We start from the raw sequence: 922746 nt of genomic DNA, 5'->3' as shown, positions 1-922746 counted from the left end.
GGCGAACCAGTATTGCGTCACCAGAATGGTCAGCACCTGCCCCGCCACCGCCAGCCAACGCAAGTGGATGAGAAGCAGCAGGTTCTTCCTGTTCGTAACGTCGGCGTTCGAGGCGGCGCCTCCGTGGCCGGCAAGAGGAGCCGCTCGGAACGGCTTCCGGTGATGAAGCCGCGCGATCGAGATGTTCATCTTGCCGCGTCCCGCTTCCGACGCCGGGCAAAAATCGGCCTGGCGATGGCGATCGCCAGCATCGCTGCCAGGGCGAACCAGGTCAGAGCATAGACAAGGTGGCTGTTGCGGAAGGTGACGACACTCAGGCCGCCGCGCGGCCAGCTGTCCGCGCGGGATGCCCCGGCGTCGATGAAATAAGGCGCGACATCGGTCAGGCCGCGCGCCTTGGCGATTGCCGCCACGTCGCGCGAATACCAGCGGTTGGCAGCCGGATCGTTGCTGCGCAGGAAGCCGCCGCCGGGTTCGCTGATGCGCAGCAGCCCGTCAATCGCCGTAGGCGACCTCGGGCCGCCGCTCTCTTGTTGAAATTCGGCCTTGCGCTCCTGCGGAACGAAGCCGCGGTTGACGAGGACCGTGAACCCGCGATCGTCGCGCATCGGCGTCAGCACCCAATAGCCGCCTCCAAGCTCGGTCACCGCCTGCACCAGCGTGTTGGCTCCGCCGGAGAAACTGCCGGTGAGGCGTACATGGCGATATTTATAGCCGGCCGCGTTGATATCAGCCCATGTCGCGGGTCCTGGCGCATCGACGACCGGAGCATGGATGCGCTGGTCGACGCGGGCGATCAGGTCGAGCTTCCAGACCCGTCTTTCCAGCTGCCAGATGCCGAGCCCAAGAAACACCAGAACGCCGACAAGTCCGAGCAGCGCAAGCAAGAAGCGCGACGCGGAGCCTTTCGACGGCGCGGCGTGAGCGCATGTATCTGCCAGGCCGACCGTGACTTCTGCCTTGAGATTGGCCCTCCCCACGCCCGAAACAGGGCTCATGGCATCTCCCGCATCTCGTGGAGCCCGGGCATCATGTTGGCGTTGAGATGGTACATCACCCAGAGCGAGCCGCTCAGCACGATGACGACGAGGATCACCGTGAAGATGAGCGCCAGCATCGACCATCCGCCCTCGGAGGCCGGGTTCATGTGCAGGAAGAAGATCATGTGTACGACGATCTGCACCGCGGCGAAGGCCATGATGATGACGGCCGTGGCCTGCTTGTTGTCGATGACGCCGTCCATCACCAGCCAGAAAGGAATGGCGGTGAGGATCACCGACAGGAAGAAGCCGATCAGATAGCCCTTCAGCGAGCCGTGCGCGGCGCCACCATGCGCGTGGTCGTGACCGGCATGATCATGAGCGCTCATCGCAACGTCCCCATCAGATAGACGAAGGTGAAGACGCCGATCCAGACGACGTCGAGGAAGTGCCAGAACATCGAGAGGCACATCAACCGGCGGCGGTTGGCCTCGATCAGGCCATATCGCGCGACCTGGACCATCAGCGTCAGCATCCAAACGATGCCGAAGGTGACATGCAGTCCGTGCGTGCCGACCAGGGTGAAAAAGGACGACAGGAAGGCGCTGCGCTGCGGCGTCGCGCCCTCATGGATCATATGGGCGAACTCGTAGAGCTCGATGGACAGGAAGGCGAGGCCGAACAGCATGGTCACGGCGAGCCAGGCTTGCGTCGCGCCGACACGCCCCTTGTCCATGGTCAGCATGGCGAAGCCATAGGTGATCGAGGAGAGCAGCAGCATGGTAGTGTTGACCGCCACCAGGCCGAGATCGAACAGGTCCTTTGGAGCCGGACCCGCCGCGTAATTGCCGCCGAGCACGCCAAAGGCCGCGAACAGCATGGCGAAGATCAGGCAGTCGCTCATCAGGTAGAGCCAGAAGCCGAGCATGGTGCTGCCGCCTTCGGCGTGCGCATGCTCCTCTTCCAGGTGGAAGACCGGCTCGGCCCCGGCCGTGATTGCCGTCGATGCCATGCTCAAGCCCTAGCCCCCTCAGCGGCGAGGAGCGCCGTCCTCGCCTCTTCCGTTTGCGCGACCTCGGCCGCCGGGATGTCGAAGTCGCGGTGATAGTTGAAGGTGTGGCCGATCGCGGTGGCGATGAGGCAGACGAAGCTCAGCGCCGCCAGCCACCACATGTACCAGATCAGCCCGAAGCCGAGCGCCACGCTGAACACGGCCAGGACGACGCCGGTGCCGGTGTTCTTCGGCATGTGGATCGGCTTGAAGCCGGAGAGCGGGCGCCGGTAGCCGGCTCTCTTCATGTCGAACCAGGCGTCGTTGTCGCGGATGACCGGCGTGAAAGCGAAATTATAGGCGGGCGGCGGCGAGGAGGTCGACCATTCGAGTGTGCGGCCGTCCCAGGGGTCGCCGGTGACGTCGGCCAGTTCGGCACGCTTGCGGATCGAGACGAAGATCTGGACCAGGAAGGCGGCGATGCCAGCGGCGATCAGCACGGCGCCGAAGGCAGCGATGACGAACCAGATCTGCAGCGAGGGATCGTCGAAGACGCGCATGCGGCGCGTCACGCCCATCAGGCCGAGGATATAGAGCGGCATGAAGGCGAACCAGAAGCCGAGCACCCAGCACCAGAACGAGACCTTGCCCCAGAACGGATCGAGCCTGAAGCCGAAGGCCTTGGGCCACCAGTAGGCGATGCCGGCGAACAGGCCGAACAGCACGCCGCCGATGATGACGTTGTGGAAATGCGCGATCAGGAACAGGCTGTTGTGCAACACGAAGTCGGCCGGCGGCACCGCAAGCAGCACGCCGGTCATGCCGCCGACGACGAAGGTGAGCATGAAGGCCACCGTCCACATCATCGGCAGTTCGAAGCGGATGCGGCCGCGATACATGGTGAAAAGCCAGTTGAACATCTTTGCCCCGGTCGGGATCGAGATGATCATCGTGGTGATGCCGAAGAAGGAGTTGACGCTGGCGCCGGACCCCATGGTGAAGAAGTGGTGCAGCCAGACTAGATAGGACAGGATGGTGATGACCACCGTGGCGTAGACCATCGAGGTGTAGCCGAACAGGCGCTTGCCGGAGAAAGTCGAGGTGACCTCGGAAAAGACGCCGAACAGCGGCAGGATAAGGATGTAGACCTCCGGGTGACCCCATATCCAGATGAGGTTCACATACATCATCGGGTTGCCGCCGAAGTCGTTGGTGAAGAAGTTGGTGCCGACATAGCGGTCGAGCGCCAAGAGGGTGAGCACCGCCGTCAGCACCGGGAAGGACGCCACGATCAGCACGTTGGTGCAAAGCGAGGTCCAGGTGAATATGGGCATGCGCATCATCGTCATGCCGGGCGCGCGCATCTTGATGATGGTGCAGATCAGATTGATGCCGGATAAGGTCGTGCCGACGCCGGCGACCTGCAGCGCCCATATGTAATAATCGACCCCGACGTCCGGACTGTAATTGATGCCCGAGAGCGGCGGATAGGCCAGCCAGCCGGTGCGGGCGAATTCGCCCACGAACAGCGAGGCCATGACCAGGATGGCGCCGCCCACCGTCATCCAGAAGCTGAAATTGTTGAGGAAGGGGAAGGAGACGTCGCGCGCGCCGATCTGCAGCGGCACGACGAAGTTCATCAGCCCGGTGACGAAAGGCATCGCCACGAAGAAGATCATGATCACGCCGTGCGCGGTGAATATCTGGTCGTAGTGATGGGCGTTGAGATATCCGTCCGAACCGTTGAAGGCGATCGCCTGCTGCAGGCGCATCATGATGGCGTCGGAGAAGCCGCGAAGCAGCATGACGAGGCCGAGCACCATGTACATGATGCCGATCTTCTTGTGGTCGACGCTGGTGAACCACTCGCGCCAGAGATAGCCCCAGAGCTTGAAATAGGTGATGGCGCCGAGAACCGCGAGGCCGCCAAGCGCCACCACGATGAAGGTGACGACGACGATCGGCTCGTGCAGCGGCAGCGACTCCAAAGTGAGGCGGCCGAAGATGAATTTGGTCAGCGTCTCAGGCATCCGCCATTCCTCACAATTCGAAGCGCAGCAGGCCGAGCGACGGCGTCCCGGCGTCGGCGCGGCGGCTGCCGGCGCCGGGCGCAAGCAAGCCGAGGCCGCGCAGCGGTGACAGGTTCCTGAGCGGCCAGCTCTTTTCATCGTCATTACGAGCCGCGCGAGAGGCGGCTGCCGCCTCCTCCGCCGTGCAGATGCTGGCGACATAGGACGGATCGTTACCGAACACCGCCCCGCGCCGGGCAAGCTTGTCATATTGCAGCGGCAGGGTGTTGCGAACGCCGGCAAGGCCAAGGCCGCCCTTGGCGTCGATCGACATCATCTCGTTCATGCACATCTTGCCCGGCTCGACGCACAGATTGAGGATCGCGCCATAAAGGTCGTGGTCGACGAAGGCATAGTGCCGGACCGGCTCGTTCTCGCTCGGGCGTTCAAGCTCGAGATAGGTCTCGCGGCTGAGTTTGGACTGCGCGCCTTTGGCCTGCGCCATCCAATCGGCGAAGGCCTGATTGGAGAGGCCGTGGAAGGCGAAGTGCATGCCGGAGAAGCCGGCGCCGCTGTAATTGGCCGAGAAGCCGGTATAGGTGCCTGGACGATTGATGACGGCGTGCAGCTTCGTCTCCATGGCGGGCATGGCGTAGATCTGCCCGGCAAGGGCTGGAATGTAGAAGGAGTTCATCACCCTGGACGAGGTGATGCGGAAGTCGATCGGCTGATTGACCGGCGCCGCCAGCTCATTGACGGAGGCGATGCCGTAGTCCGGATAGATGAAGAGCCACTTCCAATCGAGCGCGACGACCTCGACCCTGAGCGGCTTATGGTTCTGCGTGACCGGCTGTCCGGGCTCGATGCGGTCGATGCGCCGGTAAGGATCGAGCAGATGCGTGCCGAGCCAGGTCAGCGCGCCCAGGCATATGATGATGAGCAGAGGGGCCGCCCAGATCACCAGCTCCAGCTTGGTCGAATGGTCCCAGTCGGGCGTGTAGGTCGCCGTCGTGCTGGACTGCCGGTAGCGCCAGGCGAACAGCACGGTCAGCGCCATGACGGGCACGATGATGAGCAGCATCAAAAGGGTCGAGACGACGAGCAGGTCGCGCTGCTGCACTGCCACGTCGCCCGCGGGCGCCAGCACGACGAAGTCGCAGCCGCTCGGCAGCACGGCCAGGGGAAACAGAAGCAAAGCTCCGGATCGTTTCATCAACGCTGCCCTCGATGGCGTCGCAACGGGCTTTTGCAAGCTACAACGCGGTATGGGCCAACGGCTACTGCCGCCGGCACGGGGACGACATTGGACAATTTGTCCAATGCCGGATTGCTATGGCTTTGGCGAAACTGTGCACGCATAATGGGACGAGGACAATCGCGTTCCGAACTTGAGCTCGGTGGCGACGAACAAGATGGCTGAAACTTCGACTGCCGAAACGGACAGCAGGCTGATCGGCTCGCATCACGGCCAGGTCAGCGCTGGCGATATCGCGGTCGGCGTGATCATCGGCAGGACGTCGGAGTTCTTCGATTTCTTCGTCTATGCGATCGCTTCCGTGATCGTATTCCCCAGGCTTGTCTTTCCGACGCACGATCCGCTGGTCGGAACGCTCTATTCCTTCGCGATCTTCGCGCTGGCCTTTATCGCGCGTCCGTTCGGCACGGTGCTGTTCATGGCGATCGACCGCGCCTATGGCCGCGGCGCCAAGCTGACGATCGCGCTGTTCCTGCTCGGCACCTCGACCGTCGCGATGGCGTTCCTGCCGTCCTATGAAGACGTCGGCGCGGTCGCCGCCTGGCTGCTGGCGCTGACCCGGTTCCTGCAGGGCCTTGCGCTTGGCGGGACATGGGACGGATTGCCCTCGCTGCTGGCGCTGAACGCGCCGCAGAACCGGCGCGGAATCTATGCGATGATCCCGCAACTCGGCGCGCCGATCGGGCTCATCGTGGCGAGCTCGCTGTTCGCCTTCTTCGTCGCCAATCTCTCGGCCGATGATTTCTTCGCCTGGGGCTGGCGCTATCCGTTCTTCGTCGCTTTCGCAATCAATGTCGTGGCGCTGTTTGCCAGGCTGCGCATCGTCGTCACGCCAGAATTCTCGAAGCTCTACGAGAGCGGCGACCTGCAGCCGACCCGCATCAGGGACATGATCAGCACGGAAGGCCGCAACGTCGTCGTCGGCGCCTTCGCGCCGCTGGCGAGCTTCGCGCTGTTCCATATGGTGACGGTGTTCCCACTGTCCTGGGTTTTCCTGTTCACCAATGAGGGGCCGGAGCGCTTCCTGGTCATCGAGGCGGTGAGCGCGCTGTTCGGCATCGCTGCGATCGTCGCATCGGGGCCGCTGGCCGACCGCGTCGGGCGTCGCGCCCTGCTCGGCGGCGGCGCCGTCGCCATCGCCGCTTTCAGCGGTTTTGCCCCGCAGCTTCTCAATGGCGGCACCGTCGGGGAGGCGGTGTTCATGGTGCTGGGCTTCATCCTGCTCGGCTTGAGCTTCGGACAATCCTCGGGCGTCGTCGCGTCGAGCTTCTCGCGCCAGCACCGCTACACCGGCTCGGCGGTGACGTCGGATCTCGCCTGGATGTTCGGCGCCGGCTTCGCGCCGCTTGCCGCGCTGCTGCTCGCTGGCACGTTCGGCCTCATCGCCGCCGGCGCCTATCTGCTTTCAGGCGCGGCCTGCACGCTGATCGCGCTGTGGATTGACAGGCAGGCGTCCACGACGGGCCGCTAGTACCCGGCCGCTAGCACGTTGTCGCAGGCGGCCAATCAGACCTGGTAGAAATCCCGATACCATTCCACGAAGCGCGGAACGCCGACCTCGATCGGGATCGTGGGCTTGAAGCCGGTCACCTCCTCGAGCGAGGTGATGTCGGCGTAGGTCGCCAGCACGTCGCCCGGCTGGAGCGGCATCAGGTTGCGGATTGCCTTGCGCCCAAGCGCGTCTTCCAGCACGTCGATCAGCCGGCTCAGCTGGACGGGTGAGCTGTCGCCGATGTTGTGGATCCTGTACGGCGCATTGCTGGTCGCGGGATCCGGGGTAGCGCTTGTCCAATCGGTATTGGGCGTCGCGGGATGCTCCATGACGCGGATTACGCCCTCGACGATGTCGTCGATATAAGTGAAGTCCCGCTGCATGTTGCCATGGTTGAAGACGTCGATCGGCTGGCCGGCGAGGATGGCCTTGGTGAAGATGAACAAGGCCATGTCGGGCCGACCCCACGGACCGTAGACGGTGAAGAAGCGCAACCCAGTGGTCGGCAGCCCGAACAGATGGCTGTAGGTGTGGGCCATCAGCTCGTTCGCCTTCTTGCTGGCGGCATAGAGGCTCAAGGGATGGTCGGCGGAATCATGGACCGAGAACGGCATGCGCGTGCTGCCGCCATAGATCGAGCTCGACGATGCATAGACGAGATGACCGACAGTGGCCTGACGGCAGCCCTCCAGGATATTGAGGAAGCCGTCGAGGTTGCTGCGCGCATAGACGTGCGGATTGGTCAGCGAATAGCGGACGCCCGCCTGCGCGGCGAGATTGACGACGATCTCCGGCGCTGCGGAAGCAAAGACCGCCGAGACGCCGTCGCGGTCGGCGAGATCGACATGCTCGAAGCGAAAGTTCGCGGACGCTTTCAGCCGGTCGAGCCGCGCCTGCTTCAGGGCAACGTCGTAATACTCGTTCATGGAATCGAGGCCGACAACCTGCCGGCCTTCGGCAAGCAGCCGGTGGCAGAGGTGAAAGCCGATGAAGCCGGCCGCGCCGGTGATCAGTATGGGTCTGCTCGACGTCAATCCATGCCCCCAAACCTTGTGGTCAGACCGGACCGATCTTTCGCCGACAGCCCGCGGGCACGTCCGGAATTCCTCAAGCCGGTCGAGAACTTGCGCCTTTTATGGCAGGCCGTCGACGAATTCAACGATACGCCTTTCTCCGCCGTCCGACACGACTTACCGGTCCTTGCGGCGCCAGTGGCTGCAAGGCTGGCGCGGGCGGATGCGGCAGCAGCGTACCGAGCCCGTCGACCTCAGCCTGCGCCAACCCGTCATCCCACCGCTCCGGAACGGAGGCCGCCTCGTATATGGTTTCAGTCAGCTCGATCATGGTCGCCTGGAGACGATGTGGACGGAGCCGGCCCGGGAGCTCCAGTATCCGACTGCGGAAATGCAATCTCAAGCCGATGCTGATATGCGAGCGCGGTCAGGGATCGGATCCATTCATGCAGAATGAGATTGCGCTCATGAGGCCAGTTGAGGGTTTTATTTTCTTGGTGATCTTCCTTTGCTGAGGCAAACTGCTAGCGGGCTGTCAGGAGGAGAAATGAGAGCACGCGCGGCGACGGTCGGAGACCTGGAAGATGTGTTCCACGGCCTGTCCAAGCGGATGTCGGACGAATATGTCGCGGCCGGCAAGGACAGCAAAAGCGCCTATGACAATCTGATGATGAATTTGAAGGAAGGCCGGGCGCACGCGCTTGTCGAGGGTGACAGGGCCGTCGCGATCATCGCCTGGCATGAGCATGCGGACGCCGCCGACACGCTGTTCGCGGCGCGGGAGGATTTCTTCAACGCCGCGACGGTCCGCTTCTGCAAACGGCACATCCGCCATGTCCAGGCGCTTGCCGGCAACCTTCCCATCCATTCGCGCAGCTGGCTGGACAGGCCGGACGTGGCGAAATGGTTCCGCGTGATCGGCTATGTCGACCGTGGGCGGGAGAACGGCGCCCACCTGTTCGAGCTGCCGCCAGCCGCCAATAGCTGACCAAAACGAGGCCATTCCTTGCAGCTCTTGGCTTGCGCGAAAACCCGATTGGAAAGATTGTAGGCGCAGGCAGCCGGGCGACCTGGCACGCCGGACGGGGTATGGCTGCTGGAAATGGGGATGTTGCGCGTCTGCCTGGCGGTTGTCGCCATCGCTGCCCTGATGACACCATCAGTGGCGGAACCGCGTGCCTCCCATCTTTTTGACCGAGCTGACCTCACGGCAGCCTATTCGGGGCAACCCGATCTCGTCACCGCGTATGCGACCGGCATGGCGCGCTACCGGTTTCAATATTCGGGCCCCGCAACCCAGGCCGGTTTGGCCGCGCCGCTCGAGCCTCGCCTACTGCGGCCTGAATTCCAGCAACGGACATGGCGTTCGGCGGACGGCAGCCTGCTTCAGGGATTTGCCGGCAAGGGCGGCTTTCGCCTGACCACGGGCAACTGCGTGAACCGCCTCTGCGTGGCCAGCGAGTGCAGCGAAGCCGGCTGGCCGCTCTATGCCTGCAGCGACGGGCGCAAGCGCAAGATGTCGGTCCAGAGCTTCGTGACGGCAACATTCGACGGCGTCCCCTACCGGCGGCTGAGCGCGCCGAAGGATCAATGATTTCCCGGCGCCGACCGTCTCCAAAAATCGATCTTACTTCACACGAAGGTTGCGCATGCGCCGCGCCGCATGGCATCTGTCGGGCAAATGACGAGCAAGCCCCTTGGACAGCCTTCTAAGGCCGCGCGGCGATCCACCGCCGGGAAGGTCAGCCTCAACCGGGCGCTGTCGAAGCTCGGGTTCTGCTCGCGCAAGCAGGCTGAGCTTTTGATCGCCAAGGGGCGCGTGCGGGTGGGCGGCAAGGTGGCGCGCGACCCTGCGCTGTGGGTCGATCCCGAGCGCGAGAGCATCACGGTCGACGGCGAGCGCATTGCGGCCGAGCGCAAGGTCTATCTGATGCTCAACAAGCCGCGCGGGCTGGTCACGACTCGCGATGATCCCGAAGGCCGTGGCACCGTCTATGACTGCCTTAAAGGGCTCGACCTGCCCTTCGTGGCGCCGGTTGGCCGGCTCGACAAAGCAAGCGAGGGGCTGCTTTTGATGAGCAACGACACGCGCTGGGCGAACGGTTTGCTCGACCCCGCCTCGCATGTCGCCAAGACCTATCATGTGCAGATTGCTTCAGTGCCTGACGACGCGATGCTGGAACGCTTTCGCCAGGGCTCGGCCGTCGACGGGGAGTTGCTTACGGCAAGCTCGATTGCGCTGTTGCGCAGCGGCGGGCGGACAGCCTGGCTGGAAATCGTGCTCGACGAAGGTCGCAACCGGCAGATCCGCAGGCTGCTCGGCGCTTTCGATATCGAGGTGCTAAGGCTGGTTCGCGTGGCGATCGGCGGTCTTCAGCTCGGCGAGCTTGCCAAAGGCAAGGCGCGGCATCTGACGAGCGAGGATCTGGCGACCCTGGCGATTTGACGAGCCGGGCGCTCTCCCCTCACCCGGATTGCCAGCCGAATTGCGAAAGGCAATCCGGGGCAGTCCGACCTCTCCCCGAGGGGAGAGGAGTTCGCCAGCGCGGCGCCAACCTCTTCTCCCCTCGGGAAGAAGGTGGCCGCGAAGCGGCCGGATGAGGGGGAGTCGTGCTCGCTACTTCTGGTTCCACCGCCGGATGACCGGCTCCGTCAGGTCGTGCTCGTAGCCGAGGATGCTGAGGCTGGCGGTATCGAGCACGAAATGCTCGCCCCCTTCCGGCGGCAGGCCGACCCAGCGCGCCGCGAGAACACGCAGGAAATGCGAGCTGGAGAAGACGAGCACATTGCCGGCAATCGCGCGCAGCCCGGCGATGATCGCGTCGGCGCGGGCGCCGACATCGGCCGCCGTCTCGCCGTCAGGACAGCCGTCGCGGAACAATTGCCAGCCGGGGCGCTTCGACAGGATTTCCTTGGTCGTCACGCCCTCGTAAGCGCCATAATCCCATTCCTGCAGGTCCGGCTTCTTAACCGCGCCCTCGCCGAAGCCGGCCAGGCGGCAGGTGTCGAAGGCGCGCTGCGAGGGGCTCGACCAGACCGCCTGGAAGGTCAGGCCCTTGAGCCGGTCGGCCACGCCGCGCGCGGCCTCCTCGCCTTTCGCCGTCAGCGGGATGTCGGTGCGGCCGGTATGCCTGCCCGAGAGGCTCCATTCGGTCTCGCTATGACGGACAAGATAGATCTCGGGATACGCGCTGCTCATTGACCGCCCTCGGCTGAATGCTTCGCCGGGAATCCGGCTCGCGCACCCTATGCGGCAGCCGGCAAAAAGAACAGGCCGCGGCTGAGCCGCGGCCTGCACAGGCTTGGGAGGGATGCCTAACTTGCCTGTCACTCGGCCGGCAGCAGGCCGCCGGACAGCGCGAGATCCGCCTCTTCCGGCAACTGGCCGGCCATGGCGGCGGCGAATTGCTTCTGGTCGAGCTCGCCTTCCCAGCGCGCCACGACGATGGTCGCCACCGCGTTGCCGACGAGATTGGTGAGCGCGCGGCACTCAGACATGAAGCGGTCGACGCCGAGGATCAGCGCCATGCCGGCGACCGGCACCGAAGGCACGACCGAGAGCGTGGCGGCCAGCGTGATGAAACCGGCGCCGGTGATGCCGGCCGCGCCCTTGGAGCTCAGCATGGCGACGAGCAGGAGCAGGATCTGGTCGCCGAAGGTGAGCGGCGTGTCGGTTGCCTGGGCGATGAACAGCGCAGCCAGCGTCATGTAGATGTTGGTGCCGTCGAGATTGAAGGAATAGCCGGTCGGGATGACCAGGCCGACCACCGAGCGGTTGCAGCCGGCACGCTCCATCTTGGCCATCAGGCCGGGAAGTGCGGCTTCCGACGACGAGGTGCCGAGCACAAGCAGCAGCTCTTCCTTGATGTAGCGGATCAGCGCCAGGATAGAGAAGCCGTTGTACCATGCGACGGCGCCGAGAACGACGAGCACGAACAGCAGCGACGTCAGGTAGAAGGTGCCGATCAGGAAGGCGAGGTTGGCGATCGTGCCTATGCCGTATTTGCCGACGGTGAAGGCCATGGCGCCGAAAGCGCCGATGGGGGCTGCCTTCATCAAGATGGCGACGAGGCGGAAGATCGGCGAGGTCAGCGCCTGCAGGAAATCGACCACGGGGCGGCCGCGTTCGCCGACCAGCGCCAGCGCGATGCCGAACAGCACCGAGAAGAACAGCACCTGCAGAATGTCGCCCTGCGCGAAGGCCCCGGTGATGGTGTCGGGGATGATGTTCATCAGGAAGCCGACGATGGTCGTGTCATGCGCCTTCTCGGTGAAGGTCGAGACCTTCGAGGCATCGAGTGTCGCGGGATTGATGTGCATGCCGGCGCCGGGCTGGATGACGTTCGATACAACCAGGCCGACGATCAGCGCCAATGTCGAGAAGACAAGAAAGTAGATCATCGCCTTGCCGGCGACGCGGCCGACCTTGTGCAGGTCGGAGACGCCCGCGATGCCGGTCGCGACGGTGAGGAAGATCACAGGCGCGATGACCATCTTGACCAGCTTGATGAAGGCATCGCCGAGCGGTTTCAGCGAAGCGCCCAGATCGGGGTAAAAATGGCCAAGCAGGATGCCGGCGGCGATCGCCACCAGGACCTGCACATAAAGATGCCGGTAAAAGGGAACCTTGCCGCGCGGTTCGGCGGCAGCGATTGCTGTCTGCATGATATCCTCCGTTCGGCCCCCGATCGAGAACGCTCGACCTCCCAGGGGGCTGTTAACCTTCACAGCCTCGCGGCTGCTGCGGACCTACCTGCAACGCGCGTGCCAGATGGCGCCCGGAGTTTCGCTTCGTTGATTTTGCTGAATTTTTCGAGCTCGTGAGGTGCCTTTTCCGCGGCATCAGTGCGGTTATCCGCATAGGTAGAATTGCGCCTTGTGCGAAAACATGCACAAATACGCCATGCTGCAACGCCCCGCCGCTGCTCTCGCTTCGACGCCCGAACTGCTTGCCAGGCGGGCGCGGCGCGCCTGGCTGCTGTTCACGGCGGTGGCGCTGGCGATCGTCGCGGCAGCGCTCTACGGCGCCGGCCTCTATGGCCGCTCGACGGAGATCGAGGCATTAGCCACGCAAGGACGCACGGACGCCAATCTCAAGGTCGCGCTGCTGCGCGCGGTGCTGGAAAATCCGCGCGCGCTGCCGCTGCTCCTGTCGGAGGACCAGCAGGTCAATGACGCGTTGACCCAGCGAAGCCCTGCCGCGATCGACGTGCTCAACCGCAAGCTGGAAGGGCTGGTTTCCGGCACCAAGGCCTCGGTGCTCTACGTCACCGGCACCGACGGTCTGGCGATCGCCTCCAGCAATTGGCGCGAACCGGTGAGCTTCGTCGGCAGCGACTACAGTTTCCGTGCCTATTTCTCAGGCGCGATGCAGACCGGCACCGCCGAATATTTCGCGCTCGGCAATGTCAGCAAACGTCCCGGGCTCTACATCTCGCGGCGCGTCGACGGCGCCTCAGGGCCCCTCGGCGTCGTCGTGGTCAAGATGGAGTTCGACCAGCTCGAAGCCGACTGGCACGAAGCAAACCGGCCGGCCTATGTCAGCGACGCGCATGGCGTGGTGCTGATCACGAGCGTGCCCTCCTGGCGCTTCCTGACGACGGAGCCGCTTAGCCGGCCGGTGCTCGCCGAAATCCGCGCCAGCCAGCAATTCGGCGATGCACCTCTGGTGCCCTTGCCGATGACGAGGCCGCAGGCGCTGAGCTCCGATGTCGCGCTGGTCCATGCCATCACGCCCGGAGGCAGCGATGCGGAATATCTGCGGCTCTCGACCGCTGTGCCGTCGACACCGTGGCAGCTCGACTATCTTGTTCCAGCCGAAGCGCCGGTCGCCGCCGCGCAGCGCGAAATGCGGCTCCTGGCGCTGGGCGTCCTTGTGCCGCTGATCGCCTTGGCCGCCTATCTGCTTTGGCGCCGGCAGTCCGCCCAGATGCGGATCGCCGACGAACAGGCGGCGCGCGCCGAGCTGGAGCGGCGCGTCGTCGAGCGCACGCAGGATCTCAGCCTGGCGCGCGACCGGCTGCAGGCCGAGATCGCCGACCATCGCAGCACCGAGGTGAGGCTGCAGGTCATGCAGCAGGAGCTGGTGCAGGCCAACCGGCTTGCCACGCTTGGCCAGGTCGCGGCCGGCGTCGCGCATGAGATCAACCAGCCGGTGGCGACGATCCGCGCCTATGCCGACAATGCGCGCGTGTTCCTCGAGCGCAAGCAAAGCGCCTCAGCCGAGGAGAATCTTGGCGCCATCGCCGCGCTGACCGAGCGCATCGGAGCCATCACGGAGGAGCTGAAAGCCTTTGCCCGCAAGGGCCGCACCGCCGCCGAGCCCGTCGAATTGCGCAGCGTGATCGAGGGCGCAGTCGTGCTGCTCAGGAGCCGCTTCGCCGGCCGGTTGGATGCGCTGGCGATCAAACTGCCGCCATCGGCGCTGAAAGTAATGGGCAACCGGCTGCGGCTGGAACAGGTGCTGATCAATCTGTTCCAGAACGCGCTGGAGGCGCTCGATGGCCGTGATGGCGCAAGGGTCGAAGTCTCCGCCGCCGAAACCGGCGAAGACGTGGCGCTGGTCGTTTCCGACAACGGACCGGGTATCCCACCCGCGATCCTGAAATCACTGTTCACGCCCTTCAACACCTCGAAGGAGAAAGGCCTTGGGCTCGGCCTGGTCATCTCCAAGGACATCGTCGCCGACTATGGCGGGCGCATCGAGGTTTCGAGCAGCGACCAGGGCACACGCTTCACCATCCATCTGTCGAAAGCCGGCGCAGCATGACGAAGCACAACCCAGCAACGGTGATCCTGATCGACGACGACAGCGACCTGCTCAAGGCGACAAGGCAGACGCTGGAGCTTGCCGGTTTTGCGGTGTCGGCCTATTCGGTGGCGAGCGAAGCGCTGGCGACGCTCGACCGGAATTTCGCCGGCGTGGTTGTCTCGGACATCCGCATGCCGGAGATCGACGGGCTGCAGCTCTTCGGCCGCGTCTTGCATCTCGACCCCGATATTCCCGTGATCCTGGTCACGGGGCACGGCGACATCGCCATGGCCGTCAACGCAATCAAGGACGGCGCCTACGACTTCATCACCAAGCCTTTCGCCACTGAGCGGCTGGCGCAGAGCGTTGCCCGCGCCGCCGAAAAACGCCGGCTGGTGATGGAGAACCGCGCCTTGCGCGAAGCGGCCGAGCAGGCGCAGGAGGGCTTGCCGCTGATCGGACAGACGCCGGCGATGGAGCGGCTGCGCCGTACGCTCAGGCAGATCGCCGACACCGATGTCGACGTGCTGGTGACCGGCGAGACCGGCTCCGGCAAGGAGGTGGTGGCGAACCTGCTGCATCGCTGGAGCCGCCGTGCCAATGGCAATTTCGTCGCGCTCAATTGCGGCACGCTGCCGGAGACGGTCATCGAAAGCGAGCTGTTCGGACACGAGGCCGGCGCCTTCACCGGCGCGCAGAAGAAGCGCGTCGGCCGTATCGAGCATTCGAGCGGCGGCACGCTCTTCCTCGACGAGATCGAAAGCATGCCGGCCTCGACGCAGGTGCAGATGCTGCGCGTGCTCGAAATGCGCGAGGTGACGCCGCTCGGCACCAATGAGGTACGCCCAGTCGACCTGAGGGTGGTCGCTGCCGCCAAACTCGATCTCGGCAATGCCAGCCAGCGCGGCGCTTTCCGCGAGGACCTCTATTACCGGCTCAATGTGGTGACGCTCTCCATTCCGCCGCTGCGCGAACGGCGGGACGACGTGCCGCTGCTGTTCGGCTATTTCGCCGAGCGGGCCGCCGCACGGTTCCGGCGAGCCGTGCCGGCGACCGCGGCGGCGGTCCAGCGCCATCTCAGGGAGCACGACTGGCCGGGCAATGTACGCGAGCTCGCCCATTTCGCCGAACGCTTGGTGCTCGGGCTTGACGACGTCGCCGAAACGCCTTCCCCCGCGGCAATGGAGAGCGACGCCGCGACGCCGTTGCCCGAACGGCTCGATCGCTACGAGGCCGACATCATCCGCGAGACACTTGGTCGCAATGAAGGCGACGTCCGCCGCACCATCGAGGCGCTCGGCATTCCGCGCAAGACCTTCTATGACAAGTTGCAGCGGCACGGCATCGTGCGCAGCGATTTTTCCAAATAGATCAAGCTCGTGGAACCCGATCCAATCTCCAGCCGTTGAGCTTGTCCGGCAAACCGTGGCACGTTGGCACCAGCCGGCCAGTGAACACATCGCCGCGATGGCGTTGCCGGGTTGCGCTTGGCAGGCGTTGATGGTTTGTTGCCGCCCAGCGGAGAACGAATGATGCGCGAATCCCTCGGTCAAGACGAATACGGCTCGGCCAACCCTTTCGATCCGGACGACCTGCCCAATCTCAACGCGATGGGGCCGGTGATGGGCGGCGGCAATGATTTCGAGAAATACGCGGTCGCCGTCATCATCGTCTTCGGCGCGCTGATCATCGGCGGCCTGATGGCCGCCTCCATGTCCTTCGGCCACCGCAATGGCTTCCTGTTCGCGCTCGGCGGCGCCACGGCGGCCTGGATTTCCGGCAATGCGCTGCTGCTCGACCGCCCGCGCATCTACGCGCTGTTTGTGGCCATTGCCGCCGTCATGCTGATCGCCTCGACCATCACGCTGGTGACCTGATCAGTTAGTATCCCAGCGCCTCGCCGGCAGCCGCGCGACTGTCCATGGCGCCGTTGTAGCGGGCGCCGCCGCCCTTCTCGATCTCCGCCAGACTCTTTCCGCCGACAAGGATGCCGGCCGCCCGGCCCCAGGTCTCGTCGCTGAGGCCGAGATGATAGCCCATGCCGGCAAGCAGCCGCTCCGTGTCCGGCGAAAGCCCAAAAGGCTCGACATAGACCGTGTCCGGCAGCCATTGATGGTGAATGCGCGGCGCGTCGATGGCTTCCTGGATGTCCATGCCGTGGTCGATGACGTTGACGATCGCCTCCAGGGTGATGGTAATGATGCGCGAGCCGCCCGGGCTGCCGATGACCATGAACGGCTTGCCGTCCTTCGTCACGATCGTCGGGCTCATCGAGGATAAAGGCGTCTTCTTCGGCTGAATGGCGTTGGCCTCGCCCTGGACCAGCCCGTAGAGGTTGGGCACGCCGGGCTTCTGGGTGAAGTCGTCCATCTCGTTGTTGAGCAGGATGCCGGTGCCTTCGGCGACGACGCCGGCGCCGAAGGAGCCGTTCAGCGTGTAGGTGACCGCGGCCGCGTTGCCGTCCTTGTCGATGATCGAATAGTGGGTGGTCTCCTTCGACTCGCCAAGACCCTTCGGCATCAAATCCTTCGAGGCGCCGGCGCGGAAGGGATCGATCTTGTCCCGGATGTCCCTGGCGTAGCCCTTGTCGAGCAGTTTCGAGACCGGATTGTCGACGAAATCCGGGTCACCCAGCGCCGAATTGCGATCGACATAGGCATGGCGCATCGCCTCGACCATGACATGGACCGTCTCGGCGGAAGCCGAGCCGAGATAGGAGAGCGGATAGCCCTCCAGGATGTTCAGAATCTCGCAGATGATGACGCCGCCCGAGCTTGGCGGTGGCGAGGAGATGATCTCGTAGCCGCGGTAGGAACAGGTGACCGGCTTCAATTCGCGCACCGCATATTGCTCGAAATCGCCCTTGGCGAGGATGCCGCCCCTGGCGCCGCTCGCCTTGACGATGGCGTCCGCAATGGCGCCCTTGTAGAAGGCGTCCGCCCCCTTTTGCGAGATCGCCGACAGCGAGGCGGCAAGGTCCGGCTGAACGAGCTTCTCGCCAATGCCATAAGGCTTGCCGTCTTTTTTCAGGAAGATCGCGGCCGCCGCCGGGTCCTTCGCCAGCCGGTCGGCGCTGTCGGCGAACCAAGCCGCGTCGCCCTGGTTGAGGACAAAACCATCCCTGGCGTAGGCAATCGCCGCCGCCATCAGATCCTGCCTTGAGAGCGTGCCATATTTCTCACGTGCCATCTCGAAGCCGGCGACGGAGCCCGGCACGCCGACGGCAAGATAGCCGTCGAGGCTGGCGCCTTTCACCGGATTGCCTTGTTTGTCGAGATACATGGTCCTGGTGGCGGCGAGCGGCGCGCGCTCGCGGAAATCGATGAAGGTGGTGCGACCGTCCTTCAGCCGGATAGTCATGAACCCTCCGCCGCCGATATTGCCGGCGTCGGGAAAGACGACGGCCAGCGCATAGCCGATCGCGACAGCGGCATCGACGGCGTTGCCGCCCTTCTTCAGCACGTCGACGCCGACTTCGGTCGCCAGATGCTGCTCCGTGACCACCATGCCGTGCTCACCCTTGGCCGGAACGGGCGACGCGGCGAAGGCGGCAACGGCCGGAATGAAGGCAGAGGCAAGCGAAAGGCTGACGGCGATCAGCGACCGGCGGGTCAAGGGCATGGCGGTGCTCCTGGCGTCGAAATGCCTAGGAAAAACCGTCCGGGCGAATTAGTCCAATAACAATTGAAGTAGCGCGAGAGACCCCCTCACCCGGATTGCCAAGTCGAATTGCAAGGGCAATTCGGGCAATCCGACCTCTCCCCAAGGGGAGAGGAGCTTGCGCCGATCTCTTCTCCCCTCGGGGAGAAGGTGGCCGCGAAGCGGCCGGATGAGGGGGAGTGGCGCAGCCTATCAGACGATGCCGCCGCCGCCGCTGGCGACAGCCGGCCGCTCCGCCGCGACCTTCGCGCGATAACCCGCTTCGCGATAGGCCGCGACCGGATCGATGGCGCCGCCGGTCCGCAGGCGCGCCATGGCGAGGATCGGCTCGACATCGGTGCGGTAGGCCGCCTTTAGCGTCTGCGTCGCCATCAGCGCGTCGTTCTCCTCCTGGAAACCTTCGAGCGCCTTGCGGTCGACCAGCAGCGCCTGCGCGTAGGCGCGCTGCACCTCGACCGCCGACAGCATAAGGCTCTCGATCGGATCGGTGACGTTGTGGCTCTGGTCGAGCATATGGGCGGGATTGAAACCCTTGGCGCCGGAGAGCTCCGCATCGACCAGTTCGTTGAAGACGAGGAACAGCCGGTAGGGATCGATCGAGCCGGCATCGAGGTCGTCGTCGCCATATTTGGAATCGTTGAAGTGGAAACCGCCCAGCTTGCCGAACTGGATCAACCGCGACACGATCATCTCGATGTTGACGTTGGGCGCGTGGTGGCCGAGGTCGACAAGGCAGAAGGCCTTGGCGCCGAGCTCTTGCGCGATAATGTAGTTGGTGCCCCAGTCCTGCACGACCGTCGAATAGAAGGCCGGCTCATACATTTTGTGCTCGGTGAACAGCCGCCAGTCGTCCGGTAGGCCGGCATAGATCTCCCGCATCGCGTCCAGATAGCGCTCGAAGGCCTTTGCGAAATTGACCTGGCCGGGGAAGTTCGAGCCGTCGCCGATCCACACCGTCAGCGCCTTGGAGCCCAGCGTCTTGCCGATCTCGATGCATTCGAGATTGTGCTCGACCGCCTGCCGGCGCGTGCCGGCATCGGCATGCGAGAGCGAGCCGAACTTGTAGGATAGCTTCTGATCCTTGGCGTCGGAGAAAGTGTTGGAGTTCATGGCGTCGAAGCCGAGGCCGAAGCGCGAGGCCGCCTGCTTCAGCCGGTTCGGATCAGCCTTGTCCCAGGGGATGTGCAGCGAGACGGTCGGCGTTGCCTGCGTCAGCTGGGCAATGACGGCGCAGTCCTCGATCTTGTCGAAGATGTCGCGCGGCTCGCCGGGACCGGGGAAACGCGCGAAACGCGTGCCGCCGGTGCCGACGCCCCAGGACGGGATCGCGACGCCGAATTTCTCGACCTTGTCGCGGATGGCGTCGATGGCGATGCCGCGGCGGTCGAGGCGTTCGCCGAGCGAGGCGTAGTCGTGCTCGAGGTCGGGTTGGCGCGCGGTGTTGTGGCTGGCGACTATGTCGGCGCGGATAATTGTTTCGGACATGCAATTCCTCCCAAGAATGCGTTCGGCTGGCGCCGCCCCTCATCCGCCCTTCGGGCTTTCGTCCTTCGAAAAGCCAAGCAATTGGCTTTTCGTCCGCTACGCGGCCACTCCTCAACTGCCCGTATGGAGACGGGGAGAAGGAAAGGGCGCCTAGCGCGTAAAGCTTTGCGCGTTGCCGGCGTCGACATTGACGATGTTGCCGGTCGATTTGGCCGACATGTCGGAGGCGAAGAAATAGATCGCCTCGGCAATGTCTTCCGGGAACACCGAGCGCTTCAGCATCGAACGCGAGCGGTAATGCTCCTCGAGGTCGTCGGTCGACATCTTGTAAGCCGCGGCGCGCTGTTCCTTCCACTCGCCGGTCCAGATTTTCGAGCCGCGCAGCACGGCGTCCGGATTGACGACGTTGACCCTGATTTGCGCTTCGGCCCCCTCCAGCGCGAGGCAGCGGGCAAGATGGATCTCCGCGGCCTTGGCGGTGCAATAGGCCGACGCATTCGGCGAGGCGGCGAGCCCGTTCTTGGAGGCGACGAAGACGACGTTGCCGCCGATTTTCTGGGCGCGGAACAGACGGAAAGCCTCGCGCGAAACCAGGAAATAGCCGGTGGACAGGATGTCCATATTCTTGTTCCACAAGGCCAGTGTCGTCTCCTCGATCGGCGCCGAGGAGGCCAGGCCGGCATTGGAAACCAGGATGTCGATGCCGCCGAATTCGACCGCCGTTTCGGCGAAGCCCGAAAGCACTTGCTCCTCGGAGGTGACGTCGATCCGCACCGGACGGACAAAGTCCCTTCCGAAGGCTTTCGAGAGCTCGTCATTGGCACTGGCCAAAGCGGCCTCGTCTATATCGGCAAGCACGACGCAGGCGCCTTCGCGCAGCAGCCGGTTGGCGGTGGCGCGGCCGATGCCGCCGGCACCGCCGGTAACCAAGGCGATCTGCCCGGCCAGCGCCTTGGGCTTCGGCAGGCGCAGGAGCTTGGCTTCCTCGAGTTGCCAATATTCGATGTCGAAGGCTTCCTGGGCGGGCAGGCCGAGATAGGACGAGACTGTCGAGGCGCCGCGCATGACGTTGATGGCGTTGACGTAGAACTCGCCAGAGATGCGCGCCGTCGCCTTGTCGCCGGCGAAGGTGAACATGCCGACGCCGGGCATCAGATAGACCACCGCATTGGGATCGCGGATGGCGGGCGAGTCCGCATGCTTGCATGCGTCATAGTAAGCCTGGTAGCCGACGCGGTATTCGGCAATGTCGTCGGCGAGCCGCGCGATGACGGCGTCGATATCGGGGTTCGCCGGATCGAACTCGATCACCAGCGGCCGGATTTTTGTGCGTAGGAAATGGTCCGGGCAGGAGGTGCCAAGCGCCGCCAGCGGCCGCAAATCCTTCGAGTTGACGAATTCGAGCACGGCCGGCTGGTCGTCGAAATGACCAAGCTTGTGGCTCTTTTCGGAGATCAGACCACGGATGCGCGGCATCAGCTTGGCGGCAATGGCGCGGCGTGTCCGGGCATCGAGCGCCTTGACCGCTTCGCCACCGAAGATAGCCACGCCTTCCGATCGGCGCTCGAACCACTCGATTGCCTGGTTGATCACCGAGATCGTGGTCTCGTAGCATTCCTTCGGCGTGTCACCCCAGGTGAACAGGCCGTGGCTTTCAAGCACCACGCCCTTGGCTTGGGGGTTGTCGAGGCAGAATTTTTCCAGCCATAGGCCGAGCTCGAAGCCCGGCCGCTTCCAGGGCAGCCAGCCGATGGCGTCGCCGAAGATCTCCTTGGTGATCGCCTTGGAATCCTTGGCCGCCGCGACCGCGATGATGGCGTCGGGATGCATGTGGTCGACGCAAGCCTTCGGCACATAGGCGTGCAGCGGCGTGTCGATCGAGGCCGCGCGCGGATTGAGGTTGAAGGTGCAGTGAGGCAGATAGCCCACCATCTCATCCTCGTGCTCGACGCCGCGGTAGAGCCCCTTGATGGCGCGCAGCTTGTCCATGTAGAGGGTGGCGAAACCGTCCAGCTTGATCGAGGCGCTGTCGCCGCCGGAGCCCTTGACCCACAGCACCTCGACCTCCTCGCCGGTCAGCGGGTCGTTCTGCCAGACCTTGGACGAGGTGTTGCCGCCGCCATAATTGGTGACGCGCTTGTCGGATCCCAGCGTGTTCGAGCGATAGACCAGGAGCTCGGGACCGCTCATCCCTTCGGCTTTTGCATCGTCCCACAGATTGGCGAGGCGCGAGCCGGAGCGCTTGTCGAGCATAGGTATCCTCCCTTGGAGCGCATGTCGCGCTCCTCATTTCTTGCTCGGGAATGTCTACGCAAGCGCCCCGCTTGTCAATCACAAACGATCAATATCGATCATATTGCACTGCACAATGAAAATATATGATCGGAAATGATTGACACTGCGCGTTTTCTGAGGCCTGATGTTTGAGTAGGGAGGAACCATGCACGAAAAAGAGCGCCACAGGATCATTCTGTCCGCCGTCCAGGAAAAGCCTGTGGTGACGGTGCAGGAGATGGTCGAGCTGACGGACTCCTCCGAGGCGACGATCCGGCGCGACATCGCGGCGCTCCACGTGCAAAAGCGCCTGCGCCGGGTGCGCGGCGGCGCCGAGGCGATCTCGCCGCCGCAATTCATCGGCCTTGCCGGCCGGCCCTTCTCCGTCAACGAAACGCTGAACGCCGCGCAGAAGCGGGCGATCGCCCGGGAAGCGGTGAATCTGTGCGCCGACGGCGAGCCGATCATCATCAATGGCGGCACCACCACCTTCCAGATGGTGCATTTCCTGACCGGACGCCGCATGCCGATCTTCACCAACTCGTTCCCGATCGCCGAGCACCTGCTCAAGCATTCCAAAAACACGGTGATGCTGTCGGGCGGCACGATCTACCGCGAGCAGAACATCATCCTTTCGCCCTTCGACAATGACGTGACGCGCAATTTCTATGCGCGGCGCATGTTCATGGGCGCGCAGGGCCTGGGGCCGCTCGGGCTGATGGAGGGCGATCCGCTGCTGATCCAGGCCGAGCAGAAGCTGATCGACCAGGCCGACGAATTGGTGGTGCTGGTCGATTCCACCAAATTCCGCATGCGCTCCAGCCTGATCCTGTGCGGGCTGTCGCGCATCGCAACCGTGATCACCGACGACGGCATCGAGGACCGGGAGGCCAAGATGCTGGAAACGGCGGGCGTGGCGCTGATCGTCGCCCGCAGACAGCCAAGCGACAGGGAAGAATCTTCACTGCAGGCCTGAGGGAAACTCACGCCCGCAGCGGCGATGGAATGCAACGCTCAAGGGAGGATATTCGATGAGCTTTTTGAAGAAACTGCTGGTCACGGCGGCCTTTTCCGCCGCCATGTTCGTGAATGCCGCCTATGCCGAGAACGTCAAGATCGCGCTGGTGGTGAAGTCGCTCGGCAACGGCTTCTTCGACGCCGCCAACAAGGGCGCCGAGGAAGCGGCCAAGGAATTGGGCGATGTCGATGTCATCTACACCGGCCCGACCAAGGCCACCGCCGAGGCGCAGATCGAAGTGATCAACTCGCTGATCGCGCAGAAGGTCAACGCGATCGCAGTTTCGGCCAATGACGCCGACGCGCTGGTGCCGGTGCTGAAGAAGGCGATGGATCGCGGCATCACGGTCATCTCATGGGACTCGGGCGTCGCCAAGGAAGGCCGCCAGCTCCACCTCAACCCGTCCGACACCGGCCTGATCGGCGAGACCATCATCAAGCTCGCCGCCGATTACCTGCCGGAAGGCGGCGACGTCGCCATCCTCTCGGCCTCCTCGACCGCGACCAACCAAAACGCCTGGATCGAGGCGGCCAAGAAGGTGCTGCCGGAGAAGTTCCCGAAGATCAAGCTGGTCGCCACCGTCTATGGCGACGACGACTCGGCCAAGAGCACCGACGAAGCCAAGGGCCTCTTGAAGTCCTATCCGAATCTCAAGGCGATCATCGCGCCGACCACCGTCGGCGTTGTTGCCGCCGCGCAGGTCGTCACCGACGAGAACCTGATCGGCAAGGTCAATGTCACCGGTCTCGCGCTGCCGTCGGAGTTCAAGAAGTTCATCGACAACGGCGCTTCGCAGGCTGTTGCTCTGTGGAACCCGATCGATCTCGGCTACTCGGCGATCTACCTCGCGCATGACCTGGCGGTGAAGAAGGAAGAGGCGAAGCCCGGCGCCACGCTGTCGATCGGCCGCGTCGGAAAGGTGACGCTCGACGACACCAACTCGGCCGCGATGGCTCCGCCCTTCCAGTTCGACAAGACCAACATCGAGAAGTTCTCCAAGATCTATTGATCCTGGACCGACGGCGCTGCCCCTCATCCGGCCGCTTCGCGGCCACCTTCTCCCCGCCGGGGAGAAGAGCCTGGAGCCAAGCTCGCAAACCTCCTCTCCCCTCGGGGAGAGGGCGACCGAGCGAAGCGGAGGTCGGGTGAGGGGGAGGCGACACGCAAGCGATTCACTGGGCTTGATACGACTATGGATACGACGGCCCATCACGGCACAATAAAGGAGCGCCCCCCGGCCTCAGCTCCCCGCCTGACGCTCACGGGCATCTCGAAAAGTTTCCCGGGCGTCCGCGCCCTGAACAATGTCAGCCTGTCGCTCTACCCCGGGCAGGTGACGGCGCTGATCGGCGAGAACGGCGCCGGCAAGTCGACGCTGGTCAAGATCATGACCGGCATTTACAAGCCCGATTCCGGGGAAATCGGCATTGACGGCCAGGTGACGACGCTGCCCAGCGCGCACGCAGCATTCGGCCACGGCATCACCGCCATCCACCAGGAAACCGTGCTGTTCGACGACCTTTCGGTGGCCGAAAACATCTTCCTCGGCCACGCGCCGCGCACCCGCTTCGGCACCATCGACTGGCGCACCATGCGCAGCAATGCGCGCGAGGTGCTGGAGACGATGCGCGCCGGTCATATCGACGCCGACGCTCGGCTAAAGGATCTTGGTATCGCCAACAAACACCTGGTTGCGGTGGCGCGCGCGATGTCGATCGACGCGCGCATCGTCATTATGGACGAGCCGACCGCGGCGCTTTCGATGAAGGAGATCGAGGAGCTTTTCCTGCTGATCGAATTCCTGAAGAGCGACGGCAAGGCGGTGCTCTTCATCAGCCACAAGTTCGACGAGATCTACCGCATCGCCGACCGATACACAGTCTTCCGCGATGGCGAGATGGTGGGCGAGGGGCTGCTCAAGGACACCGGCCAGAACGAGATCGTGCGTATGATGGTCGGCCGCAACGTCGACCATATCTTCCCGCAGCGCGAGCCGAAGATCGGCGCGCCGGTGCTGTCGGTTTCGGGTCTGTCGCATCCGACCGAGTTCGACGATATCGGCTTCGAGCTGCGCAAGGGCGAGATACTCGGCTTCTACGGGCTGGTCGGCGCGGGCCGCAGCGAGGTCATGCAGGCGATCGCCGGCATCACCCGCGCTAGCCGAGGCACCATCTCGTTGGACGGTACATCGATCGCGCCGAAATCGGCGGCGGATTCGATCGAGGCCGGCATCGTCTATGTGCCGGAAGAACGCGGCAAGCAGGGCGTGGTGATCGGCCTGCCGATCTTCCAGAACGTGTCGCTGCCCTCGCTCGCGCGCACCTCGAAATCCGGCGTGCTGAGGCTCGCGGAAGAGTTCTCGCTCGCCCGTTCCTACACCGAGCGGCTCGATCTGCGCGCCTCGTCGCTCAGCCAGGATGTCGGCACACTTTCCGGCGGCAACCAGCAGAAGGTGGTCATCGCCAAATGGCTGGCCACAGCGCCAAAAGTCATCATCCTCGACGAGCCGACCAAGGGCATCGACATCGGCTCCAAGGCGGCCGTGCATGGCTTCATGGCCGAGCTGGTCGCGCAGGGGCTTTCGGTGATCATGGTGTCGTCGGAACTGCCCGAGATCCTGGGCATGTCGGACCGGGTCGTGGTCATGCGAGAGGGCCGCATCGCCGCGACCTATGACAACAAGGGCCTCGACGCCGAGACGCTGGTTCGAACCGCAGCGGGGATCGCGGCATGAAGAGCTTCCTCAAATACCGCGAGATCTGGCTGCTCGCCGGCATCGTCATGCTGATCGGCCTGATCTCGACGCGCTTCCCCGGTTTCGCAGATCCGGCCAATCTGCGTCAGGTGTTCAACGACACATCGATCCTAATGATCCTGGCGCTGGGGCAGATGGTGGTGATCCTGACGCGTTCGATCGATCTGTCGATGGCGTCCAACCTCTGTTTCACCGGCATGGTGGTGGCGATGCTCAACGCCGCGCATCCGGCGATCCCGATCCCGGTGCTGATCGTCATCGCGCTCGCCGTCGGGCTGGTGCTTGGCGCGATCAACGGTTTCCTGGTGTGGCGGCTGAACATTCCCTCGATCGTGGTGACGCTCGGCACCCTCACCATCTATCGCGGCGCCACCTTCGTCGTCTCCGGCGGCGCCTGGGTCAATGCCGACCAGATGAGCCCCGACTTCATCAATTTCCAGCGCGCCGCCTTCCTCGGCCTTCCAGTGCTGTCCTGGATCGCCATCATCGTGATCGCGCTGTTCTTCCTGGTGATGACGCGGACCGCGATCGGCCGCTCGATCTATGCCATCGGCGTCAATCCGACCGCCTCGGTCTATGCCGGCATCGATGTCGGCCGCACCAAATTCATCGTCTTTTGCATTTCCGGCATGATCGGCGGGCTTGCCGGCTATCTCTGGATCTCGCGCTATGTGATCGCTTCGGTCGAGGTCGCCAACGGCTATGAGCTCAACATCATCGCCGCCTGCGTCATCGGCGGCATCTCGATCGCCGGCGGCATCGGCTCGGTCGGCGGCGCAGTGCTGGGCGCGCTGTTCCTCGGCATCATCTCCAACGCGCTGCCGGTCATCAACATCTCGCCCTTCTGGCAGATGGCGATCTCGGGCAGCGCCATCATACTGGCGGTGGTGCTCAACGCGCGCGGCGAGCGCCGGCAGGGCCGCATTATCCTGAGAAAGGCGGAAGCGGCATGACCGACACCCCTGCCCCGCGCCACATTCCCGACCGGCTCGACAAGCCGCTCTCCTCGGCGATCTTCTCCTGGGAGGCGCTGCTGGTCGTCATCGCGGTCGCGATCTTCGCGGTCAACAGCTTTGCGTCGCCCTATTTCCTCGACCCGTGGTCGCTGTCGGACCTGACCTTCAACTTTACGGAAAAGGGGCTGATCGCGCTTGCGATGGCGCTGCTGATCATCTGCGGCGAGATCGATCTGTCGGTCGCCGCGATCGTGGCTTTGGCCTCGACCATGATGGGCATGGCGGTGCAGGCCGGCGCCGGCACGCCGGTGCTGGTGGCGATCGGCATTGCCGTCGGCTTCGCCTGCGGCGCCTTCAACGGGCTGCTCGTCACGCGGCTCGGCCTGCCGTCCATCGTCGTCACCATCGGCACGATGAGCCTGTTTCGCGGCATCGCCTTCATCATCCTCGGCGACCAGGCCTACAAAGGCTATCCAGAAAGTTTTGCGTTCTTCGGCCAGGGCTATGTCTGGTGGGTCTTCTCGTTCGAGCTGGCGCTGTTCCTCGTCGCGGCGCTGATCTATTGGTTTGTGCTGCACCGCACGAGCTTCGGCCGCCGCGTCTTCGCCATTGGCAACAATCCGGTCGCCTGCCAGTTTTCCGGCGTGCGGGTCGACCGTATAAAATTCATCCTGTTCTGCCTGACCGGGCTGATGTCGGGCATCGCTTCGGTGCTGATCACCTCGCGGCTCGGATCGACGCGACCGTCGATCGCGCAGGGTTATGAGCTCGAAGCGATCACCATGGTGGTGCTTGGGGGTGTGTCGATCCTCGGCGGCGCCGGCAGCATCCTTGGCGTCGTGCTGGCCGCCTTCATCATGGGGCTGGTGACGTTTGGGCTTGGTTTGCTCAACGTGCCGGGCATCGTCATGTCGATCTTCATCGGCTTGTTGCTGATCATCGTCATTGCATTGCCGATCGTCTGGCGGCGGCTGCGTGAAGGACGCTTCGCCTGATGGAGAAATACGCCTTCAAGATGAAGCTCAATCCCGGCATGAAGGCCGAGTACAAGCGCCGCCATGATGAGATCTGGCCTGAGCTGGTTGTGCTGCTGAGAGAGGCCGGCGTCTCCGATTATTCGATCCATCTCGACGACGAGACCAATATCCTGTTCGGCGTGCTGTGGCGCCGCGATGACCACGGCATGGGTGATCTTCCGAAGCACCGGATGATGCAGCAATGGTGGGCGCATATGGCCGACCTCATGGAGACCAAGCCCGACAACGAGCCGGTGGCGGTGCCGCTCGAAACAATGTTCCATATGGCATGATCGTCGCCGTCATCGATATCGGCAAGACCAACGCCAAGGTGGCGCTGGTCGATCTCGCGACATTGAGCGAGATCGCGCTGCGCCGTATCGCCAACGCGCCGGTGCGGCAGGCGCCCTACCCGCATCACGATGTCGAGGCGCTGTGGACGTTCATTCTGAACAGTCTCACCGATCTCAACCGCGAACGGCGCATCGACGCGATCTCGATCACCACGCATGGCGCGACCGGCGTGCTGGTCGACGCCGCCGGCGAACTGGCGCTGCCGGTTCTCGACTACGAATTCGACGGCCCCGACCAGCTTGCGGCCGGCTACGACGCCGCACGTCCGCCCTTTGCCGAGACCGGCACGCCGCGGCTGCCGATCGGCCTCAATCTCGGCGCGCAGTTCTTCTGGCAGCAGAAGCAATTTCCGGCGGAATTCGCCCGGGCGGCCACGATGCTGATGTATCCGCAATACTGGGCGCTGCGGTTGACCGGCGTCGCCGCCAATGAGGTGACGTCGCTCGGCTGCCACACCGATCTGTGGAATCCCTGGACTTCCGACTATTCCTCGCTGGTCGACAGGATGGGCTGGCGCCGGTTGATGGCGCCGGTGCGGCCGGCCAGGGACCGGCTTGGCCCGATCCTGCCAGCGATTGCGCAACGGACGGGGCTCGCCCCACAGACCCCGGTTTTCTGCGGACTGCACGATTCCAACGCCTCGCTGCTGCCGCATCTGCTGTCCGACGCGCCGCCCTTCTCCGTCGTCTCGACCGGCACATGGGTGGTGTCGATGGCCGTCGGCGGCAGGAAGGTGGAGCTCGACCCGGCGCGCGACACGCTGGTCAATGTCAACGCGCTGGGCGATCCTGTGCCGTCGGCCCGCTTCATGGGCGGACGCGAATTTTCGCTGCTGACCGAGGGCCAGCCACAGGAATGGAGCGAGGTCGATGTTGACGCCGTGCTGGCGCGGCAGGTTCAGCTTCTGCCTTCGACGCAGCAGGGTTCCGGACCCTTTCCGCATCGCGCCGCGCAATGGCATAACGCCGACGACCTGAGCTCCGGCCAGCGCTTCGCCGCCGTCTCATTCTATCTGGCGCTGATGACCGCGACCTGCCTGGAACTGATCGGCGGCGACGGGCCGACGACGGTCGAGGGGCCGTTCGCGCGCAACCCGCTTTTCAACCGCATGCTGGCGGCGGCGACGGCGCGGTCGGTCATTGCATCGGAAGCCTCGACCGGGACCAGCATCGGCGCCGCGCTGCTGGCGTCGGATGGCATTGAGACAGCAAGCAAGGGCGAACAAACGGAACCACCAGCGGAGCCGGTCTGGGGCGACTACGCAGAGGCGTGGCGGTTGGCCGTCCGGACGTAGCCCTTTTTCTGAGAGTCCGGTGCTGCCCCTCATTGCCCTGCCGGGCATTTCTCCCCGTATAGTGACGGGGAGAAAGACGCTGTTGTCGCGGCCTTCGCCAATTTTCGACGCCACAGAATGGCGCGGCCAACCCCTTCGCCCCGTTTTACGGGGAGAAGGTGCCCGAAGGGCGGATGAGGGGCGGCGCCGACGTCAATAATCGAAGGGCCCTTCAGCGTGCCGTCCCGTATAGCAATCCCAGCGGGTCGATCTGCGGCTTTCTGCCGGCGACGACATCCGCCAGGAATTGCCCCGAGCCGCAGGCCATCGTCCAGCCGACATGGCCGTGGCCGGTGTCGAGATAAAGATTGCGGTATCTCGCCTGGCCGATGACCGGTACCGAGTTCGGCATCATCGGCCGCAGGCCGGCCCAGAATACGGCCTTCTTCTCGTCGAAGGCACCCGGGAAAAGATCCTTGCCGGTTTCCAGGATGGTCCTGAAATCGCTGGGCTTGAAGCTGCGGTCGAAGCCGGTGAACTCGGCCGTCGAGGACATGCGCAGGCGGTTGCCGAGCCTGGAATAGCCGATCAGCCGGTCCTCGTCGGCGCCGCCCATGGTCGGCCCCTTGCTTTCGTCTTCCAAGGGAATCGTCGCGGTGTAGCCCTTCACCGGGTAAACCGGCAGGTCGATGCCGTAACGGCGGCCGAACAGGCCGCTTTCCGGCCCGATCGAGATGACGACGGCGTCGCCGGCGACCGTGCCGGCCGAGGTCATGACGGCGCGCACCCGGTCGCCCTCGATGTCGAGGCCCTGGACCGTCGTGCCGAACAGGAATTTGACGCCGAGCTTCTCGGCGGCATAGGCGGCGAGCCTGTCGGTGAACTGCTTGGAATCGCCGGTCTGGTCGATCGGCGAATAGATGCCGCCGGCGATCTTTTCCTTCACGCCGGCAAGCCCCGGCTCCAGCTCGACCAGACGCTCGCGGCCGACGATCTCGATCGGCAGGCCGTGCTCGCCGAGATAGCGATAATTGTCGGTGCCGGTGTCGAGGCTCTTTTGCGAGCGGAAGAAGTAGAGGATGCCCTTCTTGCGCTCGTCGTAATGGATGCCGGTGTCCTCCGACAGTTGATTGATGCACTCGCGGGAATGCAGCGCGAGCCTAAGCTTGATGTCAGTGTTGGCGCGCAGCCGCTTCACCGTGCATTCGCGCAGGAAGCGCAGGCTCCAGGTGTAGAAATAGGGATCGAGGCGGAGCCTCACCTTGATGCCGAGGTCGTGGTTCCAAAGCGCGCGCAGGAAGGTCTTCAGCGCGGCGGGCGAAGCCCAGGCGGTGGCGTCGCCGGGCGACACCAGACCGGCATTCGACTGGCTGGTGCCGCGCGCCACCGCCTCGTGGCGCTCGATCACCGTCACCTCGTGACCGTCCTTGGCCAGATAGTAGGCGGCCGCCGTGCCAACGACGCCGGCGCCGAGAACCAGGATCTTCATGCCGTCCCCTCAAGCATTATGGCAGCGGCACGCGCCACAGCGCACCGCTGCATGAGGCTCAATACCGCGTCTAAGAGCGCCGGACGAGCCCTTGGCCCAACAGCTGGACTAGTTGTCTTGACGCAATTCCGGACGGAAAACCGCTACACACTTTTCCTGGAATTGCTCAGTTTCGAACCGAGTTCTTGGTCGTCAGGATGCGCTCCCAGGCCAGCGCATCGTTGACGATTAGGTCGAGATCGTCGCGCTGCGGCGTCCAGCCGAGCTCCTTGCGGGCAAGCTCGGAATTGGCGACCACGGCAGCGGCGTCGCCGGGCCGGCGATCGCCCATGCGGACATCGAAATCATGGCCGAAGGCGCGGCGCACGCTGTCGATCACCTCGAGCACGGAATAGCCGTGGCTGTAACCGCAATTGGCGACGAGGCTTGTGCCGCCGGCGCGCAGCCGCTGCAGCGCCAGCCGGTGCGCGGCGGCGAGATCGCTGACATGGATGTAGTCGCGCATGCAGGTGCCGTCCGGCGTCGGATAGTCGGTGCCGAAGACCTGCATGAAGGCACGCTTGCCGAGCGCGGTCTCGCAGGCCACCTTGATCAGATGCGTAGCGCCGGGCGTCGACTGTCCGGTGCGGCCCTTCGGGTCGGCGCCGGCGACGTTGAAATAGCGCAGCGCCGTGTAACGGATGTCGTGCGCCAGCGCGGCGTCGCGCAGCATCCATTCGCTCATCAGCTTGGAGAGGCCATAGGGCGATTCCGGCGCAAGCCGCGCATCCTCGCGCACCGGCTCCAGCCCGGCGCCGCCATAGACGGCGGCGGTGGAAGAGAAGATGAAATGCGGCACGCCCTCGCGGACGGCCGTCTCGATCAGCGTGCGGGTCTTGCAGGTGTTGTTCTCGTAATAGCCGAGCGGATCGGCGACCGATTCCGGCACCACGATCGAGCCGGCGAAGTGGATGATGGCGTCGACCTTGTTTTCGCGGATGATCCGGCCGACCAGGTCTCGGTCGGCGACGTCGCCGACGACGAGCTTTGCTTCCGGGGCCACCGCCCATTCGAAGCCGGTGGAAAGCCGGTCGAGCACCACGACACTCTCGCCGGCGTCCAGCAACTCCCAGACCATATGGCTGCCGATATAACCGGCACCGCCCGTCACCAAAACCGTCATCTTCTACCTCGCTGATCAAGATTTATCGGAAACTGTCTCAACAGCCACCGTGCTGGAAACCCCGCCGCAAGCCCGTTAAAGTCCATGTCGTTCCCCCAAAACCGCTGTACACGTTTGGGCGATATGCATTGGCCTCCCTCTAACGTTAAGTCGGTAACAGTTCCTCCCGTCCGAGGCATCGTACTGAAACAAATCTGCTTCAAACAGCCGGGAATAGGCCACGATCCGGCATCGTTAGGAACAGGGTAAAGGCGTGGCATTTTGACCGGTTGGGCGCGGTGGACGCGGCATGGGGCAGTGACTATGATCCGCCGCAAAATTGGGAAGTCGACATGAATTACCAGCGGTTCTTCGAGGATGCGATCGACCAGCTCCACGCGGAGCGGCGCTACCGCGTCTTCGCCGACCTCGAGCGCATGGTGGGCAAGTTCCCGCGCGCCATCTGGCGTTCCAACGGCCGCGCCCAGGAAATCACCGTATGGTGCTCCAACGACTATCTCGGCATGGGCCAGAACGAGGATGTGATCGCCGCCTTCCAGAGAGCGGCCGGCAAGATGGGCTCGGGCGCCGGCGGCACCCGCAACATCTCGGGCACCTCCAACCCGCTGGTCGAGCTGGAGCGGGAGCTCGCCGACCTGCATGACAAGGAGGCAGGGCTCGTCTTCACCTCCGGCTTCGTCTCCAACGAGGCCTCGATCTCGACCATCGCCCGGCTTCTGCCCAACTGCCTGGTGCTCTCCGACGAGCTCAACCATGCCTCGATGATCGAAGGCGTGCGCCGCTCCGGCGCGGAAAAGAAGATCTTCCGCCACAACGACGTCGCGCATCTGGAAAGCCTGCTGCAGGCGGCGGGGCGCGAGCGCGCCAAGCTGATCGTGTTCGAGAGCGTCTATTCGATGGACGGCGACATCGCGCCGATCAGAGAGATCGTCGAGCTGGCCGAGCGCTACAACGCCATGACCTATATCGACGAGGTGCATGCGGTGGGCATGTACGGACCGCGCGGCGGCGGCATCACCGAACGGGAGGGCCTTGCCGACCGCATCGACATCATCGAGGGAACGCTGGCCAAGGCCTTCGGCACGCTCGGCGGCTACATCACCGGCACCAGCGCGGTGATCGACGCGGTGCGCTCCTATGCGCCGGGCTTCATCTTCACCACCGCGCTGCCGCCGGCGATCGCGGCCGCCGCCACCACCTCGATCCGCCACCTGAAGCGCTCGCAGGCCGAGCGCGACGCGCAGCAGCGCCAGGCGGCGCGCACCAAGCAGGTGCTTGCCGCCGCAGGCCTGCCGGTGATGGAATCGGCCACCCATATCGTGCCGGTGCTGGTCGGCGATCCCGAGCTTTGCAAGATGGCGAGCGACCGGCTGCTTGGCGTGCACGGCATCTATATCCAGCCGATCAACTATCCGACGGTGCCGCGCGGCACCGAGCGGCTGCGCATCACGCCGACGCCGTTTCATTCGGACGCGCTTATTGCCGAACTGCAGGACGCGCTGGTCGAGACCTGGGATGCGCTCGGCATCCCCTATGCCGGCTCAGGCCGCCCCGCCGTCGCCAAGACCGATCGGATCATCCCGCTGCTGGTACCGAAGTCAGGCGGCTGACTTGCAACTGTCGGGCGCTGACCGCGGCTCCGCCTAAAGCTATTTCTCGTTCTACAACGCTGCGGCGCTCCTAGGCCCGCGAACGGAGCGGTGCAGACTTCCCGCCCGATTGCGACCTCACACTGTCTTCATCCATTTCGCCAGGCGATGCGCCGCTTCATCGAGGTGATCGAGGCGGCGGTGGAAGCATAGTCGGAGGAAGGCCTCGCCGCCGGGACCGAAGGCGGTGCCGGGCGCCAGGCCGACATTGGCATTGTCGACGATGTCGAAGGCCGCTTTTCGGGAATCGGTGAGGCCGTCGACCCTGAAGAACAGGTAGAAGGCGCCTTGCGGCACGGTGAAACGCGCCTTGCCGGTTTCGCCGAGAATGCCGCAGACGAGGTCGCGCGCGGCATGCGCGCGCTCCACCTGTTCCGCTATGAAGCCGTCACCCTCGTCGAGGGCGGCGACAGCGCCGCGCTGCATGAACTGGGCGACGCCCGAGGTCGAGTACTGGATCAGGTTCTCGAACACCTGCTGCAAGGCGGGATGGGTCTTGATCCAGCCGACACGCCAGCCGGTCATTGCCCAGTTCTTGGAAAAACTGTTGACGAACAGGATGCGGTCCTCGGGCGTGGCGACATCGAGAAAGGACGGCGCGCGGCCATGGCCGTAGTGGAACAGCGAATAGATCTCGTCGGCGATGATCCAAAGGCCCTTTGCCCGGGCAAGATCCAGGATCGCCTGGAGCGTTTCCCTGTCGGCGGTCCAGCCTGTCGGGTTGGAGGGCGTGTTGATGAACAACAGCTTGGTGCGCGGCGTGATTGCCGAGGCGATCTTGTCGACGTCGCAGGACCAGCCATTGCCGGACTGGTCGAGCGTGACCGGCACCGGCACGGCGCCCGCCACGCCGGCGGCCGCGGCGAAATTCGGCCAGGCGGGAGAGAGGTAGATCACCTCGTCGCCGCTGCCGGCGATGGCGTCGATGGCCAGCTGGATGGCATGCATGCCAGAGGCGGTGACGATGAACTCCTCCTCGGCGAAGGTCTTGCCGAAATGCCTGGCGTAGTAGCGCGCGAGCGCCTGCCGGAGCTCGGGAATGCCCTTCTGCCAGGTGTAGAAGGTCTCGCCATCAGCGAGCCCGCGTGCGGCGGCATCGCTGATGAAGGAAGGCGTCGGAAGATCGCCCTCGCCGGCCCAGAGCGGGATCAGCCCTTCGCGCAGGCGACCATGGTTGATGACGGCGACAATGCCGCTTTCGGGCGCGGCGCGGGCTTCGGCGCGCAAGGTGTCGATAAGGCTCATGGGCAAAATCCGTGTTCGTGTCGTCAGCGCTCTTACCAGATCGCCAAACGGAAAACCCCGGCCGCCTGGGGCCGGGGTTTTGGTCCAGAGCGCCCGCTCTGCGTTACTTCTTGGCGAGCAGGTCGCGGATTTCGGTCAGGAGTTGCACGTCGGCCGGCGGCGGAGCCGCGGCGGGAGCCGGCTTCTCGCGCTCCAGCCGCTTGCGCAGATTGTTCACCGCCTTGACCATCAGGAAAATGATGAAGGCAAGGATCAGGAAGTTCAGCACGACGGTCATGAAGCTGCCATAGGCGAACACCGCGCCCTCCTTCTTGGCATCAGCCAGCGTTGCCGAATGGACGTTGGAGGACAGCCCGAAGAAGTAATTGTTGAAGTCCAGCCCGCCGAAGATCGCGCCGACGATCGGCATGATGATGTCGTTGACCAAGGAATCGACGATCTTGCCGAAGGCGGCGCCGATGATGACGCCGACGGCCAGGTCCATCACATTGCCCTTGGAAATGAACTCCTGGAATTCTTTCAGCATTCGACCCTCCTTGCCGTGGCGGGCCGCACTGCCGCCTCACCAGTTGTCCTTGGGCGCCGACCCGAGCCCACAATAACAAAAACCCCCGGTTGCAAAACCGGAAAAACAATGAAGGCACCGGTTTGTGTCACGCATCGTCCATCAGCCGCATATGCGCCGAAAGCCGCGATGGACTTGGGCCCCGAGCTGTGGTTGCGTCGGGGTGGTCGAGCGTTTCATCGAGATGCCCGGCCGCTTTGGGTATTTGTTCAGACGCAATTCCGGACGGCAAATCGCCTGGTATTTTTCCGGAATGGTTGGGCAGGCCGGATGGGAGACCGGCCAGGGAGGAAGCACGGGCCGTGCAAGGCTGGTTCGTCGTCATCATCGCGATCGCCTATGTGACGCTGCTTTTCGCCATTGCCAGCGTCGGCGACCGGCGCGCGGCCGCCGCGGGGCTCGGCCGGGCGCGGCCGTTCATCTATGCGCTAAGCCTGGCCATCTACTGCACCTCCTGGACCTTCTTCGGCTCGGTCGGCCTTTCCTCCGAGCGCGGCCTCGAATTCCTCGGCATCTATACCGGCCCGGTGCTGGTCTTCGTGTTCGGCTTCCCGCTGCTCAACCGCCTGGTCCGGCTGGCGAAAAGCGAGAAGATCACCTCGATCGCCGACTTCCTCGGCGCCCGCTACGGCAAGAGCTTCACCGTCGCGGCGATCGCGACCTTGATCGCCACGATCGGCGCGGTGCCCTATATCGCGCTGCAGCTCAAGGCGATCTCGGGCTCGGTCAGCCTGATGATCGAGCACTATACCGGCTCGCCGCCCTCTTTCGATCCGTTCGTCAGCGATATCTCGCTGGTGGTGGCGATGCTTTTGGCGCTGTTCGCGGTGCTGTTCGGCACCCGCCACGCCGATGCCACGGAACATCAGGACGGGCTGGTTCTGGCCGTTGCGGTCGAGACCGTGGTGAAGCTCGCCGCATTCATAGCCATCGGCCTGATGGTCACGTTCCTGATCTTCGGCGGCCCCGGCGACATGTTCGCCAGGCTCGCCGGGAACGGCCAGGTACGCCAGGCGATGAGCTACAACACCTCGCTGGCCACCTGGCTGGTGCTGACGGGCTTGAGCGGCTTTGCCATCCTGATGCTGCCGCGGCAATTCTATGTCACCATTGTCGAGAACCGCAGCGAGGCGGAGCTGCGCACGGCGACTTGGCTGTTCCCGCTCTATCTCGTGGCGATCAATCTCTTCGTGCTGCCGATCGCCTTTGCCGGTCTGTCGCTGGTCGGCGCCAAGACCAGCAGCGACCTTTATGTGCTGTCGCTGCCTCTGCTCGGCGGCCATGACGTGCTCGCCATGGCCGCCTTCGTCGGCGGCCTGTCGGCGGCGACCGCCATGGTGATCGTCGAGAGCGTCGCGCTGTCGATCATGATCTCCAACGATCTCATCATCCCGCTGTTCGTGCGCCGCGTGATCAAGACCAGCGCCTCGGAGAATGAGGATTGGTCGACACTCATCCTCAACGTACGCCGCGCGTCCATCTTCATCCTGCTGTTCATCGCCTTCCTCTACTACCGCGAGAGCACCAACAGCGCGCGGCTGTCCTCGATCGGGCTGATGTCTTTCGCGGCGATCGCGCAATTCGCGCCGTCGCTGATCGGCGGCCTGATCTGGCGCCGCGCTAACGGCCGGGGCGCCGCGCTCGGCATGGTCGCGGGCATCGCTGTCTGGGGTTACACGCTTCTTCTGCCTTCGCTCGCCGGCCCGGGTTCCGACATCGTCGTCCACGGGCTGTTCGGCTTCGAGGCGCTGAGGCCACAGGCGCTGTTCGGCACCGTCGGCGAGCCGCTGAACCACGGCGTGATGTGGAGCCTCTCGGTCAACGCCCTGTTCTTCGTGCTGGGGTCGCTGTCGCGCGCGTCGGTGCCGCTGGAGCGTATCCAGGCGGCGATCTTCGTGCCGCGCGAGGCGGGCCCGATGCCAAGCCTCAGGCGCTTCCGCACCGCCGTCACCGTCAATGATCTCAAGGACACGATCTCGCGCTATCTCGGCGTCGAGCGCACGGAGCGTTCCTTCCAGTCCTTCGAGAAGAGCGCAAGCGTCTCGCTCCACGGCAAGGAGCAAGCGAGCATGGATGTCATCCGCTTCTCGGAGCAATTGCTGGCAAGCGCCGTCGGCTCGTCCTCGGCGCGGCTGATCCTGTCGCTGCTCTTTCGCCGCAACGACCACGATTCCAAGGATGCCTTCAAGCTGCTCGACGACGCCACCGAGGCGCTGCAGCACAATCGCGACCTGCTCCAGATCGCCCTGGATCAGATGGAGCAAGGCATCACCGTCTTCGACCGCGATTTCCGGCTGATCTGCTGGAACCGGCAATACCGGCAGCTGTTCGACCTGCCGGACGAGATGGGCCAGGTCGGCGTGTCGCTCGACCGGATCCTGCGCCATCTTGCCGAACGCGGCGATATCCCGGCTGACCAGCGCGTGACGATGCTCAACCGGCTGACCAGCTTCGCCGGGCCATGGCAGATGGAGCTGAAGACCAGCGGACGCATTCTGGAGCTGCGCTCCAACCCGATGCCCGACGGCGGCATCGTCGCCACCTATGCCGACATCTCCGGCCGCGTCGAGCAGGACCTGGCGCTGAAACGGGCCAATGAATCGCTGGAACAGCGGGTCAAGACCCGCACCGTCGAGCTCACCCGGGTCAACGAGGAGCTGGCGCAGGCGCAGATGCTGGCCGAGGAGGCCAATCTCGGCAAGACGCGCTTCCTCGCCGCCGCCGGGCACGACATCCTGCAGCCGCTCAACGCGGCGCGTCTCTATTGCTCGTCGCTGATCGAGAAGGCCGGCAAGGGGCCGGCCGGCAAGGCGGCCATCAACATCGAATCCTCGCTGGAATCGGTCGAAACCATCCTCGGCGCGGTGCTCGACATCTCGCGGCTCGATGCCGGCGCCATGAAGCCCGAGGACACCGCCTTCAGCCTCGGCGGGCTGCTCGGGCAGATCGGCAATGACTTCCGCCCTTTGGCCGCCGAAAAGAAGCTCGAGCTCAAGATCATGCCGTCCTCGCTCGGCGTCATGACCGATCGCAACCTTTTGCGCCGGCTGATCCAGAACCTGGTCTCGAACGCCATCAAATACACGCGCAAGGGCCGCATCCTGGTTGGGGTGCGGCGACGCGGCGAACTGGCCGAAATCCAGGTGATCGACACCGGCATTGGCATCGCCGGCGACAAGCTCAACACCGTCTTCCACGAGTTCACACGCCTCGACGAGGGCGTACGCGAGGCAGAAGGCCTTGGCCTGGGGCTCTCCATCGTCGACCGCATCGCGCGGGTGCTGCGACTCGAAATCCGCATTTTCTCCAACCCCGGCAAGGGCACGCGCTTTTCCGTCATCCTGCCGGTCGCGGAGGTCGCGGCGCCGCCGCGCGAAATCGGCAAAGCCCCGGCCCGCTCTGCGTCGACGCTTGCCGGGCTCAATGTGCTCTGCATCGACAATGATGCGCGCATCCTCGACGGCATGCGGCTGCTGCTCGAAGGCTGGGGCTGCCATGTCGAGACGGCTTCGGGATCGGGAGAGCTCATGAGACCCGGCGCGGTGAGGCCGGACGTCGTGCTTGCTGACTATCATCTCGATGGCGGCACTGGGCTCGACGCGATCGCCAGGTTGCGCGCCGCCTACGGCCAGGACCTGCCCTGCGTGCTGGTCACCGCCGACCGCTCCAGCGAGGTGCGCGCCGCCGCAAGCCAGCTCGACATTCCGGCCGTCAACAAGCCGGTGAAGCCCGCCGTGCTGCGCTCGATGATGGCGCGGGTCAGGCCGCTGGCGCCGGCGGCGGAGTAGAGGCAGAAGTAGCTAACTTACCGGCTGCAGCGGGTCATTGCCGATCTTGGAGAGCTGGATGACCGCCTGGGTACGGCTGTCGACGCCGAGCTTTTGCAATATGGCCGAGACATGCGCCTTGATGGTCGCCTCGGAAACGCCGAGCTCATAGGCGATCTGCTTGTTGAGCAGGCCCTCCGCCAGCATGCCGAGCACGCGCGTCTGCTGCGGCGTCAGCGCTTGCAGGCGCTTGATCAGATCGGAGATTTCCGGGTCGCGCTCGACACCGAGCTCGATACCGGCGGGTGCCGCGATGTCGCCGGCGAGGACGGCCTGCACCGCGGCGCGGATTTCTTCCATGCTGGCCGATTTGGAGATGAAGCCGGAAGCGCCGAGATCGAGGGCGCGGCGGATGGTGACGGGATCGTCATGCGCCGACACCACGACCAGCGGCACCGCCGGATGGATGCCGCGTAGCGCAATCAGGCCGGAGAGGCCGCTGGCGCCCGGCATCGACAGATCGAGCAGCACCATGTCGATATCCTCATTGGCCAGCACCAGAGCCTTGGCGCTCTCGAAATCCCCGGCCTCGTGAATGGCGGCAACGTCGCCGACGCCGGCCAGCGCCTCCTTCAGCGCGCCGCGAAAAAGCGGGTGATCGTCGGCAATGACGAAAGTGTGGCCCGACGGCAAATATTCCTCCCCCGATCCCATCATCATTTTCGTGCTTCTTGCGGGGATCAGAATGATTATGCGGCGGCGCGGCGCTTTTTCAAGCGGCAAAGGCCGCGCGCGGGGTTTTCCCCAGGGGCGGCCCGGTCGCGCCGGCTCAGGTCTTCTGCTGATTCAGCTTGCCGCCGCCGTCGCCGTCTTCCTTGTCCATGTCCTTGACGATGTCCTTGAAGGTGCGGAAGAAGCGTTCCATGTAGCCCATGGCCCTGTTGAAATCCTCTTCGCTCGGCAGTTGCGATTCCAGCCGGGCGGAGAGCGAATTCTCGAGCTTGGCGACCCGCGCATCGAGGGCCTTGACCGAATTGTCCAGCCGGTCGATCTCGTCCTGGTAGGCGGCGCGCTCGTCCGCCGCCATCTTGCAGACGAGCTGGCCGGTGCGCTCCTCGCACATCGACATGGCGCCGGTCCTTGTATCCATGCGGACATAGCCGTTGGCCGACTTCTCCAAACGGTAGTGGTCGGTCTCCTCGGAATAGGCGGAAGCGGCAACCAACGAGCAAAGCGCCGCGGGGATCAGGATGTGCTGCAGACGCATATCGTCCTCCATGAGCCAGTGAAGGCCGGCTATCACAGGTTTGCGCCGGAAATGGGGAAGAGTCGAGCTTCAAGCCTTCCCCGCACCTTCGGTTCAGACTATAGCGCGAGAATGTCTCAGATTATCTACAAGATCGCCCCCGAGGCGCTTTGGTGCGAGGCCGAAAAGAACGGGCGCTTCACCGGCGCGCCGATCGACATCGCCGACGGCTTCATCCATTTCTCCACCGCCGCGCAAGTGCGCGAGACAGCGGCCAAGCATTTCGCCGGCCAGACGGGCCTGCTGCTGGTCGCCATCGACGGGGAGAAGCTGGGGAACGCGCTGAAATACGAGGTATCGCGCGGCGGCGCGCTGTTCCCGCATCTCTACGCCCCGCTCGACCTCGATGCCGTCCTTTGGGTCAAGCCGCTGCCGCCCGGCGCCGGCGGCCACGACTTCCCGGCGCTGGAGGACGAATGAGCGTGCTCGACCGGATCGGCCAGAAGCTGCTTTTCTCCTTCGATCCGGAAACCGCGCATGGTCTGTCGATCGCGGCGCTGCGCTGCGGGCTTCCGGTTGGCGCGACCGCGCCGCGCGACGCGCGGCTCAGGATCAGGCTTTGTGGCCTCGACTTCCCGAACCCGCTCGGCATGGCCGCCGGCTACGACAAGAACGCCGAAGTGCCGGACGCGCTGCTTGGGCTTGGCTTCGGCTTCGCCGAGGTCGGCACCATCACCCCGCTGCCGCAACCCGGCAATCCGAAGCCGCGCATCTTCCGGCTGACGGCGGATGAAGCGGTGATCAACCGGCTGGGCTTCAACAATGAAGGTCATGCGGCGGCGGAAAAGCGGCTTGCCGCGCGCAAGGGGCTGCCAGGCGTCGTCGGCGTCAACATCGGCGCCAACAAGGACAGCGCCGACCGCATCGCCGATTACGAGCGCGGCGTTGCTCGCTTCGCGGCCTATGCGAGCTATCTGACGGTCAACATCTCCTCGCCCAACACGCCGGGCCTGCGCAACATGCAGGCGCGCGAGCAGCTTGGCGAGCTCTTGTCGCGGGTGATGGCCGCGCGTGCCGCGGCCGCTGCGCAGCCGCCGGTCTTCCTCAAGATCGCGCCGGATCTCGTCGAAGCGGAGCTGGAAGACATTGCCGCCGAGGTCGCCGAGAAGAAGATCGACGGCGTCATCGTCTCCAACACGACGCTGGCGCGGAGCGGATTGCGGAGCGGCGGCGTGGCGAATGAAACCGGCGGCCTCTCGGGAAAACCATTGTTCGAGCGTTCGACCGCGGTTCTGGCTCGCATGCGCAAACTGCTTGGACCGCAGATGACGATCATCGGTGTCGGTGGCGTCGACTCCGCCGAGGCCGCATTGGAAAAGATCCGCGCCGGCGCCGACCTCGTCCAGCTCTACACCGGCATGATCTATGCCGGCCCGGCGCTGCCCGGGCGCATCGTGGCCGGCATGGCGCGGTTCATGGAGCGGCAACGGCTCAAATCTATTGGCGAACTGCGCGATACCGGTTGCACAGACTGGTCCAAAAAACTCTGATAAGCTCCCACGAAATCGGGAGGACAGCCATGGCTGAGGTTCTGAGCTCCGTCGTAGAGTCGATCGGTCGAACTCCATTGGTCCGGCTCGAAAGGCTGACGGCGCAAGCGGGCGTCAAAGGCGAAATCCTCGCCAAGCTGGAATATCTTAATCCGGGCTTTTCCAAGAAGGATCGCGCGGCGCTTGGGATAATAGAGGAGGCCGAAAAGTCCGGCGCAATCAAGCCGGGGCAAACGGTGGTCGAGCTTACCTCCGGAAACATGGGCACGGGCCTCGCGATCGTCTGCGCCGTCAGGGGTTACCCTTTCGTCGCGGTGATGTCGAAGGGCAACTCCGAAGAGCGCGCCCGCATGATGGCGGCGCTCGGCGCGGAAGTGATCCTCGTGGACCAGTTGCCGGGATCGGTGCCGGGGCAGGTCTCGGGTGGCGATCTGGCGCTTGTCGAGCAGGCCACCAAGGCGGTGACGGAGGAACGAGGCGCATTTCGCGGCGATCAGTTCCACCGCGACGGGAACTGGCTTGCGCATTATCACGGGACCGGACCGGAAATTTGGGACGCCAGCCATGGCGCCGTCGATGCATTCGTCGACTTCATCGGCTCGGGCGGCACCTATGCCGGGGTGGCGAAGGCGCTCAAGGAACGCAATCCCCTGATCAAGTGCTTCATCGTCGAGCCCGAGGGCGCAGCGGCGGCCGCGGGCGAGACGGTCACCCGACCCGAACACCCCATTCAAGGCGGCGGCTACGCCATGCCGGACCTGCCGTTTCTGAAAAACGCGCCCGTCGATGGCTATCTTCAGGTTTCCGGCGACGAGGCACGCGAGACCGCGCGCCTGCTCGCGCGCAGCGAAGGTATCTTCGGCGGCTTCTCGTCCGGAGCGAATGTCGCCGCCGCGCTGCGTCTCCTACGCGGCGATCAATCGGGCAAGACGATCGCCGTCGTGATTTGCGATTCCGGGCTGAAGTACCTCTCGACCGACCTCTGGAGCTGAGAAACGCCGGCGCTCGGCCGGCGCCGAACAATCGGCGCCTAAAACGCCGTTCGTACCCTGAGCCTCAGCACCGCGAGCAGGCTCAATCCACGCACCAGCAGGAAGACATGCAGCGACGCCCATAGCCCGTTGTTGCCGAAGGCGGGCGCCAGCGTGATCAGCGCGGCGCTGAAGACGAGGAACGACAGGAGCATCATGTTGCGCATGTCGCGCGACCAGGTGGCGCCGATGAAGACGCCGTCCATCTGGAACGCCAGCACGCCGCTCAGCGCCGTGAAGGCCGCCCATGGCAGATAAATGTCGGCGACTTCGCGGACCTCGGGCGAGGTCGTGACCAGCGCCACAAGGCTCGCGCCAGCGGTCAGCAGGATAAGGCTGGCGCCGGCCGCGAGGCCAAAACCCCAGATCAGCGTCAGCCGCACGGCCTGCCTGAAGGGAGCAGGCGCCTGCGCGCCGATGGCGCGGCCGGCCAACTGTTCGGCGGCGGTGGCGAAGCCGTCGAGGAAATAGCCGGCGATCAGGAAGAAGTTCATCAGCACGGCGTTGGCGGCAAGCGTCACCGTGCCGAATTGCGCACCCTGCCTGGTGAACAGCGCGAAGGCGGCAAGCAGCGAGAAGGAGCGGATCATGATGTCGCGGTTCAGCGACAGCATGCGCCGGTAAGCCGGCAGATCGAGGATGCGGCGACGCGACGGCCGCTCCAGCTTGCGGAAGCGGTTGAGCACGATGGCAAGGCCAAGCAGCATGGCCAGGAACTCGCCGGTGACCGTCGCCCAGGCGACGCCGGCAACACCCCAGCCGAGCTCGAGGCCGAGCAGGAAACAGAGCACGATGTTGATGCCGTTGAGCACCGCCTGCAGCATCAGCCCAAGCCCGCCCTCGCCGCGTCCAAGCACGTAGCCCAGTATGGCGTAGTTGATCAGCGAGAAGGGGGCGGCGAGCAGCCTGATGCGGATATAGACCGACATGGCCGCGCTGACGCTCGGCTCGGCGCCCATGAACCATTGGCCGGCCACGGCAAAGAGCGGCGCAAGTGCCGCAAGAATGACGCCCGCGACGACCGCGATCAGCACGGCGCGCCACAGCACTGCCTGCTCTTCCAGCGCATCGCCGCGCCCGAAGGCCTGGGCGACAAGGCCAGTGGTGCCGGAGCGCAGGAAGTTGAAGGTGGTGAAGACGACGTCGAAGACCAGAGATCCCGCCGCCAGGCCGCCGAGCAGGGCCGCGTCGCCGAACTGGCCGACCACCGCGGTGTCGACGATGCCGAGCAGCGGCGTCGTCAGATAGGCAAGCGTCATCGGCACGGCGATCGCCAGCACCGAGCGATTGGTGACGGCGAAAGATCTGGCGTTGGCTTGTGTTACGTCCAAGGGGATTGCTGCCCGGCTGATACGGCTTGATCGAGGACCCGATGTGCGCCAGTTTGCCTGCCTCATGCAACCATCATCCGCCGGGCTGACTACCGAATTTTCTGTTGTTTTTAAGCAATTCCGGACGGAAAACCGTTTCACACTTTTCCTGGAATTGCTCCAGACTTGGCTCAGACCTCCCGATCCATGCCGCTGCAGATCGCCCATCACCCCGACTATGACGCCGGCTTCGCCGTCAACCATCGCTTTCCGATGAGCAAATATCCGCTTTTGATGGAGGCCTTGCGCATGCGCGGGCTGGCCGCGCCGGGTGCGCTTTCGATGCCGGAACCGGCGCCGGCATCACGATTGAAGCTTGCCCACGCAGCCGAGTATGTCGACCAGGTGATCGCCTGCCAGGTGCCTGAGAAGATAGAGCGCGAGATCGGCTTTCCTGTCGGCCCGCGCGTGTCGCTGCGGGCTCAACTCGCCACGGCGGGCACCGTGCTGGCGGCCAGGCTGGCGCTGAAACACGGCATTGCCTGCAACGCCGCCGGCGGCAGCCATCACGCCAGGCGCGCGCAAGGCGCCGGCTTCTGCACCTTCAATGATGTCGCCGTCGCCGCGCTGGCGCTGCTGGCCGAGGGCGCGGTCGAAAACGTGCTGATTGTCGATCTCGACGTGCATCAGGGCGACGGCACGGCGGACATTCTCAACGACGAGCCTCGCGCCTTCACCTTTTCCATGCATGGCGAGCGCAACTATCCGGTGCGCAAGATCGCTTCCGACCTCGACGTCGCACTGCCGGACGGCACGGGCGACGACGCCTATCTCGACCGGCTCGCCGCCATCCTGCCGGAACTATCCGCACAAAGGCATTGGGACATCGTCTTCTACAATGCCGGCGTGGATGTGCATGCCGAGGACAGGCTCGGCCGGCTGGCGCTGAGCGACGATGGCCTCCTCGCCCGCGAAGACATGGTCATCGGTCATTTCCGTAACCACCGCGTTCCGCTGTGCGGCGTCATCGGCGGCGGCTACTCGACCGACGTGCCGGCGCTGGCCGCGCGCCATGCGATCCTGTTCGAGGCCGCCTCGCGATATGCGTAATGGGACGCTAGGCTATTTCCGATAGCTGGCGATCCTGAGCAGGATGAACACAGGAACGACGATCGCCGCGCCGAGCAGGATATAGCCGAGGAAGCGGTCGATGGCGTGGAAGCCGAGATTCCACAAATCGACGAAGAACTGGCGGATACCGTAGAAGACATCCATCGGCGACCAGCCGAAGGCATGCATGACGAGGCCGACGAGAAAGGAGACCACGAGCAGCTTCAGGAACACCCTGAGCGGCGTGTCGCCAAGAAAGCGCGTCAGTGCGGACAAGGCCATCCTCCGGTTCGAGCCGCCTGATTCGGCGGCGCGGTATCAGAGATACGCATTCCGCGGAAAGGCATCAAGGAATGGAGCCACCGGCTCCGTTTTGCCGATTGCTTGAGGCGGCGCCATCATGGTAACGAGGGCTCGCGCGGGTATGATGTAATGGTAGCCTGTCAGCTTCCCAAGCTGAACGCGCGGGTTCGATTCCCGCTACCCGCTCCAGCTTGTGCCGAAAGGTTTGAGCTTGCCTGTGACCTCGCTGAGAATAAGCGGTTTTACAGGTAGTTTTACAACTTGCGTTCTCGATTCGGCCTCGCCTCGCCTAGCTTCGCTTCTCGAACCATTTACGGTAGCGGCGATAGATAGCGCCAGCGTTCACTGGCTCACGGGGCCGAAGTGGCACTGATTGCGGCTTGGCCATGCTGTATTCCACCGGCTTTCGTCCGTCGCAAATCTCCTTCAGATTGCTGACGAATAGCGACACATCGCCAAAATAGTTCGGATACATCTGGACCAACTTGTTGATCTTCCCGACTTCCACCACGACGACCTTGTCGTCGTCCTGGCCGGACGCGATCCGGAATTCCGCCTCTCCAGGCTCTTGGGTGGCCACAATGATACTGTCGTATCCTTCAACCATAACCGTGCGGTCTTTGCGGTACCGGATCAGGAAATATTTCCCGGCGTCGTAGCGATTGGTTTCCGCGAAGTGCGGGCGTTTTTGACGTTCTCAAGCACGCTGGTAGCGCGTAGCTGTCGATCGAGTTCGCGCAACTCTGGCGCGCCGCGATTCCATAGCCGACGCTTCATGGAGGCGACGAACGGCGCATCAAGGCATCTATAGAAGATTGTGCCGCCGAAACCGCTCGCAATCAGCATCACCAGTGTCGTGGCGGCCAACCCGATATTTGAGGCGGCGATACCCGTTACAATAGCCAGCTTCCCGATGAACTGAGAATAAAGGGATGGATGAGGTAAATCGCATAGCTCGCGTCGCCCTGTCTCATCAAAAACCCGCGCCCGACGGTCAGTCCGCGCCGCTCCAACCCTACCGCAGACACAACCAGCAATGCCGCGGCGACGATCACGATTACATGACCTGGGGATGTCTTCGTGACATCCGGAAGCGTGTCGACAGTCGCAAGGCCCAGCACCGATATTGCCATCAAACCGAATGCCGCGAAACATGTCAGCGATATGCGGGCCTCCGAAACATGGATGAGTATGCCGAGCATGAACGCCAGGAGCAATTCCGAGAACAAGTATCGTAAGTATGCGTCGGATGAATACTGTCCAAATATCATAAGCACTGAAAGAACAAATAACACCGACACCTTTCTGTATATAATTGGTTTCAGATAGAGTGTTAGAAAAAATATGAAATAGAATACCATTTCAAATTCGAGAGTCCAGCCGACAAAGAGGATCGGCCGCAATATATGACCGGAGGCATCCAATTCGGGTAGCAAGAACAGCGAACAGAGAAAGTGTTCTAGACTGATGTCATGCAGGCCGAAAAGCATGAAGCCGGTTTGGACGATGGCCACCGCAAACAAGGTCAGCAGCCAATAACTCGGGACTACTCTAAACAGTCGGTTTTGAATAAATCGTGACGGAGAAATCCCCGAAATATCGGTTGTCTTCGACATGATATAGCCGCTTATCACGAAGAAGATTTCAACGCCGGTGGCGCCGATGTTGATGGACATAGGTGCCCGGCCAACGCCGATGTAGTGGTCGCAGCTGAAAATTATGTGATGGATGACGACGCCATACGCCGCAATTGCCCGCAACGCCTGGATGTTGGCATTGACAGCGATTGTTTCATTCCTGTCGGGGCTAGCCACCAAGTCCCTCCGCGAACTTTCGCCACTCAGCGCGGCGAGACGGGTTCAGCTCGACCATTGCAGCATCCTCAAGGCGGCGCAATTCAGCCTTTTGGTTGCCGACCGCCTAACGCCATTGAGGGTCCTTGCGCGGCCCGGCGCTGTCTGTGACACAACCAGATTCTCGGCGCCCAGGAACCGGCGACGAACTTCAATCGATCGTGGGGACGTATGCGGCCGAACGATACCGCTCGATCCGCTTCGATCGTTTGACAGATTCCCGGTAAACCTATGGATTTGGTTTGGGACGATTTTGCTCGGTTTTACCGGCAAGCAATTGGAATCCCGACGAAAGGGCTAGCTTCCCAAGCTGAACGCGCGGGTTCGATTCCCGCTACCCGCTCCAGTCTCCCCAACCTGCTTGCTTCAATATCGTGGCGCGCTGCTGCGGGACACTGGCAGGTCTCCAAACACGGGATCGGGTCTTGCACGATTCGTGCAGGACCCGATGCTCCGCAGTCTTTGTCGTCGCCTGAACTACAGCCAGATATTGATCCAGTAGCGCTCGCGCCAGCAGCGGCGGCGCCAGCGGCCATGACGCCAGTAGCGGCGGCAGACGTGCCTCCAGCCGCGCCGACGGCGACGCCGGCGATGGCGCCAGCGCCAATCTCCGTAATAATGACGCCGGTGGGAGACCAGCTCCACTTCGGCCGGATCGTCGCCTTCGAGGACCGCGTTGTCCGGCTTGTCGAGTTCGTCCAGGATCCCGTTGCCGCCGGGAATGCCGGCAACAGCCTTGCCGGGTCCGGCCAGGCTAGCAAGTGCCGCCGCCCCCGCAACGCCAAGCATTCCAGTCAGAAACAACCGACGTTCCATCAAAAAACCTCCCAAGCTGTTGAGCCTCGGCAGCTCTTCCCTCAGCCGCAACGGGCTCCAGCGAGCGACCGATCGGTTTGAACGTAGAAGTAGCGTTCTCGTTCCATCACCCCACCTCGCGCAAGATGAAGTCGTGCAGCATTTTGGCGGCCGGCGAGAGCACGCGGTTCTTGACCGTGATCAGGCTATAGGGCCGGACCTCGATATCGAACTCGGTCTGAACCACGTCGATGGCGCCGGCCAGCCCGTCGGCACCCTGGATGAACCTGGCGACCTGGATCGAGACCGGCGCGATGGCGTCGGACTGCGCCACCATCACCAAAGTGAGCAGCAGCGACGAGGTGTTGAGGATGCGGTCGGGCAGCGCGATGTCGCGGTTGAGGAAGTTGCTTTCCATCGCCTGGCGCAGCGGCGAGCCGCCGGACTGGAAGACCCAGTCATAAGCTGCCGTGTCTTCCAGCTTCACCGCCTTGCCGCTCGCCAGCGGGTGGCCGCGGCGCACGATGAGGCAGGCCTTCTCGACGCCGATGACGCGCGATTCGAAGAGCCGCGGGTTAAGGTCGTCGGGAATGCGCGCGATGATGAAGTCGTGGCGCGACGCGATCAGCTCGCGGGCGAGCACGTTGGAGGTCTCGACCTGCATGGTGATCTCGATGCGCGGATAGATGCGGCGGATTTCGCGAATCGCCGGCACCGCCAACTCGATTGCCGGCGCCGTCACGGCGCCGAGGAACACGGAGCCGCCCTTGCCGGCCTTGAGCTCGGAAATCTCGCGATCGGCCTCGCGCATTTCGAGCAGGATAGAACGGGCGCGCCGCGCGAGCGCCTTGCCATAAGGGGTCAGCGTCACGCCGCGCGGCAGCCGCTCGCACAATCTGACGTCGAGCACGGCCTCCATCTCGGCAATCATGCGCGAGGCGGCCGGCTGCGAGATGTTCATGACCTGCGCGGCCGCGCTCACCCGTCCGTGATCGTCCAGCGCGGTGATCATGCGCATGTGGCGGAGGCTCAGGCCGCTGCGCAGCAGCGTCTCGCCGTCTCCCGGCGGCTTCTCGTAAACACCTGAAATCGCACCGAAATCTTGCATTGCCGCCATGATCCTGAACCTTCCCAGCGGGTTTCCTTCAATCCCCTTAAGCTATATCAGTTTCGGTATAGCAACCACCGAAGATCGCATTTGACAGTTATGTCAAAGGGCCACACCCTTCGCGCGTTCCGAGGCGCAGGGGTCGGTAACGAGCGAATTCGTATCGATTGAAACTGCGTCGCGGGGCCGATTGGGAGGATACCGGAGATCGATAAAGCCGACAGAGGCGCGCCAGCGCATCTGCTCGACTGCGCGGCCCGCGAAGCCCCGAGGTGTCGCGTCCATCAACCAGGGAGAGTAATCGTGAAGATCATCAAGACACTGGCCGCCGTCGCGGCCCTTGGCGTCGCTGCCATGACCTATTCGGCACACGCGGCCGACAAGGGCCTCATCGGCGTGCTGATGCCTACCAAGACCTCGCAGCGCTGGATCAACGACGGCGATGCCGTCAAGTCCCAGCTCGAGAAGCTCGGCTACACCGTCGACTTGCAATACGCGCAGGACGACATCCCGAACCAGCTCAGCCAGCTGGAAAATGAAATCACCAAAGGCCCGAAGGCGCTGATCATCGCCTCGATCGACGGCACCACCATGGCGGACGCGCTGCAGAAGGCCAATGATGCCGGCGTGGTCACCGTCGCCTATGACCGCCTGATCAAGAAGACCCCGAATGTCGACTACTACACCACCTTCGACAATTTCGGCGTCGGCGTGATCCAGGCGAATTCCCTGGTCAAGGGCCTCAAGGAGCGCTTCCCGAACACCAAGCCTTGGAACGTCGAACTCTTCGGCGGCTCGCCGGACGACAACAACGCCTTCTTCTTCTACAACGGCGCCATGTCGGTCCTGCAGCCGCTGATCGATGACGGCTCGATCAAGATCAAGTCCGGCCAGATGGGCATGGACAAGGTTGGCACGCTGCGCTGGCTCGCCGCCACTGCCCAGGCGCGCATGGACAACCTGCTTTCGGCCAACTACTCGGACGGCAGCCGCGTCGATGGCGTTCTGTCGCCATATGACGGCCTTTCGCGCGGCATCACCGCCTCGCTGCGCGCCGTCGGCTACGGCACGGACGCTCAGCCCTGGCCGATCGTGACCGGCCAGGACGCCGAGACCGCCTCGGTCAAGCTGATCATCTCGGGCGAGCAGTATTCGACGGTGTTCAAGGACACCCGCGAGCTGGCCAAGTCGACCGTGGAGCTGGTCGACAAGGTGCTCTCGGGCGGCAAGCCTGAGGGCCTCGACACCAAGACCTACAACAACGATGTCAAGGTCGTTCCCTCGATCCTCCTGACGCCGGTCGAGGTCGACAAGTCGAACTACGAGAAGCTGGTCGTCGACTCCGGCTACATCAAGGCCGAAGAGCTGAAGTAATCCGGCTTGAAAACGAGGGGTCCTGCGCGACCGCAGGGCCCCTTTTCGTTCAGAAGCGACCCCGGTATTGTTTTTGCCGGCTTCTGCAGCGCAGCACGCCGTCACGGTGCGAAGGCAGCCGCAGCATTTTGATTTCGCGCATGGCATTCTCCAATGATGGAAAGCGTGCGCCCAAGGAGCAGACCCGATGGCCTCGACGATTTTGGAGATGCGCGACATCACCAAGACGTTCCCCGGCGTGAAGGCGTTGTCGAACGTCAATCTCGGCGTCGAGGAAGGCGAGATCCACGCGATCGTGGGCGAGAACGGCGCCGGCAAGTCGACGCTGATGAAAGTGCTGTCGGGCGTCTATCCGTCCGGGACCTATGATGGCCAGATCATCTTTCGCGGCCAGGAATGCAACTTCAAAGGCATTCACGACAGCGAGCATATGGGCATCGTCATCATTCACCAGGAGCTTGCCCTGGTGCCGATGCTGTCGATCGCGGAAAACATCTTCCTAGGCAACGAGCACGCCACCTATGGCGTCATCGACTGGGACGCCAACGAGGCGCGCACGGCCGCCCTGCTCAAGAAGGTCGGGCTCAAGGAGGACCCCAAGACGCTGATCACCAATATCGGTGTCGGCAAGCAGCAGCTGGTCGAGATCGCCAAGGCGCTCAGCAAGGAAGTGAAGCTCCTGATCCTGGACGAGCCGACCGCGTCGCTCAGCGAGAAGGACAGCCAGGCGCTGCTCGACCTGCTGCTCGAGTTCAAGCGCCAGGGCATGACCTCGATCCTGATCTCGCACAAGCTGAACGAGGTGAACCGCGTCGCCGACAAGGTGACGGTGATCCGCGACGGGCGCACCATCGAGACGCTGCCAAGGCAGGACATCTCGGAAGACCGCATCATCACCTCGATGGTCGGCCGCTCGCTCGACGACCGCTATCCGCCGCGCGAGCCGCAGATCGGCGAGGTCATCTTGGAAGTGAAGGACTGGTCGGTCTACCACCCGATCCACGCCGAGCGGCAGGTCATCAAGAACGTCAACCTCAATGTGCGCAAGGGCGAGGTGGTGGGCATTGCCGGGCTGATGGGCGCCGGCCGCACCGAATTCGCGATGAGCCTGTTCGGCCGCTCCTATGGCCGGCACATCACCGGCGAGGTGTCGCTGCACGGCAAACCGCTCGACCTCTCGTCAGTGAGCAAGGCGGTGGAGAACCGCATCGCCTATGTCACCGAGGACCGCAAGACCTACGGCCTCAACCTCATCGACCACATCAAGCACAATGTGACCTTGGCCAATCTTGGCGGCGTTTCCAGCCGTGGCGTCATCGACGACATGCGCGAGATGAGCGTCGCCAACGACTACCGCAAGAAGACCAACATCCGCGCCTCCAGCGTCTATCAGCTGACCGGCAACCTCTCGGGCGGCAACCAGCAGAAGGTGGTGCTGTCGAAATGGCTGTTCGCCGATCCGGAAGTCTTGATCCTCGACGAGCCGACCCGCGGCATTGACGTCGGCGCTAAGTACGAAATCTATACGATCATCGCCCGCCTCGCCGCCGAGGGCAAAGCGATCATCGTCATCTCGTCGGAAATGCCCGAATTGCTCGGCATCACCGACCGCATCTATGTGATGAACGAAGGGCGTATCGTCGGCGAAATGGCGGCAAGCGACGCCAGCCAGGAAAAAATCATGCGCGCCATCGTTCGCGGAGAAGGAAAAAAAGCATCATGAGCACAGAAAGCGCTCCCGCACCGCAGAGCGGCACAGCCGAGGACGTCAAGCAGGGTCCGCGCATCGCCGTCTCGGCCCTGACGACGAACCTGCGCGAATACGGCCTGATCATCGCGCTCATCGTCATCATGCTGTTCTTCCAGTACACGACGTCGGGCACGCTGTTCAAACCGGTAAACCTTTCGAACCTGGTGCAGCAGAACTCGTTCATCATCGTGATGGCGCTGGGTATGCTCCTGGTGATCGTCGCCGGCTATATCGACCTCAGCGTGGGATCGGTGGCAGGCTTCATCGGCGCGCTGGCGGCGATGATGATGGTGATCTGGCCGCTCGGCATATTCTCGAATCCGCTGGTGGTCTCGATCGTCTGCCTGATCGTCGGCGCGCTGATCGGCGCGGCGCAAGGCTACTGGATCGCCTATCACAAGATACCGAGCTTCATCGTGACGCTGGCCGGCATGCTGATCTTCCGCGGCATCTGCCAGGCGCTGCTCGGCGGCGGCTCGTCGGTCGGCCCGCTGCCGGACAGCTTCAAGGCGCTGAGCTCGGGTTTCATCCCGGACGTGATCGGCCCGCTCGTGCTGATCCCGCCGACGGTCAATGCCGCCGGCAAGACCATCGTCGGCAGCGGCTTGACGCTGCATATGACGACGATCGTGCTCGGTCTGGTCGCGGTGCTCGCCTATGCCTATTTCGGCTTCAGGACGCGGCGCAAGCGCGAGCGTCACGGCTATGAGGCGGAGCCCTTCCCGCTGTTCGTCATCAAGACTCTGGTGGGCAGCGCGCTGGCGCTGTTCCTGGTGTTCCAGTTCGCCAGCTACAGGGGCTTGCCGGTCGTGCTCTTGGTGATGGGTGTGCTCATCTCTCTGTTCGTCTTCGTCACCAAGCGCATGACCATCGGCCGCCGCATCTATGCCATGGGCGGCAACGCCAAGGCCGCGCAGCTGTCGGGCATCAACACCGAAAGGCTGACGCTGCTGGTCTTCATCAACATGGGCGTGCTGTCGGCGCTCGGCGGCCTGATCATCGCGGCGCGCCTCGGCCAGGCCGTGCCGGCCGCCGGTCTCGGCAGCGAGCTCGACGTCATCGCGGCCGTCTTCATCGGCGGCGCCTCGGCAATGGGCGGCGTCGGCCAGGTGATCGGCGCCGTAGTCGGCGGCTTCATCATGGGCGTGATGAACAACGGCATGTCGATCATGGGCGTCAATGTCGACTGGCAGCAGGTGGTCAAGGGCCTGGTGCTGCTCGGCGCCGTCATCTTCGACGTCTACAACAAGAACAAGGCTTAAGGGCCGGAACAAAGTTCAGGAGGCATACGGGTTCCAGATCGCGACGCTGCCGGCAACCCGTCGGCGCCAAGAAGTCCGCACAAGGACCGAGCGCGCGAACGCAATCCGGACGAAGAGTTTCAACCGCGGCGGGGATCGCTCCACGCCGCGCCGGGTAAGGCTTGCCCGCGGGCGGCCGCTAAATGAGAGAGGATTCGAACATGCTGATCTCCCAGATCCTCGACGACGCCGAGACGATCCGCGTCGTCGCCCGCAATGGCGGCGGCAAGACCAGGGTCATCAATGGCGCGCGCAGTGTCTATTCGCTGGCGATGGAGGCCGCGCGCACCGGCATCGGCCTCGAGGCGCTGATCGAGCGCAAGGGCTATGGTGAGACGGTCGATCTCGATGCCGTCTACAAGAGGGGCAGGCTGGTCTCGCCGATCAACCATCCCGATCCCGCACATCTGCATCTCACCGGCACCGGGCTGACGCATCTCGGCTCAGCGGCGACGCGCGATTCCATGCACAAGAAGCTCAGCGAGGGCGGCGAGGAGGAACTCACCGATTCCATGAAGATGTTCCGCATGGGGCTCGAAGGCGGCAAGCCGGCCAAAGGCCAGGTCGGCGTGCAGCCGGAATGGTTCTACAAGGGCAACGGCACGATGGCGGTGGCGCCGGGCGCGCCGCTGATGTCGCCGGCCTTCGCGCAGGACGGCGGCGAGGAGCCCGAGATCGCCGGCATCTATGTCATCGGCGATGATGGCGCGCCGTTCCGCGTCGGCTTCACGCTGTCGAACGAGTTCTCCGATCATGTCACCGAGCGGGTGAACTATCTGTTCCTCGCCCATTCCAAGCTGCGCAATGCCTCGTTCGGCCCCGAGATCCTGATCGGCGACCTGCCGGCCGACATCCGCGGCGCATCGCGCATCTGGCGCGACGGCAAGCTGCTCTGGGAAAAGCCGTTCCTGTCGGGCGAGGCGAACATGTCGCACACCATCGCCAATCTCGAGCACCACCACTTCAAATATTCGGCCTTCCGCCAGCCGGGCGACGTGCATGTGCATATGTTCGGCACCGCGACGCTCTCCTTCGCCGACGGCATCAAGACCGAGGCCGGCGACACGTTCGAGATCGAGGCGGCGGATTTCGGCCTGCCGCTGCGCAATCCGCTGGAGATCGAAAAGCCGGTGAAGGTGGCGGTGAAGGCGCTGTGATTGGGTAATCTCCCCTTGTGGGGGAGATTGGCAATTTCGACCTCAGCGCGCGGCCCTGAAATGCTTGGAAAGCTTCAGGCCCTGCGCCTGATAGTTCGAGCCGAGATCGGTGCCGTAGAGCGCCTGCGGGCGCTTCAGCATGTGCTCGTAGACGAGGCGGCCGACGATCTGGCCGTGGTCGAGGATGAAAGGTACTTCGTGGCTGCGCACTTCGAGCACGGCGCGGCTGCCGCTGCCGCCGGCGGCGGAGTGGCCGAAGCCCGGATCGAAGAAGCCTGCATAGTGGACGCGGAACTCGCCGACCAGCGGGTCGAAGGGCGTCATCTCGGCGGCGTAGAGCGGCGGCACGTGCACCGCCTCGCGGCTGACCAGGATATAGAATTCGTCAGGGTCGAGCACGATCTCGCCGGCGCCGCTCTTATAGATCGGCTCCCAGAAATCGACGACATCCTGCGCGGCGCGCTTGTCGACATCAACCAGGCCGGTGTGGTGCTTGCCGCGATAACCGACAAGCCCATCCTTGTCGCCGTCGAGGTCGATGGAGAGCGCGATGCCGCCGCCGGAAATATTGGGCGGCTCGGTGGCGACCAGCATCTCGGCACGGTGAAGGTCGCGCAGCTGGCTTTCCGAAAGCACGGCATTGCCGATGCGGAAACGGATCTGCGACAGCCGCGAGCCGGCGCGCACGACGATCGGGAAGGTGCGCGGGCTGACTTCGAGATAGAGCGGCCCGTGATAGCCGGCGGCGATCTTGTCGAACTCATGGCCGCGATCGGTCATGACCCGCGTGAAGATGTCGAGGCGGCCGGTCGAGCTCTTCGGATTGGCCGAGGCCGAAACCTCGGCCGGCAATGCCAGACTTTCCAGCAAAGGCACGATATAGACGCAGCCGGTTTCCAGCACCGCGCCGCCGGTGAGGTCTATCTCGTGAAGCTTCAGCCGTTCGAGCTTGTCGGCGACCAGATGATCGGGCCCCGGCAGGAAGGAGGCGCGTACGCGATAGGCCTTGTCGCCGAGCCTGAGATCGAGGCTGGCCGGCTGGATCTGGTTGGTGTCCAGCGCGCGCGGCGACTTGAGCGCGTTCGCCTCAAACAGCGCCGCGATGTCCTGATCCGGAAGAATGCCTGTCTGCCGCAAAGGCTGGCTCCGTTCACAAGGCCGGGCGAGGACCTAAGCAGGCTCTTGCCGTCCGGCTGGTACAAACCTCTTAATGAAGCCGGCAATTGACGCAAGCGCGGCGCTCATTTAAAGGGTCGTTATCCCGTGGTGATTTGGCCGGTCGGCTTGCAGCCACGTTAAACAAGTCGCTAAAGGACCGTCGAGCCGCAAGGCTATATGGACCGGTTGCGACTTCGCGGCCGGTTTTTTTATGTCTGGAAGCAGGGCTATGAGCACCAAGAAGCGCAATTGGAAACCTCAAACGGCACTCGTGCATGGCGGAACGCTGCGTTCCCAGTACGGCGAGACCGCAGAGGCGATGTATCTCACGCAGGGCTATGTCTATGAGACGGCGCAGGCGGCGGAAGCCCGCTTCAAGGGCGAGGAACCGGGCTTCATCTATTCGCGCTACGCCAACCCGACCGTCGACATGTTCGAAAAGCGCATGTGCGCTCTGGAAGGCGCCGAGGATGCCCGCGCCACCGCCTCCGGCATGGCCGCCGTTTCCGCCGCCCTGCTCTGCAGCGTGAAGGCAGGAGACCACATCGTTGCGGCGCGCGCGTTGTTCGGCTCCTGTCGCTGGGTGGTGGAGACGCTGGCGCCGCGCTACGGCATCCAGGCGACGCTGATCGACGGCACCGACATCGCCAACTGGGAAAAGGCGGTTCGCCCGAACACCAAGCTGTTCTTCCTGGAAAGCCCGACCAATCCGACGCTGGAAGTGGTCGACATCGCCGCGGTCGCCAAGCTCGCCAATTCGATCGGCGCGCGCGTTATCGTCGACAACGTCTTTGCCACGCCGCTGCAGCAGAAGCCGCTGCAGCTCGGCGCTCACATCGTCGTCTATTCGGCGACCAAGCATATTGACGGCCAGGGCCGCTGCCTCGGCGGCGTCATCCTGTCGGACAAGAAATGGATCGACGAAAACCTGCACGACTATTTCCGCCACACCGGCCCCAGCCTGTCGCCCTTCAACGCGTGGACGCTGCTCAAGGGGCTGGAGACGCTCCCGCTGCGCGTGCGCCAGCAGACCGAGAGCGCCGGCAGGATCGCCGATTTCCTGGCCGGCCGGTTGGAGATCGCGCGCGTCATCTATCCCGGCCGCGCCGATCATCCGCAGGCCGATATCGTCAAGAAGCAGATGTCGGGCGGTTCGACATTGATCTGCCTTGACGTCAAGGGCGGCAAGCAGGCGGCCTTCGCCTTCCAGAACGCGCTCGACATCGTGCTGATCTCCAACAATCTCGGCGACGCCAAGAGCCTGATCACCCATCCGGCGACGACGACGCACAAGAACCTGAGCGACGAGGCACGTGCCGAGCTCGGCATCGGCCCCGGCACGCTCAGGCTCTCGGTCGGCCTGGAGGACACCGACGATCTGCTGGAGGACATCGAGCAGGCGCTGAAGGCGGCAAAATAAGCCGGAAAACATCGTGGGAGATCAGGCGATCTCCTCAAGTTCTGTCAGCGCGCGGGTGCGGATGGTCATCTCATTGCCGCGCCATTCGACGGCGCCGCCGAACCAGGCGCGCGCCCAGATGGCCGGCAGCATGGCGTCACGCGCGATCATCGCGGTGACGCTGCGCGGCGACAGGTACCAGCCCTTGGCCAAGGCCAGCAGGCATTCCGGCAGGTAGGCGATCGCCAGCACCCACAAAGCCGTGGTGCACAGGCTGACGCCGGCGCTTGCCGCGGCAACCAGCGCCAGCAGGAGCGGCGCCGCCGCGCCGGTCAGGATCTCTGGCGTGAAGAACAGCGGGAACGTGACCCGGCGCAGCCGCGCCCAGCGCGTCTGTCGCGACCAGATCTCGGCGAAGCTGCGCTGTCCGAGCGGCTGCTCGAAAGGCGAGGCGACGAGATTGACGCGCAGGCCCAGGCCATTGACCAGCTTGGTGGCGGCCGCGTCCTCGGCGATCTCGGCGGCCAAGGCCTGGATGCCGCCATTGGCGTCCAGCATCGGCTTGTTCCACAGCATGCTCTTGCCCTGGGCGAAGCCGAGGCCGAGCGCCTCGCCGGCATATTGCCAGCGCGCCTGCAGCGTGTTGAGGAAGGCGCATTCGACTTCGGCCCAAAAGCCGTCCGGCCGCGAACCGATCGGCGTCGAGCAGACGAGGCCGGTATCCGGCCGCCATGCCGCCATCAGGTGCTGAACATAGTCCCTCGGCATCAGCACGTTGGAATCGGCGAGGACGACCCAATCGTGCCGCGCCGCCTGCCAGCCCTTGACGCAGTTGTTGAGCTTGGGATTGGCGCTGATATGGTCGTCGCCGATCAACAACCGCGCCGGAACCTTCGGGTGGCGCGCTATCGCCGCATCGATGAGCCTCACCACCGGGTCCTCGGCATGCGCGACGCAGAAGATCAGCTCATAGCGCGGCCAGTCGAGCGAGAAGGCGCGCTGAAGGGTCTCCTGCGTGAACGGCTCGACGCCGCGCGAAGGAACGATGATCGAGACCGGCTGCGCGCCGACGGGCGGCGCAATGACATGTCTTCGTTTCAGCCGCGACGCGGCGAGCAGGATGCTGGCGAGGTTCGAGAAAAGAAGGGCTGACGAAGCCAGGCCGGCTGCGATAGTCAGTTCCATCGAGATCTGGTCACTCTATCTCTTTGTTTTCACGCAATTCCGGACGGAAAACCGCTCACACTTTTCCTGGAATTGCTCTTGGCCGCATGCGACCATTTCATCAGTCACAGAGCGCCCGAGTCGCCCGGCACGGTTTGTGCACACCAACATTGTCATGTGTCACTTAAATGACATTGTTTTTCGGCACGTGCGCTACAAGGCTGGCAGGATGGTCGGCGCGGCGCGTTTAACAGCGAAGCGCGACAAAATGTTCCGCGGCGGCAACCGGAGTGGCCCATGTATCGCGCAGTGACGCGCAACATCGAAGTGCTGGTCAGACCCTTCTATCTGGAGGATAGATCCGATCCGTCGGAGAACCGCTATGTCTGGGGCTATCAGGTGACGATCGACAACCGCTCCGACGATTTCGTGCAGCTTTTGTCGCGCTACTGGCACATAACCGATGGCCAGGGCCGTGTCGAGGAGGTGCGCGGCGCCGGGGTCGTCGGCGACCAGCCGGAGCTCAATCCCGGCGACAGCTATCAATACACGTCAGGCTGCCCGCTCTCGACACCGTCGGGCATCATGGTCGGCCACTACACGATGCGCAACGGCCGCGGCGAGACGTTCGACATCGCCATTCCGGCTTTCTCACTCGACATGCCAGGTACAAGGCGGACGGTGAATTAGCCGTCGGCGATTGGCGTCTTTCTCCCCGTTCTACGGGGAGAAATGCCCGGCAGGGCAATGAGGGGCGGCGCCGGCTTCCGAGAATTTTCGTCGAGGCTCACGAGGCGGCGCCCACGGCGGACGCTATGATCGCCAACGTTGGCGCTGCCCCTCATCCGCCCTTCGGGCACCTTCTCCCCGTGGAACGGGGAGAAGGAACGGGCGTCACTCCGCCGCAAATTCTGCCGGGTCGAAGTCGTATTGCGTCGAGCAGAACTCGCAGGCGACATGGATGCCGCCCTCCTCGGTCGAGTCCTTGATCTCCTCAGCCGAAAAGCCTTGGAGGATGCCGTGGATCTTCTCGCGCGAGCAGGAGCACTGGTCGTCGACGGGCACGCTGCGGAAGACGCGCACGCCGTGCTCGTGGAACAGCCGGTAGAGCAGCCGCTCGGCGCCAACGGTCGGGTCGATCAGCTCGGTCGGCTCGATGGTGCCGAGCAGCGCCAGCAATTCCTGCCAGGAATTGTCGGCCGGGTGGTCCGTCAGCTCGCGGTCGTCGCCGTCGCCGCCCGAAATATCGGGAATGCGCATGCGCTCCGGCGCCTGAGGCAGGAACTGCGCCAGGATGCCGCCGGCCCGCCACTGCTCGCGCGCGCCGGCCGGGCCGGGCGTGACCAGCTTGGCGACCGACATCTTGATATCGGTCGGGATCTGCTCCGACTGGCGGAAATAGGTGCGCGCGGCATCCTCCAGTGAGGTGCCGTCGAGCTGGACGATGCCCTGATAGCGCTGCGTGTGTGTGCCCTGGTCGATGGTCAAGGCCAGCACGCCGTTGCCGAGCAGCGTCTGCTGCGAGGTCTCGCCGGCGTCGGTCAGCGCCTGCAGCCGGTCGGCGTCGAAGCGCGCATAGGCGCGCAGCGCATTCGGCGTGGTGAAATCGGCCACCAGCATGTCGACCGGCCCGTCGGTGCGCGTCTGCAGGATGAACTTGCCCTCGAATTTAAGCGAGGTGCCGAGCAGCACGGTGAGCACGCAGGCTTCCGCCAGCAGGCGGGCGACGGGCTCGGGATAATTGTGGCGGCTCAGAATAGCGTCGAGCATCGGCCCGAGCTGCACTGTGCGGCCGCGCACATCGAGCGGCGCGACCTCGTAAGGCACGACGTGGTCGTCGCCGGCGAAGCCGAATTCACCGAGTTGGGGTTTATGCTCAGCCAAGGTCTGGGTTTCCAACATGACAAAACTCCGGGGCGCAGCCATGCAACCCGATGAGCCGCATGCGTCGAAGCGCGTTCAATTTACGTGATGGCCCGCAAATAGGCATCACATACCCCCAGATCAAGTTGACCCCGGTCAGATCGGAAGCGGTCAGGTCCGCCCCTCTCAAGCGCCCAGGCACCAGGCCAGGACCGCCTTCTGGGCGTGCAGCCGGTTCTCGGCCTCATCGAAGACCACCGAATGCGGCCCGTCGATCACCTCGTCGGTGACCTCTTCGCCGCGATGCGCCGGCAGGCAGTGCATGAACAACGCATCGGGCTTGGCCTTGGCCATAAGCGCCGCGTTGACCTGATAGGGCAGGAAGACGTTGTGGCCGCGAGCACGGTGCTCCTGGCCCATCGAGACCCAGCTGTCGGTGACGACGCAATCGGCCTGGTCGACGGCTTCCTCGGCGGATTTGGCAAACCGGACCTTGCCGCCATGGGCTTTCGACCAATCGACATATTTCTCGAAAGGCTCGCTGCCTTCCGGCACCGCGACATTCAAGTTGAAACGGAACCGGGCCGAGGCTTCGAGCAGCGAGTGCAGCACATTGTTGCCGTCGCCGGTCCAGGCAAAGGTCTTGCCGGCCACCGGGCCGCGATGCTCCTCGAAGGTCATGATGTCGGCCATGAGCTGGCAGGGATGTGTATCGTCGGTCAGCCCGTTGATGACCGGAACCGTGGCGTTCTCGGTCAGCTCGATCAGCCGGTCGTGAGAGGTGGTGCGGATCATGATGGCGTCGACATAGCGCGACAGCACTTTCGCCGTGTCGGCGATGGTCTCAGAGCGTCCGAGCTGCATCTCGGTGCCGGTCAGCATGATCGTCTCGCCGCCGAGCTGGCGCATGCCGACATCGAAGGACACGCGCGTGCGCGTCGACGGCTTGTCGAAGATCATGGCCAGCACCTTGCCGTCGAGCGGTTTTGAGCGCTCACCCGCCTTGAGCCTGGTCTTTCGCGCCATCGCGTCGTCCAGCATGATGCGCAGGTCGCCCGCCGAAACGGCGGATAGATCGGTGAAGTGGCGGACGCTCATCGGCAGGTTCCAGAACTTATTTCGCGGCTTCGGCCGCTATCGCGTCGGTCAGCCCCTTGGCGCCGCCGCGAATGCGCTTCAGCGCCTCACCGATCTCCTCGTCGGTGACGGTGAGCGGCGGCAGGAGGCGGATGACGTTGTCGCCCGCCGGCACGGCAAGCAGGTGCTGGTCGCGCAGCGCCATGTTCACCTTGGTGTTGGGCATGGCGCATTTCAGGCCGAGCATCAGGCCGGTCCCCCTGATGCCTTCGATGACCTCGGGAAATTCGTCTGCGACCGCCGCAAGGCCCTGCTTCAACAACAGCGCCTTGCGCTGCACATCCTCGAGGAAGCCGTCGACCAGCACCACGTCGAGCACGGCGTTGCCGACCGCCATCGCCAGCGGATTGCCGCCGAAGGTGGTGCCGTGCACGCCGGCGGTCATGCCGGTCGCCGCCTCGTCCGTGGCGAGGCAGGCGCCCATCGGGAAGCCGCCGCCGATACCTTTGGCGATCGCCATCAGGTCGGGCGCGACGCCGGCCCATTCATGCGCGAACAGCTTGCCGGTGCGGCCGATGCCGCACTGGACCTCGTCGAAGATCAGAAGCAGGCCGTGCTGGTCGCAGAGCTGCCGCAGCCGCTTCAAGGACTGCGTCGGCACCGGGCGTATGCCGCCCTCGCCCTGCACGGGCTCGATCAGGATGGCCGCGGTCTCCGCCGTGATCGCCTTTTCCGCGGCATCGATGTCGTCGAATGCAACCTGGTCGAAACCTTCGACCTTGGGCCCGAAGCCCTCGAGGTATTTGTACTGGCCGCCGGCGGCGATCGTCGCCAGCGTGCGGCCGTGGAAGGCGCCTTCGAAGGTAATGATGCGAAACCGCTCCGGATGGCCCTGGACGAACTGATAGCGCCTGGCCGTCTTGATGGCGCATTCCAGCGCCTCGGCGCCTGAATTGGTGAAGAACACCTTGTCGGCAAAGGTGGCATCGACCAGCCGCTCGCCCAGCCGGCGCTGTTCCGGGATCTCGTAGAGATTGGAGACGTGCCAGAGCTTGGCGGCCTGTTCGGTGAGCGCCGCGACCAGATGCGGATGGCTGTGGCCCAGCGAATTCACCGCGATGCCGCCCGCGAAGTCGAGATATCGCTCGCCCTTGTCGGTGACCAGCCAGGTCCCCTCCCCACGGTCGAAGGCCAGGGGTGCGCGGGCAAAGGTCTCGTAAAGCGCCGAACCGCTCATTATATGCGTCTCCGGAACCGGAAATCAAAAAAGCCGCCAATGCGGCGGCCTTTGCGGCTTATCATGTTTTTCGGCCATGAAGTCAACGAAAACGTCACGCAGAAGCGCGTGGCAAGCCCCGGCGCCACTCCGGCCCATCAGTGGTCAGGCAAGTTGGGGAAAACCGTAAAAACCGAATCGGTGTTGCCTTTGGGACTCTTGTCACCGAGTCAGCGCATAAGGTAATTGTAGTCGAGAAATAACTATATTTCGTGCGGCGGACCTAGATCACCCGGTACATGTGGTGTCGTTTGCCCGGCGAGAGCCGGCTCGGGAAAGGATTCTGGCTGCCGCACGCATTAGCAGGAGCGCGGTCTCATGAACTGGACTGACGAGCGGGTAGAACTTCTCAGGAAATTGTGGTCGGAGGGCCTGAGCGCCAGCCAGATTGCCGCACAGCTTGGCGGAGTGAGCCGCAACGCCGTCATCGGCAAGGTGCATCGCCTGAAGCTGTCGGGCCGCGGCCGCGCGACGGCTGCCCCGGCGCGTCAGAAGAAGGCGACGCAAGGCGCCTCGATGCAGAAATCGGTCGCCCGCGCGGCGAGCCCGGCGCGCCATGTAACTGCCAGCATCGGCGCCACCGCGTTGCAGGTGCAGTTCGACGCCGAGCCGGTCGCGCGCCATTACATCCGCCCGGTCGAGAACGTGGTGGTTCCGATCTCGCGCAACCTGCAGCTCGTCGAGCTGACCGAACGCACCTGCAAATGGCCGAATGGCGACCCGCTCTCGGAAGACTTCAGCTTCTGCGGCAACGACGCCGCCGAAACGGGACCGTATTGCAAGTATCATTCCCGGGTTGCGTTCCAGCCGGCGGCGGAACGGCGCAGGGCAAGATAAGGGAATAAGGGAGTAAGGCAGTAGGGGAATAGGGGAAAGAGCGCTTCACGCGCGACGTTTCGCCAGTCGCTCCGTATGACCACTCCCTTACTGCCTTACTGCCTTACTGCCTTACTGCCTTACTGCCCTACTCCCCTACTCCCCTCTCTTCACAGCCACCCATTCTTCTTGAACCGCCAATACAGGAACGAGCAGATCGCGGCCATCACCAGCAGGATGACGGGATAGCCATATTCCATCTTCAGCTCCGGCATGTCGGTGAAGTTCATGCCGTAGATGCCGGCGAAGGCGGTGGGCACCGCCAGGATGGCGGCCCATGAGGCGAGCTTCTTCGAGATCGCGGTTTCCTGGCTCTGTCCGACGAGAAGGCTGGCTTCGAAAGCGAAGGCCAGGACCTCGCGCAGGGAGTCGATCTTTTCCTGCACGGTGCGGATGTGGTCGGTCACATCGCGAAACAGCGGATGCATGGCTGCATGGATCTGCGGCAGGTCGGCGCTGGTCAGCCGGCGGCAGACCTCGACCAGCGGCAAGGCCGCATTGCGCAGCCGCAGGAGATCGCGGCGCAGCATGTAGAGGCGCTCGATATCCGAACCAATCATCGGCTTCAGAAGCACCTTGTCCTCGATCGCCTCGACCTCGTCCTCGATCTGCTCCAGCACCGGCATGTAGTTGTCGACGATGAAATCGAGGATGGCGTAAAGGACGAAATCCTCGCCCTTGGCCAGCGAGTGCGGGCAGCTTTCCCAATGCTGGCGCACGGCGGCGTAGGAGGTCGACGGGCCGTGCCGGACGCTGACGATGTAGCCGGTGCCGACGAACAGATGCGTCTCGCCGAAGGTGACGCGGCCCTCGATCAACTGCGCGGTGCGGGCGACGATGAACAGGGCATCGCCATATTGCTCGATCTTCGGGCGCGCATGCGGGTGCTCGGCGTCCTCGATCGCGAGGTCATGCAGGTGGAATTGCGCTTGCACCCTAAGCAGAAGGTTGCGGTCGGGCTCGAGCAGGCCAATCCAGACGACATGGCCGGGTTTTGCCGCCCATTCGCCGGCCTGTTCTATGGCAATGTCGGCGACACGCTTGCCGCCCAAATAGACGCTGGACGCAATGATGCCCGACGTCGGGGCCGGGGTCAGGTTCCGAACTTGTTCCATCGCAAACCTCCCGAGACTGCGACTGACAATTCGCCGTGCCTGGAGCAATTCCAGGAAAAGTGTGAGCGGTTTTCCGCCCGGAATTGCGTAAAAACAATAGTTGGGGCGTTTCGCCGCTTCCGTGAAACGGTGAAACGCACTGGAGAGCTTAGCCTAAATCAGAAAACCGTTCGAGGGGCCTGAATTCACTTAGCCGGCACCGTGCCTGGCAGCACCACCTGGTCGGTCTTGTCGCCCTTCGGCCGTTCGGCGGGCATCTGGTCGCCGGTGACGATGTAGTAGATGGTCTCGGCGATGTTGGTCGCATGGTCGCCGATACGCTCGATATTCTTGGCGCAGAACAGAAGATGCGTGCAGGGCGTGATGTTGCGCGGATCTTCCATCATGTAGGTCAAAAGCTCGCGGAACAGCGAGGTGTACATGGCGTCGATCTGGTCGTCACGATCGCGCACGAAGCCGATCCTCTCGACCGAGCGCGAGGCGTAGACGTCGAGCACTTCCTTGAGCTGCGTCAGCGCCAGGTTGGCAAGCGCCTCCAGACCGCGGAAAAGGCTGTTCGGCTGGCGCCCGTCGACCGAGGCGACGCGCTTGGCGACGTTCTTGCCAAGATCGCCGACCCGCTCGATATCGGCCGAGATGCGGATCGCGCCGACGATCTCACGCAAATCCGTCGCCATCGGCTGGCGCCTGGCGATGATGATGATGGCCTTGTCATCGATCTCGCGCTGTCCCTCGTCGAGGACGATGTCGTCCTGGATGACCTTCTGGGCAAGGCCATGGTCGACATTGACGAGGGCCGCGACAGCCTGTTCGACCATGCGCTCGGCATGGCCGCCCATCGCCGCAATGCGCTTGGACAGGAATTTCAGCTCTTCGTCATAGGCACTGACTGTATGCACGGACTGCATCGATATGCCTTCCCGGTTTGTGCCGGCTGGTGCGTTCCCTCAATCTGTCGCTGATACGCGAACCGCATGACAGAAAGAAGAAAATCGCGGTTGGCAACCGGTACACGATCAGCGAGCCGGCAAATGAACCGTGAACGCCGCACCCTTGCCGACTTCCGACTTGATCGACAATCTTGCGTTATGACGGCTCAATATATGCTTGACGATCGAAAGGCCAAGCCCGGTGCCTTTCTGGGTGCGGCTGTTTTCGACATCGATGCGGTAGAAGCGTTCGGTTATGCGCGGAATATGTTCTTCGGCGATGCCGGGGCCGTAGTCTCTTATGGTGACGTCGATGCCTGGGTCCTGACCGTCCTCGACGCGTGCCATGGATACGGTCACGCGTCCGCCTGACTGGCCGTATTTGCAGGCATTCTCCAGGAGATTCTCGAAAACCTGGAAGAGTTCGTCGCGGTCGCCGGGGACGGAAACCGGACCATCGATGAAGTCCCGCTCGATGACGATGCCGTTCTCGCTGGCCAGTGGCCCGAGCGAATCGATGACGCTGTCGATCGTCTGGCGAAGATCGACCGCCGTGCCCGGCCTCAGATAAGGTTTCATCTCCAGTCGCGAGAGCGAGAGCAGATCGTCGATCAGGCGGGCCATGCGTCCCGTTTGGTTCTGCATGATCTGCAGGAACTGGTCGCGCGCCGCCGGATCGTTGCGGGCCGGCCCGCGCAGCGTCTCGATGAAGCCGGCGATCGAGGCGAGCGGCGTGCGCAATTCATGGCTGGCATTGGCGATGAAGTCGGCCCGCATGCGGTCGATGCGGCGCGTCTCGCTCTGATCCTTGAACACCAGCACGTAAAGGCCTGTGGCATGGCCGACCGTTGACGCGCTGACCCTGTATGTCCGCTCCACCGGCAGCTTTTCGGTGTAATCGACAGCATCGGCGGCGACCTCGCCCGACAGGATGCCGTCCAGCAGCGCCTGCATTTCCGGCGCGCGAAACTTCAACGCCAGAGACATGCCCGGCGCCAGGCCGCCGAAGGCGGCGAAGGCGGCGGCGTTGGCGTGAACCATCGCGGCGGAATGGTCGAAAATGATCAGCGGATCGGCGACCGCGGCCGCCAGATACTCGCCGGAGAGCCGCTGCAGCCCGCTGGCCTCGATCGCCGCGCCTGTATCGGTCGACCGGCGCTCGGCGTCCGCAGGCAGCATCGCCGCGGCCGCCAACAGGGCCAAAGCCGGCACCAGCACGTAGATTGAAGCGCCGGCGAAAGAATAGACGGCGATGACCGCGAGCACGCCCGCGGCAAGCAGCCAGCGGTTGCGCCGAAGCCGAGCCGCCAAGGCTCGCCCCCTGCTGTCCTGCCCCGCGCCGGTCTCTGCCATAGGCCGTGCTACCCCGCATCCCGCCGGGCGGTCAGCGGCTCGCTGGACCGGCCCGACGCATGGGCTTCTTGAAAATCGGAATCGATTTTCGCGAAGGTTCATGCGCAAAATCAAAGTGCTACGGCGTGAATGCGTCCGGAAAGGCGCCACGCTGCACAGGCTCCATAGCATGAGTCCGCAAACTGGAAAGGTTCGTCCGGATGAAAAAAGCCAAGCAAACGGCTGAAGCGGCACCCGCCACAACACCGATCAAGATCAAGATCGGCGGCAAGGAGCGCGAGTTCGACATCGACAATCCGGTCCTGCCGGACTGGATCGAGGACAACAAGCTGACCGCCGGCGCCTATCCTTACGACAAGAAGATGAAGAGCGAGGACTACGAAAAGGAGCTCGAAGGGCTCCAAATCGAACTGGTCAAGGCGCAGGCCTGGCTTCAGGCGACCGGCAAGCGGGTGATGGCGCTGTTCGAGGGCAGAGACGCGGCCGGCAAGGGCGGCACGATCTTCGTGCTGCGACAATACATGAACCCGCGCACGGCGCGCAACGTCGCGCTGACCAAGCCGACGCCGACCGAGGCCGGGCAATGGTATTATCAGCGCTATGTCGACCATTTCCCGACTTCGGGCGAATTCGTCACCTTCGACCGCTCCTGGTACAACCGGGCCGGTGTCGAGCCGGTCATGGGGTTCTGCACGCCGGAGCAACATGAGAAATTCCTCGACGAGACACCGCATTTTGAGCGGATGATCTGCAACGAAGGCATCCATTTCTTCAAATTTTGGCTGAATATCGGTCGCGAGACCCAGCTCGAGCGGTTCCATGACCGCCGCTGGTCGCCGCTGAAGAACTGGAAGTTCTCGCCGATCGACATCGCCGGCGTCAGCAAATGGGACGACTACACCAGGGCGCGCGACCAGATGGTCGAGCGCACGCACAAGGAATTCTCGCCCTGGATCATCGTGCGCGCCAACGACAAGCGCCGCGCCCGGCTTGCGGTGATCCAGCGTATCCTTCTGTCGCTGCCCTATGATGGCCGCGACCTGGATGCCGTCGGCAAGCCCGACAAGAAGATCATCGGCGAAGGGCCGGGGTTCCTGAAGGACTGACGCACTGTCGCCCGGAGGTGCGCGGCGGTCCCGGAAAAACGGGATACACCAATCAAGAGCATGAATTACAGCGCCGCGCGGCTTTCGGCTCGCGCGGCGCTGAGACTTTCATGCCGGCCGCTCAGGCGGCTAGGCGGGCGATCCGCTGCAGCCGCTTCAGCGTGGTGTCATCCTGAAGCGCCTGCTGGAACAGCGTGATCTCGTGGTCGATACGATCGCACAACACCGCCGTATCGCCCTTGAGAAGGCTCCGCGTCTGCAGCAATGCCGCCACCGGCTTCTTGGCGAGCTGTTTCGCCCTCGCCAGCGTTGCTTCCTCGGCGCTGCCTTCCGTCACGATCTCGCCGACAAGGCCGAGGGCCTTGGCATCCTCGACGCCGAGCGTGTCGCCCAGGCAGAAGAAGCGGAAGGCGCCCGCATAGCCGAGCTTCTGGGGCGCCAGGATGCTGGTCGCCGCGTCCGGCACCAGGCCGAAATCGACGAACGGCACCCTGAAGGTGCTGCCCTTCGAGGCGATCACCATGTCGCAGTGGAACAGGATGGTGCAGCCGACGCCGACGGCATCGCCGTCGACGCAGGCAAGCACCGGCTTGGGGAAGGTCGCCAGCATGCGGAACATGTCGGTGACCGCGGCGATCAGTTCCCGGTGCTTGGTGGCATCGAGGAACTCCGAGAAATCGCCGCCAAGGCAGAAGCATCCGGCAAGGCCGCGCAGCATGACGACGCGGACCTCGTCATTGACGGCCGCCTCGTGGAGGGTCCTGGCAAGGCTAGCATAGGCATGCCGATCTAGCACCGGCCGGCCGTCATGCGAGGACACGGTGACGACCAGTGTATGGCCGCGCAGTTCCGGTTCGGGATGGAAACTCATGATCACCTCCCGGCTCACGAAGCCTGCTTCAGGCCAAGCAGGCCCGGATAACCCCGGTTCAGCACCGGCAGGAAGTGGTTGCGGCGGGCTCGCACGACCTCGAGCGTATGCTCGGTGAAGGTGAGCAGGGTCGCCACAACCTGCTGGTTGCCATAGGAGCGCTGGTAGCCGAGCGGCTTTGCCAGGAAGTGCAGTTGCAACGCCCTGAGCACCCACATCGGCTCGAACTCGATGATGACCTGGTTGACGTTGCGCTTCAGGCCCCATTCGACGAAGCCGGCGATCAGTTCGGTGCCGACCGTCGAGACGCCGCGCTTGCCGTCACGAAAACCCGGAGCCACCGCATAGCGGGTCAGTTCCCACACATTCGGTCCCGAGGGGGACTGCCCCTCGCAGAGATCGGACAGCACGTCCGTCAGAAGATGCGGCCGTGTCGTCGGCAGCATGCGCTGGTAACCGGCCAGTTCGCCGTTGCGGATCACAAGGTGGTGTTCGGCCTCGTCATGGTCGAACTGGTCGATCTCGAGCTGGTCGGGACGGTCGAGATCGGTCCATCCCATCTCCTCGACGAAGATCTTGTAGCGCAGGCGATGGACGGCCTCCCAAAGGTCGGGGCGTTCCATCAATTCCTGAGTGGTAAGGGCGAAAAGCATTAGCCGTCTCCTGGGCTTAAGAGGATGATACGGCCGGGCTTTCCCGAAAATATTACGCGAACGCGTAGGCAAGAATTCTAGGCCAGCACGGCCGACCTGGCTAATATAGCCACGCCTAATCGCCTCCGCGACTGCCTGCACACGGTTGGCGGTGCCCAGTTTGATTTGGCGTTAAGAAATCATTAGCCCTCTCCCAAGAGGGAGATTCGGCTGCGCTTTTCTGAAAATATCACGTGATTGCGCAGGCCGAAATTTTCCAGGTCGGCCGGCCGGGCTAACTGATGTAGCCGCGCCTGATGGCCTCTGCGACTGCCTGCACCCGGTTGGCTGCGCCGAGTTTGCTCTTGGCGTTAAGAAGATGTTTCTCGGAAGTGTGTTCCGAGATGCCTAAAATTTGAGATATCTCCCATTCGGACTTGCCAACGGCCGCCCATTGCAGGCATTCCCGCTCACGTGCCGTCAATTCTATATGATCGACGATGCTGTCGGCCTTGGTGTGCAGTTGCATGGCGCGGCCGATCGCATAGGTCGACGCCAGCGAGACCATTCCGAATTCCTGGTCCGACAGTTCAACGGATTCACCGCCCAGCGAGACCATGACGATCTGGCCGTCGAGCGTGACCAACGGAAACGCAAGACCGTCGCGCAGCTTGAACTGGCGCGCGTCGCCCATGACCTCGTCGCTGCTCTTGTCGATTACGGCGTTCTTGGACGCGTCCCGCCATTGGAACGGCGCCTGAAGCTGCTTCATGTGACTGACGACCGGATCGTGGTCGACATAGTTGCGCGCCACGTAGCGCTCCAGCCATTCGCCGGGCCAATCGCAAAGCATCACATGCTGTTTCTGCCGGCCGCGTGGCGTGCCAGGTTGCGGCACGGTTCCCGCCATCAGGGCGGTCAGGCCGAAATTCGAAGTGACGCCCAGCAGCCTCTCGCAAACCGCCGCCGCGGTGCCAGCATTCTGCAACTGGTCTATATATTCCAGAGTTCTGTCAAACAGGCCCATCGCAACATCTACCCCATGTTGCTTCTGCTTTTTCGTTGCCGATAGTAGACGCTCGAACACCCCTTCGCCATCAACCACGGGTCGCAATGATCTCCGAAAAGCCGGTAGCTTCCCCCTTCCGGCGCGCAGGGTCGTTTGCAACGGGTTGAACCATACGCTTAATTTAACCGCTTGAAATCAAAAACCGTTGTGCCTGCATCATTTTCATACGAAAAGCCTGCGAACGGGGACGAGGGCGGAGCCATATCGTGATCTTGCGGTGGATAACTCTGGCCCTGATGTCCGCACTTGCCGGCGTATTGCCCTTTGCCGGCGCGACTCAAGGGGCGGAGCCGCAGGTGCCGGTGCTGTGGGACGCCAAGGAGCGGTTGCCGAAACCCGATCTCTCCGCTCTGCCGCGACTCAGATTCCTCACAACCACCGATTTTCCGCCCTTCAACTTCCTCGACGGCTCGGGTCGCCTGTCCGGTTTCCACATCGACCTGGCGCGGGCGATCTGCGCGGAATTGGGCGTCGCCGAGAAATGCCAGATCCAGGCCCTGCCGTGGAACGAGTTGGAGGATGCCCTGCAGAAGGGCGAGGGCGAGGCGATCATTGCCGGCATCGCCGCGACGCCGGCGAGCCGCGAGAAATACGCCTTCTCGCGCTCTTACATGCAGTTCCCGGCACGCTTCATCATGCCGAAGGCGAAGGCCTTCGCCGAGCCGATCCTCGACAAGCTGCGCAGCAAGCGGGTCGGCGTCGTCGCCGGCTCGGCGCATGAGAAAATGCTGCGCGATTACTTCAGCACCGTGCAGGTGGTGACCTTTGACACACCGGAAGCCCTCTATGCCGATCTCAAGGCCGGCAAGGTCGACGCCGCCTTCGGCGACGGCATGCGCTTCGCCTTCTGGCTGGGCGGTTCCGACGCGGCCGGCTGCTGCCGCTTTGCCGGCGGTCCGTATCTGGCGCCGGAGTATCTGGGCTCGGGCATGGCGATCGCCACCAGGGCGGGCGATCCGGCGCTGGCCGCCGCCTTCGACTATGCGCTGCAGGAAATCTCGATCAAGGGCACCTTCGCCGAGTTCTATCTGCGCTATTTTCCCGTCAGCTTCTTCTGAAGGTTGCTGCCAACGCTAAGTCAGCGTGCGTAGGCGCGCCTTGGCCGCTCGCGCAATCGCGGCCACGGTCAGCGTGTCGAGGTCGAGCTTGAGGCGGATGAGCTGCAGCACCCTGACCTCCTCCATGCGCATTTCGAGATCGACGGCGGCGACCTCGAAAGCGGCGGCGTAGGCGGTATCGCGCAGCCGGTCCGGCAGCGCTTCGGCAATGCGGGCCAGCACGCCTTCCAGCCCACCCTTCTCATGCAGCGCCTTCTGGCAGGCTTGCGCCACTGGAATCAGCCTGTCCTGGTTGAAGTCGACGAAGACCGGCCAGGAACGGACGACGTCGCCGATCCGCGCCAGCTCGACATCGGTCATGTCGCGATCGGAAGCCGAGGTGATGACCATCAGGTGGATCAGGGCTTCGTGCGGCGTCAACAACGGCATTCAGAACTCCTAACAGCGTGCATGTCATTCCCCCAAACCGCGACACACTTCTGGGTGACATGCATTTGGAAGTGAGGCTCGAACGTAGGAGCGCAATTGTGGCGCCGCAAGGAAAACCGCCGCATATCGTTGACGCTCCGGCCCGTCGCGCCTAGAGACCGGTCGACAAAATCTTATCCGCCGCAAGACGGCCATGACTGGAACTTCGATATGACGGGATCAAACATCATCGATCTCAATCCCGAGATGCATGCCGCGGCGGCCGAGAGCAAGGCCTGGCCGTTCGAGGAAGCGAAGAAAATCATCGCCCGGTACAAGGGCAAGGATTTCCCCGAGACCGTGCTGTTCGAGACCGGCTACGGCCCGTCCGGCCTGCCGCATATCGGCACCTTCGGCGAGGTGGCGCGCACAACCATGGTGCGGCATGCCTTCCGCGTGCTGACGCAGGACAAGGTCAAGACCAAGCTTCTGTGCTTCTCCGACGATATGGACGGCATGCGCAAGATCCCCGACAACGTGCCGGACCGCGCCGCGCTCGAGCCCCATCTGCATATGCCGCTGACCTCGGTGCCCAATCCGTTCGGCGGCGACTATGCGAGCTTCGCCGACCACAACAACGCGATGCTGTGCCGCTTCCTCGACACGTTCGGCTTCGATTACGAGTTCGCCAGCGCGACCAAGTACTACAAGGCCGGCCGCTTCGACGAGGTGCTGCTGCGCGCCGCCGAACGCTATGACGACATCATGGGTGTGATGCTGCCGACGCTCGGGCCGGAGCGCCAGGCGACCTACAGCCCGTTCCTGCCGATCTCGCCGAAGAGCGGCCGCGTGCTCTACGTGCCGATGATAAATGTCGACGCAAAGGCCGGCACCGTCACTTTCGACGACGAAGGCACCGAGACGACGCTGCCCGTCACGGGCGGCCATGTGAAGCTGCAGTGGAAGCCGGATTTCGGCATGCGCTGGGCGGCGCTCGGCGTCGATTTCGAGATGTTCGGCAAGGACCACCAGACCAATGCGGCGATCTACGACCGCATCTGCAACATCCTCGGCGGCCGCGCGCCGGAGCATTTCGTCTACGAGTTGTTCCTCGACGAGGAAGGCCAGAAGATTTCGAAGTCGAAGGGCAATGGCCTGACCATCGACGAGTGGCTGACCTATGCGCCGACGGAGAGCCTCGGCCTCTATATGTACCAGCGGCCGCGGCAGGCGAAGAAGCTCTATTTCGACGTCATCCCGAAGGCGGTGGACGAGTATTACGCTTTCCTTGGCGCCTATCCGCGCCAGGACTGGAAGGAGCGGCTGGGCAATCCGGTCTGGCACATGCATGACGGCAACCCGCCGGCCATCGACCTGCCGGTGCCGTTCGCGCTGCTGCTCAACCTTGTCAGCGCCTCCAACGCGCATGACAAGGCGGTGCTGTGGGGTTTCATCTCGCGGCATGCGCCTGGCGTGACACCGAAGACGCATCCGGAGCTCGACCGGCTGACCGGCTACGCGATCCGCTACTTCGACGACTTCGTGAAGCCGACCAAGGTTTACCGCGCCGCCGACGAGGTGGAGCGCGAGGCGTTGGCGAGGCTTTCCGAAGCGCTCGGCGCGCTGCCGCAAGGCGCCGACAGCGAAGCGATCCAGAATGCCGCGCTCAACGTGGCGCGCAAGATCGAGCGCTACCAAGACCATTCCAAGCAGAGCCCGGAAGGCGGACCCGGCGTGTCCGTCGCCTTCTTCCAGATGATCTACCAGGTGCTGATCGGGCAGGAACGCGGACCGCGCTTCGGTTCCTTCGCCGCACTCTACGGCATTGCCGAGACGCGCGCGCTTATTGAGCGGGCGCTGGCTGGTCAGTTGGCGGCGTAACGGCGCCGCCCTCGGCCGGCAGGATCGAATCCGGCGCCACGGGCGCCGGACCCGACATGGCCGGCACCGCCGGCAGGCCGTCAAGCTTCGGCGCCGGGCCAAAAATACCCTTCTTCCCGGAGCGGGCCTTGTTCTCGGCCTCGACATAGGGGCCGCCTTGCGCGGCGCGCGCCCAGCCGTTCTCGACCAGCCACTGGCCGATGTCCTGATTGCCGATATGGCATTCGGCGGAAATGGTATCGCGGCCGCCCTCCGGCGGCACCGCGCAGGCGACCGCTCGGCCGCGCAGGAACGCGCGGAAGGCTGTCCTGGCGCGCGTGCCGCAGGCCCAGGTCTGGCCCTGGTCGCTGCAGGTCTCGTCCGTCTTGACGGCGTCCACGCCGGACACGGAGACCGCATAGCCCTTCGCCTCGATCAGCCCGGCGGCGGTGGCGACCGGCTGGAACAATTTGGTGCCGTTCCAGTCGCCCGGCATCTTCGTTTTGGGCGGCTTGGGCGGTCCGGCCAGCGCCAGATCGCTGAGCGGCGCGCGCGGTTCGACCCGTTCGAGTTCCTGGTCCGACAGCTCGGGCGGCGCCACGACGTCGGGATCGATGGCCCTCGAGTGAACAACGGGGTTCGGTGGAGCGGCTGGCGCGGGAATGGCCGAGGTCGTCGGCTCTTCCGGGAGCGTATCCGCGCCGGAGGCGGAGAGCGCATCGTCCCCGGCGGTGGGGAGCGCATCGGCGATGGGATCGATCTGATCGACCATGATGACGCTCTCATGCCCCTTGACCACGCGGCCGCCCGCCACAACGAGCGCGGCCATCACCGGAACCGCCAGAACCGTCAGGATGATCTGAAGAAGCCGCACCGGCCCGAACCTACTGGCTCGCCCAGACGATGCGCGCCACCCATTCGATTTCGCGCGTCGGGATGTCACGGTCCGGATGGGCGGGGTTGAGCGAAACCAGCACGATCGACTTCACCGTTTGCCGGTCGAGCACCTTGGCCATCACCTCCCCGGCGGTGGTCTTGACGACGACACGGTCGCCCTTGCGCGTCGGCGCGCCGGGTTCGACGATCAGCACATCGCCATTGCGGTAGAGCGGCAGCATGGAATCGCCTTGCACCTGCAGCGCGTATGAGGTCTCGGTCGCCCGCGCGGGAAGCTCGACCAGATCCCAGCCCTGCCCCGCCGGGTAGCCGGCATCGTCGAAGAAGCCGCCGGCGCCGGCCTGAGCGAAGCCAAGCAGGGGAACGGCGCTGCGGTGTTGGGCGACGGAGGCAGCGCGCCCTTCGACAAGTCCAGTGAATTCCTCGAGCGACGCGCCGGTGGCCTCGATGATCTTGGCCAGCGATTCGGTCGAGGGCCAGCGTGGCCTGCCGTCGGAAGACAGGCGCTTCGACTTGTTGAAGGCCGTCGAATCGAGGCCCGCGCGCCGGGCGAGGCCGGAAGCCGACAGCGAATAGCGCTCGGCGAGAGCGTCGATTGCGGCCCAGACGCGATCGTGTGAGAGCAAGTCCGCTCTCCTTCGAAAACAGGAAAAAATGCCTCAAGCCTGTCTAGCGCGCGACCATCTGATTGTCCACTGGCGAAGGGTCGGATCGCCGACGATCAGACCTGCTTGGCCTGCTCGCGCAAATTCTTGTGCGAAATCATGAAGGCGCGCTCGGTTTCGGTCGGCGGACGCGGCCGGGCGGCGCAGCCGAGCGCCGCGACGACCTCGTCGATGTCGAGGAAGCGACGCCCACCGCGGTCATAGACGCCGCCGGTGGTCAGGATCAGCGCCGCCGTCTCGCCGCCATCGAGAACGAAACGGCGACGGCCAATGACCGACGTGCCTTCCCAGGCCTCGATCGACGAGATCACCTCGAAGCGGCGCCACAGCTTGATCTCGCGCACATAGGCGACCTGCAGGCCGCCGATCATTGGCGCCCAGCCATTCTTGCGTGCCAGCGCGATGAGGCCGATGCGCAGGAAGATCGATGCGGCCGAGATCGGCCAGCATCATGTAGCGGGCGTTGTTCAGATGCAGGTTGAAGTCGATGTCGATCGGTAGGCAGCGAAAGGCGAGCCGGCTTTCCTCGCCGGCCCGATAGGGGCCACGGCTCGACGCCGTGGCCATGGTGCGTGCCATTCGCCCCCAGACATACATGGTCGGGGTTCGTCAGGCCGCCTCTCTGACCTCGCCCTTCTGGTAGGGGTCGAAGCGCAGGTAGAAGGTCTCGCCCTTCTCAGCCATGTCGAGCAGAAGCTTCGGCGCCTTGAACTCGGCGCCATATTTCTTCTGCAGTCCCTTGGCGATCTTGACGAAACGCTTGGCGCCGATGCCGTCGATGTAGGACAGCGCGCCACCGGTGAAGGGCGCGAAGCCGAAGGCGAGGACCGAGCCGACATCGGCCTCGCGCGGATCGGTGACGATGCCTTCCTCCATCACGCGCGCCGCTTCCAGCGCTATGGTGACCAGCAGCCGCTCCTTCAGCTCCTCATAATCTACCTTTTCGGGCTTCTGCTGCGGATAGAGGTCCTTCAGGCCCGGCCACAGCTTCTTCTTCGCGGGTTTCGCCGGATAGTCGTAGAAGCCCTTGCCGTTCTTGCGGCCGAAGCGGCCATGCGTGTCGACCATGGTGTTGATCAGAGCCATCTGCTTCGGATCGACGGACTTCTCGCCGAGATCCCGGATGGTCTGCTTCATGATCTTCTGGGCAAGGTCGACGGCCGTCTCGTCGGTCAGAGCGAGCGGGCCGACCGGCATGCCGGCGGCCTTGGCGGCGTTCTCGATCATCGGCGCCGGGACGCCCTCGATCAGCATCTTGTAGGCTTCCGACATGTAGCGCAGCACGCACCGGTTGACGTAGAAGCCGCGCGTGTCGTTGACGACGATCGGCGTCTTCTTGATGGCGCGCACAAAGTCGAAGGCCACGGCCAGGGCCTTGTCGCCCGTCTTCTTGCCGAGGATGATCTCCACCAGCATCATCTTGTCGACCGGCGAGAAGAAGTGGATGCCGATGAAGTTCTTCGGCCGCGCCGAGTTCTTTGCCAGGGCGGTGATCGGAATCGTGGACGTGTTGGAAGCAAAGATCGCCGACGACTTCAGCACCGCCTCGGCCTTCTCGGTGGCATCCTTCTTCACGCCCGAATCCTCGAAGACCGCCTCTACAACGAGGTCGCAGCCGGCAAGGTCGGCATAGTCCGCCGTCGGCGTGATCAGCGACAGGAGCTTGTCCTTGTCTTCCGGCTTGGCGCGGCCCTTCTTGACCTGATCGGCCATCAGGCTGTCGGAATGCGCCTTGCCCTTCTCGGCCGAAGCCAGGTCGCGGTCGAGCAGCACGACCGGAATGCCGGCCCGCGCGGTGACATAGGCGATGCCGGCGCCCATGAAGCCGGCGCCGAGAATGCCGATCTTCTTGAACTTGGTTTCCGGCACGCCGGCCGGGCGCCGCGCGCCCTTGTTCAGTTCCTGCAGCGACAGGAACAGCGAGCGGATCATCGCCGCCGCTTCCTTGGTCTGCATGATCTCGGTGAAATAGCGCTGCTCGATCCTGAGCGCGGTGTCGAACGGCACCAGCAGGCCTTCATAGACGCATTTCAGGATCGCGGCCGCGGCCGGATAGTTGCCATAGGTCTCGCGGCGCAGGATGGCGATAGCCGGCGGCCAGAGATTGGCGCCGGCCGCCGAATAGATCGGACCGCCCGGCAGCTTGAAGCCCTTCTCGTCCCAGGGCGCCACCGGCTTCAGGCCGTTCTTGATCATCGCCTTGGCGGTCTCGACGAGCTTCTTCGGCTCCGCGATCTCATGGATCAGCCCCATCTGCTTCGCCTTTTGCGGCGACAGGTTCTGCCCGGTGGTCAGCATCTGCAGCGCCTGCTGCTGGTCCGTCAGCCGCGGCACGCGCTGGGTGCCGCCGGCGCCCGGGAAAATGCCGATCTTCACTTCGGGAAGCGCCATCTTCACCTTGTCGGAATCGGCGGCGACGCGGCCGTGGCAGGCAAGCGACATCTCGAAGGCGCCGCCCATGCAGGTGCCGTTGATCGCCGACACCCAAGGCTTGCCGGAAGTCTCGATCTTGCGGAACAGGCCGGTCATATAGCCGGCATTCTCGAACAGCGCCTTGGTCGCCTTGTCGAGATCCTTCTCTTTTTCCGCGGCGAAGGTGGCCAGCATCTTCTGCAGCATGGTGATGTCGGCGCCGCCGGAGAATGTATCCTTGCCGGAGGTGATGACCGCGCCCTTGATGGCGGCATCGCCGGCCACCTTATCAACGATGGCGTCCAGCTCGCGCATCACCTCTTCGGTGAAGACGTTCATCGAACGATCCGGCATGTCCCAGGTGATCAAGGCAATGCCGTCGGCATCCACGTCGAGGGTGAAATTGGTGTAGCTCATCTCTTCTCTCCCTCAGACGCGTTCGATGATGGTGGCGGTGCCCATGCCGGCGCCGATACAGAGCGTGACCAGCGCGGTGGTGAGGTCGCGGCGCTCCAGCTCGTCCAGCACCGTGCCCAGTATCATGGCGCCGGTGGCGCCGAGCGGATGGCCCATGGCGATCGCGCCGCCATTGACGTTGATCTGGTCATGCGGGATGTCGAAGGCCTGCATGTAGCGCAGCACGACGGAGGCGAAGGCCTCGTTGAGCTCGAACAGGTCGATGTCCGACTGCTTCATCTTGGCGCGCTTCAAGAGCTTCTCGGTGACGTCGACCGGACCGGTCAGCATCAGCACCGGCTCCGAGCCGATATTGGCGAAGGCGCGGATGCGCGCGCGCGGCTTCAGGCCCATGGACTTGCCGGCCTTCTTCGAGCCGAGCAGCACGGCGGCAGCACCGTCGACGATGCCCGACGAATTGCCGGCATGGTGGACGTGGTTCACTTCCTCGACCTCCGGGTGCTTCTGCACCGCCACCGCGTCGAAGCCGCCCATTTCGCCCGGCATGACGAAGGACGGGTTGAGCGAGGCCAGCGACTGCATGTCGGTCGTGGGCCGCATGTGCTCGTCGCGGTCGAGGATCAACAGGCCGTTCTGGTCTTTGATCGGGATCACCGAGTTCTTGAAGCGGCCCTCTTCCCACGCCTTGCCGGCGCGCTTCTGGCTTTCGACTGCATAGGCGTCGACGTCATCGCGGGAAAAGCCGTATTTCGTGGCGATCAGGTCGGCCGAGATGCCCTGCGGCACGAACCAGCCGGGCAGGCCTACGGACGGATCCATGAACCAGGAACCGCCGGACATGCCCATTCCGACGCGCGACATGGATTCCACGCCGCCGGCAATGACGATCTCGTCCGCCCCTTGCGCGATCTTGGCGGCGCCGAAATTGATGGCGTCGAGGCCCGAAGCGCAGAAACGCGAGATCTGCATGCCCGGCGCCTTGGTATCGTAGCCGGCCTCGAAGGCGGCGGCGCGCGGAATGACCGAGCCCGCCTCGCCGACCGGGTCGACGCAGCCGAAGATGATGTCGTCGACATTGCCCGTGTCGAGCCCGTTGCGGTCGCGCAACGCCTCGAGCGTCTTCGCGGCGAGCCGCACCGCCGGCACCTCATGCAGCGCGCCATCCTTCTTGCCCCTGCCGCGCGGCGTGCGCACGGCGTCATAGACGTAAGCCTCAGTCATTTTCGTGCTCCTTGGCTTTGCCGGCCGCCGCGCTCAGAGAGAGCGCCCGATCAGCAATTTCATGATCTCGTTGGTGCCGCCATAGATGCGCTGGACGCGGGCGTCGCGGTACATGCGGGCGATCGGATATTCATTCATGTAGCCATAGCCGCCATGCAGTTGAAGGCATTCGTCGACGACTTTGCCCTGCAGGTCGCTGAGCCAGTATTTGGCCATCGAGGCGGTCACTGGGTCGAGGCCGCCGTCGATGTGGCGGGCGACGCAGTCATTGTAGAAGACGCGGCCGATCGTGGCCTCGGTCTTCAGTTCGGCCAGCTTGAACTGGGTGTTCTGGAAATCGATGACGGCCTTGCCGAAGGCCTTGCGTTCCTTGACGTAATCGATGGTGAGCGCCAGCGCCCGCTCGATCATGGCGATCGCGCCCGTGCCAATCTGCAGGCGCTCCTGCGGCAATTGCTGCATCAGTTGGACGAAGCCCTTGCCTTCCTCGTGGCCGAGCAGGTTGGAGGTCGGCACGCGCACGTCGTTGAAGAACAGCTCGGACGTGTCGTTCGACTTCAGCCCGATCTTGTCGAGGTTGCGGCCGCGCTGAAAACCCTCGACCTCGTCGGTCTCGACGACGATCAGCGAGGTGCCCTTGGCGCCCTTGTCCGGATCGGTCTTGGTGACGACAATGATCAGGTTGGCCAGCTGGCCATTGGTGATGAAGGTCTTCGAGCCGCTGATCTTGTAGTGGTTGCCGTCCTTCTCGGCACGGGTCTTGACGCCCTGCAGATCGGAGCCGGCGCCAGGCTCAGTCATGGCGATGGCGCCGATAAGCTCGCCGGTCGCAAGCTTCGGCAGCCATTTCTGCTTCTGCTCCTCGGAGCCGTAGTGAAGAATGTAGGGTGCGACGATCGAATTGTGCAGGCCGATGCCGAAACCGTCGACGCCGACATGGCCGATCGCCTCGATGATCGCGCTCTCATGCGCAAAAGTCCCGCCCGAGCCGCCATATTTCTCCGGCATGGAAGCGCAGAGCAGCCCGGCGGCGCCCGCCTTCAGCCAGCTCTCTCGGTCGAACATCTCGTTCTTCTCGAACTCGTCATAGCGCGGCGCGATCTCTTCGGCCATGAAGCGGGACGCCATGTCGTGGAGCATGCCGACCTCGTCCGCCGCCCAGGCGGGCTTCGGAAGACCAAGAATTTCGGCTGGATTTGTCGCCACGTTTTCCTCCGCGTTCCGACGATTGTGGGCCGGCGGCGCCGGCCCGCCGAATCTAGAACGCTTCCGCCGGCAACGCCATCAGCGTGTCCGCGCCACTGGAAATGCGGGCAAGCCGCGTCGCCGTTTCCGGCATGATGCGCTCCATGAAGAAGCGCGCCGTGACCAGCTTGGTATCGTAGAATGGCGCAGCGCCGTTGGCGCCTTCCGCGAGCTTGGCCTGCGCGGACTTCGCCATCTGGGCCCACATATAGCCCAGCGCCACGAGACCGAAGAGATGCATGTAGTCGGTCGAGGCGGCGCCTGCGTTGTCGGGCTTGGCCATGGCGTTCTGCACCAGCCACATCGTAGCCGCTTGCAGGTCGTTGAGACCCTTCTTCAGCGCCTTGGTGAAGGGCGCCATCTTCTCATCAGTGCGGTTCTCCTCGCAGAACTCGCCGAGCTCCTTGAAGAAGGCCTGCACGGCGCGACCGCCATTCTGCGCCAGCTTGCGGCCGACGAGGTCGAGCGCCTGGATGCCGTTGGCACCTTCATAGATCATGGCGATGCGGGCATCGCGCACGAACTGGCTCATGCCGTGCTCTTCGATATAGCCGTGGCCGCCGAACACCTGCTGGGCCATCACCGCGTGGTCGAAACCCTTGTCGGTGAGCACGCCCTTGACCACCGGCGTCATCAGGCCGGTGTAATCGTCGGCCGCCTGGCGGTCCTTGTCGTCGCCGGAACGATGCGCGACGTCGGATTTGATCGCCGTCCACAATGCCAGCGCGCGGCCGGCCTCGTTATAGGCCTTCATGGTCATCAGCGAACGGCGGATGTCGGGATGGACGATGATCGGATCGGCCTTCTTGTCCGGCGCCTTGGCACCCGACAGCGAGCGCCCCTGCAGCCGGTCCTTGGCGTAGGAGACGGCGTTCTGATAGGCGATCTCGGAGACCGAAAGCCCCTGCAGGCCGACGCCGAGGCGGGCCTCGTTCATCATGGTGAACATAGCCTTCAAGCCGCCGTTCAATTCGCCGAGCAGCGTGCCCTCGGCCTCGTCATAATTCATGACGCAGGTCGAGTTGCCGTGGATGCCCATCTTCTCCTCGATCGAGCCGCAGGAGAGCGTGTTGCGCTCACCGGGATTGCCAGCGGCATCAAGCTTGAACTTCGGCACGATGAACAGCGAGATGCCCTTGACGCCTTCCGGCGCGCCCTCGACGCGGGCCAGCACCAGATGGACGATGTTGTCCGACATGTCGTGCTCGCCGGCGGAGATGAAGATCTTCTGGCCGGAAATCCTGTAAGTGCCGTCGCCGTTGGGAACGGCCTTGGTGCGCAGCAGGCCGAGATCGGTGCCGCAATGCGGCTCGGTGAGGTTCATGGTGCCGGTCCAGCCGCCCTCGATCAGCCTCGGCAGCCAAGTGGCCTTCTGTTCGTCCGTGCCATGGGTGACGATGGCCGCGATGGCGCCTTGCGTCAGGCCGGGATACATCATCAGCGCCATGTTGGCCGAAATCATGTATTCGGAGACGGCAGTGTGGACCGCATAGGGCAGGCCCTGGCCACCGAACTCGGCGGGTGCTGCAAGCCCCATCCAGCCGCCCTCGCGATACTGGTCGTAGGCGTCCTTGAAGCCCTTCGGCGTCGTCACCGAGCCGTCGTCATGGCGCACGCAGCCTTCCATGTCGCCAACCCGGTTCAGCGGATGCATGACGTTCTCGGCGAGCTTGGCGCCTTCGGCGAGGATCGCCTCGACCACGTCGGGCGTCGCGTCCGAGAGGCCCGGAAGATTGGAATAGCGCTGATAGCCCAGCACGTCGTTGAGCACGAACAGCGTGTCCTGGATCGGGGCCCTGTAGATCGTCATGCCTTCCTCCACCCTTACAGTCCCGGCCCGGCCGGCAAGTCGCCTCTCCCGGACAGGGAGACCGGGCCAATGTCGATGTTGCGATAGCAAATATTGACGTTTGCGTAAACGTCAACTTCGTCGCAGCCTGAAATTTTTGTGAGCGGTCAGGCATTGTGACGACAAAAAAGCCGCGCGGCCATAGCCACGCGGCTTTCTACGTCCCGGTATTCCGGAAGAGCGGGCGATCAGCCGACGGCGCTGGCCTGCGGCGGCGCGGTGCGCTCGACGAGCATCTGCCGCACGACCGACATCGAGTTGCTCAGCTCGCCGATAGCATCATCGATCAGCGCCCGCTGCTTCTGCAGGCGAGCGAGCTGCTTCTCCGACTTGTCGAGCGCCAGCCGCAGCTGCTTGGTGTTGGTGCCGGTCGGATCGTAGAGATCCATCATCTGCTTGACGTCGCGCAGCGAGAACCCGACCTTGCGGCCGAGCAGGATCAGCTTCAGCCGAGCCTTGTCGCGGCGCGTGTAGAGACGGGTCGAGCCGTCGCGATGAGGATTGAGAAGGCCCTTGTCTTCATAGAAACGCAGCGTGCGCAGCGTCACGCCGTATTTCTTGGCCATCTCACCGATGCGGACGAATTCCTCGCCTGCCTCGGCTGGTATGTCATTGGTATTGGCCGCGGCTTCGCCGGGCGAAACAAGTTTCATGGTCACTGGCATTCCCCTGGTGGCGTCGCGGTCGCGGACCAAGCGTCGCCTGAATGGAAGCGGGGGCGTGCTTCCAATCGTGGTTGCAACAACAAATCAATCGCAAGAGGCACGGCTTCGCACCTTTTACGTTTACGTCAATCCTATATCGACAGCCGCAGGGTGACGCAAGGGCGTTGTCGGAGCGAACCTTTATGCCGCACCCGAAATGCCGCTCACGATTTATGCGCGACTTCTTAAGCTTGGTTAACGCCTTGTTTACCACGTTGGGCGAAATGTGCGCATGTCGGTCACCCGTGGTTATCCTGTAGCGAATTTTTCACGGTTTTCGAAGCGCGGGTAAAACCCGGGAAGCTCGTCTTCCTCCGCAGCAAAACCGCTCGGCTCGCTTCGTACCCGGCAGGCTACTGGGAAACCGGTCTTTGGCCGGCCACTCTGAACACGGGCGCATCGATGAACAGCAAGCGGTCCTATCTCGATACACTCAACGCCGGCAGGCAACGCCGGCCGCATGCCTCGCTCGAAGAACTGAACCGCTCGCTCGAAACGCTCGAGCAGAGGCTGGACCGGACGCGCGCCGACATGCCCGACCGCCCCGACCCGCGACGGCCGACCGCCGAGCCGCGTTATCCCAGCACGCAGCCTTACGGCCAGGCGCCGCGCTGGTATGAGGATCCCTATGCCGTGCAAAGACCCCTGGACCGGGCGCCGCAGAATCCGTGGCCGCAGGAGCGCGCCCCGCAAAACCCCGCGCCCGCCTATCAGGCGATCGCGCGCGACATCGACCGGGTGCGCGGCCAGGAAGACAGCGTCGCCATGGTCGGCAAGATCGCCGTCGAGTTGCGCGGGCTGCGCGAGGAACTTCGGCACCAGATGACCGCCGGCCTGCAGCGCGAATTCGAGGCGTTTCGCCAGGATATCGACCGCGCCCTGCAGGCCAACAGCCAGCGCGGCGCGATGCCCGACAAGAGCAGCGCCGAGCTCGGCCTCGAATTCGAGCGGCTTTCGGGAGCGATCCAGTCGCTCGCCGAAAAAAGTGATGACCGCAGCGTCAATCTGCTGCGGCTGGAACTGGAACAGGTGAAGGGCGCGCTGGACACGTTGGCGCGCGAGGAAAGCGTGCAGAAGGTCGACCGCCGCTGGGACGATTTCGACCGCCGCTGGAGCGCTTTCGAGGACCGTGTCGACGCCGACCAGCGCAAGCGCGCCGAAGGCCCTAGCCTTTCAGTGCTGACAGATCGGCTCGAGCAGATTAGCAGCGCCGTCAACAGCCTGCCGGAATCGCTTTCGCTGCGCTCGCTGGAGGAAAAGGTGCGCACGCTTGCCGGCGCGGTCGACCGTTTCGCCGGCCAGCAGACCGCGCGCGGCGGCGAAACGCTCGCCATGATCGACGAGCGGCTGGACGAGATTTCCCGCGCCATCGTCGCATCGACGGTGGCCGCGCAGGCCAATGCCTTCGACCCCGAGACCTTCGGCCGGATCGAGAAGCGCATGGCCTCGCTGGCGGTGCAGATCGAAGAGGTCGCGCAGTCGCAGCCCGGCGCCGAGGTCCTCGACCGCCTCAATCTTCTCACCAGCCGCGTGGACCAGCTGGCCGGCCGCACCGATCTGCCCGAGCAGGCCATGGAGCGTCTGGGCAAACAGATCGCTTCCATCACCGACAAGATGGACCGCGCGCCGGCCATGCCCGACGCGGACCAGATCTTCCAGGGCCTGGAGCAGCGCTTCGACGCGCTGTCGATGCTGCTCGAGCGCCGCCAGGGAGACGCAATCGAACAAAGCAACGCGTTGTTCCACGATCTGGAGCGTCGGCTGGACGAGGTGGCGAATAGGCTCGACCAGCGCATGCGTCAAGACGACAGCGCCGGCATCATGGAAGCGATCGATGCCCGCTTCACCGCTCTGGCCAAGCGCATCGAGACGCGCGCGCCCGATCCCGCCAGCGATATGGCGATCCGCGGGCTCGAAAGCCGGCTCGAGGATATTTCCAGCCGGCTGGAATCGTCGGCGCATCAGGTCGCCGGCATCGATCCGGCGCTGATCCGCAGCCTGGAAGCGCAGGTCGCCGGCCTATCGGCGCATCTTTCCAGGCCCGGCACGCCGCTGCCCGAGTTCGAGGACATCAGTCCGCGCCTAAACGAGATCGAGAAGTCGCTGGCCGGCACGCGCGATTCCATTCTGAGCGTGGCGCGCGAGGCGGCCGAGAGCGCCGTCAAATCGCTCGCCGAGTCGACCTCCAGCACGGCGCAGACCAACGCGACCGCCGTTGCCGGCCTCGCCCAGGATCTGAAGACGCTCGAAGCGCTCACCCGCCGCTCCGACGAACGCAATTCGCGGACTTTCGAGGCAATCCACGACACGCTGCTCAAGATCGTCGACAGGCTGGGCTCGCTGGAAGCGACCGAGACCAGCGAGGCGGTCAGCGAGCTGGTCGATCCGCAACCGGCCAGCAAGCGCGGCGGCCGCGGCGGCAAGATCGCGGTGCAGGACGCGCCTTCGATGGATATCGACCAGCCGCTGCCGCTCACCGGAGACATGGCTAGCCTTGAAGGCCGCGCCGCGGAGATCATGCGCGACGAGCCGAGCGTACCGCGCACGCCCGCCGAGGCTGCTGCAGCAGCCGCCATGGCGGCGCTGGGACCGGATGCGGTCGGCGACAGGAGCGAGACGGCCGGCCGCAGGAAATCCATGTTCAGCGGCCTGGCGCGCGCCTTCAAGGGCAAGAAGGACGCGGACACGCAGCCGCTTGCCGGCTCGGCGCCGGTCGGCGACGTGCCGAGCGTCGACATCGACGAACCACTCGACCCCAAGGCGGCCAACCGGCCGTTGGAGCCCGGTTCCGGTGCGCCGGACCTCAATGCCATCATGAAGCGGGTGCGAGACGAGCGCGGCGGGCAGCCGGCCCGGCGCACCGACAGCGATGCCGCTAAGTCGGATTTCATCGCCGCGGCCCGGCGCGCTGCCCAGGCGGCAGCGGCGGAAGCCGACACGCTGAAGCGGCAATCGACCATGACCGGCCCGGTGAAGGCACTGCGGATCGGCGACCTGCTCAAGGCGCGGCGCAAGCCGATCCTGATGGCTGCGGCGGCCATCATGATGGCTCTGGCCGGTCTGCAGCTGGGCAAAGCCTTCCTGTCCGATCCGGTCGAGACGGCCAACAACCAGCCTGCTCTCTCCACGCAAACGGTCGATACGGCTTCGCTCAACGCCACCGCCGCGCCGCAGGCCGACACGCAGAAGACCGACACACCGAAGATTGATGCCGCTGCACAGCCCGAAAGCGCGCCTGCCCGTCCCGTCAGACAGGCGGAGCCCGTCCAAGAGACGGCACCGGCCGCATCTGTCCCCGCAAGTCCCGAAAGAGCAGCCGCCACGCCGGCCGAACCGGCACCCGCGCCGGTGGCGCTTGCAGCGCCTGCCGCACCGGCGCCGATGGCTTCGGCGACGCCATCCGAGCCCGCCGCCTCGGCTGCTACTGCGACGGACACGGACGGCGACACGCAGCCGATGGCCAAGGAGCCCGTGACGGCCGGTCCGGCAGCCGGCGGCGGCGCGTCCAGCGCGCCTGCGGCAGCCTCCGCCGACACGACAGGCACCGTGCCGCCGGCCGGGAGCCAGACGGCAGCCGCCAAATTCGACATTCCGTCCGAAATCGGTCCGGTGGCGCTGCGCGACGCCGCCGCCGGCGGCGACGCCAAGGCGCTGTTCGAGGTCGGCTCGCGCTATGCTGAATCGCGCGGCGTGAAGGAAGACATGAAGGCCGCCGCCAAATGGTACGAGCAGTCGGCCGAGCTCGGCTTCGCCCCGGCCGAATACCGCATCGGCAATTTCTACGAAAAGGGCATCGGCGTCGCGCGCGACATCAAGAAGGCCAAGACCTACTACCAGCTCGCCGCCGAGCAGGGAAACGCCAGCGCCATGCACAATCTCGCGGTGCTGTTCGCCATGGCGGCGGACGGGGTGACCGACAATGAATCGGCGACGCACTGGTTCCAGGAAGCCGCCGACCTCGGCGTCAAGGACAGCCAGTTCAACCTCGGCATCCTGGCGGCCAAGGGCGTCGGCATGAAGCAGAACCTGGAAGAGTCCTACAAGTGGTTCGCCCTGGTCGCCAAGACCGGCGACAAGGACGCCTCAGCCAAGCGCGACGAGATCGCCAATGCGCTGCGGCCCGAGCAGCTCGAGCGGGCGCGCGCCGCCACGGAATTGTGGAAGGCCAAGCCGCTCAACGCCGCCGCCAACTCGGCCGACATTCCGGAATCCTGGCAGGACAGCACGCCGCAGACCACCGCCGGCATCGACATGAAGAAGGCGGTGAAGAACATCCAGCTGATCCTCAACAAGAACGGCTACGATGCCGGCGGCGCCGACGGCGTCATGGGCGGCAAGACCAAGACCGCGATCATGGCCTTCCAGACCGACAACAAGATGACGCCGACCGGCGAGATCGACGCGCCGCTCGTCAAGGCGCTCTTGGCGAAGAAATAACGGCAGGCGCGTCGCATACACGACGCCCTGCCACACATTTGCCTGTTAACTGATTGAGATGGTTTTTGTTTCGGCGCGGCGGCGGGGTTTTGACCCGCCGCCGCACCGGCGCAAGAAAAAATTGGCTTTTCGGTGCTTTAGTGTCCGGGGACGGCACTATGCGCCGACAGACAAACTGATCGAGACAGCCGGGTGGGCATCTATCTCCCGATCGCGGAAATTTCCGTCAACGTCTTCGTGCTGCTGGCGATGGGCGCGGCGGTGGGCTTCCTGTCGGGCATGTTCGGGGTCGGCGGCGGCTTCCTCATCACGCCGCTTTTGATCTTCTACAACATCCCGCCCGCGATCGCGGTCGCCACCGGCGCCAACCAGGTCATCGCCTCCTCCTTCTCCGGCGCGCTGTCGCATTTCAAGCGCGGCACGCTCGACTTCAAGCTGGGCGGCGTGCTGCTGGCCGGCGGCATCGTCGGCTCGACAGCCGGCATCTTCGTGTTCGCGCTGTTGCGCCGGCTCGGCCAGCTCGACCTCTTCATCTCGCTGCTCTACGTGGTGCTGCTCGGCACGGTCGGCGGGCTGATGCTGGTCGAGAGCCTCAACGCGCTGCGCGCCAGCCGCAGCGGCGCGGCGCCCGTGCTGAAGAAATCCGGCCAGCATAACTGGATCCACCGGCTGCCGTTCAAGATGCGCTTCCGCGCCTCCAAGCTGTTCGTCAGCGTCATCCCGGTGCTCGGGCTCGGCGCCGGGATCGGCTTCCTGTCGTCGATCATGGGCGTCGGCGGCGGCTTCATCATGGTGCCGGCGCTGATCTACCTGCTCAAGGTGCCGACCAATGTCGTTATCGGCACCTCGCTGTTCCAGATCATCTTCACGTCGGCCTACACCACGCTGGTGCATGCCACGACCAACCAGACGGTCGACGTGATCCTGGCCTTCCTGCTGATGGCCGGCGGCGTCGCCGGCGCGCAATATGGCGCCAAGGCCGGCCAGAGGCTGCGCGGCGAGCAGCTGCGCGCGCTTTTGGCGATGCTGGTGCTGGCCGTCGCCATCCGCCTTGCCGTCGATCTCTTCGTGACGCCGCCAAATCTCTATTCGCTGTCCGCCGCGGGCCTCAACTGATGGCGGGATTGAGAGCGTTTGCAGCCGCCGCCTCGTTGTCGATGCTCTTTGCCCTTTCCCCGGCGACGGCGCAGGCGCCGCCCACCGAAAGCATCCAGATCGGCCTTTCGACCGACGCGATCTCCATCACGGCGGGCTTCTCCGGCGCCGACCTCACCATCTTCGGATCGCTGGAAAATCCCGACCCGCTGATCGCCAGACAGGGCCGCTACGACGTGGTCGTCGTGCTCGAAGGGCCGCCGCGCCCGGTCGTGGTGCGGCGCAAGGACCGCGTGCTCGGCGTCTGGATCAACCTGGACTCCGAAACCTTCGAGAACGTGCCTGTCTCCTATTCCGTCGCGACGACGCGGCCGCTGCAGGACATCGCCGAGCCCGCCAAATACAAGCAGCTCTCGCTCGGGGCGCAGAACCTCTACATGAAGCCCGCCGACGAGACCGACAGCCCGGCGACGATCCAGGAATTCACCGCCGCGCTGCGGGAGCGCAAGGCGGCGACGGGCCTCTACAGCGAAAATGTCGGCGGCGTGCAGTTCCTGTCGCAGAACCTGTTTCGCGCCACGGTGAGGCTCGCGCCGAACGTGCCAGTCGGCACCCACAAAGCGCGCGCCTTCCTGTTCAAGAGCGGCATGTTCGTCAAGGAAAGCTCGGCCCAGCTCGAAATCCGCAAGTCCGGTTTCGAGCAGTCGGTCTTTCGCGTCGCGCATGACTATTCCTTCCTCTACGGCGTGTTCGCCATATCGCTCGCCATGCTGACCGGCTGGCTGGGCCGCATCATCTTCCGCAAGGATTAAAGACCAAAAGGGTTTCCCTCCGGGCGATCATGCGATAAACCGCCGCCTCCCAGCCCAAGGGGTAAACAAGCACAATCTATTTGGCAGAGCGGTCCGGCCATCCGGACGACGGCGCGCTTGGCGTCCCTGCCACAAGGCAACGACAGGAGGCTGCGATGCAATCAGCATTCGGCGGCATCGATTTCGGCACGTCCAATTCCACCGTGGGGGTGATCCGCGACGGCCGGGCGCGACTGGTGGCGCTGGAGGGCGAGCAACCCACTCTGCCGAGCGCCGTGTTCTTCAACTTCGAGGACGGCTACACTTATTTCGGCCGCCGCGCGATCAGCGACTATACCGATAGCATCGAAGGCCGGCTGATGCGCTCTCTGAAGAGCGTGCTCGGCAGCTCGCTCGCCAATGAGAAGACCCGCATCAAGGCGCGCCAGATCGGCTTCATCGACATTATCGGCATGTTCGTCGGCCATCTGAAGAAGCGGCTCGAAGAAGACGCCGGCGGTCCGGTCGAGAACGTGGTGCTCGGCCGGCCCGTGCAGTTCGTCGACGAGGACACGGCCGCCGATGCGAAGGCGCAGGGCGAATTGGAGAAGGCCGCGCGCGCGCAAGGCTTCAAGTACATCGCCTTCCAGTTCGAGCCGATCGCGGCGGCGCTCGACTACGAGCAGAAGGTCACCCGCGAAGAGCTGGCTCTGATCGTCGACATGGGCGGCGGCACATCCGACTTCTCGATTGTGCGGGTCTCGCCGGAGCGCGCCCGCTCGACCGACCGCAAGGCGGACATCCTAGCCAATCGCGGCATCCATATCGGCGGCACCGATTTCGACCGCCTGCTCAGCATCGCCCATGTCATGCCCGAGCTCGGCTATCTGACGCGGACCAAGGACCACAAGCGCAACCTGCCCGCAGCCTATTTCATCGACTTGGCAACCTGGCAGCGCATCAACCTCGTCTACACCGCCAAGGCGATGTCGGACCTGCGACAGATCCGCTACGAGGCCGAGGGCGCCGACCTCGTCGACCGCTTCATCCATGTCGTCGAGCATCGCTATGGCCATGCGATGGCGGGCCTGGTCGAAAGGGCCAAGATCGCGCTGACCGACCAGCCCTCGGCCGAGGTGAAGGTGTCGCTGCCCGGCGCGCGCTTTGCGGCCGAGATCACGCGCGCGGGCCTCGAGGAGACCATTGCGAACGACATCGAACGCGTGTCCGCGACGGTCAAGCAGACCATCGCCGACGCCGGCGTCGATGCCTCCGCCATCACTGCGGTGTTCCTCACCGGCGGCTCGACCGCGATCCCGCTGGCGAAGCGGGCGATCCTGTCGCTGGTGCCGCAGGCCTCCGTCATCGAAGGCGATATGTTCGGCTCGGTCGGCCTCGGTCTCGCGCTCGACGCGCAGCGCAAATACGCCTGACTATTCCGCGCTTGCCAGCGCGTCCGCTTTCCCGGTGAGGTGCGCCTTCAGCGCCATCTGGGCGAGGCTCGCCTGACGGTCGCGGTGCGTGATCATGGCGAAGTCGCGCTTCGGCAGTTCGACCGGCACGGCCCTGAGGCTGCCCTCGGCCAGGGAGCGCGCGACCACCAGCTCCGAGATGATCGTGGCGCCCGCGCCGGCCTCGACCGCCTGACGCACGGCCTCGTTGCTCGGCAGGACCAGGAAAATCTGCAGCTCCGCCGGCGGAACGCCCTGACCATGCGCGAAATCCTCCAGCGCCTCGCGCGTGCCCGACCCGCCTTCCCTGATGATCCAGCGCAGCGCCCTGATGTCGAGATTTCCCGCCCGCGTCATCGGAATCTCGGGATGTGAGCGCGCCACCACCAGCATCATGCGGTCCTCGTCGACCGTGGCGCGGCGCAGGATGTCGGACTCGGTGCGGCCCTCGACCAGGCCGAAATCGGCGCGGCCGTCCAGCACATTGGTCTCGACCTGCCTGGTGTTGCCGATCGTCACGCTCAGCTTCACAGCGGGATAGGCCTCGTGGAAGGCAGCCAGGCGACGCGGCAGCCAGTAGCTGGCGATGGTCTGGCTGGCCGCGATCGACAGGCTGCCGGCGACGGTCTGCGAGACATCCTCCAGCACGCCACGAGCAGCCGCGGCGCGATCCAGGACCGCCTTCGCCTCCGGCAGGAAGCGATGACCGGTCTCTGCCAGTTCAATGTTGCGGCCGACCCGGTTGAACAGGCGCACGTCGTGCTGGGTTTCGAGCGCGCGGATAGCCGCCGACGCAGCCGACTGCGAGATGCCGAGCCGCTCGGCGGCCTTGGTCATGTGGCCATGCTCGGCGACGGCGACGAAGATGCGCAACTGGTCGAGGGTCATAGCGCAACTAAGAAGCAAAATCGATCGGAATTACAAGAGCTGCTTGTTAGACGGATCAATTGCTTTGTTCTAAGTTTTTAGCTGGACTTGGAAAAAATTGGTCGCCAGAGGCCAAGAGTGGGAAATGGCAGGGCGCTTCAAATCCCTATTCGCGCATTGGAGCCGCCGGCTGAAGCGGCAGCTTGCCGGCGAGCGCTATCATCCTGAACTTCACTACATGCGCGGCCCGGGGTCTAAGACGAAGGCCAAGATGGCGAACGGCAAGAGCGTTCGCCAATCATGAGCAAAGCCGCGCCGCGCGGCGCCAATTCCGCACCCTCGCAACGGCCTCTTTCCGACACTCACGCGCCAAATGAGGGCGACGGCGTCGAGACTTCGCCCAGCGTCTCCGACCGCGTCGCCAAGACCACCTGCTATATGTGCGCCTGCCGCTGCGGCATCGACGTCCACATCAAGGACGGCAAGGTCCGCTACATCAACGGCAACAAGGACCATCCGGTGAACCGCGGTGTGATCTGCGGCAAGGGCAGCGCCGGCATCATGCAGCATTACAGCCCGGCGCGGCTGAAGAAACCGCTGCTGCGCACAGGCCCGCGCGGCTCGGGCGAATTCCGTGAGATCGAATGGGACGAGGCTCTGACCATCGCCACCGAGAGGCTGTCGGCGATCCGCCGCACCGATCCGAAAAAACTCGCCTTCTTCACCGGACGCGACCAGTCGCAATCGCTGACCGGCTGGTGGGCGTCGAAATTCGGCACGCCGAACTTCGCCGCGCATGGCGGCTTCTGCTCGGTCAACATGGCGGCCGGTGGGCTCTACACGATCGGCGGCTCATTCTGGGAGTTCGGCGAACCCGACTGGGACAACACGAAATACTTCATGCTGTTCGGCGTCGCCGAGGACCATGATTCCAACCCGATCAAGATCGGGCTGGGCAAGCTCAAGGCGCGGGGCGCCAAGGTGGTTTCGATCAACCCTTGCCGTACCGGCTACAATGCGATCGCCGACGACTGGATCGGCATCCGGCCGGGCACAGATGGCCTGTTCGTGCTGGCGCTGGTCCACGAATTGCTCAAGGCCGGGCGCGTCGACCTCGACTATCTGCTGCGCTACACCAATGCGCCGGTGCTGGTCGTGCAGGAGCCCGGGTCCGCCGATGACGGACTGTTCGTGCGCGATAGCGACGGTAATCCGCTTGCATGGGACAGGGTTGCGAAGCAGCCGGTCAACGCAGCCGGCCCCGAGGCAAAGCCGGCGCTGACCGGCAGCTACGAGGTCGGCGGGGGGCGTTGTGTGCCGGTGTTCCAGCTCATCGCCGATCGCTATCTGGACGACAGCTACTCGCCGGATGCCGTGGCGCAGCGTTGTGGCGTCAGCGCCGACATCATCCGGCGCATCGCGGCGGAATTGGCGCATGTCGCCTTCGAGCAGACGATCGAACTACCTATCGCCTGGACCGACTGGGCGGGCCGGCGGCACGAGACGATCAAGGGACGACCTGTGTCCATGCATGCCATGCGCGGCATCTCGGCCCATTCCAACGGCTTTCATACCTGCCGCGCCATCCATTTGCTGCAGGTTCTGCTCGGCACGGTGGACGTTCCGGGTGGCTTCCGGTTCAAGCCGCCCTATCCGCGCTGCGCGCCGCCGGGACCGAAGCCATGCGGAAAAAACGCCCAGCCGATGACGCCGCTGGACGGCGTGCCGCTCGGCTTCGTCTGCGGACCGGATGATCTTCTTGTCGACGAGGCCGGCCGTCCTGTCCGCATCGACAAGGCCTATTCCTGGGAAGCGCCCCTGGCAGCGCATGGGCTGATGCACACGGTGATCCGCAACGCCTGGGCCGGCGATCCTTATCCGATCGACACGCTGATGATGTACATGTCGAACATGGCGTGGAACTCGTCGATGAACACGGTCGAGACCATTGCCATGCTGACCGACAAGGACGAGGCCGGCGCCTACAAGATCCCCTTCATCATCTATTCCGACGCCTATTATTCCGAGACCGTGCCGTTCGCCGACCTGGTGCTGCCCGACACCACCTATCTCGAACGGGACGACTGCATCAGCCTGCTCGACCGGCCGATCAGCCATGCCGACGGCGCCGCCGACGCCATTCGCCACCCCGTGGTGCAGCCGGATCGCGACGTGCGGCCGTTCCAGTCGGTGCTGATCGAACTCGGCGCGCGGCTCGGCCTGCCTTGCTTCGTCAACGAGGACGGCTCGGCGACATACCGCGACTATGCCGACTACATCGTCAACCATCAGCGCACGCCCGGCATCGGCCCTCTAGCCGGCTGGCGCGGCAAGGATGGTGGCTCGATCGGCAAGGGCGACGTCAACCCAGACCAGTTGCAGCGCTACATCGACAATGGCGGCTTCTGGCACCACGATTTTTCCGACGACCAGCGCTATTACAAGATGGGCAACCGCGCCTATCTCGATTTCGCGGTCGAGATGGGTTTCATCCCCTGCGCAGAGCCGATCGTCTTCCAGCTTTACTCGGAGCCGATCCAACGGTTCAGGCTGGCAGCGCGTGGCCACGGCAAGGTGCAGCCACCCGACGCCGAACGCGGCCGCATCGAAGCCTATATGGACCCGCTGCCGTTCTGGTACGCGCCCTTCGAGGACGACGCCGTCGACCTTGAAAAATATCCGCTGCATGCGCTGACGCAGCGACCGATGCATATGTACCATTCCTGGGGTTCGCAGAATGCGTGGCTGCGGCAGATCACCAGCCAGAACCGGCTGTTCGTGCATCGCCAGACGGCCAGCAAGCTCGGCCTTGCCGACGACGACTGGGTTTGGATCGAAAGCATCAACGGAAGGGTGAAGGGCCAGATCAAGCTGATCGACGGCGTCAACCCGGACACGGTGTGGACCTGGAACGCGATCGGCAAGCGGCGCGGCAGCTGGGCGCTGAAGGACGATGCGGCCGAGAGCAATCGCGGCTTCCTGCTCAACCACATCATCGGCGACCAGACATCGGCCGATGCCAACGGCAAGCGCTATTCGAATTCCGATCCGGTCACGGGACAGGCGGCGTGGTTCGACGTGCGCGTGCGGATCGTCAAATGCTCGGCCGAGGAAGCCGGCTTCACCGAACCGCAATTCGAGCGTTTTGCTCAGCCGCCGCATTTCGAACCGTCGCCCGACGTACTTCGCTTCGGCGCGGAATTCCGCATGAAAAGGGAAGCCGCCGAATGACCTGCCTTCCCGCCCAAACCGACAAGAAGCTCGGCCTCGTCATCGACCTCGACACCTGCGTCGGCTGCCAGGCCTGCGTCACCGCCTGCAAGGAGTGGAACACCGGCGGCCATATGGCGCCGCTGACCGACATCGACCCTTATGGCGGACATGTTGACGGCGTCTGGTTCAACCGGGTGCATGCCTACGAGCACACGACGGAGCGGGGCTGCCGGACAGTGAACTTCCCGCGCTCCTGCCTCCATTGCGAGCAGCCGGCCTGCGTCACCGTTTGCCCGACCGGCGCCTCCTACAAGCGCGCCTCCGACGGCATCGTGCTGGTCGACGAGGATAAATGCATCGGCTGCAAATTGTGCAGCTGGGCCTGCCCCTATGGCGCGCGCGAGTTCGACGCGGATGTCGGCGTCATGAAGAAATGCACGCTCTGCGTCGACCGCATCTACAACGACAATCTGGCCGAGGAAGATCGCGTGCCCGCCTGCGTCGCCGCCTGCCCGACCAGCGCCCGGCATTTCGGCGATCTCGGCGATCCCACCTCGGCGATCTCGCAACTCGTCGAGGAGCGTGGCGGCGTGGCACTGATGCCGGAACTCGGCTACAAGCCGACCAACCGCTATTTGCCGCCGCGCGCCCGCAGCGAACGGGCGGCGAAGGTCGACGCGCCCGCGCTGGAGCCGATCAAGGCCGAGGGCGGCTTTCTCGGTTGGATCGACCGCGTGCTTTCGAACTGATCATGCACCCCGCTTTCTCGGTCGTCTTCTTCACAACCGCCACCGGTGCCGGCTACGGCCTGTTGGCGCTGCTCGGCCTGCTTGGCGGGTTGGGGTTCATTCCCGCCGATTTCCGGCTTGGGCTTGTCGGCATGGCGCTGGCGCTCGGGCTGATCGTGGCCGGGCTTTTGTCCTCCACCGGTCATCTCGGCCGTCCCAGGCGCGCCTGGCGCGCCTTCTCGCAATGGCGCAGCTCGTGGCTGTCGCGCGAAGGCGTGGCGTCGGTCGCGACCTTCATCCCGGCCGTGCTGTTCGGCATCGGCTGGGTGTTTCTCGGCAAGAGCGGCGGCTGGGTGGCGGCCGCCGGCCTGCTGGCGGCGGCTGGCGCCGTCGTGACTGTCTGCACGACGGGCATGATCTACGCTTCGCTGAAGCCGGTCGCGCAATGGCACAGCCGATATACGTTGCCGGCCTATCTCATCTTTGCTGCCATGACCGGAAGCGTTCTCGCCAACGCCCTGCTTCAGGGGTTCGAGCTGGGTTCAGCGGAGATGCTGGCCTGGGCCCTGCTTGCCACCCTCGCCGGCTGGGTCTGGAAGCTCGCGACATGGCGCTACAATGACCGGCTGGAGATTCCGACAAATGCCAACACCGCGACCGGGCTCGCCGGCGGCACGGTGCGGTCGATCGAATGGCCGCATACGGAAGAGAACTATCTGCTGAAGGAGATGGGCTTCCGCATCGCGCGCAAACATAGCGCGAAGCTACGACGGATCACGCAGACGCTGGCATTCATTGCGCCCGCCGTCCTGCTTGTCACCGCCTTCGCCCTGCCTTGGCCGTTCGCGGCGATTGCCTCGGTGCTTGCAGCTGTTTGTCAGTTGGCCGGCATGCTGGTCGAGCGCTGGCTGTTCTTCGCCGAGGCGAAGCACACGGTCACGCTGTACTATGGCAGATGAAGCTGTATCAGCCCGGCCGCAGCATCGAGCCGGAGATCGCAAAAATGCGCTCGGCGCCGAGCATATAGGCAACCAGCGTTTCCAGGCGGAACAGGCCGGCATAGGCGCGGTCGAGCACGTTGAGCGAGCCGGTATAGGCGCCGAAGGCCGGCATGATCATGCGGCCGCCATCGCCGGCAAAGCAGCGCCGCCGGACCGAGCGGCCGCGCTGGACGATGCGCGCGCATGGGTGGAGATGGCCTGATATCTCGCCCTCGATCCGCGTCTTCGAGGGCTCATGGCGAAAGAGCAGCGAGCCGATGGCAAGTTCCCTCACCGTCTCGCCGGGCAAGTCAGCGGGCGCCTCAGGATCGTGGTTGCCGGCGACCCAGAACCAGTCGCGACCGGTCATCATCGCTTCCAGGCGTTCGCGAAAACTCGAATGCATGCGCCCGGCGCCGCCACCATCATGGAAGGAGTCGCCTAGGCTGACGACGATGCGCGGCTGATAGTCGGCGATCACCGACTGCAGCCTGAGCAAGGTGGCACCGGTATCGTAAGGTGGGATCAGCGCGCCGCGCCTGGCGAAAGAAGAGCCTTTTTCGAGATGCAGGTCGGAGACCGCGAGCAGGCGCAGATCGGGGAAGTAGAGAACGCCACGCCGATCGCAGATCGCGCGCTCGCCGGCGATACCGACAGGGTCGGCCTCGGCGATCAGCGTTGCGCGTGAGAGCGAAAAATTCATCCCCTCTTCGTCCCTCTCTTTCAGTCGATCATCTCCGGCCCCATGGCCTCTTCGACAAGGGTGGCGGCATCCATCAATAACGTCTCGTCTGCCTCGCCATTCACCGGCATCTTGCCGATTTCGAGCATGATCGGCACGGCGAGCGGCGATATCTGTTCGAGATTCTTATGCATGATTCGACCGCGAATGCGCGAGAGCATCTCGGCAAGTCTGCTGACATCGAGCAACCCGGTCGCAGCGTCGGTGCGGGTGGCCTGCAGCAGAATATGGTCGGGTTCATGGCTGCGCAGCACGTCATAGATCAGGTCGGTCGAGACGGTCACCTGGCGGCCGCTTTTCTCCTTGCCGGGGTGGCGTTTTTCGATCAGTCCGGAAATCAGCGCGCAGTTGCGGAAGGTGCGCTTCAAGAGCCAGCTGTCGGCAAACCAGGCTTCGAGATCATCGCCCAGCATGTCTTGATCGAACAGCGTGGCCAGCGACGGTTTTCTGTTCTTGAACATCCAGCCCATGTCGGCCAGCGACCAGATGGCCAGCGCATAGTCGGTGGCCACGAAACCGACCGGCTTCGCGCCCGCGCGATCGAGCCGGCGGGTGAGCAGCATGCCGAGCGTCTGGTGAGCAAGCCTGCCCTCAAACGGATAGGCCACGAGGTAGTAGCGGTTGCCGCGCGGAAAAGTCTCGATCAGCAGGTCGTCGCGTTTCGGCAGGATGGACTTGTCCGCCTGGAACCGCAGCCAATCCGCAACCTGCTCGGGTAGCTTCTTCCAGCGTTGCGGATCGTCGAGCATGGCTCGGACCTGCTCGGCCAGGTAGGTCGAAAGCGGGAATTTGCCGCCGCCATAGTAGGGCACTTTCGCATCGCTGCCCGGCGCGTTCGAGACGAAGCACTCGTTCTCGCGAATGCCTTCGAAGCGCAGGATCTTGCCGGCGAACATGAAGGTGTCGCCATGGGTCAAAGTCTCCAGGAATGCTTCCTCGATCTTTCCCAGCACCCTGCCGCCGCGCGAGGCTGCCCCCCGGCTGCCGGCCTGGACGTAGCGTACATTGAGCGCCGGCACTTCGATGATGGTGCCGACATTGAGCCTGTATTGCTGGGCGACGGCCGGATTTGAAACCCGCCACAAGCCCTCCCTGGTCTGCCGGATGCGCGCGTAGCGCTCGTAATTCCTGAGCGCGTAGCCGCCGGTGGCGACGAAGTCGATGACCCGGTCGAATGTCGGCCTGTCCAGGCTGGCGTAAGGCGCGGCGGTCCTTACCTCATCAAACAGTGCGTCGGCATGGAACGGCGCGCCGCAGGCGCAGCCCAGCACGTGCTGCGCCAAGACGTCCAGCCCGCCATTGACCAATGGCGGCGTGTCCTGGGCGCCGAGATAGTTGGCGTCGAGCGCGGCGCGGCATTCCAGAACCTCGAAGCGGTTTGCGGGGATGAGGATCGCCTTCGACGGCTCGTCCATGCGATGGTTGGCGCGGCCGATGCGTTGTGCCAGACGACTGGCGCCCTTCGGCGCGCCGACATGCACGACTAGGTCGACATCGCCCCAGTCGATGCCGAGATCGAGCGTCGAGGTGGCAACGATGGCGCGCAATGCATTCTCGCCCATTGCCTTCTCGACGCGGCGGCGCTGGGCGACGTCCAGCGAGCCGTGATGGAGGGCGATCGGCAAGGTATCCTCATTGACGCGCCATAGTTCCTGGAACAGCAGCTCGGCCTGGCTGCGGGTGTTGACGAAGAGCAGCGTGGTCTTGTGCCGCTTGATCTCGCGGTAAATTTCCGGCGTGGCGTAGCGGGCCGAATGGCCGGCCCAGGGAACGCGCTCTTCGGAATCAAGGATCGAGATATCGGGCTTGGCGCCACCCGTGACGACGATGAGCTCGGACATGGCACCGGGAGAAGCCTGGCTGACCAGCCAGCGCCGCAATTCGTCGGGCTCGGCGACCGTTGCCGACAGGCCGATGGTCTGGAGATCGGGAACGAAAGCGCGCAGCCGCGCCAGGCCAAGCGCCAGGAGATGCCCGCGCTTCGAGGTGACAAGCGAATGCAGCTCGTCGAACACGACATAGCGCAAGTCTTCGAAGAAGCGCCTCGCGTCGTTCGAGGCGATCAGCAGCGCGAGCTGCTCTGGCGTGGTGAGCAGAATGTCGGGTGGCGCCAGCTTCTGCCGCTGGCGCTTGTGCGAAGGCGTGTCGCCGGTGCGGGTCTCGATGGTGACGGGCAGGCCGATCTCCTCGACCGGCTTGCCGAGATTGCGCTCGATATCGACGGCCAGCGCTTTCAGCGGCGAGATGTAGAGCGTGTGGATGGCGCGACGGGCCTGGCCAGGCTTGCGCTTGGGACGGTTGGCGAGCTCGGTGAGCGACGGCAGGAAGCCGGCCAGCGTCTTGCCGGCGCCGGTCGGCGCTATCAGCAGCACCGATTGGCCGCTTTGCGCCTTCGCCAGCAGCTCGAGCTGATGGGCACGCGGCGACCAGCCCTTTTGGCCGAACCATTTGACGAATGGCTCAGGCAGCAGGACGGCGGCGTTCTGTTCGGCAAGGCGCGGCTGCTCGGTCACGCGCAACAGGTAGCGCGGCGGCACGCGATCGCCAAGGAAAATCGGAACAAAAGGGGATCGGCGTTCCTCGCCCCGTTTACGGGGAGAGGATGCCGGCAGGCAGGTGAGGGGCGGCGCCGGCGATCGAGATGATGGTTTAGTTAGACGATGATAGGTCGGGAAATAGCGGCCAACCGCGAACATCGGCGCCGCCCCTCATCCGCCCTTCGGGCACCTTCTCCCCGTGAAACGGGGAGAAGGAAGATCACGGCCTCCTGAACCCGGTTGGGCCACCATAGAGATAGCCGATGCGCTCGACCGCTTCCTTCAGCCCTTCGCGCGAGACCAGCATGGTGTGGCCGTTGGCGTGGATCATGTCCCTTTCGTCGGTCATGGTCGCCACATGGCCTTTCCAGAACACGAGGTCGCCGCGCTGGAGGCCGGTATAGTCCGGACCCGGCTCGAAGGGCGTGCCGATCGACGCCGCCTGCATGTCGGAGTCGCGCAGCACATCCTTGCCGGTCATGCGCATCGCCAATTGCACGAGGCCGGAGCAGTCGATGCCGAAGCCGGAGACGCCGCCCCAGAGATAGGGCGTGCCGAGAAAACTTTCGGCGACGGTGACATAGTCGTCGGCCAGCTCGGCGATCGGCCGCAGATGGCCGGCGATGATCGCCTGGCCGGAGGGCAGCAGCGCATAATGCGTGCCCCGCGTCTCGGCCGAGCCGCTCACGGTCACGGTCGAGCCCATCGACAGCTGCCCGCTGAGCGGAAAGCGCAGATCCGGCCCGGGATAGAGGAAGGTGCGCGGCACGCAGACGATGTGGCTCGGAGCATGGTCGCGCGCGCCAAGAAGATTGTCCGCCACATAGCCGACATAGCCGTCGCGCTCGGCCTGCACCCAGGCCCAGCCTTCCGCGTCCTCGAAGACGAGCACGTCGTCGCCGAACAGCGCCTGCGTGTTGACGCCCGCATCGGGGCGCGGCGCCTTGCGCAGGTCGGCGACCGAGGCCGTGATCCGCGCCGGGCGGCCGGTGACGAAGCGGTCGGCGGCAACTTCGCCTTTCAGCCTCGCATCGGCAAGGTCGGAGCGGAAGGCGTGAAGGCGGGCATCCCTTGCGGTCAAATCGATAATCCAGTCGTTGGCAGTGAGGTCAGATGGGCAGTTCGTACGCCCTGGCGACGATACCATCGCCGAAGCGCTCGACAAAGAGCGCGCCTTCCACCGTGCGGCGGATCAGCACGTTGCGCTTGTCGAGCTCGTCGCGGTGGCGCGAGACCAGCTTCAGCGCGCCCATGGTGTCCAGCGCCCGGGTGATGACCGGCTTGGTGACGTTGAGTTTTGCCGCAAGCCCTCGCACCGTGTGCGGCGGCGGATCGAGATAGATGGTGAACAGGATCGCCGTCTGGCGCATGGTGAGATCGGGCTCGCCATCGCGCACCTGGGCCAGCATCACTTGCTGCCACAGTCGCAAGGCCTGGCTCGGGCGCATCGAGATCGACATCGCCCAAGCATGCCGGCAAATTGTTTCGGTTCCGTTTCAGTAACGGGCGCGCCTACCAATTGCTCAGGCAAATCGCTGCGTAATTATCCGCTCGAGCGCCCGAATGCCCTGCGCCTCGCCGCCGGTCAGGCCGTGGGGGCGGTCGGCCGGGTTCCAGGCGAAGATGTCGAAATGCGCCCAGCTGTGGGTCTTCTCGACGAAGCGCTTGAGGAAAAGCGCCGCGGTGATCGAGCCGGCAAAACCGTCCGTGGTGACATTGTTGATGTCGGCGATCTTTGAGGAAAGCTTCGCATCATAGGGACGCCATAGCGGCATTCGCCACAGCGGATCCTCGACCGCCACGGAGGCTGCGGCAATGTCGGCCGCGAGCGTCTCGTCGGCGGTGTAGAAAGGCGGCAGATCGGGGCCGAGCGCGACCCTGGCAGCGCCCGTCAGCGTCGCCATGTCGACCAGCAAGGCGGGCTGTTCCTCATCGGCCAGCGCCAGCGCGTCGGCCAGGATCAGCCTGCCTTCAGCGTCCGTGTTGCCGATCTCGACCGTGATGCCCTTGCGGCTCTTCAGCACGTCGCCAGGACGGAAGGCATTGCCGGCGATCGAATTCTCGACGGCGGGGATCAGCACGCGCAGCCGGACATTCAGTTTCGCCGCCATGATCATGGAAGCGAGGCCCAGCACATTGGCGGCGCCGCCCATGTCCTTCTTCATCAGAAGCATGCCGGACGACGGCTTGATGTCGAGGCCGCCGGTGTCGAAGCAGACGCCTTTGCCGACCAGCGTCACCTTCGGCGCAGCGCTCGGTCCCCAGCTCATGTCGATCAGCCGCGGCGCATCGGCGGAAGCCCGGCCAACAGCGTGGATCATCGGGAAATTCCGCGCCAGAAGATCGTCGCCGTGGATTGCGGAAATATCGGCGGCATGGGCGGCCGCCAGTTGCCGGGCGGCTTCTTCCAGTTCGACCGGACCGAGGTCGCTGGTCGGCGTGTTGACGAGATCGCGCGTCAGGAACACGCTATCGGCGACGCGGCGGACATGCGCGGCGTTCGCGCCCTCCGGAAGCGCGAAGCGTAAGGCCTTGCCCGGCCTCTTGCCGTAGCGCGTATACACATAGCCGCCCAGGACCAGCGCGAGCGCGGCGAGATCGGGCTGCGCGGGAGCCGACGCGAAATGCCAGTCGCCCTCCGGCAACGATCTTGCGAGCGCGCCGAGGGCCAAAGCGCTTTCGCCGTCGCCGATGCCGAACAGCGCGCCGGCGAGACCGCCGCCCTCGCCCGGCAGGACGAGCGTGCGCCCTGCCTCGCCGGAAAAACCGTTGGCTCTTGCCCAGGCGATGGCGGGCGGCGGCAATGCCGCGGCTTCAAGGGCGTCCTTTGCCACCAGATAGACAGGCAAGGCGGCTTGCGGCTTTTGTTCGACGAGTTCGACAGGCATGCGATGATCTCCGGCCGAACAGGATGAGTCGGCTTCTTAACGGTCCATTAGGGTTAACAGAATATTTCTGCGGGAGGGAAGACGGCCAGCCTATGGCCGCACAGGAATGGAGACCGGGCGCCGATGCCGATCAAAGCGTTGAACCATAGAGCCAAGCGTCTGATCAGCACAGCCTTCATGGCGGCACTGGCAGCCAGCGTGGCAGGTTGCGGCAGCACCAGCCAGATGACCACCGGCTCCATCTCGCGCTCCGATAGAAGGCCGCTGGAAACGATGTCGGCCGGCGAACTGCACACCGCCACGTCGAGGCTTGGCGAATCCTACGCCCGCAATCCCAATGACAAGCGCATGGCGATGAATTTCGCGGCGGCGCTGCAGATGGACGGCGATGCCGATCAGTCGCTCGCCGTGATGCGCAAGCTGGCGATCGCCTATCCCAAGGATCGCGAGGTGCTTGCAGCCTATGGCAAGGCTCTCGCCGCCAACGGCCAGTTCGAGCCGGCGCTGGACGCCGTGCGCCGCGCGCAGACGCCCGAATATCCGGACTGGAAGCTGGTGTCGGCGGAAGCCGCGATCCTCGACCAGATGGGCCAGAAGGACGAAGCGCGTCAGGACTACCGCAAGGCGCTGGAACTCAAACCGAACGAGCCTTCGGTGCTGTCCAATCTCGGCATGTCCTATGTGCTCGAAGGCGACCTGCGAACGGCCGAGACCTATATGCGCTCGGCCGCGCAGCAGCCTAGCGCCGACAGCCGGGTGCGGCAGAACCTTGCACTCGTAGTGGGCCTGCAGGGCCGCTTCGACGAGGCCGAGAAGATCGCCTCGCAGGAATTGTCGCCCGAACAGGCGCAGGCCAACGTCGCCTATCTGCGCCAGATGCTTGCCCAGCAGAATGCCTGGAGCCAGCTGAAGGATCGGGACAAGAACAAGGCGAAAGTCGCCACGAACTGACGGACGCCGCCAAGCGCCGCCCGCTCCGACAATCCAAAAGCCGCGCGGCTTTTTTTGATTGACACGAACGGCTCTTTCTCTTTGCTTTTTACGCAATTCCGGACGGAAACCCGCTCGACACTTTTCCTGGAATTGCCTTCTCTTTTTCTACGCAATTCCGGGCGGAAAACCGCGCGACACTTTTCCTGGAATGCTTTCTCTTTTTCTACGCAATTCCGGGCGGAAACCCGCGCGACACTTTTCCTGGAATTGCTTTACTTGCTCGAGGAGCTGTGCTGGTCGCCGAAGATGCCGCGCTGGCTGACCTGGATGCCGGCCGGGCCAAGAATGATGGCGAACAGAACCGGCAGGAAGAACAGGATCATCGGCACGGTGAGCTTCGGCGGCAGCGCGGCGGCTTTCTTCTCGGCCGCGTTCATGCGCATGTCGCGGCTTTCCGAGGCGAGCACGCGCAGCGCATGCGCCACCGGCGTGCCGTAGCGTTCGGCCTGGACCAGGGCCTGCGACACCGACTTGACCGATTCCAGGCCGGTGCGGCTTGCCAGGTTCTCATAAGCGATCTTGCGATCCTGCAGATAGGACAATTCGGCATTGGTGAGCACGAATTCCTCGGCAAGCGGGACCGACTGCGCGCCGATTTCGTCGGCGACCCTGCGCAGGGCCGCTTCCACCGACATGCCGGATTCCACGCAGATCAGCATCAGGTCGAGCGCGTCCGGCCACGCCAGTTGGATCGATTGCTTGCGCTTGGTCGCGCGGTTGTTGACATAGAGGATGGGCGCGTAGAAGCCGCCATAGGCGACGACGACACAGACGAACAGCTTGATGAAAGCCGGCTGCTGCGGCAGGCCGCCGAGCACGAACAGGTAGACTGCCGCCAGCGCAAAGCCCACGAATGGCAGGACGAGGCGGAAGAAGAGGAAGCGCGTCAGCGGGTTCTGGCCGCGGAAGCCCGCGACCTTGAGCTTCTGGATCGTGTTTTCATCGGCAAGCGCGCGCTTCAGATCCAGGCGGTCGACGATGTTGCGCATGCCGATGGACTGTTCCTCGCGCAGGCCCTTGCGCCGGCGGTCAGCCTCGCTGGCCAGCCGCGCGCGCTGCTCGGCGCGCAATTTGTCTCGTTCGAGCGCCACGGACTTCATGCGCGATTTGAGCGACGTGCCACCGAACGCCGGCATGAGGGTGAACACGGTCGCGAACACGGCGATGCAGACCAGCATCGCGATCAGAAAGGAAGGATCGGTGAGTGTTTTGACGACCTGTTCTGTCACCGGATCCGCGCCCCTACACTTCGAAATTCATCATCTTGCGCATCACCAGGATGCCGATCGACATCCAGACGCCCGCACAGCCGAGGATCAGGTTGCCGACATTGGTGGTGAACAGCGGCATGATATAATTCGGGCTCGACAGATAGACGAGAAAGGCGACGACAAAAGGCAGGGCGCCGATGATGACGGCGGATGCCTTGGCTTCCATCGACAGCGCCTGGACCTTGGCCTTCATCTTCTTGCGGTCGCGCAGGACGCGCGAAAGGTTGCCTAGCGCCTCGGACAGGTTGCCGCCGGCCTGCGACTGGATCTGGATGACGATCCCGAAGAAGCCGGCCTCGCTGCACGGCATGGTCTCGGACATGCGCATGGCGGCGTCGGGGACCGACATGCCCATCTGCTGGGAATCGACGATGCGGCGGAACTCCGACCGGACCGGTTCGGGCGATTCATTGGCGATCAGGCGGATCGCGTCGTTGAGCGGCAGACCGGACTTGACCGCGCGCACGATGATGTCGAGCGCGTTCGGAAACTCTTCCAGGAAGGCCTTCACGCGACGTGTGCGGCGAAACGAAACGAACCAGCGCGGCAGGCCGAGCCCGCCCACCAGCAGGGCGCCGGGCAGGGCCCACAGAGGCGCGCCGACGAAAAAGAGAAGGGCCGTCAGGATGATGCTGCAGACGGCGGAGTACATGTAGAAGCGCTCGATCGGCACCTGCATGCCGGCCTGGCGGATCTGAACCTTCAGCGGCGGTTTCTTGAGGTTGCGATCGTTGGTCTTCTGTTTCTCGTCGAGCTGCTTGAGCGAGTCCTGGAGACTTTTGCGCCGCTTGACCGCCTCCGCGGCGCGATCGCGCGTGGCCTTCACCACCGACCTGTCGGTTTCGGCTGTCTTGATGGTTTGAAGCCGCTTGCCCGCCTGCTTCTCGTTGTCGATGCGCGTGAACAGGAAAGCATAAGCCACCGCGCCGGCGCTGAAGCCGGCGAGCACGATGAACGCCAGGACGGTGGTGTCAATTCCGAACATCGACCGGTCCCCCTAGGCCCTTTCGCCGTTGCAAAGAAACGGCGAACCGCCCTATTTCTTTGTTTGGACGCAATTCCGGACGGAAAACCGCTTCACACTTTTCCTGGAATTGCGTCAAACCTCCAGACAAATCAGTCAGCGCGTTTCTCCATCGCCTCGAGCGCATTGGCGAGGCGCTGCTCCTCGCCATAATAGCGGGCGCGATCCCAGAAATGCGGGCGGCCGATGCCCGTCGACACATGCTCGCCAACCAGCCGGCCGCTCGAGTCCTCGCCCTTGATGTTATAGAGGACGAGATCCTGGGTGATGATGACGTCGCCTTCCATGCCGACCACCTCGGTGATGTGGGTGATGCGGCGCGAACCGTCGCGCAGGCGAGCGGCCTGGATGATCACGTCGATCGAGCCGACGACGATCTCGCGCACGGTGCGCTGCGGCAGCGAATAGCCGCCCATGGCGATCATCGATTCGATACGGTTGAGGCATTCGCGGGGGCTGTTCGAGTGGATCGTTCCCATCGAGCCGTCGTGACCGGTGTTCATCGCCTGCAGAAGGTCGAACACTTCCGGTCCGCGCACTTCGCCGACGATGATGCGCTCGGGCCGCATACGCAGGCAGTTCTTGACGAGATCGCGCATGGTCACCTCGCCCTCGCCCTCGAGATTGGGCGGCCGGGTTTCGAGACGCACCACATGCGGCTGCTGCAGCTGCAGTTCGGCCGAGTCCTCGCAGGTGATGACCCGCTCCTCGCGGTCGATATAGTTGGTCAGGCAGTTGAGCAGCGTCGTCTTGCCGGAGCCGGTGCCGCCCGAGATGACGACATTGCAGCGGACGCGGCCTATGATCTTGAGGATTTCCGCGCCTTGCGGCGAGATGGCGCCAAACTTGACCAGCTGGTCCAGCGTCAGCTTGTCCTTCTTGAACTTGCGGATGGTGAGCGCGGTGCCGTCGATGGAGAGCGGCGGCGCGATGACGTTGACGCGCGAGCCATCGGGCAGGCGCGCGTCGCAGATTGGGCTCGATTCATCGACACGACGGCCGACCTGGCTGACGATACGCTGGCAGATGTTGAGCAGCTGCTGGTTGTCGCGGAAGCGGACGCCGGTCTGTTCGACCCTGCCGTTGACTTCGATGTAGACGTTTTTGGAGCCGTTGACCATGATGTCGGCTATGTCGTCGCGGGCGAGCAGCGGCTCCAGCGGTCCATAGCCCAGAACGTCGTTGCAGATATCTTCAAGCAGCTCCTCCTGCTCGGAGATCGACATCGCGAAGTTCTTGATCGCGATAATATCGTTGACGATGTCGCGGATTTCCTCGCGCGCGCTCTCGGGATCGAGCTTGGCGAGCTGCGACAGATCGATCGTGTCGATGAGCGCGGAGAACACCTGGCTCTTGGTGTCGTAGTAAGTCTCTGAGCGCTCGCGCTGGATCCTTCTTGGCGGCTCGGACGCCATCGGCGGCGCCTCCACGGGACGGCGAGCCGGCGGCGCGGCCGGCGCGGTGGACGCCGGCACGGCCGGCCGCTCGGCCGTCATCGTTCCCGTCGAAGCGGGAGCGGCGGGAGCCGACGCCGGCGGACGGAATTCGGGCGTCACCCGGTTGCCGTCGTCTTTGCCTCTCTTACCAAACATGATCGACTACCCGATGCCGCTCAAACAGCGTCATTTCCTGTTGCGCGAGAGCTTGCCGAGGATCGAACCCAGGCCCGCCTTCTTCTTTGTCTTGATTTCGCTACGTCCGGTCAGCACATGCGCTATCTCGTTGATGGTCGCGACGACCGGGTTCTTAGCGTCCATCTCGGTCAGCATGCGGCCGTTGTTGGCGGCATTGCCGAACAGCAGCGGTTCGAAATTGATCACCGCCATGGGCGTGATGCCAAGCGGCTCGGCGAAATCGGAAGGCGCTATCTCCGGCCGTTTCGGCACACCTGCCTGGTTGATGATCAGCTTCGGCGGCGGATCGTTCGGGCGCAGCCGCTTCAGCATGTCCACCAAGTTCTTGGTGTTGCGAAGATTTGCGAGCTCGGGCGTGGCGGTGATGACGATCTCGTCGGCCTTGATCAGCGTGCTCTTCGTCCACCCGCTCCAGATGTGAGGGATATCGAGAACCAGCAGGGGCGCGCTGCGTTGCGCCGTCTCGATGATCTGCGAGAACGCCTCGGCGTCGAAATCATAGACGCGTTCGAGCGTTGAGGGGGCCGCAAGCAGCGACAGATGCTCGGCGCATTGCGCGAGCAGGCGGTCGAGATAGACCTCGTCGACCCGCTCAGGCGAAAACACGGCCTCTGCGATGCCCTGAGCCGGATCCTGATCGAAGTTGATGTTGGCGGTGCCGAAGGCGAGGTCGAGGTCAGCGATGACGACTTCGGATTTGAACAGCGACGACATCGCCCAGGCCGCATTGTGGGCAATGGTCGATGAGCCGACGCCGCCCTTGGCGCCGATGAAGGCGATCGAGCGGCCTATCGGCTCCGATTCCGGATCGACGAAGATCGACGACACGACGCTAACGATGTCGGACATTGAGACCGGCGCGACGACATATTCGGAAATGCCTGAACGGATGAGCTCGCGGTAGAGCCCGACATCGTTGTAGTGGCCGATGACCACGACCTTGGACGAGGGATCGCAATACTCCGCGAGCTGGCCGAGTTGTTCGAGCAGTTGCTTCGGCTCGCTGCGCGATTCCAGCAGGATCAGGTTCGGTGTCGGCGCGGACTGATAGAACTCGATCGCGGTCGGAACGCCGCCCATATGGACCTTGAGATGGGCCTTGGCCATACGGCGATCCTCGGCGGCGCGCTCCACGGGGCTGGCGACGCCTTCGGTCTCGCAGAAAGCCTGGATCGAAATGCGCGGCACGGGGCGCAGCGCCTGCATGGCGGCGATGTCCTGCTGCGAAAGGTCGCCGGTTTCCGCGGGCGTGTCGTAGGCAAGATTGCTCATCGTCATGCTCTTTCCGTGGCTGCTCTCTCTTCGCCGTCCGGCGGCTCAGTACGTCACTTCCGAATTGCCCAGGAACTCGTCTGAGATGCCTCTCGCCCGGTACACATCGATCACCGCGCCGCGATTTTCGGCATCGATTTCGGACTGCTTGCGCGGCCCGATCAGATCGTTGGGATTGGCCACCTGGGCCGCGAGATTGTTCTGATAGGAGCAGCCGAAGTCGGCATAATGCTTGTTGTCCGACGTCTCGGTCAGGTCGTCGGGCCAACGCCCGCATTTGTCGGTCTGGGCCCGCACCGCGACGAAGGCGGCGCGCACCGGCGCGGACGCCTCCGGCACGGCCGACTGATAGGAAGTCATGACGATGCGATCGCGCTTGACGCCCGCCTTCATGGCAAGCCTGGCAAAATCGCGGCCGGCGGCGCGGGCGGCGACCTCGTTGGCGGAGCCTGCCGGCATCGCGATCGTCAGCGCCGGCGCAGCGCTCTTGTCGTAGCCGTCGAGAAAACCGAGCAGCGCGTCGCGCTGCGCGCCGGTCATGCCGCGATCGCCAGCGCCGACCGGCAGATCGATCTTCTGGTTCTTCTCGGCAATGACGATCGGATGGGTCGTGCGATAGTCATCCGGGATCGACCCGACCGTGACGCTGTCGCGATTGGCGCATCCGGAGAGCGACGCTGCAAGGGCGATCGCCAGTGCCGGGACCACCTGCCGGCCCTTCCTTGCGATGCCGGATGCTGTCCGGACCGTCATGACCTTCGATGCTGACTTGGACATATCCGCGTTCCCACTCATTTGTAGATGAAGCCGACGACGCCGTGGTACCGCCCGGCTGGTCTGTCCGTCTGCATGGTGCCGTAGACGCGATTGACGCGGCCGAGGAACATGCCGGCGCCGTCGCTCGGCGGGTTGAAATTGTCATCCGGCTTGGCCAGGTCGTTGCGCGCCACCGGCCGCGCCAGATAGGGCGTGATGATGATGACGAGCTCGCTTTCGTTGCGGACGAAGTCGCGGCTGCGGAAGAGCGTCCCGAGCACGGGGATCTTGGTCAGGCCGGGCAATCCGGTGACAGCCTGCCTGAGATCGTCGCGCACGAGGCCCGCGATCATCATCGAACCGCCGGAAGGCAGTTCGACCGTCGTATCGGCCAGGCGCTTGCGCAGCGACAAAGCGTTCATGCCGATGTTCTGGTTGTCTGTGGATGCCGATACGGATCCTTCGGTCGTCGGTTCGGAAACCGACGTCCTCACCTTCAGGCTTATGCGACCGGGCGACAGAACAACCGGCTGGAACTCCAGCCCGATACCGTACTCGATCTTGTCGACCGAATAGTTCTGCAGACCGGTCTGGTTGTCCGTGGACACGTTGGCGGAAACGCTCTTCACAATATTGTACTCGCCGCCGACCTTGAAGGTCGCCTTTTCCCCGGACACGGCGGTCAAAGTCGGCTCAGCCAGGGTCTTCATGACCCCCGACTGTTCCATTGCGTTGATATAGGACTGCAGCCCTGACGAGCTGATAGAGAGGCCCGCGTTCGACAGCGGTTTGCCAAGACCCATGTAAGGGTCGCTGAGCGCCGCCCAGGAAATGCCGTTGCTGCCGCCGCTGGCGAGCATATTGACGCCGAGCTGTTTCATCACCGAGCGGCTGACTTCGGCGACCGTCACCTTGAGCGTTACCTGATCGTCGCCGATGATCTGCAACAGGTTGACGATCTTGGAGGTCCGGCGCTCCTGGTCGGGGTTGTTGATGTCGACGCCGCCATTGACCGAGCCGCCGGCGGCGGTCTGCGAATATTGGCCGGTCGTCGCTTCACCGCCTGACACGAAGATGGTCGCGAGATCGACGGCGCGCTTGGCATCGAGCGGCGTGTCGACCATGCCGGTGAGGACAACGTTGTCGTTCAGCAGCTCGACCTTGATCTGCGAGGACGGGATGAAGCGCTTCAGATAATCCTCCAGCCCGGCGACATCGCGCTCGACGGCGAGGTCCAGGCTGACGATCTGCTCGCCATTGGGGCCGAAAACGAAGATATTGGTCTCGCCGACCGCCTTGCCGAACAGGTAGATGCGCCGCGCCGTGCGCGTCACGGCATCGGCAACCGCCGGATTGGCGACGAGGATGTCATAGGCATCATTCGGCAGATCGATGACCACGGATTTGTTGAGGCCGAGCTTGACGCGCTGCGTGGCGACGGAAGCCGATACGCCGGCGCTCGCGGCTTTGGCTTCGACCAGTCCCGAGGCGTTGGCGCCAATCAGCAGCAGACCGATCGTCGCGGTCGCCAGGAAGGGCAGCAGTTTGCCATTTAGCGTCATTTCCTTGCTCCCACCTCGGAAACCTCGCCCGACTTGATCAGACGCACCGTTCCGCGCCGGCCGTTGCCGTTGACCAGATAGTCGGCTTCGTCCGTACTCTTTTCGTGGATGTCGGTGATCGGGCGCAGCGCGAGCGTCAGGCGGTCCGCCATCTGCTGCGCGACGGTGATGATCTCGGCCTGTTGCGGCGTCAGCTCCAGCGTCGCGGTCTGGCCGACCCTGGTCTTCTTGCCTTCCTCGTCTTCCTGGATGGTCTGGTCGATGGCCAGCACCCGGATGTTCTTGAGGATGGTCTCGGTGTTGAAGCCGCTGCCGCCGTTGCCGGTGTCGGCGCGGCGGGTCATGATAACGTCGACGAAGTCGTTGGGCAGGATGAAGCCGCCTGCGGAAGTGTCGGCCGATATCGCAGTGGCGACAGCGCGCATCCCTGAAGGCAGGATCGACGACATGAAGCTCTGCCCCTCGCCGACCAGCTTGGAGCGGCGCAGCGGCTCGCCCGTATACATGGCCACGCGCGCTACCGAGCCCTTGAGCTTTTCGGCCGCGTCAGGTTCGGCGGCGCGCGTGATGAAATTGGCATTGACGCCGTCGGACGGCCATTTTTCCCAGCTGACGTTGTTGCCGAGCTGGCTGCCCATCGGGACATCGCCCGACAGTACCAGCACATCCTGCAACGCGACCGCCGGCTGCGCGGGCGCATTGACAACGACCTGCGCTGGCGGCGCCACCACCATGTTCTTGGCGACATAGCCCGCGCCACCCGCCGCGACCGCAGCCACGCCCAGAATAATCAATCGGGATGCTGGCATTCGTCCGAAACCCTTCGCCTCGTGGCAAACCACCCACGCCTGGCCGGACTTTGCAGCCGCAATCGTCAAAACAAGGTTAATGCAATGCTTACGATCGTGATTAATTTAAGGTTTACTCAAATTAGATCGAAGGGCCCGCCATTAACAAAAAAAGGCGGCCAGGCCGCCTTCGGTCGCCGACATCGATGTCGCCAAACCTATGCCGTGAGCCTCTGCAGCGCCCAGACCATCAGCGGCGAATCCGGGAACGTGATCAGTCCACCGGCGCCAAGCGCGACGCCATAGGGAATGCCCACTTTCTCGTCGGCGAAGTGGCGCAGGAACCGGCTGTGGCCGGTATAGGCGGCCAGCGGCGATTTACGGTAGGCGAGGATTGCGATGGTCAGCAGGCCCCCGAGGAAAGCCGACGTCACCAGATAGCCGATCAAATCGATGTTGAGGCCCATCCACAGAGCGCTCGCGGCCAGAAGCTTGGCGTCGCCGCCGCCCATGCCGCCGAGCGCAAAGAGGCCGAATGTCGTGGCAAGCACGAGGGCGCCGGCGGCGAAGTGCCAGCCATAGGTCGCCCAGTCCATCCCGGTGAGCGGCGCGACAAGCGCGAATGTGGCCACCAACAGCACGGGAACGCGGTTGGCGATCGTCATCGACAACGTGTCGGAGATCGCAGCGAACAGCATGCAGAACGGGAAGACGACGAAGATTATGGCTTCGAGCATGAAACAGGTGCCGTGAGACAATACCGCGCGCAATCTAAGGCACGGGGCATTAACGATCGGTGAGTAGGGTGGCCGGATGCTGCAACGAACAAGGGCCGCCGCGAGGCAGCCCTTGTGTCAGAATGGCTTCGCCGTCCCTCGGCTTATTAGTTCGGGGCGTCGTTGACAGCCGTGGCGATCGCATCGAACTTGGCATTCAGCGCGGTGCCAAGCGAGGTGGCGCCGACCATGATGGCGAGCGCGATGAGAGCGGCGATCAGACCGTATTCGATGGCGGTCGCGCCGGATTCGTCTTTCACGAAACGTGCAATGAGATTAGACATGCGAGAGCTCCTACTCCACGTGTTACAGCACTTCCGTCAACTTCTCTTGCGGTTGATCGGATGCTGCAAATCTAGGGAGAAGCCGTTTCGATCGGCTTAATAAACAGCCTTACCGATTCCTTTCCGGGGGCGAACGCACTGCGTGGTTAACCGCGGCCTAAACATTGTCAGCCGGCTCGAGGACCGAGCAAAGCGGCGCAAACCGACGCTTGTGCAATGTTACTAAAACAGGAAGCGCCGTCAGCGCGTGGACGGGCGAGGCAAAGTCCTTAATCGCGGCCAGGTCCGGTTTAACCGTTGCTTCACCAATCTCGTTCATGTTCCGTTGAAGAATCCGCCTGCCGGGAGCTGTTCAATGAGGTTGTCGAGATCGCTGTTTCCAGTCGCCGCGCTGCTGGCGGCTGCAGCCTTGGTGATGCCGGCCAGGGCCGGCGGGGGTGTCGAAGTGACCATGAACCAGGCAAAGATCGTCAAATTGTCCCGTGCGGCCGACACCGTCGTCATCGGCAACCCCGCCATCGCCGATGCCTCGGTGCAGGACGCCTCGACCATCGTTCTCACCGGCAAAGGTTTTGGCGTCACCAATCTGGTCGTGCTCGACTCCGACGGCAGCCCGATCATCGATGAACAGGTGACCGTCGTGCGGCAGGCCGCTTCCTCGGTACGCATCTACAGGCGTGCCGAAGTCCAGACCATGTCTTGCACGCCGTATTGCGAGAGCGCCTACAAGACCGAGGCCGAGAAGGTTTCCGAAACCGAAATGAGCGCCGCGCACTAAGCCCGAAGAAAAGCGTCTGAGCAGGCGTTAAAGACAGCTTAAAGCCTGCCCGGCGAATTTAACGATCATCCAAACTGGACCTCAATGGGTTTTCGCTACCTTGCCGCCGGTACCGCAAGGGGATCGGCAGGAAGGCAAATGAGCAAGGATGCCACATCCGGCAACGGGATGGACAGTTCGGCGCGCGGCAAACCCCGCCCCGGCTTCTTCAGCGACAGACGCGGCAGCACGGCAATGGAATTTGCGATGCTTGCCATCCCGTTCGCGCTTCTCGTCTTCGCTATCCTCGAGAGCTGCATCTCCTTTGCCGGCCAGGAGGTGATGGCCAACGTCACCGACGATGTCGCCCGCCAGTTGCGGACCGGGCAGTTGCAGAGGTCGAACGTCACCGAAGCCTCCATCAAGCAGCTGATCTGCAGCAGGCTGGAGATCATGGTGGCCAAGGACTGCCCGGGATTGCTGGTGGACCTGCGTGAATATCCGAGCTTCGCCGACGCAGCTACGGCGGGCTACAGAATAAATGGCAACCAAATCGTGCTGACGCAAAGCGGAAGCGACAAGACCTTCACGACATCGCCCGGGCTGGCCGAATCGATCAACATGCTGCGGGTGTTCTACAAATGGCCGGTGATGACTGATCTCCTGGCCAAACAGATGCAGAATTTCACTGATGGGACCACGCTTCATTTCGCGTCCGTAACCTGGCAGAACGAACCGTTCGACGACAACTGAGACTGGTGGACGACTGAGACTGCGGCGATCTGGAGGATAGGATGTACCGTGCGGGGGCACATTGGGGGATTTCGGCCATCGTGGCGCGAGCCAGCCGGTTTGGCCGCGATCGGCGCGGCGTCGCGGCGATCGAGTTTGCGCTCATCGTGCCGGTGCTGCTCATAATGTATTTCATCACGATGGAAGCCTCCCAGGCCATTGAGACCAGCAAGAAGGTTAGCCGCATCGGCAGCATGGTGGCGGATCTCGTCACGCAGCAGACGGCGGTCGTGAAGGCGAACCTCGATGCCATCATGAAGATCGGCAGCACGACGCTTCTGCCCTACAACCGCTCGGATCCGAAAATCATCATCACCGCCATACAGATGTCGGACCAGGCATCGCCGACAGTGAAGGTAGTGTGGTCGCGCAAGCTGGTTGGCAGCACCTACAGCGCCGATGCCAAGCCCGGCGACACCACGACTGTCCCCTCGACGCTGAAAATCCGCAACACTTTCCTAATCCGTGTGGAAAGCGATCTCGGCTATACACCGGTCATCGCCTGGAGCGCGACCGATGAAAAAGCGAAATCGTTTGGATTGCTGTCGACCTTCAGCAACATAAACATGAGCGAGACTTATTATCTCAGGCCTCGCCGGGTTCCGATGATCCCTTGCAGCGACTGCTGACGGTCATTAGCGGCCATCCAATGCCTGCCGCACAATGCCCATCGCCATGGCGTAATCCTTGGACGTCGCCGGCACGAAGCCGCCGGTATGCGCCCTCTCCAGGAGGTCGTACACATCGGGCGTCTGTGATTTGAGATTGGTCAGGAAGACGGTCAGCCGTCGTTTCGTCTCTGGATCGAGATCGCTGCGGACCGCATGCGGCCCGTAGCGCAACAGGTCGGAGGTCCATAACACCCTAAGCGACGCCTCAGGGATGCCGGCAGCCTCCAGCCGCTCGACCGTGCCGCCGGAATGGGCGGCTTGGCCGTCGGCATCGGCCGGCTCCCAGCCGAACAAGCCATCCGCATCGCCGACGCTCAACATCGTCTCGGCCGCCGTGGCCGACGCCGCGCGTGCCAGGAACGGCGAATCCCGCGCAATCTTGACCCCTGCGGCGGAAAGGGCCGCCAGCGGCAGCAGCGCGCCGCCGACATTATCGGCCGGCGCAATCGCGATCCGATGCGAAGCCATGGCGGCAAGATCCTGAAGCCTGCCGTCGCGCGTCACCAGGACGGAGCGGATGCCGACGGCGCCGTCGGCGTCGACCGGCGCCACCAGTGGCTCGACACAGCCGCAGCGCTCCGAGGCCGTGGCATAGGCAAGCGCCGAATAGACCGCGTATTGCACGCGCCCGCTCGCCTGCGCCTCGATCAGCGCCGCATAGTCACGCGCAACGACGAACTCGACCTTCATGCCGAGCGCGTTGGCATAGGCTTCCGTCAGACGCGCAAGCCCGGGGACGGTGTTGCCGCCGCCCGGCTTGGCAACGATGCCGATACGGAACGTGCCGATGTCGTCACGCCAGGCGGCGTGTGCCGGCCATGCGGCGGCGCCGGACGCCAAGAGAGCGGCCGCGCACATTTTCACGGCCTGCCTTGCCGCGGTCTTGCCGCGCCTCGCCATGCTTGCCTTGCTCCCGCCATATCCACGCCTCGTCGCAACTATGGCGCGAAGCGGTTGCGGTTTGTTTCCGATTTGCCAACGCCGCCGGGGAACCTTATGTCTGGCGACCAGGACTGACAACAATGACACCCATGGCGCGCGCGTTCCTGTTCGTTCTCGATTCTTTCGGCATCGGCGGCGCGGCCGACGCCGAACGCTATGGCGATGCCGGCGCCGACACGTTCGGACATATCTTCAAGGCCTGCGCCGAAGGCCGCGCCGACCGGGAAGGTCTACGCAAAGGACCGCTCACCGTGCCCAACATGATGTCGCTCGGGCTTGGCCTGGCGGCACGGACGGCAACCGGACTGCAGCTCGACGCCGACACGCCGCTGATCGCCTCGGCCTTCCACGGCGCCGCCCAGGAGGTGTCAAGCGGCAAGGACACGCCGTCGGGCCATTGGGAGATCGCAGGACTGCCCGTGCGCTTCGACTGGGGCTATTTTCCCGACACGGTGCCTGCCTTCCCGGCCGAGCTGACCGACGCGATCATCCGCGAAGGCAAGGTGCCGGGTATCCTCGGCAATTGCCATGCGCCGGGAACCGAGATCATCGAGCGGCTCGGCGAAGAGCATATCCGCACCGGCAGACCGATCTGCTACACGTCGGTGGACTCCGTGTTGCAGATCGCCGCGCATGAAACGCATTTCGGCCTGGAGCGGCTTTATGAGCTTTGCCTCAAGGTGCGCCGGCTCGTCGATCGCTTGAAGATCGGGCGCGTGATCGCGCGGCCTTTCGTGGGCGAGACGCCCGCCACGTTCCAGCGCACCCACAACCGCCGCGACTATGCGGTGCCGCCGCCTGAGCCGACCCTGCTCGACCGGCTGACGGAGCGCGGCAGCAAGGTCATCGCCGTCGGCAAGATCGGCGATATCTTCGCCCATCGCGGCATCTCGCAGGTGCGCAAGGCCGGCGGCAACATGGCGATGTTCGACAAGGCGCTCGGCGCCATGGACGATGCCGGCGACGGCGACCTGGTCTTTGCCAATTTCGTCGACTTCGACACCGAGTTCGGTCACCGGCGCGATGTCGCCGGCTACGCGGCCGCGCTCGAAGCCTTCGACCGCCGGCTGCCCGAGGCGCTGTCGCGCATCAGGCCGGGCGACCTTCTCATCCTCACAGCCGACCATGGCAACGACCCGACCTGGCGCGGCACTGACCATACGCGTGAGCGCGTTCCGGTGATCGGCATCGGGCCGGGGCTGAAGGGCGGCGACATCGGGCTGAGGCCAACCTTCGCCGATATCGGCGAAACCGTTGCGGATCACCTTGGCCTGGCAGCCGGACGCCATGGGACATCATTCCTTGCAGCGATAGGCGGCCATGCCTGAACTGCCTGAAGTCGAAACCGTCCGGCGCGGACTGCAGCCGGTCCTGGAAGGGGCGCGGCTGGTCAAGGTCGAAGCGCGCAGGCCCGACCTTCGCTTTCCTTTTCCCGAGCGCTTTTCGGAGCGGCTGACAGGCAAGACCGTGACGGCGCTTGGCCGGCGCGCCAAATACCTGACGATGCATGTCGAAGATGGTCCGGTGCTGATCTGCCACCTCGGCATGTCGGGGTCGTTCCGGATCGAAACCGCCGGGAGCAGCGACATCCCCGGCTCCTTCCATCACGAGCGCTCGAAGATCGCCGCGCACGACCATGTCGTGTTCGACGTCACCTCGCCGAATGGCGCGCGGTCCAGCGTTATCTTCAACGACCCGCGCCGCTTCGGCTTCATGCTGTTTGCCGAAGGCGCGCCGGACACCCATCCGATGCTGGCGGGACTCGGCATCGAGCCAACCGGCAACGCGCTCGACGGCCCCCTGCTCGCCTCGCTGCTGAAGGATCGCAGATCGCCGCTCAAGGCGGCGCTGCTCGACCAGCGCCTGATCGCCGGGCTCGGCAATATATATGTCTCGGAAGCACTGTGGCGCGCCGGGCTCTCGCCGCTGCGCGAAGCCGGCACCATCGCCGGCTCGGCCAAGAAGGCGAAAGGACAAAGCGAACGCCTCGCCGAGGCGATCCGCTCGGTCATCGCCGATGCGATCGCCGCCGGCGGCTCGTCGCTGCGCGACTATGTCCAGGCCGACGGATCGCTCGGCTATTTCCAGCATTCCTTCGCGGTCTACGATCGCGAGGGGGAGCCGTGCCAGAAGCCGGGCTGCCGCGGCCATGTCGAACGCATCGTGCAGAGCGGCCGCTCGACCTTCTATTGCCGGACCTGTCAGCGGTAAGCTAGGAACGGTATCGATCATCCCACCCCCGCGGAGGAAGCGAACCATGACCTATGAAACCATTCTCGTGGAAACACGCGGCAAGGTCGGGTTGATCACGCTGAACCGGCCCAAGGCGCTCAATGCACTGAATTCGCAGGTGCTTGCGGAGGTGGTCGCGGCGGCGAGCGCGTTCGATGCCGATCCCGCCATCGGCGCGATGGTGCTTACGGGCTCGGAAAAAGCGTTCGCCGCCGGCGCCGACATCAAGGAAATGCAGGCGATGTCCTTCGCCGACGCCTACACGCAGGATTTCTTCGTCGGCTGGGAGGAATTCACCCGCACGCGCAAACCCATCGTCGCGGCGGTCGCTGGCTATGCGCTCGGCGGCGGCTGCGAGCTGGCCATGATGTGCGACTTCATCATCGCCGGCGACAACGCCAAATTCGGCCAGCCCGAGATCACGCTCGGCGTCATGCCGGGCATGGGCGGCTCACAGCGGCTGACCCGATTCGTCGGCAAGTCCAAGGCGATGGACATGTGCCTGACCGGGCGGATGATGGACGCGGCCGAGGCCGAGAGGAGCGGGCTGGTGTCGCGGGTGGTCCCGGTCGCCGAGCTGCTCGACGAAACGCTGAAGGCGGCGGCGAAGATCGCCGAGTTCTCGCTGCCGTCGGTGATAATGACCAAGGAAGCCGTCAACCGCGCTTACGAGACGACGTTGGCCGAGGGGCTGCGCTTCGAGCGCCGTCTTTTCCATTCGCTGTTTGCGCTCGACGACCAGAAAGAAGGCATGGCCGCCTTCGTCGAGAAGCGGAAGCCGAACTTCACCAACCGCTAAAGCATGTCTCCCGAAAGTGGGAACCGGTTTCGGGATAAAGACATGCTTAAAATCAAAACCTAAAGCGCATGGAGCGAATCTGAAAGATCGCGACGCGCTTTAGGCGCTTCGCCCAGGTGGCCGCGATTTTGCGGGACATGACATCGAGGCCCAAAAAGACCGCGAAGCGGCGTTGACGAGGCGGAAAAGCTGAACTATAAGCCGCACCAACCGAGGCGGCCCGTGGCTGCCCGTTTGTTTTTTGCGCCCTGCGACATCGCTGGCGTTCACCAGATCAGAAGAGAGGCATCATGGCCAATACTTCCTCGGCCAAAAAGGCTACGCGCAAGATCGCCCGCCGCGCTGCGGTCAACAAGAACCGCCGCTCGCGCGTCCGCACCTATGTCCGCAAGGTCGAAGAGGCACTGGCCGCCGGCGACAAGGCCGCTGCGGTGGAAGCCTTCAAGGCTGCGGAACCGGAATTGATGCGCGCCGCCACCAAGGGCGTCGTCCACAAGAACACGGCTTCCCGCAAGGTTTCGCGACTGGCTCAGCGGGTCAAGACGCTGTCGGCCTGACCGACTCAATCCTCCATCGATTTGGAACCCGGCCGCACAGGCCGGGTTTTTTCGTTTGCCGGCAAGTACTTAAAAAGTTCCCCCGCAAGCTGCACTTGTGAGGCGATTCAAATGCCGGTATTGTTTTGCCGGCATATACAGCGCCGCTTATATCTGCCGCCTCTGCCGCGGCAGCTGCCCAAATTCTCCTGTCAGAAATTCCGCATTCTTTTCAGGTGCTTACAGACGGTCATCCACAGCTTGTTCAACGCACGGTCGGACCGCGGGGGAGAAGTAGCTGTCAAGAGAATTATTTCAGAATATTTCGTTTCGGGCGGTCTTTTTCATATTCGCCGGAAAAGGGTTTGAATCACAATGGCTTTGTCAAAACGTGCCGTCGCAGCTCCCGAATTCAAGCCCCGTTCGGTAACCAGATTCGTTAAAAAACCGTTAGATGTGGCCTTGCCCTATCCACAGCGATTTCGGTAATGTCCATCCATCGAAGGGACGGGCACTAAGCCCCTGACCCAGCCTGAATCGGCCAGCACAAAATGGCAGAATTCATGACGTGGAGCAATTCCGCGCGTGGCTTGGTTTGTCTCTTCGGTGCGGTAGGGGACTGGCGTAATTGTACATTGGCGGTCGATGTCTCGCCGGCGTTTTCGCCGGAGGGTGGCGTATTGCCTTGTCTTTGTCGGAAGCCGGCGTGCGGAGCCGGCGGCTGGTTCCTTGCGCGAGTTGCGATGACCGTTTGCCGGCGGCGGCAGCGGCAGCGCGGCGAATGAGGTCGCCGGACCAAGGATGCAGGAGGCGCATCCCCGGCGGGAAAAGGGTACGAGAAGACAAGGAACTGTGATCATGCAAAGCGGCATCGAGAGGGAGATAGCGGGCGATCTCCCACTTCCAGCAACTTTTGTCGGAGAGGGCGACGTGGCGGTATCCAGCGACGCGGAACAGAAGTTCGAACGGGTCAAGGCCCAGTTGAAGGCGCGTCTCGGGGCCGAGGTCTATTCGAGCTGGTTTGGTCGCATGAAGGTCGCCGAGGCTTCCCGCGGCATTGTCCGCATCTCGGTGCCGACCGCCTTCCTGCGGTCATGGATCAACGGCCACTATCTCGAGCTTATCGCGGAGCTGTGGCGGCATGAGGATCCCGACGTCCTCAAGATCGAGATCGTCGTGCGCACCGCGACGCGCCAGGGGCGCAACCATGTCGAGCCGGAGATCGCGCCGGCCCGCAAGACGACCAGGCAGACGCACACCGCGCTCGCCAACGGCACCGCGAGCGCCGGACGCGTGGAACAACGAGCGCCGGCGCCCCGCCAGGGCGCGCCCGCGGAACCGGAGTTCCGCCACAATGTTCTAGGGTCGCCGCTCGACCCGCGCTACACGTTCGCCTCCTTCATCGAAGGACCGTCCAACAGGGTGGCCTTCGCGGCGGCGAGAGCCGTGGCGGAATCGCAGTCGAGCGCGGTGCGTTTCAACCCGCTTTTCCTGCATGCCACCGTAGGGCTCGGCAAGACGCATCTCTTGCAGGCGATCGCGGCGGAGTCGCTGCGGCACAATCCGAAGTCGCGCGTCGTCTATCTGACGGCGGAGTATTTCATGTGGCGCTTCGCCACCGCGATCCGCGACAACAACGCGCTGACGCTGAAGGAGCAACTGCGCGACATCGATCTCCTGATCATCGACGACATGCAGTTCCTGCAAGGCAAATCGATCCAGCACGAATTCTGCCACCTCATCAACATGCTGCTCGACAGCGCCAAGCAGGTGGTGGTAGCCGCCGACCGGCCGCCGTCGGAGCTGGAATCGCTGGAGCCACGCGTGCGGTCGCGCCTCAATGGCGGCGTGGCGCTGGAAATGTCGGCGCCGGATTTCGCCATGCGGCTCGGCATGCTGAAGCTGCGCCGCGCCACCGCGAAGAGCGATGACACCTCGCTCGACATCTCGGACGAGATCCTGGAGCATGTCGCCCGTACGGTCACCGGCAGCGGGCGCGAGCTTGAGGGCGCCTTCAACCAGCTTCTGTTTCGCCAGTCCTTCGAGCCGCAGATCACGATCGACCGCATCGACGAGATCCTCGGCCACATCTATCGCTCGGGCGAGCCGAAGCGGGTGCGCATCGAGGACATCCAGCGCATCGTGGCGCGCCATTACAACGTGTCGAAGACGGAGCTTCTGTCCAACCGGCGCACGCGCACCATCGTCAAGCCGCGGCAGGTGGCCATGTATCTGTCGAAAGTGATGACGCCGCGCTCGCTGCCGGAGATCGGGCGGCGTTTCGGCGGCCGCGACCACACGACCGTGCTGCATGCCGTGCGCAAGATCGAGGACCTTTCGGGCGGCGACAACACGCTGGCGCAGGAGCTCGAACTGCTCAGAAGGCTGATCAACGACCAGGCCTGAGGCAATGCGAAAATGGCCGGCGACCCGCTTCGCCGGCTTTATCCCCAGAAAGCCCGCGCAACCGGCCCGAACCGGTGCCGCGGGCTTGCCTTTGCAGGCTTTTTACTGTCAGCTTACGGAGATTCTGGAAGCCTTTCAGGGCTTTCGCGGGATGCCGCCTGCCGGTGACCCGTTCATTCATTGAAGCGAGCCTGTTCGTCATGCGTGTTATCCTGGAACGGTCAAATCTCCTGAAGTCCCTCAACCACGTCCACCGCGTGGTCGAGCGGCGCAACACCATCCCGATCCTCTCCAACGTGCTGCTCAGCGCCGAGGGCGCGAGCCTCGAGATGAAGGCGACCGACCTCGACCTCGAGGTGACGGAGGCGACACCCGCCAAGGTCGAGCGCGGCGGCGCGACGACGGTGCCGGCGCATCTGCTCTACGATATCGTGCGCAAGCTTTCCGATGGCGCAGAGGTGATGCTGAAGACGGACGAGGACGGCAACGCGATGACCGTCACCTCGGGACGTTCGAGCTTCCGCCTGCAGTGCCTGCCGCAATCCGACTTCCCGGAGCTTTCGGCCGGCTCGTTCTCGCATATCTTCCGGCTGGAATCGGCGGCGCTGAAGGGGCTGATCGACAAGACCCAGTTCGCCATCTCGACCGAGGAAACGCGCTACTATCTCAACGGTATCTACCTGCATGCCGTTGAAGTCGGCGGCAAGCTGAAGCTGCGCTCGGTGGCGACCGACGGACACCGCCTGGCGCGTGCCGAGATCGACGCGCCGGCAGGTTCGGAAGGCATGCCGGGCATCATCATTCCGCGCAAGACGGTGAGCGAGCTGCAGAAGCTGGTCGACGACCCCGACGTTGCCGTGACGACGGAACTGTCGGACACCAAGATCCGCTTCACCATCGGCAGCGTCGTTTTGACCTCGAAGCTGATCGACGGCACCTTCCCCGACTATCAACGCGTGATCCCGACCGGCAACGACAAGAAGCTGATCATCGATCGCCAAAGCTTCGCCGCCGCGGTCGACCGCGTCTCGACCATTTCCTCCGAACGCGGCCGGGCCGTGAAGCTGTCGATTAATGACGGCCAGCTCACGCTCGCGGTCAACAATCCGGATTCGGGCAGTGCCACCGAGGAACTGGCAGCCGACTATTCGTCGGATCCGATCGAGATCGGTTTCAACGCCAAATACCTGCTCGACGTCGCGGCCCAGCTCACCGGGTCGGAGGCCAAGTTCATGCTGGCCGATGCCGGCTCGCCGACGCTGATCCATGACATGGCCGACGAAACCGCGCTCTATGTGCTGATGCCGATGCGGGTCTAGGTCTCTTTGTCGACGCAATTCCGGACGGAAAACCGCAGTGCACTTTTCCTGGAATTGCGCTTTTGTCTGTCGCAATTCCGGACGGAAAACCGTAGTGCACTTTTCCTGGAATTGCTTTAGCGGACCTGATGTGTCGCCGTGACCGCGGATGCGAAACAGCTTCGGCAGCAAAGCTACATAAGTAAGTTGACGCTTACGAATTTCCGCAACTATGCGGCGCTTTCGCTCGAACTTGCCCCTGGCGCGGTGGTGCTGTCGGGCGACAATGGCGCAGGCAAGACCAATCTCCTGGAAGCGATCTCGTTCCTGACGCCGGGTCGGGGACTGCGCCGCGCGCCTTATGCGGATGTGGCGCGCGAAGGCGGCGACGGCGGCTTCGCCTTGCATGCGCGCATCGAGGGGCCGGAAGGCCAGGTCGAGATCGGCACCGGCATTTCCGGCGGCGACGCCGCCGGCGAAGGCGGCAGGAAGGTGCGGATCAACGGCGCGCCGGCGCGATCGGCCGAGGATATGCTCGAATGGCTGCGGGTCGTCTGGCTGACGCCGGCGATGGACGGGTTGTTTCCCGGGCCGGCGGCGGACCGACGCCGCTTCCTCGACCGGCTGGTGCTGGCGATCGACCCCGGCCATGGCCAGCGCGCGCTCGACTATGAGAAAGCCATGCGCGGCCGTAACCGTTTGCTTACCGAAGGCTCGCGGGACGGCGCCTGGTTCGACGCGATCGAGACGCAGATGGCCGAAACCGGCGTGGCGATCGCCGCGGCGCGGGCCGAGCTGGTGCGGCTGCTTGCCGCCATGATCGACAGATTGCCCGGCAGCGGGGCGTTTCCGCAGGCCGATATCAGCCTCGCCGGGGATCTTGAAAGCGCGCTTGGCAGCGCGCCGGCGGTCGATGTCGAGGAACGCTATCGCGCCGCTCTTGCCAATGGCCGTGAACGCGACCGCGCCGCCGGCCGCACGCTCGACGGTCCGCATCGCTCCGATCTGGTGGTGCGGCACCGGCCCAAGTCGATGCCGGCGGAACTTTGCTCGACCGGCGAGCAGAAGGCGCTGCTGGTCGGCATCGTGCTGTCGCATGCCAGGCTGACCGGCGAGATGTCGGGCCTGACGCCGATCCTTCTCCTGGACGAGATCGCCGCGCATCTCGATGCAGGCCGGCGCGCGGCGTTATTTTCCATCCTCGAGGAGCTTAACTGCCAGGCCTTCATGACGGGCACGGATGCCGCCCTGTTCTCGAGCCTTGCCGGCCGGGCGCAGTTCCTGACGGTCGATCACGGCAGCGTCGAGCCGACCGGCTAGCCCTTGAAGAAGCTATTTCGGCGCTGCGCACCGGGCTTTGCCATGCGTCGTGCGAAACCTTTGCCTCGTCATGTGGACCACAAGGCTTTGCCTTGCGCTTACTGACAAGGCTCTGCGCCAGCGATAAAGTCCAGCCATGACCGATGCCGCCCTAACCGACGAAGAGCTCGAACGCTATGCCCGCCACATCGTGCTGCCCGAGATCGGCGGGCCGGGCCAGCAGAGGCTGAAACGGGCGCGGGTGCTGGTGATCGGCGCCGGCGGGCTCGGCGCGCCGGTGCTGGAATATCTTGCCGCCGCCGGCGTCGGCACGCTCGGCATCGTCGACGACGACACGGTTTCGCTGTCCAACCTGCAGCGGCAGGTGATCCATGGCAGCGATACGATCGGCATGGCCAAGACCGACAGCGCCGCGGCAGCGATCATGCGCATCAACCCCAACGTCGCGGTGGAAACGCACGGCCTAAGGCTGACGGAAGAGAACGCCCCTGCCCTCGTCGCCCGTTACGATGTCGTTGTCGACGGCTCCGACAATTTCGAGACGCGCTATGCGGTCGCCGATGCCTGCGCCAGCGAGAAGAAACCCCTGGTGACGGCTGCCGTCGGCCGCTTCGACGGCTCGGTTACGGTGCTGAAACCGTTCGAGACAGGCGCCGACGGCAAGCGCAATCCGAGCTATCGCGACCTGTTCCCGGAAGCGCCTCCCGAAGGGCTGGTGCCGTCCTGCGCCGTTGCCGGCATTGTCGGGGCGCTGACGGGCGTCATCGGCGCGCTGGAGGCAATGGAGGCGATCAAGCTGATTGCCGGCATAGGCGAGCCGCTCATCGGCCGGCTGCTGCTCTATGACGGACTCACAGCCCGCTTCGACACCATCCGCTACAAGGCCGTCTGAGCGTATGGACCAGACCGTCGGCATTTCCATTATCGGCCTTCCCGCGGATTTCGACCGATGGGGCGACTTGCTCGCGCTCATCCGTCGCGCCTTTGCCTATATGGACGGCGTCATCGACCCTCCGTCATCGGCGCATCTTCTGAGCGCCGACAGCCTTGCCGAGAAAGCGAAAAAGGAGACGGGGTTTGTGGCCGTCGAGAACGGCCGCGTCGTCGGCTGCGTCTTCGCGCTGGAGCGCGCGCGGGATTTCTATGTCGGCAAGCTCGCGGTCGAGCCAGCACTCCAGGGTCAGGGCGTCGGAGCCCGGCTGATGCAAGCGGTGGAGGATCTTGCCCGCGCACGCGGCAAGGATGCGATCGAGCTCCAGGCCCGCATCGAGCTGACCTCAAACCACGCGGCCTTCACCCGGCTCGGCTTTCGCGAGACCGGGCGCACGGCGCATGCGGGCTATGACAGGCCGACCTCCATCACCATGCGCAAGGTGCTGTCTTGAGCCTCGCCCTTAGCCCTAAAGAACAGGCGATCGCCGCCGGCCAGGACGGCGCGGGCATGGCGATGCGCATCGTTGCCGAAAGCGCCAGGCTGCTCGGCGCGCCGCGGCTGATCCCGATCGCGTCCGCGCATATCGACGGGGCGCTCTATCACGGCGATTCCGGGACGCTGTTTGCCGAAAGGCTGGTCGAAGGCGGCGCGAAGGTCGCGGTGCGCTCGACGCTCAATGTCGGAGCGCTCGACCTGATGGGCTGCTCGCGCATCCGCCTGGAAGAGCCGCAGCGCGGCATGGCGCGGCGGATGATGGAGGCCTATCGCGAGCTAGGCTGCGAGCAGAGCTGGACCTGCGCGCCCTATCAGGCCGGCCACAGGCCGGCACAGGGCAGCGATGTGGCCTGGGGCGAGTCCAACGCGGTCGTCTTCTGCAACTCGGTGCTGGGCGCGCGGACCAACCGCTACGGAGATTTCCTCGACATTGCCTGCGCCATCACCGGCCGCGCGCCCGATTACGGCCTGCATCGGCCTGAAAACCGCCTTGCGCGGCTTGTGTTCGACGTCTCGGGCCTGTCGCCTTCCTTCCTTGCCTCGGAGATCGCCTGGCCTGTCCTGGGCAGCCTCTATGGCCGCGAGGTCGGCAACGCGATCGGCGTCGTCAGAGGCGTGGCCGGTCATCCCGGCGAAGACGCGCTGAAAGCCTTCGGCGCTGCGGCCGCATCGTCCGGCGCCGTCGGCCTGTTCCACATCGCCGGCGTCACGCCCGAGGCTCACGACGTCGAAGCGATCCTGGCCGGGCCGGAACCGGAAGCGGTGATCCGCGTGACGCCTGACATGGTTGCCGAGGCCCGCACCGGCCTGTCGACTGCGGTAGCGCCAAAAGCCATCGATGCGGTGGCGATCGGCAGCCCGCATCTTTCGAACGCCGAGTTCGACACCCTGGAGCGGCTGATCGCAGGACGGCGGCTCGCGGTGCCGATCTATGCCTGCACCGGCCGCCACGCGCTCGCCTTGCTGGAGAAGGACGGCCGGCGAAAGAAGCTCGAGGCCAGCGGCGTGGTCATCGTCGCCGATACATGCGTGGTGGTGACGCCGATCATGCCCGACATCGGCAACGGCGTGCTGATGACCAATTCGGGCAAGTTTGCGCATTACGCGCCGGGCAACACCGGCTATGCGGTGCTCTACGCCTCGCTCGCCGATTGCGTCGAAAGCGCGGTCCTCGGCAAGCCGGTCTTCGCGGATATCGCCGCATGAGCGCCGCCGCCGAAATCCTTGTGCCGGGCAAGGCCGGCGAAGGCGAGGCGCTGGTGCTGGCTGCGCCGATCAGCTTCTGGGGCGGCGTCGACCCGAAGACAGGCCGCATCGCGGATGTCCGCCACCCGCAGCATGGCGAAGTCATTGCCGGCCGCGTGCTGTTCCTGCCCGGCACGATCGGCTCGTCATCGGCTTCGGCGGTGCTGATGGAGCTTGTCCACAACGGCCGGGCGCCGGTGGCCCTGGTGTTGCACGAGCCGGACGCCATCCTGCTGCTCGGCCTGATCGTCGCCCGGGAAATGGGCTGGGAAACGCCGATCGCGGTGCGGCTCGACCGCGGCGCGTTCGATGCCTACCGCGGAGGCTCAGTAGCCGTCGCCGCGGGCGGCGCGATTACCGCGGCCGTTTAAGCCTTTAGGTCCTCAACGGTAGGACACGATCCGGCGGGCGATGGCCGTCGAAGAAGGCGCGGATGTTGATGATCACCTTCTCGCCCATGTCGATGCGGCCCTCGAGCGTGGCCGAGCCCATATGCGGCAGAAGCACCACCTTGCCCTTGGCGGCAAGCTTCAACAGCTTGGTGTTCAGCGCCGGCTCGTGCTCATAGACGTCGAGGCCGGCGCCGGCGATCTTGCCGTCATGGATCAGTTTGATAAGCGCTTCCTCGTCGATGATGTCGCCGCGCGCGGTGTTGACCAGGTAAGCCGATGGCTGCATCAGCGCCAGCCGGCGGCCGGACAAAAGGTGGAACGTCGCCGGCGTCGAGGGACAATTGACCGAGATGATGTCCATGCGGGCCAGCATCTGGTCGAGGCTTTCCCAATAGGTTGCCTCCAACTCCTCCTCGACGGCAGGGAGCACGCGGTGCCGGTTGTGATAGTGGATCGACAGGCCGAAGGCCTTGGCCCGCCTGGCGACGGCCGTACCGATGCGGCCCATGCCGACGATGCCGAGACGTTTGCCCCAGATGCGCCGGCCGAGCATCCAGGTCGGCGACCAGCCGGCCCATTTCTTCTCGCCCGTCAGCACATTGGCGCCTTCGGCGAGCCTGCGCGGCACGGCTAGCATCAGCGCCATGGTCATGTCGGCAGTGTCTTCGGTCAGCACATTCGGCGTGTTGGTGACGGTGATGCCTTTCTTGGCGGCCGCCGCGACGTCGATCTTGTCGACGCCGTTGCCGAAATTGGCGATCAGCTTCAGTTTTTCGCCGGCCTGCGCGATCAGCGCCGCGTCGATGTGGTCGGTGATGGTGGGAACCAGCACGTCGGCTTCCTTGACCGCCGCGACCAGCTCAGGCTGGGTCATCGGCCGGTCCTCGACATTCAGCCTCGCGTCGAACAGTTCGCGCATGCGGGTCTCGACAGGGTCGGGCAGCTTGCGCGTGATGACGACGAGGGGCCGTTTTTTGCCTGCCATTTTATCCCCGAAGCTTGCTAGATCAGGATGACGTCTCGTTGAATCGTCATCCTGATCCTGCTCTTTTTTGGAGCATGATCGTTTCCGAAAACCGATTCCCACTTCTCGGGATCATGCTCTCGAAACCGATCTCGTTGAGACCTCTTTAACCAAGACCGGCGAAACTTGTAGCCAGTCGCGGCATCAGCCCACTCCTGTAACAAGCGGTGCCGCCGAAGACAAAGAAAAAGGGGCGCTCATCCGACGGACCGGCGCCGAAAGGAACGAAAGTGTCTGGTTTCGCGTCGCTTCGCCTGGCCTTCAGCGCAGCCATCCTTGGCGCCCTCCTTTGCGCGCCGCAGGCATTCGCGCAAAGCGCGGCGGCGCCAGCGCAAACCATAACGCTTGGTCCGAGCGGCCTGCCGCTGCCGCGCTTCGTCAGCCTGAAACCGGCCCGGGTCAATTCGCGCGTCGGCCCCGGCGCCAATTATTCCGTCAACTGGATGTATCTGAAGGCCGGCCTGCCGATGGAAGTCATCCAGGAATTCGACACCTGGCGGCGCGTGCGCGATGCCGATGGATCGGAGGGCTGGATCAACCAGTCGCTGCTTTCCGGCCGGCGCACCGCCATCGTCGCGCCCTGGCAGCGCGGCAAGGGCGGGCAGGTCAACCTGCTCGACGAGCCCGACAAGGACGCCGGTGTCATCGCCATCATCGAGCCGGGCGTGATCGGCTCGATCAAGAAATGCGACGGCCAATGGTGCGAGATGACCTTTGACGGCCACACCGGCTGGATGGCCCAGTCGCAGGTGTGGGGCGCCTATCCGGGCGAGAAGTTCAAGAACTGAGGCGTGGACCCACTAAGGCGCAGCCATAGACTGATCGACGCGGGTTCAGCAAAGGCTGCGTAATTGGCAGCGAGGCTGTCGTAGCGTGTTCGCCACCCGACAACATTGCTTGATCCTGTTGAAGAACCGCTCCACCTGGTTGCGAGCGCGTGCGCCGACTCCTCAGTTTTCCTGATCCGCTAGCCTGCCTTGACCTGCTGGCCTACTCGGTCACGCACGATTCAAATTTTGCCTTTTGACCTGGAGGCAGGCGAATATCCTCTAGCGTGGTCGTTGCCACCGTGCGCGGCGATAAACATGGCGACGGCCGACCGACAATAGGATTCGATTTCGTTGTCGTCCTCTGCTCTGGCCTCATCGAAGCGTGCGATAATCAGAAGATCGGAGCCTTTGAAAAGCGCGGCAAACAAGCGGGCGGACTGGAGAGGATCGGGCACATTCAGAACCGCCTTCGCGTGCAACTGACGCAACAGGGCCTCGATTTGGACGATGATATGGGCGGGTCCAGCTTCGTAATGAAGCTTGCTCAACGACTTTTGGCTCGTGAGGTCGGCCGTGACCATGGCTTCGACATTGCGGACATCCGGGCGCAACAGCGTGCGAAGCAGTGATGATCCCACCGCCATGAGCTGATCTTCGGCTGAACCATCGACGCCTTCAAAAAGGGCCTGTGGTATTAATTGCTGGCAGCGGGCAGCAAACGCCGCGCCAAACAGCGCCTCCTTGTTCTCGAAGTGCTTGTAGATGCTGAGCTTGGATATCTTCGCCCGCTGGGCGACCTTGTCCAATGTCGTCGCTTGAAAACCCAGTTCCGCAAAAAGTTCGCCCGCCGTGTCGACGATCGTTTGTCCAAGCGCCTCGTTGGCGGGCCGGCCGCGCCGGGCCTGGGTTTTTTTCTCGGTTACCACAATTCCAGTCCTTGACAGTATCCTAATTATTGAATTACGATACCACACAGTTCCTAAAATTTGCAAGCCAATGGATAGGCTTCAACCGGACCCAGTCGAGCCCCCTCCATCAACAATACGGAGCCCGTCACAATGAATCACGTCATCATCATCGGCGGCAGCTTCGCTGGCCTCGCCGCCGCTCTGCAGCTTGGCCGTGCCCGCCGCAAAGTCGTCGTTCTCGATACCGGCCTTCAGCGCAACCGCTTCGCTGGCCGCTCGCACGGTGTGCTCGGCCACGATGACAAGCCACCGTCCGACATCCTGGCCGCGGCGCGGCAGCAACTCGCGCGCTACCCTGCTATCAGGATGGTCAATGCCCGCGCCGACGGCATCTCCGGCACCATCGACAATTTCTCCGTCCTCACTGGCGATGGTGAAACCCTTAGCGCGCGCCGCCTGATCCTGAGCTATGGCGTTGTTGACCAAATGCCTGATGTTCCGGGTTTTGCCGAGAACTGGGGCGCATCCGTCATCCCATGCCCCTATTGCGACGGCTTCGAAGTTGCTGACCAGCATTGGGGCCTCGTCTGGTCTGGCCCGCAGTCGATGAATCAGGTCAGGCTGTTTCACGATTGGACCGACAGGTTGACTGTCTTCGGCAATGGTCGCGACATCACCCCCGACATACGGGCCGATCTGGCGGGCCGCGAGGTACCTCTCGTTGATGGCCGGATCACCGAAATCGCACGTCACGGGAGCCATGGTGCCACCATCAAGATCGATACCGGCCCCGATGTCGCGGTCGATGTCCTATTCGCGCATCCGCGTACCAAGCCGTCCGCAAGCCTTCATGACGCACTGGGCCTCGCCACGGTCAATACGCCAACCGGCATCGCCCTCAAGACCGACGAGTGCCGCGAAACCAGCATGCCAGGCATCTACGCCGCCGGTGACCTTGCCAACCCCGGCATCCCCTCGGTCACCACGGCAACATGGCAAGGCGCGATGGCGGGTATCTTCGCTCAGCAGTCGATGCTCACTTGAGTGCAAGAAGCATCGATCGCCCCAGTTCAATTTCACAATAGACAGGAGCGCCACCATGGCCGCCATAAAACCATTCAAACCTCTAGACGAGAAATTTCCGTTTGACCGCCAACTCGGTATCGCGGCCGCGCCTCTCGTGCTCATCAATCTCTTCACGGTCGTCGATCCCGCCGACGAAGCTGGCTTCCTGGACGCTTTCAAGGCGGCTGCCGAGATCATAACGAAGCAACCGGGCTTCATTTCCATGCAACTACATCGAGCAATCGGCGAGAGCCCGACTTACCTGAACTATGTGGTGTGGGAATCCACCGAGGCGGTCCGCGCCGCCTTCACTAATCCCGAGTTCCTCGCGAAACTTCCAGCATATCCTTCATCCGTCGTGGCCAGCCCGCACCTGTTCCAGAAGGTCGCCGTCCCCGGCTTCTGCACGGCCTGACTCCGGAAATATGGGAAGGCGCGACGGCGGGAATCTTCGCCAGCAGTCGATGCTGGTTTGAGAGCACAGATTGGAGATGAGCATGGCCGTCGAACCGGACAGCGCGGGTGTGCGCTTCCCTCCGCCCTTCGTCTACCGGCGCATCCTCCGGCATCGGTCTGGCCGCAGCCAAAGCCTTGCGGAATGCGGGCTTTCGAGTGTTCGGGACCAGCCGCCGCGCCGCGGCGAAGAAATCCGACGGTTTTACTATGCTGGCCTGTGACGTTGCCGACGATGAGCCCGCCTACACCCGTACGTCCTTCGAAGAGAATCTCGCGAAGCCGGACCAGTTTCTGGATATCTATGCCACGGCGCGCTCGGAGAGCGGACGTTGGGACAATCGGGCCATGGCATGCGTCGGTCCACGCTAGGCCAGCTCGGCCAAGCGTGGACGAGTCCCTTTGATCAAACAGTCGGGACAGTGCCGCCATCGACGACGAGCTCCGAACCATGGATCGACGAGGCGCGATCCGAGGCCAGGAAAGCGATGGCTTCGGCGACCTCCGATGGTTCGGCGCCGCGACCTATGGCAATGCCGCCAAGGCCGGCCAGTACGAGTTGGCGCGCGTCCTCGACAGTGCCACCGTTGGCGGCTTGGATGCGCTTGAGAAATACATCGGTCCCTTCGGTCATGATCCAGCCGGGAGAGACGACGTTGACTCTAACGCCCTTGGGACCCAGCTCCTTGGAGATGGACTTGCTGTAAGTCCGGAGCGCGGCCTTGGCGCTGGCATAGGCGGTGGTTGCGTCGGGGAGCGGCAGGACCGACTGGATGGAGGTGACGTGCACCACCGCGCCGCTGCCCCGCTCGATCATCTGCGGAATCAGGAGCCGGTCGAGACGGACTGTGGCCAGGAGGTTCAGGTTCAGCTCGGAAAGCCAGTACTCGTCCGTCAGGGCGACAAAGCCACCGCCCGGGGTGGTCGAACCACCAAGCACATGCGCGATGATGTCGACGCCGCCCAGACGCTCGATCGCCACCCTGGCCAGCATTTCCCCGCCCTCGGCCGTCGTCAGGTCCGCCTGGACGAATTCGACGCTATCGATGGGCTCCAGCGTTCCACGGGCAGATGTAATCACGCGGGCGCCGCCGGCCAGGAAGCGGTCGACAGTGGCGCGGCCCAGACCCTTGGTGCCGCCGCTGATGAGGACGCGCTTTCCCGCGAACTCGGTCGGATCAGCTTTGATGGTCATGCCGTGATCTCCAAAGCCTTGATGGCGTCGTTTTCGAGCGTGAAGCGGTAGGTGAAGCGGATCGGGCTGCCCTTGAACTCGCCATGAGCGGGGCCTTCGACGACCACCTGACCGTCCTCTTGGCGGACGGTATCCGGTGTGAAAATCGCCTTCGCGCCGACCACCGCCTCTTCAAGCAAGTGCTTGATTTCGGCGGACCCCCGAAGAACGGCGCCGTTATCGCGGAGGACGGCCCCGGCTGCGAAGGGTGCCAGCATGCCGTCAACGTCCAGGCGGGCATTCGCGGCCACATATGCGGCGATTGGGGGTGGTAATTCGAGCGTCATTGGTCTTGTCCTGCTTGTTGCGATCGCAGCCGCAGCGGCTGGAAGTTTCGTTGCTCCCCAAAATAGGGATAGACAGCTCGCGCGATAATCAGGACAATTCGGGACGTCTCATCACGAAAGTCGGGATAATTGTGCAAAGTAGCCTGACGGAATTAGACGCAGTTCTCATGGTCGCCCGCCGCGGCAAGTTTCGCACGGCAGCGCTTGAGCTCGGGGTTTCGACGACCGCGCTCAGCAACGCGGTCGGAAAGCTGGAGCGCACGCTTGGCGTGCGGCTTTTCAACCGGACGACGCGAAGTGTCTCATTGACGGAGGCCGGCCAGCGGTTCGTCGCGCAGGTCGCTCCAGCCGTGCAGGACATTCATGAGGCGATGGAGGTTGCGCGCTCTCAACAGGCGATGCCATCGGGCACGCTGCGCATCAACGCCTTTCCGACAGCGGCGCGAGAGATCTTCACTTCGCTCGTCCTACCGTTCCTGCGCGCGCACCCTCAGGTCCACATCGACATCGTCACAGAGGGCCGCATGGTGGACATTGTCGCAGGCGGCTTCGACCTCGGCGTCCGCAGGATCGACCTCGTACCGGCCGATATGATCGCGGTCCCGTTGGGTGTCGCGCGGCGCAGCGTCGTCGTGGGCACGCCGACCTACTTGATAACGCATGGGACGCCCCTGGTACCTCAGGATCTCGCCGGGCATTCCTGTCTCCGCGTCCGGCTTCCCGATGGCGCGATCTACCGCTGGCCGTTCGAGAAGGACGGACAATCGGTCCACATCGACGTCCAGGGCGCCATCACCCTCGACGAAGCGAGCCTCGCACGCACCGCGGTCCTCGCGTCCGTGGGTCTGGCCCTAGCGATGGAATCCGACGTGCGAGACGACATCGAGGCAGGCCGCCTTGTGCGCGTGCTTGAGGATTGGACGCCCATTCTGTCGCCGTTGAGCCTCTACTATCCGAGCCGACGCAACCCGACCGCCGCATTCAAGGCGTTCGTTGAATTCGCGCGGCGGCAGAGTGGAGCCAGCATTAACCCTGACGCCGTCTATAGCTCCGGACGCGCTGAGCCCGGGTGAGGCCCATGACCCTTCCGGTGCTCGCCGACCTTGAGTACGCTCCGGTCCGGTTCTCGGACCACCATTCTCGACTCGACCTGACCTGAATCTCGACACACCTCTAGCCGGCCGCGCCGCTGCGGTCGCGGCCAATGCGGCCGAGATGCGTATCCTGAAAACCGGTGGGCAGCTTGAGGCCGTAGCCGAGGGCACGGTCGATGGCGATGTGCGCTATCCAGATAAGCGCCACCGCGGTCGTGAGCGGGCCGGCGAGCAACGCGCCCGCGAGCAGAAGGACCAGCGGGGCAATCAGGATATGCAAGGCGTTATAGGTGACGGCGCCGAGGCGCGGCCCGGCGAGGTAGCCCAGCATCGACAGGTCCGGCGCCAGGATAAGCAGCGCAAACAGCCACCAGGAAAAGTGGGCCATTGCGTAGCAAACGACCGCCAAGGCGGCGACGGTGGCCCACTCAAACCGGACGATCAGGTCGACGGGCCGCGTCGCCACGGGATCAATCGCCGCGCTTCGGGCGAAGCCTCACGACGATGTCGACATTGGCGATCTCCATGCCCTCCGGCGGTGCCGGCAGGTTGGAGACGGTGACCGGTCCGCTTTCGATGTCGAAAATCCGGTTCTCGCCCTCGACGTAGAAGTGATGATGATCGGAGGTGTTGGTATCGAAATAGGTTTTCGAGCCTTCGACCGCCAGGATGCGCAGCAGGCCGGCCTCTGTGAACTGATGGAGCGCGTTATAGACCGTCGCCAATGAAACCGGCACGCCGGCGGCGATCGCCTCTTCGTGCAGTTCCTCGGCCGAAAGGTGGCGGTCGCCCTTGGCGAAAAGCAGATCGGCCAGCGCGATGCGCTGGCGCGTCGGCCTCAGGCCGGCTTCGCGAACCCGCTTGTCCACAGCGACATTTTCCTTCCGGTAGCCCGAATCCATCTCTTCGCTTCGAAGCTTGTTGCCCAGCCCATCAACAGGTCCAGAGTGGCAAAAAGACGTCGAAAGCCAAAACCGGACATCAGCCGACATATATTCTGTAGTCTGAATGCGATCAATAGCGCGCATTGACCCGGGCAGGCGCACGGGTTAAGCGCAAACGCCGGTTTCCGGCCGCAAACAGAGTGTGTTAGGAAACCAACGAGAAGGGCGCCCTGCCGCCCGCGAAAGAACACGGGGACGGAAATTTGATGGCGGATCAAAAGTCCAGCTACGATTACGAGGAACTGCTCGCCTGCGCCCGCGGCGACCTGTTCGGGCCGGGCAACGCCCAGCTGCCCTACCCACCTATGCTGATGTTCGACCGCATCACCGAGATCAGCGAGACCGGCGGCGCTTTCGACAAGGGCTTCATCCGCGCCGAATTCGACATCAAGCCGGACCTGTGGTTCTTCGCCTGCCACTTCATCGGCAATCCGATCATGCCGGGCTGCCTCGGCCTCGACGCCATGTGGCAGTTGACGGGTTTTTATCTCGGCTGGCTGGGCGAACCCGGCAAGGGCATGGCGCTTTCGACCGGCGAGGTGAAGTTCAAGGGCATGGTGACGCCGTCGGTGAAGAAGGTGGAGTACGGCGTCGACTTCAAGCGCGTGATGCGTGGCCGGCTGGTGCTCGGCATCGCCGATGGCTGGCTTAAGGCGGATGGCGAACCCATATACGCCGCCACGGATCTGAAGGTCGGCCTGTCCAAACAGTCGGCCGCCTGACCGTTTTTCGCCACGGCGTCCGCGTACCCAATGGGCGCCACGTCAGTTTATTTGCGTATGATCACGGGCGAAAACCGGCTAGGTTTTCCGCCCGGATACGCCGGAAGGAGTTGCGAATGAGACGGGTCGTAGTGACAGGGCTCGGCATTGTGTCGTCGATCGGCAACAATGCCAATGAGGTGCAGAGCTCGCTTTACGATGCCAAATCCGGCATCAGCTTTTCCAATTCCTTCGCCGAGCACGGCTTCCGCTGCCAGGTCTGGGGCGCGCCGACGCTCGATCCTACCCCGATGATCGACCGCCGCGCCATGCGCTTCCTAAGCCAGGGTGCGGCCTGGAACCATGTTGCCATGGACCAGGCGATCGCCGATGCCGGGCTTGGCGTGAGCGACATCACCAATGAGCGGACCGGCATCGTGATGGGGTCCGGCGGACCCTCGACCCGCACCATCGTCGAGGCGGCCGAAACCACGATCAAGAACAACAGCCCCAAGCGCATCGGTCCATTCGCCGTGCCGAAGGCGATGTCGTCGACGGCGTCGGCCACCCTGGCCACATGGTTCAAGATCCACGGCGTCAACTACTCGATCTCGTCGGCCTGCTCGACCTCGGCGCATTGCATCGGCAATGCCTATGAGCTCATCCAGTGGGGCAAGCAGGACATGATGTTCGCCGGCGGCCACGAAGATCTCGACTGGACGATGTCGGACCTTTTCGACGCCATGGGCGCCATGTCGTCGAAGTTCAACGACAAGGCATCGGCCGCTTCGCGCGCCTATGACGTCAACCGCGACGGTTTTGTCATCGCCGGCGGCGCCGGCGTGCTGGTGCTGGAGGAATTGGAGCACGCCAGGGCGCGCGGCGCCAAGATCTATGCCGAGATCGTCGGCTATGGCGCGACATCCGACGGCTACGACATGGTGGCGCCTTCGGGGGAAGGCGCCATCCGCTGCATGCGGCAGGCGCTTGCCACCGTCTCGACCCCGGTCGACTACATCAACACCCACGGCACCTCGACGCCGGTCGGCGATTCCAGGGAAATGGGCGCCATTCGCGAGGTGTTCGGCGACAAGATGCCCTACATCACCTCGACCAAGTCGCTCACCGGCCATTCGCTGGGGGCGGCCGGCGTGCAGGAATCGATCTATTCGATCCTGATGATGCAGGGCGGCTTCATCGGCGAGAGCGCCCATATCGAGGAGCTCGATCCGGAATTCGAGGGCATGCCGATCGTGCGCAAGCGCATCGACAACGCCAAGATCGACACCGTTTTGTCCAATTCCTTCGGTTTCGGTGGCACCAACGCAACGCTGATTTTCCAACGCTATTCCGCATAAGGATCTGCCTTTTATGGAAGGGTTGATGAAGGGCAAGCGCGGGCTTGTCATGGGGGTCGCCAACGATCATTCGATCGCCTGGGGCATCGCCAAGAAATTGTCCGAGCACGGGGCGGAGCTTGCCTTCACCTACCAGGGCGACGCGTTCGGGCGGCGCGTCAAGCCGCTCGCCGAGAAGGTGGGCGCCTCCTTGATCGTGCCTTGCGACGTCGAGGACAGCGCCTCCGTCACCGCGACCTTCGAGACCCTCGGCAAGGCCTGGGGCGAGCTGGACTTCGTGGTGCATGCCATCGGCTTTTCCGACAAGAACGAGCTCAAGGGCCTCTACGCCGACACCAGCCGCGACAATTTCGTGCGCACCATGGTGATCTCCTGCTATTCCTTCACCGAGGTCGCCCGCAATGCCGCCGCGCTGATGGGCAATGGCGGCTCGATGATCACGCTGACCTATGCCGGGTCGGTGAGGGTGATGCCGAACTACAATGTCATGGGCGTCGCCAAGGCGGGGCTCGAGGCCAGCGTGCGCTATCTTGCCAATGACTACGGGCCGCGCGGCATCAGGGTGAACGGCATCTCGGCCGGACCGGTGCGCACGCTGGCCGGCTCGGGCGTTTCCGACGCCCGCCATATGTTCTCCTATCAGCAGCGCAACTCGCCTCTGCGGCGCACCGTGACCCTGGACGAAGTCGGCGGCTCGGCGCTTTACCTGCTCTCCGATCTTTCGTCGGGTGTCACCGGCGAAATCCATTATGTGGATTCCGGCTATCACATCGTTTCGATGCCGTCGCTGGAGGAACTGAAGCAGAACGACGGTGGTCGCGAATAGTTCGCTAAGGCAAAGAGTATTTTCCAGTAAAATTGGATGCATCGGCGGAAACTCATTTTAAGGAGGTTTCCGCTACAAGGCCCCTTAATCCAGGGACCTTGCATGTCTCCAGTCAGTAACCCGAAGCGAACACCGCTGTTCCGGCTGATCACCATCGCCAGCTCCGGCATGGGCAGTTTCATCCTCGGATTGTGGGGGCTGCGGTTCGGCTTCGGCGATGGCATGGCCGGCATGCCGGCCGAGACGATGATAGGCGTCATCGCCGCGCTATGCGCCCTTGCCGCCGGCGGTGCGGCGATGTCGTTCTTCGCCGGCGTCGATGAATCGGTGGCCTATGTCGTCAAGGAAACCAATTTCGACAAGCTGACGGGGCTTCTGTCGCGCCAGGCCATGGTCGGCAAGATAGCCGATGCCGCCTCGGAGACGATCCGAACCGGCGAGCCGGTGTTCCTGATCGACATTGATATCGACCGATTCAAGCAGATCAACGACGCCATCGGCTACAGCCATGGCGACGACCTTGTCCGTGCCTTCACCAGCAGGCTGAAGGAGAGCATGCCGAAGGATGCGGTGATCGGGCGCATCGGCGCCGGCGAGTTCGGCGTCCTGCTGCCGGACCGCGACATCCGTGGTTCGATCGAGCGGCTGATCGAAAAGCTCATCAGCGATATGATGGAGCCTTATCAGTTGCAGACCCACCTGCAGTCGGTCAGCCTGTCGGTAGGCATCGTGGCGATGCCGAAGGACGGGGTCGACCCGGTTCTGGTCCTGCGCCGTTCGAACCTGGCGCTGCAAAATGCGCGGGCCAGCGGCGTCGGCAACTGGTCTGTCTTCCACGCCGACATGGGCCGCGTGGCCGACTATCGGCAATGGATCGAATCGGAGCTGAAGACCGCTTTCGACCGCGGCGACTTCAGTCTCCATTACCAGCCGCAGCTCAATCTGCCGAGCGGCCGCGTCGTCGGCTACGAGGCGCTGATCCGCTGGAAGCATCCGGAGCGCGGCATGATTCCGCCGATGGAGTTCATTCCGATCGCCGAGGAAACCGGCATGATCAATCCAATCGGCGAATGGGTGCTGCGCAAGGCCTGCAGCGACGCCAAGCATCTGCCGCAGGACTGCTTCGTCGCCGTCAACATCTCGCCGGTCCAGTTCATGACCAGGGATTTCGTCGGCATCGTGCGCGAGGTGATGGAATCGACCGGCATCAAGCCGTCGCGGCTGGAGCTCGAGGTCACCGAGACGGCGATGATGCAGGATCGCGACCGCGCCGCCGCGATCCTGGACCAGCTTGCCGAGATGGGGATTTCGGTGGCCGTCGACGATTTCGGAACCGGCTATTCCAATTTGAGCTACCTGATCGACTTCTCCTTCGGCAAGCTGAAGATCGACCGTTCCTTCGTCAGCCGCATCGACACCGACTCCGGTTCCGGCGCGATCGTCTCGACCATTGTCGGGCTGTCGCGGGCGCTGGGCGTCGGCATCATCGCCGAAGGCGTGGAAACCGAGAACCAGGCTACGCTGCTCAGGGCCGCGGGCTGCGAGGTGGTCCAGGGCTATCTGTTCGGGAGGCCGGCGCCACTCACGGACGAACTCGGCGAAGCGCGGCCTGCTTTCGGCACCCGCGAGCCCGCACGGATCGTCAGCCTACAGTAAACCAGCACGCAACAGTATTTCAGCGGCGCGCCGACAACACCTTGAACATGCCGTCGCGGGCGATCCCGGTATGGCTGGCAAAGGCCGCGGACAGCACCTGTTCATAGGGAAGCTGGCGATTGGCGACCATGAACAGGCGGCCGCCCGGTTTCAGCGCCTTCGACGCCGCGCGGATCATGCCGGCGCCAATGCCGGGCTCGGCGGCGCGGCCGCTGTGGAAAGGCGGGTTCATGACGATGGCGTCGTAGCGTCGATCGACCGCCTCGGTGAGAAGATCGATCCAGAAGAAGCGCGGCTCGATGGCGCCACGGACATTCAACCTGGCTGCTTCCAGGGCTTCGAAGTCCGCTTCATAGAGATCGAGCGTGGTGAGGCTCTGGGAGCGCTGCAGGACCTCCGCCGCCAGATAACCCCAGCCCGCGCAGAGATCAGCGATATTGCCTTTGAGATCATCAGGCAGGCTGGCGGCCAGCAGTTTCGAACCGGCGTCAATCCTGTCAAACGAGAACATGCCAGGCGCGGTTTTGAAACCGCCCCCAACAACAAGGTCGGGGTTGCCGGCGCGCAGCGTCTCGGCTGCTTCCGTGCCGGCCCGCCGGAACCAGAAGGCAACGCCGTGATGCTTCGGCAGATGGCCTTCGAGCGGCGCCAGCGCGTTGATCCGCTTGCGCAGGCTGTCGGTGCCGTCATCCTTGCCACCCGCGACGGCGATCAGCCCGCCCGGCGCGACACGCTCGAGTGCTTCGGCGATGCGCAACTCATTCTGACCGCGATGACGGCCGGCGAGCACGAGAGCCATGTCGTAACCCTGGCCTTCCACGCGCGGCGTGACCGTGTAGCCGGAAGCCTGCAAGGCGCGGAAATGCGGTCGAAAGCCCTGCACGAGATGCAGCGCCGCATCGAAGCCTTCGGGCAAGCGGAAGCCGGGCTCGGCGCCCAGAAAGAGAACGCGGGCCTCCTTGCGCGGCAAAGGCAGCGCCTCCGCCTCGAACGGGTAGAACAGCGTCTTCAGCGGCTCGGCGGCCATTCATCCACCTCGAAACAAAACGGGCGCGACCTTGCGGCGCGCCCGTCTTAGACTATCCAGCCAGACCGATCAGGCGGCGTCTTCCTCGCCTTCGGCCTTCTTCTTCTCCTGGACGATTTCCTTGCCGGTCGCCTGGTCGACGACCTTCATCGACAGGCGAACCTTGCCGCGCTCGTCGAAGCCCATCAGCTTGACCCAAACCTTGTCGCCTTCCTTGACGACATCGGAGGTCTTGGCGACGCGCTCATTGGCGAGTTGCGAGATGTGGACGAGACCGTCGCGCGGGCCGAAGAAGTTGACGAAGGCGCCGAAGTCGGCCGTCTTGACGACTGTGCCTTCGTAGATCTCGCCGACTTCCGGCTCGGCGACGATGGTGTGGATCCACTTCTTCGCCGCCTCGATCTCCTTGGCGTTGGCCGAAGCGATCTTGACCGTGCCGTCGTCCTCGATGTTGATCTTGGCGCCGGTCTTCTCGACGATCTCGCGGATCACCTTGCCGCCGGAGCCGATGACGTCGCGGATCTTGTCGGTCGGGATGTGCATAACCTCGATGCGCGGCGCGAACTCGCCGAGCTCGGCGCGGGCGCCGGAAAGCGCATGCGCCATCTCGCCGAGGATATGCAGGCGGCCGTCCTTGGCCTGGGCAAGCGCGATGCCCATGATCTCCTCGGTGATGCCATCGATCTTGATGTCCATCTGCAGCGAGGTGACGCCATTGGCGGTGCCGGCAACCTTGAAGTCCATGTCGCCGAGATGGTCCTCGTCACCGAGGATGTCGGAGAGCACCGCGAAGCGCTCGCCTTCCTTGATCAGGCCCATGGCGATGCCGGCGACCGGCTTGGCCAGCGGAACGCCCGCGTCCATCAGCGCCAGCGAGGTGCCGCACACGGTCGCCATCGACGACGAACCATTGGATTCGGTGATCTCCGAGACGACGCGCAGCGTGTAGGGGAACTGTTCCGCCGAAGGCAGCATCGGATGGATGGCGCGCCAGGCGAGCTTGCCGTGGCCGATTTCGCGGCGGCCCGGCGAGCCCATGCGGCCGGTCTCGCCGACCGAGTAGGGCGGGAAGTTGTAGTGGAGAAGGAACTTCTCCTTGTACATGCCGGTCAGCGAATCGACATATTGCTCGTCCTCGCCGGTGCCCAGCGTGGCAACCACCAGCGCCTGGGTCTCGCCGCGGGTGAACAGCGCCGAACCATGGGTGCGCGGCAGGACGCCGACTTCCGAGACGATCTTACGCACGGTCTTGAGGTCACGGCCGTCGATGCGCGAGCCGGTGTCGAGGATGTTCCAGCGCACAACCTTGGCCTGGAGTTCCTTGAAGACGCTGCCGATCTGCTCGGAAGTGTACTTGGCTTCCTCGCCCTCGGCCGGAGCGAAGGCGGCCTTGACCTTGGCTTTGACGGCATCGACCGCGGCATAGCGCGCCTGCTTGTCGATGATCTTGTAGGCGTCGCGGAGCTCGTCTCCGACGACCTTCAGCATCTCGGCTTCAAGCGCGGAGTAATCCGGCGCGGTGAAGTCGCGCGGCTCCTTGGCGGCGACCTCGGCCAGCTTGATGATCGCCTCGATCACCGGCTGGAAGCTCTTGTGGCCGAACACGACGGCGCCGAGCATCAGGTCCTCGGAGAGTTCCTTGGCCTCGGATTCGACCATCAGCACGGCGTCGGCGGTGCCGGCGACGACGAGGTCGAGCTTGGATTCCTGCATCTCGTCGATATGCGGATTGAGCACATATTCGCCGTTGATGTAGCCGACGCGGGCGCCGCCGATCGGGCCCATGAAGGGCACGCCCGAGAGCGTAAGCGCGGCGGAGGTGGCGACGATCGACAGGATGTCCGGATCATTCTCGAGATCATGCTGGACGACGGTGACGACGATCTGGGTGTCGTTCTTGTAGCCGTCGGCGAAAAGCGGGCGGATCGGGCGGTCGATCAGGCGGGAAACCAGCGTTTCCTTTTCGCTCGGACGGCCCTCGCGCTTGAAGTAGCCGCCCGGGATCTTGCCGGCGGCATAGGTCTTTTCCTGGTAGTTGACGGTGAGCGGGAAGAAATCGAGGCCGGGCTTCGGCTCCTTCATCGAGACGACAGTGGCCAGAACCACGGTCTCGCCATAGGTGGCCAGCACCGCGCCGTCAGCCTGGCGGGCGATCTTGCCGGTCTCCAGGATGAGCGGACGGCCGCCCCATTCGATTTCCACTTTGTGATGATTGAACATATCTTGTCCTTCATATGCGGAAAGGGCCGCACCGTCCTAACGGTCGCGGGTTCTCCCTTCCCTGGCTTCCTTCGGGCAGCCACGGGCAAGACAACGGGAAGCTCGATAGATCCGGCTCAAGGCCGAGCGAGCATCCTGCAATCCTGCCCCATGACCGTCCATGGGCGGTTCCGGACAGCCCTCTGCGGTCCGGAACACGATTGGCCGGCTGGTCGGCCGGCCTTGCGCTTGACGCCGGAAACGCTGTTTCCGGAACGCGCCATGCGCGCAGGCGAATTTCCTTTTCAGCATTGCGGCAGCGGACTATCCGATGCGCCAATGCGCGACCGGCGGGCCCCCTTGGAGAGCCCGCCGGTCAATTGGTCAGCGACGGAGACCGAGCTTGTCGATCAGCGTCTGGTAGCGCCCATCATCCTTGCGCTTGAGATAATCAAGCAGGCTGCGGCGCTGGGAAACCAGAGCAAGCAGGCCACGGCGGGAATGGTTGTCCTTCTTGTGGTCCTTGAAATGCTCTGTCAGGTTCTTGATGCGCTCGGAAAGAATGGCAACCTGGACTTCCGGAGATCCGGTATCGCCTTTCGCGGTCGCGAATTCGGTCATCAGTTCTTTCTTGCGCTCGGCAGTAATCGACATCGTGTTTTTCCTTATCTGTTGGAGGAAACGGGACGCCCACAGCCGGGATGTCGTCCAGCAGGGGCCAGTGCAAGCGACGCGTCAGGGCGCGAAGCTGCGGCGCATATAGTGCAATTCCGGAAAAAACACCAGCCCAATTGTCAAGCCGGCTTGTCGCAGGTTCCGGCGGCGAAAACGGGAGAATTCAAAGGCTACAGCCACTTCTTCCATTTGAAGAACGCGATCAAACCGACCGCGACGACCGCCATGAACAGTAGCGAGACCGGATAACCGTAATAGGCCTTCAGCTCGGGCATGTTCCAGGGCGAGCTTTCCGGATCGAAATTCATGCCCCAGACGCCGACCAGGAAGGTCAGCGGCATGAAGATCACCGAGACGATCGTCAGATAGGAAATGACGTCGTTGGTGCGGGCCTGGGACAGCGAGAGATGCATCTCGATCAGGCCGGTGAGCATGTCGCGCTGGTTCTCGACCAGCTCGATCAGCCGCAGCGAATGGTCGAGCGTGTCGTTGAAGAAGATCTTGGTTTCAGCCTTCACGAAGGGCACGTCGTTGCGGATCAGCGTCGCCAGCGCATCGCGCATCGGCCATAGCACGCCCTTGAGCACGTTGGCGTCGCGCCTGAGTTCATGCAACTGCCGCATCTGATGCTTGTGCGGCTTGTTCAGCATCTCGTCCTCGATGCCGTCGACCAATTCGCTCGCCGCCTCGATCGGCGGGAAATAGCTGTCGACGATGGCATCGATCAGCGCATAGGCAAGATAATCGGCGCCGCGCGAGCGCAGCCGGTTCGGCATCGCGGCCGCGATGCGCTTGCGCACCGGATCGAACGGATCGCCCTCGCGTTCCTGGAAAGTGACGACGAAATTCCGGCCGAAGAACAGCGAGATCTGCTCGTAGCGATGCGAGGTGACATCGTCGATCATGCGCATGACGACGAAGGCATGGTCCTCGAAGAAATCCACCTTGGGCCGCTGTCCAGTGTTGACGACGTCCTCGAGCGCCAGCGGGTGGAGGTTGAAGATACGGCCGATCTCCTCGATCAGCGGAATGTTGGCAAGCCCCGTGCAATCCAGCCAGACGACAGGCCATTTCTCGCAATGGGTGTTGAGGTCGTCGACCGAGGCATTGTCGATGGTTTCGTATTTCTGCGGCGAGATCAATGTCAGCCGAAGCTCGCTGCGCCGTGCCGCCGGATCGGCGATCAGCGTGCCGGGCGACGCCCCGACCGGCGGCCGGCGGATTCTCAGCGTCGCCCTCTTGTTGCCTGTATCAGCCCTGGCCATGAGATCCCTGAAGCGTCGGCACCCAGTGGAGCTTAGACGACCGGATTCACCCGGCAAAGACCCGCTTGGGCTTGAACATGCCCTGCTCGATGGCGCCGATGGCGACGAGCCTGCCGCGCGCGGTGGCGCAGGCCTCCTCCGCCTCGACCGGCGCATCGCGGCCGCGAATGATGACAGGATTGCCGAGGCGGATCTTCGTCGCCGCGTCGTCGCTGACCGCAACCTGCGGCAGGCAATCGAGCGCCGCCGCCGTTTCAATCAGCAGCGCGTCGATGGCGCTGAAATCGACCGGCGCCTCGGATTCGTCCTGAACAGCTTCGGCTTTGCCGCCGAAACGGGCCGCTTCCAGTTCGGCAACCGTGACGAAATCGTCAGGCGTGAACGGCTCGACCTCGACGCGGCGCAATTCAGCGATATGGCCGAAGCAGCCGAGATCGCGGCCCATGTCGCGCGCCAGCGAGCGCACATAGGTGCCCTTGCCGCATTCGACCTCGAAGACGGTCTTGTCGGCACTATGCTCGATAATATCCAAACGGCCGATTTCAATTTCCCGCGCGGGTATCTCGACCGTCTCGCCGTCGCGGGCGAGATCATAGGCGCGCTCGCCGGCGATCTTGATGGCCGAGAATTGCGGCGGCGTCTGCATGATGACGCCGGTGTATTTCGGCAGCAGCGCCCGCAGCTCGGCCTCGGCCGGGCGCCGATCGGAGCTGTTGGTCACCGGGCCTTCGAGGTCGTCGGTCGAGCGCTCCTCGCCCCAGGCGACGGTGAAGCGGTAGACCTTGGCGCCATCCTGCACGTAGGGAACGGTCTTGGTCGCTTCGCCAAGCGCGATCGGCAGCATGCCGGAGGCCAGCGGATCGAGCGTGCCGGCATGGCCGGCCTTCTCGGCCTGAAACAGCCATTTGACCTTGGAGACCGCTTCGGTCGAGCCCATGCCGACCGGCTTGTCCAGCACCACCCAGCCGGAGACCGGCCGACCCTTCTTCTTGCCGCGGCGCGCCACTATTCCTCGTCCTTGTCGTTGTTCTTGCCGTCGCCGAGATCGCGCGCCACTTCGGGCGACTTCAGCAGTTCATTGATCTTCGCGAAATTGTCGAAGGATGTGTCGAGCCGGAAACGGAACTCCGGCATATACTTCATCTGCCTCAACGCGCCCGAAACACGGCCGCGGATGAACTTTGCGTGCCTGTTGAGCGCCTCGACCACGGCGCTGTCGTCAGCCGCGCCAAGCGGCGAGACGAAGGCGGTGGCGATCTTGAGATCGGGCGACATGCGCACCTCGGAGACCGAGACGACGCTGTTCTCGATCACCGGATCGATGATCTCGCCGCGCTGCAGCGTTTCGGAAAGGGCATGACGCACCTGCTCGCCGACGCGCAGCATGCGCTGGGAGGGGCCTGATGTTGTCGAACGGGGCATTTTTCTTCGGTCCTGAAATCGTGAAGCGCGGGATGGGACCACGCCACATGTCTCATATGCATGAGCGGTCTGGACGGCAGCCTTGCGGCCGCCGCCCGTTTCATTTCGGCAAATATACCCGAATTAGAGCGTCCTGCTCACCATCTCGACGCGGAAGCACTCGATGACGTCGCCGACGCGCATGTCCTCGTAGTTCTGGAAGGCCATGCCGCATTCCTGGCCGCCCGGCACTTCCGCAACCTCGTCCTTGAAGCGCTTGAGCGTCTTCAACGTGCCTTCGTGGACGACGACGTTGTCGCGGATCAGGCGCACGCCCGCACCACGCTCGACCTTGCCTTCGGTGACGCGGCAGCCGGCGATCTTGCCGACCTTGGAGATGTCGAAGATCTCGAGTATCTCGGCATTGCCGATGAAGGTCTCGCGCCGCTCCGGCGAAAGCATACCGGAAAGGGCCGCCTTCACGTCGTCGACGAGGTTGTAGATGATCGAGTAGTAGCGGATCTCGATGCCCGCGGCCGCTGCCGCGGTGCGCGCCTGCGCGTTGGCGCGGACGTTGAAGCCGATGATCGCGGCACCCGATGTCTCGGCCAGCGAGACGTCGCTTTCGGTGATGCCGCCGGCGCCCGAATGGACGATCCGCACCCTGACCTCGTCGTTGCCGAGCTTTTCGAGCGCGGCGTTGATCGCCTCGATGGAGCCCTGCACGTCGCCCTTGATGACCAGCGGGAATTCCTTCAGCCCGCTCGTCTGCAACTGCGACATCATCTGTTCGAGCGAGCCGCGCTGGCCGGCATGCTTGGCCACAGCCTTGTCGCGCGCCAGGCGCTGACGGTATTCCGTGATCTCGCGGGCGCGAGCCTCGTTGTTGACGACGGCGAAACGGTCGCCGGCCTGCGGCGTGCCCTGAAGGCCAAGCACCTCTACCGGCATCGCCGGCGGCGCTTCCGGCACGTGCTCGCCGCGGTCGTCGACAAGCGCGCGCACACGGCCCCACTCGTTGCCGGCGACAATGATGTCGCCCGGCATCAGCGTGCCGGTCTGCACCAGAACGGTGGCGACCGGACCGCGGCCCTTGTCGAGCTTGGCTTCGATCACCGCGCCTTCGGCGGTGCGGTCAGGATTGGCCTTGAGGTCGAGAACTTCGGCCTGCAGCAGGATCGCTTCGAGTAGCTTGTCGAGATTGGTGCCCTTGGTCGCCGAAACCTCGACGTCCAGCACCTCGCCGCCCATCGATTCCACGAACACCTCGTGGCGCAGCAGCTCGGTCCGCACCTTCTGCGGATCGGCGTCGCGCTTGTCGATCTTGTTGATCGCCACGATGATCGGCACGCCGGCCGCCTTGGCGTGGTTGATCGATTCGATCGTCTGCGGCATCACGCTGTCGTCTGCCGCCACCACCAGCACGGCGATGTCGGTGACCTGGGCGCCGCGGGCGCGCATGGCCGTGAAGGCGGCGTGGCCGGGCGTGTCGATGAAGGTGATCTTCTGACCGTTCTTCTCGATCTGGTAGGCGCCGATATGCTGGGTGATGCCGCCGGCCTCGCCGGAGACGACATTGGCGTTGCGGATGGCGTCGAGCAGCGAGGTCTTGCCGTGGTCGACATGGCCCATGATGGTCACGACCGGCGGACGCGACACCAGGTCCTCGGGACGGTCGGCGATGTTGAACAGGCCCTCCTCGATGTCGGACTCCGCAACGCGGCGGACCGTATGGCCAAATTCGGAAGCGACCAGCTCGGCCGTGTCGGCGTCGATGACGTCGCCCGGCTTCAGGATCTGGCCCTGCTTCATGAAGTACTTGACCACATCCACGGCGCGCTCGGACATGCGCTGCGCCAGTTCCTGGATGGTGATGGTTTCGGGTAGGATCACTTCGCGCATGACTTTCTCGCGCGGCTCATTGTGCATCGCGCGTTTGAATTTTTCCTGGCGGCGACGCATCGACGACAGTGAGCGGCCGCGCGCATCTTCGTCCGACAGCGCGGTGTTCAGCGTCAGCTTGCCGCGGCGGCGATCTTCCTCGCCCTTGGTCGGCTTGGCCGGGCGGGCCACTTCCGGGGTCGCAAGGCGCCGGGCAGGCGCGCTGGCGCCTGCGCCACCGCCGGCACCTGTGCGCCGCGGCTTGGCCTCTTCCTCGTCATCGGCCGTAGCGACATCGGCTGCCTGCGGCGCACGACGGCGAGCCTCTTCCTCGGCACGACGCCGCGACTCGGCCTCGGCCTGCAGGCGCGCTTCTTCCTCGGCCTGACGGCGCGCGGATTCGTCGCGCTCGCGCTTGCGGCGTTCCTCTTCCTCGGCGCGGCGCTTGGCATCCTCCTGAGCGCGCTGGCGATCCTCGGCCTCACGGGCCTTGGAGCCTTCCAACGCCCTGCGGCGCGCTTCCATCTCGCCGCGTGACAGCTCGTTCAGGACCATGCCCGAACGTTCCGGCGGCGGAGGCGGCGCCTTCGGCGCTTCCTGCACGACAGGCGCGGCGGCGACAGGGGTGGCCGCGGCGGGCTTCGGCGTGAACACGGACGGCGCGACCGGCTCCGGCTTGTCGCCAGGCAGCGAGAACTTGCGCTTCTTGGTCTCGACGACGACCGACTTGGTGCGGCCATGCGAGAAATTCTGGCGCACGGTGCCCTGCTCGAGGCCGGGGCGCTTCAGCGTCAAGGTCTTCTTCGGCGTAACGCTCAACGTCTTGTCGTCGCCCGATTTCGTATCGTTCATTCCATATCCTCTGCGGCATCATCTTCGTCGGCAACGGCCGCAAGCATTGCCAGATCGTTCGGGGTACCGCCCCGATATCGGTCGAGCGCAACAACGCGCTTCTCAACCGCCAGTCCCGCGTCCTGCGCGAGGACGGCAGCATGTATCACATTTGTACCCCCCAATGCCAAGCTCAACTCGGCCTCGGAGAAAAGTTTGTAGGCAAGGATGGCGGGACCGCCGAGATGGACGGTCGCCCGCCGCGCCTGACTGATCTTGCGGACACCGTCGTCCGACGCCTCCGCCGCATGCAGAACGAGCAGCGCCTGCCCGTCGCGCACAGCACCCTCGACCTTGGCGGCGCCAAGAACGACGGCGCCCGCCTTGCGGGCAAGGCCAAGCATACCCAGAGCGGATCTGGAGAGCAGCCCGTCGACCATGCCGCCGAGATCGGATGGAACGGTCACCTGCGCCTTGAATGCGCGGGCAAACAGGTTCTTCGCCGCTGCCTTCTCGATATGTAGGCGATCGGCGGTGACCCAGCAACCACGGCCGGGCAGATTTCTCTTGATGTCCGGAACGACGGCCGAATCCGGGCCGACGACGAAGCGGATCAGTTCATCCGCTTCGGCCTGCCTGCGCGTAACGATGCAAGTGCGATCGTTCATCTCGTCCACGGGCTTTGCGATTGGTGGTCACCTCACGCACCGACGGTTTCGCCGGTTGCTGCCTCTTCGGCGGCGAGTTCTTCCACGGTGATCCAGCCGGCCTGCTTGCGGGCTGCAAGCACCATCTGCTCGGCTTCGGCGCGCGAGACGCCGTGAGAGGCCAAAACGCCCGGATAGACCTTGGTCTCGCCGTCCTTGCGCTCTTTCCAGCCGATCAGGTCGTCGGCGGCATAGCCGGCGAAGTCCTCGATCGTCTTCACGCCGTCCTCGCCGAGCGTCACCATCATGGCGGTGGTGACGCCGGGGATCTCGCGCAGCTCGTCCTTGACGCCCAGCGCCTTGCGCTTTTCGTCATGCTCGGCCTCGATCTTCTCCAGATATTCGCGGGCGCGGGTCTGGATTTCCGAAGCGGTGTCCTCGTCGAAGCCGTCGATGGAGGAGATTTCGCCCGAGTCGACATAGGCGACTTCCTCGACGCTGGTGAAGCCTTCGGAGGCAAGCACCTGGCCGACCATCTCGTCGACATCGAGGGCCTCCATGAACAGTGCCGAACGCTCGACGAATTCCTTCTGGCGGCGCTCGCTCTCTTCCTGCTCGGTCAGGATGTCGATATCCCAGCCGGTGAGCTGCGAGGCCAGGCGGACGTTCTGGCCGCGGCGGCCGATGGCCAGCGAGAGCTGGTCGTCCGGCACCACCACCTCGATGCGCTCGGCATCCTCGTCGAGCACCACCTTGGCGACCTCGGCCGGCTGCAGCGCGTTGACGATGAAGGAAGCGGCCGAAGGCGACCACGGAATGATGTCGATCTTCTCTCCCTGCAATTCGCCGACCACCGCCTGGACGCGGCTGCCGCGCATACCGACGCAGGCGCCGACCGGATCGATCGAGGAATCGCGTGAGATGACGGCGATCTTGGCGCGCGAGCCGGGGTCGCGAGCGACCGACTTGATCTCGATGATGCCGTCGTAGATTTCCGGCACTTCCATGGTGAAGAGCTTGGCCATGAATTGCGGATGGGTGCGCGACAGGAAGATCTGCGGGCCGCGCTGCTCGCGGCGCACGTCGTAGACATAGGCGCGGACGCGGTCGCCATACTTATAGTTCTCGCGTGGGATCAGCTCGTCGCGGCGGATGATCGCCTCGCCGCGGCCGAGATCGACGATGACGTTGCCATATTCGACGCGCTTGACGGTGCCGTTGACGATCTCGCCGATGCGATCCTTGTATTCGTCATACTGGCGATCGCGTTCGGCCTCGCGCACCTTCTGCACGATGACCTGCTTGGCCGATTGGGCGGCGATACGGCCGAAATCCATCGGCGGCAGCTGCTCGGCGATGAAGTCGCCGAGTTGGGCGTCGGGGTTGCGCTCGCGCGCCGTGGAAAGCGCGATCTGCGTGGCGTAGTCCTCAACCTTATCGACCACTTCCATTAGCCGCTGCAGCTTCATCTCACCGGTGTTCGGGTTGATGTCAGCGCGGATGTTGGTCTCCTGGCCGTAGCGCGAGCGCGCCGCCTTCTGGATCGCATCGGCCATGGCGGCGATGACGATCGACTTGTCGATCGACTTTTCACGCGCGACCGCGTCGGCGATCTGCAGCAGTTCAAGCCTATTGGCGCTTACAACCATTGTCTTTCTCCCGATTTCGCCTCGGACACGCGGCCCGGCGGCGCTATCAACTTTCCTGTTCGGTTTCGTTTTCCTCGGCGGCGTCTTCCGCTTCGCCGCGGCGTTTCCTTGCTTCCTTGCGCGCCCGGTTGTCCTTCGACAGGGCATCGCGGATGAGATCGTCGGTCAGCACCAGCCGGGCCTCGGCGATCGCGTCATAAGGCACGCGCACCGTCGGCTCCTCGCCATAGGCCGCCTTGTCGCGCTCGATAAGGATGCCATCGGCGTCGGCCTCGGCGATCTTGCCCTTGAAGCGCTTGCGGTCGCCGACGAGGACGGACGTCTCCAGCTTGACCAGGTGACCGGTCCAGGTGGTGAAATCCGACTTGCGCACCAGCGGCCGGTCGATACCCGGCGAGGACACTTCGAGATGATACGCCTTTTCGATCGGATCCTCGACATCGAGGGCCGGCGACACCGCGCGGCTGACCTCTTCGCAATCCTCGACGGTCATCGTGCCGTCCTCGCGCTCGGCCATGATCTGCAGCGTCAGCCCGTTCTGACCGGTCAACTGCACCCGCACGAGACGAAAGCCGATGGCCTTGAGCACCGGCTGCACGATCAGCGCAATGCGCGCATCGATGCCGCTTTCGCGGATGATACGGTCGTCGGCCTCGCTTGCCGCTGCAGTCATCGGATCCCTGTCGCTTTTGGCTTCCGGCCGGCAGGTAATAAAAAAGAGCGGGACCGGGTGGACCCACTCTTCGTCATACCGACCAAGAATTTGAGGCTGATATAGACGATTGGCGCTGGTGTTTCAAGCCTGCAGGCAAAAGGCTAGCGGCATCTACAGCTGGCGTGGCCATCGCTGGGCTGCATGCATCACGGTGAGTATCTCGATCTCGCCGCCGACAACACGGTAGGGAATTATGTACGGGATATCGGCCAAGACCAGCTCTCGTGTCCCTTTCACCCGCCCGACGCGGCCCATCGCCGGATGTTCGGCAAGATTGTCCACGACAGAAACAATGCGGGCAACGACCCGTGCCGCGGCTGTTGGATTGTCCTTTTCGATGAAACCGCCAATCTGGTCGAGACGGCGCACGGCGCGCTCTGTCCAGCGGATCCGCTTCATCCCCCGGAGGCCGGCTTGACGTATTTCGCTATGACGCCGGCCAGATCCTTCTCACTTGCAAATTCCCCTCGATCAGCTTCCTCGAGGCCGGCCTCGATCTCGGCAAGTTGCCATTCTTCCCTGGCGACATAGTCTTCGATCGCTTGGGCCGCCACGTAGGAGCGTGAGCGATCCACCTTTTCGGCCAATTGGTCGAGCTTGGCCACGGTCTCATCGGGAAGCCGTACGGTGAAGGCGCTCATCATCCCGTCTCCATTCTGGTTCACAATGAATGTGGTGGAACCAGGATGGTTCGTCAATGGAGGCTCCCCAGCGGAAAATCCGGACACGGCGTGGAACTGCGGTAAGCGGTTTGGGAACCAACAAAGCCACTGGTCAGCGCTTCGTGGTATAACCAGCTTACCAGGGAGCGGGCCGCTTCGCCAGTTCCACCATATCAGGAAACGGAGCAGCCGGAGCCGACAGGACTTCCATGAACGCAGCGAACCCTTCCGGGCTCATGCGGACAAGGCGGTTGTCCATCAGCACATCCTCGGCCGCGCGCACGGCGGCATCGCGCACGAAATCCGCGCGGGAGCGGCCGCGGAGACCGGCGGCGCGATCGATCATCGCCGCATCCGCTTCCGGCAGGCGCATCAAGATCCGGTATTCCTTGCGTTCGATCGGGGCGGCCATAGCTGTCTCCTTATCGGCAATGCAGCAGCCTGTAGCGCTAAATGCAATACAGAGACTCGGGCTACCTATTTCCGGATAAAGGTCAGATAAGCCGGCCGCCGTCCTTCGCGGATGGCCTTGGCCTCGTAACGCGTGCCGGGCCAACCTTCATAGGGCTGATGCCAATCCGCAGCCTCTCCAGCCTGCCATGCGAAGCCGCCGTGAGCGCGGCAGGCAAGCAGAGTCCAGTTCACATAGCTGTCGATATCGGAGGCGAAGCGGAACCTGCCGCCCGGCTTCAGGACGCGGGCAAAGCGGCCGAGATTGGCGGCACCGACGAAGCGGCGCTTCCAGTGCTTCTTCTTCGGCCACGGATCGGGATAGAGCAGGTCGATGCCGTCGAGCGAGCCCGACGGCAGCCAATCGAGCAGGCGCGTGGCGTCGTCGTCATAGACCCTGAGATTGCCAAGCGGGTTCTTGGCAAGCGCCGTCATCATCTTGGCCATGCCGTTGACGAAGGGCTCGACGCCAATGAAGCCGGTCCCCTGCGCTTCCTTGGCGCGGTGCAGAAGATGCTCGCCGCCGCCAAAGCCGATCTCCAGCTGAAGTGCCGAAACCTCCGCCTTGAACAAGGTGCTGAGGTCAGCCGGCGCTTGCGCCGTCAGGTCGAGCCGGTATTCGCGCAGGCCGCTTTCGAGGGCGATCGCCTGCTGCGGGCGTATGGTCTTGCCGTGCCGGCGACCGAAGAATCCTTCGGTCGCCCGGCTCGGTCTATCCTTTGCGTTCGCTGGCGTCAGGCGGCGACGGCGTCCTTGAGCGCCTTGGCGAGATCGGTCTTCTCCCAGGAGAAGGAACCGTCGCGACCGGCCTTGCGGCCGAAATGGCCGTAGGACGAGGTTTTTGCGTAGATCGGCTTGTTGAGGTCGAGATGACGGCGGATGCCCGACGGCGACAGGTCCATCACCTTGCGCAGCGCCTCCTCGAGCTTCGATTCCTCGACCTTGCCGGTGCCGTGCAGGTCGACATAGACCGACAGCGGCTGGGCGACGCCGATGGCGTAGGAGAGCTGGATGGTGCAGCGGTCGGCGAGCTTGGCCGCCACCACGTTCTTGGCAAGGTAGCGCGCCGCATAGGCGGCCGAACGGTCGACCTTGGTGGTGTCCTTGCCCGAGAAGGCGCCGCCACCGTGCGGTGCCGCGCCGCCATAGGTGTCGACGATGATCTTGCGGCCGGTGAGGCCGGCATCGCCGTCAGGCCCGCCGATGACGAACTTGCCGGTCGGGTTGATGTACCAGTTGCAGTCCTCGGCGATCTTCAGGTCGCCAAGCGCCTCGCGGATATAGGGCTCGACGACCTTGCGGACCTTCTTGGAGTCCCAGCTGGCATCGAGATGCTGGGTGGAGAGCACGATCTGCGTGACTTCCGCCGCCTTGCCGTCGGCATAGCGCACGGTGACCTGGCTCTTGGCGTCCGGGCCGAGCTTGCCGGCCTCGCCATTGCCTTCATGGCGCGCGGCGGCAAGCAATTCGAGAATCTTGTGGCTGTAATAGATCGGCGCCGGCATCAGGTCGGGCGTCTCGCGGCAGGCGTAACCGAACATGATGCCCTGGTCGCCGGCACCTTCCTCGCCCTGGCGGTCGGCGGCGTTGTCGACGCCCTGGCCGATGTCGGGCGACTGGCCGTGCAGCAGCACGTCGATCTTGGCGGTCTTCCAGTGGAAGCCGGACTGCTCGTAGCCGATCTCTCTGATAGCCTTGCGGGCGACCGACTTGAACTTGGCCGGGTTGACCACGGGGTGGCCGGACGCATCCTTGAGGACGTTGCCCGCCTTGTCCTTCTTCAAAAGCGTGTCGGGGACACGGACCTCGCCGGCGATGACGACGCGGTTGGTGGTGGCCAGCGTTTCGCAGGCGACGCGGACCTTCCACGGATCCATGCCTGTCTTCTTGGCTTCGCGATAGACCAGATCGACGATTTCGTCGGAGATGCGGTCACAAACTTTGTCGGGATGACCCTCGGAGACGGATTCCGAGGTGAAGAGATAATTCTGCCGCGTCACGGGTGTCCCCTCTTGAAAAAAAAATCGGCAGGTTGCCGATTTTTGGCGCGCCACGTGTTAGCGGTGCCGGGCGCCGCTCGTCAAGCGGCGCGACGGATCTGGCATGAATGTAGGCAAGCCGGCTATGCCACCAGCGGCGGGGCGCCGCCGGCGGCATAGGTAAAAATCAATCGGCGTCCTCGGCGGAGAGCGCCTTCACCAGATCGATGATGCGGCGGCGCACCTTCACGTCGCCGATCTTGACAAAAGCCCGGTTAAGCTGAAGCCCTTCGGGACTACCGCAGAATTCGATGGCGAAGGCCATCGAGGAGTCTTCGGCAAATCCCCGATTGCCGCCACCGGTCTCCTCGCCCGGGGCATCCTCGAAAAAGAAGGCGACGGGAACGCTCAGGATGGAGGCGATCGCCTGCAGACGGCTGGCGCCAACCCTGTTCGTGCCCTTCTCATACTTCTGGATCTGCTGAAAGGTGATGCCGAGATTTTCACCCAGCTTTTCCTGGCTCATTCCAAGCATATTGCGACGCAGCCGGATGCGACTCCCGACATGAATGTCGATCGGATTCGGCTTCTTCTTGTTCTCTTCTGTCATTTTTTCCTCGCCGAATTTTTCCGGCTTTTTCTATTTTGTTCCGCCCATATGAAGCCGGAGCCACCTGCCCCAACAGAACCCTCCAACCGACTTCGAAAAATTTCAGGCGTTACAGTATGAGTTTCTAATGTGCCGACTGTCAATTCACCCGTAGCCGCTGCCTTACATTCAAGGTGAAGGCCATCAGCGCAAACAGCAACATGATCAGCAATCCGTTAAAATGCCGCTGTTCGGGAGACAGGAGGGCGCGCCCAGAAACCGGCACATGCGCGTCGATGGCGCCGCGCGCGTTGACGGCAAGCGCATCGATGATGCGCCCGCGCGAATCGACAACCGCGGAGATGCCGTTGTTGGCCGCGCGCAGCAGCGGCAATCCATTCTCCACCGCGCGAATCTGCGCCTGCCTGAAATGCTGATACGGGCCTGGCGTGTCGCCAAACCAGGCGTCGTTGGTGACGTTCACAATGACGTCAGATGACGCAGCGTCGACGGCGACGAGATCGGGAAAGATCACCTCGTAGCAGATGAACGGCGCGGCATGCAGGCCGCCCGGCAGACTGATCGGATGCCGCTCGTTGCCGGCGGCGAAATTCATCGGTCCGGCAACGAGCTGGCCTATGCCGAAGCGTTGGAAAAGATCGGCGAAGGGCAGGTATTCGCCGAAGGGCACCAGATGCACCTTGTCGACGGCGTCCACGATCTCGCCCTTGTCGTTGATCGCCACCACGGAATTGTAATAGCGGCTGCCGGCGCTCGCCGATCCGCCTTCCTCGCGCACGACGCCGGCAATCAGCATCTGGCCCTCGGCCAGCATGTCGCCCAGAGCCGTCAGCGCGTCCGGACGCACGGTGAACAGGAAGGGCACCGATGTTTCCGGCCACAAAATAAGCTGCGGCTTGGCATGGCCTTCTTCCGGCGCTTTCCCCGATATCCCCAGTAAAGTTGCGAAGATGCGGTCGCGCACCGAGGCGTCCCACTTTTCGCTGAGATCGACCGACGGCTGGACGATGCGAACATCGATCGAGCGGGCCGGCTCGACCGGGGCCGCGAGCCTGGCATAACCGAAGCCGATATGGCCGGCGACGAGGATGACGAACAGGGCAAGGCCCAGCCTCAGATGCCGGCGCGCCGCGACGAGCGCGGGCAGCGAAAACACGAAGACGGCGAGCGCGTTCATGCCGATCATGCCGGTCACCGACACGCTCTGCATCAGCAGCGGCACCGGCATCGCCGCGTATCCGACGGCGTTCCAGGGAAAGCCGGTGAAGAGGAAATCGCGCAGCCATTCAGCAAGGCTGAACCCGAAGGCAAGCGCGGCGATGCGGCCGATGTCGCTGCTCCAGAACAGCCGCGCCACCACGGTGGCGAAGCCATAGAAGAAGGCGAGCGCAAAGGGGATGCCGACGACGGCGAAGGGCAAAGCCCAGGCGAAGCTGTCGGCCTCGACCAGCAATGCCTGGCCGATCCACCACAGGCCGGCGAGGAAGTAGCCGAAGCCGAACCACCACCCGGTAGCGAAAGCCGGCCGCAGGCGCCTGAACCAGCCATCGGAAGCCTCGCCGGTGGCGCCGTCGAGCAGCCAGACCAGAACCGGGAACGAGACGAAGCAGACCGCGAAGAAATCGTAAGGCGCCTGGGCAAGCACCGCCAGCGCTCCGGCGGCAAAGGCCACCAGCGCCCGCCGCCACCCCCACAGCAGAATTATCCGGCCGGCAAAGCGCTGCATCCAGCTTCCCAAGTCGCGCGAATCAGGGAGTTAGAGGTTTAACAGGCCACGCCGCGCGATCCAAACCCAGATAAGCGCCGCCTGATACACCGTAGCGCTATCTGTGCCAGCCCTCGATCCGCAGGCCGCTCAGTCGCTCGGCCTCGTCCTTCGGCACGACGCGTATGGTTCGGGTGAATGTCCAGACATGGCCTTCGGGGTCGCGGGCGCGATATTGGCGCTCGCCGTAGAAATGATCCGCGGGCTCCTCGACTATCTCCGCGCCCGCCGCGCGCGCTTTCTCGCAATGAGCGTCGATATCCTGCTGCAGACGGACATAGACGGCTTGCGTGTTCTTGCCGCCGACGGAGGCGGGACTGGCGATACGCTCATCCCATTCGGAATCGACGATGATATAGCCGTCGCCGAAGCTGCACGAGCCGACCGTCGGGATCGCTCACCAGCATGCTCGGCTCAAAACCAAAGGCCGCTTGCAGAAAGGACAAAGCCGCGCGCGGATCGCGGCAGAAGACGCCTGAGCCCAGGACCGCATGCTTGAACGGATCGTCGGTCGGCATGCCGCTCCACGTTCTTTTTCGCAATTCCGGACGGAAAACCGCTACGCACTTTTCCTGGAATTGCTCAGGGCGTCAGGCCTGCTCGGTGCGGGCGGCGCGGCGGCGCTGCCGCTCGCCCTTCGGGCTCTGCACGATGCGCACGCGCTTGACGCGGCGCGGGTCGGCGTCGAGCACGTGGAACTCGAAGCCGGGAATGGCTTGCACGACTTCGCCCCTGGCCGGGACCCGGCCGAGCGTGTTGAAGATCATGCCGCCGATCGTGTCGACATATTCGCCATGCTCGCCGGCGGCGAAATCCTCGCCGATCATCTTGGCGACCTCGTCGATCTCGGCCTTGCCATCGACGACAAAGACGCCGTCGCCGGTCTGCGTGATCATCGGCTCGTCGTCGTCGTGCTCGTCCTCGATGTCGCCGACCACCATCTCGACAATGTCTTCCAGCGAGGCGAGGCCGTCGGTGCCGCCATATTCGTCGATGACCAGGGCCATCTGCGTGCGCGTCGTCTGCATGCGGCCCATGAGGTCGGAGGCCAGCATCGAAGGCGGCACAAACAGCACCTGGCGGATCAGATTGAGCTCGCCGATGGTGCGCGCGAGATCGACCTGCGCAAGGTCGAGCGCCGTCGTCACCGGCGCCTTCGCCCTGGTGCGGCCCTTCTTGACGCGGGCGACCTTGGTAATGTGGGCGAGCACATCGCGAATGTGGACCATGCCGCGCGGATCGTCCAACGTCTCGGAATAGACCGGCATGCGCGAATGGCCGGACTGCTCGAAAAGGCCGAGCAGGTCGCCAAGCGTGGTGTTGATCTCGACCGCCTCGATATCGGCGCGCGGCACCATGACGTCCTCGACCCGCACTTCGCGCAGGCGCAGGATGTTGTTGAGCATGGCGCGTTCGCCGGGCGAGAAGGATTCCGCATCGGTCGTCGTTTCGGCAAGCGCGCCGGCGATCTCCTCGCGCAGGCTGGTGCCGTTGCGGTGCCGGAACAGGCCGAGGACGCGGTCGAAGAGCGAAGGACCGGCATGCGTCGGCTCGACGGCCGCGCTGCCGGTGGGAATACTCGGACTCGAGCCCTCTTCCGTCTTTTCGGAAGGCTTGGCAGCACTGCCGGCGTCCGGGCGGGCGGCAGTTTCTGGTGTGTCGTTCATCGCCATCAGGTCAATTGAGCTTTTTTGTTACGCGTAGGGATCGGGAATGGCAAGCCTCGCAAGCGCGGCGCGCTCGAACGCTTCCATCTCCTCGGCCTCGGCGTCGGTCTCGTGATCATGACCCAGCAAGTGCAGCAGGCCATGGATGACGAGATGGGTGATATGGTTCTCAAGTGGCTTGTCTTCCAGTGCGGCCTCGCGCGCCACCGTCTCGGAAGCCAGCACGATGTCGCCCAGCATCGGCGGCAGCTTGCCGCCTTTCGGAAACGGAAAAGCCGGAAAAGACAAGACGTTGGTTGGCTTGTCCTTGCCGCGCCACTCGGCGTTGAGCGTCCGGATGTGAGCATCGTCGGAAAAGACGACGCTGAGTTCGGAGACGCCGGTCGCCCCGGTTTCGGCAAAGGCGGCCGCAACGGCGCGATCGACCAGGCGCGTCAGCTCGGCTTCGGCAGGCCAATTGCCGGCCTCGACGAAAATATCGATATTGACCGGCGTCTCGCCGCTTAATGCTGGATTGTCAGCCATATAGCCTTTTGATCAGCTTTCGGCGCCCAGGCCCCGCGCCAGCTTGCCGTCGCGGTCATAGGCCTTGACGATCTCGGCAACCAGCGGGTGGCGCACCACGTCGCCTTCGTTGAAGCGGACGGTGACGATGCCAGGCACGCCGTCGAGGATGCGCAGCGCCTCGACCAGCCCCGACTTGGTGTTGGGCGGCAGGTCGATCTGGGTCGGGTCGCCGGTGACGATCATGCGCGAGTTCTCGCCGAGACGGGTCAGGAACATCTTCATCTGCATCTGCGTGGTGTTCTGCGCCTCGTCAAGGATTACCGCCGCATGCGCCAGCGTGCGGCCACGCATGAAGGCCAGCGGCGCGATCTCGATCACCTCGGCCGCGATCGCCCGCTCGACCTTGTCGGCCGGCATCATGTCGTAGAGCGCGTCGTAGAGCGGCCGCAGATAGGGGTCCACCTTCTCCTTCATGTCGCCGGGCAGGAAGCCCAGCCGCTCGCCGGCCTCGACCGCGGGGCGCGACAGCACGATGCGCTCGACCATGCCGCGCTCCAAGAGCATCGCCGCATGCGCGACCGCCAGGTAGGTCTTGCCGGTGCCTGCCGGGCCGATGCCGAAGACCATTTCGGAGCGCTCCAGCGCCCGCATATAGGCGTCCTGGGTCAGCGAACGGGCGTAGATCGTCTTCTTGCGCGTCGATATCTGGGCGGCCGAAACCTTGCCCTTGCGCTCCATGGTCGGCAGCGTCAGCTGGTCGTCGGCGGCAATCGCCATGCGCACGGCGCCGTCGACATCCGACTGGCCGATGTCGACACCCTTCTGCAGGATGCCATAGAGCGTATCCAGCGCGCGGCGCGCCTGTTCGGCGGCCGAAGCCGAGCCCTTGATCGCAAGCTGGTTGCCGCGCGAGCGGATATCCACGCCGAGCTTCTGCTCGAGCCGCGCCAGGTTCTCATCGAACTGGCCGTAGAGGGCGCCGGCAAGCTTGTTGTTGTCGAAGGTCAGTACGATGTGCGCCATGTCGGAAGCCCCGGACGCCTGGTTCTGGGGCGGATTCTTCAGTTCGGCAGCGCTCAACCGTCTCTCCTCATCTGCCGAGGCTTGTGGCTAGGCCAACTCGGCGAACAGGCTGTTGGGGCCTGTCTTCGTGATTCGCACATCAATAATGTCACCGATTCCACCGGCCTTGTCGTCAACAATTACCGGGTTCAGCCATGGCGAGCGGCCAAGAATCTGACCGGGGCGGCGACCTGGCTTCTCGATCAGCGTGCTGACGGTGCGGCCGACCACGCTGGCTATGAAATTCTGCTGCTGATCGTTGATCAGCGCCTGCAGGCGCTGCAGCCGTTCGTCCTTCACAGTTTCGGAAAGATGGCCGTCCATCTCGGCGCCCGGCGTGCCAGGACGTGGCGAATATTTGAAGGTGAAGGCCGAGGCGTAGCCCACCTCGCGCACCAGCTTCAGCGTCGCTTCGAAATCCTCGTCCGTCTCGCCGGGGAAGCCGACGATGAAATCGCCCGACATGGCGATGTCGGGACGGGCGGCGCGGATGCGCTCGATAAGCGCCAGATAGTCGCGTGCCGTGTGCCTGCGGTTCATTGCCTTCAAAATCCGGTCGGAGCCCGACTGCACCGGTAAATGCAGATAGGGCATCAAGGCGGGCAGGTCACGATGCGCGGCGATCAATTCGTCGTCCATGTCGCGCGGATGGCTGGTTGTGTAGCGCAGCCGCGCCAGTCCGGGGATTTCCGCAAGCCGGAACAGCAGGCGGCCGAGACCCCATTCCTCGCCATTGTCGCCAACGCCGTGCCAGGCGTTGACGTTCTGGCCAAGCAGCGTCACCTCGCGCACGCCGGCCTCGGCCAGCCGCTCGGCCTCGGCGACGATCTGCGCCACTGGGCGCGAGACCTCCGCGCCGCGGGTATAGGGCACCACGCAGAAGGTGCAGAACTTGTCACAGCCTTCCTGCACCGTGAGGAAAGCGGTGACGCCGCGCTTTGCCAATTCGGCGCGCTTCGGCTGCGGCAGATGCTCGAACTTGTCCTCGATGGCGTATTCGGTCTCGACGACCTTCTCGCCGCCGCGGACCCGCGCCAGCACGTCGGACAGCCGGTGATAGGTCTGCGGGCCGATGACCAGATCCACCGCCGGAGCGCGGCGGATGATTTCCGCACCTTCGGCCTGCGCCACGCAGCCGGCGACACCGATCAGCAATTCACGGCCGGCCTCGGCGCGCTCGGCCTTCATGTCGCGGATGCGGCCAAGCTCGGAATAGACCTTTTCCGCCGCCTTCTCGCGGATATGGCAGGTGTTGAGCAGCACCAGATCGGCGTCCTCGACGGCGTCGGTGGCGACATAGCCGTCGGCGGCCAGCGCATCGGTCATGCGCTGGGAATCGTAGACGTTCATCTGGCAGCCATAGGTCTTGACGAAGACCTTTTTCGCCGTGCGGTCAGTGGCGGCCGAGCGCTCGGCGGCAGCGCCGATGCCATGGCTTTCAATCGTGTTCAGTTCCATCGGGCGGCTTCTAGCGCCTTTCCGTGACAAAAAACAGACGATTCTGCCCTGTGGCCCGTCGTGCGCCTCGACTTCACCGGCTCTTGGCCGGGTCGGCGAGGATACCTTGCATCATCTCGCGCACCTTGGCTTCCATCAGCCTCGCCGTTTCCTTGCGGTTCGAACCCTTGGAGAACGGCACCGGCTGGCCGAAATGCACTTCGGCATCGATCGCGCCTTCGGCAAGCAGGGTTTTGAGATGCGGCATCAGATCCTGGTCGCCGATCCAGGCGGTCATCGGCCGATGGCGGCGACCCATCGGCATGCCGTGCAGGCGCGTATAGGCGATCGCCACGGGCTGGATGAAGACTTGTTCCGCAGCGCCCTCCGAGATTGCCATCGAGGCCGCGCCGAACAAGGTGCTCTTGAACGGCAGCACGAGGTTGCCGTCACCGGTCGAGCCTTCGGCGAACAGCACCATGGCGTCGCCTTTCGCCATCCTCTTGGCGATCTCGCTGGCCTGGTCGCCGGAGGTGCGCTTGCGCTCGCGCTCGATGAAGACGGTGCGCTGCAGCTTGGATAGCATGCCGATGAGCGGCCAGCCTTCCATGTCGGCCCGGGCGATGAACTTCACATCGACGAAGGAGCCGAGCACCATGATATCGGTCCAGGAAATGTGGTTGGCCGCGACCAGCAGAGGGCGGTCTTCGGCCAAGCTGCCCGTCACATGCACCCGCATGCCCAGCGCCCGCAGGATCATGCTGTGCCAGATCTTCAGGATGACAGTTTCGGGCCACAGCCCCGTCTTCATCGACAGGATCTGCAGCGGCACCAGCACCAGGGAACAGACGACCACATAGAAGAGCGCCAGGAAAATCCGCAATTTCTCGATCATTCGCTCCGGCCCTATCGCGCGGATTGGCTAGCGAAGATCGCGGCGCATGACAAGCGCGCCGGTCGGGCCGTGCTCGGTCGAACGGTAATAGTTCGGGCGATGGCCGACCTGGATGAAGCCGAGCCTGCGGTAGAGCCCGATCGCGGGCGCATTGGTCTCGTCGACCTCGAGGAAGAGCGCTTCGGCGCGCTGCGCATGAAGCTCGCGCAGCACCGCGTCCATCAATTGCCAGCCAAGGCCCTGGCGGCGATGGCTGCGGGCGACGGCCACGGTCAGGATCTCGCCCTCGCCGGCTGCGAGCCGGGCGAGCACGAAGCCGACCGGCGGCTTGGAGCCCTGACCTGTTTCCCGCGCCGCATAGCCGAAGACCGTGTCCTGTTCGAGGAGCGCCGCAAACTCGCCATCGGTCCAGGGCCGCACGAAATCCTCGCGGTGCAGCACCGAAACAGCGGCGCTGTCGGCGACCGTCAGCGGTTCCAGCGCATAATCCCTGCGGCGCGGCTGAAAGAACGGAATGCGCATCAGGGTTCGCTTCCCTTGTCCTGCCTTGGCAGAATGAAACCCGCCTGCTGCTTGGCGTCGGCGCCACGCAGATAGAGCGGCTTCGGCTTCTCGCCGGGTCCCTTGGCGGCGGCCAGCCTGGCATAGGTGGCAATATCGGCGGTGGCGGCGACCGGACCGGTGTCGAAGGCACGACCTGCCGCGTGGGCAATCCGCGGCGCGGCGGTTCCGACAAGCACCGCTTCGGCGCTGATGGCCATGGCCACCGCCTCGGCAAGCGTAGCTACGGATGGTCCGTAAGTCTTGGCTAACGCTCTATCATAGAGCGCCGCATGGATTTCCTCGCGCCCGGCGTCGAGCGCTGCAAGCACCGCGCGCCCGGGAAAAGCCTTCGCGCCCTCGGCTGCCAGGGCTTCCAGAGTCGTCACGCCGATCGCCGGGATTTTCAGCGCCAACGCCAGGCCGCGCGCGGTCGATACGCCGACGCGCAGGCCGGTGAAGGAGCCGGGGCCGATCGAGACGGCAACGGCGTCCAGGTCAGGGTAGCCGACGCTGGCAGCTTGCAGGGCGGTCTCGATGACGGCCATCAGATGCTCGGCGTGCCCCTTGCCGAGATCGCGCAGCTCGCGGCCAAGCTCCTTCCCCGCGTCTGCGTCATAAACGCAGGCGGCGCAGAGACTGGCGGCGCAGTCGATGGCAAGCAACTTCATACGGGCAGCTTCATGGGCCGGTTAACGAACGGATCGAAACACAATTCCCTCTGCCCGGCATGGGGCGCCGCCGCAAGGGCCAGGGCGCAGAAATGTTAAGCGGCTTTGCTTCTAGAGCGCTTCACCGTTTCACGGAAACGGCGGGCCGCCCTATCTCTTTGTTTTGACGCAATTCCGGACAGAGGGTAACGGCGAACGCGCCGAACCTAACCGCTCACACTTTTCCCGGAAATTGCTCCAGGCGCGGCGATCACGCCGTCGCGACAATGCGCAGCATATGGTTGTCCCAGACATAGTCCGGCTCGGAACGGATGGCGCCGGCGCCGCCGACGATCTCGCCGGCGCCGGTCGTCGCCATGAAGCCGCTGCCGTCAGGCGCAAGCCCACAGACCTCCACCAGAGACCGGGTCGCAACCACGCGGCCGCTGGCGGCATCGATGACAGCCAGCGAATTGCCCTCCGGCGAGGTGACGGCGATCGTGCCTGTGACGGCATTGGCGGCGACCGAGCCAATGTAATTGCGGAAGCCGGAGAGCACGTCTTGCGGCATCTCCACCAGTTCGAGTTCCTTGCCGCGCGCGGCGCGGCCAACCAGCGCGGGGCGGTCTGTCGCCGGCCCGCGATATTGGCAGCCGAACCAGACGGTGCCCGCCTGGTCGCGGTCCATATGGCGGATCGAAAGCTGATGAAGCGCCGGCGGCAATTCATGCTTTTCGATCAGGTCGCCGGTGATGCGGTCGACCAGCGTATAGGATGGCTTCATCGTCGCGATGTTGAGCTCGGCGCGGCCATAGTCGGGATGGGTTTCGATGCCGCCATTGGCGATAGCCAGCGTTCGGCCATCGCCGAGCAGGAGCAGCTCGTGAGGGCCCATGCCATAGGTCGGGAACTCACCGACGCGACTGAACCCGGCCTTCGCGTCATAGACGCCGACGACACCGGCCGCGTTGTCGAAATCGTTTTCGGTCGCATAGAGCAGCGCGCCGTCGGGCGAGAACACGCCATGGCCGAAGAAATGCCGGCCGGCGATGCTGGCAATGGTCAAAGGCTTGTCGCGGCCGGCATGGTCGAAGACGACCGCGAAAGTGCCGGGCTGCCGGGCAAAAACGACCGAGCGTTTCGACACCGGATCGAAAGCGACGTCGTGGCCGCGGTCCGGCAGATCGATGCTGTGCAGGATCTTGCCGGCCTCGGACAGCACGGCGGCGCCAAAACTGCCGTCGCGCTTGACGAAAGCCGTGGCAAACACCGCGTCCGCCGCCAGCGTGTCGGCCCAGGCGCGCGGCGCCATGGCGGCGGCGAAGCCAGCGCCCGCGGCGCACAGGAAGTCGCGACGGTCGATGAGGGGAGTTCTCACGGCATCAATCCCCATCCAGCGACGAGAAGCCGGCGGTCAGGCCGAACTCGGCGGTCATCCTGGTGCCGATCAAGGTCGACAGGCTCGAGGTGATCAGCGCGAAATGTTCGAGCTTGTCGCGCAGCGCGGGGTCGGCGAGCGCCTTGTCGATCGGGCCGGGGATCGATTTCGCTGTTGTCACGCCGTTGCTGAGCTGGATGTGGATGGACTCGGCCATCCACTGCGCGTCGGCGGGCAGCGCATCGCCTAGCTTGGAAGCCTGGAACAGTTGGTCGATGCCGGAGAGATTTCCGGCCAGCGAAGCCGCCGTGTTCCGCGAGCGCCAGTAGATCGCCTGCTTTGGCTTGTCGGCGTCCGGCTTGGCGCCAAGGAAGCCCTTGAGCCGCACATCGCGCATCATGTCCAGCTCGTTGATGAAGACGCCGACCAGTTCCGTCACCGCTTCGTTGCCGTCGCGGTAGAGCGGGTTCTTCGGGCCGGGATGAGCCCAGAGCGAAGCGAAGCCGTCGGGCTTTTGCCAGGCATCGCGCACCTCGCCGGCCATGGTTTCGACGTTGCCGGCGACCGCCTCGCCATAGGCGCAAAGATAGGGCTCGTCCTTCCCTGCAAGCGTTTCGGCGCCGTCGCCATAAAGCACGTATTCGAGCGCGCCGAGGCCCTGCATGGCGACGCTCTTTTGCGCCAGTTGCACCGGATCGGTGGCCGACGGGTCCTTCGATGCGAGCGTGGCCTGCACTTGTCTCAGGCCGATGCTCTTGCGGTCCGGCCAATAGAGCATACGCTCCAGCCGGTTGTTTTCCTTGATCGGCCCGAAGGCGATGATCTCGGCCACAGACCAGGCCTCGACCGTGCCGGAAAACGCCGAGCGCGCCGCTTCGAGATTGATTTCGGACGGCGCTTCGCAAAGCTGGTGCATCGCCCTGGCCAGGCCCGCCGCATGCTCGTCAAGACTGGCATAGGCGGGGCGGACGAAGCCATCGATCGCGCGCTCGATGACGTCGGAAGCCTTGACCGCGGCTGATGCCGGCAAGGCAGCGGCCAGAAGGAAAGGAAGAACAAGGACCAGGCATTTCGACATCAGAGCGACGCGTTTTAGCATCAGAGGGACTCCAGGAATTTGATCAACGCATCGCGATCGGTCGCGGCCGCCCCGGCAAAGCGGTCGCGGGCGTTCTGCCCCTCGCCGCCATGCCACAGGATCGCCTCGGCAAGCGTGCGGGCGCGGCCGTCATGCAGATAAAAGGCATTGCCATTGACTGTCGCGGTGAGCCCAATACCCCATAGCGGCGGGGTGCGCCACTCGCTCCCCGTGGCTTCTCCAACCCGTTGTCGGTCCGCAAGGCCCTCGCCCATGTCGTGCAGCAGGAAATCGGAATAGGGCCAGATCAGCTGGAAGGCCTGCGCCTTGTTGGGCGTGCCGCGCATGGTCACGAATTTCGGCGTGTGGCAGGAAATGCAGCCCATTTCGTAGAACTGCTTCTTTCCGTCGAGCACTTGCGGTGTGGCGATGTCGCGCCGTGCCGGCACGGCCAGATTCTGCGAATAGATGGTGACGAGGTCCATCACCGGCGGCGGGGCTTCGGCCGTGCCCAGCCGCTGCTGCACGCCGTTCGGCATGGCCAGGCAATCCTTCTCGGCCACCGTGCAGTCACCCCAAGGCTTCGGCATTTCAGGAGTCGAGATGCCGATATCGCCGGCAAAGGCGTCGGCCGCCTGCTGGCGGATCGAGGCGGTCTGCGCCTTCCAGCCGAAGCGGCCCAGGGTCACCGCACCACTCAACTCGTCGCGCACGATGTTCGGCCGGCCCGAAATGCCATCGCCGTCGCGATCGTCCGGATCGGCATGGGCAAGGATATCGGCTGGCGCGATCTGCTCGATCAGGCCGAGCCCGATCGTCGGCGGCGTCAGGCGCGGCGACAGCGTGGTGCGCGGATCGAGCGGGCCATAGCCGGGATTTTCGACGGAATAACGCGGCTTGCGCAGCGCAACGGCGGTGCCGTCGCCGAGCATCACCTTCTCCTCGGAGTACTCGACGCGCACACGGCCTTCGCCCTTGAGGTCCGGAACTGCCAGATCCTGCAATTGCGTGCCATAGACCGGATCGGGAAAGTTCAGCAGCTTGTGGTCGGCGAGCGCCGCTTTTTCCTCTGCGCTGCTGGCGTCGCGCGCGAGCCTGAGGAACATCGACGTCGATCCGGCATCACCTTGCGGCGGGCGGCCGCGGCCATCCTTCAAATGGCAGTTCTGGCAGGCGCGCTCGTTGAACAGCGGGCCAAGACCGTCGGAAGCCTGGGTCGACGACGGCGACGACACCCAGTTCTTGCGGAAAAGCGCATTGCCGAGCTTGAAATTGCCCTCTTCCTCGAAAGTGATGTTGGCGGAGGACTGCGAGAAGGCATCGCGGTTGACGTCCTTGCGCGAGGTGCCGGCGCCGCCCTGCATCAGCTCGAACGGCTCAGGCCTGGTGAAGTCGGTCGTTGGCCTGGTGACGGCCAGGACCCGCGCCTGGTCCTTCGGCGTCAGGTCGGTGCGGCTCGTCGGCAAGGCGGCCGGCTCGCCGGCCAGCGTGGGTGCGGAAAGCACGATCGCCAGCAAAAGCGACGCCCCGCGACCGGTCCGGTATCGCGGGGTCTTCTGAAGCGGCAGGCCGTCGATTGCGGCCCGCCGCGCGCGGCGCGAAAAGTCTACGGGGCGCCGCATTCCCGCATGTCCTTACTCCGCCTCGTTGGCCGAGTCGGCATTGAGCAGGCCGTACTTTTCCTCGCCGATCGAGGCGAGCAGGTCGAGCTGCGTTTCCAGGAAGTCGATATGGCCTTCCTCGTCGGTCAAAAGGTCCTCGAACAGCTTCATCGAGACGAAATCGCCTTCGTCGTGGCAAATCTCGCGCGAGCGCTTGTAGGCGGTGCGCGCGTCATATTCGCCGGCCAGATCGGATTCGAGCACTTCCTTGACGTTCTGGCCGATGCGCAGCGGCGCGACGGACTGCAGGTTCGGGTGGCCTTCGAGGAAGATGATGCGCGCGATCAGCCGGTCGGCGTGATGCATTTCCTCGATCGATTCCGCCCGCTCCTTCTTTGCCAGCTTGGTGTAGCCCCAATCCTCGAGCAGGCGATAATGCACCCAGTATTGGTTGACGGCCCCAAGCTCCAGAAACAGAGCTTCATTAAGCCGCTCGATGATCTGCGGTTCGCCTTTCATGGGTTCTGCTCCCGTATTGGCCGCGCAAGCCTCGCACGCGATCCAGGTGTGAAACGATGTCCACGCCGCCCATCTGTGAGCGGGCGTGGTAGTTCTCGGTGACCCGAATGATCGTTTCCACCACATTTGGGAAACAGCCGCAACAGCGGCCGCGCTTGCGCATCGCGTGGTAGACCTTCGCGGGCACGATCAACTGCCAGGGATCTTCATCCAGCAGGCCGATGATCGTCTGCTCGATCTCCTTCTCGGTGATGATGTTGCAATGGCAGATCAGCATTGACTTGCTCTGGCTGACGGCGCCGGTCCCGCGCCGCTTGGCTGGTATCGAGATCTAAACTTACTTGAACACCTTGTCGGGTGCGTCGAGGCTGTCGGAACCCTCGAAGGCGATCTGGTTCAGCTTGAGCGAGCCGACGGCGCGCTCGATCGACTTGGTCTGGTCGATCAGCGCGTCGATCGCCGCCTGCACGGTGGCGTTGCCTGCGGTGTTGCCCTCGGCAATCTGCTGGTCATAGGCCTCGCTGGCCAACGCGCGCGCCTTGATGGCCTCCATCTTGGCGACGGTGGTGTCGAGCTTGCCCGACAGCTCCTTGTCGATCGCCGGATCGGCGGCCTTCACCATGTCGGACACCGACGGACCCGAAACCACGGAACCGTCGAGCCGCTTGTAGCTGGCATGGTAGGCGTCGCGGATGCCGATCGCGTCATAGAGATGCGAGTTGTAGGTGTTGTCGGAGAAGCAGTCGTGCTCCTCCTCCGGATCGTGCAGCAAAAGGCCAAGCTTCATGCGCTCGCCCGCCAGTTCGCCGTAGGAGAGCGAGCCCATGCCCGTGAAGATGGTGGAGATGCCGGTATTCGCGTCACCGTCCGTGAGGTTCTTGCGCGCGGCGCCGTCTTCCTTCCAGTTGTTGACCATCTCCTGCAGGTCGGACACCAGAAGGTCGCTCGCCGATTTCAGATATTCGGCGCGGCGGTCGCAATTGCCGCCCGTGCAGTTCTTGAGGTCGTAATCCGTATAGGGCCGCTCGCCGGCGCCCGGACCGGTGCCGTGCAGGTCCTGTCCCCAGAGCAGGAATTCGATCGCGTGATAGCCGGTCGCGACATTGGCCTCGACGCCGCCGGCTTCCTGCAGCGTGCCGGACAGGAATTCCGGCGTCAGCTTCGAGGCGTCGACCTTCTTGCCGTTGATCTCGATTTCCTTGTTGGCGATGACATTGGCCGTGTAGAGGGCGTTCTCGTCCGACTCGGTGCCGTAGCTCTTGGCGACATAGTCGATCAGGCCCTCATCCAGCGGCCAGGAATTCACGCGGCCTTCCCAGTCGTCGACGATCTTGTTGCCGAAGCGATAGACCTCGGTCTGCTGGTAAGGGTTGCGCGCCGCCTTCCAGGCTTCGCGCGCGGCGTTCAGCGTGTCGGCGGAGGGGCTGGCGATAAGCGCATCGACGGCCTTGTCCAGCGCCAGCGCGGTGGTCAGCGAATCCTCGTATTTAGCCAGAGCGATGTCGGCATAGGTCTTGATCACCGCTTTGGCGTCGGTCTCGGCTTTCGCCGGCAACACGAAAACCGCCGCCGTCAGCGCAGCCGTGGCGCAGATCGCAGCGAGCCTGCCGCCATTACGTGCCGTCATCATCTTTCTCCAGTTCCATGGAAATTCAGCAAAGGGCGCGTGCGTCCACTCGCGCCGAGGCATGAGCATGCCGGGAAAATTGGTGGCCGCGCCGATGCGCGGTTCGCGATAAAAAGACACCCTCTTGCCTCCAATCGAAAGGGTTCAAGGCCCAAACATCAAAGGGATACGCTTTGCGCGCAGTCCTCCATAAAGCGAGGGAGAGGCCGGGAGTCAACTGGCGCGACGGAAAAAATTCAATTGAAACAACAGTTTAGAATTATTCTAAACTACGAATGTCAACTTTTAAGCCAGCACTGCCGCTGACTCGATTGACAGACAGCCATTCTGGGTGCGACCCGATCCTCGGGTCTTGCGGCGGCGGCAGACAATCGCCACTTGGCGCAAGGGCTTAGATTTGCAAACAAAAAAGGATTGCGATGACGAACGGGGTTGTGATTGTCGGTGCGGGCCATGCCGGCGTGCAGGCCGCCGCCAGCCTGCGCGAAGAGGGCTATGATGGGCCCGTCGTCCTGATCGGCGACGAGCGGGAACTGCCTTATCACAAACCGCCGCTGTCCAAGACCTTTATCAAGGATCCCGAAGCCAAGCCCCAGCCCTTGCGCGGCGAGGCATTTTATACGGGCAACACCATCGACTACCGGCCGGGCATGCGCATCGACAGCATCGATGCCCGCGCGGGCCGGTTGAATCTCGCAGGCGGTGGAACGCTCGGCTTCGACCGGCTGGTGCTTGCGACCGGCTCGCGGCCGCGCCTGCTCAAGCTCGACGGCGCCGGCCTCGCCGGCGTGGTCTCGCTGCGCTCGCTGGCCGATGCGCGCCTGATCCGCGAGCTCAGCGCGCAAAGCGAGGACGTGGTCATTCTCGGCGGCGGCTTCATCGGGCTGGAGATCGCGGCGACGCTGAGGGCCGCCGGCCGCAACGTCACGGTCGTCGAGGCCGTCGACCGGTTGCTCGGCCGCGCCGTGGCGCCGATCATCGCCGCACATGTGCGCCAGCGCCTGGAGGCGATCGGCGTGCGCATCCTGACCGGCACAACCGTTGCCCGGCTGGAGGGTGACAGCGGCCGCGTCTCGGCAGCGATCACCTCAAGTGGCGAACACCTGCCGGCGCAGATGGTGATCATCGGCATCGGCGTCGTGCCCAATGTCGAACTGGCCGAAACCGCCGGCCTGGCCATCGGCAACGGCATCCGCGTCGACCAGCATATGCAGAGCTCGATCCCCGAAATCCTCGCCATCGGCGACGCCGCCGCCTACCGGCACTGGTTCACCGGCGGCGACGTGCGGCTGGAATCGGTACAGAACGCCACCGACCAGGCCAGGCTTGCCGCGCGCACCATCCTCGGGCACGTGGAGGCCTTCGCCGCCGTGCCGTGGTTCTGGTCGGATATCGGCGACATGAAGCTGCAGATGGTGGGGCTGACGCAAGGCGGGGACAGCCACGTGGTGCTCGGCGATCTCGCCGACAACAAGTTCTCGATCTACCATTATGCCGGTAGCCGGCTGCTCGGCATCGAATCCGTCAATCGCCCCGCGGACCACATGCTTGGCCGCAAGATGCTCGGCGCCGGTTTCTCGCCGACGCCGCAGACGGTGGCAGGCGGGCCGGATTCATTGAAGGCCGCGCTTGCGGCCTTCAATGAGGACGAACCGACCAGGGCGACGGGCTGACTGTTCAATCCACATGCTGGGAACAGCGCTTGGAGTGCGAAAGACGCCAAACCTTGGCAAACGAGCTCCGCCGACTTATCATAAATTGATAATATCGGATAAAGCGAAAGATTTGTTCCATGCCTGCAAGCTACAGCATTGGCTCCCGCCACGAGGCATTCGTGCGCGAGCTTGTCGAGAGTGGCCGCTATGCCAGCGCAAGCGAGGTTGTGCGCGATAGCCTGCGTCTGCTGGAAGAACGCGAAGAGCACCGGCAGGCGAAGCTTGCCGCGCTGCGCGAAGACATCCGCAAGGGTGTGGAGAGCGGACAAGCTATTGCAGCCGACGACGTTTTTGATCGGTTGGAGAAAAGATACGCGGCTGAAAGCCGCAAATAATGGCTCTCAGTTTCGCACCCGCCGCCGTGCAGGACATTGAAGAGATTGGCGATTACATCCGAGCTGAAGATCCGGCCGCCGCCCGCCGCTTGATAGCGGCTCTTCGAGTACGATGCGACACTATCTTGGAGCACCCCGTGGTGGCGCTCCCCGTTCCGAGCTCTGGCCCGCGCTGCGCTCCGTCGCATTCCAGAGATACGTCATCTTTTATACCGTCGAAGATGACGACGTGCGTGTTGAGCGCATCCTGCACGGCTCACGCGACATCCAGGGCATTTTCGATGGAGGGAAAATACCCAAGGATGGTTGAAGCTGACACGCGATCAGGCAGCCCGCGCGTCGCGGATTGAGCTTTCCAGAATATCCAGCGCCTCGGTCATGACGCCGTCCTGGATGGTGATCGGCGACAGGAAACGGATGACGTTGCCGTAGACGCCGCAGGTGAGCAGGATGAGGCCCTTGTCCAGCGCCTTCAGCCGCACCGCGTTGGCGAATTCGGCCGACGGCAGGCCTTTCTTCACGTCGTTGAACTCGACCGCGTTCATGAAGCCCGGGCCGCGGATGTCGACGATCTCCGGCACGTCCTCGCGGATCGATTCCAGCCGTTGCTTCAGCCGCGCGCCCAGCGCATTGGCGCGGTCGCAGAGCTTTTCCTCCTCGATTACATCGAGCACGGCGTGCGCCGCGGCGACGCCGATCGGGCTGCCGCCATAGGTGCCGCCGAGGCCGCCGGGACCGGGCGCGTCCATAATCTCGGCGCGGCCGGTGACGGCCGACAGCGGGAAGCCGCCGGCGAGGCTCTTGGCCATGGTGGTGAGATCGGGCGCCACGTCGTGATGGTCCATGGCGAACATCTTGCCGGTGCGGGCAAAGCCGGTCTGCACCTCGTCGGCGACGAGCAGGATGCCATGCTGGTCGCAGATCTTGCGCAATGCAGCCATGAAGTCGCGCGGCGCTTCGTAGAAGCCGCCCTCGCCCTGCACCGGCTCGACGATGATGGCGGCAACCCGGTTCGGATCGACATCGGCCTTGAACAGCTTGTCGAGCGCGGCGAGTGAATCCGCGACGGAAACGCCATGCAGCGCGACCGGGAACGGCGCATGGAAGACATCGGCCGGCATCGCGCCGAAGCCGACCTTGTAGGGCACGACCTTGCCGGTCAGCGCCATGCCCATGAAGGTGCGGCCGTGGAAACCGCCGGAAAAGGCGATGACCGCCTGGCGGCCGGTGGCGTTGCGGGCGATCTTGATGGCGTTCTCGACCGCCTCGGCGCCGGTGGTGACGAAGACGGTCTTCTTGCCGAACTTGCCGGGCAACAGGCCGTTCAGCCGCTCGGCGAGATGAACGTAGCTCTCATAGGGCACCACCTGGTGGCAGGTGTGGGTGAAGCGATCGAGCTGCGCCTTGACCGCCTCGATCACCTTCGGGTGGCGATGGCCGGTGTTGACCACGGCGATGCCGGAAGAGAAGTCGATATAGCGGCGGCCCTCGACATCCCAGATTTCCGAATTCTCGGCGCGATCGGCGTAGATCTGCGTCGTCATGCCGACGCCGCGCGAAATCGACTGGTTCTTGCGTTCGGAAATGGCTGAATTCTTCATATCGTCCCTCATCGGGCCATCCCTCATCGAGATTGGGCCCGTTCTCGTTTGATGCCGTTGAAATCCCTTCTGGCCTTATTTCATGTTTTGCTCAAGTCGGCACCATGGCCCAGTCGATTGGGCCTGCGAGAATGCCCTTAACCAGGCTGACGAAACACGCCCCGGAAAGAGTTTCCTTTTCCCGCCGATGGATTAATCTCATTTCATCCGCGACGTGCCGCCGGCGGCAGCGGCCCCCACGGCTTGAGGGGAACCATGAGCAGGAAAGCGACATCGTCCGCCTTGCCGTCTTCGCCACACCGCCATCCTTTTCGTTCAAAAACGTTGTTGCTGCTCGTCTGCGCCGGCGCGGCGATTTCGGCGGCCGGCTGCCAGAAGCAGCAGGCGGCGGAAAAGAAATTGCCGGTGGTGGTGACGACGCAAACGGTCGCCCTCGCCGACTACGCGCCGCGAACCTCGCTGACCGGGGTGATCGCCGCACGCACGCTCAACAATCTGTCGTTCCGCGTCGGCGGCCGGGTCGCCGAGCGTCTGGTCGATGTCGGCCAGCATGTCGACCAGGGTGCGGTGCTTGCGCGCATAGACCCGCAGGAACAGGAGTCGGACCTGCGCTCGGCCCAGGCCGATCTCGACGCGGCGCAGGCGCAGCTCACCCAGGCCGAGGCCACCTACCAACGGCAAAAGACGCTGCTTTCGCAGGGTTTCACGACGAGGCGGGATTTCGACAGCGCGGACCAGGCCCTGAAAGTGGCGCAAGGCAGCGTCGACGCGGCGCAAAGCGCCCTCGCCAATGCCAAGGAAAACCTTTCCTACACCGAGCTCAAGGCGGGGGCTGCCGGCGTCATCACGGCGCGCCAGGTCGAGGCCGGGCAGGTGGTGCAAGCGGCGCAGACCGTGTTCACCATCGCCGAGGACGGCGACCGCGACGCTGTCTTCAACGTGCACGAGACGCTGGTTGCCCAGACCCCGCCCTCGCCCGCGGTGACGATCACGCTGCTGTCCGACCCGCAGGTGCGCGCGGTCGGCAAGGTTCGCGAGATTTCGCCGGCGGTCGACACCCAGTCCGGATCGATCCGGGTCAAGGTCGGCATCCCTGACACGCCGGCCGGCATGCCGTTGGGCGCGGCCGTGATCGGCACGGTCAGCGCCAAGCCGGTCAGGGCCATTCTGTTGCCCTGGCAGGCTCTGACATCCGCCACCGGCAAGCCCGCCGTCTGGGTGATCGATCCGTCGAGCAAGGCGGTGACGGAGACGCCGGTCGAGGTGCTCGCCTTCGATTCAGGCATCATCGCCGTCGACAAGGGATTGCAGGAAGGACAGAGCGTCGTTACCGCCGGCGGACAGTTGCTCAGCCCCGGACAAACGGTCGAGATCGCTGGAGCCAGCCAATGAACCGGTTGCGGCACGTCGCTCCCCTGCTTGTCCTAGCCGCGCTCGCCGCCTGCTCGCGCTCGGAAGAGAAGCCGCCGGAGGTCATCCGGCCTGTCCTGTCTGTTGTGATCGAGCCGAAGACCGTCGAGACCTTCGGCTTCGCCGGTTCGGTCGAGCCGCAATACAGTGCCGACCTCGCCTTCCGGCTGCTCGGCCGCGTCGTCTCGCGCGACGTCAAGGTCGGCGACCTCGTCACCAAGGGTACGACGATCGCGGCGCTCGATCCGACGGCGCTGGAGCTTGCCGTCCAGGCGTCGAAAGCCGATCTGTCGAACGCGCAGGCGCAGTTCATCAACGCCGCCGCCAGCGAGGATCGCCAGCGCCAGCTGCTGGCCTCGGCCAACACATCGCAGGCGACATTCGACGCCGCGAAACAGGCGCGGCAGGCGGCGGAAGCCGGCGTCGAGCGCGCCAATGCCGCTTTGGCCAAGTCGCAGGAGCAGCTTGGCTATGCGCGGCTGTTCTCCGATTTCGACGGCGTCGTCACCGCTACCGGCGCCGAGGTCGGCCAGACGGTTTCGGCCGGACAGACCGTCGTCACCGTGGCGCGTACCGACCCGCGCGAGGCGGTGGTCGACATCCCCGATCAGCTGACCGGCGACCTCACCGTCGGCATGCCCTTCGAGGTGGTCCTGCAATCGCTGCCGACGATCAAGACACAGGCGAGGCTGCGCGAGATCGCCCCGCAGTCGGAAGGCGCCACGCGCACAAGGCGCGTGAAGCTGACGCTGGTCGATCCGCCGACAGCGTTCCGCCTGGGCTCGACGATCACCGCGACGCGTATGACCAAGGTGGACCCGACGATCGAACTGCCGATATCGGCGCTGCTCGAAAAAGACGGCTCTGAGAAAGTCTGGATCGTCGATCCGCAATCCTCCAGCGTGAGCGCGCGCGAGATCAAGGTCGCGTCCAAGAGCGGCGGCAGCTTCACGGTGGCCGGAGGGCTCGAGGCAGGCATGCGCGTCGTCACAGCCGGCGTCCACAGCCTCGCCGAAGGCCAGAAGGTCAAAGTGCCGGAGGGCGGCGTCTGATGAAGGGCTTCAACCTCTCCGACTGGGCGCTCAGTCACCGTTCCATGGTCTGGTATTTCATGCTGGTCTTCGTGGTGGCCGGCATCTTCTCCTATCTCAATCTTGGCCGGGAGGAAGATCCCGCCTTCACCATCAAGACCATGATCATCCAGGCCAACTGGCCGGGCGCTTCGGTCAAGGAGACGGTGCAGCAGGTGACCGACCGCATCGAGAAGAAGCTCGAGGAGCTCGACAGCCTCGACTACACCAAATCGGTCACCACTGCCGGCCAAACGGTCGTCTTCGTCAACCTGAAGGACACCACCAAGGCGCGCGACGTCGTGCCGAACTGGCTTCAGGTGCGCAACATGGTCAACGACATCAAGGCGCAGCTTCCGCAGGGCGTGCAGGGACCGTTCTTCAACGACCGCTTCGGCGACGTCTACGGCAACATCTATGCCTTCACCGCCGACGGGCTGACGCCACGCCAGCTGCGCGACTATGTCGAAGATGTCCGCACCAAGATCCTGACCGTGCCGAATGCCGGCAAGGTCGATCTGGTCGGCGCGCAGGACGAGGCCATCTATCTCGAGTTCTCGACGCGCCAGATCGCGGCGCTCGGCCTCAACCAGCAGCAAATCGTGGCCAGCCTGCAGGCGCAGAACGCGATCACGCCGTCCGGCGTCATCCAGTCCGGCCCGGAGCGCATCAGCGTGCGCGTCGGCGGCCAGTTCACCTCCGAGGAAAGCCTGCGGGCCATCAATTTACGCGTCAACGATCGCTTCTTCCGGCTGAGCGACGTGGCGACGATCCGGCGCGGCTATGTCGACCCGCCGACGGCCCTGTTCCGGTTCAACGGCCAGGATGCGATCGGGCTTGCCATCGGCATGAAGCCCAACGCCAATTTGCTGAAATTCGGCGAGGCACTGCACGAGGAGATGCAGAAGGTGCTGGCCGACCTGCCGGTCGGCGTCGGCGTGCATCTGGTGGCCGACCAGCCTGTGATCGTCGACGAGGCGGTCTCGGGCTTCACGCGGGCGCTGTTCGAGGCCGTCGCGATCGTGCTCGCCGTCTCCTTCGTCAGCCTGGGGCTGCGCGCCGGCTTCGTCGTGGCGCTGTCGATCCCGCTGGTGCTGGCCATCACCTTCACGGTGATGGCCTATCTCGGCATCTCGCTGCAGCGCATTTCGCTTGGCGCGCTGATCATCGCGCTCGGCCTTTTGGTCGACGACGCAATGATCGCGGTCGAGATGATGGTGGCGCGGCTGGAAGTCGGCGACAATCTCCGCAAGGCGGCGACCTTCGTCTACACCTCGACCGCCTTTCCGATGCTGACCGGCACGCTGGTGACGGTCGCCGGCTTCATCCCGATCGGCCTCAACTCGAGCGCCGCGGGCGAGTACACCTTCACGCTGTTCGTCGTCATCGCGGTGTCGCTGCTGGTGTCATGGATCGTGGCGGTGCTGTTCGCGCCGCTGCTCGGCGTCACCATCCTGCCTGCGACGATGAAAGAGAAGCACCACGACCAGCCAGGACGCTTCACCTCGCTGTTCCGGCGCGTGCTTGTCTTCTCCGTGCGCCGGCACTGGCTGACGATCATCGTGACGGTGCTTGTGTTCGCCGCCTCGGTCGCCGGCTTCGGCCTCGTCCAGCAGCAGTTCTTCCCACCTTCCGACCGGCCGGAGCTGATCGTCGACTGGAACCTGCCGCAGAACTCCTCGATCACCGAGACGCGCGACCAAATGGAACGCTTCGAGCAGCGGGCGCTGGCCGGCAATCCGGACATCGACCACTTCTCCTCCTATATCGGCGAAGGCGCCGTGCGCTTCGTGCTCGCCTATGACGTGCAGCCTGCCAATCCCTATTTCGGACAGACCGTCATCGTCACCAAGAACATCGAGGCGCGCAACCGGGTGAAGCCGGCGCTGGAGAAGCTGCTGCGCGAGGAGTTCGTCGGCACCGACGCCTTCGTCAAATTGCTGGAGCTCGGCCCGCCGGTCGGCAGGCCGGTGCAGTACCGCGTCGGCGGTCCCGATATCCAGACGGTGCGGGAGCTTGCGCAGCAGTTTGCCGGCGTGATCTCGGCCAATCCGAAGCTCGCCGCCCCCACCTTCGACTGGAACGAGCCGCAGCGCGTGCTGAGGGTGGACGTGCTGCAGGACAAGGCGCGCCAGCTCGGCATCACCTCTTCCGACATCGCCAGCGCGCTGAACAGCACGGTGGGCGGCTCTACCATCACGCAGGTCCGCGACGCGACCTACCTCATCGATGTCGTGGCGCGGTCGCGCGAGGCCGAGCGCGGCTCGATCGAGACACTGCAGAACATGCAGCTGCCGACCGGCAACGGCGAGTCGATCCCGCTCGCCGCCGTCGCCAACTTCCGCTACGACCTCGAACAGCCGACGGTCTGGCGGCGCAACCGTACGCCGACGATCACGGTGCGCGCCGGCCTGGTCGGCGACGTGCTGCCGGCGACCGTCGTCAACGAGCTGAAGCCGTCGGTGGACGCCTTCATCGCCAAGCTGCCGCCCGGCTATTCGGTCGAGACCGCGGGTTCGGTCGAGGAAAGCGCCAAGAGCCAGGGCCCGATCGCGGCCGTGGTGCCGTTGATGCTGTTCATCATGGCGACCATCCTGATGGTACAGTTGCAGAGCTTCCAGCGCCTGTTCCTGGTGGTGGCGGTGGCGCCGCTCGGCCTGATCGGCGTGGTGGCGGCGCTGGTTCCCAGCGGCGCGCCGCTCGGCTTCGTCGCCATCCTCGGCGTGCTGGCGCTGATCGGCATCCTGATCCGCAACTCGGTCATCCTGATCGTGCAGATCGAGGACCTCGTCAAAGAAGGCAAGGACCGCTGGGCGGCGGTGGTCGAAGCGACCGAGCATCGCATGCGGCCGATCGCGCTGACCGCCGCGGCTGCAAGTCTCGCGCTGATCCCGATCGCGCGCGAAGTGTTCTGGGGACCGATGGCCTACGCCATGATGGGCGGCATCATCGCCGGCACGGCGATCACGCTGCTGTTCCTGCCGGCACTCTACGTGACGTGGTTCAGGGTCAAGGAGCCGAAAGATAGGGAAAGCGTGGCTGTTTCAGAGACCGGAGATCTGGCGCAGACCACCCCAACCTAAGGCCGCCATTCGTCATCGCGAAGGCCGAGAGGACGCGACTTGGCGCGCTGCCACGGTGATGACCTTGAGCTGCGCCAAGCGTGCCAACCCTTTGGCAAATCGGCCAATTCCAGGATGCTTTTGTCCCGGTCAACCACCTCTTGCAAGCCTACGAGCATCATGTCACTTTCATTCCGATCCCGCGTGTCGCTGCTGTAGAACTGCCAACTGCCCCTTTCATCATTATCGTCGTCGTCATCGTCATTTTCATGCACAACATACGCGATCCAGTCGCCGTGTCTGAATATGCCCTTAACGGATAAGACCGCGACGTTCGGTGGGTCTTCGAAGTCCCATCGCTCCATGCGAAATCTCCTAAATTGGCCACGAGCCAACAGGACCATATCAAGCCGTCCGCACGAACCCCTCACTCGCCCTCAGCAGATTGCGCGTATAATCTTCGCTGACCCGATGCCCGATCAGCTGGCTCGCGGTTAGTGTTTCCACCGCCTCGCCGTTCTGCATCACCATCAGCCGCTCGCACATATGGGTGATGATGGCGAGGTCGTGGCTGACCATCAGGAAGGTGAGCTTGCGGCGGCGACGGACCTCTTCGAGAAGGTTCAGCACTTCGGACTGAACAGAGGCGTCGAGCGCCGAGGTCGGCTCGTCGAGCAGAAGGATCGAGGGTTCGAGGATCAGCGCACGCGCGATGGCGACACGCTGGCGTTGGCCGCCGGAAAGCTGGTGCGCATAGCGGAAGCGGAAGCCCTTGCCGAGGCCGACCTCGTCCAGCGCGCGCTCGATGCGCTTCTCGCCATCGGCAATGCCATGGATCGCGAGCGGCTCCTGCAGCAGTCGGTCGACCGTCTGGCGCGGATGCAGCGACCCGTAGGGATCCTGGAACACCATCTGCACATCGCGGTAGAAGGCCTTGTCGCGGGTTTTGCCGAGCCTCTTGCCGTTGACGGTGATGGTGCCCAAAGCGACAGGCGCAAGGCCGGTGATCGCCTTTAGCAGCGTTGACTTGCCGGAGCCGCTTTCGCCGACCAAGCCATAGGATTCGCCTTCCCTCACCTCGAGGTTGACGCCCTTCAGCGCGCGAAACCGGTCGAAGACCACTTCCAGCCCTTGGGCGGCGATGGCGGCCGTCATGCCGCCCACTCCGGCTTGCGGTCGAGCACCGGCAGCGGATGGCGCTCAAAGCCGATCCTGGGCATGCAATTGAGCAGGCCGCGCGTGTAGGGGTGCCGGGCGTCGCGCAATTCGGAAGCCTTGATCTGCTCGACCACCTTGCCGGCATACATGACGACGACCCGGTCGCAGAAGGATGAGACCAGGCGCAGATCATGCGAGATGAAGATCAGCCCCATGCCTCGCTCGGCCACGAGCTTGTCGAGGATCTTGAGCACGTCGAGCTGCACGGTGACGTCGAGCGCCGAGGTCGGCTCGTCGGCGATCATCAGTTCGGGTCCGGTGACCAGCATCATGGCGATCATGGCGCGCTGGCCCATGCCGCCCGAGACCTCGTGCGGATAAAGATCGAAGACGCGAGCCGGATCGCGGATCTGCACCGCCTGCAGCATGGCCAGAGCCCGTTCGCGCGCCTCGGCCTTGGAGACCTTCTCATGCGTGCGCAGCGTCTCGACGATCTGACGGCCGATGGTCATCACCGGATCCAGCGAATATTTCGGATCCTGCAGGATCATGGCGATGCGGTTTCCCCGCAGCGACCGGCGCTGACGAGGCGAGATCGAGAGCAGGTCGATGCCGTCAAAGGCGAGCTTCTTGGCCGAAACCTCGGCCTGCGGCGGGGTAAGTCCCATGATGGCGCGGCCGGTCTGCGATTTGCCGGAGCCGCTCTCGCCGACAATGCCCAGACGCTCGCGGCCGAGCGAGAAGGAAACGCCGCGCACCGCTTGCACGAGACCGGTGCGGGTCGGGAAGGTGACGCGCAGATCGTCGACTTCGAGGAGCGTGTCGCTCATTGGTCACCGCTCATTGGTCGCCACTCCGGGGATCAAGCGCGTCGCGCAGGCCGTCGCCAAGCAGGTTGAAGCCGAGGCTGACGATAAGGATCGCGGCACCTGGGGCCGCGGCCACCCACCACTGGTCGAGGATGAAGCGGCGGCCGGACGCAATCATCGCGCCCCATTCGGGCAGCGGCGGCTGCGCGCCGAGGCCGAGGAAGCCGAGGCCGGCGGCGGTCAGGATGATGCCCGCCATGTCCAGCGTCACCCGGATGATCAGCGAGGAGATGCAGAGCGGCATGATGTGGCGCAGCACGATGCGGACAGGCGAGGCGCCCATCAGTTGCACCGCCTTGATGTAATCGGAGTTGCGCACCGTCAGCGTTTCGGCGCGGGCGATGCGCGCATAGGGCGGCCAGGAGGTGATTGCGATCGCCAGCACCGCATTCTCGATGCCTGGGCCGAGCGCGGCCACGAAGGCGAGCGCCAGCACCAGCTTCGGAAAGGCAAGGAAGATGTCGGTGACGCGCATCAGGATCGTGTCGGTCCAGCCGCCGGCGTAACCGGCGACGGTACCGACCAAAAGGCCGATGGGCGCGGCGATGATGGCGACGAGGATGACCACATAAAGGGTCCAGCGCGCGCCGTAGACGATGCGCGAATAGATGTCGCGGCCAAGGTCGTCGGTGCCGAACCAATGCGCGGCGCTCGGCGCCAGCAGGCGGGCGTTCTTCAGATCGCCGACAGTCGGCGAATAGGGCGCCAGCACATCGGCAAAAGCCGCGACCACCAGCAGCGCGATGATGATGAGCATGCCGACCAGCGCCAGCCGGTTGGCGGAAAAACGCCGCCAGGACACATAGGCGCGGCCGAGCCTTGCCTGCAGGCGCGATGCCGGCCGGTCGCTGAGCAGCCATTCGCGCCTGGATTGGATGGTTTCAGCGCTCATCCGATCTTCGTCCTCGGATCGAGCAGCCGGTAGAGCAGATCGGACAGGAGGTTGATGGCGATGAACACCGAGCCGATGGCGATGGTGCCGCCGAGCACGGCATTCATGTCGGCATTCTGCAGCGAATTGGTGATGTAGAGGCCGATGCCCGGCCAGGAGAAGACGGTCTCGGTCAGCACCGAGCCTTCGAGCAGGTTTGCATAGGAAAGCGCGATCACGGTGACCATGGGCACGGCGGCATTGCGCAGCGCATGGCCCCAGATGACGCGCGTCTCCGACAGGCCCTTGGCACGCGCCGCGACGACATATTCCTGCGCCAGCTCGTTCAGCATGAAGGAGCGGGTCATGCGGCTGATATAGGCGAGCGACAGATAGCCGAGCAGCGCGGCCGGCAGGACGATATGACGCCAGGCGTCGTGGAAGACGTCCCACTGCCCCTGGATCGCGGCATCGAGCAGGTAGAAGCCGGTGATCGGCGTGAAGGTGTATTCATAGACGACGTCGAGCCGCGCAGGGAAAGCGATCCATTGCAGCTTGGCGTAGAACAGCACCAGGCCGAGCAGTCCCAGCCAGAAGATCGGCACGGAATAGCCGATGAGGCCGACGACGCGGGCGATCTGGTCGATCAGGCTGCCGCGCTTGACAGCGGCCAACACCCCGAGCGGCACGCCGATGACGGCACCGATGATCGTGCCCAGCGTCGCCAGCTCGATGGTCGCCGGAAAGACGCGGCGGATATCGGACATCACCGGATTGGTGGTCAGCACCGAGGTGCCGAAGTCGCCCCTCAGCGCTGCTTTGACATAGATGTAGAACTGCTCGATCCAGGGCAGGTCGAGCCCCATCTCGCGGCGCGTGCGCTCGACGACGGCGGTCGGCGCGCGATCGCCGAGGACAGCCAGCACCGGATCGATCGGTATGACGCGGCCGATGAAGAAGGTCACCGCGAGCAGGCCGAGATAGGTCGTCACCGCGACGACCAGGAAGCGGCCGAGCGAGGATAGAATGGCGACGGCGCGGGCGCTGCCGCGCCCTGCCGCCGCCTGGTTTTCAGCTACGCTCACGGGGCGTCCGAGGACGCTATTCCTTCGAGACCGGACCGACGAAGTTGGTGTCGAAGCTCGGGCCGAGCGCGAAGCCCTTGAGGTTCTTGCGCAGCCCCGCCACTTCCAGCTGCTGGTGGATGATGACGAAGGGGCTGGTGTCGAGGATCTTCTGCTGCAGATCCTTGTACATGTCGGCGCGCTTGGCCGAATCCTTTTCCAGAAGCGCCGCCTCGGTCTGCTTGGTCAGGTCCGGGATGTCCCAGGCATTGCGCCAGGCCAAAGTCTTGATCTTGGCGGCGTCGGAATTGTCCGGATTGGAGGCGAAGGTCTGCGCGTTCGAATTGGGATCGAAATAGTCCTGGCCCCAGTTGCCGATATAAATGTCGTGGTTGCGGGCGCGATATTTGGTAAGCGTCTGCTTACCATCGCCTGGGATGATCTCCAACTGGATGCCGGCCTGGCCGAGCGTCTGCTGGATCGATTCCGCCATCCCGGTGGTCGGCTGGCCGGTGCGAACGTCCATCGTCACCTTGAAACCATCCGCCAGGCCGGCCTTGGCGAGCAATTCCTTGGCCTCGGCGACGTCGAGCTTGAACGGGTTGTCGTCGATCGCGCCAAGGTCGCCCTTGGGCAGGAAGGACTGGTGGATCTCGCCGATGCCCTTGAGGATGGTGGTGCTCAGCGCGTCATAGTCGACCAGATATCTGAACGCCTGGCGAACTTCCGGCTTGGCGAGGTTCGGATTCTTCTGGTTGAGGCTGATGTAATAGACCGTGCCCTTCGGCGCGCTGGTGGTGGTGAGGTCAGCATTCTTGGCGATGGCGTCGAGATCGTTCGGCTCGAGGTTGCGGGCGACGTCGATATCGCCCGCCTCCAACGCCAGGCGCTGCGCCGAGCTTTCCTTCATGTTGCGGTAGATGACGCGCGCGAGCTTGGCCTTCTCGCCATTGTAATTGTCATTGCGCTCCAGAACGACGGCTTCGTTGGCGCGCCATTCGCGCAACTTGTATTGGCCTGAACCAGCATAGCCGGTCTTCAGCCAGGCGTTGCCGAAGTCGTTATCCCATTTGTAGTCCGCGCTCGGCGTGACGGCGGCGACATGCTCCTTGACCAGCTTCGAGTCCACGACGGAGGCGACAGTGGCGGACAGGCAGTTGAGCACGAAGCTTGGCGCGTAACCCTTGTCGACGACGAACTGGAAGGTCGTGTCATCGACCGCCTTGGCCTTTTCGGTGACATTGTCGCCGCTGATGCCGAACTGGTTGATGATGAAGGCCGGGCTCTTGTCGAGCTTGATGGCGCGCTCGAAGGAATAGGCGACGTCGGCCGCGGTGATCGGATTACCGGAGGCGAACTTCATGCCGGGCTTGAGCTTGAAGGTGTAGGTCAGGCCGTCGTCGGACACGGTCCAGCTCTCGGCGAGGTCGGGCTTGACCTTGGAGGTGTCGCTGAGATCGAGGCGGACCAGCAGATCATAGGTGTTGCCGGTGACTTCGGCGGTCGACAGCTCGAACGCCTCGCCTGGATCCATCGAGATGATGTCGTCGATGGCGAAGCCTTCGACCAGCGTGTCGGCGGGCGTGACGGCGAAGGCAGGCGTCGCGAGCAGCGCGGTCATCGCCACACCTGCAAGCAAGCTACGGACGGCAAACTTTTCCAGCATCATGATGATCGTTCCCTGTTCTTGTTGACCTGAGTTCCCGGCTCAGGGCGTATTGTTCTTGGCAAGGCCGGCAACGGCTTTGCCCGCTTACCGTCGTGTTTTTTGTCCAGTTGGTCAACTCCCTATTCGTTGCCGTCCGCTCGGCCGCATGGATTTTTACCAGACGGCATATCGGACCAAATGGGCGGCGATCCGTCGACCCATGCGCCGGCTAATTGCAGCCGCCGATCGAGAAAAATCTGCCTGTGTTCGAGCCCTGGAAGTCGCCGCTATTTCAACTGCGCGACCAAGCCTGCATCTGGAAAGCAGGTGGCGGGCTTGCCGTTCTTGGCCTGCCAGACGCCGATCGAGCGGCGCGTCTTGAAGCCGGGCAGGCCGTCGGCGCTGCCGACGTCGTAGCCCTTGGCTTCCAGCGCCCGCTGCAAGGCGGCGATGTCGGAGCGGTGCAGATCGCCGACCGGCCCCCAACCGCCGGCAAAGGTGGCGTCGCCCTTGGCGATGCGGTCGGCGGCATGGCCGATGAACAGGCCATAGAGATCGCTGTTGTTGTATTGCTTGATGACATAGAAGTTCGGCGTGACGATGAAGGCAGGTCCGCTGCGCCCGGCCGGCATCAGCAAAAGGCCCTCGGCCCTCAATTCGCTTGCCTGAAACGCCTTGTTGTCGGCGCGCCTGATGCCCATCGTCACCCAGTCGGATATCTTCTTGCCCTGATCGGGTCCTTCGAGCGCACAGGAAACGCTTGCCGGCACGGTCACCTCGACGCCCCAGCCGCGCCCCCTCACCCAGCCATAGTGGACGAGGTAGTTGGCGATCGAGGCGAGCACGTCGGGCGTCGAATTCCAGATGTCGGGCCGGCCATCGCCGTCGAAGTCGACGGCGTGCTTGAGGAAAGAGGTCGGCATGAATTGCGGCTGGCCGAGCGCGCCGGCCCAGGACGACTTCATCGCATTGACCGGCGCCAGCCCGCGCTCGACGATGTCGAGCGCCGCCAGCACCTCGGTGCGGAAGAAGTCTTTCTTGGTCGACATGAAGGCCTTGGTGCCCAGCACCTCGAAGGCATCGTAGGGCATCTTGGCCGCGCCGAAGCCGGTCTCGCGGCCCCAGATCGCCAGAACGATCTCGCCCGGCACGCCATAGCGCTTCTCGATCAGCCCGAGCACTCTCGAATTGGCGCTCTCGCGCGCCCGCCCGCCCGTGGTGACGGCGCGGATGATCTTCTCGGCGAAATAGTTGGCTGGCGGGCCGAACTCGGCCTGATGCTGCTTCTCAGGTGTCGTGGGCTTTTCGCCGGGCAGGACGAGATCTGGCAGCTTGAGGTTCGGCTTCACGCCGAGGAAGGCCTCGTCGAAGGTCTTTTTCGAGATGCCTTTGGATTTGGCTTCGGGCCAGAGATCGGTTTGAAGCCAGGCCTGGAACTGGTCGTCGATGGAGGCGGCGTGGGTGGGAGTGGTGAGAATGAGGCTGAATATTGCCAGCAGAAGAAATGCGAGGCTGTATTTGGAAAAGCCTCGTTCTGTCGCCCCCCTCTCTGTCCTGCCGGACAGTCCGGCAGGACAGAGAGGGGGGCCTGGCGCCAACTTCGAAGGATTTATTCCAGTCATTCCCCGCCCCCTCCGCAGTCCCTCAAAACGCCGTCCTTGACCTCAGCGCCGCGGCCAGCGTGCCTTCGTCGAGATAATCCAGCTCGCCGCCGACCGGCACGCCATGCGCCAGCCGCGTCACCTTCACATCGAAGCCGGACAGCTGATCGGTCAAGTAGTGCGCGGTCGTCTGCCCCTCGACGGTGGCGTTGACTGCGAGGATGACTTCCTTCACCTCGCCGCCGGCGATGCGGTCAACCAGGGAGCGGATGTTGAGCTGGTCGGGACCGATGCCGTCGAGCGGCGACAGCGTGCCGCCGAGCACGTGGTAGCGCACGTTCATGGCGGCCGCGCGCTCCAGCGCCCAGAGGTCGGAGACATCCTCGACGACGATCAGCGTGCCAGCGTCGCGGCGTGGATCGGTGCAGATCATGCACGGGTCGGAGGTGTCGACATTGCCGCAGGTCGAGCAGATGCGCACCTTGTCGACCGCCTCGCCCATGGCGGCGGCCAAAGGCTCGAGCAGCTGCTCCTTCTTCTTGATGAGATGGAGCGCGGCGCGCCTGGCCGAGCGCGGCCCAAGCCCCGGCACCTTGGCCAGGAGCTGGATCAGGCGTTCGATTTCCGGACCGGCGATTCTCTTCGACATCGCCCTGATCTAGGATTTTTCCGAGCGGTTTGGAACAGCCGCAACGACACAGGGCCCGCCATGCTGCCATGACGGGCCCTGCGTCGGATGCAATCGGGTTCAGTTGGTTTCGAGCGGCCGGTCCTGGCTGACGATCATCGCGCCGATCGCGTCGGTGTTCTCAGGCGTCGACTGGAAGCCCATCGACGCTTCCTGCGTCGCTTTGGGCACCGAGGTGATGTAGCGGCCCTTGAGCGTGCCGCCAAAACGCGAGGCGTCCGGCTCGGCCATCGGCTCCTGCATAGCCACGACCGTCGGCTTCTGCGCGAGGCGGCCGGATTTCTGCGACGGCGCAGCAGCGGCCGTCACATAGGTCTGTTCGGCCGGAACGATTGCCGCCTTGGCCGGAAGCGTCGGTTCGGCAGCGTTCATCGCGGCCTGCTTGGCCGGATCTTGCCGCACGATCGTCTTGACCACCGGCTCGGCGGAAGCCACCAGCACGGGCGCGGTTGGGTCGATTTTCTGCTGCTTGCCGGAGGCCATGGCGACCATCGGCTCGTCCGGAAGCGGCTGCCAGTTGCGGCCGCGCTTCTCATAGAAGGCGTTGCCGCCGGCCACCATCGTGTAATGCATGTTGTTATAGGGGAAACGCAGGCCGGCGGTGTGGAAATACATCGTGTTCTTGAGCTTGGCCTTGCGCTCGCCTCTCAGCACCGCGTCGGCGGCTTCCTCGACATCGGGCAGCGCCCTGGAATTCATCGGCCGCGTCAGAACGCCCGGCGCGAACTGGCCTTTCTCGCCGACGACCTCGCAGATGGTGTTGCCATGCTGGCCCGAACGCAAACGGTTCATCACGACCGTGCCGACGGCGATCATGCCGTCGCGGCTCGACCGGTTGGACTCGAAGAACATCGCCCTTTGCAGGCATTCCTTGTCCTTCAGCGAGTGGCTGGAGGAACGCGTGAGGAAGCTCGGCGTCAGCGCGTCGGTCAGTCCCGACACCGACATGCCATGGGAGGAAGTGGTCTGGCTGCAGCCGGCCAGGAGCAAGGGGGAAGTGACGATGCCGATAAGCAGCAGCGGCGTCTTCCATCGCGTCGCGATCACCAAAAAAGCCTCATGTCCAAGATGCCAGCCCGCCCCGAGATGTGGCAAGAATGAGACTCTTTCAGGCAAAAAGATGGCTAGATGGTTAGCGACTTCTGGACTTGGGTAAAACTTTATGAAAGCCGCGAAATGAGCCCGTGAGCATTGCCGGCAAAATGGTTAATATTGCCGTCCGGGCTCGATTTCCGTTCATAATCAATTGACTGGCGGAGGCCGCCTCAGAACGGCAATTTCATTCCGGGCGGAATCGGCAGGCCCGCCGTCAACGCCTTGGTTTTCTCCTGCATGACCTGCTCGACCTTACTTTTGGCGTCATTGTGGGCGGCCAGGATGAGGTCCTCGAGGATCTCGGCTTCGTCCGCCTTGATCAGCGACGGATCGATCTTCAACGCCTTCATCTCGAACTTGCCGGTGAGCGTGATGCTGACGAGGCCGCCGCCGGCCTGGCCGGTGGCTTCAAGCGTGGCGATCTCGTCCTGCATGGCCTGGAACTTGGCCTGCATTTCCTTCGCCTTGCCCATCAGGCCGAGAAGATCTTTCATCGGATGGTCCTCTAAGATTGTTTCAGATTTCGTCGTCGTCGGACGCGGGCTCGACCGGAACTTCGGCTTCGGCCTCTTCCACGTCCGGCACATCCGGAATGCGCACGTCGATGATCTTGGCGCCCGGGAAGCGAGCGAGGATGGCCGCGACAGTCGGATCCGCCTTGGCGTCGGAGAAGGCGTTCTCGCGCTTGGTCGTCTCCATCTCGGCCAGTGTCTGGCCGCCCTCTTCCTTCGACAGCGACACCAGCCAGTTGCGGCCGGTCCAGGCGCGCAGCTTGGACGTCAAGTCGTTGAGCAGCATCTTCGGCGCGTCGTCGGTCAGGGTGACGTCGAGACGGCCGGGCTCGATGCGCACCGGCCGAACGCAGCGTTTCAGCAGCACCTTGAAGGCGATGTCGCGATTGGCGTCGGCGAGCGCGACGATGTCGGCCAGCGATTTGACCGGAACGACAGGCGCTTCGGCGACCGGCGCCGGTTGCGGAACGTAGGCCTCCGGCACAGGCTGCGCATCGACCAGCCGCATCGTCTGAGCGCCGCCATTTGAACTGGGCATCCGCGCCTGCGCCACGGCACTGGCGCCGCCGCCATTGCCCGGATTGGCCGGTGCGCCATTGGCGCGCGGCGCGCCGTTCGGCAGCGGGCCTGCGCCTTCCAGCGATTTCAGCGCCTCGTCCAGCGTCGGCAGGTCGGCGGCATGCGCCAGCCTGATCAGCACCATCTCGCCGGCGCTGACCGGCCGGTTGGAGGACTGCACCTCGGGAATGCCCTTGAGCAGCATCTGCCAGGTCCGCGACAGCACGCGCACTGACAATGTGCCTGCGAATTCGGCGCCGCGTCGGCGCTCGTCCTCGGAAAGCGACGCGTCGTCGGCCGCGGCCGGCACGAAGCGCAGGCGGGTGACGAGGTGGTTGAACTCGGCAAGATCGGTGAGCACGGCGGCCGGATCGGCGCCGGTGTCGTATTGCGCACGGAACTCGGCAAGCGCCGCCGCCACCTCGCCTTTCATGACATATTCGAACAGGTCGATGATGCGGGCGCGGTCGGCGAGGCCGAGCATGGCGCGCACCGCATCGGCGCTGACGGTGCCGCTGCCATGGGCGATCGCCTGGTCAAGGATGGAGAGCGAATCGCGCGCCGAGCCCTCGGCGGCCCGCGCGATCATCGCGAGCGCCTCGTCGTCGACGGAAATGCCTTCCTTGGCGGCGATCGAGGACAGATGCCCGACCAGCGCGCCGGCATCGATGCGCCTCAGGTCGAAGCGCTGGCAGCGCGATAGGACCGTGATCGGCACCTTGCGGATCTCGGTGGTGGCGAAGATGAATTTGACGTGCGGCGGCGGCTCTTCCAGCGTCTTCAGCAGGCCGTTGAAGGCCTGGGTGGAGAGCATGTGCACTTCGTCGATGATGTAGACCTTGTAGCGGGCCGAGACCGGCGCATAGCGCACCCGGTCGATGATGTCCCTGATGTCGTCGATGCCGGTGTGCGAGGCGGCGTCCATCTCGATGACGTCGACATGGCGGCCTTCCATGATCGCCTGGCAATGCTCGCCGGGGATCGAAAGGTCGACGGAGGGCTGGTCGACGGCCGCGGTCTTGTAGTTGAGGGCCCGCGCGAGGATGCGCGCTGTCGTCGTCTTGCCGACGCCGCGCACGCCCGTCAGCATCCAGGCCTGGGCGATGCGGCCGGTGGCAAAGGCATTGGTCAGCGTGCGGACCATCGGCTCCTGGCCGATCAGCTCGGAGAAATTCGAGGGACGATATTTACGCGCCAGGACGCGATAGGCGCCGGCCTTGCCGGTCTCCAGGCTTTCCGTCCCCAAGTTTCCGGCTTCGCTCATTCGCCGTCAAAAGCTCCCAGGACCGCGACGGAAGGCGGCCGATTCCTGCGCATAGTCTCGCCCGCACGGCTTGGCGCCGTCAATGTCGCGGGAGAAAGGCGAAGAGGTGGGAGGCTGGAACAATGACCCGTTCCGGGCTCGTTAGGGCTGCTTCCTTCCGGACCTGACCCGGTTGGCGAGTGGATCGTCCACCACCAACCTCCCGCGCTCCATATCGGCAATTCAGCGGCGAAATGCAAGGGCAGAGCCGGAGCCTGCGGCCATATGGAGACCGGAAAGTCCTTCAAATCGCCAAGAGCGGTCAATGAATCGCTTGCAGCCACCTTGCCGCCGCTCTAGCGTTCGTTGGTTTGAAGAATGATACAAGAAACAAAGGAAACGCCAATGCTGCCTGGCCTCAAGGCCGGTTTCACGCTGGACGCCCGTCTGGAGGCGGACAGCGAGCAGCTTATGTGGCTTGGCCTTTGCGAACTCCGATTGATGAATGATCGCCGCTGGCCGTGGCTAGTGCTGGTGCCGCAGCGTCCGGGCATCGAGGAGTTGCACGAGATGACGCCGCTCGACCAGGCGATGCTGACCTTCGAGACCAATATGGTGGCGCAGGCGCTGAAGCGGGTGACCGGCTGCACCAAGATAAACACCGGCGCTCTGGGCAACATCGTGCGCCAGCTGCATGTCCATGTCGTCGCCCGCTCCGAGGGCGACCCCGGCTGGCCGGGTCCGGTCTGGGGGCACGGCATACGCGAACCCTATCAGCGCTCCGATATCAGGCGGTTTGCCGAAACGATCAAGGCGGCGTTATAAGCTGACCAGTGTCCACCAGCATACCTGAGTCCCCATGAGCTTCCGCCTGTTTGACGCGCCTTTGCGCGAGCCGAGCCAGTTTGTCGGGTTCGCCGGCAACCGGATCGACCGGCAGTCCGAGAACCGCGCCGACGACGCGGTCGAAAAGGCGCTGGCCGACCAGACCACGCGGCTGATGCTGATGCATGCCGGCCGGCTTTACCTCAAACTCGATGACGGCAAATTCGACCCCTGGTTCAACGTGGCCGAGAGCGAGACCTTCGATGTCTCGCTCGACCGTGGCGTGCTGCTCGGCTTCTCAGAGGAAGGCCCGGTGCTGGCCGTGCCGGCGGGCGTCGAGCCGGAAATTCTCCCCGAGACGGTCAAGGCGATCGACTATCGTTCCGTCTATATGCAAGGGCTGATCAACGAGGCGGCGGCCGGCGCGCTGGCGCAAGGGGCGGCGCTGCTCGCTTGGCACGCCAGCCACGCCTTCTGCTCGAAATGCGGGAACCGCTCGGAGATGCGCGCCGGCGGCTACAGGCGCCACTGTCCGGCCTGCGGCACCGACCATTTCCCGCGCACCGACCCGGTGGCGATCATGCTGACGGCAACGCGCGAGAAATGCCTGCTGGGGCGCGGCCGGCATTTCGCCCCGGGCATGTATTCGGCGCTTGCCGGCTTCATTGAGCCGGGCGAGACGATCGAGGCGGCGGTGCGGCGCGAGACGCTGGAAGAGGCCGGCATCCGGCTCGGCCGCGTCGTCTACCATGCCAGCCAGCCCTGGCCGTTCCCCTATTCGCTGATGATCGGCTGCTTCGGCGAGCCGCTCAACGAGGATATCCAGGCTGACCTCAACGAGCTGGAGGATTGCCGCTGGTTCTTCCGAGTTGAGGTGCGCACGATGCTGGACAGGACGCATGCCGACGGCTTGATTACGCCGCCGAAAGGGGCGATCGCCCATCACCTCATCCGCGCCTGGGTCGACAGCGAATAGGAGCGCAAGAATGATCCGTCATACCGTGGTGTTCACCTTGAAGCACGAGCCGCATTCGCTGGAGACAAAGCGCTTCCTGCACGACGCGAAGAAAATCCTTACCGGGATCAAGGGCGTCACGCATTTCGAGCAGCTGCGGCAGGTGAGCCCGAAGAACGACTATCAGTTCGGCTTCTCGATGGAGTTCGCCGACCAGGCGGCCTACACGCGCTACAACGAGCACCCCGACCACGTCGCGTTCGTGCGCGATCGCTGGGTGCCGGAGGTCGAGAAGTTCTTGGAGATCGACTACGTGCCGTTGGGCGCGGTGATCTAAGCGCAAGTCGTTGTAAAACAGGTTGAGCCGCCAGGCACACTCCTACAGGGCGGCACAACCAATCACTTGATATGGCTGGTCATCCATTCGCTCAATCTTGCAATTCCTGCAAGCGGATCAGATGTGGTTACGCAATCTCGTTTTGCGAAAGTGATATGATCACTACGCTTTCATGCCGTGAACTCAAACAGGATCTTGGCCGCGCAAAACGCGCTGCCAAGGACGGCCCTGTGATCATCACCGACAGTGGGCGGCCAGTGCATGTCCTCATGTCGTTCGATGAATATAAACGGCTCACCGGCAAAACGCGGTCGCTCGGTGACATGCTGGCTATGCCGGAGGTGGGTGACCTTGATTTGCCGCTGCCGCCCCGCACGGAACACGCCCTACCAGTAGACTTGTCCTGATGCTGTAGCTCGATATTCGTGGCCCTAATCAGCCACCTTCCACTGCTCGCGCGAGGCGCTCGCCGGATAGACGCCGAGGATGCGCATCTCGCGCGAGAAGAAGCTCAGCTCGTCAAGCGCCAGCTTGACCAGCGGATCGTTCGGGTGGCCTTCGATGTCGGCGTAGAACAGCGTCGCGGTGAAGGCCCCTAACTGGTAGCTCTCGAGCTTGGTCATGTTGATGCCGTTGGTGGCGAAGCCGCCCATGGCCTTGTAGAGCGCGGCAGGCACGTTGCGGACGCGGAAGATGAAGGTCGTCATCATCTTGGCGTCCGGCGTGGGCCGCTCCACCCATTGCTTGTTCTTGGTCAAGACGACGAAGCGGGTGACGTTGGAGTCGGTGTCCTCGACATTCTTCTCGATGATGTCGAGCCCATAAAGCTCTGCGGCAAGAGCCGGCGCCAGCGAGGCCATGGTGCGGTCCTTGACCTCCGACACCATCTTCGCCGAACCCGCCGTGTCACCGGCGATCACCGGCTTCCAGCCGTTCTTGCGGATATATTTGCGGCACTGTCCCAACGCGTGGATGTGGCTGTGCACGGTCTTGATCTCTTCGCGCTTCACTCCCGGCAGCACCATCAGCTGGAAGTGGATCGGCAGGAAATATTCGCCGACGATGTGCAGCTTCGATTCCGGCAACAGGTGATGAATGTCGGCGACGCGGCCGGCGATCGTGTTCTCGATCGGGATCATGGCGAGCTCGGCCTTGCCGGTCTCGACCGCATTGAAAGCATCCTCGAAGGTCGGGCAGGGCAAAGGGTCCATGGTGGGGAACATGTTGCGGCACGCCGTGTCGGAATTGGCGCCGGGTTCGCCCTGGAAGGATATTCTGTTGGTCTTTGCGGTCATGCGGATGGTCTCAGCTTGAAAGGATCTGCCTGGCGCGTTCCAGGTCGTGCGGCGTGTCGACGCCAAGCGGCAGCGACTGAACGATCTCGGCGTCGATGCGCATGCCGGCTTCCAGCGCCCGCAATTGCTCCAGCCGCTCGCGGCGCTCCAGCGGCGAGGGCTTGAGCGCCACGAAGCGTTCGAGCGCTGCACGGCGATAGGCGTAGAGGCCGATGTGATGGTAGAGCGGCCCCTCGCCCCAGGGCGCGGTGGCGCGGGTGAAATAAAGCGCTTTCAGCCGTGTCGCGGATCGCGGCGAGCCGACGATCTTGACGACATTCGGGTTGGTCTTCTCCTCGTCGCGCACGATCTCGACGCCGAGCGTGGCGATGTCGACCGATCTGTCCTCAAACGGCCGCAGCGACGCGCCGATGATCTCGGGATCGATGGTCGGCAGGTCGCCCTGCACGTTGACGATCGTTTCCACTTGCTTTTCAGGGTCGACGGCGGTCAGCGCCTCGAAGATGCGGTCCGAGCCCGATTCGTGACCAATGCGGGTCATGACCGCCTCGAAGCCATGCGCCCGCACGGCCTCAGCGACAGCTTGCGTGTCGGTCGCCACCACGACGCGGCCGAGCCCAGCCTCGGCGGCGCGGCGGGCGACATGGACGATCATCGGCGCGCCCGCAATGTCGGCCAGCGGCTTGCCCGGCAGGCGCGTCGAGGCCATGCGGGCGGGGATCAGGATCAAGGTTGACATCGGATTTTGGAGCGGTCGAAAAAAGTGGCAAAAGGTCTCACTGGAGGCGCCCTTATAGGTGTTGCAACGCCAGAGCAAAAGACCTAGTTTCCGCCCGGTTTGACTGGCCTTTCAGGGCAGTCGCGATACCGACGGACGGAGTGGACGGGACGGTCCGCCGGAAAAGGGAGCAAGGGGCGTATGGATTCCAACGAAGTCAACAAGCTGCTCGGCGGATTTCTGGGAACCTGCTTCATCGTCTTTTCGATAGGCCTCGTCTCGGACGGGCTGTTCGCCTCGCCCGCCCCCGAAAAGCCCGGCTTCGCCATCGAGGCGCAGGAGCCGACCGAAGGCGGCGCGGCCGCGCCGGCCGCGGCTGAAAAGCCGATCGCCGATCTGCTCGCCAGCGCCAGCGCCGATGCGGGCGCCGCCATCTTCAAAAAGTGCCAGGCCTGCCATTCCGGCGAAAAGGGCGGTCCGAACAAGGTCGGTCCGGATCTCTGGGACATCGTCGACCGCCCCGTCGCCGAGCACGAGGGCTTTGCCTATTCGTCCGGCATGAAGGATTTCTCCAAGGGCGGCCAGGAGCACTGGAACTACGACAACCTCAACCACTTCATCACCTCGCCGAAGAAGTTCGTGAAGGGCACGGCGATGGGCTTCGCCGGCCTGCCGAAGGAAGAAGACCGCGCCAATGTGATCGCCTATCTGCGCACGCTGTCGGACAATCCGAAGCCGCTGCCGCAGCCGGGCGCCGCCGCCGACGCCTCGGCGAAGCCTGCCGAAGCCGCCAAGCCGGCGGATGGCGCAGCTAAACCGGCCGAAGGAGCCGCCCCGGCCAAGCCCGCGGCGCCTGCTCAATAAACAATTTGTAATGGTGATATCCTCAGAAAAGCCGGGTTCGTCCCGGCTTTTCTGTTAGGAAACCTGCATAGGCGGCGACAAAGCCGGCACTTGCGGTTTCCACCGGCGTCAAATGATCTAGATTGCGGGTGGTTGGAACTAGCGACGAGGAGAACGCATGAAGGTTGGCCGCTTCCGCACGCTTTTCGCATCGGCGCTGGCGCTCGCCTTCGCCGCCAGCCTGCAGGCCAGCTTCGCCGATGAGTGGCACACGACATCGTCGCTGATCGGACCTTCCAAATACGGCGAGAACTTCCAGCGTTACGATTACGTCAATCCGGATGCGCCGAAGGGCGGCACTTACAATGCCGTCGCTATAGGGACCTTCGACAGCTTCAACCCGTATATAGTGCAAGGGTCGCCCGCCGCCGGCTTCGCCGATTTTGGTGGCGGCCTGCTTTACGACACGCTGATGGAACAGGCCACCGACGAAGGCAGCGTCAGCCACCCGCTGATCGCAGACGCCTTTAAGTACCCTGCCGATTTTTCCTCGGCCACCTACCGGCTCGATCCGCGCGCCAAATGGCATGACGGCAAGCCGATCACCGTCGACGACGTGGTCTGGTCATTCCAGGTGCTGAAGGCCAACAGCCCCAGATACAACCGTTATTTCGAGAACGTGACCGAGGCGGTCGCGATCTCGGATCGCGAGGTCGAGTTCCATTTCAACCAGAAGGGCAATCGAGAGCTGCCCAAGATCCTCGGCGATCTTGTCGTTTTGCCGAAGCATTGGTGGGAAGGCACCGATGCAAGCGGCAAGAAGCGCGACATCACCAGGCCGACGTTGGAGCCGCCGCTGGGCTCCGCCGCCTACAAGATCGCCAGCTTCAGGCCCGGTTCGGAGATCGTCTGGCAGCGGGTGCCCGACTATTGGGGGGCCAAGCTGCCGGTGAAGATCGGCCGCGAGAATTTCGACACGCAGCACTTCACTTACATCCTCGACGACAACGCCGCATGGCAGGCCTTCACCAAAGGTGGACTTGACGACACTCATCGCGAGATGAGTTCGCGCAGATGGGCGACGTTCTACAACTTCCCGGCCTTCAAGGCTGAGGACGTGATCAAGAAAACCTTCGAGAGCGAGCATGCGCAGCCCATGCAGGGCTTCGTATTCAACCAGCGGCGACCGCTTTTCCAGGACCGCAGGGTGCGTGAGGCGCTGACCCTGCCCTTCGACTTCGAGACGATGAACAGGACGTTGTTTTTCGGTTTCAACACCAGAACATCGAGCTATTTCCAGGGCACCGAACTGGCGTCAAGCGGGCTGCCGCAAGGCAAGGAGCTGGATATCCTGGAGAAGTATCGCGATAAGCTGCCCCCCGAATTGTTTACGCAGGAGTTCAAGCTGCCTGTCTACGACTCGCCTCAGGCTGAGCGGAAATACCTCAAACAGGCAGTTGATCTTCTTGCTCAGGCCGGCTGGCAGATAAAAGGCGGCAAGATGGTCAACGCGAAGACCGGCGCGCCGCTTAAGTTCGAGATACTGGGTTCGAACGATACCGACCAGATCATCTCCAGCCCTTACATCGCCAACCTGCGCAAGATTGGGGTTGACGCCACCCTACGCATCATCGACCAGACCCAGTATATCAACCGTATCAATCATTTCGACTTCGACGTGGTGACGACGGTGCTTCAGCAATCTGAATCGCCCGGCAACGAGCAGCGCGAATTCTGGAGTTCTAAGGCAGCACAAACCCCGGGATCGCGTAATCTGATGGGCATCCAGGACCCGGTCGTCGACGCCCTGATCGATCGGATCATTTTCGCCACCGATCGCGCCGACCTTGTCGCCGCCACCCATGCCCTTGACCGGGTGCTCTTGTGGAACTTCTACGTTCTGCCGCAGTACTATCGATCGGCTGTCTGGTATGCCTATTGGAACAAGTTCGGCATGCCGGAAAAGCAGCCGGCGTATCTCGGCGCCGACATCGATTCCTGGTGGATCGACCCCGCGAAGGAAAAGGCGCTGGCCGCCAAGTACAAGGGCCTCAATTGATGGAGCGGCGGACTTTGCTTCCTCGCCGCGATTTCCTGGCGCTCGGCGCCGCAGCCACTGCCGCCGCACTGCTGCCAGGCCGGGCGTTTGCCGACACGCCGACCGGCGTCAAGCTGCACGGCCTGTCGGCCTTCGGCGACCTGAAATACAAGCCCGACTTCACGCATTTCGACTATGTCAACGTCGATGCGCCGCAAGGCGGCACCTTCAATTTCTCGCCGCCCAATTGGGGCGCCAACCAGAGTCCGCAGACCTTCAACACGCTGAATTCCTTCGTCCCCAAGGGCGATTCCCCGCAGCGCATGGAGATGTGCTTCGATACGCTGATGGCGAGGGCGCTCGACGAGCCTGATGCTGTTTACGGGCTGATCGCCGAAAGCGTGACGATTTCTGACGACCGCAACAGTTTCACCTTCTCGCTGCGCCCGCAGGCACGGTTCCACGATGGTTCCCCGCTGACTGCGGAAGACGCCGCCTTCACCTTCAAGCTGCTGAAGGACAAGGGGCATCCCGACTACGCGCTGTCGCTGACCCACCTCGACGACGCGGCAGCCGTCGACGTTCACACGCTGCAGCTCAAATTCTCAGGCAAGCAGTCGGCCCGCACCATCCTGAACGTGGTCGGATTCCCGATCCTTTCGAAAGCCTTCTTCACCGCCAATCCCTTCGACTCCTCCCAGCTCAACCCGCCGCTCGGCTCAAGCGCCTACAAAGTCGGGCGCTGGTCGGCGGGCGCCTGGGTCGAATATGAGCGCGTGGCCGACTATTGGGGCAACGACCTGCCGGTCAACCGCGGCCAGAACAATTTCGGACGCATCCGCATCGAATTCTACCAGGATCGCACAGCCGGGTTCGAGGCCTTCAAGAAGGGCGAGATCCTCTACCGCGAGGAGTTCACCTCGCGCGTCTGGGCGACGGCTTACGCCTTTCCGGCCTTTACCGCCGGCAAGGTGATCAAGCATGAGTTCCCGGCCGAGACCACGCCTTCCATGCAGGCCACCGCGGTCAACCAACGGCGCGAGCAATTCAAGGACCCACGCGTGCGGCAGGCGATCGCGCTCTGCTTCGATTTCGAATGGACGCGGCGCAACTTCTTCTATGGCTCCTATGAACGCTCGCAGTCCTGCTTCGAGAAATCCGACTTCCGGGCTACGGGCATGCCGTCGCCGCAGGAGCTGGCGCTGCTTGAACCGCTGCGCGACCAGCTGCCGCCGGAGACCTTCGGTGAAGCGGTGACGCAACCGCCATCGGATGGGTCCGGACGAGACCGCAAGCAACTGAGCGCTGCGCTGAAGCTGCTCGCACAGGCTGGCTGGAAACGCTCAGGCGATTTCGTGCTCAATGACAAGGGCGGCCGGCTGGCCGCTGAATTTCTGGTCGACGACGAGACCTTCGTGCAGGTCTATTCGCCTTGGGTCGCCAACATGAAAGCCATCGGCATCGATGCCTCGATCCGCCTGGTGGATTCGGCGCAGTACCAGCTGAGGCAATCAACATTCGATTTCGACCTGCTCTCGGCCGCCTTCAATTTCAGCGCCACGCCGACCCGCGACGATCTGGAGATCTTCTTCCACTCGCGCAGCGCCGCGGTGTCGGGCTCGCGCAACCTGTCGGGCGTTGCAAGCCCAGCCGTCGATGCGCTGATCGATGCCGTCGGCGCCGCCAAGGACCGTGAAAGCCTGACCACCGCCATGCGCGCGTTGGACCGGGCCTTGCGCGCGCGGCGCGATTGGATTCCAAGTTGGTATCTGGCGAATCACCGAAGCGCCTATTGGGACATGTTCGGCTTTCCAGGGCAGAAACCCGATTTCGGCTTTCCGGTCGAGGCGCTGTGGTGGTTCGACAAGGGCAAGGCGGCAAAGATTGGCAAAGCCTGACATGATCATCCGCGCGGGGCCTGTCGCCTGATGGGCGCCTATATCCTGCGCCGCATTCTTCTCATGATCCCGACGCTGTTCGGCATCATGGCGATCTCCTTCGCGGTCATCCAGTTCGCGCCGGGCGGCCCGGTCGAGCAGGTGATCGCCAAGCTGACCAACCAGGGCGGCAACGACCGCCTCGGCAGCGGTGGCGGCGACGCCGGTGGCGGCAATCTCGACGTGGCCGGCGATGTCGGCTCGAAATATCGCGGCGCGCAGGGGCTCGATCCTGAATTCATCAAGAAGCTGGAAAAGCAGTTCGGCTTCGACAAGCCGCCGCTCGAGCGCTTCGGCATGATGCTGTGGAATTATATCCGCTTCGATTTCGGCGACAGCTATTTCCGCGATATCTCGGTGCTGAACCTGATCCTGGAGAAGATGCCGGTCTCGATTTCCATCGGTCTGTGGATCACGCTTCTGTCCTACCTGATCTCGATCCCGCTCGGCATCCGCAAGGCGGTGAAGGACGGCTCGACCTTCGACGTGTGGACCAGCGGCGTCGTCATCGTCGGCTATGCCATTCCCGGTTTCCTGTTCGGCATCCTTCTGATGGTGCTGTTCGCCGGCGGTTCGTTCTGGGACTGGTTCCCGCTGCGCGGCATCGTTTCGGACAATTGGGACCAGCTGTCCTGGCCCGCCAAGATCGCCGACTATTTCTGGCATATGACGCTGCCGCTGACGGCGCTGGTGCTGTCGGCCTTCGCCACGACGACGCTGCTGACCAAGAACTCTTTCCTCGAAGAGATCCGCAAGCAATATGTCGTGACGGCGCGCGCCAAGGGCCTGTCGGAGCACAAGGTGCTCTACGGCCACATCTTCCGAAACGCCATGCTGATCGTGATCGCCGGCTTCCCCGGCGCCTTCATCTCGGCCTTCTTCACGGGCTCGCTGCTGATCGAGAACATCTTCTCGCTCGACGGCCTCGGCCTGCTCGGCTTCAAGTCGGTGATCGACCGCGACTATCCGGTGGTGTTCGCCACCCTCTACATCTTCTCGCTGCTTGGCCTGTTCGTCGGCCTGTTGTCCGACCTGATCTACACCTGGGTCGATCCGCGCATCGACTTCGAGCGGAGAGACATCTGATGGCCGAGGCTGCGATCGAAAGCGCGCCGGCCAGGCCTAGCAGGCCATTCCTGTCGCCGCTCAACCAGAGGCGGCTGCAGAATTTCAAGGCCAACCGGCGCGGTTACTGGTCGCTCTGGATCTTCCTGCTCCTGTTCGTGCTGTCGCTGTTTTCCGAGCTGATCGCCAATGACAAGCCGATCATCGCCTCCTACAAGGGCGAGATCCTGTTTCCGGTCCTGGTCGCCTATCCGGAAGAGAAGTTCGGTGGTTTCTACGCCGTCACCGACTATCGCGATCCGGTCATCCAGGACGAGATCAATGCCAATGGCTGGATGATCTGGCCGCCTGTCCGTTACTCCTATCAGACCGTCAACAACGCCATTCCAGAGCCGGCGCCGGCAAAACCATCCTGGCTTTACGACAAGAACAAGCGCTGCGGCCAATACCCGAAGGGAGAGGCCGACGAGAACTGCGTTGTCGGCAACTGGAACTGGCTGGGCACCGACGACCAGGCCCGCGACGTGCTGGCCCGAGTGCTCTACGGCTTCCGCATCTCGGTTCTGTTCGGGCTGATCCTGACGCTCGGCTCGTCGCTAATCGGCGTCGCGGCCGGCGCGGTGCAAGGCTATTTCGGCGGCTGGACCGACCTTCTCTTCCAGCGTTTCATCGAGATCTGGTCGGCCATCCCGGTGCTTTACCTGCTGCTCATCGTCTCGGCCATCCTGCCGCCCGGCTTCTTCATCCTGCTCGGCCTGATGCTGCTGTTTTCCTGGGTGGCCCTGGTCGGCGTGGTGCGGGCCGAATTCCTGCGTGCCCGCAACTTCGAATATGTCAACGCGGCGCGCGCGCTCGGCGTGCCAAACCTCACCATCATGTTCCGGCACCTGTTGCCCAACGCCATGGTGGCGACGCTGACCTTCCTGCCCTTCCTGCTCTCCGGCTCGATCTCGACGCTGACCTCGCTCGACTATCTCGGCTTCGGCCTGCCGCCCGGCTCGGCCTCGCTCGGCGAATTGCTGAAACAGGCGCAACGCAACCTCAACGCGCCCTGGCTCGGCATTTCCGGCTTCATCGTGATCTCGCTGATGCTGTCGCTGCTGGTCTTCATCGGCGAGGCGACGCGCGACGCCTTCGATCCGCGCAAGACGTTCAAATGAGCGAAGCCCTGCTGTCCGTCCAAGATCTGAGCGTCGCCTTCGCGCAGGGCGGCAAGCAGTCCATCGCCGTCGACCATGTCTCGTTCGACATCGGCAAGGGCGAGACGGTTGCCCTGGTCGGCGAATCCGGCTCGGGCAAATCGGTATCGGCGCTGTCGGTGCTGAAGCTCCTGCCCTATCCCGCCGCCAGCCATCCCTCGGGCAGAATCCTGTTCAGCGGCGCCGACCTGCTCGCCATGAACGAGAAGGCGTTGCGCGGCGTGCGCGGCAACAAGATCACCATGATCTTCCAGGAGCCGATGACCTCGCTCAACCCGCTGCACACGATCGAGCAGCAGATCGTCGAGGTGCTGCAACTGCATCAAGGCCTGCGCGATGCTCCGGCCAGGGCGCGCACGCTGGAGCTGCTCAACGAGGTCGGTATCCGCGAGCCGGAGAAACGTCTCGATGCCTACCCGCACCAGCTCTCCGGCGGCCAGCGCCAGCGCGTCATGATCGCCATGGCTTTGGCTAACGAGCCGGAGCTTTTGATCGCCGACGAGCCGACGACGGCGCTCGACGTGACCGTGCAGGCGCAGATCCTCCAGTTGCTCGCGGAGTTGAAAAGCCGCAAGGGCATGTCGATGCTGTTCATCACGCACGACCTCGGCATCGTCAGAAAGATCGCCGACCGTGTCTGCGTGATGACCAAGGGCAAGATCGTCGAGACCGGGCCGACCAAGGAGATCTTGGCCAACCCGCAACATCCTTACACGAAGCATCTCTTGGCCGCAGAGCCGAAGGGCAAGCCGCCTGCGGCAGACCCGGGCGCCAAATCCGTCATGGCGGGCAAGGACATGAAGGTCTGGTTCCCGATCAAGAGGGGCTTCTTCCGCAAGACCGTCGACCATGTGAAGGCCGTGGACGGCATCGACGTCACCGTGCGCGCCGGCCAGACGCTGGGCGTGGTCGGCGAATCCGGTTCGGGCAAGACGACGCTCGGGCTGGCGCTCGCGCGGATGATCTCCTCGACCGGCACGATCAACTTTAACGGACGCGACATCAACCAGCTCTCCTTCAGCGCCATGCGGCCGCTCAGGCGCGAATTGCAGATCGTTTTCCAGGACCCGTTCGGATCGCTCAGCCCACGCCTGTCGGTTTCCGAGATCATCGAGGAAGGGCTGAAGATCCACGAGCCGAAGCTCTCGCCCGACCAGCGCGACGACAAGGTGGTCGCCGTGCTGAAGGAGGTCGGTCTCGATCCGGAAACGCGCCATCGCTACCCGCACGAGTTCTCCGGCGGCCAGCGCCAGCGCGTCGCCATCGCGCGCGCCATGGTGCTCAATCCGCGCTTCGTCATGCTCGACGAGCCGACCTCGGCGCTCGACATGAGCGTGCAGGCGCAGGTGGTCGATCTTTTGCGTAACCTGCAGGCCAAGCACAATCTCGCCTATCTCTTCATCAGCCACGACCTCAAGGTCGTCCGCGCCCTTGCCAATGACGTCATCGTCATGCGCAATGGCAAGGTCGTCGAAGCGGGACCTTCCGAACAGATCTTCGGCAGCCCGCAGACCGACTATACGCGGGCGCTGATGGCGGCGGCCTTCAAGATCGAGACGGCGCCGACCGGCGTGGTCAGCGAATAGGCCCGGCTGGATTGACGTAACAAGGACTGAATCCGCAAATGGAAAAAGGCAAAATCCTGCTTGCCGTCACGGCCTTTCATCCGCAGCGCTGGCATCAGCTGCTGGCGGCCGAGCGCGAGGTGGTGCTGGAGCCGGCAGGCGCCAACGATCCCTCGATCGCCTACGCGGTGGTGTGGAAACATAAGCCGAACCTGCTCTCCGGGCTGCCCAACCTGCGAGCCATCTTCTCGGTCGGCGCAGGCGTCGACCATATCTTCGCCGATCCCGGCCTGCCCGACGTGCCGATCGTCAGGGTGGTCGCCGACAATCTCACCCAATACATGACCGAGTATGTCGTCTGGCGGGTGCTCGATCACCATCGGCACGGCATGCTCTACCGGGCGCAGCAGCCGAAGAAGATCTGGCACGAGCCGCCGCAGCGCCCGGCCGGCGACATTTCCGTCGGCATCATGGGCCTCGGCCATCTCGGCCGCGCGGCGGCATCGGTGCTTTTGTCGCTCGGCTTTGCCGTCAACGGCTGGTCGCGCACCGACCGGCCGATGAAAGGTGTTTCGACCTATGCCGGCGAGGCGGGGCTGATCCCCTTCCTCAACGCCACCGATATTCTCGTCGTGCTGTTGCCGCTGACGCCGCAAACCCAGGGCATCGTGAATTACGGGCTGCTCAAGGAGTTGCGCCGGCGCAACGGGCTTGGCGGCGCGGTGCTGATCAATGCCGGTCGCGGACGCCTGCAGAAGGACGCCGACATCGTGCGCGCGCTGGACGACGGCACGCTGAAGGAAGCGAGCCTCGACGTGTTCGAGGTCGAGCCGCTGCCCAAGACAAGCCCGCTGTGGAGCCATCCGAAAGTCTTTATCACGCCACACGCGGCGGCGACATCGGATCCGGCTCATCTGGTGCCAGCCATGCTGCGGCAGATGGATGCGTTCGAGCGCGGCGAGAAGCTCGAAAACCTGGTCGACCGCGAGGCCGGATATTAGTTGCCTTGGCAGACCCCATGCCTTGGCGATTGGCCGAGACGCCTGTCGCGGTCGTCATCCACGGGCGGAGCAAGGAGCGTAGCGACGCGCGCAGACCCGAGGATCCATGCCGTGACTTGGAAGCGCCGCTGCGGTCCAGAATTCTGCACCGTTGCACACTTCGGTCTCGGTAACGGAATGGATTCTAGGGTCTGCGCGCGTCGCTACGCTCCTTGCTCCGCCCTAGAATGACGAGGTTCAGGAGCCTCCAGTTCATCGCCAGCGTTTGGGCGTTCCGGCCAATCTCCAAAGCATGCCACCTGCCAACGCAAAACACAGCCGACCGGTCAAAACCCCTGTGCGGTGCCACTAGTTCAGGCTCAAACCCCAGTCCCGGAAACATTGCTTGATTGCACTCACCGAGGACAGCCGCAGCTTCGGCAGGTCGATCGCATCCAGCATCGCGCTGTATAGCTTGCGATTTCGCGGCGTGAATACGGCGATATGGTGGATCATGTCCCATTTGACGCTGTCGCGCCCGCCTTCCAGGGCGCCGTGCCTGCCGGTCTCGAACAGGGATCGCCGGAAATAACGCAGCAAGCTGATGGGTGTGGATACGTCCAGCAGGATCAAGCCGGTCGCGCGCCGGAAACGCTGGGGCATGCAAACCGAGTAGTTGCCATCCATCACCCAGCGCTGCCCAGCTATCGCGGCATCGTGCAGAGCAATGAATTCGTCCTTTGAACGCGGCTCCCAGTCTGTATTGGGCAGATGATGAAGCACGTCCAGATGAACTGCCTCCAGACCGCGCTTGCGCGCGATTGCGTTGGCAAGGGTGGACTTGCCGCTGTTGGACGGTCCCAGGATGCAGATGCGTTCGCCGAGGTGAGAGGTTCATCGGTGGTCTTTCAAGCGCGATCAAACGCTCGTCGATGCAGCAGAGCGCCCAAACGGAATACGGAATATCGGACGCTCAGGAAGGCTGCGAGCCGGGCAGTCCGAACGTCTCCTTCTTCTTCGGCTTGCCGCAGTCGCGGCGCTCGATCGAGCGGTTCATGGCGTCGATCTCGCCGCTCGCCTTGTTGCTGGCGCGCTGCGCCTTGGAGCGCATGTCCGGCGTGAACGGCCCGAAGCCCATCGCCGGATTGGAGAAGCTCGGCTTGGCCGTGATCGGCAGACTGTTCTGCTGCGCCAGCTGGTTGCGCTGCGCCAGCAATTGATCGCAAGGCACATCGTCATATTGCAATGAGGATTGGACGTCCTCGTCCTGGCGCTCGGCCATCGACGTGCCGCCGACACAGCCGGCGACGGTCAGGCAGGACGCCAACACAACCATGGTCCAGCGCATGGATTTCTCCTCGTGATGTCTGCCCCGCGCCACCCCGACCATGCCATTCAGGCTTTTTCGCAGCAAGGCCGGGCTCATGAGAGTGCCGGATTGCTCACCCGGCAGATGCAGCGGCAAAGCCGGCCACAATGGCCAGGCCCTCGACGGGATCATGCCGATCGTGCCGGATAACCACGCTTTCCAGAGACAGGACTGCAAGCCCGTTGGCCGAGAGCACGCGCCGCGCATAGGCCTCGGAATGGGCGTAGCGCCGCGACGGCCGCAGAGCGAAATCATCGCTGCCGGCAAGCGTCTCGAGCGAAAAGGCGATCAGGCCGTCCTCGGCAAGCGTGCCGACCACCGCGCCGACGATGCGTTCGAGCGCGCCCAGATAGATGAACACGTCGGCCGCGACCACGAGGTCGGCCCCCGCGCCGGAGTGGGAAAAATGCTGAAGGTCGGCCTTGGCCAGCAGGTCGTAGATGCCCTTGGCCTTTGCTTTGCTGAGCATGGCGGCCGAGATGTCGTAGCCCTCCAGCCGGTCGACGAACGGGCGCAGCCTTTCGCCCATCAGGCCGGTGCCGCAGCCGAGGTCGATGGCCAGCCGGAACCGGCCGGGCCTTGCCTTGCGGATGGCCTGGCCGAGGAAGTCCGGCAGCCGATAGCCCAACTTCCCGACAAGCGACTCCTCGAAACTGTCGGCGTAGTGATCGAACAAGGTCTCGACAAAGGCGCTGGGAGGCGCAGGCGACGCGGGCGCCTTGCCGATCAGTTGAAGCTTGAGCGCGGCGCCAAGGCGGTCCGCGGGGTCCAGCTTCAGCACCATGACCCAGGCCTGCGCGGCCTGATCGAGGCGGTCAGCCGCCTCCTGCATTTCGCCGAGGCGAAACCAGCCGGCGGCCCATCGCGGCGCCAGTTCCAGCGCGCCGAGCAGGAGCTCCGCCGCCTGCGCGGGCTCGCCCGAGGCGAGCAGCATCTCGGCGAAATCGGCGCGACGGTCGGCAGTCAAATCGCCCGAGGAGGCCTGGAGCGGTTTCATTCGTGAGGAATCCCACCGTGGATGCGGAGCCGGCGGCTGGCTTTAAGATGAGTCAGCAGTCTCTTGCAACGGGCTTCCCGCGCTGAATTTAGCCACTATCTTGGAGCCATGCGCGCCAGCGACCTGCTCAAACCCCGGCCGGAGGGCCTCTACTGCCCGCCCGGCGATTTCTTCATCGATCCGGTGCGGCCCGTCGAGCGGGCGCTGATCACGCATGGCCATTCGGACCATGCGCGCTCCGGCCACCGCTCGGTGCTCGCCACGCAAGCGACGCTCGACATCATGGGACTGCGCTATGGCGAGGATTTCGCCGGAACGACGCAGGCGGCAGTGCATGGCGAAACACTCGACATGAACGGCGTCGCCGTCACCTTCCACCCGGCCGGGCATGTCCTGGGCTCCGCGCAGATCTGCGTCGAGCACCGGGGCATGCGCATCGTCGCTTCCGGCGACTACAAGCGGCAAAAGGACGCCACCTGCCTGCCGTTCGAGCCGATCCGGTGCGATGTCTTCATCACCGAGGCGACCTTCGGCCTGCCGGTGTTCCGGCATCCGCCGGACCATGAGGAGATCGCGCGCGTGCTGAAATCGGCGGCGCAGTTTCCCGAACGCTCGCACCTGATCGGCGCCTATGCGCTCGGCAAGGCGCAGCGTGTGATGCGGCTGTTGCGCGACGCCGGCTACGACAAGCCGATCTATATCCACGGCGCGCTGGCCAAGCTCAGCGAATATTATCAGAGCCAGGGGATCGATCTCGGCCGGCTCGAGCCGGCGACGGTTGAAAGCGGCGCCAAGGCCGATTTCGCCGGCGCGATCGTCGTCGGCCCGCCCTCGGCCTTCGCCGATCGCTGGGCGCGGCGTTTTCCGGACCCGATCTCCTGCTTCGCCTCGGGCTGGATGCGCATACGCCAGCGGGCAAAGCAGGGCGGCGTCGAGCTGCCGCTGATCATTTCCGACCACGCCGACTGGGACGAGTTGATCATCACCATCAAGGAAACGGGTGCTGCGGAAATCTGGGTCACGCATGGCCGCGAGGAAGCGCTGGTGCGCTGGTGCGAGCTGGAGGGCATCGCGGCAAGGCCGTTGCATCTGGTGGGCTATGAGGACGAGGGCGATTGATGGAACAGTGTTCGCCAATCGTCACCGCCGCGCTCTACGGCCCCCTCTCTGTCCTGCCGGACATCTCCCCCTCAAGGGGGGAGATTGGCAGTTTCGGCGCCGGCGCATCTCCCGCGACAGTGGAGATTGGCGAAAGCCGTGGCGACATCTGATCTCCCCCCTTGAGGGGGAGATGGCCGGCAGGCCAGAGAGGGGGGCCTCGCGCCGGCTTTTGCCCCTGGCGTGGCGCGCATGAACCGCTTCGCCGAGCTCCTCGACCGTCTCGTGCTGACGCCGTCGCGCAACGGCAAGCTGACGCTGCTCAGAGACTATTTCCACAGCGTCGAGGACCCCGATCGCGGCCTGGCGCTGGCGGCGATCACGGGCGATCTCAACATCGCGGCGGTGAAGCCGGCGATGCTGCGCGCGCTGGTGGTGGAGCGCATGGATCCGGTGCTGTTCGGCTATTCCTACGACTATGTCGGCGACCTCGCCGAGACCGTGTCGCTGGTCTGGCCGCAACCGCAAGGGCACATCGCCAACCATGTGCCGACGCTTGCCGAGGTGGTCGGCAGACTGCAGGCGGCAAGCCGCTCCGAGGGGCCCAAGGTGCTGGCGCGGCTGCTCGACGACGCCAATATCTCGGCACGCTTCGCCATCATCAAGCTGGTTACCGGGGGCCTGCGCATCGGTGTGTCGGCGCGGCTCGCCAAACAGGCTCTGGCCGATCTTGGCAAAGTCGATGTCAGCGAGATCGAGGAGCTCTGGCACGGGCTGACGCCGCCTTACACCGAGCTGTTCGCCTGGCTGGAAGGCCGGGCGGAAAAGCCGAGGAGCACGGCACTTGCGCTGTTCCGGCCGGTGATGCTCTCCAACGCCGTCGACGACGGCGACCTCGAAAAGCTCGACCACGGCGCTTATGCGGCGGAGTGGAAGTGGGACGGCATCCGTGTGCAGGCGGTCTGCGAGGGCGGCGTGCGCCGGCTCTATTCGCGCACCGGCGATGATGTCTCCGGCGCGTTCCCGGATCTTGCCGCGGCGATGAATTTCGAAGCGGCGCTCGACGGCGAGCTTTTGGTCGGCGACCCTCGCGAGGCGACTGGAACCTTCTCCGACCTGCAGCAGCGGCTGAACCGCAAGAGCGTGTCGCCAAAGATCCAGCAGCGCTATCCGGCCTTCATGCGCTGCTACGACGCGCTGCAGATCGACGGCGAGGATTTGCGCTCGCTGCCCTTCGCGGAGCGCCGCAGGCACCTCGAGGCCTTCATCAAGACGCTCGATCCCAGCCGCTTCGATCTGTCGCCGTTGGTCGAGTTCCCCGATTGGGAGACGCTGGAGCGGCTGCGCCAGACGCCGCCGCATCCGATCATCGAAGGGGTGATGCTGAAGCGCTGGGATTCGCCCTACCTTGCCGGCCGGCCGAAAGGCCCGTGGTTCAAGTGGAAGCGCGACCCGCACACCATCGACGCGGTGCTGATGTATGCGCAGCGCGGCCACGGCAAGCGTTCCAGCTTCTATTCAGACTACACGTTCGGTGTGTGGTCCGGCCCCGAGGGCTCGGAAGAGCTGGTGCCGGTCGGCAAGGCCTATTTCGGCTTCACCGACGAGGAGCTGAGAGAGATCGACAAATATGTGCGCGACAACACGATCGAGCGTTTCGGCCCGGTGCGCTCGGTGCGCGCCGACCGTCGCAACGGCCTCGTGCTGGAGGTGGCGTTCGAAGGCCTCAACCGCTCGACCCGGCATAAATCGGGTGTCGCGATGCGCTTTCCCCGCATCTCACGGCTGCGCTGGGACAAGCCGGCGGCGGAAGCCGACCGCATCGAGACGCTGCAAGCGTTGTTGGATGGCTAAGGGCCAAAAATCCGACCTCGGCGCTGTCACGCCGCCCGCGCCTGCGGCGCGACCTCCCCATCGAGGGGAGCTAGGGGTTGGCGCGACCTTCTACCTCCCCTTGATGGGGAGGTCGCGCCGAAGGCGCGGGTGGGGTGCTGCGCCTGCGTCGATAACTACACAGACGCGATCACTGCGCGATCGAAACGCGTATCTCGTAGATATCGACCGATTTGCCCTTCTGGTCGATGTCGGAGTTGACGGCGATGGTGCCGGCGGCGCCCGGATGCTTGTCCGGGAACTGCACGTCGAACAGATATTCGTTGCGTTCGTGGCCGACGGCGTAGCGCTTGCGGCCGCAATCGCCGAGATCGCCGAAATTGCAGTCGACCGATATCTGCGTCTCCTTGCCCTCTTCCGAGCGGGCGACGATGTCGAACATGGCGTGCTTGCCGACAAGCTTCTCCAGCACGCCCTGGCCGACATCGAAGGCAATGGCCGAACCGGAAGCGCCGGAGCGGATGCGCAGGAACTGGCCGGTGTCGTCCTTCATCACGTCGGCGCCTGCGTCGGACGGCGTGCTCACATGGGTCGGGTCGGCGGGCGAGAAGACGTTGATCCAGTTCTTCGACTGGTCCGCCTCGCCCGGCTTCTGCGGCGAGCCGGTGTCGCCCGGCTGCGACGAGTCCTCGCTGTCAAGGGTCGGCGTCGGTTCCGGCGGGCCGGTGTCGAGCTCGGCCGCCGTCTTGAAGACACCGGTCTGCTTGGCGAAGTAGAGACCGATGCCGGCGGCGGCGAGCAATGTCGCGACAACGAAGATCGCGGTCAGCGGCAGCCGCCGGCCCCTGATCCGCCGCTCGTCGCGGTCGGGCGCAACCTGGGCGCCGTTGCCGACGGGAGCGCCCGGCGAATCATCGAGCGACGGCGCGTCGGGAAGTGCTGTCTCGTCCGGCATGATGTCGGGCACGCGCGGCAGCACGCGCGAACGCGGCTGGTCCGAAGCATCTGGCTGCACCGGCCCGTCGACGGTGATCGAGGGTGAGCGTGCTGATTGCGACGGCGGCAGCGGCGCGTCGACCGAAGGCGCGGCCGAAACGGCAGGCGCCTCGACGCGGGGCGCCGGCGCGCCATTGCTGGCCGGCACCACATTTTCCGGCGGCAACGTCACATCGGGGACGGCCGGCAGGAACTCTGATTCGATCTCGGTGATCTTGGCCTGCACCGCCTTGCGGCGGCCGATGGCGGCCTCGACCGTGATGTTCGGGTTGGCCTGCAGGACGCGGTCCAGCGCGGCAAAGGCCGATCGATAGACCTTCTCTCGGAACGCCCGGTCCTCGGCATTGCCTTTCTCGAAGGCATTGCGGATAGCTTTCTCGATGGGGTCCAAGCGAGCTCCCTCTGCGCGTTCGCTCACAGTTCCCTGATCGTTAGCCGCAGGCGGCCAATCGATCAACGGGCGAGCGGCTGCTTGCCGGCGTATCCAACGCCATTTCGGGGTTTTTTGCTGGAGAATCAACATTTTTCGTCACGAACACGCCGGGCGATGCGGCCGTGGGGCAGCCGGCTTGGACGCCACCGCGCGCTGCGGCCGCTGCCGTTGCGCAGTAACCGTAGATGGGAATTGCCGGCAAAGAGGCCGGAATTCGCCGCTGCCCATCTTGAATTGGCGAGCGGTTGAGTCTATCACGCAGCCCATTCTGGAAGCCTGACGCTTCCCGGGCCGCTTTAGCTCAGTTGGTAGAGCACATCATTCGTAATGATGGGGTCGCGTGTTCGAGTCACGCAAGCGGCACCAAAAATTCAAGCACTTAGCCGATCGCCTCGCTCGATTTGTCCGAGTGGCGGCGGAAATTCTCTTCCAGCATCTGCAGCGACGGCGCCTCCCAAAATGAACCAAAAAGGGCCCTGAAGAGCGGGCAAGTCACTCAAAATCGGGCAAGTCATTCAAGTTGAACAACGGCCGCGCATGTTGTCTGCGAGCACTGACATCTTGACCAGGTCGTAGGCAGCTCTCGAAATCCCGTCGGTTACTCATTTCCGTAAGCGCCGCGCCTATCTCCAAGGTTCCGGTGGTGATGGCAGCCAGGGCAGGCCCTTCGGCGAGATTCGATGCAGGCCATTGTGTGACGATCGGGCATTCAATAGTCTTTCCGTTGGGTCGAGGAATGCACGCATGACGCCGAAACTGAACCGCTGGAAGCGCTTCGCTGACTGGGACGAGCGGCCGTTGCGGCTGGACAAGTTCGCGGCGGAAGACCCTGCCAACGGCTTCTCCGCCTTCTCCAGCCCGGCCGATCCCAAACCCGGCATCGGCATCAAGGGCGGGCGCGTCGTGTCCCTTGATGGAGTGCTCGAGCACGACTACGACATGATCGACCGCTTCATAGCCCGCCATCACATCGACCCGGAGGTGGCGTCTGAAGCGATGGCGCTGGACTCGGCGACCGTCGCACGCTGGCTGGTCGACATGAACGTTCCGCGCGAAAAGCTCGTGCGGCTCGCCCACGGCATGACGCCTGCAAAACTCGCCGAGGTCGTGTCGCAGCTCAACGCGCTGGAGATCGCCTTCGCCTATTCGAAGATGCGAGCACGCAAGACGCCAGGCAACCAGGCGCATGTCACCAACGCCAAGGACGACCCGCTCCAGCTCGCCGCGGACGCCGCAACCGCCGTCGCCTTCGGCTTCGACGAGATCGAGACTACGATGCGCGTGTCGCGCAACGCCTGGTCCAACGCGGTGGCGTGTGCGGTGGGCGGCGCCGTCGGCCGCTGGGGAACGCTGTTCCAATGCTCCAGCGAGGAGGCGGAGGAACTGCGCATCGCCATGGCCGGCTTCACGTCCTATGCCGAAACCGTTTCCGTCTATGGCACTGAAAAGTCGTTCACCGATGGCGACGACACGCCGTGGTCCAAGGCATTTCTCGCCGCTGCCTATGCCTCGCGCGGCGTCAAGATGCGCTGTACGTCGGGTGCCGGCTCCGAATTGCTCATGGGCTTCCATGAAGCAAAATCGCTGCTTTACTTGGAGGCGCGCTGCCTCTGCCTGCAGCGCGGCATGGGCGTGCAGGGCACACAAAATGGCGGCATTGACGGCGCGCCCTTGACCGCCACCATACCTGGCGGCGTCCGCGAGTTGATGGCTGAGAACCTCATCGCCGTCTGGCTCGATCTCGAATGCGCATCAGGCAATGATGCGCGCTCCACCGAATCGGAAATTCGTGTCGGCGCCAAGATCCTTCCCTACCTGATTGCCGGCTCAGACCTGATCTGCTCCGGGATGGGATCGATCCTGAAATACGACAATTCGTTCAACCCTTCGCTGATCAACGGTGAGGAACTGGAAGACTATCTGGTGCTGCAGCGCGATTTCGAGGCCGATGGCGGGTTGACGCCGCTGCCTGAGTCGCGCGCGATCGAGTTGCGCGAGCGGGCGGTGGCGGCGATCGCCGCGGTGTTCGAGGAGCTCGGCCTGTCGAGACCGACCGAGGACATGAAAACCAGCGTGGTTTATGCCTCCGGTTCCGACGACACGCGCAGCCTGATGCCGCGCGACGTGAGCTTCATCAGCGAGGCCATCAAGGAGCGCGGCATCACCGTGATCGACGCGGTCAAGGCGCTGGCCAACCGCGGTTTCCGAGAAGAGGCCGAGAACCTCCTGAACGTGGTGAAGCTGCGCCTTTCCGGCGACTATCTCCAGACCTCGGCCATGATCCGCAATGGGCGGATCGTCAGCGCGGTCAACGACCCGAACGACTATCTCGGCCCCGGCTCCGGCTATCGGGTGTCCGAGGAACGGCGCCTGCAGCTCAACGACATCCGCGATGTGCTGGATCAGAAAGAAGTGCTGCGCTCGGAGGCCCTGCACGAGAAGGACGAGGCAAGGCACGTCCGCTATCGCAACCTTGGGCCGGCAGCCAACGGGTCGGCGACCGACGATTTGGTCATCGGCATCAGCCCGGCCTTCGGCTTGAAGCTCTACCGGACGACGGCCGGACATCGGCTGTCCGAAGTGCTTGGCGCCATGCTGGATGCGATCCGCGCGCGCGGGCTTAAGGCGCGCGTCGTCCGCTTCCGCCATACGGCTGATACTTCCTTCCTTGGCCTGTCCGCCGCCCGGCTTGCCGGCAGCGGCATCGGCATCGGCATCCAGGCCAAGGGCACGGCCGTCATCCATCAGCGTGACCGACAGCCGCACAACAATCTGGAACTGTTTTCCAATGCCCCGATCACCAGGCTCGAGCACTATCGCGCTCTCGGTGCCAATGCGGCGGCCTATGCGCTGGGCGAAATGCCGGAGCCCATCGTGGTGCCGCAGCGAGGCGAGGCCATGGGGTCGCGCTATCATGCGCGCGTCGCCCTCATCTACGCCATCGAAACCGGGCTGACCGAGGCCGGCGCGGCTCCCGAAGAGGTCGACGTCGTCCTGACGGGAGCGCAATAGTGACCCTTACGCGTGCCGACTATCCGCTCGCCGAAACCCAGCCTGGCGCCGTCACCGGCAAGCACGGCAAGGCGCTTCCGGAGATAACGCTGGATGCGGTGCTTGCCGGCGAGGTGACGATGGAAGACCTCCGCATCACGCCGCAAGCGCTGCAGGCGCAGGCCGACGTGGCGCGCGATGTCGGCCGGCCGACCCTCGCCCTCAACTTCGAGCGCGGGGCAGAGCTGGTCGAGGTGCCGCAGGATTTCATCATGCAGGTCTACGAACTGCTGCGCCCAGGCCGCGCCAAGTCCAAGGAAGAATTGCTCGAGGCCGCCGCCACGATGCGCGAGACCTACCAGGCCGAACGCATCGCCCGTTTCATCGAGGAAGCCGCCGAGACCTACGCGGCGCGCGGCCTTTTCACGTTCCGCTTTTGAAGGACCGCCCGCTTCTGAAAGGACCGCATGAGCTGGAAAACCGGATTCCGTTCGCTCTACTACCTCGGCGCACCCGAGCCGGATGATCCGGTGCTGGTGCCGGCACAGACCGCCATCCTGATCATCGACGTTCAAAACACCTACCTGGAACGGCCGGATCGCGCGTCGCTTTCACCGCAGGAACAGCAGCGCTACGATCTGTGGACGCCGTTCCACGAGCGCATGCACGGCGCGGTCATACCGAACACGGCAAGATTGCTGGAGTTGGCACGGGCAAATGGCATCGAATGCCTTTTCGCCCGCATCGCCTGCCATACCAAGGACGGGCGCGACCGCTCGCTCTCCCAAAAAATGCCGGGCTGGAACAATTTGCTGCTGCCAAAGAACGACGCGGCATCGCAGCTCGTAGCCGAGCTTCAGCCGGCAGGCGACGAAATCGTGGTGACCAAGACCACCGATTCCGCGCTGACCGGGACAAATCTGCGCCTCATCCTGCACAATCTTGGCATCAGGAACGTCATCTGTTGCGGCATCTTCACGGACCAGTGCGTGTCTTCGACGGTGCGCAGCCTGGCCGACGAAAGCTATGCCGTCATCGTGCTCGAGGATTGCTGCGCGGCGGCGACCGACGAGCTTCATCGCAAGGAGCTCGAAATCATCAACATGATCTATTGCCACGTCATGTCGAGCGCCGAGCTTTGCAAAATCATGGCCTTGGCAAAGTGATGCCGCGTCCGTAGTGTCAATACAGCACTCGCAGGCCGGGACACATCGGCCGCCACGTGCGGGGAACTGCATACAGCTGTCACGAATGGAGAGGGCTTCATGGCCACGGAAACTGCAAGCGGGACGATCGACGTCTCGAAGAGTAACAGCATCAACCTTTTGCACTCGAAAGCCGTGGGGCTTGCGGGGGTGCTCTTTCTGGCCGTCACCGGCGCGGCGCCAATGTCGGCGATGCTGGGCAATGTGCCGTTCGCGGCAGGCTACGGCATCGGCAAATACACGCCGGCCGCCTTCCTGATGGCGACGATCGTGCTGACCATCTTCTCGGTCGGCTATGCGGCGATGGCATCGCGGGTATCGTCCGTCGGTGGGTTCTACTCATTCATCAGCCAAGGGCTCGGCCGCGAGGTCGGCATGTCGGCCGGCATTGGCTCGCTCGCCTGCTACTCGCTGTTCGAGGCCTCGCTCACTGGTTTGTTTGCATTTTTCGGCAATCTTTGGATTTCCCAGCACTTCGGCATCAACGTGCCGTGGATCGTGCTCGCGCTCGCTATGATCGTGGTCATCGCGGCACTCGCCTATCGCGACGTGAAGGTGTCGGCACGGCTGCTCGGGATCGCCCTCATTCTTGAAGTGATCATGCTGGTGATCTTCTCGCTGGGCGTGCTTTTCGCTCATGGCGGGACGAATTTTTCCGGCGATTCGCTCAATGTGTTCAAGGTGTTCACGCCTGTCGCCGAGCAGAAGGTCGGCGAAGTGGCCATACCCGCCGGCGAGGCCGCCGTCGGTATCTTCATGGCGTTCTGGTCGTGGGTCGGATTCGAGATGGCGCCGAACTACGCCGAGGAATCGCGCGATCCAAAGCGCATCATTCCGCAGTCGCTGCTGATCTCAGTCATTGGCCTCGGCCTGTTTTACACCTTCGTCAGCTGGTGCGCGGTGGCGGCCTATCCCACCGAGGCCGACATGGTGGCCAAGGCCTTCTCCGACGGCGTGAACTTCTTCCTGACACCCATTCAGACTTTTGTCGGCGGCTGGGGCTATCAGCTGATGTCGCTGCTCATCCTCACCAGTTCCTTCGCCTGCGGCATGGCCTTTCACAACACCGCTTCCCGTTATTTGTACTCGCTGGCACGCGAGGGCGTCCTGCCACAGGCGATCGCGGAGACGCATGATCACCACAAGAGCCCTCACAAGGCCTCGGCCCTGCAGTCGGTTTTGGCGGCGATATGGGTCCTGCTCTACGGTCTGGCCTACGGCTTCGACGATCCGTCGGGACAGGCCTGGCTGGGCGTCTACACGCTGTTTGCGGTGCTCGGCACCGGACTGCTGCTGGTGCTGCAGGCCGTCGTCTCGCTGGCGATCTACATGTGGTTCAAGAAGAACGGCGGCGGCAGCCTGCTGGCGACGGTCATCGCGCCGTTGATCTCGCTCGTGGTCCAGCTGGTCCTGGTCTACACGCTGGTGGCCAATCTCGCGACGCTCGGCGGCACCAATGGCTTCGCCAGGAGCATCCCCTATGTCGGGCTTGCGATCCTTATCGTCGGCCTGATCTGGGGTTTCGTGCTGAAGTCCACCAACCCCAAGGCGTACGCCAACATCGGTCACATGGTGAACGAAGGCTAAAGCGCTACCGCCCAGAAATCCTTGCGACAACGGGGACGGGGTATCACTCTGTCCCCGTCTCATTTTGGAGCTTCAGATCATGACCCAGTCTTTGAAGGGCCGGTCCGTCGTTGTTACCGGCGGATCGAAAGGCATCGGCAAGGGCATATCGCGGGTGTTCGCGCTGTCTGGCGCCAAGGTCGCCATCATCGCGCGCCATCTCGACCAGGCCGAAGCCGCTGCCGCCGAGATCGGCCACGGCGCCTTTGGCGTGGTTGGCGATGTCACCTCGCTCGCCAGCATCGAGAGCGCTTTTGGGCAGTGGCAATGCCGAATCCCGCAGGCCCGGCTCGAGGACATGACATCGAACAATGGACGAAGTTGTCGACACCAACCTCAAGGGTACCTTCCACGCGGTCAAGGCAGTCGTTCCCTACCTCAAGAGATCCGACCAGGGCCGCATCGTGCTGACGTCGTCGATCACCGGCCCGGTCACCGGCTTCCCCGGTTGGTCGCACTACGGCGCCACCAAGGCGGGGCAGCTCGGTTTCATGCGCACGGCCTGCATCGAACTGGCCAAATACGGCATCACCGTCAACGCCGTCATGCCGGGCAACATCATCACCGAGGGCCTAGTCGGCCTGGGCGAGGATTACCAGAAGACGATGGCCGCCTCTGTCCCGCTCAAGCGGCTTGGAACCGTGGAGGAAATCGGCTACGCCGCACTCTACTTTGCGTCGAAGGAAGCCGGCTACGTGACCGGGCAGACGATCATCGTCGATGGCGGCCAGATCCTTCCGGAGAGCCTGGAGGCACTGGCATAGAGCGGTTCGTGACGAACCGCTCTATCTCTTTGCCTGACGCAATTCCCCAGGGAAAGCGCTACGCGCTTTTCTCGGGAAAACCGTTTCACGCCTTTCCTACGATTGCTGTCAGGAAAACTTGCTCAGATAGGCCTCGCACAGCCCGACGGTTCCCTCGGTGTATGGGAAGCCCATCGACTTGGCGAGGTCCGTTTCAGCGTGCGAGCCGATCCAGGCAACCAGCAACAGGCGGCGCAGCATCACGAAGGTCGGGATTTCGTCCTCGTCTGCCCTCGGCAGGTCAAGCACGCGGCGATAGCCGGTCGTCCACGACTGGATGAGATCGGTTGCCTGCGGCTCATGCTCGTAGAAAGAGATGGGTGTAGCGGCGTCGTACATAAACCAGCCGAAGCCGCAGTCGTCGAAGTCGATGACCTTGACCGTCTTGCCGTCGATCAAAAGGTTGGCGAGCCGCAGGTCGCAATGGATGAGGCCAAAGCGGTCATGGCCCTTGCCGAAGGCGGCGAGCCTGCGGCAGATCAGCTCCGCACTGCGGCCAAAGAGTTTGGCTTTCGCGGCGTCGACGCCCATGCCGTCACGCCAGCGCCCCCAATGGGGGTTTTCCTCGCCGAGACTTGTCTCGAAATCCCACACGTGGCGAGTGAACCAGGATGGGCGCTTCCATTGCCGGGCGTGGATGTGCATGCGAGCCGTCACCTCGCCAAGCACCTCGAAAGGTTCGGCGAGCGCTTCGCCTATGCCCGGCTCCGAACCGGTCTCCCATTGCGACAGCACGACATTGCGGGGTTGCGCCAGCCTGGCATGGCCGGCACGCTGGATCTGCTCGCCATCCTTGCCCGCCACCGGCACGGGGGTGGGCACGATCCCGGTCTGGCGCAAATCGGTCAGCCAGGCCAGTTCGGACTGGATGGCCGTCCTTGAATGGTAGCCGTCGCGATGAATGCGGAGCGCCCAGCGCCGGCCGTCGGGAGCCGCAACCTTATAGGTTGCGTTCTCCGACAGGTTGATCATCGTGACGGAGACGTCCGCCGGCAGATCGTAGTTGGCGATGGCCGCCTCTGCCGTCTCCTGCAGGATGCCGAGTTGCTGGTCATGGGTGAGCGCTTCGAAATCCGTCACTGTCCGTCCTGCCCTATCTTTGCGCCCTTGTCCCCTGCCGGAACCCTGCGAGCCCAGCAAGTCCAACCGCCAGCCCGCGCTGGACGCCTGGCAGTTTCAACCAGGTTTGGACCATGTCAATTCGCCTTGCCTGCCTGATGCAGCAGCTCCCGGGCGCGCGGCATTGCCGCATCGAAACGATTCATGATGTCCTGGCAGGTTTCGCGATCCAGAAGCACGCCGGGCTTCCACTGCAGCACCCGCTTGTCGAGCGACGAGAAGATCGCCCAGACGCCCTGCTCGTAGAGTGCGCGTGACACGAAGACGGCGCCCTCCGGGTGGTTGCTGAATTCCAGGCCGAGGATCACGCCTTTCTGGCGCACGCCGGTGAAGATGTCGCCGTGCCGAGCCAGCATCTCGCCCATGGCCTGTGCCATGAACTCGGTCACGGTGCCAACATTGGCAACCAGATCAGGCCGCTGCAGCATCTCGATGACCTTGTGGGCGACGACACAGCCGAGCTCGGCCCCGCCCGTGGTCGAGATGTGGGCCGCCCCATCCTCGTTGAGCCAGCCGCCGGCCTTGTCGTTCACCAATGCCGCGCTGATCGGATAGAGCCCGCCGGACAGGCCCTTCGCCGTCACCATGATGTCCGGCTGGACGCCATAGGCCTGCCAGCCCCACATGCTGCCGGTCCGCATCAGGCCGGTCTGGACCTCGTCGGCGATGTACATCGCGCCATGCTTTTCGCACAGGGCCTTGCAGGCGCTGAGATAGCCGTCCTTCGGCATCGGGAAGCCGTAAGTGGCGGGGATCGTCTCCATGATCAGCGCCGCGACGTCTTCGCCCTCGAGCGCCTGTTCCATGGCGTCGATATCGTTGAAGGGGACCTGGATGAACATCTCCGGCTGGTCGGAAAGAAAGATCTTGGTGAAGCGATCGTCGCCGGTCGCCACCGCGAGCCCCGAATGCCCGTGATACCCCTTGATGATCGACACGATCTTGCGCCGTTTAGTGGCATAGCGGGCACTCTTGATGGCGATGTCCACCGCCTCCGCGCCGCCCGGGGCGAAGACCGCATATTTCATTCCCGGCGAGACATCGACGAGGGATTCGGCCAGCGCAGTGCGCGCCACGGAGGGGAACCAGTGATTGCCGATGTCGAAATAATCGAGCGCGCTCTTCAGCGTCTCGACCAGCTCCGGATTGCGGTGACCGAGATTGTAGGTGCCGCCGTTCAGGTGCAGGTCGATCAGGCGGCGCCCCGACATGTCGTAGAGGAAGTAACCCTCCCGCCTGCCGATAACCAGATCGATCCCGGCCTTCTGCCAGAACCTGGTCTTGTCGGGATTCCAGAAACGGATTGCCTTGTCGAAAAAATCCTGCTTCGACTCGAACTTGAAGGGGCCGAAGTCGTACATGCCTATTTTTTCCCCAGAGGTTGATCGGCGCGCATCCAAGCTGGCGAGGCTCGTTCGCCGGATGATGCAGGATTACGGGTCAGGGAGAAAGGGGGCTGAAAGATGATCCTGAAGGACAGGACCGCGATCGTCACCGGGGCAGGATCGGGCATCGGCAGGGCGGCAGCGCTGATCATCGCGCGCGAGGGTGCGGTGGTCGGCGTGGCGGACCGCAGCGCTGACAGCGCGAACGCGACCGTCGACCAGATTGTTACTGCTGGTGGCCGAGCGAAAGCGCTTGTGTTCGACCTGGCCGACGATCAGGCGCTTGAAGCCTGTTTCCGCAATTTCATCGACACACAAGGCAGGATCGACATCCTGCACAATCATGCCGGCGTACAGGTAGAGGGTGACGTGCTCGGTGTGAGCGTCAAAGGCTTCGACACGTCCTGGACGCTCAATGTGCGGGCTCACTTCCTGGGTGCCCGCATCGTCATGCCATTCATGAAGAAGGCAGGCCGCGGCGTCATCCTCAACACGTCGTCGAGCTCCGGCGTGCTCTACGACCGCGAGATGATCGCTTATACGACGACCAAGCACGCGGTGATCGCGATGACCAGGCAGATGGCCGGCGACTATGGCCGCTTCGGCATTCGCGTCAACGCGCTTTGCCCGGGTTGGGTGGACACGCCCTTCAATGCTCCTTTCATCGCCCAGATGGGAGGCCGGGAAGCCATCGAAGCCTACATCCGCGAAAAAGTGCCGCTTGGTCGTTGGGCAAGCGTCGAGGAAATCGCGGAGGCGGTGCTGTTTCTTGTGTCCGACCGGTCCTCGTACATGACGGGCCAGATTCTGGTTATCGATGGAGGAGAGACGGTGATCTAGGCATGGGCTTCAGGAGGTTATGCGGACCGGACCGAGGAGACTGGAGTTACCGGGCTTCAGCACGCGTCGGAGGGTCCGAATGGACATCCAAGAGAATGCCCCGTCCCGCTACGTCTCACAGGTGACATCAACCTACTGAGAAATTAACCAACGGGCCCAAAATCATTCGATCTAAAAGTCATCAATTTATCGAGCAGCGCTCGCTTGATTCCCGAGGCATAAGCGCAAGGCATTGGTATGCAATAGTTGGTGGGCCCGGAGGGCGTATTAAGTACATTGATTTTATTTAGTTTTTCGTGGGTCAAAATCAGAAATCTTCCCGCATCGTTCCGTATGGTTCTGTGACGCAGTCGACTTTAGCTAACCCCAATGCCTCCTTTGCAAACATACGCGGCCCTTCGGAGCCATGTTCCAAAATGACCGCAATGGGGCCGGAAGTGCCCGACCGGTTTCGGGATGATGCTGCCGACGAGCCGCCGTTCGGTTCGCCCTAAATCTGCTGGTCAGCAATGCGCTGCAAAGCGGGCGTTGAACGGCCAAGGCCGACGCTAGAGGCGGCTCTTCGCGGTTCAAAGGCTCTGCTCTTGCTCGGCAACACCTTGTCAGGAGGCCAGCGAATTGCAGATCAGCACGAGCTTGCCCTTAACGCCTCCCTGACCGAGCAGCTCTTGGGCACGACGAGCCTCGGTCAATGGCATCTGCTCGGCCACCATCGGCTTGATCTTCCCGTCGCGAAGCAGCTCGAGTAAGGCGCCGAGATCTTCGCGGAACCAAGCGAGCTTCCACCGTTTCAAATATTGTATGCTATAGGGGAGTATGCGTCGTTGGCCTGGTGAAACGAAAGCGCGGACCGCATACCACGTAGGTCGTAATATCCCGCGAAGACGATAACGCAAGCCGCCTGCCAATTGGCCCTTCTGCAGAAATGAAGTGAAGCCATAGGCTATGACGGCCACCAGGCCTCAGAGTCCGAAACGAGCGCCAGACATTGGCTTCGCCGACCCCGTCGAAGACGACATCCACGCCGTCGTTTGTCAGGCGATGGATCTCCTTGACGAAGTCGGCCCCCTTGTAGTCGATCGGCGTGGCCCCAAGATCGGATACGATCTGATGAGCTGTACGAGAGGCAGTCCCATACATCTCTAAACCTGCTAGGTGGCCAAGTTGCAGCAGAGCCGTGCCCACCCCGCCGGCCGCGCCGTGAATAAGAACCCGCTGTCCCGGTGAGGCATGCCCAAGGCGATGCATCATCTGATAGGCCGTAACGTAGTTCAGCACGAGGCTGACTGCCTCTGCGGGATCTACACCAGTTGGAACCGGAGTGAGCTCATATTCCGGCAGGCAGATGAACTGGGCGTAGCCACCATGAATGGGCAGCGCCGCAACCATTTTACCAACCATTGCATGGGACGCTCCCTCTCCGGCCTCGTCCACGATGCCTACAATGTCCCATCCTGGCGTGAATGGCAGGATCGTCTTTTCCGGATGAATCCCCTCTCGCATCAATAGCTCTGCGAAAGACGCCGGCGGCGATTGTTCGCACCCGCAGCTCACCTGACGCCGGATGGGGCGCGTCTTCCTCCACGATCTCCAGAACTTCAGGTCCGCCGTAGTGGCGAACAACGACGCGCAGAGACTTCATGGCAGGCTCGGTCCAGATTGAACTCTCCATTGAGGCGAACTCAGACACAAAGGTGGCGCGCACCGGTATGAAGCGACTTGCTCCAGATCAAACCCACCAGAAATCGGTCCCCGCCAACGAATAGCTGCTTATTTGCGCAAGATGATATTGGGACGCAGCCTCGACAGGAGCAGCTCAGCTGCCATCGGGCGTGGGTGGAAACAAATGTGGGCTCACGACCCCGAGCTTTGAACGTCTGATATCCTCGCCGTGAAGCCGGAAAGCCGGCACTCCGATTCCGTGAAGAGTTCGGGCGCCGGCAGGCGTACGAAAGTCCTCGAGGAAGGAACCCGCGGGCCACAGGCGATGGCTATGGGGATTTCGAATTTCGGCCGGTGTCGGCTGATGGCGCGACCGCAGTTGGGAGAAGCCGGCATGAATGCGGATAGACCGCTTCGTTGCACCTCCGCGCGATGTGGTCGGCCCGGCGCTGGTCCGGACGTGTGCCTGTCGGCCCCAGCAATCACTACGGATACGCGCGCGGGCCCGTTGCCGAAGGCCGGGCGCCTGCGGCTGAACGCTGGATGCTGCCACGCTGGGTCATGGACACTTCTCCCGGTTCGTCGCCGTTGCGCGCGGCGGTCCGCGCGGCTGCCTCCGCCGTTCGAACACCTCGATGACGATCATGCGTCCGCCGGCCATGCCGGCCGGCGCCGTCGAAGATGGTCCCTTCTCGACCGCGACCTTCTTGGCGCGGCCGAGCATCTCAAGCGTGACGTTCTCCAGCTTGATGTCGAGATCCTCGCTGATGGCCGTGCCGCCAGTCAGGATGGCGATGTCCTCCAGCATGGCTTTGCGGCAGTCGCCGAAGCCCGCAGCCTTGACGGCGGCGACTTAAATCCGCCGCGCAGCTTGTTGACCACCAGCGCGGCCAGAGCCTCGCCCTCGACATCATCGGCGATGATCAGCAGCGGCTTGCCCGACTGGACCACGGCCTCGAGCACGGGAAGCAGCGCCTGCAGCTTGCCGAGCTTCTTCTCATGGATCAGGGAGCCAAAGGGCGTAGCTGACATCCCGCAGCAGAAGGATGACAGCAGATACTCCTTCCGAAGGAACCTGTGTACGTCAGGCCCGGCGGTAAGCATTAAAGCTTAGCCAGGGCGAATGCCCGGAGTCTTCGTCACCATGTAAACTCTATTCTCACTCGGATCGGCCTTCTGGGCGCTGGGCGCGAAAAGATGCTTGCCAAAAGTCGCGAGGAACTGGCTGCCGAGACCGGGCGCGTTGGTTTTGCAGGTGATTACAGGCCGCTGCCAAGATTGGCGCGTCTTTTCGCGCGCGGGCGCGGAGGGCAGCGCTGATAGGCAACCACGGCGATATGCTTGGCGTTCCAATGCAGAAGGAGAAACGGTATGGCCAGGCAGATTATGCGTGGGACGTTGGGAGCCAAGGAGGTCCGGCAACTCAAAGAAGTTTACGACCGCGCCCGGGCCGTCCAAGCCAGGTACGCAGAATCCCACCTTGCAGGCAGAGCGGCAAAAACCCTGATCGATTCCTTCGAAGCCCCTATCCATCCCGGCGATACGGCTCTCGATCCTCAATGGCTGAGCAAGGCCGCCCCGATGGGAAACGCCTGAAGACCGAAACGTGTATGCATTCATCGACAACGGCTGCGGTAGCCCAAAGCGAGTCGCTGAAGAGGATTCAGGGCACGCGCTTAGGCCTTTGTTTTGATGCATGTCTCCCACAATCGCTGCACATTTCTGGGAGACATGCACAGTAGCCGCCCTGCCCGACCATTCTTGAGGCCAGGCGTGCAAATTCCCAATTGCAACTTTCCGCAACCGGCCAAATCGCGTTTTGGACGCGAAATGCGCAAAGTCAGGCGGTTGCAAATGACGCCTCGCCTGAAGGCCGCACCATCCCCGGCGAAGACATCGGCTCTCTCCACCTTAGGAGGCTGATACGGAACTTCGAAGTCGTTGCGGCGTTGCAGAGGTCGGAGAAGTGTTCTTTTCCATCGAGCGTTGCTACCATAGCCAGCTCATTGTGAAGCCGCTCACATCTGGCGTTCAAGAATTAACTATTGTAGGTTGTGGTAGGGTTGGGGAAATTGCTGATCTCCATGCAGACATTGTCGCAATTCATAGGCCCACGTCCGGTTGGGGAGACGTGGTCGAAGGCTGAGTGGGTCAACACCCATTTTCTCGGTGTTACCCCAAGAGCCTACAAACCCGATTCGATCATATGTCGCCAGGATGACGACGACGATACGATATTCATCGTAAAGTCAGGCTGGACCCTGCTCTACCGCGGGCTGCCGGACGGAGAACGGCAGATCATTGACACTCCCCTTTGGGGAGACATTGTCGGCTTCCGGTCCGTAGACGGACCACGGTTCGCTTCGCTAGCATCCATAACCGATGCGACTGTTTACCCGATACCAAGGAAGGCCTTGGTCGAGGGAATCTTGTCCGAGGCTACTTTCGGCAGCAAGATTGCCCACTCCCTGGCACGGATGAATGCCATTCTAGCCGAGCACCTAGTGAATGTCGGGCGGCGCAACGCAATGAGCCGGACCGCCCATTTCCTGCTCGAATTGGAGGAAAGGCTCTCCAACGTTGGCCTGTCCGCTCACGGGAAGTATGACTGCCCTCTCACTCAGAATGAACTGGCGGACATCCTCGGAATGACCCCCGTTCACGTGAACCGGACATTGAGGGAACTCCGCAGTGCCGGTCTTGTCTCGTTCAAGGCTGGCCATGTCGAGATTCTCAGCCGCAAGAACCTCGTAAAATCGGCCGGGTTTGAGAAAGAGTACCTCAGCTAGATTTCTCCTGGCGAATCCAGCCTGCTCCCGCGATCAGCAGGCATAGCGGCGTGCCTGGGAACCTGTGGCGCGGCGTCTTCAAGGCCTGGTCGGCACCGCCTATCCGCAAATTTACCAAAAATTAACCTAGGTTAGCGACCGCTAATAATACCACCCTAGAGTACGTTAGCCGTTCTTCGCTGGGGTAGGCGGGAACAGCTGTGTGGTCAGGATGAAGCGATCCAGCCTAAAAACTGGACGGGCAGGATCATTTTTCCAAATTCTGGAACAAGGGATGGTCGGCCGCCGGGGGCGGCTCGTGGGCAATAGGGTGGGTAATATGAGTTCCTCAGCTGGACTGGTTAATTACACCTCTTTGAATCAGCCAAGGGTTTTGAGTAACGGAACCGAAAATGCTCGTCATGAGCAGTGCCTTCTCATACTGGATGGAAGGGCCTTGGACCGAGAATGTCTTGCATCGGCCCTCGTAGACCACGAACTTGGCATGGCGGTCGCAGCCATGGGTTCGATCGAAGAATGGCGCATGAAGAAGGGCTCAGCCCCTCCCCTGGTCGCCATACTCTTCAACCTTGGCGGTCGGAAGGTCACCGATCATGTCACGGCCGACGAGATCAGGCGCATATCGTCTGAGTTCAAATCGATCCCTGTAGTTGTCCTGGCGGACAATGAGGACCTTGCACAGATATTGGCAGCACTCGAATGTGGCGCACGAGGCTACATTCCGACCTCAGTCGGTATCGATGTGTGTGTCGAAGCAATCAACCTTGCTGCAGCAGGAGGTATCTTTGTTCCGGCAAGCAGCGTTCTCTCCATGCGGCATCTGATCGAGTCAGAAAGCCGCGACACGCAGCCTTTGTCGAGAATGTTCACTCTAAGGCAAGCCGAGGTCGCCCAAGCGCTCTGCCGCGGGAAAGCCAACAAGGTCATCGCCTATGAGCTGAACCTGCGCGAAAGCACCGTGAAGGTGCATATCCGAAACATCATGAAGAAACTGAAGGCGACCAACCGCACGGAAGTCGCCTACAAGGTCAACGATCTCTTCGCGGAAGGAGCTCTGCGAAAGTGAAGGTCGAGGATCCTCATTGCAGTGACTAGAGCGGAATGAAATTGCCTCCGGTCACCAAGAGGGCGAGTTCAACCCGGTCTTGATGCTGGACCCACCGCGCCCGCCGGCGCGGCGCGTCCACACGATCCTGCTCAGTTCTGGTCAGCGCCTTTTTTGTGGGTGTGCACGAATTCGCAGACCGAGCGCGCGACCTTCAGGCCGCTCGCCAAATTCGGTCATAAACCCGCGCAAGGTGACGTCTTTCTTCGGGAGCGCCCGACCAGCCGGTCACGCCAAGCTCCCGATATAATCTTCGGCTGGTAGCCGCTGGCCTGGCGCAGCGCCGCCCCCGGTCTCGTCCATCCGCTTCAACCGCTCAGTCGCTGAACTAGAGAAGGTATGTCTGCCCACCCAGCTCAGGGCTTCCTCGATCGTATCGAAATTCTTGTGCTGCCCGCTTAGCAACCCGAAGCCTGTCTCGAGGAACCATTTGCCCTTTGTCGAGTAGGCTTCCTCGTCGATGCGAGTAAGGACTGCAACCAGTTGATCGAACTTCCAGACCAGGAGCCCCGACTCTCCGCCCACGACCGTTCCAATTCGGGCTTCGTTGAGCGAAAATCCAGGAGCAATTTGTGCGTTATCCACCTTGATGCATCCTCTCAACTTCAAAAAGGATGTTGAAAATCTGTTAGCTTTAAATGGGCTGCTTCTGTCCCTCGCCCGACGACACAGGCAAATTTTTGTTAGCACACCGTCGGGCGAGTTCAAGCCTTTTCACCGATGATCCACCGCTCGTTTTTCGCGAGATGTAACTGCCAAAGAATTTGGCCTGCCTGAGCTGAAAGCCGTGGCAAAATAGTCGACTCCGCGCAACCCGGCGAGCCCAGCGAATGTCTCCCGGTCGAACCCAGTCCTTCGAGCGTTGAGTTAGCTGCAGGCACATTGTGATTTCGCACGAAGCTCGGCCTGCGACCACGAGCAGCCCGGCGGGACTATATCAAGAAGAGGCGGCGGTCACATCGGATGAGTGCTTGAGGAAGCGGTATCCCTTTTGTGCTCCAATCAGCTCTTGCTGATCGTGGGAGGGCTGAATGGCGATCTTTTCGTTCCCTGACAGGCCATTGCCGGACGAGGGAGTGAGCACGCCGTGATTCATCGCCCAAACTGCAGCCTGAGTACGGTTGCGGACCCGAATTTTTCGAAGGATTGCCTTGACGTGTACTTTCACCGTAGCTTCGGCGATGTCAATTTTGCGCGCGATGGTTTTGTTAGACTCTCCTTCGATCAAGCAACGAAGGATACATTTTTCTCGATTCGACAAAACTGACAGCTCTCTATCCTCGTCCTCGATTTCAACAGCCACGCTTGCCAAATCACGCACCGCATCATACTTCATAACGGGCCAAATTTCTTGAATAAAAGTCGATGTTTCCGCAGGTAACACGGTCTGGCCAAGCATAACCAATTCGATGGCTTTGATGAAGGTTTCACGAGCAGCGGTTTTGGTCAAATACGCGTCAGCCCCCGCGCGAAAGGCTGAAACTATATCGTTCGATCGACACTGATCGGCCAGCGCCACGACATGGCTGGTCGGATACATTGCTTTAAAGTCTGCAATTTGCCCAAATCCGGCATCCCCCCCAGTGCCGTCTACATCCACGATGAGCAAGATGGACCGGTGCTGGGGTAGCGATTTCTGCAGAAGATCGTGAACACAAGCCGCAGAGGAGAGAATACGAAATTTTTCTGCATCCAGGATTCGAATAAGACCCTCTCGAAGTAATTCGTTCGCCCCGACAAGCACTGTTACAAACGATTGCCTTGTCATCACAACTTCCTCTAACCTGTGGCGCTCGACGTCCCTAAGACCCGGTGTAGTGCCCGGCACGCAACGCGCCAACCGCCCTAATTCCTTGGCCTAAATTACCTTACGCCACGATATCCCATGCCAAGATACCCTCTTTAGGCGCCCAAATACCCTCTTTAGGCGTAGGGCAGCATCGTCGAGGACTATCCGGATTCTCAAACCCAAAGCCTCGATCGGGTTTGCGGCTAGGAGGCGTAAATGGTGATCTCCTCGTTCTCCAAAGCTTGGACGATGAAATCGGGAGGATGTCCCAGCCGTCCTGCAGATGTATGTTGGGCCGCAGGCGGTTCGAGACGCTTTGTCGGCCGACCAATCCCGGCTGTTCGCCGCGTTCGATCGCCTTGTCTCGGTTGCCGTCAAAGAGGTTCGTCTGCGGCGCAGCAATCTCATCATTGAACGAGCCCGCGCAGGCGGTGTTTATCCGGAAGGAGTGCCCACAAAGGATAGTTGTGCCGTTGGAGGTGAAGGGTCACGATAGGGCGCAGCCTTTGCTCGGCTCGACCAGTTCGAGACGGGATGGTCACCACTGAAAAAGTGAAGGTCACGTGCCATGGCAATAGAGACAAAATACAATTCCGAACCCGCCTCCGAACCCGTCGCTTCCTCGTCAAATTCGGCCCGGAGCGGCATGAAGGGCGTCCTGCTTGTCATGGGGCTCTCCAGCGTCGCCGCTCTGGGAGCGGGCGCGATCAGAAACTGGGAGGCCCTCAGGGATGCCTCCGGACCCGCGATGCAGAAGGTCGAGGACGTCTCCGGAGCCCTGACGCAGAGGGTCGAGGAGGTTTCCGGAACCCTGGCGCAGAGGGTCCAGCAGGTTTCCGGAACCACGGCGCAGCGGGTCGAGGAGGTCTCCGGAACCCTGGCGCAGCGGGTCGAGGAGGGTTTCGGAGCCCTGGCGCAGAAAGTCTCTTCTGCTATTGACAGCTGGCAAGATCAACCAGCTCAAACCATAGCCGAACCGTCCCGCGCGGTCATGCCTGGATCGGGTACGTTGGCCGCCGCTTTCACCGCACCGAGTGCCGCGCCTGTCATCCTTAGCGCTGAGGGTTCCAAAACTCCCGGAACGGGACCGGATTCGTCTCCTGCTGCGTCGATCGAAAGGAACGCAGCCCCTGCCGTCGCCACCAATTCCGAGCGCTCCGGAACACGCGGCATTGAACCAAACGCGCCAACCGGCAGCCCGTTCGGCGTCGGCGACCGCCTCAAGCTCGCGTTCTACGAGCGAGTCGACGTCGAGGAAGACAAGTGGGGAGGCACGTCCTCGGCCTCGGCCCTGGGCGGCATCCTGCAGCGTCCGGAACTGAGCGGCGAATATACTGTTCAGGAGGACGGCACGATTTCCTTGCCCTTGCTTGGCTCCGTTCCGGTCGCCAACCGGTCGGCGCAGCAAGTACAGGACGACCTGGTGGAAACCTTCAACCAACTTCTTGGCCGCAAGGGGCTGGTCAACATCCTGTCGCTGGAGCGCTCGCCTATTTACGTGCTGGGGCCGGTCAGGAATCCAGGCTCGTTCAAGTACGCGCCCGGCATGACGATCCTACATGCCGTCGCGCTGGCCGGCGGACTGAACCAGAGCTCGAGCGAGCCGTGGCAGCAGATCGAAGCCGTGCGTGAAACCCAGAAGCGGAGCGGGGCGATCGATGCCATGGTGAAACTGCTCGCGCGCGCGGCCGTCCTGGAAGCCGAGCGCGACGGGACGGCGCCCAAGATCCCGTCCCAGTTGCTGGAATTGGCCGGCCCGACCGAAGCCGCCAATCTCGTCAATGAGCAGAGCGACCGCCGTAATGCCCTCGCCATGGCCCGCAAGTATCGCGAACGCGCGAGCCTGGCGGCGCTGGAGGCAGCCAAGCAGGATGTCGTCGCGTATGGACACATGGAATCGCTGGACGAGCTCGTCAAGCTGCGCCAGGAGCGCGTCAACACCATGCAAACGCTTGTGAACCGCAAAGTTCTCAACGTGACCATGATGGACCAGGCCCAGGCCGAGCTGTCTGACGCGGAACAACGTCGGCAGGACGCCCTTAACCGGTTCTCGAGCGCCAAGCAGCGCGTCGCTTCGCTGGAGGCTGAGGTGATGCAAGCCCGCGCCGACCACACGAACGATCTTGAGGTCGAGCTTGAGACGACGGAGAATCAGATCGCGACCAATGTGCACGACTTGAACGCCAGCGAAGGCGTCCTGTACACGTTGCCGGTGACCCGCGCCCAGTTTGCGGCCCAGTTCACAGCGAACGCGAACAGGGTGACCTATCAAATCGTGCGGCAATCGCCAGCCGGGCCGGTCAGCATCGAGTCCGACGGGATGACCCTTTTGCGGCCAGGCGACCTCGTCAACATAAGCATGGACGAAAGCCAGCCAAGAGAGCCAGCCGGCTCGCCGGTTCCAACCTCGTTGCCGACCGGCGACAACCTGCCGGCCGCGAGCACTCTCAACGAAGCAGCGCCTGGGCGCGTGCTGGCTGATCAGATGATCAATCCGAATTGACGCCTAACAAACGGGTTTGCCGTCGGGGTGGCAATTCCCAACGGCAGCCCGAGCTATAGCGTTGGCAAAGTACTGACGGCATCGTGCTGAAGACTGAAGCTGCCTCTTTCGAGGAGCCTCATTTGCCTGTTATTTTGGAAGCTACTCGGTCGGAAAAGTATTTGAAAGAGGGGAGCATGTCAGGATCTCGCTACGTCTCTCAGTTATCAATCGCTACATCTCAGATTTCAATGCGAAGCGCTATCGTGTGGCTTCAGACGAGCATGCCATGCCTCAGGATACGGTGATCGACGTTAGTGTGGAGACCTTGCAGAACATCGAGAAACTTGAGACCGATTGGAAGGAGCTCGAAGCGCGAGCCACTCACTCATTCTATCTATCCTGGTTGTGGATCGGAACGTGGCTACGGCATCTCCCGGCGGGTGCGCAACCACACGTCTTAGTCGCTCGGACGTCAGGCAAGATTGTCGGCTTGGCGATTATTTGCCGTCGGAGGACGTGGAGTTTCGGGCCGCATGCGCGAGCGCGTTGGCTGCTCAATGAAACCGGAGACGTTCGTTTCGATCGACTGTTCATCGAGTACAACAATATTCTAGCGGAGCGATCCCTGGCCGATGCCGTTAGAGCGGCATGCCTCGAGGCCTTGGCACGTCACTTGCGCTACTCCGACCAGCTGGTGCTCTCTGGAATTGATCAGGACTTTGACTCAGCCGCTTGTCGCACCGCGGGGCGAGCTGGGTTCCTTGCCGAGGTCAAAGCGGTAGATACGGCACGATGGATCGATTTCACCAAAGTCCGCCAGAAAGGCGGAAATTACCGCGCCACGTTGGGCCGAAATACTCGTCAAGCGGTAAGCCGTGCCATGCGGTTATATGCGGAACGCGGGCCCATTGAGTTCCGGACGCAGGAAGCGACAGCTGACGCGCTCGTCGCGTTTGATTTGCTCGCCGAGCTCCATCAGGCGCGGTGGAGACATAAGGGATCCTTTGCCAACCCGAGCTTCCGTCGCTTTCACGAGGACCTTATTGCGCGGGGAGTTCCCACGGGGACCGTCCGCATCTCACGGACTTTGGTTGGGGAGCAGACAATTGGTGTTTTGTACAACTTCGTCCATGACGGGCGTGTTCTCAACTATCAAAGCGGCTTTGTGTTTGAGCGCGACGGCCGGCTCAAACCCGGGCTTATCAGCCATGTGCTGGCGATTGAGGATAGCATCGGACGCGGGGAGTGCGGCTACGATTTTCTGGCAGGCTCCGCCGGGCACAAGTCACACCTGGCCAATGCGGAGCAGCCTTTGCGGTGGATCGCGATAGGCAGAGACAGTCCAGAGCGCCGCATTGAGGCAAAGCTGCGCGGGGCCAAGGGGGTGCTGGGGACCATTGCTGCTCATGTGAGACAGGCCGCGGCTTGAGGTGTCGACCAAAAAGGGAGCTGCCATTCTGATCGAGTCTTTGAGGCCGGCTCTTGGACCTTGAAGCGGCAGGTCGGCTGTTTGGCAAGGGAGGCAAGGAGAGGTTGAATTTGTCTAATCTATGTTTCAGCGTGGCGGAATTGGTAGACGCACCGCACTGTTGATGCGACGCCGCAAGGCTTGTAGGTTCGACTCCTACCGCTGGAGCCATAGATTCTAAATCGCAACGTAGCGACCATAACCGATCGATAGTCAGAAGAGGTAATCCGAATTGGATCTTAACTGACGATGGCATCGCAAGCGACGCGCGGAGACTGCTTTGACCTGACGCGATTTCGCAGCAAGTAACATTTCTAGGGCTTTATAGCCTCCATCCATACACCAAAATATCCGCCCACCGCTCCTTGCTCTCGCCCTTACATGATTGTTTCATCGCGGATCGGCATGAACGGCCCTGCCGTTCTTTACATGCATGAGCGTTCCCAGCGATCGGGAGCCACGTATGACTTCTGACTGCCCCGTGCTCGAGTTCATCCAATTTTCTGGCGCTCCGGCGGAGCCGGAACCGCCCCCTTCATACTCTTTGGACGAAGTCGGGCTGAGATCCGGGATCATTATGCCGATTTTCGAGAAAGATGGTTTAGAGGTTCTGGCATTCATGCTCGACGCGGAGCAGAACGTCATCCGCGAGATAGGCGTTTGCCTCAACGAAGAGGAACGTCGGCGCGCCGATGGGTTGAGACTGGAGCGGGATCGCCGCCGCTTTGAAGCCACCCGTGGGCTGCTATACCGGGTCCTCGCTTCCAAACTGGGAATCTCGCCGTCCGACCTCGAACTGGAATATGGAAGCCTGGGCAAACCCTACCTCTCGCCACGCATGCCTGCTCGCGATTTGCGCTTCAGCGTCTCACGATCCGGAGATGTCGCGCTGGTCGCTCTCTCGACCAGGGAGGAGGTCGGGGTGGACATCGAGGCCGTTCTTCCCGTGCCCGAAGCGGACGAGATCGCAGCGCTCTGCTTTTCCACCTCCGAGTACCGGTCGTACACCGCCCTGGGCCAGCAAGACCGGCCGGAAGGCTTCCTCCGGCGCTGGACCCGGCTGGAGGCTGTCTCAAAGGCCCTTGGGTGCGGTTTGGGACAGCCCCTTTCTTGGGAGGAAGAGGACTGGACTCTTCATAGCTTCGTACCGAAACCCGGGTACATCGGGACCGTGGCAGTCCGGAATTGAGTGGTAGTCCGGAATCGAAATGTCGGCGATGCCATCATTCACTTACGATGCACTGCAGATAAGCGAGGAGGGCAACCAACTCGAGAGAGCCTATGTTGGCGGACGTGATGCAGATCCCGGAGCTTCTCGCAGACCTCGCGGTCAAGGACATCAAGGTTTGGGTAGAGGGTGACCGGCTGCGCTGCAACGCCCCAGCTGGCGCACTGACTGCCGAGTCTTCCAACCAGTTGCGTGAGCGGAAGGGCGAAATCATCGCGTTTCTGAACATGGCCACGGCGGCAGCCCAGCAACAGCCAGCAATCATCCCCCTGCAGTCTCGCGGAACACGCACGCCCATCTATGCCGTGCCCGGGCATATCGGGGCGCCCTTCTCATTCTCGGACCTGTCGAAGCACCTGGGTGGCGATCAGCCGTTCTACGCACTCCAACCGTCCGGCTTCGATGGGCAGAGCGAACCGATGGAACGCGTCGAAGATATTGCCGAGTATTTCGCCCGCCAGATCGTCGCATATCAGCCCACCGGTCCCTACATCATCGCCGGTTACTGCTCCGGCGCTGCAACCGCTCTCGAGTTGGCGAAAATCCTGCGTCAACGCGGAGCGGAGGTCCCATGCATGGCGCTCTTTGGCCCCCTGCACCCCATCACCTTTAAGGAATTGCCGCGTCAGTTATATTTCTTTGCCAATCGCACCGCCGATTCATTTCTGCGAGAGATAGCAAAGCTGCCGACCTTCGGCGCTCGTCTCCGGTATTTCGGCAGGCGTCTTCGGAACCTCGGCGGGCACGTCGGCGCCCTCGTGACCCCCAAAGAGCCTGTCACGACCGACCCGGTGCTGGCGAGCAGAGCTCGACTCAAATCCACGGCGATCACGGCTTTGCGGCGGTACACCCCCACCCCGTATTCGGGTCGAGTATGCATTTTCCTTCCGAACAAGGCTTGGATGCGATCGGGTGCGGCACCGCGCCAATGGCTTCGAGTAACGCCCCAAGCCGAATTCTATTTCGGGCCCGAGGACTGCAACGATAGTCGTATGCTGGAGGAGCCGGATGCGCCTGCCATCGCAGAACTCTATCGCCAGGCAACCCGAAGGGCTGGGCGATTGATGTGATTGATCTTTGATTTCTGCACTGGGGAGCGTATCTGATGAACGAGGTCCTGCCTATCGCGGTGAAGGGCGTAGCGCTCTCCCCGCTGAAAGATGCCGATCATAAGACGCTGGTTGTCGAGTACAACGCTACGGCAGCACCCTACCCGTCGGACAGGACGATCATCGATCTCTTCCGAGACCAGGCGAGGCGCAGTCCTAACGCCGAAGCGATCCGTTTCGGCGACGCAACGCTGACGTACCGGCAGCTCGACGAACGCTCCAACCAGATGGCCATGCATCTGAGCTCGACCGGCGCTGGGCCAGGTCGGATTGTCGTTGTGTTCATGGAGCATTCCATTGAGGTCGTCGTCGCGATCTTGGGCGTCCTGAAGTCGGGCGCGGCCTACGTGCCGGTGGATGCGGCGACGCCGAAGGGGCGTCTCGCAACGATCCTGAAGGACATTGCCAACGGGACCGACGGGCGGGCGCCGGTGGCGATCACACAGGCGCGCCTTCAATCCGTCATTTCCCCGAACCTTGCCGACATTTTCCTGCTCGACGCCGATTTCGGGCCGATTTTGAATCAGCCGGATTCGGCCCGGCCGTCCGCTGCCACTCCGGACAGCGCCGCCTATATCATTTTCACTTCCGGCTCGACCGGCACGCCCAAGGGCGTTGTGATCGAGCACCGGAACCTGGTGAACTACATCTGGTGGGCCGCTCGGGTGTACGGTTCCAGCGAAGGTGACGCATGGCCCCTTTTCTCATCCCTGGCCTTCGACCTGACCGTTACCACGCTCTATACGCCACTCGTCACCGGCGGCCGCATCGTGGTCTATCGCGGTGATCCCGGAGTCCAGAGCATGGTCGTGCTCAAGGTCATCGACGACAATGCCGTCAATATCATGAAGCTGACGCCGGCGCATCTCGCGATGATCCGCGACCGCAATCTCGAGACCACAAGGCTGCGCAAGTTCATCGTGGGCGGCGAGGACTTCAAAACCGAATTGGCTCGCGATATCACCAACGCCATCCCCCATCCCATCGAGATCTACAACGAGTACGGACCAACCGAAGCCACGGTGGGCTGCATGATTCACCGTTTCGACATCGACCGGGATCAATCCGCATCGGTGCCGATCGGCGTTCCGGCCGCCAATGCGGGCATCTACGTCCTCGACAAAGCACATCGACCGGCCGCCCCCGGCACCATCGGTGAGATGTTCATTGCCGGCGACGGTCTCGCGAGGGGCTATTTCAATCGCCTTGACCTGACAGACGAGCGTTTCCTTACGGTCACCGATCCTCGCGATGGGTTTTCGAAACTGCGGCTGTACAAGACCGGGGATCTCGCCCGCTGGAACTCGGAAGGGCGCCTGGACTTTCTCGGCCGCGCCGATCATCAGGTGAAGATCGGTGGCGCACGTGTCGAGCTGGGCGAGATCGAAGCCCGGCTTCTCAAGCATCCGCACGTTCAGGAATGCGCTGTCACCGCCATCGCCAACCCGGCGACGACACCAAGGACGGTCGAAACGGGCGATCTCAAACCGCCAGCGGCAGAAGACGGCATCGCGCGACTTGTGGCTTACTATGTCTCGTCGAAACCCCTGACCGTCGCGGAGCTGCGCGCGCACCTCGCCGAAGAACTCCTGGGATCCATGATTCCGACGCACTACGTCTGCCTCGAACGGATGCCGCTCACGTCCAACGGCAAGATCGACCGCTGGTCGCTTCCCGAGCCGACGGCGGAGAACTTCCAGCCTGCGCAAGAATTCGCCGCCCCGTTGACGGAGACCGAGAAGACGCTGGCCGCGCTGTGGTGCGATCTCCTCAAGGTCGAGGCAATCGGCCGTCGCGACAACTTCTTCGACTTGGGCGGGGAGTCGCTCCTGGTGATGCGGGCGGTGGCGCGCATGCGCAAGATCTTCGGCGTGGACGTGCAGCTTCGCAATCTCTTTGAGCGCCCGACGCTCGCCGAACTGGCGGAAGCGATCGACGGAATGCGTTGGGTGGCAAATTCCAAAGGCTCCCCACTCTCGGAGGGACCGAGAGAGGAGATCGAACTCTAGCTTGCCGGAATGCCCCGGCCTTCGGCACCGATCCAGGCGGTGCCTTTGCATTGGATGCATGCAGAGCGGACGAAGATGATGGACAAAGCTTGGGTATCACGAGAACCCGGACTGCCTTGGGTGGCGGCGGAATATGAGCTCTTGCGCGACCAAGTGCGCCGGTTCGTAGATGAGGAAATCAAGCCCTGTGCGGATCGTTGGGAAGAGAACGGATTCATTCCTCGTCCGATCCTGCGCCGCATGGGCGAACTCGGCTTCTTCGGCATCCGCTACCCTGCCGAGTATGGTGGCGCCGAGATGGACGCGGTCGCATCAACGGTCTTCGCCGAGGAGCTCGGGCGCTCGACCTACGGCGGCGTCGCCGATGCAATGCTGGTCCATGCCGACATGGCTTCCTTATACGTCTTTCATGACGGCACCAAAGCCCAGCGGGCGCGCTGGATGCCGGGCATAATCAGCGGCGAGGTGATCACCGCGGTCGCCATCACGGAGCCTGATGCGGGCTCGGACGTGAAGGCCATCCGCACACGCGCGCTGCGAGATGGCGAATCCTACGTGCTCGACGGCACGAAGCTCTACATCACGAATGGCGTCCACGCGGATCTCTACTGTGTCGCAGCCAAGACTGATCCCTCGGCAGGAAGCCACGGGATCACTATGTTCCTCGTCGAGAAGGGGACGCCAGGCTTCAGTGTCGCGCGCGAGTTGGACAAGCTCGGCTGGCGTTCCTCCGATACGGCGGAGCTCGTCTTTGATGGTTGCCGCATCCCTGCCGAGAACGTGCTCGGCACGGAGGGACAGGGCTTCTACTCCATCATGCGCAACTTCCAGAATGAGCGCCTTGTTCTCGCAGGTATGGCGATAGGGATGGCCGAGGCCGCGATCGACATGACCCTCTCCTGGGTGAAAACTCGCCGCGCATTCGGGGGCGTCCTATGGGACATGCAGGCGATCCGACAACGCCTTGCGATGCTCTCTGCGAAAGTGGCGGCAAGCCGTGAGTTTCTCTATGCCACCGCCTGGCGCATGGCGGCGGACGATGATTGCCTGCGCGAGATCTCGATGTTGAAGGCCATCTGCGGCGAACTTGTCAACGAAGTGTTGTATGCGTGCGTGCAGTTCCACGGCGCCATGGGCGTTATGCGAGAGAGTCCGATCGAGCGCATAGCGCGTGACGCCCGCGTCTTATCCATCGCCGGCGGCGCGACGGAGGTGATGCTGGAGGTAGTCGCCTCGATGGCGTGAGCCCAATGCGCGGCACATCCCACCGCGTCAACGCGGAAGTTGTTCGTTTCAACCTCAATTCGCCATGGCTCGGCTGAGTGGAGCACCGGTCTCCGAAAGTGGGTGTGGCCAGTTAAGTATGGCCGACGGGGCGGGTCGCTACGACCAGGGTTGAAACGCCAAATTTCCGCAAAGGCGTTTTTTCGATCCATGGCATGAGCCGCCGGTAGGCCGGTATCGCGCTAGCCGGCAGCCATTGATAGCGCTCTAATACCGGCAGCACATAGTCGACCTTCCGTATTTCGAAACCCGCCGCAGCCACAACATTGCGCAATTCATGGGGCCAGTAGTTCCGTGCCGTCATAACGCGAGCCGACCACGAACTCGGCAACCAAGGAAGCAGTGGGATAGGGAAACCGAAGCTGCGGCCCAGAACCCGCATCCCATGGCCCTCAAAAGGGAACCAGCGATTTGGACTCATCACGACCAGAAGCCCGCCGGGCCTCAGGACCCGCCAAATTTCGCGCAGCGTGGCCGCCTCGTCAGCCACGTGCTCAAGAACCTCATTCAACAATGTCGCATCAACGGACGCATCCGGTAATGGGAAGTCGTCGGTGCAGCAGTGATATTCGATCGCATCTGGCCGCCGATTAAGCTTCTCATCATTCACCAGTTTGCGAGCCATGGCCTCATCGATCCTCGATCGTTCAGGATCGACGCCAATTGCTTTCTGGGCACCCCAGGCGACCAGGGCCTCGGTGTAGCCGCCCTCGGCGCAGCCGCAGTCGAGCCAGACCCCCTGCAGCAGTCCCAGGTCTCTCAACTTGCCGAGCCTGTAAGCAACATTACTTCCGATCGCGGTCGAGTCGCCGGGATGGGGGTAGCGTGGCGCAGTACGCGCGCGCCATACAGGATTCTCGCTTGTCGCGATGCCCCGCAGGCCATCCAATTGCGGTCGATAACGTTGTGCCATGGACGGTGTCTCCTACTCTCCAATGGTTACGCGACCGGCGGCCCTTCATGCACAGGACCGCCGACGGAATTCAGCTTCGTTGCGAAGGCCAAAACGAGGGCCGCGCACACGCCCTCGATGCTGACGGCGAGCGTCCAGCCCAGGACCAGGCCTTGAAGTCCACTGTGCTTCGCTCCCGCGATCACCAGGCACAGCTCCAGCAATCCACCAAGCGCGAACCAGCGAGATGCCTTGCGCATCCTGTCCCCCAACCGCGCCAAGGTGCAGGCATGGAATTTGAGCGTTGATCCCAGCAGGCTAAAGCCGAGAAGGCGCAGGCTCGATCCGGCGATTTCAGCATAGGCTGGATTGAAGACCGCAAGGATCGTCTGCGAATAGGTGAAGATGAAAACGGCGCAGACCAGCGAAAAGAGCAATGACGCCATAACCGATACAAGGATGTCGTGTCTGGATTGTTTCGGGCTCGCTCTCACCACGGGGAACAGGACAGTGGCCATCGCCGCGGGAATCAACGAGGCGATGGTGACCAGCATCCATAGGGATACGAAAGCGGCATTGATGGCCGGAGAAAGGAGAACAAGCACAACGTAAGGCATGATGATGCCGGGAGCCTGCAAGGCTGCGTCGAGCACGTAGTGGTCGAAGACCTTCCTCCGCAGCGTACGGAGCAACTGGAAATCGGGAGGCCCAACGAGGCGACGCGCACCGCCCCGGGTCAACAGGTCCACGCCGATGATGGACGCCAGAAGACCGGCCACCCAGCTCAGAATAAGCGCGGTATGGGACGTGTAGCCGCCAACCGCGGCGGTGGCGATTAGCATCAGCTTCAACGTGCAGAACAGCACTTGCCGGATCATCCTGCCGGTGGCGCGCAGGGTGCCCAGGAACGCCTGGTCGACCAAGATGGCGAGAACGGTCAGACCGCAGCCGAGGACGAACACAACACCCACGAACCAGCCGCCGATCAGCTCGGTAGAGCTGCTGAAACACGCGTGCCCGAAGACGAACAACAAGGCCAGCCCGACCCCCAGCGCCACCCCGAAGCACAGTGCTGCGGCCACCAGACCGCGCTCCCTGCCGGGATTCCGGACGATCTCGCCCACCAGCATGGTCCCGAGCCCTGCCTCCCCCAGCGTGCCGATAAGTCCCATCACGGACAGCAGGGCAGAGGTGTTGCCGATCACCTCCGGCGGAAACAGCCGCGCCGCGAGCCACCAATAGACGAACCCGAGACCGGCCGCTGCAACCGTTCCGGTTGCCATGGCGCCGGAATTCATCACGAACGCGGCGCTCTTTCGAAGCTCCCGGCGCACGCGAGCAATGGCCGTCCAGGAATGGTCAACCGACGCCATTGCTATCCCGAACCTTGCTGTGCCGGCACCGCGGACCTTCCGGGGGCTGGGCGCAGGACGTCCCGGTACACCTGCTCGATCCGAGTCACGACGGCTCCGGCCTTGAGGCGCTCGATCCTGGCGAGGCCTGTCGCCTCCAGGCGGGCGAGCAAGGCGCGGTCATCCAGAAATGTCTGCATTGCGTGGCCGAGGGCATGCGAGTCGCCGCTCGGCACGAGAAGGCCTGTTTGGCCATGATCGACGATATCCGGCATGCCACCAACGTCCGTTGCGACGACTGCTTTGCCGGATGCCATAGCCTCCATGATCACTGTCGCACAGGCTTCTGGCCCCACCGATGGCAGCACGCCGAACAGTGAACGCTGCCATGCATGCATGATGGCGGAATGCGGCCACGTACCGAAGACCCGGACGTTCGGCGGAAACTCGGTTGGCGTATCTGCGGCCCGCCGCCCGATCAAGACCAGCGGCGGCGCCCGCTTCAGCCCCGTGTAGGCTTGCAGGAGAACATCAATGCCCTTGAGACGTGCCATGTCGCCGACGAACAGGATGAATTCATCCTCGGGCAGCTCCCGCAGGCAGGGATCTTCCGGGCCAAGCGCTCCGACATCGTCGGGCACGAAGTTGGGGATGACCTCGTAGGGGGCACGGCCTTGGGTGAGTCCGTTGTGATACGCCACCGCGTGGCTCACCGCGATGAAGCGGTCCACCTCGCGCCGAGCTGCGAAGCTCGACGCCCAGTTGCCCAAGGTGGTCGCGGCTGCCTTCACCGCCCCGTAGTGCTTTGCGGCGCACGGCAGACACTTCGCCAGCGCCGGGCCACTGCAGAGATCCGCGCCCAAGTGCATGAAGTTCTTTTTTGCGCAGACAAGGCCGTAATCGTGGAGCGTAACCACGAGGCGCGCCCCGCTCAGCGCTTTGAGCGGCAGGAAGGACGCGTAAATCCAGTTGTGGGCGTGAACGATGTCCGGCTCCTCTCGGGCGACCACCCGCTTCAGACCCAACACCAGTTCGGGATCCGGGAAGGGCGGTGCATGGCGGCGCTCGGGATCGGTGTGGAGGCCAGACAGACGCTGCAGCGTGCCGCGCAAGCGATGCACGCGGACCGCGCCGTCCAGCTCGGGTTCGGGCGACCCGGAATGCCTCGAGGTCGCGACACTGACATTATGGCCTCGCTGCGCCAGCGCCGCGCCCAGATTGCGGACGTGCCGCTCCTCTCCCCCGATTACCGGAGGATAGAACTGCGATAGCAGCAGGATGCGCATGATCGAGCCTCATTTTAGATGCGCGGCACTAGCGTCGAAACGCTGCGATAGAGCCGGTTGTCTTGCGGTCGATAGAGCCTGGCCTCGGCCCTTTGGCGGATTGCTACGACGGGCACCGGGATTTCTTGCGCCCAGGTGCCGCCCGGCGCGACGGCGACCGATCGGAAAACCGCTAACGGTTGCCCATCAAGGGTGATTTCCACGTCGAACCGCTGAGTTTGGGTTTCGGCGCTCCTGATACCAACCGTGATCCGGCCCTGCTCGCCACTGGCTGATGGCAACAACCAGAACTCGGTGTATTTGAATTCCCGGTGGGCCGCTTCGTCCCGGACAGCAAACGCATAGGCCCCAGTCGCCACAAGCACCGCTAGCATGAGCACGGCCCCCTGCCAAACCCGGACTCGCGCCAAAGCCGGCCAAGCAGGCAGATCGGGAGTGTCGCGGCGGACGGCGGCCACCAGTGCCGCGGCGGCCGTCACGGTCCAAAACCACAGCGCCCAGCCGAGCGGCGTGAGGGAGCCTGCGGCGTTCAGTGCAAAGCCCCCGGCGATGCCGACGGCGAGGCTTGCTCCGACCGCGTAGACGATGTGTTGCAACGCGGAGGTCGTGCTGACGCCAATGGCCCGCAACACCGTATGGCCTGGGACGAGGAACACCACGGGTGCGCCGAGGGCAACCCGGAGGAGCGCGCTGTCGCTGAAAGCAACGGCCGCCACCGCGGCCCCCGCCCAAAGGCAGGCGGCCAGAAGGCCCCGCTTGCTAATGGTTCTCATGCAATTCCCTCACGTCGTAGATGACGATCCAGCCATTGTCATAGACGCGGGTGACGCCCTTGACGTCATTGAACTTGAGGAGCGCTGCACCCGAGATCGGCGTTCCCTGCCGCCGTTGCCACGGCTGAAAGTAAAAGCCGAGCACTGGCGGAGCCGTGCTCAGGCGCCGGTCAACCAGCAGGAAATCGATGTTGCTTCCCGCCAAGGCCCAGAACTCCCCTGGCCCCAATGTGTCGACCTCGAATATGCTCGCGGAATCGATGCCTTCTCTGATCTTGACCCTGACGTCCTGCCGGCCGTAGCTCGCAAGCAGAATGCTGTTGATGCGGTCGGAGATGAAGCGGTTGCCCGCGCCGAGCCATTGCTTGGCCCAGCGTGCCGTTTCGATCCCCATGGGCTCGATTGATTCCTGATCGGCCGCCACCCTATAGCGCCCATCGATCGGATTAATCGAGGCGCTCGCGACGCCGCCCAGGACGATGACCGCCAGAGCGAGGGTCGGCGCGATGCGGCGCCACCCGTGCGGCGCGCGGCCCTGCCAGAAGTGGACGATGCTCACTGCGACGACCAGCCCAACGCCGATGAACACGAACGTTCCCATGCGGTTGCCGATTTCCCATCCGGCGCTGGTCAGTCGGAAGGCCACGGAGACCGGGAGCCCGAAGGCCAGCAAGGTGAGGAGCAGGACGCGGCTGTCACGCCAGCGGCATTTGAGAATGTCCCGGATCGGAAGCCAACCCGGCGGCCGCGCACCACCGAGCGCTGCGATGGCAAGTGACCGAAAGAATCCTGTTGCCAGTCCGAGTGCCAGCAGCAGGAGCGCCAGCAAGGTGGTCAGTTGCAGGTAGAGGGCCTTGGCCGGCGCTTGAAGATGCTCCGTCGCCGGGGTGGCGGTGCCAAGGATCATGCCAATCAATGAGTGGAAGCCGGCCCCGATCACCGGGCCGAGATAGCCTGCGAGTGGGATGCCACGGAACTGCATCCACAGGAACGGCAGGGCTATGGCCAAGATCGCCGTGAAACCCACGCCGATCCTGGTCTCAATCCGCATGGGATCGTGACGGCGCAAAGCTTCGAGACCCGCCAACGCTCCGAAATAGATGGCGGCGAAGGCGGCCGAGACGTGATGTGTGACCGCGAGGCTTGCCAACAGCAAGGCTATCAGCCCGAGCGACTTCAGCCTCGGTCGCCCGACAAGATCCTTGGACGCCGCTTCGACCGCGAAAGCCAGCACACACAGCACGATGCCGAGGCTCTGGTAGGAGAAACTTGAGTCGAACAGGAAGAAGGTTGAGCAGCCCATGTAGGCCAGACAGGCGATAGCTGCGATACGCGGCGATCCGACGATGCTTTCGAGGAACAGATACAGGGCACCGATGAACGTGCCCTTGAGGATGGCCAATAAGAGCGTTCCCGCCACTAACAAGGGCAGTCCCGTCAGATCGACGATCGCCGTCGTCAAGATTTCCAGGGCGGGATACGTTGGCCCGATCGGGAAAAGCGGGTTGGGCAGGAACAGCCGGCGGGCCGTGATGAGATCGTCGGCTGCGATCCAGTGCAAGAACTCGTCGTAACCGCTGAAGCTCGTCGGGGAATAGACCTTCTTGCAATAGAACAGAGCTTCGACAAGCAGGAACAGGAGGAACAGGCGCTCACCTCGGGCTGTCGTTGGCCAGGCGATGCGGAGGCTGGTCGGAACGATCAGGAGGACCATACCGGACCAGAAGAGCGCGGGCGCCACGTCATAGCCCCGGCGCCCGGTTGCGTGCCCGGCCACGACCAGGAGCAGAGCCGTTGCGACGGTCAGGCACAGTATCGCGATCCAACCGTATTTGGCCCGTTGCGGCGGGGCATCGGCGCTGCCGCCGTGAAGATCCGGACCGATAACGGCCGATAAGAGCCGTATCCCGGCCTGGAGTGGTTTGATCCTGGTTCTCGCGGTGAAATGAGCCTGCGTCATCAGCATCATACCCTCGTCGCGGGAGGCCAGGGTGTCACGCCGCCGGGGGCTGAGCGGACCGTGGATCGGCTGCCCAGGACGTTACAATAGACGTCACTCAGTGCTTGCGCGCAGGCATCCCAGTCGGGCAGCGCCAAATCCGGGACCTCCCGATGGGCCTCCAGTTCCTCGGCCATGGCGGCGGCCAGCTCTCCCGCATCGGCGTTGCACGAAATCGCCCGACACAGACCATTGGCAGCCAGCTCCCGCAGACCGGACGTGTCGCTGACGAGGACCGGACGGCGCAGCGACAGGGCTTCCATCACGGCGACTGGATGGGCTTCGTATTCGCTGAACAGCACGAACAGCGCGGCACTCGCCAATAGATCTGCCATTTTCTGCCGCTCTGAGGCGCGGATACCAGCAATTGTGACCCGCCTCTCAAGGCCGAGCGTCGCGACTAGGCGCCGCAATTCTCCCTCGTACGGGCCAGTACCGACGATGTGCAGTCGCACGTCCGGTACCCGGCGGATCAGGGCGGGCAAGGCCGCGATCGCCCGGTGATGGCCCTTGTAGCGCTCCAGCCTGCCGCCCGAGACGATCAGGTGAGGATCGACCTTGACGCCGGGGCTCGGAGCCGGCATCGAGGCGCCATTCGGGATAACGGCAAACCGCTCCCGCGGCACGCCCATCCTCCTGCTGAAGAAATCGGCTTCGAATTCGGAGACGCCGATCAGCCGCTCGGCCCGGGCTACCATCGGCCGGAGCAGCATATGCTGGGTGCTGCGAATGGCGTTGCGAAGCCGGGAGGAATGCCCGCCGCTGTGGAAGGTCAGGACGAACGGCAGTTGCCCGCGCACAGCTGCGAGCAGTCCGATCGGCACCACGAAAGTGCTGTAACCCTGGAAGTGGATCAGATCCCAAGCCCCGCGCCGGATCGCGGTATAAATGCCGGGTGCCACATAGAGGTCCAGTTCCCTTGGCCAGGCTGGGACACGCCGCACACGCATGCCGCCCACCTCCTCCTCAACCGGCAACTCCCCTGAGGGATCGGTAGTGAGCACGTCGACCGCATGGCCACGCGCCACCAAGCGGGGTCCGACTTCCTGGATGTGAGTTTCAGTGCCGCCCATGAAGGGGTAACAGCGAGCGGCAACCATCAGGATTCGCATCAGGCCTACCCGCCGTCATCACAGGCTGTCGCGCCCCGCCCGTGTTGTTGGTACACCCACTCACGCAAGATGGTCTTGAGGACGCGCCAACCGTCCGGGATGGCACGCAGATGGCTCACACCACTGATGCGCGAAGCTTCGAAACTCGGCACCTCGACGATATTGAGGTGGTTCTTCAAGGCCCGCACGTTGATGAGGGTCTCGATTTCGAACCCATCGCAGTCGCAATTGAGCGTGCTGACATGCCTGGTCCAGAAGGCAATGTATCCGTAACATAGGTCGGAGAACCAACCGCCATAGAGGAGTCGCACGAATAGGGTCAGCCCTCTGTTGCCGACCATCCGGAAAAGCGACATGTCGTCGGTGCCGGCGCCCTGGATAAAGCGTGAACCTTTGACGAGATCCGCGCCGGCCATCAGCGCGCTGACAAAGACGATCGCCTCCTCAGGGACCATGGAGCCATCAGCGTCCAGCATGACGATGATGTCGCCAGTGGCAGCCCGGAATCCCGCTTGCAGTGCGGCACCCTTGCCCCGGCGGGGCTCCATGACAACCTTTACGTCCCCGCGGAGGCGGCGCGCGACCGCGACCGTGTCATCGGTCGAACGGCCATCCACGATGATGATTTCGTGCGCCCAGCTGGGGATGCGCGGCAGAAGCCAAGGGAGGTTCTCGGCTTCGTTGAGCGTCGGCACGATGAAGCTGACTCGGGGTAGGGCCAACGATTGCCGCAGCCCGAACTTGATTGGGTCAGGCGGCGACACGGCACTGACAGGGGCGAGAACACTAGCACTGGAGAGACCGGCATTCATGGTAGCGCTGCACGATCGAGCGATGGGACCCAAGGGGCGGGCTGGAAACGCACCAAGACTGCCGATAGGTGTCCGGCGCGATGATGGGAGGAATGATAGGTCCCAGAAAGGACCTGCCCCAGAATGGCGGCCATATCCCCGGGTTCAGCTATGTTAATCATATGGAGACTCCCGGACGTGACGAAAGATGAGATGAAACTAGACTGAGAGACTGAAATAATTGACCTTCCTTGACCTGAGTTGAGCAAGGATTGCTGATGCGACGCCGCAATGGAAGCTTCAATAGATGGTTAGAAGGCACCATAGGTGATTAGCTCTTTGTGGTTATCCCTTCGGATTAGCTCGCGCCAACGGCCATGACAGACGCACGGCAGTGGACGATCACCTTCAGCGGCTGCGGCGGCGGCGCTGCCGCCGGTAGACCTGAGGAGACGCCAGCAGTGCGATGCGTTCCTCGCCCGCGAGGACAATCATCGAGCTGCGGCCGGGATCCAGATCCCGCGGACGACAGGCTCTCGTAGCAAGCAGGGTAGAAGGCAGCGAACATTGCCGGCGCGATGAACCTCGCGCGAAGCGTCGACATTGCCACTGGCCAGAAGCCGCGGGGCCCCGCATGTGGGCTCGCTTTCTTCATTCGGCCGTGATTTCCGAGCTACCCCTTAATCTTGCGCGCCAGAAGGGTCGAGGGCACGACCGCCTGGCCACGCTAACTGTTCCGGACGAGAAAAGGGCCGCCCATACGACGCTGAGGGCGGCACATCGGGCGCAAACAGCCGATACGAAGTCGTGACCTGGCGCAAGCCACGGACATGACCGAATAGGTCGATCACCTCCAGACCAGACCGGCGGTTATAGGTGTGACACCCGAACGCTCCGGAGGAAATGCCACCAACCGGGGTCTGGGCAAACTCCGACTCGTCGAGCGCATCGATCCGGCAAAACGTCACCGCGCCACCATAGCTGCGAGCGCAGTTCTGGACTGGGCGTAGCATGCGTCCGCCGTGCCGGATAACGGCGCCTGCGGGGCGGCTGAGTGCGGCATCGAGCAGGACGGGGTTTGCGGTATGGGGCGTCCAAGGTTCCGTCAGGCTCGCGGCATGGTAGAGGCTGAGAACATCCCAGGACGTAGACCTCCACAACCTTGGGCTGACGAAGAACCAAAAGCCGCCCTCATGGCGCAGCGGCGTGGTGTCGTAGCCCTCAACGCCTTCCAGGAGGCAGGCCTCCCGCTTCCACCGATACGGGAATTCGACCGCCCTGTAGAGACTGACATTCCTTGCCGCGCCCGATTCGGGGATCATCCAGACCTGCCCGTCCTGCTCGAACACGAACGGGTACGAGAGGTGGTGCGGCTCCTCCAAGACGATCTGAGGTGCGCCGGCGGCCCCGCTCTTGTCCGCTGTCACGACCGCGATGCACCCCCGGTTCTTTGAGTAAAGGTACTGTTCGACGAAAATAAAGTCCTGCCCCTGATGACTGAACGGGAACGGGTCGGCAAGGAAGCTGCCGGTGTCCCCAGTAACCACGCTGAAAGCTGCTTGACCTTTATCGAGCAGGCTCGCCACCTGGTCGAAGCGCCAGCCAATCCCCCAAGACTTGCCGCCTCTCGACAATCTGTCCAAGAACTCGATTGCCTTCGATACCGCCGTGCCAGTCTCCCATGCAATGGCCGAAAGCGCGCCAAGGGGGGGCGCCGCCGTCGGTGGACCGGGGACCCCGCACGGCACTGAACTGGTTTTCTCGCACAAGGCTTTTAGGATCAGCGCCACAGCGCAGGAGAGAACGCTGTCGAGGCCCGCCGCGAACACTTTACGGTCCACACTGGCCGGACGTGCCATCCAAGGCTGCGACGGGCGCGCCGTGTCGTGCAGGTCGACGAGAAGGTCCTGATCATTCGCCAATGCCGTCATAACTCCAATCTCGCCCGGTAGCCCGTTGAAGAGCGGAGTGAGCACGCGCCGTCCCGACGGGAGCGGCTCCTCGCCGCTCAAGTTGATCACCACATCCACCTGGTCGGCCGGGGGTGGCGGCAAGGATCGCAGCTCCGCCTCGACGGAGTCCGTGACAGCTTTGGCGCGGTAGCCATAGAGTAGTCGTTCGAGTTCGAGCAGCAACCGAAAGACTAACGGCAGCGGGCGGCAACCGGCCGCGATGGCGCAGGAGACATCGTTGCCGGGCACTTCAGCAAGCGCCTCTGCCAGCCACAGATGCCAGCGAAGCAGCCGCGACGGATCGAGACTCAAGCAAATGCGCATTGCTGTTCTCACGGCGGAATTCAAGAAGAAGGACAGCTTTGACGAGCAGCCCCAGGCAAGCGACACTATGCCCTATTGATGCGGGGCTGTGTGAGGCCAGAGGAGGTAATCCTTAGGGGCCGTTGCAGTCGGCGCCCGCCGAGAGCCACATGCAGGGATGATGGCTGGCTGGCAACGGGCGAAATACTGGCTGCGCAATGTCGGATTGTGCGCACTCGCGTTCGCGTCCGTGCTGGCAATCGCCGGCACACTGAACGATCCGTCGGCAACGTCCTTCATCAAGACTTCCGGAACGAACTTCACGTTGGACGGCAAGCCATTCTTCGTGACCGGCGTAAACAACCACTATCTGACCTTCGGTTCGCACAATGAGGTCACCCGCGTTCTCGACGACGCGGTGGCGATGGGCGCCAATGTGGCCCGCGTCTTCCTTCAACCGGTGATCGGGTCGCTCGACGGAAGTGTCCCCACGATCTGGAATTGGCGGCTTGAAGGCGAAACCAGCAATCTCGCAGTCAATGGTACGTACCTGCTCTACTGGGATCCGAGTCAAAACAGCATGGCAATCAATGACGGCGCCAACGGCATGCAGAAGGTTGATTTCCTCATCGCCGAAGCCGGCAAGCGACACCTCAGGCTCATTATCGCCTTCCTGGATTTCTGGGCCTTCACGGGCGGCGCCCAGCAGATGCGGGCCTGGTATGGGAGCGACGACGAGGCGACGTTTTTCTTCACTGACCCACGCACGAAGCAGGACTACCGGACTTGGGTCCGCCACGTCGTGGAGCGCGTCAACCCGCTCACCCGACTTGCCTACCGGGACGACCCGACCATTATGGCCTGGGAACTGATCAACGAAGGCAATGCAAAGCCAGAGGCCTTGCGGTTGAGCTGGACTGCCGAAATGTCGGCCTATGTGAAGTCCCTCGATTCCCATCACCTTGTCACCTCAGGGAATGCCAACATCTTCGACCCGAAGGTAGCCGATTTGACCATTCCGACTCTCGATTTCGGGACCTGGCACGGCTACCCGGTCTACTACAACCTCACGATCGAGCAATTCAACGACATGATCCCCGAGTTCTGCCACCTCGCGGCCCGCGCCAATAAGCCGGTGCTCATGGAGGAATTCGGCCATGCACGCTCCAATAAGAACGCGGCTGACGCTTACGCCATGTGGCTCGATACGGTGACGCGCGATCGCAATTGCGCCGGCTGGATGGTGTGGCGGTTGGTGTCGCTGCAGGACAGCGGACACTATCCTGTCGACGAACACGACCAGTTCGATATCCACCATGACGGTGGTGCGCTCTGGAACATCCTCAAAGCCGCCACGGCTCGAGCGACGCAGACACGCGATACCAGCTCGGCCTCAGAAGCAACTCACCAACTGCCATGACCGAAGCTTGCGTTGTGATCTGCGCCTCCACACTCGATCGCCGGGGTGCGCCGCCAGGCCCCGCCGCGCCCGCGAGCCCCGGTGATCTTCCGTGGTGAGAACTCGGGCAGGCCGAATCCGGTGCGTAGAAGCCCGGCGTTTCAAACCAGGACCATCGCACCCCTACCAAAGAGTTTGGACAGACACTGGCAGCTCAAGTCGGGAGAATTCCTAGATGCGTATTCTGAAGCTTGCGCAATCCTATGGCCGGGAGGGTCACGTCGGGAACCCAAGTATCGGTGTCGCCCGCGGCGCTGATGACGTTGCCACAACCCGACAGCCGCGGTCGAGGACCGGGCAGTCCGAGGATGGCGTCAGCAGCGAACGCCGCCCCCCTACGATCTCAGTAATTATCTGCGCCTACACTGCGGACAGATGGGCACTCCTGCTGAAGTCGGTGGCCTCGGCTCAGGAGCAGACATTGCAGCCCTGCGAGATCATCGTATGCGTCGACCAGCCCCTGTTCCACCGTAGTGCCGCCCAATGGGCTGACTTCGCCGCATCCACCCCCCCGATACGGGTGATCCAGAACAAATGGGATGGGCATCTCGGATCGGCCCGAAACACGGCAGCCGAGACGGCTGCCGGAGAGATCCTGGCATTCCTGGATGACGATGCTGCGGCCGACAAGGACTGGCTCGAGGTTCTCACCGCACCCTACCAGGACGAGCGCATCGGCGCCGTCGGCGGGCGTCCGATTCCGGTGTTCGAGATTGGCCGCCCGGCCTGGTTCCCTCTACAGTTCGACTGGGTGTTCGGATGTACTTACGATGGCCTTCCGACCAGCCGAGCTCCTTTGGCTCACCTCATCGGAGCCAACATGTCGGTGCGGCGCACCCTCCTCGAGCAGGTGGGGGGATTCCATTCCGACCATCACGACGACATGGACATGTGCCACCGCGTGGCGCACATCAAGGGCAGCGAAGCGGTCATCTATGAACCGGCGGCGACCGTCCGCCACTTTGTGCCTGCCTCACGGCCCACCTGGAAGTACTTTTGGCGCCGCTGCTTCTTCGTCAACAAGGGGAAAGTCGAGGCCTTTGCTCAGATGGGCGACGCCGCCACACTGGGTGCCGAGACGCGCTTCGTCTGGCACGCGCTGACCAGGGGCGTACCGCGCGAGATTTTGCAGGCGGCCAAGGGCGACGCCCACGGGCTGGCGCGGTGCGCGGCAATAATCGTTGGCGTGGGCCTTGCCGCGGCAGGCCATGTCACCGGCCGGATCGCGCTGCTGGGCCGCCGGCGCCAGCTGCGCCTACAGGCAAACAAGCAGATCCTGGACGCAGCCGCGCAAGGCGTTAGGCGTGGGAAGTAGATGCCGTCTTCGCTAATCATCGGGTCGGGTCCGGCTGCAGCCGCCGCCGTGTTGGCGCTGTCCGAAAAACCGGACGAGAAGATAACCGTGTTCGACCCGGGCACCGTGCTGAACGCGGAGACCCAGGAGGTCATAGCCAGGCTGTCTAGGCTGCGTGTCGACGACTGGGATGAAGAGGATGTCCGCCGGATCAGCCAGCAGCCCAAGCGGGTCCAGTCCGACTCGCTGCCTGAAAAGAGAAGCTACGGATCCGATTTCCCGTTTGCCAACAAGGGCCAGCTCGACGGCGTCCATTCCGTGAGCAGAGTGAACCCGGCGGTCATATCGAGCGCCTACGGGGGGTTCAGCAATGTCTGGGGGGCCCAGATCATGCCCTTCAGCGCCGCCACGTTCAAGGCATGGCCGTTCGGCTTCTCGGATATGGAAGAGCACTATCGGACTATCCTGGGTCACATACCTTTCGCGGGAGAGTCCGACGATCTCGAGGAGTGGTTTCCCCTCATCGGATCCCCGGACGCGCTTCCGCCGCTGGCGCCGCGGACACAAATGGTCCTGGCCAACTACGACCGGCACCGCGAGCGAGTGCGCTCCACCGGAATAACGATAGGCCGCGCCCGGCTCGCCTTCGCTGCCCCTCAATGCCAGCCCTGCAGCCTGTGCATGACCGGGTGCCCACGGTCGCTGATCTTCTCGGCCTCGCACAGCTTCGATCGCTTCCGGCGCAACGGGAGGATCGACTACCGCAGCGGGTTGCTCGCGGTGCGAGTCGAACAGGAGGGCGACACGGCCGTCGTGCACGCACGGGAGCTGTCGAGCGGCCGGATCCAGCGATTCACGGCCGACCGGGTTTTCGTGGGCTGCGGAGCAATCGGGACCACAAGGCTGATGTTGGGCTCGCTCGGATCGAACCAGCCGGTGCATCTTTCGGAATCTGCTCAGTTCGTTCTTCCAATGATTTCCATGAAGCCAACCCCCGACCCACGTGCAAGGCGCGAGTTCACACTCAACCAGTTCACCATGGTCATCGCCCGGGACGACGAAGGCTTGGATGTTTCACAGATTCACTTCTATCCGTTCAATCAGGCATATTACGATGCGCTTCCCGGTTTCCTCAAACACCGCGCCGCCGCCTTCGCGACCGATCGGCTGCTCAGCCGGTTGACGGTAGGCCTGGGCTACTTGCCGTCCTGGGCGTCACCCAAGATCCGAGTGAGCGCCCAGCTGTCCGCAGCAGCTCCTGACGAGCTCCCCCAGATCACTCTCACTTCGGAGGGCTTCAGCGAGGCCAAGGTCAGGGGCAAATGCGTGCCTCCAATGCTGCCTGACGTGATAAGCCGGATCCGCAGGGCGGCACCTTACCTTGACTTGTGGCCAGTCACGCCGCGGATGCTGTGGTCGGGCGGAGCCAAAAGCTACCACTTTGGCGGCAGCTTTCCTCACGCCAATGAGCCGGATTCCGGGAGTGCGACGACAGACCGCCTTGGGCGGCTGGCGCGCTGGGACCGGATCCATCTCATCGACGGGTCGGTTTTCCCAAATGTTCCGGCTACCACCTTTACGCTGACGGTGATGGCCAATTCGCATCGCATCGCCCGCGAAGCGATGCAGCTGACGGCTTGAGCGTTCGATGCGGGTCGGTATCACCGGAGCGAACGGATATGTCGGGACCATCCTGCGCGCCGCCTTCGCCGAACAAGGGCATAAGGTCATCGCCTTCGCCCGCCCGAACCGGGTGGCCTCCGAATCTGCCGCCAGCGTCGCCGAGTGGCGCCCATATGAGATCAAGCGCCCGCCGTCAGGGGCCGCATTCAGCGACCTGGATGTGCTCATCCACGGTGCATGGGACCTGACCCTCGTCAGCGCCGGCGATGTGTGGGGCACCAATGTGTCAGGCTCGCAGCACCTCCTCCGCAATGTCGCCGCCGCAGGGGTTCGCCGGGTTATTTTTATCTCCTCGATGTCCGCCTATAAGGGAACCCAACAGTTGTACGGTCAGGCGAAACTGGCCTGCGAGCGCACGGCGGGCAGTCTGGGAGCTGTCTCCACCCGGCTCGGCCTAGTGTACGGCCCCGGTTGGGGCGGGATGGCAGGCGCGCTCCGCAAGCTCACCACGCTGCCGGTTACACCTCTCATCGGGGCGCAATCCCATCAGTTCATGGTGCATGAGGCGGACATGGCAGCCGCTATGGTGCGTATTGCCGAGTCGGACATGCCCCTGCCGGAACCGGTAGGGCTGGCCAACCCCGAACCGGTGCCGTTCCGACGGCTCATGAACGAGATCGCCGCATCGCAAGGCAGAACACTGCGTGCCGTCGCCGTGCCCTGGCAGCTTGTCAGTGGCGCCCTCAAGGCAGCTGAGGCGGTGCATGTCCCCCTGCCCTTCCGATCCGACTCCATCCTCGGGCTCGTGCGCCCGGCGCGAGAGGTTCCCGGCGTAGAGCGGCTCAAGCAGCTCGGTATCGAGTTTCGGGGCTTCTCGGTGGATGGCGACCGCCCCTCATCCGGGACATTGCGTCGGTATTCTTAGTCGAAGGCCGGTTCGATCCGACAGAGACGCAAACGGCGAGATTGTGCGGCCGGCACGACCGCCAGAATCCGCAGCAGCGTCGCCCCACAGCGGGCGCGATGCGATTCAGTCCGGATCAGCAAAATGGGGCTACCCCCGAGGAATAATCGCGGATCGAAGAAAACCATGCAATGATTCACAGAGACGCAAGAGACGCATGACCTCAAAGACGGGCGCAGAGCTTAATGCCGAGCCCCGGTCGAACTCGCGGCTGTCCAGCGGTGAAGGCTCGCAAACGGAAGTCATTGCAGAATCCGGAAGACTTTGGCGCGAAAGCTTGCGCACAAAAGGCAAGGGGCAATCCGATTGGTTGAACCGCGCGCCATCTTCATATCGGGAGTGGCCGGCTTTGTAGGAAGCAGGCTTGCAAGGATTTTTATTGATCGTGGATATCCGGTCTTTGGCTTTGACAACCTGTCGCGAGGTTCTCGGGAAAACCTGAACGAGCTTCTTACGCATGAGAGGTTCATTTTTGAGAAAGTGGATCTCTCAGACGCGGCTGCGGTGAGAAGCCGCTTTATGAACTGTCACAGTCGCATTCCGATTTCCGAAGTCTGGCACATGGCTGCCAATTCGGACATTCCTGCAGGAATCTCAGATCCCTCTGTCGATCTGCGCGATACCTTTCTAACGACGTTCAACGTGTTGGACGCAATGAGGCAGGCGGGAGTTCCGTTCCTTGCTTTTGCATCCAGCTCAGCCGTGTACGGCGATTTGGGGGAGGCTCCGATCAGAGAGGATGTCGGGCCGCTGCTGCCGATTTCCAACTATGGCGCCATGAAGCTCGCATCGGAAGCGCTCATCAGCGCAGCCGTCGAGAACTGGTTGGAGCGAGCCTTGATCTTTCGCTTTCCGAACGTGGTCGGCGTTCCGGCAACACACGGCGTCATTGTGGATTTCGTCAGAAAGCTGAAGATCACACCAAACAAGCTGAACGTTTTGGGATCGGGCCGCCAACGGAAGGCCTATCTTCACGTCAATGATCTCATCGATGCAGTCGTCTACCTGCGTGCAAACGCATCCGAGCGGCTTGGCTGCTACAATATCGGCCCCGAGGACAAAGGGGTAACCGTCAGCTTCATAGCGGAAACCACTGTCGAGGCTGTCGCACCGGGCGCGGGTATCGAATACGGATTTGAAGATCGCGGTTGGACGGGCGATGTTCCCCGGTTTTCCTATGACGTGGCAAAGCTCCGTGCGCTCGGTTGGCGGCCCCAGCTTGGATCGGCCGAGGCTGTCCGAAAAGCCGTCGTGGAAATCGTGCGGCAGGAAGGACATCCATGATGCAGGCCGTTGTACTTGCCGGTGGTCTGGGGACACGGCTCAGGAGCCGGATCGGTGATCTGCCCAAGTCGCTGGCCAACATTGGTGGCAAGCCACTTCTCGAGCATCAGATCCTCCTCGCCAAGCAACACGGGATCGAGAGGATCTTGATCCTGGTGAACCACGCAGCCGAGCAAATCGTGGAATTCTGCAATCAGCGCGGGAATTGGGGGATCGAAGTTCGGTGCGTAGATGACGGCGCGCCTCGCGGGACTGCCGGGGCGGTTCTGTCCGTTTTGGATCTGCTCGACGAGGACTTCCTCACGATCTACGGCGACACGATGCTCGACGTCGATCTCACCCGCTTCAAGTGCTTCCATGAAAAACACGAGGCAGCAGCCGCAACTGTTTTCACCCATCCGAATGATCACCCGCATGATTCCGATCTGATCGAAACGTCGGAAGATGGCGTGGTTACCGCGTTCCATCCATATCCACACGATCCCGGTTGCTTTTATCCCAACAAAGTCAGCGCAGCTCTTTACTACATTCGAAGACAAGCATTGTTGCCGTGGCGCGCCGCGGCAACTCCGCTCGATTTTGGCAAGGATCTCTTTCCTGAAATGCTTCGGGCGGGCGCGGAGATCAGAAGCTATAGCAGCCCTGAGTACATAAAAGACGCGGGAACCCCGGCGAGACTTGACAAGGTCTGCGCCGACCTTGCCTCCGGCCGCATAGCCCGAGCTTCACTCGCTTCTCCGCAGAAAGCAGTATTTTTGGACAGGGACGGCTGCATCAATGTCGACGATGGGCACATCGATCGTCCCGAACGCTTCGAGCTGATCAAGGGGGCCGCGGCCGCGATCGCCTGTTTCAACCAGGCCGAATACCGCACAATCGTCGTCACAAACCAACCCGTTGTGGCGAGAGGAGATTGCTCTGTACGAGACTTGCGGAGGATCCATGACAAGATGGAGACCGAGCTTGGCCGCCGCGGGGCTTTTGTCGATGCCATTTATTACTGCCCGCATCATCCAGATCGCGGCTTTGCCGGTGAGGTGGAAGCACTAAAGGTCCACTGTGAATGCCGCAAGCCCGCCACCGGGTTGGTCGACCAGGCGGTCGAGGCGTTCAATATCGATCGCAGACAATCCTGGGTCATCGGCGATTCCTCTACCGACATCGCACTCGCAAAACGGTCCGGCATCAGATCGATCCTGGTCGAGACGGGCGCGGGCGGGCTGGACAGCAAATATCATGTCATGCCCGACTATACCGTCCCGGACTTGTTCGAGGCTGCCACGTTCATTCTCACCGTTCATCCGACCTTGGTGGACACGGCATCCGATCTGATCGCGCATGTGGAGCCGGGTGACGTGTGTTTCGTGGCAGGGCTCTCCCGAAGCGGAAAGAGCGTCCTTTCCAGCGCTATCGCCGAGGTACTTCGCGGCCGCGGCTTTGATGCGCAAGTCGTTGCCCTTGATCGCTGGATACGGTCCGCCGCCGATCGCGAAGCAACGGTGATGGGTCGCTACGACATGAACGAGATCAGGAAGGTTGTAAGCCGCCTGGTGGGCGTTCGTTCTCGCGAGACGCTCGATCTGCCCTATTACGAAAAGCTGAGCCGCGTATCGCATCCAAGATCGGAAAAGATAAGCATTTCTCCGGAAACCGTCCTGGTCGTGGAAGGAGCCGTCGCTCTTTCGCTGTCCGACTTGGTTCCGCCCGGTCGTGCACACACATTCTTCGTTGATATCGATGAGGAACTGAGGAGGCACCGAGTAACGCGGGAATACTCGCGTCGAGGCGTGGATCGTGAGGCTGCAGCGCGTATCTATAGTTCCCGTCAGGAGGACGAGACACCAATCGTTTTGGCATCGCGGGCGAGCGCCAACCAGTGTGTCCGATTGCGGGTGATCGAGCCGATTGAGGCGGTCGGATGATCATCAGTCAGACCCCGCTTCGAGTGAGCTTCGTGGGAGGTGGCAGCGATCTGCCTGCCTTCTATCGGGAGGAAGGCGGCGCCGTCCTAAGCGTTGCTATCGACAAGTACGTCTACGTGAATGTGAACCGCAAGTTCGATAACGGCACTCGAATCGCTTATTCAAAAACGGAAGAGGTCGATAGCGTTGAGGATATCCAGCATCCGATAGTCAAGGCCACGATGGGATACCTTGGGATATGCGGGGGCGTTGAGATAACGACCATTGCCGATATTCCGTCCAAGGGAACCGGACTTGGATCATCGAGCGCTTTTACGGTTGGCCTTCTGCACGCGCTGAACGCGTTTCGGGGGCAATATGTCTCCAAGGCAAAGCTCGGTGCCGATAGTTGTTGCATCGAGATCGAACTTTGTGGCGCGCCCATTGGAAGGCAGGATCAATACGCCGCCGCCTTCGGCGGATTGAATCTCATCGAGTTTCACTCCGATGACAGCGTCTCGGTGTCACCGCTCATATGCCCGCGTGATTTCATCGCCTCGATCGAGAAGCAAGTACTCATGTTCTACACCGGCATTACGCGCAGTGCTTCGGACATTCTCGTGCGACAGTCGGAGTGCATCGCAAGAGCTCCGGACAAGCGCAAAGCGCTCAGGCGGATGGTCGGGCTCACCTATCAGCTTCGTGATGAACTGCATCGATGCAACCTCGACGCCTTCGGCGAAATCCTCCACGAGAACTGGCTCTTAAAAAAGAGCCTCTCCGAGGAAATCACGAACGATGCAATCGATCACTGGTACCAGACCGCGATGCGGGCGGGTGCCACGGGCGGTAAGCTGCTGGGAGCAGGTGCAGGAGGTTTTCTCATGTTCTTCGCACCTCTCGATCGCCACGACGCAATCAAAGCGGCCCTCGGGGATCTAAAGCACTTCCCTGTCAAGTTCGACTTCGCCGGGAGCCGCATCGTTCACTATCAACCGACATCGGAGTCCACCCAATGAAGCATTTTGGCGGCAGTACTCAATCAACCGACATCGGAGCCCGCCCAATAAAAAATTTTGGCGGCAGTGCTCAAGCCTATCTCAAGAAACTCGAGATCGTCCTGGCTTCATTGGACCACGCAAGCATCGATAATGCAGTGGCCTTGGTCGCGCAGGCCCAGGAGGATGGCAAGCAGATAATCACGCTTGGAAATGGTGGCAGTTCGCTCACGGCACTGCATTTCATCACCGACTGGAACAAGAGCATCTATCTCTCCACGAAGCGCCCGTTTCGTGGTCGGACGCTGATCGACAATGTAGGCCTTACGTTTGCATACGCGAACGATGTTTCTTTCCAGGATGTGTTCGTGGAGCAGCTAAAGAACATTCTGAACGAAGGCGACTTGGTCGTCGCGATTTCGGGAAGCGGAAACTCGGAAAACGTTCTGCGTGCCGTTCGATACGCCAATGATCATGCCGCAGTTACGCTAGGGCTTTGCGGATATGGCGGAGGAACGCTCAGGCAGATCGCCCAACATGTGGTTTGGGTCAATGTGAATGACATGCAAATTGCGGAGGACATACATTCCATGTTCGGGCATGTCGTCATGCAGCGTCTTTGTCTTGCGGGTACACAAAAGTGGAGCGATCGGCGAGAGCGGCGCAGCGCTGCTGGCGGCTTCAATGCAAATCCAGCTGGCTCCGAGACGAGCTGGCAATCCTGATCGAGAACAAGCGATGCAGCATTATCGGCTCTACGTTCTGGACGACCGCGGCCAGTTCAAGGGCGGCATCAACCTTACCTGCGTAGACGACGTTGCGGCGAAAGAGCAGGCCAGGCTGTTAGCAGATGGCCACGAAGTGGAGCTTTGGCGACTCGTTGCGCGGTTCAAATCTGACAATCCGCGGAGCCGTCCCGCGGCGACGAAGCGCATGCGCGCCGTGGCGCCACGCTCCAGCCATTTCAACAAGGTACCCAAGCATTCGCACTCTCCCCTTGGATGCGGTTGCGCGTCTTGGCGCTGCTCAGATCTTGATAATATGATCCCGATTCAGGCACTTTGGCATTGCGATTGAACGGCTGCGCGGCGCTGTAGAGACCGTGCTCTATCACGATACCCCAGCGGATGACGCGGGCATTGCGGCTGCGTGGCTAGCGACGTGACGCAGTGACATTTATAGAGACTGGAACGTGGTCAACGCCTTAACGGCTGAGCTCGGCCAAGCACATCGGCGCGCAAATGGTGGTCGAACATCCGGCCGGGTGCGACAACAGGCTCGAAGGCTCGTCAGCGATGCGCCATCGCAAGACATCCCACCCATCCCTTTCGACGACCTCAAATGCGAACGACCCGCGCGAGCCACCGGGCACCCAAAGCGACCGCAACATTTCAACCGAAGATACGATCGTGGCAGGCCATCTGGAAGGGTGCCCCGGCGCGGTCCGTTGATCACTTTCCATATTAGAACGTGTTAATAAGTTACATTAGGAATGTGTTAACAATCACCCGCCGAGCCTCATTCTCGCCGCAAATCGTAGTATGGTCGCCTGTGTCATATACATCGTCTTCGAATAATTTACGCAGGTACAAGACGGTGTCTGAGCAAGTTTAAATGCGGAAATGCCTGTGTTTACTTAGGGGTGCGGGCGGAATGAGAACAAAAAAGACGCAATGAACTAAGGGACTACTGTGCTTATACTTAATAGCAAGCTCGGCGGCGCGCCCGCCGGGAGACATGCGGTCGACTTCAATTCGGCTGCGGCTCAAATCGTTGAAAGCCTTGTGCGCGTTGGCAGCGACACCGTACACGGGTTCAGGGGCGAGAACCTGACAAGCATTCCCGTCGACAAGACTCGTCTTCGATGGTGAAATCAACGTTGAGCCCGCTCGACATCAGTGTCTGGGGCGAAGACACCCAAATCTCCCCTCCTTTGTAATCAGTCGCGTTGCCTATGCGAGTTTGAAATCAGTTCTCGTAGCCCAGCTACGAGTTTCAAATCAGTTCGCGTTGCCTAGCTGCGCGTGCGACGTCTCACGCACTTTGGCGATGCGCGGCAGTGAATTTTTTTCAACGCCCAAGAAGGATCACGGAATGACTCTTTCCGCACCAACAGGCTTTGCCTCGAGCGACCTCGTCTATGAGGAAAACTTCTCCGGCACGGCGCTCGACAGCGATTGGCATACCTATATCACCAGCAATGCCGCCAACGGCTGGGCCTGGAATAGCAATGGGTCGGGAGGAAGCACGCCGGGCGGCCCATATAATGCCGACTATGAAATGCCGAGCCAGGTGTCGGTGAGCAACGGGACCTTGGATCTCACGGCGATCAAACAGCCCATCAGCGGCATAAATCAGGGTGGGGTGGCACAGACATTCCCGATCACGTCCGGCGCCGTCAGCAGCTACGGCAACTTCGAATTCAACGGCGGCTACCTTCAGATCAGCATGAAGGCGCCGAGCGGCGGAGGCGCATGGCCAGGCCTCTGGCTGATGCCCGGCGACGGCGCGGGCAGCAGCGGCGACAATTTCGAGCTCGATATACAGGAGGGTGGATTTACCGGTTCTGGGCCGGCGGACAACAATTTCTCCTGGCACCTCCACGGACCGTCAGGGTGGGTCGGCGACACCATCGACAGCGGCATCAACCTCACGGGCGGCTTCCACACCTACGGCATCAACTGGGTGCCTGGTGAATCGATCACCTGGTATCTGGACGGGAAACAAATGGCGCAAGTGACCAGCGCACAGGTCGCGATCCCGGATGAACCGATGCAATTGATCATGAGCAATTCGGTCGCGAATTCGAACGCGTCCGGATGGCATACGGCTCTGGATAGTTCGACCCCTTCGTCGATGCAGATGCAGATCGACGAGGTTCAGCTTTATCAGAAGGCGGGCAGCGGCGACACCGTTACGGGTGGCAACGTCGCTCCGTCGACGTCATCGACCCAGCCCCCGACGGCTGCGCCAACCAGCCCAACGACCCCGACGACAGCACCTACCCCAACCGCCCCGACGACTCCAATGACGACAACGACCCCGACGACAGCACCTACCCCACCCGCCTCGACAACTCCAATCACCCCAACGACCCCGACCACCCCGTCAGTGATCGCGCCGGTCCTCACCATCGCCGACCCAACGCTCAACGTGAGCGGGCTGGGCGGTACGGTCGACCTCGGGGTCAAGGTGACAACGACCGACCCCAACGATCTCGTGACCGTGACGTTGACGGGCTTGCCGAAGTACGAGACGATCACCGACAAACTCGATGGCAAGACGTTCAGTGGCAAGAGTATCACCTTGACGGCCGCGCAGGTCGACAGCGGATTGACGCTGCAATCGAACTACAGGGGCGCGGCTCATCCGGTTGCGACACTCACGCTGACGGCAACGGCGAAGGATCCGGCCACAGGCGCCGTCTCGACAGCCTCGCCGCAGACCATCGCCGTAACGGATCCTCGGCCTGCCGCCACCACGACCTCGCCGCGGGTGATCGCCCAGACGGATCATGAGCATGCTCCCGCTAGGTCGCTAGCGTCCTGGTCAACCCGGCGCTTTGCTTGGCTGAACGAGCACAGGGACTTGGTCGCCGGCACCGCTAAGACCTTGGCGTCGCAAAACATTACTATGGCAGATCATCCGCTTGCGTCCGGCACGAGTAGAGCGTCCCTCGCAAGCCAGAGTTTTGCGCTGCTGAACCAGTACCTAGCCGGCAACTCTGGCCACGTCGATCACGGTCAGATCGTGGCGTCCTTGTCGAATGGAACCAACTGGAATCACGACTCGTACCTGACCAGACCGCAACATTGATCGCCTCCGCACCCAGGGGCTCCAGCGCCTGGGTGCGGCACCGTCAAGTTTGTGAATCTGAGAAGGAACATCGAAAGAACGCGGACGCGTATCCGCGAAGGGTTAAGCCAGAATGGCGATGCAGAACGAGAATGCCCACGCCGCAGACTTTGGACTTCGAGCCCTGGCTCTGTTCCTTCGCTTTCACGGCGTGAACGTTAAGCCCGACCAGATCCGCGATCGCTGTGGCGGCGGCGGTGCAATCGGCATCCGCGCGATGCTTCGTTGCGCCCGCGAGTTCGGGCTCAAGGTCGGTTCGCGCAAGACACAGTGGAAACAACTTGCGGATATCCGGTTGCCCGGCATCGCTTCACTGCATGATGGTGGATTTCTGCTTCTCGGAAAGGTCAGCGACAAAGGCGCGGTTGTGCTGCATCCACCCTCTTCAAATGCGAAGCTGATCACGCGAGCGGAATTCGAAGCAATGTGGGACGGCCGTTTGATCTTGGCTGGATCACAGAACGTCGCGCAGCGGGCGCTCCATGCCCTTATTGGCCGTGGGCGTGATCTGGTACGGCGCGCCAGCGGTACCTTGATGCGTGTTCGTTTCGCCGATCGACGCGATGAGGCCGCCCAGACGGCGGGCACTGCGTCTGAGTGCGGCGATGACCCAAGGCTCGTCGCCTTGGCGATATTGCTGCGTTGCCATGGCATCGCGGCCGAGCCGGACCAAATTCGGCATCGCATGGGCGCGGCGCGAGTGGGCGTTACCGAAGTGCTGCGCTGTGCAAAAGATTTCGGACTCAAGGCTCGGGCACAGAGGACGAGCTGGAATCGGCTTGCGGTTACTCCGCTGCCGGGAATCGCCGTGCTTCGGGACGGTGGATTCCTGATCCTTGGCAAAGTCGTCGGCGACAAGCTCCTCGTTCAGCGCCCATCGTCGCCGCAACCCATTACAATGAGCCAGGCCGAACTTGAGTCCATCTGGGACGGCGATATCATCCTGATGACCCGGCGCGCTGCCCTTACGGACCTGTCCCGGCGGTTTGACATCGGCTGGTTTCTCGGCGCGGTCCACAAATACCGCCATCTTCTCGGCGAAGTGCTGATCGCGTCATTCTTCCTTCAGGTCTTTGCCCTCATCTCGCCCCTGTTCTTCCAGGTGGTCATCGACAAGGTGCTCGTGCATCGAAGCATGAGCACGCTCGACGTCCTGGTCGCGGGCCTTATCGCGCTGACCGTTTTCGAAACTGTTCTCGGCACGCTGCGCGTCTATCTGTTCGCGCACACGACGAACCGCATCGACGTCGAGCTCGGCGCCCGGCTGTTTCGTCACCTGATGGCGTTGCCGATCGCATATTTCCAGACACGCCGCGTCGGGGATTCAGTCGCACGCGTCCGCGAGCTCGAGAATATCCGGCAGTTCCTGACGAGCTCGGCGCTCACGCTTGTCATTGATCTCGTCTTCACCGTCGTTTTCCTTGCGGTGATGTTCTATTACACAACTCCGTTGACTCTGATCGTCCTGTCGTCGTTCCCATTCTACATCGGCATTTCTGCGGGAGCTGCGCCGCTGTTTCGCCGGCGCCTCGATGAGAAGTTCGATCGCGGCTCGGAGAATCAAGCTTTTCTGGTCGAGACCGTGACGGGCGTCGAGACGCTGAAGGCCATGGCGGTCGAGCCGCAGATGCAGCGCCGCTGGGAGGAGCAGCTCGCCGCCTATGTGACCGCAAGCTTCCGCGTGCTCAGCCTGAACAATACTGCGAGCCAGGCGGTGCAGATGATCAACAAGCTGGTCGTCGCCGCAACCCTTTACTTCGGCGCCAAGCTCGTGATCGGCGGCGACCTGACCGTCGGCGAGCTCGTCGCATTCAATATGCTGGCCGGGCGCGTGAGCATGCCGGTGCTGCGGCTCGCGCAGATCTGGCAGGATTTCCATCAGGCCCGCCTGTCGATCGATCGCCTTGGCGATATCCTCAACACCATTCCCGAGCCAAGCTTCAATCCTGGCCGCGCCGCATTGCCGGCAATCCGCGGGCAGGTGACATTCGAGCATGCGACTTTCCGCTACCGGGTCGACGGCCCCGAGGTGCTGCACGATGTCTCGTTCAGCGTCGAGCCCGGTCAGGTTATCGGCATCGTGGGCTCCTCGGGGTCAGGCAAGAGCACCGTCGCCAAGCTGATACAGCGGCTCTATGTGCCGGAGAGCGGACGCGTGCTGGTCGATGGCGTCGATCTGGCGATGGTCGACCTAACCTGGCTTCGACGCCAGATAGGTGTCGTCTTGCAAGAGAACGTGCTCTTCAACCGATCCATTCGCGAGAACATCGCGCTCGCTGATCCGGCTATGCCGATGGACCGCGTCATTGCAGCGGCATCGCTGGCCGGCGCTCACGACTTCATCCTCGAGCTGCCGGAGGGATATGACACCATCGTGGGCGAACGCGGCAGCAGTCTTTCCGGCGGGCAGCGCCAGCGTGTCGCAATCGCTCGGGCACTCATTGCCGATCCGCGCATCCTTATCCTCGATGAGGCGACCAGCGCCCTGGACTACGAAAGCGAGCGCGCCATTCAGCAGAACATGAAACGAATCTCTGCAGGCCGAACCGTCTTCGTCATCGCTCATCGGCTCTCGACCGTGCGCCACGCGAACCGGATCATCACGATAGAGCATGGCCGTATCGTCGAGGATGGTACCCATGATGACCTGATCCGCTCGAACGGGCGTTACGCAAACCTCCACTATCTGCAGGCTGGCATCCATGAAGTCCGCTAGCCGAAACATCGTCCCATTTCCGAGAGCCCAAGTTCGCCGCCACGAGCACGAAGTAGCGTTCCTGCCGGCAGCGCTCGAAATCACCGAAACGCCACCGTCGCCGATCGGTCGCGCGATCGCGGCGAGTATCGTCGCAGTCTTCTGCGTCACGCTGATTTGGGCGTCGTTAGGCAGCATCGATATCGTCGCAACGGCGACGGGCAAGATCGTGCCAGACGGGCGCACCAAGCTGATTCAGCCGTTCGAGACGGGCATTGTCCGCGCCATCAATATACGCGATGGACAGAACGTGAAAGCCGGTGACGTGCTGATCGAGCTCGACCCGACCATGACGGAAGCCGACCAGCAGCGCCAGAGAAGTGATCTCCTTTCGGCCGAACTCGACGTCGCCCGGCTGCGCGCCGCGCTCGCCGAGGATCCACTTGCGGCCTTCCGGCCGCCGCAGGGCGCGAGCGCAGTGGACATCGAGATGCATCGTCAGTTTCTGATCAGTCAGGTCGCCGAACAGAACGCCAAGCTCGCGGAGATCGAGCGCCAGCAGAATCAGAGAGAAGCGGAACGATCAACGACCTTGGCGAGCGTCGCGAAGCTCCAGGCGACGACACCGGTGCTGCAGGAGCGAGTCGATATTCGCAAAAAGCTCGTCGACAACGCGCTTGCTTCGAAGGTCGACTATCTCTCCGAGTATCAGGAGTTGGTCGGCCTTCAGCAGGATCTCAACCTGCAGCAGAGCCGGCTGCGCGAAGCCGATGCAGCCATCGCGGTGCTAAGGGAAACGAGAGAAAAGACCGTCGCGGAGTATCGGCGCGCGACCTATGACGCACTCGCGAAAGCCGACCAAAGGGTTGAGAGTGCCGAGCAGGAGGAGACCAAGGCAGAGCAGCGCACGAAGTTCCAACGATTGACCGCGCCGGTCGACGGCGTCGTACAACAACTCGCCGTTCACACGATAGGAGGCGTGGTCACGCCTGCTCAGCCGCTGGCCGTGGTGGTTCCGAGCGAGAGCCATCTCGAAATCGAGGCCATGCTCTCCAACCGAGATATCGGATTCGTCCACCCGGGACAGAAGACGGAAATCAAGGTCGACACATTCAACTTCACCCGCTACGGGCTTCTTCATGGAGAAGTGCTCAGCGTGTCACCGGACGCCATACCTCGCGAGAGGCAGAGCGGTTCGAACGACCGCGCATCGGGCGCAGAGCAGAGCGACAGTGAGCCGAGGGGTCAGGAACTGGAATATGCCGCGCGCGTTTCGCTTGACCGTGCGTACATGCAGGTGGACGACAAGCTCGTCAAGCTCAGTCCGGGCATGGCGGTGACGATCGAGATCAAGACTGGCGCGCGCAGTATCATTGGCTACTTTCTCTCGCCGCTGGCGAAATACAAACACGAAGCGCTGCGAGACCGTTAAGAAAGCGCACGAGACATCCTTGCGGCCGTCGCAGGGGTGCTTCAATAGGATGGGGGCAGACCGGGGCATTCGGACTACCCCAATTCATGAAGAGAGCTTAGGCTACACAGCGTGCTAGGATCGTTCCGTGCGCAATTGCGGATGGAAACGTGACGCTCAACCTAGTCGGTCAAGCCAAGTCGAACATATTCGCCTTCGAAACCAGCGCTCTCGTCAAGGCCACTGGCTTCCGGGAATGCGACACGTGTTGGTGGTTGGGGCATCCAGGCTCCGAGAAAGAGCCCGAGTTCAATTTGATGGTGGTACAGGCGCTCGGCATGGGGCTCGGCTTCGATGACGACGGCGACCGCGATTGCGACGTCGATGGAGGCCGCGAGATTTTCGCAGACAAGTTTGGCGTCATGCTGGCGCGGAACATCTCCGCGCTGGATCCGAAATCTACGTTCGTCATGGACGTGACGCCGACGGGGCTGTTCATGACGGACCCGGCTCTCGCGCAAAATAATTCCATGAGCGACTACTGGAGGACCGGGCACTCCTGCATCAAAAGGCGTGCTGCCGAGCTCCATGCCATGGCCCTGCGCCGCAATCCAGAAGTCGGCGCCTACAGCCAAACATTCTGAGAGGAACTGGACCATGCCGGGCCGGATCGTGTGTTTTGTCATGAGCGGGGGCGTTGGTTCACGGCTATGGCCGCTCTCGCGCGAAGACAATCCCAAGCAATTCCACGACATTTCCGGCGACGGATCCATGCTTGCGAAGACCGTTCGGCGTCTCAAGGCCCGGTCCGAAGGTGAGACCCCAATCTACCTGATAGCGTCCGAGCGGCATGCCGATCGCGTCATCTCCGACATCAGTCCACTCGGATAGGACGGCGGCAGACCGATTTTCGAGCCAGTTGGCCGCAACACCGCCGCGGCAGTCGCCATAGCAACCCTGCAGACGATCTTCGAGCATGGCTCCGACGCGCTTGTGCTCGTGGTCCCCTCCGATCATGAGATATCAACCGAGGCGCAATTCTGGGAAACCGTCGAGATGGGCCGGCCTGTGGCCGAGTCAGGACGCCTTGTCAATTCGGCATCAAGCCGACACATCCGGAAACCGGGTACGGCTACATCGAGGTTGCGGCAAATGCTGACGGCGTGGCCGCCGTTGCGCGCTTTGTCGAGAAGCCCGATGCCGAGACAGCTCGCCAATATGCGTCTTCGGGGAGGTTCTATTGGAACGCCGGCCTGTTCCTGTTTCGAGCGGACACGATGCGGCAGGCATTTCTTGAGTTCCGGCCAGATATCTGGGACAGCGCCGAACGGGCCTATAAGACCGCACGGACCGACGTTTCAGGCATCTACCTACCACAGAGCTTCTACTCAGCTGTCCCGTCGAGTTCGATCGACTACGCCGTCATGGAGCGTGCCCACGACATCGCGATGGTTACGGCCTCCTTCCGCTGGAATGATCTTGGATCGTGGCAATCGCTGCTCGAAGCCAGCCCTGTCGACAGCGACGGCAACGTTGTGAGGGGAGATGTCGTCGCGATGGACTGCAGCAGGTCCTACCTTCGAAGCCAGGGCAGGCTGCTGACCGTCGTCGGAATGAAGGATGTGGCGGTGGTGGCAACACCGGACGCGGTATTTGTTGCCCCCGTCAGCCACAGCCAGAACGTCAAGAAGGTTGTCGAGCAGTTGGAGAAGAGCGGACGACTCGAAACCAAGTTCACGGCGTCGGAAGACCGGGTCATCGTCAGTGGGTCATGGCGCAAGCGCGTCGAGCACTGGCTTTTCGACGAAACACTGCCGGTATGGTCCACTGCAGGGGTCGACGATGTGTATGGCGGATTTCATGAGTCGCTCGGTTTTGATGCGAGGCCGCTACGCAAGCCCAAACGCATGCGGACAATGGCACGTCAGATCTACGCTTTCGCGGTGGCCAAGGAACGCGGTTGGCCTGGGCCCGCCGACAAACTTCTCAACCACGGGATCGACTTCATCGCGAAATGCGGTCGTACCGACCGTGGCGGCTGGGTACGCACCCTAAAATGCGACGGCGGCGTGGCTGATCCGGCGGAGGATGCCTACGACCAAGCCTGTGTGCTGCTGGCGCTTGCCCATGCTCATCGATGCGGCCACCAGGATGCCCTACGGCTTGCACAAGAGACATTTCATTTCATCGACACGCATCTCGAGGACGCCAGCCTGAACGGCTTCCTCGAGAGCCCCGTCTGGAGCGGGGTGCGGCTCTCGAACCCTCACATGCACATGCTGGAATCCTTCCTTGCCTGGCATGGCGTCACGGGCGACCGCGCATACCTGCGTCGCGCGGCACGCGTCATCGATCTCTTTCGATGCCATTTCTTCGACCAGGAGAGCTGGACACTTGGAGAACGCTTCGACGTCGATTGGCTGCCGTTGCCGGGAGACGAGGGACAGTGGACCGAACCAGGCCACCATTTCGAATGGGCCTCCCTCCTCGTCGATTTCGCGCGGGCGAGCGGCCAGAAGGACTTAGTTGCGTTTGCGAGAAAGCTCTATTCGTCGGCGGTTGCCAGCGGTTTGAACCGGGCCACGGGTCTGGCCTATGCAGCCGTCTCGCGCCACGGACTGCCCCTCGACCGTCTTTCGCGAAGCTGGCCGCAGTGCGAGGCGATCAAGGCGGCAGTTGCGCTTGATGGTATTGGCGGGCCTGACTTGAAACCCGAGATCGAAGCGCGCGTTGCCCGGCTCTTCAGATGGCATATCGATCCCGCACCACTTGGCTTATGGATCGACAGGATTGATGAGCGCGGAAGGTCAGTAGCGACGGAGGTCCCCGCGAGCATCTTCTACCATCTGGTCACAGCTTTGATGCAGTACCTGGACAAGACCGGGGGACAGGTCGAGGCTTTCCCGCTGCCAGTTTCGGAAACCGGTAAGTCCTCTCTTAGGCAGGTCTACGCCTGACTTGACGGTCCCTCGTCAGGCGGAATGCAGTGCAAGCTCGCTGGGCTGCCGAAGGGCTTCACGCTGCTCGGGCTGAAAAGGTCGTTTGGCGCCTATCTTCGTCGAAGTCGAGCCTTCGACCAGCGGCTCATGTATGTATTAGACAGATTGGCAGGCGTAGGCTTCTGCCTCCAGCGCTCAAGCTTTTCGTGCCGGGTCGCCCCTGCTGAGATCCTTCGGGCGCTCATTTTCCGGCGTCACCCCGACGCCATGCGTTGTAAACATTAGCAAATGCTGATACATGGCTGACGGAGCCGGCTGGCTCACAACGGCAGGCTCAAGGCCCGGCAGTCATACCCGCACACCCAAACGGCAAGATTGTCGGGCCGCTTACGGACAAGTCATCCAACGCTTGCGCTGCTCCGGCGTCATAGCGCGGTTTGTAAGCTGAAGATTCCGATCGTCACAGCCGGTCGGTCTGACATTCGCTGCAAAGGATGATCTTGAGCAAGTCCCATGAAGGCATGGCTGGTCTGGCCCGAACCGGCGCACTGGCTCGCCTGCGCGTTGGGTCAGACAGGAATGACGCTCCGATGCTGCAGCGAATTTCATCGCCGACCATTGGTACCCTCCTCTCCGCCCCTATCGAACTCGCCGGCGACTGGGGCCGCATGATCCCTCGTTCCGCCGATTAGATCCTTGAGCGCATGCGCCATGCATGTCTTGACGGTGTCCGCCTCGTCTCCGATCGTCAACCGACAAAGCTCCGCGTCGAGGAGCATACCGCCGGTCCGCCCTCCATATGGCTGCATCCTGATGGGAACAGCATGGCATGGATCATCGTCGACATCGGCGAGCGGGACTGGTCGAAGCTTGCCTACCAGTTCGGCCATGAACTCAGCCATGTGACATCCAACAACTGGCAGGCGGACGCCAAGCCGGCACCTCCTTGCCAGTGGCTCAAGGAGGCGATGGTGGAGGCCTTCTCGCCGCGTGGTCTGGGACTTTTTGCAAAAAGCTGGAAGACGGACCTGCCCTTTGCCGGCGACAACGCTTTCGGCGACGCCATTGCCGGATATCGCGAGGATATCATCATACGCTATAGCAGGCTCGCCGACAGCCAGGGGCTCGCCCGCGATTCTGCAGCATGGTTCTCCGACAACCGCAGCGCCGTTCGCCCAAGCCAGTCCCTGACCATTCTTGCCCAGTACCATCAGGCTCCGGACAGTGTCGAGGCGCTTGGCGCATTCAACTGCTGGCCAGAGCGCACAGCTGTTCCAGCCGGCCAATATCTCCAACGCTGGAAAGCGAGCTGTGCCGAGTTGCGCGCCTCGACGCAACGGCGGTCAGCTGACTGGCCGCGGCGGCGACATCATCATCATCGACGATCCCCTGAAGGCGGAGGATGCACATTCCGAAACGACGCGCAACAAGTGCGCTGAATGGGTCTGAACGACTTTGATGTCGCGCTTCGACAACCCGGCCACCGGCGCCGTTATCCATGTCATGCAGCGTCTCCATGTCGACGATCTGGCGGGTGTCCTTTTGGAGGCGGGCGGCTGGGATCACCTCAATCTCTCCGCAATTGCCGACGAGGACGCCCGAATTCCAATGAGCGCAAGTCGCTGGCAGGAGCGCAAGATCGGTGACCTGCTCCATCCCGCTCGGCTCGGAATGCCTGAGCTTGACAGGCTTAAGCGCGATCTCGGGTCGTTCACCTTTTCCGCCCAATACCAGCAGTCCCCTGCCCCGGCGGATGGCAACCTCGTCAAACGCGCTTGGTTTCGCTACTACGACCTGGCTCAGTTCGATCGTCGTTCAATGACGATCGTGCAGAGCTGGGATACCGCTCTGAAGGGCGACCGAGTTGCGACTATTCGGTCGGCTCGACCTGGGCGAAAGACGATACCAAGTACTACCTCCTTGACCTCGTCCGTATTCGAGCGTCTTACCCCGACCTCGTCAAGGTCGTCCGCCAATCCATCGATGAGCACAACCCGGACATCGTCCTGATCGAAGATGCAGGCTCAGGTTCGAGCCTGATCGCGGATCTGGATAGCCAAGCCATCGCCACCACCCCGGTAAAAGCTCGGATCGACAAAGAGTCCCGTTTGATCCGCGCAGCAGCGATGATTGAAAATGGCAGCGTCTACCTGCCGAAAGACGCGCACTGGAAGGACGACTTTATCCTTGAGGTGCTTGCCTTTCCGAACGGCAGGCACGACGACCAGGTCGACTCCATGTCCCAGGCCTTGATCTGGATGAAACGACAAGCCGACGGGTGGGTTCTACATCGGGAAGTGCTAGCCGGCCCGTCGAGCGATCGATGTCTGCAAAGGGGCCGAAAGCGGATGGTCAGCTTATGGCGTCGCCCGTCGAATGCAGACAAAAGTGGCCCTTTTTGTAATGAAAAGCCCACCACCGGAGCACAGTGGTGGGCCTGACATGGCACTAGGAATGGAGAGCCGATCTGAGGGACGTTGGATCGGCCGCCCGACACCGAACTACGAGATGCGCCTCGTGTTCCAGCCTAATCGCCCTCAGGCTGCTACGGCGCTGTCGATTTCCTTCTTGACACGTTGTTCTGGTTTGAATACCGGGCGACCCCTAGTACATGGCCATCGCCCTTCTGGTGAGCACTGCTTGGCGCCTGGCGGGCGGCTGTGCGCTGTGGCGGAGGCAGTTCGGACGACACACCTCGACTAATGGCCGACTAGGCCCCGGTACGTGGCGGCACCCGATCAAGAAGAGTAATGTCCTCCGAGCCTGCAGCGGGCATTTCGCCATTCGGAGTCAACTTGTTGATCGCCTCAGGCAAATCACGCGTTATCCTGGCGATCAGTTCATCCCGGGACAAGCCCGTCTGCATTGAAAGCGAAGTCAGCGTTTCATCGTCGATCGCCGTCTCGACCTCTTTCGGCTCGATGGGTTGGTTCGGGCCGGGGCTGACCCAGGAATCCACCTTAGACCCGGCTCCCGCATTCCTGAATCGCTCGACGATATCGCCAAGCGCTGTACCGGAAACGCCTTTGGATAGTTGGTCCAGTATGCCGCCCTGCGGATTGTTCGGATCGCGACTCCCGCGCAGCAATTCGCCGATTTTGTCGCGATTTTGGTAGGCGAGCACGCCTAATATGGCCACAGCCAATCTGCCCAGATTTGCCATTGATCATCCTCCCAGCAATCACAGGGAAGCAGTTGTGGGCGGAAAGGTTCCGTAGCGGACGAAAAGTAGCCGGCAGCGTGTTGGAGCAAGATCGGCGGCATATCAGCTTCATTGGCTACGCAGCCAATTGCCTATGATTGAGCCGCTGCCCCGGATATATCGTTCTACACAATCCTCAATTGGTGGACTCCCGCGATATATCGGCAGCTAGTGTGTTCCGCCGTCAGGCCAGAAGGAGGGCAATGCCTGCGGAATCCGGGAGGAAACGATGACTGCAAAAAAAGAAGACTACCGCACGAACAGAGCTGACTATCTGCTTGCCGCGAAGAAAGGTCGAGCGACCGCTGATGATGATCGCAATGAGTCACTGGCAAGGGAGATGTGCCAAAAGGACTGGCGCTTAGCCGCGTTGGCCGCAAATCCCTGTAACAGCCTGCCGGAACCGAGGAAGCCAAGCCGCCCGCTTCTGTAAGAGCGGAAAGTCGCCTATTTGGGTAAGGCGTCCAGCCCTTCCGCCGCTCCGGCGTCAGAGCATTTTTGTGAACTGCAAGTTCCGATCATCGCGGCCAGCGGCGCGGCATTCGCTGCAATAGATGATCTTGAGCAGTTCCCAATGAAGGCAGGGCTGGCCCGGCCCGAACCGCCTGGCCAATGAGGCGACGTCAGTACCGCCCCATGGAACAATTTCTGGGCGCTCGGCATTGTTTGTCGAATTCAACGGAGGCCAGCCAATGTCCATCATTGAAAGCATCACCGGCATCTTCTCATCGAAGGAAGAGCCGAAAAAGGGGCGTGCAAGAAAGGCCGCTGCGCCGAAGAATGCAGCTCCGAAGAAAGCCGCTGTTAAAGCGTCCGCTGCCAAGAAAGCCGGTGCCGCACCGGCGATGTCAGCCCACTCGAAAGACTCTGCCTCAAAGGGTAAGTCAGGGCAGCGCAAGGCGGCCGCCAAAAAGAAGGCAGTCCACTGACGAAAGAACCCCGCGAAAGCGGGGTTTCTTTTACAGAACCGCCACCGGTTAACTCCCCAGGATCTCGGCCCGGCGCCTGCTTTCAGGCAATTCACCCTACGAAGGCGCCGGCCGTTCTTAGCGGAGACGGCCAGAGGTCGGAAACGGCAGCTGCGTAGATAGCTCTAAGGCAGGACGTTGCGGATTATTTCATGAGCGAAAAAGCCCGTTGCCAATGCCAAGGAGACGGGACAAGCCACCGAGCTCCAACAAGGGAGGGACCACGTGTCCAAAAGCTTTTTCGTCGAAGAGATGGCCGGCGATTTGCCGACCACAAGCGGCGAGATTACTGCGGAGACGCCTGAAGAGGCCGTCGCCCGCGTGATCAGCGACGCTGTTGTAACGGAAAATTGGGAAGCCGGCGCCGACGAGAAATGGGTCAGAGTGACAGACAACGAGCGCGGTATAATCTATCGATTTCAAATCCCGCCTAAGACGGCTGACTAGCCGGCCTGTTCCTACAATCTGGGTTGCAGAGAGGCCGGGCTACTGGGGAACTTATCGCATCCCTGCAATCTCTTCAGGTATCCGTAAGCCGGAGGCCTCCCGACACAAAGTCGTTCGCGCCGCTTCTTTGGAGGCGCAGCGTCCGTCTCCTCCCCGAATGCAAGGACTTCGCTCCTGCCGTTGAACCTCCACGTCCCACGAACGTTGAGCGCGACTAAGACCTATCGCCAGGGAGTGCAAATGACCAAACCGATCGAGAGCTGGAACGATACGTACAAACCAGTTGAGCTTGCCCAGAAATACGGTCTAACAATCGGGCAGGCTAAGATCGTCATCAGCTCCAACGGCCCTTCGAGACATGGCTGCGAAGTGGGAGCGGAGGCTTTCCGGAATGCCTTGAAGATGCGGACCGGGCGGAAACCTTCACGTCATCGTTCCGCCGGTCCAAATCCCCAGGCAGGTTGACCCAAACTCCATCAATCTGTGCGGCCGCCTTGTTGGTGGATGCTTCAAGCACGGCCTGATACGCCGGTATCTTCCTCGATTTCGTTGCTGTTGATGCGGAGCGACCTTGCATCGGCGAACCGGTTTTGCACCATCTCGGCGACAGAGATGACGTCATGATGCGCTTGCTCGGGCATATACTGGCAATCCATGATGCAGGAAATCGGTGCCGCGCGTTCATTAAAACAGAATGGCCGAAAGAACGGCCAAGCCGATTGACACAGGCACCGCTACCAGCAAACTCACTTCAACAATCAGGGTTTCTTTGTCGCTAAACAATGCACTTTTACTGGGGTTTAGGTTCCGAGCTACGAAGAGCCCGCTGGAGCTTGGTCAGCGGGCAGGTGGCCCGCTCGCGAACTCAACGTCTCGCGAAGAGAGCTTCTTCATCATCCCGCTGACGGCCTCCAAGGGCGGCTGCCGCACTTGCGATGAACGCTCCAATCACCAGCGCCAATGCGCCAATCAATGCTGATGTTGCGCTCGCCTTGCGTGCCTCGTCGGCGGCGGCCTTGGCTTTGTTTTTCGCGTCCTCGATGTTCCCCAAGACCGCATCAACACGCTTCGTGGCGTCAGCCTGTGACAGCCCCGTCCGCGCGGCTACCAGGCGCGCGAGGTAGGCTTTGTCGTCGGCGGAGACTTGGCCACTCACCGCGCTCACAGTGAGTATACGTGTTGCTTGCCCTACCGCGGCACCATTATCCTCGCCATTGGGGTTTGCTACTGTGCCTGCATCCGTGGGGCGGAAAAGAGAGTCCACAAAATAACCAAGTGCGTTGCCGGCCTGAGGGCTTGAGTTCGCCGCGGCTGCGGTGGCCCCTGTGGCGGCACCAAATGCGACATTGGAGGCTGCTTGGACCCCTGCGCCGAGAACCGAGGAAGAGCAGAACTCAGGACGCCCGCGACAAGGGGCACACCAGCGGCGGGCTAACGGCGAATGAACATGTTGCGCTGCCCCGAGTCCGATTGGGCTTCGCTGGTTCGCGAAGCTAAGGTGCTATTGGGCGACCTGGATCCCAAGTCAGTGGAAGAGAAACCGGCCGGCGACTAGATCCGCGTCACCTTGTCGAGATGCAGTCGCAGCCTTTGGCCTTCAGCATAGTTCAGAGCATATTGCTCGCTCACAAAGGTGCGGGCGCTTTCTTTCCCGTCCTCCTGGACGAGGACGTGCCATTCCCCACAAACCTCGGTTATCGAGACGGAATTCACGGTGCAATGCTCTGCGCTATAGGGATTGAGCAACGGTCTCGTCTCAATCAGTAATTCGCGCGACCGCTCGATCGCTTCCTTCGAGCTTGCGATGAGTACGACGTCGAGCGCTGTTTGGTTTGGGCAAGTGGAGACTGGATCGGCCAACGAATTGCTCCCGGTCTGGGTTCAGACAAGAGCGCGGTCGGTGTGTCTCTCAGCCGCCGATGTCCACAAGGTCGTTACCGGCGATAGGTCACTTATGCGCCCGTGCCGCATCGCCACCAACCACATTTGATATGGCAGTAGTCGCACGTTCCATCACAAGAGCCCGTTCGCCTGGGGAGGGTCGAACGGGCTCCGGGGTCTGGGCCCCCGGCTGCGCTGGGACCTCGGCACGAGCTGCGCAGCGAAACACAACAAGGCGGCTGGCGGATTGTTCCATTAGCTGGCGCTTGCTAACTATCTGCCGCTCCGGCATTGTAATGGCATGGCCAAGGGCAGCATAAAGGTCGGCGACGAGGTCGCCATAACGGCAACCGTGCGCAAGCGCGTGACAGAGGACAGGATCAGCGTTTTGATCCCGTCGTACCATCAACCACATTCGATCGTGGACACCACGCCTCACATCAGCAGCGGGCAGCAGATCGAGATTGTGGGAGAGGTCACACGCGTCGACGAGGACACGGTGACGGTCGGCGGCAAGGATCTCGGGATAACGGTCAAGACGAACACTGTGCGGCTGGTGACGAGCCACGTTCCACCTATGAGGAAGGCACCCTCCGCTAACTAGGCAACTTAGTCGCCTGTGGAGCGCCGTTCGCCTAGGTCGGCTCGCGCGCTCGCACCTCTGAGCCGGAACAAGGCCTGGCGATCATCGTTGGAGCGGTGACCGAAACGGGGCGCTATGCATGAAACCTACCAAGTCGAGGAGATGGCCGGCGAGACGCCGGTTTCCCGTAACACAGTCACCGCCAAGTCGCCGTGGGAGGCTGCGACCCTCAGTAACAAGAAAGAGGTCCAGGCGCGCAGAGAAGAACGGCTATGGGTTCGCGTTACCGAAGAAAGCGGCCGCGCGGTATACAAATACGCGTTCAAATAGCTGCCCTCGCCGGACCGGCGGAACGAGCAAAGGACAGGTGCGTTCCTCTTCATGGTTCTCGCCGACGAGATCGAAATGGTGAAAGGCCATGTGAGGCTGGGTGAGCAGCATCTGCTTCGTCAACACGAACTCATTGCCCAACTGGAGCGGGACAACCTGCCGACACGTCTAGCCATCGAATTGCTCCACCAATTAGAGGACATGCAAGCTCTGCACCGCCTGCATTTATCGCGGCTGCTGCGCATGGCTGTGGATAGTAAGCCCTCGTTCACCATATCAGGGCATCCAAATTAAAGGCGCAAACAGCGCGCCTAATCTGGACCTGCGTCAATTGAGACGCGCCCCACCCAAACGGCGGCCCGACGCTTTCAATCCGGGACCCCAACCAAAGTATGCGTCGGCCGCCAGATTTTTAGGCCTGGGATTTCGCGGGGGCGAGATCATGCAATGGCTGGAGCGAATGAAGGCGGCCATGTCCGCCAGAGAATTTCTGGTAGTGCCGCCCCGGGAAGCCCGCTACGAAAGCGCAGCCTATCGGGCTCAGATGGCGGCTGCTCTATCGGCCGCGATGCCCGACTCTACGTTTACCGTGACGCTTGAGCATCCGCAGCAGCAGGACGAGGAAGATACCTTTGTCGAGCCGAACGGCGTAGTGCTCAATCTGGAGCCGTTTCTACAGCGCGTTGCCGAAGCCCTGGCACCCTTCGTTGCCGACAAGACGCTCAACTAGACTAGCTGGCACCCCAGACACACGATGCCCGGCCTGCGGGGAGTCGGGGGGACTTCGGGCGGACAGGCCGGGCCCTTACCCCGATGAAGTGCGGGGCAGACTCGCATTATGCGCCAGCGTTGATCCCTCGACATTAACAATTTTAGGTATCGCTCACGAAAAGCCCGTCGCAGCTAATAAGCGTGAGCGACGGGCTTTCTGAATTCGTGGCTAACACCCCCGAGGGACCGACCACTGCCTGTAGAACTCGGTGTGATCGCATGTTGTTCCATTTTGCTACGCCATGCGCCCTCGGCGTGCTCCATCGCCTCAAAGATCAGCTCGGCAACGCTATCGACTTCTTCGTTAAATTTCCCTGGGTGAAATGCCTCCGCGTTCGGCCCCCTTCATCAATCAAGCCAGATCGCTCAATGCCACCGGATCATCCGAAATCGGTAGGTGTTCAGCCATCCATCGATATATGAATCGAGCCCCTCGCGTGCTCATCCGGCTATAAGCGAAATAAGCCTATCAGGTTCCGCTTTAGCGATGAGCCCGCATCGAGGGGAACGATGCGGGCTCTATGTCGGGTGATGCAAGCCCGACCGCGACGCCAGCACAGCCTAACCAAAAGATGCGTCGCCGTTATCCGAACCGCCGCCTGGCTGGAATGTTCCAGCAACAAAAAGCCCGCTGGCTGGGAGCTAGCGGGCTGTGCAATCTCCGTGGGTGGGCTGTCAGTCGGACAAGGACCGGCGGCCCCGATGGTCCAGCAACAATGGCTGTGAGCTTCGCCTTGCAACGAGCACAGGCGATCGCTGCGAAACAAAGCGATGGAGCGAGCGTTGTTCTGCTGTTCAACAAGGCTAGCGGCATGCCCACTTTTCATTTTTCCACGTCGACAACGGCGAATTCAACCCCGATGATGAAGGCGTCGATCTTCCCGATCTGGATGCCGCGCGCCTGGAAGCAGTGCGCGCGGCCGGCGAGATGATCAACGACAGCAAGCAGTCTTTTTGGGAGCATATGACCCCCTGGATCATGAACGTAACGGATGACCAAAATCGGCTTCTGTTCACTCTCCAGTTCGCTGCAAAGGTGCCATCTGGACAGGCCCTTTACATTCCGCGAGAGGGCGAAGCAAAAAACCCGCTGGCCGAAGCCAGCGGGTGAGAGGTGGTTGGTCTCGGACCCACCAGGACCGAGCGACCAATCATGTGCACGGGCCGCGCCTACAAATTTTTAGGGAAGGGCTTGCTTCAGGCGCAGCTCGTCGATCTCCCGCTTCAGGTCCTGGATGACGTCACGACGCGCGCCGAAGTCCTGACAGTTCGTCAATGCGGCAATTTGAAGTCCGCCGGTCGCCCGATTCCGCCGCATCCACTCGTTGTGCATCACGCCGGTCGGAAAGTAGCGCCTTCCGCCCCGTCTGCCGGGTTTCCGTGGCGTGCCACGTTCCGTGCCGGACCTGGAACCAATCGCGCGCGCCCAAGTTAGGAAGAGCTTATCGGGGACTTCGCTATGCTCCTTGCCTTGGACGATGCGATCTCGTCGGCTGTTTTGGCCGGCCGAGGGGCAGATGTGGAAATCTTCGGCGTGGTCGACCTCACCAGCAAAATTGAAACGCGGATCAGCGCTTTAAGCGTGGGGCACGCCATCCAGTTCGTCGCCAACGCGTCGGTGCTCGGTTACGATGTTCGCGGTGCCATGGTCCATACGGGTTACCGGGCACGCCAAGCCTCAGGAAATGGGGCTGCGACCGCCTGTGGTCGCAATACGGTGGCGCCTTGCTCCAGCCTTGAATGCCGGACGCGGGCGCGCTGCAGTAAACTGGGATTGCCGATCCCACCGGCTAAACGCTAATCCTCGTACCTCCGTGCTGACGGCCGGCGCTCGTAGTCTACTGGGGCATTGCCAATATTCGAGCCTCTCCACGCCCGACCTCGCGTCCAAGCTTGAAAGCGGCATAGACTGCGCCGAGAGTTATCAGCAATCTGAGCATGATTGTTCTCCGTTCAGGGCAGAGGAGCCGGAGCAACTCCTGTTGGTTCCGGCAATCGTCCTCGAGTGGAACCCGCGCCCCTCGGCAAGGACGCGGGCCGGTGTCTCCACCAATCTGCGGTCGCTTGAGGGGACGATCGCAGACCTCTTTTCAACAAGCTGAATTACCGCTTGTTCCTTCATCAAAAGAAGAACCGCGACTGAAGCCCTCTCGTGAAGGTTCGAATTAGAGCGCCGGCTTCAGAGGGGTGAACAAGCTAGCGACCGGTGACGCCCTCGGCAGAGAGCGAAAACCAATCCCGCAGTCTTCGAGGTGTTTCGGTCCGGCTGCCGAGGAAGAGAACATACCTTTCCAAATCCAGAGCTTGGGTAGTTCCAGTCCGACGGACGCGCGTGCAATTCAAGAGACTCGTGGTGGCGTCGCGAGCGGCGTGCTTTCAGTGCCAGTGCGCTACATGCACACGCCGCCGGAAGTTCTTTGCCTCGACGACGTGCAAGCTACCGTCGATCTGGTTTGCGCCTACTGTCGACGATTGACGCCTGAGCTGGACTTCACGCCAGAATGAGGGGGTTCCCTTCCGGCATAGGCATGACCAGAAGGTCCCTTCACCTTTCAACAGTTCACTGGTCCCGATTGGCGCCGAGCTTGCTTCTGGAACAGATGACCGTTGACGGAGTTCGGTAGTGGGCAGCAGGCTCCAATCTGCCCAAGCGGCCCGCTGCTACTTCTCTTGGCTGAGGCATCACTAGCAGCGGCCACTCCGGCTAAACGCGACATGATTGATATGGGGAAGAAGGAAAAGCTTAGGGCCAAACATAGAGCTGAAAAGCCTTTAGAAAGCGCGCTCATCGCGGAAGCAGCCTACTACGCCCGCAGGTGCGGTATCACCATCCACGAAGCCGCTAAGATCATTCGACAAGCCACACACCGAACCAGATAGTTTCGCCGACCAGACGTCATGCTCAGACTAACCACCTCGAGTTACCGCCATCGTGCCACTGGCGACAACCATCCAGTTCACTTCGGCCTTCTTCATCTGCCCTCGAAGCTCCGGTTTCAGGCCCTTGTCGAGCATTGTGACAATCGAGCCTGGATCCTCGAGATGGCTGAGTCTCTTCGGTCGTTACGTCGAGCAACATGTTCTTGCGGCCGAGATCGTCTTCGCCCCGGCCTTGGGTGAAATAGCGCATGCAGCAAGCTCGCCAACCGCGCCGCCGAACTGCTCCATTTTTTAACCTCCCGCCAGCAGCAACTTGACTGGATGCTGCACAAGCACGCTAGCGGAACAACAAGGGCCTGTGCTTGTTCGGCGGCGATGATCAATCCGGGCATCAATCGCTTTTGCGATGTCGCTGTTGTGGGGGGCGGTCCTGCCGGTCTTGCCGCGGCCGTCTATCTGTCTCGCTTCTTGCGATCCGTGCTGCTCTTCGACGCCGGCGACGGACGGGCGGAACTCATTCCCAAGACCCACAATTGCCCAGGCTTTCCCGATGGCGTTTCAGGCAAGGATCTGCTGGCCCGCTTGAGAGCGCAAGCGATGGCATACGGAACCGAAATAGTCGCGGCGGGCGTAAAGTCTCTGACAGCAAGACCCGGTGCTTTCGTTCTGGCAACGACTACCGGTCATGTTCATGCGTCCCGCGTTGTGCTCGCGACGGGCGTCGTCGATCGGGCCCCCGCTATGCATGGCCTGCGCAAGGCGATTGCGGCAGGGATTGTTCGGCTGTGTCCTGTTTGCGATGCCTATGAGGTTCAGGGACAGCGCATCGCGGTTGTTGGCCCCGAACGCTCGGCTCTTAAAGAGGCTCTGTACCTGCGGCACTACAGTCGGGACATTTGCATCATATGCAACTATCCCGAAGACGTTTCAGGGTCTACCCGTGCGAAGGCTGGCGCCGCCGGCATTGCGGTCCGGGACTTCGTGGACGATCTTGTTCCACGGAACTCCGGCCTCGATCTCGTCATGGCGGATGGATCGACGGAGCGGATCGACGTGCTTTATGCCGCCATGGGGTGCGACGTTCGATCGGAACTCGCCATGGAAGTTGGCGCGCACTGTGATGAGGACGGCTACATTCTCATTGGACCACACGCGCAAACCTCGATCGAGGGGGTCTACGCCGTCGGAGACGTGGCCAAAGCACTGAACCAGATAGCGGTGGGATTTGGTCAGGCGGCTTTGGCATCCACTCATATCCACAATGCCATGCTAGCGGAGCGAGCCGGCTCACGATGCGAGAAAGAGCCAGAAGCGCATCATCAGTCCCCAAATCCACGACCTGGCGGATGATAATAATCCACAGGTCAATTACCGGCTTTGATGCCTATCAGCCTTCGGTCACGCCCTCATCGCGGCCACCGACGTTTCACAACGCGGAAACCGTACCTGCCACCGTTGATGCCATGCACCTTGTTCAAATTCTGCTCCCATGCATGGACAACCAAGGGCAGCCTTTCGGGCAGGAAGAATTCGAGAGGGTAAAGGAAGAGCTGGCTGGCCGTTTCGACGGCGTTACCGCTTTCCTCCAGGCTCCTGCGGATGGGCTGTGGAGAATGGGGGCCGAGGGTGTTCGAAATACCCCTGGGATATAGCGATGACGCGGATCGCGACGTTCAACGTCAATGGCGTCAATGGCCGCTTGCCGGTGCTGCTGAAGTGGCTTGGCGAGACTGCCTATGACGTGGTCTGCCTCCAGGAACTGAAAACGTCGGACGACAAATTTCCGATCGAGGCAATTCGAGATGCCGGCTTCGGCGCGATCTGGCACGGCCAGAAATCCTACAATGGCGTGGCAATCCTCGCGCGTGGAACGGACCCGGTCGAGCGCCGCCGCGGCTTGCCGGGCGATCCCGATGATACGCATAGCCGCTATTTAGAGGCGGAGATCGACGACCTTGTCGTCGGCTGCATCTATCTCCCCAATGGCAATCCGGCGCCAGGCCCCAAGTTCGATTACAAGCTCCGCTGGTTCGAACGTCTCCTGACCTACATCAAATCCCTACTAGACGAGCACGCCGTTCTCTGTGGCGACTACAATGTCGTCCCCACCGAGATGGACGCTGTAGTGCCTGCGCGCTGGTTGGGCGATGCCGTCTTCTTCCTGGAAAGCCGGAGCGCCTACGCTCGCATGCTGGACCTGGGCTGGGTGGATGCGATTCGCCGGATCCACCCAGGCAAGGGCATATACACCTATTGGAACTTCTCCTGTCGCGGCGGCTACGATCGCAGCTCCGGCCTGCGCATGGATCACTTGCTTGTAAGCCCATCGCTTGCGCAGACGATCCAAGCTGCAGGTGTCGATGTCGAGACCCGTGGGTGGGAAAAGCCCAGCGATCACGCACGCCTGGATCGACGTCGACCGATGAAACCGCCGCGCTTGCCCCCCCTTCCGGCCTGGACCTTTGTGCTTGTTCAGCCCGCGCCGATAGATCACTGACCCGTCGTCCCGAGGTGCGTCGATTGACCGGTCAGACGCGCTCCCGATCGCCGGCACGATATTGTCGCGCTAGTCGAGCGTGCCGCGGGCGCGGCGTGATCGCCCTCAAGGCTCATCAAAGCAAAAATTCCACCAGAAGGTTCTTTCGCCCTGAGCCAAGAGCGGGTGACCATCCGCCATTCTATTTCCGCGAGGAACAATCACCGCGCCGCGATGTTAGGGAGCCTCAACCCTGGAGGCCCCCCATGTTCATGCACAACAAGCGACTGCAGTACACCGTCCGTGTCTCGGAACCCAATCCGCGTCTCGCCTGTATGATCATGGAACAGTTCGGAGGCGCCGATGGCGAGCTTGCCGCCGCCATGCGCTACTTCACCCAAGGGCTGGGCGAAGACGATGTCGGCCGCAAAGACATGTTGCTCGACATCGCAACCGAGGAATTGAGCCACCTGGAGGTCGTCGGCTCGATTGTCACCATGCTCAACAAAGGCCTGAAAGCACAGCTTGCCGAAGGGCAGATGAAGGAGGCAGAGCTCTACTTGATGGTTGGCGCCAGCGGCACGACGGCCAAGGAGTCCATCCTGTTCGGCGGCGCACCTGCGCTGTGCGACTCCGCTGGGGTGCCGTGGACTGCCGCCTATATCGATTCCCGCGGCGAGCCCACCGTCGACCTGCGGTCCAACATTGCGGCGGAGGCAAGGGCCAAGATCGTCTATGAGCGGCTGATCAACATCACCGATGATCCCGGCGTCAAGGACGCGCTAGGGTTCCTCATGACGCGCGAAATCGCGCATCAGAAATCGTTCGAGAAAGCGCTGTACGCGATCGAGAACAACTTCCCCACTGGCAAGCTCCCCGGCATCGAGAGATTTGCCAGCATGTACGTCAACACGTCGCAGGGCGAAGGGGACATAAACGGGCCGTGGAACTCGGGCGATGAATGGGACCGCGTGGACGACCTTGAGGAAGTCATGCCGGCGGACGATGGCGATGGGACGGCAACAGTCAAGCTGGCGGCCAAGGACATGAAGATCGTAGCCAAGATGGGCGAGCGCACGCTTTCTGACCCCTCCTCCGCTCCGACCACGGGCGCGGATCTAGGTGCCGGACCGGGGGCCGGACGAACCAAGAATGGCGACATGGGCGGCGCGGCGAGCATCAAAGAGGCGCCTGCGCGGGCAGAGGCCACCCCTCGCAAGAAAAGATGAAGTGGGCTGATTGGGCCCTGCCAATTTGACGAGGCCCGGTGCGTCCTTACGGGGTACACGAGATGCCAAAGGCGGGAGAGACAGCCCTCGCTGGCCGCAAGACACTGTCGTTGCGTGTCCGTATCGCGCAGAGTTCGGGAGCTCGTCAGAACAGCTCGATTGCGGGCCGTGTGATCATGAGCCAATAGATCGCGGCCACGCATGCGAATGCTGGAAACCCGAAAGCGAACCAAAGCCGAAAGAGCTGTTTGTAGCGCTCGGGCGGCGGGATGCCAGCGGATGCGGCTTGCGCAGCGAGATCCCGCATGCGCATCTGCATCCACACCACCGGTAACCAGAACAGCCCGGTGACGACGTAGAGCAGGATCGACAGCACGATCCAGCCCTCGCGGAGCGAGTAGCCAGACTGCCAGGCCAATGCGGCGCCGGTTATCGGTTGCGCGATGACGGCAGTGGCGGTGAACAGGAAATCGGCAATGACGACGATCCGGGCCACGGCGGCGATCGTGGCGGCGCTGCCGGTCCGGTGGGCGAGGAGCATGAAGAACGCAATGCCGGCACCGGTGCCGAGCAGCACGGCAGCGCCGATGAGGTGCAAATATTTCAGCGCAAAGTAGAGCATCAGCGTTCCTCCAGGATCGCCAGCGCGCAGAAGTGCAAGACGAGTATCGGCAGGATTTTCATCAGGGGGCCGAGGGGCTCGTTCCACAGGTCCGGGCGAAGAATTGTTCCAGCAATCGCATAGAAGGATGAAATCGAGATCGCCCCCCAGAGCCCTACCCGGCTGGCCGGACGCCATGCGATCATCGCGCCGACGACCATATCGGCCAACGCGCCTGCGACAACAGCCGGGCCGGCCAAGGGCTCGAAGGCGGTGTTGAGCAGAAGCTCCACTCCGCTGCGCCAACCGGTGGTGAGGGAGATGATACCGGTCGCGATCCAGAAGAACGGCAGAACCACGAAGATTGCCGGCTTCACGAAGTAGAGCCTGGCAAACCAGCGCTCTTGCACGGTGGGAGGGCTGGCGGCCAAGGCGGACGCGAGACTGGACGGCTGGAGCCCGGTTGCAAGCTTCCACGGCTCCAAAGCGCCGGTCGCACCGCGCGCGATTTCCTTGGCGGCGTTGGTGCGTATTGGAGGCCGCCAGCCGAGGAGGCCCGCCACGTCGCCGAGCCGGTAAAGCGTTGCGGCCATCCATCCGGGCAGGACAAACTCCTTCGCTCTGCCCCACCCAAACCATTGGCGGTACCGGGCGACGACTTCGCTCATCGTCAGTGCCTCGGGTCCTGCCAGTTCGAGCGTCAGGCGGAACGGGCCTTGCCTACCGAGCAGGATCGAAACAGTGGAGACCACATCGTCAAGTTGGACCACCTGCAGAAGCCCCGTGCCGGGCATTGCTGGAGCCAGCGGCAGGGCCGCGAGGCCTCGAAAAAGGGCGCTTGCGCCGAAGGCGGGCCGACCGAGCACCACCGAGGGCCGCAGGATCAACCAGTTGAGATCACGCTCCATCAACGCATGGTCCCCAGCCAGCTTGCTGGCCGAGAAAGCTGAAGGCTGTTCCCGGTCGACACCGACTGCAGAGAAATGGATAACCCTTCGCACGCCTGCGCGTTCGCAGGCAGCAAAGAGAGCCGAGGCGCCGGTAGCATGAACGTTGCGCGTATTCTCCCGAGCACTGTCCTGAAGCACGCCCGCGCAGTTCACGACAGCGTCGACCCCACGAAGGTGGGGGAGCCAGTCTTCCGCCTCCAATGCCCTCGCCATATCGATGACGACGCTCCGCCCCTGAAAAAGGCCATTTGGTGTGCGGCCACGGACAGCCCGGACGACTTCGTGCCCCTCCGCCGCAAGGCGCGCGCACAATGTCGAGCCAATCAGACCTGAAGCGCCAGTGATCAGAACGATCATCCTTGCTTGATCCATCGCGCTCTCTCCCGTCTCGACCACGTCGCATTCTCCCGGATCTCAGGCGGCGCGGCGATCGCCACTTCGCGAACCGCACTTTCTCAATCCTTCAACTTCGCCTTTCCAACCTGGGGCCTGTCCGTACGCAAAAGCAATCAGAACGTAGGGTTTCGTACGCTGAACCAGCGCACCCGAACTTGCGAACGCGACAAGCTGTTCCACTCGGCGGGTGGGCCACTGTGAACCGGTCAGGGTAGTTCGCCTCCTGACTCCAGCGTCGGTGGGTCGCTTGGGTTCGCCTCGACGAGGGCAGCAAGGCGAGAGAGGAAACCGAGTAGCCCTTTTTCAGGATCATCGTCGTCGCCCGTGACCACTGTGATGCCCCAACGCGCCAGCACCGCCTCCTCGACCGGATCACGGTGCGCCATGAAAATGAAGGAGGGAGGCCGATCCGCCTCGTAGCCCGATCGGCTCCAAGTTTGCCAGAGCCGGTGCAGGAGCAACCGGATGTTCAGGTCGGAAAGGCTGTAGCCAATGAACAAGACCGTGCTGCCCAAGGCGTCCGAACGGAACCTCACGTCGAGCGGCGAGTCGAATGACAGCCGGTCGAGGTAGTCAGTCTCTGTGAGAACCAGGGAGGAATCGTCATCGAAGTCGCCGTGGAATTTCACAATGTAGGGGACATCCCTGCGCGCCTTCGACACGTCCCGCGCATTGGCCACTTTGACGTATTCGACGCCATGTATCTCAAAGGCAACTTCGAGGTTCCGATCGTAGTTCGTGGTATAGATCACCGGGAAGTTCAGCGCGACGATGAGACGGTGCAATTCGGATGTTTCGATCTTGTCGCGGCTAACGGTCCAGTGCCGGTCCATCCAACTGCGAAGCGGTCCGATGCTGCCATGCTTGATGCGGTAATACTCGGCAAGGGTCTGAAAGCGATCACGCTGCCTGCCAAGGTCCACCTCAAGGCCAAGCTCATCCGCCATTCGCTGGATCAGTTCCTCCCAGGAAGGCAGTCCGACACTCATGGAGACGCCCGCCCCGACGAACAGGACGGCGTCCCGTTCTCGAACGGATTTTGCGAGCGGCACAAGAGGATCGCTGGTCATTGCAGACCGAGGAGAGACGAGCGCTGCCCATCACCGAATCGGTGGCCGCCGCAGCAGCGGCGTCGACACCCTGCGCATGCTCCGCAATCATGTCCTGCCATCATCCCTCTTCTCGTTCGATACAAGTTTATCTGCCAAGCGGCCACGCGAGAGCTTCCCCCGACGCCGCTCATCGCTTGTTCCGGTGCTGTAATTGGCGATCGGCGGTAATGCGCTTTATCATCCTAGCTCTCGGAGCTTCCGAGCTTCCTTGACGAGCACGGCAAGGTTGTCCCCATGCCTTTGAATCAGGTCCCGCGCCTGTTGCTCTGTGATGCCGTTCACTGCGGCGAAATAGGCGAGTTGGTCTACATCGCTTGTCGAAATGCGATTTGCATGTCGGACATCGTTGTCAGCGCTGTCACTTCCGCAATTAAATATATTCATACGGGGGCGCATGACGTCCTCGCATAGGCTTGGCGTCCGGGGCTGCTAGAGAATCGGGCTGCACACACAACAAACATGATCCCGGTTCGCCATCTGGGCTTGGGCCGCGAAATTCTGTTTGTCTGCCGCAAGCTCATAGCTGGCAGCTCTCCACTGCAACGCGACCGAACAACGGCCGAGAGACATTGTTCCAGTCGACGATCTTGTTTGATTGCCCGGCCTTGCCGAAACAGGCCCGCGAGCTTGTTAAGAGCCGGTCAGTCCACTTCGGAAGCACGCATACGCCGAAACTTGCCAAGCCATGGCGCCAACTGGCATCGCCTGGCTTACCTAATGAAGCCCAGAACACTCGTGAGCGCTTCACTCAATTGAGATGTCGCAACATGGATCCTGTGCAGCCATCTAACGCTAATTCTGGCGGGGCGGGTTGCTTTCTCCGCAATCGCAGCCTGGAGTGTTAGGACAACTAGATCGTCGACGGCCGCTTCCGAACCCCCTCGGTATAGAGCAGCCTGTTTGGGCAAGGAGCCAAGCAAACGAACAACGTTCAAGCGGGAAATTTCACAGGGTGCCATGCTGGTGATCTTACCAGCTCAGGGAGAGGCCGCGATTGGCCTCGCCCTGTCGGACTGGAGACTATCTATCGACATCTCCCAGCACGATATCGATAGATCCCAGGACAGCCGTAACGTCGGCAAGCAAGTGACCGCGGCACAGCAGATCCATCGCCTGCAGGTGCGCGAAGCTCGGCGCTCGCAGCTTGCAGCGGTAAGGCTTGTTGGTGCCGTCCGCCACCAGATAGACCCCGAACTCGCCTTTGGGTCCTTCGACCGCTGCATAGACCTCCCCCGCGGGCACGCGAAAACCTTCCGTGAAGAGTTTGCAATGATGGATCAGCGCTTCCATCGAACGCTTCATCGCAGCACGCTTGGGCGGCACGATCTTTCGGTCCGGATTGGAGATGGGGCCAGGCCCCTCCTTCACCAGCAGTTCGATACACTGGCGCATTATTTCGCCGACTGGCGCATCTCTTCCATGCGCACGAGATACCGGTCGTAGCAGTCGCCGTTCTTGCCCACCGGAATGTCGAAGTTCATTTCGGAGTAGCATTCATAGGGTTGTGCTTTGCGCAAATCCCACGCTGCGCCCGAGCCGCGCACCATCACGCCTGAGAAGCCCCATCCCAGGCATCCTTTCAGAGAAATACGGGATTGCCAACGTCGAGGAGCAGCATCGTCAGCGTTGCGCAGTCACGTTTCGGCCCAGACCACCGTCTGCGATCATTCTGACGCATGGCCATTTCGATCATGTCGGCACCGTGCTGGAATTGGCCAAGATGTGGGACGTGCCGGTCTATGCCCACCCGGATGAGCATCCATACCTGGACGGGACCGCATCCTATCCTCCACCCGATCCTTGGGTTGGTGGCGGCCTGATGGCGTTGCTTTCGCCACTTTTCCCGTGTGGCCCGATCGATCTCGATACCCGGCTTAGACCCTTGCCTAAGGGTGCGTCGGTGCCAGGCATGCCGGGTTGGCAGTGGCTGCACACGCCCGGGCACGCCCCAGGTCACATCTCACTGTGGCGCGAAGCCGACCGTGCACTGATTGCCGGCGACGCCTTCATAACAACAGGCCAGGAATCGGCCTACGAAGTCGCCGTGCAGCAGCTCGAAATGCACGGCCCGCCACGCTATTTCACGCCCGACTGGGAAGCCGCCGAGGGCTCGGTCCGCGAACTGGCCGCTTTGAAACCGGAACTGGTGATCAGTGGCCATGGAGGCGCGGCGGCTGGCGCGGGAATGCGCCAGGGTCTCGATCGGCTCGCGAAGCGGTTCGACCAATTCGCGGTGCCCGCAGGTTCGAAATATGTCCGCAAGCCAGCGACGGTTAGAAACGGCCGCGCCTACCAGATGCCGCACAGGACTGGCTGACGAAACCAGCATTGATACTCAGGGTTGCCCTCCAAAAGCCCGAACACAGCCGAGGAACCTTTCAGAGACCGCCGGGTTCTGCGCATCTCAGGGATCAGGTTTTGCCGGAATACCATGCAGCGAAGCAAGCGCTCGGAACAGGTTGCAAGCGTTGTGAGACAGCAATTCACAAACGATGGCGGCGCCACTTGCGCGCGCTCCCGGTTTTTCGCTCGGAGGGATGGCTACCCGACCACTTGCGTACAGTCATGGATCGGCTCAAGGCAAGCGAGATGAAGAACCCTAGACGCTGATCATTCGCTTTCCTTGCGAATTGAAGTAGCGGACCTTGGCCCTCCACCCCGTTCAGACCTTGAAACTTGACCAGGCCAAGCAGCCGCCGACCAACGGCGATGTGCTGACGACAAGGGCCCCGTTGGCATGCAGACTGAAGAGTCCTCCCCATGAGACCGGCCCAACGACCCATATAGATCCGTCAGAGCTGTTCCATCTTGTGCTCGTACCCGCTCTGAGAATCGCCTGCATCATGGAAGCCGGGTTCATCCCGTTCTGGAATACTACTATCACTTCGGAGTTCCGAGTGAAGCTTGGTCCCACCGCTGCCGCCAGCCCTGACAGTAAGACAATGCTCATCAAGGCGGCGCCCATGCCTCCACTGGCTGCTCCGCTCCGGCTCGGGAATGCCCAGGCGAGCAGCAAAGGCAAGAGGCCAAAGATAACGAGCCACCCGATGTCCCAGGCAAGCGGAGCATCACTATTCATCTTAATCCGATGCAGCCCGAGCAGCCAGTGGAATACAACCGCGTCGGCAACGTGCCACATGCCAAACCCGACCAGCGAAAGCCGCAGAATCTCACTCGTCGTGACGACGCGTGAATTCGTTGCTCGAGCCGCCACCAGCAAGATGGTGGCCAATACAAGCAACAGGTACATCACCAGATGAAAAAGGCCGTCGCTCATTACCTGGAACCGCAGGTCGGATCCGGGGGAGAAGGCTGAAAGCAAGTGATGCCACTGCAAGATCTGGTGCAGCACAATGCCATCGAAAAAACCCGCCAGCGCGAAGCCGACCAGCAGCCAACCGCAAAGCGCTTGGCGATTCACATCATGACGCGAGCGATTAACGGCATCATGGACTGACATCAGGTCCTCGCACGTCCGTGCCGCGGATCGGCACATATGGTCCCTTCTCAGCAGGGCCATGAAGGCCATGACGGGCCTCCAGCCAGAACACGAAAATCAATCCCCCGGCGATGGCCAAAAGCACCAGTAGGGCTGCAAACATCTCCAACATAGGCGTCGCTCCAGTCGGAACCGAACAGACCGTTCGTTCGGTTGTTCCAGCGGCCGAAAAATTTACCTTCCGTCAGCCGGGAACAATGCTCCGATTGCCCGGTTCGGTGCGCCTGGCGCGTGCACAACTCGCTGCCAGTCATCCGGCTGAAGATCGAGAGTTGCCATGTCCCCCACCGAGACAAGTGCAGAACTTCATTCTGGAGTCCGCCATCCCACCGGAGCCGCGCGCTGGCTGTTCTCGACCAATCACAAAGACATCGGAACGATGTATCTTGTCTTTGCGATCATCGCGGGCATCGTTGGAATGCTCCTATCGGTGGCGATGCGAATGGAGCTACAGGAGCCCGGAATTCAGATTTTCCCAGGCTTGGCTTCATTCATCTACGGTTATCAGGGCGATTCGGCGATCGACGGCGCCAAGCAACTCTACAACGTGTTCACCACTGCCCATGCGCTGATCATGATCTTTTTCGCCGTCATGCCAGGGCTGATCGGGGGCTTCGGAAACTGGATGATCCCGTTGATGATCGGCGCGCCCGATATGGCGTTCCCGCGGATGAACAACGTTTCGTTCTGGCTTCTTCCACCGGCCTTCCTCCTGCTCCTGTTCTCCATTTTCATGCCCAGTGTGCCTGGCGGCTTCGGCGCTGGAACCGGCTGGTTTCTCTACCCGACCCTGTCAACGTCGGGGCACCCGGGGCCTGCCGTCGACCTTGTTATATTGGCCCTGCACATCGCTGGCGCGTCCTCGATTCTAGGCGCCATCAACTTCATCACCACGATTTCAATATGCGCGCTCCTGGCATGACGCTGCACAGAGCCCTGTTGCCTGGTCGGTTTTGATTACCGGCTTCCTGCTGCTACTCGCTCTACCAGTGTTGGCCGGCGCGCTGACGATGCTGCTGACCGATCGCAATTTCGGCACCGCCTTCTTCGTGCCGGACCAAGGCGGGGACCTAATCCTCTACCAACATCTCTTCTGGTTCTTCGGCCACCCGGAAGTCTACATCATGATCCTTCCGGCCTTTGGCATCGTCAGCCAGGTCATCTCTACTTTTTCCCGCAAGCCGATCTTCGGGTATTTGGGGATGGTTTATGCAATCGTCGCCATAGGTGCGATCGGCTTTGTCGTGTGGGCGCACCATATGTACACGAGCGGGATCGGCCTCGATACCCAGCGCTACTTCACCTTTGCCACGATGGTAATCGCCGTTCCGACGGGCATCAAGGTCTTCTCCTGGATCGCCACCATGTGGGGCGGATCAATACGCTTACAGACGCCGATGCTCTGGCTCTCGGCTTCATCTTCCTTTCACGATTGGTGGTTCAATATGCGCGCTCCTGGCATGACGCTGCACAAGATGCCCCTGTTTGCCTGGTCGGTTTTGATTACCGGCTTCCTGCTGCTACTCGCTCTACCAGTGTTGGCCGGCGCGCTGACGATGCTGCTGACCGATCGCAATTTCGGCACCGCCTTCTTCGTGCCGGACCAAGGCGGGGACCTAATCCTCTACCAACATCTCTTCTGGTTCTTCGGCCACCCGGAAGTCTACATCATGATCCTTCCGGCCTTTGGCATCGTCAGCCAGGTCATCTCTACTTTTCCCGCAAGCCGATCTTCGGGTATTTGGGGATGGTTTATGCAATCGTCGCCATAGGTGCGATCGGCTTTGTCGTGTGGGCGCACCATATGTACCGAGCGGGATCGGCCTCGATACCCAGCGCTACTTCACCTTGCCACGATGGTAATCGCCGTTCCGACGGCATCAAGGTCTTCTCCTGGATCGCCACCATGTGGGCGGATCAATACGCTTACAGACGCCGATGCTCTGGGCTCTCGGCTTCATCTTCCTTTTCACGATTGGTGGCGTAACCGGCGTCCAGCTGGCCAATGCGGGGCTCGATCGCGAGCTGCACGACACCTACTTCGTTGTCGCCCATTTCCATTACATCCTATCGCTCGGCGCGCTCTTCGGTATCTTCGCAGGATGGTACTACTGGTTCCCCAAGATGACCGGATATATGTATAACTCCGTTCTTGCCGGGGTACATTTTTGGACAACGTTCGTTGGCGTCAATCTGGTGTTCTTCCCGCATCACTTCCTCGGCCTAGCAGGGATGCCACGGCGCTACATCGACTACCCTGACGCATTTGCCGGCTGGAACATGGTGTCCTCTTACGGCTCGTACATCTCTGGCGCGAGCGTGCTCTTCTTCCTGGCCTGTGTGATAGAAGCTTTCTCCAGGAGACGCCAAGTTGGCAGCAATCCTTGGGGTCCAGGAGCCACAACGTTGGAATGGATGCTGCCCTCACCCCCTCCGTTCCATCAGTGGGATAGCCTGCCGGTGATCAAATAACCGGCGCCTTTTTCGAAGCCTGAGGACGCCACGGCACTCGCTGCAGAAGATGATCTTGAGCAAATCCCACTGAAGGCAGGGCTGGTTTAGCCCGCACCGCCTGGCCAATGCGGCGACGTCGAGTACCGCCCTGCGCTTGCATTTGAGGCAGTGGACGCATAGGCCTGTGCCGCCGCAACTTGCCGCCGAGCGTGGCTTCTGTGAATGGATATTCTTTGCCCATGGCGATCTCCACAAAGGTCGCACCCACCCACCTTCTGATAAGGATCAGTCGCCAAGAAGGAAACCGGATCGATTGACCGTCTTCGACCGCTTCTCTTGCTATTTGTGCCCGCGCTTCTTTGCGTCCGTTTTGGTCCGGTTTTGAGTCTCCCGGGCTAAACGCGCTTCCCTCAATCGCGCTGTTTTCTCCGCGCGTTCCTGCCGCTCAACCCGCATGATTTCGTCAGCCGCCCGCCTTGCGCGTTCATCCCGGTCATTATCAACCTGACGGATCATCTCACTCTTCCGGCTCTAAAGATCTGAGGAACAACGCTCCGCGAAGCGGGACGTTCCTGTCTTGGGATGATCAACTTGGATCTCCTCGAACGCTCGCTGGAATACGATAGCTAACTCTAGATCTTATTGTTCGAGGTGTTCGCTTTGAGGAATGCAACGAAGAACTCACTCTCCTCACACGAGCAAGAGTCTCTCAACGTTGACCGGAGGCAACAAAGTGAACTCCCCCAAACGCGCCGTGTGTACCGACCCCATCATAGTCTAAGCTGCTATCCAACAACCGGCTCTAAACGGCCTCGCGACACTGAAAGTGTCCGGCCGGACACCTGCCTCAACCTGCTTCCACGTCACGGGATGCGCGATCGGGTAGCCGAGGCGGGCTCGCGGAGAAAATGCGCCTACGGCAGTGTTGCCTCGGCCGTTGCGGAGGTAATCAAGGAAGATGCGTCCTGCGCGTGCTGATGGATCAGCTGATAGAAGGTACCGCTCGGGGTCGGCGTCCACAAGGCACTGAGCCAGCGATCTGGCTAGTTTCCGCGCGCAATCGTGAGTCATGTTTGGCGGCAGCGGGGCCGTAAGATGGACGCCTTTGCCGCCGGTCACCTTCGGCCAGCTCTCCAAGCCAGCGGCTTCAAAAATCATACGGAGCGACAGCGCGGCCTCCATGACCACATCCCACGGCACGCCTTCGCCGGGATCAAGGTCCAATACGAGCTGGTCAGCGTGTTCGATGTCGTCGATGGTCGCGTTCCATGGATGAAGCTCGACGGCGTCCATTTCGACCAAGCCAAGCAAACCATCGAGGTCATCTACCCAGACCCGGACACCTTCGCCGCCTTCGCGCTTTTTGACTTTTAGCTGGTGCACCGACCGTGGAATCGGGGGCAACGGCCCTTTATGGTAGAACGTGGCACCGTAGGCGTGGCGGACGAGCTTCAGTGGTCGTCGGCCTAGATGAATCAGCGCCCGGTCGGCTACTCGCCGCCAGTATCCCGTCAGCTCGTCCTTGGATGGCGCGACCGCGTCCGGTAGCAACTGAAGAATGTTCTTTCGCGGGACGCCGTGCTTGCTTTCCACCCGGCGCTTGGAAGGAGCCGGAGGCTTGGCCGTAATTGGCTGAAGGTCCTCGCGCAATCCCTTGAACACCGCCTCGCGCAAGATGCCGCGGTCCGTCACACCGCTGAATTGCACCTCTGCCAGCACCTCTGGTCTGACCCACGTTGCCTTGGGTTTCTTGATGGGTGCCGACAACGGCGACTTCTCGATGATCAGCGGGTCCAGCCGCTCCCGAACCCGTTGGGCTGCTTGCAAGGTATAGCCGCTTTGCGCCTTCCCGGCATATAGCAGGCGGTCGCCGTCTCGCCTGCCTATGTAAAGCGAGGCGATGCGGCGCGGCTGAGCCCCGAGCTTCTCAACGAAGGCGACAATCGAGAACGTGTCGCTCTTGATGCACTTCACCTTGAGCCAGCTTGTTTGAACGCCGGAACGGTAGGGAGAGTCGGCTCGCTTCGATACAATGCCCTCCAAGCCCATCCGGCAGGCATGGTCGAACACGTCGCTACCGCCCGCCTCCAAATGCTCGGCATAGGTCAGCGTCGGAGCCGTTTCTTTCAGCCAGCCATGCAGAGCAGCCTTGCGCTCTATGAGAGGCATCTGTCGCAGATCTCGACCGTTGAGGTGCAAAAGGTCGAATGCAAAGAACATGAGCTTTAGCGAGTTCGGGTTTCCCAGCTCCCGTTCGAGGGCTTGAAAGTCCGGCAGCCCGGTGGTGCCGAGGACCACCACCTCGCCATCTAGGATTGCCGACTTGACCGGCAGGTTGGCAGCCGTCTGAATTATGCGCTTGTAGCGGTGAGACCAGTCGTAGCCCCGTCGGGTGAATGCTCGTGCCTCACCGCGCTCGATGACGATCTCTGTTCGATAACCGTCATACTTGATCTCGTGCAGCCAGTCGGAATCGGCGGGAGCTCTCTCGACCAGCGTCGGCGATTGGAACTCGATGAAGGTGAGTTGGCCTTTCCGCTTACTCATGCACTCGGAACTCCCTGAGCTGAGGAAATGGCCGGGAGCTGGTTGCGTTCCTTAGCAGTCGCTGAAGCATCGAGGTGGAACATTTTGCCTATGTCCGCTTTCTCTTTTCGCGAGCGGAGGACAGACACATGGCAGACGACAAAAGCAAAACGGATTTCCGTGACCGGGACCGTGTCTCGGGTGATGAAGAATACGAAGTTGGCTATTTCGCCAGCAAGTTTGGGCTTTCGATCCCTCAAGTGCGCGAGTTGATCGCCAAGCATGGCAACGACCGCGAGACCCTTGAGGCAGAGGCGAAGCGCCTTGGGGTACGATGATGGCTCGCTACCGCGTAGACGAACTCTTCGGCGAAGATGTCGTCTCTACAAATGAGGCTGATGCTGACAACGCACTACAGGCAGTGGAAGATGTAACCGGCAAAGTCATCTCGCCGCGCGCGCTGCAGGAGCACTGGTTCCGCGTAACAGACGAGAGCGGCACAATCCATGAGTTCAGTGTCGATGCCGATCCAGCCAAGGTGTTCAGCAAGTAACCCGCCGCCGCCGGACCTAAACACCGGCCGACCTAACGAGTCATGGTGCATTGCGGCTCCTCGCAAATCGACCGCGCCGGTCGACGTTCTGAAAGGAGAAGCAACCTTCGACGTCTCCGGTCGTGTGACCACGGGATCGGGGCCGCGGCAGGCTTCCAAGCGCAATCAACGGTCTTGGCATTGCTATGATCACCTCTAACTGGTCCGGCTCTGGCGGGGCTATTCGCTGGATCCGGTAGGAGCGCTCGCGGTGCTCCCGGCTGGACCTCGCCCCGCAGAAGGTGCGTTCCTCGAGTTTCGTGAGAATGAACTCAGGGGACCTCGTGGTACTCACGTGTAACGAATTAGCTCAAAACGGAGTTCATCCCGGCATGAATAAACCGTCTGCTTTCGGGAAACGACCAGGAAGGCCTAAACGTCTGAAATCGGGGCGCAAAGCTGCCATTCGCTCAATGTCATCAGACTGAATGTCTGAAACGCGCCCCATGTGGGACGTTGAAGTCACGCTTGCCACCGCCTTATAGCGGACACTGCCGGCGACCACCCTGGAGGTCGCGGTCGCGCCACTTCCCGACTTTTCGCTGGCCCCAGTGATGGTCGCAAGCCGCCTTAGCCGCTCTCGAGAAAAGGCGAGAACACATCTCGGTGGCGTGGTGCCACCCTGCGCCGCTCGCTGGACTATACCGGCATCGGCCGCGATTGTTCCGTGGCTGCCGGTAGTGGGTCAAGGCGCGGGACCAGATCCTCTATTGTATCGTCCAGTAGCGGCGGTTCTTCTTCGGCTTCCTGCTTCGGCTCCACCATGATCAGTCCGACAATGATCAGCGCCAAGGACGCCCAGGTCAGTATTGGTATTGCTTCACCGAGCAACAGCATGCTCCAGCCGATGCCCGCCGCTGTTACGGCATAAGCGCTCTGGCTGGCGAAAACTGCACCTGTTGTCGAGATAAGGACCATAAAGAGCAGCATTGCCAGATTGGCAGCCACGGCCATCAGAACCACGATGACGCCGAGGCGTCCCGTTAACAGATCAAGCGGGATGAAATCATCGTAATAGGCCGCAATCGGGATGAGCAGCGCCACGGAAACGACAAGGGTGATCCCGAACAAAGCGACGCTGTCGATCGCAGCAGGCCTCCGCTCAGCCAAAAATATATCTTCGGTCGCGTAGGTGACGGGGATGACCATCGCAATCGCAATCCAGAGCCAGCTGGCGGTCATGTCCGCCGGCTGACCATAAATCAGAATGATGACGATACCGGCGAGGCCAAGGCCCAATCCGAGGAAACGCTTAACATTTGGCGCCTCGGTCCGCATAACCGCCGCGAACAGAAAAACGACGAAACCCTCAAGGACAATGACGATAGAGACAATGAAGGCGGGAAGCCTGCTGGCCATCCAGTAAACCAGCACCTGATTTATCACGGAGCTGATAAGCGAGAGGAGCAGGATGAAGATCCAGTCAGTGCGTGTGAGGCCCTTCAAATTCGGCATGGTCTTGCGGTTCACGCTGATGCCGATGCAGACGGCAGCGCCGATAGTATCGATGAGCAAGGCCAATCCCACTGGATGCGCCTCAATGATCGAGGCCATCTTCGAGAGCGGCACGACTAGGCCCCACAGGCCGCCGCACGCCAACAGCAGCAGGCCCCCACGGAAGGTGCGGATGTTCTGTCGCAACTTGCGTTCGCGCTCGTAAACCTTCTGGGCCATCGTCGAAAACACAGTGGCGAGCTTGCCCAGACCATCCGTCCGGCTTGCCACGTCCTGGATGCCCAGCTTTGAGGGGTTGAACCGCCCTGACTCCAGGGTCGCAGCTGCCCTTGTCAACTTGGTGACTTGGCGCAGATACTCCTTCTCGATGTCGCGAAGCCTCTTCTTTTCGATGCAGGTAGCAACCCGCGCCTTGAGAAGGGCGAGTTCGAAGTCCTTGGGCAAGAAGTCCTCGGCGCCGAGCTCGATGGCATGGACGACGCTGTTCATCTCCTCGTCGAGCGCGGAAATGACGATGACCGGCAGGTCCCGTGTCTTAGCTGACGACTTCAGCCTTTTGAGCACCTCGAAGCCGTCCATTTCCGGCATCATGATATCAAGCAGTACGAGGTCGAACGGAGCGCCAGCGGTCTGATCGAGAGCGGCCGCACCGCTCTCCACTGCCACCGCTTCGTGACCGAGGGTCTCGACCGCTTTCTTCAGCTTGATCCTCACCATCGCGGAGTCGTCGACAACGAGAATCCTACCGAAGCTGCTCATAACTATCCCCAAGGTGAAAAATGTCTTGAAGCTCCGCCACCGCCGAGTTGAAAGCGCGTCTCGCGTTCTCGATATCTACCACGTCGGGCGGCTCACCCTTCGCGCATCGGGCTTCGATACCGGCGCAGACTTCGGCTAGCTCGGTTGCTCCCATGTCTCTTGCATTGGATTTCATGGAGTGCGCGGCCCGGCGCGTCGCGGGCAAATCGGAGGTCGACCCGGATTTTGCCAGGGTCTCCATGATCGACGGTCCCTCGTCGAGGAACGAGCTGACGAGTTCGACCACGTCGGATTCTTCGCCACCGACGAGTTCCCGCAGCTTGTCCAGTGCTCGCCTGTCGATTGCCAAAACATCCCCGAAGCGCAGCGCCACTTGTAAAGTTGATGCGGGCGCTTGCGGGGTGAGTCTGGTATGACCCTCGCCCGATTGTCAACGGGCCCGTACTGCCTCGCAATCACCCCAACTCCACTATTCGTGGGAAGTGAGATCGAAATCGTACCACTTCATGGAGATTGTTTTCAGGGTTCCATCGGCATGCATTTCGTCAACGGTCTTCTTGATGAGTGCCGCGAACTCATTGTCGCCCGGCAAGATCGCCACGCCATGGGGCACGCGATAGAGCGGCTGGCCGACTATCTTGAACGGCTTGCCCTCCTTGATAAGCGCCATGACTGCCGGGAGGAGATTAACCAACCCGTCGATCTCGGCTCCGTCGCCCTTCTCCAAGGCGGCGTACACGTCCTCTTCATGTTCATATGAAACGATCACCGGATCGTCGATTTTGTAGATGAAATCAGGGACTCCAACGATCCCAGGCGGCACCTTCTTCAGGTAGTTCTCGTATTGCGAACCGGCCAGCGCCCCTATCCGCTTGCGGCTTGCATCGGCCGGCGTACGGATCGTCGTATTATCCCGATGAACGGCCAGCACGCCGATGCCATAATGATATGTTGCCGGGAAAGCGATGTGCTCGGCGCGTTTCTTGGTCGGTGTCATCCCGCCAACGACAATGTCGTATTTCCCCTGCCAATTCCCCGAGACCTGTTCATCCCACGTTATGATGGAACCATCCGGGTTGGTCACGTATTCGACCTTGACTCCCATCCGCCGTGCGACCTCACGCAATACCTCGACGTCGAACCCGTCATATTCGCCCTTCTCGTTCTTGATGACCTGTGGCGGCCAGATGTCCGGGGCTGGAGAACGCAGGATTCCGGTCGACCGGATGTGGTCGAGCACCTCACCTGCCAGGCTGTGGTCCGCAAGTGGAACCGATAAGGCCGCCCAGGCAATTGCGATGGCAATAAGAAGGCGCTTCACAGGATGCATTCTCACCTCCATCGTAGAAGTATTCGGCAAACCCTAGCCGTTCAGGGAGTTATCATATCGTATTGATACCACTTCAGTGAAAGTTCCATCAGAGTACCGTCGGAGCGCATTTCATCGATAGTCTTCTTCACCAGCGTGCCAAATTCCTCGTCGCCCGGCACAATGGCGATACATGAGGGTGCTCTATACAACGGTTGGCCGACAATTTTTATGGGCCTTCCCTGCTTGATTAACTCAAGAATGACTGGAAGGGTGTTTATCGTACCATCTATCTTCCCGTCCGAGACAGCGTCATACGCGCCTTCCTCGTGATCAAACTCGACGATTACAGGATCGCCTATTGGGTACGTGATCGGCGGCATTCCAAGAATACCGAAGTCTTCTCTCTCCAAGTACTTTTCGTGAACCGAAGCCTTCAGCACGCCAATCCGCTTTCCACTGGCATCGGCCGGGGTCTTGATTTGGCTGTTGCTCTGATTGACAGCAAGGACACCCATTCCATACCGGTAAATGGCAGGAAACGAGAGATGTTCGGCTCGCTCTGCAGTAGGCGACATGCCACCTACGACTATGTCGTACTTGCCCTGCCACTGGCCGGAGGTTTGCTCCTTCCACGTGATGACGGAGCCGTCTGAGTTTTTGACGTATTCGACTTTGGCACCTATGCGGCGGCCGATCTCTCGCAATACCTCCACATCATACCCGTCGATTTCACCATTTGGCTGCTGGATGACGGCCGGAGGCCAGATGTCTGGAAACGGAGCGCGGAGAATCCCCGTTGCTCGGATGCGGTCAAGTGCCTCACCCGCCACGCTGAACCCTGCGAGTGGAACCGACAAAACCGCCCAAGCAATGGCGACTGCAACGAGAAACCGTGTCACTGGGTTCACCCCCCCCTGGAGTATTTATGCACCGGGTCTGCGAGGTAGGTCGGCCTCGGCTACCGCCCCGGTCAAGGCAATCACCTTTTGGAATCCTCTAGCAATCGTATCGCATCGGCCGTAATTTAGCGATAGCGCATATTCGCTCGGCACGCATGTCGAGCATCCACGGGGCAGGCCAACACGGCCCTCGGCCTCTTGAGCAAATGTCGAGAATGTCTGACGAGCAATCGCCGTCGGCGGCGCTGATGAGCGCGGCTCATCGCGCCGTCGTGTCAATTCCGAACCACTTCAGAGAAATGGACTCAAGCATTCCATCCTCCCGAAGTCGATCGATGGCTCCCTTCAGTTCGGCAGCGAACTCTGGATCGCCCTTCTCAATGGCGATTGCGGTCGGCGTATAGAGCAGCGGCTGACCGATAATCTTGATCGGACGACCCCTGCCGATCTCACTCATGAGTGTGGACAGCGAGTCCACAATGCCATCCAGTTCTACACCATTGCCCTTTGCGAGCGACTCGTAGCCACCTTCGCTTGTCTCGAACGGCACGACGACAGGCCGGTCAATCTGATATTTGATCGGCGGAATATCAAGGATATCGAATGGCTCGCGGGTCAGATATTTTTCATATTCGGAGGACCTCACCGCTCCGATTCTCTTCCCGCTCGCGTCGGCAGGCGTTCGAATTGTCGTGTTGTCACGATGTACCGCCAGCGAACCAAGGCCGAAGGCATAAACGGCAGGAAAGTCCAGTTTTTCCGCGCGCTGTTTCGTTGGGGTTACGCTCGGAGAGACGTCCCATGCGCCCTGCCACCTTCCAGATATAACGGCGGAAAATTCCGCCACCTCAAAACGGACTTCGACGCCAAGCCGCCGTGCAACTCCCGTCAGGACGTCGACATCAAATCCATCGAAGCTGCCGTCATCCTTGCGCCAGGAGAAGGGTGGCCACGCCGGATCTACCGCTACCACCAGAACCGCTTTTTGCCTGACTCGATCGAGGACGGGGCCAGCAGAGCCGGGCATTGACAATGCACATAAGAGAAGCAACGAAACCGTTGCAATTGACATCCGCGACAGCATCGACACGATCTCGTTCCTTTTTGATTGGTCTTCCGGGGATTCACCCGGTTTCGCCAGGTCCATTAGACAAGTTGTTGGAGCGTTGTCCGCTGACCAATACCGCTCTTTTGAGTGATGCCACGAGCTCCTCGACGCGCAATGGCTTGCTGAGGTAATCATCCATCCCTGCATCCAGATATCGCTCGCGGTCGCCCGCCATCGCATTGGCAGTGAGAGCTACGATGTAAGGTTGGCGTTGCTCGCGGGAACCGGATGCACGGATCAGCCTTGTCGCCTCGACGCCATCCATATCCGGCATCTCGATGTCCATCAGAATGATGTCATGCCGCCCTTCGGCATATGAGGAAATTGCCGACTGTCCGTCTCCCGCCAGCTCCGCCCTGTAACCTAGTCGCTCGAGCACCTTGAAGCCCAGCTTTCGATTGGTGGCGTTGTCATCAACCAGCAGGATGCGAAGCGGAAACTTGGCTGCCATCGCGCTGTCAAGAACAGGACTCTTCGGCTGATCGGGTTTGGCGAAGCGCGTGGGAGCCCCGGCAAAGACCGCCATGAAAGCATTAAGAAGAGGCGATGGCTTGATCGGCTTGGAAAGCATCGCCGCGAAGTTGACTCCTTCCATCTCCATCTTCTTCTGTTCGGAGATGGGTACCATTGAGCTCAGCAACACCAGCGGAATGCTGCCTTTGTCACCGAGTGCGCGTATTCCCCTCGCCAGTTCAATGCCGTCCATATCGGGCATGTTCATATCGAGCACGATGACATCAAAGGTTTCGCCGTCTGCAATCATGCGAATGGCGTCAGAAGGGGACCCGGTTGCATACGGAATCATGCCCCAGGCCTGCGCCTGCAGGGACATTATGCGGCGGTTCGTTGCATTATCGTCGACAAACAGCAGTCTCCGGCCGGTCAGTTCAACCTTGGCCAGCGACATCTGAGCCCGTTTGGGAGCCGGGGCAGTTGGAGCGCGGATCGTGAAGAAGAAGGTTGTGCCCGTGCCCTCGACGCTTTCCACCCACACCTCGCCTCCCATGAGTTCTACGAGGCGCTTGCTGATCGCGAGGCCAAGTCCGGTCCCGCCGTAGCGCCGGGTCGTCGATGCATCGACCTGGCTGAACGACTTGAACAAGCGGTCCATTCGATCCTTGGGTATGCCGATCCCCGTGTCCCGCACCGCGAACTGCAACATGCACGGGGCCGCCTGATCTTGGCTTTGTGACCCACCCGTCTCTGCGGCTCCGAGTGAAACCTTCATTGCTGAAAGTACAATTTCTCCCCGGTCGGTGAACTTGACGGCATTGTTGAGGAGATTGATTAGAACTTGCCGCAACCTGGTATTGTCCGCGACAATTCCTTCGGGGGTTCCGGGTTCCACCACATACCCCAAGTCCAGCCCCTTCTCCGCTGTTTTTGGGGCGATCAGGTCAATCGCACTCTCAAGGCATTCGCGCAGTTCAAACGGCTTGGGATCAAGCTCCAGCTTGCCGGCTTCAACCTTTGAGAAGTCCAGTATGTCATTGATGATCGTCAGAAGTGCCTCTGCGCTGCTGTTGATCGTCTCGCCGATTTCCCGTTGCTCCTGGTCGAGCTTGGTGGAGAGCAGCAAGTTGCTCATGCCGATAACGCCGTTCATGGGCGTGCGGATTTCGTGGCTCATGGTAGCTAGGAAGGTGCTCTTGGCCTCATTGGCGGCCTCGGCGGCTTCCTTGGCCTGCTGTAGCGCTAGCGACAGCTGCTTGAGCTCGGTGAACAGCTGTGCGTTATGAAGCGCAGCACCTGCATTGGCGGCGATAGTCGAAAGCAAGCGAAGCGAGTTGTCGTTGAACATGCCCTCCCGCGCTGTGCTTTGCACGCTGATCACACCCATGGTGCCAAGCCCTGTCTTGATCGGAACGCCCAGATAGGAAAGGGCATCCCTGCCGACGGGAGTCGCTCCGATTTCGACGCTGCGCTCGTTTACGTCCTGGTTGATGAGCAGCGGCTCGCCGGTCTCGATGATCTTGCTTGTCAGACCTTCGCCGAGGGTGAGAGTGGTGAAAGACTCGCCGAATTGGTAAGGAAAATGAATGAGGTTGGTTTTCGGGTCGAGCAGCGCCACATACACGATGTCGGCCTGAAAAATATCGCGCATCTGGTTGCCGATCAGCCGGATGGTGCTATCGAATTCGGCTTCCGCGATGAGCGCCTCGCTGACCTTGCTGATCGCACCCAGCTCGGCTGCCCGATCCTCGGTTTCCTTGAGCAAGCGCTGAGTTTCGTCGAACAGGCGGGCATTGGCGATGGCCACGCCCATATTGGACGCCAGCGTCTGCAACAGGCGCAAATGACCATTATTGAAGGCGCTGGCCTGATAACTCTGTACGCTGAGGACGCCTATAGTCTTGTTACCGGCGCTGATTGGCACGCCAATATAAGAGGCAGTTCTGTCTTCTTCTTTTGGGAAATATGCGCCTAACTCCCTTCCCTCCGCTGAGGTACGAAAAACCAAGGGTTTGCCTGTTATTATTACCTTAGAAGTTACTCCTATGCCCATCGGAAATGGATCAATAGACACATATTTATCTCTATAGTATGCGAATGGAACACGTATTAGGTTCGACGCATCATCATGCAATAGTATTTCTGCCACCTCAGTTCCGAAGATTTCACGAACCTTGTCTCCCACGAGGCGAACGATAGTCTCAAGATTCAACGATTTCGCCATCGATTCACTTACGCTATTTAGAATAGCCAGTTCCGCGGCCCGATCCTCTGTCTCCTTGAGAAGGCGTTGGGTCTCATCGAAAAGGCGCGCGTTGGCAATCGCAACGCCCATGCTGGTTGAGAGCCCCTGCAGCAAATGCATTTGAGCTTCATTGAAGGCGTTCTTCTCGTAACTTTGCACGCTGACGACGCCCAGAGTCTTGTCGGCTGCGATGATCGGAACGCCCAGATAGGATTCCGTTTCGTCCTCTTCCGTCGGCGCAAGAGCGCCCAACTCATCGGCGCGATCGTTTGAGCCGATAACGAGCGGTTCGCCGGACAGGATGATTTTCGAGGTCAGACCCTCGCCCATCGCAAATGGCTCAGGCTGTCGATACCCATTGTAATAAGCATAGGGGACGGTGATCAGATCGGACTTGTCATCGTGTAAAAGGATTTCTGCGACTTCAACGCTGAATATTTCGCGCAGCTTGTCTCCCACAATGCGGGTTACTGTCTCCACATTGAGCGTCTTCGCCATCGCCTCGCCGACGGAATTGAGAATAGCGAGCTCCTTCACGCGCCGATTGATTTCCTGCGCATAATAGACAAAGGCCCGAGCTAGATCCGATATCTCGTCGTTGCCTTTTGTTAGCGTCTCCAATTTCGCAGGAGGGCTCGTTTCCAGCATGGCGAGGCTCAACTTGCGAATGCGGCCGACGACCGACGCCTGCAAGTAACCAGCAATGAGTATGGCTCCAACCACCGCCAGGACGGCAATCAACGAGAGGACCCGGGCACGCGCCGTCAGCCGGCCGTCAAGTGCGCTGCGTTGATGGTCAACATCTTGAGCAATCTCTTGAGAAATGACGTCGGCGGCCGCAACCAGCTTGCCGGAGAAAAGCTCGTTGTCAGCCAACTGGCCGCGAATATCATCGAACAAGCGGAATAGTCTGCCCTTCAGTTCCACCACGCCCCGGGGGCCCAGCAAGGCCTCTTCAAACTGCCTTGCCAAATTGGGGTCTGCCGTAGCCAGCAAGGAAATCCTTGGCCGCAGTTCATTCGCCATAGTCTGCAGCTCTTCAGGTTTGCCCGCCGTAGCAAGCCCAAGGGCCGTCGCAGTCACCTCATTCGTGAGGGCACCATGCAGGGCTAGGACGCCGTCGGCCTTTCCAGATACGGCGATGCGAAAGATACGCTGGAGCAACCCCTCCAACGCATCTTCGGTTGCAGCACGGTCGTAGAGTGTGGTGGCAAGCGTATCGAGATTCCGGAACAGTCCCGCCGTCGTCTCTTCAATCTCCGAGAGGTCCTTGCTTGTCTGCGACTTGAGTTTGCCGGTCAGCTCCTGAAGTTTTGACTGCTCCTTGAAACTGAGGAGCGAGAAGTTGAGCAAGGCATCCTGCTCCAGCCCTTTTGCGTACAGCGATGGCGCCAGGCGTGTGATTGCTTGGGCGCGCTGCCGCAGCTCGGCGGCGGTCTGGATGGCCTCGACTTGGACGTCGGCCACCGAGTCGAAGCTTTGCCGCAATTCGTTGAAGGATTGGACAGCGATGACGCTGATCGCACCGACCATTAGAGCGAGAGCGACAAGACCTATCATCGCCCGGGCGGCAAGACCATGCCAGGGACGATGGGGCCGCTTGCCGTCGCTCGCTTCGCTCATATATCCCGCCCACGCCGCTATCGTGCGTCCCAGCGGCACACCTTGTATCCCAATCTGGAGCCGCCGGGGGAATTCGTCAATCAGGCCGTGCTTCGGGCCCACTGGCGGAGTACGCGGGCGATAGGCTCGCCACGCGTCACTCGCCGAATTGCTTTGGACGCAAAGCGCCTACGATGGTCAGCAACGGTCACACCGCGACGATGCGCACGCCCAATCTAACTGTCCGCTCGTGAAGTGTCGTAGACCGAAGCTGCCGGTCTGTTCTCGGCCCCGAAGCGGCGTCGCCCTTAGGAGGCACACTCGGTGCGGGGCTTCTTGTCGGCGGTGGTCAAGAAGAAGCTTGGCCTGAACCTCATCAGCGATGTCGGCAAAGATGGCGTTCGCCGCTACCGCATCGATGACAGCGCGAAGGGCGCCCGAGCGTGATGCGGGCAAAGCTCAACATCGAAACAGAGGTCGCCGCCTTGGGCGACCTCTCCCGCGAGGATCTCGCAGCCCAATGGGAGAAGATCTACAGATGCTCGCCACCGAAAGGTGTCAGGCGTGAGCTTCTGATCAGGGCAGCAGCCTGGCATCTTCAGGCAAAACGTCTCGGTGGATTTTCCACCGAGACGCGTCGCATGCTCAGGTCCGCCATAGACCGGGTCGAGAAGAAGGTCGCCGACCGTGACAGGCAACCTAGCGTTGGCACTGACGACATCAAGGTGACTGCCGCTCCAAAGCGCAAACAAGTTTTGCCAGGCGCACGGTTGGTCCGTGACTGGAAAGGCAAGACCCACATCGTCGACGTGCTCGAGGATGGCTTCGTCTTTGAGGCCAAGGTTATCCCTCGCTATCGTCGATCGCGCGCAAGATCACCGGCGCGCATTGGTCCGGTCCGAGGTTCTTTGGCTTATGAGCAGCAACGCGACACGTCGCCTGCGCTGCGCGGTCTACACTCGTAAATCGAGCGAGGAAGGCCTCGATCAGGAATTCAACTCGCTCGACGCCCAGCGCGAGGCCTGTGTGGCGTTCATTACCTCACAGGTCGGCCTTGGCTGGAAGCTCGTCCCTGATCGTTATGACGATGGTGGCATCTCAGGTGGAACGATGGAGCGCCCCGCTCTGCAGCGGCTGCTTCAAGACATTCGCGACAAAAAGATTGATGTAGTGGTCGTCTATAAGATCGACCGCCTCACCCGCTCGCTGATGGACTTTTCGAAGATCGTCGAGATCTTCGATGCCAGCTCGGCGTCATTCGTCTCTGTGACCCAGCAGTTCAACACCACCACATCGATGGGCAGGCTGACGCTAAACGTGCTTCTGTCCTTTGCGCAGTTCGAGCGCGAGGTCACAGCCGAGCGCATCCGCGACAAAATCGCGGCATCGAAGAAGAAGGGCATGTGGATGGGCGGTGTCGTGCCGCTCGGCTATCGCGTGGAGCATCGCAAGCTAGTCATCGACGACGGCGAGGCGAAGATCGTTCGGCATCTCTTCAAGCGCTACCTTGTGCTGAAGTCAGTGCGCGACCTTGCTGACGAAAGCGGCGCGGGACAGTCTCACGACGCGCACCCGCGAGCGCCAGGATGGGACCCTTGCTGTGACGATGCCGTTCGGCCGCGGCAATCTTTATCACCTGCTCTCGAATCCCATCTACATAGGCAAGATCAAGCACAAGGACCAGGTCCACGACGGCGAGCACGAGCCGATCATCGCAGGCCCGGTGTTCGAAGAGGCGCTGGCGCTCCTGGCGTCTCAAGCACCACGCCGGAGGAGCAAATCGAACGTCACTCAGCCGCACCTTCTCACCGGACTTCTCTTTGACGAACATGGCGAGAAACTTCGATCGGTGCATGCCAACAAGCGAGTCGTTCGCTATCGCTACTATGTCTCAAAACAGTTTGTTGATCAGCGGCGCCGCAGCTCCGACGGATGGCGTCTTCCTGCCGATGCAGTTGAATCAGTCGTTGAGCTTCAGCTGAATCGTATTCTCAGCGATCACAGCCAAATCGCTGATTTGATTCGGCGTTGGGGAGGTCCCGGCGAGATCAATACGCGATGAGCCGCGCGGCTGAAGTCAGGACTGCCTGGAGCTTCGAGACTGCCGACGCTAAGCGATCGCTTTTTCAGAAACTCGCTCGCCGCATCGCACTTGGTCAGAAGGCATTGACCGTCGACATTGATTGCCGGGCACTATCCGAACATCTGCTCGATAGGGCTTTGCCATCCGACGGCGGCGCTGAAACGCTGTCGATCACATGCCCATTTGAAATCAAGCGACGCGGCGTAGAGATGCGCATCGTACTAACCGATCCCTCGTCCAACGGCTCGGAGCCGGATGCAGCGTTGATCGACGTGGTCTATCGCTCTCAGCTTTATCTCCATCAACTCACCGATGGCTCGGGTCGAAGCCTGACGGAGATCGCCAGCTTGAACGCGACCACCGTCTCTGAGGTGAGCAGGCTGCTGCCGCTGGCGTTTCTCTCGCCGAAGATCGTGTCGAAGATTATCGCCGGCATCCAGCCAGTCGAACTCACAGCCCATGGGCTGTCGCGCCTGTCCCGCCTTCCCCTCGCATGGTCCGATCAATCTGCCCTCCTCGGCTTCTGATTCCGACCATCGCCCGAGCATCGCTTTTCCAAACAGTTGGCTACGCAAATGGGGCTGCAGAGACGAAGGTCCGAAATCGAGGCATTCTAGGCCCAGACGGGGTTGTCTCAGCCAAGCGTTGCCGCAAGTGCGCCGGTAACCTACGGAAATGTCGACACTATTCTGAGATGGTCGAAAACGCGCCAGAACTGGCAGACTGAATGGTGGGCCCGGAGGGTCATCGTTTTCGACGGGAAAACAATACGTTAGCGGCTGGTTCGCCAACCCATTTCCTTCGTATGCTCTCTTATGGTCTGGCGAACCCACGGATCAGGAGGACTAGTTTCAATGCGACCGGTATCTTCCCTTAAGCCACAAGAAAGCGGCGATGATTGCTTGTTGACCAAAGGGGCCGCAAACGGACTGTCGGCTTTCGGGCTATTTGGTTGAGAAGCTGACCTTGCATCACGACCGCGAACCTGGTGACGCAACTCAAGGCCGGCGGCGACACATATAGCAACAGCCCGTTCGTGTTGGTGTTTGCCGGCATGGGGTCGGTCGCTGTACGGCGATGGACGTTTAGCGTTGCAAGTAGGATGGTTGCGGGGACAGGATTTTTGAGCCTGTGAGCCTGCTTGCGAAGTCCGGTCAACAGACGAACTCGGTTGCAAGGAGTATTGGCGGTAGTCCTCTGACGACCCATCCCCAGAATGGAACTTCGATCACGTTTGCACCATTGCGGATCGAGACGCCCGGCGTCCTTGTTGTGCACGCACAATTCGAGCGGAGGCCGCAATGCAGAAGGTACGAAAAATTACGAGAACCCCAGTCGGCCTCTGATTGTGGAATGGTCTGGTGACGGCGTTGGGCCGCAAGCGGATTGGCGAGTTCTGGCGTAGAAGGCAAAAAGCAGACGTTCAGATCGCAAGCGTCATGGCGGAAGCCGACGCAAGGACGGGAGCTGCAAAAGGTGATGCGAATGCCCGAGGTTGCGGAAAAACCAGGCGCGAACCCACCAATGCTGTGAGTACGCGCCCTGGTTAGGCCTACCCCAACAAACGGTCAGTAATCCCAGAAGACCGGCACCCAACGAAAGACGTCGCCGTCGACCGCCACATGGCCTACCGAGGGGAACGGCATGTGAGTGGCCACCAGCAGCTCTCCGGTCTCCGCCAGCTCCCGCAAAAGTCGCGCCCGAACCCGAGCTGCCTCCTCGGGGTCGTGCTCGAAGCCGTTGTACCAGTCGGGATGTTCGAAACCGACCGCGAACACGGCGTCGCCAGCAAACATCAGTCGGTCTTTGCCGGACGCGACGCGCACTATGCTATGCCCAGGAGTGTGACCGCCCGTTCGAGAGACGACCACGCCCGGCGCCACCTCGTATTCCTCATCGAACAGGTGCAGCTTGCTCTCGTACTCTTTCCTGAACCGCTTGGCGGTTGCACGAAGCGCGTCCGGGAACCCTGGCGGCATGGAGACGTGGGAGAAATCGGGCGACTCCCAGAACTTGACCTCGGCGGCCGCCACGTGGATCCGCAGGTCCGGACGCAGCCGCTCTTTCACCCCATCCACGAGCAGGCCGCCAACGTGGTCCATGTGCATGTGGGTAAGCACCATGTCGGTCACGGATCCAAGATCGATGCCGGCTGCCTCCAGTCGCTTGATCAACTGCCCGGCCCGCGGCAAGTTCAACTCCGGGTCCAATCCTAGCCCAGCATCGATGAGTATGGTCTGCCCGCCGCTGCGCACCACGACCGCGTTCAACGCCCAGTCGAAAGCGTCCGGCGGCAGGAACATGTCCTTCAGCCAGGCCGCATGCACGGCAGGGTCGGCGTTGTATCCCAACATGTTGGTTGGAAGCGGTAGCACCCCATCGCTGACCACCAGCACTTCGATCTCGCCGACTCGCACCGCATAGCGAGACGGAACCAGCTCTTCTGATCCCGTTTTTTGGGGGTGTGAGGTTTTGTCTAGCATCATGTTTATCTCCTGCTGACCGCCGCTTACACGCGGCATCGACGACGTACATCCAGGCGTGTTTGCGGTCGATTGTGTCGAGGGAGAGGGCAAGCCACACCACGGGATAGGTTGCGGGGCATCGAAATAAAGGACCGACGTGTCCTGAACGGCATCTTTTGCCGGCGAGTGGCGACCCGCTAAGACAAGGCTCGCTACTTACTGTCAGCGTCTCTTCACCCTGACTGCTTGAACCCTCACTCGGGCGGTCTAACAGCCTTATCCACAACGCAGGGTCGGCCACAGCTTATGGATTTCCATGAGGTGCGGCCGAGGGCATAGCCGGTTAAGCTGGCAAGCCAAATCGCCACCCAGATCCAAGGATGAGTGCTACACAAGGCGCTGACGGTCTCCGGCTTTCTTTTATCCCGGGAGGAGAAGACAATGACGACAGCGTTTAGGTCCATTGGCGAAATCGACTCCGAAGCATTGCGAGCCGCTCGGATCATCGAAGGCGTGGTCGGCAACGCGTGGGCGACGGACGCCTCGGGCAATTTCACCTACGTGACGTCAAGCGCGCTGACGCTTCTCGGCACAACGCTAGAGGAACTCAATTCGCCTTCGGACGACGGCACGGTCGGTTGGAAGCGCCTAATCCATCCCGACGATTACGACGCCGCCGTCACAATGTGGCGTCGATGCCTGCAAACAGGTGACCATTACAATATGGGGCATCGCATATTGCGCGCTAGCGGTGCTTACGGTTGGAGCAGGAGCTCGGGGCAGCCGCTGCGCGACAGCACAGGTCGCATCGTTGCATGGTATGGTGCGCTGATTGACGGTGATGTCCCGTCCGCGGCCAAGGAACAATTCGCGGACGTCATCAGTGACGCGCTCGAAAGCAAAGCCGTTTCCGATGCTCCGCATTCGCTGAGCCTTGTCCATCCGGATGACCGGACTGCCGCAGCTCACGCTGCCGCCCGCGCCTTCTGGACGGGCGTTCCACAGGTGACGAGACATCGGCAACTCCAGGCCGACGGTAGTTATCGCTGGAACGAGACGCGGTCAGAACCAGGCTACAGTGTGAGTGTCGACATCGACGATCTGGTGACGGATAGGGAGCCACTCGCCCCGGCAGGATTGGACCCGTCGGTAGAAGGCGAGGCTGAACCAATTCGATCGGCGAAGGTCGTCGAGAGCATATTCGGGAACGGATGGGCATTCGACGTGGCCGGCAGATGGATTTACCTGCACCCGTTTGCACAGAATTCTCTTGGGGTGACGTTGGAGGAACTGAACGCGTCTTTGGACGAGGGGCATACCGCCTGGAAGCGGCTGCTTCATCCGGACGACTATGAGCAGATCGCAGCCACATGGCGCCACTGCCTGGAGACAGGCGATCACTTCAATGTCGAGTTTCGCTTTCGGCGCGCGAGCGGCATCTATGTCTGGGCTCGAGCAGCCGCGCGGCCAGCACACGACAGCCGCGGTCGTGTCGTGGGATGGTATGGCATTGCACTCGACAATGACGTCTACAAAAAGACCGTGGCGGCGCTGCGTGGCCGGGAGCGGGAACTTTCTCAGCTCGTCGACATGGTCCCGGTCCAGATCAGGCGTCTGACACCCCAAGGTGAGCCGATCTTCTTCAATAAACGCTTGCTCGACTTCTTCGGACTGAACGACGTGGCGCAGTTGGACCGGCCGGGAATGAGCCGGATGGCGGCAGCCATACAGTCTCTCGTCCATCCGGAAGATGGCGCCCGCCTTTTGGAAAGGCTCCATCATTCCTTGGCTACCGGCGAGCCCCACTCGATGAAGTATCGCATGCGTCGAGCGGACGGCGCCTACCGCTGGGTGGATGGTCGCTGGGAGCCGCTTCGTGACCATAGCGGCGCGATCGTACAATGGTATGCAATTTCCATCGATATCGACGATGAGATGCGCGCCCAGGAAGCGCTGCGTCTCCGCGAACGCGAGCTCTCGCAACTTGTCGATATGGTGCCGAGCTTCCTCTGGCGCCTGTCTGCGTCGGGCGAGCCGGTCTTCTTCAGCAAGCGAATGGTCGAGTTTCTCGGTCTCGACGTGGGAGAATACCGGAGTGCGGGAGGAAATGGTCGGACAGCTGCCATAGCGGCTGTCGCACATCCCGAAGATACGGCCAAGCTGGAAGCAGCGCTTAATCACTCCTTGATCACCGGCGAGAGCTTCTCGCTGAACTATCGCCTGCGTCGCGCGGATGGCGTCTATCGCTGGATGTCGAGCCGTGCGGAGCCGATGCGGAACGAGGAGGGATCCGTCGTACAGTGGTACGGGTTGTCACACGACATCGATGATCAGGTGCGGGCCGAGGAAGCGCTGCGGAGCAGCAAACGCCAGCTGGAACAGATGATTGACGCCGTGCCCCTGAATATCCTGAGCTTCGGCCCTTCAGGTAAGATCACCTACACCAGCAAGCGATATCTGGAGAAGGTCGGTTCGCCACCCACGCACATCGAGGACTTCGACGCCCTGGCTCGGGACCTGGCCCACCCTGAAGACTTTCCGACAATGTTCCGGAGGGCATCGAATGGCTTTGCGACCGGCCAGCCTTTCGTGAACCGGTTTCGTCGTCGCGAGAAGGATGGCGCCTACCGCTGGATAGAAGCGCGCGCGCAACCGTTACGGGATGCCGATGGCACGATCGTGCAATGGTATATGGCTTCAATCGACATCGAAGACGAGATGCGCGCGCACGAGGCGCTGCGCGACCGGGAGCGGGAGCTGCGGCAGTTAATCGACGCCGTGCCCGCTCTCATCTGGAGCACAACGCCCGAAGGAACGCCGTCCTACATTAACAAGCCGCTCATGGATACGGTTGGCATCACCCTGGAAGACTTGACCGCGCCGGACGGGTCGCGATCCCTGGCGGATGTACATCCGGATGACAGGCCGGTGGTAGAGCAGGCGCTCGCGCGCTCGTTCGAGACTGGTACCGCCTTCGCAAGGACCTATCGACAGCGGCGGTCAGATGGTGGCTACCGGTGGACCGACGCACGCGCGGAGCCGCTTCGCGACGAGTTCGGCGGCATCGTCCAGTGGTACGGCGCTTGTGTCGACATCCACGATTTGGTTACCGCGCAGGTGGCGCTGCGCGAGAGAGAACGTTCGCTGTGGCAGCTGGTTGAAACGCTGCCGGTAATGATCGATTGCGCCGCGCCGAACGGCGAACCGATATATCGCAGCCGTCAGCTCCGCGAATTCCTCGGATATGAGTTGGAGTCATTGGACGGCAAGGGAAAATCCCGCCTGGCCGGCACACTCGACGACGGTGTTCATCCTGACGACCTGGCGGGCGTCAAAGCGAACTATGCCCATTCTTTGGCCACTGGCGAACCGTATGCGCGGAGGCACCGTCTGCGGCGCTTCGATGGCGAATATTGCTGGGTCGATACGCGCGCGGCACCGATGCGCAACGCTGAAGGTGCGATTGTTCAGTGGAACGTCGTCTGTCTGGACATCGATGGTGAAGTTCGAGCGCATGAAGAGCTGCGTCTGGCGCAAGAGAGACTTGCACGTGCGAGCCAGGCGGCGAGTCTTGCCGAGCTTTCGGCCTCAATCGCGCATGAGGTGAACCAGCCTCTGGCGGCTGTTGTCGCCAACTCGTACGCCTGCCAGCGCTGGCTCACGGCCAAACCGCCAAATATCGAGCGGGCGCAGAAGACGGTGGAGCGCATTATCCGGGATGCCAACTCGGCGGCGGATGTCGTCAGCCGCATCCGCGCCTTGTTCAAGCGGTCTGCGGACGCGATGGCCTACACAACGCTCGGCAGCGTTATCGCGGAGGCGCGCGACCTCATCGCTGAAGAGGCGGTGCGGCGTCGAGTTCGTATGGACATCGATGTCGAAAGCGACCTTCCCATTGTCGCGCTCGATCGGGTGCAGATCCAGCAGGTTTTGGTGAACCTCATCCGCAATGGCATGGATACGATGGACTCTGTTGCGGGCGACAGGGTTCTTGCACTTCGCGCGCGCCGGATAGGGGACGCGATCCAGATCGAAATCAGCGATTGCGGCCCGGGCATAGAATTTCCTGACCGAATATTCGAGCCGTTCTTTACGACGAAAGAGCACGGCATGGGCATGGGGCTCGCGATCTGCCGTTCCATCGTCGAGTCGCACGGCGGACGGTTGTGGGTGGAGAAGAACGAGCCGCACGGAACGACGTTCGTCTTCACGATGCCGGTCGAAATGAAGGCGGCAGCATGACGACCCACAATCACATCGTCTTCATCGTCGATGACGACGTCCGTATCCGTGAAGCGCTTGGTGAGCTTCTGGAGTCGCATGGTATGCGCGCCATCGCGTTCGGATCGGCCGGCGACTATGTCCTGGCGGACAAGCCGGACGTCCCCGCCTGTCTCATCCTCGATGTGGAATTGCCGGACATCAACGGCCTCGATCTGCAGAGGCAGATCGCCGAAGGAGATCATCCGCCGATCGTCTTCATAACAGGGCACGGCGACATCCCATCCTCGGTGCGCGCGATCAAGCATGGTGCCGTGGACTTCCTGACAAAGCCTTTTCGCGACGCGGACCTCATGGCCGCAATCCAGACGGCGATCGCCCAGGATCGGGAAAAGCGATCAGAGCGGGCCGAACTCACCATGTTGAGGCAACGCTATCTAGAGCTCACGCCACGCGAGCGCGAGGTGCTGCCGCTCGTCGTGAGTGGCCTACTCAACAAACAGGCCGCGGCTGAGTTGGGGATCAGCGAAGTCACGCTGCAGATCCATAGAAGGAACGTGATGCAGAAAATGATGGCGGCGTCCCTCGCCGATCTCGTGCGCATAGCGGAACGACTGGAGATACCGATTACCCACTCTCGACGAACGGGAGGGAACTGAGTGTGAGCACGGTGCGACCTGTCGTGGCGGTTGTCGACGACGATCCGAGAGTCCTCGAGTCTCTGGAGGACCTGCTGGAATCCGCGGGTTATGTCGCTTGGTGCTTCTCGTCGGCGGGATCGCTGCTCGACCGCAGGCTGTCGGGCGTAGACGTGCTCATCACCGACATCGGAATGCCTGGCACGGATGGCTTCGAACTTCGCGACCTTGTGAAGAAGGCTCGTCCGGAGTTGCCAGTGTTCCTTATCACCGGCCGCCACGAGATAGCGGATCAGTTTCGCGCTCAGGGCATCAGCGGTTTTTTTCGCAAGCCTTTCGACGGTCAAGCCCTGCTTGCTGCCGTTGCCAACGCCTTAAACGATCGAGAAATGGAGGGTAATGATGAGAGTTGACCAGCCGCTCCAACCGAGATCGGCACCGTCACCGCACAAAGTCCAAGCGGAGCAGCCGCTCGTGATCATTGTCGATGACGATGCAGCGGTTCGGGAGGGACTGTCGGAGTTAATTCTGTCGGCAGGTTTCCAGCCGGTCTGCTTTGCCTCGACACGCGAATTGCTCCAAGCCGACGTATTACAAAAACCTGGCTGCCTGATCCTTGACGTGCGCATGCCAGGGGCGAGCGGTCTCGATCTGCAGCATCATCTGGCCCAGAATGGCAACCCGAAGCCAATCATCTTTCTCACTGGTCACGGGGATATACCGATGACGGTTCAGGCGATGAAGGCCGGCGCAGTGGATTTTCTTACCAAACCGGTACGGGACCAAACATTGCTCGATGCCGTAATCGCGGCCATTGCGATGGACGCCTCGCGACGGGCGAAGGCAGAGGTGGTCAAGCGAAATGTCGAACGCCTTCAGACATTGACGCCCCGTGAGCGCGAGGTCCTGCATCACGTTGCGCGCGGACGCCTCAACAAGCAGATTGCCTTCGAGTTCGGCATCAGCGAAGTGACGGTGAAGCTGCATCGCGGCAACGTCATGCGCAAGATGGAGGCAGCCTCCATCGGTGAGCTGATCCGGGCCTGGGAGACACTGCCCGTGCCACTGCGTGAGACCGTGGCCTGAACGGGGCAGCAACCGTTAGTGGGATATTAGCGCGCCAGAATTGCAACTCGTCGACGACGAGATCGTTTCACCGTTTTCACGGAAACGGCGAACGCGCTATCTCTTTGATTTGCGCAATTCCTAACGGCCAACCGCTTCACACTTTTCCCGGAATTGCTCTGGCGGCCCCGTCAGGCGATAGCTCAAGCGAACTTGTTCTGCCTGCTGCATTTATTCGTCGAAGGGCGCATTCGCTACGAGATCGACGGAAGAAGAAGCTCGGTATCCGGGGACATAGCGTTCACCGAAATCCCGAATGAAATTGTCGTAGGTCGTTTCGGGCCTCGTCTTGGCGATGTGGCAGAAGCATTGGGTCATGCGCCGCTTCATGTCGAGCCGCGGAAACTCCGTGACGATCCTGGCGATCTCCATGGCTGGAATGATCTCATATTGCAGACCCACGACATCCAGGCAGATCCCGGCAGTACAGAGCGCCACCTCCGCTTCCTTGTAGAGACCGATCGATGGCGTCGAGTTGAGAGCGACGCTGTCCCAGATCAACTGGGCGCGGTGCTCGTCGACACCGGCTTGCCTCGCGAAGGCCCGAGCCAGATCGGCGCCTTCAACTTCGAACCGGCGCGGACCGTTGAAGCGCTGGTTAAGCGTAAGATCGTGCAAGAGCACACCGACGGCGACGACTTCCGCGTCGTGATCGATGTTGCGAAGCTGTCCGATCCGCTCCGCAAACAACCAGGAACGGACGACGTGATTAAAAAGATAGGGCTCGCTTTCCTGGCTCGTATGATCGAGAGCCTGCTGCACGAGCGGCGTATCGGGAACCAAAACTCCTGCAAGTATCCGACTGCCGGTGCCGTTCATCTCTATGGTCTCCAACAGGGTTTCGGGCAGAGGGGGAACAGGCGGAAGTCATGGTCCGCCAAGGCCCTTAGAATCTGAAGTAGGCAGGTCATGTGAGGCCCAGGCCTCCGTCGACGGCGATCACCTGCCCAGTCACCCACTCGGACGCCGGATCGGCCAGTTGGACGATCCATCTGGCGACGTCGTCCGGCGTGCCGCGTCGTCTGAGCGGTATCTGCGCGCGCTCCGCTTCCTCAATGACGGCAGCATGCTCCGGGGAGAGCCCCATCATGCCGGTCAGCGCTCCGGATTCAGTCGGGCCGGCGGCGACGGCGTTAACGCGCACACCTTCAGGCGCGAGCTCGAGCGCCCAACAGCGGGTCAGATGTTCCAGCGCCGCCTTGCTGGCGGCGTAGTGGGAGAGCCCAGCCGCGGGCCTATGACCGAACGTGCTCGAAATGTTGATGATCGCTCCCTTAGTCGCCGTCAAATGCGGGAGTGCTGCCGCCGCCAGCAGGCTGGGACCGACGACATTCACGGCAAATATGCTCGCGACCTGCTCAGCGGCAGCTTCATGCAGGGACAGAAGAGCACCCGCGCCGGCATTGTTCACCAACACGTCGAGGCGACCCCACGTGTCGATTGCCTTGGCGATGGTGCGGGAGGCATCTTCAGGCTCCGCAGCGTCGGCGACGAGGCTGACAATGTTCGGGTGCTCGGCGACGGTCTGCTTTAGCGGCGTCGCTCGGCGGCCGGTTACGATCACCTTTGCGCCTTGCCGAGCAAATGCAAGCGCCGCTGCGCGACCGATGCCTGAGCTTCCACCGGTGATGATGACGACCTTGTTGTCAAATGCGGACATTGCTTTGCTCCTGGCGGGTATCGATGAAAGACAGCTTTTCCAGAACGCGTATTCGGCCAAAGCTTCTCAGAACGCCGAAAGCTGGGTGCTCCGCGGCGAACCAATCGCGAATGGCGACGTTCTCGGTTAGGATTTCTGCGTTATCCAGCATCAGCGCCGGGACGTGGGCCCTTGCGCGTTACATGGTTGAAGTCGACCCGCCGATGCAGCTCTTTTCTTCTTCAGGCTGAAGCCTTCCCTTTCGAACGGCGTTCCGGACTCGATCAGGGCGATGTGATCGGCCAGGCTGCAGTCGAATATGCTGCAGTATGGTTTCATCTTTACAAGACGTGGCGACTTCAGATCGCCTAGTTTTTCTTTAAGCATCGCAGCCATCCTTATCCTATCAACCGTACCGCCGGATGCTCCGGCGGCGGCCGTTTCCTTTGTCGAACCGATCCAGAGGCTTTCATTCACCGGAGGGTGTGGTCAGTTCCTTCTCGTCGGTATCGACAACGAACACGGCAAGCAGCTTGGCAGGCTCAGTCGCGCTGGCGTTCTCGCTGACGCCGTGACGGTCGCCTGGAAATTCGGAGAAGCCTTGGCCGGCGTGATAGGTCGTGACCGGCCCATCGTTGACCTTGCTGCGGATCGCGCCTTCAAGCACGGTCGCGTAGATGAAGGCCGACTTTGGATGCGTATGTGCCGAGGACGTGCCGCCGGGCGCGTACTCGACCAATACAGCACGCATGCTCTTGCCTGGCACGTTGGGCAGCGGCTGGTCGTAGACAAGCTTGACGTTCTCGCCGATCGTATCGTGGGCAAGTGCCGTGCTTGCGAGAATCGTTACGGTTGCTGCACTGCAGAGGATGGTCTTGATCACTGTCTGGCTCCAGTCGCGATTTGAGTGATTGGGGGCCGCCGGCCGAAGGGGAGGACAGCCGACGGCAGGCTCTCGCTGGCGGTACGGCGTGAGCCTATGACTTGATGAAAGCGAGAAGGTCGTTGTTCACCAGTTCGGCATGGGTCGTGCACATGCCGTGCGGCAGGTTCTCGTAGACCTTGAGCGTACCGTTCTTCAGGAGCTTTGCGGACAAAGGTGCCGAATCCGCGAACGGCACGATCTGATCATCCGTGCCATGCATGACGAGAGTTGGCACGTCGACGATTCTGAGGTCGTCGGTGAAATCGGTTTCCGAGAAGGCCTTGATGCCCTCGTAATGCGCCTTGGCGCTGCCCATCATGCCCTGCCGCCACCAGTTCTGGATGACGCCCGGGATCGCTTTCGCGCCCGGTCGGTTGAAACCGTAGAAGGGCCCCGACGGGAAATCGATGTAGAACTGGGACCGATTGTCGGCGAGCGACTTGCGCAGCCCGTCGAACACCTCGATTGGAAGGCCGCCAGGATTGGCCGGCGTCTTTACCATAATCGGCGGCACGGCGCCGATGAGGACGAGCTTCGCGGTGCGCCCCTTGCTATGGCGAGCGACGTAGCGGGCCGCTTCCCCGCCCCCGGTCGAGTGGCCGATATGGATGGCGCCCCTCAAACCGAGATGTTCGATCACGGCCGCCGCGTCGGCGGCATAGTGATCCATGTCGTGACCATCGCTCACCTGCGCGGAGCGGCCGTGCCCGCGCCGGTCATGGGCAATGGTGCGATATCCCCGGGCGACGAAGAAAAGCATCTGCGCGTCCCAGTCATCGGCGCTGAGCGGCCAGCCGTGGTGGAAGACGATCGGCTGAGCGTCCTTCGGACCCCAGTCCTTGTAGTAGATCTCAGTGCCGTCCTTGGTGGTGATGGTGCTCATGGTCTTGGGTCCTTTGTCTGGTCTGAGAGAGGAAAGGTCTTTCGCCCGCCCTGCTTGCGCGGGCGCAGCTATGGAGAGGCCGGTTGCCACAGTGGTGGCGAGTGCGCCTAACAAAATGTCTCGGCGCGATGCTCCGGCGGCGGAAGAAAAGTCGTCTTTCATAGGCTCGCTCTTTTCGCGTTGAAGCTGGACCCGCGTCATCGGACGATGCGCGGCCGCGGGGGGATCAGTGTCGAGGGAGCGGGGCGTGGGCGAACCAGTCCTCGAAACGGACCGCTCCGATGCGTGGATGGTCACCGGGGACCAGCGAGCTATCGTCCAGTTCCGTGCCGAAATAGCGCGCGTGGGGATCCCCGATCACCTTGCGTGGGTCTTTGGTCGCCTTCAGGAACCGCGCGACGAGATCGCTCATGCGGATCGGCTCAGGCCCGGCGATCTCGATGGTGCCGTTGATCGGGGCGGAGAGCGCCACGTCCGTCATGATGTCGGCGACGTCGTCCGATGCGATCGGCTGAAAGTAGGCAGACGGAAGGGTTACGGTATCGCCGACCGTTGCCGACTGGGCGATGCCGCCCAGGAATTCGAAAAATTGCGTCGAATGAACGATGGTGTAGGGAATACCAGACTCCCGGATCAGCTTTTCCTGCATCATCTTGGCGCGCAGGTAGCCGCTATCGGGCAGGCGCTCGGCGCCCACGATCGAGAGTGCGATGTGATGTTTGACGCCGGCCGCCTTGCCTGCTGCGAGGAGGTTCCGACCGGAGGTCTCGAAGAACTGCAGAACGGCCTTGTCCTCAAACGACGGCGAATTTGCGAGATCAACGACGACCTGCGCCCCGGCGAGAGCTTCCGTCAGGCCTTCGCCCGTGACGGTGTTGACGCCGCTGTTCGGTGAAGCGGCGAGCACTTCATGACCCTTCTTGCGCAGCCTCTCGACGGTCTTCGAACCGATCAGTCCTGTGCCGCCTATGATGACGATTTTCATGTCCAAACTCCTATCTTGCGTTCTGAATTGCGTTGCGGAACGGAATGCCGGCCGTCACAGGCTCTTCACCGAGCTGAGGCGGCGTCCTCGATGAGCGCGGCGACCTCGTCGGGATGCGAAACCATCACGGCGTGGGAGGCGCCATCGACGACCACGGTCTTCACGGCATGCGCGCGTTCGGCCATGAATTTCATGACCGCAGGCGGGATATTTCGATCGGCTGAGCCATAGATCGCGTAGGAGGGAATCGTCTTCCAGGAGGCTTCGCTGGACGGCTCCGCCAAGGCGGCTTTCGCTATTGGACGCTGGGTCGCCGCCATCAGGCTGGCTTCGGCCGCAGGCACGTCGGCCGCGAACTGCTGGTGGAACTTTTCCGACTGGATATAGAGGTCCTGGCCTCCGTCGGCCTGCGCCACCGGCAGCAGCGCGTCGCCCAGCGTGCTGCCTGGGAACTTCGCCGAGAGCGTGAGACTGGACTCGCCCGTTTCGGGCGCAAACCCGGCCACGTAGACGAGAGCCTTCACATTGTTCTTTCCGTTGGCTGCCTCGGTGATGACCGGCCCGCCATAGGAATGGCCGACCAGCACGATCGGTCCCGAGATCGAGCGGATGACGGCCGAAACCGCCGCTGCATCGCTCGCGACGCTGCGAAGAGGATTGGCCGCGGCGATTGCCTTGTAGCCGTCCTTGTTGAGGTCGGCGATCACCGCGTTCCAGCTCGACGATTCGGCGAAAGCACCATGCACCAGCACGATTGTCGGCTTGACCTGCTGGCCCGCGGGTTGGGCCATGGCGTCACCCGAAGCGGCAAACGCCGCGGCGAGCATCAAAATTTTCGTAATCCTTTGCACTTCCTTCTCCTTGCGACTGGAACGTGACCTGTTGCAGGGAAGAATGCTTCGAGCTTGCCGGCTGAACTATTCTACGGAGGCATCGGTCTTCCGATGCGAAGGTCTAGGGCGGATGCATTCGGAGACTGGGAGTCCTAGCCGACGAGAGGCGAAGGCTAGCCACGAGGCATCGATCGGTCAGGGGCGGAGCGGGCGGCAAGGACCAATACTGTGGGCATTGTCGGCCAGGATTCGGACAAGCGGACGACCAACTCAGTAAAGTCCTGGCACCGATCGAACCGGCTTGATCCAACGATATCTGCAGCAAAGACATATACCGTGGTATGGTCGGCCCTCTCCCTCGATCCAATCGATGGCAAAGGCCCGTCGAAATAGCGTCCCTGGAAACAGAGGCCATTAGCCAACTTACGGGGCTGAGATGCTACATGCCGAGACAAAAGCAGACCCAGCGGGCGAGTATGTCCGTGACTCATCCGCCGAAGCCGCTCGGCACGACCTCCAAACGAAACAGCCGTCGGCTGGCACCGTTCACGATCTGGGCAATCTCATCCAGATCGCGTTATCCGCGCTAAACCGCATCGCGCGGGACCCCGGCGTCTCGGTTGCGCCAGCACTCGAGCCCGCGATCGGCAGCGCCAAGACGGCCTTGCTGCAAGCCGGCGCGCTTGTCCGGGAGACGATAAGCAGGGCTCGACAGAGCCATAGTGAGGTCGAGGAAACCAACGTAAGTGCTTGCCTGACCGAGGTCGAGGCCCTCGTCCGATGCGCATGCGAGCCGCATATCCAGTTTGAGGTCCGCGTTGGATCCGACCTGCCTCGCGCGAAATGCGATCGCCTGGGCCTGCAGAATGCGGTCCTGAACCTCGTATTCAACGCGCGTGACGCGATGCCGGGCGGCGGCTTGATCTCGATCGACGCCGCCGCCGTTCAAGGCCGTGCCGCCCTTATCGAGCTTCGCATCGTCGATAGAGGTATCGGAATGACCCCAGGGAACGTTGCCCGTGCCTTCGAGCCATTTTTCACCACGAAGGGCAAGGGCTTGGGCGGTGTAGGCTTGCCGATGGTGAAGCATTTCGCCACGGAGCACGGCGGAAGCGTCGAAATCGAGAGCGTCCTGGGGGCTGGCACGACCGTGATCCTGCGAGTGCCGGCAGCACGGTCGGAACTCGACGCCGGACAAACCGATCAAGGCTGAGGGCTTGCAAATGGAGCACGAAGGCCACGCCCGTCCAGCCTCAGGCCGATGGTAAGCGGGCTGCGAGGGCGCCACGAGCCGGATCCGCTCGATGTCACGATGATTTGACCTTCGCCGCAATCGCGCGCCAGACAAAAAGTTCCGTGGCCGCGTCCGTGGGAAGCAATCCTTCCTATCCTGAACTAGGTATCTCGCTCCGTAGGATGGTCATCGCTTCCTGCCCTCTTGCGAGGCCCCGGTGTCCAAAGGCGTCGGAGCGGATGTCGCGAAAGACCGTCTGAATGGTCTTTATCAGTGCAGATCTCGAGTTCGCGTGTCGCTGTTCCGGAGCGCCGCTTTCGCCTGAAGCAGACATGCCGGTCGCCAGCACCGCCGCGAGATCTTCGGCCATTTCGGGCCGGGCAAGCAGCAAGGGAGCGAAGCTTTTCTGGTCAATTTCGTAGACCACGACATGTGTCAACGCTCGCAATGTCGACGTCTCGCCGATGCCGGCCAGCAGCCCTGTCTCACCGAAGAAGTCGCCGGGCGCGAGGCGACCGATATCCTGCATGCGGGCATCGCCCTCGCCCAGTTGCCGGGCGACGATACCGGCTCGAACGATCATGAGCGACGGCAGCATCTCTCCCTGTCGTGCGATGATGTCGCCCTTTCGGTAGGTGCGAACCGAGGTCGTCGCGGCAAGGGCCTCCTGCTCGTCGTTCGTCAGCGCCGAAAAAATCGGTATGGCCCTTATAAGGTCAATCGGGGTGACGCTTGGCGGCCTCGCCGTCTCTTCAGTCGGCAGGTTGCTCACGGCGATCGACGAGGGAGGTGCCGCAAGCAGCAGGCCTGTGGACTTGACGTGGCGGTAGACGAGATCGAAGACTTCATTCCGCGCGGCTATTCGTCGGCCAAAATTCTCGACATGCACAAGTAGATCGATCTCGATCGCCACGGCATTCAAATCCCGAATAACAACTATGGGCGGCGGTTCCTTCAAGATGGAGTTGCAGCTCAGCAAGGCTGTACGCATCACCTCCACCACGATGGCCGGCATTTTTGTCGGTGCGATTCTTATGGTGAAAGCAATTCCATGGCTGTCGTCTGGCCTGCTCACATTGGTCAACCCAAGCTTGGCCAGAAAACTATTCGGAAGTGCAACGACGTTGTGTGCCCAGGTGAGCACCTGGGTCGACCTCCAACTGGTTTCTACGACCCGGCCTTCGGTGCCGTCACTCAAAACGATCCAGTCCCCCAGCGCATAAGGGCGGCCGAGGTTTAGTGCGATGCCCGAAAATACATCGCTCAACGTGTTCTGCAGGGCCAGTCCCAGGACGATGGCAAAGACCCCTGAGGTGGCGATCAGGGTTCCGACCGGCACGCCAAAGACAAAAGCGAGGACCGACAGCAGCATTCCGACATAGACGACGCCAACGACGAGATCCTGCAGGAGCCTTGCCTCGCGTGGCTTCCCCTCGAAGACGAGAAAGATGCGGACGAAACCGATCAGCGCCCACGCAAGATGAACCCACCAGAGCGCTTTCGCCGCCCCGAAAAGTATCGCTCGGGCCGTTGTCTCTCCGCTCCGGGTTATCTCGTACGGGACGACGGCACCGTCCAGAAGGAGAACCGACATTGCAAGGAAGAAGGCAATCTGAACGATCAGCCTTGTATTGGGGCGACTCCGCGGAATGACGTTCCAGACAACAATTCCGGCGACGCCCACCAGAGCCATGTAGAGAGGGGGAGCGATCCACCAGTCCATGACAAATCCCGTTCGGTCAAAACCTCAACCAATGCTTCTAGTCCTGAACGCAACGAGGCCGCCCGCTGGCTCACATGACAGGTGGCACCGACTACTCGTGCGATCCGAACTTCTCGAGCAGAGCCGGTGGCCACCTTTGTTATCCTCAAGGACCGCCCCGGTAATCGAGTGAGGCAGGCGCTGCGCCCTCACGTCACCTCTGGCTCTTGGGTCCATGGTATGGTCATCGGCCAAGACTCCTTGACCAGCTGCCTTCCGCTACAGGGGAGTGAATTTACTCGCGGTCCCGATGATCTCTGGGAGAGATGGACATTCTGACCCCGTTGCGTGTGTAAACTCGCTGAGCCTTCGCGTGATCAGACTGGACAGCGCTGCCGCTGCGCCTTGCTCGAGGCGCAGCCATGTCGATGCCGCAGAGCCTCAGGACGATGTGCAGTGCCTTCGAAAGAGCTGGACGCGGTGTCATTTCCTAACCTCCATTTCCGTCGCGTTAGAGAGATCCAACCATGCCGGGCTTTGCGAGGTGCAGGCCATCGTGCCGAGGAAGCGTGCGTTCCATACCTTGGTCCATTGTTCCCGCAATGAAGGGCTGGGACAGACGGTCGAAATCGCCATGAGGCCGGCGCGTGCCATCGATGGTAACTGCCGCCTCGATTTGGCAGCAGTTCGATTTTTGTGCCTGGAGGATGTGGGTTATGGACGCAATGGCGAATGCACGGCGCGCGCCCTATAAGCCCAGGCCTCTTCTATCGTTGAGTCGCTCGATCTGAGAGAAAGACCTAGCGGTCCTTTAGCTGCCTTTGGTCTACTGCCCCCAAATACCCTGTCCACATTTGTCGTTAGGCGTGACTGGCTTTCGAACCGTTTGACCGGCTTCATGCTTGGCATGTCCGTCGATCATCTCGATCGAGGAGGTATGCAACTTGTCGGCAGGAGTAGCCTTTTCTGACCCGTAGTGATCGCTGCCGGCAAGTGCGGTTCCGGCAGAAACAACAAGAGACGCGGCACCAAGTGCGATGAGCTTCATTATTCTTCTCCAATGTTTGAAACTGCGCCAGAGTGATACGGAACGAGTTGTCTCCAGACGATTAGACGACTGAATGGTTGGATACATACGGAAGTATTGGAAGCACTGGCCAAAGACTAGGGGAGTGACCTCGCGGCGATCGACTTCTTGCGCGAAAGCAGGGCTATGCCTTCGGAGCTAAGCCTGTTGCCGTTTGGTCCGACAGAGCAAGCGAAGCATTGACCGTGGCCAGCATCTCGTTGCTAGCCGGTGTCGGCGCGGGCTGCCACACGTGCAGCCTGGTCAATCTCCCACGTAGGAAACCATAGACCAAGGTATCGAATGATTGCGCCTTGGGCGCGATGGCCAGCACCCCTGGAAGCTTGGCATGTTGGTGTCCAGGCAATGCTGCGGAGTTTTTCAGCACTTGCATCGCACCGACCGTGCCGCCAACGCTGATCAGCCTGGTGTCTCATCAATCGCTGGCAAAGGGGAACCGGATAAACGTGATTGGTGCGATCGGAGTGCTCGCGGGCATGGATGTCTTGCTTGCCGATTTGGGGGAAGGCCTCATGATTCGACGATTGGGAGCCAGGAATCTGGCGCGCCCGGCTCGACGTCCCGGATATCTGACCGCGATGTTTTTCCTGATCGCCAGGTCCCTCGTCTTTGGGATCGCCCTCTTGTTGACTGGTCCGTCACAGGCACAGGCGCCGGCGACCGTTCCGCCTGAAAAGGTCAAACAGTTATTCGATCTTCTCGACGATCCGTCGGTGAAGGCCTGGGTGGCCGAGCAACGAAAGCAGGACGCCGGGCCGACCGGAACGCCTGCCGCGGCAGGAGCTTCGCCGTCCGGCGCATCGTCCGATGCCGTGGCCGCGCCGGGCCGGATGAATACGATGGCATCCTCGACGCTCGATCGGATCAAGCATCATATCGAAAGAATCGTGGGGACCTTGCCCTCTCTGCCAGGCCAGTTCGCGCGCGTGCGGGCAGAGACCATGGAGGATATGTCCGGCAAGAGGCCTGCCGGCATGCTTTTGCTGATCGCGATTTTCATCGCTGCCGGCCTGGCGCTCACTTGGGCAACGTACAAGCTCACCCGCCCGTTCCGTTTGTGGATCATCGCGCAATCGAAGGATACGCCCATTGGGCGGGCCAGGAAGATTGGCGGCCGCACGCTTTATTCCAGCCTGCTGATCGTCTCGTTCGCGCTGGGCAGCGCCGGCGCGTTCATGTTGTTTGACTGGCCAATGCTTATCCGCGAGATCGTGCTGACCTTTCTGATGGCTGCGGTCGCCACAGCGGCTGTGCGCATGTACCTCGCAGCCCTGCTCGTCCCATCCTTCATGCAGGTCGAGAACGCCGTCGAGGTTCGTGCTTTGCCGGTGACCAACGAAACGGCCGACCATTGGTTCTATTGGGTACCCAAGATCTCCGGCGTCTGCGCCTTCTTCGGCGCCGCGTTCATCCTCTTGCCGGGTCTCGGCATTGATCAGGACGGAATGCTGGTGCTGTCGGTAAGTGCCGATTTCGTGCTGCTGCTGCTCTTTCTGATTGCCGTTTGGCGTCGGCCGAGAACACAGCGGAACGATGGGCACGGTCACACGGCAGCGACATGGTTTTTGACTGCTTACTTCGTCGTCCTGTTCCTGCTGCGCATCGCCGGCCTTCCCATATTGTTCTGGTTTACCTTCGCCGCATTCTTCCTGCCTTTCGCAATCGTGCTGACGCAGCGCGGGGTCAATTTCGTCCTGCGGCCGGGTTCGGAAGATGCCGGCCGGCCTACGATCCCGGCGGTCACGATCGCTGTCATCGATCGCGCAGTCCGGATGATCTTGATCCTGGCGGCGGCTTACCTTCTTGCGCGTGCCTGGGGTCTGGACATGCAGTCGATGCAGGACAGCAACAAGACGACCACGCTCATATTGCGCGGCTTGATCAATGTCATTGTCATTGCGCTTGCAGCCGATTTCGGCTGGTCGATCATCAAGGCATTGATCGAGAGAAAGCTGGGCATCGAAGCGCACGCGGTAATCAGCGACGAGGAGATGCCGGTCGTCGATCCGCAGCAGGCGCGGCTGCGCACGCTCTTGCCCATCATCCAAAACATTCTACTGGCAGTGATCGTCGTCATGGCGGTGCTGATGATGCTCGCCTCGGTCGGTATCCAGATCGGCCCCCTGATCGCCGGCGCCGGCGTCGTTGGCGTCGCTGTGGGTTTTGGCGCCCAAACCCTCGTCAAGGACGTGATCTCGGGCGTGTTCTATCTGCTCGACGATGCATTTCGTGTCGGCGAATACATTTCATCGGGCAGCTACAGGGGTACGGTGGAGAGCTTTTCGTTGCGCTCCGTAAAGCTGCGTCACCATCGTGGCCCGCTGTTCACGATCCCGTTCGGTGAACTCGGAGCCGTCCAGAACCAGAGCCGTGACTGGGTTACCGACAAATTCAACATCACCGTCGGCTATGACACCGACATCGAGTTCGCTCGCAAGCTGATCAAGCGGATAGGCCTGGAACTGGCGGAAGATCCAGAATTCAAGAACTGGGTGATCGAACCGATCAAGATGCAGGGCGTGCAGGAGTTCGGTGAGTATGGCATCGTATTGAGGGTCAAGGTCACAACCAGACCGGGAGGTGCCTTCGCTATGAAGGGGAGATTCTTTTTGCGCCTCCGCCAGGCCTTCAAGGAGCAGGGCATCGAACTCCCATTCCCGACCGTTCACGTCGAGGGGCTGCAGAGCCCACATGGGGCAGAGAATGCGCCTGTGGAGATCACACCCGAGTTGAAACTGGCCGTCGCGCAGTCGCACATTAACCGGCGTAGGAAAAAAGCCAGCACAATGGAGTAGGAAGCTGTCACACCTGCCGGTCGTCAACGTGCCAATGCGTTCGCAGCTGGAAGCCGTGGCCGAATTCATCGCCAGCTCTGCGACAAAGGTTGCAAGTTAGCCATCGAGAACAGAGAATGACTGCGGCCTCGCGCGAGCTGCTGCCCTCGACCCGGAACTAAGCGCGCCACCACCTTGGCCGTCACCCCGTATGTCCGCGCCGCATTGGCTTTGGAAAGGCGGCCCTCAACAACGTCGCGGGCCATCTCCTCTCGACCCAGCGGCGTCAGACGGGCATTCTTATGGACGTTCTAACGGTCCTCCGAGAATCGCCAAGCTTCGACAATCTCTGCTTTCTCGGTCGGGGCCGAATGGACAACGTCCTGAAAGCTCACAGCTAGCACACCGCTGCCTTCTCAGTATCCGACTTGACGGATGAGCACCTCAACTGTCTGGCAGGCTTCGCGACGACACGGCGCGAGGCTGGCAGATTGGCTGAGTAGTACGCCAAATTCCTGGGTAGCCGAGCAAGCAGCTAACCCTTTCTAGGTTGAGAGTGAGCCTCGGCGCGATCGCGGCTAGCGTCGGCTTTCGGGACAGTACCTGGCCGCCACCAATAGCCGGAATTGGGGCGCAAAGCTGTCTTTCCGCCATCGCCTTGGTGCCCTATTTGTCCCAAACCAGCAACCGGTACCGTCAACAATAATAGTCTCCCCTTAAGGGGCGGTACGCCGTGCCTAGACGCGATAACTTGCTCGCTCCACCGTTCTGCGCGACTTCTCGGCGCGGTGATGCACCGCCTGGCGGGCTGCGATGGTTGCGTGCCCGTCCAAACACAAAAACCGCCCCGGGTTAGACCGGGACGGTAATTGATTTATGATAAAATTGGTTGCGGGGACTGGATACGGGACCGTGACCCCGTGGTTGAGAACTCTCCTCAGCGTACGAACGCAGGACTATACTGACGGGGTCCCTCGACGGTCTCGCCGTAGACGGCCAGCGCCGATCAAGCTTGCTCCGTTTCGGATTGAGAAATTCCAATCTCCTTCACAAACGCGAGCAATTCGGCCGGAGGTGCGACCCAGAAAGTTCGAAAAGCTTTACCCCTGGCAGATTAGATGACCTCCGGGTTAGCCGCTCGTCCCCGCACATATATGAAGCGATACGCGGCCTGCTTCTGGTTTCGCTCCATTGTGTCGTATCAGGCCGATGGCTGGATCGGCTCACCGGCAGGTGTAGCCGCCGTCGATGGGCAGATGGATGCCGGTGATCATCGAGGCGGCGTCGCTGAGCAGGAAGACGATCGGGCCGGCGACCTCGTCCTCAGTCGCCCAGCGCCCGAGCGGCATCTGCTTCAGGAACGGCTCGGCGACATGCGGTTGGCTCCAGTGGCCGGATGAGATCGGCGTCATGACCACGGTCGGGTTCACGCTGTTGACGCGAATGTTGTATTTGCCCAGCTCCAGCGCCGAGCAGCGGGTGATGTTTTCCAGAGCCGCCTTGGACGAGCCGTAGGAAATATGGCCTTCGAGCGCGACCAATGCCGCCTGGCTGGAGACGTTGACGATCGCGCCGCCCTTGCCGATCGCCACCATCTGGCGCGTGGCGTATTTGGTGACAAGCAGCGCGCCGCGCGCATTGATGGTGATGACCTTGTCGAAAATGGCGATGTCGGTGTCCATCGGCGTCGCGATCTCGCCGCCGAAGCCGCCGCAATTGACCACGCCCCAGAGGTCGAGGCCTTCGAGCGCGTCGCGGATCTCGTCCTCGGAAGCGAGGTCGAAGGTGACTGTCCGGCACCCGGTTTCCCTGGCGATGGCATCGAGCACCGCCTGCGAGCGGCCGGCCGCGATCACATTGGCATTGGCCCGCACCAGATGCCGCACGGTGGCGCCGCCAATGCCGCCGCTGCCGCCCGTCACCAGAATGTTGCGTCCGTGAAAATCCGTCATGGTTTCCCTCTCGTGATGTCGTAAGAACGTGTCAGGCGGGCTCGGTGGCTGCCGCCGTGTCGGAAATTCTTTGGCCGGCGTTGTCGAAGAGATGGCAGGCGCCGGGCGGCAGAGAGATCGCGATGCGATCGCCGGCGCGTACCATACGGCCGCCGCTGTCGCGAATGACAAGGCTCTCCTCTCCGTCACGCACATGAATGAAAGTGTCGCTGCCCAGAAGCTCGACCACGCTGGCTTTCAGGGCGACCGCATCGGCCTGACCTTCGGCGGCAAGCACGATGTGCTCCGGCCGAATACCCACTGTCACTTCGGCGCCCGGCTGAGGCAGCTTCGAAACGGACATCCGAAGCGAAAACCCGAGATCCACGCTGACCGTTGCCTGATCGCCCTCGACCGAAGCGACGTGGCCCTTCAGGAAATTCATCGCTGGTGAACCAATGAAGCCGGCGACGAACAGATTGGCCGGCCGATGGTAGAGGTCGAGCGGCGCGCCGACCTGCTCGATGCGGCCGCCATTCATGACGACGATGCGGTCAGCCAGCGTCATCGCCTCGACCTGGTCATGCGTGACATAAACCATGGTGGAGGCGAGCTCCGCCTTCAGCCGCGCGATCTCGACGCGCATGCCGACGCGAAGTGCTGCGTCGAGATTTGAGAGCGGCTCGTCGAGCAGGAAGAGCTTCGGCTTGCGCGTCATGGCGCGGCCGATGGCGACGCGCTGACGCTGGCCGCCGGAGAGCTCGCGCGGCTTGCGCTTGAGATAGGAGCCGAGCCGCAGTTTCTCGGCGGCGCGGCCGACGCGCTCGGCGATCTCGGCGACGGGCGTGCGGGCAATCTTGAGGCCGAAGCCGATGTTGCGGCCGACATCCATGTGCGGATAGAGCGCGTAGGACTGGAACACCATGGCCACGCCCCGTTCCGGCGGCTCGGCGTCGCTCATGTCGGCGCCATCGACCAGAATGCGGCCGGAGCTGATCGGCTCCAGCCCGGCGATGATCCGAAGCAATGTGGACTTGCCGCAGCCAGACGGCCCGACCAGCACGCAGAACTCGCCGTCCTCGATGGTCAGTGACAGCTCGGGGATGACCGTGGTGTGGCCGAAGGCCTTGGTGATCTTGTCGATGGTCAGTGCGGCCATGGCCTAACCTTTCACCGCGCCGGCCAGCAGGCCGCGCACGAAGGCGCGCTGCACCAGCACATAAAGCAGGATCAAAGGGAGCGCGATCAGCGTCAGGATCGCGAAGAGCGCGCCGGGGTTGGCCATATAGAGGCCGGAATACTGCATCGGCACTATGGTGAGCGTCTTCATCTCGCTCTTGGTCAGCACGATGAGGGCGAGGAAGAACTCGTTCCAGGTGACGATGAACTGCCAGATGGTGACGAAGACGAGCGCCGGCCGCACCAGCGGCAGAGCGACATGCCAGTAGGTCTGCCATGCATTGCAGCCATCGACGCGCGCCGCCTCGAACAGCTCGCGCGGCGCGTCTTCCATGAAGGCCTTAAGGATCACCATGGCGAAAGGCACGCCGAGCGCCGCATAGGGCAGGATAAGGCCGATATAGGTGTTCACCCAGCCGAAGGTCTTGAGCAGGATCGCCAAGGGCAGGACCATGGAGGCAAGCGGCACCATCAGCGTCGTCAGAAGCGTCGTGTAGAGCAGCATCGAGCCCTTCAGCCGCAGGATCGCGCAGGCGAAGGCAAAGAGCGAGGAGACTGCGACGACGATCGCCACCGTCGCCACGGTGATGATCAGGCTGTTCAAGAAAATGCCGCCCAGCGGATTGTCGCGGATCACGGTGACGAAATTGTCGAAGGTCACCGGCCAGGTGAACAAGGCGGCATCGAAGGCCTGCGCCGGGGTACGCAGGCCGATCGAGAGCATGTAGACCTGCGGGATCATCCAGAAGCCGAGCACGACGAAGAGAACCGCATGGATGACCACGCCGCGGATGCGGTTGCGGGAAAGAAGCGTCATCATGGCTCGTCCTTCCCGGCGGGCGACAGGCGGGCGCCGAGCAGCGCGATCTGGACCAGCGACAACACCAACGCAATGACCAGCACTATGACGGAAAGGGCTGCGCCGCTGGCGGTGTCGCCGAGGACGAAGCTCTGCTTGAAGATGAAAGTGCCGAAGACTTCGCTCGCCCGGTTCGGGCCGCCGCCGGTCATCAGATGTACGATCGGAAAGGTCTGCAGCGTGCCGATGACGCCGAGCAGCAGCAGCGACTTCGTCGCCGGCGAAAGCATTGGCACGATGACGTGGACGGCCAGCCGCCAGCCTCTAGCGCCGTCGATGCGGGCGGCGTCCAGCACCTCGCTCGGCAGGTTGGCGATGCCGGCGATATACATCAGCATCGAGAAGCCGGTCCATTGCCAGATGTTGACGACAATCAGCGCGTAGATCGCGGTCTTCGGGTCACCGATCGGCGACGTCATCATGACGATGCCGACATGCTTCAGATATCCCTGGGCGATGCCGTAGTAAGGCGCGTAGATCTGCACCCAGACCAGGCTTATGACCGAGACCGAGGTCACCACTGGCAGGAAGAACATGGTGCGAAAGAAGCCGCGCAGGGCGTGGGTGTGTCGCTCGATGAAATAGGCGAGCAGCCCGCCGATCAGCATCTGCACGGGAATGGTGATGATGCCCCACAGCACCATGTTGCGCACCACGATCCAGAAGGTCGGATCACTGAGGATGGTCGTGTAATTGGCGAAGCCGGCAAAGACGGCGCGGCCGTCTGCGGTGCCGGTGTAAAGGCTTTCGCCCGCGACCCACAGGATCGGATAGGCGATGAACACGACAAAGAGCAGGGTCGCCGGCAGGGCGAAGAGATAGACCGTCGAAGCTTTCGATGCCGATCGCCGTTTCGCCGCCTGGACGGCGGTTCCGGCTCGCATGGCCTCTGCGCTCATGATGCTCGCCATCTTACCTGAAAAAGGACCGCACTGAAGGAAAGAGCCGGGCGCGTTTCCACGCCCGGCAGTTGGTCTTGGGTTATTTCGCGGCAAGGGCTTTCTCGCTCGCCGCCTGGACGGCGGCCAGGGCCGCTTCCGGCTCTGTGCTGCCGGCGGCGACGCCCGCCAACGCATTGTCCAGCGCCTCGGCGACGGCGGGCGAGGCGAAGCGCTGGTTCTCGGCCTTCGGCAAATCGGCCATGAAGCGGGCCGACATGTCCTTGACATGGTCGGTGATGTCACCCTTCGGCGCATTGCCGTCGAAGGCCGGCAGGTCGTTGAGGTCGTTCAGCGCTTCCTGCAGGCCGACGCCGTTGGTGAGCTCGGCCAGGAAGGTCCAGGCTTCCGGATTCTTGCCGCCGTTCTTGGTCAGGCCGTAGCCGATATCGATGCCGCCGACCGGCGGGCTGGCGGAATTGCCGTCCTTGACCGGGGGCATGTAGAAGAAATCGAAGCCCTCCATGTTCTGCACAAACTCGGACAGCGGCGGCGGGAACTTGCTTTCCTGCATCCACCAGGAGCCCAGCGCCATCATGCCGACCTTGCCTTGCGCGAAGAGTTGCGCGCCGGTCGGATAGGCATGGGCGCCCAGCGCGCCTTGCTGGAAGATGCCGTCGTCGAAGAGGCCTTTCCAGGCCTTCATCGCGGCGACCAGCTCGGGCGCGGTCCACGGCGTCTCGCCGGCCTGCGCCTTGTCGACGATGCCGGGCGAGAACTGGTTGGCGAGCATCAGGAAGACGTTTTCGTTCTGCCAGCCATCGGCCGCGCCCTGGAACATCGGGATGTAGCCACCATCCGTCAGCGCCTTGGCCGCCGCCTTGAGGTCGGCATAGGTCTTCGGCGGAGACAGGTTGAGCTTCTCGAAGATCTTGCGGTTGTACCAGATGCAGAGCACCTGCGATTCCTGCGGGATGATGTAATAGTTCTCATCGCCCTTGGGATTGCCCATCAGCATCTGTTTGCGGTTGACGGGGAAGATCTTCTCCGCCCATTTGTCGCCCCACTGCTTGGCGGCGCGTTCGTTCACCGCTTCCAGATTTTCGCGATATTGCTGGGTGAGCGAGCCGGGCTGCAGGCCGATCACGTCGGGCAGGCTGCCCGACGCGGCAGCGGCCTTGAGCGCGGTGATGTATTCGGGCGAATAGTTGTAATAGGTGTATTTGACTTTGATGTCGGGATGGGCCTTCTCGAAGGCAGCGATCGATTTCTCCATCGTGCTCTGGACGAACCAGGACCAGACGGTCACCTCTTTCTGCTCGGCATTGGCAGAAGCGGAATAAAGCGCTGCGGCGAGGATCGTCGTCGCAAGAAACAGCATTTTTCTCATCATATTCCTCCCTTTTTCAGTTCCCAAACGATGCGCGCCGCGAGCCTCCATCTCGCGGACACCGTGACCCGTCGCCGGATCATTCAAACGCGACGGCTGTGCCGTCGTCGCAATGCAACGGCTCTGCCGTCGAGCGCTGATCTTACGCCGCTTTGGCGGCTGCTTCGGTTAGCACCTCCTCGGTAATCGCGCGGTCGTCGGCGAGCGGCCGGTTCGGCGTCAGCCCGAGCTTCTGCAACTCGCCGTGATAGGCGCGCACGGCCTCTTCGGGCGCGATCGTGCCGTCGGCAACCGCGCGCATCAGGACGATGAGCTGCAGCGGCGCCTCAGCGAGGTTGATCTTGCGACCGAACAGCGCGAGGCGCGCGCCGTAACGCTCCGATTGGGCGACGAGCTCGAAGGTGTCGCGCGTCGTGCCGGCGCCGCCGCCGAGCACGCCGACGATCAGCTCGCTGTCGAAGCTTGCGAGTTCTTCCAGCGCCTTCGGACCGTTATAGGCGGTCTTCAGGAACAGCGGGCGTTCGGCCTTCGGCACGCTCGCCAGCGACTTGATAATGTTGTCGTTGACGAATTCGCCGATCTGGTCTCGGCTGAAGCCGAGGTCGATGCTCGGATTGAAGACCTCGTAGAAATATTTGAAGCCGACGCGAGCCGCCTCGGCACGGAAGTCGGCAAAGGCGTTCAGGGTGGAGACGTCACGCTCGACGTCGTTGCTGAAGGAAACCGAATAGAGGGCGAGGTCGGTGCCATGCGCGGGATAATTGGCGATGGCGCGCGCCAGATTGGTGTCGCGGAAGGGCACCGAGGCGGTCTGGGAGTAGGTGCCATGGCGCACGGCGCCCCAGCACATGGTTTCCAGATTGCCGCGGATGGCGGGCTTCACCTCGCTGCCGAAGAAAGCGCCGCGCTCGTCGAGAAGTTCGAGATTGGACTGCGACACCAGCATGATGTCGACAACGTCCTGTTTGATGATCTCTTCGATCTGGGCAATGAATTCCTGGCGGCTGCGGCGGCGCGGCGGCTTGGCCGAATAGTCGAAGCCGGTGGCGGTCACGCCGGCGCCGACATCGCTGTCCTTGGCATCGGCGATGACGAAATCGGCCCGCGTGTAACGGCCGGCACGGATGTTCGCCAGCTTCCTGTCCAGTCTCGTGACCATGATCTTCCTCGGTGAAATCTGATGTGCGCCGCCGCGATGTCGCGGTCCGAGCGTACCGCCACTATGGCAAAAGTTATCATAATCTGTCAATAGCTATCTAACTCTCTCTTGCTTGGAGAGGAGGTCGCTTTGCCCGCAGCCACTTCCGATGCGAAGGCTCGGCCAAAAGCCGAACTCACATAACCTTTTGAATTAGCAATGCTTTGTCGCAAAACCAAGGTTGGCCCGCATTGTTGCAGCCGAGGTTGGGTCGCCAGTGTCACTGCCTTAGCCCTTCCAAGCGAAAGCGTATTCAACGTCGTCGAGCAAAAATCGCATTGACGATTTGGAAGATAATGATAGCAATTGACAAGACTGCAGGTTGAGGAGGAAAGGCGCGGGATGAGCGATGTTGCCACCGGGTCGCTCGCGGAACGCTATGCTGCCCTGACCGATCCCCGATCGGGTCCGCTCGGTGCCGACGCGTTGTCCTCGACCGGGCTTTTCCTGTGCGGCATCAGCGCGTGCGTCGACGCGCGGGTCGAGATGAACGACATCCGGCCGCTGCTGGAAGCACCGGCCGACCCACAGGCGGCGCGCCTTGCGGCGCTTCTGCTTGCGCGGGCGGCGCGCGGCGTAGGCGGCGAGGTGCGCTTCGACTGGCCGGAAGGCCCGGCATGGCTGCGCGAGCGCTTGCAGCCTCGCCATGCCCTAGGGGGAACCGGGCCGCAGGCGGCCTGGGTGCTCGCGCAACTCGGCGTCCGCTCGCTCGTGGCGCTGGAAGATCGCCATGACCTGATGCTCCGGCAAATCCCGCCGGGTGTTCTTTTGGCGGATGGCGGGGCGCTCAAAAGCGTGGACGAAGTTCCGGCCACGGGGCCGCATATCCCGGAAATCTTCATCTTCGAATTCACCGCCGGCCGAGCGATCGGTCCGGTTGTCCCGCCGCGATCCTCTCGGGTTATCATTCGCTTCTGCGACCGCGGCATCCAACATGACTCCGATTTCGAAAGCCTATCGCGGCAACTGGCGCCGTCGGCCGCGGCCGGGCTCCTTTCCGGCCTCAACGATGAGGCGATAGAGAACATCGGCGCCGCCAGTCGGCATGTGTTCGCGCTGAGCCGGGACTGGAAGGATGCCGGCCTGCGCACGATCCATTTCGAGCTGGCGGGCTATGCTTCGCAACAGGCGATTGAGGAGCTTTTGTCCAATGCGCGCGGTGCAATCACCTCGGTTGGCATGAGCCATTCCGAGTTGCTCGCCATGAACCCGTCAGCCCATAATCCGATGGAGGCGCTTATCGCGCTCGGCGACCGGCTCGGGCTCGATCGCGTCTGTGTGCATGCCGACACATGGGCGGCCGCCGTGACGCTCAGTGATCCGCAAGAAGAGGAGATGGCACTCATGGCAGGCTGCGCGATCGCCAGCGCTAGGGCCGCGAACGGCGCACCCGCGCGTGACATCTCAATCTCACCGGCGGCTGCCTTCCATCCGCTTCCCTTCGAGGCGCCCGCTCGCAAAGGACGCTGGACCTTCGTCGCCTGCGCGTCGCCCTATCTGGACAAGCCGGCGGCGACGCTCGGCCTCGGCGACAGCTTCACCGCCGGCTGCCTGCTGATCCTGGGGCGGGCCCGCCAAGCCAATGCCGGCCAAACCCTCCAACACGCCTGAAGGACAATTTCGATGTTTCTCGAACGCTTCCGCCTCGACGGCAAGACGGCTTTCATCACCGGCGGCGGCCGCGGCATCGGCCTCTCGACGGCCGAGGCGCTGACGGAGGCCGGCGCGAAAGTCATCATATCGGACCTCGATCCAAAGGTGCTGGCTGCCGGGCGCGAGCAACTCAAGCAGAAGGGCTACGCGGTCGAGGCGGTCGAACTCGATGTCACCGATTCAAAGGCCGTCGCCGTCGCCGCCAAGTCCGCCAATGAGCGCCATGGCGCGGTCGATATACTGATCGCCAATGCCGGCATCGCGTGGCCCGACACAGGTGGCGAGGAGATGACTGACGAGGTGTGGCTAAAGGTGGTCGATGTCGACCTCAACGGCGCCTACTGGTCCTGCCGCGAGTTCGCCAGACCAATGCTGGAGCGCGGTCGCGGCTCGATCGTGACGCTTGGCTCGATGTCCGGGTTGATCTCCAACAAGCCGCAGCGCCAGGCGCATTACAACGCGGCAAAGGCGGCGGTCCATCACATGACGCGCTCGCTAGCCGGCGAATGGGCGGCGCGCGGCGTCCGGGTGAACTGCGTGGCGCCGACCTATGTCGATACGGTGATGTCGCGCGGCGGCTTCAGCGACGACAAGCTGATGCCCGTCTGGATGGACATGACGCCGATGCGGCGCGTCGCGCAGCCGCATGAGATCGCCGCACCCATCCTCTTCCTCGCCTCTGACGCGGCCAGCGCCATGACCGGCACGGTAGTGGTTGTGGATTGCGGTTATACGATTTGGTAGAGGGATTCTATTCGGCCTGCCGGCCGCCGAGCAACAAGCATGGATACTCCCAGCAAACGCGTCGAAATGGTTCCCGCCAAGCGGCAGGCGCTCATCCTGGAGCATTTGCGCGTCAACGGCGCGGCTTCGATCCAGGAACTGGCCGACACGATCGGCGGCTCGCAGTCCACGGTGCGCCGCGACCTCGAGCATCTGATGGAGAAGGGCTACCTCGAACGCACGCATGGCGGCGCACATCTCTTACAGCCAATGCGGGCCACCTTCGAGCGCGAAACCACTGTCAACGCCGAATTGCAGCATGCAGAGAAGCTCGCCATCGGCCGCGAGGCTGCCAGGCGGCTGAGCGCCGGCGACAGCGTCATTTTCGACAGTTCCTCAACCGTGATGGAGGCTGTGCGCGCCGTCGCCGATCGCGACCTGCCGCTCACCGTGGTGACCAACAGCCTGGAGATCGCCGACTTCGCGGCCGACATCAAATCCTGGCGCATCATCCTACCCGGCGGCACGGTGCGGCCCGGTTACCGGCACCTTGCCGGCGAGCCGGGCGAGAGCTTCATCAAGACGCTGCATGCGGACCTGTGCATGACCGGCGCCTCGGCCGTCACCGGCACGCTGCTCACTGAAACATCGCTGGAGGTCGCCTCGCTCAAGCGCGCCATGATTTCGTCGGCGCGCAAGACGATCCTGCTCGTCGATTCTTCGAAATTCACAGCGCCCGGCTTCTGCACGCTTTCGGACATTTCCGAAATCGATGAAGTAATCACCGACGAAGGCGTCTCGCAGGATGCGCTGTCGTCGCTCTACGCCGCGGAGCGGAAGGTGACGGTGGTACGAGTCGGCAGTGTTGCGCCGCGTCATACCAGCAACAATGTTCGGCCGTTGTGAGCATTACCGCCCTTGGGAAAGCCTGGCCATCCTCGCAGGGCGGTCCCTCGTCGGGCGACAATAGACTGCTTGGGATCTACGAAGCAGAGTCGCTTTGCTCGATACCGGAGGTGTCGAAGTCCACCTGCTTGTCGTCTGCGGATTCGTCGGGCCCATTTCGGCCTTACCGACGGGCTTTAGAATGCAAAAATCCGCCCCGGTCAGACCGGGACGGTTGTAGATTTATGATAGAATTGATTGCGGGGACGGGATTTTGAGCCCGTCGAGCCTGCTTGCGAAGTCCGGTCAACAGACGATCTCGGTTGCAGACGTCGTTGTACCTAGGTCAGCCCGGTCGTGACGATCTGCGTCGTCGTCCACATATGCGATGCTATCTCCGCGCAGGCTCGTGTGACATCGCGGGCAATGACTGCATCTGCGATGTTTCTATGCTCTTGCGCCACATCGCGTTCGGCTCTGGCAAGCGGCACCGAGAGCTGCCGGTAGCGCTCGCTTTGATCGTAAAGCTGCCCGCGAATCCGAAGCAGCCAACGGTTGCCGCAGGCTGAAACCAAAGCACGGTGAAATTCACGATGGGCCTTGACCCAGCGCTGGTCCAGAACGGCGGGGTCATCGGGCATCGTATAGGGCGTGTGGCTGAGACGGTGGAGGGCGGCCACGATATCCGTCTCCCACTCGAGCCCGCCTTTCTCGATCGCCAGCTTGAGGCACTCCTGTTCGATGCGGACGCGAGCATCGGTCAATTCAGCGAGGTCCTCCGGAGACACGTCGGAAACCGTGTAGCCTCGCTGCGCCCTTGCGTCGACAAGGCCCTCGGCCGAGAGCTTCGACAGCGCTTCGCGGACAGCGCCCAAACTAACCTCATACTTCTGAACGAGGGCCTGGATGTTGATCTTGGATCCCGGTGGCATGCGGCACGAAATGATATCGTGGCGCAGCTGCTCGTAAACGTCATTGGCAATCGTGCGGGCTACCGAGTCCATGTCAATATCGCTTGTCTGGCCGGAGAAGTGATTCAAATGCATCAGTCATCGTGCCGCTTCTTGGCCGACTTGAGTCGAATGTCAAAGCTGCAGAGGTCATTCCGCCGTCCAGCCGCCATCGATCTTGATAGAAGTGCCCGTCATCAACGCAGCGGCGTCCGAACCGAGAAAGACAATCGCCCCCATGAGATCCTCGACCCGACCGAGTCGGCCAAGCTTGATTTTGGACAATACCTCATCTCGAAAAGCTTTGCTTTCAAAGTAAGGAGCCGTCATCGGGGTCTCGATGAAGGTGGGGGCAATGCTGTTGACCCGGATGCCGTGCGGGGCGAGCTCGACAGCCATGGCCTTCACCAGTCCTTCCACCGCGTGCTTGGATGCGCAATAGAGGGTTCGCGTTGCCATTGCGACGTGACCCATCTGGGAAGTCGTGAAAATAATCGAGCCCCGTATCTGCTCCGCCAGCATTTTGCGCACAACCGCCTGAGCGGAGAAATAGGCTGCCTTAACGTTGAGATCGAGGACGATGTCATAATCCTCCTCAGAAACCTGGGCCATCAGCTTGGGCCTATTTGTGCCGGCATTGATCACCGCTATGTCGAAAACCGGCTGTCGCGCGATCAATTCGCCGGCTCCGGCAATGTCGGTAACGTCCAGAACAAGCGCTTCCGCTTTGCCACCGCGAGCCCTCAGCGCCGTCGCGGCCTCCTCCACCTCGCTCCTGGTCCGCGCGGCCAGCACCGTGTCGGCCCCGGCCTCCGAAAGCGCCGTGGCCAAGGCCAGTCCGATCCCGCGACCGGCACCCGTCACCAACGCGCGGCGCCCGTCCAGCCGGAAGGAGGGCGGCTTCGGCAGCGTAACGGGCGAGGCGTTCATTCAGCAGCCTCGGCATAAGGAATGTTGCGCGCGCCGTAGCGCCGCAGCCTCACATTCGCCTGCTCGGCATGGCCCAGGAACCCCTCGAGGACGCAAAGCCGCGAGCAATATTCCCCGATCATTACCGAGGCCTCGTCCGTGAGAACCTTTTGATAGGTGCAGGTCTTCAGGAACTTGCCGACCCAAAGCCCGCCCGTGAAACGCGCCGTTCCCAAAGTCGGAAGGGTGTGGTTCGTGCCGATCACCTTGTCGCCATAGGCGACGTTCGTCCTCGATCCGAGAAAAAGCGCTCCGTAGTTGGTCATACGCTGCAGAAAGTAATCGGGATCGCGCGTCATGACCTGCACATGCTCGGAAGCGATGCGGTCCGCCTCGCTCACCATCTCGTCGTCGGTGTCGCAAACGATCACCTGGCCGAAATCGGCCCATGCCTGCTTCGCGATGGATGCGGTCGGCAAGATGCCGAGAAGCCGCTCGACTTCGGCCATAGTCTGCGTGGCGAGTTGTTCCGACGTGGTCAGCAGGATGGCCGGCGAGTTCGGGCCATGCTCGGCCTGCCCGAGCAGATCCGTGGCGCAGAGCTCGGCATCGGCCGTGTCGTCAGCAATCACCAGCGTTTCCGTCGGCCCGGCGAGCAGGTCTATGCCGACGCGGCCGAACAGCTGGCGCTTGGCTTCGGCGACATAGGCATTTCCCGGGCCGACCAGGAAATCAACCGGCGCTATCGTCTCGGTGCCGATCGCCATCGCGGCCACCGCCTGAATGCCGCCCAGCACATAAATCTCGTCGGCGCCCGCCAGCGCCATGGCTGCGATGACGGCCGGGGCTGGTCGCCCCTGGAACGGCGGCGTCATGGCGATAACGCGCCTAACGCCGGCCACCTTGGCGGTGACGATCCCCATATGGGCGGATGCCACAAGCGGATACTTGCCTCCCGGCACGTAGCAGCCGACCGAGTTCATGGGAATGTTGCGGTGGCCGAGCAGCACGCCGGGCAGAGTCTCGACCTCGACATCCTTGAGCGCGGCCTTCTGGACTTCCGCAAAGCGGCGAATCTGCGCCTGCGCGAAGCGGATATCGTCCAGCTGGCGGGAAGATAGCGTCCCAACGCATGCATCGATCTGATCCTGCGAAAGACGAAAGGACGGACGCCTAGATGCCATGGCATTTTCGTGCACATCGGGTACCGCCGCGATCGGCATAGAGCGGGTCCATGAGGCGCTATCGGCTGCCCAGCCGGGCATCCCGGTCGTGACGCCTATCGAGGCCGCAGCCAAGGGGCTCAAGGCGTTGGAGGCGCGGCGGATTTCGATACTCGCGCCCTATCATCAAGAAGCCGCCGACCTGGTTGCGGATCACCTCGTCGCCAAAGGCTTTGCGCTCGACCGCTGTTCGACATTCGACCTTGATGGCGACCAGCAAATGAACCGCCTGTCGCCTGCATCGCTCAAGGCCGCGGCGCGGGACGCGATCCACCCGCAAAGCGACGCTCTGTTCATTTCCTGTACCGGCCTAAGGACTGCAGGCATCGTCGGCGAACTTGAGGCGGCGCTGGGCGTTCCTGTCGTTACCAGCAACCAGGCAACCGCCTGGGATGCGCTTTCTAACGCGAGGGTTGGGAACCTCTCCAGGGGAGAAGGTCGTCTGTTCGGTCAGGCGCACTCAGCCAAAGTCAGCGGATGATGAATGTGCCGATCAGGGCGGGCGGGACTATCGAGGCGTTTGAGCCGGTCGGCTTGCTTTGCCGCGTTATCGCTTCGAGCTGCCTCATCGAACGATTTCGTCAGGCCTTTGTTGGCGAAGCGCAAATGCCGTGAGGTGCTGGCGTCGTTCGCCGCCTGACCTCCATTGAAGCCCGTGGAGAAGCGTGAAATGGTCGACGAGCCTCTCACTATCAAGCTTGATCACCGCCGCCAGAAACAGTTTATGGTGGATCTCATGGTGGGCGCAGGGGCATCGCTTCCCAACGCGGAGTGCGCTGCCGACATTCACCTCGAGGCCGACCTCAGAGGGGTTGGAGGCCAAGGGCTGGACTATCTGCCTTACACGCTTGCCAGCTTAGAGCGTAACCTTATCGACGGGCATGCCGAGCCCGAGATCGTGCATCGCTCTCCGGCAGCCGCGGTGATCGACGGGCGTCGCGGGCCTGGACAGGTCGCGGCAGTAGCGGCCGTTGGACTGGCAGCTGAACTCGCGGCCGCGGCCGGGTCAGCCACCGTTGCGGTGCGCAACTCCACGGACATCTTTATGATCGGGTATTACGCTGAACTGCTCGCGAGATCAGGCAATGTCGGAATCGTCATGACTTCCGGTCCGCCGCTCGTTCACCCTCACGGCGGAACCGAACGTCTGTTGAGCACCAATCCCATCGCGTTCGGGTTTCCGACTTCCGGACCTGATCCCTATGTGTTCGATATGGCAACGAGCGCGGTTGCAAGTTGGCGTGTCCGACAGGCGGCCTATGAGGGTGTTGAATTGCCTGCAGGAAGCGGTCGGGGGCCGGACGGGGCGCCGACCACCGACCCGGTTCTCATTCGTCAAGGGGCGATCAGCCCACTCTGCGGCCACAAGGGTTTTGGGCTCGCGCTCAGTCTCGGATTATTGTGCGGACCGCTCACCGATAGCGGGATCGGCCCTGAGCTAGCAGGTTGGCAAGCTAGCGGCGAGACACACACCCAAGGGCATCTGTTTATCGCGATCAACCTTCAGGCCTTTGGTTCACCCGCCAGGATTTCATCGCGGGCTACGTGGTACCTTGATCTGCTCCGGAGTTCCGCGCGGGCGCCAGATATGGATGGAATCCGCATTCCAGGTGAAAGGGCCTTCCAAAGGAGGCGCCAGCAACTCGGATCCAGCGTGGAGGTCCTCGCAGCGAGTTGGACAAATTTGCGTCCCTTCGCCGACAAATACGGCATCGAGGTTCCTGCTGAATTCCATGGAATCTGAGCAAACAGCCAGACGCAGTGGAATGCAGATGGCTTGCTGTTTTCGCACAGCGTGCGATCGGCGATTGGCTAGCTTGGCATCTTGAATCGACTTCGGCGAATTGCCTCGTAACCTATTGATAAATGACGAATACGCTAGTCGCTGAGGGACGGCCTTTATTACAGAAAATCAATATTTGCGGGGTGGTTCGCCAGCCCATTTTCTTCGGATTTCCTCGTCAGGCGAACCACAGGGTCAGGGGAAGCCTGTTTTCATGCACATCGGGGTCCCCGCACGACTGTTTGGAGCCGAAAGCCGGACGTCGGCCTTTAATACGTTGGACTAGAAGCCTACGCGCGTTGCAACTTTCGCCTTGCGCCAGCTGGCCGGTTCCTAAACCTAGCCTTTTTGCACGCCGAAACGTCCCATTTCCACGACGACGGGCCTGAATGACTTTCAACGCCGATTGCCTTCGCGTTTATACCCGCTGCAGCTAAAGCGGAGACAACGATGGAAATCGCCTATCTTCTTGACATGGACGGGGTACTTGTACGCGGGGGGACCCCCATCGAAGGATCAGCCGATTTCGTAGGTGCCCTAGTCGAAAGCATGCGGGCTTTTCAGATCTTCACGAATAATTCCAGGTACACCCCGGAGGATCACGTGCACCGTCTGCGCATGATGGGTTTTCCTGTCGAGCCTCACCACATATACACATCCGCCTTGGCGACAGCGCGGTTTGTTACCGAACAGCTTCCAGGCGCGTCGGTCTATGGTATCGGCGATCAGGGGCTGATGTCGGCGCTGCAGGCAGTCGGCTGTCGCTTTACGGTCTTTTCCCCCGACTTTGTCGTGCTTGGTGACGCGGACTCGTATCACTATGAGGAGATCGTGACAGGAGCGCGGCTGCTTTCTGCAGGAGCGCGTTTCATAGCGACCAGTCCGGACCCCTCCGTGCCAGCCGAAAAGGGAGTGCATCCAGCCTGCGGAGCGGTCGCTGCCCTCATTGCTGAAGCAACGGGCATGAAGCCCTATTTCATCGGCAAGCCGAATTCCTTCATGACCAAATGCGCCCTTGAAAAAATGGGCGTCAGGGCAGAGCAGACCGTGCTGGTGGGTGACAGAATGGACACCGACGTCCTCGCCGCCCTCCAATCCGGGATGCGATCAGCACTTGTTCTTACCGGCGCGACGGCAAAGGCAGATGTAGCTCGTTTTCCTTTCCGTCCGGATGTGATCGTCGACCGTCTAGCCGATCTCGCCGATCATTCATGGGCCTGACGTTTAGTCCCTGGCAAGTTGAGACCGGTCTCGCGTTTATCAGACACAGGACACGCATTCCTCCTTGTTGCACTGACCTCGAGGGCGAATTGACCAATCAATTGTAACCGTTTACAGAAACACCTCATGTTGATGTTCCTGCGAGAGCCTAATGGGAAATCGCCCAACAATTCGGGATGTCGCGAAACTTGCGGGCCTTTCCATCGCATCCGTTTCCCGCGCCCTGACTCGCCCCGACAGCGTAAAGGACGATACCCGGACTCGAGTGAACGAGGCTGTACGTTCGATTGGATTCCAGTTCAATCGCCAAGCTATTGATTTTCGTCGGGGTCGTTCGGAGACCCTTATTGTGCTGGTTTCGGACATTGCGAACCCGTTTTTTCCGGTATTCTTCAAGGGCATCGAAAAGGAAGCCCGGGAACGGGGGTTTACGATGTTGATCGGAGACACTTCCGGTGGCCCGCAGAGCGAGGCCACCTACGTCGGGATGCTTGCTGCAGGCAAGGCCGACGGTCTTATTTCCAACATAGGACGGTTGCCTGAAGGCTTGCCGCAACCTGCCGGGACGGACGACAGCTACCGTGGACCGCCGATCGTCGCCTGCAACCACGATGCCGGAGCGAAAATCCCGATGGTTCGCATCGACAATTACACAGCCGGCAAAGTTGCTGCCGAACATCTGTTACGGCTCGGCCATAAAAGATTCGCCCAAATCCACGGAAGTCAGGAATTCGCCGATTTCCGGGCACGGCTGGCGGGTTTCTCCGACACGGTTGCCCAGGCCGGACATGCGATACCGCCGAGCGCACTCATTCCTGGCGATCTTCGGGTCCAATCCGGGCGCGATGCCGTGATGGCCTTGCTCTCGCAGGATGTTCGGCCGTCCGCCATCTTCGCTCACAATGACGAGATGGCGCTCGGAGCAATGCATCAACTTTCTCTTTCGGGATTTCGTGTCCCCTCCGACGTTTCGGTGGTCGGTTTTGACGACCTCAGCTACGCGAGCGCGACCACACCGGCGATCACGACCATGAGATTGCCAAGAGAAATGTGGGGAGCGACAGCCTGCAAAAAGCTCATCGACCAGATACTCGGCGTCGACAGTGGCCCACACGATCAGATGCTGGCGGCCGAGTTGGTCGTTCGAGAAAGCACCGCCGCCTCCCCATGATTGTCCTCCAGCCGTCGGCCCTCGCGATCGAAGCGGTGGAGATGTTCTTCAATCGGCACCAGTCCGAGCACAGAACCGATCGTATAGTCGTGCTGGCCAGTCTCTCGAACCGACAATGTGCGTCCCTCATCCGTCTTAATATGTACGATGGTGTCGCTTCCAAGTCGCTCGACAAGCGAAACCACCCCGTTCCAGGCGCTGTTCGCGCGGCTGATGCGGAGATGTTCTGGTCGAATTCCGACGGCCGAGGCTTGGGCATTGTGAGCGGCCGCCAGGAAATTCATCCTCGGCGAACCGATAAAGCCAGCAACGAACTTTGAAGCTGGCTGGTTATAGATTTCCATTGGTGTGCCTACCTGTTCGACGCGGCCAGCATTCATGACGACGACGCGATCAGCCAACGTCATTGCCTCGACCTGGTCATGCGTAACGTAGACAGTCGTTGTTCCAATGCGCCGATGCAGCTCGCTCAGTTCCACCCGCATGTCCGTTCTCAGCCCTGCATCCAGGTTCGAGAGAGGTTCATCCATGAGGAAAACGCGAGGTTCCCGCACGAGTGCCCGGCCGATGGCCACGCGCTGCCTTTGCCCGCCAGACAGCTGTCCCGGCCGCCTACCTAGCAGCTCGGTGAGCCCGAGCGTTGCAGCGATCGCATTCACACGTTGATCGATCTCGGCGCGAGGTCGCCTCTCCAGAGTGAGCCCGAAGGCTATGTTCTCTGAACACGTCATATGCGGATAGAGCGCATAGGATTGAAAAACCATGGCGACATTACGCTGCCGTGGCTTCATCTTGTTACTGACAACGCCATCTATGAGAATCAGCCCATCGGAGATCTCATCCAGGCCTGCAACCAACCGCAGTAGAGTCGATTTGCCGCAACCGGACGGGCCCACGAACACAACAAATTCACCGTCCGATATCGTGAGGTTTATATCATCAAGAACTTGTGCGTGGCCGAAGCGCTTCGATACATTTTGCAAGTCGATGCGTGCCATTAAGCTGCCATCCTCAACGAATTGTCTCGCGGCCACGATTCAAGGCCATGCTCACGCTATTGTCGTCATTGGCCGGTTGCACCCCCACGAGGTACGACACCAGATCCGGTTGCGCACGCTGGAGATCGGCCGGTGGCTCGCCTCCAAGCATCCGCGCCAGATCCTTGACAATCATCCGCCCGATCAGATGCCGCCCGCCTTTGACCGCGGCACCACGATGGGGGGACAGGATCGCGTTCTGCAAGGTTCTGACACTGTCGTTCGAAGGGACCGGCTCGGCACTGAAGACATCCATGGCAGCGCGGATGCGCCCTTCCCGCACGGCCATCTCAAGCGCTCCGAAATCGACCACATGGGCTCTGCTGATCAGAACCAGCAGGGCGCCCGGCGGCATTGTGGCCAGGGTCGCCGCATCGATAAGACCCTTGTTGGCTTTGGTTGGCGATGCCGTTACAAACAGACACCGGCTTGATCGAGCAACCTGGTCAAGTGCCACCAGCTCCGCGCCATGCTGCTTGGCGATTTCAGAACTCAGCCAAGGGTCATAGGCCAACGTCTTCGGCTTGAACGGCGCAAGCAATCGACAGCATTCGCGCGCAATCGAGCCAAAACCGACGAAACCGATGGCCTGGCCATAGAGACTGAAATCAGTCGCGGCATTGTCGTCGAGCCAGTGCTCCTTGCCGACCCGGAAAGCCTCGTGCTCCTGCACGATTCCCCTCGCCCCAGCCAACGCAAGTGCAACCGCCATTTCCGCGACGGACGTGCGGAAGCCGGGCGCGCAGCACAGGACTTCGATCCCGCGACGAAAGCAGCTGGAATAGTCGATCGTGTCCGGAAAAGATCCCGAGACCTCGATGACCGCTTGCAGATTTTCTGCTCTCGCAATGTCGCCGGCGTCGAGCTTGGGTCGCGCCGAAATAATGAAACTCGCCCGGTGCAGGTTCTCTTCAAGAACCCTGCGCGGCATTGGTTCGTCCCGTGCCCAGACCAGTTCGCACAGCTGATTGAGTGCGCTGAAATCGGTCGCGCTGAACAGCTCGTCGAGTTGGCGCCAATGGGGGTCGAGGACAACAACGGGTTTTTGCATTTTCGCATCCATTTCTATTTGACTGCACCCGCCGTCATGCCGCGGACAAAGTGACGTTGGAAAATTATGAACAGAAGCACGACTGGCAGCGCCATAATCACTGCACCGGCGGAAAGGCTGGTAATGTCGCGCGTCTGGCCTCCCTGAAACATTAGCAGTCCGACAGCGAGCGTTCTCGACTGCTCGCGAGGCATCAGGACGAGCCTGAGAAGGAGGTCGTTCCAACTCCACAGGAACTCGAGCAATCCCGTGGTGACCACCACTGGCCTGGCGATCGGCAGGATGACTTTGCTGTAGATCTCCCACTCGCTGGCGCCGTCGACGCGCGCGGCGTCATGCAGCGACACGGGAATTTTCCTGAAATAAGAGGCAAACAGGAACACAAAAATCGGTAGCGCCAAGGCGACATCACACAGGATCACCCCCAAATGCGTTCCGATCAGTCCCAGGCTTCGTATTGAGGCATAAAGTGGCAGGACAATCGCCGTGACTGGCACCATCAGCCCCGCCAGGAATGCGAACCGGATCAGTTGCTTCCCCGGGAAGCTCATAAAGGTGAGCGCATAAGCGGCAAGAGAGGCGAACACGATCATGACAATCGCGTCGACAAACGAGATGATGAAGGAGTTGAAGAAGTATCGGCCAAAGCCGCCATCGGTCCAAACCGCCACATAGTGCTCGAATGTCCACACGTGGGGGATCGCCCAAGGCACATCCGCCTCCGCCGCAGGTTTCAATGAGGTGGAAATTGCCAGGACCGTCGGCGCGATCATCAGCAGCGCAAGGAAGCTGAAGGCGGTCAGAACCGTGTATCGCCTCGTCATATCAATCTTCCGCTTTGCTTTGCAGCCAGGCATAGATGCCCATTGCCAGTGTCACGATGACCAGCAACGCAACTGCGATGGCGGCCCCGTAGCCGTAGTCATTTTCAATGGCGCCGCGCTTGTACATGTAGGTCGACAGGATCTCGCTGGCGCGAACCGGACCGCCCTTGGTCATCGCCCAGATCAGGTCGAATGCCTTGAAGGCATGGGTGACCGTGAGGACGATGACGATAGCTGTCACGGGCCGGATCGCGGGCAAGGTGACATGCCAGAAGGTCTGTATCGGTGAGGCTCCGTCGATGACCGCCGCGTCATAGAGTTCCTCGTCGACAGCCTGCAGCCCGGCAAGAAAGATCACGATGCTGAGCCCTATGGTGGACCAGCAATGGGCAATGGCTATTGCAGGCAGCGCGGTATGCGAGTTGCCGAGCCACGGCATTGTCAGCCAATCCAGGCCTAGGCGAATGAGGACTGCGTTGATTGCCCCGTCGGGCTGATACATCCACCGCCATATGATGGCGGTCGTGATGGGCGCCATGACCACAGGTACCATGAAGCAGGTCTGGATAATGACGCGGCCGCGGCTTAAGCGCGCCATGACTGCGGCTGCGACGAGCCCCAGTCCGACATTGATGACGACGATGATTGCCGACCATTCCAGGGTATTGAGGAACGCTTCCCAGAATATTCTGTCGCTAAGTAAACCGGCATAATTGGCCAGGCCAATCCACTGCTTGACCTTGCTGATACCATCCCACTTCGTGAACGAGTACTGGATGACCGCCAGCGTCGGCAGCAGCGCAAACGCTGCGAAGAGGCCGAACGCCGGCAACACGAACAGGAACGCCGAAGCTGAAGCATAGAAATTAGAGACGCCTCGCGTGCGCACGCTGACAAGGGACATTGGATGGTCCTCGGGTTCTTCAATGAGGCTCGGCAAATGCGGCGGCCCAGATCCTGGACCTCCGCTGCCAGCTACGGCTTCAGCCCGCCGGGCTTCAGTACGCTGCCATCGGCTTTATCGGTTTGCCAGGCCGCCTCGATTTCATCATCGAATTGCTGCGGTGTCGTCTGGCCAAGAAGAAGCGCCTGGAGCCCATCATAAGTCAGGGTCGTTATGTTCTTGGGCGTAACGGTATCGAGATAGGCGTAGATCGTGCCATTGGCGCGGTCGCGATCGTTGAACGCCGCCATGGCCCGGGTAAGCTTGGGAAGATTTGCCTTGGGAAGCACGTCGGCGAGCGGACCAACCGGGGTCGTTCCCGCATTGAGCAGCGTCACACGGCTGGTCGGCGTAAACAGCAGGTAGTTGAGGAAGGCTGCTATCTCGTCCTTGTGACTGGAACTCGCGCTAATGTACCAGCCCGAGCCAATGCCCTCGGTCGGATAAAGCTTTTGAGTTGCCTCGAAAGGTGGCACCTGAAAGACGCCGAAATCATCGATGCGAGCACCCGCCGTAGCGACCCCAGTCTGGATCGCAAACGAGCCGGTAAATGTCATCGGGATCTTGCCGGCCCAGAATTTTTCCATGATCTCAGCATATCCGTCGGCCACCGGATTTGGTCCGAAATAGCCTTGCTGGGCCATGTCCTGAAGTCTCGCTGCGGCTTTGACGAATTCCGGCGCATTCCATGCGCCGTCGCCGAACATCACTTTCTGCAAACCGGCCGGCGAAGCATAGCGACCGAAGAGCATCGATTGCCAGTGGGAGATAGGCCATTTGTCGGCTCCGCCAAGCCCGATCGGCGTGTTGTAGCCCGCCTGCTTCAAGCTTTTGATCAACCCCTGGAAATCCTCCCAGGTCGACGGCACCTTCAAACCCAGCTTGTCGAAAATCGCCTTGTTGTAGAACATGCCGGTCGTTTCGACTTCATTGCCGACAGCCCACAGTTTGCCCTTCGATGACGTGACATCGACCACCGACTGGGGGATGAACTTGTCCCATCCATACTGCTTGTAGTAGCCGGTGAGATCGGCAACCAGCCCACCGTCGATGATGGCCGCTGGTTGGCCGGGACCTGTCCCATAGACGAAGAGTTCCGGCCCCTCGCCTGACGACAAGGACGGGATCAGCGCGGGGTTGAACAGGTCCGAGCTGTTTTTGGTGATAACGAATTTCGTTTCCGGGTGCTCGGCGTTGTAGTTGGCCGCCAACTGTTCATAGACAACGGTCTCCCCAGGCTCCCCAACCACAGAGACCTGTATCTCGGGCTGAGCCGCCGCTGCAGTGGCAGCCAATATCCCTGCAATCAAAAATGTTGAAGCTAACCCGACGCTCTTCGGCATCATTTCAGTCTCCTCCCTTGCTGCCATCCCTAAAACTCACTCCGTTGACGGCACTGTCTTGTAACCGGTTACAGTTCAATTGTAAACGGTTTCTTTTTTGGAAAATGCTGCACGTAGCGCGACTAGGCCAGGCGAATGTCAGCTATCGTGTTACGGGTGTGGAAGTCACACCAGACCGCGCCAGCTTCACTTGACGCAATCGCCGCCTCGACAAACTGTACGCCCTCCCAGCCGTCGAGGGCTGTCGGGAAGGAAATGCCGGCGGGCGCCGGGCTGCCGTTGCGCGCACTGCGAATTGCCGCTGCGATCTCGCTGTAGATAGCGGCAAATGCCTCCAGGTATCCTTCCGGATGCCCGGCAGGAATACGCGTCACACCGGCGGCTGCAGCCCCCGCAGCGCCCCGCGAGATTCGCTGCCGTGGCTCGCCCAGCGGCGTGTACCAGAGGTAGTTCGGTTCTAGGTGCCTCCACTCCAGGCCACCTCTGTCACCAAAGACCCGTACACTCAGATCGTTCTCGTTGCCCGGTGCAACCTGGGAAGCCCAAATGGAGCCCCGCGCACCGCCTTTGAAACGCAACAACACAAGCGCATCGTCATCGACGGGCCTGCCCTCAACGAAGGTGGAAAGCTCGGCCAGAATTTCCTCACTCTCCAGCTTGGTGATGAAGCGCAGCAAATTGAACGCGTGCGTTCCAATGTCGGCAATTGAACCACCTCGACCAGAACGCGCCGGATCGGTGCGCCACTCAGCCTGTTTGGAGCCTGCGACCTCTATCCGCTGCGTGAGCCAATCCTGGAGATACTCGACCTGGACCAGCCGCAACCGGCCGAGGCAGCCAGAAGCGCACATCTCGCGCGCCTGCCGGATCATGGGGTAGCCGGTATAATTGTAGGTGACTGCGCAAATCTTGCGTGCATCACGGGCGATTCCGACGATTTCGGCAGCGGACTGCGCATCCGTCGACAAGGGCTTGTCGCAAATGACATGGATGCCGCGCGTCAAGAAGATCTTTGCTATGGCGGCATGGGTGTTGTTTGGCGTCACGATCGAAACGGCCTCAATGCCATCTGCGCGCGCAGCCTCGCCTGCCGCCATGGCCTCATAGGAGGCATAGGCACGTGCAGGATCGATGTTCAGGTCAGAAGCAGAGGCGGCGGCAAGGATCGGATCGGAAGACAAGGCCGCGGCAACGAGCTCATAGTGGTCATCGAGACGCGCAGCAATTCGGTGCACGGGGCCGATAAAGGCTCCTCGCCCACCGCCAACCATACCAAGCCGGACGCGGTCCATGGTAACTCCAAAAGTTGCGATTGTCGGATGGTCCACCTGCTTGACGCAGGGGCTAGCGGTATCCCTCGCTGCCAGGTTCATGCAGCGATGGACCACGCGCCTCAATCGGCTCCAGAGCCTCATGCGCGGGAACGTTCGGCGCGTCGCAGATATCTTCCCTCGGCGCCCCCACGGGAGCTGCCCACCGAACGGCGTTGCGCAACACCTTGTGGACATTTCCGTCATGGTAAGTCGGGTAAGTCTCATGACCGGGGCGGAAATAGAATATTTTCCCGGCACCTCGCTGATAGGTGACTCCGGAGCGAAAAACCTCCCCACCCTGAAACCATGAGACGAACACCGTCTCCAGCGGCTCCGGTACGGCGAATGGCTCGCCGTACATTTCCTCATTCTCGAGTTGAAAGTAGCCAGGGAGACCCTCGGCAATTGGGTGGCTTGGATTGACTGCCCAGATCCGCTCGCGTTCTCCAGCCTCCCGCCATTTTAGGGAGCACGGCGCGCCCATCAGCGTCTTGAACACCCTTGAAAAGTGGCCCGAATGCAGGACAATCAATCCCATCCCTGCCCAAACGCGTTTCGTTACATTATCGACCGCTTGGTCAGATACGGCGCCATGCGCCTTGTGTCCCCACCAAACAAGAACGTCCGTCTCCGCCAGGATATCAGCGGAGCAGCCCTGCTCCGGATCCTGTAACGTGACGGTGCGCGCGAGAATGTGGGAGTCCGCAGACAGGGCTTGCGCGATCGTCGTGTGCAACCCATCCGGATAGATCGATGCCACAACCGGGCTTTCCCTTTCGTGGATATTCTCGCCCCAAACGGTGCATCGAATGGCAGCTGTAAGGCCTGGCGCCAGATTGGTCATTATCATTTATCCCTGTCGAAGCGAACAATGAGGAACGTCTGTAACCGGTTACAAATGTGTTGTAAACGGTTACAAGCGAAGATCACGATGAGTCGAACAGGACCCGTAAGGATGTCCACCTGGTCGAAGAGCACAACGAGAAACTGGCGCCGCAAGCTCGATGAAACTTATGCGTTCATGCTTGATGTCCAGCGCAGCAAAACGCCGAAGGACGTGACCAAGACGCTCCTCTCGTTCGCCGGAAAGTTCGGGACCACGAACATACTAGCGGGGATCATACCGCCTGCCAGTGCCTCGCGCCGTGAGCAGCTGTCCCATGTGCTCCTTGATCATTGGCCGGCTGAATGGACAGATCGCTATTTCTCGAAAGGCTATCTCTATCGCGACCCGACCATTCGCCTCGTCGCGCAGGGAAGTCAGCCGTTTGCGTGGCGAGACCTCGGCAATCTTGGCGAACTCTGGCCCGGCGGCTGTCGGATAATGGACGAGGCGGCCGAATTCGGACTGCGTGAAGGTCTGACGTTTTCGTTCCTGACTGTCGAGCGGCAGAGAGTGGGGCTATCCATTGCCGGTGAAAGGCTCGAACTGCCGCCTGGCGAGCAGGACGCATTCCTCCTTGTTGCTGCGTATGCGTTCGGAAAGGCCGTAATTCTGGCCGAAGGAACCGAAGAGCGGCAAACGGTCAACCTTTCGCCCCGCCAGCACGAGGTCCTGCAATGGGCTTCCCTGGGGCTGCCTGTCGAAGCTATTGCCGATCGCCTCGGGATCAGCAGCCATACGGCCGACAGTCATCTGCGCGCCGTGCGCGAAAGGCTGGGGGTCCAGAATACCGTCCACGCCGTGGCCGAAGCATTCAGGCTCGGCTTGATAGCCTAACCCACGGATTCACGTGATGCCCGAACGGGAATGACGACTGCCGGTTGACCTCAATCCGGAAGGACAACCGATGCTGCACATCATAACAAATGAAAACGTCGACCTCTATGCCGAGGAAATGCAACAGGCCTTCCATCTTCGCCACAAAGTATTTGTCGAAGAGAGAGGTTGGTCGGAGCTGCGACGCGGGGACGAACGGGAGATTGACCAGTTCGACAACGAGCATGCCGTTCATATGCTCTTCATCGACGACGATGGTCGTGTCATCGGCTATCAGCGTCTGCTGCCGTCAACGCAACCACATCTGCTGTCCGAGGTGCTTTACTCCCTATGTGAAGGCGATCGCCCCGTCGGTCCGAATATCTGGGAGTGGACGCGCTACTGTGTGGAGGCGGGCCACCGCGAGCGTGGCCGGATGCTGAGCCCGGTGGCCAATGCACTATTGTCGGGCGTCGTCGAGTGGGGCCTCCACAATGGCGTGGATACGATCATCATCGAGATGAACCCCCTCTGGCTGCTTAGGCTCGTGCAGCTGCATTTCAGGGTCACGCCTCTCGGGGTACCTCGCATAATCAGTGGCGAAGAGACACTGGCTGTCACTGCGAGCTTCGATGAGCGCACTCTCGCCAGGCTTCGCGAAATGAGCAATGCAGCTTCCTAGGCAGGTCGGTTGCGGCAGCATCTGTGCCTGGCGGCGTCGGCAAGCATCTCTATCGTCACCGCCAGGGCCGCTCCCACATGTATCTGGAGAAGGAAGCGCAATGCGGCGACAGATCCAGCTCCTCACGCTTGATTGCGCACTCGCTGTTGCCGAGGAAGGCAGTTTCCTCGGCGCCTCTCGACGCACCGGAATTCACCATTCTGCCCTCAGCCGGCGCATCCGCGATCTCGAGCATGCACTCGGAACCCCGATCTTCGAGCGGCATCCGGGCGGAGTCCGGCCAACTCCCGCCGGCGCGAGCTTGCTGCGCGACCTTCGTCGCGTCCTAAGCGACCTCGACGGGACACTCGCGACGGCGGGCGCGGCAAGGGGTCAGCAAGCCAGAAGCGTCACATTGGGTATCGAGACGCCCGCTCATATCACCGAGTTTCTGGACGAACTCATCGACTTCATCCGAAGCGCGCCCAATGTCAGTCTCCGCCTGGTAGAGACAAACCGCGCCGGGACAGACCTATCCTGACCTGGGCTTGCGTCGGGCGCGATTGAACGCCCTGTCCGTCGTCATGAACCGTGCAAGCATCGGCGCGATAAGTTTCACTGGATCAGCGACTGTCTTCCCGGTTTCAGTCCCAAGCACGTCTGCATAGGCGATGAGATCTCGGTGAACCGCAGCCGGCAGTTCGACCGTAATCTTGACCGGCCGATCGTCGGGAATGGCAGAGAGTTTCAGCTTCGTCATGACGGTGCCTTCACTGTTCCGTATGGCGCCAGCACGAGGTCGCGATTGACTATCACGCGAACTGGGAAACCCGGCCGGACGGTCAAGGTGGGCTGCACATCGAGCTGGCGACCAACGATCTGCCGACCGACATTACTCACCGAATCCTGTGCGCCTTCGCGGATGGCTTTGGCGATGTCGCTCTCGTCACTGCTGGATCCGAGCGACGTGCCGATACCCAGCAGCGTCGAGAGCGCGGCGGCTTGGAACAGCTGGCCCCAGTGATGGTCGACCTCGTCCTCAAGTCCGGAAAACCCCTCGGCGTCCGCACCCTGCTGGCGCTCCAGCACGATCGAGCTGCCGTCGGGCATGATGAGCCGGTTCCAGACCAGCAAAACACGCGACTGTCCGAAGGCGACCTGGCTGTCGTACTGGCCGATCAGTTTCGCGGCCTGCGGGATCAGCAGGTACGATCCCGTCGGACTGTCATATACATTCTCGGTGACCTGGGCGGCGATCTGGCCCGGCAGGTCTGAGCGAATCCCCGTGATCAAAGCTGCCGGAATGACCGACCCAGCTTGCACAACATAGGGCGAGGCCTTCCTGGCGACACGGTCAGGACTGGCGGTTCGGCGGTCCGGTTCTGCGTTGACGAAGGCGAGCTTGCGGTCCTGGCTGTTCTGGCGCGCGCCAGTGTCGAGTTGCGGCTGTCCCGTCGATGTCGCCGGACTGGCCAGCGAGCTCGTCATTGCGTCTTCTGCGACGGTGCCCTGCCGCCCTGAACTCGTTCGCATGTTGGTGCCGGCAAAGAGCTTTGCTACCCGCGCGGCCTCGACCTCGGCGAGGCGGCGCTGTTCTTCCGGATCAACGTGGGGCGCGCTGATCCCGGCCGCAGCCACCGGCCTTCCCTGCTCCTGTGCGCGCAGGATCGGACGGCCAAGATCCCCGGGCAGCGCGGGCCCAAGTTTTGGCACGCCGGCGTAATCCTTGGGCAACGCCTGCAGCCCATCGGCGGTCGAGCGGTTTTCAGTGGTGAAGAGCTCGGACGGTAGCTCGTTGTCACGCCGCCTGGAATCGAGCGCCCATACCAGCGCGCCAACGATCGCGATGCTGGCAACACCACCAAGGCCGACCAGCACCTTGCGCGACAACCGCATGACCCGGGCGGGTGCTGGCCGTAGCCGCAGGTCGGTTCGCAGGTCCTGGCTTGAGATATTTGCCGCCTCGCTCATCGGAACAGCCCCACGCTGCGCTGGGGCCGTCCATCGGTGCGCACGATGCGAACGCGCTTCTCACTCGTCTTGTCGCCGAGCCTCAGCTCGGCCGCGGCGAACAGCCGGTCGACGACATAGTAGTTCTGCCGTGCGCGGTAGTTGACCAGCTCGGAGCCCCCTGACGGGCCGATGACGAACAGCGGCGGCATCTCTCCCTGGCCAATGCCTGACGGGAATTCGATATAGACCTTCGCTCCATCGTCGAACGCCCGCAGCGGCTTCCAGGGTGCGGCGTCGCCCTCGATGCGGTAGCGGAAGTTGAGTTTCTGGACGTCGACACCGGCGGCTACCGGCTGGGCGGCCGAAGCCTGCGCGTTCTGGCGCCGCAGCGCGATCAGCTGATCCTGTGGATATTGCCAGGACACAGAGGCCATATAGGTCTTTTCGGTCGATCGCAGCTCGAGGTGATAGGTGCGGCGGTCGCTGTTGATGACGAGGTTGGTCACCAGATCGGGCCGCGTCGGCTTGACGAGGATATGGACCTGACGTCGCTCCCCTGCCCCGCTCTCGGTGTCGCCGACGATCCAGCGCACAGTGTCGCCGGCGGCCACAGGGCCCGAACCGACGAGCTGTTCGCCGGGCTGCAAGGCAATATCGGTCACCTGGCCGGGTGCGGCATAGACCTGGTAGAGCGCGCCTTCGCTCCAGGGATAGAGCTGGATGGCGTTGATGAAGCCGTCGCGAACCGGCTGCATGCGTGCCGCCTCATTGGCCTGGCTGATCCGCTGTTTGGGATCGGCGGGCTCCGCCTTCGTGCTCACGGTCCCGATCGGCTTCAACTGGCCCGGCAGCGGAAGGGGCTTCGGCAGCTCCACCACATTGACCGGGCTTGGCGGGTCGACCTTGCGGACGGCTGGCGTCGCTTCGTCATATCTGATCTCGGGCGGAATGTATTTTCTTGAGGCGCAGCCGGCGAGCGCCATTGCCGACAGCACGACTGCCATCGTCACAGTGTGCATGGAATCCAGCCTCTTCCTGCGAGTTTGCACAGCACACATCACGAAAGCTCCTTCGACCAGTTGATGGCGTTGACGTAGACACCGAGCGGATTGGCCTTCAGCCGGTCGGCGTCCCGGGGTTGCTCAATCACAATGGTCAAGATGGCGGTCCAGCGCTCGGTGCTGGTCAGGCTGCCGTTCTCGTAGCGGCGCTCGATCCACGCGACACGGAAGGAGTCCGGCGAGGCACGAATGACGCTGGAGACCTCGACGGCGATCTGGATCTTCCCAACCTTGGCAAAAGGGTCATTAAGGCGGGCATAGTCGTTCAACGAGATGGCACCGCGATCGGTGGTATAGTCGTAGGCGCGCAGCCAGTTCTGGCGCACGATCACAGGATCATCTGGAATGGCCCTCACCTGTTCGATGAAGCGGGCAAGGTGCCAGGCGAGCTGAGGATCGGTCGGACGATACCCGGCGACGGCGGGAGCGACCGCTTGCGCCTCACCAATCTTGTCGACCTCCACCACCCAGGGAACCACTGACCCCTGCGTCGACTGCCAGACCAAGGCGGAGGCGAAGCCACCGGCCAGCACCAGCGCGCCGAAGGCCATCATGCGCCAGTTCTTCGCCTGGACACGAGCCGAACCGATGCGCTCGTCCCAGACTTGGGCGGCACGCTGATACGGCGTCTCCGGTTGCGGTGTCTTGCCGTACCGAACAGAAGGTCTTCTGAAGATGCTCATTGGCGATCGTCCTGATTGAGGGAAACGTTCATCGAGCCGCCGCCGTGATCGCCTGAGCGGACGGAATGGGCGGCCATGCTGGCGCCATGGCTCATGGTCTGGCCGCTCTTCATGCGTGCAGCACAGGCCGGCGGGGATTGCGCACCGGGCGCCGCTGATGAGACCGGCGCCGAAGCGATCGCCTCCGACGGTCGCTCTCCGCCGGTCGCTGTCCATGCGGCCGAGCGACCAGCCTCATGACTGGAAGACAAGCCTGAAGCCGCGCGCGACATCGCCTGCTTCGCCGGCTGTGCGACCGCACCGGCGCCGGCACTGGCGACGCCCGCCATGCCGGCGGCAATCGCGCCGGCGCCGCTCTGTCCGGATGTGGCTGCGCCAAGTCCCCACGCCGTCGCCATGCTCCCGGCAAGATGCGCACCGCCGCGTGCCGCAGCTGCTGACATGCGTCCTCCCGCCCCGATCGCACCGGCAGCGCCACTCAATGCGGCCCGAGCACCCATGGCACCTGCCGCACCAAGGCCGACGGCAGCCAGGCTCGTGCCGACGGCAGCACCCGCACCAAGCTGAGGCGCACCTGAGACGAGGCCTGTCGCTATGCCGGGGCCGAAGATCGAAAGCCCCATCAGCGACAAGGCCCCCAGCACAAGCGAAAGCGCATCGGTGATCGTGGGCTCGTCCGCGCCAAAACCTTGCGTGAACTCGCCGAAGAGGCCCGAGCCAATTCCGACGATGACGGCAAGCACAAGGATCTTCACGCCTGAGGCGACGATGTTGCCGAGCACTTTTTCAGCAAGGAAGGCGGTCCGGTTGAACAGCGCGAAGGGGATCAGCACGAAGCCGGCAAGCGTCGTCAGCTTGAATTCGATCAGGGTGACGAAGATCTGAACGGCCAGAATAAAGAACGCGATCAGCACGATTGCCCAGGCGATCATCAAGACCGCGATCTGGACAAAATTCTCAAAGAACGAGACGTAGCCCATCAGCTGGCTGGCTGCCTGAAGGATCGGGTTGCCGGCGTCGATGCCCACCTGCGCAACGCGTCCCGGCTGCAACAGTGCGGAGCCGGAAAGGGCTGATCCTCCGGCCTTCAGGCCCAACCCTGAAAAACTCTCGAAGACGATGCCGGCAAGACGGTTGAAGTTGCCGATGATGAAAGCGAAGAAGCCGATATAGAGCGTCTTCTTCACCAGTCGGTGCAGCACGTCCTCGTCAGCGCCCCAGGCCCAGAACAGTCCCGCGATCGTGATGTCGATGACGATCAGGGTCGAGCTGAGAAAGGCGACCTCGCCGCCAAGCAGCCCAAAGCCGGAATCGATGTAGCGGGTGAACGTTTCCAGGAAGCGGTCGATGACACCGGTGTCGTTCATGGTGCCACCCTGTCCGGGCGCAAATGGTCTTGCGCGTAAGACGATGCGGGCGACTGTTCGGGCAAGAGCCGGCTTTGGTCCTTGTCGACAGACGTGGCCGCATAAGGCGACACGTGCGATGTCGGCTGAAGGAAACGCCGGCGATTTTCGACCCAGGCCTTCCTACAGGCCGCGTCGGCGATGGCGGCCATGCCGATGTTGCGACACCGGTCCAGTTCGGCCCTGGCCGGCTCGCCGCCCGGATGCGCAAAGCGCGGGGAGGACGCATCCTGCGAGCCGTCGCCGCGCAGCACCATGAAGGCGGCGGTCATGGCGGCGACAAGGGCGAGAACGGCTATCATCCGGGCGGCGATCTTGAGATTCATGGAACGTCACCTCAGTCGTGGAACATCTTCACGGATGACGGGCTGTAACCGCTGCCGGCCATGAAGCGGGTGAATTGCTGCTGCGCCTGTTCCTGCGCGGCGGCCTGCCTCGCCTGCTCCAGGGCGCTGGCGCGTCCCTGCGCGGCCAGCATCGCGGTCAGGTCGGCGATTTGCTTGGCTTGCACGGCCAGAAGCTGGTTGCCGGCCTGCGTCGCCTGCAGGATGCCGACGGCCGACTGGCTGGCGCCGACCAGCGCGCTCGTCTGTTCCTGTGTCGCCTCAATGTTGTCGGCGGCGACGGCCCCGGCCTTCAGCGAATGCTCGAACGCAGACACCGAGGTTTGCCAGCGCTCACGCGCGCCATCGACAAGCTGCTGGCTGGAAAGATCCGAACCGAAGTTCTGGTAGGTCGAGGCAAACTGGCTATCGATGTCCTGGACGCTGTAGGCGAGCTTGTCGGCTTCGCCGAGCAGGATCTTCATCTGCGAAAAATTGCCTTCGATCTGCTCCAGGAGAGATGTCGGCAGCGACGTCAGGTTCTTCGCCTGGTTGATCAGCATCTGTGCTTCATTCTGAAGCGAGGTCACCTGGTGCTGGATCTGCTCCAGGGCGCGGGCTGCCTGGAGGAGGTTCTGGCTGTAGTTGGTCGGATCAAAGACGATGAGAGCCGAAGCTGGCGCCGAGGACAGGGTAATCGCGATTGCGACGATGCCTGCAGCCTTGCCACGGAAACGAAGGATGCTACGGAGGGAATTCATGGCGAAGGATCCTTTGCTAACGGTTCGGTGACGTTGGTGAGATCGGGAACGATGTCGGCAGCCCAGCGGAGGCCGCGATCGGCAAGCCAGGCTTCGAGGAAATGTTCTCTGCCGATCTCCTTGATGATGCGGCCGATCGCAGCTTGGTCGGATTTGGAGGACGCGGCGCAAAGTGCGAGCGCGATCGGGGCGAGGCCCAGCTCGAACAGCCGGTTGCCGCGCCGGCTCTGGCAGTAATAGTCGCGCTTCGGCGTTGCCCGGGCGACGATCTCGATCTGGCGGTCGTTGAGACCGAAGCGCCGGTAGATTTCGGTGATCTGCGGCTCGATGGCCCGTTCGTTCGGCAGAAACAGCCGCGTCGGGCAACTTTCGACGATGGCCGGCGCGATCCTGCTGCCGTGGATGTCGGAGAGCGACTGCGTGGCAAAAATCACCGAGGCATTCTTCTTGCGAAGGGTTTTCAACCATTCGCGGAGCTGATCGGCAAAACCGCCGTCGTCGAGCGCCAGCCAGCCCTCGTCGATGATCAGCAGCGTCGGCCGTCCATCCATCCGCTGCTCGATGCGGTGGAAAAGATAGGCAAGCACGGCGGGCGCCGCGCCCGTGCCGATTAGCCCTTCGGTTTCGAATGCCTGGACCGAGGCCTCGCCAAGACGCTCATGCTCGGCATCGAGGAGCCGTCCAAAGGCACCGCCAACGCAGTAGGGCCGAAGCGCCTGCTTCAGCGGCGATGACTGCAGCAGCACCGTGAGGCCGGTCAACGTCCGCTCCTGGACTGGTGCGGAAGAAAGCGAGGTCAGCGCCGACCACAGATGCTCTTTGACCTGCGGCGTGATGGGGACGCCCTCGCGCAGAAGAATGTCGACCAGCCAGTCGGCCGCCCAGGCTCGCTCCGGCGTATGATGGATGCGGCTGAGCGGCTGCAGCGAAACGGCATCAGCATCGACATCGTCCGAAAGGTCCGCGAGGGTCAGCAGGGCAAGCGGATCGTTCTGGCTCGCTGCGCTTGTCGCGTTGCCGCCCAGATTGTGCCAGTCGCCATCCATGGCGAGCATGGCGGCCCGGATCGAGCCGCCGAAGTCGAATGCGAAAATCTGGTTGTTCTCGTAACGCCGGAACTGAAGCGCCATCATCGCCAGCAGCACCGACTTGCCCGCGCCTGTCGGGCCGATGACCAGCGTGTGGCCAACGTCGCCAATATGCAGGCTGAACCGGAATGGCGTTGCACCTTCCGTCCTGGCGAAGAACAGCGGCGGCGCGCCAAGATGCTCGTCTTCAACGGGACCTGCCCAGACCGCCGATAGCGGGATCATATGGGCGAGGTTGAGCGTCGAGAGCGGCGGCTGGCGGACATTGGCATAGACGTGGCCGGGAATGGAGCCAAGCCATGCCTCGAGGGCGTTGACGCGTTCGGCGCTGCAGGTGAAGTCCTTGCCCTGGATGACCTTCTCGACCAGCCGAAGTTTCTCGTCGGCGACCAGCGAATCGCGATCCCATACCGTCATCGTCGCGGTGACGTAGGCTTGTCCGACCTGGTCGGAGCCGAGGTCCTGCAGGGCCGCGTCCGCATCGGCCGCCTTGTTGGCGGCATCGGTATCGACAAGCACCGATGCCTCATTGGTCATCACCTCCTTGAGAATCGCGGCTATCGATTTGCGTTTGGCGAACCACTGGCGGCGGATCTTCGTCAGCAACCGGGTGGCATCGGTCTTGTCGAGCAGGATCGCCCGCGTCGACCAGCGGTAGGGAAAGGCAAGCCGGTTGAGATCGTCGAGGATCCCGGGATAGGTCACGGTGGGAAAGCCGATGATGGTCAGTGTGCGCAGATGGCTGTCGCCGAGCCGCGGCTCCAGTCCGCCGGCGAGCGGCTGATCGACCAGAAGGGCATCGAGATGCATGGGCGTATCGGGAACACGCACATGATGGCGGTTGGTCGAGATCGTCGAGTGCAGGTAGGTGAGCGTCCCGGCATCGTCGAGCCACTCGACTTCGGGAACGAAGCCCTCGACCAGGTTCAGCACCCGGTCGGTCCGGTCGACGAAGCCTTTCAACAACTCCTTTGGATCAACGCCGCTGGTCGCCCGACCCTCATAGAGCCAGCTTTCCATTCGCGAGGTCTCCTCGGCCGGCGGCAGCCAGACGAAGGAGACAAAATAGCTGCTCTCAAAGAGCTCACCCTCCGACCTCTGATGGCCCCACTGGAGCGCGTCATGGTTGGCTTGGCCCTCGAACTGTTCGCGACGTTCAAGATCGACCAGGGCCGAAGCGCTGTCGGGAAACAGACCTTCGGGATAGTGTTGCGCGGCAAGCCGAATGGCATCGACGAAGATCGCCCAGCCGGAGCCGAGGCGGCGCAGCGCATTGTTGAGCCGGGCTGTCGTTCCGACCAGCTCTGCCGGCGTGGCGGAATCCAGGTCGGGACCGCGAAAGCGCGCCGTCCTTTGAAAACTACCGTCCTTGTTGAGGACCACGCCCGGCGCGACCAGCGCCGCCCAAGGAAGATAGTCGGCAAGGCTGGCGGTCTTCCTGCGGTACTCTGCGAGATTCATCATTGGGCGAAGACCTCTCAGCAGCCGAAATGTGCGGGATAGCGAAGGTGCCTACGAACGACGTCGACGAACTGGGCGTCGCGCTTCGCGGCCCAGACGGCTGCGAAATGGCCGATCGCCCAGAGGATCAGACCGGCAATCCACAGGCGCAGGCCGAGCCCGATCGCGCCGGCCAGGGTGCCGTTGGCAATGGCGACCGTGCGTGGCACGCCGCCAAGAAGGATCGGTTCGGTCAGCGCGCGATGCACCGGCGCGAAGAACCCGCGGATATCCTCATCCATCAGATCAGCGCCCCGCCGCCGAACGAGAAAAAGGACAGGAAGAACGAGCTGGCTGCAAAGGCGATCGACAGGCCGAAGACGATCTGGATCAGGCGCCGAAATCCGCCGGAGCTGTCGCCGAACGCAAGCGACAACCCGGTGACGATGATGATGATCACCGCCACGATTTTGGCGACGGGACCCTCGACGGACTCCAGGATCTGTTGAAGCGGCTCCTCCCAAGGCATGGATGAGCCCGCGGCCTGCGCCGGCGCGATCATCGCAGCCGCAACCGCGGCAATCGCGGCGCCACGCGGCAGGATCGTATCGAGCTTGCGGACAGGCGATGAAATCATGAAAAGCGGATTCATTCTGCAGCTCCTATGGGGAATGGGAATTCAGGGGTGGTCGGTGTCGATCCTGGCCTCCAGCAGGCGGTAGTCGCCGGAGGCGGGATCGAGACCGTCGACAAGCGCAATCTCGACGAGACGGCGGGCCGACCCGCGGCCGGCGAGGACGGCTATGAGGTCTACGGTTTCGGCAATAAGCAGGCGCGGGACCGTGACCACGGCTTCCTGCACGAGTTGCTCCAGACGACGCAGGGCGCCCAGGGCGGAACTAGCGTGGATGGTGCCAATGCCGCCGGGGTGTCCAGTGCCCCAGGCTTTCAACAGGTCGAGCGCCTCTGCGCCACGCACCTCGCCGATCGGGATGCGGTCGGGCCGAAGCCGCAATGACGACTTCACCAGATCGGATAGGGAGGCGACACCGTCCTTTGTCCGAAGCGCAACGAAATTGGCCGCAGCACACTGCAGCTCACGCGTATCCTCGATCAGCACGACGCGATCAGTGGTCTTCGCAACCTCCGCCAGCAGCGCGTTGACCAGGGTGGTCTTTCCCGTCGACGTCCCGCCAGCCACCAGGATATTCTTGCGCCTTTCGACGGCGAGCCGCAGCACGGCGGCCTGGTTGTCCAGCATGACGCCAGCGGCGACATAGTCCTCGAGCGCAAAGACAGCCACGGCCGGTTTTCGGATGGCGAACGTTGGCGCCGAAACAACCGGCGGCAGCAAGCCCTCGAAACGTTCGCCTGTCTCGGGCAATTCGGCCGACACGCGCGGCGAACCCGCATGCACTTCCACGCCGACATGGTGGGCGACGAGACGGACGATGCGCTCGCCGTCGGCGGGGGCCAGAAATTCGTCGGTGGCCGAAAGCCCCTCCTTCAGCCGGTCGACCCAGAGTCGCCCATCCGGGTTGAGCATCACCTCGACGATCGCCGGGTCTTCAAGGAAACCCGCGATGGCGGACCCAAGCGCCGTTCGCAGCATTCGCGCGCCGCGCGATATGGCTTCCCTGTCAGGCTGAAAATTGATCGCCACGCTGATCCCCATTCATCGCGGCTAACTGGTTGGTGCCGCGGTCGGGATGATTAGAAGAGGCAGGAACTCTGGGTTTACAACAAGCAAAACCACGGATCGCGCCAAGGCGTGCACAGACTTGCAAAATGCGGTGCGAGGATCTCGCAGGGTTGGCGACGGCCTCTATCGCTCAGCAGAATCATCGATGCCGGCTGGCGAGGCAGGCGGGACGTCGTCAGCGATTTCCTGCCTGAGTTTTGGTCCCTTGCTCAAGCGGCGGCCAAGCGCGTCCACGAACGCGTCATAACGCTGCAGACCTTTGGCGCGGGCCTCGGCCTGCGCGGATTCCGGCAATGCCGGCGTCGAGTTCAGCCAGAAGCGGACGAACAGCGCCAAGGTCTCGATTGCGATGCCGACATCACGCTCGACCCGCTGCACGCGGCGGTCGACCTGGTCGAGGCGACGGGTGATTGCAGCCTCCTTTCGCTCCTCGGCATCCGGCGAGAGGAACGAGGCGATCGCTGCCTCGGCAATCAGCGACAGCGAGACCTCTCGCCGCGCTGAATAATCGGCAAGCGCCTTCATGACGTCTGGGTCGAGATAGGCCGAGAGCCGTTTTTTCTTGGCAGCCTTCACGTTTCAAAGCTCGATGCCATCATTGGGATCAAGTGCGGCCTGACGCGACACCTGCCGCATTGCGCGGTCAAGAGAACGCCGGCGGACGGCATCGTCGTCGGGCTCGTCCCGATCTAGGTCGAACTCGTCTATGCGCCCTGTTGTCCGCTCGGGCGCAATGTCCTCATGGTCCGGGAGCTCGGGCTGCCGGCGGATGCCACCATTGGCCGGATCCTCATCCAGTCCATTTGCGGGTAGCGGCGGCGCTACAGGACTGGGCTCGGGCACCGCCTGGACTGCTGTCCAGTCGTCGCGAGGCGATGTGCCCGCGACCGCTTCAGGTCTGGGTGGCGGAAGAACCCGTTCGGCAAGCCGCTGATCGGCGAAATAGCGTGCCTTCTTCGCCCGGATCGGGAACAGGCCCGATACCATGACGATGGCGTCGGCGGGCGGAAGCTGCATGATCTCGCCCGGTGTCATCAGAGCGCGCGCCGTCTCCTGCCGCGAGACCATGAGATGCCCAAGCCAGGGCGACAATCGGTGGCCGGCATAGTTCTTCATGGCGCGCATCTCGGTTCCCGTTCCCAGCGAGTCGGACACGCGCTTGGCAGTACGCTCGTCATTGGTGGCGAAGCTGACGCGCACGTGGCAGTTATCGAGAATGGAATTGTTGGGCCCATAGGCCTTTTCAATTTGGTTGAGCGACTGCGCGATCAGGAATGACTTGATGCCGTAGCCCGCCATGAAGGCCAGCGCGCTTTCAAAGAAATCGAGCCGGCCGAGTGCCGGAAACTCATCCAGCATCATCAACAGGCGTTGGCGCCGGTCTTTGGCGTGCAGATCTTCCGTCAATCTACGGCCGATCTGGTTGAGAACCAGCCGGATCAGCGGTTTGGTACGGCTGATGTCCGATGGCGGCACGACCAGATAGAGCGTCGTTGCCCGCTCGCTCTCGACAAGGTCGGCGATCCGCCAGTCACAACGAGACGTCACCCTGGCCACGACCGGATCGCGATAGAGGCCCAGAAAGCTCATGGCAGTCGAGAGCACGCCGGAGCGCTCGTTTTCCGATTTGTTGAGCAATTCGCGCGCGGCTGACGCCACGACCGGATGCGGACCGGCGTCTCCGAGATGCCTGGTCAACATCATCGTGCGCAGCGTCGTCTCGACCGGCCGCCGTGGGTCGGAAAGGAAGTTTGCGACACCGGCGAGCGTCTTGTCCGGTTCGGCATAGAGGACATGCAGGATGGCGCCAACAAGCAGCGCGTGGCTGGTCTTTTCCCAATGGTTCCTGCGTTCCAGCGAGCCCTCGGGATCGACCAGCACGTCGGCGACGTTCTGGACATCACGCACTTCCCATTCGCCTCGCCGCACTTCGAGCAGCGGATTGTAGCCGGCAGACGCGGCATTGGTCGGATCGAACAGAAGCACTCGCCCAAAGCGTGCACGCCATCCGGCCGTCAGTTCCCAGTTCTCGCCCTTGATGTCGTGGACGATCGCCGAGCCAGGCCAGGTCAGCAGTGACGGCACGACGAGGCCAACACCCTTGCCGCTTCGGGTCGGCGCAAAGCACAGCACATGTTCGGGACCATCGTGACGCAGATAGTCCCGGTCCAACTTACCAAGCACCACGCCGTCCGGACCGATCATGCCTGCGGCACGAATTTCGTCGAAGGTCGCCCAGCGCGCGGAGCCGTAGGTGGCCGCGTTCTTCGCCTCACGTGCGCGCCAAACCGACATTCCAATGGCCACCGCAATCGCGATGAAGCTACCGCTTGCCGCTATCAGCGCGCCCTCGACGAATATCTCAGGCGCGTAGGCATCGTAGAAAAACCACCACCAGAAAAATGCAGGCGGCGGATAGATGGGCAGGCCGGCAAACACGAACCACGGCGGCCCAAGCTGCGGCTGGAAGCCGAGGCGCCAAGCCGTCCATTGTGTGGCGCACCAAGTGGTGAGAAGCACTATCAAAAGGGCAGTGAGGACCTGACCCCACAATATCCTGGTCGCCGGCATATTTCGTTTCCCGGATAGCAATTGGGAGCGGATAGACAATGTGGGAATCTCGCGCATGCAAGAAGAAATGAGCGATTGAGGCAACTGGTCGTGCGCTGACGTGCAAAGACCTGCCAAGGAAGGAAGGCGATCGAGAGATCAAACTCAATGACGCCTTCGACCGGTCAAAGCCCGATTCCTCGCTTCCTCCCGAAGTTCCAGTCAACACCACTGTGCCCGCGAGAGACGCCGGAGATGTGATTGCCGAGTTGCTTGCCGAGGGACGGCGACCACGGCACCAGGCTGAAACCGAGCCCCTCATCAATCATGGCGAAGCGGCCGGAAGCGAGCGAAAGCCGCTGTCGATAGATACCAGCTACTTGGTCGCCTTCAGATCCCTTCACGTAGGGCAGTCCGGTCTCGGCAGCGAGCCGAGATCCAATCGCGTTCACCTCGCGATCGCGTAGCGTGTCGATCAGATTGCGAGCGAAGATGACGCGTTGACCGTCGCGCTGTGCGAAACCCTGCTCAAGAAGATATTCGGTGCGACGCTGTAGCGCCTGCCTCACGTCCCTGCCGAAGCCGCCCTCCCCGACTTCGATGGATTCACGCGCGACAAGTCGACGGTCGAGCCAGGTCGCACCGCCGGCATGGATTTGTTCTTCGATGGAGAGGTCGGAGCGGACTGCCAGTGCAGCTCGGCTGCGGCCCTTCACGTCCTCGTAGCATCGAAGCTCGACGATCGAGCCCGGGGCGGAATCGCCGGTGGCGTCGAGATCTTGAAACCGGATGTGAAGGGCACGCCCGTCTATACCGTCGACGATGGCATAGGCCGAGCCTCGCAGCTCATCGTCGAGGCCCCGCTCCAGCAGCCGGCCGATTATAGGTTTGTCGATCTGCTCAGTTGCAAGGACATAATCGGCCGAGCCCTTGTCGATGCCATGGCCAGTCAGGCTGCGATGCATGCGCTTGATGATGTCACCGCGCTCGCCGAGGGCACGCAAGGTCGTCTCAGCCTCCTCGGCCATCATCCATTGACCGGGACGGATTTCGTTAGCAAGACCGAGACCCTCCAGCTTGCGAAGCCGCCCGACTTTGAGTGTCAGGAACTGGTCGGGCTGGCGATCGGGATGCGGAGCGAGATCGATGGTGCCATGGCGATCCGTGTCGCGGGCAAGCTGCCGGTCGAGCTGTGTCCAGCGCTCGGCAGCTATCTGCTGCTCGATCGTTCGACGGATATCGTGGTCTGTCCGCGGTCCGAGTGTCTGAGTGAGGATTTCGCTCGCCCGGCCGCGCATGCCTTGGCGAATGTAGTCGCGTGAAATGACGAGGTTTTCACCATCGTCGGCGACACCGCGGACGAGGATGTGGATATGCGGATGTTCAGTGTTCCAGTGGTCGACGCCGATCCAGTCGAGCTTCGTGCCGAGATCGCGCTCCATGTCGACCATCAGATCACGAGCAAAACTCTTGAGGTCGCCCAACTCTTGGGCGTCATCTGGTGAGACGATGAAACGGAAATGGTGCCGGTCATCCTTGCATCGATCGGAGAAGGCGTCATGGTTGGCCTCGTCCGTCTCCGGGCCAAACATTCTTGCTTCCTTGCCGTCACGCGTCACGCCCTCGCGGCGAAGATATTTGAGATGGGCTGCAAGCGGCACCGATCCCTGGAACTGACGGACCACGCGTGCCTTGACGACAGCCCCTCGCGAGCGGCCAGTGATGAGACGATTGGCGCGAACACCTGCCGACCTGCCGCGGCCGAACGTGGAGGTTCGTGGAGAGATGATCCGTCCCTTCCGCGAGATATGCCCGCCAGCTCGCTGCGTGGCCGCGATCGCCTGGAAGATGAACGGCCGAGCCCGCTGACCGGCGCGAGAGCGGATACGACCAGGCCGGACGCGGAAGTCATCGTCACGTTTCATGGCTGCTGAGCCCGCGAGGTGCGATTTCGATTGGAAAGTGTCCGAAAATGGCAATTGCGCACATCGCGGATTTCTTGCCTACATCGCGGACCCGGCGCGCAAACCCTTGAAACCCAACACCCCGACCGAGCCGCACATCGCGGCCCTTTATCCTGCCATCCCTCTTCGCCCACTCGCACCGCCAACCCTCCCGCCGCAGTTTCCACGACGGGACAGGCCGGAATGCGATTGGCCAGGAATGCTGAGGTCATTGGGAAGACGCGGCGAAGCTCTGCGCGAACGGACTGCGAATCGCGGGGTTCGGAACCGATACGCCTTCAGTGCGGGAGCCGTCAGGTTGCGGCGCGAGCGCCGTAAGATCGGTGACCGCTCTCCCCGCCGGTGCTCGCACGCTGGTTGGACGGATAGCCGTGAACACAGTCTCGGCAGGAGCATCGGTCTCGCGCTTGCCTCGCGCAGCCAATGCATCCTCAGTGTTTGCGATGCGCGTGAAAATCACCGAATCGAGTGCGCTCGCGCTGCCCGCTCGTTGGCGTGAACGCGTCGGAATGGGAAGCGAACCATCGATCAGCGGGGCGAGTTTCCTGACGTAGTCGATCGTCTCGCGCGGCAGCGGACGGCCCGTCGCAAGATGCTCTTCGTACCGTCCAGGCCCAGCATTGTATGCGGCGAGGAAACCGTTGCGGCCGAAGCGGTCGAGCATCTCGCGGAGATACGCCGCACCTGCAAGAATGTTGCCGCGCGGCTGATAAGGATCGACACCTAAGCGGTGCCTGATGCGCAGTTCTTCCCACGTCGCCGGCATGATTTGCATCAGGCCCATCGCCTCCTTGCTCGACACCGCATGGACATCACCAACGCTTTCGACCTGCATGACGGCGCGAAGCAGTCGCTCAGGAATCGCAAAGCGTTTGGCAGCCTCGCGGACGTGCGCCGACCATGGATAATCCACCGAGATGGCACTCTCGGAGCGCGGCGAATGCTCGCCACGCGATGTAGGATCGGCACAGGCTGCTGACACTGAAAACGTGACCATGGCGGCTGCAGACACCACCATGCCTCGGTGGAAGACACCACATGCTCGACTGTCCCGACGAGCGAAAAGCCTGCCGCCGTGCTCGCTTCCGTCAAGGGCAAGGCTTCGCCGGCCGGACTTGCTTGCCGCAAATCGGCGAGCAACGAGTGCCCGCATGGATGGGCAAGCGCCCAACCGCCCTTGGCCTCCGCTGCGCGCGGCAGCCGCCTGACAGGCGATCGGGTCGAAGGGTTTGACCAGCGCTCGATCGATCAAAGGGTTTGATGCAGAAAGGCCGCGAAAGCGCAATCGGAGCATCCGATCATCCTCGCTCGTCACGCTTCGGCTGCCGGCTCCAGTGCAGATGCCAGACGTCCTTCGCGGCACCGGACTGAAACAGATTGGCGCGAATTGGCTGTGTGAACGACGGGTCGTCGATGGATACGGAGAGATAACTGCCAGCCTTCTCGCCGGTGCGGACCCAGGCAGCACCGATCTCAATGCCTTCACAGAAGATGCGATGATCGGGCGCGTTCTCGGCATCCGACTTGCCGGCAGGCAGAATGGTAAGCTTGGCGTCGAGCCTGAGCGTTGAGATGTTACCGAAAAAGCCATCCTCGGTGCGGTTGAAAGTGCCGATCTGGGCCATTGCGATGCTCCTTTCGCGAGGGTTGGATGAGAGTTGGTGCGAGCCGTCACGGCTCGTCGGGAACGGAATCTCTGCGAACATTCGGCGCCAGAGATCTTTGGTGGGCGACCCAGACCGGAACCGCACGGCCGATGATCGAAGCCCTCGGCAGCGGGCCGAAATAGCGGCCGTCGAAACTGTCGGCCGCGTCCCAGTTCATGAGAAAGACTTCGTCACCGGCGATGACACGACAGCCCCGCCATTCGGGAAGCAATCGACCGCGCGTGTCACGTTCGCGCGCATGTCCAAAGGTCACGCCGCGGACCATGATAGCGCTGCCGCAACGGCAGACAGTCTGTCCGCCGAGTGCCAGCACGCGCTTCAGAAGCGGCACGCCACGCGGCAGATATCCACGTGCGGACAGAAGCTGCGCGAGGGGTTCGGGCGGCATGACGACGGCGATGTCGACAACACCGACACTGTCAGCCGGCGCGACGCGATAGAGCCCGATGGGAACGCTCGCCGATGCGTTCCAGATCAACTGCGGTCGATGTGGGAACCATGCCGGCTCCGCGACCAGGAGCGAACCGCCGAGCATCGCGACGACCATCGTTGCGCGCATGCTCATGACTCAATCCTGCGACGCAGAAGCCAAGCCTCATGGCGCTGGCGCGTGTAGGGCCTGGGCATCTCCCGCGCGGCGAGTCTGCTGTGGGCATGCCGCCAATAGTCCGGCGAGACGTCGACAGGATCGACGCCGATAGCCTCTATCGAGTCGATGATCTGCAGCACCTTCTCGACGTTCGGCCATCCGATCGCTGTAAGCAGAATGTCGGCGCCAGGCCGCACATAGGCGACGGTCGAACAGCGCTTGCCCGGTTCAACGGCGCGCAGGATGTCGATGCGCGAAGCGACGGTGCCGAAGTCGTTTGCGGTCCAGCGAACAAAGGCGAAGCTGCTGCTGGGTGCAAAGGAGACGACACGGCGACTGCGGTCGATTGTCCTGTTCGAAGCAACCTTGCCGAAGCGGATGTAGTTCTCGATCCGCTTCTTGAGCCACACCAGTTCGACGGTGGTGAGATCGCTCATGGCGCCCTCCATGACAGGGGGCCACGAGCGAGCATGGCTAAGCGAGGCGCGGAAAACCCAGTTCTACTGCGGTAGGAGAATTGGACGCCGATCGATTTCCGCATGGCCGAACGACCAGGGTCTGGCTCTCGTCCACAGCCTCGCTCATCGGCGCCTTCCGTTAGAAAGAATCCGAAGGATTCCAGGTTAGAAACGTTAGAGGAGCGGATTGGGCAATCGGCGCAATGACTTAAGGCCGATTCCGGTTCCCGATAGCACGGGAATCCGGTTCCCGATGGCACGGGTGTTGCGGTTCCTGATAGCACGGGCCTGTCCACAGTCATTCCCCAGCCTTGGCAGAGCGATCACGTGTTGCGCGGACGCGGGTGAATGGGTCGGCCGGACTAGAATGGAACGTCAGGCGAGCGCGGCCGTCGGGATCAATGATCAGCGCAAGCTGGTAACCAGGCAGCGGCTGACGACTGACGATCTCGCGCAGGTCGAAGGCGAAACGTTTGAAGGGCGACAGGCTGCCCGACTTCAGGTGGAGATGGCGAAGATCAAAACTCCAGCCATGAGTCTGGCGGCCACCGTGCTTGCGAACTAGGCGATAGAGCCATCGCTCCAGACCACCTGTCAGCCCAAAATATTGCCGGTCGATGGTGAGGATCAGGGCATCGTCGATGACACCGGCATAGAACCAGTCTGGCAGAACGAGCTCGATGCCAAGCGGGCGCCCGTTGACATCCGTCCGCTCCTTCCATTCGTTAATCCAGGAGAAGCGATGGCGCCGCCGTTCCGATGACTGGCGGATAGATGTGGCCACGGTTGTCGATTGCAGCCGATCGAGCGCCGCCTTCAGCCTGCCGTAACTGTGGGCGGAATCGCCACGCTCGATAAAGGCGAGAATCTCGTAGGGCGTGGCTGCCATCAGCCGCGAGGTACGAAGGCCGTTGTCTCGCGCGTCAACAATCTGGCTGGCTGCCCAGATCAGGATGTCGGCGTCCCAGATCGTCGCCATGCCATGTTCGACAGTCGCTTCGACGCGGATCGACACCTCGCCCATACGAAAATCAATGGGTGCCACGCGCCGCGATTTGGCGAGTGAGAAGAACGGCCACGACATGAGATCCTGAGCGTCGCGCGGCGCCAGCACGCTAGCGCGCGCGCGAAACAGATCAAGCTGGCCTTCGGAAAAATACCGCACTGATACACTCCACCGGTCAGGAGGCGCGATCGCGTCTGCCGGCGTAAGCAGGCGCGCGAGCGGCATGTGGCTTGGCAGGCGGAACAAAAGTCGCGTCCGCATCGCTGGTGGACGTGCGCGCGCCGAGCTCGATCCAGGCATGCAGGTCGTCGATGTCATAGAGGACGCGCCCGCCGACCTTTCGGTACTTTGGGCCGGTGCCATAGGTCCGGTGCTTTTCCAGGGTGCGAGCGCAAAGGCCGACGATTGGAGCCGCCTCCTTGGTTCGCAGGTATTTTTGGGGCGCGTCCGCGGGACCCTTCGACATCGCTCGATCTCCATTCGGTTTTGCTGTCATCCTGGCCTGCCGGGACGCGCAAAACGGACGATGGTCGAATTGAGAAAAGACGAGGGAGGGCAAAGATAGCAGGGGGCGTATTTGCTACCCCTGCGAAGCAGAGTTTCAGTGATCGGATTTTCGGCTGCGGCTGTGCGGATAGAAGAGAAGATCGCGATAGCCGCCGGCCACAAGACGCTCCGCCCTTCGCAGGGTCGCCCGGACCTTGTGTCGGAGATGGTGATCGCGCCAGTCCCGCGGTGCGATCGGTTCTCGTGAGAGCAGTGTCTCGGCGATCTCGCGATAGGCGGCACCTGCACGGCGAGCGTCATGAGCGCGCAGATTAAGAATGTGCCGCGCCTTCGCTTGCTTCGGCAGTGCGCCATAGGCAGGACCGGGCGGCCGGCCGTTCAGGTCACGCCAGAACTGCCGTGCTGCGTCGAGCCGTGTCTCGAACGCCGCGTCGAGTGGCAGGACGATGGCGTTGAAATCGGGCGCGCCGCTAAGGGTCTCGGCGACGAGATGATTTGTTCCGTTCGATCCCAGCCAAAGAATATGAAGGTCGCCGGCTTTCCAAACGGCGGCGCCCCTCAATCTGGAAAGTTGAACAGCCTGATGCGAAGGGCTGACTGACGACTGGATTTGCTTGGTCCGCAGTACGCGCGGCGAGGCCTGTTCCGTCCAGATAATGTTCTTCGCTAACGGAAGCCCGTCACCGGTGACTCTGAAATCGCGCGCCCCAACGAGCGGTGAAGTCAGCCGGACCGACAAGTTCTAAGGAAGCCGGAAGATGCGACGAAAGCTGGCTGCACTCTGCGATGAAATCGTCGTTCCGGATCAGATACTCGGCGGCGAACTCTGCAGGCTCGTAGGCCTGCATGTTAGTGTAGGCAGCCGGATCGGTCCAATCGCCGCGCAATGTGCCAAGTCCTCTCCCGACGCTCGCATTCGCTGCGGGCTTCGGAAAGAGCATCTGTGCCGACACGCAAATCGGGTAGTTGGAGAATTGGCAAACCGCTGTGCTGATTGAGCAAAGCGTGGTCTTGGACGCTTAGTGTGGCGCTCCGCCGGCCAGAAGATATCGATAGCCGTTCGTCGTCATCCAGCGGGCGCGGGCAAGATGCGTCTCCCATGATCGGAATGCCCGCTCCGGTTCCTGGTCAGGATCCATGTGGAGGACGATCCTGGCCACCTCACGCCAGTCCGCATCTTCAGCAGCCGCGTCGAGCAGGCGGATGTAGGTAAGCAGCCGCTCCTCATCATACCCCGTCAGGATCGGGGAATCCGGCGCTACGTCGGCGACATCGGGATCGAGGAGTGGTTTAAGCACGGCCCACCAAAAAGTCGTGGAAGCAGGAGCAGCTGCATTCAGCAGATAACCAGATTTTCTGATTATCTGGATTTCCATTTAATTGATCTGCCGGTTTCGTCAAGGACCGGCAGCGAATGCAAAAGACACTTCGGTCGCCAAGACATTTGCGACTTATCCAATTGATCGTGGACAAGCGCAAAGCTGCAGGCTTGAGCCAAGCTGACTTGGCAAAGGCAATCGATCGATACCAATCAGTAGTCGCGGACATCGAGTCTGGAGGAAGGCGCTTGGACGTGATCGAGTTCCTCGACCTGGCTGAAACGATCGGATTCGATCCCCATGATATTCTAGATGAGGTGGCAGCAGTTCCGAGTTTGCCCGCCAGGGGGCGTTAAGCAGTCGAGCTTTCAAGGGCGAAATCAGACCTCTGAACCCAAATGAATTCTTGTGGCTGTGCTCAAAATGGCGACAGTTGCATCGCGAGCCGGGCGGAGCCCGGCGAGCCGCGGCTGCAACCTGGCATCGCCGCTACCGGTGTGCGTCACTGATCCATCAAAGGTTTCCACGATCACGTCGCGCGGCCGGATGTCGGCCGCGCGGCGTCGTGAATATCACGCGGCCTTTTCGAGCAACGCTTTCGCCCTGGCTTCGAGTTCAAGCCGGCTATCCTGATGAGCCTTTGTGCGGGCATGTGCGGTCATGCCCTGCACGAAATCGAATATGCTTTCGGGCGGGCGGCCCTCCTCCTGCAAAACCTTCTCGATGATCTTGCCTGTTTCGGCCTTGGAGAAACCGCGCTTGCGCAGGAAGCTTTCGCGGTCTTCATCGCTACGGGCGACGATCTTCTCACGCGCGGCCTTGATGCCGGCGATGAACGGAGCAGGGCTTGAGTTTGCAAAGTTCGTCAAGGCCGGCGCTGCCTCATGAGCAAAACGAAGTGCTGCAAACTTCGAATGCCGGATGCTGATTTCTTCAAAGCCTTCCACGCCCCACAGATTGCGGTTCATGCAGACGGCGCGCAGATAGAAGCTCGCGATGCCTAGTGTCTTCGAACCGACTTCCGAATTCCAGCAATAGAAGCCGCGAAAATACAAATCCGGTTCGCCATTCGGGAGCCGCCCGGCTTCGATCGGATGCGTATCATCAACCAGAAACAGAAACACGTCGCGGTCGCTGGCGTAGAGCGTTGTGGTGTCCTTGGAGACATCAACGAATGGATTGTGCGTCATGGTCGCCCAATCCAGAACGCCGGGCACCTTCCACATGGTGTCACCGGTGCCATTGCCCGCGATCTTCATTACGGCAGCGACAAGCTCGTGATCCCAGATGCGGCCATAGTCCGGCCCGGTGACGGCGCGGAGCTCGACACGTCCGTCTTCCGTCTCGAGGGTTTTCATCAACTCCGCGCGATGGCTCAAAAGCCCATGCTGCAAATTGATGCCCGACAGCGGTGCGGGAAGCTGGCGCATGTAGGTGGCCGGCGCGCTGACAAGACTGCAAAGCTGACCAAAGCTCCAATGGGTGGGCGCGATTGGCTGTTCCTGTCCCGGCACGATCAACGAAAGGCGATCTGCATTTTCGCGAGTTGCTTCCACCCGCACGGCGCGGCTTTCGACGGTGCGGGCAGTAGCGCAGTCTGCTCGCTGTTTTACGGCGTCATAAAGTTCGGTGAGGCTCAGATAGCGTTCGTCATCGGGACGCGAAAACCATTCCGAGGAAACCCGCCCGATCCGCTCGCCACGCGAGATGTTGACGCGAAAACCGTTCGAAGCCGCCTGCTGCTGGCTGTTGCTCTCGCCGGTGATGATGGTGGTCATGTTCATTGTGCTCACTCCTTTTGCCGTTGATGCCGAAGGCATGTCCTGCGGCATGCCTTCCGGGGGCGCGTGAGCGCGCGGGAGTGATGGGGGCCAATGCCGGCGCGCGGAGCCGAGCTGCACGCTCGAGCGGAGCGGATCGAAATTGATCGCGACAATTACGTGGTCGGCCGCTTTGCGAGTCGGCGGCTCTGCTCTGCACAGGCGGCAATGGCGGGGAAGCGAGGGGAAGTTCCTCGCTTCCCAACGGATCGGCAAGGTATCCGCAGCCGATCAGAACGATGAAAGCGGAGCTTACCGTTATAATATTGGCTGGAGATGTGGATTGTAGAAAGGAAACGGACTATTTGCCTGATTGGCGGAATGGGTAAATCTCACGATTTTGATGTGTCCGATAAGACAAAGGAAAACTCTATGACCATTTCTCCCGAACAAAACGGCCAACTGGATACCGTTTCGATAGCGGCTGACATTGTCGCCGCCTATGTGTCGAACAATCCAGTGCCGGTCGGCGATTTGCCGAAGCTGATCGGCGATATCCATGCAGCTCTGCAAGGGATCGGCACGCCTGCGACGGAACCTGCGGTCAAGCAGGAACCGGCGGTCTCGATCAGAAAGTCGGTGACGCCGGACTTCATCCTGCCTGGAAGATGGAAAGAAGTTCAAATCTCTGAAGCGCCATCTCGCAACGCACTACAATCTCAGCCCCGACGAATACCGGCACAAATGGAACTTGCCCGCTGACTATCCGATGGTGGCGCCGAGCTACGCGGCCACCCGTTCGGCCCTGGCGAAGGCATCTGGACTTGGACGCAAGGCAGAAACGCCTGCACCCGCGGCGGCAAAGCCAAAGCGGGCTGCTCGCGCGGCAGCGGCGGCGACAACCGCTACAGCCGTCAAGTCGTCGCCGGTGAAGAAAGCGCGCAAACCGACCACCAGAGCATAGTCCTGCTGCGCCTGACAGAAGTGCCAGGGGGCGGCGAACATGAACATGGCGAAGCCCCGCCTTGGGCGGGGCTTCGTGTTAGGCCTGATCACTCGGCGGCTCGGCGGGACCAGATGAGCGAGAACTCGCCCTCGGTTTCGGTCTCGACCAGGCTCGCATAGATCGGAGCGGGGAAGCTGGGATCATCGAGCTTGACGGAGTGGTAGTCGCGTCCCTCGCGCGAGGTCTTCTTCCATGCCGCCCCGAACTCGGTGGCGCCGGCGAAGATGCGGAAGTCGGGACCCTTTTCATTGTCGCCCTCGGCCGGCGAGAACGTCACCGTCTTGACGTTGAGGTTGAGGGTCTTGACCGAGCCGGAGAAGCCGTTCGCGGTGCGGGAGAAAGTGCCGATCGTAGCCATGGTGGTGGTTCCTTCTGTTTTTCTCGGGCCGCGCCCATCGCGACCTCGATGGTGGTCGTGAGACCGGAGACGATCGGTCTGCATCCCGGAGGGACTGAAACGAAGTGGAAGACGGCGGCGCGAGGCTTTCTTGGACCGCGAGGAATGGCCGCGTAAACCGGGGTCCCCGCCACGCCTGCGTGGTGGGGTGGTTCGGCCAGGGGAAGAAAACGCAGCGCAGCCGTTGCGGGAAGACGATCGAGGCTGAGCGAAGCGAAGACGGTCTTCGGTCAGACCAGATCCATTCGAGGGCGCCGTGGGCGTGGTTTAGAACGAACCGAGCAGAGGGAACGCCACTGTGGCTACAATCGATCATCTGCCTTCTATACCGTGAGCGCTTCTCGGTAGCGCGAGGACGGTGAACTCGTATCTCAACCACAATCTCGGCCTCCACCGGCTGAGGATGTCAATGAGATGGCCAGGCTCCCCCCTCTGCCCCGAGTAGCTGTCGCGTTCCGGTGGCGCAGGCGACATAGCACGCGCGGTGGCCAACGGTTGCCAAGCTGTCAAAGCAACCGTGACGACTTCCCGGTCTCCGCTCTACTAATGGGCAACAGTCGAAACGAACTGGGACGACCGGATCACACCGGATCCTTGGCCGCGTCGCCAAACGATCCGGTTACGCGTGGCCGCGCAAGCGCGGGTGTGGCATCACTGGAAAGGTTCGCCGCCCCGGCTCCAGGGTTGATGCCAAGGAGAAGAGCAGCTTGCTTCGTTGATTGCTGGTGAAAATGCCTCCTCCGAGCCTTGTTTCGCAACGGATTCCGCTTCCAGGGGCGATGACAGCGCGAAACCGCCTGTGGCATAAGGCCATCCGTCGAACCGACACAACAAAGGGATGAAAACGATGGCCGTAAACACGATCGATATCGCCGAACGCCTTGCTGACGCGCATGGCCTGTCGAAAACCCAGGCGAAGACCGTCGTCGAGGATGTGCTGAAGGGGATCGCGGAGGCCGCTGCCAAGGGAGAGGAAATCAGCCTCAACGGCTTCGGCAAGTTCAAGGTGCAGAACAAACCGGCACGTGAGGGGCGCAATCCATCGACTGGCGCCACGATCAAGATAGCGGCTTCGAAGAAGGTCGTCTTCCAGCCGGCAAAGGCGCTCAAGGATGCCGTCAACGGCTGATCGTCTGTGTGAACGACGATGTATCTGGTGGCCACGCGCTTTCATTCGGGATGATGGTTGCCCAGGCCACGATCATCGAATTGTTATCGATAGCGTCTCGCTCGCTGCTGTTCCAAATGTAATGCTGTCGAGGTTACGGCCGCGCCAATGGCGCGGCCGCAAATTCACGGGGGCGACTGAATAGCTGGCCGGAACCGCATCGCGGTTCCGGCCGTTGCGGCTTACTCGGCAGCGACGTTGAATTGCTCCCCCTCTGGAACCGATGGCGCACCGTCGCCCAACGCGGCATTCGCCGCCTCCGGCTCATCGGCTTCCGGCGCCAGTTCGGCAACGTCCGCCGTTCTGTCATCGGCCCCTTCCGCCTCTTCCTGCGGTTCACCGAACACTGCCGGTTCCTGGGTCCGCATGATGGCTGGAAGCCATCCCGTTCCAGAAAGAAGCTGCTCGGCGGCTTCCGCCATCGGCTGCTTCTTCAAGGCCGACAACCTCTCGACATCGTCTTCGCTGGCAGCTTCACGCACGGCGTCAAGGATTTGCGCCTTGGTAACCCGCCCGAGATAGGTGCGCACTGTCGGCCTCCAATGCGCGGTCATGTCGAGGTTGACCGCTGTGGCCAGCCTGTCGGCGGTCTGATGGGCACAAGGTTTGCGCTCCCAAGGCTGCTTCACGGCATTGACTGTTAGCGAGGCGCAATGGGCAAACAGCGCCATGACGCTTGCATGGTCGAGCAAGGCAATGAACCCCCATAGGTCACCCACATCGCGCGGCATGTCCGCAGCCCACTCGGCATGTCGATCCGCCAGGACCTTGCCCGCCGCCGTGTCCTCGATGCCGTCCGCGTGACCTGCGAGATAGACGCTGGTTGGGCGGATTTCGAGGCAGTGGGCTTCCGCGCCCTGATAGAACGTCTGCGCGGCAAGCGCATGTGTAACCGCGACAAGGGCGATGTCCGGCTGCTCGCCAAGCGCTAGGCGGAGCCCAAGCGTCCGGTGAGCGGTCAGGTCGCGGATCAGAAGGTCCGATAGCGGCTTGCCTTCATCCTCCGCTTCTTCGTCGCCACCATCATCCGGGTCCGATCCGCTGCCGGTCTCGATGATCTCGCCATCATCGTTGACGGCATAGCCGTCGCTCTCCAGCTGCGTTTCCGCTCCGGTTTGGGGTTGCTCGTCCTCGGCACGGATGAAACCGCGTTCGATGCGCGCCGTTCCGTCATGGGAAAGCACGATAAACACACCGCCACGCGAAACAATATCGGGATCGTAGGCGCGACGCAGAGCGTCGATGCGTTCGATCTCGGCTTCAAGCTTGCCGAAGTGCTGATCGACTTCGTCGGGCAGTTCCTCGGCGCTGTTCCATTCCTCCGTGAGCCGGTTGAATTCATCGGATGCCGTCGCATAGGCGGCTTTGTCTTCCTCCGACAACTCCACGGGTTGCGGATAGATGCGGCGCAAGCCGTTTGCGTGCGGAAAGTCGATATGGACGTCCGCCCATTTCCAGCCTTCCGCCTGCCTGACGGTTTCGCCGATGCCCTGCAGCTTCTCGATCACCATGCGGTCGAGCAGTGCGGCATCCTCGTAGAAACCGCCGCGATCCTCAGTGAACAGATCGCGCAGGATAGCGCCGCCCGCTTCCATGTAGGCTTCCGCGCCGACGAAGATCGCGCGGCGATCGCTAGCCGCAACATGCGTCCGCGTCAGTTCGCGGCGGATGATGTAGGGCTCGCGATTATAGGTGAGGTTTTCGAAAACCTGCTCCTGCCGGACGTGATCGTCGGTGATGGCGAAGGCCATCAGCTGATCGAGGGTCAAGTCGCCGTCGCGGTAGACCTTCATCAGCTTGGGGCTGACCGCGCCAAGCCGCAGGCGCTGTCGCACGACATGCGCGGTAATGCCGAACCGGGCGGCGATTTCCTCGGCACCCAAGCCGCGCTCGTGAAGCTCCCGGAACGCCTCGAACTGGTCGGCTGGGTGCATCGCCTCGCGGGTAATGTTCTCGTCCAGGCTGATTTCATGCGGATCGTTCTTGATATCGATGACGCAGCGGATCGGTTCGGTCTTCTTGATCTGCTTGCGCTTAACGCGCAAAAGCTGTGCCAGCCTGCGGCCCTCGCCGATGGTGACGAAATAGAAGCCGGTTTCCTCGCCCTCGCCGTCACGCTCAGGCTCGACAACAAGGTTTTGCAGGATGCCCTTGGCGGCGATACTTGCCGCATAGGCTTCGATGATCGCCTCGCTATGCGGCGTCTTGCGCGCATTGCGCGGCGACTTCTTCAGTTTGTTCAGTGGGATGAAAACGCTGGTGCCGCTCTCGCTGGCAGTCGTGGTTTCCGCACTCTTTGAATGGATCGTCATGGTTCAGGTCCTTTCCTTAAATGCCGAAGGCATGCCCCTCGGCATGCCTTCCGGGGGCGCGTGAGCGCGCGGCAGAGCGGGGGGCGAATGCCGGCGAGCGGAGCTGAGCTGCGCGTCGAGCGGGGCGGATCGGATCCGGTCAGGCGGTGAGAATCATTCACCGCCTTGCGAGCGGGCGGCCCCGCTCTGCGCAGGCGGCATTCGCGGGGGAGAGATGGCCAAGACCATCTCTCCCCTCGTGAGGCTGTTGCCCGTTGTTGTTAGGGGATCTCGGCCGTATGGGATCTCGTTGTGCGGACGATGCACAATGCCCCCGGCCTCTCTTCAAAGAAAAGGCAGCCGTAGGAGCGTCAGCATAGCGGCGCCGCAGGCGCGACGCGGGACCGACTGCGGCGACGAGACCGGTTAAGAGGGTAGCCGAAGGAGCGTCAGCATAGCGCCGCCGCAGGCGGGACGCGGGGCCGACTACCCCCGGCGAGGAGCGCCTTGCGAAAGGCGAGCGACTTTCTGCGTAATGCCGAATTCCGAAACTAGGGTTCCTGTCTGCCCTTTATGCGACATCGAATGAAGCACAGAGCATGAACAACAGGGATATGCAGCCGGCAGTCTGCACGACTGCCTTGTCTCGAATAGACCGGCAGCTGACTGTCCGTTTTCGGATGAGGCGTGTTAGATGGTAGATCTTGATATTGTTTTGCCGGAGCGCCGCCCATCGCAATCGAGCCCTTCGCCCCTTTACGGCAACGCTTCCTCAGCCGCTGCGCCGATCAGCTCGCCGAGTTAAAGGCCATCGCGCATCAGGCTACTCCCCTCGTTGGCAGCGATCCGCTGATCCGCATCGCCCACTCCCTCGCAGGCGCGGCTGGAACGTTCGGCTTCGGTGAAATCAGCGCCCGAGCGTCGGCGCTGGAGACGCTCCTGGTCGAGCAGGCGGATGGAGGAACAGTCCGCGCGGCGCTCGATGCGCTTATCGTGGAGATCGAGCGCACGCTGACGTGACGCTGCGGCTTACTTCTTAGCCCCGCCGAGGCCGGTCCTGGTCATCTCGCCCCAGCCCTGGTTGCCGCGCAGATATTGCCACCAGCCCTTCACCCGCCAGAAATTGTTGAGCTGGCGGTAGCCAAAATTCTCGATCACGGCGGCGACCGTCAGCACGGCGAGGTCCCTGGCGCGGGGAAAGCGCTGCAGCTCGGCTTCCTCGAGGATCAGCGAGCAGACGCTGACGCAGACCCCATAAGTGAAGATGAGCGCGGTGAAGGCGAGGAGATATTCCGCCGAAAGGATGCCGAGCAACCAAAAGGCCGGTATCAGGATGTAGCCCAGCACCTCGGCGACCGGCCCCAGTATGTCGACGATCAGGATGTGGCCGAAGCCGAGCAAGCCAACGCGGCCGTAGCGCGGATTGAAGAGCATCGAGCGGTAGCGGAAGAAGCATTCGAGCGCGCCGCGCTGCCAGCGTGAGCGCTGGCGGGCCAGCACGCTCAGCGATTCCGGCGCCTCGGTCCAGCACACCGGCTCGGGAATGAACTGGACGCGGTATTTGCGCTTTTTATCGCGCATATGGCGGTGCAGCTTGATGACGAGGTCGAGGTCCTCACCCATCGAACCCTTGGTGAAGCCGCCCACCGCCACCACTTCCGCGCGGCGGAACATGCCGAAGGCGCCGGACACAAGCATCAGCGTGTTGATGCTGCTCCAGGCCAGTCGCGCCATGAGGAAGGCGCGCAAATATTCGACAACCTGAAACAAGGGCAGCAGGCGGCGCGGCAAATGGATTTCGCGCACCCTGCCCGCCTCGATCCTCGAGCCATTGGCGATCCGGATCGTGCCGCCCACGGCAATGGTGCGCTCGGGGTCGTCGATGAAAGGCTGGGCGGCGCGCATCAGGGCATCCGGCTCGAGGATGGAATCGCCATCGATGACGCAGAAGAGCGGCGCGCGGCAGACATTGATGCCGGCATTCTGGGCATCGGCCTTGCCGCCATTCTCCTTGTCGACCACGAACAGCCGTTCGGTTATCGGCGAGGAATAGAGGCCGCGGATCGGCTGATGCGCGAGCGCCTCCTCAAAGGGCCGTTGGAACTTCACCAGCTTGAAGGCATCGATCAGGCGCTGCAAGGTCTCGTCTTTCGAGCCGTCATTGATAACGACCACCTCGAAATTGGGGTATTCGAGCGCGAGCATCGAATGGACGCTATCGACCACGTTCAACGCCTCGTTATAGGCCGGAACTAGCAGCGCGATCGGCGGCGCGACATCGCCATAGCGCTGCCACAGCAGCGCCGAGCGCGCCACCGGCGGGCGCTTGGACAGGGCATAGCCGGCGAGGACAAGCTGCAGGAGATAGATCGTGGTCTGCGCCAGCCCCGCCCCGATGATGAACCAGGACAGGATTGTGGCGGCAAGAACGACCTCGTGGCTCCAGTCGGCGATCATAGGACCGGCCCCTCGGCTAGGATGAGCGAGGCGGTGCGCTGGCTGCGCGAGACTTGCGCCGAAGCGATCTCGCGCAACAGCCGCTCGCCCGGCTGACCGAAGGAGCGCAGCGCGTTGGCAGCGGCGTAGCGCACGGTCCAGACCTCATCATCCATTAACCTGGAGAGCGGTGCCGCGAGCTCGGGCAGGCCGAGGCGCCCGGCGGATTCGGCCGCGGCGGCGCGCACGTCCCAGTCGTCGTTGGCCATGGCGCGCTTCAGGATGGCCGGCGCCTCGGCGTGACCCGTCAGGCCCAGCGCTCGCAATGCGGCGGCGGCAACTTCGGGCGCGGCATCGCCGGTCAGGCCGGCGAAGAAATCGGCGAAGCCGAAGCCGCCGGCGCGCGCCAGCGCGTCAATCGCGGCCGCCCGGATGAAGGGCGAGGCGTCGATGCGTGACGCATGGACCGCAAGCTCGTTGAAGCGCGAGCGCGGAAAGCGCCTGAACAGCTCGATCAGCCGCCGCGAGCGCTGCCCCGCCACGCCGATGAAGTCCAGCGCGGTGCCGAGCAGGGGCAGGCTACCCAGATCGCAGAGCGCGATTGCGGCCGCAATCCTGACTTCGCGCGAACGGTCCTGGGTAAGCGCGGAAAGCAGGTTTTCCGTCGCATCGTCCGAACCCATCGCCGCCAGCATCTCCGCGGCGTGGATGCGGTCGGCGACATTGCCTTTTCGCAGCTGCCTGTTGACGCGGGCCGGCAGGCCGCATTCGTTGAAGGCGACAAGCACGTCGTCCCTCTCCTCGCCGCGTAGCAGCGAAATGAACTCGAAGCCGGCATCGATCGCCACGCCGGCCGGCACGTCGAGCACGGTTGCCTTCAAGGCGTCGCGATCGCGGCTTTCGGTGAAGGCGATCAGCGCGGTCAGCACCTGGCGCCGCTGGTCGGCCGTCGCCCTGGCCCGGCGCTCCTGCAGCAGGCGGCGCGCGATCAAGAACAGCATGATCACCAGGGACAGGGCGCTGAGCAGTATCGAGAGGTCCCAGATATACCACATGGTCAGAACCGCGCCGTCAGGCCGAGGCCGAAAATGTTGCGGTCGAAGGTCGGGCGTTCTTCATGCGCAATGCTGGCGCGCAGCGTTAGCGGATCGCTGACCTCGAAGGAAATGCCTCCGAAGACGGTGCGCGTCGGCACCAGCGCCCCGTCGTCGATCTCGGGGGCGTCGGCATAGCCGGCGAAGAGGTTGAAGCGCTCCGTGGCGGCAAGGTCGGCGCGAAGCACATAGCCGTCGGCGACAGTCCCGGTATCGTCCTCGGCATGCACCCAGCGGGCGGAGAGGCCCAGGCGGCCGTCGAGGATATAGGCCTGCGCCCAAGGCTGGATGCTGGTGACGCTGGTGTCGGCGAAACTGTCGTAGCGGGCATCGATGTTGAGTGAGAGCGGGCCGAATGCCTTTGCGGGCGCCACGACCTGCCAGGACGCGCCTGCGCCGATCGAATAACGGGCGAGGAAGTCGGCGTCCGGCGTCACCGCGGCGAGCGCATAGGCGGAAAAGGTCGGCGTGAAGGCCTGGTCGATGCGGCCTTCGAGCTGGACGTCGGTGTGGCCGAAACGGGTCGCCAGCCGGGTGCGGCCGGAAATCGTCGTGCGCGGCGACAGCCGGTAGGCAAGTCTGGCCGAACTGTCGGTCCAGTCGCCCAGCCCGTTGGTGAGATCGCTCACCTCGCTGCCGAGGTCGAGTCGCCAGTTGCGCGGCGGCGGTATGGCCAACCTCTGCTCGACATCGGCAGAGCCCGGCTGAAGGGCGAGCGCCTGATGATAGGCCTGCCGCGCGGCCTCATCGTCGCCATCGGCGCGGCGCACATCGCCGATCCCCACCAGCGCCTCGGCATTCCGCGGCTCCAGCGCCAGCGCGCGCTGGAACGACCGCCCGGCCCGCGTGTAGTCGGCCTCCAGCAAGGCGATCCTGCCTTCGAGGTCGAGCGCCTCGACATTGTCCGGCGCGGTCGCCAGCACGCCGTCGATCAGCGCCTGGGCGCGCAGCGTGTCGCCTTGCCAGATCGCCAGGCGCACCTTGCCCAGCCTGGCATCGAGAAGGCCTGGCTTGATGGCCAGCGCCCGGTCGAAGAGAGGGTCGGCTTCGTCGAAGCGCTGGCTGGAGCCGACGACGAGGCCAAGCGCTACCAGGACATCGGTGTTTTTCGGCGACAGCTTCAGGGCGCGGCGATAGACCTTTTCCGCTTCGGGCAGCTTTCCTTCTGTCCGCAAGCGCCTGCCGTCTTCCATCAGGCCAGGAACGGGATCGGGCCGGCGATGCGGTTTCTTCACCGCTGCCAGTACTGCGGCAGCCGCTTTAGGTTTGCTGACGACTGTCTGCTTCGCCTTGCGGATGTTCTCGACAAGGACTGCGGCGTCGGTATTGACCGGATCGGCCTTTGCGACGGTTTCGGCCAGCGGCAGCGCGACATCCAGATTACCGGAGCGGTATTCGACCTCGGCCATGCCGAAGGTGGCATCCCTGTAGTTCGGAGCCAGCGAAAGCGCCTTGAAAAAAGCATCGCGCGCCGCCGGAAGGTCGTTGCGGCCGAGCTCGGCGAAGCCAAGCTGAACCAGCGCGTCGGCATCGTCTGGCTTGAGCGCCAGCGCGCGCTTCAAGAGGTCGGCGGCCTCATCGAAATGCTGCGCCTGCCTCGCCTTCACGGCCGAGGCGTAGAGCTCGTCGGCTGTCTGCGCGAGGGCCCCGCGCGGAGCGGCGGCGACAGCCAGGACCAGGCACGCGGCGAAGCTGAGGCGCCGGCCACGCCGCATCAGCGCTTCCCGCTCTTGCGCGCGATGAGACGCGCCAGCCGGGCCAAAAGCTCCTCGGGAATGAACGGCTTCACCAGATAGTCGTCGGCGCCCTTGTCCAAGGCCGAGACAATGTCCTTTTGGCCCTTACGGGCAGTCAGCATGACGACCGGCGTATCGGACAAAGCCGGGTCACCCTTGATGCGCGCCAGCACTTCAAGGCCGTCGGCCTTCGGCATCATCGCGTCGAGCACGACGACGTCGGGGGCGTCCCGATGCGCCTTCTCCAGCGCCTCCGCCCCGTCGACCGCTTTGATGACCTCGTATCCCTTCGCCCTTAGCCTGAATTCCATCAGCTCGAGCAACAACGGGTCGTCATCGCAGATCAGAACTCTTGCCTTCGCTCCATCCACCAGTCCTGCTCCGGTTCCGTCGCCCCCCGGAGTGATCACCCATGGACCTGCATCCGCCAAATGCGGTCCATGCAGACGAGACCGCGCAAATCATAGATAGAGCCGATTCGCGGCAGTCTCACTTCGATGCAATCAGTAGATGAATATCGGCGCATGGTATAGGAGGCGTAAACACCAGGCAGGAGCTGCCGACAGGCTTTTCGGCGCTCGCGGCGCTCTCCCTGCTAGGCCACCGGACCGCCGGCGCGCGAGGCAAGCAGCTTCTTCACGTCACCGGCAAGCGCCATGGGGTCGAAGGGCTTCGCGATGACGCCCACCGCGCCCATGGCGAGATAGCGTTCGACCTCATGCGTCTGGGTGCGCGCGGTAATGAACACCACGGGTATCGACGCCGTCGGCGGCGATGCGGCCAGGCGCTTAAGCGTCTCCGGCCCGTCCATGTCCGGCATCATCACGTCGAGCAGAATGAGGTCGGGCCGCCATGCTGCCGCATCGACCAGCGCCGCGGCGCCCGAAGCGCAGGACCGCACCTCGAACTCGGGCTCGAGCTCCAGCGACATCTGAGCGATTTCGCGGATGTCGTCCTCATCGTCCACATAAAGGATTCTTGCCGGCATGAGGGTCACTCCTTGGCTTGCGCGCTGGCTCCCGCGCCGTGGCGGGTCAACATGTTCCTGACCAGCCTTGCGACGTCGATCTCCGACGCCTTGGTCTTGGTCATGATCGCCTGGACCCGATCGCCCAGCTTGTCGTCCAGTTCCGCCGCCGAGAACACGATGACCCCTGTTTCGAGCGGCAGATTGGCAAGCAGGTCCAGCCCCGATCCGTCTGGCAGCGCGATGTCGAGGATGACCAGATCGAAGCGATGGTTCGCGATCGCCTGCTGTGCGTCCTTCAGCGTTTTCGCAGAGGTGATCGAAACACCCGAACCCAGCCCTTCCGACATCACCGCAAGCACGCCCTCGTCGTCCTCGACATGCAGAATCCGCGGCTTCGGCTCGACCCTGCGGCCAACAATCTTGGCGAGAGCGGCGTGAAGGCGCTTCGAATCAACCGGCTTTTCCAGCCAGTCGACGATGCCGACCGCGGTGCCGTTCAGCGAACGCCTGGCCTCGTCGGCGACGGCAGAGATGACGATGACCGAAATGTCGGAATTGACCTTCGAGGCCCTGATATCATGGAAGAGCTTGATGCCGGATTCCCCCGCCAGCTTGATGTCGAGCGTCAGCGCCACATAATCGCGTGAACTGAGCAGAGCCTTGGCGGTGTCGATGTCGGGGGCGACGTCGCTGGAGAAGCCTTCCGCATCGAGAAGAGCAGCGATCACGGCGGCGACATCGGGCTCGTCCTCGCAGATCAGGACGCGCAGACGGCCGTCGCGCTTCTTCGACCGGCGCTCGACGAAGACCGGTTTCGCCTCCTGCCTCTGCGCTTCGGCAAGGTCGACGTGAAACGACGTTCCCTTGCCTTCCTCGGTTTCGAAGGAAACGGCGCCGCCCAACTTTTCCACGATGGTCTTGACGATGCTCAAGCCGAGACCCGTGCCTCCCTTCCTGCGGGTGCTGGACGCGTCGGCCTGCTCGAACTTGCCGAATATGCGGCTGCGGAATGCTTCGGGAATGCCGGCGCCCTGATCGATCACGGAGATGCGCAGCATGCCGCCGTCACGGCGCTGCAGCTTCACGGTCACGGCGCCGCCGTGCTCGGAGAACTTGATCGCATTGGACAGGAGGTTCGCCATCACCTGGTGCAGGCGGTCCGGGTCGATATTGGCCTCGGCGCGCGGCGCATCGTCGACCAGGACGATGCGTATCCTGCTCTCGGCCATGTAGTTCGAACTGGCGGCTATGGCCTGCTCCAGGACCGGTCGCACAGGCATCTGCTTGATCTTGAAGCTGATGACGCCCGATTCGATCTTCTCGATGTCGAGGATATCGTTGATGAGAAGAACCAGCCTCTCGCTGTTGTTGTGGGCGATGTTGACGAGATTGGCCGCCTTGGGCGGTAATTCGCCCGCGACGCCCGCCGCGATCAGCCCGAGCGAGCCGCGGATCGACGTCAGCGGCGTGCGCAGCTCGTGGCTGACGGTCGAGATGAAGTCGTTTTTGAGCTGCGCGTTTTTCTTCTGCTCGGTGATGTCGCGATTGTAGGTGATGACGCCGACGATCTTGCCGGTCTCGTCGCGGAAGGGAGCCTTCAAGGTGTAGAGCCAGCCCTGGCCACCATCCAGGAAAAGCGCGGGCTGGTCGATGCGCAATGTCTGCCCCGTTTCCAGGGGACCCATTTCATCCTGCCTGAAACGCTCGGCGACATCCTTTGGATAAAAATCGAAGTCCGTCTTGCCGATAAGGTCCTCGGCCGATGCGGCGCGCATCATTTCCGCGGTGGCGGGATTTGCAACGACGAAGCGGCCGGCGGCATCCTTCACGTTGAGGCAATCCGGCAGCTCGCGAACCATGGCGCGGTAGATCATGTTGGACATGGCGAGATCGCGGCGCCGCTGCTGCCGGTCGAGCAGCACGCCGATGATGAAGGTGCCGAGAAACCGGAACACCAGGGACGGAAGCGTGCTCTGCTGAACGAAGCCGGTCAGGACCTGCTGGGGGATGACCACAAGCGTGATCAGCCCGGCAAGCGCCACCGTCACGCCGAGGCCGAGTATATCGAGCATGGTACGCGAGCGGACCGCGACGACATGGTGCCAAGCCAGCCCGACGACAGCCGTGATCAGAATGCTCATAATGCCTACACTCGCGCCCTGCCCGCCAAGATAGGCGCGGTAGGCGATGGAGCCGGCGGTCGCGACGAACATTGCCGCCCATCCGCCGAAGAAGGCAGCAGCGCCAATGAATGCGGCCCGCAGATCGACGACGAAGCCTGAGACGGACAAAGCCGTCGCCATGGAGATGATCGAGCCGGCGCACATGACCACGCCGAGAAGCAGCGACTGTCCCAGCCGTGGGAGACGTCCGGTAAAATCCGCCACAAGGTCCCAGGCGACGACCAGGATGGAGACGAGAGCCAGGTTGGCGAGGAGTGAGTGCCAGATTTCGGTCATGACGTTCCTGCTCCTTTGCTCCGAAAATATCGGCAAAACCTATCCGAGGTCTAAAGCAGCCTGCAGGCTCGGGTCCTTGGCACCCGAGCGGGCGGTCCATGCAGCCGGTCGGCAGGGCATCTGGTTGCCGCGGGCGCCTCGATCATCAAGGCGAAGCCTGCTCTTCTCTGGCCGATAACGTGAGGGGTTACCAATCGACTTAAGGATGATGGCAGCCGTCGAAAGTCTCTCATATAGGACCGGCTGGCCACAGATGCCGGGCTATGGGGTTTGTGGGTCGAGGCGCTGCTGCGAAGGAAGGCAGCCAGAACGTTCGACGCACCCTGCCAAGCCCTCGATGACATCTGCCATCTGTTCGAGCCAGCCGAATGCAGGAACTTGCTCAAGGCTGCCCGATTATGAGGCCGATTAATGGTGACACGCTTTAGGTGACGATTGAAAAGATGACGCTCCGACAAGCCGGTTAGTTCATCAAAAGCACCAGCGCGGGATGCAGCTTCTTGAGATTTGGCAATGATTTCGATTGCCAAGGTATGTCGGGCGTTCCGCGTACGACGAGACGAACCTCGGGATGCTTGCGCACCTCGATGGTAAATTTCGCCAGCAGATTGATGCCGGAAGAGTTAAGAAAATGAAGGTCCTTCAAATTGAGCGTAATAATTGAAGGGTTTGAGACAAGGACACTGTTCGCCAAAGCCATGACGGGCGCACCCGCCTCTGAACTGGCAAGCCGCATTGCACCGTCGAAAAAAATATCGCTTCCTTCAATCCACACCCGGTAGTCGTCCGTCTTGATTTCCATTGCTTGGCTTCGTTTCATCTAGTTGTGCGTTTGCGATATCGGAATGGAGGCATACGTCTCCAGGCAAATCCGATCGCTTTCATCGGCGGGGCTGAATATCCAGGCCAGGCGTGCGCCATAGTCGCTCATCAACGTCAGCAATCCCAGTCCGGAGCGCGCCACGTCAGGATTCGCTGCATTCGCTTCAATTCGCTGTATCAGCAGGTCTTTGGGGTCGCCAACTGTGATGTCCGCCAGGAGACTTTGGAACTCAGACGCGTTCTCACCGTCGACGTCGTTCGAAACCTTGAGCTTGAAGCACTCCGAATCCATCGACGCCTCGATCACGATCTCACCCGGTGCCCGAAACTTGACCGCATTTTCGATGAGCTCGTTGACTAGATATCCGATGCTATGTCGCACTTCCATGTAGTCATTGCGGGACGACTGAAAGCGCAACGCGAACAGATCGGCAATGAAGTCCGAGGTCGTGGCACAATGGCGCCAACTCAAGTCGAGAGGTCCGTCGAACAGCCGCAGGCGACTGACACTCTCCTTCATCCCGATTGCAATGTCAGGGGTACCGAACAGCGCTGTCATCTTATGTATGCCTTATGATCACGAGGGTGATGTCGTCGTGGATCTTCTGGATACCGATATGGGCCATCAGATCATCGATGATCCCGGTCTTGATGTCCTCGGCGCTGCTCCCGTGACGTCTTTGCACGCTCTGGCAGAGGCGCTCGAACCCGAATAGTCTCTTGTCTTCATCTTCCGCCTCGGTCACGCCGTCGGTGTGCAGCACGATCACGTCACCGCTCCCGAACGCGATGTCACGCGTGTCAATGAACTGCGAGATGTCATTCTCCAGACCAACCGGAAGACCCAGATCAAGCGTATCTATGCGTTCCACTTCCCCGCCAGCGCGCATGACCAGAACATCCTCGTGCTGGCCGGATAGCGTTACCCGTTCATCCTCAAAGTCAAGAAAGGCCAGCGAGAGATGCTTGCCGGTGTTCGTGCGCTCGATGTTCTTGTAGATTGCTCTGTTCAGCCGATCGAGAAACTGGTGCGGATTCCCTTCGTTGGTCTCCTGCAGCGCGCGTGCAACCGATTGGACCATCAGCATCAGCACGCCGCTCTCGAGACCGTGACCTGTTACGTCGCCGATACCGATCTTGATCCGTGATCCGTTCTGCAGAACGTCGTAGTAGTCGCCACCGACCTCGTCAGCCGGCCGCATATAGGCGGCGATCTCAAGCCCCGGAATCGCTTCGAGTTCGAACGGTTTCGGCAGAACCATCATCTGGATGTGCCTGGCGACCGCGAGTTCGGCGCCGAGCCGGATGTTCTCGTCCCGCAGCTTTTCGTTGAGCGCAGAAATCTCCTGATTTGCGTCGCCGAGCTCCCTGGTTCGTTCGTCGACGAGTTGCTCGAGGTTTTCTGTGTGAAAGCTGATCTGCTCGGCCATTCGGTTGAAGGCGACGCCTACCGCTCCAACCTCGTCACGCGTTGGAATACTCACGCGGACGGAATAGTCTTTGGACTGGAGCCTCTGGGCGGCGCTGGCAAGCGCCCTTAGGCCGGCGGTGATCCGCTTCGAGATCCCGAGCACTGCCGCAAAAACAATCAGAAGCGAAACGACGATGGCGCCGATCTGAAAGAGCAGGATGCGATTGGTTGCGCGGGAGATACTCTTCTGCGCGGCGAACAGAGAAGCATAGATCTCGCGTTCGGGAACGACGATACCGACCGACATCGCTTCGGACTTGATCGGTCCCGAGCTCCACAGGTTGGTCGGCTTCAATCTCTTGAGCACGACTATGTAGGGTACGCGTTCGCCCTTGTTGTCGAGCATGATATGCTGAATGACACCGTCATTGTTCTGGTCGAGTGGCAGCGACGCGATTGCCGGCTGCGTACTTCCCCGCAGCGACCTCTCGAGGCCGGTGACGCCCTGCGTGCCCGCATCATTGGATGAAGTCAGGCCGATGATCGCCTGGCCCGATGGATTGATTGCCACCACATTGCCGGTCGACATGGTGAGGAAGCCGAACCCGGTTTCCGCGATCTTCACGCGCTCGACGACTTCCGCGAGCTGATCGAGAGTGATGTCCGCACCCGCTACGCCGGCGATGCCGGTGTGATCGCGCGTCCACAGCGGGTGGAAAAAGCTGACGATCAGCTTTCCCGTGATCGCATCGGTGTAAGGCGCTGTTTGAGTGATGTCGTCGGCGACCGGACGTAAGGCCGGATCCCTGGCCCATTGCTGCCATGACCCATAGATCCCCGGAAAGAAGAACTCCCAGAACTCCGCCTTGTTGTGGCCCGGATAGAGTCGGTCGAAGGTCTGCGCCTGGTCCGTGTAGGGGACCGTCCTGAAGATCGGCCGTTCCTTTGGGCCAATATAGTACATCTGCAGTTTCGGCGATCCGCTGGCCATGAGGGTCGGCGCGACGAGATCGATCACGGTACTGTCTTCTATTTCCCGCTGAACGCCGGGGAGCGGAGTGTGGTCGGCGCCCAGCAGGTAGCCCCAGACGCTTATCACCGAAGGCGCGCTCGGCAGGTTCTGCGCCCAATCGCCCTGCGCGTCATAGACGACCTTCACCGAGCCGGGTGCTTGGTGCGAAAGGGTCGCTCCGACCTGTTGCTGCCTGCTCGGATCGTTGATCTGTGCCTGCAGAACGCCGGCCAGCGCCTTCACGTCGCCATGAACTCGATCGAGCAGGAGGTCGACACTTAACGCTGTCGAGTCGACATACGAGCGAATGTATTCCTGGTTTGCGGTGGTCAGGCCCTCACCGACTTCCGATGTGGCGTCGCGCGACAGCTTTTGAACGTTCCAAAGCGCCAGACCACCGCTCAGCAAGAGGTCGAACAGTACCGCGCCGCCGACGACCAAAACGAATTTTGCTCGAAAGGAGCGCAGGCCGAAGCGCGGTGTAGGCTGATCGTCGGCTTTCATTGTGGCCGTCGCCCCGATGCGACCCAGATCGGCCAACCCGCGTAACCCTTGGGGTGCAGCGCAGCGAAAATGTGATCCTGAAACCCCTGTCGGAACCGTGCAACGAACTCGGGCCCATCGCCGCGTCTGCTGGCCATATCGCCCGCGTAAACATCAGCCCAGGCCATAATGACATCGGCGAAGTCCTGCGGATCTCCGTCCATGTTGGTGACCATGAAGGTCTCGACACGTATGTCTTCGAATCCGGCTTCAATCAGGTACCGCCGACTCTTGGGCCCAAGCTCGACATCCATCTCGAAATGCGCGAACAGCTTCGCCACCTCATTGTATGTCCAACGAATGCTTTCTGCGCGCGGCTCGCCGAGGCAATGGGAATTCTTCTCGTTGGTGATGTAGACCCGCCCGCCTGGTTGGCAGATGCGGTAGAGTTCCTTGAGGATGAGTTCCGGTCGATTGAAGATTTGAAGCGAATGTCGGCAGGTGACCAAGTCGAACTGCGCTTCGTCGAGAAGCATTTCCGACGCATCGCCATAAGTATATTCGATGCCCCGGATATCGAACTCCCGCATCACCCGCCGGGCGTAGTTCAGGCTTGATATGGAGTGGTCGAGGGCGACGATCCGCGATGGCTGGAATTCTTTCTGCACGAGCACGGCGAAATCGCCGATCCCGCAACAGATGTCGGCCATGACGATCCCCGGCCTCATGCCGTGTCGCGGCAAGATTGCTCGCTCGTGGCGCCAGGTCAACTTTGTCTGTGTGCGCAGGATTGGAACGAACCCGCCTTCCTCGAGGAAACCCTGCCCTGGATAGAATTCGCTGTCATACTCCTCGACCGTGATGTTCGGTTCGATCCCGCTCAAGCGACCGAATTTTCGTGAGGTCCATCCGACGACGCTTGACGTGATGACGACAAATTTGAGATCGGGTAGAGCGCGACAGGCGTCAATAATGATCCTTGAAAAAGCATGGAATGCAGCGTTGTTCATCTGCGTCAGTCGTCTGACATTAATATAGAGAACGCCGCGTACACGGCCGATCGCATCGCGTAGCAATGCCAGGCTTGGCCCAAGCTCATCGATCGCCTGCGGCCGGATCACCCCGGATATGGAGAACTCCTGGTTGTTCGCGTCGTATTGCACCTTGAAGCGCGGGAGAAGGTCGTAAGGGCTCAATGCTGCAGGCCCTCAAGTGGAAGATCGACGACGAGCTTGATCGCATCGCTTTCGGCCTCCTCGACGCTGAGTGTCGCGTTGTAGTCGACAGCCAGTTCCAGGAGTACGACCTCCCTGCTGGGCGCCAGATCTCCAGACACCGAATTGAGATATCGCTCCCCGGCCTCAAAGCCGGCGGCATGCGACACGGCCTCCTGGTAGAACTGGCGTTCCTCCGGCACGCAAGGGATTGTCAGCTCGATTCTGTCCGTCGCGCCGTGGCGAGACACCCTGCATGCCAGTTCGCCGTCGGTGTGGCGCGTACGAAAAGCGACCTCCAGCAATTCGTTGAAGGCAGAGGAAAACAGATTCGAATGCCGGACTGAGTCCGATCTGTTTTGACTGATCATCCGCGCCATATATGTCGAGACATAGTCGCAGTGTTTCCAAGCGGAGACAAAAGTTTTGATCTCCATGTCGATCTGGATCATCGGCTTAAAAGTCGGCTCGCCAGCCGGTTCGTTACGAACAGATCCCATCAGCATCCTCCTGACCTCCGAGATGGAAATTTGACCGCCTCGTGATGAGTTTCCGCATTGCGCGGTGTCCAGTTCGATCGTTTTTTCCCCCTCCACAAACAGTGCAGGGCTAGAGCACCCGATTTGATTCCTCCATCGCTCGCCCCTCCTTCGACGGCGACCGCCTGATGAAATCGCCGGTTGCGTCGGCTCCGAGCGGCCGTCCCAGGAAATTACCTTGCAGGCAATCGCAATTCTCCTCGACTAGCCACCGTGCCTGTGCCGACGTCTCGACCCCTTCGGCGGTGACGCTTATACCCAGGCCGTGTGCCAGATTGATGATCGATTGCACGATCGTTTGGCTCTTGAGGTCGGTTTCCAAGTCCGTGATGAAGTATTGATCTATCTTCAAGGTGTCGAATGGAAAATTCTTAAGGTAGCTCAACGATGAGTAGTACGTCCCAAAATCGTCAAGAGAGATTCTTATTCCCAAGACGTTCAAAGTATTTAATGTATCGATATTATCAATTGTCTTCTCAAGGAGAACCGTTTCGGTTATCTCAAGTTCAAGTCTCTCGGCTCGAATTCCAACTGCGTCAATGATCTGAGCGACAGTATCTGTCAACGAACCGCTCAGAAACTGAGCCGGAGACAGGTTGACTGCGACTGTCAGCGAGGAAGGCCACGTCAATGCCTGACGACAGGCTTGCTCGAGCACCCATCGTCCAATCTCGTCCATCAGACCGTCGGCTTCGGCGATCGGAATGAACACACCGGGCGGGATGATGCCAATCTCGGGGTGTCGCCAACGCAGCAGTGCTTCAAATCCGATCACCGATGAGGGAGGCCGGATGAGCGGCTGATACTCAATATAGAGCTCGCCCCGCTCCAACGCGGTTCGAAGGCTGCGCCTGAGATTCTCGCGTTGTTCGAGCAAGAGCAGCATCGGGCGATTGAACGTTCGGGCGCACCCGCGTCCGTCCGTCTTGGCTGCATAAAGAGCGATGTCGGCGGCTTTCATCAACTGCTCGCCGTCGGTCCCGTGCTCCGGCCCGAAAGCAATTCCGATGCTTGAACCGACGAAGACGGGAATGCCGTTGATGACGAACGGGTCCTTGAAGGCGTTGACCAGGGATCCGGCGAGGCGCTCGGCTTCCATGGGCTGCTCCTTGCCCAACTGGATGACAGCGAACTCGTCGCCGGCATACCGGTATGCAGATTCGCCATCCTGCAGCGCGTCGCGGATTCGACCTGCCGCGAGTTGCAGGAGCGTGTCGCCCGCTCCATGGCCGAGCGTGTCGTTGACCGACTTGAAATCGTCAAGGTCGATTTGGAGCAAGGCGGCTTTCGGCTTGGGGCCGCCGATTGCCGCCAGCGCTTCCTGTAGTCGCTCTCCGAATCGCCGTCGGTTCTGCAGTCCCGTCAGCACGTCATGAGTCGCCTGATGGAGCAGAATTACGTGCTCCTGCTCCTCCGCCGTGCTGCGCCCTCCCCGTCCCTGTGATTCGATGACTCCGACACCATCTGCGGTGCCGAAGACGAAAACGGACCTAGGCGCTTCGCCCGATGATCGCGGCAATTCGATGCTTGCCGCAGAGCCGCCCTGAAATACCCGAAGAAATTCGTCGCGGCACCTGGTATCCAGGAAGCTTGGGTAGATCTCCCAAATGGCGGCGCCTGGCACCACCGCGCCTCCGTACAGGCCTTTGAGCCTGGCTGCGTAGTGCGTTAGCCGAAAGTCGCGATCATAGAGCGACAAAAGTTCAGTCGTATTCGCCAACAGATCAGCGAGAAGCGCTTCGCCGGCACGTGAAACATCGATCGGGGAAGACTTCTCATTCTCTATGCCGACGCCTGATGCCTCCGGGCGCAAAAGCCACCTCCATAGGCGGTGTAAAAATCAGCGTCCCCGTCCCCAGATTAGAAATAGCATAAGTAACAAGCTTGGCAACTTTCAACTCGGCGGTTTAACAAACGCCGCGTGCGCCACATCGCAAATTCATGGTCCATTGCTATTGGCGGCACGTTATCCACATACCGAACACCTAAGTTCATTAACAAAACGTAAATTAGCGAATGATAAAGTAGCGACGCACGTGATTCGAACTATTGGACCCCCGGGGGAGCAGCGTTCGCTGTGCGGGGCTGTCCTGGCAATTCAAGGACGGCTTTCAAGAATATTCGGTCTTCAGCCATGTTTTCGACAGTCCGCTCCTGTAGGGGCTGTCGGAATGCTTCGAGATAAGGCCACTAGGCCCCATCTTCTCGATGAGGCCAAAGTTCGCCAGCGCACCGCGCTCAAAATGCTCGCTGTATTGGATCTTGCCGAGGCGAGGTTCGATCAGTTGCCGCAGGGCGTGCTTGCGCTGCAACAAAGGTAAGGGGGTAAGATTGCGACCGTCGAGATGAAGGATATCGAACGCGACGAACACCAATCCGCTCGGCTCATTCCAGACCACGGCTTCCAGCGCTGCGGGATCGGGCGTGCCGCTCTCACCTGACACAATCACCTCACCGTCGAGAATGGCAGCCCGGCATGGCATGTCGACCGCCAGCGCGATGGGCCAGTATTTTGTCGTCCAGTCACGGCCATTCTTGCTGTAGAGCCGCACGCCGCACTTATCGATGATGATCTGCGTCCGGTAGCCATCGAGCTTGGCCTCGTGGACCCACCCGTCATCTTCTGGCGGCTGCTCGACAAGAGTTGGCATCTGCGGCGGAATGAACTCCAGCCGTTCGCCGTCCACCTTGTCACGCTTACCCAACAACGCCACCATCTTTGACGGATAGCTGCGGCGCGAGCGGCACAGGCGATCGGCATCCCCCAATTTGGACACCTGCCACCTGTGCCGAGCCCCCACTAAGCCATTCTGCGACGGATTGAACACCGACCGGCCGCCCCCCGGCCATCGGCACGCTTACTCAACTACGCCACCACGTTTGACGGATGTCCCCAGCTTGGACACCTGGCGCCTGTGCCGAGCCCCCACATTGAGCCCCCACGAAGCCATCTAGCGGCGCAATGAACACCAGCCAGCCGCCCCCCGCCTTGGCACGCTAATTCGATTATGCCACCACCTTTGACGGATAGCGGCGGCGCGGTCGGCACAGGCGGTGCGATATTCCCCCAACTTGGAAACCTGCCGCCTGTGCCGAGCCCCCCGCTAAAGTCATCGCGAACATCTACGAGTAACGTCGCGTTGTCGTTAGCTGCGCATCCATATTCTTATCCGGGCGTACATATCTCGATATCGGCGCGGCATCTCTCGCCCAGGGCTATTGCCATTTGGTTGCCGACAGCCCACGCAGTCTCTTGCCCTGAGGGGGATTGCCGCTCGGCATCCAGCAGAACCCCACGAGGCACTCTGATGGAATGTCGCCGATCTCAAGCGGCGCCGCGCTTGTGCTCAGCTTCCAAGCGCCTTGAGCCATCCTTCAAAGGAGGAGGCCTTCCCATGCTCGCCAAGCGAAACAGAGTGGGCGGGGCGCGGCAACACTGTCGTCCTGCGCCCTTCGCGAGGGCTATAACCGAACTCCTTGCTGAAGGCTCGGCTGAAATTTGCTGCTGAACTGAAGCCGAAGGCTTCCGCAATTTGAACGATGCGCCGGCTGTCCGCCGGATCGCTGAGCGCAACATGGGCTGCCAAAAGTCGGCGACTTTGAATGTAATGGAGCACTCCACCGCTCGGTTCGAACAACTGATAGAGACGAGATCGCGAAACCCCGAGCGCCCGACACATTGTATCCGGCGTCAAACGAGCCGCGTCCAGGTTGTTTTGGACGTATCGACGCGCCCGTTCCATTAGCGCGACACTCGCCAGTTGTTCGGCCGCAGCCGCGTTTTCTGCCAGAGGCGCGAGGCACGCAATGATCATGCTGCGGGTGGCGTTTACGATGCGGGGCAGGTCGTCCGCAGTGAGACTGCGCAGTCTTGTTACGATGCTGTCAATGTAGTCGATCAAAAGGTTAGCAAAGTTGCCGGAAAGAATTGAATTGTTGTTCGGATCGAGGGTTGCCGCCGCATCGGCAAACAAATCACGCGGCAAATAGAGAATGAGACTTTCCGAATCCGTTGTCCTGCCGCGAAACGGGTAGCCCAGCGACCTGATCTCAAGTTTACCCGGTTGTCCCTCCACGACGCGGCGATCGACCTCCGTCCATGACCGGCCAGTATGTGGCAAGACGACATACCAGTGATCGATCGAGCTGGAACGAAGTTTAGCGGCGGAACGGATATAACTGTGCGCCGGCGTCCGCTGTTCAACGATCAGCATTCCACCAAGATTCCAGGCCGTGTGGGCGGCCGGGAAGCCATCGTGCAGCGATTTGTTATCCGGCAACCTGAGCTCGACAAGCGGTGCCACATGCGCCTGCCAAGCGGGAAATTGGTCCTTCGGTGCCAAGTCCAGCGTTGAAAAGGACAATGGCACCAGTGCCGGCGCGGTTGGCGGAGCCGCGCTGTCAGGTTGAACGTCGCGGGGCCAACGGCGTCGCTCGCGCTCCGGCGACTGCCTAGTATGCGCCTCGTCCTGCTTGTTAGCGTCCATCGCGCGTGGTGCCATATCCGATTCCGGTATGCCCATGCCCCCCGCAATCATGTGGTGTATTCCAGGTACCTGGCAAGCCTGTCGGCCGGATCGTCGATCACGCTGAGTTACAACAAGAAATGCATCCCGAGATAAGTTTCTGGATGCGAGGCTAACGACAGAATTCAAAGTGGTGCCTATAGATTCCGACATCGTGAAAGCGACGTCGAGGAGACCACGAATGAACGAGAAGATCAAAGGAGAAGCTCGCCGCAAGATAATTCTTGATGGATACGTCAATAACGAACCATTGAAGGACATTGCGGAAAAACTTGGGTGCTCACTGGCGAGCTTGAAAGTCAGCGCCAGCAAGCTTGGCTGCACTCGAACTCCAAAGGAGGCGGCTGAATTTCGGCGCGGCTTTCGTATACCGGAAAGTAAACGGCAAGACTATTACCAGCTGATGACAGTTGGGCAATACAGATCTCGCGAGTGCGCGCAGCTTTTGGGATTATTGACAACGCAATCGCCGAGTATGGAGTAACGCTGTAAACAGCATCGCTCAAGCCTCAGTGATACCAGCCCGCCGCCAGCACGGGCGGCGGCCCCTGAAAGGTTCGCTCACATGCTGCGTCAGCGTTTCAACCGCACCTGTCTTAGCCCTCTCGATCTGGCTGTTTGCGAACGCGTGTTTAATCAAGTCTGCGCGGATGAACGCCTCGATCCCTTGGACCCGAACGCTGAAATTTTGGCAGAGATGATTGTGGCCGTCTTTCGCAATGCTCGCACCAACGAGCGCGAACTGTTGGAAGAGATCAGATCTCAGCGGCAAAAGTTCACGGGACCCGGCCGACAGTGTCGCTCAGGAAATGCTCGGCGGCGTCGCGGTTGAGATGTTGAATAGTCGTCAGTGAAGAACACAGAAGGTTTTGAGTCAATTCAGGGCTTTCCTTATTTTGCGAACCAGCGCTACGCGCATATAGAATTGCTGTCGAGATCGTCACGGCCCCGCTTGAAATCGGTCGCGGCTAACGAGCCCGGCCGGGTCAGCCGGAGAGAATTTCGAGTTGAACGACCCACTGGGCAAATGCGGAGGCGTGCGGGGCGACCGCGGGGATAGTGGTTGTCTACTCTCAGGCGACGGCAGAGCGGAGCCCAACGGCTGAAATGGGCGCTGAGCAGCTGACGCTGCGGCCCGATGAGGTAGCATCACCTGCGCAACTGTCGCGACACCGCCGGGCGACCGAAACGTGTTACAGATGGCTAAGGGCCGCTATTCGACGACCGCAACTGTCTGGGCGGCGGGAGGCCATCTTCAGCAAGCCCCGCATAGCCGTACGCTACCCCCAAGATTATGTGGACGAATGCAAAATTCGGGTTGCGCTGCAGTGCCTCGTTCAGTTCCTCCACCGCTGGCCCAAATCGTCTCGAAAACGCTGATATGTAACCTGCCGCGAAATGGGCCCATGGGTCGTCGGGATCGAGGTCTATCGCACCCTGGGCAAGCGCGAGGGCACTTGATATGCCTTGCTCAAACTCCAAATTGCCGGAAATTACACGGGTGGCGAAGGCCCACGCGAGCAGGCTGCGGGCGCGAGCGTAGTGGGGATCAAGCTCAATAGCTCGCTTCAGGAGGTTGATGCCAGTGTCCTCGTCTTGAATAACCCATGTCCAGATATAAGGCATTGCTCGTACGACGCAGCCCCACGCATCGAGACTCTCAGGCGCCTTACTTTGAAGGCGAAGGCGTTCAGCTGCGTAAATCTGCGGCTCTATCGCTGCGACAACGCTGTGAGTGATCTCATCCTGCACTGCGAAAATATCAGAGGCGAGGCGGTCGTAGCGCTCTGCCCAGATGTGATTGCCGCTGGCCGCGTCGATAAGCTGGCCAGTTACCCGCAATCGCTCACCCGCCTTGCGTACGCTGCCTTCCAGTACATAGCGAACATTCAGCTCGCGCGCGACCTGACGGATATCTGGCGCCTTGCCTTTGTACGCGAAGGACGAATTGCGAGCGATAACGAAGAAGCCCCGCAGCTTGGACAAGGCGGTAATGATGTCCTCCGCGATCCCGTCGCCGAAGTATTCCAGTTCGGTGTCGCCGCCTCATGTTCTGGAACGGCAGGACAGCAACCGACGGCTTGTCGGGCAGCGCCAGTTTTCCGCCGGAAGGGTCGGGCACTGTCGACACGCTTGCGATGTGACGGTCTAAGGCCACGCGATAGACTCGCACCGGCCGTGCAATGTTTTTAAGTTCTTTGTCGCCGATATCCTCGAAATCAACCTTCAGCTTGTCGCGCACCTGCTCATATGCCGCACCCGACAGGCAAATCCCGTTAGGTTCGGCGATACCTTCCAGGCGAGCGGCAATGTTGACGCCGTCGCCCATAAGGTCGCCGTCGCCCTCCTCAACTATGTCGCCGATATGGACGCCGATGCGGAACTCGATGCGTCGATCAGGCGGCACGCCGGCGTTGCGTTCGAGCATAGCGTTCTGCACCTCGATGGCGCACCGCACGGCGTCGACCACGCTGCGGAATTCAACAAGGGTTCCGTCACCGGTGCGTTTCACCACGCGCCCGATGTGTACCGCGATGGCAGGATCAAGCAGGTCGCTGCGGAGTGCCCGGAGGCGCGCGAGAGTCCGATCTTCGTCCACGCCAGCCAGTCGGCTGTATCCGACGACATCGGCGGCCAGGATCGCCGCAAGCTTGCGGGTCTCGCTCATCTGCCCCTCCTTCACTCTCTGACATAGCACGGACCCAGGAGGGCTGCTTCATTTAGATCGGCTCGACGTGCAGCCGCTTCGGGGGACCGCAGTGCGACATTGCTGGCGATGTCTGCTTCCAGATGATGGGAGGGCTTGGGCGAACGACGAGATGGAGGCGCGTTGCTGACAGGCAGGTTGGGGGCCGAGAGCAGTCCGGCGACTCTTGGGCGCGAAAATTCAAAAGCTGACATTCGAGTTGGCGGGAACGTTATCGTGATCATGAGTTGCTGCGGCCGTTCGCAGCTTGGTTTTGAGGTCGATCCAGTTGTCAGCAGGGGTGTAGCAGCCGCTTGCTACCAGTCTCTCACTCGCTCGTGCTAGCCAACGAACCAATGGCAAACCTCACCGAGGTCGTGTAGGGTCAAAAAAACGCGACCCCGTCACGAACCGATGGGAGTGAATCTGGGAGGATTCATGGTCGAAATCATCTCCAAGCGGGATGGCCCGCGGCGGGAGGATGTTCAGGTCAAGCGACTGATCGAACAGAACCGCTCGACGATTGTGCGCCTTGCCGACCAGATCAGCGGCGGCAACTATTCTGCGTCCAGGAAACCGCGCCAGAAACCGCAAGCCGAGGGACTGATCATCCATGTTGGCGGTGGCTCGCCAGTCGCTGCCGGGGCGGATCCATCCATTCGCGTCAGCATCAATGGCCGGGTGGTCTCGGTGGATCGGAATACAGGCCGCCAACTCCACCATATCGGCGATATCCGCAACTGTGGTGGCGAACAGGTCTTTGTCCTGGCGACGAAGCAGAACGGCTTCTTTTCGCCCGTCGATGAGGCTGTCGCACAAGAGCTTGCCGACCTGGACGGTTCCCGCCTCGGGGCCAGCTACAGCGAAGAACAGCTTGCCGCCGATATCGGAGTGAAACTCGGCATCGCCTAGCGCATCTGCGAACGACCATCCGAGCGCAGTCCGACAGCATACAGAAATACCGTGCCCCCAAGGTTCTGTGATGACTGAATGAAACGCGGGATCGATACTACCCAGATGAAGACCGGTGCTCTTCCGGCGCGCGCGCCGATAGCCACGGGACTGGCTCTGGACTCCACCGACTATGACGAGCGCGCTACCATGCGCGCTTGGGAAAACTTTCTGTCCGATGCGCCGCAATGCGCACGCGATCCGGTCCAGGTCCGCTCGCTGATCCACGATTCCTGGTACCGGAGCGCCACTGGCGGGATCAACGCGCAGGGGGTCGAGGCACCCCTCAACGGCAACCGCGACGAGATCGAGTATCTGACCCGCGCCAACGCCGAGCTGCTTTCGGCGGCGCGGCGGCCGTTCGCCTCCCTCGGCCCGCTGCTGGAAGGGACGGGAGCGATGCTGGTGCTGGCCGACAGCGACGGAGTGCTGATCGAAGCCATCGGCGACAAGAAGACCCTCCATGACGGCATGGACATCCATCTCGCCATCGGCGGCAAATGGAATGAGGGCGCTGTCGGGACCAACGGCATCGGCACCGCGCTCTGGACCGGCGAACCGATCTTCGTCCACGCGGCCGAGCATTTCTGCGCCGGCATCAAAGGATGGACCTGCGCAGGCGCACCGATCCGCGACCCGCTGGATGGAAAGATCATCGGTGTCGTCGATCTGTCAGGCTATTCGCCGATCTTCCGCCCCCACAACACCGCACTTGTCGCCGCCACGGCCAGGCAGATTGAAAAGGCGCTGGCCGAGCAGCAGCAGGAACAGCGCACCCGCCTGCTCGAAGCCTTCATTTCCTCGTCACCCGGTTACCGCGGCAAGGACGGCCTGGTGATCGTCGATCACCGTGGCCGGGCGATTTTCTGCAACAACGTGCCCAATGGCGAAACCACCGAAATGACGGATGGTCCGATGGAGCCGGGCCGCGGTCGTTGGCTCATGAACCTGCCGGCGTCCGGCTCGGACAGCGATCTCGCCAAGGCGCTGCCGGCGCATCTGCGGTCCTGCCACGTCACGCCGCTGAAGCTGGACGGCAATCTCAGCGGCGCGGCCCTCGTGTTCCCGACCGCGCCGGTCGTGTCAGGTGTCGCGGTGATAAACCGGGCAGCGGACAAGCGGGTGCAGGCAGCGACGTCGATGATCGTCGGCGAAAGCGAGAAATTGTTGGCTGCCATCGATGTCGCCTGCCGCGTGGCTCGGTCGAGCGGCGTGACATCGCTGCTGATAGAAGGCGAAACCGGCGTCGGCAAGGAGCTGTTCGCCCGGCTTGTCCATGCCGGCAGCCGGCGCACGGACAATGACCCGTTCATCGCGATGAATTGCGGCGCCATCACCAAGGAGCTGTTCGGGAGCGAGTTGTTCGGCCATGTGGCCGGCGCCTTTACCGGCGCCTCGCGTGACGGCAAGGCGGGCGTTTTCGAGCAGGCCAATGGCGGCGTGCTCAGCCTCGACGAGATTGGTGAGTTGCCACTTGAGATCCAGCCGTTCATGCTGCGCGTGCTGGAAGAGCGTGTGGTCCACCGCATCGGCGACAGCAGGGGGCGGCCGGTCGACGTCCGCCTGGTCGCCTCGACCAACCGCAATCTCAAGCAGGAAGTTGCAGCTGGTCGCTTCCGCAGCGATCTCTATTACCGCATCGGCGCCGTCTCGATCAGCGTCCCCGCCCTGCGCGAGCGCGGCGAGGACGTGCTGTTGCTGGTCGAGCATTTCAACCGCCATATCGCGGACAAGGCCGGCAGCGATCCGCTGCAGTTTTCAAGCCGCGCGCTCGACGCGCTGCTTGCCTACGGCTGGCCGGGCAATGTGCGCGAGCTGAAGAATCTGATGGAACGCCTGCATATCCTGGCGCGCAACAATGTCATCGACCTTGAGGATCTGCCGTGGGAAATCGCCACGGGCCATCGCAACGACACGACAGCACGCAACGATAATCCCGCAGCGATGCTCGAGGCGCCGGTGTGCACGTTCGAGGATGCGGAGCGTCAGGCGATCAGGAACGCGCTGGCCGCGGAGAGCGGCAATCTAAGCAAAGTCGCCCATAGGCTCGGCATTTCGCGGCCAACGCTCTATCGCAAACTTGAGCAATACGGCATCCGACGCGGCTTCGTATGAGCCGCGGCAAGAGAGAAACCCAAGGTATTCGCCCGCTGTGGCCTGTCTAGCCGCCGAAGGTCCACGGGGAAGCGAAGCCGGCGACGGCATAGCGCTCAGCGCGGTGACCCAGGCGCAACGGACTATCTGTACCGTCCGTGGCGTTGCAACACCTCGATCTGATAGCCGTCCGGGTCTGCTAGGAAAAAGAACCGCGCAAGCAGCGCGCCTTCGTGGTTGAATTCGACAATTTGGGCGGATTGAAACCTGCAGCCGTCAAGCGCTTGTGTTCTGCCTCAAGATCATCGACGCAAAAAGCTATGTGGCTGTAGCCCTCGCCAATCGCGTAGGGCTCCACCCGGTCCTTGTTGATCGTCAATTCGAGCTCGAAATCGGCTTCCGCGTTACGCAGATAGACCAAGGTGAACGTCTCGAAATCCAATCGGTCCCCAAATATCGAGCCCGAAGGCGCTTTTGTAGAAATTTGACCGAGAGGTTCTCTTGTACCACCCGGATCATCGAATGTACTACTTTCGCCAAGGGATCCTCCAGTCTGCCACGTGGTCTCGGACACCGCAGAGATGGCCCATTGGGCCCAAAAAGAGTGGCAGTGGCTAAGATCGCTTCATGAACCACAATCGAATGCTGCCGCTGCAAATTGGGCAGTGCACTTCGCTCACCCGAACAGCTCCGCGCTTCGCTCAGAGACAACATCAACGGGAGGTCATCACATGTGCAAAGTCTTTGCCGGTCAGGACCCGGAAGGATACCGGCTGATCAATCGCTCGGTTCGCATCGGCGGCCATTCTACGAGCATCCAGCTTGAGGCCACTTTTTGGACGCTATTGGACGAGATCGCCCATCATCAAGGGATGGCGACGCCGAAATTCCTATCAACACTTTACGACGAAGCACTGGAGATCAACGGCCAGATCCCGAACTTTGCCTCCATGCTGCGTACCACCTGCGCGCTTTACCTACGCGACAGGCAAACGCTCGACAGCGAGCCCTCAGAACTTGACGGCAAGGCAGCCTGACACGACGCCCACCTGTCGTGGGACGCTTCCTGTCCGCGTCTCCATCAGACCTGACGACCCCCGCCGACCGCAATACAGGCCGCCCGCTCCACTATACAAGAGATATCCAGGACGTCATTTCCTGGCAACGAGAGAGCCCCGTCATCGCAAGGCCAGGCGTTTCGCGGCCCACTCTTTGTGCAAGCAATGCCGCTTCCGATTCGGCTTCGTGTGAACTCCATCAAGAAAGTACCCATGGCATTCGCGCCACGGGTTGGCAGGTTTAGTCGTTGGGGGAAATTCCGTCGGAAAGCCAGCATGCCGATCAGGCAGGCTGCGCTGCCTGCTCGTCGATCCCTATCACGCCAGCTCGCAGCGCCAGCCCTGCCGCTGCCGCGCCAAGGCAAGGCGCAATGATGTACAGCCAGAGTTGCGACAGCGCCGCCCCGCCAGCGAACAGGGCAGGACCCAGCGAACGGGCGGGATTGACGGAGGACCCGGACACAGCAATGCCGGCAAGGTGGATCATAACCAGCGTGAGCCCAATCGCCAGGCCAGCCAGAGGTCCGGCGCCGCCTTCGGCGGTCGCGCGAAGGATGACGACCAGAAACAGGAAGGTGGCGACGGCCTCAAACAGGAAGGCCGAAGTTGCCGAGTAGGCCGACCAGCCGTTCTGGGCAAAGCCGTTCGCGGCGACGTCGTAGCCACCGCCCTTCCCTTCCACGATCACGTGGAGCACGGCCGATGCGGCGATCGCCCCCAGACATTGCGCGACGACATAGCCGATCAGATCGCCGGATTTCATCCGGCCGGAAACAAAGACGCCCAGGCTCACTGCCGGGTTGAGATGCGCGCCTGAAATCGGCCCTATCGAATACGCCATCGCCACAACGGACAGGCCGAAGGCCATGGCGACGCCGAGCAGCCCGACCTCGGGGGCGCATGAACAGAACCGTTGCGCAGCCGAAGAAGACCAGCGCGAAGGTTCCGACGAATTCACAGATGTATTTGTTCATATGTTGTCTCCCTCTGGATGATGATGGGGACCGGGCGCCGCACCGATCGGAGCGGCGTTCGGTCTAGGCGTTTCACGGCACGATGACGCCGCGGCCCGTGAACCGCCGGTTCTTGAAATCGTCGAGCGCGGTGTTGATGCTGGCGAGGTTGTATTCGGTGTAGTGCATCTTCACCTTGCCGTCGGCGTTGAGCTCCATCAGTTCGACGAGCTCGGTGAAATTGCCGACCAGGCTGCCGCCGATGTTGATCTCCTCGATCACCAGATGCGCGGTCGGCACGTTGATCGAGCCGCCATAGCCGACGACGAAGAGCTGGCCGCCTTTGCGCACCATCTTCCAGCAGATGTTCTCGACACCGAGCTCGCCAACGAAATCGATGACCACATGGGCGCCGCCGCCGGTGATCGCCTTCACCTCCTCGACGACATTGGGCCCGCCGTCGAGAACGAAATCGGCGCCAAGATCCTTGGCCAGCACGCGCGCGGCCGGCTCTCGGTCGACAGCGATGATGCGGCAGCCCGAGATCGCGTGAAGGGACTGCAGCGCGATATGGCCGAGCCCACCGATGCCGAGCAGGACGCAGTAGCTGCCGGGCCGCAAAAGCTTCGCCGCGCGTTTGGCCGCGCGATACGCGGTGATGCCGGCATCAGCCAGCGGCGCCACTTCAATCGGCGTGACATTGGCGTTCAGCTTGATCAGCGAACGTTCGCTGGTGATGAAATACTCGGCGAAGCCGCCATTCATGCCAAGGCCAGGGAATTGGCCGTTGTCGCAATACATGTCCTCGCCATGCCGGCAGTTGAGGCAGATGCCGCAGGACCGGAAGGGATGGCAGATCACCGCGTCGCCGCGCTTGACCGATCTGACGCCGCTGCCGACCTCCTCGACCCAGCCGGCATTCTCGTGGCCCATGATGTAGGGCAGCAGCGTGCCCTCGGGGTCCATCGTCGGCTTCCACACCCCTTCGATGATGTGCAAGTCGGTGCGGCAGAGGCCGGCGGCGCCGACCCGCACGATCACCTCGTCAGGAGCTGTGATCGTCGGCGCCTTGACCTCCTCGATCTTGAGCTTCACGTTCATTTTCGGGTCGTATTCGTAAAGTCTGGCAGCTTTCATCGTCGTGTCCTCTCAGGTCCGGAATTGGTTCAGGCGCGGCCGAGCTTTTCGGAGCCGCCGCCGAGCGCCGGTCCGGCGGTCGGGTCCTCATCCTCGGCGAGATCTCCGATCAAGGTTTCGGTGGTCAGGATCAGCGTCGCGACGGAAGCCGCATTGGCGAGCGCCGTATAGGTGACGCGAACCGGGTCGATGATCCCGGCTTCAAACATGTTCTGGTAGTTGCCGGCGGACGCGTTGTAGCCATACCCGCCGTTGATGCGCGTCACTTCGGTCACCACGGCCTCGGGATCGGCACCGGCATTGGCGGCGATGCGCCACAGTGGTCGTGTCAGCACCGAGCGGACCAGACGCACACCTTCGGCAACATCGCCATCGACACTGGTCGCCACCTTGTCGAGGAGCGGCGCGATCTGGGCCAACGCCGAGCCGCCGCCGGCAACCACGCCCTCCTCGGAAGCCGCGCGCACCGCATTCAGCGAATCCTCGATCAGCTGGATGGTCCGCTTCTGCTCGACCGGCGTGACGCCGCCTGCATAGAGGATGGCCGTCCCGCCGGAGAGCTTGGCCAGGCGCTCCCGCAGCTTGTCCTGCTCGATGTTCGGCGGGGCGGCCTCATATTGCCGCTGCACCTGCGCGCGCCGCGAGGCGATTGCATCATGGTCGCCGCCACCGCGGATAATCGAGGTGTAGGACGAGCTGGTCTTTACCCGGTCGGCCGTTCCGAGATCTTCGGCGGTGATGTCTTCAAGCCGGCCGCCGAGATCGCGGGCGATCACCTTGCCACCGGTGATGATCGCCAGATCCTCCATCATCGCCTTGCGCCAGTGGCCATATTCCGGCGGATGGACGATGAGGTATTTGCCAGGTCCCTGCTTGCCGAGCAGCGTGACCACGACTTCCGGCGACACTTCCTCGGACACGATCAACAAAGGCCGCCCGGCCTCGTCGGCGATGCGGCGCGCGGTCTCGAGCGCCTTGGGGTCCTTGATCTTGAGATCGGTCATCAGGATGTAGGGCCGTTCGAGCACGGCCTCCATCTTCTCCTGATCGGTGACCATGTGATGCGAGAGGTAGCCGCGGTCGAAGGACATGCCCTCGACCACGTCGAGCGTGGTCTCGGTGGTGACGCTGAAGTCGGTGGTGATGACGCCTTCCGCCCCGACGCGCTGATGCGCCTCCGCCACCAGCGCGCCAAGCCTGGCATCGGTCGCGGCGATGTTTGCCACGGAGGCGAGGATGCCGTTGCCCTTGGCCGGCTTGGCGGAAGCCTTGAGAGCAGCCACCACCGCCTTGACCGCGAGCTCGATGCCCTTGCACAGATCCACCGATTTGGCTCCGCGCTCATTCGCCTCGATGCCGCCCTGGATCAGCGCGTTGGCGAGCACGATGGCGGTCGTCGTGCCATCGCCGGCGACCTCGTTCGTCTGCATCGACACTTCGCGGACGACTTGCGCGCCCATGTTCTCGAAGCGATCGTGGAGTTCGATCTCGGACGCGATGCTGACGCCGTCGCGCGTCACCATCGGTGTCCCGATCGGCCGGTCGATCATGGCGTTCATGCCTTTGGGCCCGAGCGTCGGCTCGACGGCCGTTGCCAGGCTGAAGACGCCTCGGGCAAGAGCGCGACGGGCCTCTGAATTGTGCAGCATTATTTTGGGCATGATTCCTCCTTCCGCCTTACGGGCGGGTTGTTGGTTAGGGGCCTCGTGCGAGGGAGGCCGTTGCTTTCGGTTCTGCTTAGGTGACCGGCGCGCTTCGCGCCGGCACGCGGTCCATGATGAAATCGACCAGCGTCGGTTCGCCGTCGACCACGTCCAGTTCCTTGTACCTGGTCTGCTTGAGCCCACGGCAAAGCGCGCCGTTGAACTCCATGTTGACGCGCACGCCGCGCAGTTCGGCGAGATAGGCGCTGAGCGCATCGGCCGGTATGTGCCGCCCTTCCCAGGTTACGAAGACGGGACCGTCCGTCCGGCGATCGGGAAAGCGCTCGAGCACAGCCGCCCTGTATCTGGGCTTCTGTTTGGCCGCTTCGCCCGGCTTGAAGCGCGCGACGTCGTATGCCGGCAGGTCCATGGCGACGATTTCCGGGTCCGTGAGACCGTGTTGCCGCAGGCCGCGTAAAACCGCTTCCTGGCGCCGCTTGAACGCCTTCATCCTGAAGGTTTCGCGAACAGCGCCGAGATCCGTATCGGCGGCCAGCTCGGCGAAGATGTCGCCGAAAGCCTTGCCGGCCTGGATACCGCGATTGACCTCGTCGGCGAACATGTGGTCGTGCAGCTTGACCGCATAGGCGGGCGACCAGGAGAGCCGGTCTAGCGCCTTGCGCACTCCGTCGAGCATGAGGAAGGCGAAGTTGGGCGAGCACCAGTAGGTCGGCAGGCGGAAATCGACCTCCACGCTGCCGTCACCCTTCACCTCGGCCCGCTCGACGAAGCCCATCTCGGTGATGGGTTCGTCGAGTTCGGGGTCGTTGGCCTCACCCAGGCGCCGCCAGAGTTCCTTCTCGCGGCTGTCGGAAACACTGGCGGTTGCCATGGCTCCTACTCCGCCGCGATGCTGAAGGGCGAGCTTGCGAGCGCCTTCTTCTTGGCTTCGATGTCGATGTTGTACAGGCGCGCGGCGTTGAGGCCGAGGATCTTCTCCTTGATCTCGTCGGTCAGTTGCACACCTCGTTCCGCGGCGATGTCTTCCGGGATCTGATAGGCCCAGAATTTTTCGACGAGCCAGCGGGGTGTCCAGATCGCGTAGTCGGAACCGAACAGGATCTTTTCCGGCCCTATCCAGAACAGCAGTTCGGCGATGACCTCGCCGAAATAGCGCGGGCGCGTATGGATGAAGGGCAATGCCACCGCCAGCCCGCCATAGACGTTGGTTTCCTGCGTCGCGATCCAGCAGAAATCGTCGAGGCGCGGCAGGCCGCAATGCTCGATAATCCAGTTGAGACCCTGGAAATCCGTCGCCGCATGGTCGACGTCGTGCACGTCGAACGCGTCCTTGCTGAGCGGGATGATGGTGGGTCCCTTGTGGACGTGTATGTTCCTGATGCCGAGCTTGTCGCAGAGCTCGAAGCATTTGTAGGCATCGGGGTCGGTCAGCTTCCACCCCTTGGAGGCGCCGTTCCATTCGGCCGTGTACATCTTCACGCCCTTGACGTCGTAGGTCTCCTTGAGGAAGTGGATGTACTCGAGCGCCTTCTCGCCGTCGCGCGGATCGAAGGCGCCGTTGACGATGAAGCGCTGCGGATAGCGCTTTGCCACCTCGGCGTTGCGCTCGATCGTGTTGAAGCCGTTCTTGTAGAAATCCTTCAGATAGGTCGACTGGACGATCGCCACATCATCGGGACCATCGATGAACAGGTCGCGATAGAGATCGTCGGCGCTGTATTTCTCGAACTTGCCCTTCTCCCAGAGCTGGTCCTTCGGGCTCAGGCCGGTGTGATAGGCGTAGAAGCAATCGATGAACTGCTTGCCGTGAATATTCTTCTGGTTGTCCGGGCTGCCGTCCCAAAAGTGGGTGTGGCCATCGACCACGAAAATGTCCTTGCCTTCCGGTGTCCTGTACATTTCTTGCCTCCGCAATCGTCTTGTTGATGGGGCCGGCGCGCCGCACCCAGGCAGCGCGCCGGGGGTTCCTCAGATGTATTCGAAGATCTCGTCCATGTTGCCGAACAGGATCACGGTGTTGTCGTCGACGCGCACCATGCGGCCGTAGTGGGTGGAGGTGTTGACCTCGAAAATCTCGGCGGTCATATCGCGCCCGAGATATTCGCTGATCTCGTCCATCTTGAAGATCAGCTTGCCGTTGCCGTCGATGCGGATCATGGCCGGCTGATAGGTGACGATGACGCCCGGTTTCTTGCCCATGAATTCGGCGATGGCGCGGGCCTCGACCGAGTCGTTCATGGTGACGCCGCACTGGTGCGAAATCGTCTGCTCGAAGGTGATGTCCTTCATCGACTTGAAGATGTTGGACTGCGAGGCGTCGCGTGCTGCTACTGACATGATCTTCTCTCCCTGTTCAGCGCTTAAGGCCGAGTTCGCCGAGGATCCGGCCGATCCGTTCCTCGGATTGGGCGCGAACGTCGGTGAAGGAAACCGGCTTGGAATGCGGCATCGACCAGATCGGCTGCAGGCCGGTGGCTGCCTTGTCGGCGAGCGCGCCGTGCTTGTTCACCCAGCCCTGGAACAGCTTCCTGTTCGCCGCGCCGTGCTTCTCGTCGTTGGCGAGCAGGTAGATCAGGTCGATGGTGTTGGCGAGGTTGCGCTCGTAGTCGGCTTCAGCCGCCGAAATCACCGGCGGCGTGATGAAATCGTGGTTGGCCGCCGCCGCCTGCATCAGGAAGCCGGAGCGGAACAACTCGCCCACCAGCGGCTCGAACACGATGTTGATGGCGAAGTATTGCTCCAGATAGTCGCTCGTGCCCATGATGGTCTCGACCGCCTCGCGGGTGCCCTGCCACACGCCTTCCTCGAGCCAGTGCTTCTTGCCGAGCTCGTCGTCCCACCCGGCGGTGTCCATGCCGATCTCGGCGAGATAGAGCGTGATGTCCTGGGCAAGCCGTAGCTTGTATGAGGAGTTGGTCAGCGTCGCATTGTTGATCATCTGGGTGTAGCCGTAGCGCTGCGCCTGCATGAGCGACGTGCCCAAGCCAAACTCGGCATGTTTCCACGCGCCGAGATGCGCCTGCAGGAGCTTCGCCCAGACCTTGTCGAACGTCTTCGGCGCGCCGGCCCGGCGGGCGTTGGTGATGACGCTCTGCACCATCGTCTCGATCTTCGATTGGCGCTGGTAATGCGTGCGTTCCCATTCCTGGTCGGGAGCGCGGAAGGCATGCCAGTTCGAGCTCTTGGCGGCCGTGTTGTCTTTGACGTAGGCGCCTTTGCCGTCCGGGAAGTTGATGATCCAGTCTTGAATCAGGTAGCGCTCGGGGTCGGGCTGCACGTCCACCGTGACATCCTCGTAATGGGTGGCGCGCTGACCTTTCGGATCGAAGTACCGATACTTGCGGCTGTCCGAATCGGCGAAGATCGCGGCGCCCGCGGCTCCCGATCCTACTGAACTCGACGTTGCTACCATTGTTTTCACTCCCTTTGTTGCAGTTGCTCTAAAGTCGTCGGCTCCGGCACGCCTCAATGGGCCGGGGTGGCGTTGGACGATGTGGTGAACCTGTCGAAGAAGATGCGTTCGGCCTCGAAGCCATTCATGAACAGGACGGGCTGCAGCGCATCGATCATTGGCGGCGGGCCGCAGGCGTAGACGTCGCCCTGCCCGTCGACCGCGAGTTGCTTGAGCTTGGCGTCGACGCTCTGGTGCACGAAGCCGCGCTCGCCGCCCCAGGCTTCGCCGTTGACGTGCGAGAGAACGGGGATGAAGTTCAGCTCCGGGTGGCGACCGGCGAGCTCGGCGATCCTGTCGAGATAGAACAGGTCGTTGGGCGTCCGCGCACCGTAGAAGAAATAGATGTCCCGCTTCTCGCCGCTCTTCAGGTGATCGTTGAGGATCGACCAGACCGGCGACATGCCGGAACCGGCGCCGACCAGGATCAGGGGGCCCTGCCGTTCTTCCCGCCGGAAGCAGGTTCCATAGGGTCCGACGACGGTGACCTCGGCTCCGACGCGAATTCCTCCGGAATCGAGTTCTCCGGAGAATTTTCCTTCGGGATACTTCTTGATGATGAAGGAGAGCTTTTGGGTTTGGTCCGGCGTATTTGCCATGGAGAACGAGCGCGTAATCGTCTCCCCTTTTTGCGTGGTGACCGTAATGTCGACATATTGCCCAGCCCAGAATTTTATCGGCGAGCCGAGTTCGATTTCGATGCCGCGGATATCGTGGGTCAGATGCTCGAATTTCGAGATGCGGCCTTTGAACGTCTTCACCGCGATTGATTTCGCCAGAACCTCCTCGTCGTAGTTGAGGAGCTCGACCTGCATGTCGGAATAGGCGATCGACCGGCACAACAGGACGTGGCCGCTCTCCTTCTCCATGTCGTTGAGCGCGAAGGTCGAATATTTCAGCATGTCGACTTCGCCTTCGAGCAGCACGCATTTGCAGGCCGAGCATTGCCCTTCCTTGCAGCCATGCGGCAGCGCGATGCCTTGGCGGAAAGCCGCGTTCAGCACCGTCTCGCCGTTTTCGACCTCGAATTCGACGCCGACCGGCTCCAGGCGCACCGTGTGAGCACCAGTCATCGATAACCTCCCAATTCCTCTCCGTTCCCCGCCCTTGCGGGCGGGAAGTGGCCTTCCTCTGGATGGAGCGGGGGGTCGGCGACCCGGCCCCCCGCGCACGGATGGTCAGTTGAACGGCGTGATGGTGAAGCCCGCCCGATACTCGGCCAGGTGCTTCTCGCGATCCGCCGGCGACATGCCGCGAAGCGCCTTGAGCGGCGACCCGAGGACGTTGCCGCGCACGTCGTCGAGCGTCCACTGCTCGTCGGCGCCGAAGCGCAGATGCGGCTGTGGGATCAGCGTCTTGCCGTCGGAACGGACGAAATTGAGGTCCTTGATCGCGTCGGCGAGATCCCAGCCGTCATAGAGCGTCTCCCACTCGCGCTTGCCGCTGAAGCGGCCCATCGCAGGCGTCGGACGGCCCTGATACTCGTCAGCGAAGGCTTCGACGGCGGTCCAGCGGTCGAGCTCGTGGGCGAAGGTGTGCAACTGCCCGTCGATCTCGTCGACCACCATGTCCTCGCGGATCAGGCAGGGCACCAGGCAGGACCAGCAGCGGTGCGGATAGACGTAGCCGACATCGCTGTTGAACAGCAGCACCTTCTCGCCCTTATGGCTGAGCTTGGCGTACCATTTCCAGAAGTCGCCGAACTCGGCGTACCAGCCCGGATATTTGTGCTCGAACCACTCGAAGTCCTTGTCGGTCTGCGCCTCGATGCGCCAAAAGTTGACCGGCCAGCCGACCGCGAAGAACTGGCCGACCTTGTGGACGTAGTTCTTCTTGGTGATGCGCTCCCAGGCGGCCTGGACGTCGTCATGGTGGACCTTGATGCCGTATTTTTCGAGCGGGAGCATGTAGGTGCGATAATAGTCCTCGTAGATCCAGCGGTGCCACATCTCCGCGTAGGATTCTTTGTTCTTGTCGCGGTTGGTGGTGCCGTATTCGATGAAGGTGCCGATGGCGGCGTCGACGATGGCGTGGTTCTGCCAGAAGGCATAGCGCAGGTCGCGCTCCAGGAGCAGGTGGTTCTCCGGCTCCTTCAGCGCGGCCATCAGCAGCGAGTGGCCGTTGCCGATGTGACGGCTCTCGTCGGACTGCACCGACAGGAACACGGTCGGCAGCGCATAATCACCGTTGCGGGCAGCCTCGGAGGGCATGGCGACGAAAAGCGTGTTGGTGAAAGCGGTCTCGGCGACGACGGTCAGGTACATGCACGCAGCCGTCATCGTATCGCCGGTGATGAAGCCTTCGCCGAACTGGCGGCCGATCGTGGTCGCGTAGCATTTGCCGAAGGCTTCCTCGGTGATGTCGAAGCCCGCCGGATCGATGTAGTTCTCCATGTACCACTTCTTCAGATTCATCTGGATCGTGGAGTGGCGGAACTCGTCGACCATCTGCATAGTGAAGCCGGTTCTGAGGTCCTCGCCGGGCGCCAGTCGCGCCACCATCGCCATCGAGCGGGCGGCGGAAATTTCCGGGAAGGGAATGATGGCGAGGAAGAGCTTCATCCACTCCACCCAGCGCGGCTCGACATTGCGGAACATGTCGCCGCGAAGAGCGGCATCGAGCGCGCCGTAGACCCGATTGTCCTTTTCCTCCTGCATGGGGAAATAGGAGCGCAGCACCTGCTTCATCGGATCGCGCGGCGCCTTGGCGATCTTGTAGTCGGTCGGAAACGTCATCGCTTCCTGGACATAGGTCGGGTTCCAACCGAGGTCGGAAATCTTCTTGGTCGCCTCGCCCACGGAAATACCGCGCTGCGAGGTAATCTTGTTAAGTGTCAACGACGACATCGTCATAAGCCTCCACCAGGTTGAGCCATGGATCCCTCGATCCAGGCATGGGACGGCACACAAATGCCGCCAGTGAGTTGGCGAATGGCACGACAAAGGGTTGCGCCTTCAGGCGCGACACAGGGTCCGGCCATTCAAGTGGATCGCGGCAAAGGTGTTCGGGGCCTGCGGGAGCCACGACACGCCTGTCGCATCCGCGATGGGCGTATCGAAGCGCGTGTCCTGCTGCTTCCTCCGGTCCTTCGTTCTTTTGGCACCGCGTCAGAGCGCGATGGGCTTCTTATGCCAATGGTGAAGCAAGCACCGTGCCAAGTTGAAATTGGTGCCTATGACCAACGCCTGGGCTGGGGTCGCGATCAGATTCGTCCAGCAAACATCCGGGGGACTGTAACGATATTTTACAGTTGTATATTACATATGTAATATTTGTATTGATTTTGTGCACTGCAATATATACTGATCGCAGTTGCGATATAAATAAAATAATCGGGAACTATTCATTTCAGACATTTCATACATTATTTGACCTCAGATCGCAGGCGGGAGGCAGCACCGAGAAATATGATGCCGAGCGACAATGACACCCCGGACCTTCCCCGGCCCAACCAGCCGGACGACGTGAGCGCCGAACTCGTCAGGCTGATGCCGCGCGATCTGGTTTTTGTCATGCGCTTCATGGGCGAGAGCCAGCATCGCCTCCAAGGCCACTTCCAGGACTTCATCCGCGCCGAACTTGCCGCCCGCGGGGTGACTGCCGAAACGCATCCGATGATCCATCTGTTCATCGAAAGCCACTCGATCCTGTTGCGCGACTTCGTGTTTTCCGGCGTCTCGCTGTCGCGCCAGTTTCGCATCGACGAGATCGAGCGCCTCACCGGCGACACGACATCCATGATCCGCGTCGACATCTGGGACCAGTTGAAGAGCCTTATCGAGACCGCCGAAAAGCAGTTCCACACGCAGGCCGATGGTCTATCGGGATTGTTGTCGGCATTCGAAAAGCCCACGGAAGGACAGTGATGGGCGGCTCGGGGAAACAAGCCGCTGCGCTCGCCGCGCTGGCCACGCGCCGGCTGGCCCTTGTCGCAGACGTCTCGGCGCTGACGGCCGAAGCACTGCGGCTCAATCAAAAGCTTGCCGGCATCGAAATGGACGTGCTGCGCCTCGAGCTCGAGATCGGGCGAGCCGGCGCCGACACCCAACTGGTGCAGGATTTGCATGACGCTGAAAGGAGCGTCGCGGCCACTAGGGAGGCATGCATGAAGAACGAGGAACGCATCACGGCAATCGAGGGCGAGATCGAAGATGTCGACCGCGCGCTTGCGAAGGCAACCAGCGGCAGTGAGGGAGAGGCGCCGTGAATCAACAAACAACGCAAAACCTGAGCCCGTTCGACTTGCTGGCGCGAAGCTGGCAGCGACCGGTGGCGGTCGCCGCCGCATGTTTCAGCGCCGATGGCTCTGCCGTCGCGTTCACCTCCGTGGACGGAACCGTCGCCATCGCGCCGGTGGCTGATCAGGAGCCGCCGGAAGCGAGAATCAGGGTAAGCGGCGACCTCGGACAAACGACGATCCGACCGCGCCAGAAGCCCCCGGCGCCGCTGATCGCCACCCCAACCCTGGCAGATGGCGACGTGCCTATCACGAGCTATCTTCGCTCCGGCTTCCTTGTCGGCACGACGGCCGGCCAGGCACTGCAGCTTGCGGCGGACGGCGAAGCCTCGAAAACATCTCTAACCATAGAGGGACCGATCGTCGCCATCGATCATAGCGCCGGGACGGCCAGGACGGCGATCAGCAATGGACATGATGTCTTCCTATCCCGCGCCCATGATGATGTGGTGAAGCTGCAGCATGCAGCGTCCTCATCGGCGCATGCAGTTGCATTCTCGCCGGACGGGAAACGGCTTGCCTTCGATTCCGGCAAGGGAGTGTCGATCTGGACGGTCGATGGCGACCTCGCGCCGATACGCGAATTTTCGACGCCGGCAGGGCCGACGTCGCTCAGCTGGAGCAGCGACGGCTCATGGCTGGCATGCGGACTCGAGACCGGAGGCTTTGCCCTTGCCAGTCTCGCCGATGGTCAATCGGGCGTTGTCGGAGGCTTCCCCTCGCCGGTCCGGACGGTGTGTTGGAGCCAACCAGCGAACGCACTGTTTGCATCGGGCGCTTTCCGCATCGCCGGCTGGTCGATGGCGGCCCCGCCGCTTCATGATGCGGCTTCAGGCGCGCTGGAGACAGGTCGCTCCGGGCTGGTGCCAGTCGAGACGGTGACACCGCACCCGTTAAGGAAAATCATTGCCGCCGGCTACGCCAACGGCCGTATCACCGTTGCCCATATCGGATCGCGCGACGAATTGGTCGTGAAGCTCTCCGGCAGCACGATCACCGCGCTGGCCTGGTCCGGCGACGGGCAGCATCTGGCTGCGGGCATGGCGGATGGCACCGCCGCGATCATCACCTTCCCGGCGCTGCTTTTCAAATAGCAGCGGCGATCCGCATTAACAGGAGGATGGAATGCAAACCGAACTCACTGCCGAGGAAAAGAGCAAGGACGATTTTTTCGAACAGCTCGCCAAAATATCGGAAGAGATGGTGGCCAGGCACGGCAAGGATTTCAGCATGGGAGCGTTGGTGCTGGCTGCACGGTGGATTGCCGAAAACAGAGCCGGTCCGATGAAGACCGATTGACCACCAAGGTACCTGACTGGTCGCCCTTTGCAATTCGCACTCTGGCCGTGCTCGTCAATGTTTTCCTTCAGTAGGCAGCAAGGCTGTTCAGGTGAACCGCGACACCCCTTGGACGAGGCACCTGCTTTGCGGGCGCCGCTTCTTGACACGATCACAACCGACAGCATTTTCACCCGGGCGTCTGCTTTCCAACCGAGGTAAAGTTTACCTCTATGGCCGACCTGAGGCGCATTGCGCTCACGGCTCCACATTGGAAGTGGAGCCGTTTCTGTTCACACCTCCGTTGCCTCGGCAAGTTCAAGGGCGTCCTCAACGTCGACACCCAGATAACGGACGGTGTTCTCGATCTTGGTGTGGCCAAGCAGAATCTGGATGGCCCGCAGGTTTCCTGTCGCCTTGTAGATGATTGAGGCCTTGGTGCGGCGCTGGGAATGCGTTCCGTATTCCTGGGGCATAAGCCCAATCGCCTGGACCCACTCATCGACGAGACGGGCATACTGTCTTGTGCTTAGGTGGGCAGCATGGTTGATCCTGCTAGGGAATGCATAATCATCAACACCGCCGCCGCGTCGTTGTAGCCAGGCAAGAAGACTTGCGCGTGCGTCGCTCATCAGTTCGAACTGTACTGGCCGGCTACTCTTCTGCTGCACGACCATCGAGCGTGTCCGAATTTCCGGGCCGACCACGAGGGTACCAATCTTAATCTTGACGAGGTCACACCCGCGCAGCTTGCTGTCGATCGCGAGATCGAAAAGCGCGCGATCGCGCAAACGCTGCTCCCGATCCAGGAAGAAGCGGATAGCCCATATCTGTCGAGGTTTCAGAGATCGTTTCGTGCCAACCTTCTTGCCTGCATTCCAAGCGCGGCGACCGTGGGCGGCCGGGTCATATTGTGAATGTCCCATTTCGTTTTTCCTGCGGCCGTGATTGGCCGGCATAGAAACGAAGAGGCAATGGCAACGTCGGGCCGATTGCTGCCTTTCGGCTTTGAGATAGAGATTTACGCAAGCAGGCCTACACGGCCGCCGAGCGTCGAACTAATCTGACTTATCCTGGTCAATCTCCGTGAGCACACCATCGAGCAGTATGCATCGCAACAACAGGGAGGATTACAACTCGCCGGGTCATGATTCTTTTTTAGGCAGGAAACAGAAATGCTGAAGCGGGATCGAAAAAGATTTGCCGGCTCGAAGCGGTACTAGCACCGTCCGGTTGCGCGGCGTCCGAGATCGGCCTGACGTCGATTTCGTCGCCTGACGCCGTGCGCGCCACGACGCGCCGCCGATCGCCAAAGAAGGCGGCCTCGACGATTTCAACGGCGAGTGAGGCGTTCCCTGATACGGGTGTCATGCGGAATGCTTCGGGGCGCACCATCAGCTTGGCCTTCTGGCCTCGCTTGAGCTCGTCTCTCGCCCTCACGCCCTTGATGATCGAGCCGCCGACCAATCGCAGAACGGCAGCGCCGTTTACGGTCTCAATATGCTCAGCGGCGAGGAAATTCGAGTTGCCGATGAAGCCGGCGACGAAATCGGTCGCCGGCCTGAGATAAAGATCCTCGCCGGTGCCGATCTGCTCGATGCGACCGTCGCGGAAGAGCGCAATGCGGTCCGACAGATGCAGCGCTTCTTCCTGATCATGCGTGACATAGAGGATGGTGACGCCGGTCTCGCGATGGATGCGGCGGATCTCGGCCTGGATTTCCTCACGCAGTTTCTTGTCGAGCGCCGAAAGCGGCTCGTCCATCAGCAGGATGGGCGGATCATAGGCTAGCGCCCGAGCGAGCGCGACGCGCTGCTGCTGGCCGCCCGAGAGTGCCGCGGGCAGACGTTCGGCGAAGTTTTCGAGACGTACCAGCGCCAGCATGTCGGCGACCTTGCGCTTGACCTCGGCATCAGGGCGGCGGCGGACTCGGAGCGGGAAGGCGACGTTCTCGGCAACGCTCAGATGCGGGAACAGCGTGTAGCGCTGGAAGACCATGCCGATGTTGCGCTTATGCGAGGGCACGGACAGCAGCGACTTGCCTTGCAGCAGCACGTCGCCCGACGTTGGGTCCTGGAAGCCGGCGATGGCGTAGAGCGTGGTCGACTTGCCGGAGCCCGACGGTCCGAGGAAGGTCAGGAACTCGCCCTTGGGAATATCCAGCGTCACATCGTGAACGGCGGTGAAGGCGCCGAACGCCTTGCGCAATTTGTGGATCGAGAGAAAGGGCCGGGTCATGTCTGCAGCTTTCGGCGCAAGAGTGCGGTCACGATCATCAGGGCCAGCGTGAGCGCCACCAGCAGGCTTGAGGCGGCGGCGATGACGGGGGTGAGGTCGGAGCGGAGACTGCCCCAGATCTTGACGGGCAAGGTCTGCAAGGCGGGGCTCGCCATGAAGATCGCCACCACAACCTCATCCCAGGAGGCAAGGAAGGAAAAGATCGCGGCGGAGAAGATGCCGATGCGGATCGAGGGCAACGTGATGCGCAGCTTGGCCTGCAGCGGGCTCGCGCCGCAGACGATGGCCGCGTCCTCGATCGACTTGTCGAAGCCTTCGAGCGCCGTGGCGATCGGGATTATGGCGAAGGGCAACGCCAGCACGGTGTGCGCGACGACGAAGCCGATCGTGGTGCCGCCGAGGCCCAGCCGCAGGAAGAAGGCGTAGATGGCGATGGCGAAGACGACGACCGGCAGCACCATGGGCGTCAAGAGCAGCCCGCGCAAAATCTCGCGGCCGCGGAACTGGCCGCGCACCAGCGCGAAGGATGCGAGCAGGCCGACGGCGACGGCGAGCACCGCCGTCATGGTGGCGATGCGGGCGCTGGTCAGGGCAGCCTCGATCCAGGAGGGATCGGCAAGCAGCTCCTGATACCATTTCAGCGTCCAGCCGGGCGGCGGGAAGGCGAGCCAGCGCGACGAGCCGAAGGAGAGCAGCACGATGAAGACCACGGGCAGCAGTAGGAAGGCGGCGACCAGCGCCGTGAAGCCAAGCAGCGCGACTTTCAGCCAGCCGAGGCGGTCGTAGTCGAGCAGCATCTCAGGCGCCTCCCGGCGCGCGCTTTGACCCGACCAGGCGCAGCTGCAGCGCATAGAGCGCCATGGTGACGACGAGCAGGATGAAGGCGGCGGCACTCCCCAGGCCCCAGTTGAGCAGCGACTGGATCATCTGCGCGATCATTTCGGCAAGCATCATGTTCGACGTGCCGCCGAGCAGCGCCGGCGTGACGAAATAGCCGAGCGACATGACGAAGACCATCAGGCCGCCGGCGGCGATGCCGGGAAGCGAGAGCGGCAAAAGGATGCGGCGGAAGGCGGCGAGCGGGCTGGCGCCGCAAAGGGCGGCAGCGCGCAACGTCATCGGGTCGATCGCGCGCAAGGTGCCGACCAGCGGCAGGATCATGAAGGGCAGCATGATGTAGACCATACCGATCGTCACACCCGTGAGATTGTTGATGAGCGGCAGCGGCTGGTCGATGACGCCCGCAGCCATCAGCGCCCGGTTGACGACGCCGGTGCGCTGCAGAAGCACCATCCAGGCATAGGTGCGGGTCAAGAGGTTCGTCCACATCGACAGGACGATGATGCCGAACAGGATGGAAGCGAGCCCCGGCGGCATGATCGCCAGCATCCATGCGACCGGAAAGGCGACAAGCACGGTGACGATGGTGACGACAAAGGCGACCAGGAAAGTGTTGAAGAACACCCGCGCATAGGTGCCGTCGCCGAGCAGCGCCGCATAATTCTGCAGCCCAGCGGCAGGCTCGGTGATGCTGCGCAGCAACAGCGCCAGCACCGGCACGACGAAGAAAAGCCCGATCAGGATCAACGCCGGAAGCAGGCCGCCAAGGCCTGCCGGAATGCGCGGGGTTGAGATTCCTTGCTGTAGTTCCACCGACATCTCGGTATCCCGGATTGCGGATCGGGACGACCCAAGCCATCCCGATCCTTGTCACGAAAGGAGGGCGTCTACTTCGCCTGCCAAGCGTACCAGCGCGTGGCGATCTCGTCGCGATGCTCGGCCCAGTAGTTCATGTCGAGATTGATCTGGCCCTCGACATGGGCGTCGGGCAGACCCTTGACCACGTCGGCGGGCATTTCTGCCTTTGCCTTGGTGTTGATCGGCGCGTAGCCGCTCGCCTCGGCGAATTTCGCCTGGCCGGCCGGGCCGGTGGCCGTTGCAAGGAATTTCATCGCCGCGTCTTTGTTCTTGGCGCCCTTCGGCACGACGAGGACGTCGGCGGCGGTGAGGTTCTGGTTCCACGAGACGCCGACATCGGCGCCGTCCTTTTCCAGCGCGAAGACGCGGCCGTTCCAGAGCTGGCCGAATGCGGCTTCGCCCGACGCGATCAGCTGCTGCGATTCCGCGCCGCCGCCCCACCACACGATGTCTGACTTGATGGTGTCGAGCTTCTTGAAGGCGCGGTCGAGATCGAGCGGATAGAGCTTGTCGGCCGGCACTCCGTCGGCAAGCAGCGCGATCTCGATCACGCCGGGCGCTGACCATTTGTAGAAAGTGCGCTTGCCAGGAAACTTCTTGGTGTCGAACATGTCGGCCCAGCCGGTCGGCTCCCCGGAGACGGCGCCCTTGTTCCAGGCGAGCACGAAGGAATAGTAAAAGCTGCCTACGGCGTTCTCATTCGAGAAGCGCGGGTCGAGATCGGTCTTGGGCACGGCGGCGAAGTCGATCGGCTCGAGCAACCCATCCTTGGCCGCCTTGATGGCAAAATCCATTTCGACGTCGACGACGTCCCAGGTGACGTTCTTGGCGTCGACCATGGCCTTGAGCTTGCCGTAGTCGGTCGGCCCGTCCTGCAACACCTTGATGCCCGACGAAGCCGAGAACGGCTCGGCCCAGGATTTGGTCTGGGCCTCCTGCGTCGTCCCGCCCCAGCTGGTGAATACCATCTCATCGGCCTTGGCGACGGTGGTCGCCATCAACCCGGCAACGATGCCGGCGAAAATCAGTTTCATGTCATTCTCCTCTGATTGGTTGTTCCGCTTCTTGTTCTTGTCAGTCCAACCTTCGTCACGCCGTTTCAGCGCATGACGAAGGGATCGGGGATCGGGTCGTCCGAGGTGCGGATCCACACCGATTTCGAGCGCGTGTAGTCGCGGAGGGCGTCGAGCCCGCCTTCGCGGCCGAGGCCGGAGAGGCCGTAGCCTCCGAAGGGGACAAGTGGCGAGACGGCGCGGTAGGTGTTGACCCAGACGACGCCGGCATGGATGCCGCGCGCCATGCGATGCGCCTTCGCGAGATTGCCGGTGAAGACGGCGGAAGCGAGACCGAAAGGGGTGTCGTTGGCTAACGTCAGCGCTTCAGCCTCGCTGTCGAAGGCAAGCACACTGAGCACCGGCCCGAACAGTTCCTCGCGCACGCAGGCGAGAGCTTGATCCTGCGCCTCGATGATCGTCGGCGCGTAGTAGAAGCCGTTAGTTTTGTCCTTGGGACGCGCGCCGCCGGTGACTAGGTGGCCACCCGCTGCCACGCTTTCGGCGACGATCGCCTCGATCCTTTCGCGCTGGCGCGACGTCGCCAGCGGACCCATCTCGGTGGCCGGATCCTGCGGATCGCCGATGATGATGGCTTCGGCCTTGCGCTTCAGCCGGGCGAGGAAATCGTCCTTGACCGAACGCTCGACAAAAAGCCGCGAGCCGGCGACGCAGCTCTGGCCTGTAGCCGCGAAGATACCGGCCACCACCGCGTTGGCGGCGCTGTCGAGATCGGCGTCGGCGAAGACGACGACCGGACTTTTGCCGCCGAGCTCGAGCGTGGTGTAGGCGAGGTTCTCGGCCGTGTTGGCGACGATCCGCCGCGCGGTCGAAGGGCCGCCGGTGAAGGCGACGCGGGCAACCAGCGGATGGCTAGTCAGGCGATGCCCGCAATCATGGCCGAAGCCGGTGATGATGTTGACAGCGCCGGCTGGAAAGCCGGCTTCGCTAACCAACTCGGCGAAAGCGAGCAGCGGCGCCGGGCCATCCTCGGAGGCCTTGAGCACAACGGTGCAGCCGGCGGCCAGCGCCGGACCGAGCTTCACCGCCGACAGGAAGAGCTGCGAGTTCCAAGGCACGACGGCCGCGACGACGCCGATCGGTTCGGGCCGCACCGTCACTTCCATGTCGGCCTTGTCGATCGGGATGAAGGCGCCTTCGTGTTTGTCGGCCAGCCCGCCATAATAGCGGTAGTAGTCGCCGACATAGGCGATCTGGGCGCGCGTCTCTCGGATGATCTTGCCGGTGTCGCGCGTCTCCAATTTGGCCAGCCGGCCGGCATTCGCGGCGACGAGATCGCCGAGTTTCACCAGCAGCTTGCCGCGCGCGGTCGCGGTCATCGCCGACCACGGGCCGGAGCGCAGCGCCCGGTGCGCGGCCTCGACGGCCCGGTCGACATCGGCAATGGTCGCGGCCGGCATCGTCGCCCAGGGCAGGCCCGTCGACGGGTCGATGCTGTCGAAGCTGGAGGCGGGCTCAGTGAACTGGCCGTCTATGTAGTTCCTGAAGCCGGTGCTGCTCATCGCGACCCCCTCTCCTGGAAGGCCGGCATCACCTTGTCGATGAACAGCTGCAGCGATTTCTTCTTGCGCTCATGCGAGAGGCCACTGTCGATCCAGATCGAGTACTGGTCGTAGCCCTGCGCCTCGTAGGTCTTCAGCCTGGCGATCACTTCGTCGGCCTCGCCGATGACGAGGTTCTGCCGGATCTTGTCGGGCGCGTATTGCGGCATGGCCGCGATCTCTTCCTCGGTCAGCGGCTCGAGGACGCCCTGATGAACAGGCTTCTTGTTCTGGAACCAGGCGCCGAACTGGCAGTAGAACTGCGACAGGTCCCGGGTCAGGCGATCGGCGTCGGCGGCGTCCTCGGCGACGAAAGTGTGCATCAGGAGCATGATTTCCGGCCGTGCGATGTCCGGATGCGCCTGGCAGGCCGCGTTGAAGCGCTCCATCAGGCTCGCGACCTCGCCATCGCCGGAGGCGAGCGGCGTCACCTGCACCTGGCATTTGTTAGCGACGGCGAAGTTATGCGAATTCGGATCGCGCGCCGCCACCCAGATCGGCACGTAGGGCTTTTGCAAGGGCTTGGGGGAGGAGGTGGTCGGCGGGAACTGCCAGAACTCGCCGGTGTGCTCATAGTCGCCATCCCAAAGGCCACGGATCGCCGGGATGATCTCGCGCATGCGCTGGCCGGCGCCCCAGGCGTCCAGACCCGGGAAAACGCGCTGATACTCATAACTATAGGCGCCGCGCGCGATGCCGAGATCGAGCCTGCCGCCGGTGATGACGTCGGCCATCGCCGCCTCACCGGCGAGTTTGATCGGATGCCAGAAAGGCGCGATGATCGTGCCCGTCCCGAGACGGATGGTTTTCGTCTTCGCGGCGAGATAGGCGATGTTGATGAAAGGGTTCGGCGAGATGGTGAATTCCATCCCGTGATGCTCGCCGATCCAGGCGGTTTCGAAACCCGCTTCTTCCGCCAGCAGGACGAGCTCTTCCAGTTCCGTCAGCAATTCGGAATGCGCCTTGCCGAGGTCCGAACGCTCCATATGGACGAAAAGCGAAAATTTCATCGATCTCACCGCTGGCCGGAATGGATTGGGCCGGAATGGATTGGCGCCGACGGCGCGGGCTTGGCGATCGGCCGGACCTCGCCTTCGACCTCGCTGCCGATATAGACGCCGAACGAGTCCTCGGCGCGCTCGCGCGCATAACGCGCAAGCATCGAACGGACGGCCGGATCGGCGATCTTCAATTCGGCGATCTGCCCGATCTCGACAAAGCGGATCTGGCCGTCGCCGGAGACGGGAGCATCCACCGTTCCGCGATAATAGACATGGGTGCGCGAGGCGTCCGTCGCGTCGTCCCACACCGCGTAGAGGAAGCCGAGCTCGGCAGCGATCGCCTTGGCGGCGAGTTTTCCCCTGAGGCTGCGGGCGTCGTTCGCGGCACCGAGGCCCCGGCCGGCCGGCAATTGGTATGATCCCTCTGCGGTCTCGAAGAAAAGCACGCGGCCTTCGTTCTCGAGGATGGCGCCGACTTCGGTTCCGGGCGGAGCGGCCGCCGCAAGCGCTTCCTGGCTGAGGCCCGGCCTGACATAGGCGCCGCGGCAATAGCCGAGAGGCTGGGCGCCATTATGGGTGAAGTCATGGACGCGGCCGATGAGGATCGAGTGATCGCCGGCATCGACCAGCTGCTCCATGCCGCAATCGAACACCGCGACCGATCCTTCGATCAGCGGATTGCCGGTTTGCCCGGGCTGCCAGGCGACGGACGCGAACTTGTCCGCAGCCTTGGAAGCGAAGATGCCGGACGCGGCCTTCTGGGCTTCCGCCAGGATGTTGATGGCAAAGCCCCGCGATGTCGAGAAGGCCTGATGCCCGAGCGCCTTCTTGGCGATGCAGACCAGCACCAGCGGCGGATCGAGAGAGACCGAGGTGAAGGAGTTGGCGGTGAAGCCGCGCGGATCGCCTGTTTCGTCGATGGTGGTGACGATGGTGACGCCGGTCAGGAAGGAGCCCAGCGCGCGCCGGAACTCCACTGCGTCGAATGCGGGGGCGTCGAATGCGGGAGCGTCGAACGCCGGACGCGCCTCGGCGCTCGCGGACACATCTGCCACCTGGTCGAGAAAGGTCGTGATGCGTTGAGTCACTTTTTGCGGCGAAGCGATTGTCATCATGTGCTTTTCGCCTGCGAGCACCAGGCATTGTCCGGCTGGCGCAAGCCTTGCCATCGCAGCCGACATGGCGGGCGTGGAGTTGCGATCTTCCGATCCGGTCATGAATAGCGCGGGTGCCGCGAGATCGGCCAGACGATCGGCGTGCGCGGTGTCGGCGTTGGCAAAGAGGCGGTAGGTGCGGGCATAGCCTTCGGCGTCGACGCTTTCGAGGGCCGTGCGGGCCGTGGCGGCGGCGCCCGCCAGAGCGGGCGGGATCGGATTGCCGAACCAGCGGGCTATCGTGGCGGCGATCGCCGACGGATCGCCGGGGCCGCCAAGCGCTGCCGCCCGTTCGCGCACCGCTTGCGCAAGTTCGGGCGGGCGGCGGAAGACGGCATTGAGACAGACGATTGAATTGACGCGCGACGGAGCGCGGAGTGCCAGCTCCTGCGCCACCAGCGCGCCCATCGAGTGACCGACGACGGCGACGCGGTCGAGGCCGAGATGATCGAGCAGGCGGATCGCCTGGTCGGCGAAGTCGGAGAGGCCGGCGTTCTCCGGGGACAGCGGCGAAGCGCCATGGCCAAGCATGTCGATGGCGATCACCTCGAAACGACCTTGCATGGCGGCGATCTGCGGCTGCCAGATCGCGGCATCCATGCCGACGCCGTGGATGAACAGGACCGGCGCGCCGGCGCCGGCACGGATGAAGCCGGTGCCGTCGGGGGCTTTGCTGCGGATCGTCGCGGCGTCAGCCATGCAGGTCTCCGAGCTCCTTCAGGTCCTGGTAGCGGTCGCCGATGCGGTGATGCGGGCGGCCGCCGATGGACGCGCCAAGCGCCACCACCAATTCGTCCGGGGCGGGCGCGTCGCCGATCTGGAAATGGACAGTCAGATAATGCGAGCGGCGGCCTTCGTCGTTCTTGTCCATCAGCGGGATCATGATCGGCGTATTGGGACCGCCACGCAGATTGGTGAAAGCAAGGTAGGTCTTGGCGCCGAGGGCGCGGCGATAGTGGTTGCCGAAATGCAGCGTGTGGATCAACGCCGAGGCATGCTCGACCTCGCCCGACGTGCCGCAGATGGCTGCCTTGCCGTAGCCTTCGATCGCTTCGCCGGAGCCTGCTATGCCGATGATCTCGTTGGTCAGCGTTTCGCCGAGCACTGGCGCGATGGCGCGGATCTCGGGGGATAGGTCCTCGGTGAAGCCGCGGCCGGCCCAGGGGTTGGTGAGCACCGCGGCGACGCCGATCAGGCGTAAAGGCTGCGGCGCCGCCTTGCCGCCTTCGATCAGCGTGTTCTCGGTATAGGTCACGATCTTGCGAATGGCCGGCTGCATGGAATTCCTCGGCATGGAGCCGCTTGCGGCTGCATCGATTTCTATATCGTCTTATGGTATACCATGCTATGGAGTGCCGCGTACCTTGTCAATCGGTCATGGAATCTGTTTCTGTGAAGAGGCTGACGGCTGAGGAAAAAATGGCTGACGACACGCTACGCATCGACCGCTCCGCCAAGACGCTGAGGACTTTGGCGCTGGAGCGCATGCGCGAGGCGATCATGGATTTTCATTTCCAGCCCGGCGAGCGGCTGGTCGAGCGGCCGCTCTGCGATCAGCTCGGCGTCAGCCGTTCGGTGGTGCGCGAGGTGTTGCGGCAGCTGGAGACCGAGGGCCTGGTGCAGATGATACCGGGGCACGGGCCGGCGGTGGCCAAGCCCGATCTTGGCCGGACTGACGAGATCTACGAGCTGCGCGCGTTGCTGGAAGGCATAGCGGCGAAGGCCTGCGCCACCTCGGCCACCAACGACCAGATCGCCCTGCTCGACGCGACCTTGGCAAAGCTGCTCGAAGCGTGGGCGTCGGGCTCGCCGTCCGAGGTGATGCGGGCGACGACCAAGTTCTACGAGGCGCTGTTCGAGTCGGCCGACAAACGCGTCGCATGGGAGATCGTGAGCGGGCTCAACGTACGCATCAATCAGCTGCGATCGATGACGATCGCCTCGGCGAACCGACGCGAGCCGGCAATCGCCGAAATGCACGAGATCATGGATGCTATCCGCTCACGTAAACCGGAGGCGGCCGAGGCTGCCGCGCGTAGGCATGTCGAATCCGCCTGGCACATCGCCCGCACTGCGTTGCAGCCCGACGGTCAGTTTGGTTCGGCTGCCGAGAAAGCGGTCGCCTCGGCAGCCTCTCGTGCCAAGGAGGTCCGGCACCGGTCCGTGGGGTCATTTTCGAAATAAAGTCCTTTGTGATGTTCACCCTACGAGAACTTTGACTTCCAGGGGCGGCTGACGATTGTCTGGTTCCAGGAGAGGGCAGAGCCGATCTTTTCGGCAGAGATAGGCGCAAAGCTCTCATGACGTCTTTGAGGCCGTTATCGGACCAGCAGCTGAAAAGCTAACATTCTCAAAAGCGGACCTTGTAATTTTAGGACGGCATCGACTGATCTGGCATGCGGCTCCCGAATGAGGCCAGAGCGAGATTAGAACCGGGCCGACCTGAAGGGGGGCAGCAATGTGCTGTCCTTTCCGTAAACCACGTCGGCGACCAGTCGGGCAGTAAGCGGTGCGAGCGTGAGTCCCAGATGACCGTGGCCGAAGGCGTAGATCACGTCCGGTGATTTCGTCGAGGGGCCGATGACTGGACGCGAATCCGGCAGCGATGGCCGGAAGCCCAGCCATTGCGATGAGGGTTGGCCAAGATCAGGAAAGAACTGCCGCACGCCGCGATCGAGCAGCGCCAGCCGGCGCGGATTGGGCGGCGCGCTGAGCCCGCCCAATTCGACGGTGCCGGCGACCCGGAGACGGCCATCCATCGGCGTCATGTAGAAACCGAGATCGACCGGGCAGACCGGGCGGTTGAGCAAAGGCGCCGCGGTTTGAAATTCCAGATGGTAGCCGCGCTCGGTGTCGAGCGGGATCCGGTCGCCGGCCTGGACCGCGAGCGGCCGGGATCGCGCGCCCGCCGCAATCACCACTTTTTGCGCCGTGACGGCGAGGCCCGGGCCGCTCAGCCGCACGCCGGCACCGGTTGCGAGGCCGGTCACGCTCGCGCGCATGAATTGAGCGCCCCTGGCGGTGGCCGCCGCCGCCAGGCGGGCCATCACCGCACTGGGATCGCTGACATTGATCGAGTCCGGGAAATAGAGGCCTTTGGTCTCGAACGCCGCAAGCTGCGGCTCCAGCGCGGCCACCTGATCGGCGCTCAGCACCTGCTGGTGGACGCCGAGTTCGGCCCGCAACGCCCGTCCACCCTTGGAGGCGGCAAAATCGCTGTCGCGGCGATAGACATAGAGGCAGCCGTTGCGGCGCATCAGATCCTGAAGCCCGGCCTCCTGCACCATTTCGCCCCAGGCCGGCAGCGCTTCGGCGAGCAGGCCGGCGAGCGCCAGCGCAGTGGCGCGGGTTGCCCCCGGCAACGACTGCCGGACAAAGCGGATGAGCCATGGCGCGAGTTGGAAAAGCGCTGCCCAGCGCAGCGAGAACGGGCTGTCGGGATCGAGCAACAGCTTCGGCAGCGCGCGCAGCACGCCGGGATTGCCGACCGGCATGCAGGCATATTCGGCGATCGTGCCGGCATTGCCGAAGGAAGCGCCCGAGCCAGGCTCGTTCGGGTCGATGAGTAGGACCTCGCGGCCTTCGCCGGCGAGGCGCAAAGCCGTCGCCAGGCCGACGACGCCGGCGCCGATGATGGCGATCTCGACCGATTTCGGCGCGGAGGTCATCGACCTAGACGAAGCCAGGCAGTTGCAGATGGCCGGCGGCGAGTAGTTCGGCCATGGTAGTGAGCGCCGTGCGCAAATCCTCCTGCGAGCGCGCGGCCCCGACATTGATGCGCACGCCGTGCTGGACCGGCTCGCGGCCGACGGCGAAGGCGTCGCCCGGCAGCACGGCGACGCCACGCTCCAGGCAGGTGCGGGCAAAGCCGGCGCCGCGCCAGGGCTCCGGCAGGCGCAGCCAGGCATGCGTAGAGATTGGGTTGCTCTGGACGTCGAAGCGGCCGAGGATTTCGGAGAGGATCGCCTGGCGGTGGCGCAGCTCCTGTTTCTGGATCTCGATGATGCGGCCAGCCGCACCTTCCTCGATCAACCTGGCGCCGATCAGCGCCGTCAATGGGCTGATGCTCCAGCAATTGATGCGCAGCGCCGCCGCGACCTGGCCGGCGATCGGGCGTGGCGCGATGACAAAGCCAAGCCGCAGGCCGGGCGCCAGGCATTTCGACAGCGCGCCGAGATGGATCGTCAGCTCCGGTTCGAGGCTGGCGAAGGAGGGCGGCGGGTCATCGGCCAGGGGGCGGTAGACGTCGTCCTCGATGATCAGCACATTGTGGCGCCGCGCCACCGCCGCCAATTCCTGCCGGCGCTCCGCGCTCAGCGTGATCGTCGTCGGATTGTGCAGCGTCGGAACCACGAAAACGGCACGCGGGCGAAACTGTGCGCAAGCTGCCTCGAAGGCGTCCGGACGCATGCCGCCGCGATCCATTGCGACACCACGCAGGTCCAGCCCGTGGACACGGCAGAGCGCGTTGATGCCCTGATAGGTCACCTCGTCGGCAAGTATCACCTCACCTTGCCTGGTGACGGCGCCAAGAACGCAGTCGAGGCCATGCTGGGCGCCGGCGGCGAGCACGACACGGCCCGGGTCGCCATCGCCGGCGACTGCTTTGAACCAATCGGCGACCGCCACACGTCCCCAGAGCGGTCCCTCCGGCGGGTGATAATCCTGCAGCGAGGCGTAGTGGCGATCCTTGGAAAGGCGCGGCAGCAGGGCGGCTACCGCATCCAGATAGGCGGAGGTAGCCGGCCGGTTGACCGAGAGGTCGATGATGCCGCTCTGGTCGCTCGGCGCTGACACGAAGCCCGGCTTCTCGCCCGCATCGCGGGCGGCGACTGTCGTGCCGCGCCCGGGGCGCGCCTCGAGCAGGCCTTGCTCCTGCAGGGTGGAGAGCGCCCGCGTCACGGTCGTGACATTGATGCCCAAAGCCCGAGCGATCTCGCGCTGCGGCGGCAGCCGGTCGCCGACGGCAAGCGTACCCGCGGCGATGCGTTCGGCGATCGCGTCGGCAAGACGGCGATAGACCGGGCTTTCATCCTCGGTGAGGCGAAGATCTTGGAGCATAGGGGGATTCAAACTACGGCTGACGTCTCATTTATCGGGCATCTAGCATAAGACAACGATCCAGACAATAGAGCTTGTCCCACATCCAATCCGACAAAAATAATCACACAATGCCCCAATTTTCGGCTTGACGGGCAAAGTTGTCCGCATTTATGGTCGATTCAATTTGATTGTGTGACCATACAAGTCGGACAGCGCGCTGTTTCAGCGGGCCTGCACCGAGAGGACGAGGCATGGATCGCAAGCCACATCACGAATCGCTAATCCGCAACTGGGATTGCGTGCGATGAGCGCCAGCCAGGCCTCCGCCCTGTCCAGCAGTGCAACGACTGCGCGTCCAGCGCAGGCGAGTGCCGGCCAGGGTTTCGTCGAATTCGCCGACGTCGAAAAATCCTATGACGGCCGCACTTTCGCCGTGACGCGGATGAACCTCACCGTCGCGCGCGGCGAGTTCCTGACGCTGCTTGGGCCGTCCGGTTCCGGCAAGACCACCACGCTCAACATGCTCGCCGGCTTCGAGCGGCCGACGCATGGCACGATCACGCTCGAGGGCCAGCCGGTCGACCGTCTGCCGCCCTATCAGCGCAACATCGGCATGGTGTTCCAGAACTATGCGCTGTTCCCGCATATGACCGTCGAGGAGAATGTCGGCTTCCCGCTCTCCGTCCGCCGGGTGAGCAAGGCCGACATCGCGGCCCGCGTCGGCCGCGCGCTCGACATGGTGCGGCTGAAGCAATTCGGCGACCGCCGCCCGTCGCAGCTTTCCGGTGGCCAGCAGCAGCGCGTGGCGCTGGCTCGCGCGCTGGTATTCCAGCCGAGCCTGGTGCTGATGGACGAGCCGCTCGGCGCGCTCGACAAGAAATTGCGCGAGCATATGCAGCTCGAGATCAAGCAGATACACACGATGCTGGGCGTCACCATCGTCTATGTCACACATGACCAGAGCGAGGCGCTGACGATGTCGGACCGCGTCGCCGTGTTCAACCAGGGCGGCATCGCCCAGCTCGGCTCGCCAGACGATCTCTACAACACCCCGCAAAGCTCATTCGTGGCGAGCTTCATCGGTGAGAACAACACGCTGGAAGGCGTGGTCGATCGCGTCTCGGGAGAGCAATGCCGCGTCAGGCTGGATGGCGGCGGCGAGGTCAGCGCGCTGGCGGTCGGCGTCACGCAAGGCGCCGCCTGCCACGTCGCCGTCCGGCCCGAGCGGCTCAGCCTGTCGACTGCCGCCAATGGCGGCAACATGCTGGCGGCGACCGTCGATGGGCGCATCTATCTCGGCGATCACCTGCGCCTGCTGACGAGGCTCGCCAACGACCAGGTGCTGACCGTCAAGGTCGGCCCCGAAGCGATGATGGCGAATGGCGAGACCGTCACGGTCTCCTGCGCGCCGAACGATTGCCGCGCCTTCCCGGCTGATGCCGGAACGGGCGGCGCCATTCCAAAACAGGGGAAAATGCAATGACACAGTTGAGAACACGCCTATTCGCCCTCGCGGCCGCCACGGCCTGCATCACGATTGCCGGCGCCGCTTTCGCAGACGAGCTGTCGATCATGGCGAGCGGCGGCGCCTGGCAGGACGCGCAGCGCAAGGCCTGGTTCGAGCCATTCGCCAAGGAAACCGGCGCCAAGATCCTGGAACAGGAATATCTTGGCGATCTCGGTAAGGTCAAAGCCATGGTCGAGACCGGCAATGTGCCAATCGACCTGGTGACGGTCGAGACCGCGACCGTGCTGCAGGGCTGCGACGCCGGCATCCTGGAGCGGCTCGACTATTCCAAGATCGGCCCGCGCGACAAATTCATCGAAGGCTCGGCTCTGGATTGCGGAGTCGGTCTCGATGCTTACGGCGATATCCTCGCCTATGACCCGACGGTGCTCAAGGAAGCGCCGACCTCGGTGCTCGACCTCTTCGACACTGCGAAATTCCCCGGCAAGCGCGCCATGCGCAAGTTCCCGGCGCAGAACCTCGAATGGGCGCTGATGGCCGACGGCGTGGCACCCGCCGACGTCTACAAGGTGCTGGCCACGCCGGAGGGTGTCGACCGCGCCTTCAAGAAGCTCGACACGATCAAGAAGGACATCGTCTGGTGGGATGCCGGCGCGCAGCCGGCGCAGCTGCTCGCCTCTAAGGAAGTGGTGATGACCACCGCCTGGAACGGCCGCATTCAGAACGCTATCGACAACGACAAGAAGCCGTTCAAGATCGTCTGGAACAACCAGATCCTTGAATACGACATGATCGCCATCCCGAAAGGCGCGCGTAATCCGGAACTGGCGTACAAATACCTGGCTTACATCAGCGAGCCTAAGAACAACGCCAAGCTCGCCAGCTTCATCACCTATGGGCCGGTGCGCACCGACGCGGCGTCCTTCGTCGCGGCCGACGCGCTGCCGAAGCTGCCCAACGCTCCCGATCATCTGGCCGGCGCCTATCTCGTCGCCGATACCGAGTTCTGGGGCGACTATGGCGAGGACCTCGTCAAGCGCTTCAACGCCTGGCTGGCCCAGTAGGATCATCTGATGTCGGCGCTCCAGCCCAGCGAACTCGACCGGCCGACGCTGGCCCGCGACCGGTCAGCCGCCGATGCGGATCTCAAATCCGTGTCGGCGGCGCTCCGGCGCGCCGAATTCGGCGACCGGATGCGCTCGCTGCTACAGGCCGCGCCGCTGCTGGTCCTCCTGGCGCTGAGCTTCGGCATCCCGATCGTGCTTTTGCTTTCGCGCGCGGTCTATGATCCGACCATTGCGGACGCCTTGCCCAAGACGACCGCGGCCCTGGCCGGCTGGAACGGCCAGGGCCTGCCCGGCGACGATGCCTTCGCGGCGCTCGCGGCGGACCTCAAGGACAACCAGGCCAAGGGCACGGCCTATGAGCTGGCCAAGAGCCTCAACGCCCGCCTGCCCGGCGCGCGCAGCCAGCTCTTGAAGACGGTGCGCAAGCTCGAAAGCGCCGACGGCCAGGCGGCGGTCGACGCCATGAAATCGGTGCCGTTCTGGTCGGCGCCGGCGACCTGGCCGGCCATCCGTAGCGGCACTCAAAGCTTCACCTCTTTCTATCTGCTCAGCGCGCTCGACCTGCGCTGGAACGCCGATGGCGGGATCGAGCGGGTGCCGCCGGAGCAGGCGATCTTCATCCAGGTGTTCCTGCGCACCTTCTTCGTCGCCGCGTCGGTGACGCTGGCAACGCTGATCCTCGGCTTTCCGCTCGCCTATCTGATCGCCAATGTGCCGAAGGGCCTGGCCGCCATTCTGATCGTCGCGGTGCTCTTACCGTTCTGGACCTCGATCCTGGTGCGCACCGCGGCCTGGACCGTGCTTTTGCAGAAGTTCGGCCTGGTCAACGATTTCCTGCTTCTCATCGGCGTCGCCGGCGACCGGCTCGACCTGATGTACAGCCGCATCGGCTTGATCATCGCGATGACGCATATCCAGCTGCCGTTCACGCTGCTGCCGATCTACAGCGTCATGCGCACCATCCCGCCCTCGCAGATGAAGGCCGCCTATTCGCTGGGTGCCAAGCCTATCACGGCGTTCCGCCGCGTCTACATTCCGCAGGTGTTCCCGGGTGTGATGGCCGGCTGTATGCTCACCTTCATCCTGTGCCTCGGCTATTACATAACGCCGGCGCTGATCGGCGGGGCAAGCGATCAGCTGATCAGCAATTTCATCGCCAACTACGTCAATGTCGAACTGAATTGGGAGATGGCGGCGGCGCTGTCCTTCATCCTGCTTGTCTTCACGCTGGCGTTGTTCGGCATCTTCGCCCGCGTCCTTGGCCTCGACCGCCTGAAGCTGGTGTAGCCCATGCTGTTGTCTCCTTACCCTACGACCGGCGAACGTATCCGCATCACGCTGCTGTGGATCTGGTGCGGGCTGGTCATCCTGTTCCTCTTGGTGCCGATCCTCATCCCGGTGCCGCTCTCCTTTAACAGCGGCGCCTTCTTCATCTTTCCGCTGGAGGGGATTTCAACGCGCTGGTACGAGGTGGTGCTGGGCACCGAGCGCTGGCAGTCGGCGATCGGCAACAGCCTGATCGTCGCCTTCGGCACGACGGTGATCGCAACGACGCTCGGCACGCTGACGGCGATCGCGCTGTCCGACGAGAAATTCCCCGGACGTCGCATCATCATGCCGCTGCTGTTGTCGCCGCTGATCGTGCCGGTGGTGATTACAGCCGTCGGTTCGTACCTGTTCTATGCGCGCGTCGGGCTGGCCAGCACCTATGCCGGCATCATCCTGGCGCATACGGCTCTGGCCAGTCCGTTCGTGGTGGTAACGGTGGGCGCCAGCCTGACCGGCTTCGACCGTAACCTGATGCGCGCCGCGGCGATCTCCGGCGCAAAACCGCTGACGTCGTTCTTCCGCGTCATGCTGCCGCTGATCCTGCCCGGCGTGCTTTCGGGCGCGGCCTTCGCTTTCGTCACCTCCTTCGACGAAGTGGTCGTCGTGCAGTTCCTGGCGAGCGCCGGCCAGCGCACCATGCCGCTCGAAATGTTCATCGGGCTGCGCGAGAAGCTCAGCCCGGCGATCACAGCCGCGGCGACCTTGATGATGGGGCTATCGATCCTGTTGCTCCTGGTCGCGAACATCCTGGCGCGGCGTGGGCGGAAGGCCTCGAATGCATGAAACGAAATCACGCGGCGCACTGCGGTGAATTGCCGAAGTCACTTCGCGTTCGCGCCTTAGGTGATCGCGCGGGAAGACCGTTTGTAAAGCGGGATCGAGCACGCAATAGACAATGGCGGGTTTTAGGGTGCGCACGTGGTCTCCGCGATGACCAAGATGAGGCGCAAAGCTGCCACGTCGTCTTTGGGCCGAAAGCGGACTGGCAGGTTCTGGCGCGAGATGTCCATATTTGGACGTTCAGATTGCAAGGGCTAAAAACTGGCCAAAGTCGAGCACCACCTACCCGAGAGTTTGGCTCGCTAGAGCATAAGTCTTCGGACTAGCCGAGCCGCCGTTGGAGAAATCGGTGAGGCGCTTGCCCAGCGACATGGTCAGCACCGTGTCGAAGACCGGCATTCCGGCGTGCGACAGAAAGGCGGCGAACCCACCACTGTCCATATGGGTGTCGACTCTGAGGAAGTATCCCGAATGATCGGCGATGTGTGGCCGGACGACCGCCACGGCGTCGGCATCGCTTTCGGCCACGACCGGGCCCACGACATGCCCTCGCCCGAACGGCCGGCAGAGCGCGAAAGCGGTTAGCTTCTTCCCGTCGAAAAGCCCATAGCCTGTCGAATGCGCAAAGAGCTTTTCAATGAGCGCTGTCCGCCTCACGCCAAATCCCGCCGCGTCGAGCGCGATCGCCGCCGGAATATCGCTTGCGTCCAAAGTCCGGATGTCGCCTGACGCCTCGGCTGGGCTCTCCGTCGTCGGCAAGCGGGCGATGCCCTGGCATTGGTAGACGGTCTTCTCCGGCTGGAAGTCGAGCGAAAGATAGAGCCGCCACGCGGCGCGGGTCGCGTTGAGGCGCAGGTCGCGCCGGGGGATCTTGTCGAAAACGCGCTTCATGAGCCATTGCGCGGCCCCTAGGGTCTGCAATCGCGGCGAGGTGATCACCATGCCCACGGTTGCAAAATCGGGGCCATGCTCGAACCACATTGCCGAACCGAGAACGCGGCCGATCTCATCGAGCGCCACGAAACCGTGCCCCGATTCCCGCAGGAACTGCCAGTCTTCGGCTCGGTGCGGCCATCCCACGGACAGCGAGTGCGCATGCAAGCGGTCAAGTTCGATACCTTCGATGTCGGCTATACGCATCGAGAAGGCATCGATTTTCAAGCTTTCGGACGGCTTCAATTCCCTGCCTCTGAAAGATTGCCTGACGGGTGACACACAACGCCCCTGTCCTGCCAACGCTAAACAACCAGACCGATACGATTTGCTCGAATGCCGCGCGCCAACGCAAGATTCGACTGAAACACTTCCGCTTTCGGCACGCAATCGCGAAAGAACACGCCCATGCTCCGTGGCAATTCTGCAGTTATGGCCTGCGGAACCGGACCCGCAAACCCGAAAACGCCTTGAGGGCTGGAATGGACGTCTTCGACATCCTCGACCGTCTCGTCGCCTTTCCGTCGGTCGCTGGCAAGCCGAACGGCGACATAGTGAGTTGGATCCAGACCTATCTGGGCGAACATGGCGCAAAGGTCACCCTGTTTCCGGGCCCGGAAGGCGACCGTTCCAATCTTTTCGCGACGATCGGCCCTGCTGATGTTCCGGGCTATATGCTGTCCGGCCACATGGATGTCGTTCCCGCCGCCGAGCCGCAATGGAGCTCGCCGCCTTTCGCGCTGCGTCGGGAGGGCGAACGGCTTTATGGACGCGGCACAACGGACATGAAGGGGTTTCTCGCCGCCGCGCTTGCGGCCGTGTCCAAGTTGGCCGGGCTTCGGCTTACCAAACCGGTCCACCTCGCCTTCTCCTATGACGAGGAGATCGGGTGCCGCGGCGTGCCGCATCTGATCACCCGCCTTCCCGAACTTTGCGCCAAGCCCCTCGGCGTCATCGTCGGCGAACCGAGCGGCCTGCGCGCCGTGCGCGGCCACAAGGGCAAGGCGGCGGCGCGTGTGACCATCAATGGCCTCTCGGGCCATTCCTCTCGTCCCGATCTAGGTCTCAACGCCGTCCATGCGATGGCCGATGTCCTCAGCGCCGCAGTGAGCGAGGCTGGGCGGCTGACCCATGGTCCGTTCGACCATGCTTTTGAACCCGCCTATTCATCGCTGCAGGCCGGCGTGGTCGCCGGCGGCCAGTCGGTCAACATCATCCCCGACACCTGCGCGCTCGACCTTGAGGCACGCGCCATACCCGGCGTCGACCCGGCCGGTCTGCTCGGACCGGTCAAGGAAGAGGCCGAGGCTCTCGCCGCCAAGGGCTTTCAGGTCGAGTGGACACCGATCAGCGCCTATCCGGCCCTATCGCTGCCGCAGGATTCAGCCCTGGCGGCGCTGTTGCACGACCTGACCGGCGAACCGCCTTTGACCGCTGTCAGCTACGGCACCGAGGCCGGGCTTTACCAGGCCGCCGGGCTCGATGCGATCATCTGCGGGCCGGGCGACATCGCCCGCGCCCACAAGCCGGACGAATACATCCTGGCCAGCGAACTCGCAGCCTGCCAGCGCATGATCGAAGCGCTCGGCGCGCACTGCGCAGCGTAAGGGAGCGGCCGGGATGGCGTTCCTATTCAACTCCGATGCGCGGCGCGGGGCGATCTTCGCGGAAGCTTTCGCGAAGGAACTGCCGGACCTGCCTTTCGCCATGGACACCGCGACGGTCGATCCCGACGCGGTGCGCTATCTCATCACCTGGACGGTGCCGGAAAACCTCTCTCGCTACCGCAATCTCGAAATTCTGTTTTCCATCGGCGCCGGCGTCGATCAGTTCCGTTTCGACGTGGTGCCGGCGAAGGTCAAGGTCGTGCGCATGGTCGAGGAAGGCATCGTACGCATGATGCAGGAATATGTCGCGCTCTCGGTGCTTGCGCTCCATCGCAACCTGCCGGCCTATCTGGCCCAGCAGCGAGCCGGCGCATGGCGCGATATCCCGCAGCTCCAGGCCGGGTCGCGCCGCATCGGCGTGCTGGGTCTCGGACAGCTCGGTCAGGCCGTCCTAGACCGGCTGAAGTCTTTCGGCTTCCCGCTTGCCGGCTGGAGCCGCTCGCCGCGCCAGATCGAGAGCGTGACCTGCCACCATAGCGAACTCGGCCTTGAGCACATGCTGGCAGCCAGCGACATACTGGTCTGCCTGCTGCCGCTGACCGAGGAGACGCGTGGGTTCCTGAATGCCGATCTGTTCGCAAAATTGCCCGAAGGCGCGGCGCTCGTCCACACTGGGCGCGGGCCGCAGCTCGACCATGAAGCGCTCGTCGCCGCGCTCGACAGCGGTCATCTGTCGGCGGCGATGATCGACGTGACCGATCCCGAGCCACTGCCCCCCGGCCATTCGTTCTGGTCGCATCCGAAGATCATCCTGACCCCGCATGTCGCCAGCGTCGCCCAGCCCGCGACCGCCGCGCGCGCCGTCCTCGAAAACATCAGACGCCACCGCGCCGGTCTCGATCCCATCGGGCTCGTCGACCGCTCGCGCGGCTATTAATGCATGTCGCCCTGAAATGTGCAGCGGTTCTGGGAGAACGACATGCATCAAAGTCAAGTCCAACCCGGAAAGGCCATCCTTTGTCCCTGCTCAAATCCGTCGACACCAATCCAAGCTTTTCGCCGCGCGAATCCAGGGCGCTGCCCGATCGGCTGATTGCCGGCGACCCAGCCTTCAAGACCTGGGCGCTGGACGTCGCCAAGGACGACCTCGTCCATACCGGCGTCTGGGAGGCGACACCGGGCGAGACGCGTTCGATCAAGGGCGAAACCTTCGAGTTCTGCCACATCCTCTCCGGCGTGGTCGAAATCACCCCCGACGCCGGCGAGGCGGTGACCTACCGGGCCGGCGACAGTTTTGTCATGAAGCCCGGCTTCACCGGCGTCTGGAAGACGATCGAGACGGTGCGCAAGATCTACGTGACGGTAGGCTAGCGCGTGTCCGCTGCCGGCGCGGAACTTCGCGCGGAAGATTTTGCCGTCTCTTACGCCTTGTGCGCAATATTCGTCGGTGGCGGAACGCCCAACAGCGCATGCTGCGTGCCGCCACGCACTAGGCTCAGGCCAATGCCGCAGAGTGGTTGTCGATGAGCCTGAGCTTCGATCCCGATACAATTCCTCTCCCCGTCGGCCATTTCATTGGCGGGGAACTGATCTCGACCGAGGGCGGGATCGAGATGCGTCGCCCATCGGACGGTAAATCCTACACTGACTGCCCCGTGGCCGGCGTCGAGATGATCGACCGTGCAGTGCAGAGCGCCAAGGCAGCGCTTAGAGCGAGCAATTGGGGAGGCGTTCGGCCGCGCGAGCGCACCAGGGCGCTGCAGGCCTGGGCCGACCTGATCGAGGCCGAAGCCGCAACGCTCGCCAAAGTCGAAGCGCTGTGCTCGACCCGGCCCGTCGGTCAGCTCGTCGCCGGCGACATCGCCGTCACCGCCGAGCAGATCCGCTTCTTCGCCGAATTCGCCGACAAGGAAGGCAGCGAGTTGGCGCCGACCGACGACACCAGTCTCGGCATGATCATGAGCGAGCCCTATGGCGTGGTCGGCGCGATCACGCCCTGGAATTTTCCGATCTCGATGGCCGGATGGAAACTCGGCCCGGCGCTGGCCGCAGGCAACGCGGTCGTGTTGAAACCTTCCGAGATGACGCCGTTCTCGGCCGTCTATCTGGCGCAACTCGCCATCAGGGCCGGCCTGCCGGCCGGGCTGATCAATGTGGTGCTAGGCGACGGTCCGACGACCGGCACGGCGCTGACCGGTCATCCCGAGATCGCCAAGGTCAGCTTCACCGGCTCGACCCGCGCCGGCTCGGCGATCATGGAAAACGTCGCTCGCACCGGCGTCAAGCCGATGACGCTCGAGCTTGGCGGCAAAAGTCCCCAGCTCGTCTTTGCTGACGCCGACCTCGACAGGGCGGCGGCAGCAATCGCCGGCAGCGTCATCTTCAACGCCGGCCAGGCCTGCGTGGCCGGCACGCGCCTGATCGTTGAGAAGAGCGTCGCCGACCGGCTTACGGCTGCCGTCGTGGAACGAACGAAGGCGGTGCGGCCTGGCTCGACCTGGAACGAGGCGACGCAGTATTCGCCGATCATTTCGGAGCGGCAGCGGGCGCGTGTCGACGGCATCGTGCGGGCCGCCGTCGAGGCCGGCGGCGAGTGCCTGACCGGTGGCGGCGCCATGGAGGCTCCCGGCTATTTCTACGCGCCGACGCTGATTACCAATGTCGATCAGGCCAATCCGGCGATCGTCGAGGAGATCTTCGGCCCGGTCCTGACTGTCCAGACCTTTGAGACCGAGGAAGAGGCGCTGGCGCTGTCCAGCCATCCGACCTACGGGCTGGCGTCTGGCCTGTTCACGACCGATCTGTCGCGCACGATCCGTCTCGCGCGCAAGCTCGAAGCAGGCACCGTCTGGATCAACCGCTACAGCCGCTCGCGCGACCACATCCTGCCGACCGGCGGCTACAAGCGCTCCGGCATCGGCAAAGACCTCGGCCGGGAGGCCTATCTCGCCAACCGCGGGACCAAGAGCGTCCTGATCAGCCTCTAGGGAGATGCCGATGAAATCCCATTCGATCGCTCTTATCCCCGGTGACGGCATCGGCCGCGACGTGACCGCCGCTGCCTGGTCGGTGCTGGAGACGGCGGCCAGACACGCGGGCTTTGCCCTGACGGGAACCGAATTCCCCTGGTCCTGCAAATTCTACAGGGATACCGGCCGCATGATGCCGGAAGACGGTATCGAGACCTTGCGCGGCTTCGACGCCATCCTGCTCGGCGCGGTCGGCTGGCCCGCGGAAGTGCCGGATTCGGTTTCGCTGCACGGCCTGCTGCTGCCGATCCGCAAGGCATTCGTGCAATATGCCAACATCCGGCCGCACCGCCTGCTGCCGGGCGTCACCGGGCCGCTGCGGGCGGAAGGTTTCGACATCCTGTGCATCCGCGAGAACACTGAGGGTGAATATTCGGGCGCCGGCGGGCGCGTGCATCAAGGCACGCAGGACGAGGTCGCGGTGGAGACCTCGATCTTCACCCGCGCTGGCGTCGAGCGCATTCTGCGCTTCGGTTTCGAGCAGGCGCGGGCACGGCGCGGCAAATTGGCCTCCGTCACCAAGTCCAACGCGCAGAAATACTCGATGGTTTTCTGGGACGAGATCACGCGCAAGCTGGCGGCGGAGTATCCTGATGTCACAGTCACCAGCTACCACGTCGACGCGCTTGCCGCGCGCATGATCATGGCGCCGGACAGCCTCGACGTGGTCGTGGCCTCCAATCTGTTCGGCGACATCCTGACCGACATCGGCGCAGCGATCCAGGGCGGGCTCGGCTATGCCGCCTCGGCCAACATCAACCCCGACCGCTCGGCGCCGTCGATGTTCGAGCCGGTGCACGGCTCCGCCCCGGACATTGCCCATCTCGGCATCGCCAACCCGATCGCCACAATATGGTCGGGTGGGATGATGCTCGAGCATCTCGGTGAAAGGGCCGCCGCCGACCGCATCATCAAGGCGCTCGAAGCGACGACCGCGCGCGGCATCGGAACCAGCGCCGGCAAGGACAGAACAGACGCCATCACAGCCGCCGTCGTCGCGGCGCTCAGCTGAATGCAAGGTCGTTTCCGATGAAAAACCTGAAGGACAAAAGCCTCTTCCGCGAAGCTGGCCTGATCGGCGGCAAATGGCTCGCTGCCGGTTCCGGCGGAACGGTTGATGTCATCGATCCGGCGACGCAGGCCGCGATCGGCACGGTCCCCGACATGGCCGGTGCGGAGACCCGTGCCGCTATCGAAGCGGCAACCTCCGCCTATCGGGACTGGCGGAAGAAGACCAATGCCGAGCGCGCTGCCCTGCTGGAGGCATGGCTTGGCCTGATGCTCGCGCACCTGGACGATCTGGCGCTGATCCTGACCACAGAACAGGGCAAGCCGCTGGACGAAGCCAAGGGCGAGATCCGCTACGGCGCCTCCTTCGTCAAATGGTTCGCGGAAGAAGCACGCCGCATCAACGGCCATACGATTCCCTCGCCCACGCAAGACCGGCGCATCATCGTGCTGAAGGAGCCTGTCGGCGTCTGCGGTATCATCACGCCGTGGAATTTTCCCAACGCGATGATCACCCGGAAGGTCGCGCCGGCATTGGCCGCCGGCTGCACGGTGGTGATCAAACCGTCCGAGTTCACGCCCTATTCGGCGCTGGCGCTAGGCGTGCTTGCCGAACGTGCCGGCATTCCCGCCGGCGTCATCAACATCGTCACCGGCATGCCGACCGGGATCGGCAACGAGATCATGGCGAACGAGACGGTGCGCAAGATCTCCTTCACCGGCTCGACGCGGGTGGGCTCGCTGCTGATGCGCGGCGCCGCCGACAGCGTGAAGCGGCTCAGCCTCGAGCTCGGCGGCAACGCCCCCTTCATCGTCTTCGACGACGCTGATCTCGATCTCGCCGTGGAGGGCGCGCTCGTCTCGAAGTTCCGCAATGGCGGCCAGACCTGTGTGTGCGCCAACCGCATCCTCGTCCAGGCCGGCGTCTATGACGCGTTCTCCTCGAAGCTCACCGCCCGCGTCAACGCAATGACGGTGGGACCCGGCACACAGCCCGGTGTCGCCATCGGACCGATGATAAACATGGCCGCGGTCGAGAAGATCAACCGCCATGTCGAGGACGCGCTCGCCAAGGGTGCTGCGATCGTCACCGAGAAACCGACGCTGCCAGAGGGCCCTCAATATGTCGCGCCGCTGGTCCTGACGGGCGCCACAAAAGACATGGAACTTGCCGGCGAGGAAACCTTTGGCCCGGTAGCGCCGCTCTTCCGTTTCGAAACGGAAGAGGAGGCGATCGCTCTGGCCAATGGCACACCGTATGGACTTGCCTCCTATTTCTACACCGAGAATTTGAAACGCGCCTGGCGCGTCGGCGAGGCGCTGGAGTTCGGCATGGTGGGCTTGAACACCGGCTCGGTCTCGATGGAGGTGGCGCCCTTCGGCGGTGTCAAGCAGTCTGGCCTCGGGCGCGAAGGCGCGCAGGCCGGCATCGAGGAATATCTCGAGATGAAAAGCTTCCACATCGGCGGGCTGGGCTGAAGCCCGGCCAGTTCTGGACCGGATCTTACTGAATCCGGTCAAGCGCTTTGTAGTAGAGGCCGACCATCGGCAGGAACCAGGGTTTGCCGGAATAGCCCGGGATGGAAGGCCACTCGAGTCCCTTCAGCGGATTGCGGTCCTCGCGGCCAAGCATTGCATCGGCCAAAATCATGCCGAGATGGGTGGAAAGCTGCGCGCCATGGCCGGAATAGCCCATCGCGTACCAGACCCCTTGATGATAGCCGGCGCGCGGGAAGCGGTCCTTGGTCATGTCGACCAGCCCGCCCCAGCAATAGTCGATCTCGACCTTTGCGAGTTGCGGAAAAATGGCCGCGAGGCTTGCCCGCAATATCTGTCCGCTCTTGGCATCCGAGCGCTGGTCCGACGTCGCCGAGAAACGCGCGCGGCCGCCGAAGATCAGTCGCTTGTCGGCTGCGAGCCGGAAGTAATTACCGATGTTCATCGAGGTCACACAGGTCCGGTTGCCCGGCATGGTGGCAGTGATCTCGGCGTCGCTCAAGGGCCGCGTGGCGATGATGAAGCTGCCGACCGAGATGAGCCTGCGGCGGAAATAGCTGAAATTCGGCGTCGTGTAGGCACCTGTCGCCACCAGCACATTGTCGGCGCTGATCGTACCGCGGGACGTTGTCAGCTCGTGCCTGGTTCCTGATTGCCTGCGGTCCCTCACCCTGGCGTTCTCGTGGATGACCGCGCCATGGCGAGCGGCGGCCGTGGCGAGGCCGGCCACATACCGGCCCATATGCATCATCGCGCTCTTCGTCGACAGCATCGCGCCACGGAATGGCGAGCCGATCTCGGATTTAAGATCCACCGCCGACAGCAGCGCCGTGTCCGGATCTACCTCGGCATGGATGGCTTCGAAGTTGCGCGCGATAGACTCGAAATGCTGCGGCTTGGAAGCGAGCTTCAATTTGCCGGCGCGGCGGAAATTGCAGTCGATGCCTTCCTCCGCGATCAGCGCCTCGATGGTGTCGACGGCATCGTCCAGCGCCCGGTAGAGCGCGATCGCGCGTTCCTTACCGAGTTCCGCCTTGGCCGAAAGATAGCTGTGGGCGAGACCGTTGTTCAGATGCCCGCCATTGCGCCCGGACGCGCCCCAGCCGACCCGCTCCGCTTCCAGCACCACCACCTTGGCGCCGGCTTTCGCCAGTTGGCGCGCTGCGGCGAGGCCGGTAAAGCCGCCGCCGACGATTGCCGCATCGTAGTGCCCTTCGACCGGGCCTTGCGCCCCGCCGGAAAAGACCGGGGCGGTGTCGTGCCAGTAGGAGACGAACTTCATCGGCAATCCGCCTGTCTCAAAGCCCGACCACGCCCGGGAGATCGGAAATATTGGCGATCTCGACATAGCCGTAATAGGGGTTGGCCGGTTCGTGGCCGCGATTGACCCACACCTTGTTCTTAATGCCGAGATCGTGAGCCGACATCAGGTCGTAGCGGAATGAAGACGAACAGTGAAGGATATCTTCCGGACCGCAGCCCAGCCTATCGAGCATGTACTCGAACGCCTTGAAGCGCGGCTTGTAGGCCTGCGCCTGCTCGGCCGTGTAGACGGCATGGAACGGTGCGCCGAGCTTCTCGACATTGGACATGATCTGCGCGTTCATCGCATTGGAGAGGATGACCAGCGGAATTTCCTTCGCGACCTTCGCCAGGCCGGCCGGAACGTCCGCATGCGGCCCCCAGGTCGGGACGCGCTCATAGACCATCTTCGCGTCATCGTCGCCGAAGGCGACGTCGTTGCGCTTGCAGGCGCGCTCAAGCGCATTGTGGATCACGTCGGCGTAAGGCTTCCAGTCGCCCAGGATCTCGTCGAGCCGGTAGGCCGCGAAGTTCTTGATGAATTCCAGCATGCGCGGCTGATCCAGCCGGCTGCCGTAGAGGTCGCGCGCTGCTTCCGCCATCTGGAAATTGGTCAACGTGCCGTAGCAGTCGAAGGTGATGTATTTGGGCCTGAAAGAAGCCATGTCCGTCGATCTCCGGTGGAAGCACATCCGCGTTGGATGTATTTCATCATAGGCCGGCAGGCGGCGGGCCACCTGACCGAAATGGGCTATTCGAAAGCAGAAAGTTCTGTATCCGTGGCCCGGTTTGGCACGCGATAGCATCTTGCCTGTCGATGGCAGTGCCGCCCCACGCCCGTGAAACGCATCCGCCGGCGGCAGTGCAGCACAAGATGCGGCGCGCGCCCCGAGCAACGGCGAATGATACCGCCGAAGCCGAAACCTTCAGACGATCTGCGGCGCGCCGATGGCCGAGACTTGGGCGCAGACGGAAGGATGCCTCATGCAGCAGGGCGAAATCGCAATCCAAGCCTTCGGGCCGGACCATATCGAGGGCGCGGTGGCGCTTTCTCGCCAGGAGAACTGGCCGCATCGCGAGCAGGACTGGCAGATGGCGCTGCAGCTTTCGAGCGGCGCGGTCGCGCTCGACGACCAGGGCCGGGTCGCCGGAACCATCCTGGTGACGCCCTACGGCATGGATTGCGCCATGATCAACATGGTGATCGTCGACAGGAACGCGCGCGGCAAAGGGCTCGGGCGCCGGCTGATGGAACAAGCCTTCGCCCTTGCCGAGGACCGGCCGTTGCGGCTTGTTGCGACGGCGGACGGCATGCCCCTCTATCAGAAGCTGGGCTTCGTGCCCTCCGGCAGGGTCCTGCAGCATCAGGGCAAGGTTGCGGAGCTTGGCGCGCCCGATGGCGTGAAAGCAGCCGGTCCTGACGATCTCCCTGACATCAAGGCGCTGGACCGCGACGCCTATGGCGCCGACCGCGAAACTCTGATCGACGCGCTGGCGGAGCGCGGCCAGTTCGCCGTCATCCGCCGCAATGGCGAGATCGAGGCCTATGCCGCCATCCGTCCGTTCGGACGCGGCGAGGTGATCGGCCCGGTCATCGCCGGAAATGTCGACGACACCAGGGCCTTGATCAGCTTCTTCGCCGCGTCGCGCGCCGGCGCCTTCCTGCGCGTCGACACCGACAGCAGGACCGGCCTCGCCGATTGGCTCACGGAAATCGGCCTTGCCCATGTCGGCGGCGGCGTGACCATGGACCGTCCATTCAGGACGGATGCGGCACAGGCCAGGCCAAAAGTTTACGCCCTCGCCAACCAGGCGCTCGGCTAGTCACGAGGACAACAATGCTCGCCAATTCCCTGATCGAACTCGACCGCGCCCATCTCATTCATCCGGTCTCCTCCTATCGTGGCCACGAGGCGCTTGGCGTGCGCGTGCTGAAATCGGCGAAGGGGGCGACCGTGACCGACGCGTCCGGCAGGCAGCTGGTCGATGGTTTCGCCGGGCTGTGGTGCGTCAACGCCGGTTACGGTCACGACAGCATCGTCGAGGCGGCGGCCCGGCAGATGCGCGAACTTCCCTATGCCACAGCCTATTTCGACCTCGGCTCGGAGCCGGCCATCCGGCTCGCCTCGGAACTGGCCGACCGTGCGCCGGGCGACCTCAACCATGTCTATTTCACGCTTGGCGGGTCGGACGCGGTCGACAGCACCATCCGCTTCGTCCGCTACTACTGGAATGCCAATGGTGAGCCGCAACGCGACCAGTTCATTTCGATCGAGCAGGGCTACCACGGGTCGTCGGTGGTCGGCGCCGGCCTCACGGCCCTGCCCGCCTTTCACGCCGGCTTCGGCATCCCCTTCGAATGGCAGCACAAGATCCCGTCGCCCTATCCCTACCGCAACCCGGTCGGCGAGGACGGCGACACGATCATCACCGCCTCGCTCGCCGCGCTAAGGGCGAAAATCGAGGCGATCGGACCGGAACGGGTCGCCGCTTTCTACGCCGAGCCGATCCAGGGCTCGGGTGGCGTCATCGTGCCGCCGAAAGGCTGGATCAAGGCGATCCGCGAGCTCTGCCGCGAATACGGCATCCTGTTCATCGCCGACGAGGTGATCACCGGCTTCGGCCGCACCGGGCCGCTGTTCGCCTGCACGGACGAGGACATCGTTCCCGATTTCATGACGACCGCGAAAGGCCTGACCTCGGGATATGTGCCGATGGGCGCCGTGTTCATGGCCGACCACATCTACCAGGTCATCGCCGACGGCGCGGGCAACGCGGCGGTCGGCCACGGATACACCTATTCCGCTCATCCGGTCAGCGCCGCCGTCGCGCTCGAGGTGCTGAAGCTCTATGAGAACGGCCTCCTGCAGAACGGCGTCAAGGCCGGCGCCCGCCTGATGGCCGGATTGGCCGGGCTGAGCGACCATCCTTTGGTCGGCGACGTGCGCGGTCGCGGCATGCTCGCCGCGGTCGAGCTGGTAACTGACAAGCATAAGAAGACGCCGCTTCCCGCCTCGACGATGCCGGCGCGGCGGGTCTTCGACCGGGCGTGGGACAACGGCCTGATCATCCGTGCCTTCACGCATGGAGTTCTGGGCTATGCGCCGCCGCTCTGCTGCACCGACAGCGATATCGATGCGATTATCGAGCGCACGCGCCTCACGCTCGATCAGACGCTGGCCGATCCCGATGTTCGTAAGGCTCTCGCTTGAACGGCGGCGGATTTTTCGCGTCGTGAAATATCGCCGGGGCGGACGATTTCGCAATTTTGTGCCGAAGCCCCGCGCCTTTTCGGCGAATCCAACGCGGGGGAAGTGCCAGACTACCGTTAAGACAAGGCCAGAAAGCCGGAATTTACCGGCTTTTCGAAAAGACGACGTCCCGGACAGCACGGAATTTTGTTCTGTTCAGCACGGTTCGGCCGTAGAGGAGAGCTAGTTCTTGGCCAAGGCCTTAAGCGAGTTCAAATACATGACCTTCGACGTCGTCGGCACGCTGATCGACTTCGAAGGCGGCATCACGACCTGCCTAGCCGAGATTGCCGCCGACGCCGACATTGCCATCGATGGCGAAGCCGCGCTGGCTCTGTACCGGCAAGCCCGCTACATGCCCGATGCGGGCTTGTTCCCCGACGATCTGGTGCGTGTCTACATGGTCATTGCGCCCCAGCTCGGCCTGCCGGCCGAGGAGAAATACGGCGTCCGCCTGCGCGATTCCGCCGCCACCTGGAAAGGCTTCCTCGACAGCGCCGCCGCACTGGCCAGTCTTGCGAAGTCGCACAAGCTGATTGCCATGACCAATGCCCGGCGCTGGGCGCTCGACCATTTCGAGAAGCAGCTGGGATCGCCCTTCTTCGCCACCTTCACCGCCGACGATACCGGAACGGAGAAACCGGATCCGGCGTTCTTCCAGAAGGTCTTCGATTTCGTAGCCGGTCGAGGCGACAGCAAGGACGACATCCTGCATGTCGCGCAGAGCCAACATCACGACATCGGCATCTCCCGGGCGCTCGGCATGACCAACTGCTGGATCGAGCGCCGCCACGCCCAGAAGGGCTATGGCGCAACGATCGAGCCCGAGCGCTTCACCGTGCCGGACTACCACTTCACCTCGATGGCCGCCCTCGCGGCTGCCGTGCGCGAGAGCCTGAAGGAACGAATCTGAATCTAAGCCCGGAAAGCCGCAGCAAGACGAGCATACCGACCAACCATCAGAAAGGGGAATGAACATGAATGACAAGATCACCAACTGGACCAGCGCAGACGATGCCATGGTCGAAAACGCCATCCGGCGGGGTGCCAGCCGCCGCGAACTCCTCAAGATGCTGCTTGCGGGCGGCGCCGCAGTTGCCGCAGGCAGCTTCGTGCTCGGCCGTGCCACGCAGGCCGTCGCCGCCACGCCGGTTTCCGGTGGAAATTTGAAAGCGGCCGGCTGGTCGTCTTCGACCGCCGACACGCTCGATCCGGCCAAGGCGTCGCTCTCCACCGACTATGTCCGCTGCTGCTCGCTCTACAACCGCCTGACCTTCCTCGACAAGGATGGCAAGACGCAGATGGAACTCGCCGAGAGCTTCGACAGCAAGGACGCCAAGACCTGGACGGTGAAACTGCGCAAGGGCGTCACGTTCCACGACGGCAAGGATCTCACGGCCGACGACGTGGTCTTTTCGCTGAAGCGTCATCTCGACAAGGCAGTCGGCTCCAAGGTCGCCAAGATCGCCGCGCAGATGAGCGGCTTCAAGGCGGTCGACAAGTCTACCGTGGAAATCACGCTCGCCGATCCGAACGCCGACCTGCCGACCATTCTGGCGCTGCACCACTTCATGATTGTCCAGGACGGCACGACTGATTTCTCAAAGGGCAACGGCACCGGCGCCTTTGTGCTCGAGACGTTCGAGCCGGGCGTGCGTTCGGTGGTCACGAAGAACAAGAACTACTGGAAATCGGGCAAGCCCTATCTCGACTCCTTCGAGTTCATCGCCATCAGTGACGACAGCGCCCGCGTGAACGCGCTGCTTTCCGGTGACATCGCCTTCGCCGCCTCGATCAATCCACGGGCGATGAAACTGCTGGAAAGCCAGCAAGGCTTCGAACTGTCGAAGACGACCTCGGGCAATTACACCGACCTCAACATCCGGCTCGACATGGATCCGGGTAACAAGGCCGACTTCGTCGCCGGCATGAAGTATCTCGTCAACCGCGAGCAGATCGTCAAATCGGCATTGCGCGGCCTCGGCGAGATCGGCAACGACCAGCCCGTCTCCCCGGCCAACATCTTCCACAATGCCGACCTCAAGCCGAAGGCTTTCGACCCGGACAAGGCGAAGTTCCACTTCCAAAAGGCGGGCCTGCTCGGCCAGTCCATCCCGGTGATCGCCTCCGATGCGGCAACTTCGTCGATCGACATGGCGGTGATCATCCAGGCAGCGGGCGCCGACATCGGCATGAAGCTCGACGTGCAGCGCGTCCCGTCCGACGGCTACTGGGACAACTACTGGCTCAAGGCGCCAATCCATTTCGGCAACATCAATCCGCGCCCAACGCCGGACATCCTGTTCTCGCTCCTCTACGCTTCGAACGCGCCGTGGAACGAAAGCCAGTACAAGTCCGAGAAATTCGACAAGATGCTTGTGGAGGCGCGCGGCTCGCTCGACCAGGCCAAGCGCAAGGAGATCTATGGCCAGATGCAGACCATGATCGCCGACGAGGCTGGCACGATCATCCCGGCCTACATTTCCAACGTCGATGCCCTCTCGAGCAAGGTGAAGGGTTTGGAAGCGAACCCGCTCGGTGGCATGATGGGCTACGCAATGGCGGAATATCTCTGGCTTGAGGCCTGAGAGGCGCCCGCCGGGGCCGGTCGCCGGCCCCGGCACTGCATTGCGCAGGATTGTTGACGAACGCACCGCGGGGAGCGCTTCCATGAAATCTGGGGTTCTCAACCTCGTGGTGAAGCGGCTGGGGATCGCGGTCGTCACGCTTCTGATAGTGCTGTTCGCCGTGTTTTTCGCCACCAGCATGCTGCCTGGGGACACCGCGTCGATCCTGCTCGGCCAAGCGGCGACCCCCGAGGCCGTCGCCGGCCTGCGCGAGGCCATGCATCTCAACGATCCGGCGATCCTGCGCTTCCTGCGTTGGCTTTTCGGCCTGCTGCACGGCGATCTCGGCACTTCCTATGCCAACGACATGCCGGTAGCGGCGTTGATCGGCGGACGCTTCGTCAACACCATGAAGCTCGCCAGCATCACCACCCTCATCTCAGTGCCGCTGGCCCTGACGCTCGGCATCAGCGCCGCGATGCTGCGCGGCTCGCTCTACGACCGCGCCGTCACCATCCTTTCGATCGGCGTCATCTCCGTGCCGGAGTTCATGGTCGCGACGCTGGCGGTACTGCTCTTCGCCGTCTATCTCAAATGGCTGCCGGCGTTGTCCTCGGTCAACGAGGCGCATTCGCTGACCGACCTCGTTCGCATCTACGCGATGCCGGTGATCACGCTCACCTTCGTCATCTCCGCCCAGATGATCCGCATGACCCGCGCCGCGGTGATCGAGACGCTGTCCACGCCTTATGTCGAGATGGCGCTGCTCAAGGGTGCCTCGCGCGGCCGCATGGTGCTCAGGCACGCTCTTCCCAACGCGCTCGGACCGATCGTCAACGCGGTTGCACTATCTTTGTCCTATCTTGTCGGCGGCGTAATCATCGTCGAGACGATCTTCAACTATCCCGGCATCGCCAAGCTGATGGTGGACGCCGTCGCGACCCGCGACCTGCCGCTGATCCAGAGCTGCGCGATGATCTTCTGCCTCGGGTATCTCTTGCTGATCACGGCCGCTGATATCGTCGCCATCATGTCCAACCCGAGGCTGAGATGACGATGGCGCGCGCAGTAGCCTCTCCACGGTCCTTCCTGGGCCACAGCTACAATCTTGTGGGCGTCGTGGCCGCGCTGGTCATCCTGGCGTGGACGCTGGTCGCGATCTTCGCGCCCTACATCATTCCCCATTCGATCGGCGACATCGTCGACGACGACTATTTTGGCCCGATGCGCCAGGGCCTGTGGCTCGGCTCGGATTATCTCGGACGCGACATGCTCTCGCGGGTGCTGATGGGCGCGCGCTACACCGTCGGCATATCGCTCGCCGCCGTTTCCATCGCCTGTTTCTCGGGCGTCGTGCTCGGCATGATCGCGGCCGTCATCGGCGGCTTGTTCGACACCTGTCTCAGCCGCTTCCTCGACGCGATGAACTCCATTCCGAGCAAGCTGTTCGGCCTTGTCGTCGTCGCCGCGGTCGGCTCGTCGATCCCGGCGCTGATCCTGACGCTCGCCGTCATCTACATCCCGGGCGCCTACCGCTTTGCCCGCGCGCTCGCGGTCAACATCAACACCATGGACTTCATGACGGTCGCCCGCGTCCGCGGCGAAAGCACCGCCTATCTCATCGGCTCAGAGATCCTGCCCAACATCATCCGCCCGGTGCTCGCCGATTTCGGCCTGCGTTTCGTGTTCATCGTGCTTTTGCTCTCCGGCCTTTCCTTCCTCGGACTTGGCCTGCAGCCGCCCTTGGCCGACTGGGGCGCGCTGGTGCGCGAAAACATCGGCGGCCTGCCCTTCGCGGCGCCGGCGGTCGTCGTGCCCTCGCTGGCGATCGCCAGCCTCACCATCAGCGTCAACCTGCTGATCGACAATCTGCCGCAGAAGATCAGGGACCGCGACGCATGACCAACCTCGTCGAGGTCAGGAATCTGAAGATCGAGGCGACGACCGACGCCGGACGTGTCGTTGAAATCATCAAGGGCGTCAGTCTCGATATCGCCGACGGCGAGATCGTCGCGCTGATCGGCGAGAGCGGCTCAGGAAAGACGACGGTGGCGCTCTCGCTCATGGGTCACGCAAGGCCCGGATGCCGGATCACCGGCGGCGAGATCAACGTCAACGGCAAGAACATGGCTGCGCTCTCCGAGAAGGAACGGGCAAAGCTGCGCGGCACCGACATTGCCTATGTTCCGCAAAGTGCCGCCGCCTCGTTCAACCCCTCGTCCTCCATCATGGAACAGGTGATCGAGGTCACGCGCATTCACAGGCTGATGCCGCCCGAGCAGGCGCGCAAGCGGGCGGTCGAATTGTTCAGGGCCTTGTCGCTGCCGGATCCGGACGGGATCGGCGCGCGTTATCCGCACCAGGTCTCGGGCGGACAATTGCAACGGCTGGCGGCGGCCATGGCGCTGATCGGCGATCCCAAGCTGGTCATCTTCGACGAGCCGACGACGGCGCTTGACGTGACGACACAGATCGACGTGCTGAAGGCCTTCAAATCGGTGATGCGGGCGGGTGGCATTGCGGGTGTCTATGTGTCCCACGACCTCGCTGTCGTCGCCCAGATCGCCGACCGCATCGTGGTGCTGAAGGGCGGCGAAGTGCAGGAGACCGGCACCACGGCTGAAATCCTCTCAGCCGCCAAGCACCCCTATACGCGCGAGCTGCTGGCCGCCTTCGAACCGAAGCGGCGGCAAGCGCACGCAGATGCGGAGGCCGCGACCAACCAGCTGCTGCGCATCGACAATGTGACGGCCGGCTACGGCGCGGTGCGGGACAACGGACTGCCGCTGATCCGCGCCGTGGATTCCGTCAGCCTGATCGTGGAGAAGGGCCGCAATCTCGGCGTCATCGGCGAGTCCGGCTGCGGAAAATCGACGCTGGCACGGGTCATTGCAGGCATCCATCCGGCTGCGGCCGGCGACATCGTCTTCGACGGCAAGCCATTGCAGCGCGCGGCAGGCAAGCGCAGCCAGGACCAACTGCGCGAGATGCAGATCGTGTTCCAATATGCCGACACCGCGCTCAATCCGGCCAAGCCGGTGGAAGACATCATCGCCCGGCCGCTGGCCTTCTATCATGGGCTCGACAGGCAGGCGCGCTCCAGGCGCGTCGACGAGTTGCTCGACATGGTGCGCCTGCCGAAGGCACTGCGCTATCGCCATCCCTCGGAGCTGTCGGGCGGCCAGAAGCAGCGCGTGAATTTTGCGCGCGCACTGGCGGCTGATCCCAAGCTGATCATCTGCGACGAGATCACCTCGGCGCTCGACACGGTGGTGGCGTCCGCCGTGATTGAGCTGCTCAAGGAGCTGCAGCGCGAGCTGGGTCTGTCCTACATCTTCATCAGCCACGACCTCTCCGTCGTCGAGGCGATCTGCGACGAGCTCATGGTCATGTATAATGGCCAGCGGGTGGAGTTGATCACGCCCGACAAGGTGAGGACGGCCACCCACCCCTATTCCAAGCTTCTGTTCTCGTCGGTGCCAAAGCTCGACCCCACCTGGCTCGACGGCCTTGTCCGCGATCCGGAGCTCGTCAGCCAGTACGGCCACCGCTAGCGCAATTCCAGGAAAGTGCGCAGCGATTTTCCGCCCGGAATTGCGTGAGGAATAAAAGCCTAAAAGGCCTACGGCGTCTCACATCGGGAACAAGCTGGGCAGCGGCATGTGCGCCTTGACGATCGGAGACTTCAGCACCACGAAGCTAAAATACTTGTCGATGCCGATATCCATGTCGGTCAGCCGCTCCATGATCGTCTGATACTCGCCGATTCCGGCGGTGACGAATTTCATCAGATAGTCGTAGCCGCCCGAGACGAGGTGGCATTCGATGACCTGATCGATCTTTTCCACGACGGCGAGGAAGCGGGCGAAGTCCACCTGTCGATGGTTCTTCAAGGTGATCTCGGTGAACACGGTCAGCGTCTGGCCGAGCTTGCCGATATTGACCTGCGCCGAGTAGCCCTCGATGTAGCCCTCTGACTGCAGCTTCTTGACCCGCATCAGGCACGGGCTCGGCGACAGATGCACCAGCTCGGCCAGTTCGACATTGGTGATGCGGCCGTTCTTCTGCAGTTCGTGCAGAATCTTGATGTCGATCCGATCCAGTTTCATGGGCTGTCTCCGAGAAAGAGTGCTACAGCACAAAATGCTGTCACGCTGGTGACCGCCGAGAATACCATAGCCCGCTGGCCTGTCCATCCGAGCCGACACCGCTTTGAAACGCATGGACTCGCGATTTCAATGGGGTTGCCGGAACAAAATTCTGCTTGCGCCTCAACTGCGGCAGCGGCTGCCTGCACAACGCGATAAACTGGCGCTTCAAGGCAGAGAGGATCATGCGCGCGCCACTGCAGCAAATCGAGACGTCTGGCGAACTGCCGCAGTCCGCTGATGCGGTGATCATCGGCGGCGGCATCGTCGGCGTCTTCGCAGCCTATTACCTGGCGCTGCGCGGAATGAAGGTCGCTCTTGTCGAAAAGGGACGCATCGGCGCTGAGCAGTCCAGCAGGAACTGGGGATGGTGCCGGCAGCAGAACCGCGATGCCCGCGAGCTGCCGATGGCGACCCATAGCCTCGATCTGTGGGAGCGCTTTTCGATAGAGACCGGCGAAGACCCCGGCTTTCGCCGCTGCGGCCTGCTCTACCTCAGCAATGACGAGGCGGAACTGGCCCGCTGGGCGCGCTGGCGCGACTTCGCCAAAACCGCCGGCGTCACCACGCACATGCTCGATAGCGCCGAGGCCAGCGAGCGAGGCAGCGCCATGGGCCGGACCTGGAAGGGCGGCGTCTTTTCGCCGACCGACGGCACTGCCGACCCGTCGCGGGCCGCGCCCACGGTCGTCCGCGCCATTCTGAAGCTCGGCAGCACCGTGCACCAGAATTGCACCGCGCGCGGCATCGAGACCGAGGGCGGGCGCTTGAGCTGCGTGGTCACGGAAAGCGGAACCATCCGGACAAAGGTGGCGGTGATGGCCGGCGGCGCCTGGGCGTCCTCCTTCTGCCGGCAGTTCGGCTTTCGCTTTCCGCAGGCCTCGATCCGCTCCTCGATCCTGTCGGTCTCGCCCGGTGCCGAAGGCCTGCCGGATGCGCTGCACACGGCGAGGATCTCGGTCACGCGCCGCAGCGACGGCGGCTATACGCTCGCCATCAGCGGACGCGGGCGCGTCGACGTGACGCCGCAGCAACTGCGCTTCTCCTCGCAGTTCCTTCCCATGTTCTTGAAGCGCTGGCGAAGCCTCGCGCCCGGCGGCCTGCAGGGCATGCGCTCCGGCCATGAAACACTGAAGCGCTGGCGCCTCGACCGGCCGACGCCGATGGAGCGGATGCGCATCCTCGATCCGGTCCCTGACCAGGCGACGATCCGCCTGACCCACGCCCGGGCACTCGAACTGATGCCCGATCTCAGAAAGACCAGGATCAGCGCGGCCTGGGCAGGCTATATCGACAGCACGCCGGACGGTGTACCGGCCATCGGCGAGATCAATTCCGTTCCCGGCCTTTTCCTGGCCGCCGGATTTTCGGGACATGGCTTCGGCATCGGACCTGGCGCCGGGCACCTGGTCGCCGATCTGGTGACCGGGGCGGAGCCGATCGTCGACCCGACATCCTACGATCCACGGCGCTTCGACGCTTCGTCCTGGGGGAAGGTCGCCGATTTTTAGGGCGTGATCCATGCCGACATTCAGGCGTAGCTTTCGCAGCTGCATCAACCGTCCCGCAGAAAAGCGCCGACAGGCGCCGGCCGAACAGGCGCCTGGCCGCGAAGACGGCCCACGGCGTCGGGCGCGCAGCCGGCTTGCGCCACGATGAGTTCGACGGATGCCAACTGGCAATAGCGCCCCTGGCAGCGCCCCATGCCGGCGCGTGAAAGCGACTTCACCCTGTTGGCCTCGCTGCCGCCGAGATCCGCGCCCTCACGCACGGCCCCGGCAGTCACGTTCTCGCAGCGGCAGACGATCGCATCGTCGGGAAGCGCCCGTACCATCTCGGCCGGCCAGGGAAAGGCGCGCGCCAGACCGCGGGCAAAGCGCTCGAGCCGCGCCAGCTTGCGCAGATCGGCGCTGGCGGACGGCGCCGGACGCCCGAGATCGGACAGGCACGCCGCCGCGGCGAGGCGTCCCGCGATCTCCGCCCCGTCGGCCCCGAGGAGACAAGCTCCGTCGCCGGCAAGATAGACGCCGTTGCCGGCGCGACCCATCTCGTCGATCTTCGGCAACCATTGCCGCCACTGCTCGTCATAGGAGAAGGCGCATCCCGTCAGGTCGGCCAGATGCGTCTCCGCCCGCAGGTGCCAGCCCATGCCGATCATGTCGCATGGGGTGAGGCGCTCCCGGCCGCCGGCGTCGCGCCAGCGCATCGCTGTGACGCCCGACGCGTCGGCCTCGATGCGCTCCAGCGTCACGCCCGCATGATAGCGGCCGCCGAGCCTCGCCCGCAGGACCAAGCCGCGCAGCGCAACGACCGGACGGGCCGCAAGTCCCCAGAGCCCCGACATCTGCTGGCGCCAAGGGGAGGTGTCCAGCACCGCCGCCACATCCGCTCCAGCCTTGAGAAGCTGCGCGCCGACCAGCGTCAGCAAAGGCCCCGATCCGATCAGCACGATGCGCCGTCCGAGCGCCACGCCCTGCGCCTTGAGCGCGATCTGCGCCGCGCCGAGGCTGTAGACGCCGGCGCTCTGCCAGCCGGGGACCGGAGCGATGCGATCGGAAGCGCCGGTGGCAAGGATCAGGCGGTCGTAGCCGATCACCTGTACCCCGCCCTCCCCCAGCACGTGCAGCCGCCCGGCATGCACGGCGATGACGGAACTGCCCGCGTGATGGGTAAGCCGCCCCTCTCCCGCCAGCCCGTCGAAGAGCATATGCAGGGCGCGCGCCTTCGCCGCCTCCGACCCATAGAGCTGTTCCGGCGTGCAGACGAGGCCGTCCGGTGGACGGCGATAGATCTGCCCGCCCGCGCGATGCCCTTCGTCGATCACCACCGGGTGGAGCCCGGCCTCGACCAGCGTTGCCGAGGCCCTGATGCCGGCCGGACCGGCGCCGACGATCACGATTTTCGGCGATGCGGGCTCGCTCACGGCCAGCTCTCCGGCGGCGTCGTGCGCAACAGCATGCCCTCGGTGACAGGCGTGGAGCAAGCGCGCAGACGCGGTCCCTCCTCCTGCCACACCCAGCAATCCTGGCAGGCACCCATCAGGCAGAAACCGGCGCGCCGCTCAGGTCCGAACTCGGAGTTTCGCAACGCGCGTCCTGAGGCCAGCACGGCGGTCAGCACCGTGTCGCCGGCAAGCGCACTGCACATCTCACCGTCGAGAACGAAACGTACCTCTGGCCGATCGCGCTCGGCCAGCCGGACGACCCGCCCGGTATTCATTCCGCGGCCTCCCGCACCGGCCTCGGACGTGGCAGTTCGGGGAAGCGTTCGCAGACAGCATCGAAGGCCGCCTGGACGCCTTCCGGCCCGGAGCGCCCCTTCATGCGGCGAAAAATCTCGGTCTTGGCAAAGAACCGCCAGTGGATCGGCAAAGCATCCAGCACGGCGTGGAGCCGGTCATAGGCTGCCGGCGTCCACTGGGCTTCGTAGCCGTCGCGCTCCGGGCCGAAATGGAAATGGCTGGCGACCGGCTTGTGCCGCGCGCGCAATTGCTTCGTCGCCTGCTCGTCGACCTCGCCGTCGCCAAGGACGACGCCGTAGTCGCGCTCGGCCGCCGCCGCCGAGAGATAGCCGCGCCGCACATCCGCAGCGACCCGCCAGGGTTCGCGCTGAAGCGGATCGCCGCGCCCGCCGCCGCCGGCGGAGCGGATCTCGAGCACGTCGCCGGGCTGCAGCACTGCCGTGTCGATGTTGCCTAGCCGCCGCTCGTGCTCGGTTCCCGGATTGACGACCATGTCGGACAAGCCGGCCGCCTTGCCGCCCAGCACGCCCCAGGGGCGGAAGAAGCTGCGATCGCGGTTGCGCGCCGTGATCCTGGAGTCCGGTGCAAAGACGCGGAAGGCCATCTCGGTCGCCAGTCCACCGCGCCAGCGGCCGGCGCCGCCGCTGTCCCGGGCGAGCCCGTATTTCACGAACTCGACCGGCGTCTCGGTCTCGGTGATCTCGATCGGCGTGTTCTTCAGATAAGCGGCATCGGCGCCCGACCCGTTGGTGCCATCGCGATGCGGCATCGCGCCGCCGCCGCCCACCACCGGGTTCACCGCCGCGATGACGCTGCGGCTGGTGCGCTCGTCGGTGGTCATGACATTGACGATGCAGTTGTTGCCGGCGGGCGCCGCCGGCAGGCGTTCCGGCACGGCTTGCGAGAAGGCGCCGAAGATCACGGACCGCAATCGCGCGCAGGTGAGCGAGCGCATGCCGACGGCGGCGGGATGCATCGGGTTCAGCACCGATCCTTGGGGCGTGATGCAGGTGAACGGTCGGGTAAGGCCCGTGTTGAGCAGGATCTTCGGGTTCAGCGTGTAAAGCACGTAGTAGACGCCGACGAGCAGCATGGTGTGGCGCGGATCGCCGCCCGAAGGGACGTTGAGCGAAGAGCCGAGCTGCGGATCGGAGCCGGTGAAGTCGAGTACCGCCTCGTCACCCTTGATCGTCAGCCTCAGCTTCAGCCGGCAGGGATTGGCCTCAACCGAATCCTCGTCCGCATAGTCGGCGAATTCCCAGCTGCCGTCGGGCATAGCGCGCAGCACGTCGCGCGCCTGAGCCTCGGCATGATCGAGAAGCGCGGACACGCCTTCGACGAAGCCGGCCTTGCCGAACTTCTTCACCATCGCCTGGATCTTGCGCTCGCCGGTGTTGAGCGCGCCGACCAGCGCCTTGATGTCGCCGATGTTGAGCTCGGGCTTGCGCACATTGATCCTCATGATCCGCAGGATCGCGTCGTCGAAGACGCCCTCGCGCACCAGCTTCATCGGCGGAAAGCGGATACCCTCCTGATGGATCTCGGTCAGCGCGCGGCTGAGCGAGGCCGGCACCGCGCCACCCATGTCGGTGTTGTGGATATGGCCGCCGGTCCAGGCGACGATCTCACCGTCGACGAACACCGGCTTCCAAAGATGCGTGTCGGGCGCGTGCGTGGCGACATGGCCTGAATAGGGATTGTTGGTGAAGGCGACGTCGCCCGGCCGATAGTCATCCACCATCGCGATCGCGCGGTGATAGGAAAGCCCCGGGTACCAGGTGGCGCCGAGTTCCATCGGGACGGCGAAGGTCGCGCCGGAGCGGTCCATCAGCATCACCGTGAAGTCCTGCGTTTCCTTGACGAAGGCCGAGTGCGCGGTGCGGTGCAGCGTGTGGGCCATGTTCTCGGCCGCCGCGCGGGCATGGTTGGCCAGAACCTGAAGGTTTGTGCGGTCGAACAACGGCGTCACTCCGCGAAGGTCAGAAGGAGATTGAGGTGGCGGTCGACCCGAGCCTGCGTTCCGGCGGGGATGGCGAAGGTCGTGTCTTCCTGCACCACCACGGCGGGCCCGAGGAACGTGCTGCCGGGCACCAAGGTCTGCCGGTCGTGGAGGTCGACGGTCTCAACGGCTCGGCCGGTGTAGACCGGGAGCCGGCGCGCCGGACTGGCCGGAGCGTTTATCTCGTCAGCTTCCGGGAAGGAGAGCACCGGGCCCGCGCCTATCGCCGACAGGCGGACATTCACAAGCTCGATCGCGCCTTGGGAATCGTGGAAATCGTAGAGCTGCTCGTGGGTGCGGTGAAAGGCTTGCTCGATGGCCTCCGCACTGCCCTCCGCCAGCCATTCCGGCGAAAGCACGACCTCGATCTCATAACTCTGCCCGAGATAGCGCATGTCGCAGGAGAGATTGAGCTCGGCGGCCGCATCATGCCCCTGGGCTGCAAGCCAGTCGCGGCCCTCTTGCGCGAGCGCCTCGAAGGCCTCTCTGATCGCGGGAAGCGACGCGGTCGACAGCGGCGCGAAGATGGTGCGGATGAAGTCGCCACGCAAATCGGCCACCAGCCCGCCCAGCGCCGACACCACGCCGGGGCGCCGCGGCGCCATGACGCGCTTCATGCCGAGTTCGCGGGCAAGGAAGGCACCGAGCATCGGGCCGCCGCCGCCAAAGGGCATCAGCGTGAAATCGCGCAGATCGACGCCGGCCCTCGAGGCGAGCTTCTCGACCTCGACGAACATTTCCGACACCGCGATGTCGAGGATCGCCTGCGCGGTCTGCTCGACCGTACGCCCTAGCCTGGCGGCGAGTTCGCCAACGGCGCGATGCGCCAGTCCGGCGTCGATCCTGAGCTGACCATAGGCCATCTCGCTGTGGCCGAGCCATCCGCAGACGACCATGGCGTCCGTTACTGTCGCCTGCGTGCCGCCGCGACCGTAGCATGCGGGTCCTGGCGTCGAGCCCGCCGACTCCGGTCCAACCCGCAGCACCCCTTGCGCATCGACGCTGGCGATCGAGCCGCCGCCGACGCCGATCGAGCTGACCGATACAGACGGGATATGCAGCGGAAACTCGCCGATCAGCTCGCCGGTGCCGAACTGCGCCTCGCCGCCGATGATCAGCGCGAAATCGGCCGAGGTGCCGCCGATGTCGAGGGTAAGGATCTTGTCCTCGCCGGCCTGGCGGGCCAGCCACGAAGCGCCGATGACGCCGGAGGCCGTTCCCGACAACAGCATGTTGACGCAAGTGCGCTTGCCTTCAGCGGCGTTCATCAGCCCACCATTCGATTTGGTCAGCATCGGCCGGGCCGGCACGCCGCGAGCCTTCAGCCGCTCTTCCAGCGCCGTCAGATAGCCGCAGACGCGCGGATGGACGTAGCCGTTGAGGATGGCGGTAGAGCTACGCTCATATTCGCGGATGACCGGCCAGACCTCTGCCGAGGTGAAGACGAAAAGCTCGGGCGCAAGACGCGCGATCGCGGCCTTCACCGAGGCCTCCTGCGCCGTGTTGCGCCAGGCGTGGAGGAAGGAGACGATGATCCCCTGGGCGCCGCCCGCTTTCGCAGCCGCGACGGCGTTTTCCACCACTGCCATGTCCGGGGCCTGGGACTCACTGCCATCGGCGCGCATGCGCGCCGGAATGCCGAAGACCATGTCGCGCGAGATCAGCGGGTCCGGCCGCGAGCAAAACAGCGAATACATGTCCGGCATGCGAAGCCGCGCCAGTTCGATCACGTCCTCGAACCCGGCATTGGTGAACAGCGCGAGCGGCGCGCCCTTGCGCTGGATGATGGTGTTGATGCCGACGGTCGTGCCATGCACGAAGCGCGTCATGTGGGTGGGATCGAAACCCTCGCGCTCGGCGAGAAGGGCGAGACCGGTCATCAGCTCGGCCCCCGGGTCCTCCGGCGTCGCCAGCACCTTCAGCGATGCGACGCGTCCGGAGTTTACTTCCAGCGCGCAGAAATCGATGAAGGTCCCGCCGATATCGACGCCGACCTTCCAGTCGACTCCGTTCCGCGCTGCATGCGCCGCAATGGCACTGTCCATGATGCATCCCTTCCTGTCTGCCGGCCAAAGCTGGCACGATCGGGCAGTCAGGGTCCAAGATGGATGAGGGGCAAGGATATAAGTCTTGCTTATGCCCTATCGTGATGCTCACCGAGAACGGCGACGCAGGCCGTGCGGATTTCGTCGCGCATCATCGCGTCGGCTCGCGAAAGGGTTCGGGCGCGCGACGTGAGCAGCGCGATCGGGAATTCCGGCCCGGCCGCCAGCGGCCTGACGCTGAGCCCGGCGAACCGATGCCAAGGCAGCAGCGCGTCGACCAGGCCGATGCCCAGGCCGGCCTGAACGAAACCGGCCGCGGAGATAGAGACATCGATCTCCAGCGACGGCGAAAGCGCCACACCTTGCGTGCGGGCAGCGTGGGCCAATTCGTCAGCGGGACGGGTGTTGCCGCGGTAGGATATCAGCTCCTCGCCGACGAGGTCGGCCAGCGTCAGCTCGGTTTTCCCGGCTAACGCGTGCCCAGCGGGCAGCAGGCAGGCGAAACCGACGCTGCCCATCACCTCCGCCTCGATATCGGGAGGCAGCCGATCGTCCAAGGCCACACCCAGGCTGGCATCGCCGGCACGCAGCATGTCGACGATCGCGGCGATCGGCGCGCTGTGGGAACGCAGCAAAATGCCGGGATGCTGCGCCCGGAATGCGGTGAAGGCGCGCGGCAATATCGCCATGGCCGGCGGCGGCGAGGCCGCGACCCGCACCAGTCCGGTCCGGCCGAGACGCAGGTCGGTCGTCTTGCGGCGCAGGCCATCGAGTCCCGCCGACAGCCGCTCGGCATCGGCGAAGATCTCGAACGCTTCCGGCGTCGGGCGAAGCCTGCCCTTCACGCGCTCGAACAGCGTGAAGCCGAGCTCGTCCTCGGTGTGGAGCAATATCTGGCTGAGCGCGGGCTGGGAGATGTTCAGCATCCGCGCCGCGGCCGTCACCGTACCGGCGCGCATGACGGCGATGAACACTTCGAGCTGCCGGGCCCGCATTGCCACTCCATAGGTAAAGCTTATGGGTCTTGCCCAAACCCATCTTTGACGCAATGCCGCGGCGGCGACAAGATGGATGCATCCAAGGATCAAGGAACGACTATGGATGTGATCGTGCTGGGCGGCGGCCTGATGGGGACGGCTTCGGCCTATTTCCTCGCCCGGCGGGGCGCGCGCGTGACGCTCATCGAGCGCAACCGGATCGGCGCCGGGGCGACCGTCGCTTCGTTCGGCAACATCCGGCGCACGGGCCGCCATTTGTCCCAGCTGCCGCTTGCCCATCGCTCGCTCAAGCTCTGGGGCGAGGCCGAAGAAATGCTTGGCCGCGACGTCGAATTCCGCGCCACCGGCAACATCCGACTGATCTTCGACGAGGGAAGTCTTGCCGACATGCGGGCCTACGCTCAAGCGGCACGACCCTGGGGGCTCGAGTTGGAGGAACTTGGCCCGAGCGAAATCCGCTCCCGGTTTCCCGGCCTCGGTCTTGAAGCGATCGCGGCGTCGTTCTCGCCGTATGACGGCAGCGGCAATCCCCGCCTGATCGCGCCGGCCTTTGCCGAGGCCGCCCGCAAGCTCGGCGCGGCAATCGTCGAGAACGCCGAAGTCGAGACGATCAAGCACACCGGCTCCGGCTTCCTTGTTACCACCTCGAAAGGCTCGTTCGCCGCTGAATGCCTGCTCAACACCGCGGGCGCCTGGGGCGCGCGCGTCGCCGCGCGATTCGGCGAAACGGTTCCGCTCGACGCGCGCGGTCCGCAGATGGGTGTGACCGAGCCGCTGCCGCACCGGATCCTGCCGGTGGTCGGCATCTGGACCCGCGACAAGGATCATGGCGCCTATCTGCGTCAGGTCGAACGCGGCAACATCGTCTTCGGCGGCGCGGCCGAGCGGGTGGCGGTGGACCTCGATCCCGGTTACGCAACCGCCGATCCAATGCGCCTTCCGGTGCAATTGCACGCAGTCGCGCGGCTGTTGCCGGCGATCGCGCGGGTCGCGGTCATTCGCACATGGTCGGGCTGCGAGGGCTATGTGCGCGACATGCTGCCGGTCATGGGACGCTCAATGACGACGCCGGGCTTGTTCCATGCCTTCGGTTTCTGCGGGCATGGCTTCCAGCTCGGCCCGGGCGTGGGCGATGCCATGGCCGAGCTTATGATGACCGGCTGCTGCGAAACGCCGCTCGACGATTTCAGGATCGATCGCTTCGCCCGCGCAGCCTGACGAAGCAATCGATTGCGATTGGCGCAGGAGACGCCAGAGCCTACCGCAGCGGCTGATGTGGGGCGCGTTTCAGACAGGCAGCTTTGGGGCCGAGAGCGGATAGACCGGTTCAGAGCTGCTGAGCACCATTCCAGCCATTCGTTCAGCAGTTCCTGCAATGGTAGAGGGAGTCAGCTAGCGCCTCATCCCGTTCATTGTGGTTTCCTGCATCGCCCGTGGGCGGCACATTTCGCCCCGTCGGAACCGATCGCTCCTTTGAAGATTGAAGCGACGCTTGAATACGCAAGGATCAGCCCTTCGCACCGCGCTCGTCAGTGCATGGATTCAGCCGGTGACAGACCTTACGCGCGCTGGCCATCGGCTGCAGGCTTTCGCTGGCCTGTGTCTACTAGGCCCTTGATGATGTGGTCCACCAGATCGCCCGCTTCCTCGGCGACGGCCGGTATAGTGCCTGATTTCCGCGTTAGGGCGAAATCGAGACCGGCGAAATAAAGCCCGGGAACGAGGGCGATGCCATTCTCGAGTACGGGCTGGCCCGCGGCATTGAGAACGCCCAGCCGTGTGTGCGCGTCATGTTGGTCTTGGCCCAGGTCTCATCGATGAAGACCAGACGAGAAGGATCAATCAGCCTCTGATACTTGCGCCATTGAGCGCGTCGACGGCTTACGTCTGGGCGGTCCTGCTCGCGCGCGACCAGCGTCTTTCTTTGAATGTGATGCCGTGACGGCGGAAGTAGCGGCTCAGCATCGAGGTGTCGGCCTTCGCGCCATGCTCGGCCAAAAGCCGATGGCTCAAGGCTTCCAATGTGATGTCAGGCTGCTGCGCCCGAACTGCAATCAGGAAGTCGTGATGCGGCTTCAGCACCTCGGGCCCAGGGCCACCCATGCTCATTGCTTTGCGACTGCCGGTGCGCTCGGCGCGCTGAACCCATTTGATCGCCGCCGAGTCACTCACTCCGAACCGCCGCGCCGCCGCACGCCGGCTCATGCCTTCCTTCTCGACCGCATCGATCACTCGATTGCGCAAATCCTGTGAGTAGGATGCTGTCATTCATGCTGGCCTCCATCCCAGCCAGCATGTTGAATCAAACTCCTCCTGATTTGGGAATCCCTTCCGATTCCATCACTATGCAGTGGGCTCTAATGGAAAGAACTTAAAGTACTCGAGCATGAAATGCTGGATTCCACGACCGGCGTACGGGCAGAATAAAGATCACAATCATCTGAAGGAGGGCTTGCGTCGGCGGGCTTGCCGGAATGCGGGAGCCGGGTGGCAATCGCGGCCCGCGTCATTATCCTTCAATCACAGTTAGTCTAGTCGAGGCGCTTGCGTCGCATTTGACACAGCAAGTCCAGCGCCCTTTGCGCTGCGATGAGATCGACGACTGGATATCTGGTTTCAAACGCGTCGATCACGGATCGTAGCCTCGTCTCGGCATCATTGACGCGACCTTGTCGCGCGAGAACTGGTGCTAGTTGCGTTGTGGCGCGAAGCTCGAAGAATCTCGCTTGCTGCCGACGGGCAGTAGCAATTGCTGTTTCGAATAGGTGCGCGGCACCAGCTAAGTCACCACTGTCCGCGGCGATTTGGCCACGGAGCCGTATGCATTCTGCCAGATAGCTCGCTTCGTCTGTATCGAAAACGAGGGTATCAACATCATCAAGCATCAGCGATGCCTCTTCGAGGCGACCGGCCCGCAGAAGAAGATCGCAAAGTTCGCATGTTTTCTCAGGTGTATGAAATACGACGCCCTGCGCACGCCAAAGAACCATGCTCTCTCGGACGTCATCGATACCGGCGTCCAGTTCTCCTAGTTGCGAGCGCGCATGGCCACGCCACCTGATGCCGCTGCTTCGACGCGCCGTGTAGCCATGACGCTCGCAAATCTCGACGATCTCTTGAGCGTTATCGAGTAGTTGCTCGTATTGACCGAGCAGTGCGCACAGTTGGCACTGCACGAGAAGATGCCAGGCGAGGTCGAAAGGCTTGTCGAGTTGGTCAAAATTGCGCATCAGGCGCTCTTTCTCTTCGACTGCAGCATCAAAGAAACCCAATATGATCAGCGTTTCGCTGAGATATGCTTCGGCAGAGACACGTTGATCCGCACCGGCGAACGAAATACGACGACTTGGGCCAACCCGATCAAGCAGATCTAAGGCCTTGCGCAAGGCCTCCGCTGCCAGAGGCTCTTCTCCCCGGTTGGAATGAGCGATCCCCTTTGTTGCCCAAAGACCACTCAGATGGGCCGTTGGAAGGAGATCGGCACAGTTTGCGAGCTGCTCTTCCGCTATGGTCAGGTAATCCTGATTGCGCCCGGCGGCATAAAAAAATGGAGCGAGTGAAAGCGCAACGTCACATTGCAATTCGACCGATGCAGTCTTCGCGGCTGCAATACGTGCATCTTCAAGCGTCTTCCCAAGGTGCTCAGAACGATACCCTTCTGCCTGCATCAAGGCATTGGCCATCGCAAGGTGGAGACGTGCCATCCGTTCGGCGCCGCCGGAAACGTCGCCAAGTCTCCTGCTGCAGTCGATCGCACTGGCAAAGTGCGACACGGCTTCCCTGGTAGCCGCTCTGGTCAGGGCGGCTTCTCCGGCCTTTTGCCAGTGATCCAGGGCGCCCGGCCAATCTCCTGCTTCCTGAGAGTGGTGCGCGAGGAGTTCGGGTTGTGCTTCAGTGATTTCGGGCCACCTTTTCTCCAACACGTCTGCGACACGTTTATGTAGCTCCTGGCGCTTAGGGCGCAGCAACGTGCCATACGCTGCGTCCTGGACGAGCGCATGCTTGAAGAGGTAAGTGGCCAGTGGCCGCGTCCCGCGGCAGAATACCAGACCGGCGCCGAGGAGTTGATCCAATGCTGCATTCAGCTCAGTCGGGTTCCGCTGTGCGACTGCCGCAAGCAATTCGTAGGAGAACTCCCGACCGAAAACCGCGCCAACCTGTGCGACCTCCTTAACAGCTGAGCCGAGGCGATCGAGCCGCGCCATCAACGACGCATGCAGCGTAGCGGGAACGGTCAACGCCGTCGCGGCAGATCTCGAAAGCACTGTCCTGGCGTTGCCGCTCTCCAACACGGCCTTGGTCAGCTCCTCGACGAACAATGGCACCCCATCTGTGCGCTCGATGATCTCTGCGACGACGTCGCCCGGCAGCTCTCCGGTCCCGACGACCCGCTGGACCAGCGCAGCGCCTTCACGATGGTCGAGCCGATTGAGGACAAGAACCGTGACGTGCGCCTGCCCGGTCCACGGCGGTTGAAACTCGGGGCGAAACGTGAGGAGAAGCAGCACTGGCAGGTGCGGCACCCGCTCAATTACCAAGTCGAGCAGTTCGCGCGAGCTGGGGTCGATCCAGTGCACATCCTCAAAGAGCATCAGCACCGGCGCTCGTCGCGCCAAGTCTTCGAGGTGCCGGAGAAGTGCGTCGAAGATTTTCTCTTTCTTACGCTGGGGCGTCAGCTCGAGAGGCGGGAAGTGGCCTTCGGTTGGCAACGACAACAGCTCGGCCAGCAGGGCTCGGTCCTCCGGGGAAGCCGGGGCAAGAAGGGCCGCGAGCTTATCCAGCTTCCTCTCAGGCGGGTCGTCGCGCTCTAACCCGGCGGCACGTTCTAGCTGCGCAATGGTCGGGTGGAGCGCGCTGTCTTGATGGTGCGGCGAATAGAAATAGCGCAACCGGGCGTGTGGCTCATTCTGGATCCGCTCCTGCAAGGCGATGGCTAGGCGCGACTTTCCGATGCCAGGCTCGCCGCACAACAGCACCACCCGACCTTCCCCACTTTTCGCGCGATGCCATTGGCGCTGGAGCATGTCGACCTCCTCCTCACGCCCGACCAGCGGTGTGGGCATCGCGCCATGCAGTGCCTCGAACCGGCTTTCAACAGCGCTCTCACGAGCCACTTGATAGAGATGGATTAGCTCCGGAAAGCCTTTCACTTCCAGGTCGCCAAGGTCGCGGTATTCGAAAAGATCGCCGAGGAGCTGCCGCGTTTGCGGCCCGACCACGACCGCGTCGGGCTCGGCAAGAGCTTGCAGGCGGGCGGCGAGGTTTGGCGTCTCGCCCACGACGCCTCGCTCTTGCCCCTCACCGGCGGTGATCAGATCGCCAACGACGACCTGGCCGGTAGCGATGCCGACGCGAACCCGCAATGCCTCGGACAGCTGGAGTCGTCTGACATTGTCGACGAGAGCGAGCCCAGCGCGCACCGCCTGTTCCGCATCGTTTTCGTGTGCCTGCGGATAGCCGAAATACACCAACACGCCGTCGCCCATGTACTTGGCAACAAAGCCGCCGAAGCGGGCGATCGTATCGGCCGCGCAGCGATGGTACGCCCCGATGATCTCACGCAGATCCTCGAGATCCAGACGCGACGCGAGCGCCGTCGAACCAACGAGATCAATGAACATGACCGTCAGCTGCCGGCGTTCGGCAACCGAGGCGCCAGGTTCAATTTTGATCTCGACAGTGGCCGGCTTGGAGCGTTCTGTAGGTGGTCCGAGCTCTGCGATCGCCTTGAGGAGCCGCTTGCGATGGCCGAGTAGAACACCGAGCTGCTGGAGGTCGGCGTCAGTCAACTCGGGCAGAACTTCGGCATCGATCGCGTTGTCGCGAAATGCCTGCTCGTAGTGCTCCAGCCCGAGACGTCGCAACCAAGCGGCAATGTCCACGACAGGTCCCCCAAGGCCGTACCTCAGCACGCGATATTAACTCAAATTCCGGGAATTTCGAAGGAGGTCGGCTTTGAGAGCTTCGGTTACCGCCGCGCGTGGTGATGACGGCTTACAGCGCAAGGCTTAGTTTACCCTGTGCTCCCCGGAAAGTGATCCGCTTGGGTGCCGAGCTGCAAATGACCTCCACGAAATTGGCGAGGGCCGATGATAGTGATCATAAGGCGCCCCCATCGAATGCTAGCCTTCATTTCCCGGGATCGGAGTTCCATATGTCCCGGTAGAGCTTCCAGCTGCCGTCCTGTCCCTTCTTCCAAACCACTACATACTTCCCGGTGGCATCCACGAGCTTCGAATCCTTGCCTGGTGCTTTGAGGGAGAAAGTCCCGGACTCAAAAGCGAAATCTCCACTTTCCTGGATCTCACGCGTGGTAAGCGCGAGCTCCGATATTCCCATATCGATCGCGCCCTGCCATAACTTTTGAATATTTTGGCGGCCGTCGACCCGCGCCATATCTGGCGGGAATGCAGCCGCATCATCCGCGTAGTGCGATGCGACCCCGGCTGCGTCCTTACTGTTGTACGCCTTCACGAACTCGGCATTAGCGGATTCAATGGCTTCTTTCGCAGACTGTGCCTGGGCAGATCCGAGGCAGAGCAACGTGACGGCACCGATCAGCAGACAATGCTTGAAAGTCATTTCATCCTCCCGTATCGGTCTCTATTTGGTCCCCGTTGAGGGTATCACACGACCTTCTGGTGGTTGCCCGGCCGCAAGATCATGACGTCGATCTAGTATCCCGCGCATTCCCGGTGACCGCATCGCCGTGACGGGCGCGGCCGTGGCCACCACGCTGGCCAGCCGTGCGCATCGTCGTGCACCGAAGTTGCCAAACGGCAATCACGGTCGTCATCACAGACCGGCAGGCCAAATGGCCAGTCATACTTTGCGCTGGAGGCTGCGCGCCCTCAGTTTGCATTTTAGCATTCACTAATGTGGAAAGCAAACGCGAGGGGCATAAACGGCGACAGCCAATCAGCGATACGACTGTCGATGCTTCACGTCATTGACACGGTGTTCTTTGCGCCAGTCCCTCCGCGCTTCGAACCCCTAACCCAGCTCCGGCAGGGTTCGACCAGGGATCAGGCTAGCGGGATCGTCTTGTCGCTTCAGTGTACGCAAGTAGGCGATCAGGTTAACCCGCTCAGTCTCATCCGGCACACCAGGGAGCGTTCACTTGTGATGTCTGCTTTTGGAAAGCAGCGGAGGCGGCCTTGACGGCTCCAATGAGGCGCTTAGCTGCCGCTCTGTACCTTTGCTGTTACTTTCGGCAGTTACTTTACCTGAGAGTTGGAGAGGAATTCTTTAGTTGATCGGCAAGGGCGCGCACTGTCTTTCCAGGACCGGTCGACGCCTGTGGGTCAGCCTGGACAACGAGATTGATATCACGCTGCGCTTCTGGAAACATGCCAAGTCGAACATAAATGTCGGCCCGATTGGACCGGGACGCTATATCGTCGGGACATTTGTCCAGTGCCCGGGTGAAAGAAGCAATCGCTTCGTCCAGTCTGTTTAGCATCCACTGATTTGTGCCGACCATCTGGTCATTCCAGCATCGATCCTTGAAGAGACCCAGGGTCTCGAATAGACGAAGGGATTGCCCATAGCGTCTTTGGCTGTACCAGCCATAGGCAAAAGCATCGAGATCGCCGAAAGGATCCAGATCCGCCGCTTTCAGGTTTGCCGGCGTTGAAAGCCAGTCGACCTCGGGCGTGTATCCAATGACTATGCATTTTGCCGCAACGGCTTCAGGCGTCAGATTTTCAATCTGGGCCACGACATCATTTAGGCACTGTTGTTGTAACCGCGGGCTATTGAGGAGAAACGGTCGAATCCTTCCGTCCTCGCCCGGATCAAAATGAAGTGTGCTTTTGGCGACTTTCGGTATGCGCGTGATCCACGCGTCATTGATACGGCAGGCGTCGCGTGACCCGAACTCGCGCGTGTTGTTGGCGTCTGTGTACAATGTCATCAGATTGAAGCAGTTGACTTCGTCACCGGGCAAGAGCCAAGCCGTCAACATGCCCTCTCCGTCACCCACTCTTATCGATGTCGAGAGGTCTGCTTTTGTGACCAGGCGATAGATGGCCGGCGTGAACCGGTCGTAGCCTTCCAGAACGCTTTTGTCCGCTATGCGATCTGAATCATTTATCGTCAATTCACCGTAACCAGGCACGTTTACGTGCTTGTTTTTCGCCGGCGGCTGGCGAGGCTTATCAAGCTCGGTGTCAGTGAGCTTGATCCCAAGAAAATCAGCCCATGGTTTTGGCCCGAACCCGGCGAAGGCGGAAATTGTGAAACCCATAAAGCTGCAAAAAAATAGAATAACCGCGTACATCAAGACCAAGCCGGCGATCGTCGACGCATTGCCCTTCGACGCAACCAGAATTGAAAAGACGTACAACAGCACCATGGCCACGAAAGTACAGGACATGATTATCAATCCACTCTTGGTGCTCCCCACCAGGGACACGACCAAAGCGGCTGCCGCTGCGATGCCGGCAACGCCAAGCGCGTACTTGACGGACGGGACTTTCCGAATGGCTTGCTGAAGAACGTCGGTCGCTGTCATGCTGGCCCTCTGACAGTATAACTGTGCCAAATTGCTCTTGGACGGACGTGACCTAGGCCGCCGAGGTAGCGACAACATACATTACGGAGCCAGAATTTTCATACGAAATGAACTTGTGATGCCACTTATGAGCAGTTGGTGGCGGAGCAATTGTCTAGCGAGCTACGAATTCAACATTCAGCGCGACCCGCTTTGGCCCCGCCCCGATTGCGACCGTCTATGATGTATTTGGCCGCTTCGGCGCCCGTCATGAGCCGGGACATTCCAATGTGGACAGCGGTGGATCGGGAATGGCGGCGGCCATTTCGACGATATCGAAGCTGACGACCGAGAGGTCGTTTGGACTGAGATTCTCTGCTGCCGAGCCTAGACCCGACTGCCGGAGACAGTTTCGACGGGTGCCTACATCGCTGCTCGGTCGCGCGGCACCTCGTGCCAGCTTGCCGCCATTTCGTCGCTGCGCTTTGTCCACCCTTGCTTATTTTGGGCACACCCACGGCGCGAATTGCCGAACTCACATTCGCATTCGCGCGCCTTTAGGTCGTCGCCGCGGAACGTCCGCTTGCAACAGCCGGCTCGAGCGGTCAATAAATAAGGCGGCTGTCAGGATGCGGACGAAGTCACCGCGATGACCGAGATGAGGCGCTAAGCTGCCGTTCGCAACGGCCCCATCCCCGTCGTTCGCGAGCGAACCGCACCATTCCGATATCCGACGTTCACCAGGCGGGCGACGACTAGGCTCGAAGCCGGCCTGGAACCTGTGCTGCGGTTAAGGCAAGCGACGTGTTGATCATGGTCGATAGCTAGGTGTGGAGCCTCAACAGGTTGTCCCGATCGAAGCCGAGGCGGCTGATAGGTGATTTTGATTGTAAGCTGCCATGTGGCCTATGCCAATTGTAGCGATGAAGCCACCGGGGCAGTTCGGCGTTGCGTTCATGAGAAGTGTTGTAGGCTCGGGCGTAAGCCCATTCGCGCAGGCTCGTCTGGATGAAGCGCTCAGCCTTGCCGTTGGTTTTGGGCGTGTACGGCCTGGTGAAGATTTGACGCAGACCCAGACGCTTGCAGGCCGTCCGGAAAGCTTTCGACCGGTAGCAAGAACCGTTGTCGGTCATCACGCGCTGCACCTTGACGCCGAGGCTGGCGTAGTAAGCGATGGCAGCTTCGAGGAAGGCGACAGCGCTCTCCTTGCGCTGATCAGACATGACTTGGACGAAAGCGACGCGCGAGGCATCGTCGATGCAGACGTGGACGAACTCCCAGCCTATGCCGAGATGGCGGTTGACCGCGCCAGGATATCGCCCGGTGATGCGGTGTCCCACAGAGCCGATCCGGCCGAGCTTCTTGATATCGAGATGGATGAGCTCGCCGGGATGCTCGCGCTCGTAGCGGCGCACCGGCTCGGCCGGTTCCAGGTCTTTCAGCCGTGACAGGCCGGCGCGTACCAGAACCCGGCTCACTGTCGCCTCGGACACACCTGTTTGCATAGCGATGTGCTTGCCGGTCAGGCGCTGCCGGCGCAGCGCTGCGATCGCATCCGTCACCGCGGCTTCGGTTCGCTTCGGGCTTGTCTTGGGCCGCGAGGAACGGTCGAGCATGCCAGCGCTTCCCTCAATCCGGAAGCGCTCCACCCAGCGCGCCACCACCTTCGCCGTCACCCCGTATGTTCGCGCCGCATCGGCTTTGGAAAGACGGCCTTCAACAACGTCGCGGGCCATATCCTCTCGACGCAGCGGCGTCAGACGGGCATTCTTGTGGATGTTCATTCGGTCCTCCGGGAATCACTGAAGCTTCGACAACCTCAGCTTTCTCGGTCGGGGCCGAATGGACAACCTCCTGAAAGCTCACAGCTAGGTCGGCAAGTTGGAAATGAACCGCAACTCCAGCAAATCTGCGTTCGAGCAAAATAGCACCCCGCTTACAGGCTGTGCGCAGCAGAGCCAATTCCCAGTCGGCTAAGTGGCCGCCCAGCGGATCATAGCTTCAGGAAGTCGCCGAGGTGAGACCGAAATTGGCTCGCGCAGCTTTATTGCTCAAGTGATCGTGTTGCGCCAAGGCGTCATCAGGACAGGCCTCGGTATGTCATCCGAAGCCCTTAGGTTGATCACGCAGCTGTTTTCTAATCGTCAGGGAGCACCCGTTTACCAATGTTTGTGTGAGGAGCAGGGCACTGCGATATGCTGACTGACAGAGGTTGGCGCCATCACGCTTGTCTGGACGGGCTTTTGCTTGCCGAATCCTTCCCCACCTAGCCATAATTCGAAATGAACGAACTCTCCATTCCGACGCTCGGACTCATACTCCTGACGGCTTCACTCGTCGCCATGGTCTCTAGGCGTCTGCGCCTACCTTATAGCGTTGGCCTTGTGGCGGCCGGGATAGCGCTCAGCTTTGTTCCAGGTGTAGCCGAGCTTCCCCTCAGCCGGGAGCTAATCTTCACGGTGTTCCTGCCGCCGCTGATCTTTCAAGCGGCACTTGAGATCGAATGGCGTCATTTCCGCGTCAACCTCCCGGTCACTGCCTTGCTGGCCTTTCCGGGGGTGGCGATCGCGGCGGCTGTCGTGGCACTCGGCATGCATTGGCTGCTCGGATGGAGTTGGGCGGGTGCAGGCCTCTTCGGCGTACTGATCGCGGCGACCGACCCAGTCTCGGTCCTGGCTGCGTTCAAGGAAATGAAAGTCCAGCCTCGCCTCGGCCTGCTGGTCGAGTCAGAAAGCCTGCTAAACGACGGCGCGGCCGCGGTCGGCTTCGCAATTTTGTTGGCGGTTGCTTCGGGCGCCAGCGCCACGCCTGTAGCCATCACCTCATCCTTGGTCTGGATTGTTGCAGGTGGCATCGTCATCGGAGCGTCCGTCGCGGCGGTGCTACTTCTCATCGCCGGTCGGACCGAGGATCACCTAGTGGAGATTACGCTGACGACGATCGCAGCTTATGGATCCTTTTTGATCGCCGAGAAATTCGGGATGTCGGGCGTACTCGCGACGCTCACCTCAGGCCTGCTGGTTGGCAATGTCGGCTGGAAAGGTGCGATATCGGCCAATGCACGGGGCCATGTGCTGGCTTTCTGGGGATATGCCGCCTTCCTTGCCAATTCGATTGTGTTCATTCTGATAGGCAGCCACGAGGCGCACCAGCCTCTCGGCATCTTCGCGGGCAGTTCGGTGGTTGCGATCGTCCTCGTCCTCCTCGGCAGGGTTCTGGCTATTTATCCCCTGTGTGCTGTGCTCAAACCAACCTCAATAATGGTGGATATCAGATATCAGCACGTTCTGGTCTGGGGCGGGCTGCGCGGCTCCTTGGCCTTGGCGCTCGCTCTCGCGTTGCCCCAAGACATAGCGGAGCGCGCGGCGATCATCGTCACGGCCCTTGCCGTGGTGGCGTTCTCGATCTTTGTGCAGGGCCTCACAATGCCATGGCTTATCAACAAGATGGGATTGACCGCAAAAGGTGCCGGCGGTGAGCGTGGGCTTCCGATGGCCGAATAGCCCGCTTCACGAAGGCATCCTAACCTGCCGCCAGCGCTGCCGCCGTCGAACGCCGGAGCTGCCTGTCCGCGTAGCTGGCCGGCGGGACCCGGCGCTCCTCTGTCCAACTCCCAAAGCGAATACAAAAAGCCCGTCGCAGCTAATAAGCGTAAGCCGACAGCGGTCCAATCCGATTTGTTCCTGTACTCGATCGCCAGGCTGAGTTGTCTGGCCTCAGCGTCTCGTCGGATGTCGAAGTCAGGCGCCCCAAGCAAGCGATAACGACCGGCGGTCCTTATCCGTCACCCCCCAAGTCCCTATTGCGAAACTGCGCAAGGCGCATATTGTCTGGCTGGTCCGGGTCTGCGGTCCAAGGACTTGGCCCCTGGACGCGGTGCTATTTGGTCGAGGATGGCCGAACTTCAATAGAGCCGTCCGTGGGACAGAGCCATGCAGCACGGGGCCGTTGAGTAATGCGGGGATGGGGCGAGGCCAGCGTGGGCCGGCCGACGGCGATATTGTCCGCGAGCAAGCCGTCCTCTTTCGTCTCACCGACCGCCTTTACCGGGCCAACGGCCTTGACGAGATCTACGATGCGGCGCTGGACGCCATATGCGACGCCCTCGGTTCGTCGCGCGCCTCGATCCTGAGATTTGACAGCCACGGCGTCATGAGCTTCGTCGCCTGGCGCTCCCTCTCTGACGACTACCGCAAGGCCGTCAACGGTCACACACCTTGGACCTGCAATGAGCACGACGCCGAGCCAATCTTTGTCGAGGATATTCGTCTCAGCGGTGAATCCCGGCAGCTCGTCGACACGGTCCTTGGCGAGGGAATCCAAGCGCTGGCCTTTATCCCGCTTGCCAGCTCCCGCGAGCTCATCGGCAAGTTCATGGTCTACTACCCGGCACCCCACCGCTTCGGCGATCGTGAACGCGAACTGGCGTTGACCATTGCCCGTCAGCTCGGGTTTGCGATCGAACGGGAGCGGGCGGAAACGACAGCAGCGCGACTGGGCGCGCTGGTCGAATCCTCGGATGATGCCATCCTCGCGACGGATATGGATGGCATCGTCACGGACTGGAACAGCGGCGCCGAGCGTCTCTACGGCTACGGCCGCGAGGAAATGGTCGGACGTCCGCTCATGTTGCTGATACCGCCCGATCGCCAGAACGAGGAGCGCGAGATACTGGCGCGCATTCGCAATGGAGAGCATGTCGGGCATTTCGAGACCGTTCGCCTGCACAAGGATGGCAGCAGCATTCCCATATCTTTGACCGCTTCCCCGATCGCGGACGCGTCCGGTGCGATCGTCGGTGTCTCAAAGATCGGCCGTGACATTTCCGAACGGCTGCGCGCGCAACAGCAGCGGGAGCTGCTGCTTCGCGAGATGGACCACCGCGTGAAGAATCTCTTTGCCATCGCACGCACCATCGTCAATTTGAGCGCACCAGCCGCTGAAAGTCCGGCCGCGCTCGCCTCCACCGTGTCCGACCGCCTCGGCGCCCTCGCGCGGGCGCATGCGCTGACGATGCTCCCCGCGACCGGCCACTCAGTTCAGGCCGCGACGAGCCTACATGCATTGGTCGCCGCAATCCTCGAGCCATACCGCCAGGGAACTGGCGAGAATCCCCGCTTCGCGATCAGTGGCATCGATCTGCCGGTGCCTCCAGTGATGATCACGCCGCTTTCTCTGCTGCTACACGAATTCGCCACCAACGCTGCCAAACACGGCAGCCTCTCGGCCGCCGCCGGCTCGATAGAGATCGCCTGCTCCAGCAGGGACGGTAAGGTGACTGTCAATTGGCGTGAGGTAGGAGGACCACCTCCGGTCGCAACCGAAGACGAAGGTTTCGGGAGCCGCTTGATCCGCGCCGCGGCGAGTGAGCTTGGCGGAGTCGTGCGAGATTGGGACGCCGCCGGAATTGTCCTTGAGATCACGATCGATCTTGAAAGATTCCCGGCCTGATGTCCTAGCCGCTTGTCGGGGCAGCAGCTCCAGCGGGCGCTCAGCGAAATCGAGTTGGCGTTGGAACAAACGCGACAGCCTTCTGTTTGCCCTCAGGCACAATTCAGTGCGTTGGAGGACATGGGCCGGCATTGCCTTAGCGTATTTGCAGCAGCCACTGGAATTGCGCAAACTGTATTGGGAAGTCGCGGGCAAGATACCGAACCACCTTCGGATTTTCCAGGATCCGGCCCAGATAACCGTGAGCCGCGACGAGGCCGAGAGCCCGAACACCATGGGTGGCTACGGCGTTTAGAAACTCATGGGTCACTTCACCAAATTCAGCCTCCATCGATGTGACTTGGGCAGCCTTGATGCCGTGGAACCGCTTCCGCCGCGCCAAGGGATCGGCAAGTTGTGATCGCGGCGTTAGTGCGACGAGGGTCTTGGCGAAGTCGGCCCTCACACTACCCAAGGCCAGCATGATCTTTGCCATCTCGATCTGCCTGTCGGAGCTAACCTCGCGCAAGTAAGAAAAGATGATCGGAGGAACAACGGAGTTCTCGAGCAAACCGAGAGCGTCGGCACAAATTCCTTCAATTTGGCATACTGCAAGCGGGCGCTCCGCCCTTATCAGCGCGAGGTGGGACGGTGGGATCGTTTCCATCAGCATGCTCGGCATTGTCTCGATCCCCTCGCTCTTCAGCAACTCTCGAAATGCTTTAACGATCATCAATTGGCGCATAGCCTGGGCTGTTCTGTCCCAGTGCTTTCGCAGTTCGTTCGTCGTCGTCACGAAGTGACGCATTCGCATGCGTTCATGGATAAAGTTTCTCAGCAAAACGTACCCGCGCAGAGGGTTCGACGGCTCAGGTGCATGCTTGAGACCGGCGAAATGGCGACCAGTGCCGGCGATACCGCGATGGAGCTGACGCATCGTCGGGGGGGTGATTTGATCAGGCGCACGTCTCGCCATGGCCACCAGGATATCCAGTGTCGCAAACACGAAGGAATCTATCGGGCAGCCATTTTCTGCCTTAAGCACGTGGAAGACATGGTTCGCCTCATGCCCCGGCAAGACGAGGAAGTCGCGTATCGCGGTATCGTCAGGCTGCATCCTGATCAATACCGACACGTCAGCATCCGCGAATCTCCTTCTTCTGAACGCCCAGCGCGGGTATCCGTGCCGTGAGAGGCGACAGCGCGCGATCCAGATCGCAACCGTGAATTCGCCGTTTACCGTGACAAGCTTGCTGTCCGGGTCATATCGAGCCAAACCGCCCGCGTCCTCTATTGCTGCTACTAGCTCTTCGACGACTTCGTGCCTGCGGTCACGAAGATCAACATTTACGCTTATATATTCGTAGTTGCGCGGAGGCTTATATCCGATCCGGCGATATACCTCGGCGAGTGTCCGGAAGCGCCGTTTCAATCGGGAGCTCGAGGGACAACCGCGGGCGGCGTTGATTATCCTCTCCGACAGCGCTCCTTTCCTTTTCAGAAGTTTGGCCAAGGGAGCCAGCATCTGATTGTCGGTCATGCGGTAAAGGCGCGCCTTTGCCTCGACCTGGGCCCGATGGAACAGCTCGGGGCTGATAATTGGCGCGGATGCATTCTCGACGCGGATCCAGACGCTGGCGGGATTGCGGGTCCGCTGACTTGTCAGCCTGCTACTAGAGCGGTTCCAGATGACGTTGCCGATGTATTTCTCATGCGTCAGTATCGTCTTCACCGAACGGATCGACCAGGGCCGGCCGTGATCCGTCACCATCCCGCGGGCGTTAAGCGCGTTGGCGATCTCCCTCTTCGTCTTTCCCTCGTTTACAAATTGGTCGAATATCCATCGGACCGTCTCAAGCTCCTCTGGTGGACCGAGCACTCTGACCACTCGATCCGAGACAAGGCCTTTCCACTCTTTTCGCTTCAGGATGCCTTTGGGTTCACCTGACTGATCCACCAACAGACGCCGGAAACCATAGCCCGGCGGCCCGCCTACGCGGAATCCCATTTGAACGATCCGGCTCTGGCCGATGAAGCACCTCTGCGAAAGCATGCGACTGTACTCGGCCGCCATCGTCCTCTTGATAGCTTTGAGCACGTCAGAGCCCATGGTTCCGTCATTTGCGAACTGCTCGGCGCAAAATTCGATCCGCACTCCGGCCGACTGGCATCTATATTCGTAGGATGCGCTTTCATCGACGTTTTGAAATCGACCCCAGCGACTGACGTCATAGACCACTACCGTCTCAAAATCTGCGAACCCGTTTTCCACGTCGAACAGCAGCTTCTGTAAGCCCGGGCGCCCTTGAAGACTGAGCCCGCTGCGGCCCGGATCCTCATATGTCGCAACAATGTTGTACCCCATGATGCCCGCGTAACTGCGGATCGCATCCTTTTGGTTCTCAAGTGAGTAGATTTGCTGATCGGTGGACATGCGAAGATATTGAGCCGCACGGCCTCGTCGCCTCGCTGTTGGAGGATCGTGGGCCGCTGCAGACTTGTCCATCGCCTTGCACCGTCGTGCTGGTGCTTTAAACTAGCGGTCGATCACCAAGCGGCAAGGGATCAGAATGCGCCAATACATCGGACTGATCCATAAAGGGGAAGCCAGTGACTACGGGGTGTCTTTCCCCGACCTTCCCGGAGTCGTTACGGCCGGCGCAAGTTTCGACGAGGCGCGCGAGTTAGCCGAACAGGCTCTCGCCTTTCACATTGAAGGCCTGATTGACGATGGCGAGGCCGTCCCAGAACCTAGCTCTCTTGAGCAGATTATGAAGGGCGTCGACAATCGGGAGCTCACAACCATCTTGGTCCCATCCTGAAGGGTTACGGCGGCAGTGCCGCCCTTTCCCGTTTGGCAACCATTGCCTTCAACCGCCGAGAAACCCTGATTCAGTTCGTGAGCGGGCTCTGCCGCCGTTCCGCCGCAATGCGACCGCACTCGGGCTTTGTTCGCCCCAGCAGTCCCCCGGGGCTTCAGAGGAGTTCGAGTGATGTTTATCAAGAAGGCCATTCTGGCGGTGCTGATGACCGCAGCACTTGCCGGCTGCGAGACGCAGACCGAAGGCCAGCAGCGGGCCACCACCGGCGCATTGGTTGGCGGCGCAGGCGGCGCGCTTGTCGGCCAGGCGATCGGCGGCAACACCAAGTCGACGGTGATTGGCGCCGCGAGCGGCGCGCTGCTCGGCGCCGTCGTCGGCAGCGCCACCACCCCGCAGCGCCGCGGCGAGCAGCTCTGCCGCTACCAGGACCGCTACGGCCGCATCTACACCGCCCCGTGCGACGACCGGTATTACAACGGCGATTATTGATCGTGCCGGTTCTTCCTTCTCCCCGTTAGCGGACCTCGTTACGGGGAGAAGGTGCCCTCTCGTTCCCGCAGGCCAGGGAACCGTGGTGGACACATTCCACTAGCGTGCGCCGCAAAAAGTTTCTTGTGCGACGCACAATCAATGCGTAGATGAATTGGGCGACGTTGGCGGGTTCGGGATAACCGGAGAGCGGTTTGAGACCTGAGACAACCCACTTCGACGCCTTGCACGGCTTAAGAGGCATCGCCGCTGTTCTGGTGATGCTTGGTCATTTCCGCGAGCTGACGGCGCAGCATCTTGATCTGGCGCCGTCAGGCTTTCTCGCCGTCGACCTGTTCTTTCTGCTGAGCGGCTTCGTGATCGCCCACGCCTATGACGACAAGTTCCGGAAAGGCATGTCTTTCCGGGAATTCGCGGAAGCCCGCATCGTCAGGCTCTACCCGTTATATTTTGCCGGCGTCGGCATTGCCATGGCCGGCGTGGGAGCGACCATCGCGATGCACGGGCTAAGCTCCTATTCTCGGCTCGATTTGCTTGCGAGCCTTGCGTTTTCCCTGCTTTTCCTGCCAACGTCGCCGTCGCTTTCAGTCGGTCCAGATTTGCTTTTTCCGCTGAACGGTCCGGCATGGTCGCTTTTCTATGAACTTGTCGCCAACGCGGTTTTCGCCGCGCTGGCCCTGAGGCTCGCTCGCCGCTCGCTGGCCGCTATCTTCAGCCTTGCTTTCCTGGTGCTGGCGCTAATGGCCTGGCAGGGCTTCAGCCTGGGCGGCGGCGCTCATTGGGACGGCACGATCGCGGCTCCCGCCCGGATCGCCTTTTCCTTCTTCCTCGGCGTTTATCTGCGGCGATATGCGACCGGGGACAGCCGGGATGGCAATTTTTACATGCCTATCCTGCTGGCGCTTTGCGCGGGGCTGATGATCTTCCGTCCCGCCGGAAATGCGCAATTATACGATCTGGCGATGATAGTGCTGGTCTGGCCCTGGCTTGTTCTCATGGCTTCCCGCTTGCGGCTCTCGGGCTTCTGGCGCGCGATCGCCTTGTTCTCCGGCAACATCTCCTACGCCATCTATGCACTTCATACGCCGCTGATCAGGATCGTGAACATCCTGGACGAATCCGTCACTGGAACCTTGCGGAACCAGCACGGCCTGCCATTCGTCGTGGGAACATCCATTCTCGTCATCGCGGTCGCTGCGTTCGCGCACTACGTCTACGACAAGAATGCGCGGACGCTGCTGCGGCATCTGCTTTCACTGCGGCGCGCACGCGAGGAAGTGACGCAATTCTAAATTAGCCGAGGTCCTGCCGCCGGCGGCGATCGGACAACGCGCCAGACCAGCGATGTGCAGCCGTTTGCTGATGCTACTCGGCGGGACTTGGCTCAAGCGCTGGCTTCTTACGTGCAAACCGGCGCAACACCACGCGTCCGAGTTGCTGCCCAGGCATCTCGATGAGCCTGTAGGTCACGAAGGACAGAAGACAAACCACCGGCAGCACGACCGCGAGCACGATGGCGAAGCGCAGCGGCGCGCCGAGCTCGTCGCCATAACGGGCAATCACGAAGGCTGCCACGGGCTGCAGAATGAGAAGGTGGATCAGATAGATGCTGTAGGACAGTTCGCCGAGCACATGAAAGATGCCTCCGCCCAATGCGACGGCGACTTTTCGCGCCACGGCGCCCGCGGCGCCGGGCAGCATGCGATAGAGGACGAGGGCAAAGAACCCAAGCACCAGCGCTTCGCGTATCAGGAACTTCGAAAGGCCGTGGCCGTCGCCGAAGGGGATGGCCGCGAGCGCCATGGCCAACGCCAGATGCAGCAGCGGCCGCGGCTGGTTTTGCCCCAGAACGCCCGCCAGAAGCATGCCGCACAGGAAAACCTGGATCTTCAGCGGCAGGAAGGACGGCATCGGAAAATGGACCGACATCGACTTCAGGGCCACCACCGCCAGGGCGCCGAGCGCCGCCACGACTAGCGCGCTCCGGAGCCAACCGAAGCGGCGCACCAGAAGCATCACCGCCGGAAATACCGCATAGAACTGCATTTCCAGCCCGAGGCTCCAGTCGGGCAGCGGCGTCCGGTAGGCGAGGTTCGGGGAAAGGCCGAACAGGAATGTCAGATGGGCAAAAATGTTCTTCAGGCTGCTGTCGAGGTAGCGCTCGGGCGCCTGCGGAACACGGCCTACGAATGCGTCGATGACTGTGCGCGACTCATAAACATACGGGCCGAGCGCCAGTGCGAAGAACAGCATGACGTAGAACAGCGGCGCGATGCGGAAATAGCGCCGCGTCCAGAATTTCAGCCAGGTTTCAGGCCTTTGCCAGGGCTCCTTGTCCTGGCGTAGCTGATAGTGAAACACCATCAGGAAGCCCGAAAGCATGATGAAGAGATCGACGCCCAACGCAGGGTCGCCAAGCACCGGAAGATGCCAGCCGGTCAGTAGCAGGCAGTGACCGACGAGCACCCACAATGCGGCGGCGGCGCGAAGGCCGTCCAGGCATTCGATGCGCGATGACTCGGTAAGGCTCTTGTTCATGCTGCAATGCAGCATGGACAGCGAGCTTCGAATGTCAACCCGCGATGGCCGATCATTCTCGGCTCAGACTCAATTTGAGAACCGAAACACCCTACCCATTTCGTTAGGCATCATGAAAATCTCCTCCGCCTGGGAGAAGCCGGCGTCCGTGCCCATGCCGAGCCATGTGCCGACCGTCTCCGGGAAATCGGCAAGTCGCATGTGCCTTTCCATCGAAGCGAATTCCTCATCTAAAACTGCCGACCATTCGTCGCGCAGCAAAGAAAATCGTGCCAGCCAGGATAAGCGCTCCTCTCCTTCGAACAGCGCCGGCTCCCAAATTATAAACATGCCCTTCCCGCCCAGAGAGCGGTGGGCGTCGTGCATCAGCTGTGCCTTGCCCGTGGCAGGCAGGTGATGCAGCGACATCCCAATCCAGATTACATCGACAGGCTCAGACCACTTCGCCATGGCCTGGGCAAAATCATTGCACTGCAACTCGACCGGACATGGCATACCGTCGAGCTCTCGTGCCGCCAGTCGCAGAGATGCCTCAGACAAGTCGATGCCGACGTAATTTCCGATCGCCATCGTCTTCAGCATTGCGGCGGAGGCGCTGGCATCTCCACAGGCAATGTCGAGAAACCGGAATGACGCCGGCGCATGCTCGACAAGCAGATCGCGAAGGACGCCGTAGACCTCGCGATGGAACATGAGATTCGCGCCAACGATCTTGCGATAGGTTTGCAGTTCCTTGTTGAACATGTCCTGGGAGCCGACAGCGTCGTCGCCTGCCCTGACTAACGTTGTTTCGTTCGAGGAACCTGCCATGACGTCCTCCAAATAGATTCGGCTATGAGCGTGATCAGAGATTGGAATTCTGGCGCTGCGTCCCCAGTGCATGCAGATGCAGCGCCCGAAAAACCGCCGTGTGGCCTGGCGTGGCGACACCCAACTCAATTCCCAGTTGATGCATGCGCCCGGAAAGCCACGCGACCTCGATGGGTCTCCCACGTTCGAGGTCATTTGCCATCGAGGATTTCACATGCGGAGGAAACGCGGACCACCTGGTCTCGACGCGGCCCGGGAACCCGTCGGCCATTGGGTGGCCGGCCGCTGCGGCTACCGCCATCCCCTCATCCCTCAACTGTTCAATGAAGATGCGTGCTTCCGGATCGGCCAGGATCGGGCCGATGCCAGAGCGCATCAGCGATGTTCCTCCCGAGAAAGCGGCAAGCGTTACAAATTTCTCCCAAAGCACTTCGTCGATGTCTGCGACTGGCTTCAGCTCAAGCCCGATGGCACGATCACACAGCTCCCGCAGTTCCTCGATGACAGGATCATGTTGGCCGCCGACCAAGATGTGCGGCAGCCCGCCCGAATGAATGACCTCGCCGGGCTTGTTGATGAAACCGGAAAGGTATGTGGCGCCACCGATCACGCGCTCGACCTGCACGTGACGACAAAGAATTTCGACGCTATCGATGCCGTTTTGCAGCGTAACGACGCGCGTGTTATCGGCTATGAGCGGAGCGATCGACGCAGCGGCATCCTCGCTGTCGTAGAGCTTCACTGCAAAGATCACCAAATCGACGGGACCGATATGAACCGCCGCTTCGCTCGCGGTCACAGGCGCAAGAACAAAGCTGCCGAGGTCGCTCTGGATTTTCAGACCAGTCTGGAGCATTGCCGCGAGGTGCGCTCCGCGAGCAATGAAGCTCACGTCGCCCCCTGCCTGGGCCAGCCTGGCGCCAATATATCCGCCGATGCCGCCCGCTCCCATCATTGCGATCCGCATGCCGTCCCTCGACGTCAGCTGTCGCCATCAACCCGCCATGCGTTGCGGACCGATTGGTGAGCCCAACTAATATTAGCAGTTTCTTCAGTGACCAGCCAGTTCGCAGCACCCCAGTTGAGCAGATTTCCAAGACGGGCAGCCGATGTCAGTCGGTTTGGCGGCCAACCTGCTAAAGACAGCAAGCGAGCGTTCGCCTAAATAGGTTATGCCCTATTGCCACATCCGCGATATCGACCTCTGGTTCGAACGAACCGGAAATGGAGCGCCTTTGCTTGCGATCTCTGGCTCACGAGGTGATCTGCGTCGCAGCCCTAATCTTTTGGAATCGCCACTAGCGAACTCCTTTGACCTGCTTGCATATGACCAACGTGGCCTCGGCCGTACGTCAAAGCCCGACAAGCCCTATCTCATGGCCGATTTTGCAGACGACGCGGCCGGCCTTTTGGATATTGTCGGGTGGGAGCGCGTTCGTGTCGTTGGCGTATCGTTCGGTGGGATGGTCGCGCTTGAACTGGCACTCAGGTATCCAGATCGAGTAGTAAGACTCGCGCTCTGTTGCACTTCACCTGGCGGAGAAGGAGGGGCATCCTACCCGGTTCATCTCCTACAGCGGCTCCGGCCGGATGAGCGGGCACGTGTCATGGTATCGATTACCGATACACGATGTGATGCGGGCTGGGCTGAGGCGAACCACGAGACATACGAGGAACTCATTAGAAGGTTCGACGATGATCGGTTCAAGCAGGAACCGGGGTCACAAGGCCGGAACGACGCGCCTGCTGGAGGCACGTCGTCAACACGATACCTGGGAGCGTCTCGGTGGGATTAGGTGCCCGGTTTTGATTTGCGGCGGTCGGTACGACGGGATCGCTCTACCGTCGTCCCAAGAACGCATGGCGAGTAGAATCCAACGAGCGATCTTGCGGATGTATGAAGGCGGGCATCTATTCCTCTGGCAGGATAGCTCGGCGTTCGCCGAGATCGTAGAGTTTCTCAGGGAATGAGGTCGCCCGCATCTGACCCTGGGCGGACTTGCCGTACCGCCGGCTGAGACGACCGGAACCTAGGCGCGAGCTCATCAGACGCCGCTCGGCGAAATCGGCTGCTAGTGTTCCTGGGGTTGGAAACTCAGCCTCCGACGTGATCGCCGACAACGGCTGCTTTCAAGATACAGCAAAGCTCATCTCTACGGCAGACTTGGAGGCGCAAAGCAGCCATGTCGTCTTTGGGGCCGAACTCGGAAGGTCGGCTTGTGGCACCTGAAAAAGGTTTGCGGACGCTCGATGCAGTGCGCCCGCGGCCTGGAAGCTAGCCGGGGGCGCGATAGACTCCACACCTTAAGGCCCGTACAATCCTCGCGATTTCTTCGCTCTAGGTCAGCGCGTTGCCAAATGGCCAAAGAACGCAGTCAGCGCCGCCTTGCCGCCATCCTCGCAGCCGATGTGGTCGGTTACTCCAGGCTCATGGGACTCGACGAGAACGGAACCCTGTCGAGGTTCAAGGCCCATCGCCGCGAACTGGTGGACGCCAAGATAGCTGAGCATCAGGGAAGGATCGTCAAGCTAACCGGTGACGGCTTTCTGGTCGAGTTTCCGAGCGTGCTAAATGCGGTGGCCTGCGCCACCGAGATCCAACACAAGATGCGCGACCGTAACGCAGAAGTGCCGGCCGACAGGCGCATTGAATTCCGCATCGGCATCAACCTCGGCGATATCATCATCGAGGACGACGACATCTTTGGCGACGGCGTCAACATCGCGGCTCGGATCGAAAGCATGGCTAGGCCGGGCGGTGTTGCGGTATCCGGCTCGGTCGGGGACAGCCTGGGCAGCAGGTTCGCGCTCGAGTTTGAAGATACGGGCGAGCAGACCCTCAAGAACATCGAGCGACCGGTACGCATCTACAACGTCAATCTCTTTCCCGACGCGAAGCACCCTCAATTGGTCAGCATAGCGCCCGTCCAAAGTGAGAAACCGTCGATCGCCGTGCTCCCCTTTAACAATATGAGCGGTGATCCGGAACAGGAGTATTTCTCGGACGGCATCACCGAGGACATCATCACGGAACTGTCGCGCTTTCGTTCGCTGCTCGTGATCGCCCGCCATTCGTCCTTTGCGTTTAAGGGCCAGGCGATCGAAGTAAAAGAATTTGGCCGCAAGATGGGCGCGCGTTACGTCATTGAAGGAAGCGTGAGGAAATCGGGCAGCCGAATCCGCGTCACGTCGCAACTCGTCGACGCTTCCACCGGCAATCATGTTTGGGCTGAGCGCTACGACCGTGACCTGTTGGACCTCTTTGCCATACAGGAAGAATTGGCTCATGCGGTAGCCGCCACGGTGGGCGGTCGGGTCGAGGCGGCTTGGCGCGAGCGCGCGGTTAGCCTCAGCCCGAATGCGCTCAGAGCCTATGACCTGGTCTTGCGTGCAAGGGCGTTCATCATCAAGTTCACCAGGAGTGACGGCGAGCAGGCCCGGATGCTGGCGCGCCGAGCAGTCGAGGCCGATCCGGCCAGTTCTCAGGCCCACGCCTGCTACGCATATTGTTGTTTTGTGACCCAAATGGCCCATTGGTCAGAGCATGGCGATCAACTGCGAATTGAAGCCATCGAATTTGCGAAGCGGGCCGTAAAGCTCGACGATACCGACAACAACGCTCGCTGGATTCTTGGCATGGTGCACAATGCCAGAGGCGAATACGATGAAGCGCTGTTCCATCTCGAGAAGGCCCTTCAAAACAATCCGAATGATACGGAAGCGAGGGGCTACTACGCGTATTTTCTCCATACGATCGGACGGCCGAGGCGGCGATCGAGCAGTTCGAACTGTCGAGGCGGCAGAACCCTTATGACTTCGCCTGGTATCCGTGGGGGATGGGTTGGGCATATTTCACCGCGCGCCGCTACGATGACGCTATTGCATCTTTGAAGTCGATACCGGAACCGATCAATGAAGTTCGAGGAATTTTGGCGGCAAGCTGCGCCTATGCCGAGCGGTTGGCCGAAGCGAATGCGATGCTGGAAAAATTTCTGCACATTGCCGAGCAGGACATGGTGGTATTCCCGGGCCGCCGGCTCAAGGATTGGGATGAGTTTTGGCGCGGCGCTGCCTGGTATCAGCACCAGAAGGACCACGATCATCTGATGGACGGTTTGCGAAAAGCCGGGTTGCAGGAGTGAAGGCCGGAGGCTGATTCTTCTCGCGAAGAAAGCCGGACCAATCGGTAAAAATCTGCGATGGGCCAGCAGCGCACATGGACCAGGATCGCCGATCGTCGAACGCGAATCTTTTGCAAAAGGCTATGGCTTGTCGACCACACTGAGCCGTGGTCAGCCTTAGCCGTTGCGCTCTGAACGGGACTGTTTGCCTATGTTGTCTACTCAGGCAGGCCCGCCAAACGCCAGCCATCAACAAACGGCTGTCCAACGCTCACGCTTTTGAATGGTGAGTTCGCCGCCAGATCACCGAACCTCCAATCTGGATTGGCCGCAAGAAATAGGCGCGCTTCCTCCTTTGCCTCAGAGACGCGACCGGCAAGCGCGAGTGCGGCAATCAGAGCCTCTCTCGAACCCGTCCCATATGTTTCTTCCCGGCTCAAAGACGCAACAGCTTCTTCGTACTGAGCGGCGGAAATTTGCGCCATTCCCATGGTCCAGAAAAACCCACCCGGTGGACGGGGGTTCAAACGCAGTGCCTCCGCACAAGCTACCAGCGCCGCTTGCGGATTGCCTAAGTAGAATTGAAGCTCACCCGTCAACGCAACCGCATGTGCGTCGTTGGGATTTTGCCGAACGGCAGCTTCCAGCTGGGCTTTCGCCTCATCCCAATTGCGCTCATAAAGCTGAACGTAAGCTAGTATCGCGCGAGCGTGAGAATCACTGGGGTCGATTTCCACGGCTCGTTGCGCGTGTATCAAGGCCTTCGCTCGGCCGGGTTTCTGCGGCCCTCCCCAGATCAGCCAGCCATGTAGTAGTGAGACGGCAAGATTGCTGTGGGCCTCGCAATAATTTGGATCGATGTGGATGGCTCGTTCCAAATCAGCACACGCCTCTCTGGTGTCTGATCTCGAAAGGTCCCACTTGCCTCTCGATCTAACACAAAGATCATAGGCTTCAAGGTTTGACGGCCGGTAACGGGCAGCAATATTCCTGGTGCCAAGCTTGCCAGAAATTGCCTCGACAACCCGTCGCGTGAGCTCATCCTGAACGTCGAAGATATCGACGAGATCGCGGTCAAATCGCTCAGCCCAGATATGGTTGCCGCCCGCAGCATCAATCAACAGGACATTTATCCGAAGACGCTGCGCCGAGCGACGCGCACTGCCCTCGAGAATGTATCTCACCCCTAGTTCCTGGGCGATTTGGCGTACGTCGGTGGACTTGCCTTTGTAGGCAAAGGTAGAATTGCGGGCGATAACGAAGAACCCGGACACATTCGATAGGTCGGTAATGATGTCTTCCGTCAGGCCGTCGGTGAAGAACGATTGTTCCGCATCCCCGCTCAGGTTGACCAGCGGCAAGACCGCAATCGACAGTTTCGGCGGCGCCGACCGGTGGCTCGTCGCCGATTCTGACATCGCGGTCGTCGGCCTGACCGTGCCCACCCGCAGCGAATAGACCCTGATGGGCTCGGCGATGTTCTTCAGCTGCGTGCTGCCGAGGTCGGTGACCGAGAGGTCGAGCCTCGCCCTGACCTGACGATAGGCATCCTCTGAGAGGCAGATGGACCCGGGCGCAGCGACGCCCTCCAGCCGCGAAGCGATGTTGACGCCATCGCCCATCAGGTCGCCGTCGCTTTCTTCGACCACATCGCCCAGATGGATGCCGATACGGAATTCGATGCGGCGGTCCTGGGGCACGCCGGCATTGCGCTCGACCATGGCGTTCTGCACCTCGATGGCGCAACGCACGGCATCCACGACACTCCGGAACTCGACTAGCGCCCCATCCCCTGTGCGCTTGATCACACGACCGTTGTGCACAGCAATGGTTGGATCGATCAGATCGCTACGCAGTGCACGCAGCCGCGCCAAAGTCCGGTCTTCGTCCTCGCTGGCGAGCCGGCTATATTCGACCACGTCGGCAGCAAGGATTGCGACTAGCTTGCGATTTTCGCCCATCGCGCGATCTCCATCGCCCGTAGGATAGCAGGAAGACCAACGCGGGATGAAACTTTCGTGAACCCAGCTGTCCGCGATTGATGTTCGGAATTGGAGCCCACGACGCACATGATCATCTATTTGCCGGACCCCGCGCACTGCTATCCTTCGGTAGCGGTTGACGCTGCTTAGTGAACCGGCCCGAATTGAGCGGACATTAACAAGCGCGTGCTTGTGGAACGTTTGGCTTTGGCCCGAGCGCTAGTCTCGCTTGTAGACTTGGAGTGCGGTCACTCATACAATCTTTCTCCTGCTGATCTTGAAGGTCCGTATCAGTGACCGATAGACGTGTCCAACGCCGCCTTGCGGCCATTTTTGCCGCCGACGTGGCGGGATACTCACGGCTTATGGGTGTCGATGAAGTCGGGACGCTCAACGCGCTGAACAAGATTCGGGCTGAGCTGGTCGATCCTAAGATCGACGAGCACAACGGCCGTATTTTCAAGGCAACAGGCGATGGCCTTTTGGCGGAGTTTTCGAGTGTGGTAGACGCTGCCGCCTGCGCAGTCGATATCCAACGCAGCTTGGCGGACAGAGACGCTGCCTCCGAAGATCGAGCTATCCAGTTCCGTATCGGGATCAACGTCGGGGATGTAATCATCGAGGGTGACGACGTATTTGGCGACAGTGTGAATATTGCGGCCCGGCTTGAGGGTATCGCGCCTGTCGGAGGCGTGTTGATTTCGGGTGCGGCACGCGATCACCTGGGGAAACAGCGTGATTTGCAGTTTGCTGACTTCGGTGAACATAAGCTCAAGAACATCGAGCGGCCTGTTCGCGCTTACGTCATGCGCCTGGGCAATCACGTTGCTCAAGTTGTACAGCAGCGTTCCGACAGACCGTCCATCGCGCTGCTGCCATTCGTCAATATGAGCGAGGACCCTGGTCAAGACTATCTCGCTGATGGCCTGACCGAGAACGTGATCACGGGCCTGTCCCGCTTCCGAGATCTGTTCGTCATCGCTAGCAATTCGAGCTTCGCCTACAAGGGGAAGGCTATCAAGATACAGGACGCGAGCCGGGAGTTGGGTGTCCGCTACATCCTTGAAGGCAGCGTGCAGCGCTCAAGCCAGCGCGTCCGAATAACGGCCCAGCTTATTGAGGGCAACACAGGCATGCATCTCTGGGCGGAACGTTACGACAGCGACATCAATGACATCTTTGCCGTACAGGACGACGTCACCGAACGGATCATCGGCAGCCTCGCCACTGGTCATGGCGGGCGGCTGCTAAAGGCTTGGCAGAACAGGCCGGAGGGCGGAGGAACACGCAACTTCCAAGCGCTCGATTATTTGGTGCGAGGCCTAGAGGCCCTGGATCGTTTCACAAGAGAGGGCAACTCGCTCGCGCACGAATTATTTGAGAAGGCGGCTGAACTTGATCCTACCTTTGGCAAGGCCATTTCCAAGATAGCCTGGGCTCACCTGCATGACGTATACATGGGACTGAGCGAGAACACTGAGGCTTCAATTTCAGAAGCCATGAAATTCGCAAACCTGGCTATTGAGCGTGACGACGCCGAGGCGTGGGGCCATTATGCCCTTGCAGGATGTCACGTGCTGTGCGGGCGGTACGAACGTGCAATGGCCGCATATAAACGGGCTCTCGAACTCAATCCGAACGACGCCGACATCCTTATGGACTTTGGCTATTTCCTGTCCTGTGCCGGCAAGTCAGCCGAGGGGCTGGAGACAGCGAAAAAAGCCGTCAGACTAAATCCCCACCATCCCGAGTGGTACACCATGTTGTTGGGACAGATTTGGTTTGATCAGCGCCGATATGACGAGGCAATTGCGGCGGTGGCCTCGCTGCGAACGATCGACACTGTCTTTTGTAATCTCTACGTGGCAGCCAGCCATGCGGCTCTTGGCCATACAGCCGAAGCTCGGGCTGCCGTCGACCATATAATGCAAATGGATCCGCAGGCCACGATCCTCGGACGGACAGGTCCGAAAGCGACTCCCTACAAGAACGGGGAGGACTTGGCACATCTTCGCGACAACCTGCTGAAGGCGGGCCTAGCGTACGAGTGAACGAGCAGGGCGAGCTCTAGAATCTACTGCCCCACCTTGCCCCTGAGCACCCGCAATTATGGCTGTGGCGCGACCCAGGAAGTTCGAAAAGCTTCTAGGAACCCCAAGTCGATCGCGAACTATAGAACTGACTGACGACTGGTTCGGGGCCGATTGCTGACCGGCAGCTCTTCACCGAAAACGTTACAAAGCGGCCATACCTAACGCCCCCCGCGAAGGCCGCACTCGATCTTGCGCCCAATCACGGTGCCGAAGAATTTCTGGACAGGTCCCCTGTTTGCAAACTTGCGATGAAGCTTTCCCTCGGTGAACAATCCGGCATCCGCGACAAGGAACTTGCCGTCGCTGCGCCCTTTCGGCCAGCATGACAGCCCGGCCTCCCGCGCCCGCAGCAAATAGGTCGATACCGTCGTCTTGCTGATCTTCAGCCGTTCCGACACCTCACGCACCGAAAGACCCTGCTCATGGGTCAGGCGCAAGATCGCTTGATATCCCTCACGCGCGTTCGTCTCGCTTGCTTCCGTCTCGGTATGGCCCCTCTCAACGTCATCGTGAGAGGCCAAACTGCCAGAACGGCGCAGCCGAGAACCGATCGCAAAATCCGCTCCCGAAAACTGTCCCGACATTAGCGAAACCACTGTCCGGGAATTAGCGGAACCACTGGCCGGCTTTTGCGAAATGCGCAGGTAGACCGTATTCCAAAATGTACGATGGCGCTGGTGACAAAGTTGAGGCCGGAAGGGCGGAATGCTGGCTTTCGAGCGACCGGTCGCGGATTTCTTCGCGCACGTGCAAGAACGCCGCGCGTTTGAGCTTATGAGCTGCCTCGCCCTTATTGACCGGCGTGATCGGTTGCGGCTCTTCGACTGCCTCTCCACCGTCGCTCATCGGTCGCTATTGTGGATAGTAACGGCTTGTTCACCATCGCTTCGGGTTCCGATTGCCCGAAAGCAACCGACGGAATCTCATGCCGGCGTTGCCTAGTGTAGCCGGCGGCCGAACGCCACCCATACCCCAGAAACATCGGTTGCCGGCTCTTTTTCTGAGCCGCTATCTGTCTGAGGCGCCAAGTCGGCTGGCATGACGGCCTTAGGAGTGAAGCACATCTCAGAAAGGGGAGGATTCCCGTTGTATGTCAGGGGGTCGGAATTTTCCGGCTGCTCAGTTTTGGAGATGATGACATGTCTGGTGGTGTGCCCCAAATTGACAAGATGAAGGACGCTTTTGACGAACACAGCATGGCGCACAATTGGAAAGTCGGCACAGGCTTCGGTCCTGCCGGCGGTGACGGTGGCATACGAGAAGGTCCCACCACGACCTATCATGCAGCATGCCAAGATTGTGCGAGCGATGGAGTATCCGGAGGCTGGATGGGGCCGAACCGCCCAACGCGGGACCAAGCTCAGGCTGACGCGGACGCTCACAACGAGAGTCATCCGGGTCACACCGCCATGGTAATCTGACGCCATTAGAGGCTAGCGCCATCCCACCATATCCTGGTGGCGCCGGCTACCCAACTTAAGGCCCCACCAACGGGCGGCAGGTGCCGGCGGTTGGTGCGAGTATTGTCACCATACAAGTGTCCGAGCGGCACACTTTGCTCAGTGGCTTGCGGACTGCGAAAGGGGAATGCCATGCACAACCCGACCACGCTCTCGGGAGCCTTCCGGCCGTTCGAAAAGGGAGACGCCTTGCTCGAAAGCAGCCGGGCCGGTCCGATCTACGTGCTGACCAACCATCAGAACGGCCAGGCGACCGACGCTACCACTGGAACGCCGCTCGACTGGTTTTTGCCGAAGAAGGACGACTACAAAGCTCTGCGCAAGGGCCTCAGCTTCCTCAAGTTCAAGGGCGACGATCTCGAGACCATGTTCAACATGATCGGTACGGCTGCCAACATCGCGGCCGGCATCGTCACCGTGGTCGGCTGGTTCAACACCGCGACGGACCTGCTCAAGAAGATCGGCATCCTCGACAGCAAGAACGGCGATCCCACCGCCGAAGCCGTGCAGCAGATCAAGCAGCAGACCGATGCCATCTACAAGCACCTCGAGGCCGATGCCGCGATACGCCTCCACACCCAGGCCGACCAGTGGTTGAGCCTCGCTGAAGGCGTCCACACTGCCGTGGGCGCGCTCCAGACCTCGCGCTCGCCGGCCGCCCTCGCCAGCCTCGACCGTCAGGTGGGCGATCTCAACAACGCCATCCGCGAGATGCTGAAGCCCTCAGCCTGGACCATCGCCTTCGCCCGCGACAACTACGGCTACAAGGCCCACAGCTGGCACTGGATCGATGCCTCGGGCTCACCCTGCCTCGTGCGCGCCGACGGCACCGCCAGCCAGGTGTTGACCGATCTCGGCTCGACCATCTTCGATGTCGGCTATTTCCACACCGTACTCATGCGGTGCCTCCACGCCCGGCTCGAAGCCGCCACTGCGCTCGAGCCCGCCTTCCGCTCCACCAATTACGGCCGCGGCGAGTTCGCGGAGTTCGCGGCGGGCCTCGACGCCATGATCCAGAAATGGCGCGAGAGCCTCTATGTCGCCAAGCCCGAAGCCGGCTTCGGCGCCGGCGGCAAGCTCATCAACCCTCTCGACGGCGACGCCCCCGACGGGGTGATGATCGGCGCTGCCGATCCGGTGTCGGGCATCAGCGCCATCCAGAACTTCGTGACCTTCGACAAGTCCTACCATACCACCCACTATCCGGGCGTCGCCTCGGGCGACGTGCCAGACTCGTCGAAAGCCGTGAACCCTGAGGACGCGCTGGCCAAGGCGCTCGCCGCCCACACCCCGCTGGTCGACCAGGTAATAGCCGCCTGTGGCCTAAATATGCTGCGCCAGCTCCAGCAGAAGCTCGCCGCCACCGTGCTCTCGCCGCGCGGCTCCGACTTCGCGCATCTGAGCGATGTGCTCTACACCTACGTCGCGCCAGAGGGTCCCATCATCGCCGAGCCCATCACGCTAGGTCGCCTCGCCCGTTACGCCCCCGACCCCGACAAGGTCTATCGCGCCGTGCGCGCCTTTAAGACCGGCGTCAAGCAGTTCCACTTCGGCATGGCGCGTCGCAGCGAGATGGCCAACGTCCAGCTCGGCTACGCTCTCTTCGTCAACGGCACCCGCATCGACCTCTGCGATTTCTCCGCGGCCCCGCCGCTTGGCGAGACCGTCGAGTGGTTCCCCAAAACCCACCTCGACCAGACGCTCGACATCGCCTGCAAGGTCTACGACTGCATCCAGGACCGCGCCACCGACGAGGACGCCGAGACTGCCTTCGAGGCCGGCGACACGATCTTGCGCACCCGCCGCATGCTGCTCAACGAGCGTGACGGCGAAGCCCGCATCCGCGTCAAGGTCAGCTTCGACCCCGCCCCCGACGGCGGCAACGCCGACCACTATGTCGGCCGCGCCAATGTCGAGGTCTACAACCTCGACCCCGAGCAGTTCCGCGACGCAGCCTCGCTCGATCTCATGGTGTGGGAAACCCATGTCTCCGACAACGCCGGCGCCGACACCGTCGAAGTCATCGCCGACACCATGAGCCTTCACATCATCCCCAGCACGCTGACGGTCGAGAAGGTCTTCTTCGACGACCTCCTCAATGCCCGGGGCAACATGATCCAGCACTCGAGCGCCATCACCACAAAATTCAACGAAGTCGACCAAACACCACCCGACCACGTAGACATCGACCCCAAGAAGGTCCTTGAGAAATTTGCGCATGAAATTGAGAAGGAACTTGCCTTCATCGACAGATTCGACGCTGGTGGCTCACTGCTCAAGGTGAATGCACCCGAATTCGAAACGCCTGGCTAAGCCGGGGGCCTAGCCTGCCTTTGACCTCTTAGATAACAGCTGCGCCCCACGCCGAGCGGAAAGCCGGATTCCGTTCGAGCGCTCCAATTCACGTCTAACTGGCTCGGTTGGGTGGGGGCCGTCACCGGACTGTCAGGTTTCGGCCGGGGTTCGCTGCCGTTCTGCTTCCGACCCCATACCTGCCGTCCGGCCAGTCTTTGGCGTCACCCAAAAGCTGCCACGAAGGTCAGAAGTCAAAACCGATTGGATGAGGCAGCGGACAGGTTCTCGGACAATCACCCCATCCAGTGGCGTTTCAGGTATTCGTCAAACATCGGAACCGTAAAAGCTATATCTCCATGCGAAGGGCTGTAAATCATCCCCTTTGCGATAATAGTGGCGCGGCGAGGGCCAAGTGATGTCAGCTTTTCACCGAGAACGTCGGCAACGTCGGACGACCGATACGGACCGCTGCCCAATTTTGCCATGGCGATAACGTATTCTCGTTCTTTGGGTGTCAGCCTGTCGAAGCGCACTTTGAAGAAGCCTTCATCAAGGCGCTTCAGCGCAGCCTCGGCGGCGTTGGCCACATCGGCCTCCGTAATCGGAGATTGCGCCGCAGCATTCCAGGCCTGAAACCCCCACTCCTGCAGAAAGTACGGATATCCTTTAGTCTTGGCGACGATCGCCGTTAGGGCAGCTGGCTCGATACTTTCGCCCTCGTCGTTGAGGGGCTCCTCGATAGCCTCGCTAGCTGCTTTCACGGGCAACGCGTCTACTGCGGGATAGATGAATAACCGCTCAGCGTAGGACTTCGCCTCCCCGGAGAGAGCCGCGATCTGTGGAAGCCCGGCGCCGAAAAACAGAACAGGCAGACCTTTTTGGTTAGTCCTGTGGATGGCAACAATTATCGCCGCCAGTTCGTCTTCCTTCAGGTATTGAACCTCATCGATTAGCAGGGTCCAGGCACTGCCGGGCGGCCTGTCCGGCAGCACCGATACGCATGAACATGTCAGCGACGTCGTATTCGAGGTTGCCGCTATCCGCTACGCCCTGCTCGGCTTCTACACCGAAGGCGACCTCGCCGTATTCCACCTTGAACACGCTGGCGAATGAGCGAAGCGCACCCAATGCTGCGTTGGTAGCGGCCTTGGCAGCTTCTATTGCTGACAACTGCCGCAAAACCTGATGCATTTTGGGATACAAGAGATCGACCAGCCTTCGCTCTTCGGGAGCCTCTATGAATGAGGTCTTGTGACCGTGACCGAAGCAATATCTTCGATCTTGTTGAGCAGGACGGTCTTGCCTACACCTCTTAGGCCGAGCAGCATCTGCGACTGAGCGCCTTTACCGGCCAGGACCCGTTGCACTGCCACGTCCGCCGATTTCAGAATTTCGTCGCGGCCAGCCAGTTCCGGGGGCTTGGTTCCGGCTCCTGGGACAAAAGGATTTCTCACCTCATTATGGCAGAGAGCAGAGCGGTCGCGAACTCCTGGCCCTCTAGCCGCTAACAGGCAACGGATCACGAGCTCCTGTTTGACGTTATTGGAATACCAAGCCGCGGACTTGCGTTTAATCAAGAAGCACGAGGCGAATCCGAACGGAGGACGTTCGATGCATGCTGGCTTCTCACAACACTTGATCATAGCTGGATTGGGAGCCCTCATAGTCAGCTGCGCTGGCGTTCCAGCTCAGAAAATGGTTCCCACAAGCGGTTACGGCTCCAACCCTACCCTGCCGAAACCGACACCCACGCTGATTCCGATCGTCAACGTCGCGGAGGCAACAGGCTGGCAGAAAGGTGATATGCCGACCCCGGCGAAGGGGCTCAGGGTGACGGCGTTCGCCACCGGCCTCGACCATCCGCGCTGGCTGCACGTGCTCCCCAACGGAGATGTGCTTGTGGCCGAAACCAATGCACCTGCCAAGCATGACGGCGGCTTCAGCCTCAGAAAGCTCTTCATGAACCAAGCCATGAAGCGAGCCGGCGCTGCGACCATCAGCGCTAACCGCATCACGCTCCTGCGCGACACCAATGGCGACGGCGTTGCGGATGTGCGCAGAATTTTCGTGGAAGGCCTCAATTCGCCCTTCGGCATGACGCTTTCCAAAGGCAAGCTCTATGTCGCCGAGACCGACGCGCTCGTCGCTTTCCCCTACTCCAATGGCCAGACCCGAATAACCGCGCCGCCGGAAAAGATCGTCGACTTGCCGGCCGGAGACATCAACCATCATTGGACTAAGGACGTGATCGCAAGTCCGGACGGACGCAAACTCTATGTCACCGTTGGCTCCAACAGCAACGCTGGAGAAAATGGCATCGCCGCGGAGAAGAACCGCGCCGCCGTCCTTGAGGTGGATCGGTCTAGCCGCAGCACCCGGGTTTTCGCGTCCGGGCTGCGCAACCCGAACGGGCTCTCCTGGAATCCCGAAACCGGCGAGCTTTGGGTCGCCGTAAACGAGCGTGACGAGATTGGCGATGATCTCGTGCCTGATTACATCACTTCAGTTCGCAACGGTGCTTTCTATGGCTGGCCCTATAGCTATTATGGGCAGAACGTCGACGAACGCGTCAAGCCGCAGCGCCCTGATCTTGTGGCGGAGGCGGTCAAGCCCGACTATGCGCTCGGCTCCCATACCGCCTCTTTAGGACTGGCCTTCTCGAGCCGCACGTCGCTCGGCACGGCCTATGGCAACGGCGCATTCGTTGGCCAGCATGGCTCATGGAATAGAAGCGTACACAGCGGTTATAAGGTGATCTACGTGCCGTTCCGCGACGGTAGACCGAGCGGGCCGCCGAAGGATGTGCTCACCGGCTTCCTCGGACATGATGGCAAGGCGATGGGCCGTCCGGTCGGCGTTGCTGTCGATCAGGCCGGCGCACTTCTCGTCGCCGACGATGTTGGGGACGTCATCTGGCGGGTCAGCCGAGCGAAGGGGCGTTAACGCAGTGCCTTTCTGACCGCTTTTTCCGTAAGCGCGATCTCGAGCGCCTTCGAATACAATGACTGCTTTCGGGGCATAGCAAATCTTACCTGTACCGCCGAGATGAGGCGCATTGCGTTCACGGCTCCACATTGCAAGTGGAGCCGTTTCTGTTCACACCTCCGTTGCCTCGGCAAGTTCAAGGGCGTCCTCAACGTCGACACCCAGATAACGGACGGTGTTCTCGATCTTGGTGTGGCCAAGCAGAATCTGGATGGCCCGCAGGTTTCCAGTCGCCTTGTAGATGATTGACGCCTTGGTGCGGCGCAGGGAATGCGTTCCGTATTCCTGGGGCATAAGCCCAATCGCCTGGACCCACTCATCGACGAGACGGGCATACTGTCTTGTGCTTAGGTGAGCAGCATGGTTGACCTGCTAGGGAATGCATAATCATCAACACCACCGCCGCGTCGTTGTAGCCAGGCAAGAAGACTTGCGCGTGCGTCGCTCATCAGTTCGAACTGTACTGGCCGGCTAGTCTTCTGCTGCACGACCATCGAGCGTGTCCGAATTTCCGGGCCGACCACGAGGGTACCAATCTTAATCTTGACGAGGTCACACCCGCGCAGCTTGCTGTCGATCGCGAGATCGAAAAGCGCGCGATCGCGCAAACGCTGCTCCCGATCCAGGAAGAAGCGGATAGCCCATATCTGTCGAGGTTTCAGAGGTCGTTTCGTGCCAACCTTCTTGCCTGCATTCCAAGCGCGGCGACCGTGGGCGGCCGGGTCATATTGTGAATGTCCCATTTCGTTTCTCCTGCGGCCGTGATTGACCGGCATAAAACGAAGAGGCAATGGCAACGTCGGGGCCGAGAACGGACCGGCAGCTTCGGTCTGCGGATCGTCCAGAGTGGTCATTGAGGCTGGGCGCGCGCATCGTCGTGCCCTGAGCCATGTTCGTCTTTGTCGGCGGTCCATCGCAATGTCTTCTTGGGGGTTCCTACTACGCCGTTTGCTGTTGCGACGCGCGGCCGCAAGGACCGGACAAGTCAGGACTTTGACGTTGCCGATCCCGCCCTCCAGGCTCAAGATTGATTCAGCGCTCGACGCATTCTGGCAGGCGCACAGGCTTTTCGAAACGGGCCAGCGCCTCTGGTTTTGCGCAGGGCGGGAAACCGGCGAGCCGCATGGTCTCGATGAGCCGCCGCCTGTCGTCTTCAATTGTGTCAGGAAGGCTGACAAATCCTTCTATGGTAAGATCGGGAAACCATTTCAGTGCTTCGGCAAGCGCGGTTTTAGCTTCCACAGTGCGGCCGGTGGCGGCCAGCGCAGCTGGACGATATACCCACATCCGTCGTCCGTAGTTCTCCTGACCCATTTGCTTCTGCATGCGAAGCGCGTCTTCATAGCGACCGGCCATGAAATAGGCAGCAGCAAAAATCCTCCTACTCCACATCGGGTAGTTCGGGTTAAGGCGGATTGCCTGGTCGGTCATCTCGGCGCCGCGCTGCGGCTCGCCGAAGCTAGATGCCAGGAAAGCATAGAAGGTCAGAATTTCGAACTGGTTCGGCGCCATGCGCAGCGCCGTATCGAACTCCATCTTGGCGCGTGCAAGATCGTTCCTGTCGCCAAAACTAAAGCCCAGAACGGCGTGCGCCTCGGCGTCGCTCGGATCGAGCATGACCGCCCGTTCGGCAGCCTCGGCGGCCAGTCGGAAGTTGGCCTCGAAATCGGCGCCGAAACTGGGCATGACGCCATATGCGTGATAGAGCTCGACCCAGGCGCGCGCGAGCCCCGGGTCGAGTTCAACGGCGCGTTTGAGGAGCTTGATGGCCTCCTCGACATCGGCGCGGTTGATCTTCGCAAGCTTTTCCGTGCCGAGCAGGTACAGCTCGTAAGCAGTGAGGTCGCTTGGCGGCTTGCGATGGGCCGTATCCGGCCTGCCTCCTCGATCACACCGCTCCCGCCGCCGAGGCGGTTAGAGACCTGCTCGGAGATCTCCGTCTGGATAGCGAACAGATCTTCGTGGGGCCTGTCCCAGCGGTCCGACCACAGATGTTTGCCGGTTGCCGCGTCGAGGAGTTGCGCAGTGATGCGCAGCCGGCCGGCCCGGCGCAGGATCGAGCCTTGAACCAGGAAACTCACCCCGAGCGCTTTGCCGATCTCGGCCGAGGTGATTGATCTGCCGGCGTATATCTGGGTGGAGTGGCGCGCGATTACCTGGAATTCCGGGAACCGAGCAAGATCGGTGATGATGTCTTCGGCGAGACCGTCAGCCAGGCGACCGGTCGCCTCGCTGTCACCGTAGTTGTCGAACGGCAGCACTGCGACCACGGGTTTGCCGATCGGTGTCGAGGGTGATCCCAACAACCACCACGAGGCGGCGGCGCCCGCGATGATCATCAATACTCCAACAATGCTGGCGGCGACCAAAGAGCGGCGAGGTAAACCGATGGCCGCATTCGTCGGCAGGACAAGCCGATAGCCACGACGGGGCACGGTCTTTAGAACCGCATGCGCATCGTCATTTAAGGCCCGACGGATTTCATGGATGCATTGGACGATGCTGTCGTCGGTCACCGCTGTCGCGGGCCACACCGTCTCGATGAGTTCATCCTTTGTGACCAGGCGACCGCTATTCAGTAGCAGATGGCGCAGAACCATGAAGGCCTGGGGCCGCAGCGCCAGTGCATTGCCCTTTCTATCATGCAGCGTTTCGCTGCCCAGGTCGGCGACAAAGCCATTGATTGTGAACGTCGGTAGCGGCGACGGGTCCATGCCTCACCCCCGATAACCTCGGCGGGCTGCATAGTAGCACATCCGAACGTATGGACCCAGCCGGCCGCCATCGTAGCGTTTTCGGCGAAATTTCGGAATTTTTCGGCCATTCTTCGTTACTGCAACGTCCTGTGAGGCCACACTGGCGCCCTCAGACCACAGCTCATCACTAGGCGAGAATCTGTGTTGCATCGGCAGGAGACCAAGGATGAAGCCACAATCCCTCAGCTCGCGCCTTATAGGTGTGCTTGCGTTCTCGCTGTGCGCTTTTGGGCTGTCGGCGTCGCCCACGATGCCTGCAGAAGTCAAATTCTTTGTCGAGCCCGTCGTTGAGAAGAAAGTAGCAGAGCTGCCGGCTGGGCCGTTGTACTGGCGGCTGGAGAATTTTCCGACGTTGGCAGAAGCCCTCGGGGCTGCAGGACCGACCTCGCTTGCGGCGGAGGTCGCAGGCAAGGTCTGGCTGTTCACGCTTGGACCGAAGGATGGCGCCACTCCGGATGGAGCTAAGGTCGTCGAAATTGGACCCCTCCCACCGACAAGCGCGAGCGAGTATCTGCTGCGGGTCAACCGTGCCGGTGGACCACCCGGCGCCAAGTCGCCGATCCACACGCATCCGGGGCCTGAAGCATTCTATGTGCTGTCCGGTAAGCTCGGCCAGAAGACCCCCCACGGCGTGGCCTATGCTGAAGCCGGCATGACCATGGTCGGACACGGGGCAGATACGCCGATGGAAGTATTCAACGCCGGCACAATCGATCTCGAAGAATTCGCCATCTTTGTGGTGGACGCCAATCGCAAGTTCTCGTCGTCGGCCAAGTTCGACTGAAGCGACATTTCGCTGGGTGCCGCAAGTGTTTGGGCGGCGGCGAGGCGTCGCCCGGCGCTTTCATCACGGCGCGGTATCTACAGGAGCGACGCATGCTGTTCAGGCATTGCGCCTCCTGCCCCAGATCCGCTGCAAAAGCTGGATGGCGCTTGACACAGTCACGCTATGTACGGTCCTTGAGATGGAACCCACGGGCATCGCTCTCACAGCCGGTGCCGGCGTCGCGCGCGACTGAGATCTACGACTCCATTGCGAGCATCCGGGATCCACGAAGTGGGGCGGCTGGGCTTTTCGCACGGGAAACAGACGATTTTGCCGGGAACATTGCGAAGACGGGAAACTGAGGCCGGCTCAATTTGAGCGATAGATTCGACGGAAGCATAGTGGGTTTCGCCGCTAGGCCAGGCCGCCGACGAATCCGACTGGGCGACAGCCATCGAGCTTTTGTGCCTGAACTCATCAGACGGGAAGGATCAGGTTTGCCTATCTAGCCGTGGCGACTGATTTATTGCGGGGCCGCGAGCTATAGCGAGATTGGAATGTTGCTTTCAGGCGGAGGAAGGCCGGATCGCAATGACCGGCATTGAGGCGCAAAGCAGCCATGTCGTGTTTGGGCCAAATGCGGTCGGTCGGCTTCCGGGCTTGGATATTTGGAAGGAGCCGTTACCGCCCTCTAGCGGAAGAACCGACTGTGAACAAGGACAACGTGTTTATGGGCGATCGCGCTGCCCGAGACAGCTACAAGCAGCAAGGTCAAGTGAGAACCGAACGCAGCACATGGCAAGACCGCCCCCCAAGCTAAAGCATAACTGACGGGAATAGACCGGTTACGTTTCCGACGCCGTGCGGGCAGCACGACTCTCTTCTTGGCTACTGCACCAAAGTTGAAGTTGCGTGCAACACACCGTCATCCCGCACCTCGTAAAATCTGTTTCCTTCTATGTAAATATTATGACATATTATCTTATTGTCATCACCCTCGGTGCAAGCTTTATCTCCGTCGGATGAAATTTTTGTTTTGACTTTGATCTTGTGCTTACCATTTACGACTGCGTTTCCCGATACCTGATGCTTCTTCCAATCCCATGTCAACGTCGCAGTGACCTGCACGTCCATATCGTATATCACAACGTTGACAGGTTTTTTGTCGACGAACGCCTTGAACTCATCGAGCGTCGCTTTTTTTGCAGTTCCTGGAAGATCTTCTGCAGCTGCGGCCGGTACAAAACCAAGTGTAAGGATTGACAGTATCAGCATGATTTTTCTCACCAAGTATCCTCCCTCACGTGAGTTTGACTTAATAGTTGTAGTTTCGATGGCCGTCATCAGTCTGTTATTCTCGAACAAGACTAACATTCCCGGCGCAAGAGCCACCAACGTGTGTGAATTTGCCAGTCCCTCTGTCGCCCTTCAATTTGCCAGTGATATGATTTTTCTGACTCTTCCCACTGTCGTCCGTGAAGCGATAATAGGCATCGAGGACGCCTCCCACCGAAACTTGCCCGTCATACGAAGAGGCGGAGGCTACCTTTCCCTGATCTATGAAAATTCTGGCTGTCAGCTGACGCCACCCGCACGACTTGTTCGTAGCGGTGCGAGTAAGTATCCAAGCACCATCAAATCCAGCTAAACCAGGCACTCCGATACAGTGGTCACCTTCCGCTTTCGTTCCATAGTCGCAAACGAGCGGACACACCCGATTTCCAACCGCCTTAAGTCTCTCAAGAAGCTCCTCTGTCGGCTCAAGCGAGGCGAGCTGGAGCCCTTGCCGGACGGCGAAATCCTGAAGGGCTTTGCGGCTGCCAGAACCCCACTTGCCGTCGGTCGCGCCAGCGAGGCATCCAATGCGAACAAGTTCCGATTGAGCGGCCTGCGCCAGCTCACCGGGTCCCCTTGTGGTCGCTGGGGACTGCGCCGAGGTGTGAGGTTCAAGGCTTGCGACGTCCATCCCGTTGGATCCGTTGATACCTTGCGCAGCGCGTTCGTTCTCGGGTTGTTGCTGCATCGTAATAGCGGCAGCCGTTCGCTCAGCTTCTTGGCCCCTTTTGATCTCGTCGATCTTGAGTTGAGCAAGGGCCGAAAACGCGCCGGTCGGAAACTGTTTTAGATACGCCTCAAAGAAGGTGCTGTCGGTCGAGTCCTTTATGGTCGCCCAATATGCGAGTTCGACCGCATGGTCTGGTTGTTCTGTCGGCGGGGGTGCAGCAGAAGCCACTTTAGGCTCCACTATCGCAACGGGACTCAGGATGACTTCGCCTGTGAGAGACGAGTTTTCCCATGGTACTTGCTTGCCCGCGGTCGCTGCCAACACCTCGCGCCGCACATCGATGAGATCGCGCGTAATATCCTGTCCCGGCGTGCCAAGATGAGCGAGCAATGCGGCCGTAAATGGAGAGTTCCTCCCTGCTCCGTCCAGGGCAACATTCCCCGGTTGCGTGGCAAATGCGACGAGCGAGCCGACGCCACTGCCAAGTCTGGCCAAGCCTCGACCAACTGCGCCCGAGCGCGTTCCCATCGATCGGGAAAGGTTCTCGGCGAACGGATTGTCTCGACAGGCATCGAGGAAGATGAGGTTTGTTTTGGTGCTGCGCTCCATTGCGGAGAGCACCAGGTCCATTGGCAGCGCCTCGAAGTCGAGGTCATTGTAGGTGGACAGCTGCGAGTCCACAGGCACCATATAGTTGTTGCCATTCACCTGAATGCCGTGCCCGGCATAGAAGAACAGGGCCATATCGGCCCCGTCTAGCTTCTCCAGGAACGCGCGCACGGTTCGCCGCATCCCGGCAAGATCCAGATCCTGATTGCTCACGACCTCAAAGCCAAGACTTTCGAGCTTGGCAGCGATGTCGGAAGAGTCATTTTTCGGATTGGCGAGGGGGACGGCGTGCTGATAGGCCGAGTTGCCGATGACCAATGCAATCCGCTTCTCGGCCGCGTGCCCCAGCACCGTCGTAGACAACAGAACAACCAAGGAAATCAACGTTCTGCGCATGGCAGGACACATGCTCCCCGATGGAACTGTAGCACACCCTCATACAACCTGAAAGAGCCGCAAACGCTCGCACCCGGGCGGCTACAGGCCGGCCGATTAGCCACTAATCCGCCGGGTAGTGGGTCACCATCCGCCGCTGTTGCTTCTTCAGGTTGAACGGATATGGTACTCTAGCGGCGCTGTACTGACCTGAGGGTTCATTCCGCGTGCGGGCAATTGGTCAGATCGTCAGCCTGAAGCGGCGTGCGGCAACCGCCGCGTCGTTCGCCTACTTGGCTTTGCTGGCACTGTCGACGGCCATCGTGTCCTCGCCGCTGGAGAACCTCCTGCGCGATGCCATGATGGTCTCGATCTCGCCATTCATTCATCCGCCACCAAACATCGTTCTGGTTACGATAACCGAACAGACAATGGCGGGTTTTCCCTACCGTTCGCCATTAGACCGCGGTTTCCTGGCGGACGTCGTCTCGCGGATTGAGACTGCTCGTCCCAAGGCCATCGGCATAGATCTGCTGTTCGACCAGCCAACGGAGCCCGGGAAGGACGCCCGCCTCGAGGCGGTTATCGGAGCCGCTAGCGTGCCGTTAATTATTGCCTCGGGTTCAGCAATCGACGGACTTACCGAGAAGCAGGTCGACTACCTCGAAGCGTTCGCTCCATCGGCAAGACGAGGCCTTGCGGTCCTGTCGCATGACAATCTCGATGGCGTTGTCCGTGGAACGTTTCCCGGTCGACCGACCGAGGCCGGGTGGACGGCAAGTTTTTCAGCCGCAATCGCGGCAGCGACAGGCATCCAGGGCGGGCGCAAGGCCGAGGAGATGGTCTACTATCGAACGGCGGCCGGACTGCCGTTCAAGTTCCCAGCTTATCCGGCGCAAGCCGTAGCGGTGGCACCCCTCGCCTGGTTCGAAGGGAAGTATGTCCTGATTGGCGTAGACCTGCCTCAAACCGACCGTCAATTGACACCATTCGCGCTCTCGCAAGGGCTCGAGATCGGCCTGCTTCCAGGCGTGGCTATCCATGCGCATTCGCTGGCGAGCATTGTATCGGGAGACACTATCACGATACTGCCTGCGGGATTGGACTATGGCCCGGCATTGGCTGTCGGGTTGTTCTGCCTTTGGATCGCATGGCGACCTATGTCAGTGTCGATGAAGCCTCTGCTGATTGCGGGCGCGCTGCTCCTGCTTTGGACGGGCGAGGCGCTGGCCTTCGCCCGATACGCAACTCTGTTTCCGATAGTTGCACCGACGGTGCTCGCCCTCGGGCTTTCCGCCTACGTTGGTTTCCTTGCCTGGAAGCGCGACACAAAGGCTCGGCACTTCATCCAGAGTGCCTTTTCAAGATATGTCAGTCCGGCCGTCGTCGAAGCTATCGTCAAAGAACCCGCCAGGCTAAGCCTCGGTGGCGAGCGGCGCATGATCGTCGCTGTGTTTACCGATGTAGAAGACTTCACGTCTCTCAGTGAAAGGTTGGCTCCGGAGCTCCTCGCCCGCATATTAAACGAGTATCTCGACGGGCTTTGCGAGTTGTTCGTCGAGCACGGCGCGACCATTGACAAAATCATCGGCGATGCCGTGGTCGGGTTCTTTGGTGCTCCGGCAACCCAAGATGAACCGGCCCGCCGGGCTGTGGCGTTGGCCTTAGCCGTGGAGGATCGGGCACAGCGGTTGCGCGAACGGCTGCTGGCGGAAGGTCACCTCTTCGGAGCGACCCGGATTGGCGTTCATGGTGGACCCGCAATCGTGGGGAACTTTGGAGGAGATCGCTTCTTCAACTACACGGCCATCGGAGACACGATCAACACGGCGGCCCGTCTCGAAGGAGCGAACAAGTTCATCGGTACCAGGAATTGCATAAGCTCGGAGGTCGCGAGACGGACGTCGGGTTTCCTCTTACGTCCAGCGGGCGTTCTCTATCTCAAGGGCAAACACGAGGGCATTGAGGCCTTTGAAGTCTTGCGCGAGACGCCAGCGAACGTGACGCTCATTGATGAGTACTCGAAAGCCTACGAGCTGCTGGCAGCCAAGGATGACAACGCGAACGCGGCATTCGATGCTCTGGCCGCAAGCTACCCGGATGACCGCGTGGTCGCATTTCATCGTCACCGCCTTGCCAGCGGATGCCTCGGCGTAGAGATTCATTTTGCGGAAAAATAGGAGCTCTATGTCATGAATATCATGCGTCCCATCGTGCGAAATACCTCACTGGCGCTCGCCGTGGCGGTTATCGCATGCCTTGGGGCGCAACATGCAGCGGCCGGCAGCCAGTATGTGGTGTTGTCCGTCGAGCCAGCAGCCGATGAATTGCTGCCAGGCAAGCTCTTCCTGCCAAGCGACGTGATAAACGTCCCGGCCGGTACGGTCGTCACCCTGCTTGGCGAGGACGGCAGCATGAACTCGATATCGGGACCAGGAGCATTCGTTGTAACCGCGGATGCACTCGCCCCCAAGGGGACGGCAAACCCGACCGGCGCGCAGGATGGGCCTTCAAAACTCGCGTTGATAGCCGGGCTGCTCACGAAAGAACGGCAGAGAACCGAGTCCATCGGCGGATCGCGCACAAATGCCGACCAATCTAAGCCAAACAGGCTGGACTACCCTTGGGCAATTTTGGTCGACGAATCCTCTCCGGGTTGCATCCGCAACGGCGAGTTGGTTCTGGCCCGCCGAGGATTGGGGGAACGACTGGTGTTCTCGGTGCGCCTGGGGAATGCGGAGCCGTTGAACGGCCTGGTGTGGGGTGCGGGCGAACCCACATACGCGCTGCCAGGTCCGGTCTCTCCCGACGTGAAGACGATCACCGTCGAGACCAACAGGACCTCGGTGCTGATTGAAGTGAAAGCGCTCCCGAGCGAAGCCGATCTCAGTGATCCGCTCGAGGTGTTGGGATGGATGGTAAGTAGCGGCTGCGAACGTCAGGCGCTGGCCTTTGTGGACACTATCGCAAGCAAACGACACTAATTATCAGACGATAGTTGCGTCGCCGCGCCTCGACAACTTGGGGGCGCGAAACTGCCGCTCATTTCTCAGGTGGCCGAGCGAGGGCAAACGGCGCAACTGCGACCTCGGTGTCAAACGGCTTCCAAAACTGACCCCCGATCGGCGTCCAATTTTGACCCCCCCCATGTAATGCGCGGCGGTCAGCGTTCGCCCGGGCGCAGCTGGTCAGGGTTGCGCAGCCCGGGCGAGCGCGGATGGCGCTTGGCAGGTTGACGGGGGTGATTAGGCGCGGTTCTTGAAGCGCCAGGACTCGTTTCCGGTCTCAATGATCTCGCAATGATGGGTGAGACGGTCGAGGAGCGCTGTCGTCATCTTGGCGTCGCCGAAGACGGCTGGCCATTCTCCGAACGCCAGGTTGGTGGTGACGATGATTGAGGTTCGTTCGTAGAGCCTGCTGATCAGGTGGAAGAGCAATTGCCCGCCGGCTTGCGCGAACGGGAGATAGCCGAGTTCATCGAGCGCGACGAAGTCGAGCCGGGTGAGGTAATCAGCGATACGGCCCTGCTTGCCGCTTCGGTGCTCCATCTCGAGCCGGTTGACGAGATCGACGACGTTGAAGAAGCGGCCGCGTGAACCGTTGCGGATCAGGGCCCGCGCGATGGCGATTGCCAGATGCGACTTGCCGGTTCCGGTGCCGCCGATGAGCACGGCATTGCGCTGGTCGGCGACGAAGGTGTCGGTGGCGAGCTCTCGGACGAGGGCCTCGTTGACCGGCGTGCCGTCGAAGTCGAAGTCATCGATGTCCTTGGCGATCGGTAGCTTGGCGACGGTGAGCTGGTATTTGATGGAGCGGGCCTGCTTCTCGGCGATCTCAGCCGACAGCAGATCACCGACGATCCTCGGCGGCTCGTGCTGGCGCTTGATGCCTGTCGCCATGACCTCGTCATAGGCGCCGCGCATGCCATAGAGCTTCAGCGTTCCCATCAGTTCCAGAACCTGGGTGCGTTCCATCAGCTTGCCCTCCTGAGGCTGTCGTAGCGGGCGCAGTCGGCCTGCGGCTCATGCTCGTCCGGGGTGAGGATGGTGACGGCCGGCGCCGGATCACGCCGCCGCGCCAGGATGTTGAGGATGACGGCGGACGAGCAGACGTTCTGGTCGAGCGCTTCCTGGCAGGCGGCTTCCACCACGTCGAGACCGTCACTGAGAACTGCGGTCAGGATCGCCACCATCTGCCGATCGCCGTCATGGGTCGGCTTCAGTTTGCGCCGCACCCGTTCCATCGCCGAGGGCAGCGTCCAGTCGTGGAATGGCGCACCGTTGCGCAGCGCGCCCGGCTTGCGGGCCAGCACCGGAACATAGTGCCAGGGATCATAAACCGTCTCGTTGCGGCCGAAGCAGCGTGCATGCTCGGCGACAATCACGCCGTCCTGGCGGATGACGATCCGATCGGCATACGCCTGGACCTCGACCGGGCGGCCGACAGCGGTCGAGAGCACGGAGTATCTATTGTTATCGAAGCGAACCGTGCAGGTCTTCGACACCGAAGCCGGCATCGCGTGGAAGCCATCAAATGGACCGCGATACTCGACCAGTCTGCCGCGCTCCTCCTCGAACACGTCCCAGATCGTGCGTTCGGGCTGGTCAATATGGCGGTGTGCCTTCGCATAGGAGACGCACTTGTCGGCGAGCCAGGCATTCAACTCGGCATAGGACTTGAAGCGCAGCCGCGGTGTGAAGAAGCGCTCCCGCACCAGCCCGACCTGGTTCTCGACCTGACCCTTCTCCCAGCCGGACGCCGGCGTGCAGGCGACTGGCTGCACCAGGTAATGGCTGCACATCTGCAGGAAGCGGCGATTGTATTGCCGGTCCTTACCGACGAAGATCGTTTCCACCGCCGTCTTCATGTTGTCGTAGATGCCGCGCGTGCAGGTCCCGCCGAAGAAAGCGAAGGCCCGGTCGTGGGCATCGAACACCATCTCCTGCGTCTCGCGCGGATAGGCCCTCACGAACATCATGCGGCTGTGGCAGAGCCGGACATGGGCGACCTTCACGGTCACCGTCACGCCGTTGATCAGGACGATCTCGTGGCTCCAGTCGAACTGGTCAGGCCTCGCCCGGCGCGAAGAATAGCGGCACATAGGCGTCCGCCATCGCCGACCCCTGCGCCTTCGCCCAGCTCTTCGCGTATCGGCGAACGGCGTCATAGCCTCCCTCGTAGCCGAGGCTGCAAAGCTCTTCGTAAATCCGGATCAGTGTTAGTTGCTCGCGCGCCGCCTTGCCACGGTTGCCATTCAAAAACCCGTCAAGCTGATCCTGCCACGGACCGATCTTCGGCTTGGGCTGCCGCTCGCGTTCGTAGGAGAACGATGTCTCATTGGATCTGAGAATCTTGCGGACGGTGTTCCGCGACACATGCAGCTCGCGGCAAATCCGCTTGAGCGACCATCCTTGCACATGGAATGCGCGCCGAACTCGGGCAATCGTATCCACCGACTTCATCCCCACACCATCCGCTCGCCACGACGAGCTGATGGTCGCAAAATCAAAGCATCAGGGGGGTCAAAATTGGACGCCGATTCCCCGGCTTAGGGGGTCAATTTTGCACGCCGATTCACATGCCACTGCGTTGTTCGGGCATAACAGCGCAAAGGACCGCGACGAGCTCGAAGTGCTGCAGGCCGTCATCGAACGGTGGGAGCGATCCCAACATCCTATCGAGGCCGCCACGCCTGCGCAGGCGATCAAGTTTCGCATGGCGCAGGCTGGCCTGTCACAACGCGATCTGATCCCTTACCTCGGAAGCAAATCGCGAGTATCCGAAATACTTAACGGTCAGCGACAGCCCACTGTCGATCAGATAAGGGCACTTCACCAGCACTTGGGCATTCCAGTTACATCGCTGATCGGCACGTTCAGGCACGAGCCCGTTGCAGGGATCTCGAGCACTGCGATGGCGGCGGAGGGAAAGCTCCGGAAGCTTGGTATAATGAAAGCGAAGGAAAATCTCACTGGCTTCCTATCGCGCTCGAAAGCTTCCGCTCCAGCCGTCGCCATGTTGCGCAAGACTAGGACTGAACGAACCAACGCTAAGACCGACTTGGCGGCGCTCGAAGCGTGGTGTGCGGCCGTCTTGGCGCGTGCAGAAAAGATCACCATTAAGAAGACTAAGATTAACAATCCTGAGAAAGCAGCACGGCAAATTGCGCAAGTGAGCATATTGCCTGACTGGAACGGTCAGGTCGTCGCGGCGTTACATCGTTTAGGTGTAATCTTGATCGTATTGGAGCACCTACCGGGAACGTTTCTTGACGGCGCCGCCTTGTGCCGCGGCGATGGAGTTCCAGTGATAGCGCTGACACTTCGACACGATCGCTTGGACAATTTCTGGTTCACGCTGTTGCATGAGTTTGCCCACGTGGCGTGTCACCTGAGTCCCGATCGTCAGGTAATTCTAGACGACCTGGACGTGGCGAGTTCGGAGGCAATCGAAGCGGAGGCTGATTCATTTGCACGAAACGCCCTTATTCCACCCGCCATGTGGAAGCGTATCCACAAAGACAGCAGTACGGAGGAGGTACTAGAAGCTGCCCAAAAAGCGGGTGTTCATCCCGCAATTGCCGCCGGCCGCTGGCGCTTCGAGCACTCAGACTATCGCCGTTTTTCCAAGTTGATCGGCCGCGGCGAGGTGAAGGCCGCTTTCATGCCAGCCTGAGCCACGAGGCGAGCCTCCAACATAGGTGTGGAGCGCCCGTTGACAATGAGTGCTTATCGCGAGAGCGAGCTGCCACGGGGTGCCGCGTGAATTAGCCGAGCTCGTGGATTATCACGTCGGGAATCACGGTCTTGGCGATGTCGCAAAGATGTTGGTGATGGGTTAGATAGATTACCTGGCCTACGCTGGCCATCTCGCCGAACAGACGGAAAACCTCCTCAGACCGGAGATGGTCGAAGGTTTCCATGATGTCGTCGGCTATGAACGGAACCGCCGGCCTGAGCTTGGCGAACTCGTAGTATCCGGCAAGCCGCAGGGCCAGGTAGAGCTGAAACCGCGCGCCTTTCGACAAAGCGTCCGCGACCTTTGATTGGCCATCCCGCTGCATGGCGATAAGGACCTCGCCGCCCTTTACCGGCTGGGTCGTCAAGCCTGTGTACTGGCCGCGCGTGATCAGGGCGAAGGCGTCGGAGGCCTGGCTCATCATTCCAGAGCGGTGACGTTCGCGGTAGACTCGGAGCGCGCTTGCCGCCGACATGATGCCGAGCTTCAATTCGATGTAGCGGGCAGCCTTCTCCTCGATTTCGAGAAGGACTGTGCGGCGCTCCGCATCGATCCGGGCAACCTGGCTGTCTCCACCGATCGCATCGAGCTTGTCTGTCGCCCGGGTACGCCGGACGAGGTGGTGGTGTATGGCTTCATCGAGGTCGGCGAGGCGCCGCTCAATTTCGGCCTTTTCAATTGCCAGCCCATCGAGATCGAGCCCCTCCAGCAATGAGCGCGCCTGGGCGAAGTCGTCGAGGGCAAGCTCGCTCGTCAGTCGTTCTTCAAGCTCGGCCACGGCGCTCTGCAGACCGTCTCGCTCGCGAAGCCGTTCATCGCGCTCCGCGACTTCGGGAAGAGTTTTCACCCCGAAAGTACCGAGCACTTGCTGCTTGGTGACCTCGTGTGCCGCGATCTCGGCGTTCAATGCCTCCTGAACGTCTTGCAACTTCTCAACATCAAGTAGGAGATTCGCCCTCGCCTCACGGGCGCGCTCGGCGTGCTCCAGGCGCTCGGTCAGCCTGGCACTCACCTGTTCCGGCGCCTCATCGGTTACGGGATCCCTGGCTTGCGCACCAAGCCGGGCCACCTCTTCAGCAAATCCAGTCCTGTCCGCTTCCATCTTGCCTATGCGCATACGCATGGCCTCGCGATCCTGCAGGGCCTTTGAAAGGTCCGACAACTGATCGAGCACGCTGCCGAGCCCGGTTCCGGCGATGCCGTCTTCGAGCCAGGTGCCCTTCAGCGTTTCATTGACGTCGGCCTGCCATGCAGCATCTCGCCGTTCGCCAATTTCAACAGCGAGCCGCCTGGTGGCCAGCTCCTCTTCCTTCGCGGCCACGTTTCTCAGCGCTTCCGCGCGTTCCGCGTCGACCTTCGCCTGCCTGTCCAGAAAGCGGTCGGTGGCGACGACCATGGCCTCCAGGGCCTCACCGGCTTCCAGCTGAATTCCAACGCTTCGAAGAGCCGAGGCCATTCCAAGGTGGATCCGCTCTCCTTCGGCTGTGGCTCGTTCAATCCTTGCGCGTGCGAGCAGGATGTCGTCAAAGGCGCCGAGTGCCTCAGCGCGCGCGGAAAGGCGCTCCTCCAGATGTCCGATCAAGAGGTCGAGCGACTGCGCCTGGCAATCCTGAAGCAAGGCGCTGGCCCTTTGCTTGATTTCAATTGCCACCGTTTCAGCGCGCTTTTCCAGCTCGCCGAGCTGGGCATTGACGCGCTCTACCGCCGCTTCTGTTTCGGCCGCCTTTTGCTTGATCGCGCGCAGGTCCGCGAGCTCGCCGGCATGAGCTATCCGCGCAGCACCGACATGATCGTCTCTGGCCAATGCTGCGGCAAAGACATCAGCCGTTTCCGCCTTCAGGTCGGCCCGGTGACCTCGCCAAGCCTCGTCCCTGTCTCGGCGACTAGCCGCGGCTGTTTCGTCGTCGGGGATGTCGGCCGAGGCGAGGACAGCAGCCAGACGAGCCGATGTCGAGATCAGGCTTTGTTCATGCTCGGCCAGACGCTCCGAGACGACCGCCTTGTCCCTTTGAAGGTCCGCGGCGAGTTTCTTCCAGGCGGCCATCTGCGTCGGCACTGGAACCGACATTTTCGAAAGCGCCTCCACATCTCCCGACCACGGCCAAAGGCGCCGCATCGCATCGGCCAGTCTTGTTTGCCGGTCATCCTCGAACGCGCGCGCCTCTGCGATTTCGCGTTTGTGACCACTGGCCTTGGCTTCCGACACGGCTGCCATCAGCCTGGCTCTTGCGGGCTCGGGCACCGCCCTCTCCTCGCCAACGCGACCTCGCGCAGCGTTGAGCCCATCGAGCGCGGCAGCCGCTTCATCCCGGGCCATCCGCAGGCTCGTTGTGATGCCGGAGCGTTGTTCGACCATGGTGCGAAGCGTGCCGACCACCACGGCCGGCAGGATGAGCCGGGACGGATCCCGTTCGGCCGACCTTCCAAGCGCGGCGAGACAGCTAGCTACCGTTTGGTCGAGCAGCTGGGCTTCCATCTTGCGGGTCGGCAGGTCCATGCCGGCGGACAGATAGCGCGCCTTGCGATCGGCCAGTCCTCGTACCTGCTCCGAGATCGCGAGCACGACATCGTCGACAGCGATTGCCTCGATCTTTACCTTCGCGCGCTCGATCTCGTCGGCATTTGCCTGGAGACGGGTCCGCAAGCGTGCGTCCTGATCGATCAATTCCGCGACACTGCCACTCCAGCTCCTGGCAGGAGACGGTATGTCCGGCAGTTCAGCCAGCCTGCTTGCCTTGCGTTTTATTTCGCCCAGGAGGGGCGCGGCGCGCGCATATCGCTCGATCGTGGCGAGCCGCGCCGACAACGCCGCGCGTTCAGCCAGACTGCGGTCATACTTCTCCTGGGCTTCCGCCCGTTCCGCCTCGAGCGCCTCGAATGTCGAGGCCAGCGTGTCGATCGTCTCCTTGCGTGACTTGAGCTCCGCGAACCGCTTCTTCAGCAGCGCGATTTCGGTCGTCTGGGCCTGCTTCCGGTGAAGCCCGTCCGCCTCCGTCTCCAATGCGGCAAGGACATCGCTGGCATGCCCGAGCCCGGCGCTGGCGGTGAAAAGGAGCTTGCCGAGATCGCCACGCGACTCAAGGATTGCCTTGCCGCCCGCTTCAAGCGTCTCGTCATCGAGCGAGAACATGCTGCTATAGGCCTCCCGAGACAAGCCGGCGAGGTGCGCCGAAATCGCAATTTCGCTCAGCGGCCTGCCTTCGGCGTCATGCAGTGAGTTGCTGCGGCTTTTGGTGCGCGAAACGGCGAGCGCCTTTCCCTCGAATTCGAGCAGTCCGCCGATGCGCATGGAGCTATAGTCGTGCTGGAAATTGTACCGACTACGCTCTTCGATGCCGAAGAGCAGATCAAGGTAGGCAGATAGCGCGGTCGACTTGCCGGCCTCGTTCAAACCGAAAACGATGTGCAGATCAGGCCCTGAAACCGGCTTCTCCCCGAAGTCGATCGCCTTGTCGGTAAACTTGCCATAGCGGGTCAGGTCAAGCCGCCGCAATCTCATCGCGTGGCGCCCGCCTTGAGCGTTGCCGTGACGAGGTCGATACTCCCGGCAAGCACATCGTCAAGAAACCGTTCCAGCCCCGCTTCATCCTTGCCGGCGAAACCCCTTGCATCGGGGGGCAGGTCCGCGATCGTCTTCAACACGAATTCCCGCGCTTCTGCTCGAAACGATTCAGAGCTCGCATTGGCGCGCATGGACTGTGCGAGTTCAAAAGTGGGATCGGCAACATTGCCCGAATTTCCGACAGCGGGGGCCGAAAGATCGAGCTCGAGCTTTTCCACCCAGGTGTCGCCCACCTGCTCCGACGCCTGTTCGGCTTCTGCAAGAGCTAGGTCCCGGTCGCGCATCAGCGACCATGAAAGGGCCGACGTGCCGACCAGCCCAAGGCGGGCAACAAGGTAGCGCGACCTCGCCTCCTCCCTGGCTTGTTCCAATCCTGCCCGGATGCGGATGACGGCCTCACTCCATTCTTCTGCCCCGGTCAAATCGACACTGATGCGCTCGAACTGCGCGACACTGGTGAGCCGCTCCTCGATCTCGACGGAGCGATCGTCGCGAATGGTGACCAGCGTCACCGACTTCTCGCCCGCCTCATTGATGTCCCTCCCCTGAGGGATTCCCGGCATCACCAACGTGCTCGCGCCGGAATGGACCTGGCGAACGTGGATATGGCCAAGCGCCCAATAGTCAAAGCCGTGGCTGTGAAGATCGGCGACGCTGCAAGGTGCATAGACGTCGTGCCCTGGGGAACCGGCCAGGCTCGTATGCATGATGCCGATATTGGCAGCTCCCTCCTGGGGGCCAGCATATTTGGGCAGCAGGCTTTCGGGCGCCTTGGGGCTGGCGAAGCTCAGCCCATGGAACGCAACATCCAACCCGGAGCCAGGCTGGATCACGGATTGGCAGCGGCCGCCAAAGAGGGTCACCGTGTCGGGTAAGACGAGCTGCTTGGTAATCCGCGACATGGCGTCGTGATTGCCGCGGATCATGTAGACCCTGACGCCCTCCTTATGGAGGCGCGTCATCTGGGCAGCTAGAAAGCGCGCCGTCTTCATCGAGGTCTGGTCGCCGTCGTAAAGATCGCCGGCGATCACAAGCGCATCGACCTGCTCCGCTAGGCACAGATCCACGATCGCAGTGAATGCCTGGCGGCTGGCATCTCCGACGAGCTCGGCAAGCTCAGAATTTCTGAGTGCTAGCGAACGCAGTGGCGAATCGAGATGGATGTCGGCCGTATGAATAAATCGAAATGCCATCTGCGGGCGCTCTCCAGGCCCGAACAGAAGCTCAGGCAAAGCAAATACAAAAAGTCCTGGTCGCCCAACGTCGCGGTTAGCGCCCAAGGCTCGTTTGAGCCCTCGGTAGCAAAGTCCGTCTGTCATCAGCAACCGAGGCTTTGATGCTATCCTTCACCTCACGATGACACCCCCTCCATTCCGGCGTGAGCTGCGTCGCACAGGCGTCCACAGCAAACGAGGTCTACAAAGCGCAAACAGTGTCGGCCGGACGGACACTGTAGTTTCACCGTCGAGCCGATTCGTGACACCAAGACCGGTTCAATGGGAGACCTAAGGAGCGACGGCATTGCGCCGCCACAGCGGGACGCGAGGCGGGCCGCCTCTGGCATGCCGCACTACGTTCATCCATGATAACTGCCTCGCGGAAGATCAGGCACAGGAACTGACCGGCGTCTGGCCTCGAGATTAGCAACGCGTCCTGGCATGTTCAACGTGATCAATGAGGGCTTATGTGAAGGTGCACCGCCCCGAAAGCCTGAAGGACGAGGTCAAACAAGCGACCCGCCGATCCGGCTGAGGGGGAACGAACTCGCGTGTTTCTTGATCTGCAAAGGGTCGAAGTCTCAAGGCCGCCGTTCGTTCCAAAGGGATGGCTGCAGTTCAAACTGTCGACCGCCATTCTGTAAGGGAGGCATTGCTAATTCTGTTTGTCTTAGGCAACGTCGCACACGTTGTGGGGGGCGGGGCACATGTTCAGACGTATTTCAAGTATCAAGGATTTCGGTGTCTTCAACAACTTTGCCGGTGGCAGTTTGCCGGAGTTCGCGCCCTTCAATTTGATTTATGGGTGGAATTACTCCGGCAAGACAACGCTGTCGCGGATGTTTCGTTGCCTGGAAGATGGCTCGCTTCATCCCGATTACCCCAACGCGCGCTTTGACGTACTGAGCGCTGACGGCACCCAGTATGACCACGCCTTTGCAACGCCCTGCAACGTACGCGTCTTCAACGAGGATTTCCGCAAAGCACATCTTCGTTGGGATGATGCCGACGGCCTCAATCCCATTCTTCTGCTCGGCGCCGAAAATATCAAACGGCGAGACGAACTCACAAGGAAGGAAACATGGCGTGCGCAACTCGACGATCAGCGTAAGGCAGCCGCTGCTGAGGCGAAGCGACTTGATGAGAGGATCAGTAAGGCTGAAACCGATTGTGCCAGCCAGATCGTCAAAGAGCTTCCGGTTGGACGTTTCAACAAAACTAACCTGCGCCCGATAATCAGCGCGTGGAATGGTACCCTGCCCAGAGCGCAGACCCCCGAGAAGGTTCAGGCTGCGCGCGCGAAGGTGAGTGCCGAGCAGAAGGATGGTCTGCCCGATCTTTCGATTACAACGCCGCTTATCGACCAGCTCTGGCGTGATGGCAGCACCCTCCTTAGAGAGCAGATCGATTCATCTGCCACAATCGCACACCTTGTGGATCACCCGGATATTGCGACTTGGGTTGAACATGGGCGCCAGCTTCATGAGGGCAGATCGCACTGTGAGTTCTGTGAAGGAGAACTGACTGCTGCGCGGAAGGCCGCGCTCAATGCTCATTTTTCCGACGCGTTTAACGATCTCAAGAAGCGAATTGCCACGGCAATTGACGGACTTGCCGGCCAACGGATGGAGTTTTCCGGTGCCGCCTATCCCCGATCAGCCTTTTATGTCGATCTGCACGATGAACATGCGCAGGCAGGTCGGGAGTTGGCACTCGCGAGAGACAGCTTCAACAGTGGCATACAGGCGCTCGTCGATGCACTTAAGAGGAAACAAGAAAACCCGTTCGATGTCGTACCAGCACCGGAGGACGATCCTCAGCCCGATCCGCTAGTTGCGGCAGAAAGGCGTTTTCAGGCCCTCATAGAAGAGAACAACGACCGCACCCGGCGTTTCACCTCAGCGCGCAACGAAGCTATTGCCGCGCTGAAGGATCATTACGCGGCCGAGGCAATGCGCCAGATCGACCGGTTTGAACTTGAAGGTCGAATTGCCGCTCAGAAAACGATTGAAACTGATTCCGAAACGGCCATCGTTACTCTTGATGCCGAGATCGCCAGCATTCAGGCGGCACTCTCAGAGGCGACCAAAGGTGCGGAAGCTATCAACGACACGCTTCGGCGATTTTTCGGGAAGGCTGATATCCGGGTTAAAGTCACGGACAGCGAGCGTTTTCAGCTGATGCGCGGCGCAGAACCTGCCCGCAATCTGAGCGAAGGCGAACGCACGGCGATCTCTTTTTGCTATTTCATCACCAAGCTGCTCGAAAACGGAAATGATCTCTCGCAGACAATCGTCTATATCGACGATCCCATATCAAGCCTTGATGCGCATCATCTTCTGCACGTCTGCGCGTTCATCAGAACCACCTTTTACCGTTTTAACGAAGGGGCATCCAGACCCGAGAGGCATGAGTGTCTGGCCAAACAACTGTTCATCTCGACCCACAGCCATGAGTTTTTCAGCCTCATGCTGGACTGGATGAGGAAGATGAATGATCAGATGTATCGGACATATCTTGTCGAGCGCACGGACGCGAATGGTCTTGTCGCTTCTCGGCTGGTATCATGCCCAGATAGCATTCAGAAATACCGCTCAGAGTATGTGTATATATTTCACCAGATTGCCAGCTATGCCGAGAATCCGCAAAACGATCATCAAATTATCTTCAATCTTGGCAATCTGACGCGGAGATTCGTCGAAGGGTATGTTGCGTTCAAGTTTATGGAGCACGTCAATATCGACAGCAGTATTGATCGCCTCATCACCGATCCGGTTGATGCTGAGCGCGCCCGCAAATTCATGCATTTCCATTCTCACACGCTTTCTAGAAGTGCCGGAATGCGCTTGCCAGACATGAGCGAGGCGCTGGCGATCGTCACGTTGATCCTGGATGCAGTGCGGGACCACGACCCCGTTCATTACCGCTCGCTTGAAACCACGCGCTAACTCTCTGCGCTGAATGTAGGCGGAGCTGCAATAGTCATAGCAGGACTACAACATTGGCAACACTTTGCGACCTGGCAACACGGCTACCTCTTGTGATCGGAGGCTTGCTCGACCGCGAGGCCAACCTCAAGCGCGGCAGGTTCCGGGAAGAAACCATGACCGACATCCTCACGGGCGCGCTGGCCGCGTTCGCCGGTCCAGAGCTCGTCATCTCCTACCCGATCGAAAAGGACACCGGGGGTGATCTTGATCTGCGGTTCTGGAACGTGTCTGAGGGTCGCGACCTTTGGGTGCGGATCCAAGCGAAGCGTCTAAACGCCGCCGGGGTCCAAAACAAGAACCGCTCCTACAGCGAGCTGCTGCATAGGCCCTCGCCCAAGCATGAATATCAATTCCGCACCCTGCGGGACACGCCCCCGCCGTGGGTCCCACTTTACCTCTTCTACAATCATGCGACTGTGACGATGGACCCTAGCTTCAGGGGGCTGGTCCCCTCTGTCAGCGGGGCGAACCTAGCCTTTGCGAGCGACATCGCCGCCGAATTGGAGGCGAAGCTCGCGGGTGCCAGCGGGACGCCGAAAACGGGGGCGCTTAACAAGCGCCTGTCTCATCTGCGGCCTCATTTCTTTGGCCTCGAGGCACTACTTTGTCCTCGGAGCACGGTTCGGAGCGAGACGGTTCCGACACCTGACACGGTCTCTGCCTTCCTGAGAGAGCAATATGTTCGTAGCCGCCCTGCGAGGCCTCGCGAAAGGTACGGGGACGAAATCTTCCGCCGGTTATCTGAACCTCACGAGCTCATGACTGCTGATGGGATTGGTCGGACTTTGCAGGACGGTCCGGCTGTACGTATCGACCGGCAGCTCGATTACCCGTTAGTTACGTTCATATCCGGTCGCACCGGGGATTCCCGTACGCCAGCCATCAGCGACGTGCCTCCACAGCGAGGCTGAGCTGGGGCTTGCCATAAATAGGAATTGGCTTGGCTGAATTTGCGGGGCATACTAAGGACATTTAGGCCCAAAATGCACCCATTTCAGGCAAAGCTTACGCGGTAACTTTGCGCCTCATTTTGGCTTCGGTCGACTTCCAAGCACTCGACAAACTACTGTTCAATTCGTCGATCCAGCGGAGCGGAGGTCGGAAGAGAACTGCGTCGCGTGGAGCCGGTCCATCTCCGTGTCGAACCGCTGCCACAGAAGAACGCCCTCCTCACCGAGCATTTCGCTGTCGCGTTGGAAGCGGTTCTCCTCGTGCACGGCGTCCAACGGATCGCGCCAAGGGAAGATTGCGGTGGCTTCGAGCTTTGCCAGCGTCGTTTCCAGACGTGAACGGATCGCTACCCGCTCTGATTGCGACAACGTGTTGCGTTCGGCGTCGTCTTGCGCGAACAAGTCTGCTTGAGCGAATCTCATGCTGGCAACTTATGCTCTCGCGCATGCGGCGGCAACGGTGCAGCCTCAAGCGGGAGGGGAAAAGTGGCAAACAGTTGGCGCGGAGATCGCCTGCCCGACATCGTCCGATCGATGGCTTCCCGGCCACGACACGAGGCATTGCGCGGCCTGATCACGGAACTGCTGCGAGAAGGCTTCGGAGCCGCGTTCAGCGAGTTGGAGCACGAGCGCTACCTTGTCGATAACAGCGGGCGGATCGACGTGGCGTGGGGCGCCACCGTGATCGAGCTGAAGAGCGATCTACGGCGCGAAGAGCGTGATGTCGTCGCCCGTATGCCCGACTATCTGGCCGATGCAACCCGCGGCAGCGCACCTGGCCGTACCACCGTCGGTCTTGCCACCGACGGCGCTACGCTGCTCGCTTACACGCTGGATCGCGGCAGGCTCACGAGCATCGGCCGCTATAACGTCGACGTCGACCACCCCGAACGGTTGCTGACCTGGCTCGAGCCGCTGCTCTCGCCCGTTCCCGAGGTGATGCCGACACCGATCGCTGTCGCGCTCGCCTTCGGTCGATACAGCCTTGCCTTCGGCCGCGCACACTCGCAACTGCAGCGCCTGTGGTCCGAGGTCGGCGACCATCCCGAAGTCCGGTTGAAGCGGAACCTGTGGGATGGGTTGCTGCGCCAGGTATATGGCGACGACGTGGGCAGCGATGCGCTGTTCCTCCAACACACCTATCTGACCATCCTCGTGAAGGCGATCGCGGCGCGCGTCCTTGATCTGGAAATCGGCGATCCGGCGGAGATGCTGTCGGGCCGGTTGCTGGTGAACGAGGGCATTGTCGGCGCCGTCGAGGCCGACTTTTTCGACTGGCCGCTGCTCGCAACGGGCGGCGATGACCTAGTGCGTTCGCTTGCCACCGAAACGATTCGATTTCGCCTGCGCGAGGTCGAGGTCGACGTGCTCAAGAGCCTCTACGAGAGCCTGATCGATCCAGACGAGCGCCACGACCTCGGCGAATACTATACCCCCGACTGGTTGGCCTCGCGGGTGGTCACGGCGGCTATCCCTCGCCCGCTGGAACAGCGGGTGCTCGATCTGTCGTGCGGTTCCGGGACCTTTCTGTTCCATGCGCTTCGCCGTTTGATCGAAGCGGGTCGGCAGGCTGGGGTGCCGCCAGCCGAGATCGTCGAGACTTGTGCCGATCGCGTGTTCGGGATTGACGTGCATCCCGTCGCGGTCGCGCTCGCGCGCGTCACGTGGCTGCTGGCACTCGGCGATTTGGTGCAGGATCGGCCGCCCACGCTCATCGTGCCCGTCTACATGGGCGACTCCATGCAGTGGAACCTGCGACCGCTGGGCGCGTCGGCCGAGGTGCTGGTCGATGTGCCGCCCAACGACCCGCCTTTGCGCATTCCCGCCGGCTTGGCGAGCGACCATCACCTGTTCGAGCGTGCGCTCGACGAGCTCAACCGCGGGCTCGACACGCTCGCGGAGCCCGAGGCCATTCGCGACTCCATCGTCCGCGCCGGCGCAACCGTCGAGGACGCGGCCATGCTCGGCCGCACCTTTGCGCAGCTCAAGCGGCTCTATCTCGACGGCCGCAACCACATCTGGACCTTCATCCTGCGTAATCTGCTGCGCCCGGTGTGGCTGTCGCATCCCGATCACCGGGCCCACGTGTTGATCGGCAATCCGCCCTGGATCGTCTATCGGCACCTGAGCGCGGACATGAAGGACCGGCTGCGTGAGGCTCTGCAAAGCTACGGCCTCTGGGTAGGCGGCAGCCTCGCCACGCACCAAGACATGTTCGCGCTGTTTTGGGCGCGGGGTGCCGAACGCTACCTGCGCGACGGCGGCACGCTGGCACTCGTCCTGCCTTATGCCGCGCTTAATGCACCCGTATTCGCGGGGATGCGCGACGGCCGCATGGAGCGCGTGCGGGTGGCGATTACTGGCAGTTGGGGACTGGAGCGTGTGTGGCCTATCTTCGGCGCGCAATCGGGCAGCAGCACGACGAGCACCTGCGTGCTGTTTGGAGCGCGCGACCGCACCGGACCGCCACCGGCACAACTTGATCGATGGGTGGGGCATACTTCCCCGGCGCGACGCCAGCGCGGCCGAGGCGGCAGAGGCGCTCGAATATGTACCGGCTGCCTGGCCAAGGCCGCGCACGCTGATTGCCGCGTCGCCGTACCGGCATCGCTTTCGGCAGGGTGCAACGCTGACGCCGCGCCGGTTCTTTTTGGTCGAGCACGCGACCACCGGGCGCCTACTGAGCCGCCGCGATGCGCCGCGCGTTCGGGGTCGCGTTGGCAATCTGGACAAACGGCCATGGACGGGGGTCGAGCCCCCTGAAGGTCCTGTCGAGCGCGTGTTTCTGCGACGGATAGCGTTGGGCGAGTCCGTCGCGCCTTATCGGGTTTTCGACCTCGCGACGGGCGTGGTCCCGATAGAGAACGGTGCGATACTCACTGCAGCCAGCGCGGACGCGCACGGACATCGCGGCCTCGCTGCTTGGCTGCGTGACGCCGAAACGAAGTGGAACGAATACAGCAATAAGGGGGCGGACGGCCACGCTCGTATGTCGCTCGCAGAGCGCGTCGATGCGATGGGCACACTTCGCGCCCAATCCAATCGCACGCCGATACGCGTCCTCTACACAAAAGCCGGAACGAGGTTAAGCGCTTGTTGGCTCGATGACGACGATGTCGTGGTCGATCACATGGCATATTGGTCGGCGGTCCACTCGCTCGAAGAAGCCGCGTATGTGACCGCCGTCATAAACACGAGTGTCGTGCTCGAACGTGTGAAGGATCTTCAACCCGTCGGGCAGCGCGATCCGCGCCACTTCGACAATTTGGTCTGGACGCTGCCGATACCTGAATTCGACGCCGATGAACCGCTGCACGCCGACCTTGCCGCGGCGGCGCTACATGCCGCCGAGGTTGCCGCGCGCGTCGAACTGCCCGACGCAGCGCATTTCACCACAAGGCGGCGATTGATCCGGGATACCTTGCTCGCCGATGGTGTAGCGGAAACGATCGAGCGCCTTGTCGACGCGCTTCTTCCTCCTTGACACCCCACTATAGGGAGCGCGCGGACCTTAGTCATTACGGCGGGGCTTCGCGGCACCTGTTCCCGTCGCTGCGTCACGTCGGCGGTACCAACCTGGTCGACGGCGATCATGTCGCCGTTCACGCAACCTGGCACCGGCTGCCGGACGATCAGTCGTCCTGGTCCTGAGTGATCGGCTGTCTCTGTGGTCGCAACGCGGCATCCCCGCTCACGACACCTGGTCTCTAACAACATCGTCCTCGCCCTCGCCGTTAGCCAACCCGGCTGGAATACCACCAGCAAGCAGCTTCTCTTTCGACAGCAGCCCCGCATCCTCTAGCGCCTCGAAATCCGGCAGCTGGCGCAGCGTGTCGAGCCCGAACTGCGACAGGAAGTTCTTAGTCGTCACATAGGTGTAGGGCGCGCCCGGCTGCGGACTGCGCGGTCCCGAGGCGATCAGGTGCTGCGCGCGCAGCACGCCGATCAGGTCGCGTGACACCTCCTTGCCGAAGAAGGATGACAGCTCGCCGCGGGTGATCGGCTGAAAATAGGCGATGCACATCAGCACGAGAGCCTCCGACTGCGTCAGCTCCTTTGCACCCTCCCCCGCTGGCATGCCGAAGGCGGCGTGGATGGCGTCGCCAAAGACCTTCTTGGTCCGGTGCTGCCAGCCGCCGGCGACCGACACCAGTTCATAGGGCCGTCCGGCGAGCTCGGCGCGGATGTCGTCGACGACCAGGTCGAGATTGCAATTTTTTCCCACCACTCGCGCCAGCACGTCGCGCGGCACTGGTTCGCTAGCGGCAAAGATCACCGCTTCGACGCGGCCCATCCACTCGCGCCAGCGCAGTTCCGGTGGCAGGTGCTCGAGTTCGGTGTCGAGCAGCGCCGGCTGATCATTCTGCTTGCGGCGGGCGGAGGCTTGGCTCATCGCTAGAGTCCAAACAGCCGGAAGCTGGTGCGGCCCGAGAGCTCGCGCACGGCCTCGAGCTGCTGCAAGCGCTCGAACAGCCGTCGCGCCGCAAAACGCGACAGGTTTTTGGTCGTCAGCGAGCCTGGGACCGCATCTTCATTCAGCAGCAAAAGAATCACGTCGCCGGCCCCTTTCGCGCGCAGTCTTGGCGCCACAGCCAGAAGTTTTTCGGCGCGGCGCGACAGCTCGTTGGCCAGCCGGCAGGCCTCGACCGCTCCCTGAACCAGCGCCAGGCAGACCGCCCGCTCGAAACCCTTTTCGCCCGGTCGGATGCGCTTGCCGGCGGCTTCCGCGCGGAACGCCGGGCCAAAAGCCTGCGTCATCAACAGCGGCAATGGCCGCGGCCAGCGCAAGCTTTGCGCCAGCACCAGGTCGGCCAGCCACCAGGCGAACGGCTCGGCATCGGGGCGCAGAGCGACGATGCGCGCGGCGATCGCCGCGGCGGCGAAAGGCGCCGGCCGCCGCGACCCCACCAGGCCTTCGATCTGTATGCACAGGTCACCGAGAGCCTCGTCGTCCCAAGCGAGCCCGAGCAGCTCGGCCACTTTTGCCAGCCGATCGGCGCTGACCTCCGGCGGCTGCAGCGCCAGTTGGCGCCAGGCCCGAAAAATGGCGCCGGCGGGACCGGGATCGGCGCCGGCCGGGCAAAGCTGCCAAGCATCGCGCAGGGCAGCTTCATCTTCGGCGCGGCCAGCGAGCCGCATGCTGGCGGCAGCGCATTTGAGCGCCAGCCGCTGACGCCAGGCGCCGGCCCAGGCAAGCTGCGCGCGGGCGAGGCTGTCGACAGAAGCCAGCGCGGCGCCGGCCCGGAAGGCAGCGTCCGCATCATGCGGATCGCCAATGGTCTCGAGCGCCCAACCCGGCACGGTCAGCGGGGGAAGATTGGCGGTCGCTGGATCGAGGCGAATCATGATTTTGAGAGTAAATGGTGCGTGCGCTTTGCACCACAATTTTCGCCATAAAACGCACAGCTTGTCGGCGCGACAAAACGAATGATAATGTTGCCTTATCAGTAATTTAGTCATGCTAGCTCGCCACCGTGTGCGTCCCAGCTTGCTACTAGCTCTACCGAGAAAGTGATTGCATCCTGTGCGGTTCCAAATCGACCTATGAGCGATTGAGTCGCAACGAGCAATAAATGCCCGCCATGCGTCAAATATTGCCTTTCAGAGGCGGCTGGGTTCGCTATGACGCCACACGATAGGCAAAGGGCACCGGTTCAAGATGTGGGGAGCGCTTGTAGCGCTCTACCGCTACCAACCCCAGACTATGACAATCGGTGAAGCAGTGACCGAAGGCGACTATCCTATTTACAGGTCGTGACCGCGATTTGCCGAACAGGTGAATCAGCTCTCTTCCTTCTACGATGATTGGGGGCTAACCGAGGCCGGTCTTATTCGTAACCTTGGATGAAGCGGTGAAAAGCGATTCCCAATCCTACCCGCCTCGGGGCCTCTCACGAGAAGAGGCCGCCCGGTATGTCGGCGTGGGGATGACCAAATTTGACCAAATGGTCGCTGACGGCCGTATGCCAAAGCCGAAGAAGGTTGACAGTCGAGTGATCTGGGATCGGCTCAAACTCGAAGCCGCGTTCAGCGAACTACCTGGAGACGATGAAGAGAATATCGTCGACTTCCTGTTGCAAGGGAATCATCGCAGGGAATAGATTCATTCCGCCATGACCGACAAATATCCCGGCCTCTCCTCCTATACCGATCGCCATGGAAAAGTCCGCTGGCGCTATCGGACGAAGGAGCGTGACGTTAGTCTGCCGGCCCCCAATCAGCCTGGTTTCAAGGATGCTTACCAAGCGGCGGTCGAGGGCCGGAAAGTCCCCAAGGCCCCTGTCGTCCAAATGCCCGGAGCTGCCCTGCCCGGCACGTTTGGAGCTGCCTTTCAACGGTTGAAGATCTCAGTCAAGTGGCTGGCGCTTGACGAGGCCAGCAAGCGCAAGAACACGCGGCTCATCGAAGAGTTTCTAGAACTGCGGGTGGTCACTGATCACCCGCTCGTCTGGCGGAATGTGCCGGTTAAGAACCTTAGACGCATCCATGTTGAAGAGCTTCTAGGCCGCTTCATCGCCACGCCCCACAAGGCCAAGCACCTATTGGTCGGCATACGCAAGCTGGTCTATGTCGCACTTCGGCAAGACTGGATCGAAATCGATCCCACAGCAGCGGTCGAGTGGCGGCCCGCCTATGCTGGCTGGAAAGCATGGTCGCGTGAGGCCATGGCGCAATTTGAAAAACGTTGGCAGCTCGGCACCGCAGCGCGCACCTGCTACGGGTTGGCCCTTTGGCTCGGCAACCGCCGCGCCGACGTCGCGGGCCTGCGCTGGGATCAAAGAGTCACTCGTCGCGTGTTCATCGATGGCGTCGAGCGTCACTTCGATGGGTTTGATATCGTTCAGGCCAAGAACAAGGGACGAACTGGTGGCAAACGACTTTTTGTGCCGATCACCCCGATGCTGTCTGAGATCCTGGATGCGGCCGACAGACGTGGCGAGACCGTCCTGGTCAACGGCTATGGTGATCCGTTCTCCGCCAAGTCGCTGACTGGAATGATGGCGCATTGGTGCAAGCTTGCCGGCCTGCCGAAGGGCTTGACCCTGCACGGGCTGAGAAAGTCGCTTGGCGTTTATCTGGCGGAAGCAGAGGCCTCGACGAGACAGCTCATGGATGTGCTCGGCCACGACGACATCGATCATGCCGAGCTCTATTCGCGCGAGGCATCGCAGGTTCGGCTGGCGGTCCAGGGGATGGATCGAGTCGTGCGGCTGGTCACGCGCAAGCCGATGCTTGGCGAACCTATTGGCGAACCTCGTGGCGAACCGCCCTATAAAGCATTGATAAATAACGATAATGGTGGGCCCGGAGGGACTCGAACCCCCAACCAAGCGGTTATGAGCCGCCGGCTCTAACCATTGAGCTACAGGCCCCACGCGGGCTGGCTTAGTGTTTTTCGCTCTTCCGCACAAGCCTCTCCGAATGCGCTGGTTCGATCGCCAGGGTCAGGCCGTATCCCTGAGATGGAGCGGTATGAAATGACCGGGTGGTATGGCGACGACCCGATCTTTCGAACTTTGATTTGGTCGCTGATGCCACTGGACCTTGCCCTGAGGCGGTCCACTTTCGCCTTCCGAGTTGCTTCAGCCGCAAACGCTGCCTGCGGAGGAAGAGGTTCGCCTCCATCCAGGAGAAACGTGATCCAGCGCGGGTTGCCGGCTCTCCAGAGCGGCGTCTTTGTCGCCTTTTGACCCGGACTCGATCCGCGCCCAATGCCGGCGGCCTGAGACAGGTATCTGATGGCGCCGACAGATTTTGCCAAGCCCGCGCTGACAGATCACCGGCACAGTCAATCTGCCCCAACGGAATAAGGGGCTATATCTTTTGTCCTTTCGGACCAATGCGTCCGGCAGGATGGACCTCGGTCGATTGTGGACCAGGGGGCAAATCAGACAGTCTCGCCATCGCGCCGGCTGATAACCCCAAGCCCCCCGCCCATCGGTTGGCGCATGCCCGGCTCGCGGACCTCAAAATCCTAACCACAAAAGCGAGCCGGGCTTCCATCCGCGTGCCCGCGCCGAGACGCAATTGCCGGAAATGCAATGAGGAGTTGGACTGTCTATCACGTCGATTTCGCAGCAGGCGGCAACAGCCCGCTTCTAACCGAGATCGGAAGCGTTGAAGCAGAGAATCTCCTGGCAGCGGTTATGAAGGCACAGGCATTGTGGCCCGACGAAAGGTCCATGACCGTCCGCCCGGCCGGACAAGACAGCCAGCCGGCGCAGCCGCCGGCCCCTCAGCACGACAGCGATTGAAGACACGGAGCGATCAGGTCGCTCGCTTCGCCTGCGAAGCCCCGACACGATCCGGTCACATATGGAGCGCTGCCCGGCGCGCCAGGCAAGCGGCATCGACACCTTCCCAACCCTGTACCATGTCATCGGCGCATCTCGACCATTGTCGGGAGTAGCTGTTGGTGGGAAACTCGGCCGGTCAGCATGGGAGGTCAAAATGCCCAATAATTTCAAGACCGGAGACGTCGTCAGGCTGAAATCCGGGGGCCCGGAGATGACTATCAGCGACGGCGCGGCCTCCGGCATGTATCTGTGCCACTGGTTCAACCGCGAAGGCGACGTCTGGACGCCGCAGCATGCCGGCTTCAAGCCGGACCAGCTGGTGGTGGTCGACAACCAGAGATAGTCGCAGCTTCCGTTCGGACGCATCCCGGTCCGGCGCAACCGTATCGGATGGATTGCCGTCCGGCTAAAAGGACCGACGGATTTTGCTCCTCGCCGCGTTCAACGGCTGAAGCGTGGCCGCCAATGGCCGCGCCAACCGGAGACGAGAGCATGATCCGCCTATTCGCCTTTGCCCTTGGCCTGCAGACCGCTGTCGCGGTCGCCCAGACGACGACGCCTGCCCCCGCCCAGACGACGCCGGACACTGCGGCTGCCGCCAAGCCTGACCAAACCAAGTTCGGCCTGACGCTGGAAAAGTTCGAGGCGCGCCGGGAAAAGGCGTTCATGCGGGCCGACACCGACAATGACGGCAAGGTCAGCCTCGCCGAATGGACCGCTTTCCAGACCGAACGCAAGGCAAAAGGCGATCCGGCCAAATCCTTCGCGCGCATGGACGCCAACAAGGACGGCTTCGTCGACAAGGGCGAACTCGACGCCTTCCTCGCCAAGCGCTTCGCCAAGCTGGACAAGAATGGCGACGGGGTGCTCAGCGCCGACGAGCGGCCGAGCCACAAATCCGCTCCCAAGCAGGAGCAATGACCAAGAGGTTATGCAGCGCAATGACACATGCGAGCGCCCCTGTTGATGGGCGCCGATCCGGACGAGGAACTGGTACGCCGCATTCGCGCCGGCGACCCCGCCGCAATGCAGGCGATGGTGGCGCGCAAGCTACCGCGCATCCTGGCTCTGGCCGCGCGGATGCTGGGCGACGCGGCGGAGGCCGAGGACGTCGCGCAGGAGACTTTCGTGCGCATCTGGCGCCACGCCTCAGGCTGGCGGCAGGGGCACGCGCGATTCGACACCTGGATCCATCGCGTCGCGCTCAACCTCTGCTACGACCGGCTGCGGCGCCGGCGCGAATGGGTAACGGACGAGCTGCCGGAGGTGGCCGATGACGCACCGCTTCCCGATGCCATGCCGGGCGACGAAGAGCGCAGGGTCAACCAGGCGCTGCAGCGCCTCGCGCCGCGCCAGCGCGAGGCGATCGCTGGTCTATTATCAGGAGCTGTCCAACATCGAGGCCGCCGGCGCCATGCAGGTCAGCGTCGATGCGCTGGAAAGCCTGCTCGCGCGGGGTCGCCGCGCCCTGCAGGCGATGCTTATCGGAGATGATGGCGATGACTGAGAAAGCAAGGGAGTTGCCGGCTTCGCGGATGAGGGCGTGGGGGGCCACGTCAAAACGGTGGAAGGGGGAACGATATGGCTGAGAAAACCACAAGCGGGCCGATGGATGCCGGGCGCTTCGCCGCGCTGGCTGACGCCTATGGCGGCGCGTTGCACCGCTGGCTGCGGGCCGATCAGGCCGCCGCGACACTGTTTGCCGAGACCGAGCAAGGCCGCGTCATCCTGGCGCGCGCCGGCAGGCTCGACGCCATGCTCGACCGGCATCGGGTCGAGGCGCCCAGCTCGGCGCTGCATCGCGCCATCGTCGCCCGGGCAACGTCCGAGGTTAGGCAGGAGCGGCGCCGTCGGTTCTGGTGGCTGGGCTTCGGGCTTGCGGCCGTCGGGCTCGCTGGCGCCGTGGCAGGGCTGGCGCTGGTGACCGTCGTCAGCCCGGATATCCAGTCCGACCATTATGTGATGGACGCCAACGCGACGTCGTTCGGCGACGCCGGGCCCGATGCCGACCAGGCGGAGGAGGACCTATGAACCCCCGTCTTGTCGCGGCATCCCTGGTGCTCAACGTCTTTCTGATCGGCGCGGTGGCCGGCGGGGCGGGCTGGCTGATCGGCAAATCCAATCCGGGCTTTTCGCTGGAATCGGCAGGCGGCCGGCTGCCCGCCGCCGACCGCAAGATTTTCCGCCAGGCGCTCCGCGAGGTGCGCCGAGAGTCCCGCGACGTGATCCTTGATGGACAGGCCGCAAGGCGCGAGGCGGCGAACCTGCTGCAGCAGCCTACCCTCGACAGCAACGCGCTTGCCGCCGCCCTGGAGCGCGCGCGCAACGCCGATGTCACCGTGCGGGCGCGGCTGGAACAGCGCATCGTCGAATTCGCCGCATCGGGCTCGCCGGAAGACCGCCAGCTGCTGGCGGACGCACTGCTTCGGCGTGCCGGCCGGCAGACGCCGCCCGCAAAAAAATCGCCATAGGCGGCGACGGAGAGGGTGGGTGTGCTCCGTTCAAGGGAAAGAGGGACAGGCCTGCCGTCAGTCGATGCCGGCAGGTTCTCTTCAACCTCGGAACTTCGGGAGTACCCCATGAACAGTCTGACGAAATATTCGCTCGCCGCCGCGCTCGCCATCGGCGGCACGGCCGCGGCAAGCGCGGCTTCGGCCATGCCGATCGCGCCGGTTGCGCCCGCCGCGCCGGGAATGATCGAGCATGTCGCCTGGGGTTGCGGGCCGGGCTGGCATCCCAACTACTGGGGTCACTGCGTGCCCAATCGCCGCGTTGTCTATCCCGGCTATTATTACTGGGGCGGACCGCGCGTCTATGTCGGTCCGGTCTGGCATCCTTACCATCGCTGGCATCACTGGCGCCGCTGGTAAGAGCCGCCTCGCGCCGCCGGTGCTGCGGCCGGCGTCGTGAACCATCCGATGACGAGGACAGGCCGGCCGACGCGGCGAGCGCCGGCCGGCGAGATGGAGGCCGGATTGGCCTTACCCGCATCAAATGCAACGCCGCCCGATCCGGCGCTTGTCGCGCTCCACCGCTTCGGCCTCGGCGCAAGACCAGGCGACGATTTCGCCAAGATTGCCGCCGATCCGCGCGGCTACCTCAAGGCCGAGCTCAAGCAGCAGGATATCGCGCTCATTTCCCCCGACGATCCGAGGAATGCCGGGCTGCTGGACAGCACGGCGGCGATCCAGGCCAGCATGGCGGCGGCCATGGAGCGCAAGGCGGCGCGGAGTGAAAAGGCGCCGGCCGTCATGCAGCCAATCGCGGCCGATGACCCAGCCGGCCCGGCCAATGCAAAAGCCAAACCCGCGGTGCCGCGCGTCGAGGCCGATATCTATCGCGACGAGGCACAAGCCCGGTTCGACAAGGCGCTTGCCGCGGCGCCCGGCTTCGTTGAGCGGCTGGTCGGCTTCTGTCGAACCATTTCTGCGTTTCCATCGCCAAGGCGCCGGTCGTCCGGGCAAGCGCCGGCGCCTTCGAGCGCGAGGCGATCCGCCCCTTCGTGCTCGGCCGCTTCGCCGATATGCTGCTTGCTGTCGAGCATCATCCGGCGACGCTGTTCTATCTCGACAACCAACAGTCCATCGGGCCTGATTCGCGCGCCGGCAAGCGGCGCGGCCGCGGCCTCAACGAGAACCTCGCCCGCGAGATCCTGGAACTGCATACGCTCGGCGTCGGCAGCGGCTATGCCCAGGCGGACGTCACCAGTTTCGCCGCCATGCTGACCGGCTGGACCATGGCGGGCCGCGAGGGGCGGCTGGGAGAACCGGGAAGCTTCGTCTTCAACACCAATGCGCATCAGCCGGGCAAGGCGGCGCTGCTCGGCAAGACCTATCCCGACGGGGGCATGGGCCAGGCGGAGTCCGCGCTCAACGACATTGCCCGCCATCCGGCCACCGCGCGGCACATCGCCACCAAGCTTGCCCGCCATTTCATCGCGGACGATCCGCCGCCGGCGGCTGTCGCCCGGCTGGCCTCGGTCTTCACCAAATCCGACCGCGACCTGCGTTCGATTGCGTTGACGCTGATCGACATGCCCGAAGCCTGGTCGATGCCGCTCACGAAGCTGCGCTCGCCCTTGGATTATGTCGTCGCGCTGCGACGGGCGGTCGGCGCGACCGCCGGCAACGAACCGCAGCGGTCGCTGCGCTGGCTGAACGTGCTCGGCGAGCCGCTGTGGCAGCCGCCGGGGCCGAACGGCTTTTCCGACAGCACCGACGCCTGGGCGTCGGCCGAAGGCATGAAGACGCGTCTCGATATGGCCTGGCAAGCCGCGCGGCAGGCCGACGACATCGGCAATCCCGACGAGATGCTTTCCAGCCTTCTCGGCGCCTCGGTCTCTTCGGAGACGCGAGAGGCGATCGCTCGCGCCGAATCAAGGCAGCAGGGCCTCGCGCTGCTGTTGATGGCGCCCGAGTTCCAACGCCGATGATCAGTATGGAGACGCGGCCATGAGCCTTCTTTGCGAAACCCCAAGCCTGTCCCGCCGCGCGATGCTGATGACCGGCGGGGCGCTGTTTGCCTGGGCTTTCCTGCCGCGCTTCGCACGCGCGGCCGACAGCCGCGACCCGCGCCTGATCGTCATCGTGCTGCGCGGCGCGCTGGATGGGCTGTCGACGGTCGGGCCGATCGGCGATCCGGACTATGCCGGCCTGCATTGCGATATCGCGCTTTCGCTTTCAGGCGCCAACCCGGCAATGCCGCTCGACGGTTTCTTTGCCGTCAGCCCGGCAATGCCGGTGTTTGCGCGCCTGTTCAAGGCGGGCCAAGCGGCGGTCGTGCACGCCGCTGCGACCGGCTATCGCGACCGCTCGCATTTCGACGGCCAGGACGTGCTGGAAAGCGGCCTTCCCGGTCCCGGCAATGTCACCACCGGCTGGCTCAACCGGGCTTTGGCCAGCCTGCCGGCGGGTGACAGAATCGCGAAGGCCGGCGGACTCGCGGTCGGGCCGTCGACGCCGCTGGTGATCCGTGGCGTAGCACCCGTGCTCGGCTGGGCGCCACAGGCGCTGCCGACCCCCGGCGACGCCTTGGCCGAACGCGTGCTCGACCTCTACAACCATCGTGACCCGCTGCTGGCTGCTGCCCTGCAGAAAGGTCTCGACGCCGATCGCATGGCGATGGGCGATCAGCTTGACGGCAAGACGATGAAGCCGAAGGGCGGCCTCGACAATGCCGCCGGCATGCGCCAGTCGGCGCAAGGTGCCGCAAGGCTGATGGCGGCCGATGACGGGCCGCGCATCGCGGCTTTGGCCTTCGACGGCTGGGACACGCATGTCAACGAAGGCGGCGCGACGGGGCGGCTCGCCAACCTGCTCGGCGGCCTCGACGGCGCCTTCGAGGAATTCGAGAAAGGGCTCGGCGCGCGCTGGCAGGACACGGCGGTCGTCGCGATCACCGAGTTCGGCCGTACGGCGCGCATCAACGGCACGGTCGGCACCGACCAGGCACCGGCACGGTGGTGCTGCTCGCCGGCGGCGCGATCAGGGGCGGCCGCGTCATTGCCGACTGGCCGGGACTGAAGCCGGCGCAGCTCTATGAAGGCCGCGACCTCGCGCCGACCAGCGATGTGCGCGCGGTGCTGAAGGGGCTGCTGGCGGATCAGTTCGGGCTTTCGGCGGCAGTGCTTGGCGACAAGGTGTTTCCGGAGTCGGCGGCGGTGAAGCCGATGCGGGATCTGGTGGCGTGAGCCTGGGTTTGCCGGTCAGAGATGGCTTCGGCGCCCTCTCAGTTCGTCATCCACGGGCGGAGCGGGAGCGAAGCGGACGCGGAGACCCGAGGATCCATTCCGTTACCTTCACCGAAGGGCGCGGCGGAGCAGAATTCTGAACCGTCGCAACGCCTCAACGTAACGGAATGGCAACTGTGTTCACGCGAATGCGGTTTTGTCGCGCATGATGGCGTTGAGGACGACCAGGAGCTTCCTTGCGACGGCGATGATGGCGAGTTTCTTGGACCCTGAGCGGGCAGCAAGTGCGGTATAGAAGGTCTTGAAGCGCTCACAGGTTCTGATGGCGGTGAGGGCAGCCATATAGAGGGCGCGACGCACGCGTGATCGCCCGCCCTGGATCTGGCTCCTGCGGCTGAGCTTGCCGCTCTTGTTGTCGAACGGGGCAAGGCCGGCGAGCGCGGCGATCGCCTTGGGTGAGCGCTGGCCGAGCTCGGGCAGGAGCGCCAGCAAAGAGAGCGCGCCGACATTGGAGACACCGGGCACGGAGACCATCAGCGCATGGTCGCGAGCGGTGTCCTGGTTTTGACGAATGACTTCGGCAATCTGGCTCTCGAACGCCTTGATACGCGTGTCGAGGAAGGCGATCGTCTCTTCCAGATCGGCAATGACGGCCTCCTCGAAAGCCTCGGCGAGGTGCTTCTTCAGCGCTGCCCGCATCTCGACCAAATGATCGCGGTGGCCGGCAAGCGATTGAAGCCGCTCGACTTCTTCGCTCGGCGCCGGCTCGGCCTCAGGGTTATAGCGACGGCCATAGTCGCTCAGCATCCTGGCATCGAGAGGATCGGTCTTGGCGCGCCGGCGCGTCGACTTCGAATAGTGGTGGGTGTGCGCCGGGTTGTGCCGCGAGAACGGCACGCCGGCCTTGGCCAGCGCATGGCGCAGCAGCCGGTCATGGACACCTGTCGCCTCCATGACGACGAAGTCCCGACTGGGATCAAGGCCTGCCACATAGGCGGCGATCGCATCGGCCTGGTTGTCGATGCGCCGAAGACGGCCGCTTGTCTCATCAAAAAAGTCGAGCCACTGCTTGGAGATGTCGCAGCCGACATAGTTCTGGGCTATCATGTCCACGCCTCTTCCTGTGGTGCGGGGTCTGCTTCGAACAGCCCCGTGCAACTGTTCAGGTTGATGGTTCACCGGTGGGAAGGGACCGGGCCATGCCACGGCCTGTCCGAAAGGACGACCACGATCCACTCGGTCTCCTTCCCACCTCAACCATACACCAGAACCAACACACAGGATCCTCGGGTCTGCGCCGCGTCGCTTCGCTCCTTGCTCCGCCCGTGGATGACGAGGCTGAGGGCCCGCTGCCAATCACGAACGCTGGCGCGGAGGTTTCGAACCTGTGCGTGGGGACCTTAGCCAAACCGCCCGCGCCGTTTCCGGCGCGGGCGTCGACGGCGATCCGGAAGCGGTCATCAGCTCCAAAAACCGTGATGCCAGCGGCCGTGATACCAGAAGCCGGGATGCCAATGGCGCACATGCATCGGGCGGATGATCACCCTGCCGTTCGGCACGCATCTGCCCCAGCGGTTCACGTGCCAGCCCGGGCCGCAGCGCCAGCCGACGGTCTCGACTGGCAGCGGAGATGCGCTTGGCTTGACAAGCGGCATGGCCTCGGAGCCTACGGCGGAAACCGTCAATGTGCCGGCGGCCAGGGCGATGGACAGAAAGTATTTTGCGAACATGCGTTGTCTCCGTAATTCGTCCCTACGTCCGTGAAACGAAGTGTAGGCCGATTTCCGTCGGAGCGGTGTGGATCACATCTTCGTTAGCTCCTTCGACGGTGCCGCCCCGCGGCGGTTCAGCACGCGTGGTCTCGCGGTTGCGCCGTTGAAATGGGATTGCCGCGGCCGGCATCAAATTGATCCATATCAAGGAGCCACGAGGTTCTCCGCTCTAAGCTTTGGATTGACAAAGGCCGATCGGCGGAGACCGGCCGAAGGCGAGTTGAGACCAGGAGTCATAGCGATGATGATCCGCACGCTCTCCACCTTGGAATGCACGAAATTGCTGGCGACAAACCGCACTGGACACCTGGCATGCGTGAAGGACGGACAACCCTATGTCGTGCCCTTGAATTACGCCTATGCCGACAGTCACCTCTATGCGTTTTCGCTCCTTGGCAAGAAGGTCGACTGGATGCGGGCCAATCCCCTGGTGTGCGCACAAGTGGCGGAACACACACAGGGGCGCGGGTGGAAAAGCGTGATTGTCGACGGCCGCTATGAGGAACTGCCGGACCGGATCGGCCACAAGGTTCAGCGCGACCATGCGTGGGCAGTGTTGAGCAAGCACACCGACTGGTGGGAGCCCGGCGCGCTCAAACCCGTCACGCCTCCCACCTCGGATAACATGCCGCACGTCTTTTTCCGGATCCTCGTCGAGCAGATTTCGGGACGGGAAGCCACCGAATAGACTGCGCCATTCGGCGCGAGCCGTGCCCCGACATCGAAGCGTCATCGCCAGCATTCGCGCTGCCGACATCCTTCGTGACGGCAACCCGGATGGAGCAGAGCCGGACTATTCGCCCAACGTCGCCACCGTCTTCAGCGCGCCGTCCAGCATGTCGCCCTTCTCGTCCTTCAGCGCCGCCTCGCGCAGCCGGCGTAGCCAGTCGGCGGCGTCTTCGCGACCCTTGAGCATCGGCAGCGCCGAGAGCACGCGGTCGAATTTCGACTGGGCGCGGGCATGGGTGTCGCTGTAGCCCTTGATCAGCCGGCGGCAGTTCAGGATTTCGGTGGCCAAAGCGTAGTCCTGCCGCGCATGGCTGAGCGCCAATTCGTACCAGCGCTCGAGATGCTCGACTTCGACCTTGTGGCGCAGCAGGCGGCGGCGCCAGCGGCGCAGGCCGCCGATGAACCACAGCATGGCGAAGCCGGTAAAGCTGTCGGTGCGGATGTGGCGGCCGCGATTGATGCGGCGGTCGAGGAAGGCGGCGAGCTTCGGCCGGCTCTCGATATAGCTGCCGAGCCCTGCCGGCATAGTGCCGCAGAATTCCTCGATGCGCGGATGGAAATATTCGGTGACCTGCAGGACCGCACCTTCCTTGACGCCGACCTCCTTGCGCACGCGCTTGTCGCGGGTCGAGCGCGTCTTGAGATCGGCGACGCGGATCATGTCGTCATAGCACATGGCGTTGGCGAGATGCTTTGCCGCGGCGGTGGACAGAGCATAGCCGCGCTCCGCATTGTCCAGCGCCACCGCCTTGTCCAGCCGGTGAAGATATTCGCCGCCATAGGCGACGTCCTGGTAGTCGACGACCTTCTTCAGCCCGCGCTCGGCCATGTCGCGCAGCGGCTGCGGCAGCGCCGCGACGCGGGCGGCAAGCTGCTGCCAGCCCTTCAGCAGGGTTTCCGGACCGCTGACCTTCGCCGTCGACTTGGGTGCGGCGGCAGGCTTCGCGGCCTTCTCGCTTGTTGGCGCGGCCGCGATGCCCAGCGCGCGGTCACAAGCCGCGCCGAAGGCGGCAAGGCTGGCTTTCACACCACGACCGCCGGCGCCGATCGCCTGCTCATAGCTTTCGCGGGGGAAGGGCAGCGCATCCGAGCCGGCCAGCGCGCCGAGCAGGCTGGCCGAGATCATGGTGCCATTGTCGGCGGCGATCTTTTCCATGTCGAAGGCGATGAAGCGCTTGGCCGCGGCCTCAGCCGTCGCGTGCACCTTTTCCGACGAGGCGCGGCCGTCGCCCGGCTCGATCTTTTCCGACACGGCGGCGATGCGGTGCGAGGAGGTGATCAGCGTCGTGCGTTCGGGCGTGACGAAGCCGCGGATGATGGCGCGGCCCGCCTCCATCAGCTCGGCTGCGATCAATATGTCGACGTCGCCCTGCGACGGCGACAGCGCGAAGACCGGCAGCCGGCCGGTGTCGCGGGCCATCTCGATATAGTAGATCGTGGCGCCGGTGCGCTGGGCGACGCCGGCGACGGAGGTCGATTGCGCGATGTAGCCGTTGCGCTCGGCGACATCGGTGATCCAATCGGCCAGCACGCCGCCACCCTGGCCGCCAACGGCGAGCACGGCGAGCTTTATCACCCGCTCGTCATCAAAGGCGCCCGATTTCGGGCGCAGCGCTGCTTTGTGATCAAGCATCGGCAAACATCAAACGGCGGCTCTCGCGGCGGCGCTGCAACAGGCCGATCACGGCGCGGCGCGCGCTTTCGAGGAAACGGTCCCAGCGGCCGGGATTGTGGACGACATCGGCGCGGTAGAAGGAGGGGCAAAGCACGGCGGCGTCCGCCACCTCGCCGCAATTGCCGCAGCCGACGCAATTCTGGTCGATCGAGGCGACGGGATCGTCGCGCAACGGATCGTCGAGCGACTTCACCGACAGCGATGGACAGCCAGAGAGGCGCATGCAGGCATGGTCGCCGGTGCAGATGTCCTCGTCGACACCGAATTTCGGCTTGACCACGCGCTCGCCGCCCTTGATCGCCTTGTCGACCAGCGGCTTCTCGCGGCGCTGGCGGTTGAGCATGCATTCGGACGAGGCGACGATGACCTTCGGCCCCTTCTCCTCGGTGGTCAGCGCCTCGCGCAGCGCGGCGCGCATCTTGCCGACATCATAGGTGCGGTCGATGTGGCGCAGCCATTTGACCCCCATGCCCTTCACCGCTTCATCGATCGGATGCTTCGTCGACTTGGTGCGGTTGTTGGCGCGCGACGACAGGATGTCCTGCCCCCCGGTGGCGGCCGAGTAGAAATTGTCGACGATGACGATGACGCCGTCATTCCGGTTGAAGACGGCATTGCCGATCGAGGAGGTGAGGCCGTTGTGCCAAAACCCGCCGTCGCCGACGAAGGAAATCGAGCGGCGTTTTGCTTCCGGCGAGTTGAAGGCGGAGGCCGAGGCGGGCCCCAGCCCGTAGCCCATGGTGGTGGCGCCGAGCTCGAAGGGCGGCATGATCGAGAACAGATGGCAGCCGATGTCGGAAGCGATGTGGTGCTTACCGAGTTCCTGCTCGACCAGCTTGGTCGCGGCGAAGATCGGCCGCTCCGGGCAGCCGACGCAGAAGCCCGGGGGCCGGCCCGGAACGACATTGATGAGATCGGCGGTGTCGATGCCTTCGCCCAGCTTGTTCGGCGCGCGCACCTCGCCCGGCAAAAGATGCGGGGCGTTGGCGCGCAGGAAGGAGCCGATGCCGTCGAGCATCACCTGCCCAGTATATTCGCCGGCCATCGGCAGATGCTCCTTGCCGACCAGCCTGGTGCCGCGCCCGGCCTTATGCAGCATCGCGGCAAAGGCCTGCTCGATATAGTTGGGCTGGCCTTCCTCGACGACCAGCACCGCCTGCTTGCCTTCGCAGAAGGCGAGGAACTCGTCGTCCACCAGCGGATAGACGGCGTTGAGCACGTAGAGCGGCACGTCGGTGTCGCCATAGGTGTCGGCAAGGCCGAGCCGCTGCAGCGCGCGGATGACGGAATTGTACATGCCGCCCTGCATGACGATGCCGACCGAGCCATGGTCCGGCCCGAACATCTCGTTGATCTTGCGGCTATTGATGAAATCGACCGCCGCCGGCCAGCGCTTGGCGACCTTCTCCTTTTCATGCAGGAAGGAAGCGGGCGGCAGCACGATGCGGCCGGTGTCGCGGCGCGGCGCCGACAGCGCGTCGGCGACCGACATTGGCGGGCGCTTGTTGTCCTTGGCGATGAAGTGGCCGTGGACATGGCAGCAGCGGATGCGCACCTGCAGCATCACGGGTGTGTTCGACGCCTCGGACAGTTCGAAGCCGTCCTCGACCGCCTTGACGATCGAGGGCAGGTTCGGGCGCGGGTCGAGCAGCCAGACCTGGCTCTTCATGGCAAAGGCGTGGCTGCGCTCCTGCATGATGGAGGAGCCCTCGCCATAATCCTCGCCGACGATGATCAGCGCGCCGCCAGTGACGCCGCCGGACGCAAGGTTCGCCAGCGCGTCGGAAGCGACGTTGGTGCCGACCGTCGACTTGAAGGTGGCGGCGCCCCGGATCGGATAGTGCACCGAAGCGGCAAGCATGGCGGTGGCGGTCGCTTCCGAGGCGCTTGCCTCGAAGTGCACGCCAAGCTCGCCCAGAATGTCCTGCGCATCGGCCAGCACATCCATCAGGTGGCTGATCGGCGCGCCCTGGTAGCCGCCGACATAGCCGACGCCGCATTGCAGCAGCGCCTTGGTGATGGCGAGGATGCCCTCGCCGGCGAATTCCTCGCCGGCTCCTAACCTCAGCTTTTCGACTTCCTTGGCAAAAGACCGTTCGGCCATGTCTGCCTCCTTCCGTTGCCGCAACCAGGCGGCGCGTACGTCAACTCAGATGTCGTGCTTGCGGATGTTCTTCAGCATCTTCTGCAGGATCGCGATCAGCGCCGCATATTCGGCATCGTCGACATCCTCGAACATCGCCTCGAAAGCGTCGTGCATCGCCGGCCAGGCGCGGGTGAAGAGCGCGCGTCCGTCGTCGGTCAGAAACACATGGCGGATGCGGCTGTCGGTGACGCCCTGCTCGCGCCGCACCAGGCCCTGGCCTTCCAGCGTGTCGAGCGTGCGGCTCAAGGTCGACTGCTCGATCACCGTATAGACCGATAGGTCGTTGACGGTGACGCCGTCGGTGACCGAGAGCACGGCGAGCGTCCGCACCTGCGGAATGGTAAGACCTTGCTTACGGAAATCCTCGCGCAAAGTGGCGTTGTAGCGGCCCATGATGCGGTTCATCAGATAGGGCGCGAATTGCTGCAGCCCGATCTGGCCGAGGGTCGAGATGCGCTGGGGTTTTTCGGCGAGCTTTTGTTCCATCAGAGCCTCCCCGCCAGAAGGAAGCCGGAGCCGCCGCCTAGGCCGGCTCCCGGATGGGTCGAAGCGCCGATATGGTAGAGGCCTTTGATGCCGGTCTCGTGGTTGCGGCTCGCCTTGAACGGCCGCCACAGGAAGGACTGGTCGATGGTGGATGAGCCGCCATAGGGATCGCCGCCGACCAGGTTGATGTTCATCGCCTCGAGATCGGCCGGCGAATAGGCGCGACGGGCAAGCACCGTGTCGCGGAAATCGTCAATGTGGCTGGCGAGGATCGCCTCGACGCGGTCGGCATAGGCCTCGCGCAGCGCTTCGGTCCAGCGCCCGTCAGCCGGGGCATTCAGCTTGCCGGCGGCATCGCCCTTGATGTGGCGCGGTGCCTCGGGAAGCTGCAGCCATAGGATCGCCTTGCCTTCCGGACAGCGCGACGGATCGAGCGCGTGCGGCTGGCCGACGCAGATGGTCGGAATTTCCGGCAGCAGGCCGCGCACCGCCTCGTTGCAGGCTTTGGAGACGCCATCCAAGCCCGGCGTCAGATGCAGCAGCGCCACCTTGTCGAGGCCCTCGCCGCGCCAGGCCGGCGGCTTGTGGAGCGCGTAGTGGATCTGAAAATTGCCCTTGCCGTAGCGATAGGACTGGGTGGCCTTGGTGGCTGCTTCCGGCGCATCCCTGCCGAGCAGGCGGCCGTAGAGCTGCGTCGGCGTGACCGAGCAGATGACGCTCTTCGTGGCGGTCAACGTCTCGCCCGACGCGAGCCGCACACCGGTGGCGCGGCCGCCGGTCTGGACGACCGAGGCGACGTCGGCGTCGACGCGTATCTCGCCGCCGCGTTCCTTGATCACCGCTTCGAAGGCGGCGAGCAGGTTTTTCGCGCCGCCCTTGACAATGGGGGCACCGGCGGCCTCCAGCGCGAAGGCGATGACCTTGGCGATCTGGCCGGAGAAGGCGTCTTCGGGCCCAAGCCCGGCATGCAGCACCCAGGGTGCCCAGAGCGCGCGGACCGTGTCGGATCTGTAGGTCGTCTCAAGCCAGCCGCGCGCGGGCACCAGCGCCTCGCCCATGAAGGCGGCGAGGTCGCGCGGGCCGCGCCGCCAGGCCTCGCCGGCCAGCAGCTTGGTTGTCGGATAGGACCAGAGCGCGCCGCCGAGCAGGCCGAACAGCAGCCCGGCATTGCGCTCGATGCCGCCGACGTCGCCGCCATGGCGGTCGCCGTCGCCGGCGGCGATCCGGTTGAGCGCCGGAATGTTGGTGGCGCGGTCGGTGGTGAGCACGGCATGGCTGCCGTCCGGCATGAGAACGCCTGTGGGAGTCGCCGTGTGGCAGAACTCCAGCCCATGCCGCGCAAGGTCCTTGCCAAGCGCGGCAAAGGCCGGCGAGGTGATGAACAGCACGAAGGTCGTCGCCATCACGTCATGGACGAAGCCCGGCGCGGTGATCTCCTCGGTGCGCATGCAGCCGCCGATGCGGTCGTTGCGCTCGAGCACCAGCACCTTGGCGCCCTTGGCGCCAAGCATTGCCGCGCAGACCAGGGCGTTGATGCCGCTGCCGACGATGATGTGATCGGCGGCGGTCATTGAGGGGTGCTCGCGGTCAAGAAATGGACGTCAATCGCGCAAAGCCGAGTTCCTTCGCGCCCCCCTGTGTCCTGCCGGACATCTCCCCCACAAGGGGGGAGATTGGCAGCCTCGGCGCCTTGCTCAATCCTGCGGCGTTGGAGATTGGCGAAAGCACGCGTGACGTCTGATCTCCCCCCTTGTGGGGGAGATGTCCGGCAGGACAGAGGGGGGCGCCGTAGAGCGCTGACGCTCCAAGACGACCACATCGACTCCATCACTCCATTGCCCTCGAGCATGATCTTCTCCCGAAGACCGCCGCCTCGCCCTATTTGCCTGGCACCAGCGCCAGCGCGCGGATCGGGCTGCCGGTGCCGCGCTCGATCTTGAGCGGGGCCGCGATCAGGATAGCGCCCTTCGGCGGCAGCTGGTCGAGATTGCAGAGGCTGGCGAGGCCATAGCGGTTGGCCTTGTGCATCAGCGTGTGGGCCGGGAATGGCGGCTCCATGCCGCCGGCCTTGCCGGCATCGGTACCGATCGTCTCCGAGCCCCAGCCCTTGATATCCTTGCTGATCAGGAACTGGATGGCTTCGGCCGTCGGGCCGGGCGTGTGAGGGCCGGTCTCGTTGGCATTGAGGAACTCGGCTTCCGAGCCGTTGCGCTTGTACCAGTCGGTGCGCATCACCACCCACTCGCCGGGATTGATGGCGCCGTGCTTGGCCTCCCAGGCCTTGATATGGTCGACGGTGAGCAGGAAATCGTGGTCTTCAGCCGCTTCCACTGAGCAGTCGATGACGTTGACCGGACCGATGAAATTCTGCGCCGGAATGGTGTCGGTGGCGCCGTCCGGATAATCCTTGCCGGTAATCCAGTGCTGCGGCGCGTCGAAATGCGTGCCCGAATGCTCGCCGAGCTTCAGCCAGTTCCAGGCCCACCACGGACCGTTCTTGTCGTATTTGGAAATCTCGTGGATCTCGATCTTCGGCGTGTCGACGGCGAGTTCCGGCGGCAGCTTGATCAGCGGCGTGTTCGGCCCGAGCGGCGCCGTCAGGTCGACCACCTTGATGGCGCCCGAGAGCAGCTGGCCGGCGACCTCGCCGAGGAGTTTCTGCGTGTCCATGGTCTTTGTTCCCTCTTGTCTCTGATGATCAAGGCTCGTTGCGGCCCTTAATATACCTACTAGACGAAAACATATGCATCTGCAATTATCTTTAAGCATAAAGCATTTTGGGGCGGGGCGTGAGCGAGTTCGACGCCATCTTTGTCGGGGCGGGCCACAACAGTCTGGCATGCGCCGCGCATCTGGCGCTCAAAGGCTGGAAAATAGCGGTTTTCGAACGCAGCGAAACGATCGGCGGGGCAGTGCGGACCGCCGAATACACGCTTCCCGGCTTCCGGCACGATTTCGGCGCGATGAATTTGAGCCTCTTTGCAGGCTCCGCCTTTCACCGGAAATATGCAAATGAATTGAATAGCCACGGGCTGGAGTTCGCGCCGGTGGCCGATTGTTTCGCCAGCGCCTTCCCCGATGGGAAATGGTTCGGCGTCAGCAACGACCTGGAAAAGACCGCATCGCGGCTGGCCGCCTTCTCGGCGGCGGACGCGGCCACATGGCGGAAACTGGTAGGCGCCTTCCCGGGCGAAGCTGAGCATCTGTTCCGGCTGCTCGGATCGCCGATGAGCGCAAGGGCGCTGGCCGGCACGGGCTGGAATCTCTGGCGCAAGAAGGGTCTTGCCGGCGCGCTCGATACCGGCCGGCTGCTGCTCTCATCGCCGCGCGGGTGGCTGGAGGAAAATTTCGAGACGCCGCATGTCCGCACCACGCTCGCGGCCTGGGGCATGCATCTCGACTTCGCGCCCGACATCGCCGGGGGCGCCGTCTTCCCCTACCTGGAATCGATGGCCAACCAGAGTTTCGGCATGGTGCTGGGCAAAGGCGGTGCCGACACCATCATCCATGCCCTGGCCGGCATGGTGAAGGCGGCCTGTGGCCAGATCACGACCGGCGCCGATGTCGCCGAGATCATGGTTTCCGGCGGCAGGGCGACCGGGGTGCGGCTGGCATCCGGCGAAACGCATGTTGCGACCAAGGCCCTCATTGCCGGTGTCGCACCGAAAGCGCTGCCGGGCAAGCTGCTGCCCAATGGCTCGGGCGACGCCGGTTTTGACGCTGCGATGCAGACATTCCGTCATGCGCCGGGCACGATGATGATCCATCTGGCGATGGACGATCTGCCGGACTGGAGCGCCGGCGCCGAGCTTCGCCAGTTCGCCTATGTGCATCTGGCGCCGTCGCTCGATGCCATGTCGCGCACCTACCAGCAGGCGATCGCCGGCCAGTTGCCCGACCAGCCCGTGCTCGTGGTCGGCCAGCCGACGGCCGTCGACCCTTCGCGGGCGCCGCAAGGCAAGCATGTGCTGTGGGTGCAGGTGCGCATGCTGCCGGCGGAGATCCTCGGCGATGCCGCGGGCAAGATCGCGCCGGCGCAGTGGGATGCCGTCAAGGACGCCTATGCCGAGCGCGTGCTCGACATCATCGAGAGCTACGCGCCGGGATTGCGCCGCAAGGTGCTTGGCCGCGCGATCTTCTCGCCACTCGATCTCGAGCGCGAAAACCCGAACCTGGTCGGTGGCGACCAGATCTGCGGCAGCCACCATCTGGCGCAGAATTTCCTCTTCCGCCCGGCGCGCGGCTTTGCGCGCTGGAACACGCCCGTCGCCAACCTGTACCTCACCGGAGCCGCGACATGGCCCGGCGCCGGCACGGGCGCGGCCTCCGGCTTCATGCTCGCCCAACAGCTGGGAGGAAACTAGAATTCCGGGACGGGAAGCGCGCGGTTGCCCGGGTGCCTGAACAGACGGATCGATGACGCCGCGCAAATTAAAGACAACCAACAAGGGGAACGACCATGACCATCAACAGACGCGACTTGCTTGGATATGGCGCCGCCGCGATCGGCGCGGCGACGCTTGGCCTGCCGAGGGCGGCCAAGGCGGCCGACGAGCTCACCATCGCCTACAACGTCAACCTGCCCTCCTGGGATCCGACGACCGGCCCTTCCGCGGTGAACCCGACCATTCAGGGCCTCTACCAGTCGGTGTTCGACCAGATCATCGGCCAGAAGCCGGACCTCTCCTTCACGCCGGGACTGCTCACCGAATGGGGCTGGAACGACGACCGCACCAAGGTGACGATGACGGTGCGCGAAGGCGTCAAATGGCATGACGGCTCGCCCTTCACGCCGGAAGACGTCGTGTGGTCGCTGACCCGGGCCGGCGACGAGAAGACCGGCAACCCGATCCAGTTCGTCTGGAAGAACGTCAACAATTTCAAGATCGACGGCAACAAGATCACCGGCGACGTCGTCCAGTTCGATCCGGTCTATTTCAAGTGGATGTCGTTCCTGACCGGCTACATCCTGCCGAAAGCCTATTACGAGAAGGTCGGGGCCGAAGGCTTCGAGAAGGCCCCGATCGGCACCGGGCCGTATATGGTCGACAAGTTCGAGCGCAACGCCTTCCTGCGCCTGAAGGCCAATCCGCATTATTGGGGCACGAAGCCGGCCTTCGAGAATGTGACGATCAAGTTCGTCACCGATGCGGCGAGCCGTGTCGCCGAGATCGAGTCGGGCTCCTCGCAGGTGACGCTCGAAATCCCCTATGAGGAATATGACCGGCTGATCGCCAAGGACGGGCTTGCCGGCTCGATCAAGAACGTCTCCGACATCGGCATGATCTTCTTCAACGACATCGAGGCGATGCTGGACAAGAACGTCCGCCAGGCGGCCGTGATGGCGGTCGACAAGGAGCTTCTTGTCAAGCGCCTGCTGCGCGGCTACGGCCAGCCGATCGCGACGCTGGAGACGCCGGAATACACGGCCTTCGATCCCTCGATCAAGGTCGAGCACAACCCGGAGAAAGCCAAGGAATTGCTAGCCGCCTCGGGCTATTCGACCAAGAAGCCGGTCAAGTTCACCATCCAGACCACCAAGGGCTTCAAGCCCAAGGACTATGAGATGATCCAGGCGATCGTCGGCATGTGGCGCAAGGTCGGCATCGAGGCCAAGATCGAGGTCTATGAGATCGCCAAGCATTACGAGCTGCGCGCCGCCGACAAGCTGGCGCCGGCCGCCTTCTACAATTGGGGCAACTCCATCGGCGACCCGACCACCTCGACCGGCTTCGCCATGTACGGCCCGAGCCCGCATTCGGTTTGGGACAGCAAGGACCTGATCGACATGATCAACCCGCTCTGGGGCGAGAAGGACGAGGCCAAGCGCATCGCCGGCTGGAAGGCGGTCGACAAATACATCGCCGAGCAGGCCTATGTGCTTCCGCTGATCCAGTATGCGCAGCCGATCGTGCATTCGAAGAAGGTCAACGTCGTGCAGCATGTGTCCGGCGCGTTGCTGCCGGCGCTGATGACCCCGGCCGCCTGATCGAAATGAGGAGGCGCGGTAGCGTGCCTCCTTCAACGACGCAGCCCCCTCATCCGGCCCTTCGGGCCACCTTCTCCCCCAGGGGAGAAGAGGCCGCCGACGGCTGAGCCAGCCTCTTCTCCCCACCGGGGAGAAGGTGGCCGCGAAGCGGCCGGATGAGGGGGATTCCGTTCAGAGTGATTACGCACGCATGCTGCTGCAGAGATTCCTCGTTCGTCTGTTGACGATGCTGGTGACGCTGTTTGGCGTCGCCATCGTCGTCTTCGTCGTCATCCGGGTCGCGCCAGGCGATCCGATCGCCATGATGCTGCCGCCCGGCGCCAGCGATGACGACATCGCCCGGCTGCGCGCGCTCTACGGGCTCGACAAGTCAATCGTGCAGCAATTCTTCATCTGGCTCGGCGGCGTGCTGCATGGCGATTTCGGCACCTCGATCTCGCTGCGCCAGGACGTGCTCGGCCTGGTCTTCGACCGGCTGCCGGCGACGCTGGAGCTGGCGACCGTGGCGCTGCTGATGGCGATCGCGCTCGGCGCCACCGCCGCGATCCTCGGCGCGCGCTCGCGCGGCACGGCCATCGAGGCCGGCATCGACATCGTGAGCGGCGCGACGCTCTCAATTCCCGATTTCCTGTGGGGCCTTGTGCTGATCCTTTTGTTCGGCGTGCTGGTGCCGGTGTTCGACATTTCCGGCCGGGTGTCGCCGCAGCTCGATCTGCCTTTCGTCACCCAGTTCTATCTGGTCGAGAGCATTCTCAGGCTGCGCTTCGACCTCACCTGGGACCTGCTGAAACACATGCTGATGCCGGCCGTGGCCTTGGCGCTGCCGCTGGCGGCGATTATCGCGCAGTTGCTCAAACAGTCGCTGAAGGAGGTGCTCGACCTCGACTATGTCGTGCTGGCGCGTGTCAAAGGCTTTTCCGAGACGCAGGTCATCCTGCGCGAGGCGCTGAAGAACGCGGCCCTGCCGACGCTGACGCTGGTCGGCGTGCAATTCACCTTCCTCATCGGCGGCACCGTCATCGTCGAGCGGCTGTTTTCCTATGAAGGTCTCGGCAATATGGCGATCGACGCCGTCATCAACCGAGACCTGCCACTGATCCAGGGCATCGTGCTGGTCTTCGCGCTGCTCTTCGTGCTGATCAACCTCGCCGTCGATATGATGTATGCGCTGCTCAATCCGAGGCTGCGCCATGGATGAGGCGCGCGTTGCCCGGCGCCGTTTGAGCCCGAGGCTGTGGCTGGCCGGCGGTTGGCTTGTGCTGGCGATGCTCGCGGCCATCTTCGCGCCGCTGCTCGCGCCGCAGGACCCGCTGGCGCAGGATTTGATGCTGGAGCGCCTGCCGCCCTTCTGGCTGGACGGCGCCGAGCCCGGCTATTGGCTGGGCACCGACAGCCTGGGACGCGATCTGTTGTCGCGGCTGATCTTCGGCGGCCGCATCGCCTTCATCGTCGCCTTTGCCGCGGCGACGTCCGCCTGCCTTCTCGGTTCGGCGCTCGGGCTGATCGCGGGCTATTTTGGCGGCTGGGCCGACCGCATCATCTCGCGCGTCGTCGATGTCTGGATGGCGTTCCCGCCGGTCCTGTTCGCGATCCTGCTGGTGGCGGTGCTGGGCACGGGCCTCAGCTCCGTCATCCTTGCGATTGCGATTATCGACTGGACGCGCTTTTGCCGGGTGATCCGCGCCGAGGCGATGAGCCAGGCGCGCATGGATTATGTCGAGAGCGCGCGCATCGCCGGCTATGGCCGCATCGGCATCATGCTGCGCGAAGTGCTGCCCAATGTGCTGCCGTCTGTGGTGGCGCTTTTGTCGCTCGAAATGGGCATCGCCGTGATCGTCGAGGCGATCCTGTCCTTCGTCAATCTGTCGATCTCGACCGACGATCCGACCTGGGGCGGCATCATCGCCGAGGGCCGTCTGTCGATCCACCAGGCCTGGTGGGTGCTGGTGTTCCCGCTGATCACGCTGATCCTCACTGTGCTTTCCTTCAGCCAGTTCGGCGAAGCGCTGAAGGCGCGCTTCGATCCGGTGCTGCGATGAGCGCGTGTCTGGACATCCGCGGCCTGAGCGCCGTGCTGCCCAACGGCCAGCGCGTGCTGCGCTCGGTGTCGCTCGCCGTGCAGCCTGGCGAGGTGCGCGCGCTGGTCGGCGAGAGCGGCGCCGGCAAGACGATGATCGGCAAGGCGGTGCTCGGCGTGCTGCCGAAAAGCGTGCGCATCGTAGAAGGCGAGATGCTGATCGAAGGCGAGGATCTCGGCCGGCTCGACGCCAAGGCCCGGCGCAACCTGATCGGCGCGCGCACGGCGCTGATCCCGCAGGACCCGCTGACCGCGCTCAACCCGTCGCGCCGCATTGGCCCACAGATGACCGACCGGCTGGTGCGCATCCTCGGCTGGAGCGGCGAGCGGGCCGACAAGCGTATCCGCCAGTTGCTCGACGAGGTACAGATCCGAGATCCTGAACGCGTGCTGAAAAGCTATCCGCACGAATTGTCCGGCGGCATGCGCCAGCGCGTGCTGATCGCGGCGGCCTTCGCGGCGGAACCGAGGCTGATCGTCGCCGACGAGCCGACGACGGCGCTGGACGTGACCGTGCAGAAGCAGATCCTGCGGCTGATCGCGCATTTGCAGCGCGACCACGGCACGGCGATCCTGTTCGTCACCCACGATCTCGGCGTCGTTGCCAAGATCAGCCAGAAAGTGTCGGTGCTCTATGCCGGCAAAGTGGTGGAGGAGGCAGAGACCGCCCAGCTCTTCGCTGCCCCGCAGCACGCCTACACGCAGGCGCTGATCGCGGCGACGCCGCGCTACACCGATCCATACGCATCGCTGAAGCCGGTGGACGAGAGCGTGCTTGCCGGGCTCACGGCTGAGATCGCAGCCGCCGACAAAGATTGGAGGCCCGGCCATGGCTGAGCCGCTGTTTTCCGTGCGCGGGCTGAAAGTGGCGCTGCCGGACATGACGCGCAAGCCATTGATCGGCCGCGCGCCGCTGGCCGAAATCCTGAAAGGGCTCGACTTCGACCTGGCCAAGGGATCGGTGACCGGTATCGTCGGCGAGTCCGGTTCGGGCAAGTCGACGCTCGGGCGCGCGCTGGTCAGGCTGCTCGAGCCGAGCGCCGGCGCGATCAGCCTCGAGGGGCGCGACATCAGCCATCTTTCGGAGGCTGAGCTCAGGCCGCTGCGCCGCGACCTACAGATGATCTTCCAGGACCCGATGTCGTCGCTCAATCCGCGGCATACGGTCTTCAACATTATCGCGGCGCCCTTGCGGCAAAACGGCCTCGGCGACCGGCTCAAGGAGCGCGTCGCGGAAGCGCTGCAGCGCGTCGGCCTGCCACAGAATTTTGCCAGCCGCTACCGCCACGAGCTGTCGGGCGGGCAACGCCAGCGCGTCGGCATCGCACGGGCGCTGGCGCTGGCGCCGAAATTCGTGTTGGCCGACGAGATCGTCTCCGGCCTCGACGTCTCGACCCAGGCGCAGATCCTGACGCTGCTGGAGAAGCTGGCGGCCGAGATGGGGCTGACGATCGCCTTCATCAGCCACGATCTGTCGGTGATCCGGCGGCTCTGCCAGCAGGTCATCGTCATGCGCGAAGGCAGGATCGTCGAGGCCAGCGCCACGGACGCGCTGTTCGACAATCCGCAGGAGTCCTACACGCGCGACCTGCTCGCCGCCATTCCGCTGCCGGAGATCGATCCGGACTGGCTGCGGCCCAAGGCGCCGGCATGAATTGAGTTTTAAAATCCGCACGCCGACCAGCGGGCATCGGATGTGCGCTAGGACAAGCAGGCTCGCCAATGGAGGGTGACATGAAATACGCAGTCCAGGCAGCGGTCCTCGCGGCCTCCTTGTCCGGCGCAATGGCAGCCGCATCGGCGGATACGATCCCCGGCATGCGCGGGCACGACCATACCGGCATCACCGTGCCCGACATGAAACAGGCCGTCGACTTCTTCACCGATGTCGTCGGCTGCAAGAAGGCGATGTCGTTCGGACCGTTTGCCGACGACAAAGGCACCTTCATGCAGGACCTGCTCGGCGTCGATCCGAAGGCGGTGATCGAGGAGATCACCATGGTCCGCTGCGGCACCGGGTCGAACATCGAATTGTTCAAATACACCGCGCCCGACCAGAAGGATTTGACGCCGAAGAATAGCGATATCGGCGGCTTCCACATCGCCTTCTATGTCGACGACGTCGCCGCCGCGAAGGCTTATCTCGACGGCAAGGGCGTGAAGACCAGACTGGGACCGCTGCCGGTGAAGGAAGGCCCCGCGGCCGGCCAGACCATCCTCTATTTCCAGGCGCCCTGGGGCCTGCAGCTGGAAGCGATCAGCTACCCGCAGGGCATGGCCTATGAGAAGGGGGCGGAGACCGCGTTGTGGAGCCCGAAGGATCCGAGCAAATGACCTAAACCGGCCGCGCCCAAATCATCGTTCAATTATAAAACTTTAAGCTTGAAATAATTGACCCCTGGCGCAATACTGACAGTCGGAACCGCTGGTCCCATCCGGCGGTTCCGGACATCATATAGAGTTCACGCAATTCCGGACGGAAAACCGCTACGCACTTTTCCTGGAATTGCTCTAGAGGAGATCGCAAGACATGAAGGTTGCGGTTCTCGGCGGCGGACCGGCCGGCCTCTACTTTGCCATCTCGCTGAAGCTGCGCGATGCCGCGCATGAGGTGACGGTCTATGAGCGCAACCGCCCGGACGACACGTTCGGGTGGGGCGTGGTGCTGTCGGCCGAGACGCTGGAGAACCTGACCAGGAACGACCCGGTCAGCGCCGTCTGGATCAAGAAACATTTCGCCTATTGGGACGACATCGCGGTGATCCATGACGGCGTGCGCACCGTTTCCTCCGGCCACGGCTTCTGCGGCATCGGCCGCAAGCGGTTGCTGATCCTCCTGCAGCGCCGCGCGCGCGAGCTCGGCATCAAGCTGCAGTTCGAGACCGAGATTTCCGATCCCCGGCCCTTCATGGAAACGCATGACCTGGTGGTTGCTTCGGATGGGCTGAACTCCAAATCCCGCGCCACTTTCGCCGATGTGTTCAAGCCTGACATCGACACACGCAAATGCAAGTTCGTGTGGCTGGGCACGACGCAGAAATTCGACGATGCCTTCACCTTCATCTTCGAGAAGACGGAGCATGGCTGGGTGTGGGCGCATGCCTACCAGTTTGACAGCGAGACGGCGACCTTCATCGTCGAATGCAGCGAGCAGACCTGGAACGCCTTCGGCTTCGGCCAGATGACGCAGCAGGAATCGATCGCGGCCTGCGAACGCATCTTCGCAAAACACCTTGGCGGCCATCCGCTGATGACCAACGCCAACCACATCAGGGGTTCGGCCTGGATCAACTTCCCGCGCGTGCTGTGCGAGCGCTGGTCCTATAAGAACCTGGCGCTGATGGGCGACGCCGCGGCATCGGCGCATTTCTCGATCGGTTCCGGCACCAAACTGGCGCTGGAAAGCGCAGTGGCGCTGGCCGACTATGTCGAAACCGAGCCCAATCTCGAGGCTGCCTTCCGCAAGTATGAGGATGCGCGGCGCACCGAGGTGCTCAAGCTGCAATCGGCGGCGCGCAACTCGCTCGAATGGTTCGAGGAAGTCGAACGATATCTCGGTTTGGATCCAGTTCAGTTCAACTATTCACTGCTCACCCGCTCGCAGCGCATCAGCCATGAGAACCTTCGCCTGCGCGACGCCGAATGGCTGGCGGGCGCCGAGGAGTGGTTCCAGCGCAAGGCCGGCGCCGGCGGTAACATGTTGCGCCGCGCGCCGATGTTCGCGCCGTTCAAGCTGCGCGACATGGCGCTCGCCAACCGCATCGTCGTCTCGCCGATGGCGCAATACAAGGCGGTCGACGGCTGCCCGACCGACTGGCATTTTGCTCACTATGCCGAGCGCGCCAAGGGCGGCGCGGGCCTGCTCTATATCGAGATGACCTGCGTCAGCCCGGAAGGGCGCATCACGCCTGGATGCCCGGGCTTCTACAAGCCGGAGCATGAGGTCGCCTGGAAACGGCTGGTCGATTTCGTCCATGCCGAAACGGAGGCCAAGATTTGCGCCCAGATCGGCCATTCCGGCGCCAAGGGCTCGACCCGCGTCGGCTGGGAAGGAACCGACGTGCCGTTGCCTTCCGGCAACTGGCCGGTGATGGCGCCGTCGGCCGTGGCATGGTCGCCGCAGAACCAGGTGCCGAAGGCGATGGACCGCGCCGACATGGACATGGTCCGCGACCAATTCGTCGCTTCGGCTCAGATGGCCGGGCGTTGCGGCTTCGACATGCTGGAGATCCATGCCGCGCATGGCTATCTGCTGTCGGCCTTCATCACACCGCTGACCAACCGCCGCACCGACGACTATGGCGGCTCGCTGGAAAACCGCATGCGCTACCCGCTGGAGGTTTTCCACGCGGTGCGCGCGGTGTGGCCAGCGGAAAAGCCGATCTCGATGCGCATCTCGGCCAATGACTGGGTCGGCATCGAAGGCGTGACGCCGGCGGACGCCGTCGAGATCGCAAAGCTGCTGCGCAAAGCCGGCGTCGATCTCTGCGACGTCTCGGCCGGACAGACGTCCATCGCCGCCAAACCGGTCTATGGCCGCATGTTCCAGACGCCGTTCTCCGACCGCATCCGCAACGAGGTCGGCATGGCGACGATGGCGGTCGGCAACATCTACGAGCCGGACCATGCCAACTCGATCCTGATGGCCGGCCGCGCCGATCTTGTGGCGCTGGCAAGGCCGCATCTTGCCGATCCCTACTGGACGCTGCATGCGGCGGTGACGCTCGGCGACCGCGGCGTCAAATGGCCCGATCCCTATCTGCCGGGACGCGACCAGATTTACCGGCTGGCGGAGCGCGAAGCGGCAGCGGGGCTGAAGGTATGAGCGCCGCGCGGGCAATCGAGGGCAAGCACGCGCTGGTCACCGGCGGCGGCTCCGGCGTCGGCAAAGCCATCGCGCTGGCGCTGGCGGAAGCCGGCGTGGCCGTCACCATTTGCGGCCGACGTGGAGCGGCGCTGGCCGAGGTAGCGAAGGAAAGCGACCGCATCTTTGCTGTCGCCGCCGATGTTACGAATGAGTCCGAGATGGCAGCCCTCCACGAGAAGGCGGAAGCCGCGCGCGGACCGTTCGACATCGTCGTCGCCAATGCCGGCACGGCCGGCAGCGCGCCGGCGCACAAGACGTCTTTGGCCGACTGGCAGCGCACGCTCGACGTCAACCTCACCGGCGCGTTCCTGACGGTGAAGCCGGCGCTCGCCGGCATGCTCGCGCGGAAGGCAGGCCGTATCGTCTTCGTCGCCTCGACCGCTGGGCTGAAGGGCTACGCCTATGTCGCGCCCTATGTGGCCGCCAAGCATGGCGTCGTCGGGCTGATGCGCGCCTTGGCCGCCGAGACCGCCAAGTCAGGCGTGACGGTCAACGCCGTCTGTCCCGGTTTTGTCGAAACCTACATGCTGGAAGAATCCGTCCAACGCATCGTGGAAAAGACCGGGCGGTCGGCAGCGGAAGCAAGGCAGAGCCTGTCGGCGACGAACCCGCAGGGACGCTTCATCCAGCCGGACGAGGTCGCAGACGCGGTGCTGTGGCTGTGCAGCGATGCGGCGCGATCGATCACCGGACAGGCAATCTCCATTTCCGGAGGCGAGACATGGTAGCGGGACCGACCTCCACCGGGCCGGGCAAGGAGAGGCTGCGGTTGTGGATCAGGCTGCTGCGCGCCTCGCGCACCATCGAGGCGGAGCTGCGCGAGCGGCTGAAAAAGGAATTCGACACCACGCTGCCGCGCTTCGACGTGATGGCGGCGCTCTACCGCGTGCCGGAAGGGATGCTGATGAGCGACCTGTCGCGCTTCCTTCTGGTGTCGAACGGCAATGTGACGGGCATCGTCGACCGGCTGGTTTCGGAAGGGCTGGTGACGCGCGCGCGCCGCAACGGCGACCGCCGCACCTCGATGGTGCGGCTGACCGAGGAAGGCAGCAAAGCTTTCGCGAGGATCGCGGCCGTGCATGAGGGCTGGGTCGGCGAGCTGCTCGGCGGTGTCAGCGAGGAGGAAGCGAAGCGGCTCACCGGCATGCTGAAATCGTTCCGCAGCAATTGGGAGGGACGCGAATGAGCGCCATGGCCAGGCTCAAGCCGAAGCATTTTCTCTGGGAGGTCGAAGGCAAAGTCGCGAAAATCCGTCTCGACCGCCCTGAGCGCAAGAATCCGCTGACCTTCGACAGCTATGCCGAGCTGCGCGACACCTTTCGCGACCTCGTCTATGCCGAGGATGTCGACGCCGTCGTGTTCCTGCCCAATGGCGGCAATTTCTGCTCGGGCGGCGATGTCCACGACATCATCGGACCGCTGGTCAAGATGGACATGAAGCAGTTGCTGGCCTTCACGCGCATGACCGGCGATTTCGTCAAGGCGATGCTGAATTGCGGCAAACCCATCATCTCCGCCGTCGACGGCGTGGCTGTCGGCGCCGGCGCGATCATCGCCATGGCCTCCGACATCCGCATCGCCACCCCGGAAGCAAAGACGGCCTTCCTGTTCACCCGCGTCGGGCTCGCCGGCTGCGACATGGGCGCCTGCGCGATCCTGCCGCGCATCATCGGCCAGGGCCGCGCCGCCGAGCTGCTCTACACCGGCCGCACCATGAGCGCGGCGGAAGGCGAGCGCTGGGGATTCTACAACCGCCTGGTCGACGCGGCAGCGCTCGAGGCCGATGCGCTCGACATGGCGGCGCGCATCGTTTCCGGCCCGACCTTCGCGCATGGCATCACCAAGACGCAGCTCAACCAGGAATGGTCGATGGGCCTCGACCAGGCGATCGAGGCGGAAGCGCAGGCACAGGCGATCTGCATGCAGACCGGCGATTTCGAGCGGGCCTACAAGGCGTTCGTGGCGAAGGAAAAGCCGGTGTTCGAGGGGAATTGAGGATGTTGTCTTCGCTCAAGATGGACATGCTGACGGGACAGCGCCCCCCTCTGTCCTGCCGGACATCTCCCCCACTTGGGGGGAGATCAGCCGTCGCGTCCGCTTTCGCCAGTTTTCAACGTTGCAAGGATGGCGCCGGCGCCCGAGCTGCGAGCGGAGGCGCAAATGCCTGACCGCTCTTTCCTCACCTGGCCCTTCTTCGAAGACCGTCACCGCGAACTCGCCGACCGCCTCGACGCCTGGTGCGCGAAAAACCTCCCCGTCGATCACCACGACGTCGATGCCGCATGCCGCGACCTCGTCGCCAAGCTCGGCCGCGATGGCTGGCTGAAGCCGACGGCGCTCGACCTGGCCAACCCCGGACCGCTCGACGTGCGCACGCTCTGCATCACCCGTGAGACGCTCGCCCGCCACGATGGCCTCGCCGACTTCGCCTTCGCCATGCAGGGCCTGGGCACCGGCGCGATCTCGCTGTTCGGCACGCCGGAGCAGCAGCGCTGGCTGGAAAAGACGCGAGCCGGCGAGGCGATCTCGGCCTTCGCGCTGTCGGAGCCGCGCTCGGGATCGGACGTCGCCAACATGGAAATGACCGCCACGCGCGACGGCGACAAATACATCCTTTCAGGCGAAAAGACCTGGATCTCCAACGGCGGCATCGCCGACCTCTATGTCGTCTTCGCCCGCACCGGGGAGGCGCCCGGCGCCAAGGGGATTTCCGCCTTCGTCGTGCCTGGCGACGCGAAGGGTCTCGACATCGCCGAACGGCTCGAGGTCATTGCCCCTCACCCGCTGGCGCGGCTGTCCTTCGACAATGTCCGCATCCCAACTTCCGCCCTGATCGGCAAGGCCGGCGACGGTTTCCGCATCGCCATGTCGGTGCTCGACGTGTTCCGCTCGACTGTTGGCGCGGCAGCGCTTGGCTTCGCGCGACGCGCGCTGGACGAGAGCGTCAAGCGCGCCGCGGAACGCAAACTCTTCGGTGCGCCGATGGCGGAGTTGCAGATGGTGCAGGGCCACATCGCCGACATGGCGCTCGATGTCGACGCCGCCGCGCTGCTCATCTATCGCGCAGCATGGACCAAGGACATGGGCGCCGCGAGGGTGACGCGCGAGGCGGCCATGGCGAAGCTCTTCGCCACCGACAAGGCGCAGGAGGTAATCGACAAGGCGGTGCAGCTGCATGGCGGCGACGGCGTGCGCAAGGGCCATATCGTCGAGAGCCTCTATCGCGAGATCCGGGCGCTGCGCATCTATGAGGGCGCCTCGGACGTGCAGAAGGTGGTGATCGCCAGACAGGTCATGGGCGCGGCGTGAAACCTTTGCCAACCGCATCTGAAATAGGGGGAGACATGCACACCATCCTGCAGCCTGAGGGCTGGGCCAAACCGGTCGGCTATGCCAATGGCGTGGCCGCGCGTGGCCGGCTTGTCTTTATCGGCGGCCAGGTCGGCTGGAACGCCGAGTGCAAATTCGAGACCGACGACTTCGTCGGCCAGGTGCGCCAGACGCTCGCCAACGTCGTCGCCGTGCTGGCCGAAGCCGGCGGCGAGCCGCGGCACATCACCTCGATGACCTGGTACTTCACCGACAAGGCCGAATATGTCGGCAACCTCAAAGGCATCGGCGAGGCCTATCGCGCCTTGATTGGCCGGCATTTTCCGGCGATGGCGGCCATGCAGGTGGTGGCGCTGGTCGAGGACCGCGCCAAGGTCGAGATCCAGGCGACCGCGGTCATACCTGACTGACTACTGACGCAGCCCGGCCTGCTTCAGGAGCGGCAGAACGCGATCGCAGAAATAGGGCAGTTCCTGCGTGTAGTTGACGAAGGACAAAGCGATGCCCTGATAGCCATGCGCGGCGATGGCGGCCATGTCGGCGGCGATCGTCTCAGGGGTTCCGATCAGCGGGTAGGTGCCGGCGCCGCCGGCGAAACGTTGGCGATAGCGGTCATAGGCGTGCTGGTCGTGCGACTGTGAGAATTCCTTCTTGCCGGCCATGTGGGCATCGACCGCCTCGTGGTCGGCCATGGTGACGGCATAGCGCGTGTAATAGGCCTGCGCCTCTTCCATCGTCGGGCGGCAGACCACATGCGCAACCGTATAGACGCCGACGTTGCGGCCGACTTTGTCGGCACGCTCACCGATGTCGGCGACATGCTTGCCGGCATCGCTCATCTCGGAGAAGGTCGTGAACAGATAATCGCATCGGGCAGCGGCGAAATCGCGGCCGGGGCCGCCGAAAGCGGCATTCATGGTCACCGGGCGCGGCACCTGCAGGCTGGCCGGCCGGCTCACCGCCTCCTTCAGGCGATAGTAGGCGCCCTCGTAGTCGAGCGGCTCGCTCGACGCATAAAGCCGCTCCAGGATCTCGATCCATTCGGCCGCCTGGTCGTACCCCTTCTCGACCAGCGGCGTGCCGAACATGCCGAACTCCTTCGGGTTCCAGCCGCAGACGATGTTCAGCCCCGCGCGGCCCTGACTGATATGGTCGACCGTTGCCAGCGCCTTTGCGGCATAGAGCGGGTGCACGAGCGGCACATGCACGGTCATGAACAGGCCGATCTGCTCGGTCGACGCAGCAAGGGCTGCCGCCCAGGTGAAGGTCTCGAAGGAGAATTCGCGCACCTTGTTGCGGCCGCCGAACCCGCGCCAGCGCGCGATCGGCAGCATGAACTCCAGCCCGGCGCGGTCGGCGATCTGGGCTGCCGTCAGATTGTCCTGCCAGCTTGCCGTCCAGCGCTCCGGCACATCGGTGATGGCAAGGCCGCCATCCGCGTTGGTCGAGAAGACGCCAAGGTTCAGTCTGTTCGGGCCATGCAGGGGATGCGCTTTGATCATCTTGGAAACTCTTGGGCGGAACGCCACACGCTAGGCCGGCGTGAAAATATTTCAAGCCTGAAATAGCTTCGCCTCGTCGTCGTTTGCGGATATGGATTGGGCAACTTGAAAAAGGGGATCGGCATGAACGAGTTCCGCCAGAAATGTATCAGCAGGACCAACCTCGTCGGGCCCTTTGCCGCCATTCCCCATCCGGTCGCCGTCGAGGTGATGGCATCGTCCGGGCTCGATTTCCTCTGCATCGACTGGGAGCATGCGCAGATCTCGCGCGAGACGATCGAGGCCATGGTGCGGGCGGCCGACGTGCATCGCGTGCCGGCCATGGTGCGCGTTCCCGGCCATGCGCCTGAAGCCATTCAAGCGGCGCTGGACAGCGGCGCGCAGGGCGTGCTCGTGCCGCGTGTCTCGACCGCAGAGCAGGCGGCGATGGCCGTCAAGGCATCGCGCTATCCGCCGCTCGGCGAGCGCGGCGTCGGTCCCGGACGCGCTGCCGGCTACGGCTATCGCATTCCCGAATATCTGGCCGCCGCCAATGAGCGGATCGTCGTCGCGGTCCAGGTCGAGACGGCGGAGGGTCTCGCCAACATCGAAGCAATCGCCGCCGTCGACGGCGTCGACCTGATCTTCGTCGGTCCGGGCGATCTCTCGGTGTCGATCGACGCGATCGGACCTGCCGGCGCGGACAAGCTCAATGCGGCGATCAAGAGCATCATCGGCGCGACGCTCGCGCATGGAAGGGCCGCCGGCATCTTCTGCGCCAGCCCGCAGAATGTCGGCCGATGGGGCGCCCTCGGCGCCAGCTTCTTCGTGCTGGCCAGCGACACGATGTTTCTCGGCGCCGGCGCGGCGGCCAATTTTGCCGCCGCGCGCGACGAGCTGGCGTAAAACGGACGCGACCCGCATCCGTTGGGCAGCAGGGGCGCCAAACTTTTTAAGCTTAAAACTTTTGCCTTGAAAAGCGCGGCACTTTGGATAGCATCCTTGAAGGCGGCTGCCACTGCAGGTTTTCCTGTCAGTCCGTCGCCGCCCGGGTGGAAGGGGGTTTCAGTCCTTGTCGTTTGTGTTGCCCCAGTCGTCGTCCAGCGCGCGCTATGCCTTCGATGGCGTGCGCGCCCAGATCCGCGACCTGCACACGGAAAACATCGCCAACCTCGCGGTCCGCGCGCGCGAGCTCGGCGATGTCATCGCGCTCTGGTACGGCGAAGGCGACGTGGTGACGCCGGCCTTCATCCGCGACGCGGCAAAGGCGGCCTTCGACGAGGGCCTGACCTTCTACGTCCCCAACATGCGCGGGCATGGCCCGCTGAATGAAGCGCTGTCGGAATACCAGACGCGCATCCATGGCCGCCCGATCCCGATCGCACGCACCACGGTCACGCCGGGCGGCATGCAGGCGCTTTATCTTGCCCTGGAGCTGCTGGTCGATATCGGCACCAATGTCGTCTATGTCGCGCCGCAATGGCCCAACATCCACAACGCCATCCACCTGATCGGCGGCGAGCCGCGGCCGTTCTCCCTAGATTTCAAGGATGACTGGCGGCTTGATCTCGACCGGCTGTTTTCGACCTGCGACGCGCGCACCCGCGCGATCTTCCTGTCGACGCCGTCCAACCCGACCGGCTGGACCGCGTCGCGCGAGGAGATGCAGGCGCTGCTCGACTTCAGCCGGCGCACCGGCATCTGGATCATCTCCGACGAGGTTTATGGCCGGCTCTATTTCGACGGCGACGTCGCACCCTCGATCCTGCAGATCGCCGAGGACGGCGACCGGGTGCTGTCGGTCAACAGTTTTTCGAAAGCCTGGGCGATGACCGGCTGGCGCATAGGCTGGCTCACGCACTCATCGGGCGTGGCCGACCAGCTCGGCGCCATGACGCAGTACATCAACAGCGGCACCGCCGCGCCGATCCAGGCCGGCGCCGTGGCGGCGATCCGCCAGGGCGAGCCGCTGGTCGAAGACATCAGGCAACGGATCAGGACCGGGCTCGACCTCGCCTATGACCGGCTGGCCCGGATCCCCGGCGTCATCCTGCCCACGAAACCGCGCGGCGGCATGTACGCGTTCTTCGCCATAGAAGGCGAAGCCGATGCGCGACAGGTCTGCGCCAGGATACTAGAGAAGGCGCGCGTTGGGCTGGCGCCCGGTCACCTGTTTGGAAATTCGGCGGCAGCATTCCTGCGCATGTGTGTGTGCCGCGACAGCGGCCAGATAGAAACGGCGCTCGAGCGCATGGTCGCCGCCATGAATTGACGCCCCGCTGGGAGGCGGGACGGCAACAAACCGTGCGGGGCGAGCCCCGCCCGATCGACAACAGAGGGAAGACCCAGAGGGAAAACCAATGAGCTTTACGCGTCGCAATCTGCTTGTTCTGGCCGCCGCCATCGGCATCGCCGCCGGCCCCGCCACCGCCTATGCCGCCGATGTGCTCAATGTAGGCGCCTACCCGACCAATCCGCCTTTCGAATACAAGAACGAGAGCGGCACTTTCGAGGGTTTCGAGGTCGACATCGTCAACGAAGCGGCCAAGCGCATCGGCATGACCACCGATATCGCCGATCTCGGCTTCCAGGCGCTGTTCGCGGCTGTCAGTTCCAACCGCATCGATGTCGCGATCTCCTCGATCACCATCACCCCGGAGCGGTTGAAGACGCTCTCGTTCACCCAGCCCTACTATGATTCCGACATGGGCATCGCCACCAAGACCGACAGCGCGATCAGCAAGGAAGCCGACCTCAAGGGCAAGGTCGTCGGCGTGCTCTCCGGCTCGACCGGCGAGACCTGGGTCAAGGACCATCAGGCAGCCGACGGCTTCAGCGACGTCAAGGGCTACGACACGCAGCAGAACCTGCTGCTCGACCTCAGCGCCGGCCGCGTCGATGCCGCCGTCAGCGACATCCCCGGCATGCAGTATTCGTTCCAGAAGATGAAGGACCTCGTCGTCAAGGAACGCATCAAGACCGGCGAGCAGTACGGCTTGATGATGAGCAAGGACCATCCGCTGCTTAGCAAGCTCAACGACGCGCTGACGGCGATGAAGAAGGACGGCACGCTGGCCGCCATCCACAAGAAGTGGTTCGGCACCGACGCGCCGGCAGATTCCTCGACGGTCAAGGAAATGCCGCTGCCCAAGGCCTGAGCGGCCACCGGCAAGACGAGCGACGTGCCGGCTCCCAAGGCCGGCACGTCTTGTTTGACGCGTGACGTCCCCGGACCACCACGCTTTCGGCCAATCCGACTTCGATAGTCCGGGTCCTGTCAGGGCATCGCATGACGCAACACGGTCCGGGAACGCTCCCATGTCGCTGATCGACACCTTCTTCAATCCCGAGGTCATTGCGTCGAGTTTGCCGGCGCTGCTGCGCGGCTTCCTCAACACGCTGCTGCTGGGGATCATGAGCATCGTCATCGGCATCGCGGTGGGGCTGGCGATCAGCCTGCTGCGGCTCTACGGACCGAAGCCGCTGCGGTGGCTGGCCATCGGCTACACCGACATCTTCCGCGCCCTGCCGGTGCTGGTGGTGCTGATCCTGATCTATTACGCGCTGCCCTTCCTCGGCATCCGCCTGTCGTCCTGGGCATCGGCCGTGACCGCATTCGCCATCATCATGTCGGCCTATTCGGCCGAAGTGTTCCGCTCCGGCATCGAAAGCATTCCGAAGGGCCAGTTCGAGGCGGCGCAGGCGCTCGGCCTCCCCTTCATGCTCACCTTGCGCAAGGTGGTGCTGCCGCAGGCGATCCGCGTGGTCATCCCGCCGATGACCAGCAACTGCGTCTCGATGTTCAAGGATACCTCGCTCGCCTCGACGGTGGCGCTGCCGGAACTTCTGAAGGAAGCGACCAACGCGCAATCGCTCTACGCCAACCCCTCGCCGCTGATCGGGGCCGCGTTGGTCTACCTCATCTTCCTCTGGCCGATGGTGCGCCTCGTCAGCCTGCTCGAGCGCCGCTTCAAGGACGAGAAAGCGCGCTGACCGCCATCGATACCCATCCCCGCCCAAGTCCCTCGCAGGAGCCTGCCCCGTGAACAAGCATCAGACCGACAGCACCAGCGCCGCCTTCCCGGTCGAAAAGATCCGCGCCATGTTTCCCGCCTTGCAGCGGGCCGGCGATTTCATCTTCATGGACAATGCCGCGGGCGCCCAGATCCCGCAAAGCGTGCTCGATGCGGTGACCAACCATCTGGTGTCGCACAATGTGCAGCGCGGCGGCCGCTATGGCCGCAGCGTCACCGTCGACCAGTCGGTCGCGACGGCGCGCGAGAGCGTCGCGCTCCTGATCAACGCCTACAGCCCGTCCGAAATCTGCTTCGGCATGAACGCGACCTCGTTCATCCGCCTAGTCAGCCTCGGCATCGGCCAGATGCTCGCCAAGGACGCGGATGGGGGACGCGACGAGATCATCGTCACCGACATGGATCACGACGCCAACATCGCCACCTGGCTGGCGCTGGAGCCGGCCGGCGCGAAGTTCAAATGGTGGCGCATGCGCGAGGACGGCAATCTGCATGTCGACGATCTCAAGCCGCTGGTGTCGGAGCGCACCCGCCTCGTCGCCTGCACGGTGACGGCGCATTCGATCGGCTCGATCGTCGACGTCGCCTCGGTGGCCAGGATCGCGCATGCGGCGGGCGCCGAAGTGTTCCTCGACTGCGTGCATTACGGACCGCACGGGCTGATGGACGTGCAGGCCTGGGACTGCGATTATCTCGTCTGCTCCGGCTACAAGAATTTCTCGCCGCACATGGGCTTCCTGTGGGGCCGCTTCGACACGCTGAAGCGGCTGCCGACCTTCCGCGAGGACTTCATTCCCGACGAGCCGCCCTACAAGGTCGAGGCCGGCACCTTCATCTACGAGAACGTGTCGGGCATGGACGCGGCGGTGCGCTATCTGGAATCGATCGGCCGCAACTTCCTGCCCGAAAACAACTGCTCGCGCCGCGACAACATCGTCGCCGGCATGAACGCCATCCGCGACTACGAGCTGATGCTGGCGCGCGAGATGATGAGGGTGCTGAAGGATTGCAATGCCACGATCTACGGCGTCGCCGACGAGGCGCGCATTACCGAGCGCGTGCCGACCTTCTGCTTCAACATCGGCAAGCTGTCGCCGCAGCGGATCGTCGAGGAGATGGCTGCCATCCAGATCGGCATCCGCGACGGCCACATGTATGCGCCGCGGCTGATGAAGCGGCTCAACCTGTCGATGGACAGCGGCGCGATCCGCGCCTCGCTGGTGCACTACAACACGGTCGAGGAAGTGCACAAATTCGGCGAGGCGCTGCGGGCGATCATCGCGAAGGTGTCGTGATCCCGACCACCTCCGCGTCGTCATCCACGGGCGAAGCAAGGAGCGAAGCGACGCGCGCAGACCCGAGGATCCATTCCGTGACGTCGATGCGTTGCCACGGTGCAGAACTCTGCTCCGCTGCGTTTGTGACCTGGGTAACTGGATTCTAGGGTCTGCGCGCTGCTTCGCAGCGCTCCGCCCTAGGATGACGACCTCTGGGGTCACCGCCCTCTGGGACAGTGACCTGTGGCCCTAAGCCGCTTTCTTCGCAAGCCTGGCCTTGATGCTGGCGATGTCGGCGCGGGGCGTCGCGGCGAACAGCGTCTTGGTATAGGCATGCTTTGGGTCGGAGAAGACCTCGTCGCGCGGACCGTATTCGACCGCTTCGCCGAAATACATCACCATCACATCGTCGGCGATGTAGCGCACCACCGAGAGGTCGTGGCTGATGAAGACATAGGTCAGCTGGAACTCGTCCTGCAGGTCGGCAAGCAGGTTAAGCACCTGCGCCTGCACTGAAAGGTCAAGCGCCGAGACCGGCTCGTCCAGCACCAGGAGGCTCGGGTTCAGCATCAGCGCGCGGGCAATGGCGATGCGCTGGCGCTGGCCGCCCGAGAACATGTGCGGATAGCGGTTGTAGTGCTCGGGTCCCAAGCCGACCTTCTTCAGCATTTTCATCGCAAGGTCGCGGCGCTCCTCGGCCGGCTTGTCGGTGTTGATGAGGAGCGGCTCGCCAAGCACGTCGCCGATCTTCTGGCGCGGGTTGAGCGAGCCGTAAGGGTTCTGGAACACGATCTGCACCTTGCGGCGCATCTCCTTGGTGAGCCCGTCCTTGGCGATGTCGACCTTGTTGCCGTCGATGAACAGCTCGCCTGACGTGGCCGGATCGATGAGGGTGATGATGCGGGCGAGCGTGGACTTGCCGCAACCGCTCTCGCCGACGATCGCCAGCGTCTTGCCCTTCTCGACGCTGAAGGAAACGCCCTTCACCGCATGCACGGTGCGCGCGCCGCGGAACAGGCCGCCGCCGACATGGTAGTCGCGCTTGATGTCCTTGCCCTCGACGACCTTGGTCATGCGCCGGCTCCTGAAGGCGCGGCCACGAACAGCATGTCCGTGACGGTCGGCAGCCGGTCGCCGACGGCGTTTTCCGGCAGCGCCGAGAGCAGCGCGCGCGTGTAGTTGCTCTTCGGCGATTCAAACAGCGACAGCACGTCGGCCTCTTCCATCTTGCGGCCCTTGTACTGGACGATGACGCGGTCGGCGGTTTCGGCCACCACGCCCATATTGTGAGTAATCATGATCAGGCCCATGCTGTATTTGGCCTGCAGCGAGACCAGCAGATCGAGGATCTGTTTCTGGATGGTGACGTCGAGCGCGGTGGTCGGCTCGTCGGCGATCAGGAGCTTCGGATTGCAGGCGATCGCCATCGCGATCATGACGCGCTGGCACTGGCCGCCCGACATCTGGTGCGGGAAGGAGTTCAGCCGGTCCGCGGGATCCGGGATGCCGACCTGCTTGAAGAGCTCGATGGCGCGTGCCCGGCGCTGGGCCTTGTCCATGCCCATATGGAAGCGCAGCACTTCCTCGACCTGGAAGCCGACGGTGAAGCAGGGATTGAGGCTGGCAACCGGCTCCTGGAAGATCATGGCGACGTCCTTGCCGATGATCTTGCGGCGGTCGGCCGGGCTGATCTTCAACAGGTCGCGGCCGTTGAAATTCATGCGGTCGGCGGCGACGGTCGCCGTCCATGGTAGGAGGCCCATCACGGCCAGCATCGACACCGATTTGCCGGAGCCGGATTCGCCGACGATGGCGAGCACCTCGCGCTCGTCGACATGGAGCGAGACGCCGTCGACGGCGCGGAACGGACCCGACGCGGTCTGGAATTCGACGACGAGGTTCTGGATGTCGAGCAGCGCCATCACGACCTCCTGAGCTTGGGATCAAGCGCATCGCGCAGGCCGTCGCCGATCAGGTTGATGGCAAGCACGGTGATGAGGATGGCGAGGCCGGGGAAGGTGACCACCCACCAGGCGCGCAGGATGAACTCGCGCGCCGAGGCAAGCATGGTGCCCCATTCCGGCGTCGGCGGCTGCGCGCCGAGACCGAGGAAGCCGAGCGCGGCCGCTTCGAGGATGGCGTTGGAGAAGGACAGCGTGCCCTGGACGATCAGCGGCGCCAGGCAGTTGGGCAATATGGTGGCGAGCATCAGCCTGAGATGGCCGGCGCCGGCGACTTTCGCCGCCACGACATATTCTCGGCTCTTCTCAGCCATCACGGCGGCGCGCACCAGGCGGGCGAAATGCGGCTGCAGGACGAGCGCGATCGCCAGCATGGCGTTGAACAGGCCGGGCCCGAGGATCGTCACCAGCACCAGCGCCAGCAGCAGCGACGGGAAGGCCAGGATCAGGTCCATGACGCGCATGATCGCGACGTCGACCCAGCCGCGGAAATAGCCGGCGAGCAGGCCGAGCGTGATGCCGCCAGTGAGCGCCAGCGTGACCACCACCGCGCCGATCAGCAGCGAGAAGCGTGCGCCATAGAGCAGGCGTGAGAGGATGTCGCGGCCGACCGGGTCGGTGCCGAGCAGATATTGCGTCGAGCCGCCGGCCTGCCAGGCGGGCGGCCTGAGGAACGCGGTCTTGTCCTGGATGTCGGGCGCATAGGGCGCGAGCAGCGGCGCGAACAGCGCGGCCAGCACCAGCAGGATGAAGACGAACAGGCCGATGACCGCGCCGCGGTTCACCGAGAAATAGTGCCAGAAGGTCTTGAGGCCGGTGAGGCGGTCCGGACTTCCGGCGGCCATCGGGGCGATTTCGGTCTGGGTCATTTATGCCGCCCTGATGCGCGGGTTGATGACGGCGTAAAGCACGTCGACGATGAGGTTCACCGCCATGACGATGAGCGCGATCAAAAGCAGACCCGACTGCACGACGACATAGTCGCGCTTGAAGATGGAATCGACCATCCATTTGCCGATGCCCGGCCAGGCGAAGATGGTCTCGGTGAGGATGGCGCCGGCCAGCAGCGTGCCGACCTGCAGGCCGATGGTGGTGACGACCGGGATCAGCGCGTTGCGCAGCGCATGCACGCCGATGACGCGCGCCCCCGAAAGGCCTTTGGCGCGGGCGGTGCGGACATAGTCCTCGCCCAGCACCTCGAGCATCGCCGAGCGCGTCTGGCGCGCGATCACCGCCAGCGGAATGGTGCCGAGCACGATCGCCGGCAGGACGAGGTGGCTAAGCGCGGAGCGGAACGCGTCCCACTTGCCGTGGAGCAGGCTGTCGATGGTCATGAAGCCGGTGATCGGCTTGAAGAAAAACTGCAGGCCGATGCGGCCCGAGACCGGCGTCCAGCCGAGATAGCCGGAAAAGAAGATGATGAGCAAAAGGCCCCACCAAAAGATCGGCATCGAATAGCCGACAAGGGCCGTGCCCATCAGCGACTGGTCGAACCATGAGCCGCGCTTGACGGCGGCGAAGATGCCGGCGGGGATGCCGATCACCATGGCGAAGATCATGGCGAAGAAGGAGAGTTCCAGCGTCGCCGGGAAGAGCGTCTTGAACTCCTCGAGCACTGGGCGCTTGGACGAGATGGAAACGCCGAAATCGCCGGTGGCGACCTCACCGACATAGCGCGCATACTGCTCCCAGATCGGCAGATTGTAGCCGAACTGTTGCTTGAGCTCTTCATAGCGGGCGGGGGCGACGCCATGCTCGCCGGCCATGGCCAGGATCGGATCGCCGGGCAGCAGCCGGACAAAGGCGAAGGCACAGATGGTGATACCGACCAAAGTCGGGATCAGGAGGGCGATTTTGTTGAGAAGATATCGGAGCATCGTCAAATGGAGCGGGGCGGCGCTGGAATTAGCGCCGCCCCGTTCGCAATATTATTCGGCCTTGTCAACGCCGTCGAAGCGGTGAATGCCGAGCGGGTCCATCTTAAAGCCGCTGACATTGTTGCGAACGACCGCGTAGACCTGGCTGTGAGCCAGCAGGAAAGCCGGAGCCTGCTTGGCGAAGATCACCTGCGCCTGCTCATAGAGCTTGGTGCGCTCGGCCTGGTCGCTGGTCTTCTTGGCCTTCTGGATCAGGTCCTCGAAGTCCTTGTCGCACCAGCTGGAGTAGTTCGAGACGCCGACGGCGGAGCAGGCGAAGAGAGTGGCGAAGAAGTTGTCCGGATCGCCATTGTCGCCGGTCCAGCCGATCTGGAAGGCGCCCGGACGGTCCTTCTTCTTGCCTTCCTCGCGATACTTCGTCCATTCGTAGTTGACGATGGTCGCCTTGACGCCGACCTTGGCCCAGTCGGCCTGGATCAGCTCGGCGGCGCGTTGGAAGTTCGGGTTATACGGGCGAACGCGGTCGGAAGCCCAGAGCTGGATTTCCTTCAAGCCGGCAGCCTCGAGCACCTTCTTGGCCTCATCCGGATTGTAGGCGTCGGTCTTCACGTCCTTGTCCCACGACCACATGGTCGGCGGGATCAGGTTTTCGGCCGGTGTGGCGCCGGCATCCTGGAACAGCGACTTGATCAGCGCCTCCCGGTCGATCGCCTGGTTGAGCGCGTGGCGCACTTCCGGCTTGTCGAGCGGCGGGATCGTGGTGTTGTAGCTCATATAGCCGATGTTGAGGCCGGCCTGATCCATCAAGGTCACGTCCTTGTTGGCCTTGATGGTGGCGATGTCGGCCGGATTCGGATACGGAGCCACGTCGCACTCGCCGGCCAGCACCTTCTGGATGCGGGCGGTCGCGTCAGGCGTGATGGCGAAGACCAGATCGTCGATCTTTTCCTTGCCCTTGAAATAATCCGGATTGGCCGCATAGCGGATGACGGCGTCGAGCTGGTAGTCGACGAACTGAAACGGACCGGTGCCGATCGGCTTGGTCGAGAAGTCGGCCATCTTGCCGTCCTTCTCGAGCTGATCGGCATATTCCTTCGACACGATCGAGGCGAAGTCCATGCCGAGATTGGCCAGCATCGGCGCGTTCGGCTCGGTCAGCGTCAGCTTGACGGTGAGGTCGTCGACCTTCTCCCACTTGGCGACATATTTCGGCATGTCCATGCCGGTGTAATAGTCCCAGGTGAGGTTCGGCAGATACTTGTCGCCGTTCCACGGGTTCTGCTTGTTGAACTGGCGATCGAAGGAGAAGACGACGTCATCGGCGTTGAGGTCGCGCGTCGGCTTGAAATAATCGGTGGTCTGGAACTTCACACCCGGATGCAGATGGAAAGTGTAGACAAGGCCGTCGTCGGAAATTTCCCATTTGTCGGCAAGACCGGGCTCGATCTCCGTGCCGCCATGCTTGAACTCGACCAGTCGCGAATAGACCGTGCGCGACGAAGCGTCGAAGTCGTTGCCGCCGGTCGTCGTGCCGGGGTCGAAATTGGCCGGCGACGCTTCCGAGCAATAAACGAGCGTCTTGGCACTGGCCATGCCGCTGAGGACGCTTGCAGCCAGCAACGCGGCTGCAAAAGTCATTGTCTTTTTCATTGAGCACTCCCTGATGTTCTCTCAAGCCCCTCTATCAGGCTCGCGAAGGGCGCATATAAGCACCGTTTCTTCGCCTTTGGAACACCTCGTGTGCGTACCCCATGGGAAGCAGGAAAAGAATCTAGATTATGCTCCAATAATAGAAAAAATGAGCATTCTTTTCCGCTCACAACATTATTAACGACGGCATTTTTTTATTGATCGGCTGTCTTGGGGAACGAGCCCGTGAGGCCGCGCCGCCGGACGTCCGCCTGCCCTCCAGGCATGACGCGGGAGGCCATCGAGGAGCGGATTTCGACGGCAAATCTTTCCCCGCCCTGCCGCTGGGGCAAGGCTTGCACGGCCGCAGATAGAGGCAATACATAGATGATGGGCGGGATTTCCCGGAAAATCCGAACCGGCGTGGAGGACGCTTCTTGCGGAAGCGGGCGCCCATATCGAAGGCGACAGGGAGAGACAGGTGGCAAAAGCAGCCAAGACGACAGGGCCGGCGAAAGCAAAAGCCAAGGCCGCTGAAAGCGATGCGCCCAAGGCTGCCAAGGCTGCCGCCGCGCCGAAGGTGAAGACGGCCGCGAAGGCAGCGCCCGCCAAGGCGGCAAGGCCGGCCGCCGCCAAACCCGCAGCGCCAAAGGCCAAGGCGGCAGCCGCGAAATCCACAGAGCCGGCCACCGCCAAATCTGCCTCGAAGGGCTTGCCGAAGGCGATCACCGAACTCACGGTTGGCCTGCCGGAGAAGCCGTGGTTGAAAAGCTATCCGAAGAACATGCCGGCAGAGATCGGCGCCCTGCCCTACAAGTCCATCGGCGAGTTCCTGGTCGGCGCCTGCAAGCAATTCGCCGGGCAGCCGGCCTTCGTGTGCATGGGCAAGTCAATCACTTATGCGGAGCTCGAGCGGCTGTCGGCCGCGTTCGGCGCCTACCTGCAGGCAAGAGGCCTGGAAAAGGGCGCGCGCGTGGCGCTGATGATGCCGAACGTGCTGCAATATCCGGTGGCGATGATGGCGGTGCTCCGCGCCGGCTACACGGTGGTGAATATCAACCCGCTCTACACGCCGCGCGAACTGGAACATCAGTTGAAGGATTCCGGCGCGCAGGCGATCGTCATCCTGGAAAACTTCGCCGGCACGCTGCAGGCGGTCATCGCCAGGACGCCTGTGAAGCATGTCATCGTCGCATCGATGGGCGACATGCTGGGCGGCCTCAAGGGCGCCATCGTCAACCTCGTCGTGCGGCGGGTGAAGAAGATGGTTCCGGCATGGTCGCTGCCCGGCCACGTCAAGTTCAACGCCGTGCTCAAGACCGGCGCGACCATCGCCTTCAAGCCGCCCACGGTCTCCGGCGACGACATCGCCTTCCTGCAATATACGGGCGGCACCACCGGCGTCTCGAAGGGCGCCGTGCTGCTGCATCGCAACGTGCTTTCGAACGTCGCGCAGAACTCGCTATGGGTGGAGGACGCCTATACGGTGAAGCCCAAGCCGGCGCATCAAAACTTCATCTGCGCGCTGCCGCTCTATCATATCTTCGCGCTGACGGTGAATGCACTGATGGGCATGCAGCAGGGCGCGCAGAACGTGCTGATCCCCAACCCGCGCGACATTCCGGGCTTCGTCAAGGAACTGGCGAAATACCCGATGCACATCTTCCCGGGCCTCAACACCCTGTTCAACGCGCTGCTCAACAATGAGGAGTTCCGCAAGCTGGACTTCAAGCCGCTGATCCTGACGCTGGGCGGCGGCATGGCGGTGCAGAAGGGCGTCGCCGAACGCTGGAAGGCGCTGACCGGCTGCCCGGTGAGCGAAGGTTACGGACTGTCCGAGACGTCGCCGGTGGCGACCGCCAACAAGTTCAGCTCCAGCGACTTCACCGGCACGATCGGGCTGCCGCTGCCTTCGACCGAGATCGCCATCCGCGACGACGACGGCAACAACGTGCCGCTGGGCGAGGTGGGCGAGATATGCATCCGCGGCCCGCAGGTGATGGCCGGCTACTGGAACCGGCCCGACGAGACCGCCAAGGTGATGACCAAGGACGGCTTCTTCAAATCCGGCGACATGGGCTTCATGGACGAGCGCGGCTACACCAAGGTCGTCGACCGCAAGAAGGACATGATCCTGGTCTCCGGCTTCAACGTCTATCCGAACGAACTGGAAGAGGTGGTGGCGCATCACCCTGGCGTGCTGGAAGCGGCCGCGATCGGCGTGCCGGACGAGCATTCCGGCGAAGTGCCTAAATTGTTCGTGGTCAAGAAGGATCCGGCGCTGACCGTCGAGGCGCTGATGGCTTATTGCCGCGAGAACCTGACCGGCTACAAGCGGCCGAGATACATCGAATTCCGCACCGAACTGCCGAAGACGCCGGTCGGCAAGATCCTGCGTCGCGCGCTGCGGGACCAGGCTTGAGCGATAGCACGGCCAGCCTGAGGCGAGAGCCGGCGAAAGCGCTCGATCGGGCGGAGTTCATCAAGGCGAACATGCGGCTGGCGCCGGTGCCGTCAGTGCCGGAGGTCCGGCTTTATCAGGCGCATCCGGGCAGCGGCCTGCGGCGGCTGCTCGAACCGGAGGACGGTGACGAAGGCGAGGCAGAGCCACAGCCGCCCTACTGGGCCTACGCCTGGGCCGGCGGCGCGGTTCTGGCCCGCTATGTGCTGGACCGCCCGTCGATCGTGGCCGGCAAACGCGTGCTCGATCTCGGCGCCGGCTCGGGGCTGGTCGGCATCGCGGCGGCAAAAGCCGGGACGCGCGCGGTGATCGCAGCGGAGATCGACCGCAACGGGATCGTGGCGCTGAGCCTCAACGCGGAAGCCAATGGCGTCGCCATCCAGATATGCGAGGGGGATGTCACCGACGGTCCGCCGCCGGCGGTCGACTTGGTGCTCGCGGGCGATGTCTTTTACGCGCAGGATGTGGGGCAGCGGATGATGCCGTTCCTCGAACGCTGCCTGGCCGCCGGCATCGACGTGCTGGTCGGTGACCCCGGCCGCGCCTGGCTGCCGAGGTCGCGGCTCTGCCTGCTCGGCGAATACCATGTGCCGGACGTCGGCGGAAACGGCGGCGGCGAGCCGAAGCCAAGCGCGGTGTTCGCGCTTGTGGCCGAACCCGGTTAGCCCGCAGGCACGCTCATCCGCGCGGCGAGGAAATCCGGCAGGTCGGCGACCGAGTCCAGGATGACATCCGCCATCGGCGCCAACGAGTCGCGCGTGCCGGTGCCGGAAAGCACGCCCACCGCCAGGCCGCAGCCGCCGGCGCGCGCCATCTCCAGGTCATGGCGATTGTCGCCGACCATGGCGATCTCGCCCGGCTTCAGCCCGGTCAGATCGCAAAAGGCAATGACGGTGTCCGGCGCCGGCTTCGGGTTGGCCACGGCATCATAGCCGAAGGCGGCGTCGAAAAGCTGCGCGACACCGAGCGTGGCGAGTGTCTTCTCGGCGCCGCTGGTGGAATCATTGGTGGCGACGCCCATGCGGTAGGATCGCGTGTGCAGCGCCCGCAGCGAATCGAGAACGCCGGGAAGCGCCACCGCCATCGAGGAGCCCTGCACGGAGGTGATCTCGTTGAAGCGCGAAACGGCATGCATCTGGTCTTCGTCGGACAGGCGCGGAAACCACAGTTCGACGACGTCCATGTTCGAACCCGAGGCAAAGATCGAATCGGGCTTGAAGCGTTTCGTGACGAAGTCGAAGCCGGCGGCGGCGAGCAGGCGATCGGCCTTCCAGCGATCGCCTTCGGCGGCATCCATCGCCATGAAGTCCGCGACACCGAGCCAGGTTGCATTGAAGTCGACAAGCGTGCCGTCCTTGTCGAAGAGAATTCCCTTGATGTCTGCCAATCCTTTTACTCCGAACCGCGCAAGTGGTGGATGTGTCCCACCAGACCGGCAGTCGAGGCGTCGCGGTTTGCGGCAGTCTCCTTGCCCTCAACGACAGGCAGCAGGCCTGTCGCCAGTTCCTTGCCGAGCTCGACGCCCCATTGATCGAAGGAATTGATGTTGAAAAGCGTGCCCTCGACGAAGACGCGATGCTCGTAGAGCGCGATTATACGGCCCAACGTGCGCGGATCGAGCTTGCGGTAGAGGATGGTGAGCGAGGGGCGGTTGCCTGAGAAGACGCGGTGCGGCGCGATGCGGTCGACATCGGCCGGTTTCATGCCCTTGGCCAGCATCTGCGCGCGCGCTTCTTCCAGCGTGCGGCCCTTCATGAAGGCCTCCGATTGCGCCAGGCAGTTGGCGAGCAGGAGATCGTGCTGGTGCTTCAGTTCGGGCTCGTGGCCGACGGCAGCGGCAAGGAATTCGACCGGGATGAAGTCGGTGCCCTGGTGCAGAAGCTGGAAGAAGGCGTGCTGGCCGTTGGTGCCGGGTTCGCCCCAGACCAGCGGGCCGGTCGGCGTGGCGACCGCGGTGCCGTCCAGCGTGACGCTCTTGCCGTTCGATTCCATGTCGAGCTGCTGCAGATAAGCCGGCAATCGCGACAGGCGCTGGTCGTAAGGGATGACGGCGCGGGCCGGATATTTGCAGACGACCCGGTGCCACCAGCCGATCAGCCCCAGCAGCACCGGCAGGTTCTTCTGCACGGGTGCTGAGCGGAAATGCTCGTCCATCTCATGCGCGCCGTCGAGGAAGGCGCGGAAGTTGCGCGGGCCGACGGCGATCATCACCGGCAGGCCGATGGCGCTCCAGACCGAGTAGCGGCCGCCGACCCAGTCCCAGAAGCCGAAGACGCGGTCCTGCTCGTTGCCGAACTTCGCCACCAGATCGAGGGCGGTCGAAACGGCGGCGAAATGCTTGCCGACCGCGTCCTTGCCCAGCGCTTTCTGCACCCAATCGCGCGCCGTCTCAGCATTCGTCATCGTCTCGACTGTGGTGAAGGTCTTCGAGGCGACGATGAACAGCGTCGTTTCCGCTGACAGGCCCTTCAGCGTGTCGTGGATATGGGCGCCGTCGACATTGGAGACATAATGCGCGCGCGGCCCGTCATGGTAGGGCGCCAGCGCCAGCGTCACCATCGCCGGGCCGAGGTCCGAGCCGCCGATGCCGATGTTGACGATGTCGGTGATCTTCTTGCCGGTGGCGCCCGCAGCCTTGCCGGAGCGGATGGCGTCGGCGAAAGCGCCCATGGCATCGAGCACGGCAATCACATCGGCCTTGGTGTCCTGGCCGTCGACGATCACGCTCTTGCCGGTCAGGTTCCGCAGCGCGGTGTGCAGAACGGCGCGGTTCTCGGTGATGTTGATTTTCTTGCCTTCGAACATGGCAGCGCGGCGTCCCGCGAGATCGGCGGCGCCGGCGAGCTTCTCCAGCATCGTCATGGTATCTGCGTCGACGGCGCATTTTGACCAGTCGAGGAGAAGGTCGCCATCGGTGGCGGAAAATGTCTCGAAGCGCCTGGGATCGGCAGCGAAGGCCTCGCGCATCGTACCCTTGGCCGCCGCGCGCTGATCACGCAGGGCGGCAAGATGCTTGTCGAAAGATGACTGGTCCACTGGCGGGCTCCTGGCGGGTTTTTAGATTTATCTTAACAGGCCGGATGTTTCCGGCGCGTGTCGTCGCGTCATTTTCGCATCATTCTATTGAGCCGATTTCCATTTCATTCAAGCGCGGCTTTGCCGCAGTGCATCACGCTTTTATGATGCACTGCGGCATTGTTTTACCGATCGCTAAATGAACCGCTTACGCGGGCCAATAGATCACTGGCATAAATCCCAGCGATCAGAAAAATTGATTGGCGCAACCCCTTATGCCACCCATACACTCCACTGGTCCAGCCAAGTAAAAACAGCTGGCCATCCGAGGATGATTTCCCATGCCACAGCGCAATGACACGGCCATATGGTCCGGCCTGTTCCGGATTTCGGCCGAATCCGGCCAAACCCTCCAGGCGCAGATACGCCAGGCGATCGTCGCGGCCATTCTCGACCGACAGATCGCCGCTTCGATGCCGCTGCCGTCTTGCCGGATTCTCGCGGAAAAACTTGGGGTTGCCCGCGGCACGGTGGTGCTCGCCTTCCAGCAGCTGGTCGACCAGGGCTTCCTGGTGGCGCGCGAGCGGCGCGGCCATTTCGTCAACCCTGACGTGCTGGCCACTCCCGCCAAGCCGCACCAGAAGGCGCCCGACCAGCAGAACGAGATCGACTGGAAGGCGCGCCGGCAGATCGCCGCAAGCGACATGCCGCCGCCCGCCAAGCACGACAACTGGATCAAGTCCTCCTATCCGTTCGTCTACGGCCAGTTCGACCCGGCGCTGTTCCCGACCGCCGAATGGCGCGAGTGCAACCGCATGGCGCTGGCCGTGCTCGAGATCCGCAATTGGGCGTCCGACATGGTGGATCGCGACGATCCGCTGCTGATCGAGCAGATCCAGGCCAGGCTGCTGCCGCGCCGCGGCATCTTTGCCAATCCGGACGAGATCATCGTGACGCTGGGCGCGCAGAACGCGCTCTATATGCTGGCCTCGCTCTTGATGACCAAGGGTTCGAAGGTGGCGATGGAGGATCCAGGCTATCCCGACGCCCGCTCGATCTTCCGGCTGGCCGGTGCCGATATCCAGCCGGTTCCGGTCGACCAGTCGGGCATCGTGACCTCGTCGATCCCCAGCGATTCCGGCTTCGTCTTCGTCACGCCGAGCCATCACTGCCCGACCATGGTGCCGCTGTCGGCGGAACGCCGGCAGGATCTTCTGGCGCGCGCCAACCGCAACAACCAAATCATCATCGAGGACGGCTATGACAGCCAGCTGCTCGACGAGGCGCCGCAGCAGGCGCTGAAGAGCCTCGACCGCTCGGGCCGCGTCATCTATGTCGGCTCGATGTCGAAGACGCTGGCTCCGGGCCTCAGGCTTGGCTACATCGTGGCCTCGGCCGGGCTGATCGCCGAGCTTCGCGCGCTGCGCCGCTTCATGCTCAGGCACCCGCCGGCGAACAACCAGCGCGCTGTCGCGCTGTTCCTGTCGCTCGGCCATCACGAGGCGCTGGTGCGCAGGCTCTCCGCCGCCTTCGACGAGCGGCGCAAGCGGCTGGTCCATGCGATTTCCGCTTTCCTGCCAGAATGGCGTTCGACCGACGCGGCTGGCGGCACATCGCTCTGGCTGGAAGGGCCGCGCGGCACCGATTCGCGCGGCCTGGCCGAAGCCGCCGCTTCGCGCAGCGTCATCATCGAACCCGGCGACCGGTTCTTCGACCGCAGCGAAAAGCCATCTCGTTTCATGCGCTTGGGCATCTCCTCGATTTCCCTGCAGCATATCGAGCCCGGCATCCGCGAACTCGCCACCGCTGCCGGGCGCAGGCCCGCGGCGGCCTGATCCCGACGGACTTTCCAAAAAGAGCCGGCAGCCGCCGGCTCTTTTTGCTTGGGCGCATGCTAGCCGCTTTAGCACTCTGGCATATTCGACGGGATTGCTTGGCTCATAGGCTGTACCAATGCCGGCGGCATAGTCGGGGCCATAAGGGGACGAGGCAGGCCGATGGTGGACCAACCGCCACGGACCGCGTCGCAATAAAGACAAAAGGTGGAGTGCTTCGATGTCAGTGGCTCTTGAGAAGCAGGAAGCGTCGTCGGACCAGCGTTCGCGGCGTTCCGGCGGGCGCGAAGCGCGCCGCGCGATGCGGGCGGCGCCCTTGGCCGACGACATCCGCCCGGTGCGGCCTGGGCTTGAAGGCGGCAGCTACGGGCCGTTGAGCCAGAACGACCAGGAACGCATCCACGAAGCGGTGCTGACGCTGCTGGAGACGGTCGGCTTCGCCAATGCCATCCCGTCCTGCATCGAAGCGCTGACCCGGGTCGGCGGCATTTATGGCGACGACGGCCGCATCCGGCTGCCGCGCGCGCTGGTGCTGGACAAGATCAAAAGGGCGGCGCGCAACTTCACCCTCTACGGCCAGGATCCCAAGCACGACATGCTGATCCAGGGCAAACGCGTGCATTACGGCACGGCGGGCGCGGCGGTGCATCTGGTCGATGTCGAGAAGCGCGAATATCGCGAATCGCTGCTGCAGGACCTCTATGACGCCGCCCGTCTCGTCGACGGGCTGGACAACATCCATTTCTTCCAGCGCACCATGGTGCCGCGCGACATTCCCGACCCGCTCGATATGGATTTCAACACGCTCTATGCCTGCGTGATGGGGACCTCCAAGCATGTCGGCACCTCGTTCACCGTTCGTGAGAACGTCAAGCCGGCGCTGGAGATGCTCTATGCGATCGCCGGCGGCGAAGAGAATTTCCGGGCGCGGCCTTTCGTGTCGAACTCGAACTGCTTCGTCGTGCCGCCGATGAAGTTCGCCGAGGACGCCTGCGGCGTGCTCGAAGCCTGCGTCGAGGGCGGCATTCCGATCCTGCTTCTGTCTGCCGGCCAGGCCGGCGCCACCGCGCCAGCGGCGATCGCCGGCGCCGTCGTGCAGGCGGTGGCGGAAGTGCTGATGGGCCTGGTCTATGTCAACGCAATCAAGCCCGGGCATCCGGCGATCTTCGGCACCTGGCCGTTCGTCTCCGACCTCAGGACCGGCGCCATGTCCGGCGGCTCGGCCGAGCAGGCGGTGCTGACGGCGGCCTGCGCGCAGATGGCGCAATATTACGACCTGCCCGGCGGCTCGGCCGCCGGCATGTCGGACTCGAAGCTGCCCGACATCCAGGCCGGTTACGAGAAGGGCATCACCAATGTCATGGCGGGGCTGTCCGGCCTCAACCTGGTCTATGAATCGGCCGGCATGCATGCCTCGCTGCTCGGCTTCTGCCTCGAAAGCCTGATCATCGACAATGACATGCTGGGACATTGCCTGCGCTGCGTGCGCGGCATCGAGGTGACCGACGATGCGCTGTCGATCGACACCATCGCCGAGGTCTGCCTCAAGGGTCCCGGACACTATCTCGGCAACGACCAGACGCTGAAGCTGATGCAGACCGAGTATTTCTATCCCGCCGTCGGCGACCGTTTCTCGCCCAAGGAATGGAACGAAAAGGGCCGGCCCGACATCCTGTCGCGGGCGATCGCGGAGAAGAAGCGCGTGCTTGCCGAGCGTTTCCCGCGCCACGTCTCGCGCCTGCTCGACGACAAACTGCGCGCCCGCTTCGGCGAGATGATCAAGCTGCCGCGCAGCGGCATGGGCGGCTAGGAGACATTGATATTCAGGTGAGGCCGGCCTGCAAATGGCCGTCTCCTGCGCTTCCGGTGCTCACGTACTTAAGTACGCTCCGCTCCGGTTCTCGGAGCCCACCATTTTCGACTCGGCCTGACCTCAATCTCAACGCCTCCTACCTGCAAGTCAACCGGCCCTCAGTCCGTAGCGCTCGACCACTACCGGGTTGATCAGCTTGGCGTGCAGCGTCATCAGCACGATCTGCGCGTCGAAACTGTCGCCGGCCTCCAGCGCCGCCTCGATGCGGCGCTCGACCGCCAAGGTCGGCTCACGGCCATTGGCCTGCTCGAACACGTCCGGCCCGGCGACGCAATAGCCGCAAAGCTGCGCCACCGAGCTATACGCGTCGGCCGGCGGCTCGTCCGGCCAGCGGTCGTTCATCAGATTGACGATGGTGAGTTTTACGCCTTCGGGAACCAGGGCAGGATGCAGGTCGGCCTTGCGCAACGCCTCATCCAACTGCCGCAGGTCGCCCGAGCGGCCGAACATGCCGAGGAAGCCCAGGGAAGAACGCCGTTTCGCCACGATGATCTCTCCCCTTCGCGGCCTGCCGAGATCGACCTTATCTGTGGGCTGAGCGTGGCTGAGACAAGGGCACGAAAAAGGACGGCCCGCCGGAGGCGAGCCGCCCTCATGATTTGGTCGACTTTCAGTGATTGTCGCGCGGCACGCCGCTGGTGTGGGCTACGTCCTGGTACTTGACCGCCGGCTTCAGCACCATGCCGGCCGAGAATTGGTCGACCATGCCGCGCTGGATCTCCTGCCACGGCGTCTGGTGCTTGGGATAGTGATAGCCGCCATTGCCTTGAAGTGCGGCGCGCCGCTTGGCGATCTCCTCGTCGCTGACGAGAATGTTGGCCGTGCCCTTCTTCAGGTCGATGCGGACGCGGTCGCCGGTCTTCAGCAGCGCGAGGCCGCCGCCGATCGCGGCTTCCGGTGAGGCGTTGAGGATCGACGGCGAACCGGACGTGCCGGACTGGCGGCCGTCACCGATACAGGCCAGTGAATGGATGCCCTTCTTGATCAGGTAGGCTGGCGGCTGCATGTTGACCACCTCGGCGCCGCCCGGATAGCCGACCGGACCGGCGCCGCGCATGAACAGGATCGTGTGCTCGTCGATGCCCTGCGCCGGATCGTCGATGCGGGCGTGGTAGTCCTCCGGCCCGTCGAAGACCATGGCGTTGCCCTCGAAGGCCTCCGGATCGTTCAGATTGGAGAGATAACGCTCACGGAACTCGGGCGAGATGCCGCTGGTCTTCATGATGGCGGAATCGAACAGATTGCCCTTGAGATTGATGAAGCCGGCATTGGCCTTGAGCGGCTGGTCGGCGCTGCGGATGACCTCGTGGTTCTCGTTGACGGCATCCCGGCAATTGTCGCCCATCGACTTGCCGTTGGCGGTGATCGCATCGGGATGCGGCAGGAGCCCCGCCTTCATCAATTCGGCGACGACCGCCGGCACGCCGCCGGCATGGTGATAGTCTTCGCCAAGATATTCGCCGGTCGGCTGCAGGTTGACGAGGAGCGGCACGTTGAGGCCGATCTTCTGCCAGTCGTCATTGTCGAGCGGCACGCCGAGATGGCGGGCGATCGCGTTGAGGTGGATCGGCGCATTGGTGGAGCCGCCGATGGCCGAGTTGACGACAATGGCGTTTTCGAAGGCCTGGCGCGTCATGATGTCGGAAGGCTTCAGGTCCTCATGCACCATGTCGACGATGCGCTTGCCGGTCTCGTAGGCGATCTGGCCGCGCTCGCGATAGGGCGCCGGAATGGCGGCCGAACCGGGGAGCTGCATGCCGAGCGCCTCGGCCAGCGAGTTCATGGTGGTGGCGGTGCCCATGGTGTTGCAATAGCCGGTCGACGGCGCCGAGGAGGCGACGATGTCCATGAACTCGTCATAGTTGATCTCGCCGGCAGACAGGCGCTGGCGTGACTCCCAGACGATGGTGCCGGAGCCGGTGCGCTTGCCCTTGTGCCAGCCATTGAGCATCGGACCGACCGACAGCGCTATCGCCGGAATGTTGACGGTGGCCGCCGCCATCAGCAACGCCGGCGTGGTCTTGTCGCAGCCGATGGTGAGCACGACGCCGTCGAGGGGATAGCCGTAAAGAACCTCGACGAGGCTGAGATAGGCAAGGTTGCGGTCGAGCGCGGCGGTCGGGCGCTTGCCGGTCTCCTGGATCGGATGGCACGGGAACTCGAAGGGGATGCCGCCCATCGAGACGATGCCTTCACGCACGCGCTTGGCAAGCTCGAGGTGGTGGCGGTTGCAGGGCGAAAGATCGGAACCGGTCTGCGCGATGCCGATCAGCGGCTTGCCCGACATCAGCTCGGCGCGCGTCAGGCCATAGTTCAGATAACGCTCGAGATAGAGCGCCGTCATGCCTGGATTGTCGGGGTTGTCGAACCACTCCTGCGAGCGAAATTTCTTCTTCCTGGTGGGGGCGCCTGCCATGGTGGTCTCCGTATTTGTATGACAAATCGATAGGACAACGCGCGAGCGCAAGCAAGAGGTAGACGCAGCCGGGACCCGGACTTTGGTGCGATAGACTTGTTACGGGCCGCGCGCTACGACCAATCGATAACAGCAATCCGGGAGGGGTTTGATGGCTTTGGTGATCGAAGGCGAGGAGCGGATCGCCGCACCAGTCAAAAAAGTGTGGGAAGCCCTCAACGACCCGGAGATCCTGAAAGAAGCCATTCCGGGCTGCCAGAGCCTCGAGAAGAATTCGGACACCGAGATGGCGGCGACCGTGGTGCTGAAGATCGGGCCGATCAAGGCGACCTTCAACGGCGAAGTGACGCTGAAGAACCTCAAGCCACCGCATTCCTACACCATCCAGGGCGAAGGCAAGGGCGGCATTGCCGGTTTCGCCAAGGGCGGCGCCGACGTGACGCTGACCGAGGACGGGCCGGATGCGACGGTGCTCAAATACGCCGCCAAGGCCGAGGTCGGCGGCAAGATCGCGCAGCTCGGCAGCCGGCTGATCCAGTCGACATCGAAGAAGCTCGCGGGGCAGTTCTTCTCGACGTTTGGCGAGAAGGTCGGCGCCTGACCCCTGCCCTGGAGGGCTACTCGAACACGATGCTCGGCACGGCGGCTTCGGCCGCGCCGCGCTCTTCCTGGACCCGATCCCAGACCTTCGAGGCGATGTCGCGATAAATCTTCGCCTCGGCGCCCTCGGGCTTGGAGGCGACCACCGGCGTGCCGGCGTCCGAGCTTTCGCGGATGCCCATTTCCAGCGGCACCTCGCCGAGGAAGGTGACGCCGAGGCGCTCGGCCTCGCGGCGCGCCCCGCCATGGCCGAAAATGTCGTAGCGCTTGCCGGTGTCGGGTGCGAGGAAGTAGCTCATGTTCTCGACGATGCCGAGCAGCGGCACGTCGACCTTCTTGAACATGTTGAGGCCCTTGCGCGCGTCGATCAGCGCCAGGTCCTGCGGAGTGGAGACGATGACGGCGCCGGCAAGCGGCACCTGCTGCGCTATGGTGAGCTGGGCGTCGCCGGTGCCGGGCGGCATGTCGACCACCAGCACGTCGAGCGGACCCCATTCGACCTCGCGGAGCATCTGCGTCAGCGCCGACATCACCATCGGGCCGCGCCAGATCATCGGCGTCTCCTCATCGACGAGGAAGCCCATCGACATGACCTTCAGCCCATAATTCTGCATCGGCTTCAGGATCTTGCCGTCGACCGTCTGCGGCCGGCCATGGATGTTGAGCAGCCGCGGCATAGACGGGCCATAGATATCGGCATCGAGCACGCCGACCTTCAGCCCATTGGCGGCGAGGCCGAGCGCCAGGTTGACGGCGGTGGTCGACTTGCCGACGCCGCCCTTGCCGGAAGCGACGGCGATGATGGCGTCGATGCCGGGCACGCCGCGCCTGCCGTGGCTGTGCGAAGCCGGCGCCTGTGGCGCGGGACGCTGTGACGGCTGCGGGGCTGCGGGCCTCGGCGCTGCCGGGCGCGCCGGAACCGGCGCTTCCATGCCGCCGCCCTTCTTCTCCGCCGTCAGCGCGACGACGGCGCTGGCGACGCCGGGGATGGCCTTCACCGCGCGCTCGGCCGCGGCGCGCAGCGGCTCCAGTTCCTGGGCGCGCGCGGCGGGAACGGTGATGGAGAAGAACACCTTGGAATCGGCGATGAAGATCTCCGAGACCATGCCGAGATCGACGATGTTGCCGGTGAAGTCCGGCCCGTTCACCGTCTTCAGGCGCTCGATGACGGATTCCTTGGTGACGGTCATTGATCTTTCCTCGGGACTTTGGCGTTCCAGATAGTGCAGTTTCCCGCCAGAACCAAGCCGTGGCGCAATCGCTCAGCCGGCGTGCCCCGGAAAGCGACGGATGATGTCGGATCTGCCAACCGGCATTCGAGCCCTGTCATGGCCAAACGAGCCGCCCGCGCTATCTCCCTTGCCATCACGACAAGCGTGAAGGAATCGTCATGCTCGAAAACAGCAATGCGACAGCCAATCTCGCGGTGAAAGACCTGGAAAAGGCCAAGGCGTTCTACGAGGGAATGCTCGGCCTCAAACAGGTCGACGACATGGGCGGCGAACTCGTCGTCTATAAAGCGGCGACACGCTCCGTCTACCATTCGCAATTTGCCGGCACCAACAAGGCAACGGCGGTGACGTGGACGGTCGGCGACCAGATCGAGCCGATCGTCAAGTCGCTGCGGGCGAAAGGCGTCAGCTTCGAGCACTACGATATGCCCGGGCTGACGCTGGAGGGCGACATCCATGTCGGCTACGGGATGAAAGTCGCCTGGTTCAGGGATCCCGACGGCAACATCCTGAACCTGGTGGACAAGTAGCCCCGCTACGAGTTGAGGCCGATCATCCGGCCAACCGTGTGACGAGATAGGTCAACGCCGAGATCGCCGCCGTCGCCGGCAGGGTGATCACCCAGGCGACGACGATGTTGCCGGCAATGCCCCAGCGCACGGCGGAGACGCGGCGGGCGGCGCCCACGCCGATGATGGCGCCGGTGATGGTGTGGGTGGTCGAGACCGGAACACCGAGCCAGGTGGCGGCGAAAAGCGTGATGGCGCCGCCGGTCTCAGCGCAAAAACCCTGCATTGGGTTCAGCCGCGTGATCTTCGATCCCATCGTGTGCACGATGCGCCAGCCGCCGAGCAGCGTGCCCAGGGCCAGCGCCGACTGGCAGGTGAGGACCACCCACAGCGGCACGTAGAAGCTCTGGCCGAGCATACCTTGCGAATAGAGCAGCACGGCGATGATGCCCATGGTCTTTTGCGCGTCGTTGCCGCCATGTCCCAGCGAATAGAGCGAGGCGGAAAAGAACTGCAGCACGCGAAACGTGTTGTCGACGGCGAATGGCGTCTGGCGCACGAACAGCCAGGAGACGACGAGAACCAGGACGAGCGCCAGCACGAATCCGGTCGCCGGCGAGAGCACGATCGCCGCGACCGTCTTGCCGAGCCCGGACCAGACGATGGCGCCGGTCCCGGCCTTGGCGACGCCGGCGCCGACCAGCCCGCCGATCAGGGCGTGCGAACTGCTCGACGGAATGCCGGCGACCCAGGTGACGATGTTCCAGACGATGGCGCCGACAAGTGCCGAGAAGATCACCGCCGGCGTGACGATGCTGGCGTCGACAATGCCTTTCCCGACCGTCTCGGCCACATGCAGGCCGAAGAACAGGAAGGCGATGAAATTGAAGAAAGCCGCCCAGAACACTGCGTAATGCGGCCTGAGCACCCGGGTGGAAACGATGGTGGCGATCGAATTGGCGGCGTCGTGCAGGCCGTTCAGGAAATCGAAGAACAGGGCCACGGCGACGAGGCCGATCAGCAGCGGAAAAGCGATCGTGGCCTCCATCGCCTAAACGTTCTCGATCACGATGCCGCTGATCTCGTTGGCGACGTCCTCGAAGCGGTCGACCACCTTTTCCAGCTGGCCGTAGATCTCCGAGCCGATCAGGTAAGCCATCGGGTCGCTGCGGCCGTGATGCCTGAACAGATCCTTGAGGCCCTGCTCGTGCAGGTCGTCGGCGCGGCCTTCGACGCGCATGACCTCCTCGGCGATGGCGTTGAGGCGCGCTGCGTTGGCGCCGACCTTGCCGAGCAGCGGGATCGCCTCCGCGACCAGCCGGGCTGCCTGGACGATGACGCCGCCCATTTCCCGCATCAGCGGGTCGAACTCCCTCACCTCGAACAGTTTCACCGTCTTGACGGTCTTGTGCATCATGTCGATGGCGTCATCCATCGACTGGATCAAATCCTTGATGTCGCCGCGATCGAAGGGCGTGATGAAGGAGCGCCGAACGGCAAGCAGGACCTCGGCGGTGATGCCGTCGGCCTCGTTTTCGAGATCGACGATCGTCTGGCACCAGCCGTCGATGTCCTCGCCGTTGAGAAGATGCTGAAGGGCTTCGGCGCCGCCGACCACAGTGCGCGAATGCCGCTCGAACAGATCGAAGAAGCGATCCTCGCGCGGCAACAGCTTGCGAAACCAGCCCAGCATGTCGTCCTCCTCAATCCGCCCTACCCCACATAGCGCCATGTGCGGCGCGGGAAAACAGATAGCCGGCTCAAAAATGTGGACGAGGTCCGATTGTGCGTGCGTCTTGCGAAGCGATGCGATTTCCCCGACCTTGAGCTAAACCGCGTTGGATCGGATAGCATGATCGACAAACTGGAGTTCTTTCTGGCACTGGCCAAGGAGGAGCACTTCGGCCGGGCGGCGGAGGTGTGCGGCGTCACCCAGCCGACGCTGTCGGCCGGCATCAAGCAGCTCGAGGAGCAGCTCGGCGTCATGCTGGTGCTGCGCGGCTCCCGCTTCCAGGGGCTGACGCCGGAAGGCAGGCAGGTGTTGGGCTGGGCGCGACGCATCGTCGGCGACACAAGGACGATGCGCGAGGAGATGCGGGCGGCGCGCCACGGCCTTGCCGGCCGTATCCGCATCGCCGCCGTTCCGACGGCGCTGGCAATGGTGGCGCGGCTGACGACGCCGTTTCGCGAAAAGCATCCGGGCGTAACCTTCTCCATCCTGTCGCGGACCTCGATCGAGGTGCTGTCGCTGCTCGGCAATTTCGACGTCGATGCCGGCATCACCTATCTCGACAACGAGCCGCTCGGGCGCGTCATCAGCGTGCCGCTCTATGACGAGCGCTACCAGTTGATCACCGCGGTCGGGAACCCCTATTCCGATCGCGACAAAGTGACGTGGGCCGAGATCAGCCAGCTGCCGCTCTGCCTGCTGACGCCTGACATGCAGAACCGCCGCATCATCGACCAGCATCTGGCGGAGGCCGGCGTGCAGGTCCGGCCGACGCTGGAATCCAACTCGATGATCGTGCTGTTCTCGCATATCCGCACCGGCAAATGGTCGTCGATCATGCCGCTCAACCTCGCGGAAACGTTCGGCTTTTCGGAGCCGATCCGGGCCATTCCGATCGTCGAGCCGGACGCCAGTCACACGGTCGGTCTGGTGGCAGCACCCCGCGAGCCGCACACGCCGCTGGTGCAGGCGCTGCTGGACGAGGCGATGGCGCTGGCAGACGATTTCCGCCGTCATCGCTAGGTTAGAGAATGCGGGCCACCGCTGTTCGATAGGAAATTTCTATCGATCGACGGGAGCGCTTTATTGATTTCGGAGGTTTCCTCTGATTTCGTAAGGACTTAGCGATATTGCGCCCTATGCATGTCGTTGCCCCGAAAACGCTCTATATCCTGGGGTGACATACATTGGCCGCCACGACCAGGGAGGGCGCTGCGTGACCATGCAGGCCGCAAGTACCGAGATCGCGTCGCGCACGGCGGCGATCATTGATGAGATGAAGGGCCTCGAGGGCCCGCTGCTGCCGATCCTGCACAGCATACAGGAAGAGTTCGGATACGTTCCGAAGGACGCGTTGCCGGTGATCGCCGACGGGCTGAACCTTTCCCGCGCCGAAGTGCATGGCGTGGTCAGCTTCTATCACGATTTCCGCGCCAAGCCCGCCGGACGGCATGTGCTCAAGCTCTGCCAGGCGGAAGCCTGCCAGTCGATGGGGTCGGATGCGGTCGCGGCCAAGGTCAAGCAGCTGCTCGGCATCGATTTCCACGAGACCACGCGCGACGGATCGGTTACACTGGAGCCGGTCTACTGCCTCGGGCTTTGCGCCTGCTCGCCGTCGGCGATGCTCGACGGCGAAGTCATCGGCCGGCTCGATGACGAGAAGATCGAAGAGATCGTCGCGGAGGTGCGTTCATGATCCCGCGCATCTATATCCCCGCAGATTCCGGCGCGCTGGCGCTCGGTGCCGAGAAGGTCGCCAGGGCGATCGAGAAGGAGCTCAAGGAGCGCGGCGTCGAGGCCAAGATCGTGCGCAACGGCTCGCGCGGCGCCTATTTCCTCGAGCCAATGGTCGAAGTGGCGACCGACAAGGGTCGCGTCGCCTACGGGCCGGTCAAGCCGTCCGACGTCAAGAGCCTGTTCGACAGCGGTTTTCTCACCGGCGGCCACCACAAGCGCTGGCTGGGCGCGCCCGACAAGATCCCCTTCTTCGCCAAGCAGACGCGGCTGACCTTCGCGCGCTGCGGCATCAACGATCCGCTGTCGCTCGATGCCTACAAGTCGCTGGGCGGCCTGCGCGGCCTGCAGAACGCCGTCGCCATGACGCCGGCCGATGTCGTCAAGCAGGTTACCGAGTCGGGCCTGCGCGGCCGCGGCGGCGCCGGCTTCCCGACCGGCATCAAGTGGAAGACGGTGCTGGATACGGCTGGCGCGCAGAAATACATCGTCTGCAACGCCGACGAAGGCGACAGCGCCACCTTCGCCGACCGCATGATCATGGAAGGCGATCCCTTCGTGCTGATCGAAGGCATGGCGATCGCCGGCATCGCCACCGGCGCGACCAAGGGTTTCGTTTATATCCGCTCGGAATATCCGCATGCGGTGGCGACGATGAACAAGGCCGTCGCGATCGCCCGCAAGGCCGGCGTGCTGGGCCACAACGTGCTGGGCTCGCCCAACGCCTTCAACATGGAGATCCGCGTCGGCGCCGGCGCCTATGTCTGCGGCGAGGAAACCTCGCTCTTGAACAGCCTCGAGGGCAAGCGCGGGGTGGTGCGCGCCAAGCCGCCGCTGCCGGCCATCCAAGGCTTGTTCAGCAAGCCGACGGTGATCAACAACGTGATCAGCCTGGCCTCGGTGCCTGTAATCATGGACAAGGGCGCCGCCTTCTACAAGGATTTCGGCATGGGCCGCTCGCGCGGCACGATCCCGATCCAGATCGCAGGCAACGTCCGGAATGGTGGCCTGTTCGAGACGGCCTTCGGCCTGACGCTGGGCGAGATCGTCGACGACATCGGCGGCGGCACGGCTTCCGGGCGTCCGGTGAAGGCGGTGCAGGTCGGCGGGCCGCTCGGCGCCTATTTCCCGCGCGCGCTCTTCGACACCCCCTTCGACTATGAGGAATTCGCCAAGCGCGACGGACTGATCGGCCATGCCGGCATCACCGTGTTCGACGACACGGCCGATATGCTGAAGCAGGCGCGCTTTGCAATGGAGTTCTGCGCCATCGAGAGCTGCGGCAAGTGCACGCCCTGCCGCATCGGCTCGACGCGCGGCGTGGAGGTTCTGGACAAGGTCGCCGCGGGCATCGAGGCGGAGAAGAACCTCGCTCTGGTCACCGACCTCTGCAACACGATGAAGTTCGGATCGCTCTGCGCGCTGGGCGGCTTCACGCCCTACCCGGTGATGAGCTCGATCACGCATTTCCCCGAGGATTTCAAGCCCGCGCCAGCGCGCGTGGCGGCTGAATAGGAGCTGGCAGATGAACATCAAGGCCGACTTCCCGACACTCATCGAAGAGATCGACTACGGAACGCCGGAGTCGAAAGCGACGAGGCAGGTCACGCTGACGGTAGACGGGCAGAGCATCACGGTGCCGGAAGGCACTTCGATCATGCGCGCGGCGATGGAGGGCGGGGTCGAGATTCCGAAGCTTTGCGCCACCGACATGCTGGATTCCTTCGGCTCCTGCCGCGTCTGCCTGGTCGAGATCGAAGGGCGCGGCGGCACGCCGGCCTCCTGCACGACGCCGGTCGGCGAAGGCATGGTGGTGCGCACGCAGTCGGACCGGCTCGACGCCATCCGCCGCGGCGTCATGGAGCTCTATGTCTCCGACCATCCGATGGCCTGGAACGAGAAGGCCGGCACCGGCGCCAGCGAGTTCGACGCGGTCGCGAAGTCGGTGGGTCTGACCGAAAACCGCTACGGCGTCGAGGGCCGCAATCACGTCAAGGAAGAAGGCGGCGTCGCGCCCGGCCATGGCTCGCTCGCGGTCGACTATATCGCCCGTGACGAATCCAACCCCTATTTCACCTACGACCCGGCGCAGTGCATCGTCTGCTCGCGCTGCGTGCGCGCCTGCGAAGAGGTGCAGGGCACCTTCGCGCTGACCATCGAGGGCCGCGGCTTCGAATCGCGCATGGTCGCCGGCATGCATGAGGATTTCATCGCTTCGGAATGCGTCTCCTGCGGCGCCTGCGTGCAGGCCTGCCCGACCGATGCGCTGCGCGAGAAGACGGTGCTGGAAAAAGGCATGCCGGAGCGCTCGGCTGTCACCACCTGTGCCTATTGCGGCGTCGGCTGCTCGTTCAAGGCCGAAGTGAAGGATGACGAGGTCATCCGCATGATGCCCTACAAGGACGGCAAGGCGAACCACGGCCATTCCTGCGTGAAAGGCCGGTTTGCCTATGGCTACGCCACGCACAAGGACCGCATCCTGTCGCCGATGATCCGCGAGAAGATCACCGATCCGTGGCGCGAAGTGAGCTGGGAAGAGGCGATCGCCCACACGGCGAAGGAATTCCGCCGCATCCAGTATCAGTATGGACGCACCGCGATCGGCGGCATCACCTCCTCGCGCTGCACCAACGAGGAGACCTATCTCGTCCAGAAGCTGGTGCGGCAGGGCTTCCGCAACAACAATGTCGACACCTGCGCGCGCGTCTGCCATTCGCCGACCGGCTACGGGCTCGGCCAGACCTACGGCACCTCGGCCGGTACGCAGGATTTCGATTCGGTCGAGTTCACCGACGTCGCCGTCATCATCGGCGCCAATCCGGCGTCCGCCCATCCGGTGTTCGCCTCGCGGCTGAAGAAGCGGCTTCGCCAGGGCGCCAAGCTGATCGTGCTCGATCCGCGCCGCACCGAGATGGTGAAATCGGCGCATATCGAGGCCGACTATCACCTGCCGCTGAAGCCCGGCACCAATGTGGCGGTGCTGACGGCGCTGGCGCATGTCATAGTCACCGAGGGCCTCTACAACGAAGCCTTCGTGCGCGAGCGCTGCGACTGGGCCGAGTTTCAGGACTGGGCGTCCTTCGTCGCCCTGCCGGAGAACAGCCCGGAGACGGTCGGCAAGCTGTCCGGCGTCGACCCTGAAGCCATCCGGGGTGCCGCGCGCCTTTACGCCAAGGGGGGCAATGGCGCGATCTATTACGGCCTCGGCGTCACCGAACACAGCCAGGGCTCGACCACGGTGATGGCGATCGCCAACCTCGCCATGGCAACCGGCAATATCGGCCGTCCGGGCGTCGGCGTGAATCCGCTGCGCGGCCAGAACAATGTGCAGGGCTCCTGCGACATGGGTTCCTTCCCGCATGAGTTGCCGGGCTACCGCCACATCTCGGGCGAAGCGGTGCGCGACATCTATGAGAGCCTGTGGGGTGTGAAGCTGGACGACGAGCCCGGCCTGCGTATCCCCAACATGCTGGACGCCGCCGTCGACGGCTCGTTCAAGGGCATCTACATCCAGGGCGAGGACATCCTGCAGTCCGATCCCGACACCAAGCATGTCGCCGGCGGTCTCGCCGCTATGGAATGCGTCGTGGTGCACGACCTCTTCCTCAACGAGACGGCCAACTACGCGCATGTCTTCCTGCCGGGTTCGACCTTCCTCGAGAAGGACGGCACCTTCACCAATGCCGAGCGCCGCATCAACATGGTGCGCAAGGTCATCGAGCCGAAGGCGCGCTACGCCGACTGGGAGGCGACGCAGGAGCTTGCCCGCGCCATCGGGCTCGACTGGAACTATACCCATCCGTCTGAGATCATGGACGAGATCGCCAAGACGACGCCGAGCTTCGCCGGCGTCTCGTTCGAGCTGCTTGACCGTGTCGGCTCGGTGCAGTGGCCCTGCAACGAGAAGGCGCCGCTCGGCACGCCGATCATGCATGTCGACGGCTTCGTGCGCGGCAAGGGCAAGTTCATCCGCACCGAATATGTGGCGACGGACGAGCGGACAGGCCCGCGCTATCCGCTGCTGCTCACCACCGGCCGCATCCTGTCGCAGTACAATGTCGGCGCGCAGACCAGGCGCACGGAGAACGTTGCTTGGCATGCCGAGGACCGGCTGGAGATCCATCCGCATGACGCCGAGGTTCGCGGCGTGCGCGAAGGCGACTGGGTGCGGCTGGCGAGCCGCTCCGGCGAAACCACGCTGCGCGCGCTGATCACCGACCGCGTCTCGCCCGGTGTCGTCTACACGACCTTCCACCATCCGGACACGCAGGCCAATGTGATCACCACCGACTTCTCGGACTGGGCGACCAACTGTCCGGAATACAAGGTCACCGCCGTGCAGGTGGCGCCGTCCAACGGCCCGACCGACTGGCAGAAGGACTATAACGAGCAGGCCAAGCAGAGCCGGCGTATCGCCCCGCTGGCGGCAGCGGAGTAGTCCTTGGGCGCGCGCCGCAAAGCGACGACGCAAATTACGCGGCTCGCGCATCGCGCCGGCGGCACCGCGGCCGCGAACCGCATGGTGCCGGAAGAGACGCCGGTGGCGTTCTCCTTTGCCGGCACCACGCATGCGGTGATGATGGCAAGCCCAGCCGATTTCGAGGATTTCGCGCTCGGCTTCTCGCTGACCGAGGGTATCATCGCCGATCCGAAAGAAATCGAGGCGATCGAGGTCGAGGATCTCGGCGCCGGCATCGACATCCAGATCAGGCTGAAGGACCAGGCCAACACGCGCTTCCAGGCGCGGCGGCGCCGGCTGGCCGGACCGGTCGGCTGCGGCTTGTGCGGCATTGAGTCCATCGAGGAGGCGATGCGCTCGGTCGAGGCAGTTGGTGCGTCAAAACTTACGCTTCAAGCGGAAGACATCACGAGCGCCGTCCGGTTGCTGTCGAAGGTTCAGCCGCTGCATGCCGAGACCGGCGCGGTGCATGCGGCCGGCTTCTACGTGCCCGGCAAGGGCGTCGTGATGGCGCGCGAGGATGTCGGGCGGCACAATGCGCTGGACAAGCTCGCCGGCGCGCTGGCCAAGGCAGGCATCGATGGCGCAAGCGGCGCGGTCGTGGTGACCTCGCGCGTCTCGGTCGAGATGGTGCAGAAGACGGCCGCCATCGGCGCTTCGATCATCATGGCGGTTTCGGCGCCGACGGCGCTTGCCATCCGCACGGCGGATGCCGCCGGCATGACGCTGGTGGCGCTGGTGCGCGGCGACGATTTCGATATTTTCACCCACCCCGAACGGGTGGCTTCCGGAGTTGCCAAGCATGTCGCATGACGAAGACCACATCGCCAGCACCAGGGAAAAGCTGGTGCGCATGGCCAACCAGATCGCCACCTTCTTCCACTCGAAGCCGCGCGAGGAAGGCATTGCCGGGCTGGCGGAGCACATCAACAAATTCTGGGAACCCCGGATGCGGCGGCAGCTCTTCGAGCTGCTCGACGGCGACGCTGAGGATTTCGACGCGTTGGTGATCGCGGCCTCGGCCAGGATCAAGCGGCCGATCTCCCCTGCGGAGGCCGACAGGAAGCTTGGGGTCACAGCCTTTCCGGCCGATATCGCCGCTTCGCAGGAATGATGTAGCGACCGGACGGCGTTATATTCCTTTCCGCTAAAGTTTAAGCTGCCGCTATCGGCACGGCTCTGCTATGGTTGGCGGCAGAAAGTCGTCTGGCCGGGCGGGGTAGTTCGCGTGAGGCCGATCGAGACCAGATACGCCCGTAGCGGGGATGTGCGGATCGCCTATCAGGTGATCGGCCAGGGCTCTTTCGATCTCGTCTTCGTACCGGGCTTCATCTCCAATCTCGACCTGCATTGGGAAGACGAGGGCTACAGCCGCCTCTTGAAACGGCTCTCCGCCTTCTCGCGGCTGATCCTGTTCGACAAGCGCGGCACCGGGCTATCCGACCGCGTCGACACCCGCCACCTGCCCAGCCTCGAGACGCGCATGGACGATGTCCGAGCGGTGATGGACGCCACAGGCAGCGGCCGTGCCGCTATCCTCGGCGCCTCGGAAGGCGCGCCGATGGCGATGCTGTTCGCCGCCACCTATCCGGAGCGGACGCGGGCGCTGGTGCTCTACGGCGGCTATGCGCATTTCCACAAATGGGTGATGCCGCCGGAACGGCTGGAAGCATTCATCGAGACGGCGGAAACATCCTGGGGCACCGGCGCGACCTTGCCCAATTTCGCGCCGGGCCGGGTCGACGATACCCACTTCACTCAGTGGTGGGGCCGGTTCGAGCGGCTGTCGGCCAGCCCGACGGCCGCTACGGCGCTTGCCCGCATGAATGCCGGCATAGACGTGCGCGACATGCTCGGGACGATCAGCGTGCCGACTTACCTGATCCATCGCCGCAACGACGCCCGAGTCGATCCCGACGCCAGCCGCTTCCTGGCCAGAAAGATCCCAGGCGCCCGCCTGGTCGAGATTTCGGGGCGCGACCACCCGATCTGGACCGGCGACGTCGACCGCGTGGCCGACCTGATCGAGGAATTCCTGACCGGGGAGCCGACGGTGGCCGTTGTGGAACGCGTGCTCGCAGCACTTCTGGTGACACGCATCTACGACACCGCGCGGCTCGGCGACCGCTTGTGGAGCGAACGCAGCCTGCGCTTCCAGGAGAACTGGCACATGCTGGTCGGCCGCCATGGCGGGCGCGTCGCCGGCACGCATGGCGAGCTGATGATCTCGCGCTTCGATGGCCCGGCGCGTGCCGTGCGCTGCGCGGCGCTGCTGCGCGAGGCGGCCCAGGAAATTGGCGTGGCAAGCGCGCAAGGGGTGCATGTCGGCGAGATCGAAATACGCGGACCGCCGACGGGGCTGACAGCGCGTGTGGCCATGCAGCTTGCCGCCCATGCCGAGCGCGGGCACATCCTCTGCTCAAGGCTGGTCGCCGACCTGGCCGCGGGTTCCGGGCTGCATTTCACCGATGCCGGCCGAATCAGCCTCGACGAATTGGACGAGCCGCTGGCGCTGGTGCAGGTGACGGCCGAACAGCATCTGGAGCCGGCCTGCCGTCCCAAGCCCAAGCCGGCCGAACCGGCAACGCTGACGGCTCGCGAGAGCGAGGTGGTGAGCCTGATCGCCGACGGCAAGAGCAATGCCGCGATCGCAGCCGAGCTCGACCTCAGCGAGCACACGGTCAAGCGCCATGTCGCCAACATATTGCTCAAGCTCGACCTGCCGTCGCGGGCGGCGGCAGCGGCATTCTCGGCCAGGCATGCTGGCCCGGACGGGCCATGAGAGCCATGGCGCTTTCGGGCGAAGCGGTCGGGACGCGTAGGAGGTATCAATTATCCCAATGCAGGCAGCCAGGAAGGCACTGCGGGGCCATGGAGAGACAAGATGTTGACCAAGACAAAGACGGTGGACGGCGCGGCGATCAAGAAGGCGATCGAGGGCCGTGACGGCAAGTTGCTGTCGAGCTTCTACACCGACGATGCGCTGGTGCGCGTCGTCGACCGCAACAACCCGCCGAGCAAGCCGCGCGAAATCCGCGGCCGCGCGGCGATCAGCATCTTCTGGGACGACATCTGCAGCCGGGCGATGACCCACAAGGTCGACGCCACCATCGCAGAGGGCGACAACCTCGCCTTCATGCAAGCCTGCGCCTATCCGGACGGCACCAAGGTGGTTTGCGCGGCGATGCTGGAGCTGAGGAACGGCCTGATCGCGCGGCAGACCGTCGTGCAGGCCTGGGACGAATAATCAATCGCGGACAAATCAACAGCGGCCTCGGCCGCAGTGGTGAGGGAGAACCGAGATGTTCAGCGCCAGATGGCAGATCGACGCCAGGTTCGGCCACAAGCAGACCGCACTTGAGCTGATGCGGAAATGGGAGCGCGAGATCGGCTCGCAGATCGGTCTGGCCGACCTGAATTTCCGCCTCATGACGGGTTCGATCGGCGCGCGCGAAGCGACGATCGAGTCCCATCACGAGGTTGAAAGCCTGGCCCAGCTGGAAGCGTTCTTTGCCAAGATCGCCAAAATCGACGCGCACGCCAAGTGGGGCAAGGAGCTGGAGCCCTATGTGGTGTCGGGCACCAGCCAGTGGCAGATCTTCCGGATCGTGGAATAGTTGATTGCGAAATAGCCGAGGGCCGAAGAGGCAGCGGCGAACATGACGGGAAGAGCGGCGGCGAGGCAGGCGGCCACTCGACGTCACCGGATCGACCCAAATCAGGAACCGGCCCGTCGGTCAGTCACGGCATCCGCTTTGGCTGCCGTGCCAATGGCTCTCCCGGGCCATGCCCCGCTGGTCCTTTCGGGCGAAGCGGCGGGGGCCGGATTGGTGCAATGTGCTCTTCCTGCACCAGCCAACGCATCCGCCCGACGAGGCGAGCAAACGAAGCAACACATGCGTCGCGTCGGCGCGCCATGCGCCGGCGCAATCAAGGGAGCAAACCAATGACCGACGAAGCCCATGCAAAACTGCGTGAAAGCCTGCGCGGGGAGATGATCCTGCGCGACGATGCCGGCTATGACGAGGCCCGCAAGGTCTATAACGGCATGATCAAAAAGCGCCCGCTGCTGATTGCGCGCTGCGCCGATGTCGCCGACGTGATCGCCGCCGTGAAATACGCCCGCGACAACGACCTGCTGATCGCCGTGCGCGGCGGAGGCCACAACGGCGCCGGACTGGGGATCTGCGACAACGGTCTCGTCATCGACCTGTCGATGATGAAGGGTGTCCATGTCGATCCGAAAACGCGCACCGTGAGAGTCGGGCCGGGCTGCAATTCAGGTGACGTGGACCATGCCACCCATCCTTTCGGGCTCGCCGTTCCGGCCGGCATCGTCTCGACCACCGGCGTTGCCGGCCTGACCCTCGGCGGCGGTACAGGCTATCTCACGCGCAGATACGGTCTCACCATCGACAATCTGGTCGAAGCCGATCTGGTGTTGGCCGACGGCAAAGTGGTGACCGCCAGCAAAGCCGAGAACCCCGATTTGTTCTGGGCGCTTCGCGGCGGCGGCGGCAATTTCGGCATCGTGACCAACTTCCTGTTCCAGGCCCATCCCGTGAACATGATCTTCGGCGGCCCGGTGTTCTGGGAGGCCAAGGACGCCATGGCCGTCATGCAGACCTATCGCGACTATCTGCCGGAGGCGCCGGAGGATCTCGGCGCGTTTGTCGGCCTGAAGACCGTTCCCTCGACCGATCCCTTCCCGCGCGAATATTGGGGCAAGCGCGCCTGCGCCATCATCTCCTGCTACAACGGCAGCGAGGAGGACGGGCGCAAGGCCATGGCGCCGCTGCTCGACAATCTGCCGCCGCCGATCTTCAACTGGATGGGTGTGATGCCGTTCCCGGCCTTGCAGGCAATGTTCGACCCGCTGCTTCCGAAAGGCCTGCAATGGTACTGGAAGGGCGATTTCGTCAGGTCGCTTCCCGACGAAGCCATCGCGACCCATATCGCGCAGGCCGCCGCGGCGCCAAGCGAATTGTCGCTGATGCATCTTTACCCGATCGACGGCGCCGTTCGCCGCGTCGGCAAGAACGAGACGGCATGGAATGCGCGCGACGCGACCTGGTCGATGGTCATCGCCGCCATCGATCCCGATCCGGCCAAGGCCGCCGACCTCACCAAATGGGCCAAGACCTACTGGGCGAGCATCCATCCCCACAACGGCGAAGGCGGCTACGTGAATTTCATGATGGAGGACGAAGGAGAAGCGCGCGTGCAGGCGAGCTATGGCGCAAACTACGAGCGGCTTAGCCAGGTGAAGCGCATCTACGACCCGTTCAACATCTTTAGGGTCAACCAGAACATCAAGCCCGCGGCATCGGAGATGCAAGGGAGGACGGCCGCTTAAACCGCGTCGCGCTGAGCCGGGCTCAGGCGACGCGGTTTAAGTCTTTGTTTTGATGCATGTCGTTGTCCCAGAACCGCGCACACTTCTGGGCGACATGCATTAGTTCTTACGCCGCCTCCGCCCACGTAGGGGATAGAGGCCGGATTGCCATCGGATTTGCTACGGGCAATGGGCAATCCGGCCCCTCTCGCAAGGGACTAGCCGTGCGCCACCATGACGTGGCGGACAGCCGTGTAATCCTCCAGCGCGTAGAGCGACATGTCCTTGCCGTAGCCTGACTGTTTCAGGCCGCCATGCGGCATCTCGTTGGTCAGCATGAAGTGCGTGTTGATCCAGGTGCAGCCATATTGCAGACGAGCGGCGGTCGCCATGGCGCGCGCGACGTCCTTGGTCCACACCGACGAGGCAAGGCCGTAGTCGCTATCGTTGGCCCAACTTACTGCTTCGTCTACGTCCGCGAAGCGGGTGATGGAGACGACCGGGCCGAACACCTCGCGGCGCACGATCTCGTCTTCCTGTAGCGCGCCGGCGACCACCGTCGGCTGGTAGTAGAAGCCGGAGCCCTCCCCCGGCTTGCCGCCGGTGGTGATCTCGATGTGCTTCAGTTCGGAAGCGCGCTCGACGAAGCTCGACACGCGGTCGCGCTGGCGGCGCGAGATCAGCGGGCCGATCTCGTTCTCGGTGTCGTCAGGCTGGTTGTATTTGATGGTCGAGACAGCGGAAGAGAGATCGGCGACCAGCTTGTCGTAGATCTTCTTGCCGGCATAGATGCGGCAGGCGGCGGTGCAGTCCTGGCCTGCATTGTAATAGCCGAAGGCGCGCAGGCCATTGACCACGGCGCCAAGATCGGCGTCGTCGAAGACGATGACCGGCGCCTTGCCGCCAAGCTCCAGATGCGTGCGCTTGACCGATTTGGCGGCCGCCTGCAGCACCTTCTTGCCGGTGGCGACATCGCCGGTGATCGAGATCATGTTGACCTTGGGGTGGTTGATCAGCGTGTTGCCGACACTGTCGCCGCGGCCGAGCACGACATTGACGACACCCTCGGGCAGGATTTCGGCGAGGATCTTCGCCAGCTTGAGCGATGTCAGCGGCGTCTGTTCCGATGGTTTGAAGACGACCGTGTTGCCGCCGCCGATCGCCGGCGCCAGCTTCCAAGCCATCATCATCAGCGGATAGTTCCAGGGCGCGATCGAGGCGACGATGCCGATAGGGTCGCGCCGCACCATCGAGGTGTGGCCCGCAATATATTCGCCGGCCACCTGACCGGGCATTGAGCGCACCGCGCCGGAGAAGAAGCGGTAGCAGTCGACGATCGCCGGGATCTCGTCATTGAGCACGGCATTGATCGGCTTTCCGCAATTCAGCGCCTCTAGCGCCGCGAACTCCTTGGCTTCCGCCTCGATGCGGTCGGCGATCTTGAGCAGGTAGCCGGAGCGCTGCGCCGGCGTGGTACGCGACCAACTGACGAACGCTCGCTCGGCGGCACTGACGGCCGCCTCGATCTGCGCCGGGCTTGCTTCCGGCAGGTTGAGGATGGTTGCCCCGGTCTTTGGATTGAGGATCGGCTCCTCGGTTTCGGTGCCCTTCTCGAATTTCGAGCCGATGAGCATCTGGGTGTCCATTGGGTTTCTCCCTGATTAGGAGCGAATAGGGAGTAGCGAATAGGGAGATCGACAGCCGAACCGTATTCGCTACTCGCTATTCGCTACTCGCTGTTTTCATTTCCCACTCCCCGCGATCTGGTCGCCGTCGCGGGTCAGGTAATAGGCAACGAGGATCGGCAGCAGCGTCACCAGCACGACGACCATAGCAACGACATTGGTGACCGGGCGCTGGCGCGGACGGATCAGCTCCTCCAGCATCCAGATCGGCACCGTCTGCTGCTGGCCGGCGGTGAAGGTGGTGACGATGACCTCGTCGAAGGAGAGCGCGAAGGCAAGCATGCCGCCGGCGAGCAGGGCGGTTGCGATGTTCGGCAGCACGACATGCCGGAAGGTCTGGAAACCGTCGGCGCCGAGATCCATCGAGGCTTCGATCATCGATCCCGAGGTGCGGCGGAAGCGGGCGACGGCGTTGTTGTAGACGACGACCACGCAGAAGGTGGCGTGGCCGAGCACGATCGTCCAGAACGAAAAGGGAATGTCGGCCAGCGAAAAGGCCGAGCGCAGCGCGATGCCGGTGATGATGCCGGGCAGCGCGATCGGCAGGATGACCAAGAGCGAGATGGCCTCGCGGCCGAAGAAGTGGGTCTGCGAGACGGCGGCGGCGCAGAGCGTGCCGAGCACCAGCGCGATCGCCGTCGAGATGGCGGCGACGCGGACCGACAGCGACAGCGCATCCCATACGTCCGGCCGGTTCCAGGTAACGGCGAACCATTGCGTGGTGAGCCCCGGCGGCGGCCAGACGAAACTCTTCTCTTCCGTCGTGAAGGCGTAGACGAAGATCAGCAGGATCGGCAGGTGCAGGAACAGCAGGCCGCAGGCGGCGGCGATCTTCAGGCCGAGCGGAGCACGTTGGCCACGGTCAGAGCGCATCGAAAGCCCCCATGCGCTTGGCGCCCCAGAGATAGAAGCCCATGATGACGATGGGCACCACGGTGAAGGCGGCGGCCAACGGGATGTTGCCGGCGGTGCCCTGCTGCGAATAGACGGCCTGGCCGATGAAGAGGCGTGACGTGCCGATAATCTGCGGGATGATGTAGTCGCCCAAGGTCAGCGAGAAGGTGAAGATCGAGCCGGCGACGATGCCGGGCAGCGCCAGCGGGAACAGCACGTTGCGGAAGGTCTGGCCGGGCGAGGCGCCGAGATCGGACGAGGCCTCGACCAGGTTGCCGGGCACGCGCTCGAGCGCGGCCTGCACAGGGAGGATCATGAAGGGCAGCCAGACATAGACGAAGACGATGAAGGTGCCGGTGAAGGAGACCGACAGCGAGTTGCCGCCGACGATCGGCAGCGACAGCCAGGCGTCGAGCAGCCAGAGCAGGTTCAGCTTGGCGAGCAGCCAGGTGAGGATGCCTTCCTTGGCGAGGATCAGCTTCCAGGCGTAGATCTTGACCAGGTAGCTGGACCACAACGGCAGCATGACGCCGAGATAGAACAGCGCCTTCCAGCGGCCGCGCGCATAGCGCGCCGCGTAATAGGCGATGGGGAAGGCGATGACCGCCGAGGCAAGCGTGACGAGTGCCGCCATCGTCACCGTACGCAGGATGATGTCGAGATTGGCGGCCTGCAGCAGATCGCCATAAGTCTTTAGCGTGAACTCGCGGTTGATGAGGCCCGAGAACTCGTCGATCGAGAAGAAGCTCTGTGCCAGCAGCGCGAAGAGCGAGCCGATATAGACGATGCCGAGCCACAAAAGCGGCGGGGCGAGCATCAGGGTGAGCAGGAATTTCGGGCGGCGCCAGAAGAGGTCGGAAAGCGCGCCGCGCATGCCGCCGCTGACTGGCAGGATGGCGGGAGTGGGGTTGGACTGAACAGCGGCGATGGTCATGGCGCCACCGCGTGTTGAGGGCGATCGTGGGAGAGGCCGCGATCCTTCGCCCCCCTCTCTGTCCTGCCAGACATCTCCCCCTCAAGGGGGGAGATCAGCAGTTTCTCGGCCTCGCCAATTCTGACACGTTGGAGATTGGCGAAACCCGAAGGGACAGCCAATCTCCCCCCCTGAGGGGGAGATGTCCGGCAGGACAGAGAGGGGGGCCTCGCACAAGCCTTCATCACGCCGGCTCATCCATCAGATGCAGGCTATCGCGGTTGAAGGTGAGCGTCACCGCCTCGCCTTCGGCCGGCAGCGCCGTTCCCGCCGGCACCACCGCGTGCAGCCTCAACCCCTCGGCATCGAGCGCCAGCCTTGTCGTGGCGCCGAGATAGTTGGTGCCGACCAGGCGCGCGGCGACGCCGTCGCCACTGGTCGCGCTTGAAACGCGGATGGATTCCGGGCGCAGGCTGCCCCAGCGATGCTGGCCGGAATAGCGCTGAACGAAATCCGGCGGCAGCACGTTGGACGAGCCGACGAAATCGGCGACGAAGCGCGTGTTCGGCCGCTGATAGATATCTTCCGGCGTGCCGACCTGCATGATCCTGCCGTCGTTGAAGACGGCGACGCGGTCGGCCATGGACAGCGCTTCGCCCTGGTCGTGGGTGACGAAGACGAAGGTGATGCCGAGCGCCTTCTGCAGCGACTTCAATTCCTCCTGCATGTTCTCGCGCAGCTTGAGGTCGAGCGCGCCGAGCGGCTCGTCGAGCAACAGCACCTTGGGCTGGTTGACCAGCGCCCGGGCGAGCGCGACGCGCTGGCGCTGGCCGCCGGAAAGCTGGCCTGGGCGGCGCGCGCCATAGCCCGGCAGGCGCACCAGCGACAGCGCTTCCTCCGCAGCCTTCAGCCGCTCGGCCTTGCCGACGCCCTTGACCATCAGGCCGTAGGCGACGTTGTCGAGCACGTTGAGATGCGGGAACAGCGCATAGTCCTGGAAGACGGTGTTGACGTTGCGACGATAGGGCGGAACGCCTTCGGCGCGCTCGCCGAAGATGGAGATCGAGCCAGCCGTCGGCTGCTCGAAACCGGCGATCAGCCGTAGACACGTCGTCTTGCCGGAACCGGACGGCCCGAGCATGGCGAAAAACTCGCCCGGCGCGATCTCCAGATCGACCGCATCGACCGCGCGCACGCTGCCGAAATGGCGTGAGACTTGTTTGAAGGAAACGGCAGAGGTCATGGGCCCCGTCAGTTCAGTTCCGGTTGAACGAAGGCGAGTTCGCGCGGCGCTCTACCTCCCCCTTCGATGGGGGAGGTCGCAGCGAAGCCGCGGGTGGGGGTGACAGCGCGAACCATCAGACAGCCCCACCCTGACGCTCAAGCGTCGACCCTCCCCACAAGGGGAGGGTAAAGAGCGTTACCGTCCGCCGATGACGCCGATATAGTCCGACACCCAGCGGTAATAGGGCACGCACTGGTCGTTCTGGCTGGCGCATTTCGAAACCGGCGTCTTCCAGAACTTGATCTTGTCGAAATTGTCGTAGCCGTTGGTCTTGCAGCCTTCGTCGGTCAAAAGCTCATTGCCCTTGCAGGCGGCGGGCACGACCGGCAGCGAGCCGAACCAGGCCGAGACGTCGCCCTGGACCTTGGGCGACAGGGAATGCTCGAGCCACATATAGGCGCAGTTCGGATGGGCGGCGTCGGCTTCCATCATGGTGGTGTCGGCCCAGCCGGTGACGCCTTCCTCCGGCACGGTCGAGGCGACCGGTTTCTTGGCGGCGACCAGCGTGTTGACCTGATAGGGCCAGGAGCCGGAAGCGACCACGCCTTCGTTCTGGAAGTCGTCGACCTGGATCGCGGCATCGTGCCAATAGCGGCCGACCAGCGTGCGCTGCGTGCGCAACAGGTCGAGCGCCGCCTTGTACTGGTCTTCGTTCAGCTCGTATGGATCCTTGATGCCGAGCTCAGGCTTGTGGAACTTCAGATAGTTGGCGGCGTCCGCGATGTGGATCGGGCCGTCATAGGCCTGGACGCGGCCCTTGTTCGACTTGCCGTCGGGCAGCTTCATTTCCTCGAAGACGACGTTCCAGCTCTTGGGCGCTTCCTTGAAGACATCGGTGTTGTACATCAGGATGTTCGGGCCCCACTGATAGGGAACGCCGTAATGCACCTTGTCGACGGTGAACCAGGGCGCGTCCTTCAGGCGGTCGTCGACAGTCTTCCAGCTCCGGATCAGATCGGTGTTGATCGGCTGCACGCGCTTGCCGGCGACGAGGCGCAGCGAGGCATCGCCCGAAGCGGTGACGAGATCGAAGCCGCCCTCGTTCATCAGCGAGACCATCTCGTCGGAGGTGTTGGCGGTCTTGACGTTAACCTTGCAGCCGCTTTCCTTCTCGAAAGCCGTCACCCAGTCATAACCCTTGTCGGTCTCGCCGCGCTCGATATAGCCCGGCCAGGCAACGATGTTGACCTCGCCCTCGCCCTTGCCGAGTTCCTTGACCTGGGCCATGGCCTGACCGGAAAAAGTCAGCGCGACAGTCAGCGCCGTGCACGACTTCAGGAATGCATTCATCATCGATCTCCCATTTTGGCGCATGACTCCGAAACCAGTTCGGCTTTCGGAAAGGACCATGCGCAAACTACAGGGTCGGAGCTTCATGCCCCGACGGCAGCGCTCTCAGGGCGCGGCTTTGTTCCCTGAACGAAAAGTGCTGTGAAAAATCCGGTTTCGCAAATTCATTTATCAGAAAGCCGATATCGGTTTTTCCGATAGTTATTTTGGACGCAATTCCGGACGGAAAACCGCTTCGCACTTTTCCTGGAATTGCTCTGATCAAAGCCTCTGACGCACCATCCGCTGCGACTGCGCGAGGCCGATGAAGTCGCGCGCGGCCTGCGGCAGGCCGGAGCCGCGGCGCCAGACGGTGCCGACCTGGACCACCGGCAGCGAGCCGGAAATATCGCGCGATTCGATGCGGTCGCCTTCCAGAGACCAGGGCCGGTAGACGAGGTCGGGCAACAGCGCCACGCCGGCGCCGGTGGCGACCAGGCTGCGCACCGCTTCCACCGAACGCGTGCGGAAGGCGACATGGGGTCTCGCGCCGATCGCCGACAGCAGCTTGCCGGTGTTCTCCTCGATCTCGTCGACGGTAAGCATGATCAGCGGCTCAGACGCGATGTCGCCGATCGAGATGATGTCGGCGCTGGCGAGCCTGTGGCTGAGCGGGATCCACAGCCGGTAGGCCGAGACTTCCAGGATTTCCGACTGCAGCGCCGTGCGGTCGCGCAGGTTGGACGTGACCATGACGGCAATGTCGAGCTTGCCGCCGACCAGAAGATGCTCGAGATAATCGCCATTGTCCTCGATGGCGGAGACCTCGACGCCGGGATAGGCGCGGCGGTAGCGGGCGAGCAGATCGGAGAGCACATAGCCGGCGACCAGCGAGGTGACGCCGAGCTGCAGGCGGCCGCCGGCGACAGCCTGTTCGCTGGAGAAGGAACGGCGCGCATCCGAGACATCGGCCAGGATCTTGGTCGCGTGGCGCAGGAACTGGTGGCCCTTGTGCGTGATGTTCAAGCCGCGCGGATGGCGCTCGAAGAGCTCGACGCCGAGATCGCTCTCCAGCTCCTTGATTGCCTCGGTGACCGAGGATTGCGAGATCGACAGGTTCTGCGCGGCGCCCGAGACGGTGCCCTGCTCGGCGACGGCGACGAAGAACTGGAGCTGGCGGATGGTGAAGGCCATGGCCGGACTAAACACCGGCGCGCGCGGGAAAGAAAGCGGGCTTTGTCCGCGGTGGTCAGGCCGCCGCAATGGTCAGGCGCGCGCCGGCCCGGCTCAGCGCGGCGGCTATGTCGGGCGGCGGCGGCTGGTCGGTGGCGAGTTCGGAAAAGCCGTCGAAGCCGCAGACCCTGACCAGCCCCTGGCGGCCGAATTTGGTATGGTCGGTGACGACCAGCGAGCGCTGGCCGCGCGACAGCACCATGCGGGCGAACTCCGCTTCCTCCAGCTCGTAGTCGGTCAGGCCGGCGTCGGCGTCGACCGCGCCGATCGAGATCACCGCATGATCGACCGAGAAGCGGCTGACGAACTCGATCGCCGAAATGCCGAAAGCAGCGCCCGAGTCGCTGCGCAGCTCGCCGCCGGCCATATAGACCTTGTTGCCGTTCACCGTCGCCAGCGTGCGGGCGATGTCGGAGGAATTGGTGACCACTGTCAGCCGGCGGTGGCCAAGCAGCTCGCGCGCGAGGAAGGATGTGGTCGTGCCGGTGTCGAGCATGATCGCCTCGCCATCGCGGATGGTGGCCGCGACCATCCTGGCGATCAGGCGCTTGGCTTCGGCATTCTCGCGCATGCGCCGCTCGAACGGCGCCTCGCCCACCATCGAGGCAAGGCCGACGGCGCCGTGCATCTTCAGCACCGACCCGTCATCGGCGAGCGGCTTGACGTCGCGCCGCACCGTTTCCTGCGAGACGCCGAGTCGTTCGGCAAGGCTGGCTATACTGATCGTGCCCTCCTCGCCGAGGAGCCGCAGGATTTCGCCATGCCGTTTCGAGTGGATCATATGGAATGCCCGGGATCTTGACCGAATTTAAGGCTTTGACAACGCTTTGAAAGGAGTCGCTTATATTTTCGGGCAAAACACCCAAAAAAAGTCACAGCTTTTGATTGACAGCTCTGCCACCTGGGCATGAAAGTGGTTACAAGTCACAAGGGCTCGGAACTGCTAAGGGAGGGTGATGGCAGAGCCGCAACCTAGTGACCAGATCGTCTGGAACCAGCCAGATTTGCGCTTTTATCGAATCCGCGGGGGCGGATGCCGGGATCCTGAACCTGGCCAAGGGGCTCGTCGGTGCGGTGCGGGATACCGATCCTGGCGTCTCGCACCGACGAGGCTTTTCTATTTTGTCCCATCGTCGTTTTCCGTGGGACCGGTTGAGGCCGGAGCGAAGCCGTGAGCGCCGAAGACCGCATCCGCGCCCTGCCGTGCTGGAACGGCAGCATCGAGATCGAGCCATTGCCGGGCGGCCTCAGCAACGCCAATTTTGTCGTCACGGATGCCGCGGGGCGGCATGTCGTGCGCTTCGGCCAGGATTTTCCCTTCCACCACGTCTTTCGCGAGCGCGAGGTGATGACGGCGCGGGCCGCGCATGCTGCTGGATTCGCGCCGGCCGTGCATTATGCCGAGCCCGGCATCCTGGTGACGGCGTTTCTCGGGGCAAAGACCTTTCTCGCCGAGGATGTGCGGGCCAATCTTGGCCGCGTGGCGGCGCTGCTGCGCGGCTTCCATCGCGAGATGCCGAGCCATGTCTCCGGCGCCGGCTTCATGTTCTGGGTGTTCCACGTCATCCGCGACTATGCGCGCACGCTTGACGAAGGCGGCAGCCGCAAGACGGATCAGTTGCCGCGCTATCTAGCGCTGGCCGACGAGCTCGAGCGGGCGCAAAAACTGCTGCCGATCGTCTTCGGCCACAACGATCTTTTGCCGGCCAATATCCTGGACGACGGCAAGCGGCTGTGGCTGATCGATTTCGAATATGCCGGCTTCAACACGGCGATGTTCGATCTTGCGGGCGCCGCCTCCAATGCCGGCCTGAGCGACGATGAATCCTTCGCCTTCCTGACCGCCTACTTCATGAAGGAGCCGGACAGCGAGATCCGCCGCTCGCACGCCGCCATGCAATGCGCCTCGCTGCTGCGCGAGGCGATGTGGAGCATGGTCTCCGAGCTTTATCTCGACGCGCCCGGCATCGACTATGTCGCCTATACCGAGGAAAACCTCGTCCGGCTCGACGCCGCGCTGGAGAACTACCGGACGAAATACGGGACCAAGCCATGACCTTGCCCAGCCATGCCGAAATCGTCGTCATCGGCGGCGGCATCATCGGCTGTTCCACCGCCTATCATCTGGCGCGCGACCACAAGGCGGACGTGGTGCTGCTTGAGCAGGGCAAGCTGACCTCGGGCTCGACCTGGCACGCCGCCGGCCTGGTCGGGCAGTTGCGCTCTTCGGCCTCGATCACGCGCGTGCTCAAATATTCGGTCGAGCTCTACAAGGGCCTCGAGGCCGAGACCGGCCTGGCGACCGGCTGGAAGATGACCGGCTGCCTGAGGCTCGCGACCAATGCCGACCGCTGGACCGAGTTCAAGCGGCTGGCAACGACGGCCAAAAGCTTCGGCATGGACATGCAGCTTCTGTCGGCGGCGGAAGTGAAGCGCATGTGGCCGCTGATGGAGACGGGCGACCTGGTCGGCGCCTCGTGGCTGCCAACCGACGGGCAGGCAAGCCCCTCCGACATCGCCCAGTCGCTCGCCAAGGGCGCACGAATGCATGGCGCGAAACTGTTCGAAGACGTGCGCGTCACCGGCTTTACGATGAAGGACGGCCGCATCACGGCGGTGCAGACTCCCAAGGGCGACATCGCCTGCGACAAGGTGGTGAACTGCGCCGGGCAGTGGGCAAGGCAGGTCGGCGCGATGGCCGGCATCAACGTGCCGCTGCAGCCGGTCAAGCATCAGTATATCATCACCGAGAGGATCGAAGGGCTGGCGAACGACGCGCCGACGATCCGCGACCCCGACCGCCGCACCTATTTCAAGGAGGAGGTCGGCGGACTGGTGATGGGCGGCTATGAGCCCAACCCGCAGGCCTGGGCAACCGGGCTTCCCGGCGGCGACGTGCCCAACGACTGGGAGTTCCGCCTGTTCGACGACGATTACGATCATTTCGAACAGCATATGAGCCAGGCAATCGAGCGCGTGCCGGCGCTCGCCCATGTCGGCGTCAAACAGATGATCAACGGGCCGGAAAGCTTCACGCCGGACGGCAACTTCATCCTCGGCGTAGCGCCGGAATGCGCCAATATGTTCGTCGGCGCGGGCTTCAACGCCTTCGGCATCGCGTCGGGCGGCGGCGCCGGCTGGGTGCTGGCGCAATGGGTGGTCGACGGCGAGGCGCCGCTCGATTTGTGGGTGGTCGACATCAGACGTTTCTCCAGCCTGCACCGCGACCGCGACTGGGTCCGCGACCGCACGCTGGAGGCCTATGGCAAGCACTACACGATCGGTTTCCCGCACGAAGAGTATCTCTCGGGCCGGCCGCGCATCGTCTCGCCGCTCTATGAGCGGCTGAAGACGCACCGCGCCGTGTTCGGCTCCAAGCTTGGCTGGGAGCGGCCGAACTGGTTCGCGCCCGATGGCGCGGCCGCCGAGGACGTCTATTCGATGGGCCGCCAGAACTGGTTCGGCCCGGTCGGCGACGAGCACCGGCATGTGCGCGAGAAGGTCGGCCTTTTCGACCAATCCTCCTTTGCCAAATACGAGCTGGCCGGAAGCGACGCGCTGAAGGCGCTCGACTGGATCTGCGCCAACGACGTCAACAAGCCGGTCGGACGGCTGACCTACACGCAGCTTCTCAACACGCGCGGCGGCATCGAGGCCGACCTCACCGTGTCGCGGCTCGGCGAGGAGCGGTTCTACATCGTCACCGGCACCGGCTTCCGCACGCATGACCTGTCCTGGATAAGCGACCATATCGGCTCCGGCCTCGACGCCAGGCTGGCCGACGTCACGGAGGAGTACGGCACGCTGTCGCTGATGGGGCCGAGTGCCCGAGACATGCTGCAGGCGGTGACGGAGGCCGACGTTTCGAACGCCGCCTTCCCCTTCGGCCATGCCCGCGAGATCGCAATTGCTGGCCATAGCGTGAAGGCGCTGCGCGTCACCTATGTCGGCGAGCTCGGCTGGGAGCTGCATGTGCCGATCGCCGCCACCGGCGAGGTTTTCGATGTACTGATGACGGCGGGCAAGGCACACGGCGTTCGGCCGGTCGGCTACCGGGCGCTGGAGTCGCTCAGGCTGGAAAAGGGCTACCGAGCCTGGGGGTCCGATATCACGCCGAACGACACGCCGCTGGAGGCGGGGCTTGGCTGGGCGGTGAAGCTTCGCAAGAACACCGACTTCGTCGGACGCAAAGCACTGGAGAAAACGACCGGCAAGCCGCCGACGAAGCGCTTTGCCGGCTTCACGGTGGATGACCCGGAGGTCGTGCTGGTCGGGCGCGAGACGATCCTGCGCAATGGCGAAGCTATCGGCTACCTCACCAGCGGCGGCTACGGCTACACGGTCGAGAAGAACATCGGCTACGGCTATGTGCGCAATGCCGACGGCGTCGGCGACGAGTTCCTCGCCTCCGGCGACTACGAGCTGGTGGTGGCGATGGAACGCACGCCGGCAAAGATCCATCTCGAGGCGATGTACGACCCGGCCGGGAAGAGGGTAAAGGCTTGACCGCCGGGCCGGTCAGTTGACGCGCAGCACCAAGCCCCGGCTCGGCACGGTATCGGTTTCGCCAGGCATCGAGGCGTAGGGCCGCGTCTCTTCGAGGCGGCTTAGGGTGCCGCGCGCTTCCAGCCCAGCGATGCGCTCCTCAAAGCCGGCATCCCACAGCGTGTTCTTGACGGTCAGCACGATGACGCCACCTGGACGGCAGATGCGGATCAGCTCGTCCAGGCCTTCGACGCCGACATGGCCCGAGGTAAAGACGCCCGCCGAAATGATGCCGGCATAGGCGCCGTCGGCGAAAGGCAGCGTGTCGCCCATCGCCAGCCGATGCAGCGCCGTGTAGACGCCCTTGGCGCCGGCCTTGTCCAGCATGCCTTGCGAGATGTCGAGCGCCTCGACGCGCGGATAGCCGGTGATGGCCAGCCATTCGCCGATCAGCCCGGTGCCGGCGCCGGCATCGAGCAAGGGTTCGGCGCCGCGCGGCAGGTGGCGGGCAAGCAGCGCCAGGCAGATCGTGGGATGGCGATAGCCGGCGGCCGACATGTCGGCATCGTAGGTCTCGGACCAGTGGTCATAGATCGCGGCCACGTCCTCCGGCCGCTTCGCCGCGTAGGCCGCGCTTAGCGAGCCGCTGTGCTTGCCGTCCGTCATCGTCGCCCCTCGAAGCCGATTCATGTGCAAAGGATCATAGCCAAGCCGCCAAAACTGTGGAACCGTCCGAGCGACAACAATGGCGTGAAGGGGACACGACATGATCGACGAGCTGCGCGCTGCGCTGGCGGCCATTCCGGTGCTGGCGAGCTATGATGGGCCGCTGGAGCGCTTGGGCGGTCTAACCAACAGGGTCTACAGGGCGGGTGACGTGTGCCTGCGCATCCCCGGCAAGGGCACCGAGGAGTACATCAACCGCGCCAACGAGGCGGTGGCGGCGCGTGAGGCGGCCAGCGCCGGCGTCAGCCCGCTGGTGCTTTATGCCGATCCGGCGTCCGGTGTGATGGCGACGCGCTTCATCGCCGGCGCCGAGACGATGTCGCCCGAAAAATTCAAGGCGCGGCCGGGCAGCCCGGCGCGGGCTGGCGAGGCCTTCCGAAAGCTCCACTCTTCGGGTGCCGTGTTTCCCTTCCGCTTCGAGCTGTTCGCGATGATCGACGACTATCTCAAGGTCCTGTCGACCAAGGACGTGGCGCTGCCGGCCGGCTATCACGACGTGGTGCGCGAGGCAGGCGCGGTGCGCGCGGCGCTTGCCGCGCAGGCCATCCCGCTTGCCGCCTGCCATTGCGACCCGCTGTGCGAGAACTTCCTCGATACGGGGGAGCGGATGTGGATCGTCGACTGGGAATATTCCGGCATGAACGATCCGCTCTGGGACCTCGGCGATCTCTCGGTCGAGGGCAGGTTCGATGCCGCCCAGGACGAGGACCTGATGCGCGCTTATTTCGCCGGCGAGGCGCGGCCGGCCGAGCGGGGCCGCGTCGTCATCTACAAGGCGATGTGCGACCTTTTGTGGACGCTGTGGGGCCTGATCCAGCTCGCCAACGACAATCCGGCCGACGATTTCCGCGCCTATGCCGACGGCCGTTTCGCCCGCTGCAAGGCGCTGATGGAGACGGCGGAGTTTTCGCGACACCTCGCCGCCGTGCGCCTGGGCTAGAGCCATCCCAGCGGGTTACCTGAAAACCCTCTGTATCTCGTTCAACGACCCTGTTTCATCGGACTTTTTGCAATACCAGATGAGCAGCGCGATGGTGCCGATGGGGAAGAATCCCGCAAGCAGCTGATGCCAGCCGCTTCTGTTGATGTCATGCAGCCGGCGCGCGGTCATGGCAAGTGTCGGCAGAAGAACGGCAAGATTCCAAAGCGACGAGACGACTTCGTTTCCCACAAAGATATCGACTATCCCCATAAGAACGGCAACGACGATTATGAAGAGGTAAGAATACCAGAACTCCGAGCGGCTGGCCCTGCCGGAAAAGTTCACATAATTTCGGAAAAAGCTTGCAACCGCTTCACCAAAGTTCATCGACAGCGGCGTGTCACCGAAGCGATTGACGCCGGCTGGCGGCGCCCTCAGGACAAACAACAATGGCAAGCCGATAATGATCAGAATTATGAGCCAATGCCATATCGAGAAACTGCCCATTACTTTCCCCCCAATACTCCAATCTTCGGAGCTATGATTATCCTGCCCGTCCGGCCGGAATCAATTGGAGATTGCACCCGATAGGCGGTTTTCACCGCAAAACTTTCCGGCCGCAAGGGCAGGGCGAGGTGGCCCGAGTCTAATTCACGCCCTTCGGCACGTTTTGGGGCGGCACCGCGGTTTCCACCACCTTCTGGCGATGGAAGATGAAGATGCCGGCGAGCACGACGATCGCCGAGCCGGCCAGGATGCGCGGGCTCGGCACATCGCCGAATAAAACCAGGCCAAAGACAATCGCCCACAGAAGCAGGCTGTAATGCAGCGGCGCCAGCGTCGAGGCCGGCGCCAGCTTCAGCGCCCTTGTGATCATCAGATGGGCCGCGCAGGACACGACGCCAAGCAAGAGCATGGCGCCGAAGTCGAGCGCCGAGGGCGTATTCCATGCGCCGATGGTCAGCGCGCCGCCGACGATCAGCGTGCCGATGGTCTGCCAGGTGACCAAGGTCGTGTCGCTGGTGCCGCGGAGGAGCCGGCCGAGGATGATGGCGAAGCCGAAGGCCACGCTGCCAATCAGCGCATAGCTCGACGACAGCGAGAAAGCCGCCGAGGACGGCTTCAGGATGATCAGCACGCCGCAGAAGCCGACGAGGATCGCCAGCCAGCGGCGCCAGCCGACCTTCTCGCCGAGCAAGAGGTGCGAAAGCGCGGCGACATAGATAGGCCCGGCCATGTAGAAGCTCATGACGTCGGCGAGCGGCAGGTGGACGACGGCGGCGTAGAAAAGCCCGGTGTCGAGCGTCGTCGCCACGACGCGCAAGAGCTGCAGCACCGGCCTTTCCATCTGGAACAGCTTGCCCGCGCCCTGGTTGGCGATCATCGGCCCCAGCACGATGAAGGCGCCGATCGAGCGGATCAGCACAACCTGGCCGACGGAGAAGCTGGCGACCAGCCATTTGCCCATCGCATCGTTCAGCGCGAACATGAAGTCCCCTGCCAGCATCAAAAGGATGCCGGCGAGCAACATGTTCCGGATCGTGAAATTGCGAGCGATGGTCTGAGCCATGGCGCTCCCTAGCCGCAGGCCGCCGGTTTGACGAGCGAAATTCGGCCAGCCGGTAAGACCAGCGGCGGAAATCGGCTGGTTCTAGCCGGCCCTGTGCCGCCGGTTCACCTGCGCCGGACGTCCGGAAATCGACAGCTGCGTCTCCTGCCTGGTCCGCTCGGCGACAACCTTGCCCTTGGCGATGACGCAGAGACGTTCGGGGCGCAGGCGAATGGCCTCGATCGCGTTGCCGGCGTCGAGCACGACAAGGCTGGCGCGCTTGCCGACGCCGAGGCCAAGATGATCGAGCCCCATGATGGCGGCGTTGACATTGGTGACCATGTCGAAGCAGCGCGCCATATCGGCCGGGCTCGACATCTGCGCGACATGCAGACCCATGAAGGCGACGTCGAGCATGTCGGCGGTGCCAAGCGAATACCAGGGGTCGAGCACGCAATCCTGCCCCCAGCCGACGCGGATGCCGAGCGCCAGCATCTCCTTCACCCTGGTCAGGCCGCGCCGCTTCGGAAAAGTATCATGGCGCCCCTGCAGCATGATGTTGATCAGCGGGTTCGGAATGGCAGAGACACCGGCTTCGGCGATCAGCGGCAGGAGCTTCGAGACATAGTAATTGTCCATCGAATGCATGGAGGTGAGATGCGAGCCGGCCACCCTGCCCTGCAGGCCGAGACGCTGCGTTTCATAAGCGAGCTGCTCGATATGGCGCGACAGCGGATCGTCGGTCTCGTCGCAGTGCATGTCGACCATCAGGCCGCGTTTCGCCGCGATCTCGCAAAGCTCGGTGACCGACCGGGTGCCGTCGGCCATGGTGCGCTCGAAATGCGGGATGCCGCCGACGATGTCGACGCCCATGTCGAGCGCCCGGACGGTGTTCTTCAGCGCCGTCGGCGAGCGATAGAGGCCGTCCTGCGGAAACGCCACCAGTTGCAGGTCGATATAGGGCGCGACCGTTTTCTTTACGTCGAGCAGGGCTTCCACCGCGAGCAGCCGGTCGTCGCAGACATCGACATGGCTGCGGATGGCGAGCAGGCCCATCGACACCGCCCAGTCGCAATAGGCGAGCGCGCGCTCGCGCACGGCCTCATGCGTCAGAAGCGGCTTCAGCTCGCCCCAAAGCGCGATGCCCTCGAGCAGCGTGCCAGACGCGTTGATGCGCGGAATACCGTAGGAGAGGGTGGCGTCCATGTGGAAATGCGGATCGACGAAGGGCGGCGAAACAAGGTTGCCGCGCGCGTCGATCTCCGTCCGCGAGGAGCCTGGCAGGTTCGGCTCTATGGCCCGGATGGTTTCGCCGGCAATGCCGATATCGGCAACCCTGCCGTCCGGCAGCGTGCCGCCGCGCACGATGAGGTCGAAATCCATCTGTCGTCACCTCTCAAGACCTGGCGATCATCGTGGCCGAAAAGACAACCTCGCGCAGCCTTTTCTTTCCCCGGCAGCCGAAAGGTTCCATCGCGCCACAACTCGCTCTATAAGCCGCCTCGCGCCCTCGTGGCGAATCCGAAATTCTTTGCGAGTCAGACACAGGATCGGCCGTTGTTTCGCTTCTTCCGCTCCACGGAGAACCAGCGCCTTGTCGCGAGGCTCGTGAGGGAATCCTTCCAAGAGCACAAATTCGGCTATGGCGCCGCCATCGTGTCGATGCTGGTGGTGGCCGCCATGACCGGCGCCAGCGCCTGGATCCTGCGTGAGATCACCAATGAATTCGTCGTCTTCAAGAGGCTGGACCGCGTCAATTTGATCGCGGCCGGGGTGGCGGGGATCTTCCTGGTCAAGGGCCTCGCCACCTTCGTCCAGGCCTATTTCATGAGCCGCGTCGGCAACGCCATCATCGCCGACCGGCAGCGCAAGATCTACGATCGCATCCTGGAACAAGGCATCGAATTCTACCATTCGACCTCGTCGGCCGATCTGATCGCCCGCATGACCAACAACGCGCAGGCGGCGCGCAGCGTGCTCGATCTCGTCGTAACGTCCTATGTGCGCGACCTGTTGACGCTGGCCGTGCTGGTCGGCGTCATGATCTGGCAACAGCCGGCGCTGTCGCTGATCTGCTTCGTCGTCGGGCCGGTGGCGATCTACGGCGTCAACCGCATCCTGAAGCGCGTCCGCAACATCGCCGCCATGGAGTTCCGCTCGCTTGGGCAGATCGTTCATGTTATGCAGGAAACGGCGATCGGCGTACGCGTCGTCAAATCCTTCAACCTTGAAGGCGCGATGCGCAAACGCATGTACCAGGCCGTCTCCGACGTCGAGAACCGCGCCAACAACATCGCCACGCTGGAGGCGGCCACCAGCCCGGTGATGGAAACCATTGCCGGCCTGGCAATCGCCGGCGCGGTGTTCATCAGCGGATTCCTGGTACTGCAGGGCGGGCAGATGCCGGGCAACATCATGGCCTTCATCGCATCGCTGCTGCTCGCCTATGAGCCGGCTAAGCGCCTGGCCCGCGTTCGCATCTCGCTCGAGACCGGCATCGTCGGCGTGCGCATGATGTTCCAGCTCGCCGACCGGCCGCTGACGCTCGCGGAAAAGCCTGGCGCGAGGCCGCTGCAACCTGGACCGGGCGAAATCCGCTTCGACGATGTCAGCTTCGCCTATCCGGAAAGCCCGCCGGTGTTCGAGGGCTTCAACCTGACGCTCGCGGCCGGCAAGATGACGGCGCTGGTCGGGCCGTCGGGCAGCGGCAAGTCGACGATCCTGAACCTGATCATGCGCATGTACGACCCGCAGACCGGCAGGGTGATGTTCGACGGCCAGGACATCTCCTTCGCGACGCTCGATTCGCTCCGGAAGAAGATCGCCTATGTCAGCCAGGACACGTTCCTGTTCGCCGGCACGATCATGCACAATATCCGCCTCGGCCGCGAGGACGCGACCGATGAAGAGGTGATCGCCGCAGCCAAGGCCGCCAACGCGCATGACTTCATCAGCGCCATGGCCAAGGGCTACGAGACGGAGGTCGGCGAAAACGGTTCGCTTTTGTCCGGCGGCCAGCGCCAGCGCATCTCGATTGCGCGCGCCATGCTGCGCAATGCCGAGATACTGCTGCTCGACGAGGCGACCAGCGCGCTCGACGCCGAGTCGGAAGCGCTGTTCCGCGACGCGCTGCAGCAGCTGACCGTCGGACGCACGACCATCGTCATCGCGCACCGGCTCTCGACCGTGCATCAAGCCGACACCATCGTGGTGCTGGAAAAGGGCAAGGTGCAGGAGAGCGGCCCGCACAAGACCCTGCTCAAGCAAGGCGGGCTCTATCAGAAGCTTTATGAATATCAGCTGATGCCGTAGCGCCAACTTCACCTTCTCCCCTTGTGGGAGAAGGTGGCCGCGAAGCGGCCGGATGAGGGGTGTTCCAGCTTGGCGGCGCCGTTCATCCAGTCGGAATTCGCCAGCGTCTCACTCCGCTGGAACACCCCTCATCCGTCTCGGCGCTGCGCGCCGATCCACCTTCCCCCACAAGGGGGAAGGGGAGCCCAGGTTATTCCGGCACTTTCCGCACCGCGCCCTTATCGGCGCTGGTGGCGAAGGTGGCGTAGGCGCGCAGTGCCGTCGTAACCTTGCGCTTGCGCTTTTCGGCTGGCTTCCATGCATCGGCGCCCTTGGCGTTCATTGCCGCGCGGCGCGCTTCGAGCTCGGCATCGCTGATGGCGAGCCGGATTGTGCGGTTGGGGATGTCGATCTCGATCGTGTCGCCTTCCTGAACCAGACCGATCGCGCCGCCCTCGGCGGCTTCCGGCGAGACGTGACCGATCGACAGGCCCGACGTGCCGCCGGAGAAGCGGCCGTCGGTGATCAATGCGCAGGCTTTGCCGAGGCCTTTCGACTTCAGGTAGCTGGTCGGGTAGAGCATCTCCTGCATGCCTGGACCGCCGCGCGGCCCCTCATAGCGGATGACGACGATGTCGCCGGCCTTGATCTCGTTGCCGAGGATCGCCTTGACGGACGCATCCTGGCTTTCGAAGACGCGGGCCGGGCCGGTGAATTTCAGGATCGACTCGTCGACGCCGGCGGTCTTCACGATGCAGCCGTCGAGCGCCAGATTGCCTTTGAGCACGGCAAGGCCGCCATCCTTAGAGAACGGCGTCCTGGCCGAGCGGATCACGCCCTTTTCACGGTCCAGATCGAGCTCGTCCCAGCGGCGGTCCTGGCTGAAGGCCACCTGCGTCGGCACGCCGCCGGGGGCGGCGCGGAAGAAGTCGCGGACATTCTCGGCCGAGCTGCGGGCGATGTCCCAATGGTCGAGCGCTTCGCCAAGCGTTGCCGTGTGCACGGTCGGCAGGTCGCGGTTGATCAGGCCGGCCTGGTCGAGCTGGCCGAGGATGGCCATGATGCCGCCGGCGCGGTGGACGTCCTCCATGTGGACGTCGGACTTGGCCGGCGCGACCTTGCAGAGCACCGGCACCTTGCGCGACAGCCGGTCGATGTCTTCCATGGTGAAGTCGACCTCGCCCTCATGGGCTGCGGCAAGGATGTGCAGCACCGTGTTGGTCGAGCCGCCCATGGCGATGTCGAGCGCCATGGCGTTCTCGAAAGCGCCCTTGGAGGCGATGCTGCGCGGCAAGGCGCTTTCGTCGTCCTGCTCGTAGTAGCGCTGGGCGAGATCGACGGCGAGATGACCAGCCTCGACGAACAGGCGCTTGCGGTCGGCATGGGTGGCAAGCGTAGAACCGTTGCCGGGCAGCGAGAGGCCGAGCGCCTCGGTCAGGCAGTTCATCGAATTGGCGGTGAACATGCCCGAGCACGAGCCGCAGGTCGGGCAGGCCGAGCGCTCGATGACCTTGACATCCTCGTCGGAGATCTTGTCGTCGGCGGCGGCGACCATGGCGTCGACCAGGTCGAGCGCCTGCGCCTTGCCGGCCAACACCACCTTGCCGGCCTCCATCGGGCCGCCGGAGACAAAGACGGTCGGGATGTTGAGCCGAAGCGAGGCCATCAGCATGCCGGGGGTGATCTTGTCGCAATTGGAGATGCAGACCATGGCGTCGGCGCAATGCGCGTTGACCATGTATTCGACGGAATCGGCGATCAGCTCGCGCGACGGCAGCGAATAGAGCATGCCGTCATGGCCCATGGCGATGCCGTCGTCGACGGCGATGGTGTTGAACTCCTTGGCGACGCCGCCTGCCTTCTCTATCTCGCGCGCGACCAGCTGGCCGAGATCCTTCAGGTGCACGTGGCCGGGCACGAACTGAGTGAAGGAATTGACCACCGCGATGATCGGTTTGCCGAAATCACTGTCCTTCATGCCGGTGGCGCGCCACAGGCCGCGGGCGCCGGCCATGTTGCGGCCATGGGTGGTGGTGCGGGAACGATAGGCAGGCATTGCATTGTCCTTGCTGGCTGGCCACGCCGATGCGCGGCGGGCGGCGCTCAAATTTTGGTCGGCAGCGGTTATAGCGACCATGATCCGGCCTTGCCACAATTTTGCGCTGCGCCAGGATTCTTCATGAAAATCTGAATTCGCTGTCGGATCGCGCCCTATCGATCCGTCCTTGAGGCAGACGGTATGAACGGCACAAATCGCCGACCCGCCGTTGACGATGTAAGCAACATAAGTCCGAGGAGCACGACATGCAAAAGATCACCACCTGCCTGTGGTTCGACGGCCAGGCCGAGGAGGCGATGAACCACTACATCTCCATCTTCAAGAACTCGAAGGTGCTGAGCGTTTTGCGCTGGCCCGAGGGTCACCCCGATGAGGGCAAGGTGCTGATGACCACGTTCGAGCTCGACGGCGTGCCGTTCCAGGCGCTCAATGGCGGTCCGTACTTCAAGTTCAACGAAGCGATGTCGCAGTCGATCGACTGCAAGACGCAGGAAGAGGTCGACTATTTCTGGGAGAAGCTCACCGAGGGCGGCGAGCCCGGCCAGTGCAGCTGGCTGAAAGACAAATTCGGCGTCTCCTGGCAGGTCGTGCCGGAGCAGTTGCCGAAACTGCTTCTGGATCCGGACAGAGCGAAGGCCGGCCGCGTGATGTCGGCGATGATGCAGATGGGCAAGATCGATATCGCCAAGATCGAGGAAGCGGCGAAGGGGTGAGCGCGACTTTCCCTTCTCCCCTTGTGAGGGTTTTGCATGGGAGTCGATATTTAGCGCACGAGGCGGATGGGCGTTTTAAAGGCGCTCTGGCCGCTTTGGCGGGTTATTTTGCCTCGCTCTTGGGGCCTCAGGCCGCCTTGGCAGTGGATTTTGGGCGGACTGCGCCTCATGCCGGCTTCCTCTTTGGGAAGAGGACTGCGGCCGCTCTTTGCAGATTGTAGCCGCAGCCGGCAAGCATGCACTGCGTCCGGTTGGTCGCAAGGTTGAAGAAGCGCAGTCGCCGCATGCCGTAGCGCTGTTTGAACACTGCAAACGGCCGCTCCACTGCCGCCCGCACCTTCGAGATCAGCCGGTTGCGCTGCTTCTGACGCGGCGTCAGCGGATGGTGCTTGTTGGCTCTGTGCATCAGCCGGTCCTTGATGCCGGCCTGCTTCAGCCGGGCATGGCGGGCATGGGTGTAGTAGGCTTGGTCGCCATAGGCCGCCTTCTCGTCCCCGATGATCAGGCCGTCGGCCGGCTCGGTATCGGTGACCGATGCATCCGTGAAGTCCATGCGCCGGATCAGCGTATGAGCATCGTCGACGCCGTTGTGCACCTTATAGCCGAACACGGTCTTGTTGCCCTTGCGTCCCCAACGTGCCTCGCCATCAACCGATGGCCGCGCCGTCGCCTCCGGCTTCGCCGGCGGGCGCGCGGCGGCCTGCATGAAGGAGGCATCAATCAACGTGCCGCGCTTGACGATCAGCCCCTTCTGCTCAAGCTGCCGCGTGATCTCATAAAACACCCGGTCGATCAGCCCATCGCACTTCAGCTCCTCGCGGAAACGCCACAACGTCGAATGGTCCGGCGTGGGGTCCGACAGGCTGAAACCGGCAAAGCGGCGGAACGACAGCCGGTCGCGCAGTTGTGCCTCCAGCGAAGGATCGCTGAGATTGTTCCACACGCCAAGCAGCAGACAGCGCAGCAAGGCCTCGGCCGGATAGCTAATATTGCCCCGTCCTGGTCCGCTGCGCTGACCAAGAAGCGCCTTGATCGGCACCCAGTCGATCACTCGCGAGATCTGGTCAAGCTCCGTCACATCCGACCACACCAGCCCATCCGCAAGGCTCAGTTGTCCAAGCACGCGATCGACCATCCGAATCATCTCCCCTTCATGCCGGACATACGGAATCACCAACTCAGTTCCGTGCAAAGCCCTCCTTGTGGGGAGAAGGCAAGGCAGCGCTCACGCCGCCTTATCGCGGATCTGGTAGTCCTTGACGGCGGTGAAGCGGATCGCCTTCCAGCGCTCGGCCTCATAGTTCAGCGAGAAGGCGTGCTGGGCCAGAAACACCGGATCGTTGTCGAGGTCGCGGGCGATGTCGCCGCGATGCGATTCAATGAAACGCTGCACCTCCGCCTTGTCGTCGGCCGAGATCCAGCGGCAGACCGAGAAGCGCGACATTTCGAAATCCACCGGCAGCGTATATTCGATGTTCAGCCGTTCCTTCAGCACGTCAAGCTGCAGGGCGCCGACGACGCCGACGATGGCCGGCGAACCGTCCTCCGGCGAGAAGAGCTGCACCACGCCCTCCTCGGCCATCTGGTGCAGCGCTTCCTTCAGCTTCTTGGCCTTCATGGCGTCGCCGAGGCGCACGCGGCGCAGGATTTCCGGGGCGAAGTTCGGCACGCCGCGGAACAGGATCTCCTCGCCCTCGGTCAGCGTATCGCCGATGCGCAGCGTGCCGTGGTTGGGGATGCCGACGACGTCGCCGGCAAAGGCCTCGTCGGCGGTGACGCGGGTGCGGGCGAAGAAGAATTGCGGCGCGGACAGGCTCATCGGCTTGCCGGTGCGCACCAGCTTGGCCTTCATGCCGCGCTCCAGCTTGCCGGAGCAGACGCGGACGAAAGCGATGCGGTCGCGGTGGTTTGGATCCATGTTGGCCTGGATCTTGAAGACGAAGGACGTCATCTTGTCCTCCGTCGCCTCGACCGTACGCTCATCGGCCTCCTGAGCGCGCGGCGGCGGGCCATGGGCGCCGAGCGCCTCGATCAGGTCGCGCACGCCGTAGTTGCGCAGCGCCGAGCCGAAATAGACCGGCGTCAGATGGCCCTCGCGGAAAGCGTCGATATCGAGCGGCCGGCAGGCCTCGCGCGCCAACTCCAGCTCCTCGATGAAGTCGTTGCGCTCGTTTTCCGGCAGCAAGCCCGCAACCCGATTGGAATCCGGACCGTTGACCGGCGTGCGCTCCTTCTCGTCGTCGCTCCTGCGCACCGCGTTCTGCGCCAGGTGATAGGTGCCCGAGAACGTCTTGCCGCGGCCGATCGGCCAGGTCACCGGCGCGGTGTCCAGCGCCAGCTTCTGCTCGATCTCGTCGAGGATCTCGAACGGATCGCGGCTCTCGCGGTCCATCTTGTTGACGAAGGTGATGATCGGGATGTCGCGCAACCGGCAGACCTCGAACAGTTTCAGCGTGCGCGGCTCGATGCCCTTGGCGGCGTCGATGACCATGACGGCGGAGTCGACCGCAGACAGCGTGCGGTAGGTGTCGTCGGCGAAATCCTCGTGGCCGGGCGTGTCGAGCAGGTTGAAGACGTTGTCGTCATATTCGAAGGTCATCACCGAGGTGACGACCGAGATGCCGCGCTCGCGCTCGATCTTCATCCAGTCGGACCGCGTCTGGATGCGGTCCTTCTTGGCCTTGACCTCGCCGGCAAGCTGGATGGCGCCGCCGAACAGCAGCAGCTTTTCGGTGAGCGTGGTCTTGCCGGCGTCAGGGTGGGCGATGATCGCGAAAGTGCGGCGGCGCGATACCGCCTGTTCGATGTCTTCTGCCAATTTTTTGGAATCCTGTCTGTGGCGCGGGCTTCTAGCAGCGCATGGCCGGCCTGTCGACAGTTTCGGGCGGATCGGTTCGCAGGGAGCGTGTTCGCCGCCACGGCAGGGCCCTGCACATAGTCAGGCCTCGCCATGCTCCTTGCGGCCGAACCTGGTGATCGATCGTATCTCCGAGCGACCGACGCCGATGTCGCGCAGCAGATAATCCGGCAGCTCGTCCAGCCTGGCCCGGTCCCTGCGAATGCGCACGATGCGCGCCACGAGCACTATGCCGGAGTGGCAGGTTTCGACGGCTGCGGCAAAGAGGCGCCTGAGAACCGTCCGGTCGGTGATCAATTCCTGCCCAAGGATGGACATGGTCGTATCTCCCTTGCGGTTGAATGATGAAAGCGGGAGGGCCGTCCACGGCCCTCCCGGAGGCTGTGCCGACGGGTCGTCAGGACCGATCGTGCTCGCAGCTCACATACGGGTTCCAGTCGGCGAACATGCCGGCCGGGTTGTGCCGCCAGTGCCAGACATGGAGCTCGTAGTAGGGATCCCCCGGGTGAATACCCACCGTCGTCTTGCGCTGCAGCGTGCGGCCGAGGAATTCAGGAACGCCCTTGCCCTTCCAGTCCTTCTCGAAGACGATGTATTCCATGCCGACAAGCTGCATCGAGCCATCGGCTTCCGGCTCGTAGGTCAGCACGTCGGGTTCGCCGAGCACCAGCCTGCCGTCGCCTGCGCGGCCGGGATGGATGAAATGGACCCCCATCGTGCCGTGCTCGTCATGCGTCGTGCATTCGAACAGCTGCTGGTAGCCGTCCGCCTTGGCGACCTTGATGTCGAGGTACTTGGCCGCCATGTCCCGAGACCGGTTGAGCACCGGATCGGGCATGTCATGGGCTCCCGCGGTGCCGCAAAGCACCGCCGAGGCGCCGACGGCAAGGACGATTTCCGCAAAGCGCTTCATGATCGATCCCCTCCCATCAGGCGGCGGCGTAGGCCGTCGTCGGATCGAACAGGCGCTTGATCTGGGTTATCTTGGTCGCCGGGAAGCCGCTCATCTTGGCGTGGCGCTGGATGATCGCTTCGTCCTTGGCGAGGTAGACGCAGAAAGTCTTGTCGTCCGCCACGAAGGATTCCACCCACTGGATGTCCGGGCCGAGCTCGGCAAGGACTGCGTTCGAGGCCTTGGACGCATCGCGAAGCTGCTCGCGCTCGAAAGTGCCGACCTTCGGGATCTCACGCTCGATGATGTATTTCTGCATGTCACAATCTCCTTGATCTTAGGTTCAAATGCCGCCGGGAACTCGACCAAATCGGTGCCGGTGACATCCCTGGGGCAACTGAGGTAAACTCTCGCTTGGCCCGCCAGGCAGACGCAGAATTACGTAACAGGCGGCCGACAGTCCTTACGCCGTCCTTATCTTGTTCTGATCCTTTGCCGATTGCCGTTACCGGGATTGCTGCCGATGGGAATTCATTGCTTCGGCGACTTCGAGCTTAGCGAGAGCTCCCGCGCCATTCGTCTCGCCGGAAACGAGATCGAGGTGCAGCCCCTCGTCTTCGATTTCCTCGCCATCCTGCTGCGCCACCAGGACCGCGCCTTGAGCAAGGACGAGTTGCTCGAAACGCTCTGGCCGGGCGTGACGGTGACCGAGGCTTCGCTGCAGCGTGTCGCGAGCCTAGCCCGAAGCGTTCTGCGTCAGGGCGGCATGGAGACGGCGCTGCGCAACCTGCCCCGCTTCGGCTACCGTATTTGCCTCGACCAGGCAGCCACTTCGGAGAAGGGGCCGGCTCCGGCCGATACGGGCAGCAGGCGTTCCAGCCCAGGCACGCAAATCCTGGCCGCACGCGCCGCCGCCGCGGCGCGAAAATGGCACGAGGCCGCGGCCGCTTTCAGGGAAGCAGATGCCGCCGACGAGTTGCTGACGGCCGACCTCGAAGAATGGGCGCTGGCGCTGGAATGCATGGGGCGGCCCTCAGAGGCGATCCCGCTCCTGACGCGCGCGGCAACGGAATACGGCATGGCCGGCGAACGCCTGCGGGCGGCTTCCCCGGCAATCACCCTTGCCATGATCCATCTCGAGAGAGGAGAGCTTGCTGCGGCCAAGGGTTGGCACAAGCGTGCCGCGCAGCTGATCGACAAAGCAACCGAGAGCAGGGAACATGGCCTCTGGTGCTGGATGGGCGCGCGCATCAAGGGCGCGGAGGCCGAGCCGGAGCATGCGCTTGCTCTTGCCGAGCAAGCTTTCGAGGTCGGCAAAAATCTCGAAGATCCAGTCGTGGAATCGCTCGGCCTTATCTATCGCGGCTTCTTCAAGCTCTGCCTTGGGGAAACAAAAGCCGGTCAGGAGGACCAGGATTTTGCCGCCGCGCTCGGCCTCTCCAGCGATGTCGACCCGATCGTCGGCGGCATCCTCTACTGCAATATCCTCTGGGCCTGCCGCAATTTCGGCGACTGGGCGCGAGCCAACCAATGGAGCCTCAGCTACGAGGGCTGGTGCAGAGGGCATGGGCTGGAGGAACTTACGGGCTCGTGTCGGCTGCATCGGGCCGAGGTGCTCGGCGTCCATGGCACGCTGAGGGAGGCTGAGGCGCTGGTGCGCGCGGCGCTCGATCAGCTTACGCTCGATGCGCCCTGGGCGAAAGGCGATGCCTTACGTGTGCTGGGCGACATCCATCTCGCCGCAGGCGATTTCGCCGAGGCGGATGCAGCCTACCGCGCGTCCCATGCCGCTGGCTGGGATCCGCAGCCAGGCTTTGCGCTGCTGCAGATGGAGCTGGGCCAGGCGGAAGCCGCATTCAGCGCCCTCGAGCGGTCGCTTGTCGGGAACGGCTGGCCGACGCTGCAGCGTCGGGGCATGGTTCTCGCCACGCTCGCCAAGGTAGCGGCGCGGACCGATCGGCTGGAGCGCGCGAAAGCGGTGATCGCCGAGCTGGAAAGCGAACCGCAACGCTGGCCGATGGCCTCGATCCGGGCATTGACCGCCGAGGCCAAGGCGGAACTGTCGATGCGGGAAAATCGCTTCACCGAAGCGGTGCGGGAGCTGCAGACCGCATGCTCGCGCTGGGCCGAGATCGGTTCGCCGACCAATTGCGCGGACGCCAGGCTTTCGCTCGCGGCGCTTCTCATTCAGCAAGGCGATCGTACCGGCGCGGAGTTGGAGCTCGGCACGGCGCTGGCGGTCGCGAAGAAGGTCGATTCGTCACGTCTCATGCGGCGCTGTGAAGAGCTGGCGAGCCTGCTCGCCGGGGGCCAGAAGGCAATAGCGGACAGCGCGTAGCTGCTTCTTGCTTGAGGTCCGGACGGTAGGGTGGCATGACGGGGAAAATCTCCCTGAGGCCCAACATGAGCAGTCCAAAGCAAGTCATCGTCATCGGCGCCGGAATCATCGGCGCTTCTATCGCCTGGCACCTGACGAAAGCCGGCGCGCAGGTGACGGTCGTTTCCGAGAGTGGCGCCGGCGGCGTTGCGACGCCCAATTCCTTTGCATGGGTCAACGCAAGCTGGGGTAATCCCGAGATCTATTTCCAGCTGCGCATCCGCGCCATGTCCGAGTGGACGCGCTTGGCGAAGGACGTGCCGGGATTGCCGCTCGCCTGGTGCGGCGGCCTGTGCTTCGACCTGCCGCCTGACAGGCTGGAAGCCTATGCTGCCGAGCACTCGTCATGGGGGTATGGCATCGAGCGCGTCGACGCCAAGCGGGCGGGTGAGATCGAACCCAACCTCGTCACGCCTCCCGATTTCGCCGTCTACGTCGCGGAGGAAGGCGTCGCCGAGCCGGCAGCAACCGCCAAGGCGCTTCTGGCGGACGCCGAACGGCTCGGCGCGCGGGTAATTGTTGGCGCCGTGGACAGGCTGACCCTATCGAATGGCAAGGTGACAGGCGCGGTTGTTTCGGGCGAAACCGTCAGTGCCGAAGAAATTGTCGTGGCGGCGGGCACGGGCTCCCCGCCCATTGCCGCGACAGCCGGCATCGAGCTGCCGCTCGACACGCCGCCAGGCCTCATCGTGCATTCCCGGCCCCACAGGAAATTGCTCAACGGGCTGGTTCATGCCGAAAGATTGCATATGCGCCAGACGGCCGAGGGCCGTATCATCGCCGGCTCGGATTTCGCTGGCGGCGATCCGGGTGAGGATCCGGAAGCCGCCGCACGGCAGTTGTTGGCGGTCACCAAGGCAGCCTTGCGCGGCGCGGATGAACTGGAGCTTGATTTCCACACCGTCGGCTACCGGCCGACCCCGGTCGACGGCTTTCCGGTCATTAGCCGCGCCGATGGCGTCGGCGGCCTCTACATCGCCGTCATGCATTCGGGCATCACGCTGGCGCCGGCCGTGGGATTGTTTGCGGCCCGCGAGATCCTGGAGGGCGAGCGCGATGTGCTGCTGACGCCTTATGGGCTGGAGCGCTTCGCCCGGTAGCCCGAAGGTCGGCGAAAATAGTCTCGGGACCAGCAGGGACCGATTGCCTTAACCCGCCATCGCCAAACGCGCGACGGCCGGCGCGAAAGGCCTGATGCTGGTGCCGCCGCGGGTCATGGTAACGAAGCTCGCCTGCGGAATCTCATGCCAGATGCGGCCCTCGCGATCGAACGGCTCGGAGACGATGCAGCGACCTACCCCCTTAGCGAAAGCGCCGGTGTAGAGCGTCGGCGCATGGTCGTCCGTGGCATAACGCACCGCGTGAAGTGTCTGGCCGTCGCTGAAGGCGGCGGTCAGTTTCAGTGACGGTTCGATCCCGGCGCGGCGCGAAACCTCGAGCACGCGGCCGGCGGCCCGCGATACCGCGCCATACGGATCGTCGACGAGCCCGTCGCCGACCATCAGCCGAAAGAACAATTCGGAATCGGTGCTCCCCTCGAGTTCATCGAACAACTCGTCGGCGAGCGAGTTCTCGAGCGCGCGCTGGATCTTCTCGAAGCCGCCGATCTGGCCGTTATGGATGAACGACCAGCGGCCCGAGACGAAGGGATGGCAGTTCATGCGGCTGGTGGCGCCGCCGGTCGAGGCGCGCACATGGGCGAGGAACAGGCCGGACTTGATCTGACGGCCAAGGCTTTTCAGATTGGCGTCGGACCAGGCCGGCAGAATGTCGCGGTAGAGGCCGGGTTCTGGCCGATCGCCGTACCAAGCCACTCCGAAGCCGTCAGCATTGGTCGGGGATTTCGCCTCCCGCGCCTGCCGGCTCTGAATGACCAGCGAATGGGAGGGCGCCGCAATGACGTCCTCCAGGAAGATCGCGTTGCCGAGATAGGCTGCCCACCTGCACATTGTCTGTCATCCCTTGTCGATGCGTTTTCGAGCGCGCGGATGAATTCGGCGCTCGTCTGGCACCACAGATGGCAGGATGGCGCTTTGGCGTCCTTACGCCGCGCTTACGTTTTGCTGATCTCTGCCCGGAGGGCGCCTCGGCAGGTCTGCTTCAGCCGACCAATGCCAGCCTGGCCGGTGCGGGCGCAAACGGCCGGATGCTGGTGCCGCCCCTCGTCATGGTGACGAAGCTCGATGGCGGGATCGCCTGCCAGTCGCCGCCGTCGCGGTCGAAGGGTTCGGAGACGATGCAATGGCCGGCGCGCCTGGCGAAGGCGCCGGTATAAAGCGTCGGCGCATGGCTGTCGGTGGCATAGCGAACGGCGTAGAGCGTTTCACCATCGGAAAAGGCGGCCGTCAGTTTCAGGGCCGGCTCGATGCCGGCGCGGCGCGAGGCTTCGACGACGCGACCGGTTGCCCGCGACACCGCGCCTTGCGGGTCCGCCGCCAGCCCCTGATCGATCATCAGCAGGAAAAAGAGCTCGGAATCGGTCGTGCCCTCGCGCTGGTCGAAGACCTCGTCGGAGAGCGAGTTCTCCAGCGCGCGACGGATCTTTTCGAAGCCGCCGATCTGGCCGTTATGCATGAACGACCAGCGGCCGGAGATGAACGGATGACAGTTCACGCGGCTGGTGGCGCCACCGGTCGAGGCACGGACATGGGCGAGGAACAGGCCGGACTTGATCTGCCGGCAGAGGCTCTTCAGGTTGGGGTCGGACCATGCGGGCAGGATGTCGCGATAGAGGCCGGGCTCCGGCCGGTCGCCATACCACGCCAGACCAAAACCGTCGCCATTGGTTGGCGACTTGGCTTCCTGGGCGCAATGGCTCTGGGCGATCAGCGAATGGCAGGGCGCGGTGATGATGTCTTCGAGGAAGACCGCTTCACCCAGATAGGCCGCCCACCGGCACATCGCTTTCCACCATTCCTAGGCGCGATCCATCAGAGCCGCCGGCTCCTTGACCGCGTGCGAGCCTCTGTTGTGCGTGCGCTCATAGAGTTCGCGCACGATTCGGCTCGCCGTAGTTTCGAACAGAAATGGCAAGAAAGCGTGAACGAGCGCGGCGCCCGCCGCCATAGACAGGCGCGAGCAGAACCAGGCGGCGAAGGCCATGTGGCCGAAATAGGTCTCGCCGACCTTGGCCGGGTGAGCGGTGAACAGTGCTGTAAACCGTGTCGTCATGGTGATCCCTCCTGCCGGGATGAGCCCCGATGATGAGTATCGTGCCACGCGGCAAAGGTTCATCGATCTCAAATTGTCCTTGAATATTGGAAAATTTTGGGACATTCATCCCAATATGGTCCATGAACTCGATGCAATCGATCGAAGATTGCTGGCAGAACTGCAGCGCGACGGCACGCTTTCCGTCGACCAGTTGTCGGAGCGCGTGGCGCTGTCGCGCAACGCCTGCTGGCGGCGCGTCAAACGGCTCGAGGAGGACGGCATCATCACCGGCCGGGTCGCGCTGGTCGATGCCGAGAAGCTGGGCCTCGGCCTCCCCGTCTTCATCCTGATCCGCACCTCCAATCATGACCCGGACTGGCTGCAGAAATTCCGCGCGGCCGTGACCGGCTTTCCCGAGATCACCGGCGTCTACCGCATGTCGGGCGACCTCGATTATGTGCTGAGAGCCCGCGTCGCCGACGTAAAGGCCTATGACCGCCTCTACCAGCGGCTGATCGCCAAGGTGGCGCTGTCGGACGTCTCGGCTTCCTTCGTCATGGAGGAGATCAAGGAGACGACCGTGGTGCCGGTGGAACTGCGTTGAGGTAGCCAAGGCCTCCTCGTCATCCACGGGCGGAGCGACGCGTAGCGGAGCGCAGACCCGAGAATGACGACGTGATGGGCGTTCTCGCCAATCGCCAAATGAGCATTCCACCAGCGCAACGACCCTTGTCGTCTTCGCTGGAAAGCGAAGTCATCGTGACGCCTCAAAGAAAGCCTTGGATAGCGTCGCGGTCGAGTTGACCGAATCGCCATTCGCGCCGATAGGAATGGGCTCATGCGCACGGCTGTCCATCCTTCCTCCGTCATCGGCCCCACCGTCGGTTTCGTCAGGCTTCCGCATGGCGAAGGCCTGCCTCTGCCGGCCTATGAGAGCGCGGGCGCCGCCGGCATGGATTTGCGGGCCGCGGTGCCGGAAGACCGGCCGCTGCTTATCCTGCCGGGGAAACGCGCGCTGGTACCGACTGGGCTTGTCCTGGAAATCCCGGAAGGCATGGAAGGCCAGGTGCGGCCACGCTCGGGCCTTGCCTTCAAGCATGGCCTCACGGTCCTCAACTCGCCCGGCACCGTCGACAGCGACTATCGCGGCGAGGTGAAGGTGCTGCTGGTCAATCTCGGCGATGAGGATTTCGCGGTGACGCGCGGCATGCGTATCGCCCAGATCGTCTTCGCCGCCGTGACCCAGGTTACGGTCGAGGAGCGGGCACTCGCCGGCGGCACGACGCGCGGCGCCGGCGGTTTCGGGTCGACCGGCACAGCTTGATGCTAATTCCAAAGCTGGTCATTTTCGACTGCGACGGGGTCCTGGTCGACACGGAAAACCTTGCCAATCGGCGCCTCGCCGAATGGCTGACCGCCGCCGGCTTCACGACCAGCTTCGAATATTGCCGCAGGCATTTTTCCGGCCGCAGCATGGTCTCGGTGCAAAAAGAGATCGAAGAGGCGACCGAGGTCAGGCTCGGCGCTGACTTCGTCGAGCGCTGGAATGCCGGCCTGCCGGATCTTTTTTCGCACGGCGTCGAGGCGATCCCTTATGTGCGTGAATTCGTCGAAGCCGTCCGCGCGGCCGGCATCGCCTATTGCGTCGCCTCCTCGGCTCGGGTCTCGAAAATGCATATCACGCTCGGCCAAACCGGGCTTTTGCCGCTGTTCGAGCACGCCATGTTCTCCTCGACCATGGTCGGGCGCGGCAAGCCGTTCCCGGACCTCTTCCTGCATGCGGCCAAGACGACGGGCTTCGCGCCGGCCGACTGCATTGTCATCGAGGACAGCGTCGCGGGAACGCAAGCCGGCATTGCCGCCGGCATGCGGGTGTTCTCCTATTACGCCGATCCGTTCTCAGACCGCGAGGGCCTGGCGGCGGCCGGCGGCATCCTGTTCGACGATATGCGGGAACTTGCTAGCCTGGTACCGATCGGCTGATCCGGCTGTACGCTTCAGGACTCCGTGCTAGCGTGCGGCCCCGGGGGTGTTTTCGATGATTTCCATTCTATCCCGTCTCATGCTCGCCTGCCTGCTGCTGCCGTGCCTGTGGGCGGCCGCGCTGGCCCAGGACGTCAGCTTTCCGGAGCTGAGCAGCGCTGTCGGAGGTCGTCAGGACGTCACTTATCTTGATCTTGCCAAGATGGTCCTCCCCGACCTGAAGGCAGTCGCCAACGGCTTCTATGACGGCAGCGCCCCAATCGATGTGCGCGACATCCTCGGCGGCGAAGAGGGCGGCTCGCCGCCCGAGACCGTCAACCTGCCGAATGCGGCGGTGCTGGCCATCAAGGCCGGCGGCAAGGAGCGGCTGGCGATGCTTTTCGACCTCGGCCAGGCCCAAGACAGCGCCGAAGGATTTGCCGTGCTGGCGCTCTACGACCTCACCGGCAAGCCGAAGCTGCTCGACGCCGTCAATGTCGGAACCGACCAGAGCACTTATTTTCGCGATCCGGGAAAGCTCGCGATCGGTCCCGGCGACGACGCGCTCATTACCATGAGCACGCATTTCAATTCGAACCAGGGCTATGTCGGCACGATCCTGATCCTGGTCCGCAACGATCGTTTCGAACCGATCGACCAGATCAACACATTCGACGAGAATGTCTGCGCCTACAAACGCACGCAGGATCTTTCCTTCCAGACGCGCGGAAGTGAAAAGCCCTATGCCGCGGTCAGGGTGACTGTGACCGACGCCACCAAGCCCAGCGGTGAAAGCTGCGAGGAGCCGGCACCCAAGGCAGTCTCGCACGACATTTCCGTCACCTATCACTGGAACAAGAAAACGTCGCGCTACGTGGCGGATTCAGATGCCTTCAAACGTTTGTCAGCAGAGAACGAGAAACGCTTCTGATCCAAGCGCATTCGTTTGCCCGGGTCGAACGGCCGCGATAAATTCCTCGCAGGACCCCGCTCATAATTGAGGACTCGCCATGGACAAGGGCAAGATTTTTCGCGATCTGCATGCCTCCACCTTCGTCATGCCCAACCCCTGGGACATAGGCACGACCAAGCTTCTGGCTTCCTTCGGTTTCACAGCGCTGGCGACCACCAGCGCCGGGTTCGCCTTCTCGCGCGGCCTGCCGGACGGCGCCGTGACCTTCGAAGCCATGATCCACCATTGCCGCGACGTGACCGCGGCAACCGACCTGCCGGTTTCGGCCGATCTCGAACGCGGCAAGGGCGACAGCCCCGAGCAGGCCGCCGAAACCATCTTCGCGGCGGAAGCCGCCGGGCTCGCCGGCTGCTCGATCGAGGACCACACGGGCGACCCCGCCAACCCGATCTACGATTTCTCTCATGCGACCGAACGCGTCGCCGCCGCCGTCGAGGCGGCCCGGGCGCTCAAGCACGATTTCGTCTTCACCGCGCGGGCCGAGAATTTCCTCTGGGGCAAGACGGACCTCGACGACACCATCAAGCGGCTGCAGGCCTTCGAGAAAGCCGGCGCCGACGTGCTTTATGCGCCGGGGATCGGCGACGTCGACATGGTGCGCACCATCTGCTCGTCGGTGAGCCGTCCAGTCAATGTGATGGCCCGCCCCGGTTTCACCGTCGCCGACCTTGTTATGGCCGGCGTCAAGCGCATCTCGCTCGGGCCGTGGCTGACCAATTTCGCCTATGGCATGCTGGAGACTGCGGCGCGCGAGATCCAGCAGGACGGCACTTTCGGCTTCACCCGGGCGGCGATGCCGTTCGGCAAGCTGCAAGCGCTGTTCCGGGAGGGCAAGGAGCAGGACTAGAGCAATTCCAGGAAAAGTGTGGGCGGTTTTCCGTCCGGAATTGCGTCAAAACAAAGAGATAGAGCGGTTCGCCGTTTCCGTGAAACGGTGAAACGCTCTAGACCGGGCCCCGCGTCGAAACCGCCTTGTGCAGATGCACCATCATGGCGGCCGCGAAAAGCGGCGTCAGAAGGTTGAGCAGCGGCACGGCGAGGAACATGGCGATGACCAGTCCAGCCAGGAACACCGTGCCGGCATATTTGCGGCGCAGCGCCTTGGCCTCTGCCTCGGGGCGAAAACGCATGGCGGCGAATTCGAAGAATTCGCGGCCCAGCAGATAGCCGTTGACGATGAAGAAAGCGGCAATGTTGACGCCCGGCACCAGAAGCAAGAGCAACGCGACGATGTTGCCGAGGGCGACCACGCCGAAGAATTTGATGGCCAGCGCCAGCGAATGCAGCGCCGGCACGGCGCGGCCGGGCGGGCCGTCGGGATAGTCGGTGCGCTCGACCACTTCGGCGATATCGTCGAGGAACAGGCCGGCAACGATCGCCGTCACAGGCGCGATGAGCAAGGCCATCCCCACCGCCAGGACAATGCCGGCGATGATGCCGCCCAGCCACCCGGCCCAGGACGGCAGGCCCGGGAGCAGCGTCTGCAGCCATGGCCAGGCCAGCCATTCGAGCAGGCTCTCGAGGCCAAGCCAGAGCGCCACCAGGGCGAGCAGCGTCAGCCCCAGCGTCTTGAGGAAGACGGAGCGGAATTCAGGCGAGAACAGCCGGCTGGCGGCGGCGCGGGCAGCATCTAGGATCACGGCGGGTGCAGACCCCTCATCGAGAAACGACGCCCCCGAGATAGGCGGCGAGGGAGAGCGGCGCAACTGCAGGGCGAGACCCCGCCCGACCGTTCACGCTTGTCCCGGGATCACTCCTGCCCGCCTGGCGGGAATGGTCATTGCCGCAACGCCGGCGACGACGAAACCCATGCCGACCCAAGCGGCCGGCCCCAGGCTTTCGCCCAGGAAGACGGCGCCAATACCGACTCCGATCGGCACGCGCATAGGCCTGCGAGGTGGTGCCGACCGAGCCCAGCGTGTGGATGAGGCGAAAATAGATGACGAAGGCTAGCGCCGTCGAGAAGACCGACAGGCCGAGCAGGGCCAGGATCGATGCCGCCGACGGCGCAAGCGTCCATGGCCGGTCGACGATCAGGCTGAGCGGCACAAGCATCACCGCGCCGCAAAGCATCGAACCCGCGGCGGGTATCATCGGATCGAAGCCCTTGAAGCCGCGGCCGAAGATCGCCGCGCCGGCATAGGAGACCGTCGCGATGACGATCGCAAGCTGCGCCCACATTTGACGGCCAAGCCCGCCAAGCGCCTCGGTGCCGATGATGAGGCAGATGCCGACGATGCCAGCCCCGACGCCGACGAGCTTGCGCGCCGTGACGGGCTCATGGCGCGTGATCAAGGCCGTCAGCAGGAAGGTGAAGATAGGCGATGTCGCGTTGAGGATGGTGGCAAGACCGGCATCCACCGATCGTTCGGCGGCGGCGATCAGGGTGAAGGGCACGACGCTGTTGAGGCAGGCCTGGAAAGCGAACCGGCGCCACATTGCCGCGTCGGCAGGCATGGCAAGGCCGCGCCAGCGGATGACGCTGAGCAGAATGGCCCCGGCGATCAGGGTCCGAGCGGCGATGAAGGTGACAGGCGGGATCGTCTCGACGCCGATCTTGATGAAGGTGTAGGAAGCGCCCCACAGCACCGCCAGCGCGCCGAGCAGCGCGAGGTCGGTGGGCATTTCGGTCTCTTCGGACATTTCTGCGCCTTCCGTCTGCGGAAACAATCCGCTTCTAGCCGATAGCGGCGCGGAAATGTTTCGATCGCTGTGAAACCATAGCGGCGAGGGCGGCGGCCGATATGAGCCAGTTCGATGCGAACGCTGCCGCAGCCGGTGAACAATCGGCGGCGAGTTCGGCGTCATGGAAGGCGATGGCGATTTTCGGGGTAGGCAAAGCAGCGGCAACTCGCTAGACCCGCGCCCGGCCGGCATGCCAGATAGCCGGGGTGGTTCTTGGCGGAGATTTTGATGCCGGAATATGACGTGCTTTGCATCGGCAATGCCATTGTCGACATCATCGCGCAGTGCGACGAGGCTTTTCTCGAGACCAACGGCATCATCAAGGGGGCGATGAACCTCATCGACGCCAGGCGCGCCGAACTGCTCTACAGCCGCATGGGGCCGGCGATCGAGGCTTCAGGCGGCAGCGCCGGCAACACGGCGGCCGGTGTCGCCAGCCTCGGCGGACGGGCCGCCTTCTTCGGCAAGGTGTCGAACGACGCGCTGGGCGAAATCTACACGCACGACATCCACGCCCAGGGCGTGGCCTTCGACACCAGGCCGCTCGCGGGCGAGCCGCCGACCGCACGCTCGATGATCTTCGTGACGCCGGACGGCGAGCGTTCGATGAACACCTATCTCGGCGCCTGCGTCGAGCTTGGGCCCGAGGATGTCGAGGCCGACAAGGCGTCCGGCGCCAGGGTGACCTATTTCGAGGGCTATCTGTGGGATCCGCCGCGCGCCAAGGAGGCCATCCGCCAGACGGCGAAGCTGGCGCACGCCGCGGGCCGCGAAGTGTCGATGACGCTGTCGGATTCCTTTTGCGTCGACCGCTACCGCGACGAGTTCCTCGAGCTGATGCGCTCAGGCACCGTGGACATCGTCTTTGCCAACAGTCACGAGATCAAGTCGCTCTATCAGACCGCTTCCTTCGAGGAGGCGCTCGCCGCCATCCGCAAGGATTGCAAGATCGCTGCCGTCACCCGTTCCGAGAAAGGCTCGGTGATCGTGCGGGGCGACGAGACCGTCACCATCGAGGCGACGAAGATCAAGGAACTGGTCGATACGACCGGCGCCGGCGACCTCTATGCCGCCGGCTTCCTTTATGGCTACACGACCGGACGCAGCCTCAAGGATTGCGGCGACCTCGGCTCGCTGGCCGCCGGGCTGGTGATCCAGCAGATCGGCCCGCGCCCGCGCCAGAATCTCCGCCGCGCGGCCGAGCAGGCAGGGCTGCTCTAAACGGCCCGGCGAGGCAAATTGCATAAGAACGCCGTACCGTTGCGTCATCGCGGACAGGCTCGGAACCGGCCTGTCTGTCGCGCCCCTGTCACAGAGCGCTCCTACACGCAAAGATAGAGCGTTCCGCGACTGACATTTCGGCACGCCAGACCAGGGGTGTGAAGATGCAAGCCAGCAACCTGCCGGGCCGCGGCGTCCATTGCCGCCGCAATCTGTGCTTTCCGCGATAGAATTTCAGCAGCCGCCGGCGTCTGGGGAGGAGCGCGGGCCACAAGACGAACGCATGACCAGACTTCAGACCCCGTCCGAGGGGATTTCGCAAGAGACGTTGGGCTGGCCTAGTGACCGAAGCCGTGCAGCAGACATTGATGCAGCATGGTGTCCTGCTGGACGCACAGGCCCTGGTTTCAGCCAGTGTGCTCGCCGGCAGCGTGGCGGCCGCCCTGCCCTTCCTGCCGCCGGCGCAGCGCCATGCAATCGATTCTTTGAAGGCCGATTGGACCGCGCTCATCTCCGAGTTCTTCCGGACGGTGCCGGACAGAATTGCAAGCGGAAATCCGATGGTATCCGATCAGGCTTCCGGGCGCGCGCCGCTGGGGGCGGGACGGCTTCAGAATATCGCGGAACGCGCGGCCGGTCTTCAATCGATGCTGCTTGAGGATTGGGCAGGCGAAGTCGCCGGCTCGACCTATTTGGAAGAGAAGCTCCGGATCCCGCGCTCGACGCTGCATCGCTGGCAAAGGCGCGGCGAGGTCGTCGCGCTGCGCAAGGGCGGCCGCAAACATGTCTTCCCACTGGCCCAGTTCGTCGACGGCCGGCCGGTCCTGGGCATAAGCGACGTGCTGTCGGCGATCGCCAATCCGAGGCTTGCCTGGTTCTGGCTGACCCGCCCCGCGCCCGAGCTTAATGACCGCGTCCCTATAGAGATGTTGAGGGAAGACATGCTCGCGGACGTGGTCCGCGCCGCGCGCACCGTGTCCTGAGCGGTTTGGTAAGGTTTCCGCGCAACCTGCGGCATAATTAGCCGGGCAATAAAGTGTGATATACCTGCAATAATTGGCACATTTGACACATTCTCGGGATTTCTTAGTGTTTCGATTGTATAAAGTGTGCAATTTGTCCCAATTTTACAAATATATGACGTGATATTTGAGCAACAAGATCTTTATAAGATTCAAAAAGATGCTTTTCCGACGCAATCTCTGTTGTACGTGACGACCGATTAAGTCATGTCCAGAGCGAAGAAGCGGCGCCGATGCGCGTACTTTTTCAACGATGGGGACGGGGGTGGCAAACGCCGAACGGCATGTCAGGCCTGTCTTGAACCTTTGACTGGAGATTCAAGAAAATGAACATCAAGAGCCTTCTTCTCGGCTCCGCTGCGGCCCTGATCGCAGTTTGGGGCGCCCGCGCCGCCGACGCGGTGACCGTTGCCGAGCCAGAACCGGCCGAATATGTGAAGATCTGCGACGTCTATGGCGCCGGCTACTTCTATATCCCCGGCACCGAGACCTGCCTGCGCGTCGGCGGCTACGTCCGCTATGACGCCGGCGTGGGCGATGTGGGCTCGTTCGATGGCGCCAAGAGTGTCGACGTTCGGGACGGCGACGTCCAGAACACCTGGTTCAAGAACACCCGGTTCACGCTGAAGACCTGGACCGGCCAGGAAACCGAACTCGGCACGTTGAAGACCTACACCGAGACGCGCTTCAATTTCGGCGACAAGAACCTGGTCACCGCCGACGGTGACGTCGACAGCAATCCCGCCGCCAACAAGGCGACCGACCTGCATTTCGCCTGGATCCAGCTCGGCGGCCTGCGCGTCGGTAAGGATGAGACGCCTTATGACCAGTTCATCGGTTATGCCGGCAATGTCATCCAGGACACGATCATCCCGTATGGCATCAAGGACACCAATGTCGTCAGCTACTATTTCGACGCCGGCAGCGGCTTCTCGGGCGTCGTCTCGCTCGAAGAAGGCTCCGGTACCACCGGCACCATCGACAGCTATGTTCCACACGTCGTCGGCGGCCTGAAGTACAAGGGCGACTGGGGCGCGCTCACTGGCGTCGTTGCCTATGACAGCAACTACGAGGAAGTGGCTGGCAAGGTTCGCCTCGATGTCAACGTCAACAAGGAACTATCCCTGTTCATCATGGCCGGCTACGGCACCGACGACAACCTAAGCGACGATGCGGGCAACGCAGTCGATGCCCACGGGCGCGGCTTCTACAAGCCATGGGGCGGCAACTGGGCTGTATGGGGTGGCGGCACCTACAAGTTCAACGACAAGACGTCCTTCAATGTCCAGGCATCCGCCGACGACGACAAGAACTATGCGTTGGCGGCAAACGTCGCCTACACCATTGTCCCGGGCTTCACGATCACGACCGAAGTTGATTGGGATCATTTCGGCCACTTCGACGACGGCACCCCGTTCGGCAATTGGACCAAGGCCGACAAGAAAGACAGCGTCGGCGGCATCGTCCGCTTCCAGCGCTCGTTCTGATCGACCCTACCACCTCATACGCAAAGGGCCCGTGGCATCGCCGCGGGCCCGTTTGTTTGATCCCAAGCAGGGCCTTTGACGCGCCGGCCCGTCAATTCCCCGCCGTATAGGCCGCGATCGCCGCCATGTTGACGATGTCCGAGTCCTTGGCGTTCAGCGAGACGATCTGGACCGGCTTGTTCAAGCCGACCAGCAGCGGGCCGATGACGGTCGAGCCGCCGAGTTCTTGCAGCATCTTGGTCGAGATCGAGGCGGAATGGAATGCCGGCATGATCAGCACATTGGCCGGGCCGGTGAGCCTGATGAACGGATATTGCGCCATGGAGCGCGGGTTCAGCGCCACGTCCGCCGCCATCTCGCCGTCATACTCGAAATCGACGCGGCGCTTGTCGAGGATGCGCACCGCCTCCTGCACGCGTTCGGAGCGCTCGCCCTGCGGATGGCCGAAGGTGGAATAGGCGAGCATGGCAATCCTCGGCTCGTAGCCCATGCGGCGGGCAAAACCTGCCGCCTCCTCGGCGATGTCGGCGATCTGCTCGGCGTTCGGCATGTCGTGGACGGCGGTGTCGGCGACCAGCACCGTCCTGCCGCGGGCGAGCACGATCGACACGCCGATGACGCGGTGGCCGGGCTTGGCGTCGATGATGCGGCGCACATCGTCGAGCGCGGTGGAATAGTTGCGGGTAACGCCGGTGACGATGCCGTCGGCATCGCCCAGCGCCACCATGCAGGCGGCGAAGTGGTTGCGGTCGTTGTTGATCAGGCGCTGGCAGTCGCGGAACAGGAAACCCTTTCGCTGCATGCGCTCGTAGAGATAGTCGGTGTAGATGCCGTTGCGGCGCGACAGCCTGGCATTGATGATCTCGATGCCCTGCTTGTTCAAGTCGATGCCGGCATTGCGGGCATTGTCCTTGATGACGTCGTCGCGGCCGAGCAGGATCGCCGTGCCGAGCTTCTGGTTCACATAGGAGACGGCGGCGCGCATCACCTGCTCCTCCTCGCCTTCGGCGAAGACGATGCGCTTGGGCTGGCGGCGCACGCGGTCGTAGATGCGCTGCAGGGTCGAGGCGATCGGGTCGCGGCGGGCGGACAGTTCCTGCGCGTAGCGGTCGAGATCGAGGATCGGCTTGCGGGCGACGCCCGATTCCATCGCGGCCTTGGCCACCGCCAGCGGAATCGCCGAGATCAGGCGCGGGTCGAACGGCACGGGGATGATGTAGTTGGGGCCGAATTTCGGCCGGTTGCCCTGATAGGCGGCGGCGACATCGTCCGGCACGTCCTGGCGCGCCAGCTCGGCTAGCGCCCTGGCCGCCGCGATCTTCATCGCGTCGTTGATGGTGGTGGCGCGCACATCCAGCGCGCCCCGGAAGATATAGGGGAAGCCCAGCACATTGTTGACCTGGTTGGGGTAGTCCGAGCGGCCGGTCGCCATAATGGCGTCGGTGCGGATCTCGGCCACTTCCTCGGGCGTGATCTCCGGATCGGGATTGGCCATGGCGAAGATGATCGGGTTCTTCGCCATCGACTGCACCATGGCGGTGGTCAGCGCGCCCTTGGCGGACAGGCCGAGGAAGACGTCGGCGCCGTCCAGCGCCTCGGCAAGGCTGCGCGCCTCGGTCTTGACCGCATGCGCCGACTTCCACTGGTTCATGCCTTCGGTGCGGCCCTGATAGACGACGCCCTTGGTGTCGCACAGGATGACATTTTCCGGCGCGAAGCCCATCGCCTTCATCAGTTCGATGCAGGCGATGCCGGCCGCGCCCGCGCCGTTGCAGACCAGCTTGGTGGTCTTCATGTCGCGGCCGGTGATCTCCAGCGCGTTGATCAGCCCGGCGGACGAGATGATTGCCGTGCCGTGCTGGTCGTCGTGGAAGACCGGGATATCCATCAGCTCGCGCAGCCGCTGCTCGATTATGAAGCACTCCGGCGCCTTGATGTCCTCGAGATTGATGCCGCCGAAGGAAGGCCCGAGGAAGCGCACGCAGTTGACGAACTCGTCGGCATCCTCGGTATCGACTTCAAGGTCGATCGAATCGACATCGGCGAAGCGCTTGAACAGCACGGACTTGCCTTCCATCACCGGCTTGGAGGCCAGCGCGCCGAGATTGCCGAGGCCGAGGATGGCGGTGCCGTTGGAGATGACGGCGACCATGTTGCCGCGCGTCGTGTAGTCGAAGGCGCGGCTCGGATCCTCGGCGATGGCGCGCACGGGAACGGCGACGCCCGGCGAATAGGCGAGGCTCAGATCGCGCTGCGTCGCCATCGGCTTGGTGGCGACGATCTCGAGCTTGCCGGGCCGCCCCATGGCGTGGAATTCCAGCGCCTCCTCGGGACTGACGGAAGGGCCGCTGCTTTCAGTTTTCCTGGCCATGATGCCTGACGTTTTCCTCACCAATTCGCGCTCTTGAGGCGAGCGCATTCTTTTAAACTACCGCTTAAGGCCATACTCAGCCGCTGTAAACGGCCAAGCGATCAAGTGACGGCGTTCCTCCGCGGTACCGGCGACGATCAAATCTTGCCTGATGAGATCGCGGCAATCTCGCGCAGGTGCTCGCTGACCGAAGCCCAGCGCGTCAGCCCAGAGGTGCCGGCGAACGGCCATTCGGAGAAGGGCGGATCATCGCTGCCCATGCGTCGCTTAAGCGCCGAGAGATAGGCCATCAGTTCCAACCGTTCCGCCTTTACCCTTTCAAGCGTGCGGCCGCGAATCTCCTCCCGCGGTATGGCCCGGTCGCGAAGCCGCTCGACCGCGCGGCGGATCGCGGCCGGCTCCGGCTCGGCGATAATGCAGTAGTCCGGATCGAAATAGACGTCGCGGCCGCCGATGCTCGGGGTCGAGACGATCGGCAACCCGGCCAGCAGATACTCCATGCTGGAATACATTGCCCCTTCCACCGCCGACAGGCAGAGCCCGACCGCGGCCTGGTTGTAGACGCGGTTGACTTCGGCGGAGGTCAGCCGGCCGGGCAGGCCATCAACGAGCGGATTGGCGATGCTGTGAAGCGGCGATTGCGCCTGCAGGCGACGGATGAAGGCGCGGTCGCCGGCCGGCGGCAATTCGCCGATCGAGGACGTCACATGGACTAGTCTTTCGATCTCGAAGGCGAGATAGTGCCGCTTGGTGTGCGAGATGCGGCCATTGTAGACGGCATCGTACTCGACCGGCACGTCCGGCAGCGGCCGGAACACGTCTTCCGAGATCATCAGATTGTGATTGGAGAAGATTGCATTGCCGCCAACGCCTGCAATCTGGCGTCGCTCTTCCTCTGTGTTGCAGAGAAAGATCAGCTCGTGTTTGGGGCAGGTCCTGGCGAACCAGGCGAGATCCTTGCGAATCTGCTCGATGACGGCAGGCCGTTCCAGCGTCCAGTTCGGCATCAGAAGGAAGGTAGCGCGTCGTGGCGCAAGGCGTCGGCAGAAGGCGGCGAGCGCGTAGAGCGGGCGCCTGCCGCCGACAGGTACATAGAGGATCAACGGATCGCGACTGAAAATGTGGAGAGGCATCTCGATGCCGCCATCGAGGCCCGAAATCGGCCCGCGCGCCGGAAGGATGAAGGGCAGCCGTATCCGCGTCCACGCCTTGATTTTGGTTCTGGTTCGGTTGGCTCGGTTAGCGGCAAGAAGCCGAATGCGGCCGAGCGAGCCGGCGGGGCCGACCATCTCCTCGAACGTCTCGTGTCCGTCCTGCTTCATCGCCCCACCATGTTCTCATGGGCCCGGACGATCCATATGTCGGCCGACCTCGTGAGGCAACATGCCTTGCGCACCCTGTTCCTGCCGATGGCGCAACCGCCCAGTCTTCCCCTGCTTTTCGCGCCGCCGGCATTAAACCGGGCTGCCACTTCTGCTAGCGTCCCGGCATGAACATGCACATGCCGACAGACAACGACGCCCAGGAGACGACGACGCCTGCGCCCGCCACCGGGGGCGTCACGCCGATGATGGAGCAGTATATCGAGATCAAGGCGGCGAACCCTGACTCGCTTTTGTTCTACCGCATGGGCGATTTCTACGAGCTGTTCTTCGACGACGCGGAGAAGGCGAGCCAGGCCCTCGGCATCGTTTTGACCAAGCGCGGCAAGCACCAGGGCCACGACATTCCGATGTGCGGCGTACCGGTGCATGCGGCGGACGACTATCTGCAAAAGCTGATCGCGCAGGGTTTTCGCGTCGCCGTCTGCGAGCAGATCGAGGATCCGGCGGAAGCCAAGAAACGCGGCTCAAAATCGGTGGTGCGCCGGGACGTGGTGCGGCTGGTCACGCCCGGCACCATCACCGAGGACAAGCTCCTCGCGCCCTCGGAATCGAGTTTCCTGATGGCGCTCGGCCGCGTCAAGGTTGGCGTCGCCGCTGCCAGCCAGGCGAGCTTCGCGCTGGCCTGGATCGACATTTCGACCGGCGCGTTCCGCGTTGCCGAGACGAGCGCCGAGCGGCTGCTTGCCGACATTTTTCGCGTCGACCCGCGCGAGTTGATCGTCGCCGAGCCGGTTTTCCACGATCCGGAGCTCAGGCCGGTCTTCGATGTGCTCGGCCGGGTCGCCAATCCGCAGCCGCCGTCGTTGTTCGATTCGGCCTCGGCCACGGGCCGCATCGCGCGCTTCTTCGAGGTCGCGACGCCGGACAGTTTCGGCACGTTCTCGCGCGCCGAATTGTCGGCGATTTCGGGCGCCATCGCCTATGTCGAAAAGACGCAAAAAGCCGAACGCCCGCCGCTGTCGCGGCCCGAGCGCGAGGAGCAGGGCTCGACGCTGTTCATCGACCCGGCGACCCGCGCCAACCTGGAACTGCTGCGCACGCTCTCCGGTAGCCGCGACGGCTCGCTGTTCAAGGCGATCGACCGCACCGTGACCGGCGGCGGGGCGAGATTGCTCGCCGATCGGCTGATGGCGCCGCTGACCGACCCGGCCGCAATCGCGGCAAGGTTGGATTCGGTCTCCTTCTTCCGCTCCGAAGTGCGGCTCTGCCAGAGCCTGCGGGCGAGCCTGAAAAGCGTCGCCGACATGCCGAGGGCGCTGTCCAGGCTGGCGCTCAACCGCGGCGGGCCGCGCGATCTGGGGGCGCTGCGCGCCGGCTTCGAGGCGGCGAGAGCGATCGCCGAATTGTTCGCGGCAACCGCGCTGCCCGCCGAGCTCGCCGCAGCGCTGGCCGCGATCAAGGCCCTGCCCGAGGCGCTTGCCCGCCACCTCAGCGAAGCGCTCGACGACGAGCTGCCGCTGATCAGGCGCGACGGCGGCTTCGTGCGTACAGGCTATCACGCCGAGCTCGACGAGATGCGGGCGCTGCGCGACGAATCGCGAAAAGTGATCGCCGGGCTGGAGCGCTCGCTCATCGAGGAAACCGGCATCCGCTCGCTGAAGATCCGGCACAACAATGTGCTCGGCTATTACATCGAGGTGACGGCCAGCCACCACTCGATCATGACCGGCAGCGACGCCGCCAAGGCACGCTTCATCCACCGCCAGACCATGGCCAACGCCATGCGCTTCACCACGACGGAACTGGCGGAGCTGGAATCAAAGATCGCCAACGCCGCCGACCGGGCGCTGAGCATCGAGCTCGCCGCCTTCGACCGGCTGACAGCGGAAGTGGTGGCTGAAGCGGACAGCATCCGCGCCGGCGCCGAGGCGCTTGCCGCTCTGGACGTGTCGGCGGCGTTGGCGCTTCTTTCGGAAAGCGAGGGCTGGTGCCGGCCGGTAGTCGATGCCGGCCTCGCTTTCGAAATTGTCGGCGGGCGCCACCCGGTGGTCGAGCAGGCGCTCAGGCGTTCCGGCGAAGGGCCGTTCGTCGCCAATGATTGCGACCTCTCGCCCGAAAGCGGCGCCAGGGCCGGCGCCATCTGGCTGCTCACCGGCCCCAATATGGGCGGTAAATCGACATTCCTCAGGCAAAACGCACTGATCGCCATTCTGGCCCAGACCGGCTCCTTCGTGCCGGCGCAAAGCGCCCATATCGGCGTCGTCGACCGCCTGTTCTCACGCGTCGGCGCCTCGGACGACCTGGCGCGCGGCCGCTCGACCTTCATGGTCGAGATGGTCGAGACGGCGGCGATCCTCAACCAGGCGGGCGAGCGGGCGCTGGTGATCCTGGACGAGATCGGCCGCGGCACAGCCACCTTCGATGGGTTGTCGATCGCCTGGGCGGCAGTCGAATACCTGCACGAAAAGAACCGCTGCCGGGCGATTTTCGCCACGCATTTCCACGAGATGACGGCGCTGGCGGGCAAGCTCCCCCGGCTCCACAACGTCACCATGCGGGTCAAGGAATGGGAAGGCGACGTCGTCTTCCTGCACGAGGTCGGCAAGGGCGCGGCCGATCGCTCCTACGGCGTGCAGGTGGCGCGGCTGGCCGGCCTTCCGGAAGCGGTCGTCGCCCGCGCCAAGGAAGTCCTGCATCAGCTGGAAGAGGGCGAGGTTTCGGGCAAGACCAACCGGCTGGTCGACGATTTGCCGCTGTTTTCGGTGGCGGTGAAACGCGAAGCGCCGAAGCCGGTCAAGAGCGATGCGCTGGGCGAAGCGCTGGGCGCAATCAATCCCGACGAGATGACGCCGCGCGAGGCGCTGGAGGCGCTCTACCGGCTGAAGGGGCTGGCGAGCCGGTAATCAAAATAATCGGAACATCGGCGTCACCAGCCCTGCCGACTGGAGCCAGCCGAACAATTCGACCGCGAGTATCGCCGCAAGGAAGTAGGAGCCGTCGATGGCGGTCCGCTTCAGCGCCACCGAGTCGAACGTGACGAGAGACGAGCCCAGGACGTCGACGGCATCGCGCCGCAGACGGGGAAAGAAGGCCGGCACGCTTCGACGATAGCGCCGATAGGCCTCGCCAAACATGGCATCCAGCGCGACCACTTCGCGCGTCGCGACATAGGAAAAGACCAGGCAGGTGAAGACAAAGAGAAACGCCGAAAGGATCAGCGACCCGAATGTCAGCCCGACGCCTGCCAACCCAAGGGCCGAGAAGAAATAGAGCGGGTTGCGCGTATAGGCATAGGGGCCGGTCGTGACGAGCTCGCGGTTCTTGCGTCCGCCAACATACAGGGACGCCCAGCAGCGGCCGCCGATGCAGATGAGGATCAGCACGGTACCTGCAAATTCCAGCATTTCGCGAAAGGTACTGCCTTGCGGCCAGCCACTTTCCGCAAGCAGGGCCGGCGCCAGGGCAACGGGAGCAACCAGCCAAAGGAAACGGATCCTTCTGCCCTGTTGAAAAACCGTCGCGGAAAGCGGCATCGGTGACTTCTTCTGCATTTGCGTCATCGCCTCAATCATTGCGCACCGCGGCTCCCTTGTCGGTCCAGGCCGGCGGCAGCCCCATCCGATCGCCGACGAAGCCGACCAGTCCAGGCGGTTTGCCGAATGTCTTGCAGGCAGGGTATTTCGGCTCCCTGCCGACCATGGCGCGCATCTCCGCCCTGGTTGGCAGCGACGGCAGCGTGCCGAAGGGCGTCTTGCCGGTGACCAGGAGCTTGCTGAAATCGTGGCCGAACTTCGCCGCCAGCTCGTAGGCGTCGCCCTCGCGGGCGACCCGGCCTGAATCCAGCAGCGCGTTCGCGCCGCGTCCCCAGATCATGGCCGCCGCCTGCTTGCCGTTGACGCCAACCGCTTCGGCTTCAAGCGACAGGCTGCCCAATCCGATCGGCAGGCGCGGAACCGGAATGTGCATTTCGGGAAGCGCGACGGAAACCGCCGTGGACGCAACTTTCGAAACGCCGACCGCCAGCGCATTCGTCGGCGTCGCATGCGTTACCATGGAGTGGACCGTCAGGTCGGCCGGCTCGGTCAGGGCGACCACTTGAAAGCGCTGGCTGAGGCCCGAGCAGAGGGTCCTGTCGACGGCATTCGTGATCAGGCCGCGCTGCGCCGGCGTCAATGTCGATTTTCCGGCGGCGGGCGGTGAAAAGCCTGTCGGAATGATCCGAACGGTTCTTGCCGCGAGCACGTCGTCCTTGCTCACCCGCATCAGCGAGCGGGCCAACCAACCGTCCGACGGTTTCAGCTCGTCATAGGATTGCAGCGAGCCTACCTGATCCAGCGGCGCGGACGCGCAGCCGACCGCGAGCATGCTCAAGACCAGCACAAACGGCCATATTATGCGGTGGTCGGCGCGGCATACCTGCCGATCGGCCAGGCCGCGACCGATGTGAGCCTCGCGACGTGAACGCAAGCAAGCTGCCATGGATGCCTCTGCATGGATGGGCCCGGCGGGGCGTGTTGGGGAGCGTCAATAATTGCACTCAGTGCAATAAATTGATGGCGCCATTATGGCGAGGTGCAATGACGGGACTTGAACATGCGCCAAATTTCCTGTCGCATCCGGCGAGCGGTCATGGCAGGAGCGCTCCATGAACGATGCGCCAAAACCAGAAGGCCTGCGCGAGCGGAAGCGACGGGAAACATCCCGCCGCATCGCCGACGCCGGCCTGAAGGCTTTCCTGGCCAATGGCTATGACGCGACCACGCTTGACGAGATAGCTGCCGCCGCCGGCATCTCGCGCCGGACGTTCTTCCACTATTTCAAAAGCAAGGACGAGGTGCTGTTTGCATCCCTGGGCAACCACGCGAGCGTGGTCAAAGCATCGATCCTTGCGGAGCCACCCACGGGAACGGCGATCGACATCGCCCGCGATGCATTGCTCAATATCATCGGCAGCTTCCAGGGGTCGCAAATGATGGCGACGGCCAAGATCATGCGGGAGAGCAAGACGCTGCGCTCGCGCAGGCACACGGGCTACCTGCAGCTTGAGCAAGCCATTTTCGAAGGGTTGTGCGAGTTGCGGCCGGACCAGGCCCGCGACAGTCTGCGACTGGTCGCCTTGGTGACGGTCGTCGCGTTGCGCCTAGCGGTGGAGACATGGCAGCAGCAACACGCCAGGCATCCGCTGGAAGGATATGTCCGGGATGCCTTTGAAAGGCTGAAAACCGAGATTCGATAGTCCAGCCGCTCGAGGGAACCGCAAAAGACCACAAGCGGTGTTGACTCATTGTACCGATCGGCGATTGCGGATGCGGCTTGAGCAAGTGGCCAGGATGTAGCGTTCCTACAGAGGTTCGAAGCGAAAGCCTGTTTCGCCTCGCGAAATCCGGCCGACGCCCGGCGAATCGAGATGCGCTCCGGCGACGCACCAGGCGTTGTCGGCGGCAAGCGCCAAAATGCGCAGCCGGGTCTCGCGCGCCTGGTCCTGGTCGGCGTCGAATTCCCACGCTACCTCCGGCCGGTCGAACTGAAGCGACGGCACATGCACGATGTCGCCCCAGACCAGCAACGTCTCGCCGCCGCTCGTGACACGAAAGCCGGTATGGCCGATTTCATGGCCGGGAGCGGCGACGGCCTCGATATTCGCGCTCAGCTGCTGTCCAGGGTCCAAAGGTTCCGCTCGGTCATGGAAGCGGCTCAACCTCGCTACCGACCGGAACATGTCGAGCTCGGCTCGAGGGACAAGCAGGCGGGAGAGCTGCGGGAAACCGTCGCGACCATCGGCACGGATAAGCCCGTGAATATGGTCGAGATGCGTGTGGGTGAAGGCAACCGTGCGTATCCGATCGACGGCGATCCTCGCCTCGCTCAGCGCCTGCGGCAGGAGCCCCATTGTCGGGTGCCAGGCGTTCGAGGAACCCGTGTCGATCAGCGTGATTTCATGGCCGTCGTCAATGGCAAAGGCATTGACCGACAATCTGAGCGCGCCGTCGAAGAGCGGCACCTGCGGGGGGAGATCGTCGCCGAAGGACTCGCCTCCCGGCTTATGCAGCCGCCGGACCGGCATGTCGACATAACCGTCGCGCAGCGAGGTGACGGTCAAGTCGCCGATTTTATAGGCCGTGTGATGCGGTCCGGCGGAAATTCGTTCCAATGCCTGCTCCCGGTTCAGTCGCAAATCCGGATCGAAGTTGTGGCTAGATCATCTCCAGGCCGCGCTTGCGCGTCGGCGGCGGGAAGACGCGGTCGAGTTCAGCGAAATCCTCAGGCGTCAGCTTGATGTCTAGCGCGGCGGCATTGTGGCGGACATGCTCCTGCCGGCCTGCCTTTGGAATGGCGATGACGCCCGGCTGCGCCATCACCCAGGCGAGCGCGATCTGGGCGGCGGCGGCGTTGTGGCGCGAGGCTACGGCTTCGAGCCGAGCATTCCGAGCGAGCGCACCCTGCTCCACCGGCGAATAGGCCATCAGCGGGATGCCGCGCTTCAGGCTCCAAGGTGCCAAGTCGAATTCCGGCCCGCGCCGCGAGAGATTGTAGAGGATCTGATTGGTCTGGACGTTGCTGCCCGAGCGCAGACCGACCAGTTCCTCCATCTCGTCGGTGTCGAAATTGCTGACGCCCCAGTGGCGGATCTTGCCTTCCCTCTTCAAGGTTTCGAAGGCCTCGACGGTTTCGGATAGCGGCACGCTGCCCGGCCAATGCAGCAGATAGAGATCGATCCGGTCGGTGGAAAGCCGCTTCAGGCTGTTCTCGCAGGCTCGCTTCACGCCGGCGCGCGACGCATTGGTCGGCAGCACCTTGGAAACCAGAAAAGTCTCGTCGCGGCGCCCGGCGATGGCCTCCGCCACCACTTCCTCGGCGCCGCCGCTGGCATACATTTCAGCGGTATCGATCAGTATGATACCGAGGTCCAGCCCGAGTTTCAGCGCCGCGACTTCATCGGTGCGGCGCCTGCGGTCCTCCCCCATCTTCCAGGTGCCCTGGCCCAGCACCGGAACGGCCTCGCCGGACGGCAGCTTGAGGGTCCTGACTGTTGACGGCATGGCTTCCTCCGCGTGGGCCAGATGGCAGCATAGCCACAACCGGAAATCCAGACCAAAGCCGTCTGGCCGCTTGGATTTCCCGGTAGCGGCTACTTCGCCGGGTGCTTGGCGAGCCAGTCTTTCATTTCCTTGATCTCGGCTTCCTGCGCCTTGACCACGCCTTCGGCGAGCTTGCGGATTTCCGGATCCTTGCCGTTGGCGATCACCACCTTGGCCATGTCGATGGCGCCCTGATGATGCGGGATCATGCCACGGACGAAATCGACATCGGCATTGCCGGTGTATTTGATCGCCATGTCCTTGTGCATCTTCTTCATTGCCGCCTCATAGCCCGCCGTGGCCGGGCTCTGGGCGCCCATGGCCATCTTGGACATGTCGTGCTTCATCTCCTCCGACGAGGCCGGCACGCTTTCGAGGAAGACGGCAAGCAGCATTCCCGCCGCCATCAAAAGCAGCACGATTTTCTTGGCCAGGGTCATTCAAGGTCTCCTTGTGGTTGAGGTTCGTATCTGGGAGCTTCCTTCAGAGTTTCAACGTCGTCAGTCGCAAAGCATTGGCAATGACCGACACCGACGACAGGCTCATCGCCGCCGCCGCTATCATCGGCGACAGAAGCGTGCCGGTGAGCGGATAGAGCACGCCGGCCGCGACCGGCACGCCAAGCACGTTGTAGAGGAAGGCGAAGAACAGGTTCTGGCGGATGTTGCGGATCGTCGCCTGGGCCAGCGTGCGCGCCCTGACGATGCCGTTGAGGTCACCCTTGACCAGCGTGATGCCGGCGCTTTCGACCGCGACATCGGCGCCGGTGCCCATGGCGATGCCGACATCGGCGCCGGCCAGCGCCGGCGCATCGTTGACGCCGTCTCCGGCCATGGCCACGCCAGCGCCGCTCGCGCGCAGCTGCTCGACCAGCGCGCCCTTCTCATCCGGCAGCAGGCCGGCGCGGACCTCGTCGATGCCAAGCTTGCCGGCGATCGCTTTTGCCGTGCGCTCGTTGTCGCCGGTTGCCATGATGATCCTCAGACCCCTATCGTGCAGGGCCTTGATCGCCTCGGCCGTCGTTGCCTTCACGGGATCGGCCACTGCGACGATGCCGGCGAAGCCGCCGTCGACGGCCACGAACATGGCCGTCTTGCCTTCGGCCTGCATCGCCTCGGCATTGGCCGCCGGCGTTTCGACGCCGAGGTCCGCCATCATCGCCGCATTGCCGAGCGCGACCTTCCTGCCCGTAACCGTGCCCGAGACGCCCTTGCCGGTGACGGCTTCGAAATCGACGGCTTCGGCCAGCTTCAGGCCGCGCGCGGCGGCGCCCTCGACGATCGCCTCGGCCAGCGGATGCTCCGAGCCCTTTTCGAGCGCGGCGGCAAGACCCAGCAGATCGTTCTCATCGATATTTCCGGCCGCGACGACATCGGTAAGCCGCGGCTTGCCTTCGGTCAGCGTGCCGGTCTTGTCGACGATCAGCGTGTCGACCGAGGCGAAACGCTCCAGCGCCGCCGCTTCCTTGATGAGCACGCCGGCATGCGCGCCGCGGCCGGTCGCCGTCATGATCGACATCGGCGTCGCCAGACCGAGCGCGCAGGGACAGGCGATGATCAGCACCGACACAGCCGAGACGATGGCGAAGATCAGGCTGGGCTCTGGGCCGAGGAACGCCCAGGCGACGAAGGCGATGATGGCGACGAGCACCACGGCCGGCACGAAATAGAAGGACACGCGGTCGGCCAGCCCCTGAATCGGCGCGCGCGAGCGCTGCGCCTTGGCGACCATCTCGACGATGCGCGACAGCGTGGTCTCGGCGCCGACCTTCTCGGCGCGCATGACCAGCGAGCCGTTCTTGTTCAGCGTGCCGCCGGTAAGCGCGGAGCCTTCCGTCTTTTCGACCGGCAGCGGCTCGCCCGTGATCATCGATTCGTCGATCGCCGAGCGACCTTCCAGCACGGTGCCGTCGACCGGAACGGCGTCGCCCGGACGAATGCGCAGCCGGTCGCCCGTCTGCACGCTGTCGAGCGGCACATCCTTCTCGGAACCGTCGGCGCCGATCAGACGCGCCGTCTTCGGGGCAAGGTCGAGGAGCGCGCGAATGGCCGAGCCGGTGCGCTCGCGGGCCCTGAGTTCCAGCACCTGGCCGAGGAAGACAAGCGCGACGATGACGGCAGCGGCTTCGAAATAGACCGGCACGGCGCCGTCATGGTCGCGGAACTGATGCGGGAAGATGTCCGGAAACAGGGCGGCGACCACGCTGTAGAGATAGGCAGCGCCCACGCCCAGCGAAATCAGCGTCCACATATTGGGGCTGCGGTTGACAACCGATTCCCAGCCGCGGTGGAAGAACGGAAACGCCGCCCAAAGCACCACCGGGCTCGCCAGCGCCAGCTCTGCCCATGTCTTCGTCCGGCCGTCGATGAGACTTTCCAAGCTGAGGCCCAGCATCGGCGCCATGGCGAAGATCAGGAGAGGAGCGGAAAGCGCCGCGCTGACCCAGAACCGGCGCGTGAAATCGACCAGCTCGGGATTTGGGCCTTCATCGCCGGTCGGCACGCCCATCGGCTCCAGCGCCATGCCGCAGATCGGGCAGGAGCCGGGCTTGTCGCGGATGATTTCAGGGTGCATCGGGCAGGTGTACTGCGTGCCCTTCGGCATCGGCTGCGGCTCGGGCCGGCCGGCGAGGTATTTTGCCGGCTCCGCCTCGAACTTGCCTTGGCAAGCGGCCGAGCAGAAATAGAAGCCCTTGCCATCATGACGCACAAAGTGCCTGGCGCTGGCGCGGTCGACGCTCATGCCGCAGACAGGATCGGTGGCCGTCAGGTAGCTCTCCGGCTCGGCTACGAATTTCGTGCGGCAGCGCTCGCTGCAGAAATGAAAGGTTCGTCCGCCGTGCTCGGCCGTCGGCTTGCCGGCCGCCGGATCGACCGTCATGCCGCAGACAGGATCGCGAATCACAGCTTCGGCCGCTGACGCTGCACCTTTCGCGGAGCAGCAGGATGCGCCATGCGAGTGATGATGGTTGTGGTCGGAATGGGTCATCAGCAATGCCTCGGAATTCTTGAATTGAGGCGGAGGTAGTCCTTCCAGCTACTGGAAGGTCAAGCGCCAGTTTCGACTTTCGGAAATTCTGGTCGTTTGGCCTTGCGCTGCATCAATCGCGCGCCATCGGAAACGCGGACGCCAGCCCCATACACAGCGCGAAGAAAACAGGCTATAGACGCCGCCGAATGGCAAAGATCTCCCTGAAACTCAACGAAATCATCGATGGCGACGCCTTGCGCCGCGACTTGACCGCGCTGACGTCGGCAAGCGCCGGCGACGGTTCGGGACCGGCGGTTCGCACCGCCGTGCTCCAATTGCTCAAAGCCAGGCTGGCGGAGGGGCGCAAGATCGCCGAGGCCATGCTCAAGGAGGATGGCGGCGGCAATGCCTGCGCCGAGCGGCTCTCGCATCTGATGGATGAGCTGATCCGGGCACTCTATGATTTCGCCGCCACCCATGTCTACCGGGTAAAGAACCGTTCGGTGGCCGAGCGCATGGCGGTCGTGGCGGTCGGCGGCTACGGCCGCGGCACGCTGGCTCCGGGCTCCGACATCGACCTCCTGTTCCTGCTGCCCTACAAGCAGACGCCATGGGGCGAGCAGATCGTGGAGTATATGCTCTACATGCTGTGGGACATGGGGCTGAAGGTCGGCCACGCCACCCGCAACATCGAGGACTGCCTGCGGCTGTCGCGCAGCGACATCACCATCCGCACCTCGATTCTCGAGGCGCGTTTCCTGTGGGGCGAACAGAAGCTCTATGAAGAGCTGCTCACCCGCTTCGACCACGAGGTGGTGCGCACGACCGGGCCGGAATATGTGCAGGCCAAGCTTGCCGAGCGCGACGAGCGCCACGCCAAGGCGGGTGAAAGCCGCTATCTGGTCGAGCCCAATGTCAAGGACGGCAAGGGCGGGTTGCGCGACCTGCAGACGCTGTTCTGGATCGGCAAATATTTCTACCGCGTGCGCACCGGCGAGGAGCTGGTCGAGAAGGGCGTCTTCACCCAAGCCGAATATCGCGAGTTCCAGAAGGCCGAGGATTTCCTCTGGGCGGTGCGCTGCCACATGCATTTCCTCACCGGCAAGGCGGAGGAGCGGCTGCATTTCGACATCCAGCGCGAGATCGCCGAACGTCTGGGCTATACGACGCATCCCGGCCTGTCGGCGGTCGAGCGCTTCATGAAGCACTATTTCCTCGTCGCCAAGGATGTCGGCGACCTCACCCGCATCTTCTGCGCGGCGCTCGAGGAAGAGCAAGCCAAGCATGTGCCTGGCTTCAACCGCATCTTCCTCACCTTCCAGCGGCGCAAGCGCAAGCTTGCCGGCACGTCCGATTTCATCGTCGACAACCACCGCATCAACATCGCCGACGATGGCGTGTTCGAACGCGACCCGGTCAACCTGCTGAGGTTGTTCTGGTTCGCCGACAAGCATGGGCTGGAGTTCCACCCCGACGCGCTGAAGCTGCTCACCCGCTCGCTCGGCCTGGTCAACAAGTCGCTCCGGCGCGACGAGGAGGCCAACCGGCTGTTTCTCGACATATTGACCTCGGACCGCAACGCCGAGCTCAATCTCAGGCGCATGAACGAGGCCGGGCTGCTCGGCAGGCTGATCCCCGACTTCGGCAAGATCGTCGCCATGATGCAGTTCTCGATGTACCACCACTATACGGTGGACGAGCACCTGATCCGCTGCATCGGCGTGCTGGCCGAGATCGAGCGCGGCGATGGCGAGAAGATTCACCCGCTGGCGCATTCGCTGATGCCGGGGCTGAAGAAGAGCCGCGAAGCGCTTTATGTCGCGGTGCTGCTGCACGACATCGCCAAGGGCAGGCCGGAAGACCATTCGGAGGCCGGCGCCCGCATCGCCCGACGCATCTGCCCGCATATGGGGCTGTCGCCGGCCGATACCGAGACCGTCGCCTGGCTGGTCGAAAACCACCTTGTGATGTCGATGACGGCGCAGACGCGCGACCTCAACGACCGCAAGACGATCGAGGATTTCGCTTCGATCGTGCAGTCGGTGGAGCGGCTGAAGCTGCTTTTGATCCTCACCGTCTGCGACATACGCGGCGTCGGGCCGGGCGTGTGGAACGGCTGGAAGGGCCAGTTGCTCCGCACGCTCTATTACGAGACCGAGCTGCTGCTGACCGGCGGCTTCTCGGAAGTGTCGCGGGCGCAACGCACCGCCGCCGCGCGCGAACGGTTGGCCGAGGCGCTCTCGGCCTGGCCGGCCAAGGAGCGCAAGCGCTATGTCGCGCAGCACTATGAGAACTACCTGCTGACGGTCGACCTCAACGACCAGCTGCGCCACGCCGACTTCATCCGTGAGGCGGATGCGGCGGGCAAGAAGCTCGCGACCATGGTCAAGACGCATGAATTCGAGGCGGTGACCGAGATCACCGTGCTGGCGCCGGACCATCCGCGCCTGCTTTCGATCATCGCCGGGGCGTGTGCCGGGGCCGGCGGCAACATCGTCGACGCACAGATCTTCACCACTTCCGACGGGCGGGCGCTGGACACTATCCTGATCTCGAGGGAGTTCGACCTCGATGAGGACGAGCGGCGCCGCGCCGAGCGCGTCGGCCGGCTGATCGAGGACGTGCTGTCCGGCAAGAGCTGGCTGCCGGAGATGATCGAGAAGCGCACCAAGCCGAGGCGTGGCGCCAAGGTTTTCAGGATTCCGCCGCGCGCCGAGATCCGCAACACGCTGTCCAACCGTTTCTCGGTGATCGAGGTCGAGGGGCTGGACCGGCCTGGCCTGCTGTCCGAGATCACCGGCACGCTCTCCGACCTTTCGCTCGACATCGCCTCGGCGCATATCACCACCTTCGGCGAGAAGGTCATCGACACATTCTACGTCACCGACCTGACCGGACAGAAGATCGACAGCCCGACGCGCACGGCCACCATCCACAAGCGGCTGATCGATACGCTGGAAGGCAATTCGTCGGAACGCAACGGCAAGGCCAAGGCGGCGGCCGAGTGACCATCCATTTGACGCAATTTCCCTGGCAGTCATCCCCGGCATGAGCCTCGTCAAGAAATTCGCCACCGTCGCTTCCGGCACGCTGATGAGCCGCGCGCTGGGTTTCGGCCGCGAGATGCTGATGGCGGCGGCGCTCGGCACCGGGCCGGTCGCCGACGCCTTCAACGCCGCCTTCCAGTTTCCCAACACCTTCCGCCGGCTGTTCGCCGAAGGCGCCTTCAACGCCGCTTTCGTGCCGCTGTTCGCCAAGGAGATCGAGCAGCACGGCAATGAAGGCGCCAAGCGCTTCTCGGAGGAAGTGTTCGGGGTGCTGTTTTCGGCGCTGCTGGCGCTCACCATCGCCATGGAACTGGCGATGCCGCTGATCGTGCGCTACCTGGTGGCGCCGGGCTTTGCCGATATCCCCGGCAAGTTCGAGACGACCGTCAGGCTTGCCACGATCATGTTCCCGTATCTCATCTGCATGTCGCTCGGCGCCATGATGGCCGGCATGCTGAATTCGCTGCGCCGCTATTTCGCGGCGGCGATCGCGCCCGCCTTCCTCAACATCATCCTGATCGCCGTGCTGGGTTACGCCTGGTATCACGGGCTGGATGCGCATGATGTCGGCTTCGGCCTGTCCTGGGGCGTGCTGGCGGCGGGCATCGTGCAGCTCGCCATCGTCTGGATCGCGGTGCGCCATGCCGGCATCTCGATCGGCTTTCGCCGTCCGAAGATGACGCCCAACGTCAAGCGGCTGCTGATCCTGGCGCTGCCGGCGGCGATCACCGGCGGCATCACCCAGATCAACCAGCTGATCGGCACGGCGATCGCCTCGGCGCAGAACAGCGCGGTGTCGTCGCTCGCCTATGCCGACCGCATCTACCAACTGCCGCTCGGCGTCGTCGGCGTGGCCGTCGCCATCGTGCTGTTGCCGGAGCTGTCGCGGGCGCTGAAATCGGGCAACCTCGTCGAGGCCGCGAACCTGCAGAACCGCTCGGTCGAGTTCACCCTGTTCATGACATTGCCGGCCGCCGCGGCGCTTTGGGTGATGTCGGAACCGATCGTGCGGCTGGTCTATGAGCGCGGCGCTTTCGCCGCCAACCATTCGACGCCGATCGTCGCCTCGATCCTGGCGATCTTCGGCCTAGGCCTGCCCGCCTTCGTGCTGATCAAGGCTTTCACGCCGGGCTATTTCGCGCGCGAGGACACGCGCACGCCGATGATCTTCGCAGCCATTTCGGTCGGCGTGAACGTCGCCACGGCGCTCACCCTATTCCCGTCCATGGGGGCGCCGGGCATAGCGGTGGCCTCGGCCGTCGCGGGCTGGGTCAACGCGCTGATGCTGCTCGCCATGCTGATCCGCCGCGGTCATTGGGGCCGCGACATCCCGCTCTTGAAGCGCATTCCAAGGCTGGTGCTGTCGGCGGTGATCATGGCGACCGCGCTTTACTTCGCCGAGCACTACTTCGCCGCAAGGCTAGGGCCCGGCTCGCCCCTGGTGGTGAAGGCGACGACGCTGTTCGCGCTGGTCGGCGGGGGTGCGGCGCTCTATTTCATCGCCGCCTTCGGCACCGGCGGCGCCGAATTCGGCATGATCCGCAGGAACGTGAAGCGGGGCGAGGCAAAATCTGCGCCGCCAGTCACGAAACAGTCTCCAGATCAGTGAGCCTGAATTCGTCGGCGGTGGAAAGCATCGGAACTGCGTAGTAGTGGGCGCAAGCGTAGTGGAAACAATCCGCCATGTTCAGGCGCATGGCGTTGCTGCGAAACCGCGACGCGGCCTCGATAGATAGCGACGCTGCCTCGGGTGCGGGCGGAAGCTCGCGCAACGCAATTGCCCGCTCTTCCAGAAAGCGGCCCACAATCTCCGCACTTCTGACGACCGGTATGGCTAGCTTTTCCGGTCGCGCTAGCGCCATCGCCGCCTCCCACACGGCGATGGCGGAAGTGAGCGGTGCCGACGCTTCCGTGACCGCTCGCGCGCAGCGCTCGGCTTCGACCTCGTTGCTTAGCATCGCGACGATGGCTGCAGCGTCGACAAACATCAGTCGTCGCCAGACAATTCATCGTAGACCGAACGAGGCAGCGGCTTGCGCGCCTGCTCGCTCAACTCAATTCCAAATTCGGCCCTGAGCCGAGCAGCCGTCTCCAACGGCGTCTCACGATTGCGGCGACGCTCCAAGGCTTCGCGCATGGCGATCACGATGGCCTCGGTGATGCCGACACCCTCGATCCTCGCCAAGGTGCGAGTCAGGCTGTCCGCTTCCTTATTGTTGATATTGATGGTCATCGCTATCCTACATTTCTCTATGTAGCTAACACAATGTAGCAAACTATGCGAGATACATCAATGGCGGACCCCGGAACGGGAGATACGGGAGCCAGATCAAATCCCAAGATAGGAAGATTGTAGGCGCTGAGCCGGCAGCCTCTTGATCCCGCTGTCCCCTTCGGCCATAAGCGCGCCCGTCGAAAGACTTTCGCCGCGCGCGAAACGGCCCTCCACAAGCCATGAGGAACTCATGTCCCCCTTCAAGCCACTCGTCTTTTCGGGCGTCCAGCCGACCGGCAATCTGCATCTCGGCAACTATCTCGGTGCCATCAAGAAATTCGTCGCCCTTCAGGAACAGTCCGACTGCATCTATTGCGTCGTCGACCTGCATTCGCTGACGGCGCAGCTCGTCCATCATGACCTCGGCGACCAGACCCGCTCGATCACCGCTGCGTTCCTGGCCTCCGGCATCGACCCGAAGAAGCACATCGTCTTCAACCAGTCGCGGGTCATGCAACACGCCGAGCTTGCCTGGATCTTCAACTGCGTGGCGCGCATAGGCTGGATGTACCGGATGACGCAGTTCAAGGACAAGGCCGGCAAGGACCGCGAGAATGCCTCTCTCGGCTTGCTCGCCTATCCCAGCCTGATGGCCGCCGACATCCTGCTCTACCGCGCCACCCATGTGCCGGTGGGCGAGGACCAGAAGCAGCATCTGGAGCTCACTCGCGACATCGCGCAGAAGTTCAACAACGACTTCTCCGAGAAGATCGCGGCGCTCGGCGTCGGCGTCGAAATGCAGGTCGGCGAGGAGACCGTGAACGGCTATTTCCCGATCACCGAACCGGTCATCGGCGGTCCGGCGGCGCGCATCATGAGCCTGCGCGACGGTTCCAAAAAGATGTCGAAGTCGGACCCGTCCGACCTGTCGCGCATCAACCTGACCGACGATTCCGACACCATCTCGAAGAAGATCCGCAAGGCCAAGACCGATCCGGAGGCCTTGCCGAGCGAGGTCGACGGGCTGGAAAGCCGGCCCGAAGCGGAGAACCTCGTCGGCATCTATGCGGGCCTGGCCGAGATCTCGAAGGAAGACGTGCTGAAGGAATATGGCGGCCAACAGTTTTCCGTGTTCAAGCCGGCGCTGGCCGACCTTGCGGTCGAGAAGCTGGCGCCGATCGCTTCGGAGATGCGCCGCATCCAGGGCGACCGCGCCTATGTCGACGCCGTGCTCAAGGACGGCGGCGACCGGGCCCGCGCCATCGCCGAGGGCACGATGAAGACGGTGCGCGACATTATCGGCCTGCTGCAGGACTGACCGACCGGTCTAATTGTTTCGACGCAATTCCGGACGGGAAACCGCTTCACACTTTTCCTGGAATTGCTCCAGGACCATCGCCACGCCGGCCGGTGGCTTGCCGCCGGTTCGCGGCGGTGGCAGATTGCGGCCGAATTGATACCGAGCAGATAGACATGGTCTCCAAACGCCTCAGCCGCGAAGCCGGCCATCGCCGCAAATTCCTGGCGATCATCGACGACACGCCCGAATGCGAGCGCGCGGTCGCCTACGCCTCGAAGCGGGCGCAGCACACCAACGGCGTGCTGGTGCTGCTCTATGTCATCGAGCCTGACGACTTCCAGCACTGGCTGGGCGTGGAAAAGATCATGCGCGAGGAAGCAAACGCGACGGCGCGCGGAGCCCTCGACGGCCACGCCAACAAGGTACGCCAGAGCGTCGGCATCGAGCCGGAACTGGTGGTGCGCGAGGGCAAGCCAACCGACGAGATCCACAAGCTGATCGAGGACGACCAGGACATTGCCATTCTAGTGCTGGCCGCCGGCGCCGGCAAGGAAGGTCCGGGACCGCTGGTCAGCGCGGTTGCCGGCCGGGGGGCGGCTTTCCCAATTCCTGTCACGGTGGTGCCGCAGAATCTGTCGGATGAGGAGATCGACAGCCTCGCCTGAGATGTGCTGATATTCAGGTGAGGCCGGTCTGCGAACGGCCTGACCTGAATCTCAACACATCTCAAGTGGATGAGGGTCGAAAACATTCCGCCAGCCAGCCGTTCCAGCGACGCGTTTCGCTTGAATGTCCAGCCGATAGAGCCTATTTAGAATTATTCCAAACTATCGGCCCGGGAAGGGCCTGGAGATACCCATGTTCATCCAGACCGAATCGACGCCGAACCCGGCCACGCTGAAATTCCTGCCGGGCAAGGAAGTGTTACGCGAAGGCACAGCCGATTTCCGCAACGCCGAAGCCGCGGCGGAGGCCTCGCCGCTAGCCGGCCGTCTGTTCGAGATCCCGGGCGTCACCGGCGTTTTCTTCGGCTATGACTTCATCACCGTGACCAAGGACGGCCCGGACTGGCAGCATCTGAAGCCGGCCATCCTCGGTGCCATCATGGAACATTTCATGTCCGGCGCGCCGGTCATGGCCTCGGTCGCTCCGGCGAGCGAAGCCGGCGGGACCGGCGAGTTCTACGACAAGGCCGACGAGGAGCTGGTGCTGACCATCAAGGAACTGCTCGACACGCGCGTGCGTCCCGCGGTTGCCCAGGACGGCGGCGACATCACCTTCCGCGGCTTCGAGAACGGCACCGTGTTCCTGCACATGAAGGGCGCCTGTGCCGGCTGCCCGTCGTCGACCGCAACGCTGAAGCACGGCATCCAGAACCTGCTTCGCCACTTCGTTCCGGAGGTCCAGCAGGTCGAGCAGGTCGCCTGACGCCCATTGATAGTTCTACCCTGCTGACCATCTGCTTCGGTTTTCTGCGCTTCCGGTGCCACGTACTTAAACGTACGCTCCGCTCCGGTTCTCGAAAACCAAACCATATGGATTCAGCAGGACGAACTCTCAAAAGGGCGTCGAGCCGCACCACCCAAAAAACAAAAAACCGGGCCCCAACAGCCCGGCTTTCTGTTTTCAGGACGTCTTGTTGTTGCCTAGACGGTCCGCCTGCGAAACTCTTTAGTTGACCATGATCTTTCCCGAAAACCGGCTTCCACTTTTCGGGATCATGGTCCTTACATCACGATGACCTTGGCGCCGACCGACGTGCGGTCGTAGAGGTCGATAATGTCCTGGTTCATCAGCCGGATGCAGCCCGACGACATCGCTTTGCCGATCGAGAACCATTCCGGGCTGCCATGCAGGCGGTAACCCATGTCGCCGCCCTTGTTGAAGAGGTACATGGCGCGCGCGCCGAGCGGGTTCTTCAGGCCCGGTTCCATGCCGCCGGCGAACTTGGCGAGCTCAGGCTGGCGCTTGATCATCTGCGAAGGCGGCGTCCAGGTCGGCCATTCGCGCTTCAGCGCGATGTGGGCGGTGCCGTGCCACTCGAAACCCTCGCGGCCGACGCCGATGCCGTAACGCATCGCCATGCCGTCGCCCTCGATGAAGTAGAGGAACTTGTTCTGGGTATCGACAATGATGGTGCCCGGCTTTTCCGAAGTGTCATAGCGCACTTCCTGGCGGTGGTACCTGGCGGGGACCTTCTCGATCGGGATGCGCGGCAGCTGATAGCCGGCATCGGTCATCGCGCCATAGTTGTTGGTGAACAACTGCCCGCCGATGGTGCTGCAGCCGCTGACCGCGGTCGACAGCGCAAGGGCGGCGAGGATTGCAAACGACTTCAAGCGCATGAAAAGGTCCGACGCCCTGTCTCTGTATCAGCGGCACGAGTCGGCCGCTTTCTTGCCATCATTCATGCTGGCATTTCTTTTGCTTGCCAAGCGCGCACTGCCTATATGCAAGGCCTTACCTGACGGTAGATGCCGAACTGCGGCATTTCCGCAACAGGCCTCACAGGATTGTGAAACAAAATCAATGAGGCGGCTTCAAGGGCCGCCAGGGACTCGAGGAGAGCGCCATGAATGTCGGAGACGCCGCCGAACGTTCCGGCCTGCCGGCCAAGACGATCCGCTACTATGAGGAGATCGGACTGATCCGTCCGGCGCGGGCCGACAATGGCTATCGCGATTATTCCGGCGAGGATATCCACCGGCTCGCCTTCCTGCGCCGCGCGCGCAATCTCGGCTTCTCAATCGACGATTGCAGGCAGCTTATGGCGCTCTATCAGGACCGCGACCGCGCCAGCCACGACGTGCGCGAGATCGCCGCCGCCCATGTCAGGGCGATCGAGGAAAAGGTGCGCGAATTGCAGTCGATGCGCTCGACGCTGCAAAAGCTGATCCACGCCTGCCACGGCGACGACCGGCCGGACTGCCCGATCCTGGACGACATGGCGGGCGCGGCCTGAGGTCCGAGGTCCGTCAGCGCTTCCAGAAATCGCGGTGCGGGGCGAGTAGCTCCTCCGCGATTTCGGGGAACGGACCAAAGACCTCGATCTTCTTCTGGCCGGAAGCGAAAACGGTGCGCGAGGCGAGGTTCATCGTCGGATTCTCCTCGTGATCGCCGGTGAGCGCCAGCAGATCGGTTTCCTCGTAGCCGTAGACCAGCCGCCCGATATTGGCCCAATACATCGTTCCCGCGCACATCGCGCAAGGCTCGCCGGTCGTGACCAGCGTGCATTGCCACAGGAACTCCGGCTCATAGGCCGCCGCCGCGCGGCGGGCGAGCTCGGTCTCGGCATGGCGGACGGTGTCGAGATTGCCCTGGCGCATCAGCACCTGATCGTCGGGTCCAACCAGCACGGAACCGAAAGGATGATGCCCATGCGCCGCCGCCTCGCGCGCGACGGCGTCGGCGGACCGAAGGTGGGCGAGCATCTGATCACGGGTCATGGGGAAATCCTCTCACGGCGAGATTGCTGCCGAGGCATATGATTAGCAAGAACTTCTCTTCGCTTGCGCCGCCATTTCGAGCGAGCGCTTGCAAGGACCCCTATCCATCCGGGCGTTGGGGTTTCATCACGCTGGCTTTTGTCCATCTTCGCCGCCATCATGGGCCATTGGGCATCCAGGAAGATATCGAACGCGTCGAGCAGCACATCCGCGAGATTGAACAGCGGATAGAGCGCCAGCGCGGGGTGATCACCCAAGCCGAGGAAAGCGGCTTGCCGACGGACGGCCCGCGCAACTTCCTGTGGTTCCTGAAGGAAACGCGGAGCCTGAGCCGGGATCACCTCGCCAGGCTTCTGGCGGACGAGTTTCGGGCGAAGGATTCGCAGTAACGGTGTGGCAGCCTTCATCCCCAAGGGCTGAGCCGCAAACCCGTTAGCCATACAATGCGCGACAGTCCGCAGGTGCGTCTGCTCGGCTTTCCCAACTATAATCGCAAAGGACGCTAGTTGGCCCGAATGCGATAGTCGCGAGGTGCCACTACAAGCTGGAAGCGTTCGCTCGCAGCCGTCGAAGAAAGAGCCGCATTGTGTCGAGCGCCACGGCCTCTACAAGTGCGGCGCTTGCCGTTCGCCGCCAGGGAACAGTTTCCCGCGTCGCGAGTTTCTAGAGCTAGGCGGACGCGCGTCCCGATTTGAAGGCTGCCATCGTGATGCACCGAATCGAAGACACCAAAAAGCTTGCTAAGGAAGTCTATCAGCGGGAATGGGAAAGCCTGGTCCGCATCAAGGAAACTCAAGAACTCATAGAGACCAACCGCCGGCTCACAGAGAGGTCCCGCGAACTGTCAGCCATGCTCTTGGCAGGGCTGGCAACCGGATTTGATATCCAAGAGTAGGGTGGTTCAAATATATAATCGCCCGCCCACAGGGGTTCAAACCGTGAACAAAATCTGGCATGGTGTCCCCCATGCCCATCGTTTCCCCGATTACCCTCAACCCCTTGATCGACGGCCGCCAGTCGGAGCGCGCCATGCTGGTGCGGCGTGGCGTGCAGCGGCTGCTCCGCGAAATGGGCGCGCATGTGCTGCCGGAGCTGTCTTTGGCCACCGGCCGGCGCGCCGATCTCGTCGCGCTGACAAGACAAGGCGACATCTGGATCATCGAGATCAAATCCTCGATCGAGGATTTCCGCGTCGACCGCAAATGGCCCGACTACCGGCTCCATTCCGACCGCTTCTTCTTCGCCACCCATCCCGGCGTTCAGCAGGATATCTTTCCCGAGGAATGCGGCTTCATCCTTTCCGACGGCTATGGCGCGGAGATCCTGCGCGATGCGCCGGAGCACCGCATGGCGGGGGCAACGCGCAAGGCGCTGATGCTGCGGATCGCGCGGGCGGGCGCCGCGCGGCTCTTGGCAGCCGAGCTTGCCGGCGTCGCGGTGCCGGCGCTGGACGGCGAGAGCGAGTAGATCCTCCGCGCAAGGATTGAGCGCCGGCGTCTTGCCATCGGCGTCCGACGTCGAGCCAGGGCTCAAAGCGAACCCCCGCCTGCGGCCGACGAGAATTTTCGTCTCGCACCGATGATTTACGCCGATCTCGATTGTCTTCACCTACAGGCGCGTCCGGATGGCCGGCGGCCCGGAAAAGAGGTGATCACATGAAACCGTTGCAAAATCAGAATGTCGTCGTGGTTGGAGGCAGCCGGGGTGTCGGCCGCGCGATCGTGGAAGCCGCGCTTGGCGCGGGAGCGACCGTGCTTGCCGTCGCCCGAGGCGCCGCCGACCTGAAGCAGCTTGCCTGGGAACGGCCGGGCTTGAAGACCCTCAGCATGGACGCGACGGCGGAAGCCGCGCCGCAAGCGGTTTTCAATGCGCTGGCGCCCGACGTGCTGGTGGTCTGCGCGGGGGCGCTCGCCGCTGCCGCGCCGATCCAGGAGCAGAGCTGGGAAGTCTTCTCGGCGAATTGGGAAATGGATGTCAAGGCATCGTTCCTGTTCTGCCGCGAAGCCCTCAAGGGTCGGCTGAAGCCCGGAGCCCGCGTGCTGCTGATTGCCAGCGGCGCCGCCGTCACCGGCGGCCCGCCGAATTCAGGCGGCTATGCCGGCGCCAAGCGCATGCAGATATTTCTGGCCGGCCACTGCCAGAAGGAATCCGACAAGCTCGGCCTCGGCCTGCGCTTCATGGCGCTTTCGCCGGCCCGCATCATGCCGGGCACCGGGGTCGGCGATCGCGGCATCGACAGCATTGCCGCGTACATGGGCATCCGCCCGGCCGACTTCCTCGCCAGCTTGAGCGACATGCAGACGCCGGACGATGTCGGACGGGCAGTGGTCGAGCTCGCGTCGGGCAAGCCGCAGGGCAGTTCCTTTACCGTGAGCGGCAACGGCCTTGCGGCAGCAGCGTGAGGCGAGCAGGATGGCGGCCGAATTCAGCGCGCCGGGCTTCCCATGACTGACGCCTCCGGCCCCTTCGAGCCTTTAGATAGGCAAGGCCGGCCGGTCCTCGACCGGCTGGCCTTCGAACGCCTGAGCGTCGCCCACCGCCGGGCGCTCAAACTGCATTGCTACCGGATGATGGGTTCGCTCAACGAGGCGGACGATCTCGTCCAGGAGACGTTCCTCAAGGCCTGGCGCGCGCGGTCGCAATTCGACGGGCGCGGCTCGGCGCGCGGCTGGCTCTACGCGATCGCCACCAAGAGCTGCCTCAACGCGATCAAGGCACGGTCGTCGGCGCGGCGCATTCTCGAGCAGCCCGGGCGGCCGCCCTCCGAAGGAGGCGCGACCGGCGGCCCGACCGCGGAACTCGCCTGGCTGGAGCCATATCCGGACGCGGAGCTGCCGGATATTGCCGACGACGGGCCCGGCCCGGAAGCGCGCTACGAGGCTCGCGAGGCGGTACGGCTCGCCTTTGTCGCAGCGATCCAGCTGCTGCCGCCCAGGCAGCGCGCGGCCCTCCTGCTTTGCGATGTGCTCGGATGGTCCGCCATCGAGACCGCGCAATTGCTCGGCGGAACTACGGCCTCGATCAACAGCGCCTTGCAGCGGGCCCGAACGACACTGGGCAACCGCCAAGTGCGCCCGCCGCAGCGGTCGCGGCCCAGCGCGGACGAAGGCGTGCTGCTCGAACGCTATATGCAGGCCTGGCAGGCCGACAATCTCGCGGGGCTTGTCGACCTTTTGCGCGAGGACGCCGTCTACCACATGCCGCCCTGGCGGGAATGGTACCATGGACGCCCAGCGATCGGCGCTTTCCTTCGAACCGTCTGGGGCAATTTTGCCGGCTATCGGGCGGTGGCCGTCGGCGCCAACGCCCAGCCGGCGGTGGGCATCTACGCGCTCGGCCGCCGGGATTCCACCTGGCGGCCGCATTCGCTGCATGTCATCGAAAACACCGACGGCAAGATCGCCTCGCTGACGATCTATGTCCCGCCGCTCGGCCCCGCCCTGTTCGAGGCCTTTGGCCTACCGCCGGAGCCACTTGCCTTAAGGGTCTAGTCCACATCCTCATCCGCGCCGGCCGCGGGCGCCGTCAGCAGCACGGCGGCGCCCAGCAGCGCGGCAACCAGCGAGCCGGCGAGGATGCCGACCTTCACCGCGTCCTGGAGCGCCGGATCGGCGGCGAAGGCGAGCAGGCCGATGAACAGGCTCATGGTGAAGCCGATGCCGCAGAGCAGCGAAATGCCCAGCATGTGCAGCCAGCCGGCATTGACCGGCAGGTCGGCGAGGCCGAAGCGGATGGCGAGCGCCGAGGAGCCGAAAACGCCGACCAGCTTGCCGAGAACCAAGCCGGCGGCGACGCCGAGCGTCAGCGGCTCGACAAGGGCTGCAAAGCTTAAGTCCCCGAGCGAGACGCCGGCATTGGCGAAGCCGAAGATCGGGATGACGAGGAACGGTACGAGCTTGTGCAGGCCGTGCTCCAGCCGGTGCAGCGGCGAATGTTCTTTATCGTGGCTGATGCCGGGAGACCGCTCCAGCGGGATGGTGAGCGCCAGCGCGACACCGGCCAGCGTGGCATGCACGCCCGACTTCAGCACCAGCACCCACAGGACGACGCCAAGCAGGAGATACGGCCAGAGCTTCATGGCCCGCATGCGGTTGAGCACGACCAGCAGAGCGATAACCGCAAAGGCGGCGGCCAGATACGCGAGCGACAGGCCACTGGTGTAGAACAGCGCGATGATGATGACGGCGCCGAGATCGTCGATGATGGCCAAAGCGGTGAGGAAGACTTTCAGCGAGGCCGGCACACGGCTGCCGAGCAGCGAGAGCACGCCGAGCGCGAAGGCGATGTCGGTGGCGGTGGGGATCGCCCAGCCGGAGAGTGCCGCCTGATTGTCGCGGTTGACCAGGACATAGACCAGCGCCGGCACCACCATGCCGCCGGCGGCGGCGATGCCGGGCAGCACGCGGCGCGGCCAGGTCGAGAGCTGCCCGTCGAGCATCTCGCGCTTGATCTCCAGCCCGACCAGCAGGAAGAACACCGCCATCAGCCCGTCATTGATCCAGTGCGAGACGCTGAGCGGCCCGAGATAAGCGTGGAGCACGGCGAAATAGGTCTCGGCCAAAGGCGAGTTGGCGACGATGAGCGCCAGGGCCGCGGCCGCCATCAGGATGATGCCGCCCGCGGCCTCGCCGTCGAGGAATTCGCGCAGGATCAATTTCGGCCGTTGATCCAAAGCCTGCATTTCTCCTCCTCACTTCCCTTTCGGCGGCGCGATGATGCGCAAACTTCAACGGCCGGGCAAGCATCGAAGGCAATCGTCGCGGCGTATCTGTCATTTCCGAACGCCGGCGCTGCCCCTCATCTGCCTGCCGGCATCTTCTCCCCGTGGAACGGGGAGAAGATGCGCTCTCGCCTAGGATTTCGCTAAATCTCCGAGGTGCGGCCAGCCCCTTCTCCCCGTCACTATACGGGGAGAAGTGCCCGGTAGGGCGATGAGGGGCAGCGCCGGCTTTGGCGGTTGGCTCCTTCACTACAAGCCGGACCAAGACCGACCTGTAGCGCATAATGCTGCGCGCTCAGCGATGCCTAACGCGGCGCCCGCTTTGCGAGAATCCGCTGCAGGGTGCGGCGATGCATGTTGAGGCGGCGCGCCGTCTCGGAAACGTTGCGGTCGCACATTTCGTAGACGCGCTGGATGTGCTCCCAGCGCACGCGGTCGGCCGACATCGGGTTTTCCGGCGGCGCGGCACGTTCGCCGGAGGTGCGGGTGAGCGCGGCGAAGACGTCGTCGGCATCGGCGGGCTTGGAGAGATAGTCGATGGCGCCGAGCTTCACCGCCGTCACCGCGGTGGCGATGTTGCCATAGCCGGTCAGGATGATGGCGCGGGCGTCGTCGCGCTTTTCGCGGATGGCTGCAACGACATCGAGGCCGTTGCCGTCGCCGAGACGCATGTCGACCACCGCATAGGCCGGCGGATGGGCGCGCGCCTTGGCGACAGCCTCTTCGACGCTTTCCGCCGTCTCGACCACGAAGCCCCTGGTTTCCATGGCCCGGGCGAGCCGGGTGAGAAAGGGCTTGTCGTCCTCGACGATGAGCAGCGAGGTGTCCTCGCCCTCGACCATTGCGCCAGCCGTCTCGTCTCCGCTCATCTTATCGGCACCCTATTGACCAAAAGCGCTACCCGTCGAAACGAATTCCGGCGAAGGCGCTCGAAGTCCATGTTTTTCGGGCATGCCGCTTTTCCAGACACAATTTTGGGCGACATGCTTCACTTTTACGCAGATACAGTCCCGCAAGAGCAATGTCCAATTTTTAGAGCCGGCAACAGAGCTGCCATGCGGTGCTTGCAAGGTCGACGCACCATCCAGCCAAGGTTACGCATTGTCGAACATGGTGGCCGAAGCCTGATCCTGGTTGAGGAAGACGCCACGCGGCCAGACGACCTGCACCACCGCGCCTTCGCCGAGCCCGCTCGAATTGCGGAAATCGATAGTGGCGCCGGACCGTTCCAGCAAGGTCTTGGCGATGAACAGACCAAGCCCCAGGCCGCCGCCCGCCTCCGTGCCCTGGCGCGTCGACATATAGGGCTCGCCGATGCGGTCGATGATCTCGGCCGGGAACCCCGGCCCGTCATCGGTGATGGAGAAGGTGACCGTCTCATTGTCCCAGCTCCAGCTGACGGTGACCGACTTGCGGGCGAAATCGACAGCGTTCTCGACCAGATTGCCGAGCCCGTAGATGACGCCGGGGTTGCGCTGGCCGACCGGCTCGGCGCCGATGCGCTCGCCGGGCCGCAGCCGGATCGAGATGCCGAAATCGCGGTGCGGCGCCGTCACCTCCTCGATCAGCGAGGTGAGCGGCATGCGCGACAGATGCGCTTCGCCTTCCGAGGACAGGCTGGTCAGCCGCTTCAGGATCTCGCGGCAGCGTTCGCTCTGCGAGCGCAGGAGCTTGACGTCCTCGCCGTATTTCGGGTCCTTGCCGAGCGCCTTTTCCATCTCCTTGGCGACCACAGTGATGGTGGCCAGCGGCGTGCCGAGCTCATGCGCGGCGGCGGCGGCCAGCCCGTCCAGCGCCGAAAGATGCTGCTCGCGCTGCAGCACCAGCTCGGTGGCGGCCAAAGCGTTGGCGAGCAGGCGCGCTTCCGCCGCGACGCGGAAGGCATAGATCGCGGTGAAGGCGATCGAGGCGAAGACCGCCATCCACATGCCGGCGACATAGATGAAGGGCATCGGCAACGGCGCGTCTTGGTACCAGGGCAGCGGCAGGTGGAAGAACACCAGCAGCGTCGCGGCCACCATGACCAGCGCGCCGAGGATCGCGGTGAACCGCAGCGGCAGCGACGCGGCCGAAATGACAACAGGCACGGAAAGCAGCACCGAGAACGGGTTGGTCAAGCCTCCGGTCATGTAAAGCAAACCGCTGAGCTGCAGGCCGTCGAAGGTCAAGATGGCGAAGGCCGAGAGCGGGGTGAGCCGATGCGCGGCCGGATAGCGGAAGGTGAGCCACAGATTCATCCACGCCGACAAGGCGATGAGCGCGAAGCACATCGAGACCGGCAGCGGGAATTTCAGCCCATAGGCGACGACCAGCACGGTCAGGCTCTGGCCGACGATGGCCAGCCAGCGCAGGCGGACCAGCGTGTTGAGCCGCAACCGCTGGCTTGGCTGGGAATCAGGCGCGCGCAGGATGTTTATCATCGACTTACGATTATAACCGCGGGAGAGTAAGCGCTAGTAGTGCTGTAAAAGGCGCCTTGCGCGATTCGCATTAGCCGAGGCCCTTCGCGATTTCGTCATCCACGGGCGGAGCGACGCGAAGCGGAGCGCAGACCCGAGGATGACGACGTGATGGGCTTTTGCGCCAATCGCCAATGCATGCGGTCCGTCAACGCAAGCGGCCTGTCAAAGATCGTCCCGCCCACGATCACGTTCCCCGCGGCTTGGCGCGGCTGGTGGCGGCGGCCAGCAGCGGGTTTTCCGGCCAGACATGCTTTGGGTAGCGGCCGCGCATGTCGGTGCGCACATCCGCCCAGGAGCCCCGCCAGAAGCCGGGCAAGTCCCGCGTCGTCTGGATCGGGCGATGCGCCGGCGACAGAAGCTCCAGGGTCAGCGGCACGGTGCCGTTGGCGATGCACGGATGCCGGTCGAGGCCGAAGAGTTCCTGCACGCGGATCGCCAGCACAGGCCATTCGCCGTCATAGCGGATGGGAACATGGCTGCCGGACGGCGCGTCGAAATGGGTCGGCGCCAGCGCGTCGACCTTGCGCTGCAGGTCATGGGGGACAAGCGCCATGAGCGCCGACGACAAAGTCGCCGGCTTGATGGCCGCGAAGGACGCGTCGCCGGAAAGAAACGGCAGGAGCCAGTCGTCGAGGCGCTCGACAAGCGCTTCATCCGAAACGTCTGGCCAGGGCGCGCCGAGGCCGCGATGCAGCCAGCCGAGCCGCCGGCGGAGCGCTTCCGCCTCCTTGCCCCAATCGAGCAGCGACAGGCCGTGCTCTCTCAGCGCGTCGAGGATGGCGCGGTCGGCATCGGCGCCGGACGGCGCCGGCAGCATGCGTTCGGACAACGTGATGGCGCCGAGCCTGGCGGTCTCGCGCATGCGCACGGCGCGGCGCTCGCGGTCGAAGCTCGTCTCGCGCTTCGTTTCGAAGCGATCGGCAAGAGCGGCGCGGATATCGGCTTCGCCGACCGGCGCGGCCGCGGTGATGCGGGCGTTCTGCGCCTTGCCCTGCAAGTCGGCGACGACGAGCCAGGTTTCGTTGGCGAGCGGATCGGCGGCATCGACCATGGCGCCCGAACCGTTGGCGAGCACGAAGCGGCCGCGCTCGCCGCGCGCCCTCGCGACGCGATCCGGCCAGGCATGGATCAAAAGGGGGCCGGCAGAGGCCGCTTCGCCGCCCTGCCCGCCACCGGCCTGCCTGGCCAGACGCTCGGCGAGCTGTCTGGCGGCGTTGGCGCGCGGCGATTTCTCGCCGCGAAACCGGATCAGACGCCGCTCCAGATCGGCGCTGTCGCCGCCCAGCCCGCGCTCGGTCAAAAGCACGGCAAGCGTCGCCGCTTCGAGCGCATGGCCGGTCTTCGCGGCTTCGGCCACCATATGCGCCAGCCGCACCGGCAGCGCCAGCTTGCGCATGGCGGCGCCTGCTTCCGTCAGCCGCCCTGCCTCATCGCTGGCGTGCAGCGCCTTGAGCAGAACCCTTGCCTCGTTGAGCGCCGGCGCCGGCGGCGGATCGAGGAAGGACAGGCTCGACGGATCGGCGACACCGAAGGCGGCGCAGTCGAGCAGCAGGCCCGACAGATCGGCCTCGAGGATTTCCGGCGGCGTGAAGGCGGGAAGCGACGCGGTCTGCTCGGCCCGCCACAGGCGCACCGCCACGCCGGCATGCGTGCGCCCGGCGCGGCCGGCGCGCTGATCGGCCGAGGCCCTGCTGACACGCACCGTCTCCAGCCTGGTCAGGCCGCTTGCCGGCTCATAGCGCGGCAGGCGCGACAGGCCGGAATCGATGACGACGCGCACGCCATCTATGGTGATGGACGTCTCGGCGATCGAGGTCGCCAGCACCACCTTGCGGCGGCCGGCCGGCGCCGGCCTGATCGCCTGGTCTTGCGCCTTGTTGTCGAGCTGGCCGTAGAGCGGAACGATATCGGTGTCGGCCGCAACGTTGCCCTGAAGCCGCTCGGCGGTGCGCTCGATCTCGCGCTGTCCAGGCAGGAAGGCGAGCACGCTGCCCTGCTCGGTGGCCAATGCGGAGCGCACGGCCTTGGCCATGGCGTCCTCGACCGCCGTGCCTGCCGGCCGTTCGTCGTAGCGGATCTCGACCGGAAAGGCGCGGCCCTCGCTTTCGATCACCGGCGCTTCGGACAAAAGCTTCGCCACGCGCGCGCCGTCGAGCGTCGCCGACATGACCAGCAGGCGCAGGTCCGGCCGCAACGCGCCCTGCACGTCGAGCGCCAGCGCCAGGCCGAAATCGCCGTCCAGCGAGCGCTCGTGAAATTCGTCGAAGATCACCGCCGAGACGCCCGGCAGCTCCGGATCGTCGAGGATCATGCGCGAGAGCACGCCTTCGGTGACAACCAGGATCTTTGTCCGTGCCGAGGTCCGGTTCTCCATGCGCATGGCGTAGCCGACCGTGCCGCCCGGCTCCTCGCCGAGCAGTTCAGCCATGCGGCGGGCTGCGGCGCGGGCGGCGAGCCGCCGCGGTTCGAGCAGCACGATCCGGCCCTCCCCCAGCCACGGCGCGTCGAGCAGCGCCAGCGGCACCAGCGTCGTCTTGCCGGCGCCGGGCGGCGCCACCAGCACGGCGCTGTTCCGCTGCGAGAGCGCTTCGCCAAGTGCCGGCAGCACGGCTGTGACCGGAAGCTCCGGCAAGGGTTTCGTCATCATGTCGCCCGCATATCAGCGGTCGCGGTCGCCATGCAACGTATGCGCTCAGAGCCTGGTGCGCGAAAACGGGTTCCAGCGCACGGTGCCGAGCCGGACTTCTTCGCGCACCATCGTCAGCAGGCCGGATGCGCCGACCACCGCCAGGCCGACCAGCGACAGCCAGTCGGGATATTCCTGGAAGAACAGCGCGCCGAGGATGACCGCCCAGACGATCTGCGAATAATGCGTCGGCGCGATGCGGTTTGCCGGCGCGTATTTGACCGCAAGCAATTGCAGCAGCTGCCCGCCGGCGGTGAAGAGGCCCGCCATCATCAGCCAGACCAGTTGCCCGAGATTGGGTAGCGCGAACGAGGTGGCGGCCGCGCCGACGCCGTTGAAGACAAGGCCGTAGCCGACCAGCGCGCCGAGGATCGTCGTGCGCTTTTCCTGCTGGGCGAGCGAGCGCATCAGGATGACGCTGATGGCGGCGAGGAAGGCGTTGGCGAAGGCGGCGAGATGGCCGAGATGCAATTCGCGAAAACCCGGCCGCACCACCAGCATCACGCCGGCAAAGCCGGCGACCACGGCGAGCCACCGCCAGGGACCGACCTTCTCCTTGAGGATGACTGTCGACAGGATGGTGACCAGCAACGGCGCAAGGAAGATCAGCGCGTAGACTTCCGCCAGCGGAATAGTGGTGAAGGCAAAGACGCTGAGCACGCCAGAGACGATGCCGGCCAGAGCGCGCGCTTGCACCGCCCAAGGCCTTTTGGTGCGCCAGAAATCGCGCCAGCGCTCGTCCCCGGGCTTGGTGAAGAACAGGAAGCAGCCGGCAAACAGGGTCGAGAAGAAGCCGATCTCGAAGACGGTGAACTGCCCGCCCAGGCTCTTGATGACGGCGTCGCTGAACGAATAGCTTGCATAGGCGATGAGAGCGAGCAGAATTCCGTTCGGCATGTCATTTCCGGGAGAGAAGACGTGAAGATACTGGCGCTGGGCGCCCATCCCGACGACATCGAGATATTCATGTTCGGTACGCTGGCCGCCTATGCCGCGCAAGGCGCAGAGCTCAATTTTGCGATAGCCACCGATGGTGCCAAGGGCGGTATGGGCGACCCGGCGGCGCTTGCACGCAGGCGGCGCAAGGAAGCGGCCAAGGCGGCAAGCCTGCTAGGCGTCGAGCCGCGCTTCCTCGACTTTCCCGACGGCGAACTCGTCGCCGATGCCGCGCTGATTGCGGCGCTGAAGGCGCTGATCGGCGAGGTGAAGCCCGACCTCGCGATCACCCATGCGCCCTATGACTATCATGGCGACCACCGCGCGCTGTCCGACGGCGTGCGCAGCGCGGGGTCCTTCGCGGTGCCGGTGCTGCATGCCGACACGCTCGGCGGCACCGGTTTTTCACCGACGCATTATGTCGAGATCTCGCAGCATTGGGAGATCAAGGCTGAAGCGATCCGCGCGCACCAGTCGCAAGGCCCGGAGCATTATGTGCACCGGGCGCGCCTCCAGAACGAGTTTCGCGCCGGCCAGTGCAACGGCGCCTCCGGCGCGCTGGCGGAAGCTTTCCGCTTCGAGCCTATTTTCCCCTTCGCTGACATACGCGCGCTGCTGCCGCCGGCGCCGGCGATCCGGCCGGTCATGGCAAGCCCCAGCCCTGCCACCGGGGCCAGCTGACCGCGGCCGAAACAGGTCCGGTGATCATTTCCCAACGATTTCAATGACGCGCTTTGGCATGCTGCGGCGCAGCAACGAATTCGCTTGCGTTGTTTAGTAAAAAGAGCATCACTAAACAAATTACTAAACATCGGCAGCGCATCGCGCTTCGTGTTTTAGGCCCTCGGAGGAGCGAGGGTTGAGGGGCTCTTGAAACCGTCATCCGGACGCGTTTCGCAAATGGGAGGTAAGGCATGAAATCGACCTTGAAACTGGCGTTGGGACTGGCCTCGGCGATGTTTGCGTCGACAGCCGTCTCGAACGTCGCGCATGCGGAAGACCTGACGCTGTGCTGGGCGGCCTGGGATCCGGCCAACGCGCTTGTGGAACTGTCCAAGGACTTCACCAAGGAAACCGGCATAGGCATGAAGTTCGAGTTCGTGCCGTGGACGAACTACGCCGACCGCTTCCTCAACGAGCTCAACTCGCACGGCAAGCTCTGCGACCTGATCATCGGCGACAGCCAGTGGATCGGCGGCGCCGCCGAGAACGGCCATTACGTCAAGCTGAACGACTTCTTCGACAAGGAGAAGATCAGCATGGACGACTTCGTGCCGGCGACCGTTGTCGGCTACTCGGAATGGCCGAAGAACACGCCGAACTACTGGGCGCTGCCGGCGATGGGCGACGTCGTCGGCTGGACCTACCGCAAGGACTGGTTCTCCAAGCCCGAGCTGCAGAAGGAATTCAAGGAGAAGTATGGCTGGGACCTCGCCGCGCCGACCACCTTCGACCAGCTGAAGCAGATCGCTGAATTCTTCCAGAAGCGGCAGATCGACGGCAAGACCGTCTATGGCGCGTCGATCTACACCGAGCGCGGCTCGGAAGGCATCACCATGGGCGCCATGGATGTGCTCTACAGCTTTGGCTTCCAGTATGAGAACCCGAAGAAGCCCTATGAGATGGAAGGCTTCGTCAACTCCGAGAAATCGGTGAAGGGGCTGGAATTCTACAAAGCGCTCTACGACTGCTGCACGCCTCCTGGTTCCTCCAATGCCTACATGGGCGAAGGTGTCGACGCCTTCAAATCCGGACAGGTGGCGATGCATATGAACTTCGCCTTCACCTGGCCCGGCCTGCAGAAGGACGAGAATGTCGGCGGCGACAAGATCGGCTATTTCGTCAATCCGAAAGGTCCCGACGGCGATCAGTTCGCGCAGCTCGGCGGCCAGGGCATCTCGGTGGTGTCCTACTCCGACAAGCAGGAATCGGCGCTGAAATACATCAAGTGGTTCGCCAACAAGGACGTGCAGGCCAAGTGGTGGTCGCTCGGCGGCTATTCCTGCCTGAACTCCGTGGTCAAGGACCCGAAGTTCCCCTCCAGCCAGCCCTATGCGCAGGCCTTCCTGGACTCGATGGCCATTGTGAAGGATTTCTGGGCCGAACCCAGCTACGCGCCGCTGCTGCAGGCCTCGCAGAAGCGCTTCCATGACTATGTCGTGGCCGGCCAGGGCTCGGCCAAGGACGCGCTCGACGGCCTGGTCAAGGACTGGACGCAGGTCTTCCAGGACGACGGCAAGATGTAAGGCTCCTCCCGAGCTTGATCGAGGCGTCCCGTGCCGCCCTTGGCACGGGACGCAGTTCAGATAAATTCCATAGCCGAGACTGACCCGTGACCGAAGCAGGACTTACCATGCTCAATCGGACTGCGGACAACGTTGCCCGGGCGACCCCGGAGCCGTTGGCCAAGAGGATCCGGGGCATCAGCGACAAGGGCCTCGCCTGGCTGTTCATCTCGCCGACGATCCTTCTGTTGCTTGCCATCAACATCTTCCCGCTGTTCTGGGCGATCTATCTGTCGTTCACCAACTACCGCGCCAACCGCCCCAACGAAGTGGTGAAGAACCTCGGGCTCGCCAATTACCAGCGCATCCTCGGCGACCACGACATCTGGATCGCCATGCAGACGACGGCGCATTTCGTGTTCTGGACGATCCTGCTGCAGACGGTGATCGGCTTCACGCTGGCCTGGCTGATCGACCGCAAGTTCCGCGGCCATGCCTTCTGGACCACAATCATCCTGGTGCCGATGATGCTGTCGCCGGCGGTGGTCGGCAATTTCTGGCGCTTCCTCTACGAGCCGCAGATCGGGCTGTTCTCCTATGTCATCTCCTTCGTCACCGGCATTCCGCCGACGAATGTGCAGATGCTGTCCAATGTCGAGCTGGCGCCGTGGGCGATCATCATCGTCGACACCTGGATGTGGACGCCCTACGTGATGCTGATCTGCCTCGCCGGCCTGCGCTCCATCCCCGAATACATCTATGAGGCGGCCGAGGTCGACCGCGCCTCCAACTGGCGGCAGTTCTGGTCGATCACGCTGCCGATGGCGCTGCCCTTCATCATGCTGGCGGTGCTGTTCCGCGGCATCGAGAACTTCAAGATGTTCGACATGGTCAACCTCTTGACCGGCGGCGGACCCGGCTCGACCACCGAGGTCGCCTCGATCACGCTGAAGCGGCAGGCCTTCGAAAGCTGGCGCACCGGCTATTCCTCGGCCTTCGCCATCATCCTGTTCGTCGCGGTGTTCGGGCTGGCCAACATCTACGTCAAGGCGCTCAACAAGGTGAAGCAGAGATGAGCCTGACCACCGCCCATTCCGTCGTAGCACCCTCGTCGAACGCGAAGCTGATCGCCGGCACGATCATCATAGCCTATGCGCTGATCTCGATCGTGCCGCTGTTGTGGATCTTCGCCACCAGCTTCAAGACGCCGCCGGACTCGATCGCCTATCCGCCCAAGATCGTCTTCCAGCCGAGCATCGAAGGCTATTGCAACCTGTTCACCACCCGCACACGGCAGACGCCGGAATACATCAACTCGCTCGGACCGGCGACCGGTTTCTGCGACGAGACCGTGCGCAAGCGCAACATGGTGATGGCCGGGCCGTCGAACTTCCTGCCGCGCTTCGTCAACTCGCTGATCATCGCCTTCGGCTCGACCTTCTGCGCGGTGTTTTTGGGCACGCTCTCGGCCTATGGCTTCTCGCGCTTCAAGGTGCCGCTGGCCGACGACCTTCTGTTCTTCATCCTGTCGACGCGCTTCATGCCGCCGATCGCGGTGGCGATCCCGATCTACCTGATGTATCGCGAGCTCGGCCTCTCCGACACCGCGCTCGGCATGATCCTGCTCTACACGGCGGTCAACGTCTCGCTGGCAGTCTGGCTGCTCAAAGGCTTCATCGAAGAGATCCCGCGCGAATATGAAGAGGCGGCGATGATCGACGGCTATACGCGGCTGCAGGCGTTCTGGCGCACCGTGCTGCCGCAGGCCACGACCGGCATCGCCGCGACCGCGATCTTCTGCCTGATCTTTGCCTGGAACGAATACGCGTTCGCCGCTCTGCTGACCTCCGGCACGGCGCAGACCGCGCCGCCCTTCATCCCGACCATCATCGGCGAGGGCGGCCAGGACTGGCCGGCGGTGGCGGCCGGCACAACCATCTTCCTGGTGCCGATCCTCGTCTTCACCATCCTGCTCCGCAAGCAACTCTTGCGCGGCATCACCTTCGGCGCGGTGCGCAAATGAGCACGATCCAGACTGCAAAACGCAAATCGCGCTGGCCCGTCTGGGCAAGGCGCGGGCTGATGGAGAACATCGCCACGGCGATCATCGCGATCGGCTTCCTGATGCTGTTCCAGTCCTTCGCGCTGTCGCTCTACACCTATTCCTTCATCACCATGCTCGCCGGCACGGTGATGTTCATCATCGTCTCGAAATTTCCGGAATAGAGATGGCCGAGATCCGTGTTCAGAACTTGAGGAAAGCCTTCGGCGCCTTCGTCGCCGTGCAGGATTCCAATTTCGTCGTCGAGGACGGCGAATTCTTCGTCATGCTCGGACCGTCCGGCTGCGGCAAGACAACGACGCTGCGCATGATCGCCGGTCTCGAATTGCCGACCGGCGGCAAGATCCTGCTTGGCGGAGAGGATGTCACCATGCGCCGGGCGCGCGAGCGCGACATCGCCTTCGTCTTCCAGCTCTTCGCGCTCTATCCGCATATGAACGTGCGCAAGAATATCGGCTTTCCGCTGCTGGCGCAGGGCATGCCGGCAGCCGAAATCCGCAGCCGCGTCGAGGAGACCGCGAAGCTGTTGCGCATCGATCACCTGCTCGACAAATCCGTCTCCGGTCTTGCCGGCGGCGACCGCCAGCGCGTCGCGCTCGGCCGCGCCATCGTGCGGCGGCCGAAATGTTTTCTCATGGACGAGCCGCTGGGGACCCTCGACACCGAGTTCCGCGATCTGATGGTGCATGAGCTGCGCGAGCTGCACAACCGCATCCACGCCACGACCGTCTATGTCACGCACGATCAGATGGAAGCGATGTCGATGGCCGACAAGATAGCGGTGATGAACCACGGCGTCATCGAGCAGTTCGGCACGCCGCGCGAGATCTACGACCGGCCGGCGACCATGTTCGTCGCCGATTTCATCGGCTCGCCGCCGATGAATTTCCTGAAATTCGGCGGCGGGCTCGCCAAGGGCGCGAAGGAGATCGTCGTTCAGGGCTCCAAGGTGGCGGTGCCGGAAGTGCGCGAGGACATCGCGCCCGCTGACATGGCGCTCGGCATCCGGCCCGAGCACATCCGCTTCGACGACGGCTCGAAGCTGCGCGGCGCGATCTATGGCACCGAATATCTCGGCACCACGCAGATCGTCGCGGTAGAGACGGCCGACGGCATCATCAAGGCGCGGGTGCCGGCCGGCATCCATCTCAGCCCCGGCGAGCAGGTCGGGCTGACGCTGAGCAGCGCGCGGCTGTCGCTGTTCGAGAAGGGTTCCGGACGCGCGGTCAGGACCGCCATGCATGATCAGGCAGCGGAGGCGCGCCATGGCTGATGTCCGTATCCAGGGCGTGACCAAGAGTTTTGGCGACACCGTCGCGATCGACGATCTCGACCTTACGATCAAGGACGGCGAGTTCGTCGTGCTGCTCGGGCCGACCGGCGCCGGCAAGACGACGACGCTGAGGCTGATTGCCGGCCTGGAGCGGCCGGATAGCGGCACGATCCATATCGGCGGCCATGACGCCACGACCCTGTCGCCGGCCGAACGCGATACCGCTTTCGTCTTCCAGCAATATTCGCTCTATCCGCATCTGTCGGTGTTCGACAATCTCGCCTTCCCGCTGCGCTCGCCGGCGCGGCGCTTTCCGGAGGAGGCGGTGCGCCGCCGCGTCGAAGAGGTGGCGCGCATGGTGCGCATCGACCACAAGCTCGACAACCGCTCGACGAAGCTGTCGGGCGGCGAGATGCAGCGCGTCGCCATCGGCCGCGCCCTGGTGCGCAAGCCGGCTATCTACCTGATGGACGAGCCGCTGTCCTCGCTCGACGCCAAGCTGCGCGCCGATCTCCGGCTCGAGCTGAAGCGCATCCAGTCCGAGCTCGGCGCCACCATGCTCTATGTCACGCATGACCAGATCGAGGCCATGACCATGGCCGACCGCATCGGCATCCTCGCCGACGGCGTCCTGGTGCAGATCGGCACGCCGCGCGCGATCTATTCCGAGCCGGCAAACCTTCATGTCGCGGCCCGCCTCGGTCAGCCGGCGATCAACCTTCTGCCGGCCGGGCTCCTGCCCGACGGGGGCGCGCCGACCGGAACGAAAACGATCGGCGCCCGCACCGAGCATCTCGCGATCGAGAAGGCAACGAACGGCCATGCCGACGGCGTCGTCGACTGGGTCGAGCATCTCGGCGACCAGAACCACCTGCATGTGACGGTGGGGGCGAAGAAGCTGGTGACGCTGACCGATCCAGACACGTCTTTAGCCAAGGGGGACAAGGTGACGATCCGCTACATCGCGCCGCTCTATTTCGACTCGGACGGGCAAAGACTGATGTAGCCGAGACATCCCAAATATATTCGCATACCGATTGACGGCCGCAGATACGGACTGGACGAAATCCATGAAGCACTTTTTCAACCGCAAGGACACGATCGTCACCGAAGCGCTCGACGGCTTCCTCGCCACGGCGGGATCGGGCGCGCTGGCCCGCCTCGACGGCTACCCCGAGATCAAGGTCGTGCTGCGCGCCGACTGGGACAAGACAAAGGTGGCCGTGGTCTCCGGCGGCGGCGCTGGGCATGAACCCTCGCATGCCGGCTTCGTCGGCGCCGGCATGCTGACGGCGGCGGTCTCCGGCGAGATCTTCGCCTCGCCGAGCGTCGAGGCGGTGCTGGCGGCGATCCGCGCCACGACCGGCCCCGCCGGCTGCCTGCTGATCGTGAAAAACTATACCGGCGACCGGCTCAATTTCGGACTGGCGGCGGAGAAGGCGCGTGCCGAAGGTCTCGCGGTCGAGATGGTGATCGTCGCCGACGACATCGCCTTACCGGACATCGCGCAGCCGCGCGGCGTTGCCGGCACGCTGTTCGTGCACAAGATCGCCGGGCACCTGTCGGAATCCGGCCATGACCTGGCATCGGTTGTCGCGGCGGCGCGTGCGGCGGCCAAGGACATCGTTTCGCTCGGCATCTCGCTTTCCTCCTGCTCGATCCCCGGGCAGGCGCATGAGGAGCGCTTCGGCACGAATGATGGCGAGCTCGGACTCGGCATCCATGGCGAGCCCGGCGTCGAGCGCATCGCCTTGGAGGCCGCCAGCAAGCTGGTCGCCATCATGGCGGAGCGCCTCGCCGCGCGGCTCGATCCGCACAGCCGCTATGCGCTTTTGATCAACAATCTCGGCTCAGTGCCGCCGCTCGAAATGGCGCTGATTGCGAATGCCGTGCTGTCTTCGTCGCTGGCAAAGGCGGCGGCGCTGACGATCGGGCCCGGGCACCTGATGACCGCGCTCAACATGAACGGCTTCTCGCTGTCGCTGATCAGACTGGATGCGGAACGCGAGAAAGCGCTGCTGGCGCCCGTCGGCCCGCATGCCTGGCTGCCGGCAAAGCCGGTTCGCGCGCCGGTCGTCGTGGCGATGGCAAGACCCGCTGCCGGTGCGACCGCAAAGCCCGCCAGCCGCGATGCGGCCGCCGAGCGGCTGATCAAGGCCGTCTGCCAGAAGCTGATCGCGCTCGAAGAGCCGCTCAACGCGCTCGACGCCAAGGCTGGCGACGGCGACACCGGCTCCACCGTTGCGACCGGAGCGCGCAGCATCCTCGAACGCATCGACACGCTGCCGCTTGCCGATCGCGCCGCAACCGCCGCCGCGATCGGCGATACGCTCGGCACCTCGATGGGCGGTTCCAGCGGCGTGCTGTTGTCGATCTTCTTCACCGCAGCCTCGCAAGCGCTCGGCGCTGGCGCCCCGCTCACCAAGGCCTTGCTCGCCGGGCTCGACCGGATGACCTTCTACGGCGGCGCCAAGGTCGGCGACCGCACCATGGTCGATGCGCTCGAGCCGGCGCTGAAAGCCCTTGACGCGAGCGAGCTGGAAGCGGCCGCCAAGGCGGCGCGGCAAGGTACCGAGGCAACCGCCGCGATGCAGAAGGCAAAAGCGGGCCGCTCCGCCTATATCGGCAGGCAACTCGACATCGCCGATCCGGGCGCCTTCGCGGTTGCCGAGGTTTTCGCTGCCGTGGCGGCGCTGTTCGCCCCGGCATGAAGGACGGACAATGGCCGCAGCCGATTTCTCCAGACTGATCACGGCGGCGGCCGATACGATCGCGGCGCATGCCGAGGAGTTGACCGCGCTCGACCAGGCGATCGGCGACGGCGACCACGGGCTGAACATGAAGCGCGGCTTCGAGGCGGTGCGCGCGGAGGCGGACGTCTTTTCAGCGAAGCCGCTGCCCGAAGCGCTGAAAGCGGTCGGCACCAAGCTGGTGATGACGGTCGGCGGCGCCTCCGGCCCTCTGTTCGGCACGTTCTTCATGGCGCTCGGCAAGGACCTGCCGGCGGCACCCGATAGAGGCGGGCTGACGGCGGCGTTCGGCAGGGCGATCGACGCGGTGGCCGCGCGGGGTAAATCGCAGGTTGGCCAAAAAACCATGCTCGACGTGCTGCAGCCGGTGTATGAGGCGCTGGCGCAGGGCAAGACGGCCGGCGAGATCGCCGACGCAGCCGACAAGGCGGCCGAGGCCACGGTTCCGATGAGGGCCCTGCGCGGGCGCGCTTCCTTCCTGGGAGAGCGCTCGATCGGGCATATGGACGCCGGAGCGCGCTCGACCGCGCTTCTGGTGCGCGCGGTCGCGGAAGCGATAGAGGGCAATTGATGAGCAATGTCGGGATCGTCATCGTGTCGCATTCGCCCCTCGTCGCCGAGGGCACGGCCGACATGGTGCGCCAGATGGTGGGCGACGAAGTGCCGCTTGCATGGTGCGGCGGAAACGGCCATGGCGGGCTCGGCACCAGCGTCGAGGCGATCATGGGCGCGATCGACAAGGCCTGGTCGGAAGCGGGCGTCGCCATCCTGGTGGATCTCGGCGGCGCCGAGACCAACTCGGAGATGGCGGTCGAGATGATCGGCGAGCCGCGCTCGCACAAGATCGTGGTCTGCAACGCGCCGATCGTCGAAGGCGCGGTGATGGCCGCGACCGAATCCTCCGGCGGCGCCTCGCTCAAGGAAGTGGTGGCGACGGCGCATGAACTGTCGCCGTCGTGAACGAACAGGAACCGACTGAATGTCCGCATCCGCCGAAGCAACGGTCCTGATCACCCACGCGGTGGGCCTGCATGCGCGCCCTTCGGTGAAGTTCACGAAGCTCGCCAAGACGTTCGCGGCCGAGGTGGAGGTGGCGGTGGCAGCCAACGGCCCCTGGTTCGACGCCAAGAGCATCGTCAAGGTGATGGCGGCGAAGGCGCCGAAAGGGACCATGCTGCATATCCGCGCCAAGGGCGACGGCGCGACCCAGGCGGTGAAAGCGCTGGTCGATCTGGTGCAGCGCGATTTCGACGAGGATGCGGATCATGCCCGGTCCGCTTGAAACGGATCCGCATGTCCGTGGGAAACCGGGTCATGCGGATTGAGGGTATCCCCGCCTCTCCCGGTTATGCCGAAGGTCCGCTGTTCGACCTCGACCAGCCTCCGGTCAGCTACAAGGCCAAGGCGAGCGCCGGGGAAGAACAAGCCGCACTGGTGAGCGCAATCGGCAAGGCCGTCGGTCGGCTGGCGGTTCTGGCCGCAACGGCCGATGGCGAAGCCGCCGGCATCCTCGAATTCCACATCGCCATGCTGGAGGACGATGCCTTGAGCGGTCCGGCCCTGGCGGCGATCGGCTCCGGGCAGCCGGCGGACGCCGCCTGGCGCGCGGCGCTCGACCGTGAGATCGCCGGCTACGAAGCGTCGGACCAGGACTATTTCCGCGCCCGCGCCGCCGATCTGCGCGACATCCGCGACCAGGTGCTGCGGGCGCTGAGCAAGGATGGCGAGGCGGCGGCGCCTCCGGGCGCGATCCTCCATGGCGAGGACATCGCGCCGACGCGCTTCCTCGAAACCGATTGGAGCAAGGGCGGCGGCATCGCGCTACAGCGCGGCAGCACGGCCAGCCATGTCGCGATGCTGGCGCGCTCGCTCGGCGTGCCTATGGTCGTCGGTCTCGGCGCCTTGGCCGCACCGCGCACGGGCGACGCGCTGCTCGATGCCGAGCATGGCGCGATCATTTTCTCCCCGTCGCCGGCCGAGGTCGAAACCTTCCGCCAATCGGCCTCCTCCTTCGCCGACCGCCAGGGCGCAGCGCGGACATTCCTGACGGAGCCGGCGGTGACCAAGGCCGGCACCGCGGTGCGCGTGCAGGTCAACATCGCCTACCCTTCGGATGTGGAAGGCATCGATATCGAGACCTGCGACGGCGTCGGCCTGATGCGAACGGAATTCCTGTTCGGCAAGACACTGCCGGACGAGGAGACGCAATACCACGCCTACCGCAAGGTGCTGGAATGGGCCGGCGGCAAGCCGGTGACCATCCGCACCGTGGACGCCGGCGGCGACAAGCCGGTGCCGGGTTTCACCGTCGAGGAGACCAATCCGTTTCTCGGCCTGCGCGGCATCAGGCTGTCACTCAAGCGGCTCGACATCTTCCGCGTGCAGATCCGGGCATTGCTGCGCGCCGCCATCCACGGCAATCTGAGGGTGATGTTCCCGATGATCGCCACGCCTGACGAATACAGCCAAGCTGCCGCGCTGTTCGCGCAGGAACAGGCCGCGCTTGTCGCGCAGGGCGTAGCGCACAAGCTGCCGCCGCTCGGCATCATGGTCGAGGTGCCGTCCGTGGCGCTGGCGCCGGAGGATTTCGCCGACATTGCCTTCTTCTCGATCGGCTCCAACGACCTGACGCAATATGTGATGGCGGCCGCGCGGGACAACGCGGCGGTCGCGCATCTCAATTCCGTTCGCCAGCCGGCGGTGCTGCGGCTGATCGCGGCGGTTGCCGCGTTCGGACTGGAGAAGGGAATTCCAGTCAGCCTCTGCGGCGATGCCGGTGGCGACCCTGCAACCATCCCGGCGCTGCTCGAGGCCGGTTTGCGCGACCTCTCGGTCGCCCCTGCTCAACTGGCGACGGCCAAGGCGGCCATCGCGGGCGTTGCGGTGTAGGCGCATGGCCAGGATGGAAAGAATACCGGAAGCAGGCTCGGAAGAGGCAATCCGCGCCTACAAGACGATCCTGTCGCAGGTCATCGACCAGCGCCCGTCCGGCATGCGCCAGCGCCTGGCCGACGCGCTCGGCAAGCACCGCAGCTTCGTCACGCAGATTTCCAGCCCCGCCTATACGATCCCGATCCCGTCAAAGCATCTGCCTTCCATCTTTTCCGTCTGCCATTTCAGCCAGGCCGAGCGCGACCAGTTCATGGCCGCCTATCACCAGGCGCATCCTGGCAAGGCGCCCGCGGCGTCCGGTCCGCGCAAGACGCGACACGTCTCGCTCATCGTGCCGGATTTCGGCGACGACAGGCAGAACGCGGCGCTCGACCGGGCGATCAACGACTTCATCCAGAAAATAACCAGCATCGCCGGCAAGGGCAGCGGCTGACCTTTGTTGCCGGGCTGTTTGGGAGGACGCCATGAAGAAATTTATGAACACCGTGGACACGGTGCTGACCGAAAGCCTCGATGGCTTTGCGGCGGCTCATGCCGATATCCTCGTGCTTGGCGACGACCACAAATTCATCCGCCGCAAGGAGCTGAAGCCCGGCAAGGTGGCGCTGATCTCGGGCGGCGGCTCCGGCCATGAGCCGCTGCATGGCGGCTTTGTCGGCCACGGCATGCTCGACGCCGCCTGCCCCGGCCAGGTCTTCACCTCGCCGACGCCCGACCAGATGCTCGCGGCCGTGCAGGCCGTCGACACCGGCGCCGGCTGCCTGTTCATCGTCAAGAATTACGAAGGCGATGTGATGAATTTCGACATGGCGGCCGAGATGGCGGACGGCGTGCTGCAGGTCGTGACCAATGACGACGTCGCGGTCGAGAACTCGTCCTACACGACCGGACGGCGCGGTGTCGCCGGCACGCTGGTGGTGGAAAAGATCGTCGGCGCCGCCGCCGAGCAAGGCATGGCGCTGCCCGCGCTCAAAGCGCTGGGCGACCACGTCAACGCCGCGACGCGCTCGATGGGCGTGGCGTTGACCAGCGGTACGGTGCCCGCCGCCGGCAAGCCCACCTTCGAGATCGGCGACGGCGAGATGGAGTTCGGCGTCGGCATTCATGGCGAGCCCGGCCGGCGGCGCGACGCGCTGAAGAGCGCCGACGCCATCGCCGAGGAGGTCTGCGCCGCGATTGCCGGCGACTTGGGTGAACGCGCCAAAGGGCCGGCGCTGCTGTTCGTCAACGGCTTCGGCGGCACGCCGTCGATGGAGCTCTACCTGATGTACAACAGCGCCCGCAGGATATTCGAGAAACAGGGCGTGACGGTGATCCGCTCGCTCGTCGGTTCGTATGTGACCTCGCTCGACATGGCAGGATGCTCGATCACGCTGACCATGCTCGACGATGACATGGCCGCGCTGTGGGATGCTCCGGTGCACACGGCGGCGCTGCGCTGGGGGATGTAGCGCAATTCCAGGAAAAGTGTGAAGCGGTTTTCCGTCCGGAATTGCGCCAAAACAACGAGATAGAGCGGTTCTGCGTTTCCCTGAAACGGTGAACCGCTCTAGGCGTCTCTGGCTTCACCGGTACTTTTCTGGCAAGCATGCGCGGAACCTTGCCACTGTTGCCTCAACGATGCTGCCCGAGCTTTCGCCTGCCCAGGAAAAACTGCTGATCAACCTTGCCGACCCCGAGGCGCCCTCCGATTGGGGCAAGGACGTTTCCGCAGGTGACCTGTTGGCGCTGCTCGCCAATGCGGAGTTCCACGGCGTGCTGCCGATCGTGCTGCGCAAGTTCAGGGAACGCGGCGACGCCAACCTGCCGAAAGACGCGAGGTTGCCGCAGAAACTGACTGAGTTACGCGACCAGATGACGACGGCAACCGGGCAGTCAATGCTGCTGCAATATCACGGCGACCGCATCATGAAGGCGCTGGCGGCGAAAGGCGTTCCGGCGCGGATCGTCAAGGGGCCGGTGTTCGCGAGCAGGCTCTACCGCCAGCTTGCCGACCGTCCGTTCACCGACATCGACATTCTCGTCGACCCCGCCGGCATCGAGGAAGCCAACAGGACGATCGCCGAATGCGGCTTCAGGCTCGGCAGCGGCGAGGCGGAGTCGCACCAACTGCAGGAGTTCAAATGGCTGGAGAAAGAGAATTCCAGCCTGCTGATCGAATTGCACGGCAATCTGGTGCACGACACCGGCATGCGCCGGCGCCTGTCGCTCGGCTTCCGCGAGTTGCAGGCGATCGACGGCGGCGAAACCGACACGCCGGCCGCACTTCTGACCATCGCCATCGTCCATGCCGCCGGCGGCCACAAGTTTCACCGGCTGCAGCTCTGCGTCGACGTGCTGCAAGGCGTGCGGTCGCTGAGATCGCCGGAAGATGAAGCGCGCCTGCTGGAGGCGGCCCGCATGACCGGCATAGAGCTTGAGCTGGCGACGGTCCTCAACGTCACCGGACGTCTGTTCGGCGCGCCGCGCGCGATCGAGCTTGCGAACCGCATCAAGCCGAACCTCTCGATAAGGCTGGCGAAATGGCTGATCACCGGCAACATGCTGCTGCGCGTCAACTCGCGCGAAAAGCTGCGCTCGCGCCTCAGCCGCGACGCTTTCCGCTGGGTGCAGAGGCTGGCGCGGGCACGGCCCTATCCGGCTTGACCCAGAGCGGCGCGGATCAGCTGCGCCGCTTCGACCGGCCTCGCGCCCACTTCCAGCGTGAAGGTCGGCACCGTCTTGACCAATATTGCGATCGTCGCCATTCGCCTTTTCTGCAGCGGCAAAAGGCCGGTCATGCCGGTCCTCACATTGTCGGCGGCCAAAGCCACCATGGCATCGGTCCTGGCCATGGGCACCAGCCTTGTCTTGCCATCGGCCGAGCGGGCAAGATGAAGAAGAGCCGCGACCGGCCTGGCGCGAACATCCTCGACACGGATGATCTCGCCAAGGCGATCGAGCGACACGGCCTGCTCGCCCTCAGCATCCCATGTCTCGCCAAGGTAGGGCGACACGAAAGGCAGCATCGCCGCGGTGTTGCGATGGATCTTCACTTTGCGCGGCATGCCCCAGGCCGTTACGCCGTCCTGTGTCGCCCTGAGGATCATGACGTCGTCGGAACAGAGGCCGAAGCCCTGCGAGGCGAGCGCCAGCGACGTCGTCGACTTGCCGGTGCCGCTCGGCGCATGGATCAGCACAAGCGCTTCGCTGCCCGGCAGCGTCAGGCCGGCCGTGTGCAGCATGTGCTGCCCTCCGGCATCGAGCGCGGCATCCAGCACCATCATCAGCAGCGTCCATTTGATCTTGCTGTCCGGATGGACGCGGATTTCGGCGCAGCTTTCCTTGTCGAGGATCGACAGCGTCTGCTGACCTGGAAAGACGAGGTGGAAGACGTCTCCGGCGTCGATCATCCGGCAATGGCCGTCGAAGGGCACTTCGCCATCGAAAGCCAATTTCCCTTCAGGGTTTTCCTGCAGATCAAGCGTTTCGATGATATCGACACGAAAGCCGGGCCGGGCAGCCTTGCTCACACGCAGCGCGCCGAGCATCAGGTCGAAGCTCGGCCAGAGGTCGGCGCGGGCGGCAGTGAGGCTTATGACCTGCCCTTTGAGATCGTAGAAGAAAGTCGTTGTCCGGTCGCTCAAGCAGCGGACGCCTTCACGCTGGGCGGATGGCGGTAGATCTCCACCATGCCTGGCTGACTGTCGCTGACCACCGGCTTGCCGTCGAGGCAGACCCAGCAATGCGCCGACAGGCGGGGCTCGTGCATCGATTTGGCATCGACGCCGAAACGCAGCTCGGGGTCGAGACCGGCCATGCGCAGAAAACGGAAGCCGAGCAGACCCTCGCGAAGACATCTGCGGTCGCGCATGAACCAGGGCCGCCGCACCGTTCGGTTGACACGCTGGACGATATAGGTCCAGGGCAAGTCGCGATAGGGCGCGGGCGAGCGCAGCGGCGCCAGCTTCAGCACGCTTTCGAAATCACGCCGGCCGACCAGCACCGGCAGCAGCCGGGCGCTGAGCCACAAATGGGCGCGGAACAGGGCGCGCAGGACCGGTCCGTCGGTCATCACACGCCTAGGTCGGCGAGGATGCCCTCAGCCACCAGCTCGGCCGCCAATTCAGCCATATCCTCGTCGAGCGTCGCCTTGTCGACCTCGAATTCGTCCGACAACAGGTCGATGATCTGGTCGAGGCTGCGCGCGCCATCAACCTTGTCGAGAAAAGCCTCGGTCGTGTCGTTGCAAGTGTAGAGCTGGCCGCTGCGCGCCAACAGCACGACGGCGCCGTCGCCGACATGCTGGACGGACGCGTCGTCCGCCATCCGAAGCACCGTTTTGGAACCAATCTCGGCCATGCGCCCGCTCCCCTTCGCCCGGGAGCAAATAGCGCGGCACCGCGAGACTGTCCATCGCCATGGACGGCGGAGGGAACGACCGGCCGTGCCGCGCGGCCCGCCGTGGGGCGAATATTAGCGAGGTCTTGCCTTCCCGCCCTAGCGTAAGCTATGAGTCCGCCGGGCTTTGGGGGAATGATCTGTATGCGTTACAACTGGGAACGGGCTCCGACGGCGTTCGAACGCCATCGGAAGGCGCTTGCGGCGGCGATCCTGATCGCCGGCGGCGTCGGGCTGATACTGGCGGCGCTGCCGCTTTAAGCCGGCTTACATCACGGACAGCAAGAGCGGCGACGCCATGGCGGCGCCGGACAGGTGAGCTTGACGGGCGATATCGACGAAAGTCAGGAAGACATGGCCTATGAAAGCGACTTAGGCTATTCCCAGACGGCAAAAAAATGTCCTGGGAGGGAATGTCGATGGCCTCACGCTATCACGAAGTCTATGAGGGCTGGAAGCGCGACCCCGTAGGGTTCTGGGCCGAAGCGGCGAAGGCGATCGACTGGGACAGGCCGGCCGAGAAGGTCTTCGATCCGGCGCAAGGCGTCTATGGCCGCTGGTTCGTCGGCGCTTCCTGCAACACCTGCTACAACGCTATCGACCGCCATGTCGCCGGCGGACGCGCCGACCAGCTGGCGCTGATCCATGACAGCGCGATCACCGGAACGATCCGGAAATTCACCTATGCCGAACTGAAGCGCGAGGTGGTCGCGCTGGCCTCGGTGATGCGGCATCGCGGCGTCGGCAAGGGCGACCGCGTCATCATCTACATGCCGATGGTGGCGGAAGCGGCGATCGCGATGCTGGCCTGCGCGAGGCTAGGCGCCGTGCATTCGGTGGTGTTCGGAGGCTTCGCCTCGCATGAGCTCGCCACCCGTATCGACGACGCCAAGCCGAAGCTGATCGTCAGCGCTTCCTGCGGCCTGGAGCCCGGTCGCATCGTCGCCTACAAGCCGCTGCTCGACAAGGCGATCGAGATGTCGAAGCACAAGCCCGACGCCTGCCTCATCCTGCAGCGAGAGCAACTGCGCTGCGAGATGAAGGACAATTACGACATCGACTATGCCGATGCGGTCGCCCGCGAGCGCGCCGCCGGCGCCAATGTCGACTGCGTGCCGGTGCTGGCCACCGACCCGCTCTACATCATCTACACCTCCGGCACGACCGGCCAGCCGAAGGGCATCGTGCGCGACAATGGCGGCCATATGGTCGCGCTGAAATGGACCATGGACAACGAGTTCGGCGTCAAGCCGGGCGAAGTGTTCTGGGCGGCTTCCGACGTCGGCTGGGTGGTCGGCCATTCCTATATCGTCTACGGGCCGCTTCTGCATGGCTGCACCAGCGTGCTGTTCGAGGGCAAGCCGATCGGCACGCCGGACGCCGGCACCTATTGGCGGGTGATCTCCGAGCATGGCGTCGTGGCGCTGTTCACCGCGCCGACCGCGTTCCGCGCCATCAAGGGGCAGGACCCCAAGGGCGAGTTCGTGCCGAGATACGATTTGTCGAAGTTCCGCACGCTGTTCCTTGCCGGCGAGCGCGCCGACCCCGAGACGATCAAATGGGCCGAGCAGAAGCTCGATCGGCCGGTGATCGACCATTGGTGGCAGACCGAGACCGGCTCGCCGATGACGATCAACCCGGCCGGTCTCGGGCTGCTGCCGCTGAAATACGGATCGCCCGGCGTGCCGATGCCGGGCTATGACATCCGCATCCTCGACGATGCCGGCCACGAAGTGCCGCGCGGCACGCTCGGCAATGTCGTGGTCAAGCTGCCGCTGCCCGCCGGCTGCCTGCCGACGCTGTGGAATGCCGACGCCCGCTTCCGCCAGGCCTACCTGGAAGAATTCCCCGGCTACTACAAGACGGCCGATGCCGGCATGATGGACGAGGACGGCTATCTTTACGTGATGGCCCGCACCGACGACATCATCAATGTCGCCGGCCACCGTCTCTCGACCGGCGCCATGGAAGAAGTGCTGGCCGCCCACCCCGACGTCGCCGAATGCGCCGTCATCGGCATTGCCGATGCCATGAAGGGTCAGGTGCCGCTGGGCTTCGTCGTGCTCAATGCCGGCGTGGCCCGCGACAGCGGCGTGATCGAGAGCGAGGTGGTGAGCCTAGTGCGCGAGCGGATCGGCCCGGTTGCCGCTTTCAAGACCGTGGTGACGATTAAGCGGCTGCCCAAGACCCGTTCCGGCAAGATCCTGCGCGGCACGATGCAGAAGATCGCCGACAAGGAGGAGTGGGCGATGCCGGCGACCATCGACGACCCCGCGATCCTCGACGAGATCGCGGCGGCGCTGAGGGGCCGCGGCATCGGAATGTAGCAGCCCGGCAGACGGCCGCGTTAACAATGTATTAGCCAGTTTCCCCCGCGCTGCAATCGCTTGTTGTGCGATGCAGCATCAGACTTTAAGTTTGCCTGGGGGGCCATACCGAAGGCACGGCATGGCTCAACAAGAGATGACATTCGGCGGCGTCGACATACCGCGATGCCTTGCTACCGTCGCCGTCAACCGGCCGGTAGCGGCCGGCGGCGAGCCGCGCATCCTGCCGCCGCTCGGTCCCACCCTGTTCCATCATCTGTTGAAGCCCGCCGAGAGGGGTCTACCGTTTCGTGGAAGCGGGGAACCGCTCGTCTGGCTGCCTGGACCGCCGGTGTGGAATTGTTTGCATTCGGCATGATATCGAGGCGCAAATCAGTGCAAGTATCCGAGCCTCAATCCGTGAGCCTGTTCCAACGATCGAAACGCCCTCGACCCGCGCCGCGCGAGCGCCTTGTGATGGATATGCGCGACACGATCGTCTATGCGATCGGCGACGTGCATGGCTGTTATGACGAACTGCGCGCGCTGGAACAGAAAATCGAGCTCGACGCGCAGCAGTTCCGCGGCCGGAAGATCATCATAATGCTGGGCGACTATATCGATCGCGGCCCGCATTCGCGGCGCGTGGTCGACCATCTGATGGCGCCGCCGCGGAAAGGCTTCCAGCGCGTCTGCCTCGTGGGAAACCATGAAGTCGCGCTGCTCCTTTATCTGGACGGTCATCTGTCGCGCGAAACCTGGCTCGGCTATGGCGGCCGCGAGACCCTGTTCTCCTACGGCGTCGACCCCGACCGGTTGATTAGCCTCTACGGTTCGAGCGCCCAGGCGGACGCGCGCATACGCGAGGCCATTCCCGCCAGCCATGTCGACTTCCTACGCACGCTGCCGGCGATGGTCTGCTCCGACCAATTCGTCTTCGTGCATGCCGGCATCCGGCCCGGCATCGCGCTGGAGGCGCAGGACGAGGGCGACCTCCTCAACATCCGCGAGGAGTTCTTCGAGGCGGCGCACCGGCTCGACCGCTGGGTGGTGCACGGGCACACGATCGTCGACGTCCCAAAGCTCGACGGGCGCCGGCTCGACATCGACACCGGCGCCTTCCAGACGGGGCGACTGACCGCGCTCAGGATCGTCGGCAAATACGGCCGGCTGCTGTCCTCACGGGATTAGGCAATTCGCCGTTTCGGGCTGAACCGCCCTGATCCTGTTCCACGTCAGGCAGCCTGCTTGGCGCGCGCTTCCGACTTCTCCAGATAGTAGCTCGAGTAGCGGTCGAAGAACCGTTCCGAGCCGCCGAGCGCGCCGTATTTGGCCAGCTTCTTCAAATCGACCTTGTTGAGCACCGCCCCAATCACCTTGTTGGCGATATAGGGCTCCGATTCCAGCATCGAGCGCACCATGTTGCGCGGCGTGCGGCCCCATTCGGTTACCAGCACGAAGCCGTCGACCAGCGGCGCGAAGGCCTTGGCGTCGACCACAGGTCCGAGCGGCGGCAGGTCGACGATGATGTACTCGAACGTCTCCTTGGCGTTCTCGATGAAGCGCCGCATACCGGCGGAGCCCAGCAGCTCGCTGGTGTGCGAGAACTGGCCACGCAGCACGGCTGGAATGATCGCAAGCTTGGTCTGGCGGTCGACCTTGCCGACCGACTGCCAGGTCTGGCCATTGACCACCGCTTCCATCAGGCCCTGCTCGGCCTCCATGCCAAGGCTGCGGCTCAAGCCAGGATTGCGCAGGTCGCCGTCGACGAGCAAGGTCTTGGCGCCATTTGCGGCAAGCAGGCCGGCGAGGTTCGCGGCCACCGTCGATTTGCCCTCGCCCGGCAGCACCGAAATGACGCCGATGACCCGGCTGCCGCGGTCCTCCATTACGACGTCGAAGGCGATCTTGGCGTTGCGCAGCGTCTCGGCGAACATCGAAGCCGGAGCATCGATGCTGACGCGCATGCGCGCGCGCCTCTCGGCCGAGGAGAGGCTGGCCACCTTGCCGTCAGCCGGCAGGTCGTCGGCCTTGGAATCCTTGGCCCTGCCGCCGCCGATCGTCGGCAGATAGCCGAGGAATTTCAGGCCGGCGCGATCACGAATATCCTCGCCCGTCCTGAAGAAGCGCTCGTTGAACTCGTTGAGGCCGCCGAAACCGGCGCCGAGCATCAGGCCGAGCACCAGCGACAGCGCCAGCACACGCATGGTGCGAGGGCCCGAGGCCGCCAGCGGCATCGTCGCGTCGGAAATGATGCGGGCCTTGCCGACCGGGAAGGACTGCTGCTGCGAAGCTTCCTCATAGCGGCTAAGGAAGGTCTGGTAGAGCGTGGTCAGCGCCTGCGCCTGCTGGTCGAGTTCCTTCAGCTTCACCTGCGACTGATTGTCGATCGAGCTCTTGCCGGCGGCTGTGGAAATCTTGTCGCGAAGCGCGGTCTCGCGCGCCTGCGCCACTTCGAAGTCGTTGCGGTAGCTTTCGGTGATCTGCTTCAGCTGCCCGAAGATCTGCGCCGAGACATCGGCCTTTTCCTTGGCCAGCGCGACCGCCTGCGGGTGATCCTTGCCGAAATTGGTCTCAACGTCCTGCAGGCGCTTGGCAATGGCCAGATAGCGGGTCTTGAGCCCGATGATGACCGAGCTGCTCGGCTGGTCAGCCGCTATGGCCGAATCGTTGAAGGCGCTTTCCGAGCCGCTGTCGACGATCGCCTTGTACTGCTGGTAGCGGGCGCTGGTGCGAGCCGTATCGGCCTGCGCGACGATGAGCTGGGCGTTAAGGTCGGCGAGTTGCTTGTCGCTCAGCAACTGGCCGTCGCTGTTGGCGGAAAGGCCGTGCTCGGCCCTGAACTTCTCGACCGCCAGCGAAGCGGCCTGCGAGCTTTCGCGCAACTCGGTCAGCCGGCCCTGCAGCCACACGGCCGCGCGCTCGGTGGCGTCGAAGCTGGCGTTGAGCTGGTCGGCGAGATAGGCGTCCGCATAGGCCTTGGTGATGGCCGTGGCGAGTGCAGGATTTGTCGCCTGGTAGCTGATGCTGATGACATTGGAGCGGCTGACGCGATCGGCCGATAATCCTGTCTGCAGCATAAGAACCGCGTAGTCGTGAGTCGCGGTCTTGATCATGGCTTCGCGCGTGGCGGCATCGACATTCTGGATGCCAGGGAGTTGATCGGTGGCATTGCCGCGGAAATAGGCGACGATGCCGCGCAGGAACCCAATGCCCTTGGCCAGAGCCGATTGAGGGGGGCTCATGAAGTCGTGGTTCTGGTCGAGCTTCAACTTGTCGACCACCTCCGACGCCAGCCGCGCCGAATTGAGGATCTCGATCTGGCTGAGGATCGTCGCGTCGGTCTGCCGCGTGGCGCTGGCGGCCGAGATGTCGTCCATGACCTTGTTCATACCCTCGTCGATCAGGACGCTCGCCACGGACGTATACTGCTTGGGCGTGGTCTGCAGATAGACCACGCCCAGGAACAGGCCGATGGCGGCGCAGATCGCCACCACCTTGGCCTGACGGGCGGCCATGCCAAGCAGACGCTCGACATCGATGAAGTCTTCACCCTTTTCCTGATCGGCACTGGGCAAGGGCGTCCTCTTGTCGAGAGGGAAGTTGGCATAATTCATGTTCGGTCCAATTCCAGGTTGCAGGCGCTATCGGCCTTGGTAGATCCGCGTCGTGACCAGAAAAGACCGCGCAACGTTGCTGCCAGGATGCGCCGGGCCTGAAGGCCCGGGCGCCTGAGTGGCTGTCGCGCCATCGCGAAACCGCATATGCACCCGAAAGATGGGCATTATGCGGCTACTTCCCGGCGCTCATGCGACCGGACGAATTGCTGCAGCATTTCGAAGACAGGGCCTTTCATGTCGTCGCGAGCCAGGGCGAAGGCGATGGTGGCTTCGATGAAGCCTTCCTTGGATCCGCAGTCGAACATGCGGCCATCGAAAGGCTGCGCATAGAAGGGCTGGCTCTGGGCGAGGCGCACCATGGCGTCGGTGAGCTGGATCTCGTTGCCGGCGCCGCGCTGCTGATTGCCGAGCAGCGCGAAGATTTCCGGCTGCAGCACGTAGCGGCCATTGATGTAGAAATTCGACGGCGCCTTGGCGGGCGCCGGCTTTTCGACCATCTCAGTGACCTGGAAGCCGGAGCCGACCTCGTCGCCGCGGCCGACAATGCCGTATTTGCTGGTTTCGGCGGGATCGCAGCGCTCGACGGCGATGACGTTGCCGCCGGTCCGCTGATAGAGATCGACGGTCTCGGCAAGGCAGCCGCGCGCGCCGAAGGACACCATGTCGGGAAGCAGCAGCGCGAAGGGCTCGTTGCCGATCACGTCGCGAGCGCACCAGACGGCGTGACCGAGGCCCTGCGGCGACTGCTGGCGGATGAAGGAGGTGGCGCCGGCCACCGGCAGCAGGCTTTCCAGCGATTCGAGCTGCGCCTTCTTGCCGGTCTGTTCCAGCGTGCCGATCAGTTCAGGATGCAGGTCGAAATAGTCCTCGATAACCGCCTTGTTGCGGCCGGTGACGAAGACGATGTGCTCGATGCCGGCCTCGAACGCCTCGTCGACGGCATATTGCACGACGGGCTTGTCGACGACGGGAAGCATTTCCTTCGGCATGGACTTGGTTGCCGGCAGGAACCGCGTTCCGAGCCCCGCCACCGGGATGACTGCCTTCCTGACTTTCTGCATCTGGTCTTCCTTCTGAGAGAAAAAGATTTCTACCTATCGCCGGCTATCAAATCGCCCGCATGCTTCATCTCCCCGCCCCCACGGCGAACCTGCGCCGCAACCCTTCTGAGCCGGACCGCGATCGGCATCGACAAATGCCCGATCGCGGCCGGATCCCTGAGCGCCGCCCCGATTGCCTTGAGCGGCGCGCGCGCCTTGATGTGCTGGACCAGGGACAGGAACGACGCCGCCTTGCGCAGGCTGCGGCCGCGCCGGGCGAAGGCCGCCTTCGCGGTGCTGTCCATGGGATATGCCGCAGCGAAGGCGGCGTCGGCGCGCGTCATTGCCTCGACGTGGTGCAATTCGAGCACCCGTGAGATCGAGCCGGTGCGGATATGGTAGACATAACCGACGGTCGGCTCGACAGCGCAACGGCCACCGCTGGCCAGCGCGCTTGCAAGCAGAATGTAGTCCTCGCCGATGCGCAGCTTCTCGTCGTAGCGCAGCTTGTTGTCGTCGAGGAAGCGGCGCTGGAAGACCGGCTTGAGATAGCCGAGATTGAAGCGCGATTCGAAAACCAGATTGCCCTCGATATAATCGGCCAGCGAGATCTCGCTTAAGCCCTCGAGATAGCCTGCCGGGAACATGGTGTCGTCGGGCGTGCCGTCCTCGCGCACGACCTGGACATTGTCGACGGCGATTTGGGCGCCGGCCGCTTCCGCCCGCGCGATCATCGCCGCCATGCGGCCAGGAAGAACGGCGTCATCGGAATCCAGCACCGCCACCCAGCGGCCGCGCGCGAAATCGAGGCCGGCATTCCTGGCGCCGCCTGGTCCGCGATTCTGCGGCAACGCCACCACCTTGACGATGTCTTCAGGATAGGCGCGCGCCACATCCAGCGTGCCGTCGCGCGACTGGTCGTCGACGACGATGACCTCGACGATCACGCCCAGTTGCGCGATCGCGCCGGCGATGGCGCGGTCGAGAGTGGCCTCCGCATTGTAGGCGGCGATGACGAAGCTGACGTCAGGCTGCACGCTTGTTCCCTTGTTCTGGCGAAGTGAGGCCGTACTGGCGGATTTCACGGACGCCGACCAAACCGGAGACGACACCAACGTGCATAATGCCGCGCAGCACGCTGCGGTTCCGTCGCACCGGGCTGATCGCGGTCAAAACAGCCATGCCGAAGCAGTAAGCGGCCTTGGCCGAAGCCAGCCCGACCTGGCCGGCGCGGCGGATGCCGCCGGCGCCGTGGCCGATCAAATGGCCATGCGTCTGGCCGAAGCGGAAGCGGCGACGGCGCAGCCAATCGAACGCGGCCCTAGCGCGCGGCACGACCTCGTCGACGAAGGCTTGCGGCGCAAAGGCGATGCGGCCGCCGGCCTTGACCATGGCATCGAAGAACTCGGTATCCTCGCCGCCGGTCTGGCCGCGCGCCAGGCTGAAGCGCCGGCCGCGCAGGCTCGCGTCGGTCGTTCTGAGCAGGACGTTGCAGGTGTAACCGGTGCGGATCTCGCCGCGCACCCAGACCGGCAAGGTCGAGTGAAAGTCGCCCTTTTGCATCCAGTCCGGCGCGTCCTGGCGATAATGCGCCCGCACCGGCCCAAGCACCGCCGCGGCGCCGGTGGCGTCGGCTGTCGCCATCAACTCGACTAGCCAGCCAGGCGACGCCGTTTCGTCATCGTCGATGAAGGCGACGAAGTCCGACACGCTGGCGTCGAGGCAGGCGTTGCGGGCGATCGAGATATTGCGCGCCGGCGCGTGGCGATAGCGGACCGGCAGATTCAATTCCTCGGCCAGCGCCTTCACCAGCTTTTGGGCGCCTGGTTCATCGTCATTATCGGCAACGACGATGCCGATCTCCAAACCTTCAGGCTTCTCCAGGGCGGCGACGGAGCGCAGCGTGTCGGCCAGTTCAGGCCGGCGGAAGGTGCAGATGCAAATGTCGATCGAGCGGCCGGCCATCACGCCACCTCGCGCTGCGAGCGCGGCGTCAAAAGCTGCTGCCAGAAGCCGACGGACCAGCCGAAATGCATGACCATGGCTGAAACTCCGGCCAGCGCGATGCTGGCGTTGCGCTGGCGCACCGCCGTCAACAGGCCGTAGCCGAGGCATACCGCCGCCCACAAAAGGAATGGCACCGCCGCCAGCCAGTGGACGAAGGAGAACAGGGCCAACAGCACCACGGGCGCCACCAGCAGCGGGACCATCTGCCGGACCTTCGGCACCATGCGGTGCTTGAGCACATTCCTGGCGCGGCCGCGGCCATAGCCAAGATATTGGAGATAAAGGCTCTTCAGCGACGAGCGCGGATAGTAGACCATATGCGTCCTGCCGCTCATCCAGATGCGGTAGCCGGCCTGGCGCAGACGGTAGTCGAGCTCGGCGTCCTCGTTGTGGCTGAAGCTCTCGTCATAGCCGCCGGCATGGCTGAAAGCGGCGATGCGCATCAGCGCGTGGTGTCCGTGGTCGACCCATTCGCCCTCGGACATGTGCCGGTGCTTCGAGCCGCCGGTGCCAAGCTTGGAATTCTGCGCCGCCGCGACGGCCTTCTGCACGGCCCCGGTGCCGGCGGTCAGCATCGAAACGACAACCGAATCGGCGCCCGTGGCTAAAGCTTCCTCGACCAGCCGGTCGCAGTAGTCGTCCGGATAGCCGCCATGCGCGTCGATGCGGATGAGATAGTCGGCGCCTTCGCCGAGGGTCGCCACCGCCAGATTGATGGCAGCGCTTTGCAGGCGCTTCGGATTGGCGAGCAGGATGACCCGGGGATCCTTCGCCACGATCTTTTCGACGATGGCCTGCGTGCCGTCGCTGCTGCCGCCGTCCGCGACGACGATGCGCCCGTCGAGCCGTGCCGCCGCAGGCCGCAACCGGTCGAGCAGGCCGCCGATATGGGCCGCCTCGTTGAGGCAGGGAATGACAATCAGGATCGATGGATTTGCCTGCGTCATCGTTCTTTGCGCGTCCTTTGCCATCATGCCGCCGCCGCAAAAGCCGAAGGCATGGCGGTGAGGCCGCGCAGCTTTTCGACGAAGGCCGCGCAGTCGCTGCGGTCGTAGCTCCAGGTCCGTGGATTGCGCGCCAACACCCGCGACTTCAGGGCGCGGTATCTGTCCTGATCCATTCGGCCGAGCATCGCCTCAAGACCTTCGGGCGTCGCCTCGGACAGAAGCACGCCGATGTCCTGCCCTTTGAGGAACCGGCCGGTTTCGGTGCCGGCCATCGAAATCGGCACGGCGCCGAAGCGGCAGCCCTCGTAGAGGCGGTTGGGAAGCAGCCATTCGGAATTCTGGCCGGCTTCGAAGAAATCGATTGCCCAGGAGAAGTGCACCTCCCCGTAAATGGCCGCCATGTCCTCCGGATTGCGGTAAGGGCCACCGAACGAAAGCCAGGGCTCGGCCTCGACGAAACCATGAAAATCCGGAAATTCGGACAGCGCCGGACGGCCTCTGAGCACGACCTCGAAACGCCCCGCCTGCCGGCGGGTGAAGTCGGCCACCAGCTCCAGCGAGCGGCGGCAGCGCAGCGCACCGAACCAGCCGATCCGCCAGGGCGGCGTCGCCGGGCCGTCGTCCTCGAAAGAATGCGCGGCGACAACGGATGCCGCCTCGAAATATTTGTTCTCGATCAGCTCGACAGGCGCGCCGATCTGCCCGAAGGGCTCGAAATAATTGGCGATGAAGGCCGGCGAACTGGTCACCAGAAGCTTCACGTCGCGGGCGAGATGACGCTCGGCGCCGCGCAATGTCCTGCCGACAAGATCGTCGCGCAGCACCAGGCGATGGATATCGAGGCATTCATAGACGATAGGCACGTTCGCCCCGAGAGCGGCATTGGCGCGGCGGGCAAGCGCCAGCATTTCGAGATTGCGCGCGATGATGAGATCGGGCCTGGGCATGACGCCCAGTTTCGCACCGATCGACATGGCTGCCTTGGCGACCGCCCCGAGGCGCTGCGCGAATCGGCCGTCGCGTGTCGCGCCGAGGTCGACAGGCCTGCTACCCTCGATCTCGGCGACCGGACTGGCGGTGCGACGGAAGCCCGCCAGGGTGACCCCGGCGCCTCCTGCCTTGAGCATTTGGACCCTGCGGCGCACTGCCGGGTCGGATACGTCATGCACAAGGTACAAGACATGCAGCATGAAACTCGACCGATGTTCGGCCCACCCATCGGGGATGCTAGTACAGCTTTTGCTGCATCGCAACAATTTTGGTGCGGCGTAGCGAAGCGCATTGCGCTTTTTGTTGCACTGCAAAAACCCTGAGCTTAAGTTATCCTCGGCAACGGTTGGCGACCGGTCGGTCGTCGGAAGGGTGGCGGCGAGCGCACAGGCACAGCGAATCGACATACCGGCATTTGGGCGACAAGGGGGCCGCCTTTTTCGGAAACCTGCCCAAGATGAGGAGATGCGATGAAGATCATCGTCGAGAACACGGTCTGCCTGAACACGGGAGACGCAGCGATCCTGCTGGCCATTCGCCACATTCTGAGGACTGTCGCCGGCGACGGCTTGCGCTTTTTCGTCTTCGACAGCCAGCCCGAGGTCGCCGCGAGGCTCTATCCAAAGAAGGATTACCCCGACCTGGAATTTCACAAGCTCCTGTCGGAGACCCTCTTCCGCTACCCTTCGGGAAGCGGTGTGAAAGATCGGCTCAAGCCGCACTACAACCGGCTGGTCCACAAGGTGCTGCGGAATTTCGGCTCTGACAGCCTTCTCGGCCGCGCTTTTTTCAAGGAGAGCGACCGCCGCGGCCTCGATATCTACCAGAACGCCGACCTCGTGGTCACGACTGGCGGCACCTATCTGGTTGAGAACTACAACCTTGAACGGCGACTGAACCAGTTCCGCCTGGATGCGGCCATCGGCAAGGATCCCGTATTCTTCACGCAGTCCCTCGGTCCGTTCAACAAACCTTACAATCGACACGAACTGAGCCCGATTTTCGATCGCAGTCCGCTCATCCTGCTGCGCGACGAGCGCTCCCGCCACCACATAGCGGACATGGTCAAGGAGCCGGGCAAATGTCACGTGGTGGCCGATGCCGTGTTTGCCCTTGCCGACACGGACGGCATCGGCAAGCGGCTCGCCTCGGCTCAGCCGCCTGCGCAGACCGGCCGCGTCGCGATTTCCGTCCGCCACTGGAACTACGTCAATGACGGCCAAGACGGGATGCGCCGCTATATCGATTCGGTACGCGAGATCGCGACCATCCTTGTCCGGGACCATGGCAAGCAGGTGACCTTTGTCTCCACCTGCCAGGGCGTTCCGGAATATGCCCATGACGATTCCAAGACAGCACGCAAGATCGTCGCCGAGCTCGATCCAGAAATTGCGAGGAATGTCAGCGTGGACGCTTCATTCCACACCCCCGAGCAACTGATGGCTCTGGTCAAGGGTTTCGACTTCGTCGTCGCGACCCGCATGCACATGATGATCATGTCGCTCTGCGTGGGAACGCCTGTGCTTCCGATCGCCTATGAGTTCAAGACCAAGGAAGTCGCCAAGAGGATCGGTGTTGCTGATCTGCTGCTCGATATCGACACTGTCACCCCGCCGGAGGCGGCCGAAAAGCTCGGCCGGTTCGTCGGCAAGCTTGAAGACTACCGCCGCACCATCCTCCAAGCCGTGCTCGAGGAACATGCTTCGGCGATGTCTGCCGCGGAGTTGCTGAAGCCTCTCATGGCCAAGGCATCAGCGCAGATTGCGCGCGATGTTGGCAAGCGTGGTGAGCAGTATCCTGCGCGGCTGGGGGAAGATCGCCATAAGGACGAAGGCAAGCCCGTAGTCGAGGCATAAAGCCAGGACGACGGCGAGAAGGTCCGACTGGCCGGTAAGGGACGCTGGCAGGCCGAGATAGGCAAGCCAGGCAAGCAGGGACGATGCAATGAAAAGGCCCTGCATGATCAGGAAGTCCCCTGCCGTCACCGGCCCGACGCGGTGGATCATGACCGCGAGCACCGGCACGCGCAGAACGTAGCCGCTGATCGCGTAGGCGGCCGCGACGCCGACGGCGCCCCAATGCAGGCCGACGACAAAAGAGGCCACGGTGGTGAGCGACGAGTAGGCGCCCCACTGGAACATGGCCTTTGTCTTGCCCTGGCAGATGAATATCCAGCCGGTGGTGCTCGATACGGATTGCATCAGGCTGGCGATGCCCAGCCACGCGAAGATTGGCGCCACGGCGGTCCAGCGCGGCCCGAAGAGAAGCGCGACCACCTGCTCGGAAGTCAATGTCAGCGCCGCGATGCCGGGCATGGTCACGGCCGCCAGCATCCAGTTGGTGCGCACGTACAGATCGCGGAACCGCACCTTGTCCTCGTGGATGCGGCTGAGCAACGGCACCATCACGCGCGTCAGCGGCTGGGTGATGTTTTGCAGCGGAAACAGGAGAAGTTTGTAGGCCCGGTCATAGTAGCCAAGCTCGATCGCTCCGGAATATTTCCCGATCAGGATGTTGTCGAGATTGCGTGAAAAGAAGTTGACGAGATTGAAGCCGGTCAGATTGGCGCCGAACGACAGGATCTCGCTCTCGACCCTGAAGTCCGGACGCGACGGCGTCCAGCGCACCACCAGCCATGCGGCGCCGAGCGCAACGACCGCCGCCACGGCCGGCCCCAGCACCAACGACCAGTATCCCATTCCCGCCCAGGCCGCGATGGCGGCAGCAACAAGACCGGCGGCCGCCGTTATGACATCGTTGAAGGCCAGCTGGCCGAACTGCAGGTGACGGTTCATCAAGGCGAGCGGGACGGCTGCGATGCTGCCGAGAAGCAACGGCAGCGCGGAGGCGACCGTGATGCCTAACATGCGCTGATCGCCGTAGAAGCCGGCAATGGCCGGGGCCAATGCCGCCACTACCACCGCGCTGCCCAATCCGACCAGCGCGCTTATCCAGAACACCTGATTGAGCTGCCTGTCGCTGATGTCCTTGCGCTGGACAAGAGCCTGCTGCAGCCCGAGATTTTGCAGAAGCCCGACAAAGGCGACGATCGGCCCGACCGACGCCACAAGGCCGAAATCTTCCGGCAGCAGCAGCCGGGCAAGGATGATGACCGAGAGGAACTGGATCACCATCTTGAAACCCTGGGCACCGGCAGTGACCAGCCCGCCGCGCAGGGCGACGCGTCCGAACTGCGGCAGGGGCGGGTTAGCGTTCATCAGTGTGCTCTCGTTCCAGCCAGTTCAATCGCAATCCGTGCGAACCGCTGGTTCAGCACGTCGGCATTGAAGTCTGTTTCTATCTTGCGCCGCGCGGCGATCGCGATCGGCTCGCACAGGACCGGGTTGTCGGCGACCCAGACGAGTTTGGCGGCCAACGCCGCAACGTCCCGTTCCGGCGCGAGGAAGCCGGTTTTCCCGTCCTCGATCAGTTCGGGTATCCCTGAATGGTAGGTGCTGACCACCGTCAGTCCGGCAGCCATCGCCTCCATCAGGGCGACCGGGATGCCTTCGAGGTCGCCGTTGTGGGCGCTTACGCTGGGCAGCACGAAGACATGCGCGTCCCGCAAGCGCTGCTTGACCTCCGCATGCGGCCTGGGGCCGAGGAAATCGACGCGCCCGGCGATGCCGAGCTCGGCGGCCAGTCGTTTCAATTGCTCCAGCAATTCGCCGGCGCCGATCACCGAATAGTTCCAGTCATCACGCGGCAGCCTGGCCAGCGCGCGAAGCGCATATTCAACGCCTTTTTTTTCGGTCAGACGACAGACCGAAATGAACGACAGCGTCTCATTCTTCCAGGATCGCCACCGGTATTCTATCTCGCCGGGTCGAACGCCCATATGGTGCACGACGACCTCGCCCGGCGGGGCGCCGACCTCGATAAGGGCATCGCGAAAGAAGGCATTCACCGGCATCTGGAGGACGCCGTTCTCGAACACCGTCCTGTAGCGCGCCAGCGTGTTGTCATGCATCGGGCCGCCGACGTCGTTGCCGTGGAAGACGGTCACCAGCGGCGCGGAAATCCGCCCACGCTTGATGACACGCGCCACCCGCAAGCCGTTCGTGCCGAAATGCGCGACGATGACATCAGCCTTGTGCAATTTGCGCGCGTACAGGAGGTCGATGGCGGTCGAGAGCTTGTCCCAAGACTTGCCTGACCATTTCCTCAGCAAGGGTCGATAACGGCCGAGCCAGCCCCACCAGCACACGACTTTGCCGGGCAGACCCTTCCAGCGCCGATCGTCGACATTGACGTCCTTGCCGAAGGTCGTCTCGTTGCAGACGACCCCGACTTCCATGCCGCGCTCGAGGCAGCCTGCTATCTGGTCAAGGACAAAGGTCTCCGACAGGGAGGGGAACTTGTCGACGACGAAGCATATCCTCATTCTCGGCCCGCGCCCACGCCGGGATTCATCGGGCAGCCCGCCCACAACCAGGCCTGAACAAGGCAACCGGCCTTGCCCGCGGACTTCGGCGCGGCGTCTTCAGCCGTCAGGAAAAGTCGCACGACAGGGGCAACTGGATGGGAATCGTACTTGAGGCACACGACATGCAGCATTCATTCGACCGCTGTTGGCCCACCCGATGGGGATGGTAGTATAGGAATTGCTGCACTGCAACATTTCTGATGCAGCGCATTTGACTTTTCGTCCCGCGCCCGCGTTGGCACGAATTGTTGCATGCGACATAAACCGTTGCGAAGTGCCGGTTTCGCCTCGTGTCGCGGCAGTCCCGCTCAGGAGGCCTTGCGAAGGGACTGTCCTTCGACAGCACGATTCAGAACGTCCATGAACGTCGCGAACTGGTTGTCGGGGTTCATCTGCGGCCGCTCCGCAAACAGGCGAGCCGCCGCGGACATCCTGTCGTAATCGGCCTTGTCGGTCCATAGCCGCCGGATGGCAGCCACCCAGTCGGCGAGCGGAGCATCGTAATCCAGTATCACGCCGCCGTTGCCGATCGCTTCCGGGAGACCGCCGCGCCGGGATCCGACAACGGGAATGCCGCTGCAATGCGCCTCCGACGCGACCCTGCCCCAGGCTTCTTCCCATTTGCTGGGAGCAAGCAGGATCTTCGTGCGGCCGTAGACCGTCTTCATGTCGCTGGTACGGCTCTCGAGGACGGCATTGCCGAGCGAAGCAAGCGTCCGCTCGATCTCGGCCCGGTGATCGTCGTCGAGCATCCAGCTCTCAACGAACAGGAACGGGATTTCCGCGCATTCGCGGGCAATTTGGACGGCCAGTTCGAAACCCTTCTCGTTGTAAGGATTGATCATCGTCACGAACTCGCCGGTCGTCGGCGTGCTGTAGAAGGCAGGATTGATCGTGGGTGGAATCACCGTGGATTCAATGCCGAACTTCTCCTTGTAGGCACGAGCGGTGAATTCCGAATTGGCGATGTAGAGCGCGGACTCCAATTCGCGCGGGTCGCCGGCCAGTTCATCGAACTCGACGTTGCGCAGGTAAACGACCAGGGGCACGCCGAGGGCCTGCAATTCCTTGCCGATCGGCACGGATTTGTGACACTGGACGACCGCGACGTCGGACCGCAATCGCTCGATCGCGAAGCCCGCCGCCTCCCACGGGAACCATGCCCGCACGACGGGATAGCCTGGGAACGTATCGATGACGGCGCGCTGGCGGAGCAGCTTCATCTTGGCGCGCGCCTTGAAGCCGAAAAAGCCGTCGCCGAACAAAGCGGCAAGCACCGAGGCCTCGTGGCCATGCTCGCGCAACTGCTCGACCAGATGATGCGTGCTCGACTGAACGCCACCGCTAAATTGCGGCGTGTAGCCGCTGCCGCCCGCAAACAGAACTTTCATAGTCTAGGCTCCTTGCTGTGCCCGCGCGGGCATCGTCATGCCGCCATCCTGCCGATCGAGAAATACTCGATGCCGTAGCGCGCGATCACCTTCGGATCGTAGAGGTTGCGGCCATCGAAGATGACCGGCGTGGTCAGCGAATCCTTGAGCGCGTCGAAGGACGGCGCGCGGAAGCTCTTCCATTCAGTGCAAATCAAAAGCGCGTCGGCGCCGCGCAGCGCCGCCTCCTTGGTGCCGCAGAGCAGCAGGTCCTCGCGCAGGCCGTAGATGGCCTGGCACTCCTGCATCGCCTCCGGATCATAGGCCTGCACCTTGGCGCCGGCCGCCCACAGCGCTTCCATCAGCGTGCGCGACGGCGCCTCGCGCATGTCGTCGGTGTTGGGCTTGAAGGCCAGCCCCCAGACGGCGAACGTCTTGCCCCTGAGCGCGCCTTTGAAATAGTGGTTGACCTTGTCGAACAGCACCGACTTTTGCGCATTGTTGCGCTCCTCGACGGCGCGCAGCAGCTTGGCGTCGAACTTGACGCCCTCGGCGGTCTTGATCAGCGCGCGCACGTCCTTCGGGAAGCACGAACCGCCATAGCCGAGGCCGGGATAGATGAAGTGGTAGCCGATGCGCGGATCCGAGCCGATGCCCTTGCGCACCTCCTCGATGTCGGCCCCCAGCTGTTCGGCAAGATTGGCCATCTCGTTCATGAAGCTGATCTTGGTCGCCAGCATGCAGTTGGCGGCGTATTTGGTGAATTCGGCGCTACGCACGTCCATCACGATCATCTTCTCGTGGTTGCGGTTGAACGGCGCATAGAGCTCGCGCATCACCATCTCGGTATCCTCGCTGGACGTGCCGACGATGATGCGGTCCGGCTTCATGCAATCAGCGACCGCCGAGCCTTCCTTGAGGAATTCGGGGTTCGAGGCGACGTCGAAGGCGAGGTCCTCGCGGCCGCGCTTCTTCAGCGTTTCGGCGATCCTGGCCTTCACCTTTTCGCAAGTGCCGACCGGCACCGTCGACTTGCCGACGACAATCTTAGCGCTGTCCATCTCACGGCCGATGGTCTCGGCGACGGACAGCACATATTTCAGATCGGCCGAGCCGTCCTCACCGGGCGGCGTGCCGACCGCGATCATCTGGATCCGGCCATGCCTGACCGCCGCTGCCGCATCCGTGGTGAAGCGGATGCGGCCGGCCGCGTGGTTTTCCTTGACGAGGCTTTCGAGGCCCGGTTCGAAAATCGGGATCAAGCCCTGGTTGAGCCGCTCCACCTTCTTCTCGTCGATATCGACGCACACCACTTCATGGCCGACCTCGGCCAGCACAGCCGCCTGGACGAGACCGACATAGCCAATCCCAAACACCGTCAAATTCATTTGGTTCTATTCCTGTCAAAGGCCGGGCCACAAAGCGGCCCGGCTGGTTCAGATGTTCCCAGGCCCAACGGCCTGGCTGGTTCGCATGATCTTACCCGAAAACCGGTTCCCACTTTTGGGGATCATGATTGGTTATTTCCGCATGATCCCCGAAACCGGGTGCCACTTTCGGGGATCATGCTCAGTTGCTGTTACTTATGCTGCATGCCAGCGATTCCGGAAACTGGCATGGCTGGCCCAAAGCGGTGAACGCGACGCGCTTGACCTGCATGGTGACCTTGCTGCCCGGGTCGACGAAGGCGCCCATCCAATTGGTCAGCTTGTCGCTGCCCCAGAGGCTGAAGAAGATTTTCTGCGAGTGGGTAGGCAGCTCGTTCGGGTTGGTCACCTCATGGACAAGCTTGCCGTTGACGTACCAGCGCAGCCTGTCCTTCTCCCAGACGAAGCCGTAGTCGTTGAAGCCCTTGTCGGCGCCGCCCGCGACGTCGACCAGCTTGGCGTTCTTCGGCTTGCCCTGGATGTAGCTGTTGACCTGCACTTTCGACGGGTCCTTGGTGAGGACCTCGAAGTCGATCTCGTCCCAGGGCTGTTTGTCCTGCGGGCCGATATAGGAGAAGAAGGCGGCGTTGAGCCCGGAGCCGGTGCCGGTCTTCATCCGCGCCTCGTAGACGCCGTAGCCGTAGCGCTGCTTGGTCTGGATCTCGGCGCAGGCGAACTCGCGGTCCTTCAGCTTGCGCTTTTCGAAGCTCAGCGACAGCACGCCATCGGAAAGCCGCACGAGATCCTTCGACCAGGTGCAGTTCTGATGGGCGCCATTGGTCCAGCCGTCCGAGACGAACCAGCGGGACTGACTGAAATTGGAGAAATTGTCGACGAAGGACGGCGCGCTTTTCAGCTCTGGTTGGGTCCCTTGCGCATGCGCGGGATGCAGGGTCGCCACGACTGCAAACAGGACGCTGGCCGCGCCGAACCGCAGGCCGGCTAATCCACTCCCCGGCGCATGCGACATCTCGCAAGCCGCCACGGTGGAGGGGTTGTTGGGATCTGCATTCATAACAAACTCACCTTGTGTTGTTCCGCCCCAACCCAAAGTCATTCTTGGCTCGAGCGAGCGAGCCGCCTCTGATCCTGCGCCCTTTTGAACTCCTCTAGTGCCTCGTACCGATGACGGCGCTTGCGGCCGCCGTCAGCCTCTTGCCGCGGACTGCGAAGCAGACCGATCGGCGCCATCCTCGACAATCGCGTCGAGCGAACGGCGCAGTTCCTTCACCAGGCCTTTCTGGCGAGCGAGCTCCGCAATGCGCCGCTCGCAGTTCAGGATCGAGTTGGTCATCGCGCTGACATCCGATCCCTTGCTCGCCGATGCCGAACCATTCTCCATCGCCTCGACCAGGAAGGCCGCGTTGGCTGCCGTCGATCTGTAGCGATTCTCCAAACCCGTTTTCTCCGTCTCGATCTCGGCCGCGATCTGATCGAACAGCTTCGCAAGCCGGTCGAAACGCTGGAGATCGGTCTGCCGGTCGCGAGCCGGATCCCGGGATCTGAAGCCAAAAATCGAAGCCATCTTGCCGGCCTTTCGAAATTGCTGCATTGCAGCATAGACTGCCACCCCCGCGGCGACTAGGCAACATCATAGTTTTGCGAATGCGGATTTTTTGAGGGCTGCGGCTTCCGGGGCGATACGGAATCACTCGTTTGCGGCGCTGCTTGCCGCCATCAGGAAGCGCATCGGCGGAACTTGCTGCCTTGGAGCAATGCCGGTGCGGCGGAACAGCGCGTCGAGCTTGTCGGTGGCGACGCCGCGAACGATCGGGAACAGATTCGACTGGCTGGCGAAGGCGTAAGCCGCGGCCGACGCCAGGCCACGCTCGGCTTTCACGTCGAGGAAGTTGCGCAGCCGGTATTTGTCGCGGACATGACGCTCATGGCGCCGCAACGCCGCTTTCGAGCGCTCGGGAAGATTGTCGATCTGAAGCAATGCCAGATCGGCATCGGCAAGGCGCTTCAGATCCTGCGTCCTGTGGCGGCCGCTCAGCGAATCGGCGCGCACGATCGCGCCATAGCCGCAGGACTTGATAATCTTGAAGCGCGCCCCGCGGGCGACTGCGCGCGCATAGAGCTCGTAGTCTTCGCCAAGACGCAGGTTTTCATCGTAAGTCAGCCCGTGCCGTTCGAGGAAGGCCCGGCTGATCACCGGCTTGAGGAAGCCGAGCTCGCCACGCAGGACGCGGCGCCGCGAGATGTTGCCGTCGATGAAGCGCTCGAAATCGAGGAATTCCGGGTCGGCGGCGAAAGGCGGCGCGGCGACCCTGGCGAGGTCGGGCGCGGCGTCGTCGCGGATCAGCATGATGTTGTCGGCGGCGAAATCCCAGTCGGCGGCGGCGAAAAGCCGGCGAAAGCGGCCTTCGAGGAAGAAATCGTCGGCGTCGAGGATGCTGATGAAGGGCGATCTGGAGGCCTGGATGGCGATGTTGCGCGCGGAGGAAGGACCGCGATTGACGTCGAGGCGGATGACGGCAAGCCGGCCGCTGCCGTCGTCGGCGGCCAAGGCCACATCGCGGGTGTTGTCGGTGGAAGCGTCGTCGACCACGACGACTTCGGCGACTTCCGTCTCGCGCAGCGCCGAGGCGATGGCGACGGGAATCGTCCGCGCCGCGTTGCGCGCGGCGATGATGACGCAAACCGCCGGGCTCGTCACTGGCGTCGTCAGGGGCATGGGTTCACCTTTCGCTTGCATGGGTGGCTGTCCCGCCCGTGATCTTGATCGTGCCGCCCGGCGCCCGCGCGACGGCGGCCGGCCGCTCGAAGATGCGCCGGCTGAGGTCGGCGGAGGCGGCCCAGCCGGCCTCCGCCAGATAACGGACGGGCTCGTGGCCGCACAGTTCCCACAGCACATGGCGGCGCTGCGGCCAGCGCAGCGAGGCAAGCCAGGGCGCGATCACCATGTGGAAGAGGTCGGCATTGCCGATGCGCGCCAGGATGCGAGCGGCGCGATCCGACAGCAGCGTGCAGCTGGCGCCAAGCAGCACGTCGGCGGCGCGCAGCCCGAGAAGCAGCGTGTCCGCAAGGCCCTGCTCGGCGGCGTGATCGAGCACCATCTGCTGCTCGGCCTCACTCAGCCGGCTGGCGCTGGCCCGGACATCGCAGACATAGCCGGCGCAAGGCTCGCGGTTGAAAAAGGCCTTGGCGACGCTGATCGACGACAAAAGCAAGGTGTCGGCCGCCGAGATGATCGGCATGGCCGCGCCGGCCACTTCGACCTCGCGCTTGCGGCGCAGGAAGCCGTCTATGTCGCGCGGGCTCGGCGAACCCGGCTGCTGCAGCCGATGATGGAGGTCGACCGTCGACGCTCTCGCGCCGTCCTCGCGGACCATGTGCTGCTCGCCGAGGAAGCGCACCCACCAGACCGAGCGCGACTTGCCGGCAACCTCATAGCCGATGGTCCGCAACGCCGCGCGCGCCTCGGCGAAGCTCGCCGGCGAAACCAGTATGTCGACATCGCCGGAAGGCTTCATGAAGTGATCGCCATAGAGCCTGTGTTGCTGGAGCGGTCCCTTGAGGAAGACGAAATCGATCCGCCTGTCGCGAAGCACGCGATCGATGGCCACCGAATCGCCGATGCAGGCGGCGTTCATCGACATGGTGCGCCGCCGATAGCCGTCGAGCCAGCCGGGCAAACCGGGAGGCGCCGCGCCGGCAGGAGCACGCGCGAGCGCCTTGAGCATGAACACGCCGACCTTGTTCAGCCTTGCGATGTCGGCGACATGAGCCGCCGAGATTGCCGGCGCAGGCATATCCGCCTGAGCGTCGGCGGCGTCGACGCCGGGGGCGAAAAACAGCCTCAGGCAGGCCTGCACAAAGGCGACTTCGTCGGCACAGCCAGCGGCGCGCAGCCTTTCATACGAGCCATCCTGCATCGCCATGCCCGATGTCGCTCTCCGCAAAAAAGCCGCCCGCGCGATCTATACCGCACTTGCGAAGAAAACCACCGGAAAAATTAGCACCACCGTCCAAGAGGCGGCTAAAGCAGGTTCAACTCCACAACCCAAGCGTTTAAAATCGCACACACTTAATCACTTTTGAAGACAAGCCTCCGGGACGATGCTGCGTGCCGAAAAGCGATGGCTTTTTGCAGCAATCCCTTCACGTCCGCGGGACGGATTTATCGCTCAAAAAATTGCTATAAATAAAATCAATTACTTATATGATCGGCGAGAACGCGCGGTTGAATTCCCGGGCAGTCAAGGACTACGATGACAATGTTCGCGGCTTCATCACCAAGGAAGGCAGGCGCAACCGAGAATTGATTAATGCTTGGTAAATCACGCTTGACTCATGAATGTTGCCATGCAGCAATCGCATCGCAGCATAGCTATATGCTGGCGGCATTCTGCGGCCGCTTCCAGTCCTTAATTGGAGAGTAAAATGGAACAGAATGTTGAGAAGCATGAGTACGAGCCCCCCAGCTTGACGGTTCATGGTTCGATTGAAACCATCACGCAGGGTGGCGCTGGCTCGACGGCGCTCGACGTGAGCTTTCCCGCACACACGCCGGTCGGCGAGCTGACTTTCTCGTAAGCTTGCAGGCTACCCGGGAGTCTAAGTTGGGGCTCCGGATACTACCAACAGGCGAGCCGGGGGGGCCTTGTCCCCCGGCTTCCTCCCCAGGATCGCAGGCAACCGATCCCGGCCAAGGTCCAAGGGCGCGGCGGGCCAGCAACGAGGTTTTAGCATGCACTGGAACCCTTCGGACCATGACCGCGTGGTCGCGACCGGCGAGGCGGTGGCTTGTGAATTCGGCGCCGGATTGGCGCTGCTCCACCTCAAATCCAATGTCTATTACAGCCTGAACAGCGTCGGCGCTTTCATTTGGGAGCAGATCCAGGAGCCGCGATCGGTCCTCGATATCCGCGGCGCCGTGCTTGCGCGCTACAATGTCGATGCCGAGCGCTGCAAGGCCGATGTCGAAGGCTTGCTGAAGGGGCTGACCGAAGCAGGGCTTGCGAGGCTCCACAGTGAGGAACTGGTCTAAAGCATGCCTCCCGAAAGCGGGGACCGGTTTCGGGATAAAGACATGCGTCAAATCAAAGACCTAAAGCGCATGGAGCGAATCCGAAGGATCGCGACGCGCTTTAGGATCCGGTCGCTGAGCGGCCGGGAGATGCTGTTTCTGGCGCGGTGCCTGGCGGTGGTGAGCGGCGTGCGGCTCGCGCTGACGCTTTCCTCCTACAACCACGTCCGCGGCCTGGTCACGCGGCTTGATGCGAGGCGCGACGCCGGCATCGCCGACCTGCGGCGCGTCGCCTGGGGCGTTGCCGCCGCCGCGCGGCTGGTGCCGGGCGCCAGTTGCCTCACCCAGGCGCTGGCCGGGCAATATCTGCTTGCTTGCCAGGGCAACGCCTCGAAGATCAGCATCGGCATCGAAAGGGGGACAGGCAGCGAACTCAGGGCGCATGCCTGGTTGATGAGCGGCAATCACATCGTGCTTGGCGGCTCGATCAACGGATTTACCCACCTTGTCGACCATGGGTCGTGACCGATGAGCGGCGTGGCCGGCATCCTGCATATCGGCAACGGCAGGCCCGCCGCGGCCAGCGACATCCAGCAGATGCTTTCGCGCATGCGCCATCGTGCCCGCGACGGCAGCTCATGGCGGACGGAGGGCAGCGTGGCGCTCGGCCACGCCTGGCTCGACACGACCAGCGAGGACGGGCCCGGTCCCCTGGCGATGGCCGGCGGCAAACTCGCCATCACCGCCGATTGCCGGCTGGACAATCGCGACGAGCTTTTGGCGCGGCTGGGCCTGCGCGACCGGTCGATTGCCGACGCGATGCTCATCATGCGCGCTTACCTGAAATGGGGCGAGGCCTGTCCGACCTACCTGCAAGGCGACTTCGCCTTCGCGATATGGGACCGCGATCGTCAGGCCCTGTTTTGCGCGCGCGACCATTTCGGCGTCAAACCCTTCTACTATCATTCGACCGCAAGGCGCTTTGCTTTCGCCTCGGAGATCGGGCCGATCCTGGCGCTGGACGGCGTCGGCAGGCGCCTCAGCGAGCACCAGATTTCCGGTTTTCTCGCCGGCCTGCCGGACGATCCGCAGGCCACGCCCTACGCCGAAATCTTCCGCTTGCCGGCGCGACACAGCATGATGGTGGCGGGCCACGGGATTGCGCTGCGGCGCTACTGGCAGATCGAGCCGTCACAGCGGCCGCCACGCGCTGACGCGGCCGAAGAATTCAGGCATCTCTTCGCGCAGTCGGTGGAGAACCGGATGCGTGGCACGTCGGCTGTCGGCGCCATGCTGAGCGGCGGCCTCGATTCATCCTCGATCACATGCCTTGCAAGCCTCAGGGCAGCGGCGACAGGCAACCCGAAGCTCAAGACCTTCTCGCTGGTGTTCGACAAGGGCTCCTCCATGGACGAGAAGCCGTTCATCGATGCGGTGCTCGACGACAATCCGCTCGACGCCACGCTGATTGCCGTCGGCAACTACGCACCCTTCGCCGAGTTCGAGCGCATCCTGGAGGAGCAGGAAGGCACGTTCCTGGCGCCCGGCCTGTCCTTGACGCGCGACCTTTACCGGACGGCGGGCGCAAAGGGCGTCAAGGTGCTGCTCGACGGACACGGCGGCGACGAGGTCGTCTCGCAGGGCCACGGACACCTTCACGAGCTCGCCAATGCCGGCAGATGGCTGGAGCTTTGGCGCGAGTTGCGCAGCGCGGCCAACACCTATGGCGACGGCATGCTTCCGCTCTATTTCAAGTTCCTGACCATCTATGGGCCGGCCTGGCGAATCGCCAGGATGAGGGCGGCGGCCAAACGCCTTGTCCGCAAGGTGCGGCGCGGGCCGGCGCAGGCGCCACGCGCCGCCTGGGCGGGTCTGGTCAATCCGGGTCTTGCCGGGCGCACCGATCTTACCGAGCGCTTTCATCGCAGCGGCTACATGCCCGCCGCCGTCAGCGCCAGCGAAGCGCTGACGCATCGCTGGCTTCTGTCGACCGGGCTGGTGCCGCACGCTTTCGAAGTGCTCGACAAGGCCGCCGCCAATTTCGGCGTCGAGCCGCGCTATCCGTTCTGGGACAAGCCGCTCGTCGAATTCTGCCTGGCGCTGCCCGGCGAGGAAAAGCTCAAGGACGGTTTTGGCCGCCATGTGCTGCGCCGGGCCATGCAAGGCGTTCTGCCGCCGGCCGTGCAATGGCGGCGCGACAAGATCGATTTCACCACCAACCTGGTCAATGGCATGCTCGGCAATCACCGCGAGCTTCTGGACAGGCTGCTTATATCGGACAGCGAGCGGATCGCACCCTATGTGAACCTGCCTGCAGTGGCCGCGGTCTATGACCGGATGCTGCGCCAGCCCGAGCAGGCGACCCTGCCGGACGTCCAGCATGTCTGGCGCGCGGTTTCGCTGTCGCTGTGGCTGCGGCAAGTTGAGGGAAACCCCGCATGAACCTTCCGATCGCTTCCCTTGCGCGATCCGAGCCGCAAACGGCGGCGGCGAGCGGACGTGTCCGCCGTTTCTACAAGGCCTACGGGCTGGTGATCGGCTCCGAAGTGGCCTTGCCTGAGCTGGAGCCGACGCGCCCGGCGACACCGGATCTGGAGATCGCGGTGGGGCGGGTCGATTTTCCCGGCGCGGCGTCCCAGCGTGCCACCGCCTTCCGTTTTGAGCCGACGCGCCAGTATCTTTCCTGGCAGGCGGTCGGCACGTTCTTGATCAGCGGCGTCAACCGCATCTATGTCGATCCGGCACCAGGGGTCGACGATCCGCTGCTCGCCTTTCCGCTGCTCGGGCCGGTGATGGCGCTCGCCCTGCATCAGCGCGGGCTGCTCGTCCTGCATGCCAGCGCCATTGAAGTCGACGGCAAAAGCGTGATCTTCATGGGCGACAAGGGCGCCGGCAAATCGACCACGGCAGGCGCGATGATCCGCGCCGGCCATCGACTGCTCACCGACGATGTCGTGGCGCTGGATTTGTCCGACCCGGACTGGCCGATGATCCTGCCCGGATTCCCGCAGCTCAAGCTTGCGGCGGACGCGGCCGGCGCCATTCGCCTCGAGCAGGCGGAGGTGCGCCCGCAGGTGCATCCGCAGATCGACAAGGCGCAGCATCGGCTGCGTGACGGATTTGCGGCCGAAGCGGTGCCGGTGTCGCGCATCTATGTGCTCGAGCGGGGCGTGCGGGCGGCTATCTCCCCCCTGTCCGGCGCAGCCGCGCTGCCGGCGATCATCAAATTCTCCTATATCACGCGGTTCGGCCGGCAGGCGCTGCCGGGCGATTTCGCCGCCCTGCATCTGCGCCAGTGCGCGCAGATCGCCGGGCGGGTCGGCGTCAGCCGGCTGGAAGTGCCGGCCGGACTCGACCGGATCGACGAAGCGGTCGCCGCGATCGATACCGACCTGGCGTCCGGGACAAGGTGAGCCGGGACATGAGCTGGCCCTCGAAGCTTCGCCTGTCGCTGTTGCGGGACATCACCGGCTTCGGCGCCATGATGGCGCATGTCGGCGGGCGACGCACCGCGACGGCGCTGACCTTCCTGATCCTGGGCAGCCTCACCGAAGGCATCTCGATCCTGCTGCTCGTCCCGCTGCTGCGCCTAATCGGCAGGGCCGAACAGGATTACGCAGTTCCACTGCCGGAAGCCTTGCATTGGCTGGTGCCCGGCGGAACGCTGTCGCTGGCGACGGTGCTGTGCCTGCTTGTCGCGCTGGTGGCGCTGCAGGCGATTTTCAACCGCTTCAAGTCGGTCTACATGGCGCGGCTGCTCTACGATTTCGTCAACCGCGTGCGCATGAACCTGTTCGAGAGCATCGGCCGGGCGCGCTGGGGTGTTTTCACCCGCATCCGCAGCTCCGATCTCGACCACGCGCTGAACGGCGACGTCGACCGGGTGCAGGTGGCTGCCTTCTCGCTGCTGATGCTCACCCAGGCGACATTGCTTCTCACCGGCTATCTCGTGGTCTCACTGTTCATCTCGCCGGTGATGACGTCCTTCGCCATCCTCATCGGACTGATTCTGCTGGTTGCGCTGCAGCCGTTCCGGGCACGCGCCAGCGCCTATGGCCGCACGCTGACCGGCAACCGCCAGGACCAGTATCGCACGGTCTCCGAGTTCCTCGGCGGCATCAAGGTCGCCAAGAGCCTCAATGTCGAGGCGAGCTATTTCGCCGAGCTCGGCGCGACGCTGGACAGGATGAAGGCCGACAACATAGCCTTCGTGCGCAACTCTTCGCTCGGCACCGCCCTGTTCCAGATGGCGAGCGTGATCGGGCTCAGCCTCTTCATCTACACCGCGCTGGTCCGCTTCCACCTTTCGCTTGCCGAGATCGTCGTGCTGCTCCTGGTCTTCATGCGGGTGGCGCCGCGCTTCATGGACATGCAGCTTCAAACCCAGCAGGTGCTGATCAACCTGCCGGCCTACGCTTCGATGCAAGCCCTTCAGGCCCGCTTCGACGCCGAGCGCGAACCGACCCAAGGCATGGCCGAACGAGGCGCGAGACTGTCGCTCGAGACCGGCCTCAACATCCGCGAGGCATCGTTCGCCTATGGCGAGGGTGACGCAAGACCGGTGGTCAGCGATATCACCTTCGACCTGCCCGCCGGCAAGGTGACGGCGCTGATCGGCCCTTCCGGCTCCGGCAAGAGCACGATCGCCGACATGCTCCTCGGTCTGCTCGAACCCACCAGCGGCCGGATCCTGGCCGACGGCGTGGAAATCACCGCGCAGAATCGCAGGGCGTGGCGCGATCAGGTTGCCTATGTACCGCAGGATGTGTTCCTGCTGCATGACACGATCGCCGCCAATCTTCGTCTTGCCGCGCCTGGGGTCAGCGACGAGGAGCTATGGGCGGCCCTGCGCAACGCCCATGCGGCCGATTTCGTGGAACGGCTGGCATCGCGGCTCGATACGGTGGTGGGCGACCGCGGTGTCCGGCTCTCCGGCGGCGAGCGGCAGCGCATCGCCTTGGCGCGGGCGCTGCTGCGCAAGCCGTCGCTGCTCATCCTCGACGAGGCGACGAGCGCGCTCGACTGGCAGAACCAGTCGCTGATCGCGCAATCGATCGAGGCTTTGCGCGGCCGCATGACAATTTTGACCATCGCGCATCGGCCGTCGATGATCGCCTTCGCCGACTGGGTCGTGGCCATCGAGAACGGGCGCATCGTCGAGGTCGGACAATACCGGCGGCTGAAGGCAAAAGCCGGCAGCCGGCTGGCCAGGATGCTGTCGGGCGAGCAGGCCGAGCGCGACAGCGCGCCCCCGGCCGAGGCCGGATTGGTCCCGGCGCCGGTCGAACGGTCAGTGGAGGCTGCGTCTGGCGCTTAGCTTTTCGCCGTCGGCGACCTTGTTCAGGATTGCCCCGCGGTCGGCTTCGCGGATCTTGTCGGCCGAAGTCGGCGTTGCCCTGCCGATCATGGCAAAGACCAGAAGGAAATAGCCTGCCTGGATGATCACGGCGCAAACGATGGCACGCAAGAGGATGGTGCCCGCCGACGCGCCGTCGAAATAAGACCAGCCGATGACGATCGCCAGCGCGAACATTATGCCTATGATGAATTTTGGCAGAGACATGTTCGCCGGCCTCTCAACCGAGACGAGCATGCAGAAGCTGCGACTTACCCACCCGCGTAACTCCCCGTTGCGCCAAAGAGCTCTTTCTGGCTGCCCAATCCGGCCGGTTGCTTCCGGCCTTCCTTACCCATGCAGACTATGACAGGAACAATTTGCGACTCTATTAAGGCGGGCTGATCGGAGCAAGGCCCGGCAGGTATGGTTTCCAATGATTTTACGAGATCGACTCTGCCATGCTGCGTCGCACACTGCGGCTTGAGCGGCTATTCAATGCCGCTTTTCTCGGCTCAGTCAAACCCGCGACTTTGAATAGTATTTTACCTGAATAACTTACCGTTGCGAGTGCTTCCGGTGCCATGCAACCGCGTTTCGTCTGCAGCAAAGAACGAACTGTCCAAAAAAGGCCTGAAAGGCGGACTACATTTTCCTGGTTTTCTGTCACCTTGTCATAAACGCGCCACAAAGGTGAAAATTTGGGCAGGGAAGGTTTATTATTTGGTCAATTCATGACGTGAACATTTCAGCGCGATGGGAAATTGTGTGTTGCGCTGCAGCATTTTTTTGATATCTTGCCGTAAACCATCCGTTCAACGTATGGAGCTTCTGCATGAGGGATGTCGCCAAGTCGGCTAATGCGGGTTTTGCGCAGGTCGGCGTTGATTTTCCACCCCCCATCGGCGGTCTGCTCAAACGCAGCTTCGATATCGTCGGTTCCCTGTCAGGGCTGGTTCTGCTCAGCCCGCTTTTCCTGATGGTCGCCTTGCTGGTCAAGCTTTCGGACAACGGTCCGATCTTTTACGGCCACAAGCGAATCGGCCGTGGCGGCAGGATTTTCTCCTGCCTCAAATTCCGCACCATGGTGCCGGACGGCGAGCGCGTGCTTGCCGCCTATCTGGCGGCCAATCCGGAGGCCAACGCCGAATGGATCGCGACGCGCAAGCTGAAGAACGATCCGCGCGTCACCCGCGTCGGCGCGGTGCTTCGCAAGCTCAGCCTCGACGAGCTGCCGCAGATCCTCAACATCCTGCAGGGTGACATGAGCCTTGTCGGCCCGCGCCCGGTCGTGCGCGACGAGCTGGAAATCTATGGCAGCGCCGCCGTCTATTACCTGAAGTCACGTCCGGGTCTCACCGGGCTGTGGCAGGTGAGCGGCCGCAACGACGTATCCTATGACACGCGGGTCGCCTTCGATCGCCATTATGTCGAGAACTGGTCATTGTTCGAGGACATTCGCATCATCTTCAAGACAGTTCCTGCCGTGTGGATGTCGCGCGGCAGCTATTGACCGGAACTATCGACCAACAGGCCTGCCCCGCGGCAACCGGGGTAGGCATCCGGCAGTGATCTCATTCGGGCGGATGGGGCCAAAGCGGATCGGAAACGTTCATTTGACAAAAGACCTCTTCGGACTGTCTTTCGCCTGCAGTCTCATATCTCGGACACCAGCCCGCGTCGCGGGCTTCTTGCTTGCGGCGTCACTGGCCATGCCGCAATTCGCCGCCGCCGGCGACTATCAGCTCGGCCCGCAGGACAAGCTCAATATCCGCGTCGCCGAATGGCAGACGGTCGACGGCACGTTCCGCGACTGGTCGGCCGTCAATGGCGAATATTCGGTCGGTCCGGGCGGGACGCTCTCGGTGCCGTTCGTCGGCGACATGCAGGCCGCCGGCAAGACGACGGCCGAGATCGCCTCGGCGATCGGGCTCGCGCTGCAGCGTAAGCTAGCGCTGCCCGACAAGCCGGAAGCCTCGGTCGAGATGGCGCAGTTCCGGCCGTTCTACATTTCGGGCGAAGTCCAGAATCCCGGCCAGTTTCCCTTCGTGCCCGATCTGACGGTGCTCAAGGCAATCAGCATCGCCGGCGGCATTCGGCGCAATGCCGACAACGGCCCGCAGATCGAAAAGGATCTGATCACCGCCAAGGGCAGCTATGACATCTATGACGACCAGCGCTTACGGCTGATGGTCAGGCGAGCCCGCATCGATGCCGACCTGGCGGGGAAAACGACTTTCGAGGTGCCTCAGGAAATCCAGGGCGATTCGAGATTGACGACGATCGTCGCGGACGAAACGGCGATCCTCATTTCCGACCAGAAGTCGCTGAAGCTGAAGCTCGATGCGCTCGACCAGTTGAAGGGTGTTCTGCAGTCGGAAATCGAATCGCTGCAAAAGAAGATCGCCAACCAGCAGAAGCAGGTCGACCTGGCCGAGCAGCAGGCAAACAGCATCGGTCCGCTGGCGCAGAAAGGGCTGATTGCCAATGCGAGATTGCTTTCCTCGCAGCAGACGGTCGCCGATCTGCAGGGCAAGATCCTGGACTATGAGACGGCTATCCTCACCGCCAAGCAGTCGATCAGCAAGGCAGAACAGGACGCCATCGACGCCCGTAACACACTGGGCTCGAGCCTCACTGCCGATCGGCAGCAAACGGAGGCGAGCCTGAACGAGGCGGGCTTGAGGGTCGGCATGCAGAAGGGCTTGATCGCTCAGGCGTCGGATCCGGCAACGACCGCCGCCCTCACCGGCAGCCAAGAACCGCCCCTGCTCTATTCGCTGGTGCGGGTCGCCGACGGCAAGACGAGCGAGATCGAGGCCAAGGAAGACACGCCTGTGCTGCCGGGCGACGTGATCAAGGTGAAGCTGGCGCCGACGGCCAGCCAGTAGCGCGCCGCCGGCCCGAGCTTGCCCCGCAGCGAACCGAGGAACGGAGGCGGGAGGAACACGTCAGGCTCGTTCGCGCACGACGCGAGCGGGGGATCTTGTTTGGACCGCTTGAAGGCATAGCATGCAGCCCGCAGCCCCGCGTCACGTGTATCTGAACCTCGACGCCATCCGCGGCGTGGCGGCGATCAGCGTCATGCTCTATCACTTCTCGCCGTTCCTGGCGGATGGCAAGGTGCTGCCGTCGAGCTATCTCGCGGTAGACCTTTTCTTCCTGCTGAGCGGCTTCGTCATAGCGCATGCCTATGACCGCAAGATCGAGAACGGCATGGGATCCGGCTCGTTCGTGGCCATCCGCCTGATCCGGCTTTATCCGCTTTATCTTGCCGGCACGCTGCTCGGCTTCTTCTATCTGCTGGTCAAGAACAGGCTGATGCCGGCCGAGTACGTGCCGCTGTCCGAGATCGGCCTGCAGCTGACGACCGGCATGTTCTTCATCCCGCTGGTCAGCGACGCCTATCACACGATCTTCCCGCTCAATCCGGCCTCGTGGTCGCTGTTTTTCGAGCTGATCGTCAACATCGCCTATGTCGCGGTGTTCGTCCTTTTGTCGCGGCGCGTGCTGACGGGGATCGTCGTCGTCAGCCTCGTCTTGCTCGTCGCGGCCTCTGTTTTCGCCGGCACGCTGGATTTCGGCATGACCGGCAAGACCATCGTCAGCGGGCTGCCCCGGGTCACCTTCTCGTTCTTCCTCGGGGTGCTGCTTTGCCGCTCCATGGCGCGCTGGCAGGGCAGTCTCGGCTTCCTGCGGAGCGGCTTGTGGGTCGAAGGCGCGATCCTGCTCACCCTTGCCGTCTTCGCCGTCGCACCGGCCGGCGGCGCGCGCGTTGTCTACGATCTTGCCGCAATCGTCATCGTCTTCCCGATCATGGTGGCGACCGGCGCGGTGGCGCCGACCGCGCCGCTTCTGTCTGGCGTCTATGGCTGGCTCGGGCGGATTTCCTACCCTATCTACATCATCCACACGCCGATGCTGATGATCATCGCCGGAGCCGGCAAGGCTTTCTCCATCGATCCTTTCGCGCACCATCCCTGGTTCGGTATCGTCATGGCGGCCTCGGTCGTCGTGATCGCGGACATCGCCACGCGCGTTTACGACGAGCCGGTGCGGCGCTTCCTGCAGCGGCAGATGCAGCGCGCGCGAGCCGTGGCTTAGCGCCGCTCATTCAAGAAGGGCTCAACGGACAAAATCCGGCATGAAGATTCCGAAATCCATTCTGATCGATCCCGATCGCAACGAGACCTACGGCGCCTTCGCGGTCGCGGTTTCCGTGATCGCCTTCGCCTATTCGCCCAATTTCGGCCAGATCCTGATCCTCGCCTACTATGCCGTCTGGCTGCCGCTGCTGTTCGTCGACTACCGGCGCTTCACCTGGAGGCTTTCCACCGCCTGGCTGCCGATCACGCTTGCGCTCTATGTCTGCCTGTCGGTGTTCTGGTCCCAGGCGGCGGGCGTCAGCGCGCGCGCGGCGGTGCAATATACCTCGCACATCGTCTGCGCCTATGTCGCGGCGCGCACCATCAGCGTGCGCACGCTGCTGGTGGGCTCGCTGATCGGTATCTTCGTCGTTCTGCTCTATTCCCTGAAAGTCGGCGGTTATGCGCTCGACATCATGGACGGCACGGTCAATTTCGTCGGTGCCTTCGGTTCCAAGAACCAGGTCGGCTTCTTCGCCTCGCTCGGCATCTTCTCTTGCCTTGCGTTCCTGGTCTTCTATCGGCGCAATTGGCTTGGCTTCGCCTGGACCGCGCCGATCATGCTTTTGTCGGTCTACATGCTGGCAATCGCCCATTCGGCGACGTCCGTGGCTTCGCTGCCGGCCGTGATCGGCGTCGTGTCGCTGCTCACCATGAGCAAGGTGCTGTCGCAGCGCTATCGCCGCGTGCTGTTCGTTGTCGGCGCCGGCTCCCTGGTGATGGCTGTCGTGGCAGCGCTCAACCTGGGCCTGCTGGATGTCGTGCTCGGCATCTTCGGCAAGGATTCGACGCTCACCGGCCGCACCTATCTGTGGGAGCAGGGCTGGGAGGCGGCGCAGCAGCGTCCGCTGCTCGGCTATGGCTACGCCGCCTACTGGGTGCAGGGCTTTGCCGATCCGGAGCGGCTGTGGGCGGAATTCTATATCTCGACCCGCACGGGCTTCCACTTCCACAACACCTATGTCGAGACGCTGGTGGAAATCGGCTTCATCGGCGCCACCCTGCTGGCGCTGGTCATCCTGCGCGCTTTCTATGGCCATGTGTCGAAAGTGGTGTTCGGCGACTGGAGTGCCGATTCGGTGGTGCTTGCCGGTGCCATCGGACTGATGCTGATCCGCTCCTTCTTCGAGGTCGAGATGCTCGGCCCCTACTTCATGGCGTCGTTCATCGTCTATTATGGCCTGTTCAGGCTGACCCCGTTGCCGGCCTTCCGGCGCCGCAGGGTGGCCGTTCCGGTCGAGGACGAGAGGCCTGCCAACGGCCGCGTCCCGGCGCCGGTCTGATCAGAATAGCCAAGCGCAAATCCGGGGGGAAACCACTGCGCCGGAGGCGACAGTTTCGACTCAACAGCTTCGTCAGCGTGCGCAAAGAGAAGGGTGGGTTTGTCCACAACCGCTCCCGATGTCAGTCGTGCAGGTCCCGCGAAATCGCCGGCGCGATGGTAAAATCGGAAAACGTCACCTCAAAACCCTCGCGCTGCGGCGAGCAGCACATCATGCCGACATCGACCGATTTCGAGACCGGGAAGTAGGCCAGCCGCACCGGCTTCCAATGGCCGTCTGCGGCATCCAGATACTGGATGCGGATCGCCTCGGCGTGACGGGTCAGGCGGATCCTGACGCCGTCCTTGCCGGCGGCGATGGCGACCAGCGACCAGTCGGAGGTGTCGTTGGTGACGACGACCGAGAAATAGGCCAGGCCGTCGGTGTATTCGATGCCGGCCTTGATCCAATGCGTTTCGCTGAGACGCAGCATCAGCCCCGCCTGATCGTAGAGCACCTTGTAGTCGCCCTTGACGGTGACCTCGGCGCTGAAGTCACCCTCGACGGGGCGGTAGAGGAAATGACCGTTGTCGCGCCAGAAGCCGTAAAAAGTCTCGCGCCAGAAATCCGTGTCCTTGCCGGTGCGGACGGTGAGCGTGCCGTCGCCGACCGCGTGGTGCGGCGGCGGGTTGAGCCATGTCATGTCGGCCACGCTCATCGATCTCCTCCCCGATTGGATCAGCCGGCGAACGTATAGGCCGTCTTCACCGTGGTGTAGAACTCCATGGCGTAGCGGCCCTGTTCGCGCGGCCCGTAGCTCGAGCCCTTGCGGCCGCCGAACGGCACATGGAAGTCGACACCCGCCGTCGGCAGGTTGACCATGACCATGCCGGCTTCGGAATTGCGCTTGAAATGCGTCGCATGCTTCAGGCTGGTGGTGCAGATGCCCGAGGTCAGGCCGAAGGGCGTGTCGTTGGCGACTGACAGCGCCTCGTCATAATCCTTGACGCGGATGACATTGGCGACCGGCCCAAAGATCTCCTCGCGCGAGATCCGCATCGCATTGGTCGAGCCGACGAACAGCGCCGGCTGCAGATAAAAGCCCGGCGTGCCACGCTCCAGCCGGTCGCCGCCGAAAGCAAGCTCGGCACCTTCCTGGCGGCCGATGGCGATATAGTCTTCGTCCTGCTTGAGCTGGGTCTGGTCGACGACCGGGCCGATCTGGGTCTTGGCGTCCAGCGCATCGCCGATGACCAGCTTGTCCAGGCGTTCCTTCACCGCGTCGACGAAACGGTCGTGGATGCCGTCGGTGACGATCAGGCGCGAGGACGCCGTGCAGCGTTGCCCGGTCGAGAAATAGGCGCCGTTGACGGCGCAATCGACAGCGACGGCCAGGTCGGCATCGTCGAGCACGACCAGCGGGTTCTTGCCGCCCATTTCGAGCTGGAACTTGCGCATGTGCTCGACGCTTGCCGCGGCGACGCGCTTGCCCGTGCCGACCGAGCCGGTGAAGGAGATAGCGTTGACGTCGGGGCTGTCGAGCATCGCCTGGCCGACCACCGAGCCCTTGCCCATGACGAGGTTGAGCACGCCCTTGGGCAGGCCGGCGCGGTGCAGGATGTCGACGATGGTCCAGGCGCTTTCGGGAACGAGCTCCGCCGGCTTGAAGACGATGGTGTTGCCGTAGGCCAGCGCCGGCGCGATCTTCCAGGCAGGGATGGCGATCGGGAAATTCCATGGCGTGATGATGCCGACGACGCCGACGCCTTCGCGGGTCATCTCGACGCCGACGCCCGGCCGCACACTCGGCACCATCTCGCCCGACAGACGCAGCGTCTCGCCGGCGAAGAAGTCGAATATCTGCGCGGCGCGGATCGTCTCGCCGACGCCCTCGGCCAATGTCTTGCCTTCTTCACGCGCGAGCGAGCGGCCGATCTCGTCCTTGCGCGCCATGATCTCGTCGGAGGTCTTCTTCAGCACGGCGTGGCGGGCCAGCGGGCCGGAGCGCGACCAGGCCGGAAAGGCGGCCTTGGCGGCGGCGATGGCCTGCTTTGCCTCCTCCGGCCCGGCCGAAGCATATTCGCCGACGACATCGTTGGTATTCGAGGGGTTGATGTTGCGCGAGCCGGCCTCGCCGAGCCACTCGCCGTCGATCAGGTTCTTGCGGTGCAGGGTCATCTTGTTTTCCTTGGGTTTTGGTCGCGGCGGCCTTCGGCCGGGTCAATTGTCAGACAAATGATATAGTGATTGTCCGGGAGGAGGTCTACCCGCGATCTTAAACCTAGAGCTGGTTCGCGTCAGGTCGAGAACGACCAGAACAGGCAGGCAAGCGTGACCACGCCGAAGACGACGAAGAACAGGCTTCTGAGCAGGACGTTGCGGCGAAGCTCGTTCATGGTGAGGTGTGCCGCCACGATAGCCGCGACGAACAGGAAGCGCCAGTTGAAGAGCGCCCAAAGCACCTCGTGCTGGCCGAAGGCCCATCTGGCGATCAGCGCGCCGACGATGGTCGCGAACAGCATGATCGTCGCCCAGAAGATCGCGTCGGCGGCATGAGTCAGCACGATGCCGGCGGCGCGGATCGGCAGGATCATCATCAGCATCGCCCCGAAGAAATAGATGGCGGCGATGGCCAGGAAGGAGCCGGCGTCGGCCATGCCGTCGAGCCGCTTCACGCCGAACGCACCGTAGGGATAGCCGTGCCTCGCCACGGCCAATGACAGCGCCATCAGCAAGGCGCTCAAAACCGTGACCAGTGCGAATGTGCCGAGGGCCTTGCTCATGCCGTTCCTTGCCCGAGACGAATCAAGGGGAGTCTAGCAGAGCGCGAGCCTCAGAAGGTCAAATCACCGTTCGCTATTCTCGAAGGCGCCGATGCCTTGAGCGATGAGGTTGGTCGCCATGACCAGCGAGACGATGGCCGCCGAATTGAACACCACCACCCACCATTTGCCGCCGGTGAGGAAGCCATAGCCTTCGGCGACCGCCAGGCCCCAGTCGGCAGAGGGCGGCTGGATGCCGAGGCCGAGAAAGCTCAGCGTGGCGATCGAGAAGAAGGCGTAGCCCAGTCTGGTGACGAGCTCGATCAGGATCGTCTCCCTGATGTTGGGCAGGATTTCCAGCACCATGATGGCGAAGGCATTCTCGCCGCCGAGGCGGGCGGCGCTGACATATTCGCGTTCCTTCTGCTCGCGCACCGCGGCGCGCACGGTCCTCGCCACCAGCGGCGCATAGGCGATGGCGATCACCAGGATGACCGTGAGGTTCGAAGGCCCGAGCGCCACCAGCGTCATGGTGACGAGCACGATGAAGGGAAAGGCCATCAGCGTGTCGAGCAGCCGCGCTCCGATCGCGTCGACCAGGTCATCGAAATAGCCGAGCGCCAGGCCGATGATGGTACCGGCGGTAACACCGCCCAACGTCGCGAGCGGCGCGACGAGAAGGATGTCGCGCGATCCGACGACGATACGCGACAGCACGTCACGGCCGAGATGATCGGTGCCGAACCAGTGCGCGGCGTCCGGCGGCGTCAGCGTGGCGAGGAAATCCTCGGTATAGGGATCGAAGGGAACCAGCCGGTCGCCGAACAGGGCGCAGGCGATCCAGAAGGCGAGGATCAGCGATCCGATAATGATGGAGGGAGGAAGCCCGCGAACGGCGCGACCCAGCCTGCCGGCGACCCCCAGGACAGCGGGCGCGTGCGATGGCGCCGGGAACTCCAAAAGATCCATCATAACGACGCCCGCCGCCGTTGCCGTGGGTCGAGCAGCGCCTGGACGAGATCGCCGATCGCGGCGGACAGGACGAAGATCGTCGCCATGACCAGCACGCCTGCTTCCAGCATGGGGAAATCGCGCGACTTGGCGGCATTCAGAACCAGATTGCCAAGGCCCTGGATGCCGAACAGCGCCTCGATCACCACCAGCCCACCGAGCATGTAGCCGCTCTGCGTCGCCAGCACCGCGATGGTCGGCGTCAGCGCATTGGGCAGCACGTGGCGGATAATGACCTGCCGGCGATCGAGCCCTTTCAGGATGGCGGTGCGCGTATAGTCGGCAGCCAAAGCCTCGATGACGCCGGCCCGCGTCATGCGCGCCAGATAGCCGGCGAGGTTGAGCACCAGCGGCAGCGCCGGCAGGATGAGATAGTAACCGCTCGTCCAGAAGCCCGCGCCATCGGGCGCGGCACCCGTGATCGGCAGCCAGTTCAGCCACAGGCCGAAGACCAGGAGCAGGAGCAGGCCGGAGACAAAATCCGGGACGATGCCGAAGGAGACGCCGGCGAGCACGATCAGCCGATCGGTGAGCCGACCCTGGTTGAGGCCGGCGACGATGCCCGCGCCGACACCCAGCGGCACAAGAAACAAGAGGATGATGCCAGCAAGGGCCGCCGAGCGGCCGAGGCTTGCCAGCACGAAAGGCGCGACCGGCGCGCGCATCGACAGCGACGTGCCGAAATCGCCGGTGAGCGCCGCGCTGAACCAGCGCCAGTACTGGACAAGCACGGGCTGGTCGGCGCCGAGCTGTCTGTTCAGCGCCGCGACGGCCTGCGCATCGGCGAAGGGACCGAGCATGACGCGCGCGACATCGCCGGGCAGGACCTGCCCGGCGAGGAAGACCAGCGCGCTGACCAGCCATAGCGTGAGGAGCAGCGAAGCCGCGCGCGCCGACAAGGTGCGGCCGGTCAGCATCCGGTGCCCCGGCCGGTTTGACGTTTGCGCATCATGCCTGGACGAAGGAAACGCGGTCGAGCAGGAGATGCGAGATTGCCGTGAAGCGCACGCCCTCGACCTTCGCACTGGCGATCCGGCTGTACTGCGAGAAGTAGGAGATGATCTCCGGCGTCTCGTCGAGCAGCAGGGTCTGGATCTTGCCGGCCGCGATGCGCTGCGTCTGCAGGTCGCGGGCCTTGCCGTATTCGACCAGCAATGCGTCATAGTCCGCATTCTTGAAATGCGCGGCGTTCCACGCGCCGTCGCTCTTCAGCGTCGCGTTGAGGAAGATGTCGGGCGTGCCGCGATGGCCGAAATCGGTGATGCCGAGATTGGAATCGAGCCATGGCGAGCTGCCGAAGGTCGCGGAACCGTAATAGGCATCCTGCGGCAGGACATTGAGCTTGATGTCGATGCCAGCCTTCTTGGCGAAGTTCTGGATGATCACGGCGTAGTCGGGAATGTCGTAGGCGCGTTCGGTGGTAAGCGTCACCTCGAAGCCGTTCGGCGCGCCCGCTTCGGCCAGCAGACGCTTGGCCTCGGCGATGTCCTGCTTGCGCTGCGGCACCGACGTATCGGCCGAGGGGAAGATCGGCGCGAAGGGCGTGTCGTTGCCGACGATGGCGCGACCCTTGAGCAGGCCCTTGACGATGGCCTCGCGGTCGAGGGTGAGCGCCAGAGCGCGGCGGATGCGCTTGTCGGTGAACGGCGCCTGGTCGGTCCTGAGATGCACGGCGTCGTGCGAGCTCGCCTGGACGCTGAGCAGCTTGAAGTTGGCATTGCCCTCGATCGCCAGCTCGAGGCGCGTGGTGCTCGGGATGACGTCGAGCTGGCCGGCCTGCAGCGCCACGACCTGCGCCTGCTCGTCATCGAAGAATTTGATCTCGACCCGGTCGGGCAGCGCCTTGTCGCCCCAGTAATCGGGATTGCGCACGAAGCTGGCGCCCTGCTTGGGACGGAAGGATTCGAGCTTGAACGGACCGGTGCCGTTGAAATTCTTCTCGAAGTCGCCGGCATAGTCGGCCGGCAGGATCACGGCGTTGTAGACGTCGGAGGAGACATAGAAGGGGAAATTCGAGTTCGACTGGTCGAGATCGAAGGCGACCGTCTCGTCGTCGACGATCTTGGCGCCGCCCTTGGACAGGATGCCCTTGTAGGCTGAGAGCGCCGAGGAGCCGCTGTTCGGATCGACCAGACGCTCGAAGCTCGCCACCACGTCCTTGGCGGTGACGGTGCGGCCGTCATGGAATTTCACGCCGGGCCGCAGCTTGAAGGTCCAGCGCTTGGCCGTCTCGTCGGCTTCCCAGGACAGAGCGAGCTTCGGCTGCAGCCCGTCCTTGGGATCGTCGAGGATGAGATATTCGCCGACCTGGCTGAGAACGCCGATGCTGGCCGGATCGGTGACGGTGACCGGATCGATCGCCTTGGTCGGCTGGCCAAGCCCGACGCGGACGGTGCCGCCGGCAGTGGCCGCGCGGGCCTGACCGGAGAAGCCCAGCCCTTGCGAAGCGGCAAAGCCGGTCAGGCCTATCAGCGCGGCGTATTTTAACAGGTCGCGGCGCTTGAGATAGCCCTTGGCGTATTCGTCGACGGCGACGTTCCAGATGTCGCCGGAGAGATTGCGAAGGGCGTCGATTTCGTTGCGCTTGGTCATTTTTTGCCTCTGTGAAAATCGTGGTTTTTGAAATGAAGTGGAGACGACGGGGCCGGATCAGACCGGCTGGCCGTCGAGATGGATGCGGTCGACTGCTTGCGGATAGAAGGCGATCAGCCCCTTGATCCTCGGCATCTCGGCGATCGGATCGCGGTAGCTCCAGGCGATGTCTTCCCTGAGGGAACCGTCCTTGAGCACGCCCGACCAATAGGAGGCGATGCCCTTGTAGGGACATCGGGTCCTCGTCAGCGAGGCCCTCAGCCGATCGAGCCGGACATCCTCCGGCGGCAGGTAGAAGCGCGTCGGCAGATGCGTTTCGAACAGCAGCACCGGACGGCGGCTGTCGGCAATCGGCTCACCGTCGAACCAGATCTCGACATGGCTGGAGCTCTGCAGCACGTCGATGCGCGCATAGGGATCGCGGGCATGGACGAAGACTTCTTCCTCCTCCTCGAACCATTGATCGACGAGGTTCCAGGTGAAGGCGATGCGGCCGGCGAGCGGCGCGAGATTCTCGTCGGGCGGAGCTATGAACGACCAGGCGGCATCGGCGGCGCGCCGGTCGCCCGCTTCGATATCCCAGTATTTCGTCTCGCCGCCGACCGGATGCTGCTGGCCTTGTTTCGAAGGCTTCAGCACCGACTGGTCGATCGCCGCCAGCGGAAAGAGATAGATCGGCAGGAAGTGGTTGGAGCGCAGCACCAGCACGTGACGGCTGTCGGCGATGACGCGGCCGCCGAATTTGACGCGGATGCGCTTGGGGCTGTGCAGGACGTTGATCAGCTGCGGCGCGGTCGCCTCGCGCGGCTGCAATCTCGGTGCGGCGGTCATGGCGGCTCTCCTCAGGACACGGCGCGCTGATTGGCGCGCTGCTCGGCGAAGCGATTGGCGGGACGGGCGAGGCCGAAGCGGTCGCGCAGCGTTCCGGGGGCGTATTCGGTCGGGAAGACGCCGCGGCGTTGCAGCTCCGGCACGACCTGCTCGGCGAAGTTGATCCAGTCTTCCGGCAGCAGCGGGAACATCAGGTTGAAGCCATCGGCGGCGCCCGCCTCGAACCAGTCCTGCAGCTGGTCGGCGATCTGCTTCGGCGTGCCGGCGACGGTCGGCACCGAGCCGCTGTTCGCCAGCTTGCGGGCGATTTCGCGCAGCGTCAGGTTCTGCGTCGCCCACTGCTTGACCCGATTGAGCGAGGTGCGCCCGCCATTGAAGGTGCTTTCGTCCGGAAGCTGCGGCAGCGGGCCGTCCGGCGGATAGGCCGAGAGATCGATGCCGCTCCAGCTCGACAGGAGATCGATGCCGACACGATCGGGGAGCAGCGTCTGCAAATATTCCTGCCTGTCGCGCGCCTCGGCCTCGGAAGCGGCGACGATCGGCAATATGCCGGGCAGGATCTTGAAGCTCTCCGGCTTCCTGCCGTATCGGGCGAGACGCTCGTTGATGTCCTCACGGTACCGGATGCCGTCTTCCCTGGTGCTATAGATGGCAAAATGGGCATCGGCATGGGCGGTGGCGAAGTTCTTGCCGTCCTCGGACGAGCCGGCCTGGACGATCAGCGGGTGGCCCTGCGGCGGCCGCGAGACGTTGAGCGGCCCGCGCACCTTGAAATGCGCGCCGCGATGGTCGAGCACATGGACCTTGTCCGGATCGGCGAAATAGCCGGTTTCCTTGTCGAACAGCAGGGCTTCGTCCTCCCAGCTGTCCCACAGCCCTTTGACGGTATCGAGGAATTCGGCGGCGCGCTGGTAGCGGAAGGCGTGCTCGATATTGCCGTCACGGCCGAAATTGCGCGCCTCCTCGTCCATGGCCGAGGTGACGACGTTCCACGATGCCCTGCCGCCGCTGATATGGTCGAGCGAGGCGAACAGGCGCGCCACGTTGTAGGGCTCGCTGTAGGAGCTCGAGGCGGTGGTGATAAGGCCGATATGTTTCGTCACGCTGGCCAGCGCCGACAGCAGCGTCAGCGGCTCGAGGCGGGCATTGGCGTAGTGGGCGACACCGCTCTTCACCGAATCCCAGATGGACACGTGGTCGGCGACGAAGATGGTGTCGATCCTGGCGCGTTCGGCGGCTTGGACCAACTCGCGATAGTAATCGAAGCCAAGCACTTCCCGGCCTGGCGCGCGTGGATGGCGCCACGACATGCGATGGTCGCCCTGCGGGTTGAAGAAGAACGCGCTGAGGATCAACTGATTTCGCGCCATGCTGGCCTCCTTGCAAATCGCTGGGAGACACGGGCGCCGCATTGGTCGGCGCGACCCGCGATCTCCAATCTCCAAAAGGCTAGATTGCGCTTGGCTTTAATTCGAGTAATTTTATAGAGATAATATACTATGCAAGCGGAAGCGATTGCCCTCGATTAGGGCACCGGCAGAAAGCGATTTCGAGGTCTTGATGTCCCCTTCGGTCCTGAATGTGGAGAAACTTTCCATCGCCTATGGCGGGAAAAGAGGATGGCAATCCGCCGTCGACGGCGTGTCGCTCGCAATAGGTCAGGGCGAAGCGTTGGGACTGGTCGGCGAATCCGGCTCGGGCAAGAGTTCGGTGGCCATGGCGATCCTGCGCTACCTGCCGGGCAACGCGCGAGTGGCGGCCTCGGCGCTGGAATTCCAGGGCCGGGAAATCGGCGGGCTTTCCGGCGAAGAACTGCGTGGCTTGAGGGGTGATCGTATCGCCGCCGTCTACCAGCATCCGGGCGCCGCGCTCAGTCCGGCCATGACGATCGGCCGGCAGATCGGCGAGACGATCATGCGCCATCGCCCGGTGCGCCACGAGGAAGCGCGCTGGCGCTCCGCCGAGTTGCTCCGGCGTGTGCGCGTCGCCAATCCCGAGCGAGTGCTCGATCTCTACCCGCATGAGCTTTCCGGCGGCATGCAGCAGCGCGCCAACATCGCCATCGCCATCGCGCTCGACCCGGCGCTGCTGGTGCTGGACGAGCCGACCACGGCGCTCGACGCAAGCGTGCAGTCGGAGGTCATCGCGATCCTCGACGACCTGCGCCGCGACCACAAAACCAGCATCCTCCTCATCAGCCACGACATCAACCTGATCCGCCGCTCCTGCGACCGCGTCGCGGTGATGCAGTCGGGCGCGGTGGTCGAGAGCGGCGGCGCCGCGGATGTCTTCGAGAACCCCACCCATGCCTATACCAAGGCGCTGATCGCCTCGATCCCGGCGCTCAATTTCACCAAGCGGGACGGCCGGCTGGCCGAGATCGGTACGACCGTTCGTGGTCGTACTGGGGCGATCCCCGCTCCTGCCGCTCCAAGAGACAGACAGGTCGCCATCGCGTGCAAGAACATCAGTCATTCCTTTGGCGACCAGGCGGTGCTGCACAAAGTCGAGCTCCGCATCGAGCAGGGCGAAACCTTCGGCCTAATCGGTGAATCCGGCTCCGGCAAATCGACGCTGGCGCGGATCGTCACCGGGCTGCAGACGCCCAGCCAAGGATCGGTCGAGCTGTTCGGCAGGACGGTGGCGCCACGCGCCGAGAAGCGGGCGCCAGGCGAACGGCGCGACGTGCAGATGGTCTTCCAGTCGCCCGACCGCACGCTCAATCCGCGCCACCGGATCGGGCGGATCATCAGCCGACCGCTGCGGCGGCTTGCCGGGCTTGGCCAGAGCGATGCGAAGAACCGCGTTGCCGAGCTTCTCCGCTCCGTCAGGCTGGCCGACACGACCGCCGAGCAGAAGCCACGCTCGCTTTCCGGCGGCCAGCGGCAAAGGGCGGCGATCGCTCGGGCCTTCGCCGGCGCGCCGAAAGTGGTGGTGCTGGACGAGCCGACCTCGGCGCTCGACGTCTCGGTTCAGGCCACGGTGCTCAACCTGCTCAACGATCTGCAGCGCGACAGGAACACGACCTATCTGTTCATCAGCCATGATCTCAGGGTGGTGCGCTACATGGCCGACAGGATCGGCGTGCTCTATCGCGGGCGGCTGGTGGAGACCGGCACGTCCGAACAGGTATTCCGCGGGCCCAACCACCCCTACACGAAGCTGCTTTTGGCAGAGTCGTCAGATGATTCGCCTGCGGTCTCCGTCCAGGCGGAGATTGCGGCCGAGATCAATTCGAACAGCGGGTGCGCATTCGCCGGCCGCTGTCCGTTGGCGCAGCCCGGTTGCCTGAGAGCGGAACCGCCCGCCACCGATGCGGGCGACGGCCATCTGATCGCCTGCTGGCGACACGGCGAATTGTCCTGAAGCGTCAGGGCCGCTGCGAAGCCGAGACGAGATCGGCCTTGCGCCGCGCCGTCTCCAGGCCGACCGCGATGAAGCGGCGCGCATGGCGGGCGAGCTCCATATTGTCGATCCACAGATTGCGCCAGATCGCCGTCTTCCGCGACAGGTTCTCGTCGACGATCTCCGAGGAGAAGGACTCGAAGCTGAGGTCGTCGCTGTAGCCGATCGCCGTCAGCGCATCGAAGATCGCGGCGAAATCGATGCTGCCGGTGCCGAGGAAGCCGCGATGGCTCTCGCCGATATGGACATAGCCGATCTTCTTCGCGGCGTGGCGGATGGCCAGCCCGACATCGGCCTCCTCAATGTTCATATGGAAAGTGTCGAGATGCAGGAAGATGTTGTCGGAGCCGGTGTCCTCGATGAAGGCCAACCCTTGCGCGGCGGTGTTGAGCAGGTTGCTCTCGAAGCGGTTGACGATTTCGAGATTGAGCGTGACCCCGGCAGCTTTGGCGGTCTCTGCAACCTTGGCAAGTGTTCCCGCGCTGCGGTTCCACTGGTCTCGCGTCGGTGCTTCGGTCTGCAGTCCATGACTGGTCGAGAGGATGCCGCCGACCTTTTGACCGCCGAGATCGCGCGTGAGGGCGACGGTGCGGTTCAAGATCTCGACGCCACGCGCGGCGACCGCCTTGTCGGGGCTGGAGATGTCGCCATCGGCCGGCAGGCCGATGCTGATCGCAACGCCCAGGCCGAGATCGGCGATGCTCTTGGCGAGCCTGCCGATATCGACATCGGCCGGATCGAGATAGGAGAACTCGATCAGGTCGAAGCCGGCTTCCTTGGTGTTGGCGAGCGTGCGTTCGAGATCCGCCTGCACCGAGCTCGCAGACCAGACGAAAGAGTGGATTCCAATGCGCGACATGATCATCTCCGTCCGATGAATGAGGCGCGGCCGGACCGATCCGGCCGCGCCAGCCTTGGGAGCAGGCTTTTTAGCGGGCCGCCGTCCAGCCCTTGTAGTCCTTCAGGTTCTCGGCGGTGATCAGCTTCGGATCGAGCAGCACGGTCGGCTCGGCCGGCTTTTTGCCGGCAAGCACATCCGCCGCCATCGTCAGCGACTGGCCGGCCATGACATAGGGATCCTGCGAAGCTGAAGCCTTGATCATCGAGGTGCCGGAGGCGAACTCCTTCTCGATGTCGGGGGCGCCGTCGACCGCGGTGATGATGAATTCCGAGCGATTGAGCTGCTTGGCGGCGAGCTGCGCGCCGATCGCCGTCGGATCGTTGATGGCGAACACCGCGTCGATCTTGTCGAAGCGGGTGAGCAGCGACTGGAACACTTTCAGGCCGCCGTCGCGCGAGCCTTCGGCGTTCTGGTCGTCAGACAGGACCTTGATGTCGGCATGATGCGCAAGCACGTTCTTGCAGCCCTTGACGCGCTCCAGGATCGAGGACGAGGCCGGACCGTTGAGGATGACGTAGTTGCCTTTGCCGCCGGTGTGGTCGACCAGATACTGGCAGGCCTCCTCGCCGGCCTTGACGTTGTTGGTCATCACGGTGACGTCGGCGCCCGGCGCCGAGACGTCGAAGGCGGCGACGACGATGCCGGCCGCCTGCGCCTTCTTGACCGCGGGCGCGATCGCCTTGGCATCGACGGCATTGAGCATGATGACATCGACGCCGGCGGCGATGAAGGAATCGATCTGCGAGACCTGCTTGTTGAGGTCGTAGTCTGCCGACACCGACGTCACCTCGACCTTCGGGTTGATCTTTTTGGCCGCGTCCTCGATGCCCTTGATGGTGGCGACGAAGAAGGGGTTGCCGAGCAGGCCGACCGAGATGCCGACCTTGTTGAGGTCCTTGGCCGATGCCGGCGCGACGGCGAGGGCCGCGAGGGCCGCGCCGCAGAGAAGTTTGGCGATGGTCTTCATTTACTTGCTTCCTCCGATTGCCCCGCGCCTCTCACGGTGCGTTACACACAATCCGGCTCATCTTGGCCGGCGACCAAGGTCATTCACGTTCTTGCTCCGGCCTGGAGCCGGTAACGGTCGAGGGCGACCGCCACGATGATGACCAAACCCTTGATGATGTACTGCCAGATGTCCGAGACACCGGCCAAAATGAGCCCGTTGGAAAGCACGGCGATGATCAGCCCGCCTATCAGCGTGCCCCAGATCGAGCCGACGCCGCCGACGAAGCTGGTGCCGCCGAGAATGACGGCGGCGATGGCGTCGAGCTCGTAGGACTGGCCGAGTTGCAGGCCGTTGGCGGCGTAGAGCCTGGCCGCCGACATGACGCCGCCGAGACCCGCGAGCAGGCCCGACACGCCATAGACGAAGAGCAGCACCAGCGGCACCTTGATGCCGGTGAGGCGCGCCGCCTCGGCATTGCCGCCCACGGCATAGATCCAGGTGCCGAGCACGGTGCGCTTGAGCACCAGCCAGGACAGCACCACCACCGTCAGCGCGATGATGACGAGCCACGGAATGCCGAACAGCGAGCCATTGCCGATGAAATCGAAAGGCAGGTCGGAATTGAACACCGTCGTGTCCTCGCCGAGCAGGCGGGCGACGCCGCGCACGGCGGTGAGCGAGCCCAGCGTGACGATGAAGGGCGGCAGCTTGATGTAGGCGACAAGCAGACCGTTGATGACGCCGAAGCCGAGGCCGAGCAGAATGGCGGCCGGAATGCCGAGCATGCCCCAGTCCGGCACCAGCGACACCAGCACCGCGACCATCGCCGAGGCGGCGAGGATCGAGCCGACGGAGAGGTCGATGCCGCCGGTGAGGATGACGAAGGTCATGCCGGCGGCGAGCACGATATTGATCGACGACTGCTGGCTGACGATGAGCAGGTTGGTGCCGGTAAGGAAGCGCGGGTTGATGAACTGGAAGCCCACGGCAAGCAGCACCAGAACCGGCAGCATGCCGAGCGCGGCGAAGGCCGTGCGCAGCCGCCGGCTCCTGACCACTGCCAGATCCGCCGATTTCGCCACCCGTGAGCTGTCGGTCATCTTGTCGGTCCTTCCTGGGCCGCTCCCGTCGCAAGTTCCATGATCTCTTCCTGACGCAGCGGTCTGCCCTCCGACGCCGTCACCTCGCCGACGATGGCGCCGTCGCGCATCACCAGCACGCGGTCGGCCACGCCGATCACTTCGGGCAGCTCGCTGGAGATCATCAGGATGGCGATGCCCCTGCCGGCAAGGCTGTCGATCAGCCGGTAGATCTCCGACTTGGCGCCGACGTCGACGCCGCGCGTCGGCTCGTCGAGGATGACGACCTTGGGCTCGGTCTCCAGAAGGCGGGCAAGCAGCACCTTCTGCTGGTTGCCGCCCGACAGCGAGCCGGCATTGGCCTGCGCCGAGCGCGTGCGGATCGAGAGGTCCGCAATAGCCTTTGCCGCGCGCCTGTCGGCAGCGGTGAAGTCGCGAAAACCGCCGGCGCGCGCGTCCTTCGCAAGCACGCCCATATTGATGTTGTCCGCGATCGACATGTCGAGGAACAGGCCGAGCTCCTTGCGGTCCTCGGTGAGGTAGGCAATGCCGGCCTCCAGCGCCTCGCGCGGCGAAGCAATGGCAATCGGCTTGCCGTCGAGTTCCAACTCGCCCGCACTGCGGCGGTCGGCGCCGAAGATCAACCGGGCAAGCTCGGTGCGGCCGGAACCGACCAGCCCCGCCAGCGCCAGGACTTCGCCGTGGTGAAGATCGAACGAGCAGTCCTTCAGCAATCCGCCGTCCGACATGCCGCGCACCGACAGCGCCACACGGCGCTGGCTGTCCGGCGGCCGGTGATCCTTCTTGTAGAAGGCCGAGAGATCGCGGCCGACCATCATCGAGACCAGGCGCGAGGCGTTGAGGTCGGCGCGCTCGAGGGTGCCGACATAGCCGCTGTCGCGCAATACGCTGACCCGATCGGCGAGCTGGTAGACCTCTTCCATGCGATGGCTGATGTAGATGATGGCGATGCCCTGCGCCTTCAGCGTCGCGATCACTTCGAACAGGCGGTCGGTTTCGCGCGAGGTCAGCGAGGTGGTCGGCTCGTCCATGACGATGATACGGGCACTGGTCGACAGAGCGCGGGCGATCTCGACCAGCTGGCGCTCGCCAAGCGACAGGCTGGAGACCAGGGCGCGCGCCGAAAAAGAAACGCCGAGCCGCTCGACGATTTCCCTGGCGCGGCGGTTGCACTGGTCGCGATCGACAATGCCGAACCTGCGCGGTTCGTTGCCGAGGAAGATGTTCTGCGCCACCGTCAGGTTCGGCGCCAGCGAAAGTTCCTGGTAAATGACGGCGATGCCCTGGGCGCGGGCCTTGATCGGATCGCCGGTGGCGACCGGCGTGCCGTCGATCAGGATCTCGCCGCCGGCATCCGGCCGATAGGCGCCGGACAGCACCTTCATCAGCGTCGATTTGCCGGCGCCGTTCTCGCCCATCAGCGCATGCAGCTCACCGGCATTGACGGTGAGCGATACGTCCTGCAGGGCGCGGACGGGACCGAAGGTCTTGGAGATGTGGCGCATCTCCAGCACCGGCCTTTGCGGCGCCTCGACATGGGCGGCGGCGCTCATTGCGCAGCTCCTTCCGCCGCGCCGGCTATTTGGCGCCCGGCAATGAGGCCGCGCCAGTCGTCGCGGTAGCGGTCCAGACCCTTGAAGTCCGCGGCGCGTACCGGCTCCGGAGTCTCGGCGGCGAACTCGCAGCCAACGCTCTCGAAGGCAAGCGCGGCCGCGCCCGTGGCGCTGCCTTCCAGCGTGGCGCCCTGCATGAAGGGTTGGCCCGACCGCAGCGCGGCCAGGAGGGCGGCAAGCAGACCGCCGGCGTTCAGCCCGCCATCGACGATGACGGTGTTGCTTGAACGGATCAGATCGAGCGACAGATCGATCATCAATGCCACGTAGAGCAGTGCCACGGCCGCGCGCTCCTCGCCATCGGAAACCCGTCCGACGATTTCGCCCGTCCACCCCGACAGCGGTCCGCCCGGGGCAAAGCTCGGCAGGGCCATGGTGCCGGCGTCGATCGCGCGCTGTATCGAGGCCGGCGCGATCGAGCCCTGCCAATTGCCGCTGATTGCTGCGAATTCGCGCCCGCCCATGAAGCGGATCGTGGGCACCGGGCCGCCGTCGACATCGACATTGACCAGCATGTCGCGTTCGCGGTCGAGCGCCTCGAGCGGGCAGTCCGGATTGAGCACGATCACCCAGGTGCCCGTCGACACCACAGTGACTGGTCCGAGATCCTGCCGCCGATAGGCGTGAAGCGCGGCGTTGCTGTCATGGACGCCGTTGTGAATAGCGACCGGCTTGCCGGTCCGGCCAAGGCGCCGCTCGCCGGTCACGGCGCCGGCGCGCGCGAAGGCGGGCATTTGACCACGCCAGCCCTCGGCGTCGACCAGCGAGGAGAAGTCGCGCTTGCGCGGCGCCCACAGATGCGAATGGCAGCCGAGATAGGAGACCTCCGAAACGGCGCGCCCGCCGAAGCGCCAGCTCCAATATTGCGGATAGCCGAGGATCGCCTTCGCCGCCGAGAAGGCGCCGGGCTCCACTTCCTTCAGCCACAACATGTGGCGGCCATAGTTGAAGCCGAGCGGCAGGCGCGGCGAGAAGGTCTCGGCGAAATCGGGAATGCGGCGATCGATCCGCGCGGCGATATCGGCCGGCGGCTCCTGCTCATAGTCGAGGATCGGATGCGTCAGCGCCGTATCGTCGACCAGCGCGAAGGTGCAGCCATGGCCGGACACCACCAGACCTCCGATGCCGTGGGCATCGGCGGCTTCGTCGACGGCTTCCAGCGCCCAGTCATGCAGCGCCGCTTCATCAAGCACACTAATGCCGCCCTTACGTATCCAGTCGGGTTTCGTGCGCCGTTCGTCGACGATGCGCCCGTCCTGGCCGAAGACGAACAGCTTCGAGTTGGTCTTGCCGAAATCGAGCACCGCCATCTTCACTGGACGGCTCCCGAAGGCGAGGCGATACGCACGGTGACGCCGGCATCTTCCAGCATGCGCGCATCGGCGTCGGAAAGGCCGTCATCGGTCACCAGCGTGCCGATGCGCGACAGCGGCAGCGCGACGCTGCGGGCATGGATCGACAGCTTGCGGCTGTCGGCCAGCACCACGATCTGGTCGGCGCAGAGACTGAGATCGACGATCGAGCGCACCAGCAGCGGATGCGATTCCAGCACGCCCTCATGGCCGAGGCCCTGCGCGCCGAGAAAGAACTTCGAGGCATAGAAGGGCGTGGCCTGAGTGAGCGAATGGATGATGCCGGGTTCGCGGTGCAGATCGCCGCCGGCGATGGTCAGGCTGCAATGGCCATGGTCGCTGAGATAGGCAGCGAGCGGCATGGAATTGGTGAAGAGCCGGATGTTGCGGTCGGCGAGCTTGACCCCGAGATGGAAGCAGGTCGAGCCGCCATGGACGATGACCGCATCACCGTCGCGCACCATGGTGGCGGCGACAGCGGCGATCTGCCGTTTGGCATCGACCGCCAGATCTCGGTTCTCGTCATAGGGCCTGGCATAGGCGATGCCGGCTTGCGAGGCGCCATCGAGCGCCGAGATGCCGCCATAGACCTTCCTGGCCTCGCCAGCCTCGTCGATCTTGTCGATGTCGCGCCTGACCGTCGCCGCCGAGACGCCGAGCCGCTCCTGCAGCTCGCGCACCGAGGCGAACGGCCGGTCCCGCAACAGCTCGACGATCTGACGCTGGCGGCCGGAGTCGCTCAATTTTTTCCTCCCGACAATGCCATTTGCACGGCAATTGGTGCAACTTACTCAACATCGGGCGGATTGCAAGCCAGTTTTGATGATAGTAGATCACAGTTGACGTAGATCGCTCGCATCTGCGATATCATCGCCAATCATTCTCCCGTGACGGGAGATCGTGCGAGACCGACCGAGCCGTTGGAGGAAGATCGCCATGGCGACCACAGTTGATGCGCAGGAGCTGGCTGCCTTGCGAGCGCTTTCGGCCGCCATCGGCGCCGATCCGCACCTGACCCAGGCAGCCGGCGGCAACACATCGCTGAAGGCAGGCGACACACTGTGGATCAAGGCCTCCGGCACATGGCTGAAGGACGCGCTGACCGACGACATCATGGTGCCGGTGGCGATGGATCCGCTCATCGAGGCGGTGAAACAACGCGATCCGAGCGCCGACAAGCCACAGGCCTTCGCCATCGATGCCCTCAATCCGCGCGGCTTGCGGCCGTCGATCGAGACCACCGTGCATGCGCTGATGCCGCAACGGGTGGTGCTGCATGTCCACTGCGTCGAGACGATCTCACTTGCCGTCCAGGCCGATTGCGAGGCCGAGGCCGGGCGGCGTCTTCAGGGGATCGCGTGGGCGTATGTTCCCTATCGCCGGCCTGGCCTGCCCCTTGCCCAGGGCATTGCCGAGCGCCTCCGGCCGGGGGTCGACGTGCTAATCCTCGGCAATCACGGCCTGGTCGTCGCGGCGGAGACCGTGGCCGAGGCGGAGCGTCTGCTGCATCGGGTAAGATCGCTCCTGGCCCGCCCGGCGCGGCAGACAGCGGCCCCGGATATCGCGGCGCTGACGGCGCTTGCCGACAGCAGCGGCTATCGATTGCCGGCGGATGTCGAGGCGCATGCGGTGGCGCTCGACCCGGACAGCTGCCGCATCGCAGAAGCCGGCAGCCTCTATCCGGATCATGTCATCTTCCTTGGCCGGGGCTCCGTGGTGGCAAGGCCCGGCGAACAGGTTGCCGACGTCGTCGCGCGGCTGGGCGCAAATCCCGTCGCGGTGCTCTTTCCGGGCGCCGGCGTGCTGATGCGCGGCGACGCCAGCTCCGGCGCTGACGCCATGCAGCGCTGCCTCGCCGACGTGACCGCGCGGATCGACATCACGGCGCGATTGAACTATCTCACCGCCGCCGAGAATGACGAGCTGGTCAACTGGGATGCCGAGCAGTATCGCCAGAAACTCAACGCCGCGGGTTAGGTGAATGGTGCCGCTTGCAGTAGGCATCGACATCGGCACGTCCGGGTCGCGCGCCGTCGCGATGCGTCCGGACTTCTCCATCGCCGCGAGCGCCGCCATGCCGCTCGAACGCTTCGGCGCGAACGGCCGCGATCCCGCTGTCTGGCGGGCCGCGGTCGAGGCGACGCTGCGGGAGCTCTTCTCACAAATCGACCGCGGAGCGGTGCGGACAATCGCGGTGGACGGCACGTCCGGCACCCTGCTGCCGATCGACGGCGCCGGACGGCCGCTGGCCGAGCCGCTGATGTACAACGACAAGGTTCCGGATGCGACCATCATCGCTACGATCGACGGCGCGGCGCCGGAAGCAAGCGCCGCGCATGGGGCGACATCCGGACTCGCCAAGGCGCTCTGGTTCCAGCGCCTGCCTGACATCCATGCCGTGCTGCACCAGGCCGACTGGATCTCCGGACAATTCTCCGGCCGCTTCGACGTCAGCGACGAGAACAACAGCCTGAAGACCGGCTACGACGCCGAGGCATGCCGCTGGCCGGAGTGGATCGCGGCGACCGGCATGCGCATGGAGCTTCTGCCTGCCGTCGTCAGGCCAGGCAGCGTGACCGCCAGGCTCACGGCAGCGGCCGCCGGCCTGTTCGGCCTGCCGCGCGACGTCGTGGTGGTTGCCGGCACCACGGATGGCTGTGCCTCGTTCCTGGCGACGGGCGCTGTGGCCGCCGGCGACGGCGTGACCGCGCTCGGATCGTCGCTGACCATCAAGATCCTATCCGACCGGCCGATCTTCGCGCCGCGCTATGGCATCTACAGCCACCGGCTTGGCGACGCCTGGCTGGCGGGCGGCGCATCGAACACCGGTGGCAAGGTGCTCGCGCAGCATTTTTCGCTTGCCCGCATCATCGAGCTCAGCGCGGCGATCGATCCCGCGACGGAGACCGGCCTCGACTATTATCCGCTCGGCTCGCCTGGCGAGCGCTTTCCCATTGCCGATCCGGCGCTGCAGCCGCGGCTGTTGCCCCGACCACAATCCGACGCCGACCATCTGAAGGCGATGCTGGAAGGGATCGCCGCCATCGAGGCGCTGGGCTACCGGAGGCTTGCCGAACTCGGCGCGCCACCGCTGACATCGGTGCGCAGCGTCGGCGGCGGCGCCGCCAATGCCGCCTGGACCGCGATCCGGCAACGAAAGCTCGGCGTCGAATTTCGGCCTGCGCTGTCAGACGAGGCAGCGGCGGGCACGGCACGGCTGGCCCTCAAGGGTGCAAGCGAAGCGGGGCTGCTGTGAGCGCGAAGCACGCCATTCATCTCGACGGGGTCGCAGCGCTCGCCGAACGCTACGACGTGTTCCTGCTCGACCAGTTCGGCGTGCTGCATGACGGGCAGCAGCCTTACCCTGGCGCGGTCGAAGCCCTGTCGGCGCTGAAGCGGGCCGGCAAAACGGTGGCGCTGATCTCGAACTCCGGCAAGCGGGCGGAGCCCAATGAGAGGCGGCTGCTTAAGCTTGGTTTCGAGGCGGGAAGCTGGGACCATTTCGTCTCATCCGGCGAAGTGGCCTGGCGCATTTTCACGGACATGGTGCGCGAAGGCACGCTGCGGGCCGGCACAAGATGCCTGCTGATCAGCCGCGACGGCGACCGCTCGGCGATCGAGGGCCTGCCGCTTGTTTTGACCGAGCGCGGCGACGACGCCGAACTGGTGCTGATCGCGGCCAGCGAAGGCGACCGCTACGACCTCGATCACTACCGAAGACTTCTCGGCCCGGCGGCGGCACGGCAGGTGCCGTGCTTCTGCACCAATCCGGATCGGATCATGCTGACCGCGGTCGGACCGCGCTTCGGCGCCGGCGAGATCGCCGACCTTTACGAACGCCTCGGCGGCAGCGTCACCCGTATCGGCAAACCCTATCCGGCGATCTACGAAGCGGCGCTCGCGCTTGCGGGAAATCCGGATCGTCACGACGTGGTCTGTGTCGGCGACAGCGTCGAGCACGACATCGCCGGCGGCCAAGCCGCCGGCGTGGCGACCGCGCTGGTTCTGTCCGGGATATTGGTCGACAGCGGCGACCCTGCCGGGCTTCTCGACGAATTCAACGCGCATGCGGATTACATGCTGGACGCGTTTCGATGGCGTTGACTATTCGATCCTGCTGCCGCTCTTTGGATCGAACAGATGCAGCGCCGCAGGGTCGGCGGCCAGCCGAATGATGTCGCCCGGCCTGACGTTGCTGCGGCCCATGACGAAGACGCATATCTGCTGGTTGGCCAGCCTGACATAGAACTGCGTCGACAGGCCGAGCGGCTCGACTACTTCGACCTCGGCCTTGAGCGCGCCATCGTCGACCAGCTTGATGTGCTCAGGCCGCAGGCCAATGGTGAGCGCATCGCCGTCCTTGAGCGGCAGGCCATCCGGCAGCCGCAGCTTCTGGCCGTCGGCGAGCACGGCATCGACCTTGCCGCCCTTGGCGACCTTGGCCGGCAAGAAATTCATGCCGGGCGAGCCGATGAAGCCGGCGACGAAGGTGTTGGCCGGCCGGTCGTAAAGCTCGAGCGGGCGGCCAACCTGCTGCACATAACCGTCATGCATGACGACGATGCGGTCGGCCATAGTCATGGCCTCGATCTGGTCGTGCGTGACATAGACGGACGTGGTCTTGAGCTGCTGATGCAGCGCCTTGATCTCGGCGCGCATATGGACGCGCAGCTTGGCGTCGAGATTGGAAAGCGGCTCGTCGAACAGGAACACCTTCGGGTCGCGCACGATGGCGCGGCCCATGGCGACGCGCTGGCGCTGGCCGCCGGAGAGCTGGCGCGGCAGGCGGCCGAGATAGGAGTCGAGGCCGAGCCGCTTGGCGGCGGCGCCGACGCGGCTGTCGATCGTCGTCTTCTCAGCCTTCTTCAGCATCAGGCTGAAGCCCATGTTCGAGGACACGTCCATATGCGGATAGAGCGCGTAGGACTGGAACACCATGGCAATGTCGCGGTCCTTGGGCGCGACATCGTTGACCAGCCGCTCGCCGATATGGATCTCGCCTCCAGTGACCTCTTCGAGGCCAGCGATCATGCGCAGCAGCGTGGACTTGCCGCAGCCGGACGGGCCGACCAGCACGACGAACTCGCCGTCGGCGATCTCCAGATCGACGCCATGCAGGATGCGCAGCGAGCCGTAATCCTTCTCGACGTTTTGCAGGGTGACGGAAGCCATCTTTTATCCTTTGACCGCGCCAGCGGTAAGGCCGGTGACGAGATAACGTTGCAGGAAAGCGAAGAAGACGCAGACCGGGATCAGCGCCAGGATGGAGGCCGCCATCATCTGCCCCCAGTCGACGGCGAACTTGCCGATGAAGGTGAGCAGGCCGACGGCAAAGGTCTTCTGCTCGTCGCTGGAGATCAGCATCAGCGCGAACAGCAATTCGCTCCAGGCGGCGGTGAAGACGAAGCCGAGCGTGGCGCCCATGCCGGGCAAGGTCAGCGGCACGATCACCCGGCGCATCGCCTGGGCGCGGGTGCAGCCGTCGATCATCGCCGCTTCCTCGAGATCCTTCGGGATACCGTCGAAAAAGGACTGCATCAGGAAGGTGGCGAAGGCCGTGTTGAAGGCGGTGTAGATGATGATCAGGCCGATCAGGCTGTTGGTGAGACCCAGATCGCCCATGATGCGGTAGATAGGCGGGATGACCATGACAAGCGGGAAGGTCTGGGTGAGCAGCAACAGGATCGCCAAAGTCGCCTTCCCGCGGAAGGTGAAGCGCGACATGGCGTAACCGGCAAGCGTGGCGATGACGGTGACGAACGCGGCCGTCGACACCGAGACGATGACGCTGTTGAGGAAATAGCGCGGGAAGTCGGAGGCCTCGAGCACGGTGGCGAAATTCTTTAGCGTCGTCTCCGACGGCCAGAAGGTGATGCCTTCGGAATAGAGCAGGCGCTCGGGCGTCACTGAAATCTTCAGCGTCCAAAAGATCGGGAACAGCGCGAAGATCACGTAAGCGGCGATGGCCGCGTAGAGGCCGATGCCGCCCAAGAAGCGCGAGGAGGTGGAGCGACCGGCGATCATCAGACGTGCCTCACCAGTGTGCGGCGGATGGCGATCAGCCCGATGGCGTAGACGATCAGCAGCACCAGAAGCAGCACCGCCATCGCAGAGGCGTAGCCTTTGTCGAGCGACTTGAAGGCGCTGACATAGATGTAGACCGGCACCGTGCTTGTCGAGCCCGCCGGACCGCCTTCGGTCATGACGAAGATCAAATCGGCGAAGGTGGCGATCCAGATGGTGCGCAGCATGACCGTGATGACGATGGTGGGCGCCAGGAAGGGCAGCGTCACCTTGGTGAAGCGCTGCCAGGGCGAAGCGCCGTCGATGGCCGCGGCCTCATGCAGTTCGGACGGGATCGACTTCAGCGCGGCGAGCAGCGTGATGGCAAAGAAGGGGATGCCGAACCAGATGTTGGCAACGATCGGCCCCCACATGGCGGTGGCGGGGTCGGAGAGCACGTTGGTCGGTTCGGCCTTGAGGCCGAGCGCGAAGAGCCAATGCGGCAGCGGCCCGATGATCGGGTTGAACAGCCACGCCCAGGTGAGGCCCGAGAGAAAGGACGGCACCGCCCAGGGCAGGAAGACGACAGCCTGCACGACCTTGCGGCCGTAGAATGGCTTGTCGAGCAGCAGCGCCAGGCCCAGGCCAAGGAAGAATTGGAAGAACAGGCTGGCGACGGTCCACCAAAGCGTGTTGATCAGCGCCTGGCCGAGCACCTGGTCGGAGAACATAGCCTGGTACTGGGCAAGGCCGATATATTGCGACTTGAAGGCCGAGAATTTGCGGAAGGAATAGCTGATGCCGATGATCAATGGCACCAACAGCACCAGAACCAGCAGGACAATAGCCGGCGAAAGATAGAGCCATGGCTCGATCGCGGCCTTGCCCAGCCGTCGCTTGCGCGGCCGGGCCGCGGATCGGATTTCGGACACTGCGTAGGTCATGCGGTGCTCGCGTTGGGGATTGAGGGCCGGCGATGGCGACAGCGCCCTTCTCCCCGTTCACGGGGAGAAGATGCCGGCAGGCAGATGAGGGGCGGCGCCAACCTTTCAGAACTCGGCGCTGCCCCTCATCCGTCACTTCGTGACACCTTCTCCCCGTAGAACGGGGAGAAGGAAAAAGAGGCGCGAATCTGCGAAATGCTGGCGCTGCCCCTCATCCGGCCCTACCGGGCCACCTTCTCCCCGTGAAACGGGGAGAAGGAAGAACCTGAGCTTACTTCTTGTTCTTGGCCAGCCAGTCCTGCTGCTCCTTGGTCAGGAACTTGGCCCACTCGTCGGCCACGTCCTTGGCCGGTTTCTGGCCGAGCAGAACTTCCTGGAAGTTCTTGATCGCCACCTGGTCGACGAAGTTGCCGAGATTTTCCAGATGCGTCGGCGGCGTCACCATTTCATATTTGGAGCTGTCGCTGAGCTCGGTGAACCAGCCCTTGAACTGCTCGGTCTTGAAATGCGCGTCCTGGTCGGCGCCATTGTGGATCGGCACAACGCCGACTTCCTTGGCCCATTCCAGATTGTCCTTGGACGACAGAAGCGTCGCCATCAGCTTCCAGGCCTCGTCCTTGTGCTGCGAGTTGGCGAACATCGCCCAGCCGGCATAGCCAAGCGTCGGATAGGATTTGCCGCTCGGGCCTACGGGAAGCGGCGCCACCGCGAAGTCGTCGGCGCTCATCTTGTCGGCGATGCCGAGCAGCGCGTCGGGATCCTGGTTGAGCATGGCGCAGGTGCCGGAATAGAAGCCTGTCACCGTTTCGTTGAAGCCCCAGCTCACGGCATCCTTCGGCGCCAGGCCGTTCTTGTACATGTCGGCCAGCATCTGCAGGCCTTTCACCGAGCCTTCATCATTGATGGTCGAGACACCGTCCTCGGTGAAATAGCCACCCTTGCCGTCGGCGATGTTCATGAACATGTGCATGCCGTTGAAGGCGCCGGGGCCGCCGCGCAGGCAGTAGCCATATTTGCCGGGGATGGCCGAGATCTTCTTGGAGAAGTCGACGAACTCGTCCAGCGTTGCCGGCGGACGATCGAGGCCGGCTTCCTTGAACAGCTTCTTGTTCCAGAACAGCGCGTTCACATAATAGCCGTAGGGGATCATGAACTGGGTGTTGTTGACGGTCGAGCCGAACTGCTTGGCGCGGTCACCCAGCGTCTTGGCGTCGTCCCACTTGGCCATATAGGGGCCGAGATCCTCGAGCTGGCCGTTGTTGGCGTAGAGGCCCATCCAGCGTTCCGGCATCTCGACGACGTCGGGCGTGTCGCCGGCCTGCACCATGGTGAGGAATTTTTCGAAGGCCTGGCCCCAGGGCAGCGAGACCACCTCCACCTTGATGCCTGGATTGGCGCTCTCGAATTCGGCGATCTGCTTCTTCAGAAATTCGGTGCGCGGCGGGCTGGTGATGACCTCGACCAGCTTGATGGTGGTGTCGGCCAGCGCGCCGCTGGCGGAGATCGCCAGGCCGGCGACGGCGGCAAGCATGAAGGTCAGTCTTTTCATGTTCAGGACTCCCATTTTGAACACTCGTTATTTTTTTGACTTGTCGAAGGCCTGGGCAATGTCGGCCCAGAGGTCTTCGACATTTTCCAATCCGACATTGAAGCGGATGGTTCGGGGGCTGACGCCGAAGCGCGCCATCGAATTGATGCCCGGCGTCTGCTCGAGCGAGGCCTTTGCCGGCACGACCAGGCTTTCGTGGCCGCCCCAGCTGACGCCGATGCGGAAATATTTCAGCGCATCGACGAAGGCCGGGATGTCGACATCCTCGGTGGCCTCGAAGGAGAACAGGCCGGCATAGCCGGCTAAGGTCTTCTTGCCGGGATGGTTGGAATAGGCGGGGTGGTTGACGCGCTCGACCTTGCCATGCGCCTTCAGCCGCTCGGCGAGGATGAGCCCACTCTTCATGTGATGCGGAAGGCGAAGCGGCAGCGTGCGCAGGCCGCGCAGCAAGAGCCAGCCTTCGAAGGGCGACAGCTTGCCGCCAAGCTGCGAATAGGTCTGCTCGTTGATGTGCTTGATGTGGGCGGCCGAGCCCGCCACCACGCCGGCGACGGTGTCGCTGTGGCCGCTCAGATATTTCGAGGCCGAATGCAGCACCAGGTCGACGCCATGAGAGATCGGCTTCTGGAAGACGGGCGTCGCCCAGGAATTGTCTATCGTAGTGACAATGCCCTGCTCCTTCGCCAGCCGCGTCAGATGCTCGAGATCCTGCAGCTCGAACATCATCGAGGTCGGGCTTTCGAGATAGAGCAGCTTGGCGCCGGGAAGCGCGGCCGCAACCGCGTCGGGATCCGAGCCGTCGACATAGTCGACCTTGATGTTCAAACGCGGAAACAGGCGTTCGAACAGCCGGTAGGCATCGCCGTAGCAGTTGCGCACGGCGACCAAGCGCTCTCCGGCGCCGACGAAGGCGAGCACCGTGGCGCTGATGGCCGCCATGCCGCTGGAGAAACCGCGCGCGGCTTCGGCGCCTTCGAGCGCCGCGACACGCGCCTCGAACTCCATCACCGTCGGATTGTCGCCGCGCGAATAGATCGGCTGCTTTCTTCTGCCAGCAAAAGTGTCGGCCATGTCTGCGTAGCTGGCGAAGGTGAAGAGCGAGGTCTGGTAGATCGGCGGCACCACCGCGCCGCCGGGGAACGGATCATCATGCGCAAGCAGCGTCGCCGCCTCGCCGAGATAGTCGCTGGCCAGGGAGGCCGGGTCGAAAGTGTTGGGCTGCTCGTTCATCTGCGGTCCGAAAGTTTGAGGTTGGCGGCGCCGCGCTTCAGATCGTCCTCGACGGTGGCGATGAGCTTCAGCGCCTCGGCGCGGGCACCGTCGGGGTCATGCGCGGCGATGCGCTCGAAAATGGTGCGGTGATAGGGAAAGCTGGCATGGCCGAAATCGCGCACGCCGAGCGGATGTTCCCAGAAGCGGTGGAACATCTCGTACATGGCGGCGATGATCTGCTCGAAGAGCGGATTGCCGGAGGCACGGAAGACCGACTGGTGGAACTCCCAATCCTCGTCCGAGGACATGCCGGCGCGAGTCTGGAACGCCTCCTCCATGAGGTCGAGCTTGCGCTCGATCTCGGCGAGCTCGGCCTTGCGGGCACGAATGGCGCAAAGGGCGGCCGCCTCCGCCTCCAGCGCTCGGCGGATTTCCAGCGTCGCCATCAGCCCGGCGAAATCATTGCCGCCGGCGAGCGTCAGCGGCATGTGCAGCATGTCGGGCGAGACGGCGGCCTTGAGATAGGTGCCCGAGCCCTGCCGCCGTTCGACAAGGCCCAGCCCTTCCCAGCGCGTCAGCGCCTCGCGCACCGTGTTGCGGCTCACCTTGAGGCGTTCGGCGAGGATGCGCTCGGTCGGCAGTTTTTCGCCCGGGCCCAGAGCCTCCTGCCGCACGAACCCCGCCAACGCCTTCAGCACCGCGTCATCGCGGGCCGTCGTCTGGATCGGGGGCAAAAGATCGGTCAAGCCGGCTGCGCCTAAAGTGGTTCAATGGTCCAACCAATTTCTGCACAGACCGAAAGATGAGTCAACGGTCGAAATTACGCCGGGCCGACGACGCGGATTTCGCCATTCGGCCCTGAGGTATTAGGCGCGGATCCGCGCAGACGCGGCAGCCGCGCGCTCCCGGCGCCAACGAGCGAACATCTCCTCGCGGACCCGCCTCGAACCCGAAAGCCGCGCTTTCGCCTCCGCCAGGACAGCCGGTGAGGCCTCGGCCGGCGTGCCGGAGCGGAAGGGTGGTACCGGCGCGTATTCGAGCGAGAGCTGCACGATCTCGGCTTCGGCTTGGCCAAGCAACCTTGCGACCAGTGCCAGGCCGAAATCGATGCCTGAGGTGACGCCGCCGGCGGTGATCAGCTTGCCGTCCTCGACGATCCGCGCATCGACCGGGATCGCGCCGAATTCTTCCAGGAAATCATGCGCATACCAGTGCGTGGTGGCGCGTTTGCCCCTGAGCAGCCCGGCTGCGCCAAGCACCAGGGCGCCGCTGCATACCGAGGTGATGTAGCGCGCCTCAGCCGCGCGCTCCCAGACGAAATCCAGAACCGCCTTATCCTCGAGCAGCGCGTTGAGGCCGCCGCCACCTGGAATGCACAGCACGTCGAGCGGCGGACAATCGTCGAAGGTAGCAGTCGGCGTAAGTGAAAGACGCGTCGAGGACGTCACCGGATTGCGATCCTTCCAGATCAGTTCCACCTCGGCGCCCTTGACGGTCGCCATGACCTCATAAGGCCCAGTGAGGTCGAGTTGCTGGACGTTGGGGAAGACGAGAATGCCGAAACGAAGGCTCATGGAAATCTCCACAGTTTGACTTGGGGCAGGTTGACTTCGGGCAATCTACGGCATCATGCTTTGGCCCGATCGCCAATCATCCCTCGTTTCAGGCCAGCCATGCGCCGCATCGAAATCCTCGCCTATCCCGACATCCAGCTCCTCGATGTCAGCGGACCGCTTCAGGTTTTCGCCAGCGCCAACGACTTCAGGACGCAGGCCGGCGAAGCGCCGGCCTATGACGTCGTGGTCGTCGCCGCTTCGCCACGGATCAGGACATCGTCCGGTCTGGTGGTTGAGGCAGCGGCGTTGCCGGCGCACGGAACCACAATCGACACGGTGATCGTGCCCGGCGGCTGGGGCGTCAACGCGGCCTGCGAGGATGCCGAGCTGGTCCAGTGGATCATCGGCCGCTCGCGCGATGCGACGCGAACCGCCTCCGTCTGCAGCGGCGCCATGCTGCTGGCCGAGGCTGGCCTGCTCGACGGCCGGCGTGCGGTGACCCATTGGGCTCGCTGCGCGGAGTTCGCCCGACGCTTTCCGGCGGTTCGGCTCGATCCCGACCCGATCTTCATTCGCGACGGCAATGTCTGGACCTCGGCCGGCGTGACGGCCGGCATCGACCTCGCACTGTCCTTCGTCGAGGCCGATCTTGGCCGGCGCATGGCGCTGGCGGTGGCGCGCGAGCTGGTCGTCTTCCTCAAGCGTCCCGGCGGCCAGGCGCAGTTCAGCCAGACCTTAAAGCTGCAGCAAGGCGACGGGCGCTTCGACCGGCTGCATGGCTGGATCCTCGACAATCTCAGCGCCGATCTCTCGCTGGAGCAATTGGCCGACCGCGCCAATATGAGCCGGCGCAGTTTCTCGCGGCGCTATCAGGAGGCGACCGGCCGCACACCCGCCCGCGCCGTCGAGGAGATCCGGATCGAAGCGGCGCGGCGGATGCTGGAGCGGGGACAAACGGTCGGCCAGACGGCGCGGCGTTGCGGCTTCGGCTCGGAAGAAACGATGCGGCGCGGCTTCCTACGTGTCCTTGGCACCAACCCGCGCGACTACCGCGAGCGCTTCTGATCGCGACCGCTCGCGCCATGAAGCCGGGCTGAGCGAGGTAACGCGCCGGAACTCGCGGTTGAAGTTCGATTTGGTCTGGAAGCCGGATTCGAGCATCGCCGCAGTCACCGACATGTCGGTTTCGCTGAGCAGCCTGCAAGCTTCAGCAATGCGGAAATCATTGATGAACTGAGAGACGTTCTTGCCGGCCAGCCGATTGACCGCGCCCGATATCTGGCGGGCGGGCACGCCGGCGCGGCGGGCCAGCCGCGACAAGGTGAGATTTTCATCGCGCGCCAGTTTCCGGTCGGCCAGGAGGGTGCGTATCCTGTCGAGAACCTCACGATCCTGCGCCGCTGTCGATGGTGTTTCGAGCTCCTCGGCGGCATCGGATTGAGGCTGCGCGCGCGCAGCGGCGATGGCAGTCAGCCCGATGAGAAAAAGGCCAAGAAAGTTCGCATTGCTGACGATGAAGGCCGCGTTCTCGCCTCTGCTCCATTCAAAATCCATCAATATGGCGAGATCGAAGAAGGCAGAGACACAAAGCGCCAGGGCGGCGATGACGAGCGCACGGTGCGCAGCGACGGCGCCATCAAGCCGCGCCTCGTCCAGCGCATCGGGACCGGCGCGGCCCAGATCGAGCACGGCCAAGGCATAACCGACGAAGATCACGATCATGGCGGCGTCGATCAGCGCCGGCGCGAACAGCACCAGGGCAAGCATCAGGACAGGCGGGGCGGCATGAAGCCAGCGGACGCTGTCAGCGTCGGCGGCGCTGCGGTGGATCAGACTGCGAAACCCGGCAAACACGATGGGCGGAAGGCCGCTCGCAACCACCGGCAGCACGTAGCGCAGCGCTGTCATGCCATAGCCCCAGCGCAGACCGAGAAGCACCGACTGCAGGATGCAAAGGCCGATCAGGGCGAGAAACGGCCGGCTCGGCTGCTCAGCATGCAGCATCCGGATAAGCAGGACCAGCAGCAACAGGGCGACGACGAAGGGAAGCGGAACGAAAATCACGGGCAGTCTCAAAAGCAGTCGGGTGCATTGATAATGGCCCGGATCACGATTGAGAACGACCTCGATCGCGATCGAGGTCGCAACTTCGGGATGTCATCAGCAGATCATCGCCGGTCTCTCCAACCGAGCGAGGTGCTCATGACATTCTCCCGCATCCTGTCCGCAGCAATACTCACAGTCGCTTTCACCGCTACAAGCCACGCCGCGGAGGTCGGCATGCGCGAAATCTCCGTCGCGGCGCCGGATCGCGGCCGTGATTTCCAGGTCTTTGTCTGGTATCCGGCCGAGGCGGGCGGCGAAGCCATCGTGCTTGGCGACAACAGGGCCTTCAAGGGCGTGCCGGCCTTCAAGAATGCGCCACCGCTCAAGGGGCGCTTTCCCCTGGTCGTGCTGTCGCATGGGTCGGGCGGGCGCGTGCAAGGCATGGCCTGGCTGGCGACGGAACTCGCAAAGGCAGGTTTCGTCGTCGCCGGGCCCAATCATCCCGGCACGACCAGCGGCGACTCGACGCCAGCCGACACGCCGAAATTGTGGGAGCGCACGCGGGACCTCTCGGCCGTGATCGACGCGATGACGACCGACCCGACATGGGGCAACGCCGTCGACGGCGACAGGATCGGCGTGCTCGGCTTCTCGCTCGGCGGCGCCGCGGCGATGGAGATTGCCGGCGCCCGCGCCAGCCTCGACGCTTATGCCCATTATTGCGACGAGTACAAGAAATGTGACTGCGCCTGGTATGCGGGCGGCATCGGCTACCGTGACGACGCGGTCGTGCATGTCGACAAGCTCGACCTCAGGACGATCGACAAGGCGCGTTTCGAGCAGTCAAACCTCGACCGCCGCGTCAAAGCGGCCGTGCTGGTCGATCCCGGCCTTGCGCCGGCCTATGACACCGCCAGCCTGAAGGCGATCGCGATCCCGATGGATTTCATCAATCTCGGCGGCACCGACACGATTCCGCTGGGCGTCGTTGCCGACAAACTGGCTGCGATCGCGCCGCGCGGCACATATGCCTCCGTCAAAGGCGCCATCCATTTCAGCTTCTTGCAGGAATGCAAGCCGGGCGGCGCCGAGCTGCTGAGGGAAACGGGCGAGGTCGATCCGATCTGCGCCGACGGCGGCAGCCGCTCGCGCGCCGACCTCCATGCCGAGCTGGTCGGTCTGATCCGGAGCGACCTGGAGCGCAGCCTGCAGGGTCCTATGTGACCTCGGCCTGTCGCGTAAAAGACTTCCACGGCCATTCGGCGCGATGGCCTAAAGCGCGTCGCGCTGAACCGGATTCAGGCGACGCGCTTTAAGTCTTTGTTTTGATGCATGTCGTTGTCCCAGAACCGCTCACACTTCTGGGCGACATGCATTATAGCGCCGCCGGCAGCGGCCCAATCGCTGCGAGGCCGGCTTCGGTAAGCGCGTAGATGCCGCGCTCGGCGCGGGCGAACCAGCCATAGTAATTGTGCTGCAGGATGCTTGCGGCGCGTGGCGAAAGCGTCTTCAGGTCGCGCGGCCGCTTCGGACCGTCGACCATGGCGGCGGCGCAGGCGAGCGCCTCCTGCCGGTAGGCGGTCATGATCGGCTTCTTGCGCGTGCTGCCGCCCATGGATGGGTCGCCCTTGCGGCGATGATGCTCCTCGACCAAGCGCGAGCGCCGCCGTGGATCGCGTCGCGGCGGCAGGGCGGCGGGACTGAGGATCAACTCCACCTCGCCCCTGGCGCTGACGCCAAGGAGGCCGAAGCCGAGGCGACGACAAAGCGCGCGGAAGCGCCGGTCGTGCTCCCGGCCCTTGCCGCGCGCCGACATCAAGGCGGCGAGCCACACTTCGTCGCAGGCCGCCGCGCGGTCGACGGCTTGCAGGACGAGCTCGAGGTTGAATTGCAGCTTGAGCTCGCAGATGACGACGACCGGCGGCTCGCCGGCGCGCACGCCGACCACGTCGCAGCCGCCAACCTCGCCCTTGACGGCGAAATCCATGCTCTCGAGGAACCGCTTCACCGGCTCGTAGAGGGAGGTTTCCTGCATGAGAGAGGCATAACCGATTCGCGGCTGGTCGGCCCAGCGGCACCATTGCGGTCACGGGCACCGATGTCAGGCGCGGTGCAGGTAGTCCTCGATCGACTGCGCCTTCATCTCGACCGAGAAACCGGGCGCCTGGGGCGGCATATAGGCGGCGTCGCGGATGACGCAGGGTTCGATGAAATGCTCGTGCAGGTGGTCGACATATTCGATCACCCGCCCATCCTTAGTACCTGACACGGCGACATAGTCGATCATCGACAGATGCTGGACATATTCGCACAAGCCGACGCCGCCGGCATGCGGCCAGACCGGCAGGCCGAACTTGGCGGCGATCAGCAGCACCGCCAGCACTTCGTTCAGCCCGCCCATGCGACAGGAATCGATCTGCACCACGTCGATTGCGCCGCCGGCGATGAACTGCTTGAACATGATGCGGTTCTGGCACATCTCGCCGGTCGCGACCTTGATCGGCGCCACGGCCTTGCGGATCTTGGCGTGGCCGCCGACGTCGTCGGGACTGGTCGGCTCCTCGATGAAGAAGGGCTTGGCGAACGCGAGGTCCTTCAGCCAGTCGATCGCCTGGTCGACCTCCCAGACCTGGTTGGCGTCGATCATCAAATAACGGTCTGGACCGATGACCTCGCGGGCGATCCTGAGACGGTGGATGTCGTCGGCGCGGTCGCGGCCGACCTTCAGCTTGATGTGGTTGAAGCCATCGTCGACCGCTTCCTGGCAGAGGCGCCTGAGCTTGTCGTCGGGATAGCCGAGCCAGCCGGCCGAGGTGGTGTAGCAGGCATAGCCCTCGCGCTCGAGCGCGGCGATGCGCTCGACCTTGCCGGCTTCGGCCTTCTTCAAAATCTCGAGCGCCTCGGCCGGCGTGATGGCGTCGGTGAGATAGCGGAAGTCGATGGTCCTGACGATCTCTTCCGGGCTCATCTCGGCGACCAGGCGCCAGACCGGCTTGCCGGCTTCCTTGGCCCAGAGATCCCACACCGCGTTGACCACCGCGCCGACTGCGAGATGCATGGCGCCCTTGTCCGGCCCGATCCAGCGCAACTGGCTGTCGCCGGTCACGTGATGCCAGAAGCGGCCGGGATCCTGCTTCACCCAGTCGAGATCGAGACCGACGACGAGATGGCGCAGCGCCTCGATCGCCGCGCAGCAGATCTCGTTGCCACGGCCGATGGTGAAGGTGAGGCCATGACCTTTCAGCGACGGGACGTCGGTGTCGAGGATGACATAGGCGGCCGAATAATCCGGATCCGGGTTCATCGCGTCGGAGCCGTCGAGGCTTTGCGATGTCGGGAAGCGGAGGTCGAAGGTTCTGAGGTCCGTGATTTTCGTCATTGCTGCCTCGTGCTGGCCCGCCTCGTCATTCGATCGCCGGAGCGGCCTCAGATCGACCAGCCGCCGTCGATGTTGTAGGCCTGCCCGGTCGTGTAGGTCGCGCCGGCCAGATAGACGGCGAGATCGGCGATCTCTTCCGGCGTGCCGATCCTGCCCATCGGCTGGCGGGCGATGAAGGCCGCGCGCGCCGCCTCATAGTCGCCTTGCGCCTGCATGCGGCCCTGAAGCGAAGGGCTCTCGACCGTGCCCGGGCAGATGGCATTGCAGCGTATACCTTTGGCAACATAATCGGCTGCGATGGACTTGGTCAGGCCGATAACGGCTGCCTTGGTCACGCCGTAAGCAAAACGGTTCGGCACCCCTTTCGGGGCGCCGGCGACGGACGCCATGTTGATGATCGCGCCGTCGCCGCGCTCCAGCATGCCGGGCAGCACGGCGCGGATGGTGCGGATCATGGCGCGCACATTGAGGTTGAAGGCGAAGTCGAGATCCTCGTCCTTCATCTCCAGGATCGAGCCGGCATGGACGAAGCCGGCGCAGTTGAACAGCACGTCGACGCGGCCGATCTCGGCAAAGGCGGCCTTCACCGCCTCGTCGTTCAGCACATCGAGCTTTCGCGTCGCAATGCCGGGCGTGTTGGCGAGCTCAGCCAGGGCCGCCTCATTGATGTCGGTGGCATGGACGATGGCGCCCGCTTTCGCGAAGGCCAGCGCACTTGCCCGTCCGATGCCTTGCGCGGCCGCCGTGACGACCACGACCTTGCCTGTGATGTCAGCCATTCTTTATCTCCGTCCTTCAGCCGGGCCGTCGCTCGACGATGTAGATGTGGTCCGCGGCCAGCACGACCTCGTCGCGCTGGTTCAAAACCTCGACGCGTTCGATGACGCGTCCGGCATTCGGCCGTTTCGGGTCATCTTCCTTGGCCGCGATGGTGGTGCGCGTGCGGATCGTGTCGCCGATGAAGACCGGCTTGATGAAACGCAGCCGGTCGTAACCATAGGAGAAGGCGACCGGATTGATGACGCTCGCCGTCAGGCCGACGCCGACCGAGAAGACCAGCGTGCCATGCGCGATGCGCTGGCCGAAGGGCGTCGTCTTCATGAACTCGGCGTCCATGTGGTGCGGGAAGAAATCGCCGGTGTGCCCGGCATGGACGACGAAATCGGTCTCGGTGATCGTGCGGCCGCTGGTGAGGCGCGACGCGCCGATCTCGTAATCCTCGAAATAGGTGGTCTGTTCCATGTCCGGCCTTATGGCTTCGCGGCCAGCGGCGTCGCCGGCGCGGCGCTCGATTTATAGGCGGCCTCGACCAGCGCCATGGTGTGCCAGGCGTCCTCGACAGAACTCACCAGCTCAGCATCTTCGCCGGAGGCGAAGCGCTGGACATTGGCCATGCGGCCGACAAAGGCATCGGGAAACCATTCGCCGGCGAGCGACACGGTGACCCACTCCGACCCGCCTTTCGGATGGATTTCCAGAATGTCCGGCTCGCCGCGCGGGTAATCGAGATTGAGGCCGAGCTTGACATAGGCCGCGCCCTCGGTGCCGCAGATGCGAAACTCGCAGGCCTGGTGGCGGCGGCCGAATTTGTGGTCGTGGTTGATCGAGAGCGCGCAGCGCACCGTGTCGCCGTAGTCGAGAATGGCGCTGGTGCGGGTCTGCGCGACCTTGTGGTTGGGATGGCCGAGCGTCTTGGCGTGCACGCCCAGCGGGTCGCCGAGAAGCTGGCGGATCAGGTCGAGATAATGGATCGAATGCATGGCGATCTCGACGCGTGGCGCCTTGAGCAGGAACTCCCAAAGCTGCCACGGCGTATCGAGCGCGAGCAGCGCATCGAAATCGACGACCTCGCCCAGCCAGCCCTTGGCGACAGCGTCCTTCAGCGCCAGCATCATCGGCGCGAAGCGAAGCTGGAAGTTGACCGCGGCCTTCAGTCGCTTGGCGCGGCAGATTTCAAGGATTTCCGTCGCCTCGCCGAGATAATTGCCCATCGGCTTCTGGATCAGCGCGACGGCGCCATCCGGCAGCGCTTTCAGCACATCGGCGTGGCGGCCGGGCGGGGTGGCGAGGTCGAAGATCGCGTCCTTTACCGCCGCTGCTTCCTCGACCGAACGGAACGCCGTCACGCCCCATGTCTCGGCGAGCTTCTGCGCCTTCGCCTGGTCCGGATCGTAGAGGCCGGAAATCGGGAAGCCGCCCTTGCGGTAGGCCGGAAAATGCGCATCGCCGACGATCGAGCCGGCGCCGAAGGTGACGATCGGGCGCGGCTTCGACGGCTTCGGCCAGGACTGCGACAGCGATGCCGGATCGAAGGCCTCAGTCATGATGGAAGACCTCGTCCATCGACGCCCACCACTCGCCTTCCTTTCGGGTTTCGAGCGGCTCCTGGCAGGGCATGCATACCGACCACCATTCCTGCGTCTTCGGGTCGGCCGCCATCTTGGCCATGTCGGCGGCGTAGTCGGTGCCGTGATATTCGAAATAGGAGAACAGCAGGTTCTCAGGCCGCTTCAGGTAGATCGAATAGTTCTTGATGTTGCAGGCCGAGATCATGGTCAGCACGTCCGGCCAGACGGCGGCGTGAAGGCGGACATATTCCTCGACCTTCTCGGATTTCAATCCAAGCACCATGCCCATGCGCTGCATAACCGCCTCCCTATTTCACGATCGCCGTGGTGAATTCGGCGATGCTTCTTGCCTTGACCGCGTCCCAGTCCCAGTCGATGCCGATGCCGGGCTCGCTGGGCGCCAGAGCATGGCCATCCTCGATGCGCATCTTGGCGCCCGTCAACTCATCGAGCTGCGGAATATACTCGACATATTTGCCGTTCTGGATGGCGCAGACCAGGCTGACATGCAATTCCATCAGGAAATGCGGGCAGACCGGCATGTCGAAGGCCTCCGCGGCATGGGCGACTTTCAGCCAGGGCGTGATGCCGCCGATGCGGCCGACATCGACCTGGACGATGCTGGCGCCGCCTTTCTGCATGTACTCGCGGAAGTGCCTGATCGAATAGAGCGACTCGCCGACGGCGATCGGCGTCGCCGTCGAATTCGACAGCCGCACATGGCCGTCTATGTCGTCGGCCGGCAGCGGCTCCTCGATCCAGGCGAGGTCGAGATCGCGCAGCCGCTCGGCGCGGCGGATCGCCTCGTCGACGGAAAAGCCCTGGTTGCAGTCGGTCATGATCTCATAGCCGTCGCCGACGGCCTTGCGCACGGCCGACAGCCGCGAAAAATCCTCCGAGCCATGCGGCTTGCCGATCTTGACCTTCGAGCCGGTGAAGCCCTTGGCCTTCGCTTCCAGCGCATCGTTGACCAAAGCCTGCGTCTCGATATGCAGCCAGCCGCCTTCTGTCGTGTAGAGCGGACAGCGGTCCTTGGCGCCGCCGGCGAGCTTCCAGAGCGGCAGGTTCTGTTTTCTCGCCCGCAGATCCCACAGCGCCGTGTCGATCGCGGCGAGCGCGATCGCGGTGATGGCGCCGATGGTGGTGGCGTGGGTGGCGAATTCGAGATCGTGCCAGATCGCCTCGATCTGGTCGGCGTCGCGGCCGATCAGGCGCGGCGCGAGATGGTCGGCGAGAAGCCGCATCACCGACGAGCCGCCGGTGCCGATCGTGTAGCTGTAGCCGGTGCCCGTCGCGCCGTCGGAATCGGTGATGGTTACGATCGGCGTTTCCTGGCTGACGAAACTCTGGATGGCGTCCGTGCGCTTGACCTTCGGCACGAGGTCGACCATGCGCAGTTCGATCTTCTCGATTTTCGCCATGTCAGTTCCTCAGCGACTTGCCGGTTTCGGCGGAGAACAGATGCGCGCGGCTCAGATCGAAGCTCATGCCGATCCTGTCGCCGGCTTTCAGCGGCCTGGGATTGAGCATGCGCGAGACCCAGTCGGCGCCGTTGAACTCGGCGAAGACCAAAGTTTCATTGCCGAGCGGCTCGGTGATGCTGACCGGCAGCTCGACGCGGTGGACTTCCGTTTCGCCGCCCGAGCTCAGGCCGTGGCCGGTCGGGTAGAAATCATCCGGGCGGATGCCGAACACGACCTTGTCGCCGGCCGCCGTCTTCGACTTGAACTGGCCAGGCAGCGGCAGGCTGTCGCCGCGGCTGAAAACCAATCTGCCGTCGCTGACGGTCGCCTCGTGCAAATTCATCGGCGGCGAGCCGATGAAACCGGCGACGAAACGGGTGGCAGGACGGCTGAACACCTCGTCCGGCGTGCCGACCTGCTCGATTTGGCCGGAGCGCATGATGACGATGCGGTCGGCAAGCGTCATCGCCTCGACCTGGTCGTGGGTGACATAGATGACCGTCGACTTCACCTTGGCATGCAGCTTCTTGATCTCGGTGCGCATCTGCGTGCGCAGCTTGGCGTCGAGGTTGGAGAGCGGCTCGTCGAACAGGAAGACGTCGGGATCGCGCACGATGGCGCGGCCCATGGCGACGCGCTGGCGCTGACCGCCGGAAAGCTGCGAAGGCCGGCGCTCCAGCAGTTCGTCGAGGCCGAGGATGGCGGAGGCTTCCGCCACCCGCCGATCCATGTCGTCCTTGGCGGCGCCCGCGATCTTCAGCGAGAAGCCGAGATTCTCGCGCACCGTCATATGCGGGTAGAGCGCGTAGGACTGGAACACCATCGAGATGTTGCGCGAGCGCGGCGGCAGGTCGTTGACCACGCGACCGCCGATGTCGATGTTGCCGCCGCTGATGTCCTCGAGGCCGGCGATCATGCGCAAGGTCGTCGATTTGCCGCAGCCCGACGGGCCGACCAGCGCGATGAATTCGCGGTCGGCGATATCGAGATCGATGCCATGCACGATCTCCATATTGCCGTAGCGCTTGGTGAGCTTTTTCAGCGAAACCGTTGCCATGAAGTTCAACCTTTCACCGCGCCGGAGGTGAGGCCGCCGACGAGGTGTTTCTGGACGATGTAGGTGAGGGTCAGCGCCGGGATGATCATCACCACGGCCAGCGCGCACATGCCGCGCCAGTCGATGGTGAACTCGGCCGTGTAGTCGAGCAGCCCGACGGGCAGCGTCTTGGAGTTGACGGAACGGGTCAGCTGCGAGGCCAGCGCGAACTCGTTCCAGCAGGTGAGGAAGGCGAAGATGGCGGCCGAGGCGATGCCGGGACGCGCCAGCGGGAATTCGACCTGCCAGAAGGCCTGCCAGCGCGTGCAGCCGTCGATCTGCGCGGCCTCGGCCAAATCCTTCGGCACCTGGCGGAAAAAGCCGTCGATCAGCCAGATGGTGAAGGGGATGTTCAGCGCCACATAGGCGAGGATCATGCCGAAATGCGTGTCGATGATGCCGAGCCGCGCATAGACGAAGAAGAGCGGCAGCGACATGGCGATGCCGGGCACGGTACGGGTCAGCATCAGGCCGAGGAACATGCCCGACTTGCCACGGAAGCGATAGCGCGCGAAGGCGTAGCCGCCGGCCATGCCGATGGCGACCGCGATCACCGTCGAGGTGACCGAGATGATCAGCGAGTTGCGGAAATAGTCGAGCACCGGAATGCCGCCTTTGCCGATGCCGCTGAACATGGCGACATAGGCGTCGAAGGACAGCTCTTGCGGGATCCAGACCGGCGGCTTGGCCATGATCTCGACTGTGGGCCTGAGCGACGACAGCACGATCCAGATGCCCGGCAGGCAGATCAGCAGCATGGCCAGGAACAGGCCGACACGATGCGCCACGGTCAGCGTGCGGCGGATCAGCCGGGCGGAGGCGTTCTCGTCCATCATCACCACTCCGCGCCGATCTGCGCGCGCGCCGCGGCGAGCTTGTTGTAGAAATACACCGTGAAGGCGATCGACAGCAGGATCGAGAAATAGGCCATGGCGTTGGCCAGCCCCATGCGCGCGTCGCTGTAGGCGGTGCGCCCGACCAGCGTCCACAACAGCTCGGTGCGACCGGCCGGGCCGCCATCAGTCATGATCTTGACGATGTCATAGGCGCGCGCGACGTCGAGCGAACGGATCGTCATGGCGATGTAGGCGAAGGGCATGACGAAAGGCCAGGTCACATAGCGGAAGGTCTGCCAGGGCGTGCAGCCGTCGACGCGGGCCGCCTCGATCGGTTCCTTGGGCATGGCGAGCAGACCGGCCAGGATCAGGATGGCGAAGATCGAGGTCGACGACCAGACTTCGGCAATGGTGATGGCGGTGAATGCGAGGTGGCTTTCGATCAGCCACGGAATGGCGTCTTGGGTGATGCCCAGCGACTGCAGCGCGTTATTCACCAGGCCGATATTGTCGTTGAACATGAATTTGAACTGGAAGCCGACCAGGATCGGCGAGAACATCATCGGGAACATCATCAGCGTGCGCAGGATGCGCTGGCCGCGCGTCGCCTTCTCGACCAGCATAGCCAGGCCGAGGCCAAGCAGCATTTCGAGATTGAGCGCGACGGTGAGCAACAGAACGGTGCGACCGAACGCCCACCAGAAGTCCGGATTGCTGAGGATCGAGATATAATTCCGCAAGCCGACCAGCACGAAGAAGGTCTCGGGCCGGGTCAGGCGGAAGGGCGTGAAGCTGGAATAGAGCGACAAAAGCAGCGGCACGAGCACCACCGCCGCCAGCACGACGAAGGCCGGCAGCAGCAGGAGAATCGGCGCGGATGGCTTCAAGCCCTTCATCGGGATCCTGTCAGCGAGGTGATGTGATCCAGCCGCGGCCGAAACCGAGAATGGGGTATTTTGCGAGGCTACGCGGCCGCCTCCCCGGTTTGCGGGGAGGCGATGCGGGGTGCGGCTGCCTAGAGCTTGCCCGCGTCCTGGAGGATTTGCGTTGCCTTCGCGGCAGCGTCGTCGAGCGCCTGCTTCGACGTCTTGTCGCCGAGGATGGCGGCCTGCAGCTCGGGATAGACGGCGTTGGAGATCTCGATCCATTCCGGCGTCTGCGGCACCGGGAAAGCGTTCTTGGCGGCTTCCTGGAAGGCCTGCAGCACTTCGGTCTTGTACGGATCGGACTTCGCCTGATCGAGATCCCATTCCCAAACCTTGGTTCGGGTGGGCAGCGGGCCGGCCGCGGCCTCCAACTTCTGGCTGTCCTCATTGGTCAGCCACCAGACCAGCGAGGCGGCGGCTTCCTTGTTGGCGCAGTTCTCGGTCACCGAGAAGCCATGCGCACCGGACCAGCCGGAACGCTTGCCGGACGAGCCCTTGGGCTGGACCTTGACGCCGACATTGCCGGCGACCTTGGACGACTTGGGGTCGTTGAAGAAACCGGCCCAGCCCGGCCAGTCGAGGTTGATCGCCACGGTGCCGGAAGCAAAGCCCTGACCGAGATCGTCCCACAGATAGTTGGTGGTGCCGGCCGGAACCGCCTTGGCCTTGTAGAGGTGGACGAACCAGTCGAGCGCCTTGACGCCAGCCTCGGAGTTGAAGGCGGGCTTGCCGTCCTTGTCGAGATATTCGCCGCCATCGGCAACCACCATCTCGTAGAAGCGGCCGTTGATCGCCTCTTCCTTGCCGGCATATTGCGTGCCGTAGAAGTCAGGCGGGCTGGCGAAGAATTCGGCCTGCTGCGCCATCTCGTCGAACGTGTCCGGCGGAGCGAGCTCCTCGCCGTATTTGTCCTTGTAGGCCTTCTTCTTGGCTTCGTCCTGGTAGAGGCTCTTCTGGTAGTAGAGCGCCGAGACGTCGAACTGGGCGCGCGGCAGCATCACCAGCTTGCCGTCCAGCGTGCCGGCGGCGATGTTGGCTGGCACGAAGGCGTCGATCTCTTCCTTCGGCAGCAGCTTGGCGAGATCGGTGTAGATGCCCGGATATTGCGGCGCGAACGAGGTGTGGTTGGAGCCGACGCACCAGGTGATCGAGTTGGAGGCAATGTCCGACTTGATCTCCTTGTCGAGGTCGAAGTGGTTCTTCTTCGACAGGATGTTGACCTTGGCGCCGGTCAGCTTCTCCCATTCGGGAATGCGCTCGTAGAGCTTCTCATATTGCTGGCCGCCAATCAGCTTCGCGTCGATCGTCACGCCCGGAAATTTGCCGGGCAGATCGGCTGAAAACGCCGTGCCGCTCAGCAGCAAGCCGGCCAGGCCGGCGGAAACGCCTGAAAGCAGTCTCGTCATGTTCTCTCCTCCCACGAGCTCGCGGCGACGGCCGGCCGGATGCGCAGCCGATCGCTTAAGCTTCATTCATATGCAAATAGCATTTTCATTGCCGGGTCAAGACGAATGTGCTTTCAGCGGAACGAACTTCATGCATATATGCAGATCGAAATTCACTGGAGGGGCAGGTGGCCGACGAAGAAGACGGGGACCGCTACCGCGCGCCGGCGCTGGACAAGGGGCTGGACATCCTCGAGCTGCTGGCGAGCGTGGACGGCGGGCTGACCCAGGCGGAGATCGCCAAGCGGCTCGACCGCAGCCCGAACGAGTTCTACCGCATGCTCGACCGCCTGGTACGGCGCGGCTATGTCACCAAGATCGACGGCGACCGCTATTCGCTGACGCTCAAGCTTTTCGGGCTGGCGCAATTGCACGCGCCGGTGCGGCGGCTGGTGTCCTACGCGACGCCGATCATGCGGGATCTGGCCGAAACCTCGTGGCAGGCTAATCAATTGGTGGTGTTCGACCGCGGCGCCGCCGTGGTCATCGCCCAGCAGGAAGCGCCGCGCTACTGGGGTATCTCGATCCGGGTCGGCTCGCATATCAGCCTGTTCGACACCGGTTCCGGCCACGTGCTGCTTGCCTTCCGCTCGCCGGAGGAGCGCAAGATGATGATCGCCGAGCATTTGCAGAGCACCGAGCAGCTCAATCTGACGCCCGAGTTCTTCGCCCGCCTCGATCAGGTGCGCGATCGTGGCTACGAGATGATGGCCTCGCTGCAGACCGCCGGCGTCTACAATCTTTCGACGCCGGTGCTCGGACCCGACGGCAGAGCCATCGCGGCGCTGACCATCCCTTACATCACCCTCGTCAACGCCCCTACGGCGCCGGACATCACCCTGACGATCCGGCACCTGCAGGACGCCGCCGCGAGGTTGTCGCAGCTCGCAGGGTCGGATGTGCCGCAATCGTCGTAATTTCTTATTTGAATAATGCATTTTTAGGCGGGATATTGTCTGGTACAAAGGGAGGAGACGCCGCTATGATCATCGACACGCATCTGCACCTCATCGACCAGGCCGCGCTGCGCTACCCGTGGCTGGCCGGCGTGCCGGCGCTGAACCGCGATTTCTCATATCAGGAATACGCCACCGACGCGTTGCGTTCCGGCATCGAGGGCGTGCTGCATATGGAGGTCGATGTCGACCCTGCCGATATCGCAGCCGAAACCGCTTACGTGAAGTCGGTCGCCGGCCGGGCCGGGAGCCTGCTTCGCGGAGCGATCGCCGCCTGCCGGCCGGAGGAGGCCGGTTTCGAAGCCTATCTGGAGACGGTCACGGCGGACCCGTTCATCATGGGTTTCCGCCGCGTGCTGCATGTCGTGCCCGACGATGTCTCGGAAGGGGCGCTGTTTCGCCAGAACATCAAGCGGCTGGCCGGCACCGGCCTGACCTTCGACCTTGTTGTGCTGCCGCATCAGATCCCGAAGGCGATGGCGCTTGCCGATCTCGCGCCCGACGTCCAGTTCGTCCTCGACCATTGCGGCGTGCCCGACATCAAGGGCAATGCCAAGCATCCGTGGCACGAGCATATGGAAGCGATCGCCAAACGGCCCAACGTCACGGCCAAGATCTCCGGCGTCGTCGCTTATGCCGATCCGGCGACTTGGACCGTCGATACGCTCCGGCCCTATGTCGAACACACGATAGGCTCGTTCGGCTGGGACCGGGTGATCTGGGGCAGCGACTGGCCGGTCTGCACGCTGGGCGGCGGGCTGACCACCTGGATCGCCGCCACACACGCGCTGCTGGCCCGCGCGAGCGAGTCGGAGCGGACCCGCCTGCTGTCCGGCAATGCGCGCCGGCTGTGGCGGCTTGGCTGATCGCTTGAGTCAGATCGTCGTCCGCACGTGGCGCTCGCGGCCGTAGAGCGAGACCAGAAGCAGGATGACCAGGCCGAGCGCTGCCTGCACCGTCGACGGGCGGAAGCCGAGGCCGATCAGCAGCGTGTTGATTTCAGTGAGCACCAGGACGCCGGCAATGGTGCCGAGATAGCTGCCGCGCCCGCCGACAAGTGCTGCGCCGCCGACCACGACGGCAGCGATCGTCTGGAAGAGATAGGGCTGGCCGACATCGCCATAGGCCGAGCCGGTGAAGCCGAGCAAAAGCACGCCGGCGACCGCCGCGAAGAAGGCGCTCGCGGCATAGGTGACGATCCACATGCGCAGCGGGTCGATCAGCGCCAGAGGTGCCGCCTCAGGGTTGCTGCCGACCGCGTAGAGGCGGCGCCCATAGGGCGTGCGGGCGAGCACCAGCACGATCAGCGCCGTCAGCATGACGAGGCTGGGCACCAGCAAGGGCACAGGCAAGGGGCCGACCGAGCCGCCGATCGAGACGAAGCTGGACACGGCTTCCGGCGCCGAGCCGGAGGGAAAGCCGCCGGTCCACAACAGCACTGCGCCCTGGACAACCATGCCGATGCCTAGCGTGACGATGAGCGGATGAATGTTGAGCCCGCGCGAGATCAGCCCGTTCAGCGCGCCGATCGCTATCGCAAGAACACCGACGAGACCGCAGACCAGGGCGAAGTTCCAGCCCTGGCCGTAAAGCTGCGCCGCGACGACATTGGCAAAGCCGATGACGAAGGGAATGGAAAGATCGATGCCGCCGAGGATGACGACCAGCGTCTGGCCGACGGAGGCGACCGCGAGCAGCGAGGCGATGACCAGCAGCGCGCGGATGGCGAAAGGCGCCGAATAGCCGGGGATGAGCAGCGTGCCGACGACCTGCAGCAGCAGCGCCATCGCGAAGGCGCCGGCGATGCGGGCGTTGGTGGACTGGAACCAGTTGCTTGTCATCCCGGTCAGCCTTTCCGCCTCGACAGCCGTTCCTGCACCGCTGTCAGCACCACGGCGACGACGAGGATCAGGCCATAGGCGATCTGCAGCACATAAGTCGAAACGTTGAAGGTGGTGAGCAGGCTCTGCAGCAGGAAAATGTCGATGGCGCCGATCGCGGCGCCGCCGAGACCGCCGCGCCCGCCGGCGAGGCTGACGCCGCCGAGCGCCACGGCGGCAATCGCGATCAGCGTGTAGGTCGGGCCGATATTGGGGTCGGCCGAGCCGATCAGCGAGGTGAGCATCAGTCCGGCGGCGGCGGCAAAGAGCCCGGTCAGGACATAGGCAACGAGCCGCACCTTCGTCACCGGCACGCCGGCCGTATAGGCGGCGCGGTCGTCGCTGCCAACGGCCATCAGCAGGTCGTAATAGGGCGTGCGGCGCACGAGCAGCCAGCACAGGCCGATCAGCGCCAGCGGCACGATCGAGAGCGGTCCCGCCATGGCCTTCAGCCAGTCCGGCGCCGGACCGATCGGCGCCGGCAGGATGGTGAGCGTGACGCCGGTGAGGATCAGATAGGTGCCGAGCGTCGCCACGATCGGCTGGATGCGCACGATGGTGGCAAGCGCGCCATTCGCGGCGCCAACAGTCGCCCCGACCAACAGCGCTGCCGGAACGACGATCCATGGCGACGAGATGCCGAGATTGAGGAACAGGACCTGGATGACCAGGGCGTTGACGAAGCCCATCAGCGGGCCGGCGGAGATGTCGATGCCGCCGCGTCCCGCCAGGATGACCGGCGCCGAGGCGACGGCCGCGCCGATCAGGGGAGCGGCCAGCCCGAGCAGCGTGCCCCAGGACGAAGGCTGAAAACGCGCCGGATTGAGCGCGACGTTGAGCACCAGCAGGACGACGAGCATCACGACAGCAAAGCCGACGCCGCGCAGCTTGCGAAGGGTCGGGCTCATGCGGCGCGTCCGAACATGGCGGCGATCACCGTATCGGTGGTCATCTCGGCGCCGGAGAACTCGGCCGATACGCGCTGCTCGCGGAACACCAGCACGCGGTGGCAGAGAAGCAGTATCTCCTCGATCTCGCTGGACAGGATCACCAAGGCCATGCCCTCGGCGGCAAGGCCGCGGAAGACGTCATAGAGCACGTGCCGGGTCGCCACGTCGACGCCGCGCGTCGGGTCGTTGAGCAGAAGGAAGTTTGGCTCCAGCGCAAGGGCGCGGGCGAGCAGCACCTTCTGCTGGTTGCCGCCGGACAGCGTGGTTATGGCCGCGTCGGGACGCGGCGCGACTATGCTGAGCCTTTGCCTATAGGTATCGTAGCGACGACGTCGGGCGGCGAAGCTCAAGAGGCCGAAGCGGCGGTCGTTCGACACGGTGGAAATGGCGAAATTGTCGAGCACCGATTGAGTCGGGAAAATGCCGGTCGAGCGGCGATCGCGCGGCAGATAGGCGATGCCGCCGGCGACGGCTTTGCGAAAGCTGGTGATCGATCCGGCCTTACCGTCGACAGCGATGTCGCCCGCGACCGGACGCTCGAGCCCGGCCAGCGCGCGCAGGAAGCGTTCCTGACCATGGCCGTCGAGCCCGGCAAGACCGACGATCTCGCCCGGCGCGATGGTCTGGCTGATCGGATCGACACCCGGCGCGATGACCAGCCCCCGCACATGAAGCGCCTTTGTCTCAGCCATGCGCCAGCTCCGCTGCCGTTTGCGGCGCCATCGCCGCCAGGAGCTCGGCCGGGGTCGAGGTGCCGCGCTCCTCGGTCTTCACCACGCGGCCGGCGCGCAGGATGGATATGCGGTCGGACAAAGCCATCACTTCGTCCATGCGGTGCGTGATGAACAGGATCAGCGTGCCCGCCCCGGCCATGGCGCGCATCAGCGCGAAGACCGACTCGCGGTCGGCGAAGTCGAGCGCCGCCGTCACCTCATCGAGGATCAGGACACGCGGGTTGCGGATGACGGCGCGGGCGAGCACGACAAGCTGCCTTGCGGCAAGCGGCAGCTCGCCGCACGGCCGGTCGAGATCGATCGGCGTCACCGCGAAGCGGCCGAGCGCGGCCTGCGCCCTGGCGCGCCGCTCGCCGCGCGGCACGCCTCGTCGCCACAGGCCGTCGAGGCCGAGAAGGATGTTGTCGGTCACCGAACGTTCAGGCGCGACCAGCACCTCCTGGAACACGGTGGCAAAGCCCGCGGCCTGAAAGGCGGCGGGCTGCGCTCCGGAAAACGCTTTGCCATCGAGCAGGATCGCGCCGCCATCCGGCTGCACGATGCCGGACAACAGCTTCACCAGCGTGCTCTTGCCCGAGCCGTTCTCGCCCAGGATGGTATGGATCGTGCCGGGACGGAAGGCGATCGACGCCTCCGCCAGCGCGACGGTTTCGCCATAGCGCTTTGAAACGCCTTGGACCTCGAGCATTTTTCTTCCCGGAAAGGAGAAGCCGACTCCTCAGCAGGAGCCGGCTTCGCGTGACATCACTTGGCGCAGGCGTCCGGCACCTTGGAATAATCCCAGCCCTTGGTCGCCGCGGGATTGGTGAAATAGGCGTCGAGCACGTCCTCGGGCATCGGGTCGGTCGGCGGCACAGGGAAGACCGATACGGCATCCGGCGTCATGCAGTCCTTGTACCATTTGTCGAGCTCGGCGGCATGAACCGGCGGGATCGGGATCAGCAGCGTGTTGAGCTTCGGCTTCTGGCCGTCGAGCATGCGCTCGCCGACACGGAACAGCGTCTGCGCCGTCCAGCCGGGCAGTACCGCATGGCCCTCGAAGCGGTACTTGTCGGGATTGGCTTTCCAGTAGCCGAGCGCGTCGCCAGTGATCGAGCCGGTGATCAGCGGCGCCGGCCGTCCGGCTTCGGCGAAGGCTTCGGCGACGACGCGGCTTTCGCTGCCGGTCGTCCACACAGCGTCGATCGGCGCCGGATTGGTGGCGATCGCCTGCAGCACCACTGTCTTGGTGACGTTGGCCGTCCAATTGCCGTTGACGGTGCGCGCGACCTTGAGCCCCTTGTTCTCGGACAGCGCCTTGTCGGCGCCCTGCTTTTCCTGGACGACGATCGGATGTCCGCCGATGCCTTCCACCACCAGCACGCTTGAGTCGGGCTTCACCTTGCCGATCGCCGTCATCATGTCATAGCCCCAGCGGGCATAGTTGGAATCGACATTGATGGCGTTGGGGCTGGTGATGGAACCCGCAGCGGTGATGAAGGGAATGCCCGCCTTGGCTGCAGCATCGACAGCGTCGTCGAGCGCTGTCGCCGAGCCCGGGATCTAAGTGATGATCGAGCATTTCTTGTCGATGAAGGCGCGGATCTGGTTGATCTGCTGGCTCGCGTCGTTGTTCGAATCCGACACCTCGAAGCTCGACACCGTGCCGCCGGCGATGAGGCCATCGACCAGCCGCTTCAGCTCCTTGGTGACCGAGACGCGCCACGGATTGCCCTGGTAGCTCTCCGAATGGCACCACTTCCAGGGCTTCGCCGGCGGCGTGAAATTATCCCAGGCCGAGGGCAGCACTTTCTGCGGCGCGCCGTCATATTGCGCCTTGAGGTCGGCGGGCAGGCCGTCGATCACCGACTTCACGTCGGCGGCATGGGCGGCGAACGGGATCGAGACTAAGGCGGTTGCGGCGAGCAGGCCGCGTATCAGGCTGGTCATTTTTTCCTCCCTTGGTGCAGTGAAACTAGCCGGCGGCGGCCGGCGCGAAACTCTCCCGGAACAGGCGATTGATGTCGGCGACGACGCGGCCCGCGTCCTGTCTGCCGGCAAGGCCTTCGTTGATGCGGTCGGAGGCCTGCTGCTGGAACGGCATGTAGCCGTCATGGCGGGGGCGGACCCAGGCGCCTTCGAGCGTCGCGCGCGTGGCGCGATAGAAATTACCAGTCGCGGCGTTGACGGCGTCATCCTCCCAGGCGGCGGCATGGCCGGGCTGGCCACCGGCGGCGGCGTAAGGGCCGCGCTGCACATCGCCGCTGGCGATCCAGTAAGCGAAGTCGATCGCCGCCTCGCGCGCGGCGGAAAAGGCGGAGACGGCAATGCCGGTGCCGCCAAGCGCGGAGCCGACCGGGTCGTTGCCGCCGACGACCGGCATGTCGGCAAAGCCGAGGCGATGCGGCCGAAAACCCGCCGCCGCATAGGAAACATAGCCATAGATCAGCGGCGCGCAGGCGATGCGCGAGCCCGGCTCGGCCATTTTCTCGAATACGGTGATCGGGTCCATCGTCAGGCATGCGGGATCGACGAGCGCCGCGATCGCGCTCAGCATCTCGAAGGCGGTTTCGCCGGTTTCGCCATCGATGAGGTCAACCGAGCCGTCGACCGTGCAGGGCCGGCCGAGTTCGGCGGCCAAAGTGTAGAAGCACATCAGCGAGTGCGGCGGCCTTAGCGGCAAGAGCACGCGGCCCTGCTCGGCAAGCGCCAGCACTTCGGTCCAGATCACCGGCGCGGCTTCGATCAAATCCGGCCGCCAGGCCTGCACCTGGGTGGCGGCGTCGATCGGAAAAGCCCATTGCCGCTGTTGCCAGGTGTAGCTCGGGTAGGATTTGCCGACACTGCCCCTGGCCAGCGCCTCGCGTTCCGCCTCGCGTCCCGGCACATCGAGCGGCGCCAGGCATTTCTCGGCGGTGATCTGACCGACATGCGGATGGTCGATGACGATCAAATCATAGGCGCGGGCGAGCTCTTCGACCGGGAAGGACTCGAAATCCTGCAGCGAGCGCTTCTCCCATTCGATCGAGACGCCGGTCTTTTCCTGCCACAGCGCCGAGCAAGCCATCATCGGGTCGTAGCCGCGCGGATGGCTCCAGGTCATGCCTTTCAGAAAACCACCGCTCACAGGCCGAACTCCGCGCGGATCTTCTCGCTGTGCTCGCCGATGCGCGGAGCGGCCCGATCCACCTTGGCGCGGGCGCCGTCGACGCGCAGCGGCGAACGCGTGGTGAGGATCGAGACATTGTCCTCCCGCGTCACGGTCTGCAGCATGTCGAGCGCCTTGAAGCCGTCGTTTTCCATCAGTTCCGGCCAGGTCAGCACCTTGGCGCACCAGATGTCGGCGGGCTCGAGAATGGCCAGCCACTGGTCGGTGGTTTTTTCGGCGATGCGCCTGGCGATGATGGCCTTGATCTCGTCGCGGGCGGTGAACCAGGTCGCGGGCTTGTCGCGGAACGGGTCGAGCTCGGGCAATTCGAGCAGATCGGCAATCTTCGGGATCGGCGTCATGGCGATCGCCAGGTAACCGTCCTTGGCCGGATAGATGCCGTAAGGCGCCGAGAGATAGGCATGGGCGCTGCGAAAGGACGAGCGCTTCGGCAGGCGGCGGCCGTCGTTGAGATGCGTGGTCAGCACCTCGAACTGGAAATCGACCAGCGCCTCGAGCAGGCTGGTCTCGACATGGCCGCCCTCGCCCGTGATGCCGCGCCGCACCAGTTTGGCGAGGATGCCTTGCGCGCAGGCCGCGCCCGCCAGCATGTCGGCGATCGCCAGCCCGAACGGCACCGGCCCCTGCTCCTCGTCGCCGTTCAGCCACATCACGCCGGAGCGCGCCTGGGCGAGCAGATCCTGCCCCGGGCGCTTCACCCAGGGGCCGTCCTCGCCATAGCCGCTGATCGAGGCGTAGACGAGCCGCGGGTTGATGGTGCTGACATGCTCGTAATCGAGGCCGAGCCGCTCGATGACGCCCGGCCGGAAGTTCTGGATCAGCACGTCGGCCTTGGCGATCAGGCCGCGCAGCGCGGCGAGATCGGCCTCGTTCTTGAGGTCGACGGCCAGGCTCTCCTTGCCGCGGTTGATGGCATGGAAGATGGTGGAATCGCCGCCGATCTCGGTGTCGCTGAGATAGAGCCGGCGCGACAGATCCCCGCCATCCGGCCGCTCGATCTTGATGACGCGCGCGCCGAGGTCGAGCAGGCGCAGCGAACAGTAAGGCCCCGACAGGAACTGGCTCATGTCGACGACCACGAGGCCGGTCAGCGGAAGTTCAGCGTCAGCGGCCACGGTTCACTTCTCGGTCTTGCCGACGAAATCGGCCGGGTTCTTGTATTTCACCGTCTGCAGATGCTCGCAGTAGAGCACGAGCTCTCCTTCACCCTTGAAGACTTCATAGCGGGCGCGGATCAGGCCCATGTCGTGATAGCGCGGCTTTTTGTCGAGGTTGGTGCGGATCGAATAAATGGTGTCGCCGATGAAGACCGGCTTGATGAAGCGGAGCTTGTCATAGCCATAGGAAAAGGCGTTGACGCAGTTGGTGGCGACCAGCCCAAGCCCGGCCGAAAAGACGAAGGCGCCGGCCACCAAGCGCTTGCCGAAAATGCCTTCCCGCTCGGCGAACATCTGGTCCTGGACGTAAGGGTGGATATCCAGCACCAGCGCATTGAACATATGGCTTTCACCCTCGGCGATGGTGCGACGGAGCGAGCGGATTTTGCGGCCGGGCTGCCAGTCCTCGTAGAACCAGTTTTCCGAATTCCAGACGGGGATGTCGGCATGCGCCTCAGGCATGTCGGCCGGATGCGTCGAGGCGACGCCGACGGTCGGCGAGAACGCGCTCATGCCGTGCTCCGGGAGCTTTCGGCGCGGCCCGCAAGGCGGTTCCGGGCACGATGCCGGATGGCGAGATGCATAGTCGCTTTCCTCCCGTCAATTTTCTTTTGTGAATAATATTTTCACATATGGGATTGCCTTGCAAGCGACGATCGGCGAAATTTTTGCAAAGCCGGCACAGGCGGAGGAGCCGCCGGTATTGTTGTTTCGCAGGTTCTCTTCGCAAAACCGTAAGACACTTTTGCGGAACCGGCTTAGGGAGGAAGATCGATGCAAAGCGCCTGTCTTGTCTTTGTCGGCAGCCTCAACCGCGAGGCGCCCTATTTCCAGGGCGCACGCGGCGTCGGCCTCGGCGTCTACGCCTTCGACGAGGCAACGCTTGCCATTCAAAAACTTGCCGAGACCAATGAGGTCGACAATCCGACCTTCCTGTCGGTTACGCCGGACGGGACGCTGATCTATGCCAATTCGGAAGTCTTCGCCTGGCGCGAGGGAACGGTCACGGCCTATCGCTTCGACCGCGCCACCAACTCTCTCGCCTATATCAACAAGCAGCCATCGCTCGGCAGCATCACCGCCCACAACACAATCACCCGCGACGGCAGCAAGCTTCTGGTCGCGAATTATGGCATGGGCAGCGGCGGCCCCGACAAGGCGGTTGCGGTGTTCGGCTTTGCGGCCGATGGCGGCCTGACGGCGCCGCTGGCGAGCGTCGCGCATTCCGGCACCGGCCCCAATGCAGAGCGGCAGGAGCGCTCGCATGCGCACAGCGTCACCGAGACCATCCAGGGCGGCGTCGCCATCGTCGCCGATCTCGGCATCGACCAGCTGATCTCCTACCGGATCGAGCCGGACGGCGCGCTGGTGAAGCTCGCGTCGTCGGCGCTCGCGCCCGGCGCCGGGCCGCGCCATGTCGCGCTGCATCCGAACGGCCGCTTCGGCTTCGTCATGAACGAGCTGGACTCGACGGTCGTGTCGTTGGCGCTTGAGCCGTCTTCAGGCAGGCTTGAACTGATCGACACCAAGCCGGCGGTACCCGCAGAGGCTCGCGCGCACAATCACTGCGCCGACATCCAGATCTCGCCCGACGGGCGCTTCCTCTACGGCTCCAACCGCGGCCATGACAGCGTCGCGATCTCCGCCGTCGATCAGCAGACGGGAAAACTCCAAACGGTGGACTTCACGCCATGCGGCGGCCCGACGCCGCGTAACCTGGCGCTGACGCCATCCGGCAGGCATCTCTTCTCAGCCAACCAGAACGCCGACCGCATCTCGATCTTCGCACGCGACGAGCAAAGCGGCCGGCTGACCGACACCGGGCAGGCCATCGAGATCGGAACGCCGATGTGCGTGCGGATCACGCGCGACCTGGCTCAATTCTAGAGCGCTTCACCGTTTCACGGAAACGGCGAACAGCTCTATCTCCTTGTTTTTACGCAATTCCGGACGGAAAACCGCTCACACTTTTCCTGGAATTGCTCTAACGGCTGGCGTTGCCTACTGGCTGACCCGGGCGAACGTGCCGGCATAGATCTGGCCGGCAAGCGCGTAGGTGACGTTGAGCGTTCCGGGCGACGGCATCGTGGCGGTGATGTCCGCGCCGTTCGGCAGGCGCCCGAGCTTTAACGTGTTGCCGGAAATCCTGCCGGATCCGTCGGCGACGCCCGGCTTGTTGTCGGCCAGGTCGCCCCATGCGTAGCTGACCGTCACCTGCCCGCCCGAGGACACGGTCAGCACCGCCAGCTTGCCGTCATACATGCCGTTGAGCTGCCCTGCCCAGATGCCGGAGAAGGCGGCGTATCTCGCCGGAACGCCCTTGCCGGGCGGAACGACCGCGACCGTCTGATCGAGCACCGCCGAATTCGGCAAGGCCGGAGCGGGTGCAGCGGCTGGAGCGGGTTGCGGGTCAGCAACAGGATGGGAGCCAGGAACAGGCTGTGTGTCTGGAGTCGACTGGCAAGCGACAAGCGCGGCCACAACGCCCAGCATCGGCAAGAGACTGCTTGATCGCGCAAGCAGTCCGGATCGAACCCGTCCCTGTGCCAGTTTCCCACCCAAAACCGGAATTCTCATAAGCATCCCTCTGACAGGAAGCCACTTAGCCTAGTTGCCGTCGCCGGCATAGGGGTTTCCTCGGGCACTTTCCTTTGTACCCGGGCCAAACAATCGGGCGAGCAGGTCATCCCAGGGACGCCGTGGCCCAACGGGAATTCATCGCAGGAATGTCAAAGCCAGTTCAAATTTCAGGGCCATCCATCTATTGAGACGGCGCGCCGCCGGGGAGCAGCAGAAAGCCCTGTTCGCCAGTCGAATACCACAATCCCAGATACAGCAACGCCAACAATATCGCGACGATCACCGCAATCCGGACCAGAACGCGCATGACGTTGTTACCTGCTGCGCCGACACCTTCCGATTCAATATACCGAAAATGCGGCCGGCAAAATCGTCGAGACCTGCGGTTCCGCCTCAACGGCTCTTATGCCGACCTGCCAACTCTTTCGCCGGATACGGCCTGCGTCGCTTCCGTCCGGGCAGCTTTTCAAGGGGCGATAGCTCCACTTGCGAGCATTCATCGAGCGCCGTCGGGGGGGGCGTGATGCTGGAACTCCCGCCGACGCCCCACGTTCCCAAGAAACCAGCCGCGATTGCGCTCCACCGATCCGAGCAAAGATCGTTTGTCGATTTTCTTCGAGAAGAACGCGATAGAGCAGGGAGTTCCAGCATGGCTTTCACGCTTGAGAGCCCAGCCTTTGAAACCGGGCAGACCATTCCCGAGCCCTTTGTCCGCAACGGAGGCAACTTGTCTCCTCCCCTGCAATGGAAGAACGCGCCGACCGGGACCAGAAGCTTCCTGCTTGTCGTCGAGGATCCCGACGCGCCGCGCGGCATGTTTCGCCATTGGGCAGTCTATGACATCGCCGCCGGGCGGGATCGCCTGCCCGAAGGCACTGCCGGGCCGGAGAGTTTCCGCCAAGGCGTGAACGACTTCGGCAACGCCCATTATGACGGTCCCCAGCCGCCAAAAGGGCATGGCGTCCATCACTATCACTTCCGCCTTTCGGCACTCGACGTGGAGACGCTGGAATCCAGCGGAGAAACGGCAATCGCCGACCTTCTGGCCCATGCGGGACCGCACATGATCGCCACCGCCGAGCTTGTCGGCACCTATGAAAGCCGCTGACGCGCGATCCGAAGTGGCCTGTTGGCGTTCGATCGTGCCCCGTTCGAACAAGGAGAAAAACGATGCCGGACAAGAAAACCATCGAAAAGGCGCGCAAGGACAAGCGCGAAGGCAAATCGGCAAGCACGCAGGCCGGTGAATTCGTTCACGCGGAAATCGATAAAGTCCGCCAAGGCAAGCACGGCGCCCGCTCAACCAAGCAGGCGATCGCCATCGGCCTTTCGGAAGCGCGCCGCGCGGGCGTCGACCTGCCGCCGCTCAAAAAAGGCGACGTGAAGGAGACCACGCGCAAGAGCGCCAAATATGCCTACGAGGCAGGCCAGGGCGAACGCAAGCCGAAGCGCCAGCCGAAGCTCTCGAAGGCGGTGTCGAAGGTGCTCGAGGGCGAGCCGAAAAGCGCCGCCTCCCACAAGGCCCTGTCGCGGCAGGCCAAGAGCGCCGCATCCGGCCGCACGGCCGCAGAGCGGTCGGCGGCGGCCAGGAAAGCCGCGCAGACCAAAGGCGCCGCCGGACGGTCAGCGGCTGCGCGCAAGGCAGCCAGAACCCGCGGCGTGCGCGGTTAGTCTCGCCACATTGCGTCCAGGCCACCCCTACGAGCTCGGGCGCGCCGCGGCCAAGCGCGTGCAGCGGTGACGATTTCTGCCGCTAAGAATCTGCGCAGGAAGGACTGTTTGGTGGAGCCAATCGGAATCGAACCGACGACCTCTTGAATGCCATTCAAGCGCTCTCCCAACTGAGCTATGGCCCCACTCCGGCAGTCAGCCGGCGCCGTTTCCGGCGAAGAGATCCGGCGCGGTTGGGAACCGCGCCGTCGTTTAATGCTGGCGGCTTCTAGCGCCGCCTTCGGTCAAGATCAAGCCTTCAAAGACCGCTTTTTCGTCACAGGCGAAAATCGCCGGCAAACAATCGCGCCGAGGTCTAAAATCAGACCTCGTCCTCGTCATCGCCGACGCCGATCATGTCGGAGACGTCATCGTCCTCTTCTTCTTCGTCGGCAAGGAAGGTATCGTCCTCATCATCGCCGAGATCGACGTCGTCATCCTCGTCGTCGCCGAGATCGGGAAGATCGTCGCCGCCGCCCTTGGCTTCCTCGTCGGCGTCCTCGAGCGAGACAACTTCGGCGCCTTCTTCCTCGTCGCCGTCCACTTCCTTGTCGGCGACTTCCTCATCTTCCTCGAGGGCGGAAATCTTGCCTTCGTCGAAATAAGAGCGCGGATAGCTCTTGCCCGTATAGGGCGAGACAATCGGATCTTTGTTCAGGTCGTAGAATTTCCGACCCGTTTCGGGGTCGACACGCTTGGTGCCAAGTTCAGCTTTTGCCACGTCAGGCCTCGTCAAAAAAAGAATGGTCCCCTTAACCGCAGTTTTCCGCGCTGTCAAAGCCAAAAGACATGTGCTCGAAACCCGCTTTTCAAAGGCTTGCGCCAAGGGGATGACCATTGCCGCGCGCCGTGATACGAGACCGCCGCATCATGACGAACCGGGCCGGCCAGCCGGCCTTCCATTTGGAAGACAAAATGTCTCATTCCGCCGCCGCTAAACAAGCCACGGCCCGCAAATCCCCTGCCCTTGCCGGCACCGCGCGCGTGCCGGGCGACAAGTCGATCTCGCACCGCTCCTTCATGTTCGGCGGCCTTGCCTCGGGCGAGACGCGCATCACAGGCCTGCTCGAGGGCGAGGACGTGATGCGCACCGGAGCTGCCATGAAGGCGATGGGCGCACACATCGAGAAGAACGGCGCCGAGTGGGTGATCCGCGGCACCGGCAACGGCGCGCTGCTGCAGCCGGAAGGGCCGCTCGATTTCGGCAATGCCGGCACCGGTTCGCGCCTCACCATGGGTCTCGTCGGCACCTATGACATGGAGACCACCTTCATCGGCGACGCCTCGCTGTCGGGCCGGCCGATGGGCCGCGTGCTGGACCCGCTGCGCCAGATGGGCGTGCAGGTGCTGAAGGCGGCGCCCGGCGACCGCATGCCGATCACGCTGCGCGGCCCGAAGCATGCTGCGCCGATCACCTATCGCGTGCCGATGGCGTCGGCCCAGGTGAAGTCGGCGGTGCTGCTTGCCGGCTTGAACACGCCCGGCATCACCACGGTGATCGAGCCGGTGATGACGCGCGACCACACCGAAAAGATGCTGAAAGGCTTTGGCGCGAACCTGACCGTGGAGACCGACGAGCGCGGCGTGCGCCACATCTTCATCGAAGGCCAGGGCAAGCTCACCGGACAGACGATCGCCGTGCCCGGCGACCCGTCCTCGGCCGGCTTCCCGCTGGTGGCGGCGCTGATCGTGCCGGGCTCGGACATCGTGATCGAAAACGTGCTGATGAACCCGACCCGCACCGGCCTGCTTCTCACATTGCAGGAAATGGGCGGCCGGATCGATATCCTCAATCCGCGCAATGCCGGCGGCGAGGACGTGGCGGATTTGCGCGTGCGCTATTCCGAGTTGAAGGGCGTTACCGTACCGCCGGAACGCGCACCGTCGATGATCGACGAATATCCGGTGCTGGCGGTCGCGGCCAGCTTCGCCGAGGGCGAGACGCTGATGCAGGGCCTGGAGGAATTGCGCGTCAAGGAATCCGACCGGCTGTCGGCGGTCGCCAACGGGCTGAAGCTCAACGGTGTCGACTGCACCGAGGGCGAGGCATCGCTCGCCGTGCGCGGCAGACCGGGCGGCAAGGGGCTGGGCGCTCACCCCAATGGACCGGACACGGCGGTGAAGACGCATCTCGACCATCGCATCGCGATGAGCTTCCTGATCATGGGGCTGGCCACCGAGAAGCCGGTGACCATCGACGACGCGAACATGATCGCGACGAGCTTTCCGGAATTCATGGGACTGATGAAGGGATTGGGCGCGGAGATCGAGTGACGGCGATGGCAATCGCAAACTTTCGAGATTGGCACCCAACATCCGTCCCGTCGTCATCCTGGGGCGGAGCGAGGAGCGAAGCGACGCGGCGCAGACCCCAGGATCCATGCCGTGACGCCAACGCGCTGCAGCGGTGCAGAATTCTGGTCCGTGGCATTCTTCGGCTGATGTCACGGCATGGATCCCAGGGTCTCCGCTTCGCTTCGCCCTGGGATGACGAAGGCGTGAGGGTTTGTCGCCACGCCAACGAAGCGATGGTCCGCCCATGACCCACACCTTCACCATTGCCATTGACGGCCCCGCCGGCGCGGGCAAGGGCACGCTCGCCCGCCGGCTCGCCGACCACTATCGCCTCAACCTGCTCGACACCGGCCTCACCTATCGCGCTGTGGCGCATAAGCTGCTCGAGCTCGGCCTGCCGCTCGACAACGTCTCGGCGGCGGAAACGGCGGCGCGGCAGGTGGACCTTTCGAACCTCGACCGTACCGTGCTGTCGGCGCATGCGGTGGGCGAAGCGGCCTCCAAGGTCGCGGTCATTCCCACGGTGCGGCGCATCCTGGTCGAGAAGCAGCGAGCCTTCGCCAAGGCGCCGCCGGGCGCGGTGCTCGACGGCCGCGACATCGGCACGGTGGTGTGCCCGGATGCCGACATCAAGCTCTATGTCACGGCAAGCGCCGAGGTGCGGGCGAAGCGCCGGCTGGCCGAGATCGAGAGCATGGGCGGCAGCGCCGACTTCGCCACCATCCTCGCCGACATCGAGCGCCGCGACGAGCGCGACATGGGCAGAGCCTCCTCGCCGCTGAAGCCGGCGGCGGACGCGCACTTGCTTGATACCAGCGAAATGGCTATAGAAGCCGCGTTTCTGGCGGCAATGGCGATCGTTGACGATGTCCTTGCCAAGAGAAACAAGGCCTGATCGGGCTTTTTCGGTTGCCTTGAGCGGCGAAAATACCCATATCGGGCACGAACCAGCCTGCCAGCATTCTTCATGCGCCGGACTTGCCGCTTAGATAGCGGCCAAGGGCTCTTCAGCCCGGAACGCCGGCAGGCTCACGCAACGCTAACCCACGGCGCCCGCTCCGCGACAAAAGCGGAGCATTCCAGGAGAAACAATGTCAGCTGCTAATCCGTCTCGCGACGATTTCGCGAGCATGCTCGAAGAATCATTCACCGCCGGCCATTCCGGCGAGGGCCAGGTTGTCCGGGGCACGATCACCGCGATCGAAAAGGACATGGCCATCATCGATGTCGGCCTCAAGGTCGAAGGCCGCGTGCCGCTTAAGGAATTCGGCGCCAAGGGCAAGGACTCCTCCCTCAAGGTCGGCGACACCGTCGAGGTCTATGTCGAGCGCATCGAGAACGCGCTTGGCGAAGCCATGCTGTCGCGCGATAAGGCTCGCCGCGAGGAGAGCTGGGTGCGTCTCGAGGAGAAGTTCACCAAGGGTGAGCGCGTCGAAGGCGTCATCTTCAACCAGGTCAAGGGCGGCTTCACCGTCGACCTCGACGGCGCCGTGGCGTTCCTGCCGCGCAGCCAGGTCGATATCCGTCCGATCCGCGACGTCACCCCGCTGATGCACAACCCGCAGCCCTTCGAGATCCTCAAGATGGATCGCCGCCGCGGCAACATCGTGGTGTCGCGCCGCACCGTGCTCGAGGAGAGCCGCGCCGAACAGCGTTCGGAAATCGTGCAGAACCTCGAGGAAGGCCAGGTGGTCGAGGGTGTGGTCAAGAACATCACCGACTACGGTGCGTTCGTCGACCTCGGCGGCATCGACGGCCTGCTGCATGTCACCGACATGGCATGGCGCCGCGTCAACCATCCGACCGAGATCCTCAACATCGGCCAGACGGTCAAGGTGCAGATCATCCGCATCAACCAGGAAACCCACCGCATCTCGCTCGGCATGAAGCAGCTCGAGTCGGATCCGTGGTCGGATATCGGCACCAAGTTCCCGATCGGCAAGAAGATCAAGGGCACCGTCACCAACATCACCGACTACGGCGCGTTCGTCGAGCTGGAGCCGGGCATCGAGGGCCTCATCCACGTTTCGGAAATGTCGTGGACGAAGAAGAACGTGCACCCCGGCAAGATCCTGTCGACGACCCAGGAAGTCGACGTGGTCGTGCTCGAGGTCGATCCGGCCAAGCGCCGCATCTCGCTCGGTCTCAAGCAGACGCTTGAGAACCCGTGGGAAGCCTTCGCGCGCAACCATCCGGTCGGCAGCCAGGTCGAGGGCGAGGTCAAGAACAAGACCGAGTTCGGCCTGTTCATCGGCCTGGAAGGCGACGTGGACGGCATGGTGCACCTGTCCGACCTCGACTGGACCCGTCCGGGCGAGCAGGTCATCGAAGAGTACAATCGCGGCGACATGGTCAAGGCGCAGGTGCTCGACGTCGACATCGAGAAGGAACGCATCTCGCTCGGCATCAAGCAGCTGGCCCGCGACACGGTCGGCGAAGCGGCCAATAGCGGCGAGCTGCGCAAGAACGCCGTCGTCACCTGCGAGGTCATCGGCGTGAAGGATGGCGGTCTGGACGTGCGGCTGGTCGACAGCGGCATCGAGACCTTCATCAAGCGCTCCGACCTTTCGCGCGACCGCGACGAGCAGCGCCCCGAGCGCTTCACCGTCGGCCAGAAGGTCGACGCCCGCGTCATCGCCTTCGACAAGAAGACCCGCAAGCTGCAGGTCTCGATCAAGGCGCTGGAAATCGCCGAGGAAAAGGAAGCGGTCGCCCAGTACGGCTCGACCGACTCCGGCGCCTCGCTTGGCGACATCCTGGGCGCGGCGCTGAAGAAGCAGGGTAACTAAGCCCTTTCGCTTCGCGAATAACAAAACCCCGCCGGAGCGATCCGGCGGGGTTTTCTTTTGTCGGGATATCAGAGCAATTCCAGGAAAAGTGTCAGCGGTTTTCCGTCCGGAATTGCGTAAAAAAAGAGATAGAGCTCAGGCCCTGCCGTAGAGCGGGACCAGCGTGCCGCTCATGGCCTGGTTTGCGGGCGAGGCCAGGTAAGCGATCGCTTCCGCAGCTGCTTCAAGGCTGACCCATTTGGCGAAATCGGCGTCCGGCATGGCTTCGCGGTTGGCCTGCGTGTCGAGCGTCGAGGGGGCCACGGCGTTGACCAGTATGCCCTTGTGCTTCAACTCCTCGGCGATCGCCACCGTCATTGCCGCGACCGCGGCCTTGCTCGCCGTATAAGCGACCATGCCCGAACCTTTGCGCGGTTCCAGGCCGGCGCGCGCGGTAACGTTGACGATGCGGCCGGCCGTGTCGGACGCCAGCAGCGAGCGCACCGCGGCGCGGCTGCACAGGAAGGTCGTGCGGGCGTTGGTGTCCATCATTTCGGCGAAGGAGGCCGACTCGATCTTTTCGACCGGCGCCATGGTGAAGCCGCCGGCAAGATGGATCGAGGCCCAGAGCTCGGGCACCTGATGGTAGAAGGCCTCGACCTTGGCCGAATCCGACAGGTCGACATTGTGCGCCAGATGCACGCTGGCGTGGGCTGCGTAGGGAAAATGCGGCGGGGCCGCCGCGTGGGCATTGGGCACGTGGCAGATCGCGCCTTGCTCCAGCAATCTGCCGACAACCGCGCCGCCGAGCGCCCCAGTGCCGCCCGTGATCACGACATGCCTGCCGTTAAGCGTTTCCGTCATACTTTGAGCGCTCCTGTCATTTTTTTATGATTATATCTCGGGTTATGCCGCCCCAGGCTGGAACGTCGCGCCTTTCGCGCTGTCACTCAATTGAAATATCGACATGGCTGGCGCAGCGTCTTTGCATGTGTGGGGGTCGTGGCCGGTGACGATAATTGCCGACCCGCCGGCACCGGCCGGGCGACGGCCGCACCAGCCTTTCAGTCGACGGTGATTTCGATGACGCGCGGCTTGCCGGCCGCCCGTGCCCGCTTCAGCGCCTCGGCCAGATCAGCAGTTCCGGTCAACCGCTCGGCCGCGATGCCATAGGCCTCGGCGAGCTTGCAGAAATCCGGCGGCGCCGGCGAGACGCCGACCGGCTCGACGCCGACGTCGAGCATCGAGGTCTCGATCTCGCGATAGCCGCGATTGTTCCAGACGACGAAGATCACCGGCGTGTCGGCGTCGAGCGCGGCGCCGATCTCCGGCAAGGTGAACTGGAAGCCGCCATCGCCCGTGAGGCACACCACGGGCGCTTGCGGAACGGCAAGCGCCGCGCCGATCGCCGCCGGCGGACCGTAGCCCAGCGCGCCGAAGCCGGTCGCGGCGTTGAACCAGCCGCCGGGACGATCATGGTCATAGTAGAGGTTGGCGGCATAGATCGGCTGGGTTGAATCGCCGACGATGATGGCGCCCGGCAGCGCGTCGCGGATCGTCTCCACCGCGCGCACCTGCGCCAGGTATTCGGGCTTCAGTTCGGCCCGCGCGGCCTGGCGCGTCGCGGCGGCGCGAGCCTGGCCATCCCCAGCCGCAACATGACCGGGCCCGACCGCCGTAAGCAAAGCCTCGATGCCCTCGGCGCAATCGGCCTGGATGCCGACCGTCACCGGCCGGCGCGCGATCTGGTCGGCGCCGATATCAATGCGGATCAGATTGTTCGGCAGCACGAAGCCGCCGTCGCCATAGCCGTCATAGTCGGTCGGGCCGAATTCGGTGCCGGCGGCGATCACCAGATCGGCGTCCGCCACCAGCGCGCGCACGGCCTTGAGGCTGGGGCTCGCCGGCACGCAAAGCGGATGGCCATGCAGCAGGCCGCGCGCATTGGCGGTCTCGACAACCGGAGCGCCGAGCGTCTCGGCGAAGCGCCGCAACGCCGCGTCAGCCTGCTTGGCGCCGCCGCCAGCGAGGATCAGTGGACGGCGTGCCGCCTTGATTAACTTCGCCGCCTCCGCGACCGCCGCCGCGTCCGGCGCCGGGGGCGCGGCGTTGCTCAGCGCCGCCGCGATGCCGTTGGCGGGCTTGACCATGACGTCGGTGGGGATCTCGATATGCACCGGCCCCGGCCGGGCCGACGAGAACAATGCGAAGGCGCGGGCGAGCGCGCCCGGCAATTGCCCGGCCTCGGTGATGCGCTCGGAAGACAGCGCCACCTTTTCCATCATGCCGCGCTGGTCGGGCAACTCATGCAGGTAGCCCAGACCCTTGCCCAGCGTATCGGTGGCGTTGACGCCTGAGATGACCAGCATCGGCACGGAATCGGCGCGCGCCTGGCCCATGGCGGTGATGGTGTTGGTCAGCCCCGGTCCGGTGATGACGAAGGCGACGCCCGGCCGGCCGCCGGCGCGCGCATAGCCGTCGGCCATGAAGCCGGCGCCCTGCTCGTGGCGCGGCGTGACATGACGGATCCTCGAACGCGCCAGGCCGCGATAGAGCTCGACCGTATGCACGCCCGGAATGCCGAAGACGGTGTCGACGCCATGCGCCTCGAGCAAGGTGATCAGCGCTTCACCGATGGTGGTCATTGGTCTTCTCCCGTTACAGCGGGTCACTGTTCCAGCAACCCGCTCTATCTCTTCTTTCTTACGCAATTCCGGACGGAAACCCGCTTCTCACTTTTCCTGGAATTGCTTTTTTTCTACGCAATTCCGGACGGAAAACCGCTTCTCACTTTTCCTGGAATTGCTTTTCCGGCGCGAGGCCGACCTCGGCCTCTATGGCTTTGATGCCGATCGCCGCCAATTCGCCAGGCGAGAACATCTCGCCGGCCAGGCAGCCTTCGATCCAGAGCCCGTCGATGATGGCGTTGATGGCGATGGCATGGTGGCGCAGTTCGCTTGCGTCCGGCTTGCGCCGCTCGGCGGCGAGCACTTCGGCCACGACCGCTTCCACCTCGTTGCGAAAGCCGAGATAGCCCTCCCGGTGGGCGCGGGCGAGCGTCGGATCGGCGCCGGCACGGCCGATGAAGGTCGCCCAGAGCGAAAACACCCGCTGATCGATGATCGGCGCGTTGAGATTGGCGGTGACGAAGGCGGCAAGTCGCCGGCGGGGCGAGGCGTCTTCCATGAGCAATGCCGCTTTCGCCTGCTCGGTCATGCGGCCCATCAATGCCGCATAGGCTTCCCGCAGCAGATCTTCCTTGCCGGGGAAATAGTGGCGGATCAGCCCGGCGGTGACGCCGGCGCGCAAGGCGATGGTGCGCACGGTGGCGCCCTCAAGGCCATGTTCGGCAACGCTGTCCAGGGTCGCATCGATCAGGTCCTGCCGCCGCCGCTCCTCGCCCTCGCGGCGGAACTTGCGGCGGGACGGCGCATTCATTGGCGCAGGATCGGCCGCGTCAGGCATGTCGGGCCGCCTTCGCAGGCAATGCAGAGCGCATCCGCCTCGAAGATCTCGACCGTGCAGCCGGCGGCATCCATCGCGGCTTTGGTCTTGGGAAAGCCGGCAACGGCAATGACCTTCAACGGGCTGGTCGGCAGCACGTTCAGGCTGAGGCCGTTGGACGCGGCGAACTCCTGCGGATCGCCTTCGACCAGGCGGATGCCGCGCGCCTTCAGCATCTGGTAGAACGGGGCCGGCAGAAGCGGCGAATAGACCAGCGCGAGGTCGTCGGCCAGCGGGCTGATCACCGACATCAGATGCAGGCAGGCCTCTTCGCCCTGCCACAGCGGCAGGTCGAAGCCGTAGACGGAAATGCCGAGCGGCGTCAGCAGGTTGGCAACCTGCTGGATGCCTTCCTGGTTGGTGCGCACGCCGCGCCCTATCGCCAGCGTGCGGGCATCCACCCATACGCAGTCGCCACCTTCGACCTGGCCGGGCGCCTCGACGCGGCCGAGGACCGGAATGCCCAGTCTTCTATAGGTCTCCTCATGCAGCGAAGGCTCTTTGGCACGCAACGGCTTGCCCATGGACAGGATCAGCGCGCCGCGATCGGTCACCAGCGATGGGTCATGCGTGAACACCGAATCCGCGAGACCGTCGGCCTTGTCCTCAATCCACTCGATTTCGGCACCCGAAGCCGCCACCAGTTCGGCAAGGACCGCGTGCTGCATTGCTGCTTTCGCCGGGTCGAAACCCGGGCCATAGTGCCAGGCAGCCCTGTCGGCGCTGCGCATGGCGTTGGCCGCCGAACGCATCAGCACGCGCCGCAACGGCGCCGCCATGGACTGTGATCCGAAAGCGCTCATCGATGCCCTTCTAAGATGAAAAAAAGCGAAAAAATTTCATGAAACGCTATTTATACACTTGCACAACAACGCCGCAAGTGCCGTAATGAGCGGGATTGACGGGCTCGCGCTGTCGGGTCCATGCTGAGGTCTGGAGTGGGCAGTGCAGCGTATGTTGATTAGCCGGATGGACGTTCGACGACCTGCCTTCGACCATAGAGAGGTTGCCCGGTGAGCGTGGCGGATGCCGCCCCAGTCCAATCCGGCAAGGCGCAAAGCGCCGCCGCCGAAGCCATCCATGTCGGGAACCTGCACAAGAAGTTCGGCCAGCTGCACGTGCTGAAGGGCGTTTCGCTGTCGGCGCGCGACGGCGAGGTGGTCGCCATCATCGGCGGCTCCGGCTCCGGCAAGTCGACGCTGTTGCGCTGCATCAACTGCCTTGAGAATCCCACCAGCGGCATCATCCGGGTCAATGGCGAGGAGATCAAGCTCAAGGCCGACAGCCACGGCCATACCGTTCCGGCCGACCGCAGGCAGATCGAGCGTATCCGCTCCCGGCTCGGCATGGTGTTCCAGAATTTCAACCTGTGGAGCCACATGACGCTGATCGAGAATGTCATCGAGGTTCCGGTGCATGTGCTGGGCGTCAAGCGCGACGAAGCGATCGCCCAGGCCGAGAAGCTGCTCGCCCGCGTTGGGTTGGCGGAGAAGCGCGATGTCTATCCAGCCTTCCTGTCCGGCGGCCAGCAGCAGCGCGCCGCGATCGCGCGCGCCCTGGCGATCAATCCGCGGGTGATGCTGTTCGATGAGCCGACGTCGGCGCTCGATCCGGAGCTGGTCGGCGAGGTGCTGATAGTGATCGGCGATCTGGCGCGCGAGGGGCGCACCATGGTGCTGGTGACGCATGAAATGAAGTTTGCCCGCGAGGTCGCGACGCATGTCGTCTATCTCTACAACGGGCTGGTCGAGGAAGAGGGTCCGCCCGAACAGCTGTTCGGCGCGCCCAAATCCGAAAGGCTCAAACAATTCCTCCGCAATGTCGGCTAGGGCCGGCGTCAAGCGGGGCGAAAACCGGGAACAACAACAAACTGGGAGTCCTGACATGAAGACTGTTCTCAAGACATTCGCGGCAGCGCTGCTTCTCGGCGTCGCGGCGATGGGCGGCGTCGCCAAGGCCGAGCAGGTCAAGATCGGCGTCGCCGCCGAGCCCTACCCGCCTTTCACCTCGCCCGACGCCAGCGGCAAATGGGTCGGCTGGGAGATCGATTTCGTCGACGCGGTCTGCGCCGAAGAGAAGCTCGACTGCGTGATCACGCCGGTTGCCTGGGACGGCATCATTCCGGCGCTGACCACCAAGAAGATCGACGCCATCGTCTCCTCGATGTCGATCACGGCCGAGCGCGAGAAGACGATCGACTTCTCGGACAAGTACTACAACACTCCGACCGCGATCATCGGGCCGAAGGACCAGAAGTTCGGCGCCACGCCGGACGATCTCAAGGGCAAGGTGATCGGCGTCCAGGTCTCGACCGTGCATGCGGTCTACGCCAAGAAGCACTTCACCGGCGCGCAGGAGATCAAGGAATACCAGACGCAGGATGAAGCCAACAACGATCTGGCCGCCGGCCGGATCGACGCGGTGCAGGCCGACTCGATTGCGCTCGGCGAATTCCTGAAATCCGACCAGGGCAAGGCCTGCTGCGACCTGAAGGGCATGGTGGCCCCGGACGACGAGGTGCTGGGACCGGGTGTCGGCGCCGGCATCCGCAAGGAAGACACCGCGCTCAAGGAAAAGTTCAACGCCGGCATCAAGGCGATCCGCGCCAACGGCAAATATGACGAGATCTCGAAGAAATATTTCGACTTCGACATCTATGGCGGCGCCACGCAGTCGAACTGAACCCTCTCGCAACTGAGTGAGGGCATGGCGGTCGCGCCATGCCCGATCCTTGCCACGCACGCTTGCCGCCGGCTTCGACGTCAGCGGCTTGCCAGCAATACCGGGGGCGAAGCTGATCGACGCCTTTCTTCCGGCCTCGGCGGCCGGCATCATCGAACTCCTGTCACCGGTGGCGCCAGGCTGGGGCGGCACGCTGCTGGTCGGGCTGCTGCATTCGCTCGAGATCGCCATCGGCGCCACCTGCCTCGGCCTGATGATCGGTACCGCCGGCGCCTTCGGCAAGCTCTATGGCGGGCCGGTGACGCGCGACCTTCTGGCCGTCTACACCACGGTGGTCCGCGCGGTGCCGGAACTGGTGCTGATCCTGCTGCTCTATTACGCCGGCACCGACCTCATCAACCAGGTGCTGGCGGCGATGGGCTACAGCCGTGTCGATATCAGCGGTCTGGCGGCCGGCATTTTCGTGCTGGGCTTCGTCCAGGGCGCCTATTCGACCGAAGTTATCCGCGGCGCTATCCTCGCCATCCCGCAAGGCCAGATCGAGGCCGCCCGCGCCTATGGCATGTCGCCCAGTCTGATGCTCAGGCGCATCACGCTCCCGGCGATGCTCCCCTTCGCCATACCCGGCCTCGCCAATCTCTGGCTGATCGCCACCAAGGACACGGCGCTGCTTGCCGTCGTCGGCTTCTTCGAGCTGACGCTGGCGACGCGCCAGGCAGCCGGCGTCACCAAGGCCTATCTGCTCTTCTACGTCGCCGCCGGCGTGCTTTACCTGGCCGTGACCCTCTTCTCCAACCTGATCATCGGCCGCGTCGAGGCCTGGTCGCGGCGCGGCATGCCCTCCGTCAAGGAGGCGCGCTGATGTCGGCCGAAGCCACCGCGATCAACATGGCGGCGCGCGCCTCGATCTGGCTCAAGCCGCACCGCATCGTGCTTATCCTGATCGCGTTGGCGCTGGTGCTCTGCGCGGCCCTCTTCATGCGCTGGGACTGGCTGCCGCAATATTGGGAAATGGGCCTGATGGGCATCTGGCGGGCGCTCTGGATCCTGGCCGTCACCTGCGCGCTGGGCTTCGCGCTTGCGGTGCCGCTCGGGCTCGCGCAGGCCGGCGGACCGATCTGGTTCTCGGCACCGGCCAAGGTCTTCTGCACCATCATCCGAGGAACGCCGCTGCTCCTGCAGCTTTGGCTGCTCTATTACGGCCTCGGCTCGATCTTCCCGCAATATCCGTGGATCCGCGAATCCTGGCTCTGGCCGTATCTCCGGCAGGCTTGGCCCTATGCCGTGGTGGCGCTGACCTTCTCCTTCGCCGGCTATGAGGGCGAAGTGATGCGCGGCGCCTTTGCCGGCGTGCCGCGCGGACAGCTGGAGGCCGCCCGCGCCTTCGGCATGAGCCGCTGGAAAATCTTCCGCCGCATCTGGCTGCCGCAGGCCTTCTACCGGGCGCTGCCGACCCTGACCGGCGAGACGGTGCTGCAGCTGAAGTCGACACCACTGGTGGCGACGATCAGCGTCATCGACATCTTCGCCGTCTCCTCCAAGGTGCGGCAGGACACCTACCTGACCTATGAGCCTTTGCTGCTTCTGGCGCTGATCTATATGACGATCACCGGCATTCTCGTCTTCGCGTTCAGCCGGATCGAGGCGAGGATTCCGGTGAAGATCGGGTAGCGAATAGAGAGTAGTTCCTTTATCTCCCCTACTCGCTATTCCCTATTCGCTACTCGCTGCAGGGCAACTCTGATGCAACTCACCCTCGACCAGGCAACAGGCCTATGCCGGATGGCGGCGCTCGGCGCCGGCGCCAATGAGGAGGCGGCGCAGTCGCTGACCGCCTCGATCATCGCCGCGGAGGCCGAAGGCCTGTCGACGGTCGGGCTGTCGCATTTCATCGACTATCTGGAGGCGCTCGAAGCCGGTCGCATCCACGGCAATGCTGATCCGGTGATCACGCGGCCGGCGCTTGCGGTCTACCTCTCCGACGCGCGCGGCGGGCTTGCCCATACCGGCTTCGACCGCACGATCGATGACCTGGTCAAGGCGGCGAAACTGTTCGGCGTGTCGATCTTCTCGCAGAAGAACGCCTACACATGCGGCGCGCTCGGCTATTTCACCGGGCGGCTGGCGGAACAGGGGCTGGTGTCCTTCGCCGCCACCAATGGGCCGGCGGTGCTGGCCGGCTCCGGATCGGTCAAGCCGGTCTATTGCACCAACCCGATGTCCTTCGCCTCGCCGGCCGCCGACGGGCCGCCGCTGGTCATCGACCAGTCGTCGAGCGCCACCGCCTTCGTCAACATCCGCAAGGCGGCCGAGGATGGCAAGAAGATCCCCGAAGGCTGGGCGCTGGATGCCAGCGGCAACCCGACCACCGATCCGGCGGCGGCGATGAAGGGCGCGATGCTTGCCTTCGGCGGTCAGCGCGGCGCCAACATCGCGCTGATGGTCGAGGTGCTGGCCGCCGGCATTTCCGGCGCCAACTGGTCCCTCGACGCGCCCTGGTTCACCGGCGGGCCGGACAGCCCCGGCACCGGCCTTTTCGTTCTCGCCATCGAGCCCAAGCTGCTCGATCCGGACTTCGAGCAGCGCATGAAGGACCAGCTCGACCGGCTGCGGCGGCGCTATGGCGTGCATATTCCTGGACGCTCGCGCGCCGAAGCCGCGGAGAAGGCAAAGGCGCGTGGCATCACCACGTCCAGGTCGGTCGTGCAGCGCATTTCGGAATTCGCCGAGCGTTACTCGGCCTGATTCCCGGCTGTTGAACCTTTTCCCGAACTGACGCGACACATTCGCGGCACCGATGCCGCGAGCCGCCTGGTTGACTTCGTCCGGCTCGTGGCTGGCGGCGCCGCGCCGGGCGTTCAGGGCGAGGCGGGCGTGCTTGCTTCACGCCACCTTGATACCGTCTCAGGTCAGGCAGCCTCGTTGGACCCTGTTTTGGCGCGGAACTGCCCGGAAAACCCCGCTTCGGCGGGGTTTTCTGTCTTCTTCAAACCCTGCAGGAGGGGCGTTCCGGGCAAGTCCAAAAACAACGCAATGGCGACCTCCGGTCGCTCTTTGCCTTTGGCGAGAAACGGATTAAGAAACGGCTTCAGCCAAGCATTCGCGCGGAGCCAGTCATGACCGAAATCCTGCAGACCCCCAAGCTCGTCGTCGTCTTCGGCGGCTCGGGCTTCGTCGGTCGCCATGTCGTTCGCGCCCTGGCCAAGCGCGGCTACCGCATCCGTGTCGCCTGCCGGCGGCCCGACCTTGCCGGCCACGTGCAGCCGCTCGGCAATGTCGGCCAGATCCAGCCGGTGCAGGCCAATGTGCGCGTGCGCTGGTCGGTCGACCGCGCCGTGCAGGGCGCCGACCATGTCGTCAACCTCGTCGCCATCCTGCATGAGACCGGCCGCCAGAAATTCGGCGCGGTGCACGATTTCGGCGCGCGCGCCGTCGCCGAGGCCGCACGCTCGGTCGGCGCCGGCCTCACCCACATCTCCGCTCTCGGAGCCGACCCGAATTCCCCGTCCAGCTATGCCCGCACCAAGGCGCTCGGCGAAAAGGCGGTGTTCGATACGATCGCGGACGCCGCCATCTTCCGCCCGTCGATCAATTTCGGGCCGGAGGACTCCTTCTTCAACCGCTTCGCCAACATGGCGCGCTACTCTCCGGTGCTGCCGCTGATCGGCGGCGGACAGAACAAGTTCCAGCCGGTCTATGTCGGCGATGTCGCCGAAGCGGTGGCGCGCTCCGTCGACGGCAATGTCAGGGGTGGCCAGGTCTATGAGCTTGGCGGCCCTCAGGTGCTGACCTTCAAGGAATGCATGGAAGAGTTGCTGACGGTCATCGAACGCCGCCGTCTCCTGGTGCCGGTGCCGTTCTGGGTGGCGAACATCCAGGCATCGATCCTCCAGCTGCTGCCCAATCCGCTCCTGACCAAGGACCAGGTGCTGCAGTTGCGTGAGCACAATGTCGTCTCGGACGACGCCGTCAAGGCCGCCAGGACGCTTGCCGGGCTGGGCATCCAGCCGCAAGCGATCGCCACCATCCTGCCCAGCTATCTCTGGCGCTTCCGCGCCGCCGGCCAGTTCCAGCAGCGCCGGCCGATCGCCGACCGGTAGAGGATCTAAGTTTGATGCATGTCGTTAACCCAGAACCGCTGCACATTTCTGGGCGGCATGCATTGCTCAGCCCCGGCGCGAGACCTGCATCGGCAGGCCGCCCTGCGGCTGCGTGGTGAGCTTCTGCACCGGCCATGGCTTGGTGTCGGAGGTGACGTCGAAGCGGAAGCGCGACAACAGGATCGCTAAAGCGATGATCGCCTCCTGCATGGCGAAGCTGGCGCCTATGCACACGCGCGGGCCGGCGCCGAAGGGCAGGTACTGAAAGCGGTCGATCTTGTCGCGGTTTTCCGGGTGGAAACGCTCCGGCATGAAGGCGTTCGGCCTGTCCCAGAGTTTTCTGTGGCGGTGCACGACCCAGGGCATCACCAGCACGGCGGCGTATTTCGGAATGTAGAGGCCGTTCCAGGTCTCCGGCTCGATCGGCTCGCGGTTGATCGAAGGCGCCGGCGGATAGAGCCTAAGCGCCTCCTCGAAGGCCGCGCGGGTGAGCGGCATGGCGTCCAGCCACTTGGTCGGATCGGGCTCGCGCGCCAGCACGGCGTCGATCTCCTGCTCGACCCTGTCGCGTTCCCAGGGCGCCGCGGCCAGGCAATAGATCGTCCAGCCCAGCGCCCGCGCGGTCGTCTCGTGGCCGGCGCCGATGAAGGTGATGATGTTGTCCTCGACTTCGGCGCGGGTCAGCCCGTCCGGTCCGTCGGCCCGAAGCAGCAGCGTGAGGAAATCCTGCGGCACGCCACCCGGATCGCGCTTCATCCGTTCTTCGCGCATCTTCACCGTGCCGGCGACGATGTTGCGGAAATAGGCCATGGTCTTGCGGCCGCGGATGCGGGTGAGGCGCGGCAGCCATTCCGGAGCACGTAACAGGTCGAGCGGGTCTACGCGGCCCATGGTCTCGAACAGGCGGTCGATCTCCTTGGCGAAGCTGCCCGGCTCGCCGGCGATCTCGCCGGAAAACAGCGTCTCGGCCAGGATGTCATAGGTGAGCAGGGTCATGTCATGCGCGACATCGGTCATGCCGCCCGCTTCATAGCGGGTGACGAATTCCAGCGCGCGCTTCAGCATCGGGTCGGCGAAACCGAAGATATGGCGCGGCGTGAACACCGGCGCCATCGCCTTGCGCGAACGCTTCCAGACCTCGCCCTCGGCGGTCAGCAGCCCGTCGCGCAGGATCGGCCGCAGGATCAGCTGGCGCACCGTCGCCATCTTGTAGTTTTTGGCGTTGTCGATCAGCACATGGCGGATGAGGCCGGGATCGTTGGCGACGATCAGGTGTCCGCCGACGCCATTGGCCGAAACCCACGGCTCGTTGTAGGTGTGCTCGCCCCACAATTCGAGCGGGTTGCGGTAGACGATGCGCATCATCTCCAGCGTCGAAGGCGGCTCAGTGCGCGGCTTGGGCGCCGGCGGCACGAAGGGGGCGGGCTTGGTGTCCATAAAGATGCTCCGCTGACAGCGGTGAATGTAGTGCCCGACAAGGCCGGCGTCCATGTGACCGGACGGCACCGCACTGTCTCGCCATCTCGCCGGAATGTGACCGGCATCAGCCAATAGCTGCTTGTTGCCGGCGGTAGCCTGCGATAGTCACCAATAGATACCGCCAAGCAAGGAGCTCTCCCGTGAAGCATCGTCTGAACGTCATCATCGGCAGCACGCGGCCGGGACGCGCCGGTCCAATCTTCGGCGAATGGCTGGAAGGATTCACGCGCGAGCACGGCAAGTTCGAGCCGGCGCTGACCGACATCGCCGCGTTCCACCTGCCGATGCTCGACGAGCCGCACCATCCGCGCCTGCGCAAATATGAGAACGACCACACCAAGGCGTGGTCAAAGGCGATCGACGCCGCCGACGCCTTCGTGTTCGTGGCGCCGGAGTATAACTACTTCGTGGCACCCGCGATCGTGAACGCCATCGACTATCTGCTGCATGAGTGGCGCTACAAGCCCGCGGCGATCTTCAGCTATGGCGGCATATCCGGCGGATTGCGCGCCGCGCAATCGCTGAAGCCGCTGCTCACCTCGGTCGGCGTCATGCCGATCCCGGAGGGGGTGGCGCTACCGGCCTATGCGAGCCTGCTCGATGAGAAGCGCGCCTATCATCCGAGCGAGCAGGTGCAGGGCGGAGCGAAGACGATGCTGGACGAGTTGTTCCGCTGGAGCGGGGCGCTGAAGACGCTGCGCGCGGCCGAATAGGCACGAAAGCTTCCCAGCAAGGCAATTATCAGGCTGCGCTTAGGCGCGGCCTTTTGCGTTTCATCGACCCTTTTCGGCCGAACGCCGGGACCGTATCAGCGCGGGCGTGGAAGCACCTTGCCGCCAAGCCGGCAAAATGCCCGCAAACCTTGGAAAATCCGCCATTTGCGCCTATATCTAGGACATCAAAACGGCGCGATTCGCGGCCATTTTTCGGCGCCGGACCAGCGACATCAATCAGACAGGTTTTCATGAGCGATCAGACCGAAAGCGCATTTGGCGCGCAAGCCGAGTACGGCGCCGATTCCATCAAGGTTTTGAAGGGGTTGGACGCGGTGCGCAAGCGTCCGGGCATGTATATCGGCGACACTGACGACGGCTCGGGCCTGCATCACATGGTCTATGAGGTGGTGGACAACGCCATCGACGAGGCGCTTGCCGGCCACGCCGACCTCGTCTCGGTGACGCTCAACCCCGACGGTTCCGTTACCGTCATCGACAATGGCCGCGGGATTCCGACCGATATCCACCCCTCGGAGGGTGTTTCGGCGGCCGAAGTGATCATGACGCAGCTGCATGCCGGCGGCAAATTCGACCAGAACTCCTATAAAGTGTCCGGCGGCCTGCATGGCGTCGGCGTCTCGGTGGTCAACGCGCTTTCCGCCTGGCTCAAGCTCAAGATCCGCCGCAACGGCGAGATTTTCGAGATGAGCTTCACGCATGGCAATGCCGACGCGCCGCTGAAGGTGACCGGCAGCTACGTGCAGGACAAGCAGCCCGGCACTTATGAAGGCCGCAGCGGCAGCGAGATCACCTTCTTCCCGTCGGCCGAGACCTTCACCATGGTCGAGTTCGACTACAACACGCTGGAGCACCGGCTGCGCGAGCTCGCCTTCCTCAATTCCGGCGTGCGCATCGTGCTGACCGATGCGCGCCATGCCGACCTTGTGCGCCATGAGCTGCATTATGACGGCGGGCTGGAAGAGTTCGTCAAATATCTCGACCGGGTGAAGAAGCCGCTGATCGAGGCGCCGATCGCCATCCGCGCCGAGCGCGACGGCATCACCGTCGAAGTCGCGATGTGGTGGAACGACAGCTACCACGAGAATGTGCTGGCCTTCACCAACAACATCCCGCAGCGCGACGGCGGCACACATCTGGCCGGCTTCCGCGCGGCGCTGACCAGGCAGATCACCGGCTATGGCGAGTCTTCCGGCCAGACCAAGAAGGAAAAGGTCTCGCTGACCGGCGACGACTGCCGCGAAGGCCTGACCGCTGTTCTCTCGGTCAAGGTGCCCGACCCGAAATTCTCCTCGCAGACCAAGGACAAGCTGGTCTCGTCAGAGGTGCGCCCGGTGGTGGAAAGCCTGGTCAACGAGGCGCTGGGCACCTGGCTGGAAGAGCATCCGAGCGAAGGCAGGGTCGTGGTCGAGAAGGTGATCCAGGCGGCCGCGGCGCGCGAAGCCGCGCGCAAGGCGCGCGACATCACGCGCAAGAGCACGCTCGGCGTCACCTCGCTGCCCGGCAAGCTCGCCGATTGCCAGGAGCGCGACCCGGCCAAGTCGGAAATCTTCATCGTCGAGGGTGACTCCGCCGGCGGCTCGGCCAAGGGCGGGCGCTCGCGGCAGAACCAGGCGATCCTGCCGCTGCGCGGCAAGATCCTCAATGTCGAGCGGGCGCGCTTCGACCGCATGCTCTCCTCCGACATGATCGGCACGCTGATCACCGCGCTCGGCACCTCGATCGGCAAGGACGAGTTCAACGCCGACAAGCTGCGCTATCACAAGATCATCCTGATGACCGACGCCGACGTCGACGGCGCCCACATCCGCACGCTGCTGCTCACGTTCTTCTTCCGGCAGATGCCGGAGCTGATCGAGCGCGGCCATCTCTACATCGCCCAGCCGCCGCTCTACAAAGTGACACGGGGCAAGAGCTCGCAATATCTCAAGGACGAGAGCGCCTATGAGGAATATCTGATCGGCTCCGGGCTGGATGAGGCCTCGCTGGTGCTCGCCTCCGGCGAGGTGCGGACCGGGCAGGACCTGCGCAGCTCCGTAGACGACGCGCTGGCGGTGCGCCAGCTGATCAACGGGCTGCACACGCGCTACAACCGCAGCGTCGTCGAGCAGGCGGCGATCGCCGGCGCGCTCAATGCCGACGTGCTTGCCGATCTCGGCCGCGCCAACGCGATGGCCGAGCGCGTCGCGCAGCGGCTGGACATGATCGCCGAGGAGACCGAGCGCGGCTGGACCGGCCGGCTGTCGACCTCCAATGACGGCTCGGGCGGTTATGTCTTCGAACGCACGGTGCGCGGCGTGAAGGATGTGGTGCAGCTCGATGCCGGGCTGATTGCTTCGGCCGACGCGCGCCAGCTCGACCGCTACGCGCCGCGGCTTTCGGAAGTCTATGGCGAGCAGCCGACGCTGCGCCGCAAGGAGACCTCGGAGCTTGTTTCGGGACCGCTGGCGCTGCTCAACGCGGTGTTCGCTTCCGGCCGCAAGGGCCTCACCATGCAACGCTACAAGGGCCTTGGCGAGATGAATGCCGAGCAGCTCTGGGAAACCACGCTGGACCCGAATGTGCGCTCGCTGCTGCAGGTCAAGGTCAATGACGCGACAGACGCGGATTCATTGTTCTCGCGGCTGATGGGCGACGAGGTGGAGCCGCGCCGCGAGTTCATCCAGGACAACGCGCTGTCGGTGGCTAATCTGGATATCTGAGCGCACCTACACACTCAAAAAGAGAGGCCCGGCATTTGCCGGGCCTCTCTTTTGAAGCCTGCAATCAAGCTCAGTGGTCCATGGCCTTGACGATCTCTTCCGTCATCTTCTTGGCGTCGCCGAGCAGCATCATGGTGCCGTCCTTGTAGAACAGCGTGTTGTCGATGCCGGCATAGCCGGAGCCGAGCGAGCGCTTGACGAAGAGGCAGGTGCGGGCCTTGTCGACGTCGAGGATCGGCATGCCGTAGATGGGCGAGGACTTGTCATCACGCGCGGACGGGTTGGTGACGTCGTTGGCGCCGATGACATAGGCGACGTCGGCCTGCGCGAACTCCGAGTTGATGTCCTCGAGCTCGAACACCTCGTCGTAAGGGACGTTCGCCTCCGCCAAAAGGACGTTCATGTGGCCGGGCATGCGGCCGGCGACAGGGTGGATGGCGTATTTGACCTCGACGCCATTGGCCTTGAGCTTGTCGGCCATTTCGCGCAACGCGTGCTGCGCCTGGGCCACCGCCATGCCGTAGCCGGGCACGATGATGACCTTCTGCGCGTTCATCATCAGATAGGCCGCGTCGTCGGCCGAGCCTTGCTTGACGGTGCGCTCGATGCCGTCGTCGGCAGCCGCCGCCGTCTCGCCGCCGAAGCCGCCGAGGATGACCGAGATGAAGGAGCGGTTCATCCCCTTGCACATGATGTAGGACAGGATCGCGCCGGACGAGCCGACCAGCGCGCCGGTGATAATCAGCGCCAAATTGCCGAGGGTGAAGCCAAGCGCTGCCGCCGCCCAGCCCGAATAGGAATTCAGCATCGACACCACGACTGGCATGTCGGCGCCGCCGATCGGGATGATCAACAGCACGCCGAGCACCAGCGAGGCGGCGACGATCAGCCAGAAGACGAGCTTGGACTCGGTGGTGACCAGAAGCACGATCAGCACCACCAGGGCGACGCCGAGGACGATGTTGATCAGGTGGCGACCGCCGATCATGATCGGCTTGCCGGACATGCGGCCGTCGAGCTTGAGGAAGGCGATGACCGAACCGGTGAAGGTGATGGCGCCGATGGCCACACCGAGGCTCATCTCGACCAGCGCCTGGGCGTGGATGTCGCCCGCCGTGCCGATGCCAAAACTTTCCGGCGCGTAGATGGCGGCGGCTGCCACCATGACGGCGGCAAAGCCGACGAGCGAGTGGAAGGCGGCGACCAGTTGCGGCATCGAGGTCATGGCGATGCGGCGCGCGGTGACGGCGCCGATGCCGCCGCCGATGGCGAGGCCGAGCACGATCAGGCCGAAGCGGCCGGCAGAGGGGGTCGCCAGCGCCAGCGTGGTGGCGATGGCAATGCCCATGCCGATCATGCCGTAGAGATTGCCCTGGCGGCTGGTGGTCGGATGCGAGAGCCCGCGCAGCGCTAGGATGAACAGGATGCCGGACACGAGATAGAGGAAGGAAGCGAGATTGACGGTCACGTCACTTTTCCTTCTTCTTGTACATGGCGAGCATGCGCTGGGTGACCAGGAAGCCGCCGAAGATGTTGACCGAGACCAGCACCAGGGCGACGAAGCCGAAGCCTGCGGCGAGGCCGGAAGCGGCAATGCCGACGGCAAGCAGCGCGCCGACGACGATGACCGAGGAGATTGCATTGGTGACGGCCATCAGCGGCGTGTGCAGGGCCGGCGTCACCGACCACACGACATAATAGCCGACGAAGATCGCCAGCACGAAGATGGCGAAGCGGAAGACGAAGGGATCGATGGCGCCGCCCGAGAGCGCATGCGCCGCGCCGCTTGCGGCATCGGCCGCGCCCGGCGCGTTGTTGGCGAGATCCTGCACCGCGAGCCGCACGGCGGCGGTCGCCTGATCGAGCTGATCGAGAGCTTTCTGCAAGGCGTCCATCACGCGGTCCCCTTAGGCTTGGCTGCGGACTTCTTCTTTGCCGCCGGCTTCGCGTCGGCGGCATCGGCAACCATGGTCGTCGCCGGAATGGCCGCCGGCTCGGTGCGCGGCTCCTCCGCCGCCTTGGCGAAGTTCGGATGCACGACCCGACCGCCGTCGGTCAGCATCGTCGCCTTGACCAGTTCGTCGTCGCGCTTGATGGCGAGTTGCTTCGTCGCCTTGTCGACCATCGTCTCGAGGAAGGCGTAGAGGTTCTTGGCGTAGAGCAGCGAGGCCGAGGCCGCGACACGGCCCGGCACGTTGAGGTGGCCGACGATCTTGACGCCGTTCTCGGTCGTCACGACCTTGCCGGGAACCGCGCCCTCGACATTGCCGCCGCGCTCGACCGCAAGGTCGACGATCACCGAGCCCGGCTTCATCGAGGCGACCATGGCGGCCGAGACCAGCTTCGGCGCCGGTCGTCCAGGGATCAGCGCGGTGGTGATGACGATGTCCTGCTTGGCGATGTGCTCGGCCGTCAGCGCCGCCTGCTTGGCCTGGTATTCCTTCGACATTTCCTTGGCGTAGCCGCCGGCGGTCTCGGCCGCCTTGAACTCTTCGTCCTCGACCGCCAGGAACTTGGCGCCGAGCGACTGCACCTGCTCCTTCACCGCCGGGCGAACGTCGATGGCGGTGACCACGGCGCCGAGACGGCGCGCGGTGGCGATCGCCTGCAGGCCGGCGACTCCGACGCCCATGATGAAGGTTTTCGCCGCCGGCACGGTGCCAGCCGCCGTCATCATCATCGGCAGCGCGCGATCATATTCGGCGGCAGCGTCAATCACCGCCTGGTAGCCGGCAAGGTTGGCCTGCGAGGACAGCACGTCCATCACCTGCGCGCGGGTGATGCGCGGCATGAATTCCATGGAGAAGGCGGTGATGCCGGCCTTGGCCATTGCGGCCACCGCGGCATCGTTGCCGTAGGGGTCCATGATGGCGATGACGGCAGCGCCGGATTTGTAGCCCTTCAGCTCCGCGTCGGTCGGCCGGCGCACTTTCAGCACCACGTCGGCCTTTGACGCGTCGGCAGCCTTGCCGATCGTGGCACCCACCGCGGCAAAATCCTGGTCGGGGATGCGGGAGCCGAGGCCGGCGCCCTGCTCGACGATCACGTCGAAGCCGAGACCGGCCAGGCGCTTGACTGTCTCCGGCGAGGCTGCGACGCGCGGCTCGTTCGGGTCAAGCTCACGAGGGATGAACACTATTTGTCCCACCGGACGATCCTTTCGGCTGGAACCTTGATTACGCAAGGCGTCGGCCGGACGTCCGGCGACGTCGAGGGCGATGGGCTTGGGAAGTCTACCGCAGAATGAGAGTGCCGATGGCCGTGATCAGGATGAACACGATGAGGCCCGAGAAGAAGCCGCCGACGAAGAAGCCGAAGGCCATGGCGATGAGGATGGCGGCGCAAACCAGCGAGCCGTATTTGGCAAGGCCGAGGAAGGCCTTGTAGGTGCGGTCGTGCTCGGCATAGTCCATCTGCGCGCCAAGCTCGACCGGACCGGCGGGCGTGTGATCAGCCATGGAAGTACCCCTTCGAAAAAGCCTTTGAGGCACATAGCGAAAAGCCGAACCAAGAGCAATGGCGCTATTGCCGCACAGCCTGCGACAACAGCCTCAAATGAAAGTTGAAATTGAACGGCGCGCCCTGGCCCGCGCGGCAAGGGGGACTTCAGCCGGCGAGTTGGGGAAAAAGGCCGAGCAGGCCGACGACGATCAGGTAAAGCGCGACGATGTAGTTGAGGAGCCGCGGCATCACCAGGATCAGCACACCGGCGATCAGCGAGATCAGCGGCGTCAGCGCGATTGAATGAATGGTCATGTCGCAATCCTTTCATTCGACAGGCGATCGCCCGTCAGACGGCTGCGGAGCTTGTCCTGATGCAATTCCGGCCGGAAAACCGCTCACACTTTCCTGGAGTTGCTTGCTAACGCCGCAGCCGGCAGAAGGTTCATGGCCCGCGTTCAGGCAGCGGCGCGAAAGTATTTCGCCGTCGGCACGATCGAGAGGGGCGTCAGCCGGTTGATGGCCGGGTTGCCGAACATCAGCCGCTGCTCCATCGGCGTCGATCTGAAGAACGGCAATCGTTTGAGCGTCAGGCGCATGTTTTCGCCGGCCGGTATTTCGAACAGTGCGAGCGGGGGAAGAACGCCCGGAAATGCTTTAGCCTCTGTCCTCTGCACGGCCTGAAAGTAACGAACGTAAAAAGAGGAATGCTCCATCTTGACCGGCGTCAGCACCGAGTCCTGACCGAAGTAGCAGGAGGCGACCATGGCGATCCTGAGCGTCAGAAAAGGCAGCACCCCCGGCGCCGGCGCGCTGTCGGGGTCGGCCGCGAAGCGGGTTCCGTCAATGAAGGTTTCGCCGCGGGCGAGCCGTGGAAGCAAGACTTCGGGATAGGCATCGACCGAAGGCGAGTATGGCTGCGCGCTGGTAATATAATGGAAACGCAGTGTGCTGACCAATTGGTCATAGCAATAGACACCGAACCGATAGGCGTTGGGTAGATTATCCCAGCGATCCTCGAACATCCCGCTCGCGATCGGACCACACATACCTGAGCGCCGATAGGAATTGTAGCGGAGCCGATAGATCGCCTCCTGATCTTCACCCCCCGTGATGAGGCGATATTCAACATGATCCAGCAGTTCCATCATCGACCGGTTGAGCGCGGAGTCCATCCTCGCGCTGGCGTCGGCCGACGCACTCTTCCTCGCAGCATCCATTGTCAGTCCTCGAATTCCGCCTGCGACCAAGGCTATTCGAGTTGAAATGAGACACAAGCTGAAAATTCGATATTGCTGATTTACCTCTTGTTAACCTTAATGCCGGTCGCCCAATTTCGCTGATCATGCGCGAGAAAAGCAAATCCCGACGCGAGCGACCCTCTAATGCCAACCGGTTATAATCGACGAAGTCATTTCGAATTCAGAGCTTCGAAAGCGCCGAGGCACGCCCAGCCTACACTTGTCCTGAGCGGCCAATATATTTGGCGGGTCCTCAATACGGGTCGTAATTCTGCGAAGTGGAAGCCGTTTTGCGCTTTGCCCGGAAATCCGGTCAGCTGGCCGTTCGTTTGCCGGCGATATGCAGGTCCGCGGCAAATGGCCAGGTGACGCTCGACATCGTCTCGATGCCCGACGCGCTGAGCGCGGCGCCGAACAGAAAGCCTTGCACGAAGTCCGGCTTGACCAGATGAACCAGCGTCTTCAGCTGCTCGAAGGTCTCGACCCCTTCGATGGTGACTGAAAGGCCCAATGTCCGCGACAGGCTGACGATGCCCTTCAGCAGATCGAGCGACTGCCGGTTCTGGTTCATATCGACCAGGAAAGAGCGGTCGATCTTGATCTTATCGAGCGGCAGCTTGTGGAGATAGCTCAGACTGGAGTAGCCGGTGCCGAAATCGTCAAGCGCGATGCGCACGCCAAGCGCCTTCAAGTCCTCGATCGATTCGCGCGTCAGCGATTTGTCATCGAGCAAGGCGGTCTCGGTGACCTCGATTTCGAGCCGGTGCGCCGCAAGGCCCGACTTGGCCAAGGCGTCCCTGACCTTCTGGACGATGTCGCGGCTGCGGAAATCCTTGGCCGACAAGTTCACCGACACACTGGTCTGCGCCGGCCATTTGGCGCATTCGGCGCAGGCGGCCTCCAGCACGAAGGTGCTGATGTCGGAAACGATGCCCATCTCTTCCGCCAAGGGGATGAAGACGCCGGGCGAGATTGGGCCGAGGTCGGGATGGTCCCAGCGGCAGAGCGCCTCGCAACTGGCGATGCGCATGGTGCTGATGGAGACGATCGGCTGATAGACCACGCGCAGATCCTTGGCCTGCACGGCATTGCGCAGATCGGCCTTCATCAGCTGGCGATTGCGGAACGCGGCGTCCATGGCCGCCTCAAACAGCCGCCAGCTGTTCTTGCCAAGTTCCTTGGCCTTGTAGAGGGCAAGGTCGGCCTTGACGATCATTGCATCAACCTCGGTGTCCTTGACCTTGGACAGCACCGCGCCGCCGCTGGCCTGGATGCGCAAGCCGTGGCCGGCGACGTCCACCTCGCCCTGCAGGTCCGCGAAGATCCGATCGAGCAGGGTGCCGAGATGGCTCTCGTCCTCGACGCGGTCGAAGAAGATCATGAACTCGTCGCCGCCGAAGCGGCTGACCGTGATGCCCGGTCCGGCAATCGCCGCGAGACGCTCGGCCACGGCGTAGATCAGCCCGTCGCCGACCGGATGGCCGAGTGTGTCGTTGACGCTCTTGAAGTCGTCGAGATCGAGCACCGCGAGGCCGCAGAGCCGATCCTGCTCGCCGGAGGCCATGGCCTCACGGACCAGCTCGTGGAAATAGGCGCGGTTCGGCAGGCCCGTCAGATTGTCGTAGCGCGCCATGAAGCGTATCTTTTCTTCCGCCTCGACGCGCACCGTCACGTCTTCGAAGGTGATGACGCCCAGTTCCTGGCTGCCTTCGCGGGCGGAGAATTCGTAATGCTGACCATTGGCCAGCGAAACGAGCACCTTGCGGTCGCGGCCTTCGCGCAGGGCGCGCGTCAGCTGCGCCTCGATGTAGCGGCAGTCTTTCGGCGCCAGCATGCCGCCGGCGACGCCCCGCATCAAAAGGCCGTGGATCGAGCGTCCGAGCAAGGCATCGCCCGATCTCAGCGACATCAGGCGGGCGGCTTCGGCATTTGCCACCGCAACCCGCCCGTCGGGCCCCAGCATGACCAGGCCATGCGACATGGTGTTGAGCGCGCGATCGAACCGGCGCGTCAGGTTCCCGGCCTGCTTGTGGCCGATGACGGCGGAGAAGAGCACGTTGCGGACATGGTCGGCGCTGTTGATGGTGACGAACGTCAACGGGAAGATCATCAAGCCGAGGACGACAGAAGCCATATCCATGCGCAGGATGAGCGCAAGAGCCGCGGGCCCGACGAGGGTCAAGGAAAAAATCTGGACCATGCGCATGGACCCGTAGCTTCGTCCGACAACCGTTACCAGGGTCGTCAACGACAACGACACCGACGCCAGTTCAGCAAATTGGTCAGGACGCAGGTAGATCGACACGAAGCAGAATGACCCCAATGCGAGGCCCTGCGCGCTGCCTTTGAGAATGTAATTGCGCTCTATCGCTTCTGCCTCTGCGCCACTTGCTATGGTGCCGCCCGCTCTATGGAAGCCTCGGATGCTGAAGTACCGCCAGAGGCTGGCCGATAGCAGAACGAAAGCCAACGTCAGATAAAGCAGATCCTGCGTACGCAGGTAGACCATGAACCCGAGAATCCAGTAGCAGACGCCGCCGATCGCAACCATGCCGGCGTTGTCGAACAATGCCCGCACGAACTGGATATAGACATCCGCCGGGATGTTCTCGGTCTTTGTTCTACCCATGCCGCTGGCCCAACGCTACGCCTTGTCATGCCACACCCGCCTTAAGAAAGGCTTAGAACGGCGTTCAACCCCGGTTGCGGAGGGTTGCAGCAGGCGGGACAGACCAGGGAATCCGGGAGTTCTGGCGCCGTCAATGCGCCGGCGCGGTCACTCGGCGGCGCGAAGCGTCGGCTCCGCCGGAGCCTGGGCCAGACGCTCGATCAAGCGCGAGCGCTCGCCCGCCGCCTTCGCGGCGCTGGCCTGCCGGACATGGCCGTAGCCGCGGATCAATGCCGGCACGGAGGCCAGGGCGGTCGCGGCCTCCACCCTGCCCGGCGCCAGCGCGCCGGCGATGAGGTCGAGATCGGCTTCGTATTCCCTCAACGCTTGCCGCTCCATGCGCCGCTCGGCCGTGTAGCCGAAGAGGTCGAAGGCGGTGCCGCGCAGGCCCTTCATCGCCGCCAGCAGTCGAAAGCCCTTCATCATCCACTGGCCGAAGCTCGATTTCCTGGGCTTGCCGTCATTGCCGCGGCGGCCGAGGATCGGCGGCGCGAGATGGAATTCAAGCCTCTCGTAGCTCTGGAACTGCTTGGCGAGGTCGGCGGCGAAAGTGCCGTCGGTGTAGAGCCGCGCCACCTCATACTCGTCCTTGATCGCCATCAGCTTGAAGAGGTTTTTCGCCGCCGCTTCAGTCACCACCGTCGAGCCTGGAATCGCCTTCGCCTCGGCGGCGCGCAACGTCGCCACGCGGTCGGCGTAGCGCCTGGCGTAGGCGGCGTTCTGGTAGGCGGTGAGGAAGGCGACCCGGCGGGCGATGACATCGTCCAGCGTCTCGGCCGGTTTGGGCGCAGGCCTGCCGGTCTGAGCGACCAGGCCACGTACGAAGTCGGGCTGATGCGCGGCGCGGCGGCCCCAGCGGAAAGCGGCGATATTCATCGCCACCGCTTCGCCGTTCAATTCTATCGCCTTTTCAACGGCTTCAGCCGAAAGCGGCAGGCCGCCATGCTGGAAGGCGAAGCCAAGCATGAACATGTTGGCGCCGAGCGAATTGCCGAACAGAGCGGTCGCCGTGCGGGTGGCGTCGAAGAAATGCGCCTTGTCGTCGCCGGCAGCGGCCCGGATCGCCTTCTTCAGCCGCTCGACCGGCAGCGAGAAGTCCGCCGAACGGGTGAATTCGCCGGGCATGATCTCGGCGGTGTTGGCGAGGAAGATCGTGTGGCCCTCGCGGACCGCGCCCAGCACCTTCTTGGCGCCGGAGACGACGAGGTCGCAGCCGAGCACAAGGTCGGCCTTGCCGGCCGAGACGCGAATGGCGTGGATGTCCTCGGGTGTCGGGGCGATGCGGACATGAGTGAAGACCGAGCCGCCCTTCTGGGCGAGGCCCGCCATATCGATCATGCCGCAACCCTTGCCTTCCAGATGCGCGGCCATGCCGAGCACCGCGCCGACGGTGACGACGCCGGTGCCGCCGACGCCGTCGATGATCGCCGCCCAGCCCTGGTTGCCCATGCGGAATTCGGCCGGCGCCGGCACGCCGTCCAGCGGATCGGCCCTGCCGGCAGTGCCTTCGGCCTTCCTGATCTTGCCGCCATGCACGGTGACGAAAGACGGGCAGAAACCGTTGAGGCAGGAAAAATCCTTGTTGCAGCTCGACTGGTCGATGCGGCGCTTGCGGCCGAATTCGGTCTCGACCGGCTGGATCGAGACGCAGTTGGACTGTACGCCGCAATCGCCGCAGCCTTCGCAGACCAGCTCGTTGATGAAGACGCGTTTGTCCGGATCGGGGAAGGTGCCGCGCTTGCGTCGGCGGCGCTTTTCGGCGGCGCAGGTCTGATCGTAGAGCAGCACCGAAACGCCTTTCACCTCGCGCAATTCGCGCTGGACGAGATCGAGATCGTCGCGATGGTGGATGGTTATGCCGGCCGGGAAATCGGCCTTGCCGGCATATTTGCCAGGCTCGTCCGTGACAACGGCGATGCGCTCGACGCCCTCGGCGCGCACTTGCCTGGCGATCATGTCGACGGTCAGGCCGCCCTCATGCGGCTGGCCGCCGGTCATGGCGACGGCATCGTTGTAGAGGATCTTGTAGGTGATGTTGGCGTCGGAGGACAGCGCGAAGCGGATCGCCAGCACGCCGGAGTGGTTGTAGGTGCCGTCGCCGAGATTCTGGAAGATGTGGTCGCGCTTGGAGAACGGCGCCTGTCCGACCCATTGCGCGCCCTCGCCTCCCATGGCGGTGAAGCCGACGGTGTTCCTGTCCATCCACAGCGCCATGAAGTGGCAGCCGATGCCGGCGGCGGCCAGCGAGCCGTCCGGCACCTTGGTCGAGGAATTATGCGGGCAGCCCGAGCAGAAGAAAGGCGTGCGCGAGCCGATATCGAGCGTGTCGGCGAGCATCGCCTGGAACTGGCGCAGCTTCGCCACCCGCGCTGCGATCTCTTCCGAGGAGCCGATGGTGCGCAGGATCCGTTCGCCGAGCGCAATCGCGATCTCGTTCGGATCGAGCGCACCCTTGGCCGGAAACAGCCAGTCACCGCGCTCGTCCTTCTTGCCGACGATCACCGGCTGGGTGGCGGTGCCGTAGAGGTTCTCGCGCAGCTGCACCTCGATCAGCGAGCGCTTCTCCTCGACGACGACGATGGTGTCGAGGCCGCGGGCGAAGTCGGCGATGTGCTGGAAATCCAACGGCCACGGACAGCCGACCTTGAACAGGCGGATGCCGATGCGGTTGGCGGCCGCTTCGTCGATGCCGATATCCTCCAGCGCTTGGCGGACGTCGAGATAGCTCTTGCCGATGGTGATGACGCCGAGCTTGGGATTGCGGCCGCCGGAATAGACGATGCGGTTCAGCCCATTGGCCTGGATGAAGGCCGAGGCGGCGGCGCGCTTGTACTCGTGCAGCCGCTCTTCCTGGCCGAGCATGTCGATCTCGTGGCGGATGTTCAAGCCGCCCGGCGGCATGTCGAATTCGGGAATGACGATGCCCAGACGCTCGATCGAGGCGTCGACCGAGGCCGTCGATTCGATATTGTCCTTGACGCATTTGATCGCCGCCCAGGTGCCGGCGAAGCGCGACATGGCAAAGCCGTAAAGGCCGTAGTCGATGATCTCCTGCACGCCGGCCGGATTGAGGATCGGCACCATGGTGTCGACGAAGAGGAATTCGGTGGCATGCGCGTTGGTCGAGGATTCGGCCATGTGGTCGTCGCCCATCAGGGCAAGCACGCCGCCATGCTTGGAGGAGCCGGCAAGATTGGCGTGGCGGAAGACGTCGCCGGACCGGTCGACCCCCGGGCCCTTGCCGTACCAGACCGAAAAAACGCCATCATGCGTGCCCTCGCCCAGCAATTCGGTCTGCTGCGAGCCCCAGCAGGCGGTGGCGGCGAGTTCCTCGTTGAGGCCCGGCTGAAAGACGATGTCGGCTTGCGCAAGCTGCTTCTTCGCCCGCCACAGCTGCATGTCGAGGCCGCCCAGGGGCGAGCCGCGATAGCCGGAAACGAAGCCCGCCGTGTTGAGGCCCGCGCGGCGGTCGCGCTCGCGCTGCATCAGAAGCATGCGCACGACGGCTTGCGCACCCGATAGGAAGACGCGCTCCTTGCCAAGGTCGAACTTGTCGTCGAGCGCGACGTCGTGCAGCGTCATCAGGTATTTCCTCTGCGGAGGCGCCTCAAATCAGGCAGCCAACGTCGGAGTGGGACGTCGCAGTCTTTCGTCCCTAGGCGGTGAGGTCAAACAAAATCACAGAGGCCAGATAACACGCAACAAACGGTCTGGCGAGTGGCCGGTGGCGCATGCAAGATCATGCTAACCGCTTTGTGAGGAACAAAAATTTCGTGGCTCAAGTCGCTTTGGAGCAATCCGGCTTCTGGGCATCGGGCAGCTTGCCGTCAGGATGGCCGGCAAGGTCCGGGTTGAGCTCGTATTTCGGCCCGATCACCAGTGGCCGGTCCGGCAGCATCGTCTGGTCCTCGGACGAGGTCATCGTGGTATCGATGCTCTGCAGCAGCGTGCCGCTCGCATCCTCGATGCGGATCGAGACGGAATAGGGTTTATCTTTGACCACGCAGGTGAGCGGCGGGCTGGTGAGCGTGATGTGCGGCAGCTTCGGCCAGATCTTCTGGTTGACGATGAGCGGGTCGCCGCCGGCCGGATTCTGGAAGCTCACCACCGCGACCTGACCGTCGACCATCGGCCGCAGCGGCTTCAGCGTGATGACATAGGTGGCGATGGCCAGCCGGTAGTTGAACTCGAACAGTTTTCCCGAGATGGCGAAAAGCTGGTCCTTGCCGGTGTCGCGGCAGGCGCCGAGCGCGACTGCGGCGACCAGGGCGGCGCCGATCAAAGCTGAACGCGACAGTTTGCTAAGCATTGGGAACCTCCCTCGCCGCCGTGCGGCGGCGGTAATAGCGGTTTGCCTTCTGGCGATTGCCGCAGACAGCCATATCGCACCACAACCGGCTGGCGTTGCGGCTGCGGTCGACGAACAGCCAGCTGCAATTGGGGCAGATCCTCAGCCTTGCCACCGTTTCGTCGCGCAGCAGCGACAGCGCCGAGACGGCCAAAGCCGCCTCGAAGGCGATCGGCGTTCGCGGGTCGCCGAAAGGCTGGCCAGGCGATCCGATCTCGGTCGCGCTGCCGGACAGCCCGCTGGCGCAGGCCGTGAGGAAATCCGGCAGGTGGCTGGTCGCCACCGCGCCATTCGATACGGCATGGCGAAACAGACGATCGGTCGCTTCGCGGATCGAGATGACGGTCGGTTTGATCCCACCCGGCTCCGGCGCCCACAGCCGCCGGCCGCCGAGCTCGGCCGCGCGGAAGCCGCTGGCCGCCTCGGCGAAGCGGGCGATCTCGGCCGGGTCGTCGAAACGGTCGAAGGACTTTTGCGGATCGTTGCGCAGCACCACGGTGTTCGCCGTATCAAGCGCAAGGATGCCGCCGGTGAAGCGGTGCGGGGTCCAGGATACCGTCATGATCGAAATCTAACCTATAAAACGTGTTTGACAAGTTATATTCCGAGTGCAAATTTCCGAGTGGGCCGGATTATCCGGCCCGCGCATGGCACCAAAATCGGAACGATTTTTGGAAAGGGTCATGCGCAAAATCAAAGTGCTACAGCGTCCTTTGCGCGCCGGACGGGCGCGCGGCGCTGTAGGGGATGCCGCATGCTCTATTTCTTCCAGCAGGTGCTGAACGGGCTGCATTCAGGCGCGCTCTACGCGCTGCTCGCCTTCGGCTATGTGCTGACCAACGGCATCCTGCACCGCACCAACCTGGCCTATGGCGCGCTGTTCGCCTTCTGCGGCCAGACGATGATCCTGACCGCCGCCTTCGGTTATCAGGCGCTGTGGCTGACGCTGACCGCCGCGGTGGCGCTCGGCGTCGCCGCGGCCCTGCTCTACGCCGCGCTGATAAGCCACGTCCTGTCGCGCAGCGTGTTCGAGAGGCTCGCCGACCGCTCGCCCAACGCCATCGTGGTGACGACGCTCGGCATCTTGATCTTCCTGTCGGAGGCGAGCCGCATCGCCGCCGACACGCATGATCTCTGGCTGCCGCCGATGCTCGCCGATCCCGTCGTTTTCGCCGAAGGTGAAGGGTTCAAGGTCACGCTCACCGTCATCCAGCTGCTTGACTGCGCGGGGGTCGTCGCGCTGGTGGCGCTGGCGGCCTGGCTGTTTTCGCATTCGCGCTTCGGCCGCGCCTGGCGTGCCGTCTCCGACGATCCGAAGGCAGCGGCGATGTGCGGGGTCGATGTGCGCGCGGTGTTCCGTCGCGCCGTGCTGTTCGGCGGTTTCTGCGCGGCCCTGGCCGGGGTGCTTGCCGGCCTCTACTACGGCAATGTCTCCTTCGGCACCGGGCTGGTCTACGGCCTGAAGATCCTGTTCGTGACGGCGGTCGGCGGCTACCTGTCGCCGCTTCGGGCGGCCCTTGGCGCCGCGGCCTTCGGCATGGCTGAATCGCTCTGGGCCGGCTACTTCCCGCTCGAATGGCGCGACGCCTGGATCTATCTCTTCCTCGTCGCCATGCTGGTGCTGATCGGCGCCGGGCGCGACCAGGCCAAGATCGCCTAAGCGCGTCGCGATCTTTCAGATTCCCTTCATCCGCTTTAGGTTTTTGGTTTTAGCATGTCTTTGTCCCGAAACCGGTTCCCACTTTCAGGAGACATGCTTTAAGCATCCCAGACTTTCGTTGCATGACCTACCGTCAGGCGGCGGCATTCCGCCTCTGCGCGGCTTATCGATCTGCTCGGCGCGGCTTTGCCATGTTGACCTGCCGGACCACGCACTGCATACCGTTGGGCCAGGCGACGCGACACCGGAGGGGGAATCGGGCGCGCCGCATTGTGAGGGAGGATATGCATGGCAGGGCTTCTCGCTCTATCCAGGACGATCGACCGCATCAACGAGTTCATCGGCCGCTGGGTCTCTTGGCTGATCCTGCTTGCGATCCTCGTGAGCGCCGGCAATGCCGTCATCCGCAAGGTGTTCGACACCTCGTCCAATGCCTGGCTCGAACTGCAGTGGTATCTGTTCGGCGCCGCCTTCATGCTGGCCGCGGCCTACACGCTGAAGCAGAACGACCATATCCGCATCGACATCGTCTACGGCATGTTCTCGCGGCGCGTGCAGCACTGGATCGACCTGCTCGGCCACCTGTTCTTCCTGATGCCTTTCGTCGTGCTGATGGTGGTCTATTTCGTGCCTTATGTGTCGCTGTCCTTCCACAGCGGCGAGATATCGACCAATGCCGGCGGCCTGATCGTCTGGCCGGCCAAGGCCATCCTGCTCGTCGGCTTCTTCCTGCTGGCCCTGCAAGGCGTTTCCGAGATCATCAAGAAGATCGCCATCATGCGCGGCGACATGGACGATCCCAATCCCTTCATATCGGCGCATGAGCAGGCCAGGCTCGAGGCGGAGGCGCTGGCCGAGGAAGCCAAAGCCATCGCTGGCGAGGTCCGCCCATGATCGAGTTCATCGCGCAGAACATGGCGCCGATCATGTTCGCCTCGCTGATCATCTTCCTTTTGATCGGCTACCCCGTCGCCTTCTCGCTCGCCGCCAACGGCCTGCTGTTCTTCTTCATCGGCGTGCTGGTCTCGCCCTATTCCGGCGGGTCGATCAACCTCGCCTGGCCGCTGCTGCATGCGCTGCCGGACAATTTCTACGGCACCAGGGTGATGTCCAACGACACGCTGCTGGCGATACCGTTCTTCACCTTCATGGGCATCGTGCTCGAGCGCTCAGGGATGGCCGAAGACCTCCTCGACACGATCGGCCAGCTGTTCGGGCCGATCCGCGGAGGCCTTGCCTATGCGGTCATCCTCGTCGGCGCGCTGTTGGCCGCAACGACCGGCGTGGTGGCGGCCTCGGTCATCGCCATGGGGCTGATCTCGCTGCCGATCATGTTGCGCTACGGCTATGACCGGCGGCTGGCGGCGGGCGTCATCGCGGCCTCCGGCACGCTTGCCCAGATCATCCCGCCCTCGCTGGTGTTGATCGTGCTTGCCGACCAGCTCGGCCGCTCGGTCGGCGACATGTATGCCGGCGCCTTGATCCCGGGCATCGTACTTACCGGCATCTACATGCTCTACATCCTGATCATGTCGATCGTCCGGCCGAACTCGATGCCGGCGCTGCCGCTCGAGGCCCGCACGCTCGGCCGCGGCGTGCTGTCGCTGATCGTGGCGCTGCTGATTGCCGGCGCGATCTCATACGGCGCCTATCGCTATCTTGCACCGACACAGGGCGACAATGCCGACATCCTCGGCTTCGCCGTCGGGGTCATCGTCATCTATGTCGCCGCCATCGTCGACCAGCGGCTGCGCATCAACATGATGTCCAAGCTGGCGCAGCAGGTGGTAATCGTGCTGATCCCGCCGCTGGCGCTGATCTTCCTGGTGTTGGGCACGATCTTCCTCGGCATCGCCACGCCGACCGAGGGCGGCGCCATGGGTTCGGTCGGAGCATTGATCATGGCGGCGGCCAAGGGGCGGCTGTCGCTCGACGTCGTCAAACAGGCGCTCGCCTCGACGACCAGGCTTTCATCCTTCGTGCTGTTCATCCTGATCGGCGCGCGCGTCTTCTCGCTGACCTTCTACGGCGTCAACGGCCACATCTGGGTCGAGCATCTCCTGACCTCGCTGCCCGGCGGCGAGACAGGCTTCCTGATCGGCGTCAACATCCTGGTATTCCTGCTTGCCTTCTTCCTCGATTTCTTCGAGCTCGCCTTCATCATCGTGCCGCTTTTGGCGCCCGCCGCCGACAAGCTCGGCATCGACCTGATCTGGTTCGGCGTGCTGCTCGGCGTCAATATGCAGACCAGCTTCATGCATCCGCCATTCGGCTTCGCGCTGTTCTACCTGCGCTCGGTCGCGGCCCGCGTGCCTTACCTGGACAGGATCACCGGAAAGCAGATCGCGCCGGTCTCTACCGGGCAGATCTATTGGGGCGCCGTGCCGTTCGTCTGCATCCAGGTGATCATGATCGGGCTCACCATCGCGTTCCCGCAAATGGTCATGCGCTACAAGGGGGCAGCGGTGGAGCCCAGCACCATCGACCTCAAGCTGCCCGACATGCCTTCGCTGTCGCCGCTCGGCACGCCGCCGGCGAACAACGGCGCTGCCCCCGCCAATGGCGGCGCGTCGGCGGCGCCAGGCACGCCCGACCTGTCGCAGCCGCCGAGCTTCGGCGAAGCGCCGGCCAAACCGGCGGCGCCGGCACCCGACCTCTCGCAGCCACCCAAATTCAACTGAGGCGAGCGGACCATGAGAGCCGTGCGGCTGGAGGCGGTAGGCAAGATCGCGCTGCGCGAGGTCCCCAAACCCTTTCCCGGGCCTGAGGACGTTCTCGTGCGCATCGAAGCCTGCGGCGTCTGCGGCACCGACCGGCACCTTTTCCACGGCGAGTTCCCGTGCACGCCGCCGGTGACGCTCGGCCATGAATTCTCCGGCATTGTCGAAGCCGTCGGCGCGGCAGTGTCCGGCATTGCCATCGGCGACCGCGTCACCGGCGATCCCAACATCGCCTGCGGACGCTGCGCCCACTGCCATGCCGGCCGCGTCAATCTCTGCAGCAATCTCAGCGCCATCGGCATCCATCGCGACGGCGGCTTCGCCGACTATGTGCTGATGCCGCACAGGCAGGCGTTCCGGCTACCCCCGAACCTAAGACCGACGCATGGCGCCTTCTGCGAGCCGCTGGCCTGCTGCCTGCACGGCGTCGACCTGGCAGCGATCCGGCCGGGCGCGTCGGTCGTGGTGCTCGGCGGCGGCGTCATCGGCCTGCTCGTCGTGCAACTGGCGAAGCTCGCCGGTGCTGCGACCATCATCCTGTCGACCAGGCAGGCCTCGCGCCGCGCGCTTGCCGAGGAGCTCGGCGCGACGGCAACGGTAGATCCAAGCGCCGGCGATCCGGTCGCAGCCATCGCCGGCCCGAATGGCCTGGCGCCCGGCGGCGTCGACGTGGTGCTGGAGTGCGCCGGCGTGCGCGACACGGTCGAACAGTCGATGCGGATTGCCAAGGCCGGCGGCACGGTCGTGATCGTCGGCGTGGTGCCGCAAGGCATGAAGGTGGAAATCGAGCCGTTCGATCTTTTGTTTCGCGAATTGAAGGTGCTCGGCTCCTTCCTCAACCCGTTCACGCATGGCCGGGCGGCGCAGTTGATTGCCTCCGGGGCGATCGAGATCGATAGGCTGATCTCAAGGCAGGTCAGCTTGGAAGAGGCTCCAGACGTCATCGCCAATCCGCCGGCGCCGGGCGAGGTCAAGGTGCTGGTGGTGCCGGGACGAGGCTGAGACGCAGTCTTGCAATGTCTGCGATTGGCGAAACCCTCAACGACAGCATCCTCTCCCCGTCACTATACGGGGAGAGGATGCCGGCAGCCAGGTGAGGGCGGCGCCAACGCTGGACGGGTAGGCAAAGCCGAGGCTTCGACTCTCCTACCAAACCTGGGTGAATTGCCATTCGCCGAAGCCGGCGCTGCCCCTCATCCCCCCTGCCGGGACCTTCTCCCCGTCTAGAGACGGGGAGAAGGCGCCAATCGCCTCCTACAGCTTGCCGTTGCGCTGCTGCACCATCATGAAGGTGTCGTAATTGTATTCGGCGACCTGGGCCCAGAGATAGTGCTCCTTGCGGAAGCCCTTGATCGATTCCCAGATCTTCTTGAACGGCGCGTTTGAGGCTTCCATCTCGGCATAGACCTCGTTGGCCTTTTCGAAGCAGGCCGCCAGGATTTCCTGGCTGAAAGGCGCCAGCTTGGCGCCGCCGGCCACCAGCCGCTTCACCGCCGCCGGATTGAGGAAGTCGTATTTCTGCAGCATGTTGGCGTCCGCCGCCTGGGCGGCGGTGTGCACCAGCGACTTGTAGGCCGGCGACAGCTCTTCGTATTTGGCCTTGTTGAAGAGCAGGTGCACGGTCGGGCCGCCTTCCCACCAGCCGGGATAGTAGTAATAGGGCGCTACCTTGTAGAAGCCGAGCTTCTCGTCGTCATAGGGGCCGACCCATTCGGCGGCATCGATCGTGCCCTTTTCCAGCGCCGGGTAGATGTCGCCGCCGGCGATCTGCTGCGGCACGACTCCGAGCTTCTGCACGACCTTGCCGGCAAAACCGCCGATGCGCATCTTCAGGCCGGACAGGTCGGCGACCGTGTTGATCTGCTTGCGGAACCAGCCGCCCATCTGCACGCCGGTGTTGCCGCCCGGCAGGCCGAAAAGGCCCTGCGTGGCCAGGAACTCGTTGAACAGGTCGATGCCGCCGCCATGGTAGTGCCAGGCATTCATGCCGCGCGCATTGAGCGAGAACGGCACGGCCGCGCCCAGCGCCCAGGTGGGATCCTTGCCCCAGTAATAGTATGCCACCGTATGACAGGCTTCGACCGTGCCGGCTGCGGTGGCGTCCGCCGCCTGCAGACCGGGCACCAGTTCGCCGGAGGCGAAGACCTGGACCTGGAAATTGCCATCGGTCGCTTCCGACAGCATTTTCGAGAAGACCTCGGCGCCGCCATAGATCGTGTCGAGCGACTTGGGGAAGGACGACGCAAGCCGCCAGGTCACTTTCGGGTTGGACTGGGCGATGGCCGGCGCGGCGAGCGTCGCGGCCGCTGCCGCGGCGCCCACGCCGGACGCACCGGCCTTGCGGATGAATGAACGACGATCCATTAAGTTTCCTCCCTTGCGGATCAGCTGACCGATGCCGGGACATTCTCGGTGCCCGGACCGGTTGTCGAGAACCATACACGGGCAAGAAGTCGAGTCCAGCGCCGCGACCAAGCTAGCGGCCATTCGGCCGCCATCTGCAACTATAGTCTAACGCTCACTTCCCTGGCCCATGCGAGGCGGCCAAACTTGCCATGGAAAAGCCGCGTCGGATCGCTTATTTTATAGGCAGAACAATTCCTTGGCCTGATGGAAACCAAACTCAAAATGCAGCAACCGCTCGTCGCCGTCTCAACCGACGTCCGCCAGTTCGACAACTACACTTGGCACGCCGCGCCCCAGCAGTATCTGGAAGCGGCTGCGGCCGGCGCCGGCGTGTTCCCGCTGCTGGTGCCGTCCTTCGGGGACCGGCTCGACCTCGACGAATTGCTGTCGGCAGTCGACGGCGTCATGCTGACGGGTTCGAAATCCAATGTGCATCCTTCGCTTTATGACGGCGACCCGAGCGAGGCCAACGGTCCCTACGATCAGGCGCGCGATGCCACGACGCTGCCGCTGATCCGCAAGGCGCTCGAGCGCGGCGTGCCGGTGCTTGCGATCTGCCGTGGCATCCAGGAGCTGAACGTGGCGCTGGGCGGCACGCTCGGCACCGAGATCCAGGAGCGCGAAGGCTCGCTCGACCATCGCGCGCCGGTGAGCGACAATCAGGACGAGCGCTTCGCCATCCATCAGACGGTCTCGATCAAGCCGGGCAGCTGCTTAGCCAGCGTGTTCGGCGCCGGCGACATCAAGGTCAACTCCTTGCATCGGCAAGGGATCGACCGGCTCGGCTCGAAACTGCAAATCGAGGCATTGGCCACCGACGGCACGATCGAAGCGGTTTCCGTCAAGGACGCGCGGGCCTTCGCGGTCGGCGTGCAATGGCACCCCGAATACTGGGTGAAGTCGGACAGCAATTCCGCCAAGATCTTCAAGGCCTTCGGAGATGCCGTGCGGCTGCACGCGGCGGCAAAAGCAGGCGCGCGCGCCGCGGCGGAGTAGATATCGATGTAGCCGCCGCTTGGTGCGAAATTCCGCGATCAGAACTTGTAGCTGACGCCGAAGCGGACAGATTGCGTCGTCACGTGAGTCGGGTAAAGCCACGAGCTATCGGTCGCTGGATTGTCGGTGAACTTCCCGAAATCAGCGTAGCGGTACTCGACGCGGGTGGTCCAATTTTGCGCGAAGGCATATTCAACACCTGCGCCCAACGTCCACCCTGCCTTTGTGTGGGATGAACTATCCGTCGTCGGGCCTTCTTCATAGTGGGTTTTGAAATGAGCAACCGCGAGACCGCCGGTTGCGTACAGCAATGCCGGTCCCATCGCATAGCCCAAGCGGGCTCGAAGCGAACCCTGGACATCGATCTTGGTGTCGATCGTGCCGGCAAACGCCGAATCGACTGAACCGCTCATTCCGGAGGCTTCGATGTCGGCTTCGCCGCCGAGAACGAACGAACCGTAAGCTTGGTTGTAGCCAAGATGGATACCGCCGAGCACTCCGTTGGATTTCCAGGAGTCGGCCCAATCCGAATTGCCACTCGATATCGACTGATCATGGCTATCGACGTGGCCCCAACCATAGCCTAGTTGGACGCCAACATAGGCGCCGCTCCAGTCATAGATCGCCGGAGCGGCGGAAAGCGCATCCGCGGCAAAAGCGCTACCCGGAAGGGCAGCAAGAATAGCAGAAGCCAACAAAATCGATTTCATGGACCCACCCCGTGTTTCGCGGCAGTGTAGACCGCTTCGATTGCAGCGCAATATAGCCGGGCATCCGGAAGATGCTTTCTTATCTGAAGTTGCACAAAAACCACGCTGGCTCCCGTCTGGTGGCCGGTGGACGCCAATGACACCCGGCAGAGCCAGCCCGTAACCAGCTTCATGCCGCTTCTCCACACTCGATCATGTATGGAGAATGATTTCAAAGCCTTAAGCGGGAGATAATGGGCCGGCTAAAGCATTAACAAATGTGGCGAAGCGCCCGGAACGGTTGAACGTTCCATAGGCTGCGAAAGCCCCCTCAGACGTCCCTGGAATTGTTTTACCCGCGCGCCTTGACGTTGATCGTCTCCGGCACGGGCGTCAGCGGCCGGCGCTCGGTGAACCAGGCGACGAGATTGTCGACGCAAAGATCCGCCATGGCGCGGCGGGTGTGGACGGACGCCGAGCCGACATGCGGCAGAAGCGAGGCATTGGCAGCGTCGAGCAGGGCCCCTGGCACGTTCGGTTCGTCGGCAAAGACGTCGAGCCCCGCGGCGGCGATGGTACCGCTCTTCAGGGCGGCGGCCAGCGCTGTCTCGTCCACTGCCGAGCCGCGGCCGATATTGACGAAGACGCCGTTCGAACCCAGCGCCGACAAGATTTCGGCATTGACCGCTTTCTCCGTGGAGGCGCCACCCGGCGCGATGCAGATCAGCGTGTCGACGGCCTCGGCAAGGCCTTTCAAAGTGGCATGATAGTCGTAAGCCAAGCCTTCCACCTTGCGGCGATTGTGGTAAGCGATCGGCAGGCCGAAGGCTTCAAGGCGGCGGGCGACGGCGCGGCCGATGCGGCCCATGCCGAAAATGCCGACGCTGCGGCCGCGCAAGGTAAGCCGGCTCAGGCGATAATTGCCCTTCTTCACCCAGTCGCCGTCGCGCAGCCACTTCTCGGCGGCGTAGAGCTCGCGCACGGTGTTGATCAACAGGCCGATGGCGGTGTCGGCGACCTCCTCGGTCAGGACGTCGGGCGTGTTGGTGACCATGACGCCGCGCTTGGCCGCGTGATTGGCATCCACCGAATCATAGCCGACGCCGAAACTGGCGATGATCTCAAGGTTGGGCAGCGCGTCGATGATCGCCGCGTTGATGCCCGCATAGGAGGCGATGCCGCGCACGGTGGCGCGCATCTCTTCCGTGACCAGCGAAGGGTCGGCGCGTTCGATGCGCACAAGCTTGAACGCCCTGTCTAGGCGGCTGACGGCATGGTCGTTGAAATCGCCAGGCACCAGAATGGCGACCGGCAATTTTCCTTCTGCAATGGTCATGCACGCTCCACCGGCTTGCCGGTCGACTGCCGCACATGCAGTTCCGGCTTGATCAGTTCCTGTGATGGCCGCACCGCCTGCCCGTTCAATTTGTCGAGCAAGGCGCTGGCGGCGCGGCGGCCGACCTCGCGCTGGCCGTTCCAGACCGTGGTCAGGGCCGGCGTTGCGATTGCCGCCTCCTCGAGATCGTCATAGCCGGTGACCGAGATATCGACGCCGGGCACGAGGCCTGCCCGCGCGATGCCGTTCATCAACCCGATCGCGACCAGATCGTTCCAGCAGCAGGCGGCGGTCGGCTTGTCCTTCAGCGCCAGAAACTGTCCCGCGGCTTCGAAGCCGGCCTGCTTGGTGCGGGGACCGGGAATGCGCCAGGACGGCTTCACATCCAGGCCGGCCGCCTCCATGGCGTTGAGATAGCCCTGGTAACGGTCGCGGCCAGTCGAGGTCTGGTCGGTGCCGCCGACCATGGCGATGCGCTTATGGCCGAGCGAGATCAGATGATTGGTGGCAAGTGCGGTGCCATAGGCGTCGTCGCCACGGAACACCGGCACGTCGGCGCCGGCGACGCTGCGCGCGATCAACACCGCCGGCAGGCCGTTTTCCTCGGCCATGATGATGTCCTCGGCCGGCGTGCCTATGGCCGGCGACATGATGACGCCGTCGGCGCCGAGCTGCAGCAGCGTGTCGATGAAGGTACGCTGCTTTTCCAGCTGGTCGTAATGATTGGACAGGATGAAGGTCTGGCGGCTGCGGTCGAGCTCGCTTTCGATCGAGCGCAGGATCTCGGCGAAGAACGGGTTCATGATGTCGTGCACGACGACGCCGACGATGCCGGAGCGCGAGGTGCGCAGCGAGGCGGCGCGACGATTGTAGATATAGCCGATGGCCCGCGCGTGCTCCTTGATGCGCTCCCGCGTGGCGCCAGCCACCAGCGGGCTGTCGCGCAGCGCCAGCGATACCGTTGCCGTGGAGACGCCGAGCGCATCCGCGATCGTCGAAAGCTTGATCTTCTGTGCCAGTGCCCTTCGCTCCCCAGGGTCTTCGGATCTACGTCTTTAAATTTTTTAAAACGGCCTTATGCCACCGGACTCGGAGCAAATCAAAGTTTTTTCGCCAGCGCCTCGGCCTCGGTGTCGAGCGAGGCGGAGTTGCGCACGCGTAGCCGATGCTCGCGATGGATGATGTAGAGGCCGCTGGCAACGATGATGGCAGCACCCAATAAGGTCCAGCGGTCCGGGAACTGGTGGAAGATCAGCCAGCCTGCGATGATCATCCACACCATCTGCGAATAAGGGAAAGGCGCCAGCTGCGTGGTGGTCGCCAGGCGATAGGCCCGGACCAGCAGATAGTGGCCGCCGGCGCCGAAGACGCCCAGCATCAGGACGATGAACCATTGAAAGCCGCCGTGCGGCAGCGTGGGCGCGAAGGCAAGCATCGGGGCCAGCAGCACCGACGGCGCCAGCGCCGAGAACAATATCAGGCTCTCGGATGTTTCGGTCGAGGACATGCGCCGCGTCATGATGACATAGAAGCTGTTCGACAGCATCGAGCACAACGCGAAGAGATGGCCAATGCCGAACACGCCGACGCCGGGCCTGGTGATGATCAGGACACCGACAAAGCCGGTGAGGATCGCCAGCCAGCGCCGCCAGCCGGCCCATTCGCCGAGCAGCGGGCCGGCAAGGGCGGTGATGACCATCGGGCCGAAGAAATAGATCGACGTCGTCTCGGCCAGCTGCAGCGTCTTCAGCGCCAGGATGTTGAACATGGTCGAGCCGAAAAGCATGCAGCCGCGCAATATATGCGCAGGCAGGTTGTTGGCGCGAAAGCGCGCCGGCTCGCGCCAGCCGCGCAGGAAGACGCCGACGAGCAAGACGTGGACGGTGAAGCGGGCCCAGGCGACGATCAGTGCCGATACGCCGGCCAGCACCAGATATTTGCTGGAGGTGTCGAGAAAGGTGAAGCAGACATAGACGCAAAGCATCAAAAGCATCGCCGCGGGCGGCGTTGCGCTGTCGTCGTTGTTTTTGGGAATGCTCAAAGTCGGGCCGAAGGGAGGATAGACGTCCCCTTCTGCGGCAATCGCCGCTGGCCGGCAAGCCAAAAGCGACTGGCCCAACAAGCGCTTTGGACAGGCTTAGAGCGCATCGCCGTCGGCGATTGGCTTGAACGGTTCTCGCGGTTCGTCATCCACGGGCGGAGCAAGGAGCGAAGCGACGCGCGCAGACCCGAGGATCCATGCCGTTACATCGACGCTCCAGCCACGGTGCAAAATTCTGCTCCGTTGCGAACCTCGGCGAAGGTCACGGCATGGATCCTTGGGTCTTCGCTCCGCTTCGCGTCGCTACGCCCAAGGATGACGAAGTTGGCGAGGTCGCTGCTAATCCCGAACGTTCAAGACGGTATAAAAATCAGCCATGCATGCGGGCGCCCTTGGTGATCTTGTCGACCAGCTTCTTCTCGCCGCGCAGGGCGATGCCGACGATCTTGGCATCGTCCAGCGCGAATTCGGCGAACACGGCGCGGTTGGCGGCATCGTGGCCGGTCGAAAACATCTCCTCGACATAGGCGGATGTCGTCACGCCGCGCTCCAATGACCGGCGGTGGATCGTGCCCAGCGTCGCCGCGTCGGCCGACAGGACGATGACCGGCTGGACCGACATCGGGTTGTAGAGGTTGCCGGCACGGTCGCGATACGGCTCGCCGATGATCTCGGGGAATTGCGCGACGATGCCGCTGGTGAGGAAGGCGGTGACGTTGAGCTTCTGCCAGACCGGCAGATCCTCTCTGAGAACAATTGCAATTTTCGTATCGAACACCAAGATTGAGACTCCGGGATGGCCCGTGACGGGCGGAACAGGGCGATGGCGCAGGCTCTAGGCGCAGAAGCGAAGCAAGGTCTTGAACGTTCGTGCGCGGACGCGGCCAATGGCGATCGCATCGTTTCGGCGCCGGGCGGACTGGGCCTCGAACGCATCGAGGCGCGTTTCCACGGCAACGCCTTCGAGCCGCACCGGCATGACACCTATGCCATCGGCGTGACATTGCACGGCGTGCAGCGCTTTCATTATCGCGGCGCGCTGCAACATAGCCTGCCCGGCCAGGCGATCGTGCTGCACCCGGACGAATTACATGATGGCGGCGCCGGCACGGAAGACGGGCTGCGCTACCGGATCCTCTATCTGGAGCCGTCCCTGCTGCTCGACAGCCTCGATGGCGGGCCGCTGCCTTTCGTGCCTGACGCGGTGGTAAGCGATCCAGCGCTGCGAGACACGCTGCTCTCGGCGCTGGCGCCGCTGGACGAAGAACTTGGCGACCTGTTCGTGGCGGATTTCGTCGCGCAACTGGCGCAGCATCTGAGGCGCTACGCCGGAAAGCCGGCAAAGTCGACGGGCAAGACCGCGTGGCGCGCGGCGACACTTGCGCGCGACTATCTTGCGGAGAATGCCGAACGGCCGGTGCGCTCCGATGAGCTCGAGGCCGTTACCGGCCTCGACCGCTATCAGTTATCACGGCATTTTCGCGCTACTTATTCGACCAGCCCGCACCGCTTCCTGTTGATGCGCCGGCTGCAAAGAGCGCGGCGCATGATCGCCGAGGGAGAACCGCTGGCGGAGATCGCCGCCGGCGCCGGCTTCAGCGACCAGAGCCATTTCAACCGGCATTTCAAGAAGGCGTTCGGCCTGACGCCGGGGCGTTGGGCGGCGCTGGTGAGGCGCGACGTGTAGCGTCGTCGCTTAAGGGCGAGGCGTCCGGTGATGGCCTTCAGGCGCGACGCGCAGCGTCGTCGCCCTTTTCAGCTAAAATTCTTGGTCGGTTCGTGAAGCGACGATGCTGCGCATCGCGCTTGGGTCGCTCGAGACGACGCTTACGCGTCGCTCGTTAGCCGAACGTGGCGCGGTTGAGCGATGACGCTGCGCGTCACGCTTCATCCATCTCCGCGTCGTCGTCCATCAGGACCAGGTCTTCGTTCGACAGGTTCGCCTCGATACGGGCGAGCAGCTTGAACAGCGCCTTCTGGTCCTTTTTGTCGAGGCCTTTCAGCGCCTGCTTCTCGGTCTTCTTGACCGACTTCTCGATGGCGCGGATGGTTTCGCGGCCGGACTCGGTGAGGAAGATATGGGCCTGGCGGGCATCTGCGTTGGAGGCCCGCTTTTCGAGGAAACCCTGCGCCTGCAGCCGGTTGATGGTCTTGGTGATGGTCGGCGGCCGCACGCCGAGCTTGCCGGCGAGATTGCCAGGGGTCTGGCCGTCCTCGCGGTCAAGCGCCAGCATGATCTGGTCCTGGCCGGCGTAGAAACCATGGGCCAGAAGCCGCGCCGCGAGCGCCGTGCGCGCCAGCCTCGCCGCCGAATGCAGCCGGCTCATTGTCGCTGTCTTGTCCGCCTTGGCCATGGCCATTCCCTCTTCGGCCCAACCGGCGCGGCCAGCATAGAGGCTGTCCGACGATTGGCAAATGACGATCTCTAAGAAACCGGCTTGCGGAACGCTTTGCCGGCAAGCATTGCGGTGCCCGCGCAGGTGATGCCAGATGTTTATTTCAGTTAGATGACAAACGACTTTTGAGGAGCGGAGATTCACAGCGGCAACGGGGGATGGCCATTGGGAGCGCATGCGGCTCCCCGTTTGGTCGGCCTCGACCGCCACCAAATCCCTCCTCGCCGCCATCCCCGTCGGAGGGTCCGCCTGGCCCATCGGTTTGACGCGTGCAAAAGCGCGACGCCCATCCTATATGAGGCCGACAATCCAGATTTTTCGACCAAGATTTCGAGGCAAGCCATGAGCGATGCACAGACGCAAATCCCCGTAACCGTTCTCACCGGCTATCTCGGCGCGGGCAAGACGACGCTGCTCAACCGCATCCTGTCGGAGAACCACGGCAAGCGCTATGCCGTCATCGTCAACGAGTTCGGCGAGATCGGCATCGACAACGACCTGATCGTGGAATCCGACGAGGAAATCTACGAGATGAACAATGGCTGCGTGTGCTGCACGGTGCGCGGCGACCTGATCCGGGTCGTCGAGGGCCTGATGCGCCGGCCCGGCCGCTTCGACGCCATCGTCGTCGAGACCACCGGCCTCGCCGACCCGGTGCCGGTGGCGCAGACCTTCTTCATGGATGACGACGTGCGCACCAAGACCAAGCTCGACGCAGTGGTGGCGCTGGTCGACGCCAAGCACCTGCCGCTGCGCTTGAAGGATTCCAAGGAGGCCGAGGACCAGATCGCCTTCGCCGACGTGGTGGTGCTGAACAAGACCGATCTCGTCACGCCGGAAGAACTGGAAAAGGTCGAGGCGACGATCCGCGCCATCAACCCGGCGGCAAAGATCCATCGTACGCAGCGGTCCGGCGTGGCGCTCGACGAAGTGCTCGACCGCGGCGCCTTCGACCTGTCGCGCGCGCTGGAGAACGATCCGCACTTCCTCGAGGCGCATGACCACGATCACGACCATGAATGCGGCCCGGACTGCGACCACGACCACCATCATCATGACGGCCACGATCACCATCACCACCATGCTTCCGACATCCATGACGTGACGGTGAAGTCGGTGTCGCTGCGCGGCGGCGAGATGGACCCCAAGAAGTTCTTCCCCTGGATCGAGAAGGTGACCCAGATGGAAGGGCCGAACATCCTGCGGCTGAAGGGCATCATCGCGCTCAAGGGCGACGAGGACCGCTACGTGCTGCAGGGCGTGCACATGATCCTCGAGGGCGACCACCAGCGCGCCTGGAAGGACGGCGAGAAGCATGAGAGCCGGCTCGTGTTCATCGGCCGCGATCTCGACGCCGAGCGGCTCAGGAAGAGTTTTGAAGCCTGCCAGGCGGCTTGATTTCCTGACCTTCAGGCGCTAGCGCTGCCCGTTCTTCGCTTCTCCCCTTGTGGGAGAAGGTGGCCCCGCGAAGCGAGGTCGGATGAGGGGTGCTCCAGCTTGGCAATGCCGGCGATCCGTCCAACACCCCTCATCCGTCTTGGCGCTGCGCGCCAATCCACCTTCTCCCGCAAGGGGAAAAGGCAAGGCCGCACCTAGCCGCACCGGCTTCGTGCACAGAAGCCCGAATGGACCATTCGTATGCCCACAGTCGCCCCGCTTGATCTTGAAGGCCATTGCGTCGCCGCCGTCTTCCTCAACGACGTGCCGCATTTCGCTCTGGCCGACGGCGCGATCCATCGCCTGGACAATGGGCAGAAGACGGTGCAGGCCAATGACGGTCTGCTTGCCGCCTTTCATGATGCGGCCAACGACCGGCTGATCACCGGCGGCGAGGACGGCAAGGTATTTGCCGTGAAGGCCGGCGGCGAGATGAGCGAACTCGCAAGCGCTGGAAAAAAATGGATCACCAGCGTCGCCGCAGGTCCGCAGGGCGCGATCGCCTATGCTTCCGGCAAGACCGCCTTTGTGCGTTTCGCCGACGGCAAGATCAAGGAATTCACCCACCCGCGCTCGGTGGAAGGACTAGCCTTCTCGCCCAAGGGCATGCGTTTTGCCGTCGCCCGTTACAATGGCGCGACGCTGCATTTTCCAGCGGCTGAGGGCAAGCCGGTGGAGCTCGAATGGGCCGGCGCCCATACCGGCATCACCTTTTCACCGGACGGCGCCTTCCTCATCACCACCATGCAGGAAAACGCGCTGCATGGCTGGAAACTCGCCGACGGCAAGCACATGCGCATGTCAGGCTATCCCGGCAAGGTGAAGAGCCTGTCGTGGAGCGTCAAGGGCAAATGGCTGGCGAGCTCCGGCGCGCCGGCGGCGATCGTCTGGCCGTTTCAAGCCAAGGACGGGCCAATGGGCAAGGCGCCGCTGGAACTCGGCACGCGCGGCAACACGATGGTGACCTGCGTCGCCTGCCATCCGAGCCAGGACGTCGTGGCCATCGGCTACGAGGATGGCATGGTGATCGCGGCGCGCTTCGCCGACGCCAAGGAGGTGCTGCTGCGCCGCCCCGGCAAGGGCGCCATCACCGCCATGATGTGGGACAAAGAAGAGCGCCGCATCGTCTTCGGAAGTGCTGCCGGGGACTGCGGCGTGATTGACATCACCGCCTGACTATTCCGCGCCGCAGGACACATCGCCCTTGAACTCGACGGGATCGCTGCTCACGCCGGCCGTGCCGTCATAGACCGCGAGCGTGTAGCGCCCGTCATAAGTGCTTTCGTCGCTGGCCTTGGTCAGGATCGTCAGCTCCACCGAGCGGTAGGTGTCCTTGGCTTCGTGCTCTCGATAAACGAGCAGCCGCAACTCCTCGCCGTCGAGCCAGTATTGCGTAAGGTTCTGGTCCTCGAACACCGTCTTGCGCAGGCTGTCGGTGGCGGGACGGGCCTTGATCTCCAAGTCGCCGCGGAAATTGAAGGTCGGCCCGCCCAGGCCACGGGTCACGCCGGCGTCGAGATGGAAGGCGACCTTGGCGTCATCGACCGAGCACCAGAGGGCGCCGGAGGCGAAACCGCCATTCACTGACGCAAGAAGCACTGCCACGCAAAGAACTGTCCGCATTTCCCCCTCCTCCATGCCCGCCCACAATGAGGCCCCGGCGGCCGCGCCGGGTCAAGAGCGCTGAGCCAACGCCCGTCCCATGCGCGGCCAATTGCAGTTTTGCCAAGCCATGGGCAGAGTGCCGCGCGAAACACGGGGGTTTTCATGCAAGCATCGAATCCAGGAACTTCCATCGGCGGCATCGACATCGCCCGTATCGCCGAATTGCGCGAGATGGAAGCGGCCGCCTTCCGCAAGGCGCGGCCGAAATCCGAGGCCAAGCTTGGCAACGGCATCGCCGGCTTCCTGGGCGGCGTGCCGATGCATTGGATGACCGACTGGCCGACGCCATTCCCGATCCTGGTCGACGGCGCGAAGGGTGCCACCATCACCGATAACGACGGCAACAGGCTCGACGATTTCTGCCTCGGCGACACCGGCTCGATGCTCGGCCATTCGCCGCCGGCGGTCGCCCGCGCGATCCGCCGGCAGGCGGCCCGGGGCCTGACCTATATGCTGCCCAGCGAGGACGCGCTGGCGATCGGCCCGCTCCTGCAGCAGCGCTTCGGCCTGCCCTACTGGCAGATCGCCACCACCGCCACCGACGCCAACCGCTTCGCGCTGCGCGTCGCCCGCGCCGTGACGGGCCGTGAAAAGATCCTGGTCTTCAACGGCTGCTATCACGGTTCAGTCGACGAGACGATGGTGCGGCTGATCGACGGCAAGCCGGTGAACCGGCCTGGTTTGGCCGGCGAATTCCGCGATCTCACGCGGGCGACCAAGATCGTCGAGTTCAACGATGTTGCCGCTTTGGAAGCAGCGCTCGCGGACCGCGACGTAGCCTGCGTCATCACCGAGCCGGTGCTGACCAATTCCTGCATGGTGCTGCCGGATGCCGGCTTCCATGACGCGCTGCGGCGGCTGACCCGCGCGGCCGGCACGCTGCTCCTGATCGACGAAACCCACACCATCTCCACCGGCCCCGGCGGCTATACGCGCAAGTACGGGCTGGAGCCAGACCTGTTCGTGCTCGGCAAGCCGGTGGCCGGCGGCGTGCCGGCGAGCATCTGGGGGATGAGCGAGGAGGTCGCCACGTGTTACGCCGCCTATAACCGGACCAAGGAGCCCGGCTATTCCGGCATGGGCACGACGTTGTCGGCCAACCCGCTGCAGTTCGCGGCAATGCGCGCGACGCTAGAGGAGGTGATGACGGAGCAAGCCTACGCGCATATGGACCGGCTGGCGCGCCGGCTCGATGCGGGGCTGACCGCCGTCATCCAGCGAAACAAGCTGCCCTGGCATGTCGCGCGGGTCGGCGCGCGCGTCGAATTCATCTGCGTGCCCGGACCGCTGCATAATGGCGCCGAGGCCGAGAAGGCGCATGCGCCGGAGCTCGAAGCCGCCATCCATGTCGCGCTGGTCAATCGCGGCGTGCTGATCGCGCCGTTCCACAACATGATGCTGATCTCGCCGGTGACGTCTTCAGCGCAAGTGAGCCGGCTGATCGCCGCCTTCGCCGCGGTTGCGGCCAGGCTTACGGCGTGAGAAAAGCGGCCATGGACAATCCGAACGCCGTAACAACATCGCCTTCCGGGTCGACGCCCGCCGAGGCGAAAGCCTTTCTCGACGCGCATCCGGAGATCGAGGCGTTCGACATCGTGCTGACCGACGCCAACGGTATCGGCCGCGGCAAGATCGTGCGCCGCCATGAGCTGATGGGGATTTTCGAGAACGGAAGGCACCTGCCTATCTCGATCCTCGGCCTCGACATCACCGGCGAGGACGTGCACGAAACCGGACTGGTGTGGGATACAGGCGACGGCGACCTCAGGGCGTGGCCGATCCCGGGCACGCTGGTGCCGCTCTACGGCACCAATCCGGCGCGCGGCCAGGTGCTGATGTCGATGTACCATCTCGACGGCCAGCCGATGACCTCCGACCCACGGCTGGTGCTGGCAAGGCAGGTGGAATTGCTGGCGGCGCGCGGCCTGCATCCTGCTGGCGCTTTCGAGCTGGAGTTCTTCCTGCTGTCCAACGAGCGCGACGCGGATGGCAAGGTGCAGCCTGCCCGCGCGGTGCTCGACGGCCGTCGTTCGGCGAAGACCGAGGTCTATTCCGTCGACCATCTGCATGGCATGGAGCCGCTGTTTTCCGACATCTACGCCGCGGCCAAGGCGCAGGGCATTCCGGCCGAGACGGTCATTTCCGAATACGCGCCCGGCCAGTACGAGCTGACGCTCAACTACCGCAAGGACGTGATGCGGGCAGCCGACGATCTCGTCATGCTGAAGCGGCTTGTCAGGGCGCAGGCGCGGCGGCACGGCGTCACCGCCTGCTTCATGGCCAAGCCCATCGAGGCCTATGCGGGTTCGGGCATGCATTTCCATGTCTCGCTGCAGGACGATGACGGCCGTAACGTCTTCACCGAGGCCGCCGGCGAGAAATGGTCGCCCAAGCTGCTCAACGCGCTTGGCGGCCTGATCCACACCATGGCGGAATCGATGCTGGTGTTCGCGCCGCACGCCAATTCATGGCGGCGCTTCGTCTCGCAATCCTACGCGCCGGTGGCGCCGACATGGGGCGTCAACAACCGCTCGGTGGCGCTGCGCGTGCCGGCGGGCGACGCCAGGAACCGCCGCGTCGAGCACCGGCCGTCCGGCGTCGACGCCAATCCCTATCTGGTGGCGGCGACAGTGCTGGCCGGCATCGTCAAAGGGCTCGATGAAGGGCTGGATCCGGGGCCAGAGACCACAGGGAACGGTTACGAGCAGCCGAGCGAAAGATCGACCATGCCGGCCGACTGGCGCGCCGCGATCGAGGCGGCCAGGGGCTCCGATTTCCTGAAATCGGGGCTGGGCCCAGACCTGCACCGGACCTTCGTGGCGATCAAGCAGGCCGAATATCTGCGCGTCGCGCGCACGGTCAGCGAATTGGACTATCACCTCTATCTGCACGAGGTGTAAGGCGGACGACACGCGCGCGGCGATCACGTTTTGCCGCGGACAATCAAAAGTTATAGCCAATTGCATTTCTGGAACATATCATGAACAAATGGCTGTGCTTTCCGTCCGCGAGAAACTGGCGATCCTGTCCGACGCCGCCAAATACGACGCTTCCTGCGCGTCGTCCGGGTCGGCAAAACGCGACTCGCTGAGATCGGGCGGCATCGGTTCGACCGAGGGTTCCGGCATCTGCCATTCCTACGCGCCGGATGGGCGCTGCATCTCGCTCTTGAAAATCCTGCTCACCAATTTCTGCATCTATGACTGCAGCTATTGCATCAATCGCTCGTCCTCGAATGTGCGGCGCGCTCGCTTCAGCGTCGATGAGGTGGTGAAGCTCACCATGGATTTCTACCGCCGCAACTACATCGAGGGGCTGTTCCTGTCCTCTGGCGTCATTCGCTCGCCGGACGAGACGATGGGCGAGATGGTCGAGGTGGCACGCAGGCTCAGGATCGAGGAAAAGTTCGGCGGCTACATACACCTCAAGACCATCCCCGAAGCGTCTGCCGAACTGATCGAGAAGGCAGGGCTTTATGCCGACCGTTTGTCGATCAATGTCGAGCTGCCGACGGACGAAGGCGTCAAGAAACTGGCGCCGGAAAAGAAACCGGAAACGATCCGGCTTTCGATGGCCAAGCTGCGCCGCAAGATCGAGGAACAGGCCGAGCCCACTTTGCAGAGCCGCAGGCGCGAGCGCTTCGCCCCGGGTGGCCAGTCGACGCAGATGATCGTCGGCGCCGACACGACCTCCGACGACGGCATATTGCGCGCGAGCGCCCGGCTCTATGGCAGCTATCACCTGCGCCGCGTCTACTACTCCGCGTTCAGCCCGATACCCGATTCAACATCTTCGCTGCCCTTGCAGAAACCGCCGCTGATGCGCGAGCACCGGCTCTATCAGGCCGACTGGCTGATGCGCTTCTACGGCTTCTCGCAGCCGGAAATCCTGGCCGGCAGCAATGACGGGATGCTCGACCTTGCCATCGATCCCAAGCTCGCCTGGGCGCTGCGCAATCGGGGCCGATTCCCGGTCGACGTCAACCGCGCCGAGCGAGAGGCGCTGCTGCGCGTTCCCGGGCTCGGCACCAAGGTCATCGACAGGATCGTCGAGACGCGCCGTCACCGCCGGCTGCGGCTCGAGGATGTCGGCCGGCTCTGCCATTCGATCGCCAAGGTGCGGCCCTTCATCGTCGCGGAAGGCTGGTCGCCCGGCGCGCTGACCGACAAGGCCGGCTTGCGCCAGGTGATCACCCGCTCCTGCGAGCAGCTTTCCTTGTTCTGAGCATGGCAAGAACCCAGCTCAACCTCGCTGCTTATGTCGTCCGGCTCGAAAGCCAGACCGATTTCGCCGGCTGGCGCGACGCGGCGCGGCGGCTGGCGACGAACGATATTCCGCCGGAAGATGTCGCGTGGCAGGTCGAGCCAGATCGCGAAGATGGCGCCAGCAATCTGCCGGCGGCACAGGCCGAAGCGCGGCTGGTCGTGCCGCGCGACTTCATCGAGCGCGCCGAGACGGCCATCTGCCATTGCGATCCCGACCGCTTCGGCTTTCTTTACCGGCTGCTCTGGCGATTGCGCTCGGAGCCGAAGCTGCTTTCGATCGCCACCGATCCCGATATCCGGCGGCTGGAGGCGATGGAGAAGGCCGTGCACCGCGACATCCACAAGATGCGCGCCTTCGTGCGCTTCCGAAAAATCGGCGAAGGCGCCGACGAGCGCTATGTCGCGTGGTTCGAGCCCGACCATTACATCGTCGAGCGCAATGCCGATTTCTTCGTGCGTCGTTTCACTGGCATGCGCTGGACGATCCTGACCCCGCATGCCTCGGCCGACTGGGACGGCGAGAGGCTGGCGATGGGGCCGGGTGCGGCCAAGCGCGACGCGCCGGCGGAAGACGATGCCGAGGCGTTGTGGCGGACCTATTTCGAAAACATCTTCAACCCGGCCCGCCTCAAGGTGAAGGCGATGCAGAAGGAGATGCCGAAGAAATATTGGCGGAACCTTCCCGAGGCCTCGCTCATTCCAGATTTGATAGCAGGAGCGGACAAAGCCGCGTCAGACATGATCGCCCGGATGCCAACCAGCCCAGCACCGCATCATGCCAAGGTGAAGGCCAAGCACTGGCCCACGCCCGAGCCGTCCGATGTGGCGGCGCCTGAGGCCGACGATATTCCGGAGCTGCGCGAGGAGGCGAAAGGCTGCCGCCGCTGCCCGTTGTGGCGCGATGCGACGCAGACCGTCTTCGGCGAAGGGCCAGAAAATGCCGACGTGATCTTCGTCGGCGAGCAGCCCGGCGACCAAGAGGATCTGGCCGGCAAGCCGTTCGTCGGGCCGGCGGGCAAGGTGTTCGACAGCATCCTGGACGACGCCGCGATCGATCGCCACAAGGTCTATGTGACCAATGCGGTGAAACACTTCAAATTCGAGCCGCGCGGCAAAAGGCGCATCCACTCCAAGCCCAATGCCGGTGAGATCCAGGCCTGCCGCTGGTGGCTGGACAAGGAGCTTGACCTGGTCAAGCCCAACCTCGTTGTGGCGCTCGGCGCGACGGCGGCGCAATCGCTGCTCGGCAAGGCGGTGCCGATCACCAAGATGCGCGGCGACGTTGTCGAGCGCGAGGATGGCTTGCGGGTGTTCCTGACGATCCACCCCTCCTTCATCCTGCGCATCCGGGAGCAGGAGGACAAGGAGGCCGAGAGGGAGCGGTTCTTGCAGGATATGCGGAAGGTGAGAAAGTTGATGGCTGGTTGATGGGTAGCCCTAGGCGCTTCTCTTCGAACACAAGCAACATCGATTAAGCAGCCACCGTCCGCGCTGCCCCTCATTGCCCTGCCGGGCATTTCTGCCCGTATAGTGACGGGGAGAAAGGGCTGTCACGCAGCGCTTCGCCAATCGCCAGCGTAGCGCGCCCATCGCCTTCTCCCCGTTCACGGGGAGAAGGTGCCCGAAGGGCGGATGAGGGGCGGCGCCGACGCTCATGCAGATGTCACGACGCCGTCGTCTAACGAACCAGGATTGCCCTCAGATCGTTCACGTTCGTCCCCGTCGGCCCCGGCACGAACAAATCTCCAACCGCATCAAATGCCGTCCAGGCGTTGTTGCCGGCGAGCATTGCCTTGGCATCGACGCCTGCCGCCCGCATGCGCGCCACGGTCGAGCCGTCGGCGAAGGCGCCGGCATTGTTCTCCGAGCCGTCTATGCCGTCGGTGTCGGCAGCAAGGGCATGAATGCCCTCGACACCGTCGATGCCGATGGCGAAGGCGAGCAGGAATTCGGAATTGCGGCCGCCCTTCCCCTTGGCCCGCAGCGTCACGGTCGTCTCGCCGCCGGACAGGATCAGCACGGGCTTGGCGAAAGGCCGGTTGCGAGCGGCTACCTCGCGCGCGATCGCGGCGTGGACGCCGCCGACCTGGCGGGCCTCGCCCTCGATCGCATCCGACAGGATGACGGCCTCGATGCCTTGCCGCTTGGCCTCGGCGGCGGCGGCTTCCAGCGACACGCCCGCGGAGGCGGTCAGATGCACTTCATTGCCGGCAAAGCGCGGATCGTCGGGACGCGGGGCATCGGCGTCGGGTGAATTGATATGGGCCATGACCGAGGCCGGCAGCTTCATGCCATAAGCGGCGATCGAGGCCAGGGCATCCTGACGGCTGCCGGTGTCGGGAACGGTCGGCCCCGAGGCGACCAGCGCCGGGTTGTCGCCGGGGATGTCGGAGACGACCAGCGACACGACCCGCGCCGGGTGCGCCGCGGCAGCCAGGCGTCCGCCCTTGATGGTCGAGACATGCTTACGGATGGTGTTCATCGCCGCGATCGGCGCGCCGGAGGCAAGCAGCGCCTCGTTGACGGCGATCTCGTCGGCCAAGGTAAGGCCTGGAGCGGGAGACGGCAGCAGGGCCGAGCCGCCGCCGGAAATCAGCGCCACGACCAGGTCTTCCGAAGTCAGGCCCCGCACCTTCTCGAGCAGCCGGCGCGAGGCCTCCAGGCCGGCGGCATCCGGCACCGGATGCGCCGCCTCGATGATCTCGATGCGCTCACAACTGGCGCCATAGCCGTAGCGGGTGACGACCAGACCATCGATGGGACCGTCCCAGACCTTCTCGAAGGCCGCCGCCATCTGCGCCGAGCCCTTGCCCGCGCCGATAACGACGGTGCGGCCTTTCGGCTTAGCCGGCAAATGATTGCGGATCGTCTTTTCCGGGTCGGCGGCGGCGACGGCAGCGTTAAAGATCGAGGTGAGGAAGGTTTTTGGATCGGTCATTTGTCTTCCGGCGGCAATCTGAGCTTGCTGGCATCGACGCCCAGATGCGCGCAGATCGCATCGACCACGACGCCGTGGTCCTCGCGCTCCGGCAGGCCCGAAACGGCGATGACGCCGATGACCCCGGCGCCCTTGACGGTGACCGGAAAGCCGCCGCCGGCGAGCACATAGTCGGCGATGTCGAGCGCTTCGCCGACCTTGAACGTGCGGTCGGGGCGCTGCTGCTCCAGCACAAGGCGATAGGTGCTTCTGAGATACCGCCTCACGACGTTGATCTTGCGCCGCGCCCAGTCCGGATTGGAGGCGTTGGAGCCCGGCATCGCGGCATAGAAGAGCGGCCGGTCGAAGGTCCTGATGTCGACGATGATCGGCAGGTCTTCCTTCAGCGCCCGATCCCTGATGCCGGAACCGATCTTGAAGGCGACGGCCTCGTCGAAGGCCGGGAAGACCAGCGTGGCTTCCTGTTTCTTGATCAGAGCGATGTCGTCGGCGGTAGCCATGTCTCTTTCTCCGAAAATCGACACCGTCGTTTGTACGACAACCCTTGCCTGGTCAAGCGCCCGTCGCGGACACCCCCTCATCCGGCCGCTTCGCGGCCACCTTCTCCCCGAGGGGAGAAGAGACTGGCGCCAGCGTCGGCTCGCTCCTCTCCCCTCGGGGAGAGGTCGGATTGCCCTTCGCAATTCGGTTGGCAATCCGGTGAGGGGGTCACCCTGCGACAATCGCGCTCTTCGCCGGACGGCCCGCCAGATAGACCTCGCGCACAACTCGATCGTCGCCCAGCGTCTGCAGCAGGAACAGTTCCTCGGCCAGCGTTTCCACCGTCTCCATCCTGAGCCGCATGCCCGGCGTGGCATGAGCATCGAGCACGACGATGTCGGCATCGGTGCCCTCCTCCAGCGTGCCGACCTTGTCGGCCACCGACAGCGCCTCGGCATTGCCGCGCGTCAATTGCCAGAAGGACTGGAACGGGTTCAGCTTCTCGCCGTTCAGCGCGATCACCTTGTAGCCCTCGTCCATGGTGCGCAGCATCGAATAATTGGTGCCGCCACCGACATCGGTCGCGGCCGCAATCCGAAGCGGCTTCTCGCGCAGACGATAGCGCTGGTAGTCGAACAGGCCGGATCCGAGGAAAAGATTGGAGGTCGGGCAGAACACCGCGACCGAACCCGACTGCGACAGCGCATCCGCCTCGCGCTCCGACAAATGGATGCAGTGGCCGAACAGGCTCTTTTTGCCGAGCAGGCCGTAATGCTCATAGACGTCGGTGTAGTCGCGCGACCAGGGGTAAAGCTCCTGGGTGAAGGCGATCTCGGCGTGGTTCTCCGACAGATGCGTCTGCATGTGGAGATCCGGATGCTCGCGGTAGAGCGCGCCGGCCATCTCCATCTGCTCGGGCGTCGAGGTGATGGCGAAGCGCGGCGTGATGGCATAGAGCTGGCGACCCTTGCCGTGCCATTCGGCAATCAGCGCCTTGCTGTCATCGTAACCGGTTTGCGGCGTGTCGAGCACGCCGTCCGGCGCATTGCGGTCCATCATCACCTTGCCGGCGATGTTGAGCATGTTGCGCTCATGCGACTCGGCGAAGAAGGCTTCCGCCGATGATTTGTGCACCGAGCAATAGGCGGCGACCGTCGTCGTGCCGTGGCGCAGCATCTCGTCGAGGAACAGCCGCGCGATGCGGCGGCCATGCTGGGCGTTCTGGAATTTCGACTCTTCGGGAAAGGTGTATTTGTTCAGCCAGTCGAGCAGCTCGGCGCCGTAGGAGGCGATGATTTGCATCTGCGGCACATGCACGTGGGCGTCGAGGAAGCCCGGCAGGATCAGATGCGGGCGATGGTCGATTGTCCCGACGCCTGCATCCGCCTTTTCCTTGACGTCCGCATAGACGCCGGCGGCGACGATCCTGCCATTGTCAATCAGCAGGGCGCCATCCTCCTCGTAGCGCCAGGCGGAATGGTCGTCGATCGTTTCGGGCCAGCGCATGAAGGAGAGCGTACGGCCGCGCAGAATTTTCGCTGTCATGCTTACTTTCCGGCGCCTTCGAACCAGGCGACCAGAAGGGCCCGTTCCTGGTCGGTGATCGGGGTGACGTTGGCGGGCGGCATGGCATGCGCCCGGCCGGCCTGGATGTAGATCTCGCGCGCATGCTCGGCGATGCGCTCGTCGGTGTCGAGCAGCACGCCCTTCGGCGCATGGGAGACGCCTTCATAGACCGGCTCTTCCGTATGGCACATGGAGCAGCGGCCGAGCACGGTGTCGCGCACGGCCGGGAAATGCGCCGAGGCGATATAGACCTGAGCGGCGGCGGAGGCGGCCGAGGTCTTCGGCTCGCCGGTCAGCACCTTCGGGACGGTCGACAGCCAGATGATGATCATGAACAGCACGGCGGCGCCCAGCCAGGTCCAGGTCGGGTTGCCTTTGCGCGCATGGACCGTGTTGAAATAGTGCCGGATCAGCACGCCGATGATGAAGACCAGCGAGGCGATGACCCAGTTGAACTGCGTGCCGAAGGCCAGCGGGTAGTGGTTCGATAGCATCAGGAACAGGACCGGCAAGGTCAGGTAGTTGTTGTGCAGCGAGCGCTGCTTGGCGATCTTGCCGTATTTCGGGTCCGGCTTGCGGCCGGCGATGAGGTCGGCGACGACGATCTTCTGGTTGGGGATGATGACCATGAAGACGTTGGCCGACATGATCGTGGCGGTGATGGCGCCGAGATGCAGGAAGGCGGCGCGGCCGGTGAAGAGATGGGTGAGCCCCCAGGCGATGAACACCAGCACGCAATAGAGCACCAGCATCAGCCCGGTATCGCTTTTGCCGAGCGGCGAGCGGCAGAGCAGATCGTAGACGATCCAGCCGACGCCGATGGTGGCCAGCGACAAGAGGATGCCGACGGGCACCGAGATGTTGAGCACGTTGGGGTCGATCAGGAAGAGATCGGCGCCGGCATAGTAGACCACGCAGAGCATGGCGAAGCCCGACAGCCAGGTGGCGTAGGACTCCCATTTGAACCAGGTGAGGTGCTCCGGCATCTCGGCCGGCGCCACCAGGTATTTCTGGATGTGGTAGAAGCCGCCGCCATGCACCTGCCATTCCTCGCCGAAGGCGCCGGCAGGCAGGCCGGGACGCTGGCGCAGGCCGAGATCGAGGGCGACGAAATAGAAGGACGAGCCGATCCAGGCGATGCCTGTGATGACATGCAGCCAGCGGACGGCGAAGCTCAGCCAATCCCAGAAAATCGCGAAATCCATCATTGCACTCGTCCCTGCCGATGAGAGCGACTTTACGGTGTGCAGCGCAAACGAAAAGAGGCGAGGTGCGCGATGACTTTCAAAAAAAAATGGAAAATACTAGGCTTGCCCCTCATAGCCGTTTGAGAGCCACGCATGGCCTATCTCGACAACATCGCCGTCTTCGTCCGCGTCGTCGAGCTCGGCAATCTGTCGGCGGCGGGGCGTGACATGCGCATTTCTCCGGCCGTCGCCTCCAACCGCATCAAGGAACTGGAAAAGCATCTGGGGGTGCGGCTGTTCAACCGCACGACCCGTCAATTGATGCCGACCGAGCACGGCACGGTGTTCTACACCGGCGCCAAGCAGGTGCTGGATGCCATCACCGAGGCGGAAGCCGCAGTCGCAGCGCTTTCCGGCCAGCCGCGCGGCACGATCAGGGTTACGGCGCCGCTCGGCCTCGGACGGCGGTTGATCGCCTCGGGCATCCCGGATTTCCACGACAAATATCCGGATATCGAGGTGCGGCTGAGGCTCTCCGACCACAATGTCGACATCATGAAGGAAGGTATCGACGTCGCCTTCCGCCTCGGCATCATCGAGGATTCGAGCCTCAGGATGCGCGGCATCATGGAATGCGAACGCGTGCTGGTGGCGGCGCCGAAATATCTGGAGGCGCGCGGCGAACCGGCCGAGCCGCAGGAACTGGTCGGCAGGAAGCACGACTGCCTGATGCTGCGCTATGCCGGCGCGCGCGAATATGTCTGGACGCTGCAGACGCCGAGCGGCCAGCAGAAGTTCGAGGTGCACGGCCCTTACGACACCGACGACGGCGACGTGCTGACCGGCTGGGCGCTGTCGGGGCGCGGCATCATCAACAAGCCGCGTTTCGAGGTGGAACCCTTCATCCGCGACCGCCGGCTGAAGGTGATCCTGCCGCAGACGCCGCCGACGCCGGTGCAGTTCGCCGCCGTCTATCCGCACAAGAAGCTGCAGGACCCGAAGGTGCGGCTGCTGCTCGATTTCATGGCCGAGCGCTGCCAACGGTTGATCAAGGATATTCTTGCGGGGAAGTAGCGGTGGCTTGCCTCGCGGTTGGCCGAAGCCTCCGCGACGTCGTCATCCACGGGCGGAGCGACGCGAAGCGGCGCGCAGACCCGAGGATCCATTCGGTGACCTTGATCGTATGGCGCAGCGGAGCAGAATTCTGCCTCGTTGCGCGGCGCCTCGACGTCACGGCATGGCAACTGTGTTCACGCGAATGCGGTTTTGTCGCGCATGATGGCGTTGAGGACGACCAGGAGCTTCCTTGCGACGGCGATGATGGCGAGTTTCTTGGACCCTGAGCGGGCAGCAAGTGCGGTATAGAAGGTCTTGAAGCGCTCACAGGTTCTGATGGCGGTGAGGGCAGCCATATAGAGGGCGCGGCGCACGCGTGATCGCCCGCCCTGGATCTGGCTCCTGCGGCTGAGCTTGCCGCTCTTGTTGTCGAACGGGGCAAGGCCGGCGAGCGCGGCGATCGCCTTGGGTGAGCGCTGGCCGAGCTCGGGCAGGAGCGCCAGCAAAGAGAGCGCGCCGACATTGGAGACACCGGGCACGGAGACCATCAGCGCGTGGTCGCGAGCGGTGTCCTGGTTTTGACGAATGACTTCGGCAATCTGGCTCTCGAACGCCTTGATACGCGTGTCGAGGAAGGCGATCGTCTCTTCCAGATCGGCAATGACGGCCTCCTCGAAAGCCTCGGCGAGGTGCTTCTTCAGCGCTGCCCGCATCTCGACCAAATGATCGCGGTGGCCGGCAAGCGATTGAAGCCGCTCGACTTCTTCGCTCGGCGCCGGCTCGGCCTCAGGGTTATAGCGACGGCCATAGTCGCTCAGCATCCTGGCATCGAGAGGATCGGTCTTGGCGCGCCGGCGCGTCGACTTCGAATAGTGGTGGGTGTGCGCCGGGTTGTGCCGCGAGAACGGCACGCCGGCCTTGGCCAGCGCATGGCGCAGCAGCCGGTCATGGACACCTGTCGCCTCCATGACGACGAAGTCCCGACTGGGATCAAGGCCTGCCACATAGGCGGCGATCGCATCGGCCTGGTTGTCGATGCGCCGAAGACGGCCGCTTGTCTCATCAAAAAAGTCGAGCCACTGCTTGGAGATGTCGCAGCCGACATAGTTCTGGGCTATCATGTCCACGCCTCTTCCTGTGGTGCGGGGTCTGCTTCGAACAGCCCCGTGCAACTGTTCAGGTTGATGGTTCACCGGTGGGAAGGGACCGGGCCATGCCACGGCCTGTCCGAAAGGACGACCACGATCCACTCGGTCTCCTTCCCACCTCAACCATACACCAGAACCAACACACAGGATCCTAGGGTCTGCGCCGCTGGAACGACCGCGAGGAGCGTTCAGGCTAATCGCCGAAACATGTGGCCGCTAACATGACATTCGGGCCAAGGCCTCTGCCTCGATGCAGTCGAAGGCTGGTCGGCATATGACAGCCTCGTGGCCCACTCGATCCCGTTGCCATGCGCGAAGAGGGGCCTAGGTTGGTGACCAGACGTCTGCCCGATTTCAGGGCAGCCGAAGGGCCGCCACATGCATCTCGCCGTTTCGCTGAACATTGCCGCCCAGGGAAAAAACATCCTGGACTTCGGCCAGATCAGCGCGTTTGTCCGGCAGGCGGAGGCGGCCGGTGTGGATATGGTCATCATTTCTGACGTCGCGGAGGGACCATCGACCAGCCCGTTCGAAGCAACCACGCTGCTGGCGGCGCTGGCCACAGTGACGGAGAGGATTGGCCTCGTCGCCAGCGCCTCGACGCTCGCGCACCAACCCTACAATCTGGCACGCCGGTTTGCTTCGCTCGACATCATCAGCCATGGCCGCGTCGGCTGGAACGCGACACTGAGGCAGAACCCGCGCGAGGCGGCGAATTTCAGCCGCCCGGAAGGTTTCTCCGATGACGATTTTCGCCGTCGCGCGGAGGAATATATCGGCATCGTCCAAGGGTTATGGCGGAGCTGGGACGCCGATGCCTTGCTGTTCGACAAGGCGGGCGGCCGGTTCCACGATCCCGACAGGATGCATATGCTCGACCATAAGGGCGAGTTCTTCGCGGTGCGCGGGCCACTCAATGTCGCGCGTTCGCCTCAGGACACGCCGGTGCTACTCATGTCCGGTTTGAACGAAACCGATCGAGATTTCGCAAGCCGTGGCGCCGACGTCATTCTGATCGCGGAACAGTCGGCCGAGGCTGCCAATGCTGCGACCGCCGACTTGAGACGCCGGGCGCTTGCCGCCGGCTGCAAATCGGAAGCCCCGAAGGTGCTGTTGACGGTCGCGATTGGATCCGAGCCTCCTGTCGACAGGCTTCGAAGCTTGCTGGGCTCGAGCGGCTGCGACGGCTTCAATCTTGTTTTGCCGGCTGATGTCCCGGCACTTCAGAATTTTACCGACCGTGCCTTGCCGGAGCTCCGACGCGATGGCCTCGCCGGCCGGGGCCAGCAGGGCGCGACGCTGCGCGCCAGTCTTGGCCTCGGCACAGGAGGCGCAAAATGACCGCGCGCCGGATGAAGCTCGGCCTGTTCTTGTGGGCGACCGGACACCACATCGCCGCCTGGCGCCATCCGGACGCGCATGTGACGGCCGGTATCGACATCGAGCATTACATTCAACTTGCCCGCACTGCTGAAGCGGCGAAGTTCGACATGGTGTTCTGCGAGGACGCCGCCGGCCTGCGCGAGGCCAATGTCAACATTGCCAGCCAGACGTCACGCTCGATCGGCTTCGAGCCGATCAGCCTTCTTTCAGCCCTGGCCGTCCAGACCGAGCGCATCGGCCTGGTTTCCACGGCATCGACCAGCTACAACGAACCCTATGGGCTGGCGCGAACCTTCGCCTCGCTCGACAATCTGAGCGGCGGGCGGGCCGGCTGGAACCTCGTCACCTCGGCCAGCCCGATCGAAGCGGCGAATTTCGGCGCGACGGGGCTGCGGCCGCATGCCGACCGCTATGCGCGGGCGCGCGAGTTCGCCACGGTGATCACCGGGCTCTGGCACCGCAAGCCGGCCGGCCATGACGGCGAAAGCTTCTCGGTGCGCGACCCGCTCGACATCCCGCCCTCGCCGCAGGGCGCGCCGGTGATGGTGCAGGCCGGAGCATCGGATGACGGCAAGGATCTGGCCGCGCGCACGGCCGATGTCGTGTTCTCGGCCGCGCAGACTTTCGAGGAAGCCAAGGCCTTCTATGACGATCTCAAAGGGCGGCTCGCCGCCTATGGCCGCCAGCCGGACGATGTGAAGATCATGCCCGGAGTGGCGCCGATCGTGGCCGCCACGAAAGCCGAGGCACAGGCGAAATACGATGCACTGCAGGAATTGATCCCCGACGAGGTCGGCGTGGCGCTGCTCTCCAGCTATCTCAGCATTTCCGATCTTGGGCGCTACCCGATCGATGGGCCGCTGCCCGAGCTGCCGGAGAGCGAAGGCATGAAGAGCCGGCAGGCGCTGGTCATCGAACAGGCGCGCCGCGACGGGCTCTCGATCCGCGAGCTGGCGCGATACTTTGCCGGCGCGCGCGGCCATTGGCGGATTGTCGGCACTGCCGAAGAGATCGCCGACGAATTGCAGGAGCGTTTTGAAGGCGGCGCCGCCGACGGTTTCAACGTCATGCCGTCCTGGTTCCCGGGCGAGCTCGACGCCTTTGCAACGCTGGTGGTGCCGGAGTTGCAGCGGCGCGGCCTGTTCCGCAGGGACTATGAAGGCCGCACGCTGCGGGACCATCTCGGCCTCAAGCGGCCGGTCTAAATTTGCTCAGTCCATCAGGCGGGCTGTTCCAGACACCCGGATCGAGCTGCCTGGCGTCGGCCGAATATCGGCATGGAGGCGCGAGCGCATGCCCATATCCTCGCCCTGGACGATATCGATGGCGCCGCCATGCGGCCAGCCGAGGTCGCGCAGATAGCCGGCAAAGGCAGCGGTGGCCGCCCCCGTCGCAGGATCCTCGTAGACACCGCCGGAAGCAAAAGGATTGCGCGTGTGGAAAATGCGCGGCGTCTCGGCATAAGCGAGCAGGATCGTGACCAGGCCTTCGCGCCGCATGAAGGACTGGCCTTGCTTCAGGTCATAAGCCATGGCGGCCAAGGTTTCGCGTGACTTCAGCGCCAGCACGAGGTGGTCGGCGCCGCCGTGGATCAGGGCTGGCGGAATGGCCGGATCGAGATCACCCGGCTGGTAGCCGAACAGCGCCAATGCCTCGCCGGCCAGTTCCGACGAAGCCGGCCCGCTGCGCGTCGGCGGCGACTGCAGCGCGGCGGCGACGTTGGCGCCGTTGCAAAAACCTTCGACGGTGATGTTCGCCTGATTGAGGATCAGCGCGAAGACCCCGTTGCCAAACTTCCTGACTAGCGCCGCGCCGAGCGCAATGGTGGCATGGCCGCAGAACGGCACTTCCGATTCCGGCGAAAAGTAGCGGACACGCCAGCTATCGCCCTCGGGCGCGGCGAAAGCGGTTTCGGAGAAGCCGATTTCGGCCGCGACGCGCTGCATGTCGGCCGTATCCGGCAAGGCCTCGCCGATCACCACGCCGGCGGGATTGCCACCGGTGTTGCCGTTCGAAAAGGCTGCTATGCGCAGAATGTCCATGTTTCTCGCCTCGTATTGGTCAGGCGCGCAGAAAACACGGTTCAAAGTCTGTTGGGAAACGAAGAAAGCGACGAGCAGCTGTGAGCGGCAGTCATAGCCGCGTATCTTTGCTGCCAACTCCTCGACACGGGGATTTAAGGCAGCAGGCAAGATTTACACCGTTCGAAATCAGCGCAAGTGCTGGGGATTAGGCCCCAAACTTCGTCATCCCAGGGCGAAGCAGGAGCGCAGCTCCGTCGCGGAGACCCTGGGATCCTGTGTGTTGGTTCTGGTGTATGGTTGAGGTGGGAAGGAGACCGAGTGGATCGTGGTCGTCCTTTCGGACAGGCCGTGGCATGGCCCGGTCCCTTCCCACCGGTGAACCATCAACCTGAACAGTTGCACGGGGCTGTTCGAAGCAGACCCCGCACCACAGGAAGAGGCGTGGACATGATAGCCCAGAACTATGTCGGCTGCGACATCTCCAAGCAGTGGCTCGACTTTTTTGATGAGACAAGCGGCCGTCTTCGGCGCATCGACAACCAGGCCGATGCGATCGCCGCCTATGTGGCAGGCCTTGATCCCAGTCGGGACTTCGTCGTCATGGAGGCGACAGGTGTCCATGACCGGCTGCTGCGCCATGCGCTGGCCAAGGCCGGCGTGCCGTTCTCGCGGCACAACCCGGCGCACACCCACCACTATTCGAAGTCGACGCGCCGGCGCGCCAAGACCGATCCTCTCGATGCCAGGATGCTGAGCGACTATGGCCGTCGCTATAACCCTGAGGCCGAGCCGGCGCCGAGCGAAGAAGTCGAGCGGCTTCAATCGCTTGCCGGCCACCGCGATCATTTGGTCGAGATGCGGGCAGCGCTGAAGAAGCACCTCGCCGAGGCTTTCGAGGAGGCCGTCATTGCCGATCTGGAAGAGACGATCGCCTTCCTCGACACGCGTATCAAGGCGTTCGAGAGCCAGATTGCCGAAGTCATTCGTCAAAACCAGGACACCGCTCGCGACCATGCGCTGATGGTCTCCGTGCCCGGTGTCTCCAATGTCGGCGCGCTCTCTTTGCTGGCGCTCCTGCCCGAGCTCGGCCAGCGCTCACCCAAGGCGATCGCCGCGCTCGCCGGCCTTGCCCCGTTCGACAACAAGAGCGGCAAGCTCAGCCGCAGGAGCCAGATCCAGGGCGGGCGATCACGCGTGCGTCGCGCCCTCTATATGGCTGCCCTCACCGCCATCAGAACCTGTGAGCGCTTCAAGACCTTCTATACCGCACTTGCTGCCCGCTCAGGGTCCAAGAAACTCGCCATCATCGCCGTCGCAAGGAAGCTCCTGGTCGTCCTCAACGCCATCATGCGCGACAAAACCGCATTCGCGTGAACACAGTTGCCATGCCGTGACCTTGATCGGGAGGTGCAGTGGCGCAGAATTCTGGATCGTTGCGACGCATCGAAGTCACGGAATGGATCCTCGGGTCTGCGCTGCGTCGCTACGCTCCTTGCTTCGCCCGTGGATGACGAAGTGACGGGCGTTCCTGGCCAATCGCCACGGCAAGGTCAGCCGGCCATCACCTTTTCGGCGCTGGCAGCGCCTGGCGCATCGGAGGCATGCGCGACCAGCGCCGTCATGATCTCGGCGGCGGCGAGCGCGGCAATCACCGGGGGCCGCTTATCCTTAACGGCATTGCCGCCGATCGGCGAGACAAGGCGGTCGAACTCGGCTTCGCTGCCATCGGCGGACTTCAGGAACCAGCTCCTGAAGGTGGCTTTCTTGGTCTTCGAACCGATCATGCCGACATAGGCGGTGTCGTCGCGCTTCAGCGCCTCGGCGACGATCAGGAAATCCAGGGCGTGATCGTGGGTCAGGATGGCGAAGGCTGAGCCGGCCGGCGCCTCGCGCACCACGGTTTCGGGCATCGGCGTCAGCCGGGTTTCCACCGTTTCCGGCATGCCTTCCAATGCCTCGGACCGGGTCTCGACGACGACGACGTGGATCGGCAGCAGCGCCAGCGACGCGGCAAGCGCCTGGCCGACATGGCCGCCGCCGAAGATATAGACATGCGGCAGATGCGCCTCTTCCGATTGAGCGTTGGCGATCAGTTGCTGCTCCAGCGAGCCGTCGACGAGGCGGATCAGCACCTCGACGCGGCCGCCGCAGCATTGGCCGATCTCCGGCCCGAGCGGGACGTCGAGCGTGGCGCAAACTTCATCGACCTCGATGCGGGCCTCTTTACCCTCCCCCTCGTGGGGAGGGTCGGAGAGCAGGCGGCGCGAAGCGGCGTTTGCTATCCGGGGTGGGGGCACGGAGACGCCGCGGCCCCCACCCCGGCCGACTTCGTCGTCCGACCCTCCCCACGAGGGGGAGGGTGAGGAGCGCAGAATCTGCCGCGCCTTGTCGATCGCCATATATTCGAGCTGGCCGCCGCCGATCGTGCCGAAAATGGCCGATGCCGAGACGAGCATGAAGGCGCCGGCCTCGCGCGGCGTCGAGCCCTTGGTGGCCGCGACCTCGACGAGCGCGACACGGCCGGTTTGGCCAAGGAACGCCTTCAGATCTTGCACTTTCGAGTTCATCGTCTGCATTTCCATCCCGGAAATATAGCGTTCTGCGCCTCGATTTGCACGTTCTAGGCGGATTCAGGCCGGCTGCGTGGCCTCCCGCTTCAGCCTCTCGATCACCATCAAGACACGCTCCGGTGTCGCCGGCGCGTCGAGGCGCGGACAGATCCTGTGATCCGCGACGCTCGCGACGGCGTCGGAAAGCGCATGCAGAACCGACATGCCGAGCGGGAAGGGCGGCTCGCCCACGGCCTTGGAGCGATGCACCGTCGGCTCGTTCGCTTCGGACCAGTCGGCCAACGTGACGTTGAAGATCTTCGGCCGGTCGGAGGCGAGCGGGATCTTGTAGGTCGACGGCGCATGGGTGCGCAGGCGCCCCTTGTCATCCCACCACAGTTCCTCGGTGGTCAGCCAGCCCATACCCTGGATGAAGCCGCCCTCGACCTGGCCGAGGTCGATGGCGCGGTTCAGCGAGCGGCCGGTCTCATGCAATATATCGGTGCGCTCGACCACATATTCGCCCGTCAGCGTGTCGACCGAGACCTCCGAGCAGGAGGCGCCATAGGCGAAGTAATAGAAGGGGCGGCCCTCGCCCTTGTCGCGGTTCCAATGGATCTTCGGCGTCTTGTAGAAGCCGGCCGCCGACAGCTGGATGCGGGCCATATAGGCCTGCTTGACCAGATCGCCGAAGGGTATCTCCTGATTGCCGATGCGGACGCGGTTGGGCAGGAACAGCACCTGGTCGCGCGGTACCTGGTACTTTTCCGAGGCGAAGTTGGTCAGCCGGTCCTTGATCTGGCGGGCGGCATTCTGCGCCGCCATGCCGTTGAGGTCGGAACCGGACGAGGCGGCGGTGGCCGAGGTGTTCGGCACCTTGCCGGTGGTCGTCGCGGTGATCTTCACCTGATCGAGGTCGATCTGGAACTCTTCCGCCACGACCTGCGCCACCTTGAGGTAGAGGCCCTGCCCCATCTCGGTGCCGCCATGGTTCAGATGCACCGAACCGTCGGTATAGACATGCACCAGCGCGCCGGCCTGGTTGTAATGCGTGGCGGTGAAGGAGATGCCGAACTTGACCGGCGTCAGCGCCAGTCCGCGCTTGATGAAGCGGCTGTTGGCGTTGAAAGCGCTGATCTCGCGCCGGCGCCGCGCATAGTTCGAGCTCGCCTCCAGCTCGGCGATGATGCGCTGGATGACATTGTCCTCGACCGTCTGGTGGTAGGGCGTGACGTTGCGATCGCTGGTCCCATAGAAATTCTTCTTGCGTATCTCGAGCGGGTCCTTGCCGAGCGCAAAGGCCACCTCGTCGATGACGCGCTCGGCGCCGACCATGCCTTGCGGGCCGCCGAAGCCGCGGAAGGCGGTGTTCGACACCGTGTTGGTGTAGAGCGGCGCCGACTGAGCGTGCACCGCCGGCCAGAAATAGGTGTTGTCGCAGTGGAACAGCGCGCGGTCGGTGACCGGGCCGGAGAGGTCCGAGGAGAAGCCGCAGCGCGCGGCGAACATGAAGTCGACGCCGAGGATGTTGCCATCGTCGTCGAAGCCAACCTCATAATCGATCAGGAAATCATGCCGCTTGCCGGTCGCGGTCATGTCGTCATCGCGGTCGGGCCGGATCTTGACCGCGCGATGATGGCGCTTGGCGGCGATCGCGGCGAGCACCGCGAACTGGTTGCCCTGCGTTTCCTTGCCGCCGAAGCCGCCGCCCATGCGGCGGATTTCCACCGTGATGGCGTTGCTCGGGATGCCCAGCGCATGGCTCACCATATGCTGGACTTCGCTCGGATGCTGGGTCGAGGAATAGATGGTGACGTCGTGGTCCTCGCCGGGCACGGCCATGGCGATATGGCCTTCGAGATAGAAATGTTCCTGGCCGCCGAGACGCATCTTGCCCTTGAGCCTGCGGGGCGCTGCCTTGATCGCCGCCGCCGCGTCGCCGCGCCTCAATGTGAGCGGCGGCGTGACAAGCTTGTCCTTGCGCGGGTCGAGCGCGCCGATGTCGGTGACGAAGGGCAGCTGCTCGTACTCGACCCTGACCAGCCTGGTGGCGCGGCGGGCCTGCTCGCGTGTCTCGGCGATGACGCAGAAGATCGGCTGGCCATAGAACTCGACCTTGCCGTCGGCGAGCACCGGCTCGTCATGACGGCCGGTGGGCGAAATGTCGTTCTCGCCCGGCACGTCCTTTGCCGTCAGCACATCGACGACGCCAGGCGCGGCGCGCACGGCCGAGAGGTTCATCTTCGTGATCGTCGCATGCGTCGCGGCGGACAGACCAAGGCAGCCATGCAGCGTGCCGGCCGGCTCCGGCATGTCATCGATATAGACGGCCGTGCCGCTGACATGCTTGTGCGCTGAATCATGGCGCTGGTCACTGGCGACGCCACCCGAGATCTTCTGGGCCTTGAGGTTGGGGACGTGCTTGGTCATTCAGCCTCCTTTCCTTCTCCCCGTTCACGGGGAGAAGGTGGCCCGAAGGGTCGGATGAGGGGCGGCGCTGACGTCGACGAGTTTGCAGAAAACGACCGGCGCCGGCGCCGCCCCTCATCTGCCTGCCGGCATCTTCTCCCCGTGAACGGGGAGAAGGACGGTACCCGCGACTGCTTGCACGCGTTGATTTGCATCAGGCAGCCTCGCTGCGCGAAACCTGGAGCGGCGCCTTGGTGCCGGTTGTCTCGACATAAAAGCGCAGCAGAAGGTTCTTCGCCGCCAGGGCCCGATATTCGGCGCTTGCCCGCATGTCGGTGAGTGGCGTGAAGTCACTGGCGTACTCGGCCATAGCAGCCTCCACAGTCGCTTCGCTCCAGACCTTCCCGATCAATGCATTCTCAACCGCCGCGGCGCGCTTCGGCGTCGCCGCCATGCCGCCATAGGCGATGCGGATGTCGGCCACCGTGCCGTCCTTGGCCAAGGTCAGATAGAAGGCGCCAAGCGTCGCGGTGATGTCCTCGTCGCGTCGCTTGGTGACTTTGTAGACGGCAAATTTTTCGCTGCCCGCCGGCACCGGCACATGCACCGCTTCGACGAATTCGCCTGGCTGCCGGTCCTGCTTGCCATAGGCGATGAAGAAGGTTTCGAGCGGGATCGTGCGGCGCTTCTTGCCCTTGCGCAGGGTAAGCTGCGCGCCGAGCGCGATCAGCGGCGGCGGCGTGTCGCCGATCGGCGAGCCGTTGGCAATGTTGCCGCCGATCGTGCCCATGTTGCGCACCTGTTCTCCGCCAATACGGTCGACCAGCGGTCCCAAAGCCGGGATGCGCTTCGACAGCGTCTCGAAGGCTTCGGTGTAGGTGACGCCCGCGCCGATGGTGATGACGCCGTCCTTCTCCGAGATGGCGCGCAGGCCGTCGAGACCGCCGATGAAGATCGCCGGCGAGATGTCGCGCATATGCTTGGTGACCCAGAGGCCGACATCGGTCGAGCCGGCGACGATGGCGGCGCCCGGCTCCTTTTCGAGCAGCCCTGCGAAATCGTCGACGCCGGCCGGCACGATCAGCCGCGCCTTGCCCGACCCGATCTCGACTCTCGCGCTATCGCGCAATGCCTTCAGCCGCGCGGTGATGTCGTTGCGCTCCACCGCCAGCGGATCCTTCGCCGCCTTGCCGTAGCTCGAAATGGCATGCGCGGCGCGCATGATCGCCTCATAGCCGGTGCAGCGGCAAAGATTGCCCTGCAGCGCCTTTTCGATCGCGGCGTTGGACGGATCGGGCGTCTTCATCCACAGCCCGTAGAGCGACATGACGAAGCCCGGCGTGCAGAAGCCGCATTGCGAGCCGTGGAAATCGACCATCGCCTGCTGCACGGGGTGCAACTTACCAGGCTCGCCGCGCAGATGCTCGACGGTGACGACATGGGTGCCGTCGAGCGAGCCCACGAAACGGATGCAGGCATTGACGCTTTCATAGACCAGGCCGTCGCCGGCAAGCTTGCCGACCAGCACCGTGCAGGCGCCGCAGTCGCCCTCGGCGCAACCTTCCTTGGTGCCGCGCAGCGAGCGGTTGAGCCGCAGCCAGTCGAGCAGCGTCGCATCGGGCGCGATGTCCTTCAGGGCCACGTCGCCGCCGTTCAGGATGAAACGTATCTCGTTGCGGATCTTGGTATCGGCCATGTCTCAACTCCCCCGATAGGTCGAGTAGCCATAGGGCGAAATCAAGAGCGGGACGTGATAGTGCCGCTCTTCCGCCATGCCGAAGCGGATCGGCACGATGTCGAGGAAAGCGGGCTCGGGCAGGTTGGTGCCCTGGCCGCGCAGATAGTCGCCGGCGGCGAAGACCAGCTCATATTGGCCGGTGCGGAAATCGGCGCCGGCGAGCAGCGGCGCCTCGCAGCGGCCGTCATCGTTGGTGGCGACGGTCTTGAGATGGGTGCGGCTCTGGCCCTCGATGCGGAAAAGCTCGATCGATAGGCCTTTTGCCGGCCGTCCGGTCGCGGTGTCCAGCACATGGGTGGTCAGGCGCCCGCCATCGGCTTTCGACGTTTCTGCCACTGGCGGCCTCCCGTCTCGATACAATCTCAGATCAATTGTGCGCCAATTAAAGGCGATGCATAAGCCCCGGTCGAGCGGAGTGGGGCAAAAAGCACTTTCAAAAATTTTCGGGGGAATGCATGCGCACTCCTTTCGATATCTTCATCGCAACCATCGGGCAGGAGCGACAATGCGTTACGATAGGGACATGCGCGGTTACGGGGCCAATCCGCCGGACCCGAAATGGCCTGGCGGCGCGCACGTCGCGGTTCAGTTCGTCGTCAACTACGAGGAAGGCGGCGAGAACTGCGTGCTGCACGGCGACAAGGCCTCGGAAGCCTTCCTGTCCGAGATCGTCGGCGCAGCGCCGTGGGTCGGCCAGCGCCACTGGAACATGGAGTCGATCTATGAATACGGCGCCCGCGCCGGCTTCTGGCGGCTCTACCGGCTGTTCACCGAAGCGCAGGCGCCGGTGACCTGCTACGGCGTCGCCACCGCGCTCGCACGCTCGCCCGATCAGGTCGTCGCAATGCAGGAAGCCGGCTGGGAGATCGCCTCGCACGGCCTGAAATGGATCGACTATCGCGACCATGCGGCCGAGGATGAGAAGCGCGACCTCGATGAGGCGATCCGGCTGCATTACGAGGTGACCGGCGCGCGGCCGACCGGCTGGTATACCGGGCGCACCTCGGTGAACACGGTGCGGCTCGTCGCCGAGGAAGGCGGCTTCGACTATGTCTCCGACACCTATGACGACGAGCTACCTTACTGGTTCGACCGCGACGGGCTGGAGACGCCGCAGCTTATCATCCCCTACACGCTCGACGCCAACGACATGCGCTTCGCGACGCCGCAAGGGTTCAACTCCGGCGACCAGTTCTTCGCCTATCTGAAGGACAGTTTCGACACGCTCTATGCCGAGGGCAAGGCAGGGCGGCCGCGCATGATGAATATCGGCCTGCACTGCCGGTTGGTCGGCCGCCCCGGTCGGGTAGCGGCGCTGAAGCGCTTCGTCGACTATGTGAAGTCGCATGACAAGGTCTGGCTGACCCGGCGCATCGACATCGCCAAACACTGGCGCGAGACGCATCCCTATCAGGCGCCGGCGCTGCGGCCGTCCAGGATGGAGTTCGAGGAATTCGTGCACGCCTTTGGCGGCGTGTTCGAGCATTCGCCCTGGATTGCCGAGCGCGCCTACGAACTGGAGCTTGGGCCGGCGCATGACAGCGCGGGCGGCCTGCACAATGCGCTCTGCCGGGTCTTCCGCGCGGCGAGCGAAGCCGAGCGGCTTTCCGTGCTCAACGCCCATCCGGACCTTGCGGGCAAGCTGGCGGCCGCCAAGCGGCTGACGCCAGAATCGGCCAAGGAGCAAGCCTCCGCCGGGCTCGACGCGCTGACCGACAAGGAGCGCGAGCTGTTCTCGAAACTCAACGCCGCCTATGTCACCACCTTCGGCTTTCCCTTCATCATCGCGGTCAAGGGCAAGTCCAAGGACGAAATCCTGGCGGAGTTCGAGGCGCGGATCGGCAACAGCCGCGGCACCGAGTTGGAAACCGCCTGCAAACAGGTCGAACGCATCGCGTTGCTTCGCCTGAAAGACATGCTCCCACTCTGATGTTTGTTTTTACGCAATTCCGGACGGAAGGCTTGGGCGAAGTCGCCGAATCCAACCCCTTCACACTGGAATTGCTCTGAGGGTCAGGACCCCATGGATATGATCAAGACTGCCGAGCGAACCTATTACGCGCCGCAGGGTGGCCATCCCGGCCAGAACGAGCTTTTGACCGGCCGCGCCGTCTTCACCGAAGCCTATGCGGTCATTCCCAAAGGCGTCATGCAGGACATCGTCACCAGTCCGCTGCCGTTCTGGGACAAGACCAGGGCCTGGATCATCGCAAGGCCGCTTTCGGGCTTCGCCGAGACTTTTTCGCAATATATCGTCGAGGTCCTGCCGGGCGGCGGCAGCGACCGGCCCGAACTCGACGCCGGCGCCGAGGGCGTGCTGTTCGTCGTCGAAGGCGAGATCACCGTTTCGCTGGCCGGCAACAAACACGTGCTTGCCTCCGGCGGCTTTGCCTTCCTGCCGCCGGCGAGTGGCTGGACGGTGCGCAACGAGACCGCCGCCGCCGCCCGCTTCCACTGGATCCGCAAGGCCTATGAGGCTGTCGACGGCCTGGACGTGCCGGAAGCCTTCTTCTCCAGTGACCAGGACGTCGCGCCGAGCCCGATGCCGGGCACGGAAGGGCGCTGGGCAACGACCCGCTTCGTCGATCCGGCCGATATGCGCCACGACATGCATGTCACCATCGTCACGCTGAAGCCCGGCGCGGTCATACCCTTCGCCGAGACTCATGTCATGGAGCACGGGCTCTATGTGCTCGAAGGCAAGGCTGTCTACCGGCTGAACCAGGACTGGGTCGAGGTCGAGGCCGGCGATTTCATGTGGCTGCGCGCCTTCTGCCCGCAGGCCTGCTATGCCGGCGGGCCGGGCAATTTCCGCTATCTGCTCTACAAGGACGTCAACCGGCACGCCAGGCTTGGCGGTTACCTTGGGGGCGGCTATCTTGGAGGCAAGGCGCGGTGAGCCGCATCGTCGCCCAGCCACTGACCCGCGAGAACTTTGCGCCGTTCGGCGACGTCATCGACATGGGCGGCGACAACCGCTACCCGATCAACGGCGGCAAGGCGATGCGCTATCACGACCTGGCCACGGCGGAAGCGGCCGGCCCGAACGCGCGGGTGCTGATCTCGATGGTGCGCGGGACGCCCTACGAGATGCCGCTGAAGCTCACCATGGTCGAGCGCCATCCGCTCGGCAGCCAGGCCTTCATCCCGCTGTCGCCGCGGCCCTTTCTGGTGGTCGTCTGCCATGACACCAAGGACGGCCCGGGTGAGCCGCACGCTTTCCTCGCCGGACCCGGACAGGGCATCAACTACCGCCGCAACCTGTGGCACGGCGTGCTGACGCCGATCGGCGAGGAACAGGATTTCCTGATCGTCGACCGCGGCGGCGACGGCTCCAATCTCGAGGAATTCTATTTCTCGCATCCTTACGAGATCCACCTTCCCTGAAAGCCTTCCCCATGACCGACATTTCGCTGATCGACCGCCTGCTCGACGTTATCGAGCACGACATTGTGCCGAAGACGACTCAAGGCGTCGCTCATGGCAATAAGCTGTTCGGCGCCGCGATCCTCAGGAAGGACGACCGCTCGCTGGTGCTGGCTGAGACCAACAATGAGATGGAAAATCCGCTGTGGCATGGCGAGGTGCATTGCCTGAAGCGTTTTTATGAAATGCCCAAGGCCGAGCGCGTTGACACCAAGGATGCGTTGTTTCTCGCCACGCACGAACCGTGCTCGCTGTGTTTGTCAGCGATCACCTGGACCGGCTTCGACAATTTCTACTATCTCTTCAGCCATGAGGATTCGCGCGACAGCTTTGCCATCCCGCATGATCTGAAAATCCTGAAAGAGGTCTTCACCCTCGACCCCGGCGGTTACAATGCCGAGAACGCTTATTGGAAAAGCTTCTCGATCCGCCGGCTGGTGCGGGCACTGCCGGAGGCCGAACGTGAGCGGCTGGAGGCGCGCATCGGCAGCATTTCGGAGCGCTATGACGAGCTGTCCGACGCTTACCAAGCGAGCAAGGCGGAGAACGACATTCCGCTGAACTGAATCGTTTCCACTGCACCTACCTTGAATTGCCACCTTTATGGTGGCATATTGAGTCATGGAGAAACGCAGGCCCACCTACGATCTTGAGGCGATCAAGACCACGTTCGGGTCTGTCGACACGTTGGCTATCACAACGTCAGCCCTGCGCGATGCGGTCGGCCTTGGTTTCGATCGCGCCGGCATTGTCGAGGTGATCGGTGGCATGACGCGGAAGATGTTCGTGAAATCGATGACGACCTTCGCCGATCACCGGGTCTGGCAGGATGTCTATCATGTGCCGGCGCGCGACATGCTTCTCTATGTGAAATTCCAGGCTGATGTCGTGACCGAATTCATGGTCATGGCATTCAAGGAGAAATGACATGGCGACAGAAACCAGTGAAACCATGATCTCTCCCGAAACCGGAGAGATCCTGACGCGCGGGGTACGTCCGTTCACCGTGACCTACAAAGGCGAGAGCATGGTTGTCGACCTGCCGGGCTACTATCCGGCTTCGGCTTCGGACGGAGACGGCGTGCATGTCGGGGAGGATATGGCTGCCGTTGATGCCGCCCTGCGCATTCTCAAGGAAAAGATCGACGGCGTGCCGGCGCCAGAAACCATCCGGCGCATGCGCGCAAAGCTCAAGCTGTCGCAGCGTGAGGCGGGTTCCCTGTTCAAAGTCGGCGAGAATGCCTTCGACAAATATGAGCGAGGTCTGATCGAGCCGAGCGGCCCGACCATTCAGCTGATGACGTTGCTCGAAAAACACCCCGAATTGCTCGACGAATTGCGCTAACGACCCAAGTCGCATTTTTTGATGCTCCAGTCGCGAATGGCGATTGAAAGTCGGCGCGCCCCGGAGCGTTATGCGCCCCATGAAAACCGTCACAGAATTCCCCCGCAAAGTCGTCGAATTTCCCGATATGGGCATCGTCATGCCGGATGGCTGCCGGCTGTCGGCGCGCATCTGGATGCCCGAGGATGCGGCTGACGATCCGGTGCCGGCGATCCTCGAGCACCTGCCCTACCGCAAGCGCGACGGCACCATTTTTCGCGACCAGCTCACCCATCCCTATTTTGCCGGCCACGGCTATGCCTCGATCCGCGTCGACATGCGCGGCAATGGCGATTCCGAAGGGCTGATGGACGACGAATATTCCGAGCAGGAACTGCAGGATGCCTGCGACGTCATCGCCTGGGCGGCGGCGCAGCCCTGGTGCAACGGCAATGCCGGCATGATGGGCATCTCCTGGGGCGGCTTCAACTGCCTGCAGGTGGCGGCGAAACAGCCGCCGGCGCTGAAGGCGGTGATCAGCCTGTGCTCGACCGTCGACCGCTATGCCGACGACATCCATTACAAGGGCGGCTGCCTGCTCTTGGAAAATTTCGGCTGGGCCTCGACGATGCTGTCCTATTCGTCACGGCCGCCGGATCCGGCGATTGCCGGCGGCAACCGCTGGCGCGACTTATGGCTCAGCCGGCTGGAGAACCAGCCCTTCCTTTTGCCGCTCTGGCTCAGTCACCAGCACCGCGACGCCTATTGGAAGCGCGGCTCGATCTGTGAGGATTTTTCGGCGGTCAAAGCGGCGGTGCTGTCGATCGGCGGCTGGCATGACGGCTACCGCAACACGATCTCCAATCTCGTCACCGGCATCCAGTCGCCGGTCAAAGGCATCGTCGGCCCCTGGATCCACAAATACCCGCATTACGCCGGACCCAATCCGGCGATCGGCTTCCTGCAGGAGGCGCTGCGCTGGTGGGACCGCTGGCTGAAGCGTGCTGCGACCGGCGTCGAGGCCGATCCGGCCTACCGCGCCTATGTGATGGACAGCGTGCGGCCGGCGCGCTGGCACCCGGAACGGCCGGGCCGCTGGGTGGCGGAGCAGGAATGGCCGTCCTCAAACATCAAGGTCGAGGCGATCGAGCTTATCGCCAATGGCGGCAAACCCCTGATCGTCGCTTCGCCGCAGACCTGCGGCCTCGCCGGCGGCGAGTATTTTCCCTTCACCTTCGGGCCGGAATTGCCCGGCGACCAACGCCCCGACGACGCGCTGTCGGTCTGCTTCGACCAGCCCGAGCTCGGTGAGGCGATCGACATCGTCGGCGCGCCGGAGCTCGCGGTCCGAGTTGCCTCCGATCGGCCGCAGGCCAACATCGCGGTGCGTCTCTGCGATGTGCACCCGGACGGCGCCTCGGAACTGATCTCCTATGGCTTGCTCAATTTGACCCACCGCGACTCGCATGAGTTCCCGCAGGCGCTGGTGCCAGGGCAGACCTTTTCGGCGCGCGTCGTGCTCGACCAATGCGCCTACCGCGTGCCGGCCGGCCACAAATTGCGCGTCGCCGTTTCGACCGCCTACTGGCCGATGATCTGGCCCTCGCCGGAACCGGTGCAACTCGATCTTGCGAAGGCCACGCTGAAGCTGCCGCTGCGGCCGCTGGCGAAAGGCAATGAGGTTTCGTTCCCTGAGCCGGAAGGCGCGACGCCCTGGGCGACCGAGACGATCAGGCCGACGAGTTCCGAACGCCATATCGACCGCGACGAGAAGACCGGCACGGTCACGCTTTCCATCACCGACGATTTCGGCGCGGTGCGCGATCTCGACCACGGGCTGGTCAATGGCAGCATCGTACGCGAGACATGGGCGATCCATCCCGACGATCCGCTGTCGGCCACCGGAGCCACGCATTGGACGCAGACATTGTCGCGCGATGAATGGTCGGTGCGGACCGAAACCTTTGCCGACATGCGATCGGGCGCAGAGAGCTTCATCGTCAGCGCCAGAATCGAAGCCTATGAGGGCGAAAAGCTGATCTTCGAACGCGATTTCGAGCAGACGATTCCCCGCTCCCTGGTTTGAGCGGAGGCAAGATTGGTCCAAACGCGACATGCGATTTACGCCACCGCATGTCGCATTCGGTCTTGCCTGCCGCTTTCCCTTACGGTCATTATCTCCTCCAATAGAAGAAACGACCATAAGGTCGCATACCCAGAGTGAGGAACCATAATGTCCAACGAACTCGACTATCTCAGCCGGCGAGTCGCGGCCGGGAAACTTAGCCGTCGCGACTTTCTCGGTCGCGCCGCCGCGCTTGGCGTCACCGCCACTTTCGCCAACTCGCTGCTCTCCAGCGCCGTGCGCGCTGCCGGCCCGGTCAAGGGCGGCACGCTGAAGGCCGGCCTGCAGGGCGGTGAATCCACCAACAGCCTCGATCCCGCTACTTTCCTCAGCCAGGTTCCGTTCGCCTTCGGCAAGTGCTGGGGCGAAACGCTGGTCGAGCTCGCGCCGGGCGGCGGCGTCGAATATCTCATCGCCGAGGAGATCGGCAGCTCGAAGGATGCCAAGACCTGGACGATGAAGATCCGCAAGGGCGTCCAGTTCCACAACGGCAAGGAAGTGACGCCGGACGACGTCGTGGCGACGCTGAAGCGTCACAGCGACGAAAAATCCAAGTCGGGCGCGCTGGGTGTCCTGAAAAGCATCGACACCATCAAGGCCGATGGCGGCAATGTCGTGGTCACGCTGAAGGACCCGAACGCCGACCTGCCCTATTTGATGGCGGACTATCACCTGATCATCCAGCCGAATGGCGGCAACGATAAGCCTGATGCCGGCATCGGCACCGGCCCGTACAAGGTCACCGTCAACCAGCCCGGCGTGAAGCATGGCGGAGAGCGCTTCGCCAATTACTGGCAGGCCGACAAATACGGCCATGCCGACCAGGTCGAGATCATCGTCGTCAACGACCCGACGGCCCGCATGGCTGCGCTGCAGGGCGGCCAGGTCAACATGATCAACCGCGTCGAACCGAAGATCGTCGACCTGGTCAAGCGGCTGCCCGGCGTCACCATCCGCGCCGCCTCAGGCCGCGGCTTCTATCCGTTCAACATGTTCTGCGACACCGCGCCCTTCGACAACAACGACCTTCGCATGGCGCTGAAGCTTGCCATGGACCGCGAGGAGATGCTGACCAAGATCCTGCGCGGCTACGGCGAGGTCGGCAACGACATGCCGGTCAACAAGGCCTATCCGCTGTTCGCAGAGGATTTCGAACAGCGCAAGTTCGAGCCGGAAAAAGCCGCCGCGCTCTACAAGAAGTCCGGCCATAGCGGCTCGATCCTGCTGCGCACGTCCGACGTCGCCTTCCCTGGCGCCGTTGACGCCGCCCAGCTTTACCAGCAGAGCTGCGCCAAGGCGGGCATCAAGATCGAGATCAAGCGCGAGCCGGGCGACGGCTACTGGACGGAAGTCTGGAACAAGCAGCCCTTCTCGCTCTCCTACTGGGGCGGGCGTCCGACGCAGGACCAGATGTATTCGACCGCCTATCTCTCGACTGCCGACTGGAACGACACCCGTTTCAAGCGGCCGGATTTCGACAAGATGGTGCTTGCGGCGCGCGGCGAGCTCGACGAAGCCAAGCGCAAGAAGATCTACCGCGACATGGGCGAGATCATGCGCGACGAAGGCGGCCTGATCGTGCCGTTCTTCAACCAGTTCGTCGACGCCACCGGCAAGGGCGTCGAAGGCTGGGTCGACAACCCGGCGCAGGAACTCAGCAACGGCCACGCGCTGATCGAGTGCTGGCTGCAGGCTTGACGAAGGATAGGAAGGGCCGGCGCGAGCCGGCCCTTCCGGCTTTCATGGCCTGCCTGAAAGGCGGGCACCGTCCCTTCTTCACCGTTGCAGGTAGCCGATGTCGTCTCCGATCCTGAGATTGGTCGCTCAGCGCATCTTGCTGGGCCTGGTTCTTCTATTCGCCGTTTCGGTGCTGATCTTCGCCGGCACGCAGATCCTGCCGGGTGATGTCGCCCAGGCGATCCTCGGCCAGTCGGCGACGCCGGAGGCGTTGGCAAACCTGCGCGAGCAGCTCGGGCTCAACGACCCGGCATGGCTGCGCTACGTGCACTGGCTGTGGGGCATCCTGCATGGCGATTTCGGCACGGCGCAGTCGAGCGGGCTCGACATTGCAAGCTCGATCGGCACCCGGCTGAAGAACACGCTTTTCCTGGCCGCGTGCGCGGCGATCGTCGCTGTGCCGCTGGCGGTCATCCTTGGGCTGATTGCAGTGCGCTACCGCAACGGCTTCGTCGACAAGCTGATCTCCGGCCTGGCCCTGGCCTCGACATCGTTCCCGGAATTCTTCATCGGCTATGTGCTGATCTTCGTGTTTGCGGTGCACTGGCAGATATTCCCGAGCATCTCGACGGTCGACGACTCCACGCCGTTCCTCGAAAGGCTGCAGGCCGTGGTGCTGCCGGCCACGGCGCTCACCCTGGTGGTGCTTGCCCATATGATGCGCATGACGCGCGCGGCGATCCTCAATGTCATGCAGTCGGCCTATATCGAGACGGCCGAGCTCAAGGGGCTGAAACCCTTCGACATCATCCGCAAGCATGCTTTCCCGAACGCGATCGCGCCGGTCGTCAACGTCGTCATGCTCAACCTCGCCTATCTCATCGTCGGCGTCGTCGTGGTGGAGGTGATCTTCGTCTATCCGGGCATGGGACAATATCTGGTCGACCATGTCGCCAAACGCGACGTGCCGGTGGTGCAGGCGGTCGGCCTGATCTTCGCCGCGGTCTACATCACGCTCAACATCGTCGCGGATATCGCCGCCATCGTGGCCAATCCGCGGCTCAGGCATCCGAAGTGACGAGAGCATCCGAAATGACGGGCCGGATGCAGGACGACCAGAGGGGGAACTGAAGCGAATGGCGCTACGACAAATTCCGTTCACCGCCTGGATCGGACTGATCCTGACCGGCTTCTTTGCGTTCTGCGCCATCTTCGCGCCCTGGGTCGCCCCGCACGGCAATGGCGAGATCGTCGGCGACGTGTGGGAGCCGATGTCGGCGGCGCATTGGCTGGGCACCGACAATCTCGGCCGCGACCTGATCTCGCGCATGATCTATGGCGCGCGCATCACCATGGAGATCGCGGTGGCGGCGACGGCGCTGTCCTTCTCGCTGGGCTCGATCCTCGGCTTCACGGCGGCGGTGTTCGGCGGCTGGTTCGACACGCTGCTGTCGCGCTTCGTCGACCTGCTGATGTCGATCCCGACACTGATCTTCGGCCTCGTCGTGCTGTCGGTGCTGCCGACCAACACGCTGACGCTGATCCTGGTCATGGGCATCCTCGATTCCACCCGCGTCTACCGCCTGTCGCGCGCCGTTGCCGTCGACATCAACGTCATGGACTTCGTCGAGGCGGCGAAGCTGCGCGGCGAAGGCAAGGCCTGGATCATCTTCCGCGAGATCCTGCCCAATGCGCTGTCGCCGCTGGTGGCGGAGCTCGGCGTGCGCTTCATCTTCGCGGTGCTGTTCCTGTCAGCGCTCTCCTTCCTCGGCCTCGGCGTGCAGCCGCCGGATTCGGACTGGGGCGGCATGGTCAAGGAAAACAAGGACGGCATCGTCTTCGGCATTCCGGCGGCGCTGATCCCGGCGGCCGCGATCGCGGTGCTGGCGATCTCGGTCAACCTCGTCGCCGACTGGGTGCTCAACCGCACGACGAGCCTGAAGGGAGGGCGCGGCTGATGGCCGACACAAAGGCAAATTCAGGCAAGCTCCTCGATATCCGCAACCTGCGCATCGAGGCGACCGTCTACCCGCCTGGCGAAGCGCCGAAGACGATCACGCTGGTCCACGACGTCTCGCTGACCTTGGAAAAGGGCAAGGTGCTCGGCCTGATCGGCGAATCCGGCGCCGGCAAATCGACCATCGGCCTGTCGTCCATGGCCTATGGCCGTGGCGGCGTGCGCATCACCGGCGGCGAGGTGATCCTTAACGGCCGCGACATCCTGAAAGCCGGCCCCAAGGGCGTGCGGGCGCTGCGCGGACGCGAAGTCTGCTATGTCGCGCAATCGGCGGCCGCCGCCTTCAATCCGGCCCATAAGCTGATCGACCAGGTGGTCGAGGCGGCCATGCTGCATGGCACCGCGACGCGCGCCGAAGCCGAGAAGCGGGCCGTCGCGCTGTTCAAGAAGCTCAGCCTGCCCAATCCCGAAACGATCGGCGAGCGCTACCCGCACCAGGTCTCCGGCGGCCAGCTGCAGCGCGTGATGACGGCGATGGCGCTCTGCTCGGAGCCGGACCTCATCGTCTTCGACGAGCCGACCACGGCGCTCGACGTGACGACACAGATCGACGTGCTGGCGGCGATCAAGGACGCCATCCGCGACACGCATGTGGCGGCCCTCTACATCACGCACGACCTTGCCGTCGTCGCCCAGGTGTCGGACGAGATCATGGTGCTACGCCATGGCCGGCTGGTGGAGTGGGGCGGCACGCGGCAGATCATCAAGGAGCCGCGCCAGGAATACACCAACGCGCTGGTCTCTGTGCATGAGATCGAGCACAAGGAACAGCCGCCCGGCACAACGCCCTTCCTGTCGGTGAAGAATGTCACCGCCGCCTATGGCGGCGGCCATGTCAAGGTGCTGAAGAACGTCTCGGTCGACATTTATCCGGGACAGACGCTGGCGGTGGTCGGCGAGAGCGGCTCCGGCAAGTCGACGCTGGCGCGCGCGATCACAGGCCTGTTGCCGCCCGAGGAGGGCACCGTCACCTTCGACGGCAGGCCACTCGCCAACAGGCTGGCCGACCGGCCGAAGGAGGACCTGCGGCAGCTGCAGATGATCTACCAGATGGCCGACGTGGCGATGAACCCTCGCCAGACGGTAGGCACCATCATCGGCCGGCCGCTGGAGTTCTATTTCGGCATGAAGGGCCGCGAGCGCGACAAGCGCGTCGCCGAGCTGCTCGACGAGATCGAGATGGGCAAGGGTTTCGTCGACCGCTACCCGGCCGAGCTTTCCGGCGGCCAGAAGCAGCGTGTCTGCATCGCGCGCTCGCTCGCCGCCAAGCCGAAGCTGATCATCTGCGACGAGGTGACATCGGCGCTCGACCCGCTGGTCGCCAACGGCATCCTGAAACTGCTGCTCAACCTGCAGCAGCACGAAAAGGTCGCGTATCTCTTCATCACCCATGACCTGGCGACGGTGAAGTCGATCGCCGATTCGATCGCTGTCATGTATCGCGGCGAGGTGGTGCGCTACGGCTCCAAGAGCAAGGTGCTGACGCCGCCTTTCGACGCCTATACGGACCTGCTGCTCTCCTCCGTGCCGGAGATGGAGATCGGCTGGCTGGAGAAGGCGATCAAGGGCCGGCGCATGGAAAGCGCTGGAAATTAGCCTGCCAAAAGTCGACCCAAGCACTTTTGTCATGCGGCCGCAACAGGGAAGGGGAAAGATCGCCGCGGGCGGATAGAACCCGCACCGGAATCAATCTCGAACAAGGGGGCAGGACATGCATACGGAACTCGATCATCTCGCCGAACTCGCCGGCAAGGGCAGGATATCGCGGCGCGATTTCCTCGGCCGCGCGGCCGCGCTCGGCGCCTCGGCGGCGCTGGCGACGACGCTGGCCGGCAAGGCTTTCGCCGCGACCCCGGTGAAGGGCGGCATCATCAAGGCCGGCCTGCAGGGGGGTGAATCGACCAACAGCCTCGACCCGGCGCTGAACCTCAGCCAGGTCACTTTCAACTTCTGTAAGCAGTGGGGCGAATTCCTTGTCCGGCTAACGCCCGAGGGAGGCGTCGAGAACCTGATCGCCGAGGAGATCGGCGCCTCGGCCGACGCCAAGACCTGGACGATGAAAATCCACGACGGCGTCGAATTCCACAACGGCAAGACGGTGACGGCTGAAGATGTCGTCGCCACGCTCGAGCGCCACGCCGATGAGAAGTCGAAATCCGGCGCGCTCGGCATTTTGAAGAACATCAAGACCATCAAGGCCGACGGCAAGGAGGTGGTGGTGACGCTCGGCGACGCCGACGCCGACTTCCCCTATCTGATGGCCGACTACCACCTGGTGATCCAGCCGAATGGCGGCAAGGACAACCCGAATGCCGGCGTCAGCGCCGGGCCGTACAAGGTCGCCGTCAACCAGCCCGGCGTGAAGCATGGCGGCGAGCGCTTCGCCAATTACTGGCGCGGCGACAAGGCCGGCCATGCCGACCAGATCGAGATTGTCGTGATCAACGATCCGACGGCCCGGCTCGCGGCGCTGCAGGGCGGCCAGGTGCATCTCATCAACCGCGTCGAGCCCAAGGTGGTCGATCTGGTGAAACGCATGCCGGGCGTCAGCGTCGAGAACGTGTCGGGGCGCGGCTACTACCCGTTCAACATGTTCTGCGACACCGCGCCCTTCGACAACAACGACCTCCGCATGGCGCTGAAGCTTGCCATGGACCGCGAGGAGATGCTCGACAAGATCCTGCGCGGCTATGGCTCGGTCGGCAACGACTTCCCGATCAACGAAGCCTACCCGCTTTTCTCCGCCGATATCGAGCAACGCAAGTTCGATCCGGAAAAAGCGGCAGCCGCCTACAAGAAATCGGGCCACAGCGGCTCGATCCTGCTGCGCACCTCGGACGTCGCCTTCCCCGGCGCGGTCGACGCGGCGCAACTCTACCAGCAGTCCTGCGCCAAGGCCGGCATCAAAATAGAGATCAAGCGCGAGCCGGGCGACGGTTACTGGTCGGAGGTGTGGAACAAGCAGCCCTTCTCGCTCTCCTATTGGGGCGGGCGGCCGACGCAAGGCCAGATGTATTCCACCGGCTATCTGTCAACCGCCGACTGGAACGACACACGCTTCAAGCGGCCCGAATTCGACAAGATGCTCTATGCCGCGCGCGCCGAGTTGGACCAGGCCAAGCGCAAGGCGATCTATCGCGACATGGCGATGCTGATGCGCGACGAAGGCGGCCTGATCGTGCCGTTCTTCAACCAGTTCGTCGACGCTGCCAACACCAAGAAGATCAGCGGCTACGCCAAGAACCCAAATGGCGAGATGATGGACGGCTACGCGCTCTGCGAATGCTGGCTGAACGCCTGATATCAGTATAATTCTTCGAACGCCGCGTGTCCCCGGGACGCGCGGCGTTCTTGTTTAGACCGACAATCATAGGAAGCTGTCCGTGGCGCTCAAATCCAAACTGCTGCTCATCATCCTCGACGGCGTGCCCTACCGGAACTGGCGCCGGCTGATGGGCAATCTCGAGGGCTGGACGCAGTCGGGCGAGGCGCAGGCGTGGAAGATGCGCTCGGTGCTGCCCTCGACCTCGGCCTGCTGCTACGCCTCGATCCACACCGGTGTTTCGCCGCAGGTGCATGGCATTCTTTCCAACGAGAATCGCTTTCGCGTCACGCAGCCCGACATCTTCTCGGAGGTCAGCAAGGCCGGCGGCAGGACGGGTGCGGTGACCCATTCCTATTGGTCGGAATTCTTCCGCAGCTTTCCGTTCGACCTTGTCGAGGACATGGAGTTCGACGATCCAAGCGGGCCGATCACGCATGGCCGCTTCCACACCATGACCGGCTACAATCTCAAGAACCAGATGACGCCGAGCGACATCGACCTGTTCGCGACGCTGACCATGCTGGCGAAGCGACACGGCATCGACTACGGCATCCTGCACACCTGCACGCTGGATTCGATGGGACATCGCTTCGGCCATGACTGCATCGAGATGGACCATGCCTGCTACGCCATGGACGGCATGCTCGCCGCCTTCCTGCCGCGATGGCGCGAAGCCGGTTATGAAGTGATCGTGACGGCCGACCACGGCCAGACCGACCGCGGCCACCATGGCGGCCATGACGACGAGATGCAGGATTTCGCGCTCTATTATTTCGGGCCCGCGAAAGGCCCCGAGGCCGACACGCTGCTCGACCAGCTGCAGCTCGCGCCGACGGTGCTGAGCCGGCTTGGCGTGGCGATACCGGAGACGATGAAGGCGAAGGTGTTTTTGGGGTAAGCGCCGCCTTTCCTTCTCCCCTTGTGAGGGTTTTGCATGGGAGTCGATATTTAGCGCACGAGGCGGATGGGCGTTTTTTGAAAGGCGCTCTGGCCGCTTTGGCGGGTTATTTTGCCTCGCTCTTGGGGCCTCAGGCCGCCATGGCAGTGGATTTTGGGCGGACTGCGCCTCATGCCGGCTTCCTCTTTGGGAAGAGGACTGCGGCCGCTCTTTGCAGATTGTAGCCGCAGCCGGCAAGCATGCACTGCGTCCGGTTGGTCGCAAGGTTGAAGAAGCGCAGTCGCCGCATGCCGTAGCGCTGTTTGAACACTGCAAACGGCCGCTCCACTGCCGCCCGCACCTTCGAGATCAGCCGGTTGCGCTGCTTCTGACGCGGCGTCAGCGGATGGTGCTTGTTGGCTCTGTGCATCAGCCGGTCCTTGATGCCGGCCTGCTTCAGCCGGGCATGGCGGGCATGGGTGTAGTAGGCTTGGTCGCCATAGGCCGCCTTCTCGTCCCCGATGATCAGGCCGTCGGCCGGCTCGGTATCGGTGACCGATGCATCCGTGAAGTCCATGCGCCGGATCAGCGTATGAGCATCGTCGACGCCGTTGTGCACCTTATAGCCGAACACGGTCTTGTTGCCCTTGCGTCCCCAACGTGCCTCGCCATCAACCGATGGCCGCGCCGTCGCCTCCGGCTTCGCCGGCGGGCGCGCGGCGGCCTGCATGAAGGAGGCATCAATCAACGTGCCGCGCTTGACGATCAGCCCCTTCTGCTCAAGCTGCCGCGTGATCTCATAAAACACCCGGTCGATCAGCCCATCGCACTTCAGCTCCTCGCGGAAACGCCACAACGTCGAATGGTCCGGCGTGGGGTCCGACAGGCTGAAACCGGCAAAGCGGCGGAACGACAGCCGGTCGCGCAGTTGTGCCTCCAGCGAAGGATCGCTGAGATTGTTCCACACGCCAAGCAGCAGACAGCGCAGCAAGGCCTCGGCCGGATAGCTAATATTGCCCCGTCCTGGTCCGCTGCGCTGACCAAGAAGCGCCTTGATCGGCACCCAGTCGATCACTCGCGAGATCTGGTCAAGCTCCGTCACATCCGACCACACCAGCCCATCCGCAAGGCTCAGTTGTCCAAGCACGCGATCGACATCCGAATCATCTCCCCTTCATGCCGGACATACGGAATCACCAACTCAGTTCCGTGCAAAGCCCCCACAAGGGGAGAAGGGGAAACCTCGCGCCTCTGGCAACGCTCCGTTTCTTCGGTTAGCCTCCGAAAATCCTTGGCGGAGGGTGAACCTTTTTGGACCGATCAGCGACAGAGCTTCGAGGAGCCAGGCGGCTCGACCGGCCATGAATGCGGCGACGGAAACCGATCGCGCGCTTGTAGACCGGGTCGCGAAGGGCGACCGGGCCGCCGTTCGGCTCCTGTTCATGCGTCACCACGCGCGGATCTACCGCTTCGTGGCGCGCCAGACGGGATCGGAAATGATGGCCGACGATATCGCAAACGAGGTTTTTCTGGAGCTGTGGAAGCAGGCGCCCGGCTTCGAGGGCCGCTCTGAAGTCTCGACCTGGCTGCTCGGCATCGCCCGCTTCAAGGCGCTGTCTTCGCTGCGCAAGAAGAAGGAAGACTGGGTCGACGACGATGACGCGGCGCAGGTCCCCGACAGCGCCGACACGCCGGAAGTCGTCACCATGAAGGAAGACAAGGCCGCCGCCTTGCGCCGTTTCGTCGATGCCCTGGCCGAAGAACATCGCACGGTGATCGACCTTGCCTATTACCATGGCCAGTCGGTGACCGAGATTGCCGAGGTGCTCGGCATTCCAGTCGCGACCGTCAAGACCAGAATGTTCTACGCCCGCAAGAAACTCGGCGAAGCCCTCAAGGCCGCCGGTTACGACAGGGGGTGGCCATGAGCGCCGCTGAAAAGATGTCGCGCCGCGACGAGATGGAGACGCTGCTGCCGTTCTATCTGAACGGCTCGCTGGAAGGCGCCGAGCTGGAGGCCGTCGAGGAATGGCTGGCCACCGATCCGGCGGCGATGGCCGCCCTTGGTGAAGCGGAAGCCGAATTCTCCGGCACCGCCGCCGCCAACGAGGCGATCCGCCCGCCAGCCGATGCACTCAGCCGTTTTACCAGGACGCTCGACGCCGAGACCGGCCCCGTGCGCGCGCCCGGCCAATCCTGGCTGGCGAAAGTCTTCGGCCGGGTGACGGCGATGCCGGCCGGCGTCGCCTGGGCGGCGGCCGCTGCGCTGCTGGCGTTGGTCATCGTGCAGTCCTTCGAACGGCCGGGCGGCAAGGGCAACGATTTCGAGGTGGCCGGCGCCGAGGACGATCTGGCGAAGCTGCCTTTCGCCCTGGTCAAGTTCAAGCCGGATGCCAAGATGGCCGAGATCGCCGCCTTCCTCGGCCAGAACGGACTGAAAATCGCCGGCGGACCGACCGCCGACGACGTGTTCCACCTGACCATCCCGGCCAGCACGGCGGCCGACTACGACAGGCTCGTCGGCCTTGTTGCCGCCCAGCCTTTCGCGGATACTGTGATCCAGGGAAGGAAACCGGCCGATGGCGGCTAAGGCAATTCCAGGAAAAGTGCGCCGCGGTTTTCCGTCCGGAATTGCGTCGGGACCAAGGATCATTCTTCGTGCGGCGCTCCTTGCGGCGGCGGCTTTTGTCGCCGCGCCTGCGTTCGCGCAGACCAACGATCCCAATCTGACGCAGAAGCAGGTGGACTGCCTGAACCGCACGACAACGGCAGGCAGCGACTGCGACAAGGACGGCGGCGCCAAGAATGGCGAAGGAACGCCAGGCACTGCGAGCGGCGCGGTGTTCCTGCCGGCGCTGATCGTCGATCTCTTTCCGAACCCACCGGCAGGCGCTGCCCCGCAAATGCCGGCGCCGTCCAACGGCGCATCGTCATCGAATGGTTCCGGCAACACCCCGCCACCCGCTCCGGCGCCGAGCGGTCCGGTCACCGTGCCGCAAGGCCTCAACCTGGCGGAGCCGCCGCGCGCCGTCGCCGGCGAATTCGTGCCCGACGAGGTGCTGGTGACGGTCGACGGCGATGCCGGCGTGGTTCAGCAGATCGCCAATTCCTTCGGCTTGCAGGTGCGCTCGCAGCGCCAGTCGCGGCTGCTTGGTTCGACGTTGGTGCGCTTCGGCATCACCGACGGGCGGCCCGTCGGCGTGGTGCTGGCGCAGCTTGCCGCCGACGGCCGCACACAACGGCGCGAGCCGAACCATATCTACACGCTGCAACAGGCGGCCGGCATCGTGAACTATGCCTTCGACCGCATCGCGCTCGATTCAAAACAGGCGAGCGGCGAGAATGTGCGGGTCGCCGTCATCGACACCGGCATCGACGACACCAACCCGGCGCTTAAGGGCGTCATTGCTGACCAATATGACGCCATGCCCCACGTGCCGATCGAGAAGCGCGACCACGGCACCTCGGTCGACGGGCTGATCGCTGGCGTCGGGCCGCTGGAAGGCATGGCGCCGGGCGCCAAGATCTATCACGCGCGCGCCTTCGAGGGCGGCAAGTCGACCATGGACGTCATCCTGTCGGCGCTCGACTGGGCGGCTGAGCAGAATGTGCGCATCATCAATATGAGCTTCGTCGGCCCGAAGAACGACCTGCTCGGCACCGCCTGCCGCAACGCGCGAGCACTGGGCATGGTGCTGGTGGCGGCCGCCGGCAACAACGGCCCGAAGGCGCCCTATGGCTACCCGGCCGCCTTCGACGGCGTGATCGCGGTGACCGCCACCGACGCCAAGGACGGACTGATGCCGCAGGCCAATCGCGGCGCCTATGTCTTCATCTCGGCGCCGGGCGTCGAGATGGTGGCGCCGAGCGGCGCCGGCTCCGACGTGGTGACCGGCACATCCTTCGCCGCCGCGATCGTGTCCGGCGCCATCGCCAATCTGATCCACGCCGCGCCGAAACGCTCGGCCGACGATATCGAGAAGGCACTGGCGGCAACGGCGAAGGATCTCGGGCCCAAGGGGCGGGACAATGACTTTGGTTATGGGTTGATCGATACAAAGGCGGCCGAGGCGGCGAAGTAGTGAGTTTAAGGTGGCAGGCCCGTCAATAAATTGGCTGCCGGGTTCCCGATACCGCGCTTATACTGATGCGGCGGCCTGCTCGACGCCAGTTGCTTGTGCTTTGTGAGCAAGGCCGAGCGTCTCCCGAACGGCCCGAAGCACCTCGTCCGCCAGCGCCACATCTGTTTTTGCGATGGCGCGAGATGCTGCGATAGCGCCGATTTCGGCAGCGACGGCAGCAACGGCGAGACGGCGTCTCTCAGACGCGGGAATCGTCGTCTCAAGCGAACGTTGAAGCGTCGCTGCCATTTCCTCAAATGCACGCGTAAAGCTGGCGCTGACGGCGCTGTCCTGCCGCCCAACTTCACTTGCGGAAGCGGCCATCGGACAAGCCGTCTCGACTCTGTCGCGCATATCCGCTGAAAGATATCCAGCGAGGTATTCCTCGAAGGTGGGACTGCGATCACCCGCCCAAGCCCGGGTATCAGCCATGTTTCCCGCGAAGCCATGGGAAAACGCAGCCGCCGCCAGCTCATCCTTCGACGAGAAATGTGCATAGAGCGCTCCATGCGTCAGTCCGGCCTCCTTGGCGACTTCCGCTACGCCGACGCCGTCTATTCCCCGTTTACGGAACAGCCTGCTCGCCGCCTGCAACAGAGCGTGCCGGTTCTCCGCAGCTTTTTCCTTCGAAACACGCATTTCCAGCTTCCAGACCAATGTCACGAATTTTTTAGTTGCGATCGCCACCAAAGTCAAATAGATGCCGGACATCGCTTTTTGATTGCGATCGCAACCAATGGAGAAACAGGCATGCGTTACAGACTTTTCGGGAAGCACACGGGACTTCGGGTCTCCGAACTGGTGCTCGGGACCGGTAGCTTCGGGACGGGCTGGGGACATGGCGCTGAGCCCGAGGAGGCCCGTCGCATCTTCGACGCCTATGCGGACGCCGGCGGCAACTTCATCGATACGGCCAACGGCTATCAGTTCGGTCAATCCGAGGAAATCCTGGGCGATCTGCTGGCTGGGCGGCGCGACGATTTCGTGTTGGCCACCAAATTCACCATGCGGACGGACCCCGCGGCCGGTATTCTGGTCACGGGCAATAGCCGCAAGGCCATGGTCTCATCGGTCGAGGCGAGCCTCAGGCGGCTCAAAACCGATCGCATCGATCTCTATTGGGCTCACATGTCGGACGGAGTCACCCCGGTCGAAGAAGTCGTGCGCGGCTTTGACGATCTAGTCCAGGCCGGCAAGATCCTTTATGCGGGTCTTTCCGACTTTCCCGCCTGGCGGGCGGCGAGGGCCGTCACCATTGCGGAATTGCGCGGAGCCGCCCCTATTGCAGGTCTTCAGGTGGAGCACAGCCTCGTCGAGCGAACGACCGAACTGGAACTCCTGCCTGCAGGGCAAGCGCTCGGCCTCGGCATCGTGGCCTGGTCACCGCTTGGCGGCGGCATGTTGACCGGAAAGTACCGCAAAGGCGAGAAAGGCCGCGCGGAGGGTTTCGGCGGCAGGGTATTCCAAGCCGAAGATTCCGCGCAGCGTACTGCCATCCTCGACACCCTGATCGCGGTTGCGAAGGACGCCGGAGTCACGCCCAGTGAAATCGCCATCGCCTGGGTTGCGGCCAAGGGCTCGCTCCCGATCATCGGACCACGCACGCTGGCTCAGCTCGAAAACAACCTGGCTGCGGCAAAAGTAACGTTGTCGCCGGAGCAAATTGCACGCCTTGATGAGGTGAGCGCGACGCGACCGATCTTCCCCTACACGGTGCTCAATGATCCCGAGACCAGGCAGGGCTTCACGGGTGGCAAGGCCGACCGCTTCGACGCGCCGGCCGAAGCAGTCGCCTGAGGTATCCGCCAGCGCCTCCGCGCCGGCTTGGATTCCCGGGCCGGCGCCCCCAGCCACTGACCCTCGCACCACCAGATGCGCGCCGCCAGACACCCTTGGCGACACGCCGCGCGCCGGCGAGCCGGAGCACGAGGCGGACAGCGGCACCTGGAATTCTCCAGCCGCGGCCCCGGGAAGACGTCATCAGGGACAACCTGCGACGGCTACGGCCTGCTTGAAATAAGGCGGCGGAGGCTGCCAAGGATTGATCCTCGGCCACATGCGCTTACAGAGCCGGACCCAACCGTACCGGGCTTCCGTCATAGAAGCGCGGCAGCCGGAAGCGGCTGAGGTCGTGGCCGGTGTCGTTTCCCTGGATCATGTCGGAGACGACGCGGCCCATGCCGGGCCCGATGCCGAAGCCGTGGCCGCTCATTCCGGTCGCCACGAAGAGACCGCCGATCGCCTGGACCCGATCGACGACAGGGACGACATCGGGCATGGCGTCGATCATGCCGCCCCAGCCGACCTTCAAGCGCGCTTTCTCGAACTGGGGAAAAAGCTGTTTGAAATTGCGCTCTGTCGCGCGCAGCCGGGCCGGTTCGGGGGCCGGGTTGAGCACCCGCATTCTCTCGAAGGGACTCTCTTCATCCGGCGCCCAATCGCGCGGCGTCGACCAGCCGTCCGGGTAGCCTGACGGCGCGAACGGGAAATAGCGCGCTCCGAACGGATCGTTCCTGAGGGCGGGGATATATTTGGTGGCATGCCGAAATGCGTCAGGCCCGAGGTAAAGCAAATGGCTGCCGCCGCCGGCGAGCGTGTATCCGCCGTCCTGTCTGCGCCGGAAAGCGATGTGGTCGTCGGCGGCCGCGCCTGCATAGATCTCGGGCAAGGGCTCGGTCGCGGCTACGGTTACCCGGACGCTGAGCTGGGGGATGGACACGCCGTGCCGCGCCAGGAACAGGGACGACCAGGCGCCGCCCGCGACCAGCACGGTGGAGGTCTCGATATATCCCGCCTCGGTCCACACGCCCCTGATCCTGCCGGCCTCGATGTCGAGGGTGCGCGCCGCGCAATTCTCGACGATCCTGGCGCCTTTTCGCGCGGCAAGCCGGGCCAGCGCCGGCACCGCCAGCCAGGGTTCCGCGCGCATGTCGGAGGGCGTCGTCATCGCGCCCTTGAATCTGCGCGACATGCCGGTGATGAGCTTCGCGGTTTCGTCCGCATCCAGGAGACGTGTGTCGAGCCCATGGATCGCGGCGATCTTCATGAACGCTTCGAAGCCGGCCATGTCCTTTTCGGTGTTGGCCAGATAGGTCACGCCTGTCTGGGTGAGCCCGATGTCCTCGCCGCTTTCGTCGGCCAGTTGCCGCCACAGGCGGATAGCCTCGATAACGATCGGCAGTTCGTCCGCGTCCCGTCCCTGCTTTCTGATCCAGCCCCAATTTCGCGAGGACTGCTCGGCAGCGACGCGGCCCTTTTCCAGCAGCGTCACCGGAATGTTGCGGGCGGCAAGGAAAAGCGCCGTCGTTACGCCGATGACACCGCCACCGACGATCATCACTTCCGAAGTCTTCGGCGGCGGCCCAGGGTACTGGATTGGATCCGCTTCGGTGAACGGGAATGTGGGCAAATGGCGCACCCTGAAGGATCGGTTGACGGTCCAGGCTTACCGGTTGTTGCCGTCCAAGATCAGGAGCAGGCGAAGGCGGATCGTTGTCCCACGAGGTAAAAACAGCCCGAAAGGCGGCGGCTGGCTAGGCTGTTGGATCCTGCCCTAGACCGGCGCCCCTGCCACCGATCCCCGCACCACCAGATCCACCGGCCACACCTCGCCGCGCGCGCCCTCTTCCAGTCCCGATATGCGCGCCGCCAGCCGCTCGGCGACGCGCGCGCCGGCAAGGCGGATCGAGGAGCGCGTCGTCGACAAAGGCACCGGGAAATTTTCCGGCCGCAGCCATGGGAAGACGTCGTCATGGGCGATCAGCGACAGGTCGCCCGGTATCGTCAGGCCAAGATCGCGCACGGCGCGCACGACGCCCAGCGCCATGATCAGACTGGAGCAGACGATCGCCGTCGGCGGCTCACTGTCCTCAAGCAGGCGGCGGGCGGCGCGATAACCGTTTTCCTCGGTCATGGTCACCGAGCGGATGAGACGCTCGCCGAGCGTCATCCCGCTCGCGACAAGCGCCCGGCGCATGCCGCGCTCGCGGTGGATGGCGAAGGTCTCGCGCTCATTGCCGTTGATCAGCGCCAGGCGCTTGTGGCCGAGCTGAAGCAGCAGCCGCGCCGCCTCGTGGAAGGCGCCCTCATTGTCGATGTCGAGATAGGGATAATCGAAATCCAAACCTTCGCTGCGGCCATGGGCAATGAAGGGTATGCCCAGCGTATTGACCAGGGCCAGCCGCCGGTCGGCCGGACGCGGCGAGGAGATGTAGACGGCGTCGACCTGCCGGTTGGCGACGATGCGGCGGTAGGTGGTCTCCTCATCGTCGGCATCAGCGGGCGACAGCACCAGGTCGAGTTCGTGCGACCGGGCATAGTCGCCGAGGCCGGAGAGGAATTCGACGAAATGCGGATCGATGTCGACGGCGGCGCCCGTCGGCAGCACATAGCCGATCATGCCCGACTTGCCGGTGGCGAGCCGGCGCGCGCTGGGGTTCGGCCGGTAGCCGTGGCGCTTGGCGGCGTCCATCACCCGGCGCCGGGTTTCCTCGCTGACCTCGGGGTAGCCGTTCAATGCCCGACTGACCGTGGTCTGCGAAAGCGACAGCATGTGCGACAGTTGCTTGAGGTTCATCGGAGGCCTCCAGCCTCAAAGCGCTTTCAATTTTAATCGACCCGATGATGGCTGGCGCAATCGCCAGACGAGGTGAGCTTAGAGGCGCATCGACCGTGTTTGAAGCCAAAATTGCTGCTGCAGCGCCAAAAAAGCTTGCTGCACTGCACTTTCTTCAAGCATTCGGCCTTTTTTAAATCGATTAGCAACACGAGCCTCTTGACTTCATGACGATTCAATGGCGAGATCAAGTTAGCCAAAGCGCTTTGGAACACTCTTCGAAAGGTTGCGGTTGCCTTCTCGCTGAGTCACAGTTCCGTGGGCGTTGCGGATGAAATGGAGGTTTCGTCCGAACTGTCTCAACACTGGGAGGACTGCGATGAAGAAAATGCTTCTCTTGGGTGCCGCGTTCGCTGCGCTCACCCTTGGCCTGCCGGCACATGCCGAACTGAAGTTCAAGCCGGGCGAGGATTCGAAATTCCACTGGGCGAACTACGACGACCTCAAGAAGGTCGACCTCAAGGGCGAGACGCTGACGATCTTCGGACCCTGGCGCGGCGAGGACGAGACGCTTGTGCGCTCGGTCCTCGACTATTTCCAGGAAGCGACCGGCGCCGAGGTCAAATATTCCTCATCCGAGAATTATGAGCAGCAGATCGTCATCGACACCCAGGCCGGCAGCCCGCCCAACATCGCCGTCCTGCCGCAGCCTGGCCTGATCCAGGATCTCGCCTCCAAGGGCGTGCTGACCCCGCTGGGCGACGACGTCGCCGCCTGGATCAAGGAAAACTATGCCGCCGGCGACTCCTGGGCCAAGCTCGGCACCTATACGGGCAAGGACGGCAAGCCCGGCTTCTATGCCTTCCCCTACAAGATCGACGTGAAGGGCCTGGTCTGGTACTCGCCGGATAATTTCGATGAGGCCGGCTACAAGGTGCCGAAGACCCAGGAAGAGCTCGCTGATCTCGAAAAGAAGATCGTCGCCGACGGCGGCAAGCCATGGTGCATCGGGCTGGGTTCGGGCGGCGCCACGGGCTGGCCGGCGACCGACTGGGTCGAGGACATCATGCTGCGCACGCAGCCGCCGGAAGTCTACGACAAGTGGACGAAGAACGAAATCCCGTTCACCGACCCGGCCGTGGTCAACGCCATCGACATCTTCGGCAAGATCGCCACCGACGACAAGATGGTGGACGGCGGCGCCAAGGCGGTCGCGGCGACGGACTTCCGCGACAGTCCGAAGGGCCTCTTCACCGTGCCGCCCAAGTGCTACATGCACCATCAGGCGTCGTTCATTCCTTCCTTCTTCCCGGAGAACGTGAAGCTCGGCCAGGATGCGGACTTCTTCCCCTATCCGCCCTACGCCTCCAAGCCGGAGCTGGGCACGCCGCTGGAAGTGGCCGGAACGCTGGTGATGATCACCAAGGACTCCAAAGCCTCGCGCGAGTTCATCAAGTTCCTGCAGATGCCGCTCGCGCATGAATTGTGGATGGCGCAGAAGAGCTTCGTCACCCCGTTCAAGGCGGCCAACAAGGACGCCTATGGCAGCGACGCGCTGAAGAAGCAGGGCGAGATCCTCGTTGGAGCCACGACGGTGCGGTTCGACGGCTCCGACCTGATGCCCGGCAAGGTCGGCGCGGGCTCGTTCTGGACCGGCATGATCGACCTGGTCGGCGGTAAGTCCGCGCAGGACGTCGCCGCCGACATCCAGAAAAGCTGGGATGCCATCAAGTAGTCATCCGGCAAACAGGCCGCCGCGCGCGGCCTGATATTTTCCTCATCCTCCACCAGGATCCGGGCTACGGCCCGGATCCGACCGGCGGTCCACGCCGGAAGCCTTCGCGTTTCGATCGTTCCGAAAAACCGAAAATCGGTGCATCCGACCGCCAGCCCCGGCTGGCCGGTCATGCGCAGGGAGAGGGACCCATGGCGGCTCAGATTTTCTCGGCCATATTCGTCATCATCATCGGCGTCGGCGGCTGTGTCGCCTATTTCTGGGGCGCCAACAAACTGCTCGATCTCGTTTTCCCGTCGCGCGGCGTCTCAGGCGCGGCAGCCGTCGACAATCTGCGCCGCCAGGGCCTGGTGCGGCCCTGGCTGTTCGTCGGCCCGGCGATGATCATCCTCACCATCTATCTGATCTACCCGGTGATCGAGACGCTGCGGCTCTCCTTCCTCGATCGCGGCGGCGAGAATTTCGTCGGCCTCGCCAATTACGAGTGGGCGTTCGGCGACCACGATTTCCGCAACTCGATCCTCAACAACATCCTGTGGCTGGCGGTGGTGCCGGCGGCCTGCACCTTCCTCGGGCTGATCATAGCCGTGCTCACCGACAAGATCTGGTGGGGCACGATCGCCAAGAGCCTGATCTTCCTGCCGCTCGCCATCTCCTTCGTCGGCGCCAGCGTGATATGGAAGTTCATCTACGAGTACCGCGGCGAGGGCCAGGTGCAGATCGGCCTGCTCAACGCCATCATCCAGTATTTCGGCGGCCAGCCGCAGGTGTGGATATCGCTGCCGTTCTGGAACAATTTCTTCCTCATGGTGATCCTGATCTGGATCCAGACAGGGTTTGCGATGGTCATCCTGTCGTCGGCGCTGCGCGGCATCCCGGAAGAGACGCTCGAGGCTGCGGTCATCGACGGCGCCAACCCGTTCCAGATCTTCTGGAAAATCATGGTGCCGCAGATCTGGGGCACGATCGCGGTGGTGTGGACCACCATCACCATCCTGGTGCTGAAAGTGTTCGACATCGTGCTGACCATGACCAACGGCCAATGGAACAGCCAGGTGCTGGCCAATCTGATGTTCGACTGGATGTTCCGCGGCGGCGGCGATTTCGGCCGCGGCGCGACCATCGCCATCATCATCATGATCGCGGTCATCCCGATCATGGTCTGGAACATCCGCCAGGCCAACAAAGAGACGGGAGGGCATTGAGATGGCCGCGTCCACCGGAAAGTCGTTCGTCAGCCGCTTCGGCGTTCATATCGCCGTGCTGGTCTTCGTCGTCATCTGGACCATCCCCACGCTCGGCATTCTCGTCTCGTCGCTGCGCGACAAGGACCAGATCATCGCATCGGGCTGGTGGAATTCCTTCGCCAGCTCCAGCCAGACCGAGGCCGGGCGGCTGCCGGCCGCCTCGGCGCAGACGCAGAAGGACGGCAAATATGTCATCGAAGGCAACGTCTTCGGCGACGGCGCCAAGCGCGACATCAGCGCGTTTGGCGTCAAGGCGGCGGCGCCGACGCAATACAAGGCCGGCACGGCGGCTGATCTTGGCGACGGCGTCACCTTGCAGGTGAACGCGGATGGCAGCTTCGTGCTCGCCTCGCCGCAGGCATTCGAAGGCGATCGCGGCCAGCGCGTCTATTACGCCTCCTCGGCGCCGCCGAAATTCACCGCCGAGAACTACGATGCGGTGCTTTTTTCCGAAGGCATCGGCCGCTCGTTCATGAACTCGCTGACGGTGACCATTCCGGCAACGATCATCCCCATCCTGATCGCGGCCTTCGCGGCCTATGCGCTCGCCTGGATGCGCTTTCCCGGCCGGGCGGTGCTGATTGCCGTCATCATCGGCCTGCTGGTCGTGCCGCTGCAGATGTCGCTCATCCCGCTGCTCAAGCTCTATAACGGCGTCGGCACCTTCTTCGGCGTGCCGTCCAAGACCTATCTCGGCATCTGGCTGGCGCATACCGGCTTCGGCCTGCCTTTCGCCATCTATCTGCTGAGGAGCTACATCGCCGGCCTGCCGCGCGAGATCATGGAATCGGCGCGCATCGACGGCGCCAGCGATTTCGAGATCTTCGTCAAGATCGTGCTGCCGCTGTCGTTCCCGGTGCTTGCCTCCTTCGCCATCTTCCAGTTCCTATGGGTATGGAACGATCTGCTGGTGGCGATGGTTTTCCTCGGCACGGCGCCCGATCAGATCGTGCTGACGGCCAAGCTCAACGCGCTGCTCGGCTCACGCGGCGGCAATTGGGAGATCCTCACGACATCGGCATTCATCACCATCATCGTGCCGCTGATCGTGTTCTTCTCGCTGCAACGCTATTTCGTCCGCGGGCTGCTTGCCGGCTCGGTGAAAGGAGGTTGAAGACATGCAATCGGCTTTGAAGGCGACTTCGAGACCAGACCCTGCGATCGACCGCGACTGGTGGCGGGGCGCGGTGATCTATCAGATCTATCCGCGCTCCTACCAGGACTCCAACGACGACGGCATCGGCGATCTGAAGGGCATCGTTCAGCGTCTGCCCTACATCGCTTCGCTCGGCGTCGACGCCATCTGGATCTCGCCCTTCTTCAAATCGCCGATGAAGGATTTCGGCTATGACGTCTCGGATTACTGCGATGTCGACCCGATGTTCGGCACGCTCGCCGATTTCGACGCGCTGGTGGCGGAGGCCCATCGCTTGGGCCTCAAGGTGATGATCGACGAGGTGCTGTCGCACACCGCCGACATCCACCCGTGGTTCAAGGAAAGCCGCTCCAGCCGCAGCAATCCAAAGGCTGACTGGTATGTGTGGGCCGACGCCAAGCCGGACGGCACGCCGCCCAACAACTGGCTGTCGATCTTCGGCGGCTCGGCCTGGCAGTGGGACACCAGCCGCCAGCAATATTACATGCATAATTTCCTGGCCGAACAGCCCGACCTCAACTTCCACAATGGAGAAGTCCAGGACGCGCTGCTCGACATCACCCGCTTCTGGCTGGAACGCGGGGTCGACGGTTTTCGGCTCGACACGATCAACTTCTATTTCCACAGCCAGGGGCTGGAGGACAATCCGCCGCTGCCGCCGGAACAGCGCAACGACCAGACCGCACCCGCGGTCAATCCCTACAACTACCAGGACCATATCTACGACAAGAGTCGGCCGGAAAATCTCGGCTTCCTCGAGCGCTTCCGCGCGCTTCTGGACGAATATCCGGCACAGGCCGCCGTCGGCGAGGTCGGTGACTCTCAGCGCGGCCTGGAAGTGGTCGCCGCCTACACCGCCGACGGCAAGCGCGTGCACATGTGCTATTCCTTCGACTTCCTGGCGCCGGAAAAGATCAGCGCGGCGAAAGTGCGCGCGGTGCTGGAGGCCTTCGGCCGGGTCGCCAGCGACGGCTGGTCGTGCTGGGCTTTCTCCAACCATGACGTGATGCGGGTCGCCTCGCGCTGGGCCGCCAACGAGACGGACCCGACCGCCTATCTGAAGGTGATCTCGGCGCTTCTGATGTCGCTGCGCGGCTCGGTATGCATCTACCAGGGCGAGGAACTCGGCCTTGGCGAAGCGGAGCTGAAGTTCGAGGACCTGCAGGACCCCTATGGCATCCGCTTCTGGCCGGAGTTCAAGGGCCGCGACGGCTGCCGCACGCCGATGGTGTGGGAGGCCGCGGCCAAGAATGGCGGCTTCTCGACCGCCAAGCCCTGGCTGCCGGTGCCTGGCAGGCACCTGTCGCAGGCCGTCAACGTGCAGCAGGGCGACGCAAGCTCGCTGCTCGAGCATTACCGCCGCTTCCTCGCCTTCCGGCGCCAGCATCCGGCGCTGGGCAAGGGCGATATCGACTTCATCGAAAGCGATGGCGATACCGTCGCCTTCACGCGCCGCGAGGGCAATGAGCGGATCGTCTGCGCCTTCAACCTCGGCAGCAAGCCCGCCGAGGTCGATCTCGGCCAAGGCTCGCTGAAGCCCTTGCCCGGACATGGCTTTTCGGGACAGACTGGCAGCGGGCCGGTCCGCCTCGGCGGATACGGCGCCTGGTTCGGGCGCATCGACTGAACTTGCAGATAGAGATCAACGGAAGGAGAGAACCATGGCCGATGTCACGCTCAACCAGGTGAGGAAATCATACGGCAACCTCAATATTCTCCACGGCATCGACCTCGACATCAAATCGGGCGAGTTCATCGTCTTCGTCGGACCGTCGGGATGCGGCAAGTCGACCTTGCTGCGGTCGATCGCCGGGCTCGAGGAGATCACCGGGGGCGAACTGAAGATCGACGGCGAGGTGGTGAATGACGTGCCACCGTCGAAGCGGGGCATCGCCATGGTGTTCCAGTCCTATGCGCTCTATCCGCACATGACCGTCTACGACAACATGGCCTTCTCGATGAAGATCGGCAAGGAAAGCAAGGCCGAGATCGACAAGCGGGTGCGGCAGGCGGCGGAAATCCTGCAGCTCACCAAATATCTCGATCGCCTGCCCAAGGCGATGTCGGGCGGCCAGCGCCAACGCGTCGCCATTGGCCGCGCCATCGTGCGCAACCCGAAAGTGTTCCTGTTCGACGAGCCGCTGTCGAACCTCGACGCCGCATTGCGCGTCGCCACCCGCATCGAGATTGCCAAGCTCAAGGAATCGATGCCGAACACCACCATGATCTATGTGACGCACGACCAGGTCGAGGCGATGACGCTGGCGGACCGCATCGTGGTGCTGAAAGACGGGGTCGTCGAGCAGGTCGGCACGCCGATGGAACTCTACAAGCGCCCCGGCAATCTGTTCGTCGCCCAGTTCATCGGCTCGCCGGCGATGAACATATTGCCGGCAAAGATCGAGAAGGCCGGCAATCCGACCGTGCTCAGCCATGTCGGCGACCGCAAGGCGACGGTACCGATCGCGACGCCTGCCTCGGCGAATGGCGCGGCGGTGAGCTTCGGCGTGCGGCCGGAGGATCTCGCGATCGCCACCGGTTCCGATTACCTGTTCGAGGGCAAGGTCGACTATATCGAGCAGCTCGGCGAGGTTCAGCTCGTCTATATCGATATCGGCCGCGCAGACCTGCCCCTGGTCGCCAAGCTGCCGGGCAATGTCGAGGTCAAGCGCGGTGAGACACTGCGGCTCAACGCAAGCGCCGGCGATCTGCATATTTTCGACGCCGACGGCCATTCCTTCACGCTGCATCGCGAAGAAGCGAAGGCGGCCTGAGCGCAGAGCCGCTGCGGCAAAGAAAAAGCGGCGGGCCTCGGCCCGCCGCTCCTATTTCAAATCACGGTCGGCTGTTAACGATTGCCGAAGTGGTCGCGGTCGCTGCCCTGCTGCGGAGCTGACTTCTGCCCGTCGCGCGACGAATTCAGCAGCTTGTAGACCGGCGAGTCGTTGCCGATCGACGAGGTGCGGGTCGTATCCACGGCGGGAGCCGGCTGGTTGACGCCGCTGTTGCCGTAATTGTCGCTGCCCGCAAAAGCAGCCGAGGAAACGGCCATGAGAGCCGCGGTGGCAAGAATGATCTTTTTCATCTCAGTACTCCTGAATTTCCTGATCCGACCGAGGCGACGGGCAAACCCGTCGCCGTTCGAAGTCGGCTGTTAGTTGTTACCGAAAAGGTTGCGGTCGGCGCCCGTGGTGACAGGCTTCTGTTCAGTCGGTTCGGACTTGCGGACCGAGGCCGTGTAAGAAGAGTCGACCGTGGCGGCCGGCGGGTTGGCAGCCTGCGCGTTGTAATTGTCGCTACCGGCAAAGGCGCTGCCGGAAATTGCCAGAAGGGCGGCGGCAGTGAGAACAATCTTTTTCATTTTTGCTACTCCAGTATCTTTATTCAGTCCGTCTAGCGGCGTGTCTTGGGAATGAAATCGCGTCGTTCGGACAGCGCTGATTTGGGTGAGCCGATCGCCGGATTCCAATCACGAAGTTTTTTCGTCTGGACTATGAATCCGCATCTTGAAGTTTTCATAAGCATGCCTATGACCATATTTTTATCGAATTTAATCAATGACTTATGTGAGTTCGGCAGTTGGCTCACCAAGTGTGTCGGAGCGCCAACGTTCACAACGTTCTGCACGCACCGTCAACAGAAACGAACCGTTCGGTTCGATTTTAGAATCTGCTAATAGTCACTTTTTGATACTGTTAACCATCGGAGCCCTCGCGAATCTCGTTCAGGGAGCGCCTCCGGAGCCGGAGGGCGTGGCGAAAGAGACGAGGCTCAGCACCATGAATACGCCGCCCATTGTCGCGCCGTATGGATGCGATGTCGTTTTCATGCCGACGGGAAACCGGCCGTCGTGGTTAGATCAGGCCATCTCAGGTGCCGCTTCGTCGCGATGAGGCGGAGAATTGGGAAGCCGGTCGAAATCCGGCGCTGCCCCCGCAACGGTGGTGGAGTGAGGTCGCAACGGGAGACCACTGGGCCATGGGCCTGGGAAGGTGTTGCGACCGCCCGCGAGGGCAACTCCAAAGCCCGGAAACCAGCCAGAGACATTTTGAACTCGACTGATCGCGGTGGGCGGTCAAGAGGCGGACGGCGCGTGCCCGGCCCTGCCGGTGGCGGTCGTTCTTCTCCATCACCACCAGTTCAGTCCTTGATGCGAGGACAGGACATGGATGCGCGCAACGACATGCTGAGGCTCCTGCAGAGCCGCAAGCAGGGCTACTCGCTTGAGCAGCCCTTCTACACCGATCCCGATTATTTCAAGCTCGATATGGAGCTGATCTGGCATCGTGACTGGTTGTTCATCGGCCATGATTGCGAGCTGCCGAAACCAGGCAGCTACATCACCGTTCAGATCGGCGATTATCCGGTGGTGCTGGTCCGCGACCAGAAGGGAAGGATCAACGCTTTCCACAACTCCTGCCGGCATCGCGGCAGCCGCGTGTGCAACACCGACAAGGGCACCGCCGCCAAGCTGGTCTGTCCCTACCATCAGTGGACTTACGAGCTCGACGGGCGGCTGCTATTTGCCCGCCAGATGGCGGAAGGGTTCGACAAAAGCCAGTTCGGCCTGAAGCCGGTCGCCTGCGAGAGCGTCGGCGGCTACATCTTCATCTGCCTGGCAAAGGAGCCCGCCGACTTCGCGCCGATGCGCGCCATGATCGAACCCTATCTCCTGCCGCACCGGCTGAGCGAGGCGAAGGTCGCATTCGAATCGACGATCGTCGAAAAGGGTAACTGGAAGCTCGTCTGGGAAAACAACCGCGAGTGCTATCATTGCGCCGGCAACCATCCAGAACTGTGCAAGACTTTCCCGGAAGCGCCGACGGTGACAGGTGTGCAAGGCGCCGACAGCGATCCGGAAATGCTTGCGCACTGGGCGAAATGCGAGGCGGCGGGTCTGCCGAGCCGGTTCCGGATCGATCCGGCCGGGCAATACCGCGCAACGCGCGCGCCGCTGCTGCGCGACGCCGTCAGCTACACGATGAGCGGCAAGCGCGCCGTGACGAAAAACCTGTCCGCCGGGGTCGCCGCCGACCGCATCGGCACGTTGATGCACTACCATTACCCGACCACGTGGAACCACATCCTCATCGATCACGCCGTCACCTTCCGCGTGCTGCCGATCAGCGCCACCGAGACCGCGGTGACGACGAAATGGCTGGTCCACAAGGACGCAGTGGAAGGCGTCGACTACGATCTGGCAGAGCTCACCCATGTCTGGACCGAGACCAACGATCAGGACCGCCGCATCGTCGAGGAAAACGCGCTCGGCATCCTGTCACCGGCTTACGAGCCTGGTCCCTATTCCGAGTTGCATGAGGGCGGTGTCATCCAGTTCGTCGAGTGGTACGCCTCCTTCATCGGTCCGCGCCTTGCCGAAGGCGGTCGCCCGGCGTTGCGCAGCGTCGCCTGAAGGCTAAGGAGATGAACGCGATGACGGATCTCGGCCTCTATCGCCATCTCGACGAGATGGCGCCCTGGAACGACAGGCTGCAGGTGCTGGAAGTGATCGGCGTCAGCGACGAGGCGCCGCAGGTGAAGACGTTCACATTCCGCTCCGACAATCAGACCTGGTTCCGCTACAAACCCGGGCAGTTCGTGACGCTGGAATTGCCGACGGCCGACGGGCCGCTGATGCGGACCTACACGCTGTCGTCCTCGCCGTCGCGGCCGTTCTCGATCGCGGTGACGGTGAAAGCGCGAGCCGACAGCGTCGGCACGCGCTGGATGTTCGACAATCTGAAGCCCGGCGTCCATGTGAAGGCCTATGGGCCGACCGGCGATTTCTCGCTGCACAGCCATCCGGCGGCCAAATATCTGTTCATTTCGGCCGGTTCCGGCGTCACGCCGATGATGTCGATGCTGCGCTGGCTGAACGACTGCGCGCCCTGGACCGATGTCGGTTTCGTCAATTGCGCGCGGCGGCCGGAAGAGATCATCTTCCGCAAGGAGCTCGAACTGCTCGGCAGCCGCATGCCCGGCCTGTCGCTCGGCTTCATGATCGAGGAGCGGTCGAGCCGCGAGGGCTGGTTCGGCCATATGGGCCGCATCGACGCGATCCGGCTGCCGCTTCTGGCACCCGATTTCCGCGAGCGGGAAATCTTCTGCTGCGGGCCCGACCCCTTCATGCGCGCCGTGCGCCAGATGCTGGAGGCCGCCGGCTTCGACATGAGCCGCTACCATCAGGAGAGCTTCGCGGCGCCGGCCGTGGAAGAAGTCCCGGCGCCGTTCGCGATGCCGGCCGGCGACGAAGCCAAGCCGCTCGCCGAGGCGGTGACGCCGGTCCGCTTTTCGCTTTCAAACGTCGGTGCGGAATGCGTCCCCGGACAGACCGTGCTGCAGACGGCGCGCGCTTCGGGCGTCAGGATCCCGGCGGCCTGCGAGTTCGGTCTCTGCGGCACCTGCAAGGTGAAAAAGGTCTCCGGCGAGGTTTCGATGAGCCACAATGGCGGCATTCTCGATCACGAGATCGATGACGGCTATATCCTGGCCTGCTGTTCGAGGCCGTTGTCGGCGCTGGACATCGAGGCCTGAAGGCTTGTCGGTCGAGGCAAGGGCCGTTGCGGGAACACCCTCGCCGGCCGCTGTCCTGCCGAACAGAAGTTCAGTGCCCGGAGGCGTCTCGTGGCGAAGGCTCGCCGAGCAATCGGCGCGCCGGATCAGGATGATTTTCCGTTGAATCGCCATCCTGATCCAGCTCTTTGTTGGAGCATGATCTCTTCCGAAAACCGGTTCCCACTTTCCGGGATCATGCTCTTTGTTGAAGCATGATCCCTCCCGAAAACCGGCACCCACTTTTCGGGATCATGATCTAAACCCCGTAGCGCTCGGTGCGGATGATCCCCGCCGGAACGCCGGCGCCGATCAAGGCGTCGGCGGCGGCCGAGACGAACGCATTCGAGCCGCAGACATAGGCGAGCCTTGGCGTCTTGGGCAGGCGCTCGACGGCCTGCGCCATCATGCGGGCGTCGACGCGCCGGGAATAATCGGAGGGCCGCCTCGCCGGTTCGCGGGTCAGCGTCAAAACCAGGTCGAATCCGTCGCGACGGTCGTCGAGGCCGATCAGCTCGTCGCGGAAGATTACCTCGTCCCAGACCCGCGCCGAAAACACCAGCGCGACGGGCACCGCCGTGTTGCGCAGCGTGCGATGACGCACCATCGCCATCAGCGGCACAACGCCCGAGCCGCCGCCGACCAGAAGGATCGGCCCGCCGTCGCTCTCCTCCCAGATGAAATGGCCGCCCAGCGGCCCGCGCAGCTCGATCTCGTCGCCGACGGCGGCCACGTCGTGAAAGAAGGGCGAGACCTCGCCGTCGTCCAGCCGCTCGATCGCCAGCTCGACGCCGCCGCCTGCTTCTGGCGCCGAGGCGATGGAATAGGAGCGGCGCGCCTGGTAGCCGTCCGGGGCCGTCAGCCTGATGTCGACATGCTGTCCGGCAAGGTGAGCGAAAGGCCGCGACGGCTGGAACCAGAAGCTGGTGACGCGCGGCGTGCGCTTTTCGATGCGGGTGATCGTGGCTGCCTGCCAGGGCGATTGCGGCGACGGCTCGGCGCTCATCGATTGCTGCTCACGCGTCGCCCCTCACGGGTCGCTGGAATAGCGCTGCTCGCGCCAGGGGTCGCCATACATGTGATAGCCGCGAAGCTCCCAGAAGCCCGGTTCGTCGCGCTCGGTGAACTGCAGCCCGTTCACCCATTTGGCCGACTTCCAGAAATAGAGGTGCGGCACCAATAGCCGTGCCGGCCCGCCATGATCCGGCGTGATCGGCTTGCCTTCATAGAGCAGCGCCACCATCGCCTTGCCGGTGACGAGGTCCTTGGTCGGCACATTGGTGGAATAGCCGTCAAAGGACAGCGCCAGCGTGTAGGCGGTCGGCGGCTCGATGCCGGCGTCGGCGAGGATGTCGTCGATCATGACGCCCTGCCAGGGCGTGTTGAATTTTGTCCAGGCCGTCACGCAATGGATGTCGCGCGTCATCTTGCTTTGCGGCAGCGCGTTGAACTCCGCCCAGTTCCATTTCTTGATTGGCTTCGGCCCCTGCTTGAGGGTGAAAGACCAATCCTCCGTGCGCACGCGCGGCGTCGGCCCGGCCGAAAGCACGGGAAAACCCTGCTCCAGATACTGGCCGGGCGGAATGCGCGCATCGGTGTCGGAAGGGGGACGCCGTCCGGAAAAGAAGCCGCGCGTGACCATCAAGACATCCCTCGTGCCGGATTTGATCGACTGCAGGGAGTGTTCTCGAATACGCCTCGGGGGGCAACAGAAATCTTGAGGCAGAGCCCGCCGAAGATACCGGCAGGCCCTGCCGAAGCGCTTCTCAGCCGGCGGCGAAAGGCACGGCGACGAAGATCTGCGCGTCACCGCGATCGATCAGCAGGAGAACCGACTTCCTGCCGGACTTGCCGGCCTCGGCGATCGCCTGATTGGCCTGCCTGGCCGTCTTCACCGGCGTCTGGTCGACACCGACGATGACGTCGCCCGGCTGGATGCCGGCGGCCGAAGCCGCCTTGTCCGGATTGACCCGCTCGACCACCGCGCCGCGCTGGTTGCCGGCAAGGTTGAGCTGGTCGCGGATATCGGGCGTGAGGTCGGTCAGGCCGAGGCCGAGCGATGGAACGCGCAAGCCCTGTTCGGCCGACGGGCCGCGGCCTTCATTGCCGCTCGACGCCGTCTTCTGATCTTCGGCGTTGCGGCCGACATCGGCGGAGATCTGCATCGCCTTGCCCTTGCGCCAGATGTTGACGGTCTCCTTCGCACCAGGCGACACGTCGGCGACGGCGCGCGACAGGTCCTTGGGATCCTTGATCTCCTGACCGCCGAAGCCGGTGATGACATCGCCGGTTTCAATGCCGGCCTTGGCCGCCGGCGATCCGTCGGTGACCTGGGAAACCAGCGCGCCACCGGGATGGTCGAGGCCGATGGCACTGGCTACATCAGGCGTGACCGGCTGGATCTGCACGCCGAGATAGCCGTATTCGATGTCGCCGCCCTTCATCAGCTTGGCGACGACCTTCTCAGCCTGATCCGACGGGATGGCGAAGCCGACGCCGACGCTGCCGCCATTGGGCGAATAGATGGCGGTGTTGATGCCGATGACATTGCCGTTGACGTCGACCAGCGGGCCGCCGGAATTGCCGTGGTTGATCGGCGCATCGATCTGGATGAAGTCGTCGAACGGCCCGCTGTGCAGGTCGCGGCCGCGCGCCGAGACGATGCCGGCGGTGACGGTGGTGCCGATGCCGAACGGATTGCCGATCGCCAGCACCTGGTCGCCGGTCATCAGCTTGCTGGAATCGCCCCATTTGACGGTCGGCAGCGGCTTGTCGGCCTTGATCTTGAGCACTGCGAGATCGTTCTTGGCGTCATGGCCGACGAGCTTGGCTGGAAGCTCGGTGCCGTCGTCGAGCGTCACCTTGATTGAGCTTGCGCCATCGATGACGTGATTGTTGGTCACGATGGTGCCGTCGGCGCCGACGATGAAGCCGGAGCCGAGCGCCTCGGCCCGCTGCCCCTGCTGCTGCGGCGGCGTGCGCGGCATCGGCATGTCCTGGTCACCGAAGAACTGCTGGAAGAACTGGTCGAATGGCACATTGCCGCCAAGGGGCGAACCGTCATCACCCACCTGTGGCTGCGCCTTCATGATCGAGGTGATCGTGACGACCGCCGGCTTGGTGACGGCGATTACCGGGGCGAAAGAGCCGTTGGGGGCCGTGATGCCGGCGACCGGGGTCTGGGTCGTAGCGGCCACCGTGCTCAGGCCGGAATTGTTCTGGGCAAAGGAGACGACGACGGGAGAAATGATCAGCGCGGCGCCCAGCAGGGCGGCGACGCGATGTCTGCGAAGAATGCTTGATGGTGACATGGTCGTTCTGTCCGGGCGAGAGTTGATCCGGCGTCGCGGGCGCTCCCACGGAAGCGTCCGTCAACGTGCCGATGGCCGGATCTGCCTGTCTCGCCGTGCATGGCAGCCGGCCGTCTCGACAGACAAGCATCTAGGTCGCCGAATGGCCTGAATTAGGGTTTTGCGGTGACCTTACAAAGATTTAATTCAGGAAGCGCTCACGAACCGCTGCCGCCGGCGCAGATAAGAGGAGGCAATTTCGTGCATTCTGGCGCGATCGAAACTCGGGCCGTGGCCGCCATGGCCGATGCGGATCGGCAGGTCGAGCAGGCGCTGCATGGTGCGGCAATAGGCCGTGCGGTCGGAATCCGGCAGGTCGTCGATCAGCATGCCGTCATAGATCGCGTCGCCTGCAAAGAAGAGGCCGTCGATCTCGTCGAAGAGCGCGATGGAATCGGGCGAGTGTCCGGGCAGATGCAGCACACGGAACTTCCGGTCGCCGAGATCGACGACATCGCCCTCGTCGAGCGCGCGGTTCAGCGGCGCGGAAGGAATGCGATAGTCGGCCGCCTTCCAGTCCGGTGCCGGCAGTTTCGAGACGGCGCCGTCGAGATTGTGGAACATGTAGGCGTAGGTGACGGTATCATCCATGCCGTCGAACTTAGCCGCGCTGACCTTCGGTCCCATCCTGAGAGGAAATTCGTGCAGCGAGCCGACATGGTCGAGATGGATGTGCGTGGCAACGACGATGAGCGGCTTGCCGGGCGGCGTGTCGACCTCAGGCGCCAGCGGACGGATGCCCATGCCGGTGTCGACCAGAAGGTCCGCATCGCGGCCTTTCAAATGCCAGATATTGGCGCGCACGAAATCATGCACGAAGGGCTCGGTCAACACCGTCGTGCCGGCATCGACTGTCGCCTTGCCGAACCAGTCGCCGACCTCAAGCTCGGGCATCGGACCGCCCATCAGACGAACGGCTTCCCTACCTTGTACTTTTCCGGCACGAGACGCTTCAGATAGGCCATGCCCGCGTCTGAAAGCTGGTTGGCGTCCGGCTGCATGAAATCGTCGGGCATATGGCGGGTCTTGCCGGCCACCGCCTTCAGCGGCACCTTTTTCAGCACGGTCTTCGACCCATCATACTGGATCGCAACCGAGCCGCCACCTTCCCCGGCGACGGCGACCGCGAAGGCGCCGGCGTCGAAAGCCTCCTGGGCGTCGACGGCGCTGATGGCGCCGACATAGCCGCGCGGCATGTAGCCTAAAGCATCGACGCGTGCGCGCTTGCCGGGCAGGCCTTCGGCCAGGGCTCGTTCGAGCGCCGCCGGCAGGTCGCTGCCCGACAGCTTGACGTTGCCGTGCTGATCGCGCTCAAGCTTCTCCGGCGGCACCAGGCTTTCGACCAGCGCCTTGCCGTCGGCGGTGCTGACGCCTTCCGAGACGGCGACGATGCAGCGCTTGTGGCGGTCCAGCTTCTCGCGCACTTCATCGATGAAGCGCTTCGCCGAGAAGGCGCGCTCCGGCACGTAGACCAGATGCGGGCCGCTGTCGGGATCGAGCTGCCAGGCGGCCGCTGCGGCGGTGAGGAAGCCCGCATGCCGGCCCATGACGATGCCTACATAGATGCCGGGCAAGGCGCGGAAATCGAGGTCGACGGAGAGAAAGGCGCCTGCGACGAACTCGGCCGCCGAGATGAAGCCCGGCGTGTGGTCGTTCTCCTCAAGGTCGTTGTCGATGGTCTTCGGCGCATGCACGAAGGCGATCGAGCCGCCGGCGGCATCGGTCAGGATCTGCTGCGTGCCCGAGGTGTCGTTGCCGCCGATATAGATGAAGGCGTCGGCGCCGACCTTCTTCAGGCCGTTGAGGATGACCTCGCAATAGGCGGCGTCCGGCTTGTCGCGGGTCGAGCCAAGGGCGGCGCTTGGCGTGCCGGCGATCAGCCGCAGCCGATCCTCGGGGATGGCGGAGAGATCGACATAGTTGCCGTCGCGGATGCCGCGCACACCATGGATCGAGCCCAGCACCCTGGCGCCGGGATGACGCTTGCGGATTTCCAGCGTGGCGCCGACGACCGTCTGGTTGATGACGGCGGTCGGGCCGCCGCCCTGCGCGATGACGAAGGTTCCAGCCATGCTCGTTCTCTCCCGAAGTTTTCAGGGCACCTTCGCCTGTCTTGCGGCATCGCGCAACGGAAGAGTGGGCCGACGGACCCGATCAGACCACGACGACCGGGTTCTTCTTGGAGACGCGGCTGTAGAGGTCGATGATGTCCTGGTTGATCAGGCGCACGCAGCCCGATGACATCGCCTGGCCGATGCTCCACCATTCGGGCGAGCCGTGGATGCGGTAGCCGGTATCCTTGCCGTTCTGGTAGATGTAGAGCGCACGGGCGCCGAGCGGATTGGTGAGGCCGCCGGGCTGGCCGCCCTGCCATTTCACCAGCTCCGGCTTGCGCTGAATCATCTCCGGCGGCGGCGTCCAGACCGGCCATTCGCGGCCATACTGGATGTTGGCGCGGCCCGACCAGCGGAAGCCGTCCTTGCCGATGCCGACGCCGTAACGGATAGCATCGCCGCCCGGCTGGACGAGATAGAGCATGCGCTCCTCGAGATGGACGACGATGGTGCCGGGCGCCTCGCCGGTCTTGTCGACGACGATCTGGCGGCGGAACTGCGGCTTGACCTTCTGCCACGGCACAGCAGGCACCTCGAAGCCGCCATCGGTGAGGGAGGCGTACATGACGTCCGGGCCGGTGACGTTCTTGTCGACGCTGATCGCCGGACGCATCGGCGGCACGGAACCAGTGACGGTGTTGTCGAGCTGCATTTGCGGCAGGTCGAGCGTGTCGGTGGTGGTGCAGCCGGCAAGGCCCAGCAGCGCCATGGCGCCGGCGCCGGAAAGCAAGGCACGGCGGGAAAGCTGAATTTCGGTATCGATTGCGGCGCCGTTGGAAGGCGGCGTCAGACTTTGCGGCAACTCGCGCATACACCAAACCCTACGCTGCCGGCGGGAAGCACGGTCCGGCCGGATAAGGGCATTTTCGTCACTCATGGTTGAAAAAGCGTGAAAGGGCGCGGTCCGGCTTAACCCTAACGGACCGTTTCGCCGGTTGATGGGGCTACCGGTCGAGGCGTTGAAGATTTTCGCTGAAGATTTTTCCGGCGGCCCCTTTACATTCCCGACGACCCCAGGATTTATCCTTTTCTTTGCGCTCAAGGAGCAGGGAAATGTCCTTCGAAAACTGGGCTGCCTTCGCCGCCGCCTCTTCCATCCTTCTCGTCATTCCGGGCCCGACGATCCTTTTGGTCGTCTCCTATGCGCTGGGCCAGGGCTGGCGCACCGCGCTGCCGATGGCGGTGGGCGTCGCGCTGGGCGACTTCACCGCCATGACGCTGTCGATGCTGGGCATCGGCGCGCTGCTCGCGGCTTCGGCCACCGTGTTCACCGTGCTCAAAGTGATTGGCGCCGGCTACCTCGTCTATCTCGGCATAAAACTGTTCCGCGCCGGCGGCGCGCTGAGGGCCGAGCCGCGCACCGACACGGTTTCGGCGGCAAGGATGATGGCGCATGCCTGGCTGGTGACGGCGCTGAACCCGAAGAGCATCACCTTCTTCGTCGCCTTTCTGCCGCAGTTCCTCGACCGGCACGCCGACTTCTGGACGCAGATGCTGATCTTCGAGACGACTTTCCTGACCTTGGCCTTCGCCAATGCCTTCGGCTACGCGCTGGTCGCATCGAGGGCCCGCGCCATCGTGCGCAACCCGAAGGCCATCCGCATCTTCAACCGCACCGGCGGCACGTTGCTGGTCGGCGCCGGCATCGCCACGGTGGCGATGCGGTCGGGGAATTGAGGCGGCGCACGCCCGGCAGGCCTGAGGCACTATCGACCACGGGTTGGCACGCTCCTCGCCGATGCTTTAGGATCGGGCTCCAGACAGCAAATTCGCGATCGTCGAAGGACACAGAATGGCGCTGAAGGACGCATTCGGCCTGGCTTACTCGGGCGCGACCGAAGCCGGGTTTTCATCCTACGCCCGCGCCGTGCATGAGCTGCAATGTTTCATCGGCGATCCGGTCGGCTCCGCCGATCGCGCGATCGCCGAGGATCCCGGCTTCGTCATGGCGCATGTGTTGAAGGGTTACCTCTTTGGCCTCGCCACCGAGCGCGAGGCAACGCTCGTGGCCAGGGCATGCCACGAGGCGGCCTTGCCGCTCGCCGCCACGGCGCGCGAGCGGGCGCATGTCGCGGCCCTCGGCCATCTTGCCTGGGGGCGCTGGCATGAGGCCTCCCGCATCCTCGAGGATGTCGCCATCGACCATCCGCTCGATCTCGTGGCGCTGTTGACCGGGCATCAGATTGATTTCTTCACCGGCAATGCCCGCATGCTGCGCGACCGCATCGGCCGCGCCTTGCCATCCTGGCGAAGCGACATGCCCGGCTATCATGCGGTCCTCGGCATGCAGGCCTTCGGACTGGAGGAAATGGGCGATTATGCCCGCGCCGAACGGCTTGGCCGCACGGCTGTCGAGATCGAGCCGCGCGACGGCTGGGCGCAGCACGCCGTCGCCCATGTCATGGAGATGCAGAGCCGGCAAAAAGACGGCATTGCTTGGATGCGCGCCAATCCCGACGCCTGGACCAGGGAAAGCTTCCTCAAGGTGCACAATTGGTGGCATCTGGCGCTGTTCCACTACGACCTCGGCGAGGTCGCCGAGGTGCTGGCGCTCTATGACGGCCCGATTTATGGCGAGGCATCGACGATGGCGCTCAACATGGTCGATGCCTCGGCAATCCTGTGGCGGCTGCGCCTCGGCGGCGTCGATGTCGGCGGCCGCTGGACGGCTCTGGCCGACAACTGGCACAAGGCCGGCGGCGGCAATTATGCCTTCAATGACGCGCATGCGATGATGGCCTTTGTCGGCGCCGGGCTGGAAGCGCCGGCAAAGACGCTGCTCGAGGCGCAGCGCGAAGCGATGCGCGGCAGCGACGACAATGCCGCCTTCACGCGCGATGTCGGCCACCCGCTGACCTTAGCCATCAAGGCCTTCGGCGAGGGCCGCTACGATGAGGCCGTGCGGCTGATACGGCCGATCCGCTCGATCGCGCATCGCTTCGGCGGCAGCCATGCGCAACGCGACGTCATCGACCTGACGCTGATAGAGGCCGCGTTGCGCGCCGGCGATCAGGCGCTGGCGCGAGCGCTTGCCGCCGAACGGCAGCTGGCGCGGCCGGACAGCCCCTTGTCGACGTTGTTCTCGCGGCGCGCATTCGATTTGTCTGAGAATTGACCCGGGACGGATCTTGCCCTAAAAACTGGCCAAGCCAGATTTTTTCGAGATCCGAAAAAATTAATGGCCGTGGGAGGAAATCATGTATCTCGGCCTCGACCTGGGCACTTCGGGCGTCAAGGCGCTGCTGATCGACGACGACCAGAAGGTCATTGGCGCCGGCCATGGCTCGCTCGACGTCTCGCGGCCGCATCCCGGCTGGTCGGAGCAGGATCCGGCGCATTGGATCGAGGCCAGCGAGACGGCGATTGCCGAACTCAAGGCTTCGCATCCGAAAGAGCTGGCGGCGGTCAAGGGCATCGGCCTTTCCGGCCAGATGCATGGCGCCACTCTGCTTGATCAATCGGACAAGGTGCTGCGCCCCTGCATCCTGTGGAACGACACGCGCAGCCATGTCGAGGCGGCGGCGCTCGATGCCGATCCGCGCTTCCGCAAGCTCACCGGCAACATCGTTTTCCCTGGCTTCACCGCGCCCAAGCTTGCCTGGGTGAAGACCAACGAGCCGGCAATCTTCGCCAAGATCGCCAAGGTGCTTTTGCCCAAGGACTATCTGCGGCTCTGGCTGACCGGCGAACACATCTCGGAAATGTCGGATTCGGCCGGCACCTCATGGCTCGATGTCGGCGAGCGCCGCTGGGCGCCCGAGTTGCTGGCGGCGACATCGCTCGACGAGAAGCACATGCCGTCTCTGGTAGAAGGCACGGCCAAGGCCGGTGGCTTGCGGGGTGAACTCGCGTCCAAATGGGGCATCGCGTCGGGCATCCCGATTGCCGGCGGCGCCGGCGACAATGCAGCCTCGGCCTGCGGCATGGGCACGGTCGGCGCCGGGCATGCCTTCGTTTCGCTGGGCACGTCGGGCGTGCTCTTCGCCGCCAACGCCTCCTATTTGCCCAATCCGGAAAGCGCGGTGCACACCTTCTGCCACGCACTGCCCAACACCTGGCACCAGATGGGCGTGATCCTGTCGGCCACCGATTCGCTCAACTGGCTTTCGGAAATCACCGGCAAGAGCGCCGGCGACCTGACCGGCGAGCTCGGCGACACGCTCAAGGCGCCGACGGGCGTCTCTTTCCTGCCCTATCTCTCCGGCGAGCGGACGCCGCATAATGATTCCGCCATTCGCGGCTGTTTCACGGGGCTTGCGCATCAATCGAGTCGGGCCGTGCTGACGCAGGCGGTGCTGGAAGGCGTCGCCTTTGCCTTCCGCGACAGCCTCGAAGCGCTGAAGACGGCCGGGACGACATTGAGCCGGGTCACTGCGATCGGCGGCGGCTCGCGCTCGCGCTACTGGCTGAAGGCGATCGCCACCGCGCTGCAGGTGCCGGTCGATATTCCGGCCGATGGCGATTTCGGCGCGGCGTTTGGCGCGGCAAGGCTCGGGTTGATCGCCGCGACCGGCGCCGATCCGCTTGCGGTATGCACCGCGCCGGCGACGGACGCGACGGTTGAGCCGGATGCGGGGCTTGGTGGGGCTTTTGCGGATGCCTATCAGAGGTATCGCGCGCTCTATCCGGCGATAAGGGCTGTAACTGCGTGAGCAGGCGCGAGGCACCTCGTAGTCGCATGAGCGGGCGCGAGGCCCCCCTCTCTGCCCTGCCGGCCATCTCCCCCTCAAGGGGGGAGATTGACAGTTGGAATGCCCCGCTCCCTCCTGCAACGCTGGAGATTGGCGAAAGCCGAAGCGACATCCGATCTCCCCCCTTGAGGGGGGTGAGGAGTGGTCCGCGCAGCGGGCGGAAAGCCAATTGCTTGGCTTTCCGAACGACGAACGCCCGGAGCGATAGCGAAGGGCCGGAGCGGGCAGGCCAGAGAGGGGGGCCTCGCGCCTGCCTTACCCGGATAGCCTCACTTCGCCGGCACCTTGTCCAAAAACCCGGTGACGCTCTTCAGGCGGCCGTTCTCGATGACGCCGATATCGGTGCCCTCGATGACGGACTCCGTCCCTTCGGGCCCAAGATTCCACGAGAAGCGGATGCGGTCGGCGAAACCGTCCGGTTCACCCTTCAGCGAAAACCGGAAACCGGCGAAGCGCTGCTGCACGCCGTTGATGAGGGCCGCGACGCCGTCATGGCCGTCGCCCTGCATGACCGGGTCGCGATAGCTGACATCGCTGGTGAAGGCAGCTTCGAGCAGCGCCTTGCGGCGGATCGCATCGCTCTCGTTCCAGGCGGCGATGTAGTTGCGGGCGATCGTGTTGAGGTCGGTCATTGTAATGCTCCTTCGTTGGATCGTTTCGACATGACCTTTTTGGCGCCCCGCAGAAGCGAAACCAATTACGCCTGAGGTAATCGGGCGAATGCACCCGGAGAGGAAGGAAACCATGAGCAGCGGATTTTTCGGCGACATCAAGAAGATCAAATATGAGGGACCGGATTCGACCAATCCGCTGGCCTATCGCTTCTACAACCCGGACGAGGTGGTGGCCGGCAAGCGGCTGGAAGACCATCTGCGCTTCGCCGTCGCCTACTGGCATTCCTTCGCCTGGCCGGGCGGCGACCCGTTCGGCGGCCAGACCTTCGACCGGCCCTGGTTCGCCAAGCCGGGCGGCATCGACACGATGGATCTGGCCAGGCTCAAGGCCGATGTCGCCTTCGAGATGTTCTCGCTGCTCGGCGCGCCCTATTTCTGCTTCCACGACGCCGACGTGCGCCCGGAAGGCAAGGATTTCTCCGAGAGCGCGGCGCGCCTCGACGAGATCACCGACTATTTCGCCGACAAAATGAAAAAGACCGGCGTCAAGCTGCTCTGGGGCACGGCGAACCTGTTCTCGCACCGCCGCTTCATGTCGGGCGCGGCCACCAATCCCGATCCGGATGTGTTCGCCTATGCAGCGGCGACGGTGAAGAAGTGCATCGACGTGACGAAGAAGCTGAAGGGCGAGAACTACGTGCTGTGGGGCGGACGCGAGGGCTATGAGACCTTGCTCAACACCGACCTCGCCCGCGAGCAGGAACAGGCCGGCCGCTTCCTCAACCTCGTCGTCGACTACAAGCACAAGATCGGCTTCAAGGGCACGATCCTGATCGAGCCGAAGCCGCAGGAGCCCACAAAACACCAGTACGACTACGACGTCGCGACCGTTTACGGCTTCCTCAAGCGCTTCGGCCTGGAGAAGGAGGTCAAGCTCAACATCGAGCAGGGCCACGCGATCCTCGCCGGCCATTCCTTCGAACACGAGTTGGCGCTGGCCAATGCGCTTGGCGTCTTCGGCTCTATCGACATGAACCGCAACGACTATCAGTCGGGCTGGGACACCGACCAGTTCCCCAACAATGTGCCGGAAATGGCCCTGGCCTATTACCAGGTGCTGCAGGGCGGCGGCTTCAAGACCGGCGGCACCAATTTCGACGCCAAGCTCCGGCGCCAGTCGCTCGATCCGGACGACCTCCTGATCGGCCATATCGGCGGCATGGATGCCTGCGCGCGCGGCCTGAAGGCGGCGGCGAAGATGATCGAGGACAAGGCGCTGTCCGGTCCGCTCGCCGAACGCTATGCCGGCTGGAACACCGCCGAAGGCAAGGCCATGCTTTCCGGCAAGCGCACGCTGGAGGAGATCGCCGAGCGCGTGGTGAAGAAGAAGATCGAGCCGCAGCCGCGCTCCGGCCGGCAGGAGCTGCTGGAGAACATCGTCAACAGGTATGTTTAAAGAACGGCACGCTGCCTCGCGCCCGAGCAATCGGGACGCGAGGCAGGCCTGAAATTGCATTCGCGTGGGCTGAATCACGCGACAAAACTTTGCCCCGCGCTGCCCCTCAATCACCTCGTTCTTGCCTTCAAACAGCCGTCACGGATCTCGTATAAACGTGGCTCCTGTGGCGGGTGAAGAAGAAGGAGGCGAACCGATATGCAGCACGAACGCGAAATCGACGCCCTGCTCTCGTCCGGCGAAACCGGATCGATCATCGACCGGCTGATGGCATTGCCGCACTCGAAAGACAATGCGCGCCAGACAAATGAATGGGATCGCGCGGTTGCCGCGCGGCTCGAAACGGCGCTGGCCAAGAGCATGCGCTCGCGCATCGTCGGCGAAGGCCGCGACGCCGCCTGATTCTTCCGTGGCCTGATTCTCTCGTGGCCTGATTTTCTCCTGGTTTGACGAACGGAGACCGTTTCTCCATCCTGCGCCGATGATACGCGCGGTGCTGCTCGATCTTCTGGGTGTCGTCTACGATGGCGATACCCCGATACCAGGCGCGGCCGCGGCTATCGAACGTCTGCGTAAGGCCGGCCTGCCGCTGCGTTTCGTCAGCAACACGACACGCTCGCCGCGCAGCAAGATCATCGCGCAGCTTGTGGCCATGGGCATCGACGTCGCGGACGAAGAGTTGCTGACGCCGGCGCGCGCCGCGGTCGAATGGCTGCGCAATCACGACCGCCAGCCGCATCTGCTCGTCCATCCCGACCTCGAAGCCGAGTTTTCCGGACTGGAGGGCGGGAACGGGCGTGCTGTCGTCGTCGGCGATGCCGGCGAGGGCTTCGACCATGCGAGCCTGAACCGGACATTCCGCGAGCTTGCCGCCGGTGCCGATTTCGTGGCGCTTGCCGTCAATCGCACCTTCAAGGATGCCGACGGCCAGCTCAGCCTCGACGCCGGCGCCTTCGTCGCAGCGCTGGAATTCGCCAGCGGACGAAGCCCCGTGGTGCTCGGCAAGCCGTCGCCGGATTTCTTTCTCTCGGCGCTTGCGGACCTGGACTGCCCGGCGGCCGATGCGGTCATGGTCGGCGACGACGCCGAGGGCGATGTCGCCGGCGCGCTGCGCGCCGGGCTTGGCGCGGCGCTTCTGGTGCGCACCGGCAAATATCGTCCCGGCGACGAAACACGCTTCGATCCGGCTCCCGCAGCGCTGGTCGACGATCTCGCGGCAGCAGCCGAGTGGATATTCAGCCGCGCCGCAATCTGACCGGCGCCTCGCCGAACGCTCTTGAAAATGCCCTGGAAAATGCTGCGGCGGACGAGAAGCCGGTCCGCCCGGCAATATCGGCCATGGCGATGCGCGTGTCGACCACCAGGCGACGGGCGGCGCTGAGGCGCAGCCTCAGATAATAGGCGCCGGGCGTCTCGCCGATCGATTTGCGAAAGATGCTTTCCAGCGTTCTTGCCGTGACGCCGGCGCGCTTGGCCACGGCGTCAATGGTGAGCGGCTGGTCGACATGCGCTTCCATCAGCCGGATCGCCTGGGCAAGCCTGGGATCGTAGCCGTCGAGCCGGCCGAGCGAGACCAGCGGCTGCGCGTCGGTCGCGGCGCGCGCCTGGTCGTAGATGAAGACGCTCGCCACATCGAGCGCGGCGGCCATGCCGAGCCTGGTGCGGACGAGGTGCAGCATCAGGTCGAAGGTCGGCGAGGCGCCGCCGGAGGTGAACACCGGACCGTCGATGACATAGCGGTCCGGCCGCACGTCGACGCCCGGGAATGCGGCGGAGAAATCCTCCATGTCCTCCCAATGGGTGGTGGCGCTGCGGCCTTCGAGCAGCCCGGCGCGCGCCACCAGCCAGGTGCCGGCCTCGACGCCGCCGCAGGCGCGCGCGGCGCGTGCCGCGCGGCGCAGGCCGGCAAGCAGCGCCGAGGTGGCGTAGTTCTGCGTGCCGAAACCGGCGACGACGACCAGCATGTCGCTCGGCTCGGCGGCGTCGAAGCGGCCGCTGACGGCCACGGGGAGGCCGCAAGTGGTGACCGGCGCCTCGCCGGTAACCGAGACCAGCTTGAAATCGAACAGCGTCTCGCCCGAGATGCGGTTTGCGGCGCGCAGCGGATCGACCGCAGAAGCCACGCACATGATCGACGAGCCCGAGAACACAAGGAACGTCACCTTGAGCGTCTCGCGCTCGGACCGAAAGATGGTGGGCTTTTCGCTTTTGATCATGAGCGCTTCGTAAAACGCAAAACAGTTTCCGGCAAGTCGGTCATTCTGTGTCTATCCCGTGCATAGCCCAACAGGCTTCCGCTTTTGGCGGCACGCATGGCCGATCGACCCTGGGAGGATCAAGATGCCGCTTGCGATGAACCGTGAGGTCTTCATTACCTGTGCCGTGACCGGCTCCGGCGGCACGCAGGACCGCAGCCCGCATGTGCCGCGCTCGCCCAAGCAGATCGCCGAATCGGCGATCGACGCGGCCAAGGCGGGCGCCGCGATCGTGCACTGCCATGTGCGCGATCCCGCGACCGGCAAGCCTAGGCGCGACCTGCATCTCTATCGCGAAGTGACCGAGCGCATTCGCGATGCCAATGTCGACGTGGTGCTGAACCTCACCGCCGGCATGGGCGGCGACATGGTGTTCGGCTCGCCGGAAGCGCCGTTGCCGCTCAACGAGAAGGGCACCGACATGGGCGGCGCCACCAACCGCATGAAACATGTGCGCCAGTGCCTGCCGGAGATCTGCACGCTGGATTGCGGCACGATGAATTTCGCCGAGGCCGACTATGTGATGACCAACACGCCCGGCATGCTGCGCGCCATGGGCGGCATGATGACGGCGCTGGGCGTCAAGCCCGAGATCGAGGCCTTCGACACCGGACATCTGTGGTTCGCCAAGCAGCTGGTCGAGGAGAAAGTGCTCAACGCGGACGCTCTGGTGCAGCTCTGCATGGGTGTGCCATGGGGCGCGCCTGACGATCTCAACACTTTCATGGCGATGGTCAACAATGTGCCCTCGACCTGGAACTGGTCGGCCTTCTCGATCGGCCGCAACCAGATGGCCTATGCGGCTGCGGCGGTGCTCGCCGGCGGCAATGTCCGCGTCGGGCTGGAAGACAATCTCTGGCTCGACAAGGGCGTTCTGGCCACCAATGCGCAGCTGGTCGAGCGCGCCGCCAGCATCGTCACCAATCTCGGCGCCCGTATCCTTGGGCCAGAGGAGGTGCGCAAGAAGCTCAATCTGACCAAGCGGGCGCCGATCGCGGCCGCGGCGTAAAGCGGGGCGTTGGTGATGGCTGATACCGTCAAATTCACCGCGATGAAGGACGGCGACAAGGAAGACTATGAATTCCTGACCGCCCATGAGATCGACTATGCCGCCAAAACCGGCGACCGGCTGCTCGATGCGCTGGTGCAGCTGGACGAAGGACTTTCCGGCTACAAGATCACCCGGCTCGGCCATTCGCTGCAGGCGGCGACGCGCGCCTGGAAGGATGGCGCCGACACCGACTGGATCGTCTCGGCGCTGCTGCACGACATCGGCGACATCTACGCGCCCTACAACCACGACGAATATGCGGCTGCGATCCTGAAGGCCTTCGTGCGCGAGCAATGCACCTGGGTGGTGGAAAAGCACGGCGATTTCCAGCGCCTTTATTACGCGCATCATCTGGGCGGCAATCGCCACGCCCGTGACCGCTTCGCCGGACACCTCTATTTCGACGATTGCGACCAGTTCTGCGAGCGCTGGGACCAGTCGAGCTTCGACCCCGATTACGAGACGCTGCCGATCGAGTTCTTCCGGCCCTTCGTGCTCGAAGTTTTCGCCCGCAAGGCCTACGACCCGGCGGTGATCCGCGCCGGCGAGCGCGTCGCCCTTACCGACCCCGAAACAGCCAAGACGAGAACCGGAGCCTGACCATGAGCATCATCAACAAGGCGGCCGCCATCGGCGGCGGCGTCATCGGCGCCGGCTGGGTGGCGCGGCTGCTCTTGAACGGCATCGACGTCGCGATCTTCGATCCAGATCCGGAAGCGTCACGCAAGGTGGGCGAAGTGATGAAGGGCGCGCGCCGCGCCTATAAGCAGATGCTGCCCGGCGGCCTGCCCAAGGAGGGCAAGCTCACCTTCGCCAAGACCATCGCCGAAGCAGTCGCCGACGCCGATTTCATCCAGGAAAGCGTGCCGGAGCGGCTCGACCTCAAGCACAAGGTGCTGGCCGAGATCGACGCGCATGCGCCGGCCAATGCCATCGTCGGCTCGTCGACCTCCGGCATCAAGCCGACCGACATGCAGGTGGCGATGAAGAAGCATCCGGAGCGACTGGTGGTTGGCCATCCGTTCAACCCGGTCTATCTGCTGCCGCTAGTCGAGATCGTCGGCGGCGAGCAGACCTTCCCGGAGGCGATCGAGGTCGCCAAGGAGCTCTACGCCTCGATCGGTATGAAGCCTGTGGTGGTGCGCAAGGAGATCGAAGCCTTCGTCGGCGACCGTCTGCTCGAAGCCGCATGGCGCGAGGCACTGTGGCTGGTCAAGGACGGCATCTGCACCGTCGAGGAACTCGACGACATCATGCGCTATTCCTTCGGCCTGCGCTGGGCGCAGATGGGCATGTTCCAGGTCTATCGCGTTGCCGGCGGCGAGGCGGGCATGCGTCACTTCATGGCGCAGTTCGGGCCTTGCCTGAAATGGCCGTGGACCAAGCTGATGGATGTGCCGGAATTCAACGACGAGCTGGTCGACCTGATCGCCACCCAGTCGGACGAGCAGGCACATGGCCTGTCGATCCGCGAGCTGGAGAAGATCCGCGACGACAATCTGGTCGCGATCATGGACGCGCTGTCGAAGCAGAACAAGGGCAAGGGCTGGGGCGCCGGCGCGCTGCACAAGGACTATACCAGGCAGCTCGCCAAGCTGGCGGCGAAGAAGGCTTCCGCCAAGGTCACGGCCAAGGCCGAAGCGGCCAAGCCGGCGAAGAAGGCCGCGAAGCCGGCAAACTCTGCGAAACCGGCCAAGGCTGTGAAGGTCGAGAAGCCGAAGAAGAAGAGCGGCAAGAAGAAGGGCTGAGGCGATGCAGTTCGGTCTCTCGGAAGAACAGAAGCTCATCGTCGAGACGACGCGCGCCTTCGTCGAGAACGAGCTCTACCCGCATGAGCGGGAGGTGGAGCGCACCGGCGTGCTGCGCCGCGAGCTGATCGACGAATTGAAGGCTATGGCGATCGAAGCGGGGCTGTACGCTGCCAACATGCCGGCCGATGTCGGCGGCGCCGGGCTCGATACGGTGAGCTGGCTGCTCTACGAGAAGGAGCTCGGCCGCGCCAATTACGCGCTGCACTGGACCTGCGTGGCGCGTCCCTCCAACATCCTGCTCGCCGGCACGCCGGAGCAGCGCGAGAAATACCTCTTCCCCTGCATCCGCGGCGAGAAGTGGGACTGCCTGGCGATGACCGAACCCGGCGCAGGTTCCGACCTGCGCGGCATGAAGGCGACCGCCGTGCAGGACGGCTCGGACTGGGTGCTCAACGGCACCAAGCACTTCATCAGCCACGCCGATCTCGCCGATTTCGCGATTTGTTTCATGGCCTCCGGCGAGGAAGAGACCCCGCGCGGCAAGCGCAAGAAGATCACCGCCTTCTTCGTCGACAAGGGCACCAAGGGTTTCACGGTGCGCGACGGCTACCGCAATGTCTCGCATCGCGGCTACACCAACTCGATCCTTGAGTTCGACGACTGCCGGCTGCCGGCGAGCCAGGTGCTCGGCGAAGTGCACAAGGGCTTCGACGTCGCCAACTCCTGGCTCGGCGCCACGCGCCTCCAGGTCGGCGCCACCTGCCTCGGCCGTGCCGAGCGCGCTCTGTCGCACGCCATCGAATATGCCGCGCAGCGCCAGCAGTTCGGCCAGCCGATCGGCAAGTTCCAGGGCGTGTCCTTCAAGCTCGCCGACATGGCGACGGAGCTGAAGGCCGCCGATCTGATGGTGTTCGAAGCCGGCTGGAAGTACGATCAGGGCACCGTCACCGACCAGGACATGGCGATGGCCAAGCTGAAGGCCACCGAGATGCTCGCCTTCGTCGCCGACGAAGCGATCCAGATCCATGGCGGCATGGGGCTGATGGACGACCTGCCGCTGGAGCGCATCTGGCGCGATGCGCGCGTCGAGCGCATCTGGGAGGGCACGTCGGAGATTCAGCGACATATTATTTCGCGGGCGCTGCTGCGTCCGTTCGGAGCTTAGAGCATGATGGTCCAAAGCCGGAATCCGGCTTTGGACGGGATCATGCTCAAACGAAAAGATGACCATGCATAAACTCGAACGTCTCCTGCGCCCCAAATCGATCGCCGTGTTCGGCGGGGCGCAGGCCGCCGCCGTCGTGGCTCAATCGATCAAGATGGGCTTTGCCGGCGAAATCTGGCCGGTGCATCCGACCAAGGATGAGGTCGCCGGCCGCAAGGCGTACCGCTCCGTCGCCGACCTGCCTGGCGCGCCGGACGCCGCCTTTGTCGGCGTCAACCGGCATCTCACCATCGAGGTGATCAAGGCACTGGCCGAGCGCGGCGCCGGCGGCGCCGTCTGCTTTGCCGCCGGCTTCCTCGAGACCGAGGCCTATGACGAGGACGGCGAGCGGCTGCAGGCCGAGCTCGTCGCCGCCGCCGGCCAGATGCCGATCATCGGGCCGAACTGCTACGGCCTGATCAACTATGCCGACGGCGCGCTGCTGTGGCCCGACCAGCATGGCGGCATACGGCTGGCCGAGGGCGGCAAGGGCGTCGCCATCATCACGCAGTCGTCCAACATCGCCATCAACATGACGATGCAGAAGCGCGGCCTGCCGATCGCCTTCCTGATGACGGCGGGCAACCAGGCGCAGACCGGGCTCTCCGAAATGGCGCTCGGCCTCATCGAGGACGAGCGCGTCACTTCGCTCGGCCTGCATATCGAGGCCTTCGATTCGGTGGCGGGCTTCGAAAGGCTGGCGGCCCGGGCGCGCGAACTGAAGAAGCCGATCATTGCCATGAAGGTCGGGCGGTCCGAACAGGCAAGGCAGGCGACGGTGTCGCACACCGCTTCGCTCGCCGGCTCCGACGCCGCCTCCGGCGCGTTCCTCAAGCGGCTCGGCATCGCGCGCATCGATTCCATTCCGGCCTTCATCGAGGCGCTGAAGCTTTTGCACATCACCGGTCCGCTGCCGGGCTACAAGCTGTCTTCGATGAGCTGCTCCGGTGGCGAGGCCTCCGTCATGGCCGACAGCGCCGAGGGGCGCTGGGTGCATTTCCCGGCGCTGACAGCCGAGCATCGCGCCCATGTCAAATCGACGCTCGGTCCGCTGGTGGCGGTTGCCAATCCGCTCGACTACCACACCTTCATCTGGAACAACGAGCCGGCGATGACCGCGACCTTCACCGCCATGGTGTCGGGCGGTTTCGACTTGAACATGCTGGTGCTCGACTTCCCGCGCCCGGACCGCTGCTCGGACGTCGACTGGTGGGCGACGCTGCGCGCCTTCGAAGCGGCGCTGAAGACCAACAAGGCGCAAGGCGCGATCGTCTCCTCGCTGCCGGAAAACCTGCCGGAGGAATACACTGCAGGCCTGATGGCGCGGGGCATGGTGCCGTTGTTCGGCATTTCCGAAGCCATGGATGCCGCCCAGGCTGCCGCTTTCATCGGCTGGGCCTGGCGCGAGCCGCAGGCGCAGCCGGTCGACACCACAGCGGCAGGCGCATCCGAGGCCAAGCGCGTGACGCCGGACGAGGCCGAAGCCAAGGAAAGGCTGATCAAGGCCGGACTGCCGGTGCCGAAGGGCGAGCGCGCCTCCAATGCGGTCGAGGCGGTGATCTCCTCCATGACGCTCGGCTTCCCGGTCGCTCTCAAGGCGCTCGGCGTGACGCACAAGTCGGAAGTCGGCGCCGTCAGGCTGAACCTCAAGGATGCCGAATCCGTCAGCGCCGCCGCGCACGACCTTCTGCCGCTCGGCACCGGGCTCTATGCCGAGCGCATGGTGCGCGACGGCGTCGCCGAGCTGATCGTCGGCTTCACCCGCGACCCGATGTTCGGCGTGGTGATGACGCTGGGCACCGGCGGCGTGCTGGTGGAACTTTTGCGCGACAGCGTGACGCTGATGCTGCCGGCGACGCGCGACGACATCGAGGCGGCATTGCGTGGGCTGAAGCTCTATCCTCTGCTCGAAGGCTATCGCGGCCGGCCGAAGGCCGACGTCAACGCCGCCATTGACGCCATCGCCGGCATTGCCGACTTCGTGCAGAAGAACGAAGGCGAGATCGAGGAACTCGACATCAACCCGCTGATCGTCTGCGCCGAAGGCAAGGGCGCATGGATCGCGGACGCCCTCTTGGTGCTTGGAGAAAAGAAGAATGGCTGACGTCATCACCACCCGCCGCGAAGGCGCGATCCTCGAGGTCACGCTCGACCGGCCGAAGGCCAACGCCATCGACCTCAAGACATCGCGGCTGATGGGCGAGACCTTCAAGGCGTTCCGCGACGATCCGGAGCTGCGCGTCGTCATCGTCAAGACGGCCGGCGACAAGTTCTTCAGCGCCGGCTGGGACCTGAAGGCGGCCGCTGCCGGCGATGCGGTCGACGGCGACTATGGCGTCGGCGGCTTTGCCGGCCTGCAGGAACTGCGCGACCTCAACAAGCCGGTGATCGCCTGCGTCAACGGTATGGCGGTGGGCGGCGGCTTCGAGCTGGCGCTGTCCTGCGACCTCATCTACGCCTCGGACCATTCCTCCTTCGCACTGCCGGAGATCCGCGCCGGCACGCTGGCAGACGCCGCGACGATCAAGCTGCCGAAGCGCATTCCCTACCACATCGCCATGGACCTTCTGTTCACCGGCCGTTGGATGGATGTCGCCGAGGCGCATCGCTGGGGCCTGGTCAACGAGGTGCTGCCCAAGGACAAGCTCGAGGAGCGCGTCTGGGAGATAGCAAGGTTGCTCGCCAGCGGCCCGCCACTGGTCTTCGCATCGATCAAGGAGACCGCGCGTGTGGCCGAGGCGCTGACCTTCCAGGATGCGATGAACAAGGTGACGAGGAGGCAGCTGCCGACCGTCGATATCCTCTACGGGTCGGAAGACAATATGGAAGGATTCCGGGCGTTCGCCGAGAAGCGCGATCCGGTGTGGAAGGGACGATAACGTCGGAGATGACGGCGTCATCCATCATGACCGACTACAAAACCCTTATCGACGCGGAAACGTGGGCCTTCATCGAGAAGACCAACTCCTATTATCCGCCAGATACGATCGACTACACGATCGAAGAGCAGCGGGCGATCTACGACCGGATGTGCCGGGAGTTCTTTGCCGGCTACCCCCAAGGCGTGACGGCGGAAACGACTGTCGTTGCCGCGCCGACCAACAGCATCTCGATCCGCGTCTACCGCAACGCCGTTCCGAACAAGGCCGCGATGGTGCTCTATATCCATGGCGGCGGCTTCATCCTTGGCGGGCTGGACAGCCATGACGATGTCTGCGCCGAGCTTTGCGCCCGCACCGGCTTCGATGTGGTCTCGCTCGATTACCGGCTGGCGCCGGAGCATCTGCACCCGGCGGCCTTCGACGACGCCACGGACGCCTTCGAATGGGCCGCCAAGACCTATGACTGCCCGGTCCTGCTCTGCGGCGACAGCGCCGGCGGCAATCTCTGCGCGGCGGTTGCGCATGCGACGCGCGGCCATGCCAAGAAGCCGGCCGGCCAGGTGCTGATCTATCCCGGCCTCGGCGGCGACCACTCGAAGGGCTCTTACGTTACGCATGCCGAGGCGCCGATGCTGACCGTGCGCGACCTCGACTTCTACAAGCATGTCCGCACTGGCGGCGTCGACTTGACCGGCGACATCACGCTCTACCCGCTCGCCGACGCCGATTTCGCGAACCTGCCGCCGACCGTGCTGATCACCGCGCAATGCGACCCGCTGTCATCCGACGGCGAAGCCTATCGCGACCGCATCGTCGCGGCCGGCGGACACGCCTTCTGGTTCGAGGAACCCGGCCTTGTGCACGGTTATCTCCGAGCCAGGCACATGGTGGGCCGGGCGCGGACCAGCTTCACCCGCATCGTCGAGGCGGTTTCGGCGCTCGGGCGCGGCGACTGGATCTGGTGACATCCCAGGGCGCTTTCCGCTGCGCTATCCTGACATGAACCTTTCCCCGCCGGCGGGCGACTGATGGCCGGGCGCCGCGATGGTGCGGTCCGGAAAGGAAAGCCGACATGACCAGAAACCCAGGGACTTCGCGGTCTCCGGGAACAACGGGAGTCCAGCGCGATCACCGCCTTCGGGATGGCGTTGACGCGCTGGGCTTCCGGCTGATTCCGTTGACCCTGCCCGGCAGCCGGCGTATCGTCGCAAAGAGGAAAACAGACAATTCGATCGGGGAAGAACGTGCCGCAACGCCGCGCCTTGCCCCGGTTGGCGCGGTAGAGGCGGACGCTTCTCCCAGCGGCTTCGGGGGGAGTTCAATGTCTGGCGTTCGCGGCTCGTTCCTGCGTTCCCGTGGCGGCCGTTTGCGCCGCGCAATCGCGACAGGTAGCGGAATTCTCGCTTTGGCGCTGTCCGCCGGCCTGTGGCTCGGCGGCGCGGCGAAGGCGCAGGAGATCATCTATCCCGGATCGATGGCGGTCACCGGCTTTCCGGGCACCATCATTCCCGATTTCGATCAAGGTCTGCCGCCCGGCGTCGACCCGGTCGACGAGACCTTCATCGACACGTCCCGCGCATCCTTGCGCATTTTCGACGTCTCGCATCTCGGCGGGCCGGCCTCCGGCCAGCTTGTCTTCACGCCGCCTCCCTTCGAGGTGACGGCCGGGCAGATCGGTGAGGTGTTCGGCCTCACCTATGACGACGGCGTGCGCGACGGTGTACCGTCGGGCGTTCCCAACCTCTATGCGGCCGCGACCTCGCTGCAGGGCATCGAGATCGTCACGCCGGACCAGGACGATGACGGTAGGCCGGAACGGCAGCGCCGCGGCGCCGCGGGTGCGGTCTTCATGGACGGCCAGTTCGGCACCGAGAATGGCGGCGGCCCAGGCACGATCTGGAAGATCGACGGCATCACGGGCGCTGTCTCGAAATTCGCCGATATCGACACCAACAGCGGCCCCGGCATCGGCAACCTCGCCTTCGATCCGACCCATCGCGAGTTCTTCGCTTCGGATCTCGACACGGGACTCATTCACCGCATCGATATCGAGGGCAATCTGATCGACAGCTTCGACCATGGCGTTGCCGGACGACCGGCGCATGGGCTCGCGCCGGTCGCCGATGACGGCACCCCAATGGACATCCAGGCTGCCGCTTTTGATAGCGAAGACCCCGCGACCTGGGGCTACACGCAGGATGCGCGCCGGGTCTGGGCCGTCGCCTATCATGGCGGCCGGCTCTACTATTCCGTCGGCGAGAAGGCCGAAATCTGGTCGTTCGGCATTGCGAGCGACGGAAGCTTCGCAGGCGATCCGCGCTGGGAGCTGACGGTCAAGGCGGACCAGGATTATGCCGTCACCGACATCGCCTTCGACAACAAGGGCTTCATGTATCTCGCCCAGCGCGGCCCGATCGAAAATCGCTATGATTACAGCCGCTTCGCCTCCTCCGGCAAAGGCGAGCTGATCCGCTACTGGCGCGAGGACCCGGACGATCCGGCGACGGAATCGGCCTGGGTCGAGGTTCCAGAGGAATATGCGATCGGCTTCCCGCAGGGCAATCGCCAGTCGGCCGGCGGCGTCGACCTGCAATATCGCTATGATGCCGAAGGCAATCTCGACACGTCCGTCTGCACCGACACCGTCGTCAACACCGGCGACAAATTGCGCGACAATCCGGAGCTTGCCGAGCGGCTCGCCGCCGGCGGGCCGCTTGCCGTGCATGGCGTGCAGCTGACCCCGAGCGGGCTGGTCAAGCCGGCCAACGTGCCGCCCTTCGGCTCCTGGTTCGTCGATTTCGACGGCTATTTCGAGGACCCGGACGTGCAAGGCCATGTTGGCGACGTCAGGGTCTGGCGTCCTTGCGAGGGCCGCGCCGGCTATTACGAGGAAATCCCCGGCGGCTATCTGCCTCCGTTCTATCCGCCCGACTTCCCGCCGCCCGGCAATCTGCCGCCCTGCGTCGATGTCGAGGACGTGCATTACTACTGCACGCCGCGCGGGCTGCGGGCCGAACTCACTCTCCATGACCACGCCGGCTTCGGCGGCGATTCGATCAAGGCGCAGTCCAGGACGCCCGGCGTCGGGGTGACCACCCCCATGTCGCATGTCCCGGGCAAGCCCTACACGGTCGACATCACCGGCCATGATCCGGGCGATACCGTCAATGTCGGGCTCTGCTTCTATCGTAAGTCCGACCAGGACAAGGGCGGCTCCTACCCTTGCTGCAAGATGACGCTGCCGCTCAGAACGCCAGCCGTCGACTGCGAAGCGCCGAGGAGGGAAAGATGAGCGATCTCGCCCATTCCCGCTTCGCCTCGCGCAAAACCGTCATGGAGACGATCATGAAACCGCTGTCATATGCCAGGCGCGGCGCGCGCTGGCTGATGGCGGCCGGTATCGCGGTCGCCATGATGCCGGCTCTGCCGGCGCTCGCCCAGAGCCAGGCTCCGGCCGCGACCAGCCAGGCCGCCAATCCGGCGTCACGCGGCATCAACGCGGAACTCGCGCGGATCGTGCCGTTCTTCACCAAGAAAGGCGGCCAGAGAAGCTGCGATACGGTCGAATATGTCCTGAGCTTCGGCATCCATGGCGACCCGCAGGATTTCGACCGGCCAAGCGTGGCGGCCTTGCTCAAGGCGACAAGGCTCGATTTCAGGGACCAGCTGCCGCACGGCCTGCAGATCGTCAGCGTCAATGTCGCCGGCGACGGCACCAGCGCCTCCGGCGGACCGCTGCCGGCTGCTTCGATCAGCACGTCGGCGGGTCCGAACGACACGGCGAGCGTCTCCAATTTCCGCATCAGCGCTGCCAACCTCGATGGCGCGGGTGCTGCGAACGAACGCGTCATCACCTTCCGGATCACCGCCAAGATAGACCATGCGGCCTTCCCCGCACCGGCGACGGTCGACAACCAGGGAGAGATCAAGGTTTCGCTGCGAGGCGGGCCGGCAACGACCATCCCCTCGCAGGATCCGGACAAGCCAGACGACGGCGATTTCCTCACCGGGGTGAAAACCTCGATCAGGATCGACCTGACCAAATGCAACCCGCCGCCTCCGCCTCCCGGCAAGGAATGCTTCAAGGTCGAGCACGGCACCGTCGATTGCGTGCCCGGCGGCGGGGCCTTCATCTACCATATGCCGGTCGGACCCGAGATGGGCGGCAAATGGGTGCAGGTGGCGACGACCACTCCCGGCATCAGCATCGTTCCCGACACGCAGAAGGTTCCGGTCGGCGGCGGCGTGCTGAACTGGAAGATCATCGGCGCCTCGCCTGGCGAGACCATCCACCTGATCGTCACCGGCATCGAGACCTATGTCGGGCCGAAGGAGGGCTGGGGGCTCTGCTGCACCCAGGTCATCGACATCGTCATCCCGCGTGATCTGAGATGCCCGCCGAAGGACAAGGAGCCGGACCTCAAGGTCGAGAAGCATGCCGACGTGCCGCGCTGCACGATGGCCGGCGGCTGCGACTTCACCATCACCGTCACCAATGTCGGCGACGCGCCCTATAACGGCAAGATCGTGCTCGACGAGGTGACGTTGCCGGCAGGCTCGGTGCTGACTTCCGGGCCGAATGCGCCCTGGGTCTGCGTGCCCGGCACGACGCCGATGACCTGCACCTATCCGGTAACGACGCTCAACCCCGGCGCCGCGGTCAACCTCAAGCTCGGTTTCAAGCCGGCGGGCGGCTGGCAGGGCGGCGCGTTGCGCAACTGCGCCGCCTATGACTACCAAGCCAGCGGCAAGCCGCTGTTCGGCAGCCAGCAGAACGACCGCGGCTGCGCTTCGATCCCGATCTGCAGCCGTGGCGATCGCGATCCGCAGTGCAATCCGCCGGTCGAGAAGAAGGTCGACCTGATCCTGAAGAAGCGCGCCCGCACCCCGGTCTGCACGCCGGACGGCGTTTGCTCTTTCGTGATCGACATCATCAACAACGGCACCGGCACCTATAACGGGCCGCTGACGGTGATCGACACCTATCCGGGCGGCGCGCCGACCTCATCGACCTTCGGGCCGAGCCCGCCATGGGCTTGCGGACCTAACGGGCCTGGACAGTTCCGCTGCGACAATGCAGGCATCGCGCTGCCTCCGGGCGCCTCGACGCCGATCGTCGTCAAGGCGGTGATGCCGGCAAACTACCGGCCGGACACGGTCGAGAACTGCGCCGAGGTGAAAGGCATTCCCGGCGAGGTCGACCTCGCCAATAACAAGGCCTGCGCGACCGAGCGCATCCGCCATCCGAATGGCGGCCAGCCCGGTCTGCGCATCACCAAGACATGCGGCGGCTCGCTGGGCGGTGCCGCGGCTGTTTCCTGCCGGATCACCGTCAGCAATGCCGGCAGCGCGGCCCCAACTGGCCCGGTGCGGGTCAGCGATGCCGCCACGCTGGTGTCGGGCGGAGCGCCTGTCCAGATTCAAACCGTCACCCCTGACGGTGCGGACTGGGCTTGCGGTCCGGTGCCTGCAAACACGCTGTCGTGTCAGATTCTCGGCGCCGTGATGACGCCCGGAACCAGCCGGCACTTGGACGTGACGGTGAGCGGCAATGGCGCGTTCGAGAACTGCGCGCGCGGCAGTTTTGGGCCGGCGCCGGGCGACGACATCGTCTACCCGATCGGTCAGGCCTGCGCGAAGGGCGGCGGCGCCTCCACCATCCGCGTCGAGAAGACCGGCGACGCCGAATGCCAGCCGGGACAACCATGCTCGTTCGAGATCACCATCACGAATGACGGGCCGAACCCCTTCTCCGGTCCAGTCCGCATCGGCGATGCGATCGGCGTGGAGGGTCTCGGCCGGCTGGAAGGCGTTCAGATCACGTCGATCGACCCACCCTTCGGCTGTTCGCCGGAGCCGACGACGCTGCCGGCATCCTGCATCGCCAATCTGACGCTGGGCGCCGGCGAAAGCCACAGCCACCACGTCACCGTGATCCTTCCCGAGGATGGGCGCCTTGCCGCTCTGCAGGGCACGGTCAACGGCCAGAACTGCGTCGGCGTGCTTCCTCCGAACACGCCGGTGCAAGGCGGCGGCGACGTGCTGTCGCGCGACCTGACCACCAACCAGGGCGATCGCGGCAAGGCTTATGCGTGCCATCCCTTCACCATCCGGCACGCGGTGAAGAACCAGTGCTTGTATGGACTGGTGATGAACTCGGCCGGCCGTTGCGTCTGCCCGGAGGGCACCACCTTCCGCAACGGCCAATGTTCGGCTGGTGGAGGCACAGGCGGCGGCACCAAGCTCCTGCCCCTGCCGCCACCGCCGCGCTGCGTCCTGCTGCAGGGCCAGATCCGGACGGCGGACGGACGTTGCGTCTGCCCGCGCGGCACCGATCTGGAGAACGGCAAATGCGTGCGGAGCGACATACCGGAAGAGCCGCAGTGCACGCTGCGTCCCGGCCAATACCGCGACGAGAACGGCAACTGCGTGTGCCGCCGCGGCGAGCTGGTCAACGGCGTTTGCCAGGTCGCTCCACCGAAGTGCACGATCCGTGGCGCGGTGCCGACATCGAACGGCTGCACCTGCCCGGACGGGACGCATCTGGACCGCGCGGCCAAGGCTTGCGTGCCTGACCGGCAGCCGCCTGCCCACTGCCGCATCCGCGGCCAGGTGCGCAACGCCGATGGCGATTGCGTCTGCCCGAAGGGGACGGCGCTGAAGGGCAAGGCTTGCACGCCGATCAGGAAGCCGCAGACGTGCTCGATCCGCGGCCAGGTCCTCAACAAGCGCGGCGCCTGCGTGTGTCCGCGCGGCACCGAGGTGATAGAAGGCAGATGCGGCACGTTCGAAGACGCTGAATGCGCTCCGGGCTCGCAGATGATCGACGGCATTTGCCAGCCGATTATCAGGCGGCGCTGCCCGGTCGGCACGACCGGACGGTATCCGGATTGCTTCCCGATCCGCCGGCAGCCGGGCCTGGGGATCAATCCGAACCTGCTGCTCAACCCAAACATCCTGCAGCAGCTGGTGCCGCAGCGACAGCCGCGGCGTGTGCTGCAGGACCCGGCGGGCGCCAACATCCAGAACTTCAAGCCGTAAAGCAGGCGGCTGAAGACCAAGACCCGCCGGAGCGATCCGGCGGGTCTTTCTTGTCCCGCGCTTCCCCTTTCGGCATCTTCCTCCTGTTTAGCCGCATTTCCGCAACTCCAAGTGATTCCACTTGGGCGCAAAATGCTCTAGGCAATCCGAGATTTGCATCCGCAACAGAGGCCGCAGCATGAGCAAGAAGACCCTGATCGCACCGTCGGTGCTGGCATCGGATTTTTCGAAGCTGGGTGATGAGGTCGAGGCCGTCGCGGCGGCCGGCGCCGACTGGATCCATCTCGACGTGATGGACGGCCATTTCGTGCCCAACATCACCTTCGGCCCGCCGGTGATCAAGGCGATCCGCAACCGCACCAAGGCCTTTTTCGACTGCCATCTGATGATCGCGCCGGCCGATCCTTACCTGGCGGCTTTCGCCGAGGCCGGCTGCGACGGCATGACGGTGCATGCCGAGGCCGGGCCGCATCTCGACCGCTCGCTGCAGACCATCAAGAGCCTCGGCAAGAAAGCCGGCGTTTCGCTGAACCCGGCGACGCCGGAGACGGCGATCGAATATGTGCTCGACCGGCTCGACCTGATCCTGATCATGACCGTCAATCCGGGGTTCGGCGGGCAGGCCTTCATCCCGGCGATCGTCGACAAGGTGAGCCGGGTGAAGGCGCTGATCGGCAGCCGGCCGATCCATATCGAGATCGACGGCGGCGTCTCGGCCGAGACCGCACCGCTGGTGACCGCGGCCGGCGCCAATGTGCTGGTGGCGGGCGCCGCCGTCTTCAAGGGCGGCAGCGTCGAAGCCTACAGGACAAACATTGAAGCGATTCGCACGGCTGCCGACAAGGCTGCCAGTTAATATACAACCGGCCCGCCTCTCGCCCGAGTTGCAAGGCCGAAGCGCTCATTGAACGACTGTTCAGTATATATAACGTCGTACGGAAACAGCGGTTTCCTTGTCGAGATTCTACTTCAAACATTCAATAGACCATCCGCCTTGTCTTAAAGTCGAATATCATCATCTACCGCTTGAGCCCCCCTTGCCCGGCTGTATGATATATGTACGGGAAATTGCTTGACCGAGGGGCCCTGACAAAACTGGGCAAGCAATAGGAGTTCATTTGACACACGGAACTGCCGATCCGGGCGACGGCAAGGGCGCCAAGAGCACGCTGGCCAGTTCAGTGTACCAACAGCTCCGCGACGATCTTTTGCGCGGCGCGCTGGAGGCTGAGAGCAAGCTGCGTGTCGAGTGGGTCGTTTCGCGCTACGGGGCGGGCGCCTCACCGGTGCGCGAGGCCCTCAACCGCCTTGCCGCCGAGGGCCTGCTCGGGCGGCATGACCAGCGCGGCTTCTTCCTCATGCCGGTCGGCGCCGCGGAACTGGAGGAATTGACGCGGACGCGCTGCTGGCTGGAGGAACGGGCGCTGCGCGAATCCATTGCGCACCGCACGGCCGAATGGGAAGAACAGCTGGTGCTGGCCCGCCACCGCCTGGCCCGCGCCGAGCGTCGCCTGCCGGAGGATCCCTCGACCAACGACCCGGAATGGGAGAAGCTACATCGCGCCTTTCATCGGGCGCTGATCGCGGCTTGCCGCTCGCACTGGCTGATCGGCTTCTGCGAACAGCTTTCCGACCAGGCCTCGCGTTACCGGCTGATCTCGCAAAATGGGCCGGGCATGGGCCGCGACGATCTCGGCGAGCACCGCATCATCGCCGAGCGCACCCTGGACGGCGACGCCGATGGCGCCGTCGAGGCGCTTCTCAACCATTACCGCCTCACCGCCGCGATGTGCATGGAACGCTTCGCCCAGGGCTATGATCCGAGGGCTGGCGTTGCCAAGGCGCGCCGCAGATAGCGACGGAAACCGCCCACGGTCTTTTTGCTCCGGCGGCCAAATCTGCTATTCGCTCAGGCGAGCGCGACGCATGTGCCATTCGGCGTCCGCGCCTGAGGAACCCTGCATGACCAATCATCTGTTCGACGCGTTCCGTTCCCGCATGCCGGCTCCCGACCGGCTGCTGATGGAGACGGATGACGGCCGTTCGATCAGCTATGGCGACATGCTGGCGAAGTCGGCGCAACTGGCGCATGCGCTGACGCAGGCCGGCGTCGAGCCGGGCGACCGCGTCGCGGTCCAGGTCGAGAAGAGCCCGGAGGCGGCGCTGCTCTATCTCGCCTCGTTGCGCGCCGGTGCGATCTTCCTGCCGCTCAACACGGCCTACACGCTGCCCGAGCTCGATTATTTCATCCGCGACGCCGAGCCGAGGCTGATCGCGTGCGATCCGGACCGTCTTGCCGGCGTCGAGCCGCTTGCCGCGTCGATCGGCGCCGCGGTGCTCACGCTCGGCCGCGACGGACAGGGAACGCTGGCCAGCCAGGCTTCGCGGCAGGCGACGCAGTTCAGCGACCTCGCGCGCGGGCCGGACGATCTTGCCGCCATCCTCTACACCTCCGGCACGACCGGCCGCTCAAAGGGCGCGATGCTCAGCCACGAGAACCTTGCGTCCAACGCCCGCGTGCTGGTCGAGCAGTGGCGCTTCGGCGCCGACGACGTGCTGATCCACGCGCTGCCGATCTTCCACACGCACGGCCTGTTCGTCGCCACCAACGTCGTCCTGATGGCTGGCGCGACAATGTTGTTCGAGCAGAAATTCGATCCCGCGCGCATCCTGTCGCTGATGCCGCGCGCGACGGCCTTGATGGGCGTACCGACCTTCTATGTGCGGCTGCTGCAGCAGGAGGGGCTGACGCGCGAGGCTGCGAAGACGATCCGGGTGTTCATCTCCGGCTCGGCGCCGCTGCTCGCCGAGACGCACAAGGCCTGGCGCGAGCGCACCGGCCACGCCATCCTCGAGCGCTACGGCATGACCGAGACCAACATGAACACATCGAACCCCTATGACGGCGAGCGGCGCGCTGGCACCGTCGGCTTCCCCCTGCCCGGCGTTTCATTGCGCGTCACCGATCTCGAGACGGCCAGGCCGCTCGCACAGGGCGAGATCGGCATGATCGAGGTCAAGGGACCGAACGTGTTTGCCGGCTATTGGCGCATGCCCGAGAAGACCAAGGCCGAGTTCCGCGACGACGGCTTCTTCATCACCGGCGACCTCGGCCTGATCGACGCCGACGGCTATGTCCACATCGTCGGGCGCGGCAAGGACCTGATCATCTCCGGCGGCTACAATGTCTATCCGAAGGAGATCGAGAGCGAGATCGACGCGCTCGACGGCGTCAGCGAAAGCGCAGTGATCGGCGTCGCGCATCCCGATTTCGGCGAAGGTGTCACGGCCGTGGTGGTGCGCAAGCCGGGATCGGCGATTGAAGCGGCCGACATAGCTGCCGCCATCGCCGGCCGGCTGGCGAAATACAAGCATCCGAAGCAGGTGATTTTCGTCGACGAACTGCCGCGCAATACGATGGGCAAGGTGCAGAAGAACCTGCTGCGGGAGGCGTACAAGGATATCTACAAACCGTCGTGAGGTTTATTGTGCCCTGATGTTTGCGATCGTTCCATCTTCAGCCTGGCTAATGTCGAACAGAATAGGGCCGCTACGTCGCCAAGAACTGTATTCGCACTCCTTCGAGCAAATCGTTGAACAGATTATATCCGGCGCGCAGCGCTCAAAAGCGAGGGGCGAATTCAACTGTCATTCGCAAGGCACTCAGGCCAAGCACTCCCTCATCCGATACAGGATACGGTTGCAATGTGAAGCCAGAGCGGTTGATTTGTTCCACAATGGCGCGGGTGGCTATCGTGCCCAGTATTACATCGCCCCAAGCCTAGGTGAGCTGGCTGACAAGCATGTCTGCCGGCGCCTATCGGAACTCGTTATCTCTTGGGGTTGCTCCTCCGCGGTTAAATCTTCTCTGTCTTCTGAGAGTGCGAAGGCTTGGATTGCCCAAGGTCGATGGATAAGGCCCCCTCGCCGGCATCTTCAGAACCTACTTCTGGAGCAGTGGGCCTGCGATCCGATGACGGTTGACGCCCATAGACACAAACTGTGGAAATATTCGCGGCTGACGCCTGAAGAGGAAAATAGGATCGATCTTATTGGAGGTTGGCTTCGGCGAAGCGATTTCTCATCGCCGGACGTGAACTTCAAATCAGATCGGTCGACGCAAATCCACTCTTTTGGTTTTACTTAAAGTTGCAATCGTCCGTTGGCCGTAAACACCTTCTCACCACCGATCCAGACGTTCCTCAAATCCAGATGCTCCGACAGCCCAACAATGTCGGCAGCTGTCCCGTTGGCGAAGCGGCCGAGCCTATGCGCCTGGCCGATTGCCTCAGCCGGATAAAGCGAGGCCATCCGCAAGGCCTCGTCGAGATCGAGCCCGATGACGCGATGAACGAATCGGATGGCGGAGATCATGTCGAGGTCGGCGCCGGCCAGCGTGCCGTCGGCGAGCCTGAGGCTCCCGTCCTTGCGGTAGATGGTGCGGCCGTTCAGCGTGAACGAGGTCATGTCGGTGCCGATCGTCGCCATGGCGTCGGTGACCAGAACGATCTTGCCCGGCCCCTGCTTGCCGCGCAGCGCGAGGATCATCGTCGCCGGATGGACATGGATGCCGTCGGCGATGATGCCGGCATACAGACCACCGGTATCGATCGCAGCGCCCGCCAGGCCCGGCTCGCGGTTGCCGATCTGGCTCATGGCGTTGAAGAGATGCGTCACCACCGTGGCGCCGGCGGCGGCGTAGGCGCTGGCCGTCGCGTAATTTGTATCGCTATGGCCGAGGCTCACGATAACGCCGGCCTTGGCCAGCGCGGTGACACGGACCGGTTCGACCGATTCCGGCGCGATCGTGGTGAGCAGCACCGGCAGGTCCTGGCGCGCGGCGATGAGCGCGGCCTGGTCGGCGTCGGTCATCGGCCGGATCAGCGCCGGATCATGCGCGCCCTTGCGGGCCAGGGAAAGATGCGGCCCTTCCAGATGCAGGCCGAGGAAGCCCGGCACCTTTTCCCGGGCCGCCTCGCCGCCCGCAGCGACCGCCGCGGTGGTGATCGCCGGCGTGTCGGTGATCAGCGTCACCAGCAGCGCCGTGGTGCCGAAGGGCGCATGCGCCCGGCAGATCGTCTCGATCGAGGCGATGTCGGGATGGTCGTTGAGCATGACGCCGCCGCCGCCATTGACCTGGATATCGACGAAACCGGGCACCAGCAGGCCACCACCGGTCTCGACCGCCGGAACGCCGGACGGAATGGCGCCGGCGGGCAGGATGGCCTCGACCAAGTCGCCCTTGACGACAAGGGCGGCGTTGTCATGCCAGTCGGCGCCGTCAAAGATGCGGGCGCCGGTGAGTGCGAAACGGTCGCTCATACGGTTTCCGTCACCTTGCGCAGGTTGCGCGGCGTGTCCGGGTCAAGGCCGCGATGACGCGCGAAGGCTTCGACGAAGCCGTAGAAGGACACGATCAGCGGCAGCGGATCGGTAAGCGGATGGCCGGTAGCGACATGGGGAAGAAGCCTCGCGGCCTTGGCCTTGTCGGAGGTGATGAAGGCGGCGGCGCCCTTGGCCGTCAGACCATCAGCCGCCTCGGCGACCGAGGGTTCCGACGCGTCTCGCGCGGCAAGCGCCAGCACCGGGAACCCCGGTCCGACCAGTGCCAGCGGCCCATGCATGACTTCCGCCGCGCTGTAGGCCTCGGCATGCATGGCGCAGGTTTCCTTGAATTTCAGTGCCGCCTCGCTGGCGATGGCGAAGGAGGGGCCACGGCCGAGGATGAAGAGCGACTGCGGATCCTCCAAGGCGCCGGCGAGCGCCATCCAGTCGCAGGCGATCGCCTTCTCGAAATGGGCCGGCAGGCCGGCGAGCGCCTTGAGCAGTGCCTGGTCGTCGGTGGCGTGCGCCATCAGCGCGAGGCCGGCGACGGCCGAATTGACGAAGGTCTTGGTGGCCGCGACGGAGCGCTCCGGCCCGGCGAGGATATCGATGGCGTAATCGGAAGCCCGCGCGAGCGGCGAGTCGGCGGTGTTGGTGATGGCTACGGTGAGCGCGCCGCCGGCCCTTGCCGTTTCGGCCATGGCGACGATGTCCGGGCTCTTGCCCGACTGCGAGACCGCCAGGCAGGCAGAGCCGCGCAGCCTGAGCTTTGCGCCGTAGATGGAAGCGATCGACGGCCCGACGGAAGCGACCGCCAGGCCTGCCGTCAGCTCGACGGCATATTTCATGAAGGTCGCGGCATGGTCTGACGAGCCGCGCGCCACGGTGACGACAAATTGCGGGTCACGCTCGCGCAGGCCGCGCCCGGCCTCGGCCAAAGCCGAAGCCGAGCCGTCGAGAAGGCGGGCGGCGGCTTGCGGGATCTCGTCGATCTCGCGCCGCATATGGGTGGTGGTGGCGCTCATGGCCGGATCTCCTCTCCCGGCCCGGTCAGCCGGAGTTCCGCGACGAAATCATAGGCGTCGCCCCTGTAGACCGAGCGGGTGAACTCGATCACCTTGCCGCTCGCCAGATAGGAAATGCGCTCGATCTGCAGTCCGGCAACCCTCGGCGGCACTTCCAGGAGGCGCGCATCGGCATCGCCGAGATTGGTGGCCGAGATGCGCTGCACGGCGCGCACCGGACGATTGCCAGTCATGCCAAGCGCGGCGTAGAGCGAGGAGCCGATCGCTTCGGGATCGGGCAGAACGCTGGCCGAGAGCGCCGCGCGCTCGATCGCCAGCGGCGTGTCGTCGGCGATGCGCAGGCGCGCGACGCGGGCCACCAATTCGGTCGAGGACAGGCCGAGCACCATCATCTCGTCCGGCGACGGCGCATAGAGGCCGCGGTCGAGCCAGACCGAGCGCACGCTCATGCCGCGGCGCGCCATATCCTCGGTGAAGGAGGTGAGCCGCGACAGCGACTGCTCGACGCGCTCCATGCGCGGCGCGACGAAAGTACCCGAGCCGTGGCGCTGGACGAGGATGCCGCCCTTGACCAGGTCCTGCACCGCCTTGCGCACGGTGACGCGCGAGATATCAGCCTTGCTGGCGATGTCGCGCTCGGACGGCAACGCGTCGCCCGGGCCGATCAGGCCGCGATTGACCGCTTCCTCGATGCTTTTCCGCAGTTGCAGATAAAGCGGCGCGCCGCTCTGCGAGGATTGTTTCAGCATGGCGAATATCTGGTCGGCGGCGCTCATCGGGCGGCCTCCGAACCATTGGCGAAGACGCGCGCGGCCATCTGAACGGCGCCGCCCAGCGCATCGTCGAGCGGTGCTTTGAGCAGCGCCCGATAACGCGCCGAAAGGCGCGGCGCGTAAAGCGGCGCCAGGCCGCCGAGCAGGCAGAGCGGAGCGTCGGCGGCGAGATCGAGCGCGCCGAGCGAAGCCTGGACATCGGCAACCGCTTTGGCGAGGATGAAGTTGGCGACAAGATCGCCCTTCTCGGCATGCTCGAAAACCTTCGGCGCGAAGCCGCCGAAATCGCCGGGCTTGGCGTTAGTGGTGAATTCGACCACGTCTTCGGGATTGTTGCGGAAGACGGCGAGCATGGCGTCGGTCAGGGGCGAGCCCGGACGGATGCCGTCATAGGCAAGCAGCGTCTGTTCCAGCAGGTCGCGGCCGATGCGGGCGCCGCTGCCCTGGTCGCCGACCTGGAAACCCCAGCCGCCGATGGCGCGCGATTTCCCCCCTTGCGCGCCATATACGCAGTGCCGGTGCCCAGGATGGCCATAGCGCCGTCACCGGAGCCGACCGCGCCCTCGAGCGCGATCTCGGCGTCGGTTTCGACACGGCTCCGGCTGAACGGCAGGATTGCTTCGAGCTGCTGCCGGTAGGTGCCGACATTGGCGCCGGCCAACCCGAGAATGGCCGGTGTTTGCGGGATCAAATCCGGATCCGCGCCAGCCGCAAAGAAAGCCTGCCTGGCCGCTTCGATGATGTTGGCGCGGGCGCCGGTGAGATCGGTGCGGATGTTGGCGGCGCCGCTCTTGGCGCGGCCGACGACAACGCCGTCGACGGTCGCAAGGGCCGCCCTGCAGCTGGTGCCGCCGCCATCGATGCCAAGCACGAATTTCACGCGATTTCTCCTCGGGGCCGGATAATACCAATAAAATACCAATAGCCAAGAGTTAATTTCGGTTCAAAAACATTAAGCCGTATTTTATTGAAAAATCACGTTAATTTGCCGGCAAGCGAGTTCCGCCACCTGAAATTCGTTAATGCGTGTGGACAAGTGGTATTTTTTTGGTATTGTTCGTTCAGGTCGGAGGAAAATGGATGGCCGAGACGCGCACG

806 protein-coding genes, 5 tRNA genes, 1 other RNA gene, 26 pseudogenes and 2 riboswitches (2 of these 840 cut by a window edge) are annotated in these 922746 nt (G+C 63.3%); of the genes and pseudogenes, 389 read left to right on the top strand and 449 right to left on the bottom strand.

Annotated elements, in window-relative coordinates:
• The 6 genes in view from EJ068_RS21770 to cyoA are tightly spaced (at most 10 nt apart) and all read right to left on the bottom strand, a layout consistent with a single transcriptional unit that may run on beyond the window.
• Nucleotides 1-189, bottom strand: partial view of an ATP-binding protein gene (locus tag EJ068_RS21770; RefSeq protein ID WP_127251955.1) — the beginning only. 1164 nt of this gene lie to the left of the window's left edge; only the first 189 of its 1353 coding nucleotides appear in the window; its start codon is at nucleotides 187-189; the stop codon falls past the left edge of the window.
• Nucleotides 186-998, bottom strand: coding sequence for an SURF1 family protein (locus EJ068_RS21765; RefSeq protein ID WP_129554854.1), 813 nt, complete (start codon nucleotides 996-998; stop codon nucleotides 186-188). The genes EJ068_RS21770 and EJ068_RS21765 overlap by 4 nt, the downstream gene beginning before the upstream one ends.
• Nucleotides 995-1369 (bottom strand): cytochrome o ubiquinol oxidase subunit IV, encoded by a 375-nt coding sequence (cyoD, locus tag EJ068_RS21760; protein ID WP_127251953.1) that lies wholly within the window; start codon nucleotides 1367-1369, stop codon nucleotides 995-997. The genes EJ068_RS21765 and cyoD overlap by 4 nt, the downstream gene beginning before the upstream one ends.
• Nucleotides 1366-1992 (bottom strand): cytochrome o ubiquinol oxidase subunit III, encoded by a 627-nt coding sequence (gene cyoC / locus EJ068_RS21755; RefSeq protein ID WP_128314562.1) that lies wholly within the window; start codon nucleotides 1990-1992, stop codon nucleotides 1366-1368. Before cyoC ends, cyoD begins: the two co-directional genes overlap by 4 nt.
• 2 nt (nucleotides 1993-1994) lie before the next feature.
• Nucleotides 1995-4001, bottom strand: coding sequence for a cytochrome o ubiquinol oxidase subunit I (gene cyoB, locus EJ068_RS21750; protein WP_127251951.1), 2007 nt, complete (start codon nucleotides 3999-4001; stop codon nucleotides 1995-1997).
• Between the two features lie 10 nt (nucleotides 4002-4011).
• Complete coding sequence (gene cyoA / locus EJ068_RS21745) at nucleotides 4012-5193, bottom strand: ubiquinol oxidase subunit II (RefSeq protein ID WP_127251950.1); 1182 nt, start codon at nucleotides 5191-5193, stop codon at nucleotides 4012-4014.
• 199 nt (nucleotides 5194-5392) lie between these two features.
• Between cyoA and EJ068_RS21740 the strand changes: the two genes are divergently transcribed.
• Nucleotides 5393-6706 (top strand): MFS transporter, encoded by a 1314-nt coding sequence (locus EJ068_RS21740; protein ID WP_127251949.1) that lies wholly within the window; start codon nucleotides 5393-5395, stop codon nucleotides 6704-6706.
• Nucleotides 6707-6741: 35 nt separating this feature from the next.
• Here the strand turns inward: EJ068_RS21740 and EJ068_RS21735 are convergent, their stop codons facing one another.
• Nucleotides 6742-7761: an NAD-dependent epimerase gene (locus EJ068_RS21735; protein WP_189341912.1), complete on the bottom strand. Its 1020-nt coding sequence runs from the start codon at nucleotides 7759-7761 to the stop codon at nucleotides 6742-6744.
• A gap of 526 nt (nucleotides 7762-8287) precedes the next feature.
• On the opposite strand from EJ068_RS21735, the gene EJ068_RS21730 reads away from it, so the two are divergent.
• The 3 genes from EJ068_RS21730 to EJ068_RS21720 all read left to right on the top strand — a co-directional run bounded on the left by EJ068_RS21730 (nucleotide 8288) and on the right by EJ068_RS21720 (nucleotide 10186).
• Nucleotides 8288-8728 (top strand): hypothetical protein, encoded by a 441-nt coding sequence (locus EJ068_RS21730; protein WP_127251948.1) that lies wholly within the window; start codon nucleotides 8288-8290, stop codon nucleotides 8726-8728.
• Nucleotides 8729-8848: 120 nt separating this feature from the next.
• Entirely contained in the window at nucleotides 8849-9334 is a 486-nt protein-coding gene (locus tag EJ068_RS21725; RefSeq protein WP_245463183.1) for a hypothetical protein, read from the top strand.
• 87 nt (nucleotides 9335-9421) lie between these two features.
• On the top strand, nucleotides 9422-10186 hold the full coding sequence (locus EJ068_RS21720; RefSeq protein WP_127386239.1) for a pseudouridine synthase: 765 nt from the start codon (nucleotides 9422-9424) through the stop codon (nucleotides 10184-10186).
• Between the two features lie 171 nt (nucleotides 10187-10357).
• Here EJ068_RS21720 and EJ068_RS21715 read toward each other — a convergent pair whose 3' ends face one another.
• Together EJ068_RS21715 and EJ068_RS21710 are read right to left on the bottom strand one after the other, a co-directional pair.
• Nucleotides 10358-10939 (bottom strand): histidine phosphatase family protein, encoded by a 582-nt coding sequence (locus tag EJ068_RS21715; protein WP_127251946.1) that lies wholly within the window; start codon nucleotides 10937-10939, stop codon nucleotides 10358-10360.
• A 128-nt stretch (nucleotides 10940-11067) separates the two neighbouring features.
• The gene (locus EJ068_RS21710) at nucleotides 11068-12405 is read right to left on the bottom strand and encodes a dicarboxylate/amino acid:cation symporter (RefSeq protein ID WP_127251945.1); all 1338 of its coding nucleotides are present in this window, start codon (nucleotides 12403-12405) and stop codon (nucleotides 11068-11070) included.
• Nucleotides 12406-12643: 238 nt separating this feature from the next.
• Between EJ068_RS21710 and EJ068_RS21705 the strand changes: the two genes are divergently transcribed.
• The 3 genes from EJ068_RS21705 (at nucleotide 12644) to EJ068_RS21695 (ending at nucleotide 16368) form a co-directional block, all read left to right on the top strand.
• Complete coding sequence (locus tag EJ068_RS21705) at nucleotides 12644-14509, top strand: ATP-binding protein (RefSeq protein ID WP_245463182.1); 1866 nt, start codon at nucleotides 12644-12646, stop codon at nucleotides 14507-14509.
• Nucleotides 14506-15861, top strand: coding sequence for a sigma-54 dependent transcriptional regulator (locus tag EJ068_RS21700; protein WP_127251944.1), 1356 nt, complete (start codon nucleotides 14506-14508; stop codon nucleotides 15859-15861). Before EJ068_RS21705 ends, EJ068_RS21700 begins: the two co-directional genes overlap by 4 nt.
• Nucleotides 15862-16020: 159 nt before the next feature.
• A complete protein-coding gene (locus EJ068_RS21695; RefSeq protein WP_042637278.1) occupies nucleotides 16021-16368 on the top strand; it encodes a hypothetical protein in 348 nt (115 codons plus the stop codon).
• 4 nt (nucleotides 16369-16372) lie between these two features.
• Here EJ068_RS21695 and ggt read toward each other — a convergent pair whose 3' ends face one another.
• From ggt to EJ068_RS21680, 3 genes are all read right to left on the bottom strand, one after another.
• Nucleotides 16373-18112, bottom strand: a complete 1740-nt coding sequence (ggt, locus tag EJ068_RS21690; protein ID WP_127386412.1) for a gamma-glutamyltransferase — start codon at nucleotides 18110-18112, stop codon at nucleotides 16373-16375.
• A 231-nt stretch (nucleotides 18113-18343) separates the two neighbouring features.
• Nucleotides 18344-19636: an L-rhamnose catabolism isomerase gene (gene rhaI / locus EJ068_RS21685; RefSeq protein ID WP_127252670.1), complete on the bottom strand. Its 1293-nt coding sequence runs from the start codon at nucleotides 19634-19636 to the stop codon at nucleotides 18344-18346.
• A 150-nt stretch (nucleotides 19637-19786) separates the two neighbouring features.
• Nucleotides 19787-21889, bottom strand: a complete 2103-nt coding sequence (locus EJ068_RS21680) for a bifunctional rhamnulose-1-phosphate aldolase/short-chain dehydrogenase (RefSeq protein WP_127252671.1) — start codon at nucleotides 21887-21889, stop codon at nucleotides 19787-19789.
• A gap of 187 nt (nucleotides 21890-22076) precedes the next feature.
• Between EJ068_RS21680 and EJ068_RS21675 the strand changes: the two genes are divergently transcribed.
• From EJ068_RS21675 to EJ068_RS21645, 7 genes are all read left to right on the top strand, one after another.
• On the top strand, nucleotides 22077-22886 hold the full coding sequence (locus EJ068_RS21675) for a DeoR/GlpR family DNA-binding transcription regulator (RefSeq protein WP_127252672.1): 810 nt from the start codon (nucleotides 22077-22079) through the stop codon (nucleotides 22884-22886).
• Nucleotides 22887-22941: 55 nt separating this feature from the next.
• The gene (gene rhaS / locus EJ068_RS21670) at nucleotides 22942-23937 is read left to right on the top strand and encodes a rhamnose ABC transporter substrate-binding protein (protein ID WP_042637283.1); all 996 of its coding nucleotides are present in this window, start codon (nucleotides 22942-22944) and stop codon (nucleotides 23935-23937) included.
• Nucleotides 23938-24120: 183 nt separating this feature from the next.
• Nucleotides 24121-25662 carry a sugar ABC transporter ATP-binding protein gene (locus EJ068_RS21665; protein WP_128314935.1) on the top strand — a complete coding sequence of 514 codons (1542 nt, stop codon included), beginning with the start codon at nucleotides 24121-24123 and terminating at the stop codon, nucleotides 25660-25662.
• A complete protein-coding gene (locus EJ068_RS21660) occupies nucleotides 25659-26636 on the top strand; it encodes an ABC transporter permease (protein WP_127252674.1) in 978 nt (325 codons plus the stop codon). Before EJ068_RS21665 ends, EJ068_RS21660 begins: the two co-directional genes overlap by 4 nt.
• Nucleotides 26633-27634, top strand: coding sequence for an ABC transporter permease (locus EJ068_RS21655; RefSeq protein ID WP_127252675.1), 1002 nt, complete (start codon nucleotides 26633-26635; stop codon nucleotides 27632-27634). The genes EJ068_RS21660 and EJ068_RS21655 overlap by 4 nt, the downstream gene beginning before the upstream one ends.
• Entirely contained in the window at nucleotides 27634-27948 is a 315-nt protein-coding gene (gene rhaM, locus EJ068_RS21650; RefSeq protein ID WP_210212017.1) for an L-rhamnose mutarotase, read from the top strand. Before EJ068_RS21655 ends, rhaM begins: the two co-directional genes overlap by 1 nt.
• Entirely contained in the window at nucleotides 27945-29303 is a 1359-nt protein-coding gene (locus EJ068_RS21645) for an FGGY-family carbohydrate kinase (protein ID WP_127252677.1), read from the top strand. The genes rhaM and EJ068_RS21645 overlap by 4 nt, the downstream gene beginning before the upstream one ends.
• Nucleotides 29304-29514: 211 nt before the next feature.
• Here the strand turns inward: EJ068_RS21645 and EJ068_RS21640 are convergent, their stop codons facing one another.
• Both EJ068_RS21640 and galE read right to left on the bottom strand, forming a co-directional pair.
• Complete coding sequence (locus tag EJ068_RS21640; protein WP_127252678.1) at nucleotides 29515-30771, bottom strand: D-amino acid dehydrogenase; 1257 nt, start codon at nucleotides 30769-30771, stop codon at nucleotides 29515-29517.
• Nucleotides 30772-30937: 166 nt separating this feature from the next.
• Nucleotides 30938-31933, bottom strand: coding sequence for a UDP-glucose 4-epimerase GalE (gene galE, locus EJ068_RS21635; RefSeq protein WP_127252679.1), 996 nt, complete (start codon nucleotides 31931-31933; stop codon nucleotides 30938-30940).
• A gap of 332 nt (nucleotides 31934-32265) precedes the next feature.
• Here galE and hemA point away from each other — a divergent pair, with 332 nt between their 5' ends.
• A complete protein-coding gene (hemA, locus tag EJ068_RS21630; protein WP_127386356.1) occupies nucleotides 32266-33543 on the top strand; it encodes a 5-aminolevulinate synthase in 1278 nt (425 codons plus the stop codon).
• Between the two features lie 117 nt (nucleotides 33544-33660).
• Here the strand turns inward: hemA and EJ068_RS21625 are convergent, their stop codons facing one another.
• Both EJ068_RS21625 and mscL read right to left on the bottom strand, forming a co-directional pair.
• The gene (locus tag EJ068_RS21625; protein ID WP_127251923.1) at nucleotides 33661-34827 is read right to left on the bottom strand and encodes a pyridoxal phosphate-dependent aminotransferase; all 1167 of its coding nucleotides are present in this window, start codon (nucleotides 34825-34827) and stop codon (nucleotides 33661-33663) included.
• Between the two features lie 103 nt (nucleotides 34828-34930).
• Complete coding sequence (mscL, locus tag EJ068_RS21620; protein ID WP_126079330.1) at nucleotides 34931-35353, bottom strand: large conductance mechanosensitive channel protein MscL; 423 nt, start codon at nucleotides 35351-35353, stop codon at nucleotides 34931-34933.
• 341 nt (nucleotides 35354-35694) lie between these two features.
• Between mscL and EJ068_RS21615 the strand changes: the two genes are divergently transcribed.
• Nucleotides 35695-39180 (top strand): PAS domain-containing hybrid sensor histidine kinase/response regulator, encoded by a 3486-nt coding sequence (locus tag EJ068_RS21615; protein ID WP_189342054.1) that lies wholly within the window; start codon nucleotides 35695-35697, stop codon nucleotides 39178-39180.
• 12 nt (nucleotides 39181-39192) lie between these two features.
• On the opposite strand, the gene EJ068_RS21610 is transcribed toward EJ068_RS21615, so the two are convergent.
• The gene (locus EJ068_RS21610) at nucleotides 39193-39852 is read right to left on the bottom strand and encodes a response regulator transcription factor (protein ID WP_127251927.1); all 660 of its coding nucleotides are present in this window, start codon (nucleotides 39850-39852) and stop codon (nucleotides 39193-39195) included.
• A gap of 136 nt (nucleotides 39853-39988) precedes the next feature.
• Nucleotides 39989-40426, bottom strand: a complete 438-nt coding sequence (locus tag EJ068_RS21605; RefSeq protein ID WP_127251922.1) for a hypothetical protein — start codon at nucleotides 40424-40426, stop codon at nucleotides 39989-39991.
• Between the two features lie 111 nt (nucleotides 40427-40537).
• On the opposite strand from EJ068_RS21605, the gene EJ068_RS21600 reads away from it, so the two are divergent.
• Genes EJ068_RS21600 through EJ068_RS21590 form a run of 3 tightly spaced genes read left to right on the top strand, consistent with a single transcriptional unit; the run spans nucleotide 40538 to nucleotide 42947 of the window.
• On the top strand, nucleotides 40538-40885 hold the full coding sequence (locus tag EJ068_RS21600; RefSeq protein WP_189342053.1) for a DUF952 domain-containing protein: 348 nt from the start codon (nucleotides 40538-40540) through the stop codon (nucleotides 40883-40885).
• Nucleotides 40882-41955, top strand: a complete 1074-nt coding sequence (locus tag EJ068_RS21595) for a quinone-dependent dihydroorotate dehydrogenase (protein ID WP_127251921.1) — start codon at nucleotides 40882-40884, stop codon at nucleotides 41953-41955. Before EJ068_RS21600 ends, EJ068_RS21595 begins: the two co-directional genes overlap by 4 nt.
• Nucleotides 41956-41984: 29 nt before the next feature.
• Nucleotides 41985-42947, top strand: a complete 963-nt coding sequence (locus EJ068_RS21590; RefSeq protein ID WP_127251920.1) for a cysteine synthase family protein — start codon at nucleotides 41985-41987, stop codon at nucleotides 42945-42947.
• Between the two features lie 38 nt (nucleotides 42948-42985).
• On the opposite strand, the gene EJ068_RS21585 is transcribed toward EJ068_RS21590, so the two are convergent.
• On the bottom strand, nucleotides 42986-44317 hold the full coding sequence (locus EJ068_RS21585) for an MATE family efflux transporter (protein WP_245463181.1): 1332 nt from the start codon (nucleotides 44315-44317) through the stop codon (nucleotides 42986-42988).
• A 186-nt stretch (nucleotides 44318-44503) separates the two neighbouring features.
• Here EJ068_RS21585 and EJ068_RS21580 point away from each other — a divergent pair, with 186 nt between their 5' ends.
• Entirely contained in the window at nucleotides 44504-45406 is a 903-nt protein-coding gene (locus EJ068_RS21580) for a histone deacetylase (protein ID WP_127251925.1), read from the top strand.
• A gap of 12 nt (nucleotides 45407-45418) precedes the next feature.
• Here EJ068_RS21580 and EJ068_RS21575 read toward each other — a convergent pair whose 3' ends face one another.
• Nucleotides 45419-45688, bottom strand: a complete 270-nt coding sequence (locus EJ068_RS21575) for a DUF6460 domain-containing protein (RefSeq protein WP_181166832.1) — start codon at nucleotides 45686-45688, stop codon at nucleotides 45419-45421.
• A 136-nt stretch (nucleotides 45689-45824) separates the two neighbouring features.
• Here EJ068_RS21575 and EJ068_RS21570 point away from each other — a divergent pair.
• A tRNA-Gly gene (locus tag EJ068_RS21570) sits at nucleotides 45825-45898 on the top strand.
• A 100-nt stretch (nucleotides 45899-45998) separates the two neighbouring features.
• On the opposite strand, the gene EJ068_RS21565 is transcribed toward EJ068_RS21570, so the two are convergent.
• The 5 genes from EJ068_RS21565 to EJ068_RS21545 form a co-directional block, all read right to left on the bottom strand.
• Nucleotides 45999-46316, bottom strand: a complete 318-nt coding sequence (locus EJ068_RS21565) for a hypothetical protein (protein ID WP_127251918.1) — start codon at nucleotides 46314-46316, stop codon at nucleotides 45999-46001.
• Nucleotides 46317-46342: 26 nt separating this feature from the next.
• Nucleotides 46343-46555 (bottom strand): hypothetical protein, encoded by a 213-nt coding sequence (locus EJ068_RS21560; protein WP_127251917.1) that lies wholly within the window; start codon nucleotides 46553-46555, stop codon nucleotides 46343-46345.
• Nucleotides 46556-46602: 47 nt separating this feature from the next.
• Nucleotides 46603-47523, bottom strand: a complete 921-nt coding sequence (locus EJ068_RS21555) for an acyltransferase (RefSeq protein WP_189342064.1) — start codon at nucleotides 47521-47523, stop codon at nucleotides 46603-46605.
• Nucleotides 47524-48039: 516 nt separating this feature from the next.
• The gene (locus EJ068_RS32730) at nucleotides 48040-48378 is read right to left on the bottom strand and encodes a protamine-2 (modular protein) (protein ID WP_189342063.1); all 339 of its coding nucleotides are present in this window, start codon (nucleotides 48376-48378) and stop codon (nucleotides 48040-48042) included.
• A 106-nt stretch (nucleotides 48379-48484) separates the two neighbouring features.
• Entirely contained in the window at nucleotides 48485-49474 is a 990-nt protein-coding gene (locus EJ068_RS21545) for a LysR family transcriptional regulator (RefSeq protein WP_127251915.1), read from the bottom strand.
• Nucleotides 49475-49768: 294 nt separating this feature from the next.
• Here EJ068_RS21545 and chvE point away from each other — a divergent pair, with 294 nt between their 5' ends.
• From chvE to araD1, 4 genes are all read left to right on the top strand, one after another.
• The gene (chvE, locus tag EJ068_RS21540) at nucleotides 49769-50839 is read left to right on the top strand and encodes a multiple monosaccharide ABC transporter substrate-binding protein (RefSeq protein WP_042641271.1); all 1071 of its coding nucleotides are present in this window, start codon (nucleotides 49769-49771) and stop codon (nucleotides 50837-50839) included.
• 187 nt (nucleotides 50840-51026) lie between these two features.
• Complete coding sequence (mmsA, locus tag EJ068_RS21535; RefSeq protein WP_127251913.1) at nucleotides 51027-52562, top strand: multiple monosaccharide ABC transporter ATP-binding protein; 1536 nt, start codon at nucleotides 51027-51029, stop codon at nucleotides 52560-52562.
• Complete coding sequence (gene mmsB / locus EJ068_RS21530) at nucleotides 52559-53851, top strand: multiple monosaccharide ABC transporter permease (RefSeq protein ID WP_128298086.1); 1293 nt, start codon at nucleotides 52559-52561, stop codon at nucleotides 53849-53851. Before mmsA ends, mmsB begins: the two co-directional genes overlap by 4 nt.
• Before the next feature lie 200 nt (nucleotides 53852-54051).
• The gene (gene araD1, locus EJ068_RS21525) at nucleotides 54052-55047 is read left to right on the top strand and encodes an AraD1 family protein (RefSeq protein ID WP_127252112.1); all 996 of its coding nucleotides are present in this window, start codon (nucleotides 54052-54054) and stop codon (nucleotides 55045-55047) included.
• Nucleotides 55048-55089: 42 nt separating this feature from the next.
• On the opposite strand, the gene EJ068_RS21520 is transcribed toward araD1, so the two are convergent.
• Nucleotides 55090-56184, bottom strand: coding sequence for a 2'-deoxycytidine 5'-triphosphate deaminase (locus EJ068_RS21520; protein WP_126079342.1), 1095 nt, complete (start codon nucleotides 56182-56184; stop codon nucleotides 55090-55092).
• 116 nt (nucleotides 56185-56300) lie between these two features.
• Nucleotides 56301-56378, top strand: a riboswitch (SAM riboswitch).
• Between the two features lie 56 nt (nucleotides 56379-56434).
• Here EJ068_RS21520 and EJ068_RS21515 point away from each other — a divergent pair.
• On the top strand, nucleotides 56435-57625 hold the full coding sequence (locus tag EJ068_RS21515; protein WP_126079343.1) for an O-succinylhomoserine sulfhydrylase: 1191 nt from the start codon (nucleotides 56435-56437) through the stop codon (nucleotides 57623-57625).
• 21 nt (nucleotides 57626-57646) lie between these two features.
• Here EJ068_RS21515 and EJ068_RS21510 read toward each other — a convergent pair whose 3' ends face one another.
• The gene (locus EJ068_RS21510) at nucleotides 57647-58789 is read right to left on the bottom strand and encodes a ceramide glucosyltransferase (RefSeq protein WP_127252113.1); all 1143 of its coding nucleotides are present in this window, start codon (nucleotides 58787-58789) and stop codon (nucleotides 57647-57649) included.
• 276 nt (nucleotides 58790-59065) lie between these two features.
• On the opposite strand from EJ068_RS21510, the gene apaG reads away from it, so the two are divergent.
• Complete coding sequence (apaG, locus tag EJ068_RS21505; protein ID WP_042641259.1) at nucleotides 59066-59458, top strand: Co2+/Mg2+ efflux protein ApaG; 393 nt, start codon at nucleotides 59066-59068, stop codon at nucleotides 59456-59458.
• Nucleotides 59459-59662: 204 nt separating this feature from the next.
• On the opposite strand, the gene EJ068_RS21500 is transcribed toward apaG, so the two are convergent.
• The 3 genes from EJ068_RS21500 to EJ068_RS21490 all read right to left on the bottom strand — a co-directional run bounded on the left by EJ068_RS21500 (nucleotide 59663) and on the right by EJ068_RS21490 (nucleotide 62945).
• Nucleotides 59663-60694 (bottom strand): Hsp33 family molecular chaperone, encoded by a 1032-nt coding sequence (locus EJ068_RS21500; protein ID WP_127252114.1) that lies wholly within the window; start codon nucleotides 60692-60694, stop codon nucleotides 59663-59665.
• 123 nt (nucleotides 60695-60817) lie between these two features.
• A complete protein-coding gene (gene argF, locus EJ068_RS21495) occupies nucleotides 60818-61729 on the bottom strand; it encodes an ornithine carbamoyltransferase (RefSeq protein ID WP_127252115.1) in 912 nt (303 codons plus the stop codon).
• 16 nt (nucleotides 61730-61745) lie between these two features.
• On the bottom strand, nucleotides 61746-62945 hold the full coding sequence (locus EJ068_RS21490) for an aspartate aminotransferase family protein (protein WP_127252116.1): 1200 nt from the start codon (nucleotides 62943-62945) through the stop codon (nucleotides 61746-61748).
• Between the two features lie 357 nt (nucleotides 62946-63302).
• Here EJ068_RS21490 and EJ068_RS21485 point away from each other — a divergent pair, with 357 nt between their 5' ends.
• Nucleotides 63303-63821: a GcrA family cell cycle regulator gene (locus tag EJ068_RS21485; RefSeq protein ID WP_127252117.1), complete on the top strand. Its 519-nt coding sequence runs from the start codon at nucleotides 63303-63305 to the stop codon at nucleotides 63819-63821.
• 149 nt (nucleotides 63822-63970) lie between these two features.
• Here the strand turns inward: EJ068_RS21485 and EJ068_RS21480 are convergent, their stop codons facing one another.
• The 3 genes from EJ068_RS21480 to EJ068_RS21470 all read right to left on the bottom strand — a co-directional run bounded on the left by EJ068_RS21480 (nucleotide 63971) and on the right by EJ068_RS21470 (nucleotide 67257).
• Nucleotides 63971-64975, bottom strand: a complete 1005-nt coding sequence (locus tag EJ068_RS21480; RefSeq protein WP_127252118.1) for a magnesium and cobalt transport protein CorA — start codon at nucleotides 64973-64975, stop codon at nucleotides 63971-63973.
• A gap of 185 nt (nucleotides 64976-65160) precedes the next feature.
• On the bottom strand, nucleotides 65161-65883 hold the full coding sequence (gene phoU, locus EJ068_RS21475; RefSeq protein ID WP_127252119.1) for a phosphate signaling complex protein PhoU: 723 nt from the start codon (nucleotides 65881-65883) through the stop codon (nucleotides 65161-65163).
• 108 nt (nucleotides 65884-65991) lie between these two features.
• A complete protein-coding gene (locus EJ068_RS21470; RefSeq protein ID WP_127252120.1) occupies nucleotides 65992-67257 on the bottom strand; it encodes an ATP-binding protein in 1266 nt (421 codons plus the stop codon).
• Nucleotides 67258-67457: 200 nt separating this feature from the next.
• On the opposite strand from EJ068_RS21470, the gene ppk2 reads away from it, so the two are divergent.
• Nucleotides 67458-68363, top strand: a complete 906-nt coding sequence (gene ppk2, locus EJ068_RS21465; protein ID WP_127252121.1) for a polyphosphate kinase 2 — start codon at nucleotides 67458-67460, stop codon at nucleotides 68361-68363.
• Between the two features lie 121 nt (nucleotides 68364-68484).
• Here the strand turns inward: ppk2 and EJ068_RS21460 are convergent, their stop codons facing one another.
• The 3 genes from EJ068_RS21460 to EJ068_RS21450 form a co-directional block, all read right to left on the bottom strand.
• On the bottom strand, nucleotides 68485-69234 hold the full coding sequence (locus EJ068_RS21460) for an enoyl-CoA hydratase-related protein (protein WP_126079352.1): 750 nt from the start codon (nucleotides 69232-69234) through the stop codon (nucleotides 68485-68487).
• Between the two features lie 14 nt (nucleotides 69235-69248).
• Nucleotides 69249-69887 carry a GNAT family N-acetyltransferase gene (locus EJ068_RS21455; RefSeq protein WP_127252122.1) on the bottom strand — a complete coding sequence of 213 codons (639 nt, stop codon included), beginning with the start codon at nucleotides 69885-69887 and terminating at the stop codon, nucleotides 69249-69251.
• Nucleotides 69888-70161: 274 nt separating this feature from the next.
• Entirely contained in the window at nucleotides 70162-70893 is a 732-nt protein-coding gene (locus EJ068_RS21450) for a LuxR family transcriptional regulator (protein WP_127252124.1), read from the bottom strand.
• 278 nt (nucleotides 70894-71171) lie between these two features.
• Between EJ068_RS21450 and EJ068_RS21445 the strand changes: the two genes are divergently transcribed.
• A complete protein-coding gene (locus EJ068_RS21445; protein ID WP_189439105.1) occupies nucleotides 71172-71993 on the top strand; it encodes a transporter substrate-binding domain-containing protein in 822 nt (273 codons plus the stop codon).
• A 15-nt stretch (nucleotides 71994-72008) separates the two neighbouring features.
• Here EJ068_RS21445 and EJ068_RS21440 read toward each other — a convergent pair whose 3' ends face one another.
• Entirely contained in the window at nucleotides 72009-72422 is a 414-nt protein-coding gene (locus tag EJ068_RS21440) for a tellurite resistance TerB family protein (protein ID WP_127250788.1), read from the bottom strand.
• Between the two features lie 210 nt (nucleotides 72423-72632).
• On the opposite strand from EJ068_RS21440, the gene EJ068_RS21435 reads away from it, so the two are divergent.
• Nucleotides 72633-74282: a lysine--tRNA ligase gene (locus EJ068_RS21435; RefSeq protein WP_127250789.1), complete on the top strand. Its 1650-nt coding sequence runs from the start codon at nucleotides 72633-72635 to the stop codon at nucleotides 74280-74282.
• Here EJ068_RS21435 and EJ068_RS21430 read toward each other — a convergent pair.
• The 8 genes and pseudogenes from EJ068_RS21430 to EJ068_RS21395 all read right to left on the bottom strand — a co-directional run bounded on the left by EJ068_RS21430 (nucleotide 74245) and on the right by EJ068_RS21395 (nucleotide 83620).
• Nucleotides 74245-75135, bottom strand: coding sequence for a thermonuclease family protein (locus tag EJ068_RS21430; RefSeq protein ID WP_245463179.1), 891 nt, complete (start codon nucleotides 75133-75135; stop codon nucleotides 74245-74247). The two genes, EJ068_RS21435 and EJ068_RS21430, sit on opposite strands and share 38 nt — an antisense overlap.
• A 10-nt stretch (nucleotides 75136-75145) precedes the next feature.
• Complete coding sequence (locus EJ068_RS21425) at nucleotides 75146-75784, bottom strand: helix-turn-helix transcriptional regulator (protein ID WP_126079357.1); 639 nt, start codon at nucleotides 75782-75784, stop codon at nucleotides 75146-75148.
• A gap of 95 nt (nucleotides 75785-75879) precedes the next feature.
• Nucleotides 75880-76420, bottom strand: a pseudogene (locus EJ068_RS21420) (thioesterase family protein).
• A 12-nt stretch (nucleotides 76421-76432) separates the two neighbouring features.
• Nucleotides 76433-78652 carry a 3-hydroxyacyl-CoA dehydrogenase NAD-binding domain-containing protein gene (locus EJ068_RS21415; protein WP_129554853.1) on the bottom strand — a complete coding sequence of 740 codons (2220 nt, stop codon included), beginning with the start codon at nucleotides 78650-78652 and terminating at the stop codon, nucleotides 76433-76435.
• Nucleotides 78653-78664: 12 nt separating this feature from the next.
• Nucleotides 78665-79873: an acetyl-CoA C-acetyltransferase gene (locus EJ068_RS21410; RefSeq protein WP_126079360.1), complete on the bottom strand. Its 1209-nt coding sequence runs from the start codon at nucleotides 79871-79873 to the stop codon at nucleotides 78665-78667.
• 33 nt (nucleotides 79874-79906) lie between these two features.
• Nucleotides 79907-81079 (bottom strand): acyl-CoA dehydrogenase family protein, encoded by a 1173-nt coding sequence (locus EJ068_RS21405; protein ID WP_127250791.1) that lies wholly within the window; start codon nucleotides 81077-81079, stop codon nucleotides 79907-79909.
• A gap of 52 nt (nucleotides 81080-81131) precedes the next feature.
• On the bottom strand, nucleotides 81132-82928 hold the full coding sequence (locus EJ068_RS21400; RefSeq protein ID WP_127250792.1) for an acyl-CoA dehydrogenase: 1797 nt from the start codon (nucleotides 82926-82928) through the stop codon (nucleotides 81132-81134).
• Between the two features lie 227 nt (nucleotides 82929-83155).
• Nucleotides 83156-83620 (bottom strand): MerR family DNA-binding transcriptional regulator, encoded by a 465-nt coding sequence (locus tag EJ068_RS21395; protein ID WP_127250805.1) that lies wholly within the window; start codon nucleotides 83618-83620, stop codon nucleotides 83156-83158.
• Nucleotides 83621-84073: 453 nt separating this feature from the next.
• Here EJ068_RS21395 and EJ068_RS21390 point away from each other — a divergent pair, with 453 nt between their 5' ends.
• From EJ068_RS21390 to EJ068_RS21375, 4 genes are all read left to right on the top strand, one after another.
• A complete protein-coding gene (locus tag EJ068_RS21390) occupies nucleotides 84074-88108 on the top strand; it encodes an SEL1-like repeat protein (RefSeq protein WP_129554852.1) in 4035 nt (1344 codons plus the stop codon).
• A gap of 192 nt (nucleotides 88109-88300) precedes the next feature.
• On the top strand, nucleotides 88301-89224 hold the full coding sequence (locus EJ068_RS21385) for a sulfite exporter TauE/SafE family protein (protein ID WP_127250794.1): 924 nt from the start codon (nucleotides 88301-88303) through the stop codon (nucleotides 89222-89224).
• Nucleotides 89224-90015 (top strand): TIGR02186 family protein, encoded by a 792-nt coding sequence (locus tag EJ068_RS21380; RefSeq protein WP_127250795.1) that lies wholly within the window; start codon nucleotides 89224-89226, stop codon nucleotides 90013-90015. The genes EJ068_RS21385 and EJ068_RS21380 overlap by 1 nt, the downstream gene beginning before the upstream one ends.
• Nucleotides 90016-90170: 155 nt before the next feature.
• A complete protein-coding gene (locus EJ068_RS21375; RefSeq protein ID WP_127250796.1) occupies nucleotides 90171-91427 on the top strand; it encodes an Hsp70 family protein in 1257 nt (418 codons plus the stop codon).
• Here EJ068_RS21375 and EJ068_RS21370 read toward each other — a convergent pair whose 3' ends face one another.
• The gene (locus tag EJ068_RS21370) at nucleotides 91428-92333 is read right to left on the bottom strand and encodes a LysR family transcriptional regulator (protein ID WP_127250797.1); all 906 of its coding nucleotides are present in this window, start codon (nucleotides 92331-92333) and stop codon (nucleotides 91428-91430) included.
• A gap of 124 nt (nucleotides 92334-92457) precedes the next feature.
• On the opposite strand from EJ068_RS21370, the gene EJ068_RS32725 reads away from it, so the two are divergent.
• The 4 genes from EJ068_RS32725 to EJ068_RS21355 are packed head-to-tail and all read left to right on the top strand — an operon-like array spanning nucleotide 92458 to nucleotide 97212.
• Complete coding sequence (locus EJ068_RS32725; RefSeq protein WP_189342302.1) at nucleotides 92458-92616, top strand: hypothetical protein; 159 nt, start codon at nucleotides 92458-92460, stop codon at nucleotides 92614-92616.
• Nucleotides 92613-95543, top strand: a complete 2931-nt coding sequence (locus EJ068_RS21365; protein WP_127250798.1) for a molybdopterin oxidoreductase family protein — start codon at nucleotides 92613-92615, stop codon at nucleotides 95541-95543. The genes EJ068_RS32725 and EJ068_RS21365 overlap by 4 nt, the downstream gene beginning before the upstream one ends.
• Nucleotides 95540-96274 carry a 4Fe-4S dicluster domain-containing protein gene (locus EJ068_RS21360; protein ID WP_126079368.1) on the top strand — a complete coding sequence of 245 codons (735 nt, stop codon included), beginning with the start codon at nucleotides 95540-95542 and terminating at the stop codon, nucleotides 96272-96274. The genes EJ068_RS21365 and EJ068_RS21360 overlap by 4 nt, the downstream gene beginning before the upstream one ends.
• A gap of 2 nt (nucleotides 96275-96276) precedes the next feature.
• Entirely contained in the window at nucleotides 96277-97212 is a 936-nt protein-coding gene (locus EJ068_RS21355; protein WP_127250800.1) for a DmsC/YnfH family molybdoenzyme membrane anchor subunit, read from the top strand.
• Nucleotides 97213-97219: 7 nt separating this feature from the next.
• On the opposite strand, the gene pdeM is transcribed toward EJ068_RS21355, so the two are convergent.
• The 5 genes from pdeM to EJ068_RS21330 form a co-directional block, all read right to left on the bottom strand.
• A complete protein-coding gene (gene pdeM, locus EJ068_RS21350; protein ID WP_126079370.1) occupies nucleotides 97220-97936 on the bottom strand; it encodes a ligase-associated DNA damage response endonuclease PdeM in 717 nt (238 codons plus the stop codon).
• Nucleotides 97937-97956: 20 nt separating this feature from the next.
• A complete protein-coding gene (locus tag EJ068_RS21345) occupies nucleotides 97957-100488 on the bottom strand; it encodes a ligase-associated DNA damage response DEXH box helicase (RefSeq protein ID WP_189342045.1) in 2532 nt (843 codons plus the stop codon).
• 244 nt (nucleotides 100489-100732) lie between these two features.
• Complete coding sequence (locus EJ068_RS21340) at nucleotides 100733-101593, bottom strand: NlpC/P60 family protein (RefSeq protein ID WP_189342044.1); 861 nt, start codon at nucleotides 101591-101593, stop codon at nucleotides 100733-100735.
• Between the two features lie 28 nt (nucleotides 101594-101621).
• On the bottom strand, nucleotides 101622-101972 hold the full coding sequence (locus EJ068_RS21335; protein WP_042638647.1) for a MarR family winged helix-turn-helix transcriptional regulator: 351 nt from the start codon (nucleotides 101970-101972) through the stop codon (nucleotides 101622-101624).
• Nucleotides 101973-102035: 63 nt separating this feature from the next.
• The gene (locus EJ068_RS21330; RefSeq protein ID WP_127250801.1) at nucleotides 102036-103400 is read right to left on the bottom strand and encodes a leucyl aminopeptidase family protein; all 1365 of its coding nucleotides are present in this window, start codon (nucleotides 103398-103400) and stop codon (nucleotides 102036-102038) included.
• 123 nt (nucleotides 103401-103523) lie between these two features.
• Here EJ068_RS21330 and EJ068_RS21325 point away from each other — a divergent pair, with 123 nt between their 5' ends.
• Complete coding sequence (locus EJ068_RS21325; protein ID WP_126079373.1) at nucleotides 103524-104351, top strand: tetratricopeptide repeat protein; 828 nt, start codon at nucleotides 103524-103526, stop codon at nucleotides 104349-104351.
• A 254-nt stretch (nucleotides 104352-104605) separates the two neighbouring features.
• On the opposite strand, the gene EJ068_RS21320 is transcribed toward EJ068_RS21325, so the two are convergent.
• The 9 genes from EJ068_RS21320 to EJ068_RS21280 all read right to left on the bottom strand — a co-directional run bounded on the left by EJ068_RS21320 (nucleotide 104606) and on the right by EJ068_RS21280 (nucleotide 113760).
• Nucleotides 104606-105622, bottom strand: a complete 1017-nt coding sequence (locus EJ068_RS21320; protein WP_127250802.1) for a type II secretion system F family protein — start codon at nucleotides 105620-105622, stop codon at nucleotides 104606-104608.
• A 13-nt stretch (nucleotides 105623-105635) separates the two neighbouring features.
• Nucleotides 105636-106649, bottom strand: a complete 1014-nt coding sequence (locus EJ068_RS21315; protein WP_127250803.1) for a type II secretion system F family protein — start codon at nucleotides 106647-106649, stop codon at nucleotides 105636-105638.
• A 131-nt stretch (nucleotides 106650-106780) separates the two neighbouring features.
• Complete coding sequence (locus tag EJ068_RS21310; RefSeq protein ID WP_127386075.1) at nucleotides 106781-108280, bottom strand: CpaF family protein; 1500 nt, start codon at nucleotides 108278-108280, stop codon at nucleotides 106781-106783.
• 30 nt (nucleotides 108281-108310) lie between these two features.
• Entirely contained in the window at nucleotides 108311-109594 is a 1284-nt protein-coding gene (locus EJ068_RS21305; RefSeq protein ID WP_189342051.1) for a CpaE family protein, read from the bottom strand.
• Nucleotides 109595-109639: 45 nt separating this feature from the next.
• On the bottom strand, nucleotides 109640-110371 hold the full coding sequence (locus EJ068_RS21300; RefSeq protein WP_127252214.1) for a CpaD family pilus assembly protein: 732 nt from the start codon (nucleotides 110369-110371) through the stop codon (nucleotides 109640-109642).
• Between the two features lie 14 nt (nucleotides 110372-110385).
• Complete coding sequence (locus tag EJ068_RS21295; protein WP_127252215.1) at nucleotides 110386-111912, bottom strand: type II and III secretion system protein family protein; 1527 nt, start codon at nucleotides 111910-111912, stop codon at nucleotides 110386-110388.
• Complete coding sequence (gene cpaB, locus EJ068_RS21290) at nucleotides 111909-112721, bottom strand: Flp pilus assembly protein CpaB (RefSeq protein ID WP_127252216.1); 813 nt, start codon at nucleotides 112719-112721, stop codon at nucleotides 111909-111911. Before cpaB ends, EJ068_RS21295 begins: the two co-directional genes overlap by 4 nt.
• A 197-nt stretch (nucleotides 112722-112918) precedes the next feature.
• On the bottom strand, nucleotides 112919-113437 hold the full coding sequence (locus EJ068_RS21285) for a prepilin peptidase (RefSeq protein WP_126079381.1): 519 nt from the start codon (nucleotides 113435-113437) through the stop codon (nucleotides 112919-112921).
• 146 nt (nucleotides 113438-113583) lie between these two features.
• Entirely contained in the window at nucleotides 113584-113760 is a 177-nt protein-coding gene (locus tag EJ068_RS21280; RefSeq protein WP_127252217.1) for a Flp family type IVb pilin, read from the bottom strand.
• A 355-nt stretch (nucleotides 113761-114115) separates the two neighbouring features.
• Between EJ068_RS21280 and EJ068_RS21275 the strand changes: the two genes are divergently transcribed.
• The 3 genes from EJ068_RS21275 (at nucleotide 114116) to EJ068_RS21265 (ending at nucleotide 115938) form a co-directional block, all read left to right on the top strand.
• Entirely contained in the window at nucleotides 114116-114538 is a 423-nt protein-coding gene (locus EJ068_RS21275) for a pilus assembly protein N-terminal domain-containing protein (RefSeq protein WP_127252218.1), read from the top strand.
• Nucleotides 114539-114706: 168 nt separating this feature from the next.
• Nucleotides 114707-115270, top strand: a complete 564-nt coding sequence (locus EJ068_RS21270) for a TadE/TadG family type IV pilus assembly protein (RefSeq protein WP_245463484.1) — start codon at nucleotides 114707-114709, stop codon at nucleotides 115268-115270.
• A gap of 41 nt (nucleotides 115271-115311) precedes the next feature.
• Nucleotides 115312-115938 (top strand): TadE/TadG family type IV pilus assembly protein, encoded by a 627-nt coding sequence (locus tag EJ068_RS21265; protein ID WP_126079385.1) that lies wholly within the window; start codon nucleotides 115312-115314, stop codon nucleotides 115936-115938.
• A 6-nt stretch (nucleotides 115939-115944) separates the two neighbouring features.
• Here EJ068_RS21265 and EJ068_RS21260 read toward each other — a convergent pair whose 3' ends face one another.
• Nucleotides 115945-116880, bottom strand: a complete 936-nt coding sequence (locus tag EJ068_RS21260; protein WP_127252220.1) for a PhnD/SsuA/transferrin family substrate-binding protein — start codon at nucleotides 116878-116880, stop codon at nucleotides 115945-115947.
• 131 nt (nucleotides 116881-117011) lie between these two features.
• Between EJ068_RS21260 and EJ068_RS21255 the strand changes: the two genes are divergently transcribed.
• From EJ068_RS21255 to EJ068_RS21205, 11 genes are all read left to right on the top strand, one after another.
• Complete coding sequence (locus EJ068_RS21255) at nucleotides 117012-118250, top strand: phosphopentomutase (protein ID WP_127252226.1); 1239 nt, start codon at nucleotides 117012-117014, stop codon at nucleotides 118248-118250.
• Nucleotides 118243-119133: a bifunctional DNA-formamidopyrimidine glycosylase/DNA-(apurinic or apyrimidinic site) lyase gene (mutM, locus tag EJ068_RS21250; protein WP_129554851.1), complete on the top strand. Its 891-nt coding sequence runs from the start codon at nucleotides 118243-118245 to the stop codon at nucleotides 119131-119133. Before EJ068_RS21255 ends, mutM begins: the two co-directional genes overlap by 8 nt.
• Nucleotides 119134-119179: 46 nt before the next feature.
• Complete coding sequence (locus EJ068_RS21245) at nucleotides 119180-119953, top strand: enoyl-CoA hydratase (protein ID WP_127252222.1); 774 nt, start codon at nucleotides 119180-119182, stop codon at nucleotides 119951-119953.
• Nucleotides 119954-120243: 290 nt separating this feature from the next.
• Nucleotides 120244-120510 (top strand): 30S ribosomal protein S20, encoded by a 267-nt coding sequence (rpsT, locus tag EJ068_RS21240; RefSeq protein ID WP_040985913.1) that lies wholly within the window; start codon nucleotides 120244-120246, stop codon nucleotides 120508-120510.
• 837 nt (nucleotides 120511-121347) lie between these two features.
• Nucleotides 121348-122895 (top strand): chromosomal replication initiator protein DnaA, encoded by a 1548-nt coding sequence (gene dnaA / locus EJ068_RS21235; RefSeq protein WP_129554850.1) that lies wholly within the window; start codon nucleotides 121348-121350, stop codon nucleotides 122893-122895.
• Between the two features lie 200 nt (nucleotides 122896-123095).
• A complete protein-coding gene (gene dnaN / locus EJ068_RS21230) occupies nucleotides 123096-124214 on the top strand; it encodes a DNA polymerase III subunit beta (protein WP_095819339.1) in 1119 nt (372 codons plus the stop codon).
• A 138-nt stretch (nucleotides 124215-124352) separates the two neighbouring features.
• Complete coding sequence (gene recF, locus EJ068_RS21225; RefSeq protein ID WP_129554849.1) at nucleotides 124353-125513, top strand: DNA replication/repair protein RecF; 1161 nt, start codon at nucleotides 124353-124355, stop codon at nucleotides 125511-125513.
• 136 nt (nucleotides 125514-125649) lie between these two features.
• Nucleotides 125650-126405 (top strand): molybdopterin-synthase adenylyltransferase MoeB, encoded by a 756-nt coding sequence (locus tag EJ068_RS21220; RefSeq protein WP_129554848.1) that lies wholly within the window; start codon nucleotides 125650-125652, stop codon nucleotides 126403-126405.
• A gap of 4 nt (nucleotides 126406-126409) precedes the next feature.
• Nucleotides 126410-126898 carry a GNAT family N-acetyltransferase gene (locus EJ068_RS21215; protein WP_129554847.1) on the top strand — a complete coding sequence of 163 codons (489 nt, stop codon included), beginning with the start codon at nucleotides 126410-126412 and terminating at the stop codon, nucleotides 126896-126898.
• Nucleotides 126895-128148 carry an aconitase X catalytic domain-containing protein gene (locus tag EJ068_RS21210; RefSeq protein WP_129554846.1) on the top strand — a complete coding sequence of 418 codons (1254 nt, stop codon included), beginning with the start codon at nucleotides 126895-126897 and terminating at the stop codon, nucleotides 128146-128148. The genes EJ068_RS21215 and EJ068_RS21210 overlap by 4 nt, the downstream gene beginning before the upstream one ends.
• Entirely contained in the window at nucleotides 128145-128558 is a 414-nt protein-coding gene (locus EJ068_RS21205) for a DUF126 domain-containing protein (protein WP_129554845.1), read from the top strand. Before EJ068_RS21210 ends, EJ068_RS21205 begins: the two co-directional genes overlap by 4 nt.
• Nucleotides 128559-128562: 4 nt before the next feature.
• Here EJ068_RS21205 and EJ068_RS21200 read toward each other — a convergent pair whose 3' ends face one another.
• Nucleotides 128563-129564: a D-glycerate dehydrogenase gene (locus tag EJ068_RS21200; RefSeq protein ID WP_129554844.1), complete on the bottom strand. Its 1002-nt coding sequence runs from the start codon at nucleotides 129562-129564 to the stop codon at nucleotides 128563-128565.
• Between the two features lie 269 nt (nucleotides 129565-129833).
• On the opposite strand from EJ068_RS21200, the gene EJ068_RS21195 reads away from it, so the two are divergent.
• Nucleotides 129834-130391, top strand: coding sequence for an SH3 domain-containing protein (locus EJ068_RS21195; protein WP_112128468.1), 558 nt, complete (start codon nucleotides 129834-129836; stop codon nucleotides 130389-130391).
• Nucleotides 130392-130612: 221 nt separating this feature from the next.
• Here the strand turns inward: EJ068_RS21195 and EJ068_RS21190 are convergent, their stop codons facing one another.
• Nucleotides 130613-131299 carry a TetR/AcrR family transcriptional regulator gene (locus EJ068_RS21190; RefSeq protein ID WP_129554843.1) on the bottom strand — a complete coding sequence of 229 codons (687 nt, stop codon included), beginning with the start codon at nucleotides 131297-131299 and terminating at the stop codon, nucleotides 130613-130615.
• 132 nt (nucleotides 131300-131431) lie between these two features.
• On the opposite strand from EJ068_RS21190, the gene EJ068_RS21185 reads away from it, so the two are divergent.
• The 4 genes and pseudogenes from EJ068_RS21185 to EJ068_RS33415 all read left to right on the top strand — a co-directional run.
• A complete protein-coding gene (locus EJ068_RS21185) occupies nucleotides 131432-132325 on the top strand; it encodes an NAD(P)/FAD-dependent oxidoreductase (RefSeq protein WP_129554842.1) in 894 nt (297 codons plus the stop codon).
• A 55-nt stretch (nucleotides 132326-132380) separates the two neighbouring features.
• Nucleotides 132381-132761: an antibiotic biosynthesis monooxygenase family protein gene (locus EJ068_RS21180; RefSeq protein WP_129554841.1), complete on the top strand. Its 381-nt coding sequence runs from the start codon at nucleotides 132381-132383 to the stop codon at nucleotides 132759-132761.
• 82 nt (nucleotides 132762-132843) lie between these two features.
• Nucleotides 132844-132928: pseudogene (locus EJ068_RS21175) on the top strand (isoprenylcysteine carboxylmethyltransferase family protein); the annotation flags it as partial.
• Nucleotides 132914-133039 (top strand): annotated as a pseudogene (locus EJ068_RS33415) (short-chain dehydrogenase/reductase); the annotation flags it as partial. The pseudogenes EJ068_RS21175 and EJ068_RS33415, both read left to right, overlap by 15 nt.
• Nucleotides 133040-133205: 166 nt before the next feature.
• Here EJ068_RS33415 and EJ068_RS21170 read toward each other — a convergent pair.
• Both EJ068_RS21170 and EJ068_RS21165 read right to left on the bottom strand, forming a co-directional pair.
• On the bottom strand, nucleotides 133206-133994 hold the full coding sequence (locus EJ068_RS21170; protein ID WP_129554840.1) for an SDR family oxidoreductase: 789 nt from the start codon (nucleotides 133992-133994) through the stop codon (nucleotides 133206-133208).
• Complete coding sequence (locus EJ068_RS21165; protein ID WP_129554839.1) at nucleotides 133991-134320, bottom strand: nuclear transport factor 2 family protein; 330 nt, start codon at nucleotides 134318-134320, stop codon at nucleotides 133991-133993. Before EJ068_RS21165 ends, EJ068_RS21170 begins: the two co-directional genes overlap by 4 nt.
• A gap of 128 nt (nucleotides 134321-134448) precedes the next feature.
• Between EJ068_RS21165 and EJ068_RS21160 the strand changes: the two genes are divergently transcribed.
• Complete coding sequence (locus tag EJ068_RS21160) at nucleotides 134449-135393, top strand: LysR family transcriptional regulator (protein WP_129555033.1); 945 nt, start codon at nucleotides 134449-134451, stop codon at nucleotides 135391-135393.
• A gap of 100 nt (nucleotides 135394-135493) precedes the next feature.
• Here the strand turns inward: EJ068_RS21160 and EJ068_RS21155 are convergent, their stop codons facing one another.
• Both EJ068_RS21155 and irrA read right to left on the bottom strand, forming a co-directional pair.
• Entirely contained in the window at nucleotides 135494-135880 is a 387-nt protein-coding gene (locus EJ068_RS21155; protein WP_129554838.1) for a DUF4260 domain-containing protein, read from the bottom strand.
• A gap of 4 nt (nucleotides 135881-135884) precedes the next feature.
• A complete protein-coding gene (gene irrA, locus EJ068_RS21150) occupies nucleotides 135885-136316 on the bottom strand; it encodes an iron response transcriptional regulator IrrA (RefSeq protein WP_042647097.1) in 432 nt (143 codons plus the stop codon).
• A gap of 248 nt (nucleotides 136317-136564) precedes the next feature.
• On the opposite strand from irrA, the gene fabA reads away from it, so the two are divergent.
• The 4 genes from fabA (at nucleotide 136565) to EJ068_RS21130 (ending at nucleotide 140899) form a co-directional block, all read left to right on the top strand.
• Nucleotides 136565-137080: a 3-hydroxyacyl-[acyl-carrier-protein] dehydratase FabA gene (gene fabA / locus EJ068_RS21145; protein ID WP_040985924.1), complete on the top strand. Its 516-nt coding sequence runs from the start codon at nucleotides 136565-136567 to the stop codon at nucleotides 137078-137080.
• Between the two features lie 116 nt (nucleotides 137081-137196).
• Nucleotides 137197-138417, top strand: coding sequence for a beta-ketoacyl-ACP synthase I (fabB, locus tag EJ068_RS21140; protein ID WP_127250126.1), 1221 nt, complete (start codon nucleotides 137197-137199; stop codon nucleotides 138415-138417).
• A gap of 13 nt (nucleotides 138418-138430) precedes the next feature.
• Nucleotides 138431-139243: an enoyl-ACP reductase FabI gene (fabI, locus tag EJ068_RS21135; protein WP_127250127.1), complete on the top strand. Its 813-nt coding sequence runs from the start codon at nucleotides 138431-138433 to the stop codon at nucleotides 139241-139243.
• Nucleotides 139244-139345: 102 nt separating this feature from the next.
• A complete protein-coding gene (locus EJ068_RS21130; RefSeq protein ID WP_127250128.1) occupies nucleotides 139346-140899 on the top strand; it encodes a bifunctional diguanylate cyclase/phosphodiesterase in 1554 nt (517 codons plus the stop codon).
• A 19-nt stretch (nucleotides 140900-140918) separates the two neighbouring features.
• On the opposite strand, the gene EJ068_RS21125 is transcribed toward EJ068_RS21130, so the two are convergent.
• The 32 genes from EJ068_RS21125 to EJ068_RS20975 all read right to left on the bottom strand — a co-directional run bounded on the left by EJ068_RS21125 (nucleotide 140919) and on the right by EJ068_RS20975 (nucleotide 171616).
• A complete protein-coding gene (locus tag EJ068_RS21125) occupies nucleotides 140919-141926 on the bottom strand; it encodes a class I SAM-dependent methyltransferase (RefSeq protein ID WP_127250129.1) in 1008 nt (335 codons plus the stop codon).
• A gap of 69 nt (nucleotides 141927-141995) precedes the next feature.
• Nucleotides 141996-144146 (bottom strand): polyribonucleotide nucleotidyltransferase, encoded by a 2151-nt coding sequence (pnp, locus tag EJ068_RS21120; protein WP_127250130.1) that lies wholly within the window; start codon nucleotides 144144-144146, stop codon nucleotides 141996-141998.
• 363 nt (nucleotides 144147-144509) lie between these two features.
• Nucleotides 144510-144821: a 30S ribosomal protein S15 gene (gene rpsO / locus EJ068_RS21115; RefSeq protein WP_281059028.1), complete on the bottom strand. Its 312-nt coding sequence runs from the start codon at nucleotides 144819-144821 to the stop codon at nucleotides 144510-144512.
• 149 nt (nucleotides 144822-144970) lie between these two features.
• Entirely contained in the window at nucleotides 144971-146065 is a 1095-nt protein-coding gene (gene corA, locus EJ068_RS21110; protein ID WP_127250131.1) for a magnesium/cobalt transporter CorA, read from the bottom strand.
• A 46-nt stretch (nucleotides 146066-146111) separates the two neighbouring features.
• Nucleotides 146112-147071 (bottom strand): tRNA pseudouridine(55) synthase TruB, encoded by a 960-nt coding sequence (truB, locus tag EJ068_RS21105; protein ID WP_127250132.1) that lies wholly within the window; start codon nucleotides 147069-147071, stop codon nucleotides 146112-146114.
• A complete protein-coding gene (rbfA, locus tag EJ068_RS21100; protein WP_127250133.1) occupies nucleotides 147071-147487 on the bottom strand; it encodes a 30S ribosome-binding factor RbfA in 417 nt (138 codons plus the stop codon). Before rbfA ends, truB begins: the two co-directional genes overlap by 1 nt.
• A gap of 123 nt (nucleotides 147488-147610) precedes the next feature.
• Nucleotides 147611-150199, bottom strand: coding sequence for a translation initiation factor IF-2 (gene infB, locus EJ068_RS21095; RefSeq protein WP_127250134.1), 2589 nt, complete (start codon nucleotides 150197-150199; stop codon nucleotides 147611-147613).
• The gene (locus EJ068_RS21090; RefSeq protein WP_126083567.1) at nucleotides 150196-150846 is read right to left on the bottom strand and encodes an RNA-binding protein; all 651 of its coding nucleotides are present in this window, start codon (nucleotides 150844-150846) and stop codon (nucleotides 150196-150198) included. The genes infB and EJ068_RS21090 overlap by 4 nt, the downstream gene beginning before the upstream one ends.
• 32 nt (nucleotides 150847-150878) lie before the next feature.
• A complete protein-coding gene (gene nusA, locus EJ068_RS21085) occupies nucleotides 150879-152474 on the bottom strand; it encodes a transcription termination factor NusA (RefSeq protein WP_127250135.1) in 1596 nt (531 codons plus the stop codon).
• Nucleotides 152475-152520: 46 nt separating this feature from the next.
• Nucleotides 152521-153147: a ribosome maturation factor RimP gene (gene rimP, locus EJ068_RS21080; protein ID WP_112127965.1), complete on the bottom strand. Its 627-nt coding sequence runs from the start codon at nucleotides 153145-153147 to the stop codon at nucleotides 152521-152523.
• A gap of 153 nt (nucleotides 153148-153300) precedes the next feature.
• Entirely contained in the window at nucleotides 153301-153588 is a 288-nt protein-coding gene (locus tag EJ068_RS21075) for a type II toxin-antitoxin system RelE/ParE family toxin (protein WP_127250136.1), read from the bottom strand.
• Nucleotides 153585-153833: a CopG family ribbon-helix-helix protein gene (locus EJ068_RS21070; RefSeq protein ID WP_189341971.1), complete on the bottom strand. Its 249-nt coding sequence runs from the start codon at nucleotides 153831-153833 to the stop codon at nucleotides 153585-153587. The genes EJ068_RS21075 and EJ068_RS21070 overlap by 4 nt, the downstream gene beginning before the upstream one ends.
• A gap of 154 nt (nucleotides 153834-153987) precedes the next feature.
• Complete coding sequence (locus EJ068_RS21065; protein WP_127250138.1) at nucleotides 153988-154263, bottom strand: DUF1778 domain-containing protein; 276 nt, start codon at nucleotides 154261-154263, stop codon at nucleotides 153988-153990.
• Between the two features lie 65 nt (nucleotides 154264-154328).
• Nucleotides 154329-155039, bottom strand: coding sequence for a tRNA (guanosine(46)-N(7))-methyltransferase TrmB (locus tag EJ068_RS21060; RefSeq protein WP_127250139.1), 711 nt, complete (start codon nucleotides 155037-155039; stop codon nucleotides 154329-154331).
• Nucleotides 155036-156301: a methionine adenosyltransferase gene (metK, locus tag EJ068_RS21055; RefSeq protein ID WP_126079416.1), complete on the bottom strand. Its 1266-nt coding sequence runs from the start codon at nucleotides 156299-156301 to the stop codon at nucleotides 155036-155038. Before metK ends, EJ068_RS21060 begins: the two co-directional genes overlap by 4 nt.
• A 166-nt stretch (nucleotides 156302-156467) precedes the next feature.
• Nucleotides 156468-156890: a helix-turn-helix transcriptional regulator gene (locus tag EJ068_RS21050; protein ID WP_095819313.1), complete on the bottom strand. Its 423-nt coding sequence runs from the start codon at nucleotides 156888-156890 to the stop codon at nucleotides 156468-156470.
• A 139-nt stretch (nucleotides 156891-157029) separates the two neighbouring features.
• A complete protein-coding gene (gene lnt / locus EJ068_RS21045) occupies nucleotides 157030-158616 on the bottom strand; it encodes an apolipoprotein N-acyltransferase (RefSeq protein WP_127250140.1) in 1587 nt (528 codons plus the stop codon).
• Nucleotides 158617-158713: 97 nt separating this feature from the next.
• Entirely contained in the window at nucleotides 158714-158914 is a 201-nt protein-coding gene (locus EJ068_RS33900; RefSeq protein WP_348628704.1) for a VOC family protein, read from the bottom strand.
• Between the two features lie 70 nt (nucleotides 158915-158984).
• On the bottom strand, nucleotides 158985-159173 hold the full coding sequence (locus EJ068_RS33895; RefSeq protein WP_348527535.1) for a hypothetical protein: 189 nt from the start codon (nucleotides 159171-159173) through the stop codon (nucleotides 158985-158987).
• Nucleotides 159174-159245: 72 nt separating this feature from the next.
• Nucleotides 159246-160322 (bottom strand): hemolysin family protein, encoded by a 1077-nt coding sequence (locus tag EJ068_RS21035; protein WP_127250141.1) that lies wholly within the window; start codon nucleotides 160320-160322, stop codon nucleotides 159246-159248.
• Nucleotides 160323-160349: 27 nt separating this feature from the next.
• Nucleotides 160350-160847 carry an rRNA maturation RNase YbeY gene (ybeY, locus tag EJ068_RS21030; protein WP_127250142.1) on the bottom strand — a complete coding sequence of 166 codons (498 nt, stop codon included), beginning with the start codon at nucleotides 160845-160847 and terminating at the stop codon, nucleotides 160350-160352.
• Between the two features lie 12 nt (nucleotides 160848-160859).
• Nucleotides 160860-161852: a PhoH family protein gene (locus tag EJ068_RS21025; protein WP_245463483.1), complete on the bottom strand. Its 993-nt coding sequence runs from the start codon at nucleotides 161850-161852 to the stop codon at nucleotides 160860-160862.
• Between the two features lie 87 nt (nucleotides 161853-161939).
• Nucleotides 161940-163349: a tRNA (N6-isopentenyl adenosine(37)-C2)-methylthiotransferase MiaB gene (miaB, locus tag EJ068_RS21020; protein WP_127250144.1), complete on the bottom strand. Its 1410-nt coding sequence runs from the start codon at nucleotides 163347-163349 to the stop codon at nucleotides 161940-161942.
• A gap of 73 nt (nucleotides 163350-163422) precedes the next feature.
• On the bottom strand, nucleotides 163423-164223 hold the full coding sequence (locus tag EJ068_RS21015) for a lysophospholipid acyltransferase family protein (RefSeq protein ID WP_127250145.1): 801 nt from the start codon (nucleotides 164221-164223) through the stop codon (nucleotides 163423-163425).
• Between the two features lie 27 nt (nucleotides 164224-164250).
• Nucleotides 164251-164745 (bottom strand): N-acetyltransferase, encoded by a 495-nt coding sequence (locus EJ068_RS21010; RefSeq protein ID WP_040985961.1) that lies wholly within the window; start codon nucleotides 164743-164745, stop codon nucleotides 164251-164253.
• Complete coding sequence (gene tsaB, locus EJ068_RS21005; RefSeq protein WP_126079424.1) at nucleotides 164745-165434, bottom strand: tRNA (adenosine(37)-N6)-threonylcarbamoyltransferase complex dimerization subunit type 1 TsaB; 690 nt, start codon at nucleotides 165432-165434, stop codon at nucleotides 164745-164747. Before tsaB ends, EJ068_RS21010 begins: the two co-directional genes overlap by 1 nt.
• Nucleotides 165435-165684: 250 nt before the next feature.
• Nucleotides 165685-166791, bottom strand: coding sequence for a DUF1513 domain-containing protein (locus tag EJ068_RS21000; RefSeq protein WP_126079425.1), 1107 nt, complete (start codon nucleotides 166789-166791; stop codon nucleotides 165685-165687).
• A 4-nt stretch (nucleotides 166792-166795) separates the two neighbouring features.
• Nucleotides 166796-167890, bottom strand: coding sequence for an imelysin family protein (locus tag EJ068_RS20995; protein WP_189342021.1), 1095 nt, complete (start codon nucleotides 167888-167890; stop codon nucleotides 166796-166798).
• A complete protein-coding gene (locus EJ068_RS20990; protein ID WP_129554837.1) occupies nucleotides 167890-169491 on the bottom strand; it encodes a di-heme oxidoredictase family protein in 1602 nt (533 codons plus the stop codon). The genes EJ068_RS20995 and EJ068_RS20990 overlap by 1 nt, the downstream gene beginning before the upstream one ends.
• A 12-nt stretch (nucleotides 169492-169503) precedes the next feature.
• Complete coding sequence (bfr, locus tag EJ068_RS20985; protein ID WP_040985970.1) at nucleotides 169504-169989, bottom strand: bacterioferritin; 486 nt, start codon at nucleotides 169987-169989, stop codon at nucleotides 169504-169506.
• Nucleotides 169955-170266 (bottom strand): (2Fe-2S)-binding protein, encoded by a 312-nt coding sequence (locus tag EJ068_RS20980; RefSeq protein ID WP_126079427.1) that lies wholly within the window; start codon nucleotides 170264-170266, stop codon nucleotides 169955-169957. The genes bfr and EJ068_RS20980 overlap by 35 nt, the downstream gene beginning before the upstream one ends.
• A 60-nt stretch (nucleotides 170267-170326) precedes the next feature.
• Nucleotides 170327-171616, bottom strand: coding sequence for an imelysin family protein (locus tag EJ068_RS20975; RefSeq protein WP_127250147.1), 1290 nt, complete (start codon nucleotides 171614-171616; stop codon nucleotides 170327-170329).
• Between the two features lie 419 nt (nucleotides 171617-172035).
• Here EJ068_RS20975 and EJ068_RS20970 point away from each other — a divergent pair, with 419 nt between their 5' ends.
• Nucleotides 172036-173289, top strand: a complete 1254-nt coding sequence (locus EJ068_RS20970; RefSeq protein ID WP_126079428.1) for an FAD-dependent oxidoreductase — start codon at nucleotides 172036-172038, stop codon at nucleotides 173287-173289.
• Nucleotides 173290-173408: 119 nt separating this feature from the next.
• Nucleotides 173409-173666, top strand: a complete 258-nt coding sequence (locus tag EJ068_RS20965) for a type II toxin-antitoxin system ParD family antitoxin (RefSeq protein ID WP_126079429.1) — start codon at nucleotides 173409-173411, stop codon at nucleotides 173664-173666.
• A gap of 323 nt (nucleotides 173667-173989) precedes the next feature.
• Here EJ068_RS20965 and EJ068_RS20955 read toward each other — a convergent pair whose 3' ends face one another.
• Nucleotides 173990-175267: a 4-aminobutyrate--2-oxoglutarate transaminase gene (locus EJ068_RS20955; protein WP_126079430.1), complete on the bottom strand. Its 1278-nt coding sequence runs from the start codon at nucleotides 175265-175267 to the stop codon at nucleotides 173990-173992.
• A gap of 327 nt (nucleotides 175268-175594) precedes the next feature.
• Between EJ068_RS20955 and EJ068_RS20950 the strand changes: the two genes are divergently transcribed.
• Genes EJ068_RS20950 through EJ068_RS20940 form a run of 3 tightly spaced genes read left to right on the top strand, consistent with a single transcriptional unit; the run spans nucleotide 175595 to nucleotide 180830 of the window.
• Nucleotides 175595-176659: an efflux RND transporter periplasmic adaptor subunit gene (locus tag EJ068_RS20950; RefSeq protein ID WP_245463177.1), complete on the top strand. Its 1065-nt coding sequence runs from the start codon at nucleotides 175595-175597 to the stop codon at nucleotides 176657-176659.
• Nucleotides 176656-177729, top strand: coding sequence for an efflux RND transporter periplasmic adaptor subunit (locus EJ068_RS20945; RefSeq protein ID WP_126079432.1), 1074 nt, complete (start codon nucleotides 176656-176658; stop codon nucleotides 177727-177729). The genes EJ068_RS20950 and EJ068_RS20945 overlap by 4 nt, the downstream gene beginning before the upstream one ends.
• Nucleotides 177729-180830, top strand: a complete 3102-nt coding sequence (locus tag EJ068_RS20940) for an efflux RND transporter permease subunit (protein ID WP_127249656.1) — start codon at nucleotides 177729-177731, stop codon at nucleotides 180828-180830. The genes EJ068_RS20945 and EJ068_RS20940 overlap by 1 nt, the downstream gene beginning before the upstream one ends.
• On the opposite strand, the gene EJ068_RS20935 is transcribed toward EJ068_RS20940, so the two are convergent.
• From EJ068_RS20935 to ffs, 12 genes are all read right to left on the bottom strand, one after another.
• Entirely contained in the window at nucleotides 180827-181174 is a 348-nt protein-coding gene (locus EJ068_RS20935; RefSeq protein WP_127249657.1) for a hypothetical protein, read from the bottom strand. The genes EJ068_RS20940 and EJ068_RS20935 overlap by 4 nt on opposite strands.
• A gap of 40 nt (nucleotides 181175-181214) precedes the next feature.
• Entirely contained in the window at nucleotides 181215-181964 is a 750-nt protein-coding gene (locus EJ068_RS20930; RefSeq protein WP_127249658.1) for an ABC transporter ATP-binding protein, read from the bottom strand.
• Nucleotides 181961-182797: an ABC transporter ATP-binding protein gene (locus tag EJ068_RS20925; protein WP_127249659.1), complete on the bottom strand. Its 837-nt coding sequence runs from the start codon at nucleotides 182795-182797 to the stop codon at nucleotides 181961-181963. Before EJ068_RS20925 ends, EJ068_RS20930 begins: the two co-directional genes overlap by 4 nt.
• Before the next feature lie 10 nt (nucleotides 182798-182807).
• Entirely contained in the window at nucleotides 182808-183728 is a 921-nt protein-coding gene (gene nikC / locus EJ068_RS20920; RefSeq protein ID WP_126079437.1) for a nickel transporter permease, read from the bottom strand.
• Nucleotides 183725-184792: an ABC transporter permease gene (locus tag EJ068_RS20915; protein ID WP_126079438.1), complete on the bottom strand. Its 1068-nt coding sequence runs from the start codon at nucleotides 184790-184792 to the stop codon at nucleotides 183725-183727. Before EJ068_RS20915 ends, nikC begins: the two co-directional genes overlap by 4 nt.
• Nucleotides 184793-184808: 16 nt before the next feature.
• Nucleotides 184809-186440 carry an ABC transporter substrate-binding protein gene (locus tag EJ068_RS20910; RefSeq protein ID WP_127249660.1) on the bottom strand — a complete coding sequence of 544 codons (1632 nt, stop codon included), beginning with the start codon at nucleotides 186438-186440 and terminating at the stop codon, nucleotides 184809-184811.
• Between the two features lie 266 nt (nucleotides 186441-186706).
• A complete protein-coding gene (locus EJ068_RS20905; protein ID WP_348527546.1) occupies nucleotides 186707-187984 on the bottom strand; it encodes a lytic murein transglycosylase in 1278 nt (425 codons plus the stop codon).
• Nucleotides 187985-188063: 79 nt separating this feature from the next.
• Nucleotides 188064-188669 (bottom strand): recombination mediator RecR, encoded by a 606-nt coding sequence (gene recR / locus EJ068_RS20900; RefSeq protein WP_042639939.1) that lies wholly within the window; start codon nucleotides 188667-188669, stop codon nucleotides 188064-188066.
• A gap of 99 nt (nucleotides 188670-188768) precedes the next feature.
• Nucleotides 188769-189755: a cell wall hydrolase gene (locus EJ068_RS20895; RefSeq protein WP_126062881.1), complete on the bottom strand. Its 987-nt coding sequence runs from the start codon at nucleotides 189753-189755 to the stop codon at nucleotides 188769-188771.
• A gap of 218 nt (nucleotides 189756-189973) precedes the next feature.
• On the bottom strand, nucleotides 189974-190297 hold the full coding sequence (locus EJ068_RS20890; protein WP_112127993.1) for a YbaB/EbfC family nucleoid-associated protein: 324 nt from the start codon (nucleotides 190295-190297) through the stop codon (nucleotides 189974-189976).
• A 22-nt stretch (nucleotides 190298-190319) separates the two neighbouring features.
• Complete coding sequence (locus EJ068_RS20885) at nucleotides 190320-192137, bottom strand: DNA polymerase III subunit gamma/tau (RefSeq protein WP_127249662.1); 1818 nt, start codon at nucleotides 192135-192137, stop codon at nucleotides 190320-190322.
• A 106-nt stretch (nucleotides 192138-192243) separates the two neighbouring features.
• Nucleotides 192244-192340, bottom strand: an RNA gene (ffs, locus tag EJ068_RS20880) — signal recognition particle sRNA small type.
• A gap of 181 nt (nucleotides 192341-192521) precedes the next feature.
• Between ffs and EJ068_RS20875 the strand changes: the two genes are divergently transcribed.
• The 4 genes from EJ068_RS20875 (at nucleotide 192522) to EJ068_RS20860 (ending at nucleotide 194640) form a co-directional block, all read left to right on the top strand.
• Nucleotides 192522-192941, top strand: a complete 420-nt coding sequence (locus EJ068_RS20875) for an HIT family protein (protein ID WP_112127995.1) — start codon at nucleotides 192522-192524, stop codon at nucleotides 192939-192941.
• Nucleotides 192942-192975: 34 nt separating this feature from the next.
• On the top strand, nucleotides 192976-193917 hold the full coding sequence (gene nudC / locus EJ068_RS20870) for an NAD(+) diphosphatase (RefSeq protein WP_127249663.1): 942 nt from the start codon (nucleotides 192976-192978) through the stop codon (nucleotides 193915-193917).
• A 10-nt stretch (nucleotides 193918-193927) separates the two neighbouring features.
• Nucleotides 193928-194233 carry a Dabb family protein gene (locus EJ068_RS20865; RefSeq protein ID WP_126079445.1) on the top strand — a complete coding sequence of 102 codons (306 nt, stop codon included), beginning with the start codon at nucleotides 193928-193930 and terminating at the stop codon, nucleotides 194231-194233.
• Between the two features lie 155 nt (nucleotides 194234-194388).
• Nucleotides 194389-194640 (top strand): type II toxin-antitoxin system Phd/YefM family antitoxin, encoded by a 252-nt coding sequence (locus tag EJ068_RS20860; protein ID WP_127249664.1) that lies wholly within the window; start codon nucleotides 194389-194391, stop codon nucleotides 194638-194640.
• A 24-nt stretch (nucleotides 194641-194664) separates the two neighbouring features.
• Here EJ068_RS20860 and EJ068_RS20855 read toward each other — a convergent pair whose 3' ends face one another.
• Nucleotides 194665-195528 carry a prephenate dehydratase gene (locus EJ068_RS20855; RefSeq protein ID WP_128315004.1) on the bottom strand — a complete coding sequence of 288 codons (864 nt, stop codon included), beginning with the start codon at nucleotides 195526-195528 and terminating at the stop codon, nucleotides 194665-194667.
• Between the two features lie 10 nt (nucleotides 195529-195538).
• Nucleotides 195539-196267 carry a 3-deoxy-manno-octulosonate cytidylyltransferase gene (locus EJ068_RS20850; protein WP_127249666.1) on the bottom strand — a complete coding sequence of 243 codons (729 nt, stop codon included), beginning with the start codon at nucleotides 196265-196267 and terminating at the stop codon, nucleotides 195539-195541.
• A 180-nt stretch (nucleotides 196268-196447) separates the two neighbouring features.
• Between EJ068_RS20850 and EJ068_RS20845 the strand changes: the two genes are divergently transcribed.
• The 7 genes from EJ068_RS20845 to EJ068_RS20815 all read left to right on the top strand — a co-directional run bounded on the left by EJ068_RS20845 (nucleotide 196448) and on the right by EJ068_RS20815 (nucleotide 205894).
• Nucleotides 196448-197110 carry a cytochrome c family protein gene (locus tag EJ068_RS20845; protein WP_127249667.1) on the top strand — a complete coding sequence of 221 codons (663 nt, stop codon included), beginning with the start codon at nucleotides 196448-196450 and terminating at the stop codon, nucleotides 197108-197110.
• A 157-nt stretch (nucleotides 197111-197267) separates the two neighbouring features.
• Complete coding sequence (locus EJ068_RS20840) at nucleotides 197268-199148, top strand: extracellular solute-binding protein (RefSeq protein WP_127249668.1); 1881 nt, start codon at nucleotides 197268-197270, stop codon at nucleotides 199146-199148.
• Nucleotides 199148-201025, top strand: a complete 1878-nt coding sequence (locus EJ068_RS20835; protein ID WP_127249669.1) for an extracellular solute-binding protein — start codon at nucleotides 199148-199150, stop codon at nucleotides 201023-201025. Before EJ068_RS20840 ends, EJ068_RS20835 begins: the two co-directional genes overlap by 1 nt.
• A 30-nt stretch (nucleotides 201026-201055) precedes the next feature.
• On the top strand, nucleotides 201056-202150 hold the full coding sequence (locus EJ068_RS20830; protein WP_127249670.1) for a microcin C ABC transporter permease YejB: 1095 nt from the start codon (nucleotides 201056-201058) through the stop codon (nucleotides 202148-202150).
• Nucleotides 202150-203289, top strand: a complete 1140-nt coding sequence (locus EJ068_RS20825) for an ABC transporter permease (RefSeq protein WP_127249671.1) — start codon at nucleotides 202150-202152, stop codon at nucleotides 203287-203289. The genes EJ068_RS20830 and EJ068_RS20825 overlap by 1 nt, the downstream gene beginning before the upstream one ends.
• Nucleotides 203286-204914, top strand: a complete 1629-nt coding sequence (locus tag EJ068_RS20820) for an ABC transporter ATP-binding protein (RefSeq protein WP_127249672.1) — start codon at nucleotides 203286-203288, stop codon at nucleotides 204912-204914. The genes EJ068_RS20825 and EJ068_RS20820 overlap by 4 nt, the downstream gene beginning before the upstream one ends.
• Before the next feature lie 38 nt (nucleotides 204915-204952).
• A complete protein-coding gene (locus tag EJ068_RS20815) occupies nucleotides 204953-205894 on the top strand; it encodes a glyoxylate/hydroxypyruvate reductase A (RefSeq protein ID WP_127249673.1) in 942 nt (313 codons plus the stop codon).
• A 348-nt stretch (nucleotides 205895-206242) separates the two neighbouring features.
• Here EJ068_RS20815 and EJ068_RS20810 read toward each other — a convergent pair whose 3' ends face one another.
• From EJ068_RS20810 to EJ068_RS20800, 3 genes are all read right to left on the bottom strand, one after another.
• The gene (locus EJ068_RS20810) at nucleotides 206243-206746 is read right to left on the bottom strand and encodes an AAA family ATPase (protein ID WP_127249674.1); all 504 of its coding nucleotides are present in this window, start codon (nucleotides 206744-206746) and stop codon (nucleotides 206243-206245) included.
• Nucleotides 206747-206846: 100 nt separating this feature from the next.
• Entirely contained in the window at nucleotides 206847-207221 is a 375-nt protein-coding gene (locus tag EJ068_RS20805; RefSeq protein WP_126062891.1) for a hypothetical protein, read from the bottom strand.
• Nucleotides 207222-207315: 94 nt separating this feature from the next.
• Nucleotides 207316-208239 (bottom strand): methyltransferase domain-containing protein, encoded by a 924-nt coding sequence (locus EJ068_RS20800; protein ID WP_127249675.1) that lies wholly within the window; start codon nucleotides 208237-208239, stop codon nucleotides 207316-207318.
• Nucleotides 208240-208347: 108 nt separating this feature from the next.
• Between EJ068_RS20800 and EJ068_RS20795 the strand changes: the two genes are divergently transcribed.
• Nucleotides 208348-209358, top strand: coding sequence for a ligase-associated DNA damage response exonuclease (locus EJ068_RS20795; protein ID WP_127249676.1), 1011 nt, complete (start codon nucleotides 208348-208350; stop codon nucleotides 209356-209358).
• Nucleotides 209359-209589: 231 nt separating this feature from the next.
• Nucleotides 209590-211191, top strand: coding sequence for a cisplatin damage response ATP-dependent DNA ligase (locus EJ068_RS20785; protein ID WP_127249677.1), 1602 nt, complete (start codon nucleotides 209590-209592; stop codon nucleotides 211189-211191).
• A 169-nt stretch (nucleotides 211192-211360) separates the two neighbouring features.
• On the opposite strand, the gene EJ068_RS20780 is transcribed toward EJ068_RS20785, so the two are convergent.
• Entirely contained in the window at nucleotides 211361-212557 is a 1197-nt protein-coding gene (locus EJ068_RS20780; protein WP_127249678.1) for a hypothetical protein, read from the bottom strand.
• Between the two features lie 332 nt (nucleotides 212558-212889).
• Here EJ068_RS20780 and EJ068_RS20775 point away from each other — a divergent pair.
• The 6 genes and pseudogenes from EJ068_RS20775 (at nucleotide 212890) to fabG (ending at nucleotide 219185) form a co-directional block, all read left to right on the top strand.
• Nucleotides 212890-212965 (top strand) — tRNA-Thr (locus EJ068_RS20775).
• A 378-nt stretch (nucleotides 212966-213343) separates the two neighbouring features.
• Nucleotides 213344-215611, top strand: coding sequence for a propanediol/glycerol family dehydratase large subunit (locus EJ068_RS20770; protein WP_127249679.1), 2268 nt, complete (start codon nucleotides 213344-213346; stop codon nucleotides 215609-215611).
• Nucleotides 215611-216030 carry a diol dehydratase small subunit gene (locus EJ068_RS20765; RefSeq protein ID WP_095819267.1) on the top strand — a complete coding sequence of 140 codons (420 nt, stop codon included), beginning with the start codon at nucleotides 215611-215613 and terminating at the stop codon, nucleotides 216028-216030. Before EJ068_RS20770 ends, EJ068_RS20765 begins: the two co-directional genes overlap by 1 nt.
• Before the next feature lie 27 nt (nucleotides 216031-216057).
• Nucleotides 216058-216756 (top strand): cysteine hydrolase family protein, encoded by a 699-nt coding sequence (locus tag EJ068_RS20760; RefSeq protein WP_126079462.1) that lies wholly within the window; start codon nucleotides 216058-216060, stop codon nucleotides 216754-216756.
• 99 nt (nucleotides 216757-216855) lie between these two features.
• Nucleotides 216856-218382: an APC family permease gene (locus EJ068_RS20755; RefSeq protein WP_126079463.1), complete on the top strand. Its 1527-nt coding sequence runs from the start codon at nucleotides 216856-216858 to the stop codon at nucleotides 218380-218382.
• Between the two features lie 79 nt (nucleotides 218383-218461).
• Nucleotides 218462-219185, top strand: a pseudogene (gene fabG, locus EJ068_RS20750) (3-oxoacyl-ACP reductase FabG).
• A 108-nt stretch (nucleotides 219186-219293) separates the two neighbouring features.
• Here fabG and EJ068_RS20745 read toward each other — a convergent pair.
• Together EJ068_RS20745 and EJ068_RS20740 are read right to left on the bottom strand one after the other, a co-directional pair.
• Nucleotides 219294-220304 (bottom strand): phosphotransferase enzyme family protein, encoded by a 1011-nt coding sequence (locus EJ068_RS20745; protein WP_127385968.1) that lies wholly within the window; start codon nucleotides 220302-220304, stop codon nucleotides 219294-219296.
• 116 nt (nucleotides 220305-220420) lie between these two features.
• The gene (locus EJ068_RS20740) at nucleotides 220421-221704 is read right to left on the bottom strand and encodes an aspartate aminotransferase family protein (RefSeq protein WP_127249682.1); all 1284 of its coding nucleotides are present in this window, start codon (nucleotides 221702-221704) and stop codon (nucleotides 220421-220423) included.
• Nucleotides 221705-221806: 102 nt separating this feature from the next.
• Between EJ068_RS20740 and EJ068_RS20735 the strand changes: the two genes are divergently transcribed.
• Nucleotides 221807-222568 (top strand): SDR family oxidoreductase, encoded by a 762-nt coding sequence (locus tag EJ068_RS20735; RefSeq protein WP_127249683.1) that lies wholly within the window; start codon nucleotides 221807-221809, stop codon nucleotides 222566-222568.
• Between the two features lie 602 nt (nucleotides 222569-223170).
• Here EJ068_RS20735 and EJ068_RS32970 read toward each other — a convergent pair.
• The 3 genes and pseudogenes from EJ068_RS32970 to groEL form a co-directional block, all read right to left on the bottom strand.
• Nucleotides 223171-223362 (bottom strand): zinc-binding dehydrogenase, encoded by a 192-nt coding sequence (locus tag EJ068_RS32970; RefSeq protein WP_210212016.1) that lies wholly within the window; start codon nucleotides 223360-223362, stop codon nucleotides 223171-223173.
• A 10-nt stretch (nucleotides 223363-223372) separates the two neighbouring features.
• Nucleotides 223373-224071 (bottom strand): zinc-binding dehydrogenase, encoded by a 699-nt coding sequence (locus tag EJ068_RS20730; RefSeq protein ID WP_210212015.1) that lies wholly within the window; start codon nucleotides 224069-224071, stop codon nucleotides 223373-223375.
• An 847-nt stretch (nucleotides 224072-224918) separates the two neighbouring features.
• Nucleotides 224919-225238, bottom strand: a pseudogene (groEL, locus tag EJ068_RS20720) (chaperonin GroEL); the annotation flags it as partial.
• A gap of 363 nt (nucleotides 225239-225601) precedes the next feature.
• Between groEL and EJ068_RS20715 the strand changes: the two are divergent.
• The 3 genes from EJ068_RS20715 (at nucleotide 225602) to EJ068_RS20705 (ending at nucleotide 228085) form a co-directional block, all read left to right on the top strand.
• Nucleotides 225602-225826, top strand: coding sequence for a hypothetical protein (locus EJ068_RS20715; RefSeq protein WP_127249684.1), 225 nt, complete (start codon nucleotides 225602-225604; stop codon nucleotides 225824-225826).
• 476 nt (nucleotides 225827-226302) lie between these two features.
• Nucleotides 226303-227019, top strand: a complete 717-nt coding sequence (locus EJ068_RS20710) for a Crp/Fnr family transcriptional regulator (protein ID WP_245463176.1) — start codon at nucleotides 226303-226305, stop codon at nucleotides 227017-227019.
• Between the two features lie 319 nt (nucleotides 227020-227338).
• Nucleotides 227339-228085 (top strand): response regulator transcription factor, encoded by a 747-nt coding sequence (locus EJ068_RS20705; protein ID WP_189341963.1) that lies wholly within the window; start codon nucleotides 227339-227341, stop codon nucleotides 228083-228085.
• A gap of 267 nt (nucleotides 228086-228352) precedes the next feature.
• Here EJ068_RS20705 and EJ068_RS32720 read toward each other — a convergent pair whose 3' ends face one another.
• Nucleotides 228353-228709, bottom strand: coding sequence for a hypothetical protein (locus EJ068_RS32720; RefSeq protein WP_189341961.1), 357 nt, complete (start codon nucleotides 228707-228709; stop codon nucleotides 228353-228355).
• 352 nt (nucleotides 228710-229061) lie between these two features.
• Nucleotides 229062-229892: a response regulator transcription factor gene (locus EJ068_RS20695; RefSeq protein WP_127249685.1), complete on the bottom strand. Its 831-nt coding sequence runs from the start codon at nucleotides 229890-229892 to the stop codon at nucleotides 229062-229064.
• A 667-nt stretch (nucleotides 229893-230559) separates the two neighbouring features.
• Here EJ068_RS20695 and EJ068_RS20690 point away from each other — a divergent pair.
• From EJ068_RS20690 to EJ068_RS20660, 7 genes are all read left to right on the top strand, one after another.
• Nucleotides 230560-232416: a polysaccharide biosynthesis/export family protein gene (locus EJ068_RS20690; RefSeq protein WP_189341960.1), complete on the top strand. Its 1857-nt coding sequence runs from the start codon at nucleotides 230560-230562 to the stop codon at nucleotides 232414-232416.
• Between the two features lie 268 nt (nucleotides 232417-232684).
• The gene (locus EJ068_RS20685; protein WP_126079472.1) at nucleotides 232685-233827 is read left to right on the top strand and encodes a GNAT family N-acetyltransferase; all 1143 of its coding nucleotides are present in this window, start codon (nucleotides 232685-232687) and stop codon (nucleotides 233825-233827) included.
• 125 nt (nucleotides 233828-233952) lie between these two features.
• Nucleotides 233953-234037 (top strand) — tRNA-Asn (locus EJ068_RS20680).
• Nucleotides 234038-234329: 292 nt separating this feature from the next.
• On the top strand, nucleotides 234330-235055 hold the full coding sequence (locus tag EJ068_RS20675) for a 4'-phosphopantetheinyl transferase superfamily protein (protein ID WP_245463175.1): 726 nt from the start codon (nucleotides 234330-234332) through the stop codon (nucleotides 235053-235055).
• Between the two features lie 92 nt (nucleotides 235056-235147).
• A complete protein-coding gene (locus EJ068_RS20670) occupies nucleotides 235148-236164 on the top strand; it encodes a thioesterase domain-containing protein (RefSeq protein WP_127249688.1) in 1017 nt (338 codons plus the stop codon).
• 35 nt (nucleotides 236165-236199) lie between these two features.
• The gene (locus EJ068_RS20665; protein WP_126079475.1) at nucleotides 236200-238212 is read left to right on the top strand and encodes a non-ribosomal peptide synthetase; all 2013 of its coding nucleotides are present in this window, start codon (nucleotides 236200-236202) and stop codon (nucleotides 238210-238212) included.
• Between the two features lie 75 nt (nucleotides 238213-238287).
• Nucleotides 238288-239457 carry an acyl-CoA dehydrogenase family protein gene (locus EJ068_RS20660; protein WP_127249689.1) on the top strand — a complete coding sequence of 390 codons (1170 nt, stop codon included), beginning with the start codon at nucleotides 238288-238290 and terminating at the stop codon, nucleotides 239455-239457.
• Between the two features lie 112 nt (nucleotides 239458-239569).
• Here EJ068_RS20660 and EJ068_RS20655 read toward each other — a convergent pair whose 3' ends face one another.
• From EJ068_RS20655 to EJ068_RS20620, 8 genes are all read right to left on the bottom strand, one after another.
• Nucleotides 239570-240409 carry a class I SAM-dependent methyltransferase gene (locus tag EJ068_RS20655; RefSeq protein ID WP_127385969.1) on the bottom strand — a complete coding sequence of 280 codons (840 nt, stop codon included), beginning with the start codon at nucleotides 240407-240409 and terminating at the stop codon, nucleotides 239570-239572.
• A gap of 26 nt (nucleotides 240410-240435) precedes the next feature.
• Nucleotides 240436-241761 carry a hypothetical protein gene (locus EJ068_RS20650; protein WP_127251847.1) on the bottom strand — a complete coding sequence of 442 codons (1326 nt, stop codon included), beginning with the start codon at nucleotides 241759-241761 and terminating at the stop codon, nucleotides 240436-240438.
• A 2-nt stretch (nucleotides 241762-241763) separates the two neighbouring features.
• A complete protein-coding gene (locus EJ068_RS20645) occupies nucleotides 241764-243026 on the bottom strand; it encodes a glycosyltransferase family 4 protein (RefSeq protein ID WP_127251846.1) in 1263 nt (420 codons plus the stop codon).
• A gap of 14 nt (nucleotides 243027-243040) precedes the next feature.
• Nucleotides 243041-243799, bottom strand: a complete 759-nt coding sequence (locus EJ068_RS20640) for a DUF1616 domain-containing protein (RefSeq protein ID WP_127251845.1) — start codon at nucleotides 243797-243799, stop codon at nucleotides 243041-243043.
• Nucleotides 243786-245768, bottom strand: a complete 1983-nt coding sequence (locus EJ068_RS20635) for a hypothetical protein (protein ID WP_127385970.1) — start codon at nucleotides 245766-245768, stop codon at nucleotides 243786-243788. The genes EJ068_RS20640 and EJ068_RS20635 overlap by 14 nt, the downstream gene beginning before the upstream one ends.
• A complete protein-coding gene (locus EJ068_RS20630) occupies nucleotides 245765-246910 on the bottom strand; it encodes a glycosyltransferase family 4 protein (RefSeq protein WP_127251843.1) in 1146 nt (381 codons plus the stop codon). The genes EJ068_RS20635 and EJ068_RS20630 overlap by 4 nt, the downstream gene beginning before the upstream one ends.
• 5 nt (nucleotides 246911-246915) lie before the next feature.
• Nucleotides 246916-247722: a glycosyltransferase family 2 protein gene (locus EJ068_RS20625; protein ID WP_127251842.1), complete on the bottom strand. Its 807-nt coding sequence runs from the start codon at nucleotides 247720-247722 to the stop codon at nucleotides 246916-246918.
• 659 nt (nucleotides 247723-248381) lie between these two features.
• The gene (locus EJ068_RS20620; RefSeq protein WP_127251841.1) at nucleotides 248382-249965 is read right to left on the bottom strand and encodes a hypothetical protein; all 1584 of its coding nucleotides are present in this window, start codon (nucleotides 249963-249965) and stop codon (nucleotides 248382-248384) included.
• 169 nt (nucleotides 249966-250134) lie between these two features.
• On the opposite strand from EJ068_RS20620, the gene EJ068_RS20615 reads away from it, so the two are divergent.
• The 16 genes and pseudogenes from EJ068_RS20615 to terL all read left to right on the top strand — a co-directional run bounded on the left by EJ068_RS20615 (nucleotide 250135) and on the right by terL (nucleotide 272820).
• Nucleotides 250135-251376, top strand: coding sequence for a glycoside hydrolase family 2 TIM barrel-domain containing protein (locus EJ068_RS20615; RefSeq protein WP_189512546.1), 1242 nt, complete (start codon nucleotides 250135-250137; stop codon nucleotides 251374-251376).
• A 214-nt stretch (nucleotides 251377-251590) separates the two neighbouring features.
• Nucleotides 251591-252730, top strand: a complete 1140-nt coding sequence (locus EJ068_RS20610; RefSeq protein WP_127251839.1) for a glycosyltransferase — start codon at nucleotides 251591-251593, stop codon at nucleotides 252728-252730.
• Nucleotides 252731-254350, top strand: a complete 1620-nt coding sequence (locus tag EJ068_RS20605; RefSeq protein ID WP_127251838.1) for a GMC family oxidoreductase — start codon at nucleotides 252731-252733, stop codon at nucleotides 254348-254350.
• 7 nt (nucleotides 254351-254357) lie between these two features.
• Nucleotides 254358-255257, top strand: a complete 900-nt coding sequence (locus EJ068_RS20600) for an NAD(P)-dependent oxidoreductase (protein WP_127251837.1) — start codon at nucleotides 254358-254360, stop codon at nucleotides 255255-255257.
• Between the two features lie 345 nt (nucleotides 255258-255602).
• Nucleotides 255603-256580, top strand: a complete 978-nt coding sequence (locus EJ068_RS20595; RefSeq protein WP_210212014.1) for an NAD-dependent epimerase/dehydratase family protein — start codon at nucleotides 255603-255605, stop codon at nucleotides 256578-256580.
• Nucleotides 256577-258502: an HAD-IIIA family hydrolase gene (locus EJ068_RS20590; protein WP_127251836.1), complete on the top strand. Its 1926-nt coding sequence runs from the start codon at nucleotides 256577-256579 to the stop codon at nucleotides 258500-258502. The genes EJ068_RS20595 and EJ068_RS20590 overlap by 4 nt, the downstream gene beginning before the upstream one ends.
• Nucleotides 258499-259500 (top strand): GHMP kinase, encoded by a 1002-nt coding sequence (locus EJ068_RS20585; protein ID WP_127251835.1) that lies wholly within the window; start codon nucleotides 258499-258501, stop codon nucleotides 259498-259500. The genes EJ068_RS20590 and EJ068_RS20585 overlap by 4 nt, the downstream gene beginning before the upstream one ends.
• Nucleotides 259497-260204 (top strand): SIS domain-containing protein, encoded by a 708-nt coding sequence (locus EJ068_RS20580; RefSeq protein WP_127385972.1) that lies wholly within the window; start codon nucleotides 259497-259499, stop codon nucleotides 260202-260204. Before EJ068_RS20585 ends, EJ068_RS20580 begins: the two co-directional genes overlap by 4 nt.
• Nucleotides 260164-260556 carry a hypothetical protein gene (locus tag EJ068_RS20575; protein WP_127251833.1) on the top strand — a complete coding sequence of 131 codons (393 nt, stop codon included), beginning with the start codon at nucleotides 260164-260166 and terminating at the stop codon, nucleotides 260554-260556. Before EJ068_RS20580 ends, EJ068_RS20575 begins: the two co-directional genes overlap by 41 nt.
• Nucleotides 260557-261528: 972 nt before the next feature.
• A complete protein-coding gene (locus EJ068_RS20570) occupies nucleotides 261529-263295 on the top strand; it encodes a glycoside hydrolase family 16 protein (protein WP_127385974.1) in 1767 nt (588 codons plus the stop codon).
• 112 nt (nucleotides 263296-263407) lie between these two features.
• A complete protein-coding gene (locus EJ068_RS20565) occupies nucleotides 263408-266050 on the top strand; it encodes a type I secretion system permease/ATPase (protein ID WP_189342592.1) in 2643 nt (880 codons plus the stop codon).
• Nucleotides 266037-267461 (top strand): HlyD family type I secretion periplasmic adaptor subunit, encoded by a 1425-nt coding sequence (locus EJ068_RS20560; RefSeq protein ID WP_126079495.1) that lies wholly within the window; start codon nucleotides 266037-266039, stop codon nucleotides 267459-267461. The genes EJ068_RS20565 and EJ068_RS20560 overlap by 14 nt, the downstream gene beginning before the upstream one ends.
• A gap of 317 nt (nucleotides 267462-267778) precedes the next feature.
• Nucleotides 267779-268039 (top strand): annotated as a pseudogene (locus EJ068_RS33400) (phosphomannomutase/phosphoglucomutase); the annotation flags it as partial.
• Nucleotides 268040-268097: 58 nt separating this feature from the next.
• Nucleotides 268098-270397, top strand: a pseudogene (locus EJ068_RS20550) (mannose-1-phosphate guanylyltransferase/mannose-6-phosphate isomerase).
• A gap of 806 nt (nucleotides 270398-271203) precedes the next feature.
• Complete coding sequence (locus EJ068_RS20545; protein ID WP_245463174.1) at nucleotides 271204-271818, top strand: hypothetical protein; 615 nt, start codon at nucleotides 271204-271206, stop codon at nucleotides 271816-271818.
• Nucleotides 271819-272154: 336 nt separating this feature from the next.
• The gene (gene terL, locus EJ068_RS20540) at nucleotides 272155-272820 is read left to right on the top strand and encodes a phage terminase large subunit (RefSeq protein WP_189341887.1); all 666 of its coding nucleotides are present in this window, start codon (nucleotides 272155-272157) and stop codon (nucleotides 272818-272820) included.
• A 269-nt stretch (nucleotides 272821-273089) separates the two neighbouring features.
• On the opposite strand, the gene EJ068_RS20535 is transcribed toward terL, so the two are convergent.
• A complete protein-coding gene (locus EJ068_RS20535) occupies nucleotides 273090-273542 on the bottom strand; it encodes a YidB family protein (protein ID WP_126079498.1) in 453 nt (150 codons plus the stop codon).
• 268 nt (nucleotides 273543-273810) lie between these two features.
• On the opposite strand from EJ068_RS20535, the gene EJ068_RS20530 reads away from it, so the two are divergent.
• The 3 genes from EJ068_RS20530 to EJ068_RS20520 all read left to right on the top strand — a co-directional run bounded on the left by EJ068_RS20530 (nucleotide 273811) and on the right by EJ068_RS20520 (nucleotide 274996).
• Nucleotides 273811-274014, top strand: coding sequence for a hypothetical protein (locus tag EJ068_RS20530; protein ID WP_126079499.1), 204 nt, complete (start codon nucleotides 273811-273813; stop codon nucleotides 274012-274014).
• Nucleotides 274015-274273: 259 nt separating this feature from the next.
• Nucleotides 274274-274510, top strand: coding sequence for a hypothetical protein (locus EJ068_RS20525; protein WP_127249884.1), 237 nt, complete (start codon nucleotides 274274-274276; stop codon nucleotides 274508-274510).
• Nucleotides 274511-274774: 264 nt separating this feature from the next.
• Entirely contained in the window at nucleotides 274775-274996 is a 222-nt protein-coding gene (locus tag EJ068_RS20520; protein WP_127249885.1) for a hypothetical protein, read from the top strand.
• A 509-nt stretch (nucleotides 274997-275505) separates the two neighbouring features.
• Here EJ068_RS20520 and EJ068_RS20515 read toward each other — a convergent pair.
• From EJ068_RS20515 to EJ068_RS20505, 3 genes are all read right to left on the bottom strand, one after another.
• Nucleotides 275506-275637 carry a DUF768 domain-containing protein gene (locus tag EJ068_RS20515; RefSeq protein ID WP_127249886.1) on the bottom strand — a complete coding sequence of 44 codons (132 nt, stop codon included), beginning with the start codon at nucleotides 275635-275637 and terminating at the stop codon, nucleotides 275506-275508.
• A 224-nt stretch (nucleotides 275638-275861) separates the two neighbouring features.
• Complete coding sequence (locus tag EJ068_RS33890) at nucleotides 275862-276152, bottom strand: hypothetical protein (protein ID WP_189341886.1); 291 nt, start codon at nucleotides 276150-276152, stop codon at nucleotides 275862-275864.
• A 395-nt stretch (nucleotides 276153-276547) separates the two neighbouring features.
• Nucleotides 276548-276856, bottom strand: a complete 309-nt coding sequence (locus tag EJ068_RS20505) for a hypothetical protein (RefSeq protein ID WP_126079503.1) — start codon at nucleotides 276854-276856, stop codon at nucleotides 276548-276550.
• Between the two features lie 322 nt (nucleotides 276857-277178).
• Between EJ068_RS20505 and EJ068_RS20500 the strand changes: the two genes are divergently transcribed.
• From EJ068_RS20500 to EJ068_RS20485, 4 genes are all read left to right on the top strand, one after another.
• On the top strand, nucleotides 277179-277481 hold the full coding sequence (locus EJ068_RS20500; RefSeq protein WP_127249887.1) for a hypothetical protein: 303 nt from the start codon (nucleotides 277179-277181) through the stop codon (nucleotides 277479-277481).
• 114 nt (nucleotides 277482-277595) lie between these two features.
• Complete coding sequence (locus EJ068_RS20495; protein ID WP_127249888.1) at nucleotides 277596-277790, top strand: hypothetical protein; 195 nt, start codon at nucleotides 277596-277598, stop codon at nucleotides 277788-277790.
• 51 nt (nucleotides 277791-277841) lie between these two features.
• A complete protein-coding gene (locus EJ068_RS20490) occupies nucleotides 277842-278084 on the top strand; it encodes a hypothetical protein (protein WP_126079506.1) in 243 nt (80 codons plus the stop codon).
• 148 nt (nucleotides 278085-278232) lie between these two features.
• Nucleotides 278233-278520 carry a hypothetical protein gene (locus EJ068_RS20485; RefSeq protein WP_126079507.1) on the top strand — a complete coding sequence of 96 codons (288 nt, stop codon included), beginning with the start codon at nucleotides 278233-278235 and terminating at the stop codon, nucleotides 278518-278520.
• A gap of 864 nt (nucleotides 278521-279384) precedes the next feature.
• Here the strand turns inward: EJ068_RS20485 and EJ068_RS32710 are convergent.
• Nucleotides 279385-279525, bottom strand: coding sequence for a hypothetical protein (locus EJ068_RS32710; RefSeq protein WP_189343274.1), 141 nt, complete (start codon nucleotides 279523-279525; stop codon nucleotides 279385-279387).
• 495 nt (nucleotides 279526-280020) lie between these two features.
• On the opposite strand from EJ068_RS32710, the gene EJ068_RS20475 reads away from it, so the two are divergent.
• The 4 genes from EJ068_RS20475 to EJ068_RS20440 all read left to right on the top strand — a co-directional run bounded on the left by EJ068_RS20475 (nucleotide 280021) and on the right by EJ068_RS20440 (nucleotide 285146).
• Entirely contained in the window at nucleotides 280021-280362 is a 342-nt protein-coding gene (locus tag EJ068_RS20475) for a hypothetical protein (RefSeq protein WP_245463173.1), read from the top strand.
• Between the two features lie 1400 nt (nucleotides 280363-281762).
• Complete coding sequence (locus tag EJ068_RS20455) at nucleotides 281763-282791, top strand: NAD(P)/FAD-dependent oxidoreductase (protein ID WP_245463172.1); 1029 nt, start codon at nucleotides 281763-281765, stop codon at nucleotides 282789-282791.
• A 304-nt stretch (nucleotides 282792-283095) separates the two neighbouring features.
• Complete coding sequence (gene xth, locus EJ068_RS20445) at nucleotides 283096-283938, top strand: exodeoxyribonuclease III (RefSeq protein WP_127249891.1); 843 nt, start codon at nucleotides 283096-283098, stop codon at nucleotides 283936-283938.
• 245 nt (nucleotides 283939-284183) lie between these two features.
• The gene (locus EJ068_RS20440; protein WP_126079512.1) at nucleotides 284184-285146 is read left to right on the top strand and encodes a manganese catalase family protein; all 963 of its coding nucleotides are present in this window, start codon (nucleotides 284184-284186) and stop codon (nucleotides 285144-285146) included.
• 145 nt (nucleotides 285147-285291) lie between these two features.
• On the opposite strand, the gene EJ068_RS20435 is transcribed toward EJ068_RS20440, so the two are convergent.
• From EJ068_RS20435 to EJ068_RS20415, 4 genes and pseudogenes are all read right to left on the bottom strand, one after another.
• The gene (locus EJ068_RS20435; RefSeq protein WP_126079513.1) at nucleotides 285292-285768 is read right to left on the bottom strand and encodes a DUF2269 family protein; all 477 of its coding nucleotides are present in this window, start codon (nucleotides 285766-285768) and stop codon (nucleotides 285292-285294) included.
• On the bottom strand, nucleotides 285768-287054 hold the full coding sequence (locus tag EJ068_RS20430) for an SDR family oxidoreductase (protein ID WP_126079514.1): 1287 nt from the start codon (nucleotides 287052-287054) through the stop codon (nucleotides 285768-285770). The genes EJ068_RS20435 and EJ068_RS20430 overlap by 1 nt, the downstream gene beginning before the upstream one ends.
• Before the next feature lie 245 nt (nucleotides 287055-287299).
• Entirely contained in the window at nucleotides 287300-288163 is an 864-nt protein-coding gene (locus tag EJ068_RS20425) for an SIR2 family protein (RefSeq protein ID WP_127249892.1), read from the bottom strand.
• A 1062-nt stretch (nucleotides 288164-289225) separates the two neighbouring features.
• Nucleotides 289226-289770: pseudogene (locus tag EJ068_RS20415) on the bottom strand (NADH-quinone oxidoreductase subunit D); the annotation flags it as partial.
• Here EJ068_RS20415 and EJ068_RS20410 point away from each other — a divergent pair.
• Nucleotides 289710-290522, top strand: coding sequence for an MBL fold metallo-hydrolase (locus EJ068_RS20410; RefSeq protein ID WP_245463171.1), 813 nt, complete (start codon nucleotides 289710-289712; stop codon nucleotides 290520-290522). The pseudogene EJ068_RS20415 and the gene EJ068_RS20410 overlap by 61 nt on opposite strands.
• A gap of 345 nt (nucleotides 290523-290867) precedes the next feature.
• Here the strand turns inward: EJ068_RS20410 and EJ068_RS20405 are convergent, their stop codons facing one another.
• On the bottom strand, nucleotides 290868-291734 hold the full coding sequence (locus tag EJ068_RS20405; protein WP_245463170.1) for a DUF2243 domain-containing protein: 867 nt from the start codon (nucleotides 291732-291734) through the stop codon (nucleotides 290868-290870).
• A gap of 349 nt (nucleotides 291735-292083) precedes the next feature.
• On the opposite strand from EJ068_RS20405, the pseudogene EJ068_RS20400 reads away from it, so the two are divergent.
• The 4 genes and pseudogenes from EJ068_RS20400 to EJ068_RS33875 form a co-directional block, all read left to right on the top strand.
• Nucleotides 292084-293127: pseudogene (locus EJ068_RS20400) on the top strand (cbb3-type cytochrome c oxidase subunit I); the annotation flags it as partial.
• A gap of 22 nt (nucleotides 293128-293149) precedes the next feature.
• Nucleotides 293150-293476 (top strand): cbb3-type cytochrome c oxidase subunit I, encoded by a 327-nt coding sequence (locus EJ068_RS33885; RefSeq protein WP_348639316.1) that lies wholly within the window; start codon nucleotides 293150-293152, stop codon nucleotides 293474-293476.
• On the top strand, nucleotides 293452-293691 hold the full coding sequence (locus tag EJ068_RS33880; protein WP_348639315.1) for a hypothetical protein: 240 nt from the start codon (nucleotides 293452-293454) through the stop codon (nucleotides 293689-293691). The genes EJ068_RS33885 and EJ068_RS33880 overlap by 25 nt, the downstream gene beginning before the upstream one ends.
• Entirely contained in the window at nucleotides 293643-294176 is a 534-nt protein-coding gene (locus EJ068_RS33875) for a cbb3-type cytochrome c oxidase subunit I (protein WP_348639301.1), read from the top strand. The genes EJ068_RS33880 and EJ068_RS33875 overlap by 49 nt, the downstream gene beginning before the upstream one ends.
• A 759-nt stretch (nucleotides 294177-294935) precedes the next feature.
• Here the strand turns inward: EJ068_RS33875 and ligD are convergent.
• Nucleotides 294936-296705, bottom strand: a complete 1770-nt coding sequence (gene ligD / locus EJ068_RS20390; protein ID WP_127249895.1) for a DNA ligase D — start codon at nucleotides 296703-296705, stop codon at nucleotides 294936-294938.
• Nucleotides 296706-296833: 128 nt separating this feature from the next.
• Here ligD and EJ068_RS20385 point away from each other — a divergent pair, with 128 nt between their 5' ends.
• Nucleotides 296834-297022: a DUF3606 domain-containing protein gene (locus EJ068_RS20385; protein ID WP_126079520.1), complete on the top strand. Its 189-nt coding sequence runs from the start codon at nucleotides 296834-296836 to the stop codon at nucleotides 297020-297022.
• A complete protein-coding gene (locus EJ068_RS20380) occupies nucleotides 297019-297237 on the top strand; it encodes a hypothetical protein (protein ID WP_127256691.1) in 219 nt (72 codons plus the stop codon). The genes EJ068_RS20385 and EJ068_RS20380 overlap by 4 nt, the downstream gene beginning before the upstream one ends.
• Nucleotides 297238-297915: 678 nt before the next feature.
• Here the strand turns inward: EJ068_RS20380 and EJ068_RS20375 are convergent.
• The 6 genes from EJ068_RS20375 to EJ068_RS20350 all read right to left on the bottom strand — a co-directional run bounded on the left by EJ068_RS20375 (nucleotide 297916) and on the right by EJ068_RS20350 (nucleotide 307130).
• The gene (locus EJ068_RS20375; protein WP_127249897.1) at nucleotides 297916-299490 is read right to left on the bottom strand and encodes a response regulator; all 1575 of its coding nucleotides are present in this window, start codon (nucleotides 299488-299490) and stop codon (nucleotides 297916-297918) included.
• Nucleotides 299474-299863 (bottom strand): Hpt domain-containing protein, encoded by a 390-nt coding sequence (locus tag EJ068_RS20370; RefSeq protein ID WP_126079523.1) that lies wholly within the window; start codon nucleotides 299861-299863, stop codon nucleotides 299474-299476. The genes EJ068_RS20375 and EJ068_RS20370 overlap by 17 nt, the downstream gene beginning before the upstream one ends.
• A 96-nt stretch (nucleotides 299864-299959) precedes the next feature.
• The gene (locus tag EJ068_RS20365) at nucleotides 299960-300820 is read right to left on the bottom strand and encodes a transporter substrate-binding domain-containing protein (protein ID WP_189341884.1); all 861 of its coding nucleotides are present in this window, start codon (nucleotides 300818-300820) and stop codon (nucleotides 299960-299962) included.
• A gap of 41 nt (nucleotides 300821-300861) precedes the next feature.
• Nucleotides 300862-301701 (bottom strand): transporter substrate-binding domain-containing protein, encoded by an 840-nt coding sequence (locus tag EJ068_RS20360; protein WP_189341883.1) that lies wholly within the window; start codon nucleotides 301699-301701, stop codon nucleotides 300862-300864.
• A 259-nt stretch (nucleotides 301702-301960) separates the two neighbouring features.
• The gene (locus EJ068_RS20355; protein WP_245463481.1) at nucleotides 301961-302785 is read right to left on the bottom strand and encodes a transporter substrate-binding domain-containing protein; all 825 of its coding nucleotides are present in this window, start codon (nucleotides 302783-302785) and stop codon (nucleotides 301961-301963) included.
• 40 nt (nucleotides 302786-302825) lie between these two features.
• The gene (locus tag EJ068_RS20350; RefSeq protein ID WP_127249901.1) at nucleotides 302826-307130 is read right to left on the bottom strand and encodes a GAF domain-containing protein; all 4305 of its coding nucleotides are present in this window, start codon (nucleotides 307128-307130) and stop codon (nucleotides 302826-302828) included.
• Between the two features lie 303 nt (nucleotides 307131-307433).
• On the opposite strand from EJ068_RS20350, the gene EJ068_RS20345 reads away from it, so the two are divergent.
• The 6 genes and pseudogenes from EJ068_RS20345 (at nucleotide 307434) to EJ068_RS33385 (ending at nucleotide 309719) form a co-directional block, all read left to right on the top strand.
• Nucleotides 307434-307556, top strand: a complete 123-nt coding sequence (locus EJ068_RS20345) for a hypothetical protein (RefSeq protein ID WP_127249902.1) — start codon at nucleotides 307434-307436, stop codon at nucleotides 307554-307556.
• Nucleotides 307556-307891, top strand: a pseudogene (locus EJ068_RS20340) (DUF2924 domain-containing protein); the annotation flags it as partial. The gene EJ068_RS20345 and the pseudogene EJ068_RS20340, both read left to right, overlap by 1 nt.
• An 80-nt stretch (nucleotides 307892-307971) precedes the next feature.
• Nucleotides 307972-308028: a hypothetical protein gene (locus tag EJ068_RS33870; protein WP_348628714.1), complete on the top strand. Its 57-nt coding sequence runs from the start codon at nucleotides 307972-307974 to the stop codon at nucleotides 308026-308028.
• A pseudogene (locus tag EJ068_RS33865) lies at nucleotides 308025-308456 on the top strand (recombinase family protein); the annotation flags it as partial. The gene EJ068_RS33870 and the pseudogene EJ068_RS33865, both read left to right, overlap by 4 nt.
• Before the next feature lie 259 nt (nucleotides 308457-308715).
• A complete protein-coding gene (locus tag EJ068_RS33860) occupies nucleotides 308716-309171 on the top strand; it encodes a hypothetical protein (protein WP_348527540.1) in 456 nt (151 codons plus the stop codon).
• On the top strand, nucleotides 309168-309719 hold the full coding sequence (locus EJ068_RS33385; RefSeq protein ID WP_245463168.1) for a hypothetical protein: 552 nt from the start codon (nucleotides 309168-309170) through the stop codon (nucleotides 309717-309719). The genes EJ068_RS33860 and EJ068_RS33385 overlap by 4 nt, the downstream gene beginning before the upstream one ends.
• 1041 nt (nucleotides 309720-310760) lie before the next feature.
• On the opposite strand, the gene EJ068_RS20330 is transcribed toward EJ068_RS33385, so the two are convergent.
• A complete protein-coding gene (locus tag EJ068_RS20330) occupies nucleotides 310761-311678 on the bottom strand; it encodes an MBL fold metallo-hydrolase (protein WP_245463167.1) in 918 nt (305 codons plus the stop codon).
• Between the two features lie 420 nt (nucleotides 311679-312098).
• Here EJ068_RS20330 and EJ068_RS20325 point away from each other — a divergent pair, with 420 nt between their 5' ends.
• From EJ068_RS20325 to EJ068_RS20310, 4 genes are read left to right on the top strand one after another with little or no spacing between them, the layout of a single operon-like run.
• Nucleotides 312099-315899, top strand: a complete 3801-nt coding sequence (locus EJ068_RS20325; RefSeq protein ID WP_128314466.1) for a PAS domain-containing protein — start codon at nucleotides 312099-312101, stop codon at nucleotides 315897-315899.
• The gene (locus EJ068_RS20320; protein WP_128314465.1) at nucleotides 315896-316537 is read left to right on the top strand and encodes a response regulator; all 642 of its coding nucleotides are present in this window, start codon (nucleotides 315896-315898) and stop codon (nucleotides 316535-316537) included. Before EJ068_RS20325 ends, EJ068_RS20320 begins: the two co-directional genes overlap by 4 nt.
• Before the next feature lie 2 nt (nucleotides 316538-316539).
• Nucleotides 316540-316929: a response regulator gene (locus EJ068_RS20315; protein WP_129554835.1), complete on the top strand. Its 390-nt coding sequence runs from the start codon at nucleotides 316540-316542 to the stop codon at nucleotides 316927-316929.
• A complete protein-coding gene (locus tag EJ068_RS20310; protein WP_128315100.1) occupies nucleotides 316919-317602 on the top strand; it encodes a response regulator transcription factor in 684 nt (227 codons plus the stop codon). The genes EJ068_RS20315 and EJ068_RS20310 overlap by 11 nt, the downstream gene beginning before the upstream one ends.
• A gap of 210 nt (nucleotides 317603-317812) precedes the next feature.
• Here EJ068_RS20310 and EJ068_RS20305 read toward each other — a convergent pair whose 3' ends face one another.
• From EJ068_RS20305 to EJ068_RS20280, 6 genes are all read right to left on the bottom strand, one after another.
• Nucleotides 317813-318460 (bottom strand): hypothetical protein, encoded by a 648-nt coding sequence (locus EJ068_RS20305; protein ID WP_128315099.1) that lies wholly within the window; start codon nucleotides 318458-318460, stop codon nucleotides 317813-317815.
• Between the two features lie 88 nt (nucleotides 318461-318548).
• Nucleotides 318549-319301, bottom strand: coding sequence for an SDR family oxidoreductase (locus EJ068_RS20300; protein ID WP_128315101.1), 753 nt, complete (start codon nucleotides 319299-319301; stop codon nucleotides 318549-318551).
• A 448-nt stretch (nucleotides 319302-319749) separates the two neighbouring features.
• Nucleotides 319750-320163 carry a cupin domain-containing protein gene (locus EJ068_RS20295; RefSeq protein WP_128315098.1) on the bottom strand — a complete coding sequence of 138 codons (414 nt, stop codon included), beginning with the start codon at nucleotides 320161-320163 and terminating at the stop codon, nucleotides 319750-319752.
• Between the two features lie 94 nt (nucleotides 320164-320257).
• A complete protein-coding gene (locus tag EJ068_RS20290; protein ID WP_348527541.1) occupies nucleotides 320258-321088 on the bottom strand; it encodes an alpha/beta hydrolase in 831 nt (276 codons plus the stop codon).
• Nucleotides 321089-321314: 226 nt separating this feature from the next.
• Nucleotides 321315-322073 (bottom strand): SDR family oxidoreductase, encoded by a 759-nt coding sequence (locus EJ068_RS20285; RefSeq protein WP_128315096.1) that lies wholly within the window; start codon nucleotides 322071-322073, stop codon nucleotides 321315-321317.
• Between the two features lie 65 nt (nucleotides 322074-322138).
• Nucleotides 322139-322900, bottom strand: a complete 762-nt coding sequence (locus EJ068_RS20280; protein ID WP_128315095.1) for an alpha/beta hydrolase — start codon at nucleotides 322898-322900, stop codon at nucleotides 322139-322141.
• Nucleotides 322901-323342: 442 nt separating this feature from the next.
• Between EJ068_RS20280 and EJ068_RS20275 the strand changes: the two genes are divergently transcribed.
• The gene (locus tag EJ068_RS20275) at nucleotides 323343-324119 is read left to right on the top strand and encodes an ATP-binding protein (protein WP_128315094.1); all 777 of its coding nucleotides are present in this window, start codon (nucleotides 323343-323345) and stop codon (nucleotides 324117-324119) included.
• A 172-nt stretch (nucleotides 324120-324291) separates the two neighbouring features.
• On the opposite strand, the gene EJ068_RS20270 is transcribed toward EJ068_RS20275, so the two are convergent.
• Both EJ068_RS20270 and EJ068_RS20265 read right to left on the bottom strand, forming a co-directional pair.
• Nucleotides 324292-325863: a mechanosensitive ion channel family protein gene (locus EJ068_RS20270; RefSeq protein ID WP_129554834.1), complete on the bottom strand. Its 1572-nt coding sequence runs from the start codon at nucleotides 325861-325863 to the stop codon at nucleotides 324292-324294.
• A gap of 805 nt (nucleotides 325864-326668) precedes the next feature.
• Nucleotides 326669-326890 carry a DUF680 domain-containing protein gene (locus tag EJ068_RS20265; protein WP_128315307.1) on the bottom strand — a complete coding sequence of 74 codons (222 nt, stop codon included), beginning with the start codon at nucleotides 326888-326890 and terminating at the stop codon, nucleotides 326669-326671.
• Between the two features lie 341 nt (nucleotides 326891-327231).
• Here EJ068_RS20265 and EJ068_RS20260 point away from each other — a divergent pair, with 341 nt between their 5' ends.
• Entirely contained in the window at nucleotides 327232-329724 is a 2493-nt protein-coding gene (locus EJ068_RS20260; protein WP_245463480.1) for a mechanosensitive ion channel family protein, read from the top strand.
• A 155-nt stretch (nucleotides 329725-329879) separates the two neighbouring features.
• Here the strand turns inward: EJ068_RS20260 and EJ068_RS20255 are convergent.
• The 7 genes and pseudogenes from EJ068_RS20255 to EJ068_RS20225 all read right to left on the bottom strand — a co-directional run.
• Nucleotides 329880-329969 (bottom strand): annotated as a pseudogene (locus EJ068_RS20255) (hypothetical protein); the annotation flags it as partial.
• Nucleotides 329970-330926: 957 nt separating this feature from the next.
• Nucleotides 330927-331655 carry an SDR family oxidoreductase gene (locus EJ068_RS20250; protein ID WP_040972442.1) on the bottom strand — a complete coding sequence of 243 codons (729 nt, stop codon included), beginning with the start codon at nucleotides 331653-331655 and terminating at the stop codon, nucleotides 330927-330929.
• A 31-nt stretch (nucleotides 331656-331686) separates the two neighbouring features.
• Entirely contained in the window at nucleotides 331687-332793 is a 1107-nt protein-coding gene (ugpC, locus tag EJ068_RS20245; RefSeq protein ID WP_129554833.1) for a sn-glycerol-3-phosphate ABC transporter ATP-binding protein UgpC, read from the bottom strand.
• Nucleotides 332794-332796: 3 nt separating this feature from the next.
• Nucleotides 332797-333633, bottom strand: a complete 837-nt coding sequence (locus EJ068_RS20240) for a carbohydrate ABC transporter permease (protein ID WP_245463166.1) — start codon at nucleotides 333631-333633, stop codon at nucleotides 332797-332799.
• Nucleotides 333630-334571 carry a sugar ABC transporter permease gene (locus EJ068_RS20235; protein ID WP_129554832.1) on the bottom strand — a complete coding sequence of 314 codons (942 nt, stop codon included), beginning with the start codon at nucleotides 334569-334571 and terminating at the stop codon, nucleotides 333630-333632. Before EJ068_RS20235 ends, EJ068_RS20240 begins: the two co-directional genes overlap by 4 nt.
• Before the next feature lie 82 nt (nucleotides 334572-334653).
• A complete protein-coding gene (locus tag EJ068_RS20230; protein ID WP_129555030.1) occupies nucleotides 334654-335940 on the bottom strand; it encodes an extracellular solute-binding protein in 1287 nt (428 codons plus the stop codon).
• Between the two features lie 142 nt (nucleotides 335941-336082).
• A complete protein-coding gene (locus EJ068_RS20225) occupies nucleotides 336083-337099 on the bottom strand; it encodes a hypothetical protein (protein ID WP_129554831.1) in 1017 nt (338 codons plus the stop codon).
• Between the two features lie 381 nt (nucleotides 337100-337480).
• Here EJ068_RS20225 and EJ068_RS20220 point away from each other — a divergent pair, with 381 nt between their 5' ends.
• The 3 genes from EJ068_RS20220 to EJ068_RS20210 are packed head-to-tail and all read left to right on the top strand — an operon-like array spanning nucleotide 337481 to nucleotide 340420.
• A complete protein-coding gene (locus tag EJ068_RS20220; RefSeq protein WP_129554830.1) occupies nucleotides 337481-338749 on the top strand; it encodes an ADP-dependent glucokinase/phosphofructokinase in 1269 nt (422 codons plus the stop codon).
• Between the two features lie 12 nt (nucleotides 338750-338761).
• Nucleotides 338762-339535 carry an SDR family oxidoreductase gene (locus EJ068_RS20215; protein ID WP_129554829.1) on the top strand — a complete coding sequence of 258 codons (774 nt, stop codon included), beginning with the start codon at nucleotides 338762-338764 and terminating at the stop codon, nucleotides 339533-339535.
• A 39-nt stretch (nucleotides 339536-339574) separates the two neighbouring features.
• Nucleotides 339575-340420 carry a DeoR/GlpR family DNA-binding transcription regulator gene (locus tag EJ068_RS20210; protein WP_129554828.1) on the top strand — a complete coding sequence of 282 codons (846 nt, stop codon included), beginning with the start codon at nucleotides 339575-339577 and terminating at the stop codon, nucleotides 340418-340420.
• 320 nt (nucleotides 340421-340740) lie between these two features.
• On the opposite strand, the gene EJ068_RS20205 is transcribed toward EJ068_RS20210, so the two are convergent.
• From EJ068_RS20205 to hisD, 3 genes are read right to left on the bottom strand one after another with little or no spacing between them, the layout of a single operon-like run.
• A complete protein-coding gene (locus EJ068_RS20205) occupies nucleotides 340741-341445 on the bottom strand; it encodes an FCD domain-containing protein (RefSeq protein WP_210212013.1) in 705 nt (234 codons plus the stop codon).
• 54 nt (nucleotides 341446-341499) lie between these two features.
• Complete coding sequence (locus EJ068_RS20200; RefSeq protein WP_129554827.1) at nucleotides 341500-342279, bottom strand: SDR family oxidoreductase; 780 nt, start codon at nucleotides 342277-342279, stop codon at nucleotides 341500-341502.
• Complete coding sequence (gene hisD / locus EJ068_RS20195) at nucleotides 342276-343442, bottom strand: histidinol dehydrogenase (protein ID WP_245463164.1); 1167 nt, start codon at nucleotides 343440-343442, stop codon at nucleotides 342276-342278. Before hisD ends, EJ068_RS20200 begins: the two co-directional genes overlap by 4 nt.
• On the opposite strand from hisD, the gene EJ068_RS20190 reads away from it, so the two are divergent.
• The 4 genes from EJ068_RS20190 (at nucleotide 343441) to EJ068_RS20175 (ending at nucleotide 347656) form a co-directional block, all read left to right on the top strand.
• Nucleotides 343441-343962 carry an aspartate/glutamate racemase family protein gene (locus tag EJ068_RS20190; RefSeq protein ID WP_129554825.1) on the top strand — a complete coding sequence of 174 codons (522 nt, stop codon included), beginning with the start codon at nucleotides 343441-343443 and terminating at the stop codon, nucleotides 343960-343962. The two genes, hisD and EJ068_RS20190, sit on opposite strands and share 2 nt — an antisense overlap.
• Before the next feature lie 189 nt (nucleotides 343963-344151).
• Nucleotides 344152-345225 (top strand): Ldh family oxidoreductase, encoded by a 1074-nt coding sequence (locus EJ068_RS20185; RefSeq protein ID WP_129554824.1) that lies wholly within the window; start codon nucleotides 344152-344154, stop codon nucleotides 345223-345225.
• Between the two features lie 489 nt (nucleotides 345226-345714).
• Nucleotides 345715-346485: an HAD-IIA family hydrolase gene (locus EJ068_RS20180; RefSeq protein WP_129554823.1), complete on the top strand. Its 771-nt coding sequence runs from the start codon at nucleotides 345715-345717 to the stop codon at nucleotides 346483-346485.
• A gap of 151 nt (nucleotides 346486-346636) precedes the next feature.
• Nucleotides 346637-347656, top strand: a complete 1020-nt coding sequence (locus EJ068_RS20175; RefSeq protein ID WP_129554822.1) for a LacI family DNA-binding transcriptional regulator — start codon at nucleotides 346637-346639, stop codon at nucleotides 347654-347656.
• Here the strand turns inward: EJ068_RS20175 and EJ068_RS20170 are convergent.
• The 7 genes from EJ068_RS20170 to EJ068_RS20140 all read right to left on the bottom strand — a co-directional run bounded on the left by EJ068_RS20170 (nucleotide 347602) and on the right by EJ068_RS20140 (nucleotide 355011).
• Complete coding sequence (locus EJ068_RS20170) at nucleotides 347602-348654, bottom strand: ATP-binding cassette domain-containing protein (RefSeq protein ID WP_129554821.1); 1053 nt, start codon at nucleotides 348652-348654, stop codon at nucleotides 347602-347604. The genes EJ068_RS20175 and EJ068_RS20170 overlap by 55 nt on opposite strands.
• Nucleotides 348655-348667: 13 nt before the next feature.
• Nucleotides 348668-349744 carry an NAD(P)-dependent oxidoreductase gene (locus EJ068_RS20165; protein ID WP_189512543.1) on the bottom strand — a complete coding sequence of 359 codons (1077 nt, stop codon included), beginning with the start codon at nucleotides 349742-349744 and terminating at the stop codon, nucleotides 348668-348670.
• A gap of 14 nt (nucleotides 349745-349758) precedes the next feature.
• Entirely contained in the window at nucleotides 349759-350568 is an 810-nt protein-coding gene (locus tag EJ068_RS20160; protein WP_129554819.1) for a carbohydrate ABC transporter permease, read from the bottom strand.
• 1 nt (nucleotide 350569) lies between these two features.
• Complete coding sequence (locus EJ068_RS20155; protein ID WP_129554818.1) at nucleotides 350570-351472, bottom strand: sugar ABC transporter permease; 903 nt, start codon at nucleotides 351470-351472, stop codon at nucleotides 350570-350572.
• Nucleotides 351473-351543: 71 nt separating this feature from the next.
• The gene (locus EJ068_RS20150; RefSeq protein ID WP_189512540.1) at nucleotides 351544-352857 is read right to left on the bottom strand and encodes an extracellular solute-binding protein; all 1314 of its coding nucleotides are present in this window, start codon (nucleotides 352855-352857) and stop codon (nucleotides 351544-351546) included.
• 119 nt (nucleotides 352858-352976) lie between these two features.
• Entirely contained in the window at nucleotides 352977-354146 is a 1170-nt protein-coding gene (locus EJ068_RS20145; protein ID WP_129554816.1) for a Gfo/Idh/MocA family oxidoreductase, read from the bottom strand.
• Between the two features lie 52 nt (nucleotides 354147-354198).
• Complete coding sequence (locus EJ068_RS20140) at nucleotides 354199-355011, bottom strand: ThuA domain-containing protein (protein WP_129554815.1); 813 nt, start codon at nucleotides 355009-355011, stop codon at nucleotides 354199-354201.
• A gap of 111 nt (nucleotides 355012-355122) precedes the next feature.
• Between EJ068_RS20140 and EJ068_RS20135 the strand changes: the two genes are divergently transcribed.
• The 3 genes from EJ068_RS20135 to EJ068_RS20125 all read left to right on the top strand — a co-directional run bounded on the left by EJ068_RS20135 (nucleotide 355123) and on the right by EJ068_RS20125 (nucleotide 357068).
• Entirely contained in the window at nucleotides 355123-355887 is a 765-nt protein-coding gene (locus EJ068_RS20135) for a LuxR family transcriptional regulator (RefSeq protein WP_189512537.1), read from the top strand.
• A gap of 70 nt (nucleotides 355888-355957) precedes the next feature.
• A complete protein-coding gene (locus EJ068_RS20130; RefSeq protein WP_129554813.1) occupies nucleotides 355958-356548 on the top strand; it encodes an acyl-homoserine-lactone synthase in 591 nt (196 codons plus the stop codon).
• Between the two features lie 100 nt (nucleotides 356549-356648).
• Nucleotides 356649-357068 (top strand): LysR family transcriptional regulator, encoded by a 420-nt coding sequence (locus tag EJ068_RS20125; protein WP_129554812.1) that lies wholly within the window; start codon nucleotides 356649-356651, stop codon nucleotides 357066-357068.
• On the opposite strand, the gene EJ068_RS20120 is transcribed toward EJ068_RS20125, so the two are convergent.
• The 22 genes from EJ068_RS20120 to EJ068_RS20015 form a co-directional block, all read right to left on the bottom strand.
• Nucleotides 357060-357287, bottom strand: coding sequence for a DUF2274 domain-containing protein (locus EJ068_RS20120; RefSeq protein ID WP_129554811.1), 228 nt, complete (start codon nucleotides 357285-357287; stop codon nucleotides 357060-357062). The genes EJ068_RS20125 and EJ068_RS20120 overlap by 9 nt on opposite strands.
• On the bottom strand, nucleotides 357284-358498 hold the full coding sequence (locus EJ068_RS20115; RefSeq protein ID WP_129554810.1) for a TrbI/VirB10 family protein: 1215 nt from the start codon (nucleotides 358496-358498) through the stop codon (nucleotides 357284-357286). The genes EJ068_RS20120 and EJ068_RS20115 overlap by 4 nt, the downstream gene beginning before the upstream one ends.
• Entirely contained in the window at nucleotides 358495-359499 is a 1005-nt protein-coding gene (gene trbG / locus EJ068_RS20110; protein ID WP_245463163.1) for a P-type conjugative transfer protein TrbG, read from the bottom strand. The genes EJ068_RS20115 and trbG overlap by 4 nt, the downstream gene beginning before the upstream one ends.
• Before the next feature lie 38 nt (nucleotides 359500-359537).
• Nucleotides 359538-360224 carry a conjugal transfer protein TrbF gene (gene trbF / locus EJ068_RS20105; protein WP_129554808.1) on the bottom strand — a complete coding sequence of 229 codons (687 nt, stop codon included), beginning with the start codon at nucleotides 360222-360224 and terminating at the stop codon, nucleotides 359538-359540.
• Nucleotides 360221-361591: a P-type conjugative transfer protein TrbL gene (gene trbL / locus EJ068_RS20100; protein ID WP_129554807.1), complete on the bottom strand. Its 1371-nt coding sequence runs from the start codon at nucleotides 361589-361591 to the stop codon at nucleotides 360221-360223. The genes trbF and trbL overlap by 4 nt, the downstream gene beginning before the upstream one ends.
• A complete protein-coding gene (gene trbK-alt, locus EJ068_RS20095; RefSeq protein ID WP_129554806.1) occupies nucleotides 361588-361956 on the bottom strand; it encodes a putative entry exclusion protein TrbK-alt in 369 nt (122 codons plus the stop codon). The genes trbL and trbK-alt overlap by 4 nt, the downstream gene beginning before the upstream one ends.
• Nucleotides 361957-361967: 11 nt before the next feature.
• Complete coding sequence (gene trbJ / locus EJ068_RS20090; RefSeq protein ID WP_129554805.1) at nucleotides 361968-362714, bottom strand: P-type conjugative transfer protein TrbJ; 747 nt, start codon at nucleotides 362712-362714, stop codon at nucleotides 361968-361970.
• Entirely contained in the window at nucleotides 362711-365266 is a 2556-nt protein-coding gene (trbE, locus tag EJ068_RS20085; RefSeq protein ID WP_129554804.1) for a conjugal transfer protein TrbE, read from the bottom strand. The genes trbJ and trbE overlap by 4 nt, the downstream gene beginning before the upstream one ends.
• 14 nt (nucleotides 365267-365280) lie before the next feature.
• A complete protein-coding gene (locus tag EJ068_RS20080) occupies nucleotides 365281-365544 on the bottom strand; it encodes a VirB3 family type IV secretion system protein (RefSeq protein WP_129554803.1) in 264 nt (87 codons plus the stop codon).
• The gene (locus EJ068_RS20075; protein ID WP_245463479.1) at nucleotides 365544-365804 is read right to left on the bottom strand and encodes a TrbC/VirB2 family protein; all 261 of its coding nucleotides are present in this window, start codon (nucleotides 365802-365804) and stop codon (nucleotides 365544-365546) included. The genes EJ068_RS20080 and EJ068_RS20075 overlap by 1 nt, the downstream gene beginning before the upstream one ends.
• A gap of 117 nt (nucleotides 365805-365921) precedes the next feature.
• Nucleotides 365922-366854 carry a P-type conjugative transfer ATPase TrbB gene (gene trbB, locus EJ068_RS20070; RefSeq protein ID WP_129555027.1) on the bottom strand — a complete coding sequence of 311 codons (933 nt, stop codon included), beginning with the start codon at nucleotides 366852-366854 and terminating at the stop codon, nucleotides 365922-365924.
• A gap of 213 nt (nucleotides 366855-367067) precedes the next feature.
• Nucleotides 367068-367469 carry a CopG family transcriptional regulator gene (locus EJ068_RS20065; RefSeq protein ID WP_189512674.1) on the bottom strand — a complete coding sequence of 134 codons (402 nt, stop codon included), beginning with the start codon at nucleotides 367467-367469 and terminating at the stop codon, nucleotides 367068-367070.
• A 54-nt stretch (nucleotides 367470-367523) separates the two neighbouring features.
• Nucleotides 367524-369515, bottom strand: a complete 1992-nt coding sequence (locus EJ068_RS20060; protein WP_129554801.1) for a conjugal transfer protein TraG — start codon at nucleotides 369513-369515, stop codon at nucleotides 367524-367526.
• Nucleotides 369516-369679: 164 nt separating this feature from the next.
• On the bottom strand, nucleotides 369680-371419 hold the full coding sequence (locus tag EJ068_RS20055; protein WP_129554800.1) for a VirD2 family relaxase/mobilization nuclease: 1740 nt from the start codon (nucleotides 371417-371419) through the stop codon (nucleotides 369680-369682).
• A gap of 247 nt (nucleotides 371420-371666) precedes the next feature.
• A complete protein-coding gene (locus EJ068_RS20050; RefSeq protein WP_245463478.1) occupies nucleotides 371667-372476 on the bottom strand; it encodes a lytic transglycosylase domain-containing protein in 810 nt (269 codons plus the stop codon).
• Between the two features lie 280 nt (nucleotides 372477-372756).
• On the bottom strand, nucleotides 372757-373083 hold the full coding sequence (locus tag EJ068_RS20045) for a DUF736 domain-containing protein (RefSeq protein ID WP_129554799.1): 327 nt from the start codon (nucleotides 373081-373083) through the stop codon (nucleotides 372757-372759).
• Nucleotides 373084-373129: 46 nt separating this feature from the next.
• Nucleotides 373130-373672 (bottom strand): S26 family signal peptidase, encoded by a 543-nt coding sequence (locus tag EJ068_RS20040; RefSeq protein WP_245463162.1) that lies wholly within the window; start codon nucleotides 373670-373672, stop codon nucleotides 373130-373132.
• Between the two features lie 14 nt (nucleotides 373673-373686).
• Nucleotides 373687-374151: a DUF2840 domain-containing protein gene (locus tag EJ068_RS20035; protein WP_129554797.1), complete on the bottom strand. Its 465-nt coding sequence runs from the start codon at nucleotides 374149-374151 to the stop codon at nucleotides 373687-373689.
• Nucleotides 374152-374470: 319 nt separating this feature from the next.
• The gene (locus EJ068_RS20030; protein WP_129554796.1) at nucleotides 374471-375403 is read right to left on the bottom strand and encodes a replication initiator protein A; all 933 of its coding nucleotides are present in this window, start codon (nucleotides 375401-375403) and stop codon (nucleotides 374471-374473) included.
• Entirely contained in the window at nucleotides 375354-375644 is a 291-nt protein-coding gene (locus EJ068_RS20025) for a helix-turn-helix domain-containing protein (RefSeq protein WP_129554795.1), read from the bottom strand. The genes EJ068_RS20030 and EJ068_RS20025 overlap by 50 nt, the downstream gene beginning before the upstream one ends.
• 135 nt (nucleotides 375645-375779) lie before the next feature.
• Entirely contained in the window at nucleotides 375780-376424 is a 645-nt protein-coding gene (locus EJ068_RS20020) for a DUF2285 domain-containing protein (RefSeq protein ID WP_129554794.1), read from the bottom strand.
• Nucleotides 376425-376704: 280 nt separating this feature from the next.
• Nucleotides 376705-376983: a DUF2285 domain-containing protein gene (locus EJ068_RS20015; protein ID WP_129555025.1), complete on the bottom strand. Its 279-nt coding sequence runs from the start codon at nucleotides 376981-376983 to the stop codon at nucleotides 376705-376707.
• A 116-nt stretch (nucleotides 376984-377099) separates the two neighbouring features.
• Here EJ068_RS20015 and EJ068_RS20010 point away from each other — a divergent pair, with 116 nt between their 5' ends.
• Nucleotides 377100-377360 (top strand): helix-turn-helix transcriptional regulator, encoded by a 261-nt coding sequence (locus EJ068_RS20010; protein WP_129554793.1) that lies wholly within the window; start codon nucleotides 377100-377102, stop codon nucleotides 377358-377360.
• A gap of 216 nt (nucleotides 377361-377576) precedes the next feature.
• Here the strand turns inward: EJ068_RS20010 and EJ068_RS20005 are convergent, their stop codons facing one another.
• Nucleotides 377577-378788, bottom strand: a complete 1212-nt coding sequence (locus EJ068_RS20005) for a DUF932 domain-containing protein (RefSeq protein ID WP_189512531.1) — start codon at nucleotides 378786-378788, stop codon at nucleotides 377577-377579.
• A gap of 408 nt (nucleotides 378789-379196) precedes the next feature.
• On the opposite strand from EJ068_RS20005, the pseudogene EJ068_RS20000 reads away from it, so the two are divergent.
• Nucleotides 379197-379728, top strand: a pseudogene (locus tag EJ068_RS20000) (MucR family transcriptional regulator).
• Nucleotides 379729-379816: 88 nt separating this feature from the next.
• Here the strand turns inward: EJ068_RS20000 and EJ068_RS19995 are convergent.
• Entirely contained in the window at nucleotides 379817-380128 is a 312-nt protein-coding gene (locus EJ068_RS19995; protein WP_129554792.1) for a DUF736 domain-containing protein, read from the bottom strand.
• An 874-nt stretch (nucleotides 380129-381002) separates the two neighbouring features.
• Here EJ068_RS19995 and EJ068_RS19990 point away from each other — a divergent pair.
• A pseudogene (locus tag EJ068_RS19990) lies at nucleotides 381003-381296 on the top strand (HU family DNA-binding protein); the annotation flags it as partial.
• Between the two features lie 221 nt (nucleotides 381297-381517).
• On the opposite strand, the gene EJ068_RS19985 reads toward EJ068_RS19990, so the two are convergent.
• Complete coding sequence (locus EJ068_RS19985) at nucleotides 381518-383647, bottom strand: ParB/RepB/Spo0J family partition protein (RefSeq protein WP_129554790.1); 2130 nt, start codon at nucleotides 383645-383647, stop codon at nucleotides 381518-381520.
• A gap of 711 nt (nucleotides 383648-384358) precedes the next feature.
• On the opposite strand from EJ068_RS19985, the gene EJ068_RS19980 reads away from it, so the two are divergent.
• Nucleotides 384359-384646 carry an Hpt domain-containing protein gene (locus EJ068_RS19980; protein ID WP_129555023.1) on the top strand — a complete coding sequence of 96 codons (288 nt, stop codon included), beginning with the start codon at nucleotides 384359-384361 and terminating at the stop codon, nucleotides 384644-384646.
• A 9-nt stretch (nucleotides 384647-384655) separates the two neighbouring features.
• Here the strand turns inward: EJ068_RS19980 and EJ068_RS19975 are convergent, their stop codons facing one another.
• The 14 genes from EJ068_RS19975 to EJ068_RS19910 all read right to left on the bottom strand — a co-directional run bounded on the left by EJ068_RS19975 (nucleotide 384656) and on the right by EJ068_RS19910 (nucleotide 402304).
• A complete protein-coding gene (locus EJ068_RS19975) occupies nucleotides 384656-386083 on the bottom strand; it encodes a glycosyltransferase (protein ID WP_189512528.1) in 1428 nt (475 codons plus the stop codon).
• The gene (locus EJ068_RS19970) at nucleotides 386080-387117 is read right to left on the bottom strand and encodes a HEAT repeat domain-containing protein (RefSeq protein WP_129554789.1); all 1038 of its coding nucleotides are present in this window, start codon (nucleotides 387115-387117) and stop codon (nucleotides 386080-386082) included. Before EJ068_RS19970 ends, EJ068_RS19975 begins: the two co-directional genes overlap by 4 nt.
• A gap of 2 nt (nucleotides 387118-387119) precedes the next feature.
• Nucleotides 387120-388871 carry a YaiO family outer membrane beta-barrel protein gene (locus EJ068_RS19965; protein ID WP_129554788.1) on the bottom strand — a complete coding sequence of 584 codons (1752 nt, stop codon included), beginning with the start codon at nucleotides 388869-388871 and terminating at the stop codon, nucleotides 387120-387122.
• Nucleotides 388871-389263, bottom strand: coding sequence for a response regulator (locus tag EJ068_RS19960; RefSeq protein ID WP_129554787.1), 393 nt, complete (start codon nucleotides 389261-389263; stop codon nucleotides 388871-388873). Before EJ068_RS19960 ends, EJ068_RS19965 begins: the two co-directional genes overlap by 1 nt.
• Nucleotides 389264-389487: 224 nt before the next feature.
• Entirely contained in the window at nucleotides 389488-389880 is a 393-nt protein-coding gene (locus EJ068_RS19955; protein ID WP_129554786.1) for a response regulator, read from the bottom strand.
• 5 nt (nucleotides 389881-389885) lie between these two features.
• On the bottom strand, nucleotides 389886-392321 hold the full coding sequence (locus EJ068_RS19950; RefSeq protein WP_129554785.1) for an ATP-binding protein: 2436 nt from the start codon (nucleotides 392319-392321) through the stop codon (nucleotides 389886-389888).
• A gap of 463 nt (nucleotides 392322-392784) precedes the next feature.
• Nucleotides 392785-393123: a hypothetical protein gene (locus tag EJ068_RS19945; protein WP_129554784.1), complete on the bottom strand. Its 339-nt coding sequence runs from the start codon at nucleotides 393121-393123 to the stop codon at nucleotides 392785-392787.
• Nucleotides 393124-393141: 18 nt separating this feature from the next.
• Nucleotides 393142-393702, bottom strand: coding sequence for an ATP-binding protein (locus EJ068_RS19940; protein ID WP_189512525.1), 561 nt, complete (start codon nucleotides 393700-393702; stop codon nucleotides 393142-393144).
• A gap of 1 nt (nucleotide 393703) precedes the next feature.
• Nucleotides 393704-396070, bottom strand: coding sequence for a SpoIIE family protein phosphatase (locus EJ068_RS19935; RefSeq protein ID WP_129554783.1), 2367 nt, complete (start codon nucleotides 396068-396070; stop codon nucleotides 393704-393706).
• A complete protein-coding gene (locus tag EJ068_RS19930; protein ID WP_129554782.1) occupies nucleotides 396067-397245 on the bottom strand; it encodes a class I SAM-dependent methyltransferase in 1179 nt (392 codons plus the stop codon). Before EJ068_RS19930 ends, EJ068_RS19935 begins: the two co-directional genes overlap by 4 nt.
• Entirely contained in the window at nucleotides 397242-397763 is a 522-nt protein-coding gene (locus EJ068_RS19925) for a ubiquinone biosynthesis methyltransferase UbiE (RefSeq protein ID WP_129555020.1), read from the bottom strand. The genes EJ068_RS19930 and EJ068_RS19925 overlap by 4 nt, the downstream gene beginning before the upstream one ends.
• A 109-nt stretch (nucleotides 397764-397872) precedes the next feature.
• Nucleotides 397873-399564, bottom strand: a complete 1692-nt coding sequence (locus tag EJ068_RS19920) for an EAL domain-containing protein (protein ID WP_129555019.1) — start codon at nucleotides 399562-399564, stop codon at nucleotides 397873-397875.
• 349 nt (nucleotides 399565-399913) lie between these two features.
• Nucleotides 399914-400570: an RNA ligase family protein gene (locus EJ068_RS19915; RefSeq protein WP_245463161.1), complete on the bottom strand. Its 657-nt coding sequence runs from the start codon at nucleotides 400568-400570 to the stop codon at nucleotides 399914-399916.
• A gap of 579 nt (nucleotides 400571-401149) precedes the next feature.
• Entirely contained in the window at nucleotides 401150-402304 is a 1155-nt protein-coding gene (locus EJ068_RS19910; RefSeq protein WP_245463160.1) for an AraC family transcriptional regulator, read from the bottom strand.
• A 205-nt stretch (nucleotides 402305-402509) separates the two neighbouring features.
• Between EJ068_RS19910 and EJ068_RS19905 the strand changes: the two genes are divergently transcribed.
• A complete protein-coding gene (locus EJ068_RS19905; RefSeq protein WP_129554781.1) occupies nucleotides 402510-402812 on the top strand; it encodes a hypothetical protein in 303 nt (100 codons plus the stop codon).
• Nucleotides 402813-403531: 719 nt separating this feature from the next.
• On the opposite strand, the gene EJ068_RS19900 is transcribed toward EJ068_RS19905, so the two are convergent.
• Both EJ068_RS19900 and EJ068_RS19895 read right to left on the bottom strand, forming a co-directional pair.
• Entirely contained in the window at nucleotides 403532-404170 is a 639-nt protein-coding gene (locus EJ068_RS19900; protein WP_129554780.1) for a hypothetical protein, read from the bottom strand.
• 4 nt (nucleotides 404171-404174) lie between these two features.
• Entirely contained in the window at nucleotides 404175-404996 is an 822-nt protein-coding gene (locus EJ068_RS19895) for an adenylate/guanylate cyclase domain-containing protein (protein WP_129554779.1), read from the bottom strand.
• A 456-nt stretch (nucleotides 404997-405452) separates the two neighbouring features.
• On the opposite strand from EJ068_RS19895, the gene EJ068_RS19890 reads away from it, so the two are divergent.
• Nucleotides 405453-405926, top strand: a complete 474-nt coding sequence (locus tag EJ068_RS19890) for a hypothetical protein (RefSeq protein ID WP_129554778.1) — start codon at nucleotides 405453-405455, stop codon at nucleotides 405924-405926.
• 78 nt (nucleotides 405927-406004) lie between these two features.
• The gene (locus EJ068_RS19885; RefSeq protein WP_129554777.1) at nucleotides 406005-408080 is read left to right on the top strand and encodes a sigma-54-dependent Fis family transcriptional regulator; all 2076 of its coding nucleotides are present in this window, start codon (nucleotides 406005-406007) and stop codon (nucleotides 408078-408080) included.
• A gap of 122 nt (nucleotides 408081-408202) precedes the next feature.
• On the opposite strand, the pseudogene EJ068_RS19880 reads toward EJ068_RS19885, so the two are convergent.
• Nucleotides 408203-408599 (bottom strand): annotated as a pseudogene (locus EJ068_RS19880) (VOC family protein).
• Between the two features lie 191 nt (nucleotides 408600-408790).
• On the opposite strand from EJ068_RS19880, the gene EJ068_RS19875 reads away from it, so the two are divergent.
• Nucleotides 408791-409096 carry a ribbon-helix-helix domain-containing protein gene (locus EJ068_RS19875; RefSeq protein WP_129554776.1) on the top strand — a complete coding sequence of 102 codons (306 nt, stop codon included), beginning with the start codon at nucleotides 408791-408793 and terminating at the stop codon, nucleotides 409094-409096.
• A gap of 304 nt (nucleotides 409097-409400) precedes the next feature.
• Here the strand turns inward: EJ068_RS19875 and EJ068_RS19870 are convergent.
• From EJ068_RS19870 to EJ068_RS19830, 9 genes and pseudogenes are all read right to left on the bottom strand, one after another.
• Nucleotides 409401-410091 (bottom strand): annotated as a pseudogene (locus EJ068_RS19870) (aquaporin).
• Between the two features lie 72 nt (nucleotides 410092-410163).
• On the bottom strand, nucleotides 410164-411207 hold the full coding sequence (locus tag EJ068_RS19865) for an NAD(P)-dependent alcohol dehydrogenase (protein ID WP_129554775.1): 1044 nt from the start codon (nucleotides 411205-411207) through the stop codon (nucleotides 410164-410166).
• A gap of 29 nt (nucleotides 411208-411236) precedes the next feature.
• On the bottom strand, nucleotides 411237-412868 hold the full coding sequence (locus EJ068_RS19860; RefSeq protein ID WP_129554774.1) for a molecular chaperone GroEL: 1632 nt from the start codon (nucleotides 412866-412868) through the stop codon (nucleotides 411237-411239).
• Between the two features lie 76 nt (nucleotides 412869-412944).
• Nucleotides 412945-413742, bottom strand: a complete 798-nt coding sequence (locus tag EJ068_RS19855; protein ID WP_129554773.1) for an iron-sulfur cluster assembly protein — start codon at nucleotides 413740-413742, stop codon at nucleotides 412945-412947.
• Nucleotides 413743-413747: 5 nt separating this feature from the next.
• Nucleotides 413748-414770, bottom strand: coding sequence for an amidohydrolase family protein (locus EJ068_RS19850; protein WP_129554772.1), 1023 nt, complete (start codon nucleotides 414768-414770; stop codon nucleotides 413748-413750).
• Between the two features lie 69 nt (nucleotides 414771-414839).
• Entirely contained in the window at nucleotides 414840-415208 is a 369-nt protein-coding gene (locus tag EJ068_RS19845) for an MmoB/DmpM family protein (protein ID WP_129554771.1), read from the bottom strand.
• Nucleotides 415209-415224: 16 nt separating this feature from the next.
• Nucleotides 415225-416283 carry an aromatic/alkene monooxygenase hydroxylase subunit beta gene (locus EJ068_RS19840; protein ID WP_129554770.1) on the bottom strand — a complete coding sequence of 353 codons (1059 nt, stop codon included), beginning with the start codon at nucleotides 416281-416283 and terminating at the stop codon, nucleotides 415225-415227.
• A gap of 53 nt (nucleotides 416284-416336) precedes the next feature.
• Entirely contained in the window at nucleotides 416337-417395 is a 1059-nt protein-coding gene (locus EJ068_RS19835) for a 2Fe-2S iron-sulfur cluster binding domain-containing protein (protein ID WP_129554769.1), read from the bottom strand.
• 105 nt (nucleotides 417396-417500) lie between these two features.
• Nucleotides 417501-419174: an aromatic/alkene/methane monooxygenase hydroxylase/oxygenase subunit alpha gene (locus EJ068_RS19830; protein WP_208648384.1), complete on the bottom strand. Its 1674-nt coding sequence runs from the start codon at nucleotides 419172-419174 to the stop codon at nucleotides 417501-417503.
• Nucleotides 419175-419729: 555 nt separating this feature from the next.
• Between EJ068_RS19830 and EJ068_RS19825 the strand changes: the two genes are divergently transcribed.
• The 4 genes from EJ068_RS19825 to EJ068_RS32705 are packed head-to-tail and all read left to right on the top strand — an operon-like array spanning nucleotide 419730 to nucleotide 421858.
• The gene (locus tag EJ068_RS19825; RefSeq protein ID WP_129554768.1) at nucleotides 419730-420188 is read left to right on the top strand and encodes a hypothetical protein; all 459 of its coding nucleotides are present in this window, start codon (nucleotides 419730-419732) and stop codon (nucleotides 420186-420188) included.
• On the top strand, nucleotides 420188-420529 hold the full coding sequence (locus EJ068_RS19820) for a hypothetical protein (protein ID WP_129554767.1): 342 nt from the start codon (nucleotides 420188-420190) through the stop codon (nucleotides 420527-420529). Before EJ068_RS19825 ends, EJ068_RS19820 begins: the two co-directional genes overlap by 1 nt.
• Nucleotides 420526-421653 carry a WD40 repeat domain-containing protein gene (locus EJ068_RS19815; protein WP_129555016.1) on the top strand — a complete coding sequence of 376 codons (1128 nt, stop codon included), beginning with the start codon at nucleotides 420526-420528 and terminating at the stop codon, nucleotides 421651-421653. The genes EJ068_RS19820 and EJ068_RS19815 overlap by 4 nt, the downstream gene beginning before the upstream one ends.
• Before the next feature lie 31 nt (nucleotides 421654-421684).
• Nucleotides 421685-421858 (top strand): hypothetical protein, encoded by a 174-nt coding sequence (locus EJ068_RS32705; RefSeq protein ID WP_189512522.1) that lies wholly within the window; start codon nucleotides 421685-421687, stop codon nucleotides 421856-421858.
• Nucleotides 421859-422130: 272 nt separating this feature from the next.
• Here the strand turns inward: EJ068_RS32705 and EJ068_RS19810 are convergent, their stop codons facing one another.
• The 9 genes from EJ068_RS19810 to EJ068_RS19770 form a co-directional block, all read right to left on the bottom strand.
• Nucleotides 422131-422763 carry a tyrosine-type recombinase/integrase gene (locus EJ068_RS19810; RefSeq protein WP_129554766.1) on the bottom strand — a complete coding sequence of 211 codons (633 nt, stop codon included), beginning with the start codon at nucleotides 422761-422763 and terminating at the stop codon, nucleotides 422131-422133.
• A 232-nt stretch (nucleotides 422764-422995) separates the two neighbouring features.
• Nucleotides 422996-424075: an ABC transporter ATP-binding protein gene (locus EJ068_RS19805; RefSeq protein WP_129554765.1), complete on the bottom strand. Its 1080-nt coding sequence runs from the start codon at nucleotides 424073-424075 to the stop codon at nucleotides 422996-422998.
• The gene (locus EJ068_RS19800; protein ID WP_129554764.1) at nucleotides 424072-424872 is read right to left on the bottom strand and encodes an ABC transporter permease; all 801 of its coding nucleotides are present in this window, start codon (nucleotides 424870-424872) and stop codon (nucleotides 424072-424074) included. Before EJ068_RS19800 ends, EJ068_RS19805 begins: the two co-directional genes overlap by 4 nt.
• Nucleotide 424873: 1 nt before the next feature.
• Nucleotides 424874-425734 carry an ABC transporter permease gene (locus tag EJ068_RS19795; protein WP_129554763.1) on the bottom strand — a complete coding sequence of 287 codons (861 nt, stop codon included), beginning with the start codon at nucleotides 425732-425734 and terminating at the stop codon, nucleotides 424874-424876.
• 68 nt (nucleotides 425735-425802) lie between these two features.
• Entirely contained in the window at nucleotides 425803-426807 is a 1005-nt protein-coding gene (locus tag EJ068_RS19790; protein ID WP_129554762.1) for an ABC transporter substrate-binding protein, read from the bottom strand.
• 65 nt (nucleotides 426808-426872) lie between these two features.
• Nucleotides 426873-428348, bottom strand: a complete 1476-nt coding sequence (locus EJ068_RS19785) for an aldehyde dehydrogenase (protein ID WP_129554761.1) — start codon at nucleotides 428346-428348, stop codon at nucleotides 426873-426875.
• On the bottom strand, nucleotides 428345-429397 hold the full coding sequence (locus EJ068_RS19780) for an LLM class flavin-dependent oxidoreductase (RefSeq protein WP_129554760.1): 1053 nt from the start codon (nucleotides 429395-429397) through the stop codon (nucleotides 428345-428347). Before EJ068_RS19780 ends, EJ068_RS19785 begins: the two co-directional genes overlap by 4 nt.
• A 5-nt stretch (nucleotides 429398-429402) precedes the next feature.
• Nucleotides 429403-431241, bottom strand: a complete 1839-nt coding sequence (locus EJ068_RS33700) for an alpha/beta fold hydrolase (protein WP_129554759.1) — start codon at nucleotides 431239-431241, stop codon at nucleotides 429403-429405.
• The gene (locus EJ068_RS19770; RefSeq protein ID WP_129554758.1) at nucleotides 431234-431821 is read right to left on the bottom strand and encodes an amino acid synthesis family protein; all 588 of its coding nucleotides are present in this window, start codon (nucleotides 431819-431821) and stop codon (nucleotides 431234-431236) included. The genes EJ068_RS33700 and EJ068_RS19770 overlap by 8 nt, the downstream gene beginning before the upstream one ends.
• A 140-nt stretch (nucleotides 431822-431961) precedes the next feature.
• On the opposite strand from EJ068_RS19770, the gene EJ068_RS19765 reads away from it, so the two are divergent.
• A complete protein-coding gene (locus EJ068_RS19765) occupies nucleotides 431962-432726 on the top strand; it encodes a GntR family transcriptional regulator (protein ID WP_245463159.1) in 765 nt (254 codons plus the stop codon).
• A 242-nt stretch (nucleotides 432727-432968) separates the two neighbouring features.
• Here EJ068_RS19765 and EJ068_RS19760 read toward each other — a convergent pair whose 3' ends face one another.
• Nucleotides 432969-434210, bottom strand: a complete 1242-nt coding sequence (locus tag EJ068_RS19760) for an FAD-dependent oxidoreductase (RefSeq protein WP_129554757.1) — start codon at nucleotides 434208-434210, stop codon at nucleotides 432969-432971.
• Nucleotides 434211-434214: 4 nt separating this feature from the next.
• Nucleotides 434215-435603, bottom strand: a complete 1389-nt coding sequence (locus EJ068_RS19755) for a PLP-dependent aminotransferase family protein (protein WP_129554756.1) — start codon at nucleotides 435601-435603, stop codon at nucleotides 434215-434217.
• 286 nt (nucleotides 435604-435889) lie between these two features.
• Between EJ068_RS19755 and EJ068_RS19750 the strand changes: the two genes are divergently transcribed.
• The 4 genes from EJ068_RS19750 to EJ068_RS19735 are packed head-to-tail and all read left to right on the top strand — an operon-like array spanning nucleotide 435890 to nucleotide 440232.
• Nucleotides 435890-437068, top strand: coding sequence for an ABC transporter ATP-binding protein (locus tag EJ068_RS19750; protein ID WP_129554755.1), 1179 nt, complete (start codon nucleotides 435890-435892; stop codon nucleotides 437066-437068).
• Entirely contained in the window at nucleotides 437065-438117 is a 1053-nt protein-coding gene (locus tag EJ068_RS19745; RefSeq protein ID WP_129554754.1) for an ABC transporter substrate-binding protein, read from the top strand. Before EJ068_RS19750 ends, EJ068_RS19745 begins: the two co-directional genes overlap by 4 nt.
• 9 nt (nucleotides 438118-438126) lie before the next feature.
• Entirely contained in the window at nucleotides 438127-439407 is a 1281-nt protein-coding gene (locus tag EJ068_RS19740) for an ABC transporter permease (protein WP_129554753.1), read from the top strand.
• Between the two features lie 3 nt (nucleotides 439408-439410).
• Entirely contained in the window at nucleotides 439411-440232 is an 822-nt protein-coding gene (locus EJ068_RS19735) for an ABC transporter permease (RefSeq protein WP_129554752.1), read from the top strand.
• 279 nt (nucleotides 440233-440511) lie between these two features.
• On the opposite strand, the gene EJ068_RS19730 is transcribed toward EJ068_RS19735, so the two are convergent.
• A complete protein-coding gene (locus EJ068_RS19730) occupies nucleotides 440512-441369 on the bottom strand; it encodes a GNAT family N-acetyltransferase (protein WP_129555015.1) in 858 nt (285 codons plus the stop codon).
• Nucleotides 441370-441644: 275 nt separating this feature from the next.
• Between EJ068_RS19730 and argE the strand changes: the two genes are divergently transcribed.
• The 6 genes from argE to EJ068_RS19700 all read left to right on the top strand — a co-directional run bounded on the left by argE (nucleotide 441645) and on the right by EJ068_RS19700 (nucleotide 448285).
• Nucleotides 441645-442769 carry an acetylornithine deacetylase gene (argE, locus tag EJ068_RS19725; protein ID WP_129554751.1) on the top strand — a complete coding sequence of 375 codons (1125 nt, stop codon included), beginning with the start codon at nucleotides 441645-441647 and terminating at the stop codon, nucleotides 442767-442769.
• Nucleotides 442770-442782: 13 nt separating this feature from the next.
• Nucleotides 442783-443706, top strand: a complete 924-nt coding sequence (locus tag EJ068_RS19720) for a glyoxylate/hydroxypyruvate reductase A (protein WP_129554750.1) — start codon at nucleotides 442783-442785, stop codon at nucleotides 443704-443706.
• Between the two features lie 80 nt (nucleotides 443707-443786).
• On the top strand, nucleotides 443787-444140 hold the full coding sequence (locus EJ068_RS19715; protein ID WP_129554749.1) for a cupin domain-containing protein: 354 nt from the start codon (nucleotides 443787-443789) through the stop codon (nucleotides 444138-444140).
• Nucleotides 444141-444292: 152 nt separating this feature from the next.
• Nucleotides 444293-445756 carry an aldehyde dehydrogenase family protein gene (locus EJ068_RS19710; RefSeq protein WP_129554748.1) on the top strand — a complete coding sequence of 488 codons (1464 nt, stop codon included), beginning with the start codon at nucleotides 444293-444295 and terminating at the stop codon, nucleotides 445754-445756.
• Nucleotides 445757-445766: 10 nt separating this feature from the next.
• The gene (locus EJ068_RS19705) at nucleotides 445767-446810 is read left to right on the top strand and encodes a tartrate dehydrogenase (protein WP_129554747.1); all 1044 of its coding nucleotides are present in this window, start codon (nucleotides 445767-445769) and stop codon (nucleotides 446808-446810) included.
• Nucleotides 446811-446827: 17 nt separating this feature from the next.
• Entirely contained in the window at nucleotides 446828-448285 is a 1458-nt protein-coding gene (locus EJ068_RS19700; RefSeq protein ID WP_129554746.1) for an NAD-dependent succinate-semialdehyde dehydrogenase, read from the top strand.
• A 25-nt stretch (nucleotides 448286-448310) separates the two neighbouring features.
• On the opposite strand, the gene EJ068_RS19695 is transcribed toward EJ068_RS19700, so the two are convergent.
• The gene (locus tag EJ068_RS19695; RefSeq protein ID WP_129554745.1) at nucleotides 448311-449585 is read right to left on the bottom strand and encodes an FAD-binding oxidoreductase; all 1275 of its coding nucleotides are present in this window, start codon (nucleotides 449583-449585) and stop codon (nucleotides 448311-448313) included.
• A 16-nt stretch (nucleotides 449586-449601) separates the two neighbouring features.
• Nucleotides 449602-450270: a haloacid dehalogenase type II gene (locus EJ068_RS19690; protein WP_129554744.1), complete on the bottom strand. Its 669-nt coding sequence runs from the start codon at nucleotides 450268-450270 to the stop codon at nucleotides 449602-449604.
• Between the two features lie 319 nt (nucleotides 450271-450589).
• Between EJ068_RS19690 and EJ068_RS19685 the strand changes: the two genes are divergently transcribed.
• From EJ068_RS19685 to EJ068_RS19655, 7 genes are all read left to right on the top strand, one after another.
• On the top strand, nucleotides 450590-451429 hold the full coding sequence (locus EJ068_RS19685; RefSeq protein ID WP_129554743.1) for a GNAT family N-acetyltransferase: 840 nt from the start codon (nucleotides 450590-450592) through the stop codon (nucleotides 451427-451429).
• 14 nt (nucleotides 451430-451443) lie between these two features.
• A complete protein-coding gene (locus EJ068_RS19680; RefSeq protein WP_129554742.1) occupies nucleotides 451444-452817 on the top strand; it encodes an aspartate aminotransferase family protein in 1374 nt (457 codons plus the stop codon).
• Nucleotides 452818-453046: 229 nt separating this feature from the next.
• Nucleotides 453047-453769: an HAD-IA family hydrolase gene (locus EJ068_RS19675; RefSeq protein ID WP_129554741.1), complete on the top strand. Its 723-nt coding sequence runs from the start codon at nucleotides 453047-453049 to the stop codon at nucleotides 453767-453769.
• A gap of 64 nt (nucleotides 453770-453833) precedes the next feature.
• Nucleotides 453834-455444, top strand: a complete 1611-nt coding sequence (locus EJ068_RS19670; RefSeq protein ID WP_129554740.1) for an ABC transporter substrate-binding protein — start codon at nucleotides 453834-453836, stop codon at nucleotides 455442-455444.
• An 82-nt stretch (nucleotides 455445-455526) separates the two neighbouring features.
• A complete protein-coding gene (locus tag EJ068_RS19665) occupies nucleotides 455527-456477 on the top strand; it encodes an ABC transporter permease (RefSeq protein WP_129554739.1) in 951 nt (316 codons plus the stop codon).
• Complete coding sequence (locus EJ068_RS19660; protein WP_129554738.1) at nucleotides 456474-457325, top strand: ABC transporter permease; 852 nt, start codon at nucleotides 456474-456476, stop codon at nucleotides 457323-457325. Before EJ068_RS19665 ends, EJ068_RS19660 begins: the two co-directional genes overlap by 4 nt.
• Complete coding sequence (locus tag EJ068_RS19655) at nucleotides 457322-458977, top strand: ABC transporter ATP-binding protein (protein ID WP_129554737.1); 1656 nt, start codon at nucleotides 457322-457324, stop codon at nucleotides 458975-458977. Before EJ068_RS19660 ends, EJ068_RS19655 begins: the two co-directional genes overlap by 4 nt.
• Nucleotides 458978-459055: 78 nt before the next feature.
• Here the strand turns inward: EJ068_RS19655 and EJ068_RS19650 are convergent, their stop codons facing one another.
• A complete protein-coding gene (locus EJ068_RS19650; protein ID WP_127220635.1) occupies nucleotides 459056-459532 on the bottom strand; it encodes an Lrp/AsnC family transcriptional regulator in 477 nt (158 codons plus the stop codon).
• Nucleotides 459533-459756: 224 nt separating this feature from the next.
• On the opposite strand from EJ068_RS19650, the gene EJ068_RS19645 reads away from it, so the two are divergent.
• Nucleotides 459757-461082, top strand: coding sequence for an FAD-binding oxidoreductase (locus EJ068_RS19645; RefSeq protein ID WP_129554736.1), 1326 nt, complete (start codon nucleotides 459757-459759; stop codon nucleotides 461080-461082).
• Nucleotides 461083-461126: 44 nt separating this feature from the next.
• On the opposite strand, the gene EJ068_RS19640 is transcribed toward EJ068_RS19645, so the two are convergent.
• From EJ068_RS19640 to EJ068_RS19620, 5 genes are all read right to left on the bottom strand, one after another.
• Nucleotides 461127-462494, bottom strand: a complete 1368-nt coding sequence (locus EJ068_RS19640; protein ID WP_129554735.1) for an FAD/NAD(P)-binding oxidoreductase — start codon at nucleotides 462492-462494, stop codon at nucleotides 461127-461129.
• Nucleotides 462491-462790 carry a (2Fe-2S)-binding protein gene (locus tag EJ068_RS19635; protein ID WP_129554734.1) on the bottom strand — a complete coding sequence of 100 codons (300 nt, stop codon included), beginning with the start codon at nucleotides 462788-462790 and terminating at the stop codon, nucleotides 462491-462493. The genes EJ068_RS19640 and EJ068_RS19635 overlap by 4 nt, the downstream gene beginning before the upstream one ends.
• Nucleotides 462787-464772, bottom strand: coding sequence for a hydantoinase B/oxoprolinase family protein (locus tag EJ068_RS19630; RefSeq protein ID WP_129554733.1), 1986 nt, complete (start codon nucleotides 464770-464772; stop codon nucleotides 462787-462789). The genes EJ068_RS19635 and EJ068_RS19630 overlap by 4 nt, the downstream gene beginning before the upstream one ends.
• 5 nt (nucleotides 464773-464777) lie before the next feature.
• A complete protein-coding gene (locus tag EJ068_RS19625; RefSeq protein WP_129554732.1) occupies nucleotides 464778-466856 on the bottom strand; it encodes a hydantoinase/oxoprolinase family protein in 2079 nt (692 codons plus the stop codon).
• 89 nt (nucleotides 466857-466945) lie between these two features.
• Nucleotides 466946-467851, bottom strand: coding sequence for a LysR family transcriptional regulator (locus EJ068_RS19620; protein WP_129554731.1), 906 nt, complete (start codon nucleotides 467849-467851; stop codon nucleotides 466946-466948).
• A 102-nt stretch (nucleotides 467852-467953) separates the two neighbouring features.
• Between EJ068_RS19620 and EJ068_RS19615 the strand changes: the two genes are divergently transcribed.
• Nucleotides 467954-469072 carry an FAD-binding oxidoreductase gene (locus EJ068_RS19615; protein WP_129555014.1) on the top strand — a complete coding sequence of 373 codons (1119 nt, stop codon included), beginning with the start codon at nucleotides 467954-467956 and terminating at the stop codon, nucleotides 469070-469072.
• 663 nt (nucleotides 469073-469735) lie between these two features.
• Here EJ068_RS19615 and EJ068_RS19610 read toward each other — a convergent pair.
• The 5 genes from EJ068_RS19610 to EJ068_RS19590 form a co-directional block, all read right to left on the bottom strand.
• A complete protein-coding gene (locus EJ068_RS19610; RefSeq protein WP_129554730.1) occupies nucleotides 469736-470086 on the bottom strand; it encodes a transposase in 351 nt (116 codons plus the stop codon).
• Between the two features lie 299 nt (nucleotides 470087-470385).
• On the bottom strand, nucleotides 470386-473736 hold the full coding sequence (locus tag EJ068_RS19605) for an adenylate/guanylate cyclase domain-containing protein (RefSeq protein WP_189512519.1): 3351 nt from the start codon (nucleotides 473734-473736) through the stop codon (nucleotides 470386-470388).
• A gap of 247 nt (nucleotides 473737-473983) precedes the next feature.
• Nucleotides 473984-474436, bottom strand: a complete 453-nt coding sequence (locus EJ068_RS19600) for a DUF4440 domain-containing protein (protein WP_129554728.1) — start codon at nucleotides 474434-474436, stop codon at nucleotides 473984-473986.
• Between the two features lie 640 nt (nucleotides 474437-475076).
• Nucleotides 475077-476369: a tetratricopeptide repeat protein gene (locus EJ068_RS19595; protein ID WP_129554727.1), complete on the bottom strand. Its 1293-nt coding sequence runs from the start codon at nucleotides 476367-476369 to the stop codon at nucleotides 475077-475079.
• An 803-nt stretch (nucleotides 476370-477172) separates the two neighbouring features.
• Nucleotides 477173-478132, bottom strand: coding sequence for an IS481 family transposase (locus EJ068_RS19590; RefSeq protein WP_129554726.1), 960 nt, complete (start codon nucleotides 478130-478132; stop codon nucleotides 477173-477175).
• 498 nt (nucleotides 478133-478630) lie between these two features.
• Between EJ068_RS19590 and EJ068_RS19585 the strand changes: the two genes are divergently transcribed.
• A complete protein-coding gene (locus EJ068_RS19585; RefSeq protein ID WP_129554725.1) occupies nucleotides 478631-479851 on the top strand; it encodes a cation:proton antiporter in 1221 nt (406 codons plus the stop codon).
• A gap of 445 nt (nucleotides 479852-480296) precedes the next feature.
• Entirely contained in the window at nucleotides 480297-481799 is a 1503-nt protein-coding gene (locus EJ068_RS19580) for a PAS domain S-box protein (RefSeq protein ID WP_129554724.1), read from the top strand.
• A 136-nt stretch (nucleotides 481800-481935) separates the two neighbouring features.
• On the opposite strand, the gene EJ068_RS19575 is transcribed toward EJ068_RS19580, so the two are convergent.
• Complete coding sequence (locus EJ068_RS19575) at nucleotides 481936-484284, bottom strand: plasmid partitioning protein RepB C-terminal domain-containing protein (protein ID WP_189512516.1); 2349 nt, start codon at nucleotides 484282-484284, stop codon at nucleotides 481936-481938.
• 64 nt (nucleotides 484285-484348) lie between these two features.
• On the opposite strand from EJ068_RS19575, the pseudogene EJ068_RS19570 reads away from it, so the two are divergent.
• From EJ068_RS19570 to EJ068_RS19560, 3 genes and pseudogenes are all read left to right on the top strand, one after another.
• A pseudogene (locus EJ068_RS19570) lies at nucleotides 484349-484591 on the top strand (type II toxin-antitoxin system HicB family antitoxin); the annotation flags it as partial.
• A gap of 180 nt (nucleotides 484592-484771) precedes the next feature.
• On the top strand, nucleotides 484772-485089 hold the full coding sequence (locus tag EJ068_RS19565) for a YMGG-like glycine zipper-containing protein (protein WP_129554722.1): 318 nt from the start codon (nucleotides 484772-484774) through the stop codon (nucleotides 485087-485089).
• 194 nt (nucleotides 485090-485283) lie between these two features.
• Nucleotides 485284-486381: an acyltransferase gene (locus EJ068_RS19560; RefSeq protein WP_129554721.1), complete on the top strand. Its 1098-nt coding sequence runs from the start codon at nucleotides 485284-485286 to the stop codon at nucleotides 486379-486381.
• A 73-nt stretch (nucleotides 486382-486454) separates the two neighbouring features.
• Here EJ068_RS19560 and EJ068_RS19555 read toward each other — a convergent pair whose 3' ends face one another.
• The 3 genes from EJ068_RS19555 to EJ068_RS19545 all read right to left on the bottom strand — a co-directional run bounded on the left by EJ068_RS19555 (nucleotide 486455) and on the right by EJ068_RS19545 (nucleotide 489404).
• Nucleotides 486455-487627 carry an acyltransferase gene (locus tag EJ068_RS19555; protein WP_129554720.1) on the bottom strand — a complete coding sequence of 391 codons (1173 nt, stop codon included), beginning with the start codon at nucleotides 487625-487627 and terminating at the stop codon, nucleotides 486455-486457.
• A gap of 69 nt (nucleotides 487628-487696) precedes the next feature.
• Nucleotides 487697-488437: a class I SAM-dependent methyltransferase gene (locus EJ068_RS19550; RefSeq protein WP_189512512.1), complete on the bottom strand. Its 741-nt coding sequence runs from the start codon at nucleotides 488435-488437 to the stop codon at nucleotides 487697-487699.
• 34 nt (nucleotides 488438-488471) lie between these two features.
• A complete protein-coding gene (locus EJ068_RS19545; RefSeq protein WP_245463156.1) occupies nucleotides 488472-489404 on the bottom strand; it encodes a 2-dehydropantoate 2-reductase in 933 nt (310 codons plus the stop codon).
• Between the two features lie 1391 nt (nucleotides 489405-490795).
• Here EJ068_RS19545 and EJ068_RS19535 point away from each other — a divergent pair.
• Nucleotides 490796-492328: an adenylate/guanylate cyclase domain-containing protein gene (locus EJ068_RS19535; RefSeq protein WP_189512509.1), complete on the top strand. Its 1533-nt coding sequence runs from the start codon at nucleotides 490796-490798 to the stop codon at nucleotides 492326-492328.
• Nucleotides 492325-492579, top strand: coding sequence for a hypothetical protein (locus tag EJ068_RS19530; RefSeq protein ID WP_189512506.1), 255 nt, complete (start codon nucleotides 492325-492327; stop codon nucleotides 492577-492579). The genes EJ068_RS19535 and EJ068_RS19530 overlap by 4 nt, the downstream gene beginning before the upstream one ends.
• A gap of 197 nt (nucleotides 492580-492776) precedes the next feature.
• Here EJ068_RS19530 and EJ068_RS19525 read toward each other — a convergent pair whose 3' ends face one another.
• Nucleotides 492777-494519, bottom strand: a complete 1743-nt coding sequence (locus EJ068_RS19525; RefSeq protein ID WP_129554716.1) for an adenylate/guanylate cyclase domain-containing protein — start codon at nucleotides 494517-494519, stop codon at nucleotides 492777-492779.
• A 314-nt stretch (nucleotides 494520-494833) separates the two neighbouring features.
• Here EJ068_RS19525 and EJ068_RS19520 point away from each other — a divergent pair, with 314 nt between their 5' ends.
• Nucleotides 494834-496591, top strand: coding sequence for a tetratricopeptide repeat protein (locus tag EJ068_RS19520; protein WP_129554715.1), 1758 nt, complete (start codon nucleotides 494834-494836; stop codon nucleotides 496589-496591).
• Nucleotides 496592-496947: 356 nt separating this feature from the next.
• On the opposite strand, the pseudogene EJ068_RS19515 reads toward EJ068_RS19520, so the two are convergent.
• Both EJ068_RS19515 and EJ068_RS19510 read right to left on the bottom strand, forming a co-directional pair.
• Nucleotides 496948-497123: pseudogene (locus EJ068_RS19515) on the bottom strand (sigma factor-like helix-turn-helix DNA-binding protein); the annotation flags it as partial.
• A gap of 116 nt (nucleotides 497124-497239) precedes the next feature.
• The gene (locus EJ068_RS19510; RefSeq protein WP_129554714.1) at nucleotides 497240-497479 is read right to left on the bottom strand and encodes a hypothetical protein; all 240 of its coding nucleotides are present in this window, start codon (nucleotides 497477-497479) and stop codon (nucleotides 497240-497242) included.
• A gap of 746 nt (nucleotides 497480-498225) precedes the next feature.
• On the opposite strand from EJ068_RS19510, the gene EJ068_RS19505 reads away from it, so the two are divergent.
• The gene (locus EJ068_RS19505; protein WP_129554713.1) at nucleotides 498226-500406 is read left to right on the top strand and encodes a hypothetical protein; all 2181 of its coding nucleotides are present in this window, start codon (nucleotides 498226-498228) and stop codon (nucleotides 500404-500406) included.
• A gap of 275 nt (nucleotides 500407-500681) precedes the next feature.
• Here EJ068_RS19505 and EJ068_RS33365 read toward each other — a convergent pair whose 3' ends face one another.
• Together EJ068_RS33365 and EJ068_RS33360 are read right to left on the bottom strand one after the other, a co-directional pair.
• On the bottom strand, nucleotides 500682-501380 hold the full coding sequence (locus EJ068_RS33365; protein WP_245463155.1) for an ATP-binding protein: 699 nt from the start codon (nucleotides 501378-501380) through the stop codon (nucleotides 500682-500684).
• The gene (locus EJ068_RS33360) at nucleotides 501331-501579 is read right to left on the bottom strand and encodes a hypothetical protein (RefSeq protein WP_245463154.1); all 249 of its coding nucleotides are present in this window, start codon (nucleotides 501577-501579) and stop codon (nucleotides 501331-501333) included. The genes EJ068_RS33365 and EJ068_RS33360 overlap by 50 nt, the downstream gene beginning before the upstream one ends.
• A gap of 420 nt (nucleotides 501580-501999) precedes the next feature.
• Here EJ068_RS33360 and EJ068_RS19495 point away from each other — a divergent pair, with 420 nt between their 5' ends.
• The gene (locus tag EJ068_RS19495; RefSeq protein WP_129554712.1) at nucleotides 502000-503331 is read left to right on the top strand and encodes a sorbosone dehydrogenase family protein; all 1332 of its coding nucleotides are present in this window, start codon (nucleotides 502000-502002) and stop codon (nucleotides 503329-503331) included.
• Between the two features lie 153 nt (nucleotides 503332-503484).
• Here EJ068_RS19495 and EJ068_RS19490 read toward each other — a convergent pair.
• The 3 genes and pseudogenes from EJ068_RS19490 to EJ068_RS19480 all read right to left on the bottom strand — a co-directional run bounded on the left by EJ068_RS19490 (nucleotide 503485) and on the right by EJ068_RS19480 (nucleotide 506087).
• Nucleotides 503485-504116, bottom strand: a pseudogene (locus EJ068_RS19490) (tyrosine-type recombinase/integrase).
• Nucleotides 504117-504405: 289 nt separating this feature from the next.
• A complete protein-coding gene (locus EJ068_RS19485; RefSeq protein WP_129554711.1) occupies nucleotides 504406-504909 on the bottom strand; it encodes a tetratricopeptide repeat protein in 504 nt (167 codons plus the stop codon).
• A complete protein-coding gene (locus tag EJ068_RS19480; RefSeq protein ID WP_129554710.1) occupies nucleotides 504858-506087 on the bottom strand; it encodes a winged helix-turn-helix domain-containing protein in 1230 nt (409 codons plus the stop codon). The genes EJ068_RS19485 and EJ068_RS19480 overlap by 52 nt, the downstream gene beginning before the upstream one ends.
• Before the next feature lie 208 nt (nucleotides 506088-506295).
• On the opposite strand from EJ068_RS19480, the gene EJ068_RS19475 reads away from it, so the two are divergent.
• On the top strand, nucleotides 506296-506913 hold the full coding sequence (locus tag EJ068_RS19475) for a cupin domain-containing protein (protein ID WP_129554709.1): 618 nt from the start codon (nucleotides 506296-506298) through the stop codon (nucleotides 506911-506913).
• An 870-nt stretch (nucleotides 506914-507783) separates the two neighbouring features.
• On the opposite strand, the gene EJ068_RS19470 is transcribed toward EJ068_RS19475, so the two are convergent.
• Nucleotides 507784-508239 (bottom strand): hypothetical protein, encoded by a 456-nt coding sequence (locus EJ068_RS19470; protein ID WP_245463153.1) that lies wholly within the window; start codon nucleotides 508237-508239, stop codon nucleotides 507784-507786.
• A 7-nt stretch (nucleotides 508240-508246) separates the two neighbouring features.
• Nucleotides 508247-509905 carry a caspase domain-containing protein gene (locus EJ068_RS19465; RefSeq protein ID WP_189512503.1) on the bottom strand — a complete coding sequence of 553 codons (1659 nt, stop codon included), beginning with the start codon at nucleotides 509903-509905 and terminating at the stop codon, nucleotides 508247-508249.
• A 206-nt stretch (nucleotides 509906-510111) separates the two neighbouring features.
• Between EJ068_RS19465 and EJ068_RS19460 the strand changes: the two genes are divergently transcribed.
• Nucleotides 510112-512064 carry an adenylate/guanylate cyclase domain-containing protein gene (locus EJ068_RS19460; RefSeq protein WP_129554707.1) on the top strand — a complete coding sequence of 651 codons (1953 nt, stop codon included), beginning with the start codon at nucleotides 510112-510114 and terminating at the stop codon, nucleotides 512062-512064.
• Between the two features lie 12 nt (nucleotides 512065-512076).
• Nucleotides 512077-512868 carry a hypothetical protein gene (locus EJ068_RS19455; protein WP_129554706.1) on the top strand — a complete coding sequence of 264 codons (792 nt, stop codon included), beginning with the start codon at nucleotides 512077-512079 and terminating at the stop codon, nucleotides 512866-512868.
• A 261-nt stretch (nucleotides 512869-513129) separates the two neighbouring features.
• On the opposite strand, the gene istB is transcribed toward EJ068_RS19455, so the two are convergent.
• The 3 genes from istB to EJ068_RS33355 are packed head-to-tail and all read right to left on the bottom strand — an operon-like array spanning nucleotide 513130 to nucleotide 515346.
• Nucleotides 513130-513858: an IS21-like element helper ATPase IstB gene (gene istB / locus EJ068_RS19450; protein ID WP_129554705.1), complete on the bottom strand. Its 729-nt coding sequence runs from the start codon at nucleotides 513856-513858 to the stop codon at nucleotides 513130-513132.
• Nucleotides 513858-514985, bottom strand: a complete 1128-nt coding sequence (gene istA / locus EJ068_RS19445) for an IS21 family transposase (RefSeq protein ID WP_245463152.1) — start codon at nucleotides 514983-514985, stop codon at nucleotides 513858-513860. The genes istB and istA overlap by 1 nt, the downstream gene beginning before the upstream one ends.
• Entirely contained in the window at nucleotides 514951-515346 is a 396-nt protein-coding gene (locus EJ068_RS33355; RefSeq protein ID WP_245463151.1) for a helix-turn-helix domain-containing protein, read from the bottom strand. The genes istA and EJ068_RS33355 overlap by 35 nt, the downstream gene beginning before the upstream one ends.
• A 31-nt stretch (nucleotides 515347-515377) precedes the next feature.
• Between EJ068_RS33355 and EJ068_RS19440 the strand changes: the two genes are divergently transcribed.
• Nucleotides 515378-516559 carry an ImmA/IrrE family metallo-endopeptidase gene (locus tag EJ068_RS19440; RefSeq protein WP_129554704.1) on the top strand — a complete coding sequence of 394 codons (1182 nt, stop codon included), beginning with the start codon at nucleotides 515378-515380 and terminating at the stop codon, nucleotides 516557-516559.
• Nucleotides 516560-516650: 91 nt separating this feature from the next.
• Here the strand turns inward: EJ068_RS19440 and EJ068_RS19435 are convergent, their stop codons facing one another.
• The gene (locus EJ068_RS19435; RefSeq protein WP_129554703.1) at nucleotides 516651-520121 is read right to left on the bottom strand and encodes an AAA family ATPase; all 3471 of its coding nucleotides are present in this window, start codon (nucleotides 520119-520121) and stop codon (nucleotides 516651-516653) included.
• Nucleotides 520118-521377 (bottom strand): DNA repair exonuclease, encoded by a 1260-nt coding sequence (locus EJ068_RS19430; protein WP_129554702.1) that lies wholly within the window; start codon nucleotides 521375-521377, stop codon nucleotides 520118-520120. The genes EJ068_RS19435 and EJ068_RS19430 overlap by 4 nt, the downstream gene beginning before the upstream one ends.
• Nucleotides 521378-522108: 731 nt before the next feature.
• On the opposite strand from EJ068_RS19430, the gene EJ068_RS19425 reads away from it, so the two are divergent.
• Together EJ068_RS19425 and EJ068_RS19420 are read left to right on the top strand one after the other, a co-directional pair.
• Nucleotides 522109-524349, top strand: a complete 2241-nt coding sequence (locus tag EJ068_RS19425) for an AAA family ATPase (protein WP_129554701.1) — start codon at nucleotides 522109-522111, stop codon at nucleotides 524347-524349.
• Between the two features lie 53 nt (nucleotides 524350-524402).
• Nucleotides 524403-525302: a DUF6615 family protein gene (locus EJ068_RS19420; RefSeq protein WP_348639299.1), complete on the top strand. Its 900-nt coding sequence runs from the start codon at nucleotides 524403-524405 to the stop codon at nucleotides 525300-525302.
• A gap of 159 nt (nucleotides 525303-525461) precedes the next feature.
• Here the strand turns inward: EJ068_RS19420 and EJ068_RS19415 are convergent, their stop codons facing one another.
• Nucleotides 525462-525743 (bottom strand): hypothetical protein, encoded by a 282-nt coding sequence (locus EJ068_RS19415; protein WP_129554699.1) that lies wholly within the window; start codon nucleotides 525741-525743, stop codon nucleotides 525462-525464.
• A gap of 84 nt (nucleotides 525744-525827) precedes the next feature.
• Between EJ068_RS19415 and EJ068_RS19410 the strand changes: the two genes are divergently transcribed.
• Both EJ068_RS19410 and EJ068_RS32700 read left to right on the top strand, forming a co-directional pair.
• Nucleotides 525828-528104: a class I SAM-dependent methyltransferase gene (locus EJ068_RS19410; protein ID WP_129554698.1), complete on the top strand. Its 2277-nt coding sequence runs from the start codon at nucleotides 525828-525830 to the stop codon at nucleotides 528102-528104.
• Nucleotides 528105-528141: 37 nt separating this feature from the next.
• Nucleotides 528142-528825 (top strand): hypothetical protein, encoded by a 684-nt coding sequence (locus EJ068_RS32700; RefSeq protein ID WP_189512500.1) that lies wholly within the window; start codon nucleotides 528142-528144, stop codon nucleotides 528823-528825.
• 207 nt (nucleotides 528826-529032) lie between these two features.
• Here EJ068_RS32700 and EJ068_RS19395 read toward each other — a convergent pair whose 3' ends face one another.
• A complete protein-coding gene (locus tag EJ068_RS19395) occupies nucleotides 529033-529734 on the bottom strand; it encodes an SMC-Scp complex subunit ScpB (RefSeq protein ID WP_129554696.1) in 702 nt (233 codons plus the stop codon).
• 2 nt (nucleotides 529735-529736) lie between these two features.
• Nucleotides 529737-530687 (bottom strand): DUF1403 family protein, encoded by a 951-nt coding sequence (locus EJ068_RS19390; protein ID WP_129554695.1) that lies wholly within the window; start codon nucleotides 530685-530687, stop codon nucleotides 529737-529739.
• Between the two features lie 506 nt (nucleotides 530688-531193).
• Between EJ068_RS19390 and EJ068_RS19385 the strand changes: the two genes are divergently transcribed.
• Together EJ068_RS19385 and EJ068_RS33855 are read left to right on the top strand one after the other, a co-directional pair.
• Entirely contained in the window at nucleotides 531194-531442 is a 249-nt protein-coding gene (locus EJ068_RS19385; protein WP_129554694.1) for a hypothetical protein, read from the top strand.
• A gap of 12 nt (nucleotides 531443-531454) precedes the next feature.
• Nucleotides 531455-532447: pseudogene (locus EJ068_RS33855) on the top strand (tyrosine-type recombinase/integrase); the annotation flags it as partial.
• 191 nt (nucleotides 532448-532638) lie between these two features.
• Here the strand turns inward: EJ068_RS33855 and EJ068_RS19375 are convergent.
• Nucleotides 532639-532714: transfer RNA gene (locus EJ068_RS19375), tRNA-Ile, on the bottom strand.
• Nucleotides 532715-533792: 1078 nt separating this feature from the next.
• Here EJ068_RS19375 and EJ068_RS19370 point away from each other — a divergent pair.
• The 8 genes and pseudogenes from EJ068_RS19370 to EJ068_RS19335 all read left to right on the top strand — a co-directional run bounded on the left by EJ068_RS19370 (nucleotide 533793) and on the right by EJ068_RS19335 (nucleotide 539327).
• Nucleotides 533793-533981, top strand: coding sequence for a YodC family protein (locus EJ068_RS19370; protein WP_127249903.1), 189 nt, complete (start codon nucleotides 533793-533795; stop codon nucleotides 533979-533981).
• 149 nt (nucleotides 533982-534130) lie between these two features.
• On the top strand, nucleotides 534131-534559 hold the full coding sequence (locus tag EJ068_RS19365; RefSeq protein ID WP_127249904.1) for an acid-shock protein: 429 nt from the start codon (nucleotides 534131-534133) through the stop codon (nucleotides 534557-534559).
• Nucleotides 534560-534604: 45 nt separating this feature from the next.
• Nucleotides 534605-535145: pseudogene (locus EJ068_RS19360) on the top strand (RNA polymerase sigma factor).
• 74 nt (nucleotides 535146-535219) lie between these two features.
• Nucleotides 535220-535669, top strand: a complete 450-nt coding sequence (locus EJ068_RS19355; RefSeq protein WP_127249906.1) for a hypothetical protein — start codon at nucleotides 535220-535222, stop codon at nucleotides 535667-535669.
• A complete protein-coding gene (locus EJ068_RS19350; protein ID WP_127249907.1) occupies nucleotides 535666-536109 on the top strand; it encodes a periplasmic heavy metal sensor in 444 nt (147 codons plus the stop codon). Before EJ068_RS19355 ends, EJ068_RS19350 begins: the two co-directional genes overlap by 4 nt.
• A 108-nt stretch (nucleotides 536110-536217) precedes the next feature.
• The gene (locus EJ068_RS19345) at nucleotides 536218-536508 is read left to right on the top strand and encodes a hypothetical protein (RefSeq protein WP_127249908.1); all 291 of its coding nucleotides are present in this window, start codon (nucleotides 536218-536220) and stop codon (nucleotides 536506-536508) included.
• Nucleotides 536509-536601: 93 nt separating this feature from the next.
• Nucleotides 536602-538070: pseudogene (locus EJ068_RS19340) on the top strand (DUF1800 family protein).
• 19 nt (nucleotides 538071-538089) lie between these two features.
• A pseudogene (locus tag EJ068_RS19335) lies at nucleotides 538090-539327 on the top strand (DUF1501 domain-containing protein).
• A 180-nt stretch (nucleotides 539328-539507) separates the two neighbouring features.
• Here the strand turns inward: EJ068_RS19335 and EJ068_RS19330 are convergent.
• Nucleotides 539508-540434: an IS110 family transposase gene (locus EJ068_RS19330; RefSeq protein ID WP_129554534.1), complete on the bottom strand. Its 927-nt coding sequence runs from the start codon at nucleotides 540432-540434 to the stop codon at nucleotides 539508-539510.
• A gap of 353 nt (nucleotides 540435-540787) precedes the next feature.
• Nucleotides 540788-541057, bottom strand: a complete 270-nt coding sequence (locus tag EJ068_RS19325; protein WP_127253573.1) for a hypothetical protein — start codon at nucleotides 541055-541057, stop codon at nucleotides 540788-540790.
• A gap of 283 nt (nucleotides 541058-541340) precedes the next feature.
• Between EJ068_RS19325 and EJ068_RS19320 the strand changes: the two genes are divergently transcribed.
• A complete protein-coding gene (locus tag EJ068_RS19320; RefSeq protein ID WP_042646879.1) occupies nucleotides 541341-541787 on the top strand; it encodes a pyridoxamine 5'-phosphate oxidase family protein in 447 nt (148 codons plus the stop codon).
• Between the two features lie 105 nt (nucleotides 541788-541892).
• Here EJ068_RS19320 and EJ068_RS19315 read toward each other — a convergent pair whose 3' ends face one another.
• The 5 genes from EJ068_RS19315 to EJ068_RS19290 form a co-directional block, all read right to left on the bottom strand.
• On the bottom strand, nucleotides 541893-543461 hold the full coding sequence (locus tag EJ068_RS19315; protein ID WP_127253575.1) for an indolepyruvate oxidoreductase subunit beta family protein: 1569 nt from the start codon (nucleotides 543459-543461) through the stop codon (nucleotides 541893-541895).
• On the bottom strand, nucleotides 543454-545607 hold the full coding sequence (locus EJ068_RS19310) for an indolepyruvate ferredoxin oxidoreductase subunit alpha (RefSeq protein ID WP_127253576.1): 2154 nt from the start codon (nucleotides 545605-545607) through the stop codon (nucleotides 543454-543456). Before EJ068_RS19310 ends, EJ068_RS19315 begins: the two co-directional genes overlap by 8 nt.
• A gap of 45 nt (nucleotides 545608-545652) precedes the next feature.
• Nucleotides 545653-546135, bottom strand: a complete 483-nt coding sequence (locus tag EJ068_RS19305; protein ID WP_127253577.1) for a MarR family transcriptional regulator — start codon at nucleotides 546133-546135, stop codon at nucleotides 545653-545655.
• The gene (locus tag EJ068_RS19300) at nucleotides 546135-547706 is read right to left on the bottom strand and encodes an NAD(P)/FAD-dependent oxidoreductase (RefSeq protein WP_128314796.1); all 1572 of its coding nucleotides are present in this window, start codon (nucleotides 547704-547706) and stop codon (nucleotides 546135-546137) included. Before EJ068_RS19300 ends, EJ068_RS19305 begins: the two co-directional genes overlap by 1 nt.
• A 307-nt stretch (nucleotides 547707-548013) precedes the next feature.
• A complete protein-coding gene (locus EJ068_RS19290) occupies nucleotides 548014-548805 on the bottom strand; it encodes a cyclase family protein (protein ID WP_126079663.1) in 792 nt (263 codons plus the stop codon).
• Nucleotides 548806-548924: 119 nt separating this feature from the next.
• On the opposite strand from EJ068_RS19290, the gene EJ068_RS19285 reads away from it, so the two are divergent.
• The 13 genes from EJ068_RS19285 to EJ068_RS19225 all read left to right on the top strand — a co-directional run bounded on the left by EJ068_RS19285 (nucleotide 548925) and on the right by EJ068_RS19225 (nucleotide 562808).
• Nucleotides 548925-550499, top strand: coding sequence for an NAD(P)/FAD-dependent oxidoreductase (locus tag EJ068_RS19285; RefSeq protein ID WP_127249842.1), 1575 nt, complete (start codon nucleotides 548925-548927; stop codon nucleotides 550497-550499).
• A 95-nt stretch (nucleotides 550500-550594) separates the two neighbouring features.
• The gene (locus tag EJ068_RS19280; RefSeq protein WP_126079665.1) at nucleotides 550595-552124 is read left to right on the top strand and encodes an ABC transporter substrate-binding protein; all 1530 of its coding nucleotides are present in this window, start codon (nucleotides 550595-550597) and stop codon (nucleotides 552122-552124) included.
• 190 nt (nucleotides 552125-552314) lie between these two features.
• Nucleotides 552315-553322: an ABC transporter permease gene (locus tag EJ068_RS19275; protein ID WP_126079666.1), complete on the top strand. Its 1008-nt coding sequence runs from the start codon at nucleotides 552315-552317 to the stop codon at nucleotides 553320-553322.
• Nucleotides 553315-554163, top strand: a complete 849-nt coding sequence (locus tag EJ068_RS19270; RefSeq protein ID WP_127249841.1) for an ABC transporter permease — start codon at nucleotides 553315-553317, stop codon at nucleotides 554161-554163. Before EJ068_RS19275 ends, EJ068_RS19270 begins: the two co-directional genes overlap by 8 nt.
• A complete protein-coding gene (locus tag EJ068_RS19265) occupies nucleotides 554160-555038 on the top strand; it encodes an ABC transporter ATP-binding protein (protein WP_127249840.1) in 879 nt (292 codons plus the stop codon). The genes EJ068_RS19270 and EJ068_RS19265 overlap by 4 nt, the downstream gene beginning before the upstream one ends.
• On the top strand, nucleotides 555031-555855 hold the full coding sequence (locus EJ068_RS19260; protein WP_127249839.1) for an ATP-binding cassette domain-containing protein: 825 nt from the start codon (nucleotides 555031-555033) through the stop codon (nucleotides 555853-555855). Before EJ068_RS19265 ends, EJ068_RS19260 begins: the two co-directional genes overlap by 8 nt.
• An 80-nt stretch (nucleotides 555856-555935) precedes the next feature.
• Nucleotides 555936-556535, top strand: coding sequence for a VOC family protein (locus tag EJ068_RS19255; RefSeq protein WP_129554693.1), 600 nt, complete (start codon nucleotides 555936-555938; stop codon nucleotides 556533-556535).
• Between the two features lie 196 nt (nucleotides 556536-556731).
• Nucleotides 556732-559026, top strand: a complete 2295-nt coding sequence (locus EJ068_RS19250) for a bifunctional salicylyl-CoA 5-hydroxylase/oxidoreductase (protein WP_127249838.1) — start codon at nucleotides 556732-556734, stop codon at nucleotides 559024-559026.
• Entirely contained in the window at nucleotides 559023-559796 is a 774-nt protein-coding gene (locus EJ068_RS19245) for an SDR family NAD(P)-dependent oxidoreductase (protein ID WP_127249837.1), read from the top strand. Before EJ068_RS19250 ends, EJ068_RS19245 begins: the two co-directional genes overlap by 4 nt.
• A complete protein-coding gene (locus EJ068_RS19240; protein ID WP_127249836.1) occupies nucleotides 559790-560254 on the top strand; it encodes a MarR family transcriptional regulator in 465 nt (154 codons plus the stop codon). The genes EJ068_RS19245 and EJ068_RS19240 overlap by 7 nt, the downstream gene beginning before the upstream one ends.
• A complete protein-coding gene (locus EJ068_RS19235) occupies nucleotides 560251-561063 on the top strand; it encodes an enoyl-CoA hydratase family protein (protein WP_127249835.1) in 813 nt (270 codons plus the stop codon). The genes EJ068_RS19240 and EJ068_RS19235 overlap by 4 nt, the downstream gene beginning before the upstream one ends.
• Nucleotides 561064-561228: 165 nt before the next feature.
• Nucleotides 561229-562377, top strand: a complete 1149-nt coding sequence (locus EJ068_RS19230; RefSeq protein ID WP_127249834.1) for an acyl-CoA dehydrogenase family protein — start codon at nucleotides 561229-561231, stop codon at nucleotides 562375-562377.
• Between the two features lie 35 nt (nucleotides 562378-562412).
• Nucleotides 562413-562808: a RidA family protein gene (locus tag EJ068_RS19225; protein ID WP_126079676.1), complete on the top strand. Its 396-nt coding sequence runs from the start codon at nucleotides 562413-562415 to the stop codon at nucleotides 562806-562808.
• On the opposite strand, the gene EJ068_RS19220 is transcribed toward EJ068_RS19225, so the two are convergent.
• Nucleotides 562809-563900, bottom strand: coding sequence for an LLM class flavin-dependent oxidoreductase (locus tag EJ068_RS19220; protein ID WP_127249833.1), 1092 nt, complete (start codon nucleotides 563898-563900; stop codon nucleotides 562809-562811).
• 123 nt (nucleotides 563901-564023) lie between these two features.
• Here EJ068_RS19220 and EJ068_RS19215 point away from each other — a divergent pair, with 123 nt between their 5' ends.
• The 5 genes from EJ068_RS19215 (at nucleotide 564024) to EJ068_RS19195 (ending at nucleotide 569208) form a co-directional block, all read left to right on the top strand.
• Nucleotides 564024-564785 carry an HpcH/HpaI aldolase/citrate lyase family protein gene (locus EJ068_RS19215; RefSeq protein WP_127249832.1) on the top strand — a complete coding sequence of 254 codons (762 nt, stop codon included), beginning with the start codon at nucleotides 564024-564026 and terminating at the stop codon, nucleotides 564783-564785.
• A gap of 175 nt (nucleotides 564786-564960) precedes the next feature.
• The gene (locus EJ068_RS19210; protein ID WP_245463474.1) at nucleotides 564961-566151 is read left to right on the top strand and encodes a pyridoxal phosphate-dependent aminotransferase; all 1191 of its coding nucleotides are present in this window, start codon (nucleotides 564961-564963) and stop codon (nucleotides 566149-566151) included.
• 88 nt (nucleotides 566152-566239) lie between these two features.
• On the top strand, nucleotides 566240-567037 hold the full coding sequence (locus EJ068_RS19205) for an ABC transporter substrate-binding protein (protein ID WP_127249830.1): 798 nt from the start codon (nucleotides 566240-566242) through the stop codon (nucleotides 567035-567037).
• A gap of 160 nt (nucleotides 567038-567197) precedes the next feature.
• Nucleotides 567198-567872 (top strand): amino acid ABC transporter permease, encoded by a 675-nt coding sequence (locus EJ068_RS19200; protein ID WP_126079680.1) that lies wholly within the window; start codon nucleotides 567198-567200, stop codon nucleotides 567870-567872.
• Between the two features lie 49 nt (nucleotides 567873-567921).
• Complete coding sequence (locus EJ068_RS19195) at nucleotides 567922-569208, top strand: cysteine desulfurase-like protein (protein WP_129554692.1); 1287 nt, start codon at nucleotides 567922-567924, stop codon at nucleotides 569206-569208.
• Between the two features lie 231 nt (nucleotides 569209-569439).
• Here the strand turns inward: EJ068_RS19195 and EJ068_RS19190 are convergent, their stop codons facing one another.
• The 5 genes from EJ068_RS19190 to EJ068_RS19170 are packed head-to-tail and all read right to left on the bottom strand — an operon-like array spanning nucleotide 569440 to nucleotide 574678.
• Nucleotides 569440-570264, bottom strand: coding sequence for a dipeptide ABC transporter ATP-binding protein (locus EJ068_RS19190; RefSeq protein ID WP_127249828.1), 825 nt, complete (start codon nucleotides 570262-570264; stop codon nucleotides 569440-569442).
• Nucleotides 570261-571112, bottom strand: coding sequence for an ABC transporter ATP-binding protein (locus tag EJ068_RS19185; RefSeq protein WP_127249827.1), 852 nt, complete (start codon nucleotides 571110-571112; stop codon nucleotides 570261-570263). Before EJ068_RS19185 ends, EJ068_RS19190 begins: the two co-directional genes overlap by 4 nt.
• Nucleotides 571112-572020 (bottom strand): ABC transporter permease subunit, encoded by a 909-nt coding sequence (locus EJ068_RS19180; protein WP_127249826.1) that lies wholly within the window; start codon nucleotides 572018-572020, stop codon nucleotides 571112-571114. Before EJ068_RS19180 ends, EJ068_RS19185 begins: the two co-directional genes overlap by 1 nt.
• Entirely contained in the window at nucleotides 572021-573028 is a 1008-nt protein-coding gene (locus EJ068_RS19175; protein WP_126079685.1) for an ABC transporter permease subunit, read from the bottom strand. It lies immediately after the preceding gene.
• A gap of 51 nt (nucleotides 573029-573079) precedes the next feature.
• On the bottom strand, nucleotides 573080-574678 hold the full coding sequence (locus tag EJ068_RS19170) for an ABC transporter substrate-binding protein (protein ID WP_126079686.1): 1599 nt from the start codon (nucleotides 574676-574678) through the stop codon (nucleotides 573080-573082).
• 460 nt (nucleotides 574679-575138) lie between these two features.
• Between EJ068_RS19170 and EJ068_RS19165 the strand changes: the two genes are divergently transcribed.
• Entirely contained in the window at nucleotides 575139-577079 is a 1941-nt protein-coding gene (locus EJ068_RS19165; RefSeq protein ID WP_127249825.1) for a long-chain fatty acid--CoA ligase, read from the top strand.
• A 71-nt stretch (nucleotides 577080-577150) separates the two neighbouring features.
• A complete protein-coding gene (locus tag EJ068_RS19160) occupies nucleotides 577151-577783 on the top strand; it encodes a 50S ribosomal protein L11 methyltransferase (protein WP_126083590.1) in 633 nt (210 codons plus the stop codon).
• Here EJ068_RS19160 and EJ068_RS19155 read toward each other — a convergent pair.
• Nucleotides 577780-578505: an HAD family hydrolase gene (locus EJ068_RS19155; protein ID WP_126079688.1), complete on the bottom strand. Its 726-nt coding sequence runs from the start codon at nucleotides 578503-578505 to the stop codon at nucleotides 577780-577782. The two genes, EJ068_RS19160 and EJ068_RS19155, sit on opposite strands and share 4 nt — an antisense overlap.
• Before the next feature lie 5 nt (nucleotides 578506-578510).
• A complete protein-coding gene (gene pgi / locus EJ068_RS19150) occupies nucleotides 578511-580118 on the bottom strand; it encodes a glucose-6-phosphate isomerase (protein WP_245463473.1) in 1608 nt (535 codons plus the stop codon).
• 356 nt (nucleotides 580119-580474) lie between these two features.
• Here pgi and EJ068_RS19145 point away from each other — a divergent pair, with 356 nt between their 5' ends.
• Together EJ068_RS19145 and EJ068_RS19140 are read left to right on the top strand one after the other, a co-directional pair.
• Nucleotides 580475-581968 (top strand): PLP-dependent aminotransferase family protein, encoded by a 1494-nt coding sequence (locus tag EJ068_RS19145; RefSeq protein ID WP_127249823.1) that lies wholly within the window; start codon nucleotides 580475-580477, stop codon nucleotides 581966-581968.
• A gap of 220 nt (nucleotides 581969-582188) precedes the next feature.
• Complete coding sequence (locus EJ068_RS19140; RefSeq protein WP_127249822.1) at nucleotides 582189-583778, top strand: trimethylamine methyltransferase family protein; 1590 nt, start codon at nucleotides 582189-582191, stop codon at nucleotides 583776-583778.
• A 150-nt stretch (nucleotides 583779-583928) separates the two neighbouring features.
• Here the strand turns inward: EJ068_RS19140 and EJ068_RS19135 are convergent, their stop codons facing one another.
• A complete protein-coding gene (locus EJ068_RS19135; RefSeq protein ID WP_127249821.1) occupies nucleotides 583929-584327 on the bottom strand; it encodes a hypothetical protein in 399 nt (132 codons plus the stop codon).
• A 124-nt stretch (nucleotides 584328-584451) separates the two neighbouring features.
• On the bottom strand, nucleotides 584452-586257 hold the full coding sequence (locus EJ068_RS19130) for an IlvD/Edd family dehydratase (RefSeq protein ID WP_127249820.1): 1806 nt from the start codon (nucleotides 586255-586257) through the stop codon (nucleotides 584452-584454).
• Between the two features lie 151 nt (nucleotides 586258-586408).
• On the opposite strand from EJ068_RS19130, the gene EJ068_RS19125 reads away from it, so the two are divergent.
• Nucleotides 586409-586858, top strand: a complete 450-nt coding sequence (locus EJ068_RS19125) for a carbon monoxide dehydrogenase subunit G (RefSeq protein ID WP_042647051.1) — start codon at nucleotides 586409-586411, stop codon at nucleotides 586856-586858.
• A gap of 16 nt (nucleotides 586859-586874) precedes the next feature.
• Here the strand turns inward: EJ068_RS19125 and EJ068_RS19120 are convergent, their stop codons facing one another.
• Nucleotides 586875-588047: an Mrp/NBP35 family ATP-binding protein gene (locus tag EJ068_RS19120; RefSeq protein WP_127249819.1), complete on the bottom strand. Its 1173-nt coding sequence runs from the start codon at nucleotides 588045-588047 to the stop codon at nucleotides 586875-586877.
• Nucleotides 588048-588247: 200 nt separating this feature from the next.
• Between EJ068_RS19120 and EJ068_RS19115 the strand changes: the two genes are divergently transcribed.
• The gene (locus tag EJ068_RS19115) at nucleotides 588248-588619 is read left to right on the top strand and encodes a VOC family protein (RefSeq protein WP_129554691.1); all 372 of its coding nucleotides are present in this window, start codon (nucleotides 588248-588250) and stop codon (nucleotides 588617-588619) included.
• Nucleotides 588620-588641: 22 nt separating this feature from the next.
• Here EJ068_RS19115 and EJ068_RS19110 read toward each other — a convergent pair whose 3' ends face one another.
• Both EJ068_RS19110 and EJ068_RS19105 read right to left on the bottom strand, forming a co-directional pair.
• Entirely contained in the window at nucleotides 588642-589646 is a 1005-nt protein-coding gene (locus tag EJ068_RS19110) for an inorganic phosphate transporter (RefSeq protein ID WP_126079695.1), read from the bottom strand.
• A 3-nt stretch (nucleotides 589647-589649) separates the two neighbouring features.
• Nucleotides 589650-590291: a DUF47 domain-containing protein gene (locus EJ068_RS19105; protein ID WP_127249817.1), complete on the bottom strand. Its 642-nt coding sequence runs from the start codon at nucleotides 590289-590291 to the stop codon at nucleotides 589650-589652.
• A gap of 159 nt (nucleotides 590292-590450) precedes the next feature.
• On the opposite strand from EJ068_RS19105, the gene EJ068_RS19100 reads away from it, so the two are divergent.
• The 10 genes from EJ068_RS19100 (at nucleotide 590451) to EJ068_RS19055 (ending at nucleotide 601876) form a co-directional block, all read left to right on the top strand.
• Nucleotides 590451-591350 (top strand): LysR family transcriptional regulator, encoded by a 900-nt coding sequence (locus EJ068_RS19100; RefSeq protein ID WP_126079697.1) that lies wholly within the window; start codon nucleotides 590451-590453, stop codon nucleotides 591348-591350.
• Nucleotides 591351-591543: 193 nt separating this feature from the next.
• A complete protein-coding gene (locus tag EJ068_RS19095; protein WP_126079698.1) occupies nucleotides 591544-592023 on the top strand; it encodes a formate dehydrogenase subunit gamma in 480 nt (159 codons plus the stop codon).
• A complete protein-coding gene (locus EJ068_RS19090) occupies nucleotides 592020-593576 on the top strand; it encodes an NADH-quinone oxidoreductase subunit NuoF (RefSeq protein WP_127249816.1) in 1557 nt (518 codons plus the stop codon). The genes EJ068_RS19095 and EJ068_RS19090 overlap by 4 nt, the downstream gene beginning before the upstream one ends.
• Before the next feature lie 10 nt (nucleotides 593577-593586).
• Nucleotides 593587-596499, top strand: coding sequence for a formate dehydrogenase subunit alpha (gene fdhF, locus EJ068_RS19085; RefSeq protein ID WP_127249815.1), 2913 nt, complete (start codon nucleotides 593587-593589; stop codon nucleotides 596497-596499).
• A 3-nt stretch (nucleotides 596500-596502) separates the two neighbouring features.
• Complete coding sequence (gene fdhD, locus EJ068_RS19080; RefSeq protein WP_127249814.1) at nucleotides 596503-597333, top strand: formate dehydrogenase accessory sulfurtransferase FdhD; 831 nt, start codon at nucleotides 596503-596505, stop codon at nucleotides 597331-597333.
• Nucleotides 597323-597634 carry a formate dehydrogenase subunit delta gene (locus EJ068_RS19075; protein WP_127249813.1) on the top strand — a complete coding sequence of 104 codons (312 nt, stop codon included), beginning with the start codon at nucleotides 597323-597325 and terminating at the stop codon, nucleotides 597632-597634. The genes fdhD and EJ068_RS19075 overlap by 11 nt, the downstream gene beginning before the upstream one ends.
• A gap of 114 nt (nucleotides 597635-597748) precedes the next feature.
• Nucleotides 597749-599302: an alpha/beta fold hydrolase gene (locus tag EJ068_RS19070; RefSeq protein WP_126079703.1), complete on the top strand. Its 1554-nt coding sequence runs from the start codon at nucleotides 597749-597751 to the stop codon at nucleotides 599300-599302.
• Nucleotides 599303-599404: 102 nt separating this feature from the next.
• Entirely contained in the window at nucleotides 599405-599767 is a 363-nt protein-coding gene (locus tag EJ068_RS19065; RefSeq protein WP_126079704.1) for a nuclear transport factor 2 family protein, read from the top strand.
• A 55-nt stretch (nucleotides 599768-599822) separates the two neighbouring features.
• Entirely contained in the window at nucleotides 599823-600137 is a 315-nt protein-coding gene (locus EJ068_RS19060; RefSeq protein WP_127249812.1) for a hypothetical protein, read from the top strand.
• 329 nt (nucleotides 600138-600466) lie between these two features.
• Complete coding sequence (locus tag EJ068_RS19055; RefSeq protein WP_127249811.1) at nucleotides 600467-601876, top strand: FAD-binding oxidoreductase; 1410 nt, start codon at nucleotides 600467-600469, stop codon at nucleotides 601874-601876.
• A gap of 197 nt (nucleotides 601877-602073) precedes the next feature.
• On the opposite strand, the gene EJ068_RS19045 is transcribed toward EJ068_RS19055, so the two are convergent.
• The 7 genes from EJ068_RS19045 to EJ068_RS19010 form a co-directional block, all read right to left on the bottom strand.
• The gene (locus EJ068_RS19045; RefSeq protein ID WP_127249810.1) at nucleotides 602074-603501 is read right to left on the bottom strand and encodes a gamma-aminobutyraldehyde dehydrogenase; all 1428 of its coding nucleotides are present in this window, start codon (nucleotides 603499-603501) and stop codon (nucleotides 602074-602076) included.
• A gap of 96 nt (nucleotides 603502-603597) precedes the next feature.
• The gene (locus EJ068_RS19040) at nucleotides 603598-604413 is read right to left on the bottom strand and encodes an ABC transporter permease (protein ID WP_127249809.1); all 816 of its coding nucleotides are present in this window, start codon (nucleotides 604411-604413) and stop codon (nucleotides 603598-603600) included.
• On the bottom strand, nucleotides 604403-605308 hold the full coding sequence (locus EJ068_RS19035; protein ID WP_189342111.1) for an ABC transporter permease: 906 nt from the start codon (nucleotides 605306-605308) through the stop codon (nucleotides 604403-604405). The genes EJ068_RS19040 and EJ068_RS19035 overlap by 11 nt, the downstream gene beginning before the upstream one ends.
• Nucleotides 605309-605591: 283 nt before the next feature.
• Nucleotides 605592-606590 (bottom strand): ABC transporter ATP-binding protein, encoded by a 999-nt coding sequence (locus tag EJ068_RS19025; protein WP_126079710.1) that lies wholly within the window; start codon nucleotides 606588-606590, stop codon nucleotides 605592-605594.
• Nucleotides 606591-606767: 177 nt separating this feature from the next.
• Entirely contained in the window at nucleotides 606768-607922 is a 1155-nt protein-coding gene (locus EJ068_RS19020) for an ABC transporter substrate-binding protein (protein WP_127253237.1), read from the bottom strand.
• A gap of 261 nt (nucleotides 607923-608183) precedes the next feature.
• Nucleotides 608184-609095, bottom strand: coding sequence for a LysR substrate-binding domain-containing protein (locus EJ068_RS19015; protein ID WP_126079711.1), 912 nt, complete (start codon nucleotides 609093-609095; stop codon nucleotides 608184-608186).
• A gap of 55 nt (nucleotides 609096-609150) precedes the next feature.
• Complete coding sequence (locus EJ068_RS19010; RefSeq protein WP_127253239.1) at nucleotides 609151-609915, bottom strand: DeoR/GlpR family DNA-binding transcription regulator; 765 nt, start codon at nucleotides 609913-609915, stop codon at nucleotides 609151-609153.
• Between the two features lie 390 nt (nucleotides 609916-610305).
• Between EJ068_RS19010 and EJ068_RS19005 the strand changes: the two genes are divergently transcribed.
• Nucleotides 610306-611190: a phosphotransferase family protein gene (locus tag EJ068_RS19005; RefSeq protein ID WP_126079713.1), complete on the top strand. Its 885-nt coding sequence runs from the start codon at nucleotides 610306-610308 to the stop codon at nucleotides 611188-611190.
• Entirely contained in the window at nucleotides 611187-613640 is a 2454-nt protein-coding gene (locus EJ068_RS19000; RefSeq protein ID WP_127253241.1) for an FAD-dependent oxidoreductase, read from the top strand. Before EJ068_RS19005 ends, EJ068_RS19000 begins: the two co-directional genes overlap by 4 nt.
• Nucleotides 613641-613652: 12 nt before the next feature.
• Here EJ068_RS19000 and EJ068_RS18995 read toward each other — a convergent pair whose 3' ends face one another.
• Entirely contained in the window at nucleotides 613653-614285 is a 633-nt protein-coding gene (locus tag EJ068_RS18995; RefSeq protein ID WP_127253243.1) for a class I SAM-dependent methyltransferase, read from the bottom strand.
• Nucleotides 614286-614385: 100 nt separating this feature from the next.
• On the opposite strand from EJ068_RS18995, the gene EJ068_RS18990 reads away from it, so the two are divergent.
• On the top strand, nucleotides 614386-615285 hold the full coding sequence (locus tag EJ068_RS18990) for a phosphotransferase family protein (RefSeq protein WP_127253245.1): 900 nt from the start codon (nucleotides 614386-614388) through the stop codon (nucleotides 615283-615285).
• Nucleotides 615286-615300: 15 nt separating this feature from the next.
• On the opposite strand, the gene EJ068_RS18985 is transcribed toward EJ068_RS18990, so the two are convergent.
• From EJ068_RS18985 to EJ068_RS18975, 3 genes are all read right to left on the bottom strand, one after another.
• Nucleotides 615301-615774: a DUF805 domain-containing protein gene (locus EJ068_RS18985; RefSeq protein ID WP_127253247.1), complete on the bottom strand. Its 474-nt coding sequence runs from the start codon at nucleotides 615772-615774 to the stop codon at nucleotides 615301-615303.
• A 139-nt stretch (nucleotides 615775-615913) separates the two neighbouring features.
• Nucleotides 615914-616837: a DMT family transporter gene (locus EJ068_RS18980; protein ID WP_127386011.1), complete on the bottom strand. Its 924-nt coding sequence runs from the start codon at nucleotides 616835-616837 to the stop codon at nucleotides 615914-615916.
• Between the two features lie 81 nt (nucleotides 616838-616918).
• Nucleotides 616919-618199, bottom strand: coding sequence for an amidohydrolase family protein (locus EJ068_RS18975; protein ID WP_127253569.1), 1281 nt, complete (start codon nucleotides 618197-618199; stop codon nucleotides 616919-616921).
• Nucleotides 618200-618373: 174 nt separating this feature from the next.
• Here EJ068_RS18975 and EJ068_RS18970 point away from each other — a divergent pair, with 174 nt between their 5' ends.
• Entirely contained in the window at nucleotides 618374-620128 is a 1755-nt protein-coding gene (locus EJ068_RS18970; RefSeq protein ID WP_127253570.1) for an ABC transporter ATP-binding protein, read from the top strand.
• Nucleotides 620129-620318: 190 nt separating this feature from the next.
• On the opposite strand, the gene ilvD is transcribed toward EJ068_RS18970, so the two are convergent.
• Complete coding sequence (gene ilvD, locus EJ068_RS18965) at nucleotides 620319-622163, bottom strand: dihydroxy-acid dehydratase (protein ID WP_127253571.1); 1845 nt, start codon at nucleotides 622161-622163, stop codon at nucleotides 620319-620321.
• Nucleotides 622164-622411: 248 nt separating this feature from the next.
• Between ilvD and EJ068_RS18960 the strand changes: the two genes are divergently transcribed.
• Complete coding sequence (locus tag EJ068_RS18960; RefSeq protein ID WP_127253572.1) at nucleotides 622412-622879, top strand: VOC family protein; 468 nt, start codon at nucleotides 622412-622414, stop codon at nucleotides 622877-622879.
• 166 nt (nucleotides 622880-623045) lie between these two features.
• On the opposite strand, the gene EJ068_RS18955 is transcribed toward EJ068_RS18960, so the two are convergent.
• The 5 genes from EJ068_RS18955 to EJ068_RS18935 all read right to left on the bottom strand — a co-directional run bounded on the left by EJ068_RS18955 (nucleotide 623046) and on the right by EJ068_RS18935 (nucleotide 626947).
• Nucleotides 623046-624014, bottom strand: a complete 969-nt coding sequence (locus EJ068_RS18955; protein ID WP_189512497.1) for an IS5 family transposase — start codon at nucleotides 624012-624014, stop codon at nucleotides 623046-623048.
• 90 nt (nucleotides 624015-624104) lie between these two features.
• Nucleotides 624105-625697 (bottom strand): peptide chain release factor 3, encoded by a 1593-nt coding sequence (locus EJ068_RS18950; protein WP_128314979.1) that lies wholly within the window; start codon nucleotides 625695-625697, stop codon nucleotides 624105-624107.
• A gap of 120 nt (nucleotides 625698-625817) precedes the next feature.
• A complete protein-coding gene (locus EJ068_RS18945; protein ID WP_127252747.1) occupies nucleotides 625818-626054 on the bottom strand; it encodes a DUF1127 domain-containing protein in 237 nt (78 codons plus the stop codon).
• Between the two features lie 79 nt (nucleotides 626055-626133).
• Entirely contained in the window at nucleotides 626134-626649 is a 516-nt protein-coding gene (locus EJ068_RS18940) for a hypothetical protein (RefSeq protein ID WP_127252748.1), read from the bottom strand.
• A 16-nt stretch (nucleotides 626650-626665) separates the two neighbouring features.
• Nucleotides 626666-626947 (bottom strand): DUF4242 domain-containing protein, encoded by a 282-nt coding sequence (locus EJ068_RS18935; protein ID WP_126079726.1) that lies wholly within the window; start codon nucleotides 626945-626947, stop codon nucleotides 626666-626668.
• A gap of 204 nt (nucleotides 626948-627151) precedes the next feature.
• Between EJ068_RS18935 and EJ068_RS18930 the strand changes: the two genes are divergently transcribed.
• Together EJ068_RS18930 and EJ068_RS18925 are read left to right on the top strand one after the other, a co-directional pair.
• Complete coding sequence (locus EJ068_RS18930; RefSeq protein ID WP_127252749.1) at nucleotides 627152-628966, top strand: winged helix-turn-helix domain-containing protein; 1815 nt, start codon at nucleotides 627152-627154, stop codon at nucleotides 628964-628966.
• Between the two features lie 65 nt (nucleotides 628967-629031).
• Nucleotides 629032-630105, top strand: coding sequence for an FAD-binding oxidoreductase (locus tag EJ068_RS18925; protein WP_127252750.1), 1074 nt, complete (start codon nucleotides 629032-629034; stop codon nucleotides 630103-630105).
• A gap of 48 nt (nucleotides 630106-630153) precedes the next feature.
• Here EJ068_RS18925 and EJ068_RS18920 read toward each other — a convergent pair whose 3' ends face one another.
• The 3 genes from EJ068_RS18920 to EJ068_RS18910 form a co-directional block, all read right to left on the bottom strand.
• A complete protein-coding gene (locus EJ068_RS18920) occupies nucleotides 630154-630954 on the bottom strand; it encodes a class II glutamine amidotransferase (protein WP_127252751.1) in 801 nt (266 codons plus the stop codon).
• A 151-nt stretch (nucleotides 630955-631105) separates the two neighbouring features.
• A complete protein-coding gene (locus EJ068_RS18915) occupies nucleotides 631106-631906 on the bottom strand; it encodes a class II glutamine amidotransferase (RefSeq protein WP_127252752.1) in 801 nt (266 codons plus the stop codon).
• Between the two features lie 15 nt (nucleotides 631907-631921).
• Nucleotides 631922-632176, bottom strand: a complete 255-nt coding sequence (locus EJ068_RS18910; protein WP_127252753.1) for a DUF6356 family protein — start codon at nucleotides 632174-632176, stop codon at nucleotides 631922-631924.
• Between the two features lie 115 nt (nucleotides 632177-632291).
• Here EJ068_RS18910 and EJ068_RS18905 point away from each other — a divergent pair, with 115 nt between their 5' ends.
• The 5 genes from EJ068_RS18905 to EJ068_RS18885 all read left to right on the top strand — a co-directional run bounded on the left by EJ068_RS18905 (nucleotide 632292) and on the right by EJ068_RS18885 (nucleotide 635940).
• Nucleotides 632292-632762, top strand: coding sequence for an Lrp/AsnC family transcriptional regulator (locus tag EJ068_RS18905; RefSeq protein WP_127252754.1), 471 nt, complete (start codon nucleotides 632292-632294; stop codon nucleotides 632760-632762).
• Nucleotides 632763-632996: 234 nt separating this feature from the next.
• Complete coding sequence (dut, locus tag EJ068_RS18900) at nucleotides 632997-633482, top strand: dUTP diphosphatase (protein WP_126079733.1); 486 nt, start codon at nucleotides 632997-632999, stop codon at nucleotides 633480-633482.
• A complete protein-coding gene (locus EJ068_RS18895; protein WP_189342405.1) occupies nucleotides 633482-634141 on the top strand; it encodes an HAD family phosphatase in 660 nt (219 codons plus the stop codon). Before dut ends, EJ068_RS18895 begins: the two co-directional genes overlap by 1 nt.
• A 55-nt stretch (nucleotides 634142-634196) precedes the next feature.
• Nucleotides 634197-635051 carry a hypothetical protein gene (locus EJ068_RS18890; RefSeq protein ID WP_127252756.1) on the top strand — a complete coding sequence of 285 codons (855 nt, stop codon included), beginning with the start codon at nucleotides 634197-634199 and terminating at the stop codon, nucleotides 635049-635051.
• Between the two features lie 79 nt (nucleotides 635052-635130).
• A complete protein-coding gene (locus EJ068_RS18885) occupies nucleotides 635131-635940 on the top strand; it encodes an oxaloacetate decarboxylase (protein WP_127252757.1) in 810 nt (269 codons plus the stop codon).
• Nucleotides 635941-636037: 97 nt separating this feature from the next.
• On the opposite strand, the gene EJ068_RS18880 is transcribed toward EJ068_RS18885, so the two are convergent.
• Together EJ068_RS18880 and EJ068_RS18875 are read right to left on the bottom strand one after the other, a co-directional pair.
• Nucleotides 636038-636733, bottom strand: a complete 696-nt coding sequence (locus EJ068_RS18880) for a sulfate transporter family protein (RefSeq protein WP_127252758.1) — start codon at nucleotides 636731-636733, stop codon at nucleotides 636038-636040.
• 93 nt (nucleotides 636734-636826) lie between these two features.
• A pseudogene (locus EJ068_RS18875) lies at nucleotides 636827-637718 on the bottom strand (EamA family transporter).
• A gap of 288 nt (nucleotides 637719-638006) precedes the next feature.
• Between EJ068_RS18875 and EJ068_RS18870 the strand changes: the two are divergent.
• The 3 genes from EJ068_RS18870 to EJ068_RS18860 all read left to right on the top strand — a co-directional run bounded on the left by EJ068_RS18870 (nucleotide 638007) and on the right by EJ068_RS18860 (nucleotide 641508).
• On the top strand, nucleotides 638007-638999 hold the full coding sequence (locus EJ068_RS18870) for an adenosine kinase (RefSeq protein WP_127253173.1): 993 nt from the start codon (nucleotides 638007-638009) through the stop codon (nucleotides 638997-638999).
• Nucleotides 639000-639340: 341 nt separating this feature from the next.
• The gene (locus EJ068_RS18865) at nucleotides 639341-639982 is read left to right on the top strand and encodes an antitoxin Xre/MbcA/ParS toxin-binding domain-containing protein (RefSeq protein WP_245463150.1); all 642 of its coding nucleotides are present in this window, start codon (nucleotides 639341-639343) and stop codon (nucleotides 639980-639982) included.
• 365 nt (nucleotides 639983-640347) lie between these two features.
• Nucleotides 640348-641508, top strand: a complete 1161-nt coding sequence (locus EJ068_RS18860) for a porin (RefSeq protein WP_129554689.1) — start codon at nucleotides 640348-640350, stop codon at nucleotides 641506-641508.
• Nucleotides 641509-641599: 91 nt separating this feature from the next.
• Here the strand turns inward: EJ068_RS18860 and EJ068_RS18855 are convergent, their stop codons facing one another.
• Both EJ068_RS18855 and EJ068_RS18850 read right to left on the bottom strand, forming a co-directional pair.
• The gene (locus EJ068_RS18855; protein ID WP_127303043.1) at nucleotides 641600-643879 is read right to left on the bottom strand and encodes an NADP-dependent malic enzyme; all 2280 of its coding nucleotides are present in this window, start codon (nucleotides 643877-643879) and stop codon (nucleotides 641600-641602) included.
• Between the two features lie 137 nt (nucleotides 643880-644016).
• A complete protein-coding gene (locus EJ068_RS18850; protein ID WP_128298219.1) occupies nucleotides 644017-645201 on the bottom strand; it encodes a glycosyltransferase in 1185 nt (394 codons plus the stop codon).
• Nucleotides 645202-645368: 167 nt separating this feature from the next.
• Here EJ068_RS18850 and mutS point away from each other — a divergent pair, with 167 nt between their 5' ends.
• On the top strand, nucleotides 645369-648107 hold the full coding sequence (mutS, locus tag EJ068_RS18845; protein ID WP_129554688.1) for a DNA mismatch repair protein MutS: 2739 nt from the start codon (nucleotides 645369-645371) through the stop codon (nucleotides 648105-648107).
• Here the strand turns inward: mutS and EJ068_RS18840 are convergent, their stop codons facing one another.
• Entirely contained in the window at nucleotides 648108-648776 is a 669-nt protein-coding gene (locus EJ068_RS18840; RefSeq protein ID WP_127253914.1) for an isoprenylcysteine carboxylmethyltransferase family protein, read from the bottom strand.
• Nucleotides 648769-649569: a DUF3313 domain-containing protein gene (locus tag EJ068_RS18835; protein WP_245463472.1), complete on the bottom strand. Its 801-nt coding sequence runs from the start codon at nucleotides 649567-649569 to the stop codon at nucleotides 648769-648771. Before EJ068_RS18835 ends, EJ068_RS18840 begins: the two co-directional genes overlap by 8 nt.
• 280 nt (nucleotides 649570-649849) lie before the next feature.
• Between EJ068_RS18835 and EJ068_RS18830 the strand changes: the two genes are divergently transcribed.
• Nucleotides 649850-650440 carry a TetR/AcrR family transcriptional regulator gene (locus EJ068_RS18830; protein ID WP_127249405.1) on the top strand — a complete coding sequence of 197 codons (591 nt, stop codon included), beginning with the start codon at nucleotides 649850-649852 and terminating at the stop codon, nucleotides 650438-650440.
• Nucleotides 650441-650545: 105 nt separating this feature from the next.
• Here EJ068_RS18830 and EJ068_RS18825 read toward each other — a convergent pair whose 3' ends face one another.
• The 4 genes from EJ068_RS18825 to EJ068_RS18810 all read right to left on the bottom strand — a co-directional run bounded on the left by EJ068_RS18825 (nucleotide 650546) and on the right by EJ068_RS18810 (nucleotide 655271).
• Nucleotides 650546-651355 carry an MBL fold metallo-hydrolase gene (locus tag EJ068_RS18825; RefSeq protein ID WP_127249404.1) on the bottom strand — a complete coding sequence of 270 codons (810 nt, stop codon included), beginning with the start codon at nucleotides 651353-651355 and terminating at the stop codon, nucleotides 650546-650548.
• A gap of 43 nt (nucleotides 651356-651398) precedes the next feature.
• The gene (locus tag EJ068_RS18820; RefSeq protein WP_127249403.1) at nucleotides 651399-652244 is read right to left on the bottom strand and encodes an aldo/keto reductase; all 846 of its coding nucleotides are present in this window, start codon (nucleotides 652242-652244) and stop codon (nucleotides 651399-651401) included.
• Between the two features lie 89 nt (nucleotides 652245-652333).
• Nucleotides 652334-652723, bottom strand: coding sequence for a DUF305 domain-containing protein (locus tag EJ068_RS18815; RefSeq protein ID WP_127249402.1), 390 nt, complete (start codon nucleotides 652721-652723; stop codon nucleotides 652334-652336).
• A gap of 43 nt (nucleotides 652724-652766) precedes the next feature.
• The gene (locus EJ068_RS18810) at nucleotides 652767-655271 is read right to left on the bottom strand and encodes a heavy metal translocating P-type ATPase (protein ID WP_127249401.1); all 2505 of its coding nucleotides are present in this window, start codon (nucleotides 655269-655271) and stop codon (nucleotides 652767-652769) included.
• A 188-nt stretch (nucleotides 655272-655459) separates the two neighbouring features.
• Between EJ068_RS18810 and EJ068_RS18805 the strand changes: the two genes are divergently transcribed.
• On the top strand, nucleotides 655460-658261 hold the full coding sequence (locus EJ068_RS18805; RefSeq protein ID WP_127249400.1) for a [protein-PII] uridylyltransferase: 2802 nt from the start codon (nucleotides 655460-655462) through the stop codon (nucleotides 658259-658261).
• Between the two features lie 40 nt (nucleotides 658262-658301).
• Nucleotides 658302-659909 carry a murein biosynthesis integral membrane protein MurJ gene (gene murJ, locus EJ068_RS18800; protein ID WP_127249399.1) on the top strand — a complete coding sequence of 536 codons (1608 nt, stop codon included), beginning with the start codon at nucleotides 658302-658304 and terminating at the stop codon, nucleotides 659907-659909.
• On the opposite strand, the gene EJ068_RS18795 is transcribed toward murJ, so the two are convergent.
• Together EJ068_RS18795 and EJ068_RS18790 are read right to left on the bottom strand one after the other, a co-directional pair.
• Nucleotides 659884-660288 carry a type II toxin-antitoxin system VapC family toxin gene (locus tag EJ068_RS18795; protein ID WP_127249398.1) on the bottom strand — a complete coding sequence of 135 codons (405 nt, stop codon included), beginning with the start codon at nucleotides 660286-660288 and terminating at the stop codon, nucleotides 659884-659886. The genes murJ and EJ068_RS18795 overlap by 26 nt on opposite strands.
• Complete coding sequence (locus tag EJ068_RS18790; RefSeq protein WP_042645823.1) at nucleotides 660288-660533, bottom strand: PSK operon transcription factor; 246 nt, start codon at nucleotides 660531-660533, stop codon at nucleotides 660288-660290. The genes EJ068_RS18795 and EJ068_RS18790 overlap by 1 nt, the downstream gene beginning before the upstream one ends.
• 232 nt (nucleotides 660534-660765) lie before the next feature.
• Between EJ068_RS18790 and trpS the strand changes: the two genes are divergently transcribed.
• The 3 genes from trpS (at nucleotide 660766) to EJ068_RS18775 (ending at nucleotide 663243) form a co-directional block, all read left to right on the top strand.
• On the top strand, nucleotides 660766-661833 hold the full coding sequence (trpS, locus tag EJ068_RS18785; protein WP_127249397.1) for a tryptophan--tRNA ligase: 1068 nt from the start codon (nucleotides 660766-660768) through the stop codon (nucleotides 661831-661833).
• A gap of 155 nt (nucleotides 661834-661988) precedes the next feature.
• Nucleotides 661989-662480: a universal stress protein gene (locus EJ068_RS18780; protein WP_042645830.1), complete on the top strand. Its 492-nt coding sequence runs from the start codon at nucleotides 661989-661991 to the stop codon at nucleotides 662478-662480.
• 193 nt (nucleotides 662481-662673) lie between these two features.
• The gene (locus EJ068_RS18775; RefSeq protein WP_127249396.1) at nucleotides 662674-663243 is read left to right on the top strand and encodes a NifU family protein; all 570 of its coding nucleotides are present in this window, start codon (nucleotides 662674-662676) and stop codon (nucleotides 663241-663243) included.
• Between the two features lie 299 nt (nucleotides 663244-663542).
• Here the strand turns inward: EJ068_RS18775 and EJ068_RS18770 are convergent, their stop codons facing one another.
• On the bottom strand, nucleotides 663543-664160 hold the full coding sequence (locus EJ068_RS18770; protein WP_042645832.1) for a L,D-transpeptidase: 618 nt from the start codon (nucleotides 664158-664160) through the stop codon (nucleotides 663543-663545).
• 227 nt (nucleotides 664161-664387) lie between these two features.
• Between EJ068_RS18770 and cueR the strand changes: the two genes are divergently transcribed.
• Nucleotides 664388-664777: a Cu(I)-responsive transcriptional regulator gene (gene cueR / locus EJ068_RS18765; RefSeq protein ID WP_042645833.1), complete on the top strand. Its 390-nt coding sequence runs from the start codon at nucleotides 664388-664390 to the stop codon at nucleotides 664775-664777.
• A gap of 13 nt (nucleotides 664778-664790) precedes the next feature.
• Here the strand turns inward: cueR and EJ068_RS18760 are convergent, their stop codons facing one another.
• A complete protein-coding gene (locus EJ068_RS18760) occupies nucleotides 664791-665261 on the bottom strand; it encodes a nucleoside deaminase (protein WP_127249394.1) in 471 nt (156 codons plus the stop codon).
• 167 nt (nucleotides 665262-665428) lie between these two features.
• On the opposite strand from EJ068_RS18760, the gene EJ068_RS18755 reads away from it, so the two are divergent.
• The 5 genes from EJ068_RS18755 to EJ068_RS18735 all read left to right on the top strand — a co-directional run bounded on the left by EJ068_RS18755 (nucleotide 665429) and on the right by EJ068_RS18735 (nucleotide 668752).
• Nucleotides 665429-665650 carry a hypothetical protein gene (locus EJ068_RS18755; protein ID WP_127249393.1) on the top strand — a complete coding sequence of 74 codons (222 nt, stop codon included), beginning with the start codon at nucleotides 665429-665431 and terminating at the stop codon, nucleotides 665648-665650.
• 302 nt (nucleotides 665651-665952) lie between these two features.
• Nucleotides 665953-666156 (top strand): hypothetical protein, encoded by a 204-nt coding sequence (locus EJ068_RS33345; protein ID WP_245463149.1) that lies wholly within the window; start codon nucleotides 665953-665955, stop codon nucleotides 666154-666156.
• A gap of 71 nt (nucleotides 666157-666227) precedes the next feature.
• Nucleotides 666228-666728 carry an MmcB family DNA repair protein gene (locus EJ068_RS18745; protein WP_189342622.1) on the top strand — a complete coding sequence of 167 codons (501 nt, stop codon included), beginning with the start codon at nucleotides 666228-666230 and terminating at the stop codon, nucleotides 666726-666728.
• Between the two features lie 188 nt (nucleotides 666729-666916).
• Nucleotides 666917-667663, top strand: coding sequence for an SDR family oxidoreductase (locus EJ068_RS18740; RefSeq protein WP_127249390.1), 747 nt, complete (start codon nucleotides 666917-666919; stop codon nucleotides 667661-667663).
• Between the two features lie 42 nt (nucleotides 667664-667705).
• Nucleotides 667706-668752: an RNA polymerase subunit sigma-70 gene (locus EJ068_RS18735; protein ID WP_127249389.1), complete on the top strand. Its 1047-nt coding sequence runs from the start codon at nucleotides 667706-667708 to the stop codon at nucleotides 668750-668752.
• On the opposite strand, the gene nhaA is transcribed toward EJ068_RS18735, so the two are convergent.
• The 5 genes from nhaA to EJ068_RS18710 form a co-directional block, all read right to left on the bottom strand.
• Nucleotides 668749-669942: a Na+/H+ antiporter NhaA gene (gene nhaA, locus EJ068_RS18730; protein ID WP_127249388.1), complete on the bottom strand. Its 1194-nt coding sequence runs from the start codon at nucleotides 669940-669942 to the stop codon at nucleotides 668749-668751. The two genes, EJ068_RS18735 and nhaA, sit on opposite strands and share 4 nt — an antisense overlap.
• Nucleotides 669943-670286: 344 nt before the next feature.
• Nucleotides 670287-670850, bottom strand: coding sequence for an ActR/PrrA/RegA family redox response regulator transcription factor (locus EJ068_RS18725; protein WP_108703014.1), 564 nt, complete (start codon nucleotides 670848-670850; stop codon nucleotides 670287-670289).
• Between the two features lie 225 nt (nucleotides 670851-671075).
• Entirely contained in the window at nucleotides 671076-672401 is a 1326-nt protein-coding gene (locus EJ068_RS18720; RefSeq protein ID WP_127249387.1) for an ActS/PrrB/RegB family redox-sensitive histidine kinase, read from the bottom strand.
• A gap of 226 nt (nucleotides 672402-672627) precedes the next feature.
• Nucleotides 672628-675090 carry an ATP-dependent helicase HrpB gene (hrpB, locus tag EJ068_RS18715; RefSeq protein WP_127249386.1) on the bottom strand — a complete coding sequence of 821 codons (2463 nt, stop codon included), beginning with the start codon at nucleotides 675088-675090 and terminating at the stop codon, nucleotides 672628-672630.
• Nucleotides 675091-675135: 45 nt separating this feature from the next.
• Complete coding sequence (locus EJ068_RS18710) at nucleotides 675136-676026, bottom strand: DMT family transporter (protein ID WP_127249385.1); 891 nt, start codon at nucleotides 676024-676026, stop codon at nucleotides 675136-675138.
• Between the two features lie 21 nt (nucleotides 676027-676047).
• Between EJ068_RS18710 and EJ068_RS18705 the strand changes: the two genes are divergently transcribed.
• From EJ068_RS18705 to EJ068_RS18635, 15 genes are all read left to right on the top strand, one after another.
• Nucleotides 676048-676746 (top strand): PIG-L deacetylase family protein, encoded by a 699-nt coding sequence (locus EJ068_RS18705; protein WP_128315502.1) that lies wholly within the window; start codon nucleotides 676048-676050, stop codon nucleotides 676744-676746.
• 233 nt (nucleotides 676747-676979) lie between these two features.
• Complete coding sequence (locus EJ068_RS18700) at nucleotides 676980-678311, top strand: ABC transporter substrate-binding protein (RefSeq protein WP_127249383.1); 1332 nt, start codon at nucleotides 676980-676982, stop codon at nucleotides 678309-678311.
• A gap of 107 nt (nucleotides 678312-678418) precedes the next feature.
• Nucleotides 678419-679366: a sugar ABC transporter permease gene (locus EJ068_RS18695; protein WP_126079773.1), complete on the top strand. Its 948-nt coding sequence runs from the start codon at nucleotides 678419-678421 to the stop codon at nucleotides 679364-679366.
• Nucleotides 679363-680313: a carbohydrate ABC transporter permease gene (locus tag EJ068_RS18690; RefSeq protein ID WP_129554687.1), complete on the top strand. Its 951-nt coding sequence runs from the start codon at nucleotides 679363-679365 to the stop codon at nucleotides 680311-680313. Before EJ068_RS18695 ends, EJ068_RS18690 begins: the two co-directional genes overlap by 4 nt.
• Entirely contained in the window at nucleotides 680310-680516 is a 207-nt protein-coding gene (locus EJ068_RS18685) for a hypothetical protein (protein ID WP_126079774.1), read from the top strand. Before EJ068_RS18690 ends, EJ068_RS18685 begins: the two co-directional genes overlap by 4 nt.
• 2 nt (nucleotides 680517-680518) lie before the next feature.
• Nucleotides 680519-681625 carry an ABC transporter ATP-binding protein gene (locus EJ068_RS18680; RefSeq protein WP_127249381.1) on the top strand — a complete coding sequence of 369 codons (1107 nt, stop codon included), beginning with the start codon at nucleotides 680519-680521 and terminating at the stop codon, nucleotides 681623-681625.
• A complete protein-coding gene (locus EJ068_RS18675) occupies nucleotides 681618-682631 on the top strand; it encodes an ABC transporter ATP-binding protein (protein WP_127249380.1) in 1014 nt (337 codons plus the stop codon). The genes EJ068_RS18680 and EJ068_RS18675 overlap by 8 nt, the downstream gene beginning before the upstream one ends.
• A 64-nt stretch (nucleotides 682632-682695) precedes the next feature.
• Nucleotides 682696-684336, top strand: a complete 1641-nt coding sequence (locus EJ068_RS18670; RefSeq protein WP_127249379.1) for a dihydroxyacetone kinase subunit DhaK — start codon at nucleotides 682696-682698, stop codon at nucleotides 684334-684336.
• Nucleotides 684337-684346: 10 nt separating this feature from the next.
• Nucleotides 684347-684946: a dihydroxyacetone kinase subunit DhaL gene (dhaL, locus tag EJ068_RS18665; protein ID WP_127249378.1), complete on the top strand. Its 600-nt coding sequence runs from the start codon at nucleotides 684347-684349 to the stop codon at nucleotides 684944-684946.
• Entirely contained in the window at nucleotides 684946-685335 is a 390-nt protein-coding gene (dhaM, locus tag EJ068_RS18660; RefSeq protein WP_042645089.1) for a dihydroxyacetone kinase phosphoryl donor subunit DhaM, read from the top strand. The genes dhaL and dhaM overlap by 1 nt, the downstream gene beginning before the upstream one ends.
• 19 nt (nucleotides 685336-685354) lie before the next feature.
• Nucleotides 685355-685657, top strand: a complete 303-nt coding sequence (locus EJ068_RS18655) for an HPr family phosphocarrier protein (RefSeq protein ID WP_127249377.1) — start codon at nucleotides 685355-685357, stop codon at nucleotides 685655-685657.
• 32 nt (nucleotides 685658-685689) lie between these two features.
• A complete protein-coding gene (gene ptsP, locus EJ068_RS18650) occupies nucleotides 685690-687264 on the top strand; it encodes a phosphoenolpyruvate--protein phosphotransferase (RefSeq protein WP_127249376.1) in 1575 nt (524 codons plus the stop codon).
• A gap of 4 nt (nucleotides 687265-687268) precedes the next feature.
• Nucleotides 687269-687700 (top strand): hypothetical protein, encoded by a 432-nt coding sequence (locus EJ068_RS18645; protein ID WP_189342179.1) that lies wholly within the window; start codon nucleotides 687269-687271, stop codon nucleotides 687698-687700.
• A 31-nt stretch (nucleotides 687701-687731) separates the two neighbouring features.
• On the top strand, nucleotides 687732-688718 hold the full coding sequence (gene dhaK, locus EJ068_RS18640) for a dihydroxyacetone kinase subunit DhaK (RefSeq protein WP_127249375.1): 987 nt from the start codon (nucleotides 687732-687734) through the stop codon (nucleotides 688716-688718).
• A 169-nt stretch (nucleotides 688719-688887) separates the two neighbouring features.
• On the top strand, nucleotides 688888-689913 hold the full coding sequence (locus tag EJ068_RS18635) for a nucleotidyltransferase family protein (RefSeq protein WP_127249374.1): 1026 nt from the start codon (nucleotides 688888-688890) through the stop codon (nucleotides 689911-689913).
• Here the strand turns inward: EJ068_RS18635 and EJ068_RS18630 are convergent.
• From EJ068_RS18630 to EJ068_RS18620, 3 genes are read right to left on the bottom strand one after another with little or no spacing between them, the layout of a single operon-like run.
• Nucleotides 689901-690893: a serine kinase gene (locus EJ068_RS18630; protein ID WP_127249373.1), complete on the bottom strand. Its 993-nt coding sequence runs from the start codon at nucleotides 690891-690893 to the stop codon at nucleotides 689901-689903. The two genes, EJ068_RS18635 and EJ068_RS18630, sit on opposite strands and share 13 nt — an antisense overlap.
• A complete protein-coding gene (locus EJ068_RS18625) occupies nucleotides 690890-691321 on the bottom strand; it encodes a lasso peptide biosynthesis B2 protein (protein WP_126079783.1) in 432 nt (143 codons plus the stop codon). The genes EJ068_RS18630 and EJ068_RS18625 overlap by 4 nt, the downstream gene beginning before the upstream one ends.
• Nucleotides 691321-691608: a PqqD family protein gene (locus EJ068_RS18620; protein ID WP_127249372.1), complete on the bottom strand. Its 288-nt coding sequence runs from the start codon at nucleotides 691606-691608 to the stop codon at nucleotides 691321-691323. Before EJ068_RS18620 ends, EJ068_RS18625 begins: the two co-directional genes overlap by 1 nt.
• A gap of 458 nt (nucleotides 691609-692066) precedes the next feature.
• Between EJ068_RS18620 and EJ068_RS18615 the strand changes: the two genes are divergently transcribed.
• Both EJ068_RS18615 and EJ068_RS18610 read left to right on the top strand, forming a co-directional pair.
• On the top strand, nucleotides 692067-693974 hold the full coding sequence (locus EJ068_RS18615; protein ID WP_127249371.1) for a propionyl-CoA synthetase: 1908 nt from the start codon (nucleotides 692067-692069) through the stop codon (nucleotides 693972-693974).
• Nucleotides 693975-694430: 456 nt separating this feature from the next.
• Nucleotides 694431-695144, top strand: a complete 714-nt coding sequence (locus EJ068_RS18610; protein WP_245463148.1) for a metallophosphoesterase — start codon at nucleotides 694431-694433, stop codon at nucleotides 695142-695144.
• A 44-nt stretch (nucleotides 695145-695188) separates the two neighbouring features.
• Here EJ068_RS18610 and EJ068_RS18605 read toward each other — a convergent pair whose 3' ends face one another.
• The 6 genes from EJ068_RS18605 to EJ068_RS18580 all read right to left on the bottom strand — a co-directional run bounded on the left by EJ068_RS18605 (nucleotide 695189) and on the right by EJ068_RS18580 (nucleotide 702757).
• The gene (locus EJ068_RS18605; RefSeq protein WP_127249369.1) at nucleotides 695189-697570 is read right to left on the bottom strand and encodes a polysaccharide biosynthesis tyrosine autokinase; all 2382 of its coding nucleotides are present in this window, start codon (nucleotides 697568-697570) and stop codon (nucleotides 695189-695191) included.
• Between the two features lie 167 nt (nucleotides 697571-697737).
• The gene (gene galU, locus EJ068_RS18600; RefSeq protein WP_126063026.1) at nucleotides 697738-698634 is read right to left on the bottom strand and encodes a UTP--glucose-1-phosphate uridylyltransferase GalU; all 897 of its coding nucleotides are present in this window, start codon (nucleotides 698632-698634) and stop codon (nucleotides 697738-697740) included.
• A gap of 29 nt (nucleotides 698635-698663) precedes the next feature.
• Nucleotides 698664-699650, bottom strand: a complete 987-nt coding sequence (locus EJ068_RS18595) for a glycosyltransferase family 2 protein (protein WP_127249368.1) — start codon at nucleotides 699648-699650, stop codon at nucleotides 698664-698666.
• A complete protein-coding gene (locus tag EJ068_RS18590) occupies nucleotides 699640-700578 on the bottom strand; it encodes a glycosyltransferase family 2 protein (RefSeq protein WP_127249367.1) in 939 nt (312 codons plus the stop codon). The genes EJ068_RS18595 and EJ068_RS18590 overlap by 11 nt, the downstream gene beginning before the upstream one ends.
• Nucleotides 700578-701567, bottom strand: a complete 990-nt coding sequence (locus EJ068_RS18585; protein WP_127249366.1) for a glycosyltransferase family 2 protein — start codon at nucleotides 701565-701567, stop codon at nucleotides 700578-700580. Before EJ068_RS18585 ends, EJ068_RS18590 begins: the two co-directional genes overlap by 1 nt.
• 23 nt (nucleotides 701568-701590) lie before the next feature.
• Nucleotides 701591-702757: a glycosyl transferase family 1 gene (locus tag EJ068_RS18580; protein WP_127249365.1), complete on the bottom strand. Its 1167-nt coding sequence runs from the start codon at nucleotides 702755-702757 to the stop codon at nucleotides 701591-701593.
• Nucleotides 702758-703027: 270 nt separating this feature from the next.
• Here EJ068_RS18580 and EJ068_RS18575 point away from each other — a divergent pair, with 270 nt between their 5' ends.
• Nucleotides 703028-704413, top strand: a complete 1386-nt coding sequence (locus EJ068_RS18575) for a polysaccharide pyruvyl transferase family protein (protein WP_127249364.1) — start codon at nucleotides 703028-703030, stop codon at nucleotides 704411-704413.
• On the opposite strand, the gene EJ068_RS18570 is transcribed toward EJ068_RS18575, so the two are convergent.
• The 8 genes from EJ068_RS18570 to EJ068_RS18535 form a co-directional block, all read right to left on the bottom strand.
• A complete protein-coding gene (locus tag EJ068_RS18570; RefSeq protein WP_126079792.1) occupies nucleotides 704309-705775 on the bottom strand; it encodes a lipopolysaccharide biosynthesis protein in 1467 nt (488 codons plus the stop codon). The two genes, EJ068_RS18575 and EJ068_RS18570, sit on opposite strands and share 105 nt — an antisense overlap.
• Nucleotides 705775-706941, bottom strand: a complete 1167-nt coding sequence (locus EJ068_RS18565; protein ID WP_127249363.1) for a glycosyltransferase — start codon at nucleotides 706939-706941, stop codon at nucleotides 705775-705777. The genes EJ068_RS18570 and EJ068_RS18565 overlap by 1 nt, the downstream gene beginning before the upstream one ends.
• 350 nt (nucleotides 706942-707291) lie before the next feature.
• Entirely contained in the window at nucleotides 707292-708374 is a 1083-nt protein-coding gene (locus tag EJ068_RS18560) for a glycosyltransferase (protein WP_126079794.1), read from the bottom strand.
• Nucleotides 708375-708409: 35 nt separating this feature from the next.
• Entirely contained in the window at nucleotides 708410-709741 is a 1332-nt protein-coding gene (locus EJ068_RS18555; RefSeq protein WP_127249362.1) for a UDP-glucose/GDP-mannose dehydrogenase family protein, read from the bottom strand.
• A 181-nt stretch (nucleotides 709742-709922) separates the two neighbouring features.
• Nucleotides 709923-710750 carry a family 16 glycosylhydrolase gene (locus tag EJ068_RS18550; protein ID WP_145964954.1) on the bottom strand — a complete coding sequence of 276 codons (828 nt, stop codon included), beginning with the start codon at nucleotides 710748-710750 and terminating at the stop codon, nucleotides 709923-709925.
• A gap of 177 nt (nucleotides 710751-710927) precedes the next feature.
• Nucleotides 710928-711305, bottom strand: coding sequence for a hypothetical protein (locus tag EJ068_RS18545; RefSeq protein WP_095817674.1), 378 nt, complete (start codon nucleotides 711303-711305; stop codon nucleotides 710928-710930).
• Between the two features lie 123 nt (nucleotides 711306-711428).
• A complete protein-coding gene (locus tag EJ068_RS18540; RefSeq protein ID WP_126079796.1) occupies nucleotides 711429-712457 on the bottom strand; it encodes a glycosyltransferase family 2 protein in 1029 nt (342 codons plus the stop codon).
• A 4-nt stretch (nucleotides 712458-712461) separates the two neighbouring features.
• Nucleotides 712462-713664, bottom strand: a complete 1203-nt coding sequence (locus EJ068_RS18535; RefSeq protein ID WP_127249360.1) for a nucleotidyltransferase family protein — start codon at nucleotides 713662-713664, stop codon at nucleotides 712462-712464.
• Between EJ068_RS18535 and EJ068_RS32695 the strand changes: the two genes are divergently transcribed.
• From EJ068_RS32695 to EJ068_RS18505, 7 genes are all read left to right on the top strand, one after another.
• Nucleotides 713663-713824 carry a hypothetical protein gene (locus EJ068_RS32695; RefSeq protein WP_189342639.1) on the top strand — a complete coding sequence of 54 codons (162 nt, stop codon included), beginning with the start codon at nucleotides 713663-713665 and terminating at the stop codon, nucleotides 713822-713824. The two genes, EJ068_RS18535 and EJ068_RS32695, sit on opposite strands and share 2 nt — an antisense overlap.
• Nucleotides 713825-714166: 342 nt before the next feature.
• Nucleotides 714167-714319, top strand: a complete 153-nt coding sequence (locus tag EJ068_RS18530) for a lasso RiPP family leader peptide-containing protein (RefSeq protein WP_127249359.1) — start codon at nucleotides 714167-714169, stop codon at nucleotides 714317-714319.
• A gap of 154 nt (nucleotides 714320-714473) precedes the next feature.
• Nucleotides 714474-714773 carry a PqqD family protein gene (locus EJ068_RS18525; RefSeq protein ID WP_095817672.1) on the top strand — a complete coding sequence of 100 codons (300 nt, stop codon included), beginning with the start codon at nucleotides 714474-714476 and terminating at the stop codon, nucleotides 714771-714773.
• A gap of 42 nt (nucleotides 714774-714815) precedes the next feature.
• On the top strand, nucleotides 714816-715277 hold the full coding sequence (locus EJ068_RS18520) for a lasso peptide biosynthesis B2 protein (protein ID WP_245463147.1): 462 nt from the start codon (nucleotides 714816-714818) through the stop codon (nucleotides 715275-715277).
• A 3-nt stretch (nucleotides 715278-715280) separates the two neighbouring features.
• Complete coding sequence (locus tag EJ068_RS18515; RefSeq protein ID WP_127249357.1) at nucleotides 715281-717194, top strand: lasso peptide isopeptide bond-forming cyclase; 1914 nt, start codon at nucleotides 715281-715283, stop codon at nucleotides 717192-717194.
• Nucleotides 717191-718165, top strand: coding sequence for a serine kinase (locus tag EJ068_RS18510; RefSeq protein ID WP_127249356.1), 975 nt, complete (start codon nucleotides 717191-717193; stop codon nucleotides 718163-718165). Before EJ068_RS18515 ends, EJ068_RS18510 begins: the two co-directional genes overlap by 4 nt.
• Before the next feature lie 8 nt (nucleotides 718166-718173).
• Nucleotides 718174-720069: an ABC transporter ATP-binding protein gene (locus tag EJ068_RS18505; protein ID WP_127249355.1), complete on the top strand. Its 1896-nt coding sequence runs from the start codon at nucleotides 718174-718176 to the stop codon at nucleotides 720067-720069.
• On the opposite strand, the gene EJ068_RS18500 is transcribed toward EJ068_RS18505, so the two are convergent.
• Nucleotides 720043-720315, bottom strand: a complete 273-nt coding sequence (locus EJ068_RS18500) for an exopolysaccharide production repressor exox (RefSeq protein WP_127249354.1) — start codon at nucleotides 720313-720315, stop codon at nucleotides 720043-720045. The genes EJ068_RS18505 and EJ068_RS18500 overlap by 27 nt on opposite strands.
• Nucleotides 720316-720922: 607 nt before the next feature.
• Between EJ068_RS18500 and EJ068_RS18495 the strand changes: the two genes are divergently transcribed.
• The 4 genes from EJ068_RS18495 to EJ068_RS18480 all read left to right on the top strand — a co-directional run bounded on the left by EJ068_RS18495 (nucleotide 720923) and on the right by EJ068_RS18480 (nucleotide 725515).
• Nucleotides 720923-721600: a sugar transferase gene (locus EJ068_RS18495; protein WP_042645112.1), complete on the top strand. Its 678-nt coding sequence runs from the start codon at nucleotides 720923-720925 to the stop codon at nucleotides 721598-721600.
• Between the two features lie 199 nt (nucleotides 721601-721799).
• Nucleotides 721800-722978, top strand: coding sequence for a polysaccharide biosynthesis/export family protein (locus EJ068_RS18490; RefSeq protein WP_245463146.1), 1179 nt, complete (start codon nucleotides 721800-721802; stop codon nucleotides 722976-722978).
• 121 nt (nucleotides 722979-723099) lie between these two features.
• A complete protein-coding gene (locus EJ068_RS18485) occupies nucleotides 723100-724191 on the top strand; it encodes an acyltransferase (RefSeq protein ID WP_129554685.1) in 1092 nt (363 codons plus the stop codon).
• A 40-nt stretch (nucleotides 724192-724231) separates the two neighbouring features.
• On the top strand, nucleotides 724232-725515 hold the full coding sequence (locus tag EJ068_RS18480) for an O-antigen ligase (RefSeq protein WP_127249352.1): 1284 nt from the start codon (nucleotides 724232-724234) through the stop codon (nucleotides 725513-725515).
• A 121-nt stretch (nucleotides 725516-725636) separates the two neighbouring features.
• On the opposite strand, the gene EJ068_RS18475 is transcribed toward EJ068_RS18480, so the two are convergent.
• The 8 genes from EJ068_RS18475 to EJ068_RS18440 form a co-directional block, all read right to left on the bottom strand.
• Nucleotides 725637-726212: a DUF1349 domain-containing protein gene (locus EJ068_RS18475; RefSeq protein ID WP_126063049.1), complete on the bottom strand. Its 576-nt coding sequence runs from the start codon at nucleotides 726210-726212 to the stop codon at nucleotides 725637-725639.
• Between the two features lie 20 nt (nucleotides 726213-726232).
• Nucleotides 726233-727672 (bottom strand): aldehyde dehydrogenase family protein, encoded by a 1440-nt coding sequence (locus EJ068_RS18470; protein ID WP_042645115.1) that lies wholly within the window; start codon nucleotides 727670-727672, stop codon nucleotides 726233-726235.
• A 119-nt stretch (nucleotides 727673-727791) separates the two neighbouring features.
• Nucleotides 727792-728277: a hypothetical protein gene (locus EJ068_RS18465; RefSeq protein WP_127249351.1), complete on the bottom strand. Its 486-nt coding sequence runs from the start codon at nucleotides 728275-728277 to the stop codon at nucleotides 727792-727794.
• Nucleotides 728278-728340: 63 nt separating this feature from the next.
• On the bottom strand, nucleotides 728341-729228 hold the full coding sequence (locus EJ068_RS18460) for an ABC transporter permease (protein WP_127249350.1): 888 nt from the start codon (nucleotides 729226-729228) through the stop codon (nucleotides 728341-728343).
• Nucleotides 729225-730184: an ABC transporter permease gene (locus tag EJ068_RS18455; protein ID WP_128315508.1), complete on the bottom strand. Its 960-nt coding sequence runs from the start codon at nucleotides 730182-730184 to the stop codon at nucleotides 729225-729227. The genes EJ068_RS18460 and EJ068_RS18455 overlap by 4 nt, the downstream gene beginning before the upstream one ends.
• A 31-nt stretch (nucleotides 730185-730215) precedes the next feature.
• Nucleotides 730216-731859, bottom strand: a complete 1644-nt coding sequence (locus tag EJ068_RS18450; RefSeq protein WP_127249348.1) for an ABC transporter substrate-binding protein — start codon at nucleotides 731857-731859, stop codon at nucleotides 730216-730218.
• Between the two features lie 57 nt (nucleotides 731860-731916).
• Nucleotides 731917-732690, bottom strand: a complete 774-nt coding sequence (locus tag EJ068_RS18445) for a DUF427 domain-containing protein (protein ID WP_127249347.1) — start codon at nucleotides 732688-732690, stop codon at nucleotides 731917-731919.
• An 11-nt stretch (nucleotides 732691-732701) separates the two neighbouring features.
• Nucleotides 732702-734060: an LLM class flavin-dependent oxidoreductase gene (locus EJ068_RS18440; protein WP_127249346.1), complete on the bottom strand. Its 1359-nt coding sequence runs from the start codon at nucleotides 734058-734060 to the stop codon at nucleotides 732702-732704.
• A 190-nt stretch (nucleotides 734061-734250) separates the two neighbouring features.
• Here EJ068_RS18440 and EJ068_RS18435 point away from each other — a divergent pair, with 190 nt between their 5' ends.
• The gene (locus tag EJ068_RS18435) at nucleotides 734251-736056 is read left to right on the top strand and encodes an ABC transporter ATP-binding protein (protein ID WP_127385985.1); all 1806 of its coding nucleotides are present in this window, start codon (nucleotides 734251-734253) and stop codon (nucleotides 736054-736056) included.
• Nucleotides 736057-736060: 4 nt separating this feature from the next.
• Here EJ068_RS18435 and EJ068_RS18430 read toward each other — a convergent pair whose 3' ends face one another.
• The 6 genes from EJ068_RS18430 to EJ068_RS18405 form a co-directional block, all read right to left on the bottom strand.
• Nucleotides 736061-736954 carry a sugar phosphate isomerase/epimerase gene (locus tag EJ068_RS18430; protein ID WP_127249344.1) on the bottom strand — a complete coding sequence of 298 codons (894 nt, stop codon included), beginning with the start codon at nucleotides 736952-736954 and terminating at the stop codon, nucleotides 736061-736063.
• A gap of 70 nt (nucleotides 736955-737024) precedes the next feature.
• On the bottom strand, nucleotides 737025-737963 hold the full coding sequence (locus EJ068_RS18425) for an ABC transporter substrate-binding protein (protein ID WP_127249343.1): 939 nt from the start codon (nucleotides 737961-737963) through the stop codon (nucleotides 737025-737027).
• Nucleotides 737964-738046: 83 nt separating this feature from the next.
• Nucleotides 738047-739045, bottom strand: coding sequence for a ribose ABC transporter permease (locus EJ068_RS18420; RefSeq protein ID WP_127385984.1), 999 nt, complete (start codon nucleotides 739043-739045; stop codon nucleotides 738047-738049).
• Nucleotides 739042-740598 (bottom strand): sugar ABC transporter ATP-binding protein, encoded by a 1557-nt coding sequence (locus tag EJ068_RS18415; RefSeq protein ID WP_127252379.1) that lies wholly within the window; start codon nucleotides 740596-740598, stop codon nucleotides 739042-739044. The genes EJ068_RS18420 and EJ068_RS18415 overlap by 4 nt, the downstream gene beginning before the upstream one ends.
• Nucleotides 740595-741974, bottom strand: coding sequence for a carbohydrate kinase (locus EJ068_RS18410; RefSeq protein ID WP_127252377.1), 1380 nt, complete (start codon nucleotides 741972-741974; stop codon nucleotides 740595-740597). The genes EJ068_RS18415 and EJ068_RS18410 overlap by 4 nt, the downstream gene beginning before the upstream one ends.
• Nucleotides 741971-742753: a DeoR/GlpR family DNA-binding transcription regulator gene (locus EJ068_RS18405; protein WP_127252375.1), complete on the bottom strand. Its 783-nt coding sequence runs from the start codon at nucleotides 742751-742753 to the stop codon at nucleotides 741971-741973. Before EJ068_RS18405 ends, EJ068_RS18410 begins: the two co-directional genes overlap by 4 nt.
• A gap of 193 nt (nucleotides 742754-742946) precedes the next feature.
• Here EJ068_RS18405 and EJ068_RS18400 point away from each other — a divergent pair, with 193 nt between their 5' ends.
• Genes EJ068_RS18400 through EJ068_RS18390 form a run of 3 tightly spaced genes read left to right on the top strand, consistent with a single transcriptional unit; the run spans nucleotide 742947 to nucleotide 746114 of the window.
• Nucleotides 742947-743987, top strand: coding sequence for a class II aldolase/adducin family protein (locus EJ068_RS18400; RefSeq protein WP_127252373.1), 1041 nt, complete (start codon nucleotides 742947-742949; stop codon nucleotides 743985-743987).
• Between the two features lie 4 nt (nucleotides 743988-743991).
• Complete coding sequence (locus EJ068_RS18395; protein WP_127252371.1) at nucleotides 743992-745266, top strand: FGGY-family carbohydrate kinase; 1275 nt, start codon at nucleotides 743992-743994, stop codon at nucleotides 745264-745266.
• Entirely contained in the window at nucleotides 745263-746114 is an 852-nt protein-coding gene (locus tag EJ068_RS18390; protein WP_127252369.1) for a TIGR01459 family HAD-type hydrolase, read from the top strand. The genes EJ068_RS18395 and EJ068_RS18390 overlap by 4 nt, the downstream gene beginning before the upstream one ends.
• Here the strand turns inward: EJ068_RS18390 and ugpC (EJ068_RS18385) are convergent, their stop codons facing one another.
• The 7 genes from ugpC (EJ068_RS18385) to EJ068_RS18355 all read right to left on the bottom strand — a co-directional run bounded on the left by ugpC (EJ068_RS18385) (nucleotide 746115) and on the right by EJ068_RS18355 (nucleotide 753292).
• Nucleotides 746115-747182, bottom strand: coding sequence for a sn-glycerol-3-phosphate ABC transporter ATP-binding protein UgpC (gene ugpC, locus EJ068_RS18385; protein ID WP_127252367.1), 1068 nt, complete (start codon nucleotides 747180-747182; stop codon nucleotides 746115-746117). It lies immediately after the preceding gene.
• 3 nt (nucleotides 747183-747185) lie between these two features.
• Nucleotides 747186-748034: a carbohydrate ABC transporter permease gene (locus EJ068_RS18380; protein ID WP_127252365.1), complete on the bottom strand. Its 849-nt coding sequence runs from the start codon at nucleotides 748032-748034 to the stop codon at nucleotides 747186-747188.
• Nucleotides 748034-748957 (bottom strand): sugar ABC transporter permease, encoded by a 924-nt coding sequence (locus EJ068_RS18375; RefSeq protein ID WP_127252363.1) that lies wholly within the window; start codon nucleotides 748955-748957, stop codon nucleotides 748034-748036. The genes EJ068_RS18380 and EJ068_RS18375 overlap by 1 nt, the downstream gene beginning before the upstream one ends.
• Before the next feature lie 271 nt (nucleotides 748958-749228).
• Nucleotides 749229-750506 (bottom strand): sugar ABC transporter substrate-binding protein, encoded by a 1278-nt coding sequence (locus EJ068_RS18370; RefSeq protein ID WP_127252361.1) that lies wholly within the window; start codon nucleotides 750504-750506, stop codon nucleotides 749229-749231.
• Between the two features lie 27 nt (nucleotides 750507-750533).
• Nucleotides 750534-751736 carry a PLP-dependent transferase gene (locus tag EJ068_RS18365; RefSeq protein WP_127252359.1) on the bottom strand — a complete coding sequence of 401 codons (1203 nt, stop codon included), beginning with the start codon at nucleotides 751734-751736 and terminating at the stop codon, nucleotides 750534-750536.
• Nucleotides 751733-752464 (bottom strand): FadR/GntR family transcriptional regulator, encoded by a 732-nt coding sequence (locus tag EJ068_RS18360; RefSeq protein WP_127252357.1) that lies wholly within the window; start codon nucleotides 752462-752464, stop codon nucleotides 751733-751735. Before EJ068_RS18360 ends, EJ068_RS18365 begins: the two co-directional genes overlap by 4 nt.
• Nucleotides 752465-752584: 120 nt before the next feature.
• Nucleotides 752585-753292 (bottom strand): DJ-1/PfpI family protein, encoded by a 708-nt coding sequence (locus tag EJ068_RS18355; protein ID WP_127252355.1) that lies wholly within the window; start codon nucleotides 753290-753292, stop codon nucleotides 752585-752587.
• 99 nt (nucleotides 753293-753391) lie between these two features.
• Between EJ068_RS18355 and EJ068_RS18350 the strand changes: the two genes are divergently transcribed.
• A complete protein-coding gene (locus EJ068_RS18350) occupies nucleotides 753392-754339 on the top strand; it encodes a GlxA family transcriptional regulator (RefSeq protein WP_128314574.1) in 948 nt (315 codons plus the stop codon).
• On the opposite strand, the gene EJ068_RS18345 is transcribed toward EJ068_RS18350, so the two are convergent.
• Nucleotides 754292-755338 carry an AraC family transcriptional regulator gene (locus EJ068_RS18345; protein ID WP_127385983.1) on the bottom strand — a complete coding sequence of 349 codons (1047 nt, stop codon included), beginning with the start codon at nucleotides 755336-755338 and terminating at the stop codon, nucleotides 754292-754294. The genes EJ068_RS18350 and EJ068_RS18345 overlap by 48 nt on opposite strands.
• 216 nt (nucleotides 755339-755554) lie before the next feature.
• On the opposite strand from EJ068_RS18345, the gene EJ068_RS18340 reads away from it, so the two are divergent.
• Entirely contained in the window at nucleotides 755555-756544 is a 990-nt protein-coding gene (locus EJ068_RS18340; RefSeq protein ID WP_348527612.1) for an alpha/beta hydrolase, read from the top strand.
• Between the two features lie 151 nt (nucleotides 756545-756695).
• On the opposite strand, the gene EJ068_RS18330 is transcribed toward EJ068_RS18340, so the two are convergent.
• The 11 genes from EJ068_RS18330 to EJ068_RS18280 form a co-directional block, all read right to left on the bottom strand.
• Nucleotides 756696-757355 (bottom strand): DUF2161 family putative PD-(D/E)XK-type phosphodiesterase, encoded by a 660-nt coding sequence (locus EJ068_RS18330; RefSeq protein WP_127252644.1) that lies wholly within the window; start codon nucleotides 757353-757355, stop codon nucleotides 756696-756698.
• Nucleotides 757356-757421: 66 nt separating this feature from the next.
• Nucleotides 757422-758699: an L-fuconate dehydratase gene (locus EJ068_RS18325; protein WP_127252643.1), complete on the bottom strand. Its 1278-nt coding sequence runs from the start codon at nucleotides 758697-758699 to the stop codon at nucleotides 757422-757424.
• Nucleotides 758700-758746: 47 nt separating this feature from the next.
• Nucleotides 758747-759478, bottom strand: coding sequence for an SDR family oxidoreductase (locus EJ068_RS18320; RefSeq protein ID WP_127252642.1), 732 nt, complete (start codon nucleotides 759476-759478; stop codon nucleotides 758747-758749).
• Nucleotides 759479-759494: 16 nt separating this feature from the next.
• A complete protein-coding gene (locus EJ068_RS18315; protein ID WP_127252641.1) occupies nucleotides 759495-759941 on the bottom strand; it encodes a MaoC/PaaZ C-terminal domain-containing protein in 447 nt (148 codons plus the stop codon).
• An 8-nt stretch (nucleotides 759942-759949) separates the two neighbouring features.
• Complete coding sequence (locus tag EJ068_RS18310) at nucleotides 759950-761023, bottom strand: Gfo/Idh/MocA family oxidoreductase (protein ID WP_127252640.1); 1074 nt, start codon at nucleotides 761021-761023, stop codon at nucleotides 759950-759952.
• Complete coding sequence (locus EJ068_RS18305) at nucleotides 761016-761345, bottom strand: L-rhamnose mutarotase (protein WP_042645142.1); 330 nt, start codon at nucleotides 761343-761345, stop codon at nucleotides 761016-761018. Before EJ068_RS18305 ends, EJ068_RS18310 begins: the two co-directional genes overlap by 8 nt.
• Before the next feature lie 10 nt (nucleotides 761346-761355).
• The gene (locus EJ068_RS18300) at nucleotides 761356-762468 is read right to left on the bottom strand and encodes a mandelate racemase/muconate lactonizing enzyme family protein (RefSeq protein WP_127252639.1); all 1113 of its coding nucleotides are present in this window, start codon (nucleotides 762466-762468) and stop codon (nucleotides 761356-761358) included.
• A gap of 1 nt (nucleotide 762469) precedes the next feature.
• Nucleotides 762470-763567 (bottom strand): sn-glycerol-3-phosphate ABC transporter ATP-binding protein UgpC, encoded by a 1098-nt coding sequence (gene ugpC, locus EJ068_RS18295; protein WP_127252638.1) that lies wholly within the window; start codon nucleotides 763565-763567, stop codon nucleotides 762470-762472.
• A gap of 5 nt (nucleotides 763568-763572) precedes the next feature.
• On the bottom strand, nucleotides 763573-764439 hold the full coding sequence (locus EJ068_RS18290; protein ID WP_127252646.1) for a carbohydrate ABC transporter permease: 867 nt from the start codon (nucleotides 764437-764439) through the stop codon (nucleotides 763573-763575).
• 2 nt (nucleotides 764440-764441) lie between these two features.
• The gene (locus EJ068_RS18285; protein WP_127252637.1) at nucleotides 764442-765338 is read right to left on the bottom strand and encodes a sugar ABC transporter permease; all 897 of its coding nucleotides are present in this window, start codon (nucleotides 765336-765338) and stop codon (nucleotides 764442-764444) included.
• Between the two features lie 119 nt (nucleotides 765339-765457).
• The gene (locus EJ068_RS18280; protein ID WP_127252636.1) at nucleotides 765458-766774 is read right to left on the bottom strand and encodes a sugar ABC transporter substrate-binding protein; all 1317 of its coding nucleotides are present in this window, start codon (nucleotides 766772-766774) and stop codon (nucleotides 765458-765460) included.
• A gap of 167 nt (nucleotides 766775-766941) precedes the next feature.
• Between EJ068_RS18280 and EJ068_RS18275 the strand changes: the two genes are divergently transcribed.
• Complete coding sequence (locus EJ068_RS18275; RefSeq protein WP_082056393.1) at nucleotides 766942-767730, top strand: IclR family transcriptional regulator; 789 nt, start codon at nucleotides 766942-766944, stop codon at nucleotides 767728-767730.
• Nucleotides 767731-767795: 65 nt separating this feature from the next.
• Nucleotides 767796-768635: an amidohydrolase gene (locus tag EJ068_RS18270; protein ID WP_127252635.1), complete on the top strand. Its 840-nt coding sequence runs from the start codon at nucleotides 767796-767798 to the stop codon at nucleotides 768633-768635.
• Nucleotides 768636-768644: 9 nt separating this feature from the next.
• Here EJ068_RS18270 and EJ068_RS18265 read toward each other — a convergent pair whose 3' ends face one another.
• From EJ068_RS18265 to EJ068_RS18230, 9 genes are read right to left on the bottom strand one after another with little or no spacing between them, the layout of a single operon-like run.
• Complete coding sequence (locus EJ068_RS18265) at nucleotides 768645-769610, bottom strand: ABC transporter permease (protein WP_127252634.1); 966 nt, start codon at nucleotides 769608-769610, stop codon at nucleotides 768645-768647.
• A 5-nt stretch (nucleotides 769611-769615) separates the two neighbouring features.
• Entirely contained in the window at nucleotides 769616-770557 is a 942-nt protein-coding gene (locus EJ068_RS18260; RefSeq protein ID WP_126079843.1) for an ABC transporter permease, read from the bottom strand.
• On the bottom strand, nucleotides 770554-771291 hold the full coding sequence (locus tag EJ068_RS18255; RefSeq protein WP_126079844.1) for an ATP-binding cassette domain-containing protein: 738 nt from the start codon (nucleotides 771289-771291) through the stop codon (nucleotides 770554-770556). The genes EJ068_RS18260 and EJ068_RS18255 overlap by 4 nt, the downstream gene beginning before the upstream one ends.
• On the bottom strand, nucleotides 771284-772021 hold the full coding sequence (locus tag EJ068_RS18250) for an ATP-binding cassette domain-containing protein (protein ID WP_126079845.1): 738 nt from the start codon (nucleotides 772019-772021) through the stop codon (nucleotides 771284-771286). Before EJ068_RS18250 ends, EJ068_RS18255 begins: the two co-directional genes overlap by 8 nt.
• A gap of 56 nt (nucleotides 772022-772077) precedes the next feature.
• On the bottom strand, nucleotides 772078-772875 hold the full coding sequence (locus EJ068_RS33340) for a substrate-binding domain-containing protein (protein WP_281059025.1): 798 nt from the start codon (nucleotides 772873-772875) through the stop codon (nucleotides 772078-772080).
• A complete protein-coding gene (locus EJ068_RS33335) occupies nucleotides 772876-773262 on the bottom strand; it encodes a hypothetical protein (RefSeq protein ID WP_245463145.1) in 387 nt (128 codons plus the stop codon). It abuts the gene before it with no gap.
• Nucleotides 773263-773287: 25 nt separating this feature from the next.
• Entirely contained in the window at nucleotides 773288-774415 is a 1128-nt protein-coding gene (locus tag EJ068_RS18240; protein WP_189341905.1) for an extracellular solute-binding protein, read from the bottom strand.
• A 20-nt stretch (nucleotides 774416-774435) separates the two neighbouring features.
• Nucleotides 774436-775596: a CaiB/BaiF CoA-transferase family protein gene (locus EJ068_RS18235; RefSeq protein ID WP_127249692.1), complete on the bottom strand. Its 1161-nt coding sequence runs from the start codon at nucleotides 775594-775596 to the stop codon at nucleotides 774436-774438.
• 3 nt (nucleotides 775597-775599) lie between these two features.
• Nucleotides 775600-776151, bottom strand: a complete 552-nt coding sequence (locus EJ068_RS18230; RefSeq protein WP_127249693.1) for a MaoC family dehydratase — start codon at nucleotides 776149-776151, stop codon at nucleotides 775600-775602.
• A 261-nt stretch (nucleotides 776152-776412) separates the two neighbouring features.
• Here EJ068_RS18230 and EJ068_RS18225 point away from each other — a divergent pair, with 261 nt between their 5' ends.
• On the top strand, nucleotides 776413-777525 hold the full coding sequence (locus EJ068_RS18225) for a lactonase family protein (RefSeq protein WP_127249694.1): 1113 nt from the start codon (nucleotides 776413-776415) through the stop codon (nucleotides 777523-777525).
• Nucleotides 777526-777639: 114 nt separating this feature from the next.
• Here EJ068_RS18225 and EJ068_RS18220 read toward each other — a convergent pair whose 3' ends face one another.
• Together EJ068_RS18220 and EJ068_RS33695 are read right to left on the bottom strand one after the other, a co-directional pair.
• Nucleotides 777640-777996, bottom strand: coding sequence for a hypothetical protein (locus EJ068_RS18220; RefSeq protein WP_245463144.1), 357 nt, complete (start codon nucleotides 777994-777996; stop codon nucleotides 777640-777642).
• A gap of 403 nt (nucleotides 777997-778399) precedes the next feature.
• Nucleotides 778400-778525, bottom strand: a complete 126-nt coding sequence (locus tag EJ068_RS33695; RefSeq protein WP_281058740.1) for a hypothetical protein — start codon at nucleotides 778523-778525, stop codon at nucleotides 778400-778402.
• Nucleotides 778526-778741: 216 nt separating this feature from the next.
• On the opposite strand from EJ068_RS33695, the gene EJ068_RS18215 reads away from it, so the two are divergent.
• Both EJ068_RS18215 and EJ068_RS18210 read left to right on the top strand, forming a co-directional pair.
• Nucleotides 778742-779326 carry a YbhB/YbcL family Raf kinase inhibitor-like protein gene (locus tag EJ068_RS18215; RefSeq protein WP_348639298.1) on the top strand — a complete coding sequence of 195 codons (585 nt, stop codon included), beginning with the start codon at nucleotides 778742-778744 and terminating at the stop codon, nucleotides 779324-779326.
• Between the two features lie 62 nt (nucleotides 779327-779388).
• Nucleotides 779389-779889 (top strand): DUF6496 domain-containing protein, encoded by a 501-nt coding sequence (locus tag EJ068_RS18210; protein ID WP_127249696.1) that lies wholly within the window; start codon nucleotides 779389-779391, stop codon nucleotides 779887-779889.
• Between the two features lie 109 nt (nucleotides 779890-779998).
• Here the strand turns inward: EJ068_RS18210 and EJ068_RS18205 are convergent.
• A tRNA-Ala gene (locus tag EJ068_RS18205) sits at nucleotides 779999-780074 on the bottom strand.
• 176 nt (nucleotides 780075-780250) lie between these two features.
• Complete coding sequence (locus EJ068_RS18200) at nucleotides 780251-780649, bottom strand: TIGR02300 family protein (protein WP_126079851.1); 399 nt, start codon at nucleotides 780647-780649, stop codon at nucleotides 780251-780253.
• 194 nt (nucleotides 780650-780843) lie between these two features.
• On the opposite strand from EJ068_RS18200, the gene aroA reads away from it, so the two are divergent.
• From aroA to rpsA, 3 genes are all read left to right on the top strand, one after another.
• Nucleotides 780844-782202 carry a 3-phosphoshikimate 1-carboxyvinyltransferase gene (aroA, locus tag EJ068_RS18195; protein ID WP_127256349.1) on the top strand — a complete coding sequence of 453 codons (1359 nt, stop codon included), beginning with the start codon at nucleotides 780844-780846 and terminating at the stop codon, nucleotides 782200-782202.
• A gap of 265 nt (nucleotides 782203-782467) precedes the next feature.
• Nucleotides 782468-783118 (top strand): (d)CMP kinase, encoded by a 651-nt coding sequence (gene cmk / locus EJ068_RS18190; protein ID WP_127249698.1) that lies wholly within the window; start codon nucleotides 782468-782470, stop codon nucleotides 783116-783118.
• A 196-nt stretch (nucleotides 783119-783314) separates the two neighbouring features.
• Nucleotides 783315-785012: a 30S ribosomal protein S1 gene (gene rpsA / locus EJ068_RS18185; RefSeq protein WP_127249699.1), complete on the top strand. Its 1698-nt coding sequence runs from the start codon at nucleotides 783315-783317 to the stop codon at nucleotides 785010-785012.
• Nucleotides 785013-785147: 135 nt separating this feature from the next.
• Here the strand turns inward: rpsA and EJ068_RS18180 are convergent, their stop codons facing one another.
• The 4 genes from EJ068_RS18180 to EJ068_RS18165 all read right to left on the bottom strand — a co-directional run bounded on the left by EJ068_RS18180 (nucleotide 785148) and on the right by EJ068_RS18165 (nucleotide 789298).
• Nucleotides 785148-785855, bottom strand: a complete 708-nt coding sequence (locus tag EJ068_RS18180; RefSeq protein ID WP_127249700.1) for an SDR family NAD(P)-dependent oxidoreductase — start codon at nucleotides 785853-785855, stop codon at nucleotides 785148-785150.
• 200 nt (nucleotides 785856-786055) lie between these two features.
• Complete coding sequence (locus tag EJ068_RS18175; protein ID WP_127249701.1) at nucleotides 786056-787636, bottom strand: 5-guanidino-2-oxopentanoate decarboxylase; 1581 nt, start codon at nucleotides 787634-787636, stop codon at nucleotides 786056-786058.
• Between the two features lie 142 nt (nucleotides 787637-787778).
• Nucleotides 787779-788456, bottom strand: a complete 678-nt coding sequence (locus EJ068_RS18170) for a TetR family transcriptional regulator C-terminal domain-containing protein (protein WP_129554684.1) — start codon at nucleotides 788454-788456, stop codon at nucleotides 787779-787781.
• Entirely contained in the window at nucleotides 788426-789298 is an 873-nt protein-coding gene (locus EJ068_RS18165; RefSeq protein ID WP_127249702.1) for a dimethylarginine dimethylaminohydrolase family protein, read from the bottom strand. Before EJ068_RS18165 ends, EJ068_RS18170 begins: the two co-directional genes overlap by 31 nt.
• Nucleotides 789299-789508: 210 nt before the next feature.
• Between EJ068_RS18165 and EJ068_RS18160 the strand changes: the two genes are divergently transcribed.
• The 6 genes from EJ068_RS18160 (at nucleotide 789509) to EJ068_RS18135 (ending at nucleotide 795277) form a co-directional block, all read left to right on the top strand.
• The gene (locus EJ068_RS18160) at nucleotides 789509-790324 is read left to right on the top strand and encodes an ABC transporter ATP-binding protein (protein ID WP_127249703.1); all 816 of its coding nucleotides are present in this window, start codon (nucleotides 789509-789511) and stop codon (nucleotides 790322-790324) included.
• Nucleotides 790325-790379: 55 nt separating this feature from the next.
• Entirely contained in the window at nucleotides 790380-791177 is a 798-nt protein-coding gene (locus tag EJ068_RS18155) for a transporter substrate-binding domain-containing protein (protein ID WP_042645165.1), read from the top strand.
• Nucleotides 791178-791373: 196 nt separating this feature from the next.
• On the top strand, nucleotides 791374-792039 hold the full coding sequence (locus EJ068_RS18150; protein ID WP_127249729.1) for an ABC transporter permease: 666 nt from the start codon (nucleotides 791374-791376) through the stop codon (nucleotides 792037-792039).
• Entirely contained in the window at nucleotides 792039-792848 is an 810-nt protein-coding gene (locus tag EJ068_RS18145) for an ABC transporter permease (RefSeq protein ID WP_042645166.1), read from the top strand. Before EJ068_RS18150 ends, EJ068_RS18145 begins: the two co-directional genes overlap by 1 nt.
• A gap of 72 nt (nucleotides 792849-792920) precedes the next feature.
• Nucleotides 792921-793922, top strand: a complete 1002-nt coding sequence (locus EJ068_RS18140; RefSeq protein ID WP_189341902.1) for an Ldh family oxidoreductase — start codon at nucleotides 792921-792923, stop codon at nucleotides 793920-793922.
• Between the two features lie 371 nt (nucleotides 793923-794293).
• A complete protein-coding gene (locus EJ068_RS18135; protein ID WP_127249705.1) occupies nucleotides 794294-795277 on the top strand; it encodes a complex I NDUFA9 subunit family protein in 984 nt (327 codons plus the stop codon).
• 66 nt (nucleotides 795278-795343) lie between these two features.
• On the opposite strand, the gene EJ068_RS18130 is transcribed toward EJ068_RS18135, so the two are convergent.
• The gene (locus EJ068_RS18130; RefSeq protein WP_127249706.1) at nucleotides 795344-796714 is read right to left on the bottom strand and encodes a cytochrome P450; all 1371 of its coding nucleotides are present in this window, start codon (nucleotides 796712-796714) and stop codon (nucleotides 795344-795346) included.
• Nucleotides 796715-796896: 182 nt separating this feature from the next.
• Between EJ068_RS18130 and EJ068_RS18125 the strand changes: the two genes are divergently transcribed.
• Entirely contained in the window at nucleotides 796897-797469 is a 573-nt protein-coding gene (locus EJ068_RS18125) for an NADPH-dependent FMN reductase (RefSeq protein ID WP_127249707.1), read from the top strand.
• A 251-nt stretch (nucleotides 797470-797720) separates the two neighbouring features.
• Complete coding sequence (gyrB, locus tag EJ068_RS18120; protein WP_129554683.1) at nucleotides 797721-800192, top strand: DNA topoisomerase (ATP-hydrolyzing) subunit B; 2472 nt, start codon at nucleotides 797721-797723, stop codon at nucleotides 800190-800192.
• 70 nt (nucleotides 800193-800262) lie between these two features.
• On the opposite strand, the gene EJ068_RS18115 is transcribed toward gyrB, so the two are convergent.
• From EJ068_RS18115 to EJ068_RS18070, 10 genes and pseudogenes are all read right to left on the bottom strand, one after another.
• Nucleotides 800263-801660: an NAD(P)(+) transhydrogenase (Re/Si-specific) subunit beta gene (locus tag EJ068_RS18115; protein WP_127249708.1), complete on the bottom strand. Its 1398-nt coding sequence runs from the start codon at nucleotides 801658-801660 to the stop codon at nucleotides 800263-800265.
• Between the two features lies 1 nt (nucleotide 801661).
• Complete coding sequence (locus EJ068_RS18110; RefSeq protein WP_127249709.1) at nucleotides 801662-802087, bottom strand: NAD(P) transhydrogenase subunit alpha; 426 nt, start codon at nucleotides 802085-802087, stop codon at nucleotides 801662-801664.
• On the bottom strand, nucleotides 802087-803340 hold the full coding sequence (locus tag EJ068_RS18105; protein WP_127249710.1) for a Re/Si-specific NAD(P)(+) transhydrogenase subunit alpha: 1254 nt from the start codon (nucleotides 803338-803340) through the stop codon (nucleotides 802087-802089). Before EJ068_RS18105 ends, EJ068_RS18110 begins: the two co-directional genes overlap by 1 nt.
• An 85-nt stretch (nucleotides 803341-803425) precedes the next feature.
• On the bottom strand, nucleotides 803426-803650 hold the full coding sequence (locus EJ068_RS18100) for an aa3-type cytochrome c oxidase subunit IV (protein ID WP_042645175.1): 225 nt from the start codon (nucleotides 803648-803650) through the stop codon (nucleotides 803426-803428).
• 148 nt (nucleotides 803651-803798) lie between these two features.
• Complete coding sequence (locus EJ068_RS18095; protein ID WP_082056395.1) at nucleotides 803799-803948, bottom strand: DUF3096 domain-containing protein; 150 nt, start codon at nucleotides 803946-803948, stop codon at nucleotides 803799-803801.
• A gap of 143 nt (nucleotides 803949-804091) precedes the next feature.
• Complete coding sequence (locus EJ068_RS18090) at nucleotides 804092-804853, bottom strand: hypothetical protein (protein WP_127249711.1); 762 nt, start codon at nucleotides 804851-804853, stop codon at nucleotides 804092-804094.
• A gap of 334 nt (nucleotides 804854-805187) precedes the next feature.
• Nucleotides 805188-807503 (bottom strand): EAL domain-containing protein, encoded by a 2316-nt coding sequence (locus EJ068_RS18085; RefSeq protein ID WP_129554682.1) that lies wholly within the window; start codon nucleotides 807501-807503, stop codon nucleotides 805188-805190.
• 147 nt (nucleotides 807504-807650) lie between these two features.
• Nucleotides 807651-811136 (bottom strand): annotated as a pseudogene (locus EJ068_RS18080) (indolepyruvate ferredoxin oxidoreductase family protein); the annotation flags it as partial.
• Nucleotides 811137-811320: 184 nt separating this feature from the next.
• Nucleotides 811321-811851, bottom strand: a complete 531-nt coding sequence (locus EJ068_RS18075) for a hypothetical protein (protein WP_126079870.1) — start codon at nucleotides 811849-811851, stop codon at nucleotides 811321-811323.
• Nucleotides 811844-812452, bottom strand: coding sequence for a CGNR zinc finger domain-containing protein (locus EJ068_RS18070; RefSeq protein ID WP_127249713.1), 609 nt, complete (start codon nucleotides 812450-812452; stop codon nucleotides 811844-811846). Before EJ068_RS18070 ends, EJ068_RS18075 begins: the two co-directional genes overlap by 8 nt.
• A gap of 192 nt (nucleotides 812453-812644) precedes the next feature.
• On the opposite strand from EJ068_RS18070, the gene EJ068_RS18065 reads away from it, so the two are divergent.
• From EJ068_RS18065 to EJ068_RS18050, 4 genes are all read left to right on the top strand, one after another.
• Entirely contained in the window at nucleotides 812645-813550 is a 906-nt protein-coding gene (locus EJ068_RS18065; protein WP_127249714.1) for a branched-chain amino acid ABC transporter permease, read from the top strand.
• A 288-nt stretch (nucleotides 813551-813838) separates the two neighbouring features.
• The gene (locus tag EJ068_RS18060) at nucleotides 813839-814444 is read left to right on the top strand and encodes a TRAP transporter small permease subunit (RefSeq protein WP_127249715.1); all 606 of its coding nucleotides are present in this window, start codon (nucleotides 813839-813841) and stop codon (nucleotides 814442-814444) included.
• Entirely contained in the window at nucleotides 814441-816231 is a 1791-nt protein-coding gene (locus EJ068_RS18055; RefSeq protein ID WP_189342148.1) for a TRAP transporter large permease subunit, read from the top strand. The genes EJ068_RS18060 and EJ068_RS18055 overlap by 4 nt, the downstream gene beginning before the upstream one ends.
• A 12-nt stretch (nucleotides 816232-816243) precedes the next feature.
• Nucleotides 816244-817272: a zinc-dependent alcohol dehydrogenase family protein gene (locus EJ068_RS18050; protein ID WP_127249716.1), complete on the top strand. Its 1029-nt coding sequence runs from the start codon at nucleotides 816244-816246 to the stop codon at nucleotides 817270-817272.
• A 252-nt stretch (nucleotides 817273-817524) separates the two neighbouring features.
• On the opposite strand, the gene EJ068_RS18045 is transcribed toward EJ068_RS18050, so the two are convergent.
• Complete coding sequence (locus EJ068_RS18045; RefSeq protein ID WP_127249717.1) at nucleotides 817525-818634, bottom strand: TRAP transporter substrate-binding protein; 1110 nt, start codon at nucleotides 818632-818634, stop codon at nucleotides 817525-817527.
• Nucleotides 818635-818898: 264 nt separating this feature from the next.
• Here EJ068_RS18045 and EJ068_RS18040 point away from each other — a divergent pair, with 264 nt between their 5' ends.
• Entirely contained in the window at nucleotides 818899-819672 is a 774-nt protein-coding gene (locus EJ068_RS18040) for a gamma-glutamyl-gamma-aminobutyrate hydrolase family protein (RefSeq protein WP_127249718.1), read from the top strand.
• Nucleotides 819673-819710: 38 nt separating this feature from the next.
• On the opposite strand, the gene EJ068_RS18035 is transcribed toward EJ068_RS18040, so the two are convergent.
• The 5 genes from EJ068_RS18035 to EJ068_RS18015 form a co-directional block, all read right to left on the bottom strand.
• Nucleotides 819711-820382, bottom strand: coding sequence for an outer membrane protein (locus EJ068_RS18035; protein WP_127249719.1), 672 nt, complete (start codon nucleotides 820380-820382; stop codon nucleotides 819711-819713).
• Nucleotides 820383-820713: 331 nt separating this feature from the next.
• A complete protein-coding gene (locus EJ068_RS18030; RefSeq protein WP_127249720.1) occupies nucleotides 820714-821697 on the bottom strand; it encodes a 2-hydroxyacid dehydrogenase in 984 nt (327 codons plus the stop codon).
• Nucleotides 821694-822716: a LacI family DNA-binding transcriptional regulator gene (locus tag EJ068_RS18025; protein ID WP_127249721.1), complete on the bottom strand. Its 1023-nt coding sequence runs from the start codon at nucleotides 822714-822716 to the stop codon at nucleotides 821694-821696. The genes EJ068_RS18030 and EJ068_RS18025 overlap by 4 nt, the downstream gene beginning before the upstream one ends.
• 80 nt (nucleotides 822717-822796) lie before the next feature.
• A complete protein-coding gene (locus EJ068_RS18020; protein WP_189342073.1) occupies nucleotides 822797-823681 on the bottom strand; it encodes a DMT family transporter in 885 nt (294 codons plus the stop codon).
• A gap of 427 nt (nucleotides 823682-824108) precedes the next feature.
• On the bottom strand, nucleotides 824109-824516 hold the full coding sequence (locus EJ068_RS18015) for a DUF2000 family protein (protein ID WP_127249723.1): 408 nt from the start codon (nucleotides 824514-824516) through the stop codon (nucleotides 824109-824111).
• 45 nt (nucleotides 824517-824561) lie between these two features.
• Here EJ068_RS18015 and EJ068_RS18010 point away from each other — a divergent pair, with 45 nt between their 5' ends.
• Nucleotides 824562-825425 (top strand): AraC family transcriptional regulator, encoded by an 864-nt coding sequence (locus EJ068_RS18010; RefSeq protein WP_127249724.1) that lies wholly within the window; start codon nucleotides 824562-824564, stop codon nucleotides 825423-825425.
• A 193-nt stretch (nucleotides 825426-825618) separates the two neighbouring features.
• Here EJ068_RS18010 and EJ068_RS18005 read toward each other — a convergent pair whose 3' ends face one another.
• Complete coding sequence (locus tag EJ068_RS18005; protein WP_112128317.1) at nucleotides 825619-826092, bottom strand: MarR family transcriptional regulator; 474 nt, start codon at nucleotides 826090-826092, stop codon at nucleotides 825619-825621.
• A 384-nt stretch (nucleotides 826093-826476) separates the two neighbouring features.
• Here EJ068_RS18005 and EJ068_RS18000 point away from each other — a divergent pair, with 384 nt between their 5' ends.
• Nucleotides 826477-827532 (top strand): GTP-binding protein, encoded by a 1056-nt coding sequence (locus tag EJ068_RS18000; RefSeq protein ID WP_042645191.1) that lies wholly within the window; start codon nucleotides 826477-826479, stop codon nucleotides 827530-827532.
• Between the two features lie 240 nt (nucleotides 827533-827772).
• Nucleotides 827773-828747 (top strand): WD40 repeat domain-containing protein, encoded by a 975-nt coding sequence (locus EJ068_RS17995; protein WP_127249725.1) that lies wholly within the window; start codon nucleotides 827773-827775, stop codon nucleotides 828745-828747.
• On the opposite strand, the gene EJ068_RS17990 is transcribed toward EJ068_RS17995, so the two are convergent.
• Complete coding sequence (locus tag EJ068_RS17990; protein ID WP_127249726.1) at nucleotides 828748-829194, bottom strand: hypothetical protein; 447 nt, start codon at nucleotides 829192-829194, stop codon at nucleotides 828748-828750.
• A 144-nt stretch (nucleotides 829195-829338) separates the two neighbouring features.
• Between EJ068_RS17990 and EJ068_RS17985 the strand changes: the two genes are divergently transcribed.
• The 4 genes from EJ068_RS17985 to EJ068_RS17970 all read left to right on the top strand — a co-directional run bounded on the left by EJ068_RS17985 (nucleotide 829339) and on the right by EJ068_RS17970 (nucleotide 834929).
• Entirely contained in the window at nucleotides 829339-830718 is a 1380-nt protein-coding gene (locus EJ068_RS17985) for an aspartate aminotransferase family protein (RefSeq protein WP_127249727.1), read from the top strand.
• An 11-nt stretch (nucleotides 830719-830729) separates the two neighbouring features.
• Entirely contained in the window at nucleotides 830730-832136 is a 1407-nt protein-coding gene (locus EJ068_RS17980; protein ID WP_127386496.1) for a glutamine synthetase family protein, read from the top strand.
• Between the two features lie 88 nt (nucleotides 832137-832224).
• The gene (locus EJ068_RS17975) at nucleotides 832225-833460 is read left to right on the top strand and encodes a putative DNA modification/repair radical SAM protein (RefSeq protein WP_127253850.1); all 1236 of its coding nucleotides are present in this window, start codon (nucleotides 832225-832227) and stop codon (nucleotides 833458-833460) included.
• Nucleotides 833461-833462: 2 nt separating this feature from the next.
• Nucleotides 833463-834929, top strand: coding sequence for a UdgX family uracil-DNA binding protein (locus EJ068_RS17970; RefSeq protein WP_127253851.1), 1467 nt, complete (start codon nucleotides 833463-833465; stop codon nucleotides 834927-834929).
• Nucleotides 834930-835179: 250 nt separating this feature from the next.
• Here EJ068_RS17970 and EJ068_RS17965 read toward each other — a convergent pair whose 3' ends face one another.
• The 4 genes from EJ068_RS17965 to EJ068_RS17950 all read right to left on the bottom strand — a co-directional run bounded on the left by EJ068_RS17965 (nucleotide 835180) and on the right by EJ068_RS17950 (nucleotide 839693).
• The gene (locus EJ068_RS17965; protein WP_127253633.1) at nucleotides 835180-836439 is read right to left on the bottom strand and encodes a glycerate kinase; all 1260 of its coding nucleotides are present in this window, start codon (nucleotides 836437-836439) and stop codon (nucleotides 835180-835182) included.
• A complete protein-coding gene (locus EJ068_RS17960; RefSeq protein WP_127253632.1) occupies nucleotides 836436-836939 on the bottom strand; it encodes a heme-degrading domain-containing protein in 504 nt (167 codons plus the stop codon). Before EJ068_RS17960 ends, EJ068_RS17965 begins: the two co-directional genes overlap by 4 nt.
• A 208-nt stretch (nucleotides 836940-837147) precedes the next feature.
• Nucleotides 837148-838464 carry a guanine deaminase gene (gene guaD, locus EJ068_RS17955; RefSeq protein WP_127253631.1) on the bottom strand — a complete coding sequence of 439 codons (1317 nt, stop codon included), beginning with the start codon at nucleotides 838462-838464 and terminating at the stop codon, nucleotides 837148-837150.
• A gap of 2 nt (nucleotides 838465-838466) precedes the next feature.
• On the bottom strand, nucleotides 838467-839693 hold the full coding sequence (locus tag EJ068_RS17950) for a urate hydroxylase PuuD (RefSeq protein ID WP_127253630.1): 1227 nt from the start codon (nucleotides 839691-839693) through the stop codon (nucleotides 838467-838469).
• Between the two features lie 132 nt (nucleotides 839694-839825).
• Here EJ068_RS17950 and EJ068_RS17945 point away from each other — a divergent pair, with 132 nt between their 5' ends.
• Nucleotides 839826-840746 (top strand): LysR family transcriptional regulator, encoded by a 921-nt coding sequence (locus tag EJ068_RS17945; protein ID WP_126063139.1) that lies wholly within the window; start codon nucleotides 839826-839828, stop codon nucleotides 840744-840746.
• Nucleotides 840747-840922: 176 nt separating this feature from the next.
• On the opposite strand, the gene EJ068_RS17940 is transcribed toward EJ068_RS17945, so the two are convergent.
• Nucleotides 840923-841849: an IS110 family transposase gene (locus EJ068_RS17940; protein ID WP_129554534.1), complete on the bottom strand. Its 927-nt coding sequence runs from the start codon at nucleotides 841847-841849 to the stop codon at nucleotides 840923-840925.
• 405 nt (nucleotides 841850-842254) lie between these two features.
• On the opposite strand from EJ068_RS17940, the gene EJ068_RS17935 reads away from it, so the two are divergent.
• Nucleotides 842255-843217, top strand: coding sequence for an LLM class flavin-dependent oxidoreductase (locus EJ068_RS17935; RefSeq protein WP_127253788.1), 963 nt, complete (start codon nucleotides 842255-842257; stop codon nucleotides 843215-843217).
• A complete protein-coding gene (locus tag EJ068_RS17930) occupies nucleotides 843214-844464 on the top strand; it encodes an LLM class flavin-dependent oxidoreductase (protein ID WP_127253789.1) in 1251 nt (416 codons plus the stop codon). Before EJ068_RS17935 ends, EJ068_RS17930 begins: the two co-directional genes overlap by 4 nt.
• A 6-nt stretch (nucleotides 844465-844470) precedes the next feature.
• Here the strand turns inward: EJ068_RS17930 and EJ068_RS17925 are convergent, their stop codons facing one another.
• Nucleotides 844471-845301: a PhzF family phenazine biosynthesis protein gene (locus tag EJ068_RS17925; RefSeq protein ID WP_127253790.1), complete on the bottom strand. Its 831-nt coding sequence runs from the start codon at nucleotides 845299-845301 to the stop codon at nucleotides 844471-844473.
• 429 nt (nucleotides 845302-845730) lie between these two features.
• On the opposite strand from EJ068_RS17925, the gene EJ068_RS17920 reads away from it, so the two are divergent.
• Nucleotides 845731-846657, top strand: a complete 927-nt coding sequence (locus EJ068_RS17920; protein ID WP_129554534.1) for an IS110 family transposase — start codon at nucleotides 845731-845733, stop codon at nucleotides 846655-846657.
• Between the two features lie 176 nt (nucleotides 846658-846833).
• Here the strand turns inward: EJ068_RS17920 and xdhC are convergent, their stop codons facing one another.
• The 4 genes from xdhC to uraH all read right to left on the bottom strand — a co-directional run bounded on the left by xdhC (nucleotide 846834) and on the right by uraH (nucleotide 852315).
• Nucleotides 846834-847850, bottom strand: a complete 1017-nt coding sequence (gene xdhC / locus EJ068_RS17915; RefSeq protein WP_129554680.1) for a xanthine dehydrogenase accessory protein XdhC — start codon at nucleotides 847848-847850, stop codon at nucleotides 846834-846836.
• Between the two features lie 63 nt (nucleotides 847851-847913).
• A complete protein-coding gene (xdhB, locus tag EJ068_RS17910) occupies nucleotides 847914-850262 on the bottom strand; it encodes a xanthine dehydrogenase molybdopterin binding subunit (RefSeq protein ID WP_127252094.1) in 2349 nt (782 codons plus the stop codon).
• Between the two features lie 193 nt (nucleotides 850263-850455).
• Nucleotides 850456-851937, bottom strand: a complete 1482-nt coding sequence (xdhA, locus tag EJ068_RS17905; RefSeq protein ID WP_127252093.1) for a xanthine dehydrogenase small subunit — start codon at nucleotides 851935-851937, stop codon at nucleotides 850456-850458.
• Between the two features lie 3 nt (nucleotides 851938-851940).
• A complete protein-coding gene (gene uraH / locus EJ068_RS17900) occupies nucleotides 851941-852315 on the bottom strand; it encodes a hydroxyisourate hydrolase (protein WP_127252092.1) in 375 nt (124 codons plus the stop codon).
• A gap of 169 nt (nucleotides 852316-852484) precedes the next feature.
• On the opposite strand from uraH, the gene puuE reads away from it, so the two are divergent.
• From puuE to EJ068_RS17835, 13 genes are all read left to right on the top strand, one after another.
• The gene (puuE, locus tag EJ068_RS17895; RefSeq protein ID WP_127252091.1) at nucleotides 852485-853909 is read left to right on the top strand and encodes an allantoinase PuuE; all 1425 of its coding nucleotides are present in this window, start codon (nucleotides 852485-852487) and stop codon (nucleotides 853907-853909) included.
• Between the two features lie 93 nt (nucleotides 853910-854002).
• A complete protein-coding gene (locus tag EJ068_RS17890; protein WP_127252090.1) occupies nucleotides 854003-854878 on the top strand; it encodes a bifunctional allantoicase/(S)-ureidoglycine aminohydrolase in 876 nt (291 codons plus the stop codon).
• Nucleotides 854875-855366, top strand: a complete 492-nt coding sequence (locus tag EJ068_RS17885; RefSeq protein WP_127252089.1) for an ureidoglycolate lyase — start codon at nucleotides 854875-854877, stop codon at nucleotides 855364-855366. The genes EJ068_RS17890 and EJ068_RS17885 overlap by 4 nt, the downstream gene beginning before the upstream one ends.
• A gap of 11 nt (nucleotides 855367-855377) precedes the next feature.
• Entirely contained in the window at nucleotides 855378-855971 is a 594-nt protein-coding gene (locus EJ068_RS17880) for a nucleoside deaminase (RefSeq protein WP_127252088.1), read from the top strand.
• 55 nt (nucleotides 855972-856026) lie between these two features.
• Entirely contained in the window at nucleotides 856027-856332 is a 306-nt protein-coding gene (locus EJ068_RS17875) for a type II toxin-antitoxin system MqsR family toxin (RefSeq protein WP_127252087.1), read from the top strand.
• Nucleotide 856333: 1 nt separating this feature from the next.
• The gene (locus EJ068_RS17870; protein WP_127252086.1) at nucleotides 856334-856750 is read left to right on the top strand and encodes a type II toxin-antitoxin system MqsA family antitoxin; all 417 of its coding nucleotides are present in this window, start codon (nucleotides 856334-856336) and stop codon (nucleotides 856748-856750) included.
• A gap of 79 nt (nucleotides 856751-856829) precedes the next feature.
• On the top strand, nucleotides 856830-858815 hold the full coding sequence (locus tag EJ068_RS17865) for a CocE/NonD family hydrolase (protein WP_129554679.1): 1986 nt from the start codon (nucleotides 856830-856832) through the stop codon (nucleotides 858813-858815).
• 147 nt (nucleotides 858816-858962) lie between these two features.
• Nucleotides 858963-860552, top strand: a complete 1590-nt coding sequence (locus tag EJ068_RS17860) for an ABC transporter substrate-binding protein (RefSeq protein ID WP_127252084.1) — start codon at nucleotides 858963-858965, stop codon at nucleotides 860550-860552.
• Nucleotides 860553-860649: 97 nt separating this feature from the next.
• Complete coding sequence (locus EJ068_RS17855; RefSeq protein ID WP_042645241.1) at nucleotides 860650-861609, top strand: ABC transporter permease; 960 nt, start codon at nucleotides 860650-860652, stop codon at nucleotides 861607-861609.
• 58 nt (nucleotides 861610-861667) lie between these two features.
• Complete coding sequence (locus EJ068_RS17850) at nucleotides 861668-862489, top strand: ABC transporter permease (protein ID WP_042645242.1); 822 nt, start codon at nucleotides 861668-861670, stop codon at nucleotides 862487-862489.
• A complete protein-coding gene (locus EJ068_RS17845) occupies nucleotides 862489-864144 on the top strand; it encodes an ABC transporter ATP-binding protein (protein ID WP_126079912.1) in 1656 nt (551 codons plus the stop codon). Before EJ068_RS17850 ends, EJ068_RS17845 begins: the two co-directional genes overlap by 1 nt.
• A gap of 115 nt (nucleotides 864145-864259) precedes the next feature.
• Nucleotides 864260-865849: an ABC transporter substrate-binding protein gene (locus tag EJ068_RS17840; RefSeq protein WP_127252083.1), complete on the top strand. Its 1590-nt coding sequence runs from the start codon at nucleotides 864260-864262 to the stop codon at nucleotides 865847-865849.
• Between the two features lie 82 nt (nucleotides 865850-865931).
• Nucleotides 865932-866771 carry an alkaline phosphatase family protein gene (locus tag EJ068_RS17835; protein ID WP_127252082.1) on the top strand — a complete coding sequence of 280 codons (840 nt, stop codon included), beginning with the start codon at nucleotides 865932-865934 and terminating at the stop codon, nucleotides 866769-866771.
• A gap of 169 nt (nucleotides 866772-866940) precedes the next feature.
• Here the strand turns inward: EJ068_RS17835 and EJ068_RS17830 are convergent, their stop codons facing one another.
• Nucleotides 866941-867897, bottom strand: a complete 957-nt coding sequence (locus tag EJ068_RS17830; RefSeq protein WP_129554678.1) for an IS5 family transposase — start codon at nucleotides 867895-867897, stop codon at nucleotides 866941-866943.
• A 214-nt stretch (nucleotides 867898-868111) separates the two neighbouring features.
• Between EJ068_RS17830 and EJ068_RS17825 the strand changes: the two genes are divergently transcribed.
• Genes EJ068_RS17825 through EJ068_RS17815 form a run of 3 tightly spaced genes read left to right on the top strand, consistent with a single transcriptional unit; the run spans nucleotide 868112 to nucleotide 870832 of the window.
• Nucleotides 868112-868678 carry a sigma-70 family RNA polymerase sigma factor gene (locus tag EJ068_RS17825; RefSeq protein WP_127252605.1) on the top strand — a complete coding sequence of 189 codons (567 nt, stop codon included), beginning with the start codon at nucleotides 868112-868114 and terminating at the stop codon, nucleotides 868676-868678.
• Nucleotides 868675-869340 carry an anti-sigma factor gene (locus tag EJ068_RS17820; protein ID WP_127252606.1) on the top strand — a complete coding sequence of 222 codons (666 nt, stop codon included), beginning with the start codon at nucleotides 868675-868677 and terminating at the stop codon, nucleotides 869338-869340. The genes EJ068_RS17825 and EJ068_RS17820 overlap by 4 nt, the downstream gene beginning before the upstream one ends.
• The gene (locus EJ068_RS17815; RefSeq protein ID WP_245463143.1) at nucleotides 869330-870832 is read left to right on the top strand and encodes a S8 family serine peptidase; all 1503 of its coding nucleotides are present in this window, start codon (nucleotides 869330-869332) and stop codon (nucleotides 870830-870832) included. Before EJ068_RS17820 ends, EJ068_RS17815 begins: the two co-directional genes overlap by 11 nt.
• A 57-nt stretch (nucleotides 870833-870889) precedes the next feature.
• On the opposite strand, the gene EJ068_RS17810 is transcribed toward EJ068_RS17815, so the two are convergent.
• The gene (locus EJ068_RS17810; RefSeq protein WP_245463142.1) at nucleotides 870890-871582 is read right to left on the bottom strand and encodes a TetR/AcrR family transcriptional regulator; all 693 of its coding nucleotides are present in this window, start codon (nucleotides 871580-871582) and stop codon (nucleotides 870890-870892) included.
• 39 nt (nucleotides 871583-871621) lie between these two features.
• Between EJ068_RS17810 and EJ068_RS17805 the strand changes: the two genes are divergently transcribed.
• The gene (locus EJ068_RS17805; RefSeq protein ID WP_126079917.1) at nucleotides 871622-872668 is read left to right on the top strand and encodes an aldo/keto reductase; all 1047 of its coding nucleotides are present in this window, start codon (nucleotides 871622-871624) and stop codon (nucleotides 872666-872668) included.
• A gap of 265 nt (nucleotides 872669-872933) precedes the next feature.
• Here EJ068_RS17805 and EJ068_RS17800 read toward each other — a convergent pair whose 3' ends face one another.
• Nucleotides 872934-874280 carry an FAD-binding oxidoreductase gene (locus EJ068_RS17800; RefSeq protein WP_126079918.1) on the bottom strand — a complete coding sequence of 449 codons (1347 nt, stop codon included), beginning with the start codon at nucleotides 874278-874280 and terminating at the stop codon, nucleotides 872934-872936.
• Between the two features lie 144 nt (nucleotides 874281-874424).
• On the bottom strand, nucleotides 874425-875447 hold the full coding sequence (locus tag EJ068_RS17795; RefSeq protein WP_126079919.1) for a substrate-binding domain-containing protein: 1023 nt from the start codon (nucleotides 875445-875447) through the stop codon (nucleotides 874425-874427).
• A gap of 358 nt (nucleotides 875448-875805) precedes the next feature.
• Here EJ068_RS17795 and EJ068_RS17790 point away from each other — a divergent pair, with 358 nt between their 5' ends.
• The 5 genes from EJ068_RS17790 (at nucleotide 875806) to ugpC (EJ068_RS17770) (ending at nucleotide 882338) form a co-directional block, all read left to right on the top strand.
• Nucleotides 875806-877161, top strand: a complete 1356-nt coding sequence (locus EJ068_RS17790) for an ABC transporter substrate-binding protein (protein WP_126063161.1) — start codon at nucleotides 875806-875808, stop codon at nucleotides 877159-877161.
• A 191-nt stretch (nucleotides 877162-877352) separates the two neighbouring features.
• Nucleotides 877353-878366, top strand: coding sequence for a sugar ABC transporter permease (locus tag EJ068_RS17785; RefSeq protein WP_126079921.1), 1014 nt, complete (start codon nucleotides 877353-877355; stop codon nucleotides 878364-878366).
• A 1-nt stretch (nucleotide 878367) separates the two neighbouring features.
• The gene (locus EJ068_RS17780; RefSeq protein WP_127252608.1) at nucleotides 878368-879522 is read left to right on the top strand and encodes a carbohydrate ABC transporter permease; all 1155 of its coding nucleotides are present in this window, start codon (nucleotides 878368-878370) and stop codon (nucleotides 879520-879522) included.
• Between the two features lie 4 nt (nucleotides 879523-879526).
• Complete coding sequence (locus tag EJ068_RS17775) at nucleotides 879527-881191, top strand: alpha-glucosidase (protein ID WP_127252609.1); 1665 nt, start codon at nucleotides 879527-879529, stop codon at nucleotides 881189-881191.
• A 34-nt stretch (nucleotides 881192-881225) separates the two neighbouring features.
• Nucleotides 881226-882338: a sn-glycerol-3-phosphate ABC transporter ATP-binding protein UgpC gene (gene ugpC / locus EJ068_RS17770; protein ID WP_129554677.1), complete on the top strand. Its 1113-nt coding sequence runs from the start codon at nucleotides 881226-881228 to the stop codon at nucleotides 882336-882338.
• A gap of 74 nt (nucleotides 882339-882412) precedes the next feature.
• Here ugpC (EJ068_RS17770) and EJ068_RS17765 read toward each other — a convergent pair whose 3' ends face one another.
• Both EJ068_RS17765 and EJ068_RS17760 read right to left on the bottom strand, forming a co-directional pair.
• Entirely contained in the window at nucleotides 882413-882649 is a 237-nt protein-coding gene (locus EJ068_RS17765) for a DUF680 domain-containing protein (protein ID WP_127252611.1), read from the bottom strand.
• Between the two features lie 69 nt (nucleotides 882650-882718).
• Nucleotides 882719-882925, bottom strand: a complete 207-nt coding sequence (locus tag EJ068_RS17760) for a DUF680 domain-containing protein (protein ID WP_127386201.1) — start codon at nucleotides 882923-882925, stop codon at nucleotides 882719-882721.
• A gap of 493 nt (nucleotides 882926-883418) precedes the next feature.
• A riboswitch (cobalamin riboswitch) is annotated at nucleotides 883419-883621 on the top strand.
• Between the two features lie 108 nt (nucleotides 883622-883729).
• Between EJ068_RS17760 and EJ068_RS17755 the strand changes: the two genes are divergently transcribed.
• From EJ068_RS17755 to EJ068_RS32690, 3 genes are all read left to right on the top strand, one after another.
• A complete protein-coding gene (locus EJ068_RS17755) occupies nucleotides 883730-884977 on the top strand; it encodes an aromatic ring-hydroxylating dioxygenase subunit alpha (RefSeq protein ID WP_127251762.1) in 1248 nt (415 codons plus the stop codon).
• 20 nt (nucleotides 884978-884997) lie between these two features.
• Nucleotides 884998-886098 carry a hybrid-cluster NAD(P)-dependent oxidoreductase gene (locus EJ068_RS17750; RefSeq protein WP_127251764.1) on the top strand — a complete coding sequence of 367 codons (1101 nt, stop codon included), beginning with the start codon at nucleotides 884998-885000 and terminating at the stop codon, nucleotides 886096-886098.
• A 90-nt stretch (nucleotides 886099-886188) separates the two neighbouring features.
• Nucleotides 886189-886335: a hypothetical protein gene (locus EJ068_RS32690; protein ID WP_189342010.1), complete on the top strand. Its 147-nt coding sequence runs from the start codon at nucleotides 886189-886191 to the stop codon at nucleotides 886333-886335.
• 40 nt (nucleotides 886336-886375) lie between these two features.
• On the opposite strand, the gene EJ068_RS17745 is transcribed toward EJ068_RS32690, so the two are convergent.
• From EJ068_RS17745 to EJ068_RS17720, 6 genes are all read right to left on the bottom strand, one after another.
• Nucleotides 886376-887122, bottom strand: a complete 747-nt coding sequence (locus EJ068_RS17745) for a ferredoxin reductase (RefSeq protein WP_126079927.1) — start codon at nucleotides 887120-887122, stop codon at nucleotides 886376-886378.
• 24 nt (nucleotides 887123-887146) lie between these two features.
• Nucleotides 887147-887758, bottom strand: a complete 612-nt coding sequence (locus EJ068_RS17740) for a sulfite oxidase-like oxidoreductase (RefSeq protein ID WP_042637400.1) — start codon at nucleotides 887756-887758, stop codon at nucleotides 887147-887149.
• Between the two features lie 124 nt (nucleotides 887759-887882).
• Nucleotides 887883-889427, bottom strand: coding sequence for a DegQ family serine endoprotease (locus EJ068_RS17735; RefSeq protein WP_127251761.1), 1545 nt, complete (start codon nucleotides 889425-889427; stop codon nucleotides 887883-887885).
• Between the two features lie 186 nt (nucleotides 889428-889613).
• Nucleotides 889614-890360 (bottom strand): MBL fold metallo-hydrolase, encoded by a 747-nt coding sequence (locus EJ068_RS17730; protein WP_127251760.1) that lies wholly within the window; start codon nucleotides 890358-890360, stop codon nucleotides 889614-889616.
• Nucleotides 890361-890371: 11 nt separating this feature from the next.
• Nucleotides 890372-891538 carry a diphosphate--fructose-6-phosphate 1-phosphotransferase gene (locus tag EJ068_RS17725; RefSeq protein WP_127251759.1) on the bottom strand — a complete coding sequence of 389 codons (1167 nt, stop codon included), beginning with the start codon at nucleotides 891536-891538 and terminating at the stop codon, nucleotides 890372-890374.
• A gap of 82 nt (nucleotides 891539-891620) precedes the next feature.
• Entirely contained in the window at nucleotides 891621-892289 is a 669-nt protein-coding gene (locus EJ068_RS17720) for a L,D-transpeptidase (protein WP_189439120.1), read from the bottom strand.
• 344 nt (nucleotides 892290-892633) lie between these two features.
• Here EJ068_RS17720 and EJ068_RS17715 point away from each other — a divergent pair, with 344 nt between their 5' ends.
• The 3 genes from EJ068_RS17715 (at nucleotide 892634) to xylB (ending at nucleotide 896232) form a co-directional block, all read left to right on the top strand.
• Entirely contained in the window at nucleotides 892634-893257 is a 624-nt protein-coding gene (locus tag EJ068_RS17715) for a LysE family translocator (RefSeq protein WP_127251757.1), read from the top strand.
• A gap of 115 nt (nucleotides 893258-893372) precedes the next feature.
• Nucleotides 893373-894695, top strand: a complete 1323-nt coding sequence (locus tag EJ068_RS17710; protein WP_127251756.1) for a tetratricopeptide repeat protein — start codon at nucleotides 893373-893375, stop codon at nucleotides 894693-894695.
• Between the two features lie 82 nt (nucleotides 894696-894777).
• Nucleotides 894778-896232: a xylulokinase gene (xylB, locus tag EJ068_RS17705; protein WP_127251755.1), complete on the top strand. Its 1455-nt coding sequence runs from the start codon at nucleotides 894778-894780 to the stop codon at nucleotides 896230-896232.
• 308 nt (nucleotides 896233-896540) lie between these two features.
• Here xylB and EJ068_RS17700 read toward each other — a convergent pair whose 3' ends face one another.
• Nucleotides 896541-896903 (bottom strand): nuclear transport factor 2 family protein, encoded by a 363-nt coding sequence (locus tag EJ068_RS17700; protein ID WP_127251754.1) that lies wholly within the window; start codon nucleotides 896901-896903, stop codon nucleotides 896541-896543.
• A 112-nt stretch (nucleotides 896904-897015) separates the two neighbouring features.
• On the opposite strand from EJ068_RS17700, the gene xylA reads away from it, so the two are divergent.
• From xylA to EJ068_RS17685, 3 genes are all read left to right on the top strand, one after another.
• Complete coding sequence (gene xylA, locus EJ068_RS17695) at nucleotides 897016-898341, top strand: xylose isomerase (RefSeq protein ID WP_127251753.1); 1326 nt, start codon at nucleotides 897016-897018, stop codon at nucleotides 898339-898341.
• Between the two features lie 198 nt (nucleotides 898342-898539).
• Nucleotides 898540-898743, top strand: a complete 204-nt coding sequence (locus tag EJ068_RS17690; RefSeq protein ID WP_129554676.1) for a hypothetical protein — start codon at nucleotides 898540-898542, stop codon at nucleotides 898741-898743.
• Nucleotides 898744-898834: 91 nt separating this feature from the next.
• Nucleotides 898835-899596: a TIGR01458 family HAD-type hydrolase gene (locus tag EJ068_RS17685; protein ID WP_348527559.1), complete on the top strand. Its 762-nt coding sequence runs from the start codon at nucleotides 898835-898837 to the stop codon at nucleotides 899594-899596.
• On the opposite strand, the gene EJ068_RS17680 is transcribed toward EJ068_RS17685, so the two are convergent.
• Nucleotides 899577-900557 (bottom strand): GlxA family transcriptional regulator, encoded by a 981-nt coding sequence (locus EJ068_RS17680; RefSeq protein ID WP_127251751.1) that lies wholly within the window; start codon nucleotides 900555-900557, stop codon nucleotides 899577-899579. The two genes, EJ068_RS17685 and EJ068_RS17680, sit on opposite strands and share 20 nt — an antisense overlap.
• A gap of 124 nt (nucleotides 900558-900681) precedes the next feature.
• On the opposite strand from EJ068_RS17680, the gene EJ068_RS17675 reads away from it, so the two are divergent.
• From EJ068_RS17675 to EJ068_RS17620, 12 genes are all read left to right on the top strand, one after another.
• Nucleotides 900682-901605: a 3-keto-5-aminohexanoate cleavage protein gene (locus tag EJ068_RS17675; protein ID WP_127251750.1), complete on the top strand. Its 924-nt coding sequence runs from the start codon at nucleotides 900682-900684 to the stop codon at nucleotides 901603-901605.
• 15 nt (nucleotides 901606-901620) lie between these two features.
• Nucleotides 901621-902247: an HD domain-containing protein gene (locus EJ068_RS17670; protein WP_127251749.1), complete on the top strand. Its 627-nt coding sequence runs from the start codon at nucleotides 901621-901623 to the stop codon at nucleotides 902245-902247.
• A gap of 2 nt (nucleotides 902248-902249) precedes the next feature.
• A complete protein-coding gene (locus EJ068_RS17665; protein WP_127251748.1) occupies nucleotides 902250-903395 on the top strand; it encodes a carnitine 3-dehydrogenase in 1146 nt (381 codons plus the stop codon).
• 4 nt (nucleotides 903396-903399) lie between these two features.
• Nucleotides 903400-904563 (top strand): acyl-CoA dehydrogenase, encoded by a 1164-nt coding sequence (locus tag EJ068_RS17660; RefSeq protein ID WP_127251747.1) that lies wholly within the window; start codon nucleotides 903400-903402, stop codon nucleotides 904561-904563.
• Nucleotides 904564-904627: 64 nt separating this feature from the next.
• Nucleotides 904628-906706: an acetate--CoA ligase family protein gene (locus tag EJ068_RS17655; RefSeq protein WP_127386306.1), complete on the top strand. Its 2079-nt coding sequence runs from the start codon at nucleotides 904628-904630 to the stop codon at nucleotides 906704-906706.
• Nucleotides 906699-907481 (top strand): carnitinyl-CoA dehydratase, encoded by a 783-nt coding sequence (locus EJ068_RS17650; protein WP_127252081.1) that lies wholly within the window; start codon nucleotides 906699-906701, stop codon nucleotides 907479-907481. The genes EJ068_RS17655 and EJ068_RS17650 overlap by 8 nt, the downstream gene beginning before the upstream one ends.
• A 26-nt stretch (nucleotides 907482-907507) precedes the next feature.
• The gene (locus tag EJ068_RS17645; RefSeq protein ID WP_127252080.1) at nucleotides 907508-908449 is read left to right on the top strand and encodes an alpha/beta hydrolase; all 942 of its coding nucleotides are present in this window, start codon (nucleotides 907508-907510) and stop codon (nucleotides 908447-908449) included.
• A 356-nt stretch (nucleotides 908450-908805) separates the two neighbouring features.
• Nucleotides 908806-910776, top strand: a complete 1971-nt coding sequence (locus EJ068_RS17640; RefSeq protein ID WP_127252079.1) for a hypothetical protein — start codon at nucleotides 908806-908808, stop codon at nucleotides 910774-910776.
• Nucleotides 910773-914525: a hypothetical protein gene (locus tag EJ068_RS17635; RefSeq protein WP_128315102.1), complete on the top strand. Its 3753-nt coding sequence runs from the start codon at nucleotides 910773-910775 to the stop codon at nucleotides 914523-914525. Before EJ068_RS17640 ends, EJ068_RS17635 begins: the two co-directional genes overlap by 4 nt.
• Nucleotides 914526-914703: 178 nt before the next feature.
• Nucleotides 914704-915381, top strand: a complete 678-nt coding sequence (rpe, locus tag EJ068_RS17630) for a ribulose-phosphate 3-epimerase (protein ID WP_127252077.1) — start codon at nucleotides 914704-914706, stop codon at nucleotides 915379-915381.
• 262 nt (nucleotides 915382-915643) lie between these two features.
• The gene (locus EJ068_RS17625) at nucleotides 915644-916381 is read left to right on the top strand and encodes a GntR family transcriptional regulator (RefSeq protein ID WP_127252076.1); all 738 of its coding nucleotides are present in this window, start codon (nucleotides 915644-915646) and stop codon (nucleotides 916379-916381) included.
• Nucleotides 916382-916487: 106 nt separating this feature from the next.
• The gene (locus tag EJ068_RS17620) at nucleotides 916488-918005 is read left to right on the top strand and encodes a malonyl-CoA synthase (RefSeq protein ID WP_127252075.1); all 1518 of its coding nucleotides are present in this window, start codon (nucleotides 916488-916490) and stop codon (nucleotides 918003-918005) included.
• A gap of 663 nt (nucleotides 918006-918668) precedes the next feature.
• Here the strand turns inward: EJ068_RS17620 and nagA are convergent.
• The 4 genes and pseudogenes from nagA to EJ068_RS17600 form a co-directional block, all read right to left on the bottom strand.
• On the bottom strand, nucleotides 918669-919847 hold the full coding sequence (gene nagA, locus EJ068_RS17615) for an N-acetylglucosamine-6-phosphate deacetylase (protein WP_127252074.1): 1179 nt from the start codon (nucleotides 919845-919847) through the stop codon (nucleotides 918669-918671).
• Complete coding sequence (locus EJ068_RS17610) at nucleotides 919844-920875, bottom strand: SIS domain-containing protein (RefSeq protein WP_127252073.1); 1032 nt, start codon at nucleotides 920873-920875, stop codon at nucleotides 919844-919846. The genes nagA and EJ068_RS17610 overlap by 4 nt, the downstream gene beginning before the upstream one ends.
• Entirely contained in the window at nucleotides 920872-921651 is a 780-nt protein-coding gene (locus tag EJ068_RS17605; RefSeq protein ID WP_127252072.1) for a GntR family transcriptional regulator, read from the bottom strand. Before EJ068_RS17605 ends, EJ068_RS17610 begins: the two co-directional genes overlap by 4 nt.
• Nucleotides 921648-922519, bottom strand: a pseudogene (locus tag EJ068_RS17600) (N-acetylglucosamine kinase). Before EJ068_RS17600 ends, EJ068_RS17605 begins: the two are co-directional and overlap by 4 nt.
• Nucleotides 922520-922728: 209 nt before the next feature.
• Here EJ068_RS17600 and EJ068_RS17595 point away from each other — a divergent pair.
• On the top strand, nucleotides 922729-922746 hold the start of the coding sequence (locus tag EJ068_RS17595) for an N-acetylmuramic acid 6-phosphate etherase (protein WP_127252070.1). 891 nt of this gene lie beyond the right edge of the window; only the first 18 of its 909 coding nucleotides appear in the window; it begins with the start codon at nucleotides 922729-922731; the stop codon falls past the right edge of the window.

The organism is Mesorhizobium sp. M2A.F.Ca.ET.043.02.1.1 (assembly GCF_003952405.1).
Taxonomy (GTDB): Bacteria; Pseudomonadota; Alphaproteobacteria; order Rhizobiales; family Rhizobiaceae; genus Mesorhizobium.
This window is presented reverse-complemented; position numbering and strand designations above follow the sequence as displayed.

Bases quoted from the DNA above. Each gene is read 5' to 3' on its own strand.
- EJ068_RS20385 (WP_126079520.1), top strand. From the start codon at position 296,834: ATGGCAGACGACAAAAGCAAAACGGATTTCCGTGACCGGGACCGTGTC.
- EJ068_RS21730 (WP_127251948.1), top strand. From the start codon at position 8,288: ATGAGAGCACGCGCGGCGACGGTCGGAGACCTGGAAGATGTGTTCCAC.
- EJ068_RS21390 (WP_129554852.1), top strand. From the start codon at position 84,074: ATGAACAGCAAGCGGTCCTATCTCGATACACTCAACGCCGGCAGGCAA.
- EJ068_RS20660 (WP_127249689.1), top strand. From the start codon at position 238,288: ATGATGGACAAAGCTTGGGTATCACGAGAACCCGGACTGCCTTGGGTG.
- EJ068_RS17985 (WP_127249727.1), top strand. From the start codon at position 829,339: ATGCAAGCATCGAATCCAGGAACTTCCATCGGCGGCATCGACATCGCC.
- EJ068_RS21440 (WP_127250788.1), bottom strand. From the start codon at position 72,422: ATGCCGTTGTTGACGCCGCACGAAGCCCTGATCCACCTGATGGTCATC.
- trpS (WP_127249397.1), top strand. From the start codon at position 660,766: ATGTCCCCCTTCAAGCCACTCGTCTTTTCGGGCGTCCAGCCGACCGGC.
- EJ068_RS18840 (WP_127253914.1), bottom strand. From the start codon at position 648,776: ATGATTGAGGCGATGACGCAAATGCAGAAGAAGTCACCGATGCCGCTT.
- EJ068_RS20715 (WP_127249684.1), top strand. From the start codon at position 225,602: ATGGCCAGGCAGATTATGCGTGGGACGTTGGGAGCCAAGGAGGTCCGG.
- EJ068_RS20375 (WP_127249897.1), bottom strand. From the start codon at position 299,490: ATGAGCAGCTTCGGTAGGATTCTCGTTGTCGACGACTCCGCGATGGTG.
- EJ068_RS18545 (WP_095817674.1), bottom strand. From the start codon at position 711,305: ATGGCTTCGATTTTTGGCTTCAGATCCCGGGATCCGGCTCGCGACCGG.
- EJ068_RS17750 (WP_127251764.1), top strand. From the start codon at position 884,998: ATGACGGATCTCGGCCTCTATCGCCATCTCGACGAGATGGCGCCCTGG.
- EJ068_RS19690 (WP_129554744.1), bottom strand. From the start codon at position 450,270: ATGGCTTCTTTCAGGCCCAAATACATCACCTTCGACTGCTACGGCACG.
- EJ068_RS20150 (WP_189512540.1), bottom strand. From the start codon at position 352,857: ATGATGCCGAAGAGCGTCGGGTTAGCTTCAACATTTTTGATTGCAGGG.
- EJ068_RS20630 (WP_127251843.1), bottom strand. From the start codon at position 246,910: ATGCGAATCCTGATGGTTGCCGCTCGCTGTTACCCCTTCATGGGCGGC.
- EJ068_RS19695 (WP_129554745.1), bottom strand. From the start codon at position 449,585: ATGAAGTTCGTCTCCTACTGGCACGACACCGCCCCGGTCTTTTCCGGC.
- EJ068_RS20670 (WP_127249688.1), top strand. From the start codon at position 235,148: ATGTTGGCGGACGTGATGCAGATCCCGGAGCTTCTCGCAGACCTCGCG.
- EJ068_RS33860 (WP_348527540.1), top strand. From the start codon at position 308,716: ATGCCGTTCGGCCGCGGCAATCTTTATCACCTGCTCTCGAATCCCATC.
- EJ068_RS20890 (WP_112127993.1), bottom strand. From the start codon at position 190,297: ATGAAAGATCTTCTCGGCCTGATGGGCAAGGCGAAGGAAATGCAGGCC.
- EJ068_RS21015 (WP_127250145.1), bottom strand. From the start codon at position 164,223: ATGATCGAGAAATTGCGGATTTTCCTGGCGCTCTTCTATGTGGTCGTC.
- EJ068_RS17860 (WP_127252084.1), top strand. From the start codon at position 858,963: ATGTCCAACGAACTCGACTATCTCAGCCGGCGAGTCGCGGCCGGGAAA.
- EJ068_RS19180 (WP_127249826.1), bottom strand. From the start codon at position 572,020: ATGACCCAGACCGAAATCGCCCCGATGGCCGCCGGAAGTCCGGACCGC.
- EJ068_RS17775 (WP_127252609.1), top strand. From the start codon at position 879,527: ATGCAATCGGCTTTGAAGGCGACTTCGAGACCAGACCCTGCGATCGAC.
- tsaB (WP_126079424.1), bottom strand. From the start codon at position 165,434: ATGAAGTTGCTTGCCATCGACTGCGCCGCCAGTCTCTGCGCCGCCTGC.
- EJ068_RS17975 (WP_127253850.1), top strand. From the start codon at position 832,225: ATGGCTGTGCTTTCCGTCCGCGAGAAACTGGCGATCCTGTCCGACGCC.
- ugpC (WP_127252367.1), bottom strand. From the start codon at position 747,182: ATGGCTTCCGTCACCCTGCAAAACGTCGAGAAGGATTACGGCTCGCTG.
- EJ068_RS20830 (WP_127249670.1), top strand. From the start codon at position 201,056: ATGGGCGCCTATATCCTGCGCCGCATTCTTCTCATGATCCCGACGCTG.
- EJ068_RS21255 (WP_127252226.1), top strand. From the start codon at position 117,012: ATGGCGCGCGCGTTCCTGTTCGTTCTCGATTCTTTCGGCATCGGCGGC.
- EJ068_RS20330 (WP_245463167.1), bottom strand. From the start codon at position 311,678: ATGATGCTAGACAAAACCTCACACCCCCAAAAAACGGGATCAGAAGAG.
- EJ068_RS21220 (WP_129554848.1), top strand. From the start codon at position 125,650: ATGACCGATGCCGCCCTAACCGACGAAGAGCTCGAACGCTATGCCCGC.
- EJ068_RS21740 (WP_127251949.1), top strand. From the start codon at position 5,393: ATGGCTGAAACTTCGACTGCCGAAACGGACAGCAGGCTGATCGGCTCG.
- EJ068_RS18210 (WP_127249696.1), top strand. From the start codon at position 779,389: ATGCCGGACAAGAAAACCATCGAAAAGGCGCGCAAGGACAAGCGCGAA.
- EJ068_RS18450 (WP_127249348.1), bottom strand. From the start codon at position 731,859: ATGACCAAGCGCAACGAAATCGACGCCCTTCGCAATCTCTCCGGCGAC.
- EJ068_RS19190 (WP_127249828.1), bottom strand. From the start codon at position 570,264: ATGACCAAGGTCGTCGAGGGCAAGGACATCAAGCGCGACTACCATGTC.
- EJ068_RS18795 (WP_127249398.1), bottom strand. From the start codon at position 660,288: ATGTTTGTCGACGCTGCAGCCATCGTCGCGATGCTAAGCAACGAGGTC.
- EJ068_RS18065 (WP_127249714.1), top strand. From the start codon at position 812,645: ATGCTCTATTTCTTCCAGCAGGTGCTGAACGGGCTGCATTCAGGCGCG.
- trbF (WP_129554808.1), bottom strand. From the start codon at position 360,224: ATGAGCATCTTCAGAAGACCTTCTGTTCGGTACGGCAAGACACCGCAA.
- EJ068_RS19170 (WP_126079686.1), bottom strand. From the start codon at position 574,678: ATGAAAAAGACAATGACTTTTGCAGCCGCGTTGCTGGCTGCAAGCGTC.
- ugpC (WP_127252638.1), bottom strand. From the start codon at position 763,567: ATGGCAACGGTTTCGCTGAAAAAGCTCACCAAGCGCTACGGCAATATG.
- EJ068_RS33875 (WP_348639301.1), top strand. From the start codon at position 293,643: ATGCTCTGGGCTCTCGGCTTCATCTTCCTTTTCACGATTGGTGGCGTA.
- EJ068_RS21725 (WP_245463183.1), top strand. From the start codon at position 8,849: ATGTTGCGCGTCTGCCTGGCGGTTGTCGCCATCGCTGCCCTGATGACA.
- EJ068_RS17745 (WP_126079927.1), bottom strand. From the start codon at position 887,122: ATGAGCGCCGAGCCGTCGCCGCAATCGCCCTGGCAGGCAGCCACGATC.
- EJ068_RS20230 (WP_129555030.1), bottom strand. From the start codon at position 335,940: ATGAGAAAAATGCTGTTTCTTGCGACGACGATCCTCGCCGCAGCGCTT.
- istB (WP_129554705.1), bottom strand. From the start codon at position 513,858: ATGGAACGCACCCAGGTTCTGGAACTGATGGGAACGCTGAAGCTCTAT.
- EJ068_RS20850 (WP_127249666.1), bottom strand. From the start codon at position 196,267: ATGTCAACCTTGATCCTGATCCCCGCCCGCATGGCCTCGACGCGCCTG.
- EJ068_RS19025 (WP_126079710.1), bottom strand. From the start codon at position 606,590: ATGACCTCTGCCGTTTCCTTCAAACAAGTCTCACGCCATTTCGGCAGC.
- EJ068_RS18555 (WP_127249362.1), bottom strand. From the start codon at position 709,741: ATGAATTTGACGGTGTTTGGGATTGGCTATGTCGGTCTCGTCCAGGCG.
- EJ068_RS18035 (WP_127249719.1), bottom strand. From the start codon at position 820,382: ATGAAATCGATTTTGTTGGCTTCTGCTATTCTTGCTGCCCTTCCGGGT.
- EJ068_RS19300 (WP_128314796.1), bottom strand. From the start codon at position 547,706: ATGACCGCCGCCGATCACATCATCGTCGGCAGCGGCATCAACGCCCTG.
- EJ068_RS32705 (WP_189512522.1), top strand. From the start codon at position 421,685: ATGCAAACCGAACTCACTGCCGAGGAAAAGAGCAAGGACGATTTTTTC.
- EJ068_RS20135 (WP_189512537.1), top strand. From the start codon at position 355,123: ATGTCCACCTGGTCGAAGAGCACAACGAGAAACTGGCGCCGCAAGCTC.
- EJ068_RS18490 (WP_245463146.1), top strand. From the start codon at position 721,800: ATGCCGCAATTCGCCGCCGCCGGCGACTATCAGCTCGGCCCGCAGGAC.
- EJ068_RS20405 (WP_245463170.1), bottom strand. From the start codon at position 291,734: ATGGCCTTCATGGCCCTGCTGAGAAGGGACCATATGTGCCGATCCGCG.
- EJ068_RS17865 (WP_129554679.1), top strand. From the start codon at position 856,830: ATGAAAACCGTCACAGAATTCCCCCGCAAAGTCGTCGAATTTCCCGAT.
- recR (WP_042639939.1), bottom strand. From the start codon at position 188,669: ATGTCGAAGAGAATCGCCGGTCCGGAAATCGAACGCCTGATCCAGCTC.
- EJ068_RS20840 (WP_127249668.1), top strand. From the start codon at position 197,268: ATGAAGGTTGGCCGCTTCCGCACGCTTTTCGCATCGGCGCTGGCGCTC.
- EJ068_RS20945 (WP_126079432.1), top strand. From the start codon at position 176,656: ATGAACCGGTTGCGGCACGTCGCTCCCCTGCTTGTCCTAGCCGCGCTC.
- EJ068_RS20685 (WP_126079472.1), top strand. From the start codon at position 232,685: ATGCCTCAGGATACGGTGATCGACGTTAGTGTGGAGACCTTGCAGAAC.
- rhaM (WP_210212017.1), top strand. From the start codon at position 27,634: ATGGAGAAATACGCCTTCAAGATGAAGCTCAATCCCGGCATGAAGGCC.
- EJ068_RS33695 (WP_281058740.1), bottom strand. From the start codon at position 778,525: ATGCGCGTTCTGGTCCGGATTGCGGTGATCGTCGCGATATTGTTGGCG.
- EJ068_RS17610 (WP_127252073.1), bottom strand. From the start codon at position 920,875: ATGAGCGCCACCACCACCCATATGCGGCGCGAGATCGACGAGATCCCG.
- EJ068_RS19585 (WP_129554725.1), top strand. From the start codon at position 478,631: ATGAACGAACTCTCCATTCCGACGCTCGGACTCATACTCCTGACGGCT.
- EJ068_RS21545 (WP_127251915.1), bottom strand. From the start codon at position 49,474: ATGGCGGCAATGCAAGATTTCGGTGCGATTTCAGGTGTTTACGAGAAG.
- EJ068_RS21305 (WP_189342051.1), bottom strand. From the start codon at position 109,594: ATGAGCAATCTTGCCTACGACACGCCCGCGGAAACCGGCGACCTTTCG.
- EJ068_RS19105 (WP_127249817.1), bottom strand. From the start codon at position 590,291: ATGCTGGGCTGGTTTCGCAAGCTGTTGCCGCGCGAGGATCGCTTCTTC.
- EJ068_RS20665 (WP_126079475.1), top strand. From the start codon at position 236,200: ATGAACGAGGTCCTGCCTATCGCGGTGAAGGGCGTAGCGCTCTCCCCG.
- EJ068_RS21710 (WP_127251945.1), bottom strand. From the start codon at position 12,405: ATGCAGACAGCAATCGCTGCCGCCGAACCGCGCGGCAAGGTTCCCTTT.
- EJ068_RS18915 (WP_127252752.1), bottom strand. From the start codon at position 631,906: ATGTGCCGGTGGGCGGCCTATCTGGGTGAAGCGGTCTTCCTCGAAGAC.
- EJ068_RS20485 (WP_126079507.1), top strand. From the start codon at position 278,233: ATGCAATGGCTGGAGCGAATGAAGGCGGCCATGTCCGCCAGAGAATTT.
- EJ068_RS20140 (WP_129554815.1), bottom strand. From the start codon at position 355,011: ATGACCAATCTGGCGCCAGGCCTTACAGCTGCCATTCGATGCACCGTT.
- EJ068_RS18995 (WP_127253243.1), bottom strand. From the start codon at position 614,285: ATGACGGACGGCAAGCACAGCGGCTCGCTAAGCGCGGCCTACGCGGCG.
- EJ068_RS21215 (WP_129554847.1), top strand. From the start codon at position 126,410: ATGGACCAGACCGTCGGCATTTCCATTATCGGCCTTCCCGCGGATTTC.
- EJ068_RS21680 (WP_127252671.1), bottom strand. From the start codon at position 21,889: ATGCTCGACAAGCGCTCCGGCTCGCGCCTCGCCAATCTGTGGGACGAT.
- EJ068_RS20365 (WP_189341884.1), bottom strand. From the start codon at position 300,820: ATGCATCCTGTGAAGCGCCTTCTTATTGCCATCGCAATTGCCTGGGCG.
- trbL (WP_129554807.1), bottom strand. From the start codon at position 361,591: ATGAACGACACCGGTGTCATCGACCGCTTCCTGGAAACGTTCACCCGC.
- EJ068_RS20455 (WP_245463172.1), top strand. From the start codon at position 281,763: ATGCTGCACAAGCACGCTAGCGGAACAACAAGGGCCTGTGCTTGTTCG.
- cyoA (WP_127251950.1), bottom strand. From the start codon at position 5,193: ATGAAACGATCCGGAGCTTTGCTTCTGTTTCCCCTGGCCGTGCTGCCG.
- EJ068_RS20605 (WP_127251838.1), top strand. From the start codon at position 252,731: ATGCCGTCTTCGCTAATCATCGGGTCGGGTCCGGCTGCAGCCGCCGCC.
- EJ068_RS18895 (WP_189342405.1), top strand. From the start codon at position 633,482: ATGCTAATTCCAAAGCTGGTCATTTTCGACTGCGACGGGGTCCTGGTC.
- EJ068_RS17925 (WP_127253790.1), bottom strand. From the start codon at position 845,301: ATGGACATTCTGCGCATAGCAGCCTTTTCGAACGGCAACACCGGTGGC.
- cyoD (WP_127251953.1), bottom strand. From the start codon at position 1,369: ATGAGCGCTCATGATCATGCCGGTCACGACCACGCGCATGGTGGCGCC.
- EJ068_RS18885 (WP_127252757.1), top strand. From the start codon at position 635,131: ATGGACAAGGGCAAGATTTTTCGCGATCTGCATGCCTCCACCTTCGTC.
- fabB (WP_127250126.1), top strand. From the start codon at position 137,197: ATGAGACGGGTCGTAGTGACAGGGCTCGGCATTGTGTCGTCGATCGGC.
- EJ068_RS18475 (WP_126063049.1), bottom strand. From the start codon at position 726,212: ATGAGCGTGGCCGACATGACATGGCTCAACCCGCCGCCGCACCACGCG.
- EJ068_RS19440 (WP_129554704.1), top strand. From the start codon at position 515,378: ATGGTCGCAAAATCAAAGCATCAGGGGGGTCAAAATTGGACGCCGATT.
- EJ068_RS19215 (WP_127249832.1), top strand. From the start codon at position 564,024: ATGAACGAGTTCCGCCAGAAATGTATCAGCAGGACCAACCTCGTCGGG.
- EJ068_RS21300 (WP_127252214.1), bottom strand. From the start codon at position 110,371: ATGTCCAAGTCAGCATCGAAGGTCATGACGGTCCGGACAGCATCCGGC.
- EJ068_RS19590 (WP_129554726.1), bottom strand. From the start codon at position 478,132: ATGAACATCCACAAGAATGCCCGTCTGACGCCGCTGCGTCGAGAGGAT.
- EJ068_RS18625 (WP_126079783.1), bottom strand. From the start codon at position 691,321: ATGACCGACGGACCGGTCCTGCGCGCCCTGTTCCGCGCCCATTTGTGG.
- EJ068_RS20535 (WP_126079498.1), bottom strand. From the start codon at position 273,542: ATGGCAAATCTGGGCAGATTGGCTGTGGCCATATTAGGCGTGCTCGCC.
- EJ068_RS21205 (WP_129554845.1), top strand. From the start codon at position 128,145: ATGAGCGCCGCCGCCGAAATCCTTGTGCCGGGCAAGGCCGGCGAAGGC.
- EJ068_RS21510 (WP_127252113.1), bottom strand. From the start codon at position 58,789: ATGGAACTGACTATCGCAGCCGGCCTGGCTTCGTCAGCCCTTCTTTTC.
- EJ068_RS19470 (WP_245463153.1), bottom strand. From the start codon at position 508,239: ATGACGGCCATCGAAACTACAACTATTAAGTCAAACTCACGTGAGGGA.
- EJ068_RS20875 (WP_112127995.1), top strand. From the start codon at position 192,522: ATGCTGCCTGGCCTCAAGGCCGGTTTCACGCTGGACGCCCGTCTGGAG.
- EJ068_RS19325 (WP_127253573.1), bottom strand. From the start codon at position 541,057: ATGTTCGCAAAATACTTTCTGTCCATCGCCCTGGCCGCCGGCACATTG.
- EJ068_RS19905 (WP_129554781.1), top strand. From the start codon at position 402,510: ATGAACGAGAAGATCAAAGGAGAAGCTCGCCGCAAGATAATTCTTGAT.
- EJ068_RS17970 (WP_127253851.1), top strand. From the start codon at position 833,463: ATGGCAAGAACCCAGCTCAACCTCGCTGCTTATGTCGTCCGGCTCGAA.
- EJ068_RS33880 (WP_348639315.1), top strand. From the start codon at position 293,452: ATGGTTTATGCAATCGTCGCCATAGGTGCGATCGGCTTTGTCGTGTGG.
- EJ068_RS19145 (WP_127249823.1), top strand. From the start codon at position 580,475: ATGCCACAGCGCAATGACACGGCCATATGGTCCGGCCTGTTCCGGATT.
- pnp (WP_127250130.1), bottom strand. From the start codon at position 144,146: ATGTTCAATCATCACAAAGTGGAAATCGAATGGGGCGGCCGTCCGCTC.
- EJ068_RS21625 (WP_127251923.1), bottom strand. From the start codon at position 34,827: ATGAGCCTTATCGACACCTTGCGCGCCGAAGCCCGCGCCGCGCCCGAA.
- EJ068_RS18305 (WP_042645142.1), bottom strand. From the start codon at position 761,345: ATGCAGCGCATGGGCATGGTGCTTGGATTGAAATCCGAGAAGGTCGAG.
- EJ068_RS17805 (WP_126079917.1), top strand. From the start codon at position 871,622: ATGCGTTACAGACTTTTCGGGAAGCACACGGGACTTCGGGTCTCCGAA.
- EJ068_RS20625 (WP_127251842.1), bottom strand. From the start codon at position 247,722: ATGAATGCCGGTCTCTCCAGTGCTAGTGTTCTCGCCCCTGTCAGTGCC.
- EJ068_RS32730 (WP_189342063.1), bottom strand. From the start codon at position 48,378: ATGGAACGTCGGTTGTTTCTGACTGGAATGCTTGGCGTTGCGGGGGCG.
- EJ068_RS18480 (WP_127249352.1), top strand. From the start codon at position 724,232: ATGAAGATTCCGAAATCCATTCTGATCGATCCCGATCGCAACGAGACC.
- EJ068_RS21355 (WP_127250800.1), top strand. From the start codon at position 96,277: ATGCACCCCGCTTTCTCGGTCGTCTTCTTCACAACCGCCACCGGTGCC.
- EJ068_RS19045 (WP_127249810.1), bottom strand. From the start codon at position 603,501: ATGGACACCCAGATGCTCATCGGCTCGAAATTCGAGAAGGGCACCGAA.
- EJ068_RS20050 (WP_245463478.1), bottom strand. From the start codon at position 372,476: ATGGTGGTGTCTGCAGCCGCCATGGTCACGTTTTCAGTGTCAGCAGCC.
- mmsA (WP_127251913.1), top strand. From the start codon at position 51,027: ATGGCCTCGACGATTTTGGAGATGCGCGACATCACCAAGACGTTCCCC.
- EJ068_RS20815 (WP_127249673.1), top strand. From the start codon at position 204,953: ATGGAAAAAGGCAAAATCCTGCTTGCCGTCACGGCCTTTCATCCGCAG.
- xth (WP_127249891.1), top strand. From the start codon at position 283,096: ATGACGCGGATCGCGACGTTCAACGTCAATGGCGTCAATGGCCGCTTG.
- EJ068_RS18250 (WP_126079845.1), bottom strand. From the start codon at position 772,021: ATGCTCGAGGTCCAAGGCGTTTCAAAGCGCTATGGCGAAACCGTCGCG.
- EJ068_RS17655 (WP_127386306.1), top strand. From the start codon at position 904,628: ATGCATAAACTCGAACGTCTCCTGCGCCCCAAATCGATCGCCGTGTTC.
- EJ068_RS21435 (WP_127250789.1), top strand. From the start codon at position 72,633: ATGACGGGATCAAACATCATCGATCTCAATCCCGAGATGCATGCCGCG.
- EJ068_RS18270 (WP_127252635.1), top strand. From the start codon at position 767,796: ATGATCATCGACACGCATCTGCACCTCATCGACCAGGCCGCGCTGCGC.
- EJ068_RS18395 (WP_127252371.1), top strand. From the start codon at position 743,992: ATGGTGCCGCTTGCAGTAGGCATCGACATCGGCACGTCCGGGTCGCGC.
- EJ068_RS17945 (WP_126063139.1), top strand. From the start codon at position 839,826: ATGGCCTATCTCGACAACATCGCCGTCTTCGTCCGCGTCGTCGAGCTC.
- EJ068_RS21720 (WP_127386239.1), top strand. From the start codon at position 9,422: ATGACGAGCAAGCCCCTTGGACAGCCTTCTAAGGCCGCGCGGCGATCC.
- EJ068_RS20490 (WP_126079506.1), top strand. From the start codon at position 277,842: ATGGTTCTCGCCGACGAGATCGAAATGGTGAAAGGCCATGTGAGGCTG.
- EJ068_RS17640 (WP_127252079.1), top strand. From the start codon at position 908,806: ATGTCTGGCGTTCGCGGCTCGTTCCTGCGTTCCCGTGGCGGCCGTTTG.
- EJ068_RS21460 (WP_126079352.1), bottom strand. From the start codon at position 69,234: ATGAGTTTCCATCCCGAACCGGAACTGCGCGGCCATACACTGGTCGTC.
- EJ068_RS18495 (WP_042645112.1), top strand. From the start codon at position 720,923: ATGAGGGATGTCGCCAAGTCGGCTAATGCGGGTTTTGCGCAGGTCGGC.
- EJ068_RS18530 (WP_127249359.1), top strand. From the start codon at position 714,167: ATGGAACAGAATGTTGAGAAGCATGAGTACGAGCCCCCCAGCTTGACG.
- EJ068_RS19600 (WP_129554728.1), bottom strand. From the start codon at position 474,436: ATGACTTTCAAGCATTGTCTGCTGATCGGTGCCGTCACGTTGCTCTGC.
- EJ068_RS18700 (WP_127249383.1), top strand. From the start codon at position 676,980: ATGAAATCGACCTTGAAACTGGCGTTGGGACTGGCCTCGGCGATGTTT.
- EJ068_RS21715 (WP_127251946.1), bottom strand. From the start codon at position 10,939: ATGAGCAGCGCGTATCCCGAGATCTATCTTGTCCGTCATAGCGAGACC.
- EJ068_RS21185 (WP_129554842.1), top strand. From the start codon at position 131,432: ATGAATCACGTCATCATCATCGGCGGCAGCTTCGCTGGCCTCGCCGCC.
- EJ068_RS18560 (WP_126079794.1), bottom strand. From the start codon at position 708,374: ATGAAAGTTCTGTTTGCGGGCGGCAGCGGCTACACGCCGCAATTTAGC.
- irrA (WP_042647097.1), bottom strand. From the start codon at position 136,316: ATGGATTCGGGCTACCGGAAGGAAAATGTCGCTGTGGACAAGCGGGTT.
- EJ068_RS18710 (WP_127249385.1), bottom strand. From the start codon at position 676,026: ATGCCGAACGGAATTCTGCTCGCTCTCATCGCCTATGCAAGCTATTCG.
- EJ068_RS21490 (WP_127252116.1), bottom strand. From the start codon at position 62,945: ATGAGCGGTTCGGCGCTTTACGAGACCTTTGCCCGCGCACCCCTGGCC.
- EJ068_RS18550 (WP_145964954.1), bottom strand. From the start codon at position 710,750: ATGTCGCATGCGCCGGGGAGTGGATTAGCCGGCCTGCGGTTCGGCGCG.
- EJ068_RS20695 (WP_127249685.1), bottom strand. From the start codon at position 229,892: ATGACAAGGCAATCGTTTGTAACAGTGCTTGTCGGGGCGAACGAATTA.
- EJ068_RS20055 (WP_129554800.1), bottom strand. From the start codon at position 371,419: ATGAAACGTGACGATGACTTCCGCGTCCGGCCTGGTCGTATCCGCTCT.
- EJ068_RS20250 (WP_040972442.1), bottom strand. From the start codon at position 331,655: ATGACGGATTTTCACGGACGCAACATTCTGGTGACGGGCGGCAGCGGC.
- EJ068_RS18725 (WP_108703014.1), bottom strand. From the start codon at position 670,850: ATGAGCGGAGACGAGACGGCTGGCGCAATGGTCGAGGGCGAGGACACC.
- EJ068_RS20785 (WP_127249677.1), top strand. From the start codon at position 209,590: ATGAACCGCTTCGCCGAGCTCCTCGACCGTCTCGTGCTGACGCCGTCG.
- EJ068_RS18500 (WP_127249354.1), bottom strand. From the start codon at position 720,315: ATGTCTCTGCCAAAATTCATCATAGGCATAATGTTCGCGCTGGCGATC.
- EJ068_RS20025 (WP_129554795.1), bottom strand. From the start codon at position 375,644: ATGTCGAAGGGTCCCGCGGACGCGCCCCAAAAATACCTGCGAACCAAG.
- EJ068_RS18135 (WP_127249705.1), top strand. From the start codon at position 794,294: ATGACCGAAATCCTGCAGACCCCCAAGCTCGTCGTCGTCTTCGGCGGC.
- EJ068_RS19875 (WP_129554776.1), top strand. From the start codon at position 408,791: ATGTGCAAAGTCTTTGCCGGTCAGGACCCGGAAGGATACCGGCTGATC.
- EJ068_RS18860 (WP_129554689.1), top strand. From the start codon at position 640,348: ATGAACATCAAGAGCCTTCTTCTCGGCTCCGCTGCGGCCCTGATCGCA.
- EJ068_RS19945 (WP_129554784.1), bottom strand. From the start codon at position 393,123: ATGGAAATCAAGACGGACGACTACCGGGTGTGGATTGAAGGAAGCGAT.
- EJ068_RS20120 (WP_129554811.1), bottom strand. From the start codon at position 357,287: ATGACGAAGCTGAAACTCTCTGCCATTCCCGACGATCGGCCGGTCAAG.
- EJ068_RS19525 (WP_129554716.1), bottom strand. From the start codon at position 494,519: ATGGGCGAAAATCGCAAGCTAGTCGCAATCCTTGCTGCCGACGTGGTC.
- EJ068_RS18075 (WP_126079870.1), bottom strand. From the start codon at position 811,851: ATGCTTAGCAAACTGTCGCGTTCAGCTTTGATCGGCGCCGCCCTGGTC.
- EJ068_RS19855 (WP_129554773.1), bottom strand. From the start codon at position 413,742: ATGGCAACCGCCAGTGTTTCCGACAGCCGCGAGAAGGAACTCTGGCGG.
- EJ068_RS19550 (WP_189512512.1), bottom strand. From the start codon at position 488,437: ATGGCAGGTTCCTCGAACGAAACAACGTTAGTCAGGGCAGGCGACGAC.
- EJ068_RS18175 (WP_127249701.1), bottom strand. From the start codon at position 787,636: ATGACCACCATCGGTGAAGCGCTGATCACCTTGCTCGAGGCGCATGGC.
- pdeM (WP_126079370.1), bottom strand. From the start codon at position 97,936: ATGAATTTTTCGCTCTCACGCGCAACGCTGATCGCCGAGGCCGACCCT.
- EJ068_RS17990 (WP_127249726.1), bottom strand. From the start codon at position 829,194: ATGCGGACAGTTCTTTGCGTGGCAGTGCTTCTTGCGTCAGTGAATGGC.
- EJ068_RS18370 (WP_127252361.1), bottom strand. From the start codon at position 750,506: ATGAAAAGACTGACCTTCATGCTTGCCGCCGTCGCCGGCCTGGCGATC.
- ppk2 (WP_127252121.1), top strand. From the start codon at position 67,458: ATGAAAAAAGCCAAGCAAACGGCTGAAGCGGCACCCGCCACAACACCG.
- EJ068_RS19280 (WP_126079665.1), top strand. From the start codon at position 550,595: ATGACCATCAACAGACGCGACTTGCTTGGATATGGCGCCGCCGCGATC.
- EJ068_RS20530 (WP_126079499.1), top strand. From the start codon at position 273,811: ATGACTGCAAAAAAAGAAGACTACCGCACGAACAGAGCTGACTATCTG.
- EJ068_RS17785 (WP_126079921.1), top strand. From the start codon at position 877,353: ATGGCGGCTCAGATTTTCTCGGCCATATTCGTCATCATCATCGGCGTC.
- EJ068_RS18380 (WP_127252365.1), bottom strand. From the start codon at position 748,034: ATGATCGCCGGTCGCTCCACCTCCTCGCGCTTCTTGGGCGGCATCGGC.
- EJ068_RS18170 (WP_129554684.1), bottom strand. From the start codon at position 788,456: ATGCCTGACGCGGCCGATCCTGCGCCAATGAATGCGCCGTCCCGCCGC.
- EJ068_RS19000 (WP_127253241.1), top strand. From the start codon at position 611,187: ATGACCTTGCCCAGCCATGCCGAAATCGTCGTCATCGGCGGCGGCATC.
- EJ068_RS18985 (WP_127253247.1), bottom strand. From the start codon at position 615,774: ATGGGCAGTTTCTCGATATGGCATTGGCTCATAATTCTGATCATTATC.
- EJ068_RS19730 (WP_129555015.1), bottom strand. From the start codon at position 441,369: ATGCGTATAGCCGACATCGAAGGTATCGAACTTGACCGCTTGCATGCG.
- EJ068_RS19940 (WP_189512525.1), bottom strand. From the start codon at position 393,702: ATGACAGCGCTGTTCGGTACCCCTGACATTGCAATCGGGATGAAGGAG.
- EJ068_RS20430 (WP_126079514.1), bottom strand. From the start codon at position 287,054: ATGATCGTTCTGATCACTGGCGCTTCAGGTCTGATTGGCTCGACATTG.
- EJ068_RS18515 (WP_127249357.1), top strand. From the start codon at position 715,281: ATGAGCGGCGTGGCCGGCATCCTGCATATCGGCAACGGCAGGCCCGCC.
- EJ068_RS20210 (WP_129554828.1), top strand. From the start codon at position 339,575: ATGGATACTCCCAGCAAACGCGTCGAAATGGTTCCCGCCAAGCGGCAG.
- EJ068_RS17710 (WP_127251756.1), top strand. From the start codon at position 893,373: ATGGCGCTGAAGGACGCATTCGGCCTGGCTTACTCGGGCGCGACCGAA.
- fdhF (WP_127249815.1), top strand. From the start codon at position 593,587: ATGAACATCAAGGCCGACTTCCCGACACTCATCGAAGAGATCGACTAC.
- EJ068_RS20435 (WP_126079513.1), bottom strand. From the start codon at position 285,768: ATGCTCTACTTTGCGCTGAAATATTTGCACCTCATCGGCGCTGCCGTG.
- EJ068_RS19700 (WP_129554746.1), top strand. From the start codon at position 446,828: ATGAAAAACCTGAAGGACAAAAGCCTCTTCCGCGAAGCTGGCCTGATC.
- EJ068_RS19015 (WP_126079711.1), bottom strand. From the start codon at position 609,095: ATGGCCTTCACCATCCGCCAGCTCCAGTTCTTCGTCGCCGTCGCCGAG.
- EJ068_RS21455 (WP_127252122.1), bottom strand. From the start codon at position 69,887: ATGCTTTTCGCCCTTACCACTCAGGAATTGATGGAACGCCCCGACCTT.
- EJ068_RS20855 (WP_128315004.1), bottom strand. From the start codon at position 195,528: ATGACCGCAAAGACCAACAGAATATCCTTCCAGGGCGAACCCGGCGCC.
- EJ068_RS18975 (WP_127253569.1), bottom strand. From the start codon at position 618,199: ATGGATTTCGACCTCATCGTGCGCGGCGGCACGCTGCCGGACGGCAGG.
- cmk (WP_127249698.1), top strand. From the start codon at position 782,468: ATGACCCACACCTTCACCATTGCCATTGACGGCCCCGCCGGCGCGGGC.
- guaD (WP_127253631.1), bottom strand. From the start codon at position 838,464: ATGACAGCGAAAATTCTGCGCGGCCGTACGCTCTCCTTCATGCGCTGG.
- EJ068_RS21365 (WP_127250798.1), top strand. From the start codon at position 92,613: ATGAGCAAAGCCGCGCCGCGCGGCGCCAATTCCGCACCCTCGCAACGG.
- EJ068_RS19265 (WP_127249840.1), top strand. From the start codon at position 554,160: ATGAGCGCGTGTCTGGACATCCGCGGCCTGAGCGCCGTGCTGCCCAAC.
- EJ068_RS17965 (WP_127253633.1), bottom strand. From the start codon at position 836,439: ATGACCGATCCAAAAACCTTCCTCACCTCGATCTTTAACGCTGCCGTC.
- EJ068_RS18945 (WP_127252747.1), bottom strand. From the start codon at position 626,054: ATGTCCATCCTTGGGCAGGAATTGATCACCGACCGGACGGTTCTCAGG.
- EJ068_RS19250 (WP_127249838.1), top strand. From the start codon at position 556,732: ATGAAGGTTGCGGTTCTCGGCGGCGGACCGGCCGGCCTCTACTTTGCC.
- EJ068_RS18375 (WP_127252363.1), bottom strand. From the start codon at position 748,957: ATGACCTACGCAGTGTCCGAAATCCGATCCGCGGCCCGGCCGCGCAAG.
- EJ068_RS20280 (WP_128315095.1), bottom strand. From the start codon at position 322,900: ATGCTCGCCGCGGCGTTTGCCGCTTCGGGTGACGCCATGGCCCAACCC.
- EJ068_RS17605 (WP_127252072.1), bottom strand. From the start codon at position 921,651: ATGAGCGCCGCCGACCAGATATTCGCCATGCTGAAACAATCCTCGCAG.
- EJ068_RS17825 (WP_127252605.1), top strand. From the start codon at position 868,112: ATGAATGCGGCGACGGAAACCGATCGCGCGCTTGTAGACCGGGTCGCG.
- EJ068_RS19555 (WP_129554720.1), bottom strand. From the start codon at position 487,627: ATGAACAAGAGCCTTACCGAGTCATCGCGCATCGAATGCCTGGACGGC.
- EJ068_RS19160 (WP_126083590.1), top strand. From the start codon at position 577,151: ATGCGGCTGGCGCCGGTGCCGTCAGTGCCGGAGGTCCGGCTTTATCAG.
- EJ068_RS19645 (WP_129554736.1), top strand. From the start codon at position 459,757: ATGCGCGCGCCACTGCAGCAAATCGAGACGTCTGGCGAACTGCCGCAG.
- EJ068_RS19665 (WP_129554739.1), top strand. From the start codon at position 455,527: ATGAAATCTGGGGTTCTCAACCTCGTGGTGAAGCGGCTGGGGATCGCG.
- EJ068_RS20165 (WP_189512543.1), bottom strand. From the start codon at position 349,744: ATGCAAAAACCCGTTGTTGTCCTCGACCCCCATTGGCGCCAACTCGAC.
- EJ068_RS19235 (WP_127249835.1), top strand. From the start codon at position 560,251: ATGAGCGCCATGGCCAGGCTCAAGCCGAAGCATTTTCTCTGGGAGGTC.
- EJ068_RS20565 (WP_189342592.1), top strand. From the start codon at position 263,408: ATGGCGATGCAGAACGAGAATGCCCACGCCGCAGACTTTGGACTTCGA.
- EJ068_RS20010 (WP_129554793.1), top strand. From the start codon at position 377,100: ATGCAAAAGACACTTCGGTCGCCAAGACATTTGCGACTTATCCAATTG.
- EJ068_RS18980 (WP_127386011.1), bottom strand. From the start codon at position 616,837: ATGGCTCAGACCATCGCTCGCAATTTCACGATCCGGAACATGTTGCTC.
- EJ068_RS18290 (WP_127252646.1), bottom strand. From the start codon at position 764,439: ATGGACGAGAACGCCTCCGCCCGGCTGATCCGCCGCACGCTGACCGTG.
- EJ068_RS18285 (WP_127252637.1), bottom strand. From the start codon at position 765,338: ATGAAGGGCTTGAAGCCATCCGCGCCGATTCTCCTGCTGCTGCCGGCC.
- EJ068_RS20260 (WP_245463480.1), top strand. From the start codon at position 327,232: ATGGCCAGCACCCCTGGAAGCTTGGCATGTTGGTGTCCAGGCAATGCT.
- EJ068_RS19620 (WP_129554731.1), bottom strand. From the start codon at position 467,851: ATGCGGGCCCGGCAGCTCGAAGTGTTCATCGCCGTCATGCGCGCCGGT.
- EJ068_RS18645 (WP_189342179.1), top strand. From the start codon at position 687,269: ATGGCCAGGATGGAAAGAATACCGGAAGCAGGCTCGGAAGAGGCAATC.
- EJ068_RS19535 (WP_189512509.1), top strand. From the start codon at position 490,796: ATGGCCAAAGAACGCAGTCAGCGCCGCCTTGCCGCCATCCTCGCAGCC.
- EJ068_RS21180 (WP_129554841.1), top strand. From the start codon at position 132,381: ATGGCCGCCATAAAACCATTCAAACCTCTAGACGAGAAATTTCCGTTT.
- EJ068_RS17675 (WP_127251750.1), top strand. From the start codon at position 900,682: ATGCCGCTTGCGATGAACCGTGAGGTCTTCATTACCTGTGCCGTGACC.
- EJ068_RS19765 (WP_245463159.1), top strand. From the start codon at position 431,962: ATGGCTGACGACACGCTACGCATCGACCGCTCCGCCAAGACGCTGAGG.
- argE (WP_129554751.1), top strand. From the start codon at position 441,645: ATGGACGTCTTCGACATCCTCGACCGTCTCGTCGCCTTTCCGTCGGTC.
- EJ068_RS19270 (WP_127249841.1), top strand. From the start codon at position 553,315: ATGGATGAGGCGCGCGTTGCCCGGCGCCGTTTGAGCCCGAGGCTGTGG.
- EJ068_RS33700 (WP_129554759.1), bottom strand. From the start codon at position 431,241: ATGGCTGACGCCGCGACGATCCGCAGCAAAGCCCCCGACGGCACCGGC.
- EJ068_RS18735 (WP_127249389.1), top strand. From the start codon at position 667,706: ATGACTGACGCCTCCGGCCCCTTCGAGCCTTTAGATAGGCAAGGCCGG.
- EJ068_RS19575 (WP_189512516.1), bottom strand. From the start codon at position 484,284: ATGGACAAGTCTGCAGCGGCCCACGATCCTCCAACAGCGAGGCGACGA.
- nusA (WP_127250135.1), bottom strand. From the start codon at position 152,474: ATGGTTGTAAGCGCCAATAGGCTTGAACTGCTGCAGATCGCCGACGCG.
- EJ068_RS21280 (WP_127252217.1), bottom strand. From the start codon at position 113,760: ATGTCTAATCTCATTGCACGTTTCGTGAAAGACGAATCCGGCGCGACC.
- dnaN (WP_095819339.1), top strand. From the start codon at position 123,096: ATGCGTGTTATCCTGGAACGGTCAAATCTCCTGAAGTCCCTCAACCAC.
- dhaK (WP_127249375.1), top strand. From the start codon at position 687,732: ATGAAGAAATTTATGAACACCGTGGACACGGTGCTGACCGAAAGCCTC.
- EJ068_RS18690 (WP_129554687.1), top strand. From the start codon at position 679,363: ATGAGCCTGACCACCGCCCATTCCGTCGTAGCACCCTCGTCGAACGCG.
- EJ068_RS19820 (WP_129554767.1), top strand. From the start codon at position 420,188: ATGGGCGGCTCGGGGAAACAAGCCGCTGCGCTCGCCGCGCTGGCCACG.
- cyoC (WP_128314562.1), bottom strand. From the start codon at position 1,992: ATGGCATCGACGGCAATCACGGCCGGGGCCGAGCCGGTCTTCCACCTG.
- EJ068_RS20575 (WP_127251833.1), top strand. From the start codon at position 260,164: ATGCAAATCCAGCTGGCTCCGAGACGAGCTGGCAATCCTGATCGAGAA.
- EJ068_RS20425 (WP_127249892.1), bottom strand. From the start codon at position 288,163: ATGACCAGCGATCCTCTTGTGCCGCTCGCAAAATCCGTTCGAGAACGG.
- EJ068_RS21605 (WP_127251922.1), bottom strand. From the start codon at position 40,426: ATGCGTCTGCAGCACATCCTGATCCCCGCGGCGCTTTGCTCGTTGGTT.
- EJ068_RS18085 (WP_129554682.1), bottom strand. From the start codon at position 807,503: ATGGGTAGAACAAAGACCGAGAACATCCCGGCGGATGTCTATATCCAG.
- EJ068_RS18655 (WP_127249377.1), top strand. From the start codon at position 685,355: ATGTCCGCATCCGCCGAAGCAACGGTCCTGATCACCCACGCGGTGGGC.
- EJ068_RS18910 (WP_127252753.1), bottom strand. From the start codon at position 632,176: ATGACGACACGGTTTACAGCACTGTTCACCGCTCACCCGGCCAAGGTC.
- EJ068_RS20585 (WP_127251835.1), top strand. From the start codon at position 258,499: ATGATCATCAGTCAGACCCCGCTTCGAGTGAGCTTCGTGGGAGGTGGC.
- EJ068_RS18485 (WP_129554685.1), top strand. From the start codon at position 723,100: ATGCAGCCCGCAGCCCCGCGTCACGTGTATCTGAACCTCGACGCCATC.
- EJ068_RS20570 (WP_127385974.1), top strand. From the start codon at position 261,529: ATGCGCGGCAGTGAATTTTTTTCAACGCCCAAGAAGGATCACGGAATG.
- EJ068_RS18585 (WP_127249366.1), bottom strand. From the start codon at position 701,567: ATGACGCAGGCAAATCCATCGATCCTGATTGTCATTCCCTGCCTCAAC.
- hemA (WP_127386356.1), top strand. From the start codon at position 32,266: ATGAATTACCAGCGGTTCTTCGAGGATGCGATCGACCAGCTCCACGCG.
- EJ068_RS18180 (WP_127249700.1), bottom strand. From the start codon at position 785,855: ATGACGGAAACGCTTAACGGCAGGCATGTCGTGATCACGGGCGGCACT.
- EJ068_RS19370 (WP_127249903.1), top strand. From the start codon at position 533,793: ATGCCCAATAATTTCAAGACCGGAGACGTCGTCAGGCTGAAATCCGGG.
- EJ068_RS17845 (WP_126079912.1), top strand. From the start codon at position 862,489: ATGGCCGACACAAAGGCAAATTCAGGCAAGCTCCTCGATATCCGCAAC.
- EJ068_RS18165 (WP_127249702.1), bottom strand. From the start codon at position 789,298: ATGAGCGCTTTCGGATCACAGTCCATGGCGGCGCCGTTGCGGCGCGTG.
- rpsT (WP_040985913.1), top strand. From the start codon at position 120,244: ATGGCCAATACTTCCTCGGCCAAAAAGGCTACGCGCAAGATCGCCCGC.
- xdhC (WP_129554680.1), bottom strand. From the start codon at position 847,850: ATGAACTCGAAAGTGCAAGATCTGAAGGCGTTCCTTGGCCAAACCGGC.
- EJ068_RS18760 (WP_127249394.1), bottom strand. From the start codon at position 665,261: ATGACCCGTGATCAGATGCTCGCCCACCTTCGGTCCGCCGACGCCGTC.
- EJ068_RS18810 (WP_127249401.1), bottom strand. From the start codon at position 655,271: ATGACCCATTCCGACCACAACCATCATCACTCGCATGGCGCATCCTGC.
- EJ068_RS19435 (WP_129554703.1), bottom strand. From the start codon at position 520,121: ATGAGATTGCGGCGGCTTGACCTGACCCGCTATGGCAAGTTTACCGAC.
- EJ068_RS19040 (WP_127249809.1), bottom strand. From the start codon at position 604,413: ATGCGCTCTGACCGTGGCCAACGTGCTCCGCTCGGCCTGAAGATCGCC.
- EJ068_RS18355 (WP_127252355.1), bottom strand. From the start codon at position 753,292: ATGAGCCTTCGTTTCGGCATTCTCGTCTTCCCCAACGTCCAGCAACTC.
- EJ068_RS21660 (WP_127252674.1), top strand. From the start codon at position 25,659: ATGAAGAGCTTCCTCAAATACCGCGAGATCTGGCTGCTCGCCGGCATC.
- EJ068_RS19505 (WP_129554713.1), top strand. From the start codon at position 498,226: ATGCACAACCCGACCACGCTCTCGGGAGCCTTCCGGCCGTTCGAAAAG.
- EJ068_RS18230 (WP_127249693.1), bottom strand. From the start codon at position 776,151: ATGAGCGCGTTCTCGCCGACCGTCGGCGTCGCCTCGACGCATCCGGCC.
- EJ068_RS19350 (WP_127249907.1), top strand. From the start codon at position 535,666: ATGAACCCCCGTCTTGTCGCGGCATCCCTGGTGCTCAACGTCTTTCTG.
- EJ068_RS21480 (WP_127252118.1), bottom strand. From the start codon at position 64,975: ATGGAACAAGTTCGGAACCTGACCCCGGCCCCGACGTCGGGCATCATT.
- EJ068_RS17660 (WP_127251747.1), top strand. From the start codon at position 903,400: ATGCAGTTCGGTCTCTCGGAAGAACAGAAGCTCATCGTCGAGACGACG.
- EJ068_RS17620 (WP_127252075.1), top strand. From the start codon at position 916,488: ATGACCAATCATCTGTTCGACGCGTTCCGTTCCCGCATGCCGGCTCCC.
- EJ068_RS20495 (WP_127249888.1), top strand. From the start codon at position 277,596: ATGCATGAAACCTACCAAGTCGAGGAGATGGCCGGCGAGACGCCGGTT.
- EJ068_RS18920 (WP_127252751.1), bottom strand. From the start codon at position 630,954: ATGTGCAGGTGGGCAGCCTATCTCGGCAACGCGATCTTCCTGGAGGAC.
- EJ068_RS33385 (WP_245463168.1), top strand. From the start codon at position 309,168: ATGAGCCGCGCGGCTGAAGTCAGGACTGCCTGGAGCTTCGAGACTGCC.
- EJ068_RS18605 (WP_127249369.1), bottom strand. From the start codon at position 697,570: ATGAATTATGCCAACTTCCCTCTCGACAAGAGGACGCCCTTGCCCAGT.
- EJ068_RS17820 (WP_127252606.1), top strand. From the start codon at position 868,675: ATGAGCGCCGCTGAAAAGATGTCGCGCCGCGACGAGATGGAGACGCTG.
- rhaS (WP_042637283.1), top strand. From the start codon at position 22,942: ATGAGCTTTTTGAAGAAACTGCTGGTCACGGCGGCCTTTTCCGCCGCC.
- EJ068_RS19910 (WP_245463160.1), bottom strand. From the start codon at position 402,304: ATGGCACCACGCGCGATGGACGCTAACAAGCAGGACGAGGCGCATACT.
- EJ068_RS18300 (WP_127252639.1), bottom strand. From the start codon at position 762,468: ATGGCGAAAATCGAGAAGATCGAACTGCGCATGGTCGACCTCGTGCCG.
- EJ068_RS21125 (WP_127250129.1), bottom strand. From the start codon at position 141,926: ATGGCCGCCGAGCCGCTGAAGACGCTGTTCTACCCGTTCGAGGCGGAG.
- rimP (WP_112127965.1), bottom strand. From the start codon at position 153,147: ATGACTGCAGCGGCAAGCGAGGCCGACGACCGTATCATCCGCGAAAGC.
- EJ068_RS19255 (WP_129554693.1), top strand. From the start codon at position 555,936: ATGAAATACGCAGTCCAGGCAGCGGTCCTCGCGGCCTCCTTGTCCGGC.
- EJ068_RS18565 (WP_127249363.1), bottom strand. From the start codon at position 706,941: ATGAGGATATGCTTCGTCGTCGACAAGTTCCCCTCCCTGTCGGAGACC.
- EJ068_RS21575 (WP_181166832.1), bottom strand. From the start codon at position 45,688: ATGGCCTTGTCCGCACTGACGCGCTTTCTTGGCGACACGCCGCTCAGG.
- ligD (WP_127249895.1), bottom strand. From the start codon at position 296,705: ATGAGTAAGCGGAAAGGCCAACTCACCTTCATCGAGTTCCAATCGCCG.
- mutM (WP_129554851.1), top strand. From the start codon at position 118,243: ATGCCTGAACTGCCTGAAGTCGAAACCGTCCGGCGCGGACTGCAGCCG.
- EJ068_RS19275 (WP_126079666.1), top strand. From the start codon at position 552,315: ATGCTGCTGCAGAGATTCCTCGTTCGTCTGTTGACGATGCTGGTGACG.
- nudC (WP_127249663.1), top strand. From the start codon at position 192,976: ATGAGCTTCCGCCTGTTTGACGCGCCTTTGCGCGAGCCGAGCCAGTTT.
- EJ068_RS21560 (WP_127251917.1), bottom strand. From the start codon at position 46,555: ATGCTGATTGCGAGCGGTTTCGGCGGCACAATCTTCTATAGATGCCTT.
- EJ068_RS20635 (WP_127385970.1), bottom strand. From the start codon at position 245,768: ATGATGCTGATGACGCAGGCTCATTTCACCGCGAGAACCAGGATCAAA.
- EJ068_RS18685 (WP_126079774.1), top strand. From the start codon at position 680,310: ATGAGCACGATCCAGACTGCAAAACGCAAATCGCGCTGGCCCGTCTGG.
- EJ068_RS19810 (WP_129554766.1), bottom strand. From the start codon at position 422,763: ATGGGACATTCACAATATGACCCGGCCGCCCACGGTCGCCGCGCTTGG.
- hrpB (WP_127249386.1), bottom strand. From the start codon at position 675,090: ATGATGACGAAACCCTTGCCGGAGCTTCCGGTCACAGCCGTGCTGCCG.
- EJ068_RS20730 (WP_210212015.1), bottom strand. From the start codon at position 224,071: ATGCGAGAGGGGATTCATCCGGAAAAGACGATCCTGCCATTCACGCCA.
- EJ068_RS17870 (WP_127252086.1), top strand. From the start codon at position 856,334: ATGGCGACAGAAACCAGTGAAACCATGATCTCTCCCGAAACCGGAGAG.
- trbG (WP_245463163.1), bottom strand. From the start codon at position 359,499: ATGCACACTGTGACGATGGCAGTCGTGCTGTCGGCAATGGCGCTCGCC.
- ybeY (WP_127250142.1), bottom strand. From the start codon at position 160,847: ATGGCTGACAATCCAGCATTAAGCGGCGAGACGCCGGTCAATATCGAT.
- EJ068_RS17700 (WP_127251754.1), bottom strand. From the start codon at position 896,903: ATGACCGACCTCAACACGATCGCCCGCAACTACATCGCCGCCTGGAAC.
- EJ068_RS19635 (WP_129554734.1), bottom strand. From the start codon at position 462,790: ATGAATACCGGGCGGGTCGTCCGGCTGGCCGAGCGCGATCGGCCAGAG.
- EJ068_RS19705 (WP_129554747.1), top strand. From the start codon at position 445,767: ATGAAATCCCATTCGATCGCTCTTATCCCCGGTGACGGCATCGGCCGC.
- EJ068_RS21325 (WP_126079373.1), top strand. From the start codon at position 103,524: ATGCCGATCAAAGCGTTGAACCATAGAGCCAAGCGTCTGATCAGCACA.
- EJ068_RS21090 (WP_126083567.1), bottom strand. From the start codon at position 150,846: ATGAACGATCGCACTTGCATCGTTACGCGCAGGCAGGCCGAAGCGGAT.
- EJ068_RS18005 (WP_112128317.1), bottom strand. From the start codon at position 826,092: ATGGCCAAGGCGGACAAGACAGCGACAATGAGCCGGCTGCATTCGGCG.
- ugpC (WP_129554833.1), bottom strand. From the start codon at position 332,793: ATGGCCGCACTGACCATCGACAAGATCACCAAGGCCTTCGGCCACACC.
- EJ068_RS18095 (WP_082056395.1), bottom strand. From the start codon at position 803,948: ATGACCATTCATTCAATCGCGCTGACGCCGCTGATCTCGCTGATCGCC.
- cyoB (WP_127251951.1), bottom strand. From the start codon at position 4,001: ATGCCTGAGACGCTGACCAAATTCATCTTCGGCCGCCTCACTTTGGAG.
- EJ068_RS19650 (WP_127220635.1), bottom strand. From the start codon at position 459,532: ATGAAACTGGATCGGATCGACATCAAGATTCTGCACGAACTGCAGAAG.
- EJ068_RS18325 (WP_127252643.1), bottom strand. From the start codon at position 758,699: ATGACGAAAATCACGGACCTCAGAACCTTCGACCTCCGCTTCCCGACA.
- EJ068_RS17840 (WP_127252083.1), top strand. From the start codon at position 864,260: ATGCATACGGAACTCGATCATCTCGCCGAACTCGCCGGCAAGGGCAGG.
- EJ068_RS19475 (WP_129554709.1), top strand. From the start codon at position 506,296: ATGAAGCCACAATCCCTCAGCTCGCGCCTTATAGGTGTGCTTGCGTTC.
- EJ068_RS19670 (WP_129554740.1), top strand. From the start codon at position 453,834: ATGAATGACAAGATCACCAACTGGACCAGCGCAGACGATGCCATGGTC.
- EJ068_RS20205 (WP_210212013.1), bottom strand. From the start codon at position 341,445: ATGCATTTGAATCACTTCTCCGGCCAGACAAGCGATATTGACATGGAC.
- EJ068_RS17815 (WP_245463143.1), top strand. From the start codon at position 869,330: ATGGCGGCTAAGGCAATTCCAGGAAAAGTGCGCCGCGGTTTTCCGTCC.
- EJ068_RS20560 (WP_126079495.1), top strand. From the start codon at position 266,037: ATGAAGTCCGCTAGCCGAAACATCGTCCCATTTCCGAGAGCCCAAGTT.
- EJ068_RS17935 (WP_127253788.1), top strand. From the start codon at position 842,255: ATGCATCTCGCCGTTTCGCTGAACATTGCCGCCCAGGGAAAAAACATC.
- EJ068_RS20820 (WP_127249672.1), top strand. From the start codon at position 203,286: ATGAGCGAAGCCCTGCTGTCCGTCCAAGATCTGAGCGTCGCCTTCGCG.
- EJ068_RS33335 (WP_245463145.1), bottom strand. From the start codon at position 773,262: ATGACCAGCCTGATACGCGGCCTGCTCGCCGCAACCGCCTTAGTCTCG.
- EJ068_RS20755 (WP_126079463.1), top strand. From the start codon at position 216,856: ATGGCCACGGAAACTGCAAGCGGGACGATCGACGTCTCGAAGAGTAAC.
- EJ068_RS18670 (WP_127249379.1), top strand. From the start codon at position 682,696: ATGAAGCACTTTTTCAACCGCAAGGACACGATCGTCACCGAAGCGCTC.
- galU (WP_126063026.1), bottom strand. From the start codon at position 698,634: ATGCAGAAAGTCAGGAAGGCAGTCATCCCGGTGGCGGGGCTCGGAACG.
- EJ068_RS17670 (WP_127251749.1), top strand. From the start codon at position 901,621: ATGGCTGATACCGTCAAATTCACCGCGATGAAGGACGGCGACAAGGAA.
- EJ068_RS18525 (WP_095817672.1), top strand. From the start codon at position 714,474: ATGCACTGGAACCCTTCGGACCATGACCGCGTGGTCGCGACCGGCGAG.
- EJ068_RS20580 (WP_127385972.1), top strand. From the start codon at position 259,497: ATGAAGCATTTTGGCGGCAGTACTCAATCAACCGACATCGGAGCCCGC.
- EJ068_RS21695 (WP_042637278.1), top strand. From the start codon at position 16,021: ATGATGCGCGAATCCCTCGGTCAAGACGAATACGGCTCGGCCAACCCT.
- EJ068_RS20980 (WP_126079427.1), bottom strand. From the start codon at position 170,266: ATGCTGATCTGCCATTGCAACATCATCACCGAGAAGGAGATCGAGCAG.
- EJ068_RS19795 (WP_129554763.1), bottom strand. From the start codon at position 425,734: ATGTCGGTGGAACTACAGCAAGGAATCTCAACCCCGCGCATTCCGGCA.
- EJ068_RS20965 (WP_126079429.1), top strand. From the start codon at position 173,409: ATGCCTGCAAGCTACAGCATTGGCTCCCGCCACGAGGCATTCGTGCGC.
- EJ068_RS19750 (WP_129554755.1), top strand. From the start codon at position 435,890: ATGAGCGCCAGCCAGGCCTCCGCCCTGTCCAGCAGTGCAACGACTGCG.
- EJ068_RS20325 (WP_128314466.1), top strand. From the start codon at position 312,099: ATGACGACAGCGTTTAGGTCCATTGGCGAAATCGACTCCGAAGCATTG.
- EJ068_RS19035 (WP_189342111.1), bottom strand. From the start codon at position 605,308: ATGCGCGGCGCGCTTTCCGACCTCTTCTGGCGCCGCCCGAAATTCCTG.
- EJ068_RS18905 (WP_127252754.1), top strand. From the start codon at position 632,292: ATGGTCCATGAACTCGATGCAATCGATCGAAGATTGCTGGCAGAACTG.
- EJ068_RS17680 (WP_127251751.1), bottom strand. From the start codon at position 900,557: ATGATCAAAAGCGAAAAGCCCACCATCTTTCGGTCCGAGCGCGAGACG.
- EJ068_RS21665 (WP_128314935.1), top strand. From the start codon at position 24,121: ATGGATACGACGGCCCATCACGGCACAATAAAGGAGCGCCCCCCGGCC.
- EJ068_RS17760 (WP_127386201.1), bottom strand. From the start codon at position 882,925: ATGAAAAAGATTGTTCTCACTGCCGCCGCCCTTCTGGCAATTTCCGGC.
- EJ068_RS19655 (WP_129554737.1), top strand. From the start codon at position 457,322: ATGACCAACCTCGTCGAGGTCAGGAATCTGAAGATCGAGGCGACGACC.
- EJ068_RS18425 (WP_127249343.1), bottom strand. From the start codon at position 737,963: ATGAAGACCATCGCCAAACTTCTCTGCGGCGCGGCCCTCGCGGCCCTC.
- EJ068_RS20035 (WP_129554797.1), bottom strand. From the start codon at position 374,151: ATGAGCGATCTCACCACCGTCGAACTGGTGTGGCTCAAGAAGCGGATC.
- EJ068_RS18280 (WP_127252636.1), bottom strand. From the start codon at position 766,774: ATGACGAGACTGCTTTCAGGCGTTTCCGCCGGCCTGGCCGGCTTGCTG.
- istA (WP_245463152.1), bottom strand. From the start codon at position 514,985: ATGTGCCGCTATTCTTCGCGCCGGGCGAGGCCTGACCAGTTCGACTGG.
- EJ068_RS19995 (WP_129554792.1), bottom strand. From the start codon at position 380,128: ATGGCTACGATCGGCACTTTCTCCCGCACCGCGAACGGCTTCTCCGGC.
- EJ068_RS20170 (WP_129554821.1), bottom strand. From the start codon at position 348,654: ATGGCACGCATCGACTTGCAAAATGTATCGAAGCGCTTCGGCCACGCA.
- EJ068_RS21335 (WP_042638647.1), bottom strand. From the start codon at position 101,972: ATGTCGATCTCGATGCGCCCGAGCCAGGCCTTGCGACTGTGGCAGCAA.
- EJ068_RS20380 (WP_127256691.1), top strand. From the start codon at position 297,019: ATGATGGCTCGCTACCGCGTAGACGAACTCTTCGGCGAAGATGTCGTC.
- bfr (WP_040985970.1), bottom strand. From the start codon at position 169,989: ATGAAAGGCGAACCGCAGATCATCGAGCGGCTTAATGAAGCTCTGTTT.
- EJ068_RS17850 (WP_042645242.1), top strand. From the start codon at position 861,668: ATGGCGCTACGACAAATTCCGTTCACCGCCTGGATCGGACTGATCCTG.
- fabI (WP_127250127.1), top strand. From the start codon at position 138,431: ATGGAAGGGTTGATGAAGGGCAAGCGCGGGCTTGTCATGGGGGTCGCC.
- EJ068_RS19925 (WP_129555020.1), bottom strand. From the start codon at position 397,763: ATGGGATCTGTTCGTAACGAACCGGCTGGCGAGCCGACTTTTAAGCCG.
- rhaI (WP_127252670.1), bottom strand. From the start codon at position 19,636: ATGTCCGAAACAATTATCCGCGCCGACATAGTCGCCAGCCACAACACC.
- EJ068_RS21270 (WP_245463484.1), top strand. From the start codon at position 114,707: ATGGACAGTTCGGCGCGCGGCAAACCCCGCCCCGGCTTCTTCAGCGAC.
- EJ068_RS21260 (WP_127252220.1), bottom strand. From the start codon at position 116,880: ATGGCGAGGCGCGGCAAGACCGCGGCAAGGCAGGCCGTGAAAATGTGC.
- EJ068_RS19745 (WP_129554754.1), top strand. From the start codon at position 437,065: ATGACACAGTTGAGAACACGCCTATTCGCCCTCGCGGCCGCCACGGCC.
- EJ068_RS20770 (WP_127249679.1), top strand. From the start codon at position 213,344: ATGACGCCGAAACTGAACCGCTGGAAGCGCTTCGCTGACTGGGACGAG.
- EJ068_RS18770 (WP_042645832.1), bottom strand. From the start codon at position 664,160: ATGCGCTTGAAGTCGTTTGCAATCCTCGCCGCCCTTGCGCTGTCGACC.
- EJ068_RS18000 (WP_042645191.1), top strand. From the start codon at position 826,477: ATGAGCGATGCACAGACGCAAATCCCCGTAACCGTTCTCACCGGCTAT.
- EJ068_RS18470 (WP_042645115.1), bottom strand. From the start codon at position 727,672: ATGACCCTGCACCGCAAGAACCTGATCGACGGCGAGTGGCTCGGCGAG.
- EJ068_RS19395 (WP_129554696.1), bottom strand. From the start codon at position 529,734: ATGAGCCAAGCCTCCGCCCGCCGCAAGCAGAATGATCAGCCGGCGCTG.
- EJ068_RS19545 (WP_245463156.1), bottom strand. From the start codon at position 489,404: ATGCGGATCGCAATGATGGGAGCGGGCGGCATCGGCGGATATATTGGC.
- EJ068_RS21275 (WP_127252218.1), top strand. From the start codon at position 114,116: ATGAGGTTGTCGAGATCGCTGTTTCCAGTCGCCGCGCTGCTGGCGGCT.
- EJ068_RS20500 (WP_127249887.1), top strand. From the start codon at position 277,179: ATGGCCAAGGGCAGCATAAAGGTCGGCGACGAGGTCGCCATAACGGCA.
- EJ068_RS19365 (WP_127249904.1), top strand. From the start codon at position 534,131: ATGATCCGCCTATTCGCCTTTGCCCTTGGCCTGCAGACCGCTGTCGCG.
- trbK-alt (WP_129554806.1), bottom strand. From the start codon at position 361,956: ATGAATCTCAAGATCGCCGCCCGGATGATAGCCGTTCTCGCCCTTGTC.
- EJ068_RS19330 (WP_129554534.1), bottom strand. From the start codon at position 540,434: ATGATAGCCCAGAACTATGTCGGCTGCGACATCTCCAAGCAGTGGCTC.
- EJ068_RS19220 (WP_127249833.1), bottom strand. From the start codon at position 563,900: ATGATCAAAGCGCATCCCCTGCATGGCCCGAACAGACTGAACCTTGGC.
- rpsA (WP_127249699.1), top strand. From the start codon at position 783,315: ATGTCAGCTGCTAATCCGTCTCGCGACGATTTCGCGAGCATGCTCGAA.
- EJ068_RS18040 (WP_127249718.1), top strand. From the start codon at position 818,899: ATGCAGCAACCGCTCGTCGCCGTCTCAACCGACGTCCGCCAGTTCGAC.
- EJ068_RS18090 (WP_127249711.1), bottom strand. From the start codon at position 804,853: ATGGATGCTGCGAGGAAGAGTGCGTCGGCCGACGCCAGCGCGAGGATG.
- EJ068_RS32710 (WP_189343274.1), bottom strand. From the start codon at position 279,525: ATGCTCCCAAAAAGACTGCTTGCTGTCGTTGATCATCTCGCCGGCCGC.
- EJ068_RS17740 (WP_042637400.1), bottom strand. From the start codon at position 887,758: ATGGTCACGCGCGGCTTCTTTTCCGGACGGCGTCCCCCTTCCGACACC.
- EJ068_RS18240 (WP_189341905.1), bottom strand. From the start codon at position 774,415: ATGACCTGGAGCCATCCGCGCGGCTACGACCCGATGATGGCTTGCTCG.
- EJ068_RS21485 (WP_127252117.1), top strand. From the start codon at position 63,303: ATGAACTGGACTGACGAGCGGGTAGAACTTCTCAGGAAATTGTGGTCG.
- EJ068_RS32695 (WP_189342639.1), top strand. From the start codon at position 713,663: ATGCCCGATGTCGCTCTCCGCAAAAAAGCCGCCCGCGCGATCTATACC.
- EJ068_RS20645 (WP_127251846.1), bottom strand. From the start codon at position 243,026: ATGCGCATCCTGCTGCTATCGCAGTTCTATCCTCCGGTAATCGGGGGA.
- EJ068_RS21640 (WP_127252678.1), bottom strand. From the start codon at position 30,771: ATGAAGATCCTGGTTCTCGGCGCCGGCGTCGTTGGCACGGCGGCCGCC.
- EJ068_RS33885 (WP_348639316.1), top strand. From the start codon at position 293,150: ATGCGCGCTCCTGGCATGACGCTGCACAAGATGCCCCTGTTTGCCTGG.
- EJ068_RS17810 (WP_245463142.1), bottom strand. From the start codon at position 871,582: ATGTCCGGCATCTATTTGACTTTGGTGGCGATCGCAACTAAAAAATTC.
- EJ068_RS20910 (WP_127249660.1), bottom strand. From the start codon at position 186,440: ATGATGCTGGAAAAGTTTGCCGTCCGTAGCTTGCTTGCAGGTGTGGCG.
- EJ068_RS18610 (WP_245463148.1), top strand. From the start codon at position 694,431: ATGGATATGCGCGACACGATCGTCTATGCGATCGGCGACGTGCATGGC.
- EJ068_RS19260 (WP_127249839.1), top strand. From the start codon at position 555,031: ATGGCTGAGCCGCTGTTTTCCGTGCGCGGGCTGAAAGTGGCGCTGCCG.
- EJ068_RS19390 (WP_129554695.1), bottom strand. From the start codon at position 530,687: ATGATTCGCCTCGATCCAGCGACCGCCAATCTTCCCCCGCTGACCGTG.
- EJ068_RS18020 (WP_189342073.1), bottom strand. From the start codon at position 823,681: ATGCTTTGCGTCTATGTCTGCTTCACCTTTCTCGACACCTCCAGCAAA.
- EJ068_RS18415 (WP_127252379.1), bottom strand. From the start codon at position 740,598: ATGAGCGCCGCCGCCCATGTCGAGGCGCCGCAAAGGCCGGTGCTGGAG.
- EJ068_RS19055 (WP_127249811.1), top strand. From the start codon at position 600,467: ATGACCGACGAAGCCCATGCAAAACTGCGTGAAAGCCTGCGCGGGGAG.
- EJ068_RS18100 (WP_042645175.1), bottom strand. From the start codon at position 803,650: ATGGCTGATCACACGCCCGCCGGTCCGGTCGAGCTTGGCGCGCAGATG.
- EJ068_RS18225 (WP_127249694.1), top strand. From the start codon at position 776,413: ATGCAAAGCGCCTGTCTTGTCTTTGTCGGCAGCCTCAACCGCGAGGCG.
- EJ068_RS18055 (WP_189342148.1), top strand. From the start codon at position 814,441: ATGATCGAGTTCATCGCGCAGAACATGGCGCCGATCATGTTCGCCTCG.
- EJ068_RS19660 (WP_129554738.1), top strand. From the start codon at position 456,474: ATGACGATGGCGCGCGCAGTAGCCTCTCCACGGTCCTTCCTGGGCCAC.
- EJ068_RS18890 (WP_127252756.1), top strand. From the start codon at position 634,197: ATGATTTCCATTCTATCCCGTCTCATGCTCGCCTGCCTGCTGCTGCCG.
- nagA (WP_127252074.1), bottom strand. From the start codon at position 919,847: ATGAGCGACCGTTTCGCACTCACCGGCGCCCGCATCTTTGACGGCGCC.
- EJ068_RS17735 (WP_127251761.1), bottom strand. From the start codon at position 889,427: ATGTCACCATCAAGCATTCTTCGCAGACATCGCGTCGCCGCCCTGCTG.
- EJ068_RS21245 (WP_127252222.1), top strand. From the start codon at position 119,180: ATGACCTATGAAACCATTCTCGTGGAAACACGCGGCAAGGTCGGGTTG.
- EJ068_RS19430 (WP_129554702.1), bottom strand. From the start codon at position 521,377: ATGGCATTTCGATTTATTCATACGGCCGACATCCATCTCGATTCGCCA.
- EJ068_RS19455 (WP_129554706.1), top strand. From the start codon at position 512,077: ATGAATATCATGCGTCCCATCGTGCGAAATACCTCACTGGCGCTCGCC.
- EJ068_RS20305 (WP_128315099.1), bottom strand. From the start codon at position 318,460: ATGAACGGCACCGGCAGTCGGATACTTGCAGGAGTTTTGGTTCCCGAT.
- EJ068_RS20930 (WP_127249658.1), bottom strand. From the start codon at position 181,964: ATGACGGCCGCCATCGCCGCCCAAGGGCTGGAAGTGGTCTTCGACCGG.
- EJ068_RS20940 (WP_127249656.1), top strand. From the start codon at position 177,729: ATGAAGGGCTTCAACCTCTCCGACTGGGCGCTCAGTCACCGTTCCATG.
- araD1 (WP_127252112.1), top strand. From the start codon at position 54,052: ATGCTGATCTCCCAGATCCTCGACGACGCCGAGACGATCCGCGTCGTC.
- EJ068_RS17645 (WP_127252080.1), top strand. From the start codon at position 907,508: ATGACCGACTACAAAACCCTTATCGACGCGGAAACGTGGGCCTTCATC.
- EJ068_RS20320 (WP_128314465.1), top strand. From the start codon at position 315,896: ATGACGACCCACAATCACATCGTCTTCATCGTCGATGACGACGTCCGT.
- xylA (WP_127251753.1), top strand. From the start codon at position 897,016: ATGAGCAGCGGATTTTTCGGCGACATCAAGAAGATCAAATATGAGGGA.
- EJ068_RS17875 (WP_127252087.1), top strand. From the start codon at position 856,027: ATGGAGAAACGCAGGCCCACCTACGATCTTGAGGCGATCAAGACCACG.
- EJ068_RS21395 (WP_127250805.1), bottom strand. From the start codon at position 83,620: ATGAAACTTGTTTCGCCCGGCGAAGCCGCGGCCAATACCAATGACATA.
- EJ068_RS19935 (WP_129554783.1), bottom strand. From the start codon at position 396,070: ATGAAAGCCGACGATCAGCCTACACCGCGCTTCGGCCTGCGCTCCTTT.
- EJ068_RS18365 (WP_127252359.1), bottom strand. From the start codon at position 751,736: ATGAACGAGCAGCCCAACACTTTCGACCCGGCCTCCCTGGCCAGCGAC.
- EJ068_RS19125 (WP_042647051.1), top strand. From the start codon at position 586,409: ATGGCTTTGGTGATCGAAGGCGAGGAGCGGATCGCCGCACCAGTCAAA.
- EJ068_RS20285 (WP_128315096.1), bottom strand. From the start codon at position 322,073: ATGAAAATCGTCATCATAGGCGGCACAGGACTGATCGGTTCGAAGACC.
- EJ068_RS18940 (WP_127252748.1), bottom strand. From the start codon at position 626,649: ATGAAGCGCTTTGCGGAAATCGTCCTTGCCGTCGGCGCCTCGGCGGTG.
- EJ068_RS19625 (WP_129554732.1), bottom strand. From the start codon at position 466,856: ATGGACAGTGCCATTGCGGCGCATGCAGCGCGGAACGGAGTCGACTGG.
- EJ068_RS20190 (WP_129554825.1), top strand. From the start codon at position 343,441: ATGGCATTTTCGTGCACATCGGGTACCGCCGCGATCGGCATAGAGCGG.
- EJ068_RS18955 (WP_189512497.1), bottom strand. From the start codon at position 624,014: ATGGTCGATCGCGTGCTTGGACAACTGAGCCTTGCGGATGGGCTGGTG.
- EJ068_RS19010 (WP_127253239.1), bottom strand. From the start codon at position 609,915: ATGATCCACTCGAAACGGCATGGCGAAATCCTGCGGCTCCTCGGCGAG.
- EJ068_RS17730 (WP_127251760.1), bottom strand. From the start codon at position 890,360: ATGCCCGAGCTTGAGGTCGGCGACTGGTTCGGCAAGGCGACAGTCGAT.
- EJ068_RS20040 (WP_245463162.1), bottom strand. From the start codon at position 373,672: ATGGTCGTCGCGATGCTCGGCGGTTCGCTCCTGGTCGCGGAGCCGGCA.
- EJ068_RS21170 (WP_129554840.1), bottom strand. From the start codon at position 133,994: ATGACCATCAAAGCTGATCCGACCGAGTTCGCGGGAAAGCGCGTCCTC.
- EJ068_RS20160 (WP_129554819.1), bottom strand. From the start codon at position 350,568: ATGACGAGGCGATACACGGTTCTGACCGCCTTCAGCTTCCTTGCGCTG.
- EJ068_RS18320 (WP_127252642.1), bottom strand. From the start codon at position 759,478: ATGGCTGACATCACAGGCAAGGTCGTGGTCGTCACGGCGGCCGCGCAA.
- EJ068_RS19290 (WP_126079663.1), bottom strand. From the start codon at position 548,805: ATGGACACGCAGAAACTCCTCGGCGAGGTCGCCGGCCAGCTGCTCTCG.
- EJ068_RS20975 (WP_127250147.1), bottom strand. From the start codon at position 171,616: ATGACGGCACGTAATGGCGGCAGGCTCGCTGCGATCTGCGCCACGGCT.
- EJ068_RS18990 (WP_127253245.1), top strand. From the start codon at position 614,386: ATGATCGACGAGCTGCGCGCTGCGCTGGCGGCCATTCCGGTGCTGGCG.
- EJ068_RS20610 (WP_127251839.1), top strand. From the start codon at position 251,591: ATGCGTATTCTGAAGCTTGCGCAATCCTATGGCCGGGAGGGTCACGTC.
- EJ068_RS17715 (WP_127251757.1), top strand. From the start codon at position 892,634: ATGTCCTTCGAAAACTGGGCTGCCTTCGCCGCCGCCTCTTCCATCCTT.
- EJ068_RS19245 (WP_127249837.1), top strand. From the start codon at position 559,023: ATGAGCGCCGCGCGGGCAATCGAGGGCAAGCACGCGCTGGTCACCGGC.
- EJ068_RS20180 (WP_129554823.1), top strand. From the start codon at position 345,715: ATGGAAATCGCCTATCTTCTTGACATGGACGGGGTACTTGTACGCGGG.
- EJ068_RS17855 (WP_042645241.1), top strand. From the start codon at position 860,650: ATGTCGTCTCCGATCCTGAGATTGGTCGCTCAGCGCATCTTGCTGGGC.
- EJ068_RS21200 (WP_129554844.1), bottom strand. From the start codon at position 129,564: ATGGCAGGCAAAAAACGGCCCCTCGTCGTCATCACGCGCAAGCTGCCC.
- EJ068_RS20175 (WP_129554822.1), top strand. From the start codon at position 346,637: ATGGGAAATCGCCCAACAATTCGGGATGTCGCGAAACTTGCGGGCCTT.
- EJ068_RS21010 (WP_040985961.1), bottom strand. From the start codon at position 164,745: ATGCGCATTCCGTTCTTTCAGCCGCGCCGCAGGGATTATGCGCTGGAA.
- EJ068_RS20215 (WP_129554829.1), top strand. From the start codon at position 338,762: ATGTTTCTCGAACGCTTCCGCCTCGACGGCAAGACGGCTTTCATCACC.
- EJ068_RS21165 (WP_129554839.1), bottom strand. From the start codon at position 134,320: ATGACGCTCGAATTACCACCCCCAATCGCCGCATATGTGGCCGCGAAT.
- EJ068_RS17690 (WP_129554676.1), top strand. From the start codon at position 898,540: ATGCAGCACGAACGCGAAATCGACGCCCTGCTCTCGTCCGGCGAAACC.
- EJ068_RS19890 (WP_129554778.1), top strand. From the start codon at position 405,453: ATGGTCGAAATCATCTCCAAGCGGGATGGCCCGCGGCGGGAGGATGTT.
- EJ068_RS17790 (WP_126063161.1), top strand. From the start codon at position 875,806: ATGAAGAAAATGCTTCTCTTGGGTGCCGCGTTCGCTGCGCTCACCCTT.
- EJ068_RS20075 (WP_245463479.1), bottom strand. From the start codon at position 365,804: ATGATCGCGCCGGCGCAGGCCGCGGGCTCATCCATGCCTTGGGAGGAG.
- EJ068_RS19465 (WP_189512503.1), bottom strand. From the start codon at position 509,905: ATGCGCAGAACGTTGATTTCCTTGGTTGTTCTGTTGTCTACGACGGTG.
- EJ068_RS19800 (WP_129554764.1), bottom strand. From the start codon at position 424,872: ATGCTGCTCGACTACGACCGCCTCGGCTGGCTGAAAGTCGCGCTGCTT.
- EJ068_RS19950 (WP_129554785.1), bottom strand. From the start codon at position 392,321: ATGACCGAAATCTGGCACTCACTCCTCGCCAACCTGGCTCTCGTCTCC.
- EJ068_RS20885 (WP_127249662.1), bottom strand. From the start codon at position 192,137: ATGAGCGAAGCCGGAAACTTGGGGACGGAAAGCCTGGAGACCGGCAAG.
- EJ068_RS19185 (WP_127249827.1), bottom strand. From the start codon at position 571,112: ATGGCGCTGCTCGACATCCAGAACCTCGTCGTCGAATTCCAGACCGCG.
- EJ068_RS20065 (WP_189512674.1), bottom strand. From the start codon at position 367,469: ATGAAGGCGCTTGCCGATTATTCAGCGCGGCGAGAGGTCTCGCTGTCG.
- EJ068_RS21400 (WP_127250792.1), bottom strand. From the start codon at position 82,928: ATGACGATCTACAGGGCCCCGATCCAGGACACGCTGTTCGTGCTCAAC.
- EJ068_RS18430 (WP_127249344.1), bottom strand. From the start codon at position 736,954: ATGTCGCGCATTGGAATCCACTCTTTCGTCTGGTCTGCGAGCTCGGTG.
- EJ068_RS18010 (WP_127249724.1), top strand. From the start codon at position 824,562: ATGGCGCAGGCTCTAGGCGCAGAAGCGAAGCAAGGTCTTGAACGTTCG.
- miaB (WP_127250144.1), bottom strand. From the start codon at position 163,349: ATGGAACTGAACACGATTGAAAGCCATGGCATCGGCGCTGCCGCCGAG.
- EJ068_RS21330 (WP_127250801.1), bottom strand. From the start codon at position 103,400: ATGCCTGTCGAACTCGTCGAACAAAAGCCGCAAGCCGCCTTGCCTGTC.
- EJ068_RS21450 (WP_127252124.1), bottom strand. From the start codon at position 70,893: ATGGGCCTGTTTGACAGAACTCTGGAATATATAGACCAGTTGCAGAAT.
- phoU (WP_127252119.1), bottom strand. From the start codon at position 65,883: ATGCAGTCCGTGCATACAGTCAGTGCCTATGACGAAGAGCTGAAATTC.
- EJ068_RS19230 (WP_127249834.1), top strand. From the start codon at position 561,229: ATGCCTGACCGCTCTTTCCTCACCTGGCCCTTCTTCGAAGACCGTCAC.
- trbE (WP_129554804.1), bottom strand. From the start codon at position 365,266: ATGATGAATCTCGCAGAGTACCGCAGGAAGACCGCCAGCCTTGCCGAC.
- EJ068_RS19790 (WP_129554762.1), bottom strand. From the start codon at position 426,807: ATGAAACTGATTTTCGCCGGCATCGTTGCCGGGTTGATGGCGACCACC.
- EJ068_RS19115 (WP_129554691.1), top strand. From the start codon at position 588,248: ATGCTCGAAAACAGCAATGCGACAGCCAATCTCGCGGTGAAAGACCTG.
- EJ068_RS18030 (WP_127249720.1), bottom strand. From the start codon at position 821,697: ATGACCATTGCAGAAGGAAAATTGCCGGTCGCCATTCTGGTGCCTGGC.
- EJ068_RS19110 (WP_126079695.1), bottom strand. From the start codon at position 589,646: ATGGAGGCCACGATCGCTTTTCCGCTGCTGATCGGCCTCGTCGCCGTG.
- EJ068_RS19510 (WP_129554714.1), bottom strand. From the start codon at position 497,479: ATGAGCGACGGTGGAGAGGCAGTCGAAGAGCCGCAACCGATCACGCCG.
- EJ068_RS18310 (WP_127252640.1), bottom strand. From the start codon at position 761,023: ATGACTGAGGCCTTCGATCCGGCATCGCTGTCGCAGTCCTGGCCGAAG.
- gyrB (WP_129554683.1), top strand. From the start codon at position 797,721: ATGAGCGATCAGACCGAAAGCGCATTTGGCGCGCAAGCCGAGTACGGC.
- EJ068_RS21380 (WP_127250795.1), top strand. From the start codon at position 89,224: ATGGCGGGATTGAGAGCGTTTGCAGCCGCCGCCTCGTTGTCGATGCTC.
- apaG (WP_042641259.1), top strand. From the start codon at position 59,066: ATGTATCGCGCAGTGACGCGCAACATCGAAGTGCTGGTCAGACCCTTC.
- EJ068_RS21445 (WP_189439105.1), top strand. From the start codon at position 71,172: ATGTCCGCACTTGCCGGCGTATTGCCCTTTGCCGGCGCGACTCAAGGG.
- EJ068_RS20835 (WP_127249669.1), top strand. From the start codon at position 199,148: ATGGAGCGGCGGACTTTGCTTCCTCGCCGCGATTTCCTGGCGCTCGGC.
- EJ068_RS19720 (WP_129554750.1), top strand. From the start codon at position 442,783: ATGGCGTTCCTATTCAACTCCGATGCGCGGCGCGGGGCGATCTTCGCG.
- EJ068_RS18960 (WP_127253572.1), top strand. From the start codon at position 622,412: ATGCAAAAGATCACCACCTGCCTGTGGTTCGACGGCCAGGCCGAGGAG.
- EJ068_RS21580 (WP_127251925.1), top strand. From the start codon at position 44,504: ATGCCGCTGCAGATCGCCCATCACCCCGACTATGACGCCGGCTTCGCC.
- EJ068_RS20760 (WP_126079462.1), top strand. From the start codon at position 216,058: ATGAGCTGGAAAACCGGATTCCGTTCGCTCTACTACCTCGGCGCACCC.
- EJ068_RS17650 (WP_127252081.1), top strand. From the start codon at position 906,699: ATGGCTGACGTCATCACCACCCGCCGCGAAGGCGCGATCCTCGAGGTC.
- EJ068_RS20650 (WP_127251847.1), bottom strand. From the start codon at position 241,761: ATGGCGTCGGTTGACCATTCCTGGACGGCCATTGCTCGCGTGCGCCGG.
- EJ068_RS19830 (WP_208648384.1), bottom strand. From the start codon at position 419,174: ATGACGATGTCGTCGTTGACACTTAACAAGATTACCTCGCAGCGCGGT.
- EJ068_RS18870 (WP_127253173.1), top strand. From the start codon at position 638,007: ATGCCGGAATATGACGTGCTTTGCATCGGCAATGCCATTGTCGACATC.
- EJ068_RS18790 (WP_042645823.1), bottom strand. From the start codon at position 660,533: ATGACCATCAATATCAACAATAAGGAAGCGGACAGCCTGACTCGCACC.
- EJ068_RS19595 (WP_129554727.1), bottom strand. From the start codon at position 476,369: ATGACAGCGACCGACGTTCTTCAGCAAGCCATTCGGAAAGTCCCGTCC.
- EJ068_RS21595 (WP_127251921.1), top strand. From the start codon at position 40,882: ATGAGCGTGCTCGACCGGATCGGCCAGAAGCTGCTTTTCTCCTTCGAT.
- EJ068_RS19740 (WP_129554753.1), top strand. From the start codon at position 438,127: ATGTCGGCGCTCCAGCCCAGCGAACTCGACCGGCCGACGCTGGCCCGC.
- EJ068_RS18930 (WP_127252749.1), top strand. From the start codon at position 627,152: ATGGGAATTCATTGCTTCGGCGACTTCGAGCTTAGCGAGAGCTCCCGC.
- EJ068_RS21675 (WP_127252672.1), top strand. From the start codon at position 22,077: ATGCACGAAAAAGAGCGCCACAGGATCATTCTGTCCGCCGTCCAGGAA.
- EJ068_RS20310 (WP_128315100.1), top strand. From the start codon at position 316,919: ATGAGAGTTGACCAGCCGCTCCAACCGAGATCGGCACCGTCACCGCAC.
- dut (WP_126079733.1), top strand. From the start codon at position 632,997: ATGCGCACGGCTGTCCATCCTTCCTCCGTCATCGGCCCCACCGTCGGT.
- EJ068_RS20225 (WP_129554831.1), bottom strand. From the start codon at position 337,099: ATGGTCACGAGACTGGACAGGAAGCTGGCGAACATCCGTGCCGGCCGT.
- EJ068_RS19825 (WP_129554768.1), top strand. From the start codon at position 419,730: ATGATGCCGAGCGACAATGACACCCCGGACCTTCCCCGGCCCAACCAG.
- EJ068_RS17780 (WP_127252608.1), top strand. From the start codon at position 878,368: ATGGCCGCGTCCACCGGAAAGTCGTTCGTCAGCCGCTTCGGCGTTCAT.
- EJ068_RS17960 (WP_127253632.1), bottom strand. From the start codon at position 836,939: ATGGCTACCGCCGACGACATCGCTCTGATCAAGAAACAGGAAGCCACG.
- EJ068_RS18570 (WP_126079792.1), bottom strand. From the start codon at position 705,775: ATGAACGCTAACCCGCCCCTGCCGCAGTTCGGACGCGTCGCCCTGCGC.
- EJ068_RS18855 (WP_127303043.1), bottom strand. From the start codon at position 643,879: ATGGCCAGGAAAACTGAAAGCAGCGGCCCTTCCGTCAGTCCCGAGGAG.
- EJ068_RS18505 (WP_127249355.1), top strand. From the start codon at position 718,174: ATGAGCTGGCCCTCGAAGCTTCGCCTGTCGCTGTTGCGGGACATCACC.
- EJ068_RS18925 (WP_127252750.1), top strand. From the start codon at position 629,032: ATGAGCAGTCCAAAGCAAGTCATCGTCATCGGCGCCGGAATCATCGGC.
- murJ (WP_127249399.1), top strand. From the start codon at position 658,302: ATGAGCCTCGTCAAGAAATTCGCCACCGTCGCTTCCGGCACGCTGATG.
- EJ068_RS20955 (WP_126079430.1), bottom strand. From the start codon at position 175,267: ATGAAGAATTCAGCCATTTCCGAACGCAAGAACCAGTCGATTTCGCGC.
- EJ068_RS20270 (WP_129554834.1), bottom strand. From the start codon at position 325,863: ATGGACTGGTGGATCGCTCCCCCTCTCTACATGGCTCTGGTGGGCGTC.
- EJ068_RS21645 (WP_127252677.1), top strand. From the start codon at position 27,945: ATGATCGTCGCCGTCATCGATATCGGCAAGACCAACGCCAAGGTGGCG.
- EJ068_RS20030 (WP_129554796.1), bottom strand. From the start codon at position 375,403: ATGCCGCTCGCGCGCCTGCTTACGCCGGCAGACGCGATCGCGCCTCCT.
- EJ068_RS19345 (WP_127249908.1), top strand. From the start codon at position 536,218: ATGAACAGTCTGACGAAATATTCGCTCGCCGCCGCGCTCGCCATCGGC.
- EJ068_RS19065 (WP_126079704.1), top strand. From the start codon at position 599,405: ATGTTGACCAAGACAAAGACGGTGGACGGCGCGGCGATCAAGAAGGCG.
- EJ068_RS20865 (WP_126079445.1), top strand. From the start codon at position 193,928: ATGATCCGTCATACCGTGGTGTTCACCTTGAAGCACGAGCCGCATTCG.
- ptsP (WP_127249376.1), top strand. From the start codon at position 685,690: ATGCGGATTGAGGGTATCCCCGCCTCTCCCGGTTATGCCGAAGGTCCG.
- EJ068_RS18695 (WP_126079773.1), top strand. From the start codon at position 678,419: ATGCTCAATCGGACTGCGGACAACGTTGCCCGGGCGACCCCGGAGCCG.
- EJ068_RS20735 (WP_127249683.1), top strand. From the start codon at position 221,807: ATGATCCTGAAGGACAGGACCGCGATCGTCACCGGGGCAGGATCGGGC.
- EJ068_RS20475 (WP_245463173.1), top strand. From the start codon at position 280,021: ATGCTCCTTGCCTTGGACGATGCGATCTCGTCGGCTGTTTTGGCCGGC.
- EJ068_RS20125 (WP_129554812.1), top strand. From the start codon at position 356,649: ATGCGGCGACAGATCCAGCTCCTCACGCTTGATTGCGCACTCGCTGTT.
- EJ068_RS21315 (WP_127250803.1), bottom strand. From the start codon at position 106,649: ATGTTCGGAATTGACACCACCGTCCTGGCGTTCATCGTGCTCGCCGGC.
- fabA (WP_040985924.1), top strand. From the start codon at position 136,565: ATGGCGGATCAAAAGTCCAGCTACGATTACGAGGAACTGCTCGCCTGC.
- EJ068_RS17665 (WP_127251748.1), top strand. From the start codon at position 902,250: ATGAGCATCATCAACAAGGCGGCCGCCATCGGCGGCGGCGTCATCGGC.
- EJ068_RS20145 (WP_129554816.1), bottom strand. From the start codon at position 354,146: ATGGACCGCGTCCGGCTTGGTATGGTTGGCGGTGGGCGAGGAGCCTTT.
- EJ068_RS19305 (WP_127253577.1), bottom strand. From the start codon at position 546,135: ATGGAACAAAAGCTCGCCGAAAAACCCCAGCGCATCTCGACCCTCGGC.
- ilvD (WP_127253571.1), bottom strand. From the start codon at position 622,163: ATGCCTGCCTATCGTTCCCGCACCACCACCCATGGCCGCAACATGGCC.
- EJ068_RS18155 (WP_042645165.1), top strand. From the start codon at position 790,380: ATGAAGACTGTTCTCAAGACATTCGCGGCAGCGCTGCTTCTCGGCGTC.
- EJ068_RS20925 (WP_127249659.1), bottom strand. From the start codon at position 182,797: ATGAGCGACACGCTCCTCGAAGTCGACGATCTGCGCGTCACCTTCCCG.
- EJ068_RS17890 (WP_127252090.1), top strand. From the start codon at position 854,003: ATGGATATGATCAAGACTGCCGAGCGAACCTATTACGCGCCGCAGGGT.
- EJ068_RS21065 (WP_127250138.1), bottom strand. From the start codon at position 154,263: ATGGCCGCCCCGATCGAACGCAAGGAATACCGGATCTTGATGCGCCTG.
- EJ068_RS17920 (WP_129554534.1), top strand. From the start codon at position 845,731: ATGATAGCCCAGAACTATGTCGGCTGCGACATCTCCAAGCAGTGGCTC.
- EJ068_RS18350 (WP_128314574.1), top strand. From the start codon at position 753,392: ATGCGCCGCATCGAAATCCTCGCCTATCCCGACATCCAGCTCCTCGAT.
- EJ068_RS19850 (WP_129554772.1), bottom strand. From the start codon at position 414,770: ATGTACAGGACACCGGAAGGCAAGGACATTTTCGTGGTCGATGGCCAC.
- mutS (WP_129554688.1), top strand. From the start codon at position 645,369: ATGAACATGCACATGCCGACAGACAACGACGCCCAGGAGACGACGACG.
- lnt (WP_127250140.1), bottom strand. From the start codon at position 158,616: ATGCAGCGCTTTGCCGGCCGGATAATTCTGCTGTGGGGGTGGCGGCGG.
- EJ068_RS17930 (WP_127253789.1), top strand. From the start codon at position 843,214: ATGACCGCGCGCCGGATGAAGCTCGGCCTGTTCTTGTGGGCGACCGGA.
- EJ068_RS19975 (WP_189512528.1), bottom strand. From the start codon at position 386,083: ATGATCGCCGACTGGAGCCACGAGGTCGTTCTTGCCGCCACAATCCTG.
- EJ068_RS19140 (WP_127249822.1), top strand. From the start codon at position 582,189: ATGTCAGTGGCTCTTGAGAAGCAGGAAGCGTCGTCGGACCAGCGTTCG.
- EJ068_RS19315 (WP_127253575.1), bottom strand. From the start codon at position 543,461: ATGCTTGATCACAAAGCAGCGCTGCGCCCGAAATCGGGCGCCTTTGAT.
- EJ068_RS20235 (WP_129554832.1), bottom strand. From the start codon at position 334,571: ATGAGCGCAGAGGCCATGCGAGCCGGAACCGCCGTCCAGGCGGCGAAA.
- trbJ (WP_129554805.1), bottom strand. From the start codon at position 362,714: ATGAATTCCCTCCGTAGCATCCTTCGTTTCCGTGGCAAGGCTGCAGGC.
- EJ068_RS18465 (WP_127249351.1), bottom strand. From the start codon at position 728,277: ATGAGCAAGGCCCTCGGCACATTCGCACTGGTCACGGTTTTGAGCGCC.
- EJ068_RS18720 (WP_127249387.1), bottom strand. From the start codon at position 672,401: ATGATAAACATCCTGCGCGCGCCTGATTCCCAGCCAAGCCAGCGGTTG.
- cueR (WP_042645833.1), top strand. From the start codon at position 664,388: ATGAATGTCGGAGACGCCGCCGAACGTTCCGGCCTGCCGGCCAAGACG.
- EJ068_RS18580 (WP_127249365.1), bottom strand. From the start codon at position 702,757: ATGCTGCATGTCTTGTACCTTGTGCATGACGTATCCGACCCGGCAGTG.
- EJ068_RS19565 (WP_129554722.1), top strand. From the start codon at position 484,772: ATGTTTATCAAGAAGGCCATTCTGGCGGTGCTGATGACCGCAGCACTT.
- EJ068_RS19885 (WP_129554777.1), top strand. From the start codon at position 406,005: ATGAAACGCGGGATCGATACTACCCAGATGAAGACCGGTGCTCTTCCG.
- cpaB (WP_127252216.1), bottom strand. From the start codon at position 112,721: ATGCCAGCATCCCGATTGATTATTCTGGGCGTGGCTGCGGTCGCGGCG.
- EJ068_RS21050 (WP_095819313.1), bottom strand. From the start codon at position 156,890: ATGACAGAAGAGAACAAGAAGAAGCCGAATCCGATCGACATTCATGTC.
- EJ068_RS19710 (WP_129554748.1), top strand. From the start codon at position 444,293: ATGAGCCTGAGCTTCGATCCCGATACAATTCCTCTCCCCGTCGGCCAT.
- ggt (WP_127386412.1), bottom strand. From the start codon at position 18,112: ATGCCCTTGACCCGCCGGTCGCTGATCGCCGTCAGCCTTTCGCTTGCC.
- EJ068_RS17755 (WP_127251762.1), top strand. From the start codon at position 883,730: ATGGATGCGCGCAACGACATGCTGAGGCTCCTGCAGAGCCGCAAGCAG.
- EJ068_RS18740 (WP_127249390.1), top strand. From the start codon at position 666,917: ATGAAACCGTTGCAAAATCAGAATGTCGTCGTGGTTGGAGGCAGCCGG.
- EJ068_RS18680 (WP_127249381.1), top strand. From the start codon at position 680,519: ATGGCCGAGATCCGTGTTCAGAACTTGAGGAAAGCCTTCGGCGCCTTC.
- EJ068_RS21075 (WP_127250136.1), bottom strand. From the start codon at position 153,588: ATGAAGCGGATCCGCTGGACAGAGCGCGCCGTGCGCCGTCTCGACCAG.
- EJ068_RS18935 (WP_126079726.1), bottom strand. From the start codon at position 626,947: ATGCAGAAATACATCATCGAGCGTGAGATCCCGAAGGTCGGCACTTTC.
- EJ068_RS18455 (WP_128315508.1), bottom strand. From the start codon at position 730,184: ATGCTGACCGGCCGCACCTTGTCGGCGCGCGCGGCTTCGCTGCTCCTC.
- EJ068_RS18060 (WP_127249715.1), top strand. From the start codon at position 813,839: ATGGCAGGGCTTCTCGCTCTATCCAGGACGATCGACCGCATCAACGAG.
- EJ068_RS20265 (WP_128315307.1), bottom strand. From the start codon at position 326,890: ATGAAGCTCATCGCACTTGGTGCCGCGTCTCTTGTTGTTTCTGCCGGA.
- EJ068_RS20990 (WP_129554837.1), bottom strand. From the start codon at position 169,491: ATGCGGCGCCCCGTAGACTTTTCGCGCCGCGCGCGGCGGGCCGCAATC.
- EJ068_RS20935 (WP_127249657.1), bottom strand. From the start codon at position 181,174: ATGGAGCGATGGGACTTCGAAGACCCACCGAACGTCGCGGTCTTATCC.
- EJ068_RS20005 (WP_189512531.1), bottom strand. From the start codon at position 378,788: ATGAACATGACCACCATCATCACCGGCGAGAGCAACAGCCAGCAGCAG.
- nhaA (WP_127249388.1), bottom strand. From the start codon at position 669,942: ATGCAGGCTTTGGATCAACGGCCGAAATTGATCCTGCGCGAATTCCTC.
- EJ068_RS20740 (WP_127249682.1), bottom strand. From the start codon at position 221,704: ATGTACGACTTCGGCCCCTTCAAGTTCGAGTCGAAGCAGGATTTTTTC.
- EJ068_RS18815 (WP_127249402.1), bottom strand. From the start codon at position 652,723: ATGACCCTGGCCAAGAAAATCGTGCTGCTTTTGATGGCGGCGGGAATG.
- EJ068_RS19240 (WP_127249836.1), top strand. From the start codon at position 559,790: ATGGTAGCGGGACCGACCTCCACCGGGCCGGGCAAGGAGAGGCTGCGG.
- EJ068_RS21415 (WP_129554853.1), bottom strand. From the start codon at position 78,652: ATGAGCTACACCAATTTCACCCTCGACGTGGATGCCGACGGCATTGCC.
- EJ068_RS20995 (WP_189342021.1), bottom strand. From the start codon at position 167,890: ATGCTAAAACGCGTCGCTCTGATGTCGAAATGCCTGGTCCTTGTTCTT.
- EJ068_RS18805 (WP_127249400.1), top strand. From the start codon at position 655,460: ATGGCAAAGATCTCCCTGAAACTCAACGAAATCATCGATGGCGACGCC.
- EJ068_RS20290 (WP_348527541.1), bottom strand. From the start codon at position 321,088: ATGAGCACCATCACCACCAAGGACGGCACTGAGATCTACTACAAGGAC.
- EJ068_RS20200 (WP_129554827.1), bottom strand. From the start codon at position 342,279: ATGAACGCCTCGCCCGTTACGCTGCCGAAGCCGCCCTCCTTCCGGCTG.
- EJ068_RS17635 (WP_128315102.1), top strand. From the start codon at position 910,773: ATGAGCGATCTCGCCCATTCCCGCTTCGCCTCGCGCAAAACCGTCATG.
- EJ068_RS18140 (WP_189341902.1), top strand. From the start codon at position 792,921: ATGCAACTCACCCTCGACCAGGCAACAGGCCTATGCCGGATGGCGGCG.
- EJ068_RS20545 (WP_245463174.1), top strand. From the start codon at position 271,204: ATGGCATGGATCATCGTCGACATCGGCGAGCGGGACTGGTCGAAGCTT.
- EJ068_RS18260 (WP_126079843.1), bottom strand. From the start codon at position 770,557: ATGAGCCCGACCCTTCGCAAGCTGCGCGGCGTCGGCTTTGCTGTCGTG.
- EJ068_RS17725 (WP_127251759.1), bottom strand. From the start codon at position 891,538: ATGGCTGGAACCTTCGTCATCGCGCAGGGCGGCGGCCCGACCGCCGTC.
- EJ068_RS21470 (WP_127252120.1), bottom strand. From the start codon at position 67,257: ATGGCAGAGACCGGCGCGGGGCAGGACAGCAGGGGGCGAGCCTTGGCG.
- xdhA (WP_127252093.1), bottom strand. From the start codon at position 851,937: ATGGCCGATACCAAGATCCGCAACGAGATACGTTTCATCCTGAACGGC.
- EJ068_RS21655 (WP_127252675.1), top strand. From the start codon at position 26,633: ATGACCGACACCCCTGCCCCGCGCCACATTCCCGACCGGCTCGACAAG.
- EJ068_RS19780 (WP_129554760.1), bottom strand. From the start codon at position 429,397: ATGAAATTTTCGCTTTTCGTCCATATGGAGCGTTCGGACCTCGGCAAG.
- EJ068_RS18675 (WP_127249380.1), top strand. From the start codon at position 681,618: ATGGCTGATGTCCGTATCCAGGGCGTGACCAAGAGTTTTGGCGACACC.
- EJ068_RS20240 (WP_245463166.1), bottom strand. From the start codon at position 333,633: ATGATGACGCTTCTTTCCCGCAACCGCATCCGCGGCGTGGTCATCCAT.
- EJ068_RS18255 (WP_126079844.1), bottom strand. From the start codon at position 771,291: ATGGCTGAGACAAAGGCGCTTCATGTGCGGGGGCTGGTCATCGCGCCG.
- EJ068_RS19835 (WP_129554769.1), bottom strand. From the start codon at position 417,395: ATGACTGGTGCTCACACGGTGCGCCTGGAGCCGGTCGGCGTCGAATTC.
- EJ068_RS19225 (WP_126079676.1), top strand. From the start codon at position 562,413: ATGCACACCATCCTGCAGCCTGAGGGCTGGGCCAAACCGGTCGGCTAT.
- EJ068_RS19680 (WP_129554742.1), top strand. From the start codon at position 451,444: ATGCTCGCCAATTCCCTGATCGAACTCGACCGCGCCCATCTCATTCAT.
- EJ068_RS19985 (WP_129554790.1), bottom strand. From the start codon at position 383,647: ATGACGATCCATTCAAAGAGTGCGGAAACCACGACTGCCAGCGAGAGC.
- EJ068_RS19310 (WP_127253576.1), bottom strand. From the start codon at position 545,607: ATGGCCGAACGGTCTTTTGCCAAGGAAGTCGAAAAGCTGAGGTTAGGA.
- infB (WP_127250134.1), bottom strand. From the start codon at position 150,199: ATGAACGATACGAAATCGGGCGACGACAAGACGTTGAGCGTTACGCCG.
- aroA (WP_127256349.1), top strand. From the start codon at position 780,844: ATGTCTCATTCCGCCGCCGCTAAACAAGCCACGGCCCGCAAATCCCCT.
- EJ068_RS18145 (WP_042645166.1), top strand. From the start codon at position 792,039: ATGTCGGCCGAAGCCACCGCGATCAACATGGCGGCGCGCGCCTCGATC.
- EJ068_RS20045 (WP_129554799.1), bottom strand. From the start codon at position 373,083: ATGGCCCAGATCGGCACTTTCAACCGCACCGAGGATGGCTTTTTCGGT.
- EJ068_RS18070 (WP_127249713.1), bottom strand. From the start codon at position 812,452: ATGACGGTATCCTGGACCCCGCACCGCTTCACCGGCGGCATCCTTGCG.
- EJ068_RS19020 (WP_127253237.1), bottom strand. From the start codon at position 607,922: ATGAATGCATTCCTGAAGTCGTGCACGGCGCTGACTGTCGCGCTGACT.
- EJ068_RS18535 (WP_127249360.1), bottom strand. From the start codon at position 713,664: ATGGCGATGCAGGATGGCTCGTATGAAAGGCTGCGCGCCGCTGGCTGT.
- EJ068_RS18850 (WP_128298219.1), bottom strand. From the start codon at position 645,201: ATGAAGCAGGACGGACACGAGACGTTCGAGGAGATGGTCGGCCCCGCC.
- EJ068_RS18330 (WP_127252644.1), bottom strand. From the start codon at position 757,355: ATGCAGGAAACCTCCCTCTACGAGCCGGTGAAGCGGTTCCTCGAGAGC.
- xylB (WP_127251755.1), top strand. From the start codon at position 894,778: ATGTATCTCGGCCTCGACCTGGGCACTTCGGGCGTCAAGGCGCTGCTG.
- EJ068_RS19735 (WP_129554752.1), top strand. From the start codon at position 439,411: ATGCTGTTGTCTCCTTACCCTACGACCGGCGAACGTATCCGCATCACG.
- EJ068_RS20640 (WP_127251845.1), bottom strand. From the start codon at position 243,799: ATGAGAACCATTAGCAAGCGGGGCCTTCTGGCCGCCTGCCTTTGGGCG.
- EJ068_RS20600 (WP_127251837.1), top strand. From the start codon at position 254,358: ATGCGGGTCGGTATCACCGGAGCGAACGGATATGTCGGGACCATCCTG.
- EJ068_RS21705 (WP_245463182.1), top strand. From the start codon at position 12,644: ATGCTGCAACGCCCCGCCGCTGCTCTCGCTTCGACGCCCGAACTGCTT.
- EJ068_RS21370 (WP_127250797.1), bottom strand. From the start codon at position 92,333: ATGACCCTCGACCAGTTGCGCATCTTCGTCGCCGTCGCCGAGCATGGC.
- EJ068_RS19755 (WP_129554756.1), bottom strand. From the start codon at position 435,603: ATGCTCCAAGATCTTCGCCTCACCGAGGATGAAAGCCCGGTCTATCGC.
- EJ068_RS20805 (WP_126062891.1), bottom strand. From the start codon at position 207,221: ATGCGCTGGACCATGGTTGTGTTGGCGTCCTGCCTGACCGTCGCCGGC.
- EJ068_RS21310 (WP_127386075.1), bottom strand. From the start codon at position 108,280: ATGTTTGGTAAGAGAGGCAAAGACGACGGCAACCGGGTGACGCCCGAA.
- EJ068_RS20300 (WP_128315101.1), bottom strand. From the start codon at position 319,301: ATGTCCGCATTTGACAACAAGGTCGTCATCATCACCGGTGGAAGCTCA.
- EJ068_RS21500 (WP_127252114.1), bottom strand. From the start codon at position 60,694: ATGGCTGCGCCCCGGAGTTTTGTCATGTTGGAAACCCAGACCTTGGCT.
- EJ068_RS19865 (WP_129554775.1), bottom strand. From the start codon at position 411,207: ATGAAAGCTGCCAGACTTTACGAATACGACCCGAAAATGAACGTGAAG.
- EJ068_RS20355 (WP_245463481.1), bottom strand. From the start codon at position 302,785: ATGCTGTCGCGGATGTCAATTGCAACGGTTTCGTTGCTTCTCTTATGT.
- EJ068_RS18440 (WP_127249346.1), bottom strand. From the start codon at position 734,060: ATGGCGCGAAATCAGTTGATCCTCAGCGCGTTCTTCTTCAACCCGCAG.
- EJ068_RS21565 (WP_127251918.1), bottom strand. From the start codon at position 46,316: ATGGTTGAAGGATACGACAGTATCATTGTGGCCACCCAAGAGCCTGGA.
- EJ068_RS19845 (WP_129554771.1), bottom strand. From the start codon at position 415,208: ATGTCAGTAGCAGCACGCGACGCCTCGCAGTCCAACATCTTCAAGTCG.
- EJ068_RS19760 (WP_129554757.1), bottom strand. From the start codon at position 434,210: ATGACCTCCGCGCCGAAATCGGTCGAGATCGCCATCATCGGCGCCGGC.
- EJ068_RS18045 (WP_127249717.1), bottom strand. From the start codon at position 818,634: ATGGATCGTCGTTCATTCATCCGCAAGGCCGGTGCGTCCGGCGTGGGC.
- EJ068_RS19175 (WP_126079685.1), bottom strand. From the start codon at position 573,028: ATGCTCCGATATCTTCTCAACAAAATCGCCCTCCTGATCCCGACTTTG.
- EJ068_RS17950 (WP_127253630.1), bottom strand. From the start codon at position 839,693: ATGATGGATTTCGCGATTTTCTGGGATTGGCTGAGCTTCGCCGTCCGC.
- EJ068_RS19955 (WP_129554786.1), bottom strand. From the start codon at position 389,880: ATGCCGGCAAGAATCCTTTATGTGGACGATGAGGACGACATCCGCGAA.
- rpe (WP_127252077.1), top strand. From the start codon at position 914,704: ATGAGCAAGAAGACCCTGATCGCACCGTCGGTGCTGGCATCGGATTTT.
- EJ068_RS19485 (WP_129554711.1), bottom strand. From the start codon at position 504,909: ATGGAGTTCGATACGGCGCTGCGCATGGCGCCGAACCAGTTCGAAATT.
- EJ068_RS18445 (WP_127249347.1), bottom strand. From the start codon at position 732,690: ATGACCGCCGCACCGAGATTGCAGCCGCGCGAGGCGACCGCGCCGCAG.
- EJ068_RS19805 (WP_129554765.1), bottom strand. From the start codon at position 424,075: ATGACCCGGCCCTTTCTCTCGATCCACAAATTGCGCAAGGCGTTCGGC.
- EJ068_RS18510 (WP_127249356.1), top strand. From the start codon at position 717,191: ATGAACCTTCCGATCGCTTCCCTTGCGCGATCCGAGCCGCAAACGGCG.
- EJ068_RS19970 (WP_129554789.1), bottom strand. From the start codon at position 387,117: ATGTGGTATATCTGGGACCTCTCGATACTGCTCAGCGCCCTGTCCCTG.
- EJ068_RS18780 (WP_042645830.1), top strand. From the start codon at position 661,989: ATGGTCTCCAAACGCCTCAGCCGCGAAGCCGGCCATCGCCGCAAATTC.
- dhaL (WP_127249378.1), top strand. From the start codon at position 684,347: ATGGCCGCAGCCGATTTCTCCAGACTGATCACGGCGGCGGCCGATACG.
- EJ068_RS19130 (WP_127249820.1), bottom strand. From the start codon at position 586,257: ATGGCAGGCGCCCCCACCAGGAAGAAGAAATTTCGCTCGCAGGAGTGG.
- EJ068_RS20080 (WP_129554803.1), bottom strand. From the start codon at position 365,544: ATGGATGAGGATATCCGCGGGTTCTTCGCGCCGGTGCATCGCGCGCTG.
- EJ068_RS20115 (WP_129554810.1), bottom strand. From the start codon at position 358,498: ATGAGCGAGGCGGCAAATATCTCAAGCCAGGACCTGCGAACCGACCTG.
- argF (WP_127252115.1), bottom strand. From the start codon at position 61,729: ATGAGCGTCCGCCACTTCACCGATCTATCCGCCGTTTCGGCGGGCGAC.
- EJ068_RS20800 (WP_127249675.1), bottom strand. From the start codon at position 208,239: ATGAAACCGCTCCAGGCCTCCTCGGGCGATTTGACTGCCGACCGTCGC.
- EJ068_RS33895 (WP_348527535.1), bottom strand. From the start codon at position 159,173: ATGCCGACCGACGATCCGTTCAAGCATGCGGTCCTGGGCTCAGGCGTC.
- EJ068_RS19480 (WP_129554710.1), bottom strand. From the start codon at position 506,087: ATGGACCCGTCGCCGCTACCGACGTTCACAATCAATGGCTTTGTCGCC.
- ugpC (WP_129554677.1), top strand. From the start codon at position 881,226: ATGGCCGATGTCACGCTCAACCAGGTGAGGAAATCATACGGCAACCTC.
- EJ068_RS33360 (WP_245463154.1), bottom strand. From the start codon at position 501,579: ATGCATCAGGTTTTGCGGCAGTTGTCAGCAATAGAAGCTGCCAAGGCC.
- EJ068_RS19355 (WP_127249906.1), top strand. From the start codon at position 535,220: ATGGCTGAGAAAACCACAAGCGGGCCGATGGATGCCGGGCGCTTCGCC.
- EJ068_RS17765 (WP_127252611.1), bottom strand. From the start codon at position 882,649: ATGAAAAAGATCATTCTTGCCACCGCGGCTCTCATGGCCGTTTCCTCG.
- corA (WP_127250131.1), bottom strand. From the start codon at position 146,065: ATGGCCAGGGCTGATACAGGCAACAAGAGGGCGACGCTGAGAATCCGC.
- hisD (WP_245463164.1), bottom strand. From the start codon at position 343,442: ATGGCATCTAGGCGTCCGTCCTTTCGTCTTTCGCAGGATCAGATCGAT.
- EJ068_RS18830 (WP_127249405.1), top strand. From the start codon at position 649,850: ATGAACGATGCGCCAAAACCAGAAGGCCTGCGCGAGCGGAAGCGACGG.
- EJ068_RS20220 (WP_129554830.1), top strand. From the start codon at position 337,481: ATGAGCGATGTTGCCACCGGGTCGCTCGCGGAACGCTATGCTGCCCTG.
- EJ068_RS19895 (WP_129554779.1), bottom strand. From the start codon at position 404,996: ATGAGCGAGACCCGCAAGCTTGCGGCGATCCTGGCCGCCGATGTCGTC.
- EJ068_RS18620 (WP_127249372.1), bottom strand. From the start codon at position 691,608: ATGGCCGAGATTGGTTCCAAAACGGTGCTTCGGATGGCGGACGACGCG.
- EJ068_RS19200 (WP_126079680.1), top strand. From the start codon at position 567,198: ATGTCGCTGATCGACACCTTCTTCAATCCCGAGGTCATTGCGTCGAGT.
- EJ068_RS18540 (WP_126079796.1), bottom strand. From the start codon at position 712,457: ATGCCCCTGACGACGCCAGTGACGAGCCCGGCGGTTTGCGTCATCATC.
- EJ068_RS20690 (WP_189341960.1), top strand. From the start codon at position 230,560: ATGAAGGGCGTCCTGCTTGTCATGGGGCTCTCCAGCGTCGCCGCTCTG.
- EJ068_RS20825 (WP_127249671.1), top strand. From the start codon at position 202,150: ATGGCCGAGGCTGCGATCGAAAGCGCGCCGGCCAGGCCTAGCAGGCCA.
- EJ068_RS20795 (WP_127249676.1), top strand. From the start codon at position 208,348: ATGCGCGCCAGCGACCTGCTCAAACCCCGGCCGGAGGGCCTCTACTGC.
- EJ068_RS18775 (WP_127249396.1), top strand. From the start codon at position 662,674: ATGTTCATCCAGACCGAATCGACGCCGAACCCGGCCACGCTGAAATTC.
- EJ068_RS20185 (WP_129554824.1), top strand. From the start codon at position 344,152: ATGGTCGACGAGCCTCTCACTATCAAGCTTGATCACCGCCGCCAGAAA.
- EJ068_RS18520 (WP_245463147.1), top strand. From the start codon at position 714,816: ATGCGTCAAATCAAAGACCTAAAGCGCATGGAGCGAATCCGAAGGATC.
- EJ068_RS21700 (WP_127251944.1), top strand. From the start codon at position 14,506: ATGACGAAGCACAACCCAGCAACGGTGATCCTGATCGACGACGACAGC.
- EJ068_RS19120 (WP_127249819.1), bottom strand. From the start codon at position 588,047: ATGACCGTCACCAAGGAATCCGTCATCGAGCGCCTGAAGACGGTGAAC.
- EJ068_RS18215 (WP_348639298.1), top strand. From the start codon at position 778,742: ATGCTGGAACTCCCGCCGACGCCCCACGTTCCCAAGAAACCAGCCGCG.
- EJ068_RS20675 (WP_245463175.1), top strand. From the start codon at position 234,330: ATGACTTCTGACTGCCCCGTGCTCGAGTTCATCCAATTTTCTGGCGCT.
- nikC (WP_126079437.1), bottom strand. From the start codon at position 183,728: ATGAGCGCTGAAACCATCCAATCCAGGCGCGAATGGCTGCTCAGCGAC.
- EJ068_RS20615 (WP_189512546.1), top strand. From the start codon at position 250,135: ATGATGGCTGGCTGGCAACGGGCGAAATACTGGCTGCGCAATGTCGGA.
- EJ068_RS18835 (WP_245463472.1), bottom strand. From the start codon at position 649,569: ATGCTCGCGGTCGGCTGCGCGTCCGCGCCGCTGGATCAGGTAGGCTCG.
- EJ068_RS18110 (WP_127249709.1), bottom strand. From the start codon at position 802,087: ATGGACGCCTTGCAGAAAGCTCTCGATCAGCTCGATCAGGCGACCGCC.
- EJ068_RS19785 (WP_129554761.1), bottom strand. From the start codon at position 428,348: ATGAGCAGCACCGGCTTCAGGAACTACATAGACGGCCAGTTCACTGAG.
- EJ068_RS17940 (WP_129554534.1), bottom strand. From the start codon at position 841,849: ATGATAGCCCAGAACTATGTCGGCTGCGACATCTCCAAGCAGTGGCTC.
- EJ068_RS18460 (WP_127249350.1), bottom strand. From the start codon at position 729,228: ATGATGGATCTTTTGGAGTTCCCGGCGCCATCGCACGCGCCCGCTGTC.
- EJ068_RS18615 (WP_127249371.1), top strand. From the start codon at position 692,067: ATGGCCTCACGCTATCACGAAGTCTATGAGGGCTGGAAGCGCGACCCC.
- EJ068_RS21765 (WP_129554854.1), bottom strand. From the start codon at position 998: ATGAGCCCTGTTTCGGGCGTGGGGAGGGCCAATCTCAAGGCAGAAGTC.
- mscL (WP_126079330.1), bottom strand. From the start codon at position 35,353: ATGCTGAAAGAATTCCAGGAGTTCATTTCCAAGGGCAATGTGATGGAC.
- puuE (WP_127252091.1), top strand. From the start codon at position 852,485: ATGCGTTACGATAGGGACATGCGCGGTTACGGGGCCAATCCGCCGGAC.
- EJ068_RS17995 (WP_127249725.1), top strand. From the start codon at position 827,773: ATGCCCACAGTCGCCCCGCTTGATCTTGAAGGCCATTGCGTCGCCGCC.
- EJ068_RS17795 (WP_126079919.1), bottom strand. From the start codon at position 875,447: ATGAACCTCAAGCAACTGTCGCACATGCTGTCGCTTTCGCAGACCACG.
- EJ068_RS20655 (WP_127385969.1), bottom strand. From the start codon at position 240,409: ATGGCACAACGTTATCGACCGCAATTGGATGGCCTGCGGGGCATCGCG.
- mmsB (WP_128298086.1), top strand. From the start codon at position 52,559: ATGAGCACAGAAAGCGCTCCCGCACCGCAGAGCGGCACAGCCGAGGAC.
- EJ068_RS20440 (WP_126079512.1), top strand. From the start codon at position 284,184: ATGTTCATGCACAACAAGCGACTGCAGTACACCGTCCGTGTCTCGGAA.
- EJ068_RS18315 (WP_127252641.1), bottom strand. From the start codon at position 759,941: ATGGAACAGACCACCTATTTCGAGGATTACGAGATCGGCGCGTCGCGC.
- EJ068_RS19965 (WP_129554788.1), bottom strand. From the start codon at position 388,871: ATGCGGCGTGGCCGGCGCCTCAGCTTCGCCGCGTGCCTGGTCCTGGCT.
- EJ068_RS19075 (WP_127249813.1), top strand. From the start codon at position 597,323: ATGTCGCATGACGAAGACCACATCGCCAGCACCAGGGAAAAGCTGGTG.
- EJ068_RS18265 (WP_127252634.1), bottom strand. From the start codon at position 769,610: ATGACAAGCAACTGGTTCCAGTCCACCAACGCCCGCATCGCCGGCGCC.
- EJ068_RS18050 (WP_127249716.1), top strand. From the start codon at position 816,244: ATGAGAGCCGTGCGGCTGGAGGCGGTAGGCAAGATCGCGCTGCGCGAG.
- EJ068_RS21130 (WP_127250128.1), top strand. From the start codon at position 139,346: ATGTCTCCAGTCAGTAACCCGAAGCGAACACCGCTGTTCCGGCTGATC.
- EJ068_RS20705 (WP_189341963.1), top strand. From the start codon at position 227,339: ATGAGTTCCTCAGCTGGACTGGTTAATTACACCTCTTTGAATCAGCCA.
- EJ068_RS20275 (WP_128315094.1), top strand. From the start codon at position 323,343: ATGCTACATGCCGAGACAAAAGCAGACCCAGCGGGCGAGTATGTCCGT.
- EJ068_RS18130 (WP_127249706.1), bottom strand. From the start codon at position 796,714: ATGGACACCAAGCCCGCCCCCTTCGTGCCGCCGGCGCCCAAGCCGCGC.
- EJ068_RS21295 (WP_127252215.1), bottom strand. From the start codon at position 111,912: ATGACGCTAAATGGCAAACTGCTGCCCTTCCTGGCGACCGCGACGATC.
- EJ068_RS17880 (WP_127252088.1), top strand. From the start codon at position 855,378: ATGACCGACATTTCGCTGATCGACCGCCTGCTCGACGTTATCGAGCAC.
- trbB (WP_129555027.1), bottom strand. From the start codon at position 366,854: ATGCTGCGAACGGCGCTTGGGTCCGCCATCGCGGGTTTCCTTGAAGAC.
- EJ068_RS20590 (WP_127251836.1), top strand. From the start codon at position 256,577: ATGATGCAGGCCGTTGTACTTGCCGGTGGTCTGGGGACACGGCTCAGG.
- EJ068_RS20130 (WP_129554813.1), top strand. From the start codon at position 355,958: ATGCTGCACATCATAACAAATGAAAACGTCGACCTCTATGCCGAGGAA.
- EJ068_RS19100 (WP_126079697.1), top strand. From the start codon at position 590,451: ATGATCGACAAACTGGAGTTCTTTCTGGCACTGGCCAAGGAGGAGCAC.
- EJ068_RS20155 (WP_129554818.1), bottom strand. From the start codon at position 351,472: ATGTCCCTTGTCAGCGTGCGCACGCGAGGCGTCTCTAATTTCTATGCT.
- EJ068_RS19685 (WP_129554743.1), top strand. From the start codon at position 450,590: ATGCAGCAGGGCGAAATCGCAATCCAAGCCTTCGGGCCGGACCATATC.
- EJ068_RS19615 (WP_129555014.1), top strand. From the start codon at position 467,954: ATGGATGTGATCGTGCTGGGCGGCGGCCTGATGGGGACGGCTTCGGCC.
- EJ068_RS20060 (WP_129554801.1), bottom strand. From the start codon at position 369,515: ATGCCGGCGACCAGGATATTGTGGGGTCAGGTCCTCACTGCCCTTTTG.
- EJ068_RS19090 (WP_127249816.1), top strand. From the start codon at position 592,020: ATGATCCCGCGCATCTATATCCCCGCAGATTCCGGCGCGCTGGCGCTC.
- EJ068_RS18590 (WP_127249367.1), bottom strand. From the start codon at position 700,578: ATGGCCGGCCGCTCGATCGACATTTGCATCTGCACCTTCCGCCGGCCT.
- galE (WP_127252679.1), bottom strand. From the start codon at position 31,933: ATGACGGTTTTGGTGACGGGCGGTGCCGGTTATATCGGCAGCCATATG.
- EJ068_RS18745 (WP_189342622.1), top strand. From the start codon at position 666,228: ATGCCCATCGTTTCCCCGATTACCCTCAACCCCTTGATCGACGGCCGC.
- EJ068_RS18400 (WP_127252373.1), top strand. From the start codon at position 742,947: ATGGCGACCACAGTTGATGCGCAGGAGCTGGCTGCCTTGCGAGCGCTT.
- EJ068_RS21265 (WP_126079385.1), top strand. From the start codon at position 115,312: ATGTACCGTGCGGGGGCACATTGGGGGATTTCGGCCATCGTGGCGCGA.
- EJ068_RS18820 (WP_127249403.1), bottom strand. From the start codon at position 652,244: ATGCCGTCAACAGTCAGGACCCTCAAGCTGCCGTCCGGCGAGGCCGTT.
- EJ068_RS21035 (WP_127250141.1), bottom strand. From the start codon at position 160,322: ATGAACGACACACCAGAAACTGCCGCCCGCCCGGACGCCGGCAGTGCT.
- EJ068_RS18435 (WP_127385985.1), top strand. From the start codon at position 734,251: ATGTCCCCTTCGGTCCTGAATGTGGAGAAACTTTCCATCGCCTATGGC.
- EJ068_RS18340 (WP_348527612.1), top strand. From the start codon at position 755,555: ATGCGCGAAATCTCCGTCGCGGCGCCGGATCGCGGCCGTGATTTCCAG.
- EJ068_RS17980 (WP_127386496.1), top strand. From the start codon at position 830,730: ATGGACAATCCGAACGCCGTAACAACATCGCCTTCCGGGTCGACGCCC.
- EJ068_RS19860 (WP_129554774.1), bottom strand. From the start codon at position 412,868: ATGCCCAAAATAATGCTGCACAATTCAGAGGCCCGTCGCGCTCTTGCC.
- EJ068_RS19495 (WP_129554712.1), top strand. From the start codon at position 502,000: ATGCATGCTGGCTTCTCACAACACTTGATCATAGCTGGATTGGGAGCC.
- EJ068_RS20860 (WP_127249664.1), top strand. From the start codon at position 194,389: ATGATCACTACGCTTTCATGCCGTGAACTCAAACAGGATCTTGGCCGC.
- EJ068_RS21285 (WP_126079381.1), bottom strand. From the start codon at position 113,437: ATGCTCGAAGCCATAATCTTCGTCGTCTTCCCGTTCTGCATGCTGTTC.
- EJ068_RS21025 (WP_245463483.1), bottom strand. From the start codon at position 161,852: ATGGCGCACATCGTACTGACCTTCGACAACAACAAGCTTGCCGGCGCC.
- EJ068_RS19060 (WP_127249812.1), top strand. From the start codon at position 599,823: ATGTTCAGCGCCAGATGGCAGATCGACGCCAGGTTCGGCCACAAGCAG.
- EJ068_RS21360 (WP_126079368.1), top strand. From the start codon at position 95,540: ATGACCTGCCTTCCCGCCCAAACCGACAAGAAGCTCGGCCTCGTCATC.
- dnaA (WP_129554850.1), top strand. From the start codon at position 121,348: ATGCAAAGCGGCATCGAGAGGGAGATAGCGGGCGATCTCCCACTTCCA.
- EJ068_RS32725 (WP_189342302.1), top strand. From the start codon at position 92,458: ATGGCAGGGCGCTTCAAATCCCTATTCGCGCATTGGAGCCGCCGGCTG.
- EJ068_RS19205 (WP_127249830.1), top strand. From the start codon at position 566,240: ATGAGCTTTACGCGTCGCAATCTGCTTGTTCTGGCCGCCGCCATCGGC.
- EJ068_RS20515 (WP_127249886.1), bottom strand. From the start codon at position 275,637: ATGCCCGAGCAAGCGCATCATGACGTCATCTCTGTCGCCGAGATGGTG.
- EJ068_RS19425 (WP_129554701.1), top strand. From the start codon at position 522,109: ATGTTCAGACGTATTTCAAGTATCAAGGATTTCGGTGTCTTCAACAAC.
- EJ068_RS19840 (WP_129554770.1), bottom strand. From the start codon at position 416,283: ATGGTAGCAACGTCGAGTTCAGTAGGATCGGGAGCCGCGGGCGCCGCG.
- EJ068_RS18575 (WP_127249364.1), top strand. From the start codon at position 703,028: ATGAAGATCATCGTCGAGAACACGGTCTGCCTGAACACGGGAGACGCA.
- EJ068_RS21590 (WP_127251920.1), top strand. From the start codon at position 41,985: ATGGCTGAGGTTCTGAGCTCCGTCGTAGAGTCGATCGGTCGAACTCCA.
- EJ068_RS19320 (WP_042646879.1), top strand. From the start codon at position 541,341: ATGATGATCCGCACGCTCTCCACCTTGGAATGCACGAAATTGCTGGCG.
- EJ068_RS20525 (WP_127249884.1), top strand. From the start codon at position 274,274: ATGTCCATCATTGAAAGCATCACCGGCATCTTCTCATCGAAGGAAGAG.
- xdhB (WP_127252094.1), bottom strand. From the start codon at position 850,262: ATGACCAAGCACGTCCCCAACCTCAAGGCCCAGAAGATCTCGGGTGGC.
- EJ068_RS20350 (WP_127249901.1), bottom strand. From the start codon at position 307,130: ATGAGCGAAGCGAGCGACGGCAAGCGGCCCCATCGTCCCTGGCATGGT.
- EJ068_RS21070 (WP_189341971.1), bottom strand. From the start codon at position 153,833: ATGATGAGCGCCTTCACCGTACGGCTTCCCGATGAGACCGTGGCCAAG.
- EJ068_RS20845 (WP_127249667.1), top strand. From the start codon at position 196,448: ATGGATTCCAACGAAGTCAACAAGCTGCTCGGCGGATTTCTGGGAACC.
- EJ068_RS19770 (WP_129554758.1), bottom strand. From the start codon at position 431,821: ATGCAGCCGGCCATTCGCAAGATCGTGACCTATACCGAGAACACGCTG.
- EJ068_RS17720 (WP_189439120.1), bottom strand. From the start codon at position 892,289: ATGGCGCTGCTGGGCCTTGCCGGCTGCACCACCACCGACACGCTCGAC.
- rbfA (WP_127250133.1), bottom strand. From the start codon at position 147,487: ATGCCCCGTTCGACAACATCAGGCCCCTCCCAGCGCATGCTGCGCGTC.
- EJ068_RS18635 (WP_127249374.1), top strand. From the start codon at position 688,888: ATGCTGCCCGAGCTTTCGCCTGCCCAGGAAAAACTGCTGATCAACCTT.
- EJ068_RS33355 (WP_245463151.1), bottom strand. From the start codon at position 515,346: ATGAAGTCGGTGGATACGATTGCCCGAGTTCGGCGCGCATTCCATGTG.
- EJ068_RS21600 (WP_189342053.1), top strand. From the start codon at position 40,538: ATGTCTCAGATTATCTACAAGATCGCCCCCGAGGCGCTTTGGTGCGAG.
- EJ068_RS21375 (WP_127250796.1), top strand. From the start codon at position 90,171: ATGCAATCAGCATTCGGCGGCATCGATTTCGGCACGTCCAATTCCACC.
- EJ068_RS20970 (WP_126079428.1), top strand. From the start codon at position 172,036: ATGACGAACGGGGTTGTGATTGTCGGTGCGGGCCATGCCGGCGTGCAG.
- EJ068_RS21410 (WP_126079360.1), bottom strand. From the start codon at position 79,873: ATGACTGAGGCTTACGTCTATGACGCCGTGCGCACGCCGCGCGGCAGG.
- dhaM (WP_042645089.1), top strand. From the start codon at position 684,946: ATGAGCAATGTCGGGATCGTCATCGTGTCGCATTCGCCCCTCGTCGCC.
- EJ068_RS18420 (WP_127385984.1), bottom strand. From the start codon at position 739,045: ATGACCGACAGCTCACGGGTGGCGAAATCGGCGGATCTGGCAGTGGTC.
- EJ068_RS21515 (WP_126079343.1), top strand. From the start codon at position 56,435: ATGAGCACCAAGAAGCGCAATTGGAAACCTCAAACGGCACTCGTGCAT.